Source organism: Bradyrhizobium sp. 2S1 (assembly GCF_011516625.5).
GTDB classification, from domain to species: Bacteria; Pseudomonadota; Alphaproteobacteria; order Rhizobiales; family Xanthobacteraceae; genus Bradyrhizobium; species Bradyrhizobium septentrionale.
The window spans coordinates 7,379,466-8,292,673 of the sequence record NZ_CP147717.1 but is presented as its reverse complement, the minus strand read 5'-3'; the positions used below and the strand labels follow the sequence as shown (position 1 = coordinate 8,292,673).

Here is a 913,208-nt window from a genome sequence, read left to right as displayed (position 1 = left end):
CAGGTCAAGGGCGTGCCTGTTGTCGCCGTCTCCGGCCTGATGGGCGAGGGCATCGACCGCCTGATGATTGCGATCCAGGAGGCCTATGCGGTCTGGAACCGGCGCTTGCCGACGGCCGCGCTCAATCGCTGGTTCGAGCAGGCGATCCAGGCCGCTCCGCCGCCGGCGGTCTCGGGCCGCCGGTTGAAGCTGAACTACATCACGCAAGTGAAGGCGCGCCCGCCGAGCTTCGTGCTGTTCTGCTCGCGCGCCGACGCGATCCCGAGATCCTATTTGCGCTACCTCACCAACTCGCTGCGCGAGACCTTCGATCTGCCGGGCACGCCGGTTAGGATCACGTTGCGCGAAAAGGCCAACCCGTTCGCCCACAAGCGCAAACGCCCGTCATGAGCGGAGAGGTGGCGCTTAGCGTTTTCGAGCGAAGTGGGTACCGGTTCGCGTGACGAAAACGCGTCAAAACGAGAATGACGCAGCGGACGCGCCGCAGGCGCGCGGTGCCGCCGTCATCTTCATCTTCGTCACCATCCTGCTCGACACGCTCGCGCTCGGCGTGGTCATCCCGATCCTGCCGAAACTGATCGAGAGTTTCGTCAACAACGACACCGCGAACGCCGCGCGCATCTTCGGGCTGTTCGGTACGATCTGGGCGTTGATGCAGTTTTTCTGCTCGCCGATCCTGGGTGCGCTGTCCGATCGCTTCGGTCGCCGGCCCGTGGTGCTGTTGTCGAACTTCGGGCTTGCCGCCGACTATGTGGTGATGGCGCTCGCGCCGACGCTGGGCTGGCTGTTCATCGGCCGGATGGTCTCGGGCATCACCTCGGCGAGCATCTCGACCGCATTCGCCTACATCACCGACGTCACCGCGCCGGAGCAGCGCGCCGCCGTGTTCGGCAAGATCGGCGTCGCCTTCGGCGCGGGATTCATCCTCGGGCCGGCGCTGGGCGGTTTGCTCGGCCAATTCGATCCGCGGCTGCCGTTCTGGGTCGCAGCCGGCCTGAGCTTCGCCAACGGCCTCTATGGCCTGCTGATCCTGCCGGAGTCGCTGCCTGCCGGGCGCCGCTCGCCGTTCCGCTGGCGGAGCGCCAATCCTGTCGGCGCATTGCATCTGTTGCGCTCGAACCGGGTGCTCGCCGGGCTGTCGCTGGTGAATTTCTTCGCCCAGCTTGCCCATGTCGTGCTGCCGTCGGTGTTCGTGCTCTACGCGACCTATCGTTATGGCTGGAGCACCGGCACCGTCGGCGCGACGCTGGCGCTGGTCGGCGTCTGCGCCATGATCGTGCAGGGTGCGGCGATCGGCCCGATCGTCAAGCGCTTCGGCGAGCGCAAGACGCTGTTCCTCGGCCTCGGCTTCGGCGCGGCCGGTTTCTTGATTTTCGGTGCGGCGCCGACCGGCCATTGGTTCTGGGTGGGCATTCCCGTGATGGCGCTGTGGGGCGTCGCGGGCGCCGCGACCCAGGCGCTGACCACGCAGCTCGTTGCGACAGATCAGCAGGGCCAGCTGCAGGGCGCGACGTCAAGCGTGCAGAGCGTCTCGCAGCTGATCGGCCCGTTCCTGTTCACGCTGACATTTGCGTATTTCATCGGCGATAGTGCGCCGCTGAAGATGCCCGGCGCCCCGTTCTATCTGGCGGGCGCGCTGCTGCTGCTCGCGCTCGCGATTGCATGGCGTTCGACGGCGAAGGCGCCTGCGCAGGGTGGGTGAGTTAGTTCGGCCGAAGGCCTCACCCGGCCGACGCGCGCGCAGTCTCGGCGTGGTCAGGTCGCGTGCTCGATCTTCCGGGTCAGCGCGGCCGCTTCGGCGTCGGCCTGGCGCATCGGATTGAAGCTTGCGTCGGCCTTGGTGAGCGCCGCATAGAAAGTCCCCTGCTGCGAGCGAAGCCAGCCCATCAGCAGTCGCGGCGACGGCGTCAGGTTCTTGTCGAGGAACGACGCCGCATCGATCGGCGCGCCGGCATAGTCGAAGATCGACTGCCGCCGTTCCGAGCGATAGACCATCTGTACGACACTGGCGAAGAACTCCTCCATATTGCGATAGCTGCCGCTGACCGGCGCCTGAAAGGAAAGTCCCTTCGCCAGCCGCGCGGCATGCACCAGCTCATGCAGCAGTGCATCGTCGGCGCCCATCGGCTGATCGTCGAAGCGCTGCGCCGTATAGAACATATAGACGCCTGTCCCCGCACCGGTGGCCGGATAGGTGAAGTCGAGACGACTCCACTGCGTGCCCTTCAGCATGCCGTCGAGCTGCGGCTGCAGCGCCGCGGGTGGAACCGCGGGATTGGCCCGCCAGGCGGCGATCATCTCCGGCGTCGGCATGATCACAGTCGCCTCGGTCGCGGCCGCCGTCTCGGATTTCCACTGCCCCGAGGGCAGGAAATCGAACGGAAAGATCGTCACCTTGTGCGACGGCTTGCGGCCGATTTCCGCAAGCACGGCGCGGCCAGTGGCGCGCTTGGGGATGAGATCCAGCTGCGCCTTCACGGTGCGCTCATGATGGCCCTTCATGTCCTGGTAACGGGATTCCAGCGCCATGACGTCGCGATAGATGCCCTGCTCGTTGGGCATGCGCAGCGGGCCCGGCTGGTACAGCGCCAGCCAGTCCAGCCGATGCGGATAGCCGATGACGATGTCAGGCGCCGCCGCATACGGCGTTTCCTCGATCGGCCTCGTGATTGCGAATTTGGGTCGATTGGCCATCTGTCCAGCTCCCGTGTCGAGCTCCCGTGTCGAGCTCGGGCTTGGCCGCCCCTTCTCCTCGGTCGCCCCCCGGGAGGAGCGGGTTCACGCCGTTAGGCAAAATAGCTGTCGGCCACATCACGACACAAAATGCCGAAAGCTTGCGGAACGATGTGTGCGTCGCGCGCTCCATGCTGGAGCCGTTGGATGCAATGTGATCCGTCACACTGAGAGGATCTGAGGCAATTTCCGGCCAGGCACGAGTGAGGGCACACATCAATCCGTCGCGGGCACCGAATGGTGCTCGTGCGTGATGCGCCAGCCGTCGCCGACCTTGCGCAATCCGATCGTCAGCCTGAACTGGAAGGTGGCATCGGGCGGGCCGCAGCGCATCACCGCAGCCGCGAAGGCGACATCCTCACCGGCCGTGATCGCGATCTCCTCGATATCGAAGGCGTAGCCAGGGCGATTATATCTGAAGAACAGATCCCAGGTCTTGCGGTATTCATCCAGTCCACGTGACAGCAGCGGCGGCGGCACGTCGAACATCACGATGTCCTGATCGTGATGGGCGAGCACGCCGGGATAGTCGTGCCTGCGGACGGCGTCCGCCCAGGATTCGATGAGTGCCCTGATTTGGGTTGTCTGGCTTTGTGACATCGCTCGCATGCTCCAAGTGCTGGCTGATCGATGCTTCGAGGACGAATGCGCGGGCGGCTATCCGACAGGCCGATGCGCCCGATCGGCCGAATCTGGCGGATTGCGCCATTTTGCCCATTTACAAACCATCCGGTTGGTTTGTATAGAGGTTGGTATTCTAGACGCGCGCCTCGCCCCGGGGCCGCGCCGGCAGGAGAAACAGGGTGAACGACGAGGCCGTTGATATCTGCGATGAATTGAGCCGCTTCAGCGACACGCAGGCGGCGCTGCTGACGTCGCGCGGCCTCGTCTATCTCACCGACCTGAAGCTCGAGGGGAACAGGCACGGCACGATCGTCGCCGCCAGTTATGCCGATGCAGAGTCTGTTGCCCGCGCGCGTGGTCGAGGGGAAAGGGTCATCGGCCGTATGGCGCACGGTTTCCTTCACGGCCTGCGTCGCTGCTTGCTGCAGACGGTTCGCGGCACCGTACGCGCGTGCGCGTGAGCGATCAGATAGCGCAATGATCGATTCGTTCGCATGATGCGCCACCCCGATGCCGACGCCGGCATTCCGGGTACGTCGTTCGCGCTGCCTGGCAGAATCGGATGCAGCGCTTGAGATTGACCGAGGCCGCTGAGATACTGTGCGCTCAAGCGACTCCTTCCTGAGTAAGTAACCGCATGGATAATCCTTCTCGCTCGGAACGCTCCCGCAACGCCGCACTCGAGGCCGCGATCACCATCGTGACGCGCGATGGTCCGGGGCGCCTGACGCTGGACGCGATCGCGCGCGAGAGCGGGCTCAGCAAGGGCGGCGTGATGCATCAGTTCCGCACCAAGGAAGCGGTGCTGCGCGCTTTGCTCGAGCAGCAGATGGCGCATTTCGAGGAGTTCTCGAAGCGCTACATCGAAAAGGCGCGCGAGACCACGGACCAGCCCGAACTCGCGGCGCAGATCGCCACGCTGCGGGAGGCGATCTCAACGCCGCGAGCCGGGGCGTTCGCGCTGCTGGCGGCGATGAACGAGAATCCCGAATTGATGGCGATGCCGCGCGATGTCGACGTCCAGAAGATCGCGCTGATGAAGGCCGAGGCGCGCGATCCCGATCTCGCGCTGCTGCGCTGGGCGGCGGCGAGGGGGCTGCTGCTCAGTTCGTTGTTCGGCCTGTCATCATTGAGCGATGCCGAGCGCGATCGCCTGTTCGAGCGATTGCTCGATGACAGCAAATGGGCTCCGATCGAGCAGGGCGCGACGGCGGCTGCAAAGCCGGCCAGGACGGTCGCGGCGCGCGCGGCATCGCAGGCTCCGGCCGCAAAGCCGGCCGCGGCCCGCAAGCGCAGCTGAATCTCGCTGATAGCCCGGCGCTTCGAGCGCCGCATTTTTCTGATGCGTTTCCTGCGATTGCAACTTTACAAACCAACTGGTCGGTTTTATAGTTCGTGGCACTGAGGCAAGATCTGGCGGCGCCGGGACGGCGAGCCAGATCGGCAGTGGCGGCCGCAGCCGCACTTTCAGCCCCGGACGCGGCTGCGGCCGAGCTGCTTTTTCCGCTAGCTCGGATGAGGAGACTGGAATGGAGAGCTCGATCGCCGCGCGCGGTCTGGGAGCGATGGCGCTTTGCGTCATCGCAGCAGGATGTGCCGCCGTCACGCCGGTGGCTTATTCGGAGGTGGCCTCGTCGGCCTACATGACGCCTGACACGTCGGATTCTTCCGGCCGTGTGCCGTATCGCTATGCGCCGCCGGTCGACTGGCGGAGCTACAACAAGGTGATGCTCGATCCGGTCGTGGTCTATCGCGGCGCGGATCATCAGTTCGGCGACATGTCCGACAAGGACAAGGAGACGCTCGCCGCCTACATGCAGACCCGCTTCGCCGACAAGCTGCGCGGCCGCTTCACGCTGGTGAACACGCGCGGGCCGAACACGTTTCGGCTGCGGCTGACGCTGACCGGCGCTGTTGCCAACACGCCGGTGCTCGGCACGCTGTCGCGGTTCGATCTGGCCGGCGCTGTCTACAACGGCGTCCAGGCGGCGCGCGACGGCGAGGGCACCATGACGGGCTCGGTGATCTACGCCGTCGAGATGTTCGACAGCGCGACCTCGCGGCTGCTCGGCGCCTACGTCAGCAAGCAATATCCCAACGCCTACGACATCAAGGCCAGCGTCGGCGATCTCGCCGCCGCCACCGCCGGCATCGACAAGGGTGCCGATGCCTTCATGGCGCAACTCAAGTGAGGCGCGCGTCGCGCGTCCTTAAAACCATCCCGGCAATGAAAGGTCCTCTGCCATGAACTTTCTGGTTCGCATGTTTCTGCGCAGCCTCGTCGCTGCCTTGCTGATGAGCTCGACCGGCCGCGCCGAGACGATTGCTCCGGTCGATCCCGGCGGCACCTGGTTGACCGAGGACGGGCGCGCCCGCATCCGTCTCGAGCGCTGCGGTGTTGCACGTGACCGCATCTGCGGCTTCATTGTGTGGATGAAGGATCCGCTGGATCCACGCGGCCAGCCGTTCCGCGACAGCTTCAATCCCGATCCCGACAAGCGAACGCGCGCGCTGCTCGGCCATCAACTGATCCTGGGATTGAAGCTGACGCCAGAGGGCCGGTTCGACGGCGACATCTACAATGCCGAGGACGGCAAGTCCTATTCGGTCTCGCTGTGGCGCGACGCGTCCGACCGGCTGAAGCTGAAGGGTTGCCTGCTCAAGCTGCTGTGTCAGACCCAGACCTGGACCCAGACGCTCGACGTGCAGGCTGGACAGCTCGTCGGCCTGACCGGCGATCCCGGCGGCCCACGCGCCGACAGGGAATGGGCGTCGTTGCCGCCACCGGCGAGGAAGGCAGCCGCGAAGTGATGGGGGTGGAGCGAGTCATTCCGGGGCGCGCAAAGCGCGAACCCGGAATCTCGAGATTCCCCGGGGCGCAATTGCGCCCCTGAGGTCTGGTGCTTGCGCACCATCCCGGAATGACCGCTACGCGGTCACTTCTTCACCAGCGGACACTCGCTGGCCTCGAGCGGCTTGGCGGCGTCATCCGGCGAGATGGTGGCGATCAGCTTGTAATAGTCCCAGGGATATTTCGACTCTTCCGGCTTCTTCACCTCGAACAGGTAGGCCGGAATGATGCGGCGGCCGTCGATGCGCAGCGGGCCCTTGCCGAACAGTGGATCGTCGGTCGGGATCTCCTTCATCTTGGCGACGACCTTGGCGCCGTCATGCGGATTGCCGCCCATCGCCTCCAGCGCCTTCAGGTAATGCAGGACGCCGGCATAGACGCCGGCGACCGTCATCGACGGCATCGCGTTCTTCGGCGAGACCTTCTGGAAGCGCTTCGACCAGGCGCGGGTCTGGTCGTTCATGTCCCAGTAGAACGACTCGGTGAAGGTGAGGCCCTGGGCGATCTTCAAGCCCAGCGCGTGCACGTCGTTGACGAACAGCAACAACGCCGCAAGCTTCTGCCCACCCGCGGTGATGCCGAATTCGGAGGCCTGCTTGATCGAGTTGGTGGTGTCGCCGCCGGCATTGGCGAGGCCGATGACCTTGGCCTTGGAGGCCTGCGCCTGCAGCAGGAAGGAGGAGAAGTCTGCGGTGTTGAGCGGATGCTTGACGCCGCCGAGCACCTTGCCGCCGCTGGCGGTGACGACGGCCGTGGTGTCGCGCTCCAGCGCATGGCCGAAGGCATAATCGGCGGTGAGGAAGAACCAGGTGTCGCCGCCCGCCTTGGTCAGCGCCTTGCCGGTGCCGTGGGCGAGCATGTAGGTGTCGAAGGTGTAGGAGATCGTGTTGGCGTTGCAGGCCTTGCCGGTGAGATCGGCGGTCGCTGCGCCCGAATTGAGCACGATCGAGTTCTTCTCCTTGGCGAGGTTGCTCACCGCCAGCGCGACGCCGGAGTTCGGCGTGTCGGTGATGATGTCGACCTTCTCGTTGTCGATCCATTGGCGCGCGATGTTGACGCCGACGTCGGGCTTGTTCTGATGGTCGCCGCTGACCACGTCGATCTTCCAGCCCTTGGCACGCAGGCCGGAATCTTCGACCGCCATGTTGGCCGCGGCCACCGAGTTCGGGCCGCCGATGTCGGCATAGAGGCCGGACATGTCGTTCAGCACGCCGATCTTGACGTTCTTGTCCTGAGCAAAGGCAGGCGTTGCAAGGCCGAGCGCAGCGCAAGCGAGAAGCACGGCGTGGCGCCGTGCGAGCGTCGTCGTCATGAGTATTCCCTCCATTGTCATTTTCCGGACGGCCCTCTTGTGGAGCCTTGTGCCGGTCGTTCGAGTTCCCGCTTACCCTGTCCGAGGCGAAGCGGCAATCCGCATAAAGCCTGATGAACTGCGTCGAAGCGTCATCCAGCTGCAATCCTCACTTCAGCGCATCCGAGGTCAGCTTGAACTTCTGGATCCGCTTGCCCTCGACCTCGCCGGTGTAGACGTTGCCTTTCTGGTCGACCGCCATGGCGTGCAGCAGCGCGAACTGGCCGGCATTGCGGCCGCTATGGCCGAACGTGCCGACCACAGTGCCGTCGTCGCGCTTGAGCACGCGGATCTCGTTGTTGGCGCCGTCGGCATTCAACAGATAGGTCTGCTTCGGATCGGGCCACAGCGCGAGGTCGAACACCGCGCCGTCGCCGCGGGTGTTCTTCTCGTAGAACCATTCCCTGACGAAAGTGCCGTTCTTCTGGAAGACCTGGATGCGGTCCTGGCTGCGATCGCAGACATAGACCAGCCCGTCATTGGCGATCTTGATGCAATGCACGGGATTGCCGAACTGCTCCTGCACTGCGGCGTTCGGATCGTAGGGCTGCTGCTTGTCGTCGGTGGGAAGCTTGCCATAGCCGCCCCAGTGCCGCTTGTAGGCCAGCGTGGTGGCGTCGAACACGATGACGCGGCGGTTGCCGTAGCCGTCGGCGACGTAGAGCTCGTTGGCATCCTTGTCGATCGCCATCTCGGCGGGGCGGCCGAGCTGGGTGGTGTCGTTGCTGTTGGTGCGCGGCCCGATCTTGCCGATCTGGCCGAGATACTTGCCGTCGAGCGTGAACTTCAGGATCGCGCTGTCGTCATCGGCATTGCCGCCGATCCAGACGAAGCCGCGCTCGTCGACCTCGATGCCGTGCTCGCGGCCGACCCATTGATAGCCGTCGCCGGGACCACCCCAGGATCGCAGCAGATTGCCGTCGACGTCGAACTCGAGCACCGGCGGCGCCGCCACGCAGCATTTCGCGCGCGGCGGCGTGAGGCTCAAAGCCTTCTCGCCATCGGTCAGCGAGCGCGGCCGGTGGATCACCCAGATATGCCCCTGCCAGTCGACCGTGATGCCGCCGATCTGGCCGATGATCCAGTTGTTGGGAAGCTGTTTTGGCCAGGACGCATCGACCGCGAAGGTCGGGACATCGCCGGCCCTGGCGGGGAAGGGCAGAGCGAGGAGGGATGAAGATGCGATACAGGCAGAGAGAATGAACCCGGACAGTTTTAAGCGCGCGCGATTGAGCTTCGGCGTCATGATTGTCTCCCGAGATTTTCTTGGCGGTCGTCCCGCTTGGGAGCGCAGTCAATCGTGGGGCGGGGGAGGAGTCAATTGCATCGCAAAGGCAGGCCCACGCGTCAGAAGAGGTGTCATCGCCCGGCTTGCCGCCTCCGCGAAAGCTTCGGCGTGCCAGGGATTCGTAGCCTCGTCGAAGCCTTGGCGTAGACGGGACCGGGCGATCCAGTACGCCGCGGCTTCTCGATTCAAACGCAATCGCCTCTGGAATACTGGGTCCTCGCATTCGCGGGGATGACAATGGAAGGCGCGGCTCACCTGTTACTCCTTACGCCGGCGGCTGAAAACTCCGCAGCGTGCGCGCCTTGTAGTCGTAGAGCTTACCGGTCTCGGTCCACGCGGGCGAACACATCGGCACGATGTATTCGGCAGCCATGTCGGGCGTATCCAAGGTCATCGGGTCTTCGCCGGGAAATACCTGCGCGCGCATCCGCGTGCGGATCGGACCGGGGCTGAACAGATTGACGCGCAATGCCGTATTCGCGGTCTCATTGGCCCAGGAGCGCACCAATGCGTCCAGCGCCGCCTTCGAGGCTGCGTAGGGGCCGAGATAGGCGTTGGCCTTGTGCGCGGCGCCCGAGGTCACGAACACCGCGCGGCCGGCGTCGGATTGGCGCAGCAGCGGGTCCATGCAGCGGATCAGCTGGAAGTTGGCGGTGACGTTGATCGCGAACACGTCGTTCCACGGCTTCAGCTCGATATGGCCGAGCGGCGACGACGGTCCGGCCGTGCCGGCATTGCCGACCAGGATGTCGAGCCTGCCGTGCCGCTCATGCAACGCGAGCCCGAGCCGTGCGATGCCGTCGTAATCGGTGAGCGAGAGCGGCACCAGCGTGGCGCTGCCGCCGTCCTTCCGGATCGCGTCGTCGAGTTCTTCCAGCCCTCCTTGCGTGCGCGCCACCGCCACGACATGGGCGCCGGCCTTTGCCAGCGCGACCGCGGTCGCATAGCCGATTCCGCGCGAGGCGCCGGTCACGAGGGCGATACGGGAGGCGAGGGGTTTTGTCATGAGCCGTTCTCTTCGTCACGCCCGGCCTTGTGCCGGGCATCCACGTCTTTGCGGCGGGTATTACAGACGCAGATGGCCGGGACAAGCCCGGCCATGACGGAAAGAAACGTCATTCCGGGATAGCCCGAAGGGCCAGACCTCAGATGCGCAATTGCGCATCGGGGAATCTCAAGCTTTGAGGCACGGACGCAAGACAACTTCGAGATCCCGGGTTCGATGCTTCGCATCGCCCCGGGATGACGCTTCGCGTCAGCTCGCCTCCGCCAGCAGCGAGAGTTGGCGCGGCGGGGCCTCGGTTTCGCTCTGGTCGGTGAGGTGGGTCGGATAGGCGCCGGTGAAGCAATGGTCGGCAAATCTCGGATTGGCCGGGTCGCGCCCCTCATAGCCCATCGCGCGGTACATGCCGTCGATCGACAGGAAGGCGAGCGAGTCGGCGCCGATGATGTCGCGCATCTCCTCGAGCGAATGGGTCGCGGCGAGCAGGCCACCGCGGTCGGGCAGGTCGATGCCGTAATAGTCGGGATAGAGGATCGGCGGCGAGGCGAGGCGGAAATGCACCTCGCGGGCGCCGGCGTCGCGCATCATGCGCACGATCTTCTTCGAGGTGGTGCCGCGAACCAGACTGTCGTCGATCAGGATGATGCGCTTGCCCTCGATCGCGGCGCGGTTGGCCGAATGCTTCATGCGCACGCCGAGCTCGCGCACGCTCTGGGTCGGCTGGATGAAGGTGCGGCCGACATAGTGATTGCGGATGATGCCGAGCTCGAACGGCACGCCGGAATACTGGCTGTAGCCGACCGCGGCGGGCACGCCGGAGTCAGGCACCGGCACCACGACGTCGACCTCGGGATGGCTCTCGCGCGCGAGCTGCGCGCCGAACGCCTTGCGCACGTCGTAGACCGAGCGGCCGCCGACGATGGAATCCGGCCGCGCGAAATAGATGTATTCGAAGATGCAGGGCCGGGCCGGCTTCGGCGGGAACGGCTTGTGGCTGTGCGCGCCGGTCTCGTCGAACACGATGATCTCGCCGGGCTCGATGTCGCGGACATATTTCGCGCCGATCATGTCGAGCGCGCAGGTCTCCGAGGTCAGGATCGGATGGCCGTCGAGATCGCCGAGCACCAGCGGACGGATGCCGAGCGGGTCGCGGGCGCCGATCAGCTTCTTGTTGGTCAGCGCCACCAGCGCATAGGCGCCCTCGATGGTGCGCAGCGCCTCGATGAAGCGGTCGATGAAGCGCGCGCGCTTCGACTGCGCGACCAGATGCAGGATCACCTCGGTGTCGGTGGTCGACTGCATCATCGCGCCGCCCTTGACCAGCTCGCGGCGCAGGGTCAGGCCGTTGGTGAGGTTGCCGTTGTGGCCGACCGCAAAGCCGCCGGCGCTGAGCTCGGCGAACAGCGGCTGCACGTTGCGCAGGATGGTGCCGCCCGTGGTCGAGTAGCGGACATGGCCGACCGCGGCATTGCCGGGCAGGCGCTCGATCACCTCGCGGCGGGAGAAGGCATCGCCGACCAAGCCGAGGCGGCGTTCACTGTGGAAGCGGCCGCCGTCGAAGGTGACGATACCGGCGGCCTCCTGGCCGCGGTGCTGCAGGGCGTGCAGGCCGAGCGCGGTGATCGCGGCGGCTTCGGGATGGCCGAAGATGCCGAACACGCCGCATTCCTCGCGGAGCGTGTCGCCATCGAGATCGGGGTGGTATCTGAGAGGGTCCTGCAGTTCGATCGGGCCGAGGTCGAGATCCATCTGGTCGGCTTGATCCGAAGGGGTCTGCATCTCGTTCATCGCCTCTCGTAAGGGCCCAAATAGTTTATCGGCCCGCGGGTTTCTCGATCAGCTTTTTCAAGCTGTCACGCGCAGGTTTGCTATAGCCATCACCCGACGCCGGCGTCGCCTGATCATTGGTATCGGCCGCAGAATCGTCGTCTGGCTTATTCTTCTTGAACTTCTTTAAGATGGTGTTCTCGGGGTCGTCAGGCAAGAGCGTCATCAGCCAATCCCCGGTTCCCTGCAGCACCACGCGGGACTTCGCCCCGGTGACCCAGTCGGGCCGCTGCTTGTCCGGAACCAGCCAGGTGAAGAACATGAACGCCACGACCACGATCAGGAGGCCGCGGGCGAGCCCGAACAGGAAGCCGAGGGTGCGGTCGAGCGCGCCGATCCGGGAATCGAGGATCATGTCCGAGATCCGCACCGTGATCACCGAGACCACGATCAGCGTGCCGATGAAGGTGCCGGCCACCACCACCACGGCCGCGACCGTGTCGTTATTGAAGTAAGTTTTGGCGGTCGGCAGCAGCTTCGAGAAAGCATACAGCGTGACCAGGGCGGCGGCGCCCCAGGCCGCGATCGACAGGATCTCGCGCATGAAGCCGCGCACCATCGCCAGCAGGCCCGAGATCAGCATCACGCCGAGCAGGACAAGATCGAGTATCGTTACGGGCATCGGCTGGTCAGGTCCGCTGGTACGTTTCGGTACGCTGTTAAGGGCTTACGCTGTTAATGGCTCTCGCGAATCGGCAAAGTCGGTGCCGTCCTAAATGAGGCGCATCGGGGGCGTCCGGCAAGTCCGCAACACCACCTGTCCCGCGCGGCGGATGTATAGCGGCGAGGGGCTGAGACGTCACGCCCGCTTTAGCCGTTGTCGCGACGGAATCGGGCCGGTGTGGCATTTTTCCCAGCCGATTCAGCGCGCCCAGAACCGTCTTGGTCGCCCGAAGACGGATTCCGGCCGCCTCTGGGCGTTCCGCGCGCGGCAATTTCGGCGACCAGCGTGGTCAGATTGCCGACGCTGTTCAGCGCCAGGCCGGCATCGCCGCCGCTCTCACCGCGGACCGATTCGGGCAGGATGGCGCGGCCGAAGCCGAGCTTGAGCGCCTCCTTCAGCCGGGCCGGGGTCTGCGCCACCGGGCGGATCGCGCCCGACAGCGAAATCTCGCCGAAATAGACCGCATCCGTCGGCAGCGGCGCGTTCACCAGCGAGGACACCAGCGCGGCCGCCGCGGCGAGGTCCGCGGCCGGCTCCTGGATGCGCAGGCCGCCGGCGACATTGAGGTAGACGTCATGTCCGGACAATTTGACCCCGCAATGCGCTTCCAGCACCGCGAGCACCATCGACAGCCGGCTCGGGTCCCAGCCGACAACGGCGCGGCGCGGGGTGCCGAGCGAGGTCGGTGCCACCAGCGCCTGCAGCTCGACCAGCACCGGGCGGGTGCCCTCGATGCCGGCGAAAACAGCCGTGCCGGGGCTGCCGAGTTCGCGTTCGGAGAGGAACAATTCCGAGGGGTTGGTGACCTCGCGCAGGCCAAGCCCGGTCATCTCGAACACGCCGATCTCGTCGGTCGCGCCAAAGCGGTTCTTCGCCGAGCGCAGAATACGGAACTGCTGCGAGCCTTCGCCCTCGAACGACAGCACCGCATCGACCATGTGCTCGACCACGCGGGGGCCGGCAATCTGGCCGTCCTTGGTCACATGCCCGACCAGGATGATCGTTGCCCCGGTTTTCTTGGCGAACCTGATCAGGGCCTGCGCCGAGGCGCGGACCTGGGTCACGGTGCCCGGCGCGGATTCGACGGTGTCGGTCCACATGGTCTGGATCGAATCGATCACGATCAGCCGCGGCACTGCGCCTTCCGAGAGCGTCGAGACGATGTCCTCGACCGATGTTTCGGACGCCAGCTGCACCGGCGCGTCGGCGAGCCCGAGCCGCTCGGCCCGCAGCCGCACCTGGGCGACCGCCTCTTCGCCGGAGATATAGACCGCGCGGTGGCCGGCGCGCGCCATCATGCTGGTGGCCTGGGTCAGCAGCGTGGATTTTCCGATGCCGGGATCGCCGCCCACCAAGAGCACCGAGCCGCGGACAAAGCCGCCGCCGGTGACGCGGTCGAGCTCGGCCATGCCAGACGACAGCCGCGGCGCGTCCTGGGTCTTGCCGGAGAGCGATTCCAGCGCGAACGTCCGTCCCTTGCGCTTGGAGCGGATTGAGACCGGCACCGAGCCCGTGGTGTCTTCCTCGGCCAGCGTGTTCCACTCGCCGCAGGAATCACACTTGCCCTGCCAGCGATTATACGCTGCGCCGCAGTTCTGGCAGACGAAGGAGAGGGTGGATTTGGCCATGGAGAAGCCGATGATGCTTTCGAATCGGAGCCGTGGATAGCATGGAAAGAGGGAAAGGCAGGAGCGACCTCGATCTCGGATGCGGTCGCGGTACGCGCTCTCCGGCTAACGGGCCTCCACGATGCGACGCGATCAGTCCATAGCCCAGCGCTCCCCGATGGTCACTTGCTTGCGGTGAGCGCAAATTTCTCAAACTCTGTTAGAACTTCGATGTGCTCGGATGATTTCATATTTGCAAGGCAGAAGTAGCGATTCACATCGTAGGATGCAGCCGCTCGCCGTTCGATCCGGAAAAGTGACGGATTAACTGTTCGCCATCTCGGATTGGAGATGAGCGATGCGTCAAAGTTTGTTGCGAAGGTGAAGAGTTGTGACTCCCCTTCAATCGGCATCGCCTTAGAAATTTTTTGCAGCAAGCTCTTTGGAATGATGTTCTCCAGTGATGAGTCGAAGTCCGCTACGATGATGCTCTGAAAAAAGTGAACAGGCTCGCTTGTTGGGCGTCGAACACCAAGATCAAAGAAGAACGCAAGCGCGTGCTGCAACACAACTTCTGCGTCGTCCGTAGTGGTTGGGACGTGAACATTTATGCCATCAGCAAAGACAGCCAACTTCGTTATCAAAATATCTTGGTCTTTATGGCTTAATCGTCCGTTCAGAAACTCTGCGCCCCCGCCTTGCACTTCAGTTGGCGTCGACGGAAATCGAAAAACTGATTGAAGGCCGGAAACCATCTTCGGTCCATCTATTCCGCGAACCGGGCGGATCTCGTCTGGCTGCACAATCCACCAAACCTGGGCTTCTGTGATTTGAATTTTCATGCGGCTGCATTTCTCGCGGAAACTGCACTGCCAACGGCAGTGCGGGCTCCTTCAGGAGAAGCTTGATTTAACGAAATTGCGAGCAAATTCGCATTTGCTGGAGAAGGGGGTAATTGGCGCTGCCCGGTCGCGAGATTGCTCATGGACTGAGCTGCTGCCCAAGCCGCTGCTCCCGACGTTGCAATAGGTGGGGCCTCGTCTGCTCTTCTAGCTTGCGTAACGAGCGATTCCAAATCGAACCCTGAACGCCGTGTTTTCTGATCGGGGAAATCTGCCGTAAGCGTGAACCATTCTTCCCACTTCGGCATGTCGACCCAGACGGGAAGATCAAAAGCTGCTGCAATATCCAGCAGCGACTGAAGGGACATCTTGCCGTAGTTTGGATCTTCGAGGCGAGATATGACGTTCTGTGTCTTACCGGCCCGTTCGCCAAGTTCGGTTTGCGTCCAGCCGCGGTCAGGTTGTTCTCGCAGTGTTCGGATTAGCTGTGCGATCCTTGCTCGGACTTGGTCGGCAACAAACTCGCTCCGAACATCCTTGTCCGCGAGTTGCCGTACGAATTGTTCACTCCAGGGCGAGCCAAAGGGCATGCTTAAGATTTCCGTTGTTCAAGACTTGTGCTTTGCGCCGAAGCGCAATCTCGCAAGCCTTTTTCGGGACGAACTTGTCACCTTTTTCGCGAGCCCAGTAGAGAATGACAAACTCAGAATCTGAGATATGAAATCCCAGTGGCCTTTGCTGGACATTGTCAGCTTCAAATCGGATTTCCCAAAGACCTTCGCAAGCGCCGGATAGCTTCTTGAAGTAGCCTTCGTGCCATTGTGACCGCGGAAGTCCAGCCAGTATCTTCAGTCTTGAAAGTGTCCGAGCTTTTAGGCGCGACGTGCCTGCGTCGTACGTGTTCTTGACGTCGCTCTTGATCGCTCCAGCGTCGCTTTCGCCATAGTAGCTAAACGACGACACCAGAGGCAAGGCCATATTCCATTTTTGCGATATTTTCGTTATTGGTAAATGCGAGAAGAAAAAGTTCCTGCTTTATCAAGGCTTTCGGCGCGGCTTTTCGGTTTGGCGGATAGGCTTCTGTTCAGCTTACGGCCTCGCGGATTGCTGGCGAGAGGGTTGATAGCCAGTCAGTTGGTTGTCAAGTCAGCTGCCGCTGCCTGCGAGTTGTATTTGTGGAGAGTTCGATCGGCCGCAGCATGGACGTGAGGCGGCGTGGCCCGTTGTGACTCAACTACCTCTGTTGCGTTGTGTGCGGTTCGCGGTATTCGACGGCGCTGTTGTCAGCGCTCTACGACCTCGCCGCCGACCACAGCAGCGACACGCCCGCCGCCAGCATGATGCCGTCCATGATCAGGCGGAACGCGTCCGGCTTCAGATGTAGCACGAAGCGTTTTGCGATGAAGGCGCCCGCCATCAGCGAGGCGCCGGCGATCAGGCCCTTCACTGCGATATCCGGCGTCAGCGCGCCGAACCGCTCGAACGTCACCGACTTGCTGACATAGAGCCCGAGCGAGCTTGCCGCTTCGGTGGCGAGGAACGCGCCCTTGCTGAGGCCGTAAAACAAAAACAGCGGCACGCTGAGCGGGCCGGTCGAGACCACGACGCCGGTGAGATAGCCGATCACGGCGCCGCCGATGGCGAGATGCCAGAGATTGGCCTTCAGCTCGTGCCGCGCCAGCCAGTGCCGTACCGGCACCATCGCGATCAGGAACACGCCGATCGCGATATCGACCGCATGCGAGGGCAACGCGAGCAGCGTCCGCGCGCCGAGCGCTGCGGCCGGAATGCCCGTGATCGAATAGGCCGCGCAGGCCCGCCAGTCGACCTCGCGCCACCAGGCCAGGATGCGCGACAGATTGGCCATCACAGCGGCGACCGCCATGATCGGCACCGCCTGCTTCGGCCCGTACTGATAGACCAGCACCGGCATCAGCATGATCGACGAGCCGGTGCCGACGATGCCGGAAATGGTGCCGGCGACCAGGCCGACGATGAGGACGAAGAGAAAACCCATCTGCGCACTCCGGGACGTGGTCCCGAGCTACGCTTGATGCGTGTCTCGAGAGCCGCGCTTCACTGTGACCCAATGGTTCGAAGCAGCGCAAGGCGCGTCTGAACCACAGACAAGCATCGTGAGGCGCGTCAGTACTTCGCGACGACCGGGCCGCCGAACCGGTAGTTGACCCGCACCGTCACCATGTCGACGTCCTGGCGGATGCGTTCGTCATGGTTGAGCGCGGCGATGAAAGCCGGATCGTAGGTCATGCGAACATTGTTGGTGCCCATGAACAGATGGTCGTATTCGACCGCCAGCGACCAGTTGCGCGCGATGCCATATTCGGCGCCGGCGCCGATCGCGCCGCCCCAGCGCGTCTCGGCGCCGCGATCGGCGATGAATCCGACCGGCACGCCGGGGCCAAATCCTGTCGTGATGAAGCTCTCGTAGCGATCGCGCACCACGGCCGCGCCGCCCTTTGCGTACAGCAGGAACGAACCCCAGGAATAGCCGACCTGTCCGGTGAACAGGCCGATGGCATCGATCTTCGAGCGGTTGGCGAAGCCCGCGAACAGCGGGGCGACGGACGGGTTCGAGCCGGAGAGGTCGGCCCAATTGCCCTGCGCTTCCACGCCGAACACCCAGGCCGCCTGCTGCCAGCGATAACCGATCTGGCCGCCGGCGGTCGCGCCAGAGGCCGTGTGGCAACCTTCGGGGCCGGCAAAATTCAGCACGCCGAGCGTCGGATTGGTGATCGTGAACGGCACCACGTCCCAGCATTTCCGGCTCCAGCTGCCGCCGCCGTTGGCGCCGACATAGAACCCGCTCCAGTCATAGGCGGTGGCGACGATCGGGACCGCCTTGGTGGTGGGGCGGGCGGCGAGGTCGGCAGCGGACGCGCTGGCAATGCCGAGCATGAGCATCGATGCGGCGGCGAAATAAGACTTCATGGGCAGACCCAATGCATGAATCAAATCGGCGCGACTGTAGTCGATTTGCACGACCCCAGGCTGTACCCGGTCCGCCACATCCGCCGCGCATTCGCCCACATCGGGTGGCCTCGGCGGCCGTGCAAAAACTGCCCGTCGGGCAAATGCGAAGCTGCGTCCCCATCCACAACTGTCATCGCCCGGCTTGACCGGGCGATCCAGTACGCCGCGGCCCATCCGCTCAACTACGACTGTCTCTGGAATACTGGATCGCCCGGTCAAGCCGGGCGATGACACCGAACGAGCTGTTTGACAGGTTGAATCGAGAACCATCCTGATCGTCGTCCTGGCCTTCGCCAGGACGACGTCAACAATGAGCATCCATCACTTCAACACCACCCACGCCGGCGCATGGTCGCTGGCGCCTTCCTCGCCGCGGATGTCGCGGTCGACGCCGGCTTTCGCCAGCCGCGCAGCAACTGCGGGGCTGAGCAGCAGATGATCGAGCCGGAGGCCGGCATCGCGCGGCCAGCGGTTGCGCTTGTAGTCCCAGAAGGTGAACATCTGATCATCCGGATGCAGCGTGCGGATCGCGTCGCACCAGCCCTGATCGACCAGCGCCTTGAATGCGGCGCGGCTCTTCGGCTGGATCAGCGCGTCCTTGTCCCAGGAGCGGGTCGGATAGATGTCGAGAGGCGTTGGCGCGACGTTGTAGTCGCCGGCGAGCACCACAGGGACGTCCTGCTTGAGCAGCTTGGCGGCGTGGGCGCGCAGCCGCTTGAACCAGGCGAGCTTGTAATCGAATTTCGGTCCCGGCTGCGGATTGCCGTTCGGCAAATAGAGGCTGGTGACGACGATGCCGCGCACCGCGGCCTCGATGTAGCGCGCCTCATGGTCGTCGCGGTCGCTGGGCAGGGCGGTGCGGATCAGGACCGGCTCGGCCTTGCGCGCGAGGATGGCGACGCCGTTCCAGGTCTTCTGTCCCTGCCACACCGCGCCGTAGCCGGCCTTCTCGATCGCCGCAGCAGGAAACTCTGCGTCGGACGCCTTGAGCTCCTGCAGGCTGACGACGTCAGGTCTGGCCGACTTCAGCCAGCGCAACAGGTTCGGCAGCCGGCGATTGATGTTGTTGATGTTGAAGGTCGCGATCTTCATGCGTGCAGCCGATCGCGCCGATCGATCGCGTCAAGCGGATGGCGGGGTCGGTTCGGCGGGCAGCGGTGGCGGCGCGGCCGGTGCTGCTGTCGGCAAGGCCGGAGGCGCCACGGGCGTGGCGGGTGCAGCGGCCTCGCCCTTCTCGGCGGCAGCTGGCTCGCTCTTCTCGGCTGTGGCGTCGCCGCCCTTGTAGATGCGCACGAAGCGGCGGCCGAGGCTGGTCAGCACCTCATAGCCGATGGTGCCGAAATGATGCGCGACCTCGTCGACCGTGATGCCTTCGCCGATCAGCGTCACCATGTGGCCGCGCCGCACGGCATTCTTGTCGAGGTCGGTGACGTCGACCGCGATCAGGTCCATCGAGACGCGGCCGGCGATCGGGCAGCGCTTGCCGGCGACCACGACCTCGGCGCCGCGGGTGCCGTCATTGGCGCTGGCGGCGCGGAAATAGCCGTCGGCATAGCCGGCGGAGACGATCGCAAGCCGGGTCGGCCGGCGCGCGGTCCAGGTGCCGCCATAGCCGACGGTCTCGCCGCGATCAATGTTGCGGATCTGTACGATGCGTGCCTTGAGGTCGACCACAGGCTGCATCGGGTTGTCGGCCTCGGGCGTCGGATTGACGCCATAGAGCGCGCAGCCCGGCCGCACCATCTCGAACTGGAACGGGGCGCCGAGGAACACGCCGGAGGAGTTGGCGAGCGAAGCCGGCACGCCGGCGAACAGGCTCGCGATTTCGCGGAAGCTCGCAAGCTGCCTGGCGTTGGCGGGACTGTTGAGCAGTTCGGCGGAGGCGAGGTGGCTCATCACCAGCGTGATGCCGTGATCGCCGGCATTGATCCGCGGGATGATGCCCTGGGCCTCGCTGACGGTGAGCCCGAGCCGGTTCATGCCGGTGTCGATATGGATGGCGGCGCCGCCGGACCAGCCGGAGCGGCGGCAGAACACGTCCCATTCGGCGAGCTCGTTGAGATCGCCGATCACCGGCTTGCAGTCGATCCTGGCGTAGGCGTCGCCGGTGTTCTGGAAGAAGCCGCCCAGCGAATACACCGTGGCCTCGGGAACGGCCGCGCGCACCACGGCGGCCTCCTCGACGGTGGCGACGAAGAAGGTCTTGCAGCCGGCCTTGGCCAGCGCCTGCGAGACGTGCTCGGCGCCGCAGCCATAGGCGTTGGCCTTGACCACGGCGGCGCATTCCGCCGGGACTGCGGTCTTCTCGAGCTTGCGCCAGTTGGCGATGATGGCGTCGAGGTCGACGGTGAGGATACCGCTGGCGGTCGGGTGGGCCGCCAGCAAACTGGCTTCGGGCGTCAGCTGCGATTTCGCGTCAGTCACGATGTTCATGCCGCATTTCTACGCGTCGCGCTTGCGGCGTTCAACCGCGTCAGAGCATCAATAGTGGCGATCCGGAACCTGGCCGTCGGGTGCGAGGTCGCCGAAGCGCGTCACGCTGGCCTCGAAGTGCAGATCGACCGTGCCGGTCGGGCCGTGGCGCTGCTTGCCGATGATGACTTCGGCCTTGCCGTGGGCGAGGTCCATGTCCATCTGCCACTTCTCGTATTCCGGCGTACCCGCGCGCGGCTCCTTGTTGGCGAGGTAATATTCCTCGCGATACACGAAGATCACGACGTCGGCGTCCTGCTCGATCGAGCCGGATTCACGCAAGTCGGAGAGCTGCGGCCGCTTGTCTTCGCGGTTTTCGACCTGACGCGACAGCTGCGACAGCGCGATGATCGGGACGTTCAACTCCTTGGCCAGCGCCTTCAAATTGGTGGTGATCTCGGTGATTTCCTGCACGCGGTTGTCGTTGCCCTTCTTGCCCGAGCCCTGCAACAGCTGGATGTAGTCGATCACGATCAGGTCGAGACCCTTCTGACGCTTGAGCCGCCGCGCCCGCGCGGTGAGCTGCGAGATCGAGAGGCCGCCGGTTTCGTCTACGTAGAACGGCAGCGATTGCAACTCGATCGAGCAGTCGCGGATCTTCTCGAAATCGAGCTCGGAGATGCCGCCGCGGCGGATCGAGCTCGAGGGGATCCCGGAGCGTTCGGCGAGAATACGGGTGGCGAGCTGCTCGCCGCTCATTTCGCAGGAGAAGAAGCCGACTGCGCCGCCGTTGATCGCCTTGGTGGTACCGTCCGCCTGCACCTCGCCCTCATAGGCCCTGGCGACATTGTAGGCGATGTTGGTGGCGAGCGAGGTTTTGCCCATGCCGGGACGGCCGGCAAGGATGATGAGGTCGGAGGATTGCAAGCCGCCCATCTTGGCGTCGAGGTCGCGCAGGCCGGTCGAGATGCCGGACAATTTGCCGTCGCGCTGAAACGCCTTCGCCGCCATGTCGACGGCGACGGTGAGCGCCTGCGCAAAGCGCTGGAAGCCGCCATCGTAGCGGCCGGTTTCGGCGAGGCTGTAGAGCTGCCGCTCGGCATCCTCGATCTGCGCGCGCGGCGCGAAGTCGACCGGCGCGTCGAACGCGACGTTGACGATGTCCTCGCCGATCCGGATCAGGTCGCGGCGCAGGCTGAGATCATAGACGGTACGTCCGTAATCCTGCGCGTTGATGATGGTGGTCGCTTCGGCGGCGAGCCGCGCCAGGTATTGGCTGATGGTCATGCCGCCGATGTCGGTGTCGGCCGGTAGGAATGTCTTCAGGGTCACAGGGGTCGCGACCTTGCCCATCCGGATCAGCGAGCTTGCGGTCTCGTAGATCGTCTGGTGCAGCGGCTCGAAGAAGTGCTTCGGCTCCAGGAAGTCGGAGACGCGATAGAACGCGTCATTGTTGACCAGGATCGCGCCCAGAAGACTCTGTTCCGCTTCGATGTTGTGCGGCGCACTCCGATAGGTCGGGGACGCGGCGTCGGGCGCGAGCTTGTGGACGTTCGAATCAACCAAGGCCATGGACAAGCTTATTCTTCTGATTTCGTCGTTACTGCGATTTTCGGATGTGGGGCGGCGATCAAGCGCCAGCCCGGCACGAAGCGAAAGGACGGATGTGCCTTATGCACGATTCACACAATGCGATGTGTGAATCCGCCACGGCCGGATGCATTCCGCTTGACGGGGTTTTGCTCGAAACCGGGCGGAGCTCGGCCGATCTGTGATGTCGTTGGTAAAAATTCGACGCGGCCTGAACCTTTTGCCGGGTTGCCGCGCCCAATCGGAAGCGAAGTCGCTGCTGGCCCCGGTTCCTCAGACCAGAATGAGGAAAGCCAGTGCGATCAAGGCGGCCGCCACGCCGGTTGCGATCAGGGCGTAGTCGGTCACGAGGTCGCGCTGCGGGTCCAACATCGTCTGGTGCGTTTCTCGGGTCATTCCGGACCTCTACGACAGACCGGGACGGACCTCTGTGAAGCAGATCACACCTGGCGCACTTTCTTTGCGTCAGGTTCGCGGGAACGACCCGGCGGATTCCGGGTTGTATTCGCTCAGGGAAGATACGGGGACCATGGCTCACGAGTTTCAGACAGCGCGAATTCAGCCCGGCCGGGCAGGTGGCATGGACCGCCGCTGGCTGGCGGCGCTTGTCGAGGCCATGGAGCAGGCGGCACGTCCGGAAGTTCGGGGTGTTCCCTGCGATGCCCGGCTGATCTCGGCGGCCGCGGCCCATCTGGCGCGTCCGGCCCCGACCTTCGCCCATTGCGGGTCCGCCTTCAGCCTGCGCAACTAGCAGCTGGCATTATTTCAGACTTATTCGCCGGCGAGTTGCAGCCGGGGCTTGGCGGCGCCGGCTTCCTCGAGCCGCAGCCGGGCTTCCTCGCGCCCGATATAGTCGCGGGTCATCGGGACCACGCCCTGGCGCTTGGTGAGCTGCAGCTGGAAGTTCATCATGTTCTGCACCCGGAACGACATCTCCGAGGCCGCCAGATAGAATTCCCACATCCGGGCAAAGCGCTCGTCGTAGAGCCGCACAGCTTCCTCGCGCCGCGCCATGAAGCGCTCGCGCCACGCCTTCAGCGTCTCGGCGTAGTGCAGGCGCAGGATCTCCATGTCGCAGATCAGCAAGCCGGCCTTTTCGATCGCCGGCACGACCTCGGAGAGCGCGGGAATGTAGCCGCCGGGGAAGATGTATTTGCGGATCCAGGGGCTCGTGACATCGGGCCCGGTCGAGCGGCCGATCGAATGCAGCATCATGACGCCGTCGTCGCTCAGGAGCTCGGCGCAGCGCTTGAAGAAGGTTTCATAGAAGGCGACGCCGACATGCTCGAACATGCCGACCGAGACGATGCGGTCGAACGGGCCGGGGATGTCGCGGTAGTCCTCGAGCAGGAAACGCGCCGAATGCGACAGGTTTCGCTCCGCTGCCCGGGCGTTGGAGATTTGCAGCTGCTCGGTCGACAGCGTGACGCCGGTGACGTCGGCGCCGCTCATCTCGGCGAGATAGAGCCCAAGCCCACCCCAGCCGGAACCGATGTCGAGGATGCGGTGGCCGGGCCTGATCAGGAGTTTTGCGGCGAGGTGGCGCTTCTTGGCGAGTTGGGCATCGTCCAGCGTCGCGTCCGCCGTCTCGAAATAGGCGCAGCTGTACTGCTTGTCCGCGTCAAGGAACAGGGAATAGAGCCGGCCGTCGAGATCGTAATGGCTGGCAACATTGCTCCTCGAGCGGCCGCGCACATTGATCTGCTGGGCGCGCCGTCCAAGGAAACGAACCCAGGCCTGCAGCCTGGCAAAGTTCGGCAACATGGCCGCCTGGCCCATCAGGACAGACAGCACCTCGGCGATGGTGCCTTGTTCCACCACGAACGTGCCGTCCATGAAGGCTTCGCCGAGATAGAGCTCGGGATCGACCAGGACGCGGACTTCAGCCCCTGGGGTCATGAAGCGCGCGGCAACGGGTTCGCCGGTGCCGTCACCGCAGGTGAATTGGGCGCCGCTCGCGGTCGTGAACGTGATCGAGCCGCGGCGGATGAAGCGCCCCAAGAAGACTCGCAACAATCGGTCCATCGAAACACCAACGGAACGGCAAGCTGCACACCGACACCACCGGAGCTGATCACTCCAATGTGTCCCCATCCTCAACATAGGCAGGGAATTAAAAGCCGCTATTGCGTTGTGGTCAAAGCCGATATTCCAAAATGTGACAATTGCGTGGATGCGTCATGCGCGCGCTTCCATTCGCGTGATAATCGGCTAAAAGGTCACCGCCGCGGCCTATCCATGAGGCGCAGGCGGCGATTTTTCCGGAATCTGGAGACTTAAGGAATGTTGAGCCGAGCCCTCAGTCTGGCGACGGTGACGCTTCTGATTGGCTGCCTGTCAGCCGTATCGGCGCAAGCGCAAAACCTCGAGGCCGGCAAAAGCCCCTCCCAGATCTTCGCAAACACCTGCACAGCCTGCCACAAGAGCCCGCGCGGCCTGCTGAAGACCGTGCCGGCCGGTTCGCTGCCGGGTTTCCTGCGCCAGCACTACACGACGTCCAGCGACATGGCCGGAGTGCTTTCATCCTTTCTGATTTCGAACGGAGCCAACGACCCGCGCTACCAGGCCAAGGATCAGCCCAAGGGGGCCAAAGGCAGCAGGGAAGGCCGGCAGGAGGCGAACCAGTCGCCGGAGCAGCAGCCGCCTGAGCGTCCGTCGCGCCGCCAGCATCAGGGTGCTGCGCCGCCGGAAGGCGCCAAGGAAGCGTCGAAGCCCGACGCGGACGGTCTGACGCCGGCTCCAGATGAAGGACGCCATCGCGGCAGGCGCATGGCGCGCCCCACCGAAGCGCCCGAGGGCGTCAAGCCGGACGACGGCCAGACCCCGCAGGCCTCCGGCGAAGGCAAGCCGTCGCGCCAGAAGCACGGCCGTCGCGGTAAACCGGTCGACGAGCCGAAGTCCGACGAGGCGCCCAAGGGAGAGGCGAAGGGCGCGGCGACGGGCGACGAGCCCAAGGCCCAGACCGCCGTCAAGCACGAGGACAAGGGTGAGACCGAGAAGCCGGCGAAGCCCGCCAGCGAGCTTGATACGGCCAAGGTCGATGCGCCCAAGAGCAGCGGCGAGCCGGCCGCGGTGCGGCCCGATCCGGTTCCGCAGGTGACGCCGGTAGCACCCGCCGCTTCGTCATCACCCGAGCCCGCCGCAGCCGCGTCTCCCGCTCCGGCGCCCGCCGCGCCGCCGGTGACCGCGACGGCGCCGCCGCCACCACCGCCCCCGACGACGCCGGGCTCCGGTCCACCGGAAGCTCCGACCTCGAGGTAATTGCCAACGCCGGGCCGCGAGGTCCGGCGTTATCGTTTGACAGCCATTAGAGCAAAACTCTAGAGTAATGATCTAGTCAGGGGGAAGACAGGTTGACCACGGCGCGCGAAGATCTGCTGGCGGCGGGACTGGCGGTGTTCGACCGCGACGGTTTCGAGGGCGCGACGGTGGCCGAGATCCGGTCCCGGGCGCGCGCCTCCAACGGCAGCTTCTTCCATTTCTTCGCCTCGAAGAAGGAGCTCGCCGGAACCCTGTTCCTGGAGATCCTGCAGGCCTATCACGCCGCGATCATCACCTCGGTCGACGCCACATGCGGCGCCGCCGAGGGCGTTGCGCGGCTGATCCACGCCCATCTCGATTGGGTCGTGACCTTCAGGCGCGAGGCGCGCTTCCTGTTCGAGATTTCGCGCAGCGAGTGGGGCGAGGAGGTGCGCGGCGCACAGCGCACCGAGAATTCGCGGCTCACTGACGGCATCGAGCGCTGGCGCGGGCCGCTGCTCGCGCGCGGCGAGTTGCTGCCGATGAGCGCTGTGCTGTTCTTCAGCCAGATCATCGGGCCGGCGCAGATCTTCTGCCGCGCCTATCTGTCGGGCCGCCATCAGAGTGATCCGCGCGAACAGGTCGAGACGCTGATCGCCTGCGCGATCCGCGCGGTGGTGGCGCGGGGGGCGTCGGAGCGAGCAGGAGAAACGTCATGAGCGAGACCGATCCGGACTTTGCGCCGATCGCAACGCGGATTCGCGACAATGTCGGCCGTCAGGGATTCATGGGGCTGGTTGGCGCCGAGGTGGCCGAGCTGTCGCGCGGCGCGTGCACGCTCGCGGTCGACCGGCGGCCGGAGCTGTTGCAGCAGCAGGGCCTGTTTCATGGCGGGGTGACGGCGTTCCTGGTCGACAACGCCACCACGATCGCGGCGGCGACGTCACGCGGCCAGCCGGCGCTGACGGCGGAGTACAAGCTCAACCTGCTGTCGCCAGCGTCGGGCGATCGGCTGATCTGCCGGGCGCGGGTGATCAAGCCGGGGCGGCAGGTCGCCGTTGTCGCCGCCGACGTGTTCTGCATCATCGACGGCAAGGAGAAGCACACCGCGACAGCACTGGCGTCAATTGCGATGCTTGACGACAAGGCGGCGGCACGAATCCAAAGCCCGGCCTGATGGGCCGGGCTTCAGTCGGTGGAGTGATGAAGCGAAGCTTACTTCTCTTCGGCAGCCGGGGCCGGCTCGGCTTCGTCGTGCTGGGCTTCCGGATCGAAGAACTCGCCGGCGGCGGCGATCGCCTCGGCGGCAGCGTCCTGGTCTTCCTGGCGGGTCGAGATGTCCTCGCCGCGCTTGATCCGATCGGCCTCTTCGGCGGAGCGGGCGACCGTCACGGTGACGCTGGTCTCGACCTCGGGGTGAACCGCGATCGTCACCTTCTGCTGGCCGATCGTCTTGATCGGCGAGTCGAGCCAGACCTGCGGACGGGCAACCGTGACGCCGTCGGCGGCCAGCGCAACGACGATGTCGCGCACCGTGACCGAGCCGAACAGCTGGCCGGATTCGGAGGCCTGGCGGATGATGACGATGTCACGGCCGTCGATCTTCTCGGCGACCACGGCGGCTTCGCCCTTGGCCTTGATGTTGTTGGCCTCGAGCTCGGCCTTCATGCCGTCATACTTGGCGCGGTTCGCGTCGGTGGCGCGCAGCGCCTTGCCGCGCTTCAGCAAGAAGTTGCGGGCGAACCCGTCCTTGACGCGCACGACTTCGCCCATCTGGCCAAGCTTGGCGACGCGTTCGAGCAGAATGACTTCCATTTTCGTTCTCCTTTAGATGCAAAGTATCGGGTTGAAGTGGTTGGATCGAATGTCACGCCACCGGCAAAGGCGGCGGTCTTGTTTGCAGATAACGCTGGCGCAGTCCGAACACGGCGTCGGCGATGCCAAGCGCAGCCATCACGAGGATCAGTCCGCTGAAAACGAACATGACGGCATAGACGCAAACGAGCCACAGGGTGCGGTTGCTGGCCGACAGGGTCAGGACATGCAGGACGGCAAAGCCGACGAGCGCGTAGGCGAACAGCAACGCGGTCGCGACCGCCTTTGCCAGCATTGCGAACGTGCCGCCGACAAAGCAGAACGCGACGGCCGCGGCCAGGATCGCGAGCGTGACCGGCGGCAGCGCGGTGCTTCGCAGGTCCGGCCATGGCCGATGCAGGCGTCCGGATGTCAGTGCGACTTTCGCCGCCAGCCACAGGTTCAGCGTGAACATCATCGTCACGCTCACCGGCAGCGCCAGCGGGGCAAGGAACACGAACAGCCTCGCGAGCTGATCGATTTGCTCGGCCGTCATATTGCCGTCGGTCTGGCGCATCATCTCGCGCAGGCCCTGCCGGATGGTCTCGGCGATGGCGTCGACGTCTGCACCGAACGACAGCAGGATGCCCGCCGTCGTAAGGACCGCTATGGCCACGATCCAGATCAGGATGCGGCCGACCGGATACCATTCGAGATTGGCGGCGCTGCCCGCGACCGCTGTGGTCGCGCCCGGCCGTCCGAGCATGGCGAGATGGCCGAGCCACCAGGCCGGCAATGCGACCCCGATTGCGAAGCCGACGCCGTGGGACAGGCCGAGGAGGGTTGTCAGCGCGGCGGTCGCGATGATGCCGCTGAACACAGCGGCAAGCGGACCCCAGCCGAGCGCCACCACCATGAGCGGCAGCGGAGCAAAATAGGCGAGCAGCAACGAGACCGCCGCGCCCGAAACGATCGAGGCGAACATCAGCGCCGACGCGGCGCCGGCTGCAAGTGCAACGATGAGTATCGCGATCATCAGCTGTCCCGCTCCTTTCGAGCGGTTAGAGGCACTCTGTCGAGAACCCCAACCATCGGCGACCGGACGACCCGGAAGCCTTATGAGAATAAGCGGCCGGCGGCGCGTGCCGCCGGCCGGAAACGTTTACCTGATAACGTAGGGCAGCAAGCCGAGGAAACGCGCGCGCTTGATGGCGCGGGCGAGCTCACGCTGCTTCTTGGCGGACACCGCCGTGATGCGGCTCGGCACGATCTTGCCGCGCTCGGAGACGTAACGCATCAACAGCTTGGAATCCTTGTAGTCGATCTTCGGCGCGTTCGCGCCCGTGAACGGGCAGGACTTGCGGCGACGGAAAAACGGACGGCGGGCACCAGCATCAGCCATGATTCATTACTCCTCGGTCGCAGCTTCTTCTTCGCGCGGACGGCGCGGGCCACGGTCGCCACGGAAACCACCCTCGCGGTCGCCACGGAAGCCGCCTTCGCGGTCGCCGCGGAAGCCACCGCCGCGGTCATCGCGCTCGCGGTCACGGTCGGCCTTGCGCATCATCGCGGACGGGCCTTCCTCGTGCTCTTCGACGCGCACGGTGAGATAGCGGATGACGTCTTCGTTGATCCGCTCCTGGCGCTCGATCTCGGTGACGACAGCCGACGGTGCGTCGATGTTCAACAGCACGAAATGCGCCTTGCGGTTCTTGTTCATGCGGTAGGTGAGGGAGCGCACGCCCCAGCTCTCGGTCTTGGTGACCTTGCCGCCGCCCTGCTCGACGATCCCCGTCATCTGGGCCGTCAGCTCATCCACCTGCTGGGTGCTCGCATCCTGACGCGCGAGAAAAACATGCTCGTAAAGAGGCATGGTTGTCCTTTCCTGTGTTGGCGCGGGTTTCCGGCGACAAGCCCTTCGAGACCTTCGGAAAGGACTCGAGCTGCTCAGAAGGCGGGAGCACGGGACGACGGGCCGACTGGCCCTGCCACATCAAAATCAACGGGTGAATTTGCTGAGACCGTCCGTTCAGCTCCCGGCCGGAGCCCACGAATGGGGCGCTTTATACGGATTTTGGCCGCGAAGGCAAGGGTTGTCGGCCCTGGGATTTCGCGAGGAGGCGGGCCCTCCGGCGCTCCATAGCCCAATTCAGTAGTTCCATGTTGATTTCTTTGTTTGTATATCATACAAATATATCCGAGAGGAAGATCAATGGGTTCGGAGACCACCAGCGTCATGTCCGCGTCCGATCCGAAGCACGCCGTCCGCGCGACACGGTCGGCAGGGCGCAAGATGCGCTCGTTGCTGCTCGATACCGCCAGCCGCCTGTTCAAGGAGCGCGGGCTCTCGGGCACGTCGATCTCCGATATCGCCGCAGCCGCCGACGCCTTTCCGAGCCAGATCACTTACTACTTCCGCACCAAGGAGGCGCTGTTCGTCGAAGCCGCCAGCCGCGACATGCTTTATCTGGCGCGCGCGACCGAGCAGGCTGCGCTGCAGGCACAGACTCCGCGGGAGTACACGCACGCTTTGGCCGAGACCGTGACGGCAACCGACACGGTCGCCTTCTTCGCCGAGGCTTTGACGCTCACGCGGCGTCGCCAGGATCTCGCGCCGCTGGTCGAGCGCACCATCGAACGTCTGCACAGCGAAGGTGCGCGCGCCTATGCGGGGCAAGTCGAACGGCACGGCTGGCGCTCGTTGCGCGCCCCCGAGGAGAGCTCGCGGCGCTTCTGGGCGATTGCGATCGGCGTGATCGTCGAAGGCTTCGCCATGGGCCGCGCCTCCGAGGAGATGCGCCGCGAATTGCTGCGCGCGCTCGGCGAGCAGGCGACCGCAACATCGACGTCCGCCAATGATGGATCGCGCCTGCGCCTGGTCGGCCATCGCGACAATTCACCCTCCACGGACGGGGAGACCAGCTCATGACCGCGCTTCGCATGCGTGCCCGCGATTTTCTCACCGAAGACGAACTGGTGGCGGTCCGTGAGCGCACCACGTGGAAGGGCGTCGCGCTGATCGCGCATGCCTGGGCCTTGATCCTGGGGGCGATCGCGCTGGTCGCATGGTGGCCCAATCCGCTGACCTATCTGCTTGCGGTCGCGATCATCGGCTCGCGGCATCTAGGAGCTTGTCTGGATAGTCGCTGTTCAAATCTGGTCGGGTCTGATTCAACATTGGGCGATGAGCAAGTATTTTCGGCCTTGGAACATCGATCAGACGCTGCTTCTGCCGCCGAATGTGCAGGACTTCGTGCCGAAAGGCCATGTCTCGCGGTTTATGGTTGATCTGGTGCGGGAGAGCCTCGATCTCAGGGAGATCATGGGCAGCTATGTGAGCGGGCTTGGGCAGCCGCCGTTTGATCCGCGGATGATGGTGGCGCTGCTGCTGCATAGCTATGCGAGTGGGCTGTATTCGTCGCGTCGGATTGCCAAGGCCTGCCGGGAGCGGAACGATTTTGTGATGATCGTGGCGCTGGATGCGCCGGATTTTCGGACGATCAGCGACTTTCGCAAGCGACATTTGAAGGCGCTCGGCGCGCTATTCGTGCAGGTTCTGAAGTTGTGCGAGACGGCCGGGCTGGTCAAGCTCGGTCATGTCGCGCTGGATGGTACGAAGATCAAGGCGAACGCGTCGAAACACAAGGCGATGAGTTATGAGCGCATGAAGAAGCGCGAGGCGGAATTGAAGGCCGAGGTCGCTCGCATGCTGGCGGCCGCCGAGGCGGCGGATGCCTCGGAGGATGAGACTTTCGGCAACAGCGACGAACTGCCGGACTGGACCGTCGACAAGCAGAAACGGCTGGCGAAGATCCAGCAAGCGATGGCGGCGCTGGAAGCGGACGCCAAACTGGCGGCGGAGGAAGAGCGCCGCATCGAGGCCGAAAAGGAACAGCAGCGCCAGGCCGAAGGCCGCAAGAAGCCGGGCAAACCGGCGGCGCTGCCATCGGAGGAACCCAATCCCAAGGCGCAACGCAACTTCACCGATCCGGAAAGCCGCATCATGAAGTCGAAGGATGGCTTCGTTCAGGCCTATAATGCCCAGGCGGCCGTCGATGCACATGCCCAGATCATTGTCGCGCAAGAACTGACCCAGCACGGCCTCGATCAGGGCCAGTTGGTGCCCCTGATCGAGGCCATCGAGAGCAATCTTGGCCGCAAGCCGCGGCAGGCCTCAGCGGATTCCGGCTACTGCAGCGAAGCCAATCTCGAAGCGCTCGACACACGCAGCATCGATGGCTATGTCGCGCCCGGACGCGCCAAGCACCCGACAGTAGCGAACGGAAAAGTCGGCGGCCCGCTGACACAGGCCATGCGAAAGAAGATCGACGATGGCGGCTTCGAAACACCCTGCCGATTGCGAAAGCAAGTGGTGGAGCCGGTGTTCGGGCAGATCAAACAGGCAAGAGGCTTCCGCCAGTTCCTGTTGCGGGGCATCGAGAAAGTGCGCGCCGAGTGGACAATGATCTGCACCGTCCATAACCTCCTCAAGCTGTTCAACCTCGCAAACGCAGCCTGAGCCTGCTACTCTACAACAAATGCCCGTCACGAAAACATATCTGGACGGGCTCCTAGGGCTTGCGATCCTGATGCATGACGGCGCGCATGGCTGTCTCTCGGCGGACGAGAAGACCAATCTCATGCTGAGCCAATGGTTCTGCGCCTATCCGATCTTCGCCGAAACCCGCGGCTATCGCCGCTATCATTTGCAGCATCATGCGCGGACACAGCAGGAGGACGATCCGGATCTCGTGCTGTCGGCGCCGTTTCCGATCACGCGGATGAGCTATCGCCGGAAATTCTTCCGCGATATCACCGGGCAGACCGGCTACCAGCAGCGCAAGGCGCAACTGCTCAATGCACTCGGGCCGAAGGACTGGCCGTTGTCGCAGCGTGCCGCGAACTTCTGGGACAAGCTCGGGCCGCAATGCGTCACCAACGCGCTGCTGTTCGCAGGCCTTGCCGCCGCCGGCGTGTGGTGGGCCTATCCGCTGTTGTGGCTGGTGCCGCTCTTCACCTGGATGATGGTGATCACGCGGATCCGCAACATCGCCGAACATGCCGTCGTGCCCGACAGCTCCGATCCGTTGCGCAACACCCGCACCACGCGCGCCAATGTCCTCGAGCGGCTGTTCATCGCGCCGTACTACGTGAACTATCACCTCGAGCATCATCTGCTGTTCTACGTGCCCTGTTACAACCTGCCGCGCGTCCACCGCATCCTGAGCGGAAGCCGCTATGCCGACCGGATGGAGGTGCAGCCGGGCTACGGCGCCGTGCTGCGGCTAGCGACGGCCAGGCCCGCCCACGAGGATCGTCCGGGGCAACTGGTCAACAGCGCGCGCCGGGCGCAGGCCGGCGCCAAGGTTAACGCCGACCAGAATGCCGGTGGGTTCTAGCCGAAAGCCCGTCCGGCATCCCCAGGGTTCCGTGCGCGCGGCTTGACATCGCGCCCCCCATCAGTGTCTTACGGCCCGGTCCAGGGCCGGGGTGCACGGCAGGCCCGGACCCGCTGTGGCGCGTTTCGCGCGACGCGGATACCGTTTCCCCTGCGGCGGGCGCAAGGCGCCTGCGCGGGGATCACGCTCAACAAGGTGGGGATCGCCGATGACGGCAGCATTTACGTTTCCCGGGCAGGGCTCGCAGGCGGTTGGCATGGGCAAGGCCCTGGCCGACGCCTTTCCGGTCGCCAAAGCGGTGTTCGACGAGGTCGATTCCGCCCTGGGCGAGAAGCTGACCGCGATCATCTGGGATGGTCCGGGCGAGACTTTGCAACTGACGGAAAATGCCCAGCCGGCCCTGATGGCGGTCTCGATCGCCACCCTGCGCGTGCTCGAGAGCGAAGCCGGCTTCTCGGTCGGCCGCAACGCGGCCTTTGTCGCCGGGCACTCGCTCGGCGAGTATTCGGCGCTGGCCGCCGCCGGCAGCCTGACCGTCAGCGACACCGCGCGGCTGCTGCGCACCCGTGGGCTCGCGATGCAGAAGGCGGTGCCGGTCGGCGCCGGCGCGATGGCCGCGCTGCTCGGCCTCGACTACGAGGCGGCGGTAACGGTCGCCAATGAGGCGGCGCAGGGCCAGGTCTGCCAGGCCGCCAACGACAATGGCGGCGGCCAGGTGGTGGTCTCCGGCGACAAGGCAGCGGTCGACCGCGCCGTCGAGATCGCCAAGACCAAAGGGGCAAAGCGCGCCATGCTGCTGCCGGTGTCGGCACCGTTCCACTGCAAGCTGATGCAGCCGGCGGCCGATGCGATGGCCGAGGCGCTGTCCGGCGTCACCATCAAGGCGCCCGCGGCGCCGCTGGTTTCCAACGTGCTGGCCTCGGCGATCACCGATCCCGACGAGATCCGCCGCCGCCTGGTCGAACAGGTCACGGGGACGGTGCGCTGGCGCGAGTCGGTCGCCTATATGGCAGGGCAGGGCGTGACGCGGTTCTTCGAGATCGGCGCCGGCAAGGTGCTCAGCGGCCTCGTCAAGCGCATCGCCGATGGCGCGGTCGGCGTATCCGTCGGCGGCCCGAACGATATTGCTGCGGCCAAGGACGCGCTTGCAGCTTCGGCTTGAAGCAGCCGGGAGGAGAATTCGATGTTTGATCTGACTGGCAAGACGGCGCTCGTCACGGGTGCAACCGGCGGCATCGGCGGCGCGATCGCCCAGGCGCTGCATGCGCAGGGCGCGACCGTTGCGATTTCGGGGACGAGGCGCGAGGTGCTGGACGGCTTTGCGGCCAAGCTCGGCGAGCGCGTTCACGTGCTGCCGTGCAATCTCTCCAGCAAGGACGATGTCGAGGCCTTGGTGCCGGCAGCGGAAGCCGCGATGGGGCAGGTCGACATCCTGATCGCGAACGCCGGCATCACCCGCGACAATCTGTTCGTGCAGTTGCGCGACGAGGATTGGGACGACGTGATTGCGGTCAACCTGACCGCGACATTCCGCCTCGCGCGCGCGGCGACCAAATTGATGATGCGCAAGCGCTTCGGCCGCATCATCGCGATCACCTCGATCGTCGGCGTCACCGGCAATCCGGGGCAGGGCAACTACACCGCCTCGAAGGCCGGCATCATCGGCCTGATCAAGACGCTCGGTGCCGAATACGCCAAGCGCGGCGTGACCGCCAACTGCATCGCACCGGGCTTCATCAAGACGCCGATGACGGATGCGCTCAACGACAAGCAGCGCGAAACCATCCTGGCGAAGGTTCCTGCGGCGCGGCTTGGAACGCCCGAGGACATCGCTGCGGCGGCGGTCTATCTGGCCTCGAACGAGGCTGCCTACGTCACCGGACAGACCATTCACGTCAACGGCGGGATGGCGATGATTTGAGCTGCTTACTGGCTCTCGCAATGCGGCGAAAAGCCGTTTTCGGGAGCCGGTTCAGGCGTGTAGTCAAGGCTTGGGAAGTATGATAGCTGAACCCCCCATGGATGGGCAAAGAACGCCATTGCAGGATTTTGAAACCCTGTATATTGGCGTGGCGACGCCTGCCGTTCGCCGGGGCTTTAGTCGGCTACGACCGGGCCGAATCAAGACTATGCGCGACTGAGTAATCGAGACGACCACGATGGCTCGTATCGTCTTGGGGTCGGGTCCAATGGAACAACGAGGTTGAACGATGAGTGAGATTGGCGAGCGGGTTAAGAAGATTGTGGTCGAGCACCTTGGTGTCGAACCCGAGAAGGTGGTCGATGGCGCGAGCTTCATCGATGACCTCGGCGCCGACAGCCTCGACACGGTCGAGCTCGTGATGGCCTTCGAAGAAGAATTCGGTTGCGAGATTCCCGACGACGCGGCGGAGACGATTCTCACCGTCGGCGACGCGACCAAGTTTCTTGAGAAGAACGCGAAGAGCTGACGCCGATCGCGGAGTTGATGGGGCCGGACGGACCGCGGTTGAGCGGTCCCCCGGTTTCTTACTATTAGCCGCCCATTGCTGGCCGGAGACGTGGAAATGAGACGGGTTGTCGTCACGGGGCTGGGCATGCTTACACCGCTCGGCTGCGGCGTTGACGCAACCTGGACGCGCATCCTGGCCGGCGAGAGCGGCGGCAAGAAGATCGACACGTTCGAAGTGTCCGACCTGCCGAGCCAGGTCGCCTGCTACATTCCGCGCGGCGACGGCTCCAACGGCACCTTCAATCCCGATCAGTGGATGGAGCCGAAGGACCAGCGCAAGGTCGATGACTTCATCCTCTACGCGATGTGCGCCGCTAGGCAGGCGCTTGACGATGCCAACTGGCATCCGAAGTCCGATGAGGACCAGTTCGCCACCGGCACGATGATCGGCTCCGGCATCGGCGGCCTCACGGGCATCGCCGAGACCGCGGTGCTGCTGAAGGAGCGTGGACCGCGCAGGGTCTCTCCCTTCTTCGTTCCGGGCCGCCTGATCAATCTGGCGTCCGGCTACGTCTCGATCGAGCACGGCCTGAAGGGGCCCAATCATGCGGTCGTCACGGCGTGCTCGACCGGTGCGCATGCGGTCGGCGATGCGGCGCGGCTGATCGCGCTCGGCGATGCCGACGTGATGCTCGCGGGCGGCGCCGAATCGCCGATCTCCCGCATCGGCATCGCCGGCTTCTGCGCGGCTCGCGCGCTGTCCACCGGCTTCAACGATACCCCGCAAAAGGCATCGCGGCCGTACGACAAGGATCGCGACGGCTTCGTGATGGGCGAGGGCGCCGGCGTCCTCGTGCTCGAGGAATACGAGCATGCCAGGCAGCGCGGCGCGAAGATCTACGCCGAGGTCACCGGCTACGGCCTGTCGGGCGATGCCTTTCACATCACCTCGCCGCCGCCGGACGGCAATGGCGGCTTCCGCAGCATGAGCATGGCGCTGAAGCGCGCCGGCCTCGCGGCATCCGATCTCGACTACATCAATGCGCATGGCACCTCGACGCAGGTCGGCGACGAGATCGAGCTCGGCGCGGTCGAGCGCCTGCTCGGCAATGCGGCCTCGAAGGTTTCGATGTCGTCGACCAAGTCCGCGACCGGACATCTGCTGGGAGCGGCCGGCGCGATCGAGGCGATCTTCGCGGTGCTTGCGATTCGCGACAATGTGGTGCCGCCGACCATCAATCTCGACAACCCGTCGGTGCAAACGGCGATCGATCTTGTGCCACATACGTCGCGCAAGCGTGACGTGAATGTGGCGCTCTCCAATTCCTTCGGTTTCGGCGGCACCAACGCCTCCGTGATCGTGCAGCGCGTGACCAATTAGTAGGTCTTTAGAACTAGTCCACCGTTTTGCCGTATTCCGCGGTGACTCCTAATAGCGGGCGTATGCTATTGGCAGGGCAGGGGTTTGTCCGGCCACGATTCAACCGGCAGGATATTGGTTTGCATCGATGAGTGAGAGGCCGCCCATTTCACCGAGGAGTCCACGTGCCGCGCTGGAGCCCGAACAGGTTCCGCCGCCGCCCAAGCGCTCGGATCGTGCCCGCAATCCCTTCGTGATCGTCGGCAATGCCATCTTCACCATCCTGATCATCCTGATGATCGGCGCCGGAGCGACGTATTACTACGGCAGGCAGACGCTGGAATCCCCGGGTCCGCTGCAGGAAGACAAGATCGTCAACATCCCCGCGCGCGCCGGCAAGCGTGACATCGCCGACGTGCTCTCGCGCGAGGGCGTGATCAACGTCAATCCGTGGATCTTCATCGGCAGCGTGTTCGCACTGAAGGCGAGCTCCGATCTCAAGCCCGGCGAATACTCGTTCCAGAAGAATGCCAGCCTGCGCGACGTCATCGCCACCATCGTCGACGGCAAGGTGGTGCAGCACGCCATCACGATTCCCGAAGGTCTCACTTCGGAGCAGATCGTGACGCGGCTCACCGACAACGACATCTTCACAGGCTCAGTGCGCGAGATTCCGCGCGAGGGCACGCTGCTGCCGGAGACCTACAAATTCCCGCGCGGCACCACGCGCGATCAAGTGATCCAGCGCCTGCAGCAGGCGCAGAAGCGCGTGCTTGCCGAAATCTGGGAGCGCCGCAACACCGACACGCCGCTGAAATCGCCGGACCAGCTGGTGACCCTGGCCTCGATCGTCGAGAAGGAAACCGGCCGCTCCGACGAGCGCAGCCGCGTCGCCGCCGTGTTCGTCAATCGCATGCGCCAGAAGATGAAGCTGCAGTCCGATCCGACCATCATCTACGGATTGGTGGGCGGCAAGGGCACGCTGGGGCGCCCGATCAAGCGCAGCGAGATCACGCAGCCGTCGCCCTACAACACCTATGTGATCGACGGCCTGCCGCCCGGACCGATCGCCAATCCCGGCCGTGCCTCGCTGGAGGCAACCGCCAATCCGGCGCGCACCCGCGACCTGTTCTTCGTCGCCGACGGAACCGGCGGCCACGCCTTTACCGAGACCTACGACCAGCACGCGAAGAACGTCGCCAAGCTGCGCGCCTCGGAGAAGCAGATCCAGAACGACACCGTCGAGCCCGCGGATGATCCGGCGCCGGCTGCCGCGGCGCCGGGCGCAGCCGACAACAATCCCACGGCGGCCACGCCGCCGAAGCCCACCAATCAGAAGAAGCCGCCGCGCAGCGGTCGTCAGGGCGCAGCCCAGCAGACCAATTCGCCGCCCGTCGTGCAGCGCTAAGGCGCGCTGCAATGGGGCTGTATTGTCGTCGCGCTTTGGCTTCTTGTTTGGGCATGATCTTTCCGGAAAACCGCTGCACGCTTTTCCGGATCATGCCCTAGCTCTGCATTTTCCGGGGGGGGGGGACGTAATTCCACTTTCACGGAATCCGTTTTAAGGTCGCACCGGCTCCCCCCGAGTCTCGTTAGGCTCCGGGTGAGTGCCATATCCTTCTGTTGGAGAGTTTCACGCGATGGCGCTGTCGAGCATGACTGGCTTTGCCCGAAGCCATGGCGGAAGCGGTCCCTACACGTTCGAATGGGAGCTGAAATCGGTCAACGCCAAGGGCTTTGACCTGCGGTTGCGGCTGCCGCCGGGCTGGGACGAACTGGAGGCCCTCGCCAAGAAGCGCGCCGGCGAGCTGCTGTCGCGCGGCACGGTCTACGCCAATCTTACCGTCAAGCGCACCGATGCAGCGCAGACCATCCGCATCAACGAGGACGTGCTGGCCGCCGTCGTGAAGGTCGCAGGTGAGCTCGCGCAGCGGATCGACGCGGTGGCGCCGAGCATCGATGGGCTGCTCGGCATCAAGGGCGTCATCGAGGTGGTCGAGCCTGACAGCAACGAGGACGAGGACAAGGCGGCACGCGAGGCGGCGGCGAAGGCCTTCGAACAGGCGCTTAGCAGCCTCGTCGAGATGCGCCGCCGCGAAGGCGATGCGCTGGGCGCGATCCTGATGCAGCGGATGGACGAGATCGAGCGGCTCGCCAGGCGCGCGGAGGCGGCGCCCGGCCGCAAGCCCGACGCGATCAAGGCGCGGCTTGCCGAACAGATCGCAGCGCTGCTGGAGACCTCCGATCGCTTCGATGCCGACCGGCTGAGCCAGGAGGCGATCCTGATCGCCACCAAGGCCGATATCCGCGAGGAGCTCGACCGCATCGCCTCGCATATCGCCCAGGCGCGCGAGATGATCGGCAAGGGCGGCCCGGTGGGACGGCGGCTCGACTTCCTCGCCCAGGAGTTCAATCGCGAGGTCAACACCGTCTGCTCGAAATCGAACGACGTCGAATTGACCAATACCGGACTTGAGATGAAGAACGTGGTCGAGCAGTTCCGCGAACAGGTCCAGAATCTGGAGTGAATGATGACGGCGCAGGGTTTTGACGGCGTTGAGCGGCGCGGACTGATGTTCGTCCTGTCGTCGCCCTCGGGCGCCGGCAAGACGACGCTGTCGCGCATGCTGATCGAACGCATGCCGGATCTGAAAATGTCGGTGTCGGCGACCACGCGCGCGAAACGGCCGGGCGAGGTCGAGGGCCGCGACTACTTCTTCGTCGACAAGGCGAAGTTCGAGACGATGGCCAAGCAGGGCGAGCTCTTGGAATGGGCCACCGTGTTCGATAATCGCTACGGCACGCCACGCGCGCCCGTCGAGGCGGCGCTCGCGGCCGGCCAGGACGTGCTGTTCGACATCGATTGGCAGGGCACCCAGCAGTTGCGCGAGAAGGCGCGCGCCGACGTGGTCAGTGTCTTCATCCTGCCGCCGTCAGCCGCCGATCTCGAGAAGCGGCTGCATACCCGTGCGCAGGACTCGGAGGAGGTCATCCGCGGGCGGATGAACCGCGCCACCCATGAGCTGAGCCACTGGGCGGAGTATGATTACATCGTCGTCAACCAGAACGTCGACGACGCGTTCGCCGAGGTGCAATCGATCCTGAAGGCCGAGCGTCTCAAGCGCGAGCGCCGCACCGGCCTCACCGAATTCGTGCGCGGCCTGCAGCGTCAGCTCGAGAAGTAGCTGACCGCGATCGTGATGCGATCGCGGGGGTCGCATCACGTCTCATACCCTGTTCAAGCGCGCTCTAGGGCCTGTTTGGATTCATCTTGAATTTATCACAGCGGCGGTGAGATTGATCATGGCTTCGAAGCTGATATCTGTTTTGTCGGCTCGCATGGCGATCCGCTTGAATTCCTTGAGCTTGCAGAAGAAATTTTCGATCAGATGTCGCCATTTGTAGATTTCCGCGTCGATGGCGAGAGGTTTTGCGCGCCGCGGGTGCTGGGAGATGACGACCTTGGCGCCGCGTGCGTCGAGGTCCGCAATGATGGCGTTGCTGTCGAACGCCTTGTCGGCGATCATCGCATCGAAGGTCAGCCCTTCGATCAACGGCGGGACGCCGACCGTGTCGAAGCGCTGTCCTGGCAGCAGCACGAAACGCAGGAGATTGCCGAGCGCGTCGGTCAGTGCCAGGATTTTGGTGGTCATTCCGCCTTTCGAGCGGCCGATCGCCTGGTTTTGCGTCCCCCTTTTGCGCCCTGTCCGTGGCGGTGGACTTTGACGATGGTGGCATCAACCATGACGTACTCCATGTCCGGCTCGTCCGAGACCGCATCAAACATGCGCTTCCAGACGCCCGCCTTGGCCCAGTCGCGGAAGCGCGTGTACACGGTTATCCAGTTGCCGAAGGCGCGCGGCAGATCGCGCCACGGACTGCCCGTGCGCGCAATCCACAGCACGGCTTCGACAAACAGCCGGTTGTTATTGCCGCTCCGGCCGGGATCACCCGGCTTGCCAAGACAAAGCGGCTCCATCTTCGCCCATTGGGCATCAGTCAAAACGAATCGGTCCATCCCAAGCTTGAATCACAACCAAGCCAGGATGAGAATCCGGAATCCAAACAGGCCCTAGTTCGCCGCGCTGCGCGCCAGCCGCTGCAGCATGGCTGCGATCTGCTGGTTGTCCTGCTCCCTTTGATCCAGATCGCGCGCGGTCTCGCGGCGCGCAACCGGCGTCTCGGTACGACGCGCAGCAGCCGTCTCGGCGCGGCGCGGCACCGGTGTCTCGGAGCGGCGCGGCGCCGCCTCGGACAGGCGCAGCGGGCGGTCCCGGCCGACCACGGACATCGGTGGTGCCGGCTCGGTGTGGAGTGAATCCCAGGGTGCGCGCCACTCTTCCTTGATCTCGTAAGGCGGCGTCCGCGTTCGCGTCAGACCGAACACCAACGCGCTGACGAGGCCGGCCAGCGCCAGGGCGCCGACCATCACGATCAGCAGCATCTGGGTCGAGGACGACGATTTCTCCGCGGGCGCCTCGGCCGCGGCAGAGGCGGCAGGAGCTGTCGCGGCCGCCTGTTGCGGCGCTGTATCCGCCTGCGCGACCACGGTCGGCTGGTCTGCGGTGTGCCGGGTTCCGTTGGTTCCGGCCATGCTCGACGCGTCCAGCCATCTCGTGTTCACGGCCGACGGCTGGGCGGTAGCGTCGGGCGGCGCAGCAGACGCCGCCGGATCGGTTGCCGTCGTGCTGCCGGCCTGGCCTGCAGGGCCCGCGACAGGCGCGGCAGCAGCCTGCGGCGAGGGCCACTCGGCATGTGCATCGGAGACCGATTTGCGCATCGCCGGCTGTGGCGCCGGCTTGCTCGGTGGCGGCGCCGCGTCGGCCGTCGCCGTGTCGGGCGCGGCTGCCGGCTGCTGCTGCGTGGTCGCGGTCTTGGCAGCCTTGTTCTTGGCCTCACCGAGATACCAGCACTTCTTCTTCGTGCGGTCGAGATGGTAGAACCAGTGGCTTCCCGCAGGCGCGGTTGCCTTGGGAGCGGACAGACAGGTGTCCGCCGTATTCGCCGTATTGGCGGCCGTCTGGGCCATGGCGCTGAAGCTGGCGCCGGCCAGGATGCTGGCGGCAAGCGCCGCAGCGAATTTCGCTGAACGATTTGACATACGCGTCCCCGGTATTCTTTTTTACGCAAACGCTGGTGACGCCAATCTCGGTAAAGAGTTGGGTCGCAATGCGCCGCAAATCCGGAGCGGGTAGGGCTTAATTGCGGCTTGCGGCGCCCCGCAATTGCGGCGCGCCGGTGGTCAGAAATCGTGCTGGTTCGATCAGGGAACGGCCTACCGCTTTGACGCGGTCCAGTGGCCCTTGCATCCGTCAGATCGCACGAACGAGCCGGAACCGCTGCGGCCCGAGAAACGGCCCGAGCTGGTCCAGCTCAAGCCTCCGGCGGATCCGCTTCCCGTCGTGGACCCATTGGGGCTGACACGTCCGGAACTCAGCTCTCCCGAAATGCTGCCGCCTGAGATCACCAGCCGTTCGGTGCTGGAGCCGCAAGGCGACCCCTCGGCGACAACCACCCACGAACCATCGAAATTGCCGCCACCGCCGCCCTCGCTGCCGGTTTTCCTTGTGGCGCGGCGCGGCGCCTCCGAGCTTCGTGCAGGCTTCGACGGCGCGACGGCGCGCGGCGCCTGCCGGGTCCCGGACAGCGACTTCTCGTCATTGCCGATGCTGCCGCCGCTGCTGCCGGACTGCGCCAGCGCGGCCGCCGAGCCGGTGAGGCAGAGCAGGGCAGAGAACAGGGTCATTCGAACGTTCGGCTGAAACATCGCTTGCATGGTCGGGCGTGTCCAAATTCTTGATCTACAAATTCAGGGTCCGGACAGCGCTATTGTTTGGTGGCGGACCAGGTCCCGCCGCAGCCGTCGGAGCGGCGGAACGTTCCCGAACCGCTGCGGCCGGACAGGCGACCCGACCCGATCGAGGTCAAGCCGTTGGCCTGGAAAACGGAGCGCGCCGCGCCGCTGGCGCTGACGGATCCGGTGAGCCCTTCGCCGATGATCCTGCCGCTCGTGATCACGACCGCGCCGGAGCCGGTGCCGCCGCAACCGACTGACGTGACGACCCAGGCGCCGTCGACGCTACCGCCACCGCCGCTCTTGCGCGCGGCGCGGCGCGGCTCGTCCGCTTCCGGCTTGCTGCGCCGGGCCGGTCGATCGGTCTCGACTGAGCGCGGCGCAGCGCGCGAGCCGGACAGCGACTTCTCGTCATTGCCGATGCTGCCGCCCGAGCTGCCGGACTGCGCAAGCGCGGCCGTTGAGCCGAGGGCGGAAAGCAGCAACGCGGAAAACAGGATCGATCGAGGTATCGAGTGAAACATGCTTGTCATTCTCGGCCTTATTCAAAATGATCGTCAGCAAATTCAGTGTCCGGCGCCGTCGGCGCAGACGGCATCGATAATGCGACAGGATTTCCCGGCCTTGCCACACTCGTCAAGTGCGGTGGCCCTGGCGCGATCGAGCGTGTCGCGCTGGATCAGCGACCAAGACTTGCTCGATATCGCAAACGCGCCGCAGCGCGAGCCGTAGAACGAAAGCTCGAGGGTGCATTTGGCGCCGCCGCATTTGTCGCGCGCGTCGTCGACCGCGGCGCGCCGTGACGCATGCTTCCAGGAGATGCCCCATTTGTCGATGTCGGGGCCGTAGACGATCGATCCCCAGGGCTGCAGGTCGTCCATCTTGCGCAGCCGTGTCAGCACGCCCTCGGTCGCTTCGCCGGTCGGCGTCATCGCGACCTTCTCCTGGAATTTGCTGATCGCCGCGCGCATGCCGTTCTTGCTGTCGATCGGCTCGGGATCGAAATTGTGCTCATAGAGCCGGTCGCTCAATTCGCGCAGCAGTGCCGGATCCCTGATCTGAATGCGGTCGGGATCGGGCCGCAGCGTGCCCGGCGATTGCGGCTCGGGCTGCGGCGCGACCGCAACCTTCTGCTCGGCCGGGGCCGCCGGCGGCACGAAATAGAAGGTCCCGTCGATCGGCGACGACGAGACCCAGGGCTGCTGCGATCCGCCGGTCGCGCGCTTCACGGCAAGGCCGACCTGGTTGAAGGTCTGGAAGATGTCGAGCCCGGCGAGCTTGATCGTGGAGGCCAGTGCCCTGGTGTAGGGGCTGTGGCCGTCGGTGCCGTCCTGCGCAACGTTGCCGGGCTGCGTGGCGTAGGAAATCAGCGTGCCCTCGGGCGCGCGCATTTGCGCCAGGCCGCCGTCGGCGGCGCGCAGGCCGCGTCCGCCGAACGGATTGTTCCGGCAGGCATCGAGGATCACCATGTTGAGCCGCGTGCCGGAGCCCTGCATCTGCCTCAGCACCAGGTTGACGTCGAGCATCTGGAAATCGACGTCAGCCTCGCGCGTGGCGTTGGCGTTGACCGGCACCAGGTAGTTCGCGCCGGACACCTGAACGCCATGACCGGCGTAATAGAACAGCGCGACGTCGGCGCCCTGCACCTGCCGGCCGAAGCTCTGGACGGCGATGTCCATGCCTGGCTTGTCGAGATCGAGCTGGGCGCGGCCGCCGATCAGGGTGAAGCCGAGGCTTGCCAGCGTCTCGGACATCAGCGTGGCATCGCTGCGGGGATTATCGAGCCGGGTGACGTTTTGGTAGGCGGAATTGCCGATCACCAGCGCGACGCGCTTCTCGGTGGCCGCCTGCGCCACGCCGATCAATGCCTGCCACAGCAGCGCCAGCAGCGCTGCTGCTGCCAGGATCCTGCCTTGCACAGCCCCGTGCATCCCCGTGATCCTCTCAGCCTCGCTGGCAGACTACCAGCGGGCGCGGGAGGACAAAAGCAGCAGTCCGGCCGGCCGGGCGCGACCAATTGCGCTCAGTGACATCGCACAGGGAGTACCCCGCCGGGGGCTTGCGCGGCGGCGGGGCGTCTTCGTTAAGCGCGCATGGTCTTTTCGGAAAACCGCTTCACACTTTTCCGGATCATGCGTTAAATCTTCAGGACGATGCGTCCCACGACCTTGCCGGCGCGCAGTTCGTCGATCCATTTCTGGACGTCGGCCATCGGCTCTTCCTTCATCGGCGTCGGCTTGATCTTGCCGGCACGCGCAAGCGCCATCAGCTCCTGGCCTTCGGCCAGCGTGCCCACCATGAAGCCTTCGATGGTCATGCGCTTGTAGACCCACTGCACCATCGGCAGCGTGAACTGGCCGCCCATCAGGCCCGAGACCACGATCTTGCCGCCGCGCGCCACCGTGGAGACCGCAAACGCCATCGACTTCTCGTTGCCGGCAAAGTCGACGACACCGTCGAAGCCGCCGTCGCTTTCCTTCAGCATGCGCTTGACGACATCGGGCTCCGCCGGGTCGTACGCCGCTGCGGCACCATTCTTCAGCGCGGTCTCGCGCGCCGCGGGGCTGAGATCGGCGACCGTGATCTTTTGCTTGAACATCGCCTGCGCGAACGACAGGCCCATCATGCCGACGCCGCCAAGCCCGATCAGCAGCAAATTGCGCTGGCGCGGGCGGTCGACCAGGCGCTTCAGCGCGCCGTAGGCGGTGACGCCTGAGCACATCAGCGTGGCGGCCTGGTTGACCGGCAGCGGATCGTAATCGAGCAGGTATTTTGCGTCGGGCACCAGCACGTGGGTGGCGAAGCCGCCGTCGATCGAGACGCCGAGGAAGCGCTGCTTGACGCAGAGGTTCTCGTCACCGGCGAGGCAGTCGCGGCACTGGCCGCAGCCGATCCAGGGGAAGACCGCCTTCTTCGATCCGACCAGATCCTTCGGCGCATCGGGGCCGACCTCGTCGACGACGCCGGCGATCTCATGACCGAGCGTGAAAGGCAGGGTCATGCCGCGGGTGGTGTCGAGCTTCTTGCCGCCGCCGAGATCGGCGTAACCGTCCTGGATGTGGAGATCGGAATGGCACAGGCCGCAGCGCTCGATGCGCACCAGCACCTCGCGCCCTTGCGGCTTCGGTGTGTCGACGATGGTTTCGCACAGCGGTGCATCGAATTTGACAAGGGATTGGCGAACCATACGCGCCATTACGTTTTCTCCTGATGTTCTATTTTGTGGACCGTATATCGGCCAATTCCCGAGCCATGGCAACAAAGCCCGCGACCGGAATGGTTTCGGCGCGCCGCGTCGCATCGACCTGGGCTGCGGCGGCAAGCCGCGCCGGATCGGCCGACAGCGATTTCAGACTCTGTCGTAGCATCTTGCGGCGCTGGCCGAAGGCGGCGGTCGCCACCTGCTCGAGCATGCGGCGGTCGCACGGTTCGGGCGCGGCGCGCGGTATCAATCGTACCACCGAGGAGGTGACCTTCGGTTGCGGCACGAACGCTGCGGGCGAAATGTCGAACAGGATTTTGGTTTCGGCGCGCCAATTTGCGAGCACCGCGAGCCGGCCATACGCCTCCTCATCCTCATGGGCGACGATGCGCTCGGCGACCTCGCGCTGGAACATCAGCACCATGGTGTCGTACCAGGGCGGCCACGGCTCGATCGACAGCCAGTCGACCAAGAGCTGGGTTGCGATGTTGTAGGGCAGGTTGGCTATGATCTTGGCCTTGCCGGCATCAAGCAGGGGACGCGGATCGAAATCTTGCGCATCGCCATGCACGATCTCGATGCGGCCGGGATAGCGCTTGACGATGTAGTCGAGCGCGGCAAGCGCCCGTTCGTCGCGCTCGATCGCGATCACGCGCTTGGCGCCGAGTGCAAGCAGTGCGCGTGTCAATCCGCCGGGGCCGGGCCCGACCTCGATCACGGTGCAGTCTTCCAGCGGACCCGCGGCGCGGGCAATCCGCGCGGTGAGATTGAGATCGAGCAGGAAATTCTGGCCGAGAGATTTGCGCGCCGACAGCGAATGCTCGCGAATGACGTCGCGCAGCGGTGGCAGATCGTCGATCGCGCTCACGTCGTGCGCGCGGCCGCCATGCGCGCGGCGAGCCGGAGCGCAGCGATCAGGCTCGAGGGATTGGCCTTGCCGGTGCCGGCGATATCGAACGCGGTGCCGTGGTCGGGCGACGTCCGGATGAAGGGCAGTCCCAGCGTGACGTTGACGGCGTCCTCGAACGCGACGGTCTTGATCGGGATCAGCGCCTGGTCGTGATACATGCAGATCGCGCAGTCATAGGTTTTTCGCGCGGCGGCGTGGAACATGGTGTCGGCCGGCAGCGGGCCGCGGACGGCGATGCCGTCGCGGCGCAGGATCTCGACGGCGGGCGCGACGATCTCGACGTCCTCCATGCCGAGCGTGCCGTCTTCGCCGGCATGCGGATTGAGGCCGGCGATGGCAAGCCGCGGTGCCGCGAGGCCGAACCGCGCCTTCATGTCCGCGACCACGATCCGCGCCGTCGACACGATCAGATCGGTCGACAATTGCGCCAGCGCCTCGCGGACCGAAACGTGGATCGTCACCGGGACGACGGCGAGTGCCGTCGACCACAGCATCATCACCGGCTGCGGTGCGCGCCCGCTGCGGGCGGCAAGCTCGGCGAGGAATTCGGTATGGCCGGGATGACGGAAGCCGGCGCGGTACAGCACGTTCTTGGCGATCGGATTGGTGACGACGGCGCCGGCCTTGCCGGACGCGACATCGGCGACGGCCTGACGGATCGAGGCCAGCGCGGCGGCGGCACTGCTGTCGTCCGGCTTGCCCGGTCGCGCCGTCGCCGCCTTGCCGGTCGCAACGACGGGCAGGGCGCGTGCAAACGCCGCGGACGCCTCCTCGGCGCTGACCTCGGCAAACTCGACGGCAAGCCCGACCGTCCTGGCGCGTTCGGCAAGGGAGGCGCGGTCGCCGAGCAGGTAGAACGGCGGCAGATCGAGTTCGCGGCGGCGCAGCCACGCTGCGAGCGTGATGTCGGGGCCGATGCCTGCGGGCTCGCCGGATGTCAGTGCGAGAGGTTGAGCCATGCGTCAACGATAGTCGATCATCGCCCGCCTGGGTATTCGATCATCGCGGCTTTTCGGACTTCCTGCAGATAGGCCTTCGACTTCGCCTCGTACTTCTGCACGTACATCTTGTCCCGCACCTCACGCTTCTTCGGCGTGTCCACGGTGGTTGCCTTCCTGCCGCAGAGCGCGACCATTTCGATGCCCTGCTTGGTGACTTCAGGAGGGGTGAGATGGCCGACCGGGGTCTTGTCCAGAATGTCGCGCAGCGCCTGCGGCAGGTCGGCCGAGGTCTTCACGACGATTTCGCGGATCGCGGCGTTGCGCATCGACTTGAAGGAGGTGTTGGCCTCCTCGCAAGAGGTCACGCGCTCGCGCAGGCTCTCCGCTTCCTTGCGGCGGCCCTCGAACTCCGACTGCGGCGCGCCGCGGGGGATGATCAGGACGACCGGCTGCATCCTGTATTCGAACGCTTCGGCGTCGGTGGCTTCTCCGGTCTCCTTGACCGCGTTGGCCACGTCCTTTTCGCCGACCTGCAGGCTTTCCTTGAAGCGGCCGCGGACCAGGCTGGTCCAGACCATGTCGGCCCTGATGCGCTGTTTCAGCGTATCCGGGCGGATGCCCTTGCTCTCCAGCACCTTGGTGAGCTGATCGTTCGAAAGCCGCATCCGCTGCGCCATTCCGCCGTACGACTGTTCGATATCGTTGGCGGAGGGATCGACGCCAAATTTCTTGGCTTCCTTGATCTTCAGCTTCTCATCAATCAGATCGTCGAGGACGGCCTTTCGATCGGGGGCCTTGCCGCCGGTGAGGGCGTTCAGCTTGGCGCGCATCTCAATGTCGTAATTGGTGATGGGTTCGCCATTGACCATCACGGCGATGGTCTGGGCGTGCAATCGCGCAGCGCCTCCCAGCAGGAGGGCAAGCGCCAGCACGGAACTCAACAACAGGGAATGGCGGCGCGTCGGCGGGCTAGCAGTCGTCATTATTGTCATGTCAGCCGTTTAAACCAATTCAAGCTGGAGCCACAGGCCCCCGGGCAATTCAAGCCCCTTGCCAAGCCCTTCGCCAGTACCCTCGCTCGCTACTGCACGCCAGCCGAACTGCTGGTCGTGGAGGTTTGCGCGATCGTCCGCAGGCCGATCTGGAACATGAACGCGTGGCTGAGGACGGGCGGCGTCGAGCCCGCCTGATAGGTATAGGAAGTGACATAGTTGGCCGCCAGCACGAAGCAGTCGTCCACATAGCCCGCGCCGAACGCATACTGGTTGATTTTGTTCGCTTCAAGGTCCCAGCGGGCCGCGCCCTGAACCACCCAGTTCGACGCCACCTTGACTGATCCACTGGTGAGAATGCCTTCGCGGCGCGTCAGGTAGCCGAGTTCCGGCTGCGCTGCATAATCGCCGTACGTGACGGCGACTGACCAGCGGTCGAAATTCGCGCTTGCCGTGGCCTCGAACCGGTTGATGTTCCAGGTTGCCTCGTCCATCCGCGAGCGCACGCTGAACGCATAGGTGCGGTTCGGCGAATAGGCGACGCTTGCGACATAATCCGAGCGCGGGTTCTGCAAGCCGGAGTCGACGCCGGTGTTGGTCATATCGGTGACCGCGAACGAATTCAGCCCGAACATCTGGTAGGACTGCCCGAACATCGTCTTGACGCTGCCGCCGCGATCGAACTGCGTGGTGGCCTGCACGCCGACATTGGCGCGGCTGCCGCCCTCGACGCGGTCGTAGCCGGAGAACTTGTCGACCGCGAACAGGTTGCTGGTGTCGAACACCAGGCTCTGTGCATCCTCGTTCGGCAGCTTGCCGGCATCAGGCTCGTTGGGCCGGATGATGACCTGCGCAATCGGCTCGACGGTGGTCGTGCCCCACGGCTGCACATTGATGAACGGGTAGCGGTATTCGAAGCCGACGGTCGGCATCACGCGGACCGTCTGGGTGTCGCCGACCGGCAGGAAGTTGGAAACGCCCGGCTGGTTCGAGACGTCGGCGTTGATGGCGTCGGCGCGGATGCTGGCGAACGGCGTCCAGATCTGGCCGAGCGGGTCGGTGTAGGACTTGCGCCACTGCGCCTCGGCCGTCAGCCTGGTGTAGGTGCCCGGCATGCCGCGCAGCAGGCACTGCGACGGCGTCCGGGCCAGCGGATCGGCGGACGTCAAACTGCACAGGCCAGCGGTGTTGGCGATCGTCGTGATCGGATCGAACACCGCGGTTTCGCGGGTCAGGTTGACGAAGTTCATCTTGTAGCTGACTTCGCCACCCAGGACCGGGCTGTTGATCACGTTGTTGTAGTCGATGACAGGGGCGACCACGGGCACCTGGTTCTGGTTGCCCGAGTAGCTGAGGTAGTAGATCGCGCGCGCGTCAAAGTAGCTGCGGTTGCCGACACCGGTCAGATAGAGCTGCGAGATCGCCTCGGTGGGCAGCGACAGGAACGATCCGAACGGGTCCTTGTACTGGGCGAGCCGGTAGTCGGACATGAAGAAGTAGTCGGACAGCACCACGCCGTCCCAGCCCCAGACCCATTTGTCGTTCAGCGCGAACTGGCCCTTGGTGTCGACGCCCCAGCGGAATTGGCGATCGCCGGGCTGGCCGGTAAAGGCGCCTTGATCGAGCTGGTCGATGCCATATAGCCGGACCTGATAGGAGCCGCTCGACAGACGCTGGCGGAATTCGCTCTGGAACAGCACGCCCTGCCGCGACGTGATGCGCGGATTGAAGGTGGCGTCCATGTCAGGCGCGATCGCCCAATAATAGGGGATTTCGACGCCGTAGCCGAAGGCCGTGTACGAGGTGAAGCCCGGCATCAGGAAGCCGCTCTTGCGCTTCACGGTCGGATCGGGCGTCGAGAAAAAGGGCAGATACGCCATCGGAACGCCGAAGAACTCGATCTGGGCGTTCTCGAAATAGAGCATCTTCTCGGTCTGGTCATGGATGATGCGCGCGCCCTTGACCTGCCAGAGCGGCGGCTTCTTCGGGTCATCCTTACAGGGCGCGCAGGCGGTATAAACGCCGTTGTCGAACACCGTGTAATTGCCGCTGGACCGATCGGCGCGGGTCGCCGCCATCCGGGTCTGGTCTTCAGTATCGACGCGCAGCGAATCGACGAAACCGTCGCGGTAGTCGTCGCTGAGATCCATGATGTTGGCGTAGGTGATCTTGCCTTCCGCATCGGTCATGCGGATGTTGCCTTCGGCATGAAGACGCTTGGTCTTCTGGTCGTAGATGACCTTGTCGGCCTCCACGCTGGTGCCGTTGTAGAACATCTGCACGTTGCCGACGGCCGAGATGCGGCTGTTGTTGTAGTCGTAATCGACCTCGGTCGCCTGAACGAGCATCTGCCCGTCGTTCTTGGCCGGCGGGCGGGTCGGCTTCGGCGGACGCGGATTGTAGGTGAAGGACTGCGCGTGCGCCGGCGTCGCCACGACGATGTCGAGCGCGCCGACCACGACGAACGCGGTGAGGAGTGCGGAGATGGTGGCGCCAAACGCGGCCACGCGGCTCCGTTGACGGCGCAGGGCACTGCGCCGCCCGAATGCAGGCGACATCAACTGGCGGGCGGCGACGGTAGCCACTACCCGTCCTCCTGGTACAGCAAGGCTAAGAAGCCGGTGAGGCTACCCACAACGACAGGTAACCACGCCGCAGCGATGGGATGCATCAACTCAGCCTTGCTCAAATCTTCAGTTACTTTCGACAGAACGTAGAGCAGAAAGCCTGCGCCCACGCCACTCAAAACCATCTTCTGCACGCCGCCCATCCGGAAGAAACGAAGGCTCACAGAAGCCGCCAACATCACCATCGCAGCCAGCAAAAATGGCTGCGCGATGAGCTTTTGATACTGCAAGCGATAGCCCGCCGTCGCGAACCCTGAACTCTCCGACGAACGGATGTAGGTCGGCAGTTGCCAAAAGGACACAGTTTCGGGGGTCGAGAAACTGTTGCGCACCTGTGCCGGAGTAAGAGTGGTGGTCAGGTAGAAGGTGTCCTGGTCCTGCGGAGGCTTGTCGAGGGTGTATCTGCGTACGCCCTTGAACACCCAGCGCCCCTCTTCGAGCGCCGCTTCGCGAGCTTCGATTCGCTCCTTGAACTGCAGCGCAGTGTCGAATCGAAACACGGTGAGGCCGGTCAGCCGGACGCCCTGCTGCTCGCTGCGGGCGGCATTGATGATCGCCTGACCCTCGTCGTTGATCTGGTTCAGCCAGAAGCCGGCCGCATCCTGGATGCCGCCGCCCGGCGCCGAGCCGAACAGCTCGGCTTCCATCCGCTTGGAGAGCTCGCGCAGATTGGCCGATACCGGATTGTAGGCCGTGGTCGCGAAGACGCCGAGCACGATCGCACTGACCAGCGCCGGCGAGATGAACTGCCAGGCCGAGACGCCGGCGGCGCGCGCCACCACGAGCTCGAGCCGCCGCGACAAAGCGAGATAGCAGGTCATCGCGCCGATCAGCACGCAGAACGGCATCAGCTTCTCGAGCAGTTGCGGCACGCGAAACAGCGAGGTCTCCGCGACCGTGATCGCGGAGGCCCCGACGAGGCCCGAGGTCTTGCGGACCATCTCGATATAATCGACCAGCACGAGCAGCACGAAGATGCCCGCGAACACGCCCACCGCCGCGACGACGAAGCGGCCGGCGAAGTAACGCCCGAGCGTGTTTGTCACTATGCTCATGCGGTTGCCGGCCTCCGGAAGAGGCGCGCAATGCGCTCGTTGTTCCTGTTGATCGCTTCCATCAGCGCGGCCGGCGGCTCGACGACCACACCGCCGACGATCATCCAGATGCCGATGCCGATGCCGCCGAACAGCATCAGATACTGCACGAGTGCCGCCAGCGGCGTCTTCACCGCCACGACCGAGCAGGCGAATCCGACCATGCGCAGCCCGAACACCGCGAACACCGAGCCGCCGATCGAGAAATTGCGGCTTTGGCGCGTGGTGCGCGGCGCGCCGAGGAAGGCAAAGGTGAGGGCAGCGAATGCGAACGGATAGATCGGCGCCATGAAGCGATCATGCAGCTCGGCGAAGAACTGGCCCGACAGCTGTTGATAGGTCTGATCGTTCTCGTCGGGCCACATCAGTTCCCAGAGGTAACGTTCGCGAATCCCGAGCGTGACGTCGCGGCCCTGGGAGAATTTCGACATGTCGAAGGCGTAGCGCTGAAACACCACCAGCGTCGGATCGCGCTTGCCGACTTCGAATCGCTCGAGATTGCCGTCCTCCAGCACGAGATACGAGCCGCTCTCGTTCTTCAGCACGGTGCCGTGGTCGGCAACGATGGTGACGCGCTGCTGCGGATCGCGGCGGTCGTCGACGAAGACGCCGCCGAGCACGCCGCCGGGCAGGCGCTCGCGGATCCGAATCGTCAGATTCTGGTCGAGTTGGGCGAAGCGGCCGGGCTGCAGGATGTTGGTCAGCACGTCGGCGGTGATCTCGGCATCCCACTGCTTGATTCGGCGCATGCCGTCGGGGGCGAGATAGGCGCCGATGAAGGCAACCAGCGCCGCGACCACGCAGGTGGCAAAGAAGAACGGCCGGAACAGCCGGAACGGCGAGAAGCCCGCCGCGTTCATCACGATGATTTCGGAATCGGTCGCGAGCTTGTTCAGCGTGTGGGAGATCGCGATCATCAGCGCGATCGGGGCGATGATCAGGACCAGGGCCGGGATCACGAGACCGGTGATGCCGAGGAAGGTCAGGATGGTCTGACCCTGGCTCGTCATCAGGTCGATGCCGCGCAACGCCTGCGTAATCCAGATCACGCCGGTGAGGCTGACCAGGACAAGCGCAAACGACGCCAGCGTCGTTTTGAAGATGTACTTGTCGATCGACCCCATCGCTACCGCACGACCCCCACGACCCCCTTCGCACGCCAAAACGCACGGCTTTCGACCAATCCCGTCAACCCGGGTTCCCCTTTGGTCGAGCCGCGGATCCGTCCGGCTCACACTCTGACTACCATCCCTTTGATCCATCAACAAAATGGCCGAGCCAAGGCACGCTTAATTTATGGTTAATTATTCGCTTTTGTGACCTTCCGGCCACGCCGGCGCTTGGCAGCAGCGCGGCCGACAGGCCATAGTGTGTCACCAGCCCGGTCCGGGGCATTCCGGACCGCTATCGCAATGCTCACCCCGCGTGCCGGAAGGACCGTCTCAGGTCCGAGCAACACCCTGAGTTCTGGAGGATTTTCCTATGTCCGACGCCGTCAAGGTCGGCTTTGTCCCATTCTCCGCGTCTGCTCGCGGCATGCTGGTGGTCTTTTGCGACGAGCAGTTGAAGCTGGGAGCCGCCACCCGGAAGGCGCTGGGAGCTGCCGCCGAGACGGTGAAGCGGGCCGCGGCCGCCAACCAGTTCAAGGGCAAGAGCGGGGCAACGCTCGACATCCTGGCTCCAGAGGGAATCAAGATCGAGCGGCTGATCGTGATCGGCACCGGCAAGCCGGCCGACCTCAAGGAGAAGGATTTTCTCAAATTCGGCGGTGTGGCGACCGGCAAGCTCAACGCCGGCAGCGCTGCGATGACCGTCTTCGCCGAACTGCCCGATGCCGCGATGGCGGCTGGCCAGGCGGCGGCGATCGCCACCGGCATCCGCCTGCGCGCCTACAAGTTCGACCGCTACAAGACCAGGAAGAAGGACGAGGACGGCGCCGTGCGGGCCTATGTCTCGATCGCGGTCGACGATGTTGCTGCCGCCAAGAAGGCCTTCGCACCCGAAGCCTCCATTGTCGACGGCGTGAACCTGGCGCGTGAGCTCGTCAACGAGCCGCCGAACGTACTGTACCCCGAAGAGTTCGCGCGTCGCGCGAGCCAGCTTCGCAAGCTCGGCGTCAGTGTCGAGGTGCTCGACGTCAAGGCGATGACCAAGCTCGGCATGGGCGCGCTGCTCGGCGTCGCGCAGGGATCGTCGCGGCCCGGCCGCACCGTAATCATGCGCTGGAACGGCGGCAAGAAGAGCGAGGCGCCGGTCGCGTTCGTCGGCAAGGGCGTCTGCTTCGACACCGGCGGCATCTCCATCAAGTCGGCCGGCGGCATGGAGGATATGAAGGGTGACATGGGCGGCGCAGCCTGCGTGGTCGGGCTGATGCACGCCCTCGCGGCGCGCAAGGCCCGCGTCAATGCGGTCGGCGCCATCGGCCTCGTCGAGAACATGCCCGACGGCAACGCGCAGCGTCCCGGCGACATCGTCACCTCGATGTCGGGCCAGACCATCGAAATCATCAACACCGACGCCGAGGGCCGCCTCGTGCTCGCCGACGTGCTCTGGTACGTCGCCAGGAAGTTCAAGCCGAAATTCATGGTCGATCTCGCAACGCTGACCGGCGCGATCATGGTCGCGCTCGGCACCGACCACGCCGGCATGTTCTCCAACAACGACGAACTCGCCGAGCGCCTGGCCAAGGTCGGTATCGAGACCGGCGAGAAAGTGTGGCGCATGCCGCTCGGTCCCGAATACGACAAGCAGATCGACTCGCAATTCGCCGACATGAAGAACACCGGCGGACGCAATGGCGGCTCGATCACGGCCGCGCAATTCCTGCAGCGTTTCGTCGACGGTACGCCGTGGGCCCATCTCGACATCGCCGGCACCGCGATGGGGGCGCCGAAGACCGAGATCAATCAGAGCTGGGGGTCGGGTTATGGCGTCCGGCTGCTCGAGCGGCTGGTCTCCGAGTATTATGAGGCCAGGAAATAAAGTGTCAGCCGCCGCATGACCGAGGTTCTGTTCTACCATCTGCAGAACATGACGCTGGAAAGCGTGCTGCCGCCGCTGCTCGAGAAGTCGCTCGAGCGCGGCTGGCGCGTGGTCGTGCAATCGACGTCGCAGGAGCGCGCCGAGACGCTCGACGCGCATCTGTGGACCTACAGCGACGATTCATTTCTGCCGCACGCGACCTCGCGCGTCGCCGACGCGCAGGACCAGCCGATCATCCTGTCGATCGAGGAGGGCAACCCGAACCGGGCCAATGTCCGTTTCCTGGTCGACAATGCGGCGCTCCCGGCCGACTGCGACAGCTACGAGCGGGTGGTGCTCGTGTTCAACGGTGATGACCCCGACGCGCTGGCTTCGGCCAGGGAAAGCTGGACCGCTTGCAAAGCGCGCGGCTTCGAGGTCACCTATTGGCAGACCGATGAGCGGGGGCGCTGGCAACGCCGCCAATAGCGATATCAACCAATTAATGATAATTCGAGGTTTCCTTCGGGGTTTCCTGGGGCGGGTCACGGTCATGCCGCAAAGTGATGTTCGGACAAGCCCTTAGGTAAAGGGGTCAGGAGCCTTGTCGATCGTGCGAGACGGAACATTCAGTCGGAAGTCGCTGCTGGCCTTGCTGGTGCTTGCGCCGGGTCTTGCCGGCTGCTCGAGCGCATCCGACATTTTTTCGCGCGACGCGGACTGGTTTTCGCGTCCCGGACGGGTGTTCATCCGCAACATCTCGATCGAATCGCCGCCGCTGACGCCCGACAAGCCGGTGACCAACGACGATCTCGTCACTGCTGACGGAGGCTGTCCGGGCATGGCGCCGCCTGCCGGAGCCGCCGGTGCGAACGCGCTGGCCGACGGTGCTGCAGCGGCACCGCCGCCGCAGCCGTCGGGCGGCAGCGTCGCGCTGGGTCACACCGAATGCGACGTCGTGCGTGGCATCGGTGCCCCCGACAGTGTGAACTTGTCGAGCGGGCCGGGCGGCGAGCGCGTCGCCGTCGTGACCTGGTCGCGCGGCGCGCGCGCCGGTATCTATACGTTCAACTCAGGGCGTCTGACGTCGGTCGAGCGTGGCCCGGATCCCGCGCCGGAGCCGAAGGCAGTCAAGCCGAAGAAGAAAAAGACCGCGCACGGCTAGGAGCTTGTCTGGATAGTCGCTGTTCAAATCTGGTCGGGTCTGATTCAACATTGGGCGATGAGCAAGTATTTTCGGCCTTGGAACATCGATCAGACGCTGCTTCTGCCGCCGAATGTGCAGGACTTCGTGCCGAAAGGCCATGTCTCGCGGTTTATGGTTGATCTGGTGCGGGAGAGCCTCGATCTCAGGGAGATCATGGGCAGCTATGTGAGCGGGCTTGGGCAGCCGCCGTTTGATCCGCGGATGATGGTGGCGCTGCTGCTGCATAGCTATGCGAGTGGGCTGTATTCGTCGCGTCGGATTGCCAAGGCCTGCCGGGAGCGGAACGATTTTGTGATGATCGTGGCGCTGGATGCGCCGGATTTTCGGACGATCAGCGACTTTCGCAAGCGACATTTGAAGGCGCTCGGCGCGCTATTCGTGCAGGTTCTGAAGTTGTGCGAGACGGCCGGGCTGGTCAAGCTCGGTCATGTCGCGCTGGATGGTACGAAGATCAAGGCGAACGCGTCGAAACACAAGGCGATGAGTTATGAGCGCATGAAGAAGCGCGAGGCGGAATTGAAGGCCGAGGTCGCTCGCATGCTGGCGGCCGCCGAGGCGGCGGATGCCTCGGAGGATGAGACTTTCGGCAACAGCGACGAACTGCCGGACTGGACCGTCGACAAGCAGAAACGGCTGGCGAAGATCCAGCAAGCGATGGCGGCGCTGGAAGCGGACGCCAAACTGGCGGCGGAGGAAGAGCGCCGCATCGAGGCCGAAAAGGAACAGCAGCGCCAGGCCGAAGGCCGCAAGAAGCCGGGCAAACCGGCGGCGCTGCCATCGGAGGAACCCAATCCCAAGGCGCAACGCAACTTCACCGATCCGGAAAGCCGCATCATGAAGTCGAAGGATGGCTTCGTTCAGGCCTATAATGCCCAGGCGGCCGTCGATGCACATGCCCAGATCATTGTCGCGCAAGAACTGACCCAGCACGGCCTCGATCAGGGCCAGTTGGTGCCCCTGATCGAGGCCATCGAGAGCAATCTTGGCCGCAAGCCGCGGCAGGCCTCAGCGGATTCCGGCTACTGCAGCGAAGCCAATCTCGAAGCGCTCGACACACGCAGCATCGATGGCTATGTCGCGCCCGGACGCGCCAAGCACCCGACAGTAGCGAACGGAAAAGTCGGCGGCCCGCTGACACAGGCCATGCGAAAGAAGATCGACGATGGCGGCTTCGAAACACCCTACCGATTGCGAAAGCAAGTGGTGGAGCCGGTGTTCGGGCAGATCAAACAGGCAAGAGGCTTCCGCCAGTTCCTGTTGCGGGGCATCGAGAAAGTGCGCGCCGAGTGGACAATGATCTGCACCGTCCATAACCTCCTCAAGCTGTTCAACCTCGCAAACGCAGCCTGAGCCTGCTACTCTACAACAAATGCCCGTCACGAAAACATATCTGGACGGGCTCCTAGCACTACTTTGGCAGAATGTGTTTGCGCCACTGTTTTTCAAGGATTTGTTTTCGGCAGTATGGACACCTTTGAGACGGTGACCGAAGGATGAGATTGACGATAGCGTGACGTACGGCGGGCATGGTTGGCTGAGGCGGAGGTCCGTTGATTCTTTTTTTTCCGCCCCGCGTGTGCGAGGCGACGATGTTGTAGGAAGGCGTAGGCAATCATTGTCATCAGGGCGTGGCGATGAAGACCCTGCCATGATCGCCCTTCGAAGTGATCAAGTCCAAGCTCTTCCTTCAACTGCTGATGCGCCTGTTCACAAATCCATCTTGCCTTAATGGTGGCGGCCAGTGTGCGCAGATCCGTCGCCGCAGGGAGGTTGGCGAGATAGTATTTCTTCTCCCCCGAGGCGCGTTGCTCGCCGATGAGCCAAGCTTCGTCGCCCGGGAGATGCTGCTGACCCTTATCCCAAATCCGCTGCGGAGGGCCGTCGGCGGTGCGGACACGGAGAGCAGCAAATCGGGCTTTCAGCCGACCTTTCGTCCCGCTGCGCCAACTCAGGGTTTTCCATTTCGCGCTGGCCAACATTTGTTCTGCCGCAATCGATAAGATATCTGGTGGTGCTTTCGTGGTTTCCCGCGGACTTTGGTAACCGGCCAAATGAGCTGGACATTAACCGGGTACACCTTGAGGTGCCGCGGGATGCCGACAGCCCAGGCCAGCCCGCGTTCTGTTAGCCCTTGTCGAAACGGTGCGCTGAGCCCGTATCCTGCATCCGCCAGCACACATCCAAAACGCACGTTGGCTGCCATCGCGCGGTCAATCTCCGCCAAAGCAATTTCCGGCTTGGACCGTGCCGTTCGGTGTTCGACCGGCACGCGAGCGCGCTTTAGACGAGACACGTTGCTCGTCCAGATCTCGGGCAGAAAGAGACGCAGCGCGACCATTACCGGCACTTCGCCGCGCGCGAGTGTCAGCGACACCAGCGTTTGGCAATTTGCCGTTTTGCCAAGGGAGGACGCATATTGAGGCGCGACGCCAACCGAGCGTTCGCCCTTCTTCGGCATTGCCGTGTCGTCAATAACGAGCACCGCATCCTTGCCGCCGACAAGCCGGTCGGCTTGGTTTAACAGTTCAGATTCCAGCGGTGTCGCGCTCCAGACACCATCGGCGATGAAATGGTGCAGCTGATCGTAGTTGCCCGATGCAACGCGTTCCGCCATCGGCTGAACGCTCTTGCGATCGCCGGGACCGATCAATCCCGCAACGTACAGCGGACACATCCGCTGTCGGGTCTTATGACCCAACCGATCCAGAAAAGGCTTCAGCCAGCGTTCGAGTTCGTCTTCCCATTCCGCCATGGTCAGCCCTCCAAGAGCCGACCACCCATGAATCATTGAAAAATCGATTCGGGAATCCTAATCAAACGCCCGAATCTAACAATCTGCCAAAGTAGTGCTAGGGCGCGGACTCAATAAGGCGCAGCCATAGCCTGATTGACGCGACTTGAACGAAGGCTAGATGGTTGGCGGCAAGCCTATCGTAGCGCGTCGCCACCCGACGGCATTGTTTGATCCTGTTGAAGAACAGGTCGACGTGGTTGCGAGCGTGGTAGACAGAAGCGGACATTAACCAACCGACAAACTCAGCCGAAATCGTCGAGAATGACCCGTAGCGGACACCCACGCGTTGCCGAGATAGTAGTTCGTCGCCACGTTACGTTGCAACGCGCAACTGATCGCGGTATTTGACTTCTTCTGGACTGTCTGTGGGCAAGAAGGCTCGTCTTGGGTTAGCTGAGATGAACACCGCAATTGAGGGCGCCATCTTCCTCGGAGTGATGGCGGTGTTGTTCCTGCCGGTTTCGATAAGCTTATTTGGTCGTGGCATCGCTTCGCAGTTGGGCTGTTTTTGCACGACCGTAGCCGGGTGCTTCGCTCACTTCACTTGGACAACACTATTGCTTTGGCTCACTGCTTGGCTATTTGCTGGCGTCTGCCTTTGGAACGCTGCAGCTGCGCGACGTGCCAAGCGCATCGAAGATGCAATCCAGTCAGGCACACCTCGCGCTCTTCTTCCGCCGCTGCCCGCTATCAAGCCGCGGAAGCAATACCCAGCCATAGAACGTGGGGCACGGATAGCCGCGCATTTATGATTTTGGAGCGCGATATTGGCGCTCACGGTTTTTTTTGTATTCATAAAGCCCGACTTTTGACGCCTCGCAACACTCCTTCACAAAGTCGGCTATTGGCCCATCGCGACATTTGCTGCGGTTGTACAAAGGCGGCCGGTATCGCAGCAAAGCGGACATCGCGAATAATTGATTGAGTACGTGTCCTAGTTCGCGGCCTCGTCAAGTGCGGCGCTGGCTTCCAGCCACTCTTCCTCGGCGCGCTGCAAAGCGCTTTCGGCGCCGGCGCGCGCCTTGGTCAGCTGTGCGGCCTGCTTGGGATCGCGCGTGAAAATATCGGGCAGCGCCAGCGCGGTATCGATCTTGGCAATGATGCCGTTGATGCGCTCGATCTCGGCCTCGGCCTGCGCGATCCGTTGCCTCGGCGAAGAGCGCTTGTCATTGCGGTTGCGTTCGGGCCTCGCCGGCTCCTTGACGCGCTCACGTGATGCCGGCCGGCCGTCATTGGCCGACAGTATCATGCGGCGGTAGTCGTCGAGATCTCCGTCATAGGCGGTGACGGTCTGATTGGCCACGACCCACAATCGGTCGGCGCAGGCCTCGATCAGGTACCGATCGTGCGAGACCATCATCACGGCGCCGGGGAAGTCGTTGATCGCCTCCGCCAGCGCGGCGCGGCTATCGATATCGAGATGGTTGGTCGGCTCGTCCAGGATGATCATGTTCGGGCCGTAGAACGTCGCAAGCCCAAGCAGCAGCCGCGCCTTCTCGCCGCCCGACAGGCTCCTCACCAGCGTGTCGCCGGCCTTGCCTGAGAAACCGATCGCGCCGACGCGGCCGCGCACCTTGCTCTCCGGCGCTTCGGGCATCAGCTTGCGGATGTGATCATAGGGCGAGCCGTCGAGATTGAGCTCGTCGACCTGATGCTGGGCGAAATAGCCGACCGACAGCTTGTCTGCCTTGGTGATTCTCCCCGAGAACGGCGCGAGCTTGCCCGCCAGCAGCTTGACCAGCGTCGACTTGCCGTTGCCGTTGGAGCCGAGCAGCGCGATGCGGTCATCGGTGTCGACGCGCAGCGTCACGCGGTTGAGCACCGGCTTGCCGGGCTCGTAGCCGACCGAGACGTCATCGACCGCAATGATCGGCGGCGACAGCAGCTTCTCCGGCGCCGGAAACGAGATCTCGCGAACATCCTGGGTCACCAGCGCGGTGATCGGCTTCATCCGCTCCAGCATCTTGACGCGCGACTGCGCCTGCCGCGCCTTGGAGGCCTTGGCCTTGAAGCGGTCGACGAAATCCTGCAGGCGCTTGCGCTCGTCGGCCTGCCGCTTGGCGTGCTTTGCGTCGAGCAATTCGCGCGAGGCGCGCTGCTCCTCGAACGAGGAATAGGTGCCCTTGTAGAGCGTCAGCTTGCCGCGATCGAGGTGCAGGATCTGATCGACCGAGGTGTCCAGCAGATCGCGGTCGTGGCTGATCACGATCACGGTGCGCGGATAGGTGGCGAGGTGGTTCTCCAGCCACAACGTGCCTTCGAGATCGAGATAGTTGGTCGGTTCGTCCAGCAGCAGCAGATCGGGCGCGGAGAACAGCGTCGCCGCCAGCGCCACGCGCATGCGCCAGCCACCGGAAAATTCCGCGCATGGCCGTGCCTGGTCGGCGGTCGAGAAGCCGAGGCCGGAGAGGATCGCCGCGGCGCGGGCGGGAGCCGAATGGGCGTCGATGTCGACCAGCCGAGTCTGGATATCGGCAATCCGATGCGGATCGTGCGCAGTCTCCGCCTCGCGCAGCAGCGCGTCGCGTTCGAGATCGGCCTTCAGCACGACATTGATCAGGCTTTCGGGGCCGTCGGGCGCCTCTTGCGCGAGGCTGCCGATCCGCCAGCGCGGCGGCAGCGCGATGCTGCCGCTCTCGACCGGAAGGTCACCGCGGATGGCATGAAACAGCGTCGACTTGCCGACGCCGTTGCGGCCGACAAATCCGACCCGCGCGCCGGGCACAATTTGCACAGAACTGTGATCAATCAACAGCCGTCCGGCGATCCGGACCGAGATGTCAGTGATGGAGAGCATGCAGCGTTGTCACCGGACGCGCTGCCAAACGCAACCCATCTGTTCGTAAAATCTCTTCGTAAAGTCTCTTGGGGGAGCTGTTGGAAAAGCGCAACTGGGCTGCTGGACAGCCCCCAACATCTAATGCTGATCGTTTTCCCGTCGACGCATCTCGTCGAGCAATCGCTGCAGGCGGGACGAAAGCGCCGGCTCCGGCCGGATATTCTGCTGAAGCCGTTCGCCCACGGCATCGCAGATGTAACGGCAGGTCTTGTGATCGATCTGATCGGGATCGTTGTCGATCTGGGTCATTGTCATGGCACGTCTTTCGGCGAGTTCCACCTCGCGTGTTCGAGTAAATCCTTGTCATGACAAGTCGCGACCCCGAATTTGGTTTCCCGCCCCCTTGCTCTCGCCTGGAAGTAGTGCGGCCCGTCACAGGGCGGCGGGTTCCCGTAGACGTGAAAAAAGCCCCGGCGCAGGGCCGGGGCGAGGCAAGTCAGGGAGCATAGGGGAAGTCGGTCAGATCAGTAGCAGCGGTTGACCAGGCGCCAGCGCGGTCCCCAAGGCGTCGGCACCACGCGGCGGACATAGCAGCCGCCACCGTAGCCATAACCACCGTAGTAGGCGGGACCTCCGACGATGACGCGCGGTCCGCCCCACCAGCCGTGGTGCCATCCACCGTGCCCGCCGCCATGCCAACCACCCCAGGCGGAAGCGGAGGTCGGGGCGAGCGCCGCGGCACCGAGCGAAACCGCGGCGACTGCGGCAAGCGAAATTTTGCGTAACATGATCGTCTCCTCGAGGTATGGGCGCGTGATGCGCCCGCGGTGACATCGTTTCCCGAGACGTCCTGTGAGGCTTGCGGGTGGGCCGGCAAGGCGTCCGATCGATGGAGAGCCTAGCGGGGTGAGCTGAACGACAGCGGCACGACGCTGACAGAATGGGTTCACCTAGGTGAAATCGCGGTAAGTCGGCCGAACCTGCGTCCGCCCGGGGACCGCCCAGATGACGGTTTTCGTTGCGAAAATGCGTCAAAACTAAAGGCTAACGCGTCACAGGGTCGCTTGCCGTCACCCCATCGCGCCGATATAAGCCCCGGCAACTCCCAGCCACCGTTTACAAGGACGAAATCATGGCGATTGAACGCACCTTTTCGATCATCAAGCCCGACGCCACCGAGCGCAACCTGACCGGCGCGGTCAATGCGGTGATCGAAAAGGCGGGCCTGCGGGTCGTGGCGCAGAAGCGCATCCGCATGACCCGAGGCCAGGCCGAGACCTTCTACGCCGTTCACAAGGCGCGCCCGTTCTTCGGCGAGCTGGTCGACTTCATGACCTCGGGCCCGGTGGTGGTTCAGGTGCTGGAAGGCGAGGGCGCGATCCCCAGATATCGCGACGTGATGGGCGCGACCGATCCGTCGAAGGCCGCCGAGGGCACCATCCGCAAGCTCTATGCGAAGTCGATCGGCGAGAATTCGGTGCATGGTTCGGATGCGCCGGAGACCGCGGTGATCGAGATCGCGCAATTCTTTGCCGGCAACGAGATCGTCGGCTAACGCCGTCCAACTGAAGGGGCACGGTCCTCTGACGGGACCGTGTCGAACTAAACTGGGGAGCGGCGGACGACCGCCGCCAGGGGCGGCCGCAAGGCCGAATAGGACTCGCTGTGGATTGGCTGTGGCAGATCTTTGATCCCGCGTACATCGGCGCGTTCTTCACCCAGTTCAAGAACGAGATGGCGACGCCGACCTTCTGGGTCGCCGTCGGCAAGATCATCTGGATCAACGTTCTGCTGTCGGGCGACAACGCGCTCGTGATCGCGCTCGCCTGCCGCGGGCTCGCGCCGCGCCAGCGCCTTTGGGGCATGATTCTCGGCGCCGCCGCGGCGGTGCTGCTGCGCGTCATCTTCACCGGCATCGTCGCCAGCCTGATGGAGCTTCCATATCTGAAGCTGGTCGGCGGACTGGCGCTGATCGTGATCGCCGCCAAGCTCTTGGTGCCGGAGCAGGAGGACGAGGACAGCGTGCATGCGGCCTCGCATCTGTGGGCCGCGGTTCAGATCGTTGTCGTCGCCGACATCGTGATGAGCCTCGACAATGTGATCGCGGTGGCCGCCGCCGCCAACGGCAGCGTTCCGCTGCTGGTGCTCGGACTTGCGATCAGCGTTCCCCTGATCGTGGCCGGCGCGGCGCTGATCATGGCGCTGCTCAACAAGCTGCCGGTCCTGGTCTGGGCCGGTGCCGCGCTGCTCGGCTGGATCGCGGGCGACGTCATCGCGACCGATCCGGCGGTGCATCCGAAGCTGGATGCGCTGTTCGCCGGATCGCTCGGCGCCAAGCTCGATTCCTGGCTGGCCGCAGTCGGGATGTCGCCGCAATTCGGCCATGGCGGCAACGGCGGCGAGATCACGCTCGCGGTGCTCGGCATCGTCGTTGTGCTGGTTGCGGGATCGCTCTGGCGCCGCCACGCGGTCCGGAAGGCCAAGCACGCCGCCAAGGCGGCGTGACGGGGCAGAGGCCCAAGAGCGATCGCTTAGTCCGGTCCTCGACGTCGCCCGGTACAAGGCCGCTGGGTGTTAGACTCCCCGCGGAAGAACTCAAGCGGTGGATGGGTCAGACCCTTGGCGTTGCCATTGGTGATCCCTGATTCGTAACGACACATCGCTGATATCGGATCTGCCCTTAATTCCGCCCGAACTGCATGCGATGCTTCTGGACAGTCCGTTCCTGCGGCTCGCGGCGACGCCCGCGGCATCAAAAGATGACCCGACATCTGGGCCGCCAATCATAACGTCATCCACACCTGCGATGAGTGGAAGAGTTACCTTGCACGGCTGCTTACCCTGACCGATCGCAACTGCGACGGGCATCTCGATCCATCCGAATTCACACTCATCGGTCGGGCTGCAGGGCGAAATGAAAGCTGAAAGCACAGATCAGAAGGCACCGAATGCCGGGCGCCGCTGCTGATGTGGATTTCAGCAGATGGGCCGCCGCGGTGTTTATTTTCAGCACTGTGCCAACCAGGAGACAGTTAGTGCTGCAATCCGATATAGCGGCGAGGCGACGCTTTCAGCTCATCCTGGTCAAGCCGTCTCACTACGATGATGACGGATACGTGATCCGATGGTGGCGCGCCATGACGCCGTCGAATTCGCTGGCGGCCGTGTATGGCATTGCGGCGGATTGCGCCGAACGCCGGGTGCTCGGGCCCGATGTCGATTTTGATATTGAAGCCATCGACGAGACCAATACGCGCATCGACATCCCGGCGCTCCTGAGCCGCTTCAGGAGTCACGGCGGTTTCGGATGTGTGGCCCTGATCGGCGTTCAATCGAACCAATATCCGCGCGCCCTCGACATCGCCCGTTCGTTCCGGGCAGCCGGGATTGCCGTCGCCATCGGTGGTTTTCATGTCTCGGGTTGCCTGTCGATGCTGGATGGCCGCGCCGTGGAACTCGACGCTTGCCGGGAGATGGGCGTCGCCATATTCGCGGGTGAAGCCGAAGGGCGTCTTGAATCCGTCATTGCCGACGTAGCTGCTGGACGCCTCGCGCCGCTCTACAACCACATGAAAGAGTTGCCGGGCATGGACGGCGTGCCGGTGCCGTTCCTCCCGAAGCGATATATCGAACGGACGCTTGGCTCCAGCGCCAGTTTCGATGCCGGCCGCGGCTGCCCCTACCAGTGCTCGTTTTGTACCATTATCAACGTGCAAGGCCGCAAATCGCGCTACCGATCGGCCGACGATGTGGAGCACATCGTGCGCCTCAACTGGGCCCAAGGCATTCGAAAATTCTTCATCACCGACGATAACTTTGCGCGCAACAAAGAGTGGGAATCGACCTTCGATCGCCTCATCCAGCTCCGCGAAATGGACGGCATCCCGCTCGGCCTGATGATCCAGGTCGACACGCTATGCCACAAGATCCCCAACTTCATGGAAAAGGCAAAACGCGCCGGAGTAAAAAAGGTCTTCATTGGACTTGAAAACATCAACCCCGACAATCTTGCGCTAGCGAAGAAGCGGCAGAACAAGATCACCGAGTATCGAAAGATGCTGCTGGCCTGGAAGGAGCAGGGCATCTTGACCATCGCGGGCTATATCCTGGGCTTTCCAGCCGACACGCCGGAGACAATCAAACGCGACATCGCCATCATCCAGGAAGAACTGCCGATCGACCTTCTCGAGTTCTTTTGTCTGACGCCGCTGCCCGGCTCCGAAGATCACCAGACGCTCTGGAAAAACGGCACAGCCATGGAAGCGGACCTCAACAGCTACCATGTCGAACACGTCTGTACGGCCCATCCCAAGATGAGCAAGCAAGAGTGGCAGGACATCTATCACGAGGCCTGGCAGCTCTATTATACGCCCAAGCACATGAAGGTTCTGCTGCGACGCGCCGCGGCCACCGGCGTTCCGATCGGCAATCTCGCAAAGTACCTACTCACTTTTTCGACGACGGATCGCCTCGAAAAGGTACATCCCCTTCAGGGTGGGATTTTCCGCCTCAAGCATCCGTCCGAGCGGCGACCCGGCTTGCCGCGCGAGAACTCCTGGCTGTTCTGGCTGCGCTTTGGCTGGGAGACGCTCGTGAAGCACAGCGTCCTCACCGTGGCGATCGGACGGTTGTTGATTTGGAAAACGGTCATCGCCTACACCCGGGGGCCAGCAACTATCTTGACCGCGCGCTCACGCCGGTCAGCGACGACGGTGATGAGACGCTCGACCTTCTCACCAAGACGGCGGGCGCCCGCGCTGCGGTCGCTCATTTCGAGAGAATCGCCGGACTGACGGGCACCCAAGTCGCTTGATGCAAGGCCCATTTTAGGTCGAGCTGTTGCGGATGAGCTTCGACACACGTCCGGCGAAGCTCGTCTCGGGCGTGTGACGGAAGGCGAAGTCCTCGTTTCGGTTCACCGGTTCACCGAACGCTGCCTGTCATAGAACCAGGGTTAGCGCCGCACGATCGAGCCGGTGCGCCCGACCAGCCGTGCCAGCTGCTTGAAACGGCTGCCGACGCGGTCGGCAACCAGATCCACCATCCGGTGCTCGAACACCAGCATCAGCTTGCGGCCCTGGGTGCGGAAATGGGTTGCCGGCAGCACGCCGGTGCGCGCCGCCGTGATCAGATGCGCGACGCGGAACGCGGCGCCGAGCACGCGCGCGCGCTCGTCCATCGCCGGCGTCACCAGCGCGCGGATCTGCGACGGCGGTTCGTTTTCCTCGCTGAGGCCGGCGTAGCGATAGAACACCGAGAGCGCGACGAAGGCGCGCCCCTGATGGGTGATCGAGCCGAAATTGCCGTTCATGATCAGGCTGAGGGTTTCCTCGCCGCGATGATCGGGATGCACCCGCCAGCCGATGTCGGAGAGCAGGCAGGCGACGTGACGCAGCCTGCGGTCTTCCTCGGTCTCGCGCAGCCTGACGACGCGCACCAGCCGGTCGGTCCACGCCGTCAGCTCCTGGGCGTGGCGGGCCGAGCGCGACAGCAGTTCGTTGAGATTCTGCGCGGCGCAGACCAGCCCGTCCTTGGCGCGCTCGGCCTGCGGCAGCATCTCGTAGAGCAGGCCTTCGCGCACGCCGAAGGTCGAGAACACGATGGTCTTCGGCTGCGCGACGCGGATGATGTATTCGAGCACAAGCGCGGCATAGCTCAGCAGGGGCCGCCGCGCATCGGCGACCGACTCGATGTTGGCCAGCATGTTGGTGGCCGCCAGCCGCCGCAGCCGCTGCGCGAAGTCGAGCGCGTCGGCCGCCGGGATCGAGTAGCCGTGCATCACCTTGAGCGGATAGCCGCTCTGGATGATGTGAATGCGCGCCAGCGCACGCCAGGTGCCGCCGACCGCGTAGAAGGTGCGGCCGCGCCCGGTCTTGAGCTGGGCAACGCCGAGCAGCTCGTTCTTGACGATGCGTTCGGCGCGCTTGATCGATTTGTCCGAGAGGTCCTGCAGCGCGAGGCTGCCGAGCGGGAGCGTCACGCCGCTGCGCACCCGGTTGCCCTTGACGTCGATCAGTTCGAGCGAGCCGCCGCCGAGATCGCCGACGATGCCGTTCGGATTGTGCACGCCCGACACGACGCCGAGCGCGGACAGTTTCGCTTCACGCGGTCCGGACAGAATCTCGATCTTGGCGCCGCAGATGCGCTCGGCCTTGGCGATGAAGTCGGGACCGTTCTTGGCGTCGCGGCAGGCCGCGGTCGCGATCGCATAGACGCGGCCGACCTGCTGTATCCTGCACAGCGCGCGAAAGCGGCGCAGCGCGGTGAGCGCCTTGTTGACCGCATCGGTCGCGAGCAGGCCGGTGCTCTGCACCTCGCGTCCGAGCCCGCACAGCGCCTTCTCGTTGAAGATCGTGACGAGGCTGCGCGCCATCGCCTCGTAGACCACGAGACGAACCGAGTTCGAGCCGATATCGATCACAGCGACGCTGGAAGCGCGCTTGCGCGGCCGCTTCACAGGAAAGCCCCCTTAAGACGATGGCTGCTGACGCTCGTTACGACGCGTGAGCCGGCGCGGTGAAGATTCCTTGAGAGACTTACCACGGCCGGACAGACTCGGATTTGTCATGAAGTAGTCATGCAGGTTGAACGGCTCTTCGCCTTTCGCGGCTTTCATACGCGTTGACGACCCGTCCGGCAACAATTGCCAGCTCTGCTCGGTGTCCTTCAGGTTCGCGACCATGATCTGTTCGAGAACCTGCTGATGCACCGTGGGATTTTGCAGCGGACAGAGAACCTCGACGCGGCGGTCGAGGTTCCGCGGCATCATGTCGGCGGACGAGATATACACAGCAGCTTTTGTGCTCGGCAGGCCCTGACCCATGCCGAAGCAATAGATCCGACCGTGTTCCAGGAACCGGCCGATCACCGATTTGACGCGAATATTCTCCGACAATCCTGGCAGCCCCGGCCGCAGGCAGCAGATGCCGCGCACCACGAGCTCGATCGCGACGCCGGCCTGCGAGGCCTCGTACAGGGCGTCGATGATGTCGGGATCGACCAGCGCGTTCATCTTCATCCAGATCGCGCCGGGCCGGCCATGTTTGACGTGGGCGATCTCGCCGTGGATGTGCTCGATGATCCGCTTGCGCAATGTCAGCGGCGACACTGCCATCTTCTCGATGTCGCTCGGCTCGGCATAACCGGTGATGTAGTTGAACACCCGCGCGACGTCGCGGCCGATGATCGGGTCCGACGTAAAGTAGGAGACGTCGGTGTAGATGCGGGCGGTGACCGGATGATAGTTGCCGGTGCCGGTGTGCACATAGGTCGTGAGATTTCCGCCCTCGCGGCGCACCACCATCGACAGCTTGGCGTGCGTCTTCAGTTCGATGAAGCCGTAGACGACCTGCACGCCGGCGCGTTCGAGGTCGCGCGCCCAGCGGATATTGGCCTCCTCGTCGAAGCGCGCCTTCAACTCGATCAGCGCGGTCACCGACTTGCCGGCCTCGGCGGCATCCGCCAGCGCGCGCACGACCGGCGAGTTGTTCGAGGTGCGGTAGAGTGTCTGCTTGATCGCGACGACGTCGGGGTCACGCGCCGCCTGCTGCAGGAACTGCACGACGACGTCGAAGGATTCGTAGGGGTGATGGACCACGAGGTCCTTCTGCCTGATAGCGGCAAAGATATCGCCGCCATGGTCGCGCACCCGCTCGGGATGGCGCGGCACATAGGGCGGGAATTCGAGGTCCGGGCGATCGAGGCGGGTCAGCTGCGACAGCTCGTTCATCGCCAGCACGCCGTCGACCAGGATCACTTCATCATCCGCCGCCGACAGAGCGTGCTGCACGAAGCTGCGGAGCTCTTCCGGCATCTTGGCTTCGATCTCGAGCCGGATCACCGATCCGCGCCGGCGGCGCTTCAGCGCCGTCTCGAACAGGCGAACGAGGTCCTCGGCTTCTTCCTCGATTTCGAGTTCGGAGTCCCTGATGATGCGAAACGCGCCCTGGCCCTTGACGGTGTAGCCAGGGAACAGGCGGCCGATGAACAGACCAGTGGCCTGCTCGAGTGTGATCAGCCGCGCCGGACCGCTTTCCTTCGTGGAGGGAAGGCGGATGAAGCGGTCGATCTTGCCGGGCATGCGGATCAGCGCGTTCATCGCCTTGCCGTCGGATATCCGCGACAATTGCAGCGCCACGGTGAAGCCGAGGTTCGGGATGAACGGGAAGGGATGGGCCGGGTCGATCGCCAGCGGCGTCAGCAGCGGGAAGATGTTGTGGAGGAAGTGATCCTCGATCCAGGTGCGTTCGGATTTGGTGACGTCGCGCCCGTCGACCAGCTGGATGCCGACCTTGGACAGGATCGTCCGCAGATCGCTCCAGATCGCCTGCTGGTCGGAGGCGAGCTGTGAGACGGTCTTGTTGATCATCACGAGCTGCTCGGCCGGCAGCAGGCCGTCCGGGCTGCGCTCGGCAATGCCTTCGCGGACCTGCGCCTTGATGCCGGCGACGCGGACCATGAAGAACTCGTCAAGGTTATTCGCCGAAATCGACAGGAAGCGGACCCGCTCCAGCACGGGATGGCCGGTATTGACCGATTCCTCGAGCACCCGGCGGTTGAAGTGCAGCCAGGAGAGCTCCCGGTTGATGAATCGCTCGGGGCTGGATGCAATCGCCGGGACGGCGGGTAGCTCCGCCTCTTTTTCTTTGATTTCAGTAGCTTGTGCCGAGTCCATCAAGTGCTGGTCCAATTCGGGGCAGGGAGCCGGAGCGGTGTAGCCGAGGGCCGCACAGACCATGTGATATTGCGATGACGTTTCGATGACATTGATGTTCCGCCCGCCTGCGCCGTCAAGCCGCGGGACCCGTCAGGCATCGCGCAACAGTTCCGCCGCCAGCGCCCGCGTCACCGGGCGGCCGAGCCGCAGTGCCTCGGTGTCCAGGAGCTCGACCGCCTGCCGGACGGCGGTATAGGAGCGCTCGATCCGGTTGCAGAGGTAGCTGACCAGCGGCTCGTCCACGCTCATCTGGCGGTCGGCGCAGAACTTCACGATCAGGCCGCGGAACAGCTGGTCGTCGGGCGGCAGCAGCGTCACCGTCGGCACCGCGCGGAGCCGGGAGCGCAGGTCGCGCAATTCGATCTCGAACGCTGACGGCGGAATGCGCGCCGTGATCAGCACGAAGGCATCGTCCTGGCGCGCGAGATTCATCAGATGGAACATCGCGCGCTCGTCGAAATCCGACGGCCTCAGGTCCTCGACCACCAGCGCGCCGGTCGCAAGCGCGGTCGGCACCGCCTCGGCGGTCAGCGCATGCGCGGCGGTCGAGCGAGCGCCGGCGCTCTCGGCCCAGATCGCGGCGAGGTGGCTTTTACCGGAGCCGTCCGGTCCCACCAGCAGCATGATTCGGTTCGGCCAGTCGGGCCAGCCATCGATCAGCGCCAGCGCAGCCTCATTGGCGGGCCCCTCGAGGAAATCGTCGCGGGTCAGTTTCTCCTCGTGCGGCAGGGCCAAGGCCAATTGACGAGGTTGAACGCTACCGGCCACGCAAGTCTCCAAACCACTTTATTTTAGCAGATTATGCTCTACCGAGCTTCGATCGTGCTCATGTGCCGCACCCACTCCACGAGATAGAGGGACACCGAACCCAAAGTAAAGATCGTGACCAAACCCATCAGGATCAGGTCGTAGGGGTGCGGCTGGAAGCCGAAGCCGAGCGAGGCCAGCACCAGCGCTGCGAATGCGACCTGCGCCACCGTGTTGAGCTTCGACACCATCAGCGGCTTCATCTCGACCGGCTTGTCGAACAACCATGACACAATCACGGCGGAGACGATCATGATGTCGCGCGACACCACCAGAATCACGATCCAGCGCGGTACCGCGCCCCAGATTCCGAGCGCGACATAGATCGACACCAGCAGCGCCTTGTCGGCGAGCGGGTCGAGCAGAGCGCCGAGCTCGCTCGTCATGTTGAAGCGCTTGGCGAGGAAACCGTCGACTGCGTCCGAGACGCCGGCGATCACGAAGATCGCGAACGCGATCTCCATCTGGCTGGACACGATGGCCCAGACGATCACCGGCACCAGGATGATGCGGCCGAGGGTGATGATATTCGGAATGCTCAACTTGAATCGCTTCCCGGCTAGAAGCCTGATTTTACTCGATATCCGGCTCTTTTGCGCAGTGGCCGGATGTTATCTACATAGTATCGCAGCAGCATTGCCGCGAGCCATTGCGCGGGGGCGGAATTCCTCGTAACCAGCCCCTGATCATCTGGAATTGGGCATGACCGAGCGCAAAAACGGGCTCACTTACGCGGATTCGGGTGTCGATATCGACGCCGGCAATCGTCTGGTCGATCTGATCAAGCCGATGGTGCGGGCCACCGCGCGGCCGGGTGCGGACGCCGAGATCGGCGGATTCGGCGGGTTGTTCGACCTCAAGGCCGCCGGCTTCAAGGATCCGGTCCTGGTGGCCGCGACCGACGGCGTTGGCACCAAGCTGAAGATCGCGATCGAGACCGGCATCCATGGCGGCATCGGCATCGACCTGGTCGCGATGTCGGTCAACGACCTCGTCGTGCAGGGCGCGGAACCGCTGTTCTTCCTCGACTATTTCGCCTGCGGCAAGCTCCACCCGGAGGCTACCGCACAGATCGTCGCGGGGATCGCCGAGGGCTGCCGCGAATCCGGCTGCGCGCTGATCGGCGGCGAGACCGCCGAGATGCCCGGCCTCTACAAGGACGGCGATTACGACCTCGGCGGCTTTGCGGTCGGCGCGGCCGAGCGCGGCACCCTGTTGCCGACGGCCGATATCGCGGCGGGCGACGCCGTGATCGGGCTTGCCTCCTCGGGCGTGCACTCCAACGGCTATTCGCTGGTGCGCAAGATCGTCGAGCAATCCGGCGTTGCCTATGACGCGCCGGCGCCGTTCGCGCCGGTCATGACGCTCGGCGCGGCGCTGCTGACGCCGACCAAGCTCTATGTGAAATCCTGCCTGCGCGCGATCCGCGAGACCGGCGCGGTGAAGGGGCTCGCCCACATCACCGGCGGCGGCTTCACCGACAACATTCCGCGCGTGCTGCCGAAGCACCTCGGCGTCGGCATCGATCTGGCGCGGCTGCCGGTCCTCCCGGTGTTCAAATGGCTGGCCGAGCAGGGCGGCATCGCCGAGCTCGAGCTGCTGCGCACCTTCAATTGCGGCATCGGCATGATCGCGATCGTCAAGCCGGACGCGGTCGATGCGGTGACCGAGGCCTTCACCGCCGGCGGCGAGACCGTGACGCTGCTCGGCGAGGTGATCGAGGCCAAGGGGGCGCACCAGGGTGAGCATCGCGTGATCTATAACGGTCATCTCGATCTCTCGCGATGAAGCGCCGCGTTGCCATTCTCATTTCCGGCCGCGGCTCCAACATGGCCGCGTTGATCGAGGCTGCCAAGGCTGCGGATTTTCCGGCCGAGATCGTTGCCGTGATCTCCAACCGCGCCAACGCTGGCGGGCTCGAGAAGGCGGCCGCGAGCGGCATTCCGACCATCGTCATCGAGAGCAAGCCGTTCGGCAAGGACCGCGCCGGCTTCGAGGCGGTGCTGCAGAAAGCGCTCGACGACAGGCAGGTCGAGCTGATCTGCCTCGGCGGCTTCATGCGGCTGTTCACCGCCGATTTCGCGCGGCACTGGTACGGCCGGATGCTCAACATCCATCCGTCGCTGCTGCCGTGTTTCCCCGGCCTCGATCCGCACGGCCAGGCCTTGCGCGCAGGGGTCAAGCTGTCGGGAGCGACGGTACATTTCGTGATCCCGGAGACCGATGCCGGTCCGATCGTGATGCAGGGCGCGGTCACGGTGGCTGACGACGACACGCCCGAGACGCTCGCCGCACGCGTGATCGGAATCGAGCATCGCATCTATCCGGAAGCGCTGCGGCTCCTGGCGTCCGGCCGGCTGAAGCTCGAAGGCGAGCGCTGCACGACGCAGGGCAGCGCGGCGACCGACAGCACGCTGATCGCGCCGCAGAGCTAGGGCACGCTCGCGCCGAAGGTAATCCCCCGGGGTGATGCGGCCGGGGAGGCATCAGGATGAAATCCGCCGACAGCGGCGTTCAGTGAACCTTGAGGTTCTCTGCCGACGCCTTGCCGCGGTTTTCCACCAGCTCGTACTCGACGGTCTGGTTCTCGTTGAGTGTGCTCAGTCCGGCGCGCTCGACCGCCGAGATGTGGACGAACACATCCTTGTCGCCGACGGCCGGCTTGATGAACCCGTATCCTTTGGTCGGGTTGAACCATTTGACGGTACCCTTCGGCATCGTCTCTCTCCCAGTTTAGACATAAAAAAGACGCGGCCACGTTTTCCACGTGCCACGCCACAAGCGGGCTTTCCGCTGTCTGCTCAATTCGGGGGTCTTCAGATCCAAAGTCTTCAAGTCCGAAGTTTCGCCTCTCGAAGCCTTGGATATCAACGTCGCGAAACGCACAGTCGAACGGCCGCAATCCGATTGTGAAGCGATTGCAACACGAAAATTGCGCCTTAGCAAGCCAGCTCGCCGCGGTAGTTTCGCGTGACGCAACCGGAGCCTGTGGCCGGCGGGGGCCGCGATGGCGCATTCGGCCACTGGCCGACCGTGCGGGGCGCTGCCGCTTCGCGCGCAGCAGAGGGCTCCGACCCGACGTGAGCTAGCTCCGATCCACCCGCACCACGCGGCCCTTGTCGATCGCGAGGGCGAGCTGGCCGTGCTTGAGCTTGAGCGCGGCCTCGCCGAACAATTCGCGCCGCCAGCCGTGCAGGGCGCCGACCTCGGCCTGATCGTCGGCCGCGATCTGCTCGAGATCGTCGACGGTGGCGATCACCTTGCTGGCGACGCCGTGGCGTTCCGAGGTCATGCGCAGCAGCACCTTCAGCAGCTCGACGGTCGCGGCACCATTGGAGTTGTTGCGGGGCTTTTCCAGCTTGGGGAGCGACGCCTGGTCGCGGGCGAGCCCGCGCTGCACGGCAGCAATGATGTCGGCGCCCCATTTCGAGCGCTCAAAACCCTTCGGCAGCGAACGCAGATTGCCGAGCTTGTCGAGCGAGGTCGGCGCATGGGTGGCGATATCGCCGACCGCATCGTCCTTGAGCACGCGCGAGCGCGGCACGTCGCGGCTCTGCGCCTCCTGCTCGCGCCAGGCCGCGACCTCGATCAGCACCGCGAGCTCGCGCGGCTTGCGGACGCGGGTCTTGAGCCGCTCCCAGGCACGCTCGGGATGGAAATCGTAGGTCTTCGGCGAGGTCAGGACCTCCATCTCCTCGCTGACCCACTCGCTGCGGTCGCGCTTCCTGAGATCGGCGTCGAGTGCTGCGAAGACTTCGCGCAGATGGGTGACGTCGGAGACCGCGTAATGCAGCTGCTCCTCGCTCAGCGGGCGGCGCGACCAGTCGGTGAAGCGATGGGTCTTGTCGGGGCGGTGGCCGGTGACGCGATCGACCAGCTGGTCATAGGCGATGCTGTCGCCATAGCCGAGCACCATGGCGGCGACCTGGGTGTCGAAGATCGGATGCGGGATCGTGCCGGAGAGATGCCAGACGATTTCGATGTCCTGCCGCGCGGCATGAAACACCTTCAGGACGGCCTCGTTCGACATCAGATCGAAGAACGGCTTGAGGTCGATGCCGGGCGCCAGCGCGTCGACCACGACGGCTTCGTCCGCGCTCGCCATCTGCACGACGCAGAGCAGCGGATAGTAGGTCGTCTCCCGCAGGAACTCGGTGTCGACGGTGATGACCTTGTGTTGAGCGAGCCGGTCGCAGGCGGCGGCGAGGTCGGGGGTCGTGCTAATCAGATCCATGAACAGTCCATGACGGCTTGACCCCACGCGTTCTGCCGAAAGGGCAGCTATGTCAAGGGTCTTGCTGGGATTTTGGCCCTGCACGAGGTGAGGGGCAGGGCAATTTTGAATTGATTGGGCGCGATTCGAGGGCGTTTTCGGCCGGGTCGGGCCGCGAATTCGTCCGTCATCCTGGCGAAAGCCAGGACCGATAACCACCGAAATTCGTTGGCCGGGGGATCGCGGCCCCCGACTTCGTGCGGCAATTGGCACTTGGGGTAATGGGTCTTGGCTCCCGTGCGCAATTGCGCACTAGTACCCAGAATCAGAGCTGAGTGATACGGCGGCCTTTGAAACGGCGTTGACGGACCTTTTTCTTGGTCCAGACGAAGGGCTCGGCTCTGTCGTTGTATGCGTTGACGTAGGCATCGATGTGCTCCTGAAGCTGCGTGAGGCTTGTGAAGGAGGTGCCGCTGAGCGACTGCCCCTGCAAGATCGAAAACCATACCTCGACCTGATTGAGCCAAGACGCACTTGTCGGCGTGAAATGAAATTGCACGTTGGGGTGGGCCTTGAGCCAATGCTCGTTCTTCTTGTGGGTGTTGAGGTTGTCGAGGATGACGTGAAGCTTCCGGTTCGGAAAAGCCGCGGTGACGCTGTTCATGAAGTCGAGAAACTCGACGCGGCGTCGGCGTTTTGAATGCGCCGCGATGATCTTTCCGGTGGCGACTTCGAGCGCCGCAAACAATGTTGTGGTGCCATGCCGCTTGTAATCGTGGCTCTGGCCGGTCAAGGCGCGGCCATTGGGCAACTTCAGATAACCCTGCGCTCGCTCCAAAGCCTGGATCGAGGGCTTCTCGTCCACGCACAGCACAATGGCCTTCGCGGGCGGGGCGACATAGAGGCCGACAACATCGGCGGCTTTGGCCGTAAAGTTCGGGTCGTTGCTCTCACACCAGGACTTACGAGCCGCGAGGTCAATCTTGTGGCTGCGCAGGAACCGCCAGACATATTGGACGTCAACATCGCCCAGCGCCCCGGCCAGCAGGGGCCCGGTCCAGCGTGCGAACCCGTCCGGCGGCGGCTTGTCCAGCAGCTTCAGAATCCGCTTGTCGGTGGCCTTCGTATAGATTGGCTGCTTGCCCGGTCGCGGCTTGTCTTGCAGCCCTTCAAGGCCTTGGTCGGCATAGCGATGCCGCCAAAGGCTGACAATCCGCGGCTGGACCCCAACTTCCTTGGCGATCGACCGAGTGCTGCGTCCATCCGCCGCCAACAGAACTATCCGCGCCCGCTTCAAATCGCGCTGCAACGTCACCGGGGAGCGGCAACACGCCTCAAGCACCTTGCGATCTTTCCTCGAAAGGTGGACTTCTCTTGCTTCGGGTATCATCCCGACCTTGAATCACGACTCACGCTTTAAGAACAGTAGGTACTAGTACCCAGAATCAGAGCTGAGTGATACGGCGGCCTTTGAAACGGCGTTGACGGACCTTTTTCTTGGTCCAGACGAAGGGCTCGGCTCTGTCGTTGTATGCGTTGACGTAGGCATCGATGTGCTCCTGAAGCTGCGTGAGGCTTGTGAAGGAGGTGCCGCTGAGCGACTGCCCCTGCAAGATCGAAAACCATACCTCGACCTGATTGAGCCAAGACGCACTTGTCGGCGTGAAATGAAATTGCACGTTGGGGTGGGCCTTGAGCCAATGCTCGTTCTTCTTGTGGGTGTTGAGGTTGTCGAGGATGACGTGAAGCTTCCGGTTCGGAAAAGCCGCGGTGACGCTGTTCATGAAGTCGAGAAACTCGACGCGGCGTCGGCGTTTTGAATGCGCCGCGATGATCTTTCCGGTGGCGACTTCGAGCGCCGCAAACAATGTTGTGGTGCCATGCCGCTTGTAATCGTGGCTCTGGCCGGTCAAGGCGCGGCCATTGGGCAACTTCAGATAACCCTGCGCTCGCTCCAAAGCCTGGATCGAGGGCTTCTCGTCCACGCACAGCACAATGGCCTTCGCGGGCGGGGCGACATAGAGGCCGACAACATCGGCGGCTTTGGCCGTAAAGTTCGGGTCGTTGCTCTCACACCAGGACTTACGAGCCGCGAGGTCAATCTTGTGGCTGCGCAGGAACCGCCAGACATATTGGACGTCAACATCGCCCAGCGCCCCGGCCAGCAGGGGCCCGGTCCAGCGTGCGAACCCGTCCGGCGGCGGCTTGTCCAGCAGCTTCAGAATCCGCTTGTCGGTGGCCTTCGTATAGATTGGCTGCTTGCCCGGTCGCGGCTTGTCTTGCAGCCCTTCAAGGCCTTGGTCGGCATAGCGATGCCGCCAAAGGCTGACAATCCGCGGCTGGACCCCAACTTCCTTGGCGATCGACCGAGTGCTGCGTCCATCCGCCGCCAACAGAACTATCCGCGCCCGCTTCAAATCGCGCTGCAACGTCACCGGGGAGCGGCAACACGCCTCAAGCACCTTGCGATCTTTCCTCGAAAGGTGGACTTCTCTTGCTTCGGGTATCATCCCGACCTTGAATCACGACTCACGCTTTAAGAACAGTAGGTACTAGGAGCCCGTCCAGATATGTTTTCGTGACGGGCATTTGTTGTAGAGTAGCAGGCTCAGGCTGCGTTTGCGAGGTTGAACAGCTTGAGGAGGTTATGGACGGTGCAGATCATTGTCCACTCGGCGCGCACTTTCTCGATGCCCCGCAACAGGAACTGGCGGAAGCCTCTTGCCTGTTTGATCTGCCCGAACACCGGCTCCACCACTTGCTTTCGCAATCGGTAGGGTGTTTCGAAGCCGCCATCGTCGATCTTCTTTCGCATGGCCTGTGTCAGCGGGCCGCCGACTTTTCCGTTCGCTACTGTCGGGTGCTTGGCGCGTCCGGGCGCGACATAGCCATCGATGCTGCGTGTGTCGAGCGCTTCGAGATTGGCTTCGCTGCAGTAGCCGGAATCCGCTGAGGCCTGCCGCGGCTTGCGGCCAAGATTGCTCTCGATGGCCTCGATCAGGGGCACCAACTGGCCCTGATCGAGGCCGTGCTGGGTCAGTTCTTGCGCGACAATGATCTGGGCATGTGCATCGACGGCCGCCTGGGCATTATAGGCCTGAACGAAGCCATCCTTCGACTTCATGATGCGGCTTTCCGGATCGGTGAAGTTGCGTTGCGCCTTGGGATTGGGTTCCTCCGATGGCAGCGCCGCCGGTTTGCCCGGCTTCTTGCGGCCTTCGGCCTGGCGCTGCTGTTCCTTTTCGGCCTCGATGCGGCGCTCTTCCTCCGCCGCCAGTTTGGCGTCCGCTTCCAGCGCCGCCATCGCTTGCTGGATCTTCGCCAGCCGTTTCTGCTTGTCGACGGTCCAGTCCGGCAGTTCGTCGCTGTTGCCGAAAGTCTCATCCTCCGAGGCATCCGCCGCCTCGGCGGCCGCCAGCATGCGAGCGACCTCGGCCTTCAATTCCGCCTCGCGCTTCTTCATGCGCTCATAACTCATCGCCTTGTGTTTCGACGCGTTCGCCTTGATCTTCGTACCATCCAGCGCGACATGACCGAGCTTGACCAGCCCGGCCGTCTCGCACAACTTCAGAACCTGCACGAATAGCGCGCCGAGCGCCTTCAAATGTCGCTTGCGAAAGTCGCTGATCGTCCGAAAATCCGGCGCATCCAGCGCCACGATCATCACAAAATCGTTCCGCTCCCGGCAGGCCTTGGCAATCCGACGCGACGAATACAGCCCACTCGCATAGCTATGCAGCAGCAGCGCCACCATCATCCGCGGATCAAACGGCGGCTGCCCAAGCCCGCTCACATAGCTGCCCATGATCTCCCTGAGATCGAGGCTCTCCCGCACCAGATCAACCATAAACCGCGAGACATGGCCTTTCGGCACGAAGTCCTGCACATTCGGCGGCAGAAGCAGCGTCTGATCGATGTTCCAAGGCCGAAAATACTTGCTCATCGCCCAATGTTGAATCAGACCCGACCAGATTTGAACAGCGACTATCCAGACAAGCTCCTAGGGCCGACGCCGACCGCATGGATTTTAAGCGGGCGGCGTTGTGCTATCGGGGCTCGCGAACATCGCAATCGGGACGGCCGCCGGCGCGTCTTCCGGGGCTAGGGCGGCGGGCGCCGAAGCCGTCCCAATCACAGCGCTCCGATCTGGAACGCAATTTCATTGTATCGGCAAAAGGCGGCAACGGAGATGCCCTCCCGGGTTACCTCAACTTGACAAGTGTCCAATAACCGTCCCGCGGGATCGGGCTGCGACAAAACAACCCGACGGGCAACTCAGCAAAACCTGTCAATCCCGCGCAGCCAAAATATTTCTGTTTCTCGGAATACCCAACTCAGTGTATGAGCTGTTCGTCTCACCCGATCGAGGGGCGCTTCGCGGTCGTCACGAACGTGGTGTGAGATGCGGTGGACGCCGATTGCGCGACTGACGAGTGCGCATGAGGCGGACGGTGAAGTCGTGTGGTCCTGACGCCCTAGCGGCAGGTGTCTTTTCGAATTGCGCGATGCGCGTTGCGAAGACGGTGACAAGCAAGCCCAGTCTCGCCGGGGAGAGCACGAAGTAAGCCGTAGCCCATCGCGCAGGGAAAGCCGGGATTGTTTCCGGTTACACCTGTGGTCCTACCCCCGTGCTTTCTACCTTTTGCACGGGGCCCATGGGTGCGATCGGCACCCGGCTTTCCCTGCGCCCTCTGATCAAGGGGGGGCGGAACGAAGAGCAAGGCTCGGACAATTCACGTCGCGAGAATGCGCAACTGCGTCCCCACCACAACCGTCATCGCCCGGCTTGACCGGGCGATCCAGTACGCCGCGGCCTTCCGGCTCAAGCACCGGCGTCTCTGGAATACTGGATCACCCGCATGCGCGGGTGATGACAGCGCGTGGTGTGACGCCTTGAATCGAGAACCATCCTCATCGTCGTCCTGGCCTAGGGCCTGTTTGGATTCATCTTGAATTTATCACAGCGGCGGTGAGATTGATCATGGCTTCGAAGCTGATATCTGTTTTGTCGGCTCGCATGGCGATCCGCTTGAATTCCTTGAGCTTGCAGAAGAAATTTTCGATCAGATGTCGCCATTTGTAGATTTCCGCGTCGATGGCGAGAGGTTTTGCGCGCCGCGGGTGCTGGGAGATGACGACCTTGGCGCCGCGTGCGTCGAGGTCGGCAATGATGGCGTTGCTGTCGAACGCCTTGTCGGCGATCATCGCATCGAAGGTCAGCCCTTCGATCAACGGCGGGACGCCGACCGTGTCGAAGCGCTGTCCTGGCAGCAGCACGAAACGCAGGAGATTGCCGAGCGCGTCGGTCAGTGCCAGGATTTTGGTGGTCATTCCGCCTTTCGAGCGGCCGATCGCCTGGTTTTGCGTCCCCCTTTTGCGCCCTGTCCGTGGCGGTGGACTTTGACGATGGTGGCATCAACCATGACGTACTCCATGTCCGGCTCGTCCGAGACCGCATCAAACATGCGCTTCCAGACGCCCGCCTTGGCCCAGTCGCGGAAGCGCGTGTACACGGTTATCCAGTTGCCGAAGGCGCGCGGCAGATCGCGCCACGGACTGCCCGTGCGCGCAATCCACAGCACGGCTTCGACAAACAGCCGGTTGTTATTGCCGCTCCGGCCGGGATCACCCGGCTTGCCAAGACAAAGCGGCTCCATCTTCGCCCATTGGGCATCAGTCAAAACGAATCGGTCCATCCCAAGCTTGAATCACAACCAAGCCAGGATGAGAATCCGGAATCCAAACAGGCCCTAGTACCCAGAATCAGAGCTGAGTGATACGGCGGCCTTTGAAACGGCGTTGACGGACCTTTTTCTTGGTCCAGACGAAGGGCTCGGCTCTGTCGTTGTATGCGTTGACGTAGGCATCGATGTGCTCCTGAAGCTGCGTGAGGCTTGTGAAGGAGGTGCCGCTGAGCGACTGCCCCTGCAAGATCGAAAACCATACCTCGACCTGATTGAGCCAAGACGCACTTGTCGGCGTGAAATGAAATTGCACGTTGGGGTGGGCCTTGAGCCAATGCTCGTTCTTCTTGTGGGTGTTGAGGTTGTCGAGGATGACGTGAAGCTTCCGGTTCGGAAAAGCCGCGGTGACGCTGTTCATGAAGTCGAGAAACTCGACGCGGCGTCGGCGTTTTGAATGCGCCGCGATGATCTTTCCGGTGGCGACTTCGAGCGCCGCAAACAATGTTGTGGTGCCATGCCGCTTGTAATCGTGGCTCTGGCCGGTCAAGGCGCGGCCATTGGGCAACTTCAGATAACCCTGCGCTCGCTCCAAAGCCTGGATCGAGGGCTTCTCGTCCACGCACAGCACAATGGCCTTCGCGGGCGGGGCGACATAGAGGCCGACAACATCGGCGGCTTTGGCCGTAAAGTTCGGGTCGTTGCTCTCACACCAGGACTTACGAGCCGCGAGGTCAATCTTGTGGCTGCGCAGGAACCGCCAGACATATTGGACGTCAACATCGCCCAGCGCCCCGGCCAGCAGGGGCCCGGTCCAGCGTGCGAACCCGTCCGGCGGCGGCTTGTCCAGCAGCTTCAGAATCCGCTTGTCGGTGGCCTTCGTATAGATTGGCTGCTTGCCCGGTCGCGGCTTGTCTTGCAGCCCTTCAAGGCCTTGGTCGGCATAGCGATGCCGCCAAAGGCTGACAATCCGCGGCTGGACCCCAACTTCCTTGGCGATCGACCGAGTGCTGCGTCCATCCGCCGCCAACAGAACTATCCGCGCCCGCTTCAAATCGCGCTGCAACGTCACCGGGGAGCGGCAACACGCCTCAAGCACCTTGCGATCTTTCCTCGAAAGGTGGACTTCTCTTGCTTCGGGTATCATCCCGACCTTGAATCACGACTCACGCTTTAAGAACAGTAGGTACTAGGGCCTGTTTGGATTCCGGATTCTCATCCTGGCTTGGTTGTGATTCAAGCTTGGGATGGACCGATTCGTTTTGACTGATGCCCAATGGGCGAAGATGGAGCCGCTTTGTCTTGGCAAGCCGGGTGATCCCGGCCGGAGCGGCAATAACAACCGGCTGTTTGTCGAAGCCGTGCTGTGGATTGCGCGCACGGGCAGTCCGTGGCGCGATCTGCCGCGCGCCTTCGGCAACTGGATAACCGTGTACACGCGCTTCCGCGACTGGGCCAAGGCGGGCGTCTGGAAGCGCATGTTTGATGCGGTCTCGGACGAGCCGGACATGGAGTACGTCATGGTTGATGCCACCATCGTCAAAGTCCACCGCCACGGACAGGGCGCAAAAGGGGGACGCAAAACCAGGCGATCGGCCGCTCGAAAGGCGGAATGACCACCAAAATCCTGGCACTGACCGACGCGCTCGGCAATCTCCTGCGTTTCGTGCTGCTGCCAGGACAGCGCTTCGACACGGTCGGCGTCCCGCCGTTGATCGAAGGGCTGACCTTCGATGCGATGATCGCCGACAAGGCGTTCGACAGCAACGCCATCATTGCCGACCTCGACGCACGCGGCGCCAAGGTCGTCATCTCCCAGCACCCGCGGCGCGCAAAACCTCTCGCCATCGACGCGGAAATCTACAAATGGCGACATCTGATCGAAAATTTCTTCTGCAAGCTCAAGGAATTCAAGCGGATCGCCATGCGAGCCGACAAAACAGATATCAGCTTCGAAGCCATGATCAATCTCACCGCCGCTGTGATAAATTCAAGATGAATCCAAACAGGCCCTAGGCCAGGACGACGATGAGGATGGTTCTCGATTCAAGGCGTCACACCACGCGCTGTCATCACCCGCGCATGCGGGTGATCCAGTATTCCAGAGACGCCGGTGCTTGAGCCGGAAGGCCGCGGCGTACTGGATCGCCCGGTCAAGCCGGGCGATGACGGTTGTGGTGGGGACGCAGTTGCGCATTCTCGCGACGTGAATTGTCCGAGCCTTGCTCTTCGTTCCGCCCCCCCTTGATCAGAGGGCGCAGGGAAAGCCGGGTGCCGATCGCACCCATGGGCCCCGTGCAAAAGGTAGAAAGCACGGGGGTAGGACCACAGGTGTAACCGGAAACAATCCCGGCTTTCCCTGCGCGATGGGCTACGGCTTACTTCGTGCTCTCCCCGGCGAGACTGGGCTTGCTTGTCACCGTCTTCGCAACGCGCATCGCGCAATTCGAAAAGACACCTGCCGCTAGGGCGTCAGGACCACACGACTTCACCGTCCGCCTCATGCGCACTCGTCAGTCGCGCAATCGGCGTCCACCGCATCTCACACCACGTTCGTGACGACCGCGAAGCGCCCCTCGATCGGGTGAGACGAACAGCTCATACACTGAGTTGGGTATTCCGAGAAACAGAAATATTTTGGCTGCGCGGGATTGACAGGTTTTGCTGAGTTGCCCGTCGGGTTGTTTTGTCGCAGCCCGATCCCGCGGGACGGTTATTGGACACTTGTCAAGTTGAGGTAACCCGGGAGGGCATCTCCGTTGCCGCCTTTTGCCGATACAATGAAATTGCGTTCCAGATCGGAGCGCTGTGATTGGGACGGCTTCGGCGCCCGCCGCCCTAGCCCCGGAAGACGCGCCGGCGGCCGTCCCGATTGCGATGTTCGCGAGCCCCGATAGCACAACGCCGCCCGCTTAAAATCCATGCGGTCGGCGTCGGCCCTAGGAGCTTGTCTGGATAGTCGCTGTTCAAATCTGGTCGGGTCTGATTCAACATTGGGCGATGAGCAAGTATTTTCGGCCTTGGAACATCGATCAGACGCTGCTTCTGCCGCCGAATGTGCAGGACTTCGTGCCGAAAGGCCATGTCTCGCGGTTTATGGTTGATCTGGTGCGGGAGAGCCTCGATCTCAGGGAGATCATGGGCAGCTATGTGAGCGGGCTTGGGCAGCCGCCGTTTGATCCGCGGATGATGGTGGCGCTGCTGCTGCATAGCTATGCGAGTGGGCTGTATTCGTCGCGTCGGATTGCCAAGGCCTGCCGGGAGCGGAACGATTTTGTGATGATCGTGGCGCTGGATGCGCCGGATTTTCGGACGATCAGCGACTTTCGCAAGCGACATTTGAAGGCGCTCGGCGCGCTATTCGTGCAGGTTCTGAAGTTGTGCGAGACGGCCGGGCTGGTCAAGCTCGGTCATGTCGCGCTGGATGGTACGAAGATCAAGGCGAACGCGTCGAAACACAAGGCGATGAGTTATGAGCGCATGAAGAAGCGCGAGGCGGAATTGAAGGCCGAGGTCGCTCGCATGCTGGCGGCCGCCGAGGCGGCGGATGCCTCGGAGGATGAGACTTTCGGCAACAGCGACGAACTGCCGGACTGGACCGTCGACAAGCAGAAACGGCTGGCGAAGATCCAGCAAGCGATGGCGGCGCTGGAAGCGGACGCCAAACTGGCGGCGGAGGAAGAGCGCCGCATCGAGGCCGAAAAGGAACAGCAGCGCCAGGCCGAAGGCCGCAAGAAGCCGGGCAAACCGGCGGCGCTGCCATCGGAGGAACCCAATCCCAAGGCGCAACGCAACTTCACCGATCCGGAAAGCCGCATCATGAAGTCGAAGGATGGCTTCGTTCAGGCCTATAATGCCCAGGCGGCCGTCGATGCACATGCCCAGATCATTGTCGCGCAAGAACTGACCCAGCACGGCCTCGATCAGGGCCAGTTGGTGCCCCTGATCGAGGCCATCGAGAGCAATCTTGGCCGCAAGCCGCGGCAGGCCTCAGCGGATTCCGGCTACTGCAGCGAAGCCAATCTCGAAGCGCTCGACACACGCAGCATCGATGGCTATGTCGCGCCCGGACGCGCCAAGCACCCGACAGTAGCGAACGGAAAAGTCGGCGGCCCGCTGACACAGGCCATGCGAAAGAAGATCGACGATGGCGGCTTCGAAACACCCTACCGATTGCGAAAGCAAGTGGTGGAGCCGGTGTTCGGGCAGATCAAACAGGCAAGAGGCTTCCGCCAGTTCCTGTTGCGGGGCATCGAGAAAGTGCGCGCCGAGTGGACAATGATCTGCACCGTCCATAACCTCCTCAAGCTGTTCAACCTCGCAAACGCAGCCTGAGCCTGCTACTCTACAACAAATGCCCGTCACGAAAACATATCTGGACGGGCTCCTAGTACCTACTGTTCTTAAAGCGTGAGTCGTGATTCAAGGTCGGGATGATACCCGAAGCAAGAGAAGTCCACCTTTCGAGGAAAGATCGCAAGGTGCTTGAGGCGTGTTGCCGCTCCCCGGTGACGTTGCAGCGCGATTTGAAGCGGGCGCGGATAGTTCTGTTGGCGGCGGATGGACGCAGCACTCGGTCGATCGCCAAGGAAGTTGGGGTCCAGCCGCGGATTGTCAGCCTTTGGCGGCATCGCTATGCCGACCAAGGCCTTGAAGGGCTGCAAGACAAGCCGCGACCGGGCAAGCAGCCAATCTATACGAAGGCCACCGACAAGCGGATTCTGAAGCTGCTGGACAAGCCGCCGCCGGACGGGTTCGCACGCTGGACCGGGCCCCTGCTGGCCGGGGCGCTGGGCGATGTTGACGTCCAATATGTCTGGCGGTTCCTGCGCAGCCACAAGATTGACCTCGCGGCTCGTAAGTCCTGGTGTGAGAGCAACGACCCGAACTTTACGGCCAAAGCCGCCGATGTTGTCGGCCTCTATGTCGCCCCGCCCGCGAAGGCCATTGTGCTGTGCGTGGACGAGAAGCCCTCGATCCAGGCTTTGGAGCGAGCGCAGGGTTATCTGAAGTTGCCCAATGGCCGCGCCTTGACCGGCCAGAGCCACGATTACAAGCGGCATGGCACCACAACATTGTTTGCGGCGCTCGAAGTCGCCACCGGAAAGATCATCGCGGCGCATTCAAAACGCCGACGCCGCGTCGAGTTTCTCGACTTCATGAACAGCGTCACCGCGGCTTTTCCGAACCGGAAGCTTCACGTCATCCTCGACAACCTCAACACCCACAAGAAGAACGAGCATTGGCTCAAGGCCCACCCCAACGTGCAATTTCATTTCACGCCGACAAGTGCGTCTTGGCTCAATCAGGTCGAGGTATGGTTTTCGATCTTGCAGGGGCAGTCGCTCAGCGGCACCTCCTTCACAAGCCTCACGCAGCTTCAGGAGCACATCGATGCCTACGTCAACGCATACAACGACAGAGCCGAGCCCTTCGTCTGGACCAAGAAAAAGGTCCGTCAACGCCGTTTCAAAGGCCGCCGTATCACTCAGCTCTGATTCTGGGTACTAGCCACCGGATATTGCCCCGGCGCCGACAATCCTTTCCGGATACCGTTTTTCCTTTTCCATTTTCCGGTGCAGCCGACACGATGAGTTGGTCGTGATGAATTTGTCGGGCCGTCTGGCGATGGGGATGATGCTTCCCGTCGTCGCGCTCCTGCTTGCGCTGGGCTTCATCCATGGCGTCACCTGGCCCGGCATTCTGCTCGCCGGCGGCGCGATTGTGGTGGTGTTGATGACTGCTGAGATGATTGCGAGGTCGCTGTCCGGAACGCCTGCCCAGCTGGTGCGGGCGGCGGAAGCGCCGTCGCGCGGCGAGCAGGCTCCGAAACGCGCAGCCGACAGCGACGAGGCCGCCGAGCTCGCCGCCACGCTTGCCGAACTGTCGGCGCAATTGGGCAGCAGGCAGCACCTGCTCGAGAAGACCGTCGAGAGCATCCGCGATCCGGTGGTGGTCGCCGATGAGCACGGGATGGTCGTGATCGCCAACGCCGCGGCGCGGCGGCTGTACAGTGTCGAACCCGGTTTTGACACCCTGACCGGCGTTCGCACCTTCCAGAACTATTATCCCGACGGCACGACCGTGATGCCGATCGCGGACACGCCGATGGCGCGCGCGCTGCGCGGCAATGACGTCGACGATTTCGAGCTGATCGTAAGGCCCCAGGCGCCGGATCCGGAGGTCTGCCTCGTCGCCAATGCGCGGCCGCTGCGCGACGATACCGGCAATCTGCGCGGCGCGGTCGCCGTGCTGCACGATGTCACCGCGCAACGGCGGGCGCACCAGGCCCTGGTCGAGGGCGAGCAGATGGCGCAGGCCATCATCAGGACCGCGCTCGATGCCTTCGTCCAGACCGACCAGGACGGCATCATTCTCGACTGGAGCCCGCAGGCCGAGGCGCTGACCGGCTGGACGCGGTCCGAGGCGGTCGGTTACCGCGTGGTCGAACTGGTGTTTCCGGAGGAGCTTCGCCTCGCGCACCGGCAGCGGATCACCCGCTTCCTGCAGGAGACCGCGGCCGGCGGCATGGGCATGCGCTATGAAACCGCGTCCGTGCACCGCGACGGCCACCGGTTCTATGTCGAGGTGTCGCTCAATGCGCTGCGCCGCGGCGACGGCTGGATCATCAATTCCTTTGTCAGGGACGTGACCCAGCGCCGGATCGCCGAGGAGCAGTTGATCCAGGCGCAGAAGACGGAATCGCTCGGGCGGTTGACCGGCGGCATCGCGCACGACTTCAACAACATGCTGACCGTGATCACCGGCACGATCGAGATCCTCGCCGACGGGGTCAAGGACAACCCGCAGCTTGCCGCGATCGCCAAGCTGATCAGCGATGCCGCCGATCGCGGCGCGCAGCTCACCTCGAGCCTGCTGGCATTCGCGCGCAAGCAACCGCTGCAGCCGGCCGAGACCGACGTCAACGACCTGGTCGGCGAGGTGGTGCGGCTATTGTCGCAGACGCTGGGTTCGCAGACCGAGATCAGGACGGAGCTCGGCCGCGACGCCTGGCTCGCCTTTGTCGACCGCGGTCAGCTCGGCGCGGCGCTGGTCAATCTCGCCATCAATGCGCGCGATGCGATGCCTGATGGCGGCACGCTGACCTTTGCGACCCGCAACATCCAGCTCGGGATTCCCGAGGCGGTGGCGCACGGCGTCGAGCGCGCCGGCGACCATCTCGTGATCGAGGTGATCGACACCGGGGTCGGGATTTCGCCGTCGCATCTGGAGAAGATCTTCGATCCGTTCTTCTCCACCAAGGAGGTCGGGCAGGGCACCGGGCTCGGGCTCAGCATGGTGTTCGGCTTCGTCAAGCAGAGCGGCGGCGGGATCGAGGTCAGGAGCGAGCAGGGGCGCGGCACCAACTTCAGGATCTATCTGCCCAAGGCCGACGGCATCGCGCAGCGCGCGGCCGAGCAGGACGATCTGTCGGTCAAGGGCGGCAACGAGACGATCCTGTGTGTCGAGGACGACCCCACGATCCGCGACTACGTCACGGGCCAGCTCGAAAGCCTCGGTTACAAGGTGCTGGTCGCGGCGAATGCGGACGCCGCGCTCGCGATCGTCAACCGTGGCACTGCGTTCGATCTTCTGTTCACCGACATTGTGATGCACGGCAGCATGAACGGCCGGCAATTGGCTGATACGCTGATGGCCGGGCGTCCGGCACTGCGGGTGCTGTTCACCTCGGGCTACAGCGATGGCGTGCTGCCGGCCCAACAGGGCCGTGGCGGTCACGGCATTCCACTGCTGACAAAACCCTATCGGCGCAGCGAGCTGGCGCGGATGCTGCGGCGCTGCCTCGACCTTCAGGTCGACTTCCAGGGCGATCCGGTTCCGCAGCCTTACTCCGTGCAGCCCGATCTTGAACGCTTCCTGCGCGAGAATCCGCCGGACAAGAAATAGGGTGTGGACTCGTCAGCGTTGCCGTAGCCTGAGCGAGGCAAGTTGGACGAGGGGGCAGCACGGTGCAGGCAAGCGGCAAGGTTGCGATCTTCGATGGCCACAATGATGCCGTTCAACACCTCGCCGAATACCGGGAAGGCGGGCGCGATTTTCTGATGCGCTCGGAGGAAGGCCACCTCGACCTGCCGCGTGCGCGCGAAGGTGGCATGATCGGCGGTCTGTTCGCGATGTTCGCCGGGGCGGAACATCCACGAGAGGGCGGTTTCACGCGAACGGCTGACGGATACGAGGTCCGTCTTGCGGACCCGCTCGATCCGGCTTACGCGCGCCGCACCATCAATGCGCAATTGAGTGCGCTGGAGACCATGGTGGCCCGCGCCGGCGGAAACATCCGATGGGCGCGAACCGTGGATGAGATCGAGGCGGCGCGCGAAGATGCCGCGTTCGCGATCGTGTTGCATCTGGAGGGCGCTGAAGCGATCGGCGCCGATCTGGACGGGCTGGAGCAGCTCTACGCCCGCGGCCTGCGTTCTCTCGGCCCGGTCTGGAGTCGCCCCAATATCTTCGGCCATGGCGTGCCGTTCGCCTTTCCGCGCTCTCCCGACACCGGTCCCGGTTTGACGGACGCGGGGAAATCGCTTGTGAAGGCCTGCAACCAGCTCGGCGTCATGGTCGACGTGTCTCACCTCAACGAGCGCGGCTTCTGGGACGTCGCTGCAATCAGCACCGCGCCCATCGTGGCGACCCACGCCTGCGCGCATGCGATCTGCCGCGCGACGCGCAACCTGACCGACCGGCAGCTCGACGCGGTCAAGGCGTCAGGCGGCCTCGTGGGTTTCAACTTCAGTGTGTCCGAAGTGCGCCCGGACGCGCAGCGTGATCCGGACATCCCAATCGCGACGGTGGTCGACCACCTCAGCTACTTGGTTGAACGGATGGGCGACGACCATGTTGCGCTGGGGTCCGACTTCGATGGCGCGCTCGTGCCCCTCCCGGTCAGGGATGCCAGTCATCTGCCGAACCTGATCCAGGCCCTGCGCGCGCACGGGTTCGATGACGCCACAATGCGCAAGATCGCCTTCGACAATTGGATGCGGGTGTTCCGCCAAAGCTGGCGATGAAAACCGCTGCACATGTCCATCGATCATGATCTATCATCGCTGCACAACAACGGCGCGGCCGGTCAACGGCCCGATCTCAGGGAGCATGGAATGCAGGACCGCAAATGGTCGAGACGCGACTGGCTCAAGGTGACGGCGGCGACCGCGGCCGGCATGGCGTTCGCCGAACCGCTACGGGCCGCCGCGCCTCCGGCCGAGGCGGTGACGCCGGAGCTGATCGCAGCCGCCAAGAAGGAAGGCAAGATCTCGTTCTACAGCGCGCTTGAGCTCAACACGGCCGAGCGTCTCGCGCGCGACTTCGAGCAGAAATATCCAGGCATCAGCGTCCGCGTCGAGCGCTCCGGCGCGGAGCGGATTTTCCAGCGCATCGCGCAGGAGCAGGGCAGCGGCATCAATGCCGTCGACGTCGCCAACTCCACCGATCCCGCCCATTACCTCGACTGGAAGAAGAACGACTGGCTCGCCGCCTATGTGCCGGAAGAGGTCGCCAGGCATTTTCCAGCCGACCAGATCGATCCCGACGGCACGTCAGCGACATCCTGCGCCTGGTTCGAGGTGATCGGCTACAACACCGAGCAGGTGAAGCGCGAGGAGGCGCCGAAGAGCTACGCCGACCTGCTCGATCCGAAATGGCGCGGCAAGATCGTCAAGGGCCACCCGGGCTATTCCGGCGCGATCATGACCGCGACCTTCGTCTTGGCGCGCGATCTCGGCTGGCCCTATCTGGAAAAGCTCGCGCAGCAGCGAGTGATGCAGGTGCAGTCGGCGGCCGATCCGCCGAAGAAGATCCTGCTCGGCGAGCGCGCCGTCATGGCCGACGGCAACGACTATAATCTTGTTCTGGCCAAGGATCAGGGCAAGCCGGTCGAGGTGATCTATCCGACTGAGGGCGCGCCGCTGATCATCGTGCCGAGCGGCATCTTCAAGAACGCGCCGAACCCGAATGCGGCGCGGCTGTTCCAGAGCTATGTCTTCAGCGCCGAGACCCAGCAGCTGCTGGCCGACGAGTTCGCGCACCGCTCGTTCCACGGCAAGGTGAAGGAAAAGGCCGGCCACGTGCCGCTCGGCAAGCTCAAGATGCTCAAGGCCGATCCGGCCCAGGTGCAGGCGCAGAGCGAGGAGATCAAGGCAAGGTACGCGAAGCTGTTCCGGGTGTAGTTCGATGGCCCACAACGGCCTGATCCGTCATCCCCAGGGAGCGCGCATCGCGCGCGTCTCGATGCACGGCCACTGTCGGGCCGTCGGCCTTCGAGACGGCCGCTTTGCGGCCTGCAGTGGGCGCTGCGGACCGCTAACCTCCGACTTCTGCGCTGAGCATGGGCCCGAACAGCTCCCATCTCTCGTCCTTGAATCGTCTGAGCTGCATCTGCTTGATCAGCGCGAAATCGATCGGACTGGTGTTCATCGTGATGCCCGGCAGCAGGTTGGCGGTCCTGAAGTCCTTCAGGTTGGCTGCCTGCTTCATCACGTTCTCGCGCGTGAGATCGTCCCCGCACTGCTTGAGCACCTGCGCCAATGTCTGGGCGGCATTGTAACCTGTCACCACCAGGCTATCCGCCCGGTTGCCCTCGGGGAAGTATTTGGCGAGGAATTCGTCGAACGCCTTCATGCCGGGAGCCGCCCTCCATTGCGGATCGAGCGGGTCCATCAGATAGGCGACCGAAACGATCCCCTGCGCGTTCTCGAAGCCGGCAGGCTGGATCACGGCACCGATCGAGGCACTGATTGAGTTGAGGATGTGTAACGGCTTCCAGCCGATCTCGGCCACCTTCTTGATGGCCTGCGCTGCGAATTTCGGCGTCGCGATGTCGACGAATACATCAGCATTCAGCGATTTCATCTTGACGATATGCGTGTCGATGGTCGGCTCGGCTATCTCGTAGGCATCCTCGGCGACGATCATCGACGCCGCCTTGTCGCCGAGGCCGTCCTTCAGGCCCTTGAGGTAGTCCTTTCCATAATCGTCGTTCTGGTAGAGGATCGCGATCCTGCCGCCCGGCTTTTCCTTCAGGATGTGCTTGGCGTAAATTCGTCCCTCGCTCTGATAGCTGGGCTGCCAGCCCATGGTCCAGGGGAAGTTCAGCGGATCGTTCCACTTGGTCGCTCCGGACTGGACAAATAGCTGCGGCACCTTCTTTGCGTTCATGTACTTCTGAATGGCGCTGTTGGATGCCGTGCCGAGTGGGGCGAAGATCAGCAAGACCTCGTCGCCTTCGACCAGCTTGCGCGCCTGCTCGACCGCTTTCGGCGGACTGTAGCCGTCGTCATAGGAAATGAAGTTGATCTTGCGGCCATTGGTGCCATAGGCGGATGCCGGCCCGCTGTAAGGCATGATGTTGCCGATCTTGATTTCAGTGTCGGTTGCGCCGGTGTCGTATTTCTTCTGGGCAAATGCGCCGCCTGCGCCGGCAGCGAGGATGATGATGACGGTCGAAAGCGCCGCCATTCGTCGTGCGACGAAAGACATCTCGTTTCTCCCCATGCATAAATGAATGTGTCTGTTTTTATCGGAGACTGCTTTGAGTCCTTGTTGCCAGTGAACACCCGACCCCGATTATTGTCGATCCCGAAGCGCCAGCCGGTGCGCCGGTTCGCGTCGTTTCATTGGGTTCGTCAGTGTTGCTGACCGTAGTCTTCCGGGATTGCTACGGTTGCGCCGCGCGCATCGATCGCTGCGCGCGGTAGGCCTGAGGCGAGGTCAGCGTGAGCTTGCGGAAGGCTTTGCGAAAGCTGCTCTCGTCCTCATAGCCGGTGGTGCGGGCGATGGACTTGATCGGCTGCGTCGTCGTCTCCAGCAGCGTGCGGGCGTGCTCGACGCGGCGGCGCATGATGAAGGCCTGCGGCGGCTCGTGGGTCAGCTCGCGGAAGCGCCGGTTCAGCGTGCGTTCGCTGAGGCCCAGCGCATGCGCGAGGCCGCGCACCGTGATCGGCGCCTTGCCGGTGCGGCGCACCAGCATGTCCGCCTTCATCAGCAGCGGGTCCTGCGCGAGCATGTAGCCGAGCGGCATGAAGATCGCTTGCGTGCGCTGCGCGGTGTCGATCACGGCATAGTCGGCGCAGACCTTTGCGACCTCCGGGCCCTCGACGATCTCGATCAGCCGCAGCAGCAGATCGACCCAGGACATCGGGCCGGCGGCGCAGACCAGCCGATCGGCCTGGGTGAGGACGGCATCGCTGGCGAGATCGACCCTGGGATGGCGGCGGCGGAGCTCGCTCTGCAGCCACCAGGTGATGGTGGCACGGCGGCCGTCGAGCAGGCCGGCATTGGCGAGCAGTAGCACGCCGCTGCAGAACGCGCCGATCAACTTGCCGCCGGCATGCTGCTGGCGCAGCCAGGCGCCGGCGCGGTCATATTGCGGCTGCAGGCGCTCGGCGGTCAGATGATCGACCAGGCTGCCCGGCACGATGATCGCGTCGCAGGACGTCCGCCCGCTGACGGCGCCGTCGACCGCGAGCAGCTTGCCGCCGCCCGCGCGCACCGCCTTGCCGTCGAGCGAGAGCGTCTGCCAGGTGAAGCGCGCCTTGCTACCGCGCAGCTGCATCACATGGTTGGCGAGGGTGAGGATGTCGGCGATGCCGGCGACCGCCGACTGCATGCAGCCTTCCAAGGTGAGGATCGTAAGCTTCATGGGACCTCCTGAAATTGCCGTCATCCTAGCCGATCGGCGCAATCGGGCTGCGGCAGATATTGCCCGATCTCTGTCCGATCGGCCACTGCCTGATTGAGCCCTGCCGGTCCATCTTGGTTGCGTCGTCACCACCTCAGCAATGGAGAGAGACCATGCCTTACGTCACCATTTCCACCGTCCGCGGCATCTTCGACGTCGCGCAGAAGAAAGTGCTGCTCGAGCGCGTCACCGACCTGATGGTCGAGGTCGAGGGCCAGGGCAACCCTGACTTCCGCCGCAACGTCTGGGTCAAGATCGAGGAAGGCGAGCCGGCGAGCTGGTCGCTCGGCGGCATGATCCCGACACCGGACATGATCGCGGGCACCTTCGGCGCGCTCGACGCCGGCGGGCGCAGGATCGCCAAGGCGAGGGTGTAACCGCCGGGACTGGGACAAAAGGCGCTTCCGCCGGAAGCGCCTTTTGCACGCGCCGCCGGGAGATCGACGCTGGCGCTACGCAGCAGGCCCGCTCGCACCGATCGCGGCCGCGGCGCGTTCGGCGATGAGAGCTGGCGCCGGTTGTTTGGACAGCGCCCCGCGGGATTTAAGTGGATTCCTGCCGGGTTATGCTGAACGCGGGGCCTTACGATTTTGTCGTTGCGTCGGGAGGGCGTAGCCCGACCAGAGCGACGACAAAATCGTCGGCGACGGTCATGCGGCCATCACCATAGCTTGCGTGCCGAAGTAAGCCTCGTCGGGCGTGCGCCCGTCAAGGCTCGAGTGAGGGCGTCCCTGATTGTAGAAGGCCAGATACTTGGCAATTGACGCTCGCGCCTCGGACACGCTGTCGTAGGCGCGGAGATAAACTTCTTCGTATTTGACCGTGCGCCAGAGCCGCTCGACAAACACGTTGTCGCGCCAGGCGCCCTTGCCGTCCATGCTGATGGCGATCTTCGCGTCCAGCAGCACATCGGTGAACTCGAGGCTGGTGAACTGGCTGCCCTGGTCCGTGTTGAAAATCTCGGGCCTGCCGTGCTTCGCCAACGCCTCCTGGACCGCTTCGACGCAGAAGGCCGCCTCCATTGTGATCGAGACGCGATGGGCCAGGACCCGTCGGCTGAACACATCGACGACCGCCGCGAGATAGACGAAGCCACGCCGCATCGGAATGTAGGTGATGTCCATTGCCCACGCCTGGTCGGGCCGCTCGATCTTCAATCCGCGCAACAGGTACGGGTAGATCTTGTGACCCGGTGCCGGCTTACTCGTGTTCGGGCGACGATAGACCGCCTCGATCCCCATGCGCTTCATCAGCGTCGCGATGTGGCGGCGACCGGCGTATACGCCCTCCCGCCGCAGCAACGATCGCTGCATACGCGCTCCCGCGAAGGGATAATCGAGATGCAGCTCATCGAGCCGACGCATCAAGGCAAGGTCCTCGGCCGAAACTGGCCGAGGTTCATAGTAGACCGTGCTGCGAGCCAGCTTCAGGACCTTCGCCTGGCGCACGATAGAAAGATCATGACCGCGGTCGATCATCGCTTTGCGCTCAGCAGGCCCGCCTTGGTGAGCGCGCCGGACAAAAAATCGTTTTCCAACGCCAGCTCGCCGATCTTGGCATGTAACGCCTTCAAATCGACCGGCGTCTCGGCCGACGCCTTGTCATGCCCAAACACGCCGGCGGCGCCTTCCAGGAGCTGGTTTTTCCAGATCGTGATCTGGTTCGGATGAACATCAAACAGTTGCGCCAGCTCCGCCAGCGTCTTGTCGCCTTTGACCGCAGCCAAAGCAACCTTCGCCTTGAATGCCGGAGAATGCATCCGGCGGCTCTTCTTCGTCATCTTCGCTCCTGATTCGCGGCAAGAATCCTCGCCGCTGTCAGGCAGAAAATCCACTCAAGCTACTGTCCGAATTTGCGGAGCCAGCTCTGTATTCTCGAGGGTGAGCGCGACGCCGAAGGTCGCGATCATGATGGTGGTCTCGAAGGTTTCGGGGCTGCGGCGCGACAGCGGATAGGCGACCAGCATGAAGATCAGCGCGCCGATCACGCCGCCGACCGCGGCTGCGGCAAGCACCGCGAGCGGCAACGGCAGGCCGAGCGTCGCCAGCGCGTACAGGGCGCCGGTGGTGATCCCGGCCACGATGACGGGTCCTATGATCTCCAATTCGTCAGCCTCCGAGATAGGTTGCGAGCAGCTCGTCGCGCTGCAGCAGGACGGACGGTTCGCCCGACCAGACGAAGGCGCCGTTGTCGAGCAGGTGAATGCGGTCGGCGATGTCGGCGACGCGCGCCGGATTCTCCTCGACCAGCAGGATGGTGCGGCCGCTCGCCTTCAGCCGCGCGATCACCTCGTAGATCTGCTCGATGATGATCGGGGCGAGGCCGAGCGACGGTTCGTCGATCAGCATCACCGTGCCCTTCATCATCAGGCCGCGCCCGATGCCGACCATGCGCCGCTCGCCGCCGGAGAGGCTGGCAGCGATCTGGGTCTGGCGCTCGGCGAGCTTGGGCAACAGCGTGAAGACCTCATCGAGACGCCGGGCCACCGCTGCCTGATCGGAATCGAGATAGGCGCCCATCAGGAGATTCTCGAGCACGCTCATCCCGGCGAACAACAGATCGCCCTGCGGTACGTGGATCACGCCGCCTGCCGCGACGCGATGCGCCGGCAGGCCCGAGATCACCCGGCCATTCAGCGACACCGAGCCCTTGCGCACCGGCAGCAGGCCGGAGATCGCGCGCAGCAGCGTGGTCTTGCCGTGCCCGTTCGGGCCGACGACGGTGACGAGCTCGCCCGCATTGAGCGACAGCGACACGCCGGTCAGGACATTGCGGCCGTCATAGCCGGTCACCAGACCGTTGACGGCGAGGCAGGGGACGCTCGACGGTTCAGTCATGGGCGCTCAGCTCCGGCTGCTTGACGAAGAAGGCCTTGAGGCGGTTGGTCGCGGCCTTGCCGAGATAGGTCTCGACCACCGTCTGATCATCGGCGACCGCCGAGGGCGCGCCTTCGAAGATCGATTTGCCGTGGTGCATGATCACCACGCGCGTCGACAGCGAGAGCAGGAAGCGCATGACGTGCTCGATCAAGAGGATCGCGATCCCCGATGCCGACAGCCGCTTGACGACGTCGGCGATGCGATCGACCTCCGACGGGCTGAGGCCGCCGACCGGCTCGTCGAGCAGCAGCAGTTGCGGGGAGGTTGCAACCGCCCCCGCGATCATCAAGAGCTTGCGGTCGAGCACGGGCAGGTCGCGTGCGATGCGCTGCCGGCCGGAGAGGCCGACCAGATCGAGCGCCGCGGCAGCGCGCTGCCGGGCGGCCCGGCTGATCGCAAAGCCCGGGAAGCGGCTGTTGGTGTCGCCGAAATGGGCGGCAACCTCGATATTCTCCTCGACCGAGAGGCTGTCGAACGCCGCATTGAGCTGGAAGGTGCGGGCGATGCCGGCGCGGCACACTTCGTGCGCCGCAAATCCGGTGATATCGCGCCCCGCAAACAGGATGCGGCCGTCGGTGATCTCCGTGACGGCGGTGACGACATCGAAGAATGTCGTCTTGCCGGCGCCGTTCGGCCCACCGAGCCCGACCACCTCGCCGGGTCGAACGGTCAACGACAGACCATCCACCGCACGGAGCGAACCGAAGGTCTTGGTCACGCCCTCGCAGACGAGCAGCGGGCCGTTCGTCTGGTCAGGGGAGCTCACCGCGTCAACCTCTTACGCCTTGATCCATGGCGGCAGCTTCATCGTGTCAGTTGCATAGAGCGCGGGGGCGATCAGCTTGGGATCGGTGCGGTAGTCCTGGTGCTGCAGGAACTGATGCGCCATGCCGAGCGAAGGATCCTTGATCTGGGTCGGATAACAGAAGGCGGACTGGCCCTTCGGGTCGGCGTGGTAGATGCCGTTGACGCCGCGATAGATCAGCCGCTTCATAGCCTCCGAGATTTTGCGGGTCTGCTCCTTGTTGCTCGGCTCGCTGGCGCCGCCGGCGAGCGCCGCCGACAATGCGTAGTGCCAGAGCCCGTCATAGGTCTGCGAGCCCGTGATGAAGGCGGCGTTGGCGCCGAACTTCTCGCGATAGGTCTTGCGATAGGCCGCGGAGAATTCGTCGGGCAGGCAGCCGATCACCGTAGAGTAGATCACGCCGTTGATGGCTTCCTTGCCGATCTCGCGGAAGGCCGGAAGCGACGGTCCGTATTGCATATAGACCAGGCTCTGGGTCGGCTCGGGCAGGAACTGGGTCATGAACTGCGCCAGGTCCTGCGGCAGGAAGTGCGTCACCGCAATCGCGGCCGGCGGGTCCTGACGCAGCTTGGCAAGCGTCGGTCCCCATTGGTTGGTCGGGAAGGGCACGGTCTCGTAGAGCCCGAGCTCGAAGCCGAATTCCTTGACGCGGTCGCGGATCGCGTTGGCGATCACGATCGAATATTCGTTCGCCGAGGGGATGATTGCGATCTTGCGGTTCGGCGGGTTCCACTGCTTGTTGTCGATCAGCGATTTCAAGAACAGCAGGAAGCCGGGGCCGTAGTAGAACTCCGGCGGATCGCCCTGGAAGCAGGAATAATAGCGCTGCGGGTCGCTGAGGAATTTGGTGTTATGCGAGATCAGCGTGTTGTAGTGCACGAAGATGACGTCGTTGTCTGCGGCGACATCCATCTCCACCATGTTGGTGCCGACATTATATCCGTTGATGATCGCGCTCGCCGAGTGACGATCGATCAGGCGCTGCATCGCCTGGGTCACGATATCGGCGCCCATCTCCTTGGTGTCTTCGATCGCGATCTGGATCGGACGTCCCAAGATACCGCCGGCAGCGTTGATCTCTTCGGCGGCGAGCGTGAGGCCGTTCTTGAACTCGATGCCGTCAGCGGCGGCGAATCCGGACATCGGCAATGCCGAGCCTATCTTGACTGGCCCGCCTGCGGCACGGGCTTCCTTGTTCAGGCTTGCCAGCATTGCAATCGAGCCCGCGCCTGCGGCAACGCCGCCGAGAAGTGAACGTCGGTCAAGCATGATCGTCAGTACCCTCGTCTACGGCGCGGACAATCCGACGCCTCCCTCTAAAGCAGGAGATGCACGGCAGCAGTTCTTGCACGAACCGTGCCATGGCATCCGTCGATTGCTTCCACCAATCCCATCGTCAACGCGCAGCAGGCAGCCGGCTCACGAGCGCCGCGGCCGCATCGATCACCGCCGCCTGATGCGGCTGCAGCTCATTGCCGCCCCACGCGGCCATCAATGGCTCCCAGGGATCTGCGATATCAGTCTTGATGCCGGACAACTCCTCGAGCACCGCGAGCCCGCAATAGGGCGCGTACATTTCCGAGTAGCCGCCCTCATGCGTCATCAGGATGCGGCCGTTGCACAACGTCTTGGCAGCGGCGCGCAGCATGCGCGTCATCTCGCGATACGCCGCCGACGACAGCATCATGCGGCCGAGCGGATCGACGCCCGACGCATCGAAGCCCGACGCCACCACAATCATGTCGGGTGCGAAGCGATGCAGTGCGGGCAGCACGACGCGTTCGAACGCGCTGCGATAGGCACCGATGCCCGAGCCGGGCGGCAGCGGTACATTGATGTTGTAGCCATCGCCTGCGCCGTCGCCGTTCTCGGCAAGTGAACCGGAGTTTGCCGGGAACAGATTGTCCTGGTGCAGCGAGATCGTCAGCACGCTGGGGTCTTCGTAGAACACCGCCTGGGTGCCGTTGCCGTGATGCACGTCCCAGTCGACAACGGCGACGCGCGAGACCTGGCCCGTGGCCTGCAAATGCCGGATCGCGATGCTTGCGTTGGCGAACAGGCAAAATCCCATGCCGAGCTCCGGCCGCGCATGATGCCCCGGCGGGCGGATCAGCGCATAGGCGGTCTCGACCGCGCCCGATGCGACCGCATCGGCAGCCGTGATGGCGCCACCGGCCGCGAGCAGCGCGATCTCGTAGCTGCCGGCGCCAAGCGGCGTCAGGTGGCTGGCGTCGCCGCCGCCGGCGTCGCTGAGGTGCTTGATATGGGCGATATGGTCCGCGGTGTGGACGCGGGCGAGCTCTGCCACTGTCGCTGCGCGCGGCTTGATCTGCACGAGATGATCGAGCAGGCCGCTGACTTCGACCAGATTGCGGAAGCGGCGCTTGGTCTCCGGATTCTCCGCATGGATTCCGGGCTGGATCGTCAATCCCGGTGGAAACACCTGGGCCCAGTTGCCGGTGTTGTGCCACATGTAAAGTTCATGGCAGACGAACCCAGTAGCCATGCGAGCAATCCCCTGTCCTGGCGCGCCGACCTCGTGTGATCTATTCGACTGCGCTGATCGCCTCGTCGAACGTGTCCGCGATCTTGTCGGCGTGTTCGGTCGTGAAGGTCAGCGGCGGGGAGATGATGAACGTGTCGGCCAGGTTGCGGATCAGGACGCCCTTGGCGACGCAGCGCTCCCAGATCCGCTGGCCGAAATTCTCCGCCAGATCGAACGGCCGCTTGGTCTCGGGATCGGCGACCAGCTCGATGCCGAGCATCAGCCCCTTGCCGCGCACGTCGCCGATATTGGGGTGGCGCTTCTGGACGTCCGTCAATCGTGCCAGCAGATAGGCGCCGACTTTCCCGGCATTGGCCGGCAGCTCCTCCTGCTCGACGATGCGCAAATTGGCGATCGCGGCGGCGCAGGCGAGGGGATGGCCGGCATAGGTGTTGCCGTGCATGAAGGCGCGCGGCGTGAATTGCGACTTGTCGTCGGACTGGAAGGCGGCTGCGACCTTCGCGTTGATCAAGGTGGCACCGAGCGGGATGTAACCGCTGTTGATGCCCTTGGCGAACACCATGATGTCGGGTTTGACGCCCCAGGCGCGGCTGCCGAACATGCTGCCGGAGCGGCCGAAGCCGGTGACGACCTCGTCGGCGATCAGGAGCACGCCGTGGCGGTCGCAGACCTCGCGCAGCAGCGGCCAGAAATTCGCGGGCGGCACGATCACGCCGCCGGCACCCTGCACCGGCTCGGCCATGAAGGCCGCGACGCTGCCAGCTCCCTGATAGACGATCTCGCGCTCGAGCAATTCGGCGCAGAGGCGGCCGAGCGCCTCCGGGTCCGACGTGAACGGGTTGCGATAGGCGTGCGGCGTCTCGACCTGGAAGAATCCCGGCAGCAGCGGCGTGAACTGCTCTTTGTAGACATTGACGCCGCCGGCCGACAGCGCGCCCAGCGTCACGCCGTGATAGGCGCCGCGCAGCGAGATGATCTTGGTGCGCAGTGGTTCGCCGGCGAGCCGCCAATATTGCTTGGCGAGTTTGATCGCGGCCTCGTTGGCCTCCGAGCCGCCGGACGAGAAGAACGCGCGGACCATGCCTTCCGGCGCGGCCAGCCGGCAGAGCTCGTCCGCCAGCGCCACCGACGGGCTGTTGGTGGTGTTGCCGAAGGTCGAATAGAAGCTGAGACGATCGAGCTGTTCGATGATCGCCTGTTTGATCTCGGGGCGGCCATGCCCGACATTGACGTTCCAGAGCCCGGCCTGTCCGTCGAGATAGCGGCCGCCATGGCCGTCCGAGACGTAGACACCTTCACCGCCCTCGATGCAGATTGGCGGGTTCTCGGCGAGGAAGTTGGCATTGGCGAAGGGGTAGACGACGTGACGAGTCAGCGTGTCGTTGTTTCGAGCAGCTGCTGTGGTCATTTTCTCGTTCCTCTCGACATTTGTTTCCCCCGGGACCCCGGTTCTCATTGCCGCAAGGATAAACACAGGCGATAAAATTGGTCAAATGACCAATTTTGTGCAACATGCAAATTTGTGCGGCACGGGCCGACGCGTTTTCGAGCGAAGTGGATACCGGTTCGCGTGAAGAAAACGCGTCAGAACAAGAGTCTAGAACTCCGTTCGGATTCCATCGGAACGGAAAAGGCTCTAGACAATCGTCGTGCGCATTGGAGAGACGGATGACAATCGCAGGACGTGAGCAGGTCGGCGCCAAGAGCGAACCCAAGAACGAACCCAAGGGCGAACGAACGCGGCGCCAGATCATTGAGGGAGCCTTGCAGGCGCTCGGGACCGGCGGCGTCGCGGCGACGACGACGCGCGACATCGCGGCCGGCGCCGGCGTTCGCCTCGCCACGCTGCACTATCATTTCGAGAGCAAGAGCGCGCTGCTGCTGGCGGTGCTCGAACACCTGATCGATGAGACGACCGCGGCGCTGCGCGAGGAAACCGGCGATACTGCCGACATCGCGAGCTGCATCCGCGAAGCCCTGCGCGCCGGCTGGCGCTATCTCGAGCGAACGCTCGAGCTGCAGATCGTGCAGTATGAGCTGACGCTGTACGCGCTTCGGCGCGACGACGCTGCCGGGCTCGCAGCCTATCAGTATGACGCCTATGTCAAGGTCTATCAGGACATCCTGCAGGGCGTTGCCGTACGAACCGGCGAGCTCGACGCGGCGGGATGCGCCGATGTCGCACGCTTCATGCTGGCCGGCATCGACGGGTTGCTGTTGCAGGAACTGGCGAAGCCCAACAAGGCCCGGTCGTCACGTGCGATCGAGACGCTGATCGTGGCGACACAGGGGTTCGCAAGCGGGTTGTCGAACGACCGCAAGACGCCGAAATTGGGGAAGCGCGCGACGCGAGGATAAGTGTCGAGGTGCGTAGCCCGGATGGAGCGAAGCGTAATCCGGGGCAGCTCTCAGCATTGGCGCGACCGTTCCCGGATTTCGCTCCGCTTCATCCGGGCTACGCGGATCTACCCATCGGGCGTTCATCCAAAAACAAAAGGCGCCTCCATCGGAAGCGCCTTTCGCATTTCACGGTGCCGTAGGTCTTACAGCGAGTAGTACATCTCGAACTCGACCGGGTGCGGGGTCATTTCGAAACGGGCGACCTCGGTCATCTTCAGCTCGATATAGGCGTCGATGAAGTCGTCGTCGAACACGCCGCCGTTCTTGAGGAAGCCGCGGTCCTTGTCGAGGTTCTCGAGCGCCTCGCGGAGCGAGCCGCACACCGTCGGGATCTGCTTCAGCTCTTCCTTCGGCAGATCGTAGAGGTCCTTGTCCATCGCCGGACCCGGATCGATCTTGTTCTTGATGCCGTCGAGGCCGGCCATCAGCATCGCGGCGAAGCCGAGATAGGGATTGGCCATCGGGTCGGGGAAACGCACCTCGACGCGCTTGGCCTTCGGATTCGCGGTGCAGGGGATGCGGCAGGACGCCGAACGGTTGCGCGCCGAGTAGGCGAGCAGCACCGGAGCCTCATAGCCCGGGACCAGACGCTTGTAGGAGTTGGTCGACGGATTGGTGAAGGCATTGATCGCCTTGGCATGCTTGATGATGCCGCCGATGTAGTGCAGGCAGGTCTCCGACAGGTCGGCATACTTGTTGCCGGCGAACACCGGCTTGCCGTCCTTCCAGATCGACTGGTGGACGTGCATGCCCGAGCCGTTGTCGCCATAGACCGGCTTCGGCATGAAGGTGGCGGTCTTGCCGTAGATGTGGGCGACCTGATGGATGCAGTACTTGTAGATTTGCATCTGGTCGGCCATCAGCGTCAGCGTGTCGAACTTCATGCCGAGCTCGTGCTGGGCCGAAGCGACTTCGTGGTGATGCTTCTCGACCTTGACGCCCATCTTGCTCATGGCGCCGAGCATTTCGGAGCGCATGTCCTGCACCGAATCCTGCGGCGGCACCGGGAAGTAGCCGGCCTTGGTGCGGATGCGGTGGCCGAGATTGCCGCCCTCATATTCGGTGGCCGAGTTGATCGGCAGCTCGGAGGAATCGAGGCGGAAGCCGGTGTTGTAGGGCTCGGCCGAATAGCGCACGTCGTCGAACACGAAGAACTCGGCCTCGGGGCCGACGAACACGGTGTCGCCGACGCCCTGCGACTTCACCATCGCCTCCGCCTTCTTGGCGATGCCGCGGGGGTCGCGGTTGTAGGGCTCGCCGGTGGTCGGCTCGAGCACGTCGCAAACGATGACCATGGTGGTCTCGGCGAAGAACGGATCGATCGTCGCGGTGAGCGGGTCGGGCATCAGGCACATGTCGGATTCATTGATCGCCTTCCAGCCGGCGATCGAGGAGCCGTCGAACATCTGGCCTTCGGCAAAGGTGTCCTCTTCGATCATGCCGACGTCGAAGGTCACGTGCTGCCATTTGCCGCGCGGATCGGTGAAGCGCAGGTCGACGTATTTGACGTCGTTGTCCTTGATCGATTTCAGGACGTCTTTGGCGGTCTTCATGAATACCCCTTTTGGATTTGCGGGCCGGTTTCCAGCGGTGAGCGACGTTATTCTCGCTTTTGGCGAGTTCGTGTGACTGCTCAAACGAAATCAGGCTGCCGAAGCAGCCTTTTTTCTCTTTGCCGTCAGAAATTCCCGGATAGCACCGGGCTCAAATAGCGTCCAGCCCGGATTCGCCGGTCCGGATGCGGATCGCTTCCTCGATATTGGAAACGAAGATCTTGCCGTCGCCGATGCGTCCGGTCTGGGCTGCGCGGCGGATCGCGTCGATCGCCTTCTCGACCAGATCGTCGCCGATCACGATCTCGATCTTCACCTTGGGCAGGAAGTCGACGATGTATTCCGCACCGCGATAGAGTTCGGCATGGCCCTTCTGGCGGCCAAATCCCTTGGCCTCGGTCACGGTGATGCCTTGCAGTCCGACTTCCTGGAGCGCTTCTTTGACCTCGTCGAGCTTGAAGGGCTTGATGATGGCTTCAATCTTCTTCACTGAGCGCCTCCCGGGCATTGCAGATTGCAGGGTCGAGTTCGATGCGCGTGGGGCGCAGTCTAGGTTGGTCTTGAGCCTTCCGGCGCCGGGCCGGAAACACGCGCAATGGTCGCATGGAGCGGCACTGCGCGCGGCTTCCTCAAAAGCAGGGTCTATGCCAAGTTGTGAAAGCCCCCGATTTCGGAATGTTATCAGCCTTTTATCAGGCAATCGGCTGATATCGAACCACATGGGCTATGATATCCAAGCCTAACAAATAGGCAAATAGATCAATCCATATGCAGTCGGCCAGTAGAAACCCCGCGAACGTCACAGGAATTGCCTCTCGAAAAGGCGAAGCGATTGAGGATTCGGCATGGACGTTCTGACCACGACGGAGATGGAGCGTGCCGACCGGCTGACCATCGCGGGCGGCACGCCGGGCTTCTCGCTGATGATGAGCGCAGGCCAGGCGGTCGCTGAAGCCGCGATGGAGCTGGTTGAGGAGGGGCCGATCGTCGTGGTCGCCGGCCGCGGCAACAATGGCGGCGACGGCTTTGTCGCCGCCGCCGAGCTCGCCGCGCGCGGCCGCGAGGTCTCGGTGATCCTGCTCTGCGAACGCGACAGCCTGCAGGGCGACGCGGCACTCGCGGCGAAGGGCTGGAAATATCCGGTGCTGCCGTTCAACCCGCAGGCGCTCGGCAAGCCGGCGCTGATCATCGACGCGCTGTTCGGCGCCGGCCTCAATCGCCCGGTGAAGGGCGATCCACTGGAGATGATTACGGCCATCAACGCCAACGGTACGCCGGTGTTGGCGGTGGACCTGCCGAGCGGCATCAACGGTACATCAGGCGCGGTCATGGGAGCGGCCGTGCAGGCCATCGAGACCGTCACCTTCTTCCGCAAGAAGCCGGCGCATCTGTTGCTGCCGGGTCGGATGTATTGCGGCCGGGTCCGCGTCGCCGATATCGGCATCGATCCGCAGGTGCTCGACGAGATCAAGCCGCTGACCGCGGAGAACCTGCCGCAGGCCTGGCGCTGGTCGTTTCCGATGCCGCGGATCGACGGCCACAAATACGCAAGGGGGCATGCCGTCGTGGTCTCCGGCGATCTCGCCTCGACCGGGGCAGCGCGGCTCGCCGCGCGCGCGGCGCTGCGCGCCGGCGCCGGCCTCGTGACGCTGGCCTCGCCGCGCGACGCGCTCGCCGTCAACGCGGCGGCGCTGACCGCGGTGATGGTGCGCACAGTCGACAACCCGATCCAGTTCGCCGAACTGCTGGATGACAAGCGCCTCAACGCCTGCGTGATCGGACCCGGCGCCGGCGTCAGCGCGCGCACCCGCGACTTCGTCCACACCGCGCTGTCGGCACAGCGGCATCTGGTGCTCGATGCCGATGCGCTGACGAGCTTTGCCGGCACGCCGGACCGGCTGTTCGAGACGATCAAGGCCGCCGACGGCCTTGGGGTGGTGCTCACGCCGCATGAGGGCGAGTTTCCGCGGCTGTTCAGCGACATCTCCAACAAGCATCCCGGCCGCTCCAAGCTCGAGCGCGTGCGCGCGGCTGCCGAGCGCTCCGGCGCGGTGGTGCTGCTGAAGGGCGCCGATACGGTGATCGCGTCGCCCGACGGCCGCGCCACCATCGCCGCCAATGCGCCGCCCTGGCTCGCCACCGCCGGTGCCGGCGACGTGCTCGCCGGCATCATCGCGGGCTTCCTGGCGCAGGGCGTCGCGGCCTTCGAGGCGGCCAGCATCGGCGTGTGGTTGCACGGCGAGGGCGCCAGCGAGGCGGGCCCCGGCCTGATCGCGGAGGATCTCACCGAGGTGCTGCCGGCCGTGTTCCGCCGCCTCTATGACGAGTTCGGGATTGAGTATTAGGCAACTCGCGCTTGCCGACATGGACGCCGCCGCACGCGTGCATCGGGCGGCGTTCGATCACGCGCTGCCGTGGCTCGCCGGCCTGCATACGCCCGACGAAGACCGCTGGTTCTATCGCGAGCGGATGTTTGCGGCGTGCACGCTGTGGGGCGCGTTCGACGGTGCGGCGATGAGCGGCGTGATCGCGTTCCGCGACGACTGGATCGAGCAGCTCTACGTGCTGCCTGCCGCGCAGGGAAGCGGCATCGGCGGTGCGCTGCTGGAGATCGCGAGGCAGGGCGCGGACCGTCTGCAACTCTGGACCTTCCAGCGCAATGTGCGGGCGCGCCGCTTCTACGAGGCGCGCGGCTTTGCGCCAGTCGAGCAGACCGACGGCAGCCGCAACGAGGAGAAGGAGCCGGACGTGCGCTATCTCTGGACGCGCGTGGGCGCGTGAGCGTCCGCCGGAGGCAGCTGCTGCCGACGTCTTTTCATTCCGCGGCGGAAATCAGCGCGGATTGGTTCACCCGCGTCTCGCCCTTGAGGTTGTCGACGGTGACGTGCGTGTCGTACCAGGTCAGCCGCGGCCGGGCTCCGAACCGTTCAGTCAGCTCTGCGATCTTGGCCTCGGTGAACCAGGCCTCGGCCGCCGCGCGGCTCTCCCACAGGTAAACACCGCCGGTGCCGGTCTCACCGTTGAGATAGTCTTTGCGGATCAGCCCCTTTGTCGCGAGATTTCGACAGATGGGCGCGCTGCCCATGCCGCCCTTGATGGCCTGTTCCTCGGTTCGCTTCGGGAGGTCGAATTGAACGATGACGATACACTGTGCCATCCTGGTTCTCCGATCTGTCACATGGTGTCAGGTTCGTTCGGCGGCACGCCGATCAGCCGCGACCATACAAGATCGGCCGTATCCTTGTCCCGCATAGATCCAATCCCTCCGCTTCCGGCGGAGGGCGCGGGGAGGCTCGCCAAGTGCTCAACTCCCCAGACACGAGACTTTTGGTGGACGCGTGGGAAGAGGCGGGCTAAAGCCCCACGACATTCCCTTGCATCCCGTGAATCCCGCTCGTGAGTGCCACGCAGAACAATTTCCTCGCTCAGGCGCTGCAACAAGGCGCAATGGCGTTGCGGGCGCGACAGTTTGCTCAGGCCGAGCAGATCGCCGCCAGCATCCTGAAATCCAACCGCACCGACAGGAACGCGGCGCTTCTCCTGGCCCATGCCCTGATGGGACAGGATCGGGGAGGCGAGGCGATCGCATCGCTGGAACGGATCGCGCGTCGCGGCGACGACGGCGAAGTCGAGACCCTGCTTGGCGCCCTGCTGTGCGGCGCCGGCCGCGCGGCCGATGGCATCGCGCAGCTTCGCCGTACGGTCGCGCGTCGGCCGCCCTATTTTCCCTCGTTCCAGGAACTCGCGGGTCAGCTCGTCAAGGTCGGTCAACGTAGCGACGCCATCGGCATCGTCGAATCCGGCCTTGCGCTGGCGCCCGACAATGTCGACCTGAAGCTCAGCCTGGGACGCCTGTTTCACGAGAACGGTGAGCTCGCGAAAGCGCAGAACGTCTTGACCCGCGCCCGCAACAGCGCGCCGGGGCGGCCGGATGTCGTCAACGAACTTGGCCGGATCCTGATCCTGCACGGCGACTACGCGACTGCGGCCGATGCTTTCCGCCAGGTGCTCGCGCAGTATCCGGACGACCGCTCGGTCCGCGCTCACCTCGCCACGTGCCTTCTCGAGCAGGGCGAGCGCAATGCCGGTGAGGCGGCGCTGCGCTCCGTCACGCGCGGCCAGCCTCAATTGCTGGGCCGCGCGGCGTTCGTGATGGCCGCCTCATCGCATGGCCGCTTCTTCTTCGACCGGAGCGCGGCTGCGAAATTCCTCGGCGTGGAATCGAGCTGAGCGCTTTCCGCGAAATCCCGGAAGACGCTTTCGCGGCGCCTCAGGCCCTGAAGTTTCTCCGGTAGAGATTGGGCTGCCGTCTGAGCTCAGCGCGGAATTCGTCGACGCGCTTGGCTTCGTCCGCCGTGAAGGACGAGGCCTGCGCGGTCCAGCTGTCGCGCTTGACTGGAATGCATTGCGCGATCGGAGTTCCCTTCGGGAGCACGCCTTTGAAATTTCGGTCGTGCCAGTACGCCGGAAAGTGCACCCAGTTGTCGGCATAAAGGTCGGAATTGACCAGGCCGCTCAGCGTGGTGAACGGCAGGTCGAAGCGATTGACGGGATGCGTGAAGTAGACGGCGTAGCCTTCCGGGGCTTCGACGGTCCACAGATTGTGGAGTTTGATAAAGAAGCGGCCCTCTTCAAACAGCGGCGTGCCGCTGACCTGACCCGGGTCGTGGAAGCCGATCGGCGAACGTGGAAATTCGGGCGTGCCTCCCGGCGGCAGGTCCTGGTCCCAGGTGATTTCGCCGTTTTCGACCCTGAGGTCGCAAACCAGCGGCAGCAGGAATCCGCAGGTCATCGCATCCACGAACGGCGGACAGCGCTTGATGGTGTCCTCGTCGTGCAGGTTGATCGAGCTGTAAGCGGTCGCCGGCATCGTCTTGAGCCAGTCGGGAACGCCCTGGGCCGCCGGCACGGGCGGCGGAATCAGGCCTTCAAGCTCCGTGGGACAGCGAAACTTGAGCGTCAGCTTGTTGTTGGTGGACATGGGGCGCTCCGATGTCCTGACGACCTACATGAATACGTCGCAAAGGTGAAGCGCACGATCGATTGAGGGCGCGTAGCAACCATTAAGTCGCGGACGCCTGTTCGCGCCAAGGCGTTCCGCGCTGGATGACAGTGTTGGCATAGATCAGCAGCTTTCGCGCGCAAGCGATGAGAGCTGCGTTGTGGGCCTTTCCGGCTGCGGTTAGGCGTCAGCGGAATGCCGCCGGAAGCGCCGCAGCAAACAGCGAACGTCGCAGCCGAGCCCGACCGCCGGCGATGCGCCGTTGGCCTTTATGTTGCCCACTGTCGTTGTCGAAGGGCGCGAGCCCCGCGAGGGCCGCAGCCTCCTCGCGGCTGACACGGCCGAGTTCGGGCATGCGGATCAAGAGCGCGAGTGCGGTGCGTTCGCCGATCCCGGGAATGCTGAGCACGAGGTCAAGGCGGGCAGCGAGATCGCGGTGAGCGCGTAGTTGCCTGGCAAGGTAACGGATCTGGGCGAGCCGCCGTGCCTTCAGCCGGGCAATGTCACCCAGCACCAGGCGTCTCAGCGCGGGCTGATCGATATGCTCCAGCCGGGTCTTGCAGCGCTTGATGTCGTCCTCGATCTGCTCGAGGAAGGTCAGATGTTCGGCCAGCTCCGCCAGGCGCGGATCGGGCGCATCTCTGACCTGCTCGATCGCTGCCGCGCAGGCGGCGATCAACACCGCATCCAGCACATCGTTCTTGGCGCGTCGCAGATGCACCCGGCCGAACGCCTTGACCTGGATCGGCTGCAGCACCAGCACCGTGAAGCCTGCCGCACGCAGGTGTTCGACCGCGCCGCGCTCATAGCCCCCGGTCGCTTCGATACCGATTCGGCTCACGTCAGCCTCGGCCAGTTTGGTCGTCAGAATACGCCATCCCGCCAGTGAGTTGGCGACCTGCCAATGTTCGGTCCGGCCGTGAACCGCAACATCGAGCTTGCTCTTGGACGTATCGATTCCAGCCGTCCTTGTGCTAGTCTGTGTCATCCTCGTCGACCCCGCCTTGTGAAGCGAACCTAACCGTTCCGGCAACCATCCGGGTCCGATGAAGGTGCTGGCGCGATCCTGCTACGGGGCAGCCACGAACTGCTCAGGATGGGTGCGATCCGATCGCCAGCGGCCTGTCGCGGTCGCTAACCGCGACAGGCCATTCCTCTCGGAATATGCCGACGATAACCGATCGCGTTATTACAAGGATGGGTAGAGCGACTTGTCCGCCGTAGCTCGAAGAGCGAAGGCGGAAGCGAAACCCATCATCTCACCGCGTCGAAAGAAAGTTGATGGGTATCGCTGCGCTCCACCCATCCTACGACCTACGGCACCAGATATTTCGCGACCGCCGGCTCGTTCCACTCGATGCCGAGCCCGGGACCGCGGGCGGTCACCGCGCCATCGGTGATCTCGGCTGGCCTTGCGAGGATCGCGCCGGCGAAGTCGAGGAATTCGAGCCAGTGCGCGGTCGGCGTCACCGCGAGCAGATGCGCGCTGACTTCCGCGAACAGATGGCTCGACATCGGGATCGATGCGGCATCGGCCTGTCCGGCGACCTGCATCCAGCCGGTAACGCCGCCGACCTTCATCACGTCGGGCATGATGAAGTCGGATGCGCCGGCCGCGATCGCCTCGGCAAAGCCGCGCGGAAACCACCAATTCTCGCCGGCCTGGATCGGCGTCGGCGAGGTCTCGCGGACTTTTGCGTGACCAGAGAGGCTTTCCTGCGGCACCGGCTCCTCGATCCAATGCAAATCGTAGGGCGCAAGCCGCGCGATGCGTTGTGTGGCCTCCGCCGGATCGAGCGACTGGTTGAAGTCGATCATCAGCGCAACGTCCGGGCCGAGCAGGGCGCGCACGCCCTTCACGACACGCTCGTCATTGGCGGCGTCGCCGTCGCCGCCCTTGATCTTGATGCCCTTGAAGCCCTGGTCGAGCGAGCGACGCAACGCGCGCTCATCGGCAACGGGATCGACCGCGCCGTAGCTGTCATAGGCCTTGATCGGCTTCACCGAGCCGCCGAGCAACTCGACCAGGGGCCGGCCGGCGAGCTGGCCGAGCACGTCCCAATAGGCCATATCGAGGCCCGACACGGCCATGCCGACCAGACCCTGCGCGCCGAGCAGCCGGAATTTGGCGTCCATCGCCTTCATCAGGTCGAACGGTGCGACCGGCTTGCCGACCAGCTCGCGGCCGATCTCCTCGATCAGATAAACCAGTGGTTTAAGCGTCAGCCTGCTGTAGGCGAAGATGTAGGTGCGGCCGGTAACGCCTTGATCGGTCTCGACATCGATCAGGACCAGCGGGCCGGAATCGATCACGCCGAACGCGGTCTTCACCGGGCGCTTGAGCGGCACCACGACGCTTCGTGCCTTCACTCCGCGAATCGCTGCAACTGTCTGGCTCATGAGCGTTTCCTCATTCTTGTTATTGGACACTGTACCATCGGACGAGCCGCGGCGCGGCCCAGTCGGTCGCGACCTGCTCGATCAAATAGCGGCCGGGATATTCGGCGAGGAAGGCGATGCGCTGGGTCTGGCCCGGTTCGACTGCGAGCGTGTCGAGCCAGAACGGCTTCCAGCCGTCGTCGAGCCGGTCGAGCAGGCGGAAGTGATGGCCGTGCAGATGAATGACGCTGGCGATCGCGCCGCGATTGGTCAGCGCCAGCACCACCGGCCGGCCGGCTTTGGCCTGAAAGGCCGGGGCGGCTGACGGTTTGAAATCGGCCGGCCGGAACCATTCGGTCGGCGTGCCCAATGCCAGATCGAACCGCGCCGCGCTCCTGAGGTCGAGCTGGTCGGGCATGTCATTGCCGGGAAGCGGCGGGGCCGGCGGGAACGGCGCCGGCCGCAGCGGCGGATCGTTCGAGATCGCGAGCCTGCCGACCGGGCGGGCCTGCTTGCCGTCGTGCAGCAGGATCGGGAAGCTTGTTCCCGGCGTCCCGGCCGCATCGACAAAGACATCGGTGCGGCTTCCGGGCGCCAGCACCAGCGCGCCGTTGCGGGCCGAAAACGGTTCGGCAGGCTGGCCGTCGATCGCCATTACCCGGACTTCGAGGTTCTCCAACTTGACCGCCAGCACGCTGCGTTGGCTGCCGTTGATAAAGCGGAGTCTGAGCCGGGCGTTGGCCGGTGCCGAGATGTCGTATGAGGTTTTACCGTTAATTGTTTGAATTGCCGAGCTATCTTTCGGGTCATCCCCTGGCGGGATTGCGCTCCCATCCCCCCGCAGGCGCCACTCCTCGATCAGCAAGACCTCGTCGCGATCGACCGCAACCGGCGAGGTGCCGGTCACGATCAGCGGCCGCGGCCGCGCCGGGGCCGTGCCGCCATTGCCGAGCAGCGGCTCGCACAGGAAGGTGCCGGCATGCCGAAGTGGGAGCTGGAAGGTATCCTTTGCCCCCGCGGCAAGCGGCGCCCGGGAGGCGAGCGGCTCCGCGGCCGGGACGCCGTCGAGCCCCCGACAATCGAGCGCGGCCGCGACCGGCAATTCGTTACCGAACGTCACATCCAGCACCTCGCCGCGCCTGAAGCGGAGGTCGCCGCTGCCCAGCGACCAGACCTCAGTCGCTGGACCGTCAGGACGAAGCCGGATGTGGTCGGTTTTGGCCTGCAGCGCGACCGCCGTCCGGCCCTGCGCCGAGCCCGCGGCCGGCAGAGCGGGGCACAACGCCGCGGCGCCGAGGGCGGCCATCAGGTCGCGCCGGGTGAGGGAAAATTCGGGAGAGAATTCGGGACTTGCCATCCGGCCGATGCGGACCATTTTCAAGTGGGCCTGTCCAGTCGCGATCGGTCGCAGGGTGGGCTGCACAGCGGCCATTTTTTTGCTGCGAACCGGTGGACGCATGTTATAAGCCCGCCGCCCGCGGCACCGCGGCCGAATTGGATGCTTTTCTCGCGGGCGTGGCGGAACTGGTAGACGCGCTGGATTTAGGTTCCAGTGACGAAAGTTGTGGGGGTTCGAGTCCCTCCGCCCGCACCAAGCGCTTACAGCGTTTGCATGACGATTCCTTGGAGAACCTTTAGCCCCGAAGGGGTGGCGGTTCGCCGAACCCACAGACGTTAGGCCGCCAGGCTCCGCGTCGAACAGATTGAACACTGCAACGGCCGCTCGGGCCGCGGCAAAAGCGGAAGAAGATTGATACCATGCAGGTCACCGAGACCCTCAACGAGGGACTGAAGCACGAATTCAAGATCAGCGTTCCGGCATCCGATCTTGATGCCAAGGCGGGCGCCAAGCTGGTCGACCTCAAGGACAAGGTCCGTCTCAACGGCTTCCGTCCGGGCAAGGTGCCGGTGGCGCATCTGAAGAAGATCTATGGCCGCTCTGTGATGGCCGAGACCATCGACCAGACCATCCGCGACACCAACACGGAGATCTTCACCGAGCGCGGCTTCCGCCTCGCCGGCGAGCCGAAGATCACGATGCCGACCGAGAAGGACGAGGTCGAGGAACTGCTGTCTGGCAAGACCGACCTGACCTACACGGTCGCGATCGAGGTGGTGCCGCAGATCCAGCTCGCCGATTTCAAGTCGTTCTCGGTCGAGAAGCCGGTGGTCGACGTCTCCGACGCCGACGTCGACGATGCCATCAAGCGCATCGCCGAAGGCAGCCGCCCGTACAATGCCAAGACCGAAGATGCGAAGGCGGAGAAGGGCGACCGCGTCACCATCAGCTTCAAGGGCACCATCAACGGTGAAGCCTTCGAGGGCGGCACCGGCGAAGGCATCCAGGTCCTGATCGGCGCCGGCCAGTTCATCCCGGGCTTCGAGGAGCAGCTGATCGGTATCGGCACCAACGAGACCCGCACGCTCAAGGTCCCGTTCCCGAAGAACTACCTCAACGAAAAGCTCGCCGGCCAGCCGGCCGAGTTCGAGACCACCGCGACCCTGATCGAGGCGCCCGGTGAAACCACGATCGACGACGAGTTCGCCAAGACGCTTGGGCTCGAATCGCTCGACAAGCTGAAGGAAGCCGCGCGCGAGCGCCTGACGGCCGAGTTCGCCGGCGCCACCCGTCAGAAGGTCAAGCGCGCGCTGCTCGACCGGCTCGACGAGAGCCACAAGTTCGAGGCGCCGCCATCGCTGGTCGACGAAGAGTTCAAGCTGATGTGGAACTCGATCAAGGCCGAGATGGACTCGTCCGGCAAGACTTTCGCCGACGAGAACACCACCGAGGATGCGGCCAAGGAGGAGTACCACAAGATAGCCGACCGCCGCGTCCGCCTCGGCCTCGTGCTGTCTGAGATCGGCGAGAAGAACAAGATCACAGTGACCGACGACGAGGTGTCGCGGGCCGTGATCGAGCGCGCGCGCCAGATGCCCGGCCGCGAGAAGGAAGTCTGGGACTATTACCGCAGCAACGCCCAGGCGCTGGCCCAGCTCCGTGCCCCGATCTACGAGGACAAGGTCGTCGACTTCGTCCTCGAGCTCGCCACTGTGACCGAGAAGAAGGTCACCAAGGATGAGCTGTTCAAGGATGAAGATGCCGAGAAAACTGCCGCTTAATTCCGGCACCTCGCGTTAATGATGAACCGCGAAAGCGCGCCTCGCGACGGATCCCGTCGCTAGGCGCGCAGATGCGAATCAGCTTGAACTTCCGCGACCTGCCCGGATGGCTAGTGCCGGTCTTGTCGGCCGGAAATTGGCCCATATCTGGGTTAAGCCTTAAAGTTCTGCATCACCCCTAACCCCTGGGTTGTCCCAATGCGCGATCCCGTTGAAACCTACATGAACCTCGTGCCGATGGTCGTCGAGCAGACCAATCGCGGCGAACGCGCCTACGACATTTTCTCGCGTCTCCTGAAAGAGCGCATCATCTTCGTCACCGGTCCGGTGGAAGACGGCATGGCAACGTTGACTGTCGCGCAGCTGTTGTTCCTCGAAGCCGAGAATCCGAAGAAGGAAATCTCGATGTACATCAACTCGCCGGGCGGCGTGGTGACGTCGGGCCTTGCGATCTACGACACGATGCAGTTCATCCGCCCTCCGGTGTCGACGCTGTGCACGGGCCAGGCGGCCTCGATGGGCTCGCTGCTGCTGGCGGCCGGCGAGAAGGACATGCGCTTCTCGCTGCCGAATTCGCGCATCATGGTGCACCAGCCCTCGGGCGGCTTCCAGGGCCAGGCCACCGACATCATGCTGCACGCGCAGGAGATCCTGAATCTCAAGAAGCGCCTCAACGAGATCTATGTGAAGCACACCGGCCAGACCTACAAGGCGATCGAGGACGCGCTCGAGCGCGACAAGTTCCTCACCGCTGAGGACGCCAAGGCGTTCGGCCTCGTCGACAAGGTCATCGACAAGCGTCCGGAAGACCCGTCGGCTGCGAAGGCTGCCTGACAAGGCCGCCCGATCGGAACAGGCCTCTGAGGCGTCGGTGTGATCTCCACATTGACGCCTCACATAACCGGCAAAGCAGAACGGGCGGACCGGCCGGCAGGTACATGCGCGCGGGCGGAAAGTTCCGGTTTCGTGCTCCTATGCTGGCGTGGTAATCCCGCAACGTTCCGAGGATTTCAGCGCGTATTCCACGTGCGATCGTTGAAAATCACGGTATTGTCACGGTCTTGAGCCGGCCATCCGATTAGCGAATTCTTGATAGTCGGGTGCCAGCATGGTTGGCTGTAATGCGCCGGCCGAGATCGCGGAGATTCGAATAAACCGTGATTCGCACGGTCAGTATTGCGTAGGCTCTTTTTTGGTGCGGAATTTGCTCTATCTACCCTTAAGCTCCGGTTTGGTGCCGGATTGGGTCGATCTGGCAAATGATCGAACGGCGGACGGAGATAATGAATGAGTAAGGTCGGCACGAGCGACGCCAAGAACACGCTATACTGCTCGTTCTGCGGCAAGAGCCAGCATGAAGTTCGCAAGCTGATTGCCGGACCGACTGTCTTCATTTGCGACGAGTGTGTCGAACTGTGCATGGACATCATTCGCGAGGAGAACAAATCCTCGCTGGTGAAGTCGCGCGACGGCATTCCGACGCCGAAGGAGATCTGCAAGGTCCTGGACGACTACGTGATCGGCCAGAGCCATGCCAAGAAGGTGCTCTCGGTCGCCGTCCACAATCACTACAAGCGGCTTAACCATCAGACCAAGCACAACGACGTCGAGCTGGCGAAGTCGAACATCCTGCTGATCGGTCCGACCGGTTCGGGCAAGACGCTGCTCGCGCAGACGCTGGCCCGCATCCTCGACGTGCCGTTTACCATGGCTGACGCCACAACGTTGACCGAAGCCGGCTACGTCGGCGAGGACGTCGAGAACATCATCCTGAAGCTGCTGCAGTCGGCCGACTACAACGTCGAGCGCGCGCAGCGCGGCATCGTCTATATCGACGAAATCGACAAGATCAGCCGCAAGTCGGACAATCCCTCGATCACCCGCGACGTATCGGGCGAGGGCGTCCAGCAGGCGCTGCTGAAGATCATGGAAGGCACGGTGGCCTCGGTCCCGCCGCAGGGCGGCCGCAAGCATCCGCAGCAGGAGTTCCTGCAGGTGGATACCACCAACATCCTGTTCATCTGCGGCGGTGCATTCTCGGGCCTCGAGAAGATCATCTCCGCGCGCGGCCGTTCGACCTCGATCGGCTTCGCGGCGCAGGTGCTCGCGCCGGAGGATCGCCGCACCGGCGAGATCTTCCGCCACGTCGAGCCGGAAGACCTGCTGAAGTACGGCCTGATCCCGGAATTCGTCGGCCGTCTGCCCGTCGTCGCGACGCTGGAGGACCTCGACGAGGCCTCGCTGAAGAAGATCCTGACCGATCCGAAGAACGCGCTGGTGAAGCAGTACCAGCGGCTGTTCGAGATGGAGAACATCGAGCTGACCTTCGCCGACGAGGCGCTTGGCGCGGTCGCCCGCAGGGCGATCGAGCGCAAGACCGGTGCGCGCGGCCTGCGGTCGATCCTGGAGAGCATCCTGCTCGAGACCATGTTCGACCTCCCGGGCCTCGAAGGCGTCGAGGAAGTCGTGATCTCGCGCGAAGTGGTCGAGGGAACGGCGCGTCCGCTCTACATCTACGCGGATCGTTCCGACCGCGCCGTCGAGAGCAGCGCGAGCGCTTAAGAAGCGCTCGTCTCTATCCGCCAAAAATGCAGGGCTGCCGGGCAATCCGGCGGCCGTTGCGGCGCAGCAGCAACGCCCTTGTGGCATCGCAGTAAATGCCTGTTTAGCCTGAATTTCCGGGCACTTCTCAGACTTGACACCCCCGGCCTGATAGCCACCTAATGCTATCGGCGAGGGACCTCATGTGTTGAGATTCGTCGCTTTACGATGCGGAATAAGCGACTGCTGACGGCAATCTTTTTCCGGATCACCAAGGCACCTTGTGGCGGTTGCGCAAGCAGGCGGACTGCGTGCAAGGGGGCAAAACAAAAGGATAAGGCCATGACGACCTCAAAACCCCGGCCAACGATCGTCCACGGCGAAAGCCATTCCTATCCGGTGCTGCCGCTCCGCGACATCGTCGTCTTCCCGCACATGATCGTGCCGCTGTTCGTCGGCCGCGAGAAATCGATCCGCGCGCTGGAAGAGGTGATGAAGAACGACGCGTTGATCATGCTCGCGACGCAGAAGAACGCGTCCGATGACGATCCGGCGCCCGATTCAATCTACGAGACCGGTACGCTCGCCAGCGTTCTGCAGCTCCTGAAATTGCCCGACGGCACCGTGAAGGTGCTGGTCGAGGGCCTCGAGCGCGCACGTATCGAGAAGTATTCCGATCGCAGCGAATATTACGAGGCGACCGCGGTCGCGCTCGCCGACGCTGACGCCACCTCGGTCGAAGCCGAGGCGCTGTCGCGTTCGGTCGTGTCCGACTTCGAGAGCTATGTGAAGCTCAACAAGAAGATCTCCGCCGAAGTCGTCGGCGTGGTCCAGGCGATCACCGATTTCGCCAAGCTCGGCGACACCGTTGCCTCGCATCTGGCGGTCAAGATCGCCGATCGGCAGGCCATCCTGGAGACGTTGTCCGTCACGCAGCGCCTGGAGAAGGTGCTGGGCCTGATGGAGAGCGAGATCTCGGTGCTGCAGGTCGAGAAGCGCATCCGCTCGCGGGTCAAGCGCCAGATGGAGAAGACCCAGCGCGAGTATTACCTGAACGAGCAGATGAAGGCGATCCAGAAGGAGCTCGGCGACGACGAAGGTCGCGACGAGCTAGCCGATCTGGAGGAGAAGATCTCCAAGACCAAGCTGTCCAAGGAAGCGCGCGAGAAGGCACAGCACGAGCTGAAGAAGCTGCGCCAGATGTCGCCGATGTCCGCGGAAGCGACCGTCGTGCGCAACTATCTGGACTGGCTGCTGTCGATCCCGTGGGGCAAGAAGTCCAAGGTCAAGAAGGACCTCGAGGCCGCGCAGGCGGTGTTGGACTCCGATCACTACGGGCTCGAGAAGGTCAAGGACCGCATCGTCGAGTATCTCGCCGTGCAGTCGCGCGCCAACAAGCTGACCGGACCGATCCTGTGCCTGGTCGGGCCTCCCGGCGTCGGCAAGACCTCGCTCGGCAAATCGATCGCCAAGGCGACCGGCCGCGAGTTCGTGCGCGTGTCGCTCGGCGGCGTGCGTGACGAGGCCGAGATCCGCGGTCACCGCCGCACCTATATCGGCTCGATGCCCGGCAAGATCATCCAGTCGATGCGCAAGGCGAAGACCTCGAACCCGCTGTTCCTGCTGGACGAGATCGATAAGATGGGCGCCGATTTCCGCGGCGATCCGTCGTCGGCGCTGCTTGAGGTTCTGGACCCCGAGCAGAACTCGACCTTCAACGACCACTATTTGGAGGTCGATTACGACCTCTCCAACGTGATGTTCATCACGACCGCGAATACGCTGAATATTCCGGGCCCGCTGATGGACCGCATGGAGATCATCCGGATCGCCGGCTACACCGAGAACGAGAAGGTCGAGATCGCGCGCAAGCACCTGATCCCGAGCGCGCTCTCCAAGCACGGTCTGGACTCCAAGGAATGGTCGATCGACGACGCGGCCTTGCTGTTGATGATCCGCCGCTACACCCGCGAAGCGGGCGTGCGTAATTTGGAGCGTGAGCTCTCCACACTCGCCCGCAAGGCGGTGAAGGAGCTGATGATCTCCAAGAAGAAGTCGGTGAAGGTCACCGAGGCGAACATCGAAGAGTTCCTCGGCGTTCCGAAGTATCGCTACGGCGAGATCGACGAAGAGGACCAGATCGGTATCGTCACCGGCCTCGCCTGGACCGATGTCGGCGGCGAGCTGTTGACCATCGAAGGAGTCATGATGCCCGGTAAGGGTAAGATGACGGTCACGGGCAATTTGCGCGACGTGATGAAGGAGTCGATCTCGGCGGCGGCGTCTTACGTCCGCTCGCGCGCGATCGTCTACGGCATCGAGCCGCCGCTGTTCGATCGCCGTGACATCCACGTTCACGTGCCGGAGGGCGCAACCCCGAAGGACGGCCCGTCCGCGGGCGTGGCGATGGCCACCGCGATCATCTCGGTCATGACCGGCATTCCGGTCCGCCACGATGTCGCGATGACCGGCGAGATCACGCTGCGCGGCCGCGTGCTGCCGATCGGCGGTCTGAAGGAGAAGCTGCTGGCTGCCGCGCGCGGCGGCATCAAGACGGTGCTGATCCCGGAGGACAACGCCAAGGATCTCACGGAGATATCCGATGCGATCAAGGGCGGCATGGACATCATTCCGGTCTCGCGGCTGGATGAGGTCGTCGCCAAGGCGCTGACCCGCGTGCCCGTGCCGATCGTCTGGGACGAGGAGGCCAGCAAGGTCGACGTCAAGCCCGATGCTTCGGACGAAGCGTCCGGCGGCCTGACGGCGCACTAAGTGAGCTCCAGTCGAAATAATAAAACGGCGCCTTCGGGCGCCGTTTTTGTTTTGGTTGCTTGCGAGTGGGGTCAGGAAGCAGGCGGCCTCAGTCGCCACCGGGAGCGGGGCGGGCGCCGGACTACTTCTTCTTCTCGACGACGAAATTGCCGATCGCCCCGAGCGCCATTAGCACGCTGGTTCCCAAAAACACCGCGCGCATGCCGATATGGCCGCCGATGAATCCGCCGGCGAGCGGGCCGATCACCTGACCGGCATATTGCGCCGAGATCGAGTAGCCCAGCATGCTGCCGGTGACGGCGTCGGGCACGTTGTGCCGGATCACGCTTGCGATGCAGGGCAACAGGCCGCCGAGCGCGAGACCCATCAGGAAGCGCAGCAGGATCAGTTGCCAGCCGCTGATCACGAAGGCCTGCGGGATCAGCAGCAACGCCGAGACCGCAAGGCAGATGATGATGATGATCCGCCAGTGGCCGACGCGATCGGCGAGCTTGCCGAGATGCGACGAGGACAGCAGGCTGCCGAAGGCCGCCGCCGACATCACCAGGCCGGCGACGAAAATCACCTGCGGCGCCTCGACCAGTTGCGCGACATAGACCGTGATGATCGGCTCGATCGACATGTTGGCGATCATCAAGAGCAGGCCCGTTCCCCACATCGCGATCACCGGGCGCTTGTCCGGAACCAGCGACCAGCCGCCGCGCGATTTGGCGCCTTTCGCGGTCTTCGGACGCGCCTCCTCGCGGATCAGGAAGGTGGTGCCGAGGAACGTGATGAAGATGACGCCGCCGATCAGGAAGAAGGTCGCGCGGATGCCGATCAGCCCGGGCAGCACGCCGCCGATCAAGGGACCGACCAGGCTGCCGGCCATGATGCCGGCCGACAGCACGCCGATCGCCCAGCCGGACCGCGCCTTCGGCGTTTGCGCCGCGACCAGCACGGTCGAGCCCGAGGCGTAGCCGCCTAGCAGGCCGGTCAATAGCCGCAAGCCGACCAGCTCATAGACATTGTGCGCCATGCCGATCAGCGACATGGCAATCGCCATGCCGAGGCTGGCGCGGATCAGCATCAGCTTGCGGCCGTAGCGATCGGCGAGCCGTCCCCACAGCGGCGCCGTCAGCGCCGCGCTGAAGAACGTTGCGCCATAGGCGATGCCCGACCACTGCACGATGGCGGCATGATCCGATATGCCGAGCTGCTCGACATAGAGCGGCAGGAACGGCAGCAGCAGCGTCATTCCCACGATGGTGGTGAACGAGCCGACCACGCAAACGATCAGGTTGCGCTTCCAGGGGCCGGCGTCGAGGATGGCTTCGCGATCGACTTCGGCGTCCATGACTTGAGCGTCCAATACTTTAACGTCCAATACTTTAGCGTCCATGTCAGCGCAGTCCGATAACAGCGAAGCCGCGCGCGCGCAGGCCGCGGCGATCCTCGTTCAGCGAACGCAGCAGCCGATCGCGCGTGGCGGTGATGTGGTCGGCAGCCTCGCGCGCGGCAGAATCCGGATCGTTGGCCTTGATGAAGCCGAGGATGCGGCGGTGCTCGCGCCAGGCCTGCTCGCGCGAGGGTTCGGTCCACACTTCGAGCCAGCGTGCCCGCGACAGCCGGGTCATCGCGCCGGCGATCGCCTTGACGATGAAGGGATTGCCGGAGAGCCGCGCGATCTCGACATGGAAATCGGTGCCGACGCGGTGCCATTCCTCGCGCGGTGCGCCGGACTGGCAGGCATCCAGCATCTCCTCGACGCCGGCGATGTCGGCCGCGCTCGCCCGCGCGCAGGCGAGGCGGACGGCCGTCGTCTCCAGCGGAATCCGGAATTCGGCCAGCGCCTCCAACTCGCCGAGATCGATCGGCGCCACGATCCAGTTGCGGCCGTCGCGGCGGACCAGCTCCTCGCCTTCGAGCCGCACCAGGGCGGCACGGATCGGCGTGCGCGACCCCTCGAACCGGCTCTCCAGCCAGCGTTCGGTCAGCCGCTCGCCGGGGCCCAGGTCGAGCGAGAGGATCATCTCCCGGAGCTGGTCGTGGATCTGGAGCATCTGCGACATGGGGTGTCCCTCGGCGAGTGCACGGGATCGAGTTTCTGGCGGCGAGCGTATCCCGAGTTGGTATCCCAAACTAGGCTGATCCGGGATACCAGGATTGCTCGCCGAGGGGGGCGGGAGCCGAGCCGTAGACGATGGAACCACGCCCCAGGGAGCCCGCTTGTTTGACGGAATTGGGAGAACGCGGATGCGAATCGACGGGCAATGCCATTGCGGGGCTGTGACCTATCAGGCCGAGATCGATCCCATACGAGTATCGATCTGCCATTGCACCGACTGCCAGACGCTGACCGGCTCGCCCTATCGCGTCACGGTGATCTGCGCCGCCGAGCAGGTCCGGCTGACCGGAGGCGCGCCGAAAGTGTACGGCAAGCGGGGTGACAATGGCCGGATCCGCTTCCAGCATTTCTGCGGCGATTGCGGTTCCCCGTTGTTCACGAGCGGCGAGGACGGCGGCCCCGACGACTGGGGCATCCGCTGGGGCAACATTCGCCAGCGCGGCGAATTGACCCCGCGACGCCAGCTCTGGTGCCGCTCCGCCGCGCCGTGGGTCAATGATCTCGGGGGATTGCCGGGGCGGCCAACCGATTGAGGCTTTGCGGCCTTGCACCTCGGGGGCGGGCGAGGCTAAAGAGGCGCGCAGGTAAGGGCGGCTAGCTCAGCTGGTTAGAGCATCTCGTTTACACCGAGAGGGTCGGGAGTTCGAATCTCTCGCCGCCTACCAGCCTTCGCCCTGCGGGCTACGGCTCGGCAGGCCAGCCTTTGCGAAGAAATATCCCACTTGCTCGGTGCCGCAGGGCGAAGGCTGTCACGCCGAAGCTCGAAGAGCGCAGGCGGACTGGCTCATCACCGATCACTGCTGTTCCCCTGCGGACCAAAGTATGATTCCTGTCATCGTCATTCTCGCCGCGCATTGGAATCGACCTCGCTGCGATGCTATTATCTCAGCCTAACCGGGAACCTGATGCATGCGCAAACTCGCCGCGATTCTTTTTCTTGCCATGATTGCCGGACCTGCCTTGGCGCAGGACCATGTGCAGCGCTATCGCGAAGAGATCGAGAAGTCACCGGCGGATACCGCCAACGAACAGCGGCAGCAGCGCGCCTACCAGCGCGCGCTCAGCGGCGTGCCGGATCAGAAGCCGACCGACCCCTGGGGCATCGCGCGCAGCGATGGGCAGGGCGCGCCGAAGGCGAATGCCGCCAAGACCACTGCGAAGACGCCTGCGCCGAAGCAGGCCAAGCCGACGAGCGCAGCCGCCAAATAATCCGAGACCGCGGGCCAGGTCGATGAAGTATTACGTCTGTAAATTGACCGGCCCGCGTCCGACCTTCCCGCAGGACATGACGCCTGAGGAAGCCGCGATCATGCAGGCGCACGTCGCCTATTGCGGCGAATTGCTGCGGGCCGGCAAGGCGCTGGTGTTCGGTCCCGTGGCCGATCCCGCCGGCGTCTGGGGGGTTGGGCGTGCTGCAACTGTCCGACGATGCCGATCCGCAGGAGATCGTCGCCAACGATCCCGTCACCAAGGCCAACGCCGGATTCACCTATCAGGTGATGCCGATGCTGCGCGCCGCGACGCGCGCGAGCTGTTAGCTTCGCCGGAAGCTTCTCAACAAAGGTTTTGTTCGCATGAACGCAGGCCATCCGCAAAACGCCGATCAGATTGCCTATTGGAACGGGCCGGGCGGCCAGCGCTGGGCCACCAGGCAGGCCGCGCAGGACATCGTGCTGCAGCCGGTGCTCGACCTCTTGATCGATCGCGCCGCGCCGAAAGCCGGCGAGCGCGTCGTCGACGTCGGCTGCGGCAGCGGCGCCTCGAGCTTTGCGCTGGCGGCGAAAGTCGCGCCAGATGGCCACGTGCTCGGTGTCGACGTCTCGGAGCCGATGCTGACGCGGGCGCGGCAGAGCGCGCCGCAGGGATTGCCGGTCGAGTTCGCGCTCGCGGATGCGACGGTCTATCCGTTCGCGCCCGAGAGCTTCGACCTGCTGGCCTCGCGCTTCGGCGTGATGTTCTTTGCCGATCCGGCGGCGTCGTTCGCCAATCTGCACAAGGCGATGCGGAAGAGCGGGCGTCTCGCCTTTGCCTGTTGGCAGGAGCCGCGCGAGAATCCGTTCTTCATGGCGCCGCTGCAGGCGGTCTACAAGCACGTGCCGAAGCTGCCGCAGCTCGGCCCCGAGGATCCCGGACCGTTTTCGTTTGCGTCCGAGGCGCGGGTGAAACGGATCCTGGGCGAGGCCGGCTTCTCCGGCATTGCCATGGAGCCCTGCAAGGTCGAGCTCGACGTCGCTGTTGGCGGTGGCATGGATGCGGCGATCCAGGGCGCGCTCGAGATCGGGCCGGCCAGCCGTGCGCTGGAAGGGCACCCGGACGACGTGCGCGCCGCCGCCATCGCATCGATGCGCGAGGCACTCACGCCGTTCGCGAAGGGCGATGCCGTGCCGCTGCCCGGCGCGATCTGGATCGTGACGGCGCGGGCCTGATCAGGCCCGCTCCTCCCAGATCATCGCCAGATGCACGATGGTCTGCACGGCCTTTTCCATGTCCTGCCGGCTGACCCATTCGAGCCGCGAATGGAACGCGTGCTCGCCGGCGAAGATGTTCGGGCAGGGCAGTCCCATGAAGGACAGCCGTGAACCATCGGTGCCGCCGCGGATCGAGGTCTTCACCGGCGTCAGACCGGCGCGCTCGATCGCCTCGATTGCATAGGCGACGATCTGCGGGTGGCGCTCGATCACCTCTTTCATGTTGCGGTATTGCTGCTTGACCTCCATGCGGTAGGTCGAGCGCGGATACGCCTTCATGACGTCCTGCACGATCTCTTCGAGCAGGGCTTCCTTCTGCTTCAGGCCGGCCTCGGTGAAATCGCGCACGATGAACTCGATCCGCGCGTTCTCCAGCGCGCCCGAAATCGCGACCGGATGCAGAAAACCTTCCTTGCCTTCGGTGGTCTCGGGCGAGCAGGTATGCTTCGGCAGGCGATCGACGATCGCGGCGGCGATCTTGATCGCGTGCTCCATCTTGCCCTTGGCGAAGCCCGGATGGGTCGCGACGCCTTCGATGATGATGCTGGCGCCGTCGGCCGAGAAGGTCTCGTCCTCGAGATGGCCGGCGGTCTCTCCGTCCATGGTGTAGCCGAAGTCGGCGCCGAGCTTCCTGATGTCGACCTTGTCGACGCCGCGGCCGATCTCCTCGTCCGGCGTGAACAGGATCTTGATGGTGCCGTGCTTCACCTGCGGATTGGTGATCAGGAAATGCGCGGCATCCATGATCTCGGCGAGGCCGGCCTTGTTGTCGGCGCCGAGCAAAGTGGTGCCGTCGGTTGTGATGATGTCGTTGCCGATCTGGTCGGCCAGCGCTTCATGCTCGGCGGCGCGGATCACCTGCGAGGAATCGGCAGGCAACACGATGTCGCCGCCGCGATAGTTCTTCACGACCTGCGGCTTGACGTTCTTGCCGGTGCAGTCGGGCGAGGTGTCCATGTGCGAGCAGAAGCAGATCACCGGCACCGTCTTGCCGGTGTTGGCCGGGATCGTTGCATAGACGTAGCCATGCGGATCGAGATGCGCGTCCGCTACGCCCATCGTCTGCAACTCGGCGACCAGCAGGCGGCCGAGATTCTTCTGCTTCTCGGTCGAGGGCGTGGTGGGAGAATCCGGGTCGGACTGGGTGTCGATCACGACATAGCGCAGGAAGCGCTCGGTGACGGTGTGCTTGAAGTCGAGAGCCGGTGCCAGCATGAAGACCGCGCAGGGGTGGGGACGAGAATAGGGAGCTTAACAGAAAAGCGCCACTCCGGGGCCGCGTCGCGAGCCGGAATGGCGCTTTGTCTTAACGGAGAGAGTACGAAACCTTAGACGGCTTCCTTCAGCTCCTTGGCGGCGCGGAAGGCGACCTTCTTGCTCGCCTTGATGTGGATCTGCTCGCCGGTCGCCGGGTTGCGGCCCATGCGGGCGGCGCGCTTGCGGACCTGGAGGATGCCGAGCCCGACGATCCTGATACGCTCGCCCTTCTTGAGGTGCTTGGTGATCCGGTTGACCATGTCGGTCAGGATCGCCTCGGCCTGCTTCTTGGACAGCTCCTGCTCTTCGGCGATGGCCGCCGCCAGGTGCTTCAGCGTGATCGTCGCCGGTGTCGCTGCTTTCTTCGCCATGTCTGGCCCTCCTCGTTGCTGAATGGCTGGATTGCTTGCTGCTTTCGCGCGAATGGCGTGCCGTTCGCGTCGGGAAAAGTGCGTCCGAAAAAGTCCTGAAACCGCCGGTTCTGGGAACGGGCAGCGCCGGGCCGGCCACAGGAAACCCAGACCTATCAGGCCTTAGTTGATTCGGGGCTTTACTGACTACGCCGTTTTGCCTGAAAACAGCCGACAACTCGGGCCTTGAGCGCAAAAATGCCCGTGCTGTGCAGGGATCCGGAACGTCCTTGACTAACGGGAAGAGGCCCTTTATGCCCTCGGTCCTGCGCGGATCAATCCGATGATCGGCATCCGCGGGAGTAGCTCAGTTGGTTAGAGCGCCGCCCTGTCACGGCGGAGGCCGCGGGTTCGAGTCCCGTCTCTCGCGCCATTTATTTCAATAGCTTAGCAGAGATCGCGGTTCCCAAGGGCGTTTGCTCGGGCGCCGCTGAAGTCGTTTTTGCCGCCTTGTTCCTCGAGCGGCCTGGCTTTGGGATCATCGACCGTCAGGACGGCGCGTGGTCGGAGCGTTCCTCCCTTGAAATGAACCTGCGGTTTTCGTCCCTGATATCTGCCGCGGCCTGGTCGTAGAGGAACGGCAGGAAGGCGTAGCGCTTGCCGCGCGTGACGAGGCTGACGGCGTGCAGCAGCGAGCAGGAGAACACGACGGCGCATCCGGTGGGTGGCTTGAACGACTGCGGCCCGTATTCAGGGAAGCAAATTTCGCCGCCGTCAAAATCGTCGTTCAGGTTGATTGAAACGGCGAATCGGCGGTGCGCAGTGCCCTTGGTCGTGTTGTCTCGATGCGGCGCAAAGTGCGCGTTGTCGGCCGCGTCGTAACAGCCGACCATATAACGCTCGATATGCGTCGCCTTGAACTGGTGAACCTTGGCGATCTCGGGAACGATCGCGCGCTCGATCCGCAGATCGACCTGACGTCTGAGCTCGGCGTCTTCAAGCAGAAAGTCCCTGCGCGCCTTGAACCGGAGATCCCTGACGCCGACCGTCTTGCCGTCGATCTCGCGCATGACGCCGGACATTTCGCCGCCGTTGCTTTCGTAGAGGTTGATCAGATGTTTGCAGAAGGCCGGCTCGAACACCTGCGGCAGGTACAGGATCGGGGCCTGCAGACGTATTCCACTGCAGCGATCCGGCGGCGGCAGGGTGCGCAGGCGTGAGATCAGCGCGGCGGTCTGCCCGAACGGAGCCAAACCCATCACACGCAGCGTTGGATCGATGAGAACCCACATCCGCTTGTATCGGGATTGCTCGCCCGGCGCCGAGGCCCGCGGAACTGCGCCGTAGAGGCGGCTGACAGCCCCGTCGAAATCCAGGAAATATCTGATGCCGTTTCGCTCGAACAGCGTCTCGTTGGCCTTGTCCCGCGCATCGATCGTCACGCCAAAAAACGCCGCGCGCTGCCCGTCGAAAACATCTGTTGCGTCCAGGACCTGCTGGATCACTTCGCGTGCGCTGTCGTCCCCGGCGCTGCCGAGAAAGCACAGCGCAAGATAGCGGCCGCCGGCACTTGAGAATGAATAATTCGGAAGCGAAAGCGTTTGCTGCGAAAACCACGGTGCGGCACTTCCCGGACCTAACGCGGTCGGCCCTCCCTGCGCGCTCTGAACCACTTCAAACTCCGATGAAAAATGGGCGCTGAAAAATGGAGAGCGTATCGTCTCCCGGTGTCGTCGTCCACCTTGGCCCTATCGCAGGAGCAGCTGGGTGACGACGGCCCGGCAGTGATCACATAAAGCGGGATGCTCGCCCGGATCAGGACGCCGCAAGGCCTGCAACGCTGGTCGGCTGATCGGCCTGCCTGGGCTGTGCGGAGCGCGCCATTCGGGCGTCAGCCACCACAGCACTAAATGGACACTCCGGTATCTGGAGCCGGCCTTCATACGCCTCCGGGCGGGGCCGACTTTTGTTGTCTTGTCGTGACAATCAGAAGTTGATAAGCGCAATCACTTGCCTTTTGTAGAGGCCGTATTTCGAACTATTTCCTCGGGGTCTTCATGTCGACCATTACCTACAAGACTCTGACGGGTACAAACTCGTCCGAGACGCTTACCGCTGACGTTAGTTATGACTCCCAGTCGGATACTTATGAAGTCATCAACAGCATCGTGGCCTACGGAGGGGACGACACGCTGACGGCGCTGTCCATGCCGGTTACCGTCAACGGGCAGACGCTGGATTTCGGAACGACACTTGATGGCGGTAACGGAAACGATGTGCTCAATGGCGGTAACGGAAACGATGTGCTCAATGGCGGCAATCGCAACGACGTTCTGTATGGCGGCCTCGGTTCGGACGCGATGTACGGCGGCGACGGGGACGACGTCCTGACTGGCGGCGGTGGCGGCAATGATGCGTACTACGGCGGCGATGGCAACGATCTGTTCTCGTTCGGTGACACCGGTTCTGACATCTTCGACGGCGGCGCGGGCAACGACACGCTGGCCATTTTCGGCGGCGATCTGAGCCACAGCACGATCACCGGAATCGAGACCCTGTCGATCGGCAACGGGACCTACTTCCTGGCGACTGCGGCGGAGATCAACAGCTTCACGACGGTGAGCCTCGGCGGCGGCGGCGGCGCCGGCTTCGCACTCGGCCTGACGGCTGCGGGCAGCATCGGATCGAACTTCAGCACGGTGAACGGGGCGGCATGATCAGCGGCTCGTCGGGAGCCGACACCATTGATCTGTCGTCGCAATCCTACGACTGGACGCTTTATGCCGGCGACAATTCGGGCGGCAACGTCCTCTCGGGCGGCTCCGGCAACGATCTGCTCAACGCCGGCAATGGCGGCGACACGTTGAACGGCAATGGCGGCAACGACCGCCTCAACGGCGGCAACGGCAACGACTACCTGAGCGGGGGCACCGGCAATGACACGCTCTATGGCTACCTCGGCTCCGACTCAATGTACGGCGGCGACGGCGACGACGTCCTGGACGTCCTGCTTGGCGGCGGTGGCGGCAATGATGCGTATTACGGCGGCAACGGCAACGATCTGTTCGTGTTCGCCGACGCCGGCTTCGACACCTTCGACGGCGGTGCGGGCAACGACACGCTGGCCGTTTACGGCGCTGACCTGAGCCACAGAGCCATTACCGGGGTAGAGACCCTGTTGATCGGTGCAACCTCATTTGCGGCGACAGCGGCTGAGATTAACAGCTTTACGACGGTGAGCTTCGGCGGCGGCGCCTCCTTCTCGCTGACTCTGACGGCTGCGGGCAGCTCGGATCGAACTTTGGCACGGTGAACGCATACGGCACGATCACCGGTTCGTCGGGGGCCGACACTATCGATATGTCGGCGTCCAACAGCCAGGGCTGGTCGCTCTATGCCGGCGATGATTCGGGCGGGAACAACCTCTCGGGCGGCTCGAACAACGACGTGCTGTTCGCGGGAAACGGCGGCGACACGCTGAACGGCAATGGCGGCGATGACCATCTGACCGGCGGCAACGGCAACGACTATCTGAGCGGAGGAATCGGCAACGACGTCCTTTATGGCGGAGCCGGCAACGACACGCTAAGTCCCGGAACCGGCAGCAACACGATCAGCGGCGGCGCGGGCAACGATACCGCAGTTTACACCGACGGAACGCGTGCGGGCTTCACGGTGACCGACCTCGGCAACGGAAGCTTCCAGGTCGTCGGTTACGGCCATGACGACACGCTCTCCGGCGTGGAATTCCTGCAGTTCTCTGACCAGATCATGGTGATCGGAGCCGGGACATCGGGCAATGACCTGCTTTATGGCGGCGCCGGCGACGACATTCTCTACGGTGGCGGGGGCAACGATGTCCTGGTCGGATATGGTGGCGACGACGTCGGCTACGGCGGCGACGGCAACGACTATTTCTACGCTGGGGCCGGCGATGATTTGCTCGTCGGCGATGCCGGCCTCGACGTTTTGCTTGGAGAGGCCGGTAGCGACATCCTTTATGGTGGAACCGGCTTCAACTACCTGTTCGGCGGTGACGGCAATGATCTTGTCGTGGGATCGGGCGGCACCAGCTTCGACGTCAACGTGATGTTTGGCGACACCGGCGCGGATCTACTGCTTGGCGGCCAGGGCACCAACTACTTCTATGGCGGCACGGGCGTCGACACCATGTTTGGCGGCTCCGGCCTCAACATCTTCATTTCGTCCGGCGAGAGCGACGGCAACGTCATCTATGGCGGGTCCGGACAAAACTATGTCTACGGCTCCAATGGCGGGGACACCGTCACCGGCGGGAGAGGGGTCGACGTCTTCCTGATGGGCTCGGGCGCCGACTACATCAGTGGTGGCGGCGGCGTCGATTATGCCTGGGGCGGTGGCGGCACCGACACGTTCGACATCAACGACACGCGACCCGAGGTGATGGTCATCCAGGACTTCAATACAGGCGGAGTGAACGACATTCTCAACTTCGCTGCGACGTCACTCCACTCTTACGCCGACGTCCAGGCAGCCGAAACCTATGTCGCCGGGATCAATACCACCATCATCACCGATGCCGCGGGCAACGCGGCATGGCTGATAGGTCTCGCGCCCGGGCAGTTGGACGCCAGCATGTTCAAGTTCAGCTAGCTGGATTGGATCGGTAGATCCCGATGACGGCGCGCTCGACGGGCGCGCCTGATGGTTCTTCGCGCCATTCGGGCGTCAGCCACCACAGCAGGAACAGCAGCGCGATCCCGTTCGACAGAAGGCTTGTCGTCAGCGGCACGTTCATGATCGTCGGAACGGCAATGCCAGAGGAAACCGCGATGAAGCGCGGTGGCAGGTGGCGCGAGACCATCGATCCCACCGACAGGATCAGGCCGCAGACCAGCGCCGAAACCGGGGCGAGCGCAAGACCGACCGATGCGATGCCCTCGGTGGCGAGGAACGAGGCATTGAAATTGCCGTCCTGATAGACCGCTCCCAGCGTCGGGCCGAGCGCGCCGTAGGGGCAGGCGATGATGTGCCGCAGGATGGATATCTGGCAGAAGCGCGTCAGCTCGCGGTGCGCGAAGAAGTCGGCGTATTGATCCAGGGCGAGTGACGGGATCGCGGCGAAGCGCAAATTGATGGTGCCGAATACGATGTAGCCCCTGTCGGCAACGAGAACAAAGAACGCTGTCAGACCGATCATCATCGGGATCAGGAAAGCGAGCACCGTCGCCAGCCGCGGGCTGAACCGGCCGAACAGCCAGAACAGAAACGGCAGCCAGACCGGCAGCAGCAGAATGGTCTTGTTGTTGAGGACCGGATAGAAGCACAGCGCAAACAGCAACACGGCCGCCGCCGCCAGCCATTGCCGGCGCGACGCAAGATGCGCGAACACATAGGGCAGAACCGCGCCGATGATGATTCCGGTCAGATAGTTCAGCAGCACCGGCCGTGTGACGGCGTTGCGGGCTTCTCCATAGGGATCGCCCACATTGGCGCCGCAAGAGATGTCGGCAACCAGCACGGCGAAGGATGCCCCGAGCAGCAGGACCACGATGCGCCTGATCGTCGCCTCGGACAGGTCGGGCCGCCAAAGGGGACTATTCTGGAACAGGAGAGGGATGATCGCCGCAGTCAGCGCGGCGATCATGGCCCAGCGCGCGATGGCGTGCGGATAATCGAACGCGCTGAAGAAGCTGAGCCAGACGAAGCCGAACACGGCCGACAGCAGCGAGAAGCCCACCAGGTAGCCGAAGCTGAATCGTCCCGCGACGAACGCCGGGACGAAGACGGCCATGATGGCCGTGCCGAGGATGGCCTGCGCGGTGATGTCGGATCGCCAGACATGCATCTCCGGAAACGCGCGCGCGCAGGCGATCATCGAGGCGATGCTGAGGATGAAGAAGGCGGGGATCGCGACCCCGACAATCAGGTCGTCGCGCGTCAATTTCATCGGCCCGTCCGAATCCGAAAGCTGCGCGACAGCTAGCCGGTCGTCCCTGGACGAAGCAAGTTACGCAAAGTTAAGCCAAGGCCAGGCAACGTCCCGGTCTGTGTTGTTGTGTTTCCGCGCAGCGCTTTGTCACGGCGGCGCCGCATTGAATTTACAGACAGCAACACGTTGCCTCAATCAGGCAAAGAATGCGGCAATCGCGGCGAGGTCGGGCTGTCCGGGCGCGTCGCCGCGCAAATTGGCGTCGATGACGCGGCGGCAGGCGTCGACCGTGTTTGTGTCGCCCAGTTCGTTGGCGGCCTCGAGGATCGACCACACCGTTTCCAGGGGGACATCCAGGGGAACGTCGCTCTGCATGGCGGTTTTCGGGTCTGACAGCATCGGCGCGGCCCGGGTTAGAATTCGAACAGGTCGCGGCCGCGCCGCGCCAGCACGTGCAGGTCCGCAACCGTGCCGCGCACCGCGTTGCAGCGGCGACATTCGATGATGGTGTCGCCGGAGGCGTGCGCCGGATCGGCGACCTTGATTGCCAGGCTACCGCAATCCGTGCAGATGATCTTGAAGCCGGTCGAAATTACTTGCTGCTGCAAATTCATTGTGGGCCTGCGCCTCTGTTGACGCCGACCTTAACGGAACAATTTTTAAAACTGGGATCGCGGAGCGGATCGCAATCGAACGACCGCGTTAGGATGCGGTTAAGATTTCACCGTGGCGCTGCGGCCCTGCAGGTGAAGCGTCGATTTGCCGAGCGCGGCTGCGGCGCCGCGCACGGCCTCAGACGCATTGACGGTGATGATTCCGGCGGCGTGGGCCCAGACCGCGAGGTCGGAGGCGCTGTCGCCGGCATAGATGAAGCCCTCGGGAAACGTCTTCAGCAACAGGTCGGCCTTGTTGGCGCCCTTGAGATTATGTTCGCCGTCGGAGGCAAGCACCTGGTCGATAAATGAAAGCCGCGATGCCAGCTTTTCCGCGAGCAGCGCATCGGCCGCGGTCGCCAGCACGATACGGCGGCCGGCGGCTTTCTCGCGCTCGGCCAGTGCTGCGACGTCCTGGTGGAGTTCGATCCGGCTCCAGTCGATACGCTGGCGCAGCGCCAGTTCGCGCTTCAGCGCGGCACGGCCGCGCACCAGCCATGCGGCGCATGACGCGACGATCAGCGGATTGCGGCGCAGGATCGAGAAGAAGCTCAGATAGAGCAAGTCGCCCCTGATCAGCGTGCCGTCGAGGTCGAGCACCAGGGGCAGCGCCGTCGGCAGGCCAAGCAGCGCGCCCGCTCCGTCAGTGGAGCGCTCGTCCTTCGGCTTCGCAGCGGTTTCGCCGGCGAGGCGATGCTCAGTCATTCGCGGCGCTCAGCCGGGTTGCGACCTTGCACACGTCGATCTCGCGCGCCCCGGTCTCGGTGGTCTTGCAGTCGGGGTAGCCGAACTTGTCGGCAAAGGCCACACCGTCCCGGTCGGAGCTCGAGACGATCAGGACCTGCGGCGCGCCATGATTGGCGGCGCGGAACCTGGCGACCGAGGCGACATCGGGTGCATCCTGCCAATCCGGCGTGGCGCGCATGAAATCGCGCGCCTCGACATATTGCAGCGGGAAGTAACCGAAATAGCGCGTCGAGGGCAGCGGCGAGGACAGGCCGACGCCGCGGCTCGCGAGTGCCGCTGTCTGCGCGGCGTGCAGGGTCGGACGAATGCGCCAGGCGAACAGATGGCTGTCGCGCTCAGCGATCAGGTCGGCATTGGCGAAGCTCTGGCCGGGATTGTCGCGGCCGGCGGCGAGCTCGCTCTCCAGCGTTGGCGCCCAGCTCTGGTAGGCGACGGCGCGAACCGCGGTCTGTCCGATCAGGCCCGACAGCGCGGCCAGGCAGAGCGCACGGGAGAGTGCCGGCGCAGGCTGGCGGCTTGCGATCGCCAGCACGATCGCGATCCCGCTATAGGGGGCGAGCCGTTCCGACAGCAGCGCCGAGCCGGTCTTGAGATTGAGCAGCGACAGCGCCAGCACCAGGACGAAGAAGACCGGCCACAGCAGGTCGCCCGAACCGAAGCGCCGCAGCGCGATGAAACTTGCCAGCACGATCGCGCCAAGTACCGGCGCGAGCGCGATCACCTCCCACCAGGTGAAGGTGAAGAGATAGGTCGCGGCCACGATGCGGCGGATGATCTGGGCAACGCCGCCCGCGGTGCTCGCCGTCTCGCCGGCAATGTTCTGATAGGCGAACAGGAAGCTTGCGATCAGCAGCAGGACCGGCAGCGCCGCCGCGGCAGCCCACACGCCGTCGCGCAGCAGGCGCAGCGCCGCAGCCCTGGTGCCCTGCCGTTCGAATGTCGCGACCGCGCGCGCGATGCCGTCGGCGGCGAGCAGCAGGCAGGCCGCGACGACCGAGGTGATGTGGGTCAGATAGAGCGCGGCCAGCAACAGCGCAGTCGCGACGAAGGCCAGCGCATCGCGGCGCCCGCCGAGGCCGCGCCAAAAACTCGCAAACAGCAGGAACAGCGGGATGCCGAGCGCGAAATTGTAAAAACCCCAATGGATGAAGACGCCGAAGGCGATCGGCAACAGCAGCAGCGCCGGCAGCAGCGGCCGCTCGGTCTCGGCGCGGCTGGAGGCGAAGGCCGCAACGATCCAGACAAGGCCATAGAGGCTGAGGAACAGGCTGTTGGCGACCAGCGCATCGCCGGTCAGCCGGATCAATCCGGCCAGCAGCAGATAGATCGCCGAGTTCGGCTCGATCCGCGGATTCCATTGATAGAACGACGCCGCCGGCTCTTGCAGCGCGCCGCCCCAGCCGAACCGGGCGATCAAATCGGCCTGCGCCAGATGCACCGGCCCGTCCTGGGTCGGCACCAGCTTCACGAGCCAGATCGGACCATCCAGCAGCACGAGCAGCCCCGCGAACAGCAGCGCCATGGCAATGACACCGAGATTTGCCTTCGGCGTCTCGAACGGAGTTGCGATCGACATGTTAGCGGATCCCGCCGAGACGGATCAGGTCGGAGCTGGTCAGGCTGTTCAGCCAAGGCAGGTCGACGAAGGTCAGGACACCGAACAGCGCCATGGTGACGGCGGCCGCGATCAGCATCGCCGGCTGCCGCATCAATTCCTCCGGCCGCGCCGCGGCGGAATCCGGCGTCAGCGCGAGCCGCATATAGGCCGCGAACAGCGCGATCAGCATCGGCACGACGACGAGATATTCGATGCGGTACTTCAGCAGGAAGATCGCCATCATGAAGGCGAAGCCCTGGGCATAGACGAGGCAGCTCGTGACCAGGCTCGAATGGGTATAGAACGCGAAGGAGGGCCGGTAGGCGGCAAGGTTCGCGGTGCCGCCGGCCTCGACGATCGCACGATGCTCGGAGACCCGCTTGGCGGCCATCAGGAAGGCGCCGCCGAACCAGTAGGCGAACAGGATCGACACCGGAGGGGCGATGCTCGGCACCACGGCGAACCAGCCGAACAGGAAGCGCAGCGGATTGTTGAGGGACTCGACGATGACGTCGACGAAGGCGCGGTCCTTGGCTCGGATCGGACGCACGTTGTAGATCACGCCGAACACCGCAAAAACGGTCGCGGTCGCGGCGAAGGCGTAGCCGAGCCGGTTGGCGGCAAAGATGCCGACGGCGGTGAGCAGAACGTATTGCGCAAGCACGATGGTCGGCGACATCGCGGTCTGCACCGCCGGGCGTGCACGCTTGGTCGGGTGCATGGCGTCGAACGGCGCATCGAGCCATTCATTGATGGTGTAGTTCGCCGACGACAGCGCCATCGCGACGAACAGGCAGATGACGAGGCGCTCGGCGAGCGTCGCTAGCTCGATCGGCCCGGTCTGCGACATGATCAGCGCAAACGCGACGCCCGGGATGATCAGCACATGCTTGATCCAGTGGTCCGGCCTCGCGATCGCAATATAATCGGTGATGCCGGCAGCCGGCTGGGCGTGGTTGGTGACGGACATCGCAATCCTCCAAACTCTGCCTGTCCCACGTCGGGGCGCCGGCGGGGCAAGACGTGTTGAAAGGGGCCGCGATCGTGCCGCCGCGCGACGACCGGCTGCCGGTCGAGGCATCAGGCGTGCAACGCGGTTAACGCCGGTAGTGGAGGAGGGGCTTGGCGCGGTTTCCGGTCGGCTCGTCCGGCATTTCGTTCGGTCGGCTCGCGCGCCGCTGTTTGGTTTCAGCGACCATCTTTCGGCGGTCTGCGCTGGAATGGGACGGGGCCGCGCACAACAAAAAGCCGCCCGAAGGCGGCCGTTCTGTTTGCCGAAGCCTGAAGAAATCTTAGCGGACCGTCGAGGTGCCCGACGAGGTGATCGCCACCGGCTTACCGGCCTTGATGACCTGGGTCGTCTGGGCGGTCTGGGTGAAATCCGCGTTGTTCCGGGCCGAAATGCCGAAAGCCGCAACCGCGATGCCGGCAACGAGGGCAACGACCACAATCTTCAGATGGGTCGAGCGGTCCGCTGAATGGATCGAGTGGTTCATGGTCGCCTCCGGGCGTCTGTGCGCCGTCTATGGCAGCTACTGGTAAGGCCGATCTGTTTCCGGATCGTTTCGTGAGTTCCCTGAAATGGTTTCGTGCCACAGGAGGATTGGTTTCACTGTGCCTTGCGTCACGGAGGCGGAGAGCCGAAACTGGGCACAGGCGCGGGACAGCGCTTGGGAGAAAAATAATAATGAAAACAATGAAGATGACCCGCAGGGGCCTGTTGGGAACTGGCTCTGGTGCGGTCGCTGCGGCGATGTTTGGCAAACGAGCCGTTGCCGCCGCCGAGTTCGATTTTAAGCTCGGCGTTGACACCCCGGAAACCCACTCGTTGACAATCCGTCTCGTCGAGGCCGCCAAGGCGGTGGCCGAGCAGTCGGCCGGCCGGGTCAACATCACGGTGTTTTCGAACAGCCAGCTCGGCGGCGATCCCGAAATGCTGTCGCAGGTCCGCGCCGGCGGTATCGAGTTGATGGCGGCGCCGAGCCTGACCCTGTCGATCCTGGTGCCGCTGTCGGGCCTGCCGAGCATCGGCTTCGCCTTCCAGTCCTACGACCAGGTCTGGGCAGCGATGGACGGCGGCGTCGGCGAGACCGTGCGCGAGGCGATCGGCAAGACCGGCCTGGTGCCGATGAAGAAGGTCTGGGACAACGGCTTCCGCCAGATCACGTCATCGTCGAGCCGGCAGCTCGGCAGCGTCGACGATCTCAAGGGTTTTAAAATTCGCGTGCCGGTGACGGCATTGCTGACCTCGCTGTTCTCCGGGCTCGGCGCGCTGCCGTCGAGCATTTCCTACAGCGAGCTCTATTCGGCGCTGCAGACCCACATCGTCGAAGGGCAGGAGAATCCGCTGGCGCAGGTCTCGACCGGAAAGCTGTACGAGGTGCAGAAATACTGCGCGCTGTCGAACCATTGCTGGAGCGGCTACTGGATCATCGGCAACCGCCGCGCGATGGCGAGCCTGCCGCCCGATCTGCTCGAGATCATCAACACTGCGTTCGACGCCGCGGCGGTGAAGGAGCGGGCCGACCTCGTCGAGATGGACCGCTCGCTGCAGGCCGAACTGACCGAGAAGGGCATGACCTTCAACAAGCCCGATCCGGTGCAGTTCAGGGCCGCCTTGGTGAAGGCCGGCTTCTACACGCAGTGGCAGAAGACCTATGGCGCCGACGCCTGGGCCGCGCTGGAGAAATATACCGGCAAGCTGACATGACGGCGTCGGACGCTTGGCATCGGACGCTGGCGGCGATGCAATTGCAGATTGTGTGGCGCAGAAGGCACATCAAATGGCTTTCGAATCCATCGTTGTCTTTTGGTCGTGCGGCAGAATGTGTCGGAGGGTAAATTGCGTTGAGGCGTTTTGGTTGCCGCGTGACGCGCGGCCGGAATTTGGAATGCCATGTGCGTGCGCTTACGATTCCCCCGTTTGCAACGGGTTGCTGTAACTCTCGCACTGGTCGTTACGCTCGGGACATCAGCGCATGCGCAAACGGTGCTGACCGCCAGCGATGCCACGAGCCTCGTCACCGCGCTGACGACGATCGACAGTAATCCGGGCACCAGCTACCAGCTCAACATCACGAACAACATCACGCTGACCGGCACGACCACGCTGCCGGTCATCAATTCAAGCAGCAATGTCACGATCAACGGCGGCAACTTCACGCTCGATGGCGGCGGCGTGCAGCGCGGATTGTTCGTCTACTCGGGCACCGTCGCGGTCAACAATCTGACGATCCAGAACGCCGTGGCCAAGGGCGGCAATGGCGGCAGCGGTCTTGATGGCGGGGGCGGCGGCGGGATGGGCGCCGGCGGCGCGCTGTTCGTCGCCAGCGGCGCCAACGTCACAGTGAGCAATGTTTCACTCGCCAGCAATCAGGCTAATGGCGGTAACGGCGGCAATTACGGCTCAACCGTCGCCGGTGGCGGAGGTGGCGGCGGGCTCGGCGGCAATGGCGGCAGCGGCGGCAATTTCGGTGGTGGCGGCGGTGGCGGGATTGGCCTCGGCGCCAACGGCGGGGCCGGCCAGACTGGCTCGGCGGGTGGCAACGGTGCTGCCGGCATCGTTGTCGGCGCCGCCGGCGGTGGCGCCGGCGTTACCGACCCCGCGAGCGGTGCTACACCAGGCGTAGGGGGCGCCAATGGAGGCGGCGGTGGCGGCGGGGCCGAGGGGGCTGGCCTCTCTGGCGGCGGCGGCGGCGGGATCAGCGGCAGCGCTGCTACCTCCGTCGGAGGCTTGAGCGGCGGCGGCGGTTCTGGCGGCTTCGGCGGTGGCGGCGGTGGCGAAAGCGGCAATTCCGGTCAGACGTGTGGCAGTCTCGGCGGCTTCGGCGCAGGCAATGGCGGTAACGATTCCCAAGGCGGTGCGGGTGGCGGGCTTGGCGCGGGCGGCGCCGTATTTGTCCAGGGTGGTGGAACGCTGATTGTTTCGGGGGCCTTCACCGTCAACGGCAACAGCGTCAGTGGCGGCGCTGGCGGTGTCGGCGCCGGCAATGGCTCGGCTTTCGGCTCGGGTCTGTTCCTGCAGGGCAGCGGGACGCTGACCTTCAGTCCCGCGGCCGGGCAGAACCAAACCATCTCCGATGTTATCGCCGACCAGACCGGCAATGGCGGCACCGGTGCCAACGCCGGCAGTTGGGGCCTTAGCAAGTCGGGTACCGGTACGCTCACGCTCACGGCGGCAAACACCTATTCGGGCGGCACGGCCGTGAGCGGCGGCCTGATCAACTTCAACGCAGCGAGCAATTTCGGCTCGGGCCACATCACGCTCAACGGCGGCGGCCTGCAATGGGCGAGCGGCAATACGGCCGATATCTCGGGCCGGCTGAACGCAATCGGCTCCGGCGGCACGACGTTCGACTATAACGGCAATGCCGTGACGCTCGGGACGCAACTCACCGGCACCGGCGGAGTGACCATCGCCAACTCCGGCAGCGGCGGCACGCTGACGCTAGCGGCAGCCGAGAACTACACGGGCGCGACCACGATCAACGCTGGCGCAACGCTCGCGTTGTCCGGTAGTGGCGATATTTCCAGCTCGAGTGTCGTGACGGTCAACGGCACATTCGATATTTCGGCGCAGGCGCTTCTCTTCGGTGCGATCACGACACTGGCGGGCAGCGGATCGGTCGTGCTTGGCACCAAAGTACTGGTCATTACCGGCGGTTCAACGGAATTCTCCGGCGCGATCAATGGCGGGGGCGCCCTGGAAATCGCTGGCGGCATTCAGACCTTGTCTGGTGTCAATGGCTATGCCGGCGTCACCCAGATCGATGGCGGCGCGACGCTGGCACTTAAAGGAAGCGGCTCGATCGCCAATTCGCTCTATCTTGGTTTTGCATCGGGCTTGCTTCCTGCAACACTTGATATTTCGCAGACCAACAGCGGCGCCAGCGTTACCGGCCTTTATGATCCGACCGGCCTCGGCGCCATTTCCCTCGGCTCCAAGACACTGACCATCACCGCCCACGTAGGCCCGTTCAACGGTACCATCCAGGATGGCGGCATCGGTGGTGGCGCCGGCGGCAACGTGACGATCGCCAATGGCGCTGTGGCGACCTTCGGAGGCGTCAATACCTTTACCGGCCTCACCACGATCAACAGCGGCGGCGAACTGTTTCTGACCGGCGCCGGCAGCATCGCGTCCTCGAAGGCCGTGATCAACAACGGCTACTTTGACATTGCGGGTCGCGCCGGCGATGGCTCGATCGCAGGTCTTTCCGGCACCAGCGCCGGCGTGGTGAATCTGGGCGCCCACACACTTACCTTCACCAATGCGAACGGAACGTTTGCCGGCATCATCCAGGACGGCGGAGCGGGCGGCGGCGTGGCGATCACCGGCGGCAAGCAGATCCTGGCCGGCATCAACACCTACACCGGCGCGACCACCGTCAACGGCGGCACGCTGGAAGTGGACGGCTCGATCGCCAGCTCATCGAACATGACGGTCAATTCCGGCGGCACCCTGAGCGGCACCGGCGTTGTCGGTCGTGCAACGGTCACCGCTGGGAGAGATGGCGGCGCCACGTTCACGTTGGCAAACAGCAATCTCGGCGGGGTAACCATCACCGGCGGCACGGATTTGGTGAACAACCTGGTCGCCAATTCCAGCGCCCCCTTGCGCGGCGGCGTTGATCCGGCGGCCACAACCATCATGAGCGGCGGCACATTGGCGCCCGGCAATGCCGCAAACCCGACCGGCACGCTGACCGTCAATGGCAATCTCGCCTTTCAATCCGGCGCGATCTATCTGGTTCAGGTGACGCCGACACTTACAGCGTCGACCAATGTCAGCGGGACAGCGACGCTCGGCGGCGCTGCCGTGAATGCGGTGTTCGCCAACGGCAGCTATATCTCGAAGCAATACACGATCCTCAGCGCCGGCAGCGTCAGCGGTACCTTCGGCTCGCTCGCCAACAGCAATCTGCCGGCGAATTTCAGCGACACGCTGAGCTACGACGCCACCCACGCCTACCTCAATCTGACGCTGAACTTCGTGCCGCCTTCCGCTCCGAACTTTGGCGGCGGCCTCTTCATCAACCAGCAAAACGTCGCCAACACGCTGGTCAATTTCTTCAACACGACCGGCGGCATTCCGACGGTCTTCGGTACGCTCGCGCCGGCGGGGTTGACGCAGGCCTCCGGCGAGTTGGCCACCGGCTCGCAGCAGACGACGTTCGATGCCATGAACCTGTTCATGGGCGTGTTGACCGATCCGTTCATGAACCGGAACGGCGGAGCCGATACGGCCCCGGGCGCTTCGGGCTATGCGGAGGAGAGCGGTGCCAGCGCCTATGCCGCAGCCAGGAAGACCGATGCATTCGCGATGTTCACCAAGGCGCCGCCCGTACCGTTCGTGCAGCGCTGGAGCGTCTGGGCCGCCGGCTTCGGCGGTTCGCAATCGACCAGCGGCAACGCCATTGTCGGATCGAACAACACCACCAGTAGCGTTTATGGCACCGCGATCGGCGCCGATTATCTGTTCTCGCCGAACACCATTGCGGGATTTGCAATTGCCGGCGGCGGCACCAACTTCTCCGTCGCCAACAGCGGCGGCGGCCGATCCGATCTGTTCCAGGCCGGCGTCTATGTCCGTCACACCGAAGGACCGGCCTATATTTCCGCAGCGCTCGCTTACGGTTGGCAGGACATCACCACCAACCGCACCGTGACGGCCGCCGGCATCGACCAGCTACGCGCCGAGTTCGATGCCAACGCGTATTCGGGCAGGATTGAAGGCGGCTATCGCTTTGCCGCGCCGTGGACCGGCGGCGTCGGTATCACGCCTTACGCCGCGGGCCAGTTCACGACCTTCGATCTGCCGGCCTATGCCGAACGGGTGATCTCGGGCTTGCCGACCTTTGCGCTTGGCTATGCCGGCAAGAGCGTGACCGACACGCGCAGCGAACTCGGCTTTCGCACCGACAAGTCCTTCCCGGTGCAGGACGGCGTCCTGACGCTGCGCACCCGCTTCGGCTGGGCGCACGACTACGATCCCAACCGCGCGATCGCGGCGACCTTCCAGGCGCTGCCCGGCGCGAGCTTTGTCGTCAACGGCGCAGCGCAGGCAAGCAACTCTGCGTTGACCACGGCATCGGTCGAGATGAAATGGCGAAACGGCTGGTCGGCCGCCGCGACGTTCGAAGGCGAGTTCTCCGACGTCACCTCAAGCTACGCCGGCAAGGGCGTGGTGCGGTATCAGTGGTGAGACGGATACCGAAGGAATATTTGGCAAGCTGAGGTCGTTTTAAAACGCGGTCAGGGGGCGGATTCGTTCGTCGGTCGTTTCGGCCCCTTATTGATGTGCCGCCAACCGCGCAAATCCGTCGTCGCTCCAGCCTTCGCTACCGACGCCGTGCCGCACGAAGAACAGGCCGGCCGGATCGTACTGCTGCTTGATCTCCAGAAGCCGCTTGTAGTTCGCCCCCCAATAGGCCTGCTGCCATTTAGGTTCGAAGAAGCTGCTTTCCGCAAGATAGGCACCGCCATCCGGTGCGACCTTTCTGAGTTCGCCGACTGCCTTCGCGATCGCCGCGGCATTCTTGCGTGCGTCAGCCAGATCAGGCTCGTGGCCGCTGAGGCCGGAATAGGCCGGCGGTCCCTCGCTCGCGATGATTGCGAGCACGAAGGCGTCGATGACAGCGGGGTTCGTGGCGGTCTCTTTCGCCGAGGCGATGGCAGCCTCCGATCCGCCGGCCAGCCCTTTCTGAAAGTGCAGCTCGACTGTCGCATGCTGTGCGGCTGCGAGCAGCGCTTCGACCAACCGCGGGCGCTCCACACCGCCCAGCAGTGAGGCGGGAAGCCAGAGCGATTCAAAGCCGTGGATGAAATGCCCGGCTTCGCTCAGATTGGCGGCCCAGAACACGTTCTCCGCCGGTGCGCCGGGACGGTCGTCGGACAGGATCGCCTGCGGCGCGCGCTGCCTGATATAGGCGGCGTCCCAGCGGTGCGTTGCCGGACCGCTGCGGATCGACGGCGAACGGGTGAAGGTGAATTCGCCCCCGGCCTCGGCAACGAAGCGAATGAAGGGCTGCCACAGCTCGTCGGCCTGCTGCTTGCTCAGCCCCTGGAACGAGAGCTGGATGTCGAGCAAATTGCCGGGCTTGATGTTGACGATCTCGCCCCAATGGCGGGTATGCAGGCGATCGGCGTAGAGATTCACGAACGTGCCGACGAGCTTGCGGAATGACGCCCCCGATGCCGCCTGGATCGTCATGGAGGCGAAGCCGAAGATTTCGGGCAGGTCAAGGGTCCGCAAGGTGAGGCGGGTGACGACACCGAAGGTGCCGCCACCGCCGCCGCGCAAGGCCCAGAACAGGTCCGGGTTGCTGCGGGCGTTTGCGATCCGGACGACACCGTCCGCGGTGACGATTTCGGCTTCCAGCAGGCTCGCCGCGGCGGTGCCGTAGTTCTTCGAATAGCTGCCGCAGCCGCCGCCCTGGACATAGCGGCCACCCCGCGTCGTCACCTCGTTGTAGACATGCATCCAGATCGCGCCGGCGCCGACGGAGACGGCCGGCTGCGGCGGATCCTCAGAGCCTTGCGCGACGAAGCTGTCGTGCAGCGTGATGTCGTTCATCGCCCGTGTCCAGATCATCAGCGAGTCCGGTGCACTCGATGTGCCGAGATAGGAGTGGCCGCCGCCTCTGACGACCAGCCGCAGATTGTTGTCGCGGGCGAAATTGACGGCAGCGACGACATCGGCTGTCTTGCGCGCCGCGACCGCGTAGACGCTCGGCTGCGACGCCCAGGCGTCGAGATAGCCCGTGGTCTGGGTCAGCGCCGCGTCGTCGCCGATGTAGTAGGGATTCTTGAGCCCCTTGAACACATCGCGGCAAGCAGCGCCGGCAGGATTGTCCTGACAGGCCACGAGCGGCGACTTCACCGCAATCAGCTGCCCCCAGGTCTGGTCGTTGAGCTGGTTCCAACTGGCTGCCGACGGCCATTTTGGATCCGAGGGGCGCGTTCGCCGAAGCATTTGCGACGAAATGCTCGCGCCTTGCGCGGCGGCAACCGGCCTCGGCACCATCCAGTGCGCCATCGGCGTCAGGGCCGCGCCGATCAGGAGTTCGCGGCGATTCATCGGCCGGTCACCGGTCCGTGAGCAGAGCCGATTTTCAGTCCGTCCGGACGGCTCACCGTCCTGCTTTGCGGGACGACGTTCGCTTGCCTGTGATAAAGACCGGCTTGAGTGACGGATCGCAATTGGGTCCCCGAGTTGACCAGCGGGGCAGATGACTTGACGAGTTGCACCATCTATTCCTTCCCGACATGCCGACGACGCAGCCAGAGAATTCCATTGAACCGGTGACAGGTCGTCGCGTCGAGCGGGCTTGGGACGAGCAACCCGATTCCAGGGACGAAAATCGACCCGATGTGACGGTGATCCGATGGAGCGGGGCGGAGCGCGCGTCGATGCCGGCCTATGGCTGGGTAGCGCTGCTGATCGTGGCGAGCGGCGTGGTCAACGTCTTCTCCTCGGTCAACGAGTTCAAGCCGTCCGCGGGGTTCGCACCATTGCGCGTGCCCGTGCTGCTCGAGGTGACGAGCGCCGTTGCGTGGATCTTGTTTCTGCCGCTGCTGCGAAGCGGCGTCGCACAATTGCGTCTTGGGCGCAGCCGCGTGATGGCCGTCACGCTGGCGGGGGCGGCGACGCTGCTCTACGCATTCGCGCATCTCGTCACCATGGTCGGGTTGCGCAAGCTGTTGCTGGCCGATGTCTATTCGTTTCACTGGTCGACGGCATTTCCGCATGAGTTCCAGAAGGACATTGTCTCGTCTGTGATGGTGGCGGTGGTGATCTGGTTGATGGATCGCAGGGGCGCGGTGATATCAGCGGCGCCGGCGCTGCCGGCCGAGGTGGCGGCACGGCCGGTGGCCGAGCCGCCTGTCGACGCCGCCAACCCCAGCCTCTGGCTGCGGGATGGCGCGACGAGCTTTCGGATCGATCCCCGCGACATCGTGGCCGTGACATCCGCCGGCAATTATGTCGAATTCAGTCTTCCCAACGGACGCCGTCTCATCCGCAGCACGCTGGCGCGCGAGCAGGATCGGCTCCAGCCGTTCGGCCTCGTCCGCGTGCATCGGGCGAGGCTGGTCAATCCGGCGCGGGTCGTGGCAGTCGAGCATCGCCCGGCAGGGGACTTCGTCCTGCGCATGGACAATGGTGAGACGCTTGCCGGCAGCAAGCGTTATCGGAGCGTGGTGGCGACCTTCACAGAAAATACGAACAGGTAAGACCCGCGCAGGGTTGGTGTCGCCAGCCCGATTACCTCGCGCGTAATCGTGCGCACGACCTCGCTTTGCGATGATCGGTCTATGGACGGCGTCCACGTCACGGCCGATCCGCAAGGGAGATCTGAGATGAGCAGTCGAACAGTCCTCGAAGCAACCGCTCTGGCGCAGCCGTCGCGCGTGACGGCGAGGGATGGTACCTCGCTGTTCGTGCAGGACTGGGGCTCGGGCCGTCCGGTGCTGTTCCTCGCCGCCTGGACGTTCAATTCCAGCGTCTGGGGCAGCCAGATCGTGGCGCTCAATGCGAAGGGTTATCGCTGCGTCGCGCCTGACCGGCGCGGGCACGGCCGCTCCGACATGCCGATGACGGGCTATGATTTGGACACGCTGACCGATGACGTCGCCGATGTGATCGAGCAGCGCGACCTGCGCGACGTGACACTGGTCGCACATTCGATGGGATCGATCGAGGCGGTGAACTATCTGGCGCGTCACGGCGCGGATCGCATCGCGCGATTGGTCCTCGTGGCGCCGACCACGCCGTTTCTGGTGCAGACGGAGGACAATCCCGACGCGATTCCGAGGCCGATGATCGACGCGCAGAACGCCGCGATCGCGCAGGACTTCCCGAAATGGATGGGAGAGAATGAGGCGACGGTCTTCATGCCCGACACGCCAGAGGTCACGCGGGCCTGGATCAGGGAGATGATGCTGGGCGTGCCGCTGCCGGTGGCGCTGGCCTGCCGCAAGACCATCTCCTTTGCCGACCTGCGCGCGGCGGCCAGGGGGATCGATCGCCCGACGCTGATCGTGCACGGCGACAAGGATGCCAGCGCACCGCTCGAACTGACCGGCGCCAAGACCGCGGCGCTGATCAAGAGCAGCAGGCTTTCCGTCTACGGAGGCGCGCCGCACGCTTTGCCGCTGACGCACAGCGCGCGCCTGGTGTCCGACCTGCTGGCCTTCATGGCGAGCTAGCTGGCGCGCGCGATGTCCGATCGGATCGAGCGCGCGGCCAAGACGAACAGCAGCGCGCCGAGCGTCGTCGTCACCGCCGCCGACAGCAGCGAGTAGCGAACGGCGTCCGCGCCGTCCGCGCCCTTCAGCGCGTCGTTGATCATGCCGACGGCGAGGGGGCCGACGCCCTGGCCGAAGCAGGTGGCGGTGAGAAGGACGATCGCGGAGGCCAGCGCGCGCATGCTGGGCTTTGCCACGGTCTGGGCGATGGCGAAGATCGGGCCGAGATGGAAGCCGACCATGAACGAGGTCAGCGCCAGCGTGGCGACCATCAGTGTGAAGCTTGGGGTGAGCATGCACAGCGCGAACACCGGGCCGGCGAGGCCGGACATGATCGCAGGCGCCCACAGCTTCCAGCGGTCGTCGCGCCGGCCGATCTGCGCCACCACGAGGCCGCCGACCAGTGTCCCCGCCATGCCGGAAAGACCCTTGAAGGTGCCGGCATAGGTGCCGATCTCGGCGCTGGTGAGATGATGGATACGCGCCAGGAACGGCGGGATCCACACTGCGGTGGCGTAGTTGGTGTACGTCGTCAGGCAGAAGCCGATCAGCACGATGACGAAACTCGGCTGCGATATTAGGAAGCGCAGCGTCGGCCCGATCGGCTCCGCCTTGAAGGTCTCGGCCATCGCGCCGCGCGCAGGCTCTGAGATCGTCAGCCACAACACGGCGGCGAGCGCGATGCCCGGCAGGCCAGCGGTGAAGAAGGCCATTCGCCAGCCATAGTGCTGGTTGACGTAGCCGCCGATGAAATAGCCGAGGAAGACGCCGAGATAGGTGCCGATCGCATAGATGCCGAGCGCGCGCGGCCGCTCATTCTTGTCGAACAGATCGGCGATCATCGATTGCGAGGCCGGCGTTCCCGCTGACTCCCCGATGCCGACGCCGATCCGCGCCAGCGCCAATGTCGTGACGCTGGAGGCGAGGCCGCACAGATAGGTCATCGCGCTCCAGAACGCGAAGGCGCAAGCGACGATGTTGCGGCGGTTGAGGCGATCGGCCATCCGCGCGATGGGAATGCCGAGCAGCGAGTAGAACAGCACGAAGCCGAACCCGGCGAGCAGGCCCATCGTGGTATCGCTGAGGAAAAACTCCTTCTTGATCGGCTCGATCAGCACGTTGAAGATCGTGCGGTCGAGGAAGTTGAGGGCGTAGATGATCGTCAGCAGAGCGAGGACGTAGTAGCGGCGCCCGGCAGGCCTGGCGCCGGCTTGCGCTTGCGCAGCCGCCTGCGGTGCGAGATCGACCATGCTTCCCCTGCTGATCTTTGTTGTTGTTGTTTGCTGGCGCGCGGGCCTTATGCTTCGCGGATGAAATTCCCAGCCTCGAATTCGACCGGTCCGGCGTCGGCGTCGAACGACACGCCGATCGGGTCGCGGCCGGCGGCGAGCGCCTCGAGCTGCTCGCCAAGCATCCGGCGGACCATCAGGATGCCGCGGTCGCTCTGGCCAAAATGCTCTTCGGAATGGACCGTCACCGGCCCCTGGCCGACCTGCGCCTCGTAGTCGCCGGGGAATTGCTGGTGCTCCTGCTCCGTCATGTCCCACCAGAACTTGCCGTTGAACTTCGAGCGCATGCGGCCGATGTCGCCTGATTTCTTGACCCGGCCGGCGACATAGATGCGGAACGAGTTGTCGTCGATCGGCAAGGTCCAGCCGATCGATTCGACGCGGGCGAACTGCGCGACCCGCGGATTGGGCACGACGCGCAGCGTGGGGAGGCGGCCTCGGTGACGCGGTAAAACACCTTGCCGTCGTCCTGCCTGCGGATCGAACGCACCGCGACGCCACGCGGCGACATCTCGAACTTCACCTCGGGCATCGAGGCCATCATGGTGGTGAACTGCGGCCCTGAGAACGAGCCGTGCAGCACCGGCACGTGGTAGGGATCGGCGACGTTCTCGAAATGCTGCAACCAGTTGCAGGGGATCACGGCCGGGCCGCCGCCGCCGATCGATGAATCGTCGGCCTCGACGAACTCTCCGTCGTCCATGGTCTCGAGGCACTCGTAGCGCGGCAGCACCGGCTTCTTCTCGGCCGGGCCCATGTACGCGAAGATCAGCCCGTAACGTTCCTGCACCGGATACCAGGGCTGGCGCACCTTGTCCTTGAACAGGCCGCCTTCGGGCTCGCAGGGCTGTTCGAGGCAGCGGCCTTCGGTGTCGAACTTCCAGCCGTGATAGCAGCAGCGAATGCCGTCTTCCTCAACCTTGCCGTAATAGAGAGTGGTTCCGCGATGGCAGCAACGGGCATGCAGCAGTCCGATCCGGTCATGCCGGTCGCGGAACAGGATCAAATCCTCACCGAGCGCGCGGACTTTTCTGGGGATATCGGTGGCATCACCGGCGAGGCCGACCGGGTGCCAGTAACGGCGCAGCAGTTCGCCCATCGGCGTGCCACGGACGACGGAGGTGGGCTCGGTCCGGGTGGTGGACGGCTTCATCGCATAGGCCGTGCCGAGATCGCGGTCCCGCTGGGTGATCGTCATGTTGTTCCTCCCGCCGCTGGTCTGGTGCCCGCGGTCGCGCTGTCGTTGATGAAGTCAATGATATATCGATGACAATGTCAACGATCTCGACTAGCTTGGCAGCGCGTGGCTTTGTTGGCAGAGGTTGGCGATGACCGAGAAGCTCAGGACGGAGAGGGCGTTGCCGCCGGAAGCCGTGGTCGACGCCGAGCTGGCGCCGATCACCGCGATGATGTCGTCGCGGCTGATGGTGCTGGCAAACCTGCTCAAGCGCGGTGCGATGTTGCGTTACAAGCGGCTCGCCGGGCTCTCCTCGGTCGAGTTCGGCCTGGTCGCCTCGCTCGGTCGGCGGCCGCCGATGAGCGTGGTGCGGTTGGCCGAAGCCGTCGGCATGGACAAGGGCCAGATCAGCCGGGCGCTCGCCGAGCTCGTCGCGCGCAAGCTGGTGGCCAAGTCGGCCAACCCGCGCGACAACCGCGAAACCCTGGTCTCGCTGACCAAGACGGGCCTCGCCGCCCATGACGCGATCGTCGCCGGCGCGCAGGAGCGAAACCGGCGCCTGCTGGAACAGCTTACCCCACAGGAACTTGCGCTGCTGCTCGGACATGTCGATCGGCTGACCGAGATCGCCGCCGAGATGCTCGCCGCCGAGCGGGAGCTGGGCTGATATGGCGAGCGCGCAGGGCACCGGATCGCCGGCGCAGCGTTGCCGATTGAGGCAAGTGCTGCCACCTGATCGGGCCGACAGCCCGCGGGGAAGGACGGCAAAAGCGTCAAAATAGCTTGTCTTGCGCCCCCTGTTGCGCTGCGCTAAAGCCTCAAGAACAATTCCAATCAACGAATCTGCGGCACGTCCGAAACCGCAGCAAGAAGGCCTCGCCGATGACCGGCATCCTGCAAAATTACCTCCCACTTGTGGTGTTTATCGGAGTCGCCAGCCTGATCGGTCTGGCGCTCCTGATCGCGCCGTTCCTGGTCGCGTTCCAGTCGCCGGACCCGGAAAAGCTGTCCGCCTATGAATGCGGATTCAACGCTTTTGACGACGCCCGCATGAAGTTCGACGTCCGCTTCTATCTGGTGGCGATCCTCTTCATCATCTTCGACCTCGAAGTGGCGTTCCTGTTCCCCTGGGCGGTGGCGTTCGGAAAGCTCGGTGCGACCGGCTTCTGGTCGATGATGGTCTTCCTGGCCGTGCTGACGGTCGGGTTTGCATATGAATGGAAGAAAGGCGCGCTCGAATGGGATTGAGCCCCACCGCCGCATCCTCGCAGCCGGCGATCGCCAAACCTGAGATCGCCATGGCTCCGAAAGGAATCATCGATCCGTCGACCGGCAGGCCGGTCGGCGCCAATGATCCGTTCTTCCTCGAGGTCAATCACGAGCTGTCCGACAAGGGCTTCTTCGTCGCCGCGGCCGACGACCTGATCACCTGGGCGCGCACCGGCTCGTTGATGTGGATGACCTTCGGTCTCGCCTGCTGCGCGGTCGAGATGATGCAGGTCTCGATGCCGCGCTACGACGTCGAGCGCTTCGGCTTTGCGCCGCGTGCCTCGCCGCGGCAGTCCGACGTGATGATCGTCGCGGGCACCCTGACCAACAAGATGGCGCCGGCGCTGCGCAAGGTCTACGACCAGATGCCGGAGCCGCGCTACGTCATCTCGATGGGCTCCTGCGCCAATGGCGGCGGCTACTACCACTATTCCTACTCGGTGGTGCGCGGCTGCGACCGCATCGTGCCGATCGACATCTACGTGCCGGGCTGCCCGCCCACGGCGGAAGCGCTGCTCTACGGCGTGCTGCTGTTGCAGAAAAAGATTCGCCGTATCGGCACTATCGAACGCTAAGGTTTCAGGCATGGACGACGGCAAGCTCGACGCCCTTGGGCAGACGATCGTGAGCGCGCTTCCGGGCGCCGCCACCGCGCACTCGGTCGCCTTCAATCAACTCACTATCGACGTCGAGATTGGCAGAATCGTGGACGTCGTTACGTTTCTGCGTGACGACGCCGGCTGCCGCTTCGTCAACTTCACCGATGCGACCGCGGTCGACTATCCGAGCCGCGAGAAGCGCTTCGACGTCGTCTACCATCTGCTGTCGCCGACCCTGAACACCCGCATCCGGCTGCGCGGGCAGGCCGACGAGACCACGCAGGTGCCCTCGATCATCAACGTGTTCCCGGGCGCCGACTGGTTCGAGCGCGAGACCTACGACCTCTACGGCGTGATCTTCACCGGGCATCCGGACATGCGCCGCCTGCTGACGGATTACGGCTTCGACGGCCATCCGCTGCGCAAGGATTTCCCGCTCACCGGCTTCGTCGAGGTTCGCTACGACGACCAGGAGAAGCGGGTGCTGTACGAGCCGGTCCGGCTCAACCAGGAATTCCGCAAGTTCGATTTCCTGTCTCCGTGGGAGGGGGCTGACTACCCCTTGCCGGGTGATGAAAAGGCGAAGGCGGAACCGAAGGCCTGATCATGAACGAACAGAATCTTCGCAACTTCACCATCAACTTCGGTCCGCAGCATCCGGCGGCGCACGGCGTGTTGCGCCTCGTGCTGGAGCTCGACGGCGAAGTCGTCGAGCGCGTCGATCCGCATATCGGCCTGCTTCACCGCGGCACCGAGAAGCTGATCGAGCACAAGACCTATCTGCAGGCGATTCCCTATTTCGACCGGCTCGACTACGTTGCGCCGATGAATCAGGAGCATGCGTTCTGCCTCGCGGCGGAAAAGCTGCTCGGCATCACGGTGCCGCGCCGCGGCCAGCTGATCCGCGTGCTGTATTGCGAGATCGGCCGAATCCTCTCCCATCTGCTCAACGTCACCACGCAGGCGATGGACGTCGGCGCGCTGACCCCGCCGCTGTGGGGCTTTGAAGAGCGCGAAAAGCTGATGGTGTTCTATGAGCGCGCCTCGGGCTCGCGCATGCACGCGGCGTTCTTCCGCGTCGGCGGCGTGCACCAGGACCTGCCGCCGAAGTTGATCGACGATATCGATGCGTGGTGCGATCCGTTCCTCAAGGTGGTCGACGACCTCGATACGCTCCTGACCGGCAACCGCATCTTCAAGCAGCGCAACGTCGACATCGGCGTGGTGCCGCTGAAGGAAGCCTGGGAGTGGGGTTTCTCCGGCGTGATGGTGCGCGGTTCGGGCGCGGCCTGGGACCTGCGCAAGTCGCAGCCTTACGAGTGCTACGCGGAGATGGATTTCGACATTCCGATCGGCAAGAACGGCGACTGCTACGACCGCTATCTGATCCGCATGGAAGAGATGCGTCAGTCGGTGCGCATCATGAAGCAGTGCATCCAGAAGCTGAAGGCGCCGGACGGCCAGGGCCCGATCGTGGTCGAGGACAACAAGATCGCGCCGCCGCGCCGCGGTGAGATGAAGCGCTCGATGGAAGCGCTGATCCATCACTTCAAGCTCTACACCGAAGGCGTGCACGTGCCGGCCGGCGAAGTCTACGCCGCGGTCGAGGCGCCGAAGGGCGAGTTCGGCGTCTATCTCGTCGCCGACGGCACCAACAAGCCCTACAAGTGCAAGATCCGCGCGCCGGGCTTTGCCCATCTGCAGGCGATGGATCACATCTGCAAGGGCCATCTGCTGGCCGACGTTTCCGCCATCCTTGGCTCGCTGGACATCGTGTTCGGCGAAGTCGACCGGTGATGATGTCCGCATCCGCGCCGCCCGCAATGAGAGTTTGATCGATGTCCGTCCGCCGCCTTGCCCCGAAAGAATTGCAGCCCGCGAGCTTCACGTTCACGGACGAGAATCTCGCCTGGGCCAAGAAGCAGATCGAGAAATATCCGCCGGGCCGCCAGGCTTCGGCCGCGATCGCGATCCTGTGGCGCGTCCAGGAGCAGCACGACGGCTGGGTGTCGGAAGCGGCGATCCGTGCCGTCGCCGACCTGCTCGAGATGCCGCATATCCGCATGCTGGAGATCGCGACCTTCTACACCATGTTCCAGCTCTCGCCGGTCGGCAAGAAGGCGCATGTGCAGGTGTGCGGCACCACGCCGTGCCGGCTGCGCGGCGCCGCCGACCTGATCGAGGTCTGCCAGCATCGCATCCATCATGATCCGTTCCAGCTGTCGAAGGACGGCAACTTCTCCTGGGAAGAGGTCGAGTGTCTCGGCGCCTGCGTGAACGCGCCGATGGTGCTGATCTGGAAAGACACTTATGAGGACCTGACCAAGGAAAGCTTCGGCAAGGTGCTCGACGGTTTTGCCGCCGGCAATCCGCCGAAGCCGGGTCCGCAGATCGACCGTCAGTTCTCGGCTCCCGCAGGCGGCCCGACCACGCTGAAGGAAACGACCTGATGCGGGCCACTCAGGTGCAGGCAAACGGGCAGGAAAACAATGCGGGGAGGGGCGCTGCGATGAAGGCCTGGCGCACGATCGCCCTGCATAGCTCGGTCGCGGCCGGCTTCATGTTCCTGCTGCAACGTTACGGCCTGAGCGCGACGCTGGAATCCAGCCTGTTGTGGGCCATCGTGTTCGGCGGCTGCGCCGCCGGGCTCGCTTACTCCCAAGCCAATCGGTGATGTTCGGAAAGTTTTGAGCATGCTCGACGACAAGGACCGCATCTTCAAGAACCTCTACGGCCTGCATGATTGGGGCCTCGAGGGCGCGCGCCGCAGAGGCGCCTGGGATGGCACCAAGGGGATCATCGACAAGGGCCGCGACTGGATCATCAACGAGATGAAGGCCTCGGGTCTGCGCGGCCGCGGCGGCGCGGGCTTCCCGACCGGCATGAAGTGGTCGTTCATGCCGAAGGAGTCCAAGGACGGCCGTCCGAGCTATCTCGTCGTCAACGCCGACGAGTCGGAGCCCGGCACCTGCAAGGACCGCGAGATCATGCGGCACGATCCGCATCTTTTGGTCGAGGGCTGCCTGCTCGCGAGCTTCGCGATGGGCGCGCATGCCTGCTACGTCTATATCCGCGGCGAATTCATCCGCGAGCGCGAGCACCTGCAGGCGGCGATCGACCAGGCCTATGAGGCCAAGCTGGTCGGCAAGGACAACATCAACGGCTGGCCGTTCGACATCTATGTCGCCCACGGCGCCGGCGCCTATATCTGCGGCGAGGAAACCGCGCTGCTCGAGAGCCTCGAAGGCAAGAAGGGCCAGCCGCGGCTGAAGCCGCCGTTCCCGGCCAATGTCGGCCTCTATGGCTGCCCGACCACCGTCAACAACGTCGAGTCGATTGCGGTCGCGCCCGACATCCTGCGCCGCGGCGCTGCCTGGTTCGCCGCCATCGGCCGTCCGAACAATGTCGGCACCAAGCTGTTCTGCATCTCCGGTCATGTCGAGCGGCCCTGCAACGTCGAAGAGGCGATGGGGATTCCGTTCCGCGAGCTGATCGAGAAGCATTGCGGCGGCATCCGCGGCGGCTGGGACAATCTGAAGGCGGTGATCCCCGGCGGCTCGTCGGTGCGCATGGTGCCGGCCGAGCAGATCATCGACACGCCGATGGATTTCGACAGCTTGAGCAAGCTGCGCTCGGGCCTCGGCACCGCGGCCGTGATCGTGATGGACAAGTCGACCGACCTGATCCGGGCGATCGCGCGCATCTCCTATTTCTACAAGCATGAGAGCTGCGGCCAGTGCACGCCGTGCCGCGAGGGCACCGGCTGGATGTGGCGCGTCCTGACCCGCATGGCCGACGGCCGCGCCCACAAGCGCGAGATCGACATGCTGCTCGAGGTCACCAAGCAGGTCGAGGGCCACACCATCTGCGCGCTGGGTGACGCCGCCGCCTGGCCGATCCAGGGCCTGATCGCGCATTTCCGTCATGAGATTGAAGAGCGGATCGACCAGTATTCGCACAAGGCCGATCTCGACGATCAGGGCGTTCGCGATCCCGTGCACATGGTCGCTGCGGAGTAATGACGGCGATGACGCAAAAGGCCGCATGGTGGCAGAGATACGGGACGCTTGCGCAGATGGCGCACGCGACCGTGGCGCTGCTCGGCTTTTGCGCCGTCCTGCTGCAGATCAACGAGATCCGTTCGTCGAGCCGCGCCTCCGCTGCGCGCACGGCGTTTCTGGGCTACACCGATCTCGCCTTCAAGAATCCCAAATTCGCGCAGCCCGACTACGAGGCTATCAAAGCCGGCAGTCGCGAAGAGCGGTCGCAGTATGAGAGCTTTGTCTCGTACTTCCTCTATGCCTGCGAGGAGACCTTCGCCGCATTCGCGGACAAGCGCGAATGGCAGGCGTCCTGTGACTACGATCTGAAACCGCATTTGCCGTTCCTCTGCGAGAAGAACCAGGCGCAGCCCGCCTATCTCGCGACCTACGGCACCGACACCCAGCAATGGGTGAAGACCTCATTGAAAACCGCCAGCGTCGCACCGCCCGACTGCAAGCTCGGAAAGACTTGAGACAGACATGAGCAAGATCATCATCGATGGCAAAGAGATCGATGTGCCGCCGGAGTACACGCTGCTGCAGGCGTGTGAGGCGGCCGGCGCCGAGATTCCGCGCTTCTGCTATCACGAGCGGCTGTCGATCGCCGGCAATTGCCGGATGTGCCTGGTCGAGGTGAAGGGCGGCCCGAAGCCGGTCGCGAGCTGCGCCTGGGCCGTGCGCGACTGCCGTCCAGGCCCGAAGGGCGAGCCGCCGGAGATCTCGACGCGTTCGCCGATGGTCAAGAAGGCGCGCGAAGGCGTGATGGAGTTCCTGCTGATCAACCATCCGCTGGACTGCCCGATCTGCGATCAGGGCGGCGAGTGCGACCTGCAGGACCAGGCGATGGGCTACGGCGTCGACACCAGCCGTTTCGCCGAGAACAAGCGCGCGGTCGAGGACAAATATCTCGGTGCGCTGGTCAAGACCTCGATGAACCGCTGCATCCAGTGCACGCGCTGCGTCCGTTTCTCCGCCGAAGTCTGCGGTGCGCCGGAAATGGGCGCGACCGGGCGCGGCGAGGACATGGAGATCACCACCTATCTGGAGCAGGCGCTGAGCTCGGAGCTGCAGGGCAATCTCGTCGACATCTGCCCGGTCGGCGCGCTGACCTCGAAGCCCTATGCGTTCGCGGCGCGGCCCTGGGAGCTCGGCAAGACGCAATCGGTCGACGTCATGGACGGCGTTGGTTCTGCGATCCGCGTCGACACCCGCGGCCGCGAGGTGATGCGCATCCTGCCGCGTATCAACGAGGCGGTGAACGAGGAGTGGATTTCCGACAAGACCCGCCACGTCGTCGATGGCCTGCGCACGCAGCGCCTCGACCGGCCCTATGTGCGCGAGAATGGCCAGCTCAGGCCGGCGACCTGGCAGGAAGCCTTTGCTGCCATCGCCGCCAAGGCCGGCCGCACCGACGGCAAGCGGATCGGCGCCATCGCGGGCGATCTCGCCGCGGTCGATGAAATGTATGCGCTGAAGGAGCTGCTGGCGAAGTTCGGCTCGGTCAATCTGGCGGTGCAGGGCGGCGACGCGTTCGACGCCAAGGCCGGCCGCGGTTCCTACATCTTCAACCCGACCATTGCCGGCATCGACCAGGCCGACGCGATCCTGATCATCGGCTCGCATCCGCGCAAGGAAGCCGCGGTGCTGAACGCGCGGATCCGCAAGCGCTGGCGCACCGGCGCCCTCAAGGTCGGCATGATCGGCGCCAAGGCCGATTTCACCTATGACCACGACTATCTCGGTGCGGGCACCGACACGCTGGCCGATCTCGCCGCCGGCAAGCACTCCTTTGCCGACGTGCTGAAGAACGCCAAGAACCCGATCATCCTGGTCGGCGCCGGCGCCTACACCAGGCATGACGGCGCGGCGGTGCTGGCGCAGGCGGCGAAGCTCGCCGTCGATGTCGGCGCGCTGAAGGATGGCTGGAACGGCTTTGCCGTGTTGCAGGATACCGCCTCGCGCGCCGGTGCGCTCGATATCGGCTTCTCGCCGGCAGCCGGCGGCCTGACCACGGCGCAGATGACCACCTTCGGCACGCTCGACGTGCTGTTCCTGCTCGGCGCCGACGAGATCAAGGCGCCGGACGGCACCTTCGTGGTCTATATCGGCACCCATGGCGACAAGGGCGCGCATCGCGCCGACGTCATCCTGCCGGGCGCGGCCTACACCGAGAAGTCCGGCATCTACGTCAACACCGAGGGCCGGGCGCAGATTGCCAACCGCGCTGCATTCCCGCCGGGCGAGGCCCGCGAGGACTGGGCGGTCATCCGTGCGCTGTCCGACGTGCTCGGCAAGAAGCTGCCGTTCGACTCGCTGCAGGCGCTGCGCCAGGCGATGTTCAAGACCTATCCGCACCTGATGCGGCTCGACCAGATCGAGGCCGGCAAGGCTGATGACGTCAAGGCGCTGGCGGGCAAGGGTGGCAGCGTCGACAAGGCGGCGTTCAAGCCGACCGTCGAGGATTTCTATCTGACCAACCCGATCGCGCGGGCCTCTGCCGTGATGGCGGAATGCTCGCGGCTGGCGTCGGGCCGAATGCTGACGGCAGCGGAGTGAGCGTGACCTGATGGCTGATTTCTTCGCAAGCTCGTTCTGGACCGGCTTCCTCTGGCCGCTGATCATCATGGTCGCGCAGAGCCTGTTGCTGCTCGTCGTGCTCCTGATCGCGATCGCCTACATCCTGCTCGCCGACCGCAAGATCTGGGCGGCGGTGCAGATCCGCCGCGGGCCTAACGTGGTGGGCCCGTGGGGCCTCCTGCAATCCTTCGCCGACCTGCTGAAGTTCGTGCTCAAGGAGCCGGTCATCCCGTCCGGCTCCAACAAGGGCGTGTTCCTGCTGGCGCCGCTGGTCTCGTGCGTGCTGGCGCTGGCCGCCTGGGCCGTGATCCCGTTCAATCTCGGCTGGGTGATCTCCGACATCAATGTCGGCGTGCTCTACATCTTCGCCATCTCGTCGCTGTCGATCTACGGCATCATCATGGCCGGCTGGTCGTCGAACTCGAAGTATCCGTTCCTGGCGGCGCTGCGCTCGGCGGCGCAGATGGTGTCCTACGAGGTCTCGATCGGCTTCGTCATCATCACCGTGCTGCTCTGCGTCGGCTCGCTGAACCTGTCGGCGGTGGTCGAGGCGCAGAACAGCCGCGGGCTCGCGCATCTGATCGGCCTGCCGCAGCTCACCATCCTGAACTGGTATGTGTGGCCGCTGTTCCCGATGTTCGTCGTTTTCTACGTCTCGGCGCTGGCGGAAACCAACCGTCCGCCGTTCGATCTCGTGGAAGCGGAATCCGAGCTGGTCGCCGGCTTCATGACCGAATACGGCTCGACCCCGTACCTCTTGTTCATGCTCGGCGAGTATGTCGCGATCACCACGATGTGCGCGCTGGCATCGATCATGTTCCTGGGCGGCTGGCTGCCGCCGGTCAACCTGCCGCCGTTCACCTGGATTCCGGGCATCGTCTGGTTCGCCCTCAAGGTGTTTTTCATGTTCTTCATGTTCGCGATGGCGAAGGCGATCGTGCCGCGCTACCGCTACGATCAACTGATGCGGCTCGGCTGGAAGGTGTTCCTGCCGCTGTCGCTGGCGATGGTGGTGATCGTGGCCGGTGTGCTGCAGTTCGCCGGCATCGCGCCGAAGTGAGGCCGTCATGAGTGTCAATGTCAACGCAACTGCCCGCTCGCTCCTGTTGTCGGAATTCGTCTCGGCGTTCGTTCTCGCGATGCGTTATTTCTTCAAGCCGAAGCCGACGCTGAACTATCCTTTCGAGAAGGGCCCGATCTCGCCGCGCTTCCGCGGCGAGCACGCGCTGCGCCGCTATCCGAACGGTGAGGAACGCTGCATCGCCTGCAAGCTGTGCGAGGCGATCTGCCCGGCGCAGGCGATCACGATCGAGGCCGGCCCGCGCCGCAACGACGGCACCCGCCGCACGGTGCGTTACGACATCGACATGGTGAAGTGTATCTATTGCGGCCTGTGCCAGGAGGCATGCCCGGTGGACGCCATCGTCGAGGGACCGAATTTCGAATTCGCGACCGAGACCCGCGAGGAACTCTACTATGACAAGGCGAAGCTGCTCGCCAATGGCGACCGCTGGGAGCGCGAGATTGCGAAGTCGATGGCGCTCGACGCGCCGTACCGGTGAGGTGAGGGCATGATCCTTCCGGCGCTGTTCTTCTATCTGTTTGCTGCCGCCTGCGTGGCCTCGGCGGTCATGGTGATTGTCTCGCGCAATCCCGTGCACTCCGTGCTGTATCTGATCCTGGCGTTCGTCAACGCTTCGGGCCTGTTCATCCTGATGGGCGCCGAGTTCCTCGGGATGATGCTGATCGTGGTCTATGTCGGCGCGGTCGCGGTACTGTTCCTGTTCGTGATCATGATGCTCGACGTCGACTTCGTCGAGCTGCGCGAGGGCTTCATCCAGTACCTTCCGATCGGCATTGTGATCGGCGGCATCTTCCTGTTCGAGCTCTTGCTGGTGGTCGGCGCCTGGGTGATCAACCCGTCCGTGACCAAGACGATCACCGCCGCGATTCCGACCAATGTCAGCAACACCGAGGCGCTCGGCCTCGTGCTCTACACGAAGTACATCCATTACTTCCAGCTCGCCGGCATGGTGCTCTTGGTCGCGATGATCGGCGCCATCGTGCTGACGCTGCGCCACAAGGCCAACGTCAAGCGGCAGAACATCAACGTGCAGAACGCGCGCACGCCCGAGATGGCGATGGCGATGCGCAAGGTGGCGTCGGGGCAGGGCCTGCAAGATGCCGACGCGGCGGAGTGGGTGAAATGACGATCGGGCTCGGACACTATCTGGCGGTCGGCGCGATCCTGTTCACGCTCGGGATCCTCGGCATCTTCCTCAACCGCAAGAACATCATCATCATCCTGATGTCGATCGAGCTGATCCTGCTCTCGGTCAACATCAACCTGGTGGCGTTCTCGACGTTCCTCGGCGACATCGTCGGCCAGGTGTTCGCGCTGCTGGTGCTGACGGTGGCGGCGGCCGAGGCCGCGATCGGCCTTGCCGTGCTGGTGGTGTATTTCCGCAACCGCGGTTCGATCGCGGTTGAAGACGTCAATCTGATGAAGGGCTAGCGCGCAGATGTACCAGGCAATTGTCTTTCTGCCGCTGCTGGGCGCCATTCTCGCGGGGCTGATCTCGATATTCGGCGCGCATGCCCGCAATCCGAGCGGCGACACCGTCGACCACCACGACGATGCGCATGGCGACGCTCATGCCTCCGCCGCCCACGACGATCACGGCCAGGACGACCATGGTCATGACGACCACCACGTCTCCGAACCGGCGGCGGCGGGCTCGCGGCTGGCCGAGCTGATCACCACCGGCCTGCTGTTCGTCTCGGCGGCGCTATCCTGGTTCGCGCTGGTCGATGTCGGATTCATGCATCACGACGCGCGGATCGCGCTGTTGCCCTGGATCAGCTCGGGCGACCTGCAGGTCGCCTGGTCGCTGCGGATCGACACCCTGACGGCGGTGATGCTGGTCGTGGTCAACACCGTGTCGGCGCTCGTCCACCTCTATTCCATCGGCTACATGGACGAGGACCCGAACCGGCCGCGCTTCTTCGGCTATCTCTCGCTGTTCACCTTCGCGATGCTGATGCTGGTGACGTCGGACAACCTCGTGCAGCTGTTCTTCGGCTGGGAGGGCGTGGGCCTGGCGAGCTACCTGCTGATCGGCTTCTGGTACCAGAAGCCGTCGGCCAACGCCGCGGCGATCAAGGCCTTCGTGGTCAACCGCGTCGGCGACTTCGGCTTCGCGCTCGGCATCTTCGCGATCTTCGCGCTGGTCGGCTCGACCGATTTCGAGACCATCTTCCACGCCGCGCCCGGGCTGACCGGCAAGACCATCGACTTCTTCGGCTGGCACCCTGACGCGCTGACGCTGACCTGCCTGTTCCTGTTCATGGGCGCGATGGGCAAGTCGGCCCAGTTCCTGCTGCACACCTGGTTGCCGGACGCCATGGAAGGCCCGACCCCGGTGTCGGCGCTGATTCATGCCGCGACCATGGTCACCGCCGGCGTCTTCATGGTGGCGCGGCTGTCGCCGCTGTTCGAGCTGTCACCGACCGCGCAGGCGGTGGTGATGTTCTTCGGCGCGACCACGGCGTTCTTCGCCGCCACCATCGGCTTGGTGCAGAACGACATCAAGCGCATCGTCGCGTATTCGACCTGCTCCCAGCTCGGCTACATGTTCGTGGCGATGGGAGCAGGGGCCTATTCGGTCGGCATGTTCCATTTGTTCACGCACGCCTTCTTCAAGGCGCTGCTGTTCCTGGGTTCCGGCTCGGTGATCTACGCGATGCATCACGAGCAGGACATCCGCAACATGGGCGGCCTGTGGCGCAAGATCCCGTACACGTTCGCGGTGATGTGCATCGGCACGCTGGCGCTGACCGGCTTCCCGCTGTTCGCCGGCTACTTCTCCAAGGATGCGATCATAGAGGCGGCCTATGCAGCGCATAATCCGTTCGCGACGTATGCCTACGGGCTGACGATCGCGGCCGCCGGCCTGACCTCATTCTACTCCTGGCGTCTGATCTTCAAGACGTTCTTCGGCGAGCCGCACGACCAGAAGCACTACGAGGCGGCGCATGAGAGCCCGATCTGGATGCTGGTGCCGATCGGCGTGCTCGCCGCCGGCTCGATCCTGGCGGGTCTGCCGTTCAAGGAAGTGTTCGCCAGCCCACACGGCGTCGAGGAGTTCTTCCGCGAATCCGTCAAGATGAACCCGCACATTCTCGAGGACATGGAGCACATGCCGGGCTGGCTCGCGCCACTGCCGACCGTCATGATGGCCCTCGGCCTGTTCATCTCCTACATGTTCTACATCAGCAGGCCCTACCTGCCGGTCGAACTCGCGAAGCAGCAGCCGATGCTGTACCAGTTCCTGCTCAACAAATGGTACTTCGACGAGCTCTACGACTGGATCTTCGTGCGTCCGGCCAAGTGGCTTGGCTACACGCTGTGGAAGAAGGGCGACGGCTTCGTCATCGACGGCTTCGGTCCGGACGGCGTCTCGGCCCGCGTGCTCGACGTCACCCGCAATGTCGTCAAATTGCAGACCGGCTATCTCTATCACTACGCTTTCGCGATGCTGATCGGGGCCGCCGGATTGATCACCTGGTTCATGTTCGGCTTGGGAGGCCAGTAAAATGACAACCTGGCCCATCCTTTCCGTCACGACCTTCCTGCCGGCGGTCGGCGCGATCCTGGTCTATCTCTTGGCACGCGGCGGCGACGAGACCGCGGGCCGCACGGCGCGCTGGATCGCGCTGTGGACCACGCTGATCACCTTCGCGGTGTCGCTGATTTTGGTAGCGCGCTTCGATCCGGCGCAGACCGACTTCCAGTTCGTCGAGAAGGCGTCCTGGCTCGCCACCGGCATCACCTATCACATGGGTGTCGACGGCATCTCGCTGCCGCTGATCATCCTGACCACCGCGATCATGCCGCTCTGCATCATCGCGAGCTGGAAGTCGGTGACGCAGCGCGTCGGCGAATACATGATGGCGTTCCTGATCCTGGAAACGCTGATGGTCGGCACCTTCTCGGCGCTCGACCTCGTGCTGTTCTATTTGTTCTTCGAGGGCGGCCTGATCCCGATGTTCCTGATCATCGGCGTCTGGGGCGGCCCGCGCCGGGTCTACGCCTCGTTCAAGTTCTTCCTCTACACCTTCCTCGGCTCGGTGCTGATGCTGCTCGCCATCATGGCGCTGTACTGGAACGCCGGCACCACCGACATCCCGACCCTGATGCACACCGCGGTGCCGCGCTCGCTGCAGACCTGGGCGTGGCTGGCGTTCTTCGCCTCGTTCGCGGTGAAGATGCCGATGTGGCCGGTGCACACCTGGCTGCCCGACGCGCACGTCGAGGCGCCGACGGCAGGCTCGGTGATCCTGGCCGCGATCCTCCTGAAGATGGGCGGCTACGGCTTCTTGCGCTTCTCGCTGCCGATGTTCCCGCTGGCCTCGCACGACTTCGCGCCGTTCGTGTTCACGCTGTCCGTCATTGCCATCATCTACACCTCGCTGGTGGCGATGATGCAGGAGGACATGAAGAAGCTGATTGCGTACTCCTCGGTCGCGCATATGGGCTTCGTCACCATGGGCATCTTCGCGGTGACGACGCAGGGCGTCGCCGGCGGCATGTTCCAGATGATCTCGCACGGCATCGTCTCCGGCGCGCTGTTCCTCTGCGTCGGCATCGTCTACGACCGCATGCACACCCGCGAGATCGCGGCCTATGGCGGCCTCGTCAACCGGATGCCGCTCTATGCGATGACCTTCATGGTCTTCACGATGGCCAATGTCGGTCTGCCCGGCACCTCGGGCTTCGTCGGCGAGTTCATGACGCTGCTCGGCACCTTCAAGATCTCGCTGCCGACGGCGTTCTTCGCCACCACGGGCGTGATCCTGTCGGCCTGCTACGCGCTCTGGCTCTACCGCAAGGTGGTGTTCGGCGCGCTGGTCAAGCCGTCGCTGATGTCGATCAAGGATCTGACCTTCCGCGAATGCGTGACGCTGTTCCCGCTGATCGCGCTGACCATCCTGTTCGGCGTCTATCCGAAGCCGGTGCTCGATATGTCGGCCGCCTCGGTGCAGCAGCTCGTCAACAATTACAACACCGCCGTGACTGCCGTGAAGGCAGCCGCGCTGGTTACGCAGTAAGGCCTTAGCCCATGAGCTTTTCCAGTGCAGGTTATCAGTTGCAGCCGGTGCTGCCGGAGCTGGTGCTCGCGGTCGGCGCCATGGTGCTGTTGATGATCGGAGCCTATCGCGGGCATGGGACGACGCGGCTGATCACGGCGCTTGCGGTGTGTCTCTTGGTGCTGACCGGGATGCTCGAGCTCTGGCTGCCGGCCGGCAAGCTCGTGACCTTCGGCGGCAGCTTCATCGTCGACGACTTCGCCCGCTTCCTGAAGATCCTCGCTTTGATCGCTTCGGCAGCGACGCTGATCCTGTCGACCGAGTACCTGTCCCAGCCGTCGAGCCGCAACTTCGAGTTCTCGATCCTGGTGCTGCTGTCGACGCTCGGCATGATGGTGCTGATCTCGGCCGGTGACCTGATCTCGCTCTATCTCGGCCTCGAGCTGATGAGCCTCGCGCTCTACGTCGTCGCCGCCAGCCAGCGCGACAATGCCAAGTCGAGCGAAGCAGGTCTGAAGTATTTCGTGCTCGGCGCGCTGTCGTCCGGCATGCTGCTCTATGGCGCGTCGCTGATCTACGGCTTCACCGGCACCGTCAGCTTCGCCGGCATCGCGGCGGCTGCGACCACGGGCAGCATCGGCATCGTGTTCGGCCTGGTGTTCCTGCTCGCCGGCCTCTGCTTCAAGGTCTCGGCGGTGCCGTTCCACATGTGGACGCCCGACGTCTACGAGGGCGCCCCGACCCCGGTGACCGCCTTCTTCGCGTCCGCCCCGAAGGTCGCAGCACTCGCCGTGTTCACCCGGGCGACGCTGACCGCGTTCCCCGGCATCGTCACCCAGTGGCAGCAGATCCTGGTGTTCGTGGCGATCGCCTCGATGGCGCTGGGCTCGTTCGCGGCGATCGGCCAGAGCAACATCAAGCGGCTGATGGCCTATTCCTCGATCGGCCATATGGGCTTTGCGCTGGTCGGCCTGGCCTCCGGCACGGTCGAGGGGGCGCAGGGCGTGCTGATCTACATCGCGATCTATGTCGCGATGACGCTCGGCACCTTCTCGATCATCCTCGCCATGAAGCGGAACGGCCAGGCGCTGGAGCAGATCAGCGATTTTGCTGGCCTGTCCCGCACCAACCCGCTGATCGCGTTCGTCTTCGCGATGCTGCTGTTCTCGCTGGCCGGCGTTCCGCCGCTCGCCGGCTTCTTCGGCAAATGGTACGTGTTCGTCGCAGCCATCAAGGCCAATCTGTTCACGCTCGCGGTGATCGGCGTGCTGACCAGCGTGGTGGGCGCGTTCTACTATCTGTCGATCGTCAAGGTGATGTATTTCGACCAACCGCTCGGCAAGCTCGACCCGGTGCGCGTCGAGCTGCGCACCGTGCTGGCGGTCGCAGGCATCTTCAACATCTTCTTCTTCGCCTATCCGGGCCCGCTGGTCAGTGTGGCAACGGCGGCGGCGAAGTCGTTGTTCTAGCGCGCATGGTTCCGAAAACAGGATGCTGGCTTTCGGAACCAATCATGCGCATAACTCCGACATGACATTCACGCTCGGACCCCGGGCCATTGCGGCGGGCACCAAGCTCGCCGCCTTCGACCAGATCGGCTCGACCAATGCCGAGGCGATGCTGCGCGCCCGCGCCGGCGAGCGCGGGCCGATGTGGTTCGTGACGCCTGAGCAGACCGCGGGCCGCGGCCGACGTCAGCGGGTCTGGGTCGCGCCGCGCGGCAATCTCGCCAGCAGCCTCCTCGAGGTGACCGACGTTCAGCCGGCAGTCGCCGCCACCCTCGGCTTCGCCGCCGGCCTGTCGCTCGAAGCCGCGTTGCAGAAGGTCAGCATCGAGGCGGCGCTGCGGCTCGGGCCGGACAGCCCGAAATACACCCTGAAATGGCCGAACGACGTCCTGGCCAACGGCAAGAAGCTGTCGGGTATCCTGCTGGAGGCCGAGGCGGTGGGTCACCGGCTGGCCGTCGTCGTCGGCATCGGCACCAATGTGGTCGCCGCGCCCGAGGGGACGCCGACACCTGCGGTATCGCTTGCCGCGCTCGGCATCCAGATCGGTGCCGAAGAGCTGTTTGCCGCGTTGTCGGACGCCTGGGTCGAGTTTCGCGGCATCTGGGACGACGGCCGCGGTTTCCCGGAAATCCGCCGGCTGTGGCTGGAGCGTGCCGCCGGTCTTGGCGAGAGGGTCGCGGTCCAGACCGGCACCGCGACGGTCGAGGGCATCTTCGACACCATCGACGAGACCGGCTGCCTGATCGTCCGCACCGCTGATGGAGAGCGCATGCAAGTGACCGCCGGCGAGGTCTATTTCGGCACTGCGGCCTCGGTGAGGGCTAACTGATGGCGCGTCCGGACGAACTCACCTTTGCGCCGCTCGGCGGCGTCGGCGAGATCGGCATGAACCTGTCGGTCTATGGCCTGGGCAACCGCCACCAGCGCTCGTTCCTCGCGGTCGATCTCGGCGTCTCCTTTGGCGACGAGGAGCATCTGCCGGGCATCGACCTGATCATGCCGGATGTCCGCTTCCTCGAGAAGGAGCGCAACAATCTGATGGGGCTCGTGCTGACGCACGCCCATGAGGACCATTTCGGCGCGATCATCGATCTCTGGCCAAAACTCGGCTGCAAGATCTACGCGACGCAGTTCTCTGCCGCGCTGTTCGAAGCCAAATGCGCAGCCGAGCGCAATCCGCCCAAAATCTCGATCACTGTGATCCCGTCGGGCGGCAAGGTCGATATCGGCCCGTTCAATGTCGAGTTCATCCCGGTCGCGCATTCGATTCCGGAATCGCACGCGCTGGCGATCAGGACCGATGTCGGCACCGTGCTGCACACCGGCGACTGGAAGATCGATCCGACCCCGGTGATCGGCCTGCCGACCGACGAGCGGCGGCTGCGCGAGCTCGGCGACGAAGGCGTGCTGGCACTGGTCGGCGATTCCACCAACGCGGTGCGCGACGGGCGTTCGCCGTCGGAGACCGAGGTTGCCGCCACGATCAAGAAGCTGGTCAAGGCGGCCAAGGGCCGGGTCGCCGTCACCACCTTCGCCTCCAATGTCGCTCGCGTCCGGGCGGTGGTGGACGCCGCAATCGCCGCCGATCGCGAGGTCGTGGTGGTCGGCCGCGCCATGGAGCGTGTGGTGCAGGTGGCGCGCGAATGCGGCTATCTCGACGGCTCGCACAAGTTCCGCAGCACCGACGTCTACGGCCATTTCCCGGCCGACAAGGTGCTGGCGCTGTGCACCGGCAGTCAGGGCGAGCCGCGCGCGGCGCTGGCGCGGATCGCCAATGACGACCATCCGCAGGTGACCCTGAACAAAGGCGACACCGTGATCTTCTCCTCCCGCACCATTCCCGGCAACGAGAAGGCGGTCGGCGGCATCATCAACGGGCTGGTGACGCAGGGCGTCGAGGTCATCACCGACCGCGAGCACCTGGTGCATGTCTCCGGCCATCCGCGCCGCGACGAGCTGCGCGACATGATCTCCTGGGTGCGGCCGCAGCTTTTGATCCCCGTGCATGGCGAGGCGCTGCATCTCGCCGAGCACGCCAAGCTGGCGCGCGCCGCCGGCGTGCCCAAGGTCCTGACCTGCCGCAACGGCGACCTGGTCAAGCTCGGGCCCGGCGACCCCGGCATCATCGGCGAAGTGCCGGCCGGGCGGCTCTACAAGGATGGAACCATCCTGGAGGATTCCAAGTCGCGTGCCGTGGTGGAACGGCGGCGGATGGGTTTTGCCGGCTGCGCCTTCGTCGCCATCGCCATGACCGCGCAGGGCGAGCTCGTCGACGATCCCGAGGTTGATCTCGTCGGCATGCCGGAGAACAATGCCGCGGGCGAGCTGCTCGACGACATCGTGTTCGATGTGGTGGTATCGACGATCGAGGGGCTGCCGAAGCCGCGGCGGCGCGATCCGGACGCGCTCGGGGAATCGGTGCGCCGCGCGGTGCGGGCCGCGCTGAACGAGCAGTGGGGCAAGAAGCCGATCTGCATCGTGCACGTTCTGACGGTTTGACGCGCAGCATCCTTTCGAGGCGCGCGTAACGACAAGGGAGAGGATCATGCTGGGCCGGCTCAATCATGTCGCGATCGCGGTCAAGGACGCCAAACAGGCCGCGAAGATCTACGGCACCGCCTTCAATGCCGAGATTTCCGATGCGGTGCCGCTGCCGGAGCATGGCGTCATCACCGTGTTCGTGACGCTGCCCAATACCAAGATCGAGTTCATCGAGCCGCTCGGCGAGGCCTCGCCGATCGCAAAATTCGTCGAGCGCAACGCCGACGGCGGCATCCATCATGTCTGCTACGACGTGCCCGACATCATCGCGGCCCGCGATCGGATGATCGCCGAGGGCGCGCGGGTGCTGGGCGACGGCCAGCCGAAGATCGGCGCGCATGGCAAGCCGGTGCTGTTCTTCCACCCCAAGGACTTTTCCGGCGCCTTGGTCGAGATCGAACAGGCTTGAGGCCAAATGGCGTACCAGATCTCCACCGGGCTTGCGATCTACTTCGTCCTTTGGTGGCTCGTGCTGTTCCTGACGCTGCCGTTCGGCGTGCGCAGCCAGCATGAGGACGGCGTCGGCGCGCCCGGCACCGACCCCGGCGCGCCGATCATGGCGCGGATGGGCCGCAAGCTGTTGTGGACCACGGTGATCTCGGCCGTGATCTTCGCGATCGCGATGTGGGCCTATTACGCCGGCTATCTCTCGATCGAACGGCTGTCGAAACTGATGGGGATGCCGTTCTAGAGCCCGTCTTATTCGTCAGAGTGCGCCTGAGAGGCTGGCGAGCGTGGTGTAAAGCGCTGATGCGGCGTAGGATTCGGTTGCAAAGCCAACCCCATCACCTCAACCGCGAACGCCAGGCCCGCCATGACCGATGATACGATTCTGTCCTTCTCGTTTCCAGCCGTTCACGCCAAGAAAGTCACAGCTGCCTTCGATGGCGGTCGGCTGACCTCGAACGGGGGCGTGATGCTTCTGGCGATGGCCGAGCGGCGTCTCGGCTTGGCCGACAATTTGGCCCGGGTGTTCCCGGATCGGCGCGATCCGACGCGGGTCGTGCACAGCCTTGTCGATATGTTCCGCGCGCGCATGTTCGCGATCTGCTGCGGCTACGAGGACGCCGACGACCTCGATCATCTGCGGTCCGATCCCGCATTCAAGCTGGCCTGCGGACGGCTGCCGGACACGGGTCGCGATCTGTGTTCCCAACCGACGCTGTCGCGGCTGGAGAATGCTCCGCGCCTGCGCGACGTGATCCGACTGACCTACACTTTGGTCGACGCATGGATGGATAGCTACCCGCGCGAGCCGGCATCCGTCACGCTCGACATCGATGATACCTGCGATGTCGTCCACGGCCATCAGCAGCTCTCGCTGTTCAACGCTCATTATGACGAACGCTGCTTCCTGCCGATCCACGTCTACGACACGGAGAAGAGCCGGCCCGTGGCGGTCGTGTTGCGGCCCGGCAAGACGCCGGGCGGCGTCGAGGTGCGTGCCCATCTGCGCCGCCTGATACGGCATATCCGGACGCGGTGGCACAACACGCGAATTACGTTCCGTGGCGACGGGCACTATGCCCGGCCGGAGGCAATGGCGTGGTGCGAGACCAACGGCATCGACTACATCTTCGGTCTGTCCGGCACCAAGCCGCTCGCCAGAAAACTCGACGAGGCCGCCGACGACATCCGCACGCGACGCGCCATCGAGAACCTGCCGGTTCTGCGTGGCTATACCGAGACGCGCCACAAGGCCAAGTCCTGGGATCGCGAACGGCGTACCGTCGCCCGTATTGAGGCGACGATGCTCGGCCTCGACATCCGTTTCGTCGTCACCAGCCTCGATGTCGGCTCGGCCGAGTGGATCTACGACAGCCTGTATTGCGCGCGCGGCCAAGCCGAGAATCTGATCAAGCTGCATAAGACACAGCTCGCCTCCGATCGCACCAGCTGCCGTTCGGCGCTCGCCAATCAAGTCCGCCTCGTTCTCCACACCGCCGCTTATTGGCTGATGCTGACCGTGCGCGACGCGATTCCCAAAGCCCGGGAATTGGCCACAGCCGAGTTCGCGACGCTGCGTCTTCGTCTCTTGAAACTCGCTGCCCGTGTCGTCGAGACCACGAGCCGCATTCGCCTTGCGTTTGCCGCGGCATGTCCCGAAGCCGACCTGATCCGCGGCTTGCCAGGCGCGCTGCTGCCGCTCGGTCCTTGACCGGCGGGGCGTCCGCCCCCCGTTCGCCCAACCCATCCCTCAAGCGCGTTGCAAAGTACGGGTCGTCAGGCGGTGAAAAGCCGAAGGCAATCCCGCGCGCCTCGTCAGAGCAGATGTGCGGCCACATCAATCGGACTAAAAAAAGCACTCTCACGAATAGGACGGGCTAGAAGCTAGAGCATGATCCGGAAAAGCGCCCAGCGGTTTTCCGAAAAGATCATGCTCAAACAGGCCGATGTGGGAGGAGGCGACCAGATGAACCTGCAGGCGCAACCAGGCTCCTCCGGGGCCAGCCAGTATCGAATCCTGCGGGAAGCTGACCTCCGGGACTATCTGGCCGGAGTTCCTGCCATCGTCACGCAGCTTGGCGGCGCGTCGGCCGAATGGTCGATCAGCGAGGTCGGCGACGGCAATCTCAACCTCGTCTTCATCGTCAAGGGCATGACCGGCGGCATCGCCGTCAAGCAGGCGCTGCCCTATGTGCGGCTGGTGGGCGAGAGCTGGCCGCTGCCGCTCTCGCGCGCGCACTACGAACACATGGCGTTGGTGCATCAGGCACGGCTGGCGCCAAAGCTTGTGCCGGCGGTGCTGCATCACGATGCGGAGCTTGCGCTCACCGCGATGGAGCTGCTCGAGCCGCACATCATCATGCGCAAGGGCCTGATTGGAGCCACGCGCTATCCGCGCTTTGTCGATGATATCTCGACCTTCCTGGCGCAGACGCTGTTCTTCTCGTCCGATCTGGCGTTGTCGGCCGCGGCGAAGAAGCAGGGGATCGCCGATTTCGCCGGCAACCATGCGCTCTGCAAGATCACCGAGGATCTGATCTTCACCGATCCCTACCGGATCGCCGAGCAGAACCGCTGGACCGCGCCTTATCTCGACGCGACCGCCGCGGCGTTCCGCGAGGATCTCGACCTGCATGTCGCGATCTCCAGGCTCAAGCTGAAATTCATGGCGAGCCCGGAGGCGCTGCTGCACGGCGACCTGCACACCGGCTCGATCATGGTCACCGAGAGCGAGACCAAGGTGATCGACCCCGAGTTCGCCTTCTACGGCCCGATGGGGTTCGACATCGGCGCCGTCATCGGTAACCTCCTGATGGCCTATCTGGCTTCCGCAGGGCACGAGCGCACACAAGGCGAGCGCGCCTCGTTCGAAGCGTGGCTGCTGGAAACCATCGAGGGCGTCTGGACCGGGTTCTCCCGAAAATTTCTCGCGCTGTGGCGCAGCGAGGCTGATGGCGACGGCTATCCGTTGTCGCTGTTTACGGGCGAGGCGGGCGCCGCGCGGCTGGAGGCCGAGCGGCAGGCCTACATGGCGCGGCTGTTCCGGGACACGGTCGGCTTCGCGGCGGCCAAGACCATCCGGCGAATCCTCGGCCTCGCGCACAACATCGATTTCGAGTGGATCGCGGACGAGAAGCAGCGCGCGATCTGCGAGGCACGGGCCCTCAAGCTCGCACGCGGCATGATGCTGGAGGCCGGGTCCTACACGACGATCGGCGCAGTCACTTACGCAGCACGCGAACTGCGCCACTGGCAGCCCGCTTTTGCCAGATGATCAGGGAGTACCGATCGTCGTGTACGGTAAGTTGCACTCGCTTCCATTCGGGATCGGCAAGGAGGTTCGGCGAGCCATGAGCTGCCGCGGCACGAACTAACTTTCGGCCGGACGCACGAAACAGAGAATGCCGGCCTCGGGCGTGAAGCAGACCACGGCGCGGTTCGTCGGGTTATCGGTTCTGTCGATGATCCTGTTCGGTGGGACCCGCAGCCAGAATGGAGCCGACATCTTCCAGCGATCATCGATCAATACCTCGTAGCCGTCTCGGTCCTGTCGGAACTCTACCGTTCGGCAATCCGCAATCGAGCAGCACGACGCACCGGTGCCTGGTTGCTTCAGGCTCTCAAACCATGGGGCAAGCGCGGGATTTGGGCTATCGGGCGGTGCTGCTACCGCGGCCTGACTGAGAGCAAGTCCGACTGCAACGGCGATTTTGCTGCCGATCCTCCCAGTTATCTCGCGATGTGCCGTAGACACTGACAAAAGAGTAACCCTCCGCCGTCCACCAGAGGATAGCGCTGACTCGGCCGGGCTTCTTCGGAAATTTTAGCGCAACTGCTACGGCGCATGAGTTCGGAAGTGGCCATGTGCGGACCTTCGGCCCGGCCGCCTCGACGTCTGCTTTCAGGGTACGAACGGACGCGGGCGGGGAGGGGCACAACTTCCGCTCAAGACCCGAATCCGACGTTTCGGACCCGTGGGCGGTAGGTTGATCTAGATCAACTTAAGCGTTGCGGCTTTGTGTCTCGGATAGGCGTCCATGGGTTCTGTCGTCTCCAAGAGGGAGCTTTCAATGACCGGTACTCGTCACGATGACGATAGTTCAAAGCCGGAAGGCCGCTTACAAAACCGCCGCAACTTGCTGCTTTGCGGCACCACCCTCACCGCCGCTTATTTGCTGTGCGCGCTGGGGACAACCAGCCTCGCGCAGCAAACCACCGGCGCGCCGGGTTCGCCGAGCGCCACGACAACCATCGATGGCAAGCAGCTTCCGCCGGAGCCACCGAAGTTCGGCGGCGTGATCAAGGAAGATGCCACGGCCTCCAAGCCATACTGGCCACCGTCCGTCGTGCCGCCCAAGGGTGCGCCGAACGTCCTGTTGATCATGACTGACGACCAGGGTTATGGCGTGTCCGGCACCTTCGGTGGGGTGATCCCGACGCCGAACATGGATCGCGTCGCCAAGGCGGGTCTGCGTTATACGCAGTTTCATTCGACAGCGCTCTGCTCGCCGACGCGGGCGGCGCTCATCACTGGCCGCAACCACCATTCGGTCGGCTACGGTGTCATCGGTGAAATGTCCACCGGCTATCCGGGCTACGATTCCGTAATCGGCCCCGAGAGCGCCACGATCGGAACTATTCTTCGCGACAACGGATATGCCACGTCGTGGTTTGGCAAGAACCACAACACTCCCACCTATCTTTACAGCGCGGCCGGGCCATTCGACCAATGGCCGGTCGGCATGGGCTTCCAATACTTCTACGGCTTCATGGGCGGCGAGACCGACCAGTGGACGCCGTATCTTTATAAGAACACGACCCAGATTTTTCCGTGGATCGGCAAGACCGGCTACAACCTCATAACCGACATGGCGGATGATGCCATCAACTACATGAACGGACTGAACGCGGCCGCACCCGACAAGCCGTTCTTCCTCTACTACGTGCCCGGCGGCACGCATTCGCCGCATCAGCCGAAGAAGGAATGGATCGACAAGTTCAAGGGCAAGTTCGACATGGGCTGGGAGAAGTTGCGCGAGCAGATCTTCGCCAACCAGAAGCGCCTCGGGGTGATCCCGGCGAACACCCAGCTCACCGCTTGGCCGGATACCCTGCCGAAGTGGGACTCGCTCTCGTTCATCCAAAAGAAATTATACGCGCGCGAAGCCGAGGTGTTTGCCGGCTATGCGACGTATACCGACTACGAAATCGGCCGCGTCATCCAGGCGGTCGAGGACATGGGCAAACTCGACAACACGCTGATCATCTACATCAGCGGCGACAACGGCACGAGCGCCGAAGGCACGCTTGAGGGCACGCCGAACCAGATGACCGCCTACAACGGCATTTTGAAGCTGCCCGAAGCCGAGCTGATGCTGCATTACGAGAATTGGGGCTCCGACAAGACTTACCCGCATATGTCGGTGGCGTGGTCGTGGGCCTTCGATACCCCGTTCAAATGGACCAAGCAGGTGGCATCGCACTTCGGCGGGACCCGGCAAGGCATGGTCATCTCATGGCCCGGCCACATCACGGACGCTGGTGGCATCCGCACCCAATTCCATCACATGATCGATATCGTGCCGACGATCCTCGAAGCCGCGGGCATCCAGGCTCCCGCCACGGTCAATGGCATCACGCAAAAGCCCATCGAGGGCGTGAGCATGGCCTATACGTTCGACAAGGCCAACGCCAACGCACCCTCGAAGCGCGACACGCAGTATTTCGAAATGTTCGCGAACCGTGGAATCTACCACGATGGTTGGTACGCTTGCCACAACGCCCCCCGAGCCGCCTTGGCTCTTGGGAACGGCCAAGCTGCCTGAGATTAACGACTACAAATGGGAACTCTACAACATCGCTGACGACTACTCGCAAAACAACGACCTCGCAGCCAAGAATCCCGACAAGCTCAAGGAGTTGCAAGCGTTGTTCCTGTCGGAGGCGGCGAAATACCAGGTCTTTCCGCTGGACAACTCGGTGCTGCCCCGCATTGTGACACCGCGCCCGAGCGCGACTGCAGGGCGAACGGTTTTCACCTATTCTGGTGAGATTGCTGGAATCCCCGACAGTAGCGCTCCGAGCATCCTCAATAAGAATTACACCATCACCGCTGAGGTTACTGTTCCTCAAGGCGGCGCGGAGGGAATGATCGCCACTCTTGGCGGTCGCTTTGGCGGATACGCCCTCTACTTGCTCAAAGGCAAACCAGTCTTCGTCTATAACCTGCTCGATCTCGAACGGTACCGCTGGGAAGGCGGCATTGGTGGTCGCGACTTGTTTAGCGATGCCCTCAAACCCGGCAAGCACACGATAGTATTCGACTTCAAGTACAACGGACCCGGCCCGGGCAAGGGTGGCACCGGTGTACTGACGGCCGATGGCAAGCTGGTGGCCGCAAAGACGATCCCGCACACGATTCCGTTTCTTATGGCCATCGACGAAACGTTTGACATCGGGAGCGACACCCGCACGACGGTGGACGACAGTTACAAACTTCCTTTCCGCTTCACCGGCAAGATCGACAAGCTCACTTACAAACTTGGTCCCGTACAGATGTCAAGTGATGAACAAAAGCTGATGCGGCACGCGCTTGAAAAAGCGAGAGACTGAGCGCGATAAGTCGTGGCGATTCGTGTCGGACCCAACGCCACGACTTATTCTTCTTCGCTAAGAAATCGTTCCGGCCCGCTTCGAAAGCCCTGCGCGAAATATCATCGCGCATAGAAGGGAGTGTCGGCAGTGGATTCTTCATTCGGCGCTTTGGATGCGTTCGCGTTTGTCGTGTTCGCTGTTCTGATTTTTGCTGGCGTCATCATTGTCGTCAATCTGGGCAAACTTCCGGGTCAACTCGCGCGCAAATGGAATCATCCGCAGGCCAGCGCAATCAATGCCATGAGCTGGGTCGGGATCGCGACAGGCGGCTTGCTATGGCCGGTTGCGTTCATATGGGCGTTCACTACGCCGTTCGGAGTTAAATCAGCAAAAAGCGATTTTCAGCCCCACGGCGTAGCACCCGACACGGGTGACGGTGCGACCGCATCGCGTCAGCTCTCAGGGGACAAGGAGATGCGACCGTGATCGCAATGCTGATCATCGTCTACGTTGCGATCGTTCTCGTGCTGTTCAAGGTCCTGCGCATCAAGCCCACGGCCTATATCATCGCGGCCTTGATCGTCGCGGGCGTATTCATGATCGGTGGCGTCGTGGTGGTCTGGACGCAGTCGGCACCGATTACGGACAAGATGGTGACCAGCCAGTACGTGGTGCAGCTCGTTCCTTATGTCAAAGGACAGGTGAAGGCGATCCACGCCGAGGCAAATCAACGGGTGAAGAAAGGTGACTTGCTGCTGGAAATTGACCCGGCGCCGTACCAGTACACGGTGAACCAGGTCGAGGCGCAGTTGGCCGCGTCGAAGGCGAACGTAATGCAGGCCGAAGCCGCGCTGACGACCGCAAAAACAGCGATACCGAATGCACAGGCCATTCTTGCGAAAGCGAAGGCCGCCGACGAACTAGCCAAGACCCAGGAACAAATCGCCCTCAACATCCAGCGTGTGGACAAAGCTGCCATTAGCCAGCTTAACGTAGCCAAGGCTGCGCAAGAACGCCAGGAAGCGGACGCCGCTGTTCAGCAGGCTGAAGCGGGTCTCGCTCAAGCGCAAGCCTCGGCTCAACAGGCCGCCGCGGCCTTGCAGTCGGCCCAGAGCAATGTTCCTGCCATCGAAGCTCAATTGGACGACGCGCGCTTTAACCTCGCACAGTGCAAGATGACGGCGCCGGCTGATGGATACGTCACGAATTGGCAGGTGCAGATCGGCACCATGCTTGTGCCGATGCCGCTTGCTGCGGCGGGAACATTCGTCAACGTGTCCGATACCGCCGTCGCCGCTGTGTTTCCCCAGAATTGGCTCTCGAATGTGGAGCCGGGCGATGATGTGGAAATGGTGCTTAACCCATATCCCGGCCGCCTGTTCTTTGGAAAAGTGGACTATGTGATCCCGGCAACCGGGGGAGGGCAATTCACAACCAGCGGCACAATCCCGAACGCGGCCCGGATCGGATCTGACGGGCTTTATGCAGTACGGATCAATTTCGCCGACGATGCCGTAGCCCGCAAGCTGTCCATCGGGTCAGGTGGATCGGCGGCGATTTACACGCAGAAGGGCAAGGCCACGCACGTTATTTCGAAGGTCACGATCCGGATGAAGAAATGGTTGTTGTACGTCATGCCCTCTGTGGAAAAGCCGCCATCGTAGCGTGCGGCGCGACAATGAAGGGATACAGTCAGGTCCACGTGCGTGGGGAGCGAAAGCCTTGGAGACGCAGTATCAGGCACCGTTTGGGCGACAGCGTAACGTCGGCGCTATTCTTGGCTGGTCAAGTCATTGGCTGCTTGTGGCTGCACTTCTCCTGCCAACCGTGGCATGTACGATTGGGCCGGATTTTGCAGCGCCTGTCGCTCCGCTTGCCGAAAAATTTCGTGGCGCAGACAATCGCTCGGTTAAGTCCGGCCCGCGTGAGTACGAACATTGGTGGGAAGGCTTTCGTGATCCAACCCTCAACAAGCTGATCCAGATTGCGTACTACCAAAATCTAACGTTGGAGAGCGCAGGGACTCGGGTGCTGCAAGCACGTGCGGTGCTGGGAATAGCCATCGGCATAAGCTATCCGCAGGTGCAGCAAGGCGTGGGGTCGGTAATTTACAATCGGACCAGCGCGGCGACGCCGCTGGCAGGGCCAAACGCGACGCCTTCATATTTCTGGACCGATGCTCTTGCTGCGCAGGCAGCCTGGGAGCTCGACTTCTGGGGCAAGTTCCGCCGCGGAGTTGAATCTGCCGATGGCGTGTACCTTGCGTCGATCGCGACTTATGACGGCGTTCTGGTGTCCCTTTTGGCCGATGTTACCGCAACATATATCGGTATTCGCACCACAGAGCAGCTGATCGGAATTGCACGGGCCAATGTCCGCAGGCAGGAACAGGCCCTTAGCCCGTCCTATTCGTGAGAGTGCTTTTTTTAGTCCGATTGATGTGGCCGCACATCTGCTCTGACGAGGCGCGCGGGATTGCCTTCGGCTTTTCACCGCCTGACGACCCGTACTTTGCAACGCGCTTGAGGGATGGGTTGGGCGAACGGGGGGCGGACGCCCCGCCGGTCAAGGACCGAGCGGCAGCAGCGCGCCTGGCAAGCCGCGGATCAGGTCGGCTTCGGGACATGCCGCGGCAAACGCAAGGCGAATGCGGCTCGTGGTCTCGACGACACGGGCAGCGAGTTTCAAGAGACGAAGACGCAGCGTCGCGAACTCGGCTGTGGCCAATTCCCGGGCTTTGGGAATCGCGTCGCGCACGGTCAGCATCAGCCAATAAGCGGCGGTGTGGAGAACGAGGCGGACTTGATTGGCGAGCGCCGAACGGCAGCTGGTGCGATCGGAGGCGAGCTGTGTCTTATGCAGCTTGATCAGATTCTCGGCTTGGCCGCGCGCGCAATACAGGCTGTCGTAGATCCACTCGGCCGAGCCGACATCGAGGCTGGTGACGACGAAACGGATGTCGAGGCCGAGCATCGTCGCCTCAATACGGGCGACGGTACGCCGTTCGCGATCCCAGGACTTGGCCTTGTGGCGCGTCTCGGTATAGCCACGCAGAACCGGCAGGTTCTCGATGGCGCGTCGCGTGCGGATGTCGTCGGCGGCCTCGTCGAGTTTTCTGGCGAGCGGCTTGGTGCCGGACAGACCGAAGATGTAGTCGATGCCGTTGGTCTCGCACCACGCCATTGCCTCCGGCCGGGCATAGTGCCCGTCGCCACGGAACGTAATTCGCGTGTTGTGCCACCGCGTCCGGATATGCCGTATCAGGCGGCGCAGATGGGCACGCACCTCGACGCCGCCCGGCGTCTTGCCGGGCCGCAACACGACCGCCACGGGCCGGCTCTTCTCCGTGTCGTAGACGTGGATCGGCAGGAAGCAGCGTTCGTCATAATGAGCGTTGAACAGCGAGAGCTGCTGATGGCCGTGGACGACATCGCAGGTATCATCGATGTCGAGCGTGACGGATGCCGGCTCGCGCGGGTAGCTATCCATCCATGCGTCGACCAAAGTGTAGGTCAGTCGGATCACGTCGCGCAGGCGCGGAGCATTCTCCAGCCGCGACAGCGTCGGTTGGGAACACAGATCGCGACCCGTGTCCGGCAGCCGTCCGCAGGCCAGCTTGAATGCGGGATCGGACCGCAGATGATCGAGGTCGTCGGCGTCCTCGTAGCCGCAGCAGATCGCGAACATGCGCGCGCGGAACATATCGACAAGGCTGTGCACGACCCGCGTCGGATCGCGCCGATCCGGGAACACCCGGGCCAAATTGTCGGCCAAGCCGAGACGCCGCTCGGCCATCGCCAGAAGCATCACGCCCCCGTTCGAGGTCAGCCGACCGCCATCGAAGGCAGCTGTGACTTTCTTGGCGTGAACGGCTGGAAACGAGAAGGGCAGAATCGTATCATCGGTCATGGCGGGCCTGGCGTTCGCGGTTGAGGTGATGGGGTTGGCTTTGCAACCGAATCCTACGCCGCATCAGCGCTTTACACCACGCTCGCCAGCCTCTCAGGCGCACTCTGACGAATAAGACGGGTTAGTTCAGCGTGCTCTTGCCCGCGCCGTTCTCGCCGACGAGACCATGGATCTCGCCGGCGTGAAGCGCGAAGTCGACCCCACGAAGGGCTTCGACACCGCCGAGGGCCTTCGTGATCTGGTTCAACTCGATGATCGGGGAGCGTCCCTGCGACATGAGGGCCGCTCAGATCAGGAAGTGATCCTCCATCCACTGCATGCCGGCGGCGTTGGCCTTGGTCACGACGGGGCCGTCGGTCACGACATTCTTCGGAATGCCCTGGCCGCTCTTCTCGCCGCCGACCACGGCCGCGACACCCGCGACGATCGCGCCGCCATGGATGCGGCAGGACGGATTGCGGACGGTGGCGAACATGCGGCCTTCGCTGACCGCCTGGATCGCCGGCGGCATGGCGTCGACGCCGCCGATCAGGATGTTGGTGCGGTTGCGCGCCTTCATGATGTTGTAGGCGGCGAGCGCCATGTCGTCATTGTGGAAGAACGCCGCGTCGATCTGCGGATATTTTGTCAGATAGGTTTCCCAGAGCCGGGCGGTCTTGGAGACGTCCCAGTCGGCGGGCTGGGTATCCAGCACCTCGATGTTCGGGAACTGCTTGATGACGGAGTTGAAACCCTTGGCGCGGCCCTGCGCGCCGGTGTGGCCGAGCGCGGCCTGGGTCATGATGACCTTGCCCTTGCCGCCGATCGCGTTGCACAGCGCCTGCGTCACCGAGGCGCCCATGAACTCGTTGTCGGGCGCGAGGAACGAGTGGACGTTGATCTGGTCGAGCGGCGCAATCAGCGTGTCCATGTCGATCACGGGGGTGCCGGCGTCGATCATCTTCTGCACCGGCTGGGTCAGCGTACCGATGCCGAACGCCTGGATCGCGACGAAATCCCATTTCTGCGAAGCCATGTTGTCGATCGCGGCGCGCTGCTTGACGGCGTCGAGCTGACCGTCGAACCAGGTCACCTCGACGTTGAACAGCTTGCCCCAGAACTCGGCGGCCTGCTTGCCCTGCGCGCACCACGTCGCCTGCAGTCCGGCGTTGGAGAATGCGGCCTTCAGCGGCTTTTCCGAGCGGCCCATTTCGGCTGCGAGCGCGGACGTCACGCCCATTCCGCCGAACAATCCCGCCGCAGCTCCACCGGCCGCCGCCAATTGCAGAAGGTCGCGCCGCGTCGTCGACGCCTTGTCCATCCCCTTGTCGATGCCCTTGTCGATTCCTGGCATTGTTTGCTCCCTCTTCATTTTTTCTCTCCGTCGGCGTCAGTTGCACGCGCCGCGGATAAAGGGAGTGTGTCACAATCGGAACGGTGACGCTACGCCCTGTCGTCCACGAGATGTTTCTGCTGCACGACGGCCGCGATGTCGCGGAGCAACTTGTGCCACGCAGCATCGATCTCATCGGACCATTGCTCGCCGAGAATTTCGCGCAAGCAGTCCGCAATCACGGCGAAGAAGGCGACGAACAGTTCGCGCGGTGTTCCGTAGGCGTCGTGCGAGAACACTTCCGATTCGATCAGGCGAAAATGTCCGCGGCGCTCGCCGGCGAAATCGATGATGGCTTGTATCGTCAGCGACAGCATCGATCCCCTCACCGGCTCGCTGCCTTCGGTGCGAAACATCGCCTGCGCTTCGGGATGTTCGCGAAACAGGCGTCGGTAAACGGACAGCATCAGATCATCGCAAGCCGCGGCTGCGAGTTCGAAGCTGCGTTCGATTGGGTTCGATGATGGAGTCATAGCGCCTTGCGATCATCACATAAAAAAAGAGCAGGGCTCCAAGCCCTGCTCCAAAAATTGTGTCGACCCTATTTGCCCCAAGAATTCGATTTGATCTTGATTAATGGGGTGACGCTGCTTGTGCGCGTCGGGCTCCTCCCGAGACTTGGACCACCAGGACTAACCTCGCGGCTGGCCTGAGCCCGAATTGGTAGACCATCTTTCCAAGCTTGTCATCATTTTCGGCAACGATTGTTCAAATTTCGAGCAATTTGCGAAATGATTGGGATGGTGCCACCGCCGGTTGCGAAAGCGGTCCAAAAACACGTGGCTGGGTAAGGGGATACGTCCGCTTGCGAAGCAGCCGTGACGCAAGTGTCACCCTCAGCTATTTCCGCGAGCTGGAAGAAAAGGTGGCAGTCGCGATCTCGACTTTCGGCACCTGTGGTGGTTAGTTCCATCCCGGATGGGTTTTGCGATGCGCCGGCGGCTGAAGAATTTTCTGCCCATAGTCCTGGTTGCCCTCTTGGTGCAGATTTTTGCACCGATCGGGGCCTGCTGGGCGGCGAGCCTTGCCGCGTCCGATCCGCTCGCGGCCGCCACCATCTGCCACGGCAATGCCGACTCAGGCACCGGGCAGGGCGACCAGACCGGTCACCGCGCCCATGACGGCTGTTGCTCTGTATGCAGCGTGCTGCAGACCGGTGCGCCGGTTGATAACCCGCAAGTTGCGGCCCAGGCCGTCGAACGCCTGCCGCGCCGGATCGTATGGCTCGATTTCGCCAGCGAACGCGATCGTTCGCCGGCCGGTCTCTCGGCGCAAGCCCGCGCGCCGCCGCTGTTTTCCTGACGACGTTCTCGCTGCCGGTGCGCGTCCCGCGCCGGCGAGTGCCCTTGAACAAGCCGGCCGAAGAGCCGGTGTCAGGAACCATCCATGTTTCGGCTTCAACCGCACGGCGGGGCCAGTGCGCTCATGCTCGGCGCGGCCCTTTCCACGATCAGTTGCTGGGCGAAGGCCCAGACGGCGCTGCCCTCCGTCACCGTTGAGGCACCCGCGGCGGCGGCGCGTGCCAAACGGGCAGGGCCCAAGCCGCGCGCTCGAGCGGCATCCGTCCGGCGGCCACCCAAGTTGGCGACAGCGCCGACCGTGGCCGCGGCCCCAGCGGGCGGCGCGAGGCCGGGCGAGACGCTCGCAGCGATCCGCGACGGCTTGAACCGGGCGCCCACGGGCCAGACCCAGACCACCATCGACCGCAGCCAGTTCGACAATCGGCCGGCATTCTCCGTCGCCGACGTGTTGCGCGACAGTCCCGGCATCTCGATCAAGCAGGGCAATGGCCCGCGTGATTTCGGCATCTCGATCCGCGGATCGAATGCGCGGAACGGCTTTGGCATCCGCAACCTCGTCATCTTCGATGACGGTTTCCCGGTCACCCAGCCGGACGGTCTGTCGCGCAGCGACCTGATCGATCCGCGCGCCTATGGCGCGATCGATGTGATCCGCGGGCCGTCATCGGCGCTGTACGGCAATTACGCGACCGGCGGTGCGCTGAATTTCCGGACCCGGCCGGGCGGCACGATCGACGGCGTCGAGTATGGCGTCGACGGCGGCAGCTTTGGCTATCTCAACAACTATCTTGCCGCCGGCAAGAAGGTCGGCAATTTCGAGGGCTCGCTGTTCGCGAGTGACGCACGCGGCGACGGCTATATCGGGAACAGCTGGTTCAATACCCAGACCGTCAATTTCCTCGGCACGCTGCAGGTCACGCCGGACGACCGTTTCACGGTGAAGCTCATCAACAACGACCTGACGACACGCCTGCCGATCCGCTCGTCGCTCAATCAGTTCAACCAGAACCCGTTCCAGCAGGGCTGCACGACCGGAGCGACGGCGGCGGCGGGATGCGGAACCGTGACCTTGTTCAACAACGGTTTCAATTCGGCGGCTGGGACCGACAAGGAAACCGCGGTCCAGGCGGGCCTCGGGCGCGACGACCGCCGCACCATCGTCGGTGGCCGCTGGGAGCACGATTTCGACAACCAGACCACCTGGCGCAACCAGTTTGTCTTCGACGACCGCAATATCAGCCAGCCGACGGGATCGACGAGCGCGATCGGCGACTTCCCGTCCTACAACTACATAAGCGACGTCGTCAGGCGCAGCGAACTGTTCGGGATGGATTCGACGACCTATTTTGGCGGCTTCTACAATACACTCACGGCTTCAAGCGATACCCGCAATGTGATGCCGGGCGGAAATGCGACGCTTGGAAGCCTGTCCAGCAACCTGTTCAGCACGACGACGAATTACGGTCTGCGCGCGCGAGAGGAACTGAAGCTTACTCCCGCGCTGACGGCTGTTGCGGGTATCGGCTGGGAGACCACCAATCTCACAGGACGAAACACCGCCTATAGCTACGCCGGCGCGGCCGGGGCGACGACCACGGCGATCACGACAGCGGACCGGCAATTCCAGAACACCGCGCCCGAGCTGGCGCTGCTGTACCGGTTGAACAGCGAGTGGCAATTCCGCGGGCGGGTGGCAACGGGATATGGCACGCCCCAAGTGAGCAACCTGTTCATCCTGCCGGACGGCACGTCGGGCAATAACACCCAGCTGCGGACGCAAAAGAACCTCGGTTACGACCTCGGAGCCGATTGGACCCCGAACAACGCGGTCAAGCTGAGCGTCACCGGGTTCTACGAGTTCTTCAAGGACGAACTGGTTTCCCGGGCAACACCGCTCGCGGGCATCTCCTACACGTTCAATGCGCCGAGGTCGGAGCATCGCGGTGTCGAACTGGCCGCTGACTGGAAGTTCCTGCCGGGCTGGCGGTTCTCGGCCGCCTACACCTATCTCGACGAGGTCTACACCGAATACGTCGAGAACATCACGAACGGCACGGTCTTCAGCTTCAATCGCGCCGGCAACAAGATCCCCGGCATTTCGCCGAACGAGCTCACGGCGCGGTTGGGCTACGACGAGTTGTCAGGTCCGTTCCAGGGACTGGGCGGGTTCGCCGAGGTCCAGTGGAAGGATAGTTTCTACATGGACAACGCCAATCTCTTGAGGGCGCCCGGCTACGAGCTCGTCAATCTCAACCTGCACTACAAGACCGATCTCGTCTCCGACTATTTCAAGGCGCTGAACCTGTACATCGAGGTGCGGAACGTGTTCGACCGGACCTACATCGCTTCCGCGAACAATATCGCGAACTCGGTAACGGCGGGCGGCATTCAAAATCCCGCGAGCGTACTGGCGAACACGACCAACTCGATCTATGCCGGATCGCCACGTGCCTTCGTGGCGGGCATGAGGATTGCGTTCAAGTGAGGGGCGCATCGATGACATATCGCAAACCTGCGGCTCTGACGGTGCTGGCAACGGTGCTGCTTGCGGTCTTGCCGAACCCGGCCAATGCACAGATGAGCCACCAGCACGCCTCCGAAGCGGCGTGCGAAGAGACCGTGTTGCGCTGCGCGACCAAGGTCACTCCCGCCTTTGGGCCGGATGGGACGTTGTGGTTGGCATGGATGGCCGGCGGCCAAATCTCCGTCGCGAGCTCGAGGGATCAAGGCAAGAGCTTTTCCGCGCCGGTGCAAGTGACCCGGGACCGGCTCAACCTGGATTGGGGACCGGACGCGCGGCCGAAGCTTGCGGTCGACGCCAAGGGAAACATCGCGCTGGCCTTCTCGACCTTCCGCGATCAGGCCTTCAACGGCCAGGTGCTGACCACGCGATCGACCGATGGGGGGCGCAGCTTTGATCCGCCGAGGCCAATCACTGCAAACAACGAGAGCCAGCGGTTCGAGGCGATCGGCTTCGATCCCGCGGGCGCCGTGTTCGCGGTCTGGCTCGACAAGCGCAACCGCGTGCCGGCCCAGCAGCGCGGCGAGAAATATGACGGTGCCGGATTGTTCTTCGCTTCCTCGAAAGACGGTGGCGCGACCTATTCCGATGCGCGGCTCGTGGCCGACAACACCTGCGAATGCTGCCGTCTTGGGCTGGCGTTCGATGGGGCAGGCCATCCAGTCGTGGTGTTTCGGAACATTTTCGAAGGCGGCGTGCGTGACCATGCGATCGTGACCTTCACCGATCTGGCCACCCCCGGCGAGGTGCATCGGGTGAGCCGCGACGACTGGCAGATCGCGGCATGTCCGCACCACGGTCCGAGCCTGACCATTTCGCCCGCAGGAACCTACCATGTGACGTGGTACACCAACGGCAAGGCGCGCAAGGGATTGTTCTACGCGCGGTCGCGCGACGGCGGCAAAACCTTCTCCGATCCGCTCCCCGTCGGTCAGCTGAACCGCAGCCCGTCGCGGCCGCAGATCATCGCAGGGCCGCAAGGGCTTGTGATGGCCTGGAAGGAGTTCGACGGGCAGAAGACGTCGATCAATCTGATGACATCGCACGACGATGGAGCGACATGGTCGAAGCCCACTGATATCGCCGACACCGCCGACAGCTCCGACCATCCGCTGCTCGTCTCGGACCGTCTGCAGACCTATTTGTCGTGGATGACCAAGGCCGACGGCTACCATTTTCAGGCGATCGAGGGCGAACCATGAAACGTCATTTGCTCGCGGCTGTTATCCTGCTCGCAACGCTGCCGTCCGCACTGGCGGCGGGCGAGAGCGCGCCAAAGCCGTTCGAGCGCGGCAGCTGGCAAAAGCTGCTGCATGCGCATGCCGGGCATCCGACCCTGGTGCATTTCTGGGGCGTCACCTGCGGACCATGCAAGGTCGAGTTGCCGCAACTCGGCCAGTTCATGAAGGATCATCCTGATATCGATGTTGTGACGATCAGCGCGGATCTGGTTCCGAACCTGCCGGAGGCGACCCGATCGATGCTGGACCGGGCCGGGCTCGCATCGGCCGAGAACTGGATTTTCGACGATGGCTTCGCCGAGCGATTGAGATTTGAGATCGATCCGGCCTGGCAAGGCGATATTCCGCGAACCATGCTGATTGCGCGCGACGGAACGGTCACGACGATTGAAGGATCGGCTGAGATCGCCGATTTGAACAAATGGTCTGACGTGCAGGCTGCAATCCGATAACACGACGACTTCAACCCGAAAGGAATCCGCCGCCATGAAGACGATCTCCCGCATCCTCGCCCTCGCAGCGCTGGCTGCTGCACTCGCGTCGACGTCCGCGCGCGCCGAGGACGTCAAGGCCGGCGACCTCGTGATCACGCAGGCCTGGACGCGGGCAACGCCGAATGGCGCCAAGATCGGCGGCGGCTATCTGACGATCGAGAACAAGGGCACGACGGCGGACCGGCTGGTGTCAGGCTCGGGCGACGTCGCCGGCAAGATCGAAGTCCACGAGATGTCGATGGACAACGGCGTGATGAAAATGCGCGCGCTCGACAAGGGGCTGACCATCGAGCCCGGCAAGACCGTGAAGCTCGCGCCCGGCGGCTATCATTTGATGATGTTTGACCTGAAGAGTCAGCTGAAGCAGGGCGACAAGGTGCCGGTCACGCTCGAATTCGAGAAGGCCGGCAAGGTCTCGGTCTCGCTGGACGTGCAGGCCGTCGGCGCGCAGGCTCCGGGCGGCGGCGATCATTCCGGCCATGGCGACCATTCCGGTCACATGGACATGAAGAAGATGTGAGGCAGCCATGCGGTCACACTCGCTCCTCATTGCCACGGCGGCGCTGTTCGCAGCGTCGCCGGCGATCGCGCATGTCACGCTGGAAGGAAAGCAGGCGCCGGTCGGTTCGTACTACAAGGCGGTGTTTGCCGTGCCGCATGGCTGCGCGGGATCGGCAACGATCAAGCTCCGCGTGCAGATTCCGGAAGGCGTGATCGGGGTGAAGCCGATGCCGAAGCCCGGCTGGGCTCTCGATACGGTCACCGGCCAATACACCGCGCAATACGACTATCACGGTGCCAAGCTCTCTGAGGGCGTGAAGGAAGTTGCCTGGAGCGGCGGCAAGCTCTCAGACCAGAACTACGACGAGTTCGTGATGCAGACGTTTCTCACCGATACGTTGAAGCCCAACACCACGCTGTACTTCCCGGTCGTGCAGGAATGCGAGCAGGGCATCAGCCGCTGGATCGACATCCCGGCCGACGGGCAGGGCGGCGGGCACGACCATGGCAGCAAGACACCGGCGCCCGGCGTCAAGCTGCTGCCGAAGTCGTAAACCGTGCGGTGGGTCGCAAGTCTTGCAGCAAGCCTCGCAGCAAGTCTTGCCGCGCTGCTCGTGGTGCTGTGCCTTGCGACCTCGGCCCATGCGCATGCCGTCCTGATCGCCGCCGAGCCGGCCGATGGCAGCGTGCTGACGGAGGCGCCGAAGACGGTGGTGCTCCGTTTCAACGAAACGGTGGCGCCGACCGCGGTCAGCCTGCTCGACGCTGCGGGCAAGCCGCGCGACGTCGCGATCCGCGCCGTCGATCAATCTGTGATGGTGACGCTGCCGGCGGGCCTGCCCCAGGGCACGCAGGTGATCAGCTATCGCGTGGTGTCGCAGGATGGCCAACCGGTCGCCGGCTCGCTGCTGTTCTCGATCGGCGTCGTCACCGGCTCGGCGGCGCCGTCACGCGACAGTACGCTCGATGCGCTGATCTGGCTGGCGCGGCTCGGGCTCTATCTGGGGCTGTTTGCCGGCGTCGGCGGCGTGTTCTTTGCCGCCTGGATCGGGCAGGGCCCGGCCGGCGAACGGCTGATCATGTGGTCGCTTGCAATCGGCCTTGTCGGCGCGATCGCCTCGCTTGGCTTGCAAGGCGTCGACCTCTTGAACCTGCCGCTGTCAGGCATGCTGACATGGGCGGCATGGGCCAGTGCCGCCGGCACCAGCCTGTTTCCGGCCATGCTGCTCGCGATCGCCGCGATGCTGATCGCGGCGATTGCCTGGCGCAGCCCGTCGTTCAGCGCAGCCTTTGTGCGCACCGCGATCGCAATGATCTGTGTCGGGCTGTCGTTTGCGGTCAGCGGCCACGCCGCCACCGCCTTACCGCAATGGCTGACCCGGACCGCGCTGTTCATCCATGGCGTTGGCCTCGCGTTCTGGATGGGCTCATTGGCGCCACTGGCGGTGCTGGCCTGGCAGCGCAAGGAATCGCTGTTGCGGGTCCTGCAGCGTTTTTCGACGATCGCGGTGCCGGTCGTCGCCTTGATCGCTCTGTCGGGCCTTGCACTCGCCGTCGTCCAGCTCGAAAGCTTTCGCGCGCTGATCGATACTGGATACGGCAACATCCTTCTGGTGAAACTTGTGCTGGTGTTGCTGTTGCTCGGGCTTGCTGCGCTGAACCGCCTGGTGTTCACGCCGGCGATCGCACGCGAATTCCACCGCACACGGCCGTTGCAGCGCTCGATCGCGCTCGAATTCGTGCTCATGATCGCCATTCTCGGTCTCGTTGCGCTCTGGCGCTTCACGCCGCCGCCGCGCGCGCTGGCGATGTCGACCGACGTTCCGCTCGCGGTTCACATCCACACCGATGCGGCGATGTTCCAGGTGCTGATCGCGCCAGGCAAGGTCGGGCAGAACGACTTTGTGCTGCAGCTGATGAACGGCGATGCCAGCCCGTTCGCGGCCAAGGAGGCGACGCTGACGCTGAGCCTGCCTGATCGCGGCGTCGAGCCGATGGAACGCAGCGCGGCGCTGGGTCCCGACGGCTATTGGCACGTGAAGAAGGTACCGTTGCCGGTCCCGGGCCGCTGGCACATGCAGATCGATGCCCTGGTGACCGATTTCAAGAAAGTGACGCTGGAAGACGATTTTGAGGTCAGGTAAACGCACGATCAGCGCGCCGGGCAGGTCGGCGGGACGCAATTCGTTCAAATGGCCGAAAATAGCCTGATTTGAAGGGCTTTTGTCATTTGGCGGCCCTTGTGTTTTCACACCCGATCCGGTTTCACTGCAGCTCTTCCCACGCTTTCCTGATTCCCGAGTAACGCCATGCGATTGTCGCGGTTTTTCCTGCCCATCCTGAAAGAAAACCCGAAAGAGGCGGAGATCGTCTCGCATCGGCTGATGCTGCGCGCGGGCATGATGCGGCAGGAGGCGGCCGGCATCTATGCCTGGCTGCCGCTCGGCTTCCGGGTGCTGAAGAAGATCGAGCAGATCGTTCGCGAGGAGCAGGACCGCGCCGGCGCGCTCGAGCTTTTGATGCCGACGCTGCAACTCGCCGACCTCTGGCGTGAAAGCGGCCGCTACGACGCCTATGGCCCGGAGATGCTGCGCATCCTCGATCGTCACAAGCGCGAGCTTTTGTACGGGCCGACCAACGAGGAGATGATCACGGAGATCTTCCGCGCCTACGTCAAGTCCTACAAGAGCCTGCCGCTCAACCTCTATCACATCCAGTGGAAGTTCCGCGACGAGCAACGTCCGCGCTTCGGCGTGATGCGCGGCCGCGAATTCCTGATGAAGGACGCCTATTCGTTCGACCTCGACGAGGCCGGCGCGCGGCGCTCCTACAACAAGATGTTCGTGGCCTATCTGCGCACATTTGCGCGGATGGGCCTCAAGGCGATCCCCATGCGGGCCGAGACCGGTCCGATCGGCGGCGATCTCAGCCACGAGTTCATCGTGCTCGCGGAGACCGGCGAGTCCGGCGTCTACATCAACCGCGATGTGCTTGACCTGCCGGTGCCGGGCGCGGACGTCGATTATGACGGCGACCTGACGCCGATCATCAAGCAGTGGACCTCGGTCTATGCTGCGACCGAAGACGTCCACGAGGCCGCGCGCTTCGAGCAGGAAGTGCCTGAAGCAAAGCGGCTGAACACCCGCGGCATTGAGGTCGGCCAGATCTTCTATTTCGGCACCAAATATTCCGACACCATGAAGGCGATGGTGGCGGGCCCCGATGGCGTCGACGTGCCGATCCATGGCGGCTCCTACGGCGTCGGCGTGTCGCGTCTGGTCGGTGCGATCATCGAGGCCTGTCACGACGACGCCGGCATCAAATGGCCCGAGGCGGTCGCGCCGTTCCGCGTTGCGATCCTCAATCTCAAGCAGGGCGATGCCGCCGTCGATGGCGCCTGCGAGCAGCTCTATCGCGATCTCTCGGCGAAGGGCGTCGACGTGCTCTATGACGACACCGATCAGCGCGCCGGCGCCAAGTTCGCCGCGGCCGATCTGATCGGTATCCCCTGGCAGATTCTGGTCGGACCGAAGGGGCTGGCCGACGGCAAGGTCGAGGTGAAGCGCCGCAGCGACGGGTCACGCGACAACATGAGCCCCGCCGACGTGGTCGCGAAGCTCGCGGGCTAAAGTTTATTCACGCCGCGCTTATCGACGGGGTAATCCGGCCACATTTGGTCCGAATCATGGGATTATCGACAGATGGATGAGACCATGAACGAGCCACTCCGTACCCGGCCTTTTGCGCCATTCGAATGGCTGCTGTCCGGACGCTATCTGCGCGCACGCCGCAAGGAAGGGTTCATTTCAGTCATCGCCGGCTTTTCGTTCCTCGGCATCATGCTCGGCGTCGCCACGCTGATCGTGGTGATGGCCGTCATGAACGGCTTCCGCAAGGAGCTCCTGGACAAGATCCTCGGCCTCAACGGACATCTTCTGGTGCAGCCGCTGGAATCCCCGCTGACCGACTGGAAGGACGTCGCCGACCGCATCAGCCAGGTGCAGGGCATCCGGCTGGCCGCGCCTGTCGTGGACGGGCAGGGACTCGGTTCGTCGCCATTCAACGCCGCCGGCGTGTTCATCCGCGGCATTCGCTCAGACGATCTCAACAACCTCACCTCGATCGCCAAGAACATCAAGCAGGGCACGCTCGAGGGCTTCGATGAAGGGCAGGGCGTCGCGATCGGCCGCAGGCTCGCCGACCAGCTCTCGCTGCATGCCGGCGACATGATCACGCTGGTCTCGCCGAAGGGCGCGGTGACGCCGATGGGCACCACGCCGCGCATCAAGCCCTACAAGATCACCGCGGTGTTCGAGATCGGCATGTCGGAATACGATTCGACCTTCGTGTTCATGCCGCTGGCCGAGGCGCAGGCCTATTTCAACCGCAACAACGACGTGTCCTCGATCGAGGTGTTCACCACCAATCCGGACAAGATTGACACCTATCGCAAGCTGGTGACGGAGGCGGCCGGCCGGCCGGTCTTCCTGGTCGACTGGCGGCAGCGCAACTCGACCTTCTTCAACGCGCTGCAGGTCGAACGTAACGTGATGTTCCTGATCCTGACCATGATCGTGTTGGTCGCTGCGCTCAACATTGTCTCGGGCCTGATCATGCTGGTGAAGGACAAGGGGCAGGACATCGCGATCCTGCGCACCATGGGCGCCTCGCAAGGCTCGATCATGCGGATCTTCCTGATCACGGGTGCCTCGATCGGCGTGGTCGGAACGTTGACCGGCTTCGCTGTCGGCATGCTGATCTGCCTGAACATCGAATCGATCAGGCAGTTCCTGTCATGGCTCACCAACACTGAGCTGTTCTCGCCGGAGCTCTATTTTCTCTCCAAGCTACCGGCCGAAGTCGATTTCGGCGAGACGCTCGCCGTCGTAATCATGGCGCTGACGCTGTCCTTCCTGGCGACGCTCTACCCGTCGTGGCGCGCCGCGCGCCTCGATCCGGTCGATGCGCTCCGGTACGAATAAGGGGCGCACATGGCGGAGGGGGCGGAAGATACACCGGTCATCTATCTTCATGATATCAAGCGGGAATACCGGCAGGGCGAAGCGACGCTGACGATCCTGAACGGCGCCAAGCTTGCGCTGTGGCCGGGTCAATCGGTGGCGCTGGTGGCGCCGTCAGGCTCGGGCAAGTCGACCTTGCTGCACATCGCGGGCCTGCTCGAGAGTCCAGATGACGGCGAGGTCTATGTCGCGGGTACGCCGACCTCGCAGATGTCCGATGTCGACCGCACCCAGATTCGCCGTTCCGACATCGGCTTTGTCTATCAACAGCACCGGCTGCTGCCGGAATTCTCGGCGCTCGAGAACGTCATGCTGCCGCAGATGATTCGGGGCCTGAAGCGCTCCGAGACCGTGAAACGGTCGACCGAGATCCTGTCCTATCTCGGGCTTGGCGACCGCATCACTCATCGTCCGGCCGAGCTCTCGGGCGGCGAACAGCAACGCGTGGCGATCGCGCGCGCAGTTGCCAACGCACCGCGGGTGCTGCTTGCGGACGAGCCGACCGGGAATCTCGATCCCGGCACGGCCGATCACGTCTTCGGCGCGCTGATGCAACTCGTCAAGGCGACCCGGGTCGCGATGCTGATCGCGACCCACAATATGGATCTCGCCGCGCGGATGGATCGCCGGGTGTCGCTGTCGAACGGACAGATCGTCGAGCTCGAATAACGCCTTTCGGAGCGAAGCGGCCAACCGCTTGCGCAAAGAAACCGCGTCAAAACAAGAGGCTGGAGCCTTCGCTTCAAGCGCAACGCAAAAGGCTTCAGCCCTCAATAGACCGGGCGGGGCCGTCTGCCAGGTTCTCTCGGCCGACGGTCGACCGGCGGCCCGGCATAGTAGGGGTTGTCGATGCACATCGCCGCCAGGCCGGACGCCGAGGCCTGGCACTGCGCCATCGAGGTGTAGCCGCAATCGGTGTCCTCACCGCCCCATCGGTAGTTGTGTTTGCAGATCGGCGAGGTCGAATCGTATTTCTGCGCGCTGGCCGGCGCGATCGCGACAGTACCCAGCGCCAACAGTGCCAGAATCAGGCTGCGCATCGAGAGATCTCCTGTCGATCAGGCGCCGGCGACGCTCATGCTGGAGCGTGCGCGTGGAGTGGCATCGGCGCGGGTGTGCATCAACTCACATTCCCGCGCCCGTGCTTGGCCCAATCGGCCGTCAGTGGATGAACAGGTCGAAGAAATTGCCCTCGCGCCGCTCCCGCGGCGACACGTTCAGATAGGAGCGTGGGTCGTTGTCGCCGGCATAATAGGGGTTGGCGATGCAGTTCTGTCCGATGCCCGAGGCGGTGGCCAGGCACGCCTGATAGGACGGGTAGGAACAGTTGCTCAGACCGGGATAGCGATCGCCCTGAATGCAGAACGGGTAGCGCACGCCGACGGCATGAGCGGGCACGGTCCCCAGGGTCGCGAGCGCGACCACAGATGCCGCAGCAAGAATCATCGTCCGCATGTGCATTCCTTTGCTGCGAAGATTCGATCTCGGCGATGATCCAAATCGAACAAGCCGGTTCCGGTCAACACCGTCTTGCGAGGGCTTACGGTCGGGAACTCTGCACGCAGGTTTGAATTGTGAAAATTATACGGCAGTTATGTGGCAAAACTTCCAAGAAGTGCTTGTAATACAGTATTAACTTCAAATTTGAGCGAAGTCGTTTGGGCCTGCCTGTTGCAGCGAAGTTACAGCAATTCCGTTCGAGGCTGCTATGACGGTGTCTCGCGGCCTTGGGGGCCCTGTAGAAAAAGTTGGAACGGGAAAAATGAAGAAGATTTTGCTTGTCACCGCCAGCCTGCTCGCGCTCAGCGCGACCGCTGCCTCCGCGGCTGACCTCGCGGCTCGCCCTTACACCAAGGCTCCGCCGCCCATGGTTGCCGCTGTTTATGATTGGACCGGCTTCTACATCGGTATCAACGGTGGTTGGGCCCAGAGCCACGACAACCGTTCGGTGAACGGCATCGGCACCGCTGGCAGCTACGATGCCAACGGCGGCACCGTCGGTGGCCAGGTCGGCTACCGCTGGCAGACCGGCGGCTGGGTGTTCGGTCTGGAAGCTCAGGGTAACTGGGCTGACGTCTCGGGCAACACCAACAACCTGCTCGTCCCGGGCGCCGTCGTTCGCTCGAAGATGGATGCGTTCGGCCTGTTCACCGGTCAGATCGGCTACGCCTGGAACAACGTCCTGCTGTACGCCAAGGGCGGTGCTGCGGTCACCGATCGCAACTACCAGTTCCTGGCTCCCGGCGGCGCGCTGGCATCCGAAACCGGCTACGACACCCGTTGGAGCCCGACGGTTGGTGTTGGCCTCGAATTCGCCTTCGCCCAGAACTGGTCGCTCGGCATCGAGTACAACCACATCTTCGAAGACAGCCATGGCGCAACGTTCGTCACTCCGGCTGGCGTCGCTGTGACCGGCTTCACCACCGGTGGCGACACCGACATGGTGCTCGGCCGTCTGAACTACAAGTTCGGTGGCCCGGCCATCGCGCGCTACTGAGTGTTCGCTTAATCCAAGCGACGTCGAAAACCCCGGGCCTTGGCCCGGGGTTTTTTATTTGGCCTGGCCGATGAGCCATCGGCGATGAAGGGCGGGACGGGGGTTTCGCACTAGCCACCAACACCGCATATTCGGATGCATGACGGAACGACGGGTGATTTCCGAACTGACCTGCCCATCCTGTGGCCATGTCTCTGCCGAGACCATGCCGACTGATGCCTGCCAGTTCTTCTATGACTGCAAGCGCTGCGGCGTCCGGCTCAAACCGAAAGCAGGAGATTGCTGCGTTTATTGCTCATACGGAACCGTGCCGTGCCCGCCAATGCAAGCCGGGAATTGTTGCGGGTAAGCCGCGACTCTCCCGCCGTTCACAATGATCCGGTGGGTGAACTCGTTGGGCCTTCTGTGGCGTTGAGGGTCGTGTTGGCGCGGGCCAGGTTGCGGCTACTGCGCGTACAACGCGATGCCGATGATCACGAGCGGGCTTAGCCCGAGTAGTACGATGCATACGCTCTCAAGTATGCCATTGCCCATGACACAACCCCTGCGTTGGAACAGAAGCCTACGCCCAATGGAACTCGGTAAGCCAGTGCAGTTTGTGCCTTGGCAACGGCGCGAAATAGAAATCGCCTTCGTTCACCGCCCGACCAATTAACCAAGGAAAATCTTTCGGGATCAGATATCAACGACCGTCGCTTGGGTAGTGGGTCAGTTTGATTGTGGCGGCCGGCCGGGCTGGAATATTGACAGTCAACGGCGCATATTCGGAGGATGAGCAAATCTCCTCGTGTCACCTTCACTCCCAAGCGGATCGCCGAGGGCAATTGGCAAATTGAAGCCAGTGTCCCGGGGGCGGAAATCAGGATCATCGACGGCCTCACAAGCAACGAGGACGCCCGCGCGTGGATAGATGGGAACCGCAAGATATCTTGGCTAAGATCGCAGGGTTATGCGAAATGACCCCCAAACGCCCTAGAGACCCCAACCAGCTCGCCAAGCGAATCATTGATATCGCTACAGGCGAGACGCCAGACCGCGATCCTACGCCGGAGGAAGAGGACAAAGACCCGGCTGCGGTGGAGCTAGGGCGAAAGGGCGGGAAGGCGCGCGCTGACGCTATGAGTCCCGAGCGTCGCACCGAGATTGCTCGGAAGGCTGCTGCGAAGCGGTGGCGTCGTCCCTAAGCTCGACATTGATGAAGCCACCCACCAGCTTTTGCTCTCCGACGATTGCAACCGCTCGAATCTGACCGGCACCAATCAGGGGAAAATCATCAAGGCGTAGCCTTGCGTTGATTTCAACATGTGGCGCCTTCTGCCTTTTGGTCCTCGCAATGAGACGCTCTAAGCTCTCCGCCGAAAGCCCATCTTCATCCACAATTTGCACGTCGCTCACGCCGTCAGCGTCTAGGTTGATGAAGATGCGCTCGCTTGGATCGTGGTCAAGCGGCAGTCTTATTCGGTAATAGACCGAGAACCTGCGGAGCGCTCCCGGAAACTTAGAGACGCGAATTGCGGCTGGCATCACCCCAATTATGGTGTCACGGCCATTGCCTTCTCGCCTTATGTCCTCACAAAAAAGAGCAAAGCAAACCGGGGCAATCATAAGGCGTATTCAATTATGGGGCGCCCGTTGTCATTAACTGGATCGCGCGCAGTTTCGAACGCTGGAGGGTCAACAAGCTCCTCGCACTCTTCCTCTAGAAAGTAATTCGCGTCCGCCTTCAATTCCGGATCGACTATTTTGACATCGATGTCGTGACCAAGCGCCCAAACCATATCGGCGATGGTTTCAATGGTCATGTTTGTTGTGCCGCTCAGGCGATTATGTATTGCCGAACGGTTCACGCCCAATTCTCTTGCTATACCGGACTGAGTGAGCCTGCCTGCCTCATGTCTACGCGCGTATGCATCCCGAAGTTGGCTTTCGATCATTCCGGCCAGCTTGAGGAACATTTTACGTCGAGGGTTTGGCTTTGGGCGGGAAGAGGGCAAGGTAGTCTCCCATAAATATGTGCTTTGTTAGCTTGCTTGCTTTGATGAAGCCAATAACTTCATCTCTCTTTTTGTTGCTTATGTTTCCGTCGCTCTTGTCTTTCGTGGCACTCTCTGTCGCTCCATAGATAATTGCTAGACATTCTTCGCGGACAGCCCATCCGTAGAGCCGCGACTTTGGGGGGTGCAGTTTCCAGACGTGTTTTTTTGTCGGCATCATCTTGCGGACGTCGCCAGCACCTGGCCGCTCTGAGCACCTCAGATCGCAAAACATTTGGATGATGTGCTCACCTAAAGTTTTGCCGCCACTCTTGCGCTTGAGGTCGTGCAGGGCCTCCTCCGCATCAAACCACTCCCAAAACGATGGCGCGATCCACAGCTGTCGGATGGGCAATCTAGCCCGTCCTATTCGTGAGAGTGCGTTTTTTTTAGTCCGATTGATGTGGCCGCACATCTGCTCTGACGAGGCGCGCGGGATTGCCTTCGGCTTTTCACCGCCTGACGACCCGTACTTTGCAACGCGCTTGAGGTGTAGGTTGGGCGAACGGGGGGCGGACGCCCCGCCGGTCAAGGACCGAGCGGCAGCAGCGCGCCTGGCAAGCCGCGGATCAGGTCGGCTTCGGGACATGCCGCGGCAAACGCAAGGCGAATGCGGCTCGTGGTCTCGACGACACGGGCAGCGAGTTTCAAGAGACGAAGACGCAGCGTCGCGAACTCGGCTGTGGCCAATTCCCGGGCTTTGGGAATCGCGTCGCGCACGGTCAGCATCAGCCAATAAGCGGCGGTGTGGAGAACGAGGCGGACTTGATTGGCGAGCGCCGAACGGCAGCTGGTGCGATCGGAGGCGAGCTGTGTCTTATGCAGCTTGATCAGATTCTCGGCTTGGCCGCGCGCGCAATACAGGCTGTCGTAGATCCACTCGGCCGAGCCGACATCGAGGCTGGTGACGACGAAACGGATGTCGAGGCCGAGCATTGTCGCCTCAATACGGGCGACGGTACGCCGTTCGCGATCCCAGGACTTGGCCTTGTGGCGCGTCTCGGTATAGCCACGCAGAACCGGCAGGTTCTCGATGGCGCGTCGCGTGCGGATGTCGTCGGCGGCCTCGTCGAGTTTTCTGGCGAGCGGCTTGGTGCCGGACAGACCGAAGATGTAGTCGATGCCGTTGGTCTCGCACCACGCCATTGCCTCCGGCCGGGCATAGTGCCCGTCGCCACGGAACGTAATTCGCGTGTTGTGCCACCGCGTCCGGATATGCCGGATCAGGCGGCGCAGGTGGGCACGCACCTCGACGCCGCCCGGCGTCTTGCCGGGCCGCAGCACGACCGCCACGGGCCGGCTCTTCTCCGTGTCGTAGACGTGGATCGGCAGGAAGCAGCGTTCGTCATAATGAGCGTTGAACAGCGAGAGCTGCTGATGGCCGTGGACGACATCGCAGGTATCATCGATGTCGAGCGTGACGGATGCCGGCTCGCGCGGGTAGCTATCCATCCATGCGTCGACCAAAGTGTAGGTCAGTCGGATCACGTCGCGCAGGCGCGGAGCATTCTCCAGCCGCGACAGCGTCGGTTGGGAACACAGATCGCGACCCGTGTCCGGCAGCCGTCCGCAGGCCAGCTTGAATGCGGGATCGGACCGCAGATGATCGAGGTCGTCGGCGTCCTCGTAGCCGCAGCAGATCGCGAACATGCGCGCGCGGAACATATCGACAAGGCTGTGCACGACCCGCGTCGGATCGCGCCGATCCGGGAACACCCGGGCCAGATTGTCGGCCAAGCCGAGACGCCGCTCGGCCATCGCCAGAAGCATCACGCCCCCGTTCGAGGTCAGCCGACCGCCATCGAAGGCAGCTGTGACTTTCTTGGCGTGAACGGCTGGAAACGAGAAGGGCAGAATCGTATCATCGGTCATGGCGGGCCTGGCGTTCGCGGTTGAGGTGATGGGGTTGGCTTTGCAACCGAATCCTACGCCGCATCAGCGCTTTACACCACGCTCGCCAGCCTCTCAGGCGCACTCTGACGAATAAGACGGGCTAGGGCCTGTTTGGATTCATCTTGAATTTATCACAGCGGCGGTGAGATTGATCATGGCTTCGAAGCTGATATCTGTTTTGTCGGCTCGCATGGCGATCCGCTTGAATTCCTTGAGCTTGCAGAAGAAATTTTCGATCAGATGTCGCCATTTGTAGATTTCCGCGTCGATGGCGAGAGGTTTTGCGCGCCGCGGGTGCTGGGAGATGACGACCTTGGCGCCGCGTGCGTCGAGGTCGGCGATGATGGCGTTGCTGTCGAACGCCTTGTCGGCGATCATCGCATCGAAGGTCAGCCCTTCGATCAACGGCGGGACGCCGACCGTGTCGAAGCGCTGTCCTGGCAGCAGCACGAAACGCAGGAGATTGCCGAGCGCGTCGGTCAGTGCCAGGATTTTGGTGGTCATTCCGCCTTTCGAGCGGCCGATCGCCTGGTTTTGCGTCCCCCTTTTGCGCCCTGTCCGTGGCGGTGGACTTTGACGATGGTGGCATCAACCATGACGTACTCCATGTCCGGCTCGTCCGAGACCGCATCAAACATGCGCTTCCAGACGCCCGGCCTTCGCCCAGTCGCGAAAGCGCGTGTACACTGTTATCCAGTTGCCGAAAGCCCGCGGCAGATCGCGCCACGGACTGCCCGTGCGGGCAATCCACAGCACGGCTTCGACAAACAGCCGGTTGTTATTGCCGCTCCGGCCGGGATCGCCCGGCTTGCCAAGACAAAGCGGCTCCATCTTCGCCCATTGGGCATCAGTCAAAACGAATCGGTCCATCCCAAGCTTGAATCACAACCAAGCCAGGATGAGAATCCGGAATCCAAACAGGCCCTAGTCTCCCAATCGGGGAGATCAAAAAGCTCCAGTCCAGCCGCTTTTAGATCATCCTCTATTGTTGCCATATAAGTCAACAAATGTTAATTGCAATTGAACCGGGCGATTCAAACTGCCGCAGGTTGTACGTGGAACAGGGAGGTGTCCAGCCCAGAAGACCCTCGACTTTCGAATTGATTTCTAAGGTGGCTTTCTTTCTTGACGCTAAGCATAAAGGGTCATATAGTCCGGCCATGAACAAGCTGGACCGAAGGGCGCGCGCCCAAATCCTGCACCTCCTCTGCGAAGGGCAGTCGATCCGCGCCATTACGCGTCTGACCGGGGCCAGCAAGAACACGGTTGCCAAGCTGTTGGTGGATGCTGGCCACGCCTGCGCAGCCTATCAAGACAAGATGCTGCGGAACCTGACCTGCAAGCGCGTCCAGATGGATGAAATCTGGTCGTTCGTTTACGCCAAGGCTGCGAACGTGAAGGGCGCTAAGGCCGCTCCGGCGAGCGCTGGCGACGTTTGGACGTGGACCGCCATCGATGCCGACACAAAGCTGATTGTGAGCTGGCTGCTTGGCGCTCGCGATCTGGACGCGGCTATGGCGTTCACCCATGATCTTGAAAACAGGATCGCCAACCGAGTCCAGCTAACGAGCGATGGGCACGCGCCTTACCTGCAAGCCGTTGATGCTGCGTTTGGCGGCGAGGTGGACTACGCGATGCTAATCAAGCTGTATGGCGCGGCCCCGGAGGCGGAAGTCCGTTACAGCCCAGCTAAGTGCATTGGCGCTCGCAAAGAGCCAAAGAGCGGCAACCCGGAGTGGAAGCACATCAGCACGTCCTATGCTGAGCGCAGCAACCTCACCATGCGGATGCACATGCGCCGATTCACGCGGTTGACGAACGCCTTCTCAAAGAAAGTCGAGAACCACGCTGCGGCGATTGCGCTGCATACGATGTACTACAACTTCGTTCGCATCCATCAGACGCTCAAGGTGACGCCTGCAATGGCTGCTGGCGTGACTGACAAGCTTTGGGAGATGGAAGACCTGGTTGTGATGTTGGAGCAGTGGGAGCTGGCGAACTTCAAGCCTGAGTATCAGTTCGTCGTCCGTCAGTACGCCATCGGCAAGGGCCACTCGGTCAGCGTCATGTGGCGCGGCGGAGAAGTGGATAGCGTCTTTGGTTTCCAAAGCGAGAATGAAGCGCTTGAATGGATCAAGGACAAGTCGCGCGCGTGGCTCGTTGAGAATGGAAAAAAGAACTAGACCTTTCCTTGATAAATAACTTGGTTCTTCACCAGCCCATGCATTTCCAGATCATTCGTGGAATGGAATCGACCACTCGGCGGATCGTATTTGAACCGATTGTGCAGGCGGTTGTCCTTCATCCAGATATCTAGATGATCGTTAGCGTAGCTCCATCGCCATTCGTTATGATTTCGGCCATAGCCAATCGTGCCGTCCTCTTTGAACGAGAGGTTCTTGCGGCCCCTAGGATTTGAGGGGTTGTAGACTAGAACCCATTCCCTTGTGTACAGCCCGGACGGGACTGGAGAATTTGTCGTCTGATTTTTGAGGGACAACCAACATGGGATTGACCGGCGCGCGTAGCCACCGGCGCGCAGCAATTTCCAACGCGATCCATACTGCAAAGGCCGTGACGCAAAGGAGCAGCCAAAAAGCCAAGTGATTGCTGAGGACGCCCATCGTTAAGTCTGCGAACCAGACTTCCGGATAGAACCCAGAGCGGTAGCAGATTTCGAAAGCCGTTCTTGCGACGAGCGTGCTGACGCAGGCAAGCGCGATCCCCAAAGCGATTCTTGCTGGCAATCCCATGCGCCGACTTTAGCTATAGGTTTCCTATATGGGCGAGTCCGCATCCCGATCTCCGCAATTAACCAAGCGAAATTTTTCGGGGTCAGTTTTCAAACTGACCCACTACCGTCGCTTGACTCCCAGAACAAAAAAGGAACAATGTTCTGCATACGTTCCAGTTCAGGGAGAGCGGCCATGTTGAAGATTTTCGTGCAGGAAGCTGCAGCGCTGGCATCGATCACGCTGTTCGTCGGGATGATCGCGGTTTGGGCTCAGCTGATCACCCAGTTCTGAAAATGTGCTCGCGGGGACAGGGGCATAGAAGGCGACTTGGCCGGCTCCTGGGGATAAGCAGGAGGACCGGCGGCCTTGTCCGGTTCGGCGTGGACTTGGCAAGGTCCATCGCCCACGATGGAGTTGCGAGTCGGGTCTGAAGCTCATCGAGTTCCGGCTTTGGCACTCGCTCCATCCCTGACTTAAGAGATCCCGTAAGCAGCCATGCCGAATGCCGGATTCGTCCACCTTCACGTTCATTCCGCCTATTCGCTACTGAAGGGCTCGATCAAGATCGCCAAGCTGGGCGAGCTTGCGAAGGCCGACCGCCAGCCGGCGCTGGCGCTCACCGATACCGACAACATGTTCGGGGCGCTGGAATTCTCCGACAAGATGGCCGGCTACGGCATCCAGCCGATCGTCGGCTGCGAGCTTGCTGTGGATTTCGGCGACGTCGACCCCAATACACGCAGCATCCTGGCGACGGCGCCGACGCGGATCGTGCTGCTGGCGGCGCGCGAGCGCGGCTATCGCAGCCTGATGCGGCTGAACTCGCGGGCGTTCCTGGAGACGCCGGTCAACCAGACCCCGCATATCAAGATCGATTGGCTCACCGACGACGCCGAGGATCTGATCGCGCTGACCGGCGGTCCCGACGGGCCGATCGCGCTGGCGCTGCGTGCCGAACAGGCGGCGCTGGCGGCGACCCGTTGCGAGCGTCTGGCGAGCGTGTTCGGCGATCGCCTCTACATCGAATTGCAGCGCCACGGCATCGACAAGGAGCGCCGCACCGAGGGCGGGCTGATCGATCTCGCCTATAGCAAGGGCCTGCCGCTGGTTGCGACCAACGAGCCGTATTTCGCCAGCACTGACGATTACGAATCGCATGACGCGCTGCTGTGCATCGCCGGCGGCCATCTGATCGCCGAGACCAATCGCGAGCAGCTGACCCCGGATCACCGTTTCAAGTCCCGCGCGGAAATGGCGGTGCTGTTTGCCGATATCCCGGAGGCGCTTGCCTCGACGGTCGAGATCGCCGAGCGCTGCTCGTTCCGGCCGAAGACCCGCAAGCCGATCCTGCCGTTCTTCACCGTCGGTGCTGCGGCGAGCTCGGACGCCGCCGCCGACGAGGCCGCCGAGCTGAAGCGCCAGGCCGAGGAGGGGCTTGCCAATCGCCTGCGGGTGCACGGTCTCTCGCCGGGCATGACGGAGGAGGACTACAGCAAGCGCCTCGCCTTCGAGCTCGACGTCATCACCCGCATGAAATATGCGGGCTACTTCCTGATCGTGTCGGACTTCATCAAATGGGCGAAGGCGCAGGGCATTCCGGTCGGACCGGGCCGCGGCTCCGGCGCAGGCTCGCTGGTCGCCTGGGTGCTCACCATCACCGATCTCGATCCGATGCGCTTTGCGCTGCTGTTCGAGCGCTTCCTCAATCCCGAACGCGTCTCGATGCCGGACTTCGACATCGACTTCTGCCAGGACCGCCGCGGTGAGGTGATCCAGTACGTGCAGGACCGCTACGGCCGCGACCAGGTGGCGCAGATCATCACCTTCGGTACGCTGCAGGCGCGCGGTGTGCTGCGCGACGTCGGGCGCGTGCTGCAGATGCCGTACGGGCAGGTCGACAAGCTGACCAAGCTGGTGCCGCAGAATCCCGCAGCGCCGGTGACGCTGGCGCAGGCCATCGAAGGCGAGCCCAAGCTGCAGGCGTTCCGCGACGAGGATCCGGTGGTGGCGCGCGCCTTCGACATCGCGCAGCGCCTCGAGGGGCTGACTCGCCACGCCTCGACCCACGCCGCCGGCATCGTGATCGGCGACCGGCCGCTGAGCGAGCTGGTGCCGATGTACCGCGATCCGAAATCGGACATGCCGGTCACCCAGTTCAACATGAAATGGGTCGAGCCGGCGGGCCTCGTGAAGTTCGACTTCCTCGGCCTCAAGACGCTGACGGTGCTCGACGTCGCGGTCAAGCTGCTCAAGCAGCGCGACGTTCATGTCGACCTCGCGACGCTGCCGATCGACGACGCGCCGAGCTATCAGATGCTGGCCCGGGGCGACGTCGTCGGCGTGTTCCAGGTGGAAAGCCAGGGCATGCGGCGCGCGCTGATCGACATGCGGCCGGACCGCTTCGAGGACATCATCGCGCTGGTGGCGTTGTACCGTCCCGGTCCGATGGCGAACATCCCGACCTATTGCGCGCGCAAGCATGGCGACGAGGAGTCGGAATATCTGCATCCGATCCTGGAGCCGATCCTGAAGGAGACCTTCGGCGTCATCATCTATCAGGAACAGGTGATGCAGATCGCGCAGCAGATGGCCGGCTACTCGCTCGGCCAGGCCGACCTGCTGCGCCGCGCGATGGGCAAGAAGATCCGCGCCGAGATGGACAAGCAGCGCGACGTCTTCGTCGCCGGCGCGATGAAGAACTCTGTGCCGAAGGGCCAGGCCGAGACGATCTTCGAGCTGCTCGCCAAGTTCGCCGACTACGGCTTCAACAAGAGCCATGCGGCGGCCTATGCGCTGGTGTCGTACCACACCGCCTACATGAAGGCGCATTACCCGGTCGAGTTCCTCGCGGCGTCGATGACGCTCGAACTCAACAACACCGACAAGCTCTCCGAATTCCGCTCGGAGGCGCAACGGCTCGGCATCAAGGTCGAGGCGCCCAACATCAATCGCTCCGGCCCGACCTTCGAGGTCAGCGGCAACACGATCTACTACGCGCTCGCGGCGCTGAAGGGCGTCGGCATCCAGGCGGTCGAGCAGATCATCGAGGAGCGCAACAAGAAAGGCGCCTTCACCTCGCTCGCCGATTTCGCCGCGCGGGTCAGCCCGCGCGCCGTCAACAAGCGCATCATCGAAAGCCTCGCGGCGGCGGGCGCCTTCGACACGCTCGAGCCGAACCGCGCGCGCGTCTTCGCCGGCGCCGATGCGATCCTCGCCGCCTGCCAGCGCAGCCACGAGGCGGCAACCTCGGGCCAGAACGACATGTTCGGCAGCGCTCCGGATGCGCCCAGCATCATGCTGCCGCAGGTCGAGCCGTGGCTGCCCGCAGACCGGCTGCGGCGCGAGTATGACGCGATCGGCTTCTTCCTGTCGGGCCATCCGCTCGACGATTACGCGACCGCGCTGAAGCGGCTGCGCGTGCAATCCTGGGCGGAGTTCTCCCGCGCGGTGAAGACCGGCGCCACCGCCGGCAAGGTCGCGGCAACCGTGGTCTCGCGCATGGAGCGGCGCACCAAAACCGGCAACAAGATGGGCATCATGGGCCTGTCGGACCCGACCGGCCATTTCGAGGCGGTGCTGTTCTCCGAGGGGCTTGCGCAGTATCGCGACGTGCTCGAGCCGGGCGCGGCCGTGCTGCTGCAGCTCGGCGCCGAGCTGCAGGGCGAGGACGTGCGGGCGAGGGTGCTGCACGCCGAGCCGCTGGATCACGCCGCCGCCAAGACGCAAAAGGGCCTGCGGATCTTCGTGCGCGACACCAAGCCGCTGGATTCGATCACCCGCCGACTCAACATGCCGGACGCGGCGCCCGCCCCGGGTGGCGGCGCGAAGGTCCCGGCGGCAAAGCCCGCGCCGGCAGCCGCGCCGCCGGCAGGCGCTGCCGATGGCGACGTCTCGCTGGTGATGATGCTCGACCTCGAGACCGAGGTGGAGATGAAGCTGCCCGGTCGCTACAAGGTCTCCCCGCAGATCGCCGGCGCGATCAAGGCGGTGACGGGCGTCGTCGACGTGCAGACGCTTTAGACGCGATCGCGCTCCGTGCTTCGCGATCAGTTGATCCACCGTTGCCGGGCCCGCCTGCCGTTGCAACCCAACCGTGTGTCTGTTTAACATGACGTCGGGTTGGCTTTGGGGGCGCAATGTTCTGGCGGGGAATGGTGGTGTTGGCTGCGGCCGCGCTGTTGTGCGGCTGTGAAACGACGCAGCGGAATGGGCTCGACTATGCGGCGATGACGCAGAAGGTGGGCCCGCCAAAGGCCGGACACGGGCGCATCGTGATGCTCCGGGAAAAGGACTTCGCCAACATCGCCGACAGGGCGTTTGAGTTCCAGCTCGACGGTACGCCGATCCAGGGCCTCAAGACCGGAACCTACGTCTATGTCGATCGTCCGGCCGGCCAGCATCAGCTGACGGCGAGCGAGGCCGGCTTTCCCGGCGTGACCGAGCGGGCCGTCGCGATTCAGGCGGGCCAGACTCAGTTCTATCTGGTTCGGATGAGCGAGAGAAAAAGCGCCATCTTGGCATCATCAGCGAATACCGGGCTGTTGGGCCTCGCCCTCAGTACCGCCATCACCTCGGGCTACAAGAATTCCGGGCCGCTCGATTTCCTTCCTTTGGAGGAGGGCGCAGCCCGAACCATGATCGCGGAGCTGCGGCTGGCAGAATAGGGCCATTTTGGCACGATTTAAGCCCATCCGGCCGGCTTAACCGGCCGTATTTTCTTGCTTATGGCGCAAATCGCGCTATATACCGCGCCATCTCACACGGAAACATGGCTCTCAAAGGCCGTCCGGTGGCAACCGGGCCAGTCAGGCTCGCTTGCTCACACGTTTCCGGAGGAACCAACCGGAGAATTAGAACTATGTCGCTGCCCGAATTCAATATGCGTCAGCTTTTGGAAGCTGGTGTTCACTTTGGTCACCAATCCCACCGCTGGAACCCGAAGATGCAGGATTACATCTTCGGCGCCCGCAACAACATCCACATCATCGACCTCGCGCAGACTGTGCCGATGCTGCACCGTGCCCTGCAGGCGGTCAGCGATACCGTCGCCAAGGGCGGCCGCATCCTGTTCGTCGGCACCAAGCGCTCGGCCCAGGACGGCGTTGCCGATGCTGCCAAGCGCTCGGCGCAGTACTTCGTCAATTCGCGCTGGCTCGGCGGCACGCTGACGAACTGGAAGACGATCTCGGCCTCGATCAAGCGGCTGCGTCACCTCGACGACGTGCTCGGGTCCGGCGAAGCCAGCTCCTACACCAAGAAGGAGCGGCTGACGCTGCAGCGCGAGCGCGACAAGCTCGACCGCTCGCTCGGCGGCATCAAGGACATGGGCGGTCTTCCCGACATGATCTTCGTGATCGACACCAACAAGGAAGACATCGCGATCCAGGAAGCGCAGCGGCTCAACATCCCGGTCGCCGCGATCGTCGATACCAACTCGGACCCGAAGGGCATCACCTATGTGGTGCCGGGCAATGACGACGCCGGCCGCGCGATCTCGCTGTATTGCGACCTCGTGGCGCGCGCCGCCATCGACGGCATCTCGCGCGCTCAGGGCGATTCCGGAATCGACATCGGTGCGTCCGCGACCCCCGTGCAGGAAGAGCTCCCGGCGGCTGCACCGTCCGGCTTCCAGGGCCTCGCCGGTCCGCGCGGCACCGCCGACAACCTCAAGAAGCTCACCGGCGTGTCCGGTACCATCGAGAAGAAGCTCAACGACCTCGGCATCTTCCACTACTGGCAGCTCGCCGAGCTCGACCACGACACCGCGCACAAGATCGGCGAAGAAGTCGGTCTGCCGAGCCGTGCCGACGCCTGGGTCGCCCAGGCCAAGACGCTCGCCGAAGCGGAATAATCGTTACGCGGCGTGGCCGGAACTCACCCGGCCGCCGCTTCACTTCCACGAACAACGATTTCCCTGTCGCTGACGGCGGCGCCATCGGGCGCCGCGGTTTCTGTACAGGCAAGAAGGACATTGAACGATGGCAACGATCACAGCAGCGATGGTCAAGGATCTCCGCGAATCGACCGGCGCGGGCATGATGGATTGCAAGGCGGCGCTGACCGAGAGCAACGGCGACATGCAGGCCGCGCAGGATTGGCTGCGCAAGAAGGGCCTCTCCAAGGCCGCCAAGAAGGCCGGCCGCGTGGTGGCCGAGGGCCAGATCGGCGCGCTGACCTCCGGCACCAAGGGCGTGCTGGTCGAGGTCAACTCCGAGACCGACTTCGTCGCGCGCAACGAGCAGTTCCAGGGTCTGGTCAAGATGATCGCCCAGGTCGCGCTGCATAACGCCGCCGATGTCGAGACGATCAAGGCGGCCAAGGTCGGCGACGTCACCGTCGAGACCGCGATCTCCGACGCCATCGCGACCATCGGCGAGAACATGACGCTGCGCCGCGCCGCTTCGCTGGAGGTGAGCAAGGGCGTGGTGTCGAGCTATGTCCACAACGCCGTCGTCGAGGGCGCCGGCAAGATCGGCGTGATCGTGGCCCTTGAGTCGCCCGGCAAGACCGACGAGCTCGCCGTGCTCGGCCGCCAGCTCGCCATGCACGTCGCCGCGGCGAAGCCGCTGGCGCTGGATCCGGCCGGGCTCGATCCCGAGACCGTCAAGCGCGAGAAGGACGTGCTCGCCGACAAGTACCGCCAGCAGGGCAAGCCGGAGAACGTCATCGAGAAGATCGTCGATTCCGGCCTGAAGACCTACTACAAGGAGGTCTGCCTCCTCGATCAGGCCTTCATCCACGACAGCGGCAAGTCGGTTGCCCAGGCGGTGAAGGAAGCTGAGGGTAAGGTCGGCGGGCCGATCAAAATCGCTGGCTTTGTGAACTATGCTCTCGGTGAGGGAATCGAGAAGCAGGAAAGCGACTTCGCCGCCGAAGTCGCGGCCGCCAGCGGCAAGAAGTAACCGCTGACACCAGGCGTCCGGCGCACGCGCCGGAGGCCTACCTGCGCGGATAGGAAAGCGATCGCATCAATGGCTGAGCCGATCTATCGTCGCGTGGTGATCAAGCTGTCCGGCGAATATCTGGCCGGCTCCCACGGCTTCGGGATCGATCAACCGACGATCGACCGCGTCGCCGACGACCTGATCGCGGCCCGCAAGCTCGGCATCGAGGTCGCGGTCGTGATCGGCGGCGGCAACATCGTCCGCGGCGTCGAGGTCTCCTCACGCGGCGTGTCGCGGCCGACCGGCGACACCATGGGCATGCTTGCTACCATGATGAATTGCCTGGCGCTTGAGGCGGCGATCGAGCGCAAGGGAAGCCCGGCGCGGACCTTGTCGGCATTCGTGATGCCGGAGATTTCCGAGCTGTTCACCCGTACTGCGGCGCACAAATACCTCGCCGAGGGACGGATCGTCCTGCTCGGCGGCGGAACCGGTAATCCGTTCTTCACCACCGACACCACGGCCGTGCTGCGCGCGGCCGAGATCGGTGCGCAGGCGGTGTTGAAAGCCACCAATGTGGACGGCGTCTACAGCGCCGATCCGAAGAAGGACCCCAAAGCCAAGCGCTTCGATCGCCTGACCCATTCGCAGGCGATCGAGGGGGGCTACAAGGTCATGGACGCGACCGCTTTCGCGCTTGCCCGCGAGACGTCGCTGCCTATCATCGTGTTCTCGATCGCGGAGCCCGGTTCGATCGGTGCGATTCTGCGCGGTACCGGACACGGCACGGTCGTCGCCGGCTGATTGCCGCGCCTCCGGGCGTCGACAGCCGGTTTCTAAGTGAAAGGGAGAAGGTCATGGCCGCAGCTGGTTTTGACATCAACGACGTGAAGCGCCGCATGCAGGGTGCCACGCAATCGCTCAAGCACGAACTCGGAGGTCTGCGCACCGGCCGCGCCGCGGCCTCCATGCTGGAGCCGGTCCAGGTCGAGGCTTACGGCTCGCATATGCCGCTCAACCAGGTTGCGACCATCAGCGTACCCGAGCCGCGCCTGCTCTCGGTGCAGGTCTGGGACAAGACCATGGTGAAGGCGGTCGAAAAGGCGATCGTCGATTCCAACCTCGGACTGTCGCCGGCGACCGAAGGTCAGGTGCTGCGCCTGCGGATTCCCGAGCTCAACGAGGAGCGCCGCAAGGAGCTCGTCAAGGTCGCGCACAAATACGCGGAGGCAGCGAAGGTCGCCGTGCGCCATGTGCGCCGCGACGGCCTCGACGTCATCAAGAAGCTCGAGAAGAATCACGAGATCTCCGAGGACGATCAGGAGCGCCTGTCGAACGAGGTGCAGAAGGCGACCGACGGCATGATCGCCGAAGTCGATCAGCTGCTTGCCGCCAAGGAGAAGGAAATCCTGACGGTCTGAAGGCGCTACGGAAACCAGCCGATGTCGAACGCTGCCGCCCCAGCAACTGACGGACCGGATCGCTCCGGTGCTCCGTTGCATGTGGCGATCATTATGGACGGCAACGGGCGCTGGGCGGCGTCGCGCGGCCTGCCGCGCGTCGAGGGCCATCGCCGCGGCGTCGAGGCGCTGCGCCGCGTGGTGCGTGCGGCCCATGAACTCGGCATCGTCTATCTCACGATCTTTTCCTTCAGCTCGGAAAACTGGTCGCGGCCGGCGAGCGAGATCGGCGATCTGTTCGGCCTGTTGCGCCGCTTTATCCGCAACGATCTGGCGACGCTGCATCGTGACGGGGTGCGGGTGCGCGTGATCGGCGAGCGGGACGGGCTCGACCCCGACATCTGCGCGCTGCTCAACGAGGCCGAGGAGCTGACCAGGAACAACGACAAGCTCAACCTTGTGGTCGCTTTCAACTACGGTTCGCGGGCGGAGATCGCCGCCGCCGCGCGGCGCCTTGCGCGCGAGGTCGCCGAAGGCAAGCGCGACGCCAACTCCATCGATGCCGACACGCTCGGCCAATATCTCGACGCGCCCGACATTCCGGATCCCGATCTGATCATCCGCACCAGCGGCGAGCAGCGTCTGTCGAACTTCCTGATGTGGCAGGCCGCCTACAGCGAATTGGTATTCGTGCCGATTCACTGGCCGGATTTCGACAAGGCCGCGCTCGAAGGCGCGATTGCCGAATACGGCAAGCGCGAGCGCAGGTTCGGCGGCCTCGCTGCGAAAACCGGCTCGTGACCGAGGGCGAAGCCGCACCGGCGGCAGCGAGCGAGCAGGGATCGCGCAATCTCGTGATGCGCGTGGTTGCGGCGCTGGTGCTGGCGCCGCTCGCGATCGCACTGGCCTATCTGGGTGGCGTCGCCTGGTCGCTTCTGGTGACGCTGGCGGCGGTCGGATTGTTCGCCGAATGGCTTGTTGTTACCGGCCTCGGACGCGAGCTCCGCGTCGTGGTGCCGGGCGTCGTCGCGCTGCTGCTTGCCGGACTTGGCCTGATGGCGGGTCGGATCGATGTCGCCCTGATCGTGCTCGCCGTCGGCGCCGTCGTTGTCGCCCTGACGTCGGGCGCGCGGCGCAACTGGGCCGTTGCGGGATTGCTCTATGCGGCGGGGGCCGAGGTCGCATCGGTGCTGCTGCGCCTCGATGCGGCGAAGGGATTCGCCGCGCTGATGTTCGTATTGCTGATCGTGTGGGTCACCGATATCGGCGGCTATTTCGCGGGCCGCGGCATCGGCGGACCGAAGCTCTGGGTGCGGGTCAGTCCGAAGAAGACCTGGGCCGGCGCCGCCGGTGGTTTCGTCGCAAGCCTGCTCGTTGCCGCCGGCTTTGCCGCCTTCGAGATCGGCACGACCGGGCCGCTGCTGTTGCTCGGCGCCGTGTTGTCGGTGGTTTCGCAGCTCGGCGATCTCTTCGAATCCGCGGTGAAGCGGCGGTTCGGCGTGAAGGATTCGAGCCACATCATTCCCGGCCATGGCGGCCTCCTAGACCGCCTGGACGGATTTGTCGCGGCCGTCATTGTGGCGGCGATTTTCGGCTTTCTCCGTGGTGGCGCCGATGGCGTCGGGCGCGGTCTTATGGTTTGGTGATGAGATGAGCGCAGTTCCGTTGCGTAACAACAAGGCCGGGGCGGCATCCGCCGCGCGGACCGTGACCGTCCTCGGTGCCACCGGCTCGATCGGCGACAGCACGATGGATTTGCTGCGGGGCGCGCGCGACCGCTACCGGGTCGAGGCGCTGACCGCGAACAGCAATGTCGAGGGACTGGCGAAGCTCGCCAAGGAGTTCGGCGCGCGGTTCGCCGCCATTGCCGATCCTGCCAGGCTTTCCGAACTGAAGGACGCGCTCGCCGGAACCCGGATCGAATGCGGGGCCGGGGAGAGCGCCATCATCGAAGCGGCCGCGCGGCCGGCCGAATGGGTGATGGCGGCGGTCAGCGGCGCGGCCGGACTAAAGCCGGCGCTTGCCGCGGTCGATCGTGGCGCCACCGTCGCGCTCGCCAACAAGGAATGTTTGGTCTGCGCCGGCGATATCTTCATGGAGCGGGCCAAGAAGGCCGGCGCCTGCATCCTGCCGGCGGACTCCGAGCATAATGCGCTGTTCCAGGCGCTGGCTTCCGGCAATCGCGAGGAACTGACGCGGGTGATCATCACCGCGTCAGGCGGGCCGTTCCGCACCTGGGCCCCCGCCGACATCGAGCAGGCGACGCTGGAACAGGCGCTGAAGCATCCCAACTGGAGCATGGGGCAGAAGATTACGATCGATTCCGCCTCGATGATGAACAAGGGCCTCGAGGTGATCGAGGCGTCCTACCTTTTCGCGCTGGCGCCCGACGAGATCGACGTGCTGGTGCACCCGCAGTCGATCATCCACGGCATGGTCGAGTTCTCCGACCGCTCGGTGGTGGCCCAGCTCGGCACGCCCGACATGCGGATCCCGATCGCGCACTGCCTGGGCTGGCCTGATCGCGTCGTCGGCCCGTCCGCCAAGCTCGATCTCGCCAAGATCGGCCAGCTCACCTTCGAGGCGCCGGATTTCCAGCGCTTCCCTGGGCTGCGGCTGGCCTACGAGGCGCTGCGGAGCGGGCACGGCGCGACCACCGTGTACAATGCCGCGAACGAGATCGCAGTCGCAGCCTTCATCGCCGGCAAGATCAAGTTCGGCGCGATCGCCCGGCTGGTCGAGGCGACAATGAACGATTGGATCAGGTCGGGGAATCAGCCACCACTGCACTCGGCGGATGATGCGATTTCCGTTGACCATATCGCGCGAAATAAAGCTGCCGCCCTATTGCCTCAAATTGCCTTAAAGGCAACCTAGAGGGTTGGGGACGGAGCCTCTGGCTCTTGTCGAGGGAAATCGAATGCCCGAATTTTTTCTTCATTATTTCAATGCGTTGAGCCACGGGCTCATCGGCTACATTGTTCCCTTCTTATTCGTCCTGACGATCGTTGTTTTCTTTCACGAGCTTGGCCATTTCCTGGTTGCGCGCTGGGCTGGCGTGAAGGTGTTGACCTTCTCGCTGGGGTTCGGGCCGGAGCTTGCCGGCTTCAATGACCGGCATGGCACGCGCTGGAAGCTCTCCGCGATTCCGCTCGGCGGTTACGTCAAGTTCTTCGGCGACGACAGCGAGGCGTCGACGCCGTCGACGGAGACGCTCGCCTCCATGACGGCTGAGGAGCGCCAGGGCAGCTTCCACCACAAGTCGGTCGGAAAGCGCACCGCCATCGTCGTCGCTGGTCCAGTGGCGAATTTCATTCTCGGCGCCCTGATCTTTGCGGGTATGGCGCTCTATTACGGCAAGCCGAGCACGATCGCGCGGGTCGATGGTCTGGTCGCCGAGAGCGTTGCCGCGAACTCAGGATTCAAGGTCGGTGACGTCGTCGTCGAGATCGACGGCAGTGCGATTCAGAGCTTTGCCGACATGCAGCGGATCGTAGCTTCGAATGCAGGTTCAGCTCTTGGGTTCAAAGTGAGGCGTGATGGGCAGATTGTCTCGCTGACCGCCTCGCCGGCGCTCAAGGAGGTCAAGGACCCCTTCGGCAATGCCCACCGAATCGGCGTGCTCGGAATCGAGCACAAGGCTCAGACTGGCGAAGCAACCAGCGCCTCCGTCGGCGTTCTGGAAGCCCTGAAAATCGGCGTCGAGCAGGTTTGGTACATCATTGCCAGCACCTTCAAGTTCCTCGGGTCGCTGTTCGTGGGAACCGGCAATCCGGGCGAGGTAAGTGGGGTCATCGGAATCGCAAAGCTGTCCGGTCAGGCCGCGAGCGCAGGTTTCCAATTCGTTGTGAACCTTTGTGCCATCCTGTCGGTCTCGATTGGCCTCTTGAACCTGTTCCCGATCCCGCTCCTGGATGGCGGCCACCTGCTGTTCTACGGCGCGGAGGCGCTCCGTGGACGCCCGCTGTCGGAGCGGACGCAGGAGGTGGGTTTCCGAATCGGGCTGGGTTTGGTCCTGATGCTGATGGTGTTTGCGACGTATAACGACATCCTCAGGATCGCCGGGTCCTAAAGCGGGCTTTTCTGTGGCGTTGCCGATGAGCAACGTGTTGGTACGAAAATGGAAATGTTCGGCTGTAGTAAGTTTGCCCCCTTGGCAAAACTGGTTACAAGCTGGGCGGTAGGTTGGGAATCTGTCGGGGCGTTGGGGAACGATCCGGCATCGCTAAGATAAGGGCGCGCAGCGCATGATGTTTGGAATGCGAGTGAGGGGGGGGCTGTTCGCCGCCTTGGTCATGTTCGCCGTGCCGGTGGCTGCCACCTTGGCGGCCGTAGCTGTTTCTGCGCCTGCGTATGCGCAGACCGTCGATTCGATCACGGTGGAGGGGAATCGCCGCGTCGAACTCGAAACCATCCGCTCCTATTTCCATCCCGGACCGGGCGGTCGGCTGGGCCAGGCCCAGATCGACGACGGCCTGAAGGCGCTGATCGAGACCGGTCTGTTCCAGGACGTCCACATCGACCAGCGAGGCGGACGCCTTGTCGTGGTCGTGGTCGAGAACCCGGTGATCGGCCGTGTCGCCTTCGAGGGCAACAAGAAGGTCAAGGACGAGCAGCTCACTGCCGAAGTCCAGTCGAAGCCGCGCGGCACCTTCTCGCGCCCGATGGTCCAGTCGGACGCCCTGCGCATCGCCGAAATCTACCGTCGCTCCGGCCGTTACGACGTGCGGGTCAATCCGCAGATCATCGAGCAGCCGAACAACCGCGTCGACCTGATCTTCGAGGTCAATGAAGGCGTGAAGACCGGCGTCCGGTCGATCGAGTTCATAGGCAACAACGCCTATTCGGCGTCCCGCCTGCGCGACATCATCAAGACCCGCGAATCGAACCTGCTGAGCTTCCTCGGCGGCAACGACGTCTACGATCCCGACCGGGTCGAGGCTGACCGCGATCTGATTCGCCGCTTCTACCTCAAGAACGGCTATGCCGACGTCCAGGTCGTGGCCGCGCTGACCGAATACGATCCCGACAAGAAGGGCTTTCTGGTTACCTTCAAGATCGAAGAAGGCCAGCAATACCGCGTCGCCGCCGTCAACTACACCTCGTCGATCTCAACGCTCGACCCGAACGCGCTGCGCACCTATTCGCGCGTCAATGTCGGCTCGCTCTACAACGCCGAGGCGCTGGAGAAGTCAGTCGAGGAAATGCAGATCGAGGCGTCGCGCCGCGGCTATGCCTTCGCGGTGGTCCGGCCGCGCGGTGATCGCAATTTCGACAATCACACGGTGTCGATCACGTTCGCGATCGACGAAGGACCGCGCACCTATATCGAGCGTATCAATGTCCGCGGCAACAGCCGCACCCGCGACTACGTGATCCGCCGCGAGTTCGATATCTCCGAGGGTGACGCCTACAACCGCGCGCTGGTCGACCGTGCCGAGCGCCGGCTGAAGAACCTCGACTTCTTCAAGACCGTCAAGATCACCACCGAGCCGGGCTCCTCCAGCGATCGCGTCATCCTGATCGTCGATCTCGAAGAGAAGTCGACTGGCGACTTCTCGGTGTCGGGCGGTTACTCGACCACCGATGGCGCGCTGGCCGAAGTCAGCGTGTCCGAGCGCAATCTGCTCGGCCGCGGCCTGTTCGCGAAGGCGTCGGTGACCTACGGCCAGTATGCCCGCGGCTATTCGTTGTCGTTCGTCGAGCCCTATCTGCTCGACTACCGCGTCGCGCTCGGTCTCGACTTCTATCAGCGCCAGCAGCTGTCCAACAGCTACATCGCGTACGGCACAAAGACGCTGGGCTTCAGCCCGCGGCTCGGCTTCAGCCTGCGGGAAGATCTCTCGCTGCAGCTGCGCTACTCGATCTATCAGCAGGAAATCACGCTGCCGTCGACGTTGAACAACTGTAACAACGTGCAGACCCTGCCGGATGGAACGCCGAATCCCGCGTTCAACCCGAGCCCGGCCTATGCGAACCTCAACGGCATCGATCTGACGTCGACCAATGGTCTCGGCTGCTACTTCGACGGCGAAGCCTCGCTGCCGGTTCGCAAGGAGCTGGCGGGCGGCAAGACCCTGACCTCGGCGCTGGGCTATACGCTCAACTACAACACCCTCGACAACAACAAGAACCCGACCGACGGTCTGATCGTCGACTTCAAGCAGGACTTCGCCGGCGTCGGCGGCGACGTCAGCTACATCAAGAGCGCGGTCGACGCGAAGTACTACACCCCGCTGGTCTCTGATCTCGTCGGCCTGATCCACGCCCAGGGCGGCATCCTGAACAAGCTCGGCAGCCAGGATCTGCGCATGCTGGATCACTTCCAGATGGGCCCGAACCTGGTCCGCGGCTTCGCGCCGAACGGCATCGGTCCGCGTGACATCAATCCCTACGGCACCATGGACGCGATCGGCGGCACCAAGTATTGGGGCGTGTCGGCGGAACTGCAGATGCCGTTCTGGTTCCTGCCGAAGGAAGTCGGGCTCAAGGGCGCGGTCTATGCCGACGCCGGCGGCCTGTACGACTACAAGGGCCCGACCTCGTGGGCGGCAACCGGCGAGGTCAACGTGCCCGGTTGTATCAAGCCGACGACGAACCCGCCGACTCCGGGCACCTGCCTTGGCCTGAGCTATGATGATAGCAAGGTCGTCCGTACCTCGGTCGGTGTTGGCCTGATCTGGCAGTCACCGTTCGGCCCGCTGCGCTTCGATTACGCAGTGCCGCTGACCAAGGGTGCGTATGACCGCACGCAAGAATTCCGGTTTGGCGGCGGTACGACGTTCTAAGACCGATTGCCGACCGGACTGCGACGGATGGAATGGCGCAGCCGATCTTCTTCAAGAGTCCCCCTTCGTCAACGCTGGCTGAGATCGCCGCGCTGACGAAGGCGCATCTGGTCGACCCCGCAAGGGGCGCGCATAAGATCAGAGGGCTGGCCTCGCTCGACGAAGCCGGTCCGATGCATCTCGCCTTCTTTGACAATCTCAAATATGCCGACCAGCTTGCCGTGACCAAGGCCGGCGCGTGCCTGGTCAGCCCGCGCTTCGAGGCGCAGGTGCCCAAGGGCACGGCCGTGCTGCGGGCCAACAAGCCGTTCCAGGTCTTCGTCGAGCTCGCCCGCGAATGGCACGCCGATGCGCTGCGGCCGCAATCCTGGTTCGATACCGAGGGCATCGCGCCGTCGGCGATCATCGATCCCACCGCGCGTCTCGAGGACGGCGTCATCGTCGATCCCTTGGTCGTGATCGGCCCGCGGGTCGAGATCGGCGCGGGCACGATTATCGGCGCCGGCGCGGTGATCGGGGCCGACGTCAAGATCGGCCGCGACTGCAATGTCGGCGCCAAGACCACCATTCAGTTCGCGCTGATCGGCAACAACGTCCTGATCCATACCGGCTGCAATATCGGCCAGGACGGCTATGGCTTCATCTTCTTCGGGCCGGCGGGCCATGTGAAGGTGCCGCAGACCGGCCGCGTGGTGATCCAGAACAATGTCGAGGTCGGCGCCGCCTCGACCATCGACCGTGGTTCCCTGCGCGACACGGTGATTGGCGAGGGCACCAAAATCGACAATCAGGTCCAGATCGGCCACAATGTGACCATCGGCCGGCATTGCCTGCTCGCGGCCCAGATCGGGCTCGCAGGCAGCCTGACGATCGGCGACAACGTCGCGCTCGGCGCCAAGGTGGGAATCAACAACCACCTCAAGATCGGCGACGGTGCCCAGGTGACGGCGATGAGCGCGGTCAAGGACGACATCCCACCCAACGGCCGCTGGGGCGGGCATTTTGCCAAGCCGACCAAGCAGTGGTTCAGGGAAATCATCGCGGTGGAGCGGCTGGTGCGCGACAACGAAACGAAGGGCGAGGGGAAGGAGTGATGGAGGAGGCACCGGTCAAATTCGAGCTGGTGGATATCAACGATATCCTCAAGACGCTCCCGCACCGCTTTCCGATGTTGTTGATCGATCGGGTCGTCAAGATTCGCACCGACTACAGCGGTATCGGCATCAAGAACGTCACCTTCAACGAGCCGCCGTTTCAGGGGCATTTCCCGGACCGCCCGGTTTATCCCGGCGTGATGATGATCGAGGCGATGGCCCAGACCGCCGGCGTGATCGGCATCAAATCCGTCGAAGGCACCGAGAAGCCGCGCGCGGTGTATTTCCTCACCATCGACAAGTGCAAGTTCCGCAAGCCGGTGATGCCCGGCGACACCATCGAGTACCACATGCGCTCGCTCGGCCGGCGCAAGACGATGTGGTGGTTTCACGGCGATGCCAAGGTCAACGGCCAGGTCGTCGCCGAAGCCGATGTCGGTGCGATGCTGACGGATTAGAGCGTTTTCGAGCGAAGTGGACACCGGTTCGCGTGAAGAAAACACCTCAAAACGAGAAGTTCTAGACGATCGAGTCAGGACGTTCGGCAGAGATATCGGCCGTCGGCACCGGCGATCCGCAACACGCGATTGAGGAAGACGCCCATCGACGGCGCGTTTATCAGCGCGTCGAAGGTCTCAGTGGGCACGCCGCAATAGTGCTGGTAGCTGCCCCTGACCGCGACCAACAGCGCGCGCTCGCCTGCGCTGTAACAGACCCGCTGGACGATCGTGCTGCGATTGATATCGCGGCATTCGAAGCTCGCGAGATCGACGGTCGTGCTGTTGCCGAGATCGACCGTCTCCGGGCCGATCGGCGCAGAGAGCAGGCTGAGGATCAGCGCGGCGGCCCGGACCATGGATCGGTTGCGACCTTCTCATTTGCAACAGGCCGTCATCATACGTCACTGGACAGGGCAGGCAAAGTCGCGCTAACGACCGCCCAACTGACAGCATAGCGCTTTGGCGCCATTAACGAATTCCGGACCTGAACTGCATGAGCATGATCGACCCCACTGCGCGGATTGCGGATGGCGCTGTGATCGGGGCCGGCACCGAGATCGGTCCGTACTGCATCATCGGCCCCAATGCCGTGCTCGGCGAGAACTGCAAGCTGATCGCGCATGTCACGATCAGCGGGCATACCAGGATCGGCGCCGGCTGCGTCATCTCGCCGTTTGCCGCGCTCGGCGGACCGCCGCAGGATCTCAGCTATCGCGGCGAGCCGACCCGTCTCGAAGTCGGCGAAGCCTGCACGATCCGCGAGGGCGTGACGATGAATGTCGGCACGATCAAGGGCGGCGGGCTCACCCGCGTCGGCGATCGCGGCTTCTTCATGAACAACAGCCATGTCGGCCATGATTGCATGGTCGGCAATGGCGTGATCTTCGCGACGTCGGCGACGCTCGGCGGCCACTGCGAGATCGGCGACTTCGTCTATATCGGCGGCCTGTCGGCGGTGCACCAGTTCACCCGTGTCGGCTCGCAGGTGATGATCGGTGGCGTTTGCGGCGTGCGCGGCGACATCATCCCGTTCGGGCTTGCCAACGGACAATACGCGGTGCTCGAAGGCCTCAACATCATCGGCATGCGGCGCCGCCAGTTCACCAAGTCGCGGCTGGCGACGGTGCGCGCGTTCTATCAAAAGCTGTTCCACGGCCCCGGCATCTTCGCCGAGCGGCTGGCCTCGGTGCAGCCGCTGGCGGCAGAGGATCCCGCGATCGCCGAAATCCTTGCCTTCATCGAGGGCGGCAAGCTCCGGCCGCTCTGCCTTCCAGCCGACACCGATTGAGCATGGAATGGCCGCCAGCATGACGTCAGCGGCTCCCTCGCTTTCCTCGCCGGTCGGTGTCATCGCCGGCGGCGGCGCCATGCCGTTCGCGGTCGCGGAGTCCCTGACCTCGCGCGGCATCACGCCGGTGTTGTTCGCGCTGCGCGGCGCCTGCGATCCCGCGCGCGCGCAGCGCTTTCGTCATCGCTGGATCTCGGTCGGCCAGCTCGGGCGGGCGACCCGGCTATTCCGCGATGAAGGCTGCCGCGACCTGATCTTCATCGGCACGCTGGTGCGTCCCGCGCTGTCGGAGATCCGGCTCGACTGGTGCACCCTGCGCCTGCTCGGCCATGTCGTGCGCGCGTTTCGCGGCGGCGACGATCATTTGCTGTCGAGCGTCGGCCGCATTCTTGAGCAGCAGGGATTCCGCATGGTCGGAATCAAGGATGTCGCACCCGATCTCCTGATGCCCGAGGGCGCCGTGACGCGCGCCACGCCGGACAGTGCCGCGCTCGCCGACATCGCGCGCGGCCGCGGCGTGCTCGACGCGCTCGGCCCGTTCGACATCGGTCAGGCGGCGGTGGTGATCGACGGGCACGTGGTTGCGGTCGAGGATATCGAGGGCACCGATGGGCTCTTGGCGCGGGTGGCGCGGCTGCGCGCCGAGGGCCGGATTCGCGCCAAGGCCGGCCGCGGCGTGCTGGTGAAGGCGCCGAAGAGCAGCCAGGACCTGCGCTTCGATCTGCCGACCATCGGTCCGCGGACGGTCGAGGGCGTGGCCGCGGCCGGCATCGCCGGCATCGCCGTGATCGCCGGCAACACGCTGGCCGCCGAACCGCAGGCCTTGATCGAGGCCGCCGACGCCAGGGGGCTCTTTGTCATCGGACTGGCGGGCTGATGCAGGCGCGCCCTCCCAGCACGCCCCGCAAGATCTTCCTCATCGCGACCGAGGAATCCGGCGATCGGCTCGGCGGGGCGCTGATGAAGGTGCTGCGCCAGCGTCTCGGCGATGGCGTGCAATTTTCCGGCGTCGGCGGCCTGGCGATGACAAGCGAGGGTATCACGCCGCTGTTTCCGATCGAGGAACTCTCGATCATGGGCTTTGCCGCCGTCGTGAAGCAGTTGCCGAAGATATTGCGATTGATCCGCCGCACCGCCGATGCGGTGCTCGCTGATGCGCCCGATATGCTCGTCATCATCGACAGCCCGGACTTCACCCACCGCGTCGCCCGTCGCGTCCGCGCCCGCAACCCTGATATCCCGATCGTCGACTACGTCTCGCCGTCGGTGTGGGCGTGGCGGCCGGGCAGGGCGCGCGCGATGCGGAGCTACGTCGATCACGTGCTCGCGCTGCTGCCGTTCGAGCCCGAGGAATATCGCAAGCTGCAGGGACCACCGTGCAGCTATGTCGGCCATCCCCTGACCGAGCAATTCGCCTCACTGCGGCCGAACGCGGAGGAGCAGAAGCGCCGCGACGCCGAGCTGCCGGTCCTGCTGGTGCTGCCGGGCAGCCGCCGCAGCGAGATCAGGCATCATCTGGCGCTGTTCGGCGCGGCGCTCGGTCAGCTCGGCAAGCAAAAATCGTTCGAGCTCGTGCTGCCCACCATGCCGCATCTCGAGGCAATGGTGCGCGAAGGCATCGCGTCGTGGCCGGTCGTGCCGCGGCTCGCGGTCGGTGAGACCGAGAAGCGCGCCGCATTCCGCGTGGCGCGCGCCGCGCTCGCCAAGTCGGGCACCGTGACGCTCGAGCTCGCGCTGTCGGGCATTCCGATGGTGACGGCCTATCGCGTTGGCGCCGCCGAAGCGTTCATCCTGCGCCGTGCGATCCGGGTGTCGTCGGTGATCCTCGCCAATCTCGTGATCGGCAGCGAGATCATCCCGGAATTCCTGCAGGAGGACTGCACGCCGGAGAAGCTCGCGCAGGCGCTGGGCGAGGTGCTCGCGGACACGCCCGAGCGTCTGCGTCAGCTCGTGGCGTTCGCGATGATGGATGCGAAGATGTCGACCGGCGATCAGCCGCCGAGCGTCCGGGCGGCGGACATCGTGCTGGCGACGATGAACGGGCGGCCGGGCTAATCATCGACAACGAGCTTGCCTGCGGCGGCATCCCGCCGAAGCGGTTCCGCTTGCATTGTACGTGCCGGCTGCCGCGTCTTGACGCACTCGCGATCGTAGTTGCGCGGGGCAAACGAAAACGGCGCCATCGGGGATGATGGCGCCGTCTCGGATTCTCTTGAGGATGAAGCTTGCTTGCGAGCTTACTTGCGCTTGTCGATCGTCACATAGTCGCGGCGCGCCACGCCGGTGTAGAGCTGGCGCGGACGGCCGATCTTCTGCTGCGGATCCTCGATCATCTCGCTCCACTGGCTGATCCAGCCGACGGTGCGGGCGACCGCGAACAGCACGGTGAACATCGAGGTCGGGAAGCCCATCGCCTTCAGCGTGATGCCCGAATAGAAGTCGACGTTCGGGTAGAGCTTGCGGTCGATGAAATAGGGATCGCTGAGCGCGATCTTCTCGAGCTCGAGCGCGACCTTCAGCATCGGGTCGTCGCCATGGCCGGTCTCGGCCAGCACCGCGTGACACATCTTCTGCATGATCTTGGCGCGCGGATCATAGTTCTTGTAGACGCGGTGACCGAAGCCCATCAGGCGGACTTCGCTGTTCTTGTCCTTCACCTTGGCGATGAACTCGGGAATCTTGTCGACCGATCCGATCGAGGACAGCATGGCCAGCGCCGCTTCGTTGGCGCCGCCATGGGCCGGGCCCCACAGGCAGGCGATGCCGGCCGCGATGCAGGCAAACGGGTTGGCGCCGGAAGAGCCGGCGATACGCACCGTCGAGGTCGACGCGTTCTGCTCGTGATCGGCATGCAGGATGAAGATCTTGTCGAGCGCGTCGGCGAGCACCGGGTTGATCTTGTATTCCTCGCAAGGCACGCCGAAGCACATCTGCAGGAAGTTCTCGGCGAAGGACAGCGAGTTCTTCGGATACATGAAGGGCTGGCCGATGGTGTACTTGTAGGCCATCGCCGCCAGCGTCGGCACCTTCGCAATCATCCGCATTGAGGCGATCATGCGCTGCCGCGGATCGTTGATGTCGGTGGAGTCGTGGTAGAACGCGGCGAGTGCGCCGACGGCGGCAACCATGATCGCCATCGGATGGGCGTCGCGGCGGAAGCCCTGGAAAAAGCGGGCCATCTGCTCATGCACCATCGTGTGATGAATCACGCGATGGTCGAAATCCTTCTTCTGCGCCGGGGTCGGAAGCTCCCCGTAGAGCAGCAAATAGCAGGTTTCGAGGAAGTCGCCGTGTTCGGCGAGTTGCTCGATCGGATAGCCGCGGTATTCGAGGATACCGGCGTCGCCGTCGATATAGGTGATCTTCGACTGGCAGCTGCCGGTCGAGGTGAAGCCGGGGTCGTAGGTGAACACCCCGGCCTGGCCGTAGAGCTTGCCGATGTCGATGACATCAGGCCCAACCGTGCCGCTCAGGATCGGGAAATCGTAATTCTTGTTGCCGATGGTGAGTGTGGCTGTCTTGCTGGATTTTGCGTCCATCGCGATATCCCCGATGAATTCGTTGCGAAAACCGACCTTGCCCAGTCGCTAATTTGCGGCCCGTGGCGGGGCGGAACGGCTTGTGAAGAAAGCGTCGGGGGATGGGTAGCTCATTGCAATGTGCGCTGCAAGATGGACCCTGGAGGGGGTCCATGCAGGATTACGCCGCCTGATCGGCGAGACGGGCAAGGCACTCCTGGCGTCCCAGCACGGCCAGCACGTCGAATATGCCGGGCGACGTTGTCCGTCCCGTCAGCGCCACCCGCAGCGGCTGGGCGACGGCGCCGAGTTTCAGGTTGTTCTGCTCGGCGAAATTCCGCATGGCGGTCTCGGTGGTTTCCGCCGTCCAGTCGTTCACGACTTCCAGCGCGGTGCGCAGCCGGCCGATCAGCGCGCGCGTTTCCGGCGTCAGCAGCGCCGCCGCCTTCGGATCGAGCTCGAGCGGACGATCGGCGAAGATGAAGTAGGCGCCGGAGATCAGCTCGATCAGCGTCTTGGCGCGCTCCTTCAGGCTCGGCATCGCCCGCAGCAATTGCGCGCGGGTGGTGTCGTTGAGCTTGGCCTTCAGCGCGGCGCCGTCAGGAACATAATCCAGCACGCTCTCGAACTGGGTCACGAGGGATTGATCGTCGCTCTGGCGGATATAGTGACCGTTGAGGTTTTCCAGCTTGGCGAAATCGAACCGCGCAGCCGAGCGGCCGATCCCCGAGAGGTCGAACGCGTCGATCATCTCCTGGGTCGAGAATATCTCCTGATCGCCATGGCTCCAGCCGAGCCGCACGAGGTAGTTGCGCAAGGCGGCCGGCAGATAGCCCAGCGCGCGATAGGCATCGACGCCGAGCGCGCCATGGCGCTTCGACAGTTTCGAGCCGTCGGGGCCGTGGATCAGCGGGATGTGGGACATGCTCGGCAGCTCCCACTCCAGCGCGTCGTAAATCTGCTTCTGACGGGCGGCGTTGATCAGGTGGTCGTCGCCGCGGATGATATGGGTAACGCCCATATCGTGGTCGTCGACCACGACCGCGAGCATGTAGGTCGGGGTGCCGTCGCCGCGCAGCAGGACGAGGTCGTCGAGGTTCTCATTCTGCCAGACCACGCGGCCCTGGACCTGATCCTCGATCACGGTCTCGCCGGTCTGCGGCGCCTTGAGGCGGATGGTCGGCTTGATGCCCGCCGGGGCCGTCGCCGGATCGCGGTCGCGCCACATGCCCTCATAGAGGCGGGTGCGTCCCTCGGCGCGGGCCTTCTCGCGCATCGCGGTGAGCTCTTCCGGCGAGGCATAGCAATAATAGGCACGCCCGGCGGCGAGCAGGCTTTCGGCGACCTCGCGATGGCGGGCGGCGCGGCTGAACTGGTAGATGACGTCGCCGTCCCAATCGAGCTCCAGCCACTTCAGGCCGTCCAGGATGGCGTCGATCGCCTCCTTGGTGGAGCGTTCGCGGTCGGTGTCCTCGATCCGGAGCAGCATCTTGCCGCCGAGCTTCCTGGCGTAGAGCCAGTTGAATAGCGCGGTGCGGGCGCCTCCGATGTGGAGGAAGCCGGTCGGTGAGGGGGCGAAGCGGGTAACGACGGAATTGGTCATGATCAAGCGAGACGTATGCGGGAACGGCGGTGGTGTATAGCAGGAACCGGACATAACTAAAGCTTTGGTTGACGTTTTGCCCGCCAGACCAGGCTCCAAACTAGGCTTGGCCCGACCGCGCGAATTTGGCAGAAAGAAGGTTGAGCTGACTCCTCCAGGGAACCCTTTGATGACGACTGATACGGCGACGGCAGAGGCAGGGCGCGACTTCATCCGCGACATCGTCCAGGCCGATCTCTCCTCCCACAAGCACAACCGGATCGTGACCCGTTTTCCGCCGGAGCCGAACGGCTACCTGCATATCGGCCACGCCAAGTCGATCGCCCTGAATTTCGGCATCGCCCAGGAGTTCGGCGGCCAGTGCAATTTGCGCTTCGACGACACCAACCCGACCAAGGAGGAGCAGGAGTACATCGACTCCATCCAGGCCGACGTCCATTGGCTCGGCTACGATTGGGGAACCAACCTCTTCTTTGCGTCTGATTATTTCGAGCGCCTGTACGATTGGGCCGAGGGCCTGATCAAGGCCGGCCACGCCTATGTCGACGATCAGTCGCAGGAGGAGATCCGGCTGTCCCGCGGCACGCTGACCGAGCCCGGCAAGAACTCGCCGTTCCGCGACCGTTCGGTCGAGGAGAACCTCGACCTGTTCCGCCGCATGAAGGCCGGCGAGTTCTCGAACGGCGCCCGCGTGCTGCGCGCCAGGATCGACATGGCGGCCGGCAACATCAACCTGCGCGATCCCGTGCTGTACCGCATCCTGCACGCCCACCATCCGCGCACCGGCGACAAATGGTCGATCTATCCGAGCTATGACTACGCGCACGGCCAGTCCGACGCGATCGAGGGCATCACCCATTCAATCTGCACGCTGGAGTTCGAGGATCACCGGCCGCTTTATGAGTGGCTGCTCGACAAGCTGCCGGTGCCGTCGAAGCCGCGGCAGTATGAAATGGCGCGGCTCAATTTGACCTACACGCTGCTGTCCAAGCGCGTGCTGACCCAGCTGGTTCGCGACGGTCACGTCTCGGGCTGGGACGATCCGCGCATGCCGACGATTGCCGGCCTGAAGCGGCGCGGCGTGCCGCCGGCTGCGGTGCGCGAATTCATCAAGCGCATCGGGGTTGCCAAGGCCAACAGCGTGGTCGATGTCGGCATGCTCGAGTTCTGCATCCGCGAGGAGCTGAACCGCACCGCGCTGCGCCGCATGGCGGTGCTGCGGCCGCTCAAGGTCGTGATCGAGAACTATCCGGAAGGGCAGGTCGAGGAGATCGAGGCGATCAACCATCCCGACAATCCGGAGGCCGGCACCCGCAAGATCGCGTTCGGCCGCGAGCTCTATATCGAGCGCGACGACTTCATGGAGAACCCGCCGAAGAAGTTCTTCCGCCTCTCGCCCGGCAACGAGGTGCGGCTGCGCTATGCCTACTTCATCAAGTGCACCGGCGTGGTGAAGGACGACGCCGGCGAGATCGTCGAGCTGCGCGCGACGTACGATCCCGCGACCAAGGGCGGCAATGCGCCCGACGGCCGCAAGGTCAAGGCGACGATGCACTGGCTGCCGGCGGCGCAGTCGAAGCCGGCGGAGATCCGCATCTACAATCAGCTGTTCGCCAACCCGAGCCCGAATGCGGCCGATTTCGCTGCCGACCTCAATCCGCAGTCGCTGGAAGTGCTGACCGGCGCGCGGGTCGAGCCTGCGATCGCCGAGAGCAATTCACCCGACGTGATGCAGTTCGAGCGGCAGGGCTATTTCGTGCGCGATCCGGATTCGTCGCCGGACAAGCTCGTGTTCAACCGCACCATCGGCCTGCGCGACACCTTTGCCAAGGAAGTCGGCGGCAAGGGTTAGCGCGGTCCAGCGCAAAGCAAGTAGGGGGAGGCGATCGATGCCTGATGAAGCCGACGATATCGCCTCCGCCGTCATCGCAAAATGGTCCGCAGGCTTCAGCAAGCTCGATGCGGACGCGCTTGCTGCGCTCTATTCGCAGCACGCGTTCTTCTTCGGCTCTAACCCGACGCTCTATCGCGGCCGCGACGGCGTGAAGGCGTACTTCAACGGCCTGCCGCGCTGGAATACACCGCGCGTCCAGTTCAGCGAGGTCAGGACCGAGCGGGTGAACGACGGCCTTGTCAACATGGCCGCTATAGCGTCCTTCTTCCTTGACGGAGATGCGCCCTCGCTCGCCGTCAAGATCACCTGGGTGATCGCGCGCGAGGACGGCGACTGGAAGATCTCCTGCCACCACGTCTCGTCGCAGACGCCATTGATCTAAGCTTCGCGCTGGATCGTGACACAAAGGTCGAGGGCCGGCGGGCGCTCGTAGTCAGGGAGAGTGCATAGGCGGTGCGTGGGGCCGAGCGTCGTGCGCCTCGCGGCTCCCGCTTGTCCAAGCGATCTTGCACCCAACTTGCAGGCTATCCGGATCTCGCTGCATGGCGAGGAGGGACCAAGGTCGTAGGCCGCGGGGAGCGCTTTCCGGGTGTTGGACCGCCCCGACTGGACGGGCGACTCCGGTATCCCACGCCGTTGTGGCGGGAGGCGAGCCCCCCTGATTGAGCACTCGGTTGGTCCGCACAGAGCGTGCGGTCGCCGCTAGATGTCGTAGTACAAATGGAACTCGTAGGGATGAGGTCGCAATCTGATGGGATCGACCTCCTTCTTCCGTTTATAGTCGAGCCAGGTTTCGATCACGTCCGCGGTGAAGACATCGCTGCGCAGCAGGAACGCGTGATCGCGTTCGAGCGCATCCAGCGCCTGGTCCAGTGACCCGGGCGTTGACTTGACCTCCTTGGCCTCGGCGGGCGGCAGGTCGTAGAGGTTCTTGTCGATCGGGCTGCCCGGGTCGATCTTGTTGTTGATGCCGTCGAGACCTGCCATCAGCATCGCGGCAAACGCCAGATAGGGATTGCAGGAGGGATCCGGCGAGCGAAATTCGACGCGCTTGGCCTTCGGGTTCGGCGAATACATCGGAATGCGGCAGCAGGCCGATCGGTTGCGTTGGGAATAGACCAGATTGATCGGAGCCTCATAGCCCGGCACCAGACGTCGATAGGAGTTGGTGGTCGGGGCGCAAAGCCCGCACAATGCCCAGGCATGGGTCAACAGGCCGCCGATATAGTGGCGGGCGAGCTGGCTCAGTTCGGCATAGTCGCCCCTGTCGTAGAACAGGTTGGTCTCGCCCTTCCACAGCGACTGATGAACATGCATTCCAGACGCGTTGTCCTCGAACAACGGTTTTGGCATGAACGTTGCGGTCATGCCGTTCTGGCGGGCAGTATTCTTCACCACGTATTTGTAGATCATCAGATTGTCCGCCATGCGCGTGAGCGTGGTGAAGCGCATGTCGATTTCGTTCTGCCCACCGGTCGCGACTTCATGGTGATGGGCTTCGATCTGGATGCCGAGCTGCTCCATGGTCAACACCATTTCGGTGCGGAGCGCCTGCATGCTGTCCGTCGGGGGTACCGGAAAGTATCCCTCTTTCGGGCGCGGCTTGTGTCCCAGATTGGGCGCTTCCTCCGAGCCGGTGTTCCAGCTGCCCTCATCGGAATCGATTTCGTGGAAAGCGTAATTGATGCCCTGTCCGTAGCGCACGCTGTCGAACACGAAGAATTCCGCCTCCGGACCGAAGTAGCTGATATCGGCGTGGCCCGTGGCCTTCAGGTGGGTTTCGGCTTTCTGGGCGATGTAGCGGGCATCACGGCTATAGGATTGACCGGTCACGGGGTCGCGGATGTTGCAGATCAATACCAGGGTGGATGCAGGGGAATACGGGTCGAGGAAAGCCGTGGTCGGGTCCGGGACGACCAGCATGTCGCTTTCATGGATTTCCTGAAAGCCGCGGATCGATGAACCGTCGAATCCAATCCCTTCGCTGAGGGCGTCGATGCTCGCCGCGCTCGGCGGGACCGAAAAATGTTGCCATAGCCCCGGCAAATCGGTGAAGCGCAGATCGATCATCTGCACTTTCTCGTCGTTGATCGCCTTCACGAGATCTTCGGCTGTTGCGCACGTCGGAAACATGGCTTCACTCCTGTTATGGAGAGCCGCGTCGTTGAAATTGTGCTGCCGTTCAGTCGCCACAAGGCGGCTTGAGACGGATCCTGCTCCACGTTCTGCGCTGCGCGCTGGCGGCCTCAGCTTTGGTGCGGCCCGCGCATCAGCTTCATGGCGTCTTCGATATGCCGCCAGGTTCTGGCCAGCTCGGCCTCGCCTTTTGCTTCGAGCTCGATGGCGTTTTGGGCAGCTTCCGCAATGGCCCTGACGCCATGTGCCTCAAGCAATTGCCGCGCATAGTCGTGGATTTCGGTTTCTCGCATGGCGTCATACTCCTCTCGTCCTGAGCGCAACCGTGGGACACCGGTCGGGCCGCGAACCGCAGACGTTGACACCTGGTCAAGCGCACACAGTGCGCATCCTGATGCCGCGCGATTGCAAGAGCGCTTTCCCGCCCGGAGGGACGTGGCTTTGCGGATCAGCAGCGGCAACACATCGCAGGTCGGATAGATGCTTTTTTGTCCCCGCCGCACCATGTCTTCGGAAGAAGGAGGTGAGGATTATGCGCATTCAACACTGGCAGGATGCTGCCAGCCTGTTGGTGGGCGTCTGGCTGGTCGCGTCGCCGTTTGCACTGGGCTTCTCCGGGGCAGCTCTCTGGATCTGCATCGCGCTCGGATTGGGCGTCGTGCTGTTTGCCGTGGAGGCATTCATCATTCCGTCCTATCTGGAGGAATGGGGCGAGATGCTGATGGGCTTGGCTCTGGTGTTGGCACCCTGGACGTTCAGCTACGAACAGGGATCGGTCACGACGAGCAGCGTGCTCGCCGGCATCGTGGTGATCGTGCTCGCTTGCTGGGAGCTGGCGATGGATCGTGATTTCGCCACCTGGTGGCACGATCGCTGGCATCACCGAGTTGGCTGAGCGGAAGCCGACTGAAACGTTGGCCTGACCGCTACTGGCGGCCGGAGAGGTTGGAATTGCGTGGAGCATATCCCCTCCAGGCCGCGTCGACGTAACGCGGATGCAGGCTCTGGAGAGAAATCACGCCAGAGACGGCGAGTACGGGACGATTCAGAACTATCGTCCGCACTTGCTGAAAGGCGGCCATAACTCTTGCTGCAGGGGTAGAGGGTTTTCGAGCGAAATGGATACCGGTTCGCGTAAAGAAAACGCGTCAAAAACAAGATTCTAGAGCCCCGTTCCGATTCCATCGGAACGGGAAATGCTCTAGTCGCCCCTCAGCAGGGTCGCTCCGTCACGACGCGACTCTCTCCTCGATCTGCTCCCAAATTCTGGTCTTGCGTGTCTCCGGCATGATGAAGAGGGCGATCACGAAGCACACCGCGGGAACGACAATCGGGTAGATCAGCGCGTAGCCGATGCTGCCGGTCGCAGCGAAGGCGGCTGATGTGATGAACGGCACCAATCCGCCGCCCCAACCATTGCCGATATGATACGGCACAGAGACCGAGGTGTACCTGATCCTCGCCGGGAAGAACTCCGCCAGGAACGCGCCGACCGGCCCGTACACCATCCCGACGTAGCAGACGAGGATGAAGATGATGAAGACGGCGACCGGATAGTTGATGTGCCCCGGCTGCGTGACCATGCCGAGCCACAGATACAGCGGATAGTAGGTGATCGCGGCAAGCAGCATTCCGCCGAGGATCACGGATTTGCGGCCGATGTGATCCGACAACCAGCCAAAGAAGATCAGGCTCGGCGTTGCGATCAGCAGTGCGGTTCCCACGATGTAGGCCGAGGTAATCGCATCGACCTTGGAGACCTGCTGCAGGAAGTACAGTGCCCAGAATTGACCGCTGTACCAGACCACGCCCTGTCCGATCAGGACGACGATGGCGATCAAGATGTACTTGATGTTGGCGCTGAGGAAAGCTTCCCGCCAGGGATTCCTGGTCATCTGTCCGCGCGCCTTGATCTCCTGGAAAATCGGCGTCTCCTGGAGCTGGAGGCGGATGTAGATGGCGATGGCCACCAGCAGGAACGAGACCAGGAACGGAACGCGCCACGCCCATTCGTCGAAGGCCTGATTGCCGGCCCATGTCCGGGTCAGAACGATCACGGCCAGCGACACCACGATACCGAGCGTCGGCGAGGTTTGTAGCCAGCCCGTGTAGTAGCCGCGGCTGTCGTCCGGAACATGCTCGGCGACGTAGGTGATGGCGCCACCATATTCGCCGCCCAAGCATAGACCCTGGATCATCCGCAAGCCGAATAGAAGGAATGCGGCCGTCAGGCCGATTGACTCATAGGTTGGGATCAGTCCGATCGCTCCCGTTCCAAGGCCCATTCCGGTCAGCGTAATGAGGAATGTATATTTGCGGCCGACCCGATCGCCCATCCATCCGAACAGGAAGGCCCCCAGCGGACGGATCAGGAATCCCGCAGTGAACAGCGCGATCGTGCTCAGCAGGGCTGCGACGGGGTGGGATTGCTCAAAGAACTTGACCGACAGAACTGCGGCCAGGCTGCCAAAGATATAGAAGTCGTACCATTCAATGATGTTTCCCACTGACGCAGCGACAATCACGCGACGAAAATCGCTAGGTACTTGAATTGTCATGTGCTGCTCCTATCAAATGCAAACGCTACTCCTCGCGTTTTTTCAGCGATTGATCCGCTCGCGGAGTGCGCGTGGTGCGCGGCGTTACAGGCGAGATTTGCGAGTTCGTCCGCAACGCCTGGTCTCAGGGGAGTTGTGAGCCACCTGAGAGGAGCTCCAGCGGCCTTCAGGTGCCGCGAGCTATCACTGCCTTATCCCTGGCTGTCCGGGAGTGAAGGCATCAGGGCAGTTTAATCCCAATGGGATCGGTACCTAATGAGACTTTCGGCTCGATCGGTTTGACGCAGGCGGCAGCTGTGGCCCGGCGCGGGGTAGGCGAGGTGCAGGACGATCCAGGTATCCGGCCTTGCCGGTCCGTATTCTGCATTCGTTCCGCTAGCGGCGAGGTCACAGCTTCCGGTAGTTTCGCGTCCCGGCAGGGATCGCAAGCGGAATGGCGGAGCAGGGCACGACGCCGGGCGGCAAACGCGGCTACGCGGGGACGTGGCCGCCGCGTGCGGCTGCGCCCGTCGGCGGCTATGTCCCGGCGCGCGCCAGCATCTGGCAGCCTTTCATCGAGACGTTGCAGCAATGGGCGCGCGCGGAGGCGGGCGCCGGCCGGCTTTTGCCATGGGTGCCGGTGGCGTTCGGCACCGGCATCGCCTTCTATTTCGCGGCCGAGCACGAGCCGGTGCTTTCGGTCGCGGCCGGCGTCGCAATTGCGCTCTGCCTGCTGGCGCTCTTGCTGCGGCGGCGCCGCGTGTTTCCCGCCATCGTGATGCTGGCTGCGGTCGCGGCGGGCTTTGCGACAGCGACGTGGAAGACGACGCGAATTGGCCACACGGTGTTGGCGCGGCCGATGTTCTCGGTGGCGCTGACCGGCTTCGTCGAGACGCGCGACATCCGCGAGAAGACCGATCGCTTCGTGCTGCGCGTGGTCTCGATGGAGAGCCCGCGCGACATGACGAAGCTCGAGCGCGTCAGGCTCTCGGTGAAGAAGGGCACCGCGCCCGATGTCGGCAGCTTCGTCGAATTGAAGGCGCGGCTGATGCCGCCGCTCGGGCCGCAGCGTCCGGGTTCCTATGATTTCGGCCGCGACCTCTATTTCCAGGGCATCGGCGCCTCCGGCTTCGTGATGGGCGCGGTCAAGACCAGGGAACCACCGGCAGCCGGCGGCTTGGCGCTGCGCTATGCCGCCTTCATGCAGGGCCTGCGTGACGCCATCGACGCGCGCATCCGCACCACGCTCGACGGCGATCAGCGCGCGATCGCAACCGCGCTGCTGACCGGCCGGCGCGACGCGATCTCGACGCCGGTCAACGATGCGATGTTCATCTCGGGGCTCGGCCATGTGCTGTCGATCTCCGGCTACCACATGGCCGTGGTCGCGGGCGTGGTGTTCTTCGCGGTGCGCGCGCTGCTCGCGCTGTTTCCTGCGCTGACGGCGGGGCATCCGATCAAGAAATGGGCGGCCGCGGCCGCGCTGATCGCCGCGGCGTTCTATCTCTTGCTGTCGGGGGCGGAGGTCGCAACGCAGCGATCGTTCTTCATGACGGCGGTGGTGCTGATCGCGGTGATGGTCGACCGCCGCGCGATCACCTTCCGCACGCTGGCGGTGGCGGCGCTGATCGTGCTCGCGATCGCGCCGGAGGCGCTGGTGCATCCGAGCTTCCAGAGCTTGGACACGTCTCCGACCTAAACCGAATTTCGGTCTACAAACCCTTTGAAGTAAAGGGGTTTTTTAGCGCAGGCCGATTCCAACTCAGCGAACAAAAACCGATCAAAACTGGGCAAAAGCCCCGGAGAGGCGGCAAAGAGTCCCGGATAAAGTCCCGGACGTCCGCGGAGCTGTTCTGCCGGGAAGGCTTCAAGAGCCGCATTCGCTTGCTGCGCTCGCCGCTCAGGGGCCGATCGCGAACGAGGCCCCCGACATGGTCCAAGACGATCACGGTGGATGGTCTATGGGCTGCCACGACGATGCACCCGGCCCATTTCAATCGCGCCGCCACGCCGAATCCGTCGCCGCCCATGAAAACGGGAGTGGCAAGCGGAAAACGGCTTCATTCAGGACGAGGGCGCCGGCGATCCCGGCAGAACAGCCACGCCGGAACGGGTCAAGCGGTTGGGGCTGGCTCACCTCGTAGAGAGCCGACATTGTACTTCAAAGGGTTTTTCGGCCGGTGGCTCGCCGATTGTGGTCGAATCCGACCACGGTGGGCACCGGATCGGGCTCGATGGTCCAGGTCCATTTCCGAGCAGCGCCTTTGCCGAGGCAGTGGGGGAGGCGCACTTTGGGACTTCCTAAAGCACGAAGCCCCGCCGCGGTGAAGAGCGGCAGGACCCGTAGCGAAGAACAGGGTTTGGTGACCTCTGGATCTTCAGGATACGTGGCCCGCGAATCAGTTGCAACCGCAACCTTCATGGAGGTGGTGCACGACTGACCGCATTCGGTAGGTCGTGCGCCCGTGGTTGCGGGCCTGCACGGTGGATCCCGCCGCATTCACGAACACGATCGACCGGCCGCGAGAATTGCGGACGGGTTTTGATCCTGCCTTTCCCTGACCGCCGGCGAGATCCGAGACGATCTGCCGCCCCCGATAAACGACAGCAGCGCGCTCGGTCGCATCATCCCGAGCCAGAAAGCCGGTTCTGACCCATAGGACACCGGCAATATCGCGGGCTCTCGCCCTGACGGAACGGACGACGAAGCCGCATGTCAGGTTCTCCGGCCCCGCGCGCAGTATCACGATCGGCGCGCGATAAACCGAGGCAAACTCATCCCCCGTTCGAACAGGTCCGACCCCTGTTCGGAGGACCGCTTGAGCGCACGTCACGCCCTGCCCGGATAAAGCGATCGGAAATCGTGGTCCGAGACCGTGTCTCTTCCCCGCCGCGGGGAGGGGAGGACTGACGGAGGCGGAGGTATGCCTAGATGGAAGGAGGCTTCGATGAGTCGAAAGCAGCGCGACTTTGTTGGTTTTTTTCGGGGGGCGGCTACCACTTCCCGACAACCGACAACCGACAACCGACAACCGACAACCTGCACCACATCCTCGACGCTGACGGCAGGTCGACGTCTTTGACAGTCGAGGAGGCAAGGGCGTTTACGTGGCGCTACCGGAATGAGGATGGTTCGGCCACCGGACCGCCGCCGAACATGGTTCAATAGTGCGCGAAGGGCCTTATCGCTTCTTCGGTAGCGCGATGCGCAAGCACTTCAGTTTCCTCGGCTATCAAGTCCCACAGCTGACTTCTCATCAAGAAGAGCCGGTCTGCCAGCCTATCCAGTTCACCCGGCTCGCCGAAAAAATCCCGTTCTTTTAGCGAACTCCGCGACGTGTGCACTGCCAATCCCGCAGGCTTGTTGATGTACCAGGAGCCATGCGCCAGCGGGAGCCGCGCAGTCGTGTTGATCGTCATGCCCTCGTTGATGATCTCCTTCAACTGTTCCAGCTTCGGTGAACCCGGAAACAGTACGGCATAGAGAGTTTTGCAGGCGGTGCAGAGAAAGGCGAAGTCAGAGCTGGCGCCGGTTGTTTGGACAGCGCCCCGCGGGATTTAAGTGGATTCCTGCCGGGTTATGCTGAACGCGGGGCCTTTCGATTTTGTCGTTGCGTCGGGAGGGCGTAGCCCGACCAGAGCGACGACAAAATCGTCGGCGACGGTCATGCGGCCATCACCATAGCTTGCGTGCCGAAGTAAGCCTCGTCGGGCGTGCGCCCGTCAAGGCTCGAGTGAGGGCGTCCCTGATTGTAGAAGGCCAGATACTTGGCAATTGACGCTCGCGCCTCGGACACGCTGTCGTAGGCGCGGAGATAAACTTCTTCGTATTTGACCGTGCGCCAGAGCCGCTCGACAAACACGTTGTCGCGCCAGGCGCCCTTGCCGTCCATGCTGATGGCGATCTTCGCGTCCAGCAGCACATCGGTGAACTCGAGGCTGGTGAACTGGCTGCCCTGGTCCGTGTTGAAAATCTCGGGCCTGCCGTGCTTCGCCAACGCCTCCTGGACCGCTTCGACGCAGAAGGCCGCCTCCATTGTGATCGAGACGCGATGGGCCAGGACCCGTCGGCTGAACACATCGACGACCGCCGCGAGATAGACGAAGCCACGCCGCATCGGAATGTAGGTGATGTCCATTGCCCACGCCTGGTCGGGCCGCTCGATCTTCAATCCGCGCAACAGGTACGGGTAGATCTTGTGACCCGGTGCCGGCTTACTCGTGTTCGGGCGACGATAGACCGCCTCGATCCCCATGCGCTTCATCAGCGTCGCGATGTGGCGGCGACCGGCGTATACGCCCTCCCGCCGCAGCAACGATCGCTGCATACGCGCTCCCGCGAAGGGATAATCGAGATGCAGCTCATCGAGCCGACGCATCAAGGCAAGGTCCTCGGCCGAAACTGGCCGAGGTTCATAGTAGACCGTGCTGCGAGCCAGCTTCAGGACCTTCGCCTGGCGCACGATAGAAAGATCATGACCGCGGTCGATCATCGCTTTGCGCTCAGCAGGCCCGCCTTGGTGAGCGCGCCGGACAAAAAATCGTTTTCCAACGCCAGCTCGCCGATCTTGGCATGTAACGCCTTCAAATCGACCGGCGTCTCGGCCGACGCCTTGTCATGCCCAAACACGCCGGCGGCGCCTTCCAGGAGCTGGTTTTTCCAGATCGTGATCTGGTTCGGATGAACATCAAACAGTTGCGCCAGCTCCGCCAGCGTCTTGTCGCCTTTGACCGCAGCCAAAGCAACCTTCGCCTTGAATGCCGGAGAATGCATCCGGCGGCTCTTCTTCGTCATCTTCGCTCCTGATTCGCAGCAAGAATCCTCGCCGCTGTCAGGCAGAAAATCCACTCAAGCTACTGTCCGAATTTGCGGAGCCAGCTCTTTTTTTCAGATACGGCACAGCGGAAAGAACGCCCTCAATCTTTGGGTCGGCCCACACCTCATGATTGCCCACACTCATGAAAAAGCGCCCATCCAGACCGGCTGCGCGCATCTCGTCATCCGGCGCCGGTAGCTTCTTCAACATCGTATCATTCACGCGCTTCCAGTATGGGCTGTCACTGACGGTCAGGCCTTGATTGCCCCACCAGACGGCGTCACCACTATTGACCACGAATTTGGCGCGACTGGATTGAACGTCCTTCACGATTTCACGGGTCACCCATTCGCCGCCCTGAAGCCGGAACATCGTCCGATGCACTCCAGGAAGCAGTTTCAAGTCTTCAACGGATGCCTCAGTGACCCAACCTTTATCTACCGTCAGGGTCATCACTTCCGTCTTGGATGCGAACGGCATGACTACCTTGATCAGGTCTTTGGTGACCGGATCGAAAATCATCTTTACATCCTTCGCCACAACGGCTTCAGCGACCTTCTCCGGCATCACCAACCCGAACATTTCGACGAAGAACTTGTTGAGGTCCGGCTGCCCCTCCTTCAACGGGAGGTACATCATCGGACGGGTATCGCCGACCGCTGCGAACGAAAAACCGGCCCCCGCGGCAATTGGTGTCTGCGCTACAGTAGTCCGCACACTTGCGACTAGCGGCATGGAGACCACGGGCAGCGCAGCGAGCGTTTTGATTAAGAGGCGGCGGCTTGGTTTGTTGGGTGATTTGGATGATGGCATGATCGCTAATCCCTAGATTGACGAGCGGGAATGACCTACGCCTGCTGCGTGCGGCAAACGACTTCAAGCACGCACGGAACATTATATCCCGACCTCGCGATATTGTCCTTAAGGGAAACAACGGTTACCCGACCCGGGTTGCGCGAATGTCCGCTATTGGCGGTGAGTTCAACCGATCGCTGCAACACATTCTGCGAACTTCTCAGCCGGCGTCTGATAGAGCAAGGTCTTTCTCGGCCTTTCATTGAGCTGTCTTGCGATGGCACTGAGCTTGGCCTGGCTGTGCAAAGACAGATCGGTGCCACGCGGAAGATACTGGCGCAGCAATCTGTTGGTGTTTTCGTTTGAACCGCGTTGCCAGGGAGACCGAGGGTCACAAAAATAGATTTCGACCTCGGTGGCCAATGCCAGGCGCTGATGGTCGGCAAGCTCTTTGCCTCTGTCCCAGGTCAGCGACCGGTAAAGCTCGCTAGGCAATCGCTGCGATTGCTTGATCAGCGCCGCTTCTGAGGCTCCACCGGATATGTGCGCTTTAGCCAGCCGGCAATCTGCTCCGGCGACCATTGCCGCCGCAGCAAGGTCGATACTGTCCGCCTCAGGAACGGACGGCAAGCCAGCTTGCAAAGCTTCGGACGCCGCGCCCGATCCCAGGCGGCTTGATCGGACCCTGCAGCTCGATAGCTATCCGCCCCGCCATTGCGCTCGACTTCACGGCTGATAGTTGACGGAGATCGTCCCAAGTGGCGCGCAATCGAACGTAACGAGCAGCGCATGCTGAGCCATCGAGAGATTTCCTCTCGTTCCGAAAGGCTGAGCGCACGTCTGGCACGGTGCCGATCCGGAGGACGGATTCCACCGGTCGGCGAGATTACCGAGAAGACCGACGAGGACTCTCGGTCAAACCGGCGTCCGATCGAACTCATTGGTTCGCCGGCCTGCCAGCGATCCCAGATCTCGGACCGCTGGGCGGCCGAGTAATAAATGCGACGCCGCTGTTTCATGTCCACACCCCATCTTTGCTAGAAGATTAGAGTGTTGCGCTGACCAATTGAGCCCGCCGCCCTTATCGGACATGCCGCACTGGCTATCGAAAGTCCGGTGTCGGGGGTGAAGCGGACTTCACGGTTGTGCGTTCCGACTTCCGAGTGTGACCCCTTGGCGGACATTCACCCAAGCATCGTCGATGTCTGCTTTTGAGGGCAACGGGCACCTCGCCAGTCCAGCACGCGCGTACCGGATTTATGAGTACACGCCTTAGCACTACTTTGGCAGATTGTTAGATTCGGGCGTTTGATTAGGATTCCCGAATCGATTTTTCAATGATTCATGGGTGGTCGGCTCTTGGAGGGCTGACCATGGCGGAATGGGAAGACGAACTCGAACGCTGGCTGAAGCCTTTTCTGGATCGGTTGGGTCATAAGACCCGACAGCGGATGTGTCCGCTGTACGTTGCGGGATTAATCGGTCCCGGCGATCGCAAGAGCGTTCAGCCGATGGCGGAACGCGTTGCATCGGGCAACTACGATCAGCTGCACCATTTCATCGCCGATGGTGTCTGGAGCGCGACACCGCTGGAATCTGAACTGTTAAACCAAGCCGACCGGCTTGTCGGCGGCAAGGATGCGGTGCTCGTTATTGACGACACGGCAATGCCGAAGAAGGGCGAACGCTCGGTTGGCGTCGCGCCTCAATATGCGTCCTCCCTTGGCAAAACGGCAAATTGCCAAACGCTGGTGTCGCTGACACTCGCGCGCGGCGAAGTGCCGGTAATGGTCGCGCTGCGTCTCTTTCTGCCCGAGATCTGGACGAGCAACGTGTCTCGTCTAAAGCGCGCTCGCGTGCCGGTCGAACACCGAACGGCACGGTCCAAGCCGGAAATTGCTTTGGCGGAGATTGACCGCGCGATGGCAGCCAACGTGCGTTTTGGATGTGTGCTGGCGGATGCAGGATACGGGCTCAGCGCACCGTTTCGACAAGGGCTAACAGAACGCGGGCTGGCCTGGGCTGTCGGCATCCCGCGGCACCTCAAGGTGTACCCGGTTAATGTCCAGCTCATTTGGCCGGTTACCAAAGTCCGCGGGAAACCACGAAAGCACCACGTACCAGATATCTTATCGATTGCGGCAGAACAAATGTTGGCCAGCGCGAAATGGAAAACCCTGAGTTGGCGCAGCGGGACGAAAGGTCGGCTGAAAGCCCGATTTGCTGCTCTCCGTGTCCGCACCGCCGACGGCCCTCCGCAGCGGATTTGGGATAAGGGTCAGCAGCATCTCCCGGGCGACGAAGCTTGGCTCATCGGCGAGCAACGCGCCTCGGGGGAGAAGAAATACTATCTCGCCAACCTCCCTGCGGCGACGGATCTGCGCACACTGGCCGCCACCATTAAGGCAAGATGGATTTGTGAACAGGCGCATCAGCAGTTGAAGGAAGAGCTTGGACTTGATCACTTCGAAGGGCGATCATGGCAGGGTCTTCATCGCCACGCCCTGATGACAATGATTGCCTACGCCTTCCTGCAACATCGTCGCCTCGCACACGCGGGGCGGAAAAAAAAGAATCAACGGACCTCCGCCTCAGCCAACCATGCCCGCCGTACGTCACGCTATCGTCAATCTCATCCTTCGGTCACCGTCTCAAAGGTGTCCATACTGCCGAAAACAAATCCTTGAAAAACAGTGGCGCAAACACATTCTGCCAAAGTAGTGTTAGAGCGTTTTCGAGCGAAGTGGCGACCGGTTCGCGTGAAGAAGCGCGTCAAAACAAGAATCCAGAGTCCCGTTCCGATCGATCGGAACGAAAAAGGCTCTGGCTTGTTGCAGCGCTGATCGAGGGCTATCCGGCAGGGGGCGATTCCATACCGCGCCCCAGGGCGAACTGGCCGACCGGTCCCTCGACGTGAAAGTCGAGGCCGGTCATCTTCGCGAACAGATCGATATTGGCGGTGCCGATCGCGCAGCCGCCGAGGCCGAGATCGGTCGCCACCAGATATAGCGTCTGGGTCAGGACGCCGACATCCTTCAGGATCAGCGCATAAGCGATGGCCCTGTACTTCCAGGAAATCCGGCCGAAGCGCGCGGCGATCGTGATCAGGATCTGCGGCGGAGACGGCGCGTCCATGGCAAATCCCGCGCTTTGCATCATGGCCTCGACATGCTGCGGGCGGACGTCGATGGCGGCCAGCGCGTGTGCATCGGCGTCGTAGTGATAGAAACCTGGCGTGAGGCCAGCGCAATTCGCGACGGCCAGATAGAGCTCGAGCTCGTAGGCGCTGCCTGCTGCGGGGTACGGCCTGCTGGTGTATTCGATGTCGGGACCGTCGTCGGCAAACTCAAGTGGGCTGCTCCATTTCGCCCGGACCCGCGCGACGCTGTTCAGGAACATCGAAAGTTCGGCCAGCGTGATCGGCTTCTGATCGTCGAACTCGCGCGTCGAATGCCGCTCGTGCAGCAGTTGGTCGAGTGGCGAGGCGATCGGGTCGGATTCCGGCAGCTTGATGGTTTTGCCGGGCCAGGCAGGCCGGATCGCGGGCAGCGGCGCAATCAGGCCGGTGTGCGGATAAAGGCCACCCAGCGGACTGGCCTGTCGTCCCTCCGTGCTACGGGCATGGAACAGCAGGTCGTGAAAATCCCAGAGCACGAGGCCGTCATCGCCCTCCGCCTGCCGCAGCGTATCGGGTTTTGCCGCGTCGACCTTGATCAGGATTTGGCAGTCCAGCAGCAGGGAGAGCAGTGCAGGGCCCGGATAGCCATCCAGGCGCCGGATGCGGCTGATCTTCTGCGGCGTGGCAAGGATGGTCAGCAGGGCCGCAATCCGCTCATCGCAGATGCGCAACAGCGCGCCGACCCGTGGCGATTCCAGAACCATCTCGGTGCCGCGCCGCCGCAGATAGGCGAAGCGTGACAGCACGACGGTTGCCGCATCGTCGAGCTTCGGCGTGCGCGGCCAGTAATCAGGGGTCTGCGGCTCGACCACAACGAGATCACTGGCGTCGGCTGCACGCGCCAGGCGATATTCCAGCAGGCCGCGGCGTGCCAATTGCCGCATCAGCCGCTCGACCTCTCGCGTGACCGCATCGCCGCTCTCGGAAGAAGGCAGCGGCAGGCCTGATCCCAGCTTCCGGGCGCGTTCCGCTGCGGCCGTGCTGAATGTCCCCAAAGGCTCCGAATAGCCTTCGACGTGAGCCGCTATGCTCCCGTCAGGTTGCGCTTCGAGCGCGACAGCCGGGTTGAGCCGAACGAAGAGGGCCGGCGGCGCGGCGCGTGGCGATTTCTTCTTCTCGTTGGTTTTCCTGGACGCGCGCACGCCGGCATCACCTCAGGTGTGCGGGAGGAATGGCGTCAGCTCGCTTTCCAGCGATGGTCGATCGCGCAATCCGAGCTTGACGGGCACATCATAGAGCCGTCCCGGCGCGAAGCGGCGATAGAAATGGCGCATCCCGGGAACGATGACACGGACCACCGGAACCTCGACGTCGGGCCGCGTCTGGTCGAGAACGAGGAAGTCGAGACCTGCGCGCGCCGCGATGTCGACGCAGGCATCGACTTGTGCACGGGTGTTGTCGAGCGGCACGTCTGCCGCGGCAGCCGGCGGGATCACGGGATTGGCGCTTGGAATCAGGAACGGATGTTCGTCGAGCCGCAGCGGATTGACGCCATCGAGGCTCGGCTTCTCGCCGCTGCCGCCGCCCATCAGGCCGATCGAGAGGAACTGGTTCAGCTCGGTCAACGACCGCAGCAATGCGATGCGCGGATCGAAGTGCGCGCCCGAACCGAACTCGATGTTCTCCTGACCGTTCTGTATCCAGTGCACGATCGCGACATAGGTCGGGACGTGGAGATCGCTGGTGATATCCAGCACCCAGAGCCGGCGGCCCGATTCCTCGAGTTGGGTCTTCAGATCACGGACGTAGGAATCGTCGAACTGGTTCAGATCGACCGCGGCGCGTTGCGACCGGTTGTACCACCAGATCGCGTAGGCATCGCGCTCCATCAGTTCGAGGAAGCCCTGCACGATGGCTTCCTCGCGAGTATTGCCGGCCGCGCAGCCGTTGGAATCGGCAGCGAAGGGGGCGGGACCCTCGTAGAAGAAATACAGCAGGCTGGTTGGAATGTGCCTGAACCGCTTGTCGCGCAACGACCAGACCGGCGTCCATTCGATCCGGGCTGACGGATCAAACGGCTCCGGGGCCGGTTGGGTGTGGTGCGAGTCGCGGTGGTTCGGCTCAGCCCTGCCGCGGTACTGTTCGTCGCTGAACAGCAGGATGTCGTTGGGGCGGATGGCATCGCCCGACGGAAAGTCGGTGAAGCGCTTGCGCGCCCGGATCTCGTCGCCCTGGAAAATTCCCGAATACCGCTCGATTGCTTCCATCAGCGCGCTGGCTTCGCCTTGCTCGGCCGTGCTGCCCTTGCCGAAACTGCCGCCGCTCAGCCCTGCGCGAAGCTGGTCCACATTCTGCGCCGGTGCGGAGAAATTGTGCTGCGCGTAGAAATTGGTGTTCATCGGCAGGTCGACCTCGATCCGCTCCAGCCGTGTCACCACGCCGGTGAGGGGGCTGACATGCTTCCTGAAGCGCGCCACCGTGGCGCCTGACGTCACCGTACGATAGCCGCCGCTGGTCATGACAAGCTTGGCGCCGGGCCCCAATTCAATCGGCTCCGGTGCGCGTCGCGGGTTCTGCAATTTCTTGCTTCCGCAGGTCGGACATTGCGGGCGGGCTGCCACGTAGTGCCTGGCGATGGTCGAGCCCAAGAGGTCGAGACTGACGATGTGATTGCGCAGATCGGTGCGGAAGCCGCTGGCGATCGCCTTGGCGATTTCAACGGCAGCCAGCTGAATGGCGCTCTGCCCAACCGGGTGCTGCGCGAGTGGAGAAACCGCGACCGGCCGCGCCGCGCCGCGATCAAGGAAGCCCTTGACCTCGCGGTTGCGGATCATCCGATCGAACAGGCAGGTCCAGCACGCGGTCTCGCCCGGATTGAACACAGGGCCGACCAGGGGAAATACGCCGGACGGCTGCACCAGCAGCCAGGGTGATCCGTCGGATACGCGCTGCAGGTTGCGCTCGGCAAGCCGCCGGTCGAGATAGTCGTTCACCAGTGTGACCGTGAGGTCGGCCGATGTCTTGACGACGCGGACGCCGAGCTCCTGCAGCGCCTTGCTCAATTCGGCGGCGCCCTTGACGTCGATCGTCTCAAGTCGCACGCGGCAGTTGTGAAGGTTTTGTTCGGCGGCCGTGTCGGGAAGGCCCAGGCTCGCCCAAAGCCCGGCAACCGTGTTGGCGTGAGTTGGTGCGTGACCTGCCGGCTTCGAGATCACATAGCGACGGTCGAGCAGTCGCTTGATGGCTTCATTGATGGCCTCAGGCGGAAATTTTCGCGCGAGCTCGTCGGCGAGCTTGGCGGCGCTACATCCCTTGGTGCCGATTGCGGACGCAAGTGCGCAGTAAAGCTCGCCATGGAGAAAGAACTTGCGGTCTTCGGAATAGAGGCAGACGACATCCGGAGGCAGCACATAGGCCGTGAAATTCGGTGCGAACTGCAGAACGTCCTTGTTGGCGCGCTGGCTGGATTTTCCTGACAAAGAATCGTTCCTGTGCAGCTTGTGGGGCGATTGTGGAATCGGGCGAGGCGCCGGCCTCGACAGCTCCGCTCCGTTGGGCGAAGCGAGCCGCGCAACGATACGGGGACAACATGATTTGGCCGGGTCGACATGTGTCGGACCCGGCCATAACGATCGATAGATGTCAACGCGACGCTGTCTGGATCAGCAGAGGCGGCAGGCGCCCCACGACAGACAGCAGCCACCACCGCAACCACCACAGCCACCGCAGCGGCAGCCACGGCAAGCGCGACAGCCACGGCAACCTCTGCAGCCGCCGCATCCGCGCCACGCCACCTGGACGCCGGCACCGGCGGTCTCCTTGTCGAACAGGTGGAATGTCGCCAGGCTGACGTCGGCGATTTCTTCTTCGCCGAGTGTGATGGCTTGCGTCGGGGTGTACTTCTGGATCTGCGGCGCGTCTGCTGCCGGCACGGCGGCCGCCGACGCACTGCCCACCAGTGAGAAGGTCAATCCGGCTGCACCCAGAGCGGGCACAGCGGCCTTGGTCACACGCTTGCTGGTCACGCGCTTGCTCTTGGGGGCTTGCTTCACTCGTGGCATACTCGCATCCTCCATTCCTGACGTGGAATTCAACTCTCGCGTAATTGTACAATCCGTCGCAGCTGCATGCAAGACGCGCTGCGCACACACACTCGCGAGGTGCTAGCGTGTATCAAGTGTTGTCGTTCATCTTCGTTCCTAGGTTCATCTTGATGAACACGATTATTGGCCGGCGCTCTCGCGCAGCCGCAATCGTTAACACTTCGAGAATCTCCATGCTGCATTGCGATCACGCGACCGCCGAAGCGAGGAATAGGCATGCCGGATGATGGCGCGAGCTTCGCCTGGTACGAGCTGCTGACCACGGACGTGGACGGTGCGAGTGCCTTCTACGGCAGCGTCCTCGGCTGGGTGACGAAGGATGTGTCCACTCCCGCGCTTTCTTACAGATTGTTCATGTCGGGCGAATTTGCCCGCAGCGGCCTGATGGAGTTGCCGGAGGAGGGCAGACGCCAGGGCGCGACCCCGCGATGGATCGGCTATGTCGGTGTCGACGACGTCGACCTTGCCGTCCGCCGCATGCAGGAACGCGGCGGCGCCGTTTACGTGCCGCCGACCGCCACCAATATCGGCCGCGTCTCGATCGTTGCCGATCCGCAGCGGGCGACGTTCGGATTGCTGAGCGGATCAAGCATCGCGCGTCCTGCGGCCGAAGGCCTCGATGCCCTTGGCCGCGTCGGCTGGCACGAGCTGTTGGCGGCCGACTGGCGCAAGGCCTTTGGTTTCTACAGCGAGGTGTTCGGCTGGCGGCAGGCTGCTGGCGGCAACGCCCCGGCCGAGACCTATCAGTTGTTCTCGGCCGGTGGGCAGACCGTCGGCGGAATCTTCAACAAGCGTCCGCTCGAGCCGATCGCGTTCTGGCTCTACTATTTCAACGTCGACGACGTCGACGCCGCCATCGTGCGGGTCAAGGCCGGTGGCGGACGCGTCTATGAAGGGCCGCTGGAGCTGCCGAACGGGAGCTGGATCGTCCGCTGCCTTGATCCGCAGGGCGCCACGTTTGCCCTGGAGGGAGCGCGCAGCCCCGACGGCATCGCGAAGGCGCCGGCGGCCGAATATCGCTGGACCACCACCTGGGATGAGTTCAGCTCGAAGGGCAGGTGGCGCAGCGGCCAACCGGGCGGCAAAGGGCGGCCGCCCGGAAAATGAGGCGGATCGTCAGCCCGCCGCCTTAGCCTGCGCCTTAGCCCGCCTTGGCGGCCGGCGCGGCGGGTTTCGGCGCCGGCGGCTTGACCGGCTTGTCCTGCCGCTTCGACCACGAGATGTAATAGGCCACGATCGTCATGATCGCGATGCCGGAGATGCTGACGAAGATCTGCGCGAGCAGCGAGCCCGAGCTCATCGAGAGCTCGAAATGTCCGACAAAGGACAGGAACACGCCGACGCAGAACACCGCGAGCGACTGCTGGCCGCAGACGATCAGGGGATCGAACACCTTCCACTCCAGCGCTGCCCAGTCCTTCGGGATGAAGCGGATCACCAGCACCGTGATCACCACGAAATGCAGGAAGCGATAGGGCGCGAGGTTGGTCTTGTCGTTCGGGTTGAAGGTCGCATAGAGCCAATGCGGGAACATCGCGCCGAAGTCCGGGAAGCGGCCGGCCATCGTCATGACGAGCGCGAAGATCATGTAGGCGATGCAGAACCACAGCGTATAGGGCGAGTTGATGATGTGCATGTTCTGCCGTGCGCCACCCATCGCGCACCACGAGCCGAACACGAACAGCACCTGCCAGGCGAACGGATTGAAGTACCAGGTCCCGGCCGGGTAGGCCGGCAGGTTCCAGCCCATCTGGCGCGATACCAGCCACAGGATGATCGAGGCCGCCATGGTCCAGTTCGGCTGCCGCAGCATGAACCACAGCACCGGCGGGAACAGGCCCATCAGCACGATATAGAGCGGCAGCACGTCGAGATTGACCGGCTTGAATTTCAGGAACAGACCCTGCCGCAGCGTCTCGGTGGCGTTGTCGACGAGACCCGCGACGTTGAACTCGTTGATGATCTCGGAATCGCCGAAGCGCAGCGCCAGATAGCTGATCGAGGCGATGTAGATCACGAACAGGATGATGTGGGCGACATAGAGCTGCCAGACCCGCTTGGTCAGCCTTGTCGCGCCGACGATGAAGCCGCGCTCCAGCATCATGCGGGCATAGACGAAGGATGCGGTATAGCCGGAGATGAAGACGAACAGATCCGCGGCGTCGCTGAAGCCGTAATTCCGCGTCGTGATCCAGTTCACGACATTGTCGGGGATGTGATCCAGATAGATGTACCAGTTCGCGACCCCGCGGAACAGGTCGAGCCGGAGGTCACGTCCTTTTTCGGGCAGGGTGGCGTGGATTTCCATGGGAGCGCCGCTTCCTCGATGTGATGTTGTCGAGAACACCGCGCCGCCGGCCCAAGGGACTCCTAAGGGAAGCCTCCCGGGGCCAGATTGTCACAGCGCGGCAGAATGACTATACCGGTCCGGCGAAGGCTGCCTCCGAGATCGAGGAATCACCGATCAGATCGTTGATTGGTGTCTCTATACTATCCCGGCGGTCTCCTTCAAATCGCTTCCATGTCGCACATCCCACGGGGCCGACCATCCATGACCGCACGCATTTTTAAGCCCGCCAAAAACGCGATGCAATCGGGACGTGCCAAGACCAAAGAGTGGCAACTGGATTTCGAGCCGGAGCAGCCGCGCACCGTGGAGCCGTTGATGGGCTGGACCTCGTCCACCGACATGAAGCAGCAGCTCACGCTGCATTTCGAGACCAAGGAGGAGGCGACAGCCTATTGCGAGCGCAAGGGCATCGCCTACCAGGTGATCGAGCCGAAGGATTCGGCGCACCGCCAGATTGCCTATGCCGACAATTTTGCGTTCCGCCGCTGGGAGCCTTGGACGCACTAGGTTGGACGCACTGAGGTCCCGACCGATCAGGTCGCCGTAGGAGCGGCGAGGACGCCCGGGATCGGCAGTGGCGCGTCTTTGGAGACGCCGAGCACCGGAAAGCTTCTAATTTTACGCACGTTCGGCAGGCCGGCAAATTGCAGCAGCTGCTGGCGCATGTCGTCGACGCTGGGGGCGACGCATCTCAGCACAAAATCGGCGTCGCCCGAGATTCGCCAGCATTGCAGGAAGCGCGGCACGGCCGCCACCGCGGCCTCGAACGCCTCGATCGCAGTCAGGGTCTGGCTGTCGAGCTGGATCAGGACGAAGGTCGTCACCTCATAGCCGAGCAGCCGTTCGTCGAGCGTGGCGCGGATCGCCTGGACCACGCCGCGGGTGCGCAGGGCGCGGACCCGGCGCAGGCAGGGCGGGGCGGTGATGCCGACCCGCTCGGCCAGCTCGTTGATCCTGATCCGGCCGTCCCGCTGCAACTCGGACAGGATCCGCAAATCGATGTCATCGAGCTGTGGGCGTTCTGTCACAGTCACGAACCCGCCACCGCGGTCCGCGGGCTCTTGCTGCCGGCACGGAGCTGGGCGATCGCGACCTGCGGTGCGACGCCCGACAGCACCAGCTTCTCATGCGCTGCGATGATGGCGTCCCGGGTCAGGCGGCCGCCGGGGCGGTACCAGGTGCAGAGCCCGGTCAGCATCGCGATGATCGCGAAGGTCCCGACCTGGATGTCGACCACCTCGAACACACCCTCGGCCACGCCGTCGGCGAGGATCTGCGCCAGCCGCTGCTCATAGGCGCCGCGCAGCGCCACCACCGCGTCATAGTTCTTCGGCTCGAGGCTGCGCAGCTCGGAATTGGCGATGAACACCTCGCGCTTGCGGGTCATGTGGTAGCTGACATGGAAGGCCACGAAGGCGCGCAGCTTCTCGACCGGATCGGCCTTGCCCTCCAGCGCCAGATCGAGCTCGCGCAGCAAATCATTAATATGATCCTGCACCAGATCGAACAGCAGCTCCTGCTTGGTTGAGATATGATTGTAGAGAGAGCCGGCCTGGATGCCGACCTCGGCGGCGAGCTGGCGCAGGCTCATTGCCTCGTAGCCGCGCTCGAAGATCAGGCGCACGCCGGCCTTGCGGATCGCCTCCAGCGTCGTGGGGCCATGTGAGCCGATCGTGCGTGCCATCGCGGGCCTCGGATGGGTGTTGGCTTGCTGGAAGCGGAGGAAACAAGCGAACGACCGTATGTTTATTGCATGAAATCCCAGCAGATTCAATGCGCTGCCGATTTCATGCGCAAACCATAGCACGGTTGCTTGCGAAGCCAAGAAAAAAACGTATGATCGTTTAATTGCAAGATGAATCTCACGGGAGGGATCATGGCCTCAAACCGGGCGGCAGTGTTCAATTTCGACCTTGGCGAGACCGCGGATGCGATCCGCGAGACGGTGCACGATTTCTCCAGCAACGAGATCGCGCCGCGCGCCGCCGAGATCGATCGCTCCAACAGCTTTCCGCGCGACCTCTGGCCCAAGATCGGCGCCCTCGGCCTGCACGGCATCACGGTCGAGGAGGAGTATGGCGGCAGTGGCCTCGGCTATCTCGAGCACTGCATCGCGGTGGAGGAGATCTCGCGGGCATCCGCCTCGATCGGACTGGCCTACGGCGCGCATTCCAATCTCTGCGTCAACCAAATCCGCCGCAACGGCAACGAGGCGCAGAAGCGCAAATACCTGCCGAAGCTGATCTCGGGCGAGCATGTCGGGTCGCTGGCGATGTCGGAGCCCGGCGCCGGCTCCGACGTGGTCTCGATGAAGACCCGCGCCGAGAAGAAGGGCGACCGCTTCGTGCTCAACGGCAACAAGATGTGGATCACCAACGGTCCGCACGCCGAGACGCTGGTGGTCTATGCCAAGACCGATGCGAGCGCTGGCCCGCGCGGCATCACCGCCTTCATCATCGAAAAGGGCATGAAGGGGTTTTCCACCGCGCAGAAGCTCGACAAGCTCGGCATGCGCGGCTCCGACACCTGCGAGCTGGTGTTCGAGGATTGCGAGGTGCCGGAGGAGAACGTGCTGAGCGAGGTCGGCCGCGGCGTCAACGTCCTGATGTCAGGCCTCGACTATGAGCGCGCGGTGCTGGCGGCCGGTCCGATCGGCATCATGCAGGCCTGCATGGACGTGGTGCTGCCCTACGTCCACGAGCGCCAGCAGTTCGGCGAGCCGATCGGCTCGTTCCAGCTGGTGCAGGGCAAGATCGCCGACATGTACACCACGATGAACGCTTCGCGCGCCTATGTGTACGCTGTTGCCAAGGCATGCGACCGCGGCGAGACCACGCGCGAGGATGCCGCCGGCGCCATCCTTTACGCCGCGGAGAAGGCCACTCAATGCGCGCTGGATGCGATCCAACTCTTGGGCGGCAACGGCTACATCAATGAATATCCCACCGGCCGGCTGCTGCGTGACGCAAAACTCTACGAGATCGGCGCCGGCACCAGCGAGATCCGCCGCATGCTGATCGGCCGCGAGTTGTACGCCAAGACGGCCTGAGCTTCGCACCTGCTGCCGCGCTCCCGGCGCGGCGGCCTGCCTTCAAAAAATCCCGACGGCTCCTCCAACGAACGTGCAACACAGATGCCGCTTCATTCGACGATCGATCCCGCATCTTCTGAATTCGCCCGCAACGCCGATGTGATGCGCAGCCTGGTCGCGGAACTCCGCGACAAGCTCGGCAAGGTGGCCCATGGCGGCGGCGAGACCTCGCGCAAGCGCCACACCTCGCGCGGCAAGATGCTGGCGCGCGATCGCGTCGATCTCCTGGTCGACCCCGGCACCGCGTTCCTGGAGCTGTCACCACTGGCCGCCAACGGGCTGTATGGCGGTGACGTGCATTCGGCGAGCGTCATCACCGGCGTCGGGCGCATCTCCGGGCGCGAATGCATCATCGTCGCCAACGACGCCACCATCAAGGGCGGCACCTATTACCCGATGACGGTGAAGAAGCATCTGCGCGCCCAGGACATCGCGCGGCAGAACAATCTGCCCTGCGTCTACATGGTGGATTCCGGCGGCGCCTTCCTGCCGTTGCAGGACGAGATCTTTCCCGACGAGCGGCATTTCGGCCGCATCTTCTACAACCAGGCGCAGATGTCGTCGCAGGGCATCCCGCAGATCGCGATCGTGATGGGCTCCTGCACCGCCGGTGGCGCCTATGTGCCGGCGATGTCGGACGAGAGCATCATCGTGCGCAACCAGGGCACGATCTTTCTCGGCGGTCCGCCGCTGGTGAAGGCTGCGACCGGCGAGGTCGTCACCGCGGAAGAGCTCGGCGGCGCCGATGTCCATTCGCGACAGTCGGGGGTAACAGATCATTATGCGCAGAACGACGCCCACGCGATCGGCATCGCGCGCCGCATCGTCGGCACGCTGAAGCAGCCGGCGAAGGCGCCGCTCAATATGCGCACCGTCCAGGAGCCGCTGTTTCCGGCCGAGGAGATCTACGGCGTCGTCTCCGCCGACGGCCGCAAGCCGTTCGACGTGCACGACATCATCGCGCGGATCGTCGACGGCTCCGAATTCGACGAATTCAAGAAGCTGTACGGCACCACGCTGATCTGCGGCTTCGCCCATATCTGGGGCTATCCGGTCGGCATCATCGCCAACAACGGCATCCTGTTCAGCGAGAGCTCGCTGAAGGGCGCCCATTTCATCGAGCTGTGCTGCCAGCGCGGCATTCCCCTGGTGTTCCTGCAGAACATCACCGGCTTCATGGTCGGCAAGAAGTACGAGGCCGGCGGCATCGCGCGCGACGGCGCCAAGCTGGTGACCGCGGTTGCGACCGCCGGCGTGCCGAAATTCACCGTCGTGATCGGCGGCTCCTACGGCGCCGGCAATTACGGCATGTGCGGCCGCGCCTACAGCCCGCGCTTCCTCTGGCTGTGGCCGAACGCCCGCATCTCGGTGATGGGCGGCGAGCAGGCCTCGATGGTGCTCAGCCAGGTGCGCCGCGACAATATCGAGGCCAAGGGCGAGAGCTGGTCGGCGGAGGAGGAGGACAAGTTCCGCGCGCCGATCCGCGCCCAGTATGAAAGCCAGGGCAATCCCTATTACGCCACCGCGCGGCTGTGGGACGACGGCGTGATCGATCCGGCCGATACGCGCCTCGTGCTCGGGCTCGGATTGTCGGCCGCCGCCAATGCGCCGATCGAGCCGACGAAGTTCGGCCTGTTCAGGATGTGACCCAGGAACTGACCATGGACCGCTCAAAACTCTACCGGCGTTTCCGTACGCTTCTGATCGCCAACCGCGGCGAGATCGCCTGCCGCGTCATCCGCTCGGCGCGTGCGATGGGGCTGCGCACCGTTGCGGTCTATTCCGAGGCCGATCGCGACGCGATGCATGTCGCACTCGCCGACGAGGCCGTGCTGCTCGGGCCCGCGCGGGCGCGCGACAGTTATCTCAACATCGAACGCGTGATCGCGGCGGCCAAGCAGACCGGCGCCGAGGCCGTGCATCCCGGCTACGGTTTCCTGTCTGAGAATGCCGAGTTCGCGCAGGCCTGCCTCGAGGCAGGTTTGGTGTTCGTCGGCCCAACCGCCGCGATGATGACCGCGATGGGCTCGAAGTCCGGCTCGAAGGCGCTGATGGAGAAAGCCGGCGTGCCGCTGGTGCCGGGCTATCACGGCGAGGCCCAGGACGAGGCGACCCTGGCGGAGGCTGCCAACCGGATCGGCTTCCCGCTGCTGGTCAAGGCCTCGGCCGGCGGCGGCGGCCGCGGCATGCGCGTGGTCAATTCGGCGGGCGAGCTGTCGGCCGCGATCACGAGCGCCAAGCGCGAAGCCAAGGCGGCGTTCGGCGACGACCGCATGCTGATCGAGAAATACGTGCAGAACCCGCGCCACATCGAGGTGCAGATCATCGGCGACAGCCATGGCAATCTGCTCTCGCTGTGGGAGCGCGAATGCACGCTGCAACGCCGCCACCAGAAGGTGATCGAGGAGGCGCCGTCGCCGACCCTGAACGCCGCACAGCGCGATACAGTCTGCGAGGCCGCGCGAAAAGCGGCCGGCGCGGTCAACTATGTCGGCGCCGGCACCATCGAGTTCGTCTCCGATGGCAAGGACGTGTTCTTCATCGAGATGAACACGCGCCTGCAGGTCGAGCATCCCGTCACCGAGCTGATCACCGGCGTGGATCTGGTCGAGTGGCAGCTACGCGTCGCCTTCGGCGAGGCGCTGCCGCTCAAGCAGGACCAGATCACGCTGAACGGGCACGCCATCGAGGCCCGGGTCTACGCGGAAAATCCGCAGAAGAATTTCATGCCCTCGGTCGGCCGCATCAAGACCTGGCGGACGCCGCCGGAGGGCGACGGCCTGCGCATCGACGCCGGCTATCGCAGCGGCGACAATGTCTCGCCCTATTACGATGCGATGCTCGCCAAGGTGATCGCCTGGGCGCCGACGCGCGAGGGCGCGATCGAGAAGCTCAATCGCGGGCTGCAACAGACCGATGTCCGCGGCATCGTCACCAACATCCCGTTCCTGTCGGCGCTGGTGACACATAAGGACACGCGGGCCAATGCGATCGATACCGGGTTCATCGAGCGCGAGCTGAAGAACCTGACGGCCGGCACCGGCGGGGCTGGTGAGTTCGAGCTCTGTGCGGCGGTGGCTGCGATCGTCAACGCTGAGCAGAAGGCGGCGCGAAGCGAGGCGAACTCGCCGTGGCGGGCGTTCGGCTGGATGCCGGTCGGCCGCCGCCAGCGGGTATTTTCGTTCCGGCAGGGCCATGAGCCGCCGCATACGATTACGCTGCACTATGGCCACGGACCGATGACGCTGTCAGTCGGCGGGCACGAGCTCGCCTTCGCGATCTCGTCATCAGGCGACGATGGCTTCGACCTGACGCTTGATGGCCTCAGGTCGCGCGTCGCAGCGGTCGTCGAGGGCCACGAGCTTTACTTGCGCACCCGCAACGGCCGATTCGACCTGCATTGGGTCGACCCGTTCGGCGGCGAGAGCGAGGAGCAGGCCGGCGAGGACAAGATCGTGGCTCCCTTGCCGGGCACCGTGGTCGCGCTGCTGGCCGAGGAGGGCGCGACGCTGGAGAAGGGCGCGCCGATCCTCACGTTGGAAGTGATGAAGATGGAACAGACCCTGCGCGCGCCCTATGCCGGCGTGCTGAAGAAGCTCAAATGCAAGGTCGGCGATATCGTCGGCGAGGGCGTCGAACTGGCCGAAGTCGAGGCTGCGGCCGCGTCATGAGCGATCAGATCCATATCGTCGAGATGGGGCCGCGCGACGGCCTGCAGAACGAGAAGACGCCGGTCAGCGTCGAGGCCCGCATCGCCTTCGTCGAGGCGCTGGTGGCGGCAGGGCTCGGCACCGTCGAGGTCGGCGCCTTCGTGTCGCCGAAGGCGATCCCGCAGATGGCAGGCTCCGACCAGGTGCTGCGCGGCGTCAACCACCTCAAGGGCGCCGAATTCCATGTGCTGGTGCCGAACGAGAAGGGCTATGACGCCGCGCGCGCGGCCGGCGCGAAGGTGGTCTCGGTGTTCGCCGCAGCCTCCGAAGGTTTTTCGCGCGCCAACATCAATTGCTCGATCGCGGAATCGATCGAGCGCTTCAAGCCGGTGCTGGCGCGCGCCAAGGACGACGGCGTCAAGGTGCGCGGCTATATCTCCTGCGTGCTCGGCTGTCCGTTCGACGGCGAGATCAAGCCGAAGGCGGTCGCCGACCTCGCCGTGACCCTGTGGGATCTCGGCTGCTACGAAATCTCGCTCGGCGACACCATCGGCGTCGGCACGCCGCTCAAGGCCAGGGAGATGCTGCGTGCGGTCGGCGCCGAGCTTCCGGTCGGCAATCTCGCGATGCACTTCCACGACACCTACGGCCAGGCGCTCGCCAATCTCTATGCCGGCATGGAGGAGGGCGTCCGCGTCATCGATGCCGCCGCCGGCGGCCTCGGCGGCTGCCCCTATGCCCCCGGCGCCACCGGCAACGTCGCGACCGAGGATGTCGTCTACATGCTCGACGGCATGGGCGTGAAAACCGGCGTCGACATGGACAGGCTGCTGGCCACGACCAATGAAGTCGCAAAGTTGCTCGGCCGCCCGCCGGTGAGCCGCGTTGCCTCAGCGCTCAACGCGAAGCGAAAGCGGCTGAATGGGTGAGCTAAGATTGCGGATGGGTGGAGCGAAGCGATACCCATCGTGTCTCCGCACAAATTGATTGACATGATGCGCTCCGCCCATCCTACGAACCCATTTCCGTCCGGCGGGGGCGTGTCGAATTGACGACGCGCGCGCTTTCGGCCGTACGGATGTGGCCGGTGACTCGTGTCTGGGCATGATCGGCTTGATGGCAACCCATTCATAATCGGCGAGTTCGTAGCGGATGATTCGAGCCCCAGTTTGGGAGTTTGAATCACGAGGTCTGGCCGAGCGCAACGCTCCTGGGCGGTCTTCGTTCGGCGCTTAGGGGCAGAAGCGGACATCAACCAAACGACAATCCCTGCTGAAACCGTCGAAAATCATCTGAGCGGACGCCGCAGCCCCTTTGGCTGCCACATCTTTGCAGTGATCGGAACGAGAGGGAAACTTGGTCGAGACCGCAATCGGCAGAGGGCAGTCGCATTGATCTAGATCAAGGTCGCCTTAATCGAGTGAGTGTCACCTGATTTGGGTTCAAGGCGGCTAACCATAGAGATACGGATATTCGACCAAGGTCCCCGCACAAGGGTTTTGCCACGTAGCGTGTAATACGTCGGCCCGGAGGTGACGCCTTGACAGCGAAGCCCAAGCGAACACGCGATATCGTCATTTGCGATGATCCGTCAGATATCGACAAGATGATCTGTATACCCGGCGGGACATTCCGCATGGGATCGGACAAACATTATCCAGAGGAGGCGCCGGCACATCGGGTGACTGTCGACGGCTTCTGGATGGATCGCCATCCCGTCACAAACAAACAGTTCAGAAAGTTCGTCAAGGCGACAGGTCACGTTACTGTGGCCGAGATTGCGCCCGACCCGAGAGACTATCCCGGGATCCTACCGCATATGGTCTATGCGGGCTCACTGATGTTCTTGCCGCCGGGACATCCGGTCAGCCTGCGCGACTTCAGCCAGTGGTGGACCTTCGCCAAGGGTGCTGACTGGCGCCATCCCTACGGACCGAATAGCAATATCCATGCGCTCGACCATCATCCCGTCGTGCACGTGGCCTTCAACGACGCGCTTGCCTACGCGCAATGGGCTGGCAAGGAATTGCCGACCGAAGCGGAATGGGAGTTTGCGGCACGCGGCGGGCTCGACGACGCCGAGTATGCGTGGGGCGACGAATTCATGCCGCACGGCCATCAAATGGCCAACACCTGGCAGGGTGATTTTCCGCACCAAAACACCAATGCCGACGGTTTCGAACGTACCTCGCCGGTCACCGCATTCCCGCCGAACGGCTTCGGCCTTTACGACATGATCGGCAACGTCTGGGAATGGACGGCCGACTGGTATTCCCCAAAGCATCGGGCAGATGCTCCGAAGGCTTGCTGCATTCCGGAGAACCCGCGCGGCGGCCGCGAGGCCGACAGCTACGACCCCAGAACCACCAATGTGAAGATTCCACGAAAGGTCATCAAAGGCGGCTCGCATTTGTGCGCGCCGAACTACTGCCGACGCTACCGGCCGGCAGCGCGCCATGCGGAGCCGGTCGATACTTCCACCAGTCACCTTGGCTTTCGATGCATCAGGCGAGGAGCCACTGACCCATCATAAGAAGGAAAGCGACGCCATGTTGGATTCCATATTCAATGACAAGCCGCCTTCTGCCGCAACGCCGCCAAGCAAGGCGTCTGGTTGTCTCAAGCGATCCTGCGCCGCCCTGTTAGGCGCATCGATGTTGATGCCACTGTCCGCACTGGTCAGCGCGCCAGCGGTGGCGCAGCAACCGCCACAGAAACCCAATATCCTATTCATCATGGGTGACGACATAGGACTCTACCAGCCAAGCATCTACCATCGCGGCTTGATGGTCGGCGAGACGCCCAACATCGATCGCATCGGCAATGAAGGCGCGATATTCACACATTATTATGCCGAGCAGAGCTGCACGGCCGGTCGCAACGCCTTCTTCACCGGCATGCATCCGCTGCGCACGGGCATGATTCCTCCGCAGCTTCCCGGCAGCCCGTCCTATCTGCGGCCCGGTACGCCGGCGCTTGCCAAGTTCCTGCTCGATCTCGGCTACAACACCGGCGAGTTCGGCAAGAACCATCTCGGCGATCACACCGACGCGCTGCCGACCGCGCACGGCTTCCAGGAATTCTGGGGCTACCTGTATCACCTCGACGCCATGCAGGGCGTGAGCTTCCCGGACATCAACAAGACGCCAACCCAGCAGACGGTTGCCCCGCCATGCAAGAACACGCCGATCCCGGGTCTTGCGGAAGTACCGGGCGCAGTTGATCCGAAAACGTCGGCGGTTTGCCTGACGCCGCCGCGGCCCGTGCTGGCATGCAAGTCCTCTGACGGTACCGCCAAAAACATGACATGCGAGGACCAGGGTCCGCTGACACTGGAGCGATCGAAGGGCGTCGATGAGGAAATCTCGGCCAAGGTCGTTGACTTTCTCGATCGCAACGACCCCAAGAAGACCAACAAGCCGTTCTTCGCCTGGTATAATCCGGCCCGCATGCACATCACGACCGTGCTAAATGACAAATACGCAGGCATGATCGGCGAGGCAGGCGGCAAGGACTGGGGCCTCAACGAGGCCGGCATGAAGCAGTTGGATGACAACATCGGCGTTGTCATGAAGAAGCTCCAGGACATGGGCCAGCTCGACAACACGATCGTCGTGTTCACGACCGATAACGGCGCCGAGACCATCACCTTTCCGGACGGCGGCACCACTCCGTTCAAGGGCGGCAAGCTGAGCACCTGGGAAGGCGGCATGCGCGCTCCGGCGCTCATTCGCTGGCCGGGGGTCATCAAGCCCGGCACCATCAAGAACGACATCTTCGCTTCGCTCGACTGGCTACCCACGTTTGTCAATATCGCGGGTGGCGCAAAAGGAGACGCGCTGAAGAAACAGATCGAGGCCGGAAGTTATCCCGGCATCGTCAAGACGACACTCGATGGCGTCGATCAGGTTGAATATCTTTCGGGGCGTTCGGAAAAGTCGGCGCGCGATACCTTCTTCTATTATTCGGGCAAGGACCCGTCGGCGGTCCGCTACAAGAACTGGAAGATCTACTTCACGATGGTGTCCGACAACCCACAGGGCTTTATTGCCGGAGCGCTTCCCTATCACTGGGCCCAAGTCGTCAATATCAAGCGAGACCCGTTCGAGACCTCGATTGGTTCACAATACAAGACGCTCATGGGTATGGGCGGCGTAATCGGCTCCGCTTCTACAGCCTACGTCTACGACTGGAACATGCTGCCGATCGGGCAAGCGCTCTGGCTGAAGGAGCTTGAGAGCTATATTCCGTACCCGCCGCTGCAGGACCCGGCGAGCTACAACCTCGACCAGGTGCTGCAACAGGTCAAGCAGGCCAAAATTGCCGGTCGCAGCGACTAGTCGCTCGATGCTAAATTGGCGGGCGTCACTTTCGGCGCTCGCCAATCTACTGCGCTCAGAACCCAACTGCTCACGAAGCTGCATATCGGCAAGCGTGCGACGAACAGCAGCGATACACCAGCCTCGCACTTGCCCTCAATGTTGACCAGTGCGGGCCATCGAATCGGACCGACAATGAAACGGATCATGCGATTTCCACGCCTTGACCGTCGCGCGCTGCTCTCGTCTCTGGCAATGCTTCCGTTTCTATCTGCCGCTCTGCGTTCCACGTCTGCCATGGCCCAAACGCAAACCGGTCCTCTGCCATCTTGGAATGAGGGTCCGACGAAAGCATCGATCGTCGATTTCGTCGAACGGGTCACAGAGGATGGTGGATCCTATTTCGTACCGCGCGATCAACGCATCGCGACCTTCGACAACGACGGGACGCTTTGGATCGAGCAGCCGATGTATGTGCAACTCGCATTTGCGCTGGATCGCGTGAAGGTTCTTGCGCCCATGCATCCGGAATGGAAGGACAAACAGCCCTTCGCGGCAGTCCTGAACGGCGACTTGAAGGCGCTCGCAGCTTTCGGCGAAAAGGGCGTGGCCGAGCTGGTGGCGGTGACTCACGCCGGTATGACGACAGCGGAGTTTGAGAAGATCGTCATAGATTGGCTTGCGACAGCGCGTGATGATCGCTTCAAACGCCCCTATACCGAACTCGTTTATCAGCCCATGCTCGAATTGCTCGCTTACCTCCGCGCCAACGGCTTCAAGACCTTCATCGTGTCAGGTGGCGGCGTCGAGTTCATGCGGCCATGGACCGAGACGATTTATGGAGTGCCTCCTGAGCAGGTCGTCGGATCGTCAATCAAGACCCGATATGAAATGCGCGACAGCACGCCGGTTCTATTTCGCTTGCCCGAGATCGATTTCATCGACGACAAGAAGGGCAAGCCAATCGGGATCAATAGCCACATTGGCCGCCGCCCCATTGCGGCCTTCGGCAATTCAGATGGCGATCTCGAAATGCTGCAATGGACGACACTCGGCGTCAACGGCGCGCGGTTCGGCCTGATCGTCCACCATACCGACGTGGAACGCGAATATGCCTACGACCGCCAGTCGCATTTCGGCAAGCTCGATGTCGCTCTCGATGCCGCAGCGCTGAACAGGTGGACCGTTGTGGACATGAAGAAGGACTGGAAAAGGATATTCCCGTTTGACTAGCGGCGGAATCGCGACGTTCGTGGCCGCGCGGATGCGGCGCACAGCCAACCCCAATGCCCGCCATCCGGCGGTATTCCAGTCGGAGCATATGATCCCAGCCGATCCCGGTAGGATTTTTAAGGCGGCTTATAGCCTGATCGCAGGGTGTATCGATCCGGTTGTTTTAAAAGGCCAAGCTTCAACATGATTGGCTCAAAGTCCAGCACGCGGCCCGCCATTGCTTCCGCTTTCGGCGGCATAGCGGACTTGGCCGGGCTTGCTGTTGGCGCGACCTGGTCGCGAATGACCCGAAACAGACATCAGAGCGGCAGGCTAACCACGGTGGTTGCCCTAAGGGGCAATACCGCCCCTCACAGGTTTGGGACTAAGTTGGCCAACGCCCTAGCATGCGCGTGGCGGTGAGGCGCGATTTCAGTCCGCGGGTCGCACTGCGGTTTCGCTGCGGAAGGTGGACCATGCTCCAATGTTCGCGACGAATGCTTGGCGCCTTGCTGCTGGGATCATGTGTTGCGGCATTGCCGGGCGCGGTGGCGCTGGCCCAGCAGCCGAGGCCCAACATCCTCTTCATCCTTGCGGACAACCTCGGTTACGGCGACCTCGGTGTTTACGGCGGCGGCGAGCTGCGCGGGGCGCCGACACCGCGCATTGATGAACTCGCCGCTGAAGGACTGCGTCTAACACAGTTCCTCGTTGAGCCGGGATGCACGCCCTCCCGAGCCGCCTTTATGACAGGGCGCTATTCCATTCGCTCGGGCTTATCGCTTGTCGCAGTGGAGGGAAGCACTACGGGTTCGCTTCCGGCGACAGAAATCACGATGGCCGAGATGTTGCGCGATGCCGGTTATGCGACGGCGTTGTTCGGTAAATGGCATCTCGGAAGCGCGCCCTCGGCTCAGCCGCAAAACAAGGGTTTCGACGAATACTATGGCATCCCGCCCGGCGTTAGCTGGGACGCGTTCCTCGCAATTCCGCAGGGCCGTCAGACCAAGACGACCGATATCCCGCTGGACAAAGGGCCCCAGATCGTTGAGGCCAAACGGAGCGAAACGCTGAAGGAGGTAAAGCCCTACACCGAGGAGGTACGACGCGAGATCGACTGGGAGCTGGTGGAGCGAGGCATCGACTTCATGAGGCGGCAAAAAGCATTGGGCAAACCATTCTTCCTCTATCTCCCGATATCCCGCACGCACTACCCTAATTTGCCGTCAAAGCGCTTTGAAGGCCAATCGCGCATAGGCCAGTTCGGTGACTCCTTGATGGAGGGAGATGCTATCGTCGGAAGGATGCTCGACGCCTTGAGGGACGTCGGCCTCGACGATAACACGATCGTCGTCTTCGCCTCCGACAACGGTCCGCAAGGCTCGGTAGTGCGTGAGTTCGGCGGCGGCATGCCGGACATGGGATCGCCGGGACCTCATCGCGGCGAGCTGGGTGATGTAAGCGAGGGCTCCATCCGCACTGCTGCGATGATCCGCTGGCCCGGCCACATCAGGCCGCGTTCATCGTACACGATGTTCTCGATCATGGATTTCTTCCCGACATTCGCTCGCCTCGCGGGAGGCAAGGTGCCGAACGACCGCCCAATCGACGGCGTCGACCAGACCGACTTCCTGCTCGGCACGAACGATGGCGGACGGCGGGACACTCTGCTGACCTTCGTTGGTCCCGATCTCGTGGCAGTGCGCTGGAAGCAGTTCCGCGCGTATTTCGCCGACGTTGCGCCGGGCCGCAGCGGGTGGGGCGGCGCGAACCTCTTGGCGGGAGTCGGCGGTAGTGCGGCGCCGATGAACGGCTACCCCAAGATCTTCAATATCGAGTCGGACCCGCGCGAGGAGTACAACATCGGAGCAAAGTACGAGTGGGTGATCGGGCCGGTATTGAAGGCGGTAGAAGAATATAAGGCGAGTCTCGTGAAGCATCCGAACCCGCCGGCCGCGAACTTGACGCGGTTCTGAGATTTCCGAACACGCTATCGGTGCATAGCGGACTTTGACAAGCCGTCCGCCGGCAGATTTATGGGTTCGCGGCCTAACCAAGCCGCGATTGCCGCGCTCTATCGTTTCGTTAACCGCTGCGTTGGGCTGTGCGAAGCGGCCGCAAAACAGTCGCCATGTTGCGAACGGACGACCCATTGTAGCGGGCGCCCACCGTTGGGTGACGAGCCACCACGATATCGAATTCGCTCGGATCGCCTGGGTGCGGCCCTGCGGGCCTGCCCGAAATGACGGAACGAGGTGCGACAAAACAACCCGACGGGCAACTCAGCAAAACCTGTCAATCCTCGCGCGTGAAAATATTTCGGTTTATCGGAACGATGACTTGGTGTATGAATTTGCTGTCTCACCCGATCGAGGGTGCGCTTCGCGATCGTCACGAACGCGGTGTGAGATGCGGTGGACGCCGAGCGCGCAGTCGACGAATGCGTGTGAAGCGGAGGGTGAAGTCGTGTGGTCCTGACGCCCTAGCGGCAGGTGTCTCGTCGCAACACGCGAAGGCGTGATGCGAAGGCGGTGACAAGCAAGCCCAGTCTCGCCGGGGAGAGCACGAAGTAAGCCGTAGCCCATCGCGCAGGGAAAGCCGGATTGCTCCGGTTACACCTGTGGTCCTACCCCCGAGCTTACTACCCATTGCTCGGGGCCCATGGGTGCGATCGGCACCCGGCTTTCCCTGCCCCCTCTGCTCAACGAGAGGGCGATGACCAGGCAATCAACTCGGACGAGTTTCGTCGCGAGACAGCAATCTCTCGTCTGCTCCGTCAGGCGCGCGTCAGGTTCCCATAAGGATCGATAATACATGGTTGCCCGGGGGCCACGATTGTTGCGCAACTGCTACGGTACTTAACCATTTAACCCTAAACACAGCCGGTCCGTAGTCGCGCCGCTTTTTAGCCACACCCCGACATGAAAGGATATTCACGTAGCTGAATTGCCAGCGCTCCGACGGCGGGACTTTTGATGGGTTCCGGCGTTGATGAAGCAAAGAGCGCTGGAAACAGGATCGCGATTGGACGCCAGGATGGACGCCAAGACGAACATCAAGGGCAGGCTGCCGAGCCGTCACGTGACGGAGGGGCCCCAGCGCGCGCCGCATCGTTCCTATCTCTACGCGATGGGACTGACGACAGCCCAGATTCATCAACCCTTTGTCGGCGTTGCTTCATGTTGGAATGAAGCCGCTCCCTGCAACATTTCACTGATGCGCCAGGCGCAGGCGGTGAAGAAGGGCGTGGCCTCTGCCGGCGGCACCCCGCGCGAGTTCTGCACCATCACCGTCACCGACGGCATCGCGATGGGCCATGACGGCATGCGCTCGTCGCTGCCGTCGCGCGAATGCATCGCCGATTCGGTTGAGCTGACCGTCCGCGGCCATTCCTATGACGCGCTGGTCGGGCTCGCCGGCTGCGACAAGTCGCTGCCGGGCATGATGATGGCGATGGTCCGGCTCAACGTGCCCTCGATCTTCATCTATGGCGGCTCGATCCTGCCCGGCAACTTCCGCGGGCAGCCGGTGACCGTGCAGGACATGTTCGAGGCGGTCGGCAAGCACTCGGTCGGCGCCATGTCGGACGAGGACCTCGACGAGATCGAGCGGGTGGCGTGCCCGTCGGCCGGCGCCTGCGGCGCCCAGTTCACCGCCAACACCATGGCGACCGTCTCCGAGGCGATTGGCCTTGCGTTGCCGTATTCGGCCGGGGCTCCGGCGCCCTACGAGATCCGCGACGCCTTCTGCTCCGCCGCCGGCGAGAAGGTGATGGAGCTGATCGAGAAAAACATCCGGCCCCGCGACATCGTCACCAGGGAAGCCCTTGAAAATGCTGCAGCTGTGGTTGCAGCCTCAGGTGGTTCGACCAATGCTGCACTGCACCTGCCGGCGATCGCGCATGAGTGCGGCATCAAATTCAATTCGTTCGACGTTGCCGAAATCTTCAAAAAGACTCCTTACGTCGCGGATTTGAAGCCGGGCGGCCGTTATGTTGCCAAAGACATGTTTGAAGTAGGTGGCATTCCGCTGCTGATGAAGACGCTGCTCGACAATGGCCACCTGCACGGGAATTGCCTCACCGTCACTGGCCGAACGATCGCCGAAAACCTCAAAAGCGTGAAATGGAATCCGCACCAGGACGTGGTGCGGCCCGCCGACAATCCGATCACCGTGACAGGTGGCGTTGTCGGGCTGAAGGGTAATCTCGCTCCGGAGGGTGCGATCGTGAAGGTCGCGGGAATGTCCAACCTGAGGTTCACCGGTCCGGCCCGGTGCTTCGACCGCGAGGAAGACGCCTTCGAGGCGGTGCAGAAGCGCACCTACAAGGAAGGCGAGGTTATCGTGATCCGCTACGAGGGGCCGAAGGGCGGCCCCGGCATGCGGGAGATGCTGGCCACCACCGCGGCGCTGACCGGGCAGGGGATGGGCGGCAAGATTGCCCTGATCACCGATGGCCGGTTCTCCGGCGCCACCCGTGGCTTCTGCATCGGACATATTGGACCCGAAGCGGCCGTCGGCGGGCCGATCGGGTTGTTGCAAGACGGTGACATCATCGAGATCGATGCGGTCGCCGGCACCCTTAACGTAAAATTGAGCGACGCCGAACTCGCAAATCGTAAGACCAAATGGGCCCCTCGCGCGACGAACCATACATCTGGTGCGCTGTGGAAGTACGCCGAGCAAGTGGGGCCGGCGGTGGATGGCGCAGTCACCCATCCGGGTGGCGCGTACGAGAAACAGTGTTATGCGGACGTTTAGGCGTACGATAGTTGCGTTGGCGTTAGGGGCCATTCCGATGGCGGGCCCCGGATTCGGATTCGACGGTGCCCCGGTCAATCCCCAGGATACGGTCCTTCCGGTGGTTTCCCCGCAGCCGGGGACGGCCGGCGCGCTGAAGCGGGCCACGACCCCGGTGACCCCGGCGGCGACCTCGCCGACCTCATCCTTCAGCACGCTGCAGTATCAGGCCGAGGGCGGCCACCCCGTGGCGCAGTGGAAGCTCGGCAAGATGTACGCCGAGGGCGATGGCGTCATCCAGGACGACATGCGCGCCTTCGAATATTTCAGCCGGATCGCCAATGCGCATGCCGAGGACTCGCCGTCGGCGCCGCAGGCCTCGATCGTGGCCAACGCCTTCGTCGCGCTCGGCCGCTACTATCTGAACGGCATCCCCAATTCCAAGGTGAAGGCGGACACCGAGCGGGCGCGGGAGATGTTCTCCTATGCCGCGTCCTATTTCGGCAATGCCGACGCCCAGTACGACCTTGCCCGGCTGTATTTGAAGACGCCGGACGCCTCGCGCGACGATTTCCGCTATGGCGCGCGCTGGCTCGGGCTCGCCGCCCAGAAGGGCCAGCATCAGGCGCAGGCGCTGCTTGGCGCGATGCTGTTCAACGGCGACCGGCTGCCGCCGCAGCGGGCGCGCGGCCTGATGTGGCTGACCTTGGCGCGTGACAGCGCCACGCCCGACGAGGCCTGGATCAAGGAAAGCTACAACCGGGCGATCGCCAAGGCCTCCGAGGACGACCGCGCGATGGCGCTGCAGATGCTCGAGCACTGGGTGCAGGGCCGCCGCGATTAGAGGCCGCCGGGATTGATCTCCCGGTCGGCCCGCCGCGCTCAGGCGGTCTCGAAATCCAGATCGGCCCAGACCGGGACATGGTCGGACGGCTTCTCCCAGGCACGGACATAGCTGTCGATGCCGACATCGATCAGCCGGTCGCTGGCCTGCGGCGACATCAAGAGATGGTCGATGCGCAGGCCCCAGTTCTTCTGCCAGGCGCCGGCCTGGTAGTCCCAGAAGGTGTACTGGCCGGGCTCGTCATTGACCGCCCGCAGCGCGTCGGTGAGACCGAGGCCGAGCAGCGACTGGAAGGCCTCGCGGGTGGCGGGGCGGAACAGCGCGTCGTCGGCCCAAGCGGCCGGATTGTAGACGTCGCGGGCCGCCGGAATGACGTTGAAGTCGCCGGCCAGGATCAGCGGCTCCTCGGTCTTAAGCCGCTCCCGCGTGTACTCAAGAAGCCGCGACATCCATTTGAGCTTGTAGGGATATTTGTCGGTATTCGCAGGATTGCCATTGGGCAGATAAAGGCACGCGACCCGCACCACGCCCTGCTTCAGCGTGACGACGCCTTCGAGGAAGCGGGCATGGGCGTCCTCGTCGTCGCCGGCCAGCCCCGATTTGGTCTCGTCGAACGGCAGCTTGGAGAGCAGCGCGACGCCGTTGAAGGTCTTCTGGCCGTGGGTGACGACGTTATATCCGAGTGCCTCGACCTCGAGCCGGGGAAACGCGTCGTCGACGCATTTGATCTCCTGCAGGCAGACGATGTCGGGGGAGCACTCCTTCAGCCAGCTGACCAGAAGCTCGATCCGTTGCCGGACCGAGTTGACGTTCCACGTAGCGATGCGCATGCAAATGACCGGGATTGAGCCGCACGATTTTACTTAGGTGGCATACCATGGGCGGTGCGCCTGTGCTAACCCTCTCCGGAAACAAGGCGTAACAATTGCCGACGGGGGAGTGACGAAGCGTTCCGGCCTTCAAGGGTGGCCTGTGGCGCACGTGCAAAACATATGAAAAAACGCAGTTTGGTTCTGACTGTCGCCATTCTCGGCATTGCGGCCGGGGCGGCTTACATGACCCGCTCTTCATGGATGGCTGGCGGTGCCGCCACCGCGCAAGGGACCCCGCGGCCGCGTGTGGTGTCGGTGGATCTCGCCAAGGCCGAACGCAAATCGGTGCCGGTCGACGTCGACGCCATCGGGACCGTCACGCCGATCTCCAGCGTGGCGTTGAAGTCGCGGCTGGAGACCACCATCGTCTCGGTGCATTTCGAGGACGGCGCCAAGGTCAATGAGGGCGACCTGCTGTTCATGCTCGATGCCCGCCAGATCGACGCCCAGATCGAGCAGGCCGTGGGTGTGCTGGCCCGCGACCAGGCCCAGCTCGAAGGCGCGCAGCGCGACCTCCGCCGCTACACCGAACTGGTCGGCAAGGGCGCGACCACCCAAGTCAATCTCGATAACGCCAAGACCCAGTCCGACGTGCTGATCGGCACCATCAAGGCCGACCAGTTCGCGCTGGAAAATCTCCGCGTCCAGAAAAGCTACACCGTCATCCGCGCACCATTCGCGGGGCGGATCAGCGCCGCCAACGTCAAGGTCGGCAACTTCGTTCGTCCCGCCGACACCTAGCCGCTCGCCGTCATCAACCAGATGGCGCCGGTCTATGTCACCTTCGCGATCCCGCAGCGCGCGCTGGTCGATCTGCGCGACGCGATGGGGAAGGGCGATTCGAAGGTGATCGCGACCATTCCCGGCCACCAGCGCTCCGAGAGCGGCAAGGTCGCGATGGTGGAGAACGCCGTCGACGCGACCACCGGCATGGTCACCGTGCGCGGCATCATGAACAATGCGAGCGAGACGCTGTGGCCCGGCACCATCGTGCAGACCAAGCTGATCATCCGCAGCGAGGACGCCGTCGTGGTGCCGACGGTCGCGGTCCAGCGCAGCCAGAACGGCAATTTCGTCTTCGTCGTCAAGGACGGCGTCGCCAAGGTCCAGCTGGTCAAGGTCGATCGCACCTTCCAGGGTAGCTCGGTGATCTCTGAGGGACTGGCGGGCGATGAAAGCATCGTCGTCGACGGTCAGCTCTTGCTCTCGGAAGGATCGCGGGTCGAGCAGCGGGCGCGCAAGGCCGGAGCCTGACCGATGACGCTCTCCGAACTCTGCATCCGCCGCCCGGTCATGACGACGCTGATCACGGCGTCGATCATCGCATTCGGCGTGTTCGGCTTCCGCCTGCTGCCGGTCTCGGCGCTGCCCAAGGTGGACTTCCCGACCATCGCGGTCACCGCGACCCTGCCGGGCGCCAGCGCCGACACCATGGCCGCTTCCGTTGCCGGCATCATCGAGCGCCAGCTCTCGACCGTTTCCGGCATCTCCTCGATGAACTCGAACTCCTCGCAGGGCACGAGCGTCATCACCATCCAGTTCGACCTCAACCGCAACATCGACGCCGCCGCGCTCGACGTGCAGACGGCATTGACCATCGCGCAGCGCCGGCTGCCGATCGAGATGACGATCCCGCCGAGCTTCCGGAAGGTGAACCCGGCGGACTTCCCGGTGCTGTTCGTCTCGCTGGGGTCGGCGACGCTGCCGCTGTCGAGCGTCAATGAATACGGCGACATCACGATCGGGCAGGCGCTGTCGCAGCTGCCGGGCGTCGCCCAGGTCCTGATCTACGGCACGCAGAAATTCGCGATCCGCGTCCAGGCAGATCCGGAGGCCGCGGCCGCCCGCGGTGTCTCGATGGAGGATATCCGCGCCGCGGTGTCGCGCGCCAATTCCTCGACGCCGGTCGGCACACTGAACGGTCCCAAGCAGGATGTTGCGCTGCAGGCCTCCGGCCAGATGGACAAGGCGGCCGACTACCGCAAGATCCACGTGGCCTGGCGCAACGGCTCGCCGGTTCGGCTCGACGAGATCGCCAAGGTCTATGACAGCGTCGAGAACGACAAGATCGCGACCTGGATGAACGACGAGCGGGCAATCGTGCTCGCGATCCAGAAGCAGCCCGACGCCAACACCGTGGCGGTCGTCGATGCCGTGCTGGCCAAGCTGCCGGCGCTGCGCGCCGCGATCCCGCCCTCGGTGACCATGCAAGTCATGATGGACCGCTCGGTCTCGATCCGCCAAGCGGTCAGCGACGTCGAGGAGACCCTGCTGATCGCGGTCGCACTGGTGATCCTCGTGATCTTCCTGTTCCTGCGCTCGGCGTCGGCGACCTTCATTCCGGCGCTGGCGGTGCCGATCTCGCTGTTCGGCACGTGCGCGGTGATGTACGCGCTGGACTACTCCATCAACAACATGACGCTGTTGGCACTGACACTCTCGGTCGGCTTCGTGGTCGACGACGCCATCGTCATGCTGGAGAACATCGTCCGCCATATCGAGCACGGCATGAAGCCGTTCGAGGCGGCGCTGAAGGGCGCCCGCGAGATCGGCTTCACGATCATCTCGATCACCTTCTCGCTGATCGCCGTGTTCATCCCGGTGCTGCTGATGGGCGGCATCGTCGGCCGCGTGTTCCGCGAATTCGCGGTCACGATCTCGGTCGCAATCATCGTCTCCGGCTTCGTCTCGCTGACGTTGACGCCGATGCTGTGCGCCCGCGTGCTGCGCGCGCATGACGCGACCAAGCGGCCGAACGTCGTGCTGCGGGCGTTCGAGGCGATGTTCGAGGCCTGGCTGCGCGCCTACGAATGGGCGCTGGACTGGGTGCTGGCCAAGAAGGTCCTGATGCTGGTGGTGACGCTCGCGACGCTCGGCGGCACCATCTACCTCTACATGATCGTGCCGAAGGGCTTCTTCCCGCAGGAGGACACCGGCTTCCTGATCGGCGTGACGGAGGCGGCGACCGACACCTCGTTCGAGGCGATGAGGGTGCGGCAGCAGGCGCTGGTCGAGGTGCTCCGGACCGATCCGGCGATCGACTACATCAACTCCACGGTCGGCTCTGGCGGTCCCAACCCGACCACGAATTACGGCCGGCTGTTCATCGCGCTGAAGCCGCAGAAGACCCGCGACAACGCCGTTGTCGTGATCGGCCGTCTCAGGCAGAAGGCGCGCGAGATCCCGGGCATGCAGGCGTTCTTCCAGAGCGTCCAGAACCTCAACATCGGCGGCCGCATCTCCAAGAGCCAGTATCAGTATGTGATGCAGAGCGGCGATACCGAGTCGCTCTACCGGCTGGCGCCCGAGATGCGGGACAAGATCGAGAAGATTCCGGGCCTGCTCGACGTCACCACCGACCTCTACATCAAGAACCCGCAGATGACGGTCGACATCGACCGCGAGAAGGCGGCGGTCTACGGCGTCACCGTCGATCAGGTCCGCAACCAGCTCTACAACGCCTACGGCGCGCGGCAGGTCGGCACCATCTACATGCCGTCGAACGACTACCAGATCATCCTGGAGGTGCAGCCGCAGTTCCGCGTTGATCCGTCCGATCTGTCAAAACTCTACATGAAGACTGGCAACGGCCAGACCATCCCGCTGGATGCGGTGGCGAGGCTGGTGCCGACGGTCGGGCCGCTGCAGATCAACCACCAGGGCCAGCAGCCGGCCGTGACAATTTCGTTCAACCTCGCACCGGGCACTTCGCTCGGCTACGCGGTCGACAAGATCACCGAGCTCGAGCAGACCGCGAACCTGCCGCCGACGATCGCGACCGGCTTCTCGGGCACCGCGCAGGTGTTCCAGGATTCGCTGCGCGGGCAGGGCGTCCTGATCCTCGCTGCGGTGTTCGCGGCCTTTGTGATCCTGGGCATTCTCTACGAAAGCTTCATCCATCCGATCACGATCATCTCGGGTCTGCCGTCGGCCGGCATCGGCGCGATTCTGACGCTGATGATGTTCGGGATGGAGCTGTCGGTAATTGCGATGATCGGCATCGTGATGCTGGTCGGCATCGTCAAGAAGAACGCGATCATGATGGTCGACTTCGCGCTGGAGCGCCGCCGCGTCGGCTTGAGCGCCGAGCAGGCGATCCGCGAGGCGGCGCTGCTGCGCTTCCGCCCGATCATGATGACGACGTTTGCGGCGATCTTCGGCACGCTGCCGATCGCGCTCGGCGCCGGCGCCGGCGCAGAGCTGCGTCAGCCGCTCGGCGTCGCCGTGGTCGGCGGCCTCTGCGTGTCGCAGCTGCTGACGCTGTTCATCACGCCTGTCATCTACATCTACCTCGACCGCATCGACCGCCGGCTGCGGCGCAAGCTCGATCCGCAGGCGGAGGCGGGCGGCGACGTCGAGCGCCCGCAGGTCGCGGCAGAATAGCCGCGCACCCCGGCGAGCCGGTTAGCGTCGGGGAAACGCGTCAGAGCGTCGGGTGATTAGACCGAGAAGCTGGTGCCGCAGCCGCAGGAGGCGGTGGCGTTCGGATTGACGACGCGGAACGAGGCGCCGATCAGGTCGTCGACGAAGTCGACTTCCGAGCCCGCGAGGAACGGGACCGAGGCGGGATCGATCAGCACCACGGCGCTATCGCGTTCGATCACGAGGTCGTCATCGGCCTGGGTGCGCTCGACGTCGAATTTGTACTGGAAACCGGAGCAGCCGCCGCCCTCGACCGAAATGCGCAGCTTGGCGCCTTCGCCTTCCTTGCTGAGGATCTGCCCGATCTTGCGGGCGGCCCGTTCGCTGACGGTGATGGCAGCAGTCATGTCGGTCTCCGAAACCCTATTTGAGCATGGTCTGATCGGATCATGCCCGGCGTCATACCCAATTCATTTGGTCGGCCGCCTCAAGCATAGTTAAGTGCGTCGGACCATGGAATCAAATGGATAAGGACTAAAATACCGTGTCGGTCGGAATGGCTGCCCCCCGCGCGCCCTATGCCTGCGACCCCGATCGCAGCCGGGGCCGGCTGGTCGCGGAGCCGCCGAGCCGGACCCGGAGCCCGTTCCGGCGCGACTGCGACCGGGTGATCCATTCCACCGCGTTCCGCCGCCTCAAGCACAAGACCCAGGTTTTCGTCTTCCACGAGGGCGATCATTACCGCACCAGGCTGACCCATTCGCTGGAGGTGGCGCAGATCGCCCGCGCGCTGGCCCGCCAGCTCGGGGTCGACGAGGATCTGACCGAAACGCTGGCGCTGGCGCATGACCTCGGCCATCCGCCGTTCGGGCATGCCGGGGAGCGGGCGCTCGACGCGTGCCTGAAGGATGACGGCGGCTTCGACCACAATGCGCAGGCGCTGCGGGTGGTCACCTCGCTGGAGCATCGCTATCCCGAGTTCGGCGGGCTGAATCTGACCTGGGAATCGCTCGAGGGGATCGTCAAGCACAACGGGCCGCTGACCGAACGCAGCGGTGCGCCGGCGGGCCGCTACCTGGAGAGCGGCATTCCGGTCGGGATCGCCGACTACAACAGGAGCTACGATCTCGAGCTCTGGAGCTACGCTTCGCTGGAGGCGCAGATCGCTGCCTTCGCCGACGACATCGCCTATGATGCCCACGACATCGACGATGGTCTGCGCGCCGGTCTGTTCGCGGTCGACGACCTCAAAGAGATGCCGCTGACCGCCGAGATCATCGCCGAGATCGACCGGCATTATCCCGGGCTCGACGAGGTCCGGCGTGGCGCCGAACTGGTGCGCGAGCTGATCTCACATTTCATCAATGCCGTCTTCACGGAGGCGAACCGGCGCCTTGCGGCGGCCCGGCCGCAATCGGCCCACGATGTGCGCCACCACAATGCGCCGCTGATCGCATTTCCGTCCGAGGTGGCCGAGCAGGAGGCGGCGATCAAGGCGTTCCTGTACCGGCGGATGTATCGCCACCAGCGGGTGATGATTGTGATGCGGGAAGCGGAGCAGGTGGTCCGCAATCTCTTCGAGCGCTACCGGCAGTCGCCTGAAGACCTGCCGGCGGAATGGATCGAGGGCAGCGCCGAGGAGACCGGGAGTGCGCGGAACAGGCGGATAGGCAATTTCATTGCCGGGATGACCGACCGTTTCGCCCTGATCGAGCACCAAAGGCTTTTTGACTCGACCCCGGATTTGCGTTAGCGCCCTGCCATGGCCGACATCACTGCTTCACCACACCTTTTTGCCGACATTCTGACGCGCGTGCACGCGATCTGTGCCGCTGTCGCAGCCGAGGATAGCTGGCCCGCCGGCATCGATCTCTCCCGCGTCGTGGTGGAGCCGCCGCGCGACGCCAGCCATGGCGACATGGCGACCAATGCCGCGATGGTGCTCGCCAAGGATGCCAAGGCCAAGCCGCGCGAGCTCGCCGACAAGATCGCCGAGCGGCTGCGCGCCGACGCACTGGTGGCCTCAGTCGATGTCGCCGGTCCCGGCTTCATCAACCTGACCTTGAAGCCGCAGGTCTGGGCCGACGCGCTGCGTGCCGTGCTGGCCGCAGGTTCAGCCTATGGGCGCAGCGGCATCGGCAAGGACGAGAAGGTCAATGTCGAATACGTCTCGGCCAACCCGACCGGGCCGATGCATGTCGGCCATTGCCGCGGCGCCGTGTTCGGCGACGCGCTGTGCAGCCTGCTGCAATTCGCGGGCTTCGGCGTCTGCCGCGAATATTACATCAACGACGCCGGCGCCCAGGTCGACGTGCTCGCGCGCTCGGCGTTCCTGCGCTATCGCGAGGCGCTTGGCGAGGACATCGGCGCGATCCCGGAAGGGCTCTATCCCGGCGATTACCTCGTGCCGGTCGGCGAGGCGCTCGCGAAGGAGCATGGCGACAAGCTCCTGACCTTGCCGGAAGCCGCGTGGCTGCCGATCGTGCGCGACAAGGCGATCGCCATGATGATGGAGATGATCAAGGGCGATCTTGCCGCGCTCAACATCCATCACGACGTGTTCTTCTCGGAGCGCTCGCTGATCACGTCAGGCAATAACAAGGTCGCCGAGACCATCGATTTCCTGCGCGCCAAGGGCGACATCTACGAGGGGCGTCTGCCGCCGCCGAAGGGCAAGCCGGTCGAGGACTACGAGGACCGCGAGCAGTCGCTGTTCCGCGCCACCGCCTATGGCGATGACGTCGATCGTCCGCTGATCAAGTCGGACGGTTCGTACACTTATTTCGCATCCGACATCGCTAACCACCGCTACAAGTTCGAGCGCGGCTTCACCAATCTGATCGACGTGTTCGGTGCCGATCACGGCGGCTACATCAAGCGGATGCAGGCGGCGGTGAAGGCGGTGACCGCGGGCAAGGCTGCGCTCGACGTCAAGATCGTGCAGCTCGTCAAGCTGCTGCGCGACGGCGAGCCGGTGAAGATGTCGAAGCGTTCCGGCGAGTTCGTGACGCTGCGTGAGGTGGTCGACGAGGTCGGCTCCGACGCGGTGCGGTTCATGATGCTGTTCCGCAAGAACGACGCGGTGCTCGATTTCGACCTTGCCAAGGTGATCGAGCAGTCAAAGGACAATGCCGTCTTCTACGTCCAGTACGGCCACGCCCGGGGCCATTCGATCTTCCGCAATGCGCGGGAGGAGGCGGTTCCAGACCTGCCGGAGACCGACGAGGCGCGGCTGGCCTATCTGCGCAATGCCGCCGTCGAGCGGCTGACCGATCCGGCCGAACTCGATCTGCTCAAGCGTCTTGCGCTTTATCCACGGATGATTGAGGCGGCGGCCATTGCACATGAGCCGCACCGAATCGCTTTTTATCTCTATGATTTAGCCAGTGAATTTCATGCACTCTGGACCAAGGGGCGGGATTTGCCCTATTTACGCTTCATTATCAATAATGATGCAGAGATCACGAGGGCGCGACTGGCAATGGTTCAGGGCGTCGTCTCGGTTCTGGCATCGGGCTTAGCTGTTCTAGGCGTCCAAGCTCCAACCGAGATGCGGTAGGTAGGGGCATTTGGCCCTCACGAGTGGGGATTTGTGAGGGCATCTGGCAGGGGCCAATTCGTTCGGACCAGCAGCGCCGGCGATCCTGGCGCTGTCCCGGAGGGGATGCATCATCACAATGGCTGATCGTTATCAGGACCGAGATTTTTCCGCCGACACGGCCCAGAGGGCCGAGGCCGATCCGCTCGCCGAACTGGCCCGGCTGATCGGCCAGACGGATCCGTTCGGCAGCGCCAACAAGCCGCCGCCACCGCATCCGCTGCAGTCGCGCGCCAACGTGCGACCACAGCAATATCAGCCGCAGGCGGACGACGAGGATGCGCCGCCCGCAGGCCCGCCGCCCTGGATGCAGCGCGCGCGGCAGGAGGCTGTCGTTCCGCCCCCTGTGCAGCTGGCACCCGTGCAGCAGCACGCCGAGTACGACGAGCCTGAGCAGGACGACCAGCCGAAGCCGGTCCATCCGTTGCACCGCTACACAGCTCAGCAGACGCAGCCCGCGCCTGCGCCGGTGGCGCAATATCGGCCAGTCGAGACCCCCCGGCAGCCCGAGACATTTGACGAAGAGCCGCACTATCAGGGCGCCGGTCAGAATGGCGATCCGTCGCGCTATGACGATGCGCTTTATGGCCAGCTGGAAGCCGGCCAACAGGATCTCCAGCGTGACCCGGCCTATCCGGACGATCCCTATGCCTATGAGGGCTACGAGGAAGAACCCGAGCCGCGCAAGCGGCGCAGCGGCCTGATCACGGTCGCAGCGGTGGTGGCGCTTGCGGTGGTCGGCACCGGCGCTGCGCTCGGCTATCGCAACTATGTCGGCTCGCCCCGCAGCGGTGAGCCGCCGATCATCAAGGCCGACAACACGCCAACCAAGGTGATCCCGGCCCAGGCCGATGCGCCGGCCAAGACGCCGGACCGCATGGCAACGGGGGACGGCACCGAGAAGATCGTCTCGCGCGAAGAAGCCCCTGTCGACGTCAACTCGAAGACCGCCGGACCGCGCGTCGTGTTTCCGCCGCTGAACGCCAATGCGAATCCGCCGCCGGCGGCGAGCGTGCAGACGACGCCGCCCGCGCCGGCCCCGGTCAATGCGAACGGCACCTTGCCGAACAACGAGCCGCGCAAGATCCGCACCCTCGCGGTCAAGGGCGATGGACCTGATGGCACGCAGGCCACGGCGGCCGTGCCGGCCAAGCCTCCGGCGGCTGCGAAGCCCCCGGTGTCACGCGGCAACCCGGCTGCGGCCAATGCCAGCGTGAACGCGCCGATGTCGCTGGCACCCGGTCAGGCTGAGGCGGCGCCTACCGCGCCTCCGACCCGGGTGGCATCGACCTCGACGGCCTCGGTCGGCGGTGGTGGTGGATATCTGGTTCAGGTGTCGTCGCAGAAGAACGAGGCCGACGCGCAGTCTTCGTTCCGGACGCTGCAGGGCAAATATCGCAGCGTGCTCGGTTCGCAGCCTTTGGTGGTGAAACGCGTCGATCTCGGCGAGAAGGGCGTCTATTATCGCGCCTTCGCTGGCCCGTTTGCCTCCTCGGAGGAGGCGAGCCAAGTGTGCAAGAGCCTGATGTCGGCTGGTGGGCCGCAGTGCCTCATCCAAAGAAATTAAAGTCCGTTTCCTTGACCCGTGAGCTGCATACGGCCTAATCGGCCGAATGACGAACCGCGCATTCATCACGGGCGTATCCGGGCTGACCCTCAATGACGCTGAACGCGAATTCATTCGCGCCGAGCGGCCATGGGGCTTCATCCTGTTCAAGCGCAACATCGAGAGTCCTGCCCAAGTGGCCGCTCTTGTTGCGGAACTCAGGTCTGCAGGCGGTGAGGCCGATGCTCCGGTCCTGATCGACCAGGAAGGCGGCCGGGTACAGCGGCTCGGCCCGCCGCATTGGCCGGTCTATCCGCCCGGCGCGAGCTTCTCGGCGCTCTACGACATCGACCCGAAGCTCGGCCTTGCGGCGGCCAGGCTCAGCTCACGGCTGATCGCAGCCGACCTGATCGACCTCGGAATCACCGTCGATTGCCTGCCTTTGGCCGACGTTCCCGTGGCCGGGGCGGACGCGGTGATCGGCAACCGGGCCTATGGAACCGAGCCCGGCAAGGTTGCGGCCATCGCTCGTGCCGTCACGGAAGGGTTGGAACAGGGCGGTGTGCTGCCGGTTCTCAAGCATATTCCCGGCCATGGCAGGGCCACGGCGGACAGCCATTTCCGGCTTCCGACGGTCGATACCGCCAAAGGTGAGCTGGAACGGAGCGATTTTGCCGCGTTCCAGCCGCTTGCGGACCTGCCGATGGCCATGACTGCACATGTTGTGTTTAGCGCGCTGGACCCCGTCCATCCGGCAACGACTTCTGCGACAATCATCGAACAGGTGATTCGCGGCCTGATCGGGTTCCAAGGTTTGTTGATGAGTGATGACGTGTCGATGAATGCGCTGGCCGGATCAATTGCCGAGCGGACCCGCGCCATCGTCAGCGCCGGTTGCGACGTGGTTCTGCACTGCAACGGCAACATCGACGAGATGCGCGAAGTGGCGCGGGAGACGCCGGAACTGACCGGCAAGGCGCTTGAGCGCGCCAAGGCGACGCTCGTGGCGCGGAAGCAGCCTCAGCCGCTCGACCGGCAGGCGGCACGGGCTGAACTGGATGCGTTGTTGGATCGGGTAGGGACGGCATGACCGCTGAAATTCTATCGTTTGAGACCGGGCGGCCGGCTGACCTCGCCGAGGGCGAGCCGGCGTTGGTGGTCGATGTTGAGGGCTATGAGGGCCCGCTCGATCTGCTGCTGACGCTGGCGCGGCAGCAGAAGGTCGATTTGTCGAAGATCTCGATCCTTGCGCTTGCCGACCAGTACCTTTCGTTCATCGAGGCGGCGCGCAAGATCCGCCTCGAGCTCGCGGCCGACTATCTGGTGATGGCGGCCTGGCTTGCGTTCCTGAAGTCGCGGCTGTTGCTGCCGGAGCCGCCTAGCGCGGAGGGGCCGAGCGCCGAGGAAATGGCGACCGCGCTCGCCAACCGGCTGCGCCGGCTGGAGGCGATCCGCGAGGCGGCGAACCGGTTGATGAACCGGCCGCAGTTCCAGCGCGATATCTTTCCGCGCGGCAATCCGGAATCGATCGCCGAGATCAAGCATCCGAAGTTCACCGCGACCTTGTACGACCTGCTGTCGGCCTATGCCACGCAGCGCGCGTCGCGCGTGCTGACTTCGGTGCATCTGGCCAAGCGGACGGTGTGGTCGCTCGCCGAAGCGCGCGCCTCGCTGGAACGGCTGGTCGGCCTCGCTGAGGACTGGAGCTGTCTCGACGAGTATCTGATGAACTACGTCGCCGATCCCAAGCAGAGAGCGACGGTGTTCGCATCGAGCTTCGCTGCCGCCCTCGAGTTGGTTCGCGAGGGCGAGATGGAGATCAACCAGAAGCAGGCGTTCGCGCCGATCTATTTCCGAAAGCGTCCAGCGCAAGCCGCAATGGCGGCGCCGGACCTGTCGGTTGAGTAAGTGGAAGAAGGAGAGCAGGCCCATGGCAAGCTTGGCGGAAGTGCGCAGAGAAGAGCCCGAGGAGGAGGTTTCTCCTATGGATCCGGTGGCGCGTCCTGAGGAATTGCGGCTCCTGGAAGCCCTGTTGTTCGCATCGGCCGAGCCGATCGATCAGGCGACGCTCGCAAAGCGGATGCCCGACGGCGTCGATATCAAGGTGGCGCTCGCACAGTTGCAGGCGGAATACGCGCCGCGCGGCGTCAATCTGGTTCGTGTCGCCAACAAGTGGACGTTCCGGACCGCGGGCGATCTGTCGTGGCTGATGACGCGCGAGAGCACCGAGACCCGGAAGCTGTCGCGTGCAGCGATCGAGGTGCTGGCAATCGTCGCCTATCACCAGCCGGTGACCCGCGCCGAGATCGAAGAGATTCGCGGCGTGGTGACGTCGAAGGGAACCATCGACGTGCTGCTGGAGACCGGCTGGATCCGCCCGCGCGGCCGCCGCAAGACGCCGGGCCGTCCGCTGACCTTTGGAACCACGGACGGATTCCTGTCGCAGTTCAGCCTGGAAGCGCTCGGCGATCTGCCGGGACTCGAGGAGCTGAAGGGCACCGGTCTGCTCGACTCGCGCCTGCCGACCGGGTTTTCCGTTCCGTCGCCCTCGGACGACGCGACGCTGCGGGAAGACGAGGAGCCGCTTGAGCCGGGCGATACGCTGGAGCTGCTGCTGGCGCCGGCCGTCGAGCCGGAGGCCGAGGAACCGAAGACCGCAACCGAAGCGTCGGCTGAGGCTGAAATGACGGTCGAGGCCGAAATCGAGATCGAAGCGGACGTTGCCGCCGAATCGGAAGCGGCCGAAGCTGACGCCGACGAACCGGATTCCCGCGGCGACGAGCGCGGCGAGGCCGACCCCGAGGACAGGGGCGAATAGCGGCCAAATATTCCCGGTTAAGGCTAGCAATATTACGTAGCCGCGACAGCGATTTGCCGCGGCCGAGGTCCTTGTTTTTGACACCCCGCGGGCCTACCTTCCGGCAAAGTTCAGGCCGGCCCGCCGGCCATTTCTGGAGGGTTGCAGGATGGGTTCACTCAGCATTTGGCACTGGATCGTCGTGATCGCAGTGGTCCTGCTGCTGTTCGGGCGCGGCAAGATTTCGGACCTGATGGGTGACGTCGCCCAGGGGATCAAGGCCTTCAAGAAGGGCATGCAGGACGACGACAAGGTCGCCGAGAAGACCGAGCCCACCAAGTCGATCGATCACAATGCGGCGCCGTCAGCCGCGCGCCAGGATGTCGGCAGCAAGGCCGTCTGACGCGCCTGTACCGACACATATTTCGACGTTTATCTTTGCGCGAAACGGTGACGCCGTCGCTCGGAAGCGCTATTGACGCCGATTGAGAAAAGGCGCCGGCGGCCCCAAATCCTGTTAGGACCGATGGGGCCGATCGCGGCGGGCTAGGCGGAAGAATTCATGTTCGATATCGGGTGGAGTGAACTGGTCGTCATCGCGGTCGTCGCGCTGATTGCCATCGGCCCGAAAGAACTGCCGGGCGTGCTGCGCATGGTCGGGCAATGGATGGGCAAGGCCCGCAAGATGGCCTCGGAATTCCAGGGCCAGTTCCAGGAAGCCATGCGCGAGGCCGAGATGGCCGACATCAAGAAGAGCTTTGACGAGGTCAGGGAAGCCGCAACCGGCATCACCAGCGGCAACATCATGACCTCGCTGCAGAAGGACGTCAGCGACGCGCTGCAGATCGACAAGCTCGTCGATGCGCAGGTCGCCTCCGCGATTGATGCACCCGTGACGTCAAGCGACGCACCGGTCACGCCAACAACACCCGCAGCGCCGACGCCGGAGACTTTCGTCGAGGCTGAGACGCACGCTGCCACAACTGAGCCGCTTGCGATCACCAGCGAGGTGAAGCCCGAGCCGGCACCGTCGCAGGATGTGACGCCGGCGGAGCCTGAGGTGCTCAAGGACGCGAGGGCGTCATGAGCGCAGAAGATATCGAGGCCAGCAAGGCCCCCTTGATGGATCATTTGATCGAGCTGCGCTCGCGGCTGATCAAGGCGCTGCTCGGCTTCGGCGTGGCCTTTATCGTCTGCTTCTTCTTTGCCAAGCAGATCTACAACGTGCTGGTCTGGCCGTTCGTGCTGGTGGCGGGGCCTGAGAATTCGAAATTCATCTACACGCAGCTGCTGGAATATTTCATCACGCAGTTGAAGCTCGCGATGTTCGGCGCCGCCTTCATCTCGTTCCCGATCGTCGCCGGACAGATCTACATGTTCGTGGCGCCCGGCCTCTACAGGCACGAGCGCAACGCCTTCCTGCCGTATCTGATCGCGACCCCGGTGTTCTTCGTGATGGGCGCGATGTTGGTCTATTTCGTCGTGCTGCCGATGCTGGTGCGGTTCTCGCTCGGCATGCAGCAGGCCGGCAGCGCGGAGACCGCGCAGATCCAGCTGCTGCCCAAGGTCGGCGAGTATCTGTCGCTGATGATGTCGCTGATCTTCGCCTTCGGCATCGCTTTCCAGCTGCCGGTGATCCTGACGCTCTTGGGCCGCATCGGCATCGTCACCTCGAAGATGCTGAGAGAGAAGCGGCGCTACTTCATCGTGATCGCCTTCATCATCGCCGCGGTGCTGACGCCGCCGGACGTGCTGAGCCAGGCCTCGCTCGCGATCCCGCTGCTCGCGCTCTACGAGGGCGCCATCATCGCGGTCCGGATCGTGGAGAAGAAGGCCACGACCAAGGCAGCCTCGTCCAGCGTCCCGCCGGCGGCCAATCCGGCCGAGTAGGGCCCGTCTCCCCCGAAACAGGTGTCATACCCCGCGAAAGCGGGGTATCCAGTACGCTGCGGTCCCTCCGTCACGGACGGACGTCTCTGGAATACTGGATCACCCGCTTTCGCGGGTGATGACGGTCGTGGTAGTGGAAACATACAACGCAAACGTTGGCATACAACGTTATCTGCAAGCGCGCCGTTAGGACTTCCTGCCATGCACGACATTAAAGCGATCCGCGAGAACCCAACAGCGTTCGACGCCGCCCTCCAGCGCCGCGGAATCGCTCCAGAAGCGGAACGATTGAGCTCAATTGAAGGCAGGAGGCTTGCGATTAATCGCGTGTTGGACGGTTGGAGGACGCGTCGCAAGGAGGCGTCCGATAAGATCCACCAAGCCATCAAAGCAAAGGCTGAGGGAGAAGTTCAAAAACTCAGAGCGGAGGTTGCTGATAGCAAGACTTCGATCGCGACCCTGGAGAAGGAACAGAGAGAAGTTGAGAAAGAACTCAAAGACGCCCTAGCTGCAATCCCGAATCTGCCCCTACCGGCACCCGAAGTGCCTGACGGTTTCGACGAACATAGCAATGTTCTTAGCCATCGGTACGGAGATTTTCCGCAATTTCGGGAAACGACAGGCGCTTCCTATCGAGCTAGGTCACACGATGAACTCGGTGCTCGCCTTGGCTACATGGACTTTGAGGCGGCCGCAAAACTATCGGGCGCACGTTTCGTCGTTCTAAAAAAGGGTCTAGCGCGGCTTGAGCGTGCGATCGGACAATTCATGCTGGATCTCCACACGGAGAAGCACGGCTATGTTGAAGTCGATCCTCCACTAATGGTCCGAGACGACGCTATGTTCGGCACGGGACAATTGCCAAAGTTTCGCGATGATCAATTTGGGACAAAAAGGCCAGTCGATATCAGCGACCTGGCGGAGAAAGTTGCAAGCAACTATTCAGTTGGAAGTTCATCGATGGATGCGCTCCTGGCGAAGTCGATTATCGAAAAGTTTTTGAATGACGGCATTTCGACCGATGACGAGTTGTTTCGGAGTGTTGATGGGGTAGAGCGATTGCGATTTATGAATTACATCTGGGAGAGCCTCCAAGATGTATGGAAGCAATTGAAGGGGGATCAAATCAATCTTTGGCTGATCCCAACCGCAGAAGTCCCATTAACGAACCTAGTTCGTGATTCAATCCTCGATGTGAAGGAACTGCCGTTGCGCCTGACGGCACTGACACCATGCTTTCGCGCTGAAGCTGGTGCTGCAGGGCGAGATACCCGGGGAATGATACGCCAGCATCAATTCAAGAAAGTTGAGCTGGTTTCAATTACGACGCCCGAAACCAGCAAGGAGGAGCATGAGCGCATGCTGTCGTGTGCCGAGGAGGTGCTAAGAAAGCTCGAGCTGCACTACCGTGTAATGACATTGTGCGCGGGCGACATGGGCTTCTCAGCGCAGAAGACGTACGACATTGAGGTGTGGATGCCGGGGCAAGGTGAGGGTGGTGCCTATCGCGAAATATCGAGCTGCTCGCTGTGTGGCGATTTTCAAGCGCGCCGCATGGATGCTCGTTATCGTGCTCCTGAAGGCAAGCCGCGTTTCGTGCATACACTGAATGGCTCCGGCACGGCAGTGGGGCGCGCGCTAATTGCTGTGATGGAGAGCTATCAGCAAGAAGACGGATCGATCGCGATACCGAAGGTGCTGCAGCCCTACATGGGCGACCTAGAGAAGATCGAACCCGAGAAATAAAGCGAGGGCCAGTGTGATGCCGCTCCACCGTGACATCCACTGGCTTGGTCGACAATGGGCCGTCACGGGCCATGGTCTGCAGCTGATCAATCAGAAGCAGATGGGCTATTACGACATCGAGGCCGCGCGCCTGTGGGAGGCGCGCGTGACCGAGGTGCAATCGAAGGCCTGGATCGACAGGCCGGACTTCGACAACGCACTGGAGCTCGCACGCGCCAGGTTCGCCCACCTGGCGCCGGCCGATTTTTCGCCATCAGCGGCGGTTGCGCCGCCGCCACCGGTCCGGACGCCACCGCCAGCCGCGCCGCGCGCTCCGCTTGAACCGTCATCGGTGCCCTCGATCGAGGAGCTGCTGGCCAGGCTGAAATCGAAATCGGCTGCGGCAGCGCCGGTCCCAACACCGGCCGAGGCACCCACTCCGGCTCCGCCCGAACCCGAACCACCCAAACCCGAACCGCCTCGGATTGAGCTTCGCCAGGTTGAAGCGAGCACGTCAGAGCCTGCCAAATCAGAGCCTCCCAAATCAGAGCTTCCCAAGCCAGAACTTCCCAAGCTCGTGCTTCGCCGAGCTGCGCCCCCCGAGCCACCCGGGCCTGCCCGGACGTTTGAACCTCCGAAGGCTCTGCCTGCCAAGCCCGTGGTTCTCAAGCCCGAGCCTCCCAGACCTGCGCCCGGCAAGTCCGAAGCTGGCAAGTCCGAAGCCAGTAGGTCCGAGCTTCTGAAATCGGAGCCTCCGATCGCTCCCAAGCCGGAGTCTCGCCAGACAGCGCCGGTCGCCCCTGGGCAGCCCAGCTCCGAAGCACCTGGGGTTGAACCTGCCAAAGCTGAAGTCGCCAAGCCCGAGCTCGCCGAGCCTGCGTCTGCCGAACGCGAGGGCCCCAAGCCTGAGTATCCGAAGCCAGAGCCTCTCAACGCCGAAACTGCCAAGCCCGACGTGCGCCGGCCCGCCGTTGTGCTTGTGCGGCCGCGAGCCGGGCCCGCCTGGCCGGCGTTCGACGGCAAGATTGCCGCGACCGGCAGATTTGTGCGTCCATGGCGCGTGACGTCGGCGCAATGGCACGGGCCTTCGGCGGGTTTGCCTCCGCGGCCCTAGCCGGTTAAGACGGCAATCAACCCAAGAAACTGCAACTAACCCGCGTCGAATCGGAACAAAGGGCACTTTGACGGATGCGAATTCTCTGCACCAATGACGACGGCATCCACGCTCCCGGCCTGCAGGTCGTCGAGCAGATCGCGCGCTCCTTGTCCGATGACGTCTGGATCGTTGCCCCCGAGCTCGATCAGTCCGGCGTCTCGCATTCGCTGTCGCTCAACGATCCGCTGCGGCTGCGCGAAGTCAGCCCGCGTCACTTCGCGGTGCGCGGCACGCCGACCGATTGCGTCATCATGGGCGCGCGCCACATTCTCGGTGACAAGCTGCCCGATCTCGTGCTGAGCGGCGTGAACAAGGGCCGTAACGTCGCCGAGGACGTGGTCTATTCCGGCACCATCGCCGGCGCGCTGGAAGGCACCATTCTGGGCTTTCCGTCATTCGCGTTGTCGCAGGAGTTTTCGATCGAGACGCGGAACGCGCCGCTGTGGGAGACCGCGCTGAAATTCGGACCCGACATCATCCGCAAGGTCATTGCTGCAGGCGTTCCCAGGAACACCGTGGTCAACGTCAACTTCCCGTCCTGCATGCCCGATGACGTCAAGGGCATCAGGATCACGCGGCAGGGCAAGCGCAATCAGGGGTTTCTGAAGATCGATCGCCGTCACGACGGACGCGGCAATCCGTATTTCTGGATCGGCTTCGAGCGCGCGGCGATGATGGATACGCCGGCCGAAGGCACCGATCTCGCCGCGCTTGCGGCGCGCTACGTCTCGGTGACGCCGCTGCGGCTCGACCGCACCGATGAAGCGTTTTCGGAAACGCTGGCCGCGACGCTGAAGTAACTTTTCGTAGATGGGGTAACGGGCCGGCCGCCCGCTCGCTACGGCGCGATTTGGAAGCGCGCTCGCGAGCGGCCTGTTGGTTGGAAGGCGGTCGTCCCTCAAACTGATGGTGTCAATAAACGGAGTCGGGCAAGCCCGCTCCAAGCATCATTAAGGGACGACCATGTACCACTATGCAGGAATCGACGTGTCTTTGGAATGCTCGAGCGTCTGCCTTGTCGATGGGACAGGTAAGATTTTGCGCGAGGCGAGGGTTGCGAGTGAGCCGGAGGCCTTGATCACCTGGTTGCGGTCGCTGGGGTTGGTGCTGGAACGGATCGGGCTGGAGGCTGGTCCGCTGTCGCAATGGCTCTACGCAGCGATGCGGGATGCGGGCCTGGCAGTCGAACTGTTGGAGACGCGGCACGTCCGCGATGCCTTCAAGGCGATGCCGGTGAAGTCGGACCGCAACGATGCCCGCGGGATCGCGCAACTGATGCGGCTGGGCTGGTTCCGGCCGGTGCACTGCAAGTCGATCGAAGCGCAAGAGACGCGGGCGGTTCTGACGGCACGCAAGCTGCTGCAGTCCAAGCTGCGCGACATCGAGAACAGCCTGCGCGGCGTGCTCCGCGGCTTCGGTCTGAAGGTCGGCACGACCACCGAGCGCACGTTCGCCGAACGCATCCGGGAGCTCGTAGCGGGCCATCCCGGACTTGAGATCGTGGCACAGGCGCTGCTCGAAGCCCACGCCGTGCTGCGGCGCGAGTTCAATGGCCTGGATAAGCACACCCAAAAGCTCGCCAGGTCGCACCCTCAAGCCCGCCTCCTGATGACGACACCGTCCGTCGGCCCGATCGTGGCGCTTACCTACGCCTCGGCGGTCGACGACCCGAAGCGCTTCCGGTCCTCGAAGGCGACGGGAGCGCATTTTGGCCTCACCCCGAAGAAGTACCAATCGGGCGAAACCGACTATACCGGCCGCATCAGCAAGATCGGCGATGCCTCCGTGCGCGAGGCGCTCTATCAAGCGGCTCACGTCATGCTGACCAAGCCGGTCAGGAACTGCTCGGCGCTGAAAGGCTGGGCGATGCGGATCGCCCGGCGCGCAGGCCTGCGCAAGGCCAAGGTGGCGCTCGCACGCAAGCTCGCCGTCGTTCTGCATCGCATGCTCGCCGACGCCAAACCGTTCAACCCGATGGCCAAGGCCTCGGCAACCTAAGCAAGGAGCAGCAATCGGTTCTGGGCGGGCCACGACACCAGGCTCTCCCTGAGCGAGGTCCCTGCGCCGGGACGATGGATCCGGTCAGGCCGCCATCCGGGAAGTGGCTCACAACCACGCTTCCGTAGATTGGCCGGCCGGCTCCTCAATGCACCCCATCAGGCGACGGCCTTCGCGCCGATCCCGTACAGAAGCAAGTGCCCGGCGAGTGGATCACGCAAAAAGGGATTGACTTACAAAGGCCCGTTACAGAAGCCCGGATGAGCGAAGCGATATCCGGGACGGTCTGAGCAATGAATCCCGGATGTCGCGGAGCCTGTCACCGGGCGCGCGTTCGCGCGACCCGTTGGCTCATCCGGGCTGCGCAGTGACGTGACCCTTAGACCGGCGCGCTCTTCATCGCGCTTGATATCACCTGGGCCAGCGTTTCCAGCTGGAAGGGCTTTTGCAGCGCCGGGCGGTCGCGATACTCCGGAGGCAGGCCGGAAGAGCCGTAGCCGGTCGCGAAGATGAAGGGGCGGTTGCGGGCGTTGATCAGCTCGGCGACCGGGGTGATCACCTTGCCATTGACGTTGACGTCGAGGATCGCGAGGTCGAATTCGGTGGATTGCGCAAGCCTGACCGCCTCGCCGATTTCGCCGGCCTCGGCCGCGACCGTGTGGCCGAGCTCCTCCAGCATATCGGCGACCATCATCCGGATCATGACCTCGTCCTCCACGAGGAAAACTGAACAGCCCGCCGGCCGTATCGCTGTCATGATGGAATCCTTGCCCTACCCTGAAATAGGCTCGCAAATAACATTACAGCGCGCAACGCAAACGTTTGGGATTTGGTCGTTTTCCAGCGCCGACCGCCGTTCGTCGTATCGCCCCGCTGAAGCATTACCCGGCAGTCAGCGAGGTGTGGCGATACGGCCAGATATCCCGGTCGGCGGCAGCTGGGCGTTAACCGCGCGGCGTTGCCGATTATATGGGATGGTGCCAACGCCAAATCAGGGTGCTGGTTCCTGACGGGGAACAAAACGCAACGGGAAATTTTTCCTTAACGCGGTATTTCGGATTTCAATGGCATCAAGCAGAGCAAGATTCCGCGCTGCTGCCCAGAGACGCTGACGACCATGGCCGTGAAGTCAGATCCGACCGAGAAGATGATGTTTCAGCTCACCCTGCGGCGGCGCGGCGTGAGCGATCAGGCGGTGCTCCGCACCATGGAGGAGGTGCCGCGCGAGCTGTTCGTCGATCCGCGCGATCGCAGTGAGGCCTATCGCGACAGCGCGCTCGCGATCGCCTGCGGGCAGACCATCAGCCAGCCCTTCGTCGTGGCCTACATGACCGAGCAGCTGCAGCTGCAGAAGGACCACCGCGTGCTCGAGATCGGCACCGGCTCGGGCTACCAGGCGGCCGTGCTGTCCCGGCTGTGCAAGCAGGTGCTGACCATCGAGCGCTACCGGACGCTGGCCGACGGCGCCCGCAAGCGCCTCGAAAATCTCGGCTATTACAACATCGAGGTGCTGCTCGGGGACGGCTTCGACGTCCCGGCGGGAGCAGGTGATTTCGACCGCATCATCGTCACCGCGGCGATGGAGCAGATCCCGGAGAAGCTCTTGGAGCGGCTCAAGCCGGGTGGCGTCCTGATCGCCCCGGTCGGGCCGCATCAGGGCACCCAGACCCTGGTCCGCGTGGTGCGGACGGAGAACGGCTTCGACCGCAAGGAGCTGGTCGACGTCCGCTTTGTGCCGGCGCTGCCGGGAATCGCGCGCGAATTGTAAATTTCGCGATTTGCCGCTTGGTGCCAACGCCTTATTCGCAGGGTTAAGCGGTTATTTACTCGGTACGTGTTTACTCAAAACAGTCTTTTGTTGCGTACGAGTGAGTAACCATGTCTGGGGTTGTCGAGTTGCTTCGCTCGCGTCGCGTGCCGCAGGTTGCGGTGCTGACGCTGATGTCCATCGCTTTTGCCGGTTGCAGCGCCGATATGTCGTCGCGCTTCTCGCAAAACTCCTACTCGCAAAATCCGTTTGCGCTTGATCCGCAGCCGACCGGCACCGTGCAGCAGCAGGCACAGCCGCCGCGCGAGCTGCCGCAATACGCACGGCCGCGCACCCAACCGCAGTATTCCCAGTATCAGTCACAGCCATTGCCGCCGCCGGTTGCGGCGCCGCAATCCTATCCGGTCGCCGGCGCTGGCGTCTCCGGCGGAGGGCGCGGGCTTTCGTCCTACACCCCGCCGCCCGCGCGCCCGCAGATCGAAGCCACCGGCACCGTTCCGCGTTCGGTCGCCGCGGCGCATGCCGGGCATAACGGCACCACCATCATCGTCGGCACCAGCGATACGCTGGACGTGCTGGCGCGCCGCTACAACGTCTCGTCGGCCGAGATCCTGCGCGCCAACGGTTACAAGGGACCGCGCGCGCTGTCGCCTGGCCAGCAGCTGATCATTCCGCGCCCGACGGCGTCAGCCGCGGCACCCGCGATGGCGGCGCCGGCCGCGCGTCCTGTTGCCGTGGCAGCCGCGCCTGCCGGCATCCACTATGTCAATCGCGGCGACACGCTGCACAGCATCGCGCGCCAGCACCACATCCCGGTCGCCGAGCTTGCCCGCGCCAATAATCTCGATCAGTCGGCGCGGCTCAGCCTCGGCATGAAGATCGTCGTGCCCGGCGCCAAGACTGCGATGGCGGCTCCCGCGCCCGTTGCGCAAGCTGTTGCTGCTGCGCCCGTCGCAGCGGCCCCGGTGCCGGCCCTGGCAGCTCCGAAGGTCGTCGCCACCGCGCTGCCGCAGCAGAGTGCGCGGCTGGTTCAGCCGACCGCGACTGTCGAACAGCCCGTTGCTGCCGCAGAAGCGCCCGCAGCCACCAAGTCGAGCGAAGCCACCGGCGCATTGCCGACCTTCCGCTGGCCGGTGCGCGGCAAGGTCATCACCGCCTATGGCTCGAAGACCAACGGCAAGGTCAATGACGGCATCAATGTCGCTGTGCCCGAAGGCACGCCGGTGAAGGCGGCGGAAGACGGCGTCGTCGCCTATTCGGGCAACGAGCTGAAGGGCTACGGCAATCTGGTGCTGGTCCGCCATTCCAACGGCTACGTCACCGCCTACGCCCATGCCAGCGAAATCCTGGTCAAGCGCGGCGATACCATCAAACGCGGCCAGGTGATCGCCAAATCCGGCCAGTCGGGTGAGGCGGGTTCGCCGCAGCTCCACTTCGAAATTCGCAAGGGGGCGTCTCCGGTCGATCCGCTCCAGTTCCTCAACGGCGCATAAGTTACGCGCCGGGACTTCCAAGGGACTTCCAAGTCTCACAGCAAAGACAACGGGGGAAGCGCAAGCCTCCCCCGTTTTGTTTTGATCGTTGATGCGATTACTGGCCGGCGAGCCGCACGCCGAGCCGGCCCGCCAGTTCCTGGGTGTATTGCCAGGCGACGCGGCCGGAGCGCGATCCGCGGGTGGTCGACCATTCGAGCGCCTCGCGCTCGAGTTCGTCTTCGGCGATCTTGATGCCGTAGTGGTCGCAATAGCCCTTCACCATTGCGAGGTACTCGTCCTGGCTGCAGCGATGGAAGCCGAGCCAGAGGCCGAAACGGTCAGACAGCGAGACCTTTTCCTCGACCGCTTCGCCCGGATTGATCGCGGTCGAGCGTTCGTTCTCGATCATCTCGCGCGCCAGGAGATGCCGCCGGTTCGAGGTCGCATAAAGGATGACGTTGTCGGGGCGCCCCTCGATACCGCCTTCGAGCACCGCCTTCAGCGATTTGTAGGAAGCGTCGTTGCCGTCGAAGGAGAGGTCGTCGCAGAACACGATGAAGCGGAATGACGAGCTGCGCAGCAGCTCCATCAGGCCGGGCAGGCTCTCAATGTCCTCGCGGTGAATCTCGATCAGCTTGAGCCGGTCGGCCGGCTTGCGGTCGACATTGATGCTGGCATGGGTGGCCTTCACCAGGGATGACTTGCCCATGCCGCGGGCGCCCCACAGCAGCGCATTGTTGGCGGGCAGTCCGTTGGCGAAGCGCTCGGTGTTCTCCATCAGGATATCGCGCATCCGGTCGACTCCCTTGAGCAGGCCGATCTCGACGCGGCTGACGCGTGGCACCGGGGCCAGGCGCCCATCCGGGTGCCAGACAAAGGCGTCCGCGGCACTGAGCGACTCGGCCGGATCGGCGGCCGGGGAGGCAGCCGAAAGCCGGCTCGCAATGGTCTCCAGGGCGTTCGCGATCCGCTCGGCGGTCGCGCCGTCGAGCGGCGTTTCCGGGCGTTTTGTCGCGGCTTTCGCAGCGCGTTTGCCGGCGGTTTTGGGGGCTGCTTTACTGGTGGTTTTTTTGGCTTTTTTCGGCATTTGTCCAGTTCCTGACGGCGCAGCCTTATCGGGCTGGCGGCGGTCCCGCAAGCGCCCTAAATGAAGGTCCGTTAACGTTGCAATTGGGACCGCGGCCGCTATAGTCCGCGCGAATTTGTCCGGACCGCCATACCGCCCCGAACCTGAGGGCGCTGCCGGTTCTTTCCCGTCTTATCCGAGGATCGTCCGAATGCTGATTACTCCTGCGTTTGCTCAGGCTGGAGCTGGCACTGATACCAACAGCATGTTGATGTCGCTGCTGCCATTCGCGCTGATCTTCGTCATCATGTACTTCCTGATTCTGCGCCCGCAGCAGAAGAAGGTGCGCGATCACGCAGACCTCGTGAAGAACATCCGCCGCGGCGACACCGTGGTGACCTCGGGCGGCCTCGTCGGCAAGGTGACCAAGGTGGTCGACGACGACCAGATCGAGTTCGAGATTTCGGACGGCGTTCGCGTGCGGCAGATGCGCCAGATGATCTCGGGCGTGCGGACCAAGGGTGAGCCGGCGAAGGGCGACGCCAAGGACGAGGCATCCGCGAGCTGATCGCCGCGGAGCCTTTTGCCGAATCTGACAGGTCAATTCGATGTTGTATTTCACGCGGTGGCGAGCGCTGGGGATCATCCTGACAGCGCTGGTGGTCTGCCTGTGCGCCGTGCCCAATTTCTTTCCCGAGGCGCAGGTGAAGACCTGGCCGGCCTGGGCGCAGCGGCGCCTTGTGCTCGGCCTCGACCTGCAGGGCGGCTCGTATCTGCTGCTCGAGGTCGACGCCAACTACGTGAAGAAGGAGAAGCTCGAGCAGGTTCGCGACGATGCCCGGAAGGCGCTGCGTGACGCCCGGATCAGTTTCACCGGGGGCGTGCAGATCCGCAACGACGGCGTCGAGGCTAGGATCGCGAAGGAGGCCGACGTTCCAGCGGCGTTGGCGAAACTTCGCGAGGTCGCGCAGCCGATCGGCGGCCTGCTTGGCTCCAGCGGCCAGCGCGACGTCGACGTGACCGATGCGGGCGGCGGCTTGATCCGTCTGACCGTGTCGCAGCCCGCGATGATCGAGCGGATGCGCAAGACCATCGAGCAGTCGATCCAGATCGTCGAACGCCGCGTCAACGAGCTCGGCACGGTCGAGCCTGTGATCCAGCGTCAAGGCACCGACCGCATTCTGGTGCAGGTGCCGGGTCTGCAGGACCCGACGCGGCTGAAGAAGCTGCTCGGCGAGACCGCCAAGATGGATTTCCGGATGGTCGACACTTCGGTGTCGCCCGATCAGGCCCAGCAGGGCCGGGTGCCGCCGGACTCCGAACTGTTGATGAGCGCGTCGCCGCCGCCGGTTCCGTATGTCGTCAAGAAGCAGGTTCTTGTTTCCGGTGGCGAGCTCTCCGACGCCCAGCCCGGCTTCGACCAGCGCACCGGCGAGGCGATCGTCAGCTTCAAGTTCAATACGTCGGGCGCCCGCAAATTCGCTCAGGCGACCGCCGATAACGTCGGGCAGCCGTTTGCGATCGTGCTCGACAACAAGGTGATCTCGGCACCCGTGATTCGCGAGCCGATCACCGGCGGACAGGGCCAGATCTCCGGCAGCTTCAACGTGCAGTCGGCCAACGATCTGGCGATCCTGATGCGCGCCGGCGCGCTACCGGCGCCGCTGACCGTGGTCGAGGAGCGCACCGTCGGTCCCGGCCTCGGGCAGGACTCGATCGAGAAGGGCGAGCTCGCGGCCTATGTCGGCTCGATCCTGGTCATCGTGTTCATGCTGCTCACCTATCGGCTGTTCGGGGTGTTCGCCAACATTGCCGTGGCCATCAACGTCGCCATGATCTTCGGGCTGCTGTCGCTGCTCAACGCCACGCTGACCTTGCCCGGCATCGCCGGCATCGTGCTGACCGTCGGCATCGCGGTCGACTCCAACGTGCTGATCTATGAGCGCATCCGCGAGGAATTGCGCGGCGGCCGCAACGCGATCTCGGCAATCGACGCCGGCTTCAAGCGGGCGCTGGCGACCATCCTCGACTCAAATATCACCACCTTCATCGCTGCCGCCGTGCTGTTCTACATCGGCACCGGACCGGTGCGCGGCTTTGCCGTGACGCTCGGTATCGGCATCATCACCACGGTGTTCACCGCCTTTACCCTGACGCGCCTGATCGTCGCCGGGTGGGTGCGGTGGAAGCGGCCGCAAACCGTGCCGATCTGAGAGGCCTGTTGTGACTCATATCGTTCTCATTGGCCTTGGCATCCTGATCGCCGTGCTGACCGTGGTCGCGGTGCTCGGCCTGCTGCCGGCGCTGCGTATCGTGCCCGACGATACGCATTTCGATTTCACGCGCTTCCGTCGCATCAGCTTCCCGATCTCGGCGCTGCTCTCGATCCTCGCCATCACCCTGTTCTTCACCCACGGCCTGAACTTCGGCATCGACTTCAAGGGCGGCACACTGCTGGAAGTACGGGCCAAGTCCGGCACCGCCGACATCGCCGGGATGCGCACGACCTTGAACGGTCTTGGTCTCGGCGAGGTGCAGTTGCAGCAATTCGGAGGTCCGGCCGAAGTCCTGATCCGTGTCGCCGAACAGCCCGGCGGCGATAAGGCGCAACAGGATGCGGTGACGAAGGTGCGGGGCGCGCTTGGCGAATCCGTCGAATACCGGCGGGTCGAAGTGGTAGGACCGCGGGTCTCAGGCGAACTGCTGGCGTTCGGCATGCTCGGCCTGATGCTCGCGATCGTCGGCATCCTGATCTATCTCTGGTTCCGGTTCGAGTGGCAGTTCGCGCTCGGCGCCATGATCGCTAACGTCCACGATATCGTGCTGACGATCGGTTTCATGTCGATCACTCAGGTCGATTTCGATCTCACCAGTATCGCGGCGCTGCTGACAATTCTCGGTTATTCGCTCAACGATACCGTCGTCATCTATGATCGTATCCGCGAGATGCTGCGACGTTACAAGAAGATGCCGATGCCGCAGCTTCTCAACGAATCGATCAACTCGACGCTGTCGCGCTCGATCATCACCCACGTCACCGTGACCCTGGCGCTGCTCGCGCTGCTGCTGTTCGGCGGCCAGGCGATTCACAGCTTCACTGCGGTGATGATGTTCGGCGTCGTGCTGGTCGGCACCTACACCTCGATCTTCATCGCGGCGCCAATCCTGATCTATCTTGGTGTTCACACCACGCGGGGCGAGGCGCAGGATGCGCCGGCCAAGAAGCCGGACGCGGCGGCAGCCAAGAAGTAGCCGGTCATGAACAACTCCTCGGACGCTCCCCATCTTCCGAGGTCGGCGCCGATCGAGGCTTACGGCAAGGGCGGCTTCGCGTTCGCCGATATGTCGCACCGCGGCTCGCTGCTGTGCCTGCCTGACGCGATCTGGGCCTGGCCGGTGACCAGGCCGCAGGAGATCGACGAATATTCGCTGCAGAAGGTGTTCGCATCAACCAATGCGATCGACACGCTGATCGTCGGCACCGGCACCGAGGTCTGGGTACCGCCAAAGGGCCTGCGCGAGGCCCTGCGCGCGGTGCGGGTGGTGCTCGACCCGATGCAGACGGGGCCTGCGATCCGCACCTACAACATCATGCTTGGCGAGCGGCGCCGCGTCGCGGCGGCGCTGATCGCGGTGCCATGAGCGCGGCGGAGGCGCCAAAGGACGGCGCGGCCTTCTGCGCCGATCTGGTGCGCACCCATGACTTCGTGCGCTACGCGTCGACCCTGTTCATGCCGGGGCCGGAACGCCGGGCGCTGCTCGCGCTCTACGCCTTCAACATCGAGGTCTCGCGCGTGCACGAGCAGGTCAGCCAACCGCTGCCCGGCGAGATGCGGCTGCAATGGTGGACCGACATGCTGGCCGGGGCGGGGCATGGCGGTGTCGAAGGCAATCCGGTCGCAGCCGAACTGCTGCAGGCGATCCGCAATCACCGCCTGCCGGTCTCGCCGTTGTCGCAGCTGGTCGAGGAGCACCAGTTCGATCTATACAACGACCCGATGCCGTCGCTGGCCGCGCTCGAGGGCTATCTTGACGCTACGGCGTCTGCGCTGTTCTCGGAGGCCACGCGCATCGTGGCGCGGCCATCGGAGGCGATCGATCACCTGGCCCGTCATGCCGGCCTTGCCCAGGGCATGGCGCAGGTCATCGCGGCGCTGGGCCGCGACGCCTTGCGGCAACAGCTGTTTCTGCCGCTACCGCTGCTTCAGCAGCACGGCAGCAGCAAGGAAGAGGTGTTTCTCGGCAAGCCGACGCCGAACATCCGTGCGGCGATCGATCAGCTCGCGGACGAGGCGCAGGCCCATCTCAAGACCGCATTCGGGCTGCTTGCGGATGTCCCGTCGGGCGTGCGGCCGATCTTTCTGCCGCTCGCTCATGTCAGGCGCGAGCTGAACCGGGCGAAGAGGGCCGACAACGATCCGTTCCTGCCGCAGCCGGTCTCGCGCCTGCGCACGCTCTGGACCTTGTGGCGAGCTGCGCGCACCGAGGAATTCGGTCGCTAAAGCATCATCCCGAAAAGTGTGAAGCGGTTGCGCGGAGGTGATGCTCAACTTTGCTCTTTCGCGATGTGCTTGGTGAAGATCCGGATCGTTGCGCCCCTGACCACCGGACCGCTTTCAAAGATGTCGGACGCGATCATCTCGATGGCGTCGCGCAGCGCAACGAATTGCGCCTGCCGGGCCAGGCTCGGTGTTCCGCGCGTGCCGGCCAGCTCGTCCATTGCGGCATCGCTGATCTGGCATTCAATTTCCTGATCGCCGTGCATCATGGTGAATCCGAACGCCAGGCGTTCGGAATTATATCCCCCGATACGGCCACGGGTGAGTGGCATTAAGCTTGTTCCTTGAGGCGCGCTAGCCCCGCAAGATTGGCGCGTCGAGCTGCGTTTGTCGAGAGTGTGCGCGCTAAAGCGCGATGAGATTGGGTTGGATCGTCGTCGCGCTTTAGCTTGTTGTTTGAGCATGATCTTTTCGGAAAACCGCTTCGCACTTTTCCGGATCATGCTTTAGCGCGCCGGCCGATCCATCTCGGCTACTTCAAAATTGAAGCGATCGCGCAGATTCTTGCGCTGCTCGAGGATGTCCTTGAGGAACTCGCGATCGGCGTCGCTGCGCATCATCGGCTCGATCAGGTCGATCTGGTTCATGGCGACGAGCTGCAGGATTTCGGTGCGCGGCTTGCCGGCCGCATCGCGCGGCAGCGCATGCACGATCTGGATGTGTTCGGGCGGCTTGACGCCCTTGGCTGCAGCAAGCTCGCTGCGCAGCGTCCGTTCCAGCGCGGACTGGTCGGCCTCGACGAAGGCATAGAGCCCGACGCCGACGCGCCGGTCGGCAAAGGCGACGATCGCGGTGTCGCGCACATCAGGATTCCTGCGGATCAGATCGACCAGCACCGGGGCGTCGTTCACCAGCCGCCGGCCGCCGCCCTCGCGGTCGGTGAAATTGAAGATGCCGCGGGTCACAGCCTGATAGACCTTCTTGCCGGTCCTGAGCCAGATGCTGGCGACCGCCGACTTCTTGGCGAGCACCTTGCGCTCCTTCGGCGTCAACGCCTCCGGCGCGTAGCTACGCTTGTGCTTCAAGAGATGCCGCAAATCCTCATAGGCCGCGATGCGGAACAGCCGGCTTCGGCTCTTGAAGCAGGCGGCGAGTTGGAAGTCGGTGAGGTAGGCGCGGCCGTCGCGGCCGACCAGCCAGTTCTGCTCCTTGGCGAGGTCGTTGTGGCAGATGCCGGCGCGATGCAGCTTGCGCAACGCGGCCTTGGCGGAGCGGAAATAAGCGACGTCGCCGTGCGGCTTCGCCAGATGCAGCGCCGCGCCGTCGATGAAGCCGCGCACCAGCGCGCGCTTGCCGGCCCACAGCAACTTGGGACCGACGTCGAGGTCGCGCGCCAGCGTCAGCGCGCGGCGTTCGCGCGAAAACAGATGCAGCGCCACGAGGAACGACCAGAACGGCACCTGGTCGAGCCGGCGCAGCACGCCGTCGACCTCGCCGTCGTCGGCGCGGAAGCGGCCGCGCTCGACGGTCGAGAACACATCGCGCTTGAGCAGGACACCCTGGCGCCATCGCGCCGACAGCGTCGCGTCGTCGTCTTTCGGCAAGCTCATGATGGTCAGGCCGCCGCTGCAATGCGCAGGTGCTCTGCGATCCAATGGTCGAGGTCGGCGAGCGCCCGCGCGCTGATCGCCTGCTTCTTGGCGACCGTCTTCTCGTTGCCGCGCAGTCGCGAGCCGTCCGGCTTCTTGGTCGGAGGACTGGCCAGCGGCGGGAACAGACCGAAATTGATATTCATCGGCTGGAACGAGCGCGGGCCGGATTCGATGGTTTCGATATGGCCGCCGGTGATGTGGCCGAGCAACGCGCCGAGTGCGGTCGTGGCCGGCGGCGGCGTCAGCGCGGCGCCGCGCATCTCGGCGGCGGCGCAGAGCCCGGCAATCAAGCCGACGCTGGCCGACTCGACGTAACCCTCGCAGCCCGTCATCTGCCCGGCGAAGCGCAGCCGCGGCTGCGCGCGCAGCCGCAATTGCCCGTCGAGCAACTTTGGCGAATTGAGGAAGGTGTTGCGATGCAGGCCGCCGAGGCGGGCGAACTCCGCCTGCTCGAGGCCCGGGATGGTGCGGAACACACGCTGCTGCGCGCCGTGCTTCAGCTTGGTCTGGAAGCCGACGATGTTGTAGAGCGTGCCGAGCTTGTTGTCCTGCCGCAGCTGGACGATCGCATAGGGCTTGACCGTCGGATTGTTCGGATTGGTCAATCCGACCGGCTTCATCGGCCCGTGGCGCAGTGTTTCGTGACCGCGTTCGGCCATCACCTCGACCGGCAGGCAGCCGTCGAAATAGGGCGTGTTGGTCTCCCAATCCTTGAAGTCGACCTTCTCGCCATCGAGCAGCGCCGCGACGAAGGCGTCATACTGCTCCTTGGTCATCGGACAGTTGATGTAGTCGGCGCCGGTGCCGCCGGGGCCGACCTTGTCGTAGCGCGACTGAAACCAGGCCACCGACATATCGATGGAATCCTTGTGCACGATCGGCGCGATCGCGTCGAAGAACGCGAGCGCGCTCTCGTCGGTCAGCTGCCTGATGGCGTCGGCGAGCGGCGCCGAGGTGAGGGGACCGGTGGCGATGATGACGTTGCTCCAGTCGGCCGGCGGCAGGCCGGCGACTTCCTCGCGGCTGATCTCGATCAGCGGATGTTCGTTCAGCGCCTTGGTAACGGCGGCGGAAAAGCCGTCGCGGTCGACCGCCAGCGCGCCGCCGGCGGGCACCTGGTTGGCGTCGGCCGAACGCATGATCAGCGAGCCCAGCCGCCGCATCTCGGCGTGCAGCAGCCCGACCGCGTTGTTGGCGGCATCGTCGGAGCGGAAGGAGTTCGAGCAGACCAGTTCGGCGCAGCCTTCGGTCCGGTGCGCCTCGGTCATCCGGTGCGGGCGCATTTCATGCAGGACGGCGCGGATGCCGGCTTTGGCGACCTGCCAGGCGGCTTCCGAGCCGGCGAGCCCCGCGCCCACGATGTGCACGGGTTGGGAAGAGGATTGATGCGGTGTCATCGCGCAGCGTTAGCGCGTTTTGATTCCATATGCATCTGAAACCGCGCCAAAAACGATAACGCCCGCTGCAGGAGCGGGCGTTATCCGTTCATCAGATGGCTTGCGGCCGATTAGCCGTTGTAGGTACCGGCGGCAACGCGCGGAATGTCCGAGCGGTCGAGGCCGATATCGGCCAGTTCGCGATCGCTGAGCTGGGACAGTTCGCTGACATTGCGCTGATAATCCCGGAAAGCCTGGATCATGCGGATGAGCGAGAGCAACATGGTAGTCTCCTAGTAGTTCCGATTCAGCTTTTCAACGCCTCATCGTTGAAGTGAATATAGATGATATGGTGCAGCGCGGTAGTTCCAATGGTGCGATGCAGCTAAGCTCAAACGCATGGCGGAGGTAAGCTTCGATTAACCGTTCCGGACATCCGGGCCAGGCCCCCGGACGGACGTTCCGTAGGATCTGCATCTCCCGGAGAAATATTCCTGAGATCAGTAGGTTAATGGAATTTTAGCGTGTCTAAGGACTTTGCTTGTATGGTAAGCAAGGACCGTTCAATCAACTTCTGGCGCACCCATTAGAGACGGATCACTTCGATGTGTTCCATGCGTGATTCGCATGCAGAATCGTGTCATAAGAATGATCTTAAGTTCACTGCATCATCTCGACGGCGCTGAATGATTGCAGCGTCAATCGGTCGCATTGACCCGAGAGGTAATTCGATCCTGTGGCCGCCTCATATTCGGCATGTTACGCAGATCGACTTGCTGATTACCGGAAACGCGCTTCGGTTGAAGTGAACAGCTGCAGCAAAGCTAATGCGGCGGCGCTTCCTTACCGACATGTAATCAAAACACTATGCAACGCATGCGCGATCCGCGCGCAACGCTCATCACATTTGGATCGCACGAAGTTCATTCTGAACGCTGCCGGGAACAGCGATAAATCGTTCTGCAGATTCCGCAATCACGCTGGTCTCTGTTCAAGAACAAAAGATGGAACATCTCATGATCAAGACATTGATCGCAGCAGCCACCGTAGCTGCCGTTGCTTACGCCGTCGCTCCCGCTCAGGCCGCGCATCATCATCATGCGGGCCTCGGCTGCAGCGGTGACAACCTCGGCAAGACCGAAGCCGCTGTCGAAGCTATGGCCGACAACGAGGTCAAATTCGCGGCGGAGAAGGAAGTCTCGCTCGCCCAGGATGCGATGCTGAACAACAAGTGGGGCGCATGCGGCGCGCACCTCAGCAAGGCTGCAGAAGCCAGCATGGCGAAGTAAGCTTTTGATCATGGCGATAAGGGCCGATTGCCTGGGGCGATCGGCCCTTTTTGATTCATCCGGGCAGGATCAGCGCTGATCGAACCGGCGCCGAAGTTCGGGCTTCTCGTCTTGGCTGTCGTTCCTGGCTCGCCGCCACGCAAGCTGGTGCGAACTCCAAAGCGCTATGGCGCCTTGGCGAGTTGGGTGGCGAAGTAACCGATCGTCCGAGCGTAAATCTCGCTCTTGTTCCACTGCTGGATCACCGCAAAATTCTCGCTGCCGGGCTCCCAGCCCTTGCCCTGCTTCCAGCCATGGCTCTTCAGGAAATTCGCCGTCGACGCCAGCACGTCGGGCACGTTGCGCAGGAGATCGCGCTTGCCGTTGCCGTCGAAGTCGACCGCGAACTTGATGTAGGACGACGGCATGAACTGGGTCTGGCCGAGCTCGCCAGCCCAGGCGCCGCGCATCTCCTGCGGCGCAAGATCGCCGCGCTCGACGATGCGCAACGCATCCATCAGCTCGGCCTTGAACATGTCGGAACGGCGGCAATCATAGGCGAGCGTCGCCAGCGAGCGCATGGTCGCAAACTTGCCGGTGTTGACGCCGAAATCGGTCTCCAGCCCCCAGATCGCGACCAGGATTTCGCCCGACACGCCATAGGCCTCCTCGATTCGCGACAGCACCGAGCCGTAGCGCTTCATCATGTCGGAGCCGCGGTTGAGGCGCGGCGGCACCATGCGGCCGGAGAACTGCTCGAACGTCTGGCTGAACACCTGCTGCGAGTGGTCGCGGGCCAGGATCGCCTTGTCCTGCGTGACGCCATTCAGCCCGGCCTGGATCGCGTTCTGCGAAATGCCCTTCGCCGCAGCCTCCTTCCTGAAATCGTCGAGCCAGGACTCGAACGTGCCCGTGCCGCACGGGGCGGCGAGCGCAGACGCCGTCGAGGTCACGAGCCACGCCCCGATGGCGAGCGTGCGAAAGGAAAGGTGAGAGGTCATCGGGCAATTCACTCCGGAGTCTGCGATGTCATCGATTGGTCGCGGAATCCGGCGGTATGTTCGCGGCAACAGCGGCCAAAACAAGGCTCTTGATCGATCGATTTATCTCAGATGGCGCTGCAAATGCCACGCCAATCTCAAATCCATTTGACGGTCAGGGCAACAAAACCGCCGGCCAAGCATCGGCCGGCGGTTGCTTTGACGTTCACGAGTTCACATTCGGCCAGCGCTTACCCGCGATCGCTGCGCCGCCACGGGAACAGGTTGGCGGGGAAGTCCGCGGCGGGCTTGCGCTCGCGCGGCTCGGGAATCACCGGCCGCGCATTCGGATCCTTGACGATGACCTCGCGATAGAGATGCCAGGTGGCGTGACCAAGCAGCGGGATCACGACGGCAAGCCCGAGGAAGAACGGGATCGAGCCGAGCAGTAGCAGCACCGCGACGATCAGGCCCCAGGCGGCCATCGGCACCGGGTTCTGTGCCACGGCGCGCATCGACGTCACCATCGCTTCGCCGGCGCTTGCCTGGCGGTCCAGCATCATCGGGAAGGCGACCACGCTGATGCACAGCGCCACGAGCGCGAACAGGAAGCCGACGCTGCAGCCGACCACGATCAGCCACCAGCCTTGCTGGGTGGTCAGCACGCGCGCGGCAAAATCGGGGATGTTGGCCGCGGTCTCATAGCCGAACACCGCCGTGTAGATCGCCTGGGCGGTCGCGATCCAGGTCACGAACAACGCGAACAGCAGCGTTCCGCCCCCGAGCATCGCGCCGAACGACGGCGACCGGAATACCTCCAGGGCGTCCCACGCGGACGCTTCCCCGCCGTCCTCGCGGCGGCGGCTCATCTCGTACAGACCGATCGCGGCAAACGGGCCGAGCAGGGCAAAGCCCCCGGCCAGCGGAAACAGCAGGGGCAGCACGGAATAACCGTGCACCGTGCGCGCCAGCACGAGGCCGAGCACGGGATAGATCAGACACAGGATGATGGCGTGGCTTGGCACCGCCTTGAAGTCTTCCCAGCCGAGACGCAGCGCATGATGCAAATTGGACAGGCCGATGGTGCGGATGACAGGCGCAGACGCGGTGCCTTGTCCGCTCGGCGTCATCGATGTGACATTGCCTTGGTATTGACTGGCCATGGTCGTTGTCTCCCTCTGGACGGTCGCATTTTGCGCCCGGCACGCGGGCACAAACGTACCGCCTCTCGAAACGATCACGAGCAAGCCAGACGCGAAAGACAAAGCAGGGAACTGGCCGTGTCGCGAACTGTGCATTGAGGCTACTCCCAAACCGCGCCAAAAGCACTCACGCTTAAGTGAAATGTCGCATTGGCAGGCTATGGTGGGGGCGATACACTTTATCGGCGACCTCGGTCAGGCGTCCCAGCGCCGTCTGGCCTTCACATCTCAACTCTCTTGGGAGCGAACGATGAGCATTTTCGGAAAAATCATGGGCGCGATCTTCGGCAGCAGCGCGAGTGCCGCGCCCGCCGGCGGCACCACCACAGCTCCCGCCGGAGGATCCGGCAGCACGTCGCCGTCTCCCGCCGCAGTGCCGGCCGGTGCGGCGCCCGCCCAGTCCGTTGACGTCGCCCCGATCCTCGACAAGGCGGTCGCCGCGAAGGGCGAGAAGCTCGAGTGGCGGACCTCGATCGTCGACCTGATGAAGGCGCTCGACATCGATTCCAGCCTGTCGGCCCGCAAGGAGCTCGCCAAGGAGCTCGGCTATTCCGGCGACACCAGCGATTCCGCCAGCATGAACATCTGGCTGCACAAGCAGGTGATGGGTAAGCTCGCCGCCAATGGCGGCAAGCTGCCTCCTGATATCAAGCACTGACGGGACAGCGATCCCGCACACGGCCAGGGCCCGCGCCAGCGCGGGCCCTTTTTCATGGGGCGGCGAACATCTATAGATCGGCCAACAACAAGGAGAACGCCCATGACTGATCTCGACCGCCGGACCATGCTTGCGACCGGCGCCTTTGCACTGGCCGGCGCCGCCGCGCAATCCGCGCCGGCCCACGCGCAGGCCGGACCGAAGGCGATATTTCCGGTGCCGGCGGTGACGATCCCGATCGTCGGCGAGGCCGAGGTGTTCCAGGTCCGCCGCATCTACTGCATCGGCCGCAACTATGCGGCGCACGCGATCGAGCGCGGCTCCGATCCGACGCGCGAGCCGCCGTTCTTCTTCCAGAAGCCGACCGACGCGATCCAGAACGTCGCCGTTGGTACCGTCGCCGATCATCCCTATCCCTCGCTGACCAAGAATTACCACCACGAGGTCGAGCTGGTCGCGGCGCTGAAATCCGGCGGCACCAATATCCCTGCCGAGAAGGCGCTCGATCACGTCTATGGCTACGCGCTCGGGCTCGACATGACGCGGCGCGATCTGCAGAACGGCATGGCCGCGGAGAAGAAGCCGTGGGAGATCGGCAAGAGCTTTGACCACGCGGCGGTGCTTGGGCCGATCCACCCGGCTGATAAGATCGGCCACTTCACGCAAGGCGCGATCTCGCTCGCGATCAACGGTACGGTGCGGCAGAGCTCGGATCTGAAGAACATGATCTGGAGCGTCGCCGAGCAGATCGCAAAGCTGTCCGAGGCGTTCGAGCTGAAGGCCGGCGACATCATCTATTCCGGCACGCCGGAGAATGTCGGCCCGGTCGTCAAGGGCGACGTGCTGCTCTGCAAGCTCGAGGGCGTGCCGGACATGTCGATCAAGATCGTCTGACGGATAAGGCGCTAGCCCGCAAGATCCGCATATTCCGGATGCTTGCCGAGATAGTCCACCACGAAGCCGCAGCCGGCGATCACCTTGTGGCCGTCGGCGCGGATCAGCTCCAGCGCCCCCTTGACCAGCTCCGAGGCGATGCCGCGGCCGCGCAGGGCGCGGGGCGTCTCGGTATGGGTGATGATCACGGCCGACGGCGTTCGCCGGTAGTTCGCAAAGGCTGTACCGCCCTCGGTGTCGAGCTCGAAGCGCCTCTCGGCCTTGTTGTCGCGGACGGCAGCCATCGCAAAATCCCGGTTGATTCACAGGCCCTGATCTAAGCGCGTGAACCCGCCGGTGCAAAGCCGCGACCAACCCGCAAATTGGCATTTGTGGATTGACGATATGCGCATTTTGGCCTGCCTGACCGCCGCATTGCTCGGCGCCGCCCTGACGCTGCCAAATCTGCGGCAAGCCGCCGCCGGCGACGATCCGAACTGGCAGGCCTGCGTCGGCCTGACGACGGCGCCGGGTGACCGTGTGACGGCCTGCAACGCCGTGATCGACGGCAAGACCGAGACCGGCAAGCGGCTGGCCGGGGCCTATTGCAACCGCGGCCACGGCCTGACCGAGAAGCGCGAGCTCGACGCCGCGCTCGCCGACCTCAACGAGGCGATCAAGCTCGATCCTGCCTACGCCTGCGCCTATTCCAATCGCGGCCGCGTCTACGCCTTCAAGCGCGATCTCGATCATGCGATGGCCGACTACGACGAGGCGATCCGTATCGATCCGACCTTCGCGCTGGCCTACAACAATCGCGGCGACGCCTGGGCTACCAAGGGCGATCTCGACCGTGCGCTGGCCGATTTCAGCCTCGCCATCAAATACAATCCGCAGCTCGCGACCGCCTATGGCAATCGGGGCTTTGCCTATTTCCGCAAGCGCGATGCGGCGCATGCGATCGCCGACTACACCACTGAGATCAAGCTCGAGCCCAACGTGCTCGCCTATATCAACCGCGGCAATGTCTATCGCGACATCAATCAGCTCGACCGCGCCGCTGCCGACTATGGCGAGGCGGCGAAGATCGCGCCGACGGACGCGCGCGGCTGGCGCAACCGCGGCCTGATCCGCCTCTATCAGGACGACATCAAGGGCGGGATCGCCGATTACGACAAGGCGCTGCAATACGATCCGAATGACGCCTATTCCTGGAGCAACCGCGGGCTAGGCAAGATTCAGCTTGGCGACAAGAAGGGGGCCGCGGCCGATTTCCGCAAGGCGCTCGAGCTGCGGCCGGATCTCAAGACCGCCCAGGAGGCGCTGGAGCGCCTCGGCGCGGCACGGTGAGGTTCGATCCGGTCGGCCGGCGCTTCTGCCGCGTCGCACACAGCTTGCCAGGGCCTTGCGGGCCGATACGGTTCGATTAGGTTTGATATCAGACATACGCCCCTGACGCGGCCGGATGGTCTGTCGGTACGGAGTGGCCGCTGACGTATGCCCCTTGTCGCAAGGAGGTTGGTCATGTCGAACAATCGTTTCTTCAACATACATCGCCCCTGGGAGGACTGGGTCGGCATGCTGCTCGGCGTGCTGATCATGGTCTCGCCCTGGTTTCCGATGCAGGTCAGCGGCGCCGTCGATATCGAGCGCAGCCATCTCGTCCTCAACAGCTTCATGGTCGGGATGCTGGTGCTGGGCGTCTCCCAGCTCGAATATGTCGCACTGCATCGCTGGGAGGAGGTGGCGAGCATCTTGCTCGGCCTCTGGCTGATGGCATCGCCGCTGGTCTTCGGCTACTCCGAAGATCAGGCGCTGCAGTTCTGGCACATCCTGCTCGGCGCGCTGGTCGCCATGATCGGCGCGTTGCAGCTCTGGCAGGACTGGAACCTGAGCGAGCAGGAACTGGCCAGGCATCCGCAGTAGCGGTCCGGTCCAAGACCAACGGATTGACCGCCGCCGCGGTATCATGGCGCTGCGGCGGGCGGGCCTTGCCGAAGGCTGCGGCTTGGCGATAAACCGGACAGCACCATCCCCTTGCGGCGCTTGAAGACGCCCGGTTCTGACCGAGGAAACACCCGATGACCGTCCTGATCCTGCCCAGTCTGCTGTGCGTGTTGGCGGGGCAGCAATGAGCAGGGAGGCTTCGACCGCGCCGCGCGGCGGGATCGCGCGGGTGTCGCGCCGGGTGATGAACCTGGCCTACATCCTGACCCAGAACGCCCGCCGCCACGGCGATCGCCCCGGCTTCATCTGGAACGAGAAGGCCTGGTCGTGGCGCCATATCGACCAGAACGTCTCGGCGCTGGCGGCGGCGCTCGCCGCGCGCGGCATCGTCAAGGGCGACCGTATCCTGGTGCATTCCAAGAACTGCGACGAGATGTTCTGGTCGATGTTCGCGGCCTTCCGGCTCGGCGCGGTCTGGGTGCCGACCAATTTCCGCCTGATGCCGGACGAGGTCGCCTATCTGGCGGCAGCCTCCGGCGCCAAGGCGTTTCTGTGCCACAGCGATTTCCCCGAGCACGCCAAGGCGGCCGCCAATCCCGCGCTCGAATTCGTCTGGCGGATCGGCGAGGAGGGCACGTTCGGCGAGGCGACGCTCGGTGACGTCATCGCCAAACACGCCGGCGCTGCGGTCGAGAACGTCGCGATCGAGTACGACGACCCCTGCTGGTTCTTCTTCACCTCCGGCACCACCGGCCGCTCCAAGGCCGCGGTGCTGACCCATGGCCAGATGGCCTTCGTGATCACCAACCATCTCGCCGACCTGATGCCCGGCACCACCGAAGACGACGCCTCGCTGGTGGTGGCGCCGCTGTCGCATGGCGCCGGCGTGCATCAATTGGTGCAGACCGCGCGCGGCGTGCCGACCATCCTGCTGCCGTCGGAAAAATTCGACATCGCGGAGGCGTTCCGCCTGATCGCCAAGCACCGCGTCAGCAACATGTTCACGGTGCCGACCATCCTGAAAATGATGGTCGAGCATCCCGCTGTAGACCAGCACGATCATTCCTCGCTGCGCTACATCATCTACGCCGGCGCGCCGATGTATCGCGAGGACCAGAAGGCGGCGCTGAGCAAGCTCGGCGGTGTGCTGGTGCAGTATTTCGGGCTCGGCGAGGTCACCGGCAATATCACCGTGCTGCCGCCCGGCCTGCACGATCCCGAGGACGGCCCGCATGCGCGGATCGGCACCTGCGGCTTCGAGCGCACCGGCATGCAGGTCTCGATCCAGGGCGACGACGGGTGCGAGCTGAAGCCGCACGAGACCGGCGAGATTTGCGTGATCGGCCCCGGCGTGTTCGCCGGCTATTACGACAACCCCGAGGCCAATGCGAAGGCGTTTCGCGACGGCTGGTTCCGCACCGGCGATCTCGGCCATATCGACGAGGAGGGCTTTGTCTACATCACCGGCCGCGCCTCCGACATGTACATCTCCGGCGGCTCCAACATCTATCCGCGCGAGATCGAGGAGAAGCTGCTGACGCATCCTGCGGTCGGCGAGGTCGCGGTGCTCGGCGTGCCCGATCCGTTCTGGGGCGAGGTCGGCGTCGCCGTCTGCGTCGCGCGCGAGGGCACCGAGGCCGTCGGCGAGGCGGAGCTTGCGGCGTATCTCGCGCCAAAAGTGCCGCGCTACAAGATGCCGAAGCGCTTCTTCTTCTGGGAGGCGCTGCCGAAGTCGGGTTACGGCAAGGTGCCGAAGCGGCTGATCCGCGACGAGCTCGAGGCGCGCGGGCTGCTCGAGGTGATCGCCAAATCGACGGGTGCGTGAGGCGATGCGCAGCATCGCCCAGCCTGGCGCTCCCACCCCCGAGCGCATCCAATGGGTCGCCGCGCGCGGCCGCGCCTTTTCATTCGTGCTGGAGGCCGGCATTCCCTTGCTCGAGGCCGTGCGCCGCGGCTTTGCGGCGGAAGGATTTGCCGGCGGCGTGCTGAGCACGAAGGCCGGCGCGCTCGGCCCGTTCGCCTATGTGATGCCGGCGCTGTCGAAGGATGGCGTCAACGCAGCGTTCTACAGCGACACATTCCGCCCTGATGGCGTGACGCGGCTCAAGCTCGCGGCGCTGACCTTCGGCGAACGAGACGGCGCACCGTTCTTTCACTGTCACGGATTGTGGACCGAGGCCTGTGGCCGCTTCAACGGCGGCCACATGCTGCCGGATGAGACCATCGTCGCCGAGCCGTTCGAGGTGAATGCGTTCGGGATCGACGGCGCGACGTTTCTGGCGGAGCCCGACAGCGAGACCAATTTCAAGCTGTTCGGTCCGGTCGCAACCGAGCCGCGCGGGGCGAAGACCACGCGCCATGCCTACGCGTTGCGGCTGCGGCCGAACCAGGATTTTGCCTGCGCGCTGGAAGGCTTTTGCCGCCAGCACGGCATCCTGCGCGCGCGAGTTCATGGTGGTGTCGGCTCGACCATCGGCGCCATCTTCACCGACGGCCACAGCGTGGTGCCGTTCGCGACCGAGCTTGCGGTGACCGCAGGCGAGATTGCGCCTGATGCGGATGGCCGGCTGCACGCCGAGCTCGACATCGCGCTGGTCGATTATCTCGGCGGCATCGCCGAGGGACATCTGGTGCGCGGCGACAATCCGGTGCTGATGACGATGGAGCTGGCGCTCGAGGTGCTGGAAGAGACGGAGCGGCCTTAGGGGTGGGGTGTTGTCTCGGTCGGGTTGTCCCTGCTTTCGAAAGCAGGGACCGATATCGCCGCTTCACCGTCGTCGTCCCGGCGAAGGCCGGGACCCATACGCCGCGGCAGATGTAGTGAACGGCACCCGTCGTTCCAGCGTAGCGCAACAATCAGCACTCGTGGTTATGGGTCCCGGCCTGCGCCGGGACGACACGGAGTGTGTTGCGCGGTCTGCGAGTCATACATGGCATTCTCGCGACATGATTTGCCCGAGCTTTGCTCTTCGTTTCACCCTCTCATCGAGCAGAGGGCGCAGGGAAAGCCGGGTGCCGATCGCACCCATGGGCCCCGAGCAATGGGTAGAAAGCTCGGGGGTAGGACCACAGGTGTAACCGGAGCAATCCGGCTTTCCCTGCGCGATGGGCTACGGCTTATACGTGCTCTCCCCGGCGAGACTGGGCTTGCTTGTCACCGCCTTCGCAACACGCAATTGCGTCTTACAAGGGGACACCGGCCGCTAGGGCATTTTCCGATCACGTTGCGTCGTAACCAGCCGCGACGAGATAATTTTGGCATTCCTCGGGTGAGAAGCGCTTGAGAGCGTTGGCGATTGCTTGCCAGAGATCGGGCATGGTGCGCGCTGCGGCGGCCCGCAACAGGGCTTTCAGTTTAGAGAAGGCCATTTCGATCGGGTTGAAGTCTGGACTGTAGGGCGGAAGATAGAGCAGGCTTGCTCCGACCGCCCGGATGGCCTCTCGAACGCCATGGACCTTGTGAGCGGGCAAGTTGTCCATGATAACGGTATCGCCCGGCCGCAGCGATGGGGCGAGCAATTGCTCGACGTAGGCCAGGAAAGCGTCGCCATCCATTGGACCGTCCAGAACAAGCGGCGCGATCAGACCGTCGGAGCGCAATCCAGCGGTGAATGTCGTCGTCTTCCAATGTCCGTGTGGGATAGCTGCACGACATCGCTCGCCGCGTGGCGAGCGGCCGTAAAGCCGCGCCATTTTGGTGTTGGCGCTGGTTTCGTCGATGAAGACGAGACGCTCAGGGTCAAGATCGATTTGCCCTTCGAACCACTCCTCACGCGCGGCATTTATATCGCCGCGCCGTTGCTCGGCGGCGTGCGCTGTCTTTTTTTAAGTGTGATCTTTCTGCGCTGGAAAAAACGCCAGAGCGACGCGATGCCAGTCGATATTCCACGACGTTTCAACAGTTCTCGCAACTCGGCGAGCGTGATATCCGGCTTCGCTGTCACTGCCTCCAGAATCAATTGCGAATGCGCTTCGATGCGCTGCGATTTGCGGTCACCGCCCTGGCGTTTAGGAACGATGTCGCCAACTTCCTTGAGGCGACCGCGCCAGCGGATCGCACTGGCCGCGCTGACACCAAAGCGCTCAGCAGCCTGTCGACAGGACATGCCACCGTCAATCGCGGCTATCACCCTTTGACGAAGATCAACCGAAAGCGCCCTGGCCATACATGCTGGCCTCCCTCGCCAGCATGCAGCTTGAATCTGACTCGCGCCGTTTTGGGAATCCCCACCCGATTCATTCCGGTCGGAAAATGCTCTAGGGCGTCAGGACCACACGACTTCACCGTCCGCTTCACACGCATTCGTCGACTGCGCGCTCGGCGTCCAGGCATATTGCGGCTTCTCAGGCTGCCACCACCGCGCGCGCAACTTGATCGCAGCGACCACAGGCCAAGCGCCGCCGCCTGGTCAACTCAGGCGACGACGCCCGTCTGAGGGCCTCAGGGCGAAGCCCGCGCTCAGCGTAGGCAGCCGTTATGAACGGTTCGTATACCGGCGGGCAATACGACCGTGGTTCCCCTAGAACGAAGCGTATGCGTTTCGGAACGCAATGGCGCCAGCGAGTGATCGTGGCCGTGTGCGCACGGCATGGCCGTCGTTGCCGCTCTGTACGATCCACTGGCCGTTCTGCTGGCCCACGATCTTGCCGACGTGGTGACGCCAAACCACGATCGCGCCGACCGAAGGGCCACCCGCATTGCTGCCGTATCGCGCCCAGGATCGCGCCAGGTTGAACTGCGGACCCGGATCGCTACCGACCTGGGTGCGCATGAACCATCCGCACCACGCGGCTGGACGGCCGGAATGTGCATGATGCCGATGACGGTGATGGCCGCGGGCTTCGGCGGCAGAAGAAGCAAGGGCCGAAAGCACGGCAACCGCAGTCAGAAGTTTACGCATTACAAAGTCCTTCTTGTTGTTGGCAGAGGATCCTTGGTGTGGGGAGGGGCGCAGCGATAATCTGCGTTTGGTAGCGAAGGGACCGCATCGGTCCGGCGACGCTCGCGAGGCGGGAACATGGCCCGCTCAGGCCTTTAAGAAATAGGCTATGGCCAAAATATGGCCGGGGTTCCCCAACTGGCATGCGCGCGACAGGGCCGCGACGCGAGGCGGCGGCGCGTGTCTGTCACCGCATCGTTCCTGTTATGTTCTTGACGGTGCTGTGGCCATCTGAGACCTTGGTTGGCGCGGCCGCTGAGCGCTGGGAGGCAGGACGAATGGCCAGAGGACGAAACCGCCCGATTAACATGCCCGCGCCATACCTGCGGCGGGTCTGGCTCGACCCCGCGCGTATTCCCAACCGCGAGGCCTACCCGTTCGTGCTGCCGCTGCTGCGCGACGATTTCGAGCTGAGCTTCGACAAGGCCATCACCATCATCGTCGGCGAGAACGGCACCGGCAAGTCGACGCTGCTCGAGGGGATCGCCGTGATGGCCGGCTATGACGACGCCGGCGGCGGCAAGGGCTACATGCCGGTCGATCACGGCAACGCGGTCGAGAAGATGGGAGGCTCGCTTGCGACCGCGCTCCGCGCGAGCTGGCTGCCGAAAATCACCAAAGGTTGGTTCTTCCGCGCCGAGAGCTTCTTCTCGGTCGCCAGATATCTCGACTCCGTCGCCAGCCCCTATGCCGACTTCCTATCGCATTCGCATGGCGAAGGCTTTCTGCGCTTCTTCGAGGAGCGCTGCCAGCGGCAAGGCATCTTCATCTTCGATGAACCGGAGTCGGCGCTGTCGCCCGCGCGCCAGATCGAATTTCTCAAACTGCTGCAGCAGATGGACAGGTCCGGCAATTGTCAGGTCATCATGGCAACGCACGCGCCGATCCTGATGGCCTATCCCAACGCAACGCTGCTGCGGCTGACGAAATACGGGCTCGAGCCGGTGAACCTGAGGGATACGGATCACTACAAGGTCGTGCGCGAATTCTGCGACGACCCGAAGGGGTTCGTCGAGGCGGCAATCGCGGAGTGAGGGGGGCCAGTCAGGCTTGCCTCCCGGGGAAGAACGCGCCTGCGACTTCGCTCTGGTGCAAGCGGCCGGTCCCCGATCCGGTCTAAACCTCGCCCCATAAGCTTCGGCACCCACTTGGCAGGCCGACAGATCAGGGAGAGGACATGAGGAGAGCGATCGCGCGAGCTGGCGTCGTGGTGGCGGCATTGGCCGTGCTGGGGGCCGCCTGGGCCCACGGGCCGACCCGGCAGAAGGTGCGGGAATCCATCGAGATCGACGCGCCGCAGGCCAAGGTGTGGGCGGTGATCGGCAATTTCCAGGACATGAGCTGGCTTGCCGGCGTCACCAAGACCGAAGGCGAGAAGGGCAACGAGATCGGCGCCACGCGGCGGCTGACGCTTTCGCCCGGTGCCACCGTCGACGAGGAACTCTACAAATACGAGCCCGAGATGATGAGCTATTCGTACCGGATCACGGCGGTCGACGTGAAGGTGCTGCCGGTCACCAATTATTCCTCGACGCTGTCGCTGTCGCCGGCGCCCGGCGGCAAGACGAAGCTGGAATGGACCGGCGCGTTCTATCGCGGTTTTCCCAACAACGACCCGCCGCCGGAGCTGAGCGACGAAGCCGCGGTGAAGGCGGTCTCCGGGCTTTACCGCACCGGCCTTGAGGCGCTGAAGAAGAAGATCGAGAGCGGAAGCTGAGCATGCGGGCGATCGTTGTCGCGGCGCTGCTCGGCCTCGGCACCGCCCATGCCGAGGAGGCGTTCGTCACCAACCAGCTCAGCGACGATCTGACGGTGGTCGATCTCGCGACGTCGAAACCGGTCGCGACCATCGCGATCGGCGGCAAGCCGGCGGGCGTTGCCGTCAGCAATGACGGCCGCTTCGCCTATGTGACGAGCCCCGACGCCAAGGCGCTGACCGTGGTCGATGCGTCAGCGCGAAAAGTAGTCGGCCGGGTCGATGTCGGCGGCGGGCCGCTCGGCATCGCGGTCGCGCCCGACGGGGCAACGGTCTATGTCGCCGACTGGTACGCCGCCGCGATACGGGTGATCGATGCCAGGGAACAGCGGGTCGCCGCCAGCATCGCGGTCGGCGCATCGCCGTCCGGGCTCGCCGTGACGCCGGATGGGCGCTTGCTGCTCTCGGCGGACCGCGACGATGACAGCGTCTCGATCATCGACACCTCGACGCGCGAGCGGAGAGGGATCGTGAAGGTCGGCACCCGTCCGTTCGGCGTCACCATCGACGCCGAGGGCAAGCGCGCCTACACCGCCAATGTCGGCTCCAACGACGTCTCCGTGATCGACATCGCGACCGCGCGCGAAATCGGCCGCGTCCATGTCGGCCTGCGCCCCTACGCCGTGGCGCTGGCGCAGGGCCGCGGTTTCGTCACCGACCAGTATGACGGCAAGGTCAGCGTGTTCGACCTCGCGACCTTGCAGCCATTGAAGCGGATCACTGTCGGCGATTACCCCGAAGGCATCGAGGCGACGGCCGACGGCAAACGGATCGTGGTCGCGAACTGGGAGAGCAACACGCTCAGTGTGATCGATGCCGCCGAGCTGAAGGTGGTCGGCGAGATCAAGGTCGGCGACGGGCCAAGGGCGTTCGGGGCGTTTCTCAGGAGGACGGAGTAGGGGCTGTAGCCCGCATGAGCGAAGCGACGTGCGGGACGATTTGACGCGATCTTCCCGGATATCGCTGCGCTCATCCGGGCTACTTGTCTGCACATCCGGCGTGCGCTGGTGCTATAATCTCCGCCGAACAAGGGAAGACAGGGAGGATGCCATGCATCATACCTTGGTGCCCAGCGACCGCGTCGAGCATGTCTGCGTGTTCGGGCGCGACGGCACGAAGCTCGGATCGATCGAGCGGCTGATGCTCGACAAGGTGAGCGGAACGGTGGCCTACGCCGTGATCAAGACCGGCGGCGTGCTGAGTACCCACCACCACTATCCCGTCAGATGGACCGCGCTGCGATTTGATCCCGAGCGGCAGGCCTTCGAGGCCGAGGTGACGCTGGAGGACCTGCGCACAGGGCCGTCCGAGTTGGACGGCGACGCCTTCGACTGGGGCGACCGCTACACGCACCCGAATTACTGGGCGGTGTAGCGAGAGGCTGAGGTTGTCCGAACGTCGTAGCCCGCATGAGCGAAGCGACATGCGGGATCAGCTGTCATCGTTGACAGCAGGTCCCCGGATATCGCTTCGCTCATCCGGGCTACTTGCTTGCTATACGATCGCGGCAAGTCGTTCCCTGATGTCGCGGTAACTTGACCCTATGACGCCGAGCTTCGGATGATACCGCAGTCCGGATACCTCTTTGTCCGCGGCAGCAAGAGCCGTGCGTGCGGCGTTCCTGGCCGAGTCGGTCAGTCCGCAAGCACTCTGAATGAGGGCGCGGCTGCCGTAGAAGCGGAACGCAGTAACTGGAAACAATGGTGGTTGACTTCCGAACTCATCAAGTATCGCGAGGGCCGTCTCGTAGTAGTTCGAGAGTTCGTTTGTCGCGACGATCCACACAAAATCAAGCCATGCCCATGTCTGATTATATGGCTTGATGCGCATCGTCTGGATCGCGCGTTCATAGTACGCGAGGGCGCCCTCAATGTCCCCCGACGCGGCAAGACAGTCGGCTTTTGCGGAGAGCGCTTGTACGAATCTGATCGAATCTGAGTAACGATCGATCACGTAGTCGAAAAGCTCTATCGCGCTGGCGTAGTATTGAGGACCTGTCTCCAATAGCGTGAAGCCTTGGATAAAGACATACTGCGGCCGATTTTGTTCTCGCGCTTTGCGCAAGCGGTGCCAAAATTCGGTCTGATCTTCTTGCGACCAAGATTGCCTTCGGAACCAGTCAACACCTATAAGAGCAAGCCAGAAGTGTTTTGACGCCTTGGGACATCAGGGATCCCAATCTACTCCGCCGCCTCGCTCGCTGAGCTCTTCCTCGGCTTGCTGTTGGCCTTCTTCAGCACCGGCGCCAGAAACTTGCCGGTGTAGCTGCGTGGCGCCTTGACGATGTCCTCCGGCGGGCCCCAGGCGACGATCTCGCCGCCGCCGTCGCCGCCTTCGGGGCCGAGGTCGATCACCCAGTCGGCGGTCTTGATGACCTCGAGATTGTGCTCGATCACGACAACCGTGTTGCCCTGCGCGACCAGCTCGTGCAGCACCTCGAGCAGCTTTGCCACGTCGTGGAAGTGCAGGCCGGTGGTCGGCTCGTCCAGGATGTAGAGCGTGCGGCCGGTGGCGCGCTTTGACAATTCCTTGGCGAGCTTGACGCGCTGGGCTTCGCCGCCGGACAGCGTGGTGGCCTGCTGGCCGACATGGATGTAGTCGAGGCCGACGCGGTGCAAGGTCTGGAAGGTCTCGCGCACCCGCGGCACCGCCTTGAAGAAGTCGGCGGCTTCCTCGACCGTCATGTCGAGCACGTCGGCGATGCTCTTGCCCTTGAACAGCACCTCCAGCGTCTCGCGGTTGTAGCGCTTGCCCTTGCAGGTGTCGCAAGTGACGTAGACGTCGGGCAGGAAGTGCATCTCGATCTTGATGACGCCGTCGCCCTGGCAGGCCTCGCAGCGGCCGCCCTTGACGTTGAAGGAGAAGCGCCCGGGCTCGTAGCCGCGCGCCTTCGCCTCGGGCAGGCCGGCGAACCATTCGCGGATCGGCGTGAAGGCGCCGGTATAGGTCGCAGGGTTGGAGCGCGGCGTGCGGCCGATCGGCGACTGATCGATGTCGATGATCTTGTCGATGTGCTCGAGGCCCTCGATGCGGTCGTGAGGTGCGGCGCCTTCGCTGGCGTTGTTGAGCTTGCGGGCGATCGCGCGGTACAGCGTGTCGATCAGCAATGTCGACTTGCCGCCGCCGGAGACGCCGGTGACACAGGTGAACAGGCCGAGCGGGATCTCGGCCGAGACGTTCTTCAGATTGTTGCCGCGGGCGTTGATCACCTTGATGGTGCGGCGGTGGTTCGGCGGCCGCCGGTCCGGGATCGCAACCGACAGCTCGCCGGTCAGATATTTGCCGGTCAGCGATTTCGGGTTGCGCATGATCTGGTCGGGCGTGCCTTCGGCCACGATGTGGCCGCCATGCATGCCGGCGCCGGGGCCGATGTCGAGCACATAATCGGCGAGGCGGATGGCGTCCTCGTCATGCTCGACCACCACGACCGTGTTGCCGAGGTCGCGCAGCCGCTTCAACGTGTCGAGCAGGCGGGCGTTGTCGCGCTGGTGCAGGCCGATCGACGGCTCGTCCAGCACGTAGAGCACGCCGGTCAGGCCCGAGCCGATCTGCGACGCCAGGCGGATGCGCTGGCTCTCGCCGCCCGACAGCGTGCCGGAGGAGCGCGACAGCGTCAGGTAATTCAGGCCGACGTCGAGCAGGAAGGTCAGGCGCTCGCGGATCTCCTTGAGGATACGCGCGGCGATTTCGTTCTGCTGCGCGTTGAGTGCCGCCGGCACCGTCTCGAACCATTCGCCGGCGCGCCTCACCGAGAGCTCGGAGATCTCGCCGATGTGCTTAGCCCCAATCTTGACGCACAGCGCCTCGGGCTTCAGCCGGTAACCGTTGCAGCCGGCACAGGGCACGTCGGAGAAATACTTGCCGAGCTCCTCGCGCGCCCACTCGCTCTCGGTCTCGCGATAGCGGCGGTTGATGTTGGTGATGACGCCCTCGAACGGCTTCTTGGTGTCGTAGGAGCGCACCCCGTCCTCATAGGAGAACTTGATCTCGTCGTCGCCGGAGCCGTGCAGCAGCGCGGCCTGCACCTTCTTGGGCAGGTCCTTCCACTTGGTGTCGAGCGTGAACTTGTAGTGCTTGCCGAGCGCGGTCAGGGTCTGGATGTAATAGGGCGAGGACGACTTGGCCCAGGGCGCGATTGCGCCCTTGCGCAAGGTCAGCTCCTTATCGGGGATGACGAGGTCCTCGTCGATATGCTGCTCGACGCCGAGGCCGCCGCAGGCGGGACACGCGCCATAGGGATTGTTGAATGAGAACAGGCGCGGCTCGATCTCGGGGATCGTGAAGCCCGAAACCGGACAGGCGAACTTTTCCGAGAACAGGATGCGCTCGGGGCCGCTCTTGTCGTGGATCTTTGCGGTCTTCTTCTTGTCCTCTTTCTTCTCGTCCTGCGCGGCCGCCGGCGCGTCGGCATATTCGATCACCGCGAGGCCCTCGGCGAGCTTCAGTGCTGTCTCGAAGCTCTCCGCGAGGCGCTGCGAAAGGTCGGGGCGCACCACAATGCGGTCGACCACGACGTCGATATCGTGCGGGAATTTCTTGTCGAGCGCCGGCGCCTCCGACAGCTCGTAGAAGGTGCCGTCGATCTTGACGCGCTGAAAACCCTTCTTGAGGTACTCGGCGAGCTCCTTCTTGTACTCGCCCTTGCGGCCGCGCACGACCGGCGCCAGCAGATAGAGGCGGGTGCCTTCCGGCAGCGCCAGCACGCGGTCGACCATCTGCGAGACGATCTGGCTTTCGATCGGCAGCCCCGTGGCCGGCGAATAGGGCACGCCGACGCGCGCCCAGAGCAGGCGCATGTAGTCGTAGATCTCGGTGACGGTGCCGACGGTGGAGCGCGGATTCTTCGACGTGGTCTTCTGCTCGATCGAGATCGCAGGCGACAGGCCATCGATCTGGTCGACGTCGGGCTTCTGCATCATCTCGAGGAATTGGCGCGCATAGGCCGAAAGTGACTCGACGTAGCGGCGCTGGCCCTCGGCATAGATGGTGTCGAACGCGAGCGACGACTTGCCCGAGCCGGACAGGCCGGTGAACACGACCAGTCTGTCGCGCGGAATCTCGACGTCGATGTTCTTCAGATTGTGTTCGCGCGCGCCGCGGATCGTGATGGCGCGCGATGAGGAGCCGGCGTTCTGTTGGCGCTTCGCCTTGAGCACTTCATCCATTGCGACAATTCCGGGCGCATGATCGGGCGCCTTTTGGGCGCGCATCGCCGGTGCTGCCGGGACCTTGCGCCGATGGGTGAGAAGACTGGAACGTAGGAAGAACGGCGGCAGATTTCTAGTGCTGAGTCGTCTCCATCAACGGATAGTTTGCCCGATGGCAGCAGCCGTCAGCAGGGCTGGTTCCGGCAACGAAAAAGGCCGGCGTTAGGCGCCGGCCTTCCGTGTGAGGTCGTAGCGAAACGACCAGTCCCTGGCTCAGTACTTGGCGACGATCGGGCCGCCGAAGTGATAGTTCACGCCGAACTGGACGCTGTGCAGGTTGAGGTCGCCGGAGGGCACGCCGAAGTAGTTTTCGCTGCTCAGGCTGCGATACAGGTACTCGCCCTTGATCGACCACTGCGGCGCGATGAAGGCTTCGATGCCAGCGCCGACGGTCCAGCCGGAGTGGAAGTTGCTCTGCGAGGTAGTCAGGCCGAAGCCGCTAAGGGTAATCTTGTTGTCGATCCAGGCATAGCCACCGGTGCCGTAGAACAGCACCTTGTCGACCGCGAAGCCGAGGCGGCCGCGCACGGTGCCGAGCGCGTCGATCTTGCTCGTCGCGGTGATGCCAAAGCCGGTGGCGGAGGCATTGACGTCAGCCCAGGCGCCGTCGGCCTCAAGGCCGTACACGATGTTGCTGGCCTGCCAGTTGTAGCCGATGGTGCCGCCACCGAAGCCGCCTTCCATTCGGATTGCCGGAATCCTCGCTGGCATAGCCACCGAAGCCGCCGATGTAGAAGCCGGTCCAGTTGTAGATCGCGGCCGGCGGCGGAGCCTTCACGTAGGGGGCGCGTGCAGCCATGTCGGCGGCCATCGCAGGTGCAAAAGTGCTCAGTGCGAGCATGCCGGCCGATGCCAGCAAAACATTCCTGATTTTCAAAGTCCGAGTCCCGTTTTCTTGCCCATTTTCTTGTCCCTCCAAACATTGGAGGGAGCGTCACGGCAATGTTGCGTGACGAGCAAAAGTTTCTACACAGAAATCGCGGAGGTTGTGTAACCGGGAAACCACAATGCACGGAAAACGAGCGCGCGAGGTGCGCACGTACCAATAGGAGAGCCGGCGCGAGGCTGGCTCCGGTCTCCGATGCTATGGACCGGGGCGTTCGGCCGTTCGATCGCGCAAACAAAAAGGCCGGCGCAACGCCGGCCTTTCGTCTGGATCAAATCCGCTGCGTGCGATCAGTAGCGCGGAACGACCGGGCCACCCCACTTGTAGTTCACGCGGACGGTGACGAGGTCGACGTCCTGGCGGTCGCGGATGGTGCTGAACAGCGCGCCATTCGGGGTGGTGAGGTTGTAGGTCTTGTCCTGCATGAACAGGTGGTCGTATTCGATACCAGCGGTCCAGTTCGGCGCGAAGCCGACTTCGATGCCGGCGCCGATGGTGCCACCCCAGCGGGTGTCGGTGGCGCGGCCGCCGAGCGCGCCGGTCGGCGTGAAGTAGGTGCTGAAGCGGTTGTCGGTCAGCGCTGCACCGCCCTTGGCGTAGAGCAGCACGTTGTTGACGGCGTAACCGATCTGGCCGGTGAACAGGCCGAACGCGTCGATCTTGCTCTGGTTGGTGAACAGGCCCGGGAAGATCGCGCTGCCGTTGCTGCCCTTCAGGTCAGCCCAGTCGCCCTGCGCTTCGAGGCCGAACACCCAGGTGCCCGCCTGCCAGCGATAGCCGATCTGACCACCGGCGACGCCGCCCGTCGCATCGTGGCAACCATCCGATCCGATGAAAGTGCCGCCCGGGAGCTGATCCCAGCAATTGTGGCTCGAACCCCAACCGCCGTTGGCGCCGATATAGAAGCCGCTCCAGTCATAGACGGCGGCGATCATCGGCGGCGCCTTGGTATAGGGGCGGGCAGCCAGATCGGCCGCCGCCGCCGGCGCGGCGAAGGCAATCAGAGCAACGGTCGCGAGCAAAAACTTCTTCATCATCAATCCCCCGCTTCCCAAATCGGCTTCCAACTGGTCCCGAAGCACGATCTCAGACGCGAGCGCCCGCGCCATGGTTGGAATCTATACGCTGATTCAACCGGAAACGCCGTCTCCCAAATGCAACACTCGCGGAAGAAGTGCCGACAGCGCAAGGTGCTGATTTTGTTGCAAGTTTTCTGAGTGATCACCGCGAGGCAACCGCTGATCCTGTGACCGGCGGCCACGCCAACGCCGTCGCCGGCTGCTACGGCAGGTTGTGGTGAACAAAACTGGAACAATGCCGGCGGCGATGCTATATCTCGATCTCAATAATCGTGGATAACCGCGCGACGGCAAAGGCGTCGGGCCGGCGCCGGCGTATAGGGGCATCCACGACGCCTGCAACGTAAGTGGCGAAGGTTGAGAGTGGCGGCCGATGTCCGGCGCCCGGTTTTTGAGTGGAGATGATGCGATGGCGGGAAGCGTGAACAAGGTGATCCTGGTTGGAAACCTCGGCAAGGATCCGGAAATCCGGCGGACGCAGGACGGCCGTCCGATCGCAAATCTGTCGATCGCCACCTCGGAAACCTGGCGCGACAAGGGCACCGGCGAGCGCAAGGAAAAGACCGAGTGGCACCGCGTCGTGATCTTCAACGAAGGTCTCTGCAAGGTCGCCGAGCAGTATCTGAAGAAGGGCGCCAAGGTGTACATCGAGGGTCAGTTGCAGACCCGCAAATGGACCGACCAGAGCGGCGTCGAGAAGTACTCGACCGAGGTCGTGCTGCAGGGCTTCAACTCCAACCTGACGATGCTCGACGGGCGCAGCGGCGGCGGCAGCTTCTCCGATGATGGCGGCAGCGATTTCGGCTCGGCCGGACCGGTCAGCTCGGCGCCGCGCCGTGCAGTCGCCGCCGGCGGCCGCAACAGCGATATGGACGACGACATCCCGTTCTGACGGGATCGCGCCTCCCACATTTTGTCAGGCGTCACCCCCGTGAAGATCATTTCCCGGGGCGGCGGTACAACGCGCGAGGGAAGTCATTTGCGTGGATTACGAGGATAACCTCGTATCAATCTGATATTACGTGATTATCGGAAGAGGCCTTCGCGGGTTCCCCGTGCTTTGACACAGGCTGATGTGAATGATATTTACATCGGCCTGCGGCGAGCGATGCCTGGCCGCGCGCATCACCCGAGGGCCGCCATCATGAGCCTCGCGCCATTGCTCGACGCTGCGCCTGCGATCCCGCTCCATGCCTTCGCGGCGATGGCCGCCTTCGTGCTCGGCTCGATTCAGCTCGCCGCACCGAAGGGCACGCTGCCGCACCGGACGCTCGGCTGGATCTGGGTGATCCTGATGCTGATCGTCGCCGGGAGCTCGTTCTGGATCCACCAGATCCGGCTGCTGGGCCCGTGGAGCCCGATCCACCTGCTGTCGATCTTCTCGCTGGCGATGCTGGTGCTCGGCGTGACGGCGGCACGGAGCCACAATGTCCGCCGCCACAAGTTCACGATGATCGGCATTTTCTTCGGCGCGCTGGTCATTGCCGGGCTGTTCACCTTCATGCCCGGGCGGATCATGCACGCGGTGATTTTCGGCCAATGAAGGTGCGAAAGAGGGCATTGCGAAGCCGGTTCCGCCCGGTCTTCGCCAGCTCGCATTCGCCACGCAGAGCGGGCCCGCCGGGAACCTGCAATGTCGCCGGTAAGTGCATGAAAAAATGAAGGGAAAAACGGCTTGCCGGAGCCGCGTAAGGGTGGTTATCAGGCCCTCGATACGCTATATGATTCCCCAGCAGAACTGACCGGATTTCCCCTTTGTCCGAACCCGAAGACGACAAGCCCGGCGAGCCGCCGGTGCCCTCAGATATTCGTCCCGTTTCCATTCTCGACGAGATGAAGAAGTCCTACCTCGATTACGCGATGAGCGTGATCGTGTCGCGTGCGCTGCCCGATGCGCGCGACGGGCTCAAGCCGGTGCACCGGCGCATTCTCTACTCGATGCATGAGCAGGGACATACGCCGGACAAGAAGTACGTAAAATCCGCGCGCGTCGTCGGCGACGTGATCGGTAAATATCACCCGCACGGCGACCAGTCGATTTACGACGCGATGGTCCGGATGGCGCAGGACTTCTCGCTGCGCGTGCCGCTGATCGACGGACAGGGCAATTTCGGCTCGGTCGACGGCGATCCGCCTGCGGCCTATCGATATACCGAGGCACGGCTGACGAAGGCGGCGCTCGCCGTTCTCGCCGACATCGACATGGAAACCGTCGATTTCCAGCCGAACTACGACAATTCCGAGCAGGAGCCGTCGGTTCTTCCGGCCAGGTTCCCGAACCTTCTGGTCAACGGCGCGGGCGGCATCGCGGTCGGCATGGCGACCAACATCCCGCCGCACAATCTCGGCGAGGTCGTCGACGCCTGTGTGGCGCTGATCGACAACCCGGCGCTTTCGATCGACGAGCTCATCAACATCATTCCGGGACCGGATTTCCCAACCGGTGGCGTCATCCTGGGACGCCAGGGCATCCGCTCGGCCTATCACCTTGGCCGCGGCTCGATCGTAATGCGCGGCAAGGTGGCGATCGACACCATCCGCAAGGACCGTGAAGCGATCATCATCACCGAAATTCCCTATCAGGTGAACAAGGCGACGATGGTCGAGCGTATCGCCGACCTGGTGAAAGAGAAGAAGATCGAGGGCATTGGCGATCTGCGCGACGAGTCCGACCGCGACGGCTATCGCGTCGTCATCGAGCTGAAGCGCGAAGCGGTGCCCGATGTGGTGCTCAACCAGCTCTATCGGTTCACGCCGCTGCAGTCGAACTTCCCCGCCAACATGCTGGCGCTGGATTCCGGTCGTCCGCAGACGATGAATCTGAAGGACCTGCTCACCATCTTCGTCGCGTTCCGCGAGCAGGTGGTGACCCGGCGGACCAAATTCCTGCTCGGCAAGGCGCGCGACCGCGCCCATATCCTGGTCGGCCTTGCGATCGCGGTCGCCAATATCGATGAAATGATCCGCGTCATCAGAACCTCGCCCGATCCGAACACGGCGCGCGAGTCCCTGATGTCGCGCGACTGGCCGGCGCGCGACGTCGAGGCGATGATCACGCTGATCGACGATCCCCGGCATCGCATCAATGACGACGGTACGCTCCGGCTGTCGATGGAGCAGGCCAAGGCGATCCTCGACCTGCGGCTGCAGCGCCTGACCGCGCTGGGGCGGGACGAGATCTCCGAAGAGCTCGACAAGCTCGCGGCGGAGATCGCCGACTATCTCGACATCCTGCGGTCTCGCGCCCGCGTTCAGGCGATCATCAAGACCGAACTGGCCGAGGTGAAGCAGCAGTTCGCAACCCCGCGCAAGACCGTGATCATCGAGCAGGAAGGCGAGGTCGAGGACGAGGACCTGATCCAGCGCGAGGACATGGTCGTGACGGTGTCGCACGCCGGCTATGTCAAGCGCGTGCCGCTCTCGGCCTACCGGGCGCAGCGCCGCGGCGGCAAGGGCCGCGCCGGCATGCAGACCCGCGACGAGGATTTCGTCTCGCGCCTGTTCGTGGCCTCCACCCACACGCCGGTGCTGTTCTTCTCCTCGCGCGGCCAGGTCTACAAGGAGAAGGTCTGGCGGCTGCCGATGGCAGCGCCGAACGCGCGCGGCAAGGCGCTGATCAACATCCTGCCGCTGGAGCAGGGCGAGCGTATCACCACGATCATGCCGTTGCCGGAGGATGAATCCTCCTGGGGCAATCTCGACGTGATGTTCGCGACCACCAGCGGCACCGTTCGCCGCAACAAGCTGTCCGACTTCGTCGATGTCCGCCGCTCCGGCATCATTGCCATGAAGCTCGGGGAGGGCGAGGCGATCGTCGACGTGCAGATCTGCACCGAGCGTGACGACGTGCTGCTGACCGCCGCGGGCGGGCAGTGCATCCGTTTCCCGGTCACCGATGTGCGCGTCTTCACCGGCCGCACCTCGATGGGCGTGCGCGGCATTGCACTGGCCGACGCCGACAAGCTGATCTCGCTCTCGATCCTGCGCCATGTCGAGACGACCTCGGACGAGCGCTCGGCGTACTTGAAGATGCGCCGCGCGGTGGCCGGCGAGACTGGGGCCGAGGAGCCGGTCGAGGCGGAAGGCGAAGAGGCGGCGAATGCGATCCAGCTGTCGCAGGAGCGCTATGCCGAGCTGTCGGCGGCCGAGCAGGTGGTGCTCACGGTCTCCGTCAACGGCTTCGGCAAGCGGACCTCGTCCTACGAGTACCGCACCACCGGCCGCGGCGGCAAAGGCATCGTCGCGATGAGCGTCAACAACCGCAACGGCAATTTGGTGGCGTCGTTCCCGGTCGAGGACGCCGACCAGATCATGCTGGTCACCGACAAGGGCCAGCTGATCCGCTGCCCGGTGGCCGACATCCGCGTCGCCGGCCGCTCCACCCAGGGCGTGATCGTGTTCGACACCGCCGAGGACGAGCACGTGGTCTCGGTCGAGCATATTCCAGAAGAGGAAAACGGCGCGAACGGCAACGGCGAGTAAGGCCGTTCTCGAACGTGGTTCGTTGCATGCGGCTCGAGGTCAGGCCCCCGCCGCGGGTTGATACATGCCTGATTGCCTGGGCGGGCCGGGCTGCGCCTGTGCGTCGTTTCGCCGAGCTTGAGGCACTTGCTTCTCTGTTCGTCGAAAAGCGACCCGCTCAGGGCGTTTGGGAGGCAGATAGCATTGTGAACAGTGCGTTATCGCCGTCTCTTTGCGCTGTTTCGCGTGACGTCGCGTAGCCGTGCACGAGCTCAAGACCGCCTTCGGAAATATACCATTTCCAGCGCGTGGGCTCGTTCTGCGCAATCACGGTAACCTCAAGGAGGCGAACGCGGCTTTGTTTGGCCATCTTGCCGATATGCGTCCTGGGCGGCCCGTCTGCCAGTGCGGCCGATTTGGTCGAGCAGGGGTTATCTCTTCTTCTTCGGCGGCGGCGGTGGCGGATCGATCTCGGCGATTTTACGCAGGCAATCGGCTTCGGTGTCATGCGGGCCCGTCACGAATGTTCCGCTGACCTTTGTGGAGTACCAACCGGAAATCACGCCGAGGCGGACGGACTCTTCAGTCTTGACGTGGCGAGGCGAGAGATTTTGCATCAGGGTCTTTCGGTGAGCGCGTTCCGAAACTGTGTCGAACGCACGGAGGAGGCTTTCAAGCATCCGACTCGAACATTCGTCGGGTTCGACTCGCGCTGGCAAGCCGCGCCAGCTCGGCAAGCGCTGCCGTTCCTGCGCGCTATTGCGGCAAATAGCCATCATTTTCTCGCGCGATGCGGGTATTTGTCCGACGAGGCAGATCGTACCTTGTATTCGCCCGCTTCGTAGCCATGTCGGTGGTGCAAAGAGGATGTACTTCGGATGAAGCTTCGCGTCGGATTCGAAATGCACTACGAGTTCCCGCAGCCGACGCCCATCATCATGGTGCTGGGCACGCACTTCACGCGCGCGTCCGACATCATCGTCCCCGACTACCTGACCACTACCCCCTCAGTGCCGATCACGCCGTATCGCGACGGATTCGGCAATTGGTGCAGCCGTATCGTTGCGCCGGCCGGTCCGATGCGGCTGGCGGCCGATGGCGTCGTGCGCGACAGCGGCGAGCCTGATCCGGTGTTTGCTTCGGCCGGCCAGCACGCGGTCGAGGACCTGCCGTCGGACACGCTGGTCTATCTGCTTGGCAGCCGCTATTGCGAGACCGACCGGCTGTCGGAAATCGCATGGAAGCTGTTCGAGGGCACGCCGCCGGGCTGGCCGCGGGTCCAGGCCATTTGCGATTTCGTCCATCGCCACATCACTTTCGGCTACGAGCACGCCCGCGCCACCAAGACGGCGTGGGAGGCCTTCAACGAATGCAAGGGCGTGTGCCGCGACTACGCGCATCTCGCTATTGCCTTCTGCCGCTGCATGAACATTCCGGCGCGCTATTGCACCGGCTATCTCAGCGACATCGGCACCCCGCTGCCTTGGGCAGCCGGTGATTTCGCCGGCTGGTTCGAGGCCTATATCGGCGGGCGTTGGCATATGTTCGATCCGCGCAACAACGTGCCGCGGATCGGCCGGGTTCTGATCGCACATGGACGGGATGCGTCCGACGTTCCGATCACGCAGACGTTTGGGCCAAACACGCTGATTTCGTTCAAGGTCTGGACCGACGAGGCCGCGTCGTGACGGATCATCCCCAAGCCCTCAGTTCGGACGAGTTCGCCTCCCTGGTCGAGGTCGGCAAGGGCGAAGCGCAACGGGAGATTCCCCAGTTGCACTGGGAGCGCCTTGTCGGTCTCGGCTACGCAGTCAGACGGCTCGGTGAACTCGGCCTGACTGCATCCGGCATTCGTCGTCTCGCGGCGGGCGAATAGACCTTCAGGCCCTTCGATGTCGACGTCCGATTTGGGTCAATGAGCCAAGCCCTGACCGGCCGAATTCTCGAGTTCTCTGGTGAGGGCGGAGAGCGCGTCCGCCCGGCCGATCTGGGCGAACCAGCACCAGAGCTCGAGCGTGCAGGCGAGCCGGTAGAGCGTGATCGTGGCTTCCCAGTCGGGGCGGTCGCGGGTGCCGTGGCCCGCGAGCAATCCGTCGCGCTTGGGCGCATCCTTCGGCGTGAAGTAATAGAGCGCCTTGGCGATATCCATCAGGGGATCGCCGGCGGTGGCATTCTCGAAATCGACGATGCCTGAGAGTTGCGGTGTGCCTTCCGGCGTCACCAGCACGTTTCCGGCATGGAGATCGTAGTGGCACAGGCGGGGCCGGTCGGCGGCGTCGAGCAGGTCGCTGCGTGCGGCAATGCTGTGCCGGAGCCGCCCGGCGAGCGCCGGGTCGCCGCCGCGCGTGCAAAACTCCGTCAGCTTTCGCTCGAACTGGGCGGACATGTAGGCGCGGTTGGTTGGGTGCGGCGTCCAGACCCCGTGCGGGCCGATATAGCCGAAGCTGTCGAGCGTGACGTCGTTGATGCGACGGAGCGCTTCGCCCATGGCAGCGTAGATCACAAACAGCTGCTGATCGGTCAGGGCCCGCTCGCGGCCGCCGAGCACGACGCCGTGGAGCTTCGTCATAAGCACGAAGCTGAGGTCGATCACCGAGCGCGTGTCGTCGGCGACGAGAATACGGGGAACAGGGATGTCGACCTCGCGCAACAGCCCTAGGAGCTTGTCTGGATAGTCGCTGTTCAAATCTGGTCGGGTCTGATTCAACATTGGGCGATGAGCGAGTATTTTCGGCCTTGGAACATCGATCAGACGCTGCTTCTGCCGCCGAATGTGCAGGACTTCGTGCCGAAAGGCCATGTCTCGCGGTTTATGGTTGATCTGGTGCGGGAGAGCCTCGATCTCAGGGAGATCATGGGCAGCTATGTGAGCGGGCTTGGGCAGCCGCCGTTTGATCCGCGGATGATGGTGGCGCTGCTGCTGCATAGCTATGCGAGTGGGCTGTATTCGTCGCGTCGGATTGCCAAGGCCTGCCGGGAGCGGAACGATTTTGTGATGATCGTGGCGCTGGATGCGCCGGATTTTCGGACGATCAGCGACTTTCGCAAGCGACATTTGAAGGCGCTCGGCGCGCTATTCGTGCAGGTTCTGAAGTTGTGCGAGACGGCCGGGCTGGTCAAGCTCGGTCATGTCGCGCTGGATGGTACGAAGATCAAGGCGAACGCGTCGAAACACAAGGCGATGAGTTATGAGCGCATGAAGAAGCGCGAGGCGGAATTGAAGGCCGAGGTCGCTCGCATGCTGGCGGCCGCCGAGGCGGCGGATGCCTCGGAGGATGAGACTTTCGGCAACAGCGACGAACTGCCGGACTGGACCGTCGACAAGCAGAAACGGCTGGCGAAGATCCAGCAAGCGATGGCGGCGCTGGAAGCGGACGCCAAACTGGCGGCGGAGGAAGAGCGCCGCATCGAGGCCGAAAAGGAACAGCAGCGCCAGGCCGAAGGCCGCAAGAAGCCGGGCAAACCGGCGGCGCTGCCATCGGAGGAACCCAATCCCAAGGCGCAACGCAACTTCACCGATCCGGAAAGCCGCATCATGAAGTCGAAGGATGGCTTCGTTCAGGCCTATAATGCCCAGGCGGCCGTCGATGCACATGCCCAGATCATTGTCGCGCAAGAACTGACCCAGCACGGCAGCGATCAGGGCCAGTTGGTGCCCCTGATCGAGGCCATCGAGAGCAATCTTGGCCGCAAGCCGCGGCAGGCCTCAGCGGATTCCGGCTACTGCAGCGAAGCCAATCTCGAAGCGCTCGACACACGCAGCATCGATGGCTATGTCGCGCCCGGACGCGCCAAGCACCCGACAGTAGCGAACGGAAAAGTCGGCGGCCCGCTGACACAGGCCATGCGAAAGAAGATCGACGATGGCGGCTTCGAAACACCCTACCGATTGCGAAAGCAAGTGGTGGAGCCGGTGTTCGGACAGATCAAACAGGCAAGAGGCTTCCGCCAGTTCCTGTTGCGGGGCATCGAGAAAGTGCGCGCCGAGTGGACAATGATCTGCACCGTCCATAACCTCCTCAAGCTGTTCAACCTCGCAAACGCAGCCTGAGCCTGCTACTCTACAACAAATGCCCGTCACGAAAACATATCTGGACGGGCTCCTAGGACGTGGACCTCCTTCGCCATCTTCCATTGCAGCTGCGCCGGATAGACCTTGAGGATGCAGCCCGGCGCGTCCGCCAGCACGATCTCGAGGATCGTGCTGATCTCGCCGCCGCGCAGCTCGATGACGTCGCGCACCGTTGCGCCCGGCGCGACTCGGTTGACGATGGCCTGCGCCTGGTCGATCGAGACCGCCAGCCGCGGCTTCAGCTGAAGGGGCGGATCGTCTGACATTCCCGGAGATCACTCGTAGCCCGGATGCAGCGAAGCAAAATCCGGGGGCTTGCGATACGGCCGTCACTTGTCCCAGATTGTGCTTCGCTGCATCCGGGCTACGCAGACGTTGAAATCAGATCTCGATCTCCGTGCCGAACTCCACGACCTGACCGGTCGGCACGCCGAAGAACGCCGCCGTCCGCTCCGCATTGCGCTGCAGGAAGGCGAACAGCGATTCCCGCCACACCCACATGCCCGGAACGTCCTCGCGCGGGATGATGGTCTCGCGGCCGATGTAATAGGTCACGTCGGAAAGATCGATACCGGGCAGCTTGCTCTGCTGGCAGGCGAGCTTCAGCCCCTCATAGATCGTCGGATACTGCATGAAGCCATAATGCAGGATGATCCGCGTGATGCCCGGGACGATCTCGACCACCTCGGCGCGCTCCTCATCGGAAATCCTTGGCCGCTCCTCGATCAGCACGGTGACCAGCAGCACGCGCTGATGCAGCACGTGGTTGTGCTTGACGAACTGGGTCAGCGCGAGCGGCACGCCGTTGGGGGCCGACGCCAGGAACACGGCGGTGCCGGGCAGGCGGGCGCTGCATTTGTTGACGGCGGTCTCGATCAGATCCTCTTCCGGCTGCCGCAGCTTGCCGCGTGCCTTCTCGACCAGCTTCACGCCGCTGCGCCAGGTCAGCATCAGGAACGCGACGGCGGCCGCGAGCAGCAGCGGGAACCAGCCGCCCTCGAACAGCTTGGTCGAGTTTGCCGCAAAGAAGATCGCGTCGATGATGAAGAAGAAGCCGTTCACCGCGATCACGATGATCGGCGAATAGCCCCACTGGATCGCGACCAGCGCGGCGAGCAGGGTGGTGATCGCCATCAGCAGCGACACCGCGATGCCGTAGGCGCCGGCCAGCGCGTCCGAGGTGCCGAACGCCAGTACCGCGCCGAGCGTCCCGGCCGCGAGCAGCCAGTTCACCAGCGGCACGTAGATCTGGCCGATCGCATCGCTCGTGGTGTGCTCGATATGCATGCGCGGCAGGAAGCCGAGCTGGATCGACTGCTGGGTCAGCGAGAATACGCCGGAGATGATGGCCTGCGAGGCGATCACGGTGGCGATGGTCGCGAGCAGGACGAGCGGGTAATGCGCCCAGTCGGGCGACAACTGGAAGAACGGGTTGTCGATCGCGGTCGGGTCGGTGATCAGGAGCCCGGCCTGGCCGAAATAATTCAGCACCAGCGCGGGCAGGCAGATGGCGAACCAGGCGAGCCGGATCGGAAAGCGGCCGAAATGCCCCATGTCGGCATACATCGCCTCACCGCCGGTGACCGCGAGGAAGGCGGCGCCGAGAATGGCAAAGCTGACGTGAAAATCCTGATGGATCAGGAAATCGAATGCGTAGAACGGGCTCAGCGCAACCAGCACGCCGGGCGCCTTGACGATGCCGTGAATGCCCAGCACTGCGAGCACCCCGAACCAGAACAGCATCACCGGGCCGAAGATCTTGCCGATGAAGCCCGTGCCCTGCTTCTGCATCATGAACAGGCCGATCAGGATGACGACGGTGACCGGCACCACGGCCGGCGCCAGCGATGGCGCGTCGACCTTCAGGCCCTCGATCGCCGAGAGCACCGAGATCGCCGGCGTGATCGCGCCGTCGCCGTAGAGCAGCGCGGCGCCGATCAGCCCGACGACCAGAAGATGGGCGCGCCAGGTCCCGGGCGCCGCGTTGCGCGCCGACAGCAGCGCCAGCAGGGCGACGATGCCGCCTTCGCCGCGGTTGTCCGCGCGCAGGATCAGCAACGCATATTTGACCGAGATGATGAGGATCAGCGCCCACAGGATCAGCGAGACCACGCCGAGCACCGCGCTCTCGGTGAGCGGTCCGCCATGGGTGGCGGCCTTGGCGGCTTCCTTGAGGGCGTAGAGGGGGCTGGTTCCGATGTCGCCATAGACGACGCCCAAGGCACCGAGGGTGACGGCAACCGGGATCGGACTGCTCGGAGGGTGGCCAGAAGAAACGATCGCGGGCGTACTCGTCACGGCAATCCCCTGATGGCTTGCGCCCGCCGGATCATCCGGACGGGCGCCTTAGACGATAGTCTGCGACGGGACGCCGCAAATTACCATTGGGATTTGTGTGACGGCCTGAGCTTACGCCAGGCTGACGAGGGCTGTCCGTTCCGGTGACGTCGGAGCGGTGTCTGCTTTGCTTGGAAACGAACTACGGGGTGCGGTCGGCGGTGACGAGGCGGGCTTCGCGAACCACCGTCTTGGTGCCGGCGGAGCGCAGGCAGGAGGCCTCGAAATTCGGCCAGGCCTGCTGCGAACAGTCCTTGCCGACCAGATGGATATCGAGACGATCGGCCTTGGCGAGCGGCCGCGGAGTGGAGGCTTCGACCTGCGGAGCAAAGCCCGGCAGAATGGTGAGCGCGGCGGCGATGAACGCGGCAACAGCGATGGCGGAAAATGCCTTGATCATGACGGTCCCCATGTGAACGAGCCCCCCGGGCCCGTCGTTTCGTTGTGCAATCTCTACCGGCCGCACGTTTCCTGGTGTCTTCGCCACCGCGGGAAATGGTTTCGTCGGGGGCCGGTTTTGTTTCGTCCGCCAGCGGCCGACGAAACATTCACCCACGTAGACGCTGGCATCCCAGGACTCGTTCACTGGACGAGCGACAAAATGTTTTGTGGGTATCGATGGAACCAAGGCCGCTTGCCGGGGCGAGCGGGGCGGGTTAGGACGGGCTATGCCCCGTATCGCGATCTATCCTGGTTCCTTCGATCCCGTGACCAACGGCCATCTGGACGTGGTCCGACAGGCCGTCGGCCTGTGCGACCGCCTGGTGGTTGCCGTCGCCATCAACGCCGGTAAAAAGCCGCTGTTCACGACCGAGGAACGGCTGGACATGCTCCGCGAGCTGTGCGGCCCGATCGCCCAGCAAGCGGGCTGTGCCTTGGATTGCACCACCTATGACAATTTGACGGTGACGGCGGCGCGCAAGCTCGGCGCGACCATCATGATTCGCGGCCTGCGCGACGGCACCGATCTCGACTACGAGATGCAACTCGCCGGCATGAACGAGGCGATGGCGCCCGAGGTGCATACCGTGTTCGTTCCGGCGTCGGTCGCGGTCCGCCCGATCACCGCCACACTGGTGCGCCAAATCGCCCAGATGGGCGGCGACTTCTCTGCATTCGTGCCGTCATCGGTCGCCGCTAGCCTGAAGGCCAAATTCGCCGGCTGACCCCGGCTGCCTGCCACATCCCGAACGTCCAGAGATCCGGAGTTTCCATGATCCGCATTCTTGCATTCGTCGCCGCGCTGCTTTGCGTCGTGCCCGCGGTCGCGCAACCGCTGCCCGCCGGTCTCGACAAGGCCAATGCGATCGTGATCGACACCACCAAGGGCCGCATCGTCATCAAGCTGCGCACCGACATCGCGCCGAAGCATGCCGAGCGCATCAAGCAGCTCGCGCGCGAGGGCTTCTACGACAACGTGCCGTTCCATCGGGTGATGGACGGCTTCATGGCGCAGACCGGCGACGGCCAGAATTTCAACGGCACCGGCGGCTCGAAATATCCGAACCTGAAGCAGGAGTTCTCGCAGGTTCCGTTCAAGCGCGGCATCGTCGGCATGGCCCGGCGCGGCGATAGCGTCGACAGCGCCAATTCGCAGTTCTTCATCATGTTCGCCGACGGCCCGAGCCTCAACGGCCAGTACACCGTGATCGGCGAGGTGGTGTCGGGCATGGACGTGGTCGACAAGCTGAAGAAGGCGCCTGCGGGCTCGCCCAGCGGCAGCGTCACCGATCCCGACAAGATGGTGAAGGTGCAGGTCGCATCCGACGTCAAGTGATCCGCGATGGCGGCGCGCAGCAGACCACTTGCCTGGTTCGCCGCGCCGCTCGCGGTGTGGCTCGCGCTGCCCGGGTCGGTGGCGGCCGAGCCGGAGCAACTCAATACGATTAAGGATGTGGTGCTGGCCATCCACCGCTGCTGGCGGCCGCCGCCGGCGGACAAGGCCGGCCCGATCGACATTACCGTCATTGTCAGCTTCAACCGCGAGGGCGCGATCCTCGGACATCCGAGGATCAGCTATGAATCGCAGGAAGCCACCGACAATGACCGGATCGCATACCGGGTCGCGGTGATGGAGGCGTTGCAACGCTGCACGCCGTTGCCATTTACCGAGAGTCTGGGCGGCGCGGTGGCTGGCCGTCCGTTCGCGATCCCGTTCAGGAACAAGAAGTATCCACCCCGAAGCCAGGAGAAGCGAGCATGGCTGCTACCGAAAATACTCTGATCCTCGAAACCACGCAGGGCCCGGTCACGATCGAGATGCGCCCGGACCTCGCGCCCGGCCATGTCGCGCGGATCAAGGAACTGGTGCGCGAAGGCTTCTACGACGGCATCGTGTTCCACCGCGTGATCGACGGCTTCATGGCGCAGACCGGCTGTCCGCAGGGCACCGGCATGGGCGGCTCCGGCAAGAAGCTGAAAGCCGAATTCAACAAGGAGCCGCATGTCCGCGGCACCGCCTCGATGGCCCGCGCCGCCAATCCGGATTCCGGCGACAGCCAGTTCTTCATCTGCTTCGACGACGCCTCCTTCCTCAACGGCCAGTACACGGTCTGGGGCAAGGTCACCGAGGGCATGGAGAATGTCGACAAGATCAAGCGCGGCGAGCCGGTGAAGGATCCCGACAAGATCGTTAAGGCGCGCATGGCCGCCGACGCGGCTTGAGATGCAGGTGGTCATGCCCGGGCTTGACCGGGGCATCCATCGATCCTTGGAAGTTTGTTCGTAGATGATGGATTGCCGGGCATAGGCGAGCGGAAGCGACGCCGTTCTTCGAACGACTATGCCCGGCAATGACAGCTTGACCATGCGCACCGATCTCTTCGACTTCGAGCTCCCGCCCGACAGCATCGCGCTCCGCCCCGCGAGCCCGCGTGATGCCGCGCGGATGCTGGTGGTGCATCCCGACGGCGTGCTGCGCGACGCCACCATCGCCGAGCTGCCGCATTGGCTGGAGCCGGGCGATCAGATCGTCGTCAACGACACCAAGGTGATCGCGGCCCAGCTCAAGGGCCGCCGCATCGGACGCGAGACCGAGCCGAAGATCGAGGCGACGCTGATCAAGCGGCTCGACGGCTCGCGCTGGCAGGCGCTGGTGAAGCCGGCGAAGAAGCTCAGCCCCGGCGACACCATCCGCTTCGGCAATGAGGGCAAGGTCTGCCTGCTCGGCCATCTCGATGCGACCGTCGAGGCAAAGGGGCAGGAAGGCGAGGTGACGCTGTCATTCTCGTTCCATGGCCCCGCGCTCGACCAGGCCATTGCAGATGTCGGCGTCACGCCGCTGCCGCCCTACATCGCCTCCAAGCGCACGCCCGACGACCAGGACGTCAGCGACTACCAGACCATGTTCGCCGCCAATGAAGGCGCGGTCGCAGCGCCGACGGCGGGGCTGCATTTTACGTCGGCGCTGCAGGCCGCACTGAAGAGCCGCGGCGTCGACCTGCATCAGCTCACGCTGCATGTCGGGGCAGGGACGTTCCTGCCGGTCAAGGTGGACGAAACCTCCGAGCACAAGATGCATGCCGAATGGGGCTGCATCACCGCCGAGACCGCCGCCGCGCTGAACGCCGCGCGCGCCAGAGGCGGCCGGATCGTCGCGATCGGCACCACGTCGCTGCGGCTTCTGGAAAGCGCTGCCAATGCCGACGGCACGCTCCAGCCGTTTGCGGCCGAGACCTCGATCTTCATCACGCCGGGCTACCGCTTCCGCGCGGTCGATATGCTGCTGACAAACTTCCATCTGCCGCGCTCGACGCTGTTCATGCTGGTCTCGGCCTTCTCAGGCCTCGAGACGATGCAGCGCGCCTACGCGCACGCGATCAGGGACGGCTACCGGTTTTATTCATACGGCGATGCCTGTTTGTTGTTCCGCGACAAGCAGGACCGGTAAAACCCCAGGATGGGCGAGGTCCGCCCATCACGGCTCTGGTGTCCCGGAGAAGAGCCGGACAGATGCCCGGCTCCTTCAGCGTCAGGTGAACGTGAACATGCTCGCACTGAGCTGCGAGGGGCCCACGCCGATCAGCCAGGCCGCGTTGCCGGCGGCATCGGTGATGATGGTCGTGTTGATGCCCGGCGAGTAGAACGAGGCGGCCTGCACGTCGGCAAATGAGTGCAGCGACGTGCCGGCAAAATTCAGCAGGTCGTTGACGCCACCCGCATTGAAGTCCTCGATCACCATGACCTCGGGAGCGGCATCGGTGATCACAAAAGTATCCGAACCGCCGCTGCCCCAGGCATAATCCACGCCGCCGCCACCGTTGATGACATCGTTGCCAAAGCCCATCAGGAACGCGTCGACGCCGCTGCAAGCCCCAATTGTCGGGTGGAATCTCGATCAGAACGGTCTTGATCTCATTCGCGGGCACTCCGAGGGCGGAGAGGTTCGCCACCACGGCGCTGTAGAGGGCTTTCTTGGCTTCCAGCGATCGTCCGGAAAACAGGAAAATCTCGATGCGTGTATAGCGCTCCGATCGGCCCGTTGGAACGATCCGGGTGGCGTCATCATGGAGGTCGAGCACGACATCGCGGTCGTAGTCAGGGATTTTAGCGCGGCGAGCAGGGCGTCCTGGACGGCTCCGATCACCTGGGCCTCGATGCCGCGGGCCCAAATGCCGGTCGTGATCCGAGTGCTTGGCATGATACGTCCTGCTCTTGCTTGTTGGGTTGAGGGTGGGCGCGGCGCTCGCGCGCCTTGCCCACCTTCCATTATCGCTCACGCCATCGCGCGTTCGGGCAAGAGCTCGGCGATCTGCACCGCGTTCAGCGCGGCGCCCTTGAGCAGCTGATCGGCCGCGACGAACATCGAGATCGAGTGGCCAGAAGGATCGCTCAGATCCTTGCGGATGCGGCCGACCAGCACGTCGTCCTGACCGGAGGCGTCGATCGGCATCGGGAAGTAGTTCTTGGCGCGATCGTCGACGATCTTGACGCCCGGCGCCTGCGCCATGATCGCGCGGACCTGGTCCTCGGTGATCGGCTTCTCGCATTCGAAGGTGATCGCCTCGCAATGCGCGCGCAGCACCGGCACCCGCACGCAGGTCACGCCGATCGCAATCTTGTCGTCCTCGAAGATCTTGCGGGTCTCCTTGATGACCTTGGTCTCTTCGTCGTTGTAGCCGGTCTCGGGGTCAACAGCCGTGTTGTGGTTGAACAGGTTGAAGGCGTAGGGGTGCGGCATCACCTTCGGCGTGTAGACCTGTCCGTTGAGACTGGCGCGGGTCGATTCGACGAGCTCTTCCATTGCAGCAGCACCGGCGCCGCTCGCGGCCTGATAGGTCGAGATGATCACGCGCTTGATGCGGTTCTTCTGGTGGATCGGCCATAGCGGCACCAGCGCGGTGATGGCGGCGCAGTTCGGGTTGGCGATGATGCCCTTGTGGTCGCGGATGCGGTTGGCGTTGATCTCGGGGATCACCAGCGGCACGTTCGGATCCATCCGGAACGCCGAGGAATTGTCGACCACGACCGCACCGGACTTCACTGCCAGCGGCGCGAACTTCTTCGAGATGCCGCTGCCGGCCGAGAACAGCGCGATGTCGACACCCTCGAAGGCGCGCTCGGTCAGCTCCTCGATCACGACCGGCTTGCCGCGGAACGCGACGGTCTTGCCGGCCGAGCGGGCGCTCGCCAGCGCCTTCAGCTTGCCGACGCGGAAGCCGCGCTTGTCCATGGTGGCGATGAATTCGGCGCCGACTGCGCCGGTGACGCCGACAATCGCGACGACGGGATCGTTACTCACTTTGTCCTCCATTCGGGGTTTGAGCGTGATCTTGTCGGAAAACCGGTTTCCACTTTTCCGGATCAGGCTGTGCTGCAGACAACAAAAAAGCCCCGGACCTTCATCAGGCGGGGCTTCGGGTAGAGAGATGCGGTTCGACCGACTACGCGCGCACGCCTCCCGAGGCCCCGGAGGGCTTGGTGGTTTTGGTGGTGCGTTTGGTCGCGGTGATCATGGTTCGGACTTATGCGGCAGAGATCGGCGTCCGTCAACGGCTTTTGGGCGAAAATCTGGCAGGCCTCACCGTCGCCGTGCGCCGGGCGGCTCGAGGATCACCTCTTTCAGATCGCTGCCGGCGAGCACCACGATCACGAAATTCAGCTTGCCGCGCTCGCGCATCAGGCCGCCGCTGATCGCCTTTCCCGAGGTCGAGCGTTCGGCGACGCGCACCGCATCCGACAGACGGTGCCGGAGCGCCTTGAGCACGACGAGGTTGCCGCGGTCCTCGGCGCCCAGCGACGTCAGCGGCGAGGCGGCCTCGCCACCCACCACTTCACCGGTCGCAGCGTCGATGGCGTGGTGCCAGATGCGGTCCTGCTGCATGGTCTTGACCCGGTAGACCGCGGGAAGCGATGCGCCGTCAAAGCTGATGTCGGCGGTGATCGCACCGGAGTGCAGCGCCTCCGCAATCGCCATCGCCTTGCGCAGCGAAATCTGGGCGGCCTGGAAGCTGTCGAGCTCGCGGCGAACCGCATGCACGTCGAGCGCGTTGTCATTGTCACGCGGGGTGAGGGCCGCGGCAGCCGAACTCGTGATCGCATGGGCCGGCGCCGCGAAGGGCAGGGCCAGCAGCGCGGTTGCAAGCAGCCGCGTTCCCAATGCCAAATACCTCAATGCGCGCAATCGTCCTGTCCTCATCGTCGAACCTGTATCGAACTTTGCGCGTTGCCCGCGCTTGCAGCGGCCGCGCGGGCCGAGAAAGGTGCGGCCGACCCCGGTTAGTCAGAGGTCGGCCGCCGAACGTTCAGACAGAGCGATGGCGGCAGCCCCGTCGTGACGGTCGAAGTTACAAGTCGGCGCCAAAACCCTTGGGGGGCTGATCCGGATTCTGCGCCTCGTTGCAACTAAACAATACGGTTTCGTTCTGTTTCGTTCAAGGCTCATCACGGCAACGTGTAAGACGATGCAATGATCCTATAAAAACTGTCAGCGGGCCGGCCGGCGGCGCCCCTTTGCTACCTCTTTGGCCGCCTCCTTGGCGGCCTCGCGCAGCCGATCCTGCGGCCCGACGGCGCCCGCAAGGAACAGCCGGATCGAGACCTCCATCCGCGTCTCGGCGGTCTTCATGTCGATCGGGATCCCGAAGGTTGCCATCCGATGGGTGTGGCCGACCACCATGTTGAGGAAGGTCTCGGCCGCGATCGTGGTGTCCTCGAGATCGAGGGCGCCCTTGTCGACCAAGTGCTCGAAGAAATCCGCCGTCGTGGAAACCGCTTTCGACCAGCCCTCGTCGACGGCAAGTTTGGCGACCTCGGGGAAGTTGATCGCCTGCGCGGTCAGGATCCGGCTGAAGGCGATGGAGTCCGCGCTGCAATTCAGCACCAGCAACTGGCGGCCGAGATCGATCAGCCGCTCCTCGACCAAACCATCGCAATTGCCGTCGCCCTGCATTTCGGCAGCCGCGGCGGCGAGTGGGGCAAGCCAGCGGGCAATTTCGCGCCGTAGCACCGCGGCGAACAGGCCGCGCTTGTCGCCATACTGTCCATAGACGGTAGGCTTGCTGACGCGGGCGGCCTCGGCCACCGCATCGATCGACGTCGCATCAAAGCCACGCTCGAGGAACAGGCGGGTGGCAACCTCGATCAGCCGCTGGTCGCGCTCGATCGCGGCATCCCGGGTCGGCCGGCCGCCGCGTGACTTGATCACGCCGCGTTTGGCCGGCTGTTTGGCGCCCTTGGCCTTGGTTGCGGTCAATCCCATTGCCCATTCATCTCGTTGTGCGTCGGACGGGTCTGTCCGGTCTATAACCCGCGCGGTACGGATTCGTCCATTCGGTGGTACCGGAGGCGGGCCGCTCATGGCGGCGTCGCGGTCCAGGCGTACCCCGCGGCGGCCTTCTCGTATCCGTACTGATACAGCGCGCGCATATAGGCCGTATCGAAGCCTTGCGTCTCCGGCGCCGGATAATCGCGCTCGATATAGGACAAATGGAAGCCGAGGCGGTTGCGCTGGGCGAAATCATAGGTCGAGAGGATCACGGAGCGGGTTTGCGCCTGTGTGATCGCCGAAATGCTGCGGGAGGCGACGTCGATCGTGGAGTTCGACACCAGCTCGAAGTTTCCCTCGAGCTTCTTGTTGACCAGGATGTAGATGTTCATCCGGCTATTGGCCGGCCAGCTGCGCTCCCGGAACAGGAGTGCGTCCGGCAGCGTCAGCACCGGTGCCGTCACGCCGCCATCGACATGCATCTCCTGGAAGCGTTTTCCCTGGCCCTCGGCATCGATCATGATCGGCGGAAACACCAGCGGGATGCTGGCGGAGGCGGCCATCACGTCACGAAACAGCTGCAGCGCCTCGGGCGTTCCCACAGTGGCGATCCGCCCCATGTCCCAGATCACCGTGCGCTGGGTGTCGAGATCGGTGGTGACGATCAGGAGCTTTCGGCCCTTGGCGTTTTCGCGCGCCACCTCGCTCAGGATGTCCTGGCCGACGTAGCGCGCCACCAGCTCGCGCAGCCGCTTGTTGCCGAACAGGCCGGAGCTGAACAGCACCCGCATCAGGCTCGGGTCCTGCAGCAGGCTCTCCGCGATGCCTGAGGTGTAGACCTCCTTCAGCGTGTCATCGTAGCGCGGGCCAAGGAACGCAAAGGGCGCAATGAGTCCGCCGGTGCTGACGCCGGAGACGACCGAGAAGGCCGGGCGATTGCCGGCCGCGGTCCAGCCGTTGAGGACACCCACGCCGTAGGCGCCGTCGGCGCCACCGCCGGAGAGGGCGAGATAGGTCTTGATCGGGGCGACGTCGCTCTTGTCGAGCCGGAATTTGGACGCAGGCTCGTCGGCGTAGCGGCGCAGCCCGTCGAGATCGAGCACCCGTGAATTGACGGCGTCGGCCGCCGTGTAGGGCGTCCGCGGCAGCGAGCTGCAGGCCGCCAGCGCGAAGGCGAGGCCGCACAGCAGAGCGGCATGCCGGATCGCGCCGGCAGCCGTCGTGCGAGGGCGGATGCCCCGAGGCCGGGCGCTAGGGTGTGAAAACATCTCTGCCAGTCACGTCTCTGCGTGGATTGCGGCACGGCGGGAAGCCCGTTGCCTCATTATCGACATAAAACGATACGGTTTCGTTTTGTTTAACGTGGTGGCTGGCCCGAAGCAAGCGTCGATCCGGGTGCCGGCGTTCACGAAGTCGGGCGAGAGGCGTTATCCGACGGGTTGATCGGGCGTCAGTGACACGCAATAAGCAGCCGCATGAATCTTCCCAATCAGTTCGAGCTATTGGCAACCGACGGCGCTGCCCGCACCGGGCGCCTGACCACGCCGCATGGCCTGGTGCGAACGCCCGCGTTCATGCCGGTCGGCACGGCCGGCGCGATGAAGGGCATGCATTGGCGCGAGGTGCGCGATGCCGGCGCCGATATCGTGCTCGGCAACACCTATCATCTGATGCTGCGGCCGGGTGCCGAGCGGATCGCCGGGCTTGGCGGCCTGCAGCGCTTCACCGGCTGGGGCGGTCCGATGCTGACGGACTCCGGCGGCTTCCAGGTCATGTCGCTCTCGGAGCTGCGCAAGGTGACCGAGAAGGCCGTGACCTTCCGCTCGCATATCGATGGCGCCAAGGTCGAGCTGTCGCCGGAGCGCTCGATCGAGGTGCAGCTTCTGCTCGGCTCCGACATCGCGATGCAGATGGACGAATGCGTGCGGCTGCCCGCCGAGCGCGCCGACATCGAGCGGGCGATGCAGCTGTCGCTGCGCTGGGCCGAACGCTCCAAGCGCGCATTCGAGGCGGCGCCTGACGGCTACATGCTGTTCGGCATCGTGCAGGGCGGCGATGTCCCTGATCTCAGGCACGCCAGCGCGCGCGGGCTCACCGATATCGGCTTTCACGGCTATGCGATCGGCGGGCTGGCGGTCGGCGAGCCGCAGGCGGTGATGTTGTCGATGATCGAGGAGACCGCGCCGGCGCTGTCGGCCGATCGGCCGCGTTATCTGATGGGCGTCGGCACGCCGGAGGACATTCTCGAGGCGGTAGCGCGCGGCGTCGACATGTTCGACTGTGTGATGCCGACACGGAACGGGCGCCACGGCATGGCGTTCACCCGCTTCGGCCAGATCAACCTGCGCAATGCCCGGCACGTCGACGATCCGCGCCCGCTCGATGAAGAGAGCCCGTGGCCGGCGGCACGCAGCTATTCGCGCGCCTATCTGCACCATCTGGTGCGTGCGGGCGAAACGCTTGGGGCAATGCTGCTGTCCGAAATCAACGTCGCCTATTACCAGGAGCTGATGCAGGGCATCCGTGACGCGGTCACAAACGGCACATTTGAGACGTTCAGAACGAAAACGCGCGCCGGTTGGGCGCGCGGGGACATCGCTCCGAGGTGAGCTGTGTGATCAGTTGCACACGATCGGTTTGACCGTGTGCTTGGTGACGAACCCGTAACCACAGGTGTCGCAGGTCCAGAGATAGCTGATCAAATTGTCTTGGAGGTACGCGGACGCTTCTGCCGCGATCATGGAGTCCGCACACACCGGACAGGTCGGCAAATCGCTGCCGCGCGGATCGGGCCTGGACGCTGCGGTCGACAGAACTTCAGCGAGAGCTGGCATGTGACCTCCTTTGCGTTCTGAGCTGCACCTGACGAAAGTATATAGACGCACTTGTTTGACCTTGTCGCAACACAAATGCGTAGGTTTTACGTTATTTGCGCAGGTTCTCATTTTTGCGATGCAACGAATTTGTGCCTCGGCGGTTTCTCACTTGCGCGTCATGATGCGCTGCTTCTAATGAGAGAAGACCGCATATTCCCAGCATATCCCGCAACAGGAGCCGCCTGAATGGACGCGCCGTCGACAACGAGTGCAGTGCAACCCGGACGCGGCCGCGTCTTCGACTCCATCGTCGATGCGATCGGCTCGACCCCGATCGTACGCCTGCGCAGATTGCCGCAGGCGGGTGGCGTCCACGCGACGATCCTCGCCAAGCTGGAATACTTCAATCCGGCGGCCAGCGTGAAGGACCGCATCGGCGCGGCGATGATCGTGGCGATGGAGAAGGCGGGCATCATCAACGCCGACACCGTGCTGATCGAGCCGACCTCAGGCAATACCGGCATTGCGCTCGCCTATGTCGCCGCGTCGCGCGGCTATCGGCTGAAGCTCGTGATGCCGGAATCGATGTCGATCGAGCGGCGGCGCATGCTGGCCTTCCTCGGCGCCGAGATCGTGCTGACGCCGGCCGCGCAGGGCATGAAGGGCTCGATCGCTGCCGCGGAAGAACTGGTGCGCACGACGCCCAACGCGGTGATGCCGCAACAATTCAAGAACCTCGCCAATCCTGAAATCCATCGCCGCACCACCGCCGAGGAGATCTGGAATGATACCGGCGGCGACATCGACTATTTCGTCGCCGGCGTTGGCACCGGCGGCACCATCACCGGGGTCGGGCAGGTGCTGAAGCCCCGCAAGCCGTCCTTGCGGATCGTCGCAGTGGAGCCGGAGGAGAGCCCGGTGCTGTCGGGCGGCCAGCACACGCCGCACAAGATTCAGGGCATCGGCGCGGGTTTCATCCCTGACATCCTCGATCGCTCGGTGATCGACGAGATCGTCAAGATCAACAGCGCGACCGCGATCGAGACCTCGCGCGCGCTGGCGCGCAACGAAGGAATCCCCGGCGGCATTTCCTCGGGGGCCGCGATCGCGGCCGCCTTGCAGATCGGCAAGCGGCCGGAGGCTGCGGGCAAGACTATCCTGGCGATTGTGCCGTCGTTCTCGGAGCGCTATCTCTCGACGGCGTTGTTTGAAGGAATTTGAGACACAGGAATCCAGGATATGGCCGATCAGCCGAGGCGACCGCGAACCCTGAACGATGCCCGCAGCGAGGCCGAGGCGGCGTTCAAGCGCGCCACCACCAAGGTCGCGGACGCGGTGCCAAAGACTGTCGCCGTCCCCGGCGTCCGCGAGCAGGTCACGCTGCGGATCGATCAGGACGTGCTGCAATATTTCCAGGAGGGCGGCCCCGGCTGGCAGGACCGCATCAACGCGGCGCTGCGCAAGGCCGCCGGGAAGTAGCGCACTTCCAAAACAAGCAAGCCCGGGATGGTCCCCGGGCTTGTTGTTATGCGGCGGCCTGCGCGGCGGGCCGCGAGTGTCACCGTGCGCGCGCCAGCGCCGCTGCGCCCGGCTTCAGGTTCAGGAGGTTGCCGGCCAGGATCATGGCCGCGCCGAGCACCGTGTAGGCATCGAGCTGCTCGGCGTAGATCAGCCAGCCGACGATTGCCGTCAGCGGCACGCGGATGAAATCCATCGGGATCACCACGGTTGCGTCCGCGTGGAGCAGGGCGCGCGCCATGCAGTAATGCGAGAACGTGCCGCAGAACGCGATCGCAGCGAGCCAGCCCCAGGTCGAGAGCGGCGGCCAGGTCCAGACATAGAGCGCGGGCCCGATGCTCGCGAGCGATTGCACCACCAGCATCCAGAATAGGATCGTCAGCGTCTGTTCGGTCCGCGTCAGCGACTTGACCACCGCGACCGAGATCCCGAAGCCGACGGCCGCGGCGAGCGCGATCAGCTGGCCCGGATTGATCGCGCCGGTCGCCGGTCGCACGATGACGAACACGCCGACCAGGCCAAGCACGATCGCGACGATCTTCCAGGACGTCATCCGTTCGCCGAGAAAGCTTGCCGCCAGGATCGCGGTCCAGATCGGCATCGTGAACTCGATCGCGACCACCTGGCCGATCGGGATCAGTGTCAGCGCATAGAACCAGCCGAGCTGCGCGCAGAAATGAACCAGGTTGCGCGCGATGTGGACGTGCACGCGTGCGGTCTTCACGATCGCGAACCCGCCGTTCATGTGGATCAGCGGATAGAGCATCACGAAGCCGAGCACGCCGCGAACCGCCATCAGCTGGAACACGTTGACCTCGCGCGTCGCCTCGCGGCCGGCCACCGCCACGATCAGCATGAGCGCGAGCCAACCCGACATCCACAGCGCTGCGCGGGTTTTTGAGGGTGTGCGATCCATGACGGGAAACGAGGTGAGGGGTACCCGGTATCGGCGAGCCGATACGAATTTGCAACGTGCAATTCTGCCGGCGTGGTGATGTGTCGACCACGTGATCTCTGCTAAGCAGCATCGACCATGCTGTCATTCCGGGGCGCACGTGAAACGGGCGAACCCGGAATCTCGAGATTCTGGGTCTGGCTCTACGAGCCATCCCGGAATGACAATCACATCAGGAGGATCTGCTCATGCGTGTCTTGCAACCGGCCGAATGGTCGAAACCCCGCGGCTTCTCGCACGGTGTCGCGTTCGACGCTCCGGGCAAATGGATCGTGCTGGCGGGGCAGACCGGCGGCGACGAAAAGGGCGACTACGTCCCCGACATGGCAGCCCAGGTCGGCACGGCGCTGAAGCGCATCGTCAGGCTCTTGAGCGAAGCCGGCGCCGGTCCCGAGCACATCGTCCGCCTGACCTGGTACTTGACCAGCCGCAGCGAATACGAGGCCGCGGGCGCCGGCATCGGCGCGGCGTGGAAGGAGACGCTCGGGCGCAATTTCCCGCCGTCCACGCTGCTCTATATCGACGGGCTGGTCGATCAGCGCGCCAAGGTCGAGATCGAGGTCACGGCGTTCGTGCCCGCCGCATAGAGCGTTTTCGAGCGAAGTGGACGCCGGTTCGCGTGAAGAAAACGCGTCAAAAAAGGAATCTAGAGCATTCTCGGTTCTGATCCAATCAGAACCGAGAATGCTCTAGCAACGCCGAGACGCGTGCGACGTCATTGTTGCGCGGCCAGCAAAAAGCCCTCGGGGATGACCCGAGGGCTTTATCTCGTCGGCAGAGCGATCGATTACTTCGACAGCGTGATGTTGGCGCCGCGGAACTGGCTGTCGGGCCTGATGGTGACGGACTGCTTGTTGCCGGAGGTGCGCATCGAGATGTCGGCGTTGAAGCCGGGAGCGCTGGCAACGACCTGGAAGTTGCCGCCGCCGCCGCGACCTCGCAGGTCGCCGCTGACATTGCGGCTGGTCTCGCTCCACGAGCCTCTGACGGCGCTGCCTTCAGCCTGCACGTCGGCAGCCAGGTTGAACTTGTAGGCGTCGCTGGCGCAGGTCAGGCTCATGGTCATGTTCGGGCCGCCGACACGGTAGGTCGCGCGGCAGCGAATCCGCTCGCTGGAGCCGTCGTCGAGCGTGACCGAGCCGCCGCCCGACCAGGTGCCAGCCATGCCGGCGAACGGGCTGGACTGCGCATGGCCTGCGGTGCCGGCCAATGCAGTCACGAAAAACGCGGCGGCTGCAAATGCTGGCCGCCGCGCGCTGGCGAAGAAACTTGATAGGCTGGTGATCTTACTGACGGGACGCTTCCCATCGGCCGCTGCACGGTACGCCAGCTGATGCCCCATTCCACTTCCCCGATCCGGAGTTGCCACTGAGTTGTCCGTTCGCATATGCACCATTGATCGAGACTCGCACAAGTCCCCCGCTGCCCACGGTGCCGGAGATCGCCGCACCCTGCGCCGAGATCTTTCCTTCGACGACATTCACCGTCGAACTGGACGACGGCTCGCAGCTACCGGTCTTCGTGACGACTGTGACGCTCCAGAGGCCGTCATAGGGCTGCTGCGCGGACACGGGAGCAGCGGTGAGGGCAGCAGCCGAAGCGACCGAAGTGACCAAAATCAGGTCGCGAATGCGGATCGAACGCATGAATCAAATCCCTGTAATTTCGTGTGATGACGCGGCTTATCCTGTCACAATGTGTTCAAAATTTGCTGCGTCGCGGGAGCCCCAGAATGTTCCTGTGAACTCAAACACATCATGGTGAATCTGGTTCCGGATCAGGAACGAGAAATTTGCCTACGCGACTCACGAAATGAGGTATCTAAGTACCTTATTTCGCCTTAGTGCTTGGTACCGCTTAGGTTTGGCGCCTTGGTTGCAAACTGCTCATCCTGCGGCTTGGCCGGCAGCGAGCCGTTGACCTTGCCGTAGTCGATGACCTCGGCGAGCAGACGCAGACCGAGCGGCGCCAGCGCGCGCTCCCACAGTTCGCGGGCGGTCTCGCCTTTCTTGACGAACACCCAGTCCTGCGCCGCGATTGCGCCCGCGTCCATGCGGTCGGCGAGGTGATAGATGCTGCCGCCAGCGATCGGATCGCCTTCCTTGATGGTCCACTCCACCGCCGCGATGCCGCGGTGGCGGGGCAGCAGCGATGGGTGGTACCCGACACCGCCAAGCTTGGCCACGGCAAGCGCCTCCTTGCTGACGCGGGCGTGGCTGTGGGCGGTCACGATCAGATCGGTGCCCGGGGCGATCTCGGCGGCCGTGACCAGCTTGGGGGCGGCCTGAACGACGACCTCGATGCCGGCCGCCCTGGCCGCTGCCGCCAGCCGGTCCTCGCCGTCATGGACGACCACCCTGACGAGCGTGACGTGATGCTCGCGCAGCATGTTCAGGGTCGTCACGCCGAAATGGCGGGAACCGACAAGGGTAATGCGCATGGGATGAATTCCGTGGGGGTTATTCTGGGTCTATTCGGGCTGCCGCTATGCCGATAGCACACCGCGGCGGCCTGTTTTGCTGTCCTGCCCGTTATCAACAAGCCGGCCGGGTGGCAATCTCAGGCCGCCGGCTGCTTGCTCACCAGAACCTTGTCGATGCGCCGGCCGTCGAGGTCGACGATCTCGAATTCCCAGCCCTGCGCCGTGGTTTTGGCGCCGACATCGGGGATGGCGCCGAATTCATGCAGCAGGAAGCCGGCCGCGGTCTGGTAGGGGCGCGGAGAGGGCAGCGCGATGCCGAGCAGTTCGCTGAATTCGAGCGCGGGCATCCAGCCCGAGATCAGATAGGAGCCGTCGTCGCGCCTGACATAAGCGGGCTCGGCCGGACCTTCCTCGGTATGGAAGGCGCCGACGATGGCCTCAAGGATATCGGCGCTGGTGACTACGCCCTGGAAGGTGCCGTATTCGTCATGCACGAGGCCGATATGCACTGCGGAGTCGCGCAGGATCGCGACCACGTCGCGGGCGTCCACCGTTTCCGGGATGATCGGCGCATCGCGCGTCAGCGCGCGGATGTCGGGCGCCTGGCCGGCGAGGTAGACGTCGAGCACGTCCTTGGCCTGCACGATGCCGAGCGCATGATCGCGGTTGCCGTCGAACACCACGCAGCGCGAGTGGCTGCTCTTCTGCAGCGTTGCGAGGATCTCGGGCGCGGGAGCGGCGAGGTCGATCAGGCTGACTTCGTGGCGCGGCGTCATCACGGCGCCGACCGGCAGATCGCCGAGCCGCATCACGCCGGCGATCATCTCCTTTTCGCCGGGCTCGAGCACGCCGGCGTTCTCGGCTTCCACCACCAGCGTCTTGATTTCGTCCTCGCTGACGCGGTCCTGCGCATCCTCGCGATGGCCGAGCAGCCAGAGCAACGCCTTGCCGGAGCGGTCGAGCAGCCACACCACCGGCAGCGACAGTTTTGCCATCACCGTCATGGCAGGCGCAGCCTTGACCGCGATCGACTCCGGATCGCGCAGCGCGATCTGTTTCGGCACCAGTTCGCCGACGATCAGCGAGGCATAGGTGATCACGCCGACGACGATGCCGACACCGGCGGCGTCGGCGACGTTTGCCGGCAGTCCGAGCTCGAACAGCCATTGCGAGAGGCGCTGGCCGAGCGTTGCGCCCGAGAAGGCGCCCGACAGCACGCCGATCAGCGTGATGCCGATCTGCACGGTGGAGAGGAATTTTCCGGGATTGGAGGCCAGCGCAAGCGCACGGCGCGAACCGCTGACGCCGCGTTCGACCAGCGCCGCGAGGCGCGCCGGACGAGAGGAGACGATGGCGAGTTCCGACATCGACAACAGACCGTTGACGACGATCAAGACCGCCACGATCGCGAGTTCCAGATATAACACGGGAGTCCCTGAGCTTGGGCGGCGTCGGCCGCTGCACGACGCCCTATATAGGCATACCGGCGCGGCTTTGCTGCGCCCTGTCGGACGTCCCTGCACAAGCAGAGCGTGCGTATGGCGCGCATGCAGCAGGAGATCGCGGCATTTTGGCGCGCGGGCTGATGTGGCGATTGGAGCCGCGGTTCGTGGATGCCCGCGTCACGGTATCAAGCTCTACGCGAGTATCCGCAGCTCCGGTTTGGCGAACTTTCTTGCAGGCGATGCAGGCTGTCTCGGCGCTCGTTCGGCAGCCTGCAGCTGCGTGCGCAAATCGGCACTGCACTGCTTCATCTGGTTGCGCAATTCGCGGCGGGAAAACGCGGTGAGCGAGGGGTCCGCAAGCTGCTGCCAGGCCTTGCGCAGCCATTCCTGCAGCTCGCGAATATTCCGATCCAGAATCTTCTGATCCAAAATCTTCTGATCCAAGACGTCGGGCTGGGTCATGCCGCCAAATCCCACGAAGTGATCAGTTGCAAGGTAACGCTGATTCGCGCCGTTTCACCTAACGCTATGTTGCGCGGGTGAGCTTGAGGCGGCGAGAGCTGCACGGGCAGGCGTGCCGATATCCGCGTCAGCTGGCGTTGCCGGATCCTGCGCGCAGGAAATCCACCACGATCGGCAGCGCGAGGACGAGCGCTGCCAGCACCGAGAGATGGCGCGTCTGCGCGGTGGAGAGGCCGAGATCGTATTGAGCTAGATAGGCAAGCATGATCGCTGCGTAGGCAGCAACGCAGACCGCCACCACGATGCTCACGAAATCGGTCTTGCTCTGCATGACGACACCGCGTTGTTGCCGACGCGGTGTAGCGCGGCTCAGCCTTTGCCAACTATGAGCCGGTTCACGGGCGCGGCGCCCGCCGTGCCAACGAGCTCCGCGGATCGCTGCGGTCAACCGCCGGCAACGTTGCTCACGCGTACCGCAACAGGGAGTCCGCGCCGTCGCGCGGGCGATGGAGAATTCTGGCGCGCTGTGGCGACCTGGCCTGCTGCCAGCAGGCTTCGCGAGGAGCGTTGCCTTGAGCGTTGCCTTGGCTTCCGCGCGGAAGCTTGACCGGGATGTGGGGCGACGTGCTCACCACACGCGGGCTTCCGTCGGAATGGGTCTGGCCGTTAAGCAACGTCTCGAGCAACAGAATGAATTTCTCGGCAAGCATGGGCGTAGCCTTCGTCGTCCAATTCCTGTAAGTCGCGGCTTCCTCTCGAAAATTCGATCAACAAAATGCGAGCCGCAGCCGACTTGGCAATGCTGCGCCGCGAGCCCGTCCATGTGCAATCCGGGAGACTACCGGCGTCCGCCGGCTCAGGTCGCGCGCTGTTGAGGCGAGAAGGCGGGTCTGGATCCCTCGCAGCCAGCAGCCGCGGGGCCATGAGCCAAACCCTCGAAGCGCCAAAGCGTCGTCAGCGATACCGTGCCACAGCGCTCGCAGCGAAGCGGTGTGTCGCCATGCAAATATCGTCCGCGCCGGAACAGTTGAGGCGACGCGATTTCCTTGCAACTCGGGCAAGCCAGCGCCAGCTTGCTCGTCTTCCAGCGTCGAAATAATCGAAACACCGTACCCTCAGCGTTTCCGAGACGTGCGATGGGGGCTATTTAGCGATCGACACCCCTGCGTGGAAAGGTGCTGAACGTCGCAGCTGCGGGTTTTGTAGCATCCGGCCCACGGGGCCTTTGCCGAGAATCGGGACGGAATGGTTGCCAAATCCCTACCGGCGGGCCACCCAGCGCGTGATCTCATCACACCGTTCCTTCAAGGATGTACGCTAGCGATAGCGACCATGGATCGGCAGCAAGATATTGATGAGGGTATCGTACCGGCGCTGCGCCGCAGCTACGGGCGGGTGGCCTGGTGGATCGTGCGACTCAATCGCGTATTCGAGCCGTCGCGCGCCGCCGAGCCGTCACGGACCGAGGTGCCGTCGCGCACGGCCGTCCCGCCACGGCGACCGGTCCCGCCGCGCCCGGAATAGTCATCACCAGAATACCGGTACCCCCTGTATCGGCCGCTCGACCGGACTGCTATGCATGCGCCATCCGCGGACTTTCGGTCCGCCGTTTTTGACGATGCAGCCGCGCGGCGGCGCAAGCGACGGGAAGGACTGACACAATGATCGAGACGGTTGGCATCATCGGCGCCGGAACCATGGGTAACGGCATCGCGCAGATCTGCGCGGCGGCGGGGCTTGCTGTCACCATGGTGGATATCTCCGACGCGGCGGTGCAGCGCGGCCTGAAGACGGTCGGGACCAGCCTCGATCGCCTGGTCGCCAAGGAGAAGATGACGGCGGCCGATCGCGACGCGACGCTCGGGCGCATCACCGCGACCACCGACAAGTCGAAGCTTGCCGCCTGCGATCTCGTGATCGAAGCGGCGACCGAGAACGAGGAGCTGAAGATCAAGATCCTGAAGGATCTCTGCGCCGGGCTGAAGCCGAGCGCGCTGGTTGCGACCAACACCTCGTCGATCTCGATCACCCGCCTGGCGGCCTCCACCGATCGTCCTGATCGCTTCATCGGGATGCACTTCTTCAATCCGGTCCCGGTGATGGCGCTGCTCGAATTGATCCGAGGCTTGCAGACCTCCGACGACACCGTCGCCAAGGCCGAAGCCTTCGCCAAGCGCGTCGGCAAGGTCGCGATCACGGCGAAGAACAGCCCGGGCTTTGCGGTCAACCGCATCCTGTGCCCGATGATCAACGAGGCGATCTTCGCGCTGCAGGAAGGCATTGCGACGGCCGAGGAGATCGATGCCGGCATGAAGCTCGGCTGCAACCATCCGATCGGCCCGCTCGCGCTTGCCGACCTGATCGGGCTCGACACCATGCTGTCGGTGATGGAGGTGTTCTACACGGGCTTCAACGACCCCAAGTACCGGCCGGCGCCGCTGCTGAAGGAGATGGTCGATGCAGGCCATCTCGGCCGCAAGACCGGGCAGGGGTTCTATAGCTACAGCAAGTAAGGTCGCGCCGCGCGGCCAACACCGTAGTCATCCGGGATGGATCGCGCCTGTGACCTGACGTAAACGCAGACCTCTGATCCGCCACGTGAGGCGGGGGACATCAGACACGAGGCCCGGGCTCCTAGGCACACCGGGCCTCGTGTTTTTTGTGGGGTCCTGAACTCAGTTCGCGGAGGCGACCGGCGTGATGCGGGTTTCTTCGGGATCGGCGCCGAGCAGGCCGACGAGATACTTCTAGTCGTCCGGCATCTTTTCCTCGAGCGTGGCGGGCGTGTAGGGCTCGTGCCCGGAATCCTTGCTGGCAAGGAAGACGCTCGCGGTCACCGCGAAGAACTCCAACTGGTTCTTCAACGCGTAGGCCTCCTTGGCGAACAACTCCTCTGACTTGGCCTGGCCGAGGAAGCTCTTAGGCTTGTTCTCATGGCCATCCGGCATCAGCCGGCCTGTTCATGCTGAAAAGGGCCTTGAACCTTCCTTACAACGCTCGCTCACAGCTTCTTGAGGCGGCGACCGGAAACCTCGCACATCTCGCCGGCGTACCTACATCAGTAGCTGGGTGCCGATTGAGGAAGGAAGCAGGATCATGCGCAGGACGAATTGGGCAATTCTGGCGTTTGCGGCGCTCGGAACGAGCTGGATTGTCGGCTCCGCATCGCCGGCGGTCGCCGATTCCTATGATTATCCCTGGTGCATCCAGGGCAAGCAGGAGGGGTATCCCGGCTATTGCGGGTACCAGACCTACCAGCAGTGCCAGGCGGCGGCGTCAGGCCGCGATGCCTATTGCGGCGTCAACCCGCGCGTTGCGTTCAGCCAGCAGCGGATGGCGCCGCGGGCGATCCGCTAAGCGGCCGTCGGCCGTGCGGCCATCAGGCACGATGATTGCATTGCCAATAGTCAGACAGTTACCCCCTCGGAGGGCAGACCCTCTTGGAGAGCAAATGGGCGAGATCATCAGGTTTATCTCGAAGTCCGAACGGGAGCGCGCGTCTGATCCGCGAGGCCCGGGCGAACTACGAGCGCATCTTTCCATCGGCCGGTTCGACCGACGTGGAAGGCGCGGCGGTCGAGGGCGACGCAGGCGGGGCCTCGTCGAAATCGTAGCGTGCCGGTCTTGCACCCGAGTTTTGCACCCGAGAGACGGCTGACGCCGCAATGTGGAAACGAATCTGGCAAACTTGGACGATTGACAGGCCGGCCGCGTTTGGCGATTGGCTCTGGCAGGTTCTGGTCGTGGAACTCGCTGCCTTGCTCGACCGGCTGACACTGCGCAAGCTGATTGCGCTGATCCCGGTCGTCATCTTGATCGGCGCCTATTGGCATCGGATTCCGCTTCCTCCCGAGTTGATGCTGGTTGGCGATGTGCTGGCCTATATCGACATTTTCTCGATGATCTTCCTGATCGGCTTCTTCACGCGCGTGGCGACCGTGCTGGCCGTCGTCCGCCAGGCGATCGATTCTATCAGCTGGATGCTGCGGCGTGTGCCGACGGCGCTGCGCAGGCTCGATATCCGTCACCGTCGCGCAAGCGACACCATCCGCGGCAAGCGGTCCACGCGCGCGAGCACCGACGAGGAGGACGCCGCTGTCATACCCGGTCTTGCCTGGGCCTAATCCGGGACGATGTGCGGTGAAGACCGCGAGTGCTCCGCTAGCGCGGCTGCCCGGCCTGCTCATCGCCGTCGTCGGCCGGCAGCCGGGCCGGGCTGCGCGCGGAGGCGCCGTTCTGGCTACGCCGGTGCGAACTGGAGAGATCGGTCGCGCCCTGCCGGGATCGATGAAATGCGAGACCCATCTGGAAGCTCCAGACACCGAACAGCACGGCACCTGCCACACAGGCGGCCACGAAGGCCCAATCGCGCTTCTTCATCTGCTTCAACAACGCCAAATCAATGCCGCGCCGGCCGCGGCCCGCTCCAGCGAAATCTCTCGCAACGATGCCTGCAAAGCAAAACTCCGGCAGTCTGAAACGATCGAACGCGCTTGCCGATCCGCGCAGCTCACTCCCGCGCCGGTCACGGAGCGGTGATTATCAAATCATGCATCCAGAAACACTCGGACCAGCTAGTCCGGCCCCCGCAACAATCTTGCCAAACTTTCACTAGGTCGCGGGCGCAGTGAGTTCGACAATGCGGAACCTAATCGGACGAATCGCAATGACCGAACTTGAGGAGCTTCGATACTTCGAGCATCAGTGCCTGGAGATGGCGAAGCAATCCACGCTGCCGGACGCGCGTCGCGCGCTCCAGATCCTGGCGCGCAACTACGCCACCGCGGCCGAGGTCCTCGAACGGCGCGCACAATCTGCCAACACCGCGCTCGCGCAATTGTTTCGATGCCTGAGACTGTGACGAGGGGAGGTACCGGCATGGCCCGAGGCCGCGCGGATGATCGTGGTATCGGAGGTGACAGTCGCTGCGGTCTCCTTGAATGCGTTCAACATGCGCGAGAATGCGGTCTTTGAGGCAAGCTACCGCGACCGCGGCTTCGTGATCCGCGGTCATGACTGGGACGACGAGCAAGTCCTGAGCACATCTTACGGTAACACAAAGAGGGCCCCGCTTCGGCGGGGCCCTCTTTGTGGGCCGCAAGGCACGTGCCCGCTCATACAGCTAGGAACTTTGGCTTCTCGGCCAGATTGTCCGGTCGGAATTGAGCGGAGGAGGCTTGCATGAACCAGTTGATTTATCTGGTCGGACTGATCGTGGTCATTCTTGCGGTATTGTCGTTCTTTGGATTGCGGTAGACGCATCATGGACACCGATCGAAGCGTTGCTGACGTCGTCGACAATAAGGGCGGCTTGCGGCTGCAATGGAGTCCGGTTTTCGCGGGCGCGCTCACCGCTTCGGCCTTGTCGCTGATCCTGATCAGCTTCGGAGCAGCAGTTGGATTGGGCGTGAGTTCGAGCTCGCCATCGTGGCGTGATGCATCGGCCGCGCTCGCGCTGCTATCCGGGCTGTACCTGATCCTTCAGGCCCTGGTGAGCCTTGGCGTCGGCGGCTACATCGCCGGCCGAACGCAACGTGTGGTCGGTGCGACGCCGGCCGACGTGGTCGAAAGCAACGACGGACTTCATGGGCTGACCACCTGGGCGCTCGCCGTTGTCATGGGCGGGACAATCATCGCGCTGGTTGGCTTGTCGGCCGCTCGCCCGGTGATCCAGAGCCGGCCTTCTGCGACGGCTGCGGAGCAGTTGCTGAGCGCCGAGCTCGATCGCTTGTACCGTTCGGTGCGGCGTCCGGCCAATCTCGACATCGGTTACGAGCGGGCGGAGGCGGGCCGCATCCTGCTGACCAGCTCCGGCCACAGCGGCGTCAACACGGAAGATCGCAGCTATCTGATCCAGCAGGTCGCGGCCGCGACCGGTCTGCCTGCTGCCGAGGCCGAGAAGCGCGTCGACAGTGTCATCGGTGATGCCAAAACCGCCATCCAGCGATCGCGGCGCAGCTCTGTAATCCTTGCATTCTCGGTTGCGGCGGCGCTGTTGTTCGGCGCGGTCGCAGCCTGGGCCGCAGCCTGTGCAGGCGGCCGGCACCGCGACGGCGCGGCGCTGCCGGAGTGGATGGGCGGCACGCCAAGAAACCAAGTGCCGGTGGTCTGATGCAATCGTGAATGTGCTTCGATGGAGAGGATAATGGCAACGATTTTGGTTATGGATCACACCGGCGACACAAGGCAGTATTTCGATCCCGAGGACGGCGAACAACTGGCCTGGGCGAATGCGCGCTTCGCCGAGCTGACATCGGACGGCTACACCGCCGCAGTGCGAAGATCTTCCGGCGAAGCGGCGCTCGTCCGCGCGCTCGATCCAACCGCCGAGGAAACATTGTTCTATCCCAGGCTGGTGGGCGGCTGACGCCATGATCGCCCGCCTGCGCGGCGTGTCTCCGCTGTCCGTGCTGCAGCACGCCGCCGGCACGCTGCGTGCGACGCTGGTCGCGATCCGGGAGCGCTGGCAGGCTTATGAACGAAAGGAGGCGCGCGGGCTGGCGCTGATGTCCGCATGGCTCTCGCCGGAGCAGCGATCGCAATTTGAAAAGCACAACCGCTTCGACGTCATCGGCTCGGAGTCCGGCAAGCGTTATCGGATTTGCTACGGCACGTCGACCAATGTCTATGAGATGGACGGCCGCGACCGCGTTGTCCTCGGCTGGTGCTTCCGGCCTGTCGGTTCGCTGGTGGCGGGCGACGTGATGCTTGCCCAGAAGATCGCATTGGAAACCGATGAGCGCGCGACGCTCATGGTGGCGCGGCCATTCCCGAGTTCCTCTCCGCCACGCGCGACGCTCCCTCAAGCCCGGTAAGCCCTAGGTCCGCTCGCCGGCCACACGCTACCGCGAATGCAACTTTCCCTGGCGTCCCGATCCTGCTGCGCAACGGCTCGGTATGGAGTAGCGCCATCATCAATCACAGCACCTATCCCAACTTCGGTGAAGTGAAGGTGTCCTTCCCGGTCTGTGCGGGCAGACCGATCGAGCGCATCGGCGAGCAGATTCTGAAGCATTGCGCGAGGACCCGCGGATCGAGGCGCGACCCGCGCCCGAAGTGCACGTCTCGAAAGTGGCCGACATCTCCGATGCCGTGCATCCGATCGTCGAACTTGACGGTCAGTGCAAAGGCAGAGCCGGCCGATGCGGACCCCGTGAAGCATCGGCTCTTGGACCTCGTCACCACAATGCTCACCGACGCAAGCGCCACGCGGCCGAAGCCGTGACGCGCAGCGGGGTAAGGAACGTCGATCACCCTGCCGGGTTGTCCGATGCCGACTTGCAGTGGACATCGCCATGCGCGCCAACGCCCGACCGTCACCCAACCTCATCGCCCGATCTTACCTCGCGGACTTGCGACAATGGAACGGGCACCTCGTGACCGGCTACGCGCTGGCATGCGGCTTCATGCGCTTCAATCGTCCGCGCGACGCCATTCAGGACTAGCGATGGCCCCCCGCTCGAATTGGCCGAACGACCTGATGCTCGCTGGCGCAGCCGCGCTGGCGACCTTGGCGATCTATCGCCACGTGTCACGATCGGAGACGCCGTGCGTCCCAGGGCGGCGTGCGGAGCCCGTACTCGCCGAAGCGCAAGAGCGTGGACGGCTGGCTCACACGCCGCTTCAGATTCCGGCCGCCGGCTGGAAGGACATTCTGCTGCGTACCTATCAGCAGATCGACGAGGACCGGCTGCTGGCGACCGCCGCCGGCGTCGTGTTCTACGGGCTGCTCGCGATCTTTCCGGCCATCACGGCGCTGGTCTCGAGTTACGGCCTGTTCGCCGATCCGTCCACGATCTCATCCAATCTGCAAAGCCTGGCGCTGATGCTGCCGGAAGGTTCATTTGCCATCGTCCAAGACCAAGTCGCCCGCGTGCTCGCGAAGGGGTCTTCGACGCTCGGCCTTACCTTTGCCTTCGGTCTGCTGATCGCGATCTGGAGCGCCAACGCTGGAATGAAGGCGGTCTTCGATGCGCTCAACGTCGTCTATGAGGAGAAGGAAAAGCGCGGCTTCGTCAAACTGAACCTGATGTCCCTCTCTTTCACAATCGCAGCGCTCATTTCGGTCATGTTGATGGTAGGGGCCGTGGTGGTCGTGCCGCTTCTGCTCCAGCAGGTCGGACTGGGCACACGGGCCGAACTCATCATCCGGCTCGGGCGGTGGCCCGTCCTGGTCCTCCTGCTCCTCGTCGCGCTGGCGGTGCTCTATCGCTACGGCCCCAGCCGGAGCACGCCGCGCTGGCAATGGCTGAGCGTTGGTGCCGTTGCCGCGGCCGTGCTGTGGCTGATCGGTTCGGCGCTGCTGTCTTGGTACCTCGCGAATTTCGGCGATTACAACGCGACCTACGGCTCGCTTGGCGCGGCCATTGGCCTGATGACCTGGATGTGGATGTCCGCCATCATCGTGCTATGTGGGGCAGAATTGAATTCAGAAATCGAGCATCAGACTACCATCGATTCGACCGTGGGCCGCGGGAAGCCGCTCGGGGTGCGCGGCGCAAGGATGGCGGATACGGTCGGCAAGGCTTCGTAGCGAGACCGACGTCGCCGCTGCACCGGCAAGCTTTCATTAACCCGACTCACACAAGGTTCGTTCTAGGCCGTCTGGATGGGCCGCTTGCGGAAGGCCGCCACGCGTAGCAGCGTGGCGGCTTTTTGCGTCTAACCGCGTTACAGGAGACGACCGATGGACTACGGCGCCTTCACCGACGCCAGCTTGAAGATGATGTATGAAGCCGTCCGCGGCGCGCTCGCGGCCGACGATGAGTTCGAGGCCTACGGCGAAGAGCCAAAATTCCGGGTCCGCTCGACGCCCGAGTGGAAACGGCATGCCGGCAGTCTTGAGGCCGAGATGCTAAGGCGAGGGCTCCAGGTCGACATCATCGACTGGACGGGCGGTCAGGGCGAGCTTCCGCTGACCGACGCCTGAAGTCAGGCCGCAGAAGGTGTGTCGCGCCCGCAACGCCACAAGAGTTCCGTTAGGCGTTGGAGCTTTTCGGACTTCACTGTGTGGCAATTTCCCGATCTAATAATGGCGGACCTGAGGCGAATATTTTTACTTCCAAGGCGTTCATTTTAGGTCAGGTTCAGGAGGCCGCTGTCCAGCGCCAGCGGCTTCCTCGTATTGCTTCATTTCGTATTGCTTCATTGATTGCAAAGAGATTGTTCGATGCCCCTGCAGGTGTGGACCCTTGTCGCATCGATCGGCTGGACCGCCATTGTGGGCGTGATGCTGCTCTATATGATTTTCGGACCGAGCTAACGGGATCGAGACGTTCGGGTCTTGAGACGTTCAAGTCTTGAGAGGTTCAAGTCTTCGCGGCAGCGGATATGGCTATCCGCTTCAATTTGCAGAAACAGCTGACGGGGCAGAGGCGGCCTCAATTCAGCTTCTTCCGATCGAGCAGCTCACACTCAAGACAGACGGAACAGGGACGATGATGGCGTAGCGCCGGCTGCCATCGATTGCCAGCCTGATCCGGCCGACGCTTGGGCGCGAGACGGCATCAACCGCCCGAACGGGCCGCGCGCAGCAGCACGAGCGAATTCTGTGATGCAGGGTCCTCAGGTTCCAGGTTCCCGAGACACGAAATCTTCGCCACCGACAAATTGTCGCACTGGGCGAGTTCCGCAGCATCGTCTCGTACTTAATGTCAAGCCTTTGGCCGGGGACTACCTCTAAATCTCCCGCCTAAATTGTCTTTTTCATTGTTCAATCAATCACTGCATATTGAGTGGGGAGATTTTTCATTGCCGCTCCAATCCGCCTGAACGGCCTCGATTGGATTTCCGTCACCCGATCAGCTCGACCCCCTACCTGAGCCCAGCAGCTTTTCGCTGCTGTACGGTGTTCGCATTCCTGGGCTCTCGAGCGGTTCATTCTGGTTCGGTGATTAGCACGCAGGTTCTTCTGCCGATTTCTGAGTTCTGCCGACTACGCGCATTGCACAGCCACCATTGATGACGGGAAGAGAATTTCACCATGGCAACATTCACAGGCACGTCAGGTCCAGACACCCTGATCGGAACACCCAACGGTTCGAACACAGACGACACGCTGTCGGGGCTCGACGGCAATGACACGCTGATCGGCGGCGATGGCGCCGACTCCCTTGACGGCGGCAACGGATTTGACTTCGCATCCTACAGCGACTCCGGCACCGGGGTTGTGGCAAGCCTGCTGAACCCGGGTAATAACACGGGCTTTGCGGCCGGGGACACCTACACATCGATCGAAGGGCTGATCGGCAGCAACTTCAACGACACTCTTGAAGGCAACGGAACCGGCTCTTTCCTGCAGGGCGGACTGGGAGCTGACTCGATCAGAGGCGATTCAGGCATCGATTACGCCGACTACGCGAATTCGGTCGCCGGACTTGTGGTCGACCTCGCCGATCCCACCCAGAACACCGGGGAAGCGGCCGGCGATACATACTTCGACATCAGCAACATCAGTGGGTCGGCGTTCGACGACACGCTGATCGGCGATGCCAACAGCAATTTCCTGCGCGGCGGCCTTGGCGCGGACTCCCTCGATGGCGGAGCAGGCTTCGACTATGCCGATTATGGCAATTCGTCTGCCGGCCTCGTCGTCGATCTCGCAGACCCTACGCAGAATACGGGTGAAGCTGCCGGAGATACGTTCACATCGATTGAAGCCATCCAGGGAAGTGCCTTTGACGATACCCTGATCGGCGACGCAAACAGCAATAACTTGCGCGGCGGTGCCGGTGCCGACTCGCTCGATGGCGGCGGAGGCACTGACTACGCAGACTACGGCAACGCTGCGACGGCAGTCGTTGCAAGTCTCGCAAATCCGGCCAGCAACACCGGCGATGCTGCTGGTGATAGCTATACCTCGATCGAAGGCATCATCGGCTCGGACTTCGACGACACGCTGACGGGCGATGGGGGAAATAACAATCTGCGCGGCGGTCTCGGCGCCGACGCGTTGGACGGCGGAGCCGGCAATGACGTTGCCGAATATATCACCGCCAGCGCTGGCCTGCTTGTGAGCCTCGCAAATCCTGCCTTGAACACGGGCGAGGCGGCCGGAGACACTTACATCTCGATTGAGGGGCTGAGAGGGTCAGACTTCAACGATACCTTGATCGGTGATGCCGGGGACAACCTGCTGGACGGCGCAGGCGGGGCAGACTCGCTCGTCGGCGGTGCGGGCAATGACATCTATATTCTCAATGACCCCGGCGATGTCATTACCGAGAACCTGGGAGAGGGTACCGACACTGCGGTTGTCACAGGCAACTTCAACTACACGCTCGCTGCCAACGTCGAGAACCTCACGATTGAGACCTCTGCGAATGTTTCTGGCACCGGCAACGCGCTCGCAAATGTCATCACTGGCGGGGCGGGCAACAATGTGCTGGACGGCGGAATCGGCGCCGACACCATGGCCGGCGGGCTCGGCAACGACACCTATTTCGTCGACAATGCCGGCGATGTGGTGACCGAAAACCCCGGCGAGGGCACCGACACCGTTCACTCGACCATCGACTACACCCTGACCGCCAATGTCGAGAACCTGATCCTCGACGGCACCGGCAATCTCGCCGGCACCGGCAACGCGCTCGCAAATACCATTACCGGCAATTCCGGCAACAACACGCTGGATGGCGGGGCTGGCGCCGACACGATGGCCGGCGGGCTCGGCAACGACACCTACTACGTCGACAATGTCGGCGATGTGGTGACCGAGAACCCCGGCGAGGGCACCGACACCGTTCACTCGACCATCGACTACACCCTGACCGCCAATGTCGAGAACCTGATCCTCGACGGCACCGGCAATCTCGCCGGCACCGGCAACGCGCTCGCAAATGTTATCACCGGCAATTCCGGCAACAACACGCTGAACGGCGGGGGTGGCGACGACACGCTGGATGGCGGGGCTGGTGCCGACACGATGATCGGCGGGCTCGGTAACGACACCTACTACGTCGACAATGCCGGCGATGTGGTGACCGAGAATCCCGGCGAGGGCACCGACACCGTTCACTCGACCATCAACTATGCGCTGACCGCCAACGTCGAGAACCTGATCCTGGACGGCACCGGTAATCTCGCCGGCACCGGCAACGCGCTGAACAACGTCCTGACCGGCAATTCCGGCAACAACACGCTGGACGGCGGAATTGGCGCCGACACCATGGTGGGCGGGCTCGGCAACGACACCTATTTCGTCGACAATGCCGGCGATGTGGTGACCGAGAACAGCGGCGAGGGCACCGACACCGTTCACAGCACCATCAACTACACCCTGACCGCCAACGTCGAGAACCTGATCCTCGACGGCACCGGCAATCTCGCCGGCACCGGCAACGCGCTCGCAAATGTTATCACCGGCAATTCCGGCAACAACACGCTGGACGGCGGAATTGGCGCCGACACGATGGCCGGCGGGCTCGGCAACGACACCTACTTCGTCGACAATGCCGGCGATGTGGTGACCGAGAACAGCGGCGAGGGCACCGACACCGTTCACACCACCGTCACCTACAGCCTGGCCGCAAACGTCGAGAATCTGATCCTCGATGGATCCGGCAACCTCACCGGCAGCGGCAACGCATTGAACAATGTTTTGACAGGCAATGCCGGCAACAATTCCCTCTACGGCAACGACGGTAATGATACCGCCTACGGAGGTGCTGGAGCTGACATCCTCGTTCTCGGCAACGGCGACGACTATGGCGATGCCGGCGACGGCAACGACTACATCTATGCGGGAGCCGGCAATGACGTTCTGATCGGCGGCGCCGGTCTCGACGTTCTGCTGGGTGAGGACGGCAATGACGTGGAGTATGGCGGTTCCGGCTTCAACTATCTGTTTGGCGGTGCCGGCACCGACACCTTGATCGGTTCGGGAGGTACTGCCGCGAGCGATGTCAACGTGATGTATGGCGAAGCCGGTGCCGACTACCTCTATGGCGGGCAAGGCACCAACTACTTCTACGGCGGCACCGGCGTCGACACGATGTTCGGCGGCTCAGGCCTGAACATCTTCATCTCGTCGGGCGAGACCGACGGCAATGTCATCTACGGCGGTTCTGGCCAGAACTATGTCTACGGCTCCAACGGCGGCGATACGGTGACCGGCGGCAGCGGCGTCGACGTGTTCCTGATGGGCAGCGGGGCCGACAACATCACTGGCGGCGGCGGGGTCGACTATGCCTGGGGGGGCGCTGGCGCAGATACCTTCAACATCAGCGACGCCAGCCAGGAGATCATGGTCATCCAGGACTTCAATACAGGCGGAGTGAATGACTTCGTGCGCTTCGCGGGCACATCGCTGCATTCATTCGCCGATGTCCAGGCCCACGAGACCTACGTTGCCGGGATCAACACCACGATCATCACCGACGCCGCGGGCAGCGCGGTTTGGCTGATCGGCGTCGCGCCGGGACAGCTGGACGCGAGCATGTTCAAGTTCAGCTGAGAACCGACGCCGTGATCGCTTGAACTTGTCAGACCTACGAAAGAAGGCCGCCCGTCGAGGCGGCCTTCCTGTTTTCAAACGTCCAGCGCTGGGCCGTGAATTCCCGGTGCCGATAGCGCGGCAAGGACCACGCCCATCAACTGTTGCTTCGTTCACACAAACTAAGAAGAGCAGGTGAGGCTTTTTTTTCGCGAACTGCAACGCGGCGCGGCCGCCAATGTCGGGAATGCGGTAACGCAGAAACAAACTGACGCACTACCTTTGCGGCCAAACGATCTCGCCCAGATGCAAGATTGCGTATTCGCCAGGTGGTGAGTTCTTCACGTTGGAGAGCGCTTCATTCAGCGAGCCAAACGGGCTAAGCAAGTCTCGATAGATTCCGTCGATCCGCTCCAATACAAAAAAAGGAAACTCCTCGTCGATCGGTGTATCCAACCGCTTTTCTGATGGCATGGGCGGACGGCCCCACCGCATGAAGGCTATCTTGCCATCGGGGGCGAGCTTCAAGGTGGCCATCAGCAGCTCGTCGCGAGCGATATACGAAATTGAAGCCCCGTCGCTTTCGGGCACCAAGTCGTGCACCTCGATCGAAGCGCCACAGTCTTTGAACCGTTCAGGCCAAAACGCCCTCAACGGCTCTTTCCCGACGACCGTCTCGGAAACACAACAGGTGCATTCGAGGATCGCTTCGTCCCCAAACAATGACATGAGAGTATCGAGGTCGCGCGAGCGGTAAGCATCCAGCCAATCAATAGCGGCGGCCATCGGGTCACAGGACATATTCCCACCTAAATGCCGTTCTCTCCAGGTGATATTTAGAGCATTTCCAGGCCGGGGCCTATACGGAATAACCATATTCTTTGGGAGGCGGCTCGTCGGCGGTCCTTGAGGAAAAGAGCGCAACCGGTTTTACTTGCTTCGAACGCAGGAGCAATCGCCCCATGTGCGCGCGGTGCGCAGAGTTGGATAAGAAAATCGGGCACCTCACGGAGCTTGCCGGGCGCATCTCCGATCCGCTTACGTTGGACGACATCAGAGACTTGCTAGCCGAACTCCAGAGCGCGAAACGCGACATACATCCGGAGCCACCAAGAGAGTGAGGCTATCGTTCTCCAAGCGACCAGGTGGGTGGTCGATTTGCGGCCGAGACCTTGGTCGTTTGCAACGCCACCAGATGACTGCGCCTGAAGGGGGCTGTGGGCCCCGGGCAATTACGGGTGATGCTACAAAGCGCTTGCAGGAGTGCTGCGCAAAAAGCAAAAGGAAGGAATTTTAGAGATCGGCTTTTTTTTCAATGTCATTACAAAAGCAAAAGATCACCAAAGACCAGCTTCATGAATTGATCCTAGAACGGTTTGGATTGACCGCCTTCTTTCAAATCAGCGAGGACAAACGGCTCGGGTTTCGCACAACTGTGGTTGCCGCGCCGCAGGATCTCTATGAATTACATGATCGGCTCGAGCGCATCTGCAGAGAGCTGCGCTCGAAATTTGAGTTGGTTGCCGAGTTGGAGCGCGATCGAACGTAGTCGTCTGAACAGCTGTTGTTGCAATGTGCATCTCATAATCGCTCTTTTATGAGACGTCGCTTGATCGCGTCGAGACTGACCATGGTGATGGCCTCATCCAGGAGCTCGAGGCGCGCTTTGAAGATTGAGATGAGGCTGAGGTTGTCCTCTCGGCTGGAAACAAGCTGTCTGCGTGTAGCCGCGGTGTAGATGGACCGGAGGCCTTGAAGCGCCGCTAGGTTACCTTGGGTAATGTAGCCATCCACCAAGATGACGAAGGCAGGACTGTACTCGGTCGCCGCTTCGCCATTTCTGTCGTCGATCATTCCTCAAGGTCCCAATGATGCGCGCGCCCGCCCCGGTGCAGTCGTATTCTCTCGACGTGCCTTCTTTAGCCCGTCTTATTCGTCAGAGTGCGCCTGAGAGGCTGGCGAGCGTGGTGTAAAGCGCTGATGCGGCGTAGGATTCGGTTGCAAAGCCAACCCCATCACCTCAACCGCCAGGCCCGCCATGACCGATGATACGATTCTGCCCTTCTCGTTTCCAGCCGTTCACGCCAAGAAAGTCACAGCTGCCTTCGATGGCGGTCGGCTGACCTCGAACGGGGGCGTGATGCTTCTGGCGATGGCCGAGCGGCGTCTCGGCTTGGCCGACAATTTGGCCCGGGTGTTCCCGGATCGGCGCGATCCGACGCGGGTCGTGCACAGCCTTGTCGATATGTTCCGCGCGCGCATGTTCGCGATCTGCTGCGGCTACGAGGACGCCGACGACCTCGATCATCTGCGGTCCGATCCCGCATTCAAGCTGGCCTGCGGACGGCTGCCGGACACGGGTCGCGATCTGTGTTCCCAACCGACGCTGTCGCGGCTGGAGAATGCTCCGCGCCTGCGCGACGTGATCCGACTGACCTACACTTTGGTCGACGCATGGATGGATAGCTACCCGCGCGAGCCGGCATCCGTCACGCTCGACATCGATGATACCTGCGATGTCGTCCACGGCCATCAGCAGCTCTCGCTGTTCAACGCTCATTATGACGAACGCTGCTTCCTGCCGATCCACGTCTACGACACGGAGAAGAGCCGGCCCGTGGCGGTCGTGTTGCGGCCCGGCAAGACGCCGGGCGGCGTCGAGGTGCGTGCCCATCTGCGCCGCCTGATACGGCATATCCGGACGCGGTGGCACAACACGCGAATTACGTTCCGTGGCGACGGGCACTATGCCCGGCCGGAGGCAATGGCGTGGTGCGAGACCAACGGCATCGACTACATCTTCGGTCTGTCCGGCACCAAGCCGCTCGCCAGAAAACTCGACGAGGCCGCCGACGACATCCGCACGCGACGCGCCATCGAGAACCTGCCGGTTCTGCGTGGCTATACCGAGACGCGCCACAAGGCCAAGTGTCAATCGGCCTGCAAATTTGACCCCTCGTATTGCCTCAGGAAGTAATGTTACCCGGGATGAAGGTCTACGAACTGCCCCAGACCGGTCTCGAGCCGCGGCCAGCTCGGTGGAGAGGCTGTGGGCGGGGCGGAGTGCTCATCACACGCAGCGCCGTCCACAGCCTCGGGCCGTATTTCATCCACGGGCATGGATACGATGGCTGTCTCCGCCACCTTCCGCCGGAGGGACCGAAGCAGGCGCTGAACGATCGAATGCTGCTTGTCGCTGAACATCGAAGGATCGATCGTGGCGAGCCTGCCCACGATGGCCAGTGCAGTGAGCTGTGGCTCGACGGCGAGCCAGTTCTCGATGATCGCGAGATGGGGATCGAGCTTCGAGGGCATGCGAATACGCTTTTTGTATCGCCGTTTCGGCCGGCGGTGCGTGGCCCGCACTTCGGCGGTGTTTGCCGCCGTGCCGAGCGATCGGGCAAACGAGAGCGGATCAGCCGGCGATACGGTGGGAACCTTCGCAAGACCGCGCTTGCCGATCCGTTCGCCGAGCTCTTCCTGCGCCGTGCGGATCGTGGCAAGCAATTGTATGGGATCGAGAGTCCGATACGTCTGGCGCAGACGGCGCTTGACCGCTGATGGGAGTTTCGGGTGCCCCAGTGCACGTTCGTATGGTGTGGCAGGCGGATGATAGCGTTTGATGATCTTGGCACCCTCGCGGCGCTTCTCTTTGAGCTTGAATGACGGCTGGAAGAAGTTCACCAGCAGGCGCGCCGCCGCGTAGAGACGTGCCATCACGCGGGCCGTCTCGACCCCGTCGAAGCGCCCGTATCCGACGAGCCGCCGGACCACCGCACCGTTCTTCTGCTCCACGAAAGCCTGATCGTTCTTTTTGTAGGCACGTGACCGCGTTACCTCGATCTTCTGTGCTCGGCACCATGGAACGACGACGTCGTTCATGAACGCGCTGTCGTTATCGAAGTCGGCGCCACAGATCACCCACGGGAACAGGCCCTGTGCTCGCGTCATCGCTTCCACGACGAGGCTGCCATCGCGTGTCACCAGGGGCAGGCATTCCGTCCATCCTGTTGCGATGTCCACCATGGTCAAAGTCTGGATAAACGAGCCGGCGACGCTGGTCCCACCGTGCGCGACCATGTCGATCTCGCAAAAGCCTGGCGGCGGGTTTGCCCAGTCATTGAAAGTGCGGATCGGCACCTCGCGTCGAATCGCCGAGTAGAATCCGACTCGCCGCCGGCGCCCCCCAGCAGCCGCAATTTTAACGTCGATCAACATCCGATCGATCGTCGCCGCGCTCAGAGTTGTCAGCAGCGCACGCTCTGCGCTCGTTGGCTTCAGCCGGCCATGCCGCTCGAGTGCGGGCAACAGCACTGGGATCATCGATACGAGGCGCTTACCGCAGACGCGATCGGAGGCTTCCCACAGCGCGATCAGCGCGTCGCGCACGCTGGCGTATTTGCGTCGCCGACTTGTCGCTGGTTCGGTTGGGCTCGTTGCCCCTTCGTCCAGTGGTGGTCTGGGCCTGTCCCTTCCGGCAACCGACAGTGCTCGCACCGCGTGCTTGCGGTGCCAACCCGTCGTTGCTGTCAACTCGTCAAGGATCCGTCCCTTCTCAACTCGTCCAGCCGCACGGTAGCGCCTCGCCACCACGGCCAACACCTCGCGCCTTGCGCCCATGCTGATCCCGCTCGCCATTGGCGCCACCGACCTGATTCGGTAACGCCGCCCCAGTCATCAGCGGAATTGTTCGGTAACATTTTCGATGAGGCAATGCGCCCCTCATCGGCGTCCAATTTTGACCCCTTCGTGCGGCGGGCTTTGCTGGTAGCGCTCGTCTCGTCGGAGCTGGCCGGGATAGCGGAGGCGAGACGAGCGCGGGTGGCGTGATCGTCGTCTCGGCTCTTGAACCGCCAGCTATCGTTGCCGGTCTCGACAATGTCGCAGTGATGGGTCAATCGGTCGAGCAGCGCTGTGGTCATTTTGGCGTCGCCGAACACGCTCGGCCATTCGCCGAAGGCGAGATTGGTCGTCACGATGACGGAGGCGCGCTCATAGAGCCGGCTGACGAGGTGGAAGAGGAGCTGGCCACCGGACTGGGCGAAGGGCAAATAGCCGAGTTCATCCAGCACGATGAAGTCCATCCGGGTCAGATGCTCGGCGAGCCGTCCTTGCCGTCCGTTGCGGGTCTCGGTCTCGAGGCGATTGACGAGGTCGACTACGTTGAAGAAGCGGCCGCGGGCACCGGATCGGATGCAGCTTCTGGCGATGGCAATGGCCAGGTGGGTCTTGCCTGTGCCGGTGCCGCCAACCAGCACGACATTGCGTTGCTGGGCGATGAAGCCGCCGCTGGCGAGATCATTGACGAGAGTCTGATTGATCGGCGTGCCGTCGAACTGGAAGTCGGCGATGTCCTTGGCAAGCGGCAGCTTGGCAATGGTCAGCTGGTATTTGATCGAGCGGGCCTGCTTCTCGTTGATCTCGGCGTTAAGCAGGTCGCCGACAATGCGCTGAGGTTCGTGCTGGCGCTTGACGGCAGTTGCCATGATCTCGTCGAAGGCAGCCTTCATGCCGTAGAGCTTGAGCTCGCCCATGAGGTCGAAGATTTGGGTTCGTTCCATCAGATGGTCCTCCGGAGGTTGTCGTAGCGGGCACAATCGGCGATCGGTGCATGACGGAGCGTCAGTGCGGCCGGCGTCATGATGTTGGCCGGTGGGGCGGGTTCACGTTGACGGGCCAGGATGTTGAGCACGACATCGGCGGAATGGACGCCATGACCGAGCGCTTCGGCACAGGCCGCTTCCACCGCGGACAGACCGTCAGTCAGCACCGCGGTGAGGATGTCGACCATCTGCCGATTGCCATCGTCGGTGCTGGCAAGCTTGCGCCGGATCCGCTCGATCGCGGCCGGCAGCACCCAGTCTTTGAAGGGAGCGCCGTTGCGCAAGGCACCGGGTTTGCGAGCCAGCACCGGCACATAGTGCCAGGGATCATAGGTCGTCTCGCCGCGGCCAAAGGATCGCGGGTGCTCGGCAACGATGCGTCCATCCTGACGGATCACGATGCGGTCGGCATAAGCCTGGACTTCGACCGGCCGTCCGACTGCGCTGGCTGCGACCGAGTACTTGTTGTTGTCGAAGCGCACCAGGCAGGTCTTCGAGACCGATGCCGTCACCGCATGGAAGCCGTCGAAGCGGCCGGCATAGGGAACGAGCTTGGGACGCTCGGCTTCGAACACTTCCCAGATCGTCTGATCGACCAGCTCCGGGTGGCGATGAGCCTTGGCGTAGGCGATGCATTTGTCGAGCAGCCAGGCGTTTAACTCGTCGAGGTTTTTGAACCGCAGCCGCGGCGTGAAGAAGCGCTCCCGGACCAGCCCGACCTGGTTCTCGACCTGCCCCTTCTCCCAGCCCGACGCCGGCGTGCAGGCGACCGGATCGACCAGATAGTGGCTGCACATCTGCAGGAAGCGGCGATTGTAGAGACGCCCTTTACCGACGAAGATCGTCTCTACGGCGGTCTTCATGTTGTCGTAGATGCCGCGGGTGCAGGTGCCTTTGAACAGAGCGAACGCCCGGTCGTGGGCGTCGAACACCATCTCCTGCGTCTCCCGCGGATAGGCCCGCACGAACAGCATGCGGCTGTGACAGAGCCGGACATGGGCGGCCTTCACCATCACCGTGGTCCCGCTCAGCAAGACCACCTCGTGGCTCCAGTCGAACTGGTAGGCTTCGCCTGGGGCAAAGCTCAGCGGGACATAAGCCGCCGCGGTCGATTGCCCGCGTTCTTTGCTCCACCGCCTGGCGTAACGCCGCACGGCATCGTAACCGCCGTCGTAGCCGCGGCCGCGCAGCTCTTCGAAGATCCGGATCAACGTCAGCTGTTCACGAGCCGATTTGGCCGCGTTCGCCGCCAGCAATCCGTCAAGCTCTACTGCCCATCGTCCCAGCTTTGGCCGCGGCTGCACCTGCCGCTCGTACTCGAAGGAGGTCTCTCCCGACCTCAGCACCTTCCGGACCGTGTTCCGCGACACCTTCAGGTCACGGGCGATCTCCTTGATCGTCTTGCCCTTGATGAAGTGCTCGCGCCGGATCCGGGCAATTGTCTCCACGATCAGCATCCCCCACCACCTGCTTCGTTCCAAAGCAGGCAGCGCAACAGATCAATCTGTAGGGGGTCAATTTTGGACGCCGATCCCCCGGCTTAGGGGGTCAATATTGCAGGCCGAATGACACGCAGGCCAGCTTGAATGCGGGATCGGACCGCAGATGATCGAGGTCGTCGGCGTCCTCGTAGCCGCAGCAGATCGCGAACATGCGCGCGCGGAACATATCGACAAGGCTGTGCACGACCCGCGTCGGATCGCGCCGATCCGGGAACACCCGGGCCAAATTGTCGGCCAAGCCGAGACGCCGCTCGGCCATCGCCAGAAGCATCACGCCCCCGTTCGAGGTCAGCCGACCGCCATCGAAGGCAGCTGTGACTTTCTTGGCGTGAACGGCTGGAAACGAGAAGGGCAGAATCGTATCATCGGTCATGGCGGGCCTGGCGTTCGCGGTTGAGGTGATGGGGTTGGCTTTGCAACCGAATCCTACGCCGCATCAGCGCTTTACACCACGCTCGCCAGCCTCTCAGGCGCACTCTGACGAATAAGACGGGCTAGTCACGATCCGCCGGCTTCACCACCGGCGGGTTTCGTCCCGCAATTCCGGCCAACACACGGTTCCGGGAACCGCGGCCGTAACGTGCGATTAACCGCGTCACGCGGGGACAGCCGACGGACATAATTGGCCCGCAATGATTGAGGAAATGGCCAATCATGTTTGTTGTGTATTTTCATCAGCGGCGAACTGCATTCGCCGCGGGGATGTTGTTGTTGGGCCTGTCCCTTTGCGGCTGTGCGACCTCCACTGGTTCATCGCTGATGGATGCCCGGGCCGAAATGCCCGCGCGCCCCAAACCAGGCACTTATCTCCCGGTCGAAGATTTGCCGCCGCCGCGCAAAAATCCCGCCATGACGGCTGACGAACGATCGAAGCTTCAGGGTGAACTGATGGCCGCGCGCGACCGCCAGGCGGCGACTGCCAAAGCCCAAGGCGGACCGATCACCGATCCCGTGAAGCCGTAGCCAACGGCGATCCACGACCATCGGAGCGCTTGACGTCCGTTCGTTTGAGGGCGCCTGATGCGGTACGATGAAGAAGGCTCGCCAAGCTACCGCGTGCTCAGTCACACTTGCTCTCGTGGGGCTCTGTGTGACTAGTTGCGCCAGATCAGAGCGCGCCACTGCGCCTCTCACTGGCGAGCCATGGGCGCGAAACCTCGGTGAGTTGCCTCCGCAGCGAACCTCCGCCGACGATGAAGTCTCGCGCGCGAAGGCGGACCTGACTGCGGCGCGAGAGAGAGCGCAGCGTTAGGCCCCCGCAGGAAACGAGTGAGCTACGTCCCCGCGCATTCCTTTGAGGCGGACTTACTGTCGGCCTCTGCGCTCGGCGCGAGCATCGAAATAGATGATCACCGCTAGTGTGGCTCCTACAGCCAAGACGCCAACGCACCCGGTAATCAAGAATATCGCCACCATCGCGAGTTCAGTATTTCTACGGGCGTCAGTGCGAGCAATTCACGAATAGTTAGCGTTTGGAATACTGCCGCAATGCGTCGGATTGCTTGGACGATGTGGCTACGACGGCACAGTTTTACCTGGACAATGGTGTTAATCCGCCAACCTACGAACGACGGCAGGAGTGCATCATGTCGGGATCCGATAGTTGGAACGGAGCAGAGAGATCGTGGCCTCGTCTGCGCGATGAGCAGCGGGTTGACGGCTATCATCAGTTCGACGGCGGCTTCTCGCGGCCGACGCAGAGTTCAAAAACAGTGATTTTGGATCGAGACAATCCGCCCGTTCGGCATAGCCGTTCTGATCCCTGAAAATCGGGATCGGTCCACAGCTATACACAATCGGGATCCGTTGCCGCGTCGTCGACGATGGTGCAAGCTCCAAGGGTGGATCCTAGCGAAAGCCGGAACCCACCCCCGTCCGGAGAGCCATCTCGGTGGGGAATGGAGGGCCGGCGACGCAACCGCCGGCCTTCTGCTTTTCACCGAGCGAATCCATCGTAGGCGACGGGCGCCCGCTTGATTTCCGCGCCGCGCGCGCTCGATTGCGGCCGGTTTCAAACCAGGCAGGCGCGGCGGCCGTTCAAGACCACGCTCATCGCATCAACTCGAATAGTTCTTTCACCTCGCTCAGCCGCAGCTTGGTGCCGGCCGGCATGTGCTCGAGCAGCATGTGCCGTGTGCCGACCGCGATCCGGTCGCGTCGAATGTCGTCCTGCTCGGCGTGATAGGCCTGCATATCCGCAGCGAACTGGCGGCGACCTTTGGTGGGATCTCGATCGGCTTTCGGGTGATGGGCATACCGGGAAGATAGGTATCGGGGGGCCGTTTGCCGAACCCAACGAAGCGGCCCCAACCTGGGGGCCGCCAACCCGAGCGATACGGGTTTTCCTCCAGCAGTCGGGGGGCGCCCTTGGCTGGAAGCTTCATATAGACGTTCGGTCGGTCCGATCGTTCCTTATCTACCCGGTTCATCCGGGAGAAAGTGGCAATAGAGCATATCTGCCCGGCCTGCAATGGAACGGGCTTCCCGCCGGTTGAGCAGCCTGCTCGGGCGGGCCACAAAATCTATCCGGTTAAATGCAAGGCCTGCGACGGCAAGGGCAAAATCACAGAAGACGACTGAGACGGCCTTAGCCGTCCCAGGTTCGATTACCGGGGAGGGCGGCTTGTGGGCACTTCATCCGAGAAGGAGCCAAGCCACGCTTGCGATCAGAGCCACAAAAGACACCGCCGCTGTGCAGACAAAGGCGGCCTCGATGCCGTCAATAGGGTGGTGGTTCGTGTGCATCGGCGCGCTCCTAGATTGGAGCCCGTGGGCCGGGGGACATGAGCCACTGGGTCAAATGAGCAGTGGTCTCGTTGTGCCGCGCCCTTCTCAGCAATACTTCCCGCTCTCGGCATGGGGGAAGCTTTCTAGCTCGCTGGCGTAGCTCTTTGGCTTCTTGGCCAAGACGGTCTTCAAGGGGGATAATTTGCGTAGCCCGCCGGCGTCGTCTTCGCTTCATGGCTCCTCTCTCCAAAGCTGACGTTGCCTGCCCAAAACGGAATCAATAAGCGCGAAAAAGCGAAAAGTTCCGCAGGGCGCCGGTCCCAGCATCATCCAGATACCCCCTTGGCGAAGTCGATCACCTCGCCCCAGTCCAGGCGAGTGTCGACCCAGCCGACCTTGCCGCGGGCAGTGCACTTGAGGTGCGCCGAGATGTCGTGCCAATCCCAGTCGGGGAGGTCGGCAAGCTTCAGCCGGCCGTTGTGGTGCTGGCAGCCGACGCAGAAGATCAGCACCGTTTTGAAGTCGCCGTTGCGATCGACCGGACCAGTCCAGTAGCGGAGGAATTGAGCGGGCTTGCGGCGCCAGGGCATGAACCGATGATCGCGCCGATCGCGTTCGGAGAGAAGCCGCTAGGAATCGGTCGCCTATGGGTGGCGATCACCAATGGTGGGTCAATCGTCTAGCGCGGTTGGTCCGGATTTTCTTGCCACGTCGTCGAGTGCTCAGAAATCCACTTGGCCGCGTCGTGCTCCGTAACAAAACCCTTGATGACTTCTGTTTCGCCATCGGGCCATAGAATATCGATCCTCCAGCCGGTGCCGGGATTCTTGGAAGCCATGAAAGCTGGTCGCTGCTCGATCATCGGGGGACTATGCGCCGACGGTGGCCGGCTACAAGCCAGTGATCCTGCCACACTTCGCTTTCTGGCCCCGCAATCCTATTGGCGCTGAAATCCCGATCGACGCCGATCCTTTCAGTGATCGGGAGCTCCGGTAGTCATCCCTCGATAATGAGGCGACCCAGGAACGCATTGCAGGCCCGCTCGGCTTCAGCGAACGTGCTGAAGGGCGATCCGGACACTTGAGCCGCGGGCATATTCAGAAAGTCTGGGCGATATGACGCAACAAAACCGGGCTCTCCATGTAGGCCAGGTCCACTTCGGCTCTCGCTGCTGATAACGAATGAATAGTCGTCGCTGCTTGCGATCCAAATTTCCAGATCCTCAGCAGTATCCACGCGGCGAAAGTGCAGGGCCATTTCACCCTCCACCAGGCAGAGGTCCAGGCTTGGTCCTCCGCGGTCATCCAGATGACGCTTAACCTGCTTTTGTGCGGTTGGCCGCTTCAGCCTCCCGCGCCAGCCGCTCCGCCTTTAGGCGCTCTCGATTGTCGTGGAGTGCTTTTTGCGCTTTTGGTGCCCGTCGGCTTCGGTCGTTAGTCATTGTTGACCTCCCATTTGGGCTTAACCGGTCAACGCATAGATATGGCTTTCGATCCTGTCGGCTAGCGGGTGCGCGAACTTCTCGTCCGCTGCCGGCTGTTTTGCGGCATCGACGGGTGCTCCCTGGGGCTTGGCAGGGGACGCGGTTGAGGGCAGGCTGCGGGGGCAGGGAGAGCGGCCATGCCAGATTTCAGGATCATCGAGGGCAGCGGGCCCGACAAGGAAGAGCGCGAGAAGCAAGAGCGGGACGCTGAGGCGCAGCGCGCGCTAGAACGCGTGAAAAACGACGTTGAGCGGACTATCCGCGATGTCGCAGCAAACATGCTTCGCATCATCCGCGGCGCCGGCAAGCCGTATGAGATTTTGATGCAGATGAAGTCGGTGATCGACGCCGCCCGGTTGCTGATTTGCTAACGGGCAGATCAAGTGCGCGTGAGATGTAAGGCCGTTCACATTTGAAAATCGCGAGTCGATCTAACGAACGGGCCAAACCCCGGTGTCGGAGAATCGCGATGCCATTATTCAGCAGCGAAAACTGGTCGAGAACGGCCGCAGCTTCGGTGGCTGGAGTTCTCATCGTAGCAGTGCTTGCCTTTGCGGTCGTTGGCTATGTGGAGTGGTCGTCGGACGCCAATCTGGACCAGTTCATGGGCAGGACGACCGAGGCGGCTGCTGTTACGTTGCCGCTCAAGGGACGAACAGGTTGCGAGCAAAAGTCGCCCTCGGCGCTTTCTCTTCCGCTCGACGACGAGTGAACGCCGTCAGTTGTTTGTCGGCATTCACCCAATCGGGTGATGAGCATACGCTGGCAAGCTCCTAATGATGCGCAGTGCAAAGGTCGGAGGCTTCCAGGCATGAGGAGCGAGAAGATCGCGACAAAGGCCGTATTGGCTGCATCGGCTATCGCCGTTGCCGTTTGGGCAACCATGGGACCGCCGCAGCCAAGCTCAAATTCGCCCGTGCACGTCGCTAGTAGGCAATGACGGGATCGCGGTGGTGGCGGCCGCGATTTGGGACACAATCCTCGATGGATGGCGGCGGGCCGCATGTGCCCTGCGGGGTACCCCGTGAGACCTCGGCAGGAACGCTGCGACGTCGAGTACAATTCGGGCCGCCGGGATGTACCGGCGTTCTGCCGAAGCGAGGCGGCCTGCTCACTGGCGCCCGCGCCCCCAGCAGAGACGGAATGACGGCCCCGGCAATCCCCATGCTGGGGCCGTTTCGTGCCTGCACTTCGGAATGAACGAGCTGACCGCGTGCCCGGATCATCCAGATTAGCGGGACTGCTAGCGTTCAATTGCAGGGCGTCATGACCCACGCTCCGTCGTATCTCCGGAATCCGCATTTGGAGGTCTGAGGGGGCAACGCGGCGGCCGGCTGCGCTCGTTCTTCCAGTACTTGCCGGCGAGCTTCAGCAAGACGATCTCGGATCGTTTGCTTGAGGTTTAATTTGAAGCCAACGATGACCTGGTTTGCTTGCGCAGAGGTCACGCCTGCTGCCCCCGCTGTGCCCCTGAACAAAATCTCGGTAGCTAATATTTCGAGTTAAGTATTTGATTTTATTGGTGAGCGCGGAGGGACTCGAACCCTCGACCCCATGATTAAAAGTCACGTGCTCTACCGCCTGAGCTACGCGCTCACTCACCTGAACATCGGATCCGGACGTCAGCAGGGTAACCCGCAGGTTAGCCCGCACTTGGGATCTTGCTCCAGCCCGCGCTGTGTAGGGGGCAGGGCCCATCGGGTCAATAGCCGAGGGGCGGTCAATTGTGCATCGATCCGCCGGATTTGCTGTTCCCCCACCTGTGGTTAGGGCCGTTTCTTGAAGTCGGCTCAGCCGTCGTGGCGGATTTCCGATCCGACCGGCTGCGACGGGGCGGCGACCGAGGGCAGGCTGACCGGGCGCAACCCGATCAGTTCCGCCGTCCGGATCGCGCTGTTGCGCCAGAACGAGAACTCGTTGATCCGCGAATTCTCCAGGATCGCGATGGAAACCGCGGCAAGGAACGGCAGGCTTTGCAGCACCAGCACGCCGGCGAAGATGTAGATCTCGCGCACCTGCTTGTAGCCGTTGGTGACGACAAGCACGATGGCGCCGACCAAGAGCAGCACGCCGATCACGGCTTCCCAGAATGCCTGGAACTCGATCGACATCCGAGACAGGCCGCCCTTGGAGGTGCGGGCGAAGGCGAGATGCTCGGTGATCAGGCCCTGCGCCACCGCGCGCGACACCGTCCACTGCACGCTCATCGCCGCGATCATGGCGCCCAGCATCTGGGCGGCCTTGATGTTCACCCGCAGCCGGTAGAGCGCGACAAAATGCACCAGCGAGACGATGAAGGAGGCGATGATCGGCAAGGTCAGGATCTTGTCGGGGATCGCGATGTCGGCGAAAGCGACGATCGGCACCCAGATCAGATTGAGGATCGCGACCACCACGCCGAGGCTCTCGGCGCCGAGCCAGTTGAGCCAGCCGAGCGAGAATTCGCGGCGCTGGTCGGGCGTCAGCCGGCTGGCGCCGGGCAGGAAGCGCCGCCAGTGCTTCTTGACGATCTGGAAGCCGCCATAGGCCCAGCGGTGGCGCTGCTTCTTGAAGGCCTCGTAGGTGTCGGGCAGCAGGCCTTCGCCGTAGCGCACATTGGTGTAGTGCGTGAGCCAGCCCTGCTGCTGGATCGAGAGGCCGAGATCGGTGTCCTCGCAGATCGTGTCGCTGGACCAGCCGCCGGCCTTGTCCATCGCGGCGCGGCGGATCAGGCACATCGTGCCGTGCACGATGATGGCGTTGAACTCGTTGCGCTGGACCATGCCGATGTCGAAGAAGCCGGCATATTCGCCGTTCATGATGTAGTGCATCAGCGAGCGGTCGCCGTCGCGATGCTCCTGCGGCGCCTGCACCAGGCCGACGCGCGGATCGGCGAAGGCCGGCACGAGATCCTTCAGCCAGTCCGGATGCACGACGTAGTCGGCATCAATGATGCCGATGATCTCGGCATCAACGGCAGTCCGCTCCATCGCGATGCGCAGCGCGCCGGCCTTGAAGCCCTGCACCTTCTCGGCATTGATGAACTTGAAGCGCTCGCCGAGCAGCCGGCAGTGATCCTGGATCGGCCGCCAGAAGTCGGGATCGGGCGTGTTGTTGATGATGCAGACGCACTCGAAATTCGGATAGTCGAGCCGCGACACCGCATCGAGCGTCTGCTTCAGCATCTCGACCGGTTCGAAATAGGCCGGGATGTGGATCGAGACTTTCGGGAACGTCACGCTCTCACCGACCGTGGCGGGCGCGAGCGGCTCGCTTTTGCCGATCAACCGGCGCGGGCCGCGACCGAATGCCACCGCAGCGATCTCCTCGATTCGCGCCATCGCGATCAAGACCAGCGGAACCAGCAGCACCAGGCCAAGGCTGAGCGCAAAGGCCGAGCCCCAGACGAAGTAGTGCGTGGTCCAGTAAGAGAACACGGTCGCAACCCACGCGCCGACACCGTTGGCAGCGGCCGACAGCAGCAGCGCCTGCATCACGGTCGGCTGGTCCAGCCGCAGGATCGGCAGCGACATGAACAGCCCGACAAGGACGGCGACCAGCGCGATCTTCCAGTAGTTCAGATCGGTGACCGGGCCGGTCCAGGAAAACTTCGCCTCGCGGTCGGCGTTGAGGATGCCCCAGTACGGACCGACGCCGCCTTCGTTGAATTTCCAGGGCTGATCGATGGCTTCGACGATGTTGTAGTCCATGCCGATGGCTTCGGCCCGCGCGACGAAGTTGCGCAGTACGGTGGCCTGCTGGAATGGACCGGGCTCGGCGCTGCGCAGATTGTAGCCCTGGCTCGGCCAGCCGAATTCGGCGATCAGGATGCGCTTGCCGGGGAATGAATCACGCAACAGGTTGTAGCGATCGACCGCCTGGTCCACCGCCTGCTTGTCGGTGAAGTTTTCCCAGTAGGGCAGCACGTGCGCGGCGATGAAGTCGGACGAATTGGCGAGCTGCGGATGGTCGCGCCAGATGTTCCAGATTTCACCGGTCGTGACGGGAACGTTGACCGATTTCTTGACCGCCTGGATCACCCTGATCAGCCGGTGCACGTTGTTCTCAGCAATTGCCCATTGCTTCGCCTCGGCGCGCTTGTCCTCGGGCTGGGCTTCCACATCGTGGAGGCGTGCGTCCTCCTCGCGCTGAATGCGCGGGGCGTCGTCGCGAAGGAAGCGAGCAAAATCCTCGCGATAGCGCTCGGCCTCGTCAGGGCTCGGGTCGTCCGCCTTGGGCAATGGTCCGAGGTTCTCGATCGGGACCTGCTCGCCGCGGAACACAGTTTCGTTGCCGACGACGATGCCGATGACATTGCTGTTGCGCTTGGCGAGATTGATCGCACTGAACAGCTCGCGGCTGTTGCGGTTGGCGTCCTTGTCGATCCACGCGCCGACCGTGACCTTCATGCCGAACTCGGCGGCGACCGGCGGCACCAACTCATTGCCTTCAGTCGACGAATAGAGACGGACCGCCTTTGTGAGCGTGGAGAGCTTTCTCAGGTCGGTGCGCACCTTCTCGGTGTCGGCGGCGACATCCGCGACAGTGTGGCCTGGCTCGAACGGGGCGTAGGACAGGCTCGGCAGCGTGCCACGGAAATCGGGCGCCGACTGCTTCTCCTGGAAGAGACCCCACAGGGCGGCGTGGGCGGCGGTGACAAGCAACAGGACGGCGACGACGGCGCGCATCGCGGTTAAACCATACGGGGCCTGAGAGTGAGGACGAAGCGAACCCGTCCCCTGGGTTCGACCAACACGGCGGCGGAGGCAAAGATATCTCCGCCATCCGATTTAACAACTGGTGTGCCGCGATGGCGTTTTAAGGGCGCAAGCCGTTCCAGCCGCGAAAAAAATCGCGGCCGGACCCGATCGCGGAATCCGGCTATTTCGATGCCGGCGCCGGTGACGCTGACGGGGTCGGCGCGGGCGAGGGCGAGGCGGCCGGCGCAGGCGCAGCGTTGCCAGCGGTCGCTGGTGCCGGGGTGGGCGCGGCGGCCGCAGCCGCGGCCTGCGGCTGGGCGCCCGGATTGATCCAGCAGGCGTGGATCCGGCCGTCGAGGCTGCCGCGCACCTTGTCGTCGATCTGGGCGCCGAACCGGGTCAGGCAGCGGAACGCAGCCTGGACGTGGCCGCCGGGGCAGCCGAACCGGTCATAGAGGTCGAGATGGCGGAAGGCGGTGTCGAGGTCGTCGTTCCACATCAGACGGACCACGCGGCGGCCGAGCCAGACGCATTCCGGGTTGCCGGCCGGACCGTTGATGGCCTGCTGGGCCTCGACGAATTCCTCGACCTTGCGCTGGTTGGCTTCCTTCGCTGCATTGGCAGCGGCGTCCGGATTTCCGGACTGCTGTTTGGCCTGATCCGGCGGGTTTGGCGTGCCTGACTGGGCGAAAGCGCCGCCGGCTCCGGTCAGGAGCGCAAGGCTTGCCACAAGGCCCGTTACGGCAAGGTGGCGCAAAGCAGTGTTCTTCAACTCAAGCAGCCGTCGACGCATGCATTCCCCGATACGTTCCTGCCCCCGCGGGATCATCCTAACGGCTCGCGTGATGCCGTCCAAATAGGGCTCCAGCGCGGCGGAGACTCTGGCGGAATCCCATGACTGGAATTTGGTATTTTGTCCAGCAAACTCACAACTTTATCGCACCAGCGCAAAACTGTCGCAGGACAACCATGGTATTGACCTAATCCTACTCTTGGCAGATGGGCTGTGACCGGCTAATTCGACGGTCCCCCGGAGGATGGAACCGATTTCGCTTCGTACGCCGCTGGCGCTTCTCCTGATCTCGCTCGCCGTGATTGCAGCCGTGTGGTGGTGGCTCGCCACGCCGATCACGCTCGCGCGCGCGCCGATCGATCCTGCCGCGAAGCTGCAATGCGTGTCCTACACGCCGTTCCGCGGCGCCCAGACGCCGCTGGATCCGACCACGCAAATTCCGGTCGAGCAGATCGAGCAGGACCTCGCCGATCTCGCCAAGGTCACCGATTGCGTGCGCACCTATTCGATCGAGAACGGCCTAGACCAGGTCCCCGGCGTTGCGGCCAAGGTCGGGCTGAAGGTGATGCAGGGCATCTGGCTCGGCAGCAATCGCTTCAAGAACCTGCAGCAGATCGCGATCGCGGTGCGGCTGTCCAAGGAATATCCGGGCGTCGTCAGCGCGCTGATCGTCGGCAACGAAGTGCTGCTGCGCGGCGAGATGACGGCCGCCGATCTCGCCGGCAACATCCGCGCGGTGAAGGCGGCAGCGGGCAATGTCCCTGTCACCTATGCCGACGTCTGGGAATACTGGCTGAAGAATCGCGAGATCTATGAGGCGGTCGATTTCGTCACGATTCACATCCTGCCGTATTGGGAGGACATCCCGATCAAGGCCAAATACGCCGCAGCCCATGTCGACGACATCCGCAAGCGGATGGCGGTGACGTTCCCGGGCAAGGAGATCCTGATCGGCGAGACCGGCTGGCCGAGCACGGGGCGGATGCGGGAGGGCGCCTTGCCGTCGCGCACCAACCAGGCGCGGGTGGTGTCCGAGATCCTCGATCTCGCCAAGCGCGAGGGGTTTCGGGTCAATTTGATCGAGGCCTATGACCAGCCCTGGAAGCGCAGGCTCGAGGGCACCGTCGGCGGCTATTGGGGCCTGTTCGATTCGATCAAGCGGCAGGTGAAGTATCCGCCGGGCGTTGCGATCAGCAACTATCCCGCCTGGAAGCTGCAGATGGCGGGTGGCATGGCGCTGTCCGTCGCCACCTTCTTTGTGGCCTGGCTGACGCTGCGCCGTAGGCCCTGGACGCCGCGGCCATCGGCCTGGTTCGCGGTCGCCATTTCGGCGACGACGGCGGGGACGCTGCTCGGGATCGCCGGCGACAAGATGTATTATGAGAGCTACGGCGCCGGCGGCTGGCTGCATTGGGGCGTGCTGCTCGCGGCCGCGATCGCCTCGCCCTTGCTGACGGCGCATGCGCTGATCGCCGGGCGCTCGCTGCCGACCTTCCTGGAATTGGTCGGGCCGCGCGACTATCGCGGCAAGGGCGCGATCGGCGCGTTGCTGGCGATCGTGCTGGCGGTGACCACCGTGATCGCGGCCGAGACCGCGCTCGGTTTCACTTTCGATCCGCGCTATCGCGATTTCCCGTATGCTTCGCTGACCATGGCCGTGGTGCCGTTCGCGCTGCTGACCATGCTCAATCGCCCGAAGGAGGGCGTCCGGCCGATCGCCGAATCCGTGTTCGCCGGCCTGTTGGCGATCGCAGCCGGCTACATGTTCATCAACGAGGGCACCATCAACTGGCAGTCGGACTGGACCTGTGTGATGTATCTGCTGCTGGCGGCTACGCTGTGGCGGGCGCGGGCCGCGCAAAACCCAGGATAAACAGTCCGATCGCGAGCCCCGACAGCACGACATTGTAGAGCACGATGCCGAGCCCGGCGGCGATCAGCCCGACAGTCAGCAGCACGATCGACGGCCGCGTCAGGTTCAGCACCGCGATCACCAGCGCGGTGATGCCGAACACCGAATTCTTGAACAGCACGGTCGAGAGCGCGCGCGCCTTGCAGAGCATGTTCTGCGTGCCGGCGTCGCAGGCCAGCGCAACGGGCGAGAATTCGATCGCCAGATAGCGCACATACAGTGCGTAACCGACGGTGAGGAAGCCGATGACCAGCAGGAACTGGACCTGATAGGGCGAGAGGCGGAACGGAGGTTTTGTCATCGCGGCACTATGGTCGGGAAAAGGTTCTGGGACAAGGCTCGGTCAGAGCAGCGAAATCGGTTGAGAATTTGGCCGTAATCCCTTGCCGGACATGATTATTGGCTGTTCCGCCGGAACATCGAGGAAATCGTCGTCGGCTCCGGCTTCTTGTCCTCGGCCACAGGCTGCGGGGGTGGTGCAGCGGTGCGCTTCGGCGCCATCCGCCGATGCGCCGGGACAGGCTTGCTGCCGGCCGGCGGCTCGTTCAGGGCGAGCCGCTGGCCGTCATAGATCGCCGTCTCGCAGGTCCGCTGGATCAGGCTGAGGCCCGCGCAAATCTTGGCGGCGGTGCCGGCGTCGTTCAGCGGTCCGGCCACCAGGCGCAGCTGCATGCCGAGCCCGTTGCTGCCTTCCTTGATCACGATGATCGGCCGCAGCGCGGCCAGCGGCGCGTTGGCCTTGGACTTCAACAGACCGCGCCACAGCGCGCGTAGCCCGTTGACTGAATTCGCGGTGCCGAGATCGACGCCGAAATCGGTGCGCTGGATCTGCGCCTTCGGCGCGCCGGCATCGTCGTCGACGTCGGAGTCTGGATCGGGGGTGATGACCAGCGGCGGCATCGGTGCTGCGGTCACGTCGTTGGCGGTCGGCGGCTTGCCGGCCTCGGTGGCCTTTTTCGCCGCTGGCTCAAGTGATGCCACGAGCGGCTTGTCCGCGACCGGCGTGGCCGGGGGCACAGACGCAACCGCTTTTGCATCCTCGGCGCTGGCAGCCGCGGCCGCCGTCATCGGGCTCGCAATCGATGCTGCAAAGCCGGAGCCCGGTTGCGAAGAGGCCGGCTGCGAATTCTCCGCGGCCGGCGGCTTCTCGGACACGGCCTGCGGCTTGGTCGCGGGAGCAGGTTTCTTGTCGGCTACCGCGGGCTTCTCGACCGCAGCAACTGGCTTCTCGACCGGTCCAGCCGGCTTGCTGTCGGTTGAAGCAGCCGTCTTGCCTGATATCGCCGACTTGTCCGGCGCGGCTGGCGGCGTGGTTGCGACCGGGGCGACGGCCGGCACGGGCGCCGGAACGGCGGGCGCTGAATTGGCGGGAGCGGGTTGCGTGGGGGCCGCCGCTGCAGAGCTCGACGGCGCCGGTGCCGTGGCCTGCTTGGCGATCGTGCCGGTCACGGAGTCGAGGCCCTGTTCCAGGCTGGTGATGCGTGAATAAAGCCGGTCGCGGTCGCCGCTCAGCGTATCGATCGCGGACGCCAGCCGGCGCGTCTCGTTGTGGCTCTCTTTCGCCAGCGTCTGCAATTGCTGGGCCTGGCGTGCAATGTCCGACGCTGCGACCTGGTCGCGCTTCAGCGTCAGCGCCGACTGGTTGGCCATTACGGAGACGATCACGGCGCCGACCGCGGCGACGCCCCACGAGCCGAGTCGCCATAGCATGCGGCGATCGAAAGCTTCCTCCTCGGCTAAAAAGCCGGTGGTGCTCTCGGTGTCGAAATCCGCCGCCAGATTGTCGCGATCTTTGGCCAAAGCCCGCTTGGCCCTCCTCAAGGCCCGCCGAATCACGAGGTAAAGATTAACAGGAAATGGACCAGGAACTTGATTCTGAGCGGCGGCGGCGGCGAAACGGTTTCTTCTGCCGGGGAAAACAATTAAAGACGGCCTCAAAGTAAGCTTTGCGCAGCGAACTGCGCGGGAGATCGAGGATTGCGAATGACTGCGCGAACCAGCCTGACTGTGGTGCTTGCGGCCGGTGAGGGCACGCGGATGCGCTCGTCGCTGCCGAAGGTGCTGCACCCGGTGGCCGGGCAGGCGCTGCTGTCGCATGTGCTCAATGCCGCCGCCGCCGGCGAAGGATCGCAGCTTGCGGTCGTGATCGGCCCGGACCACGAGGCAGTCGCCGCCGAGGTGCGCCGGGTGCGTCCCGATGCGCAGACCTTCGTGCAGCGCGAACGGCTCGGCACCGCGCATGCAGTTCTGGCGGCGCGCGAGGCGATCGCCCGCGGCGCCGACGACCTGCTTGTCGCGTTCGGCGACACGCCGCTGATCTCGGCCGAGACCTTTGCGCGGATGCGCGCGCCGCTGCGCGACGGTGCTGATCTCGCGGTGCTCGGCTTCCGTGCCGCCGACCCGACCGGTTACGGCCGGCTGGTGGTCGAGAACGGCAGGCTGGCCGCGATCCGCGAGCAGGCCGACGCCAGCCCTGAGGAGCGCAAGATTACGCTGTGCAATGCCGGCGTGATGGCGTTCGGCGGCAAGAGCGCGCTCGCCATCATCGAGAAGATCGGCAACGCCAACGCCAAGGGCGAATATTATCTGACCGATGCCGTCGGCATTGTCAGGGAACTGGGACTGGAGGCCGTCGTGATCGAAACCAGCGAAGACGAAGTGCGCGGCATCAACACCAAGGCCCAGCTCGCGGAGGCCGAGGCCGTGATGCAGGCGCGGCTGCGCAAGCAGGCGCTCGAGGCCGGCGTGACCCTGATCGCGCCGGAGACGGTCTATCTCGCGGCCGACACCAAATTCGGCAACGACGTCACGATCGAGCCGTTCGTGGTGATCGGCCCCGGCGTTTCGATCGACGACGGCGCCGTGATCCATTCCTTCTCGCACATCGTCGAGGCCAGCATTGGCAAGAAGGTATCAGTCGGTCCCTATGCGCGGCTGCGGCCCGGCACCTCGCTCGGCGACGGCGCGCGGATCGGCAATTTCGTCGAGACCAAGGCCGCGACGCTGGAGGCCGGCGTCAAGGTCAACCATCTCTCCTATGTCGGCGACGCCCATGTCGGCGCCAATTCCAACCTCGGCGCCGGCACCATCACCTGCAATTATGACGGCTTCCTCAAGCACAAGACGCTGATCGGCGAGGGCGCGTTCGTCGGCACCAATACGTCGCTGGTCGCGCCTGTGACGATCGGCAAGGGCGCCTATATCGGCTCGGGCTCGGTCATCACCAAAGACGTCCCCGACGACGCGATGTCGATTGAGCGTAGTGAACAATCCATCCGCGAAGGCGGCGCCGCGCGCTATCGCCAGGCCAAGATGAAGGCGAAGGCTGCGAAGGGGAAGTGAGGCAGTCGCGTCATCACGAGCCCGTCTGTGCGAAGAGATGCCGTCCCTGCGTATCCCAACCCGGGATGTCATCACCCGCGCATGCGGGTGATCCAGTATTCCAGAGACGTCCATGCTTGAGCCGAAAGGCCGCGGCGTACTGGATCGCCCGGTCGAGCCGGGCGATGACAGTTTGGGTTGGGACGCATCTTCGCATTCTCGCGACATGATTTGCCCGAGCTTTGCTCTTCATTCCGCCCTCTCTTGAACAGAGGGCGCAGGGAAAGCCGGGTGCCGATCGCACCCATGGGCCCCGAGCAAAGGTAGAAAGCTCGGGGGTAGGACCACAGGTGTAACCGGAGCAATCCGGCTTTCCCTGCGCGATGGTTTTACGGCTTACTTCGTGCTCTCCCCGGCGAGACTGGGCTTGTTTGTCACCGCCTTCGCAAGGCGCAATTGCGTCTTACAAGGGGACACCGGCCACTAGGGCGTCAGGACCACACGACTTCACCGTCCGCTTCGCGTGCTCTCGTCAGTCACACGCTCGGCGTCCATCGCATCCCACACCGCGTTCGTGACGACCGCGAAGCGCCCCTCGATCGGGTGAGACGGGCAGATCTATAACACTGAGTTGCACTTCTGATAAAGCGAAATATTTTTTGCTGCGGGGGCTTGCGCCGTCGGGCAACTCAGCGCTAGGGGGCGCCACCAAGAACGCGATCGTATCGTCGGCCGGCCGACGCGGTTCAGGCGGCACTCTTCGCCTGGCGCGGCGCGTCGGTGTTCGGCTGGACCGGTCCGAACAGGATGCGCCGCTGCATCTCGTCAAAAGCGAGATTTGCGTTCTTCTCCCGCGTGACCAGCGAGAGCAGGATCGCAACCGCAAACGATAGCGGCATGCTGATAATCGCAGGATTGCGCAGCGACACGAACCACCATTCATGCTGGATCGCGGCCAGCGGTTTGCCGAGAATGTCGACCTGGATGGTGGGCGACAGATAGATCAGCACCAGGGAGCTCAGCGTGCCGACGAGGATGCTGGCCACGGCTGCAGTCGTCGTGAAGCGGCGCCAGGTGATGGCGAGCACGAGCGAGGGGAAATTCGCGGCGCAGGCGATCGAGAACGCAAGCCCCGCCATGAAGGCGACGTTCTGGCCTTCGAACGCGACGCCAAGAATGATGGCGAGGATGGAAATCATCACGGTCGCGACGCGCGCGACCTTGAGCTGCTCGGCCTCCGAAGCGGTGCCGTCCCGGATCACATTGGTCCAGACGTCGTGGCAGAGCGTTGCGACGCCCGACAGCGTCAACCCCGCGACGACGGCGAGCATCGTCGCAAAGGCGACCGCGCAGATGAAGCCGAAGAACGCATTGCCGCCGACGGTGAGCGCTAGCAGGGGCGCTGCCATGTTGCCGCCGCCTCCGGCCTTTGCTACGGCCTCGGGGCCGACCAGCACCATGGCGCCGAAGCCGATGATGAAGACCATGAGATGAAATACGCCGATCAGGCCGGTGGCATAGAGGATCGACAGCCGCGCGGCCTTGGAACTTCACCGTATAGGCCCGCATCAGCACATGCGGCATCGCGGCGGTCCCGAACATCAGGCCGAGCCCGAGCGAGATGGCATCCCATTGGCCGGAGATCACCTTCGATCCCGGCTGCAGAACCTTGGTGCCGTATTTCTCGGACGCCGCGGCGAACAGCTTCAGCGGGTTCATGTCGAAATGGGTCAAGACGAGGAAGGCGAGCAGGATGCCGCCGCCCATCAGCAACGCAGCCTTGACCACCTGCACCCAGGTGGTCGCCAACATCCCGCCAAACAGCACATAGACCAGCATCACGCTGCCGACGATGACGACCGACCAGGTGTAGGGCAGGCCGAACAGCAGCTTGATCAGCGATCCCGTCGCGACCATTTGGGCGATCAGGTAGAACAGGATGACGGCGAGTGTACCGACGGCGCCGGCGAGGCGCACCGGGCGCTGACGCAGGCGATAGGCCACGACGTCGGCGAAGGTGAAGCGGCCGACATTGCGCAACGGTTCGACGATCAGGAACAGAATGATCGGCCAGCCGACCAGCCACCCGATCGAATAGATCATGCCGTCGAAGCCGTTTGAGGTGACGATGCCGGCAATTCCGAGCAAGGCGGCGGCGCTCAGGAAGTCTCCCGCGAGTGCCCAGCCGTTCTGCCACGGCGTGACCTGACCACCGGCGGCAAAGAAGTGCTCGGTGGTGCGCGTGCGCCGTGCGGCCCAATAGGTGATCGCCAGCGTCAATGCCATGAAGGCGAAGAAGAATCCGATAGAAAGCGCGCTGCTGCCCATTTTTTCTGCCCCTTTAGCGAAGGTTGCGGATGCCGGCGTCGAACACCCGGTTCGCCCACAGCACGTAGACCAGGCAGAGCGCGAAGGACGAGATGATGACGAGCGGGCCGAGCACAATGCAGAGCGTCAGGCCGGGCATCAGGATGGTGCCGAGAAGCGGCTTGTCGAACGCGAAAAGCCCCATGAAGCCGAAATAGATCACCATCATCGCGACGCTGAGAACGAGCGCGACCGTTAACCGCTTCTTGGCCAAGGCGCCGACGCTCGACGCCGGATCGACATTGCCTGACGTAACCACCTTCATATTTGGCCCCTCAAAACTTCAGCGCGCCCTGCCTGGCGCCAATCGGAGGAGCTTCAGCCGGGCTCCGACGGAAGGGAATTATGGATTTTTGCAATCTGCCGTGCGCGGCTACGGCACGGCATCGGCCAGGGTGACCTGCATGTCGGGGTCCTGCTTCAGGGTATTTTTCAGAAACGCGCGGACGGCGCGGATGCGCGGGGCAAATTGCAGGTCACTATGGACATTGAGCCACACCTCCCGAACGGTGCCGGCGAGGGCGGGCAGCACGGGTATGAGGTCGGGCCGGTCGTTTGTGGCAAAGCTCGGCAGCATCACGATGCCGAGGCCGCCCGCCGCAGCGTTCATCTGCGCGATCATGCTGTTGGAGTGGAAGGCGATCTTCGGCTCTTCGATGACGTCGGCGAGCCAGCGCACCGAATCGACCTGGACCAGGTCCTCGATGTAGGAGACGAACCAATGATCCCCGAGGTCGCGAAGGCTTGCCGGCGTGCCGTGATGGTCGAGATAGCTCTGGCTCGCGAATAGCCCAAGCCGAAACTTGCCGATGCGCTCCGAGATCAGGCCCGGACCGGGTGGCCGGAAGAACGACACGAACAGATCGGCCTCGCGCTTGTGGACGTAGACCGTCTGGGCTGATGTGACGAGTTCGACGGCGAGTTGCGGCGTGGTGCGACGCAGCTTGGCAAAGCGTTGCGCAAGGTAGAGCGAGGCGATCCCCTCCATGGTGGCGAGCCGCACGTTCCCGGCGAGTTCCTGGGTGTCGCCGGCGCTGGCCTCCTCGCGAATGGCGATCACCGCGCTCTCGACCCGCTCGGCATGACGCAGCAACCGCTCGCCGATTTCGTTGAGCTTGAGACCGGTGCGGTGGCGTTCGAACACCGCAACCCCGAGGGAAGCCTCCATCTGGGCGATGCGCCGGCTGACGGTGGAATGGTCCAGCCGCAGCCGCTTTGCTGTCTGGCTCAAATTTCCGGCGCGGGCGGCGCAGAGAAAGACCCGCAAATCGTCCCAGTTGATCGTATCGAACATGACCTGCCTCCCGATTGCGGATCTTGTCAGCAAAGCAATTCCCGTTCCAACACCCGGTGGCTCCGATCCTTCGCAACCGACCTTGCGACAATTCCGATGCACGCCGGGAAGGCAGGGATGATAGCGCTTCGCCCACCCATCCTAGCCGGGATTTTCGATATGCTCCCTCGTTTCAAGGCTGCTGCCGTCCACGCTGCGCCCGTCTTCCTCGACAGCCGGGCGACCACCGAAAAGGCGATCGCCATCATTCGCGAGGCGGCCAGGGCCGGCGCCGAGCTGATCGCGTTTCCAGAAACCTATATTCCCGCCTTTCCGGTCTGGGCCGCGCTGTGGCCTCCGATCGACAATCACGATCTGTTCGTGCGCATGGCGGAGCAATCCGTGCTGGCGGACGGACCGGAAGTGGCGCAGCTTTGCGCCGAGGCGCGCGCCCTCGGCGTCACCGTCTCGATCGGCATCAGCGAACGCTCAACCGTCAGCGTCGGGGGGCTGTGGAACTCGAATCTGCTGATCGGGGAGACCGGTGAAATTCTGGTCCACCACCGCAAGCTGGTTCCGACCTTCTATGAGAAGCTGGTGTGGTCGTCGGGGGATGGTGCGGGCCTTAAGGTCGCGGAGACGCGGCAGGGCCGGATCGGCGGGTTGATCTGTGGCGAGAACACCAATCCATTGGCCCGCTTCGCGCTGATGGCGCAGGGCGAACAGGTGCACATCTCGAGCTGGCCGCCGATGTGGCCCACAAGGCGTCCGGCAGGCGGCGGCAATTTCGACAACGTCGCCGCCAACCGCATCCGGGCCAGCGCCCACTGCTTCGAAGCCAAGGTCTTCGGGATCGTGACCGCCGGCTATATGGATGAGCCGATGCGTGCCTTCCTCATCGAACGCGATCGAAATATCGCCGACGTGATCGACCGGACACCACGTGCCGCGAGCTTCTTCGTCGATCCGACGGGCAACGTGTTTGGCGATCAATTGCAGGACCAGGAGGGGATCGCCTACGCGGAGATCGATCTCAATCATTGCGTCGAGCCGAAACAGTTTCACGACGTGGTCGGTTACTACAACCGCTTCGACATCTTTGACGTGACGGTCGACCGCAGCCGGCTGACCCCGGCACGATTTCGCGATGAAGAACAGCCAATGGCGGAAGCGCAAGACGAGGCAATTCTATCCGTCGATGCTGACGCTGGTTCGAACGGACAGCGGCGCGATGTGAGCAACTTCAATCGCAGTCGCACCTTTGGTTCCTGACGGCGGTTCGAACGAAATGGGCGATCGTAGGCGGCTTGGGTAGCTGCATGCCGGTGCTGTTGCCAATAGGGGAATGGTTGATTACGCTTTACCCCAGGTTGGCACCCCAGCGCTCTTTCGATCGGCCGGACGCTCATGCCCAAATTCCTTCGCATCGGAGTCCATCAGTCGAACGTTTCCGGATACACGTCAAAGGCATGGTGCATTCGACGGGTTGGTTCGACGGTCTTCCTGAAATGGGGCGCCGTGGAGGTTCAGGGCGCTGGAGTCGGGCGCAAGGTCTACTGGACGTTTCCACCGCAGGAAAAAACCATTCGCTGCCGCGCGGTGCAGCGTGCCCAGGACTACACAAAGGCCGCAATCGCGCGGCGGCGCAGCCATCGCTATGAGCCACTGACCGGAAATATTGCGAACCGGCGGCGAACCGCCGATCGAAGCCCGGAGCTCAAACAGGCGCTCGCCACGATCCTCTTTGTCGATATCGTCCGATCGACCGAAAAGGCCGCGCGGCTCGGCGATTCACGTTGGGCGCAGGTGATGAATCACTATTACGCCGCCGTTCGTCGGGAGCTGAAGGCCTTGCGCGGCAAGGAAGTCGTGACGACAGGAGACGGCGTGCTGGCGACGTTTGGCGCGCCGGCCGCCGGGATCCGTTGCGCGACCGCGATCCGTGACGCCGTGCGCACGCTGGGACTGGAGATCAGGGTCGGACTGCACGCGGGCGAATACAAGGTGAGCGGGGCGGAGGTGATCGGTCTCGCGTTTCACATCGGCGCGCGCGTCGCCGCCAAAGCCCATGCCGGCGAAGTGCTGGTCTCGAGCGCGGTCAAGGATCTGATGCCGGAGTCGGGAATCCGCTTCAAGGATCGCGGCGCGCACCAGCTCAAGGGCGTGCCGGAGCGATGGCGGCTCTACCGGGTCGAACATTAGGCTGTCGCTGCGGGCGTGGACGCCTGCCTTGCATCTTGCAGCCCGCATGAGCGAAGCGATATGCGGGACCGAAGACCCGGATGTCGCGGAGCCTGTCATCGGGCGCGCGTTCGCGCGACCCGTTGGCTCATCCGGGCTTCTGTAACGGGCCTTTGTAAGTCAATCCCTTTTTGCGTGATCCACTCGCCGGGCACTTGCTTCTGTACGGGATCGGCGCGAAGGCCGTCGCCTGATGGGGTGCATTGAGGAGCCGGCCGGCCAATCTACGGAAGCGTGGTTGTGAGCCACTTCCCGGATGGCGGCCTGACCGGATCCATCGTCCCGGCGCAGGGACCTCGCTCAGGGAGAGCCTGGTGTCGTGGCCCGCCCAGAACCGATTGCTGCTCCTTGCTTAGGTTGCCGAGGCCTTGGCCATCGGGTTGAACGGTTTGGCGTCGGCGAGCATGCGATGCAGAACGACGGCGAGCTTGCGTGCGAGCGCCACCTTGGCCTTGCGCAGGCCTGCGCGCCGGGCGATCCGCATCGCCCAGCCTTTCAGCGCCGAGCAGTTCCTGACCGGCTTGGTCAGCATGACGTGAGCCGCTTGATAGAGCGCCTCGCGCACGGAGGCATCGCCGATCTTGCTGATGCGGCCGGTATAGTCGGTTTCGCCCGATTGGTACTTCTTCGGGGTGAGGCCAAAATGCGCTCCCGTCGCCTTCGAGGACCGGAAGCGCTTCGGGTCGTCGACCGCCGAGGCGTAGGTAAGCGCCACGATCGGGCCGACGGACGGTGTCGTCATCAGGAGGCGGGCTTGAGGGTGCGACCTGGCGAGCTTTTGGGTGTGCTTATCCAGGCCATTGAACTCGCGCCGCAGCACGGCGTGGGCTTCGAGCAGCGCCTGTGCCACGATCTCAAGTCCGGGATGGCCCGCTACGAGCTCCCGGATGCGTTCGGCGAACGTGCGCTCGGTGGTCGTGCCGACCTTCAGACCGAAGCCGCGGAGCACGCCGCGCAGGCTGTTCTCGATGTCGCGCAGCTTGGACTGCAGCAGCTTGCGTGCCGTCAGAACCGCCCGCGTCTCTTGCGCTTCGATCGACTTGCAGTGCACCGGCCGGAACCAGCCCAGCCGCATCAGTTGCGCGATCCCGCGGGCATCGTTGCGGTCCGACTTCACCGGCATCGCCTTGAAGGCATCGCGGACGTGCCGCGTCTCCAACAGTTCGACTGCCAGGCCCGCATCCCGCATCGCTGCGTAGAGCCATTGCGACAGCGGACCAGCCTCCAGCCCGATCCGTTCCAGCACCAACCCCAGCGACCGCAACCAGGTGATCAAGGCCTCCGGCTCACTCGCAACCCTCGCCTCGCGCAAAATCTTACCTGTCCCATCGACAAGGCAGACGCTCGAGCATTCCAAAGACACGTCGATTCCTGCATAGTGGTACATGGTCGTCCCTTAATGATGCTTGGAGCGGGCTTGCCCGACTCCGTTTATTGACACCATCAGTTTGAGGGACGACCGCCTTCCAACCAACAGGCCGCTCGCGAGCGCGCTTCCAAATCGCGCCGTAGCGAGCGGGCGGCCGGCCCGTTACCCCATCTACGCGAGCTGTACCACAAACAGTAGGCGCCGGCGGGGGCCCGCTGACGCACTCTTGCCAAAATAGTTAGCCCCGATTAACCAGCCTTTTGCATCAACCTTGCCGTTTAAGACTGTCGCAATTGGCAATAATTATTGAGTATCTTGCGGCCGGCGATTCCCGTTAAGGGACCGTGTCGCCACTTCGGCAAATTTTCGGCGATTTTGGGGATAGTGAACCGCATGTGCGGCATCGTCGGCATTCTTGGACGCGCTCCGGTCGCGGAGCAATTGGTGGATTCGCTCAAGCGGCTGGAGTATCGCGGCTATGATTCCGCGGGTGTCGCCACGCTGGAGAATGGCACCCTGGCGCGGCGCCGTGCCGAGGGCAAGCTGAAGAATCTGGAGGCCCGGCTGGAGGCCAAGCCGCTCGGCGGCCACACCGGCATCGGCCACACCCGCTGGGCCACCCACGGCAGGCCGACCGAGAACAACGCGCATCCGCACGCCACCGAGCGCGTCGCCGTGGTGCATAACGGCATCATCGAGAATTTCCGCGAGCTGCGCGAGGGCCTCGAGGCCAAGGGCGCGGTGTTCTCGACCGAGACCGACACCGAGGTCGTGGTGCATCTGGTCGACAATCTGCTCAAGGGCGGCGTCAAGCCGATCGAGGCGGTGAGGGCGGTGCTGTCGGAGTTGCGCGGCGCGTTCGCGCTCGGCTTCATCTTCGCCGGCGAGGACGATCTGATGATCGGCGCCCGCAACGGCCCGCCGCTCGCGGTCGGCCATGGCGAGGGCGAGATGTATCTCGGCTCGGACGCGATCGCGCTCGGGCCGTTCACCGACACGATCAGCTATCTCGAGGACGGCGACTGGGTGGTTCTCAACCGCAAGGGCGCCACGATCTTCGACAAGGACAACGCCATCGTCCACCGCGAGGCGATCAAGCACACCACCGCGACCGCGCTGGTCGACAAGGCCAACTATCGCCACTTCATGGCGAAGGAGATTCACGAGCAGCCCGAAGTGGTCGGGCACACGCTCGCGCGCTATGTCGACATGGCGACCGAGCGCGTCACCATGCCGGTCAAGCTGCCGTTCGATTTCAAGGATATCCAGCGCATCTCGATCACCGCCTGCGGCACCGCGAGCTATGCCGGCTTCGTAGCGAAATACTGGCTGGAAAAGCTGGCGCGGCTGCCGGTCGAGCTCGATGTCGCATCCGAATTCCGCTACCGCGAGGCGCCCTTGCGCAAGGGCGACCTTGCGATTTTCATCTCGCAGTCGGGCGAGACCGCCGACACGCTGGCGGCGCTGCGCTACGCCAAGTCGCAGGGCGCGCACACGCTGTCGGTCGTCAACGTGCCGACCTCGACGATCGCGCGCGAGAGCGAGACCGTGCTGCAGACGCTGGCCGGCCCCGAGATCGGCGTCGCCTCGACCAAGGCCTTCACCTGCCAGCTGATGGTGCTGGCCTCGCTCGCGGTCGCCGCCGGCAAGGCGCGCGGCGAGCTGTCCGATGCCGACGAGGCCAAGCTGGTGCACGGCCTGGTCGAGATTCCGCGCCTGATGTCGGAAGCGCTCACCACGGAAGTGCAGATCGAGAAGCTGGCGCGCGAGATCTCGAAATCGCGCGACGTGCTCTATCTCGGCCGCGGCACCAGCTATCCGCTGGCGCTGGAAGGCGCGCTGAAGCTGAAGGAAATCTCCTACATCCATGCCGAGGGCTACGCCGCCGGCGAGCTCAAGCACGGGCCGATCGCGCTGATCGACGAGCACATGCCGGTCGTGGTGATAGCGCCCTACGACAAGGTGTTCGAGAAGACCGTCTCCAACATGCAGGAGGTCGCCGCCCGCGGCGGCAAGATCATCCTGATGACCGACGCCAAGGGCGCGGCGGAGGCCACCATCCAGTCGCTGGTGACGATCGTGATGCCGGACATGGGGGCGACCTTCGCGCCGATCGTTTACGCCGTTCCGGTGCAGCTGCTCGCCTATCATACCGCCGTGGTGATGGGCACCGACGTCGATCAGCCCCGGAATCTGGCCAAATCGGTCACGGTCGAATAGCCGCAAGCCGCGGCTTCACGCGGCCCCTTCAAAAATGCGTCAGAATGGCTTAGCTGGGTGTTGGACTACGGCCGCTTCGACGACCTAGGAACCGCAATGACTTCCAACAAAGTGCCTCCCCCCGCGCCAGGTGACCTGCCCCCGGACGCTCCCCGAGGGCTGATGGCGCGGTTTCGCAACTATTTCCTGACCGGCCTGGTGGTGGCCGGTCCGATCGCGATCACCTTCTATCTGACCTGGTGGTTCGTGAACTGGGTCGACAATCTGGTCCGGCCGTTCGTGCCGACGGCCTACCGGCCGGAAACCTACCTACCGTTCGGGCTGCCCGGTTCCGGCCTGATCGTCGCCGTCATCGCGCTGACGCTGCTCGGCTTCCTCACCGCCAATCTGATCGGGCGAACCCTGGTCGATCTGGGCGAACGGCTGCTCGGGCGGATTCCGGCGGTGCGGGCGATCTATCGCGGCCTGAAGCAAGTGTTCGAGACGCTGTTCTCCGGCAACGGCTCGAGCTTCCGCCGCGTCGGCCTGGTCGAGTTTCCGTCGCCCGGCATGTGGTCGATCGTGCTGATCTCGCAGGCGCCGAACCCTGAACTCGCCGCCAGCCTGCCCGCAGAGGAGGAGCACATCTCGGTGTTCCTGCCCTGCGCGCCGAACCCGACCACCGGATTCTTCTTCTACGTGCCGAAGAGCAAGATCATCGAGATCGAGATGAGCACCGAGGATGCCGCGACGCTGATCATGTCGTGCGGCGTGGTACAGCCCGGCGGCGCCAACGATCAGAAGCGCGCCGCGGCGCTCGCCGGCATGGCCAATGCCGCGCGCATCGCCAACCAGGCCTCGCTGCAGCCGGCCACACAGCCCGCGCCGGCGAAGGTGGAGGGATAGGCGACGTCATTCCGGGATGCGCGAAGCGCAGACCCGGAATCTCGAGATACCCCGATGTCACTCGCACATCTGAGGTTCGCATCTTCGATGCGCCCCGGAATGACCGCTCAAATCACCCCGCGCCGATCAGCGGCACGGCCTCGTCGCGTTCGTAGAGATAGAGCAGGGCGCGCAGCGCCTCGCCGCGCTCGCCCTTCAGCTTCGGATTGTCCTTCATGATGCGCAGCGCCTCGTCGCGGGCCTGGGTGATCAGCTGGCCATGCACCTCGGAGCGCGCGATGCGGTAGCCGGGCAGGCCGCTCTGGCGGATCCCGAGCACGTCGCCTTCGCCGCGCAGCTTCAGATCCTCCTCGGCGATCCGGAAGCCGTCGGTGGTCTCGCGGATCACTTTCAGCCGCGCCTTCGACATCTCGCCGAGCGGCTCCTTGTAGAGCAACAGGCAGGTCGAGGCCTCCGAGCCGCGGCCGATGCGGCCGCGCAGCTGATGCAGTTGCGCCAGACCAAAGCGTTCGGCGTTCTCGATCACCATGATGGTCGCGGCCGGGACGTCGACGCCGACCTCGACGACGGTCGTTGCGACCAGGAGCCCGATCTCGTGCGCGGCGAACTGCGCCATCACGCGATCCTTGTCGGTGCCCTTCATTTGGCCGTGCACGAGGCCGACGCGATCGCCGAACCGCTTTTGCAAGCTCTCGAAACGCTCGGTCGCGTTGGTGAGGTGCTCGGTACCTTCGGCCTCCGATTCATCGACCAGCGGACAGATCCAGTACACCAGCTTGCCGGCGCCAAGCGCGCGGCCGACGCCGTCCATCACATCCTCGATCCGGCTCATCGGCACCGCGCGGGTGTCGATCGGCTGGCGGCCGGCCGGCTTTTCGCGCAGCTCCGAGACGTCCATGTCGCCAAAATATGTCAGCACCAGCGTGCGCGGGATCGGGGTCGCGCTCAGCACCAGCACGTCGACGGCCTCGCCCTTGGAGGTCAGAGCAAGCCGCTCGCGCACGCCAAAACGATGCTGCTCATCGACCACGGCAAGTGCCAGCGCCTTGTAGATCACATCGTCCTGGATCAGCGCATGGGTGCCGACCAGCAGATCGATCTCGCCGGCCTCGAGCTGCGCCAGCAGTTCGCGGCGCTCCTTGCCTTTCTCGCGGCCGGTGAGGATCGCAACCCGCATGCCGGCGCGTTCGGCGAGCGGCGCGATGGTCTTGATGTGCTGCCGCGCCAGAATTTCGGTCGGCGCCATCAATGCGGCCTGCTTGCCGGCTTCCGCGACCGCTGCGGCGGCAAGCAGCGCCACCACGGTCTTGCCGGAACCGACGTCGCCCTGCACGAGGCGCAGCATCCGCACCGGCTGTTGCAGGTCTGCGATGATCGCGGCCACTGCCTCCTGCTGCGACTTGGTCAGCGCATAGGGCAGGGCGTCGATGATCTTGTTGCGCAGATGGCCGTCGCCAGCATTGCGGACGCCGGCGGGGCGGCGCAGCGTGGCGCGGACCAGCGCCAGCGCAAGCTGACCGGCCAGCAGTTCGTCGAAGGCGAGCCGCGACCAGAACGGGCCATCCGGCAAGATGTCGGTCAGCTCGACTGGAACATGGACGCGGGTCAGCGCCTCCCGGATCGGCGGGAAATTGCAGCGGCGCAGCACTTCGGGGCTGATCCACTCCGGCAGATCCGGCAGCCTGGTCAGCGCCTGCGCAATCGCGCGGCGGAGCGAGCCGATCGCAAGCCCCTCGGTCAGCGGATAGACCGGATCGATGCCGGAGAGCTTTGCAAAGCCGGCTTCATCGACGACGCGATCGGGATGCACGATCTGCGGGATGCCGTCATACATCGCCAGTGTGCCGGAAACGTAACGCTTTTCGCCGACTGGCAGCAGCTTCTCGACATAGCCGGGCTGGGCGCGGAAGAAGGTCAGGACGACGTCGCCGGTGTCGTCGCTGGCATAGACGAGGTAGGGCGCGCGCGCATTGCGCGGCGGCGGCGGGCGATGGCGGTCGACGGTGACCTCCAGCGTGACCATGGTTCCGACCGCAGCGTCGCGGATCTTCGGCCGCGCGCGGCGGTCGATCACGCTCGCCGGCAGATGCAGCAGGAGATCGACCAGCCGCGGCGTCTCGCTGCGGTCAAGCAGATAGCGCAGCAGCTTGTCCTGCTTCGGGCCGACACCCTGGAGGGTCGTGACCTGGGCAAACAGCGGATTGAGCAGGGCGGGGCGCATCGCGAGAATCTAAGTCCGTTTCACTCCGTCATGCCCGGCCTTGTGCCGGGCATCCACGTCTTTTTTAGGCGAGCATAGACGGCCGGGTCCCGTCTACGCCAAGAGCCACGCCAAGGCTTCGACGGGCGCACAAGCCCGGCAATGACGGCATTCCCCCCCAAGCAACCCCCAAAAGCGACGGATGAGGGCTGACATCGGCCGTCGCCGTCGCTATATCAAGGCCCGCCCGGCACGTCCGGGCTTTTGGCGTTCGATGGATTTTGGGACATGACGGGATCGACACGATCGAGCAACGGGCTCGATGACCGCCGCAAGCGGCTTTTGTTTCGCTGCTGGCATCGCGGCACCCGGGAGATGGACCTGATCCTCGGCCGCTTTGCCGACGCGACCATTGCGGATCTGTCGGATCAGGAGATCGGCGAGCTCGAGCACCTGATCGAGGTGCCGGATCCCGACCTCTATGCCGCGCTGACCGGCGACAGGGTGCTGCCGGCCGAATACGCGACCGCGCTGTTTGCCCGCATCAAGGCGTTCCGGGTGGCGGATCACGGCGCATGAAACAGCCGATGAAATCTCCGGCCGCGATGCTCGCGGCGGGCCGGGTGCTGACCATCGCCAATGTCGCCGAGGGCGCCGAGGGGCTCGTCATCTCGGATCTGGCGCGCGCCATCGCCGCGCAGCCGAAGCGGCCGGCAGTCAGCCTCGCCGTGGTGTGCCGCGACGGCGCGCGGATGCAGCAGCTCGCCCGCGCGCTTGAGTTCTTCGCGCCCGATATCGCGGTGATGCAGGTTCCGGCCTGGGACTGCCAGCCCTATGACCGCGTCTCGCCGCATTCCGGCATTCTGGCGCAACGCCTGACCGCGCTGGCAAAGCTGTCGCGGCTGGTGGGCAGCGACAAGCCGCTGATCGTGCTGACCACCGTGAACGCCGCCGTGCAGCGGGTGCCGGCGCGCGGGTTGGTCGCAGCCCAAGCGCTGTCGGTTGCGCCGGGCAATGTGGTGCCGATGGATTCGGTCGTGGCCTGGCTCGAGCACAACGGCTACACCCGCTCGTCCACGGTGCGCGAGCCCGGCGAATACGCGGTGCGCGGCGGTATCCTCGACCTGTTTCCAGCCGGCCTCGATCAGCCGGTTCGCTTCGACTTCTTCGGCGACAGCCTGGAATCGATCCGCACCTTCGATGCCGAGACCCAGCGCACGCTGCTCGACATGCGCGGGCTCGACCTCGTGCCGGTCTCGGAATTCCAGCTCACGACAGAGACCATCCGCCGCTTCCGCATGGGCTATGTCGCAGCGTTCGGCGCGCCGGAGCGCGACGACCAGCTCTATGAGGCGGTCTCCGAGGGACGCCGCCATCCCGGCATGGAGCACTGGCTGCCGCTGTTCCAGGAGCGGATGGACACGCTGTTCGACTATCTCGACGGCGCCGCAATCGCGATCGAGCCGCAGGCCGAGGACGCCGCGCGCGAGCGCTTCACGCAAATCGCCGACTATTACGAGGCGCGGCGCGAGGCGCTGGAGCATCCGGGCAGCGGCGCGATCTACAAGCCACTGCCGCCGGACCAGCTCTATCTGACCGAGGCCGAATGGACAAAACTGCTCGGCGAGGCGCCGCTGGCGCGGCTGACGCCGTTCGCGGTGCCCGAAGGCTCGCCCGACATGTTCGACGCCGGCGCGCGGCAGGGCCGCAATTTCGCGCCGGAGCGCGCCGACGGCAACGTCAACGTGTTCGAGGCCGTGGTCGGCCATGTCGGCGCGCTGCAGTCGCAGCGCAAGAAGGTCATCATCGCGCTGTGGAGCGAAGGCTCGCGCGACCGCATGGGCGCGATGCTGCGCGACCACAAGCTGCTCAACACGACCAGCGTCAACACCTGGCGGATCGTGCAGGCGACACCGCGCAACGAGACCATGCTGGCCGTGGTCGGCATGGAGTCCGGCTTCGAGACCGATGAATTCGCCGTCATCAGCGAGCAGGACATTCTCGGCGACCGTCTGGTGCGGCCACGCAAGGCGAGCCGCAAGCTCGACAATTTCATCTCGGAGGTGACGAGCCTGGCGACCGGCGATCTGGTCGTGCATGTCGAGCACGGCATCGGCCGTTTCGTCGGATTGCAGACGCTGGAAGTCTCCGGCGCGCCGCATGACTGCCTCGAGCTGCATTACGCGGCCGAGACAAAGCTGTTCCTGCCGGTCGAGAACATCGAGCTGCTGTCGCGCTACGGCTCCGACAGCGCCAATGTCGAGCTCGACCGTCTGGGTGGCGGCGGCTGGCAGGCGCGCAAGGCGAAGCTGAAGAACCGCATCCGCGAGATTGCGGGCGAGCTGATCAAGATCGCCGCCGAGCGGCAGCTGCACGAGGCGCCGAAATTCCCGCTGCAGCCGCATGTCTATGACGAGTTCTGCGCGCGCTTCCCTTATGAGGAGACCGAGGATCAGCTAGGCGCCATCACCTCGACCTTGAAGGACCTCGAAATCGGCCGTCCGATGGACCGGCTGATCTGCGGCGACGTCGGCTTCGGCAAGACCGAGGTGGCGCTGCGCGCGGCATTCGCCGTGGCGCTGGAGGGCAAGCAGGTCGCGGTCGTGGTGCCGACCACGCTGCTGGCGCGTCAGCATTCGCGGACCTTCACCGAGCGCTTCCGCGGCTTCCCGGTCAACATCGCGCAGGCCTCGCGGCTGGTCTCGACCAAGGAGTTGAACCAGGTCAAGAAGGGGCTCACCGACGGCCAGGTCGACATTGTCGTCGGTACCCACGCGCTGCTCGGCAAGGCCATCAAGTTCAAGGACCTCGGCCTGCTGATCGTCGACGAGGAGCAGCATTTCGGCGTCAGCCACAAGGAGCGGCTGAAGCAGCTCCGCGCCCAGGTCCACGTGCTGACTTTGTCGGCGACCCCGATCCCGCGCACCCTTCAATTGGCACTGACCGGCGTCCGCGAACTCTCGATCATTGCCTCGCCGCCGGTCGACCGCCTCGCGGTGCGCACCTTCGTCGCGCCGCACGATCCCCTGATGATCCGCGAGGCGCTGCTGCGCGAACGCTATCGCGGCGGGCAGGCGTTCTACGTCGTACCGCGGATCGAGGATCTCGCCGGCGTCAAGGATTTCCTCGACAAGAACGTGCCGGAGATGAAGGTCGCGGTCGCCCACGGCCAGATGCCGCCGACTGTGATCGAGGACATCATGTCGGCGTTCTACGACGGCAAATACGACGTCCTGCTGTCGACCACGATCGTCGAGTCCGGTCTCGACATTCCGAACGCCAACACGCTGATCGTGCACCGCGCCGACATGTTCGGTCTCGCCCAGCTCTACCAGCTGCGCGGTCGCGTCGGCCGTTCCAAGCTTCGTGCCTATGCGCTGTTCACGCTGCCGGCGCAGCACAAGATCACGGCGCAGGCGGAGCGGCGGCTCAAGGTGCTGCAGTCGCTTGAGACGTTGGGCGCCGGCTTCCAGCTCGCCTCGCACGACCTCGACATCCGCGGCGCCGGCAATCTCTTGGGCGAAGAGCAATCCGGCCACATCAAGGAAGTCGGCTTCGAGCTGTACCAGTCGATGCTCGAGGAGGCGATCGTCAATCTGAAGGCCGGTGTCGCCGAGCCCGCCGCCGACCGCTGGTCGCCGCAGATCACGATCGGCATGCCGGTCCTGATCCCCGAGGACTATGTCAACGATCTCAGCGTGCGGCTCTCGCTCTATCGCCGTCTGGCCGATCTCGAGACCGACGAGGAGATCGACAATTTCGCCGCCGAGATGCGCGACCGCTTTGGCGTGCTGCCCGACGAAGTCCGCTATCTGTTCAAGGTCGCCGCGATCAAGGCTTACTGCCGCAGGGCCAATGTCGGGAAGGTCGACGCCGGGCCGAAGGGCGCCGTGATCGCATTCCGCGACAACAGCTTTGCCCATCCGGAACGGCTGGTAAGCTTCATCCGCCAGCACGGCCAGGCCGCCAAGGTGCGGCCCGACATGAAGGTGGTGTTCTTCCAGGAATGGGATACGCCGGAAGAGCGGCTCGCCGGCACCACCGAGATCCTGCGCCAACTCGCCAATCTCGCGGAGAGCAAGAAGGCGGCTTAGGTCGCTGCACTTGCTCTTACTGCCGAATGCGAGGCGCCGTCGTTGTCATGGCGGGAATGGGTGGGATCAAGGTCCTGCAGGGCGAGGATGCGTTAACAAGCTATCGCTTTCATACCGGATCAGCGCAGCGCTTCTTCTGCTCTCGCTGCGGAATATACACACATCGTCAACGACGATCTAACCAGAATCTTTATGCCGTAAACGTGGCTTGCCTGGACGGGGTGAGCCCATTCGATTTCTCTAAGGTGCCCGTCATGGACGGCGTCGACCACACGAACGACACCGGCAGGCCAACGCGTCGAGCAGGCACACTCCGCCTCATCTCAGCTGTCTAACTATCGCTGTCCGCCGACGACCGCTGGGCAAGGCTCTCGCCTAGAAGATGACCGTCTCCAGCTACGCCGTGAACCCAGTCTGCCAAGGCAGACGGCTTGCCAGAGTCTGCTATGCACCTTTAGCGACCAAATTCTGCAGCGCAGCCAAATGACGCAACGGGCCCAAATGCGGAAATTGTCAAACCAGAATGATGCAAGCGTTCGGTCACTATCGCGGCAAATGCAGCTTGTCAGGAGGACCGACCGGACCAAGGTCCGTCCAGAGAGTTTCATCGGAGAGTTTTTTCAATGTATGCGCGGCAACCTTGCTCGGGGGATGGACGTCATACCGGAACCATCCAGTTGTGCCCGCCGTGTCATTAGCTTGGATGCGCTTGCGGCGCGAAGGGTGCACATCCCAAGCTTTGGCCTTGGCTGCTGGTATAGTCTTTCCCCAATGCGTGACGATCCCATCCAACGGACACTGTGCGATCTCGATCACGTAGCCTCCGCCGTGGAGATCAAACTGGAATGTCAGCAGATCAATTGCGGACTGACCGATTCGGCGCAGATGCGGAAAAGATCCCTTGAATCCTTGAGTGCGTAGCCAGGGAATAATGGCAGTTTTGATTTCTCGATCCATGTCAGCCCGCGAGTCGCCCACCTTTGCTCCTTGCAGCTGCGCTAACCCGCCCGGCACAATTGCCTCGGTCTCGCTAACCCTTACCGCGATTTATCCAAGCCTGCACTCTCGCCGGTATCGAAGTTGTCCGCTTCGGGTCATTCGCGACCGAGACGAGCGGCAGCGAATCCGGTCATGTCCGCCGTTCTGCTGAAAGCGGAAGTAATTTCAAAGGATTAGTCTAGCGGCACGCCATGAGGCGTTGCTGGCGCGCCGCGAGACGTGATTCAAGCCCTGAAACCGGAGCCTCGAATCATACGCTACGAACTCAGCGATTGCGGATGGACCACCATTAAACCGGTGCTAGCGAACAAGCCGCATCGAACGTTCTTCAATCCGATTAAGCAATGTCGGCATGTTGCGGACCCGATACGACAAGCGCGCGGCCAACTATCTGGCGTTCATCGAGCTCGCATCAATCCGCGTTTGGCTGCGTGCTAATGAGTCGTCGCTCTACGACGCAGCCCGCTCCGGCATCCCGAACAGGCGCCCGAGCAGCGACATCGCGGAATCAGTCGGCAACAGCGTTGCGACGCTGACGGCCGGTTCGGATCTGACGTCGCGGCGGCCGTTCTGGGTGTGGCGCATCACGCTCGCCAATCGCCGCGTGATCGCCTGCGCGTTGCGCAGGTCGGTGCCGGCGAACGCCACCACGATCGAGCGGTCGTCATGCACCGCGCCGAAATCGGTCTGACGCATCAGCCGGCTGATGATCCGCGCGCCGTCGAATTGCGCGCGGGGCTGCGCGTTGTCGAAGGTGAACCGCGCCACCGAAAGCGCTCCGCCGCGGTCGGCGGTCTGGTAGACGGCGGTCGCAAAATCGCGCTCGAACGCGGCCTTGGTGAGCAGGCCGGTGCGGGCGTCGATCAGGCCCTTGGCGTCGATCGCGCGCAGCATGCGGCCGAGCCGCGCCTCGAAGGCGTGCTGCCGGATCATCGGCAACACCATGTCGGCGACGCGCGTCGGCCCGGCCGTGACGATCTCGAGATTAGGCAGTTCGTAGCGCGGCGTAAGCTCGGCCGAGGCGACGATCACAGGCAGCGGACGAAAGCGGACGTCCTCGGTCAAGACAGTCAGGAAGGCATCCATCACGCGCGGTGTAAAGCCTTCGGCCAGCACGACGCCATCGATATCGCGGTTGCTGAGATGCTTGGCCGCGGCCTCGATGCTGAGCGCCCCGACCACGCCGGCGCGTTCGCCGAGCGCAACCGACAACGTCGGGTAGGCGCCGCCGCGGCCGATCAACAGCGCGGTGGCTTCCCCGACTGGATCGATATCCGTCAGTGCGACCGGGGTCGGCGGAACCAGGCGGCGCATCACCGTCGCATGCAGCGCGCGCACCCGCAGGCTGGCGTTGAGCCGGGCGGTCAAGCGATCCGGCAGGCCCGGCTTCTGGAAGAATGCGATCGCGGTGTCGGGCAGGGTGGTCGCGGGATCGACCGCGATCAGCGGCAGATAAGGCGCGCGGGCGGCGGCGCGCCTGGCGAGGCCGGACAGGGTGACGAAATCGACGCCCTCGGCGGCCGCGATGATCGCTGCCGGCTTGACCTGCTCGATGGCCCGTCCGGCGTCGCTCCAGTCGGTGACCACGACCGGGAACAGCTTGGTCTCATCGAGGACCGCGGCAAACGGCGGCCTGGCTGCCGCCGATACGATCAGGACCGGACCTTGTTGGGACATTCGAACGCTCGAAACCAATGCAGAGTTCAGCAACGGCTTCGATGCTAGTTCGCATGGCTTAATGCGGCGTCAACACAATGATAAGACTAACGCAATGATAAGATTTTAACCCAGTCCAGCGCGGCCGCGGTCGCGAAATGCCTCGACCATCAAGGGGTTAAGGCCAAGTTCTGCGAGCGTGTCGCGGGCCCGTGCATTGTCCTGCGCACGTCCTGCGAGCCGGTGGCCGCTGAGGCGGTCGGGCAGCGCCGTCAGCAGCGCGCCCTGGCCGAGGCGGCGCGACCATTCCTGCAGCTCCTGCGCAAGGAAGCGGTAGCCGCCGACCGTCATCACCCCCGACGGCGGGGCAGTGATGTTGATGGCGCCGGTCACGCAATCGACCCGCGCGGCATATTCCGTATCGACATAATCGCGCGGCGGCGGCGCGATCAGGGTGTCGCCCGGCGGAGGCGGCGGCGCATAGGCCGCGACCGGCACCATCGGGCCGCGCAGGCCGAGCGTGCCCTTCGGCGTCAGCAGGATCTCGCCGGCGATCGATGCGCCGGGAGCTTCACGCGGCGCGCTGTGCGGACCGGGCTTGATCTGGGCCGGCGAGCCGTCCTCGGCGGTGCGGCGGGCGCCGAACAGCCCGGCCTCGCCGAACAGGTAGACGTCGGTCATGGTCACGCGCCGCGAGGTCCAGTGCGCGCTGGAGGCAACCTGTTCCGGCGTGCGCCAGAGCCCGATCACGTTGCGCAGGGTGGGCAGGCGCTCCGACAAGCCGCGCTCGTCGAGCCGCAGCGCGAGTTGCGCAGGCGCGATCAGCGTGTCGCAGCCGTGGTCGTTGAACTGGGTCTCGAACGCCTCATCGTCGAACGGGTGATGCAGCACGAGCGTGCCGCCCGACACGAGCCAGGCCACCAGCGACGAGCAGACGCCGGCAAACGACATCGGCGCAAACGCCGACATGATGGTGGCGCCCTGCGCCAGGTCGCTCTCCAGCGACATCGCAAGCCCGCCGGCGATCAGTCCGAAATGGGCGCGCGGTACCGGACGAGGGCCTTCGCTGGTGACGTCGAAGGAGATCAGCGCCGGCTTGCGGCCGTCCTGAAGCATCGGCCGCGAGGTCCGCGAGTCCTGCAGGATCGCCTGGTCGAGCGACGCCATGCCTTCGGGCAGATCGGTGCCGAAGCCGCAGACATGGCGGATCGAGAAGGCCTCCGCCGCGGCGTTCATCGCGATGTCGGCATAGGAGACGCCGTCGATCCTGCCGCAGGTGACGATTGCCCGCGCCGCGGTGCGGTTGAGGGCGGATATCAGCTCGGCCTGCCGCCACAACAGCGGCAGCGGCACCACCACGAGGCCGACCCGATAGGCGGCCAGCACCGTCAGGGCGAACTCGACCGTGGAAGGCATCTGGACTGCGATCACGGTGTTGGCCGGCAATCCGTTCTCGACGAAGTGGGCCGCGATCGCCGAGATCGCCCGGTCGGCCTGGGCGTAGGTCAGGCGCTTGCGGGTCTGTCCGGTGATGCGCTGCTTGTTGAGCGGGTCGACCAGCGCCAACGCGTCGGGCTGCCGCGCCAACGTGCGCTTGAACAGGGTATCGAGCGTTGGCGAGGTGATCGACTGGTTCACGGGTTCAACGTCGGTTGCATCGCTTCGATCGGACCAGGTCATGCCGCGTCGGGTGGTATCGCATCACGTCACGTGACATCACTTGGGTTGCGCGCTGGGCCTCTCCCACCAGGTCTCCGGCAGGTAGCCGGTCAACGCCGTGGTCGAAGGCCGTTCTATCCGATTCCAGCGCGCGATCCATTGCTCTCCCGAGTTAAATAGGGGGATAGCGTAGAAGCCCGACATCAAGGCCCGGTCCAGCGCACGCACCGCCGAGACGAAGGCCGGCTGCTCCCGCGCCGCCAGCAGCGCCTCGATCATGGCGTCGATCGCCGGATCCTTGACGCCCATGTAGTTTCTCGTGCCCGGCACGTCGGCGGCCTGGCTGCCCCAGTAGAACCACTGCTCGTTGCCCGGCGACAGCGACTGGTCCCAGCGAATGGGGATCATGTCGAAGTCGTAGGCGACCCGGCGCTGCTCGAACTGGACGGCGTCGACCACCCGCACCGCGGCGTCGATGCCGGCGCGCTTGAGGTCGCGCTGGTAGGCGAGGGCGATCCGCTCGTGCTCGCGGGTCGTGACCAGAATCTCGATCCGGAGCGGCGTCCCGGTCGAGCGCTGCTTCAACACCGTGCCGTCGAGCGCGTAGCCCGCGTCGGACAGCAGCGCCAACGCATTGCGGAGGACGGTCCGGTCGCGCCCTGAACCGTCCGTGACCGGCAGGCGGTAGCGGCCATCGAGGATGTCGGGCTGGATATGCGACGCATACGGCTTCAGGAGCTCGCGCTCGCGCGCGTCGGCGGGGCGCTCATAGGCGGACAATTCCGATCCGGCAAAGTAGCCGCCCGCGCGCGAATAGAGCTCGAAATAATAGTTGCGATTGACCCATTCGAAATCGAACAGCAGCGCCAGCGCCTGACGCCCCCTGACGTCGGCAAATTTTGGCCGCCGGCTGTTGAACACCAGATATTCGGAGGGCCGCGGCGTGCCGATCTTGATGGCGTCGCGGAGCACCTCGCCATTCTTCGCCGCGGGGAAGTCGTAGCCGTCGTGCCAGCGCAGCGGTTCGGGTTCGGTGCGGAAGTCATAGAGGCCGCGCTTGAACGCCTCGAACTGGCTGTTGGCGTCGCGGTAGTAATCGAGCCGGATCTCGTCGAAATTCCACATGCCGCGGTTGACCGGCAGCTCGCGCCCCCAATAGTCGGGATTGCGGGTGAAGGTCACGCTGGCGCCGGGCCTGACCGCCGTCACGCGGTAGGGGCCGGAGCCGATCGGCGGCGCAAATGTCGTCTCCTCAAATTTGGCGACGTCGGTGGCATGGCGCGGCAGGATCGGCATCAGGCCGAGGATCAGCGGCAATTCGCGATCCGAGACGCCGCCAAAATCGAATCGCACCGTGAGCGGGTCGAGCACCTCGGTCTTTGCAACTTTCGAATAATACTGGTGATGCAGCGGCCGGCCGTGATCGCGGAGCAGCGTCAGCGAGAACACCACGTCGTCTGCGGTGACCGGTTGCCCGTCCGAGAAGCGCGCGCGCGAATCGATATGGAAGGTGACGTAGCTCCTGTTGTCGTCGGTCTCGACGCTGCGGGCGAGCAGGCCGTACAGGGTGAACGGCTCGTCATTGTTCCGCACCATCAGGCTTTCGTAGACATAGCCGCGCTCATAGGCGTAGCCCCTGAGCTGCTGCACAGCGAGACCCCTGACAATCAGCGGATTGAGGCTGTCGAAAGTGCCGTCCCGGGGGCTGAGCACCAGCCGGCCGTCCTTGGGGGCGTCGGGATTGGCATAGGGCAGATGGGTGAAGTCCGGCGGCAGCGCCGGGGCGCCATGCATCGCGATCGCGTGGCTCTCGGCGGCTGCCGCAGGGGCAAGCCCGGTCGTCAGGAATGCCAGCACCAATGCCGAGGCGAGCCAGCGTGCGGCCGACGCGGCGCGCCCCACACGCCCGGGAACGCGTCTGTGAGGCGCCGGTTTTGATTCGCGAAACGTCACGTCCCAAGGTTTATCACAGGCTGCTGAAACCCGCCGTGACAAGCGCGCAAATGCGCTTGTCGGCATTGATCTTTCCGTGCGCCGCTGTATTGAAGGCGTGCAATTGGATGGGCGGGAACGCCAGTCACGTATCCGCCTCAATTGACTAGGAGACAGCCGCCCAAACGGCTATGTGTCGGCGCCTGCAGCGGTTTCGGGCGCTGCCGTTCAGAAAGGGTTTTCCGCAATGAATTTCCGTATCTTGGCCGCCCCGGTCCGGCCGCATGGGCGAATTGTCGCCCTGATGGCGGCGACGGCTCTGTCTGCAGCGCTCCTGGTTCCTGCCGCTCAGGCCCAGCAGCCGGCAGCGCCGGCGCCCGCGCCTACGGCACCGAAGGCAGCGCCCAAGGCGGCACCCAAGGCAGCTCCGAAGGCGCCGGCTCCGGCAGCTCAGGCGCCGGCCCAACAAGCACCGGCCGCCGGTCAGCCGCCCGCTGCGACCGCCCAGCAGCCGCCCCAGGACCAGCAGATCCAGCTGATCTACGCCCCATGGACCAAGTTCTGCCTGAAGGGCCAGGAAGCCAACGCCAAGCAGGTGTGCTTCACCGGCAAGGACGGCCGCATCGAGTCCGGCCAGCCGGTGATCGCCGCAGTGATCATCGAGCCGGAAGGCGAGCCGAAGAAGATCCTGCGCGTCACGCTGCCGCTCGGCATGCAGCTCGTTCACGGCACCCGCATCATCGTCGACGGCAACCCGCCGCAGCAGGCGCCCTATGTGATCTGCTTCCAGAACGGCTGCATGTCCGACTATGAGGCAACGCCCGAGCTGATCGCCAACATGAAGAAGGGCCAGAACCTCGTGGTCCAGGCGATCAATTCGAACGGCGCGCCGCTGACGCTGCCGCTGCCGCTCAACACCGAATTCGCCAAGGCCTATGACGGCCCGCCGACCGATCCGAAGGTGTTCGAGGAAAACTCGAAGAAGCTGCAGGAAGAGTTGCAGAAGCGTGCCGAAGAGCAGCGCAAGAAGCTGGAAGGCGCGGGCGGCGCTGGCGCTACGCCGGCTCCGGCGCCGGCCAACCCGGCTTCCAAGTAAAAATACTGTCAAGCGTTCAAAACAACGCGAGACCAGCAAAAGGCGCCCGGAAGGGCGCCTTTTTTGTCATGCGATACAGACTGGCTGATGGCAGCCTGCCGCGCTGGTTGTCGTGCACATCGTGTGCGATGTTCGTTGCAGGCACTTCGATTGCGCCGAGCTGCGAGCGCGCATCGTTGGTGTCTTGTCCGGACAATTCGGGCGTCAAAGCACAATCATAAATCCGATACGGGAGGCCAGACGAAAGCGCGGACAGCGCGCCTTCGACGCGCAAGCACGCGCGTGCGGTTCCGCGAACCCTGGCTGCCGTGCGGACAAGTGATGACGCGAGACGATCGGACATCCGTCGTTCGCAGTCATGGAAGTCGCTCAATGTCCCACCAAGTCAACACGCAGCGGCGCGAGCCGGTCTCCCGGCCTTCGCAGCAGCCAATCGGCCGTGCTGCGGCGGATGCTGGTGTCCCGCGTCAACCAGGACAATGTCCCGAGCGCATTTCATCCCGGCATCGTCCATCTCGCGCTGGCGATGGGCGGGTTCGCGATCGGCATCGCCGAATTCGCGACCATGAGCCTGCTGCCGTTCTTCGCACATGACCTCCACATCAGCGAACCCCAGGCTGGCCACGCCATCAGCACCTATGCGCTCGGCGTCGTCGTGGGTGCGCCGGTGATTGCGGTGCTGTCGGCACGCATGAGCCGGCGGACGCTGCTGATCGCGCTGATGGGCTTCTTCGCGCTGATGAACGGCCTCTCCGGGCTCGCGCCCGACTACCACACGATGCTGGCGCTGCGCTTCCTCGCCGGGCTGCCGCATGGCGCCTATTTTGGGATCGCCATGCTGGTCGCGGCCTCGCTGGTCCCGATCGACAAGCGCACGGCGGCCGTTGGCCGCGTGCTGCTCGGGCTCACCATCGCGACGACGATCGGCGTTCCACTCGCCAACGGGGTGGGGCAGGCGATCGGCTGGCGCTGGGCCTTCGCGATCGTGGCCGGTCTCGCGCTGCTCACCGCGATCCTGGTCCTGATCTTCGCCCCGCGCGACGCCGCCAACAGCAACGCGAGTCCGTTGCGTGAGCTGTCGGCGCTCGGGCGCAAGCATGTCTGGCTGACGCTTGGGATCGGCGCGATCGGTTTCGGCGGGCTGTTCTCGGTCTACACCTATCTGGCATCGACCATGCTGGCGGTGACGCACACATCGCCCGCACTGGTGCCGGTCACGCTGTGCGTGTTCGGCGCCGGCCTCACCGCCGGCAACATCATCGTGCCGCGCTTCGCCGACCGCGCGCTGATGGCCACGGCCGGCGGGCTGCTGCTGTGGTCGGCGGCGACGCTGGCGCTGTATCCGCTGGCGGCAGGCAATTTCTGGACGCTGAGCGCCGACGTGTTCCTGATCGGACTGGGCGGCGCGCTCGCCACCGTGTTGCAGACCCGGTTGATGGATGTCGCAGGCGAGGCGCAAAGCCTTGCTGCGGCGCTCAACCATTCCGCCTTCAACGTCGCCAATGCGCTGGGGCCGTGGCTCGGCGGCATGGCGGTTGTCGCCGGCTATGGCTGGACCTCAACCGGCCTCGTCGGCGCGGGACTGGCGCTGGCGGGCTTTGCCGTCTGGGCGATCGCCACGGCGCTGGCTGTGCGGGAGGGGGTATGAACAGCCGGGACGTTGCCGCGCGGAAGCTGCGGCAATCGCCGGGCGGGCAACAGGCGTCAGTTCAGCGACGGATTGCGCGGACGGTAGCCGCCCGACTTGTCCTTGACGAAGATCTCAGCCACCTGCGAATGCCGGATCGGCTCGCCGGAATCGTCGGGCAAGAGGTTCTGCTCGGACACATAGGCGACGTACTCGGTCTCCGAGTTCTCCGCGAGCAGGTGGTAGAACGGCTGGTCCTTGTGGGGCCGCATATCCTCGGGGATCGACAGCCACCATTCCTCGGTGTTGTTGAACTCCGGGTCGATATCAAAAATCACGCCCCGGAAGGAGAACACCCGGTGACGGACGATCTGCCCGATCTGAAACTTGGCGGTGCGCGCTTTGATCATGGTTCGTCGATAGACCAACATTGTGGCCGATGCTAGGGGCATGGCGGCGAATTAACCCAGGGTTTACCGATTCCAGCCCTGCAAAAACGACCCAGAATCCGGCCGAGAAACTACTTTCAGAATGATCGATATCCTCAATCTGGCGCTGCCGTATTTCGGCTTGATCTTCATCGGTTACGCGTGCGGCAAAGCCAAGGGTTTGCCCGAGAGCGGGCTCGCCTGGATGAATTTCTTCCTGCTTTACGTTTCGTTGCCGGCGCTGCTGTTCGGGATCATGTCCAAGACCCCGTTCGCGGAGCTGAACAACCCGCCATTCCTGATCGCCACCACGCTCGGAACCGTGACCGCGTTCTTCCTGGCGATGCTCGCAGGCAAGCTGATCGGAGGGCTCTCGCTGCGCGAGGCGACGCTCGCGGGCCTGTCGGGCGCCTACGGCAATATCGGCTATATGGGCCCTGGCCTCGCGCTCGCCGTGCTCGGCACCAAGGCGGCGGCGCCGACCGCGCTGATCTTCTGCTGCGACAGCATCTTCCTGTTCTCGATCGTGCCGCTCCTGATCGAGCTCACCGACCGCGACCATCCCTCGCTGCTGCACGCCTTCGGCGTGGTGCTGCGGCAGATCGTGCAGAACCCGCTGATCATGTCGGCCGTGTTCGGGGCGCTGGTCGCCGCATTCCACATTCCGCTGCCGGTTGCGCTCGACCGCACCATCCAATTCCTGGAAAACGCCGCGGCACCAACGGCGCTGTTCGTGCTCGGCATCACCGTGGCGCTGCGGCCGTTCGAGCGGGTGCCGTGGGAGGTGCCCGGCGTGGTTGCGATCAAGCTCCTGATCCATCCCTTGCTGGCATTCGGGCTGATGCTGCTGTTCGGCCCGTTCGCGCAGCCCTGGGCTGCGACCGCGGTGCTGATGGCCTCGCTGCCGCCGGCGCTGAACGTGTTCGTGATCGCACGGCAGAACGACACCTGGATCGAGCCGGCGTCGGTCGCGGTCTTGATCGGCACCTTCGCCTCGGTGGTCACGCTGACCAGCGTGATGTGGTTCATCCAGAGCGGGCGGCTGGTGTTTCCTTAGGGCGTGATGAACTTGGGTTGAACCGGTCCAACCGTGGATTCGGTTCACCTCTCCCCGATGGGGAGAGGTCGATTTGCTCAGCAAATCGGGTGAGGGGCCGTAGCTCCAACGATAGACCGCAATCCCTCACCCGGCGCTACGCGCCGACCTCTCCCAAGGGAGAGGTGTAGTTCACCGCCGCCATGACGGCGCGAGGCCCTCGCGCATCGCGAGCCGTCGCAACGGACCGAATGCGCCGATCAGATGCAGGCCGGCAGCGCGGGCCATCTGCACACCGAGGAAATCGCTGAGCAGCGACCGGTTGGCGATGTCGATCGCCCAGGTCCGGCTGGCGACGTCAGGGCGCCGCGCCGCCTGATAGCGCGACAGCACATTTGGCGCGCCAGGATCCTCACCGCGCGCGATCGCTTGCCCCACGATCTCGGCGATATCGGCAGCGTCACGCAGTCCCATATTGAGGCCCTGCGCGCCGATCGGCGGCAGCACATGCGCGGATTCCCCGACCAGCGCGATGCGGTCTTTGGCAAACTGCCGGGGCCGCTCGATGGCGAGCGGAAATATGTGGCGGCCGGGCTGGACTTCGACGCGGCCGAGGATCGAATGCGATTGTCGCTCGGCGGCATCGGACAATTCGCCGTCGCCGAGCGCCATCAGCCGTTCGGCCTCCTTGGGCGCCGAGACCCAGACCACGCTGCTTCTGTTGCCGGCAAGCGGCACGAATACGCAGGGGCCGTGCTCGGTGTGAAACTCGGTCGAGATGTTCCGGTGCGGCCTTGTATGGGTGATGTTGAAGGTGAGGGCGGACTGCCCGAGCTCGCGGCTGACCACCTCGATGCCGGCGGCCTCGCGGGACAATGAATTGCGCCCGTCGGCGCCGACCACGAGCCGGGCCCGAAGCGCCTGACCCTGCCGCGTCACCACGGCGACCGCGCGATCATCCGGCTGCACCGAGGCGGCCTCGTCGTCGAATCGCGTCAGCGTGCCCATCTCGCCGGCGCGGTCCTCGAGCGCTGCGACCAGCGAGCGATTGTCGATGTTGAAGCCGAACTGCTCGCGGCCGATCTCCTCGGAGGTGAAGCGCACCTCGGGCGCGCGGATCAGCCGGCCGGTGTCGTCGACGAGGCGCATGGTCTTGAGCGCCGCCGCCTTGTCGCTGCAGCGCCGCCAGACGTCGAGCCGGTCCAGGCTATCGGTCGAGGCGCCGAGCAGGGCGGTGGTCCGGTTGTCGGCATAGGGCACGCGGCGGGCCAACAGCGCGGTCCGCGCGCCGGTATCCGCCAGGGCGATCGCGGCCGTCAAACCGGCCGGACCGCCGCCTATTACGATAACGTCATAATCCTGCGTGCTGTCGATCATATCGGGACATTTGACATGGTTGGCCCGATTTTCAAGCCATCGGTAACCAGCAAAAGTTTCCAACGGTTTGCGCGGCGGAACGCCGCAAGACTGCATATGCAAAGCGGGCCGATTCCTGATAGCACTTCGGCCGATGGACCACACCAGCCAGGGGGATGCGTTGCGAGAGCGGATGCGGACCGCCGCATTCTCCGTTCATATTCTCACGGCACTCGGCGCCGGGGTCGCGCTGCTGGCGATGCTGGAAGCCGTGCGCGAGCACTGGGCCAATATGTTCGCCTGGCTCGGGATTGCGCTGATCATCGACGGGATCGACGGCCCGCTGGCGCGCCGGTTCGACGTGGTGCGGCTGCAGCCGAACTGGTCGGGCGAGGTGCTCGACCTGGTGGTTGATTTCGTCACCTATGTGTTCGTGCCGGCCTACGCGATCACCGCGAGCGGCCTGCTGCTGCCGCTGGCCGCGCCGATCCTCGGCATCGGCATCGTGGTGTCGAGCGCGCTGTATTTCGCCGACCGCCGCATGAAAGCCGACGATAATCATTTCCGTGGCTTCCCGGCGCTGTGGAATGCGGCGGCGTTCTATCTGTTCCTGCTGCATCTGCCGCCGGTGCTGTCGACGATCGTGGTCGCGGCGCTGATCGCGCTGACCTTTGCCCCGTTCCATGTGCTGCACCCGCTCCGCGTGGTGCGGCTGCGCTGGCTGACGCTGTGGCTGCTCGGCGCCTGGGCGCTGCTCGGCGCGTACACGCTCGCCAACGATTTCGTGGTCGGAGCCCCGATCACCTTCGGTCTCTGCGCCATTGCCGTCTACATCGTCGGCAGCGATACCGTGATCCGCCGGATGAAAGCCTTCAGAGCATGATGCAATTGATCACCAGCCCGGAAGCCTGGGCTGCGCTGTTGACCTTGACTGCGCTCGAGATCGTGCTCGGCATCGACAACGTCATCTTCCTGTCGGTGATCGTGTCGCGGATCCCGCCCGCGCAGGCCAAGCGCGCGCGGCAGATCGGCCTGATCCTGGCGCTGGTGTTCCGCATCCTGCTGCTCAGCATCCTGGTCTGGCTGATCGGGCTGACGCAGCCGGTGATCACCATCAAGGACGTCGCGCTGTCGTGGCGCGACATCATCCTGATCGGCGGCGGCCTGTTCCTGATCGCCAAGGCGACCCACGAGATCCACGGCGAGGTCGAGGCGCGTGAGGCGGAGGCCGACGACAGGCCGAGCGCCAACGCGTTCTTCTGGGTGATCGTGCAGATCATCATCATCGACCTGGTGTTCTCGCTGGATTCGATCATCACCGCGATCGGCATGGCGCAGGATATCGAGATCATGATCGCGGCGGTCGTGATCGCCTGCGCCATCATGTACATCTCGTCCGGGCCGGTGGCGCGGTTCGTCGCGCAGCATCCGACCACCAAGATGCTGGCGCTGGCGTTCCTGGTGCTGATCGGCGTGGCGCTGGTGGCCGACGGCTTCCAATTCCACATTCCACGCGGCTACATCTATTTCGCGATTGTATTCTCGGTCGCGGTCGAGATGTTCAACGTGCTGGCCAAGCGCAACCGCAGGAAGGCGGCGCGCCAGGGTTCCGGGCCGCTTGGTTGACAAGCCGGCGCCGATGGCATTCGCTCGCGTGACGCTGATATCTGAGGGGAGCGACCGACATGACCAAGGCTGTGCGCGTGCACAAGGTGGGGGGCCCGGAAGTCCTGACCTATGAGGACGTCGAGGTCGGCCCGCCGGGGACGGGCGAAGTCCGGATCCGCCAGCACGCGGTCGGGCTGAACTTCATCGACGTCTATTTCCGCACCGGCCTCTACAAGGCGCCCGGCCTGCCGTTCATCGCCGGCAACGAGGCCGCGGGCGAGGTTTTGGCCGTCGGTCCAGGGGTGACCAATTTCCATCCCGGCGATCGCGTCGCCTATTACTACAACCTCGGCGGCTATGCCTCCGAACGCGTCATCCCGGCGGACAAGCTCGTCAAGCTGCCCGACCACATTACGTACGAGCAGGGCGCCGTGCTGATGCTCAAGGGGCTCACGGTCTGGTATCTGCTGCACAAGACCTTCAAGGTCGAGCAGGGCCATCGGGTGCTGATCCACGCCGCGGCCGGCGGCATCGGCCTGCTGGCCTGCCAGTGGGCGCACGCGCTCGGCGCCAATGTTATCGGTACCGTCGGCTCCAAGGCGAAGGCCGACATCGCGCTCGCCAATGGCTGCGACCACGTCATCCTCTACAACGAGGAGAATTTCGTCGAACGCGTCAAGCAGATCAGCCGCGGCGAACTCTGCGATGTCGTCTATGACGGCGTCGGCAAGACCACCTTCCCGGGATCGCTGGCCTGCCTCAGGCCGCGCGGCCTGTTCGTCTCGTTCGGCAATGCGTCGGGTCCGGTACCGCCGTTCGCGCTCGCCGAGCTCAACAACCACGGCTCGCTGTTCGCGACGCGGCCCAAGCTCAACGACTATGTCGGCACCCGCAAGGAATTGCTCGAAGGCGCCGACACGCTGTTCGCGGCCGTGATCAACGGCAAGCTGCACGTGCCGATCAATCACGCCTATGCGCTGAAGGATGCGGCGAAGGCGCATATCGAGCTGGAGAGCCGGGCGACCACGGGCGCGGCGATCCTGCGGCCGTAGTTTTTCGCGTCATTGCGAGGAGCGAAGCGACGAAGCAATCCATTGTTCCGAATACTCGGAGGGATGGATTGCTTCGCTTCGCTCGCAATGACGTTGCGGGGACCGGTTAGGCCACCCGTCGTGCCGCGCCCACCTTCGTCAGCACCGTATCCAGGCAGTCGGTCATCGCAAGAATCTCCTCCCGCGTGACGTTGAGCGCCGGCATGAAGCGCAGCGTGTCCGGCTGCGGCGAGTTGATCAGCACGCCGGCGGCAAACGCCTCGGCGACGACGGCTGCGCCGATCGGCATCTTGAGATCGAGCGCGAGAAGGAGGCCACGGCCCCTGATCTCGCCGAGCCCGTGCCGCGCCGACAGCCGCTGCAATTCGCGCTCGAGCAAGAGGCCGGCGTCGACAACCGATTTCAGGAAATCTGGCTGACCAACCTGATCGAGCACGACAAGGCCGGCGGCGCACATCAGCGGATTGCCGTTGAAGGTGCCGCCCTGATCGCCATGATCGAAGCAGGAGGCATGCTCGGTCGCGAGCAGCGCAGCGAGCGGCACGCCGCCGCCGATGCCCTTGCCGAGCGTCATGATGTCGGGTGTGATCCCGGCATGCTCGTAACCAAACAGCTTTCCGGTCCGGCCCACGCCGGTCTGGATCTCGTCGACGATCAGGAGCAGCCCGCGCTGCTGGGTGAGCGCCCGCAACTCCTGCAGAAACTGATCCGTCGCGGGCCACACGCCGGCTTCGCCCTGGATCGGTTCGAGCATGACCGCAACCGTGGACGACGTGATCAGCTGCCGCACCGACTCGATGTCGTTCAGCCTGGCTTTGCGGAAACCCGAGACCTTCGGCTCGAACAGCGGCTCGAACGCCTTCTTGCCCGAGGCCGACATGGTCGCGAGCGTGCGGCTGTGGAAGCCGCCCTCGAAGGTGATGATCTCGTGCGCGCCGTTCTTGTACTTGGCGCCGTATTTGCGCGCGAGCTTGATTGCGCCTTCATTGGCCTCCGCGCCGGAATTGGCAAAGAACACCTGGTCGAAGCAGCTGTTGTCGACCAGCATCTTCGCCAGCTTCAGGCTCTGCTCGTTGTAGAACGCCGGGCTCGGCGTCAGCAGCCGCCGGGCCTGCGCGGCGAGCGCATCGGCACGATGGTCGGAGAGTGGCCGAGGGGATTCACGGCCCAACCCTGCACGAAATCGAGAAAGCGGTTGCGGTTATGGTCCCACAAATACGAGCCGGCGCCGCGCACGAACACGACTTCAGGGCGGGCAGTGATGTCCATCAGCGCGTCGAACGGATGCGTGGCGTTGGTCATATCGATCTCCTCTGGGTCAGTGTTGGGAAAGGGCAGGCCGAAAAGCGAGAAGGCCGCGCTTTGGGGGCGCGGCCTTCTCGAAAACCTTGGCTGATTTTAGCTAATCAGCGCTGGCGTCGGACATGGCGCAGCCCATCATCGTCGCGGGTGCGACGACGGCGGATGGCCTGGCGGTGGGTCCGGTTCAGCTTCATGGCGCAGGGCCATACAGCGGGAGGGCAGGCGATGTCAAGCGCCGACAGCGCGTCACTCGACGCCGTAGGGCGCGAATTCCCTGGCGATGTCGGCCTGTGCCGCGTCGGCGTCGCCCTTCTTGCGCCGTGCGACGCCGCGGCCATAGAGAGAGCTCGGCAGTTTCGGGTTGATCTTCAGCGCCGCATCGAAATCGGCGATCGCGGCGTCGAGCTCGCCAAGCTTCATGCGGCAGATTCCTCGGCTGTCGAGCGTGTAGGGATCGTCCGGCTTCCATTGCAGCGACTGCTCGCAATCCGCGAGCGCCTGCTGCGCCTGGCCCAGGATCACGCGCGTCAGGCAACGCGCGTTGAGTGCTGCCGCGTATTTCGCATTGAACTTGATCGCGTTGCTGAAATCGTCGAATGCACGCGGGTAATCCTGCCGTCCAAGATGCAAATTGCCACGCGCGTAATAGTCGCGGTAGCCGGCCGGATCGAGCCGCAGCGATTGATCGAGATCGGCCAGTGCCCGATCGATATCGCCACGATCGCGAAACAGCCGGGCGCGGTTGCCGTAGGCCGGCGCATAGCGGGGATCGAGCCGGAGCGACGTGTCGTAGTCGGCCATCGCGCGGTCCGGTTGTTTGGCGTCGATGTAGGAGTTGCCGCGATTGTTGTAGTACCAGGCATCCTTCGGGCTAAAGCGGATGGCTTCGTTGTAGTCGGCGATGGCGAGATCAGGTTCGCCACGGTCGCTGTGGGCGATGCCGCGGTTGTAGTATGCGATCGCATCCCTGGGATCGAGCGCGATGGCCCGATCGAGATCGGCGATCGCCGCAGCGACATCGCCCTTGCGGCGATAAGCCTCGCCGCGGTTGGCCAGCCCCTTCGCGCGCATCGGCTCGTACTTGATCACGTCCGTGAAGTCGGCGATCGCGCGGTCGAGATCGTTGCTTTCGAGAAAGGCGCCGCCGCGGTTGAGGGAGGCGCCGGCGCGCTGCTTCTCCCGCAACTTGCGCAGGGCGAGGAGGAAGCTGCAGCCCCCGATGCGCTGTGCGGGATCTTTGTTGCCGAAGCACCAGGCCTGTGCCGCGGCTTCGGATGATGGCTGAGGCCCGGCGAGAGCAGCCGTGGCGGCGAGCCCCGGCGCCAGCCAGATCAGGACGGCGGCCGCCAGCCGGCCGCGTACCAACAGTCGCTTCCATGATCGCCGCAAGACCAGGCTCCGTACGACCGAATGGCCGCCACTGCTTTGTGAGCCCAGGCTGTCGCCGGGTTCACTCGAACGGGCGATGCCCGACACCCGTGGAGGTCTTGAAGGAATGGCCTGGAGCTAGAATCCGGCGACGCTGCCGTGCAGGTCGTATTGGTCGGAGCGCTCGATCTTCGCGGTGACGATCTCGCCAACCTTGAGCGGGCGGCGGCTGGTGAGATAGACGGCGCCGTCGATCTCGGGCGCGTCGGCCTTTGAACGGCCTTTTGCAACCGTCGGGCCGACCTCGTCGATGATCACCTGCTGGCGGGTGCCGACCTTGCGCTTCAGGCGCCGGGCCGAAATCTTCTGCTGCCGCGCCATCAGCGCATTCCAGCGCTCCTGCTTGACCTCGTCGGGCACGGCATTGCCGATCGCGTTCGATGTGGCACCGGCCACCGGCTCGTATTTGAAGCAGCCGAGGCGGTCGATCCCGGCCTCATCGAGCCAGTCGAGCAGATAGGCGAAATCGGCATCGGTCTCGCCGGGGAAACCGACAATGAAGGTCGAGCGCAGCGTCAGGTCCGGGCACTGCTCGCGCCATTTCTGGATCCGTGCCAGCGTCTTCTCCTGCGCGGCCGGCCGCTTCATCGCGCGCAGCACGTCCGGGCTCGCATGCTGGAAGGGGATGTCGAGATAGGGCAGCACCTTGCCCTCGGTCATCAGGCCGATCACCTCGTCGACATGCGGGTAGGGGTAGACGTATTGCAGCCGCACCCAGGCACCGAGCTCGCCGAGCTCTTTCGCGAGATCGAAGAATTTGGCGCGGACGCTGCGATCCTGCCACGGGCTCTCGGCGTATTTCAGGTCGACGCCATAGGCCGAGGTGTCCTGCGAGATCACGAGCAATTCCTTGACGCCGGCCTTCACCAGCTTCTCGGCCTCGCGCAGCACGTCATTGGCCGGCCGCGACACCAAATCGCCGCGCAGCTTCGGGATGATGCAGAAGCTGCAGCGGTTGTTGCAGCCTTCGGAAATCTTCAGATAGGCGTAGTGCCGCGGCGTCAGCTTGACGCCCTGCGGCGGCACCAGGTCGATATGCGGATTGTGCGCCGGCGGCAGCGCGCGGTGCACGGCATCCAGCACGCTCTCATATTGCTGCGGCCCCGTGATCGAGAGCACGCCGGGATAGGCACTCTCGATCTGCTCCGGCTCGGCGCCCATGCAGCCGGTGACGATGACCTTGCCGTTCTCGGCCATGGCCTCGCCGATCGCGGCCAGCGATTCCTGCTTGGCGCTGTCGAGGAAGCCGCAAGTGTTGACGATGACGATGTCGGCGCCATCATGCTTGCGCGCGAGTTCATAGCCTTCCGCGCGCAGCCGGGTGATGATGCGCTCGGAATCGACCAGCGCCTTGGGGCACCCCAAGGACACAAAGCTCACTTTCGGCGCGGCCGCCTCTTGCATATCTACCCAAATCTGCCTGATTGATGGGCAGGAGCTAGTCCCAATTGCCGAGAATTACAACCCTTTCCAGGGGCTTCCGGCATGTTATGGATGGCTTTGCCGGGTCCTTAAGAGTCGTCGATGAGCGCTGAGTCGTCTCCCAAGATCGTCATAGTCGACGAGAGCCCGATCCGCGCAGCCATCCTTGAGGAGGGGCTGCGGGAGGCCGGCTATACCGACGTCGTCCATATCAGCGAGATGCAGAGCCTGCTCTCGCGGATCTACGCGCTCGACCCCGATATCATCGTCATCGACCTTGAGAACCCCAGCCGCGACGTGCTGGAACAGATGTTCCAGGTCAGCCGGGCCGTGCGCCGGCCGATCGCGATGTTCGTCGACCAGAGTGACGCCGCCTCGATCCAGGCGTCGGTGGAGGCGGGCGTCTCGGCCTATATCGTCGACGGCCTCAAAAAAGAACGCATGAAGCCGATCCTCGATCTCTGCGTCTCCCGCTTCAATGCCTTCTCCAAGCTGCAGGACGAGCTCGACCGGACCAAGCATGCGCTGGAGGAGCGCAAGGTGATCGACCGCGCCAAGGGCATCCTGATGAAGGTGAAGGGGCTGACCGAGGAGGAGGCCTATGTGCTGATGCGCTCGACCGCGATGCGCGAGAAGAAGAAGATCGGGGAGATCGCGCAATCGATCCTGACGGCGTCGGAGCTGCTGAAATGACCACACCCTTGCGCATCGGATTCATTCCGCTGGTGGACGCTGCCGCGCTGATCGTAGCTGTCGACAAGGGTTTTGCCGCGGCCGAAGGCCTCGACGTCACGCTGGTGCGCGAAGTGTCGTGGTCGAACGTCCGCGACAAGCTCAATATCGGCCAGTTCGACGCCGCCCATCTGCTGGCGCCGGTCGCGATTGCCTCAAGCCTCGGGCTCGGCCACGTCAAGGTGCCGATCGCGGCACCCTTCAATCTCGGGCTCAACGGCAACGCCATCACGGTTTCGCCGGCGCTGCACGCAGCGCTGATGGACGAGATCGACGGCGACCGCTTCGACCCGATGGCGACCTCGCAGGCGCTTGCCCGCGTGGTGGCGAAGCGGCGCAAGAGCGGGGCGGAGCCGTTGACCTTCGGCATGACCTTCCCGTTCTCGACCCACAATTATCAGCTGCGGTTCTGGATGGCGGCCGGCGGCGTCGATCCCGACGAGGACGTTCAGCTCGTGGTGCTGCCGCCACCCTACATGGTGGACAGTCTCGCCAACGGCCATGTCGATGCATTCTGCGTCGGCGCGCCCTGGAATTCGGTCGCGGTCGATCTCGGCATCGGCCATATCCTGCACTTCGTCTCCGACATCCTGCTCAGTGCGGTCGAGAAGGTGCTGGCGGTCCGCCAGGCCTGGTCGGAGAAGCATCCCGACGCCGTGGCGTCGCTGGTGCGCGCGCATCTGCGCGCCGCGGAATTCATCGAGCGGCCCGAGAACCGATCCGAGGTGGCGCGTATCCTCGCCCAGCCGGAGCGGATCGGCGTCGACGCCAGCGTCATCCAGCGCACGTTCGATGGCCGGCTGAAGATCGCGCCTGATGGCACCATGCGCGAGAGCAACCGCTACCTCCTGGTCGGGCGCGAAGCGGCTGCGCGGCCCGATCCGGCACAGGCAGCCTGGCTCTATGCCCAGATGGTCCGCTGGGGCCAGACGCCATTCAAGCCGGAGGCGCTGAAGGCTGCCATGGCGGTGTTCCGGCCCGATCTCTACGACGCCGCATCGGGCCGGCCGGTCGGCGCCTCCAATGCTATCGGCGCGTTCGCCGGTCCGCCCTTCGATCCCGCTGACGTTCTGGGGCATCTGGCGGCCTTCAGGATCGGGCGCTGGAAGCCCTGAGCGCGACGCAGCGGCCGCTTCCACCGGGACGTGCACAGCCGGTGCGTTTTGTTGCTGGGACAAGGATGAGCAACAGACGCGGCAGCGGCCGCGCCTCAACTATCCACCTCCGGCTACTTTGCATGGGGTTGTTTTCGAGATTTTCGGTTATTGCGGGACTGGCGCAGGTTCCCGACGCCTCGAACTGCAACGAATAAGATTCTCGAGCCAGCGCGCGAGAAAGAATATTCCACTCGGAACCCAGTTCCCCGAGGTGGCGGCATCGCTATTTTCGCCGCCCGCTTGAATCGCGGAGCGAACGCTATTCCATATGCCCGAGAATGGGGCGTTGGAGATCGACCATGCGCGAGCTATCGGCGGAAGCCCGCCTGCACTTTTACGCGCGACAAGTTTCAAGGAAGTCCGGAAGCGGAATTCATACCGCGGCGCTCTACAGCGCCTTTGCGGTGATCGCGGCCATCGTGTTCGGCACGCTGTCCGTCCATCCGTTCTGACGTCTTCAGAAAATTCAAAAGCCGCCGTCTGATGTCCTCAAGCGGCGGCTTTGTGTTGGCGGGATGCTGATCGTTCAGTATCCGGAGCCGTATCCATATCCGTAGCCGTAACCGCCGCCACCGCCGCAGGTGTTGCAGGTCGGCTGCACCGGCGCGTAGTAGGAATACCCCGGCGAGACCATCTGGGTGCGCTCCTGGGTGGCGTATTGCGGCGCGATGCGCTCATAGGCGACGCCCTCCGGCGCGACCATCACCGTCCTCGGCACCATCACGGTACGATACTGCGCCGGCGTGCGATGCGCGATCACGCGGCCCGGCGATACCATCACGGTTTCCTGCACCGTGCGATATTGCGGCGGCACGCTCTGCACCTGGTAGCAGGTCGTGCAGGGCTGGGGCGGCGGCGTGTAGCAGCTGGAGCAGCCGGCGGATGCTGCGCTGGTGAAGGCGGCCGTGGCAACCGCGGCAATTGCGAGGGAGAGGCTGGTGCGGAACATGCTTTCATACCCAATTTTCCTGAGAGGACAATCAAAGGCTCGGAAGCTGCACCTAGGAGCCCGTCCAGATATGTTTTCGTGACGGGCATTTGTTGTAGAGTAGCAGGCTCAGGCTGCGTTTGCGAGGTTGAACAGCTTGAGGAGGTTATGGACGGTGCAGATCATTGTCCACTCGGCGCGCACTTTCTCGATGCCCCGCAACAGGAACTGGCGGAAGCCTCTTGCCTGTTTGATCTGCCCGAACACCGGCTCCACCACTTGCTTTCGCAATCGGTAGGGTGTTTCGAAGCCGCCATCGTCGATCTTCTTTCGCATGGCCTGTGTCAGCGGGCCGCCGACTTTTCCGTTCGCTACTGTCGGGTGCTTGGCGCGTCCGGGCGCGACATAGCCATCGATGCTGCGTGTGTCGAGCGCTTCGAGATTGGCTTCGCTGCAGTAGCCGGAATCCGCTGAGGCCTGCCGCGGCTTGCGGCCAAGATTGCTCTCGATGGCCTCGATCAGGGGCACCAACTGGCCCTGATCGCTGCCGTGCTGGGTCAGTTCTTGCGCGACAATGATCTGGGCATGTGCATCGACGGCCGCCTGGGCATTATAGGCCTGAACGAAGCCATCCTTCGACTTCATGATGCGGCTTTCCGGATCGGTGAAGTTGCGTTGCGCCTTGGGATTGGGTTCCTCCGATGGCAGCGCCGCCGGTTTGCCCGGCTTCTTGCGGCCTTCGGCCTGGCGCTGCTGTTCCTTTTCGGCCTCGATGCGGCGCTCTTCCTCCGCCGCCAGTTTGGCGTCCGCTTCCAGCGCCGCCATCGCTTGCTGGATCTTCGCCAGCCGTTTCTGCTTGTCGACGGTCCAGTCCGGCAGTTCGTCGCTGTTGCCGAAAGTCTCATCCTCCGAGGCATCCGCCGCCTCGGCGGCCGCCAGCATGCGAGCGACCTCGGCCTTCAATTCCGCCTCGCGCTTCTTCATGCGCTCATAACTCATCGCCTTGTGTTTCGACGCGTTCGCCTTGATCTTCGTACCATCCAGCGCGACATGACCGAGCTTGACCAGCCCGGCCGTCTCGCACAACTTCAGAACCTGCACGAATAGCGCGCCGAGCGCCTTCAAATGTCGCTTGCGAAAGTCGCTGATCGTCCGAAAATCCGGCGCATCCAGCGCCACGATCATCACAAAATCGTTCCGCTCCCGGCAGGCCTTGGCAATCCGACGCGACGAATACAGCCCACTCGCATAGCTATGCAGCAGCAGCGCCACCATCATCCGCGGATCAAACGGCGGCTGCCCAAGCCCGCTCACATAGCTGCCCATGATCTCCCTGAGATCGAGGCTCTCCCGCACCAGATCAACCATAAACCGCGAGACATGGCCTTTCGGCACGAAGTCCTGCACATTCGGCGGCAGAAGCAGCGTCTGATCGATGTTCCAAGGCCGAAAATACTTGCTCATCGCCCAATGTTGAATCAGACCCGACCAGATTTGAACAGCGACTATCCAGACAAGCTCCTAGCAATCAAACGGCAAGTTTGGGTTTAAGAAGACTCTTAACGGAATCTAAAAGGGCCAGCGCGACAGCCGGCCCCCTTGTCAGTCGATGCGTTGGTGGCTCAGTGCGCGGTCTTGAACGGCGCAACCGTGATGCCGGCCTTGCTCAGCGCCTCGCGCAGGCCGCGCGCGATCTCGACGGCGCCATGTGTGTCGCCATGGATGCAGACGGTATCGGTCTGCATCTTGATCACCTTGCCGGTGACCGACACGACGGCGCCATCCTGCACCATCCGCACCACGCGCTCGGCGATCGCCTTGGGATCGTGCAGCACCGCGCCGGGCTTCTTGCGCGACACCAGATTGCCGTCGTCCTCATAGGCGCGGTCGGCGAACACCTCATGCGCCATCCTGAGATTGGCGGCTTCGCCGGCGCGCACCAGCTTCGAGTTCGCAAGCACCACGAAGATGAGATTGGGGTCGACCGCCTTGATCGCATTGGCGATCGCCCTTGCGGTCATGTCGTCCTCGCAGGCGACATTAGAAATCGCGCCATGTGCCTTCACATGGGTGACCTTGTGGCCGGCCGCGGTCGCGATCGCCTGCAAGGCGCCGATCTGGTAGGCGATGAGGTTCTCGATCTCCGAGGATGTCAGTCCCGGCATCGGGCGGCGGCCGAAGCCGTGCAGGTCGCGATAGCCGGGATGGGCGCCGACGCTGACGCCGCGCGCCTTCGCCAGCTCGACTGTCTTGCGCATGATGTCGGCATCGCCGGCATGGAAGCCGCAGGCGACGTTGACCGAGGTCGCAAGCTCGATCATCGCGGCATCATTGCCCATTTCCCAGGGCCCAAAGCTTTCGCCGAGATCGCAATTGAGGTCGATGGTTGAGGTCATGACAACAGATCCCTTGTTGTTGGTTTGATTTTACGGGACGGCGACCTGCCACGTCGCGGCGTCGATGGCGCTGACTGCGTGGCCCGCGACGTTAGCATCTCTCAGTGCCTCGATGTTGAGGCCAAAGTCTTCGATGCCGCGGAGACGGTTGGGCAGGGACCGCAGCAGCTGATGGAACTTGATCGCCTCAGCCTGCGCTTCCGCCATCGTCACCGCCTTGAAGCGGAACGGCCGGCCGGCCGAGATCTGCGCGAAGCGGCCGAAATCGGCCGTGATCACGGTTGCGATCTTCGGATAGCCGCCGCTGGTGCCGCGGTCCGGCATCAGCACGATCGGCTGGCCGTTGCCGGGCACCTGGATGCTGCCGTTCACGGTGCCGTCGGAGACGATGTTGTGGCCGTCGAGGTGTTTTATCACCGGGCCTTCGAGGCGGTAGCCCATCCGGTCGCTGGTCGCCGAGATCTTCCACTCGCTGTCGGTGAACAGCTTCTTGTTTTCTTCGGCGAACTCGTCGTCCTGCGGGCCGAACACGATGCGGATCGGCGCATCGGTGGCGGCCGGCAATTCGATGCGGCGTTCGGCGGCGCCGCTGGCAGCCTGCGTCTTCAGCTCGTCGCCGCTCTGCAGCGGCCGCGGGTACGGACTGCCGAGCCCGGCGCGGGCGTTGACGGCGAGGCTGCCGAACATCGGCTCGCCCTCGATGCCGTGCTCGATCGCGAGATAGCTGAACGAGCCGCCGCGTGCGAACCCGAGAGTGAGCGTCTCGCCCTCGGCGAGGGTGGCCGTACCGTCGAAGGCAACCGCGCGGCCGCCGATATCCGCATTGCGCGGCGCGCCGGCGAGCCCGACGCGCACGGCGCCGCCACGCGCGGTGAAGGCCGCGCCGAACGGGCCGATCTCGACGGCGGCGGCGAGCAGATCATTGCCAACCAGCGTGTTGGAGGCGGCAAGCGAAAGCCGGTCCATCGCGCCGCTCGGCGTCAGGCCGTAACGCTGCGAGCCCGGACGCCCGCCGTCCTGCACCGAGCTTGCCGGGCCGATCGAGCTGACGACGAGCTTGCTCATGGCGTCACCAGTTCTGCGACGAACTCGCCGGCCTCGGCGGCGCGATCCTGTTCGGCAAAGGTCTTGGCATCGACCGCCGCGAAGGTGATGGCATCGCCCGGCTCCAGCAGGAAGGTCGGATCGCGATGCAATTGATAGGTGCGCACGGGGGTGCGGCCGAGCAGGTGCCAGCCACTCGGGCCGGCCAGGCACTGCACGCCGGTCTGGATGCCGCCGATCGAGATGGTGCCGGCCGGGGTCAGCAGCCGCGGGTCCTTGCGCCGGGGCATGTGCAGGAATTTCTCCAGCCCGCTGAGATAGGACCAGCCCGGCGTGAAACCGATCATCGCGACGCGATAATCGCCGGCGACATGGCGCGCGACGATCTGGTCCGGCGTGGTCTGGAGCGCCTTCGCCACATCCTCGAGATCGATGCCGTGCTCGCCGCCATAGGTGACCGGGATGCGCCAGCGTCGCGTTCCGGTTTCGCTCGGCGGCGCCTTGGCGGCGCGCGCGAGCAGTTGCTCGCCGAGCACATCGAAGGTGATCTGCACGGGATCGTAATGCACCAGCAGCGAGCGGTAGGTCGGCACGGTTTCGGTGATGCCTGTGATCGGCTCGGCTGCAATCAGGCGGTCGAGCGCGAGTACCCGCCGGTTGGCGGCGTCGTCGATGGTGCGGCTGAATTCCACCGTGATGGCGCTGTCGCCACTCGGCAAAAGGCGGGGAGGAGCTAGCGTTTCGGCCATTGGATCAAACGGACTCGTTGGCCATCAAGCTAGCGTGTTTTGCAGCGAAACGGAATTCGTCTCGTGCAAAAAGATACAGCAACTTCAATAAATTAATCGGCATGCCGGCGATAAGTTTCGATGATCGCAGCATTTTCGCGCAGCCCTTGACGCAACGCCTTTGCCCGGCAACATGCGCCGGTCTTTTCCTCCCATCGGAGCAACCTTTCCAGATGTCACTGTCCGCCGAAGCGATCGCGACGCTGTCGCACGTGTCCACCGCCACCATCACCACCGTGCTGCTCAAGAAGGGCCTGCGCAACATCTGGATGCGCGGCACCAAGCCGCTGAAGCCGGGGCAGAAGCGGCTTGTCGGACCCGCCTTCACGCTGCGCTTCGTGCCGGCCCGCGAGGATCTGGCGACGCCGGAATCCTGGTCGTCGCCGATCTCGACCCGTACCGCGATTGAGGCGATGCCTTCGGGCTGCATTGCCGTGATCGATGCGATGGGCATCACCGACGCCGGCGTTTTCGGCGATATCCTCTGCGCGCGCATGGTCAAGCGCGGGGTGACGGCGCTGATCACCGACGGCGTGGTGCGCGACGTCGAGGGCGTGCTCGGCACCGGCCTGCCGGTGTGGTGCGACGGCTACGCCGCTCCACCGTCGGTCGCAGCCTGACCTTCGTCGGCTGGGGTGAACCGATCGCCTGTGGCGGCGTTGCCGTGTTTCCGAACGACGTGGTGGTGGCCGACCAGGACGGCGCGGTGCTGATCCCCCAAGCCTTCCTCGATCATGTACTGGCCGAAGGGCCGGAGCAGGAGCGGATGGAAGCCTGGATCGTCAACGAGGTGAACAATGGCGCGCAACTGCCGGGCCTTTATCCGATGATATGCCGAGACCAAGGCGCGCTACGCCGCAAGCAAGAAATAACTTCAAGAGAGGGAGGTAACCCCATGGATATCCACGTTTCCGGCTCGCGGCCGACCCGCCGCGCGCCGAAGGAGAACTTCACCGGCAGCGTGCTGCAGGACCCGATCAATATGGCGCCCGCCCCGGCGCGGCTGAACGCCTCGCGCGTGTCGTTCGAGCCCGGTGCACGCACGGCTTGGCACACCCATCCGCTCGGACAGACGCTCTACGTGATATCAGGCATCGGCCGCGTGCAGGCCAAGGGCGGCCCGATCAGGGAAATCCGCCCCGGCGACGTCGTCTGGATCCCGCCGAACGAGAAGCACTGGCATGGCGCGTCCCCCGGCAACAGCATGACCCACATCGCCATGCAGGAGGCGCTCGACGGTGTGTTTTCGACCTGGATGGAGCACGTCACCGACGAGGAATACAACGGCCAGGTCGGCTGAGACGTCGCAGCCAGCCAAGAAAAAAGCCCCGCTCATGAAGCGGGGCTTTTGCTCTTCCAATGGAGGCGATCAATTCACCCGCGTCCAGGTCTGGCCGCCGCAGAACATGCCGCCGAACGCGCAACCCTGGACGCGCAATGTATCGGAGCTCTTCATCGCGATGGTGGAATCGTAGGTGCTGCCGCTGCTGGGATCGAAGATGCGGCCGCTCCACTTGTCCTTGCCGGGCTTCATGTTGATCAGAATCTGTTCGCCGTTGACGTTCGACTTCTTGTCGACGGCGTAGCCGCAGAGATTGGCGCCGCATTGCTCGATGCGGACCTTGCCTTCCTTCTCTTCAGTCAGCCAGACGCCGAGTGGATTCGATGCCGGCTTGGGAGCGGCCGGAGGCTGCACGACGGCACCGACCGTCGGCGCCGTGGCGGGCCTTGTCGCCGGCGCAGCGCTTTGTTGCACAACTGGCGGCGCGGGTGGCGGAGGTGCGGTCGCCGCAGCAGCCGGAGGCGGCGTGGCCGCGACGCTGGTGCTGGCTGGCGCTGTCGGCGTCGCTGGCGTAGGCGCTGCCCGGGCCGTGGCCTGATCAACGGCAGCCGGAGCGGCCGCTGCAGCCGCAGGCGGCGCGCCGGGCGCGGGCTGGGGATTTGTCGTGGGAGCTGTCTTGGCGTCAGTCTTGGCTTCGGTCGAAGCCGGCTTGCGCTTCTGCCCGGTGTCCTCGCCCTTGGCGCGCTTGGTGCGGCGGGGGGTATTGTCGTAGACGCCGGGGATCGAAACCGTTCCGCGATCCGGATCGATCCGGATGGTGCGGCCGTCATAGTCGAAGGTGTATTGCGCCTGCGCGGCCGCCGTGCCCGCCAGCAACAGCGTGGCGATCGCGAGAAGCTTCCTCATCTCGACCTCCAGTGCAGGAATTCCGTCCCGAGGCTACCTGACAAAGCTACGTAGGGACCGCCTCGTTGAACGTGACCAAATCACGCCCAAGATATGAGTCGTAGCCTCACGGCTTTGGTTCAAATGCCTGGATTGCAGTCTGGTTTCAGACCGAGCGCGTCAATTCATGCACGCGTTTGCCGCACGCTATTCAAACCACGCAGCATAGATTTTCGCGTAGCTGCCATCCTCGCGCGCGATATGAAGCCACTGGTCGACGAACGCTTTCAAGGCGACGTCGCGCTGCATCCAGTAGGCCTTCTCCGCGAAGTCGAACGGCTTGTCGGGGTGCACGGCGCAGAGCACGCCGGGATGCAGCTTCTGCTGATAGCGCGTCTCGGACGCATCGGTCATCATCAGGTCGGCGTCGCCCTTGGCGATCTCGTCGAAGATTCTTGTATTGTCGTTGAAGACGCGGATCTCGGCGGTCTTCACATTGGCGCGGGCAAAGCGCTCATTGGTGCCGCCGGGATTGACGATGACGCGGGTGCCCGGCTTGTCGATCTCGGCGATCGTCTCGAACTTGTCCTTGTCCGCACACCGCGCGATCGGGGTCTTACCCTCGCGCATGATCGGGGTAGAGAACAGGCCCTTCTTCTGCCGGTCGAAGGTGATGGAGACGCCGCCCATCGCGATGTCGAAACTGTCGGCCTCGAAATCCATCATCATCTGCGGCCACGATGTCGGCACGAACTCGACCTTGACGCCGAGCGCCTTGCCGAGCGATTGCGCCATGTCGACGTCGAAGCCGCGGAACGCCTTCGTCTCCTTGTCGAGCGCCGTGAAGGGCAGGTAGTCGCCGGTCATGCCGACACGCAAGGTGCCGCGCTTGACGATCTCGTCGAGCCGCGACGGCGCCTGCTGCGCATGCGCGGCAGACAGGAGCAAAGCGAGAGCGAGGCCGGCAAGCGCGCGAAACATCTGATGTCTCCGTCAATTCCCATGACATGTCGTTGCGGAGCATTTAGACCAGATGGGACGATCGAGCCAGCATAGCGGGTACAAAAGTGACCATCTCGCTCCATGAAGCATCCGTCGGCGTCTATGTGCCGTATCTGCGCAGTCTTTCCGCGCTGCTCGATCATGCGGAGGCCCACGCCAGGGCTCGCAACATCGATCCTGACGTGCTGCTGGCGATGCGGCTTTCGCCTGATATGTACAGCCTTCGCCAGCAAGTCGGAGAGGCGAACCGGCACGTCGTCCTGAGCTGCGCGTTGCTGGCGGGCTGCGCGCCGCCGGCCTTCGCTGAGGCGGAGCCCGATATCGCCGAGCTGAAAGCACGGATTGCGGCCACGATCGATTTTGCGCAAAGCCTGCCGCAGGCGGTGATCGAGGCCGCCGACGACAAGGACGTCGTCTTCACATTCCGGAGCGGCGCGACCAGGCCGTTCACGGGCAAATCCCTGATTCTGACCTTCAGCGTTCCGCAGTTCTTCTTCCACGTCGCAACGGCCTACGACATCCTGCGCCACGCCGGTGTCGATCTCGCGAAGAAGGACTTTCTGGGACCACCAAGGCCGCCGCAGGGCTAGGTGGTGTGGACTCTAAGGATTCCCTTTTAGGAGCAAATCAGATTCAAGGCTGCTTTTGGGGAGGCCGCCTTGGGTGTGATGGACCGTTTGGTATTGAGCGACGCGGCGTGGGAGCGGATAGCGCCGCTGATCATAGGGCGCCCCGATCAGAAGGGCTCCACCGGGCGCTTCCGGAGGTGTTTGGGGACTGGAACAGCGTGTTCCGGCGCTTCAGTCGATGGAGCATCAAGGGTGTTTGGTGGCGGATCTTCGAGGCGATGTCCGATGATCCGGACTTCGAATATCTGATCGTCGATTCCACCATCGTTCGGGCGCATCAGCACGCCGCCGGCGCCAAAAAGGGGGGTCTGAAGATCAAGCGGAAGATCAAGCGATCGGCCGCTCGCGCGGCGGCCTGAGCACCAAGATACATATGGCCGTTCAAGGCTTGGGATGTCCGGTGCGGTTCACGCTCACCGCAGGTCAGAAGGGCGATGCACCGCAAGCCGCCGCATTGATCGAAGGCTTATCCGCCGAGGTCGTCATGGCCGATACGGCCTATGACGCCGATCACTTGCGCCAAGCCATCGCCGCCAAAGGCGCGCTCGCCGTGATCCCCAACAACCCGTCACGCGCGCTCAAATATCCACTCGACAAGCATTTCTATGCCCAGCGTCATCTCGTCGAATGCTGCTTCTCAAAGCTCAAGCAGTTCCGCCGCGTTGCAACCCGCTTCGAAAAGACCGCCCGAAATTACCTGGCCGTCGTCACTCTCGCAGCCATCGTTCTATGGATGCGCTAGTGTCCACACCACCTAGCCCTCGTTGCTGTTCTTGCTCGCCCGAAGCGCGGTCGCGCTACGGCTGATCATCTCGTGCTTGAAATGCTCAAAGCGCCGCCGCGCTTCGGCCTCGCGTTCGTCGACGAACTTGATCGCGGCGTCGCTGTCCATCGGGCCGTTGACGTGAGGGCTCGATCCTTCGCCGACGGTCTCGTCGACATAGTAGCGGCCGTCGTCCTCGCGCACCGTCCAGCGGAAGCGCAGCGCGGCCATCGGGCCTGGGCCGGACTTTGAATAGCCGTTGGCCTCAATTGGGTGGGGCGGCGGTCGGACGGGCTCCGGCTCGCTCGGCACGGGTTCGACTGACTCTGCTTCGACTGACTTCGGTTCGACTGACTCTGGTTCGACCGGCTCAGGCTGCTCGATCGGCGGCGGCTCGACGGGCGCGACCTCGACGGCTTCGATGGAGACGACTCCGATGGTCGATGGCAGAGGCGGTGGCATCGCCACGGAGACCGGCGGCTCCTCGACGGGCTCGGCTGCCTTGTCCGCAGTCTTGTCCGCCGACTTGTCGGCTGCTTTGGCCGTCTCGGGAGGCGTCGTCGTCTGATCGAGAATGCTCGCGATTGCGGCGAGCGCATTGTCGGTCGGGTCGCTCACGGTTCGGTCTCCCAGGCATGACGCCGGCGGAATCGTGCCGACGCCCTTCCTATCTACCTGATCTGGCTACCCTTTGTCAGCCTGGAGCTTCGGCTCTGATTGAATCAGAGCCGAAGCTCCAGGGCTCTTTATCTGACGCGTTTTCTTGACGCGAACCGGGACCCACTTCGCTCGAAAACGCTATTAGGCCGAGACCGGCGGGCGGCGGTCCTTCCAGGGACGGACCTGTTCGAGCTGGCCGGCCAGCCGGAACAGCAGACCTTCCTGGCCGAGCTTGGCCGCGAACATCATGCCGAGCGGCAATCCGGTCTTGTTCCAGGCCAGCGGCACCGACATCGCCGGCTGCCCGGACATGTTGAACATCGAGGTCCCCGGCATGTAGCGGCGCAAGACCGGTGCAATGTGGGTCAGATCCTCGGACATCGTGTTCAGTTCGCCGAGGCGGAGCGGTGGCGCGCACAAGGTCGGGCTGAGGAAGATGTCGCAGCCCTCGAAGAAGGTCGCAAGCGCGCGCGAGATCTGGAATGCCGCAAGCTGCGCGGCGACGTAGTCGACCGGTGTCAGCTTGACCGAATTCTCGGCGCTCGCCAGCGTCAGCCGCTCGACGTCGTCGGAGGTCAGCTTGCGCCCGACGCGCTGCTCGAGCAGGCGGATCGTCAGCGCCGTATTGCCGCCGACGATCGTCGTCATGGTCGCTGCCGGATCGGCCGCAAGCGGCGGCGCGCGCTCTTCGACATGATGGCCGAGGCCCGCCAGCAGCTTGGCAATGTCGCGGACCGCCGCGGCGATCTCGGGATCGATGGCGTCGCCATAGGGCGACTTGTCGGTGAAGCTGATGCGCAAATGGCCGGGATCGCGGCCAACCTCCTGGGAGAACGGCCGTTCCGGCGGCGGCGCGACGTAGAGGCTCGACGGCTCCGGGCCATGGATCGCATCCATCATGACCGCGCTGTCGCGGACGCTGATGCTGAGCACGTGACCAACGGAAAAGCCGCCCCAGCCTTCGCCGCGATCGGGACCACACGGGTTGCGGGCACGCGTCGGCTTCACGCCGAACACGCCGGAGGCGGAAGCGGGAATCCGGATCGAGCCGCCGCCGTCGCTGGCATGTGCGACGGGCAGGATGCGGGCGGCGACCGCAGCCCCCGCGCCGCCGGACGATCCGCCGGAGGAGTGGTCGAGATTCCAGGGATTGCGGGTCGGGCCGAACAGGCGGGATTCCGTCGTCGGCATCAGGCCGAACTCGGGGCTCGCGCTCTTGCCGAAGATCGTGAGGCCGGCGTCGAGGAAGCGCTGGGCCAGCGTGCCGTTGTGATCGGCAACAAAGCCCTTCAGCAGGCTTGCGCCCGACGTGGTACGCGTGCCCTCGAGCAGGTCGAGGTCCTTCAGCAGGAACGGTACGCCGGTGAAGGGGCCGTCAGGCAATCCCTTGGCAATCTGGCGTTCGGCGTAGTCGTAATGCTTGACGACGACCGCGTTGATCTTCGGATCGACGGCGGCCGTGCGCGCGCCGGCCTCGTCGAGCAGCTCCTTTGCCGTCACGTCCTTGTTGCGGACGAGCTCGGCCAGACCGACCGCATCGTAGTTGCCGAATTCCTTGAAAGCCATGTGGGTACTCCGCATCGCCGGGCCGATCGCAAGGATCAGCCGCGGCGCAAGAGGAAGGCTGAACGGTCAGCCGAGGACGTCCTGGTTGATCACATTCTGGCGCAGCGGATTGCCGTCCAGCACGCTCAGGATATTGCGCGCGGTCTGCTCGCTCATGCGATCGACGGCCTCGACGGTGACGCCGGCAACATGCGGCGCCATGATCACGTTCGGCAAAGCGTGCAGGGGCTGGCCGACCGGTGGCGGTTCGACCTCGAACACGTCGAGGCCCGCGCCGGCGATCTTGCCCGATACCAGCGCGTCGTGCAGCGCCTTCTCATCGACGATGCCGCCGCGGGCGGTGTTGATGAGATAGGCGGTCGGCTTCATCAGCCTGATCCGCGCCGCGTTGAACATGCCGACGGTCTCGGGCGATTTAGGGCAGTGGATCGTGACGAAATCCGCCCGCGGCAATGCCGCCTCTAAGCTCGGCACCGCCTCGCAGCCGGCCGCCGTGATCTCGCTGGCGGGCTTGTAGGGATCGTAGACCAGCACGTTCATTTCCATCGCAAGGCAGCGCTTGGCGGTGCGGGTGCCGATGCGGCCGAAGCCCACGATCAGGGCCGTCTTGCCGTAGAGATCGAACGGTAGCACGCCGAGCCGGCTCGCCCAGGTACCGTCCTTGACCATCGCGTGCATTTCGTTCGCGCGCTTGGCCAGCGTCAGCATCATGAACAATGCCTGTTCGGCGACGGAGGGCGAGTTCGCGGTGCCTGCGACCATCAGCGGCACCTTGCGGCGGGAAAGTGCCGGCACGTCGACGGCGTCGTAACCGACGCCGATCCGGGTCACCACCATCATCCCCTTGGAGGCTTCCAGCTCTGCCTCGCCGAACCGGGTGGCGCCGAGCGCCACGCCATGGACCGGTGCATGCTGCTCCAGCATGGACTGGAAGTCCTTGGCCGAGATCAGGTTGGGAAATTCGATCAGTTCGACGTCGTCCCGCTCGTTGAGGAGCACCCGTGCCCCCGGCGACAGAGTCTGGGTGATAAAAATCTTCTTCTTGTTGGTGGCCATTTCCTGCCCTTGAGGTTTCTTGTACGCCGTCAAAGGACGGCGCCGGTCACCTCATTTAGCAAATGCATATTGTTGAGGTCCACAGCCAATCGGAGCGGGCTGCCATCCTGCGCGCCGGCGTTGGGATTGACCCGGCCGCAGAGCTGGGAGCCTTCGAGCGTGAAATAGACCAGCGTCTCCATCCCCATCGGCTCGGTGACGTCGAGCACCGCATCGAACGGCTCGATACCGGGCTCGGCATGCGGGCGGGCCTCCATGACATGCTCGGGCCGGAGGCCCAGCAACAGCTTGTCGGTGCGGGAAAGCGCCTGGTAGCGGGCGGCGCGCGCCGGCGGCAGCGGGAAGGTGAGGCGATCGGTCAGCCGCACGTTGAGCTTGCCGCCGACATCCTCGAGCCGGCACGGCACGAAGTTCATCGCGGGCGAGCCGATGAAGCTTGCGACGAACTTGGTCGCCGGCTTGTGATAGAGCTCGTTGGGCGTGCCGATCTGCTCGATCCTGCCGTGGTTCATCACCACCACGCGGTCGGCCAGCGTCATCGCCTCGACCTGATCGTGGGTGACGTAGACGGTGGTGGTGCGGACCTTCTGGTGCACCTTCTTGATCTCGATCCGCATCTGCACGCGCAGCTTGGCGTCGAGGTTGGACAGCGGCTCGTCGAACAGGAACACTTTCGGGTTGCGCACGATCGCGCGTCCCATCGCGACGCGCTGGCGCTGACCGCCGGAAAGCTGCTTCGGCTTGCGGTCGATCAGGTCGGTGATGTCGAGCATGCGGGCGGCTTCGGTGACCCGGCTCTTGATCTCGGCCTTGGGATAGTGCTTCAGCCGCAGCCCGAACGACATGTTTTCGGCGACCGTCATGTGCGGATACAGCGCGTAGTTCTGGAACACCATCGCGATGTCGCGGTCCTTCGGCGGCACATCGTTGACGACGTCGCCGCCGATCATGATGTCGCCGTCGGAGATGTCCTCGAGGCCGGCGATCATCCGCAAGGTCGTCGACTTGCCGCAGCCGCTTGGGCCCACCAGCACCACGAACTCATGGTCGGCGATATCGAGGTCGATGCCGCGCACCGCCTCGACCTCGTCGTAACGCTTCACCACCTTACGCAAACTGACGTCAGCCATGAGTCCTACCTTTGTCGCGTTCAACCCTTTGTCGCACCGGCGGTCAGGCCGGCAATGTAGTAGTCCATCAGGAAGGCATAGATGATCAGCGGCGGCGCGGCGCCGAGCAGGGCGCCGGTCATGATCTGTCCCCAGTTGAAGACGTCGCCCTTGATCAGGGTTGTGATGATGCCGACCGGCAGCACGAGCTGATCGGTCGAGGTCGTGAACACCAGCGGATAGAGGAACTGGGCCCACGACACGGTGAAGGCAAAGATCGTCGCCGCGATCAGGCCGGGCAGTGCGACCGGGATGAAGATCCGCGTCAACGTCTGGAACCAGCTCGCGCCATCGATGATCGCAGCCTCGTCGAGCTCCTTCGGGATCGAGGCGAAATAGCCGATCATGATCCAGGTGCAGAACGGTACCGTCAGCGTTGGATAGATGAACAGCAGCACGTACCAACGATTGATGAGCTGGATGCCGGTCCCGTCGCCGATCACGGCGAACATCTTGAACAGCGGGATGAACAGCAGGCTGTCCGGAATGAGATAGGTCAGGAACACCCCGGTCGCGAGCGTCGCCGAGCCCCAGAATTTCATTCGCGCCAGGGCGAATGCCGCCGGCACGCTGATCAGCATCGTGATGGTGACCACAATGATCGAGACCCACGCCGAATTCCAGAAGAAGCGGAGGAACTGGTTCGAGGTCAGCAACTCAGCGTAGTTGGAGAGCGTCGGATGATATACCCACCACGGGTTGGTCGCCGCGGAAATCTCCGCACTGCTCTTCAGCGAGGTGATCAGCATGTAGAGCGGCGGCACCAGCGAGAAGATCGCAAACAGCGTGAGAAAGAAGTAGGACCAGCGCAGCGCCCAGGTCCGATCGCGGCTCATGCTGCTGTATTTGACCTTGCGGGTCGGTCCGGACTTGTCGATCGTCACCGTGCTCATCAGGATTCGTTCCCGCGTTTGGTGATGTCGCGCAGGATGAAGATCGCCGCGACCGCGAGGATCGGCACCATGAACAGCGAGACGCTGGCGCCGAGCGGAATGTCACTGCCCTCGATGCCGACGCGGAACGCCCAGGTCGCAAAGATGTGGGTGTGGTCGAGCGGCCCGCCGGCGGTCAGGATGCGCACGATGTCGAAATTGGCGAAGGTTACGATCAGCGAGAACAGCGTCGTGATCGCGATGATGTTGCGCATCATCGGCAAGGTCACGTACCAGATGCGCTGCCACCAATTGGCGCCGTCGATCGCGGCCGCCTCATAGAGCTGCTCGGGCACCGATTTCAACGCCGCCAGATACATGATCATGAAGAACGGCGCGCCGTACCAGACGTTGACCAGGATCACCGAGAAGCGCGCCCACATGGCGTCGCCGGTCCACGGGATCGGCCCGATGCCGAAGAAGGAGAGCGTGTAATTGAAGGCACTGTAGGACGGATCGAACAGCCACAGCCAGGCCAGCGTGCTCATGGCCGGCGGGATCACCCATGGCACCAGCAGCATGCCGCGCCACTTGCGCTGCTTATTGGCCGGCACGTTGTGCACGAAATGCGCGACGATGAAGCCGATCAGCGCTTTGAAGACCACCGCCGAGATCGCGAAAATGCAGGATTGCTTGACCACCAGCCAGAAGGTCTCGCGCTTGAACAGGAACTCGAAGTTGCCAAGGCCGACGAACTTGGTCATCGCCTTGTTCAGCGTCGCCAGATGCAGCGAGTAGATGGCCGGGTAGAGCACGAGAATCGCGATCAGAAGGATCAGCGGCAGCGTCATCAGGAACGCGGCCATCGACTTGCGCCGAAGCGCGTTGCGCAGACCGGTGCGCCGGCGCCCTGCCTGGGCTGCGGCTGTGCGGTTGGATTGGAATGCGACGTCAACCATAACGCAGGTCCCTCGCGCGGGTTGGTTGCACGGCTCGCCGGTTCGGCGGTCGGGATGTGAAGACGAGACCTCGCGCGGCCGGCACTACGGGCGGTCGCGCGAAAGCCCGCTTGTCGTCAGCTTCGCATGAAGCCTTCACACTCGCCCTCGGCCCAGGCGAGCGTCTTTTCCATGCTTTCACCCTGGTAGTAGCGCAGGCACATCTTGGTCAGGGTGGCCTGGAAGTAGATCTGCTGCGCGACCTTGGGCGGCGCAGGCGAGGCCGCCATCGACAGCGTCTGGTGTTTGAAGGGGTTCGGGTAGTGGTAGAGCGTGCCCTTGGGCGGCCCTACCTCTTCCCAGACCTTCAACGTCGTGAGCTTTTCGTAGGCCGGCAGGTCGTAGCCGCCGCTCGCGACCACCATCTTCTCGATCGATGCCGGTTGCGACAGATGGGACAGCAGGCTCTTGGCCGCTTCCTTGTTCTTCGAGAACGACCAGATCGACCAGAAGAACGGCAGATAGGGCGCGAACCGTCCCTTGGGCCCGGCCGGGAAGCCGTGGGTCCAGCATTGCTCCGCGACTTGCGGGGCATCGCGCTTGGCGACCGCCCACGCGCTCGGCGGGTTCATGATCATCGCGCCCTTGCCCGCGACCAGCCATTTGTTGTTGGAGGCATCGTCCCATGCGGAGACGTCGGGCGGCAGGAAAGCGAGCAGCTTCTTGTAGAACTCAAGCGATTGGCGCACCGCGTCGGTCTTGACGGTGAGGTTGCCCTTGGCGTCGACCAGTTGCGCGCCGAACGAGTTGAAGATCGCGCCGGCGGTGTCGACATTGTCGCTGGTTTCGCCGAGACCGATGCCGAACGGGAAGCCGGCCTTGTGGCAGGCTTCGGCCGCCTTGAGGAACGTATCGAGGGTCCAGTTGTCCGCCTTCGGCGGGCTTCCGGCCGGATACATCTCCTGGACGTCGATGTTGGCGTGCTTCTTCATCAGATCGATGCGCGAGCAGGGGCCCTTGATCTGGCTGCCGACGCTGGCAGGAACACCGAGCCATTTGCCGTCCGCCTGGCCGAGATATTTCACCGTGCCGTTGACGTCGCCGTTCAGCTTGATGAGCGGGTCCATGATGTCGTTGACCGGCTCGAGCAGCTCGGCATTGGCCTGTGGCCACCAGGTCGGCATCTGGAAGATATCGTGACCGGATTTCGCCTGCGCCTCGGCGGCGATGGTGACGATGTTCTTGTTGCCCTGGCTGGTGATGTAGTCGATCTGGACCTCCACCTTTTCCTTGGCGGCCCATTCATTGACCAGCTCGGTGGAGGCACTGTTCGCGCCCGGCACCCAGTGATCCCAGAAGCCCATCGAGAGCTTTCCGGCTGCGTAGGCGCCACGCACGTAGGGGGCTGTAATGAGCGCCGCCGATGACAGCGCTGTCGCTGCAACGAATTCTCGGCGCGAAAGCTTCTTCCGTGACATGGCATTCCCTCCCTGGTAGCCAACGGACAAAAGACTTTTTGAATCCCGATGTTCTTTTTTGTGCGTCGCGTTCGCGCGACATCGCGGGATTTCGTTGCACCAATCAGAACAGAATTGCCGGCCGCTGTCGAGAAACGTAATGCCTGTGCCACGTAGAACTAACGTTGTGGTCAAATCGCAGGCAGTGTCGTCAGCCTCACTGCAATTTCCGGCGGTTTGCTGCACGCCTTGCGATCATGTTGCGACGCACGCACGAGTTGCCGCTTATACATTCGCGGACGGTGCGCCGTTGCGCCGCAGGTTTCCGGTCAAGCCTGATCGAGCCGTGTTCCGTCATGTTGATGCCCCGCGCGAGCAATAGACTTGCCGAAGCTGGAAACGATAATGTCCGGATTCGTCGAACCTACCCCCGCATCAGTTCTGTATTCCACCATCGATCACGGAGACCCGATCATGCTCAACCCGGTAGCGAAGCTGCGAGCACAATGGCGATTGTGCGCCGCGGTTGGGGCCGCCACCGTCATGCTGCTTGCGGTGCCTCGTATCGTCGATGCGCAGATCGTGCAGGGCGTCGAGAAGGGCGCGCGCGAGGGCAACAAGGCCGCCGGACCGGTTGGCGGCGTTCTGGGCGGCGCGATCGGCGGGGTCGTCGGGGTGGTGACCGGCGTGACCGGGGTGTTCACCGGCAACAATGCCAACAACCCCAGCCCCAATGCTGGCGGCGGCAAGAATGCACAGGCTCCGGCCCCCAGTGACAAGCAGGGCGCCAAGGGCACCAAATCGGCCAAGGCCGCCGCCAAGGACAAGGGCGCGAAACAGCAGACGGCCGTGCTAACCCAGGATGGGGCGCCGCAGCTCACGGCTGAGCAGATGGTCGCCAACAGCGACGCCAACATCGAGCGGATCAAGAAGGAGCTGAATCTGACGCCGGAGCAGGAGAAACACTGGTCCGGTTTCAACAGCGCGATGCACTATCTCGGCCACAACGGCGCCGATCGCCTCAACCTGCGCATTGCGCGCGCGCAGCGCGATCCGCCTGACGACATCATCGAGCAGATGCGCAATGAGGCCCAGTTCCTCAACGACCGCGCGGTCGATCAGCGCGGCGTCGCCGACGCCGCGGAGCCGCTCTTTGCGAGCCTTGACGACAAGCAGAAACAGATCTTCATCAACGAAATGGTCCGCCTCAGCCACGAACGCGGGCTCGACTAAAGGATCCATCGTCGGCGAAGTGGGGACGAATAGCCGGGCCACCAAGCCCTGGGGTAGGTTAAAGGCGCAGCACCCGGCTATTCTGCCGCAGCGGCGCGGCCCGGTTAATTCGTCATTCAATGTTGAAGAAAAACGGACCGGATCGCGCCCGAGTGATGGCCGAGTCAGGGCCTTGTGGGGAACTATCCACAGCGCAAACACTGCCGCGGATAGCAGCAAATGGCCGGGACATAGGCGAGCGAAAGCGACGCCCCACTTCGGACGGCTGTGCCCGGCCACCGCGATCCGAAAAGCGCTGGCGCTCAGCTCTTCGGGAAGTTCAGCTCCACGCCGACGCCGTCGGGATCGTAGAGGAAGATTTGGGTATCGCCGGTGCGCGGCACGATCTGCTCGCGGAATTGAACCTTCTTGCCTGCAGCCGCTTGCGCACCCCGTCGACGTCGGACGCGGCGAAGGCGATGTGGTCGAGGCGGCCGGTGTCCTCATATTTCTTCTCGGTGCCGCGCACCACGATGCCGTCGCGCGGCTTGCGGGTGCCCATCAAATGGACAGTGGCCTGGCCGCCGGAATAGAGCCAGTAGCCGGGGAAATCGAGCGGCGGCCGATCGCCATTCTCGAGCCCGAGCACATCGCAATAGAACTCTTTGGTCTTCTCCAAGTCGGTGAAATGCTGTAGTCCGCCCAGTGGCATGGTTCTTCTCCTTGAGAAATCGGGTTAAACGAAGCTGAGGTCGGCCTCGACGCCGAGCATCCCGGCGCCGACGGTCTCGAAATGGCTGAACCGGCCCTGCAATTGCTGGGTCACGGTGTGGATGTCGCGGAAGCGCCGCTCCAGCGGATGGCCGTCGAAGATCGCGATGGCGCCGGCGGCATTGTAGGCGAAGTCGACCGCCTCGCGCCCCTTGTGGATGGCATGCGTGGCCGCCATCCGGATCGTCATGCGCTGCGCGACCGTGATGCTGTTGCCGGCGACCAGGTCCTTCCAGATGTCGGCCATCGATTGCAGCAGGAACGCGCGGGCGGCGCGCAGATTGACCTCGGCCTGGGCGAGGCCGGATTGCACGACCGCATTGTCCCGCAACGTCTTCTTCATGCCGCGCGGCACCTTGTTGCGGGCGACGTCGACGAAATTGTCCACCGCGCTGCGGGCAATGCCGCAGGCGACCCCCGGCAAAGCCGATCTGATAGCAAGTGTGGTTGCTCATCCGGTACAGCGGGCCGTGCTCGCGGCATTCGCGGTCGAACTCGCGGGTGATCGAATGGTCCGAACGGACGAAGAAGTCGTTGAGCGCAAACTGGTCGCTGGCGGTGCCGCGCAGCCCGACCGTGTTCCAGATGTCGGTCCATTCGACGTCTTCGGTGCGCACCAGCATGGTGCGTTCGACCTGCTCGCCATTGGCGTCACGGCGCGGTGCGCCGTCGGCGGCATAGATCGGGCAGTGGGCGCCGAGCCAGGTGGCGTGGCGTCCGCCGGAGGCAAACGACCAGACCCCGGTGACGCGGTAGCCGCCTTCGCACTCGATCGCCTTGACCTTCGGGCCGGGACCCCAGGCGAGCACCGCGCGTGGGTCGGCAAACACCTCCTGCGCAACCGGCAGGTCGAGATAGGCGGCCGACATCGCACAGCCGCCGGCCTGGCTCAGGCACCACGCCGTCGAGGCATCGCCCTTCGCAATGGTCTCAATGACATGGAAGAAGGTGACGGGATCGGTCTCGATCCCGTTGGTCGACCGCGGCAACAGCAGGCGGAACAGCCGCGCCTCATGCAGCCGGTCGAGCAGGTCGGGTGGCAGGCGGCGCGTCATCTCGATATCGTTGGAGGCGGCTGCAACCGCGTCCCTGATCGCCTCGGCGCGAGCGATCACGTCGCGGTCGCCCGCAAGGTCGGCGGAAGTCACGCTCATATTCGTCTCCCTCAGGCGCGCCGGATCGTTGCGGACGCGGCGACGTCAGCCGTCGCGTTGAGCTCCTTGTCGATCTGCTCGATCGACTTGCCCCGGGTCTCGAGCCCGAAGAACAGATAGACGGCGCCCGCCATCAGGAACCAGCAGCCGAGATAGACGAAGGCGGTTGGGATCTGGGTCAGCGGCACGTCCGGCTTGAGATAGTTGTTGGAGCCGACGATCAGGGCAAGCCCGACCGGCCCGATGATCTTGCCGATGCCGCCGAAGCCATAGGCCGACCCCATGCCCGTGGTGCGCAGATGCGACGGCCAGACCTCGGCCGCATAGGGGCCGACGATCGCAAAGCCGCCGTCGGCGAAGAAGAAGGCGGCAGCGAGCAGCAGCCAGAACGCCGACATCCCGAACAGCGTCACGTCGTAGTGATAGCCGGCAATGATCGTCAGCGCCCCGGCCCCCAAGCCGAGCAGGCCGCCGGCGACGCGCCGTCCCAGCAGTTCCGAGAACCAGGAGAACGAGATGCGGCCAAGGAAACCGGTGACGCTGAGCAGGATCATCATCTTGGCGGCCTCCTGCGGCGTCACCTTCAGGAGCAGCACGAACAGCGCGGGCGCCCAGAGTGTGATGCCGTAGACGCCGGTCTGCGCGCCGGCATTGCCAAGCCAAGAGACGATCAGGCTGCGCGGATATTTGAACAGGTCGAACCAACTCGTCTTGACGATCGGACCGGCGTCGGCTGCGCTCGGCAATGGCAGCTCCGACGGCGACATCTGCAGGGCCCAGGCAAGCGACTTGCGGGCTTCGTCATAGCGTCCCTGTCGGCAGAGCCAGCGCGGCGATTCCGGAACCCAGAGCCGGACCAGAAGCACCAGGACCGCCGGCAGCACGCCGATCGCAAACAACAGCCGCCACTGGTCGGCGCCCATCACGGCTCCCAGCACCGCGCCGAGCCCGACGCCGAGCGGGATCACACAGGTCACCAGCCCGCCGACCCAGCCCCGCTTGTGCGAGGGCATGAACTCCTGCACCAGCGGCAGGTCGACACAATAGAGGCCGCCGACGCCGACGCCGACGCCGACGAAGAAGCGCAGGATCGCTAGGTAGACCCAGCCGTTATCGGGCGTGAAATAGAGCAGGCCGGTCGCGATCGAGAAGTTCAGGACGGTACCGATGAAGACGATGCGGCGGCCGATCCGGTCGGCGAGCCAGCCCCAGAGATAGGCGCCGATGATGGCGCCGATGCCGGAACTCATCAGCACGGTGGCCGATTGGCCAAAGGTGAGTTTCCACGGTCCGATCAGGAACGCGAGCACAAAGCCGATCAGGAAGTAGTCGAAGAATTCCAGCGCATCGCCGATGATGGCCGCCGCAAGGATCTTGATCTGGTTGCCGGTCAGAGTCGTCCGGCGATCGAGAATCTCGAACATGGCGCGTTTTCCCCATGGCGCCTGTTCATTGTTATCAGGAGCGTGCGTCGCGCCAGCGCTTCGCCCATAGGGTGAGGCTATCCTCGCGCCATCGCGAACGACAAGCCCGCGCTGACGCGGGGCTCATCTGCAGTGACGCGATAGGCAATTCGGCCTACTGCTTCACACAAATCGTGGTGCGAAAGCCCGATCCGGCCTGTCGGAGCCGTTGACTTCGGCAATGCCGATCGCCCACGCTTGTGTGAAGGAAGTTGGGGGGAGGCTGGGTGGACGAAAAGCGCAGGCATCCGCGAACCGAGGTCAATGAACCCGGCTATGTTTCATCGGGCGGTTCGGTCATGCATTGCACGATCGTGAACATTTCGCCGGAGGGAGCCGCGATCGAGGTCGAGAATCCGGCCTTCGTCCCGCATCGCTTCCGCCTGGTGATGGCCAAGGACGCCTCTGTTGTCTACGAGTGCCAGGTGGTGTGGAGCAAGAAGACGCGGATCGGACTGAGCTTCGTGACGCCGACCTGAGCGCGGCGCGCTGCAAATCCCGGCCCGGACGTCCTGGATCGCCCGGGTTTCGTTGCTGGAACGACTGGTGGTGTGCCGATGACTCCGGAACCTGCAACGATCTGCCTCGGCTGCTGGCAAAACCTGCATATGCCGATTCCCCTGCGCGGCCCGTTGTCGGCGCCGTTCCGCCTGTTTGGCGTCAAGCCGAGCCGCATGAACCCGAACACCTGCACGCTCTGCGAGATGGCCTTCTCGAAGATCATGAAGGCGCGCGCCGTGACAATCGACGCCACCATCCTGTTTGCCGATCTGCGCGGCTACACCACGCTGACCCAGACCATCGCGCCGGACGGACTGACATCGCTGCTGGATGCGTTCTACGATGACTGCGCCGCCGCGATCTGGCGCTATGACGGCATTCTCAACAAGACGATCGGCGATGCCGTGTTCGCGATCTTCAACTTTCCGGTGCGGCGGGACGATCATGCGGTGCAGGCCTTGCTGGCCGCGCGCGACATCCAGCGCCGCTTCCAGGAAAGGCACGACGCGCTGGTGCGGACGATCGGCGCCGGCGACATCGAGATCGGCATCGGAATCGGGATGGACAGCGGGGACACCAATTTCGGCGAGTTCGGCCAGACCCATCGCGACCTGACGGCGGTCGGTACCGTCGTGAACCGCGCCGCGCGCGCCCAGGCGGCGGCGAAATCCGGCGAGATCCTGGTCACGACGGCGGTGCGGGAACGAACCGGCGACATGATCACGGCAGCCGGTTCCGATCACGCGCTGAAGGGCTTCGACCAGCCCGTCAGATTGTTTCCTGCGTGAATTGACGCGGCGCAAAAAACGACGGCTCCAGCGCGAAACTCCGCGCCGAAGCCGTCGGGGATGGTCGTTTGCCGATTACGAACGCGGCTTCAACGCGAGGCCGGCGGCTTCGTTCCAGGCCGTCTGAAAAATCTTTCGCAACCGGCGTCAGCGCCACATGCCGCGCATCCGGGCTCCGATGTCGATCGGCGGCGCGCGGCTGGCGGACGCGGCCTGCGCGGCGGCGGCGCGCGGCCAGGTGGTCCGCTCGAACATCGGCAGCAGCCGTTCCGGGATGAAACGGGTGCGCGAGGCGTACATGTGGCGGTCGCCCTTGGCGGCCTGGCCGTGGACGAAAAAGCGCTGCGGCACCAACAGGTGCAGATCGTCCTTGGCGCGGGTCATGGCGACATAGAGCAGGCGGCGCTCCTCCTCGAGTTCCGCCGATGTGCCGGCGCCGAGATCGGAGGGCATGCAGCCATCGACGACATTGAGCACGTAGACCGACTTCCATTCCTGCCCCTTGGCGGAGTGGATCGTCGACAGGATCAGGTAATCCTCGTCGAGCAGCGGCACGCCGGCCTGGTCGCTGGTCGCGTCCGGCGGATCGAGTGTGAGCTCGGTGAGGAAGCGTTCGCGTGACGGATAGCCGGCGGCAATCTGCTCCAGTTGGATAAGGTCGGCGCGGCGGACCTCGCTATCCTCGTGGATGCGGTCGAGATGCGGCTCGTACCAGTGGCGCGCGCGTTCGATGTCAACAGGCCATTCCGAATAGCGGAGGTTCTCGATGGCTTCGACGAACAGCCGCCAGTCGGCACCGGCGCGGGGCGGGGCGGGCAGTGCTGCGAGCGCCGCGATCGGATCGGCGGCCTCGGCCATGCGGTCGAGCACGCGCTGCGCCGAGGCCGGCCCGACGCCGGGCAACAGATGCAGGATCCGAAAGCCCGCGACCCGGTCGCGCGGATTGGCGGTGAAGCGCAGCAGCGCCAGCATGTCCTTGACATGCGCTGCGTCGAGGAATTTGAGGCCGCCGAATTTCACGAACGGAATATTGCGGCGGGTCAGCTCGACCTCGAGCGGTCCGCTATGCGAGGAGGTACGGAACAACACCGCCTGGTGCTTGAGCAGCGCGCCTTCTTCGCGGTTGGCCAGCACCTGCTCGACGATGTAGCGCGCCTGATCGGCCTCGTCGCGGATCGTGACGAGCAGCGGCTTGCGGGTCGAGGTGCGATCGGTCCACAGGTTCTTGGTGAAGCGTTCCTTGGCGAGCGAGATCACGCCATTGGCTGCCGACAGAATCGGCTGCGTCGAGCGATAGTTGCGGTCGAGCGTAACGATCTCGGCAGCCGGGCTGAACTGCGACGGGAAGTCGAGGATGTTGCGCACGGTGGCGGCACGGAACGAATAGATCGACTGCGCGTCGTCGCCGACCACGGTGAGCCCGCGCCCCCCAGGCTTGAGCGCAAGCAGGATGGAGGACTGCAGGCGGTTGGTGTCCTGATATTCGTCGACCATCACATGGTCGAAGCGGCCGCCGATCTCCTCAGCCAGGGCAGCGTCCGTCACCATCTGCGCCCAATAGAGCAGGAGGTCATCGTAATCGAGCACGTTCTGCCGTTGCTTGGCTTCGACATAGGCCGCGAACAACTGCTTCAATTCGCTGGCCCAGCCTGCGCACCAGGGGAAGAACTGACCGAGCACGGTCTCGATCGGCATCTCCGCATTCACGCAGCGCGAATAGATCGCAAGGCAGGTGCCCTTGGTGGGAAACCGGCTTTCGGTGCGGGAGAAACCGAGGTCGTGGCGGACCAGGTTCATCAGGTCGGCGGAGTCTTCACGATCATGGATCGTGAAGGCCGGCTCGAGGGCGATGCGTTCGGCGAATTCCCGCAGCAGCCGCGCGCCGATGCCGTGGAACGTGCCGGCCCAGCTGAGTGCATCGGTCATGATGGAGGCGCGATCGCCGAGTACGCGCCGAGCGATGCGCTCGACGCGGCCGGCCATTTCGGCGGCGGCGCGCCGCGAAAAAGTCATCAGCAGGATGCGGCGCGGATCGGCGCCTGCGAGAAATTAGATTGACATTAACGCGGCGCGGCGCACAACCGCGCCATGGGTGACGTATCCAAATCCGACACGCCGCTGAAGGCGACGTTCAAGGTGCGGCTGAACGGCGAGACGGTGACGCTTGCGACCGTCGGTCAGGCCTACCGCTTCATCAGCAATCTCAGCGCCGTCGAATGGATGGAATTCCGCTCGCTGCATGACGAGGCGTTGGTTGCGCTGGAGAGGGCGGCCGGGAATGCCATGCTGACGGTGCAAGCGACCAGCGCGTTGCGGACGCTGTTCGTCCGCGCCAAATTGCTTTGAAAGAAAATGGGCCGCCTTGGCCTTCCTTTGGCGCTCCGAGGCGGCCCTAGATTAGCGGCCGAAGCGCAATCCGCATCCGGCCGTCGCGTGTACCGCCGTTACCTTGTTTGCGGCCATAACGAACAGCGACTTACGAGACCATCGCCGATTCGGCTGTAGCCGCCGCACCACAATCAGGGGCCGACGTCGTCGACGAGGCGGTCATACACCAGCGCGGACCGCAGATTCATGGTCGCGATCTTCAGATAGCCCGGTTCGCGCATGGCGTTGTTGATCGCCGTCTTCCAGTAACCACGCTCGCGCTGATCGATATTCAGCGTCGACAAATAGTCCGCGGCGTCGCCGACGGTCGCGAGCGTTCGCCCGTTTTTCAGCGCGATCGGGAACGCTAGTGGCGATCGCTTCTCCAGCTCCAGCACGTAAGGCTCCCCCAAGCAAAGCTGCGATAAAGACAAAGCAGCAACGACAGAAACAGAACTAGCTGCGCCGCTATATCAAAGCCTTAAGGGGGTGTCCGGCCCGGTCCGGATGGGGAGTTCAGAAAGAGTCCGCCAGCGCGATCTCGGCCCTGAGGGCATCGATGCGCCGTTCGGCTTCCTCGGACGTCAGGTCGCGCGCGTACTGGTTCGGCTGATACGCCTCCTCGGCAAGGTTCCTCAGCCGCAGCGCCTGGGCACGGGTCATCAGCCCGCCAAGGCGCTGCGCAACCCCGCCAAATCTTACCGCTGCCATGCTCATTGCCTACCTCGTTTGCTGGATCGTGACTTGACAATATGTTCCATTTTTGTTCTAACAAGCTATGGACAACAAGATCAATGAAATTCGTCGAAGGATCAGCACCTTGCGGGCTGAAATGACCCTGATCGAGGCGTCGATCCGTGATCAGATCAACCGCGACCTCGATTGCAGTGAGGCGTCATGCCGGCTGATGGCGATGCGGGCCGAAGTGGCCGAGCTCATTGGTCGATGGAAAGCCTCCGGCGGCGGCGACCGCCTCCCGACGGTGCGGGAGCGGCTAAGCCGAAGCTTTGCGGACCGCCCTGTTGCGACCGTCAAGCCGACCCCCGTCAACTCGAAGAAGGCCCCGCCCAAGCCGGGCCACAGCAACGCGAAGGTTTGATCGGCCTGCCCGAGCTGGAGGGCGCGCCTCAGACCGGCTTGAGCCCAAATCTGGTTTCGAGGCGGGAACCGGAGCCACGGATGGGCATTTTCTTGTGGTGAGAGCCAATTCCATAGCATCGTCCAGCGCCATGATCGCCGATCCGACCGCGCCACCGCGGGCATCGATGAATGACGATCGCAGCCCGTTGCTGACGCTGATTTCCTGTATCAGCTGCATCAGGACGATGCGGCTTGAGAGCAGCCACCCGGGCACCGAGGGCAGGGATATTCTCCAGTACCGCTGCGAGCAGTGCAGCCGCATCGAGCGGGTGCAATTGGTGCGGCGAAGCTGGCCGGCCGAACGCTAGCCCTTGGTTTTTTAGGAGTGCGCTTTTGCCTTTGGTCTGAGCGCAACGTCCCGCGCGGCGGAATCGAACTCGCCCACAGCGCCTGCGGACGGGTTGCCCATGACGCCGCCCGAGCCTTGTCCGGTCAGTTTCGAGAGTTCGCGGCTGAGATCGTGGATGCGGTACGGCTTGCGCAGGACCGGAAAGTCGGACCTCACGTCGCGTGCACTCTTGCTGTAACCGGTCGTCAGCAGGATCGGCAGCTCGGGCTTCCTGTCGCGGATCGCGCGTGCCAGCTTCAGACCGTCCATCCTGCCGGGCATCACGATGTCGCTGAACACCACATCGACCCCGTTGGTGTCGACTTCCGATAAGGCAGCCTCTGCGTTGGATGCCCAGCGCACGGTGTAGCCGAGTTGTTCGAGCAGGCCCGCGCTTGCGTCGGCGACGGCAGGATTATCCTCGATCAGCAGGACGGTGGCGGAGCCGCGCACGCTGCGAGCCGCAGCCGTGCGCTTTACGGCCCCGGTCCCGCGTGGCAGGTAGATGCTGACCGTCGTGCCCTTGCCGAGCGTGCTTGTTATCTCGACCCGGCCGTCGGCCTGGTGCGCAAATCCGTGGACCTGGGACAGCCCGAGGCCGGTCCCTTTGCCGACCGGCTTGGTGGTGAAGAACGGGTCGAAGACCTTGCTCAGCACGTCCTCGGGAATGCCTTCGCCGGTATCGGCCACGCTGACGGCGACCTCGACGGTCTCGGGTACGTTGCGGGCCGAAACGGTCAGCGTACCGCCATTAGCCATCGCGTCCCGCGCATTGACCACAAGGTTGATCAGCGCGGTCTCAAACTCGTTCGGGTCGACGAACACCGGCCAGAGATCCGGCTGGATCTCCATGTTCAGCTTGATCGCGCCGCCGAGCGCGCTGCTCAGCACCTCGCGCACCGCGGCGATCCTGTCGGCGACGTCGACGGTCTGCGGATTGACGCTCTGACGGCGCGCGAAGGTGAGCAGCTGGCTGGTCAGGGAGGCGGCTCGCTCGGAGGCGGTGTCGATCGCGCTGAGCGCGAGCTGGCCGCGCTCGCTCGTCACCTCGCGCTTGATCCGGTGCAGATTGCCCGAGATGATCATCAGCAGGTTGTTAAAGTCGTGCGCGACGCCGCCGGTCAATTGACCGAGCGCATCCATCTTCTGCGATTCCGCCAGCTGACGCTGCACCAGTTCGAGCTTCTGTTGCGCCTCACGCCGCTCGGAAATATCCCGTGTGATCTTGGCAAAGCCGACCAGGCTGCCGTCGCTGTCGCGGATCGGATCGATCACGACGCTGGCCCAGAAGAACGAGCCGTCCTTGCGGACCCGCCAGCCATCCTCCTCGTAGTGCCCGGTCTCTTCCGCGATCTTGAGTGCGCGGGCCGGCTTGCCCGCGGCCTGGTCGGCCGGCGTGTAGAATCGCGAGAAGCTCTGGCCGATGATCTCGCCTGGCGAATAGCCCTTAATGCGCTCGCCGCCGGCGTTCCAGTTGGCGACGATGCCGGCCGGCGTCAGCATGTACAGCGCGTAGTCGGTGACGTTGCTCACCAGCAGGCGGAACTGGCTTTCGCTGGCATCGAGATCCGCGCGCGCTTGCTGTCGCTCGGTGATGTCGCGGGTGACCATCGCGTAGCCGACGACCTTGCGCTTCTCGTAAATCGGGTCGATGACGACAGAGGCGTGGAATTGCGATCCATCCTTGCGGATGAACCAGCCCTCCGCCGCGGCATGCTTTTCCTTCCGCGCGATCTGCAGCGCCTTGGCGGGAAGGCCGGATGCGCGATCCTCCGCAGGATAGAAGACCGAGAAGTGCTTGCCGAGGATAGCTTTGGCGGAATAGCCCGTGATGCGCGCGGCACCCTTGTTCCAGTTGGTCACCCGTCCATCGGGGGCGAGAATGCAGATCGCGTAGTCGATCACGCCCCCGGCCAACAGCCGAAAGTTGCGCTCGCTGTCGAAAATGCCGCGCTTGAGTCGATCCGATTTCTTAACCATCACAAATCCTGCCATCGGCCGGAACGTTTCGCAGAGGCGAATGTTCCAATGCGATCAGATGCGACCGTGGGGACCAGGCAATACGAACGGCTTACGCTGCTTTGCGAAAAAGTTCCATTCCGCGTTGGAACTTTAGGTTCCATTAGCGATTAAGCTACTCGGTTTGCGTCACAAATCGCGGTTTTGGCGTTTTCCCGCTTGAATAGAACACGGGCAGTAATTCTTATGGTCACACTGGCTTTTCCGAGTCTCTCGACAGGGGGCCAGCGCGTAGGGGAAATTCCATGACCGATCTCGGTTCGCCGCCTCGTCCCCGTGCTGATACCCGCCGCGCCCAATCATCCAACGGAAGCCTCGATTCCTCGCACGACCTGCTGCAATCCCTGCAGGCGATGCGCGGCGGCGACTTCTCGGTTCGCATGCGCGGCGACTATCTCGGGATCGACGGCAAGATCGCGGACGCCTTCAACGAAATCGCCGCGGCGAACGAACGTATGGCGCAGCAATTGGCGCGCGTCGGACAGGTGGTCGGCCGCGAGGGGCAGACCCGCCAGCGCGTCAATTTCGACCTCGCCAGCGGCGCCTGGGCCGATATGGAAAGCTCGGTCAACACGCTGATCGACGATCTCTTGTGGCCGACCCGCGAGGTCACTCGGGCGGTCGCCGCGGTGGCGCAGGGCGACCTGCTGCAGACCGTGCAGCTCGACGTCGAGGGCAGGCCGCTGCGCGGCGAATTCCTGCAGTCGGCGAACATCGTCAACACGATGATCAAGCAACTCTCGGTATTCACCTCGGAGGTCACGCGCGTGGCCCGCGAAGTCGGCACCGAGGGCAAGCTCGGCGGCCAGGCCCAGGTGCCGGAAGTGACCGGTGTCTGGAAGGACCTGACCGAGAGCGTCAACTCGATGGCCAACAATTTGACCGGCCAGGTCCGCAACATCGCCGAGGTGACGATCGCGGTCGCCAATGGCGACTTGTCCAAGAAGATCACGGTCGACGTCCGCGGCGAGATCCTGCAGCTGAAGGAAGCCATCAACACGATGGTCGATCAGTTGCGCTCGTTTGCGTCGGAAGTGACGCGCGTGGCGCGCGAGGTCGGCACCGACGGGAAGCTCGGCGGCCAGGCTATCGTGCCCGGCGTCGCCGGCACCTGGAAGGACCTGACCGACAACGTCAACTTCATGGCGTCGAACCTGACCGCGCAGGTCCGCAACATCGCCGACGTCGCGACCGCGATCGCCGGCGGCGACCTGTCGAAGAAGATCACGGTGAACGTGTCGGGCGAGATCCTTCAGCTGAAGGAAACCCTCAACACCATGGTCGACCAGCTCAACGCCTTCGCATCCGAAGTGACGCGCGTGGCGCGTGAGGTAGGCACCGAAGGCAAGCTCGGCGGCCAGGCCAACGTGCTCGGCGTTGCCGGCACGTGGAAGGATTTGACCGACAACGTCAACTTCATGGCGTCGAACCTGACCGCGCAGGTCCGCAACATCGCCGGCGTCACCACCGCGGTCGCCAATGGCGACCTGTCGAAGAAGATCACGGTGGACGTGCGCGGCGAAATCCTCGAGTTGAAGGACACCATCAACACGATGGTGGACCAGCTCAACGCCTTCGCCGGCGAAGTGACGCGCGTGGCGCGCGAGGTCGGCACCGAAGGCAAGCTCGGCGGCCAGGCCGAGGTGCGCGGCGTTGCCGGCACCTGGAAGGATCTGACCGACAGTGTCAACTCGATGGCCTCGAACCTGACCGCGCAGGTCCGCAACATCGCGGAGGTTGCGACCGCGGTCGCGAAGGGCGACCTGTCGAAGAAGATCACGGTGAACGTGTCGGGCGAAATCCTTCAGCTGAAGGAAACGCTCAACACCATGGTCGACCAGCTCAACGCCTTCGCCGGCGAAGTGACGCGCGTGGCGCGCGAGGTCGGCACTGACGGCAAGCTCGGCGGCCAGGCCGAAGTGCCCGGCGTCGCCGGCACCTGGAAGGATCTGACCGACAGCGTCAACTCGATGGCCGGCAACCTCACGGCACAGGTCCGCAACATCGCCGAGGTGGCGACCGCGATCGCCGGCGGCGACCTGTCGCGCAAGATCACGGTCGACGTGCGCGGCGAGATCCTTCAGCTGAAGGAAACACTGAACACGATGGTCGATCAGCTCAACCGCTTCGCGGGCGAGGTGACGCGCGTGGCGCGCGAGGTCGGCACCGACGGCAGCCTTGGCGGCCAGGCCAACGTGCCCGGCGTCGCCGGCACCTGGAAGGATCTGACCGACAGCGTCAACTCGATGGCCGGCAATTTGACGGCGCAGGTCCGCAACATCGCTGAAGTGACCACCGCCGTGGCGCGCGGCGACCTGTCGCGCAAGATCACGGTCGACGTGAAGGGCGAAATCCTTGAGCTGAAGAACACCATCAACACGATGGTCGACCAGCTCAACGCCTTCGCCGGTGAAGTGACGCGCGTGGCGCGCGAGGTCGGCACCGAGGGCAAACTCGGCGGCCAGGCTGAAGTGCCCGGAGTCGCCGGCACCTGGAAGGATTTGACCGACAACGTCAACTTCATGGCGTCGAATCTCACCGCGCAGGTCCGCAACATCGCCGAGGTCGCGACCGCGATCGCCGGCGGCGACCTGTCGAAGAAGATCACGGTGGACGTGCGCGGCGAGATCCTGCTGCTCAAGGACACCCTGAACACGATGGTCGAGCAGCTGCGCTCGTTCGCCGCCGAAGTGACGCGCGTGGCGCGCGAGGTCGGCACCGAGGGACGGCTGGGCGGCCAGGCCGTGGTGCCCGGCGTCGGCGGCACCTGGAAGGACCTCACCGACAACGTCAACCTGCTGGCCGCGAACCTGACCACGCAGGTCCGCAACATCGCCGAGGTGACCACTGCTGTGGCGCGCGGCGACCTGTCGCGCAAGATCACGGTCGACGTGAAGGGCGAGATCCTCGAGCTGAAGAACACCATCAACACGATGGTAGACCAGCTCAACGCCTTTGCCGGCGAGGTCACGCGCGTGGCGCGCGAGGTCGGCACCGAGGGCAAGCTCGGCGGCCAGGCCGAGGTGCGCGGCGTCGCCGGCACCTGGAAGGATCTCACCGACACCGTCAACGTCATGGCGGCGAACCTGACCGAGCAGGTGCGCGGCATCGTCAAGGTGGTGACCGCGGTCGCCAACGGCGACCTGAAGCAGAACCTGACGGTGAAGTCGAAGGGCGAGGTGGCCGCGCTCGCCGACACCATCAACAACATGACCGAGACGCTCGCGACCTTCGCCGAGCAGGTCACCAGCGTGGCGCGTGAGGTCGGCGTCGAGGGCCGGCTCGGCGGTCAGGCCAACGTGCCCGGCACCGCCGGCACCTGGAAGGATCTGACCGGCAACGTCAACCTGCTGGCGGCGAACCTGACCTCCCAGGTGCGCGCGATCGCGGAAGTGGCGACCGCGGTCACCAAGGGCGACCTGACGCGCTCGATTCAGGTCGACGTGCGCGGCGAGGTCGCAGAGCTCAAGGACAATATCAACACGATGATCGGCAACCTCCGTCTCACGACGGAGCGCAACACCGAGCAGGACTGGCTGAAGACCAATCTGGCGCGCTTCACCAACATGCTGCAGGGCCAGCGCGATCTTGCGACCGTCGGCCGTCTGCTGCTGACCGAGCTTGCGCCGCTGATCAACGCGCATATGGGCGTGATCTACCAGGTCGACAATCCCGAGAATGCGCAGCTGCGCCTGTTGTCGGCCTATGCCAGCGACAGCAGCAATCCGCATCCGCAAATCGTCCAGTTCGGCGAGGGATTGATCGGTCAGTGCGCGCTCGACAAGCGGCAGCGCTTCGTCTCCGATATTCCCGGCGATGCGGTGCCGATCAATTCGGCGTTGATGCGGGTCATGCCTAAGAACCTCGTCGTGTTCCCGGTGCTGTTCGAGAACCAGGTCAAGGCGGTGATCGAGCTGTCCTCGATCTCCTCGTTCACGACCTCGCAGATCACCTTCCTCGAACAGCTCACCGACAGCATCGGCATCGTGCTCAACAGCATCGAGGCGACGATGCAGACCGAGGCGTTGCTCAAGCAGTCGCAACAGCTCGCCGGCGAGCTGCAGACCCAGCAGAAGGAATTGCAGCAGACCAACGATCAACTCGAGCAGAAGGCCCAGCAGCTCGCCGAGCGCAACGTCGACGTCGAGCGCAAGAACCAGGAAATCGAGCAGGCGCGGCGCGCGCTGGAAGAGAAGGCGACCGAGCTGTCGCTGACCTCGAAGTACAAATCCGAATTTCTCGCCAACATGTCGCACGAGCTGCGGACGCCGCTGAACTCGATCCTGATCCTGGGCCAGCAGCTCACCGAGAATCCGGACGGCAATCTGACCGGCAAGCAGGTCGAGTTCGCCCGCACCATTCATGGTGCCGGCACCGACCTGTTGAACCTGATCAGCGACATCCTCGACCTCTCCAAGATCGAGTCCGGCACGGTGACCGTCGATGCCGAGGAAATTCTGACGTCGAGCCTGCTTGAGACCGTCGGACGGCCGTTCCGTCACGAGGCGGAGAACCGGCACCTCTCCTTCAGCATCGATGTCGACGCCAATCTTGCGCGCAGCATGGTCACCGACTCCAAGCGGCTGCAGCAGGTGCTGAAGAACCTGCTCTCGAACGCGTTCAAGTTCACCGCGGAGGGCGGTGTCAGCCTGACGGTGTCGGCCGCGCTCGGCGGCTGGAGCGCCGAGCATCCGATCCTCAACGCGGCGCCCGCCGTCGTAGCGTTCGAAGTGTCGGATACCGGCATCGGCATTCCCCAGGAGAAGCAGAAGCTGATCTTCGAGGCGTTCCAGCAGGCCGATGCCGGCACCAGCCGCAAATATGGCGGCACCGGTCTTGGCCTTGCCATCAGCCGCGAGCTGGCGGGCCTGCTTGGCGGCGAGATCCATCTGCGCAGCGCACCGGGCAAGGGCTCGACCTTCACGCTCTATCTGCCACTGAAATATGCCGGACCGTCGGCCGGGCTGCGACCGCAGGCTCAGCCGCTACAGATGCCGCACACCACGGCACCGTCGCTACAAGCATCAGGCACGCAGGAGCGTGTGATCGAGCAGCTTCCGGATGACCGGCTCAATCTCGAGCCCGGCGACACCATCCTTTTGATCGTCGAGGACGATCCGCATTACGCGCGGGTCCTGATCGATCTGGCGCGCGACAAGGGCTTCAAGGTTCTGGTCGCAGCCCGCGGCGCCGAGGCGCTCGATCTCGCCAAGCAGTTCCAGCCGAGCGCGGTCTCGCTCGACGTCTTCCTGCCGGACATGCTGGGCTGGACCGTGCTGAGCCAGCTCAAGCACAATCCACTGACCCGTCACATTCCGGTCCAGATCATTACGCTCGACGAGGACCGGCAACACGCGCTGGCCCGCGGCGCCTTCTCCTTCGTCAACAAGCCGACCACGACCGAAGGCGTCAGCGCCGCGCTGTCGCAGATCAAGGAATACGCGAGACCGCGCCGCAAGCGCCTGCTGATCGTGGAGGATAATGCGGCGGAACAGCTCAGCATCACCGAGCTGCTCGGGCACGAGGATATCGAGATCTTGACCAGCGGCACCGGGGCAGGGGCGCTCTCGACGCTGCGCGAAAATCCGTGCGACTGCGTCGTGCTCGATCTACGGCTGCCCGACATGAGCGGTTTCGAGGTGCTGGATCAGATCCGCCAGGACGAAATGCTCTCCAATATTCCCGTTGTCGTGTTTACGGGCCGGGAACTTTCGGCCGAGGAAGACGCGGAACTGCACACGATGGCGCGCAGCATCGTCGTCAAGGGTGTGGAGTCGCCGGAGCGGCTGCTCGATGAAACGTCACTGTTCCTGCACCGTGTGATCACGGAATTGCCCGTCGCAAAACAGAGGATGCTGGAGAAGCTCAATAGTTCCGATGAGGACCTGATTGGCAAGACGGCGCTGCTGGTCGACGATGACGCCCGCAACATCTTCGCGCTGTCGAGCGTGCTGGAACGGCGCGGTATGAAGGTGTTGACGGCGACAACCGGTCATGAGGCGATCTCGCTGGTCGAATCCAACCCGAAGATCGCGATCGTGCTGATGGACATCATGATGCCGCAGATGGACGGTTACCAGACCATCGGCGCCATCAGGCAAAATCCCGCCTTTTTGCGGTTGCCGATCATCGCGCTGACCGCGAAGGCGATGAAGGGCGACCGCGAGAAATGCCTGGAGGCAGGCGCGTCCGACTATCTCGCGAAACCCGTCAACACCGAGCAACTGCTGCTGGCGATCCGCATGTGGCTGCACCGCTGATCGGCGATCGAACATGATGGACCACGAAAAGGTAAACATCCTTCTGGTCGATGACCAGCCGGCCAAGCTGCTGGCTTATGAGGTGATCCTGAAGGAGCTCGGCGAAACGCTTGTCGCCGCCTCGTCGGGCCGCGAGGCGCTCGAGTTTCTGCTCAAGAACGAAGTCGCGGTCATCCTGGTCGACGTCTGCATGCCCGAGCTCGACGGCTTCGAGCTTGCGGCAATGATCCGCGAGCATCCGCGTTTCCAGAAGACCGCGATGATCTTCATCTCGGCGATCCAGGTCAGCGATATCGACCGGCTGCGCGGCTACGAGATGGGCGCGGTCGATTACGTGCCGGTGCCGGTCGTGCCCGAGGTGCTGCGGGCAAAGATCCGCGTGTTCGCCGAGCTCTACCGCAAGACACGCCAGCTCGAACGCCTCAATGCCGAGCTCGAGGACCGTGTGCGCGCGCGCACCGCCGAGCTCGAGCAGTCGACCTCGCGGCTGGTCGAAAGCGAGGCGCGCCGCAGCATGGCGATTGCCGCCGGCAAGATGGGCTCGTGGGACTGGGATTGGGTCAACGGCGACTGGATGTGGGACGAGGGGCAGTACAAGATCTTCGGCGTGGATCCGAAATCCTTCGCGCTGACCTCCGACAATATCCAGGCACTGTTTCACCCCGACGATGTCGAAGAACTCCGGCAAGTCTGGGCCGGGTTCGGCAATGGGCAGACGTCCTATGAGGCTGAATTCCGCGTGATGCGGCCGGACGGCGAGGTTCGCTGGTGCGTCGGCACGGCTGCGGCGACCAGCGACCGGAATGGCAGAGTGGTGCGGGTCAGCGGCGTCACCGTCGACATCACCGATCGCAAGAAGGCCGAGGAACGCCAGAGCCTCCTGACCCGCGAGGTCGACCATCGCGCCAAGAACGCGCTTGCGCTGGCGCAATCGATCGTGCGGCTGACTCGCGCGCAGAACGTCACCGCCTATGTGCGGGCGGTCGAGGGCCGCATCACGGCGCTGGCGCGCGTCCACACCGTGCTGTCGCTGTCGAGCTGGCAGGGCGCGGAAGTCCGGCGGCTGGTAACCGAGGAGATCGCGCCCTATTCCGAGGCCGGGCAGATCCAGATCGCCGGCGGCGAGGTGCAGTTGCAGCCCGCGACCGCGCAGACGCTGGCGTTGGCGCTGCATGAGCTCGTCACCAACTCCGCGAAATACGGCAGCCTGTCGGTATTGTCGGGCCGGCTCGCCATCACCTGGGAAGTGCACGACGAGACGCTGATCCTCGCTTGGGTGGAATCCGGCGGGCCGCTGGTGACCAAACCGAAGCAGAAAGGTTTCGGCACGCGAAGCGTGATCGCCAGCATCGAGACCCAGCTCGGCGGACGGGCCGACTTCGATTGGCGCGCCGAAGGCCTAATATGCCGGCTCACGGTTCCTCTCAAGCCGCCGCTTGGAGAGACGCCGGCGTTTCGCGAGCCGTCGACAGCCGAGCGCAAGCCCATGGTCCGTTCGAGGGCCGTGTAACGCATCTCGCGAAGCGCGCGTCGATTGATGTGACGACGTCTCCCCAACGGACATTGATGCGACGACATTGTGAACGCGGCCAGCGGTCGAATTGCGCTATGAGCAGCACGACTGACAGGGATCGCGCGAGGAGCATATGCGTAAGTCAAGTCTTGCCGGCGTCAGCATTGCCGCCGTTATCCTCGCAGCAATCAGCATCACGCGGTCGGGCGCCGAACAGGTGCTCAGAGGTGCCGAGGCCTTTGGCGACTGGCAGCGCGACAAGCCCGGCACGGTGCGCCTGATCACACCGCAGGACCTGCCTAGGCCAGGCGCAATGGCCTCCAGCAGCAATTCGTCGCGCGTCGTGCAGCGACCTGCCTCGGCGGTGCCGCAGGTGCCGGCAGGGTTCAAGATCGAGTTGTTTGCAAGCGGGCTGAGCGGGCCGCGGATCATCCGGACTGCGCCCAATGGCGATATGTTCGTCGCGGAGACCGGCCCCGGCCGCATCCGCATCCTGCGCAGCGCCGATGGTGCTGCCAAATCCGCGACCAATGACGTCTACGCGACCGGACTGAACCGACCATTCGGCCTCGCATTCTTCCCGAGCGGCGACAATCCGCAATGGCTCTATGTTGCCAACACCGACAGCGTCGTGCGCTTTGCCTACCGCAACGGCGATCTCAAGGCGTCGGGAAAGCCCGAGGCGGTCGCCCGGCTGCCGCACGGCGGCAATCATTTCACGCGTGACATCGTGTTCACGCCCGACGACAAGCGGATGCTGGTGTCGGTCGGCTCCGCCGGCAATGCAGGCGAGGGCCTCGGTCAGCCGCCGCAAGGCGTTGAGGCCTGGAGCCGTGATCATGCGCTTGGCGCGCCCTGGGGGATCGAGACCGACCGCGCCGCCGTGCTCGCCTTTGACCCTGATGGCAAGAACCAGAAACTGTTCGCCACCGGAATCCGCAACTGCGTCGGATTGGCGATCCAGCCCGGAAGCGGCACGCCGTGGTGTTCGACCAACGAGCGCGACGGCCGCGGCGATAACCTCGTGCCCGACTATGTGACGCGGGTCCGCGAGGGCGCGTTCTATGGCTGGCCGTGGTACTACATCGGCGCCAACGAAGACCCTGCGCATGCCGGCGCGCGACCCGACCTCAAGGACAGGGTGACGGTGCCCGACGTCCTGCTGCAGGCCCACTCGGCCTCGCTCGGCTTGACCTTTTACACCGGCAGCAGCTTTCCGCCCGAATATCGCGGCGATGCCTTTGCGGCCGAACACGGTTCGTGGAATCGGTCGAAGCGTACCGGCTACAAGGTCATCCGCATCAGGCTGAAGGACGGCGTGCCGACCGGCGAGTACGAGGATTTCGTCACAGGCTTTGTCATCGGCGACAATGAGGTCTGGGGCCGCCCGGTCGGGGTGACGGTGGCGCGTGACGGCGCGCTGCTGGTCTCGGAAGACGGCAACGGCACGATCTGGCGCGTCAGCCGCGAATAGTGGTTCGGCGGTCAGTCAGCCGCCGCCGCGGCCGCTATCCCAGTCCATCCTTGAGGCCGTATTCCTCATAGATGGTCAGCGGATCGGTATCCGGAAACAACCGGCACTTGGCCTGCGCAAGATGCAGCGTGACGGCGCCGGCCTCACATCGCGAGGTCAGGATTTTCCGGACATCCTCCATATGCGCGCGCGGCTGATGTTTCGACGGCAGCTGCTCGAGCGCGACCAGCGCCGTGGCCAGGGCCTCCGTGACCACCCAATCGTCGTGTCCGGTAATTCCCTTTCGCGGCATCACCACACCCTCCGTAGCACCGGCTGCGACATTGTAGCGCGAGATGGGTGGGGGCTGTCATCAGCCAACATGGGCAGGGCGGCGGGGGAACCGGTTCGAGCTGGGCCTGCCACGATGCGCCGCAGGGAGCAGCCGTGGCAGTGCGTGCAGGTGTGATGACTAGAAAGACGGGGGCTCGTTTCTCCATCCCCGGTCAATCCACCTGATGTTCGAACCCTATCTCGCGGCCTGGAGCCTCGTCCCCGACGGCCACCCGATCATGACGCACGCCGCGCGGTTGCTGCCGGTGCGGCGGCACGGCGAACCCGCAATGCTCAAACTCTCGAGCGAGCCGGACGAGTGCTTCGGCGCCATCGTCATGGCGTGGTGGGACGGAGACGGCGCGGCGCGCGTCCTCGCCCACGATGGCAACGCGCTGTTGCTCGAAAGGGCGACGGGTTCGGCTTCGCTCAGCGCGATGGCGCGAACCGGCCGGGACGATGAGGCCTGCAGGATTCTCTGTGCGACGGCCGATCGGCTCCACGCAGAGAGAGCAAAGCCGCGGCCGGATCTGACGCCGCTGACACACTGGTTTGGTGAGCTATGGCCCGCTGCGAGGGCGCATGGCGGCATCCTGAACCGATCGGCTGAAGTGACCGAAGCCCTGCTCGGCAATCAACGCGAGATCGTGGTGCTGCACGGCGACCTGCACCATGACAACGTGCTCGACTTTGGCGCGCGGGGCTGGCTCGCGATCGATCCGAAGCATCTCGTCGGCGAGCGAGGCTTCGACTTCGCCAACATCTTCACCAATCCGGATCTCGCCGACCCGGCGCGGCCGGTTGCGACCGAACCCGGGCGCTTTGCGCGGCGTCTCGACATCGTCGTGGAGGCTGCACGGCTCGATCGCCGGCGTCTGCTGTCATGGATCGTCGCCTGGACCGGCTTGTCGGCGGCCTGGTTTCTCGGCGACGGCGATCCGTTGGCCGAGATCGACCTTGCGATCGCACGGCTTGCCGCCGCCGAACTCGACCGAACAGGCTAGCGTTTGTGGAAGCTTACGCGGCCATCGCGGCGGTGGTCACTGAAACACTGAGAATCCGCCACTTCGAGGTATCGAAGAAGTAGGCGGCCTTGATGTGCGCGGAGGCTGAATCAGGGGCCTGAATCACCGTGTGGAATTTCCGCGTCCCATCACTCAGCGAAATCCGGAATGTCTGCATTGGTCATACCTCCACGCGCGGATGCTGCGGCAAGGAGGGTTAATATCCGGTTGCTGTCACGGAGCGTGCGCATCGCGGCGCTTCTCACGCGGTCTCTTTCTAGGGCGACGCGGGCGGCAGGCGGACCATCGTGTCCTCAGCGCCAACGACGCGTCCGTCTTGCGCGCGCAGCTCCAGCCGCCGTACCGGCTGCCCGGTCTTGCGGTCGACCAGCAGCACATGCGCCTCGTCGGGTTCGAAGAAGAAATCCTCGCCCCACTGCCGGAGCGCGACAAGAAGCGGGAAGAGCCCGCGTCCCTTCTCGGTCAGGACGTACTCCTGATAGGGGCTGCCGTCCGCCGCGGGTACGGTTTCCATGATGCCGTGCGCCAGGAGATTGCGGAGCCGGGCCGAGAGGATGTTCTTGGCGAGCCCGAGGCTCTTCTGAAACTCGCCGAACCGGCGCAGCCCGTCGAACGCATCGCGGACGATCAACAGCGACCACCAATCGCCGATCGCATCCAGCGGTCGTGCCACGCCGCACATGGAGTCTTTGTGGCTCACTCTTTTCGCCATCGCGATCCGCCTGCCGCTCCTCATCTCGATTGATCGGCTGAATGGCGCGGTTGGAGAGACCGTCAACCATCTCGGGCTCGATATACCGGTTGCAAAGTAAAACCACAAGCGATACACGATGGTTTCAAATTAAAACCATGCGAGGTCAGTCATGATCCAACCCGACGCCACGTTCGACGGGACCTTTCCCTTCGCGCCGCATTTCACCGCAGCTCCCGGCTTCCGGATGCATTATGTCGACGAGGGCCCGCGGGACGGCGAGGTGGTGCTCTGCCTGCATGGCGAACCGACCTGGGGCTATCTATTCCGTCACCTGATTTCAGGCCTGAGCATGACCCATCGCGTGATCGTTCCGGATCACATGGGGTTTGGAAAGAGCGCGACACCGCCGCAGCGCAGCTACTGGCTGCAGGACCATGTCGACAATCTCGAAGCGCTGGTCCTCGCGCTGGATCTCACCGGCGTCACCCTGATCATGCATGATTTCGGCGGCCCGGTCGGCATGGGACTCGCGGCCCGGCATCCGGGTCGCATCCGCCGCATCATCTCGGCCAACGGGCCGACGCCGTTCGGGCAGAGCGATCTGTTCGAGCGCGTCACGGCGAATGCGCTAGCTTCGCCATGGTTTCAATGGATCGCCAAGGCCGAGGCGAGCGGCGAGCTCGAGCCGGTTCTCGGACAGCTCGGCTTCAACATCCTGAGCACGCTCAAGCTCAACGGCTTTGAGAACAACGCTGTGATCACCGACTCATGGCTTGCGGCCTACGGCTCGCCCTTCGCGCGTCCCGCCGACTGCCTCGGTGCGATCGGATGGGCCAAGGGGTTTGCGACCGGCGCGCACACCTTCGAGACGCCCGGTCCGGCCGCCGACCGCGCGATCCGCGGCAAGCCGGCGCTTGCGATCTGGGGCGAAGCGGATCGCACATTGCGTGCCGAACATTTCCTGCCGCTGTTTTCCGCGATCTTCCCCGCGGCGCCGGTCAGGCGTCTCGCCGGCGTCGGCCATTACTGCTTCGAGGATGCCCCGCAGCAAACCGGCGGCCTGATCGCGGAGTTCATCCGGCAGACCTGAGGGCTCGTCGATCGAGGAGGGCAGGAGCGCCGCGAGAGCTACCTGCGCCAGGTTGTACCTCGCGCGAGACTCGCGTCAACACAATCAGGCTGCTAACATTCCGGCGTTGCATTCAGCTCCGGAAGGAAATTTCTGGTGACCACCTACGTTGGAACCCTCGGCGACGACAACCACACGGCCGCTGCTGGTGAGGACGTCCTTTACGGTCTGGACGGCAACGATACGCTCGCTGCCACGATGACCGGGAGCGTTGTCTATGGCGGCAACGGCAACGACAGTCTCAGCTCGAGTTCTTTTCATAACGACACTGTCTATGGTGGCGAAGGCGACGACACTGTTTCCGGCTTCGACGCCACCGTAACGGGAGCTGGCGGCGACGACTCGATCCAGGCGTCGGGTGGCATCGCCTACGGTGGCGAAGGCAATGACATAATCTCCACCGGCTGGGATGGTTTTTTCGACACGGGCCGCGCTTATGGCGGCCTCGGTAACGACACCATCACTGGACAGGGCTCCGCGATCGACGGCGGTGGCGGCGACGATACGATCTATGACGGGCCGATCGGCTTAAGCGGCCTCATTGTCATCCAGGGCGGCGACGGAAACGATGCGATCATCGTCAGCGGGTCTGGGTCAGTTGCCGAGACCGTGATGGCCTACGGAGGGCAGGGCAACGACAGCATCTACGGCGGGCAAGGTGCAGACATCCTGATTGGTGATCAGGGTGTCGACCTTCTCGAGGGCAACGCGGGCAATGATTACCTGTACATGCCTTCCGGCGGCGGCACGGCCTATGGCGGCGCCGGCAACGACTACTTCGACGGCGGCACCGGCGTGAACTACTATTTTGGCGGAGGCGGCAACAACACCTTCGTTTCCAACGATGTCCCGAGCATCCAGGTGGTTCAGGACTGGACTCCAGCCACCGATACCGTGCAGCTCAACGGCAGCGGCTTCACCTCATTCGCCGACGTGCTCTCGCACTCATATCAGAACGGCGCTTACTTCGTGGTGCAGATCGATACCGACACTGCGGTCTGGCTGAACGGTGCCACCGCGGGCACGGTCACGGCGGCGAATTTCACGATCGTGAGCTAGCGCGGCTGGGCGGCACACTGCCGGCGTGGCGTTGATATTCGCTCGGAAGAGCTCAAGACCTTTAGGAGGGAAGCTTGGTCACATACGTAGGAACGTCGGGGGACGACAGCCATACGGGCCCCGAAGATGCCATGTATGGCCTGGATGGAAACGATACACTTGCCGGCGGGTACGGTGGGCTGGGTCCCCAAACGCTTTACGGTGGTGAGGGAGGTGACAATCTTTCTCTCCCTGAAGGGGGATTTGGCGGCGCGGTTTACGGTGGATCTGGCAACGACACCATCTCTAGCGTCGGCGCATTGTATGGCGACGCGGGGAATGATCTGATCACGGTCGTCGGCCAGGGAGGAGGTTATGGTGGTGACGGCGACGACACCATCAATGCTCTCTTCAACGCAAACTACGATGGCATTGCATATGGAGGCGGCGGCAATGATCTTGTCACCGGGTTCGCTGTGCATTGGGATGGAGGCGACGGGAACGATAGCCTTTATGGGTCCTACGATCACGACGATGGCCCCCAGCCAGTGGTCCTGGGCGGCAATGGGGATGATGTGATTGCATTCACCGGCAATGGGCTGGTTGGCAGAGCATCCTTCTACGGCGGGTTGGGCAACGACAGCATCTATGGTGGCGCGGCAGAAGAGAAATGGACCCGCGGAGCGGGACCGCTTGAGCCGGTTTGTTAGTTGGAAACTGACCGCTCCTGATTACTTCCTATCACGCTGCCAGAGACTCTGTCTGCTGCTGTTGCTGGGGCATGTGGTCAACGCGTCAGCGTTGTCCACCATGTCCACAGCCTTCGCGGCCTGCATCCGTTCGCGCCAGACCGCCATCGGCGTGCGATAGCCGAGCGCCTGATGAAGGCGACGATCGTTATAGAAGGCGATCCAGCTCGCGACCCCTGCCTTGGCCTCGCGGCCGTCGGCATAGCCCTTGAGATAGATGTCCTCATGCTTGAGCGACCGCCACAGCCGCTCGATGAAGACGTTGTCCATCCAACGACCGCGGCCATCCATGGAGATCTTGATCCCTGCGCCCGCCAACGCGCCGGTGAAGGCCGCGCTGGTGAACTGGCTGCCTTGGTCGGTATTGAAAATCTCCGGCCTGCCGTACTTCGCCAGCGCCTCTTCCAGAGCCGCCACGCAGAACGAGACGTCCATCGTGTTCGACAACCGCCACGCCAGAACCGCACGGCTCGCCCAGTCGATGATGGCGACGAGATAAAGAAAGCCACGGCCGATGGGCAGATACGTGATGTCGGCGGCCCACACCTGGTTCGGCCGGTCGATCGTCATGTTGCGCAACAGATAAGGATAGATCTTGTGGCCCGGCGCCGGCTTCGTCGTGTTCGGCTTCGGTCCCAGCGCCGCGATGCCCATCTTGCGCATCAACCGCTGCACGCGCTTGCGATTGACCTGAAGCCCCTCAGCCTTCAGCATTGCGGTCATTCGCCGCGAGCCCAGGAACGGCCAGGCGATGAACAGCTCGTCGATCCGCCGCATCAGGGCAAGGTCGTTGTCGTTGGCCGGCCGGGGCGGCCGGTAGACCCCGGAGCGCGCGATGCCAAGCAACAGGCATTGCCGACGGATCGACAGCGCCTTGTCGGCGCGATCGAGCATTCCTCGACGGTCCGGCGTGCTCATCTTCCGGACCTCCGCGCTAAAAAATCGCGCTCGACCGTCAGTTGTCCAATCTTGGCGTGCAGCTTCTCGATCTCGCGTTCGCGCGTTTCCTCGCTCTCGCGCCCGACACCCGCATCAAAGGCCCGCGCCGCCTGGTCCAGCAGTTGCTTCTTCCAGGCATAGATCTGGTTCGGGTGAACCTCATAGCGCTGGGCCAGATCGGCCACCGTCGCCTGCTCCCGCACCGCTTCCAGCGCAATCTTTGCCTTCAGTGCCGCGTCGATCTTGCGTCTCGTCTTCGTCGTCATCATGCCCTCCGTCTATCAAACGGAGCGGCCCTTTTCCAACTTAACCTCTGGTCCCAAAATCGGGGTCCATTTCAGTCCATTCACGTTGGGACGAGTTAACCAGCAGGCGCTCCGGACCTGAGGTCGACGCCGAGCCGGCGCTGCCGATCTTTGTCGACGCGCCGTCCCCACCGGCGAACTGGTCCGTAGCGGGTGAGCCGCTTAATTTCGTGCTCGACAACCGCAACGATGAGGCGGGTCGCATTCGTCGCGCCTGGGCGCGGACGCGCGATCCGCTCGACCGACCCACGTTGCTATCGCGGCTCGCCGAGAGGCGCGCTGCAGCACCGGCATCGATGACAAGCCAAGAGGTGCTCGCGCTCTGCTCGACGGATGAGAAAGTTAGCTTGCGCAGCGCTCGGCGCGCGGGCGCGCTCGCAGCGATTGCTCGTGCGCTGCACACAGCCATGGTCCAGCGCCTGAAGGACGGATGTGATGACGCGATGGCTGATGCGCGTCTCTGGCTCGATACCGCCGTGAAAAATTACGCCGCCGAAGCCGCCAAGCTCGACTTGGTGAGGTTAAAGGTTGACGTTCATGACGTGGACAAGCTGGTAACCCTGATCGAGGCGACCCAAGCTTGGCTTGCAGATGGCGCGGGAGACTTTTCCCGCTTGCAGCCAATCTACAGGAAACGCGAAATGGATCAAAAGCCCGGCCGCGCGTTGCTCGCGCCGACCTCGGATGAGCGCCGAGCATCTTGGAAGCCGCGCGAACTGGGCCCACTAACTTACCGCTGGGAGCACGTGGCCGCCTTCCTGAACCAACTGGCTCCCCAATGAGCGGGTCGGGCTTTGAACGCGAGGCGGCGTACTCGGTCTTTGAGGCCCTTCGGCCGATGGCGGGTCAGGTGCTCGACCGGCTCGTGTTTGCGACGTACTCACTCGACCTTGTCGCGATCGCCGCACTTATCCTATCCCTTAGCAAAGCTGGCGAACAGGAGCTCGAAGCGGGACCTCTGAGCTTTATTGAGGCGCTTAAGGAAATCTCGCCGCGGATCGATATCGTACATCAGAAAGATCGATTGCGGCCTACCGACCTTCACTACAAGATTCTCCACGTACTCGATCGCCGGCTGCACGCGATCCAGCCACCGCGCGGGGCATCATATCATCCGAAGCTCGCCCTCGCGCGATATGTTGGGCGAAGCGAGACAGTCCACTGGAGAATTTGGATAGGCAGCCGCAACCTGACAGGAGGCACGGATCGTGAGGCCGGGCTGCTGCTTGTCGGCAGCGTGGGCAGCGGGCGTCGCGCTCGCGTGCCAAACATCGCTGCGATGGCAAGCGAATTGCTTGCGCCGGTCCAGTGGATCGGCGGGCTCGCAGCCGAGTTGGCCAGCGTTCGCTGGAGTGCGCCCTCGGGCGTGAGGCTCCGCGGATTGCAATGGCGGCATGCGGGCGAATACAAGCCTTTCAACACACATTTCCCGCGACCCGATCGGACCTTTGCAATCAGCCCGTTCGTCGATGACGACGGCTGCCACTTATTCCACGGCAGCAACGACAATCGTTTACTCACCACTGAGCCTGCGGCGCGTGCGCTGAGTGTTCACTCCAACCTGGCGGTGTCGGTGGCGCGTTCCCCGCTCGCCGCGCCGCCGATGCCGGTCGATCCACTGTCACCCGATGGGGAGGCGCCCGAACCACCTGAGCCACCGGGGCTTCACGCCAAACTGCTTTTGCGCCAACGAGGGCGGCGATCGCGACTGTGGATCGGTAGCGCCAACCTCACACGCCGAGGGATGAACGGTCCCAACGCGGAGGTACTCGCCGAGCTTGATGTCTCGAACCAGCTTGCGGAGGACCTAATCAGCTTTGTCCATTCCCATCCGCCGCTCGGCGACGGCGCCGTTGATCCCGTCGAGGCGGCACGTCGCGCGGCAGAGCGCGCACTCGATGAAGCAGCAGTGATCCTGCTCGAAGCGCGATTCACCCTTTCGCGGGAGGAGGAAGGGCTTCACCTCACGACTGAGGGGTCTCTCGACCCCTTCCTCGCCGAGCATCAGTTGGACGTTTGGCTGCTCACCCGTCCCGATGCCATCGCGTGCTGGCCGGCTGGAGCTCAGTCGGTGCTGCTCGTGCCAGGCGGCGTACCGGTCAAGTTCGAGACCGTACTGGTTTGCTTCTCGGCCGCAAGGCTCGCGGGTGATTGTGCCCCGCGGCGCTGGGCGCAGGCTGTGACTTTCCCTGGACACGACGCTGACGCTCGCGACCGCGCAGCGACCGCCGCATATATCGGCCTTTCGGGCGCGAGCGCTTGGGTACGTGCGCAGCTCGAAGGAATACTGCCCACTGAGCCTACCACCTGGACTGGCGCGCGGCGGTGGGTTGGATCCGAGCACAATCGTGCGGCCGAGACGCTGCCGTTGGCGCTTGAAGAGGTGCTCGCTGCATGGGCGCGGAATCCCGACAAGTTCGAGGCACGTGCGCGCGAGCTCGAGACGACGCTCAAGGCGCTGAGGGAAGAACTGCGCCAAGGAGGCGAAGATGGGCCTGACGCCGAGGCCGTGGCGCAGTGGCAGGAGGTCGTGCATTTCTGGGGCGTGATCCGGGAAGCGATCGGAGCCAAGCATGTCGCTTGAGCGCTTCCAGGAGGAGACAGTCCATGCCGCCGTAACTGCGCTCACACGCGCTTCTCGGCGTTTTCTAATAGCCGACGAGGTTGGGCTAGGGAAGACCGTGTCAGCAAGGGCAATCGCCGCCGAGTTGCAAAAAACCCGCGGTGCTCGGCTAAATATTGTTTATCTCTGCCCTAATCTCGGCATCGCCGCGCAGAACCTCACTAAGCTCCAGGCGCTCGCGCCTGGGTGGGAGAAGCCTGAGGATCGCTTATCACTGGTACTGCAGGAGCGATCTCGCCGCGGCGGCAGCGATTTCGGTATCTACTGCTACACACCCGACACCAGCTTGCCGGGATGGAAGGCGGGGCAGCGCACGGGGCGGGTCGTCGAACGTTCGTTGATCGCAGCGCTTCTCTGCGATCTGACGCCGAGGCTCTGGCGCGACCTACGCTCGGTCGAACGCGCGCGCCAGGCGGCAGGAAAATCCGGCTGGTTTCCAGCGGACCCTAGCGATCCTCCGGCTCATCTTAAGCGCCCGTTTCAAGCTGCGCTGCGAGACGTGATGAAGCTGGGGGGCAAGCCGCTCGACGACGGCCTCACTGACTGGTTCAGGCAACCAAAGAATGATACTCAGGAGTTGATCCTGCGTGCCCGAGCCGCTTTGGTACTTGCCGTGAACCTCCTCCGAATTGATGGACACCTGTAGTAGGCTCGAAGAGCCAGGAGAGGTGTTGGATGGAAGGACGTCAGCGTAGGTCGTTTACGGACGACTATAAGCGGCAAGCGGTCGATCTGGTCGCTTCGAGTGGCCGCTCGATCGGATCGGTGGCCAAGGAACTTGGCCTGCGCGATTCAGTTTTGCGGCGCTGGGTGGAACTACGTGGAACTGGGCGAGAGCCGACGGCTGCGGCGCGGCGCCCCACAACGCAAGCGACGCTGCCGTCGGCGGACCACGCGGCGGAGATCGCTCGTCTGCAGCGAGAGAACGGGCGGCTGCGCATGGAGCGCGACATTTTAAAAAAGTCGATCGCGATCTTTGCTGGGGGGCCGAAATGAGATTCCGCTTCATCGAAGATCGCCGCGCCGACTATCCTGTGACGATCCTGTGCGACGTGCTCGGTGTCTCGCCGGCCGGCTATTATGCTTGGCGCTCCCGGCCGGAGAGCCAGCGATCGGTCGCCAACCGTGAGCTTGTCGACGACATCAAGCGCGTCCATCGCGAGACAAACGGACGCTACGGCAGCCCGCGTATCCATGTCGAATTGAAGGCCCAGGGCCGCGGGGCGAGCCGTGGCCGCATCGAGCGGCTGATGCGCCATCACGGTATCAGGGCCATCATGGCACGGCCTCGCCGGGTGCGGACGACCGATAGCCGTCACGACCTCCCGATCGCGGCGAACCTGCTCGAGCGCAACTTCACCGCCACTGCGCCGAACCGGATCTGGCTCGCCGATATCACCTACATCGAGACCGATCAGGGTTGGCTCTATCTGGCCACCGTCATGGATTTGTACAGCCGCAGGATCGTCGGCTGGGCGATGGCGGATCATTTGCGTGCCGAGCTGCCGCTGGCAGCCTTGCGGATGGCCGTCTCAGCGCAGCGGCCTGGCGCCGGTCTGATCCATCATTCCGATCGCGGCGTCCAATACGCATCGGCGGAATACCGCAAGGTCGTGCAATCTGCCGGCTTGAGGGCATCGATGAGCCGCAAGGCCGACTGCTATGACAATGCTCCAATGGAGAGCTTCTTTCACACGCTCAAAATCGAGCTCGTCTACCACACTCACTATGCAACACGCGCAGAGGCCACACGTGATATCTTTGCTTACATTGAAGGCTTCTACAATCGAACTCGTCGTCACTCCGCCATCGGCTATGTCAGTCCGATCGAGATGGAGCTAAAAGCAGCTTAACCTTGTCCATTTTTTCGGGGGAAGATCACCGCGCTGCGCGATCGCGGCTGCCGGCCTGATCTTCTCATCCTAGATGAATTCCATCGCTACGCTGACCTTATCATCCCCGCACGCGAGCCGCCCAAGAGTGACGTGCTCCGCACCGAGCGTCACCGCGTTCATCGGTTACTGATCGATACACTGATCGGCGATGGGGAGGAGGGGCCTGCGCTATTGCTGCTCTCAGCTACGCCCTATCGGCTGCAGCGGCTCGACCGCGGCGAAATCCCTGGCGGGCGCTACGGGCACTTCGCGCAGCTTGTTCGGTTCCTCTACGGGCGCGTGGGCACCTCCAGAGCGGCCGAAATCGAGGCGGCGATCGGGGCCCACCATGCCGCCCTCGAGCGGCGCGGCGATGCCGCGGAGGCGCTCGCGGCGGTGGCCGACGCAAAGCGCGCGCTGGAGGCATTGCTGCATCCCGTGATCGCGCGAACCGAGCGTGCGACGGCTATAACTGGCGAGTTGTTCGAGCGCTTCGAACTGCAGGCTAAGGTGGAGTCGCGCGACTTAGTGACCTTTCGGCATCTTGCGCGTGCTGTAAACAAGAAAGCCAAGACGTTGTGCAGTTGGGTGCAGCCCCTCTGGTCATCTGTGCCGTACCCCGCTGAGATGCTCTTCAACTACAAGATTTGCGAGGCACTCGGACGCGACCTGCCTCCCGTCACAATCACGGGCGAGAGAGGCAGCCCGGCGCACCCCCAGCTCCGCGCGCTGGTTGCCGAAGAGGGGCATCCTACGGCAACACTGAGTTGTGACGTCCTGAGCTTGCCCTGGCTCTCGCCGACCCAACCCTGGTGGACCCTTGGCGGCCGCTGGCGCGCGTCTGCTGTCGGCGAGCGCATCGGTGGAAAAGCGCTACTGTTTAGCCGTTATCGGGGAACGCCGGCGGCGGTTAGTGCTTGGCTGAGCACTGAAGTGGATCGTCGCGCAACCCGTCAGCCGACGAAGGGCAAATTCACCGCACAGGCTTACCTCCGACCGGACGCAAAGGCGCCATGGCCCCTCGTCGCTCTATTTATGCCTTGGCCAACACTTTCAGGGGCGCTCGAGCCTAGCTATCCATCCATGCGTCGACCAAAGTGTAGGTCAGTCGGATCACGTCGCGCAGGCGCGGAGCATTCTCCAGCCGCGACAGCGTCGGTTGGGAACACAGATCGCGACCCGTGTCTGGCAGCCGTCCGCAGGCCAGCTTGAATGCGGGATCGGACCGCAGATGATCGAGGTCGTCGGCGTCCTCGTAGCCGCAGCAGATCGCGAACATGCGCGCGCGGAACATATCGACAAGGCTGTGCACGACCCGCGTCGGATCGCGCCGATCCGGGAACACCCGGGCCAAATTGTCGGCCAAGCCGAGACGCCGCTCGGCCATCGCCAGAAGCATCACGCCCCCGTTCGAGGTCAGCCGACCGCCTTCGAAGGCAGCTGTGACTTTCTTGGCGTGAACGGCTGGAAACGAGAAGGGCAGAATCGCATCATCGGTCATGGCGGGCGTGGTGTTCGCGCTGAAGGTGATGGGGTGGCTTTGCAACCGAATCCTACGCCGCATCAGCGCTTTACACCACGCTCGCCAGCCTCTCAGGCGCACTCTGACGAATAAGGCGGGCTAGACGACATCGCCGATGCAATAGGCGTTTCAAGATTAATACTGAATTGTAAGGCACCAAAAGTTGGTTGCGTTTCGATTTTGACTCGCGCGTTCAGCGCATCCTGTCAAGATGTTGGCTGGAGATAGTCCTCGCCGCGAAAGCTGGCCGTACGCCTCACCGATGAGAAGCAGTATTTTGTCTCTGAATCTTCGGTCTATCGGCTGTTGACGGCGAAGCGCGCAGGTCATGCACCATGCTCGCGGCACGTTGTCGTCATCAGTTTCTCGACAGCTTCCCCATTTAACAGGGTTGGTCGCACTGGAAGCACATCGGCTGCCGATGCTCACGGTGCGTGCCTGTCGAGGGCTGTAAAGGGTGGTTTGTTGCTGATTCCCAGCATGTCAGATCGAAGGCTCGGTTCATAATTTGAAAGGGAGAAGGGATGGATTTCCCCTCGATCAAGTGGGTGCGTGAACAATCGGACAGCACGGGCCCGCAAGAGAGTTCACCCGCCGCGCCGTCCGCAGATGCGGCGACCTTTGAGCGGCAACTGAGCGAGATCGCCAATTCAAATGGAGGTGGTGGAGCAATGCCGGCCGCCTCGGCGCTGCAGCCGGCTCAGTCAACGGGGGTTTTGATAGGGCGGAGCAAGCAGCCTCTTTATTCCGAGGACGCTCGCCTTATTTCGGGGCTTGAGGAGGCCCTCCGCAATGGCAACGCCGCCAACCAAACCGTCTACGGCTATGTAAGTTCTCTTCGCAGCTTTGGCCGCTGGCTCTTCGCAAATAACAAAGATCCGATTGCTGCTCGGCTCGACGACCAGTCGCTGACCGATGATGCGCGCGAGGCCATCGAAAAGGGTCATAACAAGAGACTCCGTCCGGCAATAGACCATCTCCGGACCTTCCAGTCGACGGGCGGAGTCGTGCCGATCACAGGCCGCTCTGAGCTAAATCCTCCCCCTCAGGACGTGGCTCTCATCAAAGAGTACAAAAACGAAGCAGCGACAGGGACCGGCAAGAGGCATGCAAGTGTTCTTCGCAGTTTCAGTGACTACCTGCGTAAAAGCAGCAAGCCGGGCATTGCTGCTCGGCTTTCCGGCAACACGTTGGATGAAGATGTTAAGCGCTATAGGAAGGACGCCGGTGGGGATCCGAATATCGGTGCCGCACTGGCTGATCTCCGAAAATCGCAGGCCGGCGCTAAAGCGATGGAGCTCGAGCGCCATATTTCCCCAGTTCCTGATCCCGAAGACGCGGCACTGATGGAGCCGTGGCGCGTCGGCGACGCCGCTGCGCAGCACAGCGCGCCGCAGGGAGCTGTCAGTCAGCCATTGGTCCTCCCGGAAGGTTACGATCAGGATTTGCTTTGGGAGCTGATGGACGAACCCGGCCCGTCGTCATCTCTCGAGCCAGCCGCGCGCCATGACCAGTCATCGGATCCCGGAGAGTCCATTCATCCCTTGAACTGGGGCTACGACCGCCAGCAGTTCCTGGACGAGCCGATGGGTGCACTTGCCAGGAGCAACCTCCCGCCAAGCGAGGAGGTCCTCATCAACGATGAGCATGACGCAGCTGAGTTGAGGCCAGCGAAGAGGCCGAGGACCCTAGACAATCTGCACGGCCTTGCCAGCGAGCGGCAGCTGAGCGAGATCGCCAATTCAGGTGGAGGTGGTGGAGCAATGCCGGCCGCCTCGGCGCTGCAGCCGGCTCAGTCAGCTGGGGTTTTGATAGGGCGGCAGAGCAAGCAGCCTCTTTATTCCGAGGATGCTCGCCTTATTTCGGGGCTTGAGGAGGCCCTCCGCAATGGCAACGCCGCCAACCAAACCGCCTACGCCTATGTAAGTTCTCTTCGCAGCTTTGGCCGCTGGCTCTTCGCAAATAACAAAGATCCGATTGCTGCTCGGCTCGACGACCAGTCGCTGACCGATGATGCGCGCGAGGCCATCGAAAAGGGTCATAACAGGAGACTCCGTCCGGCAATAGACCATCTCCGGACCTTCCAGTCGACGGGCGGAGCCGTGCCGATCACAGGCCGCTCTGACCTAAATCCTCCCCCCCAGGACGTGGCTCTCATCGAAGAGTACAAAAACGAAGCAGCGACAGGGACCAGCAAGACGTATGCATTTTCTCTACGCAGTTTCAGTGACTACCTGCGTGAAAACAACAAGAAGGGCATTGCTGGTCGGCTTTCCGGCAACACGTTGGATGAAGATGTTGAGCGCTATAGGAAGGACGCCGGGGGTAATCGGACTATCGGTGCCGCACTGGCTGATCTCCGAAAATCGCAGGCCGGCGCTAAAGCGATGGAGCGCGAGCGCCATATTTTCCCCGTTCCTGATCTCGAAGACGCGGCCCTGATGGAGCCGGGGCCCGTCGGCGACGCCGCTGCGCAGCACAGCGCGTCGCAGGACGCGGGCAGTTGGCCAGAGGAGGTGCTTCCTGTAGAAGGCTACGATCAGGATTTGCTTTGGGAGCTGATGGACGAACCCGGCCCGTCGTCATCTCTCGAGCCAGCCGCGCGCCATGACCAGTCATCGGATCCCGGAGAGACCATTCGTCCCTTGAACTGGGGCTACGACCGCCAGCAGTTCCTGGACGAGCCGATGGCTGCACTTGCCAGGAGCAACCTCCTGCCAAGCGAGGAGGTCCTCATCAACGATGAGCATGACACAGCTGAGTTGCGGCCAGCGAAGAGGCCGAGGACCCTAGACAATCTGCACGGCCTTGCCGGCGAGCGGCAGCTGAGCGAGATCGCCAATTCAGGTGGAGGTGGTGGAGCAATGCCGGCCGCCTCGGCGCTGCAGCCGGCTCAGTCAGCTGGGGTTTTGATAGGGCGGAGCAAGGAGCCTCTTTATTCCGAGGACGCTCGCCTTATTTCGGGGCTTGAGGAGGCCCTCCGCAATGGCAACGCCGCCAACCAAACCGCCCACGGCTATGTAAGTTCTCTTCGCAGCTTCGGCCGCTGGCTCTTCGCAAATAACAAAGATCCGATTGCTGCTCGGCTCGACGACCAGTCGCTGACCGATGATGCGCGCGAGGCCATCGAAAAGGGTCATCACAGGAAACTCCGTCCGGCAATAGACCATCTCCGGACCTTCCAGTCGACGGGCGGCGGAGCCGTGCCGATCACAGGCCGCGCTGAGCTAAATCCTCACCCCCAGGACGTGGCTCTCATCGAAGAGTACAAAAACGAAGCAGCGACAGGGACCGGCAGGATGTATGCAGCTGTTCTTCGCAGTTTCAGTGACTACCTGCGTGAAAACAACAAGAAGGGCATTGCTGGTCGGCTTTCCGGCAACACGTTGGATGAAGATGTTAAGCGCTATAGGAAAGACGCCGGGGTCGGGGGTAATCGGAATATCGGTGCCGCACTGGCTGATCTCCGAAAATCGCAGGCCGGCGCTAAGGCGATGGAGCGCGAGCGCCATATTTCCCCCGTTCCTGATCCCGAAGACGCGGCACTGATGGAGCCGGGGCCCGTCGGCGGCGCCGCTGCGCAGCACAGCGCGTCGCAGGACGCGGGCAGTTGGCCAAAGAAGCGGCTTCCTGCAGAAGGCTACGATCAGGATTTGCTTTTGGGGCTGATGGACGAACCCGGCCCGTCGTCATCTCTCGAGCCAGCCGCGCGCCATGACCAGTCATCGGATCCCGGAGAGACCATTCGTCCCTTGAACTGGGGCTACGACCGCCAGCAGTTCCTGGACGAGCCGATGGCTGCACTTGCCAGGAGCAACCTCCTGCCAAGCGAGGAGGTCCTCATCAACGATGAGCATGACACAGCTGAGTTGCGGCCAGCGAAGAGGCCGAGGACCCTAGACAATCTGCACGGCCTTGCCGGCGAGCGGCAGCTGAGCGAGATCGCCAATTCAGGCGGTCGCCTGCTGACGTCGGTGGCCCCCACCCATCAACAGGGTGCATCGCCATGGCAGGCGCAGCCGATGATGCAGGCGAGCGGGCACGAAGATGCCACGGCGCCGCATGCGGTCGCGACGTACGTCGGAGGCGCCCCTGCGCACAGCGCGCCGCAGGGAGGTTACGATCAGGATCTGCCTTTGATGGTGGAAGACGGCCCACCGTGGTCCGGGGTTCCCCCTGAGCAGGCGCAGGAGATAGTCCAAGCTCGAGAGCAGGAACCTGCCAGGTCCACCTCAACCTGGTCGCCGCAGATGCCGCTCAACTTTGATTGGAGTATGTGGCCGACCCTGGAAGCAGCGTCAGCGCACTCTGCCAGGGCTCCTTCAGACATCGAAGGCGGTCTTGAGGCAGCGGTTCATCCGAATCCGCCCGCACCGTTCGAGTTGCGTGACAATGCTTGGAGCCCGGCGCCTGACTTTCCGCCGCCGTTTGCCGGGCCAGTACCGGGTCATCACCAGGGCGTTCGACAGCCCGGCTCGCCGCAGGGGCTTTCTCCGGCGCCAGCCTTCTCGGATGATGAAGCTTTGGCGTGGTTGCGCGAGGAGCTGGCGCGGCGGCAGATGCAAGAGCCGGCCTCACCATCAACCAGCAGGGCTCCGTCAGACACCTACGGCGGTCTTGAGTCTTTTGTTGATCTGGATGCGCCCACGTCGTCCGAATCACGCGACGATGCTCACTTTGAGCCGGCGCCCGCTGCCAAGTCTCGCTCAGACACCTACGGCGGTCTTGAGTCTTTTGTTGATCTGGATGCGCCCCCGCCGTCCGAATTGCGCGACGATGCTCACTTTGAGCCGGCGCCCGCTGCCAGGTCTCGCTCAGACACCTACCGTGGTTTTCCATTGGTTGATCTGACTGCGCCCACGCCGTCCGAATCACGCGACGATGCTAATTCTGTACGGCCGTTTCCGAGCACCTCCGCTGATGCTCAGATCGGGGCTTTAGGTCCGACAGCCTCGTCCCACGGCCGCGGGCTGGTGCTCGAGGACACGGAATGGCTGGGCGACGAGCATATCGACAGGGATTACCGGCTCCAGGAGCAGGATTTGCAGAGGTACCATCCGGATCTCGCCGCCCGGACGCGGTTCGTGAATCCCCTCATCGTCCTAAATTATCTGCGCTCTAACGACGATGGCGTCGTGCGAACCGAATTCCAGCGCATCGTCTACGATAATGGTAACGATACAGCCGACTTCCTGTTCCTGCCCGTGATTAATGCCGATCCTCAAGATCCTAATAGCCTCGGCAACCATTGGTCGCTGCTGTTCGTTGATCGCCGCGACCGGGGGCGGCCGGTCGCCTATCACTACGATTCCTACGGGGGACTCAACCACAAGGATGCAGAACATCTCGCAGGTCGGCTGGACCTCCGCCTGGAGCCAGCCGGCATGGCCCGGCAGCGGAACGGGTATGATTGCGGCGTCTTCGTGGTGGACGGCACGCGGGCGCTGGTTAGGCAATTGGAGCAAGGACGGGAACCAGACCTGCTGAACCTCAGCAACCTCGTTGCCAATCGGCAGGCACTGCAGAACCGACTCAGGGGCTGATGTCGCCATGGGCGGATAGCTCAGGCTGGAGCGGCTCACGCCGACGGCCTGGGCCCCCGGGCACGAAGGACCGGAACCAGCGCAGCGTCGCGAACTCGGCTGTGGCCAATTCCCGGGCTTTGGGAATCGCGTCGTGCACGGTCAGCATCAGCCAATAAGCGGCGGTGTGGAGAACGAGGCGGACTTGATTGGCGAGCGCCGAACGGCAGCTGGTGCGATCGGAGGCGAGCTGTGTCTTATGCAGCTTGATCAGATTCTCGGCTTGGCCGCGCGCGCAATACAGGCTGTCGTAGATCCACTCGGCCGAGCCGACATCGAGGCTGGTGACGACCGAAGCGGATGTCGAGGCCGAGCATCGTCGCCTCAATACGGGCGACGGTACGCCGTTCGCGATCCCAGGACTTGGCCTTGTGGCGCGTCTCGGTATAGCCACGCAGAACCGGCAGGTTCTCGATGGCGGGTCGGGTGCGGATGTCGTCGGCGGCCTCGTCGACTTTTCTGGCGAGCGGCTTGGTGCCGGACAGACCGAAGATGTAGTCGATGCCGTTGGTCTCGCACCACGTCATGGCCTCCGGCCGGGCATAGTGCCCGTCGCCACGGAACGTAATTCGCGTGTTGTGCCACCGCGTCCGGATATGCCGTATCAGGCGGCGCAGATGGGCACGCACCTCGACGCCGCCCGGCGTCTTGCCGGGCCGCAGCACGATCGCCACGGGCCGGCTCTTCTCCGTGTCGTAGACGTGGATCGGCAGGAAGCAGCGTTCGTCATAATGAGCGTTGAACAGCGAGAGCTGCTGATGGCCGTGGACGACATCGCAGGTATCATCGATGTCGAGCGTGACGGATGCCGGCTTGTCATTCGGCCTGCAATATTGCCCCCCTAAGCCGGGGGATCGGCGTCCAAAATTGACCCCGCATTGCCTCATCGAAAATGTTACCGAACAATTCCGCTGATGACTGGGGCGGCGTTACCGAATCAGGTCGGTGGCGCCAATGGCGAGCGGGATCAGCATGGGCGCAAGGCGCGAGGTGTTGGCCGTGGTGGCGAGGCGCTACCGTGCGGCTGGACGAGTTGAGAAGGGACGGATCCTTGACGAGTTGACAGCAACGACGGGTTGGCACCGCAAGCACGCGGTGCGAGCACTGTCGGTTGCCGGAAGGGACAGGCCCAGACCACCACTGGACGAAGGGGCAACGAGCCCAACCGAACCAGCGACAAGTCGGCGACGCAAATACGCCAGCGTGCGCGACGCGCTGATCGCGCTGTGGGAAGCCTCCGATCGCGTCTGCGGTAAGCGCCTCGTATCGATGATCCCAGTGCTGTTGCCCGCACTCGAGCGGCATGGCCGGCTGAAGCCAACGAGCGCAGAGCGTGCGCTGCTGACAACTCTGAGCGCGGCGACGATCGATCGGATGTTGATCGACGTTAAAATTGCGGCTGCTGGGGGGCGCCGGCGGCGAGTCGGATTCTACTCGGCGATTCGACGCGAGGTGCCGATCCGCACTTTCAATGACTGGGCAAACCCGCCGCCAGGCTTTTGCGAGATCGACATGGTCGCGCACGGTGGGACCAGCGTCGCCGGCTCGTTTATCCAGACTTTGACCATGGTGGACATCGCAACAGGATGGACGGAATGCCTGCCCCTGGTGACACGCGATGGCAGCCTCGTCGTGGAAGCGATGACGCGAGCACAGGGCCTGTTCCCGTGGGTGATCTGTGGCGCCGACTTCGATAACGACAGCGCGTTCATGAACGACGTCGTCGTTCCATGGTGCCGAGCACAGAAGATCGAGGTAACGCGGTCACGTGCCTACAAAAAGAACGATCAGGCTTTCGTGGAGCAGAAGAACGGTGCGGTGGTCCGGCGGCTCGTCGGATACGGGCGCTTCGACGGGGTCGAGACGGCCCGCGTGATGGCACGTCTCTACGCGGCGGCGCGCCTGCTGGTGAACTTCTTCCAGCCGTCATTCAAGCTCAAAGAGAAGCGCCGCGAGGGTGCCAAGATCATCAAACGCTATCATCCGCCTGCCACACCATACGAACGTGCACTGGGGCACCCGAAACTCCCATCAGCGGTCAAGCGCCGTCTGCGCCAGACGTATCGGACTCTCGATCCCATACAATTGCTTGCCACGATCCGCACGGCGCAGGAAGAGCTCGGCGAACGGATCGGCAAGCGCGGTCTTGCGAAGGTTCCCACCGTATCGCCGGCTGATCCGCTCTCGTTTGCCCGATCGCTCGGCACGGCGGCAAACACCGCCGAAGTGCGGGCCACGCACCGCCGGCCGAAACGGCGATACAAAAAGCGTATTCGCATGCCCTCGAAGCTCGATCCCCATCTCGCGATCATCGAGAACTGGCTCGCCGTCGAGCCACAGCTCACTGCACTGGCCATCGTGGGCAGGCTCGCCACGATCGATCCTTCGATGTTCAGCGACAAGCAGCATTCGATCGTTCAGCGCCTGCTTCGGTCCCTCCGGCGGAAGGTGGCGGAGACAGCCATCGTATCCATGCCCGTGGATGAAATACGGCCCGAGGCTGTGGACGGCGCTGCGTGTGATGAGCACTCCGCCCCGCCCACAGCCTCTCCACCGAGCTGGCCGCGGCTCGAGACCGGTCTGGGGCAGTTCGTAGACCTTCATCCCGGGTAACATTACTTCCTGAGGCAATACGAGGGGTCAAATTTGCAGGCCGATTGACACTCGGAAGTTTTGGCTCACAACATCGAAATCACGCTGCAATCTCGCGATCCCAAGGTCGCCCGCTTTGAGCCGGAACAGTAAGGCCGCCTCAGTTGGCGGCTTCTTTCATTCCTCATCTGGTTTCTGACGCGCCCCCGCCATTGCGCAGAGACGCGGCCTCTGCGAGCAGCCGGTCGATGCGGGCCTGGGCGAGGTTTTCCTGCCGCTCGCGTTCCCTTCGCTCAAGCTCGAGGCGCTGCTGCCTCAGCTCCTCTTCCAGCTGGGCCTTGCGTCGCACGCGCCGTTCGAAGTCTCGTGTCCCCCGGGTGCTGTCCTAATTAGGGGAATTATATACTTGAGTACGACCCTAACGGTCGAGTATGCATGTTTCGCGGGATCGTGAGCACGGATTTCAGGGGATCGTGAGCAGAGATTTCAGACGATCGTGAGCACGGATTTCGCGGGATCGTGAGCAGCTTTTCAGCGGCTCAGCCCGCTTCGGCCGACAACTCAACCGGCTTAGGAACTGCCTCGTCAGTGAACGAGGAAGGCCGATGCCCACCCAGAGATTGTCGATGCGCCGGATCAAAGAGGTTCTCCGCTTAAAACATGTTCAAGGCTTGCCGGAGCGAGCCATCGCGCGCACCCTGGGCATCAGCAACGGAGCCGTGCACAGCTATCTGCGCCGAGCCGGGGCTGCCGGACTGAACTGGCCGTTGCCGGTCGGAATGACCGACGAAGACCTGGAGCTGCTGCTTTTCCCTGCGCCGAGGCCTGCGTCACAGAGCCCACAGCGGCCCGTTCCCGACTGGGGCTATGTCGACAAGGAGCTGCGCCGGCGCAACGTGACCCGCCGGCTGCTGTGGGACGAGTATCGCGCCAGCCATCCCGATGGATTCGGCTACACATGGTTCTGCACGACCTACGAGGCCTGGAAGGGGCGAGCCCGGCCTTCGATGCGGCAGACCCATCTGGGCGGCGAGAAGGTTTTCGTGGATTTCGCCGGCGACACCATCGACGTCATCGCCCCCTCAAGTGGGGAAGTGCAGTCGATGAAGCTGTTCGTCGCAGCGATGGGCGCCTCCAACTATACCTACGCCGAGGCCTGCCCAAGCGAGGGGCTCGCCGACTGGATCCGGGTCCACATCAACCTTTTCGCCTTCCTCGGCGGCGCGCCGACATTCGTGGTCTGCGACAATCTCAAGGCCGCCGTCACCAATCCCGACCGCCACGATCCTGGCCTCAACCGAACCTATGCCGAGATGGCGAGCCATTACGGCACGGCCATTCTCGCAGCCCGGCCGCGGCGCCCAAAAGATAAGGCAAAGGTCGAAGTTGCGGTGCAAGTCGCCCAGAGATGGATTTTGGCGCGGCTGCGCAACCAACGCTTCTTTTCGTTGGCGGAGCTGAACGCAGCCATCAAAATACTCGTCGTCGAACTCAATGCCCGGCAGATGCGCGACTTTGGCGCCAGCCGCGCCGAACTGTTCTCCGAACTCGACAAGCCCAAGCTCACAAAGCTGCCGGATCAGGCTTACGCTTTCGCGCGCTGGAAGCGATGCCGGGTCGGCCCCGACTATCATATCGAGATCGATGGACACTGGTATTCCACGCCATATCGGCTCATCCGTGAGCTTGTCGATGCCCGCATCGACGACAGGACGGTCGAGATCTTCCACAACGGCCGCAGGATCGCCAGCCACGCCCGCGCGCCCAACCGGCGGGGCCACACCACCACCGCCGACCACATGCCCAGCGCCCATCGGCGCTACGGCCAATGGACGCCCGCCGGAGTGATCGCCGCCGGCGAGCGGATCGGTCCGTCGACCGCCGCCTTCTTCCAGGCCGTGATCGCGGCCCGGCCGCATCCCGAGCAAGGCTTTCGCACCTGCCTCGGCATTCTGTCGCTGGCCAAAAGCTACAGCGCCGAGCGCGTCGACGCGGCCTGCCGGCGCGGCATTCTGATCAAGGCGCGATCCGTCGCCTCGATCCGCTCCATCCTCCAGAACGGCCTGGATCGCACCTTTCTCGACGAGCCCTCCGAACCCCAACCCCTGCGCCACGGCAACATCCGCGGCCGGGATTATTTCCACTGAAGCCAAGGAGACCTGTATGCTCACCCATCCCACCCACGAACGCCTGATCGAGCTCGGCTTGAGCGGCATGGCCAAGGCCTTCGAGGAGCAGCGACGATCACCTGATCTCGAAGCCTTGCCGTTCGAAGATCGCATCGGCCTGCTGGTCGACCGGGAAGCCGCGGAACGCGACACCAGGCGGCTCACTACGCGCCTCAAGCTGGCCGCGCTCCGCCAGAATGCTTGCTTGGAGGACGTCGATTTGCGCACGCCGCGGGGTATCGACCGGGCCGTCTTCGCCAAGCTGGTCAGCGGCGACTGGATCGATCGCCACGAGAATTTGCTCATAACCGGAGCGACCGGATTGGGCAAAAGTTGGTTAGCCTGTGCCCTCGGCCACAAGGCCTGCCGCGACAATCGCTCGGTTCTCTATCATCGCGTCCCAAGATTGTTCGAAGCGTTGGCACTCGCGCGGGGGGATGGACGTTATGCCCGCTTGCTCAAAACCCTTGGCCGCGCCCAGCTTCTGATTTTGGACGATTGGGGATTGTCAGTGCTCACCGCTGCCGAACGGCGCGATCTACTGGAAGTCCTTGAGGACCGCCATGGCCGCGCCTCCACCATCGTAACCAGCCAACTCCCTGTGGACACATGGCACGAAGTTATCGGAGACCCAACCTACGCCGACGCTGTCCTCGATCGCCTCGTCCATAACGCTCACCGCCTCCAGCTTGCCGGCGAAAGCATGCGAAAACGCAACGCCAGAACCATCACCCTTGACGAGCAGCCAGAACGCTGACTCTATCACCGCCTCGGCCGGAGCGGGCTGCTCACGATCGTCTGAATTCGCCGCTCATGATCGCGCGAAATCGCTGCTCACCATCACTGAAATATGCACGAGTAACCGTTTCCATAGTGGCAGGATTACATCAAACGGCGAGGCGAGCCGCAGCTGCCTCATAACGGCCCCGTGAATTTTTTCGCTGGTTTGGCTGCCCGGGGTCATCCTCGCAAGATTGCGAAGATAATCACCAGCGGACCGAACATAGCAGCGCCGAGACCCAAGCCAACGGCTGAGCAACAGTTGGGTAAAGAACGAATTCGAAATGGAATAGGCAACAAGAGCAGCTCCAGCCTTCTCGTAAGCGATTTGTCGTTTTTCCAACCACTCCCTCGTCGGCGGCTCCTCTTCCGGATTGCCTGTCCATAATCGACTATGTTCAAATTCTGCTAAAGCCGTCGCCACGTCTTGCCGCAGTTGGATAAACTTCTGAAAAGGCTGCGCTAGCGCCGTGGTGAACAGCCATCCAATCACACCGCCAGCAAAGCCAGAAATCAGCGGCCAAAGCATCATTTTTGCTTGCGAGGCTCTGGCTTCTTCGTCGCCAGCCGCTTCATGAGTTCGTCGGCCGCCGACTTGTCTTCATCCGCTTCGATCTCGCGAGCCTTGTCAATGAAGGCTTTCGATTGCTTCGGATCGTCGGGCTTTGGTTTAGCGGGCTTCATTTTGGCTGCTCTCTCTGCGATCTGCCGCCTTGAACAAATCGTCTGCCTCTTGCTCTTTTTGCCGCTTTGCGGCGCGCTCTGCACGGATTCTCGGCTGATCCGCCTTTTGTCGCTCTATCTTCTCAAGCTTCAAGTCATGATTGGGGACTGAGCGTAACTTTGCGCTTTCCGTCTTTGGCCATGTTGCCGGTATATGCCAGAACGAAGATGGCTTGGCAGTCTTTAGTTGCTTCACGATCATTGGCCACCAGTGCAACAGCAACGAGCACTTGTGGAAATATCCCCACTGATTCCATGCATTCTCAAAGAAGAGCACGATCATGCCTTCTTCCACCAGCGCAAGACGCTCGTGGGAGTTGACCTTCATCAGTGTATTTCCGGACACAATGACCTTGCCCCCGGCCTTGGAAAATCTCCTGATCCAGGGGACATCGTTGCGCCTCAAGTAATCAGGGTCGCTCGGCTTCGGGTAATAAGTCTGGGCTTTTTCGAGAACTAGATCGGCGCTGAGTTTTAGCAACTGCTTATCGCTGGCGAAGGTTTGAAACACCTTCACCATTGTCGGAGGAATGTGCTCGTCAAAAGCTATTTTCAAGCGGCCTTATGCAAAGATTGTTCAAATTTGATTGCTTCGCGAACTTCTTTCTCTGTCACCTCATACATCCATGCCGCCGCCCTTGCGCTCTTCTCTGCTTTAGCAGCGGCTGCAATGGTGGCTGTCGGAATATGGCTGCGCTCTAGTATGGGACGACCGAAAGAGAAAGACGGATGAACTACAACGTTGGGCGCGATCTTACGGCGCGGACGCCACGCCGTAGCCTCTCCACGCGGATCATAGATTACATCGTTCTTTAGAGACTTCATCACAACTGGATGCATCTCGTAGTTCTTGCTGCGAAGATCGTAGATGTCCTTGACACCGTTTCTGCGTCCGATCTCAGCAACGATTTTTCTTCCGTCAGTTCGGAAAACAATCTTCGTTGCGAACGGATGAGGATGATCTAGAGAATGACGAACCTCACTCATGATCGCACGAATGTCTTGCAGGCGCACTCCGGCGCCATGAAACAGCGCAACGAAGCGAAGCTCCATCAAGTTGTGAAAGCTGACGGCCACCTTGCCATGCACGCGACCAAGATCATTGACGATGACTGGCTCTTGTTTTCCTTTGTGCCCGCCAACCCAAATGCGAACGAGCTGCGCCGGAGCTTCTACAAGCTCGGCAGCATCAGGCACCGTATAGATGCCAGATTCCAGTAAGTCAGCACCGGCCATGATCTTCGTCCGCTTTCCTACGAGTCCCGGTAGGTCAACCGTTTCCCGACGATACCGCGAAGCGCCTTGGTCGTGCGAGCTTCATCGGACACGCCGAGAGCCATTCTTTCATTATACCTAAAGTCGAATTCAGCCAGATAGCGCTTCAAGTGCTGCTGGCTAACGTGGTGATACGTGCCGTTGATGCCACGTTTCAGGATGGAGAAATAACCTTCAATCGTGTTCGTGTGTGCGCCGCCGCGAACATACTCGCCGGCGCCGTGGTTAACGGTTTCGTGTAGGTCGTAGTCGCAGCCTATGGTCTTGGTGACAAGCCCCTCGTCGGTCATCACGGCCGTCTTGCCATCCACCTGCGCTTGCAGGATGGGGCGCAGGGTCTTTGCGGTCACTTGCGCGACGTGATGAGAGCGAACCTTTCCGCCGTGCTCGACCAAAGAAAAAACAGCTTCCTTGCCCGCGCCGCCCGTTCCCAGATGCTTGCGCTTGCTGCGGTGCTTGTTCTTTTCCCACCCACCTGCGTAGGTCTCATCGATTTCGACCGTCTTCCTTCGCCGCCCATCAGAAAGTGGCCCTCGCGCAGGCGATGTTCCATGAACCAAGCCGTCTTATAGGTCACCTTCAGCGTCCGATGCAGTTGGTGCGCGCTGATGCCCTTCTTACTGGACGCCATGAGATGCGCGGCCTGAAACCAGATGTGCAGCTTGACGTGGCTGCGCTCGAAGATGGTTCCGACCGTGACCGTAAATTCGCGCTTGCAGGGGCCGCAGCGGCGCAGGCCAGCCCGGCCGCCCCTGACGTCCGTAATGCGGTCAAAGCCGCCGCAGCGCGGGCAATGAGGCCCCTGCGGCCACACAATCTCCTCCAGCCGCGCGATGGCTGCGGCCTCATTGTGGAAGTGCGGTGCGGACAGGACGGACATGGCGGATTCCCTCTCTGGTTGACTCAACCACTCACCGCCCGTACTTGTCAAGTATATAATTGCCCTAATTAGGACACTCGCGGCGGGGAATTAGGACAGGCGGTCGAACCCGAAGGCATTGCAGCGCCTGCCGAAGACCTTGCGCGCTGGAGCAGCTGGGCGCTCGCGCAAGCCGACCGCGTCGATCCTGTGAAGAACACACAATTTCTTCAAGCATTTGAAGAGGGTGACTACAGCGAGAAATAATCGTGGGGTCAGATGTGGGGTGCCTCACGAACGATCAAAACAATCCAGCAATATCAGTATGTTAGATGGTGTATTGGCGGAAGGGGTGGGATTCGAACCCACGGTACCCTTGCGGGCACGCCGGTTTTCAAGACCGGTGCCTTAAACCACTCGGCCACCCTTCCAAAACTTGAAATCGTTAGGCTTTTTGTCGGTGTCGGCAGCACAGATCTAGAACTGTGCTACCAGCTTGCTACCCAACGGTCGTCGCTTTCTATGCAGCAAGCGCTCAAACGTCAACGCGCTGTACCCGAGCGCGTACGGGGTGGGCTAATCGTCCTTCTTTGGGCGCTTTAGGTCCAGCCGCTCGATGCGCTCATCGATCAGTCATCCTTCCGCGTATCCCTCCTGTAGAGGCTACCATGCAGGCCAATGGCAACGAGGCTCAGGACAACAGCAAGGACCAGGAGATAGTAGGACCAGTCCATGTCGGGCAGCTTCTCTGCACGTGCCAATGAGGAGAGAGCAGGGGAACCTGCGGTGAATTTTCACGGTTTTCCGATGTCGAGCTCAAGATAGCTTTGATGAAGGCTGACCGGCGTTTTCATGCCGTCAAAGAGCACGCGAACAGCTAATTTGCTTGCTTTGCCCGCGCCAACGACCGATCCGGTCGTATAGAGGGCTCTCTTCATTCGACTAGAGCATTTTCCGATCACGTTGCGTCGTAACCAGCCGCGACGAGATAATTTTGGCATCCTCGGGTGAGAAGCGCTTGAGAGCGTTGGCGATTGCTTGCCAGAGATCGGGCATGGTGCGCGCTGCGGCGGCCCGCAACAGGGCTTTCAGTTTAGAGAAGGCCATTTCGATCGGGTTGAAGTCTGGACTGTAGGGCGGAAGATAGAGCAGGCTTGCTCCGACCGCCCGGATGGCCTCTCGAACGCCATGGACCTTGTGAGCGGGCAAGTTGTCCATGATAACGGTATCGCCCGGCCGCAGCGATGGGGCGAGCAATTGCTCGACGTAGGCCAGGAAAGCGTCGCCATCCATTGGACCGTCCAGAACAAGCGGCGCGATCAGACCGTCGGAGCGCAATCCAGCGGGTATCCGTCCGAGGGCGGCCGTCTTGCGAGTTTTTCCGATCTGTAGCTGACTGTCCTTATGGACGTACATAAGGACAGTGCGGTGCTGAGCCGCATGGATTTGGTGGAGACCGGTCGGCGGCGACGCTGGACGCGTGCGGAGAAGCTCAGAATCGTAGAGGAGAGCTTCTCGGGGCCACGACTGGTGTCGGCGACGGCTCGCCGGTATGGGATATCACGTCAGCTTCTGCTGAGCTGGCGCAAGGCTTGGACCTGTCATGATCCGGCCGAAGAGGATTCGATCGGCCCGACATTCGTCCCTGCGATAGTTGCGGCAAGTACGCCGCCAACGACGGAAGCTGTCGAGACAGGTCAGATCGAAATCGTGAGCCCTCAGGGGCTGCGCGTGGTCTTCGGCCCCGGTGCGGATATCGAGGCGGTCGTTCGAATTGCTCGGGGCCTGGCGCGCCGATGATCCCGATCCCGATGGGCGTGCGGGTGTGGCTGGCGACGGGCCATACCGACATGCGGTGCGGCTTTCCGAGCCTGGCTCTGCGCGTGCAGGAAGTGCTCAAGCGCGACGCCATGGGCGGCGGTCTTTTCTGCTTCCGGGGCAAACGCGGTGATCTATTGAAGGTCATTTGGCACGGTGTGCTGCAGAGCATGAAGGAGGTGAATAACCGAATTTAATGCGTACAGCTTTATGAGAGATGGAGGATGGCCCTCCTGCATCGGCGTTTCAGGCGCAGATGCAAAACCACGACACTGTGGCTTCGCTTAAAAGGCGCGGTCATGAGCAAGTGTTGCAAAAGTCCCGGGTGTACGGGGCAGGTAAGTATCCAGAAGGCGAGCGAAAGCGAATCTTCCGATGACGCGTCGAAAATTACTAAGGCGTCGCCAAAATCAGGGGCGCGTGCCATCCCTGAGATCAATCCGTGAGGCGCCTGGATTACTGCGCGGATGGCGACCGGCGTTTAGGGGACGCGATCTGGATACAGGCTCTTGTAGAGAACTGCAGGAACCAGTCGTTGTGATGCCAAGGGAGAAGTTCAAGCGGCGCACACCGCGAGACGAGAGTACCGAAGCACAACACTGGGGCGGATCGGCTCGTAGTAGTGATGAAGGTGCTGTAATGGGACTGGAGCGAAGGGGCCGAAACAAGTGGGTTGCTCCCATATGCAACTGTGATGAGCAGGAGGACATGTGAGTGTAACCGGACGTAAGCAGTACGATATCGACAAGCAGACAGTGATGAAGGCCTACCGATTGGTCAAAGCCAATGCGGGCTCGGCCGGCGTGGATAAGGTGTCGCTCAGAGCTGGCTCCGCAAATTCGGACAGTAGCTTGAGTGGATTTTCTGCCTGACAGCGGCGAGGATTCTTGCTGCGAATCAGGAGCGAAGATGACGAAGAAGAGCCGCCGGATGCATTCTCCGGCATTCAAGGCGAAGGTTGCTTTGGCTGCGGTCAAAGGCGACAAGACGCTGGCGGAGCTGGCGCAACTGTTTGATGTTCATCCGAACCAGATCACGATCTGGAAAAACCAGCTCCTGGAAGGCGCCGCCGGCGTGTTTGGGCATGACAAGGCGTCGGCCGAGACGCCGGTCGATTTGAAGGCGTTACATGCCAAGATCGGCGAGCTGGCGTTGGAAAACGATTTTTTGTCCGGCGCGCTCACCAAGGCGGGCCTGCTGAGCGCAAAGCGATGATCGACCGCGGTCATGATCTTTCTATCGTGCGCCAGGCGAAGGTCCTGAAGCTGGCTCGCAGCACGGTCTACTATGAACCTCGGCCAGTTTCGGCCGAGGACCTTGCCTTGATGCGTCGGCTCGATGAGCTGCATCTCGATTATCCCTTCGCGGGAGCGCGTATGCAGCGATCGTTGCTGCGGCGGGAGGGCGTATACGCCGGTCGCCGCCACATCGCGACGCTGATGAAGCGCATGGGGATCGAGGCGGTCTATCGTCGCCCGAACACGAGTAAGCCGGCACCGGGTCACAAGATCTACCCGTACCTGTTGCGCGGATTGAAGATCGAGCGGCCCGACCAGGCGTGGGCAATGGACATCACCTACATTCCGATGCGGCGTGGCTTCGTCTATCTCGCGGCGGTCGTCGATGTGTTCAGCCGACGGGTCCTGGCCCATCGCGTCTCGATCACAATGGAGGCGGCCTTCTGCGTCGAAGCGGTCCAGGAGGCGTTGGCGAAGCACGGCAGGCCCGAGATTTTCAACACGGACCAGGGCAGCCAGTTCACCAGCCTCGAGTTCACCGATGTGCTGCTGGACGCGAAGATCGCCATCAGCATGGACGGCAAGGGCGCCTGGCGCGACAACGTGTTTGTCGAGCGGCTCTGGCGCACGGTCAAATACGAAGAAGTTTATCTCCGCGCCTACGACAGCGTGTCCGAGGCGCGAGCGTCAATTGCCAAGTATCTGGCCTTCTACAATCAGGGACGCCCTCACTCGAGCCTTGACGGGCGCACGCCCGACGAGGCTTACTTCGGCACGCAAGCTATGGTGATGGCCGCATGACCGTCGCCGACGATTTTGTCGTCGCTCTGGTCGGGCTACGCCCTCCCGACGCAACGACAAAATCGTAAGGCCCCGCGTTCAGCATAACCCGGCAGGAATCCACTTAAATCCCGCGGGGCGCTGTCCAAACAACCGGCGCCAGCTCTCTCGAAGCTTTTGAGAAGGACTTGAAGGGCAACCTTTACAAGGTCTGGAATCGAATGTCTTCTGGCAGCTACTTTCCACCTGCCGTTCGGGCTGTCTCCATTCCCAAGAAGAACGGCGGGCAACGCATTCTAGGTGTGCCGACAGTAGCAGATCGCGTGGCGCAAACGGTCGTCAAGCTGCAGATTGAACAAGCACTCGAGGAAATCTTCCTTCCCGATTCCTACGGCTACCGGCCCGGAAAATCCGCGCTGGACGCCGTCGGCGTCACCCGGCAACGGTGCTGGAGGATGGACTGGGTGCTGGAGTTCGACATCAAAGGCCTGTTCGACAATATCAGCCACAAGTTGCTTATGAAGGCCGTCAGGAAGCATGTGCAAGACGAATGGGCTCTGCTCTACATCGAACGCTGGCTAACAGCGCCGATGCAAGACAGAGACGGAGCGATCACCGCTCGCGACCGGGGCACACCCCAAGGCGGCGTGATCAGTCCCGTCCTTGCCAATTTGTTCTTGCATTATGCGTTCGATACATGGATGGCGCGGAACTTCCCGCAGTCGCCGTGGTGTCGATACGCGGACGACGGGCTCGTTCATTGCCGAACCAAGGCTGAAGCGGAAGCCATCAAGGCGGCGCTGCAAGCAAGGTTTAAGGAATGCGAACTCGAAATGCATCCCGACAAGACCAAGATCGTCTACTGCAAAGACAGCAATCGCCCGGGTAGCCATGCCAGTCAGTCATTTGACTTTCTGGGATTTACCTTTCGACCGCGCAGGGCAAGAAACCATCAGAAGAAAGAAAACTTCTGTACGTTCTCGCCAGCGGTCAGCAGGGCGGCGATGACGTCTATGCGTATGACGATCCGGCAGCTCCGCCTCAGGCTTCGCTCGCAGACGGAAGTCGACGCAATTGCCTTGGAACTGAACCCCGTCCTTCGTGGATGGAGGCAGTACTACGGCAGATATGGGCGGTCAGAAATGCACAACCTGTATCGATATGTCGACGAATCTCTTAACCGCTGGGCGCGACGCAAATACAAAGGGCTGAAGAATGGAAAAGTCAGAGCCTCCACCTGGCTCAGATTGATCCGCTGCCGCAGGCCGAAGCTGTTCGCTCATTGGGCGATGTTGAGTTCTGCCTCGTTACTTGTTGAGAGCCGTATGACGTGAGAGCGTCACGTACGGTTCGGAGAGCGGCTCCGGGTGCAACCCCCGGGGCCGACTCACGATGGCCAGGGCGCCTGCTTGTTCACCAAAAGACTCGAGAGAGGCAGGTTCATCTGGCCATCGGTTGCTGGTGAATCGGTAACGATCTCTCCGGCGCAGTTGAGCTATCTGTTGTCCGGGATCGATTGGCGCAACCCTCAAGAAACCCAGCGTCCGACGCGGGTCGGATAGTCGTTTTACGGTTTGAATCTGCGGCTCGATCTGATTCAATGGCTCCATGATATCGAAGCCGGATGATCTTCCATCGGACCTTGTCAGTGCCCTGGCGGCGCTGCAGGCCGAGCGTGAGGCGCGACAGAAAGCCGAGGCGAAGGCCGCCAACTGGCAGGCGCAAGCCGCGAATGCGCAGGCGAAACTGTCGGATACCGAGGCGCTGATCGCTCATCTCGAGTTGCGCATCGAGAAGCTGAAACGCGAACTGCACGGGCAGCGATCCGAGCGCTCGGCACGGCTGCTCGAGCAGTTGGAGTTGGAGCTCGAAGAACTCGTCACCACGGCGAGCGAGGATGAGCTTGCCGCACAGGCCGCAGCGGCGAAGACGCAGAACGTCCGCCCCTTCATGCGCAAGCGGCCGGTGCGCAAGCCATGGCCTGACGATATCGAACGCGAGCGCGTCGTCATTGAGACTCCAACGACCTGCGCCTGCTGCGGTGGATCGCGGCTGGCGAAGATCGGTGAGGATGTGACCAAGACGCTGGAGGAGATCCCGCGCCGCTTCAAGCTGATCGAGACGGTACGCGAGAAGTTCACCTGCCGCGATTGCGAGAAGATCAGCCAGCCGCCCGCGCCGTTCCATGCCACGCCGCGCGGCTTCATCGGCCCACAATTGCTGGCGACGATCCTGTTCGACAAGTTCGGCATGCATATCCCGCTCAACCGCCAGGTGCGCGCTTTAAGGCCGAGGGGATCGACCTGCCGTTGTCGACGCTGGCCGACCAGGTCGGCCACGGGACCTTCGCCGTCATGCCGCTCTTCCACTTGATCGAACGCCACGTGCTCGCTGCCGAGCGCCTTCATGGCGACGACACCACCATCCGTATTCTGGCGAAGGGCAAGTGCACGACCGGGCGGATCTGGACTTATGTGCGGGATGACCGGCCGTTCGCCGGGCCTGCGCCGCCGGCAGCGGTCTATTACGCCTCGAGCGACCGACGAGGCGAGCATCCACAGAGACATCTGGCCGCCTTCGCCGGCATCTTGCAGGCGGATTGCTACAGCGGCTTCGAGCCGCTGTTCGACCCGCAGAAGAAGGCGCTGCCGATTACGCCGGCGTTTTGCGTGGCCCATGCGCGGCGGGGCTTCTTCGAGCTGGCTGATATCGAGAAAAATGCTCGGGAAGGCAAGAAAGGCAAACCGGTCTCCCCGATCGCGCTGGAGGCTGTCAGACGCCTCGATACGTTGTTCGAGATCGAGCGCGCCATCAACGGCCGCGGTGCCGGCGAGCGGCGTGCCGCTCGCCAGGAACAGAGTAAGTCACTTCTCGAGGACATGCATGCCTGGCTGCTCCGCGAGCGCGAAACCCTCTCGCGTTCCTCCGAGGTCCTGAAGCCGATTAACTACATGCTCAGGCGCTGGGACGGCTTCGCCCGCTTCCTCGACGACGGCAGGATCTGCTTGACCAACAATTGCGCTGAGCGCGCATTGAGAGGCATCGCCTTGGGAAGGCGCAACTGGACCTTCGCCGGCAGCCAGCGCGGCGCCGACCGTGCCGCCATCATGCTGACGATGATCACGACCTGTCGCCTCAACGACGTCGATCCCAAGGCCTGGCTCGCCGACGTCCTGGCCCGTATCGCCGATCATCCCGCATCGCGTCTGCACGAGCTCTTGCCCTGGGAATGGAAGCTCCTGCGCCAGGCCGACAAGCCAGCCAATCAGCAGGCCGCCTGACCTTCACCCTTCACCCAATGCCATCATAGACCTCGCCGTGCCCGCGCGCATGCGTCAATCAGGCGGCCTCCGTCGTATGCGTACTCCAGCGGTGAATGTCGTCGTCTTCCAATGTCCGTGTGGGATAGCTGCACGACATCGCTCGCCGCGTGGCGAGCGGCCGTAAAGCCGCGCCATTTTGGTGTTGGCGCTGGTTTCGTCGATGAAGACGAGACGCTCAGGGTCAAGATCGATTTGCCCTTCGAACCACTCCTCACGCGCGGCATTTATATCGCCGCGCCGTTGCTCGGCGGCGTGCGCTGTCTTTTTTTAAGTGTGATCTTTCTGCGCTGGAAAAAACGCCAGAGCGACGCGATGCCAGTCGATATTCCACGACGTTTCAACAGTTCTCGCAACTCGGCGAGCGTGATATCCGGCTTCGCTGTCACTGCCTCCAGAATCAATTGCGAATGCGCTTCGATGCGCTGCGATTTGCGGTCACCGCCCTGGCGTTTAGGAACGATGTCGCCAACTTCCTTGAGGCGACCGCGCCAGCGGATCGCACTGGCCGCGCTGACACCAAAGCGCTCAGCAGCCTGTCGACAGGACATGCCACCGTCAATCGCGGCTATCACCCTTTGACGAAGATCAACCGAAAGCGCCCTGGCCATACATGCTGGCCTCCCTCGCCAGCATGCAGCTTGAATCTGACTCGCGCCGTTTTGGGAATCCCCACCCGATTCATTCCGGTCGGAAAATGCTCTAGCGCCGAGTTCGCTCAGGTGGACCCGATCGCCGATCTGAAAAATTGGCTGTTCGGTTGGCAAATGATTGAAGCCGCGCAATTGAAAAACCTCGATCCGGAATTCCCTCTCCATCTTGTTTGGTGAAGTGGGCGGGACCGTCGCTCCGTGGCCCGGAGCGGCGATCCCTTATCGCGCGATGGTCGGGGTGTGGTGTGGATGTCGGCCAATCCGCACGACTAGGGATACAGTAAATCTGCAAATGCTCGTGGCAATTGCCATTCTGAACTAGCCCCAACCAGCGGCGCGATAGTCTGGCCCGTGGCGCAAAGGTGGTAGCGCGCTGCAGCAACAGCGAATCCTGATGGATGAAATTAGAAAGAGTCGTAACGTCATGGTCGGAGGTTGGCCGCTACAGCCTCCGGTGTCGCCGTTAGCCCCAGCTCGCCCCCTGAGCTGGGGCTCGCCGTACCACTGCTTCTCGAATTTTCTCCTCGAATATTCGGATCGTATCCAGGCTCGTTGGGATCGGTGATCGCAATTTCAACAGGGAACTATCCGCCCCCAGAATGATTAACCGAGTTAATCTTGGAGACTCGAGAATGTCGGATGAAGACATCGCTCTGCAGGCCGTAAGCGCCGCCCAGGAAATCCTTGAAGAGTATCTCGAACCTCGGCCGCGCACCAATGAACGGCTGATCCTTGACCGACTGGTTGAGGTACTTGAACAGCCCAGTCTTATCGTTGCAGTAAATCGGATGCAGCGCGGCTATCGCTGAGCGTGCAGTCTGTGATTGAGTTGGACTGCGCGAGCGCTAGCCAATCTCTGGCCAACGCAAGCCATGCGATGCGATCGTCGGCGCTTCCGAAGCGCGCCTTTCACAATGCGCTGCCAACTCACGTAAACGAGCCAGATCGTCGAGCAGAACGGGGCCAGCGTAGCGCGACGTCATGGTACGCGCTCTGGATTGGGTCGGGATACCTGCGCAATGAGGGATTCCGTCAGCGTCTGCTTGACGTATTCGGCCTGCTCCTTCGTTAGCTTCTCGGCGAATGGGCCATTTTTTTTGAGCTGCGCCGGCCCCTTGAGTTCCCGATCATAAACCATCCAGTCAGCGCTTCCTCGCCGAACGAGGAACCTGGCTTGTTGATGTGCTGTGTAATGCAACGATACCTCCCAAATGGCGGTCCGCCGGTCCTAAGTATACACACCAGGTGACCGCTTATTCCCGAACCGGGACACTGAAATTCCCGGCAGCCAATCAGTTGCACAGTTCATGCCACTCCAATGCGGTTAGCTCGACCACTCCAGCAATCCTGGCGGTTGGAAAATCCGGCTTGACCGACGTCTTGCGCCAGAAACAGCCCCGTGCGCCAGTTGTCGTAGATTGTGGCCCGCACCAGGGATCCGCGGTTCACTTGCACGGTCGCCGGCAAGCGAGGTTCGATCATTCGTTCGGTGGACGCGCCGCCCAAAATGCGTACTGGTCACGTCGCTGCCGCGCCCGATCGCGCGTAGGGTGTTTGTGACCTGAACGACCTGTCGGCCGGAATGATCCGCAGGCGAAGATCAGCCAGCGCGGTGTTCATGTTTCAGACGGAAACATGAGAGGCCGACGACATCCATCTTCAATGGGTGTGGATGGCGTCGTAGACGTGGGCGCTAAAGATAGCCGCGCTCAAAAGCAGCAGCCCGATGACTGTGGCTTCGATCATGACACTTCCCCTTATCTTTTGCGGACGGTTTACCGACCAAATGTTTCAGGCCTGTTTCGCGGGCCGGTTAAAATGGTTTCACGGGGTAGGGATTAGGCTGGGTGCCGCGGCCGACTGCGCGTCGTGGGGAGGGATAGAATGCCCAAGTGTGGCCGAAATGGCCGGCATGCTGGCAAACGCCATTCTGCCGGCGTCACCAAACCCGGGCTGCGGCTCATTGCGGCATGCACGCAACGGCGTTGACCGCGAGCGCCCGGCTTGGCCATCATGATGCTCATGAAGCGAGTCCTCTTCCTTTGCACCGGCAACTACTATCGCAGTCGATACGCCGAGGAGCTGTTCAATCACCTTGCAAGCGCCGAACGGCTGGTGTGGCGCGCATTCTCCAGAGGCGCGGCCGAACGCGGATCGCCCGACAATGTCGGGCCGATGTCAGGCTTTGCTGACGAGCGTCTCCGCGCAACGGGCATCATACCGGAGGGCGCGGCACGCTATCCGCAGCCATGTTCGCTGGCTGACTTTGGCGATGCGGACCTGGTGATCGCGCTCAAGGAGGCGGAGCATCGTCCGCTCATTGAGCGCCGGTTCCCCGAGGCTGCCGGCAGGGTGACGTACTGGCATGTCGACGATATCGACGTTGCGCTTCCCTCGGTTGCGCTGGCCATGATCGATAACCGCGTCCGCGAACTGGTTTCAGCCCTCAGGTAATCGGTTCGCGTTTCAGGAAGATCGCCAGCGCATACTCCGCGGGGGCCGCCAGCGTGCCGCTGAGACGTTCGAGTTCGTCGATGGCGACGATCACAAGGCGGCCTTCGGTGACGGTCAACCTCTCGGCGGGCACGTCCTGCGCGAGAAACACCTCGCCGCGAAGGCTGCCGTCTGGCGTTGAATAATCCGGTCCGGAATACCGGCCGATGAGCTCAAAACGCTCGGGCGGCAGGTAATAGCCGATCTCCTCGTGGACTTCGCGCACCACGCATTCCAGGAAGGTCTCTGTGCCTTCCCGGCGTCCGCCGAAGAGGCTGATCTTTCCCGGATCGGAGATGTGAGGAAGGTCGTCGCGCCGCTGCATCAGAAGGCGGCCATCGGTGCTGACGAGGAGGGCGGATGTTCCCTCTCTTACTTTCCCGCCCAAGACATTCAATTGGGCATCCAATGGGTCAGCCGAAAGCGAAGGCCAGCAGGCTCGAGCACAGCAGCACAAGGCTTGCTGCGGTCAGGGTCAGAAACCCGTCGGAGACCAAATCGTGATTACGCATGATACACCTGCCTTGATGTGATGCTCATCCGAATTGATTAAAGCTTTCCGAACATTCGCTCCAGGAAAGGGTGACGCGTCTTTCCGCCGTTCAACGGACCGTCAGGCCCGGTACCGATAGCCTTCCACGGCATGCGCCAAGAAGATCGCCGCACTCACCAGGCCCATCACCGCTGTAACCGTCTCGATCATCGCAAACTTCCTTTGCGCCCCACGCTCGGGAGAAAACGATTGCAGGCTTGCACAGTCAAAAAGATTCAATTGTTGGAATCGAAGATGCCCCCCAACTGATGATTTGCTGCAACAGTGTGTCTGATCGCGGGACAGGCGAGGGCGTTTTGGACGGCGCAGGCTCCGTAGAACAACTGAGGAGGCGCAACAGGCAATTTACCAAGGTGCCATAGCCTTGCGGCTCACCGCATTTCCGCCGTGTTCCGGTTGCGATATCGTCAAGCGCTGGTGCGGAGGTGGGCCGCATCGTGACGAAAACGATCCCGACGCCTCGGAGTAGGCGCAGGTCCGGCAGAATGGTACTTGGGGCAGATGGGGACTAGACGGCCAGATTCGATGATCCGGACGGCGCGCGGCGCCGTTGCGGTGGCGACGTGCCTCGTCCTCGCCAATTGCGCCGCCTCGAACCAGTTCGCGAGCCGCGTCGATCCCAAATACGGCGTGTCGTCGAGCCCGCGCGTCGTCGCGCTCGGCGATCCCGCGCCAAAGGGCGGCGGCACCTACCGTGTCGGCAAGCCCTATGTCGTGGCCGGCCGCACCTATGTGCCGGAGGAGAACGAGAACTACCGCGCCGAGGGCATGGCGTCCTGGTACGGCGACGATTTCCATGGCCGCCTGACCGCCAATGGCGAAGTGTTCGACATGGGCTCGCTCACGGCAGCCCATCCGACCTTGCCGATGCCGAGCTATGCGCGCGTCACCAATCTGAGCAACGGCAAATCGCTCGTCGTTCGCGTCAACGACCGCGGGCCGTACCACGGCAACCGCCTCATAGACGTCTCGAACAAAGCCGCCGAACTGCTTGAATTCAAAGGCAATGGCGTCGCCCGCGTCCGCGTCGAATATGTCGGCCGGGCGCCGCTCGAAGGGTCCGACGACCGCCAGCTGATGGCGACCTTGCGGACCGGTACGCCGGCGCCGTCACCGTCCATGGTGCGGGTCGCCTCGGCACGGCCGTTCGTGCCGGAAATGACGTCCTCGGCAGGCCGTATCCGCGGCGATGTTCCGGTGCCAGAGGGGCGGCCGTACAGCCTCGGCAACACCCAGGCCGACTATGCCTCGGTGAACGCCACCTCTGAAATGTCGGCCTCGAGCCGGTCGCACCGCCGCGCCCTGAACAATCCGCGCGAGGTCTCCTACGAGGGTGACGCGCGCTATGCCGCGACCCCAAGCCCGGCGGCAGCCTATGTGCCGATCGACGCGCGCGGACCGGCCGAAGTCCTGAGCGGACGCGGGCTCTACTGAATCAAAGTGTTGTGAATCAAGTCCTTGGCCTGATTATTTCAGAAATGCGATCAGCGCCGAATTGACCTCGTCAGGGCGCTCCTGCTGGATCCAGTGGCCGGCGCCCTCGATGATCAGCTTCTGCCGCAGGTTCGGCAGCACACGCTCCATGTCGGCAACCCGCTTGGCGCCGATCAGCCCGGTAATCACCGAATCATTCGAACCGGCAATGAACAGCGACGGCTGATGGATCTGCGCATCCTGCCAGGGCGCGGTCAGCTCCCAGTTGCGGTCGAGATTGCGATACCAGTTGAGGCCGCCGCGGAAGCCGGACTGCCGGTAGCCCTCGGCGAATTCGGCGATGTCGGCCTCGGTCAGCCAGGCCGGCAGCGGCATTCCGGTCGGCAGCTTGCCGAGAAAGCCCTTGGCCTCATCGACGAACATCGAGCTCGGATCGGAGACACCGCGCCCCAGCACCAGCCGCATGGTGTGGGCGATGTCGCGCTCGAACTCGGCCTCCGCTACGCCGGGCGGCTGGAAATACTGCCAATAGAAATTGGTGATGCCGCTCTCGCGCAGGGTCTCGAGCGGACGACCACGCCCGCGGAACGGCGGCGGCACGCTGAGGCCGGCGACCTTGGTGAAGATATCCGGTCGGAACAGGGCCGCGTGCCAGGCCACCGGCGCCCCCCAGTCGTGGCCGACGATCATCGCCTGCTTCTCGCCCAGCGCGGCCACCAGCGCGACCATGTCGCCGACGGTATCGAAGATCGTGTAGGCGCCAATGTCGGCCGGTGCGCTGGTGCGGCCGAAGCCGCGCATGTCAGGGGCTGCGACCCGAAAGCCGGCCGCGGCGAGGGCTGCGATCTGGTGCCGCCATGAATAGGACAGTTCCGGCCAGCCATGACAGAGCACGACCAGCGGGCCTTGCCCGGCCTCGCGCACGAACATGTCGATGCCGTTGGCGGAGATGGTGCGGGAGGGTGACATCGCGTTTCCGCCTTGTTTGCCGGTTCTGGTGTCGTGAGCTGGTTCGAAGGATACGGATGTTCGGTACAGCCGGCAATCCAACCGGCGGTGCACAGCGCAGAAACCTCAGTTGTTTGCGATACTTCCACCTGTTAGAACGCAGCCTTTCAGGACATCGCCGATGGCAGCCCCAACCGCAGTTCCCAGCACGTTCCTAGCTTGCGGCTGGCGTGAGCTGGTCGCGGCTCTGGTTGCGCTGGCGATCGGCTGCGGCGGGGTGGTCTACGCCGCCAACAACAGTGTCCAGGGCGCCAAGAAGGACGAGGGCGGGTTCGACGGCGATGCGCCGACCGCGATCCTGGTTGAGGCCTCCTCGGGCAGCGTGCTGTTCGAGAAGAACGCCGACGAGCTGCGCGCGCCCTCCAGCATGATGAAGTTGATGACGGCCGAGGTGGTGTTCGACGCCATCAAGAAGGGCGACGTCAAACTGTCAGACGAGTACCGGATCAGCGAAAATGCCTGGCGACGGGGCGGCGCGCCGTCCGGGACCTCGACGATGTTCGCGGCAATCAACAGCAAGGTCTCGGTCGACGATCTCCTGCATGGCGCGATCATCCCGAGCGGCAACGACGCCTGCATCGCGCTCGCCGAAGGCATTGCCGGCAACGAGCATACATTCGCGACCGACTTCATGACCAAGCGTGCCCGCGAGCTCGGCATGACGAAGTCGACCTTCGGCAATTCCAACGGGCTGCCCGATCCCGCCAACAAAATGACGGTGCGGGAACTCGCGCTGCTGGCGCGGCACATCATCCTGACCCACCCGGACCGCTACAAGCTGTTTGGCGAGAAGGAATTCACCTGGAACAAGATCCGCCAGCAGAACCGCAATCCGCTGCTCAACGCCTTGCCCGGCGCCGACGGATTGAAGACCGGCTACACCAAGGAAGGCGGCTACGGCATGGTCGGCTCGGCCGTGCAGAACGACACAAGGCTGATCGTCGTGGTCAATGGCCTCGAGGATTCGGAGGACCGCGCGACCGAAGCCAAGAAGATGCTGGAATGGGGGTTCCGCAGCTTCGAGACCCGGGTCCTGATCGCGGCCAACCAGCCGGTCGGCTATGCCCGGGTGTTCGGCGGCGAGAGCCGCTCGGTCAAGCTCGTCAGCCCCGATCCGATCAAGGTGATGGTGTCGAAGAACGGGAACGACAAGCTGCTCGCGCGCGTCGTCTATAACGGTCCGGTCAAGGCGCCGATCACGGCCGGCCAGAAGATCGGCGTCGTCCGGGTCTGGCGCGGCGGCAATGTCGCGATGGAGACGCCGGTGTTCGCGGCGGAGGCCGTCGGCACCGGATCGACGATGCGCCGTGCGCTCGACGGCGCCCAGGAGCTCGTCATCGGCATGTTCCGCGCCGGCGTCGAGAAGCTCTGACATGACGGAAGCAGCAGCCGAACGGCCGAGCTTGCGCGGTCGCTTCATCACCTTTGAGGGCGGCGAGGGGTCGGGCAAATCCACCCAGATCCGCAAGCTCGCCGAACGCCTCGATGCCGCCAAGCTGCGCGCGATCGTGACCCGCGAGCCCGGCGGCTCGCCGGGAGCGGAGATCATCCGCCATCTCGTCCTGTCGGGGATGGGCAAGCTGCTCGGACCGGACGCCGAAACGCTGCTGTTTGCCGCCGCCCGCGACGATCATGTCCGCACCGTGATCCTGCCGGCGCTCAATCAGGGCATCTGGGTATTGTGCGATCGCTTCTTCGATTCCACGCGCGCCTATCAGGGCCAGCTCGGGCACGTGTTGCCCGGCCTCGTCAACGCCATGCAGCGCGTCACCATCGGCGATCTCAAGCCTGACCTGACCTTCATCCTCGACGTGCCGGTCGAGGTCGGGCTGCAACGCGCCGCCGCGCGCCGCGGCGATGCCACGGCCGATCGCTTCGAGGCCGAGGGCATCAAGTTCCATCAGGATTTGCGCGAAGCGTACCAAAGGATCGCGGCCGAAGACCCGCAACGCTGCGTTCTGATCGATGCCACGGCCGACCCTGATACGGTCGCGGGCAGGATATGGGCCGCGCTGCGCGAACATTTGCGCTCGACGTTCACGGCGGACAGCCCCGCATGAGCGCGCGCAAGGTCGAACAGGAGATTGCGGCCCGGCATCCGCGCGCAACGCCCGATCTGTTCGGGCATCGCGAGGCGGAGACCGCCTTGCTCGATGCCTATCGCAGCGGACGAATTCCGCATGCCTGGCTGATCGGCGGCGCGCTAGGCATCGGCAAGGCGACGCTGGCCTACCGCATGGCGCGGTTCGTGCTCGCGTTCCGCAATCCGAAGTCATCCCAGGTTCAGGCGGCGCCGACGTTGCGGGTTGATCCCGCCGATCCGGTGGCGCGCCAGATCACGGCTGGCGCACATGGCGGGCTGCTGGTGCTGGAGCGGGGCCTCAATGACCGCGGCGTGATGCGAACCGTGATCACCGTCGACGAGACGCGGGAGACGATCTCGTTCTTCGGCTCGACCGCCGCAGTCGATGGCTGGCGTGTCTGCATCGTCGACACCGTCGACGAGCTCAATCCCAACGCCGCGAACGCGCTGCTGAAGATCCTCGAGGAGCCGCCGCAGCAGTCGCTGTTCCTCCTGGTGAGCCACGCGCCGTCCCGGGTGCTGCCGACCATCCTGTCCCGCTGCCGCAAATTGCTGCTGCGGCCGCTGGAGACGGGCGACGTGGTGCGCGCGGCCTCGGCCGCAACCGACATGGCCGCCGACGATCCTGCGCTGGCTGAAGCCGCGGCCGCCTCCGAGGGCAGCGTCGGGCGGGCGCTGGCGCTGCTCGGCGGCGACGCGCTCAAGCTGCAGCAGCGCACGGCCGCGCTGCTCGCGACGCTGCCGAGCGTCGATCCGCGCGAGCTGCATGCACTGGGTGACGCGCTCGGCACCAGCGACCGCGTCGCGCTCGCCGCTTTCATCGACGGCATCGATCGCTGGATGAGCGAGCGCATGCGCAGTGGCGATGCCAATGCCAATCTGCCGCGCCTTGCACGGCTGGCGGAGGTATGGGAAAAGATCGTCCGCGCCGCACGCGATACCGAAGCCTACAATCTGGAGCGCAAGCCGCTGGTTTTCTCGGTGTTTTCGATGCTCGCGGAAGCGACCCGATAGACGGCCCGTCTGAAGACACACCTGTCCGACAACACACTCGTCTGAAAAAACTCCCGACAATCTCGTTTCGATCTGCAAAGGATTCCGTGGTGGCGACCGCTAACAAGAAATCGTCGAAGAAGGCCAAGAAGACGAAGAAAGCATCGCCAGTTCGTGGGTCGAAGAAGAAGGCCGCGGCGAAGTCGCGTGCCGCCAAGAAGGGTGGGCGCGTTACCAAGAAGGTGAAGAAGGCGGTCAAGGCCAAGTCGGGAGCCAAGAAGTCGGCGACGAAGAAGGCAGCTAAAAAGACCGTCAAGAAAGCCGCGAAAAAAACAACCAAGAAGGCTGCCGCGAAGGCCACCAAGGCTCCGCCGAAAAAGGCCGCCGCAGCGGCCGTGGCACCGGCTGCAAACAAGCCAGTTCCTCCGAAGCCCCCGGCTGCCGAGAAGGCCCCGAAAGCGGCAACGGTTCGTGCGCCGAAGCAACCCAAACCGGCTGCGGCTCCGGCGCCTGCATCCGTCTCGGCGCCCGCCGCGGACCGCGGCAACGCTTTCTACATCACGACCGCGATCGCTTATCCGAACGGCCAGCCGCATATCGGGCACGCCTATGAGGCGATCGCGACCGATGCGCTGGCGCGCTTCCAGCGGCTCGACGGCAAGGACGTGTTCTTCCTGACCGGGACCGACGAGCACGGACAGAAGATGATCCAGACCGCGCAGGGCGAGGGGATGACGCCGTTCGATCTCGCCACCCGCAACGCCGCACGGTTCAAGGAGATGGACGAGCGGCTCAATGTCTCGTTCGACCGTTTCATCCGCACGTCTGAACCTGCTCACCACAAGTCGGTGCAGGAAATCTGGCGCCGCATGCAGGACAATGGCGACATCTATATCGACGCCTATGCCGGCTGGTATTCGGTGCGCGACGAGGCCTATTACGCCGAGGATGAAACTGTCGTCGGTGAGGATAATGTCCGCCGCGGCCCGCAGGGCACGCCGGTCGAATGGGTCGAGGAGAAGAGCTACTTCTTCAAGCTCTCGGCCTACCAGGACAAGCTCTTGCATCTCTATGAGAGCCAGCCCGATTTCATCGGCCCGGACTCCCGCCGCAACGAGGTGATGAGCTTCGTGCGGGGCGGGCTGAAGGACCTCTCGATCTCGCGCACCACGTTCGACTGGGGCGTCAAGGTCCCCGAGGATCCCGAGCATGTGATGTATGTCTGGGTCGACGCGCTGACCAACTACATCACCGGCGTCGGCTATCCCGACGAGAGCGATGAGCGCTGGCGCTACTGGCCGGCCGACGTTCACATCATCGGCAAGGACATCATCCGCTTCCACGCGGTGTACTGGCCGGCCTTCCTGATGTCGGCCGGCATCCCCCTGCAGAAGCGCGTCTATGCGCACGGCTTCCTGTTCAGCAGGGGCGAGAAGATGTCGAAGTCGGTCGGCAACGTGGTCGATCCCTTCAATCTGGCCAACCAGTATGGCGTCGACCAGGTGCGCTACTTCTTCCTGCGCGAGGTGCCGTTCGGCCAGGACGGCAACTACAACCACGAGGCCATCGTCGCGCGTATCAATGCCGACCTCGCCAATGATTTCGGCAACCTGGCGCAGCGCTCGTTGTCGATGATCGCAAAGCAGCTCGGCGGCGTGCTGCCGGAGCCCGGCGAGTTCAGCGACAACGACAAGGCGATGCTGGCGCAGGCCGACGCCATGCTGGAGGCGTCGCGGATCGCGATGGCGACGCAGCAGATTCATCAATGGCTCAACACGGTCTGGGCCGTGGTCGCCGAGGCCAACCGCTACTTTGCCGGCGAGGCGCCGTGGGCGCTGGCGAAGACCGACCCTGCGCGCCAGAAGACGGTGCTCTATGTCACCGCCGAAGTCGTGCGGCAGATCGCGATCATGGCGCAGGCCGTGATGCCCGAATCCTGTGCCAAGATGCTCGATAGCCTCGGCGTCCCCGCGGACGCGCGCAGCTTTGCGGCGATTGCCGAGCGGATCAGGCCCGGGACGGTTCTGCCGGCGCCGGTCGGCGTCTTCCCACGCTATGTGGAACCGAAGACCGAGTGAGCGGTTCGAAATTCATGCTGGTCGACAGTCACTGCCATCTCGATTTCCCTGATTTCGCCGACGATCTCGACGGGATCGTCGGACGCGCCGAGGCCGCCGGCATCGGCCGCATCGTCACGATCTCGACCCGGGTGAAGCGGCTCGGCGACCTGCTTGCGATCACGGAGCGCTTTCCCGACGTCTACTGTTCGGTCGGCACCCATCCGCATCACGCCGATGAAGAGGATGGCATTCCCTCGAGCGAACTGATCGAGCTGACGAAGCATCCGAAGGTGGTCGCGCTCGGCGAGGCGGGGCTCGACTATTTCTATGAGCATGGTTCGCGCGAGGCACAGGCGCGCGGCTTTCGTGCGCACATCGCCGCGGCGCGCGAAACCGGTCTGCCGCTCGTCATCCATACAAGGGAGGCCGACGTGGATTGCGGCCGCATCCTGGAGGAGGAAGTTGCGAAGGGCCCGTTCAAGGCCGTGCTGCACTGCTACACCGGCGGCCGCGAGCTCGCGATGAAGGCGATCGCGCTCGGGCTGTCGATCTCGTTCACAGGCATCCTGACCTTCAAGAAGTCGGACACCTTGCGCGCGCTGGCAGCCGAGCTGCCGGCCGACCGCATCATGGTCGAGACCGATGCGCCATATCTTGCGCCCGGAATATTCCGAGGCAAGCGCAACGAACCATCTTATGTGGTCGAGGTCGCCAAGGTGCTCGCCGAAACCCGCGGCGTCTCGCTGGAGGAGATCTCGCGACAAACCACTGAAAATTTCTTCCGGCTGTTCTCCAAGGTGCCGGCGCCGCCGAAGGTTGCTGCATGACGCTGACACTGACAATCCTGGGCTGCGGCTCTTCCGCCGGCGTGCCGCGCCCGGCGCTCGGCTGGGGCGCCTGCGATCCGAACAATCCCAGGAATCGTCGCCGCCGCTGCTCGATCATGGCCGAGCGCACCATGGAGCATGGCACCACGCGGGTCGTGATCGACACCTCGCCCGACCTGCGCGAGCAGCTGATCGACGCCGACGTCGAGCATATCGACGCGGTGTTCCTGACCCATGAGCATGCCGACCAGACCCATGGCATCGACGATCTGCGCTCGGTGGTGCTGCATCAGCGCCGCCGCATTCCGGTCTACTTCAACCAGTCGACCGCCAAGGACATCATGGCGCGGTTCTCCTATTGCTTCATCTCGCCGGAAGGCAGCGACTATCCGCCGATCCTGACCCGGCATTCGATCGAAGACGGCGAGAGCCATACGGTGCAAGGGAAGGGCGGCCCGCTGAAGCTCGAGGCCTTCCTGGTGCAGCATGGCCGGATTCCAGCGCTCGGCTACCGAATTGGCGACGCCGCCTACACGCCCGATCTGCACGACATCCCCGCGGAGAGCTGGCCGGCGCTTGAAGGCCTCGACCTCTGGATCGTCGATGCCTTGCGCTATGCACCTCATCCGAGCCATTTCAGCTTGGCCGATGCCCTGTCATGGATCGAGCGCTTCAAGCCGAAGCAGGCGGTCCTCACGAACCTGCATTCCGACCTCGACTATGAGGTGCTGCGGCAGAGCCTGCCGGCCGGCGTGATCCCGGCCTATGACGGCATGCGCCTGACGCTGGATCGGGCGGGCTGAAAGCTCAGGCCGAGATCGCCTTCGCCGAGCCGACCTCGTTGCGCAGCAGGAATTTCTGGATCTTGCCGGTTGAGGTCTTCGGGATCACGCCGAACACCACTGACTTCGGCGTCTTGAAGCCCGACATGTGCTCGCGGCAATAGGCGATGATTTCGGCCTCGGTCGCCTTGGCGCCATCCTTCAGCTCGATGAAGGCGCAGGGCACTTCGCCCCATTTCGGGTCCGGCTTGGCGACAACAGCCGCGAATAGCACGGCCGGGTGCTTGTAGAGGATGTCCTCGACCTCGACCGAAGAGACGTTCTCGCCGCCGGAAATGATGATGTCCTTCGAGCGATCCTTGATGATGACGTAGCCGTGCTCGTCGAGCACGCCGAGATCGCCAGTGTGAAACCAGCCGCCGGCGAAGGCTTCCTGCGTCGCCTTCTCGTTCTTCAGGTAGCCCTTCATCACGATGTTGCCGCGGAACATGACTTCGCCGATGGTCTCGCCGTCGCGCGGCACCTGACGCATGGTCTCGGGATCGAGCACCGTGACGCCTTCCTGCAGCGGATAGGACACGCCCTGGCGCCGCTTCAGCTGCGCGCGCGCATCGGCCGACAATTCGTCCCAGCCCGGCTGCTCGGCGCAGACGGAGGCGGGGCCATAGACTTCGGTGAGACCGTAAACATGAGTGAGCTTGATGCCGATGCGCTCGGCGCCTTCGAGCACTGCAACCGGCGGCGCCGCGCCCGCGATCAGGCCGACGACCGGCTTGGCCTTGCCGCCCGTGAGCGCACCCGGCGCGTTGATCAGCGTGTTGTAGACGATCGGCGCGCCGCACATGTGGGTGACGCCGTGCTCCGGGATCAGTTCGAAGATCTTGCCAGGATCAACCTTGCGCAGGCAGACATTGACGCCGGCGGTCGCCGCGATCGTCCAGGGGAAGCACCAGCCGTTGCAGTGGAACATCGGCAGCGTCCAGAGATAGACCGGATGCTGGCCGAGATTACCGGCAAGGATATTGCTGACCGCGTTGAGATAGGCGCCGCGGTGATGGGTGACGACGCCCTTCGGATTGCCCGTCGTGCCCGACGTATAGCTCAGCGCGATCGCATCCCATTCGTCGGCCGGCGGCCGCTCCACGAAGCCAGGATCGCCTGACGCCACCGCCGCCTCATACTCGATCTCGCCGATCCGCTTGCCGCCGGCAAACGCAGCGTCATCAACGTCGATCACGAACGGTTTTGAGCCCTTCATCAGGGTCAAGGCTTCCGCGATCACGCCGGAGAATTCAGGATCGACCAAAATGATCTTTGCGCTGCCATGGTCGAGCTGGAACGCGATCGACGCCGCGTCGAGGCGGATGTTGAGCGCGTTCAGCACCGCACCGGTCATCGGCACCGCGAAATGCAGCTCGTTCATCGCCGGAATGTTCGGCAGCATCGCCGCGACCGTGTCGCCATGGCCGATGCCGTGGCCGACGAGATAGGCCGCAAAGCGCTTGCAGCGCTCGTAGGTCTCTTTCCAGGTGAAGCTGCGGCCCTCACAGACCGCGCTGACATGGTCGGGATAGACCGCGGCCGAGCGCGCCAGGAAGCTCAGCGGGGTCAGCGGCACGTAGTTGGCAGGCGTCTTGTCCAAGCCGATCGTGTACTGGTTTTGAGCTGCACTCATGGCTCTATCCCATCCGCAAGGTGCTTAGAGGAAACCGATCGATATCCAGGGGAAGATGGCGACGATGATCAGGCCGATCAACAGCGCCAGCATGTAGCCCCAGATCGGCCGGATACCCTCGGCCGGATCGACGCGCCCGATGGCGCAGGCGGCATAATAGCCGACGCCGAACGGCGGCGCGAACAATCCGATGCCCATCGCCAGGATGATGATCATGGCGTAGTGCACCTCGTGGACGCCAACCTGGCGCGCAATCGGAAACAGCAGCGGCCCGAACAGCACGATCGCCGGAATGCCCTCGAGCACGCTGCCGAGGATCACGAAGGCCAGGATCGAGACCGCGATGAAGGTCGCCGGACCGCCGGGCAGCCCGGCCATCGACGCCGCCAGCGCCCGCGAGAAGCCGGACTGGGTCAGGCCCCAAGCCATGCCGGTCGCGGTGCCGATGATGAAGAGGATCGCACCCGACAGGCAGGCAGTGTCGATCAGCATCGGCAACAGCCGCCGCCAGTTGAACTTGCGGTAGATCAGAAGGCCGATGACGAAGGCGTAGACGATGCCGATCGTCGAGACTTCGGTCGCGGTCGCGATGCCTTCGACCACGGCATAGCGGATCACGAAGGGTAGGGCCAATGCGGGCAGGGCGAACACCAGCGCCTTGCCGATCTCGCTGCCGGTGGCGCGCTGGACGTGGCTGAGGTCCTCGCCGCGGTAGCGCCACCACACAAGCCCGGACAGCGTGATCGCCAGCACCACGCCCGGCAGCAGGCCGCCGGTGAACAGCGCCGAGATCGAGACGCCGGTGACCGAACCGATCGTGATCAGCACCAGGCTCGGCGGAATGGTTTCGGTCTGCGCGCCGGTGGCGGCGAGCAGGGCGACAAGATCGCCCGGCTTGGCGCCGCGCTGCTTCATTTCCGGGAACAGCACGGGTGCGACGGCTGCCATGTCGGCGGCCTTCGATCCGGAGATGCCCGAGACCAGGTACATCGCGCCGACCAGCACGTAATGCAGGCCGCCGCGGACATGGCCGAGAAGGCTCGCCAGGAACGCCACCATCGCGCGCGCCATGCCGGTCATCTCGATCAGGAGACCGAGGAAAACGAACAGCGGCACCGACAGCAGGATCAGGTGGCTCATGCCCTCGTCCATCCGGCCGACCAGCACCATCAGCGGCGTCCGCGTCGTCAGCGCCAGATAGCCGAAGATCGCCATGCCGAAGGCAAAGCCGATCGGCACGCCGGCGAACACGCAGAAGCCGACCACGCCGACGAAGAAGATGATCAGATTGAGGTTGCCGAGCGGCCGCAGCATCGGCTGCGCCAGCCAGAACACCCCGATCAACGCCGCCACAGTGAGCGCGGCCAGCAGGAAGGTCTTGAAATCGCCGACCCGCGCCAGCCGCAGCAGCGCGAACAGCGCCATCAGGCAGGTGCCGACCGGCAGCGCTGCGGCGCGCCAGGTGTTGGAGATCTGCAGCGCCGGCGTCGTGATGAAGCTTTCCTCGTAGGCGTATTCATAGGCCGGCCGCACGATCAGGATCAGGAAGGCCAGCGCGGCACAGGTCGCAACCACGTCCAGATAGGCCCACAGCCGCGGTCCGGCACTCGCGACCAGCGCCGTCATCCGCATGTGCTCGCCGCGGCGGAACGCGACCGCCGAGCCCAGCATGGCAAGCCACAGGAACAGGATCGACGCCAGCTCGTCCGACCAGATCAGCGGCGCATGCAGCGCGTAACGCGCCACCACGCCCGCGAACAGGATCACCACCTCGGCGACCACAAGGATCGCCGCCGGTATTTCCACCAGCAACCCGAGGGCGGCCTCGATGGAACCGAGTACGGAGCGGCGGCGAGGGGGCTGCGACGCCGCCTCGCCGGCCACGGCCGGCGTCATCTCGACATGAGCCATGGCAAGCCTCCCGCTTGATCGATCAGGACAGTTTGCCGACCGACTTCTCGAGCAGGTCCCAGGCCTTGTCGCCGTACTTGCCCTTCCACTCGGCGTAGAAGCCGGCGGCGCGCAGCTTGTCGCGGAACGGCCCAACCTCGGGCTGGTTGAACATGAGCCCCTTGCCCGCGAGCTCCTGCTTCACGGTGGCGTTCAGCTTCTCGGTGTCCTCGCGCTCCTTGACGGCCGCCGCGTTGACGTTCTTGGCGACGATGGTCTTGATATCGTCGGGCAGAGCCGCCCAGGCACGACGGTTCATCAGGAACCAGAAGCCGTCCCACATGTGGTTGGTCAGCGAGCAGTACTTCTGCACCTCGTACAGCTTCGCGGCCGAGATCAGCGCCAGCGGATTCTCCTGGCCTTCGACGATCTTGGTCTGCAGCGCCGAATAGACCTCGCTGAAATTGATCGAGGCGGGCGATGCATCGAACGCCTTGAACATCGAGGTCCACAGCGGCGACACCGGCACGCGGATCTTGAAGCCCTTGAGATCGTCGGGACCGTTGATCGGCTTGGTCGACGACGTGGTCTGGCGGAAGCCGTTGTCCCAGATCTTGTCCATGACCTCGAGGCCGGCCTTGTTGATCTCGCCGCGCACATAGGCGCCGAGCTCGCCGTCCATGGCCTTCCAGACCGTGGGATAGTCCGGGAATGCGAAGCCGATGCCGTTGATCGAGGCCGCCGGCACCAGAGTCGCCAGGATCAGGCCGGACAGCGTGAAGAACTCGACGCCGCCGGAGCGCACTTGGCTCAGCATGTCGGTATCCGAGCCGAGCTGGCTGTTCGGGAACACCTGCAGGTCAAACCGGCCGTTTGTCTCGGTCTTGATCGCCGTGGCCATCTCCCGGGCGCGCGCCACGAACGGATGCGACTCCGGCAGGTTGTTGGCGAACTTGTAAGAGAACTCGGCCGACTGGGCGCGCGCGACATGGGGCGCGCCAATCCCGCCCAGGACGGCGGAAGCGGCGGAGACCTTCAGCAGCGTGCGTCGTGAAAAGCTCATTGGTTTCTCCCAAGAGAGGCTTGTTGTTGTTCTGAGATGCCATCCTATACGGACCTGATGCCGCGGGGTCACCAGCGATCTCTGCACAGCTGGGGCTTATTGCAGCGTCCGTACGCCGCGGCAATATCGGCTTTCAGACGAGACGCGCGGCCGTGGATCGCTGCGGCCTGGGAGCAAACCAAACGGATCGTCGGACGGCCCTCGGGACGGCGCTAACTTGCGGACTGGTGCGAAGATTTCCCACTAAATATCTGATCTAATTGTAGATATAAATATTCCATAATATACCTTATGCGAATTACGGATATGGGGGTTTACGCCGTGGCGGGGTCCGAACAGCGTCGGACCCCGTGCACTCGCCATTGAACGAAGCACCGCGGTGCCCTCCGCGACTTCTCCCGATCTCCGAGGCTCACGACATCGACGCGATCACCTCGAGCATCACCTCCGTCGCGCCGCCGGCAATGGGCAGGATGCGCGCATCACGCGCGATGCGCTCGATCGGACTCTCGCGCATGACGCCCATGGCGCCGTGGAACTGGACGCAGGCATACGCGACCTCGTTGACGAGTTCGGCGCAGATCGCCTTCAGCATCGAGATCTCGCGCAGGCAATCGTCGTCGGCCGCCAGGCGCCAGGCGGTGGCATAGAGAAGCGCGCGGTTTGCCTCCACCTTCGCGGAGAGCATCGCCAGACGCTGACGGATCGCCTGCATGTCCCACAGGACGCCACCGAAGGCGCGGCGGGTCTTCACGTAGGTGAGGGTCATATCGATCGCCGCCTCGGCCATCCCGATCGCCATGGCGGAGAGGACCAGGCGCTCGTTCTGGAAGTTGCGCATGATGGAGTAGAAGCCCTGCCCCTCCGCGCCCAGCACGTTCTCGGCGGGGATCCGGCAACCGTCGAAGACGAGCTCCGCCGTGTCGGAGGAGCGCCAGCCCTGCTTGTCCAGCACCCGTCCGACGCTGAAGCCCGGCGTGCCTTTCTCGACCAGGAACATCGTGATCCCGTTGCCTCCTGCCGCGGGATTGGTCTTGGCGGCGACGCAGTAGAGATCGGCGTGGACGCCGTTCGTGATATAGAGCTTGGTGCCGTTGAGGACGTAGGAGTCGCCCTCTCGCACCGCGCGCGTGCGGATGGCCTTCACGTCTGAACCGGCATCCGGCTCCGTGATGGCGACCGCGGTGACCACCTCGCCGCTGACAATGCCCGGCATCCAGCGGGCCCGCTGGGCTTTGGTCCCGTCGTGAAAGACATAGACCGACGCCATGTCGGCCTGGACCAGCATCGCGTCGGCGACGCCGCCATAGGTCGAGCGCCCGAGTTCCTCGGCGAAGACCGTTGATGCGACCGCGTCCATCTCGGCACCGCCATATTCGGCCGGGTAGCGGATGCCGAAGAAGCCGAGTTCGCCCATGCGGCGCAGGACCGGACGGGGAATGAACCCCTCCTCTTCCCAGCGATCCGCACAGGGCTTGATCTCCTCCTCGACGAACCGGCGGACCTGATCCCGCAACAGCTCATACTCCGCCGCCATCCAAGGCAGTCCCGGTCCTTGCGGCGGCACCCAAGCTTTGTCCATCGTGTTCGTCCGCTCTGCCAGCAGCTAGGAGCCCGTCCAGATATGTTTTCGTGACGGGCATTTGTTGTAGAGTAGCAGGCTCAGGCTGCGTTTGCGAGGTTGAACAGCTTGAGGAGGTTATGGACGGTGCAGATCATTGTCCACTCGGCGCGCACTTTCTCGATGCCCCGCAACAGGAACTGGCGGAAGCCTCTTGCCTGTTTGATCTGCCCGAACACCGGCTCCACCACTTGCTTTCGCAATCGGTAGGGTGTTTCGAAGCCGCCATCGTCGATCTTCTTTCGCATGGCCTGTGTCAGCGGGCCGCCGACTTTTCCGTTCGCTACTGTCGGGTGCTTGGCGCGTCCGGGCGCGACATAGCCATCGATGCTGCGTGTGTCGAGCGCTTCGAGATTGGCTTCGCTGCAGTAGCCGGAATCCGCTGAGGCCTGCCGCGGCTTGCGGCCAAGATTGCTCTCGATGGCCTCGATCAGGGGCACCAACTGGCCCTGATCGCTGCCGTGCTGGGTCAGTTCTTGCGCGACAATGATCTGGGCATGTGCATCGACGGCCGCCTGGGCATTATAGGCCTGAACGAAGCCATCCTTCGACTTCATGATGCGGCTTTCCGGATCGGTGAAGTTGCGTTGCGCCTTGGGATTGGGTTCCTCCGATGGCAGCGCCGCCGGTTTGCCCGGCTTCTTGCGGCCTTCGGCCTGGCGCTGCTGTTCCTTTTCGGCCTCGATGCGGCGCTCTTCCTCCGCCGCCAGTTTGGCGTCCGCTTCCAGCGCCGCCATCGCTTGCTGGATCTTCGCCAGCCGTTTCTGCTTGTCGACGGTCCAGTCCGGCAGTTCGTCGCTGTTGCCGAAAGTCTCATCCTCCGAGGCATCCGCCGCCTCGGCGGCCGCCAGCATGCGAGCGACCTCGGCCTTCAATTCCGCCTCGCGCTTCTTCATGCGCTCATAACTCATCGCCTTGTGTTTCGACGCGTTCGCCTTGATCTTCGTACCATCCAGCGCGACATGACCGAGCTTGACCAGCCCGGCCGTCTCGCACAACTTCAGAACCTGCACGAATAGCGCGCCGAGCGCCTTCAAATGTCGCTTGCGAAAGTCGCTGATCGTCCGAAAATCCGGCGCATCCAGCGCCACGATCATCACAAAATCGTTCCGCTCCCGGCAGGCCTTGGCAATCCGACGCGACGAATACAGCCCACTCGCATAGCTATGCAGCAGCAGCGCCACCATCATCCGCGGATCAAACGGCGGCTGCCCAAGCCCGCTCACATAGCTGCCCATGATCTCCCTGAGATCGAGGCTCTCCCGCACCAGATCAACCATAAACCGCGAGACATGGCCTTTCGGCACGAAGTCCTGCACATTCGGCGGCAGAAGCAGCGTCTGATCGATGTTCCAAGGCCGAAAATACTTGCTCATCGCCCAATGTTGAATCAGACCCGACCAGATTTGAACAGCGACTATCCAGACAAGCTCCTAGAGTTCGATTTCCTCTCGCGGTCCCGCCGAGGGTGCGGTGGCATCGGAATCGGCCAGCCAGCGCATTCCGTCGATCACTTCCGCAAGCTCGGCCAGTGTCGGGCGCTCGAACAGGTTGCGCAGCTGCACGTCGACGCCGAAGGTCTTTCGCATGCGCGCCACCGTCCGGACCACCAGCAGCGACTCGCCGCCCAGATCGAAGAAGTTGTCGTGGCGTCCGATCGACTTGACCTTCAGGAGATCGCACCACAGCGCGGCCAGCGTCTTCTCGGTCTCTGTCGATGGAGCGACGAATTCCTGCGCTGGCTGGATGTTTTCCGCCGTCGGCTCGGGAAGCGAGGCGCGGTCGACCTTGCCGTTGGGCGTGAGCGGCATCCGTTCGAGGCGAACATAGTGCGTCGGAATCATCGCCTCCAGCAGCTCTTCGGCGAGGTGAGCGCGCAGCTCCGCCACCGTCAGAGGTTTCGACGCGACATAGTAGGCCGCAAGTCGTGCCATGCCGCCTTCGGCCGCTGACGGTTCGATGACAGCGACGGCGCATTCCTGCACCTGCGGGTGCTTGAGAAGCCGCGCTTCGATCTCGCCCAGCTCGATACGCGCGCCGCCGACCTTCACCTGATGATCGGCGCGGCCGAGAAATTCCAGGCGCCCTTCCGGGCTCCAGCGGGCGAGATCGCCCGTCTTGTAGAGCCGCAGCTTCGAATATCCGTCTCGCGGATCGATGGCGGTGCGGAAGCGCTCGTCGGTCAGGTCAGGGCGATTGAAATAGCCTCTCGCCAGACCGTCGCCGGCAATGAACATCTCGCCGATGATGCCGGTGCCGGTGGGCTGATAGGTTTCGCTGAGGACGTAGATTCCCGCATTGGCGGCCGGCACGCCGATCGGCACCGACGCGGATTGATCCCGCTCGATGTCGAAACGGTGAATCATGCAGCCCACCGTGGCTTCGGTTGGTCCGTATTCATTGTAGATCTCGACCGGATGCGGGATGGCTTTCGTGATGTCGCGAGCCAACTCGGTCTTGAAGTCCTCGCCGCCCACGATGAACTTGCGAAGTCTTGTGGTCTCGAGATCGCGGTCGCGGATCATCGCGAGATGCGCCGGCGTCAGCTTCATGATGTCGACCGCATTGTCGTCGACCACCTTGAGCGCGACCATGTTCTGCACGCCGGGATCGCCAAGATAGACCACGATGCGGCCGCCGGTGATGAGCGGCGTGAAGAGCGTTGTGACGGTCAGGTCGAAGGCGAGAGATGAGAACAGCGGCCATGCGAGAGGTTCGCCGGAACTGTAGACCCGAGCGGCCCACCAGATGTAGTTCACCAGGCTCCGGTGCGCGATCTCGACGCCCTTCGGGGTGCCGGTCGAGCCGGAGGTGAAGATGATATAGGCGGTGCCGTCCGGCGTGGCAGCGGACGGCCGGGCTGAGTCCGGCTGATTCAAAATCGAGCCGAAATCGGCGTCGAGCACGAAAATATCGGCGAGATCGGGGGAAATGACGGATTGCAGGCGCGCTTGCGTGATCGCCACCGGCGCCCGCCCGTCGGTGCCGTTGGAGATGTCCTTCAGGATTGTTGCGATGCGCCCCTTCGGCGTCGCCGCATCCACCGGCACATAGGCTGCGCCGGACTTCAGCACGCCCAGGATCGCGACAACGACCTCAATGGAGTGTTCCATGAACACAACGGCAATCCGGCCCGGCGCCAGCCCGGTCGAGCTCAAATGCGCGGCCATCTGATTGGAGCGTTCGTCGAGCTGCCGGTAGGTCAGCGCTACATCGCCGAAGCGGATCGCTTCGGCGTCAGGGCTGCGCGTCACCTGGTCGCGAAAGAGATCGATGATCGTCCGGTCTGACGGGTAGTGCGCCGCCGTGGCGTTGTACTCGACAACCAGCGCCTGATGATCGGCATCCTTCTGCAGGGGAAGCGCTACGCCCTCCTCCACAATGGGCAGGACTTCATTCATGACTACGCTCCAATTGGGCAAATCAAATAATCAAATCACACGTCAATCGTTCAAATCTTGGCCTTGCGATAAAGCTCTGCGATGGCCGGCGCTTCGGGGTCCTCGAGCATGGAGGCTGCGTGACAGCCCTCGGGCCCAAAATAAAACTCGGCATTGGGCACCACGCGAAGCCATCGGCGCGGTCCCGCGCCCGATCGCAGCCAGGCCTTGTTCGGAAGGAATATGCAGACCCGACCCGAATACGGAGTGGGATCGTACCGCTGAAAAGCCGCGAGCGCCGTCGATTTGAGCCGAGCTCTGCTCGCCAGCACCGGATCTGTCGCGACCGGTTGTTTGCTTCCGAGGGCGCGGAAACGCTCGCGAACGCAGCTGCCGAAATATCGCAGACGAGCGCTGAATGTCGGCAGCTTCGCCATCTCTCGCAGCAACGCTTCGGCGGTTTCCCTGGCTGAGAAATACAGCCAACGCGGCAGTTCCTGATAGGTGGTGGGATGAAGCGGGCCAAACAGCGCAATGCATGGGACCTCTGCGCCGCGGCGTCCCAGGATTTTCGCCAGTTCGAAAGCTGTTGGAGCGCCGGAGCAATAACCGGCGATGATGTACGGACCGGTCGGCTGAAATTCGACGATCTGGCAGGCGAAGTCCTCGGCGATATCTTCGACGCGGTCCATCGGCTCGCTCTGCCCGTCGTAGCCGGTCGGTTGGAGTGCGTAGAAAGGTTGATCGCCGCCCAGGTGCTTCGACAGGTCCGAGAATGTGAAGGGGGCGCCGACATGGCCGGGCACGGCGTAAATCGGCGTGCGTGTGCCGCGCGACTGCAGGGGGATGATTGCAGGCTGCTGCGTGGCCGCTGCCGTGGCCATGTTCAGAAACGCGATGATCTCGCCCTTCCGGTCTTGCAACTGCCCGCGAAGCTCCGCCGTCAGTGCGCCCGCCGGAGCGTTGCAGCGCAGCCGGTCGCCTTCCACCCAGACCTTGATGTCCTTGACCGCCAGGTCTGCGAGAAGCTCCGAAAACTGCATCAAGTTCGCTGACATAGGGCCGTCCCGAATGAACTCCCGTGCAGTCCAATGGAATTCGCGGAGACACCTCGTTTAGTGCGTCGTGACATCGCGCGAACGCCAGTTCCGGATGACCACGCTCCCGATATACCCACTTCGAGGTACGAACCGTCGAACAAGCCAATCCTCTTCATCCCAGGAAATGGGCTGTCCCAGGCCGCACCCCAACGCCTTGGAGACAGCCTCCAGCTGGGTCCAACACCGGAAGAAGCCTTCCAGGCGGCCTTCCGGACCAAGGCCGGTGTAGGACCCGTACTCGGAGGCGGAAAAGCAGAGCGTTGCGATCTCGTCCGCTTCGGGCACAGGGACAACCGCCTCGATGTCCACCCCGACCTCTTGCGCGGTCGAGAGGGCGACGACTGCCACATCTTTGGATCGCGAGACGCTGAAGCGCAAATCGCGGGCGGGCATGCGGTGCGAGAGCTGAGGTTTGCCCAGCGCTCCATATTCGAACTCGACGACGGACGGCGCAATTCTCAGTCTGGAAGCGAGGACCCGGCGCAGCTGGCCGCGGGCAACAACAAAGCGGCGGCGGTCCCGCTCCAGCCTCAACCCCGCGGCGCGCCGACGCTCCTCGTCGTTGAGGCAAAAGCCTGTCGCGCCCACGATGTCCGGCTCAACATCGAGCGCGAAGGCCAGGACCTCCAAGCCATCACCCTCGAGAACCGGCATGATGATCCCGGATCTCAGCTCGACGGCCTTGTCCAAATAGCTCGGAGTCGGCACTGCTGGCTCCCTGCCCGCGCCGGAAGCCTGGCCAAAGTCGAGCTCAGGGCAGCAGTCAGACGTCATACCTGCATTCCGATCGCAGAAGCGCTCATGCGCACGAGTCTATCGCGTCCGACGACAGCAGCGCCGTTCGCGCGGATTTCCTTGATTAAGCAATCGCATAGGCGCGAAAGCAAGGAGCGCCGGTGGCTATTCGGATGTATGGATGGGCTACCCCTCACGGCCATATTGCATTCAGCAGTTCGGCCAACCTCGCTCCGCCCTTGGCGAGTTGCCGGCGCTTGATCGCGTCGGCGGCCTGCAGATAGTCCATGTGGCTGCCGAAATTGACGATCCATTTGGACGGCACCGGCGGCGACGTCGGGCCGAAGCTCAGGCCCTTGAACGCGACATGTGCGACCAGCAGCGTGTCGGTCGCCCAGGCCGCCGGCCAACCGTCCGGCGTACCCGGGCTCGCCGGGACCGCCTTCGCCGCGTCGATCAGTTCACCCGTCGCGGCATCGCCGAGGTCGGTCGGGATGTCGTCCCATTCATGGTGCAGGTTGATGGTCTGGAACGGGACCGCGACGCCATCCTGGATCGCATTGCCGCCGATCGTATCGCTCCCGGGATCGACCTGGTGACTAACGTCCGGGTCGACCGGCTGGCCGTTGGGATCGAGATAGACCGAGCCGACATGCAGCGGCTGGTGCAGGTCGCCGATCAGATGCGCGAGCAGCAGCAGCGCCTCCTTCTTGTCCTTGATCGAGAACGGGAACGGCGGCGGGATCGGCTTGTCCTGAAGTACTGCGATGGCGGCGCTGATCGCCGCGACCAGATCGTGCGGATTGGTCCCCTGCAAGCTGCGGTCGAAGGCGCTGCGCTGGATCGCGACATCGACGAAATGGAAGGTGTTGTGACAACCGCGCTCGAAGCCGTCGGGCTTGTAGGAACAGGTCGACCAGTTGCCGGCGACATAATCCACCATGCGCGCCCTCTCCCGCGCCGAGTTGAACGGCGTGCAGGGCACCTCGTAGTCGAGATGTTCGGGGTCGACCTCGTAATGAAACCGGCCGTCGTCGTGCCGGGCGACGCTCTTCACGCAATCCAGCCAGGGTCCGGACTTGCGCAGGTCGATGCCATGCGTATCGCCCTCGTTGAGGAGTTGCTGGACCTTCGCCTTCGCGGCGGGCTTGAGCAATTGGTCGGCGATCGCACCGACGACGCGATGGCCCTCATAGCCCCAGGCCGACGCCGCGGTCGGGTGAAGCGCAATGGCGGCAAGCCAGCCCAACAAGGCGCCCAGGAACCAGCCCGATGCAACGACCGTTCTCGACATCGCGCGACCTCGCAATTGTGCCAAACTTCCTGTGGTTGTCCGATACTGGCGCAACAATCGTAAGACAATGCGCGTCAGCGCCCCCTGAAGCGTGGGGGCCGCCGCCCGAGGAACGCCGCGACGCCCTCCTTGTGGTCTTCGGTCAGGCTCGCCATCGCGAACTGGTCGAGATCCATGTGGCTGGCGAGATCGTCGAGCGCATGCGCCAGCCGGTTGACCGTCAGCTTGGTCATCGCCACCGAAATCGGCGGCTGGGCGGCGACCTTGGCCGCGAGCGCCATCGCGGCGTCATAGGATTTGCCGGGATCGGCCACCTGCTCCACCAGGCCCCATTCATAGGCCTCGTCGGCCGAGATGCGGTCATCGGCCAGGATCACCGCCTGCTTGGTGCGCGCCGGGCCCATCAGATGCAGCATGCGCGGCACGCTCTGCCAGCTCATGTTCATGCCGAGCGCAATCTCCGGCACGCGCAGATGCGCATCGCGCGCCATGACGCGGAAATCCAGCGCGACCGCGAGCGCCACACCTCCGCCGACGCAGAAGCCCTCGATCGCGCCGATCGTGACCTGCTCCATGTCCTGCCAGGCGCGCGTCAACCGCGGCCCGAGCTTGAGGTGCCGGTGCAGCGTGCCCATGTCCATGGTCTGGCGCGAACGTCCTTCGGGGTCCTTCAGGTCGAAGCCGGCGCTGAACGATTTGGCGCCGCCGGTCAGCACGACCACCGAGGTTCCGCCGTCGTCCTCAAAACTGCGCGCGGCATCGGTCAGCTGCCGCAGCGCTTCCGGCGACAGCGCGTTGATACCGTCGCCGCGGTCGAACCGCACCACCGCGATGCGGCCCTCCGGTCCAAGGCCCTTCTCGATCGTCACATCATCAACCACGCATACCTCCCTGCTCGCATTGTTGTGTACTGCTTGCCTCGACATAGCACGCCCGTTTCGCCTATTCTGTGGGCATGAGCGAACATGATCACCACCACCACGATCACGACCATTCCGACCTGTCGGAGACCGAACTGCGCGTCCGCGCGCTGGAATCGATCCTGACCGAGAAGGGCTATGTCGAGCCGGCCGCACTCGATGCCATCGTGCAGGCCTATGAGACAAAGATCGGCCCGCATAACGGCGCCCGGGTCGTCGCCAAGGCCTGGACCGATCCCGCCTTCAGGAAGGCGCTGCTCGAGGACGCCACCAAGGCGGTCGGCACCCTCGGCCATGTCAGCCGGGTCGGCGACCATCTGGTCGCGATCGAGAACACGCCTGGCCGTCACAACATGGTCGTCTGCACATTGTGCTCCTGTTACCCCTGGGAAATGCTTGGGCTGCCGCCGGTCTGGTACAAGGCCTCGCCGTATCGCTCGCGCGCGGTCAAGGATCCGCGCGGCGTGCTCGCCGATTTCGGCGTCAGCCTGCCGAAGGACATCGAGATTCGGGTGTGGGATTCGACCGCGGAGACGCGCTTCCTCGTGCTGCCGATGCGGCCCGCAGGCACCGAGGGCTGGAGCGAGGAACAGCTCGCCGAACTCGTGACGCGGGATTCCATGATCGGCACGGGATTCCCGAAAACGCCGGGAGCCCCGTCGTGAACGGCGTCCACGACATGGGCGGCATGGACGGGTTCGGCAAGGTCGAGCCCGAGCCGAACGAGCCGATGTTCCATGAAGAATGGGAATCGCGGGTGCTCGCGATGGTCCGCGCGATGGGTGCGGCCGGCGCCTTCAACATCGACGCATCGCGCTTCTATCGCGAAACCCTGCCCCCGCAGGTCTATCTTTCGAGCTCCTATTACAGGAAATGGCTGCTCGGGCTCGAAGCCCTGCTGCTCGCCAAGGGCTTCATCTCGGAGGACGACGTCGCCGCCGGACATTCCGTCGCGCCGGCGAAGCCGCTCAAGCACGGCAAGTTCTCGATGGCCGATGTCGAGCGCATCATGGTGCGCGGCAAGTTCGGCCGCGCGGCACCGGGGGCCGCGAAGTTCAAGGCCGGCGATCGGGTGCGGGCGAAGAACATCCATCCCGCCACCCACACGCGGCTGCCGCGCTATGTGCGCGGTCATGTCGGGGTAGTCGAACGCGATCATGGCTGTCACGTGTTTCCCGATACGGTGGCGAACGATGCCGGCGAGCATCCGCAATGGCTGTACACCGTCGTGTTCGATGGACGCGAGCTGTGGGGAGCGGACTCCGATCCGACCCTCAAGGTGTCGATCGACGCGTTCGAGCCGTATCTGGAGGCGGTGTGATGGATACGACCGCCGCAGCCCGCGCCACCAGCGCCGTATCCAGCATTCCCCGCGACCAGGACGGTCCGGTGTTCCGCTCGCCCTGGGAAGCCCAGGCGTTTGCGATGGCATTGAGCCTGCATGACCGCGGCGTATTCACCTGGAGCGAATGGGCCGCAGCGCTCGCCGATCAGATCAAGCGCGCACAGGCCGCCGGCGATCCCGACACCGGGGAGACCTATTACCAGCATTGGCTGGCGACGCTCGAACACCTCGTCGCCGCCAAGGGCGTCACGACACCAGAGACCCTGCACCGCTACCGCGACGCCTGGGACCGCGCCGCCGACCGCACCCCGCACGGCAAGCCGATCGCGCTGACGCCGGCGGATTTTGAGTAGCGGCGTACTCCCCTCGTTGTCATTTGCACGCTCGAACAGCTTGTTCGGTGTCATCACCCGCGCATGCTGGTGATCCAGTATTCCAGAGGCACCTGTGCTTGAACCGAGAGGCCGCGGCGTACTGGATCGCCCGGTCGAGCCGGGCGATGACAGATGAGGTGAGGACGCATTCTCGCGACATGATTTGTCCGAGCTTTGCTCTTGGTTCCGCACGACGAAGACTGGCTTCCGAAGCCGCGAATTGGTCGCTATATCCGAGTGCCCAGATGCGAGGCAGAGCGATGAAATCACGCGTTCAGACGTTTACGCCGCCGAACACGCCCACTCCGATCGGGCCGTATCATCACATTGCCAAGGTTGGAGACCAGATTTGGATTGGAGGAACCGCCGGAGTCGATCCTGCAACCGACGCCTTGGCGGGACCGGACGTCGGTGCTCAGACGCGGCAGATCCTGAAATCGTTCGCCGTGATGCTCGCGGCGGCGGGTTCCGACCTGGACCATGTGACTCACGTCAACATCTTCCTTCGCGAGATGTCCGACTTTGACGCGATGAATTCGGCCTATGTGGAGATGATGGGAGATCACCGGCCCGCCCGCACAGTGATCGCGGTTCGCGAGCTGCCCAAGCCCGGCGTCTTGCTCACGATGAATCTCACCGCGGTGACCAGGCAGCCGTGATCTGGCCGAGCGTACGACCCCGGCAACTCAGTGATCGGGGCGATCGCCTCGCGCCACATACCCCCGCCAGCCCTTGGCGCGCAGGCTGCACGCCGGGCATTCGCCGCAGCCATAGCCCCAATCGTGCTGCGCGCCGCGTTCGCCGAGATAGCAGGTGTGCGAGTGCTCGCGGATCAGGTCGACCAGCCCTGCCCCGCCGAGTTCGTGCGCGAGCCGCCAGGTGGCGGCCTTGTCGAGCCACATCAGCGGCGTATGCAGCTCGAAATCCCTGGCCATGCCGAGGTTGAGCGCGGACTGCAGCGCCTTGATGGTCTCGTCGCGGCAATCCGGATAGCCGGAATAGTCGGTCTCGCACATGCCGCCGATGATGTGGCGGACGCCGCGGCGATAGGCCAGCGCCGCGGCGAAGGTGAGGAACACGAGGTTGCGGCCAGGCACGAAAGTGTTCGGCAGCCCGTCCGCGCCCATCTCGATCGCAACGTCGCGGGTCAGCGCGGTGTCGGAAATCTCCGACAGCGTCGGGATATCGAGCGTATGGCTGTCGCCGAGCTTCGCCGCCCAGTCCGGCCGCATCTGCCTGATCCCCGCCAGCAGGCGGTCGCGGCAGTCGAGTTCGATTGCGTGGCGCTGGCCGTAGGAGAAGCCAAGCATTTCGACGCGCGCAAAGCGCGACAGGGCCCAGGCCAGACAGGTGGTGGAATCCTGGCCGCCGGAAAACAGCACCAGGGCGGTGTCGGAATTGTTCTGATCGCTCATGGAACGCGATTTAGCACCTGATGATGCCGCGGCCAATCCGTGGACAGCGCCGTGTTTCCGGCGTGTTTTGCTGGGATCGGCAGAGCCGATTTGGCATAAAGCCATACCCCCTCAGAGTGCGGTGCCCGATGACCCCTTCCCGCGACATTTCCCGCCTGATCGAGATCATGGCTGCGCTGCGCACGCCGGTGACGGGGTGCCCATGGGACCTCGAGCAGGATTTTGCGACGATTGCGCCCTACACGATCGAGGAGGCCTATGAGGTCGCGGATGCGATCACGCGCGGCGATTTCGACGATTTGCGCGAGGAGCTCGGCGACCTCCTGCTGCAGGTGGTCTATCACGCCCGGATGGCGGAGGAGCAGAACGCCTTCGCGTTCGGCGATGTGGTCGAGGCGATCACCAGGAAGATGATCCGCCGTCATCCGCACGTCTTTGCCGACAAGGACGGCAATATCCAGCCCGCCGGCGTCAAGAGCGCCTGGGAGCGCATCAAGGCCGAGGAGAAGGCCGAACGCGCCGCCCGGCGGCCGCCGGAAGAGACCGCGCACAAATCGCTGCTCGCAAGCGTGAAGGCGGGCCTCCCTGCCCTGACCCGGGCGATGGAGTTGCAGCGCAAGGCATCTACCGTCGGCTTCGACTGGAACGACCCGCGCGCCGTGCTGGCCAAGATCCGCGAGGAGGCCGACGAGATCGAGGCCGCACTCGACGGCAAGGACAAGGAGGAGCTCGCAGCAGAGACCGGCGATCTGATGTTCGCCGTCGTCAACCTCGCCCGCCACGTCGACGCCGATCCGGAAACGGCGCTGCGGGCGACCAACGCCAAATTCGAGCGGCGGTTTGCCTATATCGAGAAGGCGCTGGCGGCGAAGGGCCGCTCGCTCGATGGCGCGTCGCTGGAGGAGATGGACGCGTTGTGGAACGAGGCGAAGGCCGCTGTTGTCCTTGCGAAGGCGGGAACTCAGACCGCTTGATCGTCGGTCGATCAAGCGGGCGGAATCGCAAATGCGAACATCGTCAGTTGTACATCGGGGGAGAATACGAACGGTGTGGCGCCGATCTTGTTGGCGCCAAGGCGGGCGTAAAAGTCGACCGAGGTCGGGCTCGAATTTATCAGGATCACGTTTCCTGCCATCTTTCGCGAGAGCTCGACTGCTGTCGCAAAAAGCCGTGTGCCGATGCCCCTTCGCGAATGGTCCGGATCGACGAATATGCCTTCCAGAAGGATCAGGCCGCCAATTCCAGTGGGCCTCAACGACACGTAGCCGGATGGAACGCCGGTTTCGCTCTCGGCCACAATGACCAATCCGGCGGCGATGAGCGCGAGGTTGACTTTGAGCCCAGGCATGAAGCGGACGATAGCTTCATCGTCGAAGCCGTCGTTCTTTGTCGCACGTACTGCGATTTGCGTTAGCTCCGCAGCCTCATCTACATGTGCAGGCCTAACGCGATCCGTCATGGTTTGCTCCCATCTCAGATATCATCTGAGATGGTCGGAGCGGGTCAAGTTGCAAGGGGGTGCCGCGATGGCGTCCCTCGCCTACAACAGCGTCCCGCGCAAAATGACGGCCGCCACGCCGAAATAGATCACGAGCCCGGTGACGTCGACCAGCGTCGCGACGAACGGCGCCGACGCGCTGGCGGGGTCAAAACCGATGCGCTTGAGGATGAATGGCAGCATCGATCCGCACAGCGAGCCGAAGGTGACGATGCCGACCAGCGCGGCGCCGACGGTCGCGGCCACCAGCACCCAATGCGGGCCGTAGTCGAACAGACCGAGCGTCTGCCAGAGCGTGATCCTGACGATGCCGATCACGCCGAGGATGGCGCCGAGCACAATACCGGTCGGCAGTTCGCGCACGGCGACACGCCACCAGTCGCGCAGCCGCACCTCGTGCAACGCCAGCGAGCGGATCAGGAGCGATGTTGCCTGTGAGCCGGAATTGCCACCGGAGCTCATGATCAGCGGGATGAACAGCGTCAGAACGATAGCCTTCTCGAGTTCGGTCTGGTACGACTGCATCGCCGTCGCGGTCAGCATTTCCGAGAGGAACAGCGCGCACAGCCAGCCGGCGCGCTTCTTGATCATCTCGCCAAAACCGATCCGCAAATACGGCTCGTCGATCGCTTCCATGCCGCCGAACTTCTGGGCGTCCTCGGTGGATTCCTCGACGATCGCGTCGATGACGTCGTCGACCGTGACAATGCCGAGGATGTGGCCGGGACCGTCGACGACCGCGACCGCGAGCAGATCGTAGCGCGAGATCAGCCGCGCCGCTTCCATTCGGTCGGCTTCGGGGGCGATCATCAGCGGCTTTCGCGCCGGCGCTGCGGTGAGCACGTTGGCGTGCGGATCGGCCGAGATCAGGCGGCGCAGCGGCACGGCCTGGATCAGGGTCTTCTTGACCGGGTCGGTCACGAAGATCGAGTAGACGGTCTCGCGGGTGCGCTCGACCATCCGGATGTGATGCAGAACCTCGGCGATGGTCCAGTTCGAGGGCACGCTGACGAATTCGGTCGTCATGATGCTGCCGGCGCTGCGCTCCGGATAGGCCAGCAGCCCCGAGATGACGTTGCGGGTTTCCGGGTTGAGGCCGTTCAACAGCGTGGTGCGCAGCGGCTCGACCAGTTCCTTGAAGATGTCGGCGGCGCGGTCATCGGAGACGCCGGACAGCAGCGCTACCGCGGTGTCCTGCGGCAGCTCGGCCAGGATCTCGCAGGTGTTGTCGAGCCCGGGCAGGTCGAGCACCTCGATCGCCTTCTCGGCCGGCAGCGATCGCAGCAGCGTTGCTGCATCAGCCGGCTCCCGGGCGTTGAGGGCATCGACGATCTCGGGGGCCCGCGCATGGGCGAGATCGCCGTTCTGGCCGGCGAGCGTCTCTTTGGTGATGGTTTCGCTGGTGTCCTGCATCGATCGGCCTCGGCTTTGCGTCCCGCAGCGCAATGAACCAAGGCGGCGCGGATTTCAAACAGAAAGTGCGACCGCCCGTCGCAGGCGCACCGGAGTGAGGCCCCGTCACGGTGCCGTCATATTTCAGATGATTGCGGGGTCCCGGATTGGCGGCTTACGCCTCGTGGGGCACCGCGGCGAACCGGCTCACGACGATGTCGCGCTTGGTCTCGTCGACCCGCACCGTCATGTCGAAGCGCTCGCCATTGAGCTCCTTGTTCAGGACCTCGGCATTGCGGTGCAGCCAGCTGATGCCGGCGCCGTCGGAGGCGTCGATCGAAAGCTGCAGCGTCGCGCGCTTGGCCGCGAGGCGGTCCTCGATGGCCGTCAGCAGCGCGTCGATGCCCTCGCCCGTCACGGCGGAGACCAGGAAGCACGGCCGTTCCGGCGGACGGCGCGCGGCGATGTTGCGCAAATTGTCCCGCTCCTCGGGATCGAAGCGGTCGATCTTGTTCCAGACCTCGATGATGCGCTGGCCGCCATCGGCGTCGGGATCGATCCCGAGCTGGCGCAGCACGCCCTCGACATCGCGCTCCTGCGCTTCGGCATCTTCATGCGAGATGTCGCGGACGTGCAGGATGATGTCGGCCTCCAGCACCTCCTCCAGCGTGGCGCGGAACGCGGCCACCAGCTGGGTCGGCAGATTGGAGATAAAGCCGACCGTATCCGACAGCATCGCGTTTCCGCCATGCGGCAGGTTGAGCGCGCGCAAGGTGGGATCGAGCGTCGCAAACAGCATGTCGGCGGCTTGCACGTCGGCCCGCGTCAGGCGGTTGAACAGCGTCGATTTGCCCGCATTGGTGTAGCCGACGAGCGCCACCACGCGGTACGGCACGCGCTGGCGGCCGGCGCGATGCAGTCGCCGCGTCCCCTGCACCTTCTTCAGCTCGTTCTCAAGCCGCGTGATGCGGTCGCCGATCAGGCGGCGATCGGCCTCGATCTGGGTTTCGCCGGGACCGCCCATGAAGCCGAAGCCGCCGCGCTGGCGCTCGAGATGGGTCCAAGAGCGCACCAGACGGCTGCGCTGGTAGTTGAGATGGGCGAGCTCGACCTGCAGCGCGCCTTCCTTGGTCTTGGCGCGGCGGCCGAAGATTTCCAGGATCAGGCCGGTGCGGTCGAGCACCTTGGTGCTCCAGGCCTTCTCGAGATTGCGCTGCTGGATCGGCGACAGCGCGCAATCCATCACCACGAGCTCGACCTTGTCGCTGGCGACGAGGCCGTTGATCTCCTCGACCTTGCCCTTGCCGAGATAGGTCGCGGGCCGGATCTGGCTGATCGGCGCGACGACGGATTCCACCACGGTGAGGTCGATCGCGCCGGCGAGGCCGACGGCTTCCTCGATCCGCGCTTCGTAGTCGCGGACAGAGGAATCCGTTTGCGCATCGCCGTCGCCACGGCGCATGCGCAGGTACGGGCCGATGACGATCACCCGCCCGGTGCTAACGTCCCCCGCCGACCGCGGACGGTCGGCGCCCCCTTCACGATTGAAGGGTTCCAATCAGTTCACTCTCAAGCCGGTGCGTCCTCGCCACCCTCGAACAGCTGAATCGGAGCGCCGGGCATGATGGTCGAGATCGCATGCTTGTAGACCAGCTGCGAGTGACCGTCGCGCCGCAGCAGCAAACAGAAATTGTCGAACCAGGTGACAATGCCCTGCAGCTTTACTCCGTTGACCAGAAAGATCGTCAGTGGCGTTTTTGTCTTACGAACGTGATTAAGGAAGGTGTCTTGTAGATTTTGTGCGCGGTCTGCCGCCATTGTTTTTGTCCCGCAAGCTTGTGCTTCTTTTTATTGAACCGGTTGCTGCTCTCTGACGGAGCCTCCTCCGGCTGCCCACCTGCCCTGAGATCCCCCTCCGGCAGGCATAGCAGGTAGGATTAGAGGCTACGCGCGGTTTTTAGGCAAGCCAGTTCGCGCAGCAGTCGGTAGGAACACGGTGGCAATTCTAAGAAAGTGCAGGGAAAGAGACGAATATTCTCGCGGGGAGTGGATAAATCCCCGCTTGCAGCGGCCTCATTCTCGCCTCGCCCATCATCCCGACCCGACCGCGAGGGCCGGGCACCGCTCTGGCGGGTGACCGCCGGGGTTTTGCTTCAAGCTGCCGGCCGATGGCCCGACCCAGCGCGCCAGGGTCAGCCGACCCCGAGCGCCTTCAGCTTGCGATGCAGCGCCGAGCGCTCCATGCCGACGAACTCCGCGGTGCGCGAGATATTGCCGGAGAAGCGGCTGATCTGGGCGATCAGATAGTCGCGCTCGAACACCTCGCGGGCCTCGCGCAGCGGCAGGCCCATGATGTGCTCGCCATTGTTGGAGGTCGGCATCGCCGGCACCATCGAGCCGACGTCCTGCGGCAGCATGTCGGCGGTGATGATCGCCTCCGGCCCGCCGCCGGCCAGGATCATCACCCGCTCGACGTTGTTGCGGAGCTGGCGGACATTGCCCGGCCAGACATGCGACTGCAGCACCGCCATCGCATCCTGCCCGATCTGCCGTTTCGGCAGGCCTGTGGCGGCCGAGATCTGGTCCATGAAATAGTCGATCAACTCGGGGATGTCCTCGCGGCGCTCCGACAGCGGCGGCACGCGGATCGGCACCACCGAGAGGCGATGGTAGAGATCCTCGCGGAAACGGCCCGCGGCGATCTCCTCCTCCAGATTGCGCGCGGTCGAGGAGATGATGCGGACGTCGACATGCACCTTGCTGGTGCCGCCCTGGCGCTGGAAGGTCTGATCGACCAGCACGCGCAGGATCTTGTTCTGGGTCTCGCGCGGCATGTCCGCGATCTCGTCGATGAACAGCGTGCCGCCATGCGCTTCCTCGAGCGCGCCGGCCTTGCGCTGCTGCTCGCCGTTCGATCCCTCGAAGCCGAACAGCTCGATCTCCATCCGCTCCGGTGTGATCGCCGCCGCATTGATCACCACGAACGGCCCCTCGGCGCGCCCGGAGGCATGGTGCAGCGTGCGCGCGGCGAGCTCCTTGCCGGCGCCGGAGGGACCGACGATCAGGATGCGGCTGTTGGCCTTCGCGGCGCGGTCGATGGTCTGGCGCAGCTGGTTCATGCAAGCGGAGCGGCCGGTCAGGACGCTGGCCGCCGGAGCCAGTTGCTTGAGCTCCTTGACCTCGCGCTTGAGCCGGGAAGTCTCCAGCGCCCGGGTCGCGACCAGGATCAGCCGGTCCGACTTGAACGGCTTCTCGATGAAGTCATAGGCGCCGCGCTTGATCGCGGCGACGGCGGTTTCGATGTTGCCGTGGCCGGAGATCATCACGACCGGCAGGTCGGCATTGTCCTTCTTGATCTGCTCGAGCAGCTGCAGGCCGTCGAGCTTGGAGCCCTGCAGCCAGATGTCGAGGAAGACCAGGTTCGGGCGGCGGTTGGCGATCTCGGCAAGCGCCGAATCGCTGTCGCGCGCGGTGCGCGTGGAAAACCCCTCATCGTCCAGAATACCCGCAACGAGGTCGCGAATGTCTGCTTCGTCGTCGACAATCAGAATGTCACTGGCCATGGGTTACACCTGTCTTGTCAGTAGCCCGTCGCGGCTTTGATTTTTGGCTGTTGCGCATTTGGTTCTTGGATTGGCTGTTCGATCGGCTTTTGGATTTTTGCTTCATTGTTGGTCGCCTCTGCCGGGCCGCTGGTCGGCTCTTGCGGCGGATTTTTTTCACTGCTGGGGTCGGTTGATTCCGGTTTGACGTCCGGACTTTGTTCCTTGGTCTCGGGCTTCGTCTCGGGCTTGGCCGCCTGGCCCGTGACGGCAAAGCGCAGCCGCATCCAGGCGCCGCGCTGGCCCTCGCGGAAGTCGGAGGCGTCCTTGAGCTCGATCCGGCCGCCATGGTCCTCCAGGACGCGGCCGACGATCGCAAGCCCGAGGCCGGTGCCCTTCGCCCGGGTCGTGACATAGGGCTCGAGCAGGCGCGCACGGGCGACCTTGGGCAGGCCGATGCCGTTGTCGATGACGTCGATCAGGATGTCGTCGTTCTCCTGCTGCGCCACGACGTCGATCCGGCCCTTGCCGAGCTCCTCTCGTGGCACCTGCTCGATCGCTTCGGTGGCGTTCTTGATGATGTTGGTCAGCGCCTGCGAGATCAGGCGGCGATCGAACTGCGCGGGCAGCGGCGATTGCTTGATGTCGGCCTCGATGTCGAGATCGGGATGGGCGACCTTCATCAGGAACACGGCCTGGCGCACCACGTCGGCGACGTCCTCGCCTTCCATCACCGGCTTCGGCATCCGCGCAAAGCGCGAGAATTCGTCGACCATGCGCCTGATGTCGTCGACCTGGCGCACGATGGTGTCGGTGCACTGCTCGAAGATCGACTTGTCCTTCGGCTCGGTGATGGTCTTGCCGAACTTGCGCCGGATGCGCTCGGCGGAGAGCTGGATCGGGGTCAGCGGGTTCTTGATCTCGTGGGCGATGCGGCGGGCGACGTCGCCCCAGGCCGAGGTGCGCTGCGCCGACACCAGCTCGGTGATGTCGTCGAGCGTGATGACGTAGCTGTCGCGCGACTGGCTGGTCTGCTCGGCGGATATCCGCACCGACAGATTGCGCTCATGGCCGTCGCGATTGATCGTGACCTGCCCCTGCACCAGCCGCTGGGTGCCCTCGCGCGCGGTCTTCATCATCTCGTCGAGCTCGGCCAGCACGTCCGACAGCGGATGATCGAGTGTCTCGGACTCGGCGTGCCCGATCAGCTTCTCGGCCGAGCGGTTGAGGATGCCGACGCTGCCGGAGGCGTCGACGCCGATGATGCCGGCGCTGGCCGAGGACAGCACGGCCTCGATGAAGCGGCGGCGGCTGTCGATGGTTTCGCTGGCATTGACCAGTTCGTCGCGCTGGGTGCGCAGCTCCTGCGTCATGTTGTTGAAGGTCTGGCCGAGCTTGGCGAGATCGCCCTCGGATTTGGACACCGGCACCTGCACGTGCAGGTCGCCAGTCGAGACCTGGTTCGCCGCACTCATGATGTTGCGGATCGGCTCAACCAGTCCGTTGGCGAAATTCAATCCGATCAGCACCGAGGCCATCAAGATGGTCAGCGCGATCACCGCGAACATCAGCGCGAAGTTGACCTGGATGCCGAGCCGGCGCGATTCGATCTCGGCGTATTCCGCGACACTTGCCTGGGTCTGCTTGAGTTGAGCAACCACGGCTGGATCGAGCAGACGGGCGACGTAGAGGAAGGTGTCGTCGAGGCCCTTGAGACGGACTACGGAGGCGACGTAGCTCTCCGGGAATACCGAGATTTCGGGGTCGGTATCGCTGACCTTGCTCAGGAAATCCGGCGGCGGCAGCGCATAGTTCAGGCTCACCCCGGTCTCGGCGCTCTCTAGGATCTTGCCGTCCTTGTCCATCATCACCGCGACCGGCAGGTTGCGTGAGGCCGCGGCTGCCGTCAGGAACTCGCGAAACGACAGCCGATCCTGATCATAGAGCGGCGTCATGCGCGCGCGAGAGATGTCGCTGGCCATCCCCAGGATGTCGCCACGAATAAGCTGGGCGTGCTCCTGCATATAGGCGCTGGCAATGGTCAGCGAGTTTTGGATCACCTGTTTCGTGGGGCCCGAAAACAGCCGATCGAGGCCGCGGTCGAGCGTCAGATTGGCGACGATGGCGACCAGGACCGCCGGCAGCACCGCGATGATCGAGAACAGGCCGACGACTTGCACATGAAGCCGCGCCGCCGCCCTGCCCCGCCGCCGGGCCTGGAGCACCTTCCAGACCTCGCGCGAAATGATCCCGATCAGCAGCAGGATCGAAGCCGCGTTGATCAGCAGGAACGAGTAGACGATCTCCTTGGTGGCATCGATCGGCGTCATGCCGGTCAGCACCACGAAGGTCAGCAGCGCCGAGAACAGCGCCGTGACCGCCGCGAACGGCGCCAGCCACCTCCGCAAGGGAAAACCCTTGGGCTCGGCCGCCGGGGACGCGTCTAACGTAGTAGCGGTGGTCTCTGCGCTGGTCATACCGGCAATTGAGCTGAAGGCCTTCGCCCGCGGGAATTGCGAACTGATGCAATCATATCACAATGTTGCCGAATTGCGACATTTCCGCGGCGCAAACCGCGGTGCGGCGCCGTGTCCTCAACACCTTTTGTGACTACTCAGTAAAGGCGGCGGGAGCAGCGCCCCGCCGCCGTCAGCCTAGGAGCCCGTCCAGATATGTTTTCGTGACGGGCATTTGTTGTAGAGTAGCAGGCTCAGGCTGCGTTTGCGAGGTTGAACAGCTTGAGGAGGTTATGGACGGTGCAGATCATTGTCCACTCGGCGCGCACTTTCTCGATGCCCCGCAACAGGAACTGGCGGAAGCCTCTTGCCTGTTTGATCTGCCCGAACACCGGCTCCACCACTTGCTTTCGCAATCGGTAGGGTGTTTCGAAGCCGCCATCGTCGATCTTCTTTCGCATGGCCTGTGTCAGCGGGCCGCCGACTTTTCCGTTCGCTACTGTCGGGTGCTTGGCGCGTCCGGGCGCGACATAGCCATCGATGCTGCGTGTGTCGAGCGCTTCGAGATTGGCTTCGCTGCAGTAGCCGGAATCCGCTGAGGCCTGCCGCGGCTTGCGGCCAAGATTGCTCTCGATGGCCTCGATCAGGGGCACCAACTGGCCCTGATCGCTGCCGTGCTGGGTCAGTTCTTGCGCGACAATGATCTGGGCATGTGCATCGACGGCCGCCTGGGCATTATAGGCCTGAACGAAGCCATCCTTCGACTTCATGATGCGGCTTTCCGGATCGGTGAAGTTGCGTTGCGCCTTGGGATTGGGTTCCTCCGATGGCAGCGCCGCCGGTTTGCCCGGCTTCTTGCGGCCTTCGGCCTGGCGCTGCTGTTCCTTTTCGGCCTCGATGCGGCGCTCTTCCTCCGCCGCCAGTTTGGCGTCCGCTTCCAGCGCCGCCATCGCTTGCTGGATCTTCGCCAGCCGTTTCTGCTTGTCGACGGTCCAGTCCGGCAGTTCGTCGCTGTTGCCGAAAGTCTCATCCTCCGAGGCATCCGCCGCCTCGGCGGCCGCCAGCATGCGAGCGACCTCGGCCTTCAATTCCGCCTCGCGCTTCTTCATGCGCTCATAACTCATCGCCTTGTGTTTCGACGCGTTCGCCTTGATCTTCGTACCATCCAGCGCGACATGACCGAGCTTGACCAGCCCGGCCGTCTCGCACAACTTCAGAACCTGCACGAATAGCGCGCCGAGCGCCTTCAAATGTCGCTTGCGAAAGTCGCTGATCGTCCGAAAATCCGGCGCATCCAGCGCCACGATCATCACAAAATCGTTCCGCTCCCGGCAGGCCTTGGCAATCCGACGCGACGAATACAGCCCACTCGCATAGCTATGCAGCAGCAGCGCCACCATCATCCGCGGATCAAACGGCGGCTGCCCAAGCCCGCTCACATAGCTGCCCATGATCTCCCTGAGATCGAGGCTCTCCCGCACCAGATCAACCATAAACCGCGAGACATGGCCTTTCGGCACGAAGTCCTGCACATTCGGCGGCAGAAGCAGCGTCTGATCGATGTTCCAAGGCCGAAAATACTTGCTCATCGCCCAATGTTGAATCAGACCCGACCAGATTTGAACAGCGACTATCCAGACAAGCTCCTAGCCGCCGCTGCGGTAGACTTGGATATCGAGGTCGCGGATCTTCTTGCGCAGCGTGTTGCGGTTCAAGCCGAGCAGATCGGCGGCCCGGATCTGGTTGCCGCGGGTCGCCGCCAGCGCCGCGGTCAGCAGCGGAATCTCGATCTCCTTGAGGATGCGATGGTAGAGGCCCGGCGGCGGCACGCCGTTCGGGAAGCCGGAGAAATGCGAGGACAGATAGGCCTCAACCGCGCCGCCGAGATTGTCGACGCCGACGGTTGCCGTGCTGCCCGAGGTGACCGCCGGCGGCGCCAGCTCGCCGTCAATCACGGAGGCGGTGATGACGTCCTGTGGATAGAGCGCGGCAAGCCGGCGGGCGAGGTTTTCCAGCTCGCGGACGTTGCCCGGCCAGCGGTGCTGCTTGAGCCGCTCCAACGCCTGGGTGTCGAGCTTCTTCGGCGGCAGGCCGTCCTTCTCGGCGAGCGAGAAGAAGTGCCGGATCAGGTCCGGCAGGTCCTCGATGCGCTCGCGCAGCGGCGGCAGCCGCAGCGGCACCACGTTGAGGCGGAAGAACAGATCTTCGCGGAACAGCCCCTGCTGGATCAGGATGCGCAAGTCCTTGTTCGAGGCGGCGACGATGCGGACGTCGGTCTTGATCGGGGTGCGGCCGCCGACGGTGGTGTATTCGCCCTGCTGCAGCACGCGGAGCAGACGGGTCTGCGCCTCCATCGGCATGTCGCCGATCTCGTCGAGGAACAGCGTGCCGCCCTCGGCCTGCTCGAAGCGGCCGGAGGCGCGGGTGTTGGCGCCGGTGAACGCGCCGCGCTCGTGGCCGAACAATTCGGACTCGATGAGGTCGCGCGGGATCGCCGCCATGTTGACCGCGACGAACGGGCCGTTGCGGCGCCTTCCGTAGTCGTGCAGCGCGCGGGCGACCAGCTCCTTGCCGGTGCCGGATTCACCCGAGATCATCACGGTGAGGTCGGTCTGCATCAGCCGCGCCAGCACGCGGTAGATTTCCTGCATCGCCGGCGAACGGCCGACCAGCGGGATCGAGTCGAACTCGCCGTCATCGGCGGGGCTCGAGACCCGCTCCTTCGGCTCGGCCAGCGCGCGGCCGACGATGGTGATCAGCTCCTTCAGGTCGAACGGCTTTGGCAGATATTCGTAGGCGCCACGCTCGGAGGCGCGGATCGCGGTCATGAAGGTGTTCTGCGCGCTCATCACGATGACCGGCAGGTTCGGCCGCATCTTCTTGATCCGCGGCAGCAGATCGAACGCATTCTCGTCGGGCATCACCACGTCGGTGATGACGAGGTCGCCCTCGCCCTGGCTGACCCAGCGCCACAGCGTGGCGGCGTTGCCGGTCAGGCGCACCTCATAGCCGGCGCGCGACAGCGCCTGGTTCAGGACGGTCCGGATGGCGGTGTCGTCGTCAGCGACAAGTATGCTACCTGCGGGCATTGTTGTTCCTCATCGTGCGTCCTGAGAGGCAGGCGACGGCGTACCCGGAACGTCATCGCGGTTGCTTTGGTCGTGGTGCTTGGCGGCGCTGTACATCGGCATCAGCACGCGGAAAGTGGTCTTGCGCGGCTGCGACTCGCATTCGATGATGCCGCCGTGATCGCCGACGATCTTGGCGACCAGCGCGAGGCCGAGCCCGCTGCCGGTCTGCTTGGTGGTGACGAAGGGATCGAACAGGTTCGGCAGCAAATCTTCCGGCACGCCTGAGCCGTTGTCCTTGACGCAGAATTCGAGCGGCAGCGAGACCCGCGATTTCTTGCCGGGCACCGACAGCCGCACGCCCGGCCGGAACGCCGTGGTGAGCTGGATTTCCGCGTCGGTGCCGAGATCGGCGACCGCTTCGGCCGCATTCTTCACCAGATTCAGGAACACCTGGATCAGCTGGTCCTGGTTGGCCAGCACCGGCGGCAGCGACGGATCGTAATCCTCGATGAAACGGACGTTGCGGGCAAAGCCTGACTGCGCCAGCCGCTTCACATGGTCGAGCACGGAATGGATGTTGACCGGGCCGCGCGCCACCGGGCGGTCGTCGCCGAACACTTCCATGCGGTCGACCAGCGTGACGATGCGGTCGGCTTCGTCGCAGATCAGCCGCGTCAGCAATCGGTCCTCGGAGGAGGCCTGCTGCTCGAGGAGTTGCGCGGCGCCGCGGATGCCCGACAGCGGGTTCTTGATCTCATGGGCGAGCATCGCGGCCAGCGCGATCACCGAACGCGCCGCGCTGCGATGGGTCAGCTGGCGGTCCATCTTGTCGGCGATGGTGCGCTCCTGCAGCATCACCACGATATGCCCGGGACGCTCGGTCAGCGGCGCGACATGGAGGTCGACCTGGCGGTCGCCGCCGATCCGCGGCGTGCCGAGATCGACCTTGTATTCGTTGACCGGCGAGCCGTTGGTCCGCACCTGCTCGATCAGCGCGAGCAGCGGGCTGCCGAACGGCACCAGCTCCTTCAGCGACTGCCGGCGCAGGAACTGCGTGGAGATCTCGAAGAAGGATTCGGCGGCGATGTTGGCGTCGACGATGCGCCCGTCGGGTGCGACCAGCAGCACCGGATTGGGCAGCGCATTGAGGATGGCCTCGCCATCGGTGGGCACGGGCCGGCGAAATTCCATGGCTGACGTCATGCGGCAGCACTCCAGGCAAAATCGTCGTAGGCTTGCTCGAGCGAGCGGTGCACGCTGGACGGCTCCTCAGAGGTCAGGATGGCCTGCCGCCAGGTCTTCAAGGTTGCCGCGGGGGCGCAGCTGTAAGCCGCCGCGGTCTCGAGCGCCCAGCCGAGATGCTTGCGCGCATGCCTGAGGCCGACACGCAGGCCGTAATGGCTGCAGACCTCGTCATAGAGCGCGCGGATATGCTTGAGCTGCTCCGCGAGCGACGGCGCGGCCTCAGGGATCCCGCCCTCCAGGCGGCGGCCGATCTGGCCCGGCAGCCAGGGCTGGCCCTGCGCGCCGCGGCCGATCATGACGGCGTCGGCGCCCGACTTCTCCAGCGCGCCGACGGCCTTGTCGAACGAGGTGATGTCGCCGTTGACCACGACCGGGATCGTGACGGCATTCTTGACCACGCGCACGGCATTCCAGTTCGCCTCGCCCTTGTAGAACTGGCAGCGGGTGCGGCCATGCACGGTGATCATCTGCACGCCCGATGCCTCGGCGCGGCGCGCCAGTTCGGGCGCATTGAGCGAGCGATCGTCCCAGCCGAGCCGCATCTTCAGCGTCACCGGCACCTTGACGGCAGCGATGGTCGCGTCGATCAGCGTGACCGCGTGGTCCAGGTCGCGCATCAGGGCCGAGCCGGACTGGCCGCCGGTCACGTGACGCGCCGGGCAGCCCATGTTGATGTCGATGATGTCGGCACCGGCGCCTTCGGCAATCCGCGCGCCCTCCGCCATCCAACGGGTCTCGCAACCCGCAAGCTGGACCACATGCGGTCCAATTCCGGCTGCCTCGCAGCGCAGCTTCGAGATCGGCTTGCCGTTCACCAGATCGTCGCTTGCCGTCATCTCCGAGACCACCAGGCCGGCGCCCAAGCGGGCGGCGAGTCGCCGAAAGGGCGCGTCGGTGATGCCGGACATGGGCGCGAGGAGAACCCGGTTGGCGACAGCAATGTCGCCTATCTTCAATGGGTTACAAGCAGTACTTTGTACGCCGGTCACAGCCGTCTCGTCGTTCTGTCAGCCACGTCATTGCAGCGGACGCTGTTCATTTTGCGCACAATTCTTGTGCAGTCAAGGCTCGTGCCCACGGTTTAGACAGTTCTACCACCAGCGCAAGTGCACCGCAACAAAATCTGCTTTTCCCACAGTCATCGGCAAACGCTCTGTTTTTGCGCAGCGGTCATGCTAAGGGCTGTCCGCGGCGATCCCGCCGCCCTCTCCACATCCCCGATTCGTCTGTCATTGGTTCAAAATGCCGAAGTCTGAGCGTACCGCAGCCATCCTTGTCGCAGCCGGCCGTGGACTGCGCGCCGGCGCCGGCGGGCCGAAGCAATACCGGACGATCGGCGGCCAGACGGTGATCTACCGCGCCATGGAGGCGTTCTCCGGACATCCGGACGTGTTCGCGGTGCAGCCGGTGGTCAATCCTGACGACGCCGCGCTGTTTCGCGAAGCCGTCGCGGGCTTGCGCCATCAGCCGCCGACGCCGGGCGGCGCGACCCGTCAGGCCTCGGTCCATGCCGGGCTCGAGGCACTCGCAAGCGAGAAGCCGGACATCGTGCTGATCCACGATGCCGCGCGCCCCTTCGTCACCGCAGCTGTCATTTCGCGCGCGATCGCCGCAGCCGGCCGAACCGGCGCCGCGATCCCCGTGATTCCCGTCACCGACACGATCAAGCTCACGGGCGATACCGGTGATGTCGAGGCGACGCCGGAGCGCGCGCGCCTGCGCATCGCGCAGACCCCGCAGGCGTTTCGTTTCGACGTCATCCTGGAGGCGCATCGTCGCGCTGCGCGCGAAGGCCGCAGCGATTTCACCGACGATGCGGCGCTTGCCGAATGGGCGGGATTGACGGTTGCGACGTTTGAAGGTGATCCTGCCAACATGAAACTCACCACACCCGAAGACTTCGTGCGCGAGGAAGCGCGGCTCGCCAGCCAGCTCGGCGACATCAGGACCGGCACCGGCTACGACGTGCACGCCTTTGGCGACGGCGACCATGTGATGATCTGCGGCGTGCGCGTGCCGCACACCAGAGGATTCCTGGCCCATTCCGACGGCGACGTCGGACTGCACGCGCTGGTCGATGCGATCCTCGGTGCACTGGCCGACGGCGACATCGGCTCGCATTTCCCGCCGAGCGACGCCAAGTGGAAGGGCGTCTCCTCCGACCAGTTTTTGAAATATGCGGTCGAGCGCGTCACGGCGCGCGGCGGGCGGATCGCCAATCTCGAGGTGACGCTGATCTGCGAGCGGCCGAAGATCGGCCCGCTGCGCGACACCATGCGGGCGAAGATCGCGGAGATTTCCGGCGTCCACATCTCGCGCGTGGCGGTCAAGGCGACCACCAGCGAACGGCTCGGCTTCACCGGCCGCGAGGAAGGCATCGCGGCGACCGCGAGCGCCACGATCCGCCTGCCCTGGAACGAAAACGGCTGGAGTGCCTGATATGGGCGGCAGCGACGCTCGTGCCCTCTCCCGCTCGCTGCTCGACCTTTGCCGGATGCGCAAGCTGACCATCGCGACTGCCGAATCCTGCACTGGCGGCCTGGTCGCGGGGGCGCTGACCGACATCCCCGGCTCTTCCGACGTCATCGACCGCGGCTTCGTCACCTATTCGAACGAGGCCAAGCGGGTCATGCTCGGCGTCAAGGCGGCAACGCTGGAGACATTCGGCGCGGTCAGCAAAGAGACCGCGACCGCGATGGCGATCGGCGCGCTGGAAAAGGCCGGCGTCGACCTCGCGGTCTCGATCACCGGCATTGCCGGTCCCGGCGGCGCGACACCGGGCAAGCCGGTGGGCCTGGTGCATTTCGCCGTCGCCGCGCGCGACGGCCGCATCCTTCATCGTGAGCAGCGGTTTGGCGCAATCGGCCGCAGCACCGTCCGCCAGCGCTCCGTCGTCGAAGCGCTGCGCATGCTGATGGAGCTTGCGCGGCCGCCGCAGGCCGCCAAGCCGCGCCGCGAGACCGCCAGCCGGCTGCGGCCACGAGTGGCCCGTTCGCCGCGCAGCCACGCCGCGAAACGCCGCCGGCCGCCGCGCGGATAAGCCCTACGAGAGTCGAGTCGCGCGAACGGCCGCTTCACACTACCTTGTGTCAACTGCGGCCCAGTGACGCCATCTCAGGTGGAACTTTGACGTCGCCTCGCCGTTTTCTGTTCTTCCAACTCTGCTGTTTCAATTGTTCTTCGAACAGCAAAATCCCACAACAAGGAGAAAATGATGAAGTTGGGAACCTTGGTCGTGGCCGCAATCACCACTGGCGCCATGACGCTGTCGACTGTCGCCCCCTCGTTCGCCGCTCCGCTCGCGCCTGCGCGGTTGCAGGACCAGCCCACCTCCGTCGAGCATGTGCAGTACCGTCACTGGCATGGCGGCGGCCCGCGTTACGGTTATCGCGGTGGATACCGGCATGGTGGCGGCGGAAACGGCGCGGCGATCATCGGCGGGCTTGCCGCCGGCGCGATCATCGGTGGCGCAATCGCCGCGAGCCAGGCCAAGGCCAACAACGACGCCTATTGCTCCCAGCGCTTCCGCTCCTACGACCCCGCTTCGGGCACCTACATCGCATCCGCCGGCGTGCGTCGCTCCTGCCCGTAAGGACAGCGCGCACCATACGCATCATCCGTCATGCCTGGCCTTGTGCCGGGCATTTGCGTTCCGGGGAAGCCACAATTTGAGCCGCGGACGAAGCGGGTTCGTTATGTCGACAGCTGAGGCTTCCCGTAAACCTGGTCCGCGCGCTTCTCGAACGCCGCGGCGAAGCGCGAGAACGCGGCGTCGAACATCGAGCCCATCAGCATCGCCAGCATCCGGCTCTTGAACTCGTAATTCAGGAAGAAGCCGACATCGCATTCGGTCTCCGACTTCGGCTCGAAGCTCCAGCGATTCTCCAGATTGCTGAACGGGCCGCGCAGATACTCGACCAGGATCTTCAGATTGGGCCGGTCGAGCGTCACCCTGCTGGTGAAGGTTTCCCGCACCAGCTTGAAGGAGACCGTCATGTCGGCCACCACGACTTCGGTGCCGTCGTCCCTGGGCGTGCGCTGGCGGATCTTGAGCGACTGGCACAGCGGCACGAACTCCGGATAGCGCTCGACGTCGGCGACAAGATCGAACATTTGAGGTGCGGTGTGGCGGACCCGCCGCTTGCTTGAGAATCGAGGCATCAGTGGATACTCGCACGGTTTTGCTTGCGTGCGAGGTCGCCGAGGTAGGCGTCGGCTTGCGCCCGGCGCGTAAAGCAGACGAAAGATTGATCGGGACGCAAGCCTTCGAAGAATTCGATCAGGACGGGCCGCTGCTGCCGTCGGTAGGTCCAGACATAGCGGAAGAATTCGAGATCGATCTTTTCGGGACAGCCTTCCGCCATCTCGGGCCTGACCTTGCCATAGCTCTTTGCGATCCGCGTCAGGATGCCGACCATGCAGGTCGACCGTGGCAGGTCGAACCAGATCACCGTATCGGCGAGTTGCCGACGCAACTCGCCTGCGCTTTTGGTGTAGTTGCCGTCCATGATCCAGCGCGGCTGCTGGGTCACCTCGGTCATGCGGCGCCCGAATTCCTCCCGGTTGGACGCAACCCAACCGGGTTTCCAGAACAGCGCGTCGATCGACACGGCCGGAATGCCCGTCATCTCGGACAGCCGCCGCGCAAAGGTCGACTTGCCGGATCCCGACGATCCCATCACCAGAACGCGTTGCATTGGTTCAGTCCGCAGCTCAATCAAGCAATAGGGCGCGGTGATGCCGGTTCACCGCACGTGTTTAACGCACCTGGCATCTAGCGGCCGCGGGCCGTGCGCGCCGCCTGCAATTTCGCAAAATCCTCGCCGGCATGATGCGACGAGCGCGTCAGCGGGCTAGCCGACACCATCAGGAAACCCTTGGTATAGGCGACGCGCTCATAGCCCGCGAATTCGTCCGGCGTCACGTAGCGCATCACGGCGTGATGCTTGCGCGTCGGCTGCAGGTACTGGCCGATGGTCAGGAAATCGACCTCGGCCGAGCGCAGATCGTCCATCACCTGCAGCACCTCGTGCCGCTCCTCGCCGAGCCCGACCATGATGCCCGACTTGGTGAAGATGGTCGGGTCCATCTCCTTGACCCGCTGCAGCAGCCGGATGGAGTGGAAATAGCGAGCGCCGGGACGGACCGTCAGGTAACGCGACGGCACGGTTTCCAGATTGTGGTTGAAGACGTCGGGCTTGGCCGCGACCACGCGCTCGAGCGCGCCGTCCTTGCGCAGGAAGTCGGGTGTCAGGATCTCGATCGTGGTGGTCGGACAGCGCGCGCGGATGGCGCGGATCGTCTCTGCAAAATGCGCGGCGCCGCCGTCGGCGAGATCGTCGCGATCGACCGAGGTGATCACGACATGGGCCAGGCCGAGCTTGGCGGTCGCCTCGGCGACGTATTCCGGCTCATGGGCCTCAAGCGCGCCGGGCATGCCGGTCTTGACGTTGCAGAATGCGCAGGCGCGCGTGCAGGTATCGCCCATGATCATGAAGGTGGCGTGCTTCTTGTCCCAGCACTCACCGATATTGGGGCAGCCGGCCTCCTCGCACACCGTGACGAGGCCGTTCTCCTTCACGATCTTGCGGGTGTCGGCATAGCCGCGCGTATTCGGCGCACGGACCCGGATCCAGTCCGGCTTCGGCGGCGACACGGCATCCGGCCGGTTCACCTTTTCGGGGTGACGCGGGCGGACGGGCGTGGAGGAGATGGTGTCGACGATAGTGACCATAAGGAGCCTGCAAGTCGCGAGAGCATGATCCGGAAAAGTGGCGACCGGTTTTCCGACCAGATCATGCTCCCAACCAAAGGGCTTAGCTAATCGGTGTTGGCGCGGCTCGCAACCCGCGCGGCGACCCTAGCAGACCAGCCGATATATTGGCAGTCTTGCGGCCCGTTCCACGCCGATTCCCACCTCAAAATGGCTCAAAAACCCCGATCGACAAAACCCCGATCGACCCCTGCGACCGCGCCGCGCCTCGGCAAGGCGCTGAAACGCTCCTTCTTCGATCGCAGCGTCCACGAAGTCGCGCCCGACCTGATCGGCACGACCTTCCTGGTCGACGGCGTCGGCGGCATCATCACCGAGGTCGAGGCCTACCATCACACCGAACCGGCAGCCCATTCGTTCAACGGGCCGACCCCGCGCAACCAGGTGATGTTCGGCCCGCCGGGCTTCTCCTACGTCTACCGCTCCTACGGCATCCATTGGTGCGTCAACTTCGTCTGCGAGCAACCAGGCTCGGCCAGCGCCGTGCTGATCCGCGCGCTCGAGCCGACCCACGGACTGGCCACGATGCGACGGCGGCGCGGAGCGGAGGACGAACGCGCATTGTGTTCGGGACCCGGCAAGCTCTGCGAGGCGCTCGGCATCACCATCGCGCACAGCGAATTGCCGCTGGACCGTCCGCCGATCGCGCTCCACGCGCGCCTAGAGGCACCCGACATCGTCGCTGGCGTGCGGATCGGCATCACAAAGGCCGTCGACCTGCCCTGGCGTTACGGGCTGAAGGGATCGAAATTCCTCAGCAAGCGGTTCTGAGAGTCACACGGCGTGATGGCAGACGGCCTCGATCCGGTTGCCGTCGGGATCGCGCAGGAAGGCTGCATAGTATGAGGTGTGATAGTCGCGCAGGCCGGGCGCGCCGTCGTCGGTGCCGCCGGCAGCGATCCCGGCATCCCAGAACGCATCGACCTGAGTGCGCCATTTCGCCTTGAAGCACCAGTGGCGGCCCAACGCCTCCTCCGGCCTCGCGCCCTTGCGGATCGAGAGATAGACGCGGTCCGGATAGGCCGGCCGCGCCCGCTCGCCATAGCCGAGCCAGTCGTCGCGGCGGCCGACCTTGACCACGTCGAGCACCTTCATGATGGCGTCGTAGAAGCGTTCGGCCGCGGCGATGTCGGAAACCGTGATGGAGACGTGGTCGAGCATCGCCGCTTCCGTCCGCTATGACGCCTTCTTCAACCGCTCGATCGCTTCGAGGATCTTGGCGCGACGCTCCAGCGCGGCTTCGCGCTTTTCCTTCTCTTCCTCGACGAGCTCTTCCGGCGCGTTGGCGACGAACTTCTCGTTGGCGAGCTTGGCGTCGACCCGCTTGATGTCGGCGTCGGCCTTGCCGAGCTCCTTCTCCAACCGGGTGCGTTCGGCCGCGAGATCGATCACACCCTTCAGCGGAAGCGCGACGACCTCACCGCGCACGAGAAGCTGCACCGCGCCTTCCGGCGCCGCGTCGGCGAAGGAAATGTCCGACAACCGCGCCAGGCGCTTGATGGTGTCGTTCCAGCGCCGCGCGCGATCCCGCGTCTCCTCGGAGGCGCCCGCGATCACCAGCGGCGTCAGCGTCGACGGCGGGATGTTCATTTCCGCCTTCACCGAACGCATCGCGGTGACGAGATCGACGACCCAGCCGATCTCGGCCTCGGCTGCGGGATCGTTGAACTCGTCCGCATCCAGCGCGGCAATCACTGGCGGAATGATCGGATCGACAACCGGACCGGCGGTTGCGATCGCCACCAGCTGCTCGCCGGTCACACCCGACTTGCGCGGCCAGGACGCCAGCACCAGCAGGCCGTCGCGCTTGGCCGTCACGGCCCACAGCTCTTCGGTGATGAAGGGCATGAACGGATGCAGCAGCTTGAGGATCTCGTCGCGCGTCCAGGCGATCATGGCGCGGGTCTCGGCCTTGGCCGCACCCTCCTCGCCCATCAGCACCGGCTTTGCGAGTTCGAGATACCAGTCGCAGAACACGTTCCAGACGAAGCGGTAGATAGCGGCCGCCGAATCGTTGAAGCGATGATCCTCGATCGTCTCGGTCACCTCGCGGGTGACGCGCGAGGTCTCGTGCGCGATCCAGCGGTTCAGCGTTTCCTTGACGCCCTTCGGATCGAAACCGTCCGGCTTCACGCACTCGTTCATCTCGGCGAAGCGGCAGGCGTTCCAGAACTTGGTCGCAAAATTGCGGTTGGTCTCGACCAGATGCGGCGACAGGCGGATGTCGTGGCCCTGCGCCGCCTCGCGGGTCAGCGCGAAGCGCAGCGCGTCGGCGCCGTACTCGTCGATCACGCCGAGCGGATCGATGACGTTGCCCTTCGACTTCGACATCTTGGCACCCTTCTCGTCGCGGACGAGACGGTGGATGTAGACGGTCGAGAACGGCGCCTGCTTCATGAAGTGGAGGCCCATCATCATCATGCGGGCGACCCAGAAGAAGATGATGTCGAAGCCCGTGACCAGCGTGTTGGTCGGGTAGTAGCGCGCGACCTCCGGCGTGTCGTCGGGCCAGCCCAGCGTCGAGAATGGCCACAGCGCCGAGGAGAACCAGGTGTCGAGCACGTCCTCGTCCCTGACGATGAAGCCCTCGCGCTTGGCGGGGTCAGTGGCCATGTCGTGGCCCTGCTCCGGCGTGATGACCTCCTGCTCGACGTAATAGCCGAGCGCATTGCCGACCGCCTCTTCCTCGGTCTCGGCGACGAACACCTTGCCGTCGGGCCCGTACCAGGCGGGAATCTGATGGCCCCACCAGAGCTGGCGCGAGATGCACCAGGGCTGGATGTTCTCCATCCACTCGAAATAGGTCTTTTCCCAGTTCTTCGGCACGAAAGTGGTTTCGCCCGAGCGCACCGCCGCCATCGCCGGCTGCGCCAGCGTGTGGGCGTCGACGTACCACTGGTCGGTCAGATAGGGCTCGATCACGACGCCGGAGCGGTCGCCATGCGGCACCATGTGGGTGTTGGGCTCGATCCGCTCGAGGAAGCCGAACTCCTCCAGCCGCGTCACGATCTTCTTGCGCGCGGCGAAGCGCTCGATGCCGTGAAACTCTGCAGCGAATTCGGCGGCGCCTTCCGGCAGGCCGCGCAGATAGTCCTCATTGTCGACCAAGCTGAGGCTGCCCTCCTGGTCGAGCACGCTGATCTGCGGCAGGCCGTGGCGCTTGCCGATCTCGAAGTCGGTGAAGTCGTGCGCCGGCGTCACCTTGACCGCGCCCGAGCCTTTCTCCGGATCGGCCACATCGTCGCCGACAATCGAAATCTTGCGGCCGACCAGCGGCAGGATGACGTGCTGGCCGACCAGATCGGTGAAGCGCTCGTCGTCCGGATGCACCGCGACCCCGGTGTCGCCCAGCATCGTCTCCGGACGCGTCGTCGCGACCACGATGAAAGATTTCGGATCATCCGGGCTGAAACTGCGGCCCTCGATCGGATAACGCAGGTACCAGAGGCTGCCCTTGACCTCGACCTGCTGCACTTCGAGATCGGAGATCGCGGTGAGCAGCTTCGGGTCCCAGTTCACAAGGCGCTTGTCCTTGTAGATCAGCCCTTCGCGGTGCAGCTCGACGAACACCTTGACGACGGCGCGCGACAGGCCCTCGTCCATGGTGAAGCGCTCGCGCGACCAGTCGCAGGACGCGCCGAGGCGCTTGAGCTGGTTGACGATGGTGCCGCCGCTCTCGGCCTTCCACTGCCAGACCCGCTCGAGGAATTTGGCGCGACCCATGTCGCGGCGGCCCGGCTCCTGCCGCTCCATCAGCTGGCGCTCGACCACCATCTGGGTGGCGATGCCGGCGTGGTCGGTGCCGGGCTGCCACAGCACGTCACGGCCGCGCATCCGCTCGAAGCGGCACAGGATGTCCTGCAGCGTGTTGTTGAGCGCATGGCCCATGTGCAGCGAGCCGGTCACGTTCGGCGGCGGGATCACGATGGTGAAGGGCGCGGCGTCCTTGCGCTCAGGCCGGCCGGCCTTGAACGCACCGCTCTCCTCCCAGATCTGGGCCATGCGGTGCTCGATATCGGCGGGCTGGTAGTTTTTCTCGATCATGACAATGCGCTGTGGACCATGGGAAAGGTTAGAAAGCCGCCGGAGCGCACCAAGTCAACCGGACCGGCACGTCAAAACGGCGTTGAGAGCGTTTTCGAGCGAAGTGGATACCAGTTCGCGTGAAGAAAACGCGTCAAAACAGGGATCTAGAGTTTCGGCTCTGATCTTATCAGAAGCGAAACTCTGGGGCATTTGGGGGCTGAATGAGGGCTGCCAAGCCCCTGCGGCAGGGGCTATCGCCCGCGGGATACCCGCTCGATCTCGGCCTTGACGATGCGCTCGACCAGCCCCGGCAAATTGTCGTCCAGCCAGGACTTCAGCATCGGCCGCAGCATCTCCTTGACGAGATCCTCCAGCGTCCGGGCATTGTTGCTCAGCACGGTGTTGGCCAGCGAATTGAAGGCGGATTCGACCGCCCGCATCGTGGTTCCCGAGATGATCTGCTGCATCGGCGCGGTCTCGATCGCCGGCGGCTCGCGGACAGGTTCTCGCGCTGGTTCCGGAGCCGGCGCACGGGTCCGGGCTTCCGTGAACTCGACATCGTCCTGTGGCTCGACCTTGCGGAACGAGGGCGCGGGTGCCGGGTCAGGCAGCGCCATGTCGTCGGTGAGCTCGAACACATCGGCTTCGGGCTGCGATGGTCTGATCTCGGCTGCGGGCGTCGCCTCGTCGAGGCTGGCCAACAGCGAATCGATATCGTCCTGGCTGTTGCTGGCCGCAGCAGGCGCAGGCGGCGGTGCCTTCGGCGCGGGCGCGGCGGCCTTCGCGGCCGGGGGCGATGCGGGCGGCGGGCTCTTGATCACGGGCTTGGCTGCGGGTGGTGCCGGCTCGACCTTCGGCGGCGGTGCCGCGGCAGCTGCCGGCTTGTCGGCCGCGCCCGGCTTCGCCTCGTCGTCGGCAATGATGCGACGGATCGATGCCAGGATCTCCTCCATCGAGGGCTCTTGGACCTTCGCAGGTTGCGTCATCTCCGACTCCACATCGAAACGATTTTACATCAAGCCCGAGAGGATTCGCCGGTTCCGATGATGCGTGCGGAGAATTTCATTGCTCCCGCCCGACTTGTCCCCAGATCAAGCCCGCCCGAGGCTTTGTGCAAGCTTCGTGTCGTCCAATGCAGCGTGATCACAGGTGGCGTCGCACCTGTCATCACGCTGCGCCAGCTCGCCGCGAATCGCCTTGCTGCCCGACAAAACGGTATGTCAGGGCAAATATCGATTGCAAGCAGACGCGCCAGTTCATGGTCCTGATTAACTCAGAACCACAAACATGGCGCGACAAGCGAAGATGACCTGAAGGTGTTTAGCGGCCGTCGGGCGTGCGCACGCCGGCCCAATTGTCACGAACCTGCTGATAATGCACGCTCGGATCGTAGACGCTGGTCGGAAGGCCCATCACCTGCGGCGACAGACGACCGATGAAGTTCAGCACGTTGTAAGACGCGACGACGCGGTCGTGCTGCGCGGTAACGAGCGAATTGCGGGCGTTGACAAGCGCCTGCTGCGCGTTGAGCACGTCGAGCGTGGTGCGCTGGCCGGCCTTGGCCTCTTCACGGACGCCGTTCAGCGCGATCTCGGACGCGGACACCTGAGCCTGCGCCGATGCCACCTGCGATTTGCCGGCGACCAGCTGGCCCCATGCGGTGACCACGTTGGCGCGCGCCTGATCCCGCGTCTGTTCCAGAACCTGGCGCTGCTGCGCCAGCGATTCCTTGGACTGCCGGATCAGCGAGTATTCGCCGCCGCCCTGATAGATCGGCAGCGACACTTGAACCCCCGCCGAGGCATTGAAGAGGCGGTACACGGTCAACTGCGTTTCATAGCCCTGGCTGACCGACAACTGCAGCCCAACTGTCGGCAGCAGCGCGCCCTCGGCAACCTTGGTCTGCAGGTAATTGATGTCGACGCCGTACATCGCGGAGGTGACGTTCGGGTTCTGGGTCAGGCCGAGTTCGACAGCAGCCGAGAGCGTCGCTGGCAGGAACCGGTCGACTGGCGAGCCCGGTGCGAGATTCTGCGGCTCGGTGCCGATGATGCGGCGATAGTTCGACCGCGTCGTCGTCAGGTTGGATTCCGCGGTGAGCTGCTGGGTCTTGCCGGCCGCGAGCTGGGCCTCGGATTGTGCAACGTCGGTCCGCGTCACTTCGCCGACGTTGAAGCGGTCCTGGGTCTGCTTCAGCGTCTGTTCCAGCACGCGCGTATTGCTGCGCTGGACTTCGACGATCGCGGAGTCGCGGAGATAATCCATGTAGATGGTGGCCGCGCTCAAGAGCACGGTCTGCTCGAGCGCACGCAACGCTTCACGTGCCGACGATACCTGGCTTTCGGCAGCGCGCACCCTCGGCGCGTTCTGCGCATTGTATAGCGACTGGCTGGCGGTGATGCCAACGCTCCGCGGCCTGCTAACGCCGGACAGAGCCGGGGTCCCCGGCGTCAATTGCTCATCGGTGTATTGTCCCCCGGCAGTCGCGGTCAGCGAGACCTTCGGGCGGTAACCCGAGAGCGCTTGCGGAACGTTTTCGTCAGTCGAGCGCACCAACGCACGCTGTGCGTTGAGCTGGGGATTATTCTGGTAGGACCGCACCAGCGCGGACTCGATCGTTTCGGCGAGCGCGGGCACAGGGCCCATCTCCGCCAACAGAAGGACGGCAGTCGCAGCCGCGGTGATAACCTTCACCCCACGCATCCCCGGTAATCCAATCATTTAGTCGCCGTCTCCCCACGCACGTCAGTCCGGCGGTCGCTTCAGTCGAAGTGAGTCCGGCCTCACCTTAGTCCGCAGCTAAGGCCAACGGAACCACCCAGCAACGGATCACGGTCGAAACTCTTCACATGGGGCAAACGGGCCACACTTCTGATTCGGAACGGGATTTTATCAGCCACTGCGCCGCGGTAGTGGTCAGAAGACGAAGGCGGGAAGCCGCTCGAATCCGGGCAAAACGGGGGCCGTGGCGTCGAACAGCTCGCGATGTCCGAAATCGCCGTGGGAGTGAGTCACAAGGGTGGCCCGCGGCGGCGGCGTCAGGCCGAACACCCCGACCAGCCGGCCCCCCTCCTTGAGCTGGCCAAACAGCCCGGCCGGAATGATCTCGGTCGCGCCATTGAGGACGATGACGTCAAACGGCGCGCCAGCGGCATCGCCGTCGGCGGCCGCTGCGGCCTTGCCCGTCGCATTCTGGATGCCGAGCTGGGCGAACGCTGCGGTCGCTTTTGCGGCGAGCGCCGGATTGCTCTCGGTCGCGCAGACCTCGGCGGCGAAGCGCGCCACGATGGCGGCGGCGTACCCGGTTGCGCAGCCGACCACCAGGACGCGGTCGGTGGCCTTGATCTCGGCGGCCTGCAGCATCCTGGCGAGCAGCGCCGGCGTGATCAGGCAGCGCTTGGCCGCGCCGCCCTCGGCCACATCGAGATCGAGGTCGAGATAGGCCAGGGCCTGCTTGCTGGCCGGCACGAACACCTCGCGGGGCACCGTCAGCATGGCTTCGAGAATGCGATCATCGGTGACGTCGCTCGGACGCACCTGACCATCGACCATGTACTGGCGCGCGGTCGAAAAACCGGTCATTGGCTGGACCCTGCAAGGCGCGGCATTGCCGCTGGAGAAGCTAGAACAGGGCCATCTTTTGAAACAAGCTCCGCCAAAACGCAACACGCCGTTGGCGTGCAAAATGCGCCCCGCTGTGCCGTCTATTCGATCGTGACGGCAAGCCGGCCGATCAGGCGGGCCACTTCATCGAGATGCTCGGAATCATGCTCCTCGACCGCTTTCGCGAGCCGGCGGACGCACTCATCGTCGCTGATCTCAGGCGCATCATTCGGAACGAGCGTCGGCTGCGGCATCGACAGGTCGATCAGGTTAATGGACATCGAAATCACCTCTCAAGACCCGGCAAGAGGAAGTGTCGACCGCTATTGAGTCGATTTGACGACGTTTCTTCTCTGTCCGCAGCAGGCCACGGGCTTGTGATCGACGATGAGGGCTATTGATGGGGCCAAAACTGGCTCCCCGGGCTGGATTCGAACCAGCGACCATTCGATTAACAGTCGAATGCTCTACCGCTGAGCTACCGAGGAATAGGCGAACATATGTTCGCGAGCGGGCAGCGTATAACAAAGCCTTTCGGCCTTGCAAAGAACCAAATGGGGGACCCGGTGAAACTTTAGCGGAGACGGTAAACCGCTGACGTACAAGGGTTTGCCCCCATCCCGGCGTGAAATATGCTTGGCCCGCCCGCCCCGGCCGCCCAAGCTGCAGGCGCCGGGAACACCGCCGGCGCGACGATCGCGCCGCGCCCGTGATTCTGTCTTGGATTCCATCTTTTGGATCCCGTCTTGGGCACCACCCGCCCCCGACATCACTCTGCAATGAACGAGGTCGTCTTGGTGCCGGGGTCGTAGCGCAGCCTCAGGACGTTCAGCTTGCAGAGGTTGACGTTCTTCCACAGCACCGACTCGTCGTAATTGGCCCAATCGACCTTGATGTTCCAGACGCAGCCTTCGTCGTCGTTGCCGAACTCGACATAGGCAGTTTCCTGGTTCTTCAGGGTGGCCTCGAGTTCGTTCTCCCATTCGTCGAGGCCGTCGTCGGGCCCGTTGAAGCCGAGAAACTTGATGGCATATCCGGTCTCGTTGACCACGGAAACGTTGCGGTTATCAGCGGCCCGCGCGGGTGTCGTGACCAGCGCCAGTCCCATCACAAGCAATGCCGGCAAAATAGACTTCATCGAAATCCTCCTGGCAGTCGGCCGCACATCGGCGTGCGGTGTCACCTCCTTAGCGACCGTGCCGCACGGGTACAAATCGTGCACAGAATGCGAAGAGCTGGGTTTAGCGCGCGGCGATCGCGACGATGAACAACGCGGTCGCGGCAATCGAGGCCACCGTTCGCACGTGGTTCCACAAGGTCCAATCGGTCAGATAGAGCGCCCAGACCGGTGCCGCCGCCGCGCTCGCGGGGGCCGTCGCCGCAAGCTGGTCGTTCAGCGGCACATTGAAGACAACAGTGACGACGAACATGCCGACGACATAGATGACGCCGCCGCCAATCATCGCAATCGCGCCCGGCTCCTGCCATCGCAGGGCGCCGAGCACGACCAGCGCGGCGCAGGACAGCGTGGTGCCGAAGAAGACCGGCATGAACAGCGAGCGGACGATGTCGACATTGATCGCGTTCATCGCCGAGATCCCGGCAGCCTGGTCGATACGGCCGAGCGCGGTCATGACGAACGCGGAAAAGGCGAAATAGAGCCCGGCGAGCAGGCCGCAGCCGAGCGCGGAAAACCACAGCAAGCCCCAGGTCAGGACATGGCGCATCGTTCCAGCTCCAAATGCGAGGGATACTCGTATTTGTGAAATGCGATAAACTCTCGTATTAGAGACGTCAACCCGGTTGCGGAGGAGAAGGATGGCGAGACGAAAGGCCGCGCCTGCGGCAGCGGCAAGGGCCGCGCCCTCGGGAGAGGCTCCCCTGCCCGGGCTGGCGCGGCTTGCCCCGACGCAGCAGCGCAGCCGCGAGCGCTTCGAGCGCATCCTCGCCTGTGCGACCGAGATCATGGCGGAAAAGGGCAGCGAGGCGTTCCGCATGAGCGACATCGTCGAACGCAGCGGCGTCGCATTCGGCTCGCTCTACCAATATTTCCCCGACAAGGCCGCGATCATCGGCACGCTGGCGGAACGCCATAACGCCGTCGGGCGCGATTGCGTCCGGCGCGATCTGGCGACTGTGACGGCCGCGCGCGACCTGCACCCGGCGCTGTGCCGGATCGTCGACAGCTACTACGAGATGTTCATGCGCGAGCCTGTCATGCGCGACATCTGGCAGGCGACCCAAGCCGATCGCGCCCTGCAAAAGCTCGATGCGGACGACATGGCCGTGCTCTCCGCCCTGCTGTCCGATGCGGTCAGACGGGTTGCGCCCGGCATGCCGGCCGCCACCCTCACCAATTTCTCAGGGCTGACCATGACGCTGATCGCCGCCGCCGTGCGTCACGCAATCACGCTGCCGCCGAAGAAGGCCCGCCAGGTGCTGACGCAGTTCAAGACCATGCTGCCGCAGGACCTTGCCAGGCTGACGTGACCACAATCGCGCAGACGTCGGGAATTTCCTCTGCGCAGAGGCGATAGACAGCGGGCCTACGCCGTTCGAGACCCTGCCCGCGGCGCCCGACACTGTCCCGCTGGCGAACCATGCCGAGGATCGATGCCGCATGCGATTGGCGACTATCCTGCGATCCTTGCCTCACTGTCACGGCTTCCTAAAATTGTTGCTACATTTGACGGCTATGAATATCGCCGGGAATTCCGGGAAGAGTTTTTCGCAAGATGTGATTTGTCTCACACGAGGTGCGGCCATGCCGACCTAGGTTCCCCACGGGGTCAGGGATTCATTAACCAAAGCGGGCGCCATCGTTCTTTTCATAAAATTCGAACGATTCGCTCAATCCGGACCGAAGACAGTTTTGCGACCATGGCGCTCTCGAACCTCGGAGAGCGCGATGAGCGACGTCGAATTTGATCTGCTGCTGGACGCCGTGCGAACGGCGATCGCGCCCATTGCTCAGGAGGATTTCGTGGCCCAGCCTTCGCCCCGCATTCAGCCGCCGCCGCGCGCTGCCAATGACAACCAAGCGCCGTGGCCGCTGATTCCGTTTCCTGAAGGTTGGTACGCCGCAAGCTGATGCGGCTTCTCATGTGTTGGCTGCAAGCCATTGATGAGATGAGTGGAGGCCACGACCGGAATTGAACCGGTGTACACGGTTTTGCAGACCGTTGCGTCACCACTCCGCCACGTGGCCCCAACGCGGGCGGATCAATATAGACCTTCAAGGGCTTAGGCAACTCCCCTCACGTCGTTTCCCGCACAGTTCTGAAACTCGAAAGCCGTGGGAATTCTGAAACTGGCGTGCCCGGTCTGTTCTTGCTTCGAAATTCCAGTTTCCCTCTCCTCGTTCAAAGGTCGAACTCGAGCTCGCTGGTTCCGTAGAGGAATCAATGGTAGGCGGGGCTTTGACAATCCATGCGTGCAGGCCATGCCGCACTCTTCCCATGAAGCGAATTAGCCCAGTCCAAAAATCGCGGCGTCTTGCTCTCCTGCGTCGGCGGCGGCGACGGGAGCACAAGCATCAGTACAACAAGGTGATCAAGGCCCTCCGTGCTGCGCACCGCACGGCTCGCATTGCCAAGTACCAAAAGGAGTTTGGAGCCCGTTATCAGGTTGAGGTGCCCAGCCACAGAGAGCGGGTTCCGATCATGATCCCTGAGACGCTCTCTCTCCGCGACAACTACGACGAAACGGTCGCCGTCCTTGAAACCATGCGAGAACTTGTCTTGGGTCAGAGGACTCCGGTCTTTCTGTATTTCAATCAGTTGAAGCACTTGGAACCGGCTGCGGCGCTGCTACTCGTCGCGGAGGTTTTCCGCTGTCGCCAGCTCCGGATCTGGCGGCACGAAGCATCGATCACGGGGAATTACCCAGTGGATTCCGCGATCTTCTTTCAGCTTCGCGAGATGGGCTTTTTCCACGTCCTGGGTCTTACCGCTATGGAGGAGGTGACCGACAAACGTCCGCAAGGCGAACGCCCGTATTACGTTCACTTCCGAACGATGAATTCAGTCCATCCAGAGCTGGCAGCTCGATTTTGCGACCTCATAGCACAAGGCGCCTTTGAAATGACGCCACTAGCCAAGAACCGAATGGTGGCGGCCCTGAAGGAAGCGATGGGAAACGCGCACGAGCACGCCTACGTGATGAAAAGCGAGTACGACTACATGCCCCGCCGCTGGTGGCTGGCGGGCTACGTTAACCCTGCCCACAAGGAAATGATGGTCCTGATCTTGGATCAGGGTGTTGGAATACCAAGAACCCTGCCGCCGACCGCATTTGAGATGCTCACCGCGATTTTGAACGCCAGCTGGGGCCCTACCGACGGAAACATGATAGCAGCGGCTACCGAGTTGCACCGCACATCAACGGAACAAAGGGGCCGCGGCCGAGGTTTCCAGGACATGAAGAGGTTTATCGACACCTGCGACGATGGGGAACTCCGGGTTTGCTCGAACCGGGGCGCGTATACATATACCAAGGAGCACCAGACGATCGCCGATTTTCCCTCGTCAATCGGTGGAACACTGGTACAGTGGCGTGTCAGGCACGAAGGAGCGGCGTTGGAGATTGTAGATGAGTGAACGAACGATCTCACTTGCTCGCGATTTCAGCCGCCACATCGGCCCTCGTTTCATTTCGCAGGGCCCCTTTAGCGGCGAAAAATTCCGCAAGCAAATACTCCAAGAGCTGAAGAAGCACGACACGATCGTGGTGGACCTTGATGGCACTACAGGCATCGGTTCGTCTTTTCTTGACGAAGCGTTTGGCGGCCTTGTATTCGCCGAAGGCATGTCGAAGGTCGATGTGCAGCGACGCGTCAAGGTGAAGTCTAATCTTGATGAAAGCTATCTTCTGACGGTGAAGGAAGCTATCGAACTAGCCAAGCCTGGTGCAGCTTCGAACTCGCGCGTCGACGTGCACGCGCATTGACGGCATGGCCGACCCGGTTGTTATCAACGTCGGACCCAGTTCTCAGACGCAATCTTTCACCATTCACTTGGACCAGCGCCCACCGAGCTGGACAGATCTTGCGGTCTATGCGCCAACACTTCCGGGCTTGGTGGTCGCTCTGTTCGGATTGTGGGTAGCCCACAAGTTTGCGGCGATGCGCGATCGTCGCAAAGAAATCCTGGAGCTTCGAGAGTCCACCAAGGATGCGCTGATGGAAGCCGAGGAGGCGTGCGTAGCGGCGTGGATCACCCCGCAGGGCGCCGATCGACAAGCGGCAGTACTGGACGCAAAGAGCAAGCTCCAAACGCTAGGCACTAGGAGCTTGTCTGGATAGTCGCTGTTCAAATCTGGTCGGGTCTGATTCAACATTGGGCGATGAGCAAGTATTTTCGGCCTTGGAACATCGATCAGACGCTGCTTCTGCCGCCGAATGTGCAGGACTTCGTGCCGAAAGGCCATGTCTCGCGGTTTATGGTTGATCTGGTGCGGGAGAGCCTCGATCTCAGGGAGATCATGGGCAGCTATGTGAGCGGGCTTGGGCAGCCGCCGTTTGATCCGCGGATGATGGTGGCGCTGCTGCTGCATAGCTATGCGAGTGGGCTGTATTCGTCGCGTCGGATTGCCAAGGCCTGCCGGGAGCGGAACGATTTTGTGATGATCGTGGCGCTGGATGCGCCGGATTTTCGGACGATCAGCGACTTTCGCAAGCGACATTTGAAGGCGCTCGGCGCGCTATTCGTGCAGGTTCTGAAGTTGTGCGAGACGGCCGGGCTGGTCAAGCTCGGTCATGTCGCGCTGGATGGTACGAAGATCAAGGCGAACGCGTCGAAACACAAGGCGATGAGTTATGAGCGCATGAAGAAGCGCGAGGCGGAATTGAAGGCCGAGGTCGCTCGCATGCTGGCGGCCGCCGAGGCGGCGGATGCCTCGGAGGATGAGACTTTCGGCAACAGCGACGAACTGCCGGACTGGACCGTCGACAAGCAGAAACGGCTGGCGAAGATCCAGCAAGCGATGGCGGCGCTGGAAGCGGACGCCAAACTGGCGGCGGAGGAAGAGCGCCGCATCGAGGCCGAAAAGGAACAGCAGCGCCAGGCCGAAGGCCGCAAGAAGCCGGGCAAACCGGCGGCGCTGCCATCGGAGGAACCCAATCCCAAGGCGCAACGCAACTTCACCGATCCGGAAAGCCGCATCATGAAGTCGAAGGATGGCTTCGTTCAGGCCTATAATGCCCAGGCGGCCGTCGATGCACATGCCCAGATCATTGTCGCGCAAGAACTGACCCAGCACGGCAGCGATCAGGGCCAGTTGGTGCCCCTGATCGAGGCCATCGAGAGCAATCTTGGCCGCAAGCCGCGGCAGGCCTCAGCGGATTCCGGCTACTGCAGCGAAGCCAATCTCGAAGCGCTCGACACACGCAGCATCGATGGCTATGTCGCGCCCGGACGCGCCAAGCACCCGACAGTAGCGAACGGAAAAGTCGGCGGCCCGCTGACACAGGCCATGCGAAAGAAGATCGACGATGGCGGCTTCGAAACACCCTACCGATTGCGAAAGCAAGTGGTGGAGCCGGTGTTCGGGCAGATCAAACAGGCAAGAGGCTTCCGCCAGTTCCTGTTGCGGGGCATCGAGAAAGTGCGCGCCGAGTGGACAATGATCTGCACCGTCCATAACCTCCTCAAGCTGTTCAACCTCGCAAACGCAGCCTGAGCCTGCTACTCTACAACAAATGCCCGTCACGAAAACATATCTGGACGGGCTCCTAGCGCTACAGATTTGAAGCGACGCACCAAACGGGGATTGTGGACTCACGTTCGACATGTTTTTGTTGATTGCGATCTCGCCGTAGATGCAGTCAACGACGTTGGACGACTTCGAAACCTCGTCACCAACGATCCGTTCGATGACCCAGCTAGGACCATTGACGCTACGAAAGCCGCCGACATCGCGGCATTGTCGAGCGAAATTCGAGCTCGGATAGATCAGCAGTTTCATCAGATCTATGGCTGAGGCCCTTCTTGCGTCCCGCGACCCGGTTGCGCGGCGACAATCCCGGTTATTGACCAATCACTAGCCGGTTCAATGCGTACGCATACGACGAAGGCCGCCTGATTGACGCATGCGCGTGGGCGTGGCGATCTGTAAGATAGCGTTGGGTGAAGGTCAGGCGGCCTGCTGATCGGTGGGGTTGTTGGCTTGCCGCAGGAGCTTCCATTCCCAGGGCAGCAGTTCGCGCAGACGCGAAGTGGGAAGATCGGCGATCCGGGCGAGGACGTCGGCGAGCCAGGCTTTGGGCGCGGTCGGCGCCGCGCAGGCTGCCGGCGAAGGTCCAGTTGCGCCTGCCCAACGCGATGCCGCGCAACGCTCTTTCAGCGGCATTATTGCTGAGGCAGATCCTGCCATCATCGAGGAAGCGGGAGAAGTCGTCCCAGCGCCTGAGCATGTAGTTCATGGGCTTCAGGACCTCGGAGGAGCGCGACAGGGCTTCTCGCTCGCGGAGCAGCCAGTCGTGCAAGTCATCGAGAAGCGGCTTGCTCCTCTCCTGGCGTACGGCACGCCGCTCGTCGGCATTGCGGCCGTTGATGGCGCGCTCGATCTCGAACAGAGCGTCAAGACGCCTGACCGCCTCCAGCGCGATCGGGGAGACCGGTTTGCCCTTGCGGCCTTCCCTGGCCGTTTTCTCGATGTCGGCCAGCTCGAAGAATCCCCGCCGCGCATGGGCCAGGCAAAATGCGGGCGTGATCGGCATCGCTTTTCTTTTCGGATCGAACAACGGCTCGAAGCCGCTATAGCAATCCGCCTGCAAGATACCGGCGAAGGCGGCCAGATGCTTCTGGGGATGTTCGCCCCGTCGGTCGCTCGAGGCGTAATAGACCGCCGCCGGCGGCGCAGGCCCGGCGAACGGCTGGTCATCCCGCACATACGTCCAGATCCGCCCAGTCGTGCACTTGCCCTTCGCCAGGATGCGGATGGTGGTGTCGTCGCCATGTAGGCGCTCGGCCGCGAGCACATGGTGCTCGATCAGCTGGAACAGCGGCATAACGGCGAAGGTTCCGTGGCCGACCTGGTCGGCCAGCGTCGACAGCGGCAGATCGATCCTCTCGGCCTTAAAGCGCACGCTCTGACGGTTGAGCGGGATATGCATGCCGAACTTGTCGAACAGGATTGTCGCCAGCAGTTGCGGACCGATGAAGCCACGCGGTGTGGCATGGAACGGCGCGGGCGGCTGGCTGATCTTCTCACAATCGCGGCAGGTGAACTTTTCCCGCACCGTCTCGATCAGCTTGAACCGGCGCGGGATCTCCTCCAACGTCTCGGTCACATCCTCGCCCAGCTTCGCCAGGCGCGATCCGCCGCAGCAGGCGCAGCTCGTTGGCGCCTCAATGACGACCCGCTCGCGTTCGATGTCGTCCGGCCAAGGCTTGCGCACCGGCCGCTTGCGCGTGAAGGCCCGAACGTTCTGTACCTTTGCAGCCGCGGCACGCGCGGCGAGCTCATCCTCACTCGCCATGGTGATGAGTTCTTCGAGCTCCAATTCCAATTGCTCGATCAGCCGCGCCGTGCGCTCGGACCGCGGCCCGTACAGTTCGCGTTTGAGCTTCTCGATCCGCAGTTCGAGATGTGCGATCAACGCTTCGTTGTCCGACAGCTCCGCCCGCGCGCTGGCGGCATCCGCGACTGCGATATCGCGCTCAACTTGCAACGCCTTGCGCTCGGCCAGCAGCGCCATGTAGGCGCTCGCAAGATCCGCAGGAAGATCGTCTGGCTTCGAGCTCATGAAGCCATTGAATCAGATCGAGCAGCAGATTCAAACCCAAAACGGTTATCCGACCCGCGTCGGACGCTGGGTTTCTTGCGGGGTGCGCCAATCGATTCCGGACAACAGATAACTCAACTGCGCCGGCGAGATCGTTACCGTTTCACCGCCAACCGATGGCCAGATGAACCTTCCTCGCTCGAGTCTTTTGGTAAAAAGGCATGCTCCTTGGCCGTCGTGCCAGATCAGCTTCACAAGATCGCTGCGGCGACCGCGGAAGACAAACAAATGACCGCTGAGCGGGTCTTTGTGCAGCACCTCCTGCACTTGGAGCGCCAACGACGGAAAGCCTCGGCGCATGTCCGTGTAGCCTGTCGCGAGCCACACTCGCGCGCCCGTCGGAACCGGGATCATCGGCGGACCAAAGCATCGAGAACGCGACGTAGCGCATCTCCATCAACGTCGCCATCGACCCGGATGCGGTGCCCGCTACCAAGATCAATCTCGATGATGCCCTGGCTCTTGCGTCGACGCGCCGTTGGCGTCAACGCCGCTTCGGCCACCTCCCGCGGTAGCGCAGACGGCCCAATCTCGACCGGAACAAACGGCGCTATGCTCGCTTCGCCGTGCCTGCAAAGCTCCTTACGCCACCTGAACAGCTGGCTCACATGAAGCCCGGCCACGCGAGCCACCTCGGAAACATTGGCGCCGGGCTCGAGCGACGCTGCGACGAGCCGTTCCTTCTCATCCTGCGACCACCGGCGCCGCCGCTCGACCGTTGTGATCACCTCCGCCCTCGAAATCGTCATAGCGCTTCTCCTAGGATTACCCCTAGGACCTGCAGCGCTCGCGCCCATCAAACAAGGCGGCCCTTAGCGGAGGAATACTTCAATGCATCGGGCCAACGAGCATTAGCGGCTTCCCCGGCGCCGGAATCGGCGCGATCATGGGGCATGGCTCCGAAGCACCACCCCATGCCCCTCTCCGGCGGCGACCGCAAGGCGCTGACCAAGGAGCTGGCGACCCGCCCGGGCGGTGACGACAATCCTTGCCACGCGATCGGCCGAGAAGCGCACTGCCGGCGAAGCGCTGATCCGGGAGGCCGACGACCTCCTCTGCCAGAGCTGGAACGAAAGATGTGGGCCGACGGCGGACCGGTCGACCCGTCGCCCTCGATCGACCAGGCCATCAACGCCGGCTATCCGTGGCTCGAGATCAAGTGCTCCCGCTGCAAGACGCCGCGTGCCGTCGATCTGGCCGCCCTGCGCCACGTCCCGTCCACAATGGTGCACGATCTCGCCGGGCGCCGTCGGTGCGTGAAATGCAGCGCTGCGGGCAAGCGGCCAGCCGCCGAGCTGCGGCAGCTATGGCAGCGGCGTCCGGTCGGAGACGAGACATGACAGCGCTGTCGCGCCGGCGCGACGTCGAAGCGACCCGGGAGAAATGGGACATTAAATATGGCGACGTCCGCATTGGCTCGATCGGGCTACGCGCCGGCGTTCCAAACCACGTCGACCAGTGGGAGTGGAAATAGGCTTCTATCCCGGCTGCGACCGGTCGACAGGCGGCCCGGCCGGGACGTTCGACGAGGCACGCGCTGCGTTCGAGGCCGAATGGCAGCAGCTGCTGCCGACCCTGACAGAGGCGGACTTCCAGGCTTGGCGCCACCAGCGCGACTGGACCGCGCGCAAGCAGGCCATGTGGGCGCGCGGCGAGAAGCTGCCTTCTCAACAGCCGTCTTCGCTGATGCGCTGTCCCTGCGGCGCGACGTTTGATAGCCACCGTCCGGCTGAAAGCCAGATTCACACCCCGCACATTTATGCCGCGCAAAAGCGCGATGGAATCCGACGATGAAGATGAAGGAAGAACGCCGCTGGGCAGACCCCGAAGCAGCCGCCCGCAGGATCATGGATATCGCCCGGGCGTTTGAGCCGATCCAGGATGGCCGCATCTATATCGAGAAGATCAACTACCCGTTCATCGACAAGGATGGCGCGACGCCGGCCGAGTACGGCGCTGGCATTCAGTTTTGCCTCGACCGTCTCTGGTTGATGCGCCACGAGAGCGGAACCTATGTGAAGATCCTGCCCGCCGGAAACGACGCGTTCGCCTGATTCGACAACCGCGACTGCCGTACCTATCTTTCCGCCGGGCGGGGCGTGTGGAGTTGCGTATGCGTCAGTCGCAATGGACGCCGGCGATCGTCCCCGGCACCGATCAGACCGTCTACCTAGTCGCCGACGGAAGAGCCGACTCGCCAAGCTGCTGCGGCGCCGGCCGGAAGGCATCTTCGTTGCGCCCTTCGAGCTAGGGGAGATCGGCCCGGTCCTGTTCCGCGCGGCCTGCGACATGGGCCTCGAGGGCCTGGTCTCAAAGCACAGCGAGCGGCGCTACCGGCCGCGGACGTGTGACTGGATAAAGGTGAAGAACCGGGCGCATCCGGCGATGTACCGTGTCATGGATGCTTTGTCATGACCGAGACTTCCGCCTGCCCGGCGGGCAATGATCTGGCCGACGGGGCACTCTGCCCGGACTTTTCGCCGAGCCACCGGCAAAACGTTGGCAGCTTTTCCCAGTCGCGCGTTGCTGCAGTTCACAAACGAGATAGTCACCGTTTCCGTCAATCTGACAAATGACTTGGATTTGCCCAAAATGACCCTCATCGCGTCCATGAACGATTTTCCGCTCATGCTGTCCGATTTAGCTGCGAGCACCGACAAGCTTGAGCAACCAAGCGAAGTTCAATTGCCGACATTCGCGGAGGGAATCCAATTCACGCACAGAGGCCGCCAAATTGCCGGCCTCGTACAAAAGTCGATCCTGCTAGCGCCCGATCTCGCGTTAAGTTGGTCGGGCCGGCTAGATCAGGCGCGCGGCGTAGCCAAACGTCTGTTCGAGGATGCCCCGTTTTGAGAACGACGCCGCGGTGATCGAGTCGATCAAAAGCGCGCTCGCCGGTCGCACGGCCGATCTATCCATTTTCGTCGCCACAACGACGACGACGTTCTTCGCCACGTTTGGTCCGCAAACGCGTTGCCTCGTGCACGGCCACACCATGACACTTGCGGGAAGCGGGACGAAGCACTTTCAGCAAGTGTTGAACGAACTAAACGAGAAACATCGCGCAGAGGAGATGGAAGACGGGCAACGCTATATGACGATCGTTCAAGGTCTAGCCGGAGCAGCAGCAGTCGCGCTGGTTGCAGAGGCACAAAATATGGGGACACTCGAGGAACACTATGGTGGCGGATTCGAACTGATTTTGCGCGAGGAGGACGAGTCCGGAAAGTCAAAACTCCGCAAGGTACCGATGACTACGGTCTTTTGGCGAACCCGACGTGGTGCGAAAGGGATAGAACTGGGAATTTCGATGATCATTCAGCAGTTCTACTCTGGCGAGGATCTTTATTATCGAGCAATCCACCTAAATTCAGAGGTCCGGCCGGCCGGCTGCAAGCCCCGTCGTGGGGGCATCTACATTCCTTACCAAGACAGCCCCGGGCTCGTTCACAAGCTGATTAAGGTCGAGCCAATCATACGGATCGCGCCAGCGGACCCCGTACCCATCTTAGATGACAATACTCCCGAGCGGATTTACACGCACATCATACTGGAAAACGAAGAGCTCGCGACCGCAGCTTCAACCGCGGCCTGCGTGACGAACGTAACACCCGAAACACCAATGTATTTCGAAATAGAGCAGATGCAGCACGGAGTAGACCTAAGATACAGTCCTCTTTTTCTTGAGGATCTGAAATTGTCCGTAAAGTATCCTGATCTTTAGCCTCGCTCCTATATACAAGCCTACCCGACCGATCACCGCACCAGACTCCGATCGCAAGCCAGGCTGGCCAGGCCGATCGCCGCGATGCCGAGCGTCGACCAGGACCGCGACGATCGCGAACGCAATCGCCGCATTGTTGAAAACGCTCTGCAGCGCAGCGGCGTCGTAAGCGAAATCAATCGCGTTCATGGTGCCCCCGATGGATCGACGATGATGAAACCGGCGAGCGAACGCGCATGCAGGCGGGTCAGGCCACCGCCGGAGTTTGAATCGTGGACGAGCCAGATCTCGGCCTCGAGCTGCTCGACCAGGACGAAAACATGATGCCGGCGCACGGCCGCCATTCGCGGCGCCGGCCGAGCTCGCGGGAAAGCGAACCAGGCCGCCGCCAGGTTGAGCCGCGGAACGATGCGGCCGAACAGGTACAGGCTTGCGCCGCAGCCGCAGAACGCATGCGGACAGCCATGCGGCCGGTCGCCGAGCGTTTGCGGCGCAGGCCAGGCGCGCGCCAGGCGTGGCCGCGCCTCGGCCGCCGAACTCGCGACGATCAGCGCGAGCGCGGCGGCGACAACGATGCGAAGCATCAGCGCTTAAGATGGATGTCGACGAGGTTCGTAATGATCCAGACCACGCCGCCACTCAGGAACGCCCCGGCGCCCCAGATCCATTTCGTGACGTTGCGCACGCCCGTTGCTTGGACCGCGACGTTTTCGACCGCCTGGACAACCGGCTTCATTGCGGCGATGTCTTTGATCGCTGTCTCGACCTGCGCCCCCATCTTCACCATGTCGCCGCGCAGCCCGTCGACCTTTGTCGAGACGTCGGAACGGAGCGCCTCGACCTTTTGATGCAGATCGCGACGCCCGTTCGATGCGCTTTGCTCCTGCTGCTGCCACGTCGCCGTTAGCGTCTTGACCGTCGACTCGAGCCCGCCGATCGCGCGCGCCATCTCGCGCAACGCCGCCTGTGTCGCCTCGTCGCTCATTTCGCCTTCTTTCGCTTGAACAGGCCGAACTGAGGCGCCGGCTTTTCCGCCGGCGCAGTACTCTCGCATGCCACACCCTCGACGCGGCCGATCCCCTCGCGGACGTCCTGGTATTGGCAGACGGCGCGCCGCAGGCAGGCATTGACCTTTGCCAGTGCCGCGCGGTCGGTTTTCCAGAGCCGCTCGATGTCGCCGGCGTTGAGGTCGCGGTCCGGCGTATCGACTGGCGTCCGCTCGCATGCAGCAACGTCCGCAGGCATCGCCGGAATGTTCGGCGCGTCAGGAGGCGGAGCCTGCAGCCGCTCCTGGCTACCGAACACCGCGCACCCGGCGAGACATGTCGCGAGTAAAACACTTGTTAGCGTTAGCTGGCGTTGCATCGATTGCCCCCTGGTTAGACTTGATCTGCGCCTCGGCCTCCGCGTCGCGCTGTTGCAGGGCGTTGGCGAAAACGAGCTGGCGATCCTTTTCCTCTAGGCGCGCCTGCAATTGCGCATTCTGCTCGGCGACCTGCGCCGCCTCGCACTTGGCATCCGCCGAGCTAAAGCCGGCGTTGTAGAGATGCGCGCCGCCGGCGATTGCAGCGCCGCCGGCGAGCACGGCCAGGCTGCCGGCGAACAACGCGCCGGCGGCAAATGGCGAGAGGCTGACGCCGGCGAAGCCCGCCAGGCGCATGACGATTGCGACGATCCAGCTCATGCGTGTTTCCCCGCGCGATAATCAGCCAGGCGGCGCTGCTCGAGCGTGTCGGCCACAAACCAGACCAGGACGCCGACGCCGGCGACGACGACCAGGGCGGCGAGGCCGATCGCGATCGCCTGGACCGCGCCAGGCGTCAGGCCGAGGCCGCCGACCGCTTCCTTTGCCGCCGAGACCTGCGTCGCGCGATCGGTCACCCAGGCGAGCGCGCCGGCTGTGCCGAGGCCGCTCGAGCCGCCGAAGATCTTGCCGGCCCACCCCTTGGCCCGATCGGTCAGCGCGATCGTCTGCGAGCCCTCGTCGCGGATCCTCGACGGTCGCAGCCGCCCGCGTCTCGGCGACCTGGCGCGGCGCCTGCGGCTTGCCGAGCTCGGCGATCAGCTGGTCGTCGATTGCGGGCGTGAGCGGCAGGCCGCGCGCGTTGCGATAGGCCAGGACCATGCCCTCGGTCCGGCCCTGCGGCGATTGCTCGCCGTCGACCTGGCCGACGTCGTAATAGCCTAGCTCGCGCAGCCGCGCCTGGACATGCGCGACGACGTCCGGATCTACCGGCGCCGGCGTCGTCGCGAGCTTCGCATGCTCTTGCGGATGCGACGTCGCGAGGCCGTGCTCGAATAGCGCCGCCTCGTCGTCGCGGCGAATGCGCAGGCCCCTGCTGTCCGGCCAAAGCCGTTTCATCGAGCGGATCAGGCCAGGGATCTTGGCGAGCTCGCCGCTGCCGATCGCCGCCTTGATCTGGCGCATCTCGGTCCAGCGCGTGCCGGGCTTGTTGAACCCGCCGGCGTCGCGATTAAACGCGATCGAGAGGACGACGCCTTTGCAGTCCGGCGAGAGCTCGTCGAAGCCAGGCAGCAGCCGTCGGCAGATCGCGAGATAGCGCGGGATGTCATGGTTTGCGAAAACCTCGAGCGCGACGTCCCACGGGATATCGACGACACCGCGCAGCTGGCGCGCCAGCGCAGCCGCGGCCTGCCCCGTGACGCCGCAGCACTTCGCCAGTGCCTTGAGCATGGCATCCGGGATCTTGCCGGACCAATCGGCGAGGAACTGCTGGCGCGTCGCCTGGCCGACGTCATAGCCGCAGCCGATGGTCACGCCGGATTGTTCGCCGGGCCAGGTCGGCCAGCGCAGATGCTTTGAATACCAGGCTTCGCTGGTGACCTCGGCGGCGACGATCAAGTCGAAAGCCGCACGCGAGATCCCATGCAAATCGATAGCGCTCGCAGAAATGACTGCGTTGGTCATCGTGATAATCCTCTTGTGGAATGAAAGAGCGCGGCCCGGTCAGACCAGGGCGTTTGCGCGTATCAGCAGTTGGTCGCTGTCGGAGGGGCCGCGATCACCCGCTGCAACAGGCCGTAGATCGCTTGATCTGAGTAGCTGGGTCCGCCGGTCAACGGAGCGGATGGTCGACTTCGGTCAAAAGCCGACTTCGGTGGCCAATGCGCCGATGTTCGCTCAGGGGCACGAGGGACTTCGGACTGGTTCTCTACATTCAGAGCTGATGGCAACGAAAATTGCGCCCGCCTCGGCCGGCGCCTTGTCGCCAAAGTAGCATCGTCTCAAAGATGCAGTAGCGAGCAGGCCATCGAGGCGTTCCCACCGTCCAGGAGGGGCCGTGCTCTACCTATACCTCTTTCGCGAGCGATGTTCAGCCAACCGGTCCGGGGATCCAATAGTCGCCGGACAGCGGCCTAACTGTTACGCCATGAATCACCCCGAGCTGCAGGCTTGGATCGAAATAGCGCATAGTCTGCTCATTGAGGTCAATGACGCGACCAGGCGTTAGTGGCCCCACGTCATTTATCTTGACGATGACCTTCTTGCCTACAGCCTCAACGAGGGCATACTTCGGCCTCGCGCCATATTGGACCCCACCAAATTTCTGACGCAAGCTCGTCTTGATGGCAGCCGCCCAGACGGAGGGATCATAGCGCTCGCCGGAGGCTGTGTTCGGGCCGCCCTCCTGCGATCCGGGCCGGAACGGGTTGTACATTGATGCAGCGCCAACGATCGCATCCCCACAAGCATCATTGACGACGGCGCTAGAATGAACTGCTTCGATTTCACTTCGAGCAACGGTTACGGAAACGGCAAACGCGACTACGGCGCCGCAAGTTGCGGCGCTCGATCGAAACAGCATTCATAACTCCTTGACTGATTGTTTTCGATTGTTCGGTTCCCGATGCCGCAAAACATGGCCAAACGAACGCGGAGGCGTTCTCGAACTTGCGCCAATTTTTTGCGGATTCGTGCCGATCGTGGCGACGGAACCGATGAGGGAACCAGGGCGGCCCCCCGCACAGTGTTCTTAGTTCTCACCAACTAACGCAGAGATTGCGTCAGCAGCATGACTGAACGGAGCATTGGATAGGCCGATGCCCGCTAAGAAATACGACTTTGGTTGCGGGCGCGTGTCGATATCCGCGCAGGGGCCGCACGCCGCCCGGTTAGACCAGGGTGTTCGCGCGAATCAGCAGTTGGTCGACCTGCTCGTCGGAGAGGTCGACGACCGCGATCATGTGCTGCACCAGAGGATCAGCTCGCCGGATCTCGGTCGCGAGATCCCATTCCTCCTGGACGGCCGCATCCGCCGCGATCTCGGCCTTGACCGTGGCCCAATTGCCGAGCTCATCAAAGGCGCGTTTCAGGCCGAGCTTGGTGCAGGAATCCGGCGGAGGCGGAGGCGGCAGCGGATCAGCTGCCGGCGGCCCCGGCGGCGAGTACACGCCGCCGACCAGCGTGCCGCCGATCGCGTACTCTCCGCCCATGACGAGCGTGTGGCCGTCTGGCGGCGTGAACTCCGCAGGCTCGTCGTCGAACACAAGCGCGCTGACAATGCTTCCCTGCGCGTCGAGAATGTAACCGATCATTGTGCGAGAAACTCCCAGATGTTGATTAAGCCGGACGAGCCCGCGCCGCCGGCAATGTTGGACGCGGCCGACTGGTTGGAGAGACCGCCGCCGCCGCCGGCGCCGAACCCGGTTGCCGCGTTCCCGTTCGATTGATAGGCCGTTGCGTTGCCCATGATCCCGACGCCGCCGCTGCCATACGGGCTATCAGCACCCTTGCCCTTGCCGACGATGATGTTTGTCGTCGAGGCCATCTGCTGATAGTGGCCGTTGTCTCCCGTGTTTCCCGTAAAGCCATAATCGCCTGTCGTGATGGTGCCGCCGCCACCTGGCGCGCCAACCGAGCCGGTCGACATGGCGCCGCCTCCGAGACCGCCGGCAGCGACGACGAGCGATCCCAGGCTCGTCGGCGAACCCGTGCCGCCGGCGCCGGCGGAGTTGCCCGCTCCGCCGGCGCCGATCGCAACCGTCTGTGCGGCGCCGAGCTGCGCGGCTGTCAGCCATCGGAGCGACCTTCCGCCGGCGCCGCCGCCAGGCCCCGCGAGCACATAAGACGAATTCGGCGAAACGCCGCCGCCGGCGCCGCCCCCGCCGAGCGCTTCAACCAGTGCACCGATGATATTCGCGGACGAATTGTATGTGCCTGACGCCGTGAACCGCAGCAGGTTGAGCCGGCCGACCGCGCCGAGGTTTGTCCTGGCGGTAGCCTTGTTCGCCAGAGCGGCCAGGTTGTCGTCATGTGCAAGCAACAGGCGCCACGGATACCAGGTGCCGGCCTGCTGCACCCTGAAATAGGTTTGCGTATTGGTAGGCGTGCCGTTGAGGACAACTGCGCGCTGCTCGACATAACCTGCGAGACTATAGGCCAGCACTTCGAGGTACCACAGCGCGCCAGCGAACGGCGCGTTTGTGTTTGTCGTGTTGCTGACCTGATAGCTGCCGGTATTCGTAACGGCGTTGAAGTCCCAGCCTGGACCGCTCAAATCGATCACCTGGCGGATGCCGAGATTGAGGCGCGCCGTCGCAGGGTTTGCCACATCGGAGAGATTGTTCGCCGAGCTCAGATCGCCGGCGCCAGGCTGGCCGACGATGTTGAAATTCCAGCTCGCGATCGTGCCGGCGCCGTTGGTCTTGTCGACTGTGATCGTCAGCGTCGTGCCGGCATAGGTCGCGAGGCCCTCCATCCAATTCGACGGATTGGCCGTCGAGCTCGCACGAACACGCGCGCCGTTTTGGTAAGCCAAGCCGGCCTGCGTCGTGAACGCTTGCGCGCCCGTGCCGATCGTGAGCGACGTCGTCGATGTTCCGCCGTAGCCCGCCCCCTGAATGCCCTGCGGTCCCTGGTCGCCCTTGCTGGCGAGCAGCGCCCAATAGGTCGCGTTGGGCGGCGCGAGGCCCGACCCCGGCGCGAGGTTGATCCAGACGTAGGACGAGCCGCTGATCGTGGCGACATCCATCAGGTTGTAGGTTTTCGCGTTGTCGTAAGGCGCCGGCGAGCCGAGGCTTTTGTAAACGCCGAGGAAGGACCAGGCGCCGGCGTCTTTGATCCAGAGCTTTCCTGTCGACGCCTGGAATGCATATTGCCCGTCGTCGCCATAGGACGGATCAGGCACGGTCGCGCTGCTCGGAACGAAGATATAGAAGCCCTGCGTCTGGAATGCCGCGACAAGCGTCTGCACATCCTGCATCGCCCTGGCGCCGGCATAGCGCTGCGGCGATCGCCAGACGATCGTATAGGCGACGTTGACCTTGTTTCCGCCGGTCCAGGGCGTCCAGAGCGAGACCTGCTGCGCATCGATATCAATATCCTTGATCTCGATCCCGGCGCCGCCGTCGATAAAAATGATGTCGCCCCCGCGCGCGTTGGTCTCGGACCAGACCGCGCCGCCGCCGGCGGACACAACCGCCACGCCATTCGCGATCGAAACCGTGCCCGTGGAATAGCTCCCGAACGCCGTCATTTCACAATTTCCCTATGTCTTGAATTTAGCGACGCAGATCCTGGACGCGCAGCATGCCGCTGCCCTGCGGAGAGCCCATGGTCAGGCCGCCGCCGGCGTAATCGAGCGAGAACGTGTGGTTTCCACTCGAAAGCCCCTGGATCTCGGCGCACATCGTGAACACGGTTTGGATACCGCCCTGTGGAACGCCGAACTGCCACGTCCTCACTGTTGCGCCGTCAACCTTGAGATAGACCGTGGCATAGTTGAACGCGCCCGAGTTACTGACCGACATGCTGTCGGCGATCCACCAGAAGGTTGCCGTTCCGGATTTGACGTTGAGCGTCACCGATGGATTGTTCACGTTGCCGCCGATGATCGCGCCGCTGTAAGGCTGCGAAGCTTGCGCGGTCGCGGCGCCGGCGATCAGATTGGTGATGTCGACGCCATTGACCGCGAGCTGCACCGTGTTGATCGAGCCGGCGACGATCGACCGCGCGTTGAGCGTTCCGTCGAGGAACATATTCGCGCCGTTGAGGCCGACCGCGGCGACGCCGTTGATCGTGCCGACCGTCATCATCGGGATCGGCGCGCTGCCATTGTAGCCCGGCAGCTGGATCTGGAATTTGTCGGCGACAATGGTGAAGGTCGAGACGCCTGCGCCGCCATTAATCAGGCTAAAGCCGGTCGCGTAACCGTTGGTATTCAGCGTGACCGAGTATTGCGCGCCGATGCCGGCGACCGCCGTCGAGACACTGCTGACGGTCGAGAAGGACGTCCCGAATGTCGCGGCAACGTCGAGCTTGTATTGCGCCAGGCTGCCGTCTCGATCTGTGAACGATTTCACGACCGTCTGGACGCTGGAAAACCCCGGACCGAGCTCGGTCTGCACGGTATCGACGCGCACGCCGAGCGCGCTGTTGGCGTCGGTCAGCACCTGCGAAACGCTGCTAATTTCTGCAAAGGCCGCATCCGATCGCGACTGGATCTGCGAGCGCAGCTCCTGCTTGTCGAGCGGATTGCGAACCACGGCATCCGAGACGGCCGAGGCGAGCTGCTGAATCAGATTGTTGATCTCGTCAGCCTTGTAGTCCTGCAGCTGCGTGATGTTGTATTTGATCCCCGCAACCAGCGAATTCAGCGCGACGATGCCCGGCGAGATCTCGATCGTCGGCGCCTCGAGGTCGACGGCCGAATAAGGCCCGCGAACGGCGCCGACCGCCTGGACGCGCAGCCGCAGCGCCGCCAGCGTAACGACTGCATCAAATTTGTTATCGACGCCCTCGTAACACTGCGCCCATGACACGCCGCTGTCATAGGAGACCTCGGCAATGTAGTAGAGCGCGCCGGCGGCCGGGAACCAGCTCGCAGACAGTTTCGGCTCGGCCGTGCCCTGGCCGAACCTGGCGTTCAGCGCGACGATTAGCGGCACCTTGCCATTGGCAGGGAATTGCCAGCTAGGAAGGATTGGCGGCGAGCCGAGATCCGTCGCATGGACGCGCTCGTCATCGACGACCAGGTTAAGCGTGCATTTGTCGCCGCTGGGCGCGCCGCTCAGCACGACGCAGAGCCGCGACTGGCTCACGCCCGTACCGAGCTCAAATGACGGATCTTCGCCGCCGTCCTCGCGCGCCAGGACGGCCGCGAGCGTCGTCGCCTGCGCGGCCTCGGCCGCGGCCAGGCTCGCAGCGTCGAGCACCGCCAGCGACGAATCTCCGCCCTCGGAGCAAAGGACAGGCCCGAATGATTTGCCCGTCGGACGGCGCAGGCGCAGATAAAACGGCCCGCTGTCCCAGACCGGCGCCGGGTTGAGCGTCAGCGTGCGATCGGCGACCTCAGTAACTGCGCCGCCGTAACCATAGGCCATCGGCAGCTCAGACTGGACGCGCACGACCGAGCCGAACGTGATCGCCCTGCCCTCATATTCGGTCTGCAGCTGCACATTCTCGCGGCGATAGATCGATTGCAGATACAGGAAAGCGGCCTCCCGGAAGGCCTGGTCGCGGTTGACGATGCCATCGATCCGCTTGGTCTCGGCATAGGCCGAGGCAAAGGTCGGCCCCTCCGGCGGATACTGCACCCGCGCCGGCAGCCAGGTATTCTCGTCGACATATTCGATGACGACCGCGTCCGGATCTTCATCGCCGAGCATGGTGAACGTGACCTGCGTGGTATCGCGCGCGATCTCCCGATCGGTCAGCATCATGGTCGGCACGTCGCGCCATTCGTCGCGCACGACCGAGATCGTGTCGCCGAGCCAGAAATGCTTTGCACGCGCTGCGCCGAGGATCTTGTCAAAGGCATCCGGCACGGCGACGGCCGTCGTAAAGCGATAATCGAACGTGTCGCCGCGGCTATCGCAGCCGCCGGCGAAATTAACGATCGCGTTGAAATCACTCTTGGCGACCGAGACGCCGGAGCCGTATTGCGCATTGATCGCGGCGTCCAGGAAGGCCCATCCGGGATTGCGCGTCGCCTGCGTCACGAAGGCCGCGCCGTTCCAGACCGGCAGCTTGCGCGTGCCGAGGACGCCGAACTTATAGGCGCCCTGCGTCGACTGCGATGCCTTGAGGCGGATCGCGATCGTCGACACGTCGGCAAAGGAATTATTCCCCTTGAGGAACGAGCGCAGGCCAGCCCAGATCACAGCATTGGCGCCGCTGCTGCCGGAGAGCTCGGCGTCCTCGCGGCGAAAGCGCACCAGACAGCGACCTGCCGGCAGGTTGGTCTTGACGCTGTCGCGGATCGGAGACTGCGACGCATAGGAGCGCGTAATCGAGAACAGCGTCGAGAACGGTCCGGTCTGCGCGCCGGCGTCGTCGCAGGTCGCATATTCCGCCGTTACGCCGACCGTCGCATAGCCAATGTTGCCGTTGTCTTTGTTGTAGGTGAAGCAGCCGGCCGGAAAGACGAAATCGAGCGCGACGGCCTGCGCCTGCGTGCCGGCAGGGTTTGCAACGAACGGCCCCAGCCAGGCGCCCGGCGACACCGCCTCGCCGCCCATGTACGCGCCGCCGAAAAAGCCGCCGCCGGATGGCAGCTGCTGACCGGAGACCTCGGCCGACTGGTCGACGTTGGTCGGAAACAGCGTGACCGGCGCACCAGGCTCATAGAACGCGATCTCGGCGCCGGCGAATGTCGCCGACAGCCCGTTCACCGAATCCCAGAGGATGGTATCGTCGACATAGACTGCCTCATATTCCAAGCTGCCCATCGTCGGCGACAGCAGCACGTTGAGGTACTGGTCGTTGGCGACGAACTCGCTCCAGGGCGTCGCGGCGAAGTCTGGATAGTCCTTTAGGCGGCCATACCAGACCGGCAAGGGTTGGCCGAGCTTGGCGACGTTGCCCGTCGCCGCGACGGAATAGATCTGGTCCTGCGTCGAGGTCGGCGTATTGGTCGCGCCGGCTTTCGGCGCCACCAGGGCGTTGACCAGGAGCGAACCGGCGACGGTTATCGCCGCCGTGGTCGCGATCGCGGCGAACGAACCGGCCGTCAGACCGAGCAGCGCCGGCGCGCCGAACGCAAAGGCGCTGACGGCGACCAGCGCGAGCAGGCCGATCACCTGCTTTGCACCGCCTCCGCCGCCACTGCCGAGCGGTCGGGAAATGAAGCGAACGACGTCGGCCGAGCCGATGCGCCGGCGCCGCCAGTCCTCGCGCAGCACCGGCTCGCCGTTGATCGTGACAATGGTCGGTAGGTCGCCCTTGAACCGCCAGCCATACTGGCGATCGCGCCCGGCCCATCCGGCGCGGCGCAGGAATACCGAGATCGTCTCATTGGCGCGCGGTTCGGCGCGCGCGACCTCGAGGCCCGGCATCACCAGATGCAGGACAGGTTGGCGCGCGGCCTCGGCGCCGCCCCGGCGACGCCGGCGCGAGCTCGAGGGCGAGCTCGAGGGCGAGCTCGATCGAGCTCGAGACGACGGTTTCACAGATCCGTCCATGGGGCAGTCAGCCGGCTTTCACGGTCAGCGGCTGACCGAGCATATAGTTGACCTGGACCACCTGGACCGGCGCGGCCGGCTTGGTGAAGGCGAGCACGGCGCGCGCCCTGAAAACCTTGAATTGACCGTGATGCGACGCGGCGATCTCGGTCCCGGCGGCAGCCGCCAGGTCCTCGGTATCGAACACGCCGAAAACCCGCTGCAGGCCCTCGTCGCCTGTGACGTCGGTCCGCGCGACAAAATACAGCTCCGTGATATCAACCACCTGTTTCCCCCATCGGCTCAAAGAAGCGCAGCTTTTTCCAGCCCATCTGGCGCAGCGCGAGCGTGGTTTCGCAGGCGACGCCAGTCTTGCTGTCGCAATGGATGACGCGCTGTTCCGGCCGCAGCCAGACGCCGATATGAGCGGGAAAGCGCAGATGGGCCATCAGCACCAGGGCGCCGTCAGCGGCCATCACCAGCCCGCCGGGACCGTCTTCGACCTCGCTCCAGCGCGCCCGCTCCGGATGCGCCTCAAACTCGTCGAGCACCCAGCGCCGGCTGAATTCGGCCGGGACCGGGATCTGCGGCAGCTCGCGGCCGAACAGCTCGCGCTCGACATGGCAGGCGAAATCCCAGCAGTTGCGCGCTTGCCAGGCCCACGGCTCGCCAATTAACGGCGACAGGAGCGCCGAACGCGCGGGTTGGATCATTGTTCTCACTGATGATTTCTGTTCCGTCTCGGAGGCAGAAACTGCACTGGCCTACCGAGCCCTTCGGGGGTAGCCTCAACTTTTAACGCAGGAGTTGGTGTCCATGGGCAATGGCATACTTGGAAGCGTTTGCATCGTTCTTTTCGGGCTGAGCCCGCTCGCGATTATCGGCATCGCGATGTACCTGCTGTAGACCGCCACCTGGCCCCGCTCCACCGGGCCGGTAGATGGCCCCAGCAGCCAGCCTCCCATGCCCCCAAGGTTGCTGGGGCCGCTTACCGACAGGCTGCTCTAGCCGGCGTTCCCGTGGACAGGCATTTAATCCGATGAAGGAAATGGCGGCCTATTTGGAAAAGCTTCGGGTCGAAGAGGAGGAGTGCGAACTCATCAGTAAACTCGCAACCGATCAGAGGAAGAAAGTCTTGTTCGCCAAGCTGGCTGCCCATCACCGCTCGCTGGCAGACGAGGTCGAGCTCACAATGAAGAATTCTCAATCGGACGTTTAAAGCGCCTTCACGGCAGCAGGCTCGCGAACTGGACATAGTCGTAATTCTTGGTAATGCGCGGAAACCGCTTGTTCTGCAGGTTCTTGACCATGACTTCGCCGGTCAGCGAAGCGCCGACCATGACGACGTTGCGCAGCTCAAACTCGACCGGCCCATAGGCCGGCTCTGACAGATCCGGCGTGCAATACTCGCGATAGATGACCTGGATATATTCGCGCGCCCCCTGCGCCGTGCGGATCTTCGGCACCAGCTCGCGCGCGACGTTGTCGACCTTGATTTTTGTCGAAGGCGGCTTTCCTGCGCTCTGTTCCGGGTATCCGGCCTCGAGCGGACAGGCGATGAACTTCACGGTCTCGCCGGCGTTGCGCGCCGCACTGGCCTCGATCCCGAAAGCCATGTCATCGCCGACATTGGCGACGATGCGCGCCGGCACATCAAACGAGGATTGCCAGAGCTCGAGCGTGTAATAGGTACGCGAGCTCGGCGGACAGGAGGCGCAGGCCTCGAGCCAGGAGTCAGTAAACGTTGGCATGGCTAGACGTCGTAAACCCGCAAGGTCATGCGAACGTCGACCTGGCCGGGATTCGGCCAGCTCGCAACCAGGCTGCTGCCTGGCTTGACGAACTGGCAGACCTTGTTGACCAGTGACGTTCCGAGCCAAACATCGATTGTGAAACGAGCCGATCCGAGATTGAGCGTCGTCTTAACCCACTCGACGAAAGTATCATAGTCAGCCGTGTAGAAACGGACCGTCTGCGTCACAGTGCCGACATTGTCGCCAGGTCGCGGACGCTGGCGCACGTTGCCTTGCTCCATATCGGTCGCGATCGGATCTCGCGCGCGCTGCAGATTGAAACCGTCTTTGAGGATAACGGCGTTTGCGATCGGAAATGCCGGCAAGGCCATGGCTTATTGCCCCGTGAACGGTTTGACGCCGTACTGGTCGCCGAGCACGCGCCGGCCAGTGCCGGTCGACAGCGAGTCGCCGACCGCGCCGTCGACCATCTTGCGCAACGTCACCGTGATGTCGCCGTTCGGCGCCTGCTCGACGCTGGGCGTCCCATCCGTGTAATTGTTAATAGTGACCTGCGGCGAACGGCCGCCGCCGGCGCCGGCGGCAGCTCCGAGCGCAGCCATCTGGCCTGGCGTAAAGACGCCCTCGCCGCGCTGTGCGATGATCGGGACCTCGTTGCCGGCGATGCCGCCGCTATGAAAACGCTTCGCGTCGTCGAAATACGCCGAATGAATGTAACGCATCGACGTCGGCTCCGAGCCGATGATGCCGCCCGTGTGGTAGAGGCCGCCGAGGCCGCCCGTAAAGCCAGTCGACGACGCGCTGCCGGCGGACGCGCCGCCGATCGAAAACCCGCCGAGGCCGCCGGCTGCCGATTGCAGCGACCGCATCAGCGGCTCGACGATCGTGATCTTGATAATCATCTGCTCGATCGCGCGGATGATCTGGTTCGACATATCGGCAAAGCCCTGCCCGGCCGACTTTGCGCCCGTGCTGATATCGGCCAGGCCGTTGACCAGGTCGCTCTCGATCGCCCCCGAAATCCCCTTGAAGGCATTGTTGGTCCGGATCGCAGCGGCATACGTGCTGTCCAACGCTGCCGGAACGTCATTGCCATAGATCCCCTTGAGCTGCGTCGCGATCGCGACGTCGTCGGAGGACAGGAAAGCCGTCTTACTGCTGAAATCGATCTGCGAGCTCACCTTGGCCCGCGCCAGGGCGTCAGCAGCCGCCGCGGCGCGATCGCGCAGATCCGCGAACCGCGCCGCCTGGCCGGCGGTTTCCTTACCGCCGTTGGCCTGCACTGCCGAGGTCTCGGCGGCCGTCGCACGGAAGGCCGCGAGCGCGGCATCGCCGAGGCCGACTGCCCTGGTATCGGCCTCCTGCGTCTCGGTATGACGACGCAGCGTATTGATCGCGCGATCGACCGGATCATCCGCCGCGTCCTTCGATGCGACGTTAGACCGCGAACCGAACTGCAGGCCGTTCAGGCCTGCCTGCATCGACTTGAGCGATGCAGCCTGGTTCTGCCAGGCCCAATCGCTCTGCGCGTTGCTTGTGTCGGAGATCGAGGAGCCGGTCCCGGCGTACCACTTGATCTCATCAGGCGAGAGCGTCCTGATGTTGGCTAACGGCTGGTTGGCGGAAACGATGCCGAGCAGCTTAACCCAGCCGTCCCACAGCGAGCCGGCATTCGAGAGCTCGTCGACCGCCTGCTTTGCCTCCGGCGTGATATCGATCCTAAGCCCGACCGTTTGATCTGCGTTAGGACCGCCGACACTGTTGGACAAGGCGCTGAGCTGCTCGCTTGCGGCCTTCTCGATCGAGTCACGGTCGAGCGACTTGAAGAACTTGGCGGCCCGCTCGATCAGGTCATCCATGACTGGCAGCAGGCCTGCGGCAGCCTCTTTCATGTAGAGCGACCACTGGATCGAGCTCTTGCGCCACTGCGCATCGAAATCGGCCGCGCGCTTCACCGTCTCGTCGTCGATGACGACGCCGGCGGCCTGCGCCTGGTTGCCGAGATCCGCCATCGCGCCGGTGCCCTGTTGCAGCAGCGGCACCCATTCCTTGGCAAAGCCGAGCATTTGCGCGATCGCGGTCGCGTCCTGCGGATTGCGTGCGCGGCTGACCAGGTCGGCCGCGATCTGCAGCAGCTGGTTTTGGCTAATCAGCTGCCCGTTTGCGTTGCGCAGGCTGACGCCGTTCGCATCGAACTCTTTCGACAGCGAATTAGCATTGCGCTGCGCGTCATTGAGCAGCTGCGCGGACTTCTCTAGCCCGGCGTTGACCTGGCTTTCGGTCAGCCCTGCGATCTGGCCGCCGAACTGGACGCCCTGCAGATCCTTGAGCGACAGGCCGACGCGATCGGCAAGCGCCCCCATGTCGGCGAGCGACTTGTTAAAGCTGACGACATAATCCAGCGCCTTGTTGACCGTCGCCGCCGCAGCGACCGCACCGGCGCCGAGCGCGATCAGGCCGACGTTAAAATCCGTCGCCGCATCCGTGCCGCGTTGCGCGGCGCCGGCGGCACTGTCCATTGCCCGCTCGTAATCGGCCGCGCCTTGCGTATTCGCGTCGATAACGAGCTCGGTCACGACCTGGTCGGCCATCAATCCACCTGCAGTTTTGAGTAATCGACCAGATAGAGATCATCCAACATTTCGATGATCTCGAGCTCCCATGGAGCCAGGTCGGTTTGCGTCCGACGCAGGAAAGCGTCGATGTCTTGCCATTCCAGCGGCGACAGCGCGAAACCGTTGCCGCCCTTGCGCCGGCGGATCCGGTCATAGATGCGCCAGAGATAAAGCAGGCCCCGCGGTATCGGCGGGACCTTTAGGATCGCTTCCCGCTCGGCCCTGCGCTTTGGATCGCGCGTTCTAAGCAGGAGGCCCTCGAGGACCTGGCGATAGCTCTCGCCGGCGTCGCCGGCCCTCGAGGACAGCAGGAAACTGCGCTCGGCGTATGCCCTCAAGTCTGACTTGAGGGCCTCGTAAAAGCCCGCTCGCTCGTCAGGTACTCAGTGACCTGGACGAAGAAACTGCCGAGCTCCGGCCGCAGGAACAGATTGACCGCGCTCTCGAGCATGAACGGGATGGGATCTGGCGAAACCGTCGTGAACGTTGGATTCGGCGACCAGCCGACGATCCGGCGGCAAACCTTTGTTACGTTCTGCCGGCGCCGATCGGCGACCGTCTCATCCTCGGTTTTCCATTTGCGGCCGTTGACCTGCGCGAACTCGATCGCCTTCTCCTTCTCGATCGCGTCGCGGGTCGATTCATTGTTGAGCGCGATCGTCTGCGGATGCGCAGGTCCGGCGAGCTCGATCACCCAGCCGATCGGCGTATCCGTGCCAGGCTTGCGGATCTGCAGCTTGAACGTGTCGACGGGCAAATGCGCGGAGAGATCGAGGATTGCAGTTGATTCAGTCATGTCGGGTTGCCTTTTGTCGGAAAGGTTGGCCGCAGGGTCCGACAACCCTGCGGCCGGTTCTCGCGAGAACATTCCATCGGCCTATGGTCGGCGCCGATCACTCAAACGCTACGCTGCGGTAGTCTGGAACGAGATCATGCTGTTATTGCCGGTCGCCGAGGTATCGATGCCGACCAGCGCCGGCGGGACCGTGATCGTCTGCGTGCGACCGCCGCCCTGCTTGGAAAGCGCCGACGGATCGACGCCGCCGAGCGTGAAATTCGGCACCGTGATCGACATGAAGTCTTTCGGCTCGCTCATGTTGTCGACGGCCAGGATGTTGAGGGAATACTGCGTTTCGCTGACGAAATCGGCCAGCAGCTGCAGATCCTTGCGCAGCATGGTCAGGTTGAGCGAAACCCGCAGCGGCCCCGTGAACACGTCCGGCGCATACTTGATGTTGCCGGAGCCGAACGCATCCGGCGCGCTCGGCTGGATATCCAGCGACAGATCGAACGAGGTCAGCTCGACCAGGTCGACGCCGCCGAGCCGGATCGTCGCGTCGACGACGGCGAACGGCGTCCCGGCCGTCTCCGCCGGGTTGGTGAAGTATGCGGCCTCCAATGGCCGGATCTTGCCGGTCCCGATGCCGCCGGGATCGAACGTGATGATCCCGTTCGGTGCCATCGAGAATTTGCCCGTGCCCCAGACGAAATCGTCGAGGACGGTCGCCTTGCCGATGTCGCTCTCGAATTCCTCGATCCCGAAATAGCGCCGGACCAGCGCGGCCGGGTTGACCAGGCGCTTGCCTGGCCGCGTGATCGTGCAATTCGTATCCGGCGCTGCATTGGCGATCAGCGTCTCCGGCACCGTGATCTTGTTCGCGGAGAGCGCGGAGATCCGCAGATTGCGAGCATTGTTGCCGGCGTCCGGCAGATTGGTGGCGCGGATGATATCGCCGACCTTAAAGCCCATGTCGATCGGCGAGCCGTTGGCGAAAACGATGCCGTCCGCGGCCGTCGTCAATGACGTGAAATCGGCCTGCGTCTTGCTAAGGGGCGCCGCATCCCAAGTGCCGCGCATGATCGCCTCGAGGATCGCGTCATGCGAGCCGAGCCACATTTCAGCGTTGTAGCTCGACGAGGTTTTCTGCGTGCCGTGACGGCCGCGGATCGACATGCCGTCGTTGCGGATCGTCTGCGATTCCGTGGCAGCTTTCGACAGCTTGGCACCTGGACCGCCGGAGATCGGCAGCACAGTAGCGCCGGCGCCGCCCGCGGCGATCTGGCCGAGGCCAGCCTGCGCCTTGTAGGCGACGCGGCCGGCGGAATTGCTTTGATAGACCATGCGATCAGTCTCCCGTTTGGATCAGCCGATGAAAAAGAACTGGAAAGGAATCACGACGACCAGGCCGAACCAGTTGCCGTCGTCGGAGGCGCTGTCGCCGCCCTGGACGGTCGGCCCCTCGCCGTTCTCGCCCCAGCAGCGCACGCAGGCGCCGGGCTCGGCGTTGTAGAACGTCGCATCCTTGAAGAGGTCACCGGCCTGGCCGGCGAGCGCGAGATGCGCGGCGAACCCGTAGCCCTTAGGCACGAATACATGCACGAAGATGTTGCCCGTGATTAGCCAGGTCTGGTTGCCTGGCGTGCCGACGCCGCGCTTGCGCCGCAGGGTCTCGACGACCTCGAAATAGCACCAGGGCGTGCCCTGCGGCGGCCAGGGTGTTTGCGGCGAATCTTCATTCTGGAACGAGCTCGGCGCCGCCGTCAAGCCGTCTACATAGCGCGCCCGCATCGCGGCGACGGCGCCGGCATAATCAGCCATGGAATAACCTCTAGCGTGCCCGGATCTCGAGGGCCGGCTGCCGGACGAGCCAGTCCTGGCGCGCCTTGTCCGACATGTGGCGCCGGCCGGCCTTGATCTGCTGCGAGAAGGCGGCATAGGCCGCGACGTCACCGAACCGGACCGGCATGAACGTAAATTTCACCGCGGCGCGATTGCCGAACCGCGCAGCGACGAGCAGCGCAGTTTCTTGGTAGACCTTCGGCTCGACCTTCATTTTCATCCGGCCGATCTCGATCTTGCGCGCGTAAGGGACCGGGTTGGAGATATTGATCTGGTCGCCGCGCCGGAATGCCGAAACGTCGCTGACGACATGACCATTTAGGAAAACCGTGTGGCTATCGCGGTAGAGACCGGGATGCGGATCGTCGACAGATCCGACCGGCGATCGCTCTCGCAACGTCTCGAGCGCGAAATCGACGATGTCTTGCATCGCCAGGTAGCGAAAAACGATTCGCATCAGCCATCGACCGAGACGATCTCGTCATGCGGGCCTGTGACGATCTCCTCGACCTCTGTCGGCAAAACGCCGTCGCGGTCGCGATCGGTCATCTCCTGGTCGATACGCTGCAGCATTTTGGCACGCGCCTTCATCAGCGCCCGCTCTTTCGCCTCCTGGAACGCCTTGCGCGCGTTGAGGCCGGCCAGGTCGCCCGTGATGACGAAACGGGCCTCCTCACTGGTCGAGATCCCATTGCGCGCAGCGTCGAGCCTGCGCTGATAGTCGGCCTCGTCGAATACCTTGCCCATCAGCCGCGGACCTGACTCTCGAAAGCGATGATCTGGCCCTGGACGCGCCTGGTCGCGTCGTCGACGCCCTTGATGCTGACCTCGGCGCCGGCGATCACCAGGAAATCTCGATCCGTCAGCGGCAGCATGGTCGACAAGGCAACCTTACCGTCCGGCACTGCCGCCGAGGGATCATTCAACAGGATGACATGCCGGTCGCCCTGGCGGATCAGGTCGCCGAGGTCGCCGAGCGTCGCACTATGCTCGTTGAAGATCAGCGGACGGCCGAGGAAAACGCCGCCATCCGGCGCGCCGGCGAGCGGCTGATTCAGCGGCAGCCAGGCCGGCACGTTGCCGATCGTCAGTTGACCGAGCTGCGGCAGAATGTCGGAATTGCCGAGCCACATCGGCCGGCCGCCCATCCGCAGCAGACGCGAATACATCTTGAGGACGTTCGCGACGTTGATCGTGTCGGCCGCCTGCCCGCCCTCCTTTGCGACGGTCACCAGCGCCGGCGCGTTCATGAAGCCGAGCGGCTTGCCCTTGCCGTCGCCGGTCATGACGGCCTCGAAAGCCTTCCAGCGGATCGCGTTGGCAGCCTGGTTAAAGATCCGGTTCTGCAGCCGCGGCGCATCGTCGAGGACCTCCTGCGACGCCAGCACGAAGGCGTAGAGCTCATGCAGCTGGATGATCTCGCCGGTCGCCGCAGCCTTGGTCGCGATCAGCTGCGTGCCCTCCGAGCGCCAGGCCGCCTGGACGCCGGAGGCGCCCCAGGGCGTGGTCTCGTCCTTTGCGATCGCGATCGAGTTGCCCTGCGTCGGCTCCGGATTGCAGAAGCCGAGCAGGTTCTGGTCGTCGAAAACGAGCGCCCAGATCTGCTCGCGGTACTCGGTCGGCACCAGGAAGCCCTCGCCGCTGCCGTCCTGGTTCTGCTGGAAATTGGTCGGCGCCGCACCGAGGCGCGGATCGAGGCCGCCGCCGGTCATTGCATTGCGAACCGAAACCGCGAATTCCGCGACGCTGCGGAAGCCGCCGGTCCGCTCCGGATTGATGTCGTTGACGACGGTCGCCAGCGCCGGACCGCCGAGCGCGGTCGAGGAGCCGAACAGTGCCGTCCGGCGCAGCTTCTTTTCCTCGGCCGAGATCTGCTTGTCGAACTCGGCGACCTCGGCCTCGAGCGCGTCGACCTTGGTCTCGAGCTCGCCGACCTGCGTGGTCTCGGCCTCGGTCGGATTGGCCTTGCCCTGCAGCGCGTTGAGCTGCTCGAGCGCGGTTTTGCCTTCCCTTGCTTTATTGGCGCGGGCCTGGCGCAGCTGCTTGATGTCCACTCGCATGGATCAATGACTCCTGGTTGGTTGTGTGGTTTGCCTGGACGGAGAAAGAGCCCGCGTTCCCGCTGTCCAGGCGACGGCGCGGGTCGAGCAACTCAGGAATTGAAATGAAAAGGCCTCGGCGGCTGGCCTGCAATGGGTGAGCGGCCGCCTTAGGGCGCGCTAACCGGACACGCGCGTCCGCTCTTCACCAATGAACTGCAGGCGACATGAACCGAAGATGAGAGAGCCGCCAACTGAGGCGGCCTTACTTTTTCGGAAAGAGCTTGTCCCTGACATACCGGGACGTGGGCGTAAGTCGAATGCCGCGCGGCTTACGCCAGATGGCTTTGTCGATCTCTTTCTTGTCGCCAATGGTCAGGGGACCGGATGTTTTTCTGGCGACAAAGATCGCGTCGCTCATCTTTCTGCCTGAGCGGCGGTTCTTTGATTTTACTTCCTTCCAGAGCCGGACGCGCCCGAGCTTGAGCTTGGGTAGCTCCTCTTTGATTTCTCTTCGCAGGCAGTCTTTGTCAGTCTCGCGTGGCCGCTTGCGACCGCCAGGAAACATCCAAAGCCGGTCACTCTTGCGCCGCACCAAAAGAACCTTACCGCGCTTTACGGCTATGAGTTTTGAGGACTTCGCCATTTCCATTTTCGCCGACCAGAATCGGTGAGCAACTATAGCACAATATGGGTTAAGCCTCAGTTTCCGCAGGCTTAAAGCTAATGGGGCACATACTCGTAAACGACGAGAGCCCCAAGTCCGATCATGGCGACCAGAACGGCTATTGCGAGAAGGGACTGCAGGCGCATCAGCATCCTCCTGCTTCCAAAGGACATTCGCCAAGCTACCTCAGTAGTCCGCTTTGGGGTCATTTGCAGGCGTTTCTGAGTCGGTCGAGCCATGTCCGCTCTACGCCTATACGCGCACGACCCGGCTAATCAAATACCAGCGCCGATCGCCGGCGCGAGTTCGGCCGCGGCGAGCGCTGCTGCAGCATGCCGCCGATCACCTGGTCGAGCGTTGCGATCCGGTCGGCCATACCGCGCGCGACGGCCTCGCGCGCGCCGACCATGCGGCCCTGACCGAATTCCTCGCGGACCTTGGTCTGCGACACGCGCCGGCCGCTCGCGACCGCCTTGACGAAATCCGCGCCAGCCTCGTTTGCGCGGCCCTGCAGATAGGCCCTCGCCTCGTCCGACAGCGGCGCAAACGGATGCGCCTCGTTCTTATTCGGCGATTGCTCTGAGCGGACGATCGTCATCTTGATCCCGACCTGGTCGAGCCAGCCAGAAATATCCTGGTGCATGATCATCGCACCGATCGAACCGACGTCCGCGGACGGCGTCATCACCAGCTCGCCGGCCTGTGAGGCGATCCAATAGGCCGCCGAGGCCGCCAGCGTGTTTGCGATCGCGACGACCGGCTTTTTCGCGGCTGCTGCAGCGACTGCAGTCGCCGCCTCGACCGTCCCCGAATCCGCCATGCCGCGCTGCATGGATTCGATCTGCCGGCCGAGATCGGCCTGCGCCTTGACCAGTTTCGAGAGCTCGAGCTGTTTTTTGAATCCGACCCACCAGGCCGGCCGCGCCTCGCCCATGATCGCGTCGAGGATCTTGTCGCCGACGTCGGACTGCAGCAGCTTGGCTTGGAAGGCGCTGCCGAGATCCCGATCGCCGGCGAGGCAGCGCTCGCAATGACGGATCTCGGCGCCGGTTCGGATCGCGAGCTCGGCCGCGGTCTGATGCGGGAAAAGCCTGCGGAAAACCTGCATCGCCGGCGCGATCGTCCGGCCAGCTGGCCGGTTTGTCCCGGCCTGTTGGCCGGTCCGCTTTTTTGCGTTCCCGGCCGGAACTTGTGTAGCCTCTCGCCCTATGTTGCCCCTGCGCGAAAAACCGTTAGTGACGCTTGCGACGCGGCGCCGGCCGGATGCCCCAGAGCTCCGGCGGCGCCGTCAGGCCGCGCTCCGCGAGCTCGGCCCCGAAAATCAGAAATGTCGTGGAAGGCAGGCAGCCGCGGGCGATCGCGTTGGAAATCGCCGGCGGTTTGCAACCTGCGAGAGCAGCAGCCCTGAAGGTGCCGCTGACCGCGTCGACGACTTCCCTTGCACTGCTCAATTTTTTGAACCGCGAATCATTCATGCCGCCCGGAACATACTTCACAGATTGTGAAGATCAAAACAGTTCACATTCGGTAAATGGTAAATGTTGGCAGCATCAGCGACATTGCCGCTCGTTATGGCGGCCAAAGCAGCAGACCAAAATCCCGAGAACACCGAGGCAGTTGCGCATCGCCTCAAGCGGACGCGCGAAGCCATGAAGCTAAACCAGGCGGCTTGGTGCCGCCTGGTTGGGATCGATGGGCCGCAGTGGAATAACTATGAGGTCGGCGGCCGCCGCATCACGATCGACGCCGCCCTCAAGGTCTGCAAGGCGACCGGCGTCGGCCTCAATTGGATCTATCGCGGCATGGCAAACGACGTCCCGGTCAACCTGGCGACGGCGATCCAGGCGCTGGAGCGAGCCGCACGCAAGCGCTCATAGCCGCCGCGCGCAATGCCGCCGAGTGCCTGGCAATGGTCGGTACCACGATCGCCGCGACGGCATAGCAACCACCAAAGACGAGCTCGCGCGCTGTCGGAATAGATAGCTCGAGCGCCGGCGGCACGATCAGCAGATTATGCGCGACGCCGGCCAGGACGCCGACCAGGACGCCATAGCGCCGGCCGAACACCATCGAACAGCCGGCCGCCAGCGGCGCCATCAGTGGGATCTCAACCGCCTGGATACCCACCAGCGAAACGAGCGCCATAGCGACCGGCATCACCGGCAGGAACAGCGCCACGGTCCAGAACAGCGCCAGCCCGGCGCGGTATGGCGGATCCAGCGCCATGACCTGCCGCTCCCATAGCGGCCGAGGCCCCGGCGCCGTCATGTAACCCTCGAGCAGGACGGTGAGCTCGTCGACGACCTGCCGCGCATCCTCGGCAGAATCAGAAGGCAGCTGGATCGCGAGCTGCAAAGCAAGGTGACGGTTTGCCTCCGATGACCGCAGGCGGCTCGACATAAGTGTTTTCATTGTTGTTTTTCCACTGGCATTCACACGCCGTTAATGCTGGCGTTGCAAATATTCACGTTTTGTGATTATCCATGGCTCCCGGCATTCGAGCCGGGAACGCGAATGTTTCTAGTGGGACAATCAACCGGATGCCTACACCGCAAATTTACGGGTGTGGATTGAGTGACAAGGTCACAGCCGCCCCTATGCAACCAGAAGATTCAAGCGGCGCGGCTCCTCAACCTGTTGCAATTCCGCCCCGCGCACGCATCGCGCGAAACGGAGCCCCTTCCACGATTCATTACCGCGCCGGCATCGCCGTTGAGGCGGGCATGCGGCGCTTTCGGGAGCACTGGCAGACGCCGGACGGCATCGAGTATTTCGCATGACCCATCGCCCCGCGGCCCTCCTTCCCGGCGTTTATCCCCCGCGCCAGCCGGCCGCCATGGCCGCCGGCTATTGCGGCGAGATCTCCGTTGAGTCTTTCTTGCGTGAGGTGAAAGCGGGAACCTACCCGCAGCCCGCGATCAAGAGAGGACGGCGTCAGATATGGCTGACAGCGGAGCTGGACAGGGCAATGGCCCAAGCAGGCCAGCCTTGCGCAAACGAAACCGCGGCGGACGTCGCGGCGGATTTCTGACCGTGAGCCGCCCCCTGCCCCGTTTCGTGCTGACCAAGCAGGTCAAAGGCCGCACCCGCTACTACTGGACGCTGCCGACCCATTACCGCCGCCAGGGCTGCACCCTGCACGGGGAGCACGAGACGGCACTCGGCGACGATTACGAGGCTGCTTGCGGCAAGGACGGCGCCGGCGGCCGTGCGGCCGTCCTGAATGGCCTGTTCGACGACTGGGACCGGATACGGCTTGGCGAGCCGCCGAAGCCAAAGGTCGAGATCCGCGCCGGCACCGTCGACTGGCTGTTCAGAACCTACAAGACCTCGACCGACTGGAAGAACCGTGTCTCCAAGCGCACCGCGCCGGACTACGAGATCACGATGGATCTGCTCGCCGATCTCGTCGGCGCGTCCGGAATCCGGGTCGGCGACCGTATGGTCACATCGATCACGCCGGTGGTCGCCGACAAGCTTTACGAGAAGATCCGCACCACGCCGGTGCGCAAGGGCAAGTCGGAGCGGCCGCGCTCGGCCGAGAAGGTCGTGGTCCTATGCCGGCACGCCTGGCGCGCCGTGCAGCGGTTGCATCCGGCGATGTTCATCGACGGCCCCGCATGGAATCCGTGGGACGGCGTCGCGATGGAGAAGCGGAAGCACGCCACCAAGCCGGCCGTGTCCCGAGAGGACGTCTACGCCTTCGCCTGGGGTGCCATAGGGCTCGGTCAGGTTCAGCCCGCCGCTGCAGCCGTGATCTGCTTCGAATGGCTGCAGCGGCCTGAGAACGTGCTGGCGGGCTATGTCACATGGACCGGGTACCGCGGGCAGTCACACCCCAACCAGATCCGGATCGAGCACCACAAGACCGGCGAGATGGTGTTGCACCCGCTCGAGGAGGCCGTTGAGGGCGAGCAGGTGCTGTTCTACGAAGAGGCCGAGCAGGTGCTGGCGAAGCTGCCGAAGCTCGCCACCGGCCTGATCATGAAGCCCGGCCGCACGCCGAAGCACGTTGCGACCACCTGGGACATCCATACCATGGCCCGCCACGTGCGCAAGCTGCGCGAGGCGCTCGGGCTGCCCGACACCTTCACGCTGGACGCCTGCCGGCACGGCGGCATGACCGAGCTCGAGGAAGCCGAGCTGACCGATGGCCAGGGCCGCGCGCTGTCAGGGCACAAGTCGAAGGCTTATGAGGGCTATGCGAAACGGACCGAGAAACGGGCCCTGGCGGCGACGCGGAAGCGCTATGCGCACCGGGCGTCAATGGACGCTGGGGCGGAGTCGACGCCGGCGATCGAGGCGCCGGCATCGCGCAAGCGGTCATGACCGAGGAACGCAACCTAGTTTTTATAGTTTTAATGCCGAGGAGATCAAAAATGTTATTTTTCATTGATTTAGCGTTCGCGCCTTTGCAATTCGTGGCTTCGGTTTGCGATGAACTGACGAGGCCAAACGTCACCCTTACTATCCGCACGGTCGTGCTCGGCCCCGCCCAGGTGATCCACATCACCCCGGAGCGCCGTGCGCGCCGGGAGCGCAAAATCCTTCGGCGTCTAGGAGGGTTAGTTAGATGATTTGCCGCCGAACGATGAGCGAATGCCAGACCGCCATCATGTGCGCCCCGTATGGCGGTTGCGCCGAGGAGAAGCCGATCTCTGACAATGTAGCACAACTTCCACGCCGCGATCTGATCGCTGAAATGACTGGACCCACGCGGTTCGGAACATAGGTTCGTTTGGAGGGCCGGTTGATTCCCAACATGCATATTTGGCAGGGAATCGAACATCACGCGGCCATCCAAGCTGAACTCGATCTAATCTCGCTCCGGTCGTCGGTCGTACATAACCAATGGGACGTTCGCCTTTCCCGCGATGGCGGTCGGCGCAGGATGCGACCCGCTGAATTTCAAGCCGGTCGACTTTGCGAAAAAGGTAGTCGGCTTATAACCGTTCTTGAGCCGCGACCGTTCTTGAGTTCTGAAACTCGAAAATAATCCAGCAAGATCAATGAGGCAAAAACCGCCCGTTTTCAGAACTTGGCGTTGAAATTGCTTGCAAACCCATCTGCTTTGCAGACCGTTGCGTCACCACTCCGCCACGTGGCCCCACGCGGCGCTTCATATACGCCCTCTCTCAGATAGGCAACCAAGCTGGAAGCTAGCGTCGGCGCTTGCGGAAATCCCGTTTCTTCGGTTTTGGGGCCAATTCCGGCATTTCCGCCTGTACTTCGTGGAATTTTGCCAGCATCCGCTCGAAACTACCTGACAACGTTGCGGCAATATCCGGCCGCTTCTCCAGCCCCGCCAGCAGAAGCGCGGCCGCCTCGATGGTCGCAAGGCCATCGCGCCGCGGTTCCCGGCGCAGCTGGCCGTAGCGCGAGGGCCGTTTCGGTCCGAGAATCACCCGCTGGCACTTCAGCATCCAGGCATTGCGCCACCACAGCGCCTTGGCCTGACTCCAGGTGCCGTCAAGCAGCACGATGCCCTCGATATCCGACAGGATGGCGCGCTGATGCGGCTCAAGCTCGCCCTTGCGGTTGATCGCGACGATCTCGGCATCGGTATCGAGATCCTCGACCTTGGCCGACCCGAGATACAGCACGGCCCAGCGCGACGGATCGGCCACCGGCCGACCGAGCGCCTTTGACAGGCTCGGCCAGGACAGCCCGATCCGGACCACGGCGCTCTTGAAATGCCGCGCCGTCAGTCGCGCGGTGCCGAGCGCCCTGTCCTGCTCCTGCGGATGCTGCAGGATCAGGAGCTGAATGCGGCTTTCGATCGGCGTGACGCTGTCGCAGATGCAGAGCGGCTTTGGCTTGCCGCAATGCGGGCAATCCTCGATCTCGGCGGCAATCTCGGTCTTGGCTTCGGTTGGTTCGGACATCGCTTCGCTATACGCGCGCGGAGCCGTTCAATTCAACCTATTCCGCTGGCGCGTGCACGCCTGACGGCGCCGGGCGCCGGCGCAGGCGGTCGATCAGGAGATAGATCACCGGCGTGGTGTAGAGGGTCAGGATCTGCGACACGAACAGGCCGCCGATGATGGTGATGCCGAGCGGCCGGCGCAGTTCGGTGCCCGGGCCGGTCGCAATGACAAGCGGAATGCCGGCGAACAGCGCCGCCATCGTCGTCATCAGGATGGGGCGGAAGCGCGCCCGGCAGGCCTCGAAGATCGCATCCCGCGACGACAGGCCCTGATGCCGCTCGGCCTCGAGCGCGAAGTCGACCATCATGATGCCGTTCTTCTTGACGATGCCGATCAACAGGATGATGCCGACGAAGGCGATCACCGTCAGCGGCGTGTTGGTCACCTGCAGCGCCAGCAAGGCGCCGAGACCGGCCGACGGCAAGGTCGAGATGATCGTGATCGGATGGGCCAGGCTCTCATAGAGCACGCCGAGCACAATATACATCGCGACCAGCGCGCCCAGAATCAGCAGCGGCTGGCGCCCGCTGGTCTTGTTGAAGTCGCCGGCATTGCCGTCAAAGCTGCCGCGGATGCCCTCCGGCATATGCAGCTCGTTGACCGCCTGCTGGATGTTGGTGGTCGCGACCTCTAGCGGCACGTCCGGCAGCAGGTTGAACGACACCGTGGTCGAGGGGAAGCCGCCGGAGTGAAACACCGCGAGAGCCGACAGACCGCGCTCGTAGTGCACCAGCGCCGACAGCGGCACCTGCACGTCATTGGCGCCCGCGACATAGATGCGATCGAGGTTCGACGGGTCGCTCTGGAATCTCGGATCGATCTCGAGCACCACCATGTACTGGTTGCGCTGGGTGTAGATGTACGAGATCTGCCGCTGCGAGAAGGCGTTGTTGAGCGCGTTGTCGATGTCCTGCACGCGGACGCCGAGGCTGGAAGCGGTCTTGCGGTCGATCACGAGGTTGAGCTGCAGGCCGCCGGGATCGCGGTCGGAGGAGACGTCGGTGATGCTCTCCACCGTCTCCATCCGCTTGGCGACGATCGGCGCCCATTTCTGCAACAGATCGAGATCGGTAGAGGCGAGCGTGTACTGGTAGTCGGAATCGCTCTGCCGGCCGCCGGTGCGGATATCCTGGGCGGCGAACATGAACAGGCGGATGCCCGGCACCATGAACAGATTGCGGCGCAGCCGGTCGATCACCTGCGTGGTCGAAAGCCCGCCGCGCTCCTCCGGCGGCTTCAGGCTGATGAACATGGTGCCGCGGTTGGAGGTGGCGCCGCCCGGCCCGCCGCCGGAGCCGACCGACGAGCCGATGCCGGCCACCGCGGGATCGGCCATCACGATGTCGGCGAGCCGCTGTTGCAGCAAGAGCATCGCCTGAAAGGAGATATCGGCGGATGCGCGTGTCGAGCCAATGACAAAGCCGCTGTCGTCGGTCGGGAAATAGGCCTTCGGCGTCTTGACGTAGAGCACCACCGTCAGCGCGACGGTGGCGGTGAACACCACCATCGTCAGCCAGGGGTATCCGAGCACACTCCGCAGCGTCCGGGCATAGAACGCCACGACCCGGGACAGCGTGCCCTCGATGGCGCGGTCGTACCAGGTGGCGTGATCCGAGGTCGCCTCCTTGATGTAGTGCGCGCAGATCATCGGCGTGACCGTCAGCGACACCACGGTCGAGACCGCGATCGCAAACACCAGCGTCAGCGAGAATTCCCGCAGCAGCCGGCCGACAATCCCGTCCATGAAGATCAGCGGCGTGAAGGCCGCGACCAGCGACAGCGAGATCGACAGCACCGTGAAGCCGATCTGCTTGGCGCCCTCGACCGCGGCCGGATACGGCGCCATGCCCTGCTCGAGATTGCGGTACATGTTCTCGATCATGACGATGGCGTCGTCGACCACGAAGCCGACCGAGATCGCGAGCGCCATCAGCGACAGATTGTCGATCGAAAATCCGGCGAGCCACATCCCGGCGCAGGTGCCGGCCAGCGCCAGCGGAACCGAGACGCCGGCGGCGATCGTCGGCACCAGGCGGCGCAGGAACACGAACACCACGACCATCACGAGCACGATAGTCGCCAGCAGTGTGAACTGCATGTCCTCGACGCTGGCGCGGATGGTTCCGGTGCGGTCGACCAGCGTCGAGATCTCGACCCCGGCCGGGATCCATTGCTTCAGTTCCGGCAGCAGCTTGCGAACATTGTCGACGGTGTCGATGACGTTGGCGTCACCCTGCTTGGTGATCTGGATCAGCACGGCCGGCTGCTTGTTGAACCAGGCGATCGAGCGCGAGTTGCGGACGGAGTCCTCGACCTCGGCGACATCAGAGAGGCGGACGAAATTGCCGTTCGAGCTCTTGATGACGATGTCGCGGAATTCGGCCGCGGTGCGCATCTGCTTGTTGATCGACAGCGTCTCGCTCAGCCGGTCGCCATTGAAGATACCGACGGGGCCGAGTGGATTGGCATTGATGATCGCGAGCCGGACGTCGTCGGTCGCGATCCCGGCGTTGGCCAGCGACACCGGATTGAGCGCGATGCGCACCGCCGGCTGGTCGGCGCCGCTGACCGTCACCTCGCCGACCCCCGGCACCTGCGAGATGCGCTGCGCCAGTACGGTATCGGCGACGTCGTACATCGCGCTGGTCGAGATCGTCTGCGAGGTCAGTGCCAGCACGAACACCGGCGCCGCGGCCGGATTGGCCTTGCGGAATTTCGGCAGCGACGGCAGGTCGCTCGGCAGATCGGCGAGCGAGGCGTTGATCGCGGCCTGCACGTCGCGCGCGGCGCGGTCGATGTTGCGGCCGATCGAGAACTGCACCTGGATGCTGGTGGTGCCGAGCGAGCTGGTCGAGGTGATCTGGTCGATGCCCGAGATGGTGCCGAGCTTGCGCTCCAGCGGCGCGGCGACGGTCGCGGCCATCACCGACGGATCGGCCCCGGGCCTCGACGCCGACACCCGGATGGTCGGGAAGTCGACATTCGGCACCGACGACACCGGCAGGAACTGGTAGGCGACGATCCCGACCAAAAACAGCCCGATCGCAAGCAGCGTGGTGCCCACCGGCCTGCGAATGAAGGGCTCGGAGATCGAGATCACTGCATGCCCTCGGTGGCGCCCGCGATCGGCGGCCCGCTGGGACCAGCCTCCGGCACGGCCCGCTCGATCCGGCGGTTGAGCCGGTCGAGCGCGAGATAGATCACCGGCGTGGTGTAGAGCGTCAGCAGCTGGCTCAGCAACAGGCCGCCGATGATCGAGATGCCGAGCGGGAAGCGCAGCTCGGCGCCGGTGCCGCTCTCGATCGCAAGCGGCAGCGCGCCGAACAGCGCCGCCAGCGTCGTCATCATGATCGGGCGGAAGCGCAGCAGGCAGGCCTGCACGATCGCGTCATAGGACGACATCCCCTTGTGACGTTCGGCCTCGAGCGCGAAGTCGATCATCATGATCGCGTTCTTCTTGACGATGCCCATCAACAGGATGATGCCGATCAGGCCGATTACCGAGAGGTCCTGCCCACACAGCATCAGGGCGAGGATGGCGCCGACGCCGGCCGAGGGCAGCGTCGACAGGATGGTGATCGGGTGGATGTAGCTCTCGTAGAGCACGCCGAGCACGATGTAGATCGTGATGATCGCGGCCAGGATCAGCCAGGGCTGTCCGGCAAGCGAGCGGGCGAATTCGGCGGCGTCGCCGGAATAGATGCCGACGATGCTGCCGGGCATTCCGATCCGGGTCTCGATCGCTTTCACCGCCTCGACCGCGTCGCCGAGCGCCTCGCCTGGCGCCAGATTGAAGCTGAGCGAGACCGACGGGAATTGCGCCTGGTGCGAGATCGCGAGCGGCGCCGTGGTCCTGATCAGCGTTGCCACCGCCGACAGCGGCACCTGCGCGCCGGCGGCGCCGGGCAGATAGAGCTTGTCGAGGATCGACGGGTCGCGCTGATACATCGGCAGCGCCTCGAGCACCACGCGGTACTGGTTGGCCTGGCCGTAGATCGTCGAGATCTGCCGCTGCGCGAAGGCGTCGTTCAGCGTGTCGGTGACGCCCTGCAGATTGACGCCGAGCTGGCCGGCGCGCTGGCGATTGACGTCGAGCGCCGCGCGCAAGCCGCCCTCCTGCGCCTCCGACGAGACGTCGCGGAAGATCGGGTCGCGCCGCATCTCGGCCACCAGTTTCTGCGCCCATTGCGAGACTTCGGCGGCATCCGTCGCGGTCAGCGTGTACTGGTATTGCGAGCGGCTCGATTGCGTCGAGATCTGCACGTCCTGCACCGGCTGGAAGTAGACGGTCATGCCCGGCACCGTCGCGACCCTCTGCTTGAGGCGCTCGATCACCTTGACGACGCCATCCCGCCGCTCGTCGAGCGGCTTCAGCGTCATCACCAGCCGGCCGACATTGGTGGTCGGATTGACCGAGCCCGAGCCGATCACCGAGACCACGCCGACCACATCAGGATCGGCCTTGATGAGGTCGGAGACCGCGGTCTGCCGCCGCTGCATCTCGGCAAACGAGACGTCGGGCCCCGCCTCGGTCACCGCCGTGATCGAGGAGGTGTCCTGCAGCGGGAGGAAACCCTTCGGCGCCAGCACATACATGATCAGGGTCAGCGCGATCGTCGCGAACGTCACCAGCAATGTCGCGCGCTGGCGCTGCAGCACCCAGAGCAGCGTGCGATGGTAGAACTCCACCATCCGGTCGATGAAGCGGCTGACTGCGGCGAGGCCCGGGACCGCCATCTCCTCATGAATGTTCTTGAGCAGCCGCGAGCACATCATCGGCGTCAGTGTCAGCGAGACGATCGCCGAGGTCACGACAGCGATCGTCAAGGTCAGCGCGAATTCGCGGAACATGCGACCGACCAGGCCGGACATGAACAGCAGCGGGATGAACACCGCGATCAGCGACACCGTCAGCGAGATCACGGTGAAGCCGATCTCGCTGGCGCCCTTCAGCGAGGCCTCCATCACGGTCTCGCCGTTTTCCATGTGGCGGACGATGTTCTCGATCATCACGATGGCGTCGTCGACCACGAAGCCGGTTCCGATGGTCAGCGCCATCAGCGACAGATTGTCGAGGCTGAAGCCTGCGAAATACATGACGCCGAAGCTTGTGATCAGCGACAGCGGCAGCGCGACGCCGGCGATCAGGGTCGCGCGCAGCGACCGCAGGAACAACAGCACCACCAGCGTTACCAGCACCACGCTCAGGATCAGAGTGAACTGCACGTCGTGGACCGAGGCGCGGATCGTCACGGTGCGGTCGGAGACGATGGTCAGCTTGACGCCGGCCGGGACCGACCGCTGCAGCCGCGGAATTTCGGCGCGGATCTGCTTGACGACGTCGATGACGTTGGCGCCGGGCTGGCGCTGGATGTCGATGATGACGGCCGGCGTGCCCTGGTACCAGCCGCCGGTGCGGTCGTTCTCGAGCCCGTCGACGATCAGGGCGACGTCACCGATGGTGACCGGCGAGCCGTTGCGATAGGCGATGATGATCGGCCGGTAGGCGTCGGCGGCCGCGATCTGGTCGTTGGCGGCGATGGTGTAGGATTGCTGGGCGCCGTCGAGCGATCCCTTCGGCCCCGACACGTTGGCGCCGGCGATTGCGTTGCGCAGATCCTCCATCGCGATGCCATAGGCCGCCAGCCGGGCCAGATCGGCCTGTACGCGCACCGCCGGCTTCAGGCCGCCGAGGATCGAGACCCGGCCGACGCCGGAAATCTGGCTCAGCCGCTGCCCGAGGATGGTATCGGCGAGATCGCTCATCGCCCGCAGCGAGGTCGTCTCCGAGGTCAGCGCCAGGGTCATGACCGGCGCATCCGCCGGGTTCACCTTGGCGTAAACAGGCGGATACGGCAGCGTCTTCGGCAGGATGCCGGCGGCGGCATTGATCGCGGCTTGCACATCCTGCGTGGCGCCGTCGATATCGCGGTTGAGATCGAACTGCAGCGAGATCTGGCTGACGCCGAACGAGCTCGTCGAGTTCATCGACGACAGCGATGGGATCTGGCCGAGCTGCCGCTCCAGCGGCGCCGTGATCAGCGAGGCCACCACGTCGGGGCTCGCGCCGGGCAATTGCGTCGACACCTGCACGGTCGGGAAGTCGACCTGCGGCAGCGCGGAGACCGGCAGCGCCCAGTAGCCGAGCGCGCCGCCGATCATCAGCGCGATGCCGAGCAGCGAGGTGGCGATCGGCCGGCGGATGAACGGTTCGGAGACGCTCATGGTTGCGTACTCGCTGTAAGGTCGGACATTACGAGGTCAGGATGCCGGTCATGGCTGCGCCTTCGGTGCGCCACCCGACTGTTCGCCCCCTGCTGCCGGCGCAGGCGCCGGTCCGGCCTGCCCCTTCTGATCGCCTTCGCCATGCTCGTGCCGGCCGCGATGCTCGCCGTTCTTGCCTTGCCAGTCCTTCTTGCCGTCCTTGCCCTGATCCTTGCCCGGAGCTTCGCCTTGCGCTCCGCCTCCCTGCGTGCCGCCTTGCGCTCCACCTTGGCCGCCACGCTTGCCGTCAGGATTGCGGCTGCGCTTGCGCGGCGCGAGATCGGCGGTCGGCGCCGCGTCATCCTTGCCGACCACGACCTTCGCGCCATCGGCGAGATTGGCAAACCCCGTCGTCACGACGCGGTCCGATGTGGTCAGGCCGTTCGCGATGACGGCTTCATACTCGTTCTGCTGGGTGACCGTGACCGGCTTGGCGGTGACAATGTCGCCCTCGCCGATCACGTAACTGAACGTGCCGGCAGGACCGCGCTGCACCGCAGAGGTCGGCACCACAATGGCCTGCGGCAGCGTCTCGACCTTGAGACGCACATTGACGAACTGGCCGGGCCACAGCTGGTAGCTGGCGTTGGGGAATTCGGCCTTCAGCTTCAGCGTGCCGGTGGTCGGATCGACCTGGTTGTCGATGCCGGTCAGCTTGCCGGTGTCGATCACGGTGACGCCGTCATTGCCGAACACGTCGACCGCAAGCTGGCCCTTCGCCGCGGCGGCGTTCACCCGCATGATCTGCTGCTGCGGCAGGCTGAACCACACCGCGATCGGCTGCAGCTGGGTCAGGATCACGAGCCCGATGGTGTCGGAGGCGTGGATGATGTTGCCCTGGTCGACCTGGCGCAGGCCGGCGCGGCCGGAGATCGGCGCAATGATCTTGGTGTAACTCAGCGTCGCCCCCGCATTGTCGATCGCGGCCTGGTCGGCCTTGATCAGCGCTTCCTGCTGCGCCACCAGCGCGCGCTGCGTGTCGGCCTGCTGCTTGGAGCCGGCATTGCTGGCGGCGAGCTGTTCATAGCGCGCGAGGTCGAGCTTCTGGTTGGCATGCAGGGCTACGTCCTGTGCCTTCTTGGCGACGGCCTGGTCGTACTGCGCCTGATAGATCGCGGGATCGATCTCGCCCAGCACGTCGTCCTTCTTGACGTCCTGGCCCTCGACGAAATTCACCTTGAGCAGCTTGCCGTCGACCTGCGAGCGCACCGTGACCGTGTTCAGCGCCTTCACCGAGCCGACGCCGTCGAGATAGACCGGCACGTCCTGCACATGCGGCGTCGCCGCAAGCACCGGCACCGGCAAATCGGGCCGCCCGTTGGCGCCCCGCCCGCCGCCACCGTTTTGCTTGGGCTGGAAGGCGAGCCAGCCGAGATAGCCGAGCCCGCCCAGGATCACAAGCGTGATGAGCAGCGACACCATGCGCCCGAGCAGGCGCGAGAGGAGGCCCCGCTTGCGCGGCGCCGTCCTTTTCTCGTCGTCCGTCGAGTCGGGCTTAAAGAGCATCGACCGGTCTTTCCATCTTCGGTTCCCAGCCGCCCCCCAATGCCTGGTACAGACTCACGATCGCCAATAGCCGGGCCAGCTGGGCCTGGGAATAAGCATCTTCCGCCTGAAACAGAGTCAGCTGCGTGTTTAGCACAGTTACGATGTCGGCAGTGCCGGCCTTGAGCTGCTGCTCGGCGAGGTCGAAGGCGCGCCGCGAAGACGACAGCACGTCGCGCTGCAGCTGCAACCGCCGCGTGGTCTCGCGTATGGCAACCAGCGCATTGTCGACGTCGGTGAACGACTGAACCACCGTCTTTCGATAGGTTTGCAGCAGCTCGTCCTGCTTGGCCTGGGTGTACTCGAAATTGCCGAGGATCCGGCCGCCATCGAAGATCGGCTGGGTCATGCCGCCGACCAGGTTGAAGAACGCCGCATGCGGTTGGAATAGCGAGACCAGCGCCTGGCTCTGATAGCCACCCTGCCCGGTCAGCTGGATGCTTGGAAAGAACTGCGCCCGCGCGCTGCCGACATTGGCGGTGGCGGATGCGAGTTGCGCCTCCTGCCTGCGGATGTCGGGACGCTGGGTCAGCAATTCCGACGGCAATCCCGGCGTGACGCGCAGAATCCCGACTGCGTTGAGTGAGCCTCCGATGACGCGCACGCTTTCCGGCGGCCGCGACACCAGCACCGCGAGCGCGTTGATGCTCTGGTCGAGCGTCTGCCGCAGTGGCGGCACCAGCGCGCGCTGGTTGGCGAGCACAGTTTCCTGCTGCGCGACGTCGAGGTCGGAACCGGTGCCGGCCTTGAAACGCTCCTTGATCGCGTTGAGGATGCGCTCGGCGCTGGCGATGTTGCGCTGTGCCGTGCGCAGCCGGTCCTGGCTGGCGAGCACCGTGAAATAGGCGTTGGCGACGCTCGCCAGCGTGGTCAGCGCCACCACCTCGCGGTCGAACCGGTTGGCGACGGCGGTCTCCTCCGCCGCTTGCGCGGCGTCGCGGTTCTGGCCCCAGAAGTCGAGCTGGTAGCTGGCGCTCAGCGAGGCGCTATAATTCACCACCTCGCGCCCGCCATTGGTGAGGCCACTGGCGCTGGAGCCGGAGGTGCGGGAGTAGGTTTCCGATCCGTTGAGATTGAGGGTCGGCAAAAGCGCCGCGCCGGCCTGCCGCGCCAGCGCGTCGGCCTGGCGGAATCGCGCGACTGCCGCGGCGATGTCGAGATTGACGGTCTGCGCCTCCTCCATCAGCTGTGTCAGCTCCTTGGAGCGGAAGCCGCGCCACCAGTCGAGCGTCGGCAGCGCGTCCCCCGGCCGGCCGAGGCGCGCGGCCTTGTAGCCCTGCGGGACGTCGAGCGCCGGATCGGGGATGTCCTGGGTCAGGATGCAGCCGGCCGAGCCCGCAACCAGGCCAAGCGCGAGGAGCGACCGGGTCGCGAGCCGTCGCGCGCGGACGGCGAGGCCAAACCGGCCTCCAGGCACCGTGACGGACATGGACTGGGTCACACCCGTTCTCCGCCGCAGCCAGCCTTCGCCCGCGGCGCACGAATGGCGCGTTCAGCGATGATCTGGGTGACGTTCACGGGTCATGCTTCCAATGGTACCTGACTGTCCCATCCTACCCTTGGGACGATGGGGCGGACAGCCCCGTCACGATCGCGCGACGTCGCATCGCAAGCGATTCGGGGCCACCCCGAATGCCGACTTTCCCCTATTTTTATGGCATTTCCGCACATTTCGGAGCCGTGCCGGAAGTCACGATTCTTACAAAGATTTCATGGGGATTTCTCAGCCCTGTTGCGCCGAATCCGCAAGGATGTGCCGGAGCAACGCCCATCTTGCAGTATCGCGCCCCGCGCCGTCGGGTTTTGATCGGGTCTGCCGTGCGCAACTGACGCAAAACCGCGGATCGCAGGACGATTCTGCTGGGCGTCCCGACCCGCAAAACGCCGTTCTCCCGATGCCCGTGATATCCGCGCCCGCGCGGCAAAGCGTGTTGGGCCCGCCATTTGCCGCAGTGCAAAAGCCCTTCCCTTTTTCGATCAGCACACTAGGTTCGCGGCAAGCAAGACACAGACCGGCAAAGAAATTCCCCGACATGGTATTCAACAAAGACGTCATCGAAGCGATCGGCAACACGCCGCTCATCAAGCTGAAGCGCGCATCCGAACTGACCGGCTGCACCATTCTGGGCAAGGCCGAGTTCATGAACCCCGGCCAGTCGGTGAAGGACCGCGCCGGCAAATGGATGATCCTGGAAGCCGAGAAGCGCGGCACGCTGAAACCGGGCGGCCTGGTGGTCGAGTCGACCGCGGGCAATACCGGCATCGGCCTTGCGGTCGTGGCGAGTGCGCGCGGCTATCGCACGCTGATCGTCATTCCGGAGACGCAGAGCCAGGAAAAGAAGGACATGCTGCGGCTGTGCGGCGCCGAGTTCGTCGAGGCGCCGGCGCTACCGTTCTCCAACCCGAACAACTACCAGCATCTGGGCAGGCGTCTCGCCGAGCAGCTTCGCACGACCGAACCGAACGGCGTGCTGTTCGCCGACCAGTGGAACAACCTCGACAATCCCAAGGCGCATTACGACTCGACCGGACCGGAAATCTGGCAGCAGACCGACGGCAAGGTGGATGGCTTCATCTGCTCGGTCGGTACCGGCGGCACGCTGGCCGGCATCAGCCGCTACCTGAAGGAAAAGAACCCGGCCATCGTCACCGCCTGTGCCGATCCGCACGGCTTCGGGATGTACGAACTGTTCAAGAATGGACAGGTCAAATCGACGCCGGGCGACTCGATCACGGAAGGCATCGGGCTCGGACGCGTCACGCCTGTGGTCGAGACTGCGAAGGTCGACACCGCGTTCCTGGTCTCCGACGAGGAAGCCGTGACCATCATCTACGAGTTGCTGGAGCACGAAGGCCTGTGCCTCGGCGGCTCGACCGGCATCAACATCGCCGGCGCGATCCAGCTCGCCAAGCAGCTCGGCCCGGGCAAGACCATCGTCACCATTCTCTGCGACTCCGGCAACCGCTATCAGTCCAAGCTGTTCAACCCGGCCTTCATGCGTTCGAAAAATCTGCCGGTCCCGGAATGGCTGGAAAAGCGCAGCAAGATCGAGCTGCCGCTGGTGTGATTGGCGAATGATGCGTGGCGAATAGCGAGTGGACTCCTCATTCGCTACTCGCCCTTCGGTATTCGCTCATCTCAGGATCTGACTTAGGAACAGCTTCGACCGTGCGTGCTGCGGGTTAGCGAAGAACTCCTGCGGCGTGTTCGACTCGATGATCTGGCCGGCGTCCATGAACACGACGCGGTTGGCCACCTCGCGGGCAAAGCCCATTTCGTGGGTCACGACCAGCATGGTCATGCCCTCCCTGGCGAGATCGACCATGGTGTCGAGCACCTCCTTGACCATCTCCGGGTCGAGCGCCGAGGTCGGCTCGTCGAACAGCATCACCTTCGGGTTCATGGTGAGCGCGCGGGCGATCGCGACGCGCTGCTGCTGACCGCCCGACATCTGGCCGGGGAACTTGTTGGCCTGGTGCGGGATCTTGACGCGCTCAAGGAACTTCATCGCGGCCGCCTCGGCATCCTTCTTCGGGATGTTGCGCACCCAGATCGGCGCCAGCGTGCAATTGTCGAGCACGGTGAGATGCGGAAACAGGTTGAAGCTCTGGAACACCATGCCGACTTCGCGGCGAACCTCGTCGACGCGGCGCAGGTTCGGGCCGAGCTCGATGCCGTCGACCACGATCTCGCCCTCCTGGAATTCCTCCAGCGCGTTGATGCAGCGGATCAGCGTCGACTTGCCCGAGCCGGACGGGCCGCAGATCACGATGCGCTCGCCCTTGCCGACCTCGAGGTTGATGTCGCGCAACACGTGGAAGTCGCCGTACCATTTGTTGAGCGCGGAAATATTGACGATCGGGGTTGTGGACATGGTGACCCTTGTTCAGTGGCGGCGGTGGGCGTTGAGCCGATTTTCGACGAACAGCGAGTAGCGCGACATTCCAAAGCAGAACACGAAGTAGATCAGGCCGGCGAAGGCGAAGCCGGTGAAGGCCGTCGTCGGCGTGGTCCAGACCGGATCGGCGAACGACGCCCGCAATGAGCCCAACAGATCGAACAGCGCGACGATCGATACCAGCGAGGTATCCTTGAACAGCCCGATGAAGGTATTGACGATGCCGGGAATGACGTAGCGCAGCGCCTGCGGCAACACGATCAGCGACGTCGTCTTCCACCATGACAGGCCAAGCGCGGACGCGGCTTCCGGCTGCCCGCGCGGCACGGCCGCCAGGCCGCCCCTGATCACCTCGGCGAGATACGCGCCGGTGAACAGTGCGACCCCGATCAGCGCGCGCATCAGGCCGTCGACGGCGAAATTGCCCGGCACGAACAGCGGCAGCATGTAGGTCGCGAAGAACAGCACCGTGATCAGCGGCACGCCGCGCCAGAATTCGATGAAGGTGATCGAGAAGATCCGGATCAGCGGAATGCTCGACCGGCGGCCGAGCGCAAGCGCGATCCCGATCGGCATCGAGGCGACGATGCCGGTGATGGCGATCACCAGCGTCACCAGAAGGCCGCCCCACAGCCGCGTGTCGACGATCGGAAGGCCGCCGCGGTCGAGCCCCATCAGCTTGATCACGACAGCGATCCCGGCAAACGTCGCGAGGCTGCCAATCAGCGCCCGGCGGCCGGTGCGCACGCCACCTCCGAGAACGAACAGAACGGCGGAGACGATCACGGCGGTGACGAGAAAGTCGACCCAGACCGGTTGCGACGAGGCCTGCATCTGGTCGCGCAGCCAGCTCAGCGGATAGATCAGCCAGTGGATCAGCAAGCCGATCAGGACGATCAGCTTGCCGAGCCCCCAGAACAACGGAGCGATCGCCGAGGTCTTGCTGAGATTGACCAGGAGTTGCCCGGCGCCGCCGATGCTCTCGTCGAACAGCTGCAACAGGCCGGCCGCCCAGCTCACGCCGAATCCGGCGATGCCGCCACCATGCAGCAAGAACAATGCCACCGCCGGAAAGGCGAAGAAGAACAGGCCGGAGTTCACGCCCTTGGCCGGCAGTCGCGGAACGAGCAGCGGCAGCAGCAATATTGCGGCGAGCAGGAAGGTCAGATTGACGCGCCAGCGCTGGGCTTCCGGATAGAAGCCATAGATCAGCTGTGCCAGCTTGGCCTGGATGTAGGGCCAGCAGGCGCCGACCGCGTGTCCGGCGTTTTCGGCGAGGCACGCGGTGCGGTCCTTGCCGGTCCAGACCGCGTCGACCAGCAGGAACCTGAACGCAGGGATAACCGTGTACCAGACCAGCAGCAATCCGAGGATCGTGAGCAGGATATTGCCCGGCGAGCTCAGCCGCCGCGAACGCACCAGGCCGATGAAGCCGGTGGTCTTTGCCGGCGCGGGGCGCTCGGGGACCAGATCCTGCCGGACAAAGGACGACGCGGCCATATCCGTCATGTCGCCAGGCTCCGGTTGATGCGCCAGCCGTAGATGCTCATGATGGCGCTCGTCGTCAGCGAGAGCAGCAGATAGACGCCCATTGTCATGGCGATGATCTCGATCGCCTGCCCGGTCTGACTCACCGCCGTGCCGGCGAACACCGACACCAGATCCGGATAGCCGATGGCGACCGCGAGCGACGAGTTTTTGGTGAGGTTCAGGTACTGGCTGGTCAGCGGCGGCACGATGACGCGCATCGCCTGCGGCACCACGATCAGCCGCAACGTCGTACTGCGGCTCAGGCCGAGCGAGGAACCCGCCTCCATTTGTCCCTTGTGGACCGACAGGATGCCGGCGCGGACGATCTCGGCGATGAAGGCCGCTGTGTAGGTCGACAACGCCACCGTGAGCGCGACGAATTCTGGGATGATCCGCGCCCCGCCGGCGAAGTTGAAGCCTTTCAGCTGCGGCAGCTCGAAGGTGACCGGCCGGCCGAAGATCAGCATCGCGACCAGCGGCAGGCCGACGAGACAACAAGCGACATAGGGCCCGATCCGGATCATCTGCCCGCGCTGGAACAGAGCGCGCTTCGCATAGTGCCGCAAGCCCAGCGCCGCAATGATGCCGATCGCGAGTGCAGCCAGGAACGGATCCAGCCCCGGCTCGCTGACCGGTCGCGGCACGATCAGGCCGCGGTTGTTGAGAAAGAACGCACTGAAGATCGAGATGCTCTGCCGCGGCGCCGGCAGCGCGGCGAGCACCGCGAGATACCAGAACAGGATCTGGAACAAGAGCGGCAGGTTTCGGATGATCTCGACATAGATGCCACCGATCCGCGACAGCAGCCAGTTCGGCGACAACCGGCAGAGTGCCACGATGAAGCCGATCACGGTCGCGAAGACAATGCCGATCACCGAAACCAGGATCGTGTTCAACAGGCCGACGAAGAACACGCGCCAATAGGTGTCGGCATTTGTGTAGGCGATCAGGCTCTGACTGACGTCAAAGCCCGCATTATAGTTGAGGAAGCCGAAACCCGACGCAATGTGCTGGGTCTCCAGGTTCAAGCGTGCATTCGCCACGATCTCATAGGCGATCCAGGCCAGGATCGCGGCGAAGCCGATCTGGGCGGCCAACCCGTTCCAGCCGGCCTTGCCGCCAAGCGTATGCCTCAGCCTGAGGGCAAATTGCAGCGGTGGTTTTCGGGGCGCGATGCTCATCGCGGCAGCCGTTGGCTGGGCCGATCAGCGGATCGGCGGTGCGTACTGGATCCCGCCCTTGTTCCAGAGATTGTTGACGCCGCGGGCGATGCCGAGGGGCGAGCCGGTGCCGACATTGCGCTCGAAGGTTTCGCCGTAATTGCCGACCGCCTTGACGATGCGCACGACCCAGTCCTTGGTGAGGCCGAGCTGTTCGCCCAGATTGCCGTCGGTGCCGAGCACCCGCTTCATTTCCGGCTTGTCCGATTTCAACATCGCGTCGACGTTCTTCTGGGTGATGCCGAGTTCCTCGGCATTGATCATCGCGAACAGCGTCCACTTCACGATGTCGAACCACTGGTCGTCGCCGTGGCGCACCATCGGCCCCAGCGGCTCCTTGGAAATGATTTCCGGAAGCACGATGTGATCGGCGGCATTCGCGAGCTTCAGGCGGCTGGCATAGAGTCCGGAGGCGTCGTCGGTGAAGACGTCACAGCGTCCGGATTCATATGCCTTGACGGCCTCGTCGATGGTGCCGAAAGCGATCACCTCGTACTTCATGTTGTTGCCCTTGAAGAAGTCGGCGAGATTCTGCTCCGTCGTGGTGCCGGTCTGCACGCAGACAGAGGCGCTGTTCAGCTCGAGCGCCGAATTGACCTTGAGCGACTTCTTCACCATGAAGCCCTGCCCGTCATAATAGGTCACGCCGGTGAAATTGGCGCCGAGCGAAGTATCGCGCGACACCGTCCAGGTGGTGTTGCGCGACAGCACGTCGATCTCGCCGGATTGCAGCGCCGTGAAGCGGTCTTTGGCCGACAGCGGCACGAACTTGACCTTGGTCGGGTCGTCGAAGATCTCGGCCGCAATGGCCCGGCAGACGTCGACATCGATCCCGGTCCAGTTGCCCTTGTCGTCGGGCGATGAAAAACCAGGCAGACCCTGGCTGACGCCGCAGGACAATTGACCGCGGTCCTTGACCGTCTTGAGTGTTTGCGCCGAGGCCGCCTGAACCGACAGGGCGGCGGCGGCAGCGGCTAGGATGACAGCCAGGGATACGCGTTTCATGGGCAGGGCCTTTCAGGGTCGTCCGTTGGACGTTTGCTTTGTGATCGCCTCGCGTTCACGGGCCATCCCAGTGATCCCTTGCAGCAAAAAGATGCCTCATCTGACCGGCAGTTTTGCGCGCAAACCGGTCAGGCAACGGATCGTAGGTCGCGGCAGGCCCCTCAACGTGCGGCGACTGGTAGTTGCGCCGCATCACATAGCGACTGACGAGCCGGGTCAAGGGGTTGACGCATGTCTTCTGCGTCCTGTTAGTAACACCTCCCGGCGTAGCCCTGTCCTCCCGACGCGTTGCGACCTCGGCAAAAAGTCTAATGGCAGCGATCCATGACCTCCTCCGACGGCTCCAAGCCCTCCCATCCGCAACATGCCGCAACCCGCCTGGTCACGGCCGGCCGCGACAGCAAAGCCCAAAAGGGCTTCGTCAACCCGCCGGTCTTTCACGGCTCGACCGTGCTCTATCCGACCGCTGAGGATCTCCACGCCCATCGCGCCGAATTTACCTATGGCCGCCACGGCAGCCCGACCACGCGGGCGCTGCAGGACGTGCTGATCGCACTGGAAGGACCGCAATGCGCCGGCGTTGGCCTCGCCCCGTCGGGACTGTCGGCCATCAGCACCACGCTGCTCGCCGTGCTGAAGGCCGGCGATCATCTGCTGGTGTGCGACAACGCCTATCGGCCGACCCGCAATTTCTGCGACAATATGCTCAAGCGCTATGGCATCGAGACCAGCTATTTCGATCCGCTGATCGGCGCCGGCATCGAGACGCTGTTCAAGCCGAACACCCGCGCCGTGCTGATCGAGGCGCCCGGCTCGCAGACCTTCGAGATGCCCGATGTGCGGGCGATAGCGGCCGTCGCGCACGCCCGCGGCGCGCTCGTGATCGACGACAACACCTGGGCGACGGCGCTCTATCACCGCTCGCTCGAACAGGGCGTCGACATCAGCATGCAGGCCGGCACCAAATATGTCGGCGGCCACTCCGACATCATGTTCGGCACCATCGCGGCCAATGCGAAGGCCTGGCCGCTGGTGCAAGAGGCGATCCGACTGCTCGGCGTCTGCGCCGGCCCTGACGACGTCTATCTCGCGCTGCGCGGGGTCCGCACGCTCTCGGTGCGGCTTGCGCAGCACCACCGCTCCGGGCTCGAGATGGCGCGCTGGCTTGCGGCGCGGCCCGAGGTCGAGCGCGTGCTGCACCCTGCCCTCGAGACCGATCCTGGGCACGCGATCTGGAAACGCGACTTCACCGGCGCCTCCGGCCTGTTCAGCATCGTGCTGAAGCCTGTGCCGCAGAGCGCGGTCGACGCGATGCTCAATTCGCTGACGCTGTTCGGCATGGGCTTTTCCTGGGGCGGCTTCGAGAGCCTCGCGATCCCGTTCGACTGCAGCGACTATCGCACCGCGACCAAATGGTCGCCGGGCGGGCCGGCACTGCGGCTGCACATCGGGCTGGAAAATCTCGACGACCTCAAGTCCGATCTCGATCGCGGATTTGCGGCGTTGAAGGCAGCGCTCTGATCCTGACGCGCGCCTCGCGCGTTAGACGATATTTAACCACGACCGACCGGCCGTGACGCCGCGCTGCGACCGACGACGCGCGCGTTGAGCACGCTCGATCTCCGGGATTCTGCGGAGAAGTGACGACGCCGATAACTCGCCGTTCACCATCCCCACCAATCCCTTAATTGTCCGGACCTTCAATCAAGTTCCCTTATACTTTTGCGGCCGTAGTGATGCTCACGGGAAGGGCTGTCGGTGCCGCAAGGACGTGACTGCCCGGCGTTAAGGGCATTCAGACAATCGCATGAAGACGGCACGCATCGTGGTCCTCGGCATCGCCGGCGTCGCAGGCCTCGCGGCCATGTATCTCGCAAGCGTTGGCGATCGCAAACCGGCACCACCGCCGCCGCCGGTGGCGCAGCTGCCGACCGTCGAGGTGCTGGTGGCGAAGTCCGACATCGGCCTCGGTCAGTCGCTCAAGGCCGAAGACGTGCAGTGGCAGCGCTGGCCGGCTGAAACCGCGAGCAGCGCGTTCCTGCGCCACGACACCAATGCCGACGCCATGAACGAAGTGATCGGCTCGATTGCGCGCGCCCCGTTCATCGTCGGCGAACCGATCCGCGAGCAAAAGCTGGTCAAGGCCAATGGCAGCGGCTTCATGGCCGCGATCCTGCCCTCCGGCATGCGCGCGATCTCCACGGAAATCTCGCCGGAGACCGGCGCCGGCGGCTTCATCCTGCCGAACGACCGCGTCGATGTGATCCTGTCGCGACGCGACAAGAATCCCGATCAGCAGCAAGGCGCCCGCGACATCGTCACCACCGAAATCCTGCTGTCCAACGTCCGCGTGCTGGCGATCGACCAGGCGCCGAAGGAGAAGGACGGCAACAACTCCCTCGTCGGCAAGACCGTGACCCTCGAGCTCAAGCCCGAACAGGCCGAGACGCTCGCGCGCGCGCGGCAAACCGGCACGCTGGCGCTTGCGCTACGCAGCATCGCCGACGTCAACGAGACGATCGATCAGACCAACGACCATGCCCGGAAGCGGGGCGAGAGCATCAAGGTGGTGCGCTTCGGCGTCCCGAGCTCTCAGACGACACAGAAGTGATGGGGGCTTCGACATGACATCGGGTGCAAGACAACTGGCAACGCCGACCACGCTGGTCCGTTCGCTGTCATTCTCTGCGGTGACCGCACTGATGCTGATCCCTGCCCTCGCCATCGCGGCCGATCCCGACAAGAACGCGGATGTCGCGGTGACGAGCAGCATTGCCGCCAAGACGCGCTTCGTCTCGCTCGGCGTCGGCAAGTCTGTCGTGGTCGACCTGCCGCGCGAGGCCAAGGACGTCCTGGTCGCCGATCCCAAGATCGCCAACGCCGTGATCCGCTCGGCGCAGCGGGCCTACATCATCGGCGCGGCGGTCGGCCAGACCAACGTGGTGTTCTTCGACGCCGACGGCAACCAGGTCGCCTCCTACGACATCGCGATCAAGCGCGACCTCAATGGCATGCGCGCCGCGCTGAAGCAGATGCTGCCGGGCGTCCAGATCGAGGGTGTCGGCGAGAGCGTGGTGCTGACCGGCACGGTTGCGAGCCCGGTCGAAGCCCAGCAGGCCGGCGAGATCGCCGCGAAGCTGGTCGGCCGCGCTGACAAGGTCGTCAACTCCATCGTGGTGCGCGGCCGTGACCAGGTGATGCTCAAGGTCACCGTCGCCGAAGTGCGCCGCGATGTCGTCAAGCAGCTCGGCGTCGATCTCAGCGCCAACATGAACTACGGCACCGCCGCGGTGGTCTTCAACAACGCCAACGCCTTCACCGCCAACAACGGACCGCTCGCCCCCGGCAACGTGCTGACCGGAGCGGCCCTGAACAAGCTCGGCGTGCCGACGGTCACTGCCACGCTGCGTGCGATGGAGAGCGCGGGCGTGGTCAAAACGCTGGCCGAGCCGAACCTCACAGCGATCTCGGGCGAGTCGGCGACCTTTGTGTCGGGTGGCGAGTTTCCGATCCCGACCGGTGTCACCTGCCAGACCACGACGTCGGGCACGATCGGCAATTGCGTCCAGACCGTCAGCTTCAAGAAGTTCGGCATCTCGCTCAACTTCACTCCGGTGGTGCTGTCGGAGGGGCGCATCAGCCTGAAGGTGATGACCGAGGTCTCCGAAGTCTCGATGGAGAACGCGCTGACCGGCGGCCAGGGCGGCACGACGATTCCCTCGATCAAGACCCGCCGCGCCGACACCACGCTGGAAGTGCCCTCCGGCGGCTCGATCGCGATGGCTGGATTGATCCAGGAACAGACCAAGCAGGCCGTCAACGGAATGCCCGGGGTCGATCAGATTCCGGTCCTCGGCCAGTTGTTCAGGAGCCAGGACTTCGTCAACAACGAGACCGAACTCATGGTCATCGTGACGCCCTATGTGGTGCGTGCGGTCGCGCAGAAGGAATTGTCCCGTCCGGATGACGGATTTGCCCCGGCGTCCGACGCGCAGTCGGCGCTGCTGGCGCGGGTCAATCGCATCTACGGCGTTGCCGCACGTGCCGAACCGATCGGCGCCACACCGGTCAATTTCGGCTTCATCATCGACAGAGGCGGGAACCTAATGGGGTTGGGGGATCGAACGATGACACACAACACACGGAACGGTCGGGCCAGGACGCTGCCGCTGTTCGGCGCCCTCCTCGTCAGCGCGATCGCGCTCGGCGGCTGCAATCTGACCGGCGATAATATGACCACCGGCACGGTGCCCGATGACTACCGGCAACGGCACCCGATCGCGGTCACCGAGGGCGAGCAGTCGATCGTGGTCTTCGTGGGCCGGGCCCGCGGCAATCTCACCGAAACCCAGCGCGATGACGTGATGGGGCTGGCCCGTACCTGGCGCCGCGAAGGCACCGGCGCGATTGCGATCGACGTGCCGGCCGACACCCCGAACTCGCGCTCGGCGCAGGCGGTGTACCAGGAGATCCGCGGATTGCTCGCGTCGATGGGCGTGCCCGCTCACGCCATCACCAGGCGTGCCTATCGCGTGGACGATCCGCGCGCGCTTGCCACCATTCGCCTCAGCTATCCGAAGATGGCCGCAGTTGCCGGCCCCTGCGGGTTGTGGCCGGCCGACCTCGGCCCCTCGATCTACAATCGCGCCTACAACGAGAACAAGCAGTACGACAATTTCGGCTGCGCCACGCAGCGCAACCTCGCCGCGATGGTCGCCAATCCGTCCGACCTCGAACAGCCCAGGACGGAGACTGCAGCCTACACGCCGCGCCGTTCGATCGCGTTCGAGAAATATCGCAAGGGCGAAACGACCGCGACCACCTATCCCGAAGCCGAGAAAGCCAAGCTGAGCGACGCCGCGAAATGACCGCCGAACAACAAGACGAGCCGCAGCACGGCAACGACTACATCGCGCCGGCGCCGCGGATTTCCGTGCAGGCCTTCTGCGCCAGCGTCGCAACCGCCACCACCGCGCGCGCCGCTGCCGACGACCGGCGGCTCGCCAAGGCCCACCTCTCCGTCCATATGGGCGGCATCGCCGCGGCGATCGACACCTATCACAAGGCGCCGACGCCCAACGTCATCATGCTGGAAACCGAGCCGGACAGCGATTTCCTCGCCGGTCTCGACGAGCTTTCCACGGTCTGCGATCCCGGCACCCGCGTCGTCGTGCTCGGCACGCCGGGTGAGGCTGCGCCGTATCGCGAACTGGTGCGGCGCGGCGTCAACGATTACGTCATCGGGCCGGTCAAGGTGCTCGACATCGTGCGCTCGATCTGCAGCCTGTTCTCGTCCTCCGAAGCGGTTTCCGTCGGCCGCCTGATCGCGGTCGCGGGCGCCAAGGGCGGGGTCGGCGCCTCGACCATCGCTCACAATGTCGCGTGGACCATCGCGCGCGACCTCGGGCTGGATTCGGTCGTCATCGATCTCGACCTCGCCTTCGGCACCGCCGGCCTCGACTACAACCAGGATCCGGTGCAAGGCATCGCCAACGCAGTGTACGCACCCGAGCGTCCGGACAGCGCCTTCATGGAGCGCCTGCTTTCGAAGTGCGGCGATCATCTCAGCCTGCTGGCGGCGCCTGCCACGCTCGATCAGGTCTACGATTTCGGTGCCGAAGCGTTCGATGCCATCTTCGACACGATGCGGATGACCACATCCTGCATCGTGCTCGACGTTCCGCATCAATGGACCGCCTGGACCAAACGCGTGCTGGTCGGCGCCGACGATATCCTGATCGTGGCCGAGCCCGACCTCGCCAACATGCGCAACACCAAGAACATGATGAACCTGCTGAAGACCGCGCGGCCCAACGACCGGCCGCCGCTGTACTGCCTGAACCAGGTCGGCATGTCGAAGCGTCCCGAGATCGAGGTCAAGGACTTCGCCAAGACGATCGATAGCCAGCCGATCGCGGCGATCCCGTTCGACTGCAGGCTGTTCGGCGAAGCCGCCAATAATGGTCAGATGATCGCGGAAGTCTCCGCACGCCACCGCACCACACGGACTTTCCTGCAGATCGCCCAGCGCCTGACCGGCCGCGCCGACCTTGCGGAAGCCCGCGAGTCGTTCCTGTCGCCTATCCTGAGGAAGTTGCAGTCACGCCGCAACGACGGCCGCCGGGCCGCCGGCTAGCATTCCTGATCCCAGGTTTCGCTATCTCAGGTATCGTTCGACCTAGCCCGTCCTATTCGTGAGAGTGCTTTTTTTAGTCCGATTGATGTGGCCGCACATCTGCTCTGACGAGGCGCGCGGGATTGCCTTCGGCTTTTCACCGCCTGACGACCCGTACTTTGCAACGCGCTTGAGGGATGGGTTGGGCGAACGGGGGGCGGACGCCCCGCCGGTCAAGGACCGAGCGGCAGCAGCGCGCCTGGCAAGCCGCGGATCAGGTCGGCTTCGGGACATGCCGCGGCAAACGCAAGGCGAATGCGGCTCGTGGTCTCGACGACACGGGCAGCGAGTTTCAAGAGACGAAGACGCAGCGTCGCGAACTCGGCTGTGGCCAATTCCCGGGCTTTGGGAATCGCGTCGCGCACGGTCAGCATCAGCCAATAAGCGGCGGTGTGGAGAACGAGGCGGACTTGATTGGCGAGCGCCGAACGGCAGCTGGTGCGATCGGAGGCGAGCTGTGTCTTATGCAGCTTGATCAGATTCTCGGCTTGGCCGCGCGCGCAATACAGGCTGTCGTAGATCCACTCGGCCGAGCCGACATCGAGGCTGGTGACGACGAAACGGATGTCGAGGCCGAGCATCGTCGCCTCAATACGGGCGACGGTACGCCGTTCGCGATCCCAGGACTTGGCCTTGTGGCGCGTCTCGGTATAGCCACGCAGAACCGGCAGGTTCTCGATGGCGCGTCGCGTGCGGATGTCGTCGGCGGCCTCGTCGAGTTTTCTGGCGAGCGGCTTGGTGCCGGACAGACCGAAGATGTAGTCGATGCCGTTGGTCTCGCACCACGCCATTGCCTCCGGCCGGGCATAGTGCCCGTCGCCACGGAACGTAATTCGCGTGTTGTGCCACCGCGTCCGGATATGCCGTATCAGGCGGCGCAGATGGGCACGCACCTCGACGCCGCCCGGCGTCTTGCCGGGCCGCAACACGACCGCCACGGGCCGGCTCTTCTCCGTGTCGTAGACGTGGATCGGCAGGAAGCAGCGTTCGTCATAATGAGCGTTGAACAGCGAGAGCTGCTGATGGCCGTGGACGACATCGCAGGTATCATCGATGTCGAGCGTGACGGATGCCGGCTCGCGCGGGTAGCTATCCATCCATGCGTCGACCAAAGTGTAGGTCAGTCGGATCACGTCGCGCAGGCGCGGAGCATTCTCCAGCCGCGACAGCGTCGGTTGGGAACACAGATCGCGACCCGTGTCCGGCAGCCGTCCGCAGGCCAGCTTGAATGCGGGATCGGACCGCAGATGATCGAGGTCGTCGGCGTCCTCGTAGCCGCAGCAGATCGCGAACATGCGCGCGCGGAACATATCGACAAGGCTGTGCACGACCCGCGTCGGATCGCGCCGATCCGGGAACACCCGGGCCAAATTGTCGGCCAAGCCGAGACGCCGCTCGGCCATCGCCAGAAGCATCACGCCCCCGTTCGAGGTCAGCCGACCGCCATCGAAGGCAGCTGTGACTTTCTTGGCGTGAACGGCTGGAAACGAGAAGGGCAGAATCGTATCATCGGTCATGGCGGGCCTGGCGTTCGCGGTTGAGGTGATGGGGTTGGCTTTGCAACCGAATCCTACGCCGCATCAGCACTTTACACCACGCTCGCCAGCCTCTCAGGCGCACTCTGACGAATAAGACGGGCTAGTCGCGACGGACGGTGGCGACCGGAATCTTGTCTGTATCGCTCCGGCTCGCGTCCCTGCGCGCCAACAGCCGCTTCAGCGCGGCGACATTGGCCGAGCCCTCTTCCGGCGACAAATCCGCCTTCATGATGGTCTCGGCCTCGGACTGGCGGCCCTGCAGGCCGATCACGACGGCAAGGTTGGTTCGCACCCGCATGTCGCCGGGCGCGCGCTCCCGGGCACGGCGCAGCGTCTCCTTGGCCTTCGGCAGATCCTTCGACAGCAGATAGGACAGGCCGAGATTGGAGAGCACCGACGGATCGTCGGGCACGATCTTGAGCGCACTCGCGTAGTACTGGCGGGCCTCGTCGTGGCGATCGAGCTGATCGAGCACGGCGCCTTGCGCCGACAGGATGCGCCAGTCCGGATCTTCCGGGGTGTGCGCGCGCCCGAGCACGTCGAATGCCTGCTGGAAATTGCCGTTGTCGGCGAGCGCCCGGCCGTAGCCTGCAAGCAGCGCCTTGTTGCTCGGCTGCGCCAGGACCGCCTGCTCCATGACCGCGACCGCCTGCGCTCGCTGGCCGGTGGCGCGCAGCGCCCGGGCGTATTTCAGTGCGGCGTCGGTGTCTTTCGGGTTGGCGCGGACACGCTCATGGAAGGTCGCGATGTCGCGACGGGGATCGGCCGGAGCCGGCGTGGCCTCCGCAGTGTCGCCCAATGACCCCGTGATGTCGGACGGACCCGAGGTCTGACAGGCGGACAGCCCGATCAGCAGGATCACGGCGGATACCGAGCTGGCGAGACGGCGCGCGCGGCCTTTCGGTCGGGGTAGTTTCTCAGACATCAATGAGACTCGGAACAGCGAAGGTTCCGGGATGCTCACAGCTTAACCCTAAGTTCCGGTTAAGGATGCCATCATGTCGCCGTCATTGCCCGCCCGCGAGCCGGCACGGGCCGTTCGCGGGTCGTCGGCGTCGTGGCCGATCAGTCGACGAACTGAGCGCCGAATTCGTGTCCGATCTGCCAGGCCAGGCGGCACTGACGCGGACTGCCGGTCGACAGGATGATGGTGAATTCCGGCGGGATTTCGAGATATTCGGCGATCACCTTGACACCTCCGGCGGAGATATCCGTGATCATGCAGTCGCGTGGCAGCGACCCCGTGCCCAACTGAATTTTGGCGACGCTCCGGCACGCGCGGCGTTCGCTCTTGCGGCGATTCATGAACATACTGATCCCCAAGCCCTCGGCTGGATAGTTTCTCGTTCCTACCGTCATAACGGGGAAAGATTGGGAACTGCCTAGCGGAACCAATCGCAATTGAGCGGTCGTGTTCGAGAATCATTTACCGGGGGCGCGGCCTCGCCCCGGTGTGCCGCCGGCATGTTTTGACCGTGGCGCCCACCCAATATTAACAATCTCCTAAATGCATTGCCGAGCGTGCTCACCCTGGGATAGCATTTGCTGTTCCCGACAATTGGGAGGCAAACAGCCATGAAAGCCTCGTCACTGCTCGTCGCAGCCATCGTGTCAGCGGCTCCGGCGTATGGCGGGCCCCCGCAACGCGCCAACAACATGACGATCACTGCGGACACCCGCATCGGATGCAACGGCACGACCGGGTGGGGCGGCACGGCGGTGCCGTGCAGGAACTACTACAACTTCGCCAACGTCAACGATTGCCATTCGAAGCTGCTCAGCCTCGGTTGGGATAACAACGCCCTCGCCTGGTACTGCACCAATCTGGGCCTGAAGTAGCCCGTCGGCACCCATAGATCGATCGAGGCCGCCTCGGTTGGCGGCCTCTTTCATGACGGCCCCTCCCCGTCATCAGGTTCCAACGGGAACAAAAAGGGGTTGATATCAGGTCATTTGACTATAGCGTGCGCCCCTTCGACTCGAATTTTCCGGGATATCAGGAAGTATGGGAAGCCTAGGAGCTTGTCTGGATAGTCGCTGTTCAAATCTGGTCGGGTCTGATTCAACATTGGGCGATGAGCAAGTATTTTCGGCCTTGGAACATCGATCAGACGCTGCTTCTGCCGCCGAATGTGCAGGACTTCGTGCCGAAAGGCCATGTCTCGCGGTTTATGGTTGATCTGGTGCGGGAGAGCCTCGATCTCAGGGAGATCATGGGCAGCTATGTGAGCGGGCTTGGGCAGCCGCCGTTTGATCCGCGGATGATGGTGGCGCTGCTGCTGCATAGCTATGCGAGTGGGCTGTATTCGTCGCGTCGGATTGCCAAGGCCTGCCGGGAGCGGAACGATTTTGTGATGATCGTGGCGCTGGATGCGCCGGATTTTCGGACGATCAGCGACTTTCGCAAGCGACATTTGAAGGCGCTCGGCGCGCTATTCGTGCAGGTTCTGAAGTTGTGCGAGACGGCCGGGCTGGTCAAGCTCGGTCATGTCGCGCTGGATGGTACGAAGATCAAGGCGAACGCGTCGAAACACAAGGCGATGAGTTATGAGCGCATGAAGAAGCGCGAGGCGGAATTGAAGGCCGAGGTCGCTCGCATGCTGGCGGCCGCCGAGGCGGCGGATGCCTCGGAGGATGAGACTTTCGGCAACAGCGACGAACTGCCGGACTGGACCGTCGACAAGCAGAAACGGCTGGCGAAGATCCAGCAAGCGATGGCGGCGCTGGAAGCGGACGCCAAACTGGCGGCGGAGGAAGAGCGCCGCATCGAGGCCGAAAAGGAACAGCAGCGCCAGGCCGAAGGCCGCAAGAAGCCGGGCAAACCGGCGGCGCTGCCATCGGAGGAACCCAATCCCAAGGCGCAACGCAACTTCACCGATCCGGAAAGCCGCATCATGAAGTCGAAGGATGGCTTCGTTCAGGCCTATAATGCCCAGGCGGCCGTCGATGCACATGCCCAGATCATTGTCGCGCAAGAACTGACCCAGCACGGCAGCGATCAGGGCCAGTTGGTGCCCCTGATCGAGGCCATCGAGAGCAATCTTGGCCGCAAGCCGCGGCAGGCCTCAGCGGATTCCGGCTACTGCAGCGAAGCCAATCTCGAAGCGCTCGACACACGCAGCATCGATGGCTATGTCGCGCCCGGACGCGCCAAGCACCCGACAGTAGCGAACGGAAAAGTCGGCGGCCCGCTGACACAGGCCATGCGAAAGAAGATCGACGATGGCGGCTTCGAAACACCCTACCGATTGCGAAAGCAAGTGGTGGAGCCGGTGTTCGGGCAGATCAAACAGGCAAGAGGCTTCCGCCAGTTCCTGTTGCGGGGCATCGAGAAAGTGCGCGCCGAGTGGACAATGATCTGCACCGTCCATAACCTCCTCAAGCTGTTCAACCTCGCAAACGCAGCCTGAGCCTGCTACTCTACAACAAATGCCCGTCACGAAAACATATCTGGACGGGCTCCTAGTTCTGCTCGATCTGATGGGGGGCGTCGCGCTCCTGCTGTGGGGCCTGCACATGGTCCACAGCGGGATTCTGCGGGCTTTCGGGCCGGATTTGCGGCTGTTGCTGGCGAGAGCGCTAAACAACCGGTTCAGCGCCCTTGGCGCCGGCCTTGGTCTGACCGCTCTCCTGCAGAGCTCGACCGCCACCGCCCTGATCACCAGGCACCACGCTGATCGTGCAGGTGCTGTCGTTCAATGTTGCCGCTGTTGCGCCGGTTCTATTCATCACCGGCCTGGTCGCGTTCCGCAGCGGGCCGCGCTCCCGGATCAAGGATCTCGGCCGCGTCTCGATCGGCCTCGGCCTGATGCTGCTGGCGCTGCACATCCTGCTCGACACGATGGCGCCGGCCGAGAACGCGCCCAGCGTGCGCGTGTTCCTGGGCGCGATCACCGGCGATCCCGTGCTCTGCATCTTCATCGGCGCGGTCGTCACCTGGCTGGTCCATTCCAGCGTCGCCAGCGTGCTGCTGGTGATGTCGCTGGCCTATTCCCAGTTCATCTCGCCCTACGCGGCGTTTGCGCTCGTGCTCGGCGCCAATCTCGGCAGCGCCATCAATCCGTTGATGGAGGGCGCGCGGCGCGACAATCCGGCGAGCTACCGCCTGCCGGTCGGCAACCTCGTCAATCGCGTTGTCGGCATCCTGCTGGTGGCACCGTTCCTGCGCCCGATCACCGAGTATATTCATGCCTGGCAGCCCGATCTCGCCAAGGCGACCGCGCTGTTCCACATTGCCTTCAACGTTGCGACCGCGCTGCTGTTCATCGGCGTGCTCGACCACATGGCGCGGCTGCTCGAACGTCTGTTGCCGAAGCGGGCGCAGGAGACCGATCCGTCACGGCCGCGCTATCTCGACGAGAGCGCGCTGGAGACGCCGTCGCTCGCGCTGGCCGATGCTGCACGCGAGGTGCTGCACATGGGCGACCATACCGAGGCCATGCTGCGCAAGGTGATGGCGGCGATGATGACCAACGATCGCGCCCTGGTCGACCAGGTCTCGAAGATGGACAACACCGTCGACCGTAAGCGGCAAAGAAACCCCGTCTGGCGGAGTGGTAAGCGATCGGCTATCGGCTGCTGAGTTTGTGAGCCGATGTGAGCTTCTATGTCTGCGCCTAGTTCTGGAACTAGAACCTTCCATATGATCGAAGCGGTCGCCGACCGTCTTGAGGGAGCGCCGCGGCAGCTTCGCCGACGCTGGTCGGACGAGTTCAAGGCGCAAATTGTGACAGAGGCGCTGGAGCCTGGCGCGAGCGTCTCGGCGATCGCCCGCCGGATCGGCATTCACCCGTCGCAGCTGTTCGCTTGGCGCCGTGATGCTCGGGCCGAGCGGCATTATCGCTCGCGGCACTCGAGTTGCGAGGGCGTGGTGGCGTCTGTGGCAGGCACAGTGATTGAGATTGCCATTGGCGAGGTCGTCGTGCGTGCCGGCGTGGACGTCGACGAGGCGCACTTGCAGCGAGTGATCCGGGCGGTGCGTTCGGCATGATTCCCTCGGGCGTGAAGGTGTTCCTCGCCAGCCATCCAGTCGACTTCCGCAAGGGTATCGATGGCCTGGTTGCGCTTGTGCGCGATGCGGGCTCAGATCCGTTCGACGGTGCGCTTTATGTCTTCCGGGCCAAAAGAGCCGACAGAATAAAGATCGTATGGTGGGATGGCTCCGGCGTGTGCCTCTATTTAAAACGTCTCGAAAAGGCGAAGTTCTGCTGGCCGCGGATCGGGCATCATCGGGTGCAGATGAATCCTGCGCAGTTGATGGCACTGGTGGATGGAATGGACTGGAAGCGGGTCCGGACCGTGGCGGTCAAGCCGCCGGAGATTGTTGGGTAAAAGCGCTGCGGCGAAGTGAATCAGTGAGCTGAAAAGGCAAGAGAACCGGGGCAAAATGTGCTCTGGTCGGGCCAATGACGCCGCCCGATCTCAACCTCCCGAATGACGTAGAGACGCTGAGAGCCATGGTGCTTGCCCTGGCCGAGAGGGCGGCCCGCGCCGATGCTCTGGAGAGCGAAGTCGCCGATCTCAGGGTGCGCAACGCCGATGCCGATGCGCGTATCGAGCGGCTGACGCAGATCCTGAAGGCCTTCGACCGCGCCCGGTTCGGCCGACGATCGGAAAAGCTCGGCTCTGCGAACGGCGACGATGAACAGCAGGCCTTTGTCTTCGAGGAAATTGAGACCGGCATCGCTGCAATCAAGGCCCAGGTCAGCAAGGGCCGTGCGCAAGCGGATGGCAAGCGTGCACCGCGTCGGCGCAAGGGCTTTGCGCCCCATCTGGAACGGATCGAAACCGTCATTGAGCCGGAAGACCTTGCTGAGCATGCCGGCAAGCAGAAGGTGGTGATCGGCGAGGACGTGTCGGAGCGTCTGGATGTGGAGCCAGCGAAGTTCCGTGTGATCGTCACGCGCCGTCCCAAGTATGCCTTCAAGAACGCGGACGGCGTAATCCAGGCGCCGGCTCCGGCCCATATCATTGAAGGAGGCATTCCGACGGAAGCGCTTCTGGCCAGATCGCGGTCGCCAAATACGCCGATGGCATGCCGCTCTACCGGCAGGAGGCGATCTACGCGCGCGATCATGTCGAGCTCGACCGCCAGCTGATGGCGCAATGGATGGGCAAGCTCGGCTTCGAGCTCGAGATCATGGCCGACTACATCTTCAGCGAGGTCAAGAAGGCCGAACGGGTCTTTGCCGACGAAACCACCCTGCCGACGCTCGCTCCCGGCTCCGGATCGACGAAAACGGCCTACTTATGGGCCTATGCCAGAGATGACCGCACCTTTGGCCGCAGCGGTCCCCCGATGGTGGCTTATCGCTTCGAAGACAGCCGCTCCGGCGAATGCGCGGTCCGCCATCTCAATGGTTATCGGGGCATCCTGCAAGTGGATGGCTATGCCGCCTATAACAAGTTGGCGCGCGCCGATCGCGGCAATGATGGCATCACATTGGCTGGCTGCTGGTCACACAGCAGACGCAAGTTCTACGAGCTGCATGTTGCAGGAAGCTCGAAAGTGGCAACGACGACGGTCGAGCGGATGGCAAAGCTCTGGCAGGTCGAGAAGACCGTGCGCGGTCAAAGTCCCCACGCACGCGTTGCCGCGCGTCAGCAAGCCTCCGCGGCGGTCGTCGCAGATCTCTTTGATCTCTGGCAGCAGACCTTGCGGCGGATCTCCGGCAAATCAAAACTGGCCGAGGCAATCCGCTATGCCGTCTCGCGCCGTGCCATCTTCGAGCGCTTCCTGACCGACGGCCGCATTGAGCTCGACTCCAACATCGTCGAACGCGCCATCAGGCCACAAACAATTACGAGAAAGAATAGCCTCTTCGCTGGCAGCGACGGCGGCGGACGAACCTGGGCGACCATCGCGACACTGCTGCAGACAGCGAAGATGAACAACGTCGATCCGTTCGCCTGGCTCACCCTCACGCTTCAGCGCATCGCCAACGGCTGGCCGAGCAGCCAGATCGAGGCGCTTATGCCATGGAACCACGCCGCGTGAACGGCCTCAGCTTGCCGCTTACCGTCGACCGGCTCAATGAGGCGATCAAGCTTTACGTCACGAAACTCACCCGCGGCAGCCTCGACGAGCGCGAGGGCCAGCGCGCCATGGAGATCGTGTCCTTTGCGATCAATCTCGAGCATATCGGCGACATCATCGACAAGAATCTGAGCGAGCTCGCGACCAAGAAGATCAAGCACCGCCTGCAATTCTCCGCCGAAGGCGCCGAGGAATTGTCGGCGTTCCACAAGCGCACGATCGACTCGCTGCGGATCGCGTTCGGCGTGTTCATGTCGGGCGACGCCAACGAGGCGCGCAAGTTGCTCAGCGAGAAGGCGGCGCTGCGCGCGGCCGAACTGACCGCCGTCGAGCGGCATCTGGTGCGCCTGCGCGAAGGCCGGCCCGAGACCATCGAGACCACGTCGCTGCATCTCGACGTGCTGCGCGATCTTCGCCGCATCCATTCGCATATCTGCTCGGTCGCCTACCCCGTGCTCGACGCCGCCGGCGAGACCGCCGCCGATCGCGAGAACGCGGTTGATACGGCCGAACTTCCGGCACCCGGGCGGCTCTGATTAAATGAAGGCGCGCCGGAGCAGCACCGCGTGCTGCGATCTCCGCTACGTCGGCGGCCGGTGTTCGGAACCGGGATGCCGCTGTGGAAACGCGGAGGCGGCAGCGAGCTGGTCGATGCTGTCGCGTTGGCGGTCGAACGCGCCAAGGAGATCGCCCTGCAGCACCCGGCCGCCTGACAATCTCATCCGAAGCGGATCGACGTTGCGGCCGTTGATCCGCACCTCGTAATAGAGATGCGGTCCGGTCGAGAGCCCGGTCGATCCGACATAGGCAATCGTCTCGCCTTGGCGAACCCGATCGCCGATCTTCAGCCCGGGCGGGAAGCTCGCGACGTGGGCATAGGTCGTCTCATAGCCGCGATCGTGAAGCACACGGATATATTTCCCGTACCCGCGTTCGTACCCTTCGGTCTCGACAACGCCGGCGCCCGCGGCCGCAATCGGCGAACCATAGGGCGCGGCATAGTCGACGCCCTCATGGAAGCGGCGGTCGCCCAGGATCGGATGAGTACGCCAGCCAAAACCGTCGCCGAGGCGCCCGCTCACGACCGGCTTGCGCAACAAGAATTTGGTGATGGACTGGCCAGCCTCATCGTAGAAATCGGAGCTGCCGTCGTCCGGCGCCGTGAAGCGGTAGTAGCGGTGCGTCTGCCCGCCCGCGGTCAGGTCAATGAAGACCAGCTCTGGTTGGCCAATTTCGTTGGGGGCATACATGATCTCAGCCACATCGGCGTCGCCGAGTGGCTCATCGAGGTCGAAATCGCGGCCACACAGGCGCATCAGCTCGGCAACGATCCCCTCATCGACGTGATTGGAGCGTGCAAGCGCGTTGAGACCATCACGTAGCGTTTCACCGGGAACGGAATGCGTGTCGATCGACTCACGCAGCAAGCTCTCGCTCCGCAAGGCGACATCTGGCTGTTCCGGCACGATCGCCTGGTACTGGCCGCTATCGGCGCGACCGACGGCGGACACACTGGCGTCCGCCCGTTCAATCGACACTTTAGCGACATGGCCAGGTGCCGAACCGGCCTCTCCGTCTTGTTCGACGATCGTGATTTTCTCGCCACCCGACAGCGTCTCCTGGCCGCCGGCCGACGGGAAAGCGGCAAGGATCGCCGGCGCGTCCGCAGCAGCCGCAGTTAGCGCCCGCAGAATGGCCGACAGCGTATCACCGCTTCTGGCGATAATGACGTGTCGGTGGTGAAGAGACGGCGAAGGAGATTTGGGAAGGCTGGTGACGTTGATCGCCTCACCTGTCAGCGACGGCGGACGCGGCGCGTCTTCATCGTCTGCGTAGGCGCTGGTGCCGCCAGGCAGCCCACCGCGCGATGGACCTGCTCGCATGATCGATGGCAACTCCGGCAGCAGCGAACTCGCTCGCTGGTCGTCCTTGCCATCTCCCGGTGCTTCGCGACGATGGTCCTGTTGTGGTTCGGGATCGATCTCCGCGAGTCGCGCTGACACGCGGGTAAATCGACGGACCGAACCGGCATCGCTCAACTGCTCGATCCTGAGCGCAGAGGGATTGCCTTGCGCGCCGGGCCTGCGATCCAGACGGTCGCCGCGCCGCGCCTCGTCAACCACCTGCCCTGTGAAGCGCGGAAGTGACACGACCGGCGATACTGCGAATCGCATGTGATCGCCGAATGCTCCGCGAAGCGCGCCAACAAGGAGCGCGACAGCAGCGGCGCCAATCAGAACCGTCCCCGCCATCCAGCGGAGACTGACCGCGCGCCGGTCCGGCGGCTCGCCCTCGCCGGTCAGCGGCGGCTCGTCAAGCGATGGGATATTGCGGACGCTCGATCGATGACTACCCGCTTTGGTCGCTTCGCCACGGCCGGTCATCAACGCCCCTCATCCCCTTGGCGCACGATCTCGGAATGCCGTCACGCCCGCGGCAAGCCGTAGATGCCATACGCCTTGGGGCGATTGTTTGACCTTCGTTCAGGTGCGGTCCAATTATTGCCGAGCCGGGCCGACGCTGCATCTGTCGAGACTCGGGAGGAGGCTCAGCATACCGCTCGCCGCGCCGACAGCCGCAGGGATCAGCGCTCAAGCGTCCTCGACGCGGAGCCCCGGCTCTTCACGATCAGCATGATGTTGCGGATGTAGATCAGCGTGGCAAGGCCTTGCCCGATGATGATGACGGGTTCGCGCTTGGCGAGCCCGTAGATCAGCGTCATCAGACCGCCGCCCATCGAGAAGAACCAGAACGCCATCGGCACCACGCTCTGGCCGGCGCGCTCGCTGGAAATCCACTGCACCAGGAAGCGCGCGGTGAAGAGCAATTGCGCGACGAGGCCGAACGCCAGCCAGAAGTCGAACTTGGCGACGAACACGTCGTAGAAATAGGCGCTCAGCGCCTGGCCGTACTGAATCAGCATCACTTCACCTTGGTCACGACCGGCACTTCTGCGACGCCCGTCACTTCGGTGACATCAGGCACTTCGGTGACGACCGGTGTCGGCTTCTTGCGGCGGATCAGCCACCATACGCCGGCGAGATCCATGATCCCGATCCAGAGCCGGTCGAAGAATCCGTAATTCGACACGCCGGAATGCCGCGGGCGATCGACGACGTCGACATAGGCGATCGTGAGCCCCTCGCGGCGGACCAGCGCCGGCAGGAAACGATGCAGCCCGTCGAAATAGGGCATTGCCAGGAACACCTCGCGTGGAAACGCCTTCAGTCCGCAGCCGGTGTCGCGGGTGCCGTCACGCAGGATGACGCTGCGCACGTTATTGGCTATGCGCGATTGCAGTTTCTTGAAGCCGGTGTCCTTGCGCCCGACGCGCTGGCCTGCGGCAAGCCCGACGCGGCCGTTGCCGCTCGCGATCGCCGCGATCAGGTCCGGCAGGAATGCGGGGTCGTTCTGGCCGTCGCCATCGAGCGTCGCCACGATCGCACCGCGCGCGGCACGAACGCCGCTGCGCACGGCGGCGGACTGGCCCGACGAGACGGCGTGGCGGAGCTGCCGCAGATTGGGCCGCTGCGCCATGATCGCGCTCAGACGTTCGCCGGTGGCATCGGTCGAGCCGTCATTGACGTAGACGATCTCGTAAGCCCAGCGCCCGTCGAGCGCGGCCGCGATCTCGGCGATCAACGGCGCGATATTGTCCGCCTCGTTGCGCACAGGCACGACGATGGAAACGGCGACCGGCATCTGGTCGGGAGCAGGCAAATCGGCACTCGTGGTTGGTGTTATCAGCGATGGAACCAGCCCGATCCGGCCGTCGGGCGACCGCTTTTATGGGGCGAAGGCGCTCCTCGCAACCCTTTTGAGGCGCCCTTCCGAAGGCCCGGACAGGGCCACAACGGTGCCATCGTGATGAATGGCGAAACCAAGGCGGCGGGCAGCGAACCAGTAGCGCACGGCCATCGCGCCGATCACGCCGACCAGCGCGCCGGCCACCACGTCGCTCGGATGATGGGCCAGCAACACCAGCCGGGTCGCGGCGATGATCAGCGCATAGACCAGCATCGCAAGTCTCGCACCCGGCCACACCGCTGACACGGCAAAGGCCAGCGCGAATGCAGTGATCGAATGTCCCGACGGAAAGCTCGCATAGGCCTCGGTGCCGGCGAAGTGCTGGAAGTTGAAGGCATTGGCCTTGCCGCCGACAAACGGCCGCCCGCGGCCGACGATCCACTTGATCACTTCCCCGAGCGCCACCGACAGCACGACAGACAGCAACAAATATTGCAGCCTCGTCCCGAGGCCGAGCAGGGTCGCGCGCGGCACGCCGCGCAGCGCCGGCGCTGCCAATGCGACCACAACCAGCAGCAGGCCGAGCGCGCACAGCACATATTCGTCCTTGCCGAAATCAGTCAGGATTCGCACCCACCGGAGGCCCGGCGTACCGCGCGGGGGCATCGCGCTGATTTCGGCGACGTCCAACGCGTACATCAGCGTGATGATGACGGCGCCGACGATGACGACGAGCAGGAGCACGTGGCGCGCGGAACGCCGCGCCGCCTCGGCCCGGCGCGAATGCGACGGCGCGCGCACCAGTTGGGCAAGTGACAGCCAGACCAGCGTCAGCAATCGTCCGAAATAATTGGCGGATTCCAGGGTGGCTGGCGGCGCCGGCATATCACTCCGTCCCTTCGGAGCGGAAGATCGCGATCGAGACCGCCTTGCCTTGCGAGATGTTGTAGCCTTCGACGCGCACCGGCGCGTTGTAGCGCAGACCGATAGCCTCGGCACGCTGCACGAAGGACCGCTCCGAGCGCTGCTCGACCAGCGCGAAGCGACAGGAGCCCTGCCCCAGGAAATCAGCAGCGCCCGATCCGTCGGTGAGCAGCGTCGAGGTATCGGTCATGAACACCAGGCTCGGCTCGTGGAAGCCCGCGGCCGCCGCTTTCGGACCAACGCAGGTCACATTGCGCAAGGCGCGCGCGACCTCCTGGCTCGGAAACACGGTGGTGAGCCGCGGCAGCACCACACCATAGGTGCCGGCCGCCATCAGCGCCGCGGCGATCACCGCATTGAGCAGCGAGCGCTCGGCGCGGCTGTCCTCGAACATCCACCAGGCGATCAGGCCGAACACCATCGCGACGGCGAACAGGGGCCAGGCCGGAAACACCGGCTGATGGATCGCCTTGATGGCGCCGACGATCACCAGCACCGAGGCGCAGGCGGGGATCGCGAACCACCAGGCGGCGCCGCGCAACAGCCAGGAGGAGCGCGACAGCACGCGCCGCTCCAGCGCGCCCACGGTCAGGATCGCGATCGCCGGATAAAGCGGCAGCACGTAATGCGGCAGCTTGGTCAGCACGGCCTCGAACACGATCCAGGACGGGACCAGCCAGGCCAGCAGGAATTGCGCGCCCGGCTCACGCCGCGCGCGCCAGATCGCCGGCGCCGCCATGCCAGCAAGCGGCGCGCCGGGCCAGAACGTGATCCAGAACAGCAACAGATAGACCCCGGGCGGCGCGCCGTGGGATTCCTGTGCGCCAAGCTTGCTCAGCATGTCGCCGCCGACTGAGTCGGCAAAAAAGGTCTCACCGGCGCGCAGGAAGATCAAAACGAACCATGGCAGCACCAGCACCAAGGTCCACATCAGGCCCCAGACCGGGCGCATGCGCCAGAACCACGCCGCCGATCGATCGAGTATAGCGAGCGCGGCCATCGCGAGGCCGACGAACATCAGGATCAGCGGCCCCTTGAGCAGGATGCCGACCGCCAGCGCCGTCCAGAAGATCGCAGGCGGCGCCCATGACGGACGCGCCGGATCCTCGCCGCGCTGCCAGGACAGATAGACCCGCGCCATCGCCCCCATCGCGGCGGTGACCGTCAGGAGCAGCATCGCATCGGTCTTGGCAAGCCGTGCCTCGACCCCGAGCAGCACGCAACTTGCCATCATCAAGGCGGCCAGCGCCGCCCCTTGTCGCGTCACGAAGGCGAGCGCCGTCCAATAGGTCAGCAGGACCGCGCCGATCGCACCAATCAGGGACGGCAGGCGGTAGACCCAGATGCGGACCTGGGCGCGGGGCACCCCGAGCGCGGAAATCGTCTTCAGCGCCGCGGCCTGCATCCAGTAGATGCCGACCGGCTTCTTGTAGCGGACGTCGTCCTGGAAGCGGATATCGACGAAATCGCCGCTCTCGACCATTTGCTTGGTCGCCTGGGCAAAGCGCACCTCGTCGCGGTCGATCGGCGGGATGGTGAAGAAGCCCGGCAAGAACAACACCAGGCAGGTCAGCGTCAGGAACAGGATCGAACGCCATTGGCTGGCCGTTGCGAACTCGAACGCCATGAACAGCCTGCGGCTCGAATGCGCAGGTTTTACAGACTGTTGCCCTGCTCCGAAGCGCCGGGGTTGGAGGCTATCCACCATGGGTTTCGCATACGATGAAACCGCAGCGCAAACAACCGTGCAGTTCCGCTTTCCTGCGCGATCATTGCACGCGGATCACAACGGTATCGGCTGCCCCGGTGGCATCGATCACGGTGAGCCGCGCGAAGCCCGGTCCGGGCGGGTCGATCAGGCGCTGGCGCCGGCTGTCGATGTCCCCGGCTGAGACACCATTGACGAGCACGGTCAGAGGCAGCACACCGCCGGCGACCTTGACCGGCATCGGCGCATTACCGCCGCTTTCGGAACGTTCGACGTCGATGCGTGAACCGTTCAGCGGAAACTGGATGTGCGGCGCCTGGTCATTGCCGCTGCGGATCAGTTCGCCGAGCGGCCGGAATCGGCGCAGCGGCGGCGGTAATTTCGCGTTGGAGGCGACCAGCACGCCGCGCGGCGGCTTCGGCAAGGCCGCCGGGATCTTGCCGGTGCGCGCAAAGGCATCGAACAGGATCGGCGCGGCAGCGGTGCGGCCCACCAGTCCCGGCACCGGCGCGCCGTCGGGGCGGCCAACCCAGACGCCGATCGTGATGCGGCCGTCGAAGCCGACCGACCAGGCGTCGCGATAGCCGTAGCTGGTGCCGGTCTTGAAAGCGATCCGGTTGTGCACGCCATTCTCCGGCGGCGGCGTGCCGAGCAGGACATTGCCGACCTGCCAGGCCGCAGCCTGGTCCATCAGCCGCATCGTGTCACGGCTATCGCTCGCCTGCATGATCTCGCGCAGCGGTTTTGTCGCACCGAGCCGCGCCAGGCCAGAGTAGAGCTGGGCGAGATCCTGCAGCGTGATGCCGACGCCGCCGAGCCCCATCGCAAGCCCCGGCGCCTCGTCCTTCGGCAGCACCAGACTGGTGCCGGCCTGCTTCAGCCGTGACGACAGCCGGCTCGCGCCGACCCGGTCGAGCAGCGCGATCGCCGGCACGTTCAGCGACAATTGCAGCGCCTTGCGGATCGGCACCGTGCCCTGGAACGTCATATCGAAATTTTCCGGCGCGTAGGAGCCGAAGCGGATCGGCCGATCCTCGATCAGGCTGTCGGGATGGACAAAACCATCCTCGAAGGCGAGGCCATAAATGAAGGGCTTCAAGGTCGAGCCCGGCGAGCGCACCGCGCGCGTCATGTCGACCTGCCCGGCCCGCCGCTCGTCGAAATAATCCGCCGAGCCGACGCGCGCGAGCACGTCGCCCGTTTCATTGTCGACCACGATGATCGCGACCGAGACGTCAGGCCCCTGCGCGATGGCGCGGTCGCGCGCCAGCGCCTCCAGGTTTCGTTGCAGCGTGGCATCCAGCGTCAGCTTGATGACGGGCGTATCCTTCATCGTCGCGATCGCCTGATCGGACGAGTGCGGCGCCAGGATCGGTATCTGCTTGCGCATCTTCGGCACTGCCGTCGCCCTGGCCTGCGCGGCGTCCTCCTTCGACACCACGCCATCCTCGACCATGCGGTCCAGGACGCGGTCGCGCGCGGCATGGGCGGCTTCGGGGAAACGGTCGAGCCGCCGCCGCTCCGGCGATTGCGGCAGCGCCACCAGCAGCGCGGCTTCGGCAAGCGAGAGCCGTTTCGGCTCCTTGCCGAAATAGGCGATCGAGGCGGCTCGCACGCCCTCGAGATTGCCGCCGAACGGCGCCAGCGCGAGATAAAGATCGAGGATCTGGTCTTTCGAGAGCTGTCGCTCCAGTTCGACCGCGCGCACCATCTGCCGCAGTTTTGCGTAGACCGAGCGCTGGTGCCGCGGCTCGATCAGCCGTGCCAGCTGCATCGTGATGGTCGAGCCGCCGGAGACGATATGACCGCGGGTGAGAAGCTGGAATCCGGCGCGCGACAGCGCCAGCGGATCGACGCCGTGGTGCTCGTAGAAGCGCTTGTCCTCATAGGCGAACAACAGCTTCAGATAAGTCGGATCGACCGACGTCTTCGCGTCGACCGGCAGCCGCCAGCGCCCGTCCGCCATCGCATAGGCACGGAGCAGTTTTCCATTTCGATCGACGACCGTGGTCGAGACCTGCTGCGCCTGCGTGAGCGGCAGCGGCCGGAGCGAGATGACCCTGGCGGCGAAGGCGCCGGTGATCGCGATGAGCACAACGGCCATCGCGGCAAAGAGGCGCAGCGCCAACCGCCCATCACACTTGACATGCCCGGGCTTGACCCGGGCATCCACGTCTCTCTTGCCAGCGGACGCGTCCGTGGATGGCCGGGTCAAGCCCGGCCATGACGAGAAGAGTTTTGGACGCGCGTCCTTACTCATTCCGCGATCACTCATTTCGCTGGCTTGACCTCAACCGCACCGGTGCCGCTACGGCCGTAGCGCGAGGGGTTGTACATGTCCTCGACATAGGCCTGCGGCAGCACATATTTGCCCGGCGACACCGCGCGTACCACATAGGCGACCGTGAACACCGACTTGTCGTTTGCGCCCCGGTCGATTGCCGCGGTGAAGCGGTCATCGCGGAACTCGGTGTTCTTCGGCTCGACGCCGTCCTCGATCCACTCGAGCGTACCGGAATCACCCGATGACACCAGGTTCGGATTGTCGATCTCGAGCCCGGCCGGCAGATAATCGGCCACCATGATGTGGCCGAACTCCGGCTTGGCTTCCGTCACCTTCAGCACAACTGCGAAGCGGTCGTTCTGCTTCGCCTTGGTGACGTCGGCCGGCTTGCCGGCGAGCGTGTAGTAGGCACGTTCGATCTTGAAGCCGTTGGAAGCCGCCGGCTCCGGCGTGACCGGCGAGCCCGACACCGAGACCACCGCCTGCACCGGCGCGTCGCCGGTGTTGGTGATCCGGAGCGGCTGGCCCGTCATCTCCTCGGCCTTGTAGCTGCGATAGACCGCGGTCTTGACCGGCTGGCCATTGATGTCGAGCGCCAGCGTTTCCTTGGCGAGCGCGCGCGCCGCCAACACCATCCACGCATTCTCCTGCGTCGACGTGTAGGGCGACAGACCCCGCGCCGCTTCGACCCGCAGCACGGCCTGGGTCAGCGTGGTGCGCGGCGCATTGCCCTCGCCCGCAAGCGAGACCAGCGCAGCCGCATCGCGTAGCGCCGAGCCGTAATCGACCCGGCCGAACTCGATCACGGGTTTGGGGTTCAGCGCATCGAGCGCCGCGCCATAGACCCGCTCGGCCCTCGCCTTGTCGCCGACCAGCGCCAGCGCCGCCGCCAGCTGCGCCTTGGAGATCGGCGTCGCCAGATTGTTCAGCTTGGTGTCGGCGAGATAGCGCAGATCACCGATCGGCGCCGCGCCATTGCGCGCGAGCACGTAGAGGCCGTAGGCCAGGTCGCGGCCGCCGTCCTTCTCCGGCTCGTTGGCATTGACCACCGAGTTCCTGACGCGGTCGAGCGCGCTCTTGAACAGCACGTCAGGCACCGCAAAGCCCCTCTCCCGGGCCCGGGTCAGGAAGTCCGTGACATAGGCGTCGAGCCAGGCGTCGTCGCCGCCCGCCGACCACAGGCCGAACGAGCCGTTGGAGCCCTGTCGCGCCAGGAGACGCTCGATCGCGTCGCGGATGCGCTGGTCGACCGCGGTGTCCATCGCAAGATGGGCGCCGGCGGCGAGATCGTTGACATAGAGCAGCGGCAGCGCGCGGCTCGTGATCTGCTCGGAGCAGCCATAGGGGTAGCGGTCGAGCGCCTTCAGGATGCTGGCAGCATCGAGCGCGGTTGACAGGCTCGCCGAGATCGAGACGCTGCCGGTACCCGGGACGAGATCGGAGAACATGTCCGAGGTCAGCGTCAGGCTCTCGCCCTTCGCCAGTGTGCGGATCGAGCGCCGCGCCAGCACCTGGGTCGCCGGCTTGACGTCGAGTGCATAGTGACGCACCAGCGTCAGCCCGTTCGGCCCCGAAATGTCGACGTCGAAATCGGCACGTCCCGCGCCGCCGGCCTCGAGGCCGAGCGACAGCGAACTGCGCTGCTTGGCGGCGAGTTTCACCTTCGTGGTCGGATTGCCCGAGGCCTTGATCGGACCGCTCGCCTTGACGCTGATCGCGTAGTCGCCGGCGGCGCCTTCGACATTGTCGATATCCATGCTGATGGTGCCCTTGTCACCGGTCAGCAGGAAGCGCGGCAAGGTCGCGGTCAGCACCACGGGATCGCGCACGATCACATCAACATTGGCGCGGCCGAGTTTGGTGGCGCTCCACGCCACCGCCATCACCCGCGCGGTGCCGGCGAATTCGGGGATGTCGAAGCTCACTTCGGCAGTCCCATCAGGGCCGACCGTGACGATGCCGGAATACAGCGCCAGCGGCTTCTGCGTCGGCGGCGAGCCCTGCAGTTCGGCACCGGCGGCGTCGCCGCCGCTGCGGATCTGGCCGCGGGTGCCCTGCACGCCGTCGATCAGCTGGCCATAGAGGTCGCGGATCTCGGCGGTCAGACGGCGCTGGCCGAGATAGTAGTCGTCCGGCGCCGGCGGCTTGTAATTGGTCAAATTGAGAATGCCGACATCGACCGCGGCCAGCACCACCTTGGCGTCCTCGCCGGGATTGAGCCCGCCGAGCTTGACCGGGATCTTCAACGTCGAGCCGGGCCGCACCAATGCGGGCGGCGACAGCTCGACGGCAAGCGTGCGCGTCTTCTTGTCGATGCCGAACCACTTCAGCCCGATCGCGCGGCCCGGCATGCGCCCGGCGGCGGCATCGAGCGGACGGCGCAGCGTCGTCATCACATACGCACCGGTGCCCCAGTCCTTGCCGACCGGGAGCTTGACCTGCTGGGTGCCTTCCTTGACGTCGACGCTCTGGGTCGTCAGCAGGCGGTCGCCGAGCACATAGACGGTGAGCTTGCCTGAGGTGCGCGCGTTGACCGACACGGTCAGGGTATCGCCGGATTGATATTCCGGCTTGTCAATCGAGGTTTCGAGCAGGTCGGGCGTGTCGGCGCTGCCGTCGGAATACCAGCCGACGTCGAACTGCACCGAGGTCACGGGACCGTCGGCGTCGGTCGATTTCACGTCGAGCCGGTAGCGACCCGGCTGCGGCTGGAAGCTCAGGCGCATCGGCTTGTCGGCAGCGAGGTTGACGTCGCCATCGGCAACGCGGCGGGTCGACTTGACCGGCTCATAGTTCCAGGACGAGTTCTGCCGGTACCATTGGTAGCGCGACTCCAGCTTCAACAGCTCGTAGCGCAGCCCGTTGCGCGGCAGCTGCTTGCCGTCGGGCGCGACGAACACGACGTCGAACTCGGCCTTGTCGCCCTCGGCGACGCTCTTGTCGCCGAACAGCGGCTTGACGCCGATCAGCGAGGCTACTGGGGCCACCGGCAGCACGATCTTGCGCTCGACCGAGCGGCCGCCGGTCTCCGCCATGCGGACGAAGATCTGAGCCTCCTGCGGCCGGGTCGAGGTCGGCACCTTGTCGAGCTTGACCGGGAAGGTGGCCGCGCCATTGGCATCGGCCTCCGGCAGGTCCTCGATCGGGGTGCGCTCGTTGCTCGCGGTCTGCTCGTCGTCGACGCCGAACTGGTAGCCGGCATAGCCGGGCCGGCCGGCCGCCGCCGGTGCGACCAGCATGTCGCCTTCGAGCTGCAGGCCCGAAGCCGGCGCGCCATAGAGGAAATGGCCCGAGACCTGAAGTTCCACTGGAACTTCAGCTTTGATCATCTTCTCCTTGCTGGTCAGATCGAATTCGACCCGCTCGGGGATGTAATCCTCGACCATGAAGGTGGTCTCGCCGACCGAGGAGCCCTTGGGATCGGTGAAGACGCGGGCCCGCCAAGTGCCGGTAGGCACCGCCGAGTTCAGCGCCACCGCCAGCATGCGGCCGCCGGCACCCTGGTCGGGCAGCACGGCGCGGCGGAATTCCACCCCGTCGGGGCGCTCGATCACCATGGTCAGCGGCGTCCCGGTGAGGGCGTTGCCCTGCCCGTCGCGCAGCAGCGCGGTCGGGTAGACGGTCTCGTTGGAGCGGTAGACGCCGCGCTCGGCATAGACGAAGGCGTCCGCGCCGGCCGGGATCGCCCGCCCCGCGACGCCGCGGTCGGTCAGGTCGAAGGCGTTGGTCTTCAGGCTCAGGAAGGCGTAGTCGGCCTTCTCGCCCGTCACCGTGAGCAGCGCCGGCGACAACCCGCCCTCGCCGCGGGCCAGCCCCTGCTCGAACAGCACATGGCCGGCCGCATCGGTCTTGCGGGTGGCCAGGATCTCGTTGTTGCGGGCAACCAGCTTCACTTCGGCGTTGGCGACCGGCTCGGTCGAGGCCAGCGAGTTGACGAAGACGTGGATACCGTCATTACCGGAGAACGCCGACAGGCCCATGTCCGAGACGATGAACCATTGCGTCGCCAGCGTGCCGTCGTCGTCGGTGCCCGGCCCCTTGGCCGCGGCGATCATGACATAGACGCCCGGCTGCAGATCGCCGAGCGCCTGGTCGACCGGAAACGCCGTGATGACGTCCTGGTTCAGCGTGGTGGCAGTCGCAAGCTCGCCGGACCAGACCTTGACGCCGCGCTGGTCGCCGAGATCGGAGAGCTGGTAGCGGCTCAGCGTGCCCTGGAAGTCGCTGTCGATCACCGTGTTGATCAGGTTGCGGTCGCCGATCCGGAAGACGTCGACCGTGACTGCCGGCGTGTTGACGCTGACCACCGGGATACCGCGCTGCCCGGTCCGCGGCAGCACATAGGCCCGCCCCGTGAACCGCACGAACGGCTTGCGGTCGCGGACATAGATGTTGAACTCGGCCGATTTCGGCAGGGTCTCCTTGACGGTCGACGGCAGGCCGGCGCGCAGATTGATGTTGTAGCGCTCGCCGTGCTTCAGTCCGTCGACGCAGAGCTGCTGGCCTTCCGCTGACAGCGCCGGCTTGTCGGTGCCGGCCAGTGCGAGGTAAGGCGCGAAGTCGACGCGCTTGGCCAGTTCCTCGGAGAACTGGAAGCAGGCCCGCGGCGAGGCCGCGTCGGAATCGACGGTGTAATCGAGCAGCCGGAAGCCGTGCTCGTCGCGCATCTTCTCATACTGGCCGCGGACATCGGCCACCTCGCGCAGGTCGAGCGACATCCGCAACGCATCCAGCGCCGGGCGCCACAGCTTGCGCTCGGCGAGTGCCTTGCCGAGCACGGCCAGCGCGTCGGCCTCCTCACCCGGATTGCCGGCCCGCTGATAGGCGATGTAGGCGGCCGTGGAGGCGCGCTCCATCAGGAAGGTCTGTTCGCTGGAGCTGGCGGTGCGGATCTGGAACACGGTCCTGGCGAGCCGCAGCCAGTTGGCGCCGTCCTCCGGCGTGGTCGCCGCGATCTGGCCGAGGATCTGCAGCCCTCCGCTGAAATCATTGCGCTTGAAGGCTGAGTCCGCATCAGTGCGCAAGGTCGCGGCCGACTTGTTGACCGCGCCGGCCTCGCTCTTGATCTGGGCCTCCAGCTTGATCGCGGAATCGGCGAGATCGTCGCGCTTGAAGGCCTTGTCCGCGGCTTGGGCGCTCATTTGGGCGCTCACCAGGCCAAGCACCAGCGCGGCGCAGACTGCGGCGGCACGAACCAATCCGATCATGATGGAGCTCCTGAACGCCCCGCGGTCGAACGCCGCGTTGGGGCCAAAAATGCGCGAAAAGGTGACGGAGTGAAGGCGCTGATATGAACGGACGAAAACGTCGCAGATCGCATTGCCGACATCCTTTGACCAGCCCCGGCGGCAGCTCATGCCGGCTCGGCGGACTGGACAGGCCAACGCAGGGCGGGGACCCCTGCTCCGCTTTGTCGTCCGCCCCCAGAAATCGGTTCGGACGGACTTGGCGGCAAAGCGGATTTTTCATATTGCGGGTGCTACAAGGCGGCCACGGTCCCGTAGCTCAACTGGATAGAGTAGCGGATTTCTACTCCGCGGGTTGCAGGTTCGAATCCTGCCGGGATCGCCACCTCATTTTTTCACCTCAACGATTTCAGTGTCTTGGTCATCGCTTTGGCTCACAGAGGTGATCGGTGAGCCAATTCCCGTTCCTGTAATGAGCCTCCCTGTCGCCTGCGACAGCACCTTTCCGCGGGCCTCCTTGGTGTAGACTTGGGCCTGGGAGATGGACGACCAGCCGAACCACGCCATCAACTGAAGGTCGGTCGCACCCAGCTCTGCCAGATAGGTTGCCGCCGCCTTGCGGAGCCCATGTGAAGTGCAACGCGCCGGCAGCTTCGCCTCGCGGCACATGTCGCGGAACCAGTTGCCAAAACCCGCCGCAGTAAAGCCGTTGCCTTCGCCAGTGATCAGAAACGTCAGATGGTTGCTTGCCGGCATCGCATCGATCGCAGCTTGCAGGCGCGGTGTGATGTCGACATTGAACGGCGTCCCGGTCTTCTGCCGCTTCATGGTCATCATGCCCTTGCGGACGTGCTGCCGGCCCATCCGGACGACGTCGCACTTCGATTGCCCCGCCTGGAGTAAAAGTTCGTAGGCCAGCCGCGCGCGCGTTCCGACGGGGTGATGCGCTTCAAATTGTTCGCACTCGGCTGTTTCCCAAGGATGATGACCGACCGTCTTCATCTTCGAAAATTTTGCGCCTGCGAGCGGATCAACCTTCATCAGCTTGACGGACAAGCAATAATCGACAAACCCCCGAAGCGCCTTCCTGAAATTCCTTTGTGCTGCAGGCGTCTTGCCGTTAAGAATGTTCTGGATAGCGGTCGAGTGCATCATAACTGCGCGCTTTTCGCCGTGGTCGTTGCGGAACCGTTCAAGCTCGGCGCGTCGCATCTTCTGCGAACTGTCGGCAAGCCCCGTAAAGAAATTCGATCTGTAGTAGCTGACTAGGCCGTGACTCACGGTGCCTTCAACGGTGCGCTTGGCACCGATCTCTATCTTGCCGGCATCGCCTTCGAGGGCACGCTCGCGCGCCTCCATAAACTCTGGAGACCACGGTAGTCCCGGCAGCGGTGTCTTCGCGTAGCCGGGGCGGCGAAGATAAAAGCGCGGCAGTCCGTGCTGATCGGTATAGCTGTGAGTGAACTTTGGATTTCTGCGCCTCATTTCACGGCGTCCCATTCATTATCTTCATGAGAACCGGGGGACACCTTTTCGAACAAGTATAGGTCGATCCGACCATCTGGTCCGATTTCGACACGCTGCACCCTTGCACCGGCCTTCAAGGCGCCTTTGAGAGCTTTCGCAATATTCGATTGTTTGACGGCTTGTGGTCCTCTGGACATCAGATGACCATCCGAATTGGATGGAAGCTTCGAGTGCGCATGGGACCTCCTCAAGCGGTGGCCGAACCGTGAGAAGGTCGCACTCTCGCCCTCATCGGCCTGAGGGGAGCTAAGGCGCAATGCCTTGAGCGTTGGAAGAAGCTTCCTATGCGAGGATCTGATCAAAAACAAGTCGAATTTGTGACAATGGAGTAAAAATCTAACATTTAGCGACTATACTGCCGCGTTCGACTTTTAGCGGCATTTGAGCCCGATCCGATTCATCGCTACCGTCCCCCGTTTTTTTCTCTTCGCGTCTATCCAATAGGCAAGCGCTATGAGGCCCGCAATAATTGCAACAGCAGCCAGTGGCCCACCGTGAATGACAATCGCCGGTGCGAACAAATATTTCTGATTGCCAAGAGAAGCGTACTGCAGATTGCTAGCTAAGACATTGGAGCCAATGGCAAGCTAGCTAGAAAACGTCGTTGACGAGCCGCGGTATAAAATGACGATGGGAAGGGAATTGCAATATCAGGAGTTTGTAATTTCCAAATTCAGATCAAAGTACCTTGTCGAACAAGCCTTCAAATTTCACGTACCTGTACCTCAAGACGAAGATAGTTGGGAGCAGGGCGCTCGAACAGATGAGACGTATTTGACGGCTGCTGCTGCGCAAAAGCTGAGGGCCGATAAGAGCTGGCGCCGGTTGTTTGGACAGCGCCCCGCGGGATTTAAGTGGATTCCTGCCGGGTTATGCTGAACGCGGGGCCTTACGATTTTGTCGTTGCGTCGGGAGGGCGTAGCCCGACCAGAGCGACGACAAAATCGTCGGCGACGGTCATGCGGCCATCACCATAGCTTGCGTGCCGAAGTAAGCCTCGTCGGGCGTGCGCCCGTCAAGGCTCGAGTGAGGGCGTCCCTGATTGTAGAAGGCCAGATACTTGGCAATTGACGCTCGCGCCTCGGACACGCTGTCGTAGGCGCGGAGATAAACTTCTTCGTATTTGACCGTGCGCCAGAGCCGCTCGACAAACACGTTGTCGCGCCAGGCGCCCTTGCCGTCCATGCTGATGGCGATCTTCGCGTCCAGCAGCACATCGGTGAACTCGAGGCTGGTGAACTGGCTGCCCTGGTCCGTGTTGAAAATCTCGGGCCTGCCGTGCTTCGCCAACGCCTCCTGGACCGCTTCGACGCAGAAGGCCGCCTCCATTGTGATCGAGACGCGATGGGCCAGGACCCGTCGGCTGAACACATCGACGACCGCCGCGAGATAGACGAAGCCACGCCGCATCGGAATGTAGGTGATGTCCATTGCCCACGCCTGGTCGGGCCGCTCGATCTTCAATCCGCGCAACAGGTACGGGTAGATCTTGTGACCCGGTGCCGGCTTACTCGTGTTCGGGCGACGATAGACCGCCTCGATCCCCATGCGCTTCATCAGCGTCGCGATGTGGCGGCGACCGGCGTATACGCCCTCCCGCCGCAGCAACGATCGCTGCATACGCGCTCCCGCGAAGGGATAATCGAGATGCAGCTCATCGAGCCGACGCATCAAGGCAAGGTCCTCGGCCGAAACTGGCCGAGGTTCATAGTAGACCGTGCTGCGAGCCAGCTTCAGGACCTTCGCCTGGCGCACGATAGAAAGATCATGACCGCGGTCGATCATCGCTTTGCGCTCAGCAGGCCCGCCTTGGTGAGCGCGCCGGACAAAAAATCGTTTTCCAACGCCAGCTCGCCGATCTTGGCATGTAACGCCTTCAAATCGACCGGCGTCTCGGCCGACGCCTTGTCATGCCCAAACACGCCGGCGGCGCCTTCCAGGAGCTGGTTTTTCCAGATCGTGATCTGGTTCGGATGAACATCAAACAGTTGCGCCAGCTCCGCCAGCGTCTTGTCGCCTTTGACCGCAGCCAAAGCAACCTTCGCCTTGAATGCCGGAGAATGCATCCGGCGGCTCTTCTTCGTCATCTTCGCTCCTGATTCGCGGCAAGAATCCTCGCCGCTGTCAGGCAGAAAATCCACTCAAGCTACTGTCCGAATTTGCGGAGCCAGCTCTGATATTCGGTCCGAGCAAAAAGCGGACTGGGACTACTGGGCGAATAGGGTGACGCTTACTCTCGCTCTCATTGGCAGTATCTTCGGCGTCCTGGCATTTTTCAAAAAATAGGATTCCCCATGTGTCAGGATTGGTGTTCCGTCATTGGCCAAGTTCTCGACCTTGTCGGGTTCTCCTTCATCGCTTGGGAATGGTTTCACCAGCTTAAGCGCGACCATGGCCGCCGTATGGGCGAGCTGCAAAAAGCTTACGATCAACAGAGCGCTGAGTTAGAGGGAAGGAAATATGTTGACGCCGACGCAGACAAAGACAATTGGCGCATCTACCAGCCGTTGTTCCTGAAGGAATGGGCTTGGCGCCGGACGATGTTCATCTTCGGCGCCGGATGCTTCCTGCTCGGCATAATTTTCCAAGTGCTTGGTAGTTGGCCAAGCCTGTCTAGTTAAACGGCTGGAATCCCGCTGATTTGCGGGCAATCGGTGTGGCAACTCGGTTGTGATTCCGAAGATTCCATCACATTTTCCGGGTTTAATGCAGTGGGAACCAGAACACCCCCTTGACCTTCGAAATCAAACGGCGCCACATAATTCTACCCCCTTAAAGCATTGGTTCGGCCTTCAGAGACCTTTCTGAATGGAGAACTGTGTCATGAGCGGACGTGATCCCCCAAAGCTGACTGTGAAATTCTGGCCCCCCAGCGTCACCGCGGAGGGCGTGCCAGCCATTAACGCCATTCGCAAGCCGCTGGCCTTCGCAGTCTATGCCAGTCCGGTCGTCGCGGTTACATCTTCGGTCTGTCCGGTACCAAGCCTCTCGCCAGGAAAGTCGACGAGGTCGCCGACAACATCCGCACGCGACGCGCCATCGAGAACCTGCCGGTCCTGCGTGGCTATACCGAGACGCGCCACAAGCCACAGTCCTGGGATCGCGAACGGCGCACCGTCGCCCGTATTGAGGCGACGATGCTCGGCCTCGACATCCGTTTCGTCGTCACCAGCCTCGATGTCGGCTCGGCCGAGTGGTTGAATGAAGCCCTCGTCGTTAATCATCGTGCGGTCGCTGATGATTGCCGCGATGCCATCGCGTAAGTCAGATATATCAGTCATGTCGTCACTTCCTTTCCAGCAAGACGCAGGTCCAATCGATCCCCTCTTGTCGCAAAGGTCGATCCATCCATGTCGCTCACGTGATAGTTCCCGCGTGTCGCATGCGAGTACAGAAACCCGCGTTGACGCCAGCCTGCACGCTCGGCAAGCGCTTTTGCGCGGTCTCGGTCGGCGTCCGCGGCATGATCAAAGTCAATCTATCCATTACTCCTCGGTCAGAATCGTTTGATTGGGCTTTGCCGTATCGAAGTTACTTCCTTTCCAGCAGGCCGGCACGAACCATGCTGGCGCCAAGGTCCTTGCAGGTGCCGGCCTTGTTCTGAGACAGCAAGGCAATGGTGACCATAGTTGCGGCCCTCGTCGCCTTGGTGATTTCAGGGATCATATCCCCAGCGCGGTACGACGCCCCGGCAAGATCCTGGATAGCCGCAAACACGGCGTTAACCACATCTTGGCGGTCGGATCCTGATCCGCGCGACATTTCGTAGCCGTCGCATTGCGTCTTGATAACCATAGCGCCCGCCAGCTTAGCGGCGAACTCGGTGTCGGCGCTGGCGCGCGCAGGTGTGGCTATGAGGGCGGAAACGAGAGCGGCTGTGAGAACTGCGTATTTCATGACTTAGGTTCCTTTGAAAGCCTTGGCTCTTACGGTCGTTAATCTTGCGTGGTCGCGGCTTCAATCATACCGGCCTTCCGATCGGCGTCAGCCTCATCTCCCATCATCGGCGCATCCGCCGAGCGAGATAGAGATTCACCCGCGCGCGGCGCAGGCTATCTCCACAGCTATGGGCCAATTTCGAGATACCAGCGACGCCCGTCGACGTAGGGCGATCGTATCGGATCGCCATCGCAATCTCGCGCCACATGCGGGCCTGAAACAGCCGGTCATGAAACGGCATGCCGGCCGGAGGCATGTTGACGATCAGACCGCGAGACCAGCACGGCGGCTGTGAAAACAGCCATTCCGTGATTTCGAGCGGCGACGGATCGCGCGGATAATGCCTACCCATGTTTGTGGGACGGCAAGAATTACTATCTCGATTGGGACGATGCCAATGAGGTGACGATCGTCCACATGCAGTGGATGGAGCGGGAGCCGTATTTCCTGGTCGGGGACGAGGCGACAAACACGAAAATGGAGATGTCGCCGAAGGAATATCGGCTACTCTCGCGCCGCATGATGCTGTTGGGCATGCCAAAGCCGGACGCCGTTCGGATGACGAAACAGGTCTACAAGCAGGCATTTCTTGGGAATGAATACCTCGGGGGCGGCGCGGCGCCGCTCGGCGACCAGTTCTCCTGGGCCGTCATCACCGGCGAGTGGGACGCCAAGAAGCGGCAATGGTTCGGCCTGACGCGCGTGCTGCGCGATCCGCCCCCAACGAGCTAGGCTCTGACGTTCCTTGCCGCAGGTACGATCCAAGTCGCACACATTTCCGTGTTGTGCTCTGCTTTGTACACAATCGTCAGTTGTTTTATGTCTATGATCTTAGGGTGGCGCCTGGAGCCGCTACAATCTTAGAGTGAGGGCAAGATATGAACAAGACAATCGAGAAGAGCATCACAGACGTAGCATCGGCCGCCCAAACCATCTCGGCAAACTACACGTGGTACCTGAACGCGTACCAACTGCACGGCAATCTGTGGTTGTCCTGGTCGACAACCGCCCCCTTCAGGGCTCATCAGGGGCAAATCATGGTCTATTCGACCCCGAGTTTTCCTTCCAACCCGCAAGACAACGTCAAGGTATGGCATTGGGATAGCGACAATTCGGGCGGATGGGATACAGGTTTGCCGTGGGGGAGCGACTGGTATTGTGCGTGGAACGCACAAAGAAGCCCGAACGGGCCTTATGCCTACGCCGTGCAGTTGATCACGAAATAGAGCCGGTAGACGCCGCGTATCGAGGATTCGCTGCCGACAGGCAAAAGCGTGCGGCAGCGAATTATCAGATGGAAGCCGTTCCGGCGGCATCCGGGGCTTGGTCGTCCGATGTGGAGCGCCCGCCAGAATGACGTTTGGCGCGCGGCCCAGCCTCATGTAGCAACCACACCAATTACCCGCCGCAACCGGGTAGAAAGGCGAGTAATGGGGGGCGAGCCCCCAAAGATTGTGCCAGAGCGCCCGTGGTTGACTTCGTCGGTACGGTAGCCCTTCGGCCGCGAGGCCGGCAGCCCATTTCTGTCGGCCAATCTGTCGGGAAGAGCTACTTCTAACACCAGCTAAGTGTTGGGAGGCGGCGATGATCTAACGCAACGCCTCCAGCCTTTCTTGTCGAACTCGACCCGGGTGCCCGCCGGCGGCCGAGGCGGTTGGGCTAGCAGACCGTTAATCAATCGGAATTCGGTTCGTCGCGTCATCTCTTACCCAAATGCCCCCGCAGCGTTTCCGCGAATTCAGCATTGATCACGCAAAGCGCGCAAAGAGCTTATTCTCGGACCCACCGCCTCCGCCCGGCAATATTGCTTATCATTCAAGAAGCCGCGCTGAGATCTACTGTTTCGAGATGACCTCGTGCCGAATCTCGACATCGCCAGAGGATAGTCCGTCCGCCGCAGATATGGTGATTAGTGGCTCGATAAGGTGCGGATCCATTCGCCTGGTAGGCTCAAAGTGCGACGGAGACGCTAGTCCTCTATTTTCATTACGCCGCCAACCGCCTCGCGAGGGCACACTGTCGATGCCTATGGGAAACACAGTAATTTCATTTCCCCTTATACGTAGTCTCAAGAAACTCCTGTACCCATCGAGCTTCATCGCGCTGAATGCATCATTGTGATTTCGATCGGCGTACTTACAGGTAAGCTTTAGGTAAAGGCCAAAGATCAAGCTCGCGATCCTCGCTCCAATCGGAATAATCGCCGCCGCCAGGAGCGGCAACCATACGAACCAAGGAATTTTCCATGATGACAACCCGGCCAGCCAAAGAGCGGCGCACGCGAAAAACCAAATAACAACTGAGTGCGCGAGGGCCTGGGCGACAGAATAGGCTAGTGTTTCTCCGCTGAATTTTTCTTCCTGATACCGCGAATAACCCCAAAGGATAACACCAAGGAGAAGCGGCACCACGAGGAACATTTCCCAGGCAGGCGCATAGGTGATCGCGCTAGCGAATATCCAGTAGAGCGTCGATAACGTGTATCCGAATTCCTTGTTGTTTTGGAAGAACTGCAAATCACCGTTCAGCAACTCTCTGCTCAGCTCCTTCGAGGGGTATACGTGTTTCAATTTCAGGGCCTGTGGCGTGCGTTTGAGCCAGGGAGCGGCGATTGCGTCCTTCAGCCCGTGCGTTCCGTGGAGAAATGCACCGCCCCCGCCGGACGTTATGAATTGGCCGTCCTGCCCCTCGTACCTTGCGTAATGATGTGAATCTCCTGAAATGATGAGCGGTATCCTTAGATTTCTTTCCGCATTCTTCGCGATGCTGGCCGCGTAGTCTAGCGTGCGAAAGGAATCACCCTCGCGTTCGGCTTCATACCAGCCAGGCTCCGCACTACACAGAATAATGTTGGCGCCGGACGGCATATTGGTAGCTGCATCAACGAAATAGTCGGCCTGCGGCTGATCCATATCCCGAACGAGGGCAATGTCTATTCCCCATACCCACCAGTTCTCCGCCACTTTCGCAGAGAAATAGCTGCGCCTCTGCCGCGTCCGCCAATTGCCTATCTTGGAAGCTTTCGTCCTACAAAAAATCGCAAGAAAGACGACCAATCCGTCATACCAATCGTGATTTCCGGGCAAGGCAAATACGGGAGGACCGTCTTTTTCGAACGTGTCCGGCCACGCCATCGAGTAGGGTTTTCGTAGTTGGTTGTTGTAGGAGTCACGTGACGCCGTTGGATATACTGCGTCGCCGCCCATGATGAGCGCGCTGGCGCGCGGGATTAGCTCAGTATACCCGCGTATCTCCAAGTGCGGCTGCGCTAGCAGATAAGCCATGGCGTAAGTCGCATCGAATCCATCACCCAGATCTGCGATGTAATCAATCCACACGTCCCCATCGTCTCGCTGGGTCTCCTTCGTGACGTCGGTCCAATCGCGACTTTCGCTGGGCGACTGTTTATCGAGGGCTGCGTGCACCAAACGGCGATCGGCATACTGACCGAACATTTGCGATACTATGACGTTCAAGAGAAGTTTGAGCAGAAGTTTGGGTTCGAACCATCCGGTCATGCCGGGGAATTTGGCGAGGTGCTCGGCGCAGAGATCGTTAAGATCGAGGCGCATAATTTTCTTCAGGCTCAATGCCTGCTCACTTTCGTCTGCCCCCTCATTCATCGAAGCACCTCAGAAGCTTTATGGTTACCGTCGAACGCCTCCACACAGTGAAGGGTGAAGGGAAGCTCTTCAATCTGGGCGGCCAAGATAGATCCACATTCTCCAGATGATCATTTGACACAACCCAAAATGCACGAACTGCGCGACAGCGAATTTGCTTGCAAAAGAGACGAATGTCCGCACGGAATTCTGAGGAACGTCCATGCCGGAGCGTCGCTCCTCTTCTCAGAGCGGACCCGCCACCTTCTGCTCGCGTTTGATCCAGCCTATTTGGTCACGATACTGGACGAACAACCAATCGCCCTTTCGCAATAGCATTCGAGATCCGGCAGAATTGGCAAAGCTCTTGGGCGGTTGGCGTTTATATCCGTCTGACGGGCCCGCATAAATCGCGTTGCTGGCGCTCGTTGAGTTGCTGGCGCTCGTTGAAAGGCCCAAAGGAGTCGACGACGTATAAACGTCAGCCGTTTTAATTTCCCTCAGAATCGATTGGGCCGTGCTCGCGTCCCCTCCGAATACAACAGCAGCAGCTTGGGCCAAATGCAAAGGATTGGAGGGATAAGGCTCTAATGCACCCGAAATCGAGTCAATTACTTGCTGAAAACTGCTTTTGGCCGCAGCGTCATTCTTTATTTTTTCTCTCTCGACGATAGCCCTCGCATACCAAAGCATTGCTTCGTAAGCTTTAGCGCTTTCTCCAAGAGCGGCTTTGTTTATCCAGCGGAAAGCAGCCTTGAAGTCTCCGCCGATAGCAGCGGCAATGGCTGTGCCTTTCTGGTCGCCCTCGGGAACGTCGAGCCATTCAACAATCCTACCGTAGTGGAAGAACGATGCGGCGATGGCAAGTCGCTCTCTTTGACTGCTTGAGAGCTGATCTTGCCTCTCTACCTGTTCGCTAAAGAGGTTGCCAAAGTGATCAACTGGAAGGTTTCGAACAAAGCGAGTTGCCTCCGTCCGAACTGGAAGATCTTCTGATTTCAGAAGATCGAAAACGACTCTGTAATCGCTTGAACTCAGCAATGGTAACGACTTAAAAAAATCTCTCTTGTTGGATCCGGTCGGCTGCCAATACACCGCGTTTGCTTCAAGACTGTTGTTGATAATGGCATTCACGGTGAATTTAATTGCGCGCGAACGCTCAATGACATTGGAGCTACTCTTTACAAGCGGCCAAACATAGCTGAGCTGCTGCCGGTTTGATGGACACCGAGATTAGGTGTTTCATGAAGCCGGAGGTGGCGATGAAAAGACGGAAGTTCAGCCGCGAGTTCAAGGTCGAGGCGGTCAAGCTGGTGCGGGAACGTGGGGTGTCGGTGGCGCAAGCTGGCCGTGACCTGGATGTTCATGAGAATGTTCTCCGCAAATGGGTGAAGGAGTTGGGCTCCGACCCGGCGCAAGCCTTTCCCGGCCACGGGCAGATGAAGCCGGAGCAGCAGGAGATCGAGCGGCTGCGCCGTGAGGTCGCCAAGCTGAAGGCCGAGCGGGATATCCTAAAAAAGGCCGCAGCCTACTTCGCGAAGGAAGCGACATGAAGTTCGCCTTCGTCGCGAAGCACCGGACGATCTGGCCGGTGGCATGGCTATGCGATGCGCTGGGAGTGTCGCGGTCGGGCTTCCATGCCTGGCTGAACCGCTCTCCCAGCGCCAGATCCCGCAGCGACGAGGAGCTCGGCGGCAAGGTCAAGGCCAGCTTCGCCGCCAGCGACCGCACCTATGGCGCACGCCGGGTGTGGCGTGACCTGCTCGCCGACGGGGCGGATTGCGGCCTGCACCGGATTGAGCGGCTGATGCGCCTGCAAGGCTTGCGGGCGCGGCCGCGACGTCGGCGCTTACCGAAGGACAGCGGCGATCGACAGCTCGAGACCGTACCGGCGAACCTCCTTGACCGGCAGTTCGCCGCCGAGCGGCCGAACCAGAAGTGGATCGCCGACTTCACCTATCTCTGGACGGCCGAAGGCTGGCTCTATGTCGCAGCGGTGATCGACCTGTTCTCACGCCGCGTGGTGGGCTGGTCGATGAGTGCCTCCATGACGGCACAGCTCGTGACGGACGCATTGTTGATGGCCGTCTGGCGGCGCGGCAAGCCGGATGCGCTGTTGCATCACTCCGACCAGGGCAGCCAGTACACCAGCGAGCAGTTCCAGCGCCTGATGGCCGACCACGGCATCGTTTGCAGCATGAGCCGCTCCGGCAACGTCTGGGACAACGCGGCGATGGAGAGCTTCTTCTCCTCGCTCAAGACCGAGCGTACGGCCAACAAGATTTATCAAACCAGAGATGAGGCACGCGCCGATGTGTTCGACTACATCGAACGATTTTACAACACGACCCGCAGGCACTCGACCATCGGCTATCTCAGCCCGGTTGAGTTCGAGCGCAAGGTGGGATTAGCTTAAGCGGGTGTCCATCAAACCGGCAGCAGCTCATAGCAGTGCAGATTGCCCCACTGCTTATACAACTCCTTGCGCTCGTTCGCATCGAGATCATCTCCTACCATGAACTTGTCCAAGCTAAGACGTTGTGCATCTGTAGCGCCACATCCGCTTACCTGTCGCGTCGGCTTTGCCACCTCAATCGTTGAAGCTGTTTTGTTTAAAGGTGAACTACTACCATTCGCCCGCGCCTTCTCACCTACTGACAATTCGCCATTCACCACTTCGGGCTGCTTCGCGACAGATTGTTCAGTGGGTGGAGCCGAAGTCTCCACGACGTACCAGAGCTCTTGACCAAAGTAGCCCTTCAGTCGTGATACATAGAACGGAACAGATACTCGGTCTTCAATTAACGGCCCATGACCGTCTAGACGGCTTCTTCCCTTGAGACACATCACATCGCTTGCGGCTGCACCCTTTTTGAGGGCCTCCTCCACTTCTTTGAAGAAGTTTGGGTTGAACTCAAGTTCGTATCGCAGCGGCTCCGATTCAATGAGCTGATATTTTCTTACCCCCGAACTTGGGGGGAGTCCAAGCTCGGCTCCTATCGTGCAACTCCATGCAAATTCGAATTTCTGAGTGCCATCCAGGTCCAAGCGGTAGAACTGCAAGACGACCTTGAAGCCATCTTTTGATTTATCCCTCGCTCCAAATCTGAATTTGAGATCTCGCGTTGTTCCCTCGTTCGCCCGTTCTACGGTTGTCGTAACGGAGGTTGAAGTGGTGTCATACAGCCCAATGTACTCGCGCTTCTTGTTCGCTCCATTATGGACAACCGATATGGAACCGGACGCGGGAAAACGCTTGAGAATGATGGCGTGCTTTGCTTCGCATTCGGAGGGTTGAGAAAAATGGGCGATCGCAAACCCGAGGAGAGCTCCGGCTATCCCGCCCGCTGCTCGCATCCTAGCCTTCTCGCCGAACAGTGGGAGATTGCCATCTATGACAATTGTACCGCCCAAAATCAGGCCAAGGGCACCGAAGACAAAAGGATAGACCAACTTGATAATGAAGTAGTCATCACAGGCCGCTAGTTGAGGCGCGAAATATAGGACGACGATGAAGATGAAGAGCAACGCGGCAATGGGTATGATCACTCCAAGTACAACGTTACCCCCGGCGCCAGCGCCTATTTGTCCTTCGTTGGTTGGTGGTAGGGGATTTGTGCCTGTAACCTGAGCGGGATCCTGATTTGCCAATTCGGCCTCCCCACTTGAACAACAATAAAAAGATATCCTCAGCGGGAATGGCGAGTGTGTATTAGCAACGCAGGTTATGCAACCACTAATTGCTGGAGCTTGACAACAGCCATGTTACGCCCGAGCTGCCCGAGCTAGCCCGTCTTATTCGTCAGAGTGCGCCTGAGAGGCTGGCGAGCGTGGTGTAAAGCGCTGATGCGGCGTAGGATTCGGTTGCGAAGCCAACCCCATCACCTCAACCGCGAACGCCACGCCCGCCATGACCGACGATACGATTCTGCCCTTCTCGTTTCCAGCCGTTCACGCCAAGAAAGTCACAGCTGCCTTCGATGGCGGTCGGCTGACCTCGAACGGGGGCGTGATGCTTCTGGCGCTGGCCGAGCGGCGTCTCGGCTTGGCCGACAATTTGGCCCGGGTGTTCCCGGATCGGCGCGATCCGACGCGGGTCGTGCACAGCCTTGTCGATATGTTCCGCGCGCGCATGTTCGCGATCTGTTGCGGCTACGAGGACGCCGACGACCTCGATCATCTGCGGTCCGATCCCGCATTCAAGCTGGCCTGCGGACGGCTGCCGGACACGGGTCGCGATCTGTGTTCCCAACCGACGCTGTCGCGGCTGGAGAATGCTCCGCGCCTGCGCGACGTGATCCGACTGACCTACACTTTGGTCGACGCATGGATGGATAGCTACCCGCGCGAGCCGGCATCCGTCACGCTCGACATCGATGATACCTGCGATGTCGTCCACGGCCATCAGCAGCTCTCGCTGTTCAACGCTCATTATGACGAACGCTGCTTCCTGCCGATCCACGTCTACGACACGGAGAAGAGCCGGCCCGTGGCGGTCGTGCTGCGGCCCGGCAAGACGCCGGGCGGCGTCGAGGTGCGTGCCCACCTGCGCCGCCTGATCCGGCATATCCGGACGCGGTGGCACAACACGCGAATTACGTTCCGTGGCGACGGGCGCTATGCTCGGCCGGAGGCCATGACGTGGTGCGAGACCAACGGCATCGACTACATCTTCGGTCTGTCCGGCACCAAGCCGCTCGCCAGAAAACTCGACGAGGCCGCCGACGACATCCGCACGCGACGCGCCATCGAGAACCTGCCGGTTCTGCGCGGCTATACCGAGACGCGCCACAAGGCCAAGTCCTGGGATCGCGAACGGCGTACCGTCGCCCGTATTGAGGCGACGATGCTCGGCCTCGACATCCGTTTCGTCGTCACCAGCCTCGATGTCGGCTCGGCCGAGTGGATCTACGACAGCCTGTATTGCGCACGCGGCCAAGCCGAGAATCTGATCAAGCTGCATAAGACACAGCTCGCCTCCGATCGCACCAGCTGCCGTTCGGCGCTCGCCAATCAAGTCCGCCTCGTTCTCCACACCGCCGCTTATTGGCTGATGCTGACCGTGCGCGACGCGATTCCCAAAGCCCGGGAATTGGCCACAGCCGAGTTCGCGACGCTGCGTCTTCGTCTCTTGAAACTCGCTGCCCGTGTCGTCGAGACCACGAGCCGCATTCGCCTTGCGTTTGCCGCGGCATGTCCCGAAGCCGACCTGATCCGCGGCTTGCCAGGCGCGCTGCTGCCGCTCGGTCCTTGACCGGCGGGGCGTCCGCCCCCCGTTCGCCCAACCTACACCTCAAGCGCGTTGCAAAGTACCGGTCGTCTGGCGGTGAAAAGCCGAAGGCAATCCCGCGCGCCTCGTCAGAGCAGATGTGCGGCCACATCAATCGGACCAAAAAAACGCACTCTCACGAATAGGACGGGCTAGCCCCTCAGCGGCGGCGAACCGGGCGATAGCCTCCTTCTGGGCTTCGATACCCAAACCGCTCCTGCCCTGCTTCCCGGTCGATACTCGGATGCAGCTGACGATTGGTCTCATGGTCCCGTTCCTGCCTGCCCGAGCAAGAACTATACGGTCGTTTAGAAATTGGGTATTTGGCGATAGCTACGACGGCAAACAGGCATGCGAAGATTCCGAGCTTACTTTCGGAATTAGTTGAATAACCTTTTTGTCAGGTTTCTTTGCGCCGCGGCATTTTTTGCCTGCCTTCGGGCCCCTGGGCCAATGCATGGTCGTAACGACCGAACCGAACTGCGTACCTGTCATATGTTCGCGACCGCATCCACTTTGGCTTTGGCGGCATGGCCGTGTGGGTTACACAGTCCTTGTGAGCTAGAGCCATTACGATCTTTTCTTTGCCGCGGTGAGCCCGATCTGTCCAAGACCCGATTTGGGTGATGTACGCGACGGACTTTCCCCAACCCCGCCTGCTGCGGAATTCGGTAGCGCCAGGCGGGCGCCAAAGGACGGACGCTTTCTGCCTTGTCGCTGGACAAACAAAGTATCGTTGGCATCCACCGAAATGACGACTTTCGGAAATGACTTCAAAACGCTGTTTTTTTCCTTCTATATCGACTTGGATCCACCCCTGATGACCAATCAGGTTCGAGGATATTTTACCGATTACGACGTCACCCGGAGAACTGCCCCAGCTAACGTTTCCGAACAGGGTCAGGTCTCCAAATCGGACCGTGCCCCAGCGAGCAAGCAGATTGATGTTTAGACTGAGCCCCTGTTCGAGGCAGGCACGTTTCCGCCTAGGCAACATAACGGCCCCTCCCCGATATATCGAGAGTCGTATGGGTTTCCCCACCATGGCCTGTAGGCTGGGTTTCCCCACTATGCTTTTCCGGTTTTCGGTGCGGGTTTTCCACCCCAACATTCATTATTTTCCCACCTTGGGGTTTTAATTTTCGCAAGCTCGCAGTCCTCGCTGATTTTGCGAGTAGTTCAGCTTCCGAAATACTGTCGATCCGCTTCCATTCGTTGGTGCCATAAGTTCGAACGTCCTTGCTCGACCGGTAAGTCAGGCGAAATAAATTTGGCAACCTCCATTCCGCATTGCCGGCCCGCCCCTTTCGCGTTATTTCCAAAAATCCGAGCGCTACGAGTTCGCGAATAGCAGGAGCGATTGCTTGTCTGTCTATCCCGAATTCCTGAAACTGGTCATATGTAACCGGTAATTTTCCGTTATCTACACCTCCATGATGCGCAAGCTCGATCTCTAGCCTATCAAGTATCCGACGAGCGGACAGGCTTAAAACTCGGAAGGCTGGGGACTCCAGCATTTCGATAGTACGAGCCGCAAATTGCCCGCCTATTTTTGTTCGGCGCTCTCGGTTCTTCATGTACAACCGCCGGGTAAATCTTGCTTCGTCACCCACAATGCCGCCCGTATGGCCGCTTCCATGGCTATCGTCTCAAAAGCGATTTGACGTTCAGCGATCCCCTTTCGGCGCATAGATTCGGCTTGGCAACTGACCTGCTGTCGAATGTACCGTTCACCGGCCACTGTGTTTAGTTCGGCTACTCGCGTCGCCTGTCGACGAATGAAGGCTCGTCGTCGGACAATTGGGAAAGCGATTATGTCAGCCATCGGGATTCCCCAAGGCTCGCGTCTGCGGACGTGGCCCCGATCGGGCACCAGGTATTGGCTTTGATTTTTTCGATGCTTTGGCAGGTGTCGCGCGGGGCCATTGGTTGTTCGCGGGCAGTCCCCCCTTGGTCTCGAAATAACGCATGGGCGGGCCGACCGCCGACGAGGGAAAGGGCTTCCAGGGCGCAAAGCAGGTCTTCGACTCGTCTACGGTGAGGCTCGCTGCGATCCCGAGACGCGCCCGCAACGCAAACGTTGACGCGCCAGTCCTCGTGAGCGTCATGCGGAGACCACGCGCTGAGGGTTGATCTGGTCGGCTAGGAAGATCTCGCGGAATGGTTTGTCGCGAGGTCACAATGTCAAAGGATAGTCGTAAGGATAGCGATAAGGATAGGCATATGCCTATCCTCGAACACGGCGCCGACACGCTGCAGCGTGTCGAGATCATCACCGGGACGGGCCGACGTCGGCGCTGGTCGACCGATGCGAAGGCGGCGATTGTTGCGGAGAGTTTTGCGCCGGGTGCAAGCGTGTCCGCAGTGGCGCGGCGACACGACATCAGTCCAAGCCTGTTGTTTCTCTGGCGTCGCCAGGCTACGCGGGCGCAGGTCGCGGAGCGCGGGGACAGAGGCATGCCACCTGGCTTTGTGCCGGTCGCGATCACCGGCTGTGGGCGCCCGAGTGAGGAGCAGGCGGCGATCGAGATCGAGGTCGGCGCGATTCGCATCCGTGTCAGGGGGACAGTCGACCGGGAGGCACTGTGCGAGGTGCTGGCGGCGGTCGGGACGGTTGGTCGATGATCGGGCTTCGAGCTGGGTTGTCGATCTGGATTGCGACGCAGCCGGTCGATTTCCGCCGCGGCATGGACTCGCTGGCGATGCTGGTGAGCGAGGCCTTTGGAGCCGATCCGTTCGACGGCGGACTTTATGTCTTCCGCTCCAAGCGCCGAGATCGCGTGAAGATCCTGACTTGGGATGGAAGCGGCCTTGTCCTTTACTACAAAAGAATCGAGGGGCAGTTCACCTGGCCGCCGATCAAGGAAGGCGTCATGTCGCTATCTCATGCTCAGCTCTCGGTGCTGCTCGATGGCTCGGACTGGAAGCGTGTGCCGATGCGAGTTGTGGATCAGCCGATGCGAGCTGGTTGATCATTATCAAGAGTCGTTCGTCACTCATGCGGAGTTGTTGTAGAATCGCTCTGCATGAGTGATTTGCCTTCCGATCCAGCATTGCTCCGACAAGCCGTGATGACGCTATCGTCACGGCTTGCGGCGTTGTCGGAGGAATGCAGCACGCTGGCGACCGAGCGTGATGCAGCGATCGCCCAACGCGACGCTGCGATCCAGGAGAACGACAAGCTCCTGATGATCCTGTCCCAGTACAAGCGCACGATCTTCGGTCCGCGCTCCGAGACACTGGATATCGGACAGCTGTCTCTCTTCACCATCAGGGCACAGGCGGTTCGTGCCGCCGCCAACGACGACGTGACCGGAGGCAGGCTGCCTGACGGAGCGGAGGGCCGTGGAAAGCGACCGGCGCGACGCAACCGGGGGAAGCTTCCGGAGCATTTGCCGCGCATCGATGTCGTGATCGATATCGAGAGCCACATCTGCCCTTGCTGCGGCGAGCAGCTGCACAAGATCGGGGAGACCGTCAAGGAAGCCTTCGACGTCATTCCGATGCAGTACCGGGTCAAGCGCATCATGCGTCCACGGTACGGCTGCCGGGGATGCCGCCAGGGTGTTCTGCAGGCACCCGCGCCGGCCCAGGCGATCGACGGTGGAATGGTGACGGAAGCCTTGCTGGCCCACGTCGCGGTGATGAAATACGGCTACCAGCTGCCGCTGTATCGCCAGGAACAGATGTTTGCCGCCCAAGGCATCACGCTCGACCGGCAAACGCTGGCCTCGTGGATGGGCCGCGTCGCCTGGTGGCTGAAGCCGCTTCACGCGCTGTTGCGCCGCGCAGTGATGTCCTACCCGCGGCTGTTTGCCGACGAGACGCCGCTGCCAGTTCTCGATCCCGGCCGTGGCAGAACCAAAGTCTGCCAGTTCTGGGCGATCGCCACCGACGACCGCCCGTGGGGCGGCCCGGCGCCGCCGGCAGTAGTCTACGTGTTCGCCGAGGATCGCAAGGCAATCCGCGCCAGGCAGCTGTTTGGAGACTACGACGGCATCCTGCAGGTCGACGGCTACGCCGGGTACAAGGGGCTGATTAAAAACGGCGGCCGTCTGGTACAACTGGCGTTCTGCTTCGCGCATGCGCGGCGGAAGTTCTGGGACGTCCACATCGCGACGAAATCGCCGATTGCCGCGGAAGCGCTGCAGCGGATCGCGATGTTCTACGCCATTGAGGATCGCATTCGCGGTTTGCCGGCGACGCAGCGAGCTGCGGTGCGACAATCCGACACCAGACCGCTGATCGAGGACTTCAAGCCCTGGCTCGAGGCGCGACTGCTGGAAGTCTCGAAGAAATCCGGCCTTGGCAAGGCGATCCGCTACACCCTCAACCATTGGGATGGCCTGACGCGATTCATCGATGATGGGCGCATCGAGATCGACAGCAATACGGTCGAACGCAGCATCAAGCCGATCGGGCTGGGAAAGAAAAACTATCTGTTCGCAGGCAGTGAGGGCGGCGCCGAAACCTGGGCCACTCTCGCATCACTCATCAACTCCGCAAAGCTTCACGACATCGACCCACGGCACTATTTTACTGATGTTCTCGAGCGCATCGTCTCCGGACGTACCAAGATCAATCAGCTGAACACGCTGCTGCCGTGGAATTGGAAAGCCGAGCGCGATGGTTCGGAGCCAAAGCTCGCCGCTTGATCAGTTCGACGGCACGGCGTCGGGAACTTCCTGCGCATCGCTGGCGTCGTCGTAGATCTCTTCGCGGATCACGCGCAGCGTTACCTCGTGCAGATACACTTGCAGCGCACCCTCCAGCTCGGTGAACTCGGGCAGCAGGACTCGATCAACGAAGCCCCGTGACGCACGGACCATCACCGTGTTACGTCGCTGTCGGCGATAACGAAACGGCCGCAGCCCATATCGGCGGCAAAGCGCCAGAAACAGGTGCCGAGACCACTGGTCGGGAAGTGAGAATTGCTGTTCGATCGGTGGATCGTGGCGAGCAAGTTCCTCGACCCGGGCCCGCACCCGCTGCAGCGCGGCTTCCGCTGCAAGGCGCTCACCAGCAGTTCCGGCCCCCACGAACAACGCCTCGATCTTCCGAAGCTTCTCGCGCAGCTGCGACTCGCTGGTCATTCTGATCCCCGTTGCCCGCTCCGAACCGGGATCAACCCATCACCGCGCGCCGGCGGCGTCAATCATCCCGACCGCGCTATCCAGAGCATTCCGCGCAAGTCAAGCCCAGGCACCCGTGATCCTCTCGTGACGCTCACCAGTCCTCCATCCTTCGAGCCAGCTCTTGGGATCACAACCTAAGGCGATAAGAATTCTTGCCGCGTCCAAAAAGGGCTGCCGACTAGACATTACTAGAATTGCCCGGTCGGCCAGCTCAGCTTTATAGCGACCCTTGCGGTCAATCGGCAGCAGTAGGATTTTGATTATTGAAGGTTCAGAAGCGTTTAGTGAGCCACCGCTAGGAATAGCTTTTAGATTACAATTGGGCTCTTTAGCGAGGTGAGCCACTCTAAGTGATTGATCTACGCTGCCATTTTCGTCCTGCCGGGATCGCCAGCCATTTCAATGCGATCCGCTCATGGCATCGACCCTGCAATTTGGGCTGTGCTGGAAATTTCAGCGTCCCAGATCCGTAAGAACGCCGCCGGGCGTGTATTCGTAGCACTCTCATCGGCGGTCGAGACACCAATCGGCCCACGTCTCATCACGATTTTCCTCCGGACATGAACACAGTTCCACCTCGGGGCCGCGCTTAAAATCGCGGGACAGTTCAGGAGGGGCGAGCGTATAAAGGAAGGATGATGTGATGCGCAGGCTGCATGCTCATCGTTGGGAAGCTTAGGCTGCAATACCCACCGGCGTCCCGTTGAATGTTAGCTCACCGAAGGGCGGATCTGCTCTCAAGGCGGGTGCCATTGCATTTGATACGGAGCACCAAATGGATTCCACGCTGGACGACAAGGTCGCGGAAGGGCGGCTCACGAGCTTGGAGCAGCAGCTTTTGAACCTCGCGCGCGAAGCGGGAGTCAGTCCTTCAGGCCCACCGATCGGCGTGAAGCCGCTTCGCGCGCCGCGGGCAACGATTCATCAATTGGCGGATTGGCGACTGCCGGCTTTTGTCGGTGCTGTGTTGGCAGCCTCCATCGGTGGCGCTGCTTGGTGGTGGGTGTCCTCCGCCGATACGGCGATGATGCCCCCCTCAAAATCCACACCCCTGACACAAGCCGGGCCGAAAGACGTTGCGCCGACTGCCGTCGCACCTTCTTCCGACTTGGCGCAGCAGCTTCAACCGATGGCGCGCGATCTTGCTGCCTTAAGGCAGGTGGTTGAACAGCTTCAGGTGAGGCAAGAGCAATTGGTCCGCGACAATGAAAGCGTAGCGAGTCAACTCAAGGCGAGCCAGGCAGAAACGGCACGCAACAACAATATCATCGACCAGATAAAGGCGAACCAGCTTCAGATGGCGCGAGAAAGCGAGACAGTCACCGAGCGGCTCAACGCAAGCCAGGAACAACTGGCCCGTGTTCTCGCCAACGCTTCAGAGCCAAGGGTGATGCCTGAAGAACCAAGGGTGATGCCTGAAGAGCCAGGGGTGATGCCCGAAGGGGCAAAGGTGAGCCCCGAACAGCCAAGGGCAATCCCCGAAGTACCGATGCCGCGTCCGCGGCGATCGACCAATGTTGCCCAGACGCACAAGCCGGCGCCACCTCCGGCACGGCCGCGAACCAACAAACCGCAACCATCGGCATTTCCATGGTCAGTGCGCTAGAACCATGACGATTGCAGACGAGCATGATGCAGTCCCGGTGCAGGCCAAGGCTTGTCGGCGCATGAACGAGACGCCCCATAGTGCATGGGCGATCGGGTATTTGATTTTGCTGAATGTCAGAAATATTTCTGTTCGCGGGTTGCCAGGTTCGACTCCTGCCAGGATCGCCACCCCTCCCCGCCCTGAATGAAACCATTTTCCAGAAGCCGCGAAGCTGGCCGGAAACAAAGGCGGCCTAGCCTGCCAGCATTGGACCAGAGGGGATTCGGTCATGTGGGATTTCATCAACGAATTGTATCGGGATTTTTGCCTGGCGCGCCTGCAGGAGATGCGGAAGCTCGAGCATCACGGCTGATTGGGCGGCGTATGGACAACGATCAGCCGCTGGCCGGCGCCATTCTGACGGCGATGGTGATTGCCGCGGTCGTGTGGGCACCCCTTGGACCTCCGCCAGTGCACGAGAAGGTCAGTCACGAACACCAGGCGACCGCCGGACGCTAGAGCCCGTATGACTACGGATCGCTCGAACCTTGGCCCCGGCCTTGCTGACATAACCCTACTGGGATTGCGGGCCCAGATTGAAACAGGGCGCCGCCGGGACAAGCCATTTCGAGCCCGGCGGCGTATTTTCTCGGGACGCGCGCATTGTCGGTGATCCGAACGGCGTGGCGGCACGCCACGGCCGATCCCTGGCCTTTGCTCTATTGCTCCCGTCAGCTGCCGAGCGCTGGCTTGCTCGCGCATTCATCCCGATCATCGCTGACGCGCAACGAAGGTCAGTTGGCAGCCGAACCGCTAGCGGCGCCTTCTAAGGCCCTCTTAACCACAAGCGCAGGACGCGCGCGGGGCGATGGCGCGATTGCGCACCCATTCGCGTTGTACGGCACCATGCGTAGAACGGGTCATCTGATCTTCTTCGCCGCCTGTGGCGCGGCCGTCTTGGCTGCGCCGATCCGAACCGCCGATGCACAAGAGGTGCAGGTCGGAACGCTTGCGTGCCGGGGTGGCCCCGACACGGGGTTCATCGTGGGCCCGATCACCAATCTCGAATTGCGTATTGCACGTCGATAGCGCGCCGGACAGTCGCTTCGTTGCGGCCATCAGGAATCTCGGCGTGTTCATCGGCGATCAGGACGTCGCATTGACCTGGAAGGTGATGGGACCAGTGCCGTGGCTCGGCAGCGACGATCTCGCCGGTGGCTACACCCACCCTAGCGGCGCCCGCGTCAATGTGCTGGCCGGCGGCACCAATTCCCCTGTTACGCTGACTCCGTCGAACGAGCACAATGGGGCGGCCCAGCCGGTGAGGATCGAGAGCCTGGAGATACGGCCGATGGATCACTGATCACCGAGCGCGCGACCGCCAAAATGCACAACGCCGCCCGCTTGAAATATATGCGGACGGCGTTGGCCCTAGCCCCAGGAAGGTGATGCAAAATCCTGACGGCGCCAAGTATGTACAATTTGTGCCAAAGGCGCATGTCCCAAATTGGCTATCACGGGACGCCCGGAATGGAACTCGTTGCCCGGGAAACGCGCAATTGCGCCTCTGTGCGGTCCCAAGCGCGATGCAGCGGCTTCGGCGCGTCCGTTCATGTGAGAGGCTTCACAACGGTATCGCAGACCGGGTGCTACACTGCAGGAATTCTTGCAGACATTTTTTCTGACCAGTTTCATGGCGAGACTTTTGACGGTTGCGGCAATCGCGCTTGCTGTTCTGGCGATGGTGCGAGGCCAGCCGAACACATTTGTTCCACTACCGACGAAGCCGATGCCGGCCGTTCTCATTCCGTGATGTCATGGGCCATATCGAACAGGCAATGTGTCTCATGCTGCTCTGTGGCTGGCTGAGTTCTTGTCCCGGATGGGCCTTCTACGAGATCGAGCTGTGGCGATATCGGCAGCGTGACGAGCTGACCTCGTTCGTAACGCAATGAAGTTCGTCGTACCGCAGCCTGGAGGTACGCATACGACGGAGGCCGCCTGATTGACGCATGCGCGCGGGCACGGCGAGGTCTATGATGGCATTGGGTGAAGGGTGAAGGTCAGGCGGCCTGCTGATTGGCTGGCTTGTCGGCCTGGCGCAGGAGCTTCCATTCCCAGGGCAAGAGCTCGTGCAGACGCGATGCGGGATGATCGGCGATACGGGCCAGGACGTCGGCGAGCCAGGCCTTGGGATCGACGTCGTTGAGGCGACAGGTCGTGATCATCGTCAGCATGATGGCGGCACGGTCGGCGCCGCGCTGGCTGCCGGCGAAGGTCCAGTTGCGCCTTCCCAAGGCGATGCCCCTCAATGCGCGCTCAGCGCAATTGTTGGTCAAGCAGATCCTGCCGTCGTCGAGGAAGCGGGCGAAGCCGTCCCAGCGCCTGAGCATGTAGTTAATCGGCTTCAGGACCTCGGAGGAACGCGAGAGGGTTTCGCGCTCGCGGAGCAGCCAGGCATGCATGTCCTCGAGAAGTGACTTACTCTGTTCCTGGCGAGCGGCACGCCGCTCGCCGGCACCGCGGCCGTTGATGGCGCGCTCGATCTCGAACAACGTATCGAGGCGTCTGACAGCCTCCAGCGCGATCGGGGAGACCGGTTTGCCTTTCTTGCCTTCCCGAGCATTTTTCTCGATATCAGCCAGCTCGGCAGCGCCTTCTTCTGCGGGTCGAACAGCGGCTCGAAGCCGCTGTAGCAATCCGCCTGCAAGATGCCGGCGAAGGCGGCCAGATGTCTCTGTGGATGCTCGCCTCGTCGGTCGCTCGAGGCGTAATAGACCGCTGCCGGCGGCGCAGGCCCGGCGAACGGCCGGTCATCCCGCACATAAGTCCAGATCCGCCCGGTCGTGCACTTGCCCTTCGCCAGAATACGGATGGTGGTGTCGTCGCCATGAAGGCGCTCGGCAGCGAGCACGTGGCGTTCGATCAAGTGGAAGAGCGGCATGACGGCGAAGGTCCCGTGGCCGACCTGGTCGGCCAGCGTCGACAACGGCAGGTCGATCCCCTCGGCCTTAAAGCGCGCACTCTGGCGGTTGAGCGGGATATGCATGCCGAACTTGTCGAACAGGATCGTCGCCAGCAATTGTGGGCCGATGAAGCCGCGCGGCGTGGCATGGAACGGCGCGGGCGGCTGGCTGATCTTCTCGCAATCGCGGCAGGTGAACTTCTCGCGTACCGTCTCGATCAGCTTGAAGCGGCGCGGGATCTCCTCCAGCGTCTTGGTCACATCCTCACCGATCTTCGCCAGCCGCGATCCACCGCAGCAGGCGCAGGTCGTTGGAGTCTCAATGACGACGCGCTCGCGTTCGATATCGTCAGGCCATGGCTTGCGCACCGGCCGCTTGCGCATGAAGGGGCGGACGTTCTGCGTCTTCGCCGCTGCGGCCTGTGCGGCAAGCTCATCCTCGCTCGCCGTGGTGACGAGTTCTTCGAGCTCCAACTCCAACTGCTCGAGCAGCCGTGCCGAGCGCTCGGATCGCTGCCCGTGCAGTTCGCGTTTCAGCTTCTCGATGCGCAACTCGAGATGAGCGATCAGCGCCTCGGTATCCGACAGTTTCGCCTGCGCATTCGCGGCTTGCGCCTGCCAGTTGGCGGCCTTCGCCTCGGCTTTCTGTCGCGCCTCACGCTCGGCCTGCAGCGCCGCCAGGGCACTGACAAGGTCCGATGGAAGATCATCCGGCTTCGATATCATGGAGCCATTGAATCAGATCGAGCCGCAGATTCAAACCGTAAAACGACTATCCGACCCGCGTCGGACGCTGGGTTTCTTGAGGGTTGCGCCAATCGATCCCGGACAACAGATAGCTCAACTGCGCCGGAGAGATCGTTACCGATTCACCAGCAACCGATGGCCAGATGAACCTGCCTCTCTCGAGTCTTTTGGTGAACAAGCAGGCGCCCTGGCCATCGTGAGTCGGCCCCGGGGGTTGCACCCGGAGCCGCTCTCCGAACCGTACGTGACGCTCTCACGTCATACGGCTCTCAACAAGTAACGAGGCAGAACTCAACATCGCCCAATGAGCGAACAGCTTCGGCCTGCGGCAGCGGATCAATCTGAGCCAGGTGGAGGCTCTGACTTTTCCATTCTTCAGCCCTTTGTATTTGCGTCGCGCCCAGCGGTTAAGAGATTCGTCGACATATCGATACAGGTTGTGCATTTCTGACCGCCCATATCTGCCGTAGTACTGCCTCCATCCACGAAGGACGGGGTTCAGTTCCAAGGCAATTGCGTCGACTTCCGTCTGCGAGCGAAGCCTGAGGCGGAGCTGCCGGATCGTCATACGCATAGACGTCATCGCCGCCCTGCTGACCGCTGGCGAGAACGTACAGAAGTTTTCTTTCTTCTGATGGTTTCTTGCCCTGCGCGGTCGAAAGGTAAATCCCAGAAAGTCAAATGACTGACTGGCATGGCTACCCGGGCGATTGCTGTCTTTGCAGTAGACGATCTTGGTCTTGTCGGGATGCATTTCGAGTTCGCATTCCTTAAACCTTGCTTGCAGCGCCGCCTTGATGGCTTCCGCTTCAGCCTTGGTTCGGCAATGAACGAGCCCGTCGTCCGCGTATCGACACCACGGCGACTGCGGGAAGTTCCGCGCCATCCATGTATCGAACGCATAATGCAAGAACAAATTGGCAAGGACGGGACTGATCACGCCGCCTTGGGGTGTGCCCCGGTCGCGAGCGGTGATCGCTCCGTCTCTGTCTTGCATCGGCGCTGTTAGCCAGCGTTCGATGTAGAGCAGAGCCCATTCGTCTTGCACATGCTTCCTGACGGCCTTCATAAGCAACTTGTGGCTGATATTGTCGAACAGGCCTTTGATGTCGAACTCCAGCACCCAGTCCATCCTCCAGCACCGTTGCCGGGTGACGCCGACGGCGTCCAGCGCGGATTTTCCGGGCCGGTAGCCGTAGGAATCGGGAAGGAAGATTTCCTCGAGTGCTTGTTCAATCTGCAGCTTGACGATAGAGCTGGCGCCGGTTGTTTGGACAGCGCCCCGCGGGATTTAAGTGGATTCCTGCCGGGTTATGCTGAACGCGGGGCCTTACGATTTTGTCGTTGCGTCGGGAGGGCGTAGCCCGACCAGAGCGACGACAAAATCGTCGGCGACGGTCATGCGGCCATCACCATAGCTTGCGTGCCGAAGTAAGCCTCGTCGGGCGTGCGCCCGTCAAGGCTCGAGTGAGGGCGTCCCTGATTGTAGAAGGCCAGATACTTGGCAATTGACGCTCGCGCCTCGGACACGCTGTCGTAGGCGCGGAGATAAACTTCTTCGTATTTGACCGTGCGCCAGAGCCGCTCGACAAACACGTTGTCGCGCCAGGCGCCCTTGCCGTCCATGCTGATGGCGATCTTCGCGTCCAGCAGCACATCGGTGAACTCGAGGCTGGTGAACTGGCTGCCCTGGTCCGTGTTGAAAATCTCGGGCCTGCCGTGCTTCGCCAACGCCTCCTGGACCGCTTCGACGCAGAAGGCCGCCTCCATTGTGATCGAGACGCGATGGGCCAGGACCCGTCGGCTGAACACATCGACGACCGCCGCGAGATAGACGAAGCCACGCCGCATCGGAATGTAGGTGATGTCCATTGCCCACGCCTGGTCGGGCCGCTCGATCTTCAATCCGCGCAACAGGTACGGGTAGATCTTGTGACCCGGTGCCGGCTTACTCGTGTTCGGGCGACGATAGACCGCCTCGATCCCCATGCGCTTCATCAGCGTCGCGATGTGGCGGCGACCGGCGTATACGCCCTCCCGCCGCAGCAACGATCGCTGCATACGCGCTCCCGCGAAGGGATAATCGAGATGCAGCTCATCGAGCCGACGCATCAAGGCAAGGTCCTCGGCCGAAACTGGCCGAGGTTCATAGTAGACCGTGCTGCGAGCCAGCTTCAGGACCTTCGCCTGGCGCACGATAGAAAGATCATGACCGCGGTCGATCATCGCTTTGCGCTCAGCAGGCCCGCCTTGGTGAGCGCGCCGGACAAAAAATCGTTTTCCAACGCCAGCTCGCCGATCTTGGCATGTAACGCCTTCAAATCGACCGGCGTCTCGGCCGACGCCTTGTCATGCCCAAACACGCCGGCGGCGCCTTCCAGGAGCTGGTTTTTCCAGATCGTGATCTGGTTCGGATGAACATCAAACAGTTGCGCCAGCTCCGCCAGCGTCTTGTCGCCTTTGACCGCAGCCAAAGCAACCTTCGCCTTGAATGCCGGAGAATGCATCCGGCGGCTCTTCTTCGTCATCTTCGCTCCTGATTCGCGGCAAGAATCCTCGCCGCTGTCAGGCAGAAAATCCACTCAAGCTACTGTCCGAATTTGCGGAGCCAGCTCTGACCGTTTGCGCCACGCGATCTGCTACTGTCGGCACACCTAGTACCCAGAATCAGAGCTGAGTGATACGGCGGCCTTTGAAACGGCGTTGACGGACCTTTTTCTTGGTCCAGACGAAGGGCTCGGCTCTGTCGTTGTATGCGTTGACGTAGGCATCGATGTGCTCCTGAAGCTGCGTGAGGCTTGTGAAGGAGGTGCCGCTGAGCGACTGCCCCTGCAAGATCGAAAACCATACCTCGACCTGATTGAGCCAAGACGCACTTGTCGGCGTGAAATGAAATTGCACGTTGGGGTGGGCCTTGAGCCAATGCTCGTTCTTCTTGTGGGTGTTGAGGTTGTCGAGGATGACGTGAAGCTTCCGGTTCGGAAAAGCCGCGGTGACGCTGTTCATGAAGTCGAGAAACTCGACGCGGCGTCGGCGTTTTGAATGCGCCGCGATGATCTTAGAGCTGGCTCCGCAAATTCGGACAGTAGCTTGAGTGGATTTTCTGCCTGACAGCGGCGAGGATTCTTGCCGCGAATCAGGAGCGAAGATGACGAAGAAGAGCCGCCGGATGCATTCTCCGGCATTCAAGGCGAAGGTTGCTTTGGCTGCGGTCAAAGGCGACAAGACGCTGGCGGAGCTGGCGCAACTGTTTGATGTTCATCCGAACCAGATCACGATCTGGAAAAACCAGCTCCTGGAAGGCGCCGCCGGCGTGTTTGGGCATGACAAGGCGTCGGCCGAGACGCCGGTCGATTTGAAGGCGTTACATGCCAAGATCGGCGAGCTGGCGTTGGAAAACGATTTTTTGTCCGGCGCGCTCACCAAGGCGGGCCTGCTGAGCGCAAAGCGATGATCGACCGCGGTCATGATCTTTCTATCGTGCGCCAGGCGAAGGTCCTGAAGCTGGCTCGCAGCACGGTCTACTATGAACCTCGGCCAGTTTCGGCCGAGGACCTTGCCTTGATGCGTCGGCTCGATGAGCTGCATCTCGATTATCCCTTCGCGGGAGCGCGTATGCAGCGATCGTTGCTGCGGCGGGAGGGCGTATACGCCGGTCGCCGCCACATCGCGACGCTGATGAAGCGCATGGGGATCGAGGCGGTCTATCGTCGCCCGAACACGAGTAAGCCGGCACCGGGTCACAAGATCTACCCGTACCTGTTGCGCGGATTGAAGATCGAGCGGCCCGACCAGGCGTGGGCAATGGACATCACCTACATTCCGATGCGGCGTGGCTTCGTCTATCTCGCGGCGGTCGTCGATGTGTTCAGCCGACGGGTCCTGGCCCATCGCGTCTCGATCACAATGGAGGCGGCCTTCTGCGTCGAAGCGGTCCAGGAGGCGTTGGCGAAGCACGGCAGGCCCGAGATTTTCAACACGGACCAGGGCAGCCAGTTCACCAGCCTCGAGTTCACCGATGTGCTGCTGGACGCGAAGATCGCCATCAGCATGGACGGCAAGGGCGCCTGGCGCGACAACGTGTTTGTCGAGCGGCTCTGGCGCACGGTCAAATACGAAGAAGTTTATCTCCGCGCCTACGACAGCGTGTCCGAGGCGCGAGCGTCAATTGCCAAGTATCTGGCCTTCTACAATCAGGGACGCCCTCACTCGAGCCTTGACGGGCGCACGCCCGACGAGGCTTACTTCGGCACGCAAGCTATGGTGATGGCCGCATGACCGTCGCCGACGATTTTGTCGTCGCTCTGGTCGGGCTACGCCCTCCCGACGCAACGACAAAATCGTAAGGCCCCGCGTTCAGCATAACCCGGCAGGAATCCACTTAAATCCCGCGGGGCGCTGTCCAAACAACCGGCGCCAGCTCTCTTTCCGGTGGCGACTTCGAGCGCCGCAAACAATGTTGTGGTGCCATGCCGCTTGTAATCGTGGCTCTGGCCGGTCAAGGCGCGGCCATTGGGCAACTTCAGATAACCCTGCGCTCGCTCCAAAGCCTGGATCGAGGGCTTCTCGTCCACGCACAGCACAATGGCCTTCGCGGGCGGGGCGACATAGAGGCCGACAACATCGGCGGCTTTGGCCGTAAAGTTCGGGTCGTTGCTCTCACACCAGGACTTACGAGCCGCGAGGTCAATCTTGTGGCTGCGCAGGAACCGCCAGACATATTGGACGTCAACATCGCCCAGCGCCCCGGCCAGCAGGGGCCCGGTCCAGCGTGCGAACCCGTCCGGCGGCGGCTTGTCCAGCAGCTTCAGAATCCGCTTGTCGGTGGCCTTCGTATAGATTGGCTGCTTGCCCGGTCGCGGCTTGTCTTGCAGCCCTTCAAGGCCTTGGTCGGCATAGCGATGCCGCCAAAGGCTGACAATCCGCGGCTGGACCCCAACTTCCTTGGCGATCGACCGAGTGCTGCGTCCATCCGCCGCCAACAGAACTATCCGCGCCCGCTTCAAATCGCGCTGCAACGTCACCGGGGAGCGGCAACACGCCTCAAGCACCTTGCGATCTTTCCTCGAAAGGTGGACTTCTCTTGCTTCGGGTATCATCCCGACCTTGAATCACGACTCACGCTTTAAGAACAGTAGGTACTAGAATGCGTTGCCCGCCGTTCTTCTTGGGAATGGAGACAGCCCGAACGGCAGGTGGAAAGTAGCTGCCAGAAGACATTCGATTCCAGACCTTGTAAAGGTTGCCCTTCAAGTCCTTCTCAAAAGCTTCGAGCGACACCTTATCCACGCCGGCCGAGCCCGCATTGGCTTTGACCAATCGGTAGGCCTTCATCACTGTCTGCTTGTCGATATCGTACTGCTTACGTCCGGTTACACTCACATGTCCTCCTGCTCATCACAGTTGCATATGGGAGCAACCCACTTGTTTCGGCCCCTTCGCTCCAGTCCCATTACAGCACCTTCATCACTACTACGAGCCGATCCGCCCCAGTGTTGTGCTTCGGTACTCTCGTCTCGCGGTGTGCGCCGCTTGAACTTCTCCCTTGGCATCACAACGACTGGTTCCTGCAGTTCTCTACAAGAGCCTGTATCCAGATCGCGTCCCCTAAACGCCGGTCGCCATCCGCGCAGTAATCCAGGCGCCTCACGGATTGATCTCAGGGATGGCACGCGCCCCTGATTTTGGCGACGCCTTAGTAATTTTCGACGCGTCATCGGAAGATTCGCTTTCGCTCGCCTTCTGGATACTTACCTGCCCCGTACACCCGGGACTTTTGCAACACTTGCTCATGACCGCGCCTTTTAAGCGAAGCCACAGTGTCGTGGTTTTGCATCTGCGCCTGAAACGCCGATGCAGGAGGGCCATCCTCCATCTCTCATAAAGCTGTACGCATTAAATTCGGTTATTCACCTCCTTCATGCTCTGCAGCACACCGTGCCAAATGACCTTCAATAGATCACCGCGTTTGCCCCGGAAGCAGAAAAGACCGCCGCCCATGGCGTCGCGCTTGAGCACTTCCTGCACGCGCAGAGCCAGGCTCGGAAAGCCGCACCGCATGTCGGTATGGCCCGTCGCCAGCCACACCCGCACGCCCGTCGGGATCGGGATCATCGGCGCGCCAGGCCCCGAGCAATTCGAACGACCGCCTCGATATCCGCACCGGGGCCGAAGACCACGCGCAGCCCCTGAGGGCTCACGATTTCGATCTGACCTGTCTCGACAGCTTCCGTCGTTGGCGGCGTACTTGCCGCAACTATCGCAGGGACGAATGTCGGGCCGATCGAATCCTCTTCGGCCGGATCATGACAGGTCCAAGCCTTGCGCCAGCTCAGCAGAAGCTGACGTGATATCCCATACCGGCGAGCCGTCGCCGACACCAGTCGTGGCCCCGAGAAGCTCTCCTCTACGATTCTGAGCTTCTCCGCACGCGTCCAGCGTCGCCGCCGACCGGTCTCCACCAAATCCATGCGGCTCAGCACCGCACTGTCCTTATGTCCGTCCATAAGGACAGTCAGCTACAGATCGGAAAAACTCGCAAGACGGCCGCCCTCGGACGGATACATTCTTCCGTAGTTCTCCGTGCGTGAACAAAGTTCCGATCGCGCTCGAGAGGCATGCTCGGTGCGTCGCCGGTTCCAATTCTCACTGTGATCGCTCGCGCCGCTTCGCGATTTCTTAATCGGCAATTGCTTCCTCTGGGAGATTGCGAGCGCCCGCGCTGTTCATCGATATTGGAATTGTCATGGAAGATTCCGTCCAGGTCCGTTGCACACGCTGCAAGAACGTTTTTCGCGATCGCGCGAGGCGACTGCAGAACGGTTACACGCGCCAGTGCCCGAGCTGCGAGATCGTCCTGTTCTTTGATGAGGACTCGCCCGATTCAAACATCAAGCGAGTGATGCGATTGGCGCGGCGCGCACGAAAGGAACTGCGTGAAAGCGAGGGCGGGAATCCGAGAAAGGCTGCAGCCGCTCCGCGGCAATATGGCGGCCGCTCGGCATCGAACGCGCGGGGCACCGAAGAAGAGGACGGCGATTGAGCCGCCGCCACTGGTGGCAGTTCGACTAACCGCCCAGGCCGACACCGGACGAAGCATTGTCAAGCCATTGGCGGGTCGACTCATCACTCCAGCCGGGAACCGCGAAGCGCGCCCGCGGCGTCACGTCCACGAAGGAGCGAGCGGTTGCGGGTTGGCGTGCGTGGGAATGCCGCTTTGTTGCGGCGGTCGCCGAAGCGGACATGATGATCAACAGGCCAAGTGCCAAAACAATGCGCATCGCATTTTGCTCCTGACGATCATCGCGACTACGCCGAGAGTACGGTCACCTCGTCCGTTTGCTCGGCCGGTGCTCCATTCCCATGTAAACCCCGCCGGCTTTCAATTCTTCCAGCATCTGGTCGATCCGCTTGCGCTTCGTGGCGGCCCGCACGCTGCGCGCGATCCAGTACAGATAGTCGTTGCGCTGATATGGCGGGCGCTCGTTGAACGCCTGCATCAGGCCGCCGGCATCAAATTCGCGCCGGATGCTCGCCGCCATCGTCGCGCGGGGTCGTTTCAGCATCACGTCATCCGTTCGCGCGGCGCGGCGACCGCGCCTGGCGGGCGTTCGGCCTCCGGCACCAGCCATTCGGTGATGAAACGGTCGGAGGCGTGGATGTCGACTTGCAGGAGTCGGCCCGGTCCGGGATTTTCGAACGTGTGGGCCGCATTCGGCGGCGCCACTACAACCGAGCCGGCGGAGGCCTCGACGTCCCTGCCCTCGATCGTGAACCGCGCGCGTCCCTCGAGCACGACGAAGGTTTCAGCATACGGGTGCCGATGCAACGCCGGCCCCGGTCCGGGCGGCATGTCGACGACGATCACCGAGCTGTCGGATCCGCTGATCCGCCCCTCGATCTCGCTGGCAGTTCCGAGCTGCCAGACCTTGAGCGCGTCGATCATGCCGTCCTCCAATCGCCGGATCAGGACCGTCGCTTGGCTTCGACGTAACGCTTGAAATTGTCGAGCATGGCCTGCCAGCCACCGCGCTGCTGCTCGACCGAATGGGTGTCCTCGCTGTCGAAGGAGACCTGCACCTTGACGCCGCCGGCCTCGGGCGTGAACCCAACCTGGGCGGTACGATCGCCGAACGAATATTCGAGCAGCCGCGGCGCTTCAACCTTGGTGTAGGTGCCGGCGAAATCGAACCCCATGCTGCCGTCCTTGGCCTCCATCCGCGACGAGAAGGCGCCGCCGGCGCGCAGGTCGACGGTCGCGGCGGTGGTGTGCCAATCGTCGGAGGCCGCGTTCCACTGCTTGATGTCGTCGGGCGTGGTGTAGGCACGCCAGACATCCGCGATCTCCGCGGCAACGGTTGTTTCGACGGCAATCTTCATGTGCGTTCCTTCGTCCGTGTCACGTTGAGCCGATGCGCCCCGCGCGTCCGGCGGCGGCGCCGGACCGCGGACAGTCTACTAAGGCCACTCGCAGCGATCCACAAAGGCTCCCTCAGGACCAGATCGTCGCACCTGCGCGGACCGCCGTGAACATGAGGAGACCGGGCACGCCATTCAACGAACCAAATGGTGCGCGGCCGGCACAAGAATTTCGTCAGGAATGACCGTGTAAGGAAGGCGATCCAACGCCCGGAGAGGACGCCATGCGGAACCTGAACACTGTCCTGAGCAAGCTCAACGACCGCCTGCTGCGGCTCGAAGGTGAGTTGTTCGTGCTGCGATCGATCGCCCGGGCCGCCCTCACCGCCGGCGACGAGTCCGCCGTCCGCACCCGCAAACTGCTCGAAGGCGCCAAGCTTGCACTATCGGACGAGGCCGAACGGCCGCTGGACGCGGCGACCGAGAAATACGTCGCCGCAGCGATCGCGATGGTCGAGGAACTGCTCGAAAATCCCCGCGAGGCGGCGCCGCTGTTCCGCGTGATCGACGGCGGCAAGCGGGACGATTAGCACACGCCTAGCCCGCGGCTTGTACGGCCGCATCATACGCGTCGATCGTCACCTTTGCCCTGACGGCGACATCCGCGGCCGTCATGCCCGGCTTGTAAAGGCTGCTGCCGAGGCCGAAGGCGCGGACCCCCGCCTTCACATATTCAACGAAATTCTGATCCGAGACGCCGCCGACCGCCGCGATCATCAGATCCGGCGGCAGCACGGCGCGGATCGCGGTAATGCCGGAGGCGCCGAGCACGCTGGCCGGGAAGAATTTCAGGCCCGAGGCGCCCGCGCGTGCCGCGAGCAGCGCTTCGGTCGGCGAGAACACGCCGGGCATCGTGACCATCGCGTGGTCCCGGGCCCGCCGCAGCACATCGACATCGACATTCGGTGACACCATGAGGCGGCCACCGGCGTCGTGCAGGCGATCGACGTCCGCGGTGGTGAGCACCGTGCCGGCACCGATCAGGACATCGGCCGGCGCCCGCTTCACCGCGATCTCGATCGAACGGAACGGCTCGGGCGAGTTCAGCGGAATCTCGATCGCGGTCATGCCAGCCTCGAGCAACGCGCTCACAATGCCCAGGACCTCGTCCGGCTTGACGCCGCGCAGGATCGCAACCAGCGGACGCTTCATCGGCGGAAACGGAATGCTCATGCGCTGATCCCCTTCACTTCTTCCAGATCGCCACCGCTGCGCCAGTGAGCCCGCGGCGAACCGCCTCCTCCGCGTCCATGATATTGACCGGAATCGAAAGGCGTTCGAGCGCGATTTGATAGAGCTGCTGCAGGCGGCCCGATGCAATCAGCGTGACCGACGTTGCTATTTCCCGTTCCGCAAGCCCCGCCGCGAGCTCAACCCCGATCAACGTGCCCGAGATCGTCTCACGCGCCGCCTGGGCGCTGCCGCCAAACAGCAGCTGCCGGGATCGCACGCGAAACAGCAGATTGGCCGAGTGCGCCGGCGCCGCGAACGCCTCCGCGACGGCCGAGCTGAACGCATCGCCGTCAACCGCCTCCGCGGCGCCGGCGACGGCGTGTGACAGGATGGTGTCGCGTGCGATCGCGCTGAACAACTCGCCGGTCATGAAGGTCGCAAAGCGTTCGACCGTCCCGCCACGCAGGCGCACCCATTTGGAATGGGTTCCCGGCATGCAAACCAAGGCCTCGCCCGGTGCGTCGAGACCGAGCGCACCGAGCAGCTGGGTCTCTTCGCCGCGCATCACGTCGGGAATTTTGGCATCGCGCTGCGCGATCCCTGGCAATATGCGGATGTCGCGCGCCTGACCGCCGACCACGACCGCATGTGTGAGGACGTCGGAGAGATGCGCCGGCGTGTCGATATAGCCGGCCTCGACCCAGCCTTGCCGCGCGCCCGCCATGCCGCAGATCACAACCGGCAAATCGGCCGCGACGCCGAGCGCACCAAGATGGGATTGCAGAACGGACGCAAAGCCGGTCTTAGAGCCGTTCTTGGCGGCTGCCGTCATGCCCTCGTCGCTGCGGCGCTCGCCGAGCACCTGGCCTGCCGCATTGATCAGCCAGAGGCGGAAGCTGCTCGTGCCCCAATCGACCGCGACATAGCAAGGCCCGCTCATCGAGCTCTGTTCCACGCTTTCAGGTTCCGGCGCGACAACGCCGCTGCCCGGACCCGATAACGGCGTTCATCCCGCCGCGCAAGGTGCGCCGCGCGCCAGCAAATGGCGCAGGCCGTGATCGACCGGGCCGCCGACGCCATCGACGTCGCAGCACGCGCAAGCACGCCCGTCAGCCCCGGCTCGCATCAGTGAAGACGCGGATCGACTACCGCGCGCCCTTCAGCGTACAGGAGGTCGTGCAGGTCGTTACATTGCCGCGGTCACATTTGATGCAGACGTTAACGCACTGATCCATGACCTTGGGATTGTACTGACTATAAAGATTGGCCGCACAGCTGTTGGTCGATCCCGTGACCTCCGGGTCGGACCAGCAACCGGACAGTAAGAATGCTGCGGCACTGAAAATGGCGACCTTGCGCATAAGGCCTCCTGCCACGCCTAAACCTCAGTAACCTTGATGGGTTAGGTTAAATTCGGGTTTCAATTGCGACCTTATTCGGAAGCAGTATTGCTTATCCACCGGACATTTCCCCAAGGTCCGGGCCCACACCGGCAAGGCCGCCAGGCGACCCCGCCTGGCGGCTTTGTTGCCGAGCAATGCACAAGGATAGCAGCAAGATGGCCCGAAAGCCGCGCTGGTCGTTCAAGGAGGACCGACGACTGATGGAACTGGCGCGCTCCTCGAAGTCGTTGGAAGAGGTCGTGAGGGCGACCGGCCGTTCGCCGGAGCGAATCAAGAAGATGGCGATGCGCCTCGGCCTGTCGATCAAGCCGCGCAGCACCGCCAAGAAGTAACTGACCAGCCGCCGCCGGGGTGACCCGGCCGATTACGGTTCCGGACAATCGTCCTTCGCCCGCACCGGAATCGCCTCCCGCACCGGGATCGCCTTCACCTCAGCATCAGCCTCGGTCGCACGGGTGCACGTGGTCAGCACGAAGGCCACCCGGTTGCACTGCCATTCCGGCCCGAGCCCCGCGCTGGACACCGGCTCGGGCGACGCCAGCGTCAGCAATAGATACGCTACCAAAACGGCACCCGCCGCGCCTGCGGCAGCCAGTGCCGCGCCCTTTCCGGACCACAGCTTCGACATCATGGCCTTGGTTCCCGCCGATCTCTGGGGATAGATGACACTGCCCACCTGTGACTGGAATCACAATCAGGACCAAACAGTTCAGGCTGAGTCTTCACGCTGGATGTGGGGTCGATATTGCACTGCCGCAAGACAGGGTCAGCGTGCGGGCTCGATCACATTACAGTTGGTCCGGCCCGACATCAGGCAGTCCTGAAGCTTGCTCGCCGCGGTGAGCTCATGCGCGAGCCACAGACCGACTCCGAGCATGACCACTGCGACCAGCAGTCCGATCAGCGCGCCACGGCGGCTGCCACCGTCTTCGGATTCGCTCATGCTCGCTTTGGTTCCAGATTGCGCTCGTCCCACATCATGACGGTTTGCACGGTGGCGTGCGATCAATTTTGCAACAGTCGCACAATGAAATGCGCGGTTGCAGCTCGCGGCGCTGCAATTCCGTTGCGGGCTTCCGCGACTCGCGAAAAACTGCTCGCTGAAGTGGAGCGCGTGTGCGGGGCGTGCCGGTGAGCGAACAACAATCAACCTACGACTATCAGCGTTACAGGCAGCTGCTCTCGGAAGCTGTCGACGAGACCAGCCGGCTACGGCTGATCACCCTCCTGATCACGGAAAAGGCCCGCGACAGGCTGGAAGCCCAGCGCGCCTCGGACCGCAACGCGATGACCGCCGAGACGGTCGCCAGGGTTCTGGGCAACGGGCGGCGCGAGCCGTTTCAGCGCGGCTAGAGCGTTTTCGAGCGAAGTGAATGCCGGTTCGCGTGAAGAAAACGCGTCCAAACAAGAAATTGGAGCTTTGGTTCTGATTCAATCAGAACCAAAGCTCTAGACTCGTCGGCAGGTTCGGTGACCAACCACTCACCACGCCGGCACCCGTCGGGCGCAAACACGGCCGTCGGCCGTTTGCTGTGCGCTCATATCTCTTTTGCTCCACAGCCCGCTGTTCGCCACTGGCATTTTCGCCGCCGTTCACCTATTGAAGCGACGAACCGAACCCCAACCATCAACGAACAGAAAGCAGCAGGCTTCCTCTATGAGTGGCTTCAAGGAACCGGGTTTTGCCGACCGCCAAAAGGCGGCGCTGCAGGCGCGGCAAAACCTCCTCAACAAGTTTCGTACCCAGCCGGGGGCCGACGATCCGAGCGTGAAGGCGCGGGCCGAGGAGCGCGCGGCGATCGCCGAGCGCCGCGCCAAGGCCAAGGAAACCCGTGAAGCCGAGAAGGCTGAGCGGAAGCGCCGCGAGGAAGAGGCCGCCGCGGCCGAGGCGGAGCGGATCGCGCGGGAGAAGGAAGAGGAAACCGCAAGACTGGCCGCGCTCGAGGCCGAGCAGAAGGCCAAGCGTGACGCCCGCTACGCAGCGCGCAAGGAGCGCGGCAAGAAGAAGCGCTAAGGCGTAACCAGGCCCGCCACCTTGGCGGGCCTGCGAATGATGAGCAGTGGCGGCGTCAGTTCTTCTTCATGCCGTCGTCCTTCTTCATCATGCCACCATCCTTCTTCATGGCATCCTTGGACATCGTGTCTTCCTTCTTCATCGCGTCGTCCTTGCCCATCTTGTCCTGAGCGAAGGCGGCCGGCGCCAGCGCCAGGCTGAACGAGAGCAGCGCGGCGGAAAGGCCGAGGCGGGTCTTGGTGGTCATGTTGGTGATCCCTTGTGTGGTCGAATGTGAGCGCGACGACTTGCCGCTGTCTACTCGACGCACTTGCGCTGGCCGTTGTTACCTCCAATAACAAATTCTTGAAGAATCGCGGCGCGGACGCCCGACGGTTCGTCACGTGAGGGTTGGAGTGGCGACGCGGGCGCAGTGTGCGCCGCAACAACGCCAGGACTTGCGACCAGGACTTGCGACCAGGACTTGCGGCCACATGTCGGCTCGCACTATCAGGGCGCCTCGAACTATCAGACTAGAGAATGTTCAGGTGAAGACCGGCTAAGCTGAAGCGCCGCGCCGGCCTAACAGCCACTCAAGAAGCTCTCAGGGGAAAAAACCATGCTCACACGCCGCCACGTCCTCGCTTCCGCCCTCGCCGCTCCCGCCGTCCTGCGGATGGGCATCGGCACCGCGCATGCCGCGACCACCCTGAAGATCTCGCACCAGTTCCCCGGCGGCACGATCGACAAGGGCGACTTCCGCGACCGGCTGTGCCGGATGTTCGCAGCCGAGATCGCCAAGCGTTCCGGCGGCGAGCTCGCCGCCGAGGTCTATCCGAACTCGTCGCTGATCAAGACCAACGCGCAGTTCTCGGCGATGCGCAAGGGTGCGCTCGATCTCAGCCTCTATCCGATGCCCTATGCCGGCGGCGAATTGCCGGAGACCAATATCGGCCTGATGCCGGGCCTGGTCACGACCTACGACCAGGGCCTGCGCTGGAAGAAGGAGCCGGTCGGCAAGGCATTGAGCGATTTCCTCGCCGACAAGGGCATTCTTTTGATCTCCTGGGTCTGGCAGGCCGGCGGCGTCGCCAGCCGCTCCAAGGCGATCGTGGCCCCCGAAGACGCCAAGGGCCTGAAGGTGCGCGGCGGCTCGCGCGAGATGGACATGGTGCTGCAGACCGCCGGCGCCGCCGTGCTGTCGGTGCCGTCCAACGAGCTCTACGCCGCGATGCAGACCGGCGCCTGCGACGCCGGCATCACCTCCTCCACGAGCCTGATCTCGTTCCGCCTCGAGGAGGTCGCGAAGTCGCTGACCTCGGGCGCCGGCGCCTCCTACTGGTTCATGCTGGAGCCGCTGATGATGTCGAAGGCGATCTTCGACAAGCTGCCGAAGAACCAGCAGGACATCATCCTCGCTGTTGGCACCGAGCTCGAGGCGTTCGGCCGCAAGGGCGCGCAGGACGACGACACCGAGGTTACCAAGGTCTACGAGAAGGCCGGCGCCAAGGTCAGCGTCCTCGATGCCGCCATTGTCGGCAAGTGGCGCGACATCGCGCGCGACACCGCCTGGAAGGACTATGGCGCCAAGACGGCGACGTCAGCCAACCTGCTGAAGCTCGCAAGCGACGTCGCCGCATGATCCATGGTCCGGTCGCGGATCAGGACGAAAGCGCAAGCCTGGCCGCGGGCAACACGCCCGTAGCCATGCTTGAGCGCGCGCTGTCGGTCTGCAACAACATCATCGTGGTGTTCGCCGCGCTCGCTCTGATCGCGGCCTGCGCGATCCTGAGCTACAGCGTGCTCGGCCGCGCCGTGTTTCACATGGCAAACTACTGGCAGGACGAGGCTGCCGTGTTCCTGCTGGTCGGCGCCACCTTCATGACCGCGGCCTATGTGCAGAGCCAGCGCGGCCATGTCAGCATCGAGGCGTTCGTCGGCCTGCTCTCGCCGCGGGCCAACAGCATCAGGCTGTGGCTGGTCGACGTCGCCAGCTTCGCGTTCTGCGCCTTCTTCGCCTGGAAGTCCTGGACCCTGGCGCATGAGGCCTATGTCGACGGCCAGGTGTCCAACTCGATGTGGTCGCCGCCGCTCGCCATCCCTTATGTGCTGATGGCACTGGGCATGACGCTACTCTGCGTGCAGATCCTCTTGCAAATCATCCTTCCGTTGACCGGTGGCGCGCGCCGATGACCGTGTTTGGTATTGGCATCTCCTACGGACTTGCCACTTTGTTTGCGATGTTCTCCGGCATGCCGATCGCGTTCGCGCTCGGCGCGGTCGCGGTCGTGTTCATGGCGATCTTCATGCCGGCGGCCTCGCTCGATACGGTGACGCAGAACGTCTACGAGGAGATGGCCTCGATCACGCTGCTATCGATCCCGCTGTTCATCCTGAAGGGTGCGGCAATCGGCAAATCGCGCGCCGGCCAGGATCTCTATTCGGCGCTGCATGCCTGGCTGCACCGCGTGCCTGGCGGCCTCGGCGTCGCCAACGTGTTCGCCTGTGCGCTGTTCGCGGCGATGGCCGGCTCCTCGCCCGCGACCTGCTCGGCGATCGGCTCGGCCGGCATCCCGGAGATGCGCAAGCGCGGCTATTCCGGCGGCTTTGCCGCCGGAATCATCGCCGCCGGCGGCACGCTCGGCATTCTGCTGCCGCCGTCGATCACGATGATCCTGTTCGCCGTCGCCGCCGAGAAATCGCTGGGGCGGTTGTTCCTCGCCGGCATCGGCCCCGGACTGCTGCTCGTGACGCTGTTCGGCGTCTACGCCGTGTACCGCTTCCGCAAGGAATACGCCATGGCGCGCGCCGTCTATGACGCGACCGGCAAGGACGCCGCGATCCTGCAGCACGACGAATTCACCATGGCCGAGCGCTTCAGCGCACTGCCGCGCGTGATCCCGTTCGTGCTGCTGTTGACCGGCGTCATGATCGCGCTCTATGGCGGCTACGCCACGCCGTCGGAAACCGCCGGCCTCGGCGGGCTCTTGGCGCTGGCGCTGATCGCGGTGATCTACAGCGTGTGGAAGCCGAGCGACCTGTCGCCGATCCTGAAATCGACCATCCGCGAATCCACCATGCTGATGCTGATCATCGGCATGTCGCTGCTCTATTCCTATGTGATGAGCTATCTGCACATCTCGCAATCGGCGGCGGAGGCGATCGTCGCGATGCACCTGCCGCGCTGGGAGTTGCTGTTCGCGATCCTCGTGATGGTGATCGTGCTCGGCTTCTTCCTGCCGCCGGTCTCGATCATCCTGATGACCGCGCCGATCATCCTGCCGCCGCTTCGTGCGGCCAATTTCGACATCATCTGGTTCGGCGTCGTCATGACGATCGTGATGGAGATGGGCCTGATCCATCCGCCGGTCGGCCTCAACATCTTCGTCATCCGCAACGTCGCGCCGGACATCCCGTTGAGCGAGGTGATCTGGGGCACGCTGCCGTTCGTGCTGCTGATGATGTTCGCGGTGCTGCTGCTCTGCTTCTTCCCGGAGATCTCGACCTGGCTGCCAAATCTGGTGATGGGGCCGGACGGCGGACGCTAGATCGTCTTCGAGCGAAGCGGATACCGGCTCGCGTGGGGCAAACGCGTCAAGACAGGCGCCTCAGGCCGCCGCCTGCTCGCTTGCGGTTTCCCTTGCCGCCAGCGCCTTCTCGATCCGGCGGATCATTAGCGCCGTCGGACGCCCCTCCCGCTGCAGCCGGCGGAGCTCGTTCCATAGCCTGATGATGTCGCGGTCTCTCTCGGCGTCCATGGGCGCTCCTCCCGGAGCGCACCAATCTGAACGAAACGAGAACATAATTCAAGACCAAAGCGAACCGTCTTGCCGAACGGGGAGCAGCTCAGGGATAGCCGTCACCTGGCGTGTCGACCTCGCCCACATCGATGCGCGACACCGATTTGCCCTTCCGCAGTTCCTCCTAGGACGTCTCCGCGCTAAGGCAGAACAGCGTCCGGCGGTCGGCACCGCCGAGCGCACAGGCAAGCGCGCGGCGGCCGGCGACGCCGATACGCTCACGCTCCACACCATCGCGATCGATCCGAACAAAGGCATCTTCCGTGAACGACGCGACCCAGACCGCGCCGTCGCGATCAAGGCAGATGCCGTCGGGATCGTTGATGCGGCCGAGCCGCCCGCGCAGATGCAGGCTGCCGTCCGCCGCGATGTCGTAGTCGGCGAGGCAGGCGCCATCCATTTCGGCGACGACGAGCCGACGATGGTCGGAGGAAACCGCAATGCCGTTGGGAAAGCGCAAGCCGTCCGCGACGATGCGGGCGCTGCCGTCAGGCATCACGAGGATGATCCGGCCGACGGCGCCGCGGCCCTCCGGCGGCGGCAGGTTGAAGCCGAGGTCACCGACATAGGCGCGCCCCTGGCCGTCGATGATCATGTCGTCGATCGTGCCGGTCGCGACCTCAGAGAGATCGGCATAGAGCGACGGTGCGCCATCAGAAAACCGCAGCAGCCGCTTCCTGAACATCGTCAGCACGACGATGTCGCCGTCAGGCAGCACGCCGAGACCACAGGGCGTGTCGTCGGTCACCGCCGCGTGCTGCTGCAGCTCGCCCGACGGGCTGATGCTGAGCTGCGTCCGCGCCATGCAGTCGACGAACCAGAGCCGCCCGCGATGCCAGCGCGGGCCCTCGAAATAGCGGCCGCCGTCATGGATGGTGGTGAGGCGAGCGGTCATGACCGACCGGCCGGCAATAGCTGTTCTATCAGTGACATCGGTCCCCCACGGCGCGTTCTGTCGCGAGGATACAACCCAGGAGGGATAGGTCAAAGCGTGTGGCGGCCGCGCCTCACTGCCCGAGAGAACCCCGGTTCCCGCGGGTTCCACACGTCACATTCCATATTTCGCCGTGTTTTCCCTGTTGAGTTGCAGCAGCGTTAACACTCGAGAATCGAGGGTAGTGGTAATTTGCGGCCGTTGTGCCGTGTACGACGCGTTCCGTTTGTGCCTGATGGTTTCAGGGGGGCCAGGGAATGAACCGTTGCCTACGTCCGCTGGCGTGTTTCGCCACCGCCGCCGCGCTTGCGCTGCTTCCGGTCCAGGCGACCGCCAAGCCGCATCACCAGCACCAGGCCAAGAGCGGCCACGCCGACAAGAAGGCGCACGGTGCCAAATCCGCACGCGAGAGCACCTCCGGCAAGCGCCGGCATGCCAGGCACGGCGCCGACAAACGCAAATCGGCCAAAACAAAATCGAGCACCAAAACTGCGACCTCGAAGGTATCAGAGCCCGAGAAACCCGCTGGGCCGCAATTGTTAGGCGATCTCGCCACTATCAGGGACGCGATCGTTGCTGCACGCAGGGGCAAGACCAGCGAGGCGACCGATATCCAGGCGAAGATCACCGACCCGGTCGGGCGGAAGCTCGTCGAGTGGTATCTACTGCGCCACTCCGAGTCGAACGCGCCCTACAGCCGCTATGCGGCGTTCGTCACCACCAACCCGGACTGGCCAAGCGTCACGCTGCTGCGCCGCCGGGCCGAGGCACGGATTTGGCAGGAGCGCAGCGATCCGGCCACGGTGCACGGCTTCACCCTCGATCAGCCTGTTAGCGCCAAGGGCAAGTTCGCGCTCGCCCGCACGCTGCTCGCCGAAGGCGACCGCGACGGCGCCACCAAGCTGGTGCGCGAGGCCTGGCGCTCGGAGGATTTGTCCGACCGCACCGAGAGCGACGCCTATGACGCATTCAAGGACCTGCTGACGCGCGACGATCATCGCGCGCGCATGGACAAGCGGATCGGTGCCAAGGACCTCGCCGCCGCCAGGCGCGCGGCGCAGCGGCTCGGCAGCGATGAGCTGGCGATCGTGAAGGCGTGCGGCGCGGTTCGCGGACAATCCAGCAAGGCAGAAGACGCACTCAACGACGTGGCGGCCGATGCCCACAGCGACCTCGGCTACACGCTGTGCCGGATCCAGTGGCTGCTTGCGAAGAACAGGATCGACGATGCAGCGCGCGTGACGATCGCAGCCGCGCCCGAGACGATGGCGCAGCAGGACACCGACCAATGGTGGCGCGAGCGTCGCATCCTCTCCCGTAAGCTGCTCGACCAGGGCCAGTACCAGACCGCCTATGACGTGATCCGCCCGGCGGCGGCGCCGGACAACCCCTATTACCGCTCCGACATGCACTTCATGCGCGGCTGGATCGCGCTGCGTTATCTCAACGACGCCAAGACCGCCGCGGCGCATTTCGCGCGGATCGACGAGGGCCAGACCAATCCGACCGTGCTGGCGCGTGCCGCCTATTGGCGCGGCCGCGCCGCCGAGGCACTCGGCAACACCGCGGCAATGCGGGCCGACTACCAGGCCGCCGCGCGTTACCCGACCGCCTATTACGGTCAGCTCGCACTGGCCAAGCTCGGCCGTGACGGCGTCGAGCTGCGCGCGCCCTCGCCGGCAGCGAGCGCCGGCAGCACCGCCACCGACGAGCGGGTCCGCGCCGCCGACATGCTCTATGCGATCGGCGAGCCCGACATCGTGCTCTATTTCGCCGCAGACCTCGCCGAGGAAAGCACAGATGTCGGAATGCTCGAGGCGCTCGGCGAGCTCGCCGGCCGCCGCAACGATGCCCGCGCCATGCTGCAGATCGGTAAGATCGCGCTCGGCCGCGGCTTTGCCTTCGACCATTACGCCTTCCCGGTCATCGGCATTCCCAAGCACACCCCGATCGCCCCCGATATCGGACGCAGCATGACCTACTCGATCGCGCGCACCGAAAGCGCATTCGACCAGCGCGACAAGTCGCCGGCCAACGCGGTCGGCCTGATGCAGGTGACGCCGGAGGCCGGCCGCGACACCGCAAAGCGTTTCGGCGTCAGCTACGACTGGAGCAGGATGGTCTCCGATCCCGTCTACAACACCCAGATGGGTGCGGCCGAATTGAGCGCGCTGCTGTCGGAATATCGCAACTGCCACATCATGACGTTTGCCGGCTACAACGCCGGCCGCGGCCGCGTCCGCGACTGGGTCAAGGCTTATGGCGACCCGCGCGATCCCAACGTCGATCCAGTCGACTGGGTCGAGCGGATTCCGATCTCGGAGACGCGCAATTACGTGCAGCGCGTGATGGAGAATTTCGCGGTCTATCGTGTGCGCTTCGATGACGCCGGAACCGCGGTGGCCAAGAACGAAGCGCGTGTCGTGACGCAGGAGACCAATGCGGAGCCGGCGGCTACAACGCCGCCACAGTGAGATTAACGGACGGCCTCGCACAATCGTCATTGCGAGGAGCGCTAACGGCGAAGCAATCCCTGCCTCCACAAGCGGCAAGCTTCAGCGGACATGCGGCTTCGCTGGCAATGTGGCGGGCTTCAGCCACGGGCCAGCGCAGCCGCTTGCTCCAAGCTGATGCGATGCACAAGCGGATCGGCGTGTCGATGCACCAGGTGCCAGTCGGCGTCACTCCGACGGTAAACCAACGTCACGCGCAGCGACCAGTCCTGGTCGGGCAGGCCACCGACCTCGCCATGCTGTCGCTCGATCATCGAAAGCACAATGATGTCGCGCGACGCGTAGGACTTCACCAATTCCAGTTTCGTTTCTCCTCCCTTGAAGTATCCGGCAAGCCTCGCGATGTGCTCGGGGCTGGGATCGAATCCTTCCGAGGGGGAGCCGCCGAATGGCTGCATCAAGGTAAAGTCGTCACCGTGCTTGATCAGGCCAAGATAGGTGGTCGTGTCGCCGCGCATGAACGCTGACATCGCTTGCTCGGTGCGCCGGATGAGTTCAGCGAGGGCGTGGTGAGCGACGTCCTCCGCCCGGCTTGGTGTGCGCTCGTCCGCCGCAGCGTGAACCGCCAGCGGCAGCGCGAGTGCCGCCGCCACTGCTAGCCGCCTGCAAATCCGATCCGATCTGCTCCCTTGAGAGGATTTGTTGTTGCGGTCCGCCCCGCCATATACTGGATGGAACATCGAAGAATTCCTCATTGATTTCAGCGCCTTGGATATTCTGCACCTGACAAGACTTCTCACTTCGTCTGACCTGAATCCAGTGATATGATTTCAGCGACATGCTGAATGAAATTGATCTTTCCCGTACCGATCTCAATCTGCTGGTCCTGTTCGAGATCGTCATGGAGGAGCGTCATGTCGGCCGATCGGCCGAGCGATTGAACCTGTCGCCGTCGGCCGTCAGCCACGGGCTTGGACGTCTGCGCACGCTGCTTAGCGATCCCTTGTTTCTCAAGACGCCGACGGGCGTCGTTCCGACCGACCGGGCGACCGAACTCGCCGCGCCGATTTCGGAGATACTCGCCCGCGTCAAAGCTGTGATCGACAGTGTCGAACCTTTCGACCCCGCGCGCTCGTCACGCCGCTTCACGATTGGTGCCCCTGACGGCGGTCATCGGTCTTCCTGTGGCAGCTGCCCCACGACTTGCCCACGCTGGCGCCGCGCATCGATATCTGCATTCGCCAATTGCTGCCGCGGCAAGGCCAGCCTGTACCGAGCTTCGCCTGGAGCGACGCGCTCGCCGAGCTCGACAACCGTGCCATCGACATCGCGGTCATCCCCCTCGGAGACGTCCCCGCACGCTTCACGACGCGCACGCTTTATGAGGACGACTTCGTCATCGCGATGCGGGCCGGCCATCCGCTCGCAGCCAATCCCACTCCGGCAAACTACTACGCGTCGCGGCATCTCGTGGTTTCGCACTCCGGCGATCCGCATGGCTTCGTCGACGTTGCGCTGGCGGAGCGCGGCTTGTCGCGCCGGATCTCGCTGACCGTTCCGAATTTCATGTTCGCCCTCGCCGTCATCGCCGAGACCGACCTGGTCTCGGCGATTCCACGCCGGTTCGCCGCCATGCACGGCTCCCGCTTCGGCGTGACCTACGTCGATGCGCCGATCGCCCTGCCCCGCTTTGACATCACCTTGGTCGTGCCAAAAGTTGCGATGATGGATGCGGGCGTGGCGTGGCTCGTCAGCACGCTGGCGCAGTTCAGCCCGTCCGCGCCCGCGAGCAGTGGCGAGCGGGTCGTGACCCAGGGGACAAATGCAGCGTCGGCGCAGTGAGCGTCGTCGTCATTGCCGTGGTCGCGCGACTGCGCGCGATCGAGGGATCACTGGCCTCGCTCGGCGCGCCAGGCCAGCGCCCGGGCGGTGGTCGCTTCAACGAACGCGCTCTTGCCGTTGCGATACGCGGCGATGTCGTCCCTGGACGTGCAGGCGAGTTCGCGCTTGACGTCCGCGTAGGCGCGCGCGGCCTCGGGATGGGTGCGGAGATAATCGCGAAACAAAATCAGTTGCTGCCAACGCGGGTGGGACAGCGGCATCACGTGGACATGGTGGGTCCAGGGCCCGGGCGGTCCCTTGCGGAAGAACAGTTCGCCCGGCAGCCATGACTCGTACTGCGGCAAATAGATATAGCCGAGCGTGGCCATCGGCTCGACATAGCGATGTTGCGCGTCGTCAAAATTTGGCACACCAACCAGCAGATCGATGATGGGTTTGGACGGCAACCCCGGCACCGCCGTGCTGCCGATATGCTCGACGGCGAGCGCAAGACCTCCGAGCGCAGCCTGGATCCTCGCCCGCTCCTCATCGAACAACGCCGGCCAGTTAGGATCATAGGCGGAGACAACGATCGCCCCTGCGCCGTATTTCTCCATGAGCTGTCCTTATCGTATGCGTGCCTGAATCGCCAACGGTGCTCAATCCACCTTCACATTGGCGGCCTTGATCATCGGCCACCATTTTGCGATTTCCGCCTTCTGCCAGGTGCCGAGCGCTTCCGGCGTGAGCTGATCCTTCGGCGGCATCTGCAGGCCGAGATTCTCGAGCTGCTTCTGCACGGCGGGGTCGGCCAATGCCTCGACCGCGGCGGCGTTGAGCTTGGCCACGATCTCCTTCGGCGTGCCCTTCGGCACCCAGAGGCCGGACCACAGCGTCATGTGGAAGCCCGGCAGGCCAGCCTCATCGACGGTCGGGACGTCGGGCGCATTGGCGACGCGTTTGGAATCGGTGACCGCATAGGCGCGGATATTGCCGGCACGGACCTGATTGATCGAGTTCGAGGTCTGATCGACGATGATGTCGATCTGGCCGGCGACGAGGTCGTTCAGCGCCGGCCCGGTGCCGCGATACGGCACGTATTGCAGCTTGATGCCGGAGACGTTCTCGAAATAGAGCCCGGCGATATGGCTGCCGCTGCCGGCGCCGGCGGTGCCCGCGGTCGGCGGCGCCGGCCGCGACTTCAGCCACTCCAACAGCTCCTTCAGCGACTTCGCCGGCACGGCGTTCTTGCTGACGATGATCATCGGATTGCTCGGCAGCAGCACCACGGGCTCGAGGTCAGCGACGAGGTCGTAGCCGAGCTTGTAGATCGCGCCGTTCGCGACATGGGTGCCGAGATGGCCGAACGAGACGGTGTAGCCGTCGGGCGCCGCGCGCACCGCGCGGCCGACGCCGATCGAGCCGCCCGCTCCGGTCACGTTCTCGATCAGCAGCACCTCGCCGAGCGACTGCTTCATCCGCTCGCCGAGGATGCGCGCCATCGCATCCGACGGACCGCCGGCAGCGAACGGCACGACGATGGTGATCGGGTGCGCGGGATAGGTTTCCGCGGAACTGGCCCCCGTGAACGCCAACATCGTCAACACGGCCAAAACCAGCTTCCGCATCACGCTCTCCCTCAATCTTCTTTGTTGTATCATTTTTGAAGGGCCACCTTTCGACAAGATGGCCCTTCGGATGAGGCGTCAGAACTGCGCGAAGTCGATCGGCTTGTGCCGGTCCAGCGTGCGGGTGACCGGTGGCAGCGGGTATTTCAGGCCGCTGGCGCAATTGAACAGCATCACGCGGTCGCTCTTCGAGACGCGGCCGTCGGCGAGGCTCTGCTTGTAGGCGGCATAGGTCGCGGCGCCCTCTGGGCAGAGCAACAGCCCCTCCTCGCGCGCGACCTCGTTGAGCGCCGCGGTGATCTCGTCGTCGTCGACGGCGATCGCGAATCCCTTGCTGTCGCGCACCGCGCGCAAAATGAGGAAGTCGCCGATCGCCTGCGGCACGCGGATGCCGGAAGCGATGGTGTGGGCGTCCTCCCAGCGCGCCGCATGCTCGGTGCCGGCCTCATAGGCCCGCACCATCGGCGCGCAGCCGGAGGCCTGCACCGCGACCATGCGCGGGCGCTTTGATCCGATGAAGCCTATCTTCTCGAGCTCGTCGAACGCCTTCCACATGCCGATCAGGCCGGTGCCGCCGCCGGTCGGATAGAAGATCACGTCGGGCACGTCCCAGCCGAGCTGCTCGGCGAGCTCGAGTCCCATCGTTTTCTTGCCCTCGATCCGGTACGGCTCCTTCAAGGTCGAAGTATCGAACCAACCGACCTTTGCCTTACCCTCGCCGACGATCTTGCCGCAATCGTCGATATAACCGTTGACGCGGTAGACGGTGGCGCCCTGCAGCTCGATCTCGCTGACATTGACCTCCGGCGTATCGGCCGGGCAGAAGATCGTGGTCTTGATGCCGCAGGAGGTGGCGTAGGCGGCCAGCGCCGCGCCGGCATTGCCGTTGGTCGGCATCGCCATGTGCTTGATGCCGAGCGCCTTGCCCATCGACACCGCCATCACGAGGCCGCGCGCCTTGAACGAGGCGGTCGGCAACCGCCCCTCATCCTTGACGATGATCTCGCCGCCGCCAAGCTTGGCAGAAAGCCTCGGCAACCGGATCAGCGGCGTCGTGACTTCGCCGAGGCTGACGATGTCCTTGCATTTTCGCACTGGCAGCAGCTCGCGGTAGCGCCACAAATCGGCCGGCCGCTGGGCCAGCGCGTCCTTCGTCAGCGCCTTCTTCACCCCGGCCAGATCGTAGCGCACCAAGAGCGGCTTGCCGGCCTTGGACAGGTTGTGCACCTGGTCGGCGGGATAGTGATCGCCCTCCATCGCGCATTCGAGGTGGGTGACGAAAGTCGGGCGTTCGATGGTGAGGTTGTCGTTGTCTTTCACTGGATCTGCTCTTTCTTGTTCTTTGTGAATTCTTCACTGCCGGACCCGTCACCCTGAGGAGGCCGCGAAGCGGCCGTCTCGAAGGGCGACAGGCCCCGCTGCTCGATCCGGGCCGTGCATCCTTCGAGGCTCGCTGCGCTCGTACCTCAGGATGACGGGAGTTCTATCTGCGACGCGTCCGCTTGTTAGATATTCAGCACACGCCCGTAGGCGTCGAGCACCGCTTCCTTCATCATTTCCGACAAGGTCGGATGCGGGAAGACGGTGTGCATCAATTCCTCTTCCGTGGTCTCCAGATTCATCGCCACCACATAGCCCTGGATCAGCTCGGTGACCTCGGCGCCGATCATGTGGGCGCCGAGCAATTGCCCGGTCTTCTTGTCGAACACCACCTTGACGAGGCCCTGATCCTCGCCGAGCGCGATCGCCTTGCCGTTGCCGACGAACGGGAAGCGGCCGACGCGGATCTCGCGGCCGCCTTCCTTGGCCTTGGCTTCGGTCAGGCCGACGGAAGCGACCTGCGGGTTGCAATAGGTGCAGCCCGGGATCAGCAGCTTGTCCATCGGATGCGGATGCAGGCCCTTGATCGCCTCGATGCAGATCACGCCTTCATGCTCGGCCTTGTGCGCGAGCATCGGCGGTCCCGCGACGTCGCCGATCGCGTAGATGCCGGGGACGTTGGTCTTGCCGAGGCCGTCGATCACGATGCAGCCGCGGTCGGTTTTGACGCCGAGCTTCTCCAGTCCGAGATTCTCGATATTGCCGACCACGCCGACCGCCGAAATCACGCGCTCGAACTCTACCGCTTGCGGCTTCTCCTTGCCGTCGTCGATGGTCGCAACGACGCTGTCGGCCTTCTTCTCGAGTTTTGTCACCTTGGTCGAGGTGAGGATCTTGATCCCCATCTTCTCGAAGCGCTTGCGCGCGAGGCCCGCGATCTCGGCGTCCTCGACCGGGAGGATCTGCGGCAGCACCTCAACCACGGTGACGTCGGCGCCCATGGTGTGGAAGAACGAGGCGAACTCGATGCCGATCGCACCCGAGCCGACCACCAAAAGCGACTTCGGCATCCGCTCCGGTACCATCGCCTCGAAATAGGTCCAGATCAGCTTTCTGTCGGGCTCGAGCCCGGGCAGCACGCGCGGCCGCGCGCCAGTCGCGATGATGATGTGCTTGGCCTGATAGCTGCCCTCGCCGCTCGCGCCCTTCGGCGCCTCGACCGCCGACTTCTTCACCGTGATCTTGCCGGGCGCATCGATCGTCGCATCGCCCCAGATCACCGTGACCTTGTTCTTCTTCATCAGGAAACCGACGCCGTCATTGAGGCGCTTCGAGACGCCGCGCGAGCGCTGCACCACCGCCTTCGGATCGAACGAGACGTTGTCGGCCGACAGCCCGTAATCCTTGGCATGCTGCATGTAGTGGTAGATCTCGGCCGAGCGCAGCAGTGCCTTGGTCGGGATGCAGCCCCAGTTCAGGCAGATGCCACCGAGATAGGATTTCTCCACGATCGCGGTCTTGAAGCCGAGTTGCGCGGCGCGGATCGCTGTCACGTAGCCGCCGGGGCCGGAGCCGATGATGATGACGTCGAAAGATGTGTCGGCCATGGCGGCTCCCGTTCAACTCAACCTGTGGCGCCGCGGGCGCGGCTTCTTGCGATCAATGTCCTGACCAGCCATTCGAGCCCGACCACCACGGCCATGATGGCCAGGGCCGTCAGCACGATGGGCTGGGCGATGTTCCGCGCCAGCTGTTCGCCGGCGAAGAACGCGGAGTGCAGCAAATCCAGCCCGACCGGATTGCACACCAGCGCGGCCGACAGCAGCAGTGAGATCCAGGGCCAGCGCGTGCGAACCGTGCCGGTCATTTACCCGTACTCCCGCCATACCGCACCGAGGAACACGGACCACGCCAGCGCCAGCACAGCGGCGCCGATCATCATGATCCTGAACTGGATCGTCGATATCAGGTCGCGGTTGACCGCGACGAGCAACGCGACGGCGATGGCGGCGAGCAGGACGTACGGACCTGACATCACGTACATGGCTGATGCCCGTCACACCATCATCATCACGGGATTCTCGATCAGCTGCATGAAGGCGCCGATCAGCTCGGCGCCGAGCGCGCCGTCGATGGCGCGGTGATCGCACGACAGGGTCACGCTCATGATGTGCGCGATCTCGATCTTGCCGCCGCGCACCACCGGACGCTCCTCCGAGGTGCCGACCGCGAGGATCGAGGCGTGCGGCGGATTGATCACCGCGGTGAAGTGGTTGATGCCGTACATGCCGAGGTTGGACACCGCGGTGGTGCCGCCCTGATATTCTTCCGGCTTCAGCTTGCGGGCGCGGGCGCGCGCGGCAAAATCCTTCATCTCGTTGGAGATGGTCGAGAGCGTCTTGGTCTCGGCCTTGCGGATGATCGGCGTGATCAGGCCGCCCGGCATCGCGACCGCGACGCCGACGTCGGAATGCTTGTGCTTGACCATGCCGCCTTCGGTCCAGCTCACATTGCAGTTCGGAATCTTCTGCAGCGCGACCGCCATCGCCTTGATGACGAAGTCGTTGACCGAGATCTTGTAGAGCGGCTTCTTCTCCTTGTCCTTCGGTGCTGACGCGTTGATCTCCTCGCGCGCGGCGAGCAGCTTGCCGATATCGCAGTCGATGGTGAGGTAGAAGTGCGGGACGTTCTGCACCGAGGCGGTGAGACGCTGCGCAATGGTGCGGCGCATGCCGTCATGCGGCACGATTTCGTAGGAGCCCGGCTCGAACAGCGCGAGGATCTGCTTGTCGGACATCGACGGTGCGATGCTTGGCCCCGCGGCGGCGGGCGCGGCCGCCGGCGCCTTCAGGCCCTTGCCGGACTTGGCCTCGTCGACGTCGCGCGCGATGACGCGGCCGTGCGGACCGGTGCCGGTGATGCGCCCGAGATCGATGCCGGCTTCTCTTGCCAACCGGCGCGCCAGGGGCGACGAGAAGACGCGGGCGTGACCGTTGGCCTGCGCGGCCGGCTGAGGCGCCGCTGCGGGGGCTGCGGCCGGCTGCGGTGCGGGCGCAGCCGCCGGTGCGGGAGCCGCAGCAGGCGCGGCCTGCGCGACGGGCTTCGGTGCTTCGGCGGGCTTGGCCGCCGGGGCAGCGCCACCGCCGGCGCTGGCCGCCGCCTTCACGTCCTCGCCGTCTCCGGCCATCACCGCGATGACGTCGTTGACCGGCACGTCCTGCGTACCCTCGGGCACCAGGATCTTGGCGATCGTGCCTTCATCGACCGCCTCGACTTCCATCGTCGCCTTGTCGGTCTCGATCTCCGCGATCACGTCGCCGGACTTGACCTTGTCGCCCTCTTTCTTGAGCCACTTGGCGAGATTGCCCTTTTCCATCGTCGGCGACAGCGCGGGCATGAGAATATTGATCGGCATTGTCAGTGACCTTGTTGCGACCGCGGTTTGGTTTGGCCCATGTCGGTCGGCCGGGCGATTTCGGCTTCGAACATCTCGACGATGCGCGCGAGCGCCTCGTCCTCGGTGTATTCGCTCTCGCGCGCATAGGCGCGTGCGGCGTGGCGGGCGATGTCGACGAGCATCAGCCCCCACATGTCCGGCTCCTCGAAGGCGCGCTGGAACGCGATCGACAGGCCGCCGTCGACGACAAAGGCGCGCAGCACCTCGATGGCGTCCTCGCGGCCCATCACGTCAGGCGGCAGCGGCTGCTCCTTGGGACCGGCCATCGGCGTTACCGGTAGGACACGGCCTTGGCGGCCGCGACCACCTCGGCGACGGAAGGCAGAGCGAGTTTTTCCAGGTTGGCGGCATAGGGCATCGGCACGTCCTTGCCGGAGACGCGCGCCACCGGCGCATCGAGATAGTCGAACGCGTGCTCCATGATGCGCGCCGCGACCTCGGAGCCGACGCCGCTCTGCTGCCAGCCCTCCTCCACCGTGACCGCGCGACCGGTCTTCTTCACCGAGTTGATGATCGTCTCGGTGTCCATCGGACGGATGGTGCGCAGGTCGACGACCTCGGCCTCGATGCCTTCCTTGGCGAGTTCATCGGCGGCCTTCAGCGCATAGGACATGCCCATCGCCCAGGAGACGATGGTGACGTCCTTGCCGGCGCGCGCAATCCGCGCCTTGCCGATCGGCACCACGTAATCGGCAAGCTTCGGTACCTCGCCGGTGTGGCCGTACAGCATCTCGTTCTCGAGGAAGACCACCGGATTGGGATCGCGGATCGCGGCCTTGAGCAGGCCCTTGTAGTCGGCGGCCGAGTATGGCGCGATCACCTTCAGGCCCGGGATCTGCGAGTACCAGGCCGCGTAGTCCTGGCTGTGCTGGGCGGCGACGCGCGCGGCGGCGCCGTTCGGGCCGCGGAACACGATCGAGCAGCCCATCTGGCCACCGGACATATAGAGCGTCTTGGCGGCAGAGTTGATGATCTGGTCGATCGCCTGCATCGCGAAATTCCAGGTCATGAACTCGACGATCGGCTTCAGCCCTGCCATCGCCGCGCCGACGCCGATGCCGGCAAAGCCGTGCTCGGTGATCGGGGTGTCGATGACGCGCCGGGCGCCGAATTCCTGCAGCAGGCCCTGCGTCACCTTGTAGGCGCCCTGATACTCGGCGACCTCCTCGCCCATGATGAAGACGTCGCCGTCGCGCCGCATCTCCTCGGCCATCGCATCGCGCAGTGCCTCGCGGATGGTCTGCGTGACCATCTCGGTGCCTGCGGGAATTTCCGGATCGGGCAGCGCCTCGCTGACCGGCGCGGCCGGCGCCTTCGCCGCGGGCTGCGGCGCTTCCGCCCTGGCTTCAACAGCAGGCGCGGCCTCCGCGGCCTTCGGCTGCGGCGCGGGAGCCGCGGGCGCCTTGGCAAGGTCGGCGGCGCTTTCGCCGTCGGCCAGGATGGTGGCGATCGGCGTGTTCACCGCGACGTCGGCGGTGCCTTCCGGAATCAGGATCTTGCCGAGCGTGCCCTCGTCGGTTGCCTCGACCTCCATCGTCGCCTTGTCGGTCTCGATCTCGGCGATGACGTCACCGGACTTGATGGTCTCGCCTTCCTTTTTCAGCCATTTGGCGAGGTTGCCCTTCTCCATGGTGGGCGACAGCGCAGGCATCAGCACTTGAATGGGCATATCGGCTCCCGAAATCGGTCTTGAAATTTAGTCTGCGCGGATGAGGTCAGCGGTAGATGTCGGTGTAGAGCTCGGACGCATCGGGCTCCGGATCGTGCTGCGCGAAGTCGGCGGCTTCGTTGACAATCTCGCGCACCTCGGCGTCGATCGCCTTCAGATCCTGCTCGCTGACGCCGGCGGCGAGCAAACGGTTGCGCACCTGCTCGATCGGGTCCTGGTCGTGGCGGACCTTCTCGACCTCCTCGCGCGTGCGGTACTTCGCCGGATCGGACATCGAGTGGCCGCGGTAGCGGTAGGTCTGCATCTCCAGAATCATCGGACCATTGCCGCCGCGACACCAGGCCGTGGCCTCATCGGCGGCGGCCTTCACCGCGCGCACGTCCATGCCGTCGACCTGCTTGCCGGGAATGTTGAAGGAGGCGCCGCGCTTGGAGAAGTCCTGCTGCGCCGAGGCGCGCGACACCGCGGTGCCCATCGCATAGCGATTGTTCTCGATGACGTAGATCACCGGCAGCTTCCACAGCTCCGCCATGTTGAAGCTTTCGTAGACCTGGCCCTGGTTGGCCGCGCCGTCGCCGAAATAAGTCACGCTGACGGCATCGTTACCGCGATAGCGGTTGGCGAACGCCAGGCCGGTGCCGAGCGATACCTGCGCGCCCACGATTCCGTGACCGCCGTAGAAATGCTTCTCCTTGCTGAACATGTGCATGGAGCCGCCCTTGCCGCGGGAATAACCGCCGCGACGTCCGGTCAATTCGGCCATCACGCCCCTGGCTTCCATGTCGCAAGCCAGCATGTGGCCGTGGTCCCGGTAGCCGGTGATGACCTCGTCGCCCGACTTCAGCGCCATCTGCATGCCGACCACGACGGCTTCCTGACCAATATAGAGATGGCAGAAGCCGCCGATCGCACCCATGCCGTAAAGCTGACCGGCCTTCTCCTCGAAGCGCCGGATCAGGAGCATGTCCCGCAGCGCCTTGAGCTCCTGCTCCCTGGTGAATTCGGGCGGCGAGCCAGCCTTCTCCTGCCCTGATTCTTTTGCGACGCTTTTCTTGGGTGCGGCCATGGCAATTCCGGGTGAGAGAAGTCGAAGAACCCTCTCTAACCCAACTCAAATCGCCTTGGAAGGATTGCGTTCGCCGGATGGAATTTTGCTATGCCGCACTGCAACGCAGCGCGACATTTTTGTGATAGCGCGCGCGTGTTTTTGAAATTTGAGAACGCGTCAGTTCGACTTGTTGACCCGAACCAGATCACGCGGATTTGCGTAGTCGAGCTGAAAGCGCGCACGCTCGTCCAGCATGTCGGGATCGACCCGGTCCGACCGCAACAGCGACACCCGCTGCTCGCCCTCGGCCCGCTCCTTCTTCAGTCGCGCCAGCTCCGAGGTCAGTGCGATGATTTCCTGGTCGAGCTCCTGCCGCGCGTTCAGGCCATATTTGCCGGTGTAGGCGTTGACGCCGAAATAGCCGACCATCAGCGCTGCCAGCGTGTAGAGGGCAAGGCCGGACAGAATCGATTTGAGGCGCGTGCGGGAAACCATGGCCGCGAAGATGCGGCCATGGCGGTTAATGGAATGCTAAATTTGATTAGCCGTTCTGCTTCTCGACGAAGGCTGCGAAGGCGACGAGGTACTGCTGCAACACGGTCTTGAGCGAGTCCTTGGTCAGCTCGCCCTGGTCGTCGAAGGCATCGCCGACGCCGTTGAGGTAGATTTCCGGCTGGCCGAGGATCGGGCCAGAAATGCCCGGCAGGATGTTCTGCAGGTGCTTCGCCGCGCTGACGCCGCCGAGCGGGCCCGGCGAGTTGGAGATGATGCCGGTCGGCTTGCCCTGGAATGAGCTCTTGCCATAGGGCCGCGATGCGACGTCGATGGCGTTCTTCAGCACGCCCGGGACCGAGCGGTTGTATTCAGGGGTCACGAACAGCACGCCGTTCGACTTCTGCAGCTTCTCGCGGAAGGCCAGCCAGTCCGCCGGCGGCGCCGCCTCGAGGTCCTGGTTGAAGAAGGAAATGCCCTCGAGGGTCGTCACGTCGAGCTTCAGCGAGGCCGGCGCGAGCTTGGCCAGCGCATTGGCGATCTTGAGCGAGAAGCTCTGCTTGCGGATGCTGCCGACGATGGTGACGATGTTATAGGCCATAGCTAGTCCCCTGGGGTGCACGTGAAACCGGATTGGTGGTCCTCACCTACCGATACGCCGAGAAAGATGCAAGTGCATGAATCGCCCAATTCTGGAAACGCAGCGTTTGCAAAACTGACCTGAACACCGTTGCCTCGCCCATCCAGGTGGCCCTGAAACGCCGGTCTGGAGCATGTGTAGCAAATTGTCGACATCTTCGTCCGAGCATACTGCCGCGGATTCCTGCATCACCTGCCTACCGCCGAGAGGCTAAACAATGCCAGAGCGCAAGACACGGGTCGCAATCCTGTTCGGTGGCCGTTCCGCCGAGCACGACGTCTCGCGGGCGTCGGCCGCCAACGTGCTTCGCTCGCTCGACCCGGATCGCTATGACGCCACCGCGATCGGCATCACCCGCGATGGCCGCTGGATTGTCGCCGATGCGGGAAACGGCGCCGGCGCAGGTGGCGGCGCGTTGACCATTCCGGACAATGGACCGCAACTCGCGCTGCTGCCGGGCGGACAGGGCCGCGTCGTGGTGCTTCAGGAACAGGCGACGGGGCCTGCGGAATTGCCGGCCTTCGACGTCGTCTTCCCGGTCCTGCATGGCCCGAACGGCGAGGATGGCACGGTGCAGGGCGCGCTGGAATTGTCTGACGTCGCCTATGTCGGCTCGCGCGTGATGGGCTCTGCGGCCGGAATGGACAAGGACGTCGCCAAGCGCCTGATGCGCGAGGCGGGATTGCCGATCGTCCCCTTTGTCGCGATGTCGAGCGCGGCTCCCATCAGCTACGACGACGCGGTCAGCGCGCTGGGGTCGCAGGAGGTCTTCGTCAAGCCGGCCAACATGGGATCATCGGTCGGCGTGTCGAAGGCGCGCACCGCGGAGGAGTTCGAGGCCGGCTGCAGATTGGCATTCCGCTTCGACACGAAGATCCTGATCGAGCGCTGTGTCGCGCCGATCCGGGAGGTCGAGTGCTCCGTGCTCGAGGATGCCGAGGGTCGCATCCGTGCCTCCCAGCTCGGAGAAATCGTTCCGTCCGACAAGCACGGCTTCTACTCCTACGACGCGAAGTATCTCGATGCCGATGGCGCGCTGCTTCAGGTGCCGGCCAAAGTGCCGGCTGCCATCGCCGAAACCATCAGGGAGCTCGCGATCAGGACGTTCAGGGTGCTGGGCTGCGAAGGCATGGCGCGGATCGACTTCTTCCTGCACGGCGAGCAGGCATTCGTGAACGAGGCAAACACCCTGCCCGGCTTCACCAACATCAGCATGTATCCGCGGCTGTGGGAGGCCAGCGGCCTGCCGCAATCCGGGCTGATGGATGTTCTGATCGGCCACGCCCTGGAGCGCCACAAGCGCTCCAGGAAGCTGGCATTCGAGCGCGAATAGAGGCCGTCCGTTACTTGTTCGGGTTGATCAGGAATTTCTCGCCGGTCGCGCGCTTGCCATAGACCGCGATGTTGTCGAGCTGCAAGGTCTCCTGCAGCGAGACCACCTTGGTGTAGTGGCTGGCGAAAGTGGTCTTCAGCTCGGCCACCACGCGCTGGCGCAGCTTGTTGCCGGCCTCCGGACCGATCTTCATCAGGAACGGGAACAGCAGCCAGCCGCCGATACCCCAGGCCATGCCGAAGCCGCGCGGCAGCTGGATATCGCGGGTGTCGAGGCCGCCATAGACATAGACCTGCTTGTGCACGTTCGAACCGTAGCGGCTGTAAGCCTTGGCGGTCTTGTTGATCGCGGTCTCCATCGCGACCAGGATCTGGCCCGCGAGCTTGCCGCCGCCGATCGCATCGAAGGCGATGGTCGCGCCGGTCTCGACCAGCGCGTCGGTGAGCTTGTCCATGAAATCGGGCGCGCTGGAATCGACGACATGCTTGGCGCCGATCCTGTGCAGGATCTCGGCCTGCTCCCTGTTGCGCACGATGTTGACGAGGCCGATGCCGTCTTTGAGGCAGATCTTGTTGAGCATCTGGCCGAGGTTGGATGCGGCGGCCGTGTGCACCAGCGCCTTGTGCCCCTCGCGCCGCATCGTCTCGGTCATGCCGAGCGCGGTCAACGGATTGACGAAGCAGGACCCGCCTTCCGCCGGGGTGATGCCGTCGGGCAGCGGCAGGCATTCGTTGACGCGCAGCGTGCGGTATTGCGCATACATCGCGCCGCCGATCATCGCGACGGTGCGGCCCATCAGCGCTTTCGCCGCGTCCGACGAGCCGGTCCTGATCACGACGCCGGCGCCTTCATTGCCGACCGGCATCGACTCGTCGAGCCGCGCGGCGAGGCCAGGCAGCGCCGCTTCCGGCACGCGGGCGGTCACCACAGGCAATTCCCTGCTGCCGGAGGCCTTGGCGGCCGCCATGTCGGCCGGGCCGATCAGGAGCCCGAGGTCGGACGGATTGATCGGGGTCGCCTCGACCCGGACCACGACCTCGTCGGGTCCAGGCTCGGGGGTCGGGACATTGACCAGCGATATCTCGAGTTCGCCATTCTTCTTGAGCAGCGAACGCAGCTGCAGACCGCTCTTGCCGTCACTCATCCCGACCTCCCTTTTTTGCGTTTGTTAGGCTCCGATCAAGTTGGGGCGTTACGCCAGTGCCTTCAAGGCCGCCCTGCCCGCGTATTTCGCCTGGGTACCGAGTTGCTGCTCGATCCGCAGCAGCTGGTTGTACTTGGCGGTGCGGTCGGAGCGCGCCAGCGAGCCGGTCTTGATCTGACCGCAATTGGTGGCGACCGCCAGATCAGCGATCGTGGAGTCCTCGGTCTCGCCGGAGCGGTGCGACATCACGGCGGTGTAGCCCGCCTTGTAGGCCATCTCGATCGCGGCGAGCGTCTCGGTCAGGGTGCCGATCTGGTTGACCTTGACCAGGATCGAATTGCCGCGGCCGTTCTTGATGCCGTCGGCAAGCCGCGTCACGTTGGTGACGAACAAATCGTCGCCGACCATCTGGCACTTCTTGCCGATCGCATCCGTCAGCTCCTTCCAGCCGTCCATGTCGTCCTCCGACATGCCGTCCTCGATGGTGACGATCGGATAGCGGCTAACCAGGTCGGCCAGATACTTGACCTGCTCCGAACGCGAGCGGGTCTTGTTCTCGCCGCCATAGACGTAGGATCCTTCCTTGAAGAATTCGGTGGAGGCGCAGTCGAGACCGAGCAGGACGTCGCCGCCGGCCTTGTAGCCGGCCTTGCCGATTGCGTTCATGATGAACTCGAGCGCGGCGTCGGCCGACGGCAAGTTCGGCGCAAAACCGCCCTCGTCGCCGACATTGGTGTTGTGGCCGGCCTTCTTCAGTTCGCCGCGCAGCGTGTGGAAGATTTCCGAACCGCAACGCAGCGCTTCGGCAAACGACGTGGCGCCGACCGGCAAGATCATGAATTCCTGGAAGTCGATCGGATTGTCGGCATGCACGCCGCCATTGATGATGTTCATCATCGGCACCGGCAGCGTCCGCGCCGAGGTGCCGCCGACGTAACGATACAGCGGCATGTCGAAGGATTCGGCGGCCGCCTTGGCGCAGGCGAGCGAGACGCCGAGGATGGCATTGGCCCCGAGCCGGCTCTTGTTCGGCGTGCCGTCGAGATCGATCATGATCTGGTCGATCGCGACTTGCTCCTCGACCGAGTGATCGCTGAGCGCCTCGAAGATCTCGCCATTGACGGCGGCGACCGCCTTCTGGACGCCCTTGCCGAGATAGCGCGCCTTGTCTCCGTCGCGCAGTTCCACCGCCTCATGCGCGCCGGTGGACGCGCCCGACGGCACCGCCGCGCGGCCGATTGACCCATCCTCGAGCACCACATCGACCTCGACCGTGGGATTGCCGCGGCTATCCAGGATTTCGCGGCCGATGATGTCGATGATGGCAGTCATGAGAACCTCTTGTGGCAGTGAGGGGGTCGGATGGCGCTGCTTCTACCGCAATGCATCGAGGGGGAAAAGGCCGGGTGACGGGGGCGCCATCATTGGCTAAGAGGACGCCACGGAGACCCGAATGGCGAAGAAATCCAGCAAATCAACGACCTCCCCCGGCCTGCAACTCGGCCGTGCGGTGGAATGGCCCGACGCGCCGGAAAAGGCACAGCTCGACCGCGTGCCCAATCCGCAGGCTGGTACCGATTATCTGGTGCGTTTCACGGTGCCGGAGTTCACCTCGATCTGCCCGGTGACGGGACAGCCGGATTTCGCCCATCTGGTGATCGACTATGTGCCGGGCCGCTGGCTGCTCGAATCCAAATCGCTGAAACTGTTTGCCGCGAGCTTCCGCAACCATGGCGCATTCCACGAGGACTGCACGATCATGATCGGCCGGAGGATATCAGACGAGATCAAGCCGAAATGGCTGCGCATCGGCGGCTACTGGTATCCGCGCGGCGGCATCCCGATCGACGTGTTCTTCCAGACCGGCCGGCTGCCGAAGGGCATCTGGGTTCCCGATCAGGGCGTCGCGCCCTATCGCGGGCGAGGCTAGGCCGGGCACACGTTAATTTCGGCACCCCGGCCTGCCCTCGGAAAGGCGACGAGAATGCATATCGGTCTTGGGCCCGAAGCGGACCTCTCCGCATGATCCGCATCTGATCGAGATCAGGCCTCGCTGTGGTGGTCGGATACATCGCCGCCACCGGTCTTCGGCCTGGAAATCGGAGGGATGCAGCTACCGAAGCGCGGATCGAGCGGATCGTAACGCGACCTCGTTCTCGCGACGATATACAGCACCGCCAGCGCGAACGAACCGAGCAGCAGCACGATCCACGCAGGTGGCCGACTTGCGATCAAAAGCACCGTTGCTCCGACCAGTATCAGCGCGACAGAGCCCAAAGACAGCTTTGAAGCCATGACCCGGCTCCGCGGTAAGCTCGAGGACGGGACATTACCGTTGAAGTCGATATATTTGTGAGAGGCCAACTGCGACACTCCAGCGCAGCTATCCGCACACACGATCGACCAGGTGGCTTCGGACGTTGGCACCGGGTTTTCACGAAACTCGTGCTCCCAAGCCCGCAATCGCAATGATGACGCCGTGGATGTCGGCTTCGGATCAAACGCCGTCGATAATGGTGAGCTCGCGAACAAGCTGACGCTATTGAGTACACGTCCAGGAGATCGCCAGGGCTCGACCTCCTCACCTCGTCCGGCGTCAACGCCCCTCACCAAATTTCGACTAGATCAGCGAATGCAAAGCCTTGACCGCAGCCTCACGGCTCTCCACCGGAACAAAGAAACTTACGGAATGCGACGACAAAACATACTTGTCGGCGATAATCCCGTGACGTTGCAGAATCTGAATCGCCTTGTATGGCAAGTCTGAAGAAATGCCGCCGAAGCAAGTGAGGCTCACCGAACTCAGAGTCTCGCGCTGTTTGCGCAAGTCTTTGCTCCCTTCCAGTGTGCGCAGCAACGTGTCGAGTGTCTCCGAATCGCAAGTCATCATGATGCGGGTTTTTCCGGCGGTGAAAGCCGAGGCGAGGAGTTGCGGCCAAGGCAAGCCATTTTGCTTGAGATGCTGCGCGAACTTCTCAAAGCCTTGATTGAGGTCCGCCGAATCGATCTCGACATGCTCAATGCGAGCCATCGAGTTGACGGCCAAGACTTTTCCGTTCTCCATGTCCGCAACCTCCTGCATCACTTGTGTGCTGTGCCGGGCGCCGCCCCACTTTCTCAAGACCAAAGGGACATTTTGGCTGTGGGCCAGCTCCACGCTGCGAAAATGCAAGACCTTGGCGCCCCAGAAACACATTTCGGATAGCGATGCGAAATCCAGCTGACGCAAGGGTTTTGCATCCGCGACGATGCGCGGATCAGCCGAGCAAACTCCGTCGACCTCCTTGATAATTTCACAGCACTCCGCTTTGAGCGCCGCAGCCATGGCGACCGCGGTGGTATCGCTGCCGCCCCGGCCCAACGTCGTGATTTCTTTGGTCACCGGATTCACGCCCTGAAAGCCTGCCAAAACCACGATGCGTCCGCGATCGAGCTCTTCGATCACGCGAACGGGCCGCACATCCAGAATGCGTGCGGAGGAATGGGATTCGTCGGTCATCACTCCGGCTTGACTGCCGGTAAAGCTGATCGCCGGCACGCCGAGATCAGACAGCGCCATGCTCATCAAGGACATGCTGATGCGCTCGCCGGTGGTCAATAACATATCGAGTTCCCGGCGATTGGGATGCGGGCTGACCTGATAGGCCATCCTGACGAGTTCGTCGGTGGTCTTGCCCATCGCTGAAACGATCGCCACGACACGATGACCACGGCCATGCAAATCGGCGACACTGCTCGCGACTGCGCGGATTTTTGCCGGTGTTTCGAGACAGGCGCCCCCGTATTTTTGCACGATGATGGGATTGCTACGCATTCTTGCCCGCGTCGTGTTGAAAGGCGCAGCTGAACCGGATCAGATCGTTCTCCCCTTCGACACTTTGGCGGTTTTTCGTTGTTTCGCTACGACCCGCAGAGCGAGCCGGTTGCGCTTCTTGACATCCGCTTCCGCTTGTTGAGCTTTCGTCCCGCCGCGACGGGCGGTGTATTCCTTGCCGTCTATCGGTGCGACATGCGGCGGATCCCGATCGAGATAGGGTCGCCCGATGCCAAAATCCGATCCGCGCGCATCGATCCATTTCCAAAGGGCCTCAGTGGAAACCCAACGCTGCGCCCGTGTCGCGCCGTTGACGCTGACGACATCGGCGGCAAGCCCGTGGCCATAGCCACCACGGAAGCTCCCTCCATGGTATGACTTGTCGCTCGCCGCCTTCAGGCCGCTCGCGATCGATTGACGGTAATCATCGCGGAACGCGCTGGTTATGCCGGGCGACAGCCCGGCCTGCTCAGCCGCGTAAAGCGCATGAAAGAGCTTGAGCTTGAAGCTCCGATCCATCCCTCCAATCACGTAGTCGATCATCGGCATGCCCATTCTTTCCGCAGCCTTCGGATCCTTCCACGTGAAATCGTTATCGACGCGCCTGGTGAAGGTCCTGGTGACAGTCACCGTCTTGCGCTTCCTCTTGACTGTCACCTTCCGCCGCTCTTGCACACTGATGGTGTCTTCCTTGGGCGTCCGCTCGTAGAGCGCCCAAAGGTACCGGTCGATGCAGACATCAACGACGAGGCATTCATCGAAAATTTCGAGGCGGCTCGTGGCCTCCTTGGTGTCGCTCGACACTGGAGGCGTGCTCGCTGTCGCCGCCTGCACCGGCGATGTTTCGACCGGCAGCATCTGCGACGAATCCGGCAACGCAGCCACGACAACTGATTTTGGCTCGCTCGATATCGCCGCCGCATCAGGGGCCGTCGCCGGCTTCGATTCGACCGCCATCGCCACATCGGCGCTAGCGACAACGACGGCCTTGCCCATGATGGCGGCCTGCGGCGTGTCCGTCGTGTCGGAGGCCGATCCCGTCACCGGTTCGGCAGCCATCCCCACGTCGGCGTTCAAACTGGCGACCTTGCCGATTGCGGTTCCCTGTGGCGCATCAGCCAGTTCGGCGTCGGCGGTGAGAGATGGTGCGCGGCTGCCCTCGATCGACATTGCCGCGGTGTTCTCGATGCCGACAGAGCCAGCAAGCCAGGCAAAGAGCCAACCTGCGAGAATAACCGTCCCGCACAACTCCGGCGTCACCGTCGCAATTCGCCGCGGGTTCATCATCCCGTAGCCTCCAAAGGGCTCGATCCGAGCCTTGCTGCACAGCCAAGCACGCGACGGCATCGATCATTCGGATCAAAATGAAGCCGCGCAATGGCGGAAACCATTGGCCCCGCGCTTTCCAAGAAAGTGTTGCTCCAACGCAACGCGCGGCCGCTAGCAACCTGTTGTGCATTCTCCGAGGTAAACGTGTTCAGCCATCGCGCCGACGTTGCGTTACGCCGCGCTGCCCCAGAAACGTTACGAGCAAATGACCTAAGAGAACGTTAGGGCTCGCCGTCGGGCCGTGCCGCGGCGTCGGCCGGCCGGGTTTGCCGAAGGAATTTCGCGCAGACAAACCCGAGCACGACCATCACGGCAGCGGCCGAGACGAGCGTCGCGGTCTTGCCGGTATGCTGCAGGCCGAAGCCATAGGCGATCGGGCCGACGGTCTGGCCCATGAAGAAGAAGAACGAATGCAGCGACAGCGCGGTGGCGCGCGCCTCGACCGACAATTCGCTGGCGAACACCTGCAGGCAGCCGTGGATCATGTAGAAGCCGAGGCCCATCACCAGGAGGCTCGCCATCTGCAGCTTCCAGTGCAGCCCGAAGGCCGCGCCGGCCAGTTGCATGGCGACCAGCGTCGCGCCTGCGATCATCATGCCCCTCACGCCGAGCCACGGCAGCATGCGCGACACCGTCAGCGTGTAGAGCAATCCGCCGATGGCGAATCCCGCGATCACGATGCCGGCGATCGACAGCGAGGTCTCACCGAGCTCGAACAGGAACGCGGCGACGAAGGGAAACAGCCCGAGCACGCAGCAGCCTTCGATGAAAACCGCCGAATAGCAGATGCGCGCGTTCGGATTGGTTAAGATGGTGCGATAGCCGTGGCGCAGCGCCTTCAGGCTGGGGCGCGGCGGACGGTTCAGCTCAGCGCCGCGGAAGCCGGCCGCAACCGCAAGCGCGACGATGATCACGAGGCCGCCGAGCACCGCGAGCACGCCGCGCCAGCCGAGCAGATCGCCGATCAGGCCGGAAGCCGTGGCGCCCAGCAGATTGCCGGTCATCGAGCCCGCGAGCGTCCGTCCGATCGCAAGCTGCCGCTTGTCCGGGCCGACGAGATCGCTGGTCAAGGACAGCGCCACCGGAAACACGCCGCCTGAGCCGATGCCGGCGAGGATGCGGGTCACGAACAGCATCGGGAACGAGGTCGAGAACGCGCCGAGGATGTTAGCGATGCCGAGCAGCCCGAGGCAGATCGTCATCAGCCGCGCCTTGCCGAACAGATCGGCGGCGGCGCCGATCGCCGGCTGGACCGCGGCAAAGGTGAAGGCGAACACCGCGGCAAAGCTCGCCGCAGTCGCGATGCTGACACCGAAATCCTCCGCGACATGCGGCAGCACCGGATCGAGCGCCCGCACCGACAGGCTCGCCGCGAACGTCGCCAGCGTGATCACATTGAGGGCGGGCGGCATGCCGCTGGTTGCGGTCACGTCGTTGTCCGCCGGTCAAGCTGCCGTCTTGGCGAGCGCGTCGAACTGCATCAGCCGCTTGACGAGGGATTCGAATTCGCGGAGCGGCACCATATTGGGGCCGTCGGACGGCGCGTGATCCGGATCGGGATGGGTCTCGATGAACACGCCGGCGATGCCGACCGCGACCGCCGCACGCGCCAGCACCGGGACGAATTCGCGCTCGCCGCCCGACGAGGCGCCCTTGCCGCCCGGCTGCTGCACCGAATGGGTGGCGTCGAAGATCACCGGCGCGCCGGTGGTGCGCGCCAGGATCGGCAGCGCGCGCATGTCGGAGACCAGCGTGTTGTAGCCGAACGACGCGCCGCGCTCGGTGACCAGCACATTGGCGTTGCCGGCGCCGGTGATCTTGCTGACCACATTCGTCATGTCCCAAGGCGCCAGGAACTGGCCCTTCTTGACGTTGACGACCTTGCCGGTCGCGGCCGCCGCGAGCAGCAGATCGGTCTGCCGGCACAGGAAGGCCGGAATCTGCAGCACGTCGACCGCCTGCGCCACGTCGGCACACTGGCCGGGTTCATGTACGTCGGTCAGCACCGGCAGCCCGAGCGACGACCGAATTTCGGCAAAGATCGGCAGCGCCTGCTTCAGCCCGATGCCGCGCTGGGCTGACGCGCTGGTGCGGTTCGCCTTGTCGAACGAGGTCTTGTACACCAGACCGATCTTGAGCCTGATAGCGATCTCCTTCAGCGCCGACGCCACCTCAAGCGCGTGTGCGCGGCTCTCGAGCTGGCAGGGGCCTGCGATGATCGAGATAGGCAAGGCATTGCCGAACTTGGCCGATCCGACGGCAACGAGCGGCGCGGCGGCGGGCGCGGAAACCTGATGGGTCAAAATGCTGCATCCTTTCGACGGCGACCATGCAATCCCGCGCCGGATGGATCAAGCCATCCCGCATGATGAGGGGGTTGCGCTGACGCCGTGGGTACGCTGCTGCCCCAACCGCCCCTTCTAGAGCGTTTTCGAGCGAAGTGGGTACCGGTTCGCGTGAAGAAAACGCGTCAAAACAACAAATCTAGAGCCGTTCCGATTCAACCGGAACGGAAAAGGCTCTAGCCCGTCTTATTCGTCAGAGTGCGCCTGAGAGGCTGGCGAGCGTGGTGTAAAGCGCTGATGCGGCGTAGGATTCGGTTGCAAAGCCAACCCCATCACCTTCAGCCGCGAACACCAGGCCCGCCATGACCGATGATACGATTCTGCCCTTCTCGTTTCCAGCCGTTCACGCCAAGAAAGTCACAGCTGCCTTCGATGGCGGTCGGCTGACCTCGAACGGGGGCGTGATGCTTCTGGCGATGGCCGAGCGGCGTCTCGGCTTGGCCGACAATTTGGCCCGGGTGTTCCCGGATCGGCGCGATCCGACGCGGGTCGTGCACAGCCTTGTCGATATGTTCCGCGCGCGCATGTTCGCGATCTGCTGCGGCTACGAGGACGCCGACGACCTCGATCATCTGCGGTCCGATCCCGCATTCAAGCTGGCCTGCGGACGGCTGCCGGACACGGGTCGCGATCTGTGTTCCCAACCGACGCTGTCGCGGCTGGAGAATGCTCCGCGCCTGCGCGACGTGATCCGACTGACCTACACTTTGGTCGACGCATGGATGGATAGCTACCCGCGCGAGCCGGCATCCGTCACGCTCGACATCGATGATACCTGCGATGTCGTCCACGGCCATCAGCAGCTCTCGCTGTTCAACGCTCATTATGACGAACGCTGCTTCCTGCCGATCCACGTCTACGACACGGAGAAGAGCCGGCCCGTGGCGGTCGTGCTGCGGCCCGGCAAGACGCCGGGCGGCGTCGAGGTGCGTGCCCACCTGCGCCGCCTGATACGGCATATCCGGACGCGGTGGCACAACACGCGAATTACGTTCCGTGGCGACGGGCACTATGCCCGGCCGGAGGCAATGGCGTGGTGCGAGACCAACGGCATCGACTACATCTTCGGTCTGTCCGGCACCAAGCCGCTCGCCAGAAAACTCGACGAGGCCGCCGACGACATCCGCACGCGACGCGCCATCGAGAACCTGCCGGTTCTGCGTGGCTATACCGAGACGCGCCACAAGGCCAAGTCCTGGGATCGCGAACGGCGTACCGTCGCCCGTATTGAGGCGACGATGCTCGGCCTCGACATCCGTTTCGTCGTCACCAGCCTCGATGTCGGCTCGGCCGAGTGGATCTACGACAGCCTGTATTGCGCGCGCGGCCAAGCCGAGAATCTGATCAAGCTGCATAAGACACAGCTCGCCTCCGATCGCACCAGCTGCCGTTCGGCGCTCGCCAATCAAGTCCGCCTCGTTCTCCACACCGCCGCTTATTGGCTGATGCTGACCGTGCGCGACGCGATTCCCAAAGCCCGGGAATTGGCCACAGCCGAGTTCGCGACGCTGCGTCTTCGTCTCTTGAAACTCGCTGCCCGTGTCGTCGAGACCACGAGCCGCATTCGCCTTGCGTTTGCCGCGGCATGTCCCGAAGCCGACCTGATCCGCGGCTTGCCAAGCGCGCTGCTGCCGCTCGGTCCTTGACCGGCGGGGCGTCCGCCCCCCGTTCGCCCAACCTACACCTCAAGCGCGTTGCAAAGTACCGGTCGTCAGGCGGTGAAAAGCCGAAGGCAATCCCGCGCGCCTCGTCAGAGCAGATGTGCGGCCACATCAATCGGACTAAAAAAACGCACTCTCACGAATAGGACGGGCTAGTACCCAGACTCAGAGCTGAGTGATACGGCGGCCTTTGAAACGGCGTTGACGGACCTTTTTCTTGGTCCAGACGAAGGGCTCGGCTCTGTCGTTGTATGCGTTGACGTAGGCATCGATGTGCTCCTGAAGCTGCGTGAGGCTTGTGAAGGAGGTGCCGCTGAGCGACTGCCCCTGCAAGATCGAAAACCATACCTCGACCTGATTGAGCCAAGACGCACTTGTCGGCGTGAAATGAAATTGCACGTTGGGGTGGGCCTTGAGCCAATGCTCGTTCTTCTTGTGGGTGTTGAGGTTGTCGAGGATGACGTGAAGCTTCCGGTTCGGAAAAGCCGCGGTGACGCTGTTCATGAAGTCGAGAAACTCGACGCGGCGTCGGCGTTTTGAATGCGCCGCGATGATCTTTCCGGTGGCGACTTCGAGCGCCGCAAACAATGTTGTGGTGCCATGCCGCTTGTAATCGTGGCTCTGGCCGGTCAAGGCGCGGCCATTGGGCAACTTCAGATAACCCTGCGCTCGCTCCAAAGCCTGGATCGAGGGCTTCTCGTCCACGCACAGCACAATGGCCTTCGCGGGCGGGGCGACATAGAGGCCGACAACATCGGCGGCTTTGGCCGTAAAGTTCGGGTCGTTGCTCTCACACCAGGACTTACGAGCCGCGAGGTCAATCTTGTGGCTGCGCAGGAACCGCCAGACATATTGGACGTCAACATCGCCCAGCGCCCCGGCCAGCAGGGGCCCGGTCCAGCGTGCGAACCCGTCCGGCGGCGGCTTGTCCAGCAGCTTCAGAATCCGCTTGTCGGTGGCCTTCGTATAGATTGGCTGCTTGCCCGGTCGCGGCTTGTCTTGCAGCCCTTCAAGGCCTTGGTCGGCATAGCGATGCCGCCAAAGGCTGACAATCCGCGGCTGGACCCCAACTTCCTTGGCGATCGACCGAGTGCTGCGTCCATCCGCCGCCAACAGAACTATCCGCGCCCGCTTCAAATCGCGCTGCAACGTCACCGGGGAGCGGCAACACGCCTCAAGCACCTTGCGATCTTTCCTCGAAAGGTGGACTTCTCTTGCTTCGGGTATCATCCCGACCTTGAATCACGACTCACGCTTTAAGAACAGTAGGTACTAGACTGGGTCGGAATGGATTCCCATGAGGAACGACATGCGCATCTTGCTAGCGATCGGAGCCATGGCCGCCTTGTCGGCGATGTCGGGCTTGGCCTACGGCCAGAGCACCAGCCAGCCAGGGGTCGTCACCAGCGGCGCCGCCGGCGTCACCATCAACGGCAAGCCGGCCGCGCGCAGCGGCGACACCAGCAATGGCGGCCCGCTGGTCGAAGGCGTGCCCAACGTCCTGATCAACGGCAAGCCCGCGGTCGTGATCGGCGACCGCACGCATTGCGGCGGCAAGACGACCTCGGGCAGCCATGGCGTCTTCATCAACGGCAAGCCGATGGTCCGCGAGGGCGATCAGACATCGGGCTGCGCGGACTAGGCGTCCCGCGGTCGGGCGCGACGCGTTGTCGTCATCGCGCCCCTCGCCCCCGCCTGGCGTCACTTGACCGACGAAAACGACGTCGGCACCAGCAGCTGGTTGACGATGTTGAGAACGATCTGGCCGTCCTCCTCGGTCTTGGCGCGCGCGGTGATCCATTCCGGATCGCTTTGGAACGCGGTCCACTTCTTCTCGCGCTCGGCAAGCGATTCCCAGGCCAGCAGATAGGTCAGTTCCTGGTTGGATTCCCCGACCAGCGTCGTGAAGAAGCCGGCCTGCTTGATGCCATGCTTCTCCCACAGCTTCAGCGTGATGGTCTCGAAGCGCTTGAGCAGCGCCGGCAGCCGGCCCGGCAGGCAGCGATAGACGCGGGTCTCGTAGATCATGGCGGTCCTCCCAGATTGTTGTGCGGGCGGTTATAGCCAGCCGATTCCGGGCTGTCTTGGGGGGGTGACAACATGGCAGCGTTGCCGACCCAAATCGATGACCGCCTTTTGCCCCCCAACGAACATCGGCCGTGGCCCCTTTGGTCCAAGCCACTGGGTTGACCTAGCTCAAAGTCGGTCCGCTCAGTGCGATTATCTGGCAAAACCCTTTGCCGTCGAGGAGCTGCTGGCGCGGCTGCGCGCCGTGCTGCGCCGTCCCGCCGGGCTGCAGCTCGAGATCATCAGGGCCGGACGCGTGGCGTTCGACTGCGCCCATCGCGAGGCCAGCGTCGACGGCCACCCGCTCGAGCTGCCGCGGCGCGAGCTGCTGGTGCTGGAGACGCTGCTGCGCCGCATGGGCCGCACCGTGCTGCGCGCGACGCTGGAGGAAGCCGTCTACAATTTCGAGGACGAGATCCAGTCGAACGCACTCGATGCCCATGTCTCGCGCCTCAGGCGCAAGCTCGCCGACAGCGGCGCCGGTGTCGAGATCCACAGCATCCGCGGCGTCGGCTATCTGCTGAAGCAGGTATCATGAGCGAAGCAGCAGATCACTATTGCCTGCGTTCCAAGTTGAGCTGGCGGCTGGTGACGCTGCAAGCCACGTTGTTGATTGCCATCATCGCACTTGTGGTCGGCGCGCTGTGGGCCTGCGGCCTGCCCGTCATCGAGCGCGACGAGGACCGCGTGGTGGACGTCGTGCAATGGGCGCTCGGCCGCGACGGCAACGGCAGACTGGTGCTGCGTCCGACCGCGGAGCTTAAGCAGCTGCGCGAGGAAGCGCCCGACCTCTGGTTCTTCGTGCGCGACCGCCAGGGCGAAACACTCTCCGAGGGCAAGGTGCCGGACGAGTTCAGCAAGATCGGCGGCGCGCTCGACCATATCAGCCAGGCGCGGCTCGGCTGGCAGATGTTCGAGGACGATCCGCGCAAGCCGCCGGCGCGCATGAAGCGCGTCAACACCGATGCCGGCAATGTGCAGATCATCACCGCGACGCAGGGACGGATGACCGGCGCCAAGGCGCTGTTCGCGGCCTCCCTCACCTTCCTCGTCGTCACCGTGCCCGGCTTGCTGCTGATGGCCGCCGCGACCTTCGTGGCGACGCCGATGGTGATCAAGCGCGCCCTCTCGGGCCTCGACACCGCCGCCGACGAGGCGCGCCGGATCGATTTCCGCCAGCGCGGCAGCCGGCTGTCGGCGGACCATTTGCCGCTCGAGGTCGCGCCGCTGGTGACTGCCGTCAACGATGCGCTGAAGCGGCTCGACGACGGCTATTCGCGCCACCAGCGCTTCGTTGCCGATGCGGCACATGAATTGCGCACGCCGATCGCGATCCTCAATACGCGGCTGGAATCGCTGCCTCCAGGCCCCGAGAAAACCCGCCTGCTCGAAGACTCCGCCCGGCTTGCGACACTCGCCGAGCAACTGCTCGACATCCAGCGCTTCGACCAGTGCCGCAATCCGTTCGTCCGCGTCGACCTCGTCGCCGCTGCGCGCAGCGTCGCCGCCGACCTGGCGCCGCTCGCGATCGCGGCCGGCTACGAACTCTCGCTCGATACCGCAGCCGATCGGGTCGAAACGCTAGGCGACCGCGCTGCGCTGGAGCGCGCGCTGACCAATCTGGTGCAGAACGCCATCCAGCATGGCGGCCGCCGCGGCACCATCACCATCCATGTCGGCAGCGCCGCGACCATCGACGTATCAGACGAAGGCGACGGCATCCCCTGGGATCAGCGCACGCGGATCTTCGACCCGTTCTACCGGCTCGCGCCGCTCGACCGCGGCGCCGGTCTCGGGCTGAACATGGTGCGCGAGATCGCAAGGCTGCATGGCGGTCACGTCTCCGTGCTCGATGGACCGAAAGGCGGCGCGTGCTTCCGCATGACGTTACCGCCGGCGCCGTTCGTGTCGTGACACCAGAGCGTTTTCGAGCGAAGTGGGTACCGGTTCGCGTAAAGAAAAACGCGTCAAAATAAGAATCTAGAGCCCCGTTCCGATTCGATCGGAACGGGGCTCTGGCAACATCGCGCAATGTTGTCGCAATGCAGATCCCGCAAACAAGACAACACGCTTCGCAACTGAATAGAAGCGTGACGTCACCTTGCTGGGAATCCCAATGTCACATGATCTCATCTCTTTCTTCACGGCCTGGATGGCAGCCCCCGGCCGCGTCGGCGCCATTGCGCCGTCGTGTGCTGCGCTCGCCGAACTGATCACGCGCGACATCAGCGCCAACACCGGTCCGATTCTGGAGCTCGGTCCGGGCACGGGCGCCTTCACCTATCAGCTGTTGAAGCGCGGCGTGCGCCAGCAGGATCTCACGCTGATCGAGTACGGCTCGGATTTCATGCGGCTGCTGCAGCTGCGTTTTCCCGGCGCGCGCGTGCTGTGGATGGACGCGGCGCGGCTGGCCTCGGAACGGCTCTACGACGGCGCACCGGTCGGCGCCGTAGTCAGCGGACTGCCGCTGCTTAACATGTCGCCGCGCAAGGTGATCTCGATCGTCGGCGGCGCGTTCAGCTACATGCGTCCTGGCGGCGCGTTCTATCAATTCACCTATGGCATGCGCTGCCCGGTGCGGCGGCCGATCCTCGACCGGCTCGGCCTGCGCGCCACGCTGGTCGATCGCGCCATCCTCAACGTACCGCCCGCCGCGGTGTACCGGCTGACGCGACGCCCGCAATACAGACTGATCACGCGCGACGCCGCGCCGGCGGCCGATGCAGGCGTTTCACCGATCACAAAGCAGCGCCGAGCCAGCGAGGCTGCCCCCGCCTGAGCGCCGCGGTCACGGCCAGCGCCGGCTCAGACCAGCCGGCTCTGCTTCGCCGCCGCCTCGATGAACGACGCAAACAGCGGGTGCGGCTCAAACGGCCGCGACTTCAGTTCGGGATGGAACTGGACGCCGATGAACCAGGGATGGTCCTCGTATTCGACGATCTCCGGCAGCACGCCATCCGGCGACATGCCGGAGAAGCGCAGACCGTGCTGCTCGAGGCGATCCTTGTAGGCGGTGTTGACCTCGTAGCGATGGCGGTGCCGCTCGGAAATCTCGGTCGCGCCGCCATAGACCTGCGAGACGCGGCTGCCGCGGTTCAGCGCTGCGGCATAGGCGCCGAGCCGCATGGTGCCGCCGAGGTCGCCGCTCTGCGAGCGCTTCTCGAGCTCATTGCCGCGCAGCCATTCGGTCATCAGACCGACCAGCGGCTCCTTGGTCGGGCCGAACTCGGTCGAGTTGGCCTCCTCGATGCCGACCAGATTGCGCGCCGCCTCGATCACGGCCATCTGCATGCCGAAGCAGATGCCGAAATACGGCACGTTACGCTCGCGCGCGAACTGCGCCGCGCGGATCTTGCCTTCGGCGCCGCGCTGGCCGAAGCCGCCGGGCACCAGGATGCCGTTGACGTGCTCGAGGAACGGCGCCGGGTCCTCGTTCTCGAACACCTCGCTCTCGATCCAGTCGAGATTGACCTTCACCTTGTTGGCAATGCCGCCATGAGAGAGCGCCTCGATCAGCGATTTGTAGGCGTCCTTCATGCCGGTGTACTTGCCGACGATCGCGATCGTCACCGCGCCTTCCGGATTGCGGACGCGCTCGTTGATGACGTTCCAGCTCTGCAGTGCCGGCGGAATCTTCGCGGTGATGCCGAACGCGGCCAGCACCTCGTCGTCGAGGCCGGCGGCGTGATAGGCCTCGGGCACCGCGTAGATATTGTCGACATCGCGCGCCTCGATCACGGCGCTTTCGCGCACGTTGCAGAACAGGCCGAGCTTGCGCCGCTCTTCCTTGGGGATTTCGCGATCGGTGCGGCACAGCAGGATGTCGGGCTGGATACCGATCGAGCGCAGCTCCTTCACCGAATGCTGCGTCGGTTTTGTCTTGAGTTCGCCGGCACTTGGAATGTACGGCAAAAGCGTCAGGTGAATGTAGACCGCGTGATCCCGCGGCAGCTCGTTCTTGAGCTGGCGGATCGCCTCGAAGAACGGCAGGCCTTCGATGTCGCCGACGGTGCCGCCGATCTCGACCAGCACGAAATCGTACTCGTCATTGCCCGACAGCACGAATTCCTTGATCGCGTTGGTGACGTGCGGGACCACCTGAATGGTGGCGCCGAGGTAGTCGCCGCGGCGTTCCTTGGAGATGATGTCCTGATAGATGCGACCGGTCGTGATGTTGTCCGCCTTGGTGGCAGGACGACCGGTGAAGCGTTCGTAGTGGCCGAGATCGAGATCGGTCTCGGCGCCGTCGTCGGTCACGAACACTTCGCCGTGCTGATACGGCGACATCGTTCCGGGATCGAGGTTGAGATAGGGGTCGAGTTTGCGAAGGCGGACTTTGTAGCCCCGGGCCTGCAGCAAAGCGCCGAGCGCCGCTGATGCCAGACCCTTTCCGAGCGAGGAGACCACGCCGCCGGTGATGAATATGTACCGCGCCATGGGACCTTACCTTTAATCCGACTCCAGCGATTCGCAAAACGAATCGGCCATTCCCGGCAAACAAATCACCGGGCTGTGGGTTGCGTTAAATTGAAAGCGATTTCAGAGCACTAATGGGGATTTCTGATGCAGGACACCAGCGCTGTATCCTGCATGGCCACCCTGCTTTATTGCGACCGTGGCGCCTGCGGGCCGCTCGGGGCCGGCTGGCCCTGCTGCTCGTCGGCCTTCTTCAGCGAATCGAGGACACCGCCGGAGGTCGGCGCAGTGATCGGCGTGCCGCCGGCCGGCTGCGTCTGCGCCGGTGCGCCGGTGCCGATGATCGAGCTCGGCTTGCGGTCGTAGCCGGCATACCAGGACAGGAACAGGCTGGTGAGGAAGAAGCCGGCCGCGAGGATCGCGGTGGTCCGCGACAACAGATTCGCGGTGCCGCGGCTCGACATGAAGCCGGCGCCGCCACCCATGCCGAGGCCGCCGCCTTCGGATTTCTGCAAAAGCACCGCGCCGATCATGACGGCAACGATCATGAGATGAATAATGATAACGACAGTCTGCATCGCAAGCCTTCCGTCATAAGCCGCCAAGCGGCCAGACAAACGGCGTTATCGGCTTTGCGGGTTTTCGTGAAGTCGCGCCCTGTTACACGATTGCACCGGGCATTGTCACCCCCGAGATAGTCGCAATGGCGATGATCACAAGCGGTGCGGATTGCGCTCGGCGGAGCCTTGATCGGAACCGAATAATTCTATTATAATTGACGAATGGATACTTTCGTGGACGATCTGAGCCAACGCCTGGCGCAGCGCATTCGGCTCGAACGCGACGGCCGGGGCTGGTCGCTGGCGGAGCTCGCCGAACGCGCCGGCGTCTCGAAGGCGACGATCAGCAAGATCGAGCGCGCCGAAGTCAGCCCCACCGCGGTGGTGCTGGTGCGCCTCGCCTCCGCCTTCGACCTCACGCTGGCCGGGTTGATGCTGCGCGCCGAGGGCCAGGGCGAGCGGCTGTCGCGCGGCACGACGCAGCCGGTCTGGCGCGATCCGGAGAGCGGCTATCTGCGCCGCCAGGTGTTCAGCCGCCCCGATCATCCGGTCGAGCTGGTGCGGGTCGAGCTGCCGCCCAAGCAGGCCGTCACCCTTCCCGCCTCGTCCTACGCCCATATCCGCCAGCTGGTCTGGGTCCTGAACGGCAGCCTTGTCATCACCGAAGGCGGCGCGCGTCATCTGCTCGCCGCCGGCGATTGCCTCGGCTTCGGCCCGCCGGCGGAGACCACCTTCGCCAACGAAACCAACGCCTCCTGCACCTATGTGGTCGCCCTCGCCCGGAGCTGATGCATGTCGCCCTTTGCCATCAAGCCGCTTGAGGATGCGCCGGAGATTCGCAGCGCACTCTGCGAGCTGTTGATTGAGACCGTCGCCAGCGGCGGCTCGGTCAGCTTCATGCACCCGCTGTCGCCGGGTGACGCACAGGCGTTCTGGCAGGACTCGCTGGGCGCAGCCACGCGCGGCGAGCGGGTAGTGCTCGGCGCGTTCGACGGCAGAGAACTGATCGGCACCGTGACGCTGCTGCTAAAACTGCCGCCGAACCAGCCGCATCGCGCGGAGATCGCCAAGATGATGACGCGCGTTGCGCATCGCCACCGCGGCGCGGCGACCGCATTGCTGCGCGCCGCCGAGCAGCTTGCGATCGATCGCGGACGCACGCTGTTGGTGCTCGACACCGCCGTCGATGACGGCGCCGCGCGGCTCTACGAAAAGCAGGGATTTCAGCTCAGCGGCATCATCCCGGACTACGCGCTGAAGCCGCATGGCGGCCTCACCGGCACGATGATCTACTGGAAGCGAATCGGCGCGGCTGCGGCCGCCTGATTCTATAGCCAAGCAGATGCTGATGGCAGCTGGCTTCGCAATACTGCCAATCCCGTCCCCCCGCGCAAAGGCGAGGCCTTTGTCGCTGGAGGAGCGCGTAGCGCGTCTCGAAGGGTCGACGGCCACCAGCCGGGCCGTCGCCCTTCGAGGCTCGCTCCGCTCGCACCTCAGGGTGACGGTGTGGGACGTCAGTGCGCAACGCGGCGACGGGCTAACACCCCGCGGCGATCGCGAGGAAGTCCGAGGCCTTCAGGCTGGCGCCGCCGACCAGTGCGCCGTTGACGTTGGCGACTGCCATCAGCTCGGCCGCGTTCGACGGCTTGACCGAGCCGCCATAGAGAATCCTGATCTTGTTTCCCTCGTCCTTGAAGCGATCGGTGAGCTGACCTCGGATAAACCTGTGAACTTCCTCGACATCCTTGGCGGTCGGGGTCAGGCCGGTGCCGATTGCCCAGACCGGCTCATAGGCAACCACCAGATTGGCCGCGGTCGAGCCATCGGGCAGCGAGCCGGCAAGCTGGGTGCCGCAGACGTCGAGCGTCTTGCCGGCGTCGCGCTGCTCGCGCGTCTCGCCGATGCAGACGATCGCGGTCAGCCCGGCGCGCCAGACCGCCTCCGCCTTCTGCCGAATCAACGCGTCGGTCTCGCCATGGTCGGCGCGCCGCTCGGAGTGGCCGACGATGATGGCGACCGCGCCGAGATCCCCAAACATTTCCGCCGAGAGATCGCCGGTGTGGGCGCCCGATGCCTTCGGATGGCAATCCTGGGCGCCGACGGCGACTTTCGAGCCGCGGGCCTTGTCGGCAAAGGCGCCGACCAGCGTCGCCGGCGGACAGACCAGGAGATCGGCCTTCCCGGCGACATCGCCGGCCCCGGCCAGCATCGCGTCGAACTCGGCAAAAGAGGATTTCAGGCCGTTCATTTTCCAGTTGCCGGCGATCAGCGGCCGGATGGCGTCGGTCATGTCGGATGTCCCATCGTTCAAGCGTACCCTTGCGCTATCAGAGCCGGGCGGCGACTTCCAGATACCGCCCTCGCCCATCCCTTGCGGCTTCCAGAGCGTTTTCGAGCGAAGTGGCCACCGGTTCGCGTGAAGAAAACGCGTCAAAACAGGACTCTACCCGCTTCAATCCGCCCGCGCGGGCGAGGTTGCGGGGGGACACGAGCCACTTTATAAGCATTTTCAATTCGGTGACGCCCTGCTGCCGGACAAAAGGTCCCGACTTTTTGCTCCCACTTGGGCACAACCCGGTTCCCCACCTGCAAAACAAGTTGGACCCATGCTTCGAGGAATGCGGAAAGCCTCATCAAACTGGCTCGGCAAGACGATTATGGCCGTTGTGATGGGCGTTTTGATCGTCAGTTTCGGAATTTGGGGCATTGCCGACATTTTCAAGGGGTTTGGCCAGTCGACCTTCGCCAAGGTCGGCGGGACCGAGATTTCGGCCGAGCAGTTCCGCCAGATCTATACCGACCGGTTGCAGCAGCTTGGCCGCCAGTTCGGCCGTCCGCTGACGCCCGACCAGGCGCGCGCCTTCGGCATTGACCGCCAGGTGCTGCAGCAGACGCTCGCGGAAGCCGCGATGGACGAGGAAGCGCGCCGGATGGGCCTCAACGTGTCCGACGCCGAGGTGCTGCGCCAGATCTACAATGATCCGAACTTCAAGGGTCTCAACAACCAGTTCGACCCGCAGCGCTTCCAGGCCGTGATCCGCAACTACGGCTATACCGAGGGCCGCTACATCGCCGAGCAGCGCCGCGTTGGCCTCAGGCGGCAGATCGCCGGCACCATCTCGTCGGGGATCGAGCCGCCGAAACCGCTGGTCGAGGCGCTGACCCGCTTCCAGAACGAGCAGCGCTCGATCGACTACATCACGCTCGGCGCCGCGCAGGCCGGCACCATCGACCCGCCCTCGCCCGAGGCGCTCGCCGCCTATTTCGAGGACCACAAGGTCCAGTTCCGCGCGCCCGAATACCGCAAAATCTCCTTCGTCGCGATCACGCCCGAGGAAATCGGCAAGTGGGAGACGGTGTCGGACGAGGACGCCAGGAAGATCTTCGAGGAGCGCAAGGATCGGCTCAGCACGCCGGAGAAGCGCGAAGTCTCGCAGATCGTGTTTCCGGACGCCGGCGAGGCGCAGGCCGCGCGCGGCCGGTTCGCGTCGGGCACCTCGTTCGACGACATCGCCAAGGAGCGCAACCTCAATCCGGCCGACGTCAATCTCGGGCTGGTCGCGAAGTCGGCGATCCTCGATCCGGCCGTCGGCGATGCCGCCTTCGCGCTTCCCTCAGGCGACGTCAGCCAGCCGGTCCAGGGTCGCTTCGGCGTGGCGCTGGTCAAGGTCGGCAAGATCGAGCCCGGCGTGACCCCGAGCTATGAGAGCCTCGCGCAACAGGTCAAGAACGAGATCGCCTCCGAGCGCGCCCGCAGCAAGGTCGCCGAGCTGCGCGACAAGATGGAAGACGAGCGCGGCGGCGGCTCCAGCGTCATCGACGCGGCGCAGAAGCTGAAATTGACCCCCGTCACCATCGACGCGATCGATCGCTCGGGGCGTCTGCCGAACGGCCAGCTCGCGACCAACATTCCGCGCGGCCTCGACGTGGTGTCGCAGGCCTTCAACAGCGACGTCGGCGTCGACAACGACCCGATCCAGTTCAACAACGGCTATGTCTGGTACGACGTGCTGGGCATCACGCCGTCGCGTGAGCGCAGCCTCGACGAGGTCCGTGACCAGGTCGAGGCGAAGTGGCGCGAGGACCAGATCTCCGCCAAGCTGCGCGCCAAGGCGACCGAGATCGTCCAGAAGCTTGACGGCGGCGCCAAGCTCGCCGACGAGGCCGCTTCTGTCGGCGTCAAGGTCGAGACCGCTGCGAACTTCAACCGCGAGGCCTCGCTGCCAGCCGTGCCGGCCGGCGTGATTGCGGCGGCGTTCCGCACCGCCAAGGACGGCGACGGACAGACCTCTGCCGCCGGCGGCAGCCAGTGGGTCGTGTTCCGCGTCACCAACGTGACCGTGCCGCCGGTCGACTTCACTTCCGATGCGGCCAAGCAGCTCACCGAGGCGCTGCGGCGCTCGCTGAGCGACGAGCAGGTCGCGCAATACGTCACCAAGATCGAGTCCGATATCGGCGTAACCATCAACCAGGCAGCCTTCGCACAGGTGACAGGCGCAAATAATTGAGCATGATCTAAGCCGCAGACGCTTTCCACGTTTGTCGCAGCGACAGCCGGTTCTCCGCGCGACCACGCGACGCGCGGAGATCAAGCTCCAACAACAGACCCTGAGCCAGCGAATGGACGACCTGAAATCGATCATCGGAAAAGTCGCCACCGGCGCCACGCTGACGCGTGAAGAAGCGGCGTCTGCGTTCGACAGCATGATGTCGGGCGAAGCCACGCCCTCGCAGATGGGCGGGCTGTTGATGGCGCTGCGCGTCCGCGGCGAGACCGTCGATGAGATCACCGGCGCCGTCAGCGCGATGCGCGGCAAGATGCTGCCGGTTAAGGCGCCGGCGGAGGCCGTCGACATCGTCGGCACCGGCGGCGACGGCTCCGGCTCGGTCAACGTTTCGACTTGCGCCGCCTTCATCGTGGCCGGCGCCGGCGTGCCCGTCGCCAAGCACGGCAACCGCGCGCTGTCGTCGCGCTCGGGCTCGGCCGACGTGCTGGCCTCGCTCGGGGTCAAGATCGATCTGACACCGGAGCGCGTCGGACGCTGCGTCTCGGAAGCCGGCATCGGCTTCATGTTCGCGCCCGCACATCATCCGGCGATGAAGAATGTCGGTCCGACCCGGGTCGAGCTCGCCACCCGCACCATCTTCAACCTGCTCGGGCCGCTGTCGAACCCGGCCGGCGTCAAGCGGCAGATGGTCGGCGTGTTCTCGCGGCAATGGGTGCAGCCGCTGGCGCAGGTGCTGAAGAACCTCGGCTCGGACAAGGTCTGGGTGGTGCACGGCTCCGACGGCCTCGACGAGATCACCCTCACCGGCCCGACCTTCGTTGCAACGCTGGAGAACGGCGAGATCAGGACATCGGAGGTGACGCCGGAAGACGCCGGGCTCGGCCGCGTCGGCGGCGAGGCGCTGAAGGGCGGCGATGCCGATACCAATGCGATCGCGCTGTCGAGCGTGCTCCAGGGAAAGCCGAGCGCCTATCGCGACGTCGCCCTGCTCAACGCCGCCGCCGCGCTGATCGTGGCCGGCCGCGCCAAGGATCTGAAGGAAGGCGTTGCGATCGGCGCGCAGTCGCTCGACAGTGGTGCTGCCGCGACGCGGCTCAAGCATCTGGTCGCGGTTTCCAACGGCTGAGCATGATCCGAAAAAGTGGGAACCGGTTTTTCGAATCAGATCATGCGCAAGCAAGGCGGTAAGCGATGGCCGACATCCTGACCAAGATCGAGGCCTACAAGCGCGAGGAGATCGCCGCCGCAAAGCGCGCCCGTTCGCTCGCCGACGTCGAGGCGCAGGCGAAATCGGCTTCGCCGCCGCGCGGCTTCGTCCGTGCGCTGAAGGACAAGCATGCAAGCGGCGACTACGCCTTGATCGCGGAAGTGAAGAAGGCCTCGCCCTCGAAGGGGCTGATCCGGGCCGACTTCGATCCGCCGGTGCTGGCAAAGGCCTATGAGGCCGGCGGCGCCGCCTGCCTGTCGGTGCTGACCGATGCGCCGTCGTTCCAGGGCCATCTCGACTTCATGGTCGCGGCCCGCGCGGCGACCAACCTGCCGGTGCTGCGCAAGGATTTCATGTTCGACCCCTATCAGGTGGCGGAAGCGCGCGCCCATGGCGCCGACTGCATCCTGATCATCATGGCGGCGCTCGACGATGCCGCGGCCAAGGACATCGAGGATGCCGCGCTCGGCTATGGCATGGACGTACTGATCGAGATCCACGACCGCGCCGAGCTCGACCGAGCCCTGAAACTCCGCTCGCCGATGATCGGCGTCAACAACCGCAATCTGCGCACCTTCGAGACCACGCTTGCGACCAGCGAGGCGCTGGCGCCGCTGATCCCGCGCGACCGCCTGATGGTCGGCGAGAGCGGCATCTTCACGTCAGAGGATCTGGCCCGCCTCGAGCGGGTCGGGATGTCGACCTTCCTGGTCGGTGAAAGCCTGATGCGCCAGCAGGACGTCACCGCGGCCACCCGCGCCTTGCTGACGCGGTCGGCCGCATCGCGCGCCACCGGAACGCGCTGACGCGATGGCGCGGAAGAGCAAGGCCAAGAGCAAGGCTGCTACCAAAGCCGAGCCGTCCGGCTCCGGCGCCGCCCTCACCCATATCGATGCCAGGGGTGAGGCACGGATGGTCGACGTCTCGGCCAAACCCGCCACTGAGCGGATCGCCGTCGCCGAAGGCCGCGTGCTGATGAGCAAGGCGACGCTCGCGCTGATCGAGCAAGGCCAGGCCAAGAAGGGCGACGTGCTGGCGACCGCGCGGATCGCAGGCATCATGGCGGCGAAGCGGACCTCTGAATTGATCCCGCTCTGCCACCCGCTGGCGCTAACTAAAGTGACGATCGATATCGCAACCGACGCCAAGCTGCCCGGCTGCATCGTCCGCACCAGCGTCAAGGTGACCGGGCCGACCGGCGTCGAGATGGAGGCGCTGACCGCGGTTTCGGTCGCGTGCCTGACGATCTACGACATGGTCAAGGCGGTTGACCGTGGCATCCGCATCGAAGGCATTCACCTGATCGAGAAGATCGGCGGCAAGTCCGGGCACTATCGCGCCGGCGAGTGAGCTCCCGGTGCGCTCGGTTACTTCAGTGAGCCGCTGATCGAATTGAAGGTGCCCGAGAGTTTTGTGCCGACGCCCTTCACCGCGGCAATGATGGCGATCGCAATGCCGGTTGCGATCAAGCCGTATTCGATCGCGGTGGCGCCGGTTTCATCGGCACAAAAATTCCGAACAAGCTTCTTCATGATGACACCCCTCACGCACTGAACCTCGCGGAACGACACGCAAACTACGTGCCGACGGTCAGTTTGAGCATCGTCATGGACTTAGATCGTAAACGGACGATTACATCGACTTCACACTCGGCAAGGGATTCCGGGTAGCCGCACTGAGCGGCAAAAACTGCAGTTCCGCTTCGGGAACTTTTTGTCCCGTCGTCGATTAGCTCGACGCATCGATTTCGTGACGATTATCGGTGGCAATTTCCGCGCCTTGTTCGATCGCAAGATGCAGGCCTGCCGCGCGCGGCAATCCCAAATCGGAACACTCAGAACCTCCGTCGGTTATCGCCAGGGCGATGACGACGAGGAGGATTTGGTGAAAGGATTGCTGATAGCCGTAGGAATTGTCTTTGTTCTTTACATAATGGATCAGAAGTTTGCGCAGGGGCGATATACCGACGCTGTCCAACGCATGACGATTCAGATGAGGCATTCTTTCGGGGTCTAAGGTCGCCTCGGTTGGTGGCCTCTTCCAGATCGGCTCCGGATCACCCGGAGAGCCGTGGCTTCTCGCCGCCTCCAGCAACCATTCGTTAACCAACCTCGCTAACCGCAACTCCATCTCGTTTCGGTACGACTTTCGCGGGCCGGAGGTGCACTGAACCTACCTCCGGGTGAAACGCCTGGAAGCGATAGCGTCAGATGAATCCAAACGGCAGCGCCTCGTTCAACGTCGCCTCGGTGATCGGCCGCGGTCCGATCCGCTGGCTGATCCTCGGCGGCGCCGTGCTGATGGCCGCGATCGCGATCGGCGCGACCCTGATGGCCGAGAACTTCCGCGAGCGCGCTTTGCACAACAGCGAGTGCGAGCTCGAGAACACCGTGCTGCTGCTGGCGCGGCATTTCGACCAGCAGCTCGACGATCTCGAGGTGGTCCAGCGCGACGTGATCGCTTTCATGCGCGACAACGGGATCGCGACGTCGGAGAACTACCGGCGGCGGATGTCGGCCGCCGACATCCATGCGATGCTCAAGTCCAAGATGGACGCGCTGTCCAATGTCGGCAGCCTCAACGTGTTCGATGCCGACGGCGTGCTGATCAACAGCTCGGGCGCCTGGCCGCTGCCGCAGGCCAGCATTGCCGACCGCAGCTACTTCCAGATCTTCAAGTCGAGCCCCTACTCGCCCGACATGCAGGTCGCACCGGTGATTAGCCGCATCAGCGGGCTGTGGACCACCGTCATCGTCCGCAAGGTCACCGGGCCGCATGGCGATTTCCTCGGCGTGGTCGGCCGCGGCATCGAGCCGGCGACCTTCGAGAAATTCTTCTCGACGGTTGCGCTCGGCGAAGGTTCAGCGATCTCGATGCACCATCGGGACGGCACGCTGCTGGCGCGCTACCCCCATGTCGAGGAGCTGATCGGGAAGAATTTCCGCACCGGGCCGGTCAACCAGCAGCAGGTGTTCGAGCTGCCGCAGAGCACCACGCGGTTGGCCAGTCCGGTCGACGGCAAGGACCGCCTGGTATCGTCGCGGGCGCTGACCAAATTCCCGATCGTCGTCGTCGCGACCACCACGACGGAAGCGGCGCTCGCCAACTGGCGCGAGCAGATCGCCATCCTGATCGCGGTGACCAGCATTTCCGTGCTGGCGATCGCGATCCTGCTGACGCTGGTGGTGCGCAAGCTCGTGCAGCAGCATCGCGCCCAGCAGCAGCGCCTGACGCTGGAGAAGCTCCGGCTCGACACCGCCGTCAACAACATGACGCAGGGGCTGTTGCTGTTCGACGCCGCGCAGCGCCTGGTGATCTGCAACAAGCGCTATGTCGAGATGTACGGGCTGTCGGCCGACATCATCAAGCCCGGCTGCAGCTTCCGGGACGTCATCGTGCATCGCCACCAGACCGGCTCGTTCCAGGGCGACGTCGAACGCTACGTCAACATCGTGCTGCGCGACGTCGCTGTCCGCAACACCATGGTGATCACGACGCCCGACGGGCGTTCGATCCAGGTCGTCAATGAGCCGCTGGCCGACGGCGGCTGGCTTGCGACCCATGAGGACGTCACCGAGCGCCGCCGCGCCGAGGAGCGCATCACGCATCTTGCCCACTACGATGCTCTCACCGACCTGCCGAACCGCGCGCTGTTCCACGAGGAGATCAAGCGCGAGCTGCCGCATGTCGCGCCCGACAGCCAGCTGGCGGTGCTCTATATCGACATCGACGAATTCAAGGGCGTCAACGACTCGCTCGGCCACATGGTCGGCGACGAACTGTTGAAGTCCGTTGCAAGGACCCTGAGCGGCGTGATCGGCGACGGCGATTTCGTCGCCCGGCTCGGCGGCGACGAATTCGCGATCGTGCAGACCGGGGTGAAGAACGAGATCGAGGTCACAGACCTCGTTGCGCGCATTTACGAGGCGATCCGCTTGCCCTATCAATGCCTCGGCCACCAGGTCACCACTGATGCCAGCATCGGCATCGCGCTGGCGCCGAAGGACGGCACCGATGTCGATCAGATCCTGAAGAACGCCGACCTTGCGATGTATGCGGCGAAGTCGGCCGGCCGGCGCGTCTCGCGCTTCTTCGAGCCGGCTATGGATGCCGACGCCCGCGCCCGCCGCGAGCTCGAGATGGAATTGCGCCAGACCATCGCCGCGGGCCACGGGCTCGAAGTGCATTACCAGCCCTGCGTCGACCTGCGCAGCAACGAGATCACCGGCTGCGAGGCGCTGGTGCGCTGGCGCCATCCGCAGCGCGGCATGATCTCGCCGGCCGACTTCGTGCCGATCGCGGAAGAGACCGGCCTGATCAACCAGCTCGGCGAATGGGTTTTTTGACGGCCTGCAAGGAGGCCGTCAACTGGCCCGATCATGTCAGGCTCGCGGTCAACGTCTCGCCGGTGCAATTCCGCAGCGGCACGCTGGCGCTCAAGGTGATCGCGGCGCTCGCGGCGTCGGGGCTGTCAGCGGGCCGGCTGGAGCTCGAGATCACCGAGGCCGTGCTGATCCGCGACGACGAGACGGCGCTGGCCGCGCTGCACCAGCTCCGCGCCATCGGGATCCGGATCGCGCTCGACGATTTCGGCACCGGCTATTCGTCGCTGAGCTATTTGAAGCGCTTCCCGTTCGACAAGATCAAGATCGACCGCTGCTTCGTCACCGATATCGCCGATCCGCAAGGCTCGGCCGGCATCGTCGAGGCCGTCGTCAACATCGCCGCCGAGCGCAGCATGACCACGACCGCGGAAGGCGTCGAGACCGCGCAGCAGCAGCAATTGCTGCGTGAGCTCGGCTGCTCGGAAATGCAGGGCTATCTGTTCAGCCCGCCGAAGCCGGCGGCGCAAATCCGCGAGCTGCTGGCCGGGCACCGCCGTGGCCCTGCCGCGGGCGAAGGCCGTACGCGCCGACGCAAACCTGTCGCCGGCGCGGCGTAGGCGTTACGCCACTACGTAAAGCTGAACATGTTGGCGCTGAGTTGTCCGGGCCCTGTGCCGATCAGCCAGACGGCGCTGTCGGTGATGATGGTGGTGTTGATGGCGGCATTATAGAACGAGGCCGCCTGCACGTCGGAAAACGATTGCAGCGAGGTGCCCGCGAAGTTGACGACATCGCTGATCCCGCCGGCGTTGAAGTCCTCGATCACCATGACTTCGTTGGCCTGATCGTTGATGGAGAAGATATCCGAGCCGCCGCCCCCCCAGGCGTAGTCGACGCCACCGCCGCCTTCGATCTGATCTGCGCCCGATCCCATCAGGAATACGTCGGTGCCACTGCCGCCAGTGACGGTGTCGCCGCCATTCGATCCGTAGACGTAATTCTGGCCGGAGCCGCCCTGGATCACGTCGCCATCGGTCTCGCCCGATGCGATGAAGATGTTGAGCCCCGCGCCGCCGGTCATCGTGTCGCTGCCGGCGCCGCCGTAGAAATAATTCGTTCCAAGGCCGCCCGAGAGAACGTCAGCGCTGGCCGCGCCATACATGACGTTGACGTCGGTCGCGGCAATTCCGCCGGAACCGTCCAGCGTGTCCGTGCCGTCGCCGCCGAACAGATAATTGAAGCCGGCATCGCCGTGCAGCGCGTCGTTTCCGTCATCGCCGATCAGGATATCGTTGCCGTAACCGCCGAACATGGCATCGTTGCCGCCGAGACCATACAGATAATCGTCGCCCCAATATCCGTAGAGCGTGTTCGGGCCGGCCTCGCCGATCAGGATGTCGTTGCCGAGGCTGCCGACCGCGACCTGGACATTGAACACGCCGTCATGTCCGATGACAGGGCCGATCGCATAGTGATTGCCGAGGTCGAGCGTCACGCCGCCGCCGACACCGGAAAAACTGACGGTGTTGATGCCGGCGCCGCCGTCGTAGACGTCGCTCGCGCCATCGTCGCGTCCGGCGGACAGATAGTCGTTGCCATTGCCGCCGTTCAGCGTATCGGCGCCGCCGTTGCCGTAGATGACATCATTGCCGTCGCCCCCGTTCAGCGTCTCGCTTCCGTCCTCTCCCGCCAACAGGTCGTTGCCGCTGGTGGTGCCGACCTGTTGCAAAAGCGACGTGTCCGTTGCCTTGAACTGCGTGGTTATGCCACTGGGCTTCTCGGTTTCGCTGATGCGGGTTCCATCAACGAGATAGAAATTGCGGAAGAAATCCCAATCCGGCAAAAAGGGCTCGTAATCTACAAATTCATCGATGACGTAGGCGACATCGAACAGCGATCCCAGGAACAGCACCGTATCGCTGCCGCCCCAGGGAGCAACAGCGTCGGTGCCACCCCCGAGTTCGAACGCGAACGTGTCGTTGCCCGCTCCACCATAAAGGCCATCGTTGCCGGCTCCCCCGTCGAAATAATCGTTGCCGCCCATGCCGTAGATGCGGTCGTCGCCGGCGGTCCCAATCAGGGTGTCGTCGCCGGTCGTTCCGTTGATGGTGTCCATGAAAAACTCCTGAAACAAGAAGCAACGATGCCAGCCAAGGTCGCCAGTATCATCGGGTAAGAAAACCGCTTGGTAAGACCCCGTGCTTTAGACGGGTGGCAATGTGCGAGATCTAATTAGCACTCCGGGGTTGAGTCAATCTTGGACACAAATGGAGACACCCGGACATAAAGACGCTGCATCACCTGATTGGGCGATGAAATCCCACCACCATCGCCGACATGGCGCAGCCCCCCGGGGTTTACGGACATCGCCACCCCAGAAGCAAAAAAGCCGCCCCTCGGGGCGGCTGTTCGCTGTTCGAACGTTGAACTAGTTCGGCACCGGCCGCTTCTGCGTGGCCTTGGTGTCGGCGTTCTTGGCGTCGGCGTTCACGGTGACGCCGCGCAGCTGGTTGAAGGCCGCGGCCAGCGCCTTGTCGTTCTTCTCGTCCGGCGGCACGTAGGATTGCGAGCCGGTCTGCTCGGCGCCCTCGGCTGCAAGATGGCCGCGCATCTTGGCCTCGCTGATGATCTCGGAGCGGGTCTTGAACTCGTCGGGCACGTCCTGCAGCACCTCGATGTCGGGCTTGATGCCCAGCGCCTGGATCGAATGACCCGACGGCGTGAAGTAGCGCGCCGTGGTCAGCGCCAGCGCACCGTTGCCGGTGCCGAGCGGAATGATGGTTTGCACCGAGCCCTTGCCGAACGAGCGAGTGCCGATCAGGGTCGCGCGCTTGTGGTCGTGCAGCGCGCCGGCGACGATCTCGGAGGCTGAGGCCGAGCCGCCGTTGATCAACACGACCAGCGGCTTGCCCTTGGTCATGTCGCCGCCATGCGCGGTGAAGCGCTGGGTCTCTTCCGGATTGCGGCCGCGGGTCGAGACCACCTCGCCGCGCTGCATCAGGGTCGAGGTCACCGACACCGCCTGGTCGAGCAGGCCGCCCGGATTGTTGCGGAGGTCGACGACATAGCCGGCGAGCTTGTCCTGCGGGACCTGCTTCTGGATCTCGGCGATTGCCTTGCGCAGGCCCTCGGTGGTCTGCTCGTTGAACGAGGTGATCCTGATGTAACCGATGTCGCCGCCCTCGACGTGATACTTCACCGGGCGGACGCGGATGATCTCGCGGGTGATCGAGACCTCGATCGGCTTGTCCGCGTCCTTGCGGATGATCTTCAGCCGGATCGAGCTGTTGGGCGCGCCCTTCATCTTGTTGACGGCCTGGTCGAGCGTCATGCCCTGAATCTGGTCATCGTCGATCGTGGTGATGACGTCGCCCGACATGATGCCGGCGCGCGAGGCCGGCGTGTCGTCGATGGGCGCCACCACCTTGACGAAACCGTCCTCCATCGTGACCTCGATGCCGAGCCCCCCGAACTCGCCATGCGTGGTCTCCTGCATCTCCGACCAGCCCTTCTCGTTCATGTAGCGGGAGTGCGGATCGAGCGAGGAGATCATGCCGTTGATCGCCCCTTCGACGAGCTTGGAGTCCTCGGGCTTCTCGACGTAGTCGCTCTTGATCTTCTCGAACACCTCGCCGAACAGGTTGAGCTGCGAATAGGTGTTGCTGGTGTCCGAATGCGCGGCGGCATTGGCGACGGCGAACAGATGCGCCCCCTGCGGCGAGGCCACGAGCAGGGTGAGGCACGCACCCGCAACCGTCCCGAGGAAGAAGCCAACATGTTTGCGCATTATCCGCGATCCTTTTCGCTACCGGCCGGCAACGTTCCGCAACGCTCGCCTGCCCCACCCCGACCGGGGCACCACACAACGGCTTTTTGGTCGGATCAAGGCCGCCTTGTCACCAGACCATTACGGTCCTGTCACGCTGCCTTGGTCAGCTCCAAATCAGCACTTAATCACCCTAAAGCCGGTCTCAAGTCAGCTCCCGGTCGGCCTCTGGCCCAGCCTCCCGCAACCCGTTCTGCCAGGTCGACGGCCGGGTCCCGAATCCGCGCTTGGCCCGCGTGCCCAACCAATAGCCAAACTGCGGGGGAACATTGCGAAATGGCCCTTCAACCCCGAGTTTTTGCGCGGCGTCCATCGGCCAGTTGGGGTTATTGAGGATTTCCCGGCCGACCGCGATCAAATCTGCTTGTTTGTCACGCAGAATCTGCTCAGCCTGGTCACCATGGATGATCAGGCCGACCGCCATGGTCATGATATCGGCATGCCCGCGGACATATTCCGACAGCGGCACCTGGTAGTTGTATTTGATCTCCTTGCCGAGAATCGGCGCCATCTCGCTGATTCCGCCCGACGAGCAGTCGATCACATCGACGCCCCCGGCTTTCAGAATCGTAGCCAGCCGCGCGCTCTGCTCCGGCCCCCAGCCGGCATTGTCCTCGACCGAGAGCCGCACGAACAAAGGCTTGTGCTCCGGCCAGTGCGCGCGCACGGCCTCCGTCACCTCGATCAGGAAGCGCATCCGGTTGGCTTCCGAGCCGCCATAGTGATCGCTGCGCTGGTTGGAACGCTCGGAGAGGAATTCATGCACGAGATAGCCATGGGCGCCGTGCAGTTCCAGCACCTCGAAACCGGCCTCATGCGCGCGCCGCGCCGCCTGCCCCCAGGCTGCGACGAGATCCTTCACCTCATGCGTTTCCAGCGCCCGCGGCACCGGCCAGCGCTCGCTATGGGCAATCGCGCTCGGCGCCACTGGCGTCCAGGCGTCCCAATCCTCGATCTCGGCGGTGCGCTCCAGCTGGCGATCACCCTCCCACGGGCGGCTCGCACGCGCCTTGCGGCCGGAATGGCCGAGCTGAATGCCGGCGACCGCGTTCTGCTGCTTGATGAAGCCTGCGAGCCGGCTGAGCGGCGCGATGAATTTGTCGTCCCAGATGCCGAGATCGCCGATCGTGCCGCAGCCGCGCCGCTCGACCTTGGTCGATTCGACGATCACGAGACCCGCGCCGCCGGCGGCAAACTTGCCGGCATTCATCAGATGCCAGTCGGTCGGAAAGCCCTTCTCGGCGGAATATTGGTGCATCGGCGGCACCACGATGCGGTTCTTCAGCGTGACGCCGCGGATGGTGATCGGCGAAAACAGCAGCGTGTCCGACATGGCTTCCTCATCTGGCGTCGTTACCCGGCGCGCCGGGCCGATATTTTGGCCGATCTTGTCTTGTGTTTGGCGCCGACGATACAATGGCCGATAGGGGCACGCTGCCGACCTTTTCGCACACGGCATCGAGGCGAGATCAATGGAGCTGTCTGATTTTTACTGAGCGGTTTTCCGGTTCGCGGACACGTCCGTCGGGCAGTTGGCCCCGCATTCGATCGGCTTCTTCTGGTCGGCAACCCGCCACACGAGCAGCGCGACCAGGACAATGATGGTGACGGTCAGCTTGGCCAATGCGTCGTGATTCAATTTCAGCTCCGCAGAACAATCGGCATAGCTAAGAAAATCGGTTGCATGCGAAATCGGGAGGTGTTGGAGGCCGGCGTCGTCGACCAGTCCCGACCTCGAGTCGGGTTGGTCGACGTCATCATGATACAGTCTTGGTGCGGCCCGCAACCTTTTCAGTCTGCATGGCAGCACGGCACAGCCGGCCGCGGCCGTGCTGCAACACCACCTCCACAGCTGCGGCCTTCACGCTGGGTCGCAAATGACCGGAGTTCCACGCGAAGTGGAATCGGTCGGCGGAGAGCACAGCGCCTTCCGGGAACCCGCACGCCGGTGACGCGGCGCCTGCCCGCTTGCCGCCTCACCCATATGGGCCATGTCGTTGCGGCCGTCAGGATCTCGCAAGCCTGGCCGCGCCGGCGGCGATCACCTCGTTGAAGCTCGTGTCCCAGAATTGTCCAACCTCTGCGCGCGCGTCGAGCACGCCGAGCTTGAGGAAGGTATCGGCGACCTTCTGATGCGTCTCCGGCACGTCGGGCGTCACGCCGGCGAGCGAGAAGTCGTCGCTGCGGCGGGCGAACTGGTCGAGAATGTCCTGCAGCGGCAGATGGGTCTCCGCCACCTGCGCCGCCGCATAGAGGGGGAAATTCTTGTTGGCGAACGCATAGGCGCGCTGGATCCGCAGCAGGAAATCGGCCACGGCGGCGTGGCGCAGCGGATCGTCGACCGCCTTCGGATTGGCGTAGATCGGGAAATTGCCGGAGAGATAACCGACGCCGGTCTTGAGCAGGCGCGCGCCCTGCTTGGCGATCGCGAGCTGCCCGTTATAGCCGTAGATCGCCCAGGCATCGAGCTTGCCCGAGGCGAACGCCGAATAACCATCCGACGGCGTCAGGTTGATGGCCTCGATATCGCCGAAGGAAAGCCCGGCTTCCTCAAGCTGCTTGGCGAGGAAGTAATGCGCCGTTGTCGCGCGCACGTAGCCGACGCGCTTTCCCTTGAGGTCGGCAATGGAATGGATCGGCGCGTCCCTTGCCGCGACCGTGACCTGGATGTTGAGATCCTCATGGGTGACGGCGATGAAGCGCACCTTGGCTTTCTGGCGCGCAGCGAACATCGCGGGAATCTCGCTGCCCGATCCGATATCGAGCGCATCGCCGTTCAGTGCCTCGATGTGGAGCACGCCGTTGTTGAGCTCCTTCCATTCGATCTTGTACGGCGTCTTGTCCTCGCCCGCCGCCTGCAGCAGCGGACGCCAGCCGCCCTTGTAATAGGCAACCCGCAGCGTCACGCCGCCGAGATCGGGACCTCCGCCCGCCCCGCTTTCCGCGCGAGAGGTGCTCGCAATCAGGCTTCCGGCCAGCACGCCGAGCGCGGAACGTCGAGCGAGAGAAAATGGCGTGGTCACCGGCGTGGGCTCCTGATCAGCGATTGCAACGTCGCAAGCTTAGGAGAAAACCGGCCGAAGTATATGAGACGCTATTTCGTTTTTCGCATCGACTGCAAAAGACCATTCCAAGGATTGCGGTCCCTGCGCGGCAAACTGCTTTTCGGCGCCGCAAAACCTGACCCGGATCAGCGAAAGTGATATCCGCCGCCGCCCTGTCCGTGCCATCTTGTTGATCTAGGTCAATGGACAGGTGCGGAAGGAACGGAATCTAGGGAGCGGTGGCTGCCCTCGCGCGAGCTCTTCCCATGGGTATTTTGATCCGAACTCTGCTGGCCGGCGCCGTCGCGCTGGCGTCGCTCGGCGCCATCACGCAGCAACTGCGCGACCAGGGCGTTTCCGACACCGAAATCCGGATCGGCAATGTGATGCCCTATAGCGGCACGCTGGAAATTTTCGGCCAGATCGGCAAGGCGGAAGCCGCCTATTTCGATGTTATCAACGAGCGCGGCGGAATCGGCGGCCGCAAGATCCGCTTCATGTCCTACGACGATCTGTCCGATCCTTCCAACGCCATGGACCTCACGCGCATTCTCGTCGAGACCGACAATGTGCTCCTGATGTTCGGTTCGTTCGGAACGCCGGGGAACCTGGCCGTGCGGAAGTACCTCAACGAACGGCAGGTCCCGCAACTCTTCGTTGCCTCCGGCGACCAGCAGCTGAGCGACCCGTCGGTCTATCCGTGGACCATGGGCTGGCAGCCCTCCTACCGCGAGGAGGGGCGCATCTACGCCAATTACATCCAGGCTTTCTATCCCGGGAAGAAGATCGTGGCGCTCTGGCAGAACGACCAGTTCGGGCGGGATCTGTTCAAGGGGTTGGAGCAAGGACTGGGTGATGTCGCCCATAACATCAGGGTCGACATCGCCTATGATGTCGACGATCAGCATCTCGACGGCCACGTGTCCGTCCTGAAGCGATCGGGGGCCGAGATCTTCGTGTTTGCCGGGGTGCCGGAGAATGCCGCCAAGGTGATCCGGGCCGCCGCCGAACACGGCTGGCGGCCAGTGTTCATCGTCAACCAGATGGCAGCATCGATCGAGACGGTGCTCAAACCGGCCGGCACGGAGAACGCCACCGGCGTCATCACCGCCGCCTTCCTGAAGGATGCGAGCGATCCGGCCTGGAAGGACGAGCTCGGCAGCGGCGCCTGGCGCAGCTTCATCGAGAAGTATGCGAAAGCCGGCGGCAAGGATGACGCTGCCGCCGTCTATGGCTATGCCGCCGCCGAAACGCTGGTCCAGGTGCTCACGCAATGCGGCAACGACCTGTCGCGGGAAAACGTCATGAAGCAGGCCGCCGCGCTCAGGGATTATCAGGCGTCCGCGCTGCTCCCCGGCATCAAGATCAACACCGGTCAATCGGACTTCCGGCCCGTCAAGCAATTGCGGCTGTTTCAATTCGATGGCCGCAGCTGGCAGTCGATCGGCGATGTGCTCGATACGGCGTTCGTCGATTCGACCGGGAAATAGCGACGCATGGCGCGGAGTTTTCCATTCCGCGCGTTCGCGTAACCCGCTGGTCCAAGCTACTTCGCAACCTCGTACACATCAGGATCGAAACTCGAGCTCGGATGGGCAAACGCATTGCGCAGCGCCGGCGAGATCGGGACGTTGTAGTTGATGCCGTTCGGCGGGGTCGGCTGCTCCAGCCACCTCTTGTACATGACCTCGATCTCCGGGCTCGCGTAGAGCTCCGCCGTCGCGCGGTCGGCCAGTGCTTTGAACGGCGCGTCCTCCCGGCGCAGCATGATCCCGAACGGCTCGGCCTTCGAGAAGGCCTCCTCGCTGATCATGTAGAGCGCCGGCTGCTTCGACCGCGCGATCGCCACGGCGAGCTGGACGTCGTCGAGCGCGTAGGCCTGGGCGCGATCGGTCTCCAGCATCAAAAACGCTTCGGCCTGATCCTTGGCCGGGAGAACGGTGATGCCGAGCTTGCGCTCGGTATTGACCTTGATGAGCTGGGTGAGGTTCACCGAGCCTGCAACGGCGGTGACCGACTTGCCTTTGAGCTCGTCGATCGTGTTGATACCGGCCGATTTCTTGGCGGCAAAGCGCGTCGCGCTCAGGAAGTGCGAGTTGGTGAAGGTCACCTGCTTCTGGCGCTCCGCGCTGTTGGTGGTCGCCGAACAGTGCAGGTCGATCGTGCCGTTGACCATCAGCGGGATGCGGTTCGACGAGGTCACCGGGAGATAGTCGACCGCGATATCCGGCATGCCGAGCTCCTTCTTCACGGCATCGACGATCTTGAGGCAGATATCGAGCGCAAAGCCGATCGGCCGCTGATTGTCGTCGAGATAGCTGAAGGGAACGGAGGCCTCCTGAAAGCCGAGCGTGACCTTCCTGGTCTCCTTGATCTTCTGCAACGTGCCCGACAGCTCTTCGGCGGCCACGGGGCTCGCGGCGAACATGAGAGCGAAAAGGACGGCGGGCAAACGCATCGGCGGCTCCTGTGCGGGGATCAATGGCGGTAATAGCCCACGCACAGGCCCGGAGGTAGATGACGATGTGTCTAGCAGTTATCGCGCTTTGCGATGGTCCGACTGACTATCGCTGCGCCCCGCCCTCGAGCAGCCGGTCGCCGACCAGACGGACCGCGCCGCGGGTCCAGGAATAATCGGCGCCCATCCGCAGGCCGCTGTCGCCGCGTGAGAGGACCGTGCCGCTGCGGGCGTCGCGCAGCTGGAAGCCGAGCGTGTATTCGGTCCGGCTGACCCGCCTGATCACGCCGATCAGCGCTTGATCCGCGCCGAGCTTCTGCGCAATCGCGGCCTCGCAGCCGTCGCAATCGCGCAGCGCACGCGCCTTGACAGGCTCCGCGGTCACGCCGCCGGTATCGACCAAGCGGTAGCGGCCCGACTGCGCAAGCCGGTCACGCACGCCCCTGGTCACATCGGCCAGATAGGCTGCATCGGAGCCGGCAAGGCCAGACGCCGGTGCCGCGGTGGTGTCCTCGAGCTCGAACTCGAACACCGCAAGCCCGATTGGCGCAGCAGTGGCGGTCGCTTCTGGCGGCAGCGCGGCCGCAAGGGCGCCACGCACCTCGCGCGACAAGAACATCGCCGCGTGGTCCCACGCCTCGTCATTGTCGCCACGAAACGTGTAGAGCCTTTCGTACAGCACACGGGTCGCGCCGGCATCGATGACGGCGACCTTGGCCCACTGCACCAGCGTGCTCGTCTTCTGCACGCCGCCGATAACCTTGATCCGCGCCTCGTCCGTGGCCGAAACCAGGCGATAGCGCGGCTCCGCGGCGACATCGGCGCGCAGCCTCCGCATCAACGCATCCAGCCGCCGCTGGTGCGCAGCGGTCTGATCGATGACCTCGCCCGAGGTGTCGACATAGCTGAAATCGTCGATGCTGACGCTGAGCGGGGACGCAGCCGCTGGGCCGGTCTCGGCGCGCAGAGGACAGCTTCCGGCGAGCAGGCCGATCAGGGCAAGGGCGTGCAGAGCGAGACGGGACTGGCGCATGTATCCGGGCCTTTCGGGTGCTGGTGCGGCGGGTCGGTCGCAGCCTAGGCCGGCTGGCCTCTACGCCGCAGCGGAGCGGCTCCCGGCCGGTGCCGGGAAAATTTCACGACGATGGTCCACAGCCAAAGAACACCCAAGGCGGCGCTTCTCGACGCTCCCGTTCTGCCGTTTAATGTGCGTGACGGCCCTGCCCGCCACCGGGCGCCGAGGGCCGTCTGCGACACGAGGATGCGCCGATGTGGATTTGGTCCGGAAGCGATCTTAAGCTGCGGCTGACCTTGCGCGTGGCCGCCGTGTCGACGCTGTGCTTTGCCGCCATCTCAGGCTACTTCCTGATCGACTCCGACCGCGCGGCGCGCGCCAGGATCGCTGCCGTTGCCGATGTCGCCGCCAGGACGCTCGAGCTGCAGCAGAGCAAGATCCAGTGGCTGAACAATCCGCGCGCCGAATTTCCCGATCTCGACAGCATTGCCGCCACGGTCATGACGCCGGGGCTCTGCCTCGCATTTCGCAGCCATAGCGGCGAGATCAGCCAGCGCTTCTGCGGCGGCGCGCAGACCGACACGGCCGCGCCGCCGCTGGCCTTTGCGGCGCTCTATCGCCGCCTGTTCGATCCCGGCCGCGAGGCCGTGCGCCCGGTGGTGTCGCGCGGCAACGATCGGCGAGGCTGTGGCCTGGGTCGATCCGGCGGTGCCGACCGCCGAGGCCTGGCACGATGCCGGCCGGCTGATGGCGGCCTTCATGATCGCGCTGCCGCTGCTCTGCGCCCTGGTCTACGCGGCGCTGTCGCGCGCGCTGCGTCCGACGCTATTGATCCGCGACGGGCTCGAGCGGATCGCCGCAGGCGACCTTGCCACGCGGCTGCCGCCGTTCGATCTCGCCGAACTGTCGGCGATCGGCGACGTGTTCAACCAGCTCGCCGAGCGCCTCGCCGCCGCGCTCTCCGACCGCAACGCGCTGACGCAAAAACTGATCCTGGTGCAGGACGAGGAGCGCCGGCATCTCGCGCGCGAGCTGCATGATGAGTTCGGGCAGTCGCTGGCCGCCATCCGCGCGCTGGCCGCCTCGGCGCGCCAGACCGCGGCCCAGGATTGCCCAACCCTGCTCGCCGAATGCGACGGCATCGCGCGGACCGCGACCGACATGATGGAGACGTTGCGCGGCGCCCTCTTCAGGTTGCGGCCGCCCGATGTCGACGAACTCGGACTTGCGGCGAGCCTCGAGGGCCTGATCGCCGGCTGGAACGGCCGCAGCCGGGGAGCGCCGCGGTTCGAGATCACCATCTCGGGATCGTTCGAGCGCCTTCCCTCCTCTGTCAGCGCCAATCTCTACCGCATCGTACAGGAGGCGCTCACCAACGCGGCCAAGCACGCCGGCGCCACGCGCGTGATGCTGCGGCTTCAGATGCGCGAGGCGGCGCCTAGCGGCGACAGTGAAATCACGCTCGCGATCGACGATGATGGCCGGCCCGGCGATCCCCAAGGGAATCCCCAAGGCGATCTCAAAGGCGATCCCCAGTTCAAGTTCGGCATGGGCCTGCTCGGCATGCGCGAGCGGGTCGCTGCGCTCGGCGGGCGGCTGAGCTTCGAGGCCGGACAGCCCAACGGCTCTGCGCTCCGCGTCATCGTTCCCGTCATTGCCAGCCGGGAGGCCGCACCCGTGGACCGCGCGGCATGAGCAATCCGGTGCGAACCATCATGCTGGTCGACGACCACGCCGTCGTTCGCGAGGGCTACCGGTCGATGCTGCAGAAGCAGCCCGGCCTCTCCGTCGTCGCCGAAGCCTCCAACGGCGTCGAGGCCTACCGCCTCTACAAGGAGGCCGAGCCCGACCTCGTGATCATGGACCTGTCGATGCCCGGCATCGGCGGCATCGAGGCGATCCGGCGCCTCAGGCAGTGGGACAAGCGTGCAAAGATCCTGGTGTTCACCATGCACCAGAATGCGGCCTTTGCCGTGCAGGCGATCCGCGCCGGCGCCAGCGGCTATGTCACCAAGACCAGCCCGCCGGAGACGCTGGTGCACGCCGTGATGGATGCGCTGTCAGGCAAGATCGCGATCAGCCCGGATATCGACCACGAGCTTGCGCTCAGCCACCTCGCCGGCGAGACCGCAGCCGCCGACCTGCTGACCGCGCGCGAGTTCGAGGTGATGCGCATGCTGCTCGCGGAAAAGACCACCGACGAGATCGCCGCGGCGCTGCACGTCAGCCCCAAGACGGTCGCGAACCTGCATTCCCTGATCAAGGACAAGCTCGGCGTCGGCACCGATATCGAACTGGTCCGCCTCGCGCTGCGGCAAGGCATCCTGACGCAGATCGATCTCGCCGAACGCTAAGCCCGCGGCGGCGATCATTCCGCGGGTGCGGATGCACGTGCCGAAGATGTGCGAGGCAGCAACGCCAGGGCGATAAGTGCCGACAGGCTGAGCCCTGCCGACACCACGACCACCGCCCGTCCCATCGGCTCGATCAGGAGCCCAAACGCCAGCGGAGCCAGCGCCTGGCAGATGCGGGACGGTGCCCCGATCAATCCGAGCCGGTAGGCATAGTTCTCCGATCCGAAGATCGCGAGCGGCAGCGTTCCGCGCGCAATCGTCAGAATGCCGTTGCCCGCGCCGTGCAGCAGCGCGAACGCGGCGGCGGCACCGCCGCCGAAGATGCCGATCACGCAGGCCCCGATCGGATGGGTGATGCAGGCCAGTCGCGTCGAGAGCAGCGGATGGAATCGACTGAGCAGGCTCGCCTCGAGAATGCGCGCACCGACCTGCGCCGGACCGATCATCATCTCGGCGAATACAGCCTGCGCCGGCGTCGCTCCGAAGGTTTCCACGATCCGCGGCAGATGCGCGGCCATCGCCGACGTCACCGTCCAGGCGGCGGCGAATGCGAAAGAAAGCACCACCATGGTCCGGTCGATCGGAATATGCGGTTTTGCGGGCGTGCCTTGCGAAGATACCGAACGTAGCGTGCGCGGCAGCAGCAGATTGAGCGGCAGTCCGATGACGAGATGCGCAATCGCCCAAGCAAAGCAGGTCTCCCGCCAGCCGATCGTGGCGAGGCCAAGCGAACTCAGCGGCCAGCCAACCGTGCTGGCGAATCCCGCAATCAGCGTGATGCCCGTGATCGAGGCCCGCGCATCGGCGCCATAGATGCGTCCGAGCGTGCCGAATGCCGCATCGTAGAGCCCGAGCCCCATGCCGATGCCGAGCAGCAGCCACGCCGCCGACATCGTCCACACCGATCCGGACACGCCGAGCAAGGCGAGCCCGGCGGCGAGGACGACGTTCGACGCACAGAGCACCTGCCGCCCGCCGACGCGATCGATCTGGCGGCCGACCCGCGGGCCGAGCAACCCGGAGATCACAAGCGACGCCGAGAACGCCGCAAAGAACCAGTTGCTGGAAATCCCGAGGTCGTGCGCGATCGGATCGGCGAGGATCGCGGGCAAATAGTAGCTCGACCCCCAGGCCAATGTCTGGGCCGTGCCGAGCGACGCGATGATGGTCAGTCGACTGCGGTCCATCAGGAACAGCCACAACCGGTGCGACCCGCCGCCTTGGCGGATGCGTCATCCGCGCAGCAAGCGTCGGCTTGAACAGGAGCCGGACCACCGCAACAGCCGCTCGCAGCGCCACCGCCTTCGACGCCCCCGCGCCTACAGACACCTGTCTCGGGCAGTTCCAGCTCCACGCGTTCGGCCGCCTCGCGATCTCCCGCGATATCGGCGGCGATCGAGCGCACCTGCTCGTAGCCCGTGATCATCAGGAAGGTCGGCGCGCGGCCGTAACTCTTTATGCCGGCGAGGTAGAGGCCGGGATCGTCCTGAACCAGTTCGCGCGCACCATGCGGCCGCACCGTTCCGCAGGAGTGCTCGTTCGAATCGATCAGGGGAGCCAACGCCGTCGGCGCTTCGATTGCCGGATCGAGGCGCAGACGGACCTCGCCGAGGAACGACAGATCGGGACGAAAGCCGGTGGCGACGATCAATTCGTCGACAACGATGCTGCGTCCGCAACAGGCCGCGGATGTCGCGATCCGGACCCGGCCATCCAAGCTGCCGATCGCGGCGACCGGAAAGCCCGCCTCGACCTGAACACGGCCCGAGGAAACCAGCGAAGCAAAGTGCGCGCCCAATTCGCCCCGGGCGGCCAATTTGTCATTCGCGCCACCACCAAAGGCTTTCGCAGGGTTGGTGCCGCGAAGCAGCCAGATCGGACGCGTGCCCGGCGCCTGCTCCGCCAGCATCGTCAAATCGATCAGCGTGCCGATCGCGGAATGCCCGGCCCCCAGCACGGCAACCGCCCTGCCCGCATATCGGTCCCGGTCCTTGCCGAGCACGTCAGGCATTCCGTAGGTGATATTCCCTTGGGCCTCGCGCTCCCCGATCGCGGCAAGCCCGTTTGCACCAGCCGGGTTCGGCGACGACCAGGTGCCGGAGCTGTCGATCACGGCGTCGGCGTGGATCGTCTCGGGACCTCTGCCGTTCTGATAGCGAATTTCGAACGGCGCCTTTTCGCGGTCCTTCGTCTTGGCCTTGTCAAAGCCGGCGCGCGACACCGCGGTGACACGGCTCGACGTCCGGATCACGTCCTTGAGCGGCGTCCGGGTCGCGAGCGGAATGAGATACTGATCGAGCAGTTCGCCGCCGGTCGGGTACACCTTGGGATCGGGCCGATTCCAGCCGATGTCAGCAAGCAGCCGCGCGGCGGCTTGATCCACATTGTATTCCCAGGGCGAGAACAGCTGAACATGCTGCCATTGCCGAACCGCATGGCCGGCCCCGGCCCCCGCCTCCAGCACCACCGGCGTCATGCCGCGCTCCATCACATGCGCCGCCGCCGCAAGGCCGACCGGACCCGCTCCGATGATCGCGACCGTCTTTGCTGGCATCTGCTCATCCCGTCTTTCTGGAATTATGGAATGACCCGACAAAAAATCAGGCCGCCGTCTGCGCCGCGTTGCATTGCGATTCCTCGGCGCAACACTCCGCCACGAGGAAATCCACCAGGGCTTGCATCGTGGCGTATTCGGCGTGGCAGACCAGCGTGGTCCCCTCGCGCAGCTGCGAGATCAGGCCAACGGAGACCAGTGCCTTGACGTGATGCGACAGCGTCGACGCCGGAATCTTCAGCCGCTCCTGCAGGCGCCCCACCGGCATGCCGGCATGGCCGGCGCGGACAAGGGCTCGGTAAATCTTGAGCCGGGTCGGATTGCCCAGCGCTTCCAGGCGTGCTGCCGCGTCGTCGATCTTCATCCGCAAAGCATGCGTCCTCGCCCGACCTCCATCAATCGATATTTCTGGAATATTCGAAATACATGATGCAGCCGTTTGAAGCGGAATCCCGCGTGACCTCAATGCGATATTTCCATAAATCTGGATATATGGAAACAGAAGAAGCAGTGCTGGCTCTCGCCGCACTTTCGCAACCGACCCGGCTGGAGGCGTTTCGGGCGCTCGTCAAACACGAGCCCGAGGGACTCGCGGCCGGCGACCTCGCCCGCCTGCTGGAGGTGCCGCAAAACACCCTGTCGGCGCATTTGTCGATCCTCACCCGCGCACGCCTGGTCACCTCCGAAAGGCGAAGCCGATCGATCGTCTATCGCGCCAACCTCGACGAGTTTCGCAACGTCGCGGTGTTCCTGCTGCGCGATTGCTGTGACGGACGGCCGGAGATTTGCGCGCCGGTTGTCGAGAGCTTGCAGCCATGTTGCCCACCGCAGCGAAAGGAGCGGACGCGTGGCTGAGCAAGGCGCGATCGATTTCGCCGGCCGCGCAATTCATCCAGAGCCCAGGGCCAATTGATGGACACGTTCGACCTCCCCCGGCGCCTTGCGGCCGAGGCGCTCGGCACCGGCATTCTCGTTGCGACCGTGGTCGGATCCGGCATCATGGCCGAAACCCTGACCAAGGATGTCGCTCTTGCGCTTCTCTGCAACACGTTGCCGACAGGGGCGATCCTCGTCGTCCTGATCACCGTGCTCGGTCCGATTTCCGGTGCCAATTTCAACCCGGCCATTACGCTCGTCTTTACCGGCCGGCGCGAGCTGCCGGTGAACGAGGCCGTGCTCTACATCGCAGCGCAGATCGCAGGCGGCGCCGTCGGCACGATGGCGGCACATCTGATGTTCGCTCATCCCTTGATCGACCTGTCGATGAAGGTCCGGACCGGCGGAGCGCAGTGGTTTGCGGAAGCCGTGGCCGCCTTCGGCCTGGTCGCCACCATTCTGGCCGGCATCCGCTTTCAGCGCGCGGCCGTTCCCTGGCTGGTCGGGCTCTACATCACAGCCGCCTACTGGTTCACGGCATCGACGTCGTTCGCCAATCCGGCCGTTGCGATCGCACGCTCCCTCACCAACACGTTCGCCGGTATTCGGCCCATCGACCTTCCGGGGTTCATTCTCGCCGAGCTCTGCGGCGCGATGGCCGGCATGTTGCTGATGAACTGGCTGCTCGGCCGTCCCAAACTGTCCGGCGGCGTTGCCATTGCGGAGACACGACCATGACCGTCACGATTTATCACAACCCGGATTGCGGCACCTCGCGCAACACGCTCGCGATGATCCGCCAGAGTGGCACCGAGCCCGTCGTCATTGAATATCTCAAGACGCCGCCGTCGCGCGAAACACTCAAGGAGCTGATTGCCGCGATGGGAATCTCGGTGCGCGCCCTGCTGCGCGAAAAGGGAACGCCTTACAAGGAGCTCGCTCTCGACCAGCCGAAATGGACGGACGACGAATTGCTCGATGTCATGCTTGCGCATCCCATTCTCATCAATCGTCCGATCGTGGTGACGCCGAATGGTGTGCGGTTGTGCCGGCCGTCAGAGGCCGTCGTCGACCTTCTGGACGCTCCGGTTGGACGGTTTGTGAAGGAAGACGGCGACGTGGTCGAGGCGCGGTAAGCGGCCGAGGCCCCATGGCAACCCAATTGAGAGGGTCTTCCCATCGGTGGTTCCCCGGACAAGGCACAAGTTTCCTCGGAAGGAGCCGGAACGGACACGGACCCACGTTGGTTGAACAGATTGATTTTCGAAAAGGGAGCGTCATCACCGTGACCCGGAAAACCTTACAGGCACGCTCCGAGCAAGCGCTCGTCGTCATCATTCTCAGCACCGGCGCGCTCATCGCCTATTTCGGTCTGGCGCTTTCGAGGATGTGAAAGGGCGGCTCCGAAGTAGCTTGATGCGCCAAGGCCGGTGCCCCTGCCACTGAGTTGCCCGACGGCGCAAGCCCCTCGCGCAAAGATATTTCTGTTTATCGGCACACCCAACTCAGTGTATGAATTGTCCCGTCTCACCCGATCGAGGGGCGCTGCGCATCGTCACGGGTGTTGCGGTGAGATGCGGTGGACGCCGATTGCGCGACTGACGAGTGTGCATGAGGCGGACGGTGAAGTCGTGTGGTCCTGACGCCCTAGTGGCCGGTGTCCCCTTGTGAGACGCAATTGCGTCTTGCGAAGGCGGTGACAAAAAAGCCAAGTCTCGCCGGGGAGAGCACGAAGTAAGCCGTAACCCATCGCGCAGGGAAAGCCGGATTGCTCCGGTTACACCTGTGGTCCTACCCCCGGTGCTTTTTGTTGCACCGGACCCATGGGTGCGATCGGCACCCGGCTTTCCCTGCGCCCTCTGATTTTAGAGCGGCGAAACGACAGGTAAGACTCGGGCAAATCATGTCGCGAGAATGCGGAACTGTATCTCCGTCCTCACTGTCATCGCCCGGCTCGACCGGGCGATCCAGTACGCCGCGGCTTCTCGGCTCACACACCGGCGTCTCTGGAATACTGGATCACCCGCATGCGCGGGTGATGACACCGCGCAAGAATGGACCGAGCCGGAATGAACGTCAGCACCCTGGTCGCATGCCTGCCGCACAAATCGGGGACATTGCCGCCTGCCCGCAATTTTCGTACATGGTTTCACGCAATGACCTCGCAACTCACCCCCGACTCCGCCGACGTGCTGCTGTTCGATATCGGCCGCGTCGTGCTCGATATCAGCCTCGACAAAGCGATCACGCACTGGGCACAGCATGCCGGTTGCGCGCCGGCCGACCTCGCCGGCCGTTTCGTCGTCGACGACAGTTACAAGCATCACGAGATCGGCCGGATCGACGACGCGGCGTTCTTTGCGAATTTGCGCCAGTCGCTCGGCGTCGAGCTCACCGACGCGCAATTCCTCGAGGGCTGGAATTCGATCTTCACCGGCGAGATGCCGGGCATCGCCCCCCTGCTCGCGGCCGCCGCCAGACGAATGCCGCTCTACGCCTTCTCGAACACCAACCCGGCCCATGTCGCGCATTTCTCGGTCGCCTATGCCGAGCTGCTCAGCCACTTCCGGACCGTGTTCCTGTCCTCGAGCATCGGCCTTCGCAAACCCGACGCCGCGGCCTACGATCATGTGATAGAAGCGATCGGCGTGCCGGCGTCGCGGATCCTGTTCTTCGACGATCTGGCTGCCAATATCGAAGGTGCGCGGGCGCGCGGCCTTCAAGCCATCCACGTGACATCGACGGATGACGTGGCAAGGGCGCTGACCGCACTTGGTATTTGACCATTTGCCTTGAGGAGTTTTGCGCGTGGCCCTGATGCCGGTTGCCGATGCCCTGTCCGCCATTCTTGCCGGTGCCGAACCGCTGCCGGGGGAGATGGTCGCGCTCGATGCCGCCTACCATCGCACGCTGGCGCACGACCTCGCGGCGCGCCGCACCCAGCCGCCGGAGCCGATGTCGGCCATGGACGGCTACGCGGTGCGCGCCGCCGATGCGGCTGATCTCAAGTCCCGGCTCAAGGTGATCGGCGAAGTCGCCGCCGGCCGGCCGTTCGAGCGGACGCTCAGTGCCGGCGAAGCGGTGCGGATCTTCACCGGCGGCGTCATCCCCCATGGCGCCGATGCCGTCATCATCCAGGAAGACACCCGGGTCGATGGCGACCACATCTCGATCACCGAGGCAGCGAGCCCGGGACGGCACATCCGCCCGGCCGGCGTCGACTTCCGTGAGGGCGACCTGCTGCTCAACGGCGGCAGCCGCCTGTCCGACCGCGCGCTCTCGCTCGCGGCCGCCATGAATTATCCGGAACTCGCGGTGCGCCGCCGCCCGAAGGTCGCGGTGCTCGCCACCGGCGACGAACTGGTGATGCCGGGCTCCCAGCCCGGCCCCGGCCAGATCGTCTATTCCAACGGCTATGCGCTGCGTGCGCTGGCGCGCGCCGAAGGCGCCGAGACCGTCGATCTCGGGGTGGCCGCCGACACGGTGGCCGCGACCACGGCCGGTATCCGCCGGGCGCGGGAGGCCGGCGCCGACATCCTGATCACGACCGGCGGCGCCTCGGTCGGCGACCACGATCTGGTCAAGCAGTCGCTGGAGGCCGAGGGCGTCGCGATGGCGTTCTGGCGGATCGCGATGCGGCCCGGCAAGCCGATGATGCACGGCCGGCTCGGGGCCATGCGGGTGATCGGCCTGCCCGGCAATCCGGTGTCGTCCTATGTCTGCGCCTTCCTGTTTCTGGTGCCGTTGATTCGGGCTTTGAGCGGCCGGAACACGATCCATCATGTCCGCACGACCGCCCTGCTCGGCCGCGACCTCGCCGCCAACGACCAGCGCGAGGACTATCTGCGCGCGCGTCTCGAGGAGCGCCAGGACGGCGCGCTGATCGCCACGCCGGTGATGCAGCAGGATAGTTCGCTGCTCGGGAATCTCGCTGCGGCGCGGGCACTTCTGGTACGTCCGCCGTTTGCGCCCGGCGCCGCCAAGGGCAGCGAATGCGAGATCCTCACACTGCCCGACTGAGGTTTTCGCGGGCTGCCGATTGCGCGCCGCCTGATGCGTTCACCGGAAATTAAGTGGTTGCGGAACACATATCGAACATATAGTGTCCGTTCATGATTTGTTTCGAGTACTGGTGTCTACAATCGGGAAGCCGCTAGGGAGCATTGCGCTCCCGAGATCAGGCCCCGTCTGAAAGGCCCCACCTGAAGAGTCTCGGAATCGAACGACGCTATCAACCGGGGGAATGCTCGAGATGCTCACGCGCAAACAGTACGAACTTCTGCGTTTCATCAATGAACGTCTGAAAGAGGCCGGCGTGCCGCCCTCCTTCGACGAGATGAAGGATGCGCTCGACCTGCGCTCGAAGTCCGGTATACACCGCCTGATCACTGCGCTGGAGGAGCGCGGCTTCATCCGCCGCCTGCCCAACCGCGCCCGCGCCATCGAGGTCATCAAGCTGCCCGAACTGGCCGCCGGCGGCGGCAACGGTCGCCGCGGCTTCACGCCGAGCGTCATCGAAGGCACCCTCGGCAAGCGCAGCAGCACGCCGCCGATCGCCGAGGACGACGGCAACCGTCCGGTCGCCGTCCCCGTGATGGGCCGGATCGCGGCGGGTACGCCGATCGAGGCGCTGCAGACCCGCAGCCACACCATCAGCGTGCCGCCCGATATGCTCGGCTCCGGCGAGCACTATGCGCTGGAAGTGCGCGGCGATTCCATGGTCGACGCCGGCATCCTCGACGGCGACATGGCGCTGATCCAGCGCAACGACGTCGCCAACACCGGCGACATCGTGGTGGCGCTGATCGACGAGGAGGAAGCCACCCTGAAGCGCTTCCGCCGCCGCGGTGCATCGATCGCGCTCGAGCCGGCCAACACTGCCTATGAAGTGCGCATCCTGCCGCCGAACCGGGTCCGCATCCAGGGCAAGCTGATCGGGCTGTATCGCAAATACTGACGGCGGCGGAGCATGATCCGGAAAAGTGCGGAGCGGTTTTCCGAAAAGATCATGCTCGAACAGACATATGGAGCGGGATGACGATTCGAAGAAAAGTCATCCCGATCCGGGAACGAGCAACAGATCGGATCGTTCCTTGGAAGATAGTGCGACGTGCGGACCACCTAGGATGCGCCCTGATACCTCTCGCGCATTGTAGCGCGTTTGTGATTGAGGCGTTCGACGGCCAGTCGTACAATCGCCCAGAAACGAGCAGACACTCGTTTGCTATCGTCCACTCTGGTAGAGGCCTGCGCCTCAAGGAGAGGCACGGGTCGCTACCTCGAAAAGAGGAGCCATCCGATGTGTGACTATAGTCTGCACGCCGTGGCATCGCGCCCCGCCATTGTCGGAGAGACGCTGATCACCACGACTTTCCGCGGCACGTCGACCCGCGGCTTTGCTTCGGAGAACGATCCCACTGTCGCGGTCTGCATGCTGCCGGGCACCGAGCTCGCTTTCGCCGAGAACGTTCGCTACGACAGCCGCTGGATCTGGACCAAGACTATGAATTTCCGCGTCGGCGTGTTCAACGAAGTCGAGCCCGACGTGCCCGATCGCCATCATGACGCGGTCGAATTCCCCGACGGCAGCCACGTTCTGGTGACCCAGCTCGTCGAGGGACAGCGCGTCAGCGTGCTGCAATTGCCGGCACTGCATCCGCCGGTCGAGCACAAGCCGAAGGTTGTGGAGAGGCGGCCCTCCGCATTCGCGTCGCTGTTTTTGGGTTGAGCGCATCGTCGCCGCGGAATGAGCCATTCGGCGGCGGATGACCTTAGGCGATTTCGAGCGACCCCGGATTTCCGCTTCCGGGGCGCAGCAGGAGATTTGCGTCGGCGAGCGCCTTGGCGCATCATCGCGTACGGAGGACGTGCACTCACGGAAACCTGCGCAGTGGTCGACAAGGTCACATGGCAAAAGGCTGGACGCGTCACCGAGCCGGGCCGCTACATGTTCCGGTTCGGCTGGCTGACAGTGACGGCCGATGATCTCAAGGTCTGGGAGCAGTTTCCCGAGGCCGTCTTCACCCTCGTCAAGAAGCCCGACGCCGGCCCCGATTCCGACGAGTACCATCTCGGCCTGTTCGAGCTGCCGACCGGCCCCTCGCCCGGCAACGGCTGAAGCGTTTTCGAGCGAAGTGGACACCGGTTCGCGTGAAGAAAACGCGTGAAAACAAGAAACTAGAGTTTTGGTTCTGATTAAATCAGAACCAAAACTCTAGTCGTCGCCCTGCAGGTCGGTCTCGGCCGGGGTCGCATCGACTGCGCGCCGCGGCGCGTCGGCGGGTGTGCGGAGGACCGTCTCGCTCTCACCGTCACCGGGAACCGCCGGCGACCACGGCCGGTCGATGCCGCCGGGCTTCACCGCGTCAATGGCGTAGCCGGCGCTGGTCCGCCGCAGCACCAGCGCACCGTGGCTCCGCAGCCGCTCGGCATCGATCACCGAGGCCGCGCAACCCTGCGGCGCCGGCCGCGCGGTGACGATCAGCGCCGCCCGCTCGCAATCGTCGGCCAGCGCCTCCGGCCGCATCGCCAGCGCGACGAAGGCGCCGCCCGGGCCCTGGGTGACGCAGCCGCTCGGATCGCAGGAGACGCCCCCGCCGAGCGACGCATCGGCGGCGGTCCGCGCATCGGCATCCGCCGCCAGCCATTCCTTGACCAGGAATGCATCCTTCGCGCTATGCATCAGATGCAGCCGCCCGTCGCCGCCGCGCACCGCGACGTTGCGGCCGTCGGCAGAAATCAGCACGTCCGGCAGCGGCACCCGCACCGCCCAGACCGTGGCCACCACCAGCAGCACCGCGCCGGACCAGCGCAGCGGCGTGCGCAGCAGCCCAAGCAGGATGATGCCCGCGCTTGCGACGATCAGCGGCCCGATGCCGAACGCCGCCATCCGCCCCACCGCGCCAGGCAGCGCGGCGACCCATTGCGTCACCAAAATCATCCAGTCGATGCCGAAGCCCATGATCGCCCAGAACACGCCATCAAAGCCGAACGGCATGGCGAGGAGGCCGAGCAGGCCCGCCGGCATCACGATCGCCGACACCACCGGCATCGCCGCCAGGTTGGCGAGCAGCCCGTAAGGCGTCACGCGATGGAAATGGAACGCGGCGTAGGGTGTCGTCGCCAGCCCCGCCACCAGCGAGGCCAGCATCAGCATCGTGAGCTCACGGCCGCCCCACAACGCAACCCGCGCGGTCGCCGAATGGTCGGGCGAGGCCAACAGGTTAGGCAGCCCGATCTGCACCAGCGCCACCAGCCCGAGCGTCGCGGCAAACGACATCTGGAAGCTTTGACGCCTGTTCAGATATCGTAAATAACATCAGCATCTTAGGCTACCTTGCGGACCTTCCTCCGGGACAAATTCCGGGACTTTGCGATGCGCTCGACGGCGGCGGCGACATCCTCATCAAGCACATGGGCGTAGCGCAGCGTGCTCTTGATGTCGCGATGATTGAGCGCCTTCTGCACCAGCTTGAGATTGCCGCTGTCGCGCAACAGCTTGGTCCCGAAGTCGTGGCGGAAGTCGTGGAAGCGGAAGTCGGCGACACCGGAGCTGGCGCGCATTCGCTGCCATGCGCTCTTGGTGCCGTTGTAGGTCAACTGATAGCGCTGGCCCCTCACCCGGCCCAGCTTGCGGTTGCCGTAAATCGCCACGTAGGTAAAGCAGAACTCGGGGTGCTGCCCCTGCAACGGGAACAGAATCTCCCGGACCTCCGGGGTGATCGGGAACACCACGCGCCGGCCGCCCTTGCCGATGCGGACAATCTGCCTGGTCCCGAAGTTGACCTCGGACCACCGCAGCGTCACGCACTCCCTCAGCCGTATGCCGGAAGCCACCGCGAAGCGGAAGAACGGTTCATAGTCGGCGCGCATGGCGTTATCGAGCGCTACCGCCTCCTCGTCCTGCAGCTCGCGCACCCGCTCCTCTGGCTCGGGCAGGATCAGCTCATCCCATTTCGGCTCGCTCTCGAAGATCGTGCCCTCGGCCTTGGCGAACGAGAACAGCCGCTGCAGGACTTTGGTGGTCGACCGGTTCACGGTCGCATTAGAGATCAGCGGCAATGCCTCTCCCTCCTCCTTCGTCCGCTTGCCGCGACGTGAGACGCGGTGACCGCGGCGCCATGCCACCATGTCCTTGGCGGCCTTGTGATCGATGTCGGTCAGTGGCTTCGACTGGCCGAAGTATCCGATCAGCCGCGCCAGATTGGTCTCGGTGGCCTTCGGGTCGGCGTCGTATTGGGCGCTGTCGTGCCAGAGACGGTCGGCGACGTCATCGATCGCCAGCGACGTCTTGGAGCGCGCCATCGCCTTCACCAACGCCTTGGCCTTTTCCAACTCTAGGGCTTCAAACCGTTCGGCGTCTTTCCGAGCCGTGCATTTCGTCGAGCCGTGAAACCGATGACCGTCGACCTGGAAATCGAACTGGTAGTACGGGGAACGCTTGTCCCGATAGACCGACATTGCGGTGCCTCGCTCTTCTCGCGGAATGCTTGCAGGTCGGCCGGATCGAAACGTAGTCTCGGCCGCTTCTGGCCCAAACCGACATTGATGGCTTTTAGCCTGCCATCGTGCACCAAGTTCCGCAGGTGATCCACCGTCACCCGGAGGTTTTCGGCGGCCTCCTTTGGGGTTAGGAGCGGGGCAGACATCAGGACTTCGCCTTCTTCCGCCGATCCAGCGCGGGCGGCAGGTCCAGCTCGTCATCGAGCGTGGCGGACGGTTTGTCGGCGGCCTGTTCGGCCATGGCACTGACTGCTTCATCCCATCGCCACGCCGGCTTCTTTTTCAGAAGGTTGGTAATCTGATCGGCGAGGTCTTCGGGGACGCCGATGGGGTTTTTTGTAGCCTGTTTTCGATTAAAAAGATCGGACATCCCCGGCTCTCTCCTGGCCCGTTCGTTCAATTCGGGCGACCGCGAGACAATTAGGGAATGGACTGCCCAGAAATAGTCGTCACGGAAAAACTGGCGTGACGATTCCACCGCATCGATTGCGGACCTTTGGGAAATGCGCGATTTTGCGGCGTTTTCCTGGTGTCCGTCCGTATAGTGATCTGAACGCGGGGGACGAAATGGCTGAGCATGCGGGAAAGTGGGTCTCGTACCTCCGGGTCTCGACCGATCGGCAAGGCCAATCCGGGCTTGGATTGGATGCACAGCGCGCAGCGGTACTTGCGTTTCTCAATGGCGGAAAATGGGCGCTCGAAGCCGAGTTCGTCGAGATTGAGAGCGGGCGGCGTAGTGATCGGGCCCAGCTCTCAGCGGCCCTTGCGGCCTGCAAGAAACATCGAGCCAAGCTCGTGGTCGCAAAGCTCGACCGATTGAGCCGAAATGTGGCATTCATCTCGAAGCTCATGGAGTCGGGTGTCGAGTTTGTGGCTGCCGATATGCCGCATGCCAATCGGCTCACCGTTCACATCCTTGCCGCAGTAGCGGAGCATGAACGCGAAGCGATCAGCACCAGGACCAAGGCAGCTTTGGCGGCAGCGAAGGTCCGCGGGACCGTGCTCGGAGGTCCGAAGATTGCAGAAGCCCGTGCTCTCGGGTCTGCTGCTAACAAGACCTCGGCGAACCGCTTTGCGGCAAACATCGTCCCCTTGATCCGTCAAATACAGGAGAGCGGTGTTACCTCTTTGCGAGCCGTTGCGGCAGCACTTTCCGCCCGCGGCGTTCCCACCGCTCGGGGCGGCCGATGGAATGCTGCCCAAGTCGCCAACGTGCTTCGCCGTGCGCCGACGTGATTTCGGAAAATACTGATCGCGGCCACATCGCCACTTTTAGTGAAGAATAGCCGTGCGCGGCGGCTGCACTTTGTCAAAAAGAGTGAGTCTCAAAAGGCCGCCGTCAGTCCCAAATCAGCTATTCCAACCGCAGCGCCCGTATCAGCTTGCAGGGATCGAAGCCGATCGCGTCCGCAACGTCGAGAAGCTCTAGGATATCAAGCCGGCGATCCCCACCCTCGTATTTTGCGACGTACGAACGCGGCTTGCCAAGCCGCTCTGCAACGATCGTTTGGGTCAACCCGGCCGCCCTGCGCTGCTGTTTCAACAGCTCGCAGAGCTTCTTGTGACGCGCGGTGTAAATCGATTTTGGCAATTCGGAAGACCCAGGAGCCCGGGCTTCCGATGAACATCAGGCTGGCAGATTCTCCCAAAATAGAAGAAAATCTCCCTTGCCTCCTTCTGATTGTGCCTTCCCGCGGTGGATTAAACCCGCTTTTTTTTCGCGAGCAGTCATGTTTTTCATCTTGTTCGTTTGGTCCCTTGTCGCGCTGGTCATCGCGAGCGCGGCTTGCCAGCTGGGACGCAGCAGAATCGAGTGGCTTATCCTGGTTTTGGTGCCGACAATGGTCTGCGCCGGCGCCGGGGCAAAGCAAGAGCGGGAACTGAAACCGTACACGCGTCAAACGACCACCGCTCAGCTCACGCCGCCCCAGCAACAATGGGCGCCAGTATCCGCAGATAATGGCGCTGCATTCGCGATCAAGCTCGACACTGTCGGCGGCCCAGAAAAGGGCATTGCCGCCGCGACGATGTGCCAAATCGACGTGGACGGCCATCACTGCGTAGGTGGTGATGATGCATGGGTGTTGAATGCCAAGATATTCTGGTTCGATTGCCGCGGCCATTTTGCCGATGTGACGCATCCAGCCGGAAGCGGATGGCAGGTCGCCCCTCCTTACTCGGTTATCGGTCGCGCCTCTCAGATCGTTTGTGAAAAAGCGGGAGTAGACCAAACTACCAAACCGCATCATGAATCAAACATCCAACCTGATGCGCAGGTACCAACTTCCGTGGCGACGCCGGAATCATCGCTCGGGCCCGTCTCGCTTGGAAATATGCCGATAGACTTCGTCGGAGATTGGTGCTCGCCATTCCGCGACAAAGGCTCGTCGATGTACACGCTGCCCAGTTGGACGGACGGGGGCAAATGCGCCGATATCCTCTCGATCGACAAATACGGATTCTACTTCAACAGCGAAAAAATTCACTGCGAGCCGGTAAACTGTCAATCGGCCTGCAAATTTGACCCCTCGTATTGCCTCAGGAAGTAATGTTACCCGGGATGAAGGTCTCGGTCTCGAGCCGCGGCCAGCTCGGTGGAGAGGCTGTGGGCGGGGCGGAGTGCTCATCACACGCAGCGCCGTCCACAGCCTCGGGCCGTATTTCATCCACGGGCATGGATACGATGGCTATCTCCGCCACCTTCCGCCGGAGGGACCGAAGCAGGCGCTGAACGATCGAATGCTGCTTGTCGCTGAACATCGAAGGATCGATCGTGGCGAGCCTGCCCACGATGGCCAGTGCAGTGAGCTGTGGCTCGACGGCGAGCCAGTTCTCGATGATCGCGAGATGGGGATCGAGCTTCGAGGGCATGCGAATACGCTTTTTATATCGCCGTTTCGGCCGGCGGTGCGTGGCCCGCACTTCGGCGGTGTTTGCCGCCGTGCCGAGCGATCGGGCAAACGAGAGCGGATCAGCCGGCGATACGGTGGGAACCTTCGCAAGACCGCGCTTGCCGATCCGTTCGCCGAGCTCTTCCTGCGCCGTGCGGATCGTGGCAAGCAATTGTATGGGATCGAGAGTCCGATACGTCTGGCGCAGACGGCGCTTGACCGCTGATGGGAGTTTCGGGTGCCCCAGTGCACGTTCGTATGGTGTGGCAGGCGGATGATAGCGTTTGATGATCTTGGCACCCTCGCGGCGCTTCTCTTTGAGCTTGAATGACGGCTGGAAGAAGTTCACCAGCAGGCGCGCCGCCGCGTAGAGACGTGCCATCACGCGGGCCGTCTCGACCCCGTCGAAGCGCCCGTATCCGACGAGCCGCCGGACCACCGCACCGTTCTTCTGCTCCACGAAAGCCTGATCGTTCTTTTTGTAGGCACGTGACCGCGTTACCTCGATCTTCTGTGCTCGGCACCATGGAACGACGACGTCGTTCATGAACGCGCTGTCGTTATCGAAGTCGGCGCCACAGATCACCCACGGGAACAGGCCCTGTGCTCGCGTCATCGCTTCCACGACGAGGCTGCCATCGCGTGTCACCAGGGGCAGGCATTCCGTCCATCCTGTTGCGATGTCCACCATGGTCAAAGTCTGGATAAACGAGCCGGCGACGCTGGTCCCACCGTGCGCGACCATGTCGATCTCGCAAAAGCCTGGCGGCGGGTTTGCCCAGTCATTGAAAGTGCGGATCGGCACCTCGCGTCGAATCGCCGAGTAGAATCCGACTCGCCGCCGGCGCCCCCCAGCAGCCGCAATTTTAACGTCGATCAACATCCGATCGATCGTCGCCGCGCTCAGAGTTGTCAGCAGCGCACGCTCTGCGCTCGTTGGCTTCAGCCGGCCATGCCGCTCGAGTGCGGGCAACAGCACTGGGATCATCGATACGAGGCGCTTACCGCAGACGCGATCGGAGGCTTCCCACAGCGCGATCAGCGCGTCGCGCACGCTGGCGTATTTGCGTCGCCGACTTGTCGCTGGTTCGGTTGGGCTCGTTGCCCCTTCGTCCAGTGGTGGTCTGGGCCTGTCCCTTCCGGCAACCGACAGTGCTCGCACCGCGTGCTTGCGGTGCCAACCCGTCGTTGCTGTCAACTCGTCAAGGATCCGTCCCTTCTCAACTCGTCCAGCCGCACGGTAGCGCCTCGCCACCGCGGCCAACACCTCGCGCCTTGCGCCCATGCTGATCCCGCTCGCCATTGGCGCCACCGACCTGATTCGGTAACGCCGCCCCAGTCATCAGCGGAATTGTTCGGTAACATTTTCGATGAGGCAATGCGCCCCTCATCGGCGTCCAATTTTGACCCCTTCGTGCGGCGGGCTTTGCTGGTAGCGCTCGTCTCGTCGGAGCTGGCCGGGATAGCGGAGGCGAGACGAGCGCGGGTGGCGTGATCGTCGTCTCGGCTCTTGAACCGCCAGCTATCGTTGCCGGTCTCGACAATGTCGCAGTGATGGGTCAATCGGTCGAGCAGCGCTGTGGTCATTTTGGCGTCGCCGAACACGCTCGGCCATTCGCCGAAGGCGAGATTGGTCGTCACGATGACGGAGGCGCGCTCATAGAGCCGGCTGACGAGGTGGAAGAGGAGCTGGCCACCGGACTGGGCGAAGGGCAAATAGCCGAGTTCATCCAGCACGATGAAGTCCATCCGGGTCAGATGCTCGGCGAGCCGTCCTTGCCGTCCGTTGCGGGTCTCGGTCTCGAGGCGATTGACGAGGTCGACTACGTTGAAGAAGCGGCCGCGGGCACCGGATCGGATGCAGCTTCTGGCGATGGCAATGGCCAGGTGGGTCTTGCCTGTGCCGGTGCCGCCAACCAGCACGACATTGCGTTGCTGGGCGATGAAGCCGCCGCTGGCGAGATCATTGACGAGAGTCTGATTGATCGGCGTGCCGTCGAACTGGAAGTCGGCGATGTCCTTGGCAAGCGGCAGCTTGGCAATGGTCAGCTGGTATTTGATCGAGCGGGCCTGCTTCTCGTTGATCTCGGCGTTAAGCAGGTCGCCGACAATGCGCTGAGGTTCGTGCTGGCGCTTGACGGCAGTTGCCATGATCTCGTCGAAGGCAGCCTTCATGCCGTAGAGCTTGAGCTCGCCCATGAGGTCGAAGATTTGGGTTCGTTCCATCAGATGGTCCTCCGGAGGTTGTCGTAGCGGGCACAATCGGCGATCGGTGCATGACGGAGCGTCAGTGCGGCCGGCGTCATGATGTTGGCCGGTGGGGCGGGTTCACGTTGACGGGCCAGGATGTTGAGCACGACATCGGCGGAATGGACGCCATGACCGAGCGCTTCGGCACAGGCCGCTTCCACCGCGGACAGACCGTCAGTCAGCACCGCGGTGAGGATGTCGACCATCTGCCGATTGCCATCGTCGGTGCTGGCAAGCTTGCGCCGGATCCGCTCGATCGCGGCCGGCAGCACCCAGTCTTTGAAGGGAGCGCCGTTGCGCAAGGCACCGGGTTTGCGAGCCAGCACCGGCACATAGTGCCAGGGATCATAGGTCGTCTCGCCGCGGCCAAAGGATCGCGGGTGCTCGGCAACGATGCGTCCATCCTGACGGATCACGATGCGGTCGGCATAAGCCTGGACTTCGACCGGCCGTCCGACTGCGCTGGCTGCGACCGAGTACTTGTTGTTGTCGAAGCGCACCAGGCAGGTCTTCGAGACCGATGCCGTCACCGCATGGAAGCCGTCGAAGCGGCCGGCATAGGGAACGAGCTTGGGACGCTCGGCTTCGAACACTTCCCAGATCGTCTGATCGACCAGCTCCGGGTGGCGATGAGCCTTGGCGTAGGCGATGCATTTGTCGAGCAGCCAGGCGTTTAACTCGTCGAGGTTTTTGAACCGCAGCCGCGGCGTGAAGAAGCGCTCCCGGACCAGCCCGACCTGGTTCTCGACCTGCCCCTTCTCCCAGCCCGACGCCGGCGTGCAGGCGACCGGATCGACCAGATAGTGGCTGCACATCTGCAGGAAGCGGCGATTGTAGAGACGCCCTTTACCGACGAAGATCGTCTCTACGGCGGTCTTCATGTTGTCGTAGATGCCGCGGGTGCAGGTGCCTTTGAACAGAGCGAACGCCCGGTCGTGGGCGTCGAACACCATCTCCTGCGTCTCCCGCGGATAGGCCCGCACGAACAGCATGCGGCTGTGACAGAGCCGGACATGGGCGGCCTTCACCATCACCGTGGTCCCGCTCAGCAAGACCACCTCGTGGCTCCAGTCGAACTGGTAGGCTTCGCCTGGGGCAAAGCTCAGCGGGACATAAGCCGCCGCGGTCGATTGCCCGCGTTCTTTGCTCCACCGCCTGGCGTAACGCCGCACGGCATCGTAACCGCCGTCGTAGCCGCGGCCGCGCAGCTCTTCGAAGATCCGGATCAACGTCAGCTGTTCACGAGCCGATTTGGCCGCGTTCGCCGCCAGCAATCCGTCAAGCTCTACTGCCCATCGTCCCAGCTTTGGCCGCGGCTGCACCTGCCGCTCGTACTCGAAGGAGGTCTCTCCCGACCTCAGCACCTTCCGGACCGTGTTCCGCGACACCTTCAGGTCACGGGCGATCTCCTTGATCGTCTTGCCCTTGATGAAGTGCTCGCGCCGGATCCGGGCAATTGTCTCCACGATCAGCATCCCCCACCACCTGCTTCGTTCCAAAGCAGGCAGCGCAACAGATCAATCTGTAGGGGGTCAATTTTGGACGCCGATCCCCCGGCTTAGGGGGTCAATATTGCAGGCCGAATGACAGGTGGAGCCGGTGTTCGGGCAGATCAAACAGGCAAGAGGCTTCCGCCAGTTCCTGTTGCGGGGCATCGAGAAAGTGCGCGCCGAGTGGACAATGATCTGCACCGTCCATAACCTCCTCAAGCTGTTCAACCTCGCAAACGCAGCCTGAGCCTGCTACTCTACAACAAATGCCCGTCACGAAAACATATCTGGACGGGCTCCTAGGAGGCTGGCATGAGCGGCAGCGGGAAGTTTTACATACGCAACAACTACATCTATGGACCCAAAGATTCCGGAAAGTTCTGGATCGCGAACAATTATATTAACGGTCCACGGAACAGCGGAAAATACTACATCGCACAAAACTACATCCACGGCCCGCATTCGTCAGCCAAGTGGTATATCGCAAATGGTTATCTCTATTGCACGTCCGGCGAAGAGTACCCGCCGTTTATGGCAGACTGAACGTTGCCTCGAACAACTCCGGCTACGGCCCCTCGCCCTAACGATTGCGTTGCGTCCGACTTGGCGCGCGGGCGGTTGCCCCGGTATCGCCGATCAGATTGCGGCTTCGCTTTGAGGAGCCTGCTAAAGGCCGTGTGATGGGAAACCGGGTGCGGTTCGGAGCCCAAGATATCCCGGATCGCGCCGCCGGCTGCGACGCGTTGCCACCGCCTTGGCGTGAGGAGCGAGCCGCTTGTGGAGCGCGGCGTCGTAACGCACCAAGCGAACAGGATCTTCGCTGACGGCCCGGACGAAGCGGTCGCGGCTAGGATCCGCGGCGCACGCCGCCCTGACGGACATACCGGAGTCGATCGAGCCGAGGATTTCTTCGATTACACTTGCTGGATGTTCGGACGGCACCATCGTCAGATTATGAATCTGCGGGCGCTGTTTCGTCAATCTGATATCGTGTCCGCTCTAACAACGGGGGCGATCATCAATGCCGACGCGGGAAGAAAATGTCGAAATGATCGAGAAGCGGTTCGGATGCGAGCCAGATACGCTTTACAAGTCGATCGGCCGCTTCGTGTTCAATTTCTCGAGGTTCGAGGACGTCGTGCGTGGCCGGGTTGTCGACATGATGAGCCTTAACCAACATGGTCGGCTGGTGCTGACAGCAGCGGCCGACTGAGCTGGCCCCGCAAATCTGAACAGTGCGATAAGTGGAGTTTCTGCCTGACGGCGGGCAAGATTGACCCGCGAATCAGGAGAGACGATGAGCAGACGAGCACGGCGGAACCACACTCCGGCTTTCAAGGCGAAGGTGGCGCTTGCCGCCGTCAAGGGTGACCGCACGCTGGCGCAACTAGCGGAGCAGTTCGACGTTCACCCCAATCAGATCACATCGTGGAAGGCCCAGCTCGAAGGGAGCGCTGCCGATGTTTTCGGTCCGGGCGGCGGGAGTCGGATCGCCGAACCCACCGTCGACGTGAAGTCGCTGCATGCCAAGATCGGCGAGTTGACGCCCGTTTATATCCCACAGGGGGCGCGCAGCGCCCGCTCAGTTTTTTAGAAGGAGCGCTCACCAAGGCGGGATTGCTGAGCGCAAAGCGATGATCGACCGTGAACACGATCTGCCGATCGGCAAGCAGGCGGAAGCTCTGAACATCAGCCGCGGCAGCGTCTACTATCTGCCGCGTCCAGTGCCGCCCAAAGACCTCGCGCTGATGCAAAGGCTCGACCGGATGCATCTGGAGTTTCCCTTCGCCGGTTCGCGAATGCTGCGAGGCCTGCTGGCTGCCGAGGGGTGCAAGATCGGCCGCCGGCATGTCAAAACGCTAATGCGGCGGATGGGGATAGAGGCGCTCTATCGCCGTCCGCGCACCACCCAACCCGAGCCCGGCCACAAGATCTATCCGTACCTGCTGCGTGGTATGGAGATCACGCGTCCGAACCAGGTCTGGGCGATGGACATCACCTACATCCCGATGGCGCAAGGCTTCGTCTATCTGGCCGTGGTGCTGGACTGGGCGACCCGCCGGGTTCTGTCGTGGCGGTGTCGATCACCATGGAGGCTGCATTCTGCGTCGCGACACTGGAAGATGCCCTGGCTCGTCACGGCAAACCGGAGATCTTCAACACCGACCAAGGCTCGCAGTTCACCGGCGCGGCGTTCACCGGCGTGCTCACCGACAACGGCATCGCCATCAGTATGGACGGCCGGGGCGCCTGGCGGGACAACGTGTTCGTCGAGCGGCTGTGGCGCAGCGTCAAATACGAGGAGGTTTATCTGCGGGCCTACGAGAGCGTCAGCGAAGCTCGAGCCTCGATCGGCCGATACCTCGACTTTTACAATGGCCGGCGTCCCCACTCGAGCCTTGACCGCGGCGCTCCGGATCAAGCCTACTTCAACTCGCTGCCGCTCCGCATGGCAGCCTAACCACGGCAGACGCTCCACCTATCAACGCGGAAATTCTGTCCAAACAACCGGGGCCAGCTCTGGATGCCGGTGTTTACGGGAGTGAGGTTCTGGCGACAGCTATTCTGATCATTCACGGCTTGGTCGCGGTCGCACTGCTTGGCGCGATAACACACCAGACTTTAGCGGCATGGGGATCGGCGGACGCGCGACCCGGCTCGTTCTTTGGCCGCTTTTGTTCCATACCGTCGGCCTCGTTCGCCAACGCCGTCGTCATCTTGTACGTGGTCTCCGCGCTACTGGGCGCAATCTTGTATCTGCACTTCCGCCTCGATGTCAGGCCTGAACTAGAGCGCGCCGGTCACTGGCATGTCCTCGGCTTCTTCGACCTCAAGGAGCACTTCACGGCCATCGGATTGGCCTTGCTACCCGCTTACTGGGTTTGCTGGCGACAACCGCATGCCGATGAGTTTGCCCAAACACGCACCGCGCTCACCTCGATCCTTGCCTTTATTGTCTGGTGGAGCTTCCTGACCGGTCATTTCGCAAACAACATCATGGGCTTTGGTTCATGACGTCATCGGCCTCGTTCCGCCGCTTTGGATTTGCGTTCGGCACGACATTCGCGGTCCTTTACGTGGTTGCCGTCGCCAAGGATATGGCGCTGTTCACCGTTTTTCCCTCGCTGGGCGTTGTGCTCGCGGGCACGCATCATACACGAGACGTCGCCGACCCCGCGATGGGCTTCCTCGCACCGGCGATCTACTGGTATGGCTGGGCAGCAACGGCCGCGCTCGGGGCATCGACGTTCGGCTTTGTTGCCACGCTTTTGCCCGGGCGGTGGACGCGAGCCTTTTGGCGAGGATGGGTATGGTTGGTTCCCGCGCTCTCGATGATCGCGTGCGTCTATCTCACGCTGCCTTGGTTTCGGCTCTGACGGGGCGCGATTTCCGAATTGGGCCACAAGGCGACATCCCTGCGGCCGCCTGTCCGCTTTACCTCTCGAAAGCGGACATCCCGGATTTATGAGTTAGTTGGAAGATTGTGATCAGCCACCGCGACTGCCGTCCTGCGTGGTCGAGGAGACAATGTTGGCGACGTCGCCGAACGTCGCCATCACGGCGTGACGACCTTGTGCATGGCGGTCTTCGACACCAGCGTGTCGTACAGCACGAAATGGTCGATCCCTGTGGTGAGGAAGCAGCTTACGGCGTCCTCAGGCGTTTCGATGATCGGCTCGCCCTTGACGTTGAACGAGGTGTTGATCAAGACCGGCGGCACGCCGGTCGCGATTGCCTGCGCGATCTCCAAGGAGCGCATCGCTCGCGAGAGGCACGCCTCGGGCTTCAACAAGGAAGTGATCGACAACCGTCCGGCCAAGATAAGCGATCAAGACGCGATATTGCAGACAGAGATCATGTGTGTCGGTTCCGGCGCGCCTGATTTTCTTTTGCGGGCATGATTTTCTTTGAAGTGATGGCCGACCTGGCGCGCGCAAGAAAGAGCCCCGGAAGACGCCGGGGCTCTAGTCACGGGAGAGAACGCTTCGGAGGTCAGGACGCGAGGACGAGCCGCCGGCCCGATCACCCAATGCATCTACGACGTGCATGAAAGCAGATTCGGCTGCCTCAGGCTGTAGCCGTGCCGCAACAACCTGATGGAATGATCGGCTTGTCCACCGGTTCCCTAAACTGGCGGAAACCCCGAAAACGCCTAACCGTCGAGGATCGCGACCGCCCTCGTCCACCCCGCCGAGGCACGCTCGATCTTCACCGGGAAGCACGACACCATGAACCCGGTCGACGGCAACAGCTCCAGATTGTGCAGCTTCTCGATGTGGCAATAGCCGATGTGGCGTCCGGCCTTGTGGCCTTCCCAGATCAGGCTGGCGTCCTTGGTCTCGGCATATTTCTTCGCGGTGAAGACGAACGGCGCGTCCCAGCTCCAGCCGTCGATGCCGGTCAGCCGCACACCGCGCTCGAGCAGATACATCGTCGCCTCGTAGCCCATGCCGCAGCCCGAATTGACGTAATCGGGCTGGCCGTATTTCGCGCCGGCGCTAGTGTTGACGACGACGATCTCGAGCGGCGACAGGGTGTGACCGATGCGCTTTAGCTCGGCCTCGACATCGCCGGCGGTCGCGACGTAGCCATCAGGCAGATGCCGGAAGTCGAGCTTCACGCCCGGCTGAAAGCACCATTCCAGCGGCACTTCATCGATGGTCCAGGACCGCTCGCCGCGGTTCATGGTCGGATGAAAATGCCAGGGCGCATCGAGATGCGTGCCGTTATGGGTGGAGAGCGAGACCTGCTCGACCGCCCAGCCCTGCCCGTCAGGCAGGTCCTCGGCCTTCAATCCATCGAAGAACTGCAGCATGCGCGGCAGCCCTTGCTGGTGGTCGATATATTGAATGGTCGGGTGATTGCCCGGCGGATCGGCCGGAACGTCGTTCTGCAGGGGAACGGAGATATCGATCAGTCTGCGCGCCATGGCCGTTCCTCTCTGATTGTTGTTGTCGAGCTGGGCTAGCTGCCGATCGATACCGCTAAGAACGTCTGCATTCATTTGGCGGTGCTCACACGCCGGCCCCCGATCCAGCAAGCCCTCTCGCCGCCGGGACACTAGCAGGCAACCGGAACGGGACAAGTTGCCGCATCCCGTTCGACCGCCGGGCCCCATCATCTGCTCGTGATGCTGCGCACACCCTGCGGCCTGCCGCAGCGGCAAGGCGCCGCAACGTTGAACCTATTGGTCACCGGGGCGACCCATGGGCACTGGGGATTTCAGGGCCCAGTAATTCGACGGCGCCGTCTGGACGAGCATATTCCGTCCAGGCGGCGTTGTTGCATCAGGCGTACAATTTCGACCCGGGGTTTCCCGCCGCGCGCGCAGGGCCAGCGCGGCACGTTCATGGCGACAAGTTCTTGGCAATTTGCCTTGGGATGATGCCTCGGGATGGGATGGTCGGGGCAGCTGGATTCGAACCAACGACCTGCAGTACCCAAAACTGCCGCGCTACCAGGCTGCGCTATACCCCGACATTTCCGAGAAGCCCCGTGGATACACGCTTCAGCCAGCGCCAGCAAGGCGCCGATGCGGGGCTTGTTGCAGCGAATCGGCACCGGTTTCGGGCCGGAAATCACGTAGTAGCAGAGAGCTAGCGGCCGCCGAACAGCGGATGGGCGACCCGGTCGCCGGGCTGGATGCCGTATTTCTGCGCGGTGCCCCCGATCACTTCGAGGACGCCCTTGGCGAGCCCCCGCGACGGGATGATCTTGGTCGACAGCGGCTCGGTGTTTTCGGCGATCCGCAGGATGCGCCCGTCGGCGCGGATGAAGATCATGTCGAGCGAGATGTAGGTGTTCTTCATCCACATCGACACCTCCTGCTCCGGCGAGAAGTCGAACAGCATGCCTTTGCCGTCCGCGAGCTCCTTGCGGTACATCAGGCCGGTCTCCTTCTCCTGCTCGGTGGTCGCCATTTCGACCGCGAAGACGTGCACCCCTGACTTGGTGACGATCTCAAGCGGCTGGACGCTTGCAGCCTGCGCGGCCGGAGCCAAGAGCGCTCCGAACATGACGACGAGGCCGGCCAGCAGCAACGGGCGAAGCCGCCCTACAACACGATCGAAATGCATCGACAAAACTCGCACCGAGAAGATTTTCCGGCGGACCCTAACCCGATGATTGCGGCAAATGCCAGAGCCCAGGAGGCTCGCCGGCGGCTCACGTTTCCGTCAGGGCGTCCGGCGTCGGCTCCAACTTGCGCTTAACGCGCGATCGCTCCGCGCTTGTCGCGAGGGAAAGCCGCTTCGCACGTCTTGAAGATCACACCTTAGTGCGACGACAGCGCCGACGGGCCGGTCTCCGGGTGGATCTCGGCGGCCATCATGCCCTTGGAGCCGGGCCCGAACCGCACCAGCACATACTGGCCGGGTCGCAGCTCGGTCATGCCGAAGCGGCGCAGCGTCTCCATGTGCACGAAGATGTCGGGCGTGCCCTCGCCGCAGGTCACGAAGCCGAAGCCGCGCAGCCGGTTGAACCACTTGACCTGCGCGCGCTCGAGCCCGCTGGTCGCGGTCACCGTGACATGGGTTCGCGGCGGCAGCATCTGCGCCGGATGGATCGCGGTCGACTCGTCCATCGAGACGATGCGGAAGGCCTGGTAGCCCTTGGCGCGCTGCACGCATTCAACGATCAGGCGTGCGCCCTCATAGGCGGTCTGATAGCCGTCGCGGCGCAGCACCGTCACATGCAGCAGGATGTCAGGCCAGCCATTGTCGGGAACGATGAAGCCGTATCCCTTCGAGGCGTCGAACCATTTGATGACGCCGGAGACTTCGACGAGGTTTGCCGCAGCGTCGCCGAGACCGGAGAAGGCATCCATCGCCGGGTCGCGCGGCGCGCTGCCGCCATACTCGCCTTGTCCAATCCTGCTTTGCCCAACCCCGCCGGTCGGCGGTCCGCCGAGCTTCTTGGACTCAAATCCGTCCGACCCCATGACCCCGGACCCCACACATCAAATGCAAATCGCCGTCGTTGCGGCGCACCCTGTACACGCTGCTCTCCATGACCCACTCACTTGGACACTCATCTGGACGCTGCGCGAATCTCTCAATCAAAAGATAACACTCCCGGTTGCCGGGCATAGCTAAAAATCGATTCTTGCGGGAACTATGAACAGCCTTGCACAGCCGCGAATCAATCGGGCATCAATTGCCTACGAAAGGACCAAGCGTGTCGCCGATGTCGTGGCGGATCACCAGGTCGGCGATGTCGTCCTGATCGGTCGGCTCGTTGTTGATGATCACGAGCCGCGCGCCGCTCTCCTTCGCCATCATCGGAAAGCCTGCGGCGGGCCACACCACCAGCGACGATCCGATCGCCAGGAACAGATCGCACTGCCGAGAGAGTTCCGCCGCGCGGCGCATCGCATCCTCGGGCATCGATTGCCCGAACGAGATGGTCGCGGTCTTCACCGGATCGCCGCAGTCCGCGCAGTCGGGCGCACACCCGGTCTTGTCGAAGTGCAGCTTCACCCACGAGAGGTCGTAGTCCTTGCCGCACCCGATGCAGCGGGCGTAGGTGGTGTTGCCGTGCAGCTCGATGACGTCGTCGGCCTTGAAGCCTGAGGTCTGATGCAGATTGTCGATATTCTGCGTGATGATGCCGGGAACCTTGCCGGCCCGGTAGAGCGAAGCAAGCGCGCGATGCCCGCGACCGGGCTTTGCTGCAGCAAATGTCGGTTCCATCGCGAAGCGGCGGCGCCATGACTCGGCGCGCGCTTCCTGGCTGGCGACGAACTCTTCGAACGGGATCGGCCGGTTGCGGGTCCACAACCCGCCCGGCGAACGGAAGTCCGGAATGCCGCACTCGGTGGAGATGCCCGCCCCGGTGAAGGGCACGATCGATGATGCCTCGGCAATCATGTTGCCGAGTTGCTCGACGCCGCTGCGCAAGTTTTTTGCAATCACTTCTTTTGCAATCATTATTTTTGCAATCACTGGGAACGATTAGGTTGGCCGGTCGCGACTATAGCATGGTCGAAGCGATTGCGAGCTCAACCAGGACGTGAGCGTCAGGCCGCAGCGATGCCGGCTGCGTGGGCGACCTGCTCCGCCGGCGCATCAGTTTCGTCGCTCCTCCGCTGCCTTGGCTTCATCACAATCCTGCAAAGCCTGCTCCGCATTGACGCCCAATTCACTGATGCCAATGCGCGGCGGGGATAGGACCACGACGAAGAGGATGGGTAATGGCCGATCAGGAAGACACCGTCGCGCGCGAGCGCGAGGAGATCGTCGCACGCGTTGCCAGCTTCCGGGCCACGCAGCAGAAGTTCGAGCGCGATCGCCAGGAATATTACGACAACACGCTCGGCAATGTCTGGAGCGGATTTCAGCGCAAGAGCGCTTGATCGCAGCAGCACGCTTGATGTCGCGCGGAAGCGAGCGTGCTCATGGTCCGACGATGCGGGAAGCTGCCGTTGATGCGCCTGCTCGCACGCAATCACGCCATGAGGCGCGATTGAGAAAGCCCGGAGCGGTGTGCTCCGGGCTGATCGCCGTTACCAATAATGGCGGTAGTAATGGTGCCGGTAGTACGGACCCCGATAATAGGCGTAGCCGGGATCGCCGTAGTAGCCGTAACGCGGGCCATAATAATAGCCGGGCCCGTATAGTGTGGGCCGTACGCATACGCTCCGGCCGCGCCCGCGGCGAGCGCACCGGCGGCCAAACCAAAGGCCAGACCAGGACCAATACCGCGCGCCCGCGCCGGCGCGCTGACCATCGTCGCGCCAACGGTCGCAACCGTCGCTAAAACTGCCAATGCCTTTTTCATCGCAACCTCCTCACGTAGGTTCGAAGGGCTAACGTCGGCCCGATGGGACTGTTGCAACAGGAGTGGGTTCCGGGGCGCGCGTTCTGGTTCCGCAGCCATGCGATTGCGCAAAGCTACCATCGGTTAGCGCGGGAACAAAAACACAACCTCAAAGATTATCTTCGGTGGTGAAAGAGGTTGGCATCGATGCCAGTGTGGATGGAACTGCTGCTGAATGTGCTGGGCTTCGCCGGCTTTATCGGCATCGCGATGTATCACAAGCATCCGAACGGGAAATCGCCGGACTGAGCGCCGGCGGCATTGGAGTTCGCCAGTCCTAGTTTGACTTGCGTGGCTCTCCCGCGGTCCGGACCAGCCGGTCCGCCTTCACCAGCACCTTGCCGTTGTCCGGCTGCGGCCGGAGCCAGAAGCTGATCACGACAAACGCCGAACAGAACAGCAAGCCCACCACCATCACTCGCCGGTGGGTCGGTCGGTCAGCGTTGTGGAACGATGGCGTCATGGCTGTCACCTGCAGCCATCCTCGATGCAATCCCAGGTCGTGACAACACGATGCTGCCCTTAACCTAACCAGGTAGGGTTAGCGGTGGCCCGGTATGGTCTGCGACGACGCCCCCTCGCAGGCGGTCTGCGCTGATCCACAGCGATATCCCGCCCTTGTCCGCAGCAAATCCACAGCCCCGGCAGACGCATTTACCCAACAAGATGCGCATCTTGCTGCGCACTCGTCCACAGGCTCGTGGCGATCATGCATCCGCCAGCCATTTCAGGGTTGCCTGGAAGCTCATGCTGCGGGTTCCAACCAGCACGGTCCCGAACACCTCGGCCTCGTCACCGCTGAACGTGCCGGAGAAGCCGCTCGTCACCTCCTGCCCGGCGAAGAGTGGCCGGACGAACGGATCGGAAAAGGGGGTGTGCTGGTTGGTGCTGAGATAGCCCTTCCATGTTCCCTCGCCGACCGTATAGGCCCCGATCGACCAGTAGTGCGGCCCGCCGCCGATCAAGAGACCGTCGCGCAGGATAAGGACGCTGCTGTCGCGGCCCTGCACGCCGTCAGTCATGTGGAGATGGACCGAATAGAGCCCGTTCTTCATCGATCATGCCATGTTCCGAAAGGCCCACATTATGGCCCCAACCGGCGCCGCACGCGAGCGGGCCGGCCGGTTCGGCCACCGATTCGCGCCCAAAAGGGCCCGATCCGGGCGCTTACAAATCGTTAAGAAACTGACAAGGTTCGTCAGCCGGAGGGACAGAGCCATGCTGGTTTACCCCATACCTGCCGAAGTGACGCAAGCCAGGGTGCAGCTCGTCGTCGACCAGACGGCGAAGGCGCAGCCGCGCGTCATCAGCGAGGACCTGCTTGACGTCTTCGCCGCCAAGAACCAGGCCGTTCGCGATGCCGTCGAGACCATCCTCGACATCAAGGTGTGAGGACCGGCGATCGGCGCCGGGTTGCTCGTGAGATGTAAGCGACGCGCACCCGCGCAGATTGCACCCCTGCGTTTGGAAGCCCGCGCGAAATCCTCCTAACGGGTTTTTCTTTTGAACCTTCGGCGCAATTCGAAGACAAACCGGCACTGGGGATTTCAGGGCCCAGTGTCTGGCGCAGCGCTGTGGGACGAAGATACTCCGTCTACGCGGCGCTGTTGCATTTTATGAATTCAACCTTAAGTTTGGCTCCCAACAGTTGACGGCTCACGCCCTGAGAGATCCCCAGTCCGTCAGCTGGGAAAGCCCCGCATCCAGCCTGCGGGGCTTTCCATTTTTTGGGATGGGGGAGCCTTCCGCCGCCCGCACTGTTGTGTGTCCGGTTGCCGGCACGATCTCCCCAAGGCCGGTCGGCAGCAGACCTCGCGAGCCCGCTCGCGGGGTTTTCTTTTTAGAGGACGTCCAACCTCGCGCGTCCTTGATTGGCCGTGATGAGCGATTGGTGAGATAGAGGCCGCGCCTCCAAGGCGTGACTACAAGGCTCGACCACGAAAGCCCCGTCCCGGAAATTTTGCCGGGCGGGGCTTTCTCGTATCTCGTCCTGTGCAAGCGTGTCGCTGAGCCAGTCGTTGGTGTCGACCGCATTCTGAGCAACCGCATCCGCGCGCTTTATCACCAGGCTGAGTGATGGCAGGGTCTCTCGACCCGGAGCGCGATCGCCGCCGCGCGTTGAAAGCTCGCGAAAGCTTGAGAATGCGAGGGACCTGAGGGGTCGGCAAAAGTCGTGCAGACCCCTGCCCCATGTCGCATTTTGCTGCTATTTCTTGGCCCGTCTCGCCCGAGCCCAAACAAAATCGCTGAATCCTCAGGAGGATAAAAAAATGCGTTATCTCCACACCATGCTGCGCGTTCGCAATCTCGATATCGCGATGAAGTTCTATCAGCACGCGCTGGGGCTGAGGGAAGTGCGCCGCATCGACAACGACAAGGGCCGCTTCACGCTGGTGTTTCTCTGCGCGGAGGAGGATTTCTATCTGCTCAAGTCGCTGCCGCAAAGCCGTGGCGCGCCGCTGGTCGAGCTGACCTACAATTGGGACGAGGAGAAATACGGCGAGGACCGGCATTTCGGCCATCTCGCCTACGAGGTCGACGACATCTACGCGACCTGCGAGAAGCTGATGAAGATGGGCGTCACCATCAACCGGCCGCCGCGCGACGGCAACATGGCGTTCGTCCGTTCGCCCGACCTGCACTCGATCGAGATCCTGCAAAAGGGCGAGCCGAAGGCTCCGGCCGAGCCGTGGGCCTCGATGCCGAACACCGGGCACTGGTAAACGCCCCGCTTGCGTGCCCGTTCCCGATCCGCGTTTGACCCGTGGCCAACGCGGAGCAAACGATAGGAACATGGCGCGAGCCCTGACGTTGCCTCCCCATATGGCGAATGCGAGGAGGCGACGAGATGGGAAAAGGTGTTTTGCTTTGGCTGTTGGGTGTGCCGATCCCGGTGATCATCGTGCTGTGGTTGCTGTTCGGTCACTGACTGCGTCTTGATGCGCAACGCGTATGAACGAGGCTCTGCCGCGATGCGGCGGAGCCTCTTTTTTTGTGTTCTTTTTTGCTCTCGGTACAAATCATCCCGCGCATTTCCGGATCGATTCCGCTAAGAACGCGCGCAAAGCACAACAGCGGGAAGAAACGCGTGATGGACAGCAAGCCGCAACTGACGATCTGGGGCCGGGCCAATTCGGTCAATGTGCAGAAGGTGCTGTGGTGCCTCGCCGAGCTCGACCTCCCCTACCAGCGCATCGATGCCGGCATGCAGTTCGGCAAGAACGATCAGCCTGATTATCTCGCGATAATCCGAATGGCCGCGTCCCGACCATGGTCGACGGCGACTATGCGCTGTGGGAATCCAATTCGGTGATGCGCTATCTCTGCATGGCCTATGGCCAGAGTTCGCCGCTCTATCCGCAATCCCCGAAGGCGCGCGCCGCCGTCAACCGCTGGCTCGACTGGACGCTGTCGACGCTGCAGCCGGTCGACCGCCCGGTGTTCTGGGGACTGGTGCGTACGCCGCCGGAGAAGCGCGACATGGTTCAGATCCAGAAGGACGCCGATGCCGAAGGCGTGGTGTGGCGCGTGGTCGAGGCGCAGCTTGCAGCGCGCCGCTTTGTCGAGGGCGATCAGTTCACGATCGCCGACGTCGCGCTCGGCGCCTTTGCGCGGCGCTGGTTCGGTGTCGAGGGGGTCACCAAGCCGAAGCTGCCCAATCTCGAACGCTGGTTCGGCGAGATCGCACAGCGGCCGGCCTTTGTGCGCGTCGTCGCGCCGCCGATGTCCTGAACCGCAAGCCTTTCAGCGCCCGCTGGACATCCCGGCACCGACACTGACGGCGCCACCGAGCTTCACGCAGGTGTCGGAGCCCTCGACCTTGACGAAGCCCGGTCCGTACGAGGCGCAAGGATTGCTCCGCGTCGCGGATTTCGACGGCAAGGTCTTGCCGGCGTCGGGGGGCGTCTGAAAATTCCGGCGGTCGCCGGCTTGCGCGAACGCAGCGGCGGGAAGCAGGACGGCGACGATGGCGAAGCTGATCTTGCGCATCCGGCCTTTTATCGCGCGCAACCGGATCAGGCTAGCGCATGATGCGATTTGGAGGAATCGCATCATGAGCTAGCTCATTCTTTTGAGCATGATCTGTTCGGAAAACCGGCCTCCACTTTCCGGATCATGCTCAGCGCACGAATTTGACGCCGAACGTCTTACCCTTGCGCCAGACCACTTCGCAGGCGCGCCCGGTGCGGGCATCCCGCGCAAACGCCAGCCGCAGCTTGGCCGGCAGCGTGTTGTTGTCCTGGACGGTGATCTTTGCACCCGTCGAGGAGATGTCCTCGACCATGCAGGGACGCGCGGCGAATCCGCCGTCGAGCGTGATCCAGCCGGATTGACGCAGCGATTTGCGCGTTTCGCGCTTCTTGGACCCTAAAGCCATTCCATCATCCCCAGGCTCACGCCTAGGAGCCCGTCCAGATATGTTTTCGTGACGGGCATTTGTTGTAGAGTAGCAGGCTCAGGCTGCGTTTGCGAGGTTGAACAGCTTGAGGAGGTTATGGACGGTGCAGATCATTGTCCACTCGGCGCGCACTTTCTCGATGCCCCGCAACAGGAACTGGCGGAAGCCTCTTGCCTGTTTGATCTGCCCGAACACCGGCTCCACCACTTGCTTTCGCAATCGGTAGGGTGTTTCGAAGCCGCCATCGTCGATCTTCTTTCGCATGGCCTGTGTCAGCGGGCCGCCGACTTTTCCGTTCGCTACTGTCGGGTGCTTGGCGCGTCCGGGCGCGACATAGCCATCGATGCTGCGTGTGTCGAGCGCTTCGAGATTGGCTTCGCTGCAGTAGCCGGAATCCGCTGAGGCCTGCCGCGGCTTGCGGCCAAGATTGCTCTCGATGGCCTCGATCAGGGGCACCAACTGGCCCTGATCGCTGCCGTGCTGGGTCAGTTCTTGCGCGACAATGATCTGGGCATGTGCATCGACGGCCGCCTGGGCATTATAGGCCTGAACGAAGCCATCCTTCGACTTCATGATGCGGCTTTCCGGATCGGTGAAGTTGCGTTGCGCCTTGGGATTGGGTTCCTCCGATGGCAGCGCCGCCGGTTTGCCCGGCTTCTTGCGGCCTTCGGCCTGGCGCTGCTGTTCCTTTTCGGCCTCGATGCGGCGCTCTTCCTCCGCCGCCAGTTTGGCGTCCGCTTCCAGCGCCGCCATCGCTTGCTGGATCTTCGCCAGCCGTTTCTGCTTGTCGACGGTCCAGTCCGGCAGTTCGTCGCTGTTGCCGAAAGTCTCATCCTCCGAGGCATCCGCCGCCTCGGCGGCCGCCAGCATGCGAGCGACCTCGGCCTTCAATTCCGCCTCGCGCTTCTTCATGCGCTCATAACTCATCGCCTTGTGTTTCGACGCGTTCGCCTTGATCTTCGTACCATCCAGCGCGACATGACCGAGCTTGACCAGCCCGGCCGTCTCGCACAACTTCAGAACCTGCACGAATAGCGCGCCGAGCGCCTTCAAATGTCGCTTGCGAAAGTCGCTGATCGTCCGAAAATCCGGCGCATCCAGCGCCACGATCATCACAAAATCGTTCCGCTCCCGGCAGGCCTTGGCAATCCGACGCGACGAATACAGCCCACTCGCATAGCTATGCAGCAGCAGCGCCACCATCATCCGCGGATCAAACGGCGGCTGCCCAAGCCCGCTCACATAGCTGCCCATGATCTCCCTGAGATCGAGGCTCTCCCGCACCAGATCAACCATAAACCGCGAGACATGGCCTTTCGGCACGAAGTCCTGCACATTCGGCGGCAGAAGCAGCGTCTGATCGATGTTCCAAGGCCGAAAATACTTGCTCATCGCCCAATGTTGAATCAGACCCGACCAGATTTGAACAGCGACTATCCAGACAAGCTCCTAGCGCCGCTGGCTTTACAAAGGGTTGCGAAATCGCGGCGGATTGCAGCAATCGCGGGGTTGTACACATCGGCGCACAGCAGTCCGGCGAAGCGTCCGCTCCTGCGCTAATTTGTTGAGTTTGCTGGATTTTCGATTTGGCGCCAAATCTGCACTGCGCCCGCGGCCGATCCCCCAATTCGGGCGATGGCCCCCCGCCTCCCGCACTCCACCGCAGCCATTGCGATGAGCGGTCAGTTGCCCAATTCTTTCTTGGTTGCGCGAAGAATGTCGTCCGACAGCTTGGGATCGTTCACGGCCCGCGCGAGCACAAGCGCCCCAACCAGGGAGGCGACGGTCGCGAGCGCCTTCTCCTCGCGCTGCCGTGGCTTCAGCCCGGAACCCATTCGGCCGCTCAGCAGCCCGATCATGCCCCGCACTCCTGCCGTGAAACGCTCTCGCACACCGCTGCTTTGGCGCGGCATCTCACAGCACAGGGCTGCGAATGGGCAGCCGCTTCCCGGCATGTCCCGGTGCGCGTCGGAAAGGTATTCTGAAATGTAGTCGGAGAGAGCAAATACCTCAGGCACTTCCTGCCCTTTGGTGGCTATCGCATAGGCCACCACTTCCTCGACGAGCCGCTCCTTGGAGCCAAACTGGCTGTACAGGCTCCCGTGCGTCATCCCGGCCGCCTCGGTCAGCGCGTCAACGCCTACGCCGGAGATGCCGCGCTCTCGCATCAGGCGTGAGGCGGCCTTGAGGATACGCTCGCGATTTTCGGCAGCCTGCTCTTTTGAAACGCGCATGTCGCAGTTCCCGGGGTTGGGGCGGGGTCTTGACAATTATAATTACGATCGTCATGTAAATCAATAGTTACGATCGTCATCAAAAACGATGGGATCGGCGCCCTGTCAGGAGAAGGCCATGACCAGGATCGAGGAAAAAATCGCGCTCGTGACCGGCGCTTCGTCAGGCATCGGCGAAGCCACGGCGGAGCGGCTCGCGAAAGCTGGCTACAAAGTCTACGGCACCAGCAGACGGGAAGCCCGAGCAGGCAAACGATCGTTCGAGATTCTACCCCTCGACGTGACAAGCGACGAATCCGTGGAGGCTGCCGTCAGCGAAGTGATACGGCGCCACGGTCGCATCGATCTGCTCGTGAACAACGCCGGCTTCGGTGTTGCGCCCGCCGGCGCGGAAGAGAGCTCGCTCGAACAGGCCCGGTCGATCTTCGAAACAAACTTCTTCGGGCTTGTCCGGATGACGCGCGCCGTCGTGCCTCACATGCGACGGCAAGGCAGTGGTCGCATCATCAACATCGGCTCCGTGCTCGGCTTTCTGCCGATGCCGTATGGCGCGCTCTATGCCGCCACCAAGCACGCAGTGGAAGGCTATTCAGAATCACTCGACCACGAGCTCCGCACGAGGGGCATCCGGGTCTCGGTCATCGAGCCTGCCTACACGAAGACGCCATTCGACGCGAACTTGATCGAACCGGATGCCAAGCTCGATGAGTATCGCGAGGCCCGTGCGGGCGTAAGCAAAAGGGTGAGCGAAGTGATGGCGACCGCCGAACCGCCTGGCGTTGTTGCAGACACCGTGCTGAAGGCGGCCAACGCGGCGCGTCCGAAGATCCGATACGCTGCCGGTCGACTTGCGAACCGGTTGCGATTGCTTCGCAGATTCGCGCCTGCACGCCTGGTGGACGCCGGGATTCGAAAGGACCTTCGGCTGGATGCACCAATCGCGTCGCAGCCCGCCCGCCCTGCCCGTGCTTTCTAACGGCGTGCGCGCGGTGCATGCGTCTACTGTCGTTGCCACAGTCAAGCCCCCAGGGACATCGCAAAGCATGAGAGCACTTGTCTTGAAGCGTTATGGCAAGCCGGATCAAGTCGCGTTGGTTGATGCTCCCCGGCCAGTGCCAAAGCCGGATGACATTCTCGTTCAGGTCCACGCGGCGGGATTGAATCCAATCGACAACATGATTCCGAAAGGAATGTTCAAGCCCATCCTCCGGCTTCAGCTGCCGGCCACGCTGGGCAGCGATTTGGCCGGGGTCGTTGTGGAGGTTGGAAGTCGCGTGACTCGCTTCAAGCCGGGCGATGCCGTCTTCGCCAGTATCTTCGACCTGGTCGGCGGCGCGCTTGCCGAATTTGCGCTCGTGCCCGAGAGTGCCGCCGCACTCAAACCGCCAAATCTCGACTTTGTGCAAGCGGCCTCGATCCCGATGGTCGGGTTGACGTCGTGGCAGGCGCTCAAGGAGCGTGCGCACCTCAAGCCGGGTAACAAGGTGTTCATCCCCGCAGGCTCCGGGGGCATTGGCACGTTCGCGATCCAGCTCGCGAAATACCTTGGAGCAAAGGTGGCGACGACGACCAGCACCGGAAACGTGGATCTGGTGCGGAGCCTCGGCGCCGACGAGGTGATTGATTACAAGAAGCAGGAATTTGAGGATGTGCTGCGGGACTATGATGCCGTGCTGGGCACAGTCAGGGGCGACGCTCTCGAAAAATCCCTCCGGATTCTGAAGCCTAAAAGCACCGTCATCTCGCTTATCGGCCCGCCCGACGCCGTATTCGCTCGGGCCCGAGGCATGAACTTTCTTATGGTGTCCTTGTTCGGGTTACTGAGCCGCAAGATTATTCGCCGCTCCAAAAAGTACGGCGTCGCCTACTCGTTCCTGTTCGTGCGCCCGGACGGTGGTCAACTCGCAGAGATCGGTGAGCTTCTCAAGGCTGGGCACATTCGGCCGGTGATAGATCGGGTATTTCCATTCGAGCAGGCAAAGGAAGCGCTTGCGCATCTCGATCAGGGTCGAGCCAAAGGAAAGGTCGTTGTCCGGATGACGTAATGGCGTCGACGTTGGCCGTCGATTGCGGTTCCCTGAACTGAACAGGACCGCATCATGCATTGTCGCAGATCATCGCGGATTGGCGCCGATGGCGCTCCCTAGCGGCGCGAGCGGCGTTGCCGACGATCCTGTTGAAATCTCGGGATAATCCGTAATTTATTGACTTCTGACGGCAACTCCTTCGATGCTGGCGTGCAACAAAACGTCCAACAGGGTCCGATGCCGGAGCGTCTCACCAAGCGAAAAGGGTACTGGCATTTCGTGCGGCGCGTACCGCCCGAATTCGCCGCGGTCGATCCGCGTGGCATCGTCAAGCAATCGACCAAGATCCGCGTCGCCCACGACCGGTCAGGCATCCGTGCCGGCCGGGTGGCTGACCAGCTCAATATCGACCTGGAGGCATCCTGGAGAGCCGCCGCGGGCCAGGGAACCCGCGACGCCATTGTCGCACTCGATGAGGCCCGGCAGCGGGCGCAAGCCCTGCAGCTCACCTACAGGCCGGTTGACGACGTCGCGAAAGAGGCCCTTGCGGAGATCCTCCGCCGGATCGACGCCCTCTCGGTTGGCGATCGTAGGCATGACCCCGCCACGGCCGCTGCCACCCTCGGCGGCGTCGACCTTCCGGAGATCATGCTGTCCGGCCTGTTCGACGAGTTCGAGGTCGCCAAGAAAACGACGATCGCCAGGATGTCGCCCGGCCAATTCAAGAAATGGAAGAACGGCAAGCGACGGGCGGTCGAGCTGCTGATCACGGTCATCGGCGATAAGGCCAGCGACTGACGCGCGATGACGCGCTGAAATATACCGACCACTGGACCGAGCGCGTGGTCGATGGCGCGGTGCTGGCCGCGACAGCCAATCGCAACCTGACGCACATAACGGGCATGCTGTCGGCCGTCTCGAAACGCCACCGGCTGAACCTCGATCGCGTGTTCGCCGGCGCCAGGCTCGAGGGCGACGCGTCGCGGCCTCGGCCGCCTTTCTCGCCCTGGTGGATCGTCAACCGCCTCCTGGCGGCCGGCGCGCTGGAGACCATGAACGATGAGGAGCGCTCCGTGGTCATGGTGATGATCAACACCGGCGCCCGGCCGAGTGAGATCATCAACCTGCGCCGCCGACATATCGTCCTGGACGCGCCAATCCCCCATATCCGCGTGCGCCCAGACGATCGCGTCCTGAAAACAGCCTTCTCCGATCGCGACATCCCACTGATCGGGGTCTCGCTCGAGGCGATGCGCCGATTCCCTGACGGCTTCCCGCATTACCGTGACAAGGGCGACACCCTGTCGGCCGCAGTCAATGCGTACTTCTCCGATCACGGCCTGCGCGAGACCGAGAATCACACGCTTTATTCGCTGCGGCACGGCTTCAAGGACCGTTTGCGCAGCGTCGAGACGCCGGACGAACTCAAAGACGAGCTAATGGGCCACGACACCAAAAAGCCGAAGTACGGAGACGGTCACGGGCTCGACCTGAAGCGGAAGTACATCCAGCTGATCGCGCTAGCACCGGGAATGCAGGTTCCCGCTCCGCTGCAGCTGGTGGCGGCGATCAAATGAGCTGAGATGTTTTTACTATTGGCGTTTGCATCTCGCCAATATGACCCCAAACCGGATCGATTCCCAGACATCCAAGCCGCCACGATCCAAACTGCCTACGATCCGTTCAAGACGCCGCGTGTCGTCGACCGCGGCCCTTCGCCTCGTTCCAACGACCAGTATGACCTAACGACGACCAAGGTCGTCCCGGCCGCTGCTCCCGCCGCTCAAGCTACCCGAAGAACGCTCCCGCCATCATCCCGACGGAAGTCGCAAGGCCAGCCGCGGGTATCCATATCGGAACGGTGACGTGGGGACCGATCGACCGCACGCCGCGATACCTAAGCCGTAGCAACGCAAGATTTACCAGTGCGAATACCGCCAGCGTCGCCAGCGAGGTGCTTTCGGCAAGCCGCGTCAGAGGGAAGAACAATGCCAGCGGAAAGCTGGCCGCGGCAACGCATACCGTGGCGATCAGGGGCGTGCCGGTTCGAGCATGCACTCTGGCAAGGACCAATGGCAATTGGCCTTCCCGTGCAATCCCGTAGATCACTCGAGCCGCCATTGTCATCTGTGCAAGGATTGTGTTTAGCGTCGCAACGATCGCGATCGCGCTTATCGTCGCGGGACTGACGCCTGCGACTTCACGAAACACCAAGCTAAGCGGCGCCGACGAGGAAGCCAATCGCTCGGTCGACACGGCGCTAACGGCCACGGCCGCGACTAGAACATACAACAACGTCGAAATGCCGAGCGTAAGCACCATGGCGCGGGGAATATCCCGAAGCGGGTCTTTCGCCTCCTCGACGATATTGGCCAGGTCTTCGAAGCCGATGAAAGCGAAGAAAGCAAGCAAGCAAGCTGCCAAAGCCGATGCCGGTAAGAAGTGACGCGTCAAGCGGCGGCGATGCGATCGTCGAAGCGATGGGAAGACCGGCATGATTGCCCACAACGATGACGGTCAGCAATCCACCGACCTCGATGACGGTGAACAGGGCAGCGAGCGCGACGGATTCCAGAATGCCCCACGCCGCGACCGCGGCCAGCGCCGCGATGACGATGACGGCAATGACCCCCTGAGGAAGATCGACAAATTGCTGGATATAACCGGCCGATCCGAGCGTCACGGTCGCCGATGACACGACACCAGTTGCCGCGGTCAAAAGACCGATTGCCGTCGAAAATGTTGGAGACTGGAAGGCAGCCCTAACATAAGCGGCTTCGCCCGCACTGACCGGATAGCGCGTCGAGAGTTCTGCGTAGGAGGCAACGGTCAGCGCCATGACTACCGCCGCTAGCAAGAATGACCATGGGGCATACACTCCTGCTTGACCAGCAACGGCGCCGATCAACACGTAAATTCCGGCACCCACCGTGATGCCGGTGCCATAGAGCACCAGCAAAAGCAGCCCAAGACGCCTCCGCAGCGGAACCGCGGCCTCCATCGATGGGTTACGCTGCATTGGGGACTAAAACCTAGTCTGCAAGAGGTTACCGCTTGCCGCCCGGAAGCATCCGAACGAGCGTATTGTCGCCGAAAACAATGTGATGAAGCAGGGCTGCGATAGCGTGGAACATCGCGACGATCACAAGCGCATGAGCGGCAATTTCGTGAATCTCCCTTACCGAATGCGCGAAAGCGCGATCTCGTACCCACGGTGACGCAATTTCGACGACCCCGAACAACGGCAGAGCGTCCCCTCTCCCGAACTGCGCAATGATTCCGAGCACTGGAACGGCAACCAGGAGCATGTAAAGCGTGTAATGCGCTACGCCTGCTGCCGGGTCCGCCCAGCGGCCAAGCCATCTACCAAATTCGTTTCGCTCTGGAGCCGGCGCCGGATCGGCAATGCGCCAAATTACACGCGTTGCCAGCGCAACTAATATCAACAGACCGACCGAAATATGAATGACAAGGCCGGTTGCGCGAGTGGCCCCCTTCGGCAAGTCTTCGCCGAAGACGCCAAGCGCCCAGGCAACAATTACAAGCACCACAGTCAGCCAGTGCAGAAACTGGGGAACGGCGCCGTATCGATCTCTAGAGTTCGTCAACTGCATGTCTCGATCTCCAAGCTCATCCTAGGTCGATGCGCATGGTCCTCAATGCGAAAACAGAATCGGGAGCGGTGGCTTAGACAGCAGGCTCCTGGTTGCTCCGCCAAGAACAAATTCCCGCAGGCGGGAGTGCCCGTACGCACCCATCACAAGCACATCCACCTCATGGGCAGAAACATAGGAGTTGAGAACCGCGTCAATCGACCTGCCCCTGGTGTCAACTAGATCGAGCACGACGTCAATGCCGTGCCGCGACAAGTTCTTCGACAATTCTTCGGCGGAATGCTTGCGATCGAGATGCTTCTCGTTGAGTACGGTGACCACGCGGACTTTGCTTGCCTTTTCCAATAGCGGAAGCGCGTCCGATACCGCACGCGCCGCCGCGCGGCTGAAATCCCAAGCCACCGCGACCGTGACGATCTTGAACGGGCGAGATCGCGGATTTCGCGGCATCGCCAGAACCGGCCTGCCAGACCCGAAGATTACGGCCTCGGCGTTCGATCGGTCGCTAGACTCTGGCATGATGGTAAGATCGCGAAGCCGTGCATATTCGCACAGGAGTTCAGGGACCTCGGTGGTCTTACATCTCTGAATGATGGATTCGCAGGAAGCGCCATTCTTTCTCGCGGCATCGTCGAATGCTGCAATAAGGCTTTGTGCATCCTTATGGCTCTTGGCGGTTTCTCCTGCTATGACTGCGGGCAGACCCACCACAGAGCCCGAGAGGAAGTGGCCGGGTACTTCAACGTGAACTTCGCAGGACAAGGCCGTGATGTGAGCTTCCAGGGCGGCTGCGACCGCGATCGCCTCCTCAACAGCCGATATCGGCGTCGGGTCCGGGTAACTCGTCAACGCGACCAGAATGTCTTTAATCGACATGGAACCCTCGTATCATTCCATCAAGCTAATACGGAACTGACCTTGGAGGTTTGATACAGCTCAATATATTGAGCTCCGGAAATGCACTGCCGAACGAGCGCCAAGCGTGGCCGCGCTTGGGCGCCGAGCTCGAGCAGCGCGAGCACGACGACGACATGATGCGAAATATCAGTGCTTAAAGTGAATGTCTACGAAGTTGTTGACGACCCAAACGATGCCGCCGCTCAATGCGACCGCAGCCCAATAGATCCAGCGGCTGACGTTTCTGACGCCGTCTGCTTGCACTCGGACGTTTTGGACAGCCTGGACGGTCGGTTTCATCTCGGCGATGTCTTTGGTCGCCGTCGAGATTTGCGCGCCCATCGTCGTGACCTCGGCCCGCAGCGCCTCGACCTTTTGATGCAGATCCTTGCGGCCCTCGGATGCCTTCTCTTCCATCCGCTGCCAGGTCTGCAGCAGCGTCGAGACGGTCGACTCGAGGCCGCCGATCTTGGCGGCCATTTGCAGCAACGCAGTGTTTACGCTGGCCGTGTCGTCGCCGCTCATTTCGCCTTCTTTCGCTTGAACAGACCGAACCGAGGCGCCGGCTTTTCCGCCGGCGCCGTGCTGTCGCAGGCGACGCCGTCGACGCGGCCGATGCCCTCGCGGACGTCCTGGTACTGGCAGACGGCGCGCCGCAGGCAGGCATTGACCTTTGCCAGCGCAGCGCGGTCGGTTTTCCAGAGCCGCTCGATCTCGCCGGCGTCGAGCTCGCGATCCGGCGTATCGACCGGCGCACGCTCGCAGGCCGCAACGTCCGCCGGCATCGCCGGAATGTTCGGCGCGTCAGGAGGCGGAGCCTGCAGCCGCTCCTGGCTACCAAACCCCGCGCACCCGGCGAGACATGTCGCGAGTAAAACACTTGTTAGCGTTAGCTGGCGTTGCATCGATTGCCCCCTGGTTAGACTTGATCTGCGCCTCGGCCTCCGCGGCGCGTTTGGCGTCGCGCTGTTGCAGGGCGTTGGCGAAAACGAGCTGGCGATCCTTTTCCTCTAGGCGCGCCTGCAATTGCGCATTCTGCTCGGCGACCTGCGCCGCCTCGCACTTGGCATCCGCCGAGCTAAAGCCGGCGTTGTAGAGATGCGCGCCGCCGGCGATTGCAGCGCCGCCGGCGACGACAGCCAGGCTGCCGGCGAACAACGCGCCGGCGGCAAATGGCGAGAGGCTGACGCCGGCGAAGCCCGCCAGGCGCATGACGATTGCGACGATCCAGCTCATGCGTGTTTCCCCGCGCGATAATCAGCCAGGCGGCGCTGCTCGAGCGTGTCGGCCACAAACCAGACCAGGACGCCGACGCCGGCGACGACGACCAGGGCGGCGACGCCGATCGCGATCGCCTGGACCGCGCCAGGCGTCAGGCCGAGGCCGCCGACCGCTTCCTTTGCCGCCGAGACCTGCGTCGCGCGATCGGTCACCCAGGCGAGCGCGCCGGCTGTGCCGAGGCCGCTCGAGCCGCCGAAGATCTTGCCGGCCCACCCCTTGGCCCGATCGGTCAGCGCGATCGTCTGCGAGCCCTCGTCGCGGAGATCCTCGACGGTCGCAGCCGCCCGCGTCTCGGCGACCTGGCGCGGCGCCTGCGGCTTGCCGAGCTCGGCGATCAGCTGGTCGTCGATTGCGGGCGTGAGCGGCAGGCCGCGCGCGTTGCGATAGGCCAGGACCATGCCCTCGGTCCGGCCCTGCGGCGATTGCTCGCCGTCGACCTGGCCGACGTCGTAATAACCGAGCTCGCGCAGCCGCGCCTGGACATGCGCGACGACGTCAGGATCTACCGGCGCCGGCGTCGTCGCGAGCTTCGCATGCTCTTGCGGATGCGACGTCGCGAGGCCGTGCTCGAATAGCGCCGCCTCGTCGTCGCGGCGCAGGCGCAGGCCCCTGCTGTCCGGCCAGAGCCGTTTCATCGACCGGATCAGGCCAGGGATCTTGGCGAACTCGCCGCTGCCGATCGCCGCCTTGATCTGGCGCATCTCGGTCCAGCGCGGACCAGGCTTATTGAATCCGCAGGCGTCCCGGTTAAACGCGATCGAGAGGATGACGCCTTTGCAGTCCGGCGAGAGCTCGTCGAAACCAGGCAGCAGCCGCCGGCAGATCGCGAGATAGCGCGGAATGTCATGGTTCGAGAAAACCTCGCGCGCGACGTCCCAAGGGATATCGACGACGCCGCGCAGCTTGCGCGCCAGCGAAGCCGCGGCCTGCCCTCTGATGCCGGCGCACTTCGCGAGTGCCTTGACCATCACATCCGGGATCTTGCCGGACCAATCGGCCAGGATCTGCGCGCGCGTCTGTGTGCCGAAGTCGTACCCGACGCCGCCAGTCACGCCGGACTGTTCGCCCGGCCAGGTCGGCCCGCTCAGATGCTTTGAATACCAGGCTTCGCTGGTGAGCTCGGCGGCGACGATCAGATCGAAGGCCGCACGCGAGATCCCATGCAAATCGATAGCGCTCGCAGAAATGACTGCGTTGGTCATCGTGATAATCCTTTTGTGGAATGAAGGAGCGCGGCCCGGTCAGACCAGAGCGTTTGCGCGTATCAGCAATTGGTCGCTGTCGGAGGGGCCGCGATCACCCGCTGCAACAGGCCGTAGATCGCTTGATCTGAGTAGCTGGGTCCGCCGGTCAACGGAGCGGATGGTCGACTTCGGTCAAAAGCCGACTTCGGTGGCCAATGCGCCGATGTCCGCTCAGGGGCACGAGGGACATTCGGACTGGTTCTCTACATTCAGAGCTGATGGCAACGAAAATTGCGCCCGCCTCGGCCGGCGCCTTGTCGCCAAAGTAGCATCGTCTCAAAGATGCAGTAGCGAGCAGGCCATCGAGGCGTTCCCACCGTCCAGGAGGGGCCGTGCTCTACCTATACCTCTTCCGCGAGCGATGTTCAGCCAACCGGTCCGGGGATCCAATAGTCGCCGGACAGCGGCCTAACTGTTACGCCATGAATCACCCCGAGCTGCAGGCTTGGATCGAAATAGCGCATAGTCTGCTCATTGAGGTCAATGACGCGACCAGGCGTTAGTGGCCCCACGTCATTTATCTTGACGATGACCTTCTTGCCTACAGCCTCAACGAGGGCATACTTCGGCCTCGCGCCATATTGGACCCCACCAAATTTCTGACGCAAGCTCGTCTTGATGGCAGCCGCCCAGACGGAGGGATCATAGCGCTCGCCGGAGGCTGTGTTCGGGCCGCCCTCCTGCGATCCGGGCCGGAACGGGTTGTACATTGATGCAGCGCCAACGATCGCATCCCCACAAGCATCATTGACGACGGCGCTAGAATGAACTGCTTCGATTTCACTTCGAGCAACGGTTACGGAAACGGCAAACGCGACTACGGCGCCGCAAGTTGCGGCGCTCGATCGAAACAGCATTCATAACTCCTTGACTGATTGTTTTCGATTGTTCGGTTCCCGATGCCGCAAAACATGGCCAAACGAACGCGGAGGCGTTCTCGAACTTGCGCCAATTTTTTGCGGATTCGTGCCGATCGTGGCGACGGAACCGATGAGGGAACCAGGGCGGCCCCTCGCACAGTGTTCTTAGTTCTCACCAACTAACGCAGAGATTGCGTCAGCAGCATGACTGAACGGGCCGATGTCCGCTAAGAAATCCGACTTCGGTTGCGGGCGCGTGTCGATATCCGCGCAGGGGCCGCACGCCGCCCGGTTAGACCAGGGCGTTAGCGCGAATCAGCAGTTGGTCGACCTGCTCGTCGGAGAGGTCGACGACCGCGATCATGTGCTGCACCAGAGGATCAGCTCGCCGGATCTCGGTCGCGAGATCCCATTCCTCCTGGACGGCCGCATCCGCCGCGATCTCGGTCTTGACCGTGACCCAATTGCCGAGCTCATCAAAGGCGCGTTTCAGGCCGAGCTTGGTGCAGGAATCCGGCGGAGGCGGAGGCGGCAGCGGATCAGCTGCCGACGGCACCGGCGGCGAGTACACGCCGCCGACCAGCGTGCCGCCGATCGCGTACTCAGAGCTGGCTCCGCAAATTCGGACAGTAGCTTGAGTGGATTTTCTGCCTGACAGCGGCGAGGATTCTTGCCGCGAATCAGGAGCGAAGATGACGAAGAAGAGCCGCCGGATGCATTCTCCGGCATTCAAGGCGAAGGTTGCTTTGGCTGCGGTCAAAGGCGACAAGACGCTGGCGGAGCTGGCGCAACTGTTTGATGTTCATCCGAACCAGATCACGATCTGGAAAAACCAGCTCCTGGAAGGCGCCGCCGGCGTGTTTGGGCATGACAAGGCGTCGGCCGAGACGCCGGTCGATTTGAAGGCGTTACATGCCAAGATCGGCGAGCTGGCGTTGGAAAACGATTTTTTGTCCGGCGCGCTCACCAAGGCGGGCCTGCTGAGCGCAAAGCGATGATCGACCGCGGTCATGATCTTTCTATCGTGCGCCAGGCGAAGGTCCTGAAGCTGGCTCGCAGCACGGTCTACTATGAACCTCGGCCAGTTTCGGCCGAGGACCTTGCCTTGATGCGTCGGCTCGATGAGCTGCATCTCGATTATCCCTTCGCGGGAGCGCGTATGCAGCGATCGTTGCTGCGGCGGGAGGGCGTATACGCCGGTCGCCGCCACATCGCGACGCTGATGAAGCGCATGGGGATCGAGGCGGTCTATCGTCGCCCGAACACGAGTAAGCCGGCACCGGGTCACAAGATCTACCCGTACCTGTTGCGCGGATTGAAGATCGAGCGGCCCGACCAGGCGTGGGCAATGGACATCACCTACATTCCGATGCGGCGTGGCTTCGTCTATCTCGCGGCGGTCGTCGATGTGTTCAGCCGACGGGTCCTGGCCCATCGCGTCTCGATCACAATGGAGGCGGCCTTCTGCGTCGAAGCGGTCCAGGAGGCGTTGGCGAAGCACGGCAGGCCCGAGATTTTCAACACGGACCAGGGCAGCCAGTTCACCAGCCTCGAGTTCACCGATGTGCTGCTGGACGCGAAGATCGCCATCAGCATGGACGGCAAGGGCGCCTGGCGCGACAACGTGTTTGTCGAGCGGCTCTGGCGCACGGTCAAATACGAAGAAGTTTATCTCCGCGCCTACGACAGCGTGTCCGAGGCGCGAGCGTCAATTGCCAAGTATCTGGCCTTCTACAATCAGGGACGCCCTCACTCGAGCCTTGACGGGCGCACGCCCGACGAGGCTTACTTCGGCACGCAAGCTATGGTGATGGCCGCATGACCGTCGCCGACGATTTTGTCGTCGCTCTGGTCGGGCTACGCCCTCCCGACGCAACGACAAAATCGTAAGGCCCCGCGTTCAGCATAACCCGGCAGGAATCCACTTAAATCCCGCGGGGCGCTGTCCAAACAACCGGCGCCAGCTCTCTCTCCGCCCATGACGAGCGTGTGGCCGTCTGGCGGCGTGAACTCCGCAGGCTCGTCGTCGAACACAAGCGCGCTGACGATGCCGCCCTGCGCATCGAGGATGTAACCGATCATTGTGCAAGAAACTCCCAGATGTTGATTAGGCCAGACGAGCCTGCGCCACCGCTAATGTTGGACGCGGCCGACTGGTTGGAGAGACCGCCGCCGCCGCCGGCGCCGAACCCGGTCGCCGCATTGCCGTTCGATTGATAGGCCGTTGCGTTGCCCATGATCCCGACGCCGCCGCTGCCATACGGGCTATCAGCACCCCTGCCCTTGCCGACGATGATGTTCGTCGTCGACGCCATTTGCTGATAATGGCCGTTGTCTCCCGTGTTTCCCGTAAAGCCATAATCGCCCGTCGTGATGGTGCCGCCGGCGCCGGCGGAGTTGCCAGCTCCGCCAGCGCCGATCGCAACCGTCTGGGCGGCGCCGAGCTGCGCCGCGGTCAGCCATCGGAGAGACCTTCCGCCGGCGCCGCCGCCCGGTCCCGCGAGCACGTAAGACGCATTTGGCGCAACGCCGCCGCCGGCGCCGCCGCCGCCGAGCGCTTCAACCAGTGTACCGATGATATTCGCGGACGGATTGTAAGTGCCTGACGCCGTGAACCGCAGCAGGTTGAGCCGGCCGACCGCGCCAAGGTTTGTCCTGGCTGTAGCCTTGTTCGCCAGAGCCGCCAGGTTGTCGTCATGTGCGAGCAACAGGCGCCACGGATACCACGTGCCGCCCTGCTGCACCCTAAAATAGGTTTGCGTATTGGTAGGCGTGCCGTTGAGGACAATCGCGCGCTGCTCGACATAGCCTGCGAGACTATAGGCCAGCACTTCGAGGTACCACAGCGCGCCGGCGAACGGCGCATTGACGTTCGTTGTGCTGCTCAGTTGGTAAGAGCCGGTTGTAACGATCGCGTTGCAATCGGCCGCGCCGCTCAAGTCGATCACCTGGCGGATGCCGAGATTGAGCCGCGCCGTCACAGGGTTTGCCACGTCCGAAAGATTGTTCGCCGAGCTCAGATCGCCGGCGCCAGGCTGGCCGACGATGTTGAAATTCCAGCTCGCGATCGTGCCGGCGCCGTTGGTCTTGTCGACCGTGATCGTCAGGATCGTGCCGGCATAGCTCGCGAGGCCCTCCATCCAATTCGACGGATTGGCCGTCGAGGTCGCACGAACACGCGCGCCGTTCTGATACGCCAGGCCGGCCTGCGTCGTGAACGCCTGCGCGCCGGCGCCGATCGTGAGCGACGTCGTCGACGTTCCGCCGTAACCCGCGCCCTGGATACCCTGCGCGCCCTGGTCGCCCTTGCTCGCGAGGACGGCCCAATAGGTCGTATTCGGCGGCGCCTGGCCGGAGCCCGGCGCCGGATTGATCCAGACGTAGGACGAGCCGCCAGAGGTTGCGACGTCCATCAGGTTGTAGGTTTTCGCGTTGTCATACGGCGCCGGCGTGCCGAGGCCGCGATAGATCCCGAGGAAGGACCATGCGCCGGCGACATGAACCCACATTTTCCCGGTCGACGGCTGCAGGGCAAATTGTCCATCCGAGCCGAGCGACGGATCTGGCGCAGCGAGCGACGCATCGACAAACCAAAAGAAGCCCGTCGTATTCAGCGCAGCGACCAGCGTCGAAACGTCGACCATCGCCTGCGCGCCGGCGATGCGCTGCGGCGACACTTTCCAAACCACATAGGCGACGCCGGCTTGCGCGCCGCCGCCCCATGGCGGGATAACGAGATGCGTCGGATCAGTGACGTCAGCGATGATCGTCTGAAAATTGCCGATCTGCAGGATGTCGCCAGGCCGGACGTTCGTGCCCGACCAGATCGTCGCCGATCCGGTCACAACGGTACCGTTGGCCGCAACGGAAATCGTTCCGGTCGCGTAACTGGCAAGCGCCGTCATCTCGATAACCTCTCGATTGTCTTTTTGGGTTTTGTGGAGCGGAGGCCGCTGGACTAAGGCAGCAGGGCCAGCCGCTGGTCCTCGTAATGCGCCGGGACACCGTTATCGGCGAGGATCTTATTCAGCTCGGCCAGGCTGTGCGCGTTCCGGACCGCGACGATCAGCCCCCTGCGCTTGTTTTCCTTGACCATGAGCTCGTCCGGTTTCGCCAGGATGACGGCCGCGAGCTCCTGCGCGGTCCTGCCCTCGATCCGCGCGGCCTCCTCGAATTCCGCGGTCGCAGCGGCGCCATTCTGGACGGATAGCGCCAGCATATGCTTGCGCGCATGCGCGACGTCATGGCCGTCGACCATAAGGAACGTGTTGATCCGGCGCTCGGCGCGCTTCTTCTCCTGCACCAAAGGCGCAATCTGAATTCTCATTGCGCGACCACCTCGAAGGCGCCGACCTTGTAGGGCTGCGCGGCGACGATCGTCACCCGGAATGCACCAGCCTGGTCGATCGCGAACTCAATCTTTCCATCGGCGACGTCCTCCTGGTGGACCAGCTTGCCGTCGTACCAAACATAAACCGCGAACGTTTCCGGCTGCACAGTCAGATGCAGAGCATCGACGCCGTCGGCCTTGATCGGCCGGATCTCGCCGCTGATGACAACCTCCGGCTTGGGTCGAATTTCCGGCGGATCAGTCGACAGGTCGACATAAGCCTCTTTGATATCGACAGGTCCATCATAGAGAATGTGATCGATGCCGGCCTCCGCGAACGACTTGGAGATCTCGTCCATGGGTCGCGCGGCGTCGAGAATGACCTGCGTAATAATTCCGTTCTCGTCGTGCCGGATCAGCGTCTTGGTCTTGTTGACCGCCTCCGGCTCCTCGATCGTGACCGCAATGGCCTCTGGACTGACCGCGACCGCCTCTCCGCCGACGCTCGCCGGCGTGTAGCCAGGCACCGCCCATGCCGCGTCGAGTGTCACCCCCGTCATCCTGCGATCCTCCTGAACAGCGAGAAATAGAGCCGTCCCTGCTGGTTGCCGAACTTGAACCGAAACACGATGGACGAGGTCGTCACGGCCGCGTAGATCCAGAAATCAGTGCCGCCGCCGCGGTAGGCTTCGCACTGCAGATATTGTGCGCCAGGGTTTAGAAGGACGCTCGGATCGCAATAACCCAGCATGAACGGCGGCGCGTCGAGCGTCTCCCCGAAGTTCAATTGAGCTGTACTATCGTTGATGCTATCCAGGGTGCCGCTCAAATAGAACTGGTGACCAGACCAGCGGGAATCGAACACCGTTTGATCCAGGTTGGCGAGCGCTGCGTCAACGCCAGGCTTGCTAACGACGAGCCTCGCGCCAGCTCCGCCCTGCATAAAAACCCGCTGCGTCACCCAAGGCTCCGATTGAAGATCATGTAGTCGACATAAATGCCGTAGGACTCAGAAATCAGATTGTTGAAAGTCATGGTGTTGTTCTGGATCTGAAATCCGTTCTGGATCTCGTAATAGACGACGCCGCCGATCGTGATGTCCCTCGGCACCGCCATATCCAGTCGGTAAGGGTAGGACACGACGCCCGAGTCGATGTAGGTGCGAAACGAGACAAACGGGTTTTGCGGTAGCGTCGCCGGATACGGAATCGCAACCGCTCCGCTGAGAGCCGGCAGGAAGATGCTGCCCGACATGATGACCTGCTCGTTCTTGACGTCCGATTTCAAAAGGAACTGCGCTGCGGCAGTGGCCGTGACGACGTCGACAGCAGGCACGGAAAGCCAGACGCCATATTGCCCGAGGCTCGGATGCAGGCCCAACAGGAACCGGCGAGCCATTACCAGACCTTCCAAGCGATATAGAACAGATTGAACGCGAGCCCGTGCAAGCGGGAGTACCTTGCGAACACCAGGCCAGAATCATCCGGCGTAAACCCATCCCTCGCGCAAAGCACAGCGAACGGCGAGCGCTGAATGGCGGTAGAGCTGTTGGCGTCCCGCATGACCAGCGTCTGACCGTATCCCGCGACTCCCGAGGACAGACTGTAAGGGACGATGTCCACCGCCGGCGGCGTCGGATACGTGCCCGAATAGAATATCTTGGTGCCACTCAGGAACGTGTAGGCTGGAATCAGCCCCACCTCGAGAGGCCTGCCCTGGTTGAACCGACTGTCGAGCGACAGATACTTGTAATCGACGGCCGGCGGAAACTGCGCGTCGTATCCGGGCTTCGATACTGTCACCCGCGAAGCATCGATATAGATCCGGACCGCCATCGTCCGGTCACTCCGAAATAATCAGAGTGCCGGCGGTCAGGTTGAGGACCACCCCTTGCCGTCCGAGCTCTGGATCACACCAGCGGTCAGCGTGCCGACGTTGGCCGTGATCGCGCTCAATGTGCCGACGTTCATCATGCGTGCCGTCAGGACGCCGTCGAGATACATATTCGCCGTGATGCCGATCGAGGCGACGCCGTTGATCGTGCCAACCGTAAAAACAGCCTTTGGCAAATTGCCGTTGTAGCCCGGCAGCTGGATCTGGAACTTATCGGCGACGACCGTGAAGGCCGAGACCCCAGATCCGCCATTGACCAGCTGAATTCCGGTCACATAGCCGTTGACGCTGAGCGTCAGAGACCAGGCAGCCGCGGCATAGCCGTCGATCCTCGAGATCGCGCTCGACTGCTCGGTAATCGATGCGTTGACGTCGCCAAACTGAGCGCTGACCGACGTCGTGAGATCAGCGACCGCCTGCTGCGCGTCGACTGCCACGGTCTGGACTGTCGAAATCTGGGCGAAGGCCGCACCGACGCGGGCAGAGATTTCCGACTTGATCGACTTTTTGTCGAGCCAGTTGCGGGCGTCCTGGTTAGCAGCGGTCGACGAGATCAGCTGCAGGGCCGCATTGATCTCGTCGTTATCTTGATCCGCGACCGCCGTGACCTGATTTTTCAGGGCCGCATTGAACGACTCGAGCGTGACCATGCCCGGCGACAGCTTGCGGTCGGCGCCTCGACGTCGACGGTCGAATAGGCGCCGCGCATCGTCGCATTGACCGCCTGGACGCGCAGCCGCACCGCGGCCAGGCTGACGACCGTGTCGAATTGGTTCTCGGCCCCCTCATAGACCTGCGTCCAATTCTTGCCCTCGTCATAGGAGACGCCGGCGACGTAGTAGATCGCGCCCGCGGTCGGAAACCAGCTGGCGAACAGCCGCGGCTCGGCCGTGCCCTGGCTCATGTAAGCATTGAGCCCAAAAACCAGCGGGACCTTGTCGTTTGACGGATATTGCGCGCTCGGCGGCACCGGCGGGTTGCCGAGATCCGTCGCGTGAACCCGCTCGTCATCAACCACCATGTTGAGCGTGAACTGGTCGCCGTTCGGCGAGCCGTCGAGGACAACGCACAGGCGCGATTGGCTTGCACCCGTGCCGAGGTCAAATGACGGATATTCCGCACCATCCTCGCGGGCCAGGACGGCCGTCAGCGTCGTCGCCTGCGCGCTCTCCGCGGTCGCCAGGCTGGCAGCGTCGAGGACCGCATGCGCGACGTCGACGCCGCGGCTGCAAAGCACCGGACCAAAGAATTTCCCGTTCGGCTTCCGCAACCGGATATAGAACGGCCCACTATCCCAGACCGGCGCAGGACTGAGCGTCAGCGTCGCGCCGGCGACGCCGACGACGGCGCCGCCGTAACCGTAGTTCTCCGGCAGATCGGATTGAACCCTGACCACAGATCCGCGCGTGATCGCCCTGCCCTCATACTCTGAGCCGAGCGCGACGTTTTCCCGCCGATAGATCGACTGCAGATAATAAAACGCGCATTCCCGGAATGCCTGGTCACGGTTGACGATGCCGTCGACGCGCTTGGTCTCGGCATTGACCGACGTAAATGTGTCGCTCTCCGGCGGATATTGCACCTGCGCCGGCCGCCAGGTGCTCTCGTCGACATACTCGACCATGACAGCGTCGGGATCTTCTTCGCCGAGCATGGTGAAACTGACCTGCATCGAATCCCGCACGATCTCGCGATCGGTCATCAGCATGGTCGGCACGTCGCGCCACTCGTCACGGACGATTGAGACGGTATCACCGAGCCAGTAATGCTGCGCTCGAGACGGCGCCAGGATCTTGTTAAGCGCATCCGGCACGGCGACGGCCGTCATAAATCGATAATCGAACGTGTCGCCGCGAGCGTCGCAGCCGGCCGCATGCGCCACAACGGCGTTAAAGTCGACCTTGGCGATCGACAGCCCAGATCCATACTGACCGCTGGTGACTGCGTCGAGGAAGGCCCAAGCCGGGTTACGGGTTGCCTGCGTGACGAAGGCCGCCCCATTCCAAACCGGCACCTTGCGCGTGCCCAGCACGCCGAACTTATAGGCGCCTTGCGTCGACTGCGACGCCTTCAACCGGATCGCGATCGTCGAGACGTCCGGAAACGAATTGCTGCCTTTCAGGAACGAGCGCAGGCCCGCCCAGAGCACGGAATTACTGCCCGCGGTCCCGGACAGCTCGGCGTCCTCGCGGCGAAAGCGGACAAGATAACGGCCAGGCGCGACGTCGACCTTGACGCTGTCGCGGACCGGCGCCTGCGATGCATACTGCCGCACGATCGAAAACAGCGGGTTGAACGGTCCGGTTTGCGCGCCGGCGTTGTCGCAGGTCGCATATTCTGCGGTCAGGCCGACATTAGAAAAACCGATAGAGCCATCCTGGCCGTTGACCGTGTAGCAGCCGGCCGCAAAGACGAAATCGACAGCAAGCGATTGCGCCAGCGTTCCGGCCGGGTTTGCCGCGAACGGTCCAATCCAGGCGCCAGGCGTTCTCGCCGAGGCGCCGAACGGCAGGCCGTTGGCGTCATATTGTCCGCCTGATGTTCCGGTCCCCGATGGCAGCTGCTGGCCGCTGACCTCGGCCGACTGGTCGACGTTGGTCGGAAACAGCGCGACCGCACTGCCAGGCTCATAAAATGCGATCTGCGCATCCGAGAACGCTGCCGCGATCCCGTTGGTCGCGTCCCAGAAAACGGTATCGTCGATATAGACGGCCTCATACTGCATGCTGCCCATCGTCGGCGACAGCAGGACGTTGAGGTATTGATCGTTGGCAACGAACTCGCCCCAGGGCGTCGCGGCGAAATCCGGATAGTCCTTTACGCGCCCATACCAGACCGGCAGCGGCTGGCCGAGCTTGGCGACGTTGCCCTGCGCTGCGACCGAGTAAATCTGGTCCTGCGTTGCGCTCGGCGTATTGGTCGCGCCGGCCTTTGGCGCCACCAGGGCGTTGACGAGCAGCGAGCCGCCGATGCCGATCGCCGCGGTCGTCGCGAGCGCGCCAAACGTACCGGCGCCAAACAGCGCAGGGCCGGCCCAAATGGCGAAGGCCGAGACCGCGACCAACGCGACCAGGCCGATGATCTGTTTGGCCGTATTGCCGCCCTGGCCGCCGCCGAGCGGATAGGACATGAAGCGAACCGCATCGGCCGGCCCGATGCGGCGCGACCGCCAATCCCTGCGCAGCACCGCCTCGCCGTTGATCTCGAGCACGGTCGGCAGGCCTTTCTTGAACTGCCAGCCGAAAGCCCGATCGCGCGTTGCCCAGCCTGTACGCCGCAGGAAGGCCGCGACGGTCTCCCTCGGCCGCGGCTCGGCGCAACCGACCTCGAGGCCAGGCATCACCAGATGCAGCACCGGCTGACGCGCGGCGGCGCTGCGGCGCTCGCGACGAGCTCGCGGACGCTCCGGCGAGCTCGCCGGCGGCTTGGGCAATCGCTTCACAGATCCGTGCATGTCACCGGCTCACAGAACATGAGGTTTTTCCAACCGACCTGGCGCAGCGCCAGGACGGTTTCGCAGGCGACGCCGGCCTGGCTATCGCAATGGATCACCCGGCCCTCTTGGCGCAGCCAGACGCCGATATGGGCGGGAAATCGCGCATGGGCCATCAGCACCAGCGCGCCGTCAGCGGCCATCACCAGGCCGCCGGGACCGTCCGGCACCGGGCGCCAGCGCGCGCGCTCCGGATGGCCGGCGAACTCCTCGAGCACCCAACGCCTGCTGAAATCCGCCGGCACCGCGATTTGTGGCAGCTCGCGGCCGAACAGCTCGCGCTGCACATGGCAGGCGAAATCCCAGCAGTTGCGGGACTGCCAGGCCCATGGCTCGCCGATCAGCGGCGACAGGAATGACGAACGATCAATAGACAAGAGCCCGTTTCCTTCCAAACGACTGGGCGGATAACTCGACGTAGGTCAGCTCATTGAGAAAGAGCGGACGTCGGTTAGCTTGACCGCCATGGGCGGCTTTTGGACCATTGCGGAAAGGGGGGCGCCCTAAACCTTCGTATCGTTCCGTTCACCCCTCAAGATGCCGGGCGATTACCTACGTTCAGTTGAGCTGTTGATCGTGATCGTCTTAGGCTGCATGCGTTTGGAAAGGCGCACAGGTTCATCAAGTGCGACAGTGAAAAAGGATGATCGACGAACAGCTGCGATAAGGCCAAGAGGAGACTACAATGCTCAACTGCTCCGAAAGCATTAAATCTGGCAGTGCCGCGCGATGCGCAGTTTGTGATGGCAAGTTCGGTCTCGTCCGGCACTACTCGTGGCGAACACCTCTTTGTTCCAAGAAGTGCGCCGATCGCTTCAGAGCTCGCAGGGAAAGTGACCGCAATTGGGTGGGTTGGCTCCGGATCACCTTCAACCAGCTGCTAGAGCACCGCGCGAGGACTTTGTGATGGTCGAGGTCTCACAACGAGGCAAGGCATATTTAGAGACAGCATGGACTTTGCTCCGCGCAGCCCAAACCATGACCGACTCAGCGAGTGCGGGTCAGCTCAAGGCCCTTGCCGACGACTACGAGCGGCGAGCTGAGAAAGCTACTTCGCATGTTGATGCGGCCAAAGCATTCGCCCGATCGGCTGCTAGCGCTGAACGTCGAATGGCGTGCATGACCGGGTGGGCAGCTTCAAACATGTCCCCCGAATTCTGTACCATTGAAGCGCTGAACCTGCGCCCCGGCTCCAAGGAGCTGGAGGCATTCAACGTCGAGCGTGTGCGCGGCTACCTCGAATGCAATCTCGGCTGCAAGAAGAAGGAAGTGATCCGCGCGCTAGGCCTGAATCCGCGCACGGTGGCCAAGGCCATCAAGATCATCCGGGCAAATGCTCATCGCAGCGATGGGGCTCTCCAGCCGTAATCAAGATCATCGCCGTGCTCTGCAATCTCTCCTCTCCGGCAAATTGCCACGAGCAGACCGTTACCACCTCAGACTTCGCCGACGTCTCGATGAGTCCTGCCTGATGGGTGCGCCGCAACTCGCTGCGTGGATGAAGGAGCTCCCGGCCGAACGCCTTGCGGCATGGCGCTGCGTGATCGGCAAACAGGATGGCAGGGGAGCTTAGGGTGGAAAGCCGCTTCCCCGGTTGCGTTGAACCGCTCCAAAGGGTGCAATTACTGACTGAGACCGTTCGATAGCCACCAAGGCCTGCCGATCGAGTGAGTCCTTGTTTAAGGTGCATGAGTCCGGAAGTGGCCCAAGGCTGACATTCGACGATACCTTGTGCAAGGTCGCTTTGTGAAGCTAAAGCGGACTCCGGCACCTTAAGCCAGTAAGGATGGAAACTGCACGTAATCATAATTCTTGGTGATGCGCGGAAACCGCTTGTTCTGCAGGTTTTTCACCATGACCGTTCCGGTCAGCGACGCCCCGACCATCTGCACACTGCGCAGCTCGAATTCGATCGGCCCATAGGCCGGCTCGGTCAGGTCGCTGCCGAGATACTCGCGATAGAGCACCTGGATATATTCCCGCGTCCCCTGCGCCGCGCGGATCTTTGGCACCAGCTCGCGGTTGACGTTGTCGATCTTGATCGTCGTCGACGGCGGCTGGCCTTCCTTTTGCTCCGGATAGCCGGCCTCGAAAGGGCAAGCGATGAATGTCGCGGTCTCGCCGGCGTTGCGCGGCGCACCAGCCTCGAGCCCAAAGGCCATATCATCGCCGACATTGGCGACGACCCGCGCCGGCTGATCGAATGACGACTGCCAGAGCTCGAGCGTGTAATAGATCCGCGCGCTAGGCGGACATGAGGCATAGGCCTCGAGCAGCGCTTCATTGTGCGTCGGCATGGCTAGACGTCGTAAACCCGGAGCGTCATGCGGACGTCGACCTGGCCCGGATTAGGCCAGCTGGCGACGAGCGTTGTGCCTGGCTTGACGAACTGGCAGACCTTGTTCGCCAGCGACGTTCCGAGCCAAACATCAATGGTGAAACGAGCCGATCCGAGATTGAGCGTCGTCTTAACCCACTCGACGAAAGTGTCATAGTCAGCCGCGTAGAAACGGACCGTCTGCGTCACAGTGCCGACATTGTCGCCAGGTCGCGGACGCTGGCGCACGTTGCCTTGCTCCATATCGGTCGCGATCGGATCCCGCGCGCGCTGCAGATTGAAACCGTCTTTGAGGATAACGGCGTTTGCGATCGGAAATGCCGGCAAGGCCATGGCTTATTGTCCCGTGAACGGTTTGACGCCGTACTGGTCGCCGAGCACGCGCCGGCCAGTGCCGGTCGACAGCGAGTCGCCGACCGCGCCGTCGACCATCTTGCGCAACGTCACCGTGATGTCGCCGTTCGGCGCCTGCTCGACGCTGGGCGTCCCATCCGTGTAATTGTTAATAGTGACCTGCGGCGAACGGCCGCCGCCGGCGCCGGCGGCAGCTCCGAGCGCAGCCATCTGGCCTGGCGTAAAGACGCCCTCGCCGCGCTGTGCGATGATCGGGACCTCGTTGCCGGCGATGCCGCCGCTATGAAAACGCTTCGCGTCGTCGAAATACGCCGAATGAATGTAACGCATCGACGTCGGCTCCGAGCCGATGATGCCGCCCGTGTGGTAGAGGCCGCCGAGGCCGCCCGTAAAGCCAGTCGACGACGCGCTGCCGGCGGACGCGCCGCCGATCGAAAACCCGCCGAGGCCGCCGGCTGCCGACTGCAGCGATCGCATCAGCGGCTCGACGATCGTGATCTTGATAATCATCTGCTCGATCGCGCGGATGATCTGGTTCGACATATCGGCAAAGCCCTGCCCGGCCGACTTTGCGCCCGTGCTGATATCGGCCAGGCCGTTGACCAGGTCGCTCTCGATCGCCCCCGAAATCCCCTTGAAGGCATTGTTGGTCCGGATCGCAGCGGCATACGTGCTGTCCAACGCTGCCGGAACGTCATTGCCATAGATCCCCTTGAGCTGCGTCGCGATCGCGACGTCGTCGGAGGACAGGAAAGCCGTCTTACTGCTGAAATCGATCTGCGAGCTCACCTTGGCCCGCGCCAGGGCGTCGGCAGCCTCCGCGGCGCGATCGCGCAGCTCGGCAAACTTCGCGGCTTGCGCGGCCGTCTCCTTGCCGCCATTGGCCTGCACTGCGGACGTCTCGGCGGCCGTCGCGCGGAAGGCAGCGAGCGCGGCATCGCCGAGGCCGACCGCCCTGGTATCGGCCTCCTGCGTCTCGGTATGACGGCGCAGCGAGTTGATCGCGCGATCGACCGGATCGTCGGCCGTGTCCTTCGATGCGACGTTAGACCGCGAACCGAACTGCAGGCCGTTCAGGCCTGCCTGCATCGACTTGAGCGATGCAGCCTGGTTCTGCCAGGCCCAATCGCTCTGCGCGTTGCTTGTGTCGGAGATCGAGGCGCCGGTCCCGGCGTACCACTTGATCTCATCAGGCGAGAGCGTCCTGATGTTGGCTAACGGCTGGTTGGCGGAAACGATGCCGAGCAGCTTAACCCAGCCGTCCCACAGCGAGCCGGCATTCGAGAGCTCGTCGACCGCCTGTTTTGCCTCCGGCGTGATATCGATCCTAAGCCCGACCGTTTGATCTGCGTTAGGACCGCCGACACTGTTGGACAAAGCGCTGAGCTGCTCGCTTGCGGCCTTCTCGATCGAGTCACGGTCGAGCGACTTGAAGAACTTGGCGGCCCGCTCGATCAGGTCATCCATGACCGGCAGCAGGCCTGCGGCAGCCTCTTTCATGTAGAGCGACCACTGGATCGAGCTCTTGCGCCACTGCGCATCGAAATCGGCGGCGCGCTTGACCGTCTCGTCGTCGATGACGACGCCGGCGGCCTGCGCCTGGTTGCCGAGATCCGCCATCGCGCCGGCGCCCTGTTGCAGCAGCGGCACCCATTCCTTGGTAAAGCCGAGCATTTGCGCGATCGCGGTCGCGTCCTGCGGATTGCGTGCGCGACTGACCAGGTCGGCCGCGATCTGCAGCAGCTGGTTTTGGCTAATCAGCTGCCCGTTTGCGTTGCGCAGGCTGACGCCGTTCGCATCGAACTCTTTCGACAGCGAATTAGCGTTGCGCTGCGCGTCATTGAGCAGCTGCGCGGACTTCTCTAGCCCGGCGTTGACCTGGCTTTCGGTCAGCCCGGCGATCTGGCCGCCGAACTGGACGCCTTGCAGATCCTTGAGCGACAGGCCGACGCGATCGGCAAGCGCGCCCATGTCGGCGAGCGACTTGTTAAAGCTGACGACATAATCCAGCGCCTTGTTGACCGTCGCCGCCGCCGCGACGGCGCCGGCGCCGAGCGCGATCAGGCCGACGTTAAAATCCGTCGCCGCATCCGTGCCGCGTTGCGCGGCGCCGGCGGCACTGTCCATTGCCCGCTCGTAATCGGCCGCGCCTTGCGTATTCGCGTCGATAACGAGCTCGGTCACGACCTGGTCGGCCATCAATCCACCTGCAGTTTTGAGTAATCGACCAGATAGAGATCATCCAACATTTCGATGATCTCGAGCTCCCATGGAGCCAGGCCGGTTTGTGTCCGACGCAGGAACGCGTCGATGTCCTGCCATTCCAGCGGCGACAGCGCGAAACCGTTGCCGCCTTTGCGCCGGCGCATCCGGTCATAGATGCGCCAGAGATAGAGCAGCCCCGCCGGCATCGGCGGGACCTTGAGGATCGCTTCCCGTTCGGCCCTGCGCTTTGGATCGCGCGTCCTTAGCAGGAGGCCCTCGAGGACCTGGCGATAGGTCTCGCCGGCGTCGCCGGCCCTCGAGGACAGCAGGAAACTGCGCTCGGCGTATGCCCTCAAGTCTGACTTGAGGGCCTCGTAAAAGCCCGCTCGCTCGTCAGGTACTCAGTGACCTGGACGAAGAAACTGCCGAGCTCCGGCCGCAGGAACAGATTGACTGCGCTCTCGAGCATGAACGGGATGGGATCTGGCGAAACCGTCGTGAACGTTGGATTCGGCGACCAGCCGACGATCCGGCGGCAAACCTTTGTTACGTTCTGCCGGCGCCGATCGGCGACCGTCTCATCCTCGGTTTTCCATTTGCGGCCGTTGACCTGCGCGAACTCGATCGCCTTCTCCTTCTCGATCGCGTCGCGGGTCGATTCATTGTTGAGCGCGATCGTCTGCGGATGCGCAGGTCCGGCGAGCTCGATCACCCAGCCGATCGGCGTATCCGTGCCAGGCTTGCGGATCTGCAGCTTGAACGTGTCGACGGGCAAATGTGCCGAGAGATCGAGGATTGCAGTTGATTCAGTCATGTCGGGTTGCCTTTTGTCGGAAAGGTTGGCCGCAGGGTCCGACAACCCTGCGGCCGGTTCTCGCGAGAACATTCCATCGGCCTATGGTCGGCGCCGATCACTCAAACGCTACGCTGCGGTAGTCTGGAACGAGATCATGCTGTTATTGCCGGTCGCCGAGGTATCGATGCCGACCAGCGCCGGCGGGACCGTGATCGTCTGCGTGCGACCGCCGCCCTGCTTGGAAAGCGCCGACGGATCGACGCCGCCGAGCGTGAAATTCGGCACCGTGATCGACATGAAGTCTTTCGGCTCGGCCATGTTGTCGACGGCCAGGATGTTGAGGGAATACTGCGTTTCGCTGACGAAATCGGCCAGCAGCTGCAGATCCTTGCGCAGCATGGTCAGGTTGAGCGAAACCCGCAGCGGCCCCGTGAACACGTCCGGCGCATACTTGATGTTGCCGGAGCCGAACGCATCCGGCGCGCTCGGCTGGATATCCAGCGACAGATCGAACGAGGTCAGCTCGACCAGGTCGACGCCGCCGAGCCGGATCGTCGCGTCGACGACGGCGAACGGCGTCCCGGCCGTCTCCGCCGGGTTGGTGAAGTATGCGGCCTCCAATGGCCGGATCTTGCCGGTGCCTATGCCGCCGGCATCGAACGTGATGATCCCGTTCGGCGCCATCGAGAATTTGCCCGTGCCCCAGACGAAGTCGTCGAGGACGGTCGCCTTGCCGATGTCGCTCTCGAATTCCTCGATCCCGAAATAGCGCCGGACCAGCGTCGCCGGATTGGTCAACCGCTTGCCTGGCCGCGCGATCGTGCAATTCGTATCCGGCGCAGCGTTGACGATCAGCGTCTCCGGCACCGTGATCTTGTTCGCGGAGAGCGCGGAGATCCGCAGATTGCGAGCATTGTTGCCGGCGTCCGGCAGATTGGTTGCGCGGATGATATCGCCGATCTTAAAGCCCATGTCGATCGGCGAGCCGTTGGCGAAAACGATGCCGTCCGCGGCCGTCGTCAATGACGTGAAATCGGCCTGCGTCTTGCTAAGGGGCGCCGCATCCCAAGTGCCGCGCATGATCGCCTCGAGGATCGCGTCATGCGAGCCGAGCCACATTTCAGCGTTGTAGCTCGACGAGGTTTTCTGCGTGCCGTGACGGCCGCGGATCGACATGCCGTCGTTGCGGATCGTCTGCGATTCCGTGGCAGCTTTCGACAGCTTGGCACCTGGACCGCCGGAGATCGGCAGCACAGTAGCGCCGGCGCCGCCCGCGGCGATCTGGCCGAGGCCAGCCTGCGCCTTGTAGGCGACGCGGCCGGCGGAATTGCTTTGATAGACCATGCGATCAGTCTCCCGTTTGGATCAGCCGATGAAAAAGAACTGGAAAGGAATCACGACGACCAGGCCGAACCAGTTGCCGTCGTCGGAGGCGCTGTCGCCGCCCTGGACGGTCGGCCCCTCGCCGTTCTCGCCCCAGCAGCGCACGCAGGCGCCGGGCTCGGCGTTGTAGAACGTCGCATCCTTGAAGAGGTCACCGGCCTGGCCGGCGAGCGCGAGATGCGCGGCGAACCCGTAGCCCTTAGGCACGAATACATGCACGAAGATGTTGCCCGTGATTAGCCAGGTCTGGTTGCCTGGCGTGCCGACGCCGCGCTTGCGCCGCAGGGTCTCGACGACCTCGAAATAGCACCAGGGCGTGCCCTGCGGCGGCCAGGGTGTTTGCGGCGAATCTTCATTCTGGAACGAGCTCGGCGCCGCCGTCAAGCCGTCTACATAGCGCGCCCGCATCGCGGCGACGGCGCCGGCATAATCAGCCATGGAATAACCTCTAGCGTGCCCGGATCTCGAGGGCCGGCTGCCGGACGAGCCAGTCCTGGCGCGCCTTGTCCGACATGTGGCGCCGGCCGGCCTTGATCTGCTGCGAGAAGGCGGCATAGGCCGCGACGTCACCGAACCGGACCGGCATGAACGTAAATTTCACCGCGGCGCGATTGCCGAACCGCGCAGCGACGAGCAGCGCAGTTTCTTGGTAGACCTTCGGCTCGACCTTCATTTTCATCCGGCCGATCTCGATCTTGCGCGCGTAAGGGACCGGGTTGGAGATATTGATCTGGTCGCCGCGCCGGAATGCCGAAACGTCGCTGACGACATGACCATTTAGGAAAACCGTGTGGCTATCGCGGTAGAGACCGGGATGCGGATCGTCGACAGATCCGACCGGCGATCGCTCTCGCAACGTCTCGAGCGCGAAATCGACGATGTCTTGCATCGCCAGGTAGCGAAAAACGATTCGCATCAGCCATCGACCGAGACGAGCTCGTCATGCGGGCCTGTGACGATCTCCTCGACCTCTGTCGGCAAAACGCCGTCGCGGTCGAGATCGGTCATCTCCTGGTCGATACGCTGCAGCATTTTGGCCCGCGCCTTTTGCAGCGCGCGCTCTTTTGCTTCCTGGAACGCCTTCCGCGCGTTGAGGCCGGCCAGGTCGCCCGTAATGACGAAACGGGCCTCCTCACTGGTCGAGATCCCATTGCGCGCGGCGTCGAGCCTGCGCTCATAATCAGCCCCGTCGAACACCTTGCCCATCAGCCGCGGACCTGCAGCTCGAATGCGATGATCTGCCCCTGGATTCGCCTGGTCGCGTCGTCGACGCCCATGATGCTGACCTCGGCGCCGGCGATCACCAGGAAATCTCGATCCGTCAGCGGCAGCATGGTCGACAAGGCAACCTTGCCGGCCGGCACCGGCGCCGAGGGATCATTCAACAGGATGACGTGCCGGTCGCCCTGGCGGATCTCCCCGACGATCTCCGCCGGCTGATAGCCCTTGACCTTCGCCAGGACAGCCGCCTCTTTCGCGACGGCCCGCGCTGGTCCGACGCCGGCATAACGGCGGACCAGGACGGTCTCGCCGTTCTCCTCGAGCGAGCGGATATGCTGGTCGAGAGACTCGTCCGGCGTCACTGGCCGTCAACCTTGCTGGTGATGACCTGGCCGACCTCGGAGCCGCTCGAGCCGGCCTCGCCATCGTTTGGGCCGCCATTGTCCCCCGCGATCATGGTGCCGAGCAGCTGCTCGAGCTGCGCCGAGTTGTTCTCGAGCTCGCCGGCATGGCCCTGTAGCGCCTTATGCTGCTCGTCGATCTTGTCGAGCACGCGATCATAGCGCTGGCCCGTGACGCCGATATCCGTCTCGAGCTTCCTTGCCCGCGCCAGGCGCGAGCGCATGCCGGCGAGCTCGATCGGCCGTTTGATGTCGATCATGTCGATTCCCTCCAGGATCTCCGGATGCCGCTCGAGCAGCTCGAGCCGCAATTTCAGATGCGCGATCGCGACCAGCGCCGTGACGCGGTCCATCGCGCGCTCATTTCGCGCGAATGCGCAGCTTGACAACGCGCTCGAGCTGCTGCCCGTTCGCGGTCTCGATCCGGTTTGCGATGCTGTAGACGCGGCCGAGCTCGCCGCCGGTCAGCGTCACCAGGGCGACGGTCGCCGTGTTGCTCGAGGCGCTGGCGACGATGCCCAGCGGTAGAACGTAGCTCGAGGCCTTGATGCCGGCCGCAGGCGTCACGGTCTCGCCGGCGGCCAGGCGCGCGCGCTCGGCCGGCGAGAGCAGAACGTCGGACCAATCGAAACCCCGCTCGACGACCTCGTCCGGCGCTTTGGCCGGCCAGATCAGCAGCGTCCGCGCGTTGCGTGGCGCCTTGAGGATGCGATCGGCCATCACCAGACCTCCGACAGCATGAGCAGCGTGACCGCATCAGGGATCAGCGTCTTGACGTCTGGCGACAATTGCCAGGCCTTGTCGCTGACGCCGATGACGAGATCGCGCACCAGCGCGGGATTTGTCTCGCCGATGCTGTAGAGATGCCGGATCTGCAACAGGATGCAGGTTTTGACGATCGCCGGCAGATCGTCGAGATCCTCGTAACCGGCGTCGAATTCGATAACGATCGGCTCCGGCGCATGCGAGAACGCGAGCGGCCAGGACATGCCGAATTTCGGAAAGATGCGGACGCTATCGCACGCGGTTTGCACGACATAGCTCGCGGGATCGAGCGTCTGCTGCGTCTCGGTCGCCCAATCGACATACTTGATCGAATGGATCGCATCATAGACGACCGGCGCGATCGGGATCTCGATCACCGGCCGCCAGCACGGCAGCCCCCATTGGAACGTCCGCGGCACGAATGCGCGCTGGACCAGCGCCTCACAATGCCCCGTTGCCGCGCCGATCAGGCCGGAAATCAAAGCGTCGTTTTTCGTGCTCGAGACGCGCAGCTCCTCGACAACGGCCTGCATGAACGGCGACAACGGTCGACGGATAACGATCAATTGTCAAAACGTCCTTTGCTAGGAAATCCGACGTAACCTCAGCAAAATGAACTGGCGCATAGAGATGATCCGGCACGATGACGAGATCGCCCTTCTTCATTTTACCAAACATCTTCCGAACGTTTGCGGCTAATGTCGTCTGACCTCCTCCCTTAAAGGGAGCATCCGAGTAATCGGATAGATTTCGAGAGGGCGCCTTGGTCGGCGACGTCGCCCTTAGGTAGTCTTCTATTGCGGAAGACAGTCGAACACGCTGTCGGACGGCGGCGATGTTGTTGGAAATCTGTGGTGTCAGATTGATCCCTGGCGTTTCCAGAAAAATTGCATCGTTGCCGAGAAAGATTTTTAGGTTGCGACGCGCTCGACCCGGAAAGACGACCCAAATTGACGTTTCAGGCGCGACAATTTTTGTCGCAATATCGACCTTAATCATGCCCCCTCCAATTCCTTGGAGAGGCTACTACAACCGCAAGCTGTTTAAAGCAAAACGTCTCAAGGCCTTTCGCACACCGCCTTTGGTCGTAGCCATGTCAGTCTTGGCTCTTCCTACGGCTTCCTATCCAACTGCCCAAGGGTGCAAGTCCCTCTATCTCGTGGGGGTCAAAATTCCCGGTACGTCTGGTTTATAATCGCCATCGCGTGCGAGAATGGACAGCATCGAGCTGTGGAACATCAGGGGAACGGACGGTCGATACAGCGTGTCCAACAAAACGTCCAACAGCAAAAGCGCTAGGACGCTAACAGTTTGTTTTCACTATCAGATTTCTTGGAAGTTTGCGCAGTGGCGCTCCCTAGCGGAATCGAACCGCTCTCTCCACCGTGAAAGGGTGGCGTCCTAACCGATAGACGAAGGGAGCAAAACTCCCGGCAAATCAATACGTTAGACGTAAGACATGCCAGATTGGCCGCTACCGGCGAACGGCTGCGACGGCCGAACGTATAGTGGCGATTGGGCGGACGGGCAAGCGTCGAGAATGCTTTTCCCGGATTCCCGCCCCCCGGGTCACTGGCAGGACAATCCGGCCTCGATCGAGGTCCAGAAGCCGCAATGCAACGGCACATGCGCATGGGCCCGCGAACCGCCCACATGAATCAGGATGGCGGCGGCAAGCGCAACGACGACGGCGGGAACAATGAATCTTCGGAGCGACATGAGGCTGCGCATCGAACGATATCGTGGCCTAACTAAGGCCAGCGGACATCGATCGAAATCTGGGAACGGCGCACGCCTCGCGTTGTTTGGGCATGATCTTTCTCGGAAAACCGCTTCGCACTTTTCCGGATCATGCCGCTAATGATTGGCCGCGCTCGCGACGTCCTGGCCCTGGCGATTGCTCGCTTGCGCCACGGGAGTCGGCTTGATGCAGGTGCTGCAGATCACGAGCTTGCGCGCCAGCCGAGCGTCCGCATCGGCTTCCGACATCTGCGCATCCGGCGTCTCCGCGACGGCCGGTGACGCATTGCGGGCGTGGCGCCGCGACTGCGGGAGATTGGGGTCCTGTCCGGCACCGTCCCAGGCCAGTGGCCCGGTCCCCGCCGGCGGTGTGGTCATGCTGTATTGCTGCGAATATTGCGCGCAGGCGCCGAGCGCGATCGGAAGAAACAGCACAGCGGCCTTGCGAGCCCAGTTCCGGAATGCAGACATCATCACACTCACACGCTATTCGTACTGTCGTACTGCGACCTAAGAGCAGAACCGCTAAGAAATCGTTTGCCCCGATTGTTCCGTCGCATCCAACCGCGACGGCATCAAGACGGGATTGAGGCGCCAACACGTAAGATCAAGACGCAAATCCGGAGTCCAACTCATGCCAGGCATCAACACTCGCTTCGACGGCAAGCGCGTGCTCGCCGATCTCAATGCGTTGCGCGCGATCGGCGCCTACAAGACCGGCGTGCACAAGCCGACCTTCTCGGAACCGCATCTGCGCTCACTGGACTGGCTCGCCGGACATTTGCCCGACGCCGGCCTTGTCGCGACGATCGACGGCATCGGCAATGTGCTCGGCAGCAGCGCGAAGGCGGGACCGAAACTGCTCGCCGGCTCGCATCTCGAGAGCCAGAACCACGCCGGCTGGCTCGATGGGCCGCTCGGCGTGATCTATGCGCTGGAAGCCGCGCGCGTCATCAACACCGATCCCGGCACGAACGGCGCAGTCGAAGTCGCTGCGTGGTGTGACGAGGAAGGACATTTCGGCAGTTTCCTCGGCAGCCGGTCCTTCGTTGGCGCCGTGACCGAAGCCGACATCGATGCGGCGCGCGACCGCTCCAGCGATCGCACCATGCGGCAGGCGTTGCGCGATGCGGGCTTCGCCGGCCGAGCGCGCCTCAACGCCGAGCCGCGCCGCCACATCGGCTATCTCGAGGCCCATATCGAGCAAGGCGACACGCTGGAAAGCAGCGGGCTCAAGATCGGCGTCGTCACCTCGATTGTCGGCATCTGGCAGTATCGCATCAGCTTCACCGGCGAGCAGAACCATGCCGGCACCACGCGGATGGCGGTGCGCAAGGATGCCGGCCTGGCGCTGGCGCGGTTCTGTGTCGCGATCGACGACAGCTTCCCTGCCTTGTGCGGACCGCGCACGGTGTGGAGCACCGGCCGCATCACGCTGGACCCGGGTGCGCCGAGCATCATCCCCGGCGGCGCCGACATGCTGTTCCAGATCCGCGACGACAATCCCGAGGTGATCGCGCGTCTGGAGGCGCAGCTGCATCGCCTGGCAGCCGAGGCCGCTGCGCAGGGCCGCTGCGCCGTAGAGGTCGAGCGCATCCGCACCGGCGTGCCTGCGATGATGACGCCTGCCTTCCAGGATGCGATCGAGGCCGCGAGCGCAGCCTGCGCCGGCGGCAAATCGATCCGGATGCCGAGCGGCGCCGGCCATGACGCCCAGGTGCTCGCCACCATCATGCCGGCGGCGATGCTGTTCGTGCCGTCGATCGGCGGCATCAGCCATCACTGGAGCGAGAACACCGATGATGCCGACATCGTCACCGGCGCCGAGGTGTTCGTCGAAACCTGCCGGCGTCTGCTCGCAGGTTAGCCAACGCCGTCCCACGGCATTGCCGCCATCAGGTCGGACCGCCCTGGTTGCCCGATCTCAGCGAAGCTAACGCGTGCGAGCCCTGCGCGGTCCCTCTCCGCGCGGTGAAGAAGACGTACAACAAGCAGACGTCGATCAGGATCGTGCCGGCCATGATGCTGTAGGCCCACGGGCTTTCCATCAGCTTCACTTCGATCAACACGCGCGACAGGCCGAATCCCACGACCCATGCATCAAAGCTCATGCAGATCCGGCGAAACGTCTCCGCATCCAGCCGCCGGATGAGATAGGCACCGAGCGGTATGCCGACGACAACGCAGGGAACGAGCACGAACAGGATGCTCCGGCTCTCTTCGATGAACAGACCGAGCTTGTAGTATGCGATCGCAGTCAAGCTCGACTCCGTCACCCGAACCAGCGCGAGACCGGCGCGAAACTCATCTTTGACGAGGCCCTGATTGTTGAAAAGGATCGCCAGCGGCGGTCCCGAGATGGTCGTGACCGAGTACAGGACACCGAGCGCCGCGCCAAAGGGCAAACCGACGAGCCATTTCGACTGCATCGGCTTCCGCCAACCGGCCGCCTGCAGCAGGATAAGCGGCAGAATGATCGAGTAGGTGGCGAATTTGATCCAGCCGGGCTGGAGCGACGTCAGAGCAAAGGCTCCGACTGCGATGCCGGGCAGCATGCCGATGAGAATAGGCAGCACGCGCCGCCACACGGCCGGCACGCCGCTCAGATTGATGCACAGAACATACAGGTTGACGAAGACTTCGACGATGACGACCGCAGGATTGAGAACGCGGTTGGTATAGAAGACCAGCGCGACCGGCACGGTGAGAGAGGAAAACCCGTAACCAAGCGCCCCGTTCACAAAGGCCGCAAACAGAGCGATCACGGCAAGAACGATCACCGCAGAATCAATCGAAGGCATCTTTGGCTTCTACCGGATCAGTCGCTTTGCCCGCGGCATTATAGCCCAACGAAAGCCATGCGGTGCCAAAACTTGCGGGCTTTGCGCGAAGGACCGGTGCTCGCCGTGACGGCGGATCGCACCATTCGCCAAACGAAAGCGCGGACGCATCGCGTCTGCCTGACCGAGAAGCGACTTGCGCCCGCGAGAGACCATCGGCCGCGTAGCGCTCCGCCGCGCGCCGTGAAATTCGCCGCGATCTGCGGATCGGTGATGTCGTCATGGCGCGGTGCGCCCCCCAACCTCACAGCGACACGCCGTGCGGCTCGCGACATTCAAGCGAAACCGGTTGGCCCCACAGGTCGCCAGCCCACTAGGGTTCGGGGCACCGAAGCTCTGCGTCTGGACCGCCGCATGCGGCGCCGTCGGGAACCCGCCCGGCGGCCGGTAGCCGCCCTCTGCTTTGAGCTGACCGAGACCCCGCTACGCGACGCTTCCGCCGCGCTTTCGCAGGCACCGTGGCATTTTGGACACGAGAACGGCGGTCTGTCGAACCGATTCTCCCCATCGCTCGATTTGCAATCCGCTGAACTTGCTGCCATTTCTTCGGGACGCATCGCTTTGGTGCCATCAAAGGGGCCCGTCCGGCTCATGTTGTTGCTTGAGTCGCTTCCAACGGTAATCGGCGCCGCCGCCATTGCCCCCGCATTGCTTGTGTTGTGGCTCGTCATCGCCGCCGATGAGCGCCCCGGACCGCCGGTGCAGGTGTGGCTCGCCTTCGTGCTCGGCGCGGCCAGCATCTCGCTGCTCGGCCTGGCGCGAATTCCCTTCAATGCGCTTCTCGCCATTCCCGACAATCCCTGGGCGACGCAGGCGGTGCGCGCGGCATTCGGCGTCGCGGCGCCGGAGGAGATCGTCAAGGTTCTCGTCATCGTCGCGATCTCGACGCGGCGCCGCGCCTTCGCCGATCCGATGGATACGGTGGTCTATGGCGCGGCCGCCGGTCTCGGCTTCGCCGCTTATGAGAACCTCGCCTATCTGGTCCAGCACAAGGACATGTGGCGCGCGCTCGCGGCGTTGCGCAGCGTGCTCACCGTGCCGTTCCACGGCGCGCTCGGCATCATCGCCGGCGCCTATCTCGCCATCGCGCGCTCCGGCGGCGCGCTCGGCGCCTATCGCGGCCACCGCGACTGGGCGCGCATCACGAACTGGGCGCTGGTGCTGGTCGCGCCGGTCGCGCTGCACGCGGCGTTCGATTTTCCGCTGCTCGCGCTGCAGCGCATCCCCGATCTCGGCTCGACCACGCGGCTGCTGCTCGGTTCGGCCAGCGTGCTTACCGGCTTCTCCTCGATCGGTTTTGCGATCCGCCTGGTGCGCCGCCTCGGCAAGCATCATGCGCCGCGCACCGACGTTGCGCGCGAGCGGCTCAGCCAGCTGCGGCGGATGTGGGCGCTGCTCTTGATCGGCGGCGGCACCGGCTTTGCCGGCGTCTGCTTCCTGCTCACCTCGCTGCATCACTGGTACGTCAATCCCGAGCGCAATGCGTCGTTCATCCTGGTCCCGATCGGCTTCACCTCGATCCTGATCGGGCTGGCGCTGCTGATCGCGACCACCGCCGTCTACCTGTTCGGCCGCAACCGGATGCGGACCGCCGCGGAGGGCTTTCCGTCCGCGCCAAGCCAGGGCTAGGATGCGCCGCACGCGCGCAAACGTCTCGTTCGCAGATTTGGAGAGCCGCGATGACCCTGTCCAACGACCTCGACAGACTGCGATCGGAGATGCAGGCCGCAGTCAAGCAACACTGGAAGGCGTTCCTGTTCGAAGGCATCCTGCTCGCGATCCTCGGCATCGCGGCGATGATCGTGCCGGCCCTCGCGAGCCTCGCCGTCACCATCTTCCTCGGCTGGATGTTCCTGATCTCAGGCATCGGCGGGCTGATCGTGACGTTCTGGGCGCGCAACATGCCGGGCTTCTGGTGGTCGCTGATTTCAGCCGCGCTCGCCGTGCTGGCCGGGATGGTGCTGCTCGCCCGTCCGATGCAGGGCGTGCTGACGCTGACCATTGTCATCGGCGCCTATTTCGTCGCCGAGGGCGTCGCCACCATCATGTACGCGCTGGAGCACCGCCGCGAATTGTCAGGACGCTGGTCCTGGCTCCTGATCGCCGGGCTGATGGACATCGTGATCGCCTTCTTCGTCATCGCGGGCCTGCCGGGCTCGGCGGAATGGGCGATCGGCCTCCTGGTCGGCCTCAATCTGATGTTCGGCGGGGCGACCCTGATAGGTATGGCGTTGGCGGCGCGCAACACCTGACGGTGAACCGGCTGCCCTCGCGGATTTGGGGGTGACAGGTCCAAATCCCTGCGCTATAGAGCCGCCCATGATCACCGTCGCCACCAGCTATTTTTGGTACTTTAGCTACGACAGCTCGCTGGCGGCAGGAGGATCGCGCTCAATCTGAAGAATTGCAGCAAACGTCCGAAACAAGCCGCCAGACCTGGCGGCTTTTTTTATGCGCTGGCAGGTCCCAAAAATCCAAAGGAGCCAGCCGTGTTGAGTACGACAGACGATCTTCGCATCAAGGAATTGAAAGAGCTCAGTACGCCCGAAGAGGTGATGCGGGAAGTTCCGCGCACCCTGACCGCGACACGCGTCGTGATGGGCGCCCGCAACGCCATCCACGCGATCCTCAACGGCAGCGATGACCGCCTGCTGATCGTCGTCGGCCCCTGCTCCATTCACGATCCCGCGGCGGCCGTCGATTACGCCGAGCGTCTCGCCGGCCTGCGCGAACAGCTCGCCGACCGCCTCGAGATCGTGATGCGGGTCTATTTCGAGAAGCCGCGCACCACCGTGGGCTGGAAGGGCCTGATCAACGATCCCGATCTCGACAACAGCTTCGACATCAACAGGGGCCTGCGCCTCGCCCGCAGCGTGCTGTCGGCCGTGAACAATCTCGGCCTGCCCGCCGGCACCGAATTCCTCGACATGACGACGCCTCAATACATCGCCGATTTGGTCTCCTGGGCGGCGATCGGCGCGCGTACCACCGAGAGCCAGATCCATCGCGAGCTGGCCTCCGGCCTGTCCTGCCCGGTCGGCTTCAAGAACAGCACCGATGGTGGTGTGCGGATCGCTGCGGACGCGGTGAAGTCGGCCTCGCACCCGCATCACTTCATGGCGGTCACCAAGGGCGGCCGCTCGGCCATCGCCGCCACCGGCGGCAATGAGGACTGCCACGTCATCCTGCGCGGCGGCCGGGTGCCGAACTATGATTCCGCAAGCGTCGATGCCGCCGCAGCCGAGCTCGGCCACGCCGGTGTCGCAGCACGCCTGATGATCGACACCAGCCACGCCAACAGCAGCAAGAAGCCGGAGAACCAGCCGGTGGTCGCCGCCGATATCGCCCGCCAGGTCGCAGGCGGCGAACAGCGCATCGTCGGCGTGATGATCGAGAGCAATCTTGTCGCCGGACGCCAGGACGTCGTGCCGGGCAAGGCGCTGATCTACGGTCAGAGCATCACGGACGGCTGCATCGATCTGGCGACGACGGCCGACGTGCTGAAGCAGCTCGCCGACGCCGTCGACGCAAGGCGCAGCGTGCAGCGCGACGGCCTTAAGGAGCGTTCGGCCTGACGCCGCCGAACCGATTGAGCGCTGCCGGCGGGACGCAATGTTGCGTTCCGCCGGTCTCCCGCGTGTGAGGCCGCGGAGCCGTCAGGGCCAAGCGGACATCAACCAGCCGACAATCCCGCTGAACCGGTCGAAAATGCCCCCGAAGCGGCGACTTGCGATTTCAAGACCAATTGGTCTATATATTGGCGATGAGCCGCCAAACCCCTGTGCAGTTGCCCCGTGGCCGCCCCCGAAGTTTCGACGTGGACGCTGCTGTCGAACGCGCAATGGGCGTGTTCTGGTCGCGCGGCTATCATGCCACCGCGCTGCCGGACCTGCTTCGTGCGACGAAGCTCTCGCGCGGCAGCCTTTACGCCGCTTTCGGTGACAAGCACTCGCTGTTCTTGCGAGCGCTTGATCGCTACATCGCCGATGCCGTGACACGGATGGATATCGAACTCGCCCCCGGCAGAGAGCCGGTCGACGGCCTGCGGGCCTACCTTGCCGGCTACGTCGACCGCACCAGCGGTGCCAATGGCCGGCGCGGATGCCTGCTGGTGGCCACAGCCATGGAACTGGCCGGCCAGGATGCCGACGTTGGCCGTCGCATCGCGAGCTTCTTCAAAGTCATGGAGGCCAGAGTGGCGGATGCACTTTCCCGCGCAAAGGCAGTCGGCAAGCTGGCCGATGGCGTGGAGCCTTCGACCGCCGCCCGAATTCTCGTCTGTTTCGTCGAGGGGCTGCGGGTGGTCGGCAAAACGGCGCCGGCACGGATCACATCGCAAGCCACCGCCGACGCCCTTCTCGACCGTTTCACCAGGTAAGCAACCCACGGACACTCCGGCTCTGAGCGCGCCTAAATCTGGACCGAATGGTCTTGAAAGAAAGGATGCCATGTCTGCCGTTCAGATGGTCTGCGCAGTGGCCGTTCCCTTGCTGTGGGGTTATCAGTTCGTGGCCATCAAGGTGGGAGTTGCGGAGTTTCCGCCGCTGTTCTTCCTCGCGCTGCGCTTCCTGGCCATCGCGCTGCTGCTTGTGCCGTTCGTCAAGAGACCCACGCGCCAACAATTCGGCCCTGTCGCCGCTATTTCTCTTTTCCTTGGCGGCCTGAACTTCGGGCTGTTCTATGTTGGCCTTGGGCTCGGCTCGGGAAGCATGTCGGCCATCGCCTATCAACTCGCCACGCCCTTCACGGTCCTGCTGGCCTGGCCGCTGCTCGCGGAGCGACCGTCGCTCATCACATCAGCCGGAGTGGTGCTCGCATTCGCCGGCGTCGTCGTGCTGGCAGCGGAGCCAGGCCTGTCGGCGAACCCGCTTCCGCTGCTGCTTGTGGTTGGCGCAGCCTTCGCATTCGCCGTATCCAACGTCTTGACGAAACGCTATGGCCCTTTTGATCCCCTGATGTTGATGGGGTGGTCGTCGCTGCTCACCGTGCCGCAGGTCATGGTGATGTCGCTGCTGCTCGAATACGGACAGCTGGCGAGCCTTGTCACGGCGGACGGACGCGGTTGGCTGGCACTCGCCTACACAATCTTCATCGGAGGAATTGTCGGGTTTTGGCCTTTGGTTCTGGCTGATTGCCCGTTGCTCCATGGGCCGCGTCGCACCATTCGGCCTGCTGCTTCCGGTGTTCGCCTTGATTTCGAGCGTGTTGTTCCTTGGTGACCGCATGACGCCAAAGTTGATTGTCGGTGGACTGCTCGCGATCTCCGGCGTCGCCATGACCCAAGCAAGACCACGCGCTCGACCCGTTTGAACCCGGAAGTCTCGCCGCGGCGACTTCCGGGTTCGGCCGATCGCATCATTTTGCGCGCTGGCACAAGATCGCCGCTATCGGAGCGAAGCCGGCGTCGTCGAAGTTAATGAGAACGCAGCCTAGCACTACTTTGGCAGAATGTGTTTGCGCCACTGTTTTTCAAGGATTTGTTTTCGGCAGTATGGACACCTTTGAGACGGTGACCGAAGGATGAGATTGACGATAGCGTGACGTACGGCGGGCATGGTTGGCTGAGGCGGAGGTCCGTTGATTCTTTTTTTTCCGCCCCGCGTGTGCGAGGCGACGATGTTGCAGGAAGGCGTAGGCAATCATTGTCATCAGGGCGTGGCGATGAAGACCCTGCCATGATCGCCCTTCGAAGTGATCAAGTCCAAGCTCTTCCTTCAACTGCTGATGCGCCTGTTCACAAATCCATCTTGCCTTAATGGTGGCGGCCAGTGTGCGCAGATCCGTCGCCGCAGGGAGGTTGGCGAGATAGTATTTCTTCTCCCCCGAGGCGCGTTGCTCGCCGATGAGCCAAGCTTCGTCGCCCGGGAGATGCTGCTGACCCTTATCCCAAATCCGCTGCGGAGGGCCGTCGGCGGTGCGGACACGGAGAGCAGCAAATCGGGCTTTCAGCCGACCTTTCGTCCCGCTGCGCCAACTCAGGGTTTTCCATTTCGCGCTGGCCAACATTTGTTCTGCCGCAATCGATAAGATATCTGGTGGTGCTTTCGTGGTTTCCCGCGGACTTTGGTAACCGGCCAAATGAGCTGGACATTAACCGGGTACACCTTGAGGTGCCGCGGGATGCCGACAGCCCAGGCCAGCCCGCGTTCTGTTAGCCCTTGTCGAAACGGTGCGCTGAGCCCGTATCCTGCATCCGCCAGCACACATCCAAAACGCACGTTGGCTGCCATCGCGCGGTCAATCTCCGCCAAAGCAATTTCCGGCTTGGACCGTGCCGTTCGGTGTTCGACCGGCACGCGAGCGCGCTTTAGACGAGACACGTTGCTCGTCCAGATCTCGGGCAGAAAGAGACGCAGCGCGACCATTACCGGCACTTCGCCGCGCGCGAGTGTCAGCGACACCAGCGTTTGGCAATTTGCCGTTTTGCCAAGGGAGGACGCATATTGAGGCGCGACGCCAACCGAGCGTTCGCCCTTCTTCGGCATTGCCGTGTCGTCAATAACGAGCACCGCATCCTTGCCGCCGACAAGCCGGTCGGCTTGGTTTAACAGTTCAGATTCCAGCGGTGTCGCGCTCCAGACACCATCGGCGATGAAATGGTGCAGCTGATCGTAGTTGCCCGATGCAACGCGTTCCGCCATCGGCTGAACGCTCTTGCGATCGCCGGGACCGATTAATCCCGCAACGTACAGCGGACACATCCGCTGTCGGGTCTTATGACCCAACCGATCCAGAAAAGGCTTCAGCCAGCGTTCGAGTTCGTCTTCCCATTCCGCCATGGTCAGCCCTCCAAGAGCCGACCACCCATGAATCATTGAAAAATCGATTCGGGAATCCTAATCAAACGCCCGAATCTAACAATCTGCCAAAGTAGTGCTAGTACCCAGAATCAGAGCTGAGTGATACGGCGGCCTTTGAAACGGCGTTGACGGACCTTTTTCTTGGTCCAGACGAAGGGCTCGGCTCTGTCGTTGTATGCGTTGACGTAGGCATCGATGTGCTCCTGAAGCTGCGTGAGGCTTGTGAAGGAGGTGCCGCTGAGCGACTGCCCCTGCAAGATCGAAAACCATACCTCGACCTGATTGAGCCAAGACGCACTTGTCGGCGTGAAATGAAATTGCACGTTGGGGTGGGCCTTGAGCCAATGCTCGTTCTTCTTGTGGGTGTTGAGGTTGTCGAGGATGACGTGAAGCTTCCGGTTCGGAAAAGCCGCGGTGACGCTGTTCATGAAGTCGAGAAACTCGACGCGGCGTCGGCGTTTTGAATGCGCCGCGATGATCTTTCCGGTGGCGACTTCGAGCGCCGCAAACAATGTTGTGGTGCCATGCCGCTTGTAATCGTGGCTCTGGCCGGTCAAGGCGCGGCCATTGGGCAACTTCAGATAACCCTGCGCTCGCTCCAAAGCCTGGATCGAGGGCTTCTCGTCCACGCACAGCACAATGGCCTTCGCGAGCGGGGCGACATAGAGGCCGACAACATCGGCGGCTTTGGCCGTAAAGTTCGGGTCGTTGCTCTCACACCAGGACTTACGAGCCGCGAGGTCAATCTTGTGGCTGCGCAGGAACCGCCAGACATATTGGACGTCAACATCGCCCAGCGCCCCGGCCAGCAGGGGCCCGGTCCAGCGTGCGAACCCGTCCGGCGGCGGCTTGTCCAGCAGCTTCAGAATCCGCTTGTCGGTGGCCTTCGTATAGATTGGCTGCTTGCCCGGTCGCGGCTTGTCTTGCAGCCCTTCAAGGCCTTGGTCGGCATAGCGATGCCGCCAAAGGCTGACAATCCGCGGCTGGACCCCAACTTCCTTGGCGATCGACCGAGTGCTGCGTCCATCCGCCGCCAACAGAACTATCCGCGCCCGCTTCAAATCGCGCTGCAACGTCACCGGGGAGCGGCAACACGCCTCAAGCACCTTGCGATCTTTCCTCGAAAGGTGGACTTCTCTTGCTTCGGGTATCATCCCGACCTTGAATCACGACTCACGCTTTAAGAACAGTAGGTACTAGCAACCGCGGCAGATGTTCTTGATCTTCCTGTCGAGCGCGGCGTCTTCCTTGTTCACCGCGCTGTTCGGATCGTTGAGGTTCTTCTCGTTGGGAACGTCGCCGCGGCGTGGCTGACGATGTCCGATCGGCGCCTCCGGCAGCGGCGCGCTCTTCTGCATGGAGGACGATCCGCCCTGCTGCTGCGCCCAAGCCTGGGGTGCTCCGATCTGGGGCGCTCCAAGGGCAACCATCATCAGAGCCATCACCAAAACTGTCTTCCGCATCTCGCGTCTCCGCTGCTTCTAAACCCTATCGCGCCCGTTCCGGCGCCTCGACGGTAACACAATTGCGTCGTCCCTGCGCTGCGCAATCCTGCACTTTCCGTATATCGGCCATCGTGCCAAGGAGCCAGATTCCCACGGCGACCAGCACCGCAAAGAAGCCGAACATCACAGCATTTTCGATGCTGCGGTTGCTCTCGTCCTCGGGCGGCTCCTGCCGTCCGTCCCCGGCCCCGCTCATGACCGGCTCACGATTGCGGTGGGTAGAGATGAACGTCACCGCAATAATCGACGATACGGTAGCGCCGTTCCGCGGAATCTTCACGTTCGCGCGAAGCCGACTGCGACAAATAAGCCGGGCCGATCGGCGCCTTGCCGTGGCCGCCGGGGATGTCGAGCACATAGTCCGGCTGACACAGTCCGGAGACCCGCCCGCGCAAGGCCCGCATCAGCTCCTGCCCCGCTTCGATCGTGGTGCGCAAATGCGCGGTGCCCGGCGCAAGGTCGCCGTGATGCAGATAATACGGCTTGATGCGGCACTCGACGAAGGCGCGCATCAACGCCTCGAGGGTCGCGGCATCGTCGTTGACCCCGCGCAGCAGGACCGACTGGCTGACCAGCGGGATGCCGGCATCGGCAAGGCGCGCGCACGCCGCGCGGGCATTGACGCCCAGTTCACGCGGATGGTTGGCGTGAACAGCAATCCAGGTCGTCGCGCCCTCGACCCGCAGCGCCGCGATCATGTCGGAATTGATGCGGCCGGGATCGGCGATCGGGACGCGGGTGTGGATGCGGATGATCTTCACATGATCGATGGCAGCGAGATCGGCCATGATCTCGGTCAGCCGGCGCGGCGACAGCATCAGGGGATCGCCGCCGGTCAGGATGACTTCCCAGATCTCCCGATGGGCCCGGATGTAATCCAGCGCCGCGCGATAGGCGTCGTCGGACAAGGCCGAGGCCTTTCCCGGCCCGACCATTTCGCGCCGGAAACAGAACCGGCAATAGACCGCGCAGACATGCACGAGCTTGAACAGGACCCGATCAGGATAACGATGCACGATCCCGGCCACCGGCGAATGCGCATCGTCGCCGATCGGATCGGCGTTCTCGCCCGGCTGCTCCACGAGTTCGTCGGTGCTCGGGATGAACTGCCGTGCGATCGGATCATTGGCGTCGGCCGGATCGATCAGCGCGACAAGCTCCGGCGTCACCGCGACCGCGTAGCGCGCAGCCACCTGTTCGAGCCCGGCAAGCGCATCGACCGGCGCGAGGCCGGCATCGACCAGTTCGCGCGGCTGGCGCAGGGTCGCCGCCATCTTCGGATCGATCCTGTTCATGTCTCTCCTGCAGGCGGTGTCCAGACCACCTGATCAATTCGTGGCGCGCCGCTCGCCAGCATCACCAGCCGGTCGAAGCCGAGCGCAACCCCGCTGGCCTCCGGCATCTCGCCGACCGCGGCAAGGAAATCCTCGTCGAGCGGATAGCGCTCGCCGTAACGGCGGGCCTTCTCGTCCATATCGGCGGTGAAACGATGGCGCTGCTCGACCGCATCGGTCAGCTCGCCAAAGCCGTTGGCGAGCTCGACGCCGCAGGCATAGACCTCGAAACGCTCGGCGACCCGAGGTTCGCCCGGCTTGGTGCGCGCCAGAGCGGCCTCGGGCGACGGGTATTCGAACAGTACCGTCAGACGGCCCTGACCGAGATTGGGCTCGACATGCTCGACCAGCACCTTGCTGAAGATATCCGACCAGGTGTCGTCGTCGGCGATCCGCACCCGCCCCTTCGCCGCCGACGCCAGCGCCTCGCGATCGCCCTTGCGGCCCGCAATCGTTGCCAGCAGATCGATGCCGGCGAAGCGCTCGAAGCCGGCCGCGACCGTCAGCAGCTCCGGCTCGGCAAACGGATCGGCCATCCTGCCGCGGAAGGAAAACCGCCCGATCCCGGTCGCCTGCGCCGCATGCGCGATCACGACGATCGTGTCGGCCATGATGGCATCGTAGGGGGCATTGGCGCGGTACCATTCCAGCATGGTGAATTCGGGCAAATGCAGATCGCCGCGCTCGCGGTCGCGGAACACCCGCGCGAACTCGTAGATCTTGGGCTCGCCGGCCGCGAGCAGCTTCTTGCAGGCGAACTCCGGAGAGGTGCGCAGATAGCGCGTCGCATGCGAACCGTCGGCCCGCGTCAGCTCGGTGCGCGGCGCGTGCAGATGCGTCTCGTTGCCCGGCGAGATCTGCAGGATGGCGGTCTCGACCTCAGCGAATCCCTGCTCCTCGAACCAGCCGCGGAGCGCCCGCGTGATCGCGGACCGCGCCTGCAGGAATGGCCGGCGGTCGGCATAGCGCTGCGGCGTCCACCACGGCGAGGTCTGGTCATGACCCGTCATTGCCGGTGCACCCCGGATCTCATGGATTCCACATCAACAAGCCGCCGGCTCCACTTAAGAGTCGGGAACAAGTGACTGATTTCAAATGACTTCATGGCCCACACGACCTTGGTCTCCGCGCCACCCGGCTTAGCTGATCCCTTCATGTCGAAAGACGCCCGCCTTGTCCATGTTCGCGATCCGCTGAACCTGAACACCGGTTCGCGCGTCCCACCGCCAGTTGCGCGAAAACGGGATGCGCCCATGGTCGGCTGGTTACGAAGTGCAGGACTGCTGCTGTTGCTCGGCTTGGCCGCGGCGACGCCGGCAATGGCCGACAGCCCGGGCAGCGAGTTCAAGCGGGTTGCGGACGCAAGCTTTACCTCGCCGGATCGAACGGTCCGCGTCGAGCAGTATGCGAAGGACATGGGCGATGAAGGTCTCCTCTTCCAGTTCTGGACCTTCGACCGCGCCCGCAAGCACGGCGCGCTGCTGAACCAGGGCGAAGGCACCGACGCGGCCGGCTATCAGGCTGGCTTCCGCTTCAGCCCGGACAGCCGCTGGCTGGTGCGGATGCAGAAGCTCGGCGCCGGCTACCACACCCTCTACCTCTACAAGCGGACCGGCGAACGGTTCGTGCCGGCGACCGAAAAGCCGCTTGGCGAGGCGGCCTGGGACTTCTTCTACACCCAGCCGGCAGCCGAAGGCGTGCGCCGCGACCCGGATGACCCCTATACGCTCGACCATATGCAGATCGGCCTGATCAAGGGTTTTGACGAGAACTACGCCTGGCTGGGCATGAAATGGCCCGACAGCCGCTACCTCGTGCTCGGCATGTCCTTCGACATCCAGGGCGAGCATCCCCCCTTCCCATGGGTCGAGGACTGGCGCTGCGTCTACGATCTGAAGACCGGGACGTTTTCGGTTCCTGCAAGCTTTGCCGAACACAACGCGAAGGCCCGCAATATCCCCGGCAAGGACCAGCCATAACGGCCCGTTCCGGGCCGGTTTCAGCGGTTGGCAAACTGCCAAAATCGGCCGCAAAAGGCTGGCATCTCAGGGACAAATCAGTATGTTGCAGCCCGAAATCGCCGCCATGGCCGAGGGGCTGCCATCCGGTTTGCGCCCCCGCCTCCCAAATTCAGGAAAACACCTTTGAAAGTCATCGCCAGTTCCATCCGCAAGGGCAACATCATCGAGCAGGACGGTCGGCTCTATGTGGTCTTGTCCGCCGAGAACATTCACCCCGGCAAGGGCACCCCGGTCAGCCAGATCGAAATGCGCCGCATCGGCGACGGTGTGAAGGTCTCCGAGCGCTACAAGACCACCGACCAGGTCGAGAAGGCCACCGTCGAAGACCACAACTACAACTACCTTTATGAAGACGCCGACGGCTTCCACTTCATGAACAACGACAACTACGATCAGGTCCAGGTCTCCAAGGAGATCGTCGGCTCCTCCTCGCCGTATCTGCAGGAGAACATGACTGTGAAGCTCTCGATGCACGAGGGCAACCCGGTCGCGATCCAGCTGCCGCAGCGCGTGACGTTGGAAGTGGTCGAGACCGAGCCCGTCACCAAGGGGCAGACCGCCTCCTCGTCCTACAAGCCCGCGATCCTGTCCAATGGCGTGCGCACCGGCGTGCCGCCGCACGTCGCCGCCGGAACGCGCATCGTGGTCATGACCGAGGACGGCTCCTACGTCGAACGCGCCAAGGACTGAGCGCTGAGGCGCGGTGTAATTTAGAATGAATCATCGCCGCGCATCAGCTCGTTGTTTAAGCATAAAGTTTCCGGAAAACCGCTACACAGTTTTCCGGATATTGCTTTAGAATCCCCGGCGGTCAGACATGAGCCCGGGGGTGCAGTGAACAGGAAGGTTGTCAGCTTCATCAGTTGCTGGCTGGCAGTCCTGCTCTCGCCTCCTCCCAGCGCTCATGCCGACGAATTCCGAACGGCGTCGATCTCGGCCATGCGGGTCGAATGGCGCGCGGTGCTCGACCAGTTGCGGCAGGAGATCGGCACCCGCCCGGCGATTGCCTCCAACTTCGCCTTCGCCGGCCAACGCCGGGTCCCGGCCACCGATCCGCGCGCGACCCCCGCGCTGGTGCAACTGAACGCGCTGACGTCGCCGCTCTTCCCCGGCATCGCGCGCAGCCCGATCCCGGTGCTGCTGCCGTTCGACCCCGCAAGCTATCTCGATGCGCGGCAAAGCGGTGCGCCGGACAGCCTCTCGGTCGCGCGCTATCAGGCCGATTTCCGCGCGGCCGATATCTTTCATGCCGGCACGTCCGGCTACGACGCGGTGTTCTCGCTCGACCCGGGCGCCGGCGACGGCATGCCGCCGCGGACGTTTGCCAAACCGGTCGAGGTGCAGATCTCGGGCTCGATCCTGGTCTACGACCTCGCCGACCGGCTCGGCGGCAAGGGCGAGCCGGTCAAGACGCTGGCCGCGCAGTTTCCGGACATCCGCCGCTTCATCCGCGAAGGCTATGTCCGCTACGCCTTCACCCGTTTCGGGATTCCCTATGTCGTCTCGATCCAGTGCCTCGACAGCGCGCCGCGGCCGAAGCGGCTGGCCTGTCGTGAGGCCTATCCGGTCGCCGAGCGCTTCCTGAAGGCGTTGCACATCGCAGGCGGCCAGCCGTCGCGGTCGCGCAGCGACATCGCCTCCGACATCGCCGAGCGGCCGGCGGCCGCATCGGCTGACTTCATCTACCGCCCGAGCGGCGACATCATCGCGGGCAGCGGCGGACACAGGCAGCAAGGGGGCCACGCCGACCTCACCGTCTATTCGCAGATCCGCTTTCCACTGGAGAAGGCGCCGGCCTTCGCACACTCGCAATCCTTCGCCAGGCGCAAGGCGGGCGCGACGGTCGACGTGTATCCCTGGCAGGACAATTTCTGCGAGGCCCGCAGCTTTGAGGTCGGCCAATGCACCAGCGGCTTTGGCCATCAGGGCCAGGATATCAGGCCAGGCGCCTGTCCCGCAGACAGCAAGGACGGTTGCGACCCCAAGCAGCAGGGCGTGGTCGCGGTGCGCGACAGCATCGTGATCCGCTCGCCGCAGCAGCAGGCCGCGACATTACAGGTCAACACCCGCACCGAGCATATCCGCTTCCGCTACATGCACATGAACCCGTCGGCGATGGATGCCGATGGTTTGCTCAACGGACGCCGCGTCAGCGAGGGCGAGAAGATCGGCGTGGTCTCGAACTATCTTGACCACCCCAACGGCACCTCGCGACATCTGCACTTCGACGTCCAGGTGTTCACCCGCGACGGCTGGCTGTGGGTCAATCCGTACACCACGCTGGTGTCGGCCTATGAGCGACTGATCCGCGGCCGCGGCCGCGAGATCGGACCCGAGCCCGGACCTGCGGCCGCCGTGGCGCACGCCCTGCCCGACGACGTCGTGCATCGCATCGACACCCTGGAGGGTGGCGGCAACTAGAGCGTTTTCGAGCGAAGTGGGCACCGGTTCGCGTGAAGAAAACGCGTCAAAACAAGAAGCTCGAGCTTCGGTTCTGATTCAATCAGAACCGAAGCTCTAGGAGCCCGTCCAGATATGTTTTCGTGACGGGCATTTGTTGTAGAGTAGCAGGCTCAGGCTGCGTTTGCGAGGTTGAACAGCTTGAGGAGGTTATGGACGGTGCAGATCATTGTCCACTCGGCGCGCACTTTCTCGATGCCCCGCAACAGGAACTGGCGGAAGCCTCTTGCCTGTTTGATCTGCCCGAACACCGGCTCCACCACTTGCTTTCGCAATCGGTAGGGTGTTTCGAAGCCGCCATCGTCGATCTTCTTTCGCATGGCCTGTGTCAGCGGGCCGCCGACTTTTCCGTTCGCTACTGTCGGGTGCTTGGCGCGTCCGGGCGCGACATAGCCATCGATGCTGCGTGTGTCGAGCGCTTCGAGATTGGCTTCGCTGCAGTAGCCGGAATCCGCTGAGGCCTGCCGCGGCTTGCGGCCAAGATTGCTCTCGATGGCCTCGATCAGGGGCACCAACTGGCCCTGATCGCTGCCGTGCTGGGTCAGTTCTTGCGCGACAATGATCTGGGCATGTGCATCGACGGCCGCCTGGGCATTATAGGCCTGAACGAAGCCATCCTTCGACTTCATGATGCGGCTTTCCGGATCGGTGAAGTTGCGTTGCGCCTTGGGATTGGGTTCCTCCGATGGCAGCGCCGCCGGTTTGCCCGGCTTCTTGCGGCCTTCGGCCTGGCGCTGCTGTTCCTTTTCGGCCTCGATGCGGCGCTCTTCCTCCGCCGCCAGTTTGGCGTCCGCTTCCAGCGCCGCCATCGCTTGCTGGATCTTCGCCAGCCGTTTCTGCTTGTCGACGGTCCAGTCCGGCAGTTCGTCGCTGTTGCCGAAAGTCTCATCCTCCGAGGCATCCGCCGCCTCGGCGGCCGCCAGCATGCGAGCGACCTCGGCCTTCAATTCCGCCTCGCGCTTCTTCATGCGCTCATAACTCATCGCCTTGTGTTTCGACGCGTTCGCCTTGATCTTCGTACCATCCAGCGCGACATGACCGAGCTTGACCAGCCCGGCCGTCTCGCACAACTTCAGAACCTGCACGAATAGCGCGCCGAGCGCCTTCAAATGTCGCTTGCGAAAGTCGCTGATCGTCCGAAAATCCGGCGCATCCAGCGCCACGATCATCACAAAATCGTTCCGCTCCCGGCAGGCCTTGGCAATCCGACGCGACGAATACAGCCCACTCGCATAGCTATGCAGCAGCAGCGCCACCATCATCCGCGGATCAAACGGCGGCTGCCCAAGCCCGCTCACATAGCTGCCCATGATCTCCCTGAGATCGAGGCTCTCCCGCACCAGATCAACCATAAACCGCGAGACATGGCCTTTCGGCACGAAGTCCTGCACATTCGGCGGCAGAAGCAGCGTCTGATCGATGTTCCAAGGCCGAAAATACTTGCTCATCGCCCAATGTTGAATCAGACCCGACCAGATTTGAACAGCGACTATCCAGACAAGCTCCTAGCGCGCACCATCGCTGTGCAGTGCCGTCGACCGGCTATTTCGCGACCATGCGCTGGAGCGAGCACCGCATGGTCAGCGCGTGCGCTTACTTCTTCCAGGGCGCGTCGCCGCGCGCGGCGGCATCGGCGAAGATGCCCTGCTCGTAGTCGATGAAGGCGCGCACCATCGCGCGATAGGCGGCTTCGGCAACCTTGGGCGACAGCCCGTCCGCTTCCGCGAGCGCCGTCGCCTTCTTCACCACCGCCTCGGCGCGCTCCGGCGCCTCGACTTGCGCGGGGTTGGCCTTGAAGCGGGCAGCTTCATGAACGTAACGGCCGCGCTCGGCTATCAGGCGCACGATCTCGCGGTCGAGCCGGTCGATATTGCTGCGCACCTCGCCAAGCGTCTTGCAGCACGCGCCATTGTCGACGGTGGGACTGCCCCACAGCGCAGGCGCATTGGTTGCCGGCTCCTCGGCCCAGGCCATCGCGGGAACCAGAAGCGTCAACAGAATTGCCGGCAATCGCATCGAACACCTCCGGGCTAGCGAGCACACCTAGAGCTTCGGTTCTGATGGAATCAGAACCGAAGCTCTAGTTTCTTGTCTTGACGCGCTTTCTTCACGCGAACCGGCGTCCACTTCGCTCGAAAACGCTCCAGCGATTGTTATGCCGATTTTGCACGCCGATGGAAGCCACGACGCCAGCGGGACGACCGCGGGCTCCATTCGAAATGGCATCGATGCGCGCCATCACACCGTGTGATGCGATCAACCGATGTCCATTCCGGCCAACACCTCACTGATCTTCTTCTGGGCGTCCGCGGGCAGCGGCAAGATCGGACGCGGCGGCTCGGCCACGCAGACACCTCTGAGATTGGCGATCGCGTAGACAACGCGCAGACCCGAGAATGTCTTGAACAGATCCCACATCGGCTGCAGACTCGCATTGAGCTGCCGCGCCCGGACCGCATCGCCGCTCGTCACGGCACGGACGATGTCCACGCAAACCTTGGGGAAAATGCCTGCAAGAACGCTGTACCAGGTGTCCCCACCTGCCAACAGCGCCTCGGTGCAATTCCAGTCGGCGCTGTAACCCAACGCGAGGCCGCCTGGAACGACAGCCCGCAATTCCCCGAGATGGCCGGACACAGCGGACGCGTCCGGCGCAGGACTCTTCACCGCGACGATCCCCTCGACGCAGCTCAAACGGCCGATGAGTGCCGGCGTGAATCGGAAATGGGTCGTTCCGGGATTGTCGTAGATGCAAATCGGCAGCCCGCTCTCGCGGGCCACGGTTTGAAAATGCTCAAAGACCTCGTCGTCGGTCAAAGGCGTATAGGAAACCGCCGCCAAAAGGCCGGCCGTCGCGCCGGCCGCACGCGCATCCTGGGCCAGCCGCACCGTATCGTCGGTGCGCAGTGCGCCGATGCCAACCAAGATCGGCATTTGACCTTCGGCCGGGGCAACAGCTGCCTGAACGGCCCGCCGCCGCTCGTCGCGGCTGAAATACGGATATGAACCGGTACTTCCGAGCAGCCCGATCGAATCCACCTTCGCCGCGATCACGGGCTCGAGCAATGCGCGGAGAGCTCCCACATCCACCCGCCCATCCCGGTTCGAGGGCGTAATCGGGAAGGCGGAGAGCCCCTTCAGACTTGTCATCGGTTTGTTCCTCGTCAGTAGCCTGCGCAGCAACCTGTCGCGCAATCAATCCACGCACCGCATTGCGCGCAAGGTCCACTTTCACGCGAGTTCGGCACCGAACTGGTCCAGTGCGCGCGTCTTGCAAGACCTGAGCCCCGCCGATCGCTATTCGAGCATCGTGGTCAGCTGCGCGCCCTCATCCGCGACGAACACGGCGATCAGCTCCGCCGGCTCCGTGGTGCTCGCATTGGCCGACACCATGTGGGTCGAGCCCGGCGGCTCGAAGAAGGACTGGCCGACCTTGAAGGTCTCGACCGGTCCGCCGCCGAGCTGGGGCCGGATTTCACCCTTGGTGATGTAGGCGGTCACCGAACCCGAATGACGGTGCGGCGGCGTGAACCCGCCGGGACCGTAGAACACGCGCACCACCGTGACCCGCTTGCCCGCCACGTTCGGCAACGCATGCGAGGTGATGACCTCGACCTTGTCGAGCGGCGACGCCGCATTCGCGCTCGCGCATAGCGGCGCGATCACCGAGGCGATCGCATCCATCGGCGTCGGCAAGGCCTTGCCGATCACGAAGGCGCAGGCCAGTCCCGCTGCTATGGCCAGCGAGACCGGCCGCGGCGATCGCGCGAATGGAAGAAATGGTGTCATCACGATCGAGGTCATTGGTGTTTCTCCCCTGTCAGTTGCTGCTTCATTCGTCGCGCGCGGTCCGGCTCACGAAGCCGCCGCGTTCTGCCTGCGCGGCGGCGGCGTCCAGCGATAGGCTGCGCCGAACCGGTTCCAGACATTGATCGATGCGATCGCCGAGGTGAGATAGGTCAGCTCCTGCTCGGAGAATTCGGCGGAGACCTCGGCATAGACCTCGTCGCTGACACCGTTCGGCAAGGTCGTCAGCGCTTCGGTCCAGGCCAGCGCCGCGCGCTCGCGGGCCGAGAACTGCGGCGCCTCGCGCCACACCACGACGAGGTTGAGCTTGTCTGTGGGCACGCCGAGGCTCTCGCCTTGCAGGATGTGGTACTGCACGCAAAACGCGCAGCGGTTGATCTGCGAGGCGCGCAGCTTGACGAGCTCGAGCAGCTGCTTGTCGAGACCGGCCTTGGCCGCGAACTGGCCGAGCGCACGCACGGTGGCGAAGACATCGGGCGCGAGCTTCTCGAAGTCGGTGTATTCCTTGCGGGCATGTGACATCGGCCTGGCCTCATGTTATCAGTGTACTGATACATTATCAGAGCTCTGATACTGAGCAAGATGCGGACATCGGCGAAGGCGGCATCGGACGACATGGCGGGAATGCAGAAACGCGGGAAATCGGGCGTCGCCGAGCGGCGGCCGGCGGAGAAAACGGCGGCCGGCAAGGTTACTGTCGGGACAGGATCGGCCGCAGACGCCCTGCTCGCCACGCCCATCCCGCCGCCCGGCGAAGGCAAGCGCGGCGAACAGGGCTATCTCGCCTATCTGCTGCGCCAGGCGCACGCGGCCTCGCGGCTGTCGATGGAGCGCGCGCTCGCGCAGCTTGGCGTCACCTCGCCGCAATTCGTCGTGCTGACGATGCTGAAGGCCTATCCGGGGCTCTCAGGCGCCGATCTGGCGCGGGTGGCGTTTCTGACCCCGCAGACCGTCAGCGTGATCATCCGCAACCTCGAACGCGACGGCGCGATCCGCAAGACGCCGCACCCCCTCCACGGCCGCGTGCTGCAGTGGACGCTGACCAGCCATGGAACCGCGCTGCTGGAGAAATGCCGCCATATCGCCCAGGCGCAGGAGCGCCGGCTCGCCGCCAGCCTTGACGGCAAGTCGGAACAAATTGTCCGCCAATGGCTGTCAAAAATCGCCACAGATTTGCAGGATAGCTAGTCCCTGCGGCGGCGTGGCTTTTGGCCCATTTCGACGGCGCCGCTAGACTGGCCGCATGAAACAGCCTGATTCTTTGAACTCCCCTACCCGTCGCGACCTCCTGAAGGCGGGGCTCGCGGCAGGCGTCGCGCTGACCAATCCGCTCGACGCGCTGGCGGCCGCGCCTCCTGGCTTCGACCAATGGCGCGACAATTTTCGCGCCCGCGCCCTCGCAAAGGGCATTTCGGAGGCGACCTGGAACCGCTGCATGGGACGGGTCGAGCCCGACATGAGCGTGTTCAGGCAGATGCGCAACCAGCCCGAATTCCACGAGCAGATCTGGCAGTACATCAACCGGCGCGTCTCCGACTGGCGGATCATCCACGGCCGCGAGGCGCTCAAGAAGAACGAGGCGCTGTTCGGCCGGATCGAGCGCGACTTCGGCGTCGAGCGCGGCACGCTGCTCGCGCTGTGGGGCGTGGAATCAGCCTATGGCGATCCGCTGGTGCAGCAGAACCACATGACGCCGGTGTTTCCCTCGCTTGCGGCGCTCGCCTGGAACGAGCCGCGTCGCAAGGCCTATTGGGAGACCGAGCTGATCAACGCGATGAAGATCGTGCAGCGCGGCTGGAGCACGCCTGAGGAGATGAACGGCTCCTGGGCCGGCGCGATGGGCCATTCGCAATGGATGCCGGAAGTCTGGCTCAATGTCGGCTTCGACTATGACGGCGACGGCAAGGTCTCGCCGTTCGGCCGTCCCGACGACGCGCTGGGCTCGACCGCGAAATACCTGGTCAATCGCGGCAAGTGGCACCGCGGCGAGCATTGGGGCTACGAGGTCCGCGCGCCCGGCGGTGCCAGCGGCAGCCGCACCTACGCGGCCTGGGCCAGCGCCGGCGTCGTCAGAGCCGACGGCCAGCCGTTTCCGCAGCCGAACGCGTCAGCGCAGCTCTGGATCCCGGTTGCCGGCGGCCCCGCGTTCCTGCTCGGCCCCAACTTCAATTCGGTGAAGAGCTACAATCCCTCGATGAACTACGCGCTGGCGATCTGCCATCTCGGCGACCGCTGCCTCGGCGGACCGCCCTTCATCCAGCCCTTCCCCGGCTCGGAGCGCGCACTGACGCTCGCGGAGGTGCAGGAGATGCAGACGCGCCTGACCAAGGCCGGCTTCGACACCGGCGGCACCGACGGCCGCGTCGGCAACGACACCATGAAGGCGATCAAGGACTATCAGGTCAAAATGGGCCTGTTGCCCGCCGATGGTTACGGCGGGCTCAAGGTGCTGGCGCGGCTACGGCAAGGCGGCTAGGCCGTCTTCCGATGACGCCGGCAGCATCACGCACCGGCGTTAATGTCCGCTCATGGAGCGATGTGGTTGCTGAGCAGCCCCGAAATGACGCGATGGACGGACAGCAGGCAAGCCGAAAACCTTATAGACACTTGCCGTATCTGCTATTTCGAGCTTGGCTTCCATTCGCTTGCGAGATTTTGTGCTTCAGCAATTTGAGAAGGGGTCATCCGTTTTGCCAACATTTCTCGCGCTTGTGTGGCCTGATTTGCGAAGCCTGTTGTCGACACATCAGATTGATGCGCAGCCAGCGTGAAATACTTATAGGCGTCCACACCAAGCCCGTCGGCTAACATCAATCCGAGATTGTATTGCGATTGAGCCGTTCCTTGCTCAGCGGCCTTGCGAAACCAGGTCGCTGCCTCAGCAAGGTCTTGTCGGACGCCTGTTCCAGCCAAAAGCATTGCGCCAAGATTGTGTTGAGCGCTGGCTTCGCCTTGCTCGGCCGCCTTGCGGAACCACAGCACCGACTCAGAGGCACTCCGTGGCACCCCTTGCCCATCGCGCAGCAGCACTCCGAGGTTTAACTGCGCTTTCGCATCACCCTGTTCGGCCGCCTTGCGAAACCACACTCCGGCGTCGGCATAGTTCTGAGGTAAACCTTGCCCGGCGACCAACATCACACCGAGATTGTACTGCGCTTTGGTATCCCCTTGCACAGCCGCCTTGTGAAACCACGTCGCCGCCTCCGGGTAACTCTGCGGCACCCCTTGTCCGGCGAGCAAGGCTGATCCGAGTTCAGATTGCGCTTTTACATTCCCCTGTTCAGCCGCCTTGCGAAGCCACGCGACAGCCTCAGCCTGATTCTGGGGCCCGCCGTACCCATCGCGCAACGAAACTCCGAGATTATACTGAGCCTGAGCCACGCCCTGCTCCGCGGCCTTGCGAAACCATGCCATCGCCTCGGCAGGATTCCGTTCAACATTTTGCCCCGAAAGAAGCATAACGCCCAAATTGTATTGTGCGGGTGCAAGGCCCTGTTGCGCGGCTTTCCGAAACAACGTCGCCGCCTCGACGGAATTTTGTGGAACGCCAAGCCCATCGCGAAACATTACGCCGAGGTTGTGCTGGGCTTGAGACATGCCTTGGCGCGCGGCACTACGAAACAATCGTTCCGCCGCAGCGTAGTCCTGCGGTACGCCTTGTCCGGATAGGTACATTGCTCCCAAATTATATTGGGCTTTGGCGTCGTCCTGCCCAGCCGCCTTGCGAAACCACACCGCGGCCTCGGCAGCATCCTGCGGTACCCCTCGCCCATCGCGAAGCATCACACCGCGACTATACTGGGCATTGACATCGCCGCCGTCAGCCAGCGGGCACAAAAGCCGATATGCAGTTGTGAAATCGTTTCGCCGATAGGCTGCCTCCCAGTCCTGCAACTGCTCGGCCATCGCCGAAGCCGTCAAGCCGATCGACAAGGATAAGACCAGGAGGATCGTGTTTAATACGGTCGGCATGATTTTCCCTTCAAGCGACCAAACTGATCGGCGCTACATTTCGCCGACGATTGATACCGGGCAGCTCCTCATTCGTCCATAGGTTGCATCCCATCTCGATGCGTAAGGTCAAAACGGCAAGGCCGCTCGCCATCCGCCATCATTGCGGGCGGAGCGAAGCAATCCATCAATCCGCGCGTGCGGCAGCATGGATTGCTTCGTCGCGGAGCCAGCCATCCGGCGGCGCTTTGCGCCGACCGGGTGGCTTCTCGCAATGACGGAGATTATTTCGGCTGCCGCACCACGCCGCCCGCGTTCATGCCGCCGTCGATCACGAGCTCGGTGCCGGTGACGTAGCGCGACGCATCCGAGGCGAGATAGAGCACGCCCTGCGCGATCTCGATGGCCTGGCCGGCGCGGCCGAGCGGCGTTGCGAATTTGGCACGCTCCTCCGGATCGATCGGCGCGTTCTGGCCGGCGCCGGTCGCACCGGTCGGAATCTTGCCCCAGATCGGCGTGTCGATGATGCCGGGATGCACGGAGTTGACACGGATGCCGTCGTTCACCTGTGCGCATTCCATCGCGATCGACTTGGCGAACAGCCGCACCGCGCCCTTGGTCGCGCTGTAGCCGGCGAGGTTCGCGGCTCCGCGCAACCCAGCGAGCGACGACATCATGATGATGGAGCCGCCGCCATGCTTGCGCATCAGCGGCAAGGAATGCTTCACCGACAGGAACACGCCGTCGATATTGATCGCGGTCTGCCGGCGCCAGTCGGCGAGCGACATCTCGACAATCGAAGGCGCGCCGATGCCGATGCCGGCGTTCGACACCATGATATCGAGGCGGCCATAGCGCTTGCCGATGTCAGCGACGACCTCGATCCAGCGCTCCTCGCTGGTGACGTCCTGCGGCAGAAAGATCACCTCGCGACCCGCCTTCTTGAGCCGCGCGGCGAGCTCCGGTCCCCGCAACTCATCGATATCGGTCGCAACCACGGTCGCGCCTTCCTGCGCGAACAATTCGACGATGGCCTCGCCGATACCCGACGCGCCGCCGGTCACCAGCGCGACCTTGCCCTCAACCTGTCCAGACATGTCCTCTCCCAACGCTTCTTATCGGATCACCGTCGGGCCCTGATCCGGCACCGCGACGTCGAGCACACGGAATTGCACACGTTCGGTGCCTTGCCAACGGTCGACTGCGAGAGAGCCTGCCACGTGCAATTGCTGGCCGCGATTTTGCGTCAAGGCGCTGCCGAGCTTCTGTCCGACGGAGCGGAATGCGATACCGTTGACGATCGAGCCGTCGCCGGATTTGAAGCGCAGCCGCAGATGCGCCTGCCCGACCTCGTCGGCATAGACCAGCTGATGCGACGGCAGCGCAATCACCGGCTCCGGATTGGCGCTGCCGAACGGGCCGGCGCGATTGAGCGTCGCGGCAAATTCCGGCGTCATCGCGCGCGCGGTGACAGCGCCATCTATGAAGAGCTCGTTCTCGTGACGCGAGTTGGCGACGTCGGCCGCCAGCGCGCTTTCCATGTAGGCGCGGAATTCGGCGAGCTTCTCCTTGCGCAGCGTGACGCCGGCCGCCATCGCGTGGCCGCCGCCTTTCATCAGCAAGCCGTCATGCACCGCCTGCCGCACCGCCTTTCCGAGATCGACGCCGCCGATCGAGCGGCCCGATCCGGTGCCGATGCCCCCCGGCTCGAGCGCGATCGCAAACGCCGGACGCGCGAACTTCTCCTTCAGCCGCGCCGCGACCAGCCCGACCACGCCGGGGTGCCAGCCTTCCGCCGCGGTGACGATCACCGCGCCCTTGTCCTCTAGCCCGAGCGAAGCCAGCGCCTCGGCTTCGGCCTGCGCCTCAGCCGCCTGCTCGATCACACGCCGTTCGCCGTTGAGCCGGTCGAGTTCGGCCGCGATCCGCGCTGCCTCCGAGACATCGCCCTCCAGCAGCAGCCGCACGCCGAGATCGGCGCGCCCGATGCGCCCGCCGGCATTGATGCGCGGCCCCAGCATGAAGCCGAGATGCCAGGCCTCTGGCGGCCCGTTCAGCCGCGCCACATCCATCAGCGCGGTATGGCCGACATGGTCGCGGCGGCGCATCGCGATCAGGCCCTTGGCGACGAAGGCGCGGTTGAGTCCGATCAGCGGCGCGACGTCGGCGACGGTGCCGAGCGCGACGTGATGCAGCATGCCGAGCAGGTCCGGCTCCGGCATCTCGCTGCTCCAGAAACCGCGCTGGCGCAGCTCGCGATTGACCGCGACCAATGTCACCAGCACGAGCCCGACGGCTGCGAGATGACCCAACCCTGAGAGATCGTCGGGCCGGTTCGGATTCACCAGCGCGTCGACCTCGGGCAGCTCATCGCCGGTCTGGTGATGATCGATCACCACGACCGACATCCCGAGCTTCTTCGCCTCCGCCAGCGGCTCGATGCTGGTGGTGCCGCAATCGACCGTGACCAGCAGCGTCGCGCCCTTGGCGGCCAGCGCGCGGACAGCGTCGATGTTCGGACCGTAGCCTTCGAAGATGCGGTCGGGAATATGGATCAGGGGATCCAGCCCGCAATGGCGCAGATGCCAGGTCAGCAGCGCCGCCGAGGTCGCGCCGTCGACGTCATAGTCGCCGAAGATCGCGACCTTCTCGCCGCGCACCGCGGCATCCGCGATGCGCTTGGCGGCAAGCTCCATCTCGGTGACCGTGTGGGGATCCGGCATCAGCTTGCGGATGGTCGGGTCGAGGAAGTCGGCGACCTCATCTATCGCGACGTCGCGCCCGGCCAGCACCCGTGCCAGCATCTCCGGCAGATTGTGACGCTGGACCATCGCAAGCGCCCGGGCCGCCCCGCGCGCATCCAGCCGGTCGCGCCAGAGCTTTCCGGTCAACGACCGCGTCACGCCGAGGAACGCCGGCGGCGCCTCGACGGGCAATGCGGATGCGTGCAGCGTCATGATCCCTTCTGGAGCCAGAGCGATTTCGAGCGAAGCGGCCAACGGTTCGCGTGAAGAAAACGCGTCACAACAAATCTAGAGCTCCGCTTCCGACCCAATCAGAACCGACGCTCCAACCAGGAATCGTAGCGCTTCAATGATTCGCAGACCAGTTCTAGCAGCCCATCCGGGTCGCGATTTCCCCGAAATCCTTGGCCACGATGTCCCATTCGCCGGTGGCTTCGAAATCGTATTTCTGCAGGGGTCCGTATTCGGCCGGCCGCGCCACGAAGGCGGTCTTGAGGCCATGCTTCTGCGCGTGCTTCAGATCGTAATTGTGCGCGGCGACCATCATCACCTGCTCCGGCGGCAGGCAGAGCAGTTTTGCGGCGCCCAGATAGGTTTCCGGATCGGGCTTGTAATGCTCGAACAGCTCGGCGGACATGACCAGATCCCACGGCAGGCCTGCGAACTTCGCCATGTTGGTGAGCAGCGCGACGTTGCCGTTGGAGAGCGGCGAGATGATGTATTTGGTCTTCAGCCGCGTCAGCCCGGCGACGCTGTCGGGCCACCCGTGCAGGCGATGCCAGCCCAGCGTCAGGTGCTGCAGGTCGGCTTCGGTCAGGCCCTTGACGTCGAACTGCGCGACCAGCTTCTCCAGCGAGCGGCGGTGCAGCACGTCGAGGATCACGTAACCGTTCTGCGGGTTCTTGCGCACCTCGTCCATCGAGGCCGCGTAGACCGCGCGCCAGCCATCGACCAGCGCGGTCCAGTCGGCCTTGATGCCGCGCGTCTCGCCCCACTTGGCGAAATCGTTGATCAGGCTGGTGCGCCAGTCGACGACGGTTCCGAACACGTCGAACACCAGTGCCTTGACGCCGGACAGATCGGACATGCTCGTCTCCCTTCTTCTTGTTGTTATTTATCCCGTCGTTCCGGGATGGTGCGTAAGCACCAGACCCGGAACCTCGAGGTTCCGGGTTCGATGCTACGCATCGTCCCGGAACGACAGCGGATATTAGTCTAGGTGGAACTTCTCCAGCTGCCGGTGCTCGGCCTTGATGTAGCGCACGGTGCCGGTGACCGAGCGCATCACGACCGTCTCGGTCTCGATCACGTCCTTCTTGAACTTCACGCCCGTGAGCAGCGAGCCGGTGGTGACGCCGGTGGCGGCGAACAGGCAGTCGCCCTTGGCCATGTCCTCGATGCCGTAGATCATCTTCGGATCGATGACGCCCATCTTGTGCGCGCGCTCGCGCTTCTCCTCGGTGTCGAGGATCAGGCGGCACTGCATCTGACCGCCGATGCAGCGCAGCGCAACCGCCGCCAGCACGCCCTCGGGCGCGCCGCCGGTGCCGATATACATGTCGACGCCGGTCTCGTCGGGCTTGGCACAGTGAATGACGCCGGCGACGTCGCCGTCGGTGATCAGCTGTACGGCAGCGCCCGTGGAGCGCACGCTGTTGATGATGTCGGCATGGCGCGGACGGTCGAGCACCAGCACGTTGATGGCAGTCGGATCGACGCCCTTGGCCTTGGCGAGGCGGCGGACATTGTCGGCCGGCGGCGCGTCGAGCTCGATCACGTTCTTGGCGTAGCCGGGACCGATCGCGATCTTCTGCATGTAGACGTCGGGCGCGTGCAGCAGCGTGCCGCCGTCGGCCATCGCCATGGTGGCGATCGAGCCCGGCATGTTCTTGGCGCACAGCGTGGTGCCTTCGAGCGGATCGACCGCGATGTCGACCTTGGGACCGGCATTGAGGCCGACCTTCTCGCCGATGAACAGCATCGGCGCCTCGTCGCGCTCGCCCTCGCCGATCACGACCGTGCCCTCGATCGGCAGCTTGTTGAGTTCGCGCCGCATCGCGTCGACCGCTGCCTTGTCGGCGGCCTTCTCCTGGCCATGGCCGCGCAGCCGCGCGGCAGAGACCGCCGCGCGCTCCGTCACCCGCACGATTTCGAGCGTCAGGATGCGCTCAAGCAACATTTGCGGCGGAACGGAAATATGGGTCGACATCAGCGTACTCCTTAAGCCTCGGGGACAGGCCAGCCTGCCCGCATCAATCGTCTCACGCCCGACCCGTTCAGGCCATGCGCTAGTTTTTCTCGATCCGGATCACCTGCGGCCTGCCGCTGATGACCTTATCGCGTTGCACTGCGGCCAGCGCGCGATGCACGGCATCCTCGCTGGTCGCATAGGTAATCAGAATGACCGGGACCGGTGAAGGTTTTTTGGCCGCACCGTTCAAATCGACGCCATCCGGATGCCGCTGCACGATGGACTCCAGAGATATCTTCTGTTCCGCAAGCCGGGTGGCGATTGTTGCGGCAGTGCCTGCAAGATCGCGCGCCATCAGGCGGATATAATAACCACCCTCATGACGTTCCATCGGCGCCTTGGCGGTGTCGCGCAACCGCTCCACCGGGCGCCCGAACGGCTTGGCGCGGATGCCGCGGGCGACGTCGGCGATGTCGGCGACCACGGCCGAGGCGGTCGCGCCGCCACCGGCGCCCGGGCCGACCAGCGTGATCGGCGGAATGCCCTCGCCGTCGATCGCCACCGCGTTGGTGACGCCCATCACCTGCGCGATCGGGGACGATTTCGGCACCATGGTCGGATGCACGCGCTGCTCAATGCCCTTTGCCGTGCGCACCGCGACGCCGAGCAGCTTGACCCGGTAGCCGAGTTCCGCGGCCGCTTTGAGGTCCTCCGGCGTGATCGAGGAGATGCCCTCGACGTAGACGGCGCTTTCGGCGACCTTGGTTCCGAACGCGAGGCTCGCCAGGATCGCGAGCTTCTGCGCGGTGTCGTGACCATCGACGTCGAACGACGGATTGGCTTCGGCATAGCCGAGACGCTGGGCGTCCTTCAGGCATTCTTCAAAAGACAGACCCTCCTCCATCCGAGTCAGGATGTAATTGCAGGTGCCGTTGAGGATGCCGTAGACGCGGTTGACGCTGGTGCCGGCGAGGCCCTCGCGCAGCGTCTTGATGACCGGGATCGCCGCTCCGACCGCCGCCTCGAAATTCAGCGCGCCGCCGTGCTTCTCGGCGGCTGTCGCAAGACGCAGGCCGTGCTTGGCGATCAGCGCCTTGTTGGCGGTGACGACCGACTTGCCGGCCTTCAGCGCCGTCTCGATCGCAGAGAGCGCAGGATCGCCGGCCCCGCCCATCAATTCGACGAAGCAGTCGATATTAGGATCCGCGGCCAGCGCCTCGGGGCTCTTCGCCCACGCGATGCCGCGCAGGTCGAGGCCGCGCTTCTTGGCTTTCGAGCGCGCCGTGACGGCGACGACGCGAATGCTGCGGCCGCTGCGCTCGGCCAGCGCCCGTCCTTGCGTTTCGATGAGGCGGACGACATCGGCACCGACGGTGCCGAGCCCCGCTATGCCCACGTTCAGGGGTGCGACCATGAGATTAAGCAACCTGGAAGGATTAGCGCCGGTTGGCGAGAGGAACGACGTTGTGCAACGTTTCGATGCCGCTTTCAAGGAAGCGGCGCACGCCACGCGCGGCCTGCCGGATACGCTGCTCGTTCTCCACCATCGCGATGCGGACATAGCCTTCGCCGTGCTCGCCGAACGCCACGCCGGGCGACACCACGACGCCGGATTTCTCCACCATCAGGGTTGCGAACTGCATGCTGCCGACCGCCTCGAACGCCTTGGGCAGCGGCGCCCAGGCGAACATCGAGGCCTGCGGCGGCGGAATCTCCCAGCCGGCACGGCCAAACGACTCGACCAGCGCATCGCGGCGCTTGCGGTAGGTGTCGCGCATCTCGCGGATGCAGTCGTCAGGGCCGTTCAGCGCGGCGGTCGCCGCCACCTGGACCGGCGTGAAGGCGCCGTAATCGAGATAGGATTTGACCCGCGCCAGCGCTGCGATGATGCGCTCATTGCCGACCGCAAAGCCCATGCGCCAGCCGGCCATCGAGAACGTCTTCGACATCGAGGTGAACTCGACGGTGACGTCGATCGCGCCGGGGACCTGCAGCACCGATGGCGGCGGATTGTTCTCGTCGAAATAGACTTCCGCGTAGGCGAGATCGGACAGGATGAAGATGTCGTGCTTCTTCGCAAACGCGACGAGATCCTTGTAGAAGTCGAGGTCCGCGACATAGGCGGTCGGGTTCGACGGATAGCAGACGATCAGCGCGATCGGCTTCGGGATCGAATGAATGATGGCCCGCTCGACCGCCTCGAAGAACTGCGGCGTCGGCTCCGACGGCACCGAGCGGATCACGCCGCCCGCCATCAGGAAGCCGAAGGCATGGATCGGATAGCTCGGATTGGGGCACAGCACGACGTCGCCGGGCGCGGTAATCGCCTGCGCGACGTTCGCAAACCCCTCCTTCGAGCCGAGGGTGGCCACGACCTGGGTATCGGGGTTGAGCTTGACGCCGAAACGGCGGGCATAATAGGCGGCCTGGGCCTTGCGCAGGCCGTTGATGCCGCGCGAGGCCGAGTAGCGGTCGGTCCGCGGCTTGCCCAGCGTCTCCTTCAGCTTCTCGATCACATGCGGCGGGGTCGGCAGGTCCGGGTTCCCCATGCCCATGTCGATGATGTCGGCCCCGGCGTTGCGCGCGGCCGCCTTGGCCTGGTTGACCTTCTCAAAGACGTAAGGCGGCAGACGGCGAATGCGGTAAAAATCTTCCATGGGACCCTTGCTCCGACAACCGCGATGCCAGAATCGACGCCCTTGGGATCGATGCCGAAGCCTGCTCGGGCTCTTACAGAAATCGCGCTAAATCAATAACTTAGAGCGAATTCAGGCGCACGATCTGAGGGCTGCGGCCGGATATGCGGTTGAATTGAGGTTCTTTTAGCACGGACACCGGGCGGCGCCAGCGCTGATCGGCCACCTGGAACGCCTACTTCCCGCTCTGGGCTGTCGTCGCGCTTGGGGCTGGCGTCCCGCTCTGGGCTGCCGCCGACGCCTGGCGCTCGCGCGCGGCGATCAGCTCCTGCTCGATCTTGGCCTGATCCGCCGGCTTGATGGTCGGATCGGCGCGGTCGGGCGGCAGATCGTGGACCGGGAGGTAGCCGGTGGCATCCTTCGGCCGCGCCGGAGCGTCGGCCGGCATGGTCATATCGGCAATCGTGCTCGAGCAGCCGCTCAGCGCCGTCAACGACGCGAGCAGCGCTGCGGCAACGAGCGCCCTTTTCATCCAATCGATCGGCATGTGCCGAATTGTCCCCAACAAGCTAGCGCGCATGTCGCACGTTGCCGACACGGGTCGCACTGTACGAGCCTTGGTACGAGCTTTGCAGCGTCCCCGCTGCGTTAATCCCGGCTTTAGCGTTTCAAACCATTGTCGCCCGAAACGCTTAAAGCGTGAACAAGAAATGCGACCCCTGAGGCTTCAATATGTCAGAACAAAGAATTTTTTATCGCACTGCAGCAGAGCGAAACATTGGATTTTGACCGATTCCCGTTGCCGCACCGCGCGATGACGCCCCCCAAACCAGGCGATATTGTCCCTCAGATGAGCAACGTCAGTACCGACACCCAAGCCACCCCGAAATTCAACGCCGAAGCCTTCGCCATGAACATCGCCCGGGCGCTGGAGAGCAGCGGCCAGGCGCTTGCAGCCTATCTAAAGCCGCGCCAGACCGGGGAAGTCCGCGATAAGCCGCCGAATGAGCTCGGTGAGGTCATCAAGACCTTCAGCGTGATCGCCGAATACTGGCTGTCCGACAAGGAGCGCGCCTCGTCGCTGCAGATGCAACTCGGCAAGGACTACCTCGATCTCTGGGGCGCGGCAGTGCGCCGCATGGCCGGCGAAGCCGATGCCAAGCCCGCGATCGCGCCGGCACCGCGCGACAAGCGGTTCCAGGATCCGGAGTGGAAGTCGAACCAGTTCTTCGACTTCATCCTGCAGCTCTATCTGCTGACCGCGAAATGGGCGCAGCAGCTGGTTCACGACGCCGACGGGATCGATCCGCATACCCGCAAGAAGGCGGAGTTCTATGTCCAGCAGATCAGCAACGCGCTGGCGCCGTCGAATTTCGTGCTGACCAATCCGGAGGTGCTGCGCGCCACCGTCGAGAGCAACGGCGACAACCTGGTGCGCGGCATGAAGATGCTGGCCGAGGATATCGAGGCCGGCCACGGCACGCTGCGGATCCGCCAGTCCGACTCGGCCAATCTCGAGGTCGGCGTCAACATGGCGACGACGCCGGGCAAGGTGATCTACCAGAACGAGCTGATGCAGCTGATCCAGTATTCGCCGGCGACCGAGAACGTGCTGCGCACACCGCTCCTGATCGTGCCGCCCTGGATCAACAAGTTCTACATCCTCGATCTGCGCCCTGAGAAATCCTACATCAAATGGTGCGTCGACCAGGGCATCACGGTGTTCGTGATCTCCTGGGTCAATCCGGACAAGGAGCTCGGCAAGAAGACCTGGGCCGACTACATGACCGGAGGCCCGCTCACCGCGATGGATGTGATCGAGAAGGCCACCGGCGAGCTGAAGGTGCACACCGCCGGCTATTGCGTCGGCGGCACCCTGCTCGCCTCGACGCTCGCCTACCTCGCCGAGAAGCGCCGCCAGCGCGTGACGTCGGCGACGTTCTTTGCCGCGCAGGTCGACTTCAGCCACGCCGGCGACCTCCTGGTGTTCGTCGACGAGGACCAAATCTCGGCGCTGGAACGCGACATGCAGGAATCCGGCGTGCTCGAAGGCAGCAAGATGGCGATGGCCTTCAACATGCTGCGCTCCAACGACCTGATCTGGTCGTATGTCGTGAACAACTATTTGAAGGGCCAGTCGCCCTCCTCGTTCGACCTGCTGCACTGGAATTCGGATGCGACCCGGATGCCGTCGTCGAACCACTCCTACTATCTGCGCAACTGCTATCTGGAGAACCGGCTGTCGACCGGCACCATGGTGCTCGACAACACGCTGCTCGATCTGTCGAAGGTGAAGGTGCCGGTCTACAACCTCGCCGCACGCGAAGATCACATCGCGCCGGCGGAATCGGTGCTGTACGGCTCGCAGTTCTTCGGCGGCCCGGTGAAATATGTGCTGTCCGGCTCCGGCCATATCGCCGGCGTGGTCAATCCGCCGGCCTCGAAGAAGTACCAGTACTGGACCAACGACAACATCAAGGACATCAAGCTCGCCGACTGGCTCAAAGGCGCCGAGGAGCACAAAGGTTCATGGTGGCCCGATTGGCGCGGCTGGCTGGAGAGCCATGATCCGGAGACGGTGCCGGCGCGCACGGTCGGGATGCCGGCGCTCGAGGACGCCCCGGGCAGCTATGTCCGTGTCCGCGCGTAGCGCGCGGTCTCCCGCTCAGCTATAAACAGACGATCCCGACGGTCGGGAATCGAATTGACGTGAGGGGGAGACGATGACGCGCGAACTGTTCTGGCTGTCGCTGACGGTGATCCTGACCGGGCTGCTGTGGGTTCCCTACATCATCAACCGCTGCCAGGTGCGCGGCCTCTCCGGCGCGATGGGCAATCCCTCGCGCAACGACAAGCCGCACGCCGAATGGGCCAACCGGCTGATGTTCGCGCACGACAACGCGGTCGAGAACCTCGTGATCTTCGCGCCGCTGGTCTTGATCCTCAATGCCGCCGACTATTCCACCAAATGGACCGTGCTCGCCTGCGCCGTCTATTTCTGGGCCCGCGTCGCGCATCTGGTCGTCTACACGCTCGGCCTGCCGGTGTTCCGCACCCTGGCCTTTACGGTCGGCTTCATCGCGCAAGCGGTGCTCGCGCTCGCGATCTTCAAGATCGTCTGAGCAACAAGATTCGCGCCGGCCGCGGTGCTGAAGCACGATGAAGTCATCGCGCTTCACCCCTTTTCTTGAGCATGATCGCTTCGGAAAACCGCTTCACACTTTTCCGGATCATGCTCTAGCCGCGCCGGCGCTATTCCTTAGCCCTTGCGCACGACGATATGCAGCATCGTCGCGGGCGCCTCGTCAAAACTCTTGACCTCGCTGGTGTCGGACGAGACTTGGGTCCACGCCCCTGACGATGCGTAGGTCGCCGCCAGCCAGTCGGCGGCGGGGTAATTGTAGTAGCGGCCGATGCTGTCGCGGCCATCGCTATGGCCGATCTTGTAGCTCGCGTAGAAGATACCGCCGGATTTCAGCGCCCGGTGGATGCGGCCGATGATGCCGGCCAGTTCGTCGCGCCGCACGTGCAGCAGGCAGGCGCTGGCCCAGACGCCGTCATAGGCGTCCAGATCCTCGAGCTGATCGAACAGCATCGCCTCGGAGCCCGTCCAGATATGTTTTCGTGACGGGCATTTGTTGTAGAGTAGCAGGCTCAGGCTGCGTTTGCGAGGTTGAACAGCTTGAGGAGGTTATGGACGGTGCAGATCATTGTCCACTCGGCGCGCACTTTCTCGATGCCCCGCAACAGGAACTGGCGGAAGCCTCTTGCCTGTTTGATCTGCCCGAACACCGGCTCCACCACTTGCTTTCGCAATCGGTAGGGTGTTTCGAAGCCGCCATCGTCGATCTTCTTTCGCATGGCCTGTGTCAGCGGGCCGCCGACTTTTCCGTTCGCTACTGTCGGGTGCTTGGCGCGTCCGGGCGCGACATAGCCATCGATGCTGCGTGTGTCGAGCGCTTCGAGATTGGCTTCGCTGCAGTAGCCGGAATCCGCTGAGGCCTGCCGCGGCTTGCGGCCAAGATTGCTCTCGATGGCCTCGATCAGGGGCACCAACTGGCCCTGATCGCTGCCGTGCTGGGTCAGTTCTTGCGCGACAATGATCTGGGCATGTGCATCGACGGCCGCCTGGGCATTATAGGCCTGAACGAAGCCATCCTTCGACTTCATGATGCGGCTTTCCGGATCGGTGAAGTTGCGTTGCGCCTTGGGATTGGGTTCCTCCGATGGCAGCGCCGCCGGTTTGCCCGGCTTCTTGCGGCCTTCGGCCTGGCGCTGCTGTTCCTTTTCGGCCTCGATGCGGCGCTCTTCCTCCGCCGCCAGTTTGGCGTCCGCTTCCAGCGCCGCCATCGCTTGCTGGATCTTCGCCAGCCGTTTCTGCTTGTCGACGGTCCAGTCCGGCAGTTCGTCGCTGTTGCCGAAAGTCTCATCCTCCGAGGCATCCGCCGCCTCGGCGGCCGCCAGCATGCGAGCGACCTCGGCCTTCAATTCCGCCTCGCGCTTCTTCATGCGCTCATAACTCATCGCCTTGTGTTTCGACGCGTTCGCCTTGATCTTCGTACCATCCAGCGCGACATGACCGAGCTTGACCAGCCCGGCCGTCTCGCACAACTTCAGAACCTGCACGAATAGCGCGCCGAGCGCCTTCAAATGTCGCTTGCGAAAGTCGCTGATCGTCCGAAAATCCGGCGCATCCAGCGCCACGATCATCACAAAATCGTTCCGCTCCCGGCAGGCCTTGGCAATCCGACGCGACGAATACAGCCCACTCGCATAGCTATGCAGCAGCAGCGCCACCATCATCCGCGGATCAAACGGCGGCTGCCCAAGCCCGCTCACATAGCTGCCCATGATCTCCCTGAGATCGAGGCTCTCCCGCACCAGATCAACCATAAACCGCGAGACATGGCCTTTCGGCACGAAGTCCTGCACATTCGGCGGCAGAAGCAGCGTCTGATCGATGTTCCAAGGCCGAAAATACTTGCTCATCGCCCAATGTTGAATCAGACCCGACCAGATTTGAACAGCGACTATCCAGACAAGCTCCTCGACCGGATGATTGATGCGGCGCGCGGCGACTTCAGCCATCTCGGGTGAACCATCGGTCGCACGCAGCACAAAGCCTTCGGCGAGCATGACGGCGGCATGATTGCCGGCGCCGCAGCCGAGTTCGAGGATCGCGCCGCCTCGCGGCAACAGGCCAAGAAAGCCCTTGAGCCGGGCGGACGGTGCTTTCGCCCACCCGGCATAGGCCTCGGCATTGCGCCGGTAGAATTGCAGCGTGGCGTCGTCCACGATGCGCCTCGCAGTTAGCTGTCGGCCAGTCCAAGCATCAGCCGCATGTTCTGCACGGCAGCGCCCGACGCACCCTTGCCCAGATTGTCGAGGCGGGCGACCAGCACCGCCTGATGGTGCTTGTCGCTGGCGAAGACATGGAGCTCGAGCTGGTTGGTTTCGTTGAGCGCCTCCGGCTCGAGCCGGCCGCCCTTGCTGGCTTCGTTCTGCAGCGGCATCACCGAGACGTATTTACTGCCGGCGTACCACTTCGCCAATACAGCCTGCAGATCAGCGCCGGTCGGCTTACCCGGCAGCGCGTCGAGCTGCAGCGGCACCGAGACCAGCATGCCCTGCCGGTAGTTGCCGACCGACGGGATGAAGATCGGCCGCCGCGTCAAATGCGAATACAGCTGCATCTCCGGCACGTGCTTGTGCTCGAAGCCGAGGCCATAGAGCTCGAAGGCCGGCGCCGAGCCGTCCTCGAAGCTTGCGATCATCGACTTGCCGCCGCCCGAATAGCCGCTCACCGCGTTGACGGTGACGGGGTAATCCGCCGGCAGCAGGCCGGCATCGACGATCGGCCGCAGCAGCGCGATTGCGCCGGTCGGATAGCAGCCCGGATTGGAGACCTTCTTCGCGTTGCGGATCTTGTCGGCCTGGTCGGGCGCGAGCTCGGCGAAGCCATAGGCCCAGTCGGGCGCGACCCGATAGGCCGTCGACGCGTCGAGCACTTTCGGCGCTGAATTGCCCATGGTGTCGATCAGCGCGACGGTCTCCTTGGCGGCCTCGTCAGGCAGGCAGAGGATCACGAGATCCACCTCCTCCATCAGCGCGCGCTTGGCACCGGCATCCTTCCGCTTGTCCTCGGCGATGTGTTTCACCGCGACGTCGCCGATCGCGTGCAACCGCTCCTGGATGCCGAGACCGGTGGTGCCGGATGCGCCATCGACGAACACGGTGGCCTTGGTCGCACCGCTCTTGATTTTCGGTTGGTTGGTGTCGGTGAGGGTCATGGCACGCTCCTTTCGAGCTCGTTGGTTTTGATTGCAAAGACATCCGGCCGCGCCTGCCGCATCAGATGCGCGATCTGCTGAGCGCCGGCGTCCGCCTGCGCGGCAAGGTTGCCCGCGACCGCCGCATAATCGGTCTCGGACTTGTGCTGGTTCAGCTTGAAGCTGCCCTCCACCTCTTCCACCGTCATCTCAAGGCCCACGATCGCCTTCTTCATGGCATCGAGCCGCGCCGCGGTCATCTTAGCCGACGTCCACGGCTTCTTCGGCAACAGCCGGTCCTCGAACTTGGCGCTCAGCGCGTCGATCTGAGCGGTAAGTTCCTCACCCGACAACATCCGCACCGGCCCGGTCAGATGCACGGCCTGATAGAGCCAGGTCGGCACCTGGTCAGGCGACACGTACCAGTCCGGCGACACATAGGCATCCGCGCCGGTGACAGCCAGCAGCCAAGGCACCTCGCAAGCCGCCTCGCCTGCCAGCTTTACCAGCGGATTGTGACGGGCAACATGAAACAGCGCCCGCGGCGTCCCGTCGGCGGCGTAGCTCAGGTAGAACGGCAGTGCGGAGGCGATCGGCTTGCCGCCGTCCCACGCGCAGGCCATGCCAAAACCGCGCGCTTCCGCAAAGGCGAGGCTTGCGGCGCGGCCGGGCTTGAAAGGCGGCGGCGTATACATGGTCGAAGCTCCTGCATGACGAGGAGCCGCCAGATCGAACCGCGTGTCTTTTTGAGGAGAGCGCCGCGGGACAGGATCCGGCGGCAGAGGCGATGGTCTTAAACGCGAGCGACCGCCCATACCGCGAGAATGCGGCGGCGGCGGGCAATGATGATGGTCGCGGCGTTGATCATGGACGCGGCTATAAGGCCGCGCCCGCTTGGCGTCAAGAAAAACCGTTCAGATCACCGGATTCCATGGCGCAGGCACGAGCCGGTAGCCGCTGCCGTCCTTCACTAGGTTGCCGAGGCCCGGGAACGGGTAATGGAAGCCCTGCACCTGCAGCCGCTCTGCCACGATCATGTCGTAGACGCGGCGGCGGGTCTTCTCCGCCACGTCGGCGTCCTGGTCGAAGAAGGCATGCCAGCCGGGATTGGTCGCGAACAAATGCGGATTGTTGGTGACGTCGGACTGGATGAAGACCTTGTCCGGGCCCGAGGCCAGCACATAGGAGGTGTGGCCCGGCGTATGGCCGACGGTTTCGACCGAGGTCAGGCCCGGCGCGATCTCCTTGCCCCATTCGTAGGGCGTGACCTTCTTCTTCAGGCCGGCCTCGAAGATATTGCGGTTGTTCTTGAACAGGCCCGCCATGCGGCCGGCCGGCGCCCGGCTCATCTCGCCATCGTCCATCCAGAACTTCCATTCGGTGGCCGGCACCAGCACCTCGGCATTCGGGAAGGCCGGCGTGCCTTCGGCGGTCAGCAAGCCGTTCACGTGGTCGCCGTGGAAGTGCGAGATCACCACCATGTCGACGGCCTTGGGATCGAAGCCGGCCGCGACGAAATTGTCGGCGAACAGGCCGTTGGCGCCCTTCGAGCTGGCCTTTGCCAGCGCGCCGTTGCCGGTGTCGATCACGACCAGCTTGCCGCCGGTGTTGAGCACCAGCGGCGCGAACCAGATCGTCACCATGTCGCGCGGCATGAACGCCTTCTCCAGCGCCGCGTTGATATCTTCCCGCTTCGCATTGGGAATGAAGGCGTCTTCCAGCTTGAAGACGTTCTTGCCGTCGGATACCGCGGTGACCGTGATGTCGCCGACCTTGTAGCGATAGAAGCTCGGCGCCTGCTTGTCGGCTGCGGGCGCCGTGGCCGCCGCGGGAACGGCTGACAACAACGGTGCGGCCGCGATGCCGGCAGCGCCGGCGAGAGCGTGACGTCGTGTCAATTCCATATCATGTCCTCCCGGTGAAACGATGATGCGATCGATGGAAGCCGCGCTTGTTGGGGTGAGGTTGTATCAGCGTTTCGATGCTCGCGCGATGACGGCCGCGCGGCCGGCCGTCCTTCGACTAACCCCTGCTTCATGACCTTATTCCGGGCTCACTACACAGCCCGCCACATCCACTCGATGACCTGGCCAATGACGTCGCCGAACAGCAGCAGCGCGGCCGACCAGATCAGCGCGGAGACGAAATTGGCGACCTGGAATTGCCAGTACGACATCTCGAAAATGCCGGCCGCCAGCGGCACCGAGGCGCGCAGCGGGCCGAAGAAGCGGCCGATGAAGATGCTGGGCACGCCCCAGCTCTTCACGAAGGCCTCGCCGCGCGGCAGGATTTCCGGATAGCGCGACAACGGCCACATCTGCGCGACCTGCTCCTTGTAGCGGTAGCCGAACCAGTACGAGACCCAGTCGCCGAGCGCGGCGCCAATGCCGCCGGCGATCCAGATCGGCCAGAAGCTGATGCCGCTGACGCCGATCAACGCGCCGATCGCAACCAGCGCGCCCCAGGCGGGCACCAGCAATGAAATGAAGGCGAGCGATTCAGCGAACGCCAGCAGCATGACGATCGGAGCGGCCCAGACCTGGTGATGGCGGACGAATTCGGCCAGGGCCCGCGTAATATCTTCCATCTCGTCGAGTGCCTTCCGCTCCGTTGAACCTCGAATGAACCTTTGTAGCGGCTCGCAGCCTAAGAACAGGTAAGCCAGCCGATTGCGTGACATCAAGTCACAAAGGCGGGGATCGAACGTGATTTCCCGTAAGGCCCCTGCGGTCCAGGCTGGCTGGCATCCCCCTCACAAGAAAAAGGAAATACTGGATGATTGGATCACTGATGATGTGCGTGAGCGTTGTCGTCCTGTTGTTCGGAATGCTCGCGGGCATTGCCATGGGTATCGAGCACGACTTCACGTTAGGACCGGCGCACGCGCATCTCAACCTCGTGGGCGGCGTGCTGCTGTTCCTGTTCGGCCTGTACTACCGGCTGGTGCCGGCCGCGGGCACCATGCTGCTGGCCAAGATCCAGGGCTGGCTGCATATCGTCGGCGGCATCCTGTTCCCGGCCGGCGTGGCGGCGGTGCTGCTCAAGGGGCCCTCGGTCGAGGCGGCGCCGATCGTCGGATCCCTGACCGTGGTTGTCGCCATGGCCTTGTTCACGGTCGTTGTGTTCCGCACCTCGAAAGCGTAATCGCGGGCTCCTATCTAGACAGGCGGCCGGGGCCCCCGGGGGCGCGGCCGTCCCCATTGGCAGCCCATCCGTGGCATAGTCAGAGCAACCGATTCGCTGCGCCAAAACTGGTGCGCCACTTGAAGAACCATGGCCAAAGCATTGAAGTCGAACGCAAAAAGCAAATCTGACGACGATCTGTTCGGAGCCCCGGAGCGGAAGGGACGCGCCCCGGCGAAGGCTGCTTCCCGGCCGACCACAGGCGCCGAAGCCAGCTATACCGCTGATGATATCGAGGTGCTGGAGGGGCTCGAGCCGGTCCGCCGGCGCCCCGGCATGTATATCGGCGGCACCGATGAAAAGGCGTTGCATCACCTGTTCGCCGAAGTGATCGACAATTCGATGGACGAGGCGCTTGCCGGGCACGCCACCTTCATCGAGGTCGAGCTGACCGCCGACGGCTTCCTGACCGTGACCGACAATGGCCGCGGCATTCCGGTCGACGCGCACAAGAAATTCCCGAAGAAGTCGGCGCTCGAAGTCATCATGTGCACGCTGCATTCGGGCGGCAAGTTCGACTCCAAGGTCTACGAGACCTCGGGCGGTCTGCACGGCGTCGGCGTTTCCGTCGTCAACGCCCTGTCCTCGCGGCTCGAGGTCGAGGTTGCACGCAGCGGGCAGTTGCACCGCATGACCTTCGAGCGCGGCCATCCCAAGGGCAAGCTCGAAGACCTCGGCAAGATCAGCAACCGCCGCGGCACGCGCATCCGCTTCAAGCCGGACACCGACATTTTCGGCGCCAAGGCGGCCTTCAAGCCGCAGCGTCTGTTCAAGATGACGCGCTCGAAGGCGTATCTGTTCGGCGGTGTCGAGATTCGCTGGCGTTGCGACCAGGAGCTGTTGAAGGGCGTCGAAGACGTCCCGGCGGAAGCCAAATTCCACTTCCCCGGCGGCCTGAAGGATTATCTGGCCGCGGCGATCCACGCCGACACGCTGGTGCATCAGGACATCTTCTCCGGCAAGTCCGGCCGCAGCGGCGCCCACGGCGCCTGCGAATGGGCGGTGGCCTGGACCGCCGATGCCGACGGCTTCCTGTCGTCCTACACCAACACGGTGCCGACGCCCGACGGCGGCACGCATGAATCGGGCCTGCGCAGCGCGCTGCTGCGCGGCTTGAAGGATCATGCCGAACGTGCGGGCCAGGGCAAACGCGCAGCCTCCATCACCTCGGAAGACGTGATGGTGGGTGCAGCGGTGATGCTCTCGGTGTTCGTGCGCGAACCTGAATTCCAGGGTCAGACCAAGGATCGCCTCGCCACCGCCGAAGCGCAGCGCATCGTCGAACAGGCGATCAAGGACCCGTTCGATCACTGGCTGTCAGGCAATCCGAACCAGGCCAACCGGCTGCTCGATTTCGTGATCGATCGCGCCGAGGAACGGCTGCGCCGCCGCCAGGAGAAGGAAACCGCGCGCAAGACCGCCGGCAAGAAGCTGCGTCTGCCCGGCAAGCTCGCGGATTGCTCCGACGCCGGCACCGAAGGCTCCGAACTGTTCATCGTCGAAGGTGACTCGGCCGGCGGCAGCGCCAAGCAGGCGCGCGATCGCAAGACGCAGGCCGTGCTGCCGCTGCGCGGCAAGATCCTCAACGTCGCGTCTGCCGGCAAGGACAAGCTGACCGCCAACGCGCAGCTCTCCGACCTCGTGCAGGCGATCGGCTGCGGCACGCTCGCACATTACCGCGAAGAGGATCTGCGCTATCAGCGCATCATCATCATGACCGACGCCGACGTCGACGGCGCGCACATCGCTTCGCTCCTGATCACCTTCTTCTACCGGCAGATGCCGCGGCTGATCGACGAAGGGCATCTCTATCTGGCGGTTCCGCCGCTCTACAAGCTGAAGCACGGCACCAAGTCGATCTATGCCCGCGACGACGCGCACAAGGACGAGTTGCTGAAGAACGAGTTCAACGCCAACGCCAAGGTCGAGGTGAACCGCTTCAAAGGCCTCGGCGAAATGATGCCGGCGCAGCTGAAGGAAACCACGATGGATCCGGCCAAGCGCACGATGCTGCGCGTGGTGCTGCTCGCCGACGATCGCGAGGGCACCGCCGACTCGGTCGAGCGGCTGATGGGCACCAAGGCGGAAGCCCGTTTTGCCTTCATCTCGGACAAGGCCGAATTCGCGAGCGACGATCTGCTCGACGTCTAGGTCGTAACCAACTGATTTGAAATGATTTTCTGGCCGCCTCCTGATCGGGGCGGCCGTTTTCATTCGCCTTTTCCGAGAGCGCCGACGATTTCGTTTTCGGGCGGTTGTGTCTCACCCGCAACAGCATTTCCGGCGGAACCACGTATAGTCCCCAACATGAGTTTCGGGAATCGGTGCCAAGGCGCTCCCGTCAGCGACCCGATCGAACGCTAAAGTCGAGGATTTGGAAATGAAGAAGATTTTGCTCGCTCTGACCGCGGTTGCTGCGATGACGGCTTCGGCGTCGGCTGCCGACCTGGCCGCCCGCCCCTACACCAAGGCCCCCGCTCCGCTCCCGGTCGCTCCGAGCTGGACCGGCTTCTACATCTTCGGCGGTGGCGGCGGCGGCATCTGGGACGCTGACACCGGTGTCCAGTCGACCACCACGGGCGCGCCGATCCTCGGCTTCAACCAGCGCCAGGGCGGCGATGGCTGGTATGGCACCGTCGGCGCCGGTTACGACTGGCAGACCGCCAACAGCTGGGTTATCGGCGTGTTCGCCGACGGTCAGTTCGGCAGCCTGAAGGGCACGATCCAGGATCAGGGTCCGTTCCTCGCCGGCAATATCAAGAACGACTACAGCTGGGCCGCCGGTGCGCGCCTGGGTTATCTGGTCGCTCCGAACGTTCTGTCCTACGTCAACGCCGGTTACTCCAGCTCGCACTGGAAGGGCACCACGCTGTTCAACACCGCGACCGCTCTTCCCTCGGGTCTGCACACCGACGGCTTCGACCGCAGCGGCTGGTTCGTCGGCGGCGGCGTCGAGAACAACCTGAACATCTTCGGCATCACCGCGCCGGGCTGGTTCATGAAGACCGAGTACCGCGCCGCTTACTACGACAACAGGAACATCTCCGAGCTGGCTGACGGCACCAATATCTCGAACGGTCGCGACATCACCTTCAGGCCGCTCGTCCAGACCATCAGCACCGCACTGGTCTACCGCTTCGACTGGACCGGCCCGGTTGTCGCCAAGTACTGATCTCTGCTGATAGCAGACCAAAAGCCCCGGCATTGTCCGGGGCTTTTTTGTTGCGCTAACGTCTTCGCGAGGCAGTCCCCTGCGCATGCCGGCTGGCGCAGAGCCGCCCGGCTGCGCCTGATCTGGTCAGCGTTGTGGCGATCGGGCACTCTTGATCCCCGGTTCAAACCAAAGCGGACAACAACAATGAAAAACGGACAGTTTGATCTCTCGGGCCGGGTCGCCATCGTCACCGGCGGCAATGGCGGCATCGGGCTCGGCATGGCGCGCGGCCTGGCGGACGCCGGCGCCGCGATTGCCGTGGTCGGCCGCAACGAGGCGAAATCGAAAGCCGCCGTCGAGGATCTCGGCAAGCGCGGCGTCAAGGCGATCGCGGTGGCAACCGACGTGACCGACAAGGCGGCGGTCGCGGCGATGGTCGCGCGGGTCATCGGCGAGCTCGGCGGGATCGACATCCTCGTCAACAACGCCGGCATGAGCATCCGCAAGCCGCCGCACGAGCTCGAGCTCGACGAGTGGAGCAAGGTGATCGACACCAACCTCACCAGCGCATTCCTGTGCTCGAAGGCGGCCTATCCGGCGCTCAAGGCGTCGGGCCACGGCAAGATCATCAATATCGGCTCGATGATGTCGATCTTCGGCGCGAGCTTCGCTGCGGCCTATGCCGCGAGCAAGGGCGGCATCGTGCAGTACACGCGCGCCTGCGCCAATGCCTGGGCCCCCGACAACATCCAGGTCAATGCCATCCTTCCCGGCTGGATCGACACCGATCTGACCAAGGGCGCGCGCCAGCAGGTGGCCGGTCTGCACGAGCGCGTGCTCGCACGCACGCCGGCGGCACGCTGGGGGGCGATCGACGACTTCGCGGGCATCGCCGTGTTCCTGGCGTCGCCGGCCTCGGACTTCGTCACCGGCACCGCGATCCCGGTCGATGGCGGCTATTCGGTGATGGCCTGAAACACAAAAGCCCCGGCGGATCGCCGGGGCTCCTGCATCCTGTTGAGTAGCGCGCTGACCGGCGCGACCACGCAACTTTTAATGACCAATTTAAGTAACTGTTGTCCTTGATAATTTCCGACCGCGCGGATCAGCGCGCCGCCGGCGAATGGACGTGCTCCGGCCGCACCCCGACAGCGACCAGACGCGCCGTGAGCCCCTGCAGCCAGGGCATCGCCGTGATCAGCCGCAACGCGAACGGCGCCGGCTGATCGCCTGGCTTCAGCGCTGCGGTGATGAGGTTGTTCTGCGCGATCACCTGCATGCGCTGCGTGACCCGCACCGGAAATTCGCGGCGACGCCTGACAGCATCGAGCTCGTCCTCCGACGGCAAGCCGTGCACGAGCTTGGCCGCCAGGATATTGGCGGTGGCGACCGCGTCCTGCACCGCGAGGTTGACGCCGACGCCGCCGATCGGCGACATCGCATGCGCGGCGTCGCCGATGCAGAGCAGGCCGGGACGGGTCCAGCGCGTCAGGCGATTGATCGCCACCGTGAGCAGCTTGACGTCGTCAAAGCTTTTGACGTCGGCAATGCCGTCCCTGAGGATCGGCGCGAGACGCACCACGTCGTCGAGCAGCGCCGCTAGCCCCCTCGCCTTCACGGCCTCGTATTGTCCCTTGGCGATCACATAGGCGCATTGCCAATAGTCGCCGCGGTCGAACCTCACCATCATCTTGCCGTGCTCGACACGGGCGAACAGATTCTCGGTCTCGTCCGGACGGCGGCCGACGCGAAACCACAGCACGTCCATCGGCGCGCCGATCTCCTCGACCTCGAGGCCGGCGCGCTCGCGCACGATGGAATGGCGGCCGTCGCAGCCGATCGTCAGCTCGGCTTCGATATCGACGGGACCATCAGCCGTGTTGGCCCGGACGCCCGTAACGGCGTCGCCGCGCCGAATCAGGTCGGTCGCCTCCGCGCTCATCAGCACCTTGAACGAAGGAAAGCGCCGGCCGCTCTCGCGCAGGAAATTGAGGAAGTCCCACTGCGGCATCATGGCGATGAAGGGATATTTGACGCTGAGGCGGCTGAGGTCGGCGATCCGCACCGAGGCGCCGCCGAACATGCCGTCGAGCTTCTGGATGTCCTGGTGCGGCAGCTTGAGGAAGCCGTCGATCAGACCGAGCTCGTCCATCACCTGCAGCGTTGAGGGATGCACGGTATCGCCCCGGAAGTCGCGGAAGAAGTCGGCGTGCTTCTCCAACACCACGACGTCGACCACGGCGCGTCCGAGCAGATAGCCGAGCATCATGCCGGCCGGGCCGCCGCCGACCACGCAGCAGCGCACCTTCATCCGACGCCGGTTCGCCTGCTCCGGATTGCCTGCATCCATGATGCCGTCCTCACCGCTGCTGCGCGCCTCAGGTCCTGATTGTAGCGCGGATCGGACGACTGGGCTGCAAGCCTACCGCCGAAACGTCTTGATTTCCGACACGCTGCCGTCGCGATAGGTCAGCTCCACCGAGACCGATTTGGTCTGCGGCGCGAGTTTCAGATAGGGCTGCGCGTCGGACGGGATCGCACTGGGATCGCGTTGATTGCAGGCCGGCATCTTCAAGACCTTGTCCGGCACCGCGCTATCGATGCCGATCCGCACCTCGCGGATCGCGCAGCGATACGACATCAAATGAGTGTAGTAGACCAGCAGCCCGTTGAACTCGCGGAACGACAGCCAGCTCGTCGCGGTCATGTCGAGGATCTTGCGCTGGTCGCGGATCAGCGCGGCGTCGGGATCGAACTTGATCGGGAACGGCCCCTGCATCTCGCCCTGGGTATCGACATAGCGCAGCTGGATCGTGGCGGCCGGCGCGTCGGCCGCCAGCTCGATCGACGGATTGGGCATCCGCTTGCGGGTGCGCGGGTCGAGCGTGTCCATGAAGCCGGTCTCGCGGAAATCGCCGCTGTCGCCGATCCGCCAGGAAATTCCGAGCGTCGGATCGGCGATCGAGAACACGACGGACCAGCCGCCATTGTGCCGCGAGAAGCTCGCGATCGGCGCGTTGACGGTATCCTCCTTCGGCAGCTTCGGCACCGATACCGGCGGCAGCGCGGCCACTTGCTGCGGTGGAGCGGACGGATTGGCCGCCTCGGCCTGCCCCTTCGCGATTCCGTTCAGGAAGACATCGTCGACCATCTGGTCGAAATAGACCGGGATCTGCTTGTGCTTCACGGTGTCGGCCATCTCGCTGACCAGGCGCCGCGTGCGCTGGGCGACCTGCACCATGTTCTCGCCGGGCTGCAGCAGTTCCTTGGCAAAAGTCCGCGTGAACACCGAATTGGGATTGGCATCGTCGTTCGAGAGACGGTCGAGCGCGGTCTGGCGTGGCCCGGCCGAAAACACCGAAAACACGCCTTCGGGCAGCTGCGTCATCGGCGCCAGTCCGCCGCCGCCGGCAACGGCGCGCGTGCCGGCGCGTTCGAACGGATTGTTGCGGCAGGCGTCGAACACCAGGATCGAGGTACGCGCCTTCTTGTTCTGCAACCGCTCGATGATGCGGTCGGCGAGCACCGAGGCGTCGCGCACCAGTTCCTCCTGCCCTTCGGTCGCGGCCGGTACGTCGGTCGGCAGAAGGAAGTTCTGGCCGGCGATCTCGAAGCCGTGGCCGGCATAGAAGAAGAACGCGGTGTCGCCGGGTTCCACGGCGCGGTCGAAAGCGAGCAATGTCTCGGAGAACGCCTGCCGGTTCAAATTCTCGGCCACCATGACGTTGAAGCCGAGTTGCTTCAGCGTGTCGCCCATGGTGCGGGCGTCGTTCACCGCCTTCTGCAGCTTGGGCACGTTCCTGTAGTCATTGTTGCCGATCACCAGCGCGACGCGCTTCTCGGCCTGGGCGGGCGCCGCCAATGCGACCAATCCAACCGCCAAAACGGTCGCCGAAAGTCTCGAAAGCCAGTTCTTCATCCGATTTCCCGCCTGCACGACAAGTGCGCCGCCCGTGCGACCGCCGCCTAGGTGGTGTGGACTCTAAGGATTCCCTTTTAGGAGCAAATCAGATTCAAGGCTGCTTTTGGGGAGGCCGCCTTGGGTGTGATGGACCGTTTGGTATTGAGCGACGCGGCGTGGGAGCGGATAGCGCCGCTGATCATAGGGCGCCCCGATCAGAAGGGCTCCACCGGGCGCGACAACCGGATGTTCGTGGAAGGTGTGCTGTGGATCGTGCGTACGGGGTCTCCCTGGCGCGATCTTCCGGAGGTGTTTGGGGACTGGAACAGCGTGTTCCGGCGCTTCAGTCGATGGAGCATCAAGGGTGTTTGGTGGCGGATTTTCGAGGCGATGTCCGATGATCCGGACTTCGAATATCTGATCGTCGATTCCACCATCGTTCGGGCGCATCAGCACGCCGCCGGCGCCAAAAAGGGGGGTCTGAAGATCAAGCGGAAGATCAAGCGATCGGCCGCTCGCGCGGCGGCCTGAGCACCAAGATACATATGGCCGTTCGAGGCTTGGGATGTCCGGTGCGGTTCAAGCTCACCGCAGGTCAGAAGGGCGATGCACCGCAAGCCGCCGCATTGATCGAAGGCTTATCCGCCGAGGTCGTCATGGCCGATACGGCCTATGACGCCGATCACTTGCGCCAAGCCATCGCCGCCAAAGGCGCGCTCGCCGTGATCCCCAACAACCCGTCACGCGCGCTCAAATATCCACTCGACAAGCATTTCTATGCCCAGCGTCATCTCGTCGAATGCTGCTTCTCAAAGCTCAAGCAGTTCCGCCGCGTCGCAACCCGCTTCGAAAAAACGGCCCGGAACTACCGGGCCGTCGTCACTCTCGCAGCCATCGTTCTATGGATGCGCTAGTGTCCACACCACCTAGAGCATGATCCGGAAAAGTGCGAAGCGGTTTTCCGAAAAGATCATGCTTAAACAACAGGCTAATGCGCGATGGACGATTCAACCTAATCTCATCGCGCTCTAATAGTCGGATCAGCCGTTTGGCCGGTTCAAGGCCGGCTGCGGATGGCCGTTCCGACCGGCCACCCCGTCCTGAATGAGGCGCTATGCCCCTCTCAGGTCAAGTTTCTTTTTCCGGTCCGCGTGATAAGATTCGCCCTCTCCATCCGGCTCGAGCTCTCCGCAGGTCCCACAGGTTTTCCACGAGCTTTTCCGTGTACACATGGTCCACTGAGCAAGTCGATCCCCGGGATCGCTTTGACTATTGGCGCGAGGTGCGCGCCAAGGGGTTGTTCGGCGTCACCGCGGAGCTCGAGCCCGAGCAGCGTCGGGACTTCTTCGGCGAGTTCTCGCTGCGCAAGCTCGGCGATGCAGGGCTGGTCGAGCTGCGCGCCTCGCCCTACCGCGTCGAACGGCGCGCAGCTGACATCGCCGATGCGCAGAGCGACAGCCTGTGCATCTATCAGCAGCTCGGCGGTGGCGGCTGGTTCGGCGGCGCACGGCTCGATGAGTTCGCGGTTCGCGACGGCATGTTCGCGACCAGCTATTCGGACCTGCCCTATCGCACCGTCCCGCTGCACGACGACGGCTTCCATCTGCGCATCATCAAGATCCCGGTAGCAGGGATTATCCCACCGGGCGCCGAGCTCAGCGAACTCGTTCCCAGGCCCGTGCCGGATCAGACCGCGCTGCGGACGCTGCTCGAATCATGCTTTCGCGACCTGGTCGAAGGCAGCAACGCCGCGGCGGCGGACGCGCCTCCGACGGTGCAGGCGCTCGCCTATATCGCGCTGATCCAGCGCGGAATCATGCGGCCGAAGAGCCGGCTCGCGCAGCAGGCGTTGCGAACCGGCCATCTGTCGCTGGCTCGCCGCCTGATCCGGCGGCATCTTTCGAATGCGACGCTGTCGCCAAGGCTGATTGCCGGCCTGCTCGGCATCTCGGTCCGTCACCTGCACATCCTGTTCGAGGAGACGGAGATGAGCTTCTCGGAGACCGTCACCGTGCTCCGGCTCGCGCAAAGCCGCCGGCTGCTCCGCGAGACGCCCGGGCAGACGATTGCCGAGGTCGCTTTTGCTTGCGGCTTCGAGAGCCTTGCGACGTTCTATCGCCTCTTCAACGCGTCGGAATCGATGACGCCGGGCGATTACCGGGCACGACTTGCCTGAGCCTCGGTTCGGACGCGCACGCGCCCTGGGGCTGTGGCGGGTTGCTAAAGCATGGCTATGTCCGTGCCGGCGACCGGGCACGCCGCCGCGCAATCCGACGCTCTCCGAACCGACGTGAACAGCCTGCGCGCATTGAGAAGATATTTTCCGGCGATTTCGCCAGAACCGCGCAGGCGCTTCGCCCGGACAAGACACCGCAAATCTCGTTACCGGCGACGCGCGCTCTTATGCAGAGCGAGGGGTCATGCACGATGCGCGGTAAGCACGAGGATCGGAGCCCGGAAGCGTCATCCAGCAGCCCGGCGCGCATTGTTGTCCTCGGTGTCGTGGAGTTGCATCCGGATCAGGCGCCAGCCCTCGAGGCCGCTCATCACAGCGCTCCGACGGCAAGCAATCGCGGCTGGGCACCGTTGCTCGAAGCCTGCCTTGCCGACTTCAAGGACGCGACCGAGGCCGGTGATACCGCGAGCATCCCTGCGCTGGTTAAGATCGTGGCCGACCTCGCGCTGATCGAGCGCGGCGCGATCAGGCCAGGCAGCCGCCGTGCCCAGCAGGCGCTCCGCGTCGGCCGGCTTAGCCTGGCGCGACGCCTGATCACGCGTCATCTCGCGAAGCCGGCTCTCTCGCCCGGCATGGTCGCCGACCTGCTCGGCGTCTCGGTTCGTTACCTGCACGTCCTGTTCGAGGCGACCGAGGCGAGCTTTTCGCAGACCGTCACCGCGCAGCGCCTGAGCGAGAGCCGGAGGCTGCTGCGCGAAAAGCCGCCGCAGCCGATCGCCGATATCGCGCTTGCCTGCGGATTTGGCAGCCTGGCCACGTTCTACCGGATCTTCAGCGCATCCGAGGGCCTGACGCCGGGCGAGTACCGGGCCGCGGAGCTCTAGGACGACGGCACCCGCGCGGCGGCGCTGCGCTCGCGCCGATCCGGCGCAGCCCGTGCTGCATGGTGCCGAACGGCCACACCTGCGCTCATTTCTGCGGCAGCTGCGCTTTGGATCGACGGTATGCGCGCACTGAGAAGACAGCGCACGACCGTTGCGCCAGAAACATTCAGCTACAATGGGGTGTAGGGGCAAGGTTATGGCGGGCGGCGGCGGCAGGCCGGGGATGTGGCGCGGCGCGCTGCTTGGATCGGCGTCATTGATCGCGATGGCGTCCACGGCCGAGGCGGCGGTCTACTGCTCTGGCGTCGGCACCGGCAACGTGCTCTGCGACGCCGCCCATCCGTCGGACGGCGGGCTCAACACGAGTTTCAACGGTGATGTCACCGTGAACATCAACGCCGGCGCCGGGATCACCACCCGCGGCGTGGTCGTGAGCGCCTCCGGCAGTATCACGTTCAATCACAACGACCCCGCGGGCATCACATCGTCCCTGTACGACGGCATCCAGCTCCTCGGCGGCAGCCAAGCCCCGATCACCTACACGGGATCGGCCGACGTCACCGCCAACTGGTACGCAATCAACGTCTCGGCCAGCGGTCCGGTCTCGATTACGCAGACCGCCGGCACGATCACGGCCGGCACCGGCATCAATGTCTTGAGCGCAGGACCGGGGGGCAGCGTCAACATCAACACGGTTGGCAGCCAGATCGTGACCCGAGGCGGCCTCGGAATCTACGTCCTGAGCAACGGTAACCAGTCCGACGTCACGATCGCGACAGGCGCAGTCACCGGCGACACAACCCAAACAGGCGGCGGGATTTACGTCCGCATGGGACAGGGCAGCTATTATGCGCGCAATCTTTCCGTCACGACCAACGGCGCGGTCGTCGGCGGCATCTATCTCCAGGACGGCGGCACCGGTACCGTCGACCTCACCACCAATGCGAGCGTCGCGGGCGGCATCATCCTCCAGGCCAACAATTCGGCCAACACCAGCGCGTTCACGGCGAAGCTCAATCAGGATGTCAGCGGCTCCGTGAGTTTGACGAACTACGGCTCCGGCACCATGACGGTCCGGACGCGCGGCATCACGGGCGGGACGCTTACCGTGTCCGGCGGCGGCGGCGCTAACAGCAGCCTCGTCGTGGACGGCAATATTGCCAAGGGAAACGGCCCCGACCAGGCCTACTACGGCGCCCTGGCGTCCGTCGGCTTTTCCGGCGCCGGCGCCAACACCGCGACCTTCAATGGCGACATTTCCGGAACCTTCGACACCAGGACTTCCACCTCTCCTTCGGCCGGTGGCACCGTCGCCGGCCTTTCCGCCGGATTGGGAAGTACATCCAGCAACGGCTCGGCGGCACTGAACGTCAACGGATCGATTACGATCACCGGCATGACGCCGTCCGGTGCGGTCGCAAATGTGACCGGAGCGTCCCTGGCAGCCTACGGCGTGGTCCCGGTCGACTTCAATCTGCACGGCGCCGTCACGGCAACGTCGATCAGCGACACCGCGTCGACAGTCGTTGGCGTCAGCGTGGCACAAAACAATCTGAGTGCGACCCGGTTGACCGCCGATGGCGCCGTGACGGCCACTGCGATCGGCGCCGGCAGCAGGGCCACCGGAATTACTGCCTCAACCGTCAGCCTGCCGCCCACCATCGTCAACACCGGCACACTTACCGTTCGCGCCAATGGCGACGTGACCGCGGCCTCGAACGGCGCCGCGACCGGCATCACGCTGAGCCGTGGCGTCAGCCGCTTCTCGTCCATCACCGCGGGCCTCGGCGGCATCGACCTCGTCACCAAGGGCACCGTGAGCGCCACCTCGACCAGCGCCGCGGCGATCGGCATCAGCGGCATCATCGCGAACGGCGCCGACAACGCCGCAACGCTGGCGCTGCGCGCCGAAGGCAATGTGGTTGCGAGCGGCACGGCTGCCGGAAGCTACGGCATCTTCGCCCAGCGCGACGGCCTCGGCGACATCAGGATCGACTCGCTGGGCAGTGTGCTGAGCAGTGGCATCGGCATCGCCGCGTCGCGCTCGACGCCGGGCAACATCTTCATCAACACCAGGACTTCCGTCAACGGTGCCACCGGCATCACGACGTCGGGCGGCACCACCACGCTGGTCGCCAACGGCACCGTCACCGGCACCGGTGGCACCGCGGTCCAGTTCGGCGGCACCAATGACGTGCTGCAGATGCAGTCCGGCGCCGCGTTCAACGGCAATGTCATCGGCACCGGGACCAGCATCCTGCAGTTCGGTGGAACGACCGCGACCAGCTTCGATCTGTCGAAGCTCGGCAGCGGCGCGCAGTTCTCGGGCTTCTCCAGCCTTGCACTGCTCGCCGGCGCAAACTGGAACTTCACCGGCAACTCGAACTTTGCGGGAGCCGTCAGCGTCGACAGCGTGTTCACCCTCAACGGCGCCTTGCCGAACGCCAGCGTCACCGTCGGCCCAACCGGCACGCTCGCCGGCAACGGCACCATCGGAAATACCATCATCGGCGGCACGCTGTCGCCCGGCAATTCGCCCGGCACCATCACGATGGCTAGCCTGACCATGACGGCGGCAGCGACCTATCTGGTGCAGGTCACCAACACGATCAGCGACAAGGCGATCGTCACCGGTACCGCCAACATTGCCGGCAATGTCATCGTCGATCCGCTCGAGCGGATCACCAGGAAGGTCACCTACACGATCGCCAATGCGGGAACGCTGAGCGGCACATTCGGCTCGGCGAATTTGTTGCTCGCCAACAACCTCGCCCGCAATCCGGTGGTGAGCTATGTCGGCAGCGACGTGCTGCTGTCGCTCGATCCCGGCCTGCTGTCCCCGATCCTGCCGACCAACGCCGGCATCAACCACAGGAACGTCGCGGGTGCGATCGACAACGGCCTGCTCGGCGGCGCCAACCTCTCCAACGCGTTCAGTGCCATCTTCAACCTGTCGGGCGACAATCTGCTGAAGGGCCTGACCCAGCTCTCCGGCGAGAGCGCGGCCGGTTCGCAGCAGACCACGTTCAACGCCATGAACCAGTTCATGGGCACGATGCTCGATCCCTTCATCGACGGCCGCGGTGCGACGGCGATGCCGGCCGACACCACGTCCTACACCGACGACAATTCGCTGGCCTACGCAGCCAGGCGCTCGACCAGCGACGCCTATGCCGCAGTCTATCGCAAGGCGCCGATCGCCGTGAGCTACGATCCGCGCTGGAGCGTGTGGGCGGCGGCGTACGGTGGCTCACAGACCACCGACGGCAACAATGCGCTCGGGTCGAACAACACCACCAGCCAGGTGTTCGGCACCGCCATTGGCGCCGACTATCGGTTCTCGCCGAACACGATCGCGGGCTTTGCGCTCGCCGGCGGCGGCACCAATTTCAGCGTCGCCAACAGTGGCGGCGGCCGCTCCGACCTGTTCCAGGCCGGCGCCTTCGTCCGGCACAATGTCGGCGCGGCCTACCTCGCCGGTGCACTGGCCTATGGCTGGCAGGACGTCACCACCGACCGCACGGTGACGGTCGGGAGCGTCGATCGCCTGCGCGCCGAATTCAACGCCAACGCCTGGTCGGGCCGCGTCGAGGGTGGCTACCGCCTGGTCGCGCCATGGATCGGAGGCATCGGCCTGACGCCCTATGCCGCGGGCCAGTTCACGACATTCCAGCTGCCGGGCTACGCCGAACAGACCATCGTCGGCGCCAACACCTTTGCGCTGGCCTACAACGAAAAGAGCGTCACCGACACCCGCAGCGAGTTCGGCCTGCGCGCCGACAAATCCTTTGCGCTCTCGAACGCGGTGCTGACGCTGCGTGGCCGCGCTGCCTGGGCGCATGACTTCAACCCCGACCGCAGCATCGCCGCGACATTCCAGACCCTGCCCGGCGCGAGCTTCGTCGTGAACGGCGCGGCGCAGGCTTCCGACTCTGCCCTCACCACCGCCTCCGCCGAGCTGAAATGGGCAAATGGCTGGTCGGCGCTCGCAAGCTTCGAGGGCGAATTCTCCAGCGTGACCCGCTCCTACGCCGGCAAGGGCGCGGTCCGTTATGCGTGGTAGGGCGTCCCGGCCCGTGGCGGGGCCGGCGCATCCGGAGGCCTGACATCAGGCGAATCCAGGCCGAAAAGTAGCGCGTACGCCCCTGCCGAGGCCCGGCCGCCGGATCTGGGGGTGGTGATTCATTTGACTGCAAAATGACGGAAACGACGCTTATTTCTGCGAAAACATTAAGCTTTTTCGGCCATTGGCCGGTTCAAAGATTGACTTTACCGGTTTCGCCCCTATGTTGCGGGCAACGCGGCCCTCGGATCGAAACGCGATTCGTCAGGTTTGCCGTCCGTCAGCGTTAGTCAGAGCCCCCGAGCTTTATAGAAAAGCGAGCCGTTTCGGGGCCGAACGCGACAGCCTTTTACCTGCGATGCCGAACGGCGGTTTCGACCAGAGGCTCAATGTCTTTTTCCAATCTAGGCCTGTCCGATAAGGTCCTCGCCGCAGTTGCGGCCACCGGTTACACCACCCCCACTCCCATCCAGGAACAGGCAATCCCGCACGTCCTCGCCCGGCGCGACGTGCTCGGAATTGCCCAGACCGGCACCGGCAAGACCGCTGCCTTCGTTCTCCCGATGCTCACCATCCTAGAGAAGGGCCGCGCCCGGGCACGGATGCCGCGCACCCTGATCCTCGAGCCGACTCGCGAACTTGCCGCGCAGGTGAAGGAGCAGTTCGACAAATACGGCGCCGGTCAGAAATTGAACGTGGCGCTGCTGATCGGCGGCGTCTCGTTCGGCGACCAGGACACCAAGCTGACGCGTGGCGTCGACGTCCTGATCGCAACGCCCGGCCGCCTGCTCGACCACACCGAACGCGGCGGGTTGCTGCTCACCGGCGTCGAGCTCTTGGTGATCGACGAAGCCGATCGCATGCTCGACATGGGCTTCATCCCCGACATCGAACGCATCTGCAAGCTCGTCCCGTTCACGCGGCAGACGCTGTTTTTCACCGCGACGATGCCTCCGGAGATCAGCCGCATCACCGAGGCCTTCCTGCATAATCCGGCACGGATCGAAGTCTCGAAGCCCGCGACCACCGCCGTCACGGTGACGCAGTTGCAGGTCCCGGCCGGTCGCGAAGCGCACGAGAAGCGCGATATCCTCCGGCGCCTGCTGCGCGACGCCAAGGATCTCAACAACGCGATTATTTTCTGCAATCGCAAACGCGAAGTCGCAGTCCTGCACAAATCGCTGCAGAAGCACGGCTTCAGTGTCGGCGCCCTGCACGGCGACATGGATCAGTCCGCCCGCACCGCAGCTCTCGATCAATTCCGCAAGGGCGAGATTCCGCTGCTCGTCGCCTCCGACGTCGCCGCCCGCGGCCTCGACATACCCGCCGTCAGCCACGTCTTCAATTTCGACGTGCCGCACCACCCCGATGACTACGTCCACCGCATTGGCCGTACCGGCCGCGCCGGACGCACCGGTACCGCGATCTCGATCGTCACCTCGCTCGACAGCAAGTCGATGACCGCGATCGAGAAGCTGATCGGCCAGCCGATCCCGCGCGCCGAGGGCGACTACACCGTTCGCAGCGAAGCCTCCGACGACGACGCGCCGCGCCGCTCGCGCAGCCGCGAAGGTTCGCGCGATGGCGCCCGTGGCAGCCGCAAGCCGCGCCGTGAGCGCGAGCCGCGCCACGGTGAGCGCGAAGCGCGCCAAAGTGAACGCGAAGCGGCTCACGGTGAACGCGAGCCGCGTCAGGACCGGGAGCCCCGGCAGGAGCGTGCGGCGAAGCCGGAGCGCGAGCCGCGCCACGGCCGCAACGCTGGCCCGCAGGCCCCGTCGCACGTGCCGTCGATCGGGCGTGCCGAGCCACGCCGGCCGCAGCGCGAGGCGGACCACGAGCCCGGCGATCATTCGCACCTGCCCGCCTTCCTGCTGCGACCTGTGCGCGCACGCGCCTAATGTTGGCTCCGGCGCCGCCGCGTCCGCGGCGGTCGTCCGGGGAATCTCAGTCGTCGCCGACGACCGAGGCGCGAGTGATTGCTTCGGGTTTGAAGCAAATTCGCACGGCTTTCGCACCGGAATTGCGAGCAAGCGAAAAGCTTCCGAAAGCGGCGCGCGATCCTCGGCGGAATCGAGCTCGTACGACGATCGTCGCGGCCAAATCCCCGTGGTTCCACTATTTACCTTGCCTTCACTCTCGTCCCGTACCTTCCCGCCAATAGTTTAGTCATTGCCGCCGGGCATAACCGGCATTGCGCGCATTGGGGACGTAACAGTGGTTAAGCTGCTGGACGAACAAGAACGTACATTGGCCTTTGCCGAAGTCGCGCTTGGCCAGATCCGCTCGCTTCGCCAGACCGCCGTGCCCCGCAACTACGAAATCTGGTACGTCTACGCGACCGGCTACAACGCTCCGCTCAACAAGGTCATCAACGAGACGCTGGCGCGCAGCGGCAAGCTCAGCGAATCCGACCTCGAGCAGATCTACGAAACCTATCTCTCGCACATCAAGACGTCGGACCGCATCGACCAGGTCGGTGCGCGCGTCATCGGCGAGATCGACGCCGTCATGAAGCTGATCACCGATGCGCTTGGTGTGTCGGCCACATATGATGCGAGCCTGGTCGGCGCCACCAGCAAGCTTGCGACCGCGACCACCCGCGATCACATCAAGGCAATCGTCGACAGTCTGGCGAAATCGACCCGCGAGATGCGCGAGACCAACCAGGCGCTGGAGAACCGACTCGCGCTGTCGAAGTCCGAGATCAGCGACCTGCAGCACAGCCTCGAGGCGATCCGCGCCGAGAGCCTGACCGATCCGCTGACCGGCCTCGGCAACCGCAAAGATTTCGACCGCTCGATCGACATGGCGGTGCAGACTGCGCTCGCCAGCAGCGAACCGCTGTCGCTCCTGATGTTCGACATCGATCACTTCAAGTCGTTCAACGACTCCTACGGCCACCTCACCGGCGACCAGGTGCTGCGGCTGGTGGCGCAGTCGCTGAAGCAGACCATCAAGGGCCAGGACATCACTGCCCGCTATGGCGGCGAGGAATTCGCTGTCGTGCTGCCCAACACCGCACTGCGCCAGGCGCTGACGGTCGCCGACCACATCCGCCGCGCCGTGATGGCCAAGGAACTGAAGAAGAAGTCGACCGGCGAGATCCTCGGGCGCGTCACGATCTCGGTCGGCGTCTCCATGCTGAAACAGGGCGACGACACGGATTCGCTGATCGAGCGCGCCGACGCCTGCCTCTATGCCGCCAAGCGCGCCGGCCGCAACCGGGTGATCTGCGAGACCGATCCGGAATACAGCGCCGAAACCCAGACCCGGGTGGCGTGATCTGGTCGTCTCCTCCGTCATGGCCGGGCTTGTCCCGGCCATCCACGTCTTTCGTCGCCGATTGAAACAAAGACGTGGATACCCGGCACAAGGCCGGGCATGACCAGTCAAGTGAGCGTGGATCTCATTGGTCCATTTTGCGCCAAGCTGTCAGAATGACCGCTTCTTTGGCGCGCGCTTCTTTCGGGCTGGCGCCCGTTTCGCGGCAGGCTTCTTCACCGATGCCTTCTTACTCGCAGGCTTTTTTGCGGCCGTCCTCTTCTCGGGTGCTTTCGACTTTCGCGTTCTCGGCCGCTTGCGCAGCGCTGCGCGCTGGGCGGCGCCGAGCGCCGAGCGTGCCCAGACCGCGAGCTCCTCGGAATCGTCGAACAACCGCGCCGGCAGCTGCCAGTACGAATTCACCGTGACCGTCTTCGACCGCGTCTGGTACTGGAACGGCCCGCAGCCTTCAGCCTCGAATTGCGGGATGGTTTCTTCGTCGGCACGGAAGTAGAGCCCGGCACGCAGCGCGAGCGCGAAATTGGTGCCGTCAGCGGAGATGCCGTAGCCGGAGAACATCCGGCGCAGCGTGACCGGGCCGAAATCGGCGAACAGGTCGCTCAGGAATTCACGGTCCATGTGCCTGCCTCGTGCCCCGGACGCAGCGCAGCGTGGAACGATGCGCTGCAGAGCCGGGGCCCATCGGCCTTTGCGCAACTGAGGGATGGGTCCCGGCTCTGCGATGCGGCGCTACACGCCGCAGCGCGTCCGGGACACAAGAGAATCAGACGGTGGCCGGCTTGAGCTGCACCGATTCGCCGCAACCGCAGGCAGAGACCTGGTTCGGGTTGTTGAACACGAACTGGGCCTGCATCTTGTCGGCCTTGTAATCCATCTCGGTGCCGAGCAGGAACAGCACGGCCTTCGGATCGACCAGGATCTTGACGCCCTTGTCCTCGACCACTTCGTCGGTCGGACGAATCTCGTGGGCGTATTCGACGGTATAGGATTGTCCGGCGCAGCCGCCGTTCTTGATGCCGACGCGCAGGCCGACGATCTCGGAATCGGCGCGCTTGGTCAGCTCGGTGATCCGCTCCGCCGCGGCATCGGTCAATTTCATGACCTGCGGGCGCGGCCGCTTCGGCTTGGCTGGAGTCGGTGAAGCTTGCGTCATGTCACTCATGTGGTCAGTCCCAGCGGCAAATCAATTGCCGTTCTTCTTGAGCCAAAATTTAGTTCCCTAACGCATCACCACATATTGAGGACGAGGCGTGCCTCGTCCGACATCCGGTCCGGCGTCCAGGCCGGATCCCAGACCAGATTGACGTTGACGACGCCGACGCCGGGAACGCTGGCCACCGCGTTCTCGACCATCTGCGGCAATTCGCCCGCGGCAGGACAGTTCGGCGTGGTCAGCGTCATCAGGATATCGACGGAGCGATCATCCTTGAGATCGACCTTGTAGATCAGGCCGAGTTCGTAGATGTCGGCCGGGATTTCCGGGTCGAACACCGTCTTCAGCGCCGCGACGATCTCGCCACTCATGCGCTCGGTCTCCTCCGCGGGCAGCGCCGAGGTGGTTTCCATGGAGGCCGTCTTGACTTCGGCTGTATCGGTCATGCGAACAGTTCCCGCGCCTTGATCAGCGCCTGCACCAGATGGTCGACTTCTTCCTTGGTATTATACATCCCGAACGACGCCCGGCAGGTGGCCGTGACGTTGAACCGCTCTAAAAGCGGCATCACGCAATGGGTGCCGGCGCGCACCGCGATGCCCTGGCGGTCGATCACGGTCGCGACGTCGTGGGCATGCGCGCCCTTCATCTCGAAGGAGATCACCGGGCCCTTGTTGCGGGCGGTGCCGATCAGGCGCAGCGAGTTGATCTCGCGCAGGCGCTCTTGCGCATAGGTGAGCAGCTCATGCTCATGCGCGGCGATACGCTCCTTGCCGATCGAATTGACGTAGTCGATCGCGGCACCGAGCCCGATCGCCTCGACGATCGGCGGCGTCCCGGCCTCGAACTTGTGCGGTGGATCGCCATAGGTGACCCAGTCCTTGGCGACCTCGCGGATCATCTCGCCGCCGCCGTTGAACGGCCGCATCGCCACCAGATGCTCGTGCTTGGCGTAGAGCGCGCCGATGCCGGTCGGCCCGTACACCTTGTGGCCGGTGAAGGCATAGAAATCGCAATCGAGGTCCTGGACGTCGACCGGCAGATGCACCGCGCCCTGCGCGCCGTCGACCAGCACCGGAATGCCGCGGGCATGGGCGAGCCGGACCACCTCCTTGACCGGAACCAGCGTGCCGAGTGCGTTCGACATCTGGGTGATCGCGACGATCTTGGTGCGCGGCGTCAGGAGCTTCTCGAACTCCTCGATCAGGAAATTGCCTTCGTCGTCGACCGGCGCCCACTTGATCACGGCGCCATGGCGCTCCCTGAGGAAGTGCCACGGCACGATGTTGGAGTGGTGCTCCATGATCGAGAGGACGATCTCGTCGCCCTCCTTGATGTTCACACCGCCCCAGGACGACGCCACCAGATTGATCGCCTCGGTGACGTTGCGGGTGAAGACGATCTCTTCATTGCGGCGGGCGTTGATGAACTTCGCGACCTTGTCGCGGGCGCCCTCATAGGCTTCCGTCGCGGCATTGGCGAGGTAATGCAGGCCGCGATGCACGTTGGCGTATTCGCTCTTGTACGCCTCCGTCATGCGGTCGAGCACCGCGTTCGGCTTCTGCGCCGAGGCCGCGTTGTCGAGATAGACCAGCGGCTTGCCGTAGATCTGCATGGCGAGCGCCGGGAAATCCCGCCGCACCAGCGCGACGTCGTAAGAGCCGTTGGCGACCGCCTTGTGCATGCTCACGCCCTCGCCTGAAGCCAGCGCTGCGCGGTGGCAATTGCGACCTCGCGCAAGGCGTCGCTGGCGATCGTCTCGATCGCCTCGCCGACGAAGGCCTGGATCAGAAGCGCCTGCGCCTCCTTCTCGGGCAGTCCGCGGGCGCGCATGTAGAACAGCAGGTTCTCGTCCAGCGCGCCGGTGGTCGCACCATGACCGCAGGTGACGTCGTCGGCGAAGATCTCGAGCTCGGGCTTGTTGTCGGCTTCCGCGTCGTCGGACAGCAACAGCGCGCGGGTCATCATCTTGGCGTCGGTCTTCTGGGCGTCCGGACGGACGATGATGCGACCCTGGAACACGGAATGGGCGCGGTCGTCGACGACGGCGCGGAAGATCTCGCGGCTGGCGCAATGCGGCACCGCGTGATCCATGAACAGCGTGGTGTCAGCGTGCTGCTTGCCGTTGATCAGATTGACGCCGTTGGTCTCGACGTTGGAGCCCTCACCGGCACAGGTGATCGTCAGCTGGTAGCGGCTGACATGACCGCCCGAAGTCAGGCCGAACGTGTTGAAATGGGCGTGCGCGCCGAGCGTAACCGTCGCGGAGGAAATGTTGAACGCGTCGATGGAGTCCTCGACCAGCCTGATGTGATCGAGCCGCGCATTGTCGCCGATCGCAACGATCAGCCCGTCATGGGTCTGGTAGGCCTTGGCGCCTTCGCCCGCGAGATAGCTCTCCACCAGCGTCACGCCGGTATCGCGGCCGAGCCGGAGCAGCGACCGCGTGAACATCGAAGCCGGCGTCGCGCCTGATGCGACGTGGACGATGTGCAGCGGTTGCGACAGCACGGTGCCATTGGCGACGTCGATGACGACGCCATCGGTCGCCATCGCGCCGTTCAGCGCGATCATCGGATTGGAGTTGTCGGAGGCAAAGGCCTGGGCGGAGAGCCCGCCATCGCTGGCCTCGAGCACTTCGCGCAGCGCGCGGATGCTGAGCCCCTTCTCGATACCGCCGAGATCGGACAGATCAGGCGCGAAGGTGCCATCGACCAGCACCAGGCGGCGCACACCGTCGATCGCCTGCAGCTTGACGGCAGCAGCCGCGCGATCCAGCCCGGCTGCATCCGGCGTCGGTGCGAGCGGCAGCACCTCCCGCATCAGGGCGCGCAGGTCGGTGTATTTCCAGTCCTCGATCCGGCGATGCGGCAGGCCTGATCGTTCATAAACCTCGAATGCCTGGCGGCGCTGATCGGCGATCATGCCCTTGCCCGGTAGACGATCGCGCACCACGGCGAATGCATCGCCCAGCGCGCGTCCGGTCTCGGTCTTTGCTACAACGTTCATATGAAAACCCGTAACCTGATCAGGCAGCGTCTTCGAACTGCGCGTAACCGGACTCTTCCAGCTCCAGCGCCAGTTCCTTGCCGCCGCTCTTCACCACCCGGCCCTTCGACATCACGTGCACGACATCGGGCACGATATAGTTGAGCAGCCGCTGATAGTGGGTGATCACGACCATCGCGCGCTCCGGCGAGCGCAGCGCGTTGACGCCGTCGGCGGCAATCCGCAACGCGTCGATGTCGAGGCCGGAATCCATTTCGTCGAGGATGCAGACGGCCGGCTCGAACAGCGCCATCTGCAAAATCTCGTTGCGCTTCTTCTCACCGCCGGAGAAGCCGACATTGACGCCGCGCTTCAGCATGTCCTGCGGGATGTTGAGCTGCTTCGCCACCTCGCGGACCTTCTTCAGGAACGCAGGCGACGAAATCTCGTCCTCGCCGCGCGCCTTGCGCTGCGCGTTGAGCGCCGCATGCAGGAAATTCCAGGTGGTGACGCCGGGGATCTCCACCGGATACTGGAACGCCAGGAACACGCCCTTGGCGGCGCGCTCGTTGGGCGCCATCTCCAGCAGGTCCTCGCCCCTGAACAGGATTTGCCCGCCGGTGACTTCATAGCCGGGCTTGCCGGCGATGACGTGGGACAGCGTCGACTTGCCGGAGCCGTTCGGCCCCATGATCGCGTGCACCTCGCCCGGATTCACCGTGAGCGACAGCCCATGGAGGATCTCGCGCTCCTCGACACGAACCTGCAGATCTTTCACTTCCAGCAGAGACATTCTGATTTTTCCTGAGCATCATCCGAAAACCGCGCGTCGGCCGCGCCTTCAGCGGGATGGATTAGCCAACCGAACCTTCAAGGCTGATCGAGATCAGCTTCTGCGCTTCCACCGCGAATTCCATCGGCAGTTGCTGCAGCACGTCCTTCACGAAGCCGTTGACGACGAGGCCGACGGCTTCTTCCTGCGAGAGCCCGCGCTGGACGCAGTAGAACAGCACGTCCTCGGAGATCTTCGACGTCGTCGCTTCATGCTCGAACGTTGCCGAGGAGTTCTTGGCCTCGACATAGGGCACGGTGTGCGCGCCGCATTTGTCGCCGATCAGGAGCGAATCGCAGGCGGTGTAGTTGCGCGCGCCGGTGGCTTTACGATGCGCACTGACGAGGCCGCGATAGGTGTTCTGCGACTTGCCGGCGGCGATGCCCTTGGAGATGATCCGGCTCGACGTGTTCTTGCCGAGGTGGATCATCTTGGTGCCGCTATCGACCTGCTGGAAACCGTTCGAGATCGCGATCGAGTAGAACTCGCCGCTCGAATTGTCGCCGCGCAGGATGCAGCTCGGATATTTCCAGGTGATCGCCGAACCGGTCTCGACCTGGGTCCAGGAGATCTTGGAATTCCGGCCACGGCAGTCGCCACGCTTGGTGACGAAATTGTAGATGCCGCCCTTGCCCTCGGAATTGCCGGGGTACCAGTTCTGCACCGTCGAATACTTGATCTCGGCATCGTCGAGCGTGATGAGCTCGACCACCGCGGCGTGCAACTGGTTCTCATCGCGCTGCGGCGCGGTGCAGCCTTCGAGATAGGAGACGTAGGAGCCCTTGTCGGCGATGATCAGCGTGCGCTCGAACTGGCCGGTGTTGCGCTCGTTGATGCGGAAATAGGTCGACAGCTCCATCGGGCAGCGCACGCCCGGCGGCACGTAGACGAACGAGCCGTCGGAGAACACCGCCGAGTTCAGCGTCGCGAAATAATTGTCCGTGGTCGGCACCACGGTGCCGAGATATTTCTGCACCAGCTCGGGATGCTCGCGGATCGCCTCCGAGATCGGCATGAAGATCACGCCGGCCGCCTTCAGCTCCTTCTGGAAGGTGGTCGCCACCGACACCGAATCGAACACGGCATCGACCGCGATCTTGCGGCTGGGCGACGGCGGGCCGCCGGGCGGCGGCTCGACGCCTTCGAGGATCGCGACTTCCCGCAAGGGAATGCCGAGCTTCTCGTAGGTCTTGAGGATTTCCGGATCGATCTCGTCGATCGAGGACAGCGTCTTCTTCGGCTTCGGCGCCGCGTAGTAGTAGATGTCCTGATAGTCGATCTTCGGATAGTTGACGCGCGCCCAGGTCGGCTCGGTCATGGTCAGCCAGCGGCGATACGCCTCCAGGCGCCATTCCAGCATCCAGGCCGGCTCATTCTTCTTTGCGGAGATGAAGCGGACGGTGTCTTCCGACAGCCCCTTCGGGGCCTTGTCGGACTCGATCAGCGTCTCAAATCCATAACGATACTGGTCGACGTCGATGCGCCGGACGCGCTCGACCGTCTCTTGTACAGCAGGCATTCAATCCTCCGCTCGCGGTTTCAAGGACCGCGGTGGATCTCAAGTTCCGAAGTCTCTTACGATGCTTTGAAGACGAAATCACCCGCTTAGAACTGTTCAAGCTGTGTTTCGTCGCTCTCCCTTAAGTAAGGTATCGGCGAGCTTTCGCCAAGCCTTGAGGGCCAAATCCACGTCTGTCTCCGTGGTAGACCAGCCAAGACTGAGCCGCACCGCTCCCTGGGAGACCTCATAACGGTATCCCATTGCCTCCAGAACGTGCGACGGCTGGACCTTGCCCGACGAGCAGGCAGAGCCGGAGGACACCGCTACGCCCTCCAGGTCGAACCCGATCACCGCCGTCTCGGCCTTCATCCCTGGCGCTGTGAAGAGAACGGTATTCGGCAACCGCTTCACGTCGTCGGAGAAGACCAGCAAGCCCGGCGTCTGCCGCAGACCGTGCTCGAGTCGGTCGCGCAGCCCTCTGACGCGGGCGGCGTCGGCCTTCAGCGCCGCCATCGCGGCCTTTGTCGCCGCACCAAAGCCTGCGATCCCCGCGACGTTCTCGGTCCCTGCCCGCCGCCCGAGCTCCTGTCCGCCGCCGCGCAGAAACGCCTCCAGCCCTTCGACATCAGCGGCGAGCACCAGCGCGCCGGTGCCCTTCGGTCCGCCGATCTTGTGCGCCGACAGCGTCATGAGGTCGGCCTGCGTCGAGGCCAGATCGAACGGGATCTTGCCGAACGCCTGGATCGCGTCGACATGCAACAGCCCGCCGGCCGCATGGACGAGCCCGGCGGCGTCAGCGACCGGCTGGATAGCACCCGTCTCGTTGTTCGCCAGCATCACCGAGACCAGCGCAGGCGGCCCCTCCACCAGCAGCGCGCGCAGATGATCGAGATCAATCACCCCGGCGCGCGTGACATTGATTGCCGAGATCGCATCCGCTGAAAACCGTCCGCCCGCGAGCACGGACGCATGCTCGATCGCCGACACCAACAGGCGCCGCACCGGCGCGCTCGCAGCGCGGCGCAATCCCGGCGTTAGCGCCAGCGCATTGGCCTCGGTCCCGCCGGAGAGAAAGACGACGTCCTGCGCGCGGCCGCCAACCGCCTTCGCCACCGCGTCGCGGGCATCCTCGACCAGCCGTCGCGCCCGCCTGCCCTCGCTGTGCACCGAGGACGGGTTGCCGCTCAATTCCCACGCCGCAGCCATCGCCGCTTTCGCTTCGGCGCGAAGCGGCGTGGTGGCGTTCCAGTCGAGATAGACGCGCTCGGCCATGCAATCTGTCCGCCGCAACCACCATGGTTGCGGCCATCCACTGCGACATAACGACAGTCGGACACCGAGACCAGATCGGAGTCACCGGCAGGCGAGATTTTTCACGCTCGCTCGGAGCCTCGTCTTGTTGCCAAGCAAGACAGTCACAGCTCCCTGCGCGCGCATCACACAGCGCATATTCGCCCCCGCCAAGCTGCACAATTTCCTTGATTTTTGCCCCTTGCGTCATGCTAGAAGGCCTTCCAGCGTGCCGCCCGGCGGTGCCTGCGCCGCTTTCATCATGAGCCGCTTTGTTCGCGCACCGTCGCTGAAGATGGCTCCAACCGATTGATTGATCGACGTCAATCGAGGGAACGCAATGCCTGAAGTCATTTTCACCGGCCCTGCCGGCCGTCTCGAGGGCCGCTATCATCCGGCCAAGCAAAAGAACGCGCCGATTGCGATGATCCTGCATCCGCATCCGCAGTTCCACGGCACGATGAACCACCAGATCGTCTATCAGTGCTACTACGCGTTCGCGCATCGCGGCTTCTCGGTGCTGCGCTTCAATTTCCGTGGTGTCGGCCGCAGCCAGGGCTCGTTCGATCACGGCACCGGCGAATTGTCTGACGCCGCGAGCGCGCTCGACTGGGCGCAGGCGATCAATCCGGAAGCGCGCGCCTGCTGGGTTGCCGGCTTCTCGTTCGGCGCATGGATCGGCATGCAGCTTCTGATGCGCCGGCCTGAGGTCGAGGGATTCATCTCGATCGCACCGCCCGCCAATCTCTACGACTTCTCGTTCCTCGCGCCCTGCCCGTCGTCGGGCCTGATCGTGCACGGCGACAAGGATGCCGTGGCTCCGCCCAAGGACGTCAACACGCTGGTCGAGAAGCTGAAGACGCAGAAGGGCATCGTGATCGACCAGCAGGTCATCCCCGGCGCCAACCACTTCTTCGACGGCAAGCTCGAGCCGTTGATGGAGACGGTGACCGGCTATCTCGACATGCGGCTCGCCAACGTGCGCTAGACGCCAACTTGTAGATGGGGTAACGGGCCGGCCGCCCGCTCGCTACGGCGCGATTTGGAAGCGCGCTCGCGAGCGGCCTGTTGGTTGGAAGGCGGTCGTCCCTCAAACTGATGGTGTCAATAAACGGAGTCGGGCAAGCCCGCTCCAAGCATCATTAAGGGACGACCATGTACCACTATGCAGGAATCGACGTGTCTTTGGAATGCTCGAGCGTCTGCCTTGTCGATGGGACAGGTAAGATTTTGCGCGAGGCGAGGGTTGCGAGTGAGCCGGAGGCCTTGATCACCTGGTTGCGGTCGCTGGGGTTGGTGCTGGAACGGATCGGGCTGGAGGCTGGTCCGCTGTCGCAATGGCTCTACGCAGCGATGCGGGATGCGGGCCTGGCAGTCGAACTGTTGGAGACGCGGCACGTCCGCGATGCCTTCAAGGCGATGCCGGTGAAGTCGGACCGCAACGATGCCCGCGGGATCGCGCAACTGATGCGGCTGGGCTGGTTCCGGCCGGTGCACTGCAAGTCGATCGAAGCGCAAGAGACGCGGGCGGTTCTGACGGCACGCAAGCTGCTGCAGTCCAAGCTGCGCGACATCGAGAACAGCCTGCGCGGCGTGCTCCGCGGCTTCGGTCTGAAGGTCGGCACGACCACCGAGCGCACGTTCGCCGAACGCATCCGGGAGCTCGTAGCGGGCCATCCCGGACTTGAGATCGTGGCACAGGCGCTGCTCGAAGCCCACGCCGTGCTGCGGCGCGAGTTCAATGGCCTGGATAAGCACACCCAAAAGCTCGCCAGGTCGCACCCTCAAGCCCGCCTCCTGATGACGACACCGTCCGTCGGCCCGATCGTGGCGCTTACCTACGCCTCGGCGGTCGACGACCCGAAGCGCTTCCGGTCCTCGAAGGCGACGGGAGCGCATTTTGGCCTCACCCCGAAGAAGTACCAATCGGGCGAAACCGACTATACCGGCCGCATCAGCAAGATCGGCGATGCCTCCGTGCGCGAGGCGCTCTATCAAGCGGCTCACGTCATGCTGACCAAGCCGGTCAGGAACTGCTCGGCGCTGAAAGGCTGGGCGATGCGGATCGCCCGGCGCGCAGGCCTGCGCAAGGCCAAGGTGGCGCTCGCACGCAAGCTCGCCGTCGTTCTGCATCGCATGCTCGCCGACGCCAAACCGTTCAACCCGATGGCCAAGGCCTCGGCAACCTAAGCAAGGAGCAGCAATCGGTTCTGGGCGGGCCACGACACCAGGCTCTCCCTGAGCGAGGTCCCTGCGCCGGGACGATGGATCCGGTCAGGCCGCCATCCGGGAAGTGGCTCACAACCACGCTTCCGTAGATTGGCCGGCCGGCTCCTCAATGCACCCCATCAGGCGACGGCCTTCGCGCCGATCCCGTACAGAAGCAAGTGCCCGGCGAGTGGATCACGCAAAAAGGGATTGACTTACAAAGGCCCGTTACAGAAGCCCGGATGAGCGAAGCGATATCCGGGACCAGTGACGCCGCGGTGAGAGCTGACCCGGATGCGCTTCGCTCCATCCGGGCTACGAATTCACTCCGGCGCGAACTTCAACGCGGCAATGCCGATCAGCACGAACGCAATCCCCGCAACCTTCATCGGGTTCAAGGCTTCGTTGAACAACAGCACGCCCATGGTGAGCGTGCCGACCGCGCCGATGCCGGTCCAGACCGTGTAGGCGACGCCGACGCCGAGCACCTGCAGCGCGCGCCCGAGCAGGAACACGAAGGCGGCGAGCAGCACCAGCGAGACCAGCGTCCAGCCGAGCCGCGTATAACCTTCGGCATATTTCATCGAGATCGCCCAGCCGACATCAAGCCTTCCGGCGACGACGAGCGCGATCCAGGCAACCGAGTGCGACATGGCTTACGCGGCAAGCTTCAGCATGTGCGCGCGGTGGTTAACCAGGAATGCGTGCAGCAACGCGGGATAGTCGGCTGACACGGCGCTGCGCACGCTCCGCCGCTGCGCCAGCGCGCGGCGCCAGGCGCGCAGTTTTGGCGTGTGCGTAAAAACCGCGAGATCGGTCAGCTGGTCGAACAGATCGAAATAGCGGAAGATCGGCGCGAACACCGCATCCACCAGGCTGAAATTTGGGCCCGCGAAGAACGGCCCGGCACCGAGCGCCGCCTCGACCCGCACGAACTTTGCGGCGACCGCCTGCCGCTTGCCCTCGAAGGCCGCGGCATCGGTCGCGGTCTCGAGCCCCCAGAGATCGCCGAGAATGGCCGAGCCGAACTCCATCCAGGCACGATGCTCGGCGCGGACCAGCGGGTCCTTGGGATGCAGCTTGGCGCCGGCCTGCGTCTCCTCGATGTACTCGCAGATCACGTTGCTTTCGAACAGCGCGACCTCGGTGCCGTCGTCACGGGTCACGACCAGCACCGGCACCTTGCCGAGCGGCGAGATATTCAGGAACCAGTCCGGCTTGTTGCCGAGATCGATATCGATCCGCTCGAACGGCACGCCCTTCTCATGCAGCGCGATCACCGCGCGTTGCACATAGGGGCAGAGCTTGTGGCTGATCAGCTTCAGGGCGGCCATGACGAACCTCGCGTTCAATGCAACTGCATCGAATTAAATGCAGCGGCATGGAACTGTCAAGGTAGATGCATTTGCATCTAAATCACGGTCGCGCGATGATGCCCCCGGTCATCGGGATCGGCACCCCCGTGGTGGCGGGATAGCTCAGCGGCAGGCCCTTGAGGCCGCGCGCGGCGAGGAAGCCGAAGGCCTGCGCCTCGATGGCGTCCGCAGCCCAGCCCAGCGCCTCGGCGGGTTCCACGATCGCCGGCGCCAGCCGTTCGCGCAGCATCCGCATCATCGTGAGGTTGGAGGCGCCGCCGCCGGAGACGATCCAGCTCTTCGGCACCTTCGGCAACAGCGGCACGACGCGGGCGATCGCAGCCGCGGTGAAGGCGGTCAGGGTCGCAGCGCCATCGGCCGGCGCCACGGCGTCGAGCTTCAGGCTGGCAAAGTCGTTGCGGTCGAGCGATTTCGGCGGCGGCAGCGTGAAGAACGGCAGCCTCAAGGCCTGTGCTATCCAGGCCTCATCGGCCCTGCCCAGCGCGGCGAACTTCCCGGCGGTGTCGAACGGCTGATGCATCTGGCGGAACATGAAGTCGTCGAGCAGCGCGTTGCCCGGCCCGGTGTCGCAGGCGATCAGCGTGTCGGTGCCGTCGATATAGGTGATGTTGGAGACGCCGCCGATATTGACCACGACGATCGGCCCCTCGCGGTTCAGCGATTGCGCCAGCGCGCGGTGGTAGACCGGCACGAACGGCGCGCCCTGCCCGCCGGCCTCGACGTCGGCGGCGCGAAAATCGTGCATCACCGGGATGTGGATCGCCTTGGCGAGCGCCAGGGCATCGCCGATCTGCACCGTCAGCTTCCGCTCCGGGCGATGCAGCACGGTCTGGCCATGGAACCCGACGATGTCGATGTCCTGGGCGGAGATCCGGGTCTGCGCCGTGAAGCTGGCGACCGCCTCGGCATGGGCTGTGGTGACCGCCTGCTCGGCCTGCCGCAGGATCCCCGGCCGGGCATCGCGCCGCGACAGATGAACCGCCTCTGTCAGCGCCTGGCGCAGCAGGCTGCGCTCGCCGTCGGTATAGGGGCGATAGCCTGTGGGTCCGAAGGCCTTGATCTGGCGGCCGTCGGTCTCGATCAGCGCGACGTCGACCCCGTCGAGCGAGGTGCCGCTCATCAGACCGAGTGCCGTTAACATCATCGTGGAAGCGCCCCAACCGGGAACCCCCGGCTTGTCTCAAACAAGTACATCCTATAATGCCACTGCGCGGCCGCCTGCGAGGCCTCAGCGTCAAGGTTCCGCAAATAGATGCAAAAACCGTAAAACAAGAATGATCTGGCTCGCCGACAAATGACTGCATTTAAATCGGATTTCCTGAATACTCTACAGGAACGCGGCTTCGTCCACCAGTGCTCCGATTTCGAGGGCCTCGACGCGCTTGCCGCGAAGGGCGAGGCGACCGCCTATGTCGGCTACGACTGCACCGCGCCGTCGCTGCACATCGGCAACTTCCTCACCATGATGATGCTGTACTGGCTGCAGCAGAGCGGCAACAAGCCGATCACGCTGATGGGCGGCGGCACCACGATGGTCGGCGACCCCTCCGGCAAGGACGAGACGCGCGCGATGCGCACGGTCACGGAGATTGAAGCGAACAAGGCGAGCATCCGCGGCGTGTTCGCCAAGGTGCTGCGCTATGGCGACGGGCATTCCGACGCCATCATGCTCGACAATGCCGAGTGGCTGACAAAATTGAACTGGATCGAGATGCTGCGCGACATCGGCCGGCACTTCTCGGTCAACCGCATGCTGACGATGGACTCGGTGCGGCTCCGGCTCGAGCGCGAGCAGGAGATGAGCTTCATCGAATTCAACTACATGGTCTGCCAGGCCTACGACTTCGTCGAGCTGTCGCGCCGCGCCGGCTGCCGGTTGCAGATGGGCGGCTCCGACCAGTGGGGCAACATCGTCAACGGCGTCGATCTCGGCCGCCGCATGGGCTCGCCGCAGCTGTTCGCGCTGACCACGCCGCTGCTCACCACCGCCTCCGGCGACAAGATGGGCAAGACCGCCAAGGGTGCGGTGTGGCTCAATGCCGACCAGTTCTCGCCGTACGACTTCTGGCAGTACTGGCGCAATGTCGAGGACGCCGACGTCACAAAATTCCTCAAGCTGTTCACGATCCTGCCGATGAGCGAGATCAACAAGCTTGCAGCGCTCGGCGGCAGCGAGATCAACGAGGCCAAGAAGGTGCTGGCGACCGAAGCCACCGCCCTGCTCCACGGCCGCGCCGCAGCCGTCGAGGCCGCCGAGACCGCACGCCGCACCTTCGAGGAAGGCGCGCTGGCCGAGACCTTGCCGACGGTGGAAATTCCGCGTGGCGAACTCGAAGCAGGTCTCGGCGTGCTCGCCGCCTTCGTCAAGGCTGAGCTCGTCGCCTCCAACGGCGAAGCGCGCCGGCAGATCAAGGGCGGCGGATTGCGCATCAACGATGCCGCCGTCACCGACGAGAAGATGCTGCTGACGTCAGCCAATCTCACGCCGGAAGGCGTCGTCAAGCTGTCGCTCGGCAAGAAGCGGCACGTGCTGCTGAAGCCTGCATAGGCATATTCGCATTTGTCGGTTGCAGGGCGTGCCGAAAGCGCGCTCCTTGCCTTCCGATGGACCAGAACACGCCCCTCGACGACAGGCTCGCGAAGCCGAAATCCGCGCGCGTCGCGCTGAACGTGCTGGCGCTGTGCTTCGTGCTGTCGGTGCTCGGGCGCGGCCTCAGCGACAGCTTTACGGTGTTCCTGAAACCGATCTCGGAAAACTTCGGCTGGGATCGCGCCTCGGTGGTGTCGGTCTATTCGCTGGCCTGGCTCGCCAGCGGCCTCGCTGCGCCGCTGGTCGGACGCCTGTTCGACCGCTCGGGTCCGCGCGTGGTCTATGCGCTCGGCCTGTCGCTGCTCGGCTGCGCCTTCCTGGTCGCGTCGCGCGCCCAGCAGCTCTGGCAATTCCAGCTCAGCGTCGGCCTCTGCGTCGGTTTCGGCACTGCGCTGATCGGCAATGTCTCGAACTCGATCCTGCTCGGCCGCTGGTTCGGGCCGCGGCTGCCGACCGCGATGGCGGTGATGTATTCGGCCATGGGTGCCGGCTTGCTGGTGCTGCTGCCGCTGTCGCAGGTCCTGATCGACCGGATCGGCTGGCGCGACGCCTATCAGGCGTTCGGCGTCGGTGCGCTCTGCCTCCTTGTGCCGCTGGTGTTGCTGCCGTGGCGTCTGCTCGCAGGCGGCTCGCCGCACATCGTCAGGAAAGCAGAGACCAGTCTGGCCGACGAAGGCTGGACGCTGCTCGGCGCGATGCGCCACCACGCCTTCTGGGCGCTGTTCTCCACCTTCTTCTTCACGGCGGTCGCGATGTATGCGCTGACCGCGCAGATCGTCGCCTATTTGATCGATGTCGGCTTCCCGCCGCTGCAGGCGGCGACCGCCTGGGGATTCTCCGGCGTCGCGCTGTTCGTCGGCATGCTCGGCGTCTCCACGCTCGACGGCATCATCGGCCGCCGCCCGTCGGTGCTGTTCAGCTACGGCGTCTCGATCCTCGGCATCATCCTGCTCTGGCTGCTGCAGTGGTATCCGAACTACTGGCTGCTGACCGGCTTCATCATCTGCTTCGGCAGCATGATCGGCTCGCGCGGCCCGCTGATCACGGCGACCGCGCTGAAAATCTTCCGCGGCGAGCGCGTCGGCACCATCTACGGCACTATCATGATCGGCAGCGGTCTGGGCTCCGGCCTCGGCTCATGGGGTGGCGGCCTCATCCATGACTGGACCCACAGCTACAATCCGCTGATCGCCTTCGCGCTGGTCAATGTGGTGCTCGGCCTGATCCCGTTCCTGGTAGTGCCGGCGCTGCGGCGCTAGCGCTGCTTCCGTTCCGATTGAATCGGATCGGGGCTCTCGATTTCTTGTCTTGGCGCATTCTCTTCTCGCGAACTGGTCCGCGTCGCTCGACGCGGACAGTCATGACATCATCATTCCGGTTTCACATCGCCGTCGTGTTCGCGGCGGTATTCAAGGACGCCAATTTCTCCAGGGAGGGCGTCAATCATGAATAAGTTCGGAAAGTTCGCGATTGCAGTATTGCTCGGCTCGACCGCGCTCAGCGCGGCCGCACGCGCCGACGATGACGACCATCGCGCCATCGAGCACGTGCTTCTGATCAGCGTCGACGGCATGCACGAGGTCGACCTGCAGCGGTACGTCAAGGGTCACCCGACATCGGCCTTCGCCAAGCTGCTGAGGCACGGTGTGCATTACACCAATGCGCACACCTCCCGCCCGTCAGACTCCTTTCCGGGGCTGCTGGCGTTCATGACCGGCGCCTCGCCGAAGACGCACGGCGTCTTCTACGACGACACCTACGACCAGACCCTGTATCCGCCCGGAAGCAATTGACAGGGCAAGCCCGGTACCGAAGCCACATACTTCGAAGCGCTCGATTACAATCTGAACAAGCTCGACGGCGGTGGTCCGGCGAATTCCGACCACATCAATCCGGCGAACCTGCCGCTGCGCAAGATCGGCAGCGCCTGCCAGCCGGTCTATCCGCACGCGTACCTGAAGAACGACACCACGACGATCATGGAAGTCATCCACGAGGCCGGCCTGCGCACGGCCTGGTCGGACAAGCACCCGGCCTATGAGATTATCAGCGGCCCCTCCGGCAAGGGCCTCGATGAGCTCTACGCGCCCGAGATCAATTCGACGACCGTGCTTGCCACCGCACCTCAGTTGATCCCGGCACCCCAGGCCGGCGACGACTGGACCGTGAACCCGGTCTACACCCGCTACTACGATAATCTGAAGGTCACCGCCGTCCTGAACTGGATCAAGGGCCTCGACCACACCGGGACCAAGACGGTTGGCGTGCCGGCGATCCTGGGCATGAACTTCCAGGCCGTCAGCGTCGGACAGAAGGTCACGGCCGACGGCTACACGGACGCAAAGGGCACACCGAGCGCGCAGCTCGAATTGTCGCTCGACTTCGTCGACAGCTCGCTTGGCCAAATGCTTGATCAGCTCGACAAGCAGCATCTCACGAAGAATACTTTGGTTGTGGTCGGTGCGAAGCATGGCCAGTCGCCGATCGACGTGGGCCAGCTTCACATGCTGAAGGGCAGCACCAATCCGAGGCTGCCGATGGGCCATGCCGACGTCGTCGACCCGGTCGACCTCCTGACCGCCGGCGGCGTCAAGGTGGCGCAGGAGACCGCCGACGACGTCTCGCTGATCTGGCTGGCCGATCAGACCCAAACCGCGAAGGCCGTCGGCATCCTCGAGAACGACAAGGTCCTCCTGAACCAGGCCCGGATCGAGAAAATCTATGCCGGCGACGAGTTGGAGGACAAATTCGGTAACCCGGCGCAGGGCCGCACGCCCGACATCATCATCCAGCCGCTCCATGGCACGATCTACAGCGGCAGTTCGAAGAAGGTCTCCGAGCATGGCGGCTTCACTGATGACGATACCCACGTCCTGCTGGTCGTCGCCAACCCCGGCTTCGAAGGCGCCGTGGTTGATGTGAAGGTCGAGAACAAGCAGGTCGCACCGACGATCCTGCGCGCACTCCATCTCAATCCCAACAAGCTGACCGGCGCCCGCGCCGAGCACACCACCGCCCTGCCCGGTTTCGACCGCTGAGTCAGACGTCTGCTGAAGACTTAAAATCAACGGCGCCCGATCCATTCGGGCGCCGTTTTCTTATGCCGTTCTGTGAACTCGCCTTTGCGCAAGCCAGACCGTACGGCCGCCTGCGCTTGTCCAATCCTCGACGACATGGGCAATGACATCAAGGCCGATGCCGTCCAGCAACGCCGTGTATTCGTCCGGCCCCAGGCTCACGTGATAGAGCGGATCGCCGCGATACTGGCCGACGCTTTCGCCATGGCGTGGCCCGCTGTTGAACATCAGCACGGCGGATGGGCCGGCGTGCCTGGCGAACACGTCGAACATCCCGCGCTGGTCGTCCGGTGTGAGGTGGAAAAAGCTATCCCAGGCGAGCACGCCATCGAATTGACGGGCAAGCTGCAGCGACCGCATATCCCCGACGACGAATTCATGCTCGGGGAGTCGTTCACGGCACAGCGAAATGAAAGTCCGCGACGCGTCGACGCCGGTGACGCGAAGCCCGCGCTCGGCCATGTGCCGGGCGACCGGGACACCCGATCCGCAACCGAGATCGAGCACATCAGCCGCGGCAGGCAGCGCCTTGATGAAGCGATCATGCCACGGCTTGTCGTTCCAGTCGGCCGCGCGCCGGTCGGCATCCCACGCGGTCGCGTGGCGCTCGTAATGATCGATGATCTGGCTGGCCTTGTCCTGCAAGTCTGATCCAGCTTGGCCGGCTGCAACGGATCATGCCCTAATTGTTCGTCGGCGGCAGATCGGTCGGATTGTATTGATTGAAGTCGAAGATCTTCCGCGTCAGCCCGGGCGCCAGCGCCGAGATCGGGTTGACGCGCAGCACCGGCTGGTTCGGCGTGCCGACCACTTCATAGGTGACGCCGATCAGGCCCTCATTGCTGCCGGCGCCGAGGAATATCCCGAAGAACGGGATCTGCCCGAACATGTTGTTCAGCCCGTACATCGGAATGAAGGTGCCGTTCATCCGCACCTGATTGCCGACATAGTCGATGCTGCCCTTGATGGTGGCGCCGATGCTCGGTCCCTTGACCACGCCGTCGCGGATCGAAAGCTGCCCGCTCTGGCGCGTAAACTCGGCGCGCAGCGCGTCGAACCCGATGCCGTTCTGGGTGCTGATCGGCCCGCCGGCGACCGCGCGGTCGAGCTGGGATTCACCCTTCACCGAGAAGTCGCGAATGGTGATCAGGCCGTCCTTGGGACCTTGATCCGGTGTCGGCGGCTCCAACGCCAGCATCAGCTGACCGCCGACCACCTTGGAATAGGTATCGATGAAGCGCAGCAGCGCGCCGGCGTCGGCGGTTTGCAGATAGATCACTTCCCGTGCCTGCTGGCGCCGCAAGTCGACGCTGACGGGGGTGGCTTGGCCGCCGACCTTGCCGGCCAGCGTGAACGCCTTGAAGAACCCGTTGCGGCGCGAGATCTTGGCGTCGACGCCGCGCATCGCCTCGCCGTTGAAGCCGGCCACCGCGCCGAGTTTCAGATCGGCATCGAAATCGGTGGTCTTGGCCTTGCTCTTGGGATCGCTGTCGCGGCCGGAGATCGCCGATTTCAGGAAGCCGCGGCCGTCGAACACGTCGCCGCGGATCGTCACCTTGATCACGCCGTCGGGACCGCGATCGGCCCGCAACGATGTCTTGTCGCCTTCCGACGGCGCGTAGGTCGGGAAGTTCGCATTCATCAGGTCGCCGTTCTGGTCGACCTCGAGCGCGCCCTTGATCGACACGCCGCTGCCTTCGATCGAGATGTCCTCGAACCGGGTCGATTGTCCCTTCGGCACCACGTTGAAGGTCGCCTTGCCGGCCCTGCCCTGCGCCTTGACCCAACCCGGCAGGATGTTGTCGAGCTTGAGCTGGGTGAGGTCGGCCTCGACGCCCATCTTGGTGGTCGGATTGTCGCCGCTGCCGATCTTGCCGCTCAGCTTGATCGGGATCGCGCCCGAGACCGCCGGCCCGAGATCGAGCCCGAGGCGTGCGCGGCTCGCGTCATCCAGCGTCGCCTGCAGCTTGACGTCGGCATCGCCGTCGGCCGGCTTGCGGTAGTCGAGCGACGCCGCCTGTCCGTTGATCTTGACGTCGCCCTTGACCTGGAAGCCGGCGTTGCTGGCGATCACCTTCAGCGTATTGGCCTCGAGCTTCTGGTTCATCACCAGCTTGTCGACGGCAACACCGGCAATGTCGGCGGTGACGGAATATTGCGTATCGGCCTTGGTCAGCTCGCCCTTCACAGGCATGCCGAGATTGATCGTGGCCGTGACGTTGCCCTTGCTGGCGTTGGGATCGATCGGCGGACCGGAGAGATCGCTGAGCCGGTCGGATGCCAAGATTTCGGCGGCGGCCGGCACCGGGCAGTCGACCCGGAACTTGACCTTCGACGGCGACGGCTTGGGCGCCATGTCCGGCACCTCGAAGGTAAAGTCCGACAACGTGATCTTGCGGCCCGCCGGCGTGTCGGCGATGCCCTGGTTGATGGTCACGGTCGCGGTGCGGCCGGTTACCCTCGCCTTCAGGTCCGCATCATGCACCGCAGGCATCTTGTCCACCGGACGCACCGTGACTCCAGAGGCGACAATGTTGACCGAGAGGCCGTCATCCGGAATCGGCGGTCCCTTGCGGGACAGATTGTGCACCGGCGAGTTGACTCCGACATCGATGCGCTGGAGCGTGCCGCGGTCGATCCGTTCGAGCACCCATTCGCGCACCTCGGGCACGATGATGACCGGCCACATCCGCTTCAGGGCGGAGGCCGACATCGGCGTGCCGGCAAACCCGAGCTGCAACCGCGGCTCGCCGGAATAATCGATGCTGCCGGTGCCGGCGACGCCGATCTCGCCATTGGAGATGTCGGCTTGGGTCAGCAGCACGCGCTTCTTGTCGGTGTCGAACCGGAAGCCGATGTTGATGCGATTGAAGATCAGCGGCGGCTCATTCTTGTCGGCGTCGGCCAGCACGATGGTGCCGCCCGACAGACCGGCCTGCCAGTCCGTGACATTGTCGTTCGGTGGTTCGAGATGGCCGAGCAGCGTGATGCGATTGGCGCCTGAGACGATCTTGATCGGCGCCAGCAGCACGCGCCGCCCTGAATCCCATTCGACGCTCATCTCGGCCGAATCGACCGGCATCGGGTAGTCGGGCGTATCGGTATCGATGATGTTGCCGGCTCCGACATTGACCTTGCCGCGGAAATAGGTCGGCAGGCCGTCGCGGCCGAGCTCGCCTTTCAATTCGCCCGATAACGGCAGGTCGGCGGTATAGGTCAGGTCCTTGGTCCTGAGCGCGAGCAGGATGTTGCTGGTGGAGACCTTGTCGGCCTTGATGTCGACCGAGCGCACGCCGTTGGTCTGCGGCCCGATCACCATGCGCACCGACCAGGGCTTTGCGCCCTCCTCGCCGAAACTGAGCGCAACGCCGCCGCCGCTCGGGCGCCGCAGGCTCAGGCTGATATTCTCAAAACTCCATTTGTTGCCGCGCTGCTGGTCGTCGACGACGAGATTGCCGTTCTTCAGGCCGATCTCGTTGAGGTTCTGGCCGTCGAGGCCGGTCAGGCTGAGACTGTCGAGCCAGTCGAGACCGGCGAGCAGTCCGCTCTGGGCCGATTCCGGGGTGGCCGCCGAGGGCTCGGAGGCAACCGGCGGCGACGGCGCCGCGGGCGATGGTGCGGCGGGCACCGGACGCGGGAATGTCGGCGGCATGCCCGCCTCCCTCTTGGAGGCAACGCCGGTGGCAAGCGGCTTCGCGGTATCGCCGGTGGATACCGTCACATAGCCATCGGGCGTAATGCGGACCGACAGCTCCGCATCGACCAGGTTGAGGCTCTCCGCCCGCAACTGCCCCATCAGCAGCGCCGTGCCCGACAAGCGCACCTCGGCCTTCGGCGCACTCGCCACGATCGCATGGTCGCGGTCGCGCACGATGATGTCGCGGATGCGCACCGCGATCCTGACGCGGCCGGCGCGCTCGATCTGGGTTCCGCCGACCTCGACGGTGTTGCCGTGGCCGATATTTTCCTCGATCGCCGCGGCAAGCCACGGCGTCGCCATGTCGAGATTGATTGGACCGGCACCGAGCCGCCACCACAACGCGGCGAAGCAGGTCGCGAAGATCACGACGAGCACCGCGAGGACCAGTCCGATGCGACGAATCCAGCGCCCGCCGTTCAGCCAGCGCTGCATGCCGGAGCAGAAGTCGGTGAAGCGATGCAGGTTGCCGTTGGAACGCGACAGCAATTGCCGCGCACGGTGGCCCGCCGCCTCATCCTGCTCGTCCCACGCGGCGGCGTCTTCCCATTGCGAGAAGTCAGCCCCGGCGCGCGGATTTGGACCCTGCGGCGACGTGTTCCTTGCCATTGCCTCTCGGTGCTGACGGCGAAGCTGATCGCCGCCATCAGGACGCCCGTCGATTCGTATCGAGCGCTCCTGTGCCGGCATCGCCGCCTATCCTCGCCTAATCATGTTACTCGCCGATGGCCCCAAGAACGGACCAAAAAGAACGGACCAAACAATCCAAACAAAAGCCAATTCAGCAAGCGGACGGGTAACGCGTCGAATTCCTTGTCACCATACTCCGTGGCCATCAAACTTGCCCAGCGGCCGATGCGAATCCGGCCGCCGCGAATGAGACCCGCAATACCTCAATGGTTGAGCCTCGGAAAGCGACGAAAGGAAGGCGTATGTCCAAGAAAACGCGCAAGAAATCCTCCAACACAACCGGAAAGCGGGTCGCAACAAAGGTTGCGCGCGCCGCAAGCGCAAGCACTGGGAAGTCCGCGACCAAAACCCGCACAACGGCTGCGAAGAAAGCTGCCGCCAAAACAACCAAGACCAGGACCGCGACGGGTGTTCGAAGCAAAGCCTCGCACAAGGCCGCATCGAAACCGTTAAAGCGTGAGCCGGCCGCGTCAGTGACCAAGCCGTCCGCCGTCACACTTGCCGAAGGCGCCGCGGCACCGGCCTTCAGCCTGCCGCGCGACGGCGGCGACACCGTTTCGCTGAAGGATTTCGCCGGCAAGAAGCTGGTGCTGTTCTTCTATCCCCGCGCCGACCCCCCCGGCTGCACCCGGGAGGCGATCGACTTCACCCGGCTCAAGAGCGAGTTCACCGCCAGCGGGACCGAGGTGGTCGGCATATCCGCCGATACGGTTAAGGCGCAGGAGTCATTTCGAAACAAACACCAGCTGTCCGTGCCGCTCGTCTCCGACCCGGCCCATCAGTTGCTGGAGGCGTATGGCGCCTGGGGTAAAAAATCCATGTATGGCAGGACCTTCATGGAAATTATTCGCACCACGGTTCTGGTCGATTCCGGTGGAAAAGTCGCCCGGATCTGGCGCCATGTGAAGGTCGACGGCCATGCCGAAGCGGTACTGGAGGCCGCCCGAGCGCTCTGATCGGAGGGGTTCCGTTTCCTGAAAATTAACCATGGCGGGCTCAAATCGGCCCCGCAAATTAGCCGTACGGAGCTTGGTCCGACCGGCCGCGGGAGTACCGATGTCGAGCCGGTCCGGTCATCACCAGGAATACCAGAAACACCATCATCCGCAGGACCATGGCCGGACGCCCGCACGCCGTCCGGCAGCGCAGTACGCCGCTCCGGCCGCAGCGGTGGCGGCCTCCGGCGAAGGCTACACCATTGTCCATGCCGGCAAGCAGGTCCGGTTCGGGCCGGTCGTGTTCTGGATCGCGGTCGGCACCGTGGTCCTGCTCGGCATGTGGTCGGCCGCGACCGCGACCTATTTCGCATTCCGTGACGACGTCCTGACCCGGCTGATCGCGCGCCAGGCCGAGATGCAATACGCCTATGAGGACCGCATCTCCGAGCTGCGCGCCAAGGTCGATCGCACCACCAGTCGCCAGCTGCTCGACCAGGAGCAGTTCGACCAGAAGCTCGACCAGATCATGAAGCGGCAGTCGACGCTGGAATCGCGCGCCACCGCGCTCGGCGCGATGCCCGATGCCACCTCTACCGGATCGATAAAGCCGCAGGGCCGCGCCGAGCAGGCGCCCTCCTCCGGCACGCCAAAACCCTCGCCGATCAGCGACACTGTGATCTTCGTGGCGCCGCCGGATCGCGAGGCGCGGCTGGAATCGCGCGCGCCGCTGATCGCCAAGGCGCAGCCGAACCAGTTCGCCAAGGCGCAGGGCGTCGACAACGTCCTGGTCCGTCTGCAGACCTCGCTTGACCAGGTCGAGCGGCGCCAGGTCGCCGCGCTGTCTTCGGTCGAGGACGGCATCGAATCGCGGGTGCGCCGGATGCGCGGCGTGATCTCCGATCTCGGCCTTAACATGGCGCAGCTCGAAGCGGCGACGCCGCGCTCCGGCATGGGCGGGCCTTTCGTTCCTGTGAAACTCTCTGCCGACGCTGGCGCGTTCGAGCGCCAGCTCTATCGCATCAACATCAACCGCGCCCAGATGCAGCGGCTGAACCAGACGCTGGCGCTGGTGCCCTATCGCAAGCCCGTCGTCGGCGAAGTCGAGTTCACCAGCGGCTTCGGCGTGCGCTCGGATCCCTTCCTCGGCCGGCCGGCGATGCACACCGGCCTCGACTTCCGCGCCGCCCAGGGCGATCCGGTACGCGTCACCGCCAACGGCAAGGTGGTGTCGGCTGGCTGGGCCGGCGGTTATGGCCGCATGGTCGAGGTCGATCACGGCAACGGCCTTTCGACCCGCTACGGCCATCTCTCCGAGATCGGCGTCAAGGTCGGCGACACCGTCAAGATCGGCCAGGTGATCGGCGCCGTCGGCTCCACCGGCCGCTCCACCGGTCCGCATCTGCACTATGAAACCCGCATCGACGGCGAAGCGGTCGATCCGCAGAAATTCCTCCGCGCCGGCGTCCGGCTCAGCGCGGGCTAGCTCCGCCTCTCGACAATGATCTGAACGTTGGCGCAAGCAGCCCCGCTTGCGCCGATCTCGCTTGTGGCGTCAGCGCCGGCCGCCGCCCATGCCGCCCGGCGGTCCGCCGCCGCCGAAGCCGCCGCCCGGCCCGCCACCACCGCCGAAAGGTCCACCACCGCCTCCGAAGGGTCCGCCGCCGGGTGCCCCAAAGCCACCGCCGGGCTCCGGACCGGTTGATCCACCCGTGGCCGGATTGGGCGCAGAACCGCCGCCACCCGGCGGCAGTCCACCGGACGGACCAGAGGGAGTACCGCCAGGACCACCACCCGGCCCGCCGGGACCACCGCCGGGTCCACCCGGCCCGCCGGGACCATGTCCTGATCCGGGTCCGCCGCCACCGGATCCACGTCCGGGCGTGCCGGGGCTCCGCACCGAGGAGCCCGGGAACTTGCCGACCGACTGCACCGATTCGACGCGCAGCTCGCGCGTGCCCGACAGCTGCGCGTTGACGACCACGCGCGTATCGGCCGCCGGCGAGAAGCGCGAATAATCGCGCGCGACGAAGCCGGAGCCGAGTTGCAGATCGTTGCCAACCCGCCGCACATAGGCCTCGATCAGGAGCCGGTTGGCGCCGGTGAGATCGGAGAAGTCGTCGGCGCGGCTGCGCGCAACCTGCATCACGCCCTGCGCGACCTGGCCCTCGGCATAGACGCGCTGGCCGGCGAGCGCGGCGTTGACGCCGGTCAGCTTGAGATCGCCGATCCGCAAGGTCCCGGAGCGGTCGCGCTCCAGTGGCCCGGTGACATGCGTCGCGGCGGCGCTGTGCTGCTGCACCAGGCTCGCGACGACGACGCCGTCGGTGCGGCGCAGCCCGAACACGGCGACATGCGCGCCCGGCTTCAGCCAGCTCTCGCGGCCGTTCCAGGCGACCTTCTGGCCGAGCACCGTCAGCTCGCCCGGTTTCATTTGCTCGACCGGCCCGGTCACTTCGCTCGTCACATCGATGCGTTTGGTGGACAGCGTGCCGCCAGCATCGCGCTGCGCCACCACGCGCGCGAGCTGTCCGATCCGCAGCGCCTTCGCGCTCGCCGCCTCGCCGTCGATCCGCACGGGCACATCGGCCGCGTAGCCGACCCGCTCGCCGTTGACATAGATTGAGCCGAAACGCTGGATCACGCCGACGATGCCGGTGCCGCCGATGCCCTGATCCGAGCCGGTGATCCCGGTGCCGCCGATGCCCTGGTCGCTGCCGCGCTTCTTGCCCTGCGCGCCCGCGAGCGACGTTCCGGCGAGCCAGAACGCTGCAAGCAGCGCGCGGCGCGAGATGACGGGCGGGCGCTTCATGACGTGCCGCCCTCGTCCGCATCGTCATCGACCGGGCCGTCCGGGCCTTCGCGATAGATGTAGATGCCGAAATTCCAGCGATAGTCGCCGCCCTTGTCCTTGGCCAAAGCGCGGTTGGCCTCGCGGTTGGCGACCTTCAGCGCCTCCATCGCGAGCTCACGCGAGCGGCCCTCGAGCCGTTTCGCCAGCTTGGCCGACAGCCCGTCATAATGCACCGCGCGTTCGAGGAAGCGCGGTGTCGCCGACGACACGTTCATCTCGGCGGCCGCGACATGGTCGTGCAGATTGCGGCCGAGATAGTGCCATTTGCGGTCGTCGTCGCCATGCGGGACGAACGCCTCCTCGACCAGCACGATCTCGCCATCGTCGTTGATGGTGACGAGCTTGCGGTCGAGCCATTCGTCCAGCACCGCGCGCGGCCGCACGTCCTTGGTGATCGATTCGACCAGCGACTCGAACGACGGCGCGCCGCCATCCGCGGTGCGCGGCAGCGGCAGCGGGTCGCCCTTCGCGTCGGTGAATTCGGGCGCGGCCAGCCAGCGCGCGATGATCGCGCTGGTGCGCGACAGCGTCGCCGGCACCGCGTTGACCGGTGCGCCGGCGCCGCGCAGCCGCGCCACCTCCTTGCGATGGATGCCGGTCAGCAGGCTGACGCGGCTGTCGGTCTGCTCCTTGCCTACGAGCGCAAAGTCGTGCTCGGCGACGTTGACGTAGAGCTCGCGCAACAGCTGGGTCAGCGCCGGAAATGTCATGCCGCCGCGGATGCAAAGCCGGACCAGCGGACGCAGCATCCGCGCCAGCGGCGAATGCAGCTTCGCTGCGGCGATCGGCGCTGACGATGCCGGCTTCGGCTTAGGGACTTTGGCATTCATGCCCAAGTTTTAGCCGTCCGCCGCGTGGGACACAATCCCACCGCCCTTGACGTGTGACATTTTCCCACTTATGGGAAATAAAGTCACCCCCGGACACAATGCGCGCTTGCGGGCGCTGACGTCACGGTACGTGACGTTGCGCCATCGCTACGGACCGCTCCATGACGCCTGCCCGATTCGACCTTGCGATCGCGGAAGCCTGCCGGATCGCCCAGGTTCCCTACGAGGAGTTCGTGGCGACGGTGATGGCGGGCGGCTATCCCTGCCTGCCGGGTGTTGTGCCCGGCTCGCCGCGCCGCTTCGACGAAACCGACCTGGTGGCGCTGTACATCTATGGCCGCCTGCTCGCCTTCGGTTTCGGCGCCTTGCGTGCCGGCGAATATGCCTGCCGCGCGCATGCCGGCCTCTCCGCCGAGCCGCGGGCGCAGTCGATCTCGATCGCGCTGACATCGGATGGCGGCAAGCGCGTCGTGATCGAACAGGATCTGCAGCGGTCCGCCGCCGCAATGCCGCCCGAGCGGATCCATTTCGACATCGCCGCCATCCGCCGCCAGTTGCAGCCATCCGCCGCACGCAGCACGGCCGAGCCGGCCTGACGCCTGCTCCATAAGCTCGTCATGCCCCGGGCATGACGATCGGCGCTCGCCTGCGGCACGCGATAGCTCTGCTCATTTCCTCGTCATTTCGCTCAGCTCGCGCCGTCGTGGCGCGTGAAGTCACGCGGTCGCGTCTCCCCTTCTTCAAAAAAGTTATCCACCGCCACACGTGGGACATAATCCCACATTTTAGTCCGACGTCATTAACGTGTGAAATTTTCCCACGTATCCAGAATCCATCCAGCAGGGAATCCGGCGCAATGTCTCTCCGTTCGGCCCGCGAATCCGGTCGGTTCGCCACCACCACACTCCGCTTCACGCCGCAGGTGCCCTGCGGCCCGATCGAGCCGGTGTTTCCGGCGCTGCTGCGCTCGCTGGTGTTCTTCACCGCGCTAGGAGCCCGTCCAGATATGTTTTCGTGACGGGCATTTGTTGTAGAGTAGCAGGCTCAGGCTGCGTTTGCGAGGTTGAACAGCTTGAGGAGGTTATGGACGGTGCAGATCATTGTCCACTCGGCGCGCACTTTCTCGATGCCCCGCAACAGGAACTGGCGGAAGCCTCTTGCCTGTTTGATCTGCCCGAACACCGGCTCCACCACTTGCTTTCGCAATCGGTAGGGTGTTTCGAAGCCGCCATCGTCGATCTTCTTTCGCATGGCCTGTGTCAGCGGGCCGCCGACTTTTCCGTTCGCTACTGTCGGGTGCTTGGCGCGTCCGGGCGCGACATAGCCATCGATGCTGCGTGTGTCGAGCGCTTCGAGATTGGCTTCGCTGCAGTAGCCGGAATCCGCTGAGGCCTGCCGCGGCTTGCGGCCAAGATTGCTCTCGATGGCCTCGATCAGGGGCACCAACTGGCCCTGATCGCTGCCGTGCTGGGTCAGTTCTTGCGCGACAATGATCTGGGCATGTGCATCGACGGCCGCCTGGGCATTATAGGCCTGAACGAAGCCATCCTTCGACTTCATGATGCGGCTTTCCGGATCGGTGAAGTTGCGTTGCGCCTTGGGATTGGGTTCCTCCGATGGCAGCGCCGCCGGTTTGCCCGGCTTCTTGCGGCCTTCGGCCTGGCGCTGCTGTTCCTTTTCGGCCTCGATGCGGCGCTCTTCCTCCGCCGCCAGTTTGGCGTCCGCTTCCAGCGCCGCCATCGCTTGCTGGATCTTCGCCAGCCGTTTCTGCTTGTCGACGGTCCAGTCCGGCAGTTCGTCGCTGTTGCCGAAAGTCTCATCCTCCGAGGCATCCGCCGCCTCGGCGGCCGCCAGCATGCGAGCGACCTCGGCCTTCAATTCCGCCTCGCGCTTCTTCATGCGCTCATAACTCATCGCCTTGTGTTTCGACGCGTTCGCCTTGATCTTCGTACCATCCAGCGCGACATGACCGAGCTTGACCAGCCCGGCCGTCTCGCACAACTTCAGAACCTGCACGAATAGCGCGCCGAGCGCCTTCAAATGTCGCTTGCGAAAGTCGCTGATCGTCCGAAAATCCGGCGCATCCAGCGCCACGATCATCACAAAATCGTTCCGCTTCCGGCAGGCCTTGGCAATCCGACGCGACGAATACAGCCCACTCGCATAGCTATGCAGCAGCAGCGCCACCATCATCCGCGGATCAAACGGCGGCTGCCCAAGCCCGCTCACATAGCTGCCCATGATCTCCCTGAGATCGAGGCTCTCCCGCACCAGATCAACCATAAACCGCGAGACATGGCCTTTCGGCACGAAGTCCTGCACATTCGGCGGCAGAAGCAGCGTCTGATCGATGTTCCAAGGCCGAAAATACTTGCTCATCGCCCAATGTTGAATCAGACCCGACCAGATTTGAACAGCGACTATCCAGACAAGCTCCTAGCGCTGCCGTTCGTCGTCGCCCTGTTCGCAGCATGATCCGGATCGAGCCGCCCATGATTGTTGTCAACGCGCCGGTCCGGCGCCCCTCGGTGCTGCACATCTTCAAGGTCTACTACCCCGACCTGTTCGGCGGCACGTTGACGGTCATCCGCGACATCTGCGCCGGCTTGAAGGACACCTTCAACGCCGCGGTATTGGTCTGCTCGCGCTCCGGCGGCGAGCGGCAGATCGTGGTCAACGACGTCGCCGTCGAGCGCGTGCACTCGTTCGGCGACGTGCTGTCGCTGCCGGCCGCGCCGACCTATCCGTGGCGGCTGTGGCGCCGCATCGGCGAGCACGATCTGCTGGCGCTGCATGCCCCCTTCCCGCTCGCCGACCTCGTGTTCGCGCTCGGGCTCGGCCGTGCGCGTCCGCTGGTGGTGCACTGGCACGCCGATATCGTCTCGCACGCGGCCTTGCGGTTCCTCGTCGAACCGTTGATGCGGCGGACGCTGCGTCGCGCCGCCGCGATCATCGTCTCCGATCCCGTGCTGCTCGAGACCACGCCGCTACTGCAGGAATTTTCCGACAAATGCCACGCCGTTCCATTTGGTGTGGATGTTGCGAAATATGACCGGCCGGCCGCACAGCCTGATGACGTCAACGCGCGCGGCCGCCTGGTGCTCGCCTGCGGACGGCTGGTGCCCTACAAGGGCTTTGACGTGCTGGTGCGCGCGGCGCACGCCCGCAATTTCGAGGTCTGGATCGTCGGCGAGGGCCGCGAGCGCGAGTACCTTGAGCAGTTGATCCGCGACTACGGCCTGCAGGACCGCGTCCGCCTGCTCGGCTCGGTGTCCGAGAGCGAACGCGTCAAGCTGATGCGCATCGCCGACGTCTTCGTGATGCCGTCGGTGACCAATGCGGAGACCTTCGGGCTGGTGCAGCTCGAGGCGATGGCCGCGAGCCGCCCCATCGTCAACACCGCGCTCGACACCGGCGTTCCGCATGTCGCCCGCCACGGCCTCGAGGCCATCACGGTGCCGCCGGGCGATCCCGCAGCGCTTGCCGACGCCATCGAGACCCTGATCAACGATCCCGAGCGGCGCCGCCGCATGGGCCAGGCCGCGCGCCATCGCGCCATGACGAAATACTCAACCAAAGCCTTCAAGGAGGGAGTCGAGACAGTGTACCGCAAGGTCGTTACCGACGAGGCCACCGCAAAGGACGCAGGTTCACCAGCCCCAGCCTCGCGTCCCCAAACGGCCGGTCTCGTCGGGGCGGTCCAGATCGCGGCAGCACTGGCCTGGTCCGACGTGCGCCATCGCTACGTCCGCTCCCTCCTTGGACCCTTCTGGATGTCGATCCAGATGGCCATCATGGTCGCCGTGCTCGGCTCGGTCATCGGCCATCTCTCCAACGCGAGCGCGCTGGCGCGGCTGCCGATGCTCGCGGCGAGCCTCACCGCCTGGACCTTTCTCAACAGCGTCGTGCTCGACGCCACCACCGCGCTGCAGAACTCGGCCAGCCTGATCAAGGATCGCGCGCTGCCGCCGGTGGTCTTCCTGCTGCAATGTACCTTCCGGCAGGCGCTGTTCGCGGCCCACAACGCGGTCGTGCCGCTGATCCTCTGGCTCGCGCTGACACCCCGCGATGTCGGCGGCGCCATCGCCGCCCTGCCCGGCCTTGCCCTCTTCGTCGTCTGCACGCTGGCCCTGAGCCTCGTGCTCGGCGCGCTGGCAACACGTTATCGCGACATCAAGCCGATCATCGAATCCTCGCTGACCCTGGCATTCCTGGCCTCGCCGATCATCTGGACAGAGGAGATGATCGATCGCGGCTCCACGGTGATGCGGCTCAATCCGCTGACGCATCTGTTCGCGATCTGGCGCGACCCGCTGATAACAGGTCATGTCGCGACGACCAGCGTGATCTACGTGCTGGCCTGCCTCGCCGTGCTCGCGGTCGCCGCGACCGTTACCGTCGCCCATCTGCGCAAAGCGGCGTTCTGGATCTAGGCATGGCAAGCATCCAGCTCCGCGACGTCTGCCTCGACTATCCGCTGTACGGCGCCTACGACTTCTCGCTGAAGCGCCGCGTGCTCGGGCGGCTGTTCCGCCAGAGCAGCGAGATGCGCACCATCCGCGCGATCGACAACATCTCGATCGACGCGAAAGCCGGCGCACGCATCGGCCTTGCCGGGCCGAATGGCTCCGGCAAGTCGACGCTGTTGCGGCTGATCGCGGGGGTCTTTCCGGCGACCAGCGGCCGGGTCGAGATTTCAGGCAACATCGTGCCGCTGCTTGGCTTAGGGGCCGGCGTCAATCTCGATTTCGTCGCCGCCGACATTATCAACCTGCTGCTGCGGATCTCGGGACGCAAGCCGACACCGGCGATCCTCGACGACATCTGGGCCTTCACCGAACTGGAGGAGCGCATGCGGCGGCTGCCGCTGCGCATGTTCTCCTCGGGCATGCTGATGCGCGTGCTGTTCGCGACCGCCACCGCCTTTCCCGCCGATATCCTGCTGCTCGACGAATGGCTCAGCGTGGTCGACGAGAATTTCTCGGCCAAGGCCGAGCAGCGGCTGCGCAAGATGGTCGAGACCGCGGCGATCGTGATCATCGCCTCGCACGACCATGCGCTGCTGCGCCGCACCTGCACCAGCATCATCAATCTCGATCACGGCCGCATCGCCAGCACCGTTGCGCTGGATGCTCCCGTCCCGCATCACCTCGAGCTCAGAGAAATCAGCGCATGACAAAGATCCTGGTCGTCAGCGAGGCGCTTGGCGAACCCAACCACAAGCGCGGCATCTTCCACTTCACGCGCGAATTGATCCGCTCGCTCGCCGGCGACGGACATCAATTGACGCTCGTGGTGGAGACCACGCGCCGCTACCGGAAGCTGCGCCGCAGGCAGCAGCGGACGCGCCTGCTGCCCGAGGACTCGCGGCTGATCGAGCTGCTCGCGCTCTATCGTTTCCTCGATGAAACCGACATGAACTCGCCGATGATGCGCGGCGGCCTGCGCCGCACCGTCGACTGGTTCAAGCACAAGCTCAAGGCGGCGACCTCGCTTGAATTCATCATCGCCTTCCTGCGCTCGGTTCGTCTGCTGCCGACCAGCGTCAAGCTGATCGAGAACCGGACCGAGGGCCTCGAATACATTCCGACCGATTTGCGCCATCTCGAATTGTTCGGCGATTTCCTGCTCGAGCCCGGCTTCTACAGCTATCAGGACACCTCGGCCCTGACTCGGCTGCCCCCGCCGCGGGTCGATGCGCGCGACTATGACGTCATTCTCATCGACACCCCGACCCGGGTCGCGATCAGGCGCCACCCGAACGCCAAGGCGATCTGCGTGGTCCACGACCTGTTGCCGATCACCGATCTCAAGCTGGATGACATCGCGACCCGCCTGTTCCTGTCGCGCCTTTTCACCAGCGTGCATCAGGCCGACGAGCTCGCCTTCGTCTCGAACTACAGCATGAACCGCTTCCGCGCCCTGCTCCCGCAATATGCGCACATTCCGGCGCGGGTGGTCTATCCGCGGACCCGTTTCGACGTGGCGGAAGCCCCGCTTGCGCCGGAGCCAACCACCGTCCCGGCACGGCCGAGCTTCGTCGTCATCGTCTCGAACGAGCCCCGCAAGAACCTTCCGGCCGTCATCCGCACCTTCCGCAAGCTGCCGGAGGCTGATCTCATCGTGATCGGCTATGCCGGCGGCGCCAATCAGGCGCGCAACCTGCCGAAGAACGTCCGCTTCTCCGGCTATGTCGATGAGCACGAGAAGGCGGCGCTGATCGCGGGCGCGCATGGCCTGATCATGCCGAGCCTCGCTGAGGGCTTTGGCGTCCCGATCATTGAGGCATTTGCGGCCAATACCCCCGTGCTGTGCTCCGATATTGCTGTGTTCCGCGAGGTCGCGGGCGAGCTTGCAGACTATTTCGATCCGTTCTCGACCGAATCGATCTGCGCCTCGGTGCGGCGCGTTCTGGCGCAGCAGGAGCAATGGCGCGAGCGGATCCGCGAGCGTCGGACCGAGCTCGCCGAGCGCTTCGGCCATCATACCCAGGCGCGCGACCTGCTGTCCCATCGGGCTGCCCCGGATGTCGCGGTCGCCGCCGCGGCGCTGTCCGCCGCGATGGCTACATTCCACAGCGCGACCGCACACGGCGTGTGACCGGTCATGACCACCGATTCCAACGCCATTGGTCTTGCCATCGAACCGCCGATGCGATGGCGCGACCGTGTCCGCGCCTGGTCCGGCTCGGTCGCCTATCTCCACGCCACCGATACAATGATCGCGCTGGCGGCGGCGTCACTGCCCTGGTCGACGACCGCGCTCGCCGTCTTCATGCTGCTGTGGCTTGTCGCAGTGCTCCCGACCATCGACTGGGAGCAATTCGTTCTCGATCTTGCGCGACCGTCCTTTGCGTTGCCGATCGCATTGGTCGCGCTCGCGCTGGTCGGCCTGGCCTGGTCGGAGGCCGACTGGACCGAACGGCTGCACGGCATCAAGCCGCTCAGCAAGCTGCTGCTGCTGCCGTTCCTGCTTGGCTACTTCCAGCGCTCGCAACGCGGGCTCTGGGTCTTCACGGCCTTTCTGGCGTCGTGCGCGCTGATGATGGTCCTGTCCTGGATCGTGCTGGCGCTGCCGCAGCTCAAGCTCGCACACACCGCCTCCGCCGGCGTGCCGGTCAAGAACTATGTCGACCAGAGCCAGGAGTTCGCGCTGTGCGCCTTCGCACTAGCGCTGCCGGCATTGACGGCGATGCGGGCCCGGCAATGGCGCATCGCGGCAGGCTGCCTCGCGCTGATTCTGCTGTTCCTCGCCAACATGTTCTACGTCGTCTCGGCGCGGACCGCGCTGGTCTACATGCCGGTGCTCTTGATCCTGTTCGCCTCGCTGCATCTGTCCCGCCGCGCCACGCGGCTATTGTTCGCCGCTGTCGCCGCAGCGAGCCTCGTGGTCTGGACCACCTCCCCCTATCTGCGCCAGCGCATCGCCGATGTCGGCATCGAGTATCGCGCCCATGACACCTCGGGCATCGCCTCCACCGCGCAGCGGCTGACCTATTGGCGGAAGTCGGTGAAATTCATCGCCGGGGCGCCATGGCTCGGGCACGGCACCGGCGCGATCAAGCACATGTTCACGCAGGATGCCGCCGGACAGACCGGCCTGCAGGCCGAGGTGATCAACAATCCGCACAACCAGACCTTCAGTGTTGGGATCCAGTGGGGGCTGATTGGCATCTTGTTGCTCTATGCCATGTGGACCAGCCACATCCGCCTGTTCACCGGCCGCGATCTCGTCAGCCGCGATCTCGTGACCTGGATCGGGCTTGCCGTCGTCGTGCAGAACATCACGAGTTCGCTGCTCAACTCGCATCTGTCCGATTTTCACGAAGGCTGGATGTATGTGATCGGCGTCGGCGTCGCCGGCGGCATGGCGCTGCGGGCGCGGCAGCCGGAGAAGATTTTGCCGAAAGGTGCCGCGGCAGAGGTCGTCGCATTGAAACGGTAGCCGCCGGAACGAATTGAATCCGACGAGAACGGTGGCCGGACCGGCTAGCACGCGGGCTGCGGCAAAATCCAACCGGCAGCGGCAAATATTCCAGACACAATGAGTTCTCCGATGAAGAGACCGCCTCCGCCAACGGCGGCTCGGGTTGCTCGGCTGGGGGGGGGGTGGTAGTGACTACCCAGAATTAGCTGAGGAGTTCCAGATGGGACTTGTTGACGAGTTGAAAGCAGCCATCAAAACGCTCCAGGCGGAAAAGAAGACCCTTAGATAATCGTCGCATGTCTATCGGCGATCTCCCCGAGCGACGCGGCAACGCGGCAGCAAAACGTACATAGATTGACCCAAATGTCATTCTCGACAGATCCGGCAGCATCAAGATTGGCGACTCCCGAGGCAATGAAAAACCTGGCGGCGAGAGTTACACTGCCAAGCGAGATGTCCCAGCCGAATCCATGACAATGACGTCGTCAGGAGCAAGGAAAACACATAATGGCCCCTACGCTTTCGGATATCGAAAACTACTGGCGGACTGCGGCCGAAAAGCCGGTGGATGCCGACGGCCTACGTCCGACCGCGCGCGACCCGTATCTGCAGACGGTGGTTGAAGCTTCCATCGAAAGATGGCTGGCCACCGGATCGACGGTTTTTGATATCGGCGCAGGCGATGGCCACTCGAGCGCTCGGTTCGCCAGGAAGGCACGCGAGGTATTGGGCTTCGACTATATTCCTGCCTTTGTCGAAGCCGCAAATGACATGGCACAGCGCCAGGGGCTCGAAAATCTCCGCTTTGCTCAAGCGGATGTCCTGAACCTTGAACCTGTCACGCGCCAGTTCGGTCAAGCGGACATAGCTGTTACGATTCGCTGCCTGATCAACCTGCCGACCTGGGACCTGCAGAAGCAGGCGATCAATCAAATCGCCAGCGTCGTGAAGCCGGGTGGACTTTACCTGTTGAGCGAAGGTTGGACAGAGGGTTGGGAAGCTCTAAATCGATATCGCCAAAAGGCCGGGCTGCAGGCAGTTACCGTCGTCGAGTACAATCGTCTAATCAGCAAGAAATCCTTCGAGGACTTCGTCTCCAAGGATTTCGAGATCGTCGCGTTCGAATCCGTCGGGTTTTATCTCTACATGTCTCGCGTCTATCAGGCAGCATACGTCATGCCTAACCCACCTCAGCACCGGCACGATATCAATCGCGTATCTGCCGAGCTATTTGAACAGGCGGCCACGCCGCCAGGATTTGAAGAGTGCGATTATGCCGGAGTGTACGTTCTGCGCCGGCGCTGAGGCGCCAGCGATCGTGTGCAGTGCGCCGGCGCCGATGATCCCGGCTCTGAGTAAAGCTGAGTACTGATTTCTGTCGCAGACTTGATGCGATGATTTGTGCCACCCAACCTGGGACGTTTGAGCTAAGCACAAGCGGCTGCGCCCGTCGGCCCGTTTCGAGAGATACGACAGAACGACCCAGCGGGCCCCCGCGAGATGCGAAGCATCTTCGCAGAGGCGGTGACAAAAAAGCCAAGTCTCGCCGGGGAGAGCACGAAGTAAGCCGTGAAACCATCGCGCAGGGAAAGCCGGCGTCTCCGGTTACACCTGTGGTCCTCCCCCCGAGCTTTCACCTTTTGCTCGGGGCCCATGGGTGCGATCGGCACCCGGCTTTCCCTGCGCCCTCTCTTCGAGAGAGGGCGAAACGAAGAGCAAAGCTCGGACGACCATGTCGCGAGAATGCGAAGCTGCGTCCCCACCCACGCTGTCATCGCCCGGCTCGACCGGGCGATCCAGTACGCCGCGGCCTCTCGGCTCAAACACTGCGGCCTCTGGGATACTGGATCACCCGCATTCGCGGGTGATGACACCGAGAATTTGCTGCCTCAGTTCAATCCGAAACTTCCCTGTCATTGCGAGGAGCGAAGCGACGAAGCAACCCAAGCCTCCACTTGCGGCGCGACGGATTGCTTCACTTCGCTCGCAATGACGGGAGTATCGAACAATGCGATCCTACCGCGTCGCGTCGTGCCCGACCTCGCCCGTGATCACGTCGCCGAACAGCTCCCAGGCCTCGCCGTTGAACCGCATCAGTTGCATCTGCTCGATCGGGTAGTAGTCGTCCGGCGAGGTGTTGACCATGATGCCCGGCAGCATCAGATCGGAGTGGAAGTTCTTCAGACTGGCCGCCTGCTTCATGACGTTCTCGCGAGTGAGATTGTCGCCGCACTGCCTCAGGACCTGCACCATGGCCTCCGACTGCACATAGCCATAGACGCTGTTGAAATTGGCCTTGTCCCCCTCGGGATAGTATTTGTCCATGAAGCCGCGCCACTTCACGACCGCGGGGTCCTTGTCCCAAGTTGGATCGGTCGGATCCTTCAGGTATTGGGTCGAGATGATGCCCTTGGAATATTCGAGCCCCGCAGGCTTCAGCACCGAGGCGACCGTGGTCGCGGTGTTGGCGAGGAAGAACTTTGGCTTCCAGCCGAGCTCGCCGACCTTGCGGATCGCCTGCGCCGATCCCTTCGGCGCCGCCCAGGAGAAGAAGATGTCGGCGCCGGAATCGTGCAGCGCGACGATCTGCGAATCGATCGAGGGATCGGAGACCTCGTAGGACTTGTCGGCGATGATCATGCCGATCTTGTCGCCGAGCCCGTCCTTCAGGCCCTTGAACTGATCCTTGCCGGCATCGTCGTTCTGCCAGAACACCGCGATCTTGCTGTTCGGGAAATTGTCGCGAATGTATTTCGCGTTGATGCGTCCCTCGCTCTGGTAGTTGGGCTGAAAGCCCATCGTCCAGGGGAAGTTCCTGGGGTCGCCGAACTTGGTGCCGCCGGAGGCGACGAACAATTGCGGCACCTTCTTGGCATTCATGTACTTCATGATCGCCGAATTGGACGGCGTGCCGAGCGGCTGGAAGATCAAGAGCACCTCGTCGCTCTCGACCAGCTTGCGCGCCTGCTCGATCGCCTTCGGCGGCGAATAGGCGTCGTCGTAGCTGATGAAGTTGATCTTGCGGCCGTTGATGCCGCCCTGGTCGTTGATCATGCGGAAGAACGCGGCCTCGGTCTTGCCGATCACCCCATAGGACGACGCCGGGCCACTGTATGGCATGATGTTGCCGATCTTGATTTCGCCATCGCTCGCGCCGGGATCGTATTTCTTCTGCGCGGTGGCCGGAGGTCGCGATCAGTGCGGCACTTGCGAACGCCGCGATTGCGCCAATAATATCCGAGACGAGCCGGCATCGTTTTCTCCCCGATTTTTTGTCGTTGGTTTTGGCGGCAAGTCTCGCAAGAGACGCATGTGCTGGCAAGCGCTGGGTTTTTCCGTTGGGCGAAACGGCATTGTTGCCTGGCGCTATTTGTGATTGAAGGTCGATCTGGGGCTCACGAGTCGAGGCGTTCTGATTGCGTAAACCGGACATTCGTACCGGTCCGCGGCATCCGCGTATTGCGGTCGCGGGCTATGAGATCACGCGCCGCCTCGGCGAATCTGTGCTGGCGAAGCGTGGCCTGCATAAGGCCAACGGCGAGTTCGCGCAGCGCACGATCGCCTCGATCCGCGAACGGCTGCAGCGCGGCGAGACTATCTACATCGCGTGTCTCGCCTGCCCCGGCACGCACAACACCGGCGTTGCGCTGGTCGAGGTCACCCAGAAGGACGGACCGCGGCTGATCGTCAACAACGAGGAAGAGCGCTTCTCCGGCAACAAGCACACCAACGAGTTTCCGCAGCATGCGCTCGACGACATGCGCAAGGTGCTGCAGCGCATGGGCCGCGATATCGGCGACATCGCCGCCTTCGTCACGACATGGGACTATCCCGCGCTGCTGGCGATGCTGATCCGCACCTCGCTGGAGGAAGCGCCGGCAAGCCTCAAATTGCTTCGCGCCCCGATCGCGCCCGCGATCAATCTGCGGCAGCTGGATCAGGTGCGGCGGCTGTCACGCCGGCTCGGCCGGATGTACGGGCTCGGCAAGCAGTTGCCGCTGATCTGCATGCCGCATCACGACAATCACGCCTGGTACTCGTTCACGGCCTCGCCGTTCGCAGATGCGCGCGAGCGGGTTGCGATCGCGGTGCTTGACGGCACCGGCGATGTCGGCTCGATCTCGCTCTATGCCGCCGAGAACGGCGAGATGAAGCAGCTCTATTGCAACGAGAGCCTGTTCGACTCGCTCGGCGCCTTCTACACCGTAATCTCGTCGAGCCAGGGCGGCTGGACCTGGCTGTCCAGCGAGGGCCGCTACATGGGCGCCGCTGCCTGGGGCGACATGAACCGCGCCACCAATCCGTATTACCGGCGGCTGAAGGCGGTGCTGCAGCTTGGGCCGGGCGGCACCGTGCGGCTCAATCGCGCGATGGCCAACTGGTATGCCGATCCCGCCGACAATCCCTATCATCAGCCGCTGATCGACATCCTGGGCCCGCCGCTGCGCCCCGACCAGATCTGGAATCCCGACGCCGTGTTGCGCGTCGAGGACATCAATCATCGCCCCGACACCAAGGACCGGCTCGACAAGGCCGCCGCGACGCAATTGGTGTTCGAGGACGCGATGATCCATGTCATCGATCATCTCTTGCGCATCACCGGCACCGACCGCCTGGTGCTGACCGGCGGCGTGGCGCTGAACGCGCTCGGCAACATGCGTCTGCTCGAGCATTTCGACGAAGCCTGGTTCGAGCGCGCGCAGGGGCGCAAGACGCGGCTGCACATGTGGGGGCCGCCAGTGCCCGGCGATCCCGGCGTGCCAATCGGCGCCGCCTGGCTGTTCGCCCATATGGCGGGCGCTCCGCGCGGCGCGCCGCTGTCGCACGCATTCTATTGCGGGCTGCCGCCCTCGAACGCCGATATCACGACGGCGCTCAGGAACGACGACGTCGCCTCGATGGAGATCGGCAACGTCTCGACGCCGCAAGGCCGCGACGCGATCGCGGATCTGATGGCGAGCATGGTGGCGCAAGGCGGCGTGATCGCGATCTACCAGGGCGCGGCCGAAACCGGCCCGCGCGCGCTCGGCCATCGCTCGATCCTCGCCAACCCCTGCGACCCGCATGTGCGCGAGCGGCTCAACGAGCGCGTCAAATATCGCGAGGCGATCCGGCCGCTAGCACCGATGGCGACGCTGCAGGCCGCGCGCGACTATTTCGAGCTCGAAGACGGCGCGTCCGACGGCGACTACAACGCCTATAATTACATGGTGCTGACCGCGCATTCGAAGCCGGAGGCGCGTGAGAAGATTCCGGCGGTGGTGCATGCCGACGGCACCGGCCGCATCCAGATCGTGCGCGAGATCGACGATCCCCTCACCTATGCCTATCTGAAGGCGCTCGGCCGCCATGTCGGCGTCGAGATGTCGGTCAACACCTCGTTCAACGTCGCAGGCCCCATCGCGCAGACGCCGGCGCAGGCGATCGACACGCTGCGCCGCTCCAGGGGGCTCGATGCCGTGGTGCTGGTCGCCGACGACGGCACCACCTACGCGGCCTGGCACGGCGGCGAGCGTGACAGCGGACGCTTCACCGGCTGGTATGCGGCGTGGAAGCAGGCGCGCGGCTGAACCAGCCCAGTGGCAGCCGCCGCCCGACCAGCGCCGCAATGCCGTAGCTGAAGGCGCCCGCGAGGCACAGCAGGATGCCGATGCCCTGCCGGCTCTCGAAGCCGAGCGCATCGCCATGCAGGATCGCGACCCCGATCAGGCCGACCACCACGCCCGCGACGCGGCGCGCCTGCAGCCGCTCTTCGCCGGCGGCCGCCATCACGACCACCGCAAACAGCGGCGTCGTCGCATTGAGGATCGAGGCGAGGCCACTCGGAATGTAGGTCTGCCCGAACACGATCAGCGAGAACGGCAGCACATTGTTGAACAGCCCCATCGCGACAAACGGCGCCCATCCGGACACGCCGCGCGGCCATTCGATCTTCGCGGCCCGCAGCAGCGGCAGCAGCAGGACTGTGCCGAGCACCACGCGCAGCAGCACCAGGGTCAGCGGCGGCAATTCGCGCAGGATCACGCCGTTAAAGAAGAACGAGCCACCCCAGAGCACCGACAGCAGACCCAGCAGCCCCCAGTCGCGGCTATCAATGCGGTTGTCGGTGGAAGGCATGTCGGGCACTCACCTGCACTCGAACAGGTGACTAGCGCAGGCTTGCGAATATTCCCACCCGATTTCCGTGAATGGCGGCCCGGCCTATTTCGGCCGCGACACGATCTCGATCATCTGGCCTTCGTCGGCATCGGGCGCATGGGCCTTGGCCTTGTCATAGGCGCCCAGCGCGGCGCGGCTCACCGGCACGCCGGGCAGCAGCGCTTCGGCCAGCCGCACGGCGTAATCGGCATCCTTGTGGCGCAGCGCCGCGGTGAAGGACGCGCCGGAGAAGTTGCGGTCGATCATCCGCCTGGAGTGGCGGATCACCTGCGGGCTCGCGATCGCGCCGGTCGCGAGCGCCTCCGCCACCAGCTGCATGTCGAGACCGGCCTGCTCGGCGATCGCAATGCCCTCGGCAAGGCTCGCGATCTGCACTGCGCCGATCAGATTGTTGATCAGCTTGAACACGGTGCCGGTGCCGACCGCGCCGAAATGACGGATCGTGCTGCCGATCGGAGTGAGGAACGGATGCGCCCGCTCGAGATCGGCGGGATCAGCACCCACCAGCAGCGTCAGCTTGCCGGCAGCCGCCGCTTCCGGCAGGCCGGTGACGGGACAATCGATGTAGATCAGGCCGCGGCTGCGCAACTCGTGCGCCATGTCGAGCGTGTGCTGGTAGGAGACCGTGGAGCATTCGATCGCGAGCGTGCCGGCCTTCATGGTGGCGGCGGCGCCGTCCTTGGTCAGCCAGACTGCGCGCGACGCCTCATCGTCGGCGACCATGGTCACGACGGCATCGGCATCGATCGCGGCATCTTCCGGCGAGGTCGCCCACTGCGCGCCGCGCGCGATCAAATCCTCGGCCTTGGCCTTGCTGCGGTTCCACACCGCGACCGTGAAGCCGGCATCGAGGTAACGGCCAGCCATCCCATGGCCCATGCGTCCCAATCCGATGAAAGCGACGCGCGGCATGGGCTAATCCACATCCTCGACGGAGCCGGGCCCGGTGCCGAAGGCCCGCTGCGCCAGCGTCGCCGCCATGAATTCATCGAGATCGCCGTCGAGCACGCCCGAGGTGTCGGAGGTCTGCACGCCGGTGCGCAAATCCTTCACCATCTGGTAGGGCTGCAGCACGTAGGAGCGGATCTGGTGACCCCAGCCGATATCGGTCTTGGCGGCCTGATCGGCGGCGGCCTGCTCCTCGCGCTTCTTCAGCTCCATCTCGTAGAGCCGCGCGCGCAACATGTCCCAGGCCTGCGCCCGGTTCTTGTGCTGGGAGCGGCCGGCCTGGCAGACCACCGCGATGCCGGTCGGGATGTGCGTCAGGCGCACCGCCGACTCGGTCTTGTTGACGTGCTGGCCGCCGGCGCCGCCCGACCGCATCGTGTCGGTGCGGACATCGGACTCCTTGATCTCGATCTTGATGCTGTCGTCGATCACGGGGAAAATCTGCACCGACGAGAACGAGGTGTGTCGCCGCGCATTCGAGTCGAATGGCGAGATCCGCACCAGGCGATGCACGCCGGCCTCGGTCTTCAGCCAGCCATAGGCATTGTGGCCGGAGATCTGGATGGTGGCGGACTTGATGCCGGCCTCTTCGCCCTGCGACTCCTCGAGAAACTCGATCTTGAAACCGTGCTTCTCGGCCCAGCGCGTGTACATGCGCAGCAGCATCTGCGCCCAGTCCTGGCTCTCGGTGCCGCCTGCGCCGGCATGGACTTCGAGATAGGAATCGAACTTGTCGGCCTCGCCCGAGAGCAGCGCCTCGAGCTCGCGCCGGGCGACCTCCTTCTTGAGGTCCTTGAGCGCCTTCTCGGCCTCGGCGACCACGGCCGCATCATTCTCGGCCTCGCCGAGCTCGATCATGCCGACCTGATCCTCGAGCTCGCGCTCGACCTTGCCGATTCCAGAGAGCGCGTCCTCCAATGAGGTCCGCTCCTGCATCAGCCGCTGGGCCTTCTGGGGATCGTTCCAGAGATTGGGGTCTTCTGCGAGCTTGTTCAGCTCAGCGAGGCGTGCCGTCGATTGATCGACGTCAAAGATGCCTCCTCAGCAGCCCGACTGACTGCTTGATCTCTTCAACAAGGCGTTCGATTTCCGCGCGCATGGTCTTTCAGGTGTTGGCAAAAAAGCTTGCCGGGATGTAGCGGCCGGCGCGGCAAAGCGCAATCGGGTTATCCCCGCAATTTGGGCACGAAGCCGATTAATACAGCCCGCCGGTTCCCGGACGCATGAAGAAGCCGCCATCCGGCTGTCCACCACTCTGCGACGGCTGGGGGCCGGGACCGGAGCCACGGCCGTCGGCATCGGCGACACCGATGACCGAGTAGTTGTCCGGCGGCGCGGTGCCCGGCTTGAAGGCCTCGAGGATGGTGTTGCCGCTATCGCCGGGGCCGGCCCGCATGCCGGACTTGGCGTCGACGCGGATCAGCTTGATGCCGGCGGGAACCTTGAACGGCGTCGGCGGCTTGTCGGCGAGCGCAAGCTTGAGGAAGTCGCGGGCGATTGGTGCCGCGACGTGGCCGCCGGTGGCTGCGCGGCCCAGATTGCGCGGCTTGTCGTAGCCCATATAGACGCCGACCGCGAGATCCGGCGAGAAGCCGACGAACCAGACGTCCTTCTCGTCGTTGGTGGTGCCGGTCTTGCCGGCGATCGGCTTGCCGACCTCCTTGACGACGGTGGCAGTGCCGCGCTGCACCACGCCTTCCATCATCTCGGTGATCTGGTAGGCGGTCATCGGATCGAGCACCTGCTCGCGGCGGTCGACGAGTTGCGGCTCCGGCTGGCTCTTCCAGCCAGCGGGCGCGTCGCAGCCGCGGCATTCGCGGGTGTCGTGCTTGAAGATGGTGTGGCCGTAGCGGTCCTGGATGCGATCGATCAGCGTCGGCTTCACGCGACGGCCGCCATTGGCGAACATCGAATACGCGGTAACCATGCGCATGACGGTCGTTTCACCGGCACCCAGCGCATACGACAGATAGTTCGGCAATTCGTCATAGACGCCGAAGCGTTTTGCATACTCGCCGACCAGCGGCATGCCGATGTCTTGCGCGAGGCGCACCGTGACGGTGTTGAGCGAGCGTTGCAGCGCGTTGCGCAGCGTGGTCGGGCCATAATACTTGCCGGTCGAATAGTTCTCCGGACGCCACACGCCGCCGCCCTGCCCCTGATCGATTTCGATCGGCGCATCGATCACGGTGGTCGACGGCGTGTAGCCGTTGTCCAGCGCCGACGAGTACACGATGGGCTTGAACGACGATCCGGGCTGCCGGTAGGCCTGCGTCGCGCGGTTGAACTGGCTCTGGTCGAACGAGAAGCCGCCGACCATCGCGAGCACGCGGCCGGTCCACGGATCCATCGCCACCATCGCGCCGGAGACTTCGGGCAATTGCCGCAAGCGGTACTGTCCTTCGACCGCCGTGCCCTCCTTGGTCACCAGCGGATCGGCATAGATCACGTCGCCCGGCTGCAGCACCTGCGAAACCGCCGTCGGCGCCTTGCCCTTGGCCTTGGCCCAGCGCACCCCATCCATCGTGATGATGCCGGTCTGCCGCTCCTTGCTGACCGCGCCACCGAGCTCGCGGCCCGGCTGGAAGCCGATCCGCGCCGACTGGTCGCTGGTCTCCAGCACCACGGCCATCCGCCATGGCGAGATGTCGGAGAGCGATTTGACGTCGGCAAGCTTGACGCCCCAGTCGCCCGACACATCGAGCTTGTGCAGCGCGCCGCGCCAGCCCTGCGCCTCATCGTAATTGACGAGACCCGCCACCATGGTCTTGCGCGCCATCACCTGGATCTTGGGATCCAGCGTGGTGCGGACCGATAGCCCGCCCTCGTAGAGTTTCTTTTCGCCGTAGCGCTCGAAGATATCACGGCGAACCTCCTCGGCGAAATATTCGCCGGCGAAGATATGCGCGCCGTTGGAACGGCTGGTGACGACGAGCGGGTCCTTGCGCGCCTTGTCGGCGTCGGCCTGCTTGATCCAGCCGTTCTCGAGCAGGCGATCGATCACATAGTTGCGGCGCTCGATCGCGCGATCGCGGTTGCGCACGGGATGCAATGCAGCCGGTGCCTTCGGCAGCGCGGCGAGATAGGACGCCTCCGCGATCGTCAGCTCGTTGACCGACTTGTCGAAATAGACCAGCGACGCCGCCGCGATGCCGTAGGCGCCGAGCCCGAGATAGATTTCGTTGAGATAAAGTTCGAGGATGCGGTCCTTGGAATAGGCGCGCTCAATGCGCATCGCCAGCAGGGCTTCCTTGATCTTGCGGGCGAACGACACTTCGTTGGTGAGCAGGAAGTTCTTCGCGACCTGCTGGGTGATGGTCGAGGCACCCTGCGGGCGGCGGTTCGAGCCGTAGTTCTGCGCATAGAGAACGGCGGCGCGCGCCATGCCCTGATAGTCGATGCCGCCGTGCTCGTAGAAGTTCTTGTCCTCGGCGGCGAGGAACGCGTTGATCACGAGCTTCGGCACCGCCTGGATCGGCAGATAGAGCCGGCGCTCCTTGGAGTATTCGCCGAGCAGCGCGCCGTCGGAGGCATGAACGCGGGTCATCACCGGCGGCTCGTAATCCTGGAGCTGCGAGTAGTCGGGCAGATCCTTGGAGAAATGCCAGATCGCGCCGGCGACGGCGGCGACACCAACCAGGAACACAACGGTTCCAGCGGCGAACAAGAAACCCATGAACCGCACGAGCAGGCGCATTATCGACGTTCCGTTCCTACCCTCCGGCGCTCAGTCGTCGGGAGCGCCTGTCCAAAAGTGCGAAAGCCTCACACAACAAAGCCTCGCACAACGAAGGCTCAAACAACGAGGCCTTACACAACGAAGCCTTGGCCCAGCGAGCCGCCTTGCGCGCGCGAATATACAAGAGCCGCCGGACAATATGGTCGATTCTGCGGGCCTGCGGTCCATTGTCTATACCGTCGCCGCTGTGGCCAAACTAGGGCTTCCCGGCAACGGAGCGGCCTTTTCAGGCGGCCAATTTCACTTTGCCGGTCCGGCGGTTGCCAGCCGTTTGGCGAAGAACGCGTCGATCGCCTGGGCCATCGCGCCAACGGCCTTGTTCCGCCAGGTCTCGGAGACCAGGTGCTCGAGGTCGCCCTTGTTGGAGACGTAGCCGATCTCGACCAGCACGGACGGCACGTCGGGGGCCTTCAGCACCCGGAAACCGGCCGACTTGAGCGGATGCTTGTGCATCCGCACCGAGGTCTTCATCTCGTCCATCAGGAGACGGGCGAAGCGGTTGGAGAAGGTCTTGGTTTCGCGCTGCGCGAGGTCGATCAGGATGTCGGCGACCTCGGTCGGCTCGTCCGTCAGGTTCACGCCGGCGATGGCATCGGCCTTGTTTTCCGCCTCGGCGAGCCGTTCGGCCTCGGCGTCGGAAGCCTTGTCCGACACCGTGTAGATCGTGGCGCCCTGGGCATCGCCTTCGCGGCGCGGCAGAGCGTCGGCATGAATCGAGACAAACAGCGCCGCCGACTGGGTTCGGGCGATCTTCACCCGGTCATTCAGCGGAATGAAGGTGTCGTCGGACCGGGTCATAACCACCCGATACTTGCCCGACTTCTCGATCCGGTCGCGCAGGGCAAGGCCAAAGCCCAGCACCAGATTCTTCTCCGTCTCGCCGCCGGACTGGGTGCCGTTGTCGATACCGCCGTGACCGGGATCGATCACGATCAATGGACGGGGATCGGTGACCGCGACCGGCGGCAGCACCGCTGTCGTGATCGGCGGAACCGTGACGGTGTTGCTGCTGGTGTTGGCATCGGAAATCGCCGGCTTCAGTTCGGGCCGGCTCTCCGGCGCAAGCGACTGCACGAACGCGGTGCGGTCGACCGCTTCGAAGTCCAGCACCAGCCGCGGCGGCTGGCCATTGGCGGCATCGAGCACGTAGGAATTGGCGATCTTCACCGGCCCGGCCAGGTCGAACACGATTCGGGAGCCGCCCGGCATCACGAGCCCGTAGCGGAATGCCTTCACCAGTCCCCGCCCCGCCGAGCCGGTGCCGGCCGCGAGCTGGAAATTGACCTGCGGGATGTCGACGACGACCCGGTAAGGGTCGGCCAGCGGAAAGGCGCGAAACTCGATCTTGCGGTCGAGATCGAGGATGAATCGGGTCTGCTTGTCGTCGCCGGCGAGCCTGGCGCCGGACGCGACCGGGAAATTCGGGGCATTCGCGGCCGGGGCGCTCGCGGCGGGGGTAGACGCGCCGCCCTGCGGTCCCTCGGCGGCGCTCGGAGCGCTGGCTACGGCAAACACCAATGCTGCGGTGCACAACAGCCCGCATCCCAGAAAAACAAGGTGATTTGCACGGCTCGCCACCCGATTCGGAGCCTCCCGACTGCTTCTTACCGCATTAGAACCGGACGGTTAATCGCACCCTAATGACGCCCAGGCGAAAAGAACCGAGTGTTGCGGCGGCGTAACGCTTCCCTTGCACGCGGCGGTCAATCCACGTATGTACGGGGTGCTGACGGCTAGTACTCCCGGTTGTGTCGCGTTCAGCCTCCCGGTGCAGCGGTGGAACCTTCCAGATCGAAGATTCCGCCGTGTTTTTCCGGTCCCTCCCCAGCCAGCGCCGCGCGCGGCTGACATGGAGTGGCGGATTCGAGCCCGAGCGGCGTCCGGTCCCAGGCACACTCCCTCGCCAGAGGGACGGTTTGAGACACGGCATAACTGATTATCCGGTCCCTTGGGGCCTCGATATGCGATGGCCGGCAGGCGCTTCGGCGCCAGGCGGGGTCTTCAGCAAAAGATACGGCGGTATTTCTCGCCGCCAACATGTTTAGACGGGCCGACGCTTAATGCGCCAGACTGTATTGCCGACCAGGATTCCCCGAATGATCGCGCTGACGCGAGGTGAAAGCTTCGCCCGTCGCATCATCCCGGTGGGTTCCCGTCCGGCGCTGCGCCGCGAGACGCGTTTTGGCCTTCCCCTCACCCCCGAATCAGGTGGACCGTCGCGTCACCGGGCGGCGCTATTTGCGCGCGCCATGATCCGCGCCCGCCGCCGCCAAGAGCTCCAAAATGCCCAACAAGATGTTGATCGATGCCACCCACCCGGAAGAGACCCGGGTCGTCGTGGTCCGTGGCAATCGCGTCGAAGAGTTTGATTTCGAGACCGCCCAGCGCAAGCAGCTGCGCGGCAACATTTACCTCGCCAAGGTCACGCGCGTAGAGCCGTCGCTGCAGGCCGCCTTCATCGAGTATGGCGGCAATCGGCACGGCTTCCTGGCCTTCAGCGAAATCCATCCCGACTACTACCAGATCCCGGTCGCCGACCGTCAGGCGCTGATCGAAGCCGACGAACGCGCCCATCGCGAGGCCGAGGAAGAGCACGAGAACCGCGGCCATCGCCGCCGGTCGCGCCACCGCAACGCCCGTCGCCGCGGCCATGGCGAGCGCGTCCAGAGCGAGGTGATCGAGGGCGCTGGCGACGCGCAGGCGCAGCCGGCCATTGAGGCTCACGAACACCCCGTCGATGCCGCGCATCATGAACATGATGCCGGGCATCACGATCATGGCGTGGTCGCCTACCAAGGTCACGAGCTTGATGCGCATGATCATGCCCGTCACGAGGACCATGAGCATCACCACCATGATCACGAGCATCACGATGCTCATGGTCACGACGATCACGACCATGACCACGACCACGATCATGCGCACGATCACGACCACGCCCCGGCAGTGAGCGAGGCGCCGGCCGCCGAGTCCGCCCCCGTGGTCGCGGCGGTCGAAGCCTCTGTCGCGTCTGCCGCGCCTGAGGCCGTCGAGACGGTCGAAGTCAATCATGAGCCTGACCGGGCCCATCAGGAACAGGTCGAAGAGAACGCCGCGCATGCCGACGACGCTCCGCATATCGCTGCGGACGAAGTTCACCCCACCGCGGATGAGCACGCGGGCGCCGAATACGCCCCTTTGGCGGATGTGACCGCGTCCGAGGCCCGGCACGGCGACGAGGCCGGCGAAGATGATGACGAGGACGACGGCGAGGAAGGCGAGGAAGAGGATGTCGTCGAGTCCGTCGGCGGCGACGATGTGCTCGAGGAGGTTCCGGAGCGCGCGTTCCGCCCGCGCCGCCAGTACAAGATCCAGGAAGTGATCAAGCGCCGGCAGGTGATGCTGGTGCAGGTCGTCAAGGAAGAGCGCGGCAACAAGGGCGCCGCGCTGACCACCTATCTGTCGCTCGCCGGTCGCTATGCCGTGCTGATGCCCAACACCGCGCGCGGCGGCGGCATCAGCCGCAAGATCACCTCCGCGCAGGACCGCTCGCGGCTCAAGGAAGTGGTGCAGGATCTCGACGTGCCCGAGGGCATGGGGATCATCCTGCGCACCGCCGGCGCCTCCCGCAGCAAGCCGGAGATCAAGCGCGACTTCGAGTACCTGATCCGGATGTGGGAAACGGTGCGCGACCTGACGCTGAAGTCGCAGGCGCCGACGCTGGTCTACGAGGAAGGCTCGCTGATCAAGCGCTCGCTGCGCGACCTCTACAACAAGGAGATCGACGAGATCCAGGTGGCGGGCGAAGCCGGCTACCGCGAAGCGCGCGATTTCATGAAGATGCTGATGCCGGCCAATGTGCGCGCCGTGAAGCAGTATCGCGACGGCCAACCGCTGTTCTCGCGCATGGGCGTCGAAAGCCAACTCGACGCGATGTTCTCGCCGACCGTGCAACTGCGCTCCGGCGGCTACATCGTCATCAACCAGACCGAGGCGCTGGTCTCGATCGACGTCAACTCCGGCCGCGCCACGCGCGAGCACCATATCGAGGACACCGCGCTCAAGACCAATCTGGAAGCGGCGGAAGAAGTCGCGCGTCAATTGCGTCTGCGCGATCTCGCCGGCCTGATCGTCATCGACTTCATCGACATGGACGAGAAGCGCAATAACCGCGCGGTCGAGCGCAAGCTGTCCGACTGCCTGCGCCAGGACCGTGCGCGGATCCAGGTCGGCCGCATCTCGCATTTCGGCCTGCTGGAAATGTCGCGCCAGCGCATCCGCGCCAGCGTGCTCGAAAGCTCGACCGAGCCCTGCCCGCAATGCGGCGGAAGCGGTCACGTCCGTTCGGTCTCGTCGGTGGCGCTGCAGCTCTTGCGCGGCATCGAGGAAATCCTGATGAAGGGCGCGACCCACAATCTGGTGGTCCGCACCCGTACCGACGTCGCGCTCTACGTGCTCAACCACAAGCGCGGCCATCTGCGCGACCTCGAAGACTCCTTCCGGGTCTCGCTGTCGATCGTGGCGGACGCCACGGTGCACGGCCAGCAATCCTACATCATCGATCGCGGCGAGCAGGTGCATACGCTCGAGGCCGCCAAGGCGCTGCTGGCTGCGCAAGCCGCCGCCGCGCCGGCCCAGGCCGATGAGGCCGATGACGAGGAAGAGCTGTTCGAATACGAGGTCGAGACCGACGAGACCGAAGGCCTTGCCGACGAGCAGGCCGCCGGCGAGGAAGCCTCTGCCGCCGAGGGCGAAGGTGACGGTCAGCGCCGCAAGCGCCGCCGCCGGCGCCGCGGCCGCGGTGGTGCCAACGAAGCGCGCGAGGGCGCTCCGCAGCCGCGCGAGGACGGCGATCTGATGCATGTCCTGCCCGAAGGCACCGAGGCGGTTGCCGCGCAGGATGCCGAAGGCGACGAGGACGAAGGCGACGAAGCGCAGGGCGCGGCCCGCGATGACCAGTCCGCAAGTGAGGCCGGCAACGGCGATCGCCGCCCGCGCCGCCGCGGACGTCGTGGCGGCCGCCGCCGGCGCGGCAGCGGACCGGATGACGGTCTCGCGGGATCGATCGCCGACGAGCTGAGCCCTGCCGCAGCGCCGGAAGCCGCCGACGCGGTCGCCGATTTCGATAGTCATGACGCGGAGCCGGCCCCCACGCTCGCGCAGCCCGAGCTGTTCGCCCAGCCGCAGGAATGGCAGCCGATCGAGGCTGCACCTGTCGAGGCCGTTGCCACGCCCGCGCCGGAGGCTGCTGCCGCGGCCGCCGACGACACGGCCGCCGAAAGCGACCGCGCGCAGCGGCGCCGTTCGACGGTGCGCGAAAAGGTCAGCTTCGCGTCGAGCCCGCCGGAAACACCAGCGCACGCGCTGGCTCAGAGCCCAGCTGAGGAAGCTGCCCCTGAGCCCGCAGCCGTTGCCCAGGAGGCGGCGCCGGCCGCTACGGCCGAGGCTCCGACCCGCAAGGGCTGGTGGTCGCGCCGCTTCGGCGGCGGAGGCAACTAGCGCTCCCTGGAAGTCAAAACGCCCGGTTCACGCCGGGCGTTTTTATTGGACAGGCAAACCGTTCGTCAGGCGCCGGCGTGACGGAGCCTGACGGAGACGGATTCCAATGCAAAGCGCGATCGTTCTTGGCGGCGGCATGGTGGGCGTCAGCACGGCGCTGCATCTGCAGCGGCGCGGCTGGGCGGTTACGCTCGTCGACCGCAAGGAACCGGGCCGCGAAACCAGCTACGGCAACGCCGGGATCATTCAAAGCGAGGCCGTGCGGCCCTATCCGATGCCGCGCGATCCCGCCACACTCGCCCGGATCGCGATGGGACGCACCAACGACGTACGCTATCGGCTGGCGTCGCTGCCGCAGCACGCGGGTCCGCTGCTGCGCTACTGGTGGAACTCGACGCCCGAGCGGCACCGCGAGGCCACCATCGCCTGGGCGCGCCTGATCGCCCACGCCACTGCCGAGCACGACACGCTGATCCGCGAGGCGCATGCCGACAATCTGATCCGCCGCGCCGGCTATCGCCTGCTGCATCGCGACCCGGCAGCGCTGGAGCAAGCGATCGCAGTCGCCGAAGAGAACCAGCGCGACTTCGGCGTGAAGTTTCGCGTGCTTGATGGCGGCGAGCTCGCCAGGGCGGAGCCTCTGCTGCGCGACGACCTGCCCGGCGCCATTCACTGGCTCGAGCCGTGGACCGTGTCGGACCCCGGCGGTCTCGTCTCGGCCTATGCCGGATTGTTCGAACGCCTCGGCGGCACGCTGCTGCGCGGTGACGCGCAGACGCTGACCGAGACCGCGTCCGGCTGGTCGGTCGACACCGATGGCGGCCGGATCGATGCCGCCCACGTCGTGGTCACGCTCGGGCCGTGGTCACCGCAATTGCTACGCAAGTTCGGCTACCGGATCCCGCTGGTGCGCAAGCGCGGCTACCATATGCATTACCAGGGCGGCCGATCGCTCGACCTACCGCTCGTCGATACCGCGAATGGCTACGCGATGGCGCCGATGGCGAAGGGAATCCGCATCACCACCGGCGCGGAGCTGACCAGTCCGGACGCGCCGGCCACGCCGATCCAGCTTGGCCACGCCGAAGCTGCGGCGCGGCAATTGCTCGAGATCGGCAGCCGCGTCGAGCCCGAGCCCTGGTTCGGCACCCGCCCCTGCACCACCGACATGCTGCCGGTGCTCGGGCCAGCGCCGCGCCATCGCGGGCTGTGGGTGAATTTCGGCCACGGCCATCAGGGTTTTACGCTCGGCCCGGCGACGGCGCGCGTGCTGGCCGAAACGATGAACGGCGAGGCATCCTCGGTGAACACCTCGCCGTATCGGCTTGACCGGTTCTGATTCCGGACGCGAATTAATCGGTCGTCAGCGCGGTCTCCAGGTCGGTCGGATCGATCTGCCGGGCGAGGTTGGCGTTGAGCTTGTCGCGGTCAAGCTCGCCCTCCCACCAGGCGACGATCACGCAGGCGACGCCGTTGCCGCACAGATTGGTCAGCGCGCGGCACTCGCTCATGAACTTGTCGATGCCGAGCACGATCGCCATGCCCGGCACCAGCCGCGGATCGACCACCGCCAGCGTCGCCGCCAGCGTGATGAAGCCCGCGCCGGTGATGCCGGAGGCGCCCTTCGAGGTCAGCATCGCCACGATCAGGATCGTGAGCTGCTGGCCGAAGCTGAGATCGAAGCCGAGCGCCTGCGCGATGAACAACGTCGCCAGCGTCATGTAGATGTTGGTGCCGTCGAGGTTGAACGAGTAGCCCGTGGGCACCACGAGGCCGACGACCGACTTCGAGCAGCCGAGCCGTTCGAGCTTCTCCATCAATGACGGCAGCGCGCTTTCGGACGACGAGGTGCCTAGCACGATCAACAGCTCGTCCTTGATATAGGCCAGGAACTTGAAGATGGAGAACCCGGCGGTCCGCGCGATGAAGCCGAGCACCACGAACACGAACAGCGCCGCGGTCAGATAGAACGTCGCGATCAGCCCCATCAGGTTGAGGATGGCGCCGGTGCCGAACTTGCCGATGGTGAAGGCCATCGCGCCGAACGCGCCGATCGGCGCCGCCCGCATCACGATCGAGATCACGCCGAACACCGCATGCGCGGCGTCGTCGATGAACGAGCGGATGGTGTGGCCGCGCTCGCCCAGCCCCATGAGCGCGAAGCCGAACAGCACCGAGAACAGCAGCACCTGCAGGATCTCGCCCTGCGCGAATGCGCCCACCACGGTGTCCGGAATGATATGCAGCACGAAGTCGACGCTCTTCTGCGCCTCCGCCTGCTTGGCATAGCCGGCAACCGCCTGCGCGTTCGCCGCCGCATTGCCAAAGCCTGCGCCCGGCCTGACCAGATTGCCAACCAGCAAGCCGAGCACCAGCGCGAAGGTCGAGACCACCTCGAAATAGACCAGCGCCTTGAAGCCGATGCGGCCGACCTTCTTGGCATCCTGGATATGGGCAATGCCCGACACCACGGTGCAGAAGATGATCGGCGCGATCACCATCTTGATCAGCTTGATGAAGCCGTCGCCGAGCGCCTTGATCCACTCGTTGGTGGCAAGGCTCGGCCAGAACGCGCCGACCAGCGCGCCGAGCACGATCGCGATCAGGACCTGGACATAGAGAATCTTGTACCACGGCTTGCCGGCGCTTGCCGGCGCAGCCGTGGCAACGGTTGTCGTTGCCATGTGTCACTCCCCCTCAGAAATGGCGGAAATAGCCAAGATCAACTTGGCGGTTGAAGTCAAACTGGAAACTGTGTGTGCGCTGCCGCTTATCCGCGACGATCTGCCGCGCACCGCGCAGCCGAAATCATGGCGCCGGGCTGCAAGACCGATCTGGCTGACAAGACGAACTCCGGAAGGCTCTTGAAGTTTGCGGGCTATTTAAGCCAACGCGCGATCCGCGCAACCGCTTCCTGCATCTCCGCCGCCGAGCGCGCATAGGAAAAACGGATGAAGGCGCGGCCGTGGATCGGATCGAAGTCGACGCCGGGGGTCGCCGCGACATGCGCCTTCTCCAGCATCTCGCTGGCGAAGGCGAAACTGTCGGAGGTGAAGTCGGAGACGTCGGCATAGAGATAGAACGCGCCGTCGGCGGGCAGGAATTTGGTCAGCCCGGCCTTCGGCAGGCCCTCGATCAGGATGCGGCGGTTTTCCTGATAGCCGCGCTTGATCGCCTCCATCTCTTCGCGGCCTTCGAAGGCCGCTTCGGCAGCGATCTGCGACAAGGTCGGCACCGAGATCGACAGGTTCTGCTGCAGCCGTTCGATCGGCCGCACCAGCACGTCGGGCACCACCATCCAGCCGACGCGCCAGCCGGTCATGCAGAAGTATTTCGAGAACGAGTTGATCACCAGCGCGTTCGGCGACAGCTCCGCGGCCGTCACCGCCGGAAATGCGTAGTCGAGGCCGTGATAGATCTCGTCGGAGATGAAGCGGATGCCGGCGCTGTCGGCGGCCGCCATCAGGCTCGACAGCGCCTCTCGCGACATCATGGTGCCGGTCGGGTTGGCGGGACTGCCGACCAGCACGCCCTTCAGCGGCGCCTTGCGATGGGCGGCGAGCAGCGCCTCCCCGGTCAGCGCATGGCGGGTGTCGCCGGAGGTTTCGATCAGCACCGGCTCGCAGCCGAGCGCGGTCAGGATGTGCCGGTACGGCGGATAGCCCGGCACGGTGACCGCAACCCGGTCGCCCGGCTCGAACATCGCAAGAAACGCCAGGATGAATCCGCCCGACGAGCCGGTGGTAACGATGATCCGGTCGGGCGCAATCGCGCAGAAATACGTGTCGCGGTAATGCCGGGCGATGCGCGCGCGCAGCGAGGGGATGCCGAGCGCGGAGGTGTAGTCGATCCGCCCGCCGGCGAGCGCGGCCTGCGCGGCGGCGATCGCCGGCTTCGGCGCACCCTCGGCGGGCTGCCCCACCTCCATGTGGATGACATGGCCGCCCGACGCCTCGATTCGCGCGGCGGCCGCCATCACGTCCATCACCATGAACGGCGGAACATCGCTCCGGCCGGACGCTGTCAAAAGGCTGCTCACACGGTCTCTCGCTGTCGCTTCACGCATGGATTTCTGCTATTGCACGGCCGCTGCCGAATTCAGGTTCCCGCACCTTCTACCGCCCCAGACTGGCCGCATTCGGTGGCTCCTTATAACGTTTTCAGGCCAAGTGAATAGGCCAAGTGCATACCCGGTTCGCGTGAAGAAGAACTGCAAAAACAACAGACTGCGCCACGCGCCTGATCCGGTCGGGCCCGGAACCGGGCTTCGCCCCGGCGCGGCCAGCCATCGCCGATAGATCGCCCATGCTGTTTCGCCTCGCGCTTCGCACCAGAACCTTCCAGCCGACTGCATCCAAGCTGACCGCATTGCTGACTGCGGTCGCGCTCGCGATTGGTCCCGCCGTCCCTGCGCGGGCCCAGCAGAAGGGCCCGCCGGTGCTGCGCGACACCGAGTCCGAGCAGCTGCTGCGCGAATATACGCGGCCGATCCTGCGCGCCGCCGGTCTGGAGAAGCAGAACATCCAGATCGTGATCATCAACGAAAGCTCGTTCAACGCCTTCGTCGCCGACGGCCGCCGCATCTTCGTCAATTACGGCGCGCTGCTGCAATCGGAGACGCCGAACCAGATCATCGGCGTGCTGGCGCATGAGACCGGCCATCTGGCCGGCGGCCATCTCGCCAAAATGCGCGAGCAGCTGGCGCAGGCGCAGACCCAGATGATCATTGCGATGCTGCTCGGCGTCGGCGCGCTGGCCGCAGGTGCAGCGGGCGGCGGCGGTGGCAGCGGCCTCTCCAGCGCCGGTGCCGCCGCGATCTCGGCGCCGCAGTCGGTCATTCAGCGCACGCTGCTGTCCTATCAGCGCCAGCAGGAAGAAAACGCCGACCGCGCCGGCGTCAGATTCCTGACCGCGACCGGCCAGTCGGCCCGGGGCATGTACGAGACGTTCAAGCGCTTCACCGATGAGAGCCTGTTCGCCTCGCGTGGTGCCGACCCCTATCTGCAATCGCACCCGATGCCGGTCGATCGCGTCTCGGCGCTGGAGGAACTGGCGCGCTCGAGCCCCTATTGGGACAAGAAGGACGATCCGGCGCTGCAGCTGCGTCACGACATGATGCGCGCCAAGATCTCGGGCTTCATGGAGCGGCAGGACACGGTCTACCGCCGCTATCCGCTGTCCAACACCAGCCTGCCGGCGCGCTATGCGCGCGCGATCACGACCTATCTGCACGGCGATCTGCGTTCGGCGATCGCGCAGATCGACGGCTTGATCCAGGTGCAGCCGAACAATCCCTATTTCTACGAATTGCGCGGTCAGGCGCTGCTCGAAGGCGGCCGGCCCAGTGAGGCGATCGCGCCGCTGCGCCGCGCGGCGCAACTCTCCGGCAGCTCACCGCTGATCGAGATGCTGCTCGGTCAGGCCCTGGTTGCTTCGGACAACAAGGCCTACACCGACGATGCGATCAACATGCTGCGCGCCGCGGTGGCGCGCGAGCCCGAGGCGCCGCTCGGCTATACCCAGCTCGCGATGGCCTATGGCCGCAAGGGCGATTATGCCCAGGCCGACCTCGCCTCGGCACAGGCAGCCTACCTCCGCGGCGACAACAAGACCGCCCGCGAGCTGGCGTCGCGCGCCAAGACGCGGTTCGCGATCGGCACGCCCGGCTGGGTCAAAGCTGACGACATTGTGAGCGCCAAGCCCATGCCGGGTCAGAAAAACAACTAGAAACAAACCGTAGTTCGATACAACGATCACCGAAACCGGCTCACGGCCCCGCCGCATTTTGGGCCACCTCGAACAAGGATTTTGTCATGCCAGCGCTTCGTTTTCTTGCCCCTGCCCTGCTCGCGCTCGGCATCTGTGCCGCGCCGCTGTCGGCGTCCGCGCAGAGCTTCAACGACACCCAGCGCGGCGACATCGAGACCATCGTGCGCAACTATCTGATTGCGCACCCCGAGGTGCTCGAGGAGGCGATGAACGAGCTGAGCAAGCGGCAGGCCGCCGCCGAAGCCGAGAAGCATGAGCAGAGCGTCGCCAAGAACGCCGACACCATCTTCAACTCGCCGCGCGGCGTCTTCCTCGGCAACAAGGACGGCGACGTCACCTTCGTCGAGTTCTTCGATTACAATTGCGGCTACTGCAAGCGCGCGATGTCCGACATGATGGACCTGATGAAGGCGGATCCGAAGCTGAAGGTCGTGCTGAAGGAATTCCCGGTGCTGAGCCAGGGCTCGGTCGAGGCCGCGCAGGTCGCGGTCGCCGTGCGCATGCAGGATCCGACCGGCAAGAAGTATCTCGACTTCCACCAGAAGCTATTGGGCGGCCGCGGTGCCGCCGACAAGGCGCGCGCGCTGGCGGTTGCCAAGGAGGTCGGCCTCGACATGACCAAGCTCGAGAAGGACATGGCAAGCCCCGAAGTGAAGGCGACCATCGAGGAGAACTTCCGCCTCGCCGAATCCATGGGCATGAACGGCACGCCGAGCTACGTGATCGGCAAGCAGGTCGTGATCGGCGCCGTCGGCGTCGACAATCTCAAGGAGAAGATCGGCATCGCCCGCTGCGGCAAGGCGACCTGCTGATCGCGCTTTCGCCGACGCTCATTCGCTCAACGAAATCCGGCTGCCAGGCAGCCGGATTTTTTTATTGCCGGCACCGAACCACCTCGGCGCTCGCCGCAACCAAGGGCCGTCACCAACAACGAAGGCCGCGCGATGCCCTTGGCCCCGCCAACCCTTGCTCCACCAACCCTTGCTCGACCAACCCTTGGCTACGACCTCACGCTGCTGAAGACGGCGCCGCCGCGCGGCACCGAACACGATCACGGCTGGTGCTACGGCCTGCCGCCAGGCATTCGCACCGAGCAATGGCCGCTCAGTCCACATGACGGCTTTCCGATGCAGCACTGCTTCACGCTGCGCATTCCCGTGCAATATCGCACCAAGGGCGACGCCTATGTTGCGCTCGCGATGTTCGCCGACCAGCAATATGACGAACCCGTCGAGATCGATGCGGTCGCGCAATATCTCGCGGCGGAGACGATCGAGCGTCCGGCCGATCGCCGTTTGCTGCCGTACTTCGCCTATCGGCAGAACCGTCATCCGATGGAGTTTCGGATGAAGGACATCATCGACCACAATTTCGCGGCGATCTGGCTCACGGATGCCGAGTTCATGGGGCCGTTGTGCCGGCCGCCGGAGCTGGCTGGCAATCCATTGCTGGAAGCCAATGCGCCACCGCGCTGGCTCGAGAAGGGCGCGGCACGCACGGCGTTCGATGCGCAGGTCGGCCGCACCACCAGCGTCGACGAACTGGAGAAGAGATACTGGTACCGCCTGTTCGGCCGTGTCCCCGAGACCGGGCACCACGCCTACGGCATTGCGCTTGCGCCGCGCGACGGCGATCCCAATGTCGGCAAGCCGCCGCGCGACCATCTGCTGCACAAGGGCGCGCTCGGCGACTACATCGCGCCGTACGGCGAAGATGGCAAAGCGCGCGGCCTCGAGCGGTTGCACGGCCGCAACCATCCCGGCGGCACGATGTTTCCGAATCAATGGACGCCGAAATTCAGCGCGACCTATCTCGAGATCGAGGAGCATTTCGGCGGTTTCAATTTCGGCGGCGGCAACGGCCAGCTCGATCTTGCGAGCATGGAGTTCGACTGGGCCTGCGGTTGAAGCGTGCGCGTTCATCGCGCATTCACACAACAAACAAACCGCGGGGAACCGCAAATCAACAGGAACATCGCACATCCTCCCCCGTTGTCGGCGCGGGCAATGCTTTCACTTGAGGAGGAATACGATGTCTAACCGCTTTCTGATTTCGGTCGCTACGGCGGCTTTGATCGCCGGCACCGGCTTTGCGAATGCACAGGGCGCAGGTGGCGCCGGCAAGGATTCGCCGGCGGCCGGCGCTGGCGCGACCACGCAACACAGCGCACCGTCCGGTGGCGCGTCATCGGGCACGATGCAGCGTGATACGGGCGGCATGAAGGGTTCCGAGCATTCCACGACCGGTGAATCTCCGAGCACGAAGGGTGCGGAGTCCGACAAGTCCGGCCCCGCCACCAAGGGTGCGCAGGACAACACGCAGAAGTCGAAGAGCATGAGCTCCGAGAACGACGCGACCAAGGGCTCCAAAGACATGAAGGCCGAGAGCCGTGACAAGAGCGGCAACATGAAGGCCGAGGAGCATGACAAGAGCGGCAAGATGAACGCGGAAAGCCGTGACGGCCGCGACAAGAGCGGCGCCACGACCAACCAGAACGCTCAGACCAAGAGCCCGACCGACACCAACCGCGCGCAGACCAACGACACCAGCCGCACGCAGACCACGACTGGCAACGCGGCAACGTCGGCCACCGCGGCTCCGCCGGCCGAGAAGCGCACCCAGATCACGACCGCGATCAAGTCGGAGCACGTCACTGAGGTCACCAACGTGAACTTCAACGTGGCGGTCGGCACCCGCGTCCCAGCCGACGTTCGCTTCTACCCGGTGCCGGAGCGGGTGGTGACGATCTATCCGCAGTGGCGCGGTTACGAGTTCATCCTGGTCCACGGCCGCTACATCATCGTGCAGCCGGAGACCCACGAGATCGTCTACATTATCGAGGGCTAAGCCGGCCTCGGTGCGAGGGCACCATCAAGGGCCCTCGCCCATTCTCGACCCCGCCCCTTCGGGGCGGGGTTTTGCGTCTGGGCACAGCCCCTCGCGGCAGTGGATGGCTCACGGGAGCGCCGGCGGAAGTCGCCTTCCGCGAGATTTGGTTAATCAGCAATTTCCGTGGGTTACGGCAGCTACCTGAGAGGGCGGAGGAAGCTGTTGAAGACATTCCGATTTCACCTAAACACTTCCCCTGCGGCCGGTTGTTACCTATAACCCGGCCCACTTCACCCCTTGTCGGAACCCTTGTCCGGAACCCCTGGAATGGCTGCTGCCGGAACGATCTATGTGCTGAACGGCCCGAACCTCAATCTGCTGGGGATGCGCGAGCCGGAGACCTACGGCCACGCCACCCTCGCCGACGTCGAGAAGCTGTGCGCGGACACCGCACGCCAGTTCGGGCTTGCCGCCGACTGCCGGCAGTCCAACCGCGAGGGTGAACTGATCGACTTCATCCATGAGGCCCACGCCAAGAAGGCGGTCGGCATCATCATCAATGCCGGCGGTTACTCCCATACCTCGATCGCGCTGCATGACGCGCTGGTTGCGGTCAAGATTCCCGCCGTCGAGGTCCATGTCAGCAATATCCACGCCCGCGAGAGCTTCCGGCACCACTCGTTCACTGCTAAAGCCGCGTTCGCGTCGCTCTGCGGCTTCGGCATCGATGGCTACCGGCTTGCGATCATCGGCCTCGCCACCAAGATTGGTGCCAAGATCGGTACCAAGACCGATGCCAAGGCAAAGGCTTAATCGTCACTCCTGACGTCCCCCGTCATCAGACAGAGATTTTGGATCAAACAACATGGCGCGCCAGCCAGACGACAAATCAGCGGCAAAATCCAAGAGCGACGATAGCGCGCTCATTCGCGAGCTCGCCCGGCTGCTCGCGGAGACCAACCTGACCGAGATCGAGATCGAGCGTGCCGGGCTGCGCGTCCGCGTCGCCCGCAATATCAGCATCGCAGCCTCCGTGCCCGCTGCCATGAATGCGGTTGCCGCGCCGGCCGCCGTGGGCGTCCCGGTGGCCGCGGCTGCGACCGACCTTGCCAAGCACCCGGGCGCCGTGCCCTCGCCGATGGTCGGCACCGCCTATTGGGCGCCCGAGCCGGGCGCCAAGCCGTTCATTGAAGTCGGCACCAAGGTCTCGGCCGGCCAGACGCTTCTGATCATCGAGGCGATGAAGACGATGAACCAGATTCCGTCGCCGCGCGCGGGCACCGTGACCCAGATTCTCATCGAGGACGGCCAGCCGGTCGAATTCGGCGAGCCGCTCGTCATCATTGAATAGCTTCCGTCAACACCAGGCGCTGCGATGTTTGACAAGATCCTCATAGCCAATCGCGGCGAGATCGCGCTTCGCGTGCTGCGCGCCTGCAAGGAGCTCGGCATCTCCACCGTCGCGGTGCATTCCACCGCCGACGCCGACGCCATGCATGTGCGGCTCGCCGACGAGAGCGTGTGCATCGGTCCGCCGCCGTCGAAGGATTCCTATCTCAACGTGCCGGCGCTGCTCGCAGCCTGCGAGATCACCGGCGCCGACGCCGTGCATCCCGGCTACGGCTTCCTGTCCGAGAACGCGCGCTTCGCCGAGATCCTCGCCGACCACAATCTGGGCTTCATCGGACCGAAGGCCGAGCACATCCGCCTGATGGGCGACAAGATCGAAGCCAAGAAGACCGCCAAGCGGCTCGGCATTCCCGTGGTGCCCGGCTCCGACGGCGCGGTGACGGCGGACGACGACGCCATGGCGATCGCCAAGGAGATCGGCTTCCCGGTGTTGGTGAAGGCGGCGGCCGGCGGCGGCGGGCGCGGCATGAAGGTCGCTCACACCGAGGCCGACCTCGCGCTGGCGCTCTCGACCGCGTCCAACGAGGCCAAGTCGGCGTTTGGCGACGCCTCGGTCTATCTGGAGAAATACCTGCAGAAGCCGCGCCACATCGAGATCCAGATTCTCGGCGACGGCCGCGGCGGCGCCATCCATCTCGGCGAGCGCGACTGCTCGCTGCAGCGGCGCCACCAGAAGGTCTGGGAGGAAGGCCCCTCGCCGGTGCTCGGGGCAGCCGCCCGCGCCAGGATCGGCGAGACCTGCGCCAAGGCGATGCGGGACATGAAGTATCTCGGCGTCGGCACCATCGAATTCCTCTATGAGGACGGCGAGTTCTATTTCATCGAAATGAACACGCGTATCCAGGTCGAGCATCCCGTCACCGAAAGCATCACCGATATCGATCTGGTGCTGGAGCAGATCCGGATTGCGGCCGGCGGCGACCTTCCGGCCAAGCAGAGCGACATCGCGATCATCGGCCACGCCATCGAGTGCCGCATCAATGCGGAGAACCCGGAGACCTTCCGTCCGTCGCCGGGACGGATCACGCAATACCATCCGCCGGGCGGCCTCGGCGTGCGGATCGACTCCGCGGTCTACCAAGGTTACGTGATCCCGCCCTATTACGATTCGCTGGTCGGCAAGCTGATCGTACACGGCAAGACCCGCGGCGAGTGCCTAATGCGGCTGCGGCGGGCGCTCGACGAGATGGTGGTCGACGGCATCGAGACGACGCTGCCGCTGTTCCGCGCATTGGTGCGCGAGCCCGACATCATCGAAGGCGACTACCACATTCACTGGCTGGAGCAGTACCTCGCCGGCCAGCCATCCGACGCCCCGAAATAGTTCGGAACTCCGTGGAACCCAGCGCCCTGTTCAAACGTAATTGAGGGGTTATTGGCTTTCCACGGGGACGCATTGAATCCCACTCCCGAGATGAGAACGTCGTGACACCGGTTTCACGACGCAGGTCGACGCTCCAGATCCTGCTGCTTTCGGCGGGATTTTTCGTGCTGGTCGCGATCAGCGTGGCGTCGGTCATCCTGGTCAACAAGGCGCGCGAGGACAACGCCTGGGTGGTCCACACCGTCGAGGTCGAAAGCCAGGTCGCCAACCTATTGGTCGATATCAGGCGCGCCGAAAGTGCGACCAGGGCGTATCTGCTGACATCGGCACCACAATACCTGTCCGAGTATGAATCTGCTGCGGAAGGAATCCCGGCCGCGCTCAATCATCTCCAGATGATGACCGTCGACAATCCGGCGCAGGTCGCCAATGCCGCAAAGCTCAAGGCCGCCGTCGAGCAACGGCTGGCCGAGTTCGCGCTCGGTATCGAGCGCGTCAAGAACAACGACGTCGCGACCAGCATCGACATCCTGCGCAAGGGCACATCGACCGAGGCAATCGAGGCGATCGCCCGGATCGGCCGTGACATGCGCACCGAGGAGGATCGCCTGCTGGCGATGCGCACCGCGACCGCGGACAGGACCCAGGTGCTGGCCTCCTCAGTCACGATCGCCGGCTCCTGCATGGTGCTGGCGCTCGCGGGATTCGCAATCGTGCTGCTGCGTCTATCGTCGCGGGCGCGCGACGAGGCCGAGGCCAGGCTGCGCGACAGCAACGTCAATCTCGAAACCATCGTCGACGAGCGCACCGCCGACCTGCGCGAGGCCAACGAGGAAATCCAGCGCTTCGCCTACATCGTCAGCCATGATTTGCGTTCGCCGCTGGTCAACATCATGGGATTCACCAGTGAGCTGGAGGAATTGCGCGGCGACATCTTCAAGCGCATCGCCACGCTCAATCGCTCCGCGTCGCTGGCGCCGGCGATGGAAGACGCCCCCGACGTGGCCGAGCCCGAACTCGAAGGCTCCGACAAGCAGCTATCCGACGATTTCAACGAGTCGCTCAGCTTCATCAAGTCGTCGATCGCCAAGATGGACCGCCTGATCAGCGCGATCCTCAACCTCACCCGCGAGGGCCGCCGCGAGTTCAAGCCCGAACGGATCGATCTTCGCGAACTGATCGACGGCATCGTCAAGACGGTCGCCCATCAGGCGGTCGAGGCCAATGCGACCATCGAGGTCGGCACGTTGCCCAACCTCGTCAGCGACCGCCTCGCGCTGGAGCAGATCTTCTCCAATCTGATCGACAACGCGCTCAAATATCTCAAGGACGGTGTCCCCGGCGAGATCGCGATCGAGGGCCGCACCAAGCTCGGCTTCACGATCTTCGAGGTCACCGACAACGGCCGCGGCATCGACCCGAAGGACCACCAGCGCATCTTCGACCTGTTCCGCCGCGCCGGACCCCAGGACAAGCCCGGTCAGGGCATCGGGCTTGCCCATGTCCGCGCACTTGTGCGCAGACTGGGCGGCACCATGTCGGTAGCATCGGAACTTCACAACGGCAGCACATTCACAGTGACGCTGCCGATCAATTGGTCAGGCAAGCACCGGGATAAGGAATCATGAGCGATCCAGTCACCATCATCATGATCGAGGACGACGAGGGCCATGCCCGCCTGATTGAGCGCAATATCCGGCGCTCAGGTGTCAACAATGAGATCGTCCCGTTCACCAACGGTACAGAGGCCGTGAACTACCTGTTCGGCAAGGATGGCAGCGCGGTCGAGCGCAAGGGGCAGGCCCTGCTCATCCTGCTTGATCTCAATCTGCCTGACACGAGCGGCATCGATATTCTGCGTCGGGTCAAGGAGAACAAGTATCTCAAGGCGACGCCGGTGGTCGTGCTGACCACGACGGACGACTCCCAGGAGATCAAGCGTTGCTACGAACTCGGTTGCAACGTCTACATCACCAAGCCGGTGAACTACGAGAGCTTTGCCAACGCCATTCGCCAGCTTGGCCTGTTCTTTTCCGTGATTCAGGTGCCACCTGCTTCGATATGACCAGCGCAACGCCGACACTGCTCTATATCGACGACGACGCGGCGCTGGCGCGCCTGGTCGAACGCAGGCTGACGCGCGCGGGTTTCAAGGTCGTGCACGCCGCAAGCGGGCAGCTAGGCCTCGACCGGCTCGCCCAGGGCGACATCGACGTCATCGCGCTCGACCAGGTCATGCCCGGCCTCGACGGGCTGGAGACGCTGGAGCAGATCCTCAAGATCGCGGACGCGCCGCCGGTGGTGTTCGTCACCGGCTCGCAGGATTCGGCGATCGCGGTCACCGCGCTGAAGGCCGGCGCGGCCGACTATCTGGTCAAGGACGCGAGGGGCGATTTCATTCCCCTGCTCCAGGTCGCGGTGAACGGCGCGATCCGGCAGGCCGCGATCCAGAAGGCGCGCGACGAGGCCGAGGCCGAGGTCCACGCCTCGCGCGACCGCTACGCCGCGCTCGCCGCCGAGCGCGAGGTTCTGCTGCGCGAGGTCAACCATCGCGTCGGCAATTCGCTGCAGATCATCGCATCGCTGCTGCATCTGCAGGCCAACTCCGCGAGCCAGCAGGATGTCAAGGCGGCGCTCACCAACGCCGTGGGCCGGGTTGCCGCGGTCGCGCAGGTGCACCGTCGGCTCTATACCTCGCACGACTTCAAGACGGTGATGCTCAACCAGTATCTCGAGGCGTTGCTCGAGGATCTTAGGCGATCGGCCGAGGGCAACAAGATGTCGCGGCTGACGCTGAAGGCCGACCCGATCGAGATCGACCCCGACCGCGCGGTCGCGATCGGCATCATCGTCAACGAGCTGGTGATGAACGCCGTGAAATACGCCTATCCCGACGGCGCCGGTCCGATCCATGTCGAGCTGAAGCCGCAGGCCGAGGATTTGCAGCTTTCGATCAGCGATGACGGCGTCGGTTTTTCCGATATGGCCGACCCGCGCGGCACCGGCATGGGCCAGCGCATCGTCACCGCGATGGCCGCCAAGCTCG

Annotated in this window: 815 protein-coding genes, 10 tRNA genes and 66 pseudogenes (2 of these 891 cut by a window edge); 418 read left to right on the top strand and 473 right to left on the bottom strand. The window is 63.7% G+C overall.

Going from position 1 to position 913,208, the window contains the following annotated elements; genetic code table 11:
- Both der and HAP54_RS39205 read left to right on the top strand, forming a co-directional pair.
- On the top strand, window positions 1-390 hold the end of the coding sequence (gene der, locus HAP54_RS39210) for a ribosome biogenesis GTPase Der (protein ID WP_166296298.1). 996 nt of this gene lie to the left of the window's left edge; only the last 390 of its 1,386 coding nucleotides appear in the window; the start codon falls outside the window, past its left edge; its stop codon occupies window positions 388-390.
- Between the two features lie 49 nt (window positions 391-439).
- Window positions 440-1,702 (top strand): TCR/Tet family MFS transporter, encoded by a 1,263-nt coding sequence (locus HAP54_RS39205; protein WP_166296296.1) that lies wholly within the window; start codon window positions 440-442, stop codon window positions 1,700-1,702.
- A gap of 53 nt (window positions 1,703-1,755) precedes the next feature.
- On the opposite strand, the gene HAP54_RS39200 is transcribed toward HAP54_RS39205, so the two are convergent.
- Window positions 1,756-2,694, bottom strand: a complete 939-nt coding sequence (locus HAP54_RS39200) for a hypothetical protein (protein ID WP_029083552.1) — start codon at window positions 2,692-2,694, stop codon at window positions 1,756-1,758.
- 255 nt (window positions 2,695-2,949) lie between these two features.
- Window positions 2,950-3,333: a YybH family protein gene (locus HAP54_RS39195; RefSeq protein WP_166296295.1), complete on the bottom strand. Its 384-nt coding sequence runs from the start codon at window positions 3,331-3,333 to the stop codon at window positions 2,950-2,952.
- A gap of 203 nt (window positions 3,334-3,536) precedes the next feature.
- Here HAP54_RS39195 and HAP54_RS39190 point away from each other — a divergent pair, with 203 nt between their 5' ends.
- From HAP54_RS39190 to HAP54_RS39175, 4 genes are all read left to right on the top strand, one after another.
- Complete coding sequence (locus HAP54_RS39190) at window positions 3,537-3,818, top strand: hypothetical protein (RefSeq protein ID WP_166296293.1); 282 nt, start codon at window positions 3,537-3,539, stop codon at window positions 3,816-3,818.
- Between the two features lie 176 nt (window positions 3,819-3,994).
- Window positions 3,995-4,657, top strand: a complete 663-nt coding sequence (locus HAP54_RS39185) for a TetR/AcrR family transcriptional regulator (RefSeq protein ID WP_166296290.1) — start codon at window positions 3,995-3,997, stop codon at window positions 4,655-4,657.
- A gap of 229 nt (window positions 4,658-4,886) precedes the next feature.
- Complete coding sequence (locus HAP54_RS39180) at window positions 4,887-5,549, top strand: DUF3313 domain-containing protein (RefSeq protein WP_166296287.1); 663 nt, start codon at window positions 4,887-4,889, stop codon at window positions 5,547-5,549.
- Between the two features lie 52 nt (window positions 5,550-5,601).
- Window positions 5,602-6,168, top strand: a complete 567-nt coding sequence (locus tag HAP54_RS39175) for a DUF2147 domain-containing protein (protein WP_166296284.1) — start codon at window positions 5,602-5,604, stop codon at window positions 6,166-6,168.
- Between the two features lie 125 nt (window positions 6,169-6,293).
- Here HAP54_RS39175 and HAP54_RS39170 read toward each other — a convergent pair whose 3' ends face one another.
- The 15 genes from HAP54_RS39170 to HAP54_RS39100 form a co-directional block, all read right to left on the bottom strand.
- Window positions 6,294-7,520: an ABC transporter substrate-binding protein gene (locus HAP54_RS39170; RefSeq protein ID WP_166296281.1), complete on the bottom strand. Its 1,227-nt coding sequence runs from the start codon at window positions 7,518-7,520 to the stop codon at window positions 6,294-6,296.
- Between the two features lie 148 nt (window positions 7,521-7,668).
- On the bottom strand, window positions 7,669-8,805 hold the full coding sequence (locus HAP54_RS39165; protein WP_166296279.1) for a hypothetical protein: 1,137 nt from the start codon (window positions 8,803-8,805) through the stop codon (window positions 7,669-7,671).
- 307 nt (window positions 8,806-9,112) lie between these two features.
- Window positions 9,113-9,853 (bottom strand): SDR family NAD(P)-dependent oxidoreductase, encoded by a 741-nt coding sequence (locus HAP54_RS39160; RefSeq protein WP_166296276.1) that lies wholly within the window; start codon window positions 9,851-9,853, stop codon window positions 9,113-9,115.
- A gap of 249 nt (window positions 9,854-10,102) precedes the next feature.
- Window positions 10,103-11,599 carry an amidophosphoribosyltransferase gene (gene purF, locus HAP54_RS39155; RefSeq protein ID WP_414646236.1) on the bottom strand — a complete coding sequence of 499 codons (1,497 nt, stop codon included), beginning with the start codon at window positions 11,597-11,599 and terminating at the stop codon, window positions 10,103-10,105.
- Between the two features lie 64 nt (window positions 11,600-11,663).
- Window positions 11,664-12,299, bottom strand: coding sequence for a CvpA family protein (locus HAP54_RS39150; protein ID WP_029083542.1), 636 nt, complete (start codon window positions 12,297-12,299; stop codon window positions 11,664-11,666).
- Between the two features lie 188 nt (window positions 12,300-12,487).
- Window positions 12,488-13,969, bottom strand: a complete 1,482-nt coding sequence (gene radA, locus HAP54_RS39145) for a DNA repair protein RadA (RefSeq protein ID WP_166296274.1) — start codon at window positions 13,967-13,969, stop codon at window positions 12,488-12,490.
- Window positions 13,970-14,130: 161 nt separating this feature from the next.
- A complete protein-coding gene (locus HAP54_RS39140; RefSeq protein WP_166296272.1) occupies window positions 14,131-14,790 on the bottom strand; it encodes a hypothetical protein in 660 nt (219 codons plus the stop codon).
- Window positions 14,787-15,380, bottom strand: a complete 594-nt coding sequence (locus HAP54_RS39135) for a helix-turn-helix domain-containing protein (RefSeq protein ID WP_166296270.1) — start codon at window positions 15,378-15,380, stop codon at window positions 14,787-14,789. The genes HAP54_RS39140 and HAP54_RS39135 overlap by 4 nt, the downstream gene beginning before the upstream one ends.
- Window positions 15,355-15,768, bottom strand: coding sequence for a type II toxin-antitoxin system RelE/ParE family toxin (locus HAP54_RS39130; protein WP_166296268.1), 414 nt, complete (start codon window positions 15,766-15,768; stop codon window positions 15,355-15,357). Before HAP54_RS39130 ends, HAP54_RS39135 begins: the two co-directional genes overlap by 26 nt.
- Before the next feature lie 313 nt (window positions 15,769-16,081).
- Complete coding sequence (locus HAP54_RS39125) at window positions 16,082-16,807, bottom strand: sulfite exporter TauE/SafE family protein (protein ID WP_166296266.1); 726 nt, start codon at window positions 16,805-16,807, stop codon at window positions 16,082-16,084.
- 128 nt (window positions 16,808-16,935) lie between these two features.
- Window positions 16,936-18,099, bottom strand: coding sequence for an outer membrane protein (locus HAP54_RS39120; RefSeq protein WP_312022783.1), 1,164 nt, complete (start codon window positions 18,097-18,099; stop codon window positions 16,936-16,938).
- A gap of 3 nt (window positions 18,100-18,102) precedes the next feature.
- Window positions 18,103-18,873: an exodeoxyribonuclease III gene (gene xth, locus HAP54_RS39115; protein ID WP_166296264.1), complete on the bottom strand. Its 771-nt coding sequence runs from the start codon at window positions 18,871-18,873 to the stop codon at window positions 18,103-18,105.
- A gap of 30 nt (window positions 18,874-18,903) precedes the next feature.
- Window positions 18,904-20,214 (bottom strand): alanine racemase, encoded by a 1,311-nt coding sequence (alr, locus tag HAP54_RS39110; RefSeq protein WP_166296262.1) that lies wholly within the window; start codon window positions 20,212-20,214, stop codon window positions 18,904-18,906.
- A 48-nt stretch (window positions 20,215-20,262) separates the two neighbouring features.
- Window positions 20,263-21,765, bottom strand: a complete 1,503-nt coding sequence (locus HAP54_RS39105) for a replicative DNA helicase (protein WP_166296259.1) — start codon at window positions 21,763-21,765, stop codon at window positions 20,263-20,265.
- A 291-nt stretch (window positions 21,766-22,056) separates the two neighbouring features.
- A complete protein-coding gene (locus HAP54_RS39100) occupies window positions 22,057-22,179 on the bottom strand; it encodes a hypothetical protein (RefSeq protein ID WP_256372062.1) in 123 nt (40 codons plus the stop codon).
- 34 nt (window positions 22,180-22,213) lie between these two features.
- Between HAP54_RS39100 and HAP54_RS39095 the strand changes: the two genes are divergently transcribed.
- Complete coding sequence (locus HAP54_RS39095) at window positions 22,214-22,534, top strand: hypothetical protein (protein ID WP_166293444.1); 321 nt, start codon at window positions 22,214-22,216, stop codon at window positions 22,532-22,534.
- 20 nt (window positions 22,535-22,554) lie between these two features.
- On the opposite strand, the gene HAP54_RS39090 is transcribed toward HAP54_RS39095, so the two are convergent.
- On the bottom strand, window positions 22,555-23,808 hold the full coding sequence (locus tag HAP54_RS39090; protein ID WP_166296256.1) for an SAM-dependent methyltransferase: 1,254 nt from the start codon (window positions 23,806-23,808) through the stop codon (window positions 22,555-22,557).
- A gap of 258 nt (window positions 23,809-24,066) precedes the next feature.
- Here HAP54_RS39090 and HAP54_RS39085 point away from each other — a divergent pair, with 258 nt between their 5' ends.
- The 3 genes from HAP54_RS39085 (at window position 24,067) to HAP54_RS39075 (ending at window position 26,200) form a co-directional block, all read left to right on the top strand.
- Window positions 24,067-25,044, top strand: a complete 978-nt coding sequence (locus tag HAP54_RS39085) for a hypothetical protein (RefSeq protein ID WP_166296253.1) — start codon at window positions 24,067-24,069, stop codon at window positions 25,042-25,044.
- A 92-nt stretch (window positions 25,045-25,136) separates the two neighbouring features.
- Window positions 25,137-25,742 (top strand): TetR/AcrR family transcriptional regulator, encoded by a 606-nt coding sequence (locus tag HAP54_RS39080; protein WP_166296250.1) that lies wholly within the window; start codon window positions 25,137-25,139, stop codon window positions 25,740-25,742.
- Window positions 25,739-26,200, top strand: coding sequence for a PaaI family thioesterase (locus HAP54_RS39075; RefSeq protein WP_166296247.1), 462 nt, complete (start codon window positions 25,739-25,741; stop codon window positions 26,198-26,200). Before HAP54_RS39080 ends, HAP54_RS39075 begins: the two co-directional genes overlap by 4 nt.
- Window positions 26,201-26,238: 38 nt before the next feature.
- Here HAP54_RS39075 and rplI read toward each other — a convergent pair whose 3' ends face one another.
- The 4 genes from rplI to rpsF all read right to left on the bottom strand — a co-directional run bounded on the left by rplI (window position 26,239) and on the right by rpsF (window position 28,690).
- The gene (gene rplI, locus HAP54_RS39070) at window positions 26,239-26,838 is read right to left on the bottom strand and encodes a 50S ribosomal protein L9 (RefSeq protein ID WP_166296244.1); all 600 of its coding nucleotides are present in this window, start codon (window positions 26,836-26,838) and stop codon (window positions 26,239-26,241) included.
- Window positions 26,839-26,890: 52 nt separating this feature from the next.
- The gene (locus HAP54_RS39065; RefSeq protein WP_312022784.1) at window positions 26,891-27,802 is read right to left on the bottom strand and encodes a DUF2232 domain-containing protein; all 912 of its coding nucleotides are present in this window, start codon (window positions 27,800-27,802) and stop codon (window positions 26,891-26,893) included.
- Window positions 27,803-27,979: 177 nt separating this feature from the next.
- Window positions 27,980-28,219 carry a 30S ribosomal protein S18 gene (gene rpsR / locus HAP54_RS39060; RefSeq protein WP_016844287.1) on the bottom strand — a complete coding sequence of 80 codons (240 nt, stop codon included), beginning with the start codon at window positions 28,217-28,219 and terminating at the stop codon, window positions 27,980-27,982.
- A gap of 6 nt (window positions 28,220-28,225) precedes the next feature.
- Window positions 28,226-28,690 carry a 30S ribosomal protein S6 gene (rpsF, locus tag HAP54_RS39055; RefSeq protein WP_166296238.1) on the bottom strand — a complete coding sequence of 155 codons (465 nt, stop codon included), beginning with the start codon at window positions 28,688-28,690 and terminating at the stop codon, window positions 28,226-28,228.
- 339 nt (window positions 28,691-29,029) lie between these two features.
- Between rpsF and HAP54_RS39050 the strand changes: the two genes are divergently transcribed.
- From HAP54_RS39050 to gmk, 11 genes and pseudogenes are all read left to right on the top strand, one after another.
- On the top strand, window positions 29,030-29,746 hold the full coding sequence (locus HAP54_RS39050; protein ID WP_166296235.1) for a TetR/AcrR family transcriptional regulator C-terminal domain-containing protein: 717 nt from the start codon (window positions 29,030-29,032) through the stop codon (window positions 29,744-29,746).
- Window positions 29,743-29,955: pseudogene (locus HAP54_RS39045) on the top strand (fatty acid desaturase); the annotation flags it as partial. The gene HAP54_RS39050 and the pseudogene HAP54_RS39045, both read left to right, overlap by 4 nt.
- Before the next feature lie 46 nt (window positions 29,956-30,001).
- The gene (locus HAP54_RS39040; RefSeq protein WP_166296232.1) at window positions 30,002-31,336 is read left to right on the top strand and encodes an IS1182 family transposase; all 1,335 of its coding nucleotides are present in this window, start codon (window positions 30,002-30,004) and stop codon (window positions 31,334-31,336) included.
- A 52-nt stretch (window positions 31,337-31,388) separates the two neighbouring features.
- Window positions 31,389-32,216, top strand: a pseudogene (locus tag HAP54_RS39035) (fatty acid desaturase family protein); the annotation flags it as partial.
- Window positions 32,217-32,424: 208 nt separating this feature from the next.
- Window positions 32,425-33,378: an ACP S-malonyltransferase gene (gene fabD / locus HAP54_RS39030; RefSeq protein WP_166296226.1), complete on the top strand. Its 954-nt coding sequence runs from the start codon at window positions 32,425-32,427 to the stop codon at window positions 33,376-33,378.
- 21 nt (window positions 33,379-33,399) lie between these two features.
- Complete coding sequence (fabG, locus tag HAP54_RS39025; protein ID WP_024581467.1) at window positions 33,400-34,137, top strand: 3-oxoacyl-[acyl-carrier-protein] reductase; 738 nt, start codon at window positions 33,400-33,402, stop codon at window positions 34,135-34,137.
- A gap of 289 nt (window positions 34,138-34,426) precedes the next feature.
- Entirely contained in the window at window positions 34,427-34,666 is a 240-nt protein-coding gene (locus HAP54_RS39020; protein ID WP_011441358.1) for an acyl carrier protein, read from the top strand.
- A 96-nt stretch (window positions 34,667-34,762) separates the two neighbouring features.
- Window positions 34,763-36,028 (top strand): beta-ketoacyl-ACP synthase II, encoded by a 1,266-nt coding sequence (gene fabF / locus HAP54_RS39015; protein ID WP_166296223.1) that lies wholly within the window; start codon window positions 34,763-34,765, stop codon window positions 36,026-36,028.
- 127 nt (window positions 36,029-36,155) lie between these two features.
- Window positions 36,156-37,415, top strand: coding sequence for an endolytic transglycosylase MltG (gene mltG / locus HAP54_RS39010; protein WP_166296220.1), 1,260 nt, complete (start codon window positions 36,156-36,158; stop codon window positions 37,413-37,415).
- A 232-nt stretch (window positions 37,416-37,647) separates the two neighbouring features.
- Window positions 37,648-38,535, top strand: coding sequence for a YicC/YloC family endoribonuclease (locus HAP54_RS39005; RefSeq protein WP_166296217.1), 888 nt, complete (start codon window positions 37,648-37,650; stop codon window positions 38,533-38,535).
- Window positions 38,536-38,538: 3 nt separating this feature from the next.
- Window positions 38,539-39,192 carry a guanylate kinase gene (gmk, locus tag HAP54_RS39000; RefSeq protein WP_175619290.1) on the top strand — a complete coding sequence of 218 codons (654 nt, stop codon included), beginning with the start codon at window positions 38,539-38,541 and terminating at the stop codon, window positions 39,190-39,192.
- An 81-nt stretch (window positions 39,193-39,273) separates the two neighbouring features.
- Here the strand turns inward: gmk and HAP54_RS38995 are convergent.
- Window positions 39,274-39,986: pseudogene (locus tag HAP54_RS38995) on the bottom strand (IS5 family transposase).
- A gap of 93 nt (window positions 39,987-40,079) precedes the next feature.
- Window positions 40,080-41,108: a hypothetical protein gene (locus HAP54_RS38990; RefSeq protein WP_166296212.1), complete on the bottom strand. Its 1,029-nt coding sequence runs from the start codon at window positions 41,106-41,108 to the stop codon at window positions 40,080-40,082.
- Between the two features lie 124 nt (window positions 41,109-41,232).
- Between HAP54_RS38990 and HAP54_RS38985 the strand changes: the two genes are divergently transcribed.
- Window positions 41,233-41,769: a hypothetical protein gene (locus HAP54_RS38985; RefSeq protein WP_166296209.1), complete on the top strand. Its 537-nt coding sequence runs from the start codon at window positions 41,233-41,235 to the stop codon at window positions 41,767-41,769.
- Between the two features lie 64 nt (window positions 41,770-41,833).
- On the opposite strand, the gene HAP54_RS38980 is transcribed toward HAP54_RS38985, so the two are convergent.
- The 9 genes from HAP54_RS38980 to lptF all read right to left on the bottom strand — a co-directional run bounded on the left by HAP54_RS38980 (window position 41,834) and on the right by lptF (window position 52,691).
- A complete protein-coding gene (locus tag HAP54_RS38980) occupies window positions 41,834-42,325 on the bottom strand; it encodes a hypothetical protein (protein ID WP_166306854.1) in 492 nt (163 codons plus the stop codon).
- 42 nt (window positions 42,326-42,367) lie between these two features.
- Window positions 42,368-43,732: a caspase family protein gene (locus HAP54_RS38975; RefSeq protein WP_166296206.1), complete on the bottom strand. Its 1,365-nt coding sequence runs from the start codon at window positions 43,730-43,732 to the stop codon at window positions 42,368-42,370.
- A 206-nt stretch (window positions 43,733-43,938) separates the two neighbouring features.
- The gene (locus HAP54_RS38970; RefSeq protein WP_166296203.1) at window positions 43,939-44,997 is read right to left on the bottom strand and encodes an alcohol dehydrogenase; all 1,059 of its coding nucleotides are present in this window, start codon (window positions 44,995-44,997) and stop codon (window positions 43,939-43,941) included.
- Between the two features lie 19 nt (window positions 44,998-45,016).
- Window positions 45,017-45,871, bottom strand: a complete 855-nt coding sequence (gene rsmA, locus HAP54_RS38965) for a 16S rRNA (adenine(1518)-N(6)/adenine(1519)-N(6))-dimethyltransferase RsmA (RefSeq protein ID WP_166296200.1) — start codon at window positions 45,869-45,871, stop codon at window positions 45,017-45,019.
- On the bottom strand, window positions 45,868-46,872 hold the full coding sequence (gene pdxA / locus HAP54_RS38960) for a 4-hydroxythreonine-4-phosphate dehydrogenase PdxA (RefSeq protein ID WP_166296197.1): 1,005 nt from the start codon (window positions 46,870-46,872) through the stop codon (window positions 45,868-45,870). The genes rsmA and pdxA overlap by 4 nt, the downstream gene beginning before the upstream one ends.
- 17 nt (window positions 46,873-46,889) lie before the next feature.
- Window positions 46,890-47,837 (bottom strand): SurA N-terminal domain-containing protein, encoded by a 948-nt coding sequence (locus tag HAP54_RS38955; RefSeq protein WP_166296194.1) that lies wholly within the window; start codon window positions 47,835-47,837, stop codon window positions 46,890-46,892.
- 98 nt (window positions 47,838-47,935) lie between these two features.
- Window positions 47,936-50,404, bottom strand: a complete 2,469-nt coding sequence (locus HAP54_RS38950) for an LPS-assembly protein LptD (RefSeq protein WP_166306851.1) — start codon at window positions 50,402-50,404, stop codon at window positions 47,936-47,938.
- A gap of 26 nt (window positions 50,405-50,430) precedes the next feature.
- Entirely contained in the window at window positions 50,431-51,528 is a 1,098-nt protein-coding gene (gene lptG / locus HAP54_RS38945; protein ID WP_029082294.1) for an LPS export ABC transporter permease LptG, read from the bottom strand.
- Window positions 51,525-52,691: an LPS export ABC transporter permease LptF gene (gene lptF / locus HAP54_RS38940; protein ID WP_166296191.1), complete on the bottom strand. Its 1,167-nt coding sequence runs from the start codon at window positions 52,689-52,691 to the stop codon at window positions 51,525-51,527. Before lptF ends, lptG begins: the two co-directional genes overlap by 4 nt.
- 358 nt (window positions 52,692-53,049) lie before the next feature.
- Here lptF and HAP54_RS38935 point away from each other — a divergent pair, with 358 nt between their 5' ends.
- The 4 genes from HAP54_RS38935 to HAP54_RS38920 all read left to right on the top strand — a co-directional run bounded on the left by HAP54_RS38935 (window position 53,050) and on the right by HAP54_RS38920 (window position 57,085).
- Entirely contained in the window at window positions 53,050-54,549 is a 1,500-nt protein-coding gene (locus tag HAP54_RS38935; RefSeq protein WP_166296188.1) for a leucyl aminopeptidase, read from the top strand.
- Window positions 54,550-54,564: 15 nt separating this feature from the next.
- A complete protein-coding gene (locus HAP54_RS38930; protein ID WP_166204542.1) occupies window positions 54,565-55,017 on the top strand; it encodes a DNA polymerase III subunit chi in 453 nt (150 codons plus the stop codon).
- A gap of 169 nt (window positions 55,018-55,186) precedes the next feature.
- Window positions 55,187-55,693, top strand: coding sequence for a hypothetical protein (locus HAP54_RS38925; RefSeq protein ID WP_166306848.1), 507 nt, complete (start codon window positions 55,187-55,189; stop codon window positions 55,691-55,693).
- Window positions 55,694-55,750: 57 nt separating this feature from the next.
- Window positions 55,751-57,085 carry an IS1182 family transposase gene (locus tag HAP54_RS38920; RefSeq protein WP_166296156.1) on the top strand — a complete coding sequence of 445 codons (1,335 nt, stop codon included), beginning with the start codon at window positions 55,751-55,753 and terminating at the stop codon, window positions 57,083-57,085.
- A gap of 92 nt (window positions 57,086-57,177) precedes the next feature.
- Here HAP54_RS38920 and HAP54_RS38915 read toward each other — a convergent pair.
- The 3 genes and pseudogenes from HAP54_RS38915 to HAP54_RS38905 form a co-directional block, all read right to left on the bottom strand.
- Window positions 57,178-58,523: pseudogene (locus HAP54_RS38915) on the bottom strand (IS701 family transposase).
- 61 nt (window positions 58,524-58,584) lie between these two features.
- Window positions 58,585-58,752: pseudogene (locus HAP54_RS38910) on the bottom strand (IS5/IS1182 family transposase); the annotation flags it as partial.
- A gap of 711 nt (window positions 58,753-59,463) precedes the next feature.
- Entirely contained in the window at window positions 59,464-61,326 is a 1,863-nt protein-coding gene (locus HAP54_RS38905; protein WP_166296185.1) for an ABC-F family ATP-binding cassette domain-containing protein, read from the bottom strand.
- 123 nt (window positions 61,327-61,449) lie between these two features.
- Between HAP54_RS38905 and HAP54_RS38900 the strand changes: the two genes are divergently transcribed.
- The gene (locus HAP54_RS38900) at window positions 61,450-61,677 is read left to right on the top strand and encodes a hypothetical protein (protein WP_339156799.1); all 228 of its coding nucleotides are present in this window, start codon (window positions 61,450-61,452) and stop codon (window positions 61,675-61,677) included.
- Window positions 61,678-61,832: 155 nt separating this feature from the next.
- On the opposite strand, the gene HAP54_RS38895 is transcribed toward HAP54_RS38900, so the two are convergent.
- Complete coding sequence (locus HAP54_RS38895) at window positions 61,833-62,096, bottom strand: sulfur globule protein precursor (RefSeq protein ID WP_166296182.1); 264 nt, start codon at window positions 62,094-62,096, stop codon at window positions 61,833-61,835.
- A 344-nt stretch (window positions 62,097-62,440) separates the two neighbouring features.
- On the opposite strand from HAP54_RS38895, the gene ndk reads away from it, so the two are divergent.
- From ndk to HAP54_RS38880, 3 genes and pseudogenes are all read left to right on the top strand, one after another.
- Window positions 62,441-62,863 (top strand): nucleoside-diphosphate kinase, encoded by a 423-nt coding sequence (ndk, locus tag HAP54_RS38890; protein ID WP_166296180.1) that lies wholly within the window; start codon window positions 62,441-62,443, stop codon window positions 62,861-62,863.
- A 110-nt stretch (window positions 62,864-62,973) separates the two neighbouring features.
- The gene (locus tag HAP54_RS38885) at window positions 62,974-63,813 is read left to right on the top strand and encodes a TerC family protein (protein ID WP_166296177.1); all 840 of its coding nucleotides are present in this window, start codon (window positions 62,974-62,976) and stop codon (window positions 63,811-63,813) included.
- Between the two features lie 530 nt (window positions 63,814-64,343).
- A pseudogene (locus tag HAP54_RS38880) lies at window positions 64,344-66,121 on the top strand (B12-binding domain-containing radical SAM protein).
- Between the two features lie 141 nt (window positions 66,122-66,262).
- Here the strand turns inward: HAP54_RS38880 and ppx are convergent.
- The 4 genes from ppx to HAP54_RS38860 form a co-directional block, all read right to left on the bottom strand.
- Window positions 66,263-67,765: an exopolyphosphatase gene (gene ppx / locus HAP54_RS38875; RefSeq protein WP_166296174.1), complete on the bottom strand. Its 1,503-nt coding sequence runs from the start codon at window positions 67,763-67,765 to the stop codon at window positions 66,263-66,265.
- 12 nt (window positions 67,766-67,777) lie between these two features.
- A complete protein-coding gene (locus tag HAP54_RS38870; protein ID WP_166296171.1) occupies window positions 67,778-69,982 on the bottom strand; it encodes an RNA degradosome polyphosphate kinase in 2,205 nt (734 codons plus the stop codon).
- A 132-nt stretch (window positions 69,983-70,114) separates the two neighbouring features.
- Window positions 70,115-70,792: a DnaA/Hda family protein gene (locus HAP54_RS38865; protein WP_166296168.1), complete on the bottom strand. Its 678-nt coding sequence runs from the start codon at window positions 70,790-70,792 to the stop codon at window positions 70,115-70,117.
- A gap of 38 nt (window positions 70,793-70,830) precedes the next feature.
- Window positions 70,831-71,373 (bottom strand): CDP-alcohol phosphatidyltransferase family protein, encoded by a 543-nt coding sequence (locus HAP54_RS38860; RefSeq protein WP_028332358.1) that lies wholly within the window; start codon window positions 71,371-71,373, stop codon window positions 70,831-70,833.
- 160 nt (window positions 71,374-71,533) lie between these two features.
- Between HAP54_RS38860 and purM the strand changes: the two genes are divergently transcribed.
- Both purM and purN read left to right on the top strand, forming a co-directional pair.
- On the top strand, window positions 71,534-72,619 hold the full coding sequence (purM, locus tag HAP54_RS38855) for a phosphoribosylformylglycinamidine cyclo-ligase (RefSeq protein ID WP_166296165.1): 1,086 nt from the start codon (window positions 71,534-71,536) through the stop codon (window positions 72,617-72,619).
- On the top strand, window positions 72,616-73,266 hold the full coding sequence (gene purN / locus HAP54_RS38850; protein ID WP_166296162.1) for a phosphoribosylglycinamide formyltransferase: 651 nt from the start codon (window positions 72,616-72,618) through the stop codon (window positions 73,264-73,266). The genes purM and purN overlap by 4 nt, the downstream gene beginning before the upstream one ends.
- Before the next feature lie 79 nt (window positions 73,267-73,345).
- Here purN and HAP54_RS38845 read toward each other — a convergent pair whose 3' ends face one another.
- The 7 genes and pseudogenes from HAP54_RS38845 to HAP54_RS38815 form a co-directional block, all read right to left on the bottom strand.
- Window positions 73,346-73,549 (bottom strand): cold-shock protein, encoded by a 204-nt coding sequence (locus HAP54_RS38845; RefSeq protein WP_021079877.1) that lies wholly within the window; start codon window positions 73,547-73,549, stop codon window positions 73,346-73,348.
- Between the two features lie 367 nt (window positions 73,550-73,916).
- On the bottom strand, window positions 73,917-75,065 hold the full coding sequence (gene rnd, locus HAP54_RS38840) for a ribonuclease D (protein ID WP_166296159.1): 1,149 nt from the start codon (window positions 75,063-75,065) through the stop codon (window positions 73,917-73,919).
- A 304-nt stretch (window positions 75,066-75,369) separates the two neighbouring features.
- Window positions 75,370-76,434 (bottom strand): IS630 family transposase, encoded by a 1,065-nt coding sequence (locus HAP54_RS38835; RefSeq protein ID WP_166204319.1) that lies wholly within the window; start codon window positions 76,432-76,434, stop codon window positions 75,370-75,372.
- A 55-nt stretch (window positions 76,435-76,489) separates the two neighbouring features.
- Entirely contained in the window at window positions 76,490-77,554 is a 1,065-nt protein-coding gene (locus HAP54_RS38830; protein WP_166204319.1) for an IS630 family transposase, read from the bottom strand.
- 98 nt (window positions 77,555-77,652) lie between these two features.
- Complete coding sequence (locus tag HAP54_RS38825) at window positions 77,653-78,987, bottom strand: IS1182 family transposase (RefSeq protein ID WP_166296156.1); 1,335 nt, start codon at window positions 78,985-78,987, stop codon at window positions 77,653-77,655.
- Between the two features lie 1,001 nt (window positions 78,988-79,988).
- A pseudogene (locus HAP54_RS38820) lies at window positions 79,989-80,701 on the bottom strand (IS5 family transposase).
- 106 nt (window positions 80,702-80,807) lie between these two features.
- Window positions 80,808-81,872 (bottom strand): IS630 family transposase, encoded by a 1,065-nt coding sequence (locus HAP54_RS38815; RefSeq protein ID WP_166204319.1) that lies wholly within the window; start codon window positions 81,870-81,872, stop codon window positions 80,808-80,810.
- Between the two features lie 100 nt (window positions 81,873-81,972).
- Here HAP54_RS38815 and HAP54_RS38810 point away from each other — a divergent pair.
- From HAP54_RS38810 to HAP54_RS38785, 6 genes and pseudogenes are all read left to right on the top strand, one after another.
- A pseudogene (locus HAP54_RS38810) lies at window positions 81,973-82,724 on the top strand (IS5 family transposase).
- Window positions 82,725-83,725: 1,001 nt separating this feature from the next.
- Complete coding sequence (locus HAP54_RS38805; RefSeq protein ID WP_166296156.1) at window positions 83,726-85,060, top strand: IS1182 family transposase; 1,335 nt, start codon at window positions 83,726-83,728, stop codon at window positions 85,058-85,060.
- Window positions 85,061-85,158: 98 nt separating this feature from the next.
- Complete coding sequence (locus HAP54_RS38800) at window positions 85,159-86,223, top strand: IS630 family transposase (RefSeq protein WP_166204319.1); 1,065 nt, start codon at window positions 85,159-85,161, stop codon at window positions 86,221-86,223.
- 136 nt (window positions 86,224-86,359) lie between these two features.
- On the top strand, window positions 86,360-88,633 hold the full coding sequence (locus HAP54_RS38795; RefSeq protein ID WP_248114383.1) for a PAS domain S-box protein: 2,274 nt from the start codon (window positions 86,360-86,362) through the stop codon (window positions 88,631-88,633).
- 62 nt (window positions 88,634-88,695) lie between these two features.
- Entirely contained in the window at window positions 88,696-89,754 is a 1,059-nt protein-coding gene (locus HAP54_RS38790; protein WP_166296153.1) for a dipeptidase, read from the top strand.
- A 12-nt stretch (window positions 89,755-89,766) separates the two neighbouring features.
- The gene (locus tag HAP54_RS38785) at window positions 89,767-90,912 is read left to right on the top strand and encodes an ABC transporter substrate-binding protein (RefSeq protein WP_224741588.1); all 1,146 of its coding nucleotides are present in this window, start codon (window positions 89,767-89,769) and stop codon (window positions 90,910-90,912) included.
- A gap of 133 nt (window positions 90,913-91,045) precedes the next feature.
- Here HAP54_RS38785 and HAP54_RS38780 read toward each other — a convergent pair whose 3' ends face one another.
- Both HAP54_RS38780 and HAP54_RS38775 read right to left on the bottom strand, forming a co-directional pair.
- Window positions 91,046-92,221: an ABC transporter substrate-binding protein gene (locus HAP54_RS38780; protein WP_166296150.1), complete on the bottom strand. Its 1,176-nt coding sequence runs from the start codon at window positions 92,219-92,221 to the stop codon at window positions 91,046-91,048.
- Window positions 92,222-92,399: 178 nt separating this feature from the next.
- Window positions 92,400-93,383 (bottom strand): GlxA family transcriptional regulator, encoded by a 984-nt coding sequence (locus tag HAP54_RS38775; protein WP_166296147.1) that lies wholly within the window; start codon window positions 93,381-93,383, stop codon window positions 92,400-92,402.
- 152 nt (window positions 93,384-93,535) lie between these two features.
- On the opposite strand from HAP54_RS38775, the gene HAP54_RS38770 reads away from it, so the two are divergent.
- A complete protein-coding gene (locus tag HAP54_RS38770; protein WP_166296144.1) occupies window positions 93,536-93,799 on the top strand; it encodes a tautomerase family protein in 264 nt (87 codons plus the stop codon).
- Window positions 93,800-94,072: 273 nt separating this feature from the next.
- On the opposite strand, the gene HAP54_RS38765 is transcribed toward HAP54_RS38770, so the two are convergent.
- The 7 genes from HAP54_RS38765 to HAP54_RS38735 form a co-directional block, all read right to left on the bottom strand.
- Window positions 94,073-95,202, bottom strand: a protein-coding gene (locus HAP54_RS38765) for an IS3-like element ISRj2 family transposase (protein WP_166204126.1) whose coding sequence is annotated in 2 segments (ribosomal slippage) — window positions 94,073-94,950 and window positions 94,950-95,202 — 1,131 coding nt in all. Because the reading frame shifts where the segments join, the coding sequence is not laid out codon by codon here.
- Between the two features lie 54 nt (window positions 95,203-95,256).
- Window positions 95,257-95,502 carry a hypothetical protein gene (locus tag HAP54_RS38760; RefSeq protein WP_166296141.1) on the bottom strand — a complete coding sequence of 82 codons (246 nt, stop codon included), beginning with the start codon at window positions 95,500-95,502 and terminating at the stop codon, window positions 95,257-95,259.
- Between the two features lie 28 nt (window positions 95,503-95,530).
- A complete protein-coding gene (locus HAP54_RS38755) occupies window positions 95,531-96,259 on the bottom strand; it encodes an ABC transporter ATP-binding protein (protein WP_166296139.1) in 729 nt (242 codons plus the stop codon).
- Entirely contained in the window at window positions 96,252-97,067 is an 816-nt protein-coding gene (locus HAP54_RS38750) for an ABC transporter ATP-binding protein (RefSeq protein ID WP_166296136.1), read from the bottom strand. Before HAP54_RS38750 ends, HAP54_RS38755 begins: the two co-directional genes overlap by 8 nt.
- Window positions 97,068-97,079: 12 nt before the next feature.
- Window positions 97,080-98,375, bottom strand: a complete 1,296-nt coding sequence (locus HAP54_RS38745; protein WP_166296133.1) for an ABC transporter substrate-binding protein — start codon at window positions 98,373-98,375, stop codon at window positions 97,080-97,082.
- Between the two features lie 127 nt (window positions 98,376-98,502).
- On the bottom strand, window positions 98,503-99,612 hold the full coding sequence (locus HAP54_RS38740; protein WP_166296130.1) for a class II histone deacetylase: 1,110 nt from the start codon (window positions 99,610-99,612) through the stop codon (window positions 98,503-98,505).
- 40 nt (window positions 99,613-99,652) lie between these two features.
- Window positions 99,653-101,020, bottom strand: a complete 1,368-nt coding sequence (locus HAP54_RS38735; RefSeq protein ID WP_166296127.1) for an aminotransferase class III-fold pyridoxal phosphate-dependent enzyme — start codon at window positions 101,018-101,020, stop codon at window positions 99,653-99,655.
- Between the two features lie 260 nt (window positions 101,021-101,280).
- Here HAP54_RS38735 and HAP54_RS38730 point away from each other — a divergent pair, with 260 nt between their 5' ends.
- Window positions 101,281-101,970 (top strand): TetR/AcrR family transcriptional regulator, encoded by a 690-nt coding sequence (locus HAP54_RS38730; RefSeq protein ID WP_166296124.1) that lies wholly within the window; start codon window positions 101,281-101,283, stop codon window positions 101,968-101,970.
- Between the two features lie 185 nt (window positions 101,971-102,155).
- Here HAP54_RS38730 and glnA (HAP54_RS38725) read toward each other — a convergent pair whose 3' ends face one another.
- Both glnA (HAP54_RS38725) and HAP54_RS38720 read right to left on the bottom strand, forming a co-directional pair.
- Window positions 102,156-103,565, bottom strand: a complete 1,410-nt coding sequence (glnA, locus tag HAP54_RS38725) for a type I glutamate--ammonia ligase (protein ID WP_166296121.1) — start codon at window positions 103,563-103,565, stop codon at window positions 102,156-102,158.
- Between the two features lie 151 nt (window positions 103,566-103,716).
- Complete coding sequence (locus HAP54_RS38720) at window positions 103,717-104,055, bottom strand: P-II family nitrogen regulator (protein WP_011441447.1); 339 nt, start codon at window positions 104,053-104,055, stop codon at window positions 103,717-103,719.
- Window positions 104,056-104,410: 355 nt separating this feature from the next.
- Here HAP54_RS38720 and HAP54_RS38715 point away from each other — a divergent pair, with 355 nt between their 5' ends.
- Together HAP54_RS38715 and HAP54_RS38710 are read left to right on the top strand one after the other, a co-directional pair.
- Window positions 104,411-105,910: an NAD(P)H-hydrate dehydratase gene (locus HAP54_RS38715; RefSeq protein ID WP_166296118.1), complete on the top strand. Its 1,500-nt coding sequence runs from the start codon at window positions 104,411-104,413 to the stop codon at window positions 105,908-105,910.
- Window positions 105,911-105,929: 19 nt separating this feature from the next.
- The gene (locus HAP54_RS38710; RefSeq protein WP_248114385.1) at window positions 105,930-106,346 is read left to right on the top strand and encodes a GNAT family N-acetyltransferase; all 417 of its coding nucleotides are present in this window, start codon (window positions 105,930-105,932) and stop codon (window positions 106,344-106,346) included.
- Between the two features lie 34 nt (window positions 106,347-106,380).
- Here the strand turns inward: HAP54_RS38710 and HAP54_RS38705 are convergent, their stop codons facing one another.
- Window positions 106,381-106,722, bottom strand: a complete 342-nt coding sequence (locus tag HAP54_RS38705) for a monooxygenase (RefSeq protein WP_166296112.1) — start codon at window positions 106,720-106,722, stop codon at window positions 106,381-106,383.
- A 290-nt stretch (window positions 106,723-107,012) separates the two neighbouring features.
- Between HAP54_RS38705 and HAP54_RS38700 the strand changes: the two genes are divergently transcribed.
- Window positions 107,013-107,795: a tetratricopeptide repeat protein gene (locus HAP54_RS38700; RefSeq protein WP_166306839.1), complete on the top strand. Its 783-nt coding sequence runs from the start codon at window positions 107,013-107,015 to the stop codon at window positions 107,793-107,795.
- A 40-nt stretch (window positions 107,796-107,835) separates the two neighbouring features.
- Here HAP54_RS38700 and HAP54_RS38695 read toward each other — a convergent pair whose 3' ends face one another.
- From HAP54_RS38695 to HAP54_RS38680, 4 genes are all read right to left on the bottom strand, one after another.
- Window positions 107,836-108,546, bottom strand: a complete 711-nt coding sequence (locus HAP54_RS38695) for a hypothetical protein (protein ID WP_166296109.1) — start codon at window positions 108,544-108,546, stop codon at window positions 107,836-107,838.
- A 208-nt stretch (window positions 108,547-108,754) separates the two neighbouring features.
- Complete coding sequence (locus HAP54_RS38690) at window positions 108,755-109,555, bottom strand: IS110 family transposase (RefSeq protein WP_224741589.1); 801 nt, start codon at window positions 109,553-109,555, stop codon at window positions 108,755-108,757.
- A 326-nt stretch (window positions 109,556-109,881) separates the two neighbouring features.
- Window positions 109,882-110,937 carry an enolase C-terminal domain-like protein gene (locus tag HAP54_RS38685; RefSeq protein WP_248114386.1) on the bottom strand — a complete coding sequence of 352 codons (1,056 nt, stop codon included), beginning with the start codon at window positions 110,935-110,937 and terminating at the stop codon, window positions 109,882-109,884.
- Between the two features lie 49 nt (window positions 110,938-110,986).
- Window positions 110,987-112,321 carry a multicopper oxidase family protein gene (locus tag HAP54_RS38680; RefSeq protein ID WP_166306836.1) on the bottom strand — a complete coding sequence of 445 codons (1,335 nt, stop codon included), beginning with the start codon at window positions 112,319-112,321 and terminating at the stop codon, window positions 110,987-110,989.
- Window positions 112,322-112,455: 134 nt separating this feature from the next.
- Here HAP54_RS38680 and HAP54_RS38675 point away from each other — a divergent pair.
- The 5 genes from HAP54_RS38675 to lon all read left to right on the top strand — a co-directional run bounded on the left by HAP54_RS38675 (window position 112,456) and on the right by lon (window position 119,379).
- Window positions 112,456-112,540: transfer RNA gene (locus HAP54_RS38675), tRNA-Leu, on the top strand.
- A gap of 164 nt (window positions 112,541-112,704) precedes the next feature.
- A complete protein-coding gene (gene tig / locus HAP54_RS38670) occupies window positions 112,705-114,066 on the top strand; it encodes a trigger factor (RefSeq protein WP_166296103.1) in 1,362 nt (453 codons plus the stop codon).
- A gap of 198 nt (window positions 114,067-114,264) precedes the next feature.
- Window positions 114,265-114,900, top strand: a complete 636-nt coding sequence (locus HAP54_RS38665) for an ATP-dependent Clp protease proteolytic subunit (protein ID WP_029082872.1) — start codon at window positions 114,265-114,267, stop codon at window positions 114,898-114,900.
- Between the two features lie 453 nt (window positions 114,901-115,353).
- Window positions 115,354-116,628, top strand: a complete 1,275-nt coding sequence (gene clpX, locus HAP54_RS38660; protein WP_029082873.1) for an ATP-dependent Clp protease ATP-binding subunit ClpX — start codon at window positions 115,354-115,356, stop codon at window positions 116,626-116,628.
- Between the two features lie 321 nt (window positions 116,629-116,949).
- Window positions 116,950-119,379, top strand: coding sequence for an endopeptidase La (gene lon, locus HAP54_RS38655; protein WP_166296100.1), 2,430 nt, complete (start codon window positions 116,950-116,952; stop codon window positions 119,377-119,379).
- 121 nt (window positions 119,380-119,500) lie between these two features.
- Here lon and HAP54_RS38650 read toward each other — a convergent pair whose 3' ends face one another.
- Together HAP54_RS38650 and HAP54_RS38645 are read right to left on the bottom strand one after the other, a co-directional pair.
- The gene (locus tag HAP54_RS38650) at window positions 119,501-120,715 is read right to left on the bottom strand and encodes an MFS transporter (RefSeq protein ID WP_166296097.1); all 1,215 of its coding nucleotides are present in this window, start codon (window positions 120,713-120,715) and stop codon (window positions 119,501-119,503) included.
- 46 nt (window positions 120,716-120,761) lie between these two features.
- Window positions 120,762-121,430, bottom strand: coding sequence for a GntR family transcriptional regulator (locus HAP54_RS38645; RefSeq protein WP_166296094.1), 669 nt, complete (start codon window positions 121,428-121,430; stop codon window positions 120,762-120,764).
- 184 nt (window positions 121,431-121,614) lie between these two features.
- Here HAP54_RS38645 and HAP54_RS38640 point away from each other — a divergent pair, with 184 nt between their 5' ends.
- The 5 genes from HAP54_RS38640 to HAP54_RS38620 all read left to right on the top strand — a co-directional run bounded on the left by HAP54_RS38640 (window position 121,615) and on the right by HAP54_RS38620 (window position 123,912).
- Window positions 121,615-122,019, top strand: a complete 405-nt coding sequence (locus tag HAP54_RS38640) for a GFA family protein (RefSeq protein ID WP_166296091.1) — start codon at window positions 121,615-121,617, stop codon at window positions 122,017-122,019.
- Between the two features lie 55 nt (window positions 122,020-122,074).
- Window positions 122,075-122,151, top strand: a tRNA-Val gene (locus tag HAP54_RS38635).
- Between the two features lie 244 nt (window positions 122,152-122,395).
- Window positions 122,396-122,695: a hypothetical protein gene (locus tag HAP54_RS38630; protein ID WP_166296088.1), complete on the top strand. Its 300-nt coding sequence runs from the start codon at window positions 122,396-122,398 to the stop codon at window positions 122,693-122,695.
- A gap of 200 nt (window positions 122,696-122,895) precedes the next feature.
- On the top strand, window positions 122,896-123,024 hold the full coding sequence (locus HAP54_RS38625; protein ID WP_283843158.1) for a hypothetical protein: 129 nt from the start codon (window positions 122,896-122,898) through the stop codon (window positions 123,022-123,024).
- Window positions 123,025-123,060: 36 nt separating this feature from the next.
- The gene (locus HAP54_RS38620) at window positions 123,061-123,912 is read left to right on the top strand and encodes a class I SAM-dependent methyltransferase (RefSeq protein WP_166296085.1); all 852 of its coding nucleotides are present in this window, start codon (window positions 123,061-123,063) and stop codon (window positions 123,910-123,912) included.
- Here HAP54_RS38620 and pepT read toward each other — a convergent pair whose 3' ends face one another.
- Window positions 123,913-125,169, bottom strand: coding sequence for a peptidase T (pepT, locus tag HAP54_RS38615; RefSeq protein WP_166296083.1), 1,257 nt, complete (start codon window positions 125,167-125,169; stop codon window positions 123,913-123,915). It abuts the gene before it with no gap.
- A gap of 113 nt (window positions 125,170-125,282) precedes the next feature.
- A complete protein-coding gene (locus HAP54_RS38610) occupies window positions 125,283-125,606 on the bottom strand; it encodes an HU family DNA-binding protein (protein WP_224497113.1) in 324 nt (107 codons plus the stop codon).
- Window positions 125,607-125,917: 311 nt separating this feature from the next.
- Between HAP54_RS38610 and HAP54_RS38605 the strand changes: the two genes are divergently transcribed.
- A tRNA-Asp gene (locus HAP54_RS38605) sits at window positions 125,918-125,994 on the top strand.
- Between the two features lie 115 nt (window positions 125,995-126,109).
- Here HAP54_RS38605 and HAP54_RS38600 read toward each other — a convergent pair.
- Window positions 126,110-127,234 (bottom strand): 2OG-Fe(II) oxygenase, encoded by a 1,125-nt coding sequence (locus HAP54_RS38600; protein ID WP_166296080.1) that lies wholly within the window; start codon window positions 127,232-127,234, stop codon window positions 126,110-126,112.
- Between the two features lie 384 nt (window positions 127,235-127,618).
- Between HAP54_RS38600 and HAP54_RS38595 the strand changes: the two genes are divergently transcribed.
- From HAP54_RS38595 to HAP54_RS38585, 3 genes are read left to right on the top strand one after another with little or no spacing between them, the layout of a single operon-like run.
- A complete protein-coding gene (locus HAP54_RS38595) occupies window positions 127,619-128,278 on the top strand; it encodes a calcium-binding protein (RefSeq protein WP_166296078.1) in 660 nt (219 codons plus the stop codon).
- Window positions 128,275-128,874 (top strand): calcium-binding protein, encoded by a 600-nt coding sequence (locus HAP54_RS38590; RefSeq protein WP_166296075.1) that lies wholly within the window; start codon window positions 128,275-128,277, stop codon window positions 128,872-128,874. Before HAP54_RS38595 ends, HAP54_RS38590 begins: the two co-directional genes overlap by 4 nt.
- Window positions 128,871-130,193 carry a calcium-binding protein gene (locus tag HAP54_RS38585; protein ID WP_166296072.1) on the top strand — a complete coding sequence of 441 codons (1,323 nt, stop codon included), beginning with the start codon at window positions 128,871-128,873 and terminating at the stop codon, window positions 130,191-130,193. Before HAP54_RS38590 ends, HAP54_RS38585 begins: the two co-directional genes overlap by 4 nt.
- Here the strand turns inward: HAP54_RS38585 and HAP54_RS38580 are convergent.
- The 7 genes from HAP54_RS38580 to HAP54_RS38550 form a co-directional block, all read right to left on the bottom strand.
- Window positions 130,186-131,490 (bottom strand): hypothetical protein, encoded by a 1,305-nt coding sequence (locus HAP54_RS38580; protein WP_166296069.1) that lies wholly within the window; start codon window positions 131,488-131,490, stop codon window positions 130,186-130,188. The genes HAP54_RS38585 and HAP54_RS38580 overlap by 8 nt on opposite strands.
- Window positions 131,491-131,667: 177 nt before the next feature.
- Window positions 131,668-131,871 (bottom strand): hypothetical protein, encoded by a 204-nt coding sequence (locus HAP54_RS38575; RefSeq protein ID WP_166296066.1) that lies wholly within the window; start codon window positions 131,869-131,871, stop codon window positions 131,668-131,670.
- Between the two features lie 14 nt (window positions 131,872-131,885).
- Entirely contained in the window at window positions 131,886-132,086 is a 201-nt protein-coding gene (locus tag HAP54_RS38570; RefSeq protein ID WP_029080746.1) for a hypothetical protein, read from the bottom strand.
- Between the two features lie 99 nt (window positions 132,087-132,185).
- A complete protein-coding gene (locus HAP54_RS38565; protein WP_166296063.1) occupies window positions 132,186-132,830 on the bottom strand; it encodes a haloacid dehalogenase-like hydrolase in 645 nt (214 codons plus the stop codon).
- On the bottom strand, window positions 132,823-134,448 hold the full coding sequence (locus HAP54_RS38560; RefSeq protein WP_166296060.1) for a hypothetical protein: 1,626 nt from the start codon (window positions 134,446-134,448) through the stop codon (window positions 132,823-132,825). The genes HAP54_RS38565 and HAP54_RS38560 overlap by 8 nt, the downstream gene beginning before the upstream one ends.
- Before the next feature lies 1 nt (window position 134,449).
- A complete protein-coding gene (locus HAP54_RS38555; RefSeq protein WP_166296057.1) occupies window positions 134,450-135,439 on the bottom strand; it encodes a UbiA family prenyltransferase in 990 nt (329 codons plus the stop codon).
- Between the two features lie 322 nt (window positions 135,440-135,761).
- Window positions 135,762-135,965 carry a hypothetical protein gene (locus HAP54_RS38550; protein WP_166205418.1) on the bottom strand — a complete coding sequence of 68 codons (204 nt, stop codon included), beginning with the start codon at window positions 135,963-135,965 and terminating at the stop codon, window positions 135,762-135,764.
- Between the two features lie 200 nt (window positions 135,966-136,165).
- On the opposite strand from HAP54_RS38550, the gene HAP54_RS38545 reads away from it, so the two are divergent.
- Window positions 136,166-137,179, top strand: coding sequence for a TRAP transporter substrate-binding protein (locus HAP54_RS38545; protein ID WP_166306833.1), 1,014 nt, complete (start codon window positions 136,166-136,168; stop codon window positions 137,177-137,179).
- A gap of 279 nt (window positions 137,180-137,458) precedes the next feature.
- Complete coding sequence (locus tag HAP54_RS38540) at window positions 137,459-141,673, top strand: autotransporter domain-containing protein (protein WP_312022785.1); 4,215 nt, start codon at window positions 137,459-137,461, stop codon at window positions 141,671-141,673.
- A gap of 87 nt (window positions 141,674-141,760) precedes the next feature.
- Here the strand turns inward: HAP54_RS38540 and HAP54_RS38535 are convergent, their stop codons facing one another.
- Entirely contained in the window at window positions 141,761-143,548 is a 1,788-nt protein-coding gene (locus HAP54_RS38535) for an FAD-binding oxidoreductase (RefSeq protein WP_166296054.1), read from the bottom strand.
- A 299-nt stretch (window positions 143,549-143,847) separates the two neighbouring features.
- Here HAP54_RS38535 and HAP54_RS38530 point away from each other — a divergent pair, with 299 nt between their 5' ends.
- Window positions 143,848-144,702, top strand: a complete 855-nt coding sequence (locus tag HAP54_RS38530; RefSeq protein ID WP_166296051.1) for a LytTR family DNA-binding domain-containing protein — start codon at window positions 143,848-143,850, stop codon at window positions 144,700-144,702.
- Between the two features lie 126 nt (window positions 144,703-144,828).
- Window positions 144,829-145,677, top strand: coding sequence for an alpha/beta fold hydrolase (locus HAP54_RS38525; protein WP_166296048.1), 849 nt, complete (start codon window positions 144,829-144,831; stop codon window positions 145,675-145,677).
- Here the strand turns inward: HAP54_RS38525 and HAP54_RS38520 are convergent.
- Together HAP54_RS38520 and HAP54_RS38515 are read right to left on the bottom strand one after the other, a co-directional pair.
- Window positions 145,674-146,966 carry a spinster family MFS transporter gene (locus HAP54_RS38520; protein WP_166296045.1) on the bottom strand — a complete coding sequence of 431 codons (1,293 nt, stop codon included), beginning with the start codon at window positions 146,964-146,966 and terminating at the stop codon, window positions 145,674-145,676. The genes HAP54_RS38525 and HAP54_RS38520 overlap by 4 nt on opposite strands.
- A gap of 47 nt (window positions 146,967-147,013) precedes the next feature.
- Window positions 147,014-148,203 (bottom strand): annotated as a pseudogene (locus HAP54_RS38515) (Rieske 2Fe-2S domain-containing protein).
- 130 nt (window positions 148,204-148,333) lie between these two features.
- Here HAP54_RS38515 and HAP54_RS38510 point away from each other — a divergent pair.
- The 28 genes and pseudogenes from HAP54_RS38510 (at window position 148,334) to HAP54_RS38375 (ending at window position 176,265) form a co-directional block, all read left to right on the top strand.
- Window positions 148,334-148,849: a MarR family winged helix-turn-helix transcriptional regulator gene (locus HAP54_RS38510; RefSeq protein ID WP_166296043.1), complete on the top strand. Its 516-nt coding sequence runs from the start codon at window positions 148,334-148,336 to the stop codon at window positions 148,847-148,849.
- 215 nt (window positions 148,850-149,064) lie between these two features.
- A complete protein-coding gene (locus tag HAP54_RS38505) occupies window positions 149,065-149,430 on the top strand; it encodes an NADH-quinone oxidoreductase subunit A (protein ID WP_018271860.1) in 366 nt (121 codons plus the stop codon).
- Window positions 149,421-150,026 (top strand): NuoB/complex I 20 kDa subunit family protein, encoded by a 606-nt coding sequence (locus tag HAP54_RS38500; RefSeq protein ID WP_166296041.1) that lies wholly within the window; start codon window positions 149,421-149,423, stop codon window positions 150,024-150,026. The genes HAP54_RS38505 and HAP54_RS38500 overlap by 10 nt, the downstream gene beginning before the upstream one ends.
- Window positions 150,027-150,036: 10 nt before the next feature.
- Window positions 150,037-150,654, top strand: a complete 618-nt coding sequence (locus HAP54_RS38495) for an NADH-quinone oxidoreductase subunit C (protein WP_166296038.1) — start codon at window positions 150,037-150,039, stop codon at window positions 150,652-150,654.
- A 2-nt stretch (window positions 150,655-150,656) separates the two neighbouring features.
- Window positions 150,657-151,847 carry an NADH-quinone oxidoreductase subunit D gene (locus HAP54_RS38490; RefSeq protein WP_166296035.1) on the top strand — a complete coding sequence of 397 codons (1,191 nt, stop codon included), beginning with the start codon at window positions 150,657-150,659 and terminating at the stop codon, window positions 151,845-151,847.
- Between the two features lie 41 nt (window positions 151,848-151,888).
- Window positions 151,889-152,500, top strand: a complete 612-nt coding sequence (nuoE, locus tag HAP54_RS38485; protein WP_016847752.1) for an NADH-quinone oxidoreductase subunit NuoE — start codon at window positions 151,889-151,891, stop codon at window positions 152,498-152,500.
- On the top strand, window positions 152,500-152,724 hold the full coding sequence (locus HAP54_RS38480) for a hypothetical protein (protein ID WP_166293440.1): 225 nt from the start codon (window positions 152,500-152,502) through the stop codon (window positions 152,722-152,724). The genes nuoE and HAP54_RS38480 overlap by 1 nt, the downstream gene beginning before the upstream one ends.
- A gap of 19 nt (window positions 152,725-152,743) precedes the next feature.
- A complete protein-coding gene (nuoF, locus tag HAP54_RS38475) occupies window positions 152,744-154,069 on the top strand; it encodes an NADH-quinone oxidoreductase subunit NuoF (RefSeq protein ID WP_029080760.1) in 1,326 nt (441 codons plus the stop codon).
- 8 nt (window positions 154,070-154,077) lie between these two features.
- Entirely contained in the window at window positions 154,078-154,566 is a 489-nt protein-coding gene (locus HAP54_RS38470; protein WP_166296032.1) for a hypothetical protein, read from the top strand.
- 7 nt (window positions 154,567-154,573) lie between these two features.
- Window positions 154,574-156,649: an NADH-quinone oxidoreductase subunit NuoG gene (nuoG, locus tag HAP54_RS38465; RefSeq protein WP_166296029.1), complete on the top strand. Its 2,076-nt coding sequence runs from the start codon at window positions 154,574-154,576 to the stop codon at window positions 156,647-156,649.
- Between the two features lie 10 nt (window positions 156,650-156,659).
- Window positions 156,660-157,730 (top strand): NADH-quinone oxidoreductase subunit NuoH, encoded by a 1,071-nt coding sequence (gene nuoH, locus HAP54_RS38460; RefSeq protein WP_166296026.1) that lies wholly within the window; start codon window positions 156,660-156,662, stop codon window positions 157,728-157,730.
- 7 nt (window positions 157,731-157,737) lie between these two features.
- Window positions 157,738-158,232 carry an NADH-quinone oxidoreductase subunit NuoI gene (nuoI, locus tag HAP54_RS38455; protein ID WP_166205402.1) on the top strand — a complete coding sequence of 165 codons (495 nt, stop codon included), beginning with the start codon at window positions 157,738-157,740 and terminating at the stop codon, window positions 158,230-158,232.
- 9 nt (window positions 158,233-158,241) lie between these two features.
- Complete coding sequence (locus tag HAP54_RS38450; protein ID WP_166205401.1) at window positions 158,242-158,880, top strand: NADH-quinone oxidoreductase subunit J; 639 nt, start codon at window positions 158,242-158,244, stop codon at window positions 158,878-158,880.
- The gene (nuoK, locus tag HAP54_RS38445) at window positions 158,877-159,185 is read left to right on the top strand and encodes an NADH-quinone oxidoreductase subunit NuoK (RefSeq protein WP_166296023.1); all 309 of its coding nucleotides are present in this window, start codon (window positions 158,877-158,879) and stop codon (window positions 159,183-159,185) included. Before HAP54_RS38450 ends, nuoK begins: the two co-directional genes overlap by 4 nt.
- Window positions 159,186-159,192: 7 nt before the next feature.
- Window positions 159,193-161,265, top strand: a complete 2,073-nt coding sequence (gene nuoL, locus HAP54_RS38440) for an NADH-quinone oxidoreductase subunit L (RefSeq protein WP_166296020.1) — start codon at window positions 159,193-159,195, stop codon at window positions 161,263-161,265.
- Window position 161,266: 1 nt separating this feature from the next.
- Entirely contained in the window at window positions 161,267-162,781 is a 1,515-nt protein-coding gene (locus HAP54_RS38435; RefSeq protein WP_166296017.1) for an NADH-quinone oxidoreductase subunit M, read from the top strand.
- An 11-nt stretch (window positions 162,782-162,792) separates the two neighbouring features.
- Window positions 162,793-164,229 carry an NADH-quinone oxidoreductase subunit NuoN gene (nuoN, locus tag HAP54_RS38430; protein ID WP_166296014.1) on the top strand — a complete coding sequence of 479 codons (1,437 nt, stop codon included), beginning with the start codon at window positions 162,793-162,795 and terminating at the stop codon, window positions 164,227-164,229.
- Window positions 164,230-164,290: 61 nt separating this feature from the next.
- On the top strand, window positions 164,291-165,097 hold the full coding sequence (locus HAP54_RS38425; RefSeq protein WP_166306827.1) for a biotin--[acetyl-CoA-carboxylase] ligase: 807 nt from the start codon (window positions 164,291-164,293) through the stop codon (window positions 165,095-165,097).
- Complete coding sequence (locus tag HAP54_RS38420) at window positions 165,097-166,767, top strand: ribonuclease J (protein WP_166296010.1); 1,671 nt, start codon at window positions 165,097-165,099, stop codon at window positions 166,765-166,767. The genes HAP54_RS38425 and HAP54_RS38420 overlap by 1 nt, the downstream gene beginning before the upstream one ends.
- 46 nt (window positions 166,768-166,813) lie before the next feature.
- Window positions 166,814-167,218: a methylmalonyl-CoA epimerase gene (gene mce, locus HAP54_RS38415; protein ID WP_016841811.1), complete on the top strand. Its 405-nt coding sequence runs from the start codon at window positions 166,814-166,816 to the stop codon at window positions 167,216-167,218.
- A gap of 6 nt (window positions 167,219-167,224) precedes the next feature.
- Window positions 167,225-167,500: a DUF1467 family protein gene (locus HAP54_RS38410; RefSeq protein WP_029080772.1), complete on the top strand. Its 276-nt coding sequence runs from the start codon at window positions 167,225-167,227 to the stop codon at window positions 167,498-167,500.
- A gap of 123 nt (window positions 167,501-167,623) precedes the next feature.
- Window positions 167,624-168,967, top strand: coding sequence for an IS1380-like element ISBdi2 family transposase (locus HAP54_RS38405; protein ID WP_166296007.1), 1,344 nt, complete (start codon window positions 167,624-167,626; stop codon window positions 168,965-168,967).
- A gap of 255 nt (window positions 168,968-169,222) precedes the next feature.
- Entirely contained in the window at window positions 169,223-170,530 is a 1,308-nt protein-coding gene (gene mtnK / locus HAP54_RS38400; RefSeq protein WP_166306824.1) for an S-methyl-5-thioribose kinase, read from the top strand.
- Window positions 170,531-170,657: 127 nt separating this feature from the next.
- Entirely contained in the window at window positions 170,658-170,792 is a 135-nt protein-coding gene (locus HAP54_RS38395; protein WP_256375165.1) for a hypothetical protein, read from the top strand.
- A gap of 534 nt (window positions 170,793-171,326) precedes the next feature.
- Window positions 171,327-173,868 (top strand): annotated as a pseudogene (locus HAP54_RS38390) (arylsulfatase).
- A 129-nt stretch (window positions 173,869-173,997) separates the two neighbouring features.
- Window positions 173,998-174,336: a DUF3302 domain-containing protein gene (locus HAP54_RS38385; RefSeq protein ID WP_165123826.1), complete on the top strand. Its 339-nt coding sequence runs from the start codon at window positions 173,998-174,000 to the stop codon at window positions 174,334-174,336.
- Between the two features lie 5 nt (window positions 174,337-174,341).
- Window positions 174,342-175,514: an HlyD family secretion protein gene (locus HAP54_RS38380; protein ID WP_224742016.1), complete on the top strand. Its 1,173-nt coding sequence runs from the start codon at window positions 174,342-174,344 to the stop codon at window positions 175,512-175,514.
- Between the two features lie 58 nt (window positions 175,515-175,572).
- A complete protein-coding gene (locus HAP54_RS38375) occupies window positions 175,573-176,265 on the top strand; it encodes a TolC family protein (protein WP_175619286.1) in 693 nt (230 codons plus the stop codon).
- Window positions 176,266-176,415: 150 nt separating this feature from the next.
- Here the strand turns inward: HAP54_RS38375 and HAP54_RS38370 are convergent, their stop codons facing one another.
- The 4 genes and pseudogenes from HAP54_RS38370 to HAP54_RS38355 all read right to left on the bottom strand — a co-directional run bounded on the left by HAP54_RS38370 (window position 176,416) and on the right by HAP54_RS38355 (window position 179,604).
- On the bottom strand, window positions 176,416-177,759 hold the full coding sequence (locus HAP54_RS38370) for an IS1380-like element ISBdi2 family transposase (protein WP_166204320.1): 1,344 nt from the start codon (window positions 177,757-177,759) through the stop codon (window positions 176,416-176,418).
- A 127-nt stretch (window positions 177,760-177,886) separates the two neighbouring features.
- Window positions 177,887-178,036 (bottom strand): annotated as a pseudogene (locus HAP54_RS38365) (ATP-binding cassette domain-containing protein); the annotation flags it as partial.
- Window positions 178,037-178,045: 9 nt separating this feature from the next.
- Window positions 178,046-179,092 carry a sugar ABC transporter substrate-binding protein gene (locus HAP54_RS38360; protein ID WP_414646164.1) on the bottom strand — a complete coding sequence of 349 codons (1,047 nt, stop codon included), beginning with the start codon at window positions 179,090-179,092 and terminating at the stop codon, window positions 178,046-178,048.
- Between the two features lie 89 nt (window positions 179,093-179,181).
- A complete protein-coding gene (locus HAP54_RS38355; RefSeq protein ID WP_166296002.1) occupies window positions 179,182-179,604 on the bottom strand; it encodes a globin in 423 nt (140 codons plus the stop codon).
- A gap of 457 nt (window positions 179,605-180,061) precedes the next feature.
- Between HAP54_RS38355 and HAP54_RS38350 the strand changes: the two genes are divergently transcribed.
- The 10 genes from HAP54_RS38350 to HAP54_RS38305 all read left to right on the top strand — a co-directional run bounded on the left by HAP54_RS38350 (window position 180,062) and on the right by HAP54_RS38305 (window position 190,879).
- Window positions 180,062-180,433 carry a DUF2946 domain-containing protein gene (locus HAP54_RS38350; RefSeq protein WP_166295999.1) on the top strand — a complete coding sequence of 124 codons (372 nt, stop codon included), beginning with the start codon at window positions 180,062-180,064 and terminating at the stop codon, window positions 180,431-180,433.
- An 84-nt stretch (window positions 180,434-180,517) separates the two neighbouring features.
- Window positions 180,518-182,917: a TonB-dependent receptor family protein gene (locus HAP54_RS38345; protein ID WP_166295996.1), complete on the top strand. Its 2,400-nt coding sequence runs from the start codon at window positions 180,518-180,520 to the stop codon at window positions 182,915-182,917.
- An 11-nt stretch (window positions 182,918-182,928) separates the two neighbouring features.
- Window positions 182,929-184,155 (top strand): sialidase family protein, encoded by a 1,227-nt coding sequence (locus tag HAP54_RS38340; RefSeq protein WP_166295993.1) that lies wholly within the window; start codon window positions 182,929-182,931, stop codon window positions 184,153-184,155.
- Window positions 184,152-184,646 (top strand): TlpA family protein disulfide reductase, encoded by a 495-nt coding sequence (locus tag HAP54_RS38335; protein WP_166295990.1) that lies wholly within the window; start codon window positions 184,152-184,154, stop codon window positions 184,644-184,646. Before HAP54_RS38340 ends, HAP54_RS38335 begins: the two co-directional genes overlap by 4 nt.
- Before the next feature lie 34 nt (window positions 184,647-184,680).
- Entirely contained in the window at window positions 184,681-185,208 is a 528-nt protein-coding gene (locus tag HAP54_RS38330; RefSeq protein WP_166295987.1) for a copper chaperone PCu(A)C, read from the top strand.
- Window positions 185,209-185,215: 7 nt separating this feature from the next.
- The gene (locus HAP54_RS38325; RefSeq protein WP_166295984.1) at window positions 185,216-185,743 is read left to right on the top strand and encodes a YcnI family protein; all 528 of its coding nucleotides are present in this window, start codon (window positions 185,216-185,218) and stop codon (window positions 185,741-185,743) included.
- 3 nt (window positions 185,744-185,746) lie between these two features.
- Window positions 185,747-187,333 (top strand): copper resistance CopC/CopD family protein, encoded by a 1,587-nt coding sequence (locus HAP54_RS38320; protein ID WP_166295981.1) that lies wholly within the window; start codon window positions 185,747-185,749, stop codon window positions 187,331-187,333.
- Window positions 187,334-187,498: 165 nt separating this feature from the next.
- On the top strand, window positions 187,499-188,818 hold the full coding sequence (proS, locus tag HAP54_RS38315; RefSeq protein WP_166295978.1) for a proline--tRNA ligase: 1,320 nt from the start codon (window positions 187,499-187,501) through the stop codon (window positions 188,816-188,818).
- A 72-nt stretch (window positions 188,819-188,890) separates the two neighbouring features.
- A complete protein-coding gene (locus tag HAP54_RS38310) occupies window positions 188,891-190,171 on the top strand; it encodes a lipoprotein-releasing ABC transporter permease subunit (RefSeq protein ID WP_166295975.1) in 1,281 nt (426 codons plus the stop codon).
- A gap of 9 nt (window positions 190,172-190,180) precedes the next feature.
- Window positions 190,181-190,879, top strand: a complete 699-nt coding sequence (locus HAP54_RS38305; protein WP_166295973.1) for an ABC transporter ATP-binding protein — start codon at window positions 190,181-190,183, stop codon at window positions 190,877-190,879.
- Window positions 190,880-190,980: 101 nt separating this feature from the next.
- Here the strand turns inward: HAP54_RS38305 and HAP54_RS38300 are convergent, their stop codons facing one another.
- The gene (locus HAP54_RS38300) at window positions 190,981-191,250 is read right to left on the bottom strand and encodes a DUF3551 domain-containing protein (protein ID WP_166295970.1); all 270 of its coding nucleotides are present in this window, start codon (window positions 191,248-191,250) and stop codon (window positions 190,981-190,983) included.
- Window positions 191,251-191,371: 121 nt separating this feature from the next.
- The gene (locus HAP54_RS38295; protein WP_224741593.1) at window positions 191,372-191,665 is read right to left on the bottom strand and encodes a DUF3551 domain-containing protein; all 294 of its coding nucleotides are present in this window, start codon (window positions 191,663-191,665) and stop codon (window positions 191,372-191,374) included.
- 307 nt (window positions 191,666-191,972) lie between these two features.
- Here HAP54_RS38295 and HAP54_RS38290 point away from each other — a divergent pair, with 307 nt between their 5' ends.
- Window positions 191,973-192,707, top strand: a complete 735-nt coding sequence (locus HAP54_RS38290; protein WP_166295964.1) for an outer membrane protein — start codon at window positions 191,973-191,975, stop codon at window positions 192,705-192,707.
- 139 nt (window positions 192,708-192,846) lie between these two features.
- Complete coding sequence (locus tag HAP54_RS38285; protein WP_224741594.1) at window positions 192,847-193,056, top strand: GDCCVxC domain-containing (seleno)protein; 210 nt, start codon at window positions 192,847-192,849, stop codon at window positions 193,054-193,056.
- Between the two features lie 767 nt (window positions 193,057-193,823).
- On the opposite strand, the gene HAP54_RS38280 is transcribed toward HAP54_RS38285, so the two are convergent.
- From HAP54_RS38280 to HAP54_RS38260, 5 genes and pseudogenes are all read right to left on the bottom strand, one after another.
- Window positions 193,824-194,312: a DUF6941 family protein gene (locus tag HAP54_RS38280; RefSeq protein ID WP_166205650.1), complete on the bottom strand. Its 489-nt coding sequence runs from the start codon at window positions 194,310-194,312 to the stop codon at window positions 193,824-193,826.
- Complete coding sequence (locus tag HAP54_RS38275) at window positions 194,309-194,662, bottom strand: helix-turn-helix domain-containing protein (RefSeq protein ID WP_166205649.1); 354 nt, start codon at window positions 194,660-194,662, stop codon at window positions 194,309-194,311. The genes HAP54_RS38280 and HAP54_RS38275 overlap by 4 nt, the downstream gene beginning before the upstream one ends.
- Window position 194,663: 1 nt before the next feature.
- On the bottom strand, window positions 194,664-195,095 hold the full coding sequence (locus HAP54_RS38270) for a hypothetical protein (protein WP_166205648.1): 432 nt from the start codon (window positions 195,093-195,095) through the stop codon (window positions 194,664-194,666).
- Between the two features lie 173 nt (window positions 195,096-195,268).
- Window positions 195,269-196,612, bottom strand: a complete 1,344-nt coding sequence (locus HAP54_RS38265; protein WP_166204320.1) for an IS1380-like element ISBdi2 family transposase — start codon at window positions 196,610-196,612, stop codon at window positions 195,269-195,271.
- A 138-nt stretch (window positions 196,613-196,750) separates the two neighbouring features.
- Window positions 196,751-197,503, bottom strand: a pseudogene (locus tag HAP54_RS38260) (IS5 family transposase).
- Between the two features lie 290 nt (window positions 197,504-197,793).
- Between HAP54_RS38260 and HAP54_RS38255 the strand changes: the two are divergent.
- Window positions 197,794-198,816: a DDE-type integrase/transposase/recombinase gene (locus tag HAP54_RS38255; RefSeq protein ID WP_166295961.1), complete on the top strand. Its 1,023-nt coding sequence runs from the start codon at window positions 197,794-197,796 to the stop codon at window positions 198,814-198,816.
- 225 nt (window positions 198,817-199,041) lie between these two features.
- On the opposite strand, the gene HAP54_RS38250 is transcribed toward HAP54_RS38255, so the two are convergent.
- Window positions 199,042-199,386: a hypothetical protein gene (locus HAP54_RS38250; RefSeq protein WP_166295958.1), complete on the bottom strand. Its 345-nt coding sequence runs from the start codon at window positions 199,384-199,386 to the stop codon at window positions 199,042-199,044.
- 477 nt (window positions 199,387-199,863) lie between these two features.
- Here HAP54_RS38250 and dnaE point away from each other — a divergent pair, with 477 nt between their 5' ends.
- The 13 genes from dnaE to fabZ all read left to right on the top strand — a co-directional run bounded on the left by dnaE (window position 199,864) and on the right by fabZ (window position 215,992).
- Entirely contained in the window at window positions 199,864-203,388 is a 3,525-nt protein-coding gene (dnaE, locus tag HAP54_RS38245) for a DNA polymerase III subunit alpha (protein ID WP_166295955.1), read from the top strand.
- A 131-nt stretch (window positions 203,389-203,519) separates the two neighbouring features.
- Window positions 203,520-204,032: a DUF2846 domain-containing protein gene (locus HAP54_RS38240; RefSeq protein WP_224742017.1), complete on the top strand. Its 513-nt coding sequence runs from the start codon at window positions 203,520-203,522 to the stop codon at window positions 204,030-204,032.
- Between the two features lie 194 nt (window positions 204,033-204,226).
- Entirely contained in the window at window positions 204,227-205,219 is a 993-nt protein-coding gene (locus tag HAP54_RS38235) for a 30S ribosomal protein S2 (protein ID WP_166295949.1), read from the top strand.
- 127 nt (window positions 205,220-205,346) lie between these two features.
- Window positions 205,347-206,270: a translation elongation factor Ts gene (tsf, locus tag HAP54_RS38230; protein WP_166295946.1), complete on the top strand. Its 924-nt coding sequence runs from the start codon at window positions 205,347-205,349 to the stop codon at window positions 206,268-206,270.
- Between the two features lie 69 nt (window positions 206,271-206,339).
- Complete coding sequence (gene pyrH, locus HAP54_RS38225; RefSeq protein ID WP_166295943.1) at window positions 206,340-207,056, top strand: UMP kinase; 717 nt, start codon at window positions 206,340-206,342, stop codon at window positions 207,054-207,056.
- A gap of 53 nt (window positions 207,057-207,109) precedes the next feature.
- Complete coding sequence (gene frr / locus HAP54_RS38220) at window positions 207,110-207,673, top strand: ribosome recycling factor (RefSeq protein WP_166295940.1); 564 nt, start codon at window positions 207,110-207,112, stop codon at window positions 207,671-207,673.
- 21 nt (window positions 207,674-207,694) lie between these two features.
- Window positions 207,695-208,453: an isoprenyl transferase gene (locus HAP54_RS38215; RefSeq protein ID WP_166295937.1), complete on the top strand. Its 759-nt coding sequence runs from the start codon at window positions 207,695-207,697 to the stop codon at window positions 208,451-208,453.
- Window positions 208,450-209,298: a phosphatidate cytidylyltransferase gene (locus HAP54_RS38210; protein WP_166295934.1), complete on the top strand. Its 849-nt coding sequence runs from the start codon at window positions 208,450-208,452 to the stop codon at window positions 209,296-209,298. The genes HAP54_RS38215 and HAP54_RS38210 overlap by 4 nt, the downstream gene beginning before the upstream one ends.
- Window positions 209,299-209,302: 4 nt before the next feature.
- Window positions 209,303-210,529 carry a 1-deoxy-D-xylulose-5-phosphate reductoisomerase gene (gene dxr, locus HAP54_RS38205; RefSeq protein WP_166295931.1) on the top strand — a complete coding sequence of 409 codons (1,227 nt, stop codon included), beginning with the start codon at window positions 209,303-209,305 and terminating at the stop codon, window positions 210,527-210,529.
- 43 nt (window positions 210,530-210,572) lie between these two features.
- The gene (rseP, locus tag HAP54_RS38200) at window positions 210,573-211,724 is read left to right on the top strand and encodes an RIP metalloprotease RseP (RefSeq protein ID WP_166295928.1); all 1,152 of its coding nucleotides are present in this window, start codon (window positions 210,573-210,575) and stop codon (window positions 211,722-211,724) included.
- Window positions 211,725-211,899: 175 nt separating this feature from the next.
- A complete protein-coding gene (gene bamA / locus HAP54_RS38195; RefSeq protein ID WP_166295925.1) occupies window positions 211,900-214,440 on the top strand; it encodes an outer membrane protein assembly factor BamA in 2,541 nt (846 codons plus the stop codon).
- A gap of 32 nt (window positions 214,441-214,472) precedes the next feature.
- Window positions 214,473-215,534 (top strand): UDP-3-O-(3-hydroxymyristoyl)glucosamine N-acyltransferase, encoded by a 1,062-nt coding sequence (gene lpxD / locus HAP54_RS38190; protein WP_166295922.1) that lies wholly within the window; start codon window positions 214,473-214,475, stop codon window positions 215,532-215,534.
- Window positions 215,534-215,992, top strand: a complete 459-nt coding sequence (fabZ, locus tag HAP54_RS38185; protein WP_029080806.1) for a 3-hydroxyacyl-ACP dehydratase FabZ — start codon at window positions 215,534-215,536, stop codon at window positions 215,990-215,992. The genes lpxD and fabZ overlap by 1 nt, the downstream gene beginning before the upstream one ends.
- A gap of 74 nt (window positions 215,993-216,066) precedes the next feature.
- On the opposite strand, the gene HAP54_RS38180 is transcribed toward fabZ, so the two are convergent.
- Window positions 216,067-216,390, bottom strand: a complete 324-nt coding sequence (locus HAP54_RS38180) for a KTSC domain-containing protein (RefSeq protein WP_166295919.1) — start codon at window positions 216,388-216,390, stop codon at window positions 216,067-216,069.
- Window positions 216,391-216,527: 137 nt separating this feature from the next.
- Between HAP54_RS38180 and lpxA the strand changes: the two genes are divergently transcribed.
- Genes lpxA through lpxB form a run of 3 tightly spaced genes read left to right on the top strand, consistent with a single transcriptional unit; the run spans window position 216,528 to window position 219,377 of the window.
- Window positions 216,528-217,322, top strand: coding sequence for an acyl-ACP--UDP-N-acetylglucosamine O-acyltransferase (gene lpxA / locus HAP54_RS38175; protein ID WP_166295916.1), 795 nt, complete (start codon window positions 216,528-216,530; stop codon window positions 217,320-217,322).
- Window positions 217,323-217,341: 19 nt separating this feature from the next.
- Window positions 217,342-218,199 (top strand): LpxI family protein, encoded by an 858-nt coding sequence (locus tag HAP54_RS38170; protein WP_166295913.1) that lies wholly within the window; start codon window positions 217,342-217,344, stop codon window positions 218,197-218,199.
- The gene (gene lpxB / locus HAP54_RS38165; protein WP_166295910.1) at window positions 218,199-219,377 is read left to right on the top strand and encodes a lipid-A-disaccharide synthase; all 1,179 of its coding nucleotides are present in this window, start codon (window positions 218,199-218,201) and stop codon (window positions 219,375-219,377) included. The genes HAP54_RS38170 and lpxB overlap by 1 nt, the downstream gene beginning before the upstream one ends.
- A gap of 182 nt (window positions 219,378-219,559) precedes the next feature.
- Here lpxB and gltA read toward each other — a convergent pair whose 3' ends face one another.
- Window positions 219,560-220,861 carry a citrate synthase gene (gltA, locus tag HAP54_RS38160; protein WP_029080813.1) on the bottom strand — a complete coding sequence of 434 codons (1,302 nt, stop codon included), beginning with the start codon at window positions 220,859-220,861 and terminating at the stop codon, window positions 219,560-219,562.
- A 160-nt stretch (window positions 220,862-221,021) separates the two neighbouring features.
- Window positions 221,022-222,443 carry a glutamate--tRNA ligase gene (gene gltX, locus HAP54_RS38155; protein WP_166295907.1) on the bottom strand — a complete coding sequence of 474 codons (1,422 nt, stop codon included), beginning with the start codon at window positions 222,441-222,443 and terminating at the stop codon, window positions 221,022-221,024.
- A 169-nt stretch (window positions 222,444-222,612) separates the two neighbouring features.
- Between gltX and HAP54_RS38150 the strand changes: the two genes are divergently transcribed.
- Together HAP54_RS38150 and HAP54_RS38145 are read left to right on the top strand one after the other, a co-directional pair.
- A complete protein-coding gene (locus HAP54_RS38150) occupies window positions 222,613-224,295 on the top strand; it encodes a glutamine--tRNA ligase/YqeY domain fusion protein (protein WP_166295904.1) in 1,683 nt (560 codons plus the stop codon).
- 37 nt (window positions 224,296-224,332) lie between these two features.
- Window positions 224,333-224,719, top strand: a complete 387-nt coding sequence (locus HAP54_RS38145; RefSeq protein ID WP_166295901.1) for a YybH family protein — start codon at window positions 224,333-224,335, stop codon at window positions 224,717-224,719.
- A 320-nt stretch (window positions 224,720-225,039) separates the two neighbouring features.
- On the opposite strand, the gene glnA (HAP54_RS38140) is transcribed toward HAP54_RS38145, so the two are convergent.
- On the bottom strand, window positions 225,040-226,470 hold the full coding sequence (gene glnA / locus HAP54_RS38140; protein WP_166295898.1) for a type I glutamate--ammonia ligase: 1,431 nt from the start codon (window positions 226,468-226,470) through the stop codon (window positions 225,040-225,042).
- Between the two features lie 113 nt (window positions 226,471-226,583).
- Entirely contained in the window at window positions 226,584-226,766 is a 183-nt protein-coding gene (locus tag HAP54_RS38135) for a hypothetical protein (protein WP_166295895.1), read from the bottom strand.
- Between the two features lie 239 nt (window positions 226,767-227,005).
- Between HAP54_RS38135 and HAP54_RS38130 the strand changes: the two genes are divergently transcribed.
- Window positions 227,006-227,368, top strand: a complete 363-nt coding sequence (locus tag HAP54_RS38130) for an SPW repeat protein (RefSeq protein WP_166306813.1) — start codon at window positions 227,006-227,008, stop codon at window positions 227,366-227,368.
- Window positions 227,369-227,702: 334 nt separating this feature from the next.
- Here the strand turns inward: HAP54_RS38130 and HAP54_RS38125 are convergent, their stop codons facing one another.
- A complete protein-coding gene (locus HAP54_RS38125) occupies window positions 227,703-229,031 on the bottom strand; it encodes an MFS transporter (protein WP_166295892.1) in 1,329 nt (442 codons plus the stop codon).
- 433 nt (window positions 229,032-229,464) lie between these two features.
- Here HAP54_RS38125 and HAP54_RS38120 point away from each other — a divergent pair.
- A pseudogene (locus HAP54_RS38120) lies at window positions 229,465-230,685 on the top strand (ComEC/Rec2 family competence protein); the annotation flags it as partial.
- Window positions 230,686-232,172: 1,487 nt separating this feature from the next.
- On the opposite strand, the gene HAP54_RS38115 reads toward HAP54_RS38120, so the two are convergent.
- From HAP54_RS38115 to HAP54_RS38100, 4 genes and pseudogenes are all read right to left on the bottom strand, one after another.
- Window positions 232,173-232,454, bottom strand: coding sequence for a hypothetical protein (locus HAP54_RS38115; RefSeq protein ID WP_166295890.1), 282 nt, complete (start codon window positions 232,452-232,454; stop codon window positions 232,173-232,175).
- A gap of 221 nt (window positions 232,455-232,675) precedes the next feature.
- Window positions 232,676-233,805 (bottom strand): IS3-like element ISRj2 family transposase gene (locus HAP54_RS38110; RefSeq protein ID WP_166204126.1). Its coding sequence is split into 2 segments (ribosomal slippage): window positions 232,676-233,553 and window positions 233,553-233,805, totalling 1,131 coding nucleotides; the frame shifts between segments, so codons are not numbered across the junction.
- Window positions 233,806-233,842: 37 nt separating this feature from the next.
- Entirely contained in the window at window positions 233,843-234,640 is a 798-nt protein-coding gene (locus tag HAP54_RS38105; protein WP_175619285.1) for a hypothetical protein, read from the bottom strand.
- Between the two features lie 168 nt (window positions 234,641-234,808).
- Window positions 234,809-235,641: pseudogene (locus HAP54_RS38100) on the bottom strand (IS30 family transposase).
- A gap of 318 nt (window positions 235,642-235,959) precedes the next feature.
- Here HAP54_RS38100 and HAP54_RS38095 point away from each other — a divergent pair.
- Window positions 235,960-237,309, top strand: coding sequence for an IS701 family transposase (locus HAP54_RS38095; protein WP_166295887.1), 1,350 nt, complete (start codon window positions 235,960-235,962; stop codon window positions 237,307-237,309).
- A gap of 163 nt (window positions 237,310-237,472) precedes the next feature.
- Here the strand turns inward: HAP54_RS38095 and HAP54_RS38090 are convergent, their stop codons facing one another.
- The 3 genes from HAP54_RS38090 to HAP54_RS38080 form a co-directional block, all read right to left on the bottom strand.
- The gene (locus HAP54_RS38090) at window positions 237,473-238,684 is read right to left on the bottom strand and encodes a SagB/ThcOx family dehydrogenase (RefSeq protein ID WP_248114388.1); all 1,212 of its coding nucleotides are present in this window, start codon (window positions 238,682-238,684) and stop codon (window positions 237,473-237,475) included.
- A 270-nt stretch (window positions 238,685-238,954) separates the two neighbouring features.
- Complete coding sequence (locus HAP54_RS38085) at window positions 238,955-241,219, bottom strand: TOMM precursor leader peptide-binding protein (protein ID WP_224741595.1); 2,265 nt, start codon at window positions 241,217-241,219, stop codon at window positions 238,955-238,957.
- Between the two features lie 183 nt (window positions 241,220-241,402).
- Window positions 241,403-241,765: a hypothetical protein gene (locus HAP54_RS38080; RefSeq protein ID WP_166293438.1), complete on the bottom strand. Its 363-nt coding sequence runs from the start codon at window positions 241,763-241,765 to the stop codon at window positions 241,403-241,405.
- Window positions 241,766-242,059: 294 nt separating this feature from the next.
- Here HAP54_RS38080 and HAP54_RS38075 point away from each other — a divergent pair, with 294 nt between their 5' ends.
- Window positions 242,060-242,950: a VOC family protein gene (locus tag HAP54_RS38075; protein ID WP_166295881.1), complete on the top strand. Its 891-nt coding sequence runs from the start codon at window positions 242,060-242,062 to the stop codon at window positions 242,948-242,950.
- 34 nt (window positions 242,951-242,984) lie between these two features.
- Here HAP54_RS38075 and HAP54_RS38070 read toward each other — a convergent pair whose 3' ends face one another.
- On the bottom strand, window positions 242,985-244,151 hold the full coding sequence (locus HAP54_RS38070) for an OpgC domain-containing protein (RefSeq protein ID WP_166295878.1): 1,167 nt from the start codon (window positions 244,149-244,151) through the stop codon (window positions 242,985-242,987).
- Between the two features lie 243 nt (window positions 244,152-244,394).
- On the opposite strand from HAP54_RS38070, the gene HAP54_RS38065 reads away from it, so the two are divergent.
- Window positions 244,395-244,700, top strand: coding sequence for an ETC complex I subunit (locus tag HAP54_RS38065; protein WP_029082714.1), 306 nt, complete (start codon window positions 244,395-244,397; stop codon window positions 244,698-244,700).
- Between the two features lie 26 nt (window positions 244,701-244,726).
- On the opposite strand, the gene HAP54_RS38060 is transcribed toward HAP54_RS38065, so the two are convergent.
- Together HAP54_RS38060 and HAP54_RS38055 are read right to left on the bottom strand one after the other, a co-directional pair.
- Window positions 244,727-245,221: an Lrp/AsnC family transcriptional regulator gene (locus HAP54_RS38060; protein WP_166306807.1), complete on the bottom strand. Its 495-nt coding sequence runs from the start codon at window positions 245,219-245,221 to the stop codon at window positions 244,727-244,729.
- A 2-nt stretch (window positions 245,222-245,223) separates the two neighbouring features.
- Entirely contained in the window at window positions 245,224-245,877 is a 654-nt protein-coding gene (locus HAP54_RS38055) for a TetR/AcrR family transcriptional regulator (RefSeq protein ID WP_166295875.1), read from the bottom strand.
- A 192-nt stretch (window positions 245,878-246,069) separates the two neighbouring features.
- Here HAP54_RS38055 and HAP54_RS38050 point away from each other — a divergent pair, with 192 nt between their 5' ends.
- The 10 genes from HAP54_RS38050 (at window position 246,070) to HAP54_RS38005 (ending at window position 262,049) form a co-directional block, all read left to right on the top strand.
- On the top strand, window positions 246,070-247,242 hold the full coding sequence (locus tag HAP54_RS38050; protein WP_166205202.1) for an isovaleryl-CoA dehydrogenase: 1,173 nt from the start codon (window positions 246,070-246,072) through the stop codon (window positions 247,240-247,242).
- A gap of 84 nt (window positions 247,243-247,326) precedes the next feature.
- The gene (locus HAP54_RS38045) at window positions 247,327-248,931 is read left to right on the top strand and encodes a carboxyl transferase domain-containing protein (RefSeq protein ID WP_166295872.1); all 1,605 of its coding nucleotides are present in this window, start codon (window positions 247,327-247,329) and stop codon (window positions 248,929-248,931) included.
- A gap of 14 nt (window positions 248,932-248,945) precedes the next feature.
- Complete coding sequence (locus tag HAP54_RS38040) at window positions 248,946-250,955, top strand: acetyl/propionyl/methylcrotonyl-CoA carboxylase subunit alpha (RefSeq protein ID WP_166295869.1); 2,010 nt, start codon at window positions 248,946-248,948, stop codon at window positions 250,953-250,955.
- Window positions 250,952-251,863 (top strand): hydroxymethylglutaryl-CoA lyase, encoded by a 912-nt coding sequence (locus HAP54_RS38035; RefSeq protein ID WP_166295866.1) that lies wholly within the window; start codon window positions 250,952-250,954, stop codon window positions 251,861-251,863. Before HAP54_RS38040 ends, HAP54_RS38035 begins: the two co-directional genes overlap by 4 nt.
- Window positions 251,864-252,540: 677 nt before the next feature.
- Window positions 252,541-253,467, top strand: a complete 927-nt coding sequence (locus HAP54_RS38030; RefSeq protein ID WP_166306804.1) for a formylglycine-generating enzyme family protein — start codon at window positions 252,541-252,543, stop codon at window positions 253,465-253,467.
- Between the two features lie 127 nt (window positions 253,468-253,594).
- Window positions 253,595-255,274 carry an arylsulfatase gene (locus HAP54_RS38025; protein WP_414646235.1) on the top strand — a complete coding sequence of 560 codons (1,680 nt, stop codon included), beginning with the start codon at window positions 253,595-253,597 and terminating at the stop codon, window positions 255,272-255,274.
- Between the two features lie 234 nt (window positions 255,275-255,508).
- Window positions 255,509-256,486, top strand: a complete 978-nt coding sequence (locus tag HAP54_RS38020; RefSeq protein WP_414646234.1) for an HAD family hydrolase — start codon at window positions 255,509-255,511, stop codon at window positions 256,484-256,486.
- 488 nt (window positions 256,487-256,974) lie between these two features.
- Window positions 256,975-258,441, top strand: coding sequence for an arylsulfatase (locus HAP54_RS38015; protein ID WP_248114389.1), 1,467 nt, complete (start codon window positions 256,975-256,977; stop codon window positions 258,439-258,441).
- Window positions 258,442-259,501: 1,060 nt separating this feature from the next.
- Entirely contained in the window at window positions 259,502-261,226 is a 1,725-nt protein-coding gene (gene ilvD, locus HAP54_RS38010; RefSeq protein WP_166295860.1) for a dihydroxy-acid dehydratase, read from the top strand.
- Window positions 261,213-262,049 (top strand): tetratricopeptide repeat protein, encoded by an 837-nt coding sequence (locus HAP54_RS38005; RefSeq protein ID WP_166205194.1) that lies wholly within the window; start codon window positions 261,213-261,215, stop codon window positions 262,047-262,049. Before ilvD ends, HAP54_RS38005 begins: the two co-directional genes overlap by 14 nt.
- A 38-nt stretch (window positions 262,050-262,087) precedes the next feature.
- Here the strand turns inward: HAP54_RS38005 and xth (HAP54_RS38000) are convergent, their stop codons facing one another.
- The gene (gene xth, locus HAP54_RS38000) at window positions 262,088-262,879 is read right to left on the bottom strand and encodes an exodeoxyribonuclease III (RefSeq protein WP_166205193.1); all 792 of its coding nucleotides are present in this window, start codon (window positions 262,877-262,879) and stop codon (window positions 262,088-262,090) included.
- Window positions 262,880-263,041: 162 nt separating this feature from the next.
- On the opposite strand from xth (HAP54_RS38000), the pseudogene HAP54_RS37995 reads away from it, so the two are divergent.
- Both HAP54_RS37995 and HAP54_RS37990 read left to right on the top strand, forming a co-directional pair.
- Window positions 263,042-264,175 (top strand): annotated as a pseudogene (locus HAP54_RS37995) (efflux RND transporter periplasmic adaptor subunit).
- Between the two features lie 3 nt (window positions 264,176-264,178).
- The gene (locus HAP54_RS37990) at window positions 264,179-267,304 is read left to right on the top strand and encodes an efflux RND transporter permease subunit (RefSeq protein ID WP_166295857.1); all 3,126 of its coding nucleotides are present in this window, start codon (window positions 264,179-264,181) and stop codon (window positions 267,302-267,304) included.
- Window positions 267,305-267,360: 56 nt separating this feature from the next.
- Here HAP54_RS37990 and erpA read toward each other — a convergent pair whose 3' ends face one another.
- Window positions 267,361-267,690 (bottom strand): iron-sulfur cluster insertion protein ErpA, encoded by a 330-nt coding sequence (gene erpA / locus HAP54_RS37985; protein WP_166205185.1) that lies wholly within the window; start codon window positions 267,688-267,690, stop codon window positions 267,361-267,363.
- A 137-nt stretch (window positions 267,691-267,827) separates the two neighbouring features.
- Here erpA and HAP54_RS37980 point away from each other — a divergent pair, with 137 nt between their 5' ends.
- The 13 genes and pseudogenes from HAP54_RS37980 to HAP54_RS37920 all read left to right on the top strand — a co-directional run bounded on the left by HAP54_RS37980 (window position 267,828) and on the right by HAP54_RS37920 (window position 281,993).
- Complete coding sequence (locus tag HAP54_RS37980; RefSeq protein ID WP_166295854.1) at window positions 267,828-269,036, top strand: deoxyguanosinetriphosphate triphosphohydrolase; 1,209 nt, start codon at window positions 267,828-267,830, stop codon at window positions 269,034-269,036.
- Between the two features lie 9 nt (window positions 269,037-269,045).
- Complete coding sequence (gene argS, locus HAP54_RS37975) at window positions 269,046-270,842, top strand: arginine--tRNA ligase (protein WP_166295852.1); 1,797 nt, start codon at window positions 269,046-269,048, stop codon at window positions 270,840-270,842.
- Between the two features lie 118 nt (window positions 270,843-270,960).
- The gene (locus tag HAP54_RS37970) at window positions 270,961-272,448 is read left to right on the top strand and encodes an SPOR domain-containing protein (protein WP_166295849.1); all 1,488 of its coding nucleotides are present in this window, start codon (window positions 270,961-270,963) and stop codon (window positions 272,446-272,448) included.
- A 46-nt stretch (window positions 272,449-272,494) separates the two neighbouring features.
- The gene (gene nagZ / locus HAP54_RS37965) at window positions 272,495-273,517 is read left to right on the top strand and encodes a beta-N-acetylhexosaminidase (protein ID WP_166295846.1); all 1,023 of its coding nucleotides are present in this window, start codon (window positions 272,495-272,497) and stop codon (window positions 273,515-273,517) included.
- Window positions 273,514-274,335, top strand: coding sequence for a segregation and condensation protein A (locus HAP54_RS37960; RefSeq protein ID WP_166295843.1), 822 nt, complete (start codon window positions 273,514-273,516; stop codon window positions 274,333-274,335). Before nagZ ends, HAP54_RS37960 begins: the two co-directional genes overlap by 4 nt.
- Before the next feature lie 22 nt (window positions 274,336-274,357).
- A pseudogene (gene scpB, locus HAP54_RS37955) lies at window positions 274,358-275,117 on the top strand (SMC-Scp complex subunit ScpB); the annotation flags it as partial.
- A gap of 276 nt (window positions 275,118-275,393) precedes the next feature.
- Window positions 275,394-275,627, top strand: coding sequence for a twin-arginine translocase TatA/TatE family subunit (locus tag HAP54_RS37950; protein ID WP_028332136.1), 234 nt, complete (start codon window positions 275,394-275,396; stop codon window positions 275,625-275,627).
- Window positions 275,628-275,786: 159 nt separating this feature from the next.
- Window positions 275,787-276,311 (top strand): Sec-independent protein translocase protein TatB, encoded by a 525-nt coding sequence (tatB, locus tag HAP54_RS37945; protein ID WP_166295841.1) that lies wholly within the window; start codon window positions 275,787-275,789, stop codon window positions 276,309-276,311.
- The gene (gene tatC, locus HAP54_RS37940; protein ID WP_166295838.1) at window positions 276,308-277,114 is read left to right on the top strand and encodes a twin-arginine translocase subunit TatC; all 807 of its coding nucleotides are present in this window, start codon (window positions 276,308-276,310) and stop codon (window positions 277,112-277,114) included. Before tatB ends, tatC begins: the two co-directional genes overlap by 4 nt.
- A gap of 201 nt (window positions 277,115-277,315) precedes the next feature.
- Window positions 277,316-278,860, top strand: coding sequence for a serine--tRNA ligase (gene serS / locus HAP54_RS37935; protein ID WP_166295835.1), 1,545 nt, complete (start codon window positions 277,316-277,318; stop codon window positions 278,858-278,860).
- A gap of 16 nt (window positions 278,861-278,876) precedes the next feature.
- Window positions 278,877-279,953, top strand: a complete 1,077-nt coding sequence (locus tag HAP54_RS37930) for a hypothetical protein (protein ID WP_339156797.1) — start codon at window positions 278,877-278,879, stop codon at window positions 279,951-279,953.
- A 74-nt stretch (window positions 279,954-280,027) separates the two neighbouring features.
- The gene (gene surE / locus HAP54_RS37925; RefSeq protein ID WP_166295829.1) at window positions 280,028-280,795 is read left to right on the top strand and encodes a 5'/3'-nucleotidase SurE; all 768 of its coding nucleotides are present in this window, start codon (window positions 280,028-280,030) and stop codon (window positions 280,793-280,795) included.
- Window positions 280,796-280,958: 163 nt separating this feature from the next.
- Entirely contained in the window at window positions 280,959-281,993 is a 1,035-nt protein-coding gene (locus tag HAP54_RS37920) for an IS110 family transposase (protein ID WP_166294930.1), read from the top strand.
- A 379-nt stretch (window positions 281,994-282,372) separates the two neighbouring features.
- On the opposite strand, the gene HAP54_RS37915 is transcribed toward HAP54_RS37920, so the two are convergent.
- The gene (locus tag HAP54_RS37915; protein ID WP_029082686.1) at window positions 282,373-282,750 is read right to left on the bottom strand and encodes a response regulator; all 378 of its coding nucleotides are present in this window, start codon (window positions 282,748-282,750) and stop codon (window positions 282,373-282,375) included.
- Between the two features lie 360 nt (window positions 282,751-283,110).
- On the opposite strand from HAP54_RS37915, the gene HAP54_RS37910 reads away from it, so the two are divergent.
- A complete protein-coding gene (locus tag HAP54_RS37910; RefSeq protein WP_224741597.1) occupies window positions 283,111-283,761 on the top strand; it encodes a protein-L-isoaspartate(D-aspartate) O-methyltransferase in 651 nt (216 codons plus the stop codon).
- A gap of 110 nt (window positions 283,762-283,871) precedes the next feature.
- Entirely contained in the window at window positions 283,872-285,254 is a 1,383-nt protein-coding gene (locus tag HAP54_RS37905) for a LysM peptidoglycan-binding domain-containing M23 family metallopeptidase (protein ID WP_166295827.1), read from the top strand.
- Window positions 285,255-285,351: 97 nt separating this feature from the next.
- On the opposite strand, the gene HAP54_RS37900 is transcribed toward HAP54_RS37905, so the two are convergent.
- On the bottom strand, window positions 285,352-286,323 hold the full coding sequence (locus HAP54_RS37900) for an ATP-binding protein (protein WP_166295824.1): 972 nt from the start codon (window positions 286,321-286,323) through the stop codon (window positions 285,352-285,354).
- Between the two features lie 190 nt (window positions 286,324-286,513).
- On the opposite strand from HAP54_RS37900, the gene yajC reads away from it, so the two are divergent.
- Genes yajC through HAP54_RS37875 form a run of 5 tightly spaced genes read left to right on the top strand, consistent with a single transcriptional unit; the run spans window position 286,514 to window position 290,804 of the window.
- Complete coding sequence (gene yajC / locus HAP54_RS37895; RefSeq protein ID WP_166295821.1) at window positions 286,514-286,870, top strand: preprotein translocase subunit YajC; 357 nt, start codon at window positions 286,514-286,516, stop codon at window positions 286,868-286,870.
- 40 nt (window positions 286,871-286,910) lie between these two features.
- On the top strand, window positions 286,911-288,515 hold the full coding sequence (gene secD, locus HAP54_RS37890; RefSeq protein ID WP_166295818.1) for a protein translocase subunit SecD: 1,605 nt from the start codon (window positions 286,911-286,913) through the stop codon (window positions 288,513-288,515).
- A 10-nt stretch (window positions 288,516-288,525) separates the two neighbouring features.
- Window positions 288,526-289,554, top strand: a complete 1,029-nt coding sequence (gene secF, locus HAP54_RS37885) for a protein translocase subunit SecF (protein WP_166295815.1) — start codon at window positions 288,526-288,528, stop codon at window positions 289,552-289,554.
- A gap of 6 nt (window positions 289,555-289,560) precedes the next feature.
- Window positions 289,561-289,944, top strand: coding sequence for an Mth938-like domain-containing protein (locus HAP54_RS37880; RefSeq protein ID WP_166295812.1), 384 nt, complete (start codon window positions 289,561-289,563; stop codon window positions 289,942-289,944).
- Complete coding sequence (locus HAP54_RS37875; protein WP_166295809.1) at window positions 289,941-290,804, top strand: phytoene/squalene synthase family protein; 864 nt, start codon at window positions 289,941-289,943, stop codon at window positions 290,802-290,804. The genes HAP54_RS37880 and HAP54_RS37875 overlap by 4 nt, the downstream gene beginning before the upstream one ends.
- A gap of 44 nt (window positions 290,805-290,848) precedes the next feature.
- Here HAP54_RS37875 and HAP54_RS37870 read toward each other — a convergent pair whose 3' ends face one another.
- From HAP54_RS37870 to HAP54_RS37855, 4 genes are all read right to left on the bottom strand, one after another.
- The gene (locus tag HAP54_RS37870; protein ID WP_224741598.1) at window positions 290,849-291,304 is read right to left on the bottom strand and encodes a DUF1488 family protein; all 456 of its coding nucleotides are present in this window, start codon (window positions 291,302-291,304) and stop codon (window positions 290,849-290,851) included.
- A 3-nt stretch (window positions 291,305-291,307) separates the two neighbouring features.
- Window positions 291,308-292,411, bottom strand: coding sequence for a serine/threonine protein kinase (locus tag HAP54_RS37865; protein ID WP_166295806.1), 1,104 nt, complete (start codon window positions 292,409-292,411; stop codon window positions 291,308-291,310).
- Between the two features lie 5 nt (window positions 292,412-292,416).
- Window positions 292,417-293,850: a methylenetetrahydrofolate--tRNA-(uracil(54)-C(5))-methyltransferase (FADH(2)-oxidizing) TrmFO gene (gene trmFO / locus HAP54_RS37860; protein ID WP_166295803.1), complete on the bottom strand. Its 1,434-nt coding sequence runs from the start codon at window positions 293,848-293,850 to the stop codon at window positions 292,417-292,419.
- A gap of 110 nt (window positions 293,851-293,960) precedes the next feature.
- Window positions 293,961-294,113 carry a DUF1127 domain-containing protein gene (locus HAP54_RS37855; RefSeq protein ID WP_016846063.1) on the bottom strand — a complete coding sequence of 51 codons (153 nt, stop codon included), beginning with the start codon at window positions 294,111-294,113 and terminating at the stop codon, window positions 293,961-293,963.
- A 720-nt stretch (window positions 294,114-294,833) separates the two neighbouring features.
- On the opposite strand from HAP54_RS37855, the gene HAP54_RS37850 reads away from it, so the two are divergent.
- Window positions 294,834-295,118 (top strand): hypothetical protein, encoded by a 285-nt coding sequence (locus HAP54_RS37850; protein ID WP_029082674.1) that lies wholly within the window; start codon window positions 294,834-294,836, stop codon window positions 295,116-295,118.
- A 164-nt stretch (window positions 295,119-295,282) separates the two neighbouring features.
- Here the strand turns inward: HAP54_RS37850 and HAP54_RS37845 are convergent, their stop codons facing one another.
- Together HAP54_RS37845 and HAP54_RS37840 are read right to left on the bottom strand one after the other, a co-directional pair.
- Window positions 295,283-296,098 carry a lytic murein transglycosylase gene (locus tag HAP54_RS37845; protein ID WP_166295800.1) on the bottom strand — a complete coding sequence of 272 codons (816 nt, stop codon included), beginning with the start codon at window positions 296,096-296,098 and terminating at the stop codon, window positions 295,283-295,285.
- A gap of 230 nt (window positions 296,099-296,328) precedes the next feature.
- A complete protein-coding gene (locus tag HAP54_RS37840) occupies window positions 296,329-297,240 on the bottom strand; it encodes a DUF2189 domain-containing protein (protein WP_166295797.1) in 912 nt (303 codons plus the stop codon).
- A gap of 289 nt (window positions 297,241-297,529) precedes the next feature.
- Here HAP54_RS37840 and HAP54_RS37835 point away from each other — a divergent pair, with 289 nt between their 5' ends.
- The gene (locus tag HAP54_RS37835; protein WP_029082671.1) at window positions 297,530-297,937 is read left to right on the top strand and encodes a DUF3597 domain-containing protein; all 408 of its coding nucleotides are present in this window, start codon (window positions 297,530-297,532) and stop codon (window positions 297,935-297,937) included.
- 102 nt (window positions 297,938-298,039) lie between these two features.
- Complete coding sequence (locus HAP54_RS37830) at window positions 298,040-298,831, top strand: fumarylacetoacetate hydrolase family protein (protein WP_166295794.1); 792 nt, start codon at window positions 298,040-298,042, stop codon at window positions 298,829-298,831.
- Window positions 298,832-298,842: 11 nt separating this feature from the next.
- Here the strand turns inward: HAP54_RS37830 and HAP54_RS37825 are convergent, their stop codons facing one another.
- Window positions 298,843-299,115 carry a GNAT family N-acetyltransferase gene (locus HAP54_RS37825; protein WP_166295791.1) on the bottom strand — a complete coding sequence of 91 codons (273 nt, stop codon included), beginning with the start codon at window positions 299,113-299,115 and terminating at the stop codon, window positions 298,843-298,845.
- Window positions 299,116-299,215: 100 nt separating this feature from the next.
- On the opposite strand from HAP54_RS37825, the gene HAP54_RS37820 reads away from it, so the two are divergent.
- The 4 genes from HAP54_RS37820 (at window position 299,216) to HAP54_RS37805 (ending at window position 303,462) form a co-directional block, all read left to right on the top strand.
- Window positions 299,216-300,160 carry a tetratricopeptide repeat protein gene (locus HAP54_RS37820; RefSeq protein WP_166295789.1) on the top strand — a complete coding sequence of 315 codons (945 nt, stop codon included), beginning with the start codon at window positions 299,216-299,218 and terminating at the stop codon, window positions 300,158-300,160.
- Window positions 300,161-300,334: 174 nt separating this feature from the next.
- A complete protein-coding gene (locus HAP54_RS37815; RefSeq protein ID WP_166295786.1) occupies window positions 300,335-300,736 on the top strand; it encodes an SPW repeat protein in 402 nt (133 codons plus the stop codon).
- A 205-nt stretch (window positions 300,737-300,941) separates the two neighbouring features.
- Window positions 300,942-302,582 (top strand): acyl-CoA synthetase, encoded by a 1,641-nt coding sequence (locus tag HAP54_RS37810; protein WP_166295783.1) that lies wholly within the window; start codon window positions 300,942-300,944, stop codon window positions 302,580-302,582.
- A gap of 4 nt (window positions 302,583-302,586) precedes the next feature.
- Window positions 302,587-303,462 carry a PCC domain-containing protein gene (locus tag HAP54_RS37805; protein WP_166295780.1) on the top strand — a complete coding sequence of 292 codons (876 nt, stop codon included), beginning with the start codon at window positions 302,587-302,589 and terminating at the stop codon, window positions 303,460-303,462.
- Between the two features lie 514 nt (window positions 303,463-303,976).
- On the opposite strand, the gene HAP54_RS37800 is transcribed toward HAP54_RS37805, so the two are convergent.
- Window positions 303,977-304,923 (bottom strand): IS630 family transposase gene (locus tag HAP54_RS37800; protein ID WP_166293531.1). Its coding sequence is split into 2 segments (ribosomal slippage): window positions 303,977-304,584 and window positions 304,584-304,923, totalling 948 coding nucleotides; the frame shifts between segments, so codons are not numbered across the junction.
- A gap of 354 nt (window positions 304,924-305,277) precedes the next feature.
- Complete coding sequence (locus HAP54_RS37795; RefSeq protein WP_166295777.1) at window positions 305,278-305,529, bottom strand: hypothetical protein; 252 nt, start codon at window positions 305,527-305,529, stop codon at window positions 305,278-305,280.
- A gap of 557 nt (window positions 305,530-306,086) precedes the next feature.
- Here HAP54_RS37795 and HAP54_RS52650 point away from each other — a divergent pair.
- From HAP54_RS52650 to HAP54_RS37775, 5 genes and pseudogenes are all read left to right on the top strand, one after another.
- Window positions 306,087-306,191, top strand: a pseudogene (locus tag HAP54_RS52650) (AAA family ATPase); the annotation flags it as partial.
- The gene (locus tag HAP54_RS37790; RefSeq protein WP_414646233.1) at window positions 306,189-306,731 is read left to right on the top strand and encodes an AAA family ATPase; all 543 of its coding nucleotides are present in this window, start codon (window positions 306,189-306,191) and stop codon (window positions 306,729-306,731) included. The pseudogene HAP54_RS52650 and the gene HAP54_RS37790, both read left to right, overlap by 3 nt.
- Window positions 306,732-306,874: 143 nt before the next feature.
- The gene (locus tag HAP54_RS37785) at window positions 306,875-307,414 is read left to right on the top strand and encodes an SRPBCC family protein (protein WP_166295771.1); all 540 of its coding nucleotides are present in this window, start codon (window positions 306,875-306,877) and stop codon (window positions 307,412-307,414) included.
- Between the two features lie 2 nt (window positions 307,415-307,416).
- Entirely contained in the window at window positions 307,417-308,352 is a 936-nt protein-coding gene (locus HAP54_RS37780) for a cytochrome D1 domain-containing protein (RefSeq protein WP_166295768.1), read from the top strand.
- Between the two features lie 151 nt (window positions 308,353-308,503).
- Window positions 308,504-308,827 carry a PRC-barrel domain-containing protein gene (locus tag HAP54_RS37775; RefSeq protein WP_166205151.1) on the top strand — a complete coding sequence of 108 codons (324 nt, stop codon included), beginning with the start codon at window positions 308,504-308,506 and terminating at the stop codon, window positions 308,825-308,827.
- Window positions 308,828-308,947: 120 nt separating this feature from the next.
- Here HAP54_RS37775 and HAP54_RS37770 read toward each other — a convergent pair whose 3' ends face one another.
- From HAP54_RS37770 to HAP54_RS37755, 4 genes and pseudogenes are all read right to left on the bottom strand, one after another.
- Window positions 308,948-309,517: a tetratricopeptide repeat protein gene (locus HAP54_RS37770; RefSeq protein ID WP_166295765.1), complete on the bottom strand. Its 570-nt coding sequence runs from the start codon at window positions 309,515-309,517 to the stop codon at window positions 308,948-308,950.
- A 116-nt stretch (window positions 309,518-309,633) separates the two neighbouring features.
- The gene (gene uvrA, locus HAP54_RS37765; protein ID WP_166295762.1) at window positions 309,634-312,618 is read right to left on the bottom strand and encodes an excinuclease ABC subunit UvrA; all 2,985 of its coding nucleotides are present in this window, start codon (window positions 312,616-312,618) and stop codon (window positions 309,634-309,636) included.
- A 255-nt stretch (window positions 312,619-312,873) separates the two neighbouring features.
- Window positions 312,874-313,531, bottom strand: a pseudogene (locus HAP54_RS37760) (outer membrane protein).
- Between the two features lie 305 nt (window positions 313,532-313,836).
- Window positions 313,837-314,580: an outer membrane protein gene (locus HAP54_RS37755; RefSeq protein ID WP_166306786.1), complete on the bottom strand. Its 744-nt coding sequence runs from the start codon at window positions 314,578-314,580 to the stop codon at window positions 313,837-313,839.
- Window positions 314,581-315,034: 454 nt separating this feature from the next.
- On the opposite strand from HAP54_RS37755, the gene HAP54_RS37750 reads away from it, so the two are divergent.
- From HAP54_RS37750 to gyrA, 3 genes are all read left to right on the top strand, one after another.
- A complete protein-coding gene (locus HAP54_RS37750) occupies window positions 315,035-315,517 on the top strand; it encodes a single-stranded DNA-binding protein (RefSeq protein ID WP_166295759.1) in 483 nt (160 codons plus the stop codon).
- Window positions 315,518-315,769: 252 nt separating this feature from the next.
- Window positions 315,770-316,168: a DUF2306 domain-containing protein gene (locus tag HAP54_RS37745; protein ID WP_166306783.1), complete on the top strand. Its 399-nt coding sequence runs from the start codon at window positions 315,770-315,772 to the stop codon at window positions 316,166-316,168.
- Between the two features lie 212 nt (window positions 316,169-316,380).
- Window positions 316,381-319,107: a DNA gyrase subunit A gene (gene gyrA, locus HAP54_RS37740; protein ID WP_166295756.1), complete on the top strand. Its 2,727-nt coding sequence runs from the start codon at window positions 316,381-316,383 to the stop codon at window positions 319,105-319,107.
- 410 nt (window positions 319,108-319,517) lie between these two features.
- Here the strand turns inward: gyrA and HAP54_RS37735 are convergent, their stop codons facing one another.
- Window positions 319,518-319,703, bottom strand: a complete 186-nt coding sequence (locus HAP54_RS37735) for a hypothetical protein (protein ID WP_029082652.1) — start codon at window positions 319,701-319,703, stop codon at window positions 319,518-319,520.
- A gap of 261 nt (window positions 319,704-319,964) precedes the next feature.
- Between HAP54_RS37735 and HAP54_RS37730 the strand changes: the two genes are divergently transcribed.
- Window positions 319,965-320,774: a transglutaminase-like domain-containing protein gene (locus tag HAP54_RS37730; protein ID WP_166295754.1), complete on the top strand. Its 810-nt coding sequence runs from the start codon at window positions 319,965-319,967 to the stop codon at window positions 320,772-320,774.
- A complete protein-coding gene (locus tag HAP54_RS37725) occupies window positions 320,771-320,962 on the top strand; it encodes a hypothetical protein (protein WP_166295751.1) in 192 nt (63 codons plus the stop codon). The genes HAP54_RS37730 and HAP54_RS37725 overlap by 4 nt, the downstream gene beginning before the upstream one ends.
- Before the next feature lie 36 nt (window positions 320,963-320,998).
- Here the strand turns inward: HAP54_RS37725 and HAP54_RS37720 are convergent, their stop codons facing one another.
- On the bottom strand, window positions 320,999-321,796 hold the full coding sequence (locus tag HAP54_RS37720; protein ID WP_224741600.1) for a phosphotransferase family protein: 798 nt from the start codon (window positions 321,794-321,796) through the stop codon (window positions 320,999-321,001).
- A 6-nt stretch (window positions 321,797-321,802) separates the two neighbouring features.
- On the opposite strand from HAP54_RS37720, the gene HAP54_RS37715 reads away from it, so the two are divergent.
- Entirely contained in the window at window positions 321,803-323,137 is a 1,335-nt protein-coding gene (locus HAP54_RS37715) for an IS1182 family transposase (RefSeq protein ID WP_166295748.1), read from the top strand.
- Window positions 323,138-323,163: 26 nt separating this feature from the next.
- On the opposite strand, the gene HAP54_RS37710 is transcribed toward HAP54_RS37715, so the two are convergent.
- The 3 genes from HAP54_RS37710 to HAP54_RS37700 form a co-directional block, all read right to left on the bottom strand.
- Complete coding sequence (locus tag HAP54_RS37710) at window positions 323,164-323,424, bottom strand: hypothetical protein (protein WP_224741601.1); 261 nt, start codon at window positions 323,422-323,424, stop codon at window positions 323,164-323,166.
- A 115-nt stretch (window positions 323,425-323,539) separates the two neighbouring features.
- Window positions 323,540-325,438 (bottom strand): potassium transporter Kup, encoded by a 1,899-nt coding sequence (locus HAP54_RS37705; RefSeq protein WP_166306780.1) that lies wholly within the window; start codon window positions 325,436-325,438, stop codon window positions 323,540-323,542.
- Between the two features lie 199 nt (window positions 325,439-325,637).
- The gene (locus HAP54_RS37700; RefSeq protein ID WP_166295745.1) at window positions 325,638-325,895 is read right to left on the bottom strand and encodes a hypothetical protein; all 258 of its coding nucleotides are present in this window, start codon (window positions 325,893-325,895) and stop codon (window positions 325,638-325,640) included.
- A gap of 268 nt (window positions 325,896-326,163) precedes the next feature.
- Between HAP54_RS37700 and coaD the strand changes: the two genes are divergently transcribed.
- From coaD to queA, 5 genes are all read left to right on the top strand, one after another.
- Window positions 326,164-326,661, top strand: a complete 498-nt coding sequence (gene coaD / locus HAP54_RS37695) for a pantetheine-phosphate adenylyltransferase (RefSeq protein WP_166295742.1) — start codon at window positions 326,164-326,166, stop codon at window positions 326,659-326,661.
- Window positions 326,662-326,708: 47 nt separating this feature from the next.
- Complete coding sequence (locus HAP54_RS37690) at window positions 326,709-327,272, top strand: peptidylprolyl isomerase (RefSeq protein ID WP_166295739.1); 564 nt, start codon at window positions 326,709-326,711, stop codon at window positions 327,270-327,272.
- A gap of 6 nt (window positions 327,273-327,278) precedes the next feature.
- Window positions 327,279-327,719, top strand: coding sequence for a TonB C-terminal domain-containing protein (locus tag HAP54_RS37685; RefSeq protein ID WP_166295737.1), 441 nt, complete (start codon window positions 327,279-327,281; stop codon window positions 327,717-327,719).
- Window positions 327,695-328,159 (top strand): peptidylprolyl isomerase, encoded by a 465-nt coding sequence (locus HAP54_RS37680; protein ID WP_016846097.1) that lies wholly within the window; start codon window positions 327,695-327,697, stop codon window positions 328,157-328,159. Before HAP54_RS37685 ends, HAP54_RS37680 begins: the two co-directional genes overlap by 25 nt.
- Window positions 328,160-328,301: 142 nt before the next feature.
- Entirely contained in the window at window positions 328,302-329,384 is a 1,083-nt protein-coding gene (gene queA, locus HAP54_RS37675; RefSeq protein ID WP_166295734.1) for a tRNA preQ1(34) S-adenosylmethionine ribosyltransferase-isomerase QueA, read from the top strand.
- Window positions 329,385-329,465: 81 nt separating this feature from the next.
- On the opposite strand, the gene HAP54_RS37670 is transcribed toward queA, so the two are convergent.
- The 6 genes and pseudogenes from HAP54_RS37670 to HAP54_RS37645 form a co-directional block, all read right to left on the bottom strand.
- Complete coding sequence (locus HAP54_RS37670) at window positions 329,466-329,780, bottom strand: hypothetical protein (RefSeq protein WP_224742084.1); 315 nt, start codon at window positions 329,778-329,780, stop codon at window positions 329,466-329,468.
- A gap of 82 nt (window positions 329,781-329,862) precedes the next feature.
- A pseudogene (locus HAP54_RS37665) lies at window positions 329,863-330,015 on the bottom strand (tautomerase family protein); the annotation flags it as partial.
- A 194-nt stretch (window positions 330,016-330,209) separates the two neighbouring features.
- Window positions 330,210-331,247 (bottom strand): aspartate-semialdehyde dehydrogenase, encoded by a 1,038-nt coding sequence (locus HAP54_RS37660; protein ID WP_166295731.1) that lies wholly within the window; start codon window positions 331,245-331,247, stop codon window positions 330,210-330,212.
- A 267-nt stretch (window positions 331,248-331,514) separates the two neighbouring features.
- Window positions 331,515-332,099: a PepSY domain-containing protein gene (locus HAP54_RS37655; RefSeq protein ID WP_312022787.1), complete on the bottom strand. Its 585-nt coding sequence runs from the start codon at window positions 332,097-332,099 to the stop codon at window positions 331,515-331,517.
- A 321-nt stretch (window positions 332,100-332,420) separates the two neighbouring features.
- On the bottom strand, window positions 332,421-333,194 hold the full coding sequence (locus HAP54_RS37650; protein ID WP_166295726.1) for a TetR/AcrR family transcriptional regulator: 774 nt from the start codon (window positions 333,192-333,194) through the stop codon (window positions 332,421-332,423).
- Between the two features lie 95 nt (window positions 333,195-333,289).
- A complete protein-coding gene (locus tag HAP54_RS37645) occupies window positions 333,290-334,468 on the bottom strand; it encodes a patatin-like phospholipase family protein (RefSeq protein ID WP_224741602.1) in 1,179 nt (392 codons plus the stop codon).
- Between the two features lie 207 nt (window positions 334,469-334,675).
- On the opposite strand from HAP54_RS37645, the gene tgt reads away from it, so the two are divergent.
- Window positions 334,676-335,809, top strand: a complete 1,134-nt coding sequence (gene tgt, locus HAP54_RS37640; protein ID WP_166295723.1) for a tRNA guanosine(34) transglycosylase Tgt — start codon at window positions 334,676-334,678, stop codon at window positions 335,807-335,809.
- Between the two features lie 9 nt (window positions 335,810-335,818).
- On the opposite strand, the gene HAP54_RS37635 is transcribed toward tgt, so the two are convergent.
- Window positions 335,819-336,034, bottom strand: coding sequence for a hypothetical protein (locus HAP54_RS37635; RefSeq protein ID WP_029082628.1), 216 nt, complete (start codon window positions 336,032-336,034; stop codon window positions 335,819-335,821).
- Between the two features lie 228 nt (window positions 336,035-336,262).
- Here HAP54_RS37635 and cysK point away from each other — a divergent pair, with 228 nt between their 5' ends.
- Window positions 336,263-337,237, top strand: a complete 975-nt coding sequence (gene cysK / locus HAP54_RS37630) for a cysteine synthase A (protein ID WP_166295720.1) — start codon at window positions 336,263-336,265, stop codon at window positions 337,235-337,237.
- An 18-nt stretch (window positions 337,238-337,255) separates the two neighbouring features.
- Window positions 337,256-337,495, top strand: a complete 240-nt coding sequence (locus HAP54_RS37625; RefSeq protein WP_029082626.1) for a BrnA antitoxin family protein — start codon at window positions 337,256-337,258, stop codon at window positions 337,493-337,495.
- A 79-nt stretch (window positions 337,496-337,574) separates the two neighbouring features.
- Here HAP54_RS37625 and HAP54_RS37620 read toward each other — a convergent pair whose 3' ends face one another.
- Complete coding sequence (locus HAP54_RS37620) at window positions 337,575-338,450, bottom strand: DMT family transporter (RefSeq protein ID WP_166295718.1); 876 nt, start codon at window positions 338,448-338,450, stop codon at window positions 337,575-337,577.
- A 227-nt stretch (window positions 338,451-338,677) separates the two neighbouring features.
- Here HAP54_RS37620 and HAP54_RS37615 point away from each other — a divergent pair, with 227 nt between their 5' ends.
- On the top strand, window positions 338,678-339,076 hold the full coding sequence (locus tag HAP54_RS37615; protein WP_166295715.1) for a RidA family protein: 399 nt from the start codon (window positions 338,678-338,680) through the stop codon (window positions 339,074-339,076).
- 200 nt (window positions 339,077-339,276) lie between these two features.
- Here HAP54_RS37615 and HAP54_RS37610 read toward each other — a convergent pair whose 3' ends face one another.
- The 6 genes from HAP54_RS37610 to HAP54_RS37585 form a co-directional block, all read right to left on the bottom strand.
- On the bottom strand, window positions 339,277-339,654 hold the full coding sequence (locus tag HAP54_RS37610; RefSeq protein ID WP_414645956.1) for a hypothetical protein: 378 nt from the start codon (window positions 339,652-339,654) through the stop codon (window positions 339,277-339,279).
- 121 nt (window positions 339,655-339,775) lie between these two features.
- Window positions 339,776-340,135, bottom strand: a complete 360-nt coding sequence (locus HAP54_RS37605) for a hypothetical protein (protein WP_084518554.1) — start codon at window positions 340,133-340,135, stop codon at window positions 339,776-339,778.
- Window positions 340,136-340,329: 194 nt separating this feature from the next.
- Window positions 340,330-340,929, bottom strand: a complete 600-nt coding sequence (locus HAP54_RS37600) for a formyltransferase family protein (protein WP_166295709.1) — start codon at window positions 340,927-340,929, stop codon at window positions 340,330-340,332.
- 119 nt (window positions 340,930-341,048) lie between these two features.
- Window positions 341,049-342,338, bottom strand: a complete 1,290-nt coding sequence (locus HAP54_RS37595; protein WP_166295706.1) for a hemolysin family protein — start codon at window positions 342,336-342,338, stop codon at window positions 341,049-341,051.
- A gap of 210 nt (window positions 342,339-342,548) precedes the next feature.
- Entirely contained in the window at window positions 342,549-342,818 is a 270-nt protein-coding gene (locus HAP54_RS37590) for a hypothetical protein (RefSeq protein ID WP_029082620.1), read from the bottom strand.
- Window positions 342,819-342,945: 127 nt separating this feature from the next.
- Window positions 342,946-343,149, bottom strand: coding sequence for a hypothetical protein (locus HAP54_RS37585; protein ID WP_166295703.1), 204 nt, complete (start codon window positions 343,147-343,149; stop codon window positions 342,946-342,948).
- A gap of 1,330 nt (window positions 343,150-344,479) precedes the next feature.
- Between HAP54_RS37585 and HAP54_RS37580 the strand changes: the two genes are divergently transcribed.
- Window positions 344,480-345,331, top strand: coding sequence for a 3-hydroxybutyryl-CoA dehydrogenase (locus tag HAP54_RS37580; RefSeq protein ID WP_166295700.1), 852 nt, complete (start codon window positions 344,480-344,482; stop codon window positions 345,329-345,331).
- 234 nt (window positions 345,332-345,565) lie between these two features.
- Here the strand turns inward: HAP54_RS37580 and HAP54_RS37575 are convergent, their stop codons facing one another.
- Window positions 345,566-345,766 (bottom strand): hypothetical protein, encoded by a 201-nt coding sequence (locus HAP54_RS37575; RefSeq protein ID WP_166295698.1) that lies wholly within the window; start codon window positions 345,764-345,766, stop codon window positions 345,566-345,568.
- Window positions 345,767-345,914: 148 nt separating this feature from the next.
- On the opposite strand from HAP54_RS37575, the gene HAP54_RS37570 reads away from it, so the two are divergent.
- Together HAP54_RS37570 and HAP54_RS37565 are read left to right on the top strand one after the other, a co-directional pair.
- Window positions 345,915-346,175, top strand: a complete 261-nt coding sequence (locus HAP54_RS37570; RefSeq protein WP_175619281.1) for a DUF3551 domain-containing protein — start codon at window positions 345,915-345,917, stop codon at window positions 346,173-346,175.
- Window positions 346,176-346,576: 401 nt separating this feature from the next.
- Window positions 346,577-346,942, top strand: a complete 366-nt coding sequence (locus tag HAP54_RS37565) for a hypothetical protein (protein ID WP_224741603.1) — start codon at window positions 346,577-346,579, stop codon at window positions 346,940-346,942.
- Between the two features lie 37 nt (window positions 346,943-346,979).
- On the opposite strand, the gene HAP54_RS37560 is transcribed toward HAP54_RS37565, so the two are convergent.
- The gene (locus HAP54_RS37560; protein WP_166295692.1) at window positions 346,980-347,207 is read right to left on the bottom strand and encodes a hypothetical protein; all 228 of its coding nucleotides are present in this window, start codon (window positions 347,205-347,207) and stop codon (window positions 346,980-346,982) included.
- Between the two features lie 277 nt (window positions 347,208-347,484).
- Here HAP54_RS37560 and HAP54_RS37555 point away from each other — a divergent pair, with 277 nt between their 5' ends.
- The 4 genes from HAP54_RS37555 to HAP54_RS37540 all read left to right on the top strand — a co-directional run bounded on the left by HAP54_RS37555 (window position 347,485) and on the right by HAP54_RS37540 (window position 349,633).
- A complete protein-coding gene (locus HAP54_RS37555) occupies window positions 347,485-347,679 on the top strand; it encodes a hypothetical protein (RefSeq protein ID WP_029082614.1) in 195 nt (64 codons plus the stop codon).
- A gap of 402 nt (window positions 347,680-348,081) precedes the next feature.
- Window positions 348,082-348,930, top strand: a complete 849-nt coding sequence (locus HAP54_RS37550; RefSeq protein ID WP_166295689.1) for a hypothetical protein — start codon at window positions 348,082-348,084, stop codon at window positions 348,928-348,930.
- A 33-nt stretch (window positions 348,931-348,963) separates the two neighbouring features.
- Window positions 348,964-349,185 (top strand): hypothetical protein, encoded by a 222-nt coding sequence (locus tag HAP54_RS37545; RefSeq protein WP_166295687.1) that lies wholly within the window; start codon window positions 348,964-348,966, stop codon window positions 349,183-349,185.
- Window positions 349,186-349,189: 4 nt separating this feature from the next.
- Complete coding sequence (locus HAP54_RS37540; protein ID WP_224741604.1) at window positions 349,190-349,633, top strand: hypothetical protein; 444 nt, start codon at window positions 349,190-349,192, stop codon at window positions 349,631-349,633.
- Between the two features lie 112 nt (window positions 349,634-349,745).
- On the opposite strand, the gene HAP54_RS37535 is transcribed toward HAP54_RS37540, so the two are convergent.
- Window positions 349,746-350,072: a hypothetical protein gene (locus HAP54_RS37535; protein ID WP_166295684.1), complete on the bottom strand. Its 327-nt coding sequence runs from the start codon at window positions 350,070-350,072 to the stop codon at window positions 349,746-349,748.
- A gap of 41 nt (window positions 350,073-350,113) precedes the next feature.
- Here HAP54_RS37535 and HAP54_RS37530 point away from each other — a divergent pair, with 41 nt between their 5' ends.
- The 4 genes from HAP54_RS37530 (at window position 350,114) to HAP54_RS37515 (ending at window position 356,271) form a co-directional block, all read left to right on the top strand.
- The gene (locus HAP54_RS37530; RefSeq protein WP_166293436.1) at window positions 350,114-350,263 is read left to right on the top strand and encodes a hypothetical protein; all 150 of its coding nucleotides are present in this window, start codon (window positions 350,114-350,116) and stop codon (window positions 350,261-350,263) included.
- A gap of 2 nt (window positions 350,264-350,265) precedes the next feature.
- Window positions 350,266-351,351 carry a YihY/virulence factor BrkB family protein gene (locus tag HAP54_RS37525; RefSeq protein WP_166295681.1) on the top strand — a complete coding sequence of 362 codons (1,086 nt, stop codon included), beginning with the start codon at window positions 350,266-350,268 and terminating at the stop codon, window positions 351,349-351,351.
- A 153-nt stretch (window positions 351,352-351,504) separates the two neighbouring features.
- A complete protein-coding gene (locus tag HAP54_RS37520) occupies window positions 351,505-351,747 on the top strand; it encodes a hypothetical protein (protein ID WP_166205107.1) in 243 nt (80 codons plus the stop codon).
- Between the two features lie 1,053 nt (window positions 351,748-352,800).
- Window positions 352,801-356,271, top strand: coding sequence for a beta strand repeat-containing protein (locus tag HAP54_RS37515; RefSeq protein WP_166295678.1), 3,471 nt, complete (start codon window positions 352,801-352,803; stop codon window positions 356,269-356,271).
- 255 nt (window positions 356,272-356,526) lie between these two features.
- On the opposite strand, the gene HAP54_RS37510 is transcribed toward HAP54_RS37515, so the two are convergent.
- Window positions 356,527-357,036, bottom strand: a complete 510-nt coding sequence (locus HAP54_RS37510) for a nuclear transport factor 2 family protein (protein WP_166295676.1) — start codon at window positions 357,034-357,036, stop codon at window positions 356,527-356,529.
- 529 nt (window positions 357,037-357,565) lie between these two features.
- On the opposite strand from HAP54_RS37510, the gene HAP54_RS37505 reads away from it, so the two are divergent.
- Entirely contained in the window at window positions 357,566-357,799 is a 234-nt protein-coding gene (locus HAP54_RS37505) for a hypothetical protein (protein ID WP_029081912.1), read from the top strand.
- Between the two features lie 32 nt (window positions 357,800-357,831).
- On the opposite strand, the gene HAP54_RS37500 is transcribed toward HAP54_RS37505, so the two are convergent.
- On the bottom strand, window positions 357,832-358,104 hold the full coding sequence (locus tag HAP54_RS37500; RefSeq protein ID WP_166295673.1) for a hypothetical protein: 273 nt from the start codon (window positions 358,102-358,104) through the stop codon (window positions 357,832-357,834).
- A 184-nt stretch (window positions 358,105-358,288) separates the two neighbouring features.
- Here HAP54_RS37500 and HAP54_RS37495 point away from each other — a divergent pair.
- Window positions 358,289-359,179, top strand: a pseudogene (locus HAP54_RS37495) (IS1380 family transposase); the annotation flags it as partial.
- A 50-nt stretch (window positions 359,180-359,229) separates the two neighbouring features.
- On the opposite strand, the gene HAP54_RS37490 reads toward HAP54_RS37495, so the two are convergent.
- The 4 genes and pseudogenes from HAP54_RS37490 to HAP54_RS37475 form a co-directional block, all read right to left on the bottom strand.
- Window positions 359,230-360,639 (bottom strand): integrase catalytic domain-containing protein, encoded by a 1,410-nt coding sequence (locus tag HAP54_RS37490; protein WP_166293515.1) that lies wholly within the window; start codon window positions 360,637-360,639, stop codon window positions 359,230-359,232.
- Between the two features lie 329 nt (window positions 360,640-360,968).
- Window positions 360,969-361,811, bottom strand: a pseudogene (gene istB / locus HAP54_RS37485) (IS21-like element helper ATPase IstB); the annotation flags it as partial.
- Between the two features lie 8 nt (window positions 361,812-361,819).
- Window positions 361,820-363,310: pseudogene (gene istA, locus HAP54_RS37480) on the bottom strand (IS21 family transposase); the annotation flags it as partial.
- 115 nt (window positions 363,311-363,425) lie between these two features.
- Window positions 363,426-363,728, bottom strand: a pseudogene (locus HAP54_RS37475) (transposase); the annotation flags it as partial.
- A gap of 281 nt (window positions 363,729-364,009) precedes the next feature.
- Here HAP54_RS37475 and HAP54_RS37470 point away from each other — a divergent pair.
- Complete coding sequence (locus HAP54_RS37470) at window positions 364,010-364,318, top strand: hypothetical protein (protein ID WP_166295670.1); 309 nt, start codon at window positions 364,010-364,012, stop codon at window positions 364,316-364,318.
- Window positions 364,319-365,404: 1,086 nt separating this feature from the next.
- Here the strand turns inward: HAP54_RS37470 and HAP54_RS37465 are convergent.
- From HAP54_RS37465 to HAP54_RS37455, 3 genes are all read right to left on the bottom strand, one after another.
- Complete coding sequence (locus tag HAP54_RS37465) at window positions 365,405-365,548, bottom strand: hypothetical protein (RefSeq protein ID WP_166295667.1); 144 nt, start codon at window positions 365,546-365,548, stop codon at window positions 365,405-365,407.
- 860 nt (window positions 365,549-366,408) lie between these two features.
- Window positions 366,409-366,672, bottom strand: coding sequence for a hypothetical protein (locus tag HAP54_RS37460; RefSeq protein ID WP_166295664.1), 264 nt, complete (start codon window positions 366,670-366,672; stop codon window positions 366,409-366,411).
- Between the two features lie 89 nt (window positions 366,673-366,761).
- Entirely contained in the window at window positions 366,762-366,944 is a 183-nt protein-coding gene (locus HAP54_RS37455; RefSeq protein ID WP_166295662.1) for a hypothetical protein, read from the bottom strand.
- Between the two features lie 758 nt (window positions 366,945-367,702).
- Between HAP54_RS37455 and HAP54_RS37450 the strand changes: the two genes are divergently transcribed.
- Complete coding sequence (locus HAP54_RS37450) at window positions 367,703-367,936, top strand: hypothetical protein (RefSeq protein ID WP_029081904.1); 234 nt, start codon at window positions 367,703-367,705, stop codon at window positions 367,934-367,936.
- A gap of 98 nt (window positions 367,937-368,034) precedes the next feature.
- Window positions 368,035-368,277: a hypothetical protein gene (locus HAP54_RS37445; RefSeq protein ID WP_029081903.1), complete on the top strand. Its 243-nt coding sequence runs from the start codon at window positions 368,035-368,037 to the stop codon at window positions 368,275-368,277.
- An 808-nt stretch (window positions 368,278-369,085) separates the two neighbouring features.
- Here the strand turns inward: HAP54_RS37445 and HAP54_RS37440 are convergent.
- The 3 genes from HAP54_RS37440 to HAP54_RS37430 form a co-directional block, all read right to left on the bottom strand.
- A tRNA-Lys gene (locus HAP54_RS37440) sits at window positions 369,086-369,161 on the bottom strand.
- Between the two features lie 194 nt (window positions 369,162-369,355).
- Window positions 369,356-372,232: a glycosyltransferase gene (locus tag HAP54_RS37435; protein WP_166295659.1), complete on the bottom strand. Its 2,877-nt coding sequence runs from the start codon at window positions 372,230-372,232 to the stop codon at window positions 369,356-369,358.
- A 193-nt stretch (window positions 372,233-372,425) separates the two neighbouring features.
- Window positions 372,426-373,037, bottom strand: a complete 612-nt coding sequence (locus tag HAP54_RS37430) for a hypothetical protein (RefSeq protein ID WP_029081901.1) — start codon at window positions 373,035-373,037, stop codon at window positions 372,426-372,428.
- Between the two features lie 244 nt (window positions 373,038-373,281).
- Between HAP54_RS37430 and HAP54_RS37425 the strand changes: the two genes are divergently transcribed.
- Entirely contained in the window at window positions 373,282-374,910 is a 1,629-nt protein-coding gene (locus HAP54_RS37425; protein WP_166295656.1) for a beta-(1-6) glucans synthase, read from the top strand.
- Here the strand turns inward: HAP54_RS37425 and HAP54_RS37420 are convergent.
- Both HAP54_RS37420 and HAP54_RS37415 read right to left on the bottom strand, forming a co-directional pair.
- On the bottom strand, window positions 374,870-375,250 hold the full coding sequence (locus HAP54_RS37420) for a hypothetical protein (protein ID WP_029081899.1): 381 nt from the start codon (window positions 375,248-375,250) through the stop codon (window positions 374,870-374,872). The genes HAP54_RS37425 and HAP54_RS37420 overlap by 41 nt on opposite strands.
- A 95-nt stretch (window positions 375,251-375,345) precedes the next feature.
- Window positions 375,346-376,749 carry a hypothetical protein gene (locus HAP54_RS37415; protein ID WP_166295653.1) on the bottom strand — a complete coding sequence of 468 codons (1,404 nt, stop codon included), beginning with the start codon at window positions 376,747-376,749 and terminating at the stop codon, window positions 375,346-375,348.
- Window positions 376,750-376,932: 183 nt separating this feature from the next.
- Here HAP54_RS37415 and glmU point away from each other — a divergent pair, with 183 nt between their 5' ends.
- Window positions 376,933-378,291, top strand: coding sequence for a bifunctional UDP-N-acetylglucosamine diphosphorylase/glucosamine-1-phosphate N-acetyltransferase GlmU (gene glmU, locus HAP54_RS37410; RefSeq protein WP_166295650.1), 1,359 nt, complete (start codon window positions 376,933-376,935; stop codon window positions 378,289-378,291).
- Window positions 378,292-379,016: 725 nt separating this feature from the next.
- Here the strand turns inward: glmU and HAP54_RS37405 are convergent.
- From HAP54_RS37405 to HAP54_RS37395, 3 genes and pseudogenes are all read right to left on the bottom strand, one after another.
- Window positions 379,017-380,598, bottom strand: a pseudogene (locus HAP54_RS37405) (solute symporter family protein).
- Window positions 380,599-380,611: 13 nt separating this feature from the next.
- Complete coding sequence (locus tag HAP54_RS37400; protein ID WP_166205061.1) at window positions 380,612-380,902, bottom strand: DUF485 domain-containing protein; 291 nt, start codon at window positions 380,900-380,902, stop codon at window positions 380,612-380,614.
- 108 nt (window positions 380,903-381,010) lie between these two features.
- Window positions 381,011-381,931: a LysR family transcriptional regulator gene (locus HAP54_RS37395; RefSeq protein ID WP_166295647.1), complete on the bottom strand. Its 921-nt coding sequence runs from the start codon at window positions 381,929-381,931 to the stop codon at window positions 381,011-381,013.
- A gap of 159 nt (window positions 381,932-382,090) precedes the next feature.
- Here HAP54_RS37395 and HAP54_RS37390 point away from each other — a divergent pair, with 159 nt between their 5' ends.
- Together HAP54_RS37390 and HAP54_RS37385 are read left to right on the top strand one after the other, a co-directional pair.
- Window positions 382,091-383,182 carry a carbon-nitrogen hydrolase family protein gene (locus HAP54_RS37390; protein ID WP_166306768.1) on the top strand — a complete coding sequence of 364 codons (1,092 nt, stop codon included), beginning with the start codon at window positions 382,091-382,093 and terminating at the stop codon, window positions 383,180-383,182.
- 135 nt (window positions 383,183-383,317) lie between these two features.
- A complete protein-coding gene (locus HAP54_RS37385; RefSeq protein WP_166295644.1) occupies window positions 383,318-384,112 on the top strand; it encodes an adenylate/guanylate cyclase domain-containing protein in 795 nt (264 codons plus the stop codon).
- A 391-nt stretch (window positions 384,113-384,503) separates the two neighbouring features.
- Here the strand turns inward: HAP54_RS37385 and HAP54_RS37380 are convergent, their stop codons facing one another.
- Complete coding sequence (locus tag HAP54_RS37380; RefSeq protein ID WP_166294930.1) at window positions 384,504-385,538, bottom strand: IS110 family transposase; 1,035 nt, start codon at window positions 385,536-385,538, stop codon at window positions 384,504-384,506.
- Window positions 385,539-385,913: 375 nt separating this feature from the next.
- Here HAP54_RS37380 and glmS point away from each other — a divergent pair, with 375 nt between their 5' ends.
- Together glmS and HAP54_RS37370 are read left to right on the top strand one after the other, a co-directional pair.
- Window positions 385,914-387,740: a glutamine--fructose-6-phosphate transaminase (isomerizing) gene (gene glmS, locus HAP54_RS37375; RefSeq protein ID WP_166295642.1), complete on the top strand. Its 1,827-nt coding sequence runs from the start codon at window positions 385,914-385,916 to the stop codon at window positions 387,738-387,740.
- A 96-nt stretch (window positions 387,741-387,836) separates the two neighbouring features.
- Window positions 387,837-388,625, top strand: coding sequence for a DUF502 domain-containing protein (locus HAP54_RS37370; protein WP_166295639.1), 789 nt, complete (start codon window positions 387,837-387,839; stop codon window positions 388,623-388,625).
- A 112-nt stretch (window positions 388,626-388,737) separates the two neighbouring features.
- Here the strand turns inward: HAP54_RS37370 and recG are convergent, their stop codons facing one another.
- A complete protein-coding gene (gene recG, locus HAP54_RS37365) occupies window positions 388,738-390,846 on the bottom strand; it encodes an ATP-dependent DNA helicase RecG (RefSeq protein WP_166295636.1) in 2,109 nt (702 codons plus the stop codon).
- A 267-nt stretch (window positions 390,847-391,113) separates the two neighbouring features.
- On the opposite strand from recG, the gene HAP54_RS37360 reads away from it, so the two are divergent.
- From HAP54_RS37360 to HAP54_RS37350, 3 genes and pseudogenes are all read left to right on the top strand, one after another.
- Window positions 391,114-391,404, top strand: a complete 291-nt coding sequence (locus tag HAP54_RS37360; protein WP_166295633.1) for a succinate dehydrogenase assembly factor 2 — start codon at window positions 391,114-391,116, stop codon at window positions 391,402-391,404.
- On the top strand, window positions 391,401-394,919 hold the full coding sequence (gene mfd / locus HAP54_RS37355; protein ID WP_166295630.1) for a transcription-repair coupling factor: 3,519 nt from the start codon (window positions 391,401-391,403) through the stop codon (window positions 394,917-394,919). Before HAP54_RS37360 ends, mfd begins: the two co-directional genes overlap by 4 nt.
- A 2-nt stretch (window positions 394,920-394,921) precedes the next feature.
- Window positions 394,922-395,254 (top strand): annotated as a pseudogene (locus HAP54_RS37350) (GFA family protein); the annotation flags it as partial.
- A gap of 208 nt (window positions 395,255-395,462) precedes the next feature.
- On the opposite strand, the gene HAP54_RS37345 reads toward HAP54_RS37350, so the two are convergent.
- Window positions 395,463-395,876, bottom strand: coding sequence for a DUF4304 domain-containing protein (locus HAP54_RS37345; protein ID WP_166295624.1), 414 nt, complete (start codon window positions 395,874-395,876; stop codon window positions 395,463-395,465).
- Window positions 395,877-396,242: 366 nt separating this feature from the next.
- Between HAP54_RS37345 and HAP54_RS37340 the strand changes: the two are divergent.
- Window positions 396,243-396,366 (top strand): annotated as a pseudogene (locus HAP54_RS37340) (IS5/IS1182 family transposase); the annotation flags it as partial.
- Window positions 396,367-396,368: 2 nt separating this feature from the next.
- Here HAP54_RS37340 and HAP54_RS37335 read toward each other — a convergent pair.
- From HAP54_RS37335 to HAP54_RS37325, 3 genes are all read right to left on the bottom strand, one after another.
- Window positions 396,369-397,595, bottom strand: a complete 1,227-nt coding sequence (locus HAP54_RS37335) for a GGDEF domain-containing protein (protein WP_166295621.1) — start codon at window positions 397,593-397,595, stop codon at window positions 396,369-396,371.
- 105 nt (window positions 397,596-397,700) lie between these two features.
- The gene (locus HAP54_RS37330; RefSeq protein ID WP_166295619.1) at window positions 397,701-399,212 is read right to left on the bottom strand and encodes an AMP-binding protein; all 1,512 of its coding nucleotides are present in this window, start codon (window positions 399,210-399,212) and stop codon (window positions 397,701-397,703) included.
- A gap of 78 nt (window positions 399,213-399,290) precedes the next feature.
- The gene (locus HAP54_RS37325; protein WP_166306765.1) at window positions 399,291-401,027 is read right to left on the bottom strand and encodes an extracellular solute-binding protein; all 1,737 of its coding nucleotides are present in this window, start codon (window positions 401,025-401,027) and stop codon (window positions 399,291-399,293) included.
- A 385-nt stretch (window positions 401,028-401,412) separates the two neighbouring features.
- Here HAP54_RS37325 and HAP54_RS37320 point away from each other — a divergent pair, with 385 nt between their 5' ends.
- Entirely contained in the window at window positions 401,413-402,261 is an 849-nt protein-coding gene (locus HAP54_RS37320) for an invasion associated locus B family protein (RefSeq protein WP_166295616.1), read from the top strand.
- A 16-nt stretch (window positions 402,262-402,277) separates the two neighbouring features.
- Here HAP54_RS37320 and HAP54_RS37315 read toward each other — a convergent pair whose 3' ends face one another.
- A complete protein-coding gene (locus HAP54_RS37315) occupies window positions 402,278-402,604 on the bottom strand; it encodes a hypothetical protein (protein ID WP_166295613.1) in 327 nt (108 codons plus the stop codon).
- A 108-nt stretch (window positions 402,605-402,712) separates the two neighbouring features.
- Between HAP54_RS37315 and HAP54_RS37310 the strand changes: the two genes are divergently transcribed.
- The gene (locus HAP54_RS37310; RefSeq protein ID WP_166306762.1) at window positions 402,713-403,909 is read left to right on the top strand and encodes an MFS transporter; all 1,197 of its coding nucleotides are present in this window, start codon (window positions 402,713-402,715) and stop codon (window positions 403,907-403,909) included.
- A 56-nt stretch (window positions 403,910-403,965) separates the two neighbouring features.
- Here HAP54_RS37310 and hspQ read toward each other — a convergent pair whose 3' ends face one another.
- The gene (hspQ, locus tag HAP54_RS37305) at window positions 403,966-404,298 is read right to left on the bottom strand and encodes a heat shock protein HspQ (protein ID WP_024584048.1); all 333 of its coding nucleotides are present in this window, start codon (window positions 404,296-404,298) and stop codon (window positions 403,966-403,968) included.
- 121 nt (window positions 404,299-404,419) lie between these two features.
- On the opposite strand from hspQ, the gene HAP54_RS37300 reads away from it, so the two are divergent.
- Window positions 404,420-405,373, top strand: coding sequence for an AEC family transporter (locus tag HAP54_RS37300; protein ID WP_166295610.1), 954 nt, complete (start codon window positions 404,420-404,422; stop codon window positions 405,371-405,373).
- A 171-nt stretch (window positions 405,374-405,544) separates the two neighbouring features.
- On the opposite strand, the gene HAP54_RS37295 is transcribed toward HAP54_RS37300, so the two are convergent.
- On the bottom strand, window positions 405,545-406,729 hold the full coding sequence (locus HAP54_RS37295) for a UbiH/UbiF family hydroxylase (protein ID WP_166295607.1): 1,185 nt from the start codon (window positions 406,727-406,729) through the stop codon (window positions 405,545-405,547).
- A gap of 133 nt (window positions 406,730-406,862) precedes the next feature.
- Between HAP54_RS37295 and pcsA the strand changes: the two genes are divergently transcribed.
- Genes pcsA through HAP54_RS37280 form a run of 3 tightly spaced genes read left to right on the top strand, consistent with a single transcriptional unit; the run spans window position 406,863 to window position 409,368 of the window.
- On the top strand, window positions 406,863-407,591 hold the full coding sequence (pcsA, locus tag HAP54_RS37290; protein WP_166295604.1) for a phosphatidylcholine synthase: 729 nt from the start codon (window positions 406,863-406,865) through the stop codon (window positions 407,589-407,591).
- Window positions 407,588-408,334: a TerC family protein gene (locus tag HAP54_RS37285; RefSeq protein WP_166295601.1), complete on the top strand. Its 747-nt coding sequence runs from the start codon at window positions 407,588-407,590 to the stop codon at window positions 408,332-408,334. The genes pcsA and HAP54_RS37285 overlap by 4 nt, the downstream gene beginning before the upstream one ends.
- A 59-nt stretch (window positions 408,335-408,393) precedes the next feature.
- Window positions 408,394-409,368, top strand: coding sequence for a quinone oxidoreductase family protein (locus HAP54_RS37280; protein ID WP_166295598.1), 975 nt, complete (start codon window positions 408,394-408,396; stop codon window positions 409,366-409,368).
- Window positions 409,369-409,474: 106 nt separating this feature from the next.
- Here the strand turns inward: HAP54_RS37280 and HAP54_RS37275 are convergent.
- From HAP54_RS37275 to rimO, 3 genes and pseudogenes are all read right to left on the bottom strand, one after another.
- Window positions 409,475-410,670, bottom strand: a pseudogene (locus HAP54_RS37275) (acetylornithine transaminase).
- Between the two features lie 246 nt (window positions 410,671-410,916).
- Complete coding sequence (locus HAP54_RS37270) at window positions 410,917-412,059, bottom strand: tetratricopeptide repeat protein (protein WP_224741607.1); 1,143 nt, start codon at window positions 412,057-412,059, stop codon at window positions 410,917-410,919.
- 117 nt (window positions 412,060-412,176) lie between these two features.
- Entirely contained in the window at window positions 412,177-413,502 is a 1,326-nt protein-coding gene (rimO, locus tag HAP54_RS37265; RefSeq protein WP_166295595.1) for a 30S ribosomal protein S12 methylthiotransferase RimO, read from the bottom strand.
- Between the two features lie 120 nt (window positions 413,503-413,622).
- Here rimO and HAP54_RS37260 point away from each other — a divergent pair, with 120 nt between their 5' ends.
- From HAP54_RS37260 to HAP54_RS37250, 3 genes are all read left to right on the top strand, one after another.
- Window positions 413,623-414,213 (top strand): ANTAR domain-containing response regulator, encoded by a 591-nt coding sequence (locus tag HAP54_RS37260; protein ID WP_029081869.1) that lies wholly within the window; start codon window positions 413,623-413,625, stop codon window positions 414,211-414,213.
- On the top strand, window positions 414,210-415,367 hold the full coding sequence (locus tag HAP54_RS37255; RefSeq protein WP_166295592.1) for a CmpA/NrtA family ABC transporter substrate-binding protein: 1,158 nt from the start codon (window positions 414,210-414,212) through the stop codon (window positions 415,365-415,367). The genes HAP54_RS37260 and HAP54_RS37255 overlap by 4 nt, the downstream gene beginning before the upstream one ends.
- A gap of 341 nt (window positions 415,368-415,708) precedes the next feature.
- Complete coding sequence (locus HAP54_RS37250; protein ID WP_165123581.1) at window positions 415,709-415,861, top strand: hypothetical protein; 153 nt, start codon at window positions 415,709-415,711, stop codon at window positions 415,859-415,861.
- Window positions 415,862-415,935: 74 nt separating this feature from the next.
- Here HAP54_RS37250 and HAP54_RS37245 read toward each other — a convergent pair whose 3' ends face one another.
- The 5 genes from HAP54_RS37245 to pxpB form a co-directional block, all read right to left on the bottom strand.
- Window positions 415,936-416,358, bottom strand: coding sequence for a hypothetical protein (locus HAP54_RS37245; RefSeq protein ID WP_166295589.1), 423 nt, complete (start codon window positions 416,356-416,358; stop codon window positions 415,936-415,938).
- A 108-nt stretch (window positions 416,359-416,466) separates the two neighbouring features.
- Complete coding sequence (locus HAP54_RS37240; RefSeq protein WP_166202952.1) at window positions 416,467-417,801, bottom strand: IS1182 family transposase; 1,335 nt, start codon at window positions 417,799-417,801, stop codon at window positions 416,467-416,469.
- Window positions 417,802-417,959: 158 nt separating this feature from the next.
- Complete coding sequence (locus HAP54_RS37235) at window positions 417,960-418,733, bottom strand: LamB/YcsF family protein (protein ID WP_166295586.1); 774 nt, start codon at window positions 418,731-418,733, stop codon at window positions 417,960-417,962.
- 30 nt (window positions 418,734-418,763) lie between these two features.
- Complete coding sequence (locus tag HAP54_RS37230) at window positions 418,764-419,798, bottom strand: biotin-dependent carboxyltransferase family protein (RefSeq protein ID WP_166295583.1); 1,035 nt, start codon at window positions 419,796-419,798, stop codon at window positions 418,764-418,766.
- On the bottom strand, window positions 419,795-420,526 hold the full coding sequence (pxpB, locus tag HAP54_RS37225; protein ID WP_166295580.1) for a 5-oxoprolinase subunit PxpB: 732 nt from the start codon (window positions 420,524-420,526) through the stop codon (window positions 419,795-419,797). Before pxpB ends, HAP54_RS37230 begins: the two co-directional genes overlap by 4 nt.
- 212 nt (window positions 420,527-420,738) lie before the next feature.
- Here pxpB and HAP54_RS37220 point away from each other — a divergent pair.
- A pseudogene (locus HAP54_RS37220) lies at window positions 420,739-421,437 on the top strand (ribonuclease activity regulator RraA).
- 23 nt (window positions 421,438-421,460) lie between these two features.
- On the top strand, window positions 421,461-421,865 hold the full coding sequence (locus HAP54_RS37215) for a (R)-mandelonitrile lyase (RefSeq protein WP_166295564.1): 405 nt from the start codon (window positions 421,461-421,463) through the stop codon (window positions 421,863-421,865).
- A 69-nt stretch (window positions 421,866-421,934) separates the two neighbouring features.
- Here HAP54_RS37215 and HAP54_RS37210 read toward each other — a convergent pair whose 3' ends face one another.
- Window positions 421,935-422,753, bottom strand: a complete 819-nt coding sequence (locus tag HAP54_RS37210) for a DUF2147 domain-containing protein (protein WP_166295562.1) — start codon at window positions 422,751-422,753, stop codon at window positions 421,935-421,937.
- A 186-nt stretch (window positions 422,754-422,939) separates the two neighbouring features.
- Window positions 422,940-423,713: a transporter substrate-binding domain-containing protein gene (locus HAP54_RS37205; protein WP_166295559.1), complete on the bottom strand. Its 774-nt coding sequence runs from the start codon at window positions 423,711-423,713 to the stop codon at window positions 422,940-422,942.
- 86 nt (window positions 423,714-423,799) lie between these two features.
- On the opposite strand from HAP54_RS37205, the gene HAP54_RS37200 reads away from it, so the two are divergent.
- The gene (locus HAP54_RS37200; protein ID WP_166295556.1) at window positions 423,800-424,324 is read left to right on the top strand and encodes a DUF1993 domain-containing protein; all 525 of its coding nucleotides are present in this window, start codon (window positions 423,800-423,802) and stop codon (window positions 424,322-424,324) included.
- Window positions 424,325-424,393: 69 nt separating this feature from the next.
- Window positions 424,394-425,105 (top strand): annotated as a pseudogene (locus HAP54_RS37195) (IS5 family transposase).
- Window positions 425,106-425,117: 12 nt separating this feature from the next.
- Here the strand turns inward: HAP54_RS37195 and HAP54_RS37190 are convergent.
- The 7 genes from HAP54_RS37190 to HAP54_RS37160 all read right to left on the bottom strand — a co-directional run bounded on the left by HAP54_RS37190 (window position 425,118) and on the right by HAP54_RS37160 (window position 432,865).
- Entirely contained in the window at window positions 425,118-425,744 is a 627-nt protein-coding gene (locus tag HAP54_RS37190; protein ID WP_166295553.1) for a hypothetical protein, read from the bottom strand.
- 183 nt (window positions 425,745-425,927) lie between these two features.
- Window positions 425,928-427,352 carry an amidase gene (locus HAP54_RS37185; protein ID WP_166295550.1) on the bottom strand — a complete coding sequence of 475 codons (1,425 nt, stop codon included), beginning with the start codon at window positions 427,350-427,352 and terminating at the stop codon, window positions 425,928-425,930.
- A 66-nt stretch (window positions 427,353-427,418) separates the two neighbouring features.
- Window positions 427,419-428,408 carry a hydroxyacid dehydrogenase gene (locus HAP54_RS37180; RefSeq protein ID WP_166295547.1) on the bottom strand — a complete coding sequence of 330 codons (990 nt, stop codon included), beginning with the start codon at window positions 428,406-428,408 and terminating at the stop codon, window positions 427,419-427,421.
- 29 nt (window positions 428,409-428,437) lie between these two features.
- Entirely contained in the window at window positions 428,438-429,538 is a 1,101-nt protein-coding gene (locus HAP54_RS37175) for an ABC transporter ATP-binding protein (RefSeq protein ID WP_166295544.1), read from the bottom strand.
- A 20-nt stretch (window positions 429,539-429,558) separates the two neighbouring features.
- Window positions 429,559-430,470 (bottom strand): carbohydrate ABC transporter permease, encoded by a 912-nt coding sequence (locus HAP54_RS37170; protein WP_166295541.1) that lies wholly within the window; start codon window positions 430,468-430,470, stop codon window positions 429,559-429,561.
- Entirely contained in the window at window positions 430,470-431,408 is a 939-nt protein-coding gene (locus tag HAP54_RS37165) for a carbohydrate ABC transporter permease (RefSeq protein ID WP_166205019.1), read from the bottom strand. Before HAP54_RS37165 ends, HAP54_RS37170 begins: the two co-directional genes overlap by 1 nt.
- A gap of 116 nt (window positions 431,409-431,524) precedes the next feature.
- Window positions 431,525-432,865, bottom strand: coding sequence for an ABC transporter substrate-binding protein (locus tag HAP54_RS37160; RefSeq protein WP_166295539.1), 1,341 nt, complete (start codon window positions 432,863-432,865; stop codon window positions 431,525-431,527).
- 453 nt (window positions 432,866-433,318) lie between these two features.
- Here HAP54_RS37160 and HAP54_RS37155 point away from each other — a divergent pair, with 453 nt between their 5' ends.
- The gene (locus HAP54_RS37155) at window positions 433,319-434,077 is read left to right on the top strand and encodes a Spy/CpxP family protein refolding chaperone (RefSeq protein WP_175619570.1); all 759 of its coding nucleotides are present in this window, start codon (window positions 433,319-433,321) and stop codon (window positions 434,075-434,077) included.
- A gap of 319 nt (window positions 434,078-434,396) precedes the next feature.
- Here the strand turns inward: HAP54_RS37155 and HAP54_RS37150 are convergent, their stop codons facing one another.
- The 4 genes and pseudogenes from HAP54_RS37150 to HAP54_RS37135 form a co-directional block, all read right to left on the bottom strand.
- The gene (locus HAP54_RS37150) at window positions 434,397-434,768 is read right to left on the bottom strand and encodes a VOC family protein (protein WP_166295536.1); all 372 of its coding nucleotides are present in this window, start codon (window positions 434,766-434,768) and stop codon (window positions 434,397-434,399) included.
- A gap of 24 nt (window positions 434,769-434,792) precedes the next feature.
- Window positions 434,793-435,215 carry a hypothetical protein gene (locus tag HAP54_RS37145; RefSeq protein ID WP_166295533.1) on the bottom strand — a complete coding sequence of 141 codons (423 nt, stop codon included), beginning with the start codon at window positions 435,213-435,215 and terminating at the stop codon, window positions 434,793-434,795.
- Between the two features lie 538 nt (window positions 435,216-435,753).
- Window positions 435,754-435,882: pseudogene (locus tag HAP54_RS52645) on the bottom strand (hypothetical protein); the annotation flags it as partial.
- Between the two features lie 110 nt (window positions 435,883-435,992).
- A complete protein-coding gene (locus HAP54_RS37135; protein ID WP_166295527.1) occupies window positions 435,993-437,405 on the bottom strand; it encodes an MFS transporter in 1,413 nt (470 codons plus the stop codon).
- Window positions 437,406-437,671: 266 nt separating this feature from the next.
- Here HAP54_RS37135 and HAP54_RS37130 point away from each other — a divergent pair, with 266 nt between their 5' ends.
- Both HAP54_RS37130 and HAP54_RS37125 read left to right on the top strand, forming a co-directional pair.
- Window positions 437,672-437,923: a PilZ domain-containing protein gene (locus HAP54_RS37130; protein WP_029081849.1), complete on the top strand. Its 252-nt coding sequence runs from the start codon at window positions 437,672-437,674 to the stop codon at window positions 437,921-437,923.
- A gap of 78 nt (window positions 437,924-438,001) precedes the next feature.
- Complete coding sequence (locus HAP54_RS37125; protein WP_166205007.1) at window positions 438,002-438,733, top strand: adenylate/guanylate cyclase domain-containing protein; 732 nt, start codon at window positions 438,002-438,004, stop codon at window positions 438,731-438,733.
- Window positions 438,734-438,880: 147 nt separating this feature from the next.
- Here HAP54_RS37125 and HAP54_RS37120 read toward each other — a convergent pair.
- A pseudogene (locus HAP54_RS37120) lies at window positions 438,881-440,779 on the bottom strand (ATP-dependent helicase); the annotation flags it as partial.
- A 42-nt stretch (window positions 440,780-440,821) separates the two neighbouring features.
- On the opposite strand from HAP54_RS37120, the gene HAP54_RS37115 reads away from it, so the two are divergent.
- Window positions 440,822-441,079 (top strand): hypothetical protein, encoded by a 258-nt coding sequence (locus HAP54_RS37115; protein ID WP_166295524.1) that lies wholly within the window; start codon window positions 440,822-440,824, stop codon window positions 441,077-441,079.
- Between the two features lie 173 nt (window positions 441,080-441,252).
- Here the strand turns inward: HAP54_RS37115 and HAP54_RS37110 are convergent, their stop codons facing one another.
- Window positions 441,253-441,498, bottom strand: coding sequence for a hypothetical protein (locus HAP54_RS37110; protein WP_166295521.1), 246 nt, complete (start codon window positions 441,496-441,498; stop codon window positions 441,253-441,255).
- 118 nt (window positions 441,499-441,616) lie between these two features.
- Window positions 441,617-441,817 (bottom strand): DUF3072 domain-containing protein, encoded by a 201-nt coding sequence (locus HAP54_RS37105; protein WP_224741609.1) that lies wholly within the window; start codon window positions 441,815-441,817, stop codon window positions 441,617-441,619.
- A gap of 61 nt (window positions 441,818-441,878) precedes the next feature.
- Here HAP54_RS37105 and HAP54_RS37100 point away from each other — a divergent pair, with 61 nt between their 5' ends.
- Both HAP54_RS37100 and HAP54_RS37095 read left to right on the top strand, forming a co-directional pair.
- Complete coding sequence (locus HAP54_RS37100; RefSeq protein WP_166293434.1) at window positions 441,879-442,199, top strand: hypothetical protein; 321 nt, start codon at window positions 441,879-441,881, stop codon at window positions 442,197-442,199.
- Between the two features lie 130 nt (window positions 442,200-442,329).
- A complete protein-coding gene (locus HAP54_RS37095; protein WP_029081845.1) occupies window positions 442,330-442,548 on the top strand; it encodes a hypothetical protein in 219 nt (72 codons plus the stop codon).
- 11 nt (window positions 442,549-442,559) lie between these two features.
- On the opposite strand, the gene HAP54_RS37090 is transcribed toward HAP54_RS37095, so the two are convergent.
- The gene (locus tag HAP54_RS37090; protein WP_166295518.1) at window positions 442,560-444,548 is read right to left on the bottom strand and encodes a hybrid sensor histidine kinase/response regulator; all 1,989 of its coding nucleotides are present in this window, start codon (window positions 444,546-444,548) and stop codon (window positions 442,560-442,562) included.
- Window positions 444,549-444,832: 284 nt separating this feature from the next.
- Between HAP54_RS37090 and HAP54_RS37080 the strand changes: the two genes are divergently transcribed.
- The 3 genes from HAP54_RS37080 (at window position 444,833) to HAP54_RS37070 (ending at window position 453,834) form a co-directional block, all read left to right on the top strand.
- Window positions 444,833-450,847 carry a HAMP domain-containing protein gene (locus HAP54_RS37080; protein ID WP_166295515.1) on the top strand — a complete coding sequence of 2,005 codons (6,015 nt, stop codon included), beginning with the start codon at window positions 444,833-444,835 and terminating at the stop codon, window positions 450,845-450,847.
- A gap of 16 nt (window positions 450,848-450,863) precedes the next feature.
- Window positions 450,864-452,357: a sensor histidine kinase gene (locus HAP54_RS37075; RefSeq protein WP_166295512.1), complete on the top strand. Its 1,494-nt coding sequence runs from the start codon at window positions 450,864-450,866 to the stop codon at window positions 452,355-452,357.
- A 136-nt stretch (window positions 452,358-452,493) separates the two neighbouring features.
- Window positions 452,494-453,834, top strand: coding sequence for a PQQ-dependent sugar dehydrogenase (locus HAP54_RS37070; protein WP_166295509.1), 1,341 nt, complete (start codon window positions 452,494-452,496; stop codon window positions 453,832-453,834).
- A 34-nt stretch (window positions 453,835-453,868) separates the two neighbouring features.
- Here the strand turns inward: HAP54_RS37070 and HAP54_RS37065 are convergent, their stop codons facing one another.
- On the bottom strand, window positions 453,869-454,126 hold the full coding sequence (locus HAP54_RS37065; RefSeq protein ID WP_029081841.1) for a hypothetical protein: 258 nt from the start codon (window positions 454,124-454,126) through the stop codon (window positions 453,869-453,871).
- A gap of 205 nt (window positions 454,127-454,331) precedes the next feature.
- Here HAP54_RS37065 and HAP54_RS37060 point away from each other — a divergent pair, with 205 nt between their 5' ends.
- Window positions 454,332-455,150: an aminoglycoside phosphotransferase family protein gene (locus HAP54_RS37060; RefSeq protein WP_166295507.1), complete on the top strand. Its 819-nt coding sequence runs from the start codon at window positions 454,332-454,334 to the stop codon at window positions 455,148-455,150.
- A 13-nt stretch (window positions 455,151-455,163) separates the two neighbouring features.
- Here HAP54_RS37060 and HAP54_RS37055 read toward each other — a convergent pair whose 3' ends face one another.
- Together HAP54_RS37055 and HAP54_RS37050 are read right to left on the bottom strand one after the other, a co-directional pair.
- Window positions 455,164-455,328, bottom strand: coding sequence for a hypothetical protein (locus tag HAP54_RS37055; RefSeq protein WP_166295504.1), 165 nt, complete (start codon window positions 455,326-455,328; stop codon window positions 455,164-455,166).
- Window positions 455,329-455,427: 99 nt separating this feature from the next.
- The gene (locus HAP54_RS37050; protein ID WP_166306753.1) at window positions 455,428-455,883 is read right to left on the bottom strand and encodes a winged helix-turn-helix transcriptional regulator; all 456 of its coding nucleotides are present in this window, start codon (window positions 455,881-455,883) and stop codon (window positions 455,428-455,430) included.
- A gap of 151 nt (window positions 455,884-456,034) precedes the next feature.
- Here HAP54_RS37050 and HAP54_RS37045 point away from each other — a divergent pair, with 151 nt between their 5' ends.
- The 3 genes from HAP54_RS37045 to HAP54_RS37035 all read left to right on the top strand — a co-directional run bounded on the left by HAP54_RS37045 (window position 456,035) and on the right by HAP54_RS37035 (window position 458,742).
- The gene (locus HAP54_RS37045) at window positions 456,035-456,955 is read left to right on the top strand and encodes an alpha/beta fold hydrolase (RefSeq protein ID WP_166295501.1); all 921 of its coding nucleotides are present in this window, start codon (window positions 456,035-456,037) and stop codon (window positions 456,953-456,955) included.
- A gap of 135 nt (window positions 456,956-457,090) precedes the next feature.
- Window positions 457,091-458,053: a calcium-binding protein gene (locus HAP54_RS37040; protein ID WP_166295498.1), complete on the top strand. Its 963-nt coding sequence runs from the start codon at window positions 457,091-457,093 to the stop codon at window positions 458,051-458,053.
- 131 nt (window positions 458,054-458,184) lie between these two features.
- Window positions 458,185-458,742: a hypothetical protein gene (locus HAP54_RS37035; RefSeq protein ID WP_166295496.1), complete on the top strand. Its 558-nt coding sequence runs from the start codon at window positions 458,185-458,187 to the stop codon at window positions 458,740-458,742.
- 21 nt (window positions 458,743-458,763) lie between these two features.
- On the opposite strand, the gene HAP54_RS37030 is transcribed toward HAP54_RS37035, so the two are convergent.
- Window positions 458,764-459,986 (bottom strand): IS3 family transposase gene (locus HAP54_RS37030; RefSeq protein ID WP_224741226.1). Its coding sequence is split into 2 segments (ribosomal slippage): window positions 458,764-459,710 and window positions 459,710-459,986, totalling 1,224 coding nucleotides; the frame shifts between segments, so codons are not numbered across the junction.
- Between the two features lie 209 nt (window positions 459,987-460,195).
- On the opposite strand from HAP54_RS37030, the gene HAP54_RS37025 reads away from it, so the two are divergent.
- The 4 genes from HAP54_RS37025 to HAP54_RS37010 all read left to right on the top strand — a co-directional run bounded on the left by HAP54_RS37025 (window position 460,196) and on the right by HAP54_RS37010 (window position 464,501).
- Window positions 460,196-460,807 (top strand): hypothetical protein, encoded by a 612-nt coding sequence (locus HAP54_RS37025; RefSeq protein WP_166295494.1) that lies wholly within the window; start codon window positions 460,196-460,198, stop codon window positions 460,805-460,807.
- Entirely contained in the window at window positions 460,804-462,609 is a 1,806-nt protein-coding gene (locus HAP54_RS37020) for a phospholipase D family protein (RefSeq protein WP_166295492.1), read from the top strand. Before HAP54_RS37025 ends, HAP54_RS37020 begins: the two co-directional genes overlap by 4 nt.
- Window positions 462,599-463,294 (top strand): DEAD/DEAH box helicase family protein, encoded by a 696-nt coding sequence (locus HAP54_RS37015; RefSeq protein ID WP_166295490.1) that lies wholly within the window; start codon window positions 462,599-462,601, stop codon window positions 463,292-463,294. The genes HAP54_RS37020 and HAP54_RS37015 overlap by 11 nt, the downstream gene beginning before the upstream one ends.
- A gap of 29 nt (window positions 463,295-463,323) precedes the next feature.
- A protein-coding gene (locus tag HAP54_RS37010) for an IS3 family transposase (RefSeq protein WP_414645723.1) occupies window positions 463,324-464,501 on the top strand; the annotation gives its coding sequence in 2 pieces (ribosomal slippage) (window positions 463,324-463,615 and window positions 463,615-464,501; 1,179 coding nt in all).
- Between the two features lie 222 nt (window positions 464,502-464,723).
- Here HAP54_RS37010 and HAP54_RS37005 read toward each other — a convergent pair.
- Window positions 464,724-464,957 carry a hypothetical protein gene (locus tag HAP54_RS37005; RefSeq protein WP_166295488.1) on the bottom strand — a complete coding sequence of 78 codons (234 nt, stop codon included), beginning with the start codon at window positions 464,955-464,957 and terminating at the stop codon, window positions 464,724-464,726.
- 637 nt (window positions 464,958-465,594) lie between these two features.
- Window positions 465,595-466,023: pseudogene (locus tag HAP54_RS37000) on the bottom strand (transposase); the annotation flags it as partial.
- Between the two features lie 545 nt (window positions 466,024-466,568).
- On the opposite strand from HAP54_RS37000, the gene HAP54_RS36995 reads away from it, so the two are divergent.
- Complete coding sequence (locus HAP54_RS36995; RefSeq protein WP_224741612.1) at window positions 466,569-471,587, top strand: Ulp1 family isopeptidase; 5,019 nt, start codon at window positions 466,569-466,571, stop codon at window positions 471,585-471,587.
- Between the two features lie 79 nt (window positions 471,588-471,666).
- On the opposite strand, the pseudogene HAP54_RS36990 reads toward HAP54_RS36995, so the two are convergent.
- Window positions 471,667-472,441, bottom strand: a pseudogene (locus HAP54_RS36990) (IS1380 family transposase); the annotation flags it as partial.
- A gap of 388 nt (window positions 472,442-472,829) precedes the next feature.
- Here HAP54_RS36990 and HAP54_RS36985 point away from each other — a divergent pair.
- Window positions 472,830-474,239, top strand: a complete 1,410-nt coding sequence (locus HAP54_RS36985; protein ID WP_166293515.1) for an integrase catalytic domain-containing protein — start codon at window positions 472,830-472,832, stop codon at window positions 474,237-474,239.
- 163 nt (window positions 474,240-474,402) lie between these two features.
- Here HAP54_RS36985 and HAP54_RS36980 read toward each other — a convergent pair whose 3' ends face one another.
- Window positions 474,403-474,567 carry a hypothetical protein gene (locus tag HAP54_RS36980; protein WP_166295486.1) on the bottom strand — a complete coding sequence of 55 codons (165 nt, stop codon included), beginning with the start codon at window positions 474,565-474,567 and terminating at the stop codon, window positions 474,403-474,405.
- Window positions 474,568-474,823: 256 nt separating this feature from the next.
- Between HAP54_RS36980 and istA (HAP54_RS36975) the strand changes: the two genes are divergently transcribed.
- Both istA (HAP54_RS36975) and istB (HAP54_RS36970) read left to right on the top strand, forming a co-directional pair.
- Complete coding sequence (gene istA / locus HAP54_RS36975; RefSeq protein ID WP_166217180.1) at window positions 474,824-476,365, top strand: IS21 family transposase; 1,542 nt, start codon at window positions 474,824-474,826, stop codon at window positions 476,363-476,365.
- 16 nt (window positions 476,366-476,381) lie between these two features.
- Complete coding sequence (istB, locus tag HAP54_RS36970; protein WP_029085260.1) at window positions 476,382-477,143, top strand: IS21-like element helper ATPase IstB; 762 nt, start codon at window positions 476,382-476,384, stop codon at window positions 477,141-477,143.
- Between the two features lie 54 nt (window positions 477,144-477,197).
- On the opposite strand, the gene HAP54_RS36965 is transcribed toward istB (HAP54_RS36970), so the two are convergent.
- The 7 genes and pseudogenes from HAP54_RS36965 to HAP54_RS36935 form a co-directional block, all read right to left on the bottom strand.
- On the bottom strand, window positions 477,198-477,698 hold the full coding sequence (locus HAP54_RS36965; RefSeq protein ID WP_339156793.1) for a hypothetical protein: 501 nt from the start codon (window positions 477,696-477,698) through the stop codon (window positions 477,198-477,200).
- Between the two features lie 138 nt (window positions 477,699-477,836).
- Window positions 477,837-478,445, bottom strand: a complete 609-nt coding sequence (locus HAP54_RS36960; RefSeq protein WP_224741613.1) for a hypothetical protein — start codon at window positions 478,443-478,445, stop codon at window positions 477,837-477,839.
- The gene (locus HAP54_RS36955) at window positions 478,442-479,125 is read right to left on the bottom strand and encodes a hypothetical protein (RefSeq protein WP_166295480.1); all 684 of its coding nucleotides are present in this window, start codon (window positions 479,123-479,125) and stop codon (window positions 478,442-478,444) included. The genes HAP54_RS36960 and HAP54_RS36955 overlap by 4 nt, the downstream gene beginning before the upstream one ends.
- A 17-nt stretch (window positions 479,126-479,142) precedes the next feature.
- Window positions 479,143-480,044 (bottom strand): annotated as a pseudogene (locus tag HAP54_RS36950) (IS1595 family transposase).
- Window positions 480,045-480,364: 320 nt separating this feature from the next.
- A tRNA-Ser gene (locus HAP54_RS36945) sits at window positions 480,365-480,454 on the bottom strand.
- Between the two features lie 363 nt (window positions 480,455-480,817).
- On the bottom strand, window positions 480,818-480,961 hold the full coding sequence (locus HAP54_RS36940) for a hypothetical protein (RefSeq protein ID WP_166295478.1): 144 nt from the start codon (window positions 480,959-480,961) through the stop codon (window positions 480,818-480,820).
- Window positions 480,962-480,981: 20 nt separating this feature from the next.
- Window positions 480,982-481,367: pseudogene (locus HAP54_RS36935) on the bottom strand (transposase); the annotation flags it as partial.
- Window positions 481,368-481,427: 60 nt separating this feature from the next.
- Between HAP54_RS36935 and tnpA (HAP54_RS36930) the strand changes: the two are divergent.
- From tnpA (HAP54_RS36930) to tnpC (HAP54_RS36905), 6 genes are all read left to right on the top strand, one after another.
- Window positions 481,428-481,823 carry an IS66-like element accessory protein TnpA gene (tnpA, locus tag HAP54_RS36930; protein WP_166204038.1) on the top strand — a complete coding sequence of 132 codons (396 nt, stop codon included), beginning with the start codon at window positions 481,428-481,430 and terminating at the stop codon, window positions 481,821-481,823.
- Window positions 481,820-482,038 carry an IS66 family insertion sequence element accessory protein TnpB gene (tnpB, locus tag HAP54_RS36925; RefSeq protein ID WP_166293648.1) on the top strand — a complete coding sequence of 73 codons (219 nt, stop codon included), beginning with the start codon at window positions 481,820-481,822 and terminating at the stop codon, window positions 482,036-482,038. The genes tnpA (HAP54_RS36930) and tnpB (HAP54_RS36925) overlap by 4 nt, the downstream gene beginning before the upstream one ends.
- Before the next feature lie 712 nt (window positions 482,039-482,750).
- Window positions 482,751-483,880 (top strand): IS3-like element ISRj2 family transposase gene (locus HAP54_RS36920; protein ID WP_166204126.1). Its coding sequence is split into 2 segments (ribosomal slippage): window positions 482,751-483,003 and window positions 483,003-483,880, totalling 1,131 coding nucleotides; the frame shifts between segments, so codons are not numbered across the junction.
- 107 nt (window positions 483,881-483,987) lie between these two features.
- The gene (gene ltrA / locus HAP54_RS36915) at window positions 483,988-485,193 is read left to right on the top strand and encodes a group II intron reverse transcriptase/maturase (RefSeq protein ID WP_166306750.1); all 1,206 of its coding nucleotides are present in this window, start codon (window positions 483,988-483,990) and stop codon (window positions 485,191-485,193) included.
- 33 nt (window positions 485,194-485,226) lie between these two features.
- Window positions 485,227-485,421: an IS66 family insertion sequence element accessory protein TnpB gene (tnpB, locus tag HAP54_RS36910; RefSeq protein ID WP_166295245.1), complete on the top strand. Its 195-nt coding sequence runs from the start codon at window positions 485,227-485,229 to the stop codon at window positions 485,419-485,421.
- Window positions 485,422-485,467: 46 nt separating this feature from the next.
- A protein-coding gene (gene tnpC / locus HAP54_RS36905; protein WP_166295474.1) for an IS66 family transposase occupies window positions 485,468-487,140 on the top strand; the annotation gives its coding sequence in 2 pieces (ribosomal slippage) (window positions 485,468-486,134 and window positions 486,134-487,140; 1,674 coding nt in all).
- A gap of 75 nt (window positions 487,141-487,215) precedes the next feature.
- On the opposite strand, the pseudogene HAP54_RS36900 reads toward tnpC (HAP54_RS36905), so the two are convergent.
- Window positions 487,216-487,790 (bottom strand): annotated as a pseudogene (locus tag HAP54_RS36900) (IS630 family transposase); the annotation flags it as partial.
- A 674-nt stretch (window positions 487,791-488,464) separates the two neighbouring features.
- Between HAP54_RS36900 and HAP54_RS36895 the strand changes: the two are divergent.
- Window positions 488,465-488,641 (top strand): hypothetical protein, encoded by a 177-nt coding sequence (locus tag HAP54_RS36895; protein ID WP_166295458.1) that lies wholly within the window; start codon window positions 488,465-488,467, stop codon window positions 488,639-488,641.
- 170 nt (window positions 488,642-488,811) lie between these two features.
- On the opposite strand, the gene HAP54_RS36890 is transcribed toward HAP54_RS36895, so the two are convergent.
- A complete protein-coding gene (locus HAP54_RS36890; protein WP_175619276.1) occupies window positions 488,812-489,030 on the bottom strand; it encodes a hypothetical protein in 219 nt (72 codons plus the stop codon).
- Window positions 489,031-489,845: 815 nt separating this feature from the next.
- Between HAP54_RS36890 and HAP54_RS36885 the strand changes: the two genes are divergently transcribed.
- Window positions 489,846-490,286, top strand: a complete 441-nt coding sequence (locus HAP54_RS36885) for a low molecular weight phosphatase family protein (protein WP_210297497.1) — start codon at window positions 489,846-489,848, stop codon at window positions 490,284-490,286.
- On the opposite strand, the gene HAP54_RS36880 is transcribed toward HAP54_RS36885, so the two are convergent.
- The gene (locus HAP54_RS36880) at window positions 490,279-490,713 is read right to left on the bottom strand and encodes an NUDIX domain-containing protein (protein ID WP_166306741.1); all 435 of its coding nucleotides are present in this window, start codon (window positions 490,711-490,713) and stop codon (window positions 490,279-490,281) included. The genes HAP54_RS36885 and HAP54_RS36880 overlap by 8 nt on opposite strands.
- 666 nt (window positions 490,714-491,379) lie before the next feature.
- Here HAP54_RS36880 and HAP54_RS36875 point away from each other — a divergent pair.
- Window positions 491,380-492,312, top strand: coding sequence for a septal ring lytic transglycosylase RlpA family protein (locus tag HAP54_RS36875; RefSeq protein ID WP_166295456.1), 933 nt, complete (start codon window positions 491,380-491,382; stop codon window positions 492,310-492,312).
- 33 nt (window positions 492,313-492,345) lie between these two features.
- Here the strand turns inward: HAP54_RS36875 and HAP54_RS36870 are convergent, their stop codons facing one another.
- Entirely contained in the window at window positions 492,346-493,281 is a 936-nt protein-coding gene (locus HAP54_RS36870) for an alpha/beta fold hydrolase (protein ID WP_166295454.1), read from the bottom strand.
- 160 nt (window positions 493,282-493,441) lie between these two features.
- Between HAP54_RS36870 and HAP54_RS36865 the strand changes: the two genes are divergently transcribed.
- From HAP54_RS36865 to HAP54_RS36840, 6 genes are all read left to right on the top strand, one after another.
- On the top strand, window positions 493,442-494,692 hold the full coding sequence (locus HAP54_RS36865; RefSeq protein WP_166295452.1) for a D-alanyl-D-alanine carboxypeptidase family protein: 1,251 nt from the start codon (window positions 493,442-493,444) through the stop codon (window positions 494,690-494,692).
- Between the two features lies 1 nt (window position 494,693).
- Window positions 494,694-495,380, top strand: a complete 687-nt coding sequence (tmk, locus tag HAP54_RS36860; protein ID WP_166295450.1) for a dTMP kinase — start codon at window positions 494,694-494,696, stop codon at window positions 495,378-495,380.
- A complete protein-coding gene (locus HAP54_RS36855) occupies window positions 495,377-496,417 on the top strand; it encodes a DNA polymerase III subunit delta' (RefSeq protein ID WP_166295448.1) in 1,041 nt (346 codons plus the stop codon). The genes tmk and HAP54_RS36855 overlap by 4 nt, the downstream gene beginning before the upstream one ends.
- A gap of 89 nt (window positions 496,418-496,506) precedes the next feature.
- Window positions 496,507-498,474: a methionine--tRNA ligase gene (gene metG / locus HAP54_RS36850; protein ID WP_166295447.1), complete on the top strand. Its 1,968-nt coding sequence runs from the start codon at window positions 496,507-496,509 to the stop codon at window positions 498,472-498,474.
- A 14-nt stretch (window positions 498,475-498,488) separates the two neighbouring features.
- Complete coding sequence (locus tag HAP54_RS36845; protein ID WP_166306738.1) at window positions 498,489-499,283, top strand: TatD family hydrolase; 795 nt, start codon at window positions 498,489-498,491, stop codon at window positions 499,281-499,283.
- A complete protein-coding gene (locus HAP54_RS36840; RefSeq protein WP_166295446.1) occupies window positions 499,280-500,086 on the top strand; it encodes an MBL fold metallo-hydrolase in 807 nt (268 codons plus the stop codon). Before HAP54_RS36845 ends, HAP54_RS36840 begins: the two co-directional genes overlap by 4 nt.
- Before the next feature lie 4 nt (window positions 500,087-500,090).
- Here HAP54_RS36840 and HAP54_RS36835 read toward each other — a convergent pair whose 3' ends face one another.
- From HAP54_RS36835 to HAP54_RS36790, 10 genes are all read right to left on the bottom strand, one after another.
- The gene (locus HAP54_RS36835; RefSeq protein ID WP_166295445.1) at window positions 500,091-501,740 is read right to left on the bottom strand and encodes an acyl-CoA synthetase; all 1,650 of its coding nucleotides are present in this window, start codon (window positions 501,738-501,740) and stop codon (window positions 500,091-500,093) included.
- 24 nt (window positions 501,741-501,764) lie between these two features.
- Window positions 501,765-503,651, bottom strand: coding sequence for a TRAP transporter large permease subunit (locus tag HAP54_RS36830; protein ID WP_166295444.1), 1,887 nt, complete (start codon window positions 503,649-503,651; stop codon window positions 501,765-501,767).
- Window positions 503,652-503,673: 22 nt separating this feature from the next.
- Window positions 503,674-504,693 carry a TRAP transporter substrate-binding protein gene (locus HAP54_RS36825; protein WP_166295443.1) on the bottom strand — a complete coding sequence of 340 codons (1,020 nt, stop codon included), beginning with the start codon at window positions 504,691-504,693 and terminating at the stop codon, window positions 503,674-503,676.
- 412 nt (window positions 504,694-505,105) lie between these two features.
- Window positions 505,106-506,230 carry an acyl-CoA dehydrogenase family protein gene (locus HAP54_RS36820; RefSeq protein ID WP_248114396.1) on the bottom strand — a complete coding sequence of 375 codons (1,125 nt, stop codon included), beginning with the start codon at window positions 506,228-506,230 and terminating at the stop codon, window positions 505,106-505,108.
- Window positions 506,231-506,355: 125 nt separating this feature from the next.
- On the bottom strand, window positions 506,356-507,690 hold the full coding sequence (locus HAP54_RS36815; protein ID WP_166202952.1) for an IS1182 family transposase: 1,335 nt from the start codon (window positions 507,688-507,690) through the stop codon (window positions 506,356-506,358).
- Between the two features lie 57 nt (window positions 507,691-507,747).
- The gene (locus HAP54_RS36810; RefSeq protein WP_166295441.1) at window positions 507,748-509,715 is read right to left on the bottom strand and encodes a non-ribosomal peptide synthetase; all 1,968 of its coding nucleotides are present in this window, start codon (window positions 509,713-509,715) and stop codon (window positions 507,748-507,750) included.
- Window positions 509,716-509,765: 50 nt separating this feature from the next.
- A complete protein-coding gene (locus HAP54_RS36805; protein ID WP_166295440.1) occupies window positions 509,766-510,752 on the bottom strand; it encodes a thioesterase domain-containing protein in 987 nt (328 codons plus the stop codon).
- 57 nt (window positions 510,753-510,809) lie between these two features.
- Complete coding sequence (locus HAP54_RS36800) at window positions 510,810-511,484, bottom strand: 4'-phosphopantetheinyl transferase family protein (protein WP_248114398.1); 675 nt, start codon at window positions 511,482-511,484, stop codon at window positions 510,810-510,812.
- 238 nt (window positions 511,485-511,722) lie between these two features.
- Window positions 511,723-512,823, bottom strand: a complete 1,101-nt coding sequence (locus HAP54_RS36795; RefSeq protein WP_166295438.1) for a S1/P1 nuclease — start codon at window positions 512,821-512,823, stop codon at window positions 511,723-511,725.
- Between the two features lie 74 nt (window positions 512,824-512,897).
- Entirely contained in the window at window positions 512,898-513,704 is an 807-nt protein-coding gene (locus HAP54_RS36790; protein WP_166295436.1) for an enoyl-CoA hydratase/isomerase family protein, read from the bottom strand.
- Between the two features lie 74 nt (window positions 513,705-513,778).
- On the opposite strand from HAP54_RS36790, the gene nthA reads away from it, so the two are divergent.
- From nthA to HAP54_RS36770, 4 genes are all read left to right on the top strand, one after another.
- Window positions 513,779-514,408: a nitrile hydratase subunit alpha gene (nthA, locus tag HAP54_RS36785; RefSeq protein WP_166295434.1), complete on the top strand. Its 630-nt coding sequence runs from the start codon at window positions 513,779-513,781 to the stop codon at window positions 514,406-514,408.
- On the top strand, window positions 514,405-515,064 hold the full coding sequence (nthB, locus tag HAP54_RS36780; RefSeq protein WP_166295432.1) for a nitrile hydratase subunit beta: 660 nt from the start codon (window positions 514,405-514,407) through the stop codon (window positions 515,062-515,064). The genes nthA and nthB overlap by 4 nt, the downstream gene beginning before the upstream one ends.
- On the top strand, window positions 515,064-515,441 hold the full coding sequence (locus HAP54_RS36775) for a nitrile hydratase accessory protein (RefSeq protein ID WP_166295430.1): 378 nt from the start codon (window positions 515,064-515,066) through the stop codon (window positions 515,439-515,441). The genes nthB and HAP54_RS36775 overlap by 1 nt, the downstream gene beginning before the upstream one ends.
- Window positions 515,442-515,722: 281 nt before the next feature.
- Complete coding sequence (locus HAP54_RS36770) at window positions 515,723-516,121, top strand: RidA family protein (protein WP_166295428.1); 399 nt, start codon at window positions 515,723-515,725, stop codon at window positions 516,119-516,121.
- A gap of 27 nt (window positions 516,122-516,148) precedes the next feature.
- Here HAP54_RS36770 and queC read toward each other — a convergent pair whose 3' ends face one another.
- On the bottom strand, window positions 516,149-516,877 hold the full coding sequence (gene queC, locus HAP54_RS36765; RefSeq protein WP_166295426.1) for a 7-cyano-7-deazaguanine synthase QueC: 729 nt from the start codon (window positions 516,875-516,877) through the stop codon (window positions 516,149-516,151).
- 128 nt (window positions 516,878-517,005) lie between these two features.
- Between queC and mazG the strand changes: the two genes are divergently transcribed.
- Window positions 517,006-517,851, top strand: a complete 846-nt coding sequence (gene mazG, locus HAP54_RS36760; RefSeq protein WP_166295424.1) for a nucleoside triphosphate pyrophosphohydrolase — start codon at window positions 517,006-517,008, stop codon at window positions 517,849-517,851.
- Window positions 517,852-517,862: 11 nt separating this feature from the next.
- Here mazG and HAP54_RS36755 read toward each other — a convergent pair whose 3' ends face one another.
- The 10 genes from HAP54_RS36755 to dusB form a co-directional block, all read right to left on the bottom strand.
- Window positions 517,863-518,336: a GNAT family N-acetyltransferase gene (locus tag HAP54_RS36755; protein WP_166295422.1), complete on the bottom strand. Its 474-nt coding sequence runs from the start codon at window positions 518,334-518,336 to the stop codon at window positions 517,863-517,865.
- 81 nt (window positions 518,337-518,417) lie between these two features.
- Window positions 518,418-519,788 carry a magnesium transporter gene (mgtE, locus tag HAP54_RS36750; RefSeq protein WP_166295420.1) on the bottom strand — a complete coding sequence of 457 codons (1,371 nt, stop codon included), beginning with the start codon at window positions 519,786-519,788 and terminating at the stop codon, window positions 518,418-518,420.
- Window positions 519,789-519,942: 154 nt separating this feature from the next.
- Window positions 519,943-521,325: a GTPase HflX gene (gene hflX, locus HAP54_RS36745; protein WP_166295418.1), complete on the bottom strand. Its 1,383-nt coding sequence runs from the start codon at window positions 521,323-521,325 to the stop codon at window positions 519,943-519,945.
- A gap of 11 nt (window positions 521,326-521,336) precedes the next feature.
- A complete protein-coding gene (gene hfq / locus HAP54_RS36740; RefSeq protein ID WP_006020546.1) occupies window positions 521,337-521,585 on the bottom strand; it encodes an RNA chaperone Hfq in 249 nt (82 codons plus the stop codon).
- A gap of 374 nt (window positions 521,586-521,959) precedes the next feature.
- Window positions 521,960-523,330: a sigma-54-dependent transcriptional regulator gene (locus tag HAP54_RS36735; protein ID WP_029084142.1), complete on the bottom strand. Its 1,371-nt coding sequence runs from the start codon at window positions 523,328-523,330 to the stop codon at window positions 521,960-521,962.
- 17 nt (window positions 523,331-523,347) lie between these two features.
- Window positions 523,348-525,786: a sensor histidine kinase NtrY-like gene (locus HAP54_RS36730; RefSeq protein WP_166295416.1), complete on the bottom strand. Its 2,439-nt coding sequence runs from the start codon at window positions 525,784-525,786 to the stop codon at window positions 523,348-523,350.
- 233 nt (window positions 525,787-526,019) lie between these two features.
- On the bottom strand, window positions 526,020-527,354 hold the full coding sequence (locus HAP54_RS36725) for an IS1182 family transposase (protein ID WP_166202952.1): 1,335 nt from the start codon (window positions 527,352-527,354) through the stop codon (window positions 526,020-526,022).
- A 57-nt stretch (window positions 527,355-527,411) separates the two neighbouring features.
- Window positions 527,412-528,854 (bottom strand): nitrogen regulation protein NR(I), encoded by a 1,443-nt coding sequence (ntrC, locus tag HAP54_RS36720; RefSeq protein WP_029084144.1) that lies wholly within the window; start codon window positions 528,852-528,854, stop codon window positions 527,412-527,414.
- 9 nt (window positions 528,855-528,863) lie between these two features.
- Entirely contained in the window at window positions 528,864-530,039 is a 1,176-nt protein-coding gene (locus HAP54_RS36715) for a two-component system sensor histidine kinase NtrB (RefSeq protein ID WP_166295414.1), read from the bottom strand.
- The gene (gene dusB, locus HAP54_RS36710) at window positions 530,036-531,037 is read right to left on the bottom strand and encodes a tRNA dihydrouridine synthase DusB (RefSeq protein ID WP_166295412.1); all 1,002 of its coding nucleotides are present in this window, start codon (window positions 531,035-531,037) and stop codon (window positions 530,036-530,038) included. Before dusB ends, HAP54_RS36715 begins: the two co-directional genes overlap by 4 nt.
- Before the next feature lie 286 nt (window positions 531,038-531,323).
- Here dusB and HAP54_RS36705 point away from each other — a divergent pair, with 286 nt between their 5' ends.
- From HAP54_RS36705 to HAP54_RS36695, 3 genes are all read left to right on the top strand, one after another.
- Entirely contained in the window at window positions 531,324-532,520 is a 1,197-nt protein-coding gene (locus HAP54_RS36705) for a bifunctional 2-C-methyl-D-erythritol 4-phosphate cytidylyltransferase/2-C-methyl-D-erythritol 2,4-cyclodiphosphate synthase (protein ID WP_166295410.1), read from the top strand.
- A 1-nt stretch (window position 532,521) separates the two neighbouring features.
- Window positions 532,522-533,121 (top strand): CinA family protein, encoded by a 600-nt coding sequence (locus HAP54_RS36700; RefSeq protein WP_029084148.1) that lies wholly within the window; start codon window positions 532,522-532,524, stop codon window positions 533,119-533,121.
- Window positions 533,122-533,292: 171 nt separating this feature from the next.
- Complete coding sequence (locus HAP54_RS36695) at window positions 533,293-533,673, top strand: BA14K family protein (protein ID WP_166295408.1); 381 nt, start codon at window positions 533,293-533,295, stop codon at window positions 533,671-533,673.
- Window positions 533,674-533,774: 101 nt separating this feature from the next.
- Here the strand turns inward: HAP54_RS36695 and HAP54_RS36690 are convergent, their stop codons facing one another.
- From HAP54_RS36690 to lipA, 3 genes are all read right to left on the bottom strand, one after another.
- Window positions 533,775-534,242 (bottom strand): type II toxin-antitoxin system RatA family toxin, encoded by a 468-nt coding sequence (locus HAP54_RS36690; RefSeq protein WP_166295406.1) that lies wholly within the window; start codon window positions 534,240-534,242, stop codon window positions 533,775-533,777.
- Window positions 534,242-534,778: an AAA family ATPase gene (locus tag HAP54_RS36685; protein ID WP_166295404.1), complete on the bottom strand. Its 537-nt coding sequence runs from the start codon at window positions 534,776-534,778 to the stop codon at window positions 534,242-534,244. Before HAP54_RS36685 ends, HAP54_RS36690 begins: the two co-directional genes overlap by 1 nt.
- Window positions 534,779-534,855: 77 nt before the next feature.
- On the bottom strand, window positions 534,856-535,815 hold the full coding sequence (gene lipA, locus HAP54_RS36680) for a lipoyl synthase (RefSeq protein WP_166295402.1): 960 nt from the start codon (window positions 535,813-535,815) through the stop codon (window positions 534,856-534,858).
- A gap of 189 nt (window positions 535,816-536,004) precedes the next feature.
- Here lipA and HAP54_RS36675 point away from each other — a divergent pair, with 189 nt between their 5' ends.
- Window positions 536,005-536,625, top strand: a complete 621-nt coding sequence (locus tag HAP54_RS36675; protein WP_029084153.1) for a DNA-3-methyladenine glycosylase — start codon at window positions 536,005-536,007, stop codon at window positions 536,623-536,625.
- 3 nt (window positions 536,626-536,628) lie between these two features.
- Here the strand turns inward: HAP54_RS36675 and HAP54_RS36670 are convergent, their stop codons facing one another.
- The 9 genes from HAP54_RS36670 to HAP54_RS36630 form a co-directional block, all read right to left on the bottom strand.
- On the bottom strand, window positions 536,629-537,015 hold the full coding sequence (locus tag HAP54_RS36670) for a VOC family protein (RefSeq protein WP_166295401.1): 387 nt from the start codon (window positions 537,013-537,015) through the stop codon (window positions 536,629-536,631).
- A 15-nt stretch (window positions 537,016-537,030) separates the two neighbouring features.
- Window positions 537,031-539,898, bottom strand: coding sequence for a valine--tRNA ligase (locus HAP54_RS36665; protein WP_166295400.1), 2,868 nt, complete (start codon window positions 539,896-539,898; stop codon window positions 537,031-537,033).
- A gap of 233 nt (window positions 539,899-540,131) precedes the next feature.
- Window positions 540,132-540,866 (bottom strand): PopZ family protein, encoded by a 735-nt coding sequence (locus HAP54_RS36660; protein ID WP_166295396.1) that lies wholly within the window; start codon window positions 540,864-540,866, stop codon window positions 540,132-540,134.
- A gap of 334 nt (window positions 540,867-541,200) precedes the next feature.
- Complete coding sequence (locus tag HAP54_RS36655) at window positions 541,201-542,583, bottom strand: TolC family outer membrane protein (protein WP_166295394.1); 1,383 nt, start codon at window positions 542,581-542,583, stop codon at window positions 541,201-541,203.
- Window positions 542,584-542,796: 213 nt separating this feature from the next.
- The gene (locus HAP54_RS36650) at window positions 542,797-543,462 is read right to left on the bottom strand and encodes a protein-L-isoaspartate O-methyltransferase family protein (protein WP_166295392.1); all 666 of its coding nucleotides are present in this window, start codon (window positions 543,460-543,462) and stop codon (window positions 542,797-542,799) included.
- A gap of 122 nt (window positions 543,463-543,584) precedes the next feature.
- Window positions 543,585-543,764: a hypothetical protein gene (locus HAP54_RS36645; RefSeq protein ID WP_166295390.1), complete on the bottom strand. Its 180-nt coding sequence runs from the start codon at window positions 543,762-543,764 to the stop codon at window positions 543,585-543,587.
- Between the two features lie 132 nt (window positions 543,765-543,896).
- Window positions 543,897-543,971, bottom strand: a tRNA-Asn gene (locus HAP54_RS36640).
- Between the two features lie 281 nt (window positions 543,972-544,252).
- Entirely contained in the window at window positions 544,253-544,621 is a 369-nt protein-coding gene (locus HAP54_RS36635; protein ID WP_166295388.1) for a hypothetical protein, read from the bottom strand.
- Between the two features lie 103 nt (window positions 544,622-544,724).
- Window positions 544,725-545,210 carry a DUF1772 domain-containing protein gene (locus HAP54_RS36630; RefSeq protein ID WP_166295386.1) on the bottom strand — a complete coding sequence of 162 codons (486 nt, stop codon included), beginning with the start codon at window positions 545,208-545,210 and terminating at the stop codon, window positions 544,725-544,727.
- Window positions 545,211-545,301: 91 nt separating this feature from the next.
- On the opposite strand from HAP54_RS36630, the gene HAP54_RS36625 reads away from it, so the two are divergent.
- Window positions 545,302-545,973, top strand: a complete 672-nt coding sequence (locus HAP54_RS36625) for a TetR/AcrR family transcriptional regulator (RefSeq protein ID WP_166295384.1) — start codon at window positions 545,302-545,304, stop codon at window positions 545,971-545,973.
- 418 nt (window positions 545,974-546,391) lie between these two features.
- Window positions 546,392-546,574 carry a hypothetical protein gene (locus tag HAP54_RS36620; protein WP_029084163.1) on the top strand — a complete coding sequence of 61 codons (183 nt, stop codon included), beginning with the start codon at window positions 546,392-546,394 and terminating at the stop codon, window positions 546,572-546,574.
- A gap of 43 nt (window positions 546,575-546,617) precedes the next feature.
- Here the strand turns inward: HAP54_RS36620 and HAP54_RS36615 are convergent.
- A tRNA-Cys gene (locus tag HAP54_RS36615) sits at window positions 546,618-546,691 on the bottom strand.
- Between the two features lie 340 nt (window positions 546,692-547,031).
- On the opposite strand from HAP54_RS36615, the gene HAP54_RS36610 reads away from it, so the two are divergent.
- From HAP54_RS36610 to HAP54_RS36595, 4 genes are read left to right on the top strand one after another with little or no spacing between them, the layout of a single operon-like run.
- Entirely contained in the window at window positions 547,032-548,081 is a 1,050-nt protein-coding gene (locus HAP54_RS36610) for a hypothetical protein (protein WP_166295358.1), read from the top strand.
- Window positions 548,074-548,430 (top strand): STAS-like domain-containing protein, encoded by a 357-nt coding sequence (locus tag HAP54_RS36605; protein ID WP_166295356.1) that lies wholly within the window; start codon window positions 548,074-548,076, stop codon window positions 548,428-548,430. Before HAP54_RS36610 ends, HAP54_RS36605 begins: the two co-directional genes overlap by 8 nt.
- A gap of 4 nt (window positions 548,431-548,434) precedes the next feature.
- Window positions 548,435-548,785: a hypothetical protein gene (locus HAP54_RS36600; RefSeq protein WP_166295354.1), complete on the top strand. Its 351-nt coding sequence runs from the start codon at window positions 548,435-548,437 to the stop codon at window positions 548,783-548,785.
- A gap of 41 nt (window positions 548,786-548,826) precedes the next feature.
- Complete coding sequence (locus HAP54_RS36595) at window positions 548,827-550,161, top strand: IS1182 family transposase (RefSeq protein ID WP_166202952.1); 1,335 nt, start codon at window positions 548,827-548,829, stop codon at window positions 550,159-550,161.
- Window positions 550,162-550,614: 453 nt separating this feature from the next.
- Here HAP54_RS36595 and tnpC (HAP54_RS36590) read toward each other — a convergent pair.
- The 3 genes and pseudogenes from tnpC (HAP54_RS36590) to tnpA (HAP54_RS36580) all read right to left on the bottom strand — a co-directional run bounded on the left by tnpC (HAP54_RS36590) (window position 550,615) and on the right by tnpA (HAP54_RS36580) (window position 553,017).
- Window positions 550,615-552,229: pseudogene (tnpC, locus tag HAP54_RS36590) on the bottom strand (IS66 family transposase).
- A 45-nt stretch (window positions 552,230-552,274) separates the two neighbouring features.
- Window positions 552,275-552,622, bottom strand: coding sequence for an IS66 family insertion sequence element accessory protein TnpB (gene tnpB / locus HAP54_RS36585; RefSeq protein ID WP_028182053.1), 348 nt, complete (start codon window positions 552,620-552,622; stop codon window positions 552,275-552,277).
- On the bottom strand, window positions 552,619-553,017 hold the full coding sequence (gene tnpA, locus HAP54_RS36580) for an IS66-like element accessory protein TnpA (RefSeq protein ID WP_166294114.1): 399 nt from the start codon (window positions 553,015-553,017) through the stop codon (window positions 552,619-552,621). Before tnpA (HAP54_RS36580) ends, tnpB (HAP54_RS36585) begins: the two co-directional genes overlap by 4 nt.
- A gap of 144 nt (window positions 553,018-553,161) precedes the next feature.
- On the opposite strand from tnpA (HAP54_RS36580), the pseudogene HAP54_RS36575 reads away from it, so the two are divergent.
- From HAP54_RS36575 to HAP54_RS36550, 6 genes and pseudogenes are all read left to right on the top strand, one after another.
- A pseudogene (locus tag HAP54_RS36575) lies at window positions 553,162-553,608 on the top strand (hypothetical protein).
- Entirely contained in the window at window positions 553,605-553,742 is a 138-nt protein-coding gene (locus HAP54_RS36570) for a hypothetical protein (RefSeq protein WP_224741616.1), read from the top strand. Before HAP54_RS36575 ends, HAP54_RS36570 begins: the two are co-directional and overlap by 4 nt.
- Window positions 553,733-554,062 (top strand): hypothetical protein, encoded by a 330-nt coding sequence (locus tag HAP54_RS36565; protein WP_224741617.1) that lies wholly within the window; start codon window positions 553,733-553,735, stop codon window positions 554,060-554,062. Before HAP54_RS36570 ends, HAP54_RS36565 begins: the two co-directional genes overlap by 10 nt.
- Entirely contained in the window at window positions 554,059-554,322 is a 264-nt protein-coding gene (locus tag HAP54_RS36560) for a hypothetical protein (RefSeq protein WP_166295352.1), read from the top strand. Before HAP54_RS36565 ends, HAP54_RS36560 begins: the two co-directional genes overlap by 4 nt.
- A 469-nt stretch (window positions 554,323-554,791) precedes the next feature.
- The gene (locus tag HAP54_RS36555; RefSeq protein ID WP_176422122.1) at window positions 554,792-555,121 is read left to right on the top strand and encodes a hypothetical protein; all 330 of its coding nucleotides are present in this window, start codon (window positions 554,792-554,794) and stop codon (window positions 555,119-555,121) included.
- Window positions 555,122-555,134: 13 nt separating this feature from the next.
- Complete coding sequence (locus HAP54_RS36550; RefSeq protein WP_166295348.1) at window positions 555,135-555,992, top strand: hypothetical protein; 858 nt, start codon at window positions 555,135-555,137, stop codon at window positions 555,990-555,992.
- A gap of 185 nt (window positions 555,993-556,177) precedes the next feature.
- Here the strand turns inward: HAP54_RS36550 and HAP54_RS36545 are convergent, their stop codons facing one another.
- From HAP54_RS36545 to HAP54_RS36495, 11 genes are all read right to left on the bottom strand, one after another.
- The gene (locus HAP54_RS36545; RefSeq protein WP_166295346.1) at window positions 556,178-556,576 is read right to left on the bottom strand and encodes a hypothetical protein; all 399 of its coding nucleotides are present in this window, start codon (window positions 556,574-556,576) and stop codon (window positions 556,178-556,180) included.
- Entirely contained in the window at window positions 556,576-556,977 is a 402-nt protein-coding gene (locus tag HAP54_RS36540; protein ID WP_166295344.1) for a DUF1515 domain-containing protein, read from the bottom strand. The genes HAP54_RS36545 and HAP54_RS36540 overlap by 1 nt, the downstream gene beginning before the upstream one ends.
- Window positions 556,974-557,237, bottom strand: a complete 264-nt coding sequence (locus HAP54_RS36535) for a hypothetical protein (protein WP_166295342.1) — start codon at window positions 557,235-557,237, stop codon at window positions 556,974-556,976. Before HAP54_RS36535 ends, HAP54_RS36540 begins: the two co-directional genes overlap by 4 nt.
- Window positions 557,238-557,286: 49 nt before the next feature.
- The gene (locus HAP54_RS36530; protein WP_166295340.1) at window positions 557,287-557,676 is read right to left on the bottom strand and encodes a hypothetical protein; all 390 of its coding nucleotides are present in this window, start codon (window positions 557,674-557,676) and stop codon (window positions 557,287-557,289) included.
- A 21-nt stretch (window positions 557,677-557,697) separates the two neighbouring features.
- Entirely contained in the window at window positions 557,698-558,921 is a 1,224-nt protein-coding gene (locus HAP54_RS36525) for a peptidoglycan-binding protein (protein ID WP_224741619.1), read from the bottom strand.
- 406 nt (window positions 558,922-559,327) lie between these two features.
- Entirely contained in the window at window positions 559,328-559,819 is a 492-nt protein-coding gene (locus HAP54_RS36520; RefSeq protein WP_029085012.1) for a septal ring lytic transglycosylase RlpA family protein, read from the bottom strand.
- A gap of 307 nt (window positions 559,820-560,126) precedes the next feature.
- Window positions 560,127-560,549 carry a hypothetical protein gene (locus HAP54_RS36515; protein WP_166204860.1) on the bottom strand — a complete coding sequence of 141 codons (423 nt, stop codon included), beginning with the start codon at window positions 560,547-560,549 and terminating at the stop codon, window positions 560,127-560,129.
- Window positions 560,546-562,489: a pyocin knob domain-containing protein gene (locus tag HAP54_RS36510; RefSeq protein WP_224741620.1), complete on the bottom strand. Its 1,944-nt coding sequence runs from the start codon at window positions 562,487-562,489 to the stop codon at window positions 560,546-560,548. The genes HAP54_RS36515 and HAP54_RS36510 overlap by 4 nt, the downstream gene beginning before the upstream one ends.
- 25 nt (window positions 562,490-562,514) lie before the next feature.
- A complete protein-coding gene (locus tag HAP54_RS36505; protein ID WP_166295338.1) occupies window positions 562,515-566,288 on the bottom strand; it encodes a host specificity factor TipJ family phage tail protein in 3,774 nt (1,257 codons plus the stop codon).
- Between the two features lie 133 nt (window positions 566,289-566,421).
- The gene (locus HAP54_RS36500) at window positions 566,422-566,679 is read right to left on the bottom strand and encodes a hypothetical protein (protein WP_166295336.1); all 258 of its coding nucleotides are present in this window, start codon (window positions 566,677-566,679) and stop codon (window positions 566,422-566,424) included.
- The gene (locus HAP54_RS36495) at window positions 566,672-567,106 is read right to left on the bottom strand and encodes a hypothetical protein (protein WP_166295334.1); all 435 of its coding nucleotides are present in this window, start codon (window positions 567,104-567,106) and stop codon (window positions 566,672-566,674) included. The genes HAP54_RS36500 and HAP54_RS36495 overlap by 8 nt, the downstream gene beginning before the upstream one ends.
- A 335-nt stretch (window positions 567,107-567,441) precedes the next feature.
- On the opposite strand from HAP54_RS36495, the gene HAP54_RS36490 reads away from it, so the two are divergent.
- The gene (locus HAP54_RS36490; protein ID WP_312022789.1) at window positions 567,442-567,612 is read left to right on the top strand and encodes a hypothetical protein; all 171 of its coding nucleotides are present in this window, start codon (window positions 567,442-567,444) and stop codon (window positions 567,610-567,612) included.
- 7 nt (window positions 567,613-567,619) lie between these two features.
- Here the strand turns inward: HAP54_RS36490 and HAP54_RS36485 are convergent, their stop codons facing one another.
- The 13 genes from HAP54_RS36485 to HAP54_RS36425 all read right to left on the bottom strand — a co-directional run bounded on the left by HAP54_RS36485 (window position 567,620) and on the right by HAP54_RS36425 (window position 577,563).
- On the bottom strand, window positions 567,620-568,144 hold the full coding sequence (locus tag HAP54_RS36485; protein WP_166295330.1) for a DUF1833 family protein: 525 nt from the start codon (window positions 568,142-568,144) through the stop codon (window positions 567,620-567,622).
- Between the two features lie 2 nt (window positions 568,145-568,146).
- Complete coding sequence (locus tag HAP54_RS36480) at window positions 568,147-568,518, bottom strand: hypothetical protein (RefSeq protein WP_166295328.1); 372 nt, start codon at window positions 568,516-568,518, stop codon at window positions 568,147-568,149.
- Window positions 568,519-568,521: 3 nt separating this feature from the next.
- On the bottom strand, window positions 568,522-570,738 hold the full coding sequence (locus HAP54_RS36475; protein ID WP_166295326.1) for a hypothetical protein: 2,217 nt from the start codon (window positions 570,736-570,738) through the stop codon (window positions 568,522-568,524).
- Window positions 570,738-571,100 carry a phage tail assembly chaperone gene (locus HAP54_RS36470; protein WP_166295324.1) on the bottom strand — a complete coding sequence of 121 codons (363 nt, stop codon included), beginning with the start codon at window positions 571,098-571,100 and terminating at the stop codon, window positions 570,738-570,740. Before HAP54_RS36470 ends, HAP54_RS36475 begins: the two co-directional genes overlap by 1 nt.
- Window positions 571,097-571,558, bottom strand: coding sequence for a hypothetical protein (locus HAP54_RS36465; protein ID WP_166295042.1), 462 nt, complete (start codon window positions 571,556-571,558; stop codon window positions 571,097-571,099). Before HAP54_RS36465 ends, HAP54_RS36470 begins: the two co-directional genes overlap by 4 nt.
- Window positions 571,559-571,666: 108 nt before the next feature.
- A complete protein-coding gene (locus HAP54_RS36460; protein ID WP_166295322.1) occupies window positions 571,667-572,884 on the bottom strand; it encodes a phage tail tube protein in 1,218 nt (405 codons plus the stop codon).
- Between the two features lie 21 nt (window positions 572,885-572,905).
- Complete coding sequence (locus HAP54_RS36455) at window positions 572,906-573,361, bottom strand: hypothetical protein (RefSeq protein ID WP_166295038.1); 456 nt, start codon at window positions 573,359-573,361, stop codon at window positions 572,906-572,908.
- Window positions 573,362-573,371: 10 nt separating this feature from the next.
- Window positions 573,372-573,839 (bottom strand): hypothetical protein, encoded by a 468-nt coding sequence (locus HAP54_RS36450; RefSeq protein ID WP_166295036.1) that lies wholly within the window; start codon window positions 573,837-573,839, stop codon window positions 573,372-573,374.
- Window positions 573,839-574,129 (bottom strand): hypothetical protein, encoded by a 291-nt coding sequence (locus tag HAP54_RS36445; RefSeq protein WP_166295320.1) that lies wholly within the window; start codon window positions 574,127-574,129, stop codon window positions 573,839-573,841. Before HAP54_RS36445 ends, HAP54_RS36450 begins: the two co-directional genes overlap by 1 nt.
- Window positions 574,129-575,442 (bottom strand): phage major capsid protein, encoded by a 1,314-nt coding sequence (locus HAP54_RS36440; protein ID WP_166295318.1) that lies wholly within the window; start codon window positions 575,440-575,442, stop codon window positions 574,129-574,131. The genes HAP54_RS36445 and HAP54_RS36440 overlap by 1 nt, the downstream gene beginning before the upstream one ends.
- A 244-nt stretch (window positions 575,443-575,686) precedes the next feature.
- Entirely contained in the window at window positions 575,687-576,067 is a 381-nt protein-coding gene (locus tag HAP54_RS36435; protein ID WP_166205240.1) for an NUDIX hydrolase, read from the bottom strand.
- 292 nt (window positions 576,068-576,359) lie between these two features.
- Window positions 576,360-577,196 carry a S49 family peptidase gene (locus tag HAP54_RS36430; RefSeq protein ID WP_166295316.1) on the bottom strand — a complete coding sequence of 279 codons (837 nt, stop codon included), beginning with the start codon at window positions 577,194-577,196 and terminating at the stop codon, window positions 576,360-576,362.
- Window positions 577,197-577,320: 124 nt separating this feature from the next.
- On the bottom strand, window positions 577,321-577,563 hold the full coding sequence (locus HAP54_RS36425) for a hypothetical protein (RefSeq protein ID WP_166295314.1): 243 nt from the start codon (window positions 577,561-577,563) through the stop codon (window positions 577,321-577,323).
- 63 nt (window positions 577,564-577,626) lie between these two features.
- Between HAP54_RS36425 and HAP54_RS36420 the strand changes: the two genes are divergently transcribed.
- A complete protein-coding gene (locus HAP54_RS36420; protein ID WP_156928874.1) occupies window positions 577,627-577,965 on the top strand; it encodes a helix-turn-helix domain-containing protein in 339 nt (112 codons plus the stop codon).
- Here HAP54_RS36420 and HAP54_RS36415 read toward each other — a convergent pair.
- The gene (locus tag HAP54_RS36415) at window positions 577,910-578,500 is read right to left on the bottom strand and encodes a hypothetical protein (RefSeq protein ID WP_224741621.1); all 591 of its coding nucleotides are present in this window, start codon (window positions 578,498-578,500) and stop codon (window positions 577,910-577,912) included. The genes HAP54_RS36420 and HAP54_RS36415 overlap by 56 nt on opposite strands.
- Before the next feature lie 364 nt (window positions 578,501-578,864).
- Here HAP54_RS36415 and HAP54_RS36410 point away from each other — a divergent pair, with 364 nt between their 5' ends.
- Genes HAP54_RS36410 through HAP54_RS36400 form a run of 3 tightly spaced genes read left to right on the top strand, consistent with a single transcriptional unit; the run spans window position 578,865 to window position 580,665 of the window.
- Window positions 578,865-579,119, top strand: coding sequence for a hypothetical protein (locus tag HAP54_RS36410; RefSeq protein WP_051346635.1), 255 nt, complete (start codon window positions 578,865-578,867; stop codon window positions 579,117-579,119).
- Window positions 579,120-579,121: 2 nt separating this feature from the next.
- Complete coding sequence (locus tag HAP54_RS36405; protein WP_156928872.1) at window positions 579,122-580,417, top strand: hypothetical protein; 1,296 nt, start codon at window positions 579,122-579,124, stop codon at window positions 580,415-580,417.
- Between the two features lie 50 nt (window positions 580,418-580,467).
- Window positions 580,468-580,665 carry a hypothetical protein gene (locus tag HAP54_RS36400; protein WP_156928871.1) on the top strand — a complete coding sequence of 66 codons (198 nt, stop codon included), beginning with the start codon at window positions 580,468-580,470 and terminating at the stop codon, window positions 580,663-580,665.
- Between the two features lie 582 nt (window positions 580,666-581,247).
- Here HAP54_RS36400 and HAP54_RS36395 read toward each other — a convergent pair.
- The 5 genes from HAP54_RS36395 to HAP54_RS36375 are packed head-to-tail and all read right to left on the bottom strand — an operon-like array spanning window position 581,248 to window position 591,253.
- Window positions 581,248-581,973: a tRNA-uridine aminocarboxypropyltransferase gene (locus HAP54_RS36395; protein WP_166295310.1), complete on the bottom strand. Its 726-nt coding sequence runs from the start codon at window positions 581,971-581,973 to the stop codon at window positions 581,248-581,250.
- 37 nt (window positions 581,974-582,010) lie between these two features.
- Window positions 582,011-585,115 carry an efflux RND transporter permease subunit gene (locus tag HAP54_RS36390; RefSeq protein WP_166295308.1) on the bottom strand — a complete coding sequence of 1,035 codons (3,105 nt, stop codon included), beginning with the start codon at window positions 585,113-585,115 and terminating at the stop codon, window positions 582,011-582,013.
- Complete coding sequence (locus HAP54_RS36385; RefSeq protein WP_166295306.1) at window positions 585,112-588,240, bottom strand: efflux RND transporter permease subunit; 3,129 nt, start codon at window positions 588,238-588,240, stop codon at window positions 585,112-585,114. The genes HAP54_RS36390 and HAP54_RS36385 overlap by 4 nt, the downstream gene beginning before the upstream one ends.
- Before the next feature lie 48 nt (window positions 588,241-588,288).
- Window positions 588,289-589,785 carry an efflux RND transporter periplasmic adaptor subunit gene (locus HAP54_RS36380; protein WP_166295304.1) on the bottom strand — a complete coding sequence of 499 codons (1,497 nt, stop codon included), beginning with the start codon at window positions 589,783-589,785 and terminating at the stop codon, window positions 588,289-588,291.
- Entirely contained in the window at window positions 589,775-591,253 is a 1,479-nt protein-coding gene (locus HAP54_RS36375; protein ID WP_166306735.1) for an efflux transporter outer membrane subunit, read from the bottom strand. The genes HAP54_RS36380 and HAP54_RS36375 overlap by 11 nt, the downstream gene beginning before the upstream one ends.
- Before the next feature lie 604 nt (window positions 591,254-591,857).
- Between HAP54_RS36375 and HAP54_RS36370 the strand changes: the two genes are divergently transcribed.
- Window positions 591,858-592,892 (top strand): cysteine synthase A, encoded by a 1,035-nt coding sequence (locus tag HAP54_RS36370; RefSeq protein ID WP_166295302.1) that lies wholly within the window; start codon window positions 591,858-591,860, stop codon window positions 592,890-592,892.
- A 66-nt stretch (window positions 592,893-592,958) separates the two neighbouring features.
- Here the strand turns inward: HAP54_RS36370 and HAP54_RS36365 are convergent, their stop codons facing one another.
- The 4 genes from HAP54_RS36365 to HAP54_RS36350 are packed head-to-tail and all read right to left on the bottom strand — an operon-like array spanning window position 592,959 to window position 597,478.
- Window positions 592,959-593,699 carry an amino acid ABC transporter ATP-binding protein gene (locus HAP54_RS36365; RefSeq protein ID WP_166205262.1) on the bottom strand — a complete coding sequence of 247 codons (741 nt, stop codon included), beginning with the start codon at window positions 593,697-593,699 and terminating at the stop codon, window positions 592,959-592,961.
- A gap of 12 nt (window positions 593,700-593,711) precedes the next feature.
- Complete coding sequence (locus tag HAP54_RS36360) at window positions 593,712-595,232, bottom strand: amino acid ABC transporter permease (protein ID WP_166295300.1); 1,521 nt, start codon at window positions 595,230-595,232, stop codon at window positions 593,712-593,714.
- The gene (locus tag HAP54_RS36355; protein ID WP_166295298.1) at window positions 595,229-596,434 is read right to left on the bottom strand and encodes an amino acid ABC transporter permease; all 1,206 of its coding nucleotides are present in this window, start codon (window positions 596,432-596,434) and stop codon (window positions 595,229-595,231) included. The genes HAP54_RS36360 and HAP54_RS36355 overlap by 4 nt, the downstream gene beginning before the upstream one ends.
- Window positions 596,435-596,458: 24 nt before the next feature.
- The gene (locus tag HAP54_RS36350; RefSeq protein ID WP_166295296.1) at window positions 596,459-597,478 is read right to left on the bottom strand and encodes an amino acid ABC transporter substrate-binding protein; all 1,020 of its coding nucleotides are present in this window, start codon (window positions 597,476-597,478) and stop codon (window positions 596,459-596,461) included.
- A gap of 324 nt (window positions 597,479-597,802) precedes the next feature.
- Between HAP54_RS36350 and metC the strand changes: the two genes are divergently transcribed.
- The 5 genes and pseudogenes from metC to HAP54_RS36325 all read left to right on the top strand — a co-directional run bounded on the left by metC (window position 597,803) and on the right by HAP54_RS36325 (window position 603,614).
- Window positions 597,803-598,999 (top strand): cystathionine beta-lyase, encoded by a 1,197-nt coding sequence (gene metC, locus HAP54_RS36345; protein ID WP_166295294.1) that lies wholly within the window; start codon window positions 597,803-597,805, stop codon window positions 598,997-598,999.
- Window positions 599,000-599,285: 286 nt separating this feature from the next.
- On the top strand, window positions 599,286-600,089 hold the full coding sequence (cpaB, locus tag HAP54_RS36340; protein WP_166295292.1) for a Flp pilus assembly protein CpaB: 804 nt from the start codon (window positions 599,286-599,288) through the stop codon (window positions 600,087-600,089).
- Between the two features lie 13 nt (window positions 600,090-600,102).
- Window positions 600,103-601,569, top strand: a pseudogene (locus tag HAP54_RS36335) (type II and III secretion system protein family protein); the annotation flags it as partial.
- Between the two features lie 15 nt (window positions 601,570-601,584).
- Window positions 601,585-602,346, top strand: a complete 762-nt coding sequence (locus HAP54_RS36330; RefSeq protein WP_339156917.1) for a CpaD family pilus assembly protein — start codon at window positions 601,585-601,587, stop codon at window positions 602,344-602,346.
- On the top strand, window positions 602,343-603,614 hold the full coding sequence (locus HAP54_RS36325; RefSeq protein WP_166295290.1) for an AAA family ATPase: 1,272 nt from the start codon (window positions 602,343-602,345) through the stop codon (window positions 603,612-603,614). Before HAP54_RS36330 ends, HAP54_RS36325 begins: the two co-directional genes overlap by 4 nt.
- A gap of 212 nt (window positions 603,615-603,826) precedes the next feature.
- Here HAP54_RS36325 and HAP54_RS36320 read toward each other — a convergent pair whose 3' ends face one another.
- The 3 genes from HAP54_RS36320 to HAP54_RS36310 form a co-directional block, all read right to left on the bottom strand.
- Window positions 603,827-605,170, bottom strand: coding sequence for an IS1380-like element ISBdi2 family transposase (locus HAP54_RS36320; protein ID WP_166204320.1), 1,344 nt, complete (start codon window positions 605,168-605,170; stop codon window positions 603,827-603,829).
- A 121-nt stretch (window positions 605,171-605,291) separates the two neighbouring features.
- Window positions 605,292-606,116, bottom strand: coding sequence for a tetratricopeptide repeat protein (locus tag HAP54_RS36315; RefSeq protein ID WP_166295288.1), 825 nt, complete (start codon window positions 606,114-606,116; stop codon window positions 605,292-605,294).
- 140 nt (window positions 606,117-606,256) lie between these two features.
- Entirely contained in the window at window positions 606,257-606,502 is a 246-nt protein-coding gene (locus HAP54_RS36310) for a PilZ domain-containing protein (protein WP_029083893.1), read from the bottom strand.
- Between the two features lie 264 nt (window positions 606,503-606,766).
- Here HAP54_RS36310 and HAP54_RS36305 point away from each other — a divergent pair, with 264 nt between their 5' ends.
- The 7 genes and pseudogenes from HAP54_RS36305 to HAP54_RS36275 form a co-directional block, all read left to right on the top strand.
- Complete coding sequence (locus HAP54_RS36305; protein ID WP_166295286.1) at window positions 606,767-607,030, top strand: hypothetical protein; 264 nt, start codon at window positions 606,767-606,769, stop codon at window positions 607,028-607,030.
- Window positions 607,031-607,266: 236 nt separating this feature from the next.
- Window positions 607,267-608,601 carry an IS1182 family transposase gene (locus tag HAP54_RS36300; RefSeq protein ID WP_166202952.1) on the top strand — a complete coding sequence of 445 codons (1,335 nt, stop codon included), beginning with the start codon at window positions 607,267-607,269 and terminating at the stop codon, window positions 608,599-608,601.
- 19 nt (window positions 608,602-608,620) lie between these two features.
- Window positions 608,621-609,713, top strand: a pseudogene (locus HAP54_RS36295) (Na/Pi cotransporter family protein); the annotation flags it as partial.
- 120 nt (window positions 609,714-609,833) lie between these two features.
- Window positions 609,834-610,181 (top strand): transposase, encoded by a 348-nt coding sequence (locus tag HAP54_RS36290; protein WP_029085231.1) that lies wholly within the window; start codon window positions 609,834-609,836, stop codon window positions 610,179-610,181.
- Entirely contained in the window at window positions 610,178-610,522 is a 345-nt protein-coding gene (tnpB, locus tag HAP54_RS36285) for an IS66 family insertion sequence element accessory protein TnpB (protein ID WP_165125830.1), read from the top strand. The genes HAP54_RS36290 and tnpB (HAP54_RS36285) overlap by 4 nt, the downstream gene beginning before the upstream one ends.
- A 74-nt stretch (window positions 610,523-610,596) precedes the next feature.
- A pseudogene (gene tnpC, locus HAP54_RS36280) lies at window positions 610,597-612,188 on the top strand (IS66 family transposase).
- A gap of 23 nt (window positions 612,189-612,211) precedes the next feature.
- Window positions 612,212-612,763: pseudogene (locus HAP54_RS36275) on the top strand (PhoU domain-containing protein); the annotation flags it as partial.
- Window positions 612,764-612,808: 45 nt separating this feature from the next.
- Here the strand turns inward: HAP54_RS36275 and HAP54_RS36270 are convergent.
- The 7 genes from HAP54_RS36270 to HAP54_RS36240 all read right to left on the bottom strand — a co-directional run bounded on the left by HAP54_RS36270 (window position 612,809) and on the right by HAP54_RS36240 (window position 626,097).
- On the bottom strand, window positions 612,809-614,611 hold the full coding sequence (locus tag HAP54_RS36270) for a M23 family metallopeptidase (protein ID WP_166295284.1): 1,803 nt from the start codon (window positions 614,609-614,611) through the stop codon (window positions 612,809-612,811).
- 200 nt (window positions 614,612-614,811) lie between these two features.
- Window positions 614,812-615,150 carry a lipid-A-disaccharide synthase N-terminal domain-containing protein gene (locus HAP54_RS36265; RefSeq protein ID WP_166205274.1) on the bottom strand — a complete coding sequence of 113 codons (339 nt, stop codon included), beginning with the start codon at window positions 615,148-615,150 and terminating at the stop codon, window positions 614,812-614,814.
- Window positions 615,150-615,929 carry a glycosyltransferase family 2 protein gene (locus HAP54_RS36260; protein WP_166306729.1) on the bottom strand — a complete coding sequence of 260 codons (780 nt, stop codon included), beginning with the start codon at window positions 615,927-615,929 and terminating at the stop codon, window positions 615,150-615,152. Before HAP54_RS36260 ends, HAP54_RS36265 begins: the two co-directional genes overlap by 1 nt.
- 84 nt (window positions 615,930-616,013) lie before the next feature.
- Window positions 616,014-616,859 (bottom strand): phosphatase PAP2 family protein, encoded by an 846-nt coding sequence (locus HAP54_RS36255; RefSeq protein WP_166295282.1) that lies wholly within the window; start codon window positions 616,857-616,859, stop codon window positions 616,014-616,016.
- 1 nt (window position 616,860) lies between these two features.
- Window positions 616,861-618,606 (bottom strand): ArnT family glycosyltransferase, encoded by a 1,746-nt coding sequence (locus HAP54_RS36250; protein ID WP_166295280.1) that lies wholly within the window; start codon window positions 618,604-618,606, stop codon window positions 616,861-616,863.
- Between the two features lie 61 nt (window positions 618,607-618,667).
- Complete coding sequence (gene pbpC, locus HAP54_RS36245) at window positions 618,668-620,779, bottom strand: penicillin-binding protein 1C (RefSeq protein WP_166295277.1); 2,112 nt, start codon at window positions 620,777-620,779, stop codon at window positions 618,668-618,670.
- Window positions 620,780-620,877: 98 nt separating this feature from the next.
- The gene (locus HAP54_RS36240; protein ID WP_166295275.1) at window positions 620,878-626,097 is read right to left on the bottom strand and encodes an alpha-2-macroglobulin family protein; all 5,220 of its coding nucleotides are present in this window, start codon (window positions 626,095-626,097) and stop codon (window positions 620,878-620,880) included.
- Window positions 626,098-626,384: 287 nt separating this feature from the next.
- Between HAP54_RS36240 and HAP54_RS36235 the strand changes: the two genes are divergently transcribed.
- Window positions 626,385-626,461 (top strand) — tRNA-Arg (locus tag HAP54_RS36235).
- A gap of 2 nt (window positions 626,462-626,463) precedes the next feature.
- Here the strand turns inward: HAP54_RS36235 and HAP54_RS36230 are convergent.
- Together HAP54_RS36230 and HAP54_RS36225 are read right to left on the bottom strand one after the other, a co-directional pair.
- Window positions 626,464-627,576 (bottom strand): tyrosine-type recombinase/integrase, encoded by a 1,113-nt coding sequence (locus HAP54_RS36230; protein ID WP_166295273.1) that lies wholly within the window; start codon window positions 627,574-627,576, stop codon window positions 626,464-626,466.
- A 984-nt stretch (window positions 627,577-628,560) separates the two neighbouring features.
- Window positions 628,561-629,690, bottom strand: a protein-coding gene (locus HAP54_RS36225; protein WP_166204126.1) for an IS3-like element ISRj2 family transposase whose coding sequence is annotated in 2 segments (ribosomal slippage) — window positions 628,561-629,438 and window positions 629,438-629,690 — 1,131 coding nt in all. Because the reading frame shifts where the segments join, the coding sequence is not laid out codon by codon here.
- Window positions 629,691-629,897: 207 nt separating this feature from the next.
- Between HAP54_RS36225 and HAP54_RS36220 the strand changes: the two genes are divergently transcribed.
- Both HAP54_RS36220 and HAP54_RS36215 read left to right on the top strand, forming a co-directional pair.
- Window positions 629,898-630,224 (top strand): hypothetical protein, encoded by a 327-nt coding sequence (locus tag HAP54_RS36220; protein WP_166295271.1) that lies wholly within the window; start codon window positions 629,898-629,900, stop codon window positions 630,222-630,224.
- Between the two features lie 333 nt (window positions 630,225-630,557).
- Window positions 630,558-630,815, top strand: a pseudogene (locus HAP54_RS36215) (transposase); the annotation flags it as partial.
- Between the two features lie 319 nt (window positions 630,816-631,134).
- On the opposite strand, the gene HAP54_RS36210 reads toward HAP54_RS36215, so the two are convergent.
- A complete protein-coding gene (locus tag HAP54_RS36210) occupies window positions 631,135-631,500 on the bottom strand; it encodes a hypothetical protein (protein WP_166295269.1) in 366 nt (121 codons plus the stop codon).
- A gap of 396 nt (window positions 631,501-631,896) precedes the next feature.
- On the opposite strand from HAP54_RS36210, the gene HAP54_RS36205 reads away from it, so the two are divergent.
- Window positions 631,897-632,274, top strand: coding sequence for a hypothetical protein (locus tag HAP54_RS36205; RefSeq protein WP_166295267.1), 378 nt, complete (start codon window positions 631,897-631,899; stop codon window positions 632,272-632,274).
- Window positions 632,275-632,420: 146 nt separating this feature from the next.
- On the top strand, window positions 632,421-632,768 hold the full coding sequence (locus HAP54_RS36200) for a hypothetical protein (protein ID WP_166295265.1): 348 nt from the start codon (window positions 632,421-632,423) through the stop codon (window positions 632,766-632,768).
- Between the two features lie 609 nt (window positions 632,769-633,377).
- Here the strand turns inward: HAP54_RS36200 and HAP54_RS36195 are convergent.
- The gene (locus HAP54_RS36195) at window positions 633,378-635,165 is read right to left on the bottom strand and encodes a metallophosphoesterase (RefSeq protein WP_166295263.1); all 1,788 of its coding nucleotides are present in this window, start codon (window positions 635,163-635,165) and stop codon (window positions 633,378-633,380) included.
- Window positions 635,166-635,390: 225 nt separating this feature from the next.
- Window positions 635,391-636,278: a hypothetical protein gene (locus HAP54_RS36190; RefSeq protein ID WP_166295261.1), complete on the bottom strand. Its 888-nt coding sequence runs from the start codon at window positions 636,276-636,278 to the stop codon at window positions 635,391-635,393.
- Window positions 636,279-636,406: 128 nt separating this feature from the next.
- Here HAP54_RS36190 and HAP54_RS36185 point away from each other — a divergent pair.
- Window positions 636,407-637,560 (top strand): IS3 family transposase gene (locus tag HAP54_RS36185; protein ID WP_166295259.1). Its coding sequence is split into 2 segments (ribosomal slippage): window positions 636,407-636,656 and window positions 636,656-637,560, totalling 1,155 coding nucleotides; the frame shifts between segments, so codons are not numbered across the junction.
- A gap of 11 nt (window positions 637,561-637,571) precedes the next feature.
- On the opposite strand, the gene HAP54_RS36180 is transcribed toward HAP54_RS36185, so the two are convergent.
- Window positions 637,572-638,795 carry a hypothetical protein gene (locus tag HAP54_RS36180; protein ID WP_166295257.1) on the bottom strand — a complete coding sequence of 408 codons (1,224 nt, stop codon included), beginning with the start codon at window positions 638,793-638,795 and terminating at the stop codon, window positions 637,572-637,574.
- 259 nt (window positions 638,796-639,054) lie between these two features.
- On the opposite strand from HAP54_RS36180, the gene HAP54_RS36175 reads away from it, so the two are divergent.
- Complete coding sequence (locus HAP54_RS36175; protein WP_166295255.1) at window positions 639,055-640,398, top strand: IS1380 family transposase; 1,344 nt, start codon at window positions 639,055-639,057, stop codon at window positions 640,396-640,398.
- Window positions 640,399-640,569: 171 nt separating this feature from the next.
- Here HAP54_RS36175 and HAP54_RS36170 read toward each other — a convergent pair.
- The 3 genes and pseudogenes from HAP54_RS36170 to HAP54_RS52640 form a co-directional block, all read right to left on the bottom strand.
- A pseudogene (locus tag HAP54_RS36170) lies at window positions 640,570-640,680 on the bottom strand (resolvase); the annotation flags it as partial.
- 719 nt (window positions 640,681-641,399) lie between these two features.
- Window positions 641,400-642,026, bottom strand: a complete 627-nt coding sequence (locus tag HAP54_RS36165) for a hypothetical protein (RefSeq protein ID WP_166295253.1) — start codon at window positions 642,024-642,026, stop codon at window positions 641,400-641,402.
- On the bottom strand, window positions 641,987-642,238 hold the full coding sequence (locus HAP54_RS52640; protein WP_224741623.1) for a DUF6074 family protein: 252 nt from the start codon (window positions 642,236-642,238) through the stop codon (window positions 641,987-641,989). Before HAP54_RS52640 ends, HAP54_RS36165 begins: the two co-directional genes overlap by 40 nt.
- Before the next feature lie 398 nt (window positions 642,239-642,636).
- Here HAP54_RS52640 and tnpA (HAP54_RS36160) point away from each other — a divergent pair, with 398 nt between their 5' ends.
- The 3 genes from tnpA (HAP54_RS36160) to tnpC (HAP54_RS36150) all read left to right on the top strand — a co-directional run bounded on the left by tnpA (HAP54_RS36160) (window position 642,637) and on the right by tnpC (HAP54_RS36150) (window position 645,068).
- The gene (gene tnpA / locus HAP54_RS36160; RefSeq protein WP_166202958.1) at window positions 642,637-643,038 is read left to right on the top strand and encodes an IS66-like element accessory protein TnpA; all 402 of its coding nucleotides are present in this window, start codon (window positions 642,637-642,639) and stop codon (window positions 643,036-643,038) included.
- The gene (gene tnpB, locus HAP54_RS36155) at window positions 643,035-643,385 is read left to right on the top strand and encodes an IS66 family insertion sequence element accessory protein TnpB (RefSeq protein ID WP_166202960.1); all 351 of its coding nucleotides are present in this window, start codon (window positions 643,035-643,037) and stop codon (window positions 643,383-643,385) included. Before tnpA (HAP54_RS36160) ends, tnpB (HAP54_RS36155) begins: the two co-directional genes overlap by 4 nt.
- A 99-nt stretch (window positions 643,386-643,484) precedes the next feature.
- Window positions 643,485-645,068, top strand: coding sequence for an IS66 family transposase (gene tnpC / locus HAP54_RS36150; RefSeq protein WP_166215215.1), 1,584 nt, complete (start codon window positions 643,485-643,487; stop codon window positions 645,066-645,068).
- Here tnpC (HAP54_RS36150) and HAP54_RS36145 read toward each other — a convergent pair whose 3' ends face one another.
- Window positions 645,069-645,506, bottom strand: a complete 438-nt coding sequence (locus HAP54_RS36145; protein ID WP_166202962.1) for a hypothetical protein — start codon at window positions 645,504-645,506, stop codon at window positions 645,069-645,071.
- An 817-nt stretch (window positions 645,507-646,323) separates the two neighbouring features.
- Between HAP54_RS36145 and HAP54_RS36140 the strand changes: the two genes are divergently transcribed.
- From HAP54_RS36140 to HAP54_RS36130, 3 genes are all read left to right on the top strand, one after another.
- Window positions 646,324-647,154 carry a hypothetical protein gene (locus tag HAP54_RS36140; RefSeq protein ID WP_166295251.1) on the top strand — a complete coding sequence of 277 codons (831 nt, stop codon included), beginning with the start codon at window positions 646,324-646,326 and terminating at the stop codon, window positions 647,152-647,154.
- Between the two features lie 1,057 nt (window positions 647,155-648,211).
- Complete coding sequence (locus HAP54_RS36135; protein WP_166295249.1) at window positions 648,212-648,499, top strand: DUF992 domain-containing protein; 288 nt, start codon at window positions 648,212-648,214, stop codon at window positions 648,497-648,499.
- 303 nt (window positions 648,500-648,802) lie between these two features.
- A complete protein-coding gene (locus HAP54_RS36130; RefSeq protein ID WP_166295247.1) occupies window positions 648,803-648,949 on the top strand; it encodes a hypothetical protein in 147 nt (48 codons plus the stop codon).
- A 250-nt stretch (window positions 648,950-649,199) separates the two neighbouring features.
- Here HAP54_RS36130 and tnpC (HAP54_RS36125) read toward each other — a convergent pair.
- From tnpC (HAP54_RS36125) to HAP54_RS36105, 5 genes are all read right to left on the bottom strand, one after another.
- Window positions 649,200-650,827 (bottom strand): IS66 family transposase gene (gene tnpC / locus HAP54_RS36125; protein WP_414646163.1). Its coding sequence is split into 2 segments (ribosomal slippage): window positions 649,200-649,784 and window positions 649,787-650,827, totalling 1,626 coding nucleotides; the frame shifts between segments, so codons are not numbered across the junction.
- Window positions 650,828-650,873: 46 nt separating this feature from the next.
- Window positions 650,874-651,068, bottom strand: a complete 195-nt coding sequence (gene tnpB, locus HAP54_RS36120; protein ID WP_166295245.1) for an IS66 family insertion sequence element accessory protein TnpB — start codon at window positions 651,066-651,068, stop codon at window positions 650,874-650,876.
- 33 nt (window positions 651,069-651,101) lie between these two features.
- Window positions 651,102-652,100, bottom strand: coding sequence for a group II intron reverse transcriptase/maturase (ltrA, locus tag HAP54_RS36115; RefSeq protein ID WP_339156915.1), 999 nt, complete (start codon window positions 652,098-652,100; stop codon window positions 651,102-651,104).
- A gap of 146 nt (window positions 652,101-652,246) precedes the next feature.
- Window positions 652,247-653,376, bottom strand: a protein-coding gene (locus HAP54_RS36110) for an IS3-like element ISRj2 family transposase (RefSeq protein ID WP_166204126.1) whose coding sequence is annotated in 2 segments (ribosomal slippage) — window positions 652,247-653,124 and window positions 653,124-653,376 — 1,131 coding nt in all. Because the reading frame shifts where the segments join, the coding sequence is not laid out codon by codon here.
- 139 nt (window positions 653,377-653,515) lie between these two features.
- Window positions 653,516-654,037, bottom strand: a complete 522-nt coding sequence (locus tag HAP54_RS36105) for a transposase (RefSeq protein ID WP_224741625.1) — start codon at window positions 654,035-654,037, stop codon at window positions 653,516-653,518.
- Here HAP54_RS36105 and HAP54_RS36100 point away from each other — a divergent pair.
- Window positions 653,997-655,126, top strand: a protein-coding gene (locus tag HAP54_RS36100; RefSeq protein ID WP_166204126.1) for an IS3-like element ISRj2 family transposase whose coding sequence is annotated in 2 segments (ribosomal slippage) — window positions 653,997-654,249 and window positions 654,249-655,126 — 1,131 coding nt in all. Because the reading frame shifts where the segments join, the coding sequence is not laid out codon by codon here. The genes HAP54_RS36105 and HAP54_RS36100 overlap by 41 nt on opposite strands.
- Before the next feature lie 146 nt (window positions 655,127-655,272).
- Here HAP54_RS36100 and HAP54_RS36095 read toward each other — a convergent pair.
- From HAP54_RS36095 to HAP54_RS36060, 8 genes and pseudogenes are all read right to left on the bottom strand, one after another.
- A pseudogene (locus HAP54_RS36095) lies at window positions 655,273-655,947 on the bottom strand (IS630 family transposase); the annotation flags it as partial.
- Window positions 655,948-655,978: 31 nt separating this feature from the next.
- A pseudogene (locus HAP54_RS36090) lies at window positions 655,979-656,182 on the bottom strand (group II intron reverse transcriptase/maturase); the annotation flags it as partial.
- 561 nt (window positions 656,183-656,743) lie between these two features.
- On the bottom strand, window positions 656,744-656,962 hold the full coding sequence (tnpB, locus tag HAP54_RS36085) for an IS66 family insertion sequence element accessory protein TnpB (protein WP_166294299.1): 219 nt from the start codon (window positions 656,960-656,962) through the stop codon (window positions 656,744-656,746).
- Window positions 656,959-657,354, bottom strand: coding sequence for an IS66-like element accessory protein TnpA (gene tnpA, locus HAP54_RS36080; RefSeq protein WP_166202956.1), 396 nt, complete (start codon window positions 657,352-657,354; stop codon window positions 656,959-656,961). The genes tnpB (HAP54_RS36085) and tnpA (HAP54_RS36080) overlap by 4 nt, the downstream gene beginning before the upstream one ends.
- A 561-nt stretch (window positions 657,355-657,915) precedes the next feature.
- Complete coding sequence (locus HAP54_RS36075; protein WP_166295243.1) at window positions 657,916-658,128, bottom strand: hypothetical protein; 213 nt, start codon at window positions 658,126-658,128, stop codon at window positions 657,916-657,918.
- Window positions 658,129-658,173: 45 nt separating this feature from the next.
- Window positions 658,174-658,413 carry a YdeI/OmpD-associated family protein gene (locus HAP54_RS36070; RefSeq protein WP_166295241.1) on the bottom strand — a complete coding sequence of 80 codons (240 nt, stop codon included), beginning with the start codon at window positions 658,411-658,413 and terminating at the stop codon, window positions 658,174-658,176.
- Window positions 658,413-658,793: a cupin domain-containing protein gene (locus tag HAP54_RS36065; protein ID WP_166295239.1), complete on the bottom strand. Its 381-nt coding sequence runs from the start codon at window positions 658,791-658,793 to the stop codon at window positions 658,413-658,415. Before HAP54_RS36065 ends, HAP54_RS36070 begins: the two co-directional genes overlap by 1 nt.
- 20 nt (window positions 658,794-658,813) lie before the next feature.
- Window positions 658,814-659,227: an SRPBCC family protein gene (locus HAP54_RS36060; protein ID WP_166295237.1), complete on the bottom strand. Its 414-nt coding sequence runs from the start codon at window positions 659,225-659,227 to the stop codon at window positions 658,814-658,816.
- A 263-nt stretch (window positions 659,228-659,490) separates the two neighbouring features.
- Between HAP54_RS36060 and HAP54_RS36055 the strand changes: the two genes are divergently transcribed.
- Window positions 659,491-659,796 carry a hypothetical protein gene (locus HAP54_RS36055; RefSeq protein WP_163150412.1) on the top strand — a complete coding sequence of 102 codons (306 nt, stop codon included), beginning with the start codon at window positions 659,491-659,493 and terminating at the stop codon, window positions 659,794-659,796.
- 7 nt (window positions 659,797-659,803) lie between these two features.
- Here HAP54_RS36055 and HAP54_RS36050 read toward each other — a convergent pair whose 3' ends face one another.
- Both HAP54_RS36050 and HAP54_RS36045 read right to left on the bottom strand, forming a co-directional pair.
- A complete protein-coding gene (locus HAP54_RS36050; RefSeq protein WP_166295235.1) occupies window positions 659,804-660,439 on the bottom strand; it encodes a 2-dehydro-3-deoxy-6-phosphogalactonate aldolase in 636 nt (211 codons plus the stop codon).
- A 13-nt stretch (window positions 660,440-660,452) separates the two neighbouring features.
- A complete protein-coding gene (locus tag HAP54_RS36045) occupies window positions 660,453-661,379 on the bottom strand; it encodes a 2-dehydro-3-deoxygalactonokinase (protein ID WP_166295233.1) in 927 nt (308 codons plus the stop codon).
- A gap of 618 nt (window positions 661,380-661,997) precedes the next feature.
- Here HAP54_RS36045 and HAP54_RS36040 point away from each other — a divergent pair.
- Window positions 661,998-662,174, top strand: a complete 177-nt coding sequence (locus HAP54_RS36040; RefSeq protein WP_166295229.1) for a hypothetical protein — start codon at window positions 661,998-662,000, stop codon at window positions 662,172-662,174.
- A gap of 32 nt (window positions 662,175-662,206) precedes the next feature.
- Here the strand turns inward: HAP54_RS36040 and HAP54_RS36035 are convergent, their stop codons facing one another.
- Both HAP54_RS36035 and HAP54_RS36030 read right to left on the bottom strand, forming a co-directional pair.
- Window positions 662,207-662,473 (bottom strand): hypothetical protein, encoded by a 267-nt coding sequence (locus HAP54_RS36035; protein WP_175619273.1) that lies wholly within the window; start codon window positions 662,471-662,473, stop codon window positions 662,207-662,209.
- Window positions 662,474-662,608: 135 nt separating this feature from the next.
- The gene (locus tag HAP54_RS36030; RefSeq protein ID WP_165123723.1) at window positions 662,609-662,785 is read right to left on the bottom strand and encodes a hypothetical protein; all 177 of its coding nucleotides are present in this window, start codon (window positions 662,783-662,785) and stop codon (window positions 662,609-662,611) included.
- Between the two features lie 188 nt (window positions 662,786-662,973).
- On the opposite strand from HAP54_RS36030, the gene HAP54_RS36025 reads away from it, so the two are divergent.
- Both HAP54_RS36025 and HAP54_RS36020 read left to right on the top strand, forming a co-directional pair.
- Entirely contained in the window at window positions 662,974-663,195 is a 222-nt protein-coding gene (locus HAP54_RS36025) for a hypothetical protein (protein ID WP_166295227.1), read from the top strand.
- 304 nt (window positions 663,196-663,499) lie between these two features.
- The gene (locus HAP54_RS36020) at window positions 663,500-663,856 is read left to right on the top strand and encodes a DUF6481 family protein (protein ID WP_166295225.1); all 357 of its coding nucleotides are present in this window, start codon (window positions 663,500-663,502) and stop codon (window positions 663,854-663,856) included.
- Between the two features lie 55 nt (window positions 663,857-663,911).
- Here the strand turns inward: HAP54_RS36020 and HAP54_RS36015 are convergent, their stop codons facing one another.
- Window positions 663,912-664,103, bottom strand: coding sequence for a pentapeptide MXKDX repeat protein (locus tag HAP54_RS36015; RefSeq protein ID WP_166295223.1), 192 nt, complete (start codon window positions 664,101-664,103; stop codon window positions 663,912-663,914).
- Window positions 664,104-664,454: 351 nt separating this feature from the next.
- On the opposite strand from HAP54_RS36015, the gene dctP reads away from it, so the two are divergent.
- From dctP to HAP54_RS36000, 3 genes are read left to right on the top strand one after another with little or no spacing between them, the layout of a single operon-like run.
- Window positions 664,455-665,477 carry a TRAP transporter substrate-binding protein DctP gene (dctP, locus tag HAP54_RS36010; RefSeq protein ID WP_166295221.1) on the top strand — a complete coding sequence of 341 codons (1,023 nt, stop codon included), beginning with the start codon at window positions 664,455-664,457 and terminating at the stop codon, window positions 665,475-665,477.
- Complete coding sequence (locus tag HAP54_RS36005; RefSeq protein WP_166295219.1) at window positions 665,474-666,028, top strand: TRAP transporter small permease; 555 nt, start codon at window positions 665,474-665,476, stop codon at window positions 666,026-666,028. Before dctP ends, HAP54_RS36005 begins: the two co-directional genes overlap by 4 nt.
- On the top strand, window positions 666,025-667,383 hold the full coding sequence (locus HAP54_RS36000; RefSeq protein ID WP_166295218.1) for a TRAP transporter large permease: 1,359 nt from the start codon (window positions 666,025-666,027) through the stop codon (window positions 667,381-667,383). Before HAP54_RS36005 ends, HAP54_RS36000 begins: the two co-directional genes overlap by 4 nt.
- Window positions 667,384-667,443: 60 nt before the next feature.
- Here the strand turns inward: HAP54_RS36000 and HAP54_RS35995 are convergent, their stop codons facing one another.
- Together HAP54_RS35995 and HAP54_RS35990 are read right to left on the bottom strand one after the other, a co-directional pair.
- Window positions 667,444-667,593 (bottom strand): hypothetical protein, encoded by a 150-nt coding sequence (locus tag HAP54_RS35995; protein WP_166295216.1) that lies wholly within the window; start codon window positions 667,591-667,593, stop codon window positions 667,444-667,446.
- A 166-nt stretch (window positions 667,594-667,759) separates the two neighbouring features.
- Window positions 667,760-668,530, bottom strand: coding sequence for an SMP-30/gluconolactonase/LRE family protein (locus tag HAP54_RS35990; protein WP_224741628.1), 771 nt, complete (start codon window positions 668,528-668,530; stop codon window positions 667,760-667,762).
- A 296-nt stretch (window positions 668,531-668,826) separates the two neighbouring features.
- Between HAP54_RS35990 and HAP54_RS35985 the strand changes: the two genes are divergently transcribed.
- The gene (locus HAP54_RS35985) at window positions 668,827-671,043 is read left to right on the top strand and encodes a lytic transglycosylase domain-containing protein (protein WP_166295214.1); all 2,217 of its coding nucleotides are present in this window, start codon (window positions 668,827-668,829) and stop codon (window positions 671,041-671,043) included.
- 119 nt (window positions 671,044-671,162) lie between these two features.
- Here the strand turns inward: HAP54_RS35985 and HAP54_RS35980 are convergent, their stop codons facing one another.
- A complete protein-coding gene (locus HAP54_RS35980; RefSeq protein ID WP_224741629.1) occupies window positions 671,163-671,675 on the bottom strand; it encodes a nuclear transport factor 2 family protein in 513 nt (170 codons plus the stop codon).
- 185 nt (window positions 671,676-671,860) lie between these two features.
- On the opposite strand from HAP54_RS35980, the pseudogene HAP54_RS35975 reads away from it, so the two are divergent.
- A pseudogene (locus HAP54_RS35975) lies at window positions 671,861-672,864 on the top strand (LysR family transcriptional regulator).
- 47 nt (window positions 672,865-672,911) lie between these two features.
- Here the strand turns inward: HAP54_RS35975 and HAP54_RS35970 are convergent.
- The 12 genes from HAP54_RS35970 to HAP54_RS35915 form a co-directional block, all read right to left on the bottom strand.
- On the bottom strand, window positions 672,912-673,460 hold the full coding sequence (locus HAP54_RS35970; protein WP_166295210.1) for a GrpB family protein: 549 nt from the start codon (window positions 673,458-673,460) through the stop codon (window positions 672,912-672,914).
- Between the two features lie 42 nt (window positions 673,461-673,502).
- Window positions 673,503-674,471: a tripartite tricarboxylate transporter substrate binding protein BugD gene (locus tag HAP54_RS35965; protein ID WP_166295208.1), complete on the bottom strand. Its 969-nt coding sequence runs from the start codon at window positions 674,469-674,471 to the stop codon at window positions 673,503-673,505.
- Window positions 674,472-674,549: 78 nt separating this feature from the next.
- Complete coding sequence (locus HAP54_RS35960; protein ID WP_166295206.1) at window positions 674,550-675,791, bottom strand: threonine synthase; 1,242 nt, start codon at window positions 675,789-675,791, stop codon at window positions 674,550-674,552.
- A gap of 185 nt (window positions 675,792-675,976) precedes the next feature.
- On the bottom strand, window positions 675,977-677,398 hold the full coding sequence (gene lpdA, locus HAP54_RS35955) for a dihydrolipoyl dehydrogenase (protein ID WP_166295204.1): 1,422 nt from the start codon (window positions 677,396-677,398) through the stop codon (window positions 675,977-675,979).
- 17 nt (window positions 677,399-677,415) lie between these two features.
- Window positions 677,416-677,658 carry a hypothetical protein gene (locus HAP54_RS35950; RefSeq protein WP_166295202.1) on the bottom strand — a complete coding sequence of 81 codons (243 nt, stop codon included), beginning with the start codon at window positions 677,656-677,658 and terminating at the stop codon, window positions 677,416-677,418.
- The gene (locus tag HAP54_RS35945; RefSeq protein WP_339156790.1) at window positions 677,659-677,826 is read right to left on the bottom strand and encodes a hypothetical protein; all 168 of its coding nucleotides are present in this window, start codon (window positions 677,824-677,826) and stop codon (window positions 677,659-677,661) included.
- A 21-nt stretch (window positions 677,827-677,847) separates the two neighbouring features.
- Entirely contained in the window at window positions 677,848-679,206 is a 1,359-nt protein-coding gene (locus tag HAP54_RS35940; RefSeq protein ID WP_166295198.1) for a pyruvate dehydrogenase complex dihydrolipoamide acetyltransferase, read from the bottom strand.
- A 2-nt stretch (window positions 679,207-679,208) separates the two neighbouring features.
- Window positions 679,209-679,514 (bottom strand): DUF5076 domain-containing protein, encoded by a 306-nt coding sequence (locus HAP54_RS35935; protein ID WP_029080873.1) that lies wholly within the window; start codon window positions 679,512-679,514, stop codon window positions 679,209-679,211.
- A gap of 5 nt (window positions 679,515-679,519) precedes the next feature.
- Window positions 679,520-680,917, bottom strand: a complete 1,398-nt coding sequence (locus tag HAP54_RS35930; RefSeq protein ID WP_166295196.1) for a pyruvate dehydrogenase complex E1 component subunit beta — start codon at window positions 680,915-680,917, stop codon at window positions 679,520-679,522.
- 46 nt (window positions 680,918-680,963) lie between these two features.
- Window positions 680,964-681,983, bottom strand: a complete 1,020-nt coding sequence (gene pdhA / locus HAP54_RS35925) for a pyruvate dehydrogenase (acetyl-transferring) E1 component subunit alpha (protein WP_166295194.1) — start codon at window positions 681,981-681,983, stop codon at window positions 680,964-680,966.
- A 159-nt stretch (window positions 681,984-682,142) separates the two neighbouring features.
- A complete protein-coding gene (locus tag HAP54_RS35920) occupies window positions 682,143-682,460 on the bottom strand; it encodes an FtsB family cell division protein (protein ID WP_166295193.1) in 318 nt (105 codons plus the stop codon).
- 46 nt (window positions 682,461-682,506) lie between these two features.
- Window positions 682,507-683,058 carry an NADPH-dependent FMN reductase gene (locus HAP54_RS35915; RefSeq protein WP_166295191.1) on the bottom strand — a complete coding sequence of 184 codons (552 nt, stop codon included), beginning with the start codon at window positions 683,056-683,058 and terminating at the stop codon, window positions 682,507-682,509.
- Between the two features lie 256 nt (window positions 683,059-683,314).
- Between HAP54_RS35915 and HAP54_RS35910 the strand changes: the two genes are divergently transcribed.
- Window positions 683,315-684,430, top strand: coding sequence for a D-alanine--D-alanine ligase family protein (locus HAP54_RS35910; protein WP_166295189.1), 1,116 nt, complete (start codon window positions 683,315-683,317; stop codon window positions 684,428-684,430).
- 10 nt (window positions 684,431-684,440) lie between these two features.
- On the opposite strand, the gene HAP54_RS35905 is transcribed toward HAP54_RS35910, so the two are convergent.
- Together HAP54_RS35905 and eno are read right to left on the bottom strand one after the other, a co-directional pair.
- Window positions 684,441-685,574, bottom strand: a complete 1,134-nt coding sequence (locus HAP54_RS35905; RefSeq protein WP_166295187.1) for a zinc-binding dehydrogenase — start codon at window positions 685,572-685,574, stop codon at window positions 684,441-684,443.
- Window positions 685,575-685,622: 48 nt separating this feature from the next.
- The gene (gene eno / locus HAP54_RS35900) at window positions 685,623-686,906 is read right to left on the bottom strand and encodes a phosphopyruvate hydratase (protein ID WP_166295185.1); all 1,284 of its coding nucleotides are present in this window, start codon (window positions 686,904-686,906) and stop codon (window positions 685,623-685,625) included.
- 121 nt (window positions 686,907-687,027) lie between these two features.
- Between eno and queF the strand changes: the two genes are divergently transcribed.
- On the top strand, window positions 687,028-687,504 hold the full coding sequence (queF, locus tag HAP54_RS35895) for a preQ(1) synthase (RefSeq protein WP_166295183.1): 477 nt from the start codon (window positions 687,028-687,030) through the stop codon (window positions 687,502-687,504).
- Window positions 687,505-687,617: 113 nt separating this feature from the next.
- Here the strand turns inward: queF and HAP54_RS35890 are convergent, their stop codons facing one another.
- From HAP54_RS35890 to kdsA, 5 genes are all read right to left on the bottom strand, one after another.
- Complete coding sequence (locus HAP54_RS35890; RefSeq protein WP_166293432.1) at window positions 687,618-687,869, bottom strand: hypothetical protein; 252 nt, start codon at window positions 687,867-687,869, stop codon at window positions 687,618-687,620.
- 325 nt (window positions 687,870-688,194) lie between these two features.
- Complete coding sequence (locus HAP54_RS35885) at window positions 688,195-689,388, bottom strand: aspartate kinase (RefSeq protein WP_166295181.1); 1,194 nt, start codon at window positions 689,386-689,388, stop codon at window positions 688,195-688,197.
- Window positions 689,389-689,427: 39 nt separating this feature from the next.
- Window positions 689,428-690,672: a peptidase M15 gene (locus HAP54_RS35880; RefSeq protein WP_414646232.1), complete on the bottom strand. Its 1,245-nt coding sequence runs from the start codon at window positions 690,670-690,672 to the stop codon at window positions 689,428-689,430.
- Between the two features lie 266 nt (window positions 690,673-690,938).
- Entirely contained in the window at window positions 690,939-692,129 is a 1,191-nt protein-coding gene (locus HAP54_RS35875) for an MFS transporter (RefSeq protein WP_166306720.1), read from the bottom strand.
- A 33-nt stretch (window positions 692,130-692,162) separates the two neighbouring features.
- Window positions 692,163-693,020 (bottom strand): 3-deoxy-8-phosphooctulonate synthase, encoded by an 858-nt coding sequence (gene kdsA / locus HAP54_RS35870; RefSeq protein WP_166295179.1) that lies wholly within the window; start codon window positions 693,018-693,020, stop codon window positions 692,163-692,165.
- Window positions 693,021-693,364: 344 nt separating this feature from the next.
- Here kdsA and HAP54_RS35865 point away from each other — a divergent pair, with 344 nt between their 5' ends.
- On the top strand, window positions 693,365-694,708 hold the full coding sequence (locus HAP54_RS35865; protein WP_166295177.1) for an IS1380-like element ISBdi2 family transposase: 1,344 nt from the start codon (window positions 693,365-693,367) through the stop codon (window positions 694,706-694,708).
- Between the two features lie 180 nt (window positions 694,709-694,888).
- Here the strand turns inward: HAP54_RS35865 and HAP54_RS35860 are convergent, their stop codons facing one another.
- The gene (locus HAP54_RS35860; protein ID WP_166204319.1) at window positions 694,889-695,953 is read right to left on the bottom strand and encodes an IS630 family transposase; all 1,065 of its coding nucleotides are present in this window, start codon (window positions 695,951-695,953) and stop codon (window positions 694,889-694,891) included.
- A gap of 79 nt (window positions 695,954-696,032) precedes the next feature.
- On the opposite strand from HAP54_RS35860, the gene HAP54_RS35855 reads away from it, so the two are divergent.
- Entirely contained in the window at window positions 696,033-696,365 is a 333-nt protein-coding gene (locus HAP54_RS35855; protein ID WP_166295175.1) for a PAAR domain-containing protein, read from the top strand.
- A 59-nt stretch (window positions 696,366-696,424) separates the two neighbouring features.
- On the opposite strand, the gene HAP54_RS35850 is transcribed toward HAP54_RS35855, so the two are convergent.
- Window positions 696,425-696,751 (bottom strand): NIPSNAP family protein, encoded by a 327-nt coding sequence (locus HAP54_RS35850; protein WP_166205319.1) that lies wholly within the window; start codon window positions 696,749-696,751, stop codon window positions 696,425-696,427.
- Window positions 696,752-696,941: 190 nt separating this feature from the next.
- On the opposite strand from HAP54_RS35850, the pseudogene HAP54_RS35845 reads away from it, so the two are divergent.
- From HAP54_RS35845 to HAP54_RS35835, 3 genes and pseudogenes are all read left to right on the top strand, one after another.
- Window positions 696,942-697,328: pseudogene (locus tag HAP54_RS35845) on the top strand (winged helix-turn-helix domain-containing protein); the annotation flags it as partial.
- Window positions 697,325-698,704, top strand: coding sequence for a sensor histidine kinase (locus HAP54_RS35840; RefSeq protein WP_166295173.1), 1,380 nt, complete (start codon window positions 697,325-697,327; stop codon window positions 698,702-698,704). The pseudogene HAP54_RS35845 and the gene HAP54_RS35840, both read left to right, overlap by 4 nt.
- A gap of 202 nt (window positions 698,705-698,906) precedes the next feature.
- Window positions 698,907-699,569, top strand: coding sequence for a class I SAM-dependent methyltransferase (locus tag HAP54_RS35835; RefSeq protein ID WP_166295171.1), 663 nt, complete (start codon window positions 698,907-698,909; stop codon window positions 699,567-699,569).
- A 26-nt stretch (window positions 699,570-699,595) separates the two neighbouring features.
- Here HAP54_RS35835 and HAP54_RS35830 read toward each other — a convergent pair whose 3' ends face one another.
- Window positions 699,596-701,227 (bottom strand): CTP synthase, encoded by a 1,632-nt coding sequence (locus HAP54_RS35830; RefSeq protein WP_166295169.1) that lies wholly within the window; start codon window positions 701,225-701,227, stop codon window positions 699,596-699,598.
- 167 nt (window positions 701,228-701,394) lie between these two features.
- Window positions 701,395-701,784 carry a preprotein translocase subunit SecG gene (secG, locus tag HAP54_RS35825; protein WP_166295167.1) on the bottom strand — a complete coding sequence of 130 codons (390 nt, stop codon included), beginning with the start codon at window positions 701,782-701,784 and terminating at the stop codon, window positions 701,395-701,397.
- A 204-nt stretch (window positions 701,785-701,988) separates the two neighbouring features.
- Between secG and HAP54_RS35820 the strand changes: the two genes are divergently transcribed.
- Together HAP54_RS35820 and HAP54_RS35815 are read left to right on the top strand one after the other, a co-directional pair.
- Window positions 701,989-702,555 carry a helix-turn-helix domain-containing protein gene (locus HAP54_RS35820; protein ID WP_166295165.1) on the top strand — a complete coding sequence of 189 codons (567 nt, stop codon included), beginning with the start codon at window positions 701,989-701,991 and terminating at the stop codon, window positions 702,553-702,555.
- A gap of 3 nt (window positions 702,556-702,558) precedes the next feature.
- Window positions 702,559-703,092 (top strand): GNAT family N-acetyltransferase, encoded by a 534-nt coding sequence (locus tag HAP54_RS35815; RefSeq protein ID WP_166295163.1) that lies wholly within the window; start codon window positions 702,559-702,561, stop codon window positions 703,090-703,092.
- Window positions 703,093-703,303: 211 nt separating this feature from the next.
- Here the strand turns inward: HAP54_RS35815 and tpiA are convergent, their stop codons facing one another.
- A complete protein-coding gene (tpiA, locus tag HAP54_RS35810) occupies window positions 703,304-704,056 on the bottom strand; it encodes a triose-phosphate isomerase (protein ID WP_166295161.1) in 753 nt (250 codons plus the stop codon).
- Window positions 704,057-704,372: 316 nt separating this feature from the next.
- Between tpiA and HAP54_RS35805 the strand changes: the two genes are divergently transcribed.
- The 4 genes from HAP54_RS35805 (at window position 704,373) to moaC (ending at window position 708,831) form a co-directional block, all read left to right on the top strand.
- The gene (locus HAP54_RS35805) at window positions 704,373-706,274 is read left to right on the top strand and encodes a peptidylprolyl isomerase (protein ID WP_166295159.1); all 1,902 of its coding nucleotides are present in this window, start codon (window positions 704,373-704,375) and stop codon (window positions 706,272-706,274) included.
- A 112-nt stretch (window positions 706,275-706,386) separates the two neighbouring features.
- Window positions 706,387-707,400 (top strand): anthranilate phosphoribosyltransferase, encoded by a 1,014-nt coding sequence (gene trpD, locus HAP54_RS35800; RefSeq protein WP_166295157.1) that lies wholly within the window; start codon window positions 706,387-706,389, stop codon window positions 707,398-707,400.
- 65 nt (window positions 707,401-707,465) lie between these two features.
- Window positions 707,466-708,287, top strand: coding sequence for an indole-3-glycerol phosphate synthase TrpC (gene trpC / locus HAP54_RS35795; protein WP_166295155.1), 822 nt, complete (start codon window positions 707,466-707,468; stop codon window positions 708,285-708,287).
- A gap of 4 nt (window positions 708,288-708,291) precedes the next feature.
- Window positions 708,292-708,831 (top strand): cyclic pyranopterin monophosphate synthase MoaC, encoded by a 540-nt coding sequence (gene moaC / locus HAP54_RS35790; protein WP_166295153.1) that lies wholly within the window; start codon window positions 708,292-708,294, stop codon window positions 708,829-708,831.
- Window positions 708,832-708,848: 17 nt separating this feature from the next.
- Here the strand turns inward: moaC and HAP54_RS35785 are convergent, their stop codons facing one another.
- Both HAP54_RS35785 and HAP54_RS35780 read right to left on the bottom strand, forming a co-directional pair.
- Entirely contained in the window at window positions 708,849-709,013 is a 165-nt protein-coding gene (locus HAP54_RS35785) for a Flp family type IVb pilin (protein WP_166205334.1), read from the bottom strand.
- Between the two features lie 196 nt (window positions 709,014-709,209).
- On the bottom strand, window positions 709,210-709,590 hold the full coding sequence (locus HAP54_RS35780; protein ID WP_224741631.1) for a hypothetical protein: 381 nt from the start codon (window positions 709,588-709,590) through the stop codon (window positions 709,210-709,212).
- 101 nt (window positions 709,591-709,691) lie between these two features.
- On the opposite strand from HAP54_RS35780, the pseudogene HAP54_RS35775 reads away from it, so the two are divergent.
- A pseudogene (locus HAP54_RS35775) lies at window positions 709,692-712,423 on the top strand (bifunctional diguanylate cyclase/phosphodiesterase).
- An 11-nt stretch (window positions 712,424-712,434) separates the two neighbouring features.
- On the opposite strand, the gene HAP54_RS35770 reads toward HAP54_RS35775, so the two are convergent.
- The 5 genes from HAP54_RS35770 to HAP54_RS35750 all read right to left on the bottom strand — a co-directional run bounded on the left by HAP54_RS35770 (window position 712,435) and on the right by HAP54_RS35750 (window position 718,655).
- Window positions 712,435-713,922, bottom strand: a complete 1,488-nt coding sequence (locus HAP54_RS35770; RefSeq protein ID WP_166295149.1) for a calcium-binding protein — start codon at window positions 713,920-713,922, stop codon at window positions 712,435-712,437.
- 312 nt (window positions 713,923-714,234) lie between these two features.
- Window positions 714,235-715,593 carry a S41 family peptidase gene (locus tag HAP54_RS35765; protein WP_166295147.1) on the bottom strand — a complete coding sequence of 453 codons (1,359 nt, stop codon included), beginning with the start codon at window positions 715,591-715,593 and terminating at the stop codon, window positions 714,235-714,237.
- 184 nt (window positions 715,594-715,777) lie between these two features.
- On the bottom strand, window positions 715,778-716,965 hold the full coding sequence (locus HAP54_RS35760; RefSeq protein ID WP_166295145.1) for an NADH:flavin oxidoreductase/NADH oxidase: 1,188 nt from the start codon (window positions 716,963-716,965) through the stop codon (window positions 715,778-715,780).
- Between the two features lie 156 nt (window positions 716,966-717,121).
- Complete coding sequence (locus HAP54_RS35755) at window positions 717,122-717,271, bottom strand: hypothetical protein (protein ID WP_166295143.1); 150 nt, start codon at window positions 717,269-717,271, stop codon at window positions 717,122-717,124.
- Between the two features lie 367 nt (window positions 717,272-717,638).
- The gene (locus tag HAP54_RS35750; RefSeq protein WP_224741632.1) at window positions 717,639-718,655 is read right to left on the bottom strand and encodes an ABC transporter substrate-binding protein; all 1,017 of its coding nucleotides are present in this window, start codon (window positions 718,653-718,655) and stop codon (window positions 717,639-717,641) included.
- Window positions 718,656-718,942: 287 nt separating this feature from the next.
- Here HAP54_RS35750 and HAP54_RS35745 point away from each other — a divergent pair, with 287 nt between their 5' ends.
- The gene (locus tag HAP54_RS35745; RefSeq protein ID WP_166295141.1) at window positions 718,943-720,166 is read left to right on the top strand and encodes an ABC transporter substrate-binding protein; all 1,224 of its coding nucleotides are present in this window, start codon (window positions 718,943-718,945) and stop codon (window positions 720,164-720,166) included.
- A gap of 56 nt (window positions 720,167-720,222) precedes the next feature.
- Here HAP54_RS35745 and HAP54_RS35740 read toward each other — a convergent pair whose 3' ends face one another.
- Both HAP54_RS35740 and HAP54_RS35735 read right to left on the bottom strand, forming a co-directional pair.
- On the bottom strand, window positions 720,223-721,134 hold the full coding sequence (locus HAP54_RS35740; RefSeq protein WP_166295139.1) for an amino acid ABC transporter substrate-binding protein: 912 nt from the start codon (window positions 721,132-721,134) through the stop codon (window positions 720,223-720,225).
- Window positions 721,135-721,240: 106 nt separating this feature from the next.
- Complete coding sequence (locus tag HAP54_RS35735; RefSeq protein ID WP_166295137.1) at window positions 721,241-722,167, bottom strand: DUF3280 domain-containing protein; 927 nt, start codon at window positions 722,165-722,167, stop codon at window positions 721,241-721,243.
- Between the two features lie 236 nt (window positions 722,168-722,403).
- Here HAP54_RS35735 and HAP54_RS35730 point away from each other — a divergent pair.
- Window positions 722,404-723,844 (top strand): annotated as a pseudogene (locus tag HAP54_RS35730) (histidine kinase).
- Complete coding sequence (locus HAP54_RS35725) at window positions 723,841-724,503, top strand: response regulator transcription factor (protein ID WP_166295135.1); 663 nt, start codon at window positions 723,841-723,843, stop codon at window positions 724,501-724,503. The pseudogene HAP54_RS35730 and the gene HAP54_RS35725 overlap by 4 nt, the downstream one beginning before the upstream one ends.
- Before the next feature lie 14 nt (window positions 724,504-724,517).
- On the opposite strand, the gene HAP54_RS35720 is transcribed toward HAP54_RS35725, so the two are convergent.
- Genes HAP54_RS35720 through HAP54_RS35710 form a run of 3 tightly spaced genes read right to left on the bottom strand, consistent with a single transcriptional unit; the run spans window position 724,518 to window position 727,421 of the window.
- On the bottom strand, window positions 724,518-725,690 hold the full coding sequence (locus HAP54_RS35720; protein ID WP_166295133.1) for an MFS transporter: 1,173 nt from the start codon (window positions 725,688-725,690) through the stop codon (window positions 724,518-724,520).
- The gene (locus HAP54_RS35715; RefSeq protein ID WP_166295132.1) at window positions 725,690-727,057 is read right to left on the bottom strand and encodes an NAD(P)-binding domain-containing protein; all 1,368 of its coding nucleotides are present in this window, start codon (window positions 727,055-727,057) and stop codon (window positions 725,690-725,692) included. Before HAP54_RS35715 ends, HAP54_RS35720 begins: the two co-directional genes overlap by 1 nt.
- 46 nt (window positions 727,058-727,103) lie before the next feature.
- A complete protein-coding gene (locus HAP54_RS35710) occupies window positions 727,104-727,421 on the bottom strand; it encodes an ArsR/SmtB family transcription factor (RefSeq protein WP_166295130.1) in 318 nt (105 codons plus the stop codon).
- A 128-nt stretch (window positions 727,422-727,549) separates the two neighbouring features.
- Here HAP54_RS35710 and HAP54_RS35705 point away from each other — a divergent pair, with 128 nt between their 5' ends.
- From HAP54_RS35705 to HAP54_RS35665, 9 genes are all read left to right on the top strand, one after another.
- Window positions 727,550-727,912: an ArsR/SmtB family transcription factor gene (locus HAP54_RS35705; protein ID WP_029080834.1), complete on the top strand. Its 363-nt coding sequence runs from the start codon at window positions 727,550-727,552 to the stop codon at window positions 727,910-727,912.
- A gap of 57 nt (window positions 727,913-727,969) precedes the next feature.
- The gene (locus HAP54_RS35700) at window positions 727,970-728,671 is read left to right on the top strand and encodes an aquaporin (RefSeq protein ID WP_166295128.1); all 702 of its coding nucleotides are present in this window, start codon (window positions 727,970-727,972) and stop codon (window positions 728,669-728,671) included.
- Complete coding sequence (gene arsC, locus HAP54_RS35695; RefSeq protein ID WP_166295126.1) at window positions 728,668-729,069, top strand: arsenate reductase (glutaredoxin); 402 nt, start codon at window positions 728,668-728,670, stop codon at window positions 729,067-729,069. Before HAP54_RS35700 ends, arsC begins: the two co-directional genes overlap by 4 nt.
- Window positions 729,070-729,176: 107 nt before the next feature.
- The gene (locus HAP54_RS35690) at window positions 729,177-729,326 is read left to right on the top strand and encodes a hypothetical protein (protein ID WP_166295124.1); all 150 of its coding nucleotides are present in this window, start codon (window positions 729,177-729,179) and stop codon (window positions 729,324-729,326) included.
- Between the two features lie 763 nt (window positions 729,327-730,089).
- The gene (locus HAP54_RS35685; RefSeq protein ID WP_166306714.1) at window positions 730,090-730,716 is read left to right on the top strand and encodes an HAD family hydrolase; all 627 of its coding nucleotides are present in this window, start codon (window positions 730,090-730,092) and stop codon (window positions 730,714-730,716) included.
- A gap of 25 nt (window positions 730,717-730,741) precedes the next feature.
- Entirely contained in the window at window positions 730,742-731,953 is a 1,212-nt protein-coding gene (gene glp, locus HAP54_RS35680; RefSeq protein WP_166295122.1) for a gephyrin-like molybdotransferase Glp, read from the top strand.
- 232 nt (window positions 731,954-732,185) lie between these two features.
- Window positions 732,186-732,890, top strand: coding sequence for a transcriptional repressor LexA (gene lexA / locus HAP54_RS35675; protein ID WP_166205352.1), 705 nt, complete (start codon window positions 732,186-732,188; stop codon window positions 732,888-732,890).
- A 342-nt stretch (window positions 732,891-733,232) separates the two neighbouring features.
- Window positions 733,233-733,661 carry a hypothetical protein gene (locus HAP54_RS35670; protein ID WP_166295120.1) on the top strand — a complete coding sequence of 143 codons (429 nt, stop codon included), beginning with the start codon at window positions 733,233-733,235 and terminating at the stop codon, window positions 733,659-733,661.
- A gap of 162 nt (window positions 733,662-733,823) precedes the next feature.
- On the top strand, window positions 733,824-734,051 hold the full coding sequence (locus tag HAP54_RS35665) for a hypothetical protein (protein ID WP_166295119.1): 228 nt from the start codon (window positions 733,824-733,826) through the stop codon (window positions 734,049-734,051).
- Window positions 734,052-734,147: 96 nt separating this feature from the next.
- Here the strand turns inward: HAP54_RS35665 and HAP54_RS35660 are convergent.
- The 4 genes and pseudogenes from HAP54_RS35660 to HAP54_RS35650 form a co-directional block, all read right to left on the bottom strand.
- Window positions 734,148-735,221 (bottom strand): annotated as a pseudogene (locus HAP54_RS35660) (ComEC/Rec2 family competence protein); the annotation flags it as partial.
- 38 nt (window positions 735,222-735,259) lie between these two features.
- The gene (locus tag HAP54_RS35655; RefSeq protein ID WP_166295117.1) at window positions 735,260-736,393 is read right to left on the bottom strand and encodes a tyrosine-type recombinase/integrase; all 1,134 of its coding nucleotides are present in this window, start codon (window positions 736,391-736,393) and stop codon (window positions 735,260-735,262) included.
- A 26-nt stretch (window positions 736,394-736,419) separates the two neighbouring features.
- Window positions 736,420-736,581, bottom strand: a pseudogene (locus HAP54_RS52635) (helix-turn-helix domain-containing protein); the annotation flags it as partial.
- Window positions 736,581-736,805: a hypothetical protein gene (locus HAP54_RS35650; RefSeq protein ID WP_166295115.1), complete on the bottom strand. Its 225-nt coding sequence runs from the start codon at window positions 736,803-736,805 to the stop codon at window positions 736,581-736,583. The pseudogene HAP54_RS52635 and the gene HAP54_RS35650, both read right to left, overlap by 1 nt.
- Before the next feature lie 95 nt (window positions 736,806-736,900).
- On the opposite strand from HAP54_RS35650, the gene HAP54_RS35645 reads away from it, so the two are divergent.
- Entirely contained in the window at window positions 736,901-737,671 is a 771-nt protein-coding gene (locus HAP54_RS35645) for a recombinase family protein (protein ID WP_414646162.1), read from the top strand.
- A gap of 118 nt (window positions 737,672-737,789) precedes the next feature.
- On the opposite strand, the gene HAP54_RS35640 is transcribed toward HAP54_RS35645, so the two are convergent.
- The gene (locus HAP54_RS35640) at window positions 737,790-738,026 is read right to left on the bottom strand and encodes a helix-turn-helix domain-containing protein (RefSeq protein ID WP_166295111.1); all 237 of its coding nucleotides are present in this window, start codon (window positions 738,024-738,026) and stop codon (window positions 737,790-737,792) included.
- Window positions 738,027-738,165: 139 nt separating this feature from the next.
- Here HAP54_RS35640 and HAP54_RS35635 point away from each other — a divergent pair, with 139 nt between their 5' ends.
- The gene (locus tag HAP54_RS35635) at window positions 738,166-738,984 is read left to right on the top strand and encodes a hypothetical protein (RefSeq protein ID WP_166295109.1); all 819 of its coding nucleotides are present in this window, start codon (window positions 738,166-738,168) and stop codon (window positions 738,982-738,984) included.
- Here the strand turns inward: HAP54_RS35635 and HAP54_RS35630 are convergent.
- From HAP54_RS35630 to istA (HAP54_RS35620), 3 genes and pseudogenes are all read right to left on the bottom strand, one after another.
- Entirely contained in the window at window positions 738,974-740,380 is a 1,407-nt protein-coding gene (locus HAP54_RS35630; protein WP_166295107.1) for an integrase catalytic domain-containing protein, read from the bottom strand. The two genes, HAP54_RS35635 and HAP54_RS35630, sit on opposite strands and share 11 nt — an antisense overlap.
- Before the next feature lie 329 nt (window positions 740,381-740,709).
- Window positions 740,710-741,552: pseudogene (gene istB / locus HAP54_RS35625) on the bottom strand (IS21-like element helper ATPase IstB); the annotation flags it as partial.
- Between the two features lie 8 nt (window positions 741,553-741,560).
- Window positions 741,561-743,051, bottom strand: a pseudogene (gene istA, locus HAP54_RS35620) (IS21 family transposase); the annotation flags it as partial.
- 115 nt (window positions 743,052-743,166) lie between these two features.
- On the opposite strand from istA (HAP54_RS35620), the pseudogene HAP54_RS35615 reads away from it, so the two are divergent.
- The 6 genes and pseudogenes from HAP54_RS35615 to HAP54_RS35590 all read left to right on the top strand — a co-directional run.
- A pseudogene (locus tag HAP54_RS35615) lies at window positions 743,167-743,313 on the top strand (transposase); the annotation flags it as partial.
- Between the two features lie 65 nt (window positions 743,314-743,378).
- Window positions 743,379-743,609, top strand: coding sequence for a hypothetical protein (locus tag HAP54_RS35610; RefSeq protein ID WP_166295105.1), 231 nt, complete (start codon window positions 743,379-743,381; stop codon window positions 743,607-743,609).
- A gap of 505 nt (window positions 743,610-744,114) precedes the next feature.
- Window positions 744,115-744,279, top strand: a complete 165-nt coding sequence (locus HAP54_RS35605; RefSeq protein ID WP_166295103.1) for a hypothetical protein — start codon at window positions 744,115-744,117, stop codon at window positions 744,277-744,279.
- An 84-nt stretch (window positions 744,280-744,363) separates the two neighbouring features.
- A pseudogene (locus HAP54_RS35600) lies at window positions 744,364-745,527 on the top strand (IS3 family transposase).
- Between the two features lie 119 nt (window positions 745,528-745,646).
- The gene (locus HAP54_RS35595) at window positions 745,647-746,081 is read left to right on the top strand and encodes a hypothetical protein (RefSeq protein WP_166295101.1); all 435 of its coding nucleotides are present in this window, start codon (window positions 745,647-745,649) and stop codon (window positions 746,079-746,081) included.
- Window positions 746,078-746,443, top strand: a complete 366-nt coding sequence (locus HAP54_RS35590; RefSeq protein ID WP_166295099.1) for a DUF1446 domain-containing protein — start codon at window positions 746,078-746,080, stop codon at window positions 746,441-746,443. Before HAP54_RS35595 ends, HAP54_RS35590 begins: the two co-directional genes overlap by 4 nt.
- Window positions 746,444-746,554: 111 nt before the next feature.
- Here HAP54_RS35590 and HAP54_RS35585 read toward each other — a convergent pair.
- A pseudogene (locus HAP54_RS35585) lies at window positions 746,555-746,793 on the bottom strand (carbamoyltransferase C-terminal domain-containing protein); the annotation flags it as partial.
- On the opposite strand from HAP54_RS35585, the gene HAP54_RS35580 reads away from it, so the two are divergent.
- On the top strand, window positions 746,768-746,968 hold the full coding sequence (locus HAP54_RS35580) for a hypothetical protein (RefSeq protein ID WP_166293430.1): 201 nt from the start codon (window positions 746,768-746,770) through the stop codon (window positions 746,966-746,968). The pseudogene HAP54_RS35585 and the gene HAP54_RS35580 overlap by 26 nt on opposite strands.
- A 251-nt stretch (window positions 746,969-747,219) precedes the next feature.
- Here the strand turns inward: HAP54_RS35580 and HAP54_RS35575 are convergent, their stop codons facing one another.
- From HAP54_RS35575 to HAP54_RS35555, 5 genes are all read right to left on the bottom strand, one after another.
- Window positions 747,220-747,996 carry a cyclase family protein gene (locus HAP54_RS35575; protein WP_166295097.1) on the bottom strand — a complete coding sequence of 259 codons (777 nt, stop codon included), beginning with the start codon at window positions 747,994-747,996 and terminating at the stop codon, window positions 747,220-747,222.
- 471 nt (window positions 747,997-748,467) lie between these two features.
- A tRNA-Pro gene (locus HAP54_RS35570) sits at window positions 748,468-748,544 on the bottom strand.
- 119 nt (window positions 748,545-748,663) lie between these two features.
- The gene (locus tag HAP54_RS35565; RefSeq protein ID WP_166295095.1) at window positions 748,664-749,143 is read right to left on the bottom strand and encodes a DUF192 domain-containing protein; all 480 of its coding nucleotides are present in this window, start codon (window positions 749,141-749,143) and stop codon (window positions 748,664-748,666) included.
- A gap of 197 nt (window positions 749,144-749,340) precedes the next feature.
- Window positions 749,341-750,006, bottom strand: coding sequence for a cold-shock protein (locus HAP54_RS35560; protein WP_166295093.1), 666 nt, complete (start codon window positions 750,004-750,006; stop codon window positions 749,341-749,343).
- A gap of 211 nt (window positions 750,007-750,217) precedes the next feature.
- A complete protein-coding gene (locus tag HAP54_RS35555; RefSeq protein WP_166295091.1) occupies window positions 750,218-750,979 on the bottom strand; it encodes an SIR2 family NAD-dependent protein deacylase in 762 nt (253 codons plus the stop codon).
- A gap of 278 nt (window positions 750,980-751,257) precedes the next feature.
- Between HAP54_RS35555 and HAP54_RS35550 the strand changes: the two genes are divergently transcribed.
- Window positions 751,258-751,419: a hypothetical protein gene (locus HAP54_RS35550; protein ID WP_166295089.1), complete on the top strand. Its 162-nt coding sequence runs from the start codon at window positions 751,258-751,260 to the stop codon at window positions 751,417-751,419.
- A 150-nt stretch (window positions 751,420-751,569) separates the two neighbouring features.
- Here HAP54_RS35550 and HAP54_RS35545 read toward each other — a convergent pair.
- The 3 genes and pseudogenes from HAP54_RS35545 to HAP54_RS35535 form a co-directional block, all read right to left on the bottom strand.
- Window positions 751,570-751,844 (bottom strand): annotated as a pseudogene (locus HAP54_RS35545) (hypothetical protein).
- A 316-nt stretch (window positions 751,845-752,160) separates the two neighbouring features.
- Entirely contained in the window at window positions 752,161-752,346 is a 186-nt protein-coding gene (locus HAP54_RS35540) for a hypothetical protein (protein ID WP_166295087.1), read from the bottom strand.
- A gap of 244 nt (window positions 752,347-752,590) precedes the next feature.
- Window positions 752,591-752,938 (bottom strand): GrlR family regulatory protein, encoded by a 348-nt coding sequence (locus HAP54_RS35535; protein WP_166295085.1) that lies wholly within the window; start codon window positions 752,936-752,938, stop codon window positions 752,591-752,593.
- 163 nt (window positions 752,939-753,101) lie between these two features.
- Here HAP54_RS35535 and HAP54_RS35530 point away from each other — a divergent pair, with 163 nt between their 5' ends.
- From HAP54_RS35530 to HAP54_RS35520, 3 genes and pseudogenes are all read left to right on the top strand, one after another.
- Window positions 753,102-753,275: a hypothetical protein gene (locus HAP54_RS35530; RefSeq protein ID WP_166295083.1), complete on the top strand. Its 174-nt coding sequence runs from the start codon at window positions 753,102-753,104 to the stop codon at window positions 753,273-753,275.
- A gap of 878 nt (window positions 753,276-754,153) precedes the next feature.
- A complete protein-coding gene (locus HAP54_RS35525; protein ID WP_166295081.1) occupies window positions 754,154-754,606 on the top strand; it encodes a VOC family protein in 453 nt (150 codons plus the stop codon).
- 368 nt (window positions 754,607-754,974) lie between these two features.
- A pseudogene (locus tag HAP54_RS35520) lies at window positions 754,975-755,615 on the top strand (glutathione S-transferase family protein).
- 12 nt (window positions 755,616-755,627) lie between these two features.
- Here the strand turns inward: HAP54_RS35520 and HAP54_RS35515 are convergent.
- From HAP54_RS35515 to HAP54_RS35500, 4 genes are all read right to left on the bottom strand, one after another.
- Window positions 755,628-755,873 (bottom strand): hypothetical protein, encoded by a 246-nt coding sequence (locus HAP54_RS35515; RefSeq protein ID WP_166293428.1) that lies wholly within the window; start codon window positions 755,871-755,873, stop codon window positions 755,628-755,630.
- Window positions 755,874-756,003: 130 nt separating this feature from the next.
- Entirely contained in the window at window positions 756,004-756,261 is a 258-nt protein-coding gene (locus HAP54_RS35510) for a PilZ domain-containing protein (protein WP_029083331.1), read from the bottom strand.
- Window positions 756,262-756,339: 78 nt separating this feature from the next.
- Window positions 756,340-757,674, bottom strand: coding sequence for an IS1182 family transposase (locus HAP54_RS35505; RefSeq protein WP_166202952.1), 1,335 nt, complete (start codon window positions 757,672-757,674; stop codon window positions 756,340-756,342).
- 290 nt (window positions 757,675-757,964) lie between these two features.
- The gene (locus HAP54_RS35500; RefSeq protein WP_166295079.1) at window positions 757,965-758,516 is read right to left on the bottom strand and encodes a TetR/AcrR family transcriptional regulator; all 552 of its coding nucleotides are present in this window, start codon (window positions 758,514-758,516) and stop codon (window positions 757,965-757,967) included.
- Between the two features lie 118 nt (window positions 758,517-758,634).
- Between HAP54_RS35500 and HAP54_RS35495 the strand changes: the two genes are divergently transcribed.
- The 4 genes from HAP54_RS35495 (at window position 758,635) to HAP54_RS35480 (ending at window position 762,120) form a co-directional block, all read left to right on the top strand.
- On the top strand, window positions 758,635-759,492 hold the full coding sequence (locus tag HAP54_RS35495; protein WP_166295078.1) for an oxidoreductase: 858 nt from the start codon (window positions 758,635-758,637) through the stop codon (window positions 759,490-759,492).
- A 67-nt stretch (window positions 759,493-759,559) separates the two neighbouring features.
- A complete protein-coding gene (locus tag HAP54_RS35490) occupies window positions 759,560-760,561 on the top strand; it encodes an NADP-dependent oxidoreductase (protein WP_166295076.1) in 1,002 nt (333 codons plus the stop codon).
- A gap of 219 nt (window positions 760,562-760,780) precedes the next feature.
- A complete protein-coding gene (locus HAP54_RS35485; RefSeq protein ID WP_224741633.1) occupies window positions 760,781-761,341 on the top strand; it encodes a hypothetical protein in 561 nt (186 codons plus the stop codon).
- Between the two features lie 44 nt (window positions 761,342-761,385).
- A complete protein-coding gene (locus HAP54_RS35480) occupies window positions 761,386-762,120 on the top strand; it encodes a tyrosine-type recombinase/integrase (RefSeq protein ID WP_224741634.1) in 735 nt (244 codons plus the stop codon).
- Between the two features lie 211 nt (window positions 762,121-762,331).
- Here HAP54_RS35480 and HAP54_RS35475 read toward each other — a convergent pair whose 3' ends face one another.
- From HAP54_RS35475 to HAP54_RS35430, 10 genes and pseudogenes are all read right to left on the bottom strand, one after another.
- The gene (locus HAP54_RS35475) at window positions 762,332-763,039 is read right to left on the bottom strand and encodes an APC family permease (protein ID WP_339156789.1); all 708 of its coding nucleotides are present in this window, start codon (window positions 763,037-763,039) and stop codon (window positions 762,332-762,334) included.
- A 55-nt stretch (window positions 763,040-763,094) separates the two neighbouring features.
- A pseudogene (locus tag HAP54_RS35470) lies at window positions 763,095-763,544 on the bottom strand (amino acid permease); the annotation flags it as partial.
- A gap of 46 nt (window positions 763,545-763,590) precedes the next feature.
- Window positions 763,591-764,157, bottom strand: a complete 567-nt coding sequence (locus tag HAP54_RS35465) for a cytochrome b (protein ID WP_166295074.1) — start codon at window positions 764,155-764,157, stop codon at window positions 763,591-763,593.
- 42 nt (window positions 764,158-764,199) lie between these two features.
- Window positions 764,200-765,033 (bottom strand): universal stress protein, encoded by an 834-nt coding sequence (locus HAP54_RS35460; RefSeq protein WP_166295072.1) that lies wholly within the window; start codon window positions 765,031-765,033, stop codon window positions 764,200-764,202.
- A 168-nt stretch (window positions 765,034-765,201) separates the two neighbouring features.
- Complete coding sequence (locus tag HAP54_RS35455; RefSeq protein WP_166295070.1) at window positions 765,202-765,579, bottom strand: DUF1515 family protein; 378 nt, start codon at window positions 765,577-765,579, stop codon at window positions 765,202-765,204.
- The gene (locus HAP54_RS35450; protein ID WP_166295068.1) at window positions 765,576-765,839 is read right to left on the bottom strand and encodes a hypothetical protein; all 264 of its coding nucleotides are present in this window, start codon (window positions 765,837-765,839) and stop codon (window positions 765,576-765,578) included. The genes HAP54_RS35455 and HAP54_RS35450 overlap by 4 nt, the downstream gene beginning before the upstream one ends.
- A 49-nt stretch (window positions 765,840-765,888) precedes the next feature.
- The gene (locus tag HAP54_RS35445; RefSeq protein ID WP_166295066.1) at window positions 765,889-766,290 is read right to left on the bottom strand and encodes a hypothetical protein; all 402 of its coding nucleotides are present in this window, start codon (window positions 766,288-766,290) and stop codon (window positions 765,889-765,891) included.
- Window positions 766,287-767,537, bottom strand: coding sequence for a peptidoglycan-binding protein (locus tag HAP54_RS35440; protein ID WP_166295064.1), 1,251 nt, complete (start codon window positions 767,535-767,537; stop codon window positions 766,287-766,289). The genes HAP54_RS35445 and HAP54_RS35440 overlap by 4 nt, the downstream gene beginning before the upstream one ends.
- Before the next feature lie 407 nt (window positions 767,538-767,944).
- A complete protein-coding gene (locus HAP54_RS35435) occupies window positions 767,945-768,436 on the bottom strand; it encodes a septal ring lytic transglycosylase RlpA family protein (RefSeq protein WP_029085012.1) in 492 nt (163 codons plus the stop codon).
- Between the two features lie 295 nt (window positions 768,437-768,731).
- Window positions 768,732-769,010 carry a hypothetical protein gene (locus HAP54_RS35430; RefSeq protein WP_166295062.1) on the bottom strand — a complete coding sequence of 93 codons (279 nt, stop codon included), beginning with the start codon at window positions 769,008-769,010 and terminating at the stop codon, window positions 768,732-768,734.
- A gap of 121 nt (window positions 769,011-769,131) precedes the next feature.
- Here HAP54_RS35430 and HAP54_RS35425 point away from each other — a divergent pair.
- Window positions 769,132-770,261 (top strand): IS3-like element ISRj2 family transposase gene (locus HAP54_RS35425; RefSeq protein WP_166204126.1). Its coding sequence is split into 2 segments (ribosomal slippage): window positions 769,132-769,384 and window positions 769,384-770,261, totalling 1,131 coding nucleotides; the frame shifts between segments, so codons are not numbered across the junction.
- Window positions 770,262-770,517: 256 nt separating this feature from the next.
- Here HAP54_RS35425 and HAP54_RS35420 read toward each other — a convergent pair.
- From HAP54_RS35420 to HAP54_RS35380, 9 genes are read right to left on the bottom strand one after another with little or no spacing between them, the layout of a single operon-like run.
- Window positions 770,518-772,344, bottom strand: a complete 1,827-nt coding sequence (locus HAP54_RS35420) for a pyocin knob domain-containing protein (RefSeq protein ID WP_224741635.1) — start codon at window positions 772,342-772,344, stop codon at window positions 770,518-770,520.
- Window positions 772,345-772,397: 53 nt separating this feature from the next.
- Window positions 772,398-772,742 carry a hypothetical protein gene (locus HAP54_RS35415; RefSeq protein ID WP_166295060.1) on the bottom strand — a complete coding sequence of 115 codons (345 nt, stop codon included), beginning with the start codon at window positions 772,740-772,742 and terminating at the stop codon, window positions 772,398-772,400.
- 20 nt (window positions 772,743-772,762) lie between these two features.
- Window positions 772,763-773,329, bottom strand: coding sequence for a hypothetical protein (locus HAP54_RS35410; RefSeq protein WP_166295058.1), 567 nt, complete (start codon window positions 773,327-773,329; stop codon window positions 772,763-772,765).
- A complete protein-coding gene (locus tag HAP54_RS35405) occupies window positions 773,326-773,730 on the bottom strand; it encodes a hypothetical protein (RefSeq protein WP_166295056.1) in 405 nt (134 codons plus the stop codon). The genes HAP54_RS35410 and HAP54_RS35405 overlap by 4 nt, the downstream gene beginning before the upstream one ends.
- Window positions 773,727-774,167, bottom strand: a complete 441-nt coding sequence (locus tag HAP54_RS35400; RefSeq protein ID WP_029085018.1) for a hypothetical protein — start codon at window positions 774,165-774,167, stop codon at window positions 773,727-773,729. Before HAP54_RS35400 ends, HAP54_RS35405 begins: the two co-directional genes overlap by 4 nt.
- A complete protein-coding gene (locus HAP54_RS35395) occupies window positions 774,167-774,604 on the bottom strand; it encodes a hypothetical protein (protein WP_166295054.1) in 438 nt (145 codons plus the stop codon). Before HAP54_RS35395 ends, HAP54_RS35400 begins: the two co-directional genes overlap by 1 nt.
- Window positions 774,605-774,640: 36 nt before the next feature.
- Entirely contained in the window at window positions 774,641-775,312 is a 672-nt protein-coding gene (locus tag HAP54_RS35390; protein ID WP_166295052.1) for a phage tail tip fiber protein, read from the bottom strand.
- Window positions 775,279-778,116 (bottom strand): host specificity factor TipJ family phage tail protein, encoded by a 2,838-nt coding sequence (locus tag HAP54_RS35385; RefSeq protein ID WP_176422127.1) that lies wholly within the window; start codon window positions 778,114-778,116, stop codon window positions 775,279-775,281. The genes HAP54_RS35390 and HAP54_RS35385 overlap by 34 nt, the downstream gene beginning before the upstream one ends.
- Window positions 778,101-778,532: a hypothetical protein gene (locus tag HAP54_RS35380; RefSeq protein ID WP_224741637.1), complete on the bottom strand. Its 432-nt coding sequence runs from the start codon at window positions 778,530-778,532 to the stop codon at window positions 778,101-778,103. The genes HAP54_RS35385 and HAP54_RS35380 overlap by 16 nt, the downstream gene beginning before the upstream one ends.
- Window positions 778,533-779,133: 601 nt before the next feature.
- Between HAP54_RS35380 and HAP54_RS35375 the strand changes: the two genes are divergently transcribed.
- Window positions 779,134-779,523 carry a hypothetical protein gene (locus HAP54_RS35375; RefSeq protein WP_175619271.1) on the top strand — a complete coding sequence of 130 codons (390 nt, stop codon included), beginning with the start codon at window positions 779,134-779,136 and terminating at the stop codon, window positions 779,521-779,523.
- Window positions 779,523-779,728, top strand: a pseudogene (locus tag HAP54_RS35370) (hypothetical protein). The gene HAP54_RS35375 and the pseudogene HAP54_RS35370 overlap by 1 nt, the downstream one beginning before the upstream one ends.
- A gap of 199 nt (window positions 779,729-779,927) precedes the next feature.
- Here the strand turns inward: HAP54_RS35370 and HAP54_RS35365 are convergent.
- The 17 genes from HAP54_RS35365 to HAP54_RS35285 form a co-directional block, all read right to left on the bottom strand.
- On the bottom strand, window positions 779,928-780,452 hold the full coding sequence (locus HAP54_RS35365; RefSeq protein WP_029084769.1) for a DUF1833 family protein: 525 nt from the start codon (window positions 780,450-780,452) through the stop codon (window positions 779,928-779,930).
- A 2-nt stretch (window positions 780,453-780,454) separates the two neighbouring features.
- Window positions 780,455-780,826: a hypothetical protein gene (locus tag HAP54_RS35360; RefSeq protein WP_166295046.1), complete on the bottom strand. Its 372-nt coding sequence runs from the start codon at window positions 780,824-780,826 to the stop codon at window positions 780,455-780,457.
- A gap of 3 nt (window positions 780,827-780,829) precedes the next feature.
- Window positions 780,830-783,046: a hypothetical protein gene (locus tag HAP54_RS35355; protein WP_166295044.1), complete on the bottom strand. Its 2,217-nt coding sequence runs from the start codon at window positions 783,044-783,046 to the stop codon at window positions 780,830-780,832.
- Window positions 783,046-783,408, bottom strand: a complete 363-nt coding sequence (locus HAP54_RS35350; protein WP_224741638.1) for a phage tail assembly chaperone — start codon at window positions 783,406-783,408, stop codon at window positions 783,046-783,048. Before HAP54_RS35350 ends, HAP54_RS35355 begins: the two co-directional genes overlap by 1 nt.
- Window positions 783,405-783,866, bottom strand: coding sequence for a hypothetical protein (locus HAP54_RS35345; protein WP_166295042.1), 462 nt, complete (start codon window positions 783,864-783,866; stop codon window positions 783,405-783,407). Before HAP54_RS35345 ends, HAP54_RS35350 begins: the two co-directional genes overlap by 4 nt.
- A gap of 108 nt (window positions 783,867-783,974) precedes the next feature.
- Complete coding sequence (locus HAP54_RS35340; protein ID WP_166295040.1) at window positions 783,975-785,192, bottom strand: phage tail tube protein; 1,218 nt, start codon at window positions 785,190-785,192, stop codon at window positions 783,975-783,977.
- A gap of 21 nt (window positions 785,193-785,213) precedes the next feature.
- Window positions 785,214-785,669 (bottom strand): hypothetical protein, encoded by a 456-nt coding sequence (locus HAP54_RS35335; protein ID WP_166295038.1) that lies wholly within the window; start codon window positions 785,667-785,669, stop codon window positions 785,214-785,216.
- Window positions 785,670-785,679: 10 nt separating this feature from the next.
- Window positions 785,680-786,147, bottom strand: coding sequence for a hypothetical protein (locus HAP54_RS35330; protein WP_166295036.1), 468 nt, complete (start codon window positions 786,145-786,147; stop codon window positions 785,680-785,682).
- Window positions 786,147-786,437 carry a hypothetical protein gene (locus HAP54_RS35325; RefSeq protein ID WP_166295034.1) on the bottom strand — a complete coding sequence of 97 codons (291 nt, stop codon included), beginning with the start codon at window positions 786,435-786,437 and terminating at the stop codon, window positions 786,147-786,149. Before HAP54_RS35325 ends, HAP54_RS35330 begins: the two co-directional genes overlap by 1 nt.
- Window positions 786,437-786,814: a hypothetical protein gene (locus HAP54_RS35320; RefSeq protein WP_166295032.1), complete on the bottom strand. Its 378-nt coding sequence runs from the start codon at window positions 786,812-786,814 to the stop codon at window positions 786,437-786,439. Before HAP54_RS35320 ends, HAP54_RS35325 begins: the two co-directional genes overlap by 1 nt.
- On the bottom strand, window positions 786,811-787,206 hold the full coding sequence (locus HAP54_RS35315) for a hypothetical protein (RefSeq protein WP_166295030.1): 396 nt from the start codon (window positions 787,204-787,206) through the stop codon (window positions 786,811-786,813). The genes HAP54_RS35320 and HAP54_RS35315 overlap by 4 nt, the downstream gene beginning before the upstream one ends.
- 7 nt (window positions 787,207-787,213) lie before the next feature.
- Window positions 787,214-787,573, bottom strand: a complete 360-nt coding sequence (locus HAP54_RS35310; protein WP_166295029.1) for a hypothetical protein — start codon at window positions 787,571-787,573, stop codon at window positions 787,214-787,216.
- Window positions 787,573-788,151 (bottom strand): head-tail connector protein, encoded by a 579-nt coding sequence (locus tag HAP54_RS35305; protein WP_166295027.1) that lies wholly within the window; start codon window positions 788,149-788,151, stop codon window positions 787,573-787,575. The genes HAP54_RS35310 and HAP54_RS35305 overlap by 1 nt, the downstream gene beginning before the upstream one ends.
- Entirely contained in the window at window positions 788,060-788,617 is a 558-nt protein-coding gene (locus HAP54_RS35300; RefSeq protein ID WP_166295025.1) for a hypothetical protein, read from the bottom strand. Before HAP54_RS35300 ends, HAP54_RS35305 begins: the two co-directional genes overlap by 92 nt.
- 349 nt (window positions 788,618-788,966) lie before the next feature.
- Window positions 788,967-789,041 (bottom strand) — tRNA-Glu (locus tag HAP54_RS35295).
- A 146-nt stretch (window positions 789,042-789,187) separates the two neighbouring features.
- The gene (locus tag HAP54_RS35290) at window positions 789,188-789,337 is read right to left on the bottom strand and encodes a hypothetical protein (protein ID WP_166295023.1); all 150 of its coding nucleotides are present in this window, start codon (window positions 789,335-789,337) and stop codon (window positions 789,188-789,190) included.
- A 138-nt stretch (window positions 789,338-789,475) separates the two neighbouring features.
- Window positions 789,476-789,829, bottom strand: coding sequence for a hypothetical protein (locus HAP54_RS35285; RefSeq protein ID WP_166295021.1), 354 nt, complete (start codon window positions 789,827-789,829; stop codon window positions 789,476-789,478).
- Between the two features lie 163 nt (window positions 789,830-789,992).
- On the opposite strand from HAP54_RS35285, the gene HAP54_RS35280 reads away from it, so the two are divergent.
- Window positions 789,993-791,225 (top strand): Zn-dependent hydrolase, encoded by a 1,233-nt coding sequence (locus HAP54_RS35280; protein ID WP_166295019.1) that lies wholly within the window; start codon window positions 789,993-789,995, stop codon window positions 791,223-791,225.
- Window positions 791,226-791,253: 28 nt separating this feature from the next.
- On the opposite strand, the gene HAP54_RS35275 is transcribed toward HAP54_RS35280, so the two are convergent.
- Entirely contained in the window at window positions 791,254-792,159 is a 906-nt protein-coding gene (locus tag HAP54_RS35275; RefSeq protein WP_166295017.1) for a sulfite exporter TauE/SafE family protein, read from the bottom strand.
- 630 nt (window positions 792,160-792,789) lie between these two features.
- Between HAP54_RS35275 and HAP54_RS35270 the strand changes: the two genes are divergently transcribed.
- The 5 genes and pseudogenes from HAP54_RS35270 to HAP54_RS35250 all read left to right on the top strand — a co-directional run bounded on the left by HAP54_RS35270 (window position 792,790) and on the right by HAP54_RS35250 (window position 797,508).
- Window positions 792,790-793,827, top strand: coding sequence for a PrsW family glutamic-type intramembrane protease (locus tag HAP54_RS35270; protein WP_166295015.1), 1,038 nt, complete (start codon window positions 792,790-792,792; stop codon window positions 793,825-793,827).
- Between the two features lie 50 nt (window positions 793,828-793,877).
- Window positions 793,878-794,450, top strand: a complete 573-nt coding sequence (locus tag HAP54_RS35265) for an HdeD family acid-resistance protein (protein ID WP_166295013.1) — start codon at window positions 793,878-793,880, stop codon at window positions 794,448-794,450.
- A 237-nt stretch (window positions 794,451-794,687) separates the two neighbouring features.
- The gene (locus HAP54_RS35260; protein WP_166295012.1) at window positions 794,688-795,773 is read left to right on the top strand and encodes a 3-deoxy-7-phosphoheptulonate synthase; all 1,086 of its coding nucleotides are present in this window, start codon (window positions 794,688-794,690) and stop codon (window positions 795,771-795,773) included.
- Between the two features lie 188 nt (window positions 795,774-795,961).
- Window positions 795,962-796,576, top strand: a complete 615-nt coding sequence (locus HAP54_RS35255; protein WP_175619561.1) for a TetR/AcrR family transcriptional regulator — start codon at window positions 795,962-795,964, stop codon at window positions 796,574-796,576.
- 70 nt (window positions 796,577-796,646) lie between these two features.
- Window positions 796,647-797,508, top strand: a pseudogene (locus HAP54_RS35250) (DMT family transporter).
- 159 nt (window positions 797,509-797,667) lie between these two features.
- Here the strand turns inward: HAP54_RS35250 and HAP54_RS35245 are convergent.
- The 6 genes and pseudogenes from HAP54_RS35245 to epmA form a co-directional block, all read right to left on the bottom strand.
- Window positions 797,668-799,013, bottom strand: a pseudogene (locus HAP54_RS35245) (IS701 family transposase).
- Between the two features lie 74 nt (window positions 799,014-799,087).
- Window positions 799,088-800,152 (bottom strand): IS630 family transposase, encoded by a 1,065-nt coding sequence (locus tag HAP54_RS35240; protein ID WP_166295010.1) that lies wholly within the window; start codon window positions 800,150-800,152, stop codon window positions 799,088-799,090.
- Between the two features lie 42 nt (window positions 800,153-800,194).
- The gene (locus HAP54_RS35235) at window positions 800,195-800,461 is read right to left on the bottom strand and encodes a hypothetical protein (RefSeq protein WP_166295008.1); all 267 of its coding nucleotides are present in this window, start codon (window positions 800,459-800,461) and stop codon (window positions 800,195-800,197) included.
- Window positions 800,462-800,486: 25 nt separating this feature from the next.
- Window positions 800,487-800,738 (bottom strand): hypothetical protein, encoded by a 252-nt coding sequence (locus tag HAP54_RS35230; protein ID WP_248114404.1) that lies wholly within the window; start codon window positions 800,736-800,738, stop codon window positions 800,487-800,489.
- Window positions 800,707-801,798: a lysine-2,3-aminomutase-like protein gene (locus HAP54_RS35225; RefSeq protein ID WP_166295004.1), complete on the bottom strand. Its 1,092-nt coding sequence runs from the start codon at window positions 801,796-801,798 to the stop codon at window positions 800,707-800,709. Before HAP54_RS35225 ends, HAP54_RS35230 begins: the two co-directional genes overlap by 32 nt.
- Window positions 801,795-802,847, bottom strand: coding sequence for an EF-P lysine aminoacylase EpmA (epmA, locus tag HAP54_RS35220; RefSeq protein WP_166295002.1), 1,053 nt, complete (start codon window positions 802,845-802,847; stop codon window positions 801,795-801,797). Before epmA ends, HAP54_RS35225 begins: the two co-directional genes overlap by 4 nt.
- 93 nt (window positions 802,848-802,940) lie before the next feature.
- On the opposite strand from epmA, the gene HAP54_RS35215 reads away from it, so the two are divergent.
- From HAP54_RS35215 to HAP54_RS35205, 3 genes are all read left to right on the top strand, one after another.
- Window positions 802,941-803,816, top strand: coding sequence for a hypothetical protein (locus HAP54_RS35215; protein ID WP_166295000.1), 876 nt, complete (start codon window positions 802,941-802,943; stop codon window positions 803,814-803,816).
- Window positions 803,817-803,981: 165 nt separating this feature from the next.
- Entirely contained in the window at window positions 803,982-804,548 is a 567-nt protein-coding gene (gene efp / locus HAP54_RS35210) for an elongation factor P (RefSeq protein ID WP_029083344.1), read from the top strand.
- 249 nt (window positions 804,549-804,797) lie between these two features.
- The gene (locus HAP54_RS35205; protein WP_414646161.1) at window positions 804,798-806,279 is read left to right on the top strand and encodes a M23 family peptidase; all 1,482 of its coding nucleotides are present in this window, start codon (window positions 804,798-804,800) and stop codon (window positions 806,277-806,279) included.
- Window positions 806,280-806,431: 152 nt separating this feature from the next.
- On the opposite strand, the gene HAP54_RS35200 is transcribed toward HAP54_RS35205, so the two are convergent.
- The 5 genes from HAP54_RS35200 to HAP54_RS35180 form a co-directional block, all read right to left on the bottom strand.
- Window positions 806,432-807,766 carry an IS1182 family transposase gene (locus HAP54_RS35200; protein ID WP_166202952.1) on the bottom strand — a complete coding sequence of 445 codons (1,335 nt, stop codon included), beginning with the start codon at window positions 807,764-807,766 and terminating at the stop codon, window positions 806,432-806,434.
- A gap of 145 nt (window positions 807,767-807,911) precedes the next feature.
- Window positions 807,912-808,334, bottom strand: coding sequence for a chorismate mutase (locus HAP54_RS35195; protein WP_210297484.1), 423 nt, complete (start codon window positions 808,332-808,334; stop codon window positions 807,912-807,914).
- Window positions 808,335-808,574: 240 nt separating this feature from the next.
- A complete protein-coding gene (locus HAP54_RS35190) occupies window positions 808,575-809,468 on the bottom strand; it encodes a dihydrodipicolinate synthase family protein (protein ID WP_166294996.1) in 894 nt (297 codons plus the stop codon).
- A gap of 147 nt (window positions 809,469-809,615) precedes the next feature.
- Window positions 809,616-810,122, bottom strand: coding sequence for a cupin domain-containing protein (locus tag HAP54_RS35185; protein ID WP_166294994.1), 507 nt, complete (start codon window positions 810,120-810,122; stop codon window positions 809,616-809,618).
- Between the two features lie 51 nt (window positions 810,123-810,173).
- A complete protein-coding gene (locus HAP54_RS35180; protein WP_166294992.1) occupies window positions 810,174-810,647 on the bottom strand; it encodes a carboxymuconolactone decarboxylase family protein in 474 nt (157 codons plus the stop codon).
- A 93-nt stretch (window positions 810,648-810,740) separates the two neighbouring features.
- Between HAP54_RS35180 and HAP54_RS35175 the strand changes: the two genes are divergently transcribed.
- Together HAP54_RS35175 and HAP54_RS35170 are read left to right on the top strand one after the other, a co-directional pair.
- On the top strand, window positions 810,741-811,313 hold the full coding sequence (locus tag HAP54_RS35175; RefSeq protein WP_166306702.1) for a MarR family winged helix-turn-helix transcriptional regulator: 573 nt from the start codon (window positions 810,741-810,743) through the stop codon (window positions 811,311-811,313).
- A gap of 55 nt (window positions 811,314-811,368) precedes the next feature.
- On the top strand, window positions 811,369-812,601 hold the full coding sequence (locus HAP54_RS35170; RefSeq protein ID WP_166294990.1) for a lytic murein transglycosylase: 1,233 nt from the start codon (window positions 811,369-811,371) through the stop codon (window positions 812,599-812,601).
- Between the two features lie 143 nt (window positions 812,602-812,744).
- Here HAP54_RS35170 and HAP54_RS35165 read toward each other — a convergent pair whose 3' ends face one another.
- From HAP54_RS35165 to HAP54_RS35130, 8 genes are all read right to left on the bottom strand, one after another.
- Entirely contained in the window at window positions 812,745-814,097 is a 1,353-nt protein-coding gene (locus HAP54_RS35165; RefSeq protein ID WP_166294988.1) for a tetratricopeptide repeat protein, read from the bottom strand.
- 263 nt (window positions 814,098-814,360) lie between these two features.
- Window positions 814,361-815,173 carry an SDR family NAD(P)-dependent oxidoreductase gene (locus HAP54_RS35160; RefSeq protein WP_166294986.1) on the bottom strand — a complete coding sequence of 271 codons (813 nt, stop codon included), beginning with the start codon at window positions 815,171-815,173 and terminating at the stop codon, window positions 814,361-814,363.
- Window positions 815,174-815,191: 18 nt separating this feature from the next.
- Complete coding sequence (gene recJ / locus HAP54_RS35155) at window positions 815,192-817,033, bottom strand: single-stranded-DNA-specific exonuclease RecJ (protein WP_166294984.1); 1,842 nt, start codon at window positions 817,031-817,033, stop codon at window positions 815,192-815,194.
- 154 nt (window positions 817,034-817,187) lie between these two features.
- Window positions 817,188-817,907 carry a haloacid dehalogenase type II gene (locus HAP54_RS35150; protein ID WP_166294982.1) on the bottom strand — a complete coding sequence of 240 codons (720 nt, stop codon included), beginning with the start codon at window positions 817,905-817,907 and terminating at the stop codon, window positions 817,188-817,190.
- A gap of 123 nt (window positions 817,908-818,030) precedes the next feature.
- Window positions 818,031-819,029: a class II fructose-bisphosphatase gene (gene glpX / locus HAP54_RS35145; protein ID WP_029083354.1), complete on the bottom strand. Its 999-nt coding sequence runs from the start codon at window positions 819,027-819,029 to the stop codon at window positions 818,031-818,033.
- 79 nt (window positions 819,030-819,108) lie between these two features.
- Complete coding sequence (locus HAP54_RS35140) at window positions 819,109-820,425, bottom strand: homoserine dehydrogenase (protein WP_166294980.1); 1,317 nt, start codon at window positions 820,423-820,425, stop codon at window positions 819,109-819,111.
- 22 nt (window positions 820,426-820,447) lie between these two features.
- On the bottom strand, window positions 820,448-821,668 hold the full coding sequence (locus tag HAP54_RS35135; RefSeq protein ID WP_166294978.1) for an LL-diaminopimelate aminotransferase: 1,221 nt from the start codon (window positions 821,666-821,668) through the stop codon (window positions 820,448-820,450).
- 214 nt (window positions 821,669-821,882) lie between these two features.
- Complete coding sequence (locus HAP54_RS35130) at window positions 821,883-822,194, bottom strand: hypothetical protein (RefSeq protein ID WP_166294976.1); 312 nt, start codon at window positions 822,192-822,194, stop codon at window positions 821,883-821,885.
- Window positions 822,195-822,497: 303 nt separating this feature from the next.
- On the opposite strand from HAP54_RS35130, the gene HAP54_RS35125 reads away from it, so the two are divergent.
- Window positions 822,498-824,297: a PHA/PHB synthase family protein gene (locus HAP54_RS35125; protein ID WP_166294974.1), complete on the top strand. Its 1,800-nt coding sequence runs from the start codon at window positions 822,498-822,500 to the stop codon at window positions 824,295-824,297.
- A 73-nt stretch (window positions 824,298-824,370) separates the two neighbouring features.
- Window positions 824,371-824,769, top strand: coding sequence for an MAPEG family protein (locus tag HAP54_RS35120; RefSeq protein ID WP_029083359.1), 399 nt, complete (start codon window positions 824,371-824,373; stop codon window positions 824,767-824,769).
- A 137-nt stretch (window positions 824,770-824,906) separates the two neighbouring features.
- On the opposite strand, the gene HAP54_RS35115 is transcribed toward HAP54_RS35120, so the two are convergent.
- The 6 genes from HAP54_RS35115 to HAP54_RS35090 form a co-directional block, all read right to left on the bottom strand.
- Window positions 824,907-825,242, bottom strand: coding sequence for a class I SAM-dependent methyltransferase (locus HAP54_RS35115; protein ID WP_224741641.1), 336 nt, complete (start codon window positions 825,240-825,242; stop codon window positions 824,907-824,909).
- 59 nt (window positions 825,243-825,301) lie between these two features.
- On the bottom strand, window positions 825,302-826,636 hold the full coding sequence (locus tag HAP54_RS35110) for an IS1182 family transposase (RefSeq protein ID WP_166202952.1): 1,335 nt from the start codon (window positions 826,634-826,636) through the stop codon (window positions 825,302-825,304).
- 320 nt (window positions 826,637-826,956) lie between these two features.
- Window positions 826,957-827,937, bottom strand: a complete 981-nt coding sequence (gene argC / locus HAP54_RS35105; RefSeq protein ID WP_166294972.1) for an N-acetyl-gamma-glutamyl-phosphate reductase — start codon at window positions 827,935-827,937, stop codon at window positions 826,957-826,959.
- Window positions 827,934-828,611, bottom strand: a complete 678-nt coding sequence (locus HAP54_RS35100; protein ID WP_166294970.1) for an FMN-binding negative transcriptional regulator — start codon at window positions 828,609-828,611, stop codon at window positions 827,934-827,936. The genes argC and HAP54_RS35100 overlap by 4 nt, the downstream gene beginning before the upstream one ends.
- Window positions 828,612-828,830: 219 nt before the next feature.
- Window positions 828,831-829,820, bottom strand: a complete 990-nt coding sequence (locus tag HAP54_RS35095; protein WP_166294969.1) for an MBL fold metallo-hydrolase — start codon at window positions 829,818-829,820, stop codon at window positions 828,831-828,833.
- A 152-nt stretch (window positions 829,821-829,972) separates the two neighbouring features.
- On the bottom strand, window positions 829,973-830,503 hold the full coding sequence (locus HAP54_RS35090; protein WP_166294967.1) for a DedA family protein: 531 nt from the start codon (window positions 830,501-830,503) through the stop codon (window positions 829,973-829,975).
- Between the two features lie 206 nt (window positions 830,504-830,709).
- Here HAP54_RS35090 and HAP54_RS35085 point away from each other — a divergent pair, with 206 nt between their 5' ends.
- From HAP54_RS35085 to HAP54_RS35070, 4 genes are all read left to right on the top strand, one after another.
- On the top strand, window positions 830,710-831,060 hold the full coding sequence (locus HAP54_RS35085) for a hypothetical protein (RefSeq protein ID WP_248114545.1): 351 nt from the start codon (window positions 830,710-830,712) through the stop codon (window positions 831,058-831,060).
- A gap of 129 nt (window positions 831,061-831,189) precedes the next feature.
- Window positions 831,190-833,250 (top strand): DNA topoisomerase IV subunit B, encoded by a 2,061-nt coding sequence (gene parE, locus HAP54_RS35080; RefSeq protein ID WP_166294963.1) that lies wholly within the window; start codon window positions 831,190-831,192, stop codon window positions 833,248-833,250.
- 229 nt (window positions 833,251-833,479) lie between these two features.
- A complete protein-coding gene (locus HAP54_RS35075; protein ID WP_166294961.1) occupies window positions 833,480-834,271 on the top strand; it encodes an outer membrane protein in 792 nt (263 codons plus the stop codon).
- A 186-nt stretch (window positions 834,272-834,457) separates the two neighbouring features.
- Window positions 834,458-835,228 (top strand): SDR family NAD(P)-dependent oxidoreductase, encoded by a 771-nt coding sequence (locus HAP54_RS35070; protein WP_166294959.1) that lies wholly within the window; start codon window positions 834,458-834,460, stop codon window positions 835,226-835,228.
- 130 nt (window positions 835,229-835,358) lie between these two features.
- On the opposite strand, the gene HAP54_RS35065 is transcribed toward HAP54_RS35070, so the two are convergent.
- Together HAP54_RS35065 and HAP54_RS35060 are read right to left on the bottom strand one after the other, a co-directional pair.
- Window positions 835,359-836,603 (bottom strand): FAD-dependent oxidoreductase, encoded by a 1,245-nt coding sequence (locus HAP54_RS35065; RefSeq protein ID WP_210297485.1) that lies wholly within the window; start codon window positions 836,601-836,603, stop codon window positions 835,359-835,361.
- 72 nt (window positions 836,604-836,675) lie between these two features.
- Window positions 836,676-838,172 (bottom strand): caspase family protein, encoded by a 1,497-nt coding sequence (locus HAP54_RS35060; protein ID WP_166294957.1) that lies wholly within the window; start codon window positions 838,170-838,172, stop codon window positions 836,676-836,678.
- Window positions 838,173-838,301: 129 nt separating this feature from the next.
- Between HAP54_RS35060 and HAP54_RS35055 the strand changes: the two are divergent.
- The 6 genes and pseudogenes from HAP54_RS35055 (at window position 838,302) to HAP54_RS35030 (ending at window position 848,559) form a co-directional block, all read left to right on the top strand.
- Window positions 838,302-839,068 (top strand): annotated as a pseudogene (locus tag HAP54_RS35055) (IS5 family transposase).
- Window positions 839,069-839,376: 308 nt separating this feature from the next.
- Complete coding sequence (locus tag HAP54_RS35050) at window positions 839,377-840,330, top strand: helix-turn-helix transcriptional regulator (RefSeq protein WP_166294955.1); 954 nt, start codon at window positions 839,377-839,379, stop codon at window positions 840,328-840,330.
- Between the two features lie 251 nt (window positions 840,331-840,581).
- A complete protein-coding gene (locus HAP54_RS35045) occupies window positions 840,582-841,214 on the top strand; it encodes a helix-turn-helix transcriptional regulator (protein ID WP_312022792.1) in 633 nt (210 codons plus the stop codon).
- Window positions 841,215-841,410: 196 nt separating this feature from the next.
- Window positions 841,411-845,277, top strand: a complete 3,867-nt coding sequence (locus HAP54_RS35040) for an autotransporter outer membrane beta-barrel domain-containing protein (protein WP_166294951.1) — start codon at window positions 841,411-841,413, stop codon at window positions 845,275-845,277.
- A gap of 389 nt (window positions 845,278-845,666) precedes the next feature.
- The gene (locus HAP54_RS35035) at window positions 845,667-847,175 is read left to right on the top strand and encodes a DEAD/DEAH box helicase (RefSeq protein ID WP_166294949.1); all 1,509 of its coding nucleotides are present in this window, start codon (window positions 845,667-845,669) and stop codon (window positions 847,173-847,175) included.
- A gap of 316 nt (window positions 847,176-847,491) precedes the next feature.
- Window positions 847,492-848,559, top strand: a complete 1,068-nt coding sequence (locus HAP54_RS35030; RefSeq protein WP_166294947.1) for a GGDEF domain-containing protein — start codon at window positions 847,492-847,494, stop codon at window positions 848,557-848,559.
- A gap of 150 nt (window positions 848,560-848,709) precedes the next feature.
- On the opposite strand, the gene HAP54_RS35025 is transcribed toward HAP54_RS35030, so the two are convergent.
- The 8 genes from HAP54_RS35025 to HAP54_RS34990 form a co-directional block, all read right to left on the bottom strand.
- Window positions 848,710-849,177, bottom strand: a complete 468-nt coding sequence (locus HAP54_RS35025) for a TfoX/Sxy family protein (RefSeq protein WP_166294945.1) — start codon at window positions 849,175-849,177, stop codon at window positions 848,710-848,712.
- 145 nt (window positions 849,178-849,322) lie between these two features.
- Entirely contained in the window at window positions 849,323-849,712 is a 390-nt protein-coding gene (locus HAP54_RS35020) for a HesB/IscA family protein (protein ID WP_029083373.1), read from the bottom strand.
- 74 nt (window positions 849,713-849,786) lie between these two features.
- A complete protein-coding gene (locus HAP54_RS35015; protein WP_166294943.1) occupies window positions 849,787-850,158 on the bottom strand; it encodes an SUF system Fe-S cluster assembly protein in 372 nt (123 codons plus the stop codon).
- A complete protein-coding gene (locus HAP54_RS35010; protein ID WP_176422128.1) occupies window positions 850,155-851,402 on the bottom strand; it encodes a cysteine desulfurase in 1,248 nt (415 codons plus the stop codon). The genes HAP54_RS35015 and HAP54_RS35010 overlap by 4 nt, the downstream gene beginning before the upstream one ends.
- Window positions 851,399-852,721 carry a Fe-S cluster assembly protein SufD gene (gene sufD / locus HAP54_RS35005; protein WP_166294940.1) on the bottom strand — a complete coding sequence of 441 codons (1,323 nt, stop codon included), beginning with the start codon at window positions 852,719-852,721 and terminating at the stop codon, window positions 851,399-851,401. Before sufD ends, HAP54_RS35010 begins: the two co-directional genes overlap by 4 nt.
- A gap of 19 nt (window positions 852,722-852,740) precedes the next feature.
- Window positions 852,741-853,493 carry a Fe-S cluster assembly ATPase SufC gene (gene sufC / locus HAP54_RS35000; protein ID WP_166294938.1) on the bottom strand — a complete coding sequence of 251 codons (753 nt, stop codon included), beginning with the start codon at window positions 853,491-853,493 and terminating at the stop codon, window positions 852,741-852,743.
- A gap of 61 nt (window positions 853,494-853,554) precedes the next feature.
- Window positions 853,555-855,051 (bottom strand): Fe-S cluster assembly protein SufB, encoded by a 1,497-nt coding sequence (gene sufB / locus HAP54_RS34995; RefSeq protein ID WP_166294936.1) that lies wholly within the window; start codon window positions 855,049-855,051, stop codon window positions 853,555-853,557.
- 96 nt (window positions 855,052-855,147) lie between these two features.
- A complete protein-coding gene (locus tag HAP54_RS34990) occupies window positions 855,148-856,305 on the bottom strand; it encodes a cysteine desulfurase family protein (RefSeq protein WP_166294934.1) in 1,158 nt (385 codons plus the stop codon).
- A gap of 358 nt (window positions 856,306-856,663) precedes the next feature.
- On the opposite strand from HAP54_RS34990, the gene HAP54_RS34985 reads away from it, so the two are divergent.
- On the top strand, window positions 856,664-857,311 hold the full coding sequence (locus HAP54_RS34985; RefSeq protein WP_166294932.1) for an alpha/beta hydrolase: 648 nt from the start codon (window positions 856,664-856,666) through the stop codon (window positions 857,309-857,311).
- 167 nt (window positions 857,312-857,478) lie between these two features.
- Window positions 857,479-858,513 carry an IS110 family transposase gene (locus HAP54_RS34980; RefSeq protein ID WP_166294930.1) on the top strand — a complete coding sequence of 345 codons (1,035 nt, stop codon included), beginning with the start codon at window positions 857,479-857,481 and terminating at the stop codon, window positions 858,511-858,513.
- Between the two features lie 341 nt (window positions 858,514-858,854).
- Here the strand turns inward: HAP54_RS34980 and HAP54_RS34975 are convergent, their stop codons facing one another.
- The 3 genes from HAP54_RS34975 to HAP54_RS34965 all read right to left on the bottom strand — a co-directional run bounded on the left by HAP54_RS34975 (window position 858,855) and on the right by HAP54_RS34965 (window position 861,051).
- The gene (locus HAP54_RS34975) at window positions 858,855-859,184 is read right to left on the bottom strand and encodes a DMT family transporter (protein ID WP_166294928.1); all 330 of its coding nucleotides are present in this window, start codon (window positions 859,182-859,184) and stop codon (window positions 858,855-858,857) included.
- 3 nt (window positions 859,185-859,187) lie between these two features.
- On the bottom strand, window positions 859,188-859,865 hold the full coding sequence (locus HAP54_RS34970) for a glutathione S-transferase family protein (protein WP_166294926.1): 678 nt from the start codon (window positions 859,863-859,865) through the stop codon (window positions 859,188-859,190).
- An 82-nt stretch (window positions 859,866-859,947) separates the two neighbouring features.
- Complete coding sequence (locus HAP54_RS34965; RefSeq protein ID WP_166294924.1) at window positions 859,948-861,051, bottom strand: anhydro-N-acetylmuramic acid kinase; 1,104 nt, start codon at window positions 861,049-861,051, stop codon at window positions 859,948-859,950.
- Window positions 861,052-861,201: 150 nt separating this feature from the next.
- Between HAP54_RS34965 and tyrS the strand changes: the two genes are divergently transcribed.
- The 4 genes from tyrS (at window position 861,202) to HAP54_RS34945 (ending at window position 865,535) form a co-directional block, all read left to right on the top strand.
- Window positions 861,202-862,455, top strand: a complete 1,254-nt coding sequence (gene tyrS / locus HAP54_RS34960; RefSeq protein WP_166294922.1) for a tyrosine--tRNA ligase — start codon at window positions 861,202-861,204, stop codon at window positions 862,453-862,455.
- Between the two features lie 56 nt (window positions 862,456-862,511).
- Window positions 862,512-863,756: an MFS transporter gene (locus tag HAP54_RS34955; RefSeq protein WP_166294920.1), complete on the top strand. Its 1,245-nt coding sequence runs from the start codon at window positions 862,512-862,514 to the stop codon at window positions 863,754-863,756.
- Between the two features lie 186 nt (window positions 863,757-863,942).
- Window positions 863,943-864,290 (top strand): alkaline phosphatase family protein, encoded by a 348-nt coding sequence (locus HAP54_RS34950; RefSeq protein ID WP_224741642.1) that lies wholly within the window; start codon window positions 863,943-863,945, stop codon window positions 864,288-864,290.
- Window positions 864,291-864,476: 186 nt separating this feature from the next.
- Window positions 864,477-865,535 carry an alkaline phosphatase family protein gene (locus HAP54_RS34945; protein WP_248114406.1) on the top strand — a complete coding sequence of 353 codons (1,059 nt, stop codon included), beginning with the start codon at window positions 864,477-864,479 and terminating at the stop codon, window positions 865,533-865,535.
- 60 nt (window positions 865,536-865,595) lie between these two features.
- On the opposite strand, the gene HAP54_RS34940 is transcribed toward HAP54_RS34945, so the two are convergent.
- Together HAP54_RS34940 and HAP54_RS34935 are read right to left on the bottom strand one after the other, a co-directional pair.
- Window positions 865,596-866,219 (bottom strand): class I SAM-dependent DNA methyltransferase, encoded by a 624-nt coding sequence (locus HAP54_RS34940; RefSeq protein WP_166294918.1) that lies wholly within the window; start codon window positions 866,217-866,219, stop codon window positions 865,596-865,598.
- Window positions 866,220-866,256: 37 nt separating this feature from the next.
- Window positions 866,257-869,961, bottom strand: coding sequence for a DUF3971 domain-containing protein (locus HAP54_RS34935; RefSeq protein WP_166294916.1), 3,705 nt, complete (start codon window positions 869,959-869,961; stop codon window positions 866,257-866,259).
- Window positions 869,962-870,203: 242 nt separating this feature from the next.
- On the opposite strand from HAP54_RS34935, the gene HAP54_RS34930 reads away from it, so the two are divergent.
- Together HAP54_RS34930 and HAP54_RS34925 are read left to right on the top strand one after the other, a co-directional pair.
- The gene (locus HAP54_RS34930; RefSeq protein ID WP_166294914.1) at window positions 870,204-870,917 is read left to right on the top strand and encodes a peroxiredoxin; all 714 of its coding nucleotides are present in this window, start codon (window positions 870,204-870,206) and stop codon (window positions 870,915-870,917) included.
- A 100-nt stretch (window positions 870,918-871,017) separates the two neighbouring features.
- A complete protein-coding gene (locus HAP54_RS34925) occupies window positions 871,018-872,382 on the top strand; it encodes a M23 family metallopeptidase (protein ID WP_166294912.1) in 1,365 nt (454 codons plus the stop codon).
- Window positions 872,383-872,451: 69 nt separating this feature from the next.
- On the opposite strand, the gene HAP54_RS34920 is transcribed toward HAP54_RS34925, so the two are convergent.
- On the bottom strand, window positions 872,452-873,708 hold the full coding sequence (locus tag HAP54_RS34920; RefSeq protein WP_166294910.1) for a DUF5666 domain-containing protein: 1,257 nt from the start codon (window positions 873,706-873,708) through the stop codon (window positions 872,452-872,454).
- Window positions 873,705-874,580, bottom strand: coding sequence for a DUF6502 family protein (locus HAP54_RS34915; protein ID WP_166294908.1), 876 nt, complete (start codon window positions 874,578-874,580; stop codon window positions 873,705-873,707). Before HAP54_RS34915 ends, HAP54_RS34920 begins: the two co-directional genes overlap by 4 nt.
- Before the next feature lie 161 nt (window positions 874,581-874,741).
- Between HAP54_RS34915 and HAP54_RS34910 the strand changes: the two genes are divergently transcribed.
- The gene (locus tag HAP54_RS34910; RefSeq protein ID WP_166294906.1) at window positions 874,742-875,176 is read left to right on the top strand and encodes a hypothetical protein; all 435 of its coding nucleotides are present in this window, start codon (window positions 874,742-874,744) and stop codon (window positions 875,174-875,176) included.
- Window positions 875,177-875,436: 260 nt separating this feature from the next.
- Window positions 875,437-875,598: a hypothetical protein gene (locus tag HAP54_RS34905; RefSeq protein ID WP_166294904.1), complete on the top strand. Its 162-nt coding sequence runs from the start codon at window positions 875,437-875,439 to the stop codon at window positions 875,596-875,598.
- A 26-nt stretch (window positions 875,599-875,624) separates the two neighbouring features.
- On the opposite strand, the gene HAP54_RS34900 is transcribed toward HAP54_RS34905, so the two are convergent.
- A complete protein-coding gene (locus tag HAP54_RS34900) occupies window positions 875,625-876,959 on the bottom strand; it encodes an IS1182 family transposase (protein ID WP_166294392.1) in 1,335 nt (444 codons plus the stop codon).
- A 113-nt stretch (window positions 876,960-877,072) separates the two neighbouring features.
- On the opposite strand from HAP54_RS34900, the gene HAP54_RS34895 reads away from it, so the two are divergent.
- The 5 genes from HAP54_RS34895 to HAP54_RS34875 all read left to right on the top strand — a co-directional run bounded on the left by HAP54_RS34895 (window position 877,073) and on the right by HAP54_RS34875 (window position 883,811).
- A complete protein-coding gene (locus HAP54_RS34895) occupies window positions 877,073-879,013 on the top strand; it encodes a glycosyltransferase (protein ID WP_224741643.1) in 1,941 nt (646 codons plus the stop codon).
- 2 nt (window positions 879,014-879,015) lie between these two features.
- Window positions 879,016-879,756, top strand: coding sequence for an ABC transporter ATP-binding protein (locus HAP54_RS34890; protein WP_166294900.1), 741 nt, complete (start codon window positions 879,016-879,018; stop codon window positions 879,754-879,756).
- Window positions 879,753-881,180, top strand: coding sequence for a glycosyltransferase family 4 protein (locus tag HAP54_RS34885; RefSeq protein WP_166294898.1), 1,428 nt, complete (start codon window positions 879,753-879,755; stop codon window positions 881,178-881,180). The genes HAP54_RS34890 and HAP54_RS34885 overlap by 4 nt, the downstream gene beginning before the upstream one ends.
- 6 nt (window positions 881,181-881,186) lie before the next feature.
- Complete coding sequence (locus HAP54_RS34880; RefSeq protein ID WP_166294897.1) at window positions 881,187-882,524, top strand: O-antigen ligase family protein; 1,338 nt, start codon at window positions 881,187-881,189, stop codon at window positions 882,522-882,524.
- A 489-nt stretch (window positions 882,525-883,013) separates the two neighbouring features.
- Window positions 883,014-883,811, top strand: coding sequence for a class I SAM-dependent methyltransferase (locus HAP54_RS34875; protein ID WP_166294896.1), 798 nt, complete (start codon window positions 883,014-883,016; stop codon window positions 883,809-883,811).
- 711 nt (window positions 883,812-884,522) lie between these two features.
- Here HAP54_RS34875 and HAP54_RS34870 read toward each other — a convergent pair.
- Window positions 884,523-885,741 (bottom strand): annotated as a pseudogene (locus HAP54_RS34870) (ABC transporter substrate-binding protein).
- A gap of 181 nt (window positions 885,742-885,922) precedes the next feature.
- Here HAP54_RS34870 and HAP54_RS34865 point away from each other — a divergent pair.
- A complete protein-coding gene (locus tag HAP54_RS34865) occupies window positions 885,923-888,076 on the top strand; it encodes a carbamoyltransferase C-terminal domain-containing protein (protein ID WP_166294895.1) in 2,154 nt (717 codons plus the stop codon).
- A gap of 4 nt (window positions 888,077-888,080) precedes the next feature.
- On the opposite strand, the pseudogene HAP54_RS34860 reads toward HAP54_RS34865, so the two are convergent.
- From HAP54_RS34860 to HAP54_RS34840, 5 genes and pseudogenes are all read right to left on the bottom strand, one after another.
- Window positions 888,081-888,623, bottom strand: a pseudogene (locus HAP54_RS34860) (DMT family transporter); the annotation flags it as partial.
- An 84-nt stretch (window positions 888,624-888,707) separates the two neighbouring features.
- Window positions 888,708-889,577: an NAD(P)-dependent oxidoreductase gene (locus tag HAP54_RS34855; RefSeq protein ID WP_166294894.1), complete on the bottom strand. Its 870-nt coding sequence runs from the start codon at window positions 889,575-889,577 to the stop codon at window positions 888,708-888,710.
- A gap of 3 nt (window positions 889,578-889,580) precedes the next feature.
- A protein-coding gene (gene prfB / locus HAP54_RS34850) for a peptide chain release factor 2 (protein ID WP_166204679.1) occupies window positions 889,581-890,712 on the bottom strand; the annotation gives its coding sequence in 2 pieces (ribosomal slippage) (window positions 889,581-890,642 and window positions 890,644-890,712; 1,131 coding nt in all).
- 96 nt (window positions 890,713-890,808) lie between these two features.
- Window positions 890,809-893,310, bottom strand: a complete 2,502-nt coding sequence (locus HAP54_RS34845) for a penicillin-binding protein 1A (protein ID WP_166294893.1) — start codon at window positions 893,308-893,310, stop codon at window positions 890,809-890,811.
- A 282-nt stretch (window positions 893,311-893,592) separates the two neighbouring features.
- On the bottom strand, window positions 893,593-894,930 hold the full coding sequence (locus HAP54_RS34840; protein WP_166294892.1) for an N-acetylmuramoyl-L-alanine amidase: 1,338 nt from the start codon (window positions 894,928-894,930) through the stop codon (window positions 893,593-893,595).
- A gap of 705 nt (window positions 894,931-895,635) precedes the next feature.
- Between HAP54_RS34840 and HAP54_RS34835 the strand changes: the two genes are divergently transcribed.
- Window positions 895,636-898,830 carry an Rne/Rng family ribonuclease gene (locus HAP54_RS34835; RefSeq protein WP_166294891.1) on the top strand — a complete coding sequence of 1,065 codons (3,195 nt, stop codon included), beginning with the start codon at window positions 895,636-895,638 and terminating at the stop codon, window positions 898,828-898,830.
- 106 nt (window positions 898,831-898,936) lie between these two features.
- On the top strand, window positions 898,937-900,169 hold the full coding sequence (locus HAP54_RS34830) for an NAD(P)/FAD-dependent oxidoreductase (protein WP_166294890.1): 1,233 nt from the start codon (window positions 898,937-898,939) through the stop codon (window positions 900,167-900,169).
- Between the two features lie 13 nt (window positions 900,170-900,182).
- Here HAP54_RS34830 and dctA read toward each other — a convergent pair whose 3' ends face one another.
- Both dctA and HAP54_RS34820 read right to left on the bottom strand, forming a co-directional pair.
- Window positions 900,183-901,514: a C4-dicarboxylate transporter DctA gene (gene dctA / locus HAP54_RS34825; RefSeq protein ID WP_166294889.1), complete on the bottom strand. Its 1,332-nt coding sequence runs from the start codon at window positions 901,512-901,514 to the stop codon at window positions 900,183-900,185.
- A gap of 194 nt (window positions 901,515-901,708) precedes the next feature.
- Window positions 901,709-902,896 (bottom strand): pyridoxal phosphate-dependent aminotransferase, encoded by a 1,188-nt coding sequence (locus tag HAP54_RS34820; protein ID WP_166294888.1) that lies wholly within the window; start codon window positions 902,894-902,896, stop codon window positions 901,709-901,711.
- A 239-nt stretch (window positions 902,897-903,135) separates the two neighbouring features.
- Here HAP54_RS34820 and HAP54_RS34815 point away from each other — a divergent pair, with 239 nt between their 5' ends.
- The 10 genes from HAP54_RS34815 to HAP54_RS34770 all read left to right on the top strand — a co-directional run.
- A complete protein-coding gene (locus tag HAP54_RS34815; RefSeq protein ID WP_166294886.1) occupies window positions 903,136-904,557 on the top strand; it encodes a M48 family metalloprotease in 1,422 nt (473 codons plus the stop codon).
- 86 nt (window positions 904,558-904,643) lie between these two features.
- Entirely contained in the window at window positions 904,644-905,411 is a 768-nt protein-coding gene (locus tag HAP54_RS34810) for a DsbA family protein (RefSeq protein WP_166204671.1), read from the top strand.
- 132 nt (window positions 905,412-905,543) lie between these two features.
- Window positions 905,544-906,506, top strand: a complete 963-nt coding sequence (locus HAP54_RS34805; RefSeq protein ID WP_166294884.1) for a hypothetical protein — start codon at window positions 905,544-905,546, stop codon at window positions 906,504-906,506.
- Window positions 906,507-906,630: 124 nt separating this feature from the next.
- Window positions 906,631-907,446, top strand: coding sequence for a DUF1236 domain-containing protein (locus HAP54_RS34800; protein WP_166294882.1), 816 nt, complete (start codon window positions 906,631-906,633; stop codon window positions 907,444-907,446).
- A 309-nt stretch (window positions 907,447-907,755) separates the two neighbouring features.
- The gene (gene aroQ, locus HAP54_RS34795; protein ID WP_166294880.1) at window positions 907,756-908,241 is read left to right on the top strand and encodes a type II 3-dehydroquinate dehydratase; all 486 of its coding nucleotides are present in this window, start codon (window positions 907,756-907,758) and stop codon (window positions 908,239-908,241) included.
- A 52-nt stretch (window positions 908,242-908,293) separates the two neighbouring features.
- On the top strand, window positions 908,294-908,779 hold the full coding sequence (gene accB, locus HAP54_RS34790) for an acetyl-CoA carboxylase biotin carboxyl carrier protein (protein ID WP_166294878.1): 486 nt from the start codon (window positions 908,294-908,296) through the stop codon (window positions 908,777-908,779).
- A 24-nt stretch (window positions 908,780-908,803) separates the two neighbouring features.
- Window positions 908,804-910,162 (top strand): acetyl-CoA carboxylase biotin carboxylase subunit, encoded by a 1,359-nt coding sequence (accC, locus tag HAP54_RS34785; RefSeq protein ID WP_166294876.1) that lies wholly within the window; start codon window positions 908,804-908,806, stop codon window positions 910,160-910,162.
- A gap of 101 nt (window positions 910,163-910,263) precedes the next feature.
- Window positions 910,264-911,790, top strand: a complete 1,527-nt coding sequence (locus HAP54_RS34780; RefSeq protein WP_166294875.1) for a sensor histidine kinase — start codon at window positions 910,264-910,266, stop codon at window positions 911,788-911,790.
- Window positions 911,787-912,227 carry a response regulator gene (locus tag HAP54_RS34775; RefSeq protein WP_166294873.1) on the top strand — a complete coding sequence of 147 codons (441 nt, stop codon included), beginning with the start codon at window positions 911,787-911,789 and terminating at the stop codon, window positions 912,225-912,227. The genes HAP54_RS34780 and HAP54_RS34775 overlap by 4 nt, the downstream gene beginning before the upstream one ends.
- On the top strand, window positions 912,224-913,208 hold the 5' portion of the coding sequence (locus HAP54_RS34770; protein WP_166294872.1) for a sensor histidine kinase. It continues 107 nt past the right edge of the window; the window shows 985 of its 1,092 coding nt (coding positions 1-985); its start codon is at window positions 912,224-912,226; the stop codon falls past the right edge of the window. Before HAP54_RS34775 ends, HAP54_RS34770 begins: the two co-directional genes overlap by 4 nt.

Bases quoted from the DNA above. Each gene is read 5' to 3' on its own strand.
- HAP54_RS39200 (WP_029083552.1), bottom strand. From the start codon at position 2,694: ATGGCCAATCGACCCAAATTCGCAATCACGAGGCCGATCGAGGAAACG.
- HAP54_RS39195 (WP_166296295.1), bottom strand. From the start codon at position 3,333: ATGTCACAAAGCCAGACAACCCAAATCAGGGCACTCATCGAATCCTGG.
- HAP54_RS39185 (WP_166296290.1), top strand. From the start codon at position 3,995: ATGGATAATCCTTCTCGCTCGGAACGCTCCCGCAACGCCGCACTCGAG.
- HAP54_RS39180 (WP_166296287.1), top strand. From the start codon at position 4,887: ATGGAGAGCTCGATCGCCGCGCGCGGTCTGGGAGCGATGGCGCTTTGC.
- HAP54_RS39175 (WP_166296284.1), top strand. From the start codon at position 5,602: ATGAACTTTCTGGTTCGCATGTTTCTGCGCAGCCTCGTCGCTGCCTTG.
- HAP54_RS39170 (WP_166296281.1), bottom strand. From the start codon at position 7,520: ATGACGACGACGCTCGCACGGCGCCACGCCGTGCTTCTCGCTTGCGCT.
- HAP54_RS39165 (WP_166296279.1), bottom strand. From the start codon at position 8,805: ATGACGCCGAAGCTCAATCGCGCGCGCTTAAAACTGTCCGGGTTCATT.
- HAP54_RS39160 (WP_166296276.1), bottom strand. From the start codon at position 9,853: ATGACAAAACCCCTCGCCTCCCGTATCGCCCTCGTGACCGGCGCCTCG.
- purF (WP_414646236.1), bottom strand. From the start codon at position 11,599: ATGGATCTCGACCTCGGCCCGATCGAACTGCAGGACCCTCTCAGATAC.
- HAP54_RS39150 (WP_029083542.1), bottom strand. From the start codon at position 12,299: ATGCCCGTAACGATACTCGATCTTGTCCTGCTCGGCGTGATGCTGATC.
- radA (WP_166296274.1), bottom strand. From the start codon at position 13,969: ATGGCCAAATCCACCCTCTCCTTCGTCTGCCAGAACTGCGGCGCAGCG.
- HAP54_RS39140 (WP_166296272.1), bottom strand. From the start codon at position 14,790: ATGAAAATTCAAATCACAGAAGCCCAGGTTTGGTGGATTGTGCAGCCA.
- HAP54_RS39135 (WP_166296270.1), bottom strand. From the start codon at position 15,380: ATGCCCTTTGGCTCGCCCTGGAGTGAACAATTCGTACGGCAACTCGCG.
- HAP54_RS39130 (WP_166296268.1), bottom strand. From the start codon at position 15,768: ATGGCCTTGCCTCTGGTGTCGTCGTTTAGCTACTATGGCGAAAGCGAC.
- HAP54_RS39125 (WP_166296266.1), bottom strand. From the start codon at position 16,807: ATGGGTTTTCTCTTCGTCCTCATCGTCGGCCTGGTCGCCGGCACCATT.
- HAP54_RS39120 (WP_312022783.1), bottom strand. From the start codon at position 18,099: ATGCTCATTGTTGACGTCGTCCTGGCGAAGGCCAGGACGACGATCAGG.
- xth (WP_166296264.1), bottom strand. From the start codon at position 18,873: ATGAAGATCGCGACCTTCAACATCAACAACATCAATCGCCGGCTGCCG.
- alr (WP_166296262.1), bottom strand. From the start codon at position 20,214: ATGAACATCGTGACTGACGCGAAATCGCAGCTGACGCCCGAAGCCAGT.
- HAP54_RS39105 (WP_166296259.1), bottom strand. From the start codon at position 21,765: ATGGCCTTGGTTGATTCGAACGTCCACAAGCTCGCGCCCGACGCCGCG.
- HAP54_RS39100 (WP_256372062.1), bottom strand. From the start codon at position 22,179: ATGACCCGAGAAACGCACCAGACGATGTTGGACCCGCAGCGCGACCTC.
- HAP54_RS39090 (WP_166296256.1), bottom strand. From the start codon at position 23,808: ATGGACCGATTGTTGCGAGTCTTCTTGGGGCGCTTCATCCGCCGCGGC.
- HAP54_RS39085 (WP_166296253.1), top strand. From the start codon at position 24,067: ATGTTGAGCCGAGCCCTCAGTCTGGCGACGGTGACGCTTCTGATTGGC.
- HAP54_RS39075 (WP_166296247.1), top strand. From the start codon at position 25,739: ATGAGCGAGACCGATCCGGACTTTGCGCCGATCGCAACGCGGATTCGC.
- rplI (WP_166296244.1), bottom strand. From the start codon at position 26,838: ATGGAAGTCATTCTGCTCGAACGCGTCGCCAAGCTTGGCCAGATGGGC.
- HAP54_RS39065 (WP_312022784.1), bottom strand. From the start codon at position 27,802: ATGTTCGCCTCGATCGTTTCGGGCGCGGCGGTCTCGTTGCTGCTCGCC.
- rpsR (WP_016844287.1), bottom strand. From the start codon at position 28,219: ATGGCTGATGCTGGTGCCCGCCGTCCGTTTTTCCGTCGCCGCAAGTCC.
- rpsF (WP_166296238.1), bottom strand. From the start codon at position 28,690: ATGCCTCTTTACGAGCATGTTTTTCTCGCGCGTCAGGATGCGAGCACC.
- HAP54_RS39050 (WP_166296235.1), top strand. From the start codon at position 29,030: ATGGGTTCGGAGACCACCAGCGTCATGTCCGCGTCCGATCCGAAGCAC.
- HAP54_RS39040 (WP_166296232.1), top strand. From the start codon at position 30,002: ATGAGCAAGTATTTTCGGCCTTGGAACATCGATCAGACGCTGCTTCTG.
- fabD (WP_166296226.1), top strand. From the start codon at position 32,425: ATGACGGCAGCATTTACGTTTCCCGGGCAGGGCTCGCAGGCGGTTGGC.
- fabG (WP_024581467.1), top strand. From the start codon at position 33,400: ATGTTTGATCTGACTGGCAAGACGGCGCTCGTCACGGGTGCAACCGGC.
- HAP54_RS39020 (WP_011441358.1), top strand. From the start codon at position 34,427: ATGAGTGAGATTGGCGAGCGGGTTAAGAAGATTGTGGTCGAGCACCTT.
- fabF (WP_166296223.1), top strand. From the start codon at position 34,763: ATGAGACGGGTTGTCGTCACGGGGCTGGGCATGCTTACACCGCTCGGC.
- mltG (WP_166296220.1), top strand. From the start codon at position 36,156: ATGAGTGAGAGGCCGCCCATTTCACCGAGGAGTCCACGTGCCGCGCTG.
- HAP54_RS39005 (WP_166296217.1), top strand. From the start codon at position 37,648: ATGGCGCTGTCGAGCATGACTGGCTTTGCCCGAAGCCATGGCGGAAGC.
- gmk (WP_175619290.1), top strand. From the start codon at position 38,539: ATGACGGCGCAGGGTTTTGACGGCGTTGAGCGGCGCGGACTGATGTTC.
- HAP54_RS38990 (WP_166296212.1), bottom strand. From the start codon at position 41,108: ATGTCAAATCGTTCAGCGAAATTCGCTGCGGCGCTTGCCGCCAGCATC.
- HAP54_RS38980 (WP_166306854.1), bottom strand. From the start codon at position 42,325: ATGTTTCACTCGATACCTCGATCGATCCTGTTTTCCGCGTTGCTGCTT.
- HAP54_RS38975 (WP_166296206.1), bottom strand. From the start codon at position 43,732: ATGCACGGGGCTGTGCAAGGCAGGATCCTGGCAGCAGCAGCGCTGCTG.
- HAP54_RS38970 (WP_166296203.1), bottom strand. From the start codon at position 44,997: ATGGCGCGTATGGTTCGCCAATCCCTTGTCAAATTCGATGCACCGCTG.
- pdxA (WP_166296197.1), bottom strand. From the start codon at position 46,872: ATGGCTCAACCTCTCGCACTGACATCCGGCGAGCCCGCAGGCATCGGC.
- HAP54_RS38955 (WP_166296194.1), bottom strand. From the start codon at position 47,837: ATGACGACTGCTAGCCCGCCGACGCGCCGCCATTCCCTGTTGTTGAGT.
- HAP54_RS38950 (WP_166306851.1), bottom strand. From the start codon at position 50,404: ATGTCGCCTGCATTCGGGCGGCGCAGTGCCCTGCGCCGTCAACGGAGC.
- lptG (WP_029082294.1), bottom strand. From the start codon at position 51,528: ATGAGCATAGTGACAAACACGCTCGGGCGTTACTTCGCCGGCCGCTTC.
- lptF (WP_166296191.1), bottom strand. From the start codon at position 52,691: ATGGGGTCGATCGACAAGTACATCTTCAAAACGACGCTGGCGTCGTTT.
- HAP54_RS38935 (WP_166296188.1), top strand. From the start codon at position 53,050: ATGTCCGACGCCGTCAAGGTCGGCTTTGTCCCATTCTCCGCGTCTGCT.
- HAP54_RS38930 (WP_166204542.1), top strand. From the start codon at position 54,565: ATGACCGAGGTTCTGTTCTACCATCTGCAGAACATGACGCTGGAAAGC.
- HAP54_RS38920 (WP_166296156.1), top strand. From the start codon at position 55,751: ATGAGCAAGTATTTTCGGCCTTGGAACATCGATCAGACGCTGCTTCTG.
- HAP54_RS38905 (WP_166296185.1), bottom strand. From the start codon at position 61,326: ATGCTCTCCATCACTGACATCTCGGTCCGGATCGCCGGACGGCTGTTG.
- HAP54_RS38900 (WP_339156799.1), top strand. From the start codon at position 61,450: ATGCTGATCGTTTTCCCGTCGACGCATCTCGTCGAGCAATCGCTGCAG.
- HAP54_RS38895 (WP_166296182.1), bottom strand. From the start codon at position 62,096: ATGTTACGCAAAATTTCGCTTGCCGCAGTCGCCGCGGTTTCGCTCGGT.
- ndk (WP_166296180.1), top strand. From the start codon at position 62,441: ATGGCGATTGAACGCACCTTTTCGATCATCAAGCCCGACGCCACCGAG.
- HAP54_RS38870 (WP_166296171.1), bottom strand. From the start codon at position 69,982: ATGGACTCGGCACAAGCTACTGAAATCAAAGAAAAAGAGGCGGAGCTA.
- purM (WP_166296165.1), top strand. From the start codon at position 71,534: ATGACCGAGCGCAAAAACGGGCTCACTTACGCGGATTCGGGTGTCGAT.
- purN (WP_166296162.1), top strand. From the start codon at position 72,616: ATGAAGCGCCGCGTTGCCATTCTCATTTCCGGCCGCGGCTCCAACATG.
- HAP54_RS38845 (WP_021079877.1), bottom strand. From the start codon at position 73,549: ATGCCGAAGGGTACCGTCAAATGGTTCAACCCGACCAAAGGATACGGG.
- rnd (WP_166296159.1), bottom strand. From the start codon at position 75,065: ATGGATCTGATTAGCACGACCCCCGACCTCGCCGCCGCCTGCGACCGG.
- HAP54_RS38835 (WP_166204319.1), bottom strand. From the start codon at position 76,434: ATGATACCCGAAGCAAGAGAAGTCCACCTTTCGAGGAAAGATCGCAAG.
- HAP54_RS38830 (WP_166204319.1), bottom strand. From the start codon at position 77,554: ATGATACCCGAAGCAAGAGAAGTCCACCTTTCGAGGAAAGATCGCAAG.
- HAP54_RS38825 (WP_166296156.1), bottom strand. From the start codon at position 78,987: ATGAGCAAGTATTTTCGGCCTTGGAACATCGATCAGACGCTGCTTCTG.
- HAP54_RS38815 (WP_166204319.1), bottom strand. From the start codon at position 81,872: ATGATACCCGAAGCAAGAGAAGTCCACCTTTCGAGGAAAGATCGCAAG.
- HAP54_RS38805 (WP_166296156.1), top strand. From the start codon at position 83,726: ATGAGCAAGTATTTTCGGCCTTGGAACATCGATCAGACGCTGCTTCTG.
- HAP54_RS38800 (WP_166204319.1), top strand. From the start codon at position 85,159: ATGATACCCGAAGCAAGAGAAGTCCACCTTTCGAGGAAAGATCGCAAG.
- HAP54_RS38795 (WP_248114383.1), top strand. From the start codon at position 86,360: ATGATGCTTCCCGTCGTCGCGCTCCTGCTTGCGCTGGGCTTCATCCAT.
- HAP54_RS38785 (WP_224741588.1), top strand. From the start codon at position 89,767: ATGTCCATCGATCATGATCTATCATCGCTGCACAACAACGGCGCGGCC.
- HAP54_RS38780 (WP_166296150.1), bottom strand. From the start codon at position 92,221: ATGTCTTTCGTCGCACGACGAATGGCGGCGCTTTCGACCGTCATCATC.
- HAP54_RS38775 (WP_166296147.1), bottom strand. From the start codon at position 93,383: ATGAAGCTTACGATCCTCACCTTGGAAGGCTGCATGCAGTCGGCGGTC.
- HAP54_RS38770 (WP_166296144.1), top strand. From the start codon at position 93,536: ATGCCTTACGTCACCATTTCCACCGTCCGCGGCATCTTCGACGTCGCG.
- HAP54_RS38755 (WP_166296139.1), bottom strand. From the start codon at position 96,259: ATGACTGAACCGTCGAGCGTCCCCTGCCTCGCCGTCAACGGTCTGGTG.
- HAP54_RS38745 (WP_166296133.1), bottom strand. From the start codon at position 98,375: ATGCTTGACCGACGTTCACTTCTCGGCGGCGTTGCCGCAGGCGCGGGC.
- HAP54_RS38740 (WP_166296130.1), bottom strand. From the start codon at position 99,612: ATGGCTACTGGGTTCGTCTGCCATGAACTTTACATGTGGCACAACACC.
- HAP54_RS38735 (WP_166296127.1), bottom strand. From the start codon at position 101,020: ATGACCACAGCAGCTGCTCGAAACAACGACACGCTGACTCGTCACGTC.
- HAP54_RS38730 (WP_166296124.1), top strand. From the start codon at position 101,281: ATGACAATCGCAGGACGTGAGCAGGTCGGCGCCAAGAGCGAACCCAAG.
- glnA (WP_166296121.1), bottom strand. From the start codon at position 103,565: ATGAAGACCGCCAAAGACGTCCTGAAATCGATCAAGGACAACGACGTC.
- HAP54_RS38715 (WP_166296118.1), top strand. From the start codon at position 104,411: ATGGACGTTCTGACCACGACGGAGATGGAGCGTGCCGACCGGCTGACC.
- HAP54_RS38710 (WP_248114385.1), top strand. From the start codon at position 105,930: ATGGACGCCGCCGCACGCGTGCATCGGGCGGCGTTCGATCACGCGCTG.
- HAP54_RS38705 (WP_166296112.1), bottom strand. From the start codon at position 106,722: ATGGCACAGTGTATCGTCATCGTTCAATTCGACCTCCCGAAGCGAACC.
- HAP54_RS38700 (WP_166306839.1), top strand. From the start codon at position 107,013: ATGGCGTTGCGGGCGCGACAGTTTGCTCAGGCCGAGCAGATCGCCGCC.
- HAP54_RS38695 (WP_166296109.1), bottom strand. From the start codon at position 108,546: ATGTCCACCAACAACAAGCTGACGCTCAAGTTTCGCTGTCCCACGGAG.
- HAP54_RS38690 (WP_224741589.1), bottom strand. From the start codon at position 109,555: ATGACACAGACTAGCACAAGGACGGCTGGAATCGATACGTCCAAGAGC.
- HAP54_RS38680 (WP_166306836.1), bottom strand. From the start codon at position 112,321: ATGGTCCGCATCGGCCGGATGGCAAGTCCCGAATTCTCTCCCGAATTT.
- tig (WP_166296103.1), top strand. From the start codon at position 112,705: ATGCAGGTCACCGAGACCCTCAACGAGGGACTGAAGCACGAATTCAAG.
- HAP54_RS38665 (WP_029082872.1), top strand. From the start codon at position 114,265: ATGCGCGATCCCGTTGAAACCTACATGAACCTCGTGCCGATGGTCGTC.
- clpX (WP_029082873.1), top strand. From the start codon at position 115,354: ATGAGTAAGGTCGGCACGAGCGACGCCAAGAACACGCTATACTGCTCG.
- lon (WP_166296100.1), top strand. From the start codon at position 116,950: ATGACGACCTCAAAACCCCGGCCAACGATCGTCCACGGCGAAAGCCAT.
- HAP54_RS38650 (WP_166296097.1), bottom strand. From the start codon at position 120,715: ATGGACGCCGAAGTCGATCGCGAAGCCATCCTCGACGCCGGCCCCTGG.
- HAP54_RS38645 (WP_166296094.1), bottom strand. From the start codon at position 121,430: ATGTCGCAGATGCTCCAGATCCACGACCAGCTCCGGGAGATGATCCTC.
- HAP54_RS38640 (WP_166296091.1), top strand. From the start codon at position 121,615: ATGCGAATCGACGGGCAATGCCATTGCGGGGCTGTGACCTATCAGGCC.
- HAP54_RS38630 (WP_166296088.1), top strand. From the start codon at position 122,396: ATGCGCAAACTCGCCGCGATTCTTTTTCTTGCCATGATTGCCGGACCT.
- HAP54_RS38620 (WP_166296085.1), top strand. From the start codon at position 123,061: ATGAACGCAGGCCATCCGCAAAACGCCGATCAGATTGCCTATTGGAAC.
- pepT (WP_166296083.1), bottom strand. From the start codon at position 125,169: ATGCTGGCACCGGCTCTCGACTTCAAGCACACCGTCACCGAGCGCTTC.
- HAP54_RS38595 (WP_166296078.1), top strand. From the start codon at position 127,619: ATGTCGACCATTACCTACAAGACTCTGACGGGTACAAACTCGTCCGAG.
- HAP54_RS38590 (WP_166296075.1), top strand. From the start codon at position 128,275: ATGATCAGCGGCTCGTCGGGAGCCGACACCATTGATCTGTCGTCGCAA.
- HAP54_RS38580 (WP_166296069.1), bottom strand. From the start codon at position 131,490: ATGAAATTGACGCGCGACGACCTGATTGTCGGGGTCGCGATCCCCGCC.
- HAP54_RS38575 (WP_166296066.1), bottom strand. From the start codon at position 131,871: ATGCTGTCAGACCCGAAAACCGCCATGCAGAGCGACGTTCCCCTGGAT.
- HAP54_RS38570 (WP_029080746.1), bottom strand. From the start codon at position 132,086: ATGAATTTGCAGCAGCAAGTAATTTCGACCGGCTTCAAGATCATCTGC.
- HAP54_RS38565 (WP_166296063.1), bottom strand. From the start codon at position 132,830: ATGACTGAGCATCGCCTCGCCGGCGAAACCGCTGCGAAGCCGAAGGAC.
- HAP54_RS38560 (WP_166296060.1), bottom strand. From the start codon at position 134,448: ATGTCGATCGCAACTCCGTTCGAGACGCCGAAGGCAAATCTCGGTGTC.
- HAP54_RS38555 (WP_166296057.1), bottom strand. From the start codon at position 135,439: ATGTCCGTCACCAACCACGCCCAGCCGGCTGCCGGCATCACCGATTAT.
- HAP54_RS38550 (WP_166205418.1), bottom strand. From the start codon at position 135,965: ATGAACCACTCGATCCATTCAGCGGACCGCTCGACCCATCTGAAGATT.
- HAP54_RS38545 (WP_166306833.1), top strand. From the start codon at position 136,166: ATGAAGATGACCCGCAGGGGCCTGTTGGGAACTGGCTCTGGTGCGGTC.
- HAP54_RS38535 (WP_166296054.1), bottom strand. From the start codon at position 143,548: ATGAATCGCCGCGAACTCCTGATCGGCGCGGCCCTGACGCCGATGGCG.
- HAP54_RS38525 (WP_166296048.1), top strand. From the start codon at position 144,829: ATGAGCAGTCGAACAGTCCTCGAAGCAACCGCTCTGGCGCAGCCGTCG.
- HAP54_RS38520 (WP_166296045.1), bottom strand. From the start codon at position 146,966: ATGGTCGATCTCGCACCGCAGGCGGCTGCGCAAGCGCAAGCCGGCGCC.
- HAP54_RS38510 (WP_166296043.1), top strand. From the start codon at position 148,334: ATGACCGAGAAGCTCAGGACGGAGAGGGCGTTGCCGCCGGAAGCCGTG.
- HAP54_RS38505 (WP_018271860.1), top strand. From the start codon at position 149,065: ATGACCGGCATCCTGCAAAATTACCTCCCACTTGTGGTGTTTATCGGA.
- HAP54_RS38500 (WP_166296041.1), top strand. From the start codon at position 149,421: ATGGGATTGAGCCCCACCGCCGCATCCTCGCAGCCGGCGATCGCCAAA.
- HAP54_RS38495 (WP_166296038.1), top strand. From the start codon at position 150,037: ATGGACGACGGCAAGCTCGACGCCCTTGGGCAGACGATCGTGAGCGCG.
- HAP54_RS38490 (WP_166296035.1), top strand. From the start codon at position 150,657: ATGAACGAACAGAATCTTCGCAACTTCACCATCAACTTCGGTCCGCAG.
- nuoE (WP_016847752.1), top strand. From the start codon at position 151,889: ATGTCCGTCCGCCGCCTTGCCCCGAAAGAATTGCAGCCCGCGAGCTTC.
- HAP54_RS38480 (WP_166293440.1), top strand. From the start codon at position 152,500: ATGCGGGCCACTCAGGTGCAGGCAAACGGGCAGGAAAACAATGCGGGG.
- nuoF (WP_029080760.1), top strand. From the start codon at position 152,744: ATGCTCGACGACAAGGACCGCATCTTCAAGAACCTCTACGGCCTGCAT.
- HAP54_RS38470 (WP_166296032.1), top strand. From the start codon at position 154,078: ATGACGCAAAAGGCCGCATGGTGGCAGAGATACGGGACGCTTGCGCAG.
- nuoG (WP_166296029.1), top strand. From the start codon at position 154,574: ATGAGCAAGATCATCATCGATGGCAAAGAGATCGATGTGCCGCCGGAG.
- nuoH (WP_166296026.1), top strand. From the start codon at position 156,660: ATGGCTGATTTCTTCGCAAGCTCGTTCTGGACCGGCTTCCTCTGGCCG.
- nuoI (WP_166205402.1), top strand. From the start codon at position 157,738: ATGAGTGTCAATGTCAACGCAACTGCCCGCTCGCTCCTGTTGTCGGAA.
- HAP54_RS38450 (WP_166205401.1), top strand. From the start codon at position 158,242: ATGATCCTTCCGGCGCTGTTCTTCTATCTGTTTGCTGCCGCCTGCGTG.
- nuoK (WP_166296023.1), top strand. From the start codon at position 158,877: ATGACGATCGGGCTCGGACACTATCTGGCGGTCGGCGCGATCCTGTTC.
- nuoL (WP_166296020.1), top strand. From the start codon at position 159,193: ATGTACCAGGCAATTGTCTTTCTGCCGCTGCTGGGCGCCATTCTCGCG.
- HAP54_RS38435 (WP_166296017.1), top strand. From the start codon at position 161,267: ATGACAACCTGGCCCATCCTTTCCGTCACGACCTTCCTGCCGGCGGTC.
- nuoN (WP_166296014.1), top strand. From the start codon at position 162,793: ATGAGCTTTTCCAGTGCAGGTTATCAGTTGCAGCCGGTGCTGCCGGAG.
- HAP54_RS38425 (WP_166306827.1), top strand. From the start codon at position 164,291: ATGACATTCACGCTCGGACCCCGGGCCATTGCGGCGGGCACCAAGCTC.
- HAP54_RS38420 (WP_166296010.1), top strand. From the start codon at position 165,097: ATGGCGCGTCCGGACGAACTCACCTTTGCGCCGCTCGGCGGCGTCGGC.
- mce (WP_016841811.1), top strand. From the start codon at position 166,814: ATGCTGGGCCGGCTCAATCATGTCGCGATCGCGGTCAAGGACGCCAAA.
- HAP54_RS38410 (WP_029080772.1), top strand. From the start codon at position 167,225: ATGGCGTACCAGATCTCCACCGGGCTTGCGATCTACTTCGTCCTTTGG.
- HAP54_RS38405 (WP_166296007.1), top strand. From the start codon at position 167,624: ATGACCGATGATACGATTCTGTCCTTCTCGTTTCCAGCCGTTCACGCC.
- mtnK (WP_166306824.1), top strand. From the start codon at position 169,223: ATGAACCTGCAGGCGCAACCAGGCTCCTCCGGGGCCAGCCAGTATCGA.
- HAP54_RS38395 (WP_256375165.1), top strand. From the start codon at position 170,658: ATGCCGGCCTCGGGCGTGAAGCAGACCACGGCGCGGTTCGTCGGGTTA.
- HAP54_RS38380 (WP_224742016.1), top strand. From the start codon at position 174,342: ATGCTGATCATCGTCTACGTTGCGATCGTTCTCGTGCTGTTCAAGGTC.
- HAP54_RS38370 (WP_166204320.1), bottom strand. From the start codon at position 177,759: ATGACCGATGATACGATTCTGCCCTTCTCGTTTCCAGCCGTTCACGCC.
- HAP54_RS38360 (WP_414646164.1), bottom strand. From the start codon at position 179,092: ATGCCAGGAATCGACAAGGGCATCGACAAGGGGATGGACAAGGCGTCG.
- HAP54_RS38355 (WP_166296002.1), bottom strand. From the start codon at position 179,604: ATGACTCCATCATCGAACCCAATCGAACGCAGCTTCGAACTCGCAGCC.
- HAP54_RS38350 (WP_166295999.1), top strand. From the start codon at position 180,062: ATGCGCCGGCGGCTGAAGAATTTTCTGCCCATAGTCCTGGTTGCCCTC.
- HAP54_RS38345 (WP_166295996.1), top strand. From the start codon at position 180,518: ATGTTTCGGCTTCAACCGCACGGCGGGGCCAGTGCGCTCATGCTCGGC.
- HAP54_RS38340 (WP_166295993.1), top strand. From the start codon at position 182,929: ATGACATATCGCAAACCTGCGGCTCTGACGGTGCTGGCAACGGTGCTG.
- HAP54_RS38335 (WP_166295990.1), top strand. From the start codon at position 184,152: ATGAAACGTCATTTGCTCGCGGCTGTTATCCTGCTCGCAACGCTGCCG.
- HAP54_RS38330 (WP_166295987.1), top strand. From the start codon at position 184,681: ATGAAGACGATCTCCCGCATCCTCGCCCTCGCAGCGCTGGCTGCTGCA.
- HAP54_RS38325 (WP_166295984.1), top strand. From the start codon at position 185,216: ATGCGGTCACACTCGCTCCTCATTGCCACGGCGGCGCTGTTCGCAGCG.
- proS (WP_166295978.1), top strand. From the start codon at position 187,499: ATGCGATTGTCGCGGTTTTTCCTGCCCATCCTGAAAGAAAACCCGAAA.
- HAP54_RS38310 (WP_166295975.1), top strand. From the start codon at position 188,891: ATGGATGAGACCATGAACGAGCCACTCCGTACCCGGCCTTTTGCGCCA.
- HAP54_RS38305 (WP_166295973.1), top strand. From the start codon at position 190,181: ATGGCGGAGGGGGCGGAAGATACACCGGTCATCTATCTTCATGATATC.
- HAP54_RS38300 (WP_166295970.1), bottom strand. From the start codon at position 191,250: ATGCGCAGCCTGATTCTGGCACTGTTGGCGCTGGGTACTGTCGCGATC.
- HAP54_RS38295 (WP_224741593.1), bottom strand. From the start codon at position 191,665: ATGCGGACGATGATTCTTGCTGCGGCATCTGTGGTCGCGCTCGCGACC.
- HAP54_RS38290 (WP_166295964.1), top strand. From the start codon at position 191,973: ATGAAGAAGATTTTGCTTGTCACCGCCAGCCTGCTCGCGCTCAGCGCG.
- HAP54_RS38285 (WP_224741594.1), top strand. From the start codon at position 192,847: ATGACGGAACGACGGGTGATTTCCGAACTGACCTGCCCATCCTGTGGC.
- HAP54_RS38280 (WP_166205650.1), bottom strand. From the start codon at position 194,312: ATGATTGCCCCGGTTTGCTTTGCTCTTTTTTGTGAGGACATAAGGCGA.
- HAP54_RS38275 (WP_166205649.1), bottom strand. From the start codon at position 194,662: ATGTTCCTCAAGCTGGCCGGAATGATCGAAAGCCAACTTCGGGATGCA.
- HAP54_RS38265 (WP_166204320.1), bottom strand. From the start codon at position 196,612: ATGACCGATGATACGATTCTGCCCTTCTCGTTTCCAGCCGTTCACGCC.
- HAP54_RS38255 (WP_166295961.1), top strand. From the start codon at position 197,794: ATGAACAAGCTGGACCGAAGGGCGCGCGCCCAAATCCTGCACCTCCTC.
- HAP54_RS38250 (WP_166295958.1), bottom strand. From the start codon at position 199,386: ATGGGATTGCCAGCAAGAATCGCTTTGGGGATCGCGCTTGCCTGCGTC.
- dnaE (WP_166295955.1), top strand. From the start codon at position 199,864: ATGCCGAATGCCGGATTCGTCCACCTTCACGTTCATTCCGCCTATTCG.
- HAP54_RS38240 (WP_224742017.1), top strand. From the start codon at position 203,520: ATGGTGGTGTTGGCTGCGGCCGCGCTGTTGTGCGGCTGTGAAACGACG.
- HAP54_RS38235 (WP_166295949.1), top strand. From the start codon at position 204,227: ATGTCGCTGCCCGAATTCAATATGCGTCAGCTTTTGGAAGCTGGTGTT.
- tsf (WP_166295946.1), top strand. From the start codon at position 205,347: ATGGCAACGATCACAGCAGCGATGGTCAAGGATCTCCGCGAATCGACC.
- pyrH (WP_166295943.1), top strand. From the start codon at position 206,340: ATGGCTGAGCCGATCTATCGTCGCGTGGTGATCAAGCTGTCCGGCGAA.
- frr (WP_166295940.1), top strand. From the start codon at position 207,110: ATGGCCGCAGCTGGTTTTGACATCAACGACGTGAAGCGCCGCATGCAG.
- HAP54_RS38215 (WP_166295937.1), top strand. From the start codon at position 207,695: ATGTCGAACGCTGCCGCCCCAGCAACTGACGGACCGGATCGCTCCGGT.
- dxr (WP_166295931.1), top strand. From the start codon at position 209,303: ATGAGCGCAGTTCCGTTGCGTAACAACAAGGCCGGGGCGGCATCCGCC.
- rseP (WP_166295928.1), top strand. From the start codon at position 210,573: ATGCCCGAATTTTTTCTTCATTATTTCAATGCGTTGAGCCACGGGCTC.
- bamA (WP_166295925.1), top strand. From the start codon at position 211,900: ATGATGTTTGGAATGCGAGTGAGGGGGGGGCTGTTCGCCGCCTTGGTC.
- lpxD (WP_166295922.1), top strand. From the start codon at position 214,473: ATGGCGCAGCCGATCTTCTTCAAGAGTCCCCCTTCGTCAACGCTGGCT.
- fabZ (WP_029080806.1), top strand. From the start codon at position 215,534: ATGGAGGAGGCACCGGTCAAATTCGAGCTGGTGGATATCAACGATATC.
- HAP54_RS38180 (WP_166295919.1), bottom strand. From the start codon at position 216,390: ATGGTCCGGGCCGCCGCGCTGATCCTCAGCCTGCTCTCTGCGCCGATC.
- lpxA (WP_166295916.1), top strand. From the start codon at position 216,528: ATGAGCATGATCGACCCCACTGCGCGGATTGCGGATGGCGCTGTGATC.
- HAP54_RS38170 (WP_166295913.1), top strand. From the start codon at position 217,342: ATGACGTCAGCGGCTCCCTCGCTTTCCTCGCCGGTCGGTGTCATCGCC.
- lpxB (WP_166295910.1), top strand. From the start codon at position 218,199: ATGCAGGCGCGCCCTCCCAGCACGCCCCGCAAGATCTTCCTCATCGCG.
- gltA (WP_029080813.1), bottom strand. From the start codon at position 220,861: ATGGACGCAAAATCCAGCAAGACAGCCACACTCACCATCGGCAACAAG.
- gltX (WP_166295907.1), bottom strand. From the start codon at position 222,443: ATGACCAATTCCGTCGTTACCCGCTTCGCCCCCTCACCGACCGGCTTC.
- HAP54_RS38150 (WP_166295904.1), top strand. From the start codon at position 222,613: ATGACGACTGATACGGCGACGGCAGAGGCAGGGCGCGACTTCATCCGC.
- HAP54_RS38145 (WP_166295901.1), top strand. From the start codon at position 224,333: ATGCCTGATGAAGCCGACGATATCGCCTCCGCCGTCATCGCAAAATGG.
- glnA (WP_166295898.1), bottom strand. From the start codon at position 226,470: ATGTTTCCGACGTGCGCAACAGCCGAAGATCTCGTGAAGGCGATCAAC.
- HAP54_RS38135 (WP_166295895.1), bottom strand. From the start codon at position 226,766: ATGCGAGAAACCGAAATCCACGACTATGCGCGGCAATTGCTTGAGGCA.
- HAP54_RS38130 (WP_166306813.1), top strand. From the start codon at position 227,006: ATGCGCATTCAACACTGGCAGGATGCTGCCAGCCTGTTGGTGGGCGTC.
- HAP54_RS38125 (WP_166295892.1), bottom strand. From the start codon at position 229,031: ATGACAATTCAAGTACCTAGCGATTTTCGTCGCGTGATTGTCGCTGCG.
- HAP54_RS38105 (WP_175619285.1), bottom strand. From the start codon at position 234,640: ATGCCATCATCCAAATCACCCAACAAACCAAGCCGCCGCCTCTTAATC.
- HAP54_RS38095 (WP_166295887.1), top strand. From the start codon at position 235,960: ATGATTCATGGGTGGTCGGCTCTTGGAGGGCTGACCATGGCGGAATGG.
- HAP54_RS38090 (WP_248114388.1), bottom strand. From the start codon at position 238,684: ATGCGGCAATTGGCACGCCGCGGCCTGCTGGAATATCGCCTGGCGCGT.
- HAP54_RS38075 (WP_166295881.1), top strand. From the start codon at position 242,060: ATGCCGGATGATGGCGCGAGCTTCGCCTGGTACGAGCTGCTGACCACG.
- HAP54_RS38070 (WP_166295878.1), bottom strand. From the start codon at position 244,151: ATGGAAATCCACGCCACCCTGCCCGAAAAAGGACGTGACCTCCGGCTC.
- HAP54_RS38065 (WP_029082714.1), top strand. From the start codon at position 244,395: ATGACCGCACGCATTTTTAAGCCCGCCAAAAACGCGATGCAATCGGGA.
- HAP54_RS38055 (WP_166295875.1), bottom strand. From the start codon at position 245,877: ATGGCACGCACGATCGGCTCACATGGCCCCACGACGCTGGAGGCGATC.
- HAP54_RS38050 (WP_166205202.1), top strand. From the start codon at position 246,070: ATGGCCTCAAACCGGGCGGCAGTGTTCAATTTCGACCTTGGCGAGACC.
- HAP54_RS38045 (WP_166295872.1), top strand. From the start codon at position 247,327: ATGCCGCTTCATTCGACGATCGATCCCGCATCTTCTGAATTCGCCCGC.
- HAP54_RS38040 (WP_166295869.1), top strand. From the start codon at position 248,946: ATGGACCGCTCAAAACTCTACCGGCGTTTCCGTACGCTTCTGATCGCC.
- HAP54_RS38035 (WP_166295866.1), top strand. From the start codon at position 250,952: ATGAGCGATCAGATCCATATCGTCGAGATGGGGCCGCGCGACGGCCTG.
- HAP54_RS38030 (WP_166306804.1), top strand. From the start codon at position 252,541: ATGATCTGTATACCCGGCGGGACATTCCGCATGGGATCGGACAAACAT.
- HAP54_RS38025 (WP_414646235.1), top strand. From the start codon at position 253,595: ATGCCACTGTCCGCACTGGTCAGCGCGCCAGCGGTGGCGCAGCAACCG.
- HAP54_RS38020 (WP_414646234.1), top strand. From the start codon at position 255,509: ATGCTTCCGTTTCTATCTGCCGCTCTGCGTTCCACGTCTGCCATGGCC.
- ilvD (WP_166295860.1), top strand. From the start codon at position 259,502: ATGGACGCCAAGACGAACATCAAGGGCAGGCTGCCGAGCCGTCACGTG.
- HAP54_RS38005 (WP_166205194.1), top strand. From the start codon at position 261,213: ATGCGGACGTTTAGGCGTACGATAGTTGCGTTGGCGTTAGGGGCCATT.
- xth (WP_166205193.1), bottom strand. From the start codon at position 262,879: ATGCGCATCGCTACGTGGAACGTCAACTCGGTCCGGCAACGGATCGAG.
- HAP54_RS37990 (WP_166295857.1), top strand. From the start codon at position 264,179: ATGACGCTCTCCGAACTCTGCATCCGCCGCCCGGTCATGACGACGCTG.
- erpA (WP_166205185.1), bottom strand. From the start codon at position 267,690: ATGACTGCTGCCATCACCGTCAGCGAACGGGCCGCCCGCAAGATCGGG.
- argS (WP_166295852.1), top strand. From the start codon at position 269,046: ATGGCCGACATCACTGCTTCACCACACCTTTTTGCCGACATTCTGACG.
- HAP54_RS37970 (WP_166295849.1), top strand. From the start codon at position 270,961: ATGGCTGATCGTTATCAGGACCGAGATTTTTCCGCCGACACGGCCCAG.
- nagZ (WP_166295846.1), top strand. From the start codon at position 272,495: ATGACGAACCGCGCATTCATCACGGGCGTATCCGGGCTGACCCTCAAT.
- HAP54_RS37960 (WP_166295843.1), top strand. From the start codon at position 273,514: ATGACCGCTGAAATTCTATCGTTTGAGACCGGGCGGCCGGCTGACCTC.
- HAP54_RS37950 (WP_028332136.1), top strand. From the start codon at position 275,394: ATGGGTTCACTCAGCATTTGGCACTGGATCGTCGTGATCGCAGTGGTC.
- tatB (WP_166295841.1), top strand. From the start codon at position 275,787: ATGTTCGATATCGGGTGGAGTGAACTGGTCGTCATCGCGGTCGTCGCG.
- tatC (WP_166295838.1), top strand. From the start codon at position 276,308: ATGAGCGCAGAAGATATCGAGGCCAGCAAGGCCCCCTTGATGGATCAT.
- serS (WP_166295835.1), top strand. From the start codon at position 277,316: ATGCACGACATTAAAGCGATCCGCGAGAACCCAACAGCGTTCGACGCC.
- HAP54_RS37930 (WP_339156797.1), top strand. From the start codon at position 278,877: ATGCCGCTCCACCGTGACATCCACTGGCTTGGTCGACAATGGGCCGTC.
- surE (WP_166295829.1), top strand. From the start codon at position 280,028: ATGCGAATTCTCTGCACCAATGACGACGGCATCCACGCTCCCGGCCTG.
- HAP54_RS37920 (WP_166294930.1), top strand. From the start codon at position 280,959: ATGTACCACTATGCAGGAATCGACGTGTCTTTGGAATGCTCGAGCGTC.
- HAP54_RS37915 (WP_029082686.1), bottom strand. From the start codon at position 282,750: ATGACAGCGATACGGCCGGCGGGCTGTTCAGTTTTCCTCGTGGAGGAC.
- HAP54_RS37910 (WP_224741597.1), top strand. From the start codon at position 283,111: ATGGCCGTGAAGTCAGATCCGACCGAGAAGATGATGTTTCAGCTCACC.
- HAP54_RS37905 (WP_166295827.1), top strand. From the start codon at position 283,872: ATGTCTGGGGTTGTCGAGTTGCTTCGCTCGCGTCGCGTGCCGCAGGTT.
- HAP54_RS37900 (WP_166295824.1), bottom strand. From the start codon at position 286,323: ATGCCGAAAAAAGCCAAAAAAACCACCAGTAAAGCAGCCCCCAAAACC.
- yajC (WP_166295821.1), top strand. From the start codon at position 286,514: ATGCTGATTACTCCTGCGTTTGCTCAGGCTGGAGCTGGCACTGATACC.
- secD (WP_166295818.1), top strand. From the start codon at position 286,911: ATGTTGTATTTCACGCGGTGGCGAGCGCTGGGGATCATCCTGACAGCG.
- HAP54_RS37880 (WP_166295812.1), top strand. From the start codon at position 289,561: ATGAACAACTCCTCGGACGCTCCCCATCTTCCGAGGTCGGCGCCGATC.
- HAP54_RS37875 (WP_166295809.1), top strand. From the start codon at position 289,941: ATGAGCGCGGCGGAGGCGCCAAAGGACGGCGCGGCCTTCTGCGCCGAT.
- HAP54_RS37870 (WP_224741598.1), bottom strand. From the start codon at position 291,304: ATGATCCGGAAAAGTGCGAAGCGGTTTTCCGAAAAGATCATGCTCAAA.
- HAP54_RS37865 (WP_166295806.1), bottom strand. From the start codon at position 292,411: ATGAGCTTGCCGAAAGACGACGACGCGACGCTGTCGGCGCGATGGCGC.
- trmFO (WP_166295803.1), bottom strand. From the start codon at position 293,850: ATGACACCGCATCAATCCTCTTCCCAACCCGTGCACATCGTGGGCGCG.
- HAP54_RS37855 (WP_016846063.1), bottom strand. From the start codon at position 294,113: ATGTTGCTCTCGCTCATCCGCATGATCCAGGCTTTCCGGGATTATCAG.
- HAP54_RS37850 (WP_029082674.1), top strand. From the start codon at position 294,834: ATGGAACATCTCATGATCAAGACATTGATCGCAGCAGCCACCGTAGCT.
- HAP54_RS37845 (WP_166295800.1), bottom strand. From the start codon at position 296,098: ATGACCTCTCACCTTTCCTTTCGCACGCTCGCCATCGGGGCGTGGCTC.
- HAP54_RS37840 (WP_166295797.1), bottom strand. From the start codon at position 297,240: ATGGCCAGTCAATACCAAGGCAATGTCACATCGATGACGCCGAGCGGA.
- HAP54_RS37835 (WP_029082671.1), top strand. From the start codon at position 297,530: ATGAGCATTTTCGGAAAAATCATGGGCGCGATCTTCGGCAGCAGCGCG.
- HAP54_RS37830 (WP_166295794.1), top strand. From the start codon at position 298,040: ATGACTGATCTCGACCGCCGGACCATGCTTGCGACCGGCGCCTTTGCA.
- HAP54_RS37825 (WP_166295791.1), bottom strand. From the start codon at position 299,115: ATGGCTGCCGTCCGCGACAACAAGGCCGAGAGGCGCTTCGAGCTCGAC.
- HAP54_RS37820 (WP_166295789.1), top strand. From the start codon at position 299,216: ATGCGCATTTTGGCCTGCCTGACCGCCGCATTGCTCGGCGCCGCCCTG.
- HAP54_RS37815 (WP_166295786.1), top strand. From the start codon at position 300,335: ATGTCGAACAATCGTTTCTTCAACATACATCGCCCCTGGGAGGACTGG.
- HAP54_RS37810 (WP_166295783.1), top strand. From the start codon at position 300,942: ATGAGCAGGGAGGCTTCGACCGCGCCGCGCGGCGGGATCGCGCGGGTG.
- HAP54_RS37805 (WP_166295780.1), top strand. From the start codon at position 302,587: ATGCGCAGCATCGCCCAGCCTGGCGCTCCCACCCCCGAGCGCATCCAA.
- HAP54_RS37795 (WP_166295777.1), bottom strand. From the start codon at position 305,529: ATGCGCACCCAGGTCGGTAGCGATCCGGGTCCGCAGTTCAACCTGGCG.
- HAP54_RS37790 (WP_414646233.1), top strand. From the start codon at position 306,189: ATGGCCGGCTATGACGACGCCGGCGGCGGCAAGGGCTACATGCCGGTC.
- HAP54_RS37785 (WP_166295771.1), top strand. From the start codon at position 306,875: ATGAGGAGAGCGATCGCGCGAGCTGGCGTCGTGGTGGCGGCATTGGCC.
- HAP54_RS37780 (WP_166295768.1), top strand. From the start codon at position 307,417: ATGCGGGCGATCGTTGTCGCGGCGCTGCTCGGCCTCGGCACCGCCCAT.
- HAP54_RS37775 (WP_166205151.1), top strand. From the start codon at position 308,504: ATGCATCATACCTTGGTGCCCAGCGACCGCGTCGAGCATGTCTGCGTG.
- uvrA (WP_166295762.1), bottom strand. From the start codon at position 312,618: ATGGATGAAGTGCTCAAGGCGAAGCGCCAACAGAACGCCGGCTCCTCA.
- HAP54_RS37755 (WP_166306786.1), bottom strand. From the start codon at position 314,580: ATGAAGAAGTTTTTGCTCGCGACCGTTGCTCTGATTGCCTTCGCCGCG.
- HAP54_RS37750 (WP_166295759.1), top strand. From the start codon at position 315,035: ATGGCGGGAAGCGTGAACAAGGTGATCCTGGTTGGAAACCTCGGCAAG.
- HAP54_RS37745 (WP_166306783.1), top strand. From the start codon at position 315,770: ATGAGCCTCGCGCCATTGCTCGACGCTGCGCCTGCGATCCCGCTCCAT.
- HAP54_RS37735 (WP_029082652.1), bottom strand. From the start codon at position 319,703: ATGCAAAATCTCTCGCCTCGCCACGTCAAGACTGAAGAGTCCGTCCGC.
- HAP54_RS37730 (WP_166295754.1), top strand. From the start codon at position 319,965: ATGAAGCTTCGCGTCGGATTCGAAATGCACTACGAGTTCCCGCAGCCG.
- HAP54_RS37720 (WP_224741600.1), bottom strand. From the start codon at position 321,796: ATGTTGAATCAGACCCGACCAGATTTGAACAGCGACTATCCAGACAAG.
- HAP54_RS37715 (WP_166295748.1), top strand. From the start codon at position 321,803: ATGAGCGAGTATTTTCGGCCTTGGAACATCGATCAGACGCTGCTTCTG.
- HAP54_RS37710 (WP_224741601.1), bottom strand. From the start codon at position 323,424: ATGTCAGACGATCCGCCCCTTCAGCTGAAGCCGCGGCTGGCGGTCTCG.
- HAP54_RS37700 (WP_166295745.1), bottom strand. From the start codon at position 325,895: ATGATCAAGGCATTTTCCGCCATCGCTGTTGCCGCGTTCATCGCCGCC.
- coaD (WP_166295742.1), top strand. From the start codon at position 326,164: ATGCCCCGTATCGCGATCTATCCTGGTTCCTTCGATCCCGTGACCAAC.
- HAP54_RS37690 (WP_166295739.1), top strand. From the start codon at position 326,709: ATGATCCGCATTCTTGCATTCGTCGCCGCGCTGCTTTGCGTCGTGCCC.
- HAP54_RS37685 (WP_166295737.1), top strand. From the start codon at position 327,279: ATGGCGGCGCGCAGCAGACCACTTGCCTGGTTCGCCGCGCCGCTCGCG.
- HAP54_RS37680 (WP_016846097.1), top strand. From the start codon at position 327,695: ATGGCTGCTACCGAAAATACTCTGATCCTCGAAACCACGCAGGGCCCG.
- queA (WP_166295734.1), top strand. From the start codon at position 328,302: ATGCGCACCGATCTCTTCGACTTCGAGCTCCCGCCCGACAGCATCGCG.
- HAP54_RS37670 (WP_224742084.1), bottom strand. From the start codon at position 329,780: ATGGGCTTTGGCAACGATGTCATCAACGGTGGCGGCGGCGTGGATTAT.
- HAP54_RS37660 (WP_166295731.1), bottom strand. From the start codon at position 331,247: ATGGAGGACAAAGTGAGTAACGATCCCGTCGTCGCGATTGTCGGCGTC.
- HAP54_RS37650 (WP_166295726.1), bottom strand. From the start codon at position 333,194: ATGGGATTGACCGCAACCAAGGCCAAGGGCGCCAAACAGCCGGCCAAA.
- HAP54_RS37645 (WP_224741602.1), bottom strand. From the start codon at position 334,468: ATGTTTTCACACCCTAGCGCCCGGCCTCGGGGCATCCGCCCTCGCACG.
- tgt (WP_166295723.1), top strand. From the start codon at position 334,676: ATGAATCTTCCCAATCAGTTCGAGCTATTGGCAACCGACGGCGCTGCC.
- HAP54_RS37635 (WP_029082628.1), bottom strand. From the start codon at position 336,034: ATGCCAGCTCTCGCTGAAGTTCTGTCGACCGCAGCGTCCAGGCCCGAT.
- cysK (WP_166295720.1), top strand. From the start codon at position 336,263: ATGGACGCGCCGTCGACAACGAGTGCAGTGCAACCCGGACGCGGCCGC.
- HAP54_RS37625 (WP_029082626.1), top strand. From the start codon at position 337,256: ATGGCCGATCAGCCGAGGCGACCGCGAACCCTGAACGATGCCCGCAGC.
- HAP54_RS37620 (WP_166295718.1), bottom strand. From the start codon at position 338,450: ATGGATCGCACACCCTCAAAAACCCGCGCAGCGCTGTGGATGTCGGGT.
- HAP54_RS37615 (WP_166295715.1), top strand. From the start codon at position 338,678: ATGCGTGTCTTGCAACCGGCCGAATGGTCGAAACCCCGCGGCTTCTCG.
- HAP54_RS37610 (WP_414645956.1), bottom strand. From the start codon at position 339,654: ATGGCTGGCACCTGGTCGGGCGGCGGCTCGGTCACGCTCGACGACGGC.
- HAP54_RS37605 (WP_084518554.1), bottom strand. From the start codon at position 340,135: ATGCGTTCGATCCGCATTCGCGACCTGATTTTGGTCACTTCGGTCGCT.
- HAP54_RS37600 (WP_166295709.1), bottom strand. From the start codon at position 340,929: ATGCGCATTACCCTTGTCGGTTCCCGCCATTTCGGCGTGACGACCCTG.
- HAP54_RS37590 (WP_029082620.1), bottom strand. From the start codon at position 342,818: ATGACCCAGCCCGACGTCTTGGATCAGAAGATTTTGGATCAGAAGATT.
- HAP54_RS37585 (WP_166295703.1), bottom strand. From the start codon at position 343,149: ATGCAGAGCAAGACCGATTTCGTGAGCATCGTGGTGGCGGTCTGCGTT.
- HAP54_RS37580 (WP_166295700.1), top strand. From the start codon at position 344,480: ATGATCGAGACGGTTGGCATCATCGGCGCCGGAACCATGGGTAACGGC.
- HAP54_RS37575 (WP_166295698.1), bottom strand. From the start codon at position 345,766: ATGCCGGATGGCCATGAGAACAAGCCTAAGAGCTTCCTCGGCCAGGCC.
- HAP54_RS37570 (WP_175619281.1), top strand. From the start codon at position 345,915: ATGCGCAGGACGAATTGGGCAATTCTGGCGTTTGCGGCGCTCGGAACG.
- HAP54_RS37555 (WP_029082614.1), top strand. From the start codon at position 347,485: ATGACCGAACTTGAGGAGCTTCGATACTTCGAGCATCAGTGCCTGGAG.
- HAP54_RS37550 (WP_166295689.1), top strand. From the start codon at position 348,082: ATGGACACCGATCGAAGCGTTGCTGACGTCGTCGACAATAAGGGCGGC.
- HAP54_RS37545 (WP_166295687.1), top strand. From the start codon at position 348,964: ATGGCAACGATTTTGGTTATGGATCACACCGGCGACACAAGGCAGTAT.
- HAP54_RS37540 (WP_224741604.1), top strand. From the start codon at position 349,190: ATGATCGCCCGCCTGCGCGGCGTGTCTCCGCTGTCCGTGCTGCAGCAC.
- HAP54_RS37530 (WP_166293436.1), top strand. From the start codon at position 350,114: ATGCGCGCCAACGCCCGACCGTCACCCAACCTCATCGCCCGATCTTAC.
- HAP54_RS37525 (WP_166295681.1), top strand. From the start codon at position 350,266: ATGGCCCCCCGCTCGAATTGGCCGAACGACCTGATGCTCGCTGGCGCA.
- HAP54_RS37520 (WP_166205107.1), top strand. From the start codon at position 351,505: ATGGACTACGGCGCCTTCACCGACGCCAGCTTGAAGATGATGTATGAA.
- HAP54_RS37515 (WP_166295678.1), top strand. From the start codon at position 352,801: ATGGCAACATTCACAGGCACGTCAGGTCCAGACACCCTGATCGGAACA.
- HAP54_RS37510 (WP_166295676.1), bottom strand. From the start codon at position 357,036: ATGGCCGCCGCTATTGATTGGCTGGATGCTTACCGCTCGCGCGACCTC.
- HAP54_RS37505 (WP_029081912.1), top strand. From the start codon at position 357,566: ATGTCATTACAAAAGCAAAAGATCACCAAAGACCAGCTTCATGAATTG.
- HAP54_RS37500 (WP_166295673.1), bottom strand. From the start codon at position 358,104: ATGATCGACGACAGAAATGGCGAAGCGGCGACCGAGTACAGTCCTGCC.
- HAP54_RS37470 (WP_166295670.1), top strand. From the start codon at position 364,010: ATGTTTGTTGTGTATTTTCATCAGCGGCGAACTGCATTCGCCGCGGGG.
- HAP54_RS37465 (WP_166295667.1), bottom strand. From the start codon at position 365,548: ATGCAGGCCTATCACGCCGAGCAGGACGACATTCGACGCGACCGGATC.
- HAP54_RS37460 (WP_166295664.1), bottom strand. From the start codon at position 366,672: ATGCCCTGGCGCCGCAAGCCCGCTCAATTCCTCCGCTACTGGACTGGT.
- HAP54_RS37455 (WP_166295662.1), bottom strand. From the start codon at position 366,944: ATGATCGAGCAGCGACCAGCTTTCATGGCTTCCAAGAATCCCGGCACC.
- HAP54_RS37450 (WP_029081904.1), top strand. From the start codon at position 367,703: ATGCCAGATTTCAGGATCATCGAGGGCAGCGGGCCCGACAAGGAAGAG.
- HAP54_RS37445 (WP_029081903.1), top strand. From the start codon at position 368,035: ATGCCATTATTCAGCAGCGAAAACTGGTCGAGAACGGCCGCAGCTTCG.
- HAP54_RS37435 (WP_166295659.1), bottom strand. From the start codon at position 372,232: ATGCGCGCCGTCGTCGCCGTCCTGTTGCTTGTCACCGCCGCCCACGCC.
- HAP54_RS37430 (WP_029081901.1), bottom strand. From the start codon at position 373,037: ATGCGTCGACGGCTGCTTGAGTTGAAGAACACTGCTTTGCGCCACCTT.
- HAP54_RS37425 (WP_166295656.1), top strand. From the start codon at position 373,282: ATGGAACCGATTTCGCTTCGTACGCCGCTGGCGCTTCTCCTGATCTCG.
- HAP54_RS37420 (WP_029081899.1), bottom strand. From the start codon at position 375,250: ATGACAAAACCTCCGTTCCGCCTCTCGCCCTATCAGGTCCAGTTCCTG.
- glmU (WP_166295650.1), top strand. From the start codon at position 376,933: ATGACTGCGCGAACCAGCCTGACTGTGGTGCTTGCGGCCGGTGAGGGC.
- HAP54_RS37400 (WP_166205061.1), bottom strand. From the start codon at position 380,902: ATGAAGGTGGTTACGTCAGGCAATGTCGATCCGGCGTCGAGCGTCGGC.
- HAP54_RS37395 (WP_166295647.1), bottom strand. From the start codon at position 381,931: ATGTTCGATACGATCAACTGGGACGATTTGCGGGTCTTTCTCTGCGCC.
- HAP54_RS37390 (WP_166306768.1), top strand. From the start codon at position 382,091: ATGCTCCCTCGTTTCAAGGCTGCTGCCGTCCACGCTGCGCCCGTCTTC.
- HAP54_RS37385 (WP_166295644.1), top strand. From the start codon at position 383,318: ATGCCCAAATTCCTTCGCATCGGAGTCCATCAGTCGAACGTTTCCGGA.
- HAP54_RS37380 (WP_166294930.1), bottom strand. From the start codon at position 385,538: ATGTACCACTATGCAGGAATCGACGTGTCTTTGGAATGCTCGAGCGTC.
- glmS (WP_166295642.1), top strand. From the start codon at position 385,914: ATGTGCGGCATCGTCGGCATTCTTGGACGCGCTCCGGTCGCGGAGCAA.
- HAP54_RS37370 (WP_166295639.1), top strand. From the start codon at position 387,837: ATGACTTCCAACAAAGTGCCTCCCCCCGCGCCAGGTGACCTGCCCCCG.
- recG (WP_166295636.1), bottom strand. From the start codon at position 390,846: ATGCGCCCCGCCCTGCTCAATCCGCTGTTTGCCCAGGTCACGACCCTC.
- HAP54_RS37360 (WP_166295633.1), top strand. From the start codon at position 391,114: ATGACGGGATCGACACGATCGAGCAACGGGCTCGATGACCGCCGCAAG.
- mfd (WP_166295630.1), top strand. From the start codon at position 391,401: ATGAAACAGCCGATGAAATCTCCGGCCGCGATGCTCGCGGCGGGCCGG.
- HAP54_RS37345 (WP_166295624.1), bottom strand. From the start codon at position 395,876: ATGGATCGAGAAATCAAAACTGCCATTATTCCCTGGCTACGCACTCAA.
- HAP54_RS37335 (WP_166295621.1), bottom strand. From the start codon at position 397,595: ATGTCCCAACAAGGTCCGGTCCTGATCGTATCGGCGGCAGCCAGGCCG.
- HAP54_RS37325 (WP_166306765.1), bottom strand. From the start codon at position 401,027: ATGCATGGCGCCCCGGCGCTGCCGCCGGACTTCACCCATCTGCCCTAT.
- HAP54_RS37320 (WP_166295616.1), top strand. From the start codon at position 401,413: ATGAATTTCCGTATCTTGGCCGCCCCGGTCCGGCCGCATGGGCGAATT.
- HAP54_RS37315 (WP_166295613.1), bottom strand. From the start codon at position 402,604: ATGTCCGATCGTCTCGCGTCATCACTTGTCCGCACGGCAGCCAGGGTT.
- HAP54_RS37310 (WP_166306762.1), top strand. From the start codon at position 402,713: ATGCTGGTGTCCCGCGTCAACCAGGACAATGTCCCGAGCGCATTTCAT.
- hspQ (WP_024584048.1), bottom strand. From the start codon at position 404,298: ATGATCAAAGCGCGCACCGCCAAGTTTCAGATCGGGCAGATCGTCCGT.
- HAP54_RS37300 (WP_166295610.1), top strand. From the start codon at position 404,420: ATGATCGATATCCTCAATCTGGCGCTGCCGTATTTCGGCTTGATCTTC.
- HAP54_RS37295 (WP_166295607.1), bottom strand. From the start codon at position 406,729: ATGATCGACAGCACGCAGGATTATGACGTTATCGTAATAGGCGGCGGT.
- pcsA (WP_166295604.1), top strand. From the start codon at position 406,863: ATGGACCACACCAGCCAGGGGGATGCGTTGCGAGAGCGGATGCGGACC.
- HAP54_RS37285 (WP_166295601.1), top strand. From the start codon at position 407,588: ATGATGCAATTGATCACCAGCCCGGAAGCCTGGGCTGCGCTGTTGACC.
- HAP54_RS37280 (WP_166295598.1), top strand. From the start codon at position 408,394: ATGACCAAGGCTGTGCGCGTGCACAAGGTGGGGGGCCCGGAAGTCCTG.
- rimO (WP_166295595.1), bottom strand. From the start codon at position 413,502: ATGCAAGAGGCGGCCGCGCCGAAAGTGAGCTTTGTGTCCTTGGGGTGC.
- HAP54_RS37260 (WP_029081869.1), top strand. From the start codon at position 413,623: ATGAGCGCTGAGTCGTCTCCCAAGATCGTCATAGTCGACGAGAGCCCG.
- HAP54_RS37255 (WP_166295592.1), top strand. From the start codon at position 414,210: ATGACCACACCCTTGCGCATCGGATTCATTCCGCTGGTGGACGCTGCC.
- HAP54_RS37250 (WP_165123581.1), top strand. From the start codon at position 415,709: ATGCGCGAGCTATCGGCGGAAGCCCGCCTGCACTTTTACGCGCGACAA.
- HAP54_RS37245 (WP_166295589.1), bottom strand. From the start codon at position 416,358: ATGTTCCGCACCAGCCTCTCCCTCGCAATTGCCGCGGTTGCCACGGCC.
- HAP54_RS37240 (WP_166202952.1), bottom strand. From the start codon at position 417,801: ATGAGCAAGTATTTTCGGCCTTGGAACATCGATCAGACGCTGCTTCTG.
- HAP54_RS37235 (WP_166295586.1), bottom strand. From the start codon at position 418,733: ATGACCTCAACCATCGACCTCAATTGCGATCTCGGCGAAAGCTTTGGG.
- HAP54_RS37230 (WP_166295583.1), bottom strand. From the start codon at position 419,798: ATGAGCAAGCTCGTCGTCAGCTCGATCGGCCCGGCAAGCTCGGTGCAG.
- pxpB (WP_166295580.1), bottom strand. From the start codon at position 420,526: ATGGCCGAAACGCTAGCTCCTCCCCGCCTTTTGCCGAGTGGCGACAGC.
- HAP54_RS37215 (WP_166295564.1), top strand. From the start codon at position 421,461: ATGGATATCCACGTTTCCGGCTCGCGGCCGACCCGCCGCGCGCCGAAG.
- HAP54_RS37210 (WP_166295562.1), bottom strand. From the start codon at position 422,753: ATGAGGAAGCTTCTCGCGATCGCCACGCTGTTGCTGGCGGGCACGGCG.
- HAP54_RS37205 (WP_166295559.1), bottom strand. From the start codon at position 423,713: ATGTTTCGCGCGCTTGCCGGCCTCGCTCTCGCTTTGCTCCTGTCTGCC.
- HAP54_RS37185 (WP_166295550.1), bottom strand. From the start codon at position 427,352: ATGGCTTTCAAGGAATTCGGCAACTACGATGCGGTCGGTCTGGCCGAG.
- HAP54_RS37180 (WP_166295547.1), bottom strand. From the start codon at position 428,408: ATGGCCACCAACAAGAAGAAGATTTTTATCACCCAGACTCTGTCGCCG.
- HAP54_RS37175 (WP_166295544.1), bottom strand. From the start codon at position 429,538: ATGGCTGACGTCAGTTTGCGTAAGGTGGTGAAGCGTTACGACGAGGTC.
- HAP54_RS37170 (WP_166295541.1), bottom strand. From the start codon at position 430,470: ATGAGCACGGTGACGATCGACAAGTCCGGACCGACCCGCAAGGTCAAA.
- HAP54_RS37165 (WP_166205019.1), bottom strand. From the start codon at position 431,408: ATGGTTGACGTCGCATTCCAATCCAACCGCACAGCCGCAGCCCAGGCA.
- HAP54_RS37160 (WP_166295539.1), bottom strand. From the start codon at position 432,865: ATGTCACGGAAGAAGCTTTCGCGCCGAGAATTCGTTGCAGCGACAGCG.
- HAP54_RS37155 (WP_175619570.1), top strand. From the start codon at position 433,319: ATGCTCAACCCGGTAGCGAAGCTGCGAGCACAATGGCGATTGTGCGCC.
- HAP54_RS37150 (WP_166295536.1), bottom strand. From the start codon at position 434,768: ATGCCACTGGGCGGACTACAGCATTTCACCGACTTGGAGAAGACCAAA.
- HAP54_RS37135 (WP_166295527.1), bottom strand. From the start codon at position 437,405: ATGTTCGAGATTCTCGATCGCCGGACGACTCTGACCGGCAACCAGATC.
- HAP54_RS37125 (WP_166205007.1), top strand. From the start codon at position 438,002: ATGACTCCGGAACCTGCAACGATCTGCCTCGGCTGCTGGCAAAACCTG.
- HAP54_RS37115 (WP_166295524.1), top strand. From the start codon at position 440,822: ATGGGTGACGTATCCAAATCCGACACGCCGCTGAAGGCGACGTTCAAG.
- HAP54_RS37105 (WP_224741609.1), bottom strand. From the start codon at position 441,817: ATGAGCATGGCAGCGGTAAGATTTGGCGGGGTTGCGCAGCGCCTTGGC.
- HAP54_RS37100 (WP_166293434.1), top strand. From the start codon at position 441,879: ATGGACAACAAGATCAATGAAATTCGTCGAAGGATCAGCACCTTGCGG.
- HAP54_RS37095 (WP_029081845.1), top strand. From the start codon at position 442,330: ATGATCGCCGATCCGACCGCGCCACCGCGGGCATCGATGAATGACGAT.
- HAP54_RS37090 (WP_166295518.1), bottom strand. From the start codon at position 444,548: ATGGTTAAGAAATCGGATCGACTCAAGCGCGGCATTTTCGACAGCGAG.
- HAP54_RS37080 (WP_166295515.1), top strand. From the start codon at position 444,833: ATGACCGATCTCGGTTCGCCGCCTCGTCCCCGTGCTGATACCCGCCGC.
- HAP54_RS37075 (WP_166295512.1), top strand. From the start codon at position 450,864: ATGGACCACGAAAAGGTAAACATCCTTCTGGTCGATGACCAGCCGGCC.
- HAP54_RS37070 (WP_166295509.1), top strand. From the start codon at position 452,494: ATGCGTAAGTCAAGTCTTGCCGGCGTCAGCATTGCCGCCGTTATCCTC.
- HAP54_RS37065 (WP_029081841.1), bottom strand. From the start codon at position 454,126: ATGCCGCGAAAGGGAATTACCGGACACGACGATTGGGTGGTCACGGAG.
- HAP54_RS37060 (WP_166295507.1), top strand. From the start codon at position 454,332: ATGTTCGAACCCTATCTCGCGGCCTGGAGCCTCGTCCCCGACGGCCAC.
- HAP54_RS37055 (WP_166295504.1), bottom strand. From the start codon at position 455,328: ATGCAGACATTCCGGATTTCGCTGAGTGATGGGACGCGGAAATTCCAC.
- HAP54_RS37050 (WP_166306753.1), bottom strand. From the start codon at position 455,883: ATGGCGAAAAGAGTGAGCCACAAAGACTCCATGTGCGGCGTGGCACGA.
- HAP54_RS37045 (WP_166295501.1), top strand. From the start codon at position 456,035: ATGATCCAACCCGACGCCACGTTCGACGGGACCTTTCCCTTCGCGCCG.
- HAP54_RS37035 (WP_166295496.1), top strand. From the start codon at position 458,185: ATGTATGGCCTGGATGGAAACGATACACTTGCCGGCGGGTACGGTGGG.
- HAP54_RS37020 (WP_166295492.1), top strand. From the start codon at position 460,804: ATGAGCGGGTCGGGCTTTGAACGCGAGGCGGCGTACTCGGTCTTTGAG.
- HAP54_RS37015 (WP_166295490.1), top strand. From the start codon at position 462,599: ATGTCGCTTGAGCGCTTCCAGGAGGAGACAGTCCATGCCGCCGTAACT.
- HAP54_RS37005 (WP_166295488.1), bottom strand. From the start codon at position 464,957: ATGCAGCAATGCCTCCAGCGCGCGCTTTGCGTCGGCCACCGCCGCGAG.
- HAP54_RS36995 (WP_224741612.1), top strand. From the start codon at position 466,569: ATGGATTTCCCCTCGATCAAGTGGGTGCGTGAACAATCGGACAGCACG.
- istA (WP_166217180.1), top strand. From the start codon at position 474,824: ATGCCCACCCAGAGATTGTCGATGCGCCGGATCAAAGAGGTTCTCCGC.
- istB (WP_029085260.1), top strand. From the start codon at position 476,382: ATGCTCACCCATCCCACCCACGAACGCCTGATCGAGCTCGGCTTGAGC.
- HAP54_RS36965 (WP_339156793.1), bottom strand. From the start codon at position 477,698: ATGATGCTTTGGCCGCTGATTTCTGGCTTTGCTGGCGGTGTGATTGGA.
- HAP54_RS36955 (WP_166295480.1), bottom strand. From the start codon at position 479,125: ATGGCCGGTGCTGACTTACTGGAATCTGGCATCTATACGGTGCCTGAT.
- HAP54_RS36940 (WP_166295478.1), bottom strand. From the start codon at position 480,961: ATGAAGAGAGCCCTCTATACGACCGGATCGGTCGTTGGCGCGGGCAAA.
- tnpA (WP_166204038.1), top strand. From the start codon at position 481,428: ATGGACGTACATAAGGACAGTGCGGTGCTGAGCCGCATGGATTTGGTG.
- tnpB (WP_166293648.1), top strand. From the start codon at position 481,820: ATGATCCCGATCCCGATGGGCGTGCGGGTGTGGCTGGCGACGGGCCAT.
- HAP54_RS36895 (WP_166295458.1), top strand. From the start codon at position 488,465: ATGTCGGATGAAGACATCGCTCTGCAGGCCGTAAGCGCCGCCCAGGAA.
- HAP54_RS36885 (WP_210297497.1), top strand. From the start codon at position 489,846: ATGATGCTCATGAAGCGAGTCCTCTTCCTTTGCACCGGCAACTACTAT.
- HAP54_RS36875 (WP_166295456.1), top strand. From the start codon at position 491,380: ATGGGGACTAGACGGCCAGATTCGATGATCCGGACGGCGCGCGGCGCC.
- HAP54_RS36870 (WP_166295454.1), bottom strand. From the start codon at position 493,281: ATGTCACCCTCCCGCACCATCTCCGCCAACGGCATCGACATGTTCGTG.
- HAP54_RS36865 (WP_166295452.1), top strand. From the start codon at position 493,442: ATGGCAGCCCCAACCGCAGTTCCCAGCACGTTCCTAGCTTGCGGCTGG.
- tmk (WP_166295450.1), top strand. From the start codon at position 494,694: ATGACGGAAGCAGCAGCCGAACGGCCGAGCTTGCGCGGTCGCTTCATC.
- HAP54_RS36855 (WP_166295448.1), top strand. From the start codon at position 495,377: ATGAGCGCGCGCAAGGTCGAACAGGAGATTGCGGCCCGGCATCCGCGC.
- HAP54_RS36845 (WP_166306738.1), top strand. From the start codon at position 498,489: ATGCTGGTCGACAGTCACTGCCATCTCGATTTCCCTGATTTCGCCGAC.
- HAP54_RS36840 (WP_166295446.1), top strand. From the start codon at position 499,280: ATGACGCTGACACTGACAATCCTGGGCTGCGGCTCTTCCGCCGGCGTG.
- HAP54_RS36835 (WP_166295445.1), bottom strand. From the start codon at position 501,740: ATGAGTGCAGCTCAAAACCAGTACACGATCGGCTTGGACAAGACGCCT.
- HAP54_RS36830 (WP_166295444.1), bottom strand. From the start codon at position 503,651: ATGGCTCATGTCGAGATGACGCCGGCCGTGGCCGGCGAGGCGGCGTCG.
- HAP54_RS36825 (WP_166295443.1), bottom strand. From the start codon at position 504,693: ATGAGCTTTTCACGACGCACGCTGCTGAAGGTCTCCGCCGCTTCCGCC.
- HAP54_RS36820 (WP_248114396.1), bottom strand. From the start codon at position 506,230: ATGGCGGCGGAGTATGAGCTGTTGCGGGATCAGGTCCGCCGGTTCGTC.
- HAP54_RS36815 (WP_166202952.1), bottom strand. From the start codon at position 507,690: ATGAGCAAGTATTTTCGGCCTTGGAACATCGATCAGACGCTGCTTCTG.
- HAP54_RS36810 (WP_166295441.1), bottom strand. From the start codon at position 509,715: ATGAATGAAGTCCTGCCCATTGTGGAGGAGGGCGTAGCGCTTCCCCTG.
- HAP54_RS36805 (WP_166295440.1), bottom strand. From the start codon at position 510,752: ATGTCAGCGAACTTGATGCAGTTTTCGGAGCTTCTCGCAGACCTGGCG.
- HAP54_RS36795 (WP_166295438.1), bottom strand. From the start codon at position 512,823: ATGTCGAGAACGGTCGTTGCATCGGGCTGGTTCCTGGGCGCCTTGTTG.
- nthA (WP_166295434.1), top strand. From the start codon at position 513,779: ATGAGCGAACATGATCACCACCACCACGATCACGACCATTCCGACCTG.
- HAP54_RS36775 (WP_166295430.1), top strand. From the start codon at position 515,064: ATGGATACGACCGCCGCAGCCCGCGCCACCAGCGCCGTATCCAGCATT.
- HAP54_RS36770 (WP_166295428.1), top strand. From the start codon at position 515,723: ATGAAATCACGCGTTCAGACGTTTACGCCGCCGAACACGCCCACTCCG.
- queC (WP_166295426.1), bottom strand. From the start codon at position 516,877: ATGAGCGATCAGAACAATTCCGACACCGCCCTGGTGCTGTTTTCCGGC.
- mazG (WP_166295424.1), top strand. From the start codon at position 517,006: ATGACCCCTTCCCGCGACATTTCCCGCCTGATCGAGATCATGGCTGCG.
- HAP54_RS36755 (WP_166295422.1), bottom strand. From the start codon at position 518,336: ATGACGGATCGCGTTAGGCCTGCACATGTAGATGAGGCTGCGGAGCTA.
- mgtE (WP_166295420.1), bottom strand. From the start codon at position 519,788: ATGCAGGACACCAGCGAAACCATCACCAAAGAGACGCTCGCCGGCCAG.
- hfq (WP_006020546.1), bottom strand. From the start codon at position 521,585: ATGGCGGCAGACCGCGCACAAAATCTACAAGACACCTTCCTTAATCAC.
- HAP54_RS36735 (WP_029084142.1), bottom strand. From the start codon at position 523,330: ATGGCCAGTGACATTCTGATTGTCGACGACGAAGCAGACATTCGCGAC.
- HAP54_RS36730 (WP_166295416.1), bottom strand. From the start codon at position 525,786: ATGACCAGCGCAGAGACCACCGCTACTACGTTAGACGCGTCCCCGGCG.
- HAP54_RS36725 (WP_166202952.1), bottom strand. From the start codon at position 527,354: ATGAGCAAGTATTTTCGGCCTTGGAACATCGATCAGACGCTGCTTCTG.
- ntrC (WP_029084144.1), bottom strand. From the start codon at position 528,854: ATGCCCGCAGGTAGCATACTTGTCGCTGACGACGACACCGCCATCCGG.
- HAP54_RS36715 (WP_166295414.1), bottom strand. From the start codon at position 530,039: ATGACGTCAGCCATGGAATTTCGCCGGCCCGTGCCCACCGATGGCGAG.
- HAP54_RS36705 (WP_166295410.1), top strand. From the start codon at position 531,324: ATGCCGAAGTCTGAGCGTACCGCAGCCATCCTTGTCGCAGCCGGCCGT.
- HAP54_RS36700 (WP_029084148.1), top strand. From the start codon at position 532,522: ATGGGCGGCAGCGACGCTCGTGCCCTCTCCCGCTCGCTGCTCGACCTT.
- HAP54_RS36695 (WP_166295408.1), top strand. From the start codon at position 533,293: ATGATGAAGTTGGGAACCTTGGTCGTGGCCGCAATCACCACTGGCGCC.
- HAP54_RS36690 (WP_166295406.1), bottom strand. From the start codon at position 534,242: ATGCCTCGATTCTCAAGCAAGCGGCGGGTCCGCCACACCGCACCTCAA.
- HAP54_RS36685 (WP_166295404.1), bottom strand. From the start codon at position 534,778: ATGCAACGCGTTCTGGTGATGGGATCGTCGGGATCCGGCAAGTCGACC.
- lipA (WP_166295402.1), bottom strand. From the start codon at position 535,815: ATGGTCACTATCGTCGACACCATCTCCTCCACGCCCGTCCGCCCGCGT.
- HAP54_RS36675 (WP_029084153.1), top strand. From the start codon at position 536,005: ATGGCTCAAAAACCCCGATCGACAAAACCCCGATCGACCCCTGCGACC.
- HAP54_RS36670 (WP_166295401.1), bottom strand. From the start codon at position 537,015: ATGCTCGACCACGTCTCCATCACGGTTTCCGACATCGCCGCGGCCGAA.
- HAP54_RS36665 (WP_166295400.1), bottom strand. From the start codon at position 539,898: ATGATCGAGAAAAACTACCAGCCCGCCGATATCGAGCACCGCATGGCC.
- HAP54_RS36660 (WP_166295396.1), bottom strand. From the start codon at position 540,866: ATGACGCAACCTGCGAAGGTCCAAGAGCCCTCGATGGAGGAGATCCTG.
- HAP54_RS36655 (WP_166295394.1), bottom strand. From the start codon at position 542,583: ATGCGTGGGGTGAAGGTTATCACCGCGGCTGCGACTGCCGTCCTTCTG.
- HAP54_RS36650 (WP_166295392.1), bottom strand. From the start codon at position 543,462: ATGACCGGTTTTTCGACCGCGCGCCAGTACATGGTCGATGGTCAGGTG.
- HAP54_RS36645 (WP_166295390.1), bottom strand. From the start codon at position 543,764: ATGTCCATTAACCTGATCGACCTGTCGATGCCGCAGCCGACGCTCGTT.
- HAP54_RS36635 (WP_166295388.1), bottom strand. From the start codon at position 544,621: ATGAAGTCTATTTTGCCGGCATTGCTTGTGATGGGACTGGCGCTGGTC.
- HAP54_RS36630 (WP_166295386.1), bottom strand. From the start codon at position 545,210: ATGCGCCATGTCCTGACCTGGGGCTTGCTGTGGTTTTCCGCGCTCGGC.
- HAP54_RS36625 (WP_166295384.1), top strand. From the start codon at position 545,302: ATGGCGAGACGAAAGGCCGCGCCTGCGGCAGCGGCAAGGGCCGCGCCC.
- HAP54_RS36620 (WP_029084163.1), top strand. From the start codon at position 546,392: ATGAGCGACGTCGAATTTGATCTGCTGCTGGACGCCGTGCGAACGGCG.
- HAP54_RS36605 (WP_166295356.1), top strand. From the start codon at position 548,074: ATGAGTGAACGAACGATCTCACTTGCTCGCGATTTCAGCCGCCACATC.
- HAP54_RS36600 (WP_166295354.1), top strand. From the start codon at position 548,435: ATGGCCGACCCGGTTGTTATCAACGTCGGACCCAGTTCTCAGACGCAA.
- HAP54_RS36595 (WP_166202952.1), top strand. From the start codon at position 548,827: ATGAGCAAGTATTTTCGGCCTTGGAACATCGATCAGACGCTGCTTCTG.
- tnpB (WP_028182053.1), bottom strand. From the start codon at position 552,622: ATGATCCCGGTTCCGACGGGCGCGCGAGTGTGGCTCGCGACAGGCTAC.
- tnpA (WP_166294114.1), bottom strand. From the start codon at position 553,017: ATGACGATTTCGAGGGCGGAGGTGATCACAACGGTCGAGCGGCGGCGC.
- HAP54_RS36570 (WP_224741616.1), top strand. From the start codon at position 553,605: ATGACAGCGCTGTCGCGCCGGCGCGACGTCGAAGCGACCCGGGAGAAA.
- HAP54_RS36560 (WP_166295352.1), top strand. From the start codon at position 554,059: ATGAAGATGAAGGAAGAACGCCGCTGGGCAGACCCCGAAGCAGCCGCC.
- HAP54_RS36545 (WP_166295346.1), bottom strand. From the start codon at position 556,576: ATGCTTCGCATCGTTGTCGCCGCCGCGCTCGCGCTGATCGTCGCGAGT.
- HAP54_RS36540 (WP_166295344.1), bottom strand. From the start codon at position 556,977: ATGAGCGACGAGGCGACACAGGCGGCGTTGCGCGAGATGGCGCGCGCG.
- HAP54_RS36535 (WP_166295342.1), bottom strand. From the start codon at position 557,237: ATGCCTGCGGACGTTGCTGCATGCGAGCGGACGCCAGTCGATACGCCG.
- HAP54_RS36530 (WP_166295340.1), bottom strand. From the start codon at position 557,676: ATGAGCTGGATCGTCGCAATCGTCATGCGCCTGGCGGGCTTCGCCGGC.
- HAP54_RS36525 (WP_224741619.1), bottom strand. From the start codon at position 558,921: ATGACCAACGCAGTCATTTCTGCGAGCGCTATCGATTTGCATGGGATC.
- HAP54_RS36520 (WP_029085012.1), bottom strand. From the start codon at position 559,819: ATGCTGTTTCGATCGAGCGCCGCAACTTGCGGCGCCGTAGTCGCGTTT.
- HAP54_RS36515 (WP_166204860.1), bottom strand. From the start codon at position 560,549: ATGATCGGTTACATTCTCGACGCGCAGGGAAGCATTGTCAGCGCGCTT.
- HAP54_RS36510 (WP_224741620.1), bottom strand. From the start codon at position 562,489: ATGACGGCGTTCGGGAGCTATTCCACGGGCACGGTTTCGATCGCGAAT.
- HAP54_RS36505 (WP_166295338.1), bottom strand. From the start codon at position 566,288: ATGCCGGGCCTCGAGGTCGCGCGCGCCGAACCGCGCGCCAATGAGACG.
- HAP54_RS36495 (WP_166295334.1), bottom strand. From the start codon at position 567,106: ATGATCCAACCCGCGCGTTCGGCGCTCCTGTCGCCGTTAATTGGCGAG.
- HAP54_RS36490 (WP_312022789.1), top strand. From the start codon at position 567,442: ATGGCGGCCTATTTGGAAAAGCTTCGGGTCGAAGAGGAGGAGTGCGAA.
- HAP54_RS36485 (WP_166295330.1), bottom strand. From the start codon at position 568,144: ATGCCAACGTTTACTGACTCCTGGCTCGAGGCCTGCGCCTCCTGTCCG.
- HAP54_RS36480 (WP_166295328.1), bottom strand. From the start codon at position 568,518: ATGGCCTTGCCGGCATTTCCGATCGCAAACGCCGTTATCCTCAAAGAC.
- HAP54_RS36475 (WP_166295326.1), bottom strand. From the start codon at position 570,738: ATGGCCGACCAGGTCGTGACCGAGCTCGTTATCGACGCGAATACGCAA.
- HAP54_RS36465 (WP_166295042.1), bottom strand. From the start codon at position 571,558: ATGACTGAATCAACTGCAATCCTCGATCTCTCCGCGCATTTGCCCGTC.
- HAP54_RS36460 (WP_166295322.1), bottom strand. From the start codon at position 572,884: ATGGTCTATCAAAGCAATTCCGCCGGCCGCGTCGCCTACAAGGCGCAG.
- HAP54_RS36455 (WP_166295038.1), bottom strand. From the start codon at position 573,361: ATGGCTGATTATGCCGGCGCCGTCGCCGCGATGCGGGCGCGCTATGTA.
- HAP54_RS36450 (WP_166295036.1), bottom strand. From the start codon at position 573,839: ATGCGAATCGTTTTTCGCTACCTGGCGATGCAAGACATCGTCGATTTC.
- HAP54_RS36445 (WP_166295320.1), bottom strand. From the start codon at position 574,129: ATGGGCAAGGTATTCGACGAGGCCGACTATCAGCGCAGGCTCGACGCT.
- HAP54_RS36440 (WP_166295318.1), bottom strand. From the start codon at position 575,442: ATGCGAGTGGACATCAAGCAGCTGCGCCAGGCCCGCGCCAATAAAGCA.
- HAP54_RS36435 (WP_166205240.1), bottom strand. From the start codon at position 576,067: ATGGCGAAGTCCTCAAAACTCATAGCCGTAAAGCGCGGTAAGGTTCTT.
- HAP54_RS36430 (WP_166295316.1), bottom strand. From the start codon at position 577,196: ATGCAGGTTTTCCGCAGGCTTTTCCCGCATCAGACCGCGGCCGAGCTC.
- HAP54_RS36425 (WP_166295314.1), bottom strand. From the start codon at position 577,563: ATGAATGATTCGCGGTTCAAAAAATTGAGCAGTGCAAGGGAAGTCGTC.
- HAP54_RS36420 (WP_156928874.1), top strand. From the start codon at position 577,627: ATGTTGGCAGCATCAGCGACATTGCCGCTCGTTATGGCGGCCAAAGCA.
- HAP54_RS36415 (WP_224741621.1), bottom strand. From the start codon at position 578,500: ATGAAAACACTTATGTCGAGCCGCCTGCGGTCATCGGAGGCAAACCGT.
- HAP54_RS36410 (WP_051346635.1), top strand. From the start codon at position 578,865: ATGACCCATCGCCCCGCGGCCCTCCTTCCCGGCGTTTATCCCCCGCGC.
- HAP54_RS36400 (WP_156928871.1), top strand. From the start codon at position 580,468: ATGTTATTTTTCATTGATTTAGCGTTCGCGCCTTTGCAATTCGTGGCT.
- HAP54_RS36395 (WP_166295310.1), bottom strand. From the start codon at position 581,973: ATGTCCGAACCAACCGAAGCCAAGACCGAGATTGCCGCCGAGATCGAG.
- HAP54_RS36385 (WP_166295306.1), bottom strand. From the start codon at position 588,240: ATGAGCGTCTCCGAACCGTTCATCCGCCGGCCGATCGCCACCTCGCTG.
- HAP54_RS36380 (WP_166295304.1), bottom strand. From the start codon at position 589,785: ATGCTCTTTAAGCCCGACTCGACGGACGACGAGAAAAGGACGGCGCCG.
- HAP54_RS36375 (WP_166306735.1), bottom strand. From the start codon at position 591,253: ATGTCCGTCACGGTGCCTGGAGGCCGGTTTGGCCTCGCCGTCCGCGCG.
- HAP54_RS36370 (WP_166295302.1), top strand. From the start codon at position 591,858: ATGGTATTCAACAAAGACGTCATCGAAGCGATCGGCAACACGCCGCTC.
- HAP54_RS36365 (WP_166205262.1), bottom strand. From the start codon at position 593,699: ATGTCCACAACCCCGATCGTCAATATTTCCGCGCTCAACAAATGGTAC.
- HAP54_RS36360 (WP_166295300.1), bottom strand. From the start codon at position 595,232: ATGACGGATATGGCCGCGTCGTCCTTTGTCCGGCAGGATCTGGTCCCC.
- HAP54_RS36355 (WP_166295298.1), bottom strand. From the start codon at position 596,434: ATGAGCATCGCGCCCCGAAAACCACCGCTGCAATTTGCCCTCAGGCTG.
- HAP54_RS36350 (WP_166295296.1), bottom strand. From the start codon at position 597,478: ATGAAACGCGTATCCCTGGCTGTCATCCTAGCCGCTGCCGCCGCCGCC.
- metC (WP_166295294.1), top strand. From the start codon at position 597,803: ATGACCTCCTCCGACGGCTCCAAGCCCTCCCATCCGCAACATGCCGCA.
- cpaB (WP_166295292.1), top strand. From the start codon at position 599,286: ATGAAGACGGCACGCATCGTGGTCCTCGGCATCGCCGGCGTCGCAGGC.
- HAP54_RS36330 (WP_339156917.1), top strand. From the start codon at position 601,585: ATGGGGTTGGGGGATCGAACGATGACACACAACACACGGAACGGTCGG.
- HAP54_RS36325 (WP_166295290.1), top strand. From the start codon at position 602,343: ATGACCGCCGAACAACAAGACGAGCCGCAGCACGGCAACGACTACATC.
- HAP54_RS36320 (WP_166204320.1), bottom strand. From the start codon at position 605,170: ATGACCGATGATACGATTCTGCCCTTCTCGTTTCCAGCCGTTCACGCC.
- HAP54_RS36315 (WP_166295288.1), bottom strand. From the start codon at position 606,116: ATGTCTGAGAAACTACCCCGACCGAAAGGCCGCGCGCGCCGTCTCGCC.
- HAP54_RS36310 (WP_029083893.1), bottom strand. From the start codon at position 606,502: ATGTTCATGAATCGCCGCAAGAGCGAACGCCGCGCGTGCCGGAGCGTC.
- HAP54_RS36305 (WP_166295286.1), top strand. From the start codon at position 606,767: ATGAAAGCCTCGTCACTGCTCGTCGCAGCCATCGTGTCAGCGGCTCCG.
- HAP54_RS36300 (WP_166202952.1), top strand. From the start codon at position 607,267: ATGAGCAAGTATTTTCGGCCTTGGAACATCGATCAGACGCTGCTTCTG.
- HAP54_RS36290 (WP_029085231.1), top strand. From the start codon at position 609,834: ATGATCGAAGCGGTCGCCGACCGTCTTGAGGGAGCGCCGCGGCAGCTT.
- tnpB (WP_165125830.1), top strand. From the start codon at position 610,178: ATGATTCCCTCGGGCGTGAAGGTGTTCCTCGCCAGCCATCCAGTCGAC.
- HAP54_RS36270 (WP_166295284.1), bottom strand. From the start codon at position 614,611: ATGACCGGCCGTGGCGAAGCGACCAAAGCGGGTAGTCATCGATCGAGC.
- HAP54_RS36265 (WP_166205274.1), bottom strand. From the start codon at position 615,150: ATGCTGATTCAGTACGGCCAGGCGCTGAGCGCCTATTTCTACGACGTG.
- HAP54_RS36260 (WP_166306729.1), bottom strand. From the start codon at position 615,929: ATGCCGGTCGCCGTTTCCATCGTCGTGCCTGTGCGCAACGAGGCGGAC.
- HAP54_RS36255 (WP_166295282.1), bottom strand. From the start codon at position 616,859: ATGCCGGCGCCGCCAGCCACCCTGGAATCCGCCAATTATTTCGGACGA.
- HAP54_RS36250 (WP_166295280.1), bottom strand. From the start codon at position 618,606: ATGGTGGATAGCCTCCAACCCCGGCGCTTCGGAGCAGGGCAACAGTCT.
- HAP54_RS36240 (WP_166295275.1), bottom strand. From the start codon at position 626,097: ATGATCGGATTGGTTCGTGCCGCCGCAGTCTGCGCCGCGCTGGTGCTT.
- HAP54_RS36230 (WP_166295273.1), bottom strand. From the start codon at position 627,576: ATGGGACGCCGTGAAATGAGGCGCAGAAATCCAAAGTTCACTCACAGC.
- HAP54_RS36220 (WP_166295271.1), top strand. From the start codon at position 629,898: ATGTGTCAGGATTGGTGTTCCGTCATTGGCCAAGTTCTCGACCTTGTC.
- HAP54_RS36210 (WP_166295269.1), bottom strand. From the start codon at position 631,500: ATGAAATACGCAGTTCTCACAGCCGCTCTCGTTTCCGCCCTCATAGCC.
- HAP54_RS36200 (WP_166295265.1), top strand. From the start codon at position 632,421: ATGAACAAGACAATCGAGAAGAGCATCACAGACGTAGCATCGGCCGCC.
- HAP54_RS36195 (WP_166295263.1), bottom strand. From the start codon at position 635,165: ATGAATGAGGGGGCAGACGAAAGTGAGCAGGCATTGAGCCTGAAGAAA.
- HAP54_RS36175 (WP_166295255.1), top strand. From the start codon at position 639,055: ATGACCGACGATACGATTCTGCCCTTCTCGTTTCCAGCCGTTCACGCC.
- HAP54_RS52640 (WP_224741623.1), bottom strand. From the start codon at position 642,238: ATGGCTGACATAATCGCTTTCCCAATTGTCCGACGACGAGCCTTCATT.
- tnpA (WP_166202958.1), top strand. From the start codon at position 642,637: ATGCCTATCCTCGAACACGGCGCCGACACGCTGCAGCGTGTCGAGATC.
- tnpB (WP_166202960.1), top strand. From the start codon at position 643,035: ATGATCGGGCTTCGAGCTGGGTTGTCGATCTGGATTGCGACGCAGCCG.
- tnpC (WP_166215215.1), top strand. From the start codon at position 643,485: ATGACGCTATCGTCACGGCTTGCGGCGTTGTCGGAGGAATGCAGCACG.
- HAP54_RS36145 (WP_166202962.1), bottom strand. From the start codon at position 645,506: ATGACCAGCGAGTCGCAGCTGCGCGAGAAGCTTCGGAAGATCGAGGCG.
- HAP54_RS36140 (WP_166295251.1), top strand. From the start codon at position 646,324: ATGGATTCCACGCTGGACGACAAGGTCGCGGAAGGGCGGCTCACGAGC.
- tnpB (WP_166294299.1), bottom strand. From the start codon at position 656,962: ATGATCCCGATCCCGACGGGCGTGCGGGTGTGGCTGGCGACGGGCCAT.
- tnpA (WP_166202956.1), bottom strand. From the start codon at position 657,354: ATGGACGGACATAAGGACAGTGCGGTGCTGAGCCGCATGGATTTGGTG.
- HAP54_RS36075 (WP_166295243.1), bottom strand. From the start codon at position 658,128: ATGCGCATTGTTTTGGCACTTGGCCTGTTGATCATCATGTCCGCTTCG.
- HAP54_RS36070 (WP_166295241.1), bottom strand. From the start codon at position 658,413: ATGCTGAAACGACCCCGCGCGACGATGGCGGCGAGCATCCGGCGCGAA.
- HAP54_RS36065 (WP_166295239.1), bottom strand. From the start codon at position 658,793: ATGATCGACGCGCTCAAGGTCTGGCAGCTCGGAACTGCCAGCGAGATC.
- HAP54_RS36060 (WP_166295237.1), bottom strand. From the start codon at position 659,227: ATGAAGATTGCCGTCGAAACAACCGTTGCCGCGGAGATCGCGGATGTC.
- HAP54_RS36055 (WP_163150412.1), top strand. From the start codon at position 659,491: ATGCGGAACCTGAACACTGTCCTGAGCAAGCTCAACGACCGCCTGCTG.
- HAP54_RS36050 (WP_166295235.1), bottom strand. From the start codon at position 660,439: ATGAGCATTCCGTTTCCGCCGATGAAGCGTCCGCTGGTTGCGATCCTG.
- HAP54_RS36045 (WP_166295233.1), bottom strand. From the start codon at position 661,379: ATGAGCGGGCCTTGCTATGTCGCGGTCGATTGGGGCACGAGCAGCTTC.
- HAP54_RS36040 (WP_166295229.1), top strand. From the start codon at position 661,998: ATGGCCCGAAAGCCGCGCTGGTCGTTCAAGGAGGACCGACGACTGATG.
- HAP54_RS36035 (WP_175619273.1), bottom strand. From the start codon at position 662,473: ATGATGTCGAAGCTGTGGTCCGGAAAGGGCGCGGCACTGGCTGCCGCA.
- HAP54_RS36030 (WP_165123723.1), bottom strand. From the start codon at position 662,785: ATGAGCGAATCCGAAGACGGTGGCAGCCGCCGTGGCGCGCTGATCGGA.
- HAP54_RS36020 (WP_166295225.1), top strand. From the start codon at position 663,500: ATGAGTGGCTTCAAGGAACCGGGTTTTGCCGACCGCCAAAAGGCGGCG.
- HAP54_RS36015 (WP_166295223.1), bottom strand. From the start codon at position 664,103: ATGACCACCAAGACCCGCCTCGGCCTTTCCGCCGCGCTGCTCTCGTTC.
- dctP (WP_166295221.1), top strand. From the start codon at position 664,455: ATGCTCACACGCCGCCACGTCCTCGCTTCCGCCCTCGCCGCTCCCGCC.
- HAP54_RS36005 (WP_166295219.1), top strand. From the start codon at position 665,474: ATGATCCATGGTCCGGTCGCGGATCAGGACGAAAGCGCAAGCCTGGCC.
- HAP54_RS36000 (WP_166295218.1), top strand. From the start codon at position 666,025: ATGACCGTGTTTGGTATTGGCATCTCCTACGGACTTGCCACTTTGTTT.
- HAP54_RS35995 (WP_166295216.1), bottom strand. From the start codon at position 667,593: ATGGACGCCGAGAGAGACCGCGACATCATCAGGCTATGGAACGAGCTC.
- HAP54_RS35990 (WP_224741628.1), bottom strand. From the start codon at position 668,530: ATGACCGCTCGCCTCACCACCATCCATGACGGCGGCCGCTATTTCGAG.
- HAP54_RS35985 (WP_166295214.1), top strand. From the start codon at position 668,827: ATGAACCGTTGCCTACGTCCGCTGGCGTGTTTCGCCACCGCCGCCGCG.
- HAP54_RS35970 (WP_166295210.1), bottom strand. From the start codon at position 673,460: ATGGAGAAATACGGCGCAGGGGCGATCGTTGTCTCCGCCTATGATCCT.
- HAP54_RS35965 (WP_166295208.1), bottom strand. From the start codon at position 674,471: ATGCGGAAGCTGGTTTTGGCCGTGTTGACGATGTTGGCGTTCACGGGG.
- lpdA (WP_166295204.1), bottom strand. From the start codon at position 677,398: ATGGCCGACACATCTTTCGACGTCATCATCATCGGCTCCGGCCCCGGC.
- HAP54_RS35950 (WP_166295202.1), bottom strand. From the start codon at position 677,658: ATGACCGGCACGGTTCGCACGCGCTGGCCCTGGATCTCACTGCTGCTG.
- HAP54_RS35945 (WP_339156790.1), bottom strand. From the start codon at position 677,826: ATGTCAGGTCCGTACGTCCTGCTCGCCGCCATCGCCGTCGCGTTGCTC.
- HAP54_RS35940 (WP_166295198.1), bottom strand. From the start codon at position 679,206: ATGCCGATCAATATTCTCATGCCCGCGCTGTCGCCGACGATGGAAAAG.
- HAP54_RS35935 (WP_029080873.1), bottom strand. From the start codon at position 679,514: ATGGCCGGTCCCAAGGAGCAGCCGCTGCCGCCTGACGTGATGGGCCGC.
- HAP54_RS35930 (WP_166295196.1), bottom strand. From the start codon at position 680,917: ATGCCCATTCAAGTGCTGATGCCTGCGCTGTCGCCCACCATGGAGAAG.
- pdhA (WP_166295194.1), bottom strand. From the start codon at position 681,983: ATGGCCGCACCCAAGAAAAGCGTCGCAAAAGAATCAGGGCAGGAGAAG.
- HAP54_RS35920 (WP_166295193.1), bottom strand. From the start codon at position 682,460: ATGGTTTCCCGCACGCGCCTCAAATCGATTCTGTCCGGCCTTGCCCTC.
- HAP54_RS35915 (WP_166295191.1), bottom strand. From the start codon at position 683,058: ATGGCCTATAACATCGTCACCATCGTCGGCAGCATCCGCAAGCAGAGC.
- HAP54_RS35910 (WP_166295189.1), top strand. From the start codon at position 683,315: ATGCCAGAGCGCAAGACACGGGTCGCAATCCTGTTCGGTGGCCGTTCC.
- HAP54_RS35905 (WP_166295187.1), bottom strand. From the start codon at position 685,574: ATGAGTGACGGCAAGAGCGGTCTGCAGCTGCGTTCGCTGCTCAAGAAG.
- eno (WP_166295185.1), bottom strand. From the start codon at position 686,906: ATGACTGCCATCATCGACATCATCGGCCGCGAAATCCTGGATAGCCGC.
- queF (WP_166295183.1), top strand. From the start codon at position 687,028: ATGGCGAAGAAATCCAGCAAATCAACGACCTCCCCCGGCCTGCAACTC.
- HAP54_RS35890 (WP_166293432.1), bottom strand. From the start codon at position 687,869: ATGGCTTCAAAGCTGTCTTTGGGCTCTGTCGCGCTGATACTGGTCGGA.
- HAP54_RS35885 (WP_166295181.1), bottom strand. From the start codon at position 689,388: ATGCGTAGCAATCCCATCATCGTGCAAAAATACGGGGGCGCCTGTCTC.
- HAP54_RS35880 (WP_414646232.1), bottom strand. From the start codon at position 690,672: ATGAACCCGCGGCGAATTGCGACGGTGACGCCGGAGTTGTGCGGGACG.
- HAP54_RS35875 (WP_166306720.1), bottom strand. From the start codon at position 692,129: ATGCCGCCCGCCCTCAATGTGATCACGCTGGCGACGTTCGCGGCGAGC.
- HAP54_RS35865 (WP_166295177.1), top strand. From the start codon at position 693,365: ATGACCGATGATACGATTCTGCCCTTCTCGTTTCCAGCCGTTCACGCC.
- HAP54_RS35860 (WP_166204319.1), bottom strand. From the start codon at position 695,953: ATGATACCCGAAGCAAGAGAAGTCCACCTTTCGAGGAAAGATCGCAAG.
- HAP54_RS35855 (WP_166295175.1), top strand. From the start codon at position 696,033: ATGCGCATCTTGCTAGCGATCGGAGCCATGGCCGCCTTGTCGGCGATG.
- HAP54_RS35850 (WP_166205319.1), bottom strand. From the start codon at position 696,751: ATGATCTACGAGACCCGCGTCTATCGCTGCCTGCCGGGCCGGCTGCCG.
- HAP54_RS35840 (WP_166295173.1), top strand. From the start codon at position 697,325: ATGAGCGAAGCAGCAGATCACTATTGCCTGCGTTCCAAGTTGAGCTGG.
- HAP54_RS35835 (WP_166295171.1), top strand. From the start codon at position 698,907: ATGTCACATGATCTCATCTCTTTCTTCACGGCCTGGATGGCAGCCCCC.
- HAP54_RS35830 (WP_166295169.1), bottom strand. From the start codon at position 701,227: ATGGCGCGGTACATATTCATCACCGGCGGCGTGGTCTCCTCGCTCGGA.
- secG (WP_166295167.1), bottom strand. From the start codon at position 701,784: ATGCAGACTGTCGTTATCATTATTCATCTCATGATCGTTGCCGTCATG.
- HAP54_RS35820 (WP_166295165.1), top strand. From the start codon at position 701,989: ATGGATACTTTCGTGGACGATCTGAGCCAACGCCTGGCGCAGCGCATT.
- HAP54_RS35815 (WP_166295163.1), top strand. From the start codon at position 702,559: ATGTCGCCCTTTGCCATCAAGCCGCTTGAGGATGCGCCGGAGATTCGC.
- tpiA (WP_166295161.1), bottom strand. From the start codon at position 704,056: ATGACCGACGCCATCCGGCCGCTGATCGCCGGCAACTGGAAAATGAAC.
- HAP54_RS35805 (WP_166295159.1), top strand. From the start codon at position 704,373: ATGCTTCGAGGAATGCGGAAAGCCTCATCAAACTGGCTCGGCAAGACG.
- trpD (WP_166295157.1), top strand. From the start codon at position 706,387: ATGGACGACCTGAAATCGATCATCGGAAAAGTCGCCACCGGCGCCACG.
- trpC (WP_166295155.1), top strand. From the start codon at position 707,466: ATGGCCGACATCCTGACCAAGATCGAGGCCTACAAGCGCGAGGAGATC.
- moaC (WP_166295153.1), top strand. From the start codon at position 708,292: ATGGCGCGGAAGAGCAAGGCCAAGAGCAAGGCTGCTACCAAAGCCGAG.
- HAP54_RS35785 (WP_166205334.1), bottom strand. From the start codon at position 709,013: ATGAAGAAGCTTGTTCGGAATTTTTGTGCCGATGAAACCGGCGCCACC.
- HAP54_RS35770 (WP_166295149.1), bottom strand. From the start codon at position 713,922: ATGGACACCATCAACGGAACGACCGGCGACGACACCCTGATTGGGACC.
- HAP54_RS35765 (WP_166295147.1), bottom strand. From the start codon at position 715,593: ATGCGCAAACATGTTGGCTTCTTCCTCGGGACGGTTGCGGGTGCGTGC.
- HAP54_RS35760 (WP_166295145.1), bottom strand. From the start codon at position 716,965: ATGTCGGACACGCTGCTGTTTTCGCCGATCACCATCCGCGGCGTCACG.
- HAP54_RS35745 (WP_166295141.1), top strand. From the start codon at position 718,943: ATGGGTATTTTGATCCGAACTCTGCTGGCCGGCGCCGTCGCGCTGGCG.
- HAP54_RS35740 (WP_166295139.1), bottom strand. From the start codon at position 721,134: ATGCGTTTGCCCGCCGTCCTTTTCGCTCTCATGTTCGCCGCGAGCCCC.
- HAP54_RS35735 (WP_166295137.1), bottom strand. From the start codon at position 722,167: ATGCGCCAGTCCCGTCTCGCTCTGCACGCCCTTGCCCTGATCGGCCTG.
- HAP54_RS35725 (WP_166295135.1), top strand. From the start codon at position 723,841: ATGAGCAATCCGGTGCGAACCATCATGCTGGTCGACGACCACGCCGTC.
- HAP54_RS35720 (WP_166295133.1), bottom strand. From the start codon at position 725,690: ATGGACCGCAGTCGACTGACCATCATCGCGTCGCTCGGCACGGCCCAG.
- HAP54_RS35715 (WP_166295132.1), bottom strand. From the start codon at position 727,057: ATGCCAGCAAAGACGGTCGCGATCATCGGAGCGGGTCCGGTCGGCCTT.
- HAP54_RS35710 (WP_166295130.1), bottom strand. From the start codon at position 727,421: ATGAAGATCGACGACGCGGCAGCACGCCTGGAAGCGCTGGGCAATCCG.
- HAP54_RS35705 (WP_029080834.1), top strand. From the start codon at position 727,550: ATGGAAACAGAAGAAGCAGTGCTGGCTCTCGCCGCACTTTCGCAACCG.
- HAP54_RS35700 (WP_166295128.1), top strand. From the start codon at position 727,970: ATGGACACGTTCGACCTCCCCCGGCGCCTTGCGGCCGAGGCGCTCGGC.
- arsC (WP_166295126.1), top strand. From the start codon at position 728,668: ATGACCGTCACGATTTATCACAACCCGGATTGCGGCACCTCGCGCAAC.
- HAP54_RS35685 (WP_166306714.1), top strand. From the start codon at position 730,090: ATGACCTCGCAACTCACCCCCGACTCCGCCGACGTGCTGCTGTTCGAT.
- lexA (WP_166205352.1), top strand. From the start codon at position 732,186: ATGCTCACGCGCAAACAGTACGAACTTCTGCGTTTCATCAATGAACGT.
- HAP54_RS35670 (WP_166295120.1), top strand. From the start codon at position 733,233: ATGTGTGACTATAGTCTGCACGCCGTGGCATCGCGCCCCGCCATTGTC.
- HAP54_RS35655 (WP_166295117.1), bottom strand. From the start codon at position 736,393: ATGTCGGTCTATCGGGACAAGCGTTCCCCGTACTACCAGTTCGATTTC.
- HAP54_RS35650 (WP_166295115.1), bottom strand. From the start codon at position 736,805: ATGTCCGATCTTTTTAATCGAAAACAGGCTACAAAAAACCCCATCGGC.
- HAP54_RS35635 (WP_166295109.1), top strand. From the start codon at position 738,166: ATGTTTTTCATCTTGTTCGTTTGGTCCCTTGTCGCGCTGGTCATCGCG.
- HAP54_RS35610 (WP_166295105.1), top strand. From the start codon at position 743,379: ATGAGCGGCAGCGGGAAGTTTTACATACGCAACAACTACATCTATGGA.
- HAP54_RS35605 (WP_166295103.1), top strand. From the start codon at position 744,115: ATGATCGAGAAGCGGTTCGGATGCGAGCCAGATACGCTTTACAAGTCG.
- HAP54_RS35590 (WP_166295099.1), top strand. From the start codon at position 746,078: ATGACGTCATCGGCCTCGTTCCGCCGCTTTGGATTTGCGTTCGGCACG.
- HAP54_RS35575 (WP_166295097.1), bottom strand. From the start codon at position 747,996: ATGGCGCGCAGACTGATCGATATCTCCGTTCCCCTGCAGAACGACGTT.
- HAP54_RS35565 (WP_166295095.1), bottom strand. From the start codon at position 749,143: ATGCATTTCGATCGTGTTGTAGGGCGGCTTCGCCCGTTGCTGCTGGCC.
- HAP54_RS35560 (WP_166295093.1), bottom strand. From the start codon at position 750,006: ATGGGGTCGGACGGATTTGAGTCCAAGAAGCTCGGCGGACCGCCGACC.
- HAP54_RS35550 (WP_166295089.1), top strand. From the start codon at position 751,258: ATGGCCGATCAGGAAGACACCGTCGCGCGCGAGCGCGAGGAGATCGTC.
- HAP54_RS35540 (WP_166295087.1), bottom strand. From the start codon at position 752,346: ATGACGCCATCGTTCCACAACGCTGACCGACCGACCCACCGGCGAGTG.
- HAP54_RS35535 (WP_166295085.1), bottom strand. From the start codon at position 752,938: ATGAAGAACGGGCTCTATTCGGTCCATCTCCACATGACTGACGGCGTG.
- HAP54_RS35530 (WP_166295083.1), top strand. From the start codon at position 753,102: ATGCTGGTTTACCCCATACCTGCCGAAGTGACGCAAGCCAGGGTGCAG.
- HAP54_RS35525 (WP_166295081.1), top strand. From the start codon at position 754,154: ATGCGTTATCTCCACACCATGCTGCGCGTTCGCAATCTCGATATCGCG.
- HAP54_RS35515 (WP_166293428.1), bottom strand. From the start codon at position 755,873: ATGCGCAAGATCAGCTTCGCCATCGTCGCCGTCCTGCTTCCCGCCGCT.
- HAP54_RS35510 (WP_029083331.1), bottom strand. From the start codon at position 756,261: ATGGCTTTAGGGTCCAAGAAGCGCGAAACGCGCAAATCGCTGCGTCAA.
- HAP54_RS35505 (WP_166202952.1), bottom strand. From the start codon at position 757,674: ATGAGCAAGTATTTTCGGCCTTGGAACATCGATCAGACGCTGCTTCTG.
- HAP54_RS35500 (WP_166295079.1), bottom strand. From the start codon at position 758,516: ATGCGCGTTTCAAAAGAGCAGGCTGCCGAAAATCGCGAGCGTATCCTC.
- HAP54_RS35495 (WP_166295078.1), top strand. From the start codon at position 758,635: ATGACCAGGATCGAGGAAAAAATCGCGCTCGTGACCGGCGCTTCGTCA.
- HAP54_RS35490 (WP_166295076.1), top strand. From the start codon at position 759,560: ATGAGAGCACTTGTCTTGAAGCGTTATGGCAAGCCGGATCAAGTCGCG.
- HAP54_RS35485 (WP_224741633.1), top strand. From the start codon at position 760,781: ATGCCGGAGCGTCTCACCAAGCGAAAAGGGTACTGGCATTTCGTGCGG.
- HAP54_RS35475 (WP_339156789.1), bottom strand. From the start codon at position 763,039: ATGCCGGTCTTCCCATCGCTTCGACGATCGCATCGCCGCCGCTTGACG.
- HAP54_RS35465 (WP_166295074.1), bottom strand. From the start codon at position 764,157: ATGCAGTTGACGAACTCTAGAGATCGATACGGCGCCGTTCCCCAGTTT.
- HAP54_RS35460 (WP_166295072.1), bottom strand. From the start codon at position 765,033: ATGTCGATTAAAGACATTCTGGTCGCGTTGACGAGTTACCCGGACCCG.
- HAP54_RS35455 (WP_166295070.1), bottom strand. From the start codon at position 765,579: ATGAGCGGCGACGACACGGCCAGCGTAAACACTGCGTTGCTGCAAATG.
- HAP54_RS35450 (WP_166295068.1), bottom strand. From the start codon at position 765,839: ATGCCGGCGGACGTTGCGGCCTGCGAGCGTGCGCCGGTCGATACGCCG.
- HAP54_RS35445 (WP_166295066.1), bottom strand. From the start codon at position 766,290: ATGAGCTGGATCGTCGCAATCGTCATGCGCCTGGCGGGCTTCGCCGGC.
- HAP54_RS35440 (WP_166295064.1), bottom strand. From the start codon at position 767,537: ATGACCAACGCAGTCATTTCTGCGAGCGCTATCGATTTGCATGGGATC.
- HAP54_RS35435 (WP_029085012.1), bottom strand. From the start codon at position 768,436: ATGCTGTTTCGATCGAGCGCCGCAACTTGCGGCGCCGTAGTCGCGTTT.
- HAP54_RS35420 (WP_224741635.1), bottom strand. From the start codon at position 772,344: ATGACGGCGCTTGCCAGTTACGCGACCGGAACGATTTCCGTTGCGGCC.
- HAP54_RS35410 (WP_166295058.1), bottom strand. From the start codon at position 773,329: ATGACGGGGGTGACACTCGACGCGGCATGGGCGGTGCCTGGCTACACG.
- HAP54_RS35400 (WP_029085018.1), bottom strand. From the start codon at position 774,167: ATGGCTCGCCGGTTCCTGTTGGGCCTGCATCCGAGCCTCGGGCAATAT.
- HAP54_RS35395 (WP_166295054.1), bottom strand. From the start codon at position 774,604: ATGGCGGTCCGGATCTATATCGATGCTTCGCGGGTGACAGTATCGAAG.
- HAP54_RS35390 (WP_166295052.1), bottom strand. From the start codon at position 775,312: ATGGTCACGCTCGAGTCGTTCAATGCGGCCCTGAAAAATCAGGTCACG.
- HAP54_RS35385 (WP_176422127.1), bottom strand. From the start codon at position 778,116: ATGCACGGATCTGTGAAGCGATTGCCCAAGCCGCCGGCGAGCTCGCCG.
- HAP54_RS35375 (WP_175619271.1), top strand. From the start codon at position 779,134: ATGACCGACTCAGCGAGTGCGGGTCAGCTCAAGGCCCTTGCCGACGAC.
- HAP54_RS35365 (WP_029084769.1), bottom strand. From the start codon at position 780,452: ATGCCGACGCACAATGAAGCGCTGCTCGAGGCCTATGCCTCATGTCCG.
- HAP54_RS35360 (WP_166295046.1), bottom strand. From the start codon at position 780,826: ATGGCCTTGCCGGCATTTCCGATCGCAAACGCCGTTATCCTCAAAGAC.
- HAP54_RS35355 (WP_166295044.1), bottom strand. From the start codon at position 783,046: ATGGCCGACCAGGTCGTGACCGAGCTCGTTATCGACGCGAATACGCAA.
- HAP54_RS35345 (WP_166295042.1), bottom strand. From the start codon at position 783,866: ATGACTGAATCAACTGCAATCCTCGATCTCTCGGCACATTTGCCCGTC.
- HAP54_RS35340 (WP_166295040.1), bottom strand. From the start codon at position 785,192: ATGGTCTATCAAAGCAATTCCGCCGGCCGCGTCGCCTACAAGGCGCAG.
- HAP54_RS35335 (WP_166295038.1), bottom strand. From the start codon at position 785,669: ATGGCTGATTATGCCGGCGCCGTCGCCGCGATGCGGGCGCGCTATGTA.
- HAP54_RS35330 (WP_166295036.1), bottom strand. From the start codon at position 786,147: ATGCGAATCGTTTTTCGCTACCTGGCGATGCAAGACATCGTCGATTTC.
- HAP54_RS35325 (WP_166295034.1), bottom strand. From the start codon at position 786,437: ATGGGCAAGGTGTTCGACGGGGCTGATTATGAGCGCAGGCTCGACGCC.
- HAP54_RS35315 (WP_166295030.1), bottom strand. From the start codon at position 787,206: ATGGACCGCGTCACGGCGCTGGTCGCGATCGCGCATCTGAAATTGCGG.
- HAP54_RS35310 (WP_166295029.1), bottom strand. From the start codon at position 787,573: ATGGCCGATCGCATCCTCAAGGCGCCACGCAACGCGCGGACGCTGCTG.
- HAP54_RS35305 (WP_166295027.1), bottom strand. From the start codon at position 788,151: ATGCAGGCCGTTGTCGAGGAGCTGCGCGTCTCGAGCACGAAAAACGAC.
- HAP54_RS35300 (WP_166295025.1), bottom strand. From the start codon at position 788,617: ATGATTAAGGTCGATATTGCGACAAAAATTGTCGCGCCTGAAACGTCA.
- HAP54_RS35290 (WP_166295023.1), bottom strand. From the start codon at position 789,337: ATGTCGCTCCGAAGATTCATTGTTCCCGCCGTCGTCGTTGCGCTTGCC.
- HAP54_RS35285 (WP_166295021.1), bottom strand. From the start codon at position 789,829: ATGTCTGCATTCCGGAACTGGGCTCGCAAGGCCGCTGTGCTGTTTCTT.
- HAP54_RS35280 (WP_166295019.1), top strand. From the start codon at position 789,993: ATGCCAGGCATCAACACTCGCTTCGACGGCAAGCGCGTGCTCGCCGAT.
- HAP54_RS35275 (WP_166295017.1), bottom strand. From the start codon at position 792,159: ATGCCTTCGATTGATTCTGCGGTGATCGTTCTTGCCGTGATCGCTCTG.
- HAP54_RS35270 (WP_166295015.1), top strand. From the start codon at position 792,790: ATGTTGTTGCTTGAGTCGCTTCCAACGGTAATCGGCGCCGCCGCCATT.
- HAP54_RS35265 (WP_166295013.1), top strand. From the start codon at position 793,878: ATGACCCTGTCCAACGACCTCGACAGACTGCGATCGGAGATGCAGGCC.
- HAP54_RS35255 (WP_175619561.1), top strand. From the start codon at position 795,962: ATGAGCCGCCAAACCCCTGTGCAGTTGCCCCGTGGCCGCCCCCGAAGT.
- HAP54_RS35240 (WP_166295010.1), bottom strand. From the start codon at position 800,152: ATGATACCCGAAGCAAGAGAAGTCCACCTTTCGAGGAAAGATCGCAAG.
- HAP54_RS35235 (WP_166295008.1), bottom strand. From the start codon at position 800,461: ATGCGGAAGACAGTTTTGGTGATGGCTCTGATGATGGTTGCCCTTGGA.
- HAP54_RS35225 (WP_166295004.1), bottom strand. From the start codon at position 801,798: ATGAACAGGATCGATCCGAAGATGGCGGCGACCCTGCGCCAGCCGCGC.
- epmA (WP_166295002.1), bottom strand. From the start codon at position 802,847: ATGACGGGTCATGACCAGACCTCGCCGTGGTGGACGCCGCAGCGCTAT.
- HAP54_RS35215 (WP_166295000.1), top strand. From the start codon at position 802,941: ATGGCCCACACGACCTTGGTCTCCGCGCCACCCGGCTTAGCTGATCCC.
- HAP54_RS35205 (WP_414646161.1), top strand. From the start codon at position 804,798: ATGCGGGTCGAATGGCGCGCGGTGCTCGACCAGTTGCGGCAGGAGATC.
- HAP54_RS35200 (WP_166202952.1), bottom strand. From the start codon at position 807,766: ATGAGCAAGTATTTTCGGCCTTGGAACATCGATCAGACGCTGCTTCTG.
- HAP54_RS35195 (WP_210297484.1), bottom strand. From the start codon at position 808,334: ATGCGATTGCCGGCAATTCTGTTGACGCTTCTGGTTCCCGCGATGGCC.
- HAP54_RS35190 (WP_166294996.1), bottom strand. From the start codon at position 809,468: ATGACAAGTCTGAAGGGGCTCTCCGCCTTCCCGATTACGCCCTCGAAC.
- HAP54_RS35185 (WP_166294994.1), bottom strand. From the start codon at position 810,122: ATGACCTCGATCGTGATGACACCATTTCTTCCATTCGCGCGATCGCCG.
- HAP54_RS35180 (WP_166294992.1), bottom strand. From the start codon at position 810,647: ATGTCACATGCCCGCAAGGAATACACCGACTTCGAGAAGCTCGCGCCC.
- HAP54_RS35175 (WP_166306702.1), top strand. From the start codon at position 810,741: ATGGCGGGAATGCAGAAACGCGGGAAATCGGGCGTCGCCGAGCGGCGG.
- HAP54_RS35170 (WP_166294990.1), top strand. From the start codon at position 811,369: ATGAAACAGCCTGATTCTTTGAACTCCCCTACCCGTCGCGACCTCCTG.
- HAP54_RS35165 (WP_166294988.1), bottom strand. From the start codon at position 814,097: ATGCCGACCGTATTAAACACGATCCTCCTGGTCTTATCCTTGTCGATC.
- HAP54_RS35160 (WP_166294986.1), bottom strand. From the start codon at position 815,173: ATGTCTGGACAGGTTGAGGGCAAGGTCGCGCTGGTGACCGGCGGCGCG.
- recJ (WP_166294984.1), bottom strand. From the start codon at position 817,033: ATGACGCTGCACGCATCCGCATTGCCCGTCGAGGCGCCGCCGGCGTTC.
- HAP54_RS35150 (WP_166294982.1), bottom strand. From the start codon at position 817,907: ATGTCCGATCTGTCCGGCGTCAAGGCACTGGTGTTCGACGTGTTCGGA.
- glpX (WP_029083354.1), bottom strand. From the start codon at position 819,029: ATGTCGACCCATATTTCCGTTCCGCCGCAAATGTTGCTTGAGCGCATC.
- HAP54_RS35140 (WP_166294980.1), bottom strand. From the start codon at position 820,425: ATGGTCGCACCCCTGAACGTGGGCATAGCGGGGCTCGGCACCGTCGGT.
- HAP54_RS35135 (WP_166294978.1), bottom strand. From the start codon at position 821,668: ATGGAAGATTTTTACCGCATTCGCCGTCTGCCGCCTTACGTCTTTGAG.
- HAP54_RS35130 (WP_166294976.1), bottom strand. From the start codon at position 822,194: ATGCCGATCGATTGGATGAAAAGGGCGCTCGTTGCCGCAGCGCTGCTC.
- HAP54_RS35125 (WP_166294974.1), top strand. From the start codon at position 822,498: ATGAGCAACGTCAGTACCGACACCCAAGCCACCCCGAAATTCAACGCC.
- HAP54_RS35120 (WP_029083359.1), top strand. From the start codon at position 824,371: ATGACGCGCGAACTGTTCTGGCTGTCGCTGACGGTGATCCTGACCGGG.
- HAP54_RS35115 (WP_224741641.1), bottom strand. From the start codon at position 825,242: ATGCTGTTCGATCAGCTCGAGGATCTGGACGCCTATGACGGCGTCTGG.
- HAP54_RS35110 (WP_166202952.1), bottom strand. From the start codon at position 826,636: ATGAGCAAGTATTTTCGGCCTTGGAACATCGATCAGACGCTGCTTCTG.
- argC (WP_166294972.1), bottom strand. From the start codon at position 827,937: ATGACCCTCACCGACACCAACCAACCGAAAATCAAGAGCGGTGCGACC.
- HAP54_RS35100 (WP_166294970.1), bottom strand. From the start codon at position 828,611: ATGTATACGCCGCCGCCTTTCAAGCCCGGCCGCGCCGCAAGCCTCGCC.
- HAP54_RS35095 (WP_166294969.1), bottom strand. From the start codon at position 829,820: ATGGAATTGACACGACGTCACGCTCTCGCCGGCGCTGCCGGCATCGCG.
- HAP54_RS35090 (WP_166294967.1), bottom strand. From the start codon at position 830,503: ATGGAAGATATTACGCGGGCCCTGGCCGAATTCGTCCGCCATCACCAG.
- HAP54_RS35085 (WP_248114545.1), top strand. From the start codon at position 830,710: ATGTGCGTGAGCGTTGTCGTCCTGTTGTTCGGAATGCTCGCGGGCATT.
- parE (WP_166294963.1), top strand. From the start codon at position 831,190: ATGGCCAAAGCATTGAAGTCGAACGCAAAAAGCAAATCTGACGACGAT.
- HAP54_RS35075 (WP_166294961.1), top strand. From the start codon at position 833,480: ATGAAGAAGATTTTGCTCGCTCTGACCGCGGTTGCTGCGATGACGGCT.
- HAP54_RS35070 (WP_166294959.1), top strand. From the start codon at position 834,458: ATGAAAAACGGACAGTTTGATCTCTCGGGCCGGGTCGCCATCGTCACC.
- HAP54_RS35065 (WP_210297485.1), bottom strand. From the start codon at position 836,603: ATGGATGCAGGCAATCCGGAGCAGGCGAACCGGCGTCGGATGAAGGTG.
- HAP54_RS35060 (WP_166294957.1), bottom strand. From the start codon at position 838,172: ATGAAGAACTGGCTTTCGAGACTTTCGGCGACCGTTTTGGCGGTTGGA.
- HAP54_RS35045 (WP_312022792.1), top strand. From the start codon at position 840,582: ATGCGCGGTAAGCACGAGGATCGGAGCCCGGAAGCGTCATCCAGCAGC.
- HAP54_RS35040 (WP_166294951.1), top strand. From the start codon at position 841,411: ATGGCGGGCGGCGGCGGCAGGCCGGGGATGTGGCGCGGCGCGCTGCTT.
- HAP54_RS35035 (WP_166294949.1), top strand. From the start codon at position 845,667: ATGTCTTTTTCCAATCTAGGCCTGTCCGATAAGGTCCTCGCCGCAGTT.
- HAP54_RS35025 (WP_166294945.1), bottom strand. From the start codon at position 849,177: ATGGACCGTGAATTCCTGAGCGACCTGTTCGCCGATTTCGGCCCGGTC.
- HAP54_RS35020 (WP_029083373.1), bottom strand. From the start codon at position 849,712: ATGACGCAAGCTTCACCGACTCCAGCCAAGCCGAAGCGGCCGCGCCCG.
- HAP54_RS35015 (WP_166294943.1), bottom strand. From the start codon at position 850,158: ATGACCGATACAGCCGAAGTCAAGACGGCCTCCATGGAAACCACCTCG.
- sufD (WP_166294940.1), bottom strand. From the start codon at position 852,721: ATGAACGTTGTAGCAAAGACCGAGACCGGACGCGCGCTGGGCGATGCA.
- sufC (WP_166294938.1), bottom strand. From the start codon at position 853,493: ATGTCTCTGCTGGAAGTGAAAGATCTGCAGGTTCGTGTCGAGGAGCGC.
- sufB (WP_166294936.1), bottom strand. From the start codon at position 855,051: ATGCCTGCTGTACAAGAGACGGTCGAGCGCGTCCGGCGCATCGACGTC.
- HAP54_RS34990 (WP_166294934.1), bottom strand. From the start codon at position 856,305: ATGGCCGAGCGCGTCTATCTCGACTGGAACGCCACCACGCCGCTTCGC.
- HAP54_RS34985 (WP_166294932.1), top strand. From the start codon at position 856,664: ATGCCTGAAGTCATTTTCACCGGCCCTGCCGGCCGTCTCGAGGGCCGC.
- HAP54_RS34980 (WP_166294930.1), top strand. From the start codon at position 857,479: ATGTACCACTATGCAGGAATCGACGTGTCTTTGGAATGCTCGAGCGTC.
- HAP54_RS34975 (WP_166294928.1), bottom strand. From the start codon at position 859,184: ATGTCGCACTCGGTTGCCTGGATCGCGCTCGTCGTCGCCGGAAGGCTT.
- HAP54_RS34970 (WP_166294926.1), bottom strand. From the start codon at position 859,865: ATGGCCGCCCTGAAGCTGATCAGCCACAAGCTCTGCCCCTATGTGCAA.
- HAP54_RS34965 (WP_166294924.1), bottom strand. From the start codon at position 861,051: ATGATGTTAACGGCACTCGGTCTGATGAGCGGCACCTCGCTCGACGGG.
- tyrS (WP_166294922.1), top strand. From the start codon at position 861,202: ATGACTGCATTTAAATCGGATTTCCTGAATACTCTACAGGAACGCGGC.
- HAP54_RS34955 (WP_166294920.1), top strand. From the start codon at position 862,512: ATGGACCAGAACACGCCCCTCGACGACAGGCTCGCGAAGCCGAAATCC.
- HAP54_RS34950 (WP_224741642.1), top strand. From the start codon at position 863,943: ATGAATAAGTTCGGAAAGTTCGCGATTGCAGTATTGCTCGGCTCGACC.
- HAP54_RS34945 (WP_248114406.1), top strand. From the start codon at position 864,477: ATGGAAGTCATCCACGAGGCCGGCCTGCGCACGGCCTGGTCGGACAAG.
- HAP54_RS34935 (WP_166294916.1), bottom strand. From the start codon at position 869,961: ATGCCGGCACAGGAGCGCTCGATACGAATCGACGGGCGTCCTGATGGC.
- HAP54_RS34930 (WP_166294914.1), top strand. From the start codon at position 870,204: ATGTCCAAGAAAACGCGCAAGAAATCCTCCAACACAACCGGAAAGCGG.
- HAP54_RS34925 (WP_166294912.1), top strand. From the start codon at position 871,018: ATGTCGAGCCGGTCCGGTCATCACCAGGAATACCAGAAACACCATCAT.
- HAP54_RS34920 (WP_166294910.1), bottom strand. From the start codon at position 873,708: ATGAAGCGCCCGCCCGTCATCTCGCGCCGCGCGCTGCTTGCAGCGTTC.
- HAP54_RS34915 (WP_166294908.1), bottom strand. From the start codon at position 874,580: ATGAATGCCAAAGTCCCTAAGCCGAAGCCGGCATCGTCAGCGCCGATC.
- HAP54_RS34910 (WP_166294906.1), top strand. From the start codon at position 874,742: ATGACGCCTGCCCGATTCGACCTTGCGATCGCGGAAGCCTGCCGGATC.
- HAP54_RS34905 (WP_166294904.1), top strand. From the start codon at position 875,437: ATGTCTCTCCGTTCGGCCCGCGAATCCGGTCGGTTCGCCACCACCACA.
- HAP54_RS34900 (WP_166294392.1), bottom strand. From the start codon at position 876,959: ATGAGCAAGTATTTTCGGCCTTGGAACATCGATCAGACGCTGCTTCTG.
- HAP54_RS34895 (WP_224741643.1), top strand. From the start codon at position 877,073: ATGATTGTTGTCAACGCGCCGGTCCGGCGCCCCTCGGTGCTGCACATC.
- HAP54_RS34890 (WP_166294900.1), top strand. From the start codon at position 879,016: ATGGCAAGCATCCAGCTCCGCGACGTCTGCCTCGACTATCCGCTGTAC.
- HAP54_RS34885 (WP_166294898.1), top strand. From the start codon at position 879,753: ATGACAAAGATCCTGGTCGTCAGCGAGGCGCTTGGCGAACCCAACCAC.
- HAP54_RS34880 (WP_166294897.1), top strand. From the start codon at position 881,187: ATGACCACCGATTCCAACGCCATTGGTCTTGCCATCGAACCGCCGATG.
- HAP54_RS34875 (WP_166294896.1), top strand. From the start codon at position 883,014: ATGGCCCCTACGCTTTCGGATATCGAAAACTACTGGCGGACTGCGGCC.
- HAP54_RS34855 (WP_166294894.1), bottom strand. From the start codon at position 889,577: ATGCCGCGCGTCGCTTTCATCGGATTGGGACGCATGGGCCATGGGATG.
- HAP54_RS34845 (WP_166294893.1), bottom strand. From the start codon at position 893,310: ATGCGCCTGCTCGTGCGGTTCATGGGTTTCTTGTTCGCCGCTGGAACC.
- HAP54_RS34835 (WP_166294891.1), top strand. From the start codon at position 895,636: ATGCCCAACAAGATGTTGATCGATGCCACCCACCCGGAAGAGACCCGG.
- HAP54_RS34830 (WP_166294890.1), top strand. From the start codon at position 898,937: ATGCAAAGCGCGATCGTTCTTGGCGGCGGCATGGTGGGCGTCAGCACG.
- dctA (WP_166294889.1), bottom strand. From the start codon at position 901,514: ATGGCAACGACAACCGTTGCCACGGCTGCGCCGGCAAGCGCCGGCAAG.
- HAP54_RS34820 (WP_166294888.1), bottom strand. From the start codon at position 902,896: ATGCGTGAAGCGACAGCGAGAGACCGTGTGAGCAGCCTTTTGACAGCG.
- HAP54_RS34815 (WP_166294886.1), top strand. From the start codon at position 903,136: ATGCTGTTTCGCCTCGCGCTTCGCACCAGAACCTTCCAGCCGACTGCA.
- HAP54_RS34810 (WP_166204671.1), top strand. From the start codon at position 904,644: ATGCCAGCGCTTCGTTTTCTTGCCCCTGCCCTGCTCGCGCTCGGCATC.
- HAP54_RS34805 (WP_166294884.1), top strand. From the start codon at position 905,544: ATGCCCTTGGCCCCGCCAACCCTTGCTCCACCAACCCTTGCTCGACCA.
- HAP54_RS34800 (WP_166294882.1), top strand. From the start codon at position 906,631: ATGTCTAACCGCTTTCTGATTTCGGTCGCTACGGCGGCTTTGATCGCC.
- aroQ (WP_166294880.1), top strand. From the start codon at position 907,756: ATGGCTGCTGCCGGAACGATCTATGTGCTGAACGGCCCGAACCTCAAT.
- accB (WP_166294878.1), top strand. From the start codon at position 908,294: ATGGCGCGCCAGCCAGACGACAAATCAGCGGCAAAATCCAAGAGCGAC.
- accC (WP_166294876.1), top strand. From the start codon at position 908,804: ATGTTTGACAAGATCCTCATAGCCAATCGCGGCGAGATCGCGCTTCGC.
- HAP54_RS34775 (WP_166294873.1), top strand. From the start codon at position 911,787: ATGAGCGATCCAGTCACCATCATCATGATCGAGGACGACGAGGGCCAT.